We start from the raw sequence: 682,941 nt of genomic DNA, 5'->3' as shown, positions 1-682,941 counted from the left end.
GCAGCGAAGGCGGCCTGCTCGGCGGCGTGCTGGGCGACAACGGCGTCCTGGGCGGCGTCCTCGGCGGCAGCGAAGGCGGCCTGCTCGGCGGCGTGCTGGGCGACAACGGCGTCCTGGGCGGCGTCCTCGGCGGCAGCGAAGGCGGCCTGCTCGGCGGCGTGCTGGGCAGCGACGGCCTCGTGGGCGGTCTGCTCGGCGGCGGCAGCGGCTCGGACGGCCCGCTCGGCGGCGTCCTCGGCAACGACGGCCTGGTCGGCAGCCTGCTGGGCAACGACGGCCTCGTCGGCGGCCTGCTCGGTGGCCTGCTGGGCGGCAGCAACCCGGTAGCCAACATCCTGCAGCCGGCGACGAGCGCCGTCAGCAGCGTGACCGACACCGTCAGCTCCGTGGCCTCGAACGCCACGCACGCGGGTTCCGACGCAACGGCGCCGGTGACCGACATCCTGGCGGGCTCGTCGCATGCGGCCGCACCGGTGACCGATGTCGTCAGCAGCGTGGTGAACACCGTGGAGCACGTGGCCGCGCCGCTGGTGAACGACGTCGTGACGCCGATCACCAGCCTGGTCGAGCACAGCCCGGCCGGCAGCGCGCTGTCGCCGGTGACCAACATCCTTCACGGCCTGTTGGGCTGATCCACAAGAACAGCAGAAGGAGGGGTGGGGAGCGGAAGCACCAGGGACAGGCCGCCACCGGCCTGTCCCGCGAAAGGATTGGATATGAAAAAGAATTTCCGGATACTGGCCATCGTCGCACTCGGAGCCATCCTGGTCGGCTGCGCGGCCCCCAAGACCGGTCGCGACGATGCGACCTACTACTACTCGAACAAGGCCACCAGCGCGGTGCCGAGGGTGGAGCCCGCTGCGCCGCCGCCGGTGCAGAACGGCCCGGCAGGCGTCTCGAAGATCGTCTACTTCGACTTCGACAAGTACAACATCAAGCCCGAGTACATGAAGATCGTCGAGGCGCACGCGAGCTACATGCGCAACCGGACGTCGAGCCGGGTCGTCATCGAAGGCAACACCGACCAGCGCGGCGGCCGCGAATACAACCTGGCGCTGGGCCAGCGCCGTGCCGACGCCGTGCAGCGCGCGCTCACGCAACTGGGCGTGCCGGCCGAGCGCATTGAGGCCATCAGCTGGGGCACGGAGAAACCCGCGTCGCTCGCAACCACCGAGGAGGGCTATCAGCTCAATCGCCGCGCCGAATTCAGCTACCGCTGAAGCCGGTGCCACGCGATGACTTCGACGGCAGTTTCCGGTCCGCGCAAACGTCGAGGCATGGGCAGATGACGGGCGCGACCGGTTTCCCGCATTCGATCGGGGCCGCATGATGTCTTTCCAGGATCAGCTCCATGCCTGCCATGAACGCCTGGTGTCGGTGTGCGCGGCATTGCCCGCCCCGTACCCGGCGTTCACGCTGTTCTTCTCGGTCAGCGACGGTTCGCAGCGTGCCCACGTGGTGCATGCGCGCGCCGCCGACTTCGAGACGGCATGGCGCGAGGGCTCGGAGTCCGTCGGGCGCTGGGTGCGCGAGCGCGGCATCGTGTCGCCGTGGCTGCGCATCGACTGGGTCGAGGGCGCGAGCCCGATGGAGTGGGTGCAGTTCAAGACGCAGCTCACCGCGGTCAAGCGCAACTACTTCCGCCTCGGCCTGGCCTTCGACCAGGACTTCGAGCTTGCCTTCACCGAGCAGGAGCTCAACGCCAACGCCATGCTGTGCGGCGATTCGACCATCGCGCACTCGGTGGTGAACCCGCGCAACTTCGAGGTCTACGGCCTGGCCCGCTTCGAGCGCGCGCCGCCGCTGGACATGCCGGCCGAACATCCGGTCTACCTGCTCGCGATGGTGGGCGTGTTCTGCCAGCCCGACGGCGTGGTGCACAAGCTCGTCGGCACGGGGCTCGACGCGGGCCGGCGGCAGCTGCCGGCGCTCAACCCGCAATCGGTGCTCGACCTCGTGCGCAGCGGTTCGGCTTACCTCGCGCGGCAGGTGCAGAGCGACGGGCTGTTCGTGTACGGCTATTTCCCGTGCTTCGACCGGCGCATTCCGACCTACGACGCCATGCGCCACGCGAGCGCGGTCTACGCCATGCTCGAGGCATGGGAGCTCACGCGCGACGAGACCCTGCGCTCGGCCATCGACCGCGCGATCGACCACCTGACCAGCTGGCTGATCCGCGACTACACGCTGCCCGACGGCCGCGCCGCGGCCTTCCTGGTGGACACCGGCGGCGAGATCAAGCTGGGCGGCAACGCGGCCTGCGTGCTCGCGCTCGTGAAGTACTGCGAGCTGATGGACACGCGCCACTGGCTGCCGCTCATCGACAAGCTCGCGCTCGGCATCGCGTCGCTGCAAGACCCGGAGACCGGCCGCTTCAACCACGTGCTGCATGCGACCGACCTGTCGGTCAAGCAGGCCTCGCGCATCATTTACTACGACGGCGAAGCGGTCTACGGCCTCATGCGCCTGTACAGCCTCACGCGCGACCCGCAGTGGCTGGCGGTGGTCGAGAAGGCCTTCGACTATTTCATCGCGGGCCAGCAATGGCAGTCGCACGACCACTGGCTGAGCTGCTGCGTCAACGAGCTCACGCACTGGAGCCCGCAGGAGAAGTACTTTCGCTTCGGCCTGCAGAACGTGGCGGGGTACCTGGACTTCGTGCTCGACCGCAAGACCACGTTTCCGACGCTGCTCGAACTCATGCTGGCCGCGCAGCAGATGCTGCAGCGGCTCGAGGGCATGCCCGCGATGCGGCACCTGCTCGACGAACTGGACACCGAGAAGTTCTACCGCGCGCTCGACTACCGCGCGCACTACCTGCTCAACGGCTTCTTCTGGCCCGAGATGGCGATGTACTTCCGCCGGCCGTCGACGGTGGTGGGGTCCTTCTTCATCCGGCACCACTCGTTCCGCGTGCGCATCGACGACGTGGAACAGTACGTGTCGGGCTTCGCGGCCTATCACCGCTACCTGCTCGAACGACGGGCGCTGGCCGCCGCCAGCGGTACGGGCGGTGCCCCCGCCGGCAACGGCGCGCGCGACGACGGCCCGGCCTGGACCGCGAGCGAGATGGCCCGCGTCACCAGCGGCGAGTGGGTCGTCAAGCCCGAGGACGGCTGGCGCGCCAGCGGCGTGACGCAACGCTCCTTCATGCGCAAGGGCCGCGTGGTGTTCGACCACCAGACGCGCCCGTCGAAGACGCCGCTGGCGGCCGTCACGCTCAAGGGTGTGCTGCAGCCGGCCGCCGCGGTGCTGTGCACCGACCCCAAGCCGCACCTGGACAAGCGCGTGCCGGTGCTGAAGGTGCAGAACGTGCTGCAGTCCGTGCTGCTGCTGGGCGACCATGCGCGCTGCGAATTCACCGGCCGCGTGTGCGGCGTGCTCGGCAGCGGCGCCGGCAGCGGCACCGTCACCGCCATGCTGGCCGGCGCGCTCACCGTGTGGGGCGAGGTCGCGCAGCCCGAAGGCAACATCAGCCTGCCTTCGGGGCTCGCCTGGAACATGACCTGCATGCCGCGGCACGCGGCCTACTGGGTGATGGAGATGGGCGCGTCGCAGATGCCGGCATCCGCGCAGCTGGTGCGGCCCTCGCTCGTCGTCGTGACCGGGCTGTCGGCCGCGTCGCAGAAGCATCGCGGCCCTTCCGAAGCGGCCGCGCGGCTGGACAGCCGCATCTTCCAGTCGATGAACCCGGGCGACAGCGTGGTGCTGAACCGCGACATGCCCGAGTTCGCGACCTTCGCCGACGCGGCCATGACGCAGCAGCTGCAGATCGTGACCTACGGCGAGCACAAGGACGCCGACGTGCGCCTGCTCGCCTTCGACCACGGCGAGGTGCAGGCGCTGGTGGCGGGCGAGCCCTTCCAGCTGCGGCTCAACGCGCCGGGCCGGCACATGGGTGCGAGCGCCATCGCCGCGCTCGCCGCGCTGCAGGCGCTGCGCCTGCCGCTGGCCGCGGCGGTCGAGCCCTTTGCGCACTTCGAGCCGCCGGGCGGGCGCGGCGCGCTGCACACCATTCACATCGGCGGCGGCAGCTTCAAGCTGATCGACGAGACCTACGACGCCAACCCGAGCTCGATGCGGGCCGCGCTGGAGATGCTGTCGCAGGCCCCCTGCGAGCCGGCGCGCCGCGTGGCGATCCTTGGCGACATGCAGGAGCTCGGCCCCGCCGCGCAGCGCCATCACCTCGACCTGGAGGCCGAGCTGCTGGCCTCGCAGCCCGATCGCGTGCTGCTGTGCGGCCCGCTGATGCGGGCACTGCACACGCGCATTCGCACCAAGGTGCGATCGCACTGGTTCGTCGATGTGTCCGACCTGTCCACCGCGCTCGGCGGCCTCGTGCAGCCGGGCGACTGGGTGCTGGCCAAGAGCTCGGCGGGCATCGGTCTTTCCCGGCTCGCCCGGGTCTTGAAAGCATTGCCATGAGATGGAACGCGTTATTGCATTCGCCCTACGAACATGAGGCAGCGGCAGCACCGCGGTGCTGGTGGCTGGGCTGGCTCCAGCTGCTGTGCGCCTGGGTGCTCTGCATGCTGTTGTGCGCCAACATCGCATTGGTGTTCGCAGAGGGTTTGCCCTATCAGGCGAAGGCTGTCAGGTCAGGGAGTCCGGCCGGTTGCGCGGTTACGGGAAGCGCCGCGCAACCGGGACCGGAGCAGTCCGTGAAAGCCATTCCGTCGAAGGTGCGAATGCCTGTGTGCTGAGTCGCGTCGAGAGTGAATTTTTGCCTTGTAACAGCTGGGTAACAGTTGATAATGAGACAGGCGTCATTGCCCGACGGATCGGCTTTTTCCCATGATCAAGTTCCTCTTGCCCAGCCAGCTGGTTGCCGACACGCCAGACGAACCTGGTGCCAGCCCCTATGCGGGCGCGCTGCATGAAGCGTTTCGCGCGGCGTATCCGCTGGTCAAGGGCGCGGCGTGGCGCTCGCTGCCCATCAGCCTGTTCGGGCTGCTGCCTTCGATCTTCCTGCTGCAGGTGTACGACCGCGTGCTGTCGCGCAGCGGCACCTCGACGCTCGCAGCGCTGGTGAGCGGCATCTTCTTCTTCCTGTGCATCGAGTTCTGGCTGCGCACGCGGCGCTCGCGCCTGCTGCGCAACGCGGGCGCCATCATCGACCACGGCGTGTCGGGTGCCTTGCTGAACTCGATGCTGTCGCGCCCGCTGCGCGCGCTGGAGTCGCGGCCCGCTTCCTCGTGGCAGCTGTACTTCCGCGACGTGGGTTCGGTGCGCGGCACCGTCACCGGCGGCCTCGCGCAATCGATCTTCGACCTGCCCATGGCCATCTTCGCGCTGGTCGTGATCGGCATCGTCGCGTTGCCGGTGCTGCCGGTGGTGGCCGTGTTCCTGGCCATCATGTCTTTCCTGGCGTGGTGGTGGGCCGACGAAGTGCGCACCGGCCGTGTGGAAGAAGTGCAGCGCGGCCGCGGCCTGGACCGCATCACCTCCGAGATCTGCCATGCGCGCGAGACGCTGAAGACGCAGGCCAACGACGGTCCCACCATCGAGACGTGGCGCCAGGCCTACAACGCCTGGCTCACCGAGAGCTTCACCAAGAACGGCCAGATCGAAACCGCGCGCGACGGCACCACCGTGCTGCTGACCGTGTTCTCGGTCATCGTGGTCACGGTGGGTGCGGTGTCGGTGATGGAGCAATGGATGACGGTGGGCGGCCTGGTCGCCTCCAACATGCTGGCGCTCAAGGCGCTGCAGCCGGTGGCCGGGCTGGTGTCGAACTGGCGCTCGCTGGCCACCGCGAAGGAAGCCGCCAAGCGGCTCGAAACCGTGCTGCGCGAGCCGGTCGAGAAGCCGCCCACGGGCATGGAACTGCCGCAGCCGCTGGGCCGCGTCACGCTGCGCGACGTGAGCTTCAGCTTCACCGAGACAGCGCAGCAGCCGGTGCTGGAAAACGTCGACCTCGACATCGGCCCCGGCGGGCTGCACGTGATCGTCGGGCGCAACGGCGCGGGCAAGTCGACGCTGGTGAAGCTGGTGTCGGGCCTGTACACGCCCACGCGCGGCACCGTGAGCATCGGCGAATACGACCTCTCGCAGTTCGGCCGCGAAGAGCTGTCGCGCTGGATCAGCTATCTGTCGCAGGAGGTCTACTGGTTCGGCGGCGCGCTGGTCGACGTGATGCGGCGCGGCGCGCCGGGCCAGAGCGACGAGCAGATCGTCGCGGCCTGCAAGCTCTCCGGCGCGCATGACTTCATCTCGCGCCTGCCCGACGGCTACCGCACCGTGGTGGGCGAGGGCGGCACCGGCTTCTCCGTCGGCGAGCGGCGCAAGCTCGCGCTGGCCATGAGCTTCCTTCGCAAGCCGTCGGTGCTGGTGCTCGACGAGCCCAGCAACGACCTCGACTTCCAGAGCGAGCGCAACCTGCTCGCCACCATGCTCGCGGTGGCCAAGGTGCGCACCGTGGTGGTGGTCACGCACTCGCTGCGCATCGTTTCCGCGGCCACGGTGGTCTATCACGTGACCGGGCAGGGCAACGTGGAGCAGGGCTCCGCGGCGGTGATGGTGCCCAAGCTGTTCGGCGTGAAGAAGCCGCTGGTGGCGGTGGGCGACAGCGAAGACAGCGCGGGGGCCGCGGCCACCCGCTCCATGGCGTGAAGACGACAAGCGACGGGGGCAGCAAATTTTGAAATCAGATCTGCCGCAGATATTGCAGGACGAACAGGACAGGCGCGCGGCGCAGACGTCGCCGAAGGGACGGCGGCGGCAATGGATCATCGGCGGGGCGGTGGCGGTGCTGGCGCTGGTCGGCCTGGGCTTTCCCATGGAGACCGTGGTCGTCGCCCCGGGCCGTGTGATTCCTTCCGACCGCGTCAAGGCCATCCAGCATCTGGAGGGCGGCATCGTCAGCAGCGTGCTGGTGAAGGAAGGCGACAAGGTCAAGACGGGCCAGCCGCTGGTGGAGATCGACTTGGGCGGCAGCGGCCTGAACCTGGAAGAACTCACGGCGCGCTATGCGGCCACGCAGGCCACCCGCGTGCGCCTCATGGCCGAGAGCCGGGGCCAGCCGCTGCGCCGCGATTCCTTCGCCAAGGACATCGACGAGGGCGTGTTCGAAGGCGAGACTGGCGCCTACCAGGCGCGCGCACTGGAGCAGCGCGGCGTCATGGCGGGCGCGGTGTCGGGACTGGAGCAGGCACGCAGCAAGAAGCTGGAGCAGCAGGCCAAGGTCAAGGGCCTCGGGGACCGGCTCGCGCTGATGCAGAAGGAACTCGAGATTTCCGAGCAACTGCTCAGCGAGAAGCTGGTCGGCCAGGTCGAGGTGCTCGAGAAGCGGCGCCAGGTCGAGAGCGTGCGCAGCGAACTCGCGGTGGCGCGGCAGGGCGTGGTCTCGGCCGACGCCGCCATCACCGAGGCGCAGGCCAAGATGGCAGAGGCGGAGGGCCGCTTCCGCCGCCGCGCGTCGGACGAGCTGGCCACTGTCGAGCGCCAGTTCGCGAGCCTGAGCGAAGACCTCGCGCGGGCCCGCACGCAGCGTTCGCGCACGGTGGTGAAGGCGCCGTCGGACGGCATCGTCAAGGGCCTGCGCAACTCCAGCCCCGGCTGGGTGGTGAAGCCGGGCGAGTCGATTCTCGAAGTGGTGCCCGACGAGGACGAGATCATGGTCGAGGCGCGGCTCAACCCGAACGACCGTGGCTTCATCGAAGTGGGGCAGACGGCGCGCGTGAAGATCACCGCCTACGACTACTTGCGCTACGGCGCCGTCGACGGCAAGGTCAAGCTCGTGGCGGCCGATGCCGACCGCGACCCGGCCATCTCGAACGGCGCGCCCTACTACCGGCTGCTCATCAGCATGTCGCAGTCCCACGTGGGGCGCGACGAGAACCGCATCACCGCCGGCATGGAATCGGAAGTGGACCTGCGTGTCGGCACCGATCCGTTCATCTGGTACATCCTGCGACCCGTGCTCAAGCTGCGGCGCGAAGCCTTCCGCGAACCATGAGGAACGCCCCCTTGAACAGCCGGCGCCGCACAGGCACCGGCGTGGTGTGCGCGGCGCTGTGCGCCAGCTTCGCGCTGCCGCCCGCCGCCTTCGCGCAGGAACAGCAACAACAGGAAGCGCTGCAGGAGCCGCCGCCGCTCGTGCTCGCACGCAGGCTGTCCGCGCCATCGCTCGGCGCGGCCAGCTATGCGCAGCAGGTGAAGCAGGCACTGGTCGCGCTGTCGCAGGAATACCCCGAAGTGCAGACGGCCCAGGCGGCCGCCAACACCAGCAGCTACAGCGTCGATGCCGCCAGGCAGGCGCGCTATCCGCGCTTCAAGATCGGCACGTCGTCGGGCAACTACAACAGCGGCCTGGCCGGCGCCAAGACGGAGGGCTACACCGTGCTCACCGCCGAGGCCCGCATGAGCCTGCTCGACGGCGGCGCCATGAGCGCGGCGCAGCGCGCAGCCGAAGCCGGCAACCAGGCCGACGACGAGGCCGTCGTCACCACCTCGCAGAAGGTCGTGCTGGATGCGCTGACCGCCTACCTGCAGGTGCAGCGCTACGACCTCAAGAAGCAGATCGCGCACAAGGCCACCGAGGTGGTCGCCGAACTTTCCAAGGCCGAGGCCCGCCGTGTCGCACTGGGGGTGACCGGCGACAACGACCTCAACATGGCGGCCTCGCGCCGAGCGCTCGTGGCCGCGCGCGAGTCCGACTTCCAGGCCCAGCGCGACGAGGCCATGGCCAAGTTCCGCAACTACTTCAAGTTCTCGCCCAACGTGGAGTCGCTGCCCGTGCTCGCCGCGCCGCCGCAATGGCGCATCGGCTCGCAGGAAGAGGCGCTGCGCCGCGCCGAGGCACGCAGCACCGAGATCGCCGAAGCCCAGGGCCGCATCGAACGCGCGCGCGCGCTGGCCGACCAGCAGGACGCGAGCCTCTACCCGACCCTCGACGCCGTGGTGGTGAAGAGCCGCGATCCGCGGGGCGTGTCGCCGCAGGACCCGACGCGCGCGGCCTTCGAGCTCAACTGGAACTTCGGCAACGGCTTCGACCGGCAGTTGCGGCTGAAGTCCGCGCTCGCCGAAGTCGCGAACCAGGAGGCCAAGCTTGACGGCGTGAAGCTCAACCTGTTCGAACTCACCTCCGCCTCATGGGCGCGCACTGTATCGGGCCGCGAGCGCGAGCGGCAACTGATGGAAGCCGTGAGCACATCGGGCCAGGCCTTCCGCGGCCGCCGCCGCCTCATGGAATTCGGCCGCGAGACCCTGCCCAAGGTGCTCGACGCGCAACTCGACTACTACACGCTGCTGTTCGATTACGTCGACGGCGTGTTCGACCTGCGCATCTCGGAGCTGCGCCTGGCGCGCACGACCGGCGAACTGCGCATCGACCCCGCGGGCACGAACAACTGGATCGACCGGCTCTTCGGCGCGCCGAGCCGGCCTGCCCTGACCGAGGACGGCCTGCTGGCCGCGCTGTGCATCTCGAGCAACACCGCCTGCGCGAGCGAGCCGGTGGTCGAGCGCGCCGCGGGCCCCGGAGGCGCGGGCTCGTCGCTGCGCAAGGCTCCGCGGCTGTCGATCCCCTGAGCGTCGGCGCTGTCGGGGGCACCGGTCAGGCGTCTTCGGGAATGCCCGGTTCGCCGTCGAGGATCTGGTACTTGCGCATCTTCTCCCACAGCACCTTGCGGCTGATGCCCAGGTGCTGCGCCGTGTCCTGGCGCTTCCAGTCGTTGACCTCGAGCGCCGCGATGATGCGGTTGCGCTCGCTGCTGTTCCAGCCCTTGCGGTCGCTGCTGCCGTCGAGTCCGATCCCGCCGCCACCACCCGCGCCGTTGCGGTCCGCCGAGATCGTCGGTGTCGGCGTGCCGCGCGTCAGCGCAATCGCGCGCTGGATCAGGTTCTGGTCCCAGCTGTGCAGCTGCCGCGCGATCACGCCCACGCGCTCCGCAAGATTGCGCAACTGGCGAACATTGCCCGGGAAGTAGGTCTCGGCCACCGCGTCGCTCAGCCAGTGCGGCGTTTCGCCGAGCGTCTCCAGCTCATCGCCCAGCACGTTGCTCAGCAGCGCCTTGAAGATCGCGATCTTGTCGACCTCGCCGCGTTCCTCGAGGCTGGGCACATGAAGCTCGATCACCGCAAGGCGGTAGAAAAGGTCGGCGCGGAACTCGCCGCTCGCCACCATCTCGCGCAGGTTGCGGTTCGTCGCCGCCACCAGGCGGAAGTCGACGCGGATCGGCGACGTCGCCCCGAGCCGCGTCACCGCGTTGTCCTCGAGCACGCGCAGCAGCTTGACCTGCTGGTAGCGCGGCAGGTCGCCGATTTCGTCGAGGAAAAGCGTGCCGCCCGTGGCCTGCTCGAAATAGCCGCGGTGCGCATGCACCGCGCCGGTGAAGGAGCCCTTCGTGTGGCCGAAGAACAGCGACTCGAAAAGACCGTCGGGAATCGCGCCGCAGTTCACCGCCACGAAAGCGCCCTTGCTGTAATGCTGATGCCCAAGATGCAACTGCTGCGCGATGCGCTCCTTGCCCACGCCGGTTTCGCCGCGCACCAGCACGCTGTGGTCGCAATCGGCGAAGGCGTTCACCTCGGCCAGCAGCGACTTCATCGCGTCGGAGTGCGCCACCAGCACGTCGGGCGCCTGCGGCGCCACCTCGCGCGCGCGCAACTGCCGCACCAGCTTCGCGACCATCGTGCGCAGCTCGGCGCAGGTGAAGTCGTAGGGCAGCACGTGCAGGTACTCGGGCGGATAGGTGCGCGAGTCCCGCTCGCGCGACCCCGCCGCGACCCAGATCACCGGCATGCCCTGCAGCAGCTCCGTCGCATGCGCCAGCCCGCCGCCGTCGATGACGGTGACGCTGATGATCGCGACCGAGGGGCGCAGCGCCACCCCGCGTTCGGGTGCGGGCGGCGGCATCCCGTCAGCCCGGATCACCTCCACGTCGAAGCTCGCCATGCAACGCGCGATGCGGTCGAGGATGTCGGCTTTGCCCTCCCAGACAAAGAGGTCGAGTTCGTCGAAGTTGGCGGGAGAGCTCATCTAGGTAATGCGAAATTCAGTAGACAAGCTGAGCGCCACTGGAACAAGTCAGTCGGGCACCCACTTCTGTCTGGGCGAGATTAGCGCCAAGCACATTGCTCAGCAAAGTATTTACCAAGGGGTCAAGCAACGGTGAAAGCACGCCCGAGATGATCCCCATCAACAGGTTGATGACGCCACTCAGTGTGTTTGTCAGTCCGGTAAGAACGTTGGGCAGTCCCCCTCCGGGAGCCGTGGGCGGAATCGCGATCAGGAGATTGAGTGCTTTCAGCGTATCGCTCAGGCTGTTGACGATGTTTTGTGTCGCGATTGCCAGATAGGCGGGCGCTTGATCCAGCGTAGGGGGATTCGCGAAGAATTGAGATTGCGTGGAGGCAGCGACAGGTACATCAGCCTTCAGTCCGAGCCCACCACCGTAGTAAGGCTTGCGCGTGGAGGCATCGCAACTCACAACTCCGAGACCAAGCAGCCCGAGCTGGCAGCTTTGAGAACCGATGTCTATGACGGGCACAGCGTTGACAGTTGGCAACGCACTCGATGAAAACGCATTTGCTTTTGCAAGAGCCGCCGTTGCCCCGAGGCTGCCAACACGCAGGGTCGCCACGGATGTCGTTGTTTGGGACGTAAGAGAAGTCGCGTTGGCGGTGCAGCTGTAGTCGGTAACCCGCGACGCTCCACCGCCTGCATCCAGGCTTATATCCAACCGAACCGGCGAAGGAAGAATTTTGATGTCGGTGACATTTCGAGTGCAACCCAAAGTGCATCCCAGGATGTTCTGCAGGCCCGTGAAGAGATTCAGACTCAGCAGGTTGTTCAAGAGATCCGTGACTGGCGAGAGTGCCGTCGTCAACGCGTTGACGAGATCGGTGATGCCATTCAGGGCCGGAAGATCTATCGAGATCAATGCCCGAACCTGAGCCGTACGGACATAGATTTGGTCCGGCCCGGTAGGGTTCAGTTTGGCCAAGGCGGGGTTGCCTGTGGCCGATACCTGCGGCGGCTCGATGACTTTTACGTTCGTGGTCACCGAAGCCAGCCCTGGTATAGGGAGTGCCACGGTGGCTACCACGCCGTTCTTGCCGTTCGCAGCCTGCACTACGCCTTCAAGCAGTTGGAAAAGCTGAATGTTGGTATTCAGACCAGCCGCATCCGTGCCGGTTTGTACACCTAGCAGGTCGCCGAGTTTCAGCAACGGTTGCGCAGCTGCCGCATTGGCGGTGAGCTTGAGCAGGTTGAGCGCATCGAGCACGACCTGCGCCGTGTTCCCGCTCTGCTGCAAGGCATCGATCATGGCTTGGACCAACGTCCCCACAGACACGTTCGTGCCCAGCACTTGGTCATATTTTCCGACGCCAATTCCCAGGTTCACTCCCAGCTGGTCGATATAGGTCAGCAACTTGACGTTCGTATTGAGGAGACCGTTCCAGCCAGCGGCGGTGACGTTGAGGGTGCCTCCCAGCAGTCCACCGAAAACCGCATTGAGCAGCGGCGACTTCGTTGAATCGACTGTCAGCAGCGTGGAACGAATTGTCAGATTGGCTTTTGGGGTTTGTTGGGCGGCCACCGCGTCTGCAGTGATCAGTCTCGTTTGGTTTCCTGGAATTCCAGGCATCAGAAGCGGAGGCGTTCTGCTGATGGTGACTCGCACCGCATTGAATTTCTGGCCGCTGTCCGGTGTGCCGAAGTGGGGTGCCACAGGCTTGAGCACAGGGTCCCACCGTCCGCACACGACGCTGTCGGACCCGAGTGGAGAAAGACCGATGGGCATGTTCTGCGCCGCATTGGCTATGGCGGCCGTCGTAGCCGTTGTGCAGTTGTTTACCCCTAGCCCCTGGGCGCCTGCAAGGGCGGCCAGGTCCGCCGTCTTTTGCAGCTCGCGCTTCACGTAGAACATGTAGCCAAGTTCGGTGCCGATCAACGTGATGATGATCAAGCTCAGCGCGATCGCGGTATTTACGAGAATGGAGCCTGCAGACCTGCTGCGCCGAAACGAAGAGGAAACGCCACGCAGGCTTGGGGTAGTCGGGCTCGTGTTCATTCCTGGCCCTTTCATGTGGGCTGAATTGCTGCGGTGGAGCGGCTCCTCAGCTTGTCCGGCATCCCGAGGTTCATGTTCAGAAACGACAGCGAGGGCAGCAGGCTGTTGGCACCGTAGGGATAGGTCACGGTTACCACGACACTCGCATTCGGATTGGTGCCCGTGGGCGTGACGGCAACCGTGACTTGGGTCGCGACCCAGATACGTCGGGTTGCCAGGCTGGTATTCGATGCCGATGGCACGATAAGCGAGCTTGCCAGCGAGTCGTAGACAACGTTCTGAATGCGCGAGTCGTTGGTTGTGGGAACGGAGTTCAGCAATGCCACTGCCCGAGCACCATCTTCGGCCGAGCGCGATATCGCTTGCTGTGTATAGAGCACTGTCCCAAAGGTTGCGATGATGTACACGACGATAAAAAGCACGGTGAAGACCAGTGCGAACTCGGTAGCTGCGATTCCTCTTTGAAGACGACGGTTGTTGAAGGTCATGGGGTCCGTCCGTCGAGCAACATGCTGGCGCTTCCTGTCAGCTGACCAGGGGCGTTGAAGACCGGCAACGGAGGAAGAACCCGCCCCAAGTTGCTGGCGGTAACCGTCACCACCATTTGGCAGCGCGTGTCCCATGTGATGCCACAGGCGCTGGTGACCGCTGCGGTGCAGTTGTTACTGGCAACTTGGCATACGGTTGCCGTGACGCTGAGCGTGGCTGCAGACGGGAGCCAACTGGCCTGAGCCGTTGCAACTGTCCGAGCTTGCGCTGCTCGAGTGGGAAGGTCCGGCTGATAGCGCAAGGCTGCGCGGGCACCATCTTCAGCCGCGTTTTGCAGGCCCAGCCGGAACGCGAACACCATGCCGTAGCAGATGATTCCGTAGAGCAGCGTGAAGAAAATCAGGAACACCAAGGCGAACTCGACCGCATATGCGCCGCGCTGTTTGCGTGCACTGGAGCGAAGCTGTTTGACGTCCATGATGAGCCGACAATGGCGTGTCACGTTTTCTGGTGCGCGGCTATTTGGGTGCCCCGGCACCAGCGCCGGATCCGGAAGACGACTTGACTATCGAACTCATGCGCTCCGGAATCGGAAACTCGAAGCTCTTCATGTAGCGCTCATAGCTGCGACTTGCCACGTCGCCGGCAATCGGACGTGGCGTGGGGGAGGCAATTTCGCCGCTGCGCTGCCATGCGAGCAAGCCCTGTGTGGCGTCGCCGACCTGCGGCCGCTCATAGACGACTTCTCCCTCCGTATTCATTTCTTCCGGGCCGTTTTGTACCGGTTGAGCGGCGGCCGGCGGTGCTTCCAGCTGCACTGGCTTCGCAGCCTCTTGTGCCGCTGCGGCGGGCGCAGCGATCACCAACACGGCGGCCAGCAGGGCGAGGCGATGGGCGTGTTCTTTTTTCATTGGGTACCTTGTGGGGTGGAGTTCGGTGGCATCGACAGCGCGGAGTCGGCGACGGACGGATTCAGCTGGCTGGCTGTTCGCAGGCCGCCCATGCCGGCCCAGCGCGATGCCTTGAGCATCAGCGGAGGCGGTACGGTGTCGTCGCGCACGGGCTGCGGCGTGCTCGCAAGCGGCCGCAGTGCGGTGACGTCTGGCGCCGCACTGGTAGCCGCGAGCCGCTGGGTACCGCCCCTGCGCATCTGCTGCGCGGCATCGCGCACGGCTGCGCGCGATGCCGCGGGCATGCGGTTGACTTCCATCAACCGGTCCGCCTGCTCGCGCTGGCCGGTGACTTCGAGGTAGAGCGCAAGGTTGGACTGTGCCTGCGTGCTGTTCGGGCGCAGCTGCAGCGCCTGCATCAACGGCAGCCGCGCTTCCTCGATCTGTCCCGCACGCAGGCTGGCGTAGCCCAGGTCGCTGAGCAGGAGGGCATCGGTCGGTGTCTGGCGCTGCGCTTTTCCGAGCAACTGCACGGCCTCCGCGTAGCTGCCGCGCGCACCGGCCAGCAGGCCGAGGCCGCGGTAGCCGGCACTCTCCAGCGGTGTGCCGATTAGGCGCTTGTAGGCCTGCTCGCTCAGCGCGGCCTGATCGGTCTGGCGCAAGGCGTCGGCGCGCAAGCGGGTGGATTCCGGCGATACGCCCCAGCGTTGCTCGAGCGCGTCGATATGCGCGAGCGACGCAAACCACAGGCCATCCTTTTGCATCTGCTCCACGAGCTTGAGGTAGGTGGCCTTGCTGTCGATGTTCGCGCTCGACTTGGTTTCCGCGGACGCCTCGGCGGCCGCGCGTTCCTGGGCGTTGGCGCTGGCGACATAGGCCGAGGATGTGTCCTTGAGAAGGCTGCATCCGCTGACGAACAGGGTCGAGGCCATGATCGCGCCCACGGTAAGCACGCGAGCCGAGCGGTGAGAGCGCATGGGCATGGAGAGGTCAAAGTGAGTCATTTACTGATCGCTCCCAATGAACGGAATATTGCGATGAAGCCCGGACCCGCCGTGACGATGACCAGCGCCGGCAGCAGCGAAACCACCATGACGCCGGTCATCTTCACGGTGATCTTGCCGATGCGTTCCTTCATCTGCGAACGCCGGCTCTCCCGCAAGCGATCGCTGAATACGCGCAGCGGTTCCTGCACAGCGCCGCCGTGGCGGTCGACCTGCACCAGTAGCGAGACAAGGCCTCGCAGGTTCTCGTTCTTGTGCAGCGTTGCCAGGCGATGCAACGAGTGCTCTCGGGTGCGACCCTGGCTGTACTGGGCGTTGGCGATTCCCAACTCGTGGCCCAGCACATGAAGTACATGGGAAAAATCAGTAGCCATGATCTGCAGGCTCTGGTCGAGGCTGAGGCCGACGCCCTGCAGCAGGCGCAGCAGGTCGATGAAAAGTGGCAACTCCCGGGCTGCTCGCTCGCGGCGGCCAGCGGCAAAGCGGCCAAGCACCCATTTGGGCGCCATGAACCCGAGCACGGCGCAGGCCGCCAGTACGGTGACGATGGTTCCCTGCTCGTGCCCGCTGCTCCAGAGCAGGTAGGCCAGCAGCGGAAAAACAAGGGCCAGGCCGATGCGGGTCACCAGGAAGATCAGTTGCGTTCGCTTCGACGGCAGGCCGCATTGGTCGATGAGGCTGCGGTCTTCATCAGCCACGAAGGCCCGCCCGATGCGCGAATCCAGCCAGTGGAAAGGCAACTCTAGTTCGGGCTTGAATGCGCCCTCTGCTTCCGCCTCGGCCGTCGTCACGGACTGCGAACCCGGCGTGAGCGCGGCTTGGCGGATTGCGCGGCCGATGACCTGGCCGCTGCGCGCGCGGCGCAGTTCGGCCGCGATCAATGCACCTGCACCAACTGTCAGGCCGACTGCGAGCAGCACGATGCTGAAGATTGCCAACTGGTGGGGTGTGAGCGTCATGCCAACCTCGCAAGACGGTAAAGAAGCGCCACGCCCACCACCTGCAGGCTTGCGGAGGAATAAATCAGGATGCGTCCGGTCTCATCACTCCACATGCCCATGAAGTAGCCGGGATTGGTAAGAATCAGAAAGCCGCCCACGCCGATCGGCAGCAGGCCCAGGATCCATGCGGACAGGCGTGTCTCCGCGGACATGGCATTCAGTTCCTGCTCTGCCTGTTCGCGGTCGCGCATGAAATTGCCCACGCGTTCGAGCAGCAGATCAGCGCGGCCGCCGTAGCGAACGCCCAGGCCAAGAATGGATGCCAGCAGAAACATCTCTTCGATACGCACGTTGGTGGCAGTCTGGTGCAGCGCACGGTCGAGATCCAAGCCGGCGCGGACCAGCGCGGCCGAGCGTTCCAGGTGAACGCGCAGCGGCGCCTCGGTGGTGGCAATTGCTAGCTGGAATGCAGCTTGCGTGGAGTTGCCAATCGTGATGAGGCGCACCATCGCATCGATGTATGCCGGCAACTGGCTGACCAGCTTGCGGCGAAACTTCTGCAGCTGCCACCACAACAGGAAGCTGCCGACAATCAGCAGCACGAACAGCAAACTTGCCGCCGCAAGCCAGCCGACCAGTACGCCCATCAACAGGCTGAGCACGACGGCGGCCGCCAGTGCGAGCGCGACGGTGCGCGGCTCTACGACGCCTACCAGCCAGCCCGGCATTGCCCGCTCCAGCATGCTGGCCTGCGCGGCCTCGGTAGTCGCGGGGCTGGTGTCGAGCCACGGATCCGTCGTCAAGGTCGACGACATTCCTTCTCCCGGAAGCTCCCTGTCCCTCACAGGCATCGGTATCGGCGTGGTCGCCGTGCTGGTCGCGAGGATCTGCTGGCTCAGGTGCCGCTCGGTGGCCAGTCGCACCTGCCTGTTCTTCGCCCACTGCCACAGCATGAGCCCCGCCGCCGCCATCAGCAGCGCGATGCACGCCACGATGAGCAGGGCTTCACGCACGGTTGTCTCCATGCGCGCGCGCCATCGACTGCCGGAAGCGCGTGATCTTGGGCGAGTGCGGCGCGATGCCCAGCGACACCCAGCGGTCGCGTTCCTCGCCGTCCGGCGAGACGACCGGCTCGTAGCGGTAGAGCTCCTGCATGGCAACGACGTTGTCGTTGACGCCCGTGACCTCGCTCAGCGAAATGATGCGGCGCTGGCCGCCCGACAGGCGCCCGATCTGGACGATGAAATCGATGGCGTTGGCGATCTGCCGGCGCAGGCTCACTTCGCTGCCCTGGTAGCCCGCAAAGCCCGCGAGCATCTCCAGGCGGTAGAGGCACTCGCGCGGCGAGCTGGCGTGGATGGTGCCCATCGAGCCTTCGTGGCCGGTGTTCATGGCCTGCATCATCTCGATGACCTCGGCACCGCGCACTTCGCCCACGATGATGCGGTCGGGCCGCATGCGCAGGCTGTTGCGCAGCAGGTCGCGGATCGACACCACGCCCGTGCCGTCGAAGCCGCCCGGTCGGCTTTCGAGCCGCACCACGTGGCTGGTGCCGAGCGACAGTTCGGCCGTGTCCTCGATGGTGATGACGCGTTCGCGCGCGGGTATGTAGCTCGCGAGCGCATTCAGCAGCGAGGTCTTGCCCGAGCTGGTGCCGCCGCTCACGAGGATGTTGCAGCGCGCGCGCACCGCGATCTCCAGCAGTTGCGCCATGCCGGCATCGAAGGTGCCGAGCTTCACCAGGTCCATCGGCGTGAGCGGCTCCTTGCGGAACTTGCGGATCGACACCGACAGGCCGTCGATGGCCAGCGGCTCGATGATCACGTTGATGCGGCCGCCGTCGGGCAGGCGCGCGTCGACCATCGGGTTCGACTCGTCGAGCCGGCGGCCCAGCGGCGCGAGGATGCGGCGCACGATGCGCATCACATGCTCCGAGTCGGCGAAGCGCACCGTCTCGCGCTCCAGCATGCCGTGGCGCGACACGTACACGTTCTGGTAGCCGTTGATCAGGATGTCTTCCACGGCCGGGTCGTTGAGCAGGTCTTCCAGCGGCCCGAAGCCCGCGAGCTCCTTGGTCAGCGCGTCGGAGATGAGCTGCATCTCGCGGTCGTTGATCGGCACGCGGCGCAGCCGCACGAAGCTGTCGACCTCCAGTTCGACGAACTGCTGGATCGAGGCGCGCGACCAGCGGCCGAACTCCGCGCCCAGTTCCTCGATGCGGCTGAGCAGGTGGTCGTGCGTCCAGCTCTTGATGTCCTGGAACTGCTGGGAGTTGATGAACGCCTGGTCGTCGTCGGCGAATTCGATATCGGTGGACATGGGTTCAGCCTTCGTGTGAACTCTTCCAGAGGCCGGTGACTTGCGACATGAGCGCAACCCAGCGTGGATCCTTGGCCGGAGGTTGGCCCGTGGCAGACATGTATTCCTGGTGCAGGCTGCGGGCCAGGCCCGTCACCGCCTGCGCGTAGGGGTCGCTGCGCGAGGTGCGCACCAGCATCTCTCCGCGGCTCGCGGCCGCCATCAGCTGTGCACTGCGCGAAGGCAGCACGTGGCGCAGCGGCAGCTCCAGCCGTTCGGCGATGTCCTTGGCCGTGAGGCCGACATGGCTGTCGAACTTGTTGACCACCAGGGAGAGGCGTTCGGTCTCGACGTTGCGCGCGCGCAGTTCCTTGAGCATGTTGGCGGTGGACACGATGCCGCCGATGCTCTGGTCGCACACGACCCATGCCTGCTGCGCCTCGCGCACCGTCTGCGCCATGAAGTCGATGGTCGAGAAGCCGCCGAGGTCGGCGACCTGGAAGTCGAAGAAGTCGGCCAGCCGCTTGATCAGCGCGACGGAGTCGGCATGCGAGATCTCGCGCACCTGCGCGAGGCTCGCGGGCAGCGGCAGGATGGCCACGCCGCTGGTGTGGTGCGCCAGCGCCGTGTGCAGCAGGGTCTGGTCGAGCCGGCGCAGGTTGCGCACGCCGTCGACGAAGCTGAAGCCGCTCTGCGTGTCGAGGTATAGCAGGCCGTCGCGTGCAGGCAGGCCCAGGTCGAGCAGCGCGACGCCGTGCCTGGAGCTGCGGCCCTGCGGGCGCGCGGGTGCCTGCGCGAGCTGGTCGTGCAGCGTCAGGGCCAGGCTGGTTGCCAGCGTGGTCACGCCGAGTCCGGCACGCGCGCCCAGCAATGCCAGCGTGCTGCCGCGTGTGCCGCCTTGCAGGGTGCTGCGGCGGTCGAGCAGGGCGCGCAGCGTCGTCACCGCATCGGTGGGCGGCGCGGCCATGTCGATGAAATCGTCCACGCCCGCGCGCAATGCGGAGAGCATGGCGGCGGGTTCGGCCGACACGCCGGTTGCCAGCACCGGCAGCGTGGGCCAGTCGCGCTTCAGGCGCTGGTGGAGCTGGATGGCGTGGGCGCCCTGGTCGGGAGAGAAATCGATGAACACCGCCACCGGCCCGAGCAGCGCGATGCGCTCGTCGATCGACTTGGTGTCCGGCGCGAGGATCACCACCGATCCCAGCGTGCCGAGCGCATCGGTCAGCCACGTGATGTGGCTGCCGTTGCTCGACGCGAACAGGTAGGTCTCGCTGCCTGTCTCGGGAATGCTGTCGCGTGGAGCGTTCATGGGGCCTGCCTGCTGCGATGCATGGTCCGCGTCATCGTGCTCAGCGGGAGAAGCCGGGAACCGGCGTGTCGATCAAGCCGCCGAGGAAGTACGAGCGCCATACCGCGCCGTCGCGTTGCTCGGCGCTGCCGGGCAGGTACGGTGCGAGGTCGGTGCCGCGCGCAATGGGCTTCACCAGGTGCGGCGTGACCAGGATCACCAGTTCCTTCTCGCTCATCTGGTAGTTGTTCTTGCTGAAGAACGTGCCGATGATCGGCAGGTCGCCAAGCAATGGCACCTTGCTGGCGTTCGAGGAGGTGGTGCGGCTGACGAGGCCGCCGATGATGAAGCTCTCGCCGTCGCCGAGCTCCACCGTGGTGTCGGCGCGGCGCGTGGTGATGGCGGGCACGGCGATGCCGTTCAGGTTGAGTGCGTTCGTGTAGTCCAGGTCGCTGGCCTCTGGCGCGACCTTGAGCACGATGCGTTCGTTGGAAAGCACGGTCGGTGTCAGCGTGAGGCCGATGCCGAAAGGCTTGTATTCGATGCTCGTGGTGCCCAGTCCCTGCGGCACGGGAATCGGCAACTCGCCACCGGCCAGGAAGCTTGCGCTCTGGCCCGACAGCGCCACCAGCGTGGGTTCGGCAAGCACGCGGGCCATGCCGTTGCCTTCGAGGAAGCCGACGTTCAAGCCGATGCCGGCCTTGCTGAAGTTGAACAGCAGGTCGAAGGCCTGCGCCAGCGGGTTGTTGTATTCGCCGGTGATCTGGCCATTGGCGGCAAAGCTTGCAGACGAGAGGGAGGACGGCGAGAAAACGCCGAAGCTGAATCCGCTCGAATTCGGGCGGGTGCTGAAGATGTTCAGCCCCGCCTGCTTGAGCACGCTGCGGTTGAATTCCACCACCTTGACTTCGACCTGCACCGTGCTGCTGCGCACGTTCACCACCGAGCGGTCGATCAGCTCCGTCTTCTCGGGGGCGCTGGCCAGCGCCGTCTCTCGCGCGGCCTGGTGCGTGATCATGTTGTCCATGGTGCCGGTGAGCGTGGACGAACGGCGCCGCACTTCGATAGGGTAGGTGGTGGCCACGGTGCTGCCCTTCTCCCAGACCATCAGCGAGGTGCGCCCCGCGGCCTTGCCGGTCACGATCAGCCGTGCCGCTGCGGAGCTCGGTGTCTTGCGGGTGATGGTGACGTTGGCCACGGCCTCGTCGCCGATCGCCATCCGGTCGATTCCCTTGTCGAGCAGCAGCTCTTTCTGCGTACCGGCATCGAGGACGAGTGCCCGCTGCACGGGCTGCTGCATTGCGGTCTTTGCATCGGCGGCGGTGGATGCCAGCGGCCAGACGGCTTGGGTCATCGCGCACAGGGCGACCAGGGACGGGCGCAGCAGCCGCGATGAAACCTGGACGGGGCTGCTGCTTCTAGCGGCTCGGGTCGATTGCGCGCGAGGCGTGTGGTGCATGTGTTCTTCCTGGAAGGCGGTATCTGCTGGCTGTTCGATCAGTAGTTCACGGTTTCGCTGCGCTCGCCGCGAATCACTTCGACCTGGAGGCCGCCGCGCGTGCCGGTGCCGGTTGCGGCGCGCCGGTTGGCAGTGGCGGCAACAGCGCGCGCTTCGACGGCCGCGGGCTTGACGCTCGACCCCTGGCCGCCGGTGGACAGGTCGAGAGCGGTCAGGCCGGCCTGTGCGAGATCGAGTCCTTCGAGTGGCGCGCGGCGCGCCTCGCCCGCCTTGGACGACACGGGTTGCAATGCGGTGGGAAGTTCGGCGAAGAGTTTCGGGTCCGGCTGCGACATGTCATTGGGATTGCGCAGTGCCAGCATCAGCCGGCCGCTGGCGTCGCCGATGGTCAGCCGGTTCACCTCGTCCACCGGCACCGCCAGCACGGCGGTGCGTGCCATCTCGTTGCGCTGGGCCTGCTGGGCGGCCGCCTTGTCGGGCGACTTGGACGGCATGCCGTCGACGGATGCGCTGCCGAAGGCCAGCACGCGCTTGCGGGAGAGCAGCAGTCGCGCCTGGCTGCGGTCGACGTCCTTGCCGTCCGACTTGAGCGTGATGAACACGTCGACGAAGTCGCCGGGCTGGATCTTGTTGCCCGCGCCCATGATCTCGTCGGTCTTGATCGCGACCGCGCGCTCGCCTTCCGCGACGCGCAGCGCAAGGCCGGAGACGAGCTGGTTTTCCATCAGCGGGGTGCCTTCGGCGAGATCGATCACCGGCACGCGTCCGGCCGCCACGGATGCATCCTGGAACGCGCCCGCCGGGTTGATCGTCAGGCGCTCCACGCGCAGTGCATCCGCGGGAATCGCCTCGCCCGCGGGCAGTGTCTTGGCTGCCACGACGACCGGATAGACCAGCACCTCCTTGGCCTTGGTGGGGGCTGCGGCGGGGCCCGTGGCCGCCGCGACGGGAGCGGGTGCCTGGCGGCTCAGCATCCAGGCGTAGCCACCGAGTGCGATGGCCAGGAGCACGAGGAGGGCGGCGAGGATCTTGGTGAGGTTGATCATGGGCGGCGGATGAAGATTTGGGGGCAAGCGATCATGGGACTGGAGGAATGAAGGGCCTGCTGTGACAGAGGCAGATGACTGCTAACTCTGTCGCCCCCAGACCATCCAGGCCGCGGTGGCCAGCGACAGATAGGCTGCGTAGGGAACGATGCGCTTGCGCGCCGTCGTGGGCGCTGCGCCGTTGCTGGTCGCCGACGAGCGCCCCAGCAACATCAGCGACAGCCGCGGTGCCACGGGCCAGCGCTGCAGCGCGAGCCAGAGCGCGCTGTGAAGGCCTGCCAGCAGGCTGGCCACGACCCAGATCGGCAGCAAAGCCTGCAGGCCCACCCAGAGTCCGAGCGCGCCTGCGAATTTCACGTCGCCAGCTCCCATGAGGCCAACGGCGTACAGGAGCAGCAAGGCGCCGAAGCCGACGGCCGCTCCCGTGAGTGCGGTGGACCATTCGATGCCGAAGGGCTGCGTCCCGAGGGCGAGTGCGGCCAGCGCCACTGCGGCGCCGGCGAGCACGAGCCAGTTGGGAACGCGGCGTTGACGGAAGTCATAGACGGCGACGAACAGCAACCACAGCAGACACGCCAATCGCATTGCTTGTGTTGCTTCTCAGGACGCCGGCGCAGTTACCTTGCCGGCGATGTACGTGAAGAGACCTGAGAGTTTGGTGCCGAGACCATTGCTACCGCTGAGGGACGTCACGATGGCGACGGCGACGAGGCCGGCAATGATCCCGTACTCGATAGCGGTAGCGCCTTCTTCGTCGCGAAGGAAACGGGCAATTGAGTTAAGCATGATGAAGCCTTTCAGATGGATTAGGAGACTGACAGGGGAGCTTGTTGCTATGGATTCTTTGTTAAGAGGCGGGGGCAGTCACTTTGCCGGCAATATAGGTAAAGAGACCAGAAAGCTTGGGGCCGAGGCCATCGGTGCTGGAGAGGGCCGTAACAATTGCGACTGCAACCAATCCCGCAATGATTCCGTATTCAATTGCGGTCGCACCCTCCTCGTCCTTTAAAAAACGAGTAATTAGGCTATGCATGATTTACCCCTTTCAGTAAGTGTTAACAAAGGCTGATGGGGTGGATATTATACACAGTAACTCCGTGTATCAACAAGAGAAACCCACAAGACACGCACTTAGCTGTGCTAGCCAAAAGGTGTAAGCACGATGGCGGCCAGCTTTCCGCCAGCCGGGTCCCGGGGGAAGGACGATCGGCCAACCGACACTTTGAAGGTTAATTTTTCCCTCTGTAGGCCGCGTCCGACCTCCCATGAAGTGGGGAGGGGAACGTTACGGCGCCGGGAACGCGCGAAAGGGCTGCGTTACGGGTACAAACCCGTTACGCGTTACGTAGCACGGGGCCACAAAGCACGATTTGTAACGCTGAAAAAAGCCAGAAAGCGTGAGCAAAATGTCACGACTCAGCGGTCGTACCCGCGTGGTCAGCAGGGGTTCAGCCGAGGATGTCTTCGTGGAAGAGCTTCCACTCGCTGCCTTGGCGCAGCCAGTACTGGCGCCGCGAGCGCCCGCTCTTCTCGCCTTCGAACACTTCGCCGAAGGTAACCACCATCGTGTCGTCACCGTCCCGCCAGTGGAGGAACGACATGTCCTTGAGCTGCACGCGCTTGCCCTGCGCGTATTTCACTTCGTCTTCGACGGCTGAAATGCCTTCGGTGGATTTCTTGCTGATGCGCTGGAAATCGGGCAAATAGAATTTCTTCAATTGTGCTTCATTTCCATTGGCCCGCGCGTCTTTCCAGCCATTTATTGCGCTGGAAATGGATTGCGATTCTTTTTCGGCCTGCGGCTGCGAAATCCATTGCAGGCTGCGTGCGGTGACCACCGGCGTTGCGCCGATTTGCACTTTTCGCAAAAGCTGCTTCAAGTCGGGGTTGGCCATGACCACGCAGCCGTCGCTGGCCAGCGGCGCCCGTGCGAACTGCTGGGGCGGGGTGCCGTGCAGCCAGATGCCGCCGCCGGTCTTGCCGCGCCGCACGTCGTACGGATTGGGGTAGTTGATGGGCAGGGCGCCCGCGCCGTAGAAGTCCTTGAGCGACTTCGGGTCGAGGCTGCTGGTGATGTAGTACACGCCCAGCGGCGTGCGGGCATCGCCTTCGGTGGCCTTGTCGGTGCCCGACTTGCCGACCGAGATGTAGTAGTCGGCCGTGAGCTTCAGGCCCTTGTCGCTGTTCTCGAACAGGTACAGGCGCGAGCGCGAGGCATCGACCGCAATGGCGTAGCGGCTGCGCGTGGAGAGCGCCAGGAACTGCGACGGCACGGTGTTGGCCGGTGGCCGTTCGCGCAGGGCCTGCAGGCGGCGGCGCGATTCTTCGTGCAGTTCGGCCATGGCCGGGTTGCCGCGCATCCTGGCGATGCTGGCGGTGTCGGGCAGGCTGTTCGACGGCGGCACCTGGGCCGCGAGCAGGTCGCCATAGACGAGCTGCGCGAGCTGGAAGTTCGGGTAGTCGCGCACCAGGTCGCGGGCCTTGGCGAGCGCGGGACGAGCCTGGCCGCGGCCGAACATTTCGTAGACGGCGATCAGGCGGGCCTCGGCGTTGCTGGCTTCCTGGATCGGCGCGGCGGCGCGCGCCGGCCTGCGGGCGGGCTTGGCGGCGGCTGCCTTGGCTTCGGCCACCGCGGCCTTCTTGCCGCCCCTGGCTTCCTTCGCCTCCCTGGCGGAAGCGCGTGCGCCGTGCGCGGCGGGAGCGCGGTTGCTGCCCACCGCCTTGGGTTTGGACTTGGAGGCGCCGTTGCCGCTGCCGGCTTTCGCGTTGCTCTGCTTGGCCGCAGCCGACGCCTGCGCGGCACCCGGTGCCGCGAGCATCAGCGCCGAGGCTGCCATCAGCGCTGCCAGCAGGTGTCCGCTGCGCGGACGGAACGGAGGATTCTGAAGCCGGCCGCGCCGGACGATGTCTGCCACTAGCCGCCGACGCTTTCCTTGCGAATGTGCCACTGATTGCCGGAGCGCTGCATATCCAGCGTCTTGCGGCTGGAGACGTTGAGGTTGTCGGCGCGATAGATCTGGCGGAACTTGGCCGTGGCGTTGTCGCCGTCGACCTTGATGACCAGGTTCTCGATGTTCACGCTGATGCTGGACTTGCCGACGATGCGGGCGCGGCGGTCTTGTTCCCAGCTCTTGCGGCTCTGGCCGCCGCCGGGAGTGAAGTCGCTGCCGTAGGCCGCGAGGTAGCGGTCCATGTCCTGGCTGGCCCACGCCGAAGCCCAGGCGCGCACGGCCGATTCGACCTCGGCGTTGGCGGCCGGGCTTGCCGCGGGCGCGGGCGACGGTGCCGGGGCGGGCGCTGGCTCGGGCGCCTTGGGCGCGGCGGCCACCGGGGCGGGCGCCGCCGCGACCTTGGCGGGCGGCGGTGCGGCGGGTGCAGGTGCGGGAACCGGTGCAGGTGCAGCGGCCTTTGCCACGGGAGCAGGGGCAGGGGCAGGCGCCGGCACGGGCGCAGCCGACGCAACCAGCGTGCCCGGCTTGCCGCCCGCCAGCGCAGGCGTCGGCGTGAAGAGCGTGCGGATCACCGCCAGCTTGGGCTGCACGGCCGTGTTGTTCTGGTCGAGCTGCAGCGCCTTGCTGTAGGCCTGGCTGGCGAGCCGTGCATACACGTCGCCGAGGTTTTCCTGGGCGGTGGCGTAGCTGGGGTTGGTGCGGATGGCGCTTTCGAGCGCGGCGCGCGCCTTGTCGAACTGGTTCTGGCTTGCGTAGATCACGGCCAGGTTGTTGAACGGCTCGGGCAGCTCGGGTGCGTCCTGCGTGAGCTGCGTGAATGCGGCGATGGCCTCGGCGCGCTTGCCGGTGTCGAGCTGGATCACGCCCTTGAGGAAGCGCATCTGCGGATCGCGCGGCTTGTCCTTGAGGAAGGCGTCGGCCTTCGTCATGGCTTCGTCGAGCTTGCCGGCCTGCATGAGCTTGTCGACTTCTTCATGTTCGACGGCGGACAGCGCGGGCAGCGCCACGGCACAGGTCGCAGCGGCCAGGAAGAGGGCACGCACGGAGGGGGAGAAGCTGAAACGGGCGCGTGGCCGGGGGCTCTTGGGCATTGCGGACAAGACCTCGTAGGGGGTGGGTGATGCGGCAGGGATTGTAAGTGGGGCAGGTAACCCCCCGATACAGGCCTGACAGTCTTTCGATGCCTTTCAGGTTTGCCCGCAACGGGCGTCGCCGCGGTACAGTGCCGCCGTGGACCGCCTCCAAAGCATTGAAACTTTCGTTCGTGTCGCGCAGACCCAGAGCTTCGCGGAAGCGGCTCGGCAGCTGCGGGTGGCCAACTCGGTGGTGACCACGCGGGTCAAGCAGCTCGAGGAATTCCTGGGTGCGCCGCTGTTCCACCGCAGCACGCGCGTGGTGCGGCTCAGCGACATGGGCCAGGCCTTTCTGCGCGACTGCACCGAGCTGGTCGTGCGTGCCGACAACATCGTCGACCAGATGCGCGACGCGCGCGGCACGCCTTCGGGCACGCTGCGGGTGCATGCGCTGACCGGCATGGTGCTGGGCCGCTTCGCCTCGCTGCTGCGCGAGTTCCAGACCACCTACCCCGACATCCACCTCGAGCTGATCGTGAGCGACGCGGTGGCCGACCCGGTCAAGGCCGGCGTCGACTGCGCGCTGCAGATCTTTCCGGCGGCCTCGCAGGAACTGGTGTCGCGCCCGCTCTTCCCGGTGCGGCGCGTGCTCTGCGCCACGCCCTCCTACCTGGAGGCCCACGGCACGCCCGCCACCCCGCGTGAACTGCACCGCCACAAGCTGGGCCTGTATTCGGGCTATCCCACGCGCGACCGCTGGACCTTCCATCACAACGGCGAGCAGACCACCATCTACCTCGCCGCCGCGCTGCTGACCAACAGCGTGCACCTGCTGCGCGAATATGCACTGGAGCATGCCGGCATCGTCTGCCTGCCGACGCTGGTGGCGGGCGACGCCATTGCCCGCGGCGACCTGCAGGTGGTGCTGGCCGAGCACCAGCTGTCGTCGTTCTCGCTGAGCGCGGTGTACGCGGGCACCTCGCGCAATGCGCTGAAGCTGCGGCTCTTCATAGAGCACATCGCCACGCGCTTCACCCGCGTGCCGCCGTGGGACGCCACGCTGATCGAGCGCGGCCTCATTCCCGCCGAACTGATCGAGTTCAGCCGCTCCAGCGGATAGCGCACGAACAGGGGTAAACCCGGTCGATTATTCGGAGACTCCGAATAATCCTCTTCCAAACTGGTCCCTACCGGCGGCGTCGCATGGCTCCTAGAGTTCGCTCATCCAAGGAGACAAGCCATGACAGCCGCTACTTCGACCACCTACCGCACCCGCTTCGGGTCGCTCAAGCACTTCGAGAAGGGCCACGTCGAACCCATCGACGACGACGTGCGCCACTACGCGTTCTCCAACTGCTTCGAGATCGCGAGCATCAGCAAGCCCTACGAGAAAGTCGTGTTCGGCCAGAACCAGATCTACGTGCTGGAGACGCTGCGCGCCGAAGGCACCTCGCCCTGGTACACCTGCGCGCATGACGAGTTCGCGCTGGTGATGGACGGCGAGGTAGAAGTGCACCTCGTGCAGCTCGACGCCGCGCAGGCCGTGGCCGACAAGGAAAAGAACGGCGCCGTGCTCGTCGAGGGCGAGCCCAGGGGCAAGAGGATGGGCTGGATGAAGCTCTCGCGCGGCCACCAGGGCCTGCTGCCGAAGAACACCGCCTACCAGTTCCGCAGCGCCGGCGAGCCGGGCGTGATCGTCCTGCAGAGCTGCAAGGGCGATCTCTCCGTAGAAAAGTGGGCCGACATCTGCCAATCGCATTGAGAGGAACCGCAACATGAACGCACCCGCAGAACTCGCCAAGGTGATCGCGTCGCAGCCCGACGCCACGCTCGGCTACAAGGACTTTTCTCTCGGCAGCTTCAGCTTCCGCCGCGACGAATACTTCGTGCACATCGGCTGGAAGACCCGCGACGGCCGCCCGATGAGCCACACCATGGACGCCGGCAACTACCTGCGCGCGCTGATGCGCGACGTGGCCTGGGGCTTCTTCTACGGCTGGGTCAACTTCGACGACGTGTTCGGCACCGTCAACCACTACGAGTCGGTCGACCTGTACGCCGGCAGCTTCAACGGCACCATGAAGGACGCGGGCATCGACCTGCTCGAGAACTTCCCCACCGCGCAGATCCGCGCCACCTTCGAGGCCATGCTCGACGACTGGACCAACGAGAGCTTCGACCCCTTCGCCGCGCCGCAGGAAACCGGCTCGCCCTATGGCCGCAAGAACGGCAACAACACCGCCAAGATCACGAGGGCACGCGAGCTGGCCAAACGCTGCGTGGGCCTCAAGGGCGACCTCGACCTGCGCAGCGACGAGCGCGGCGCGCCGGTCAACCGCGCCTTCGCCGACGTGCCGCAGGGCCAGCCCGAGCTGCACCCCGAGCCCGGCTTCGAGAACGATGTGCACGCCTTCAACCTCTTCGGCTTCCTGAGCCGCTCGCAGGTGACGTGGAACCCGAGCTTCACCTCGGTGGTGAAGCACAGCTACATGTGCCCGACGACCGAGGAGCACATCCTGCCGATCATCCACGGCAACGACCGCGTCGAGTGGTTCTTCCAGATGACCGACGAAATCCACTGGGACTGCGGCGACAAGAACACCGGCAAGCCCATGGCACGCGTGATCATGAAGGCCGGCGACATGGCAGCCATGCCCGCGTACTGCCGGCACCAGGGCTTCAGCCCCAAGCGCTCGATGCTGCTGGTGTGGGAGAACGGTTCGCCGAGCCTGGTGTACGAGATCCAGAAGGGCGAGTCGCCCGAGATTCCCGTGCAGTTCTGATGCATTTCTCCCTCCCCCGCCGGGGGAGGGCAGGGGTGGGGGCTCTCCAGGCCCGCGCCCTCTTCGAAGAAGCCCCCACCCCAACCCTCCCCCAGCGGGGGAGGGAGAGGAACGACCATGCCTGCACCGTCCATCCGCCATCAGCTCTTCATCGACGGCCGCTTCGTCGACGCCGAATCCGGCGAGACGCTCGCCACGCTCAACCCGCACGACAACACGCCCATCGTCGATGTCGCGCTGGCCGGCAAGGCCGACGTCGACAAGGCAGTGGCCGCCGCGAAGCGCGCCTTTCCCAAATGGAGCCGCATGGCCGCGGCAGACCGGGGCCGCATCCTGCTGAAGCTCGCCGACCTCATCGAGGCCAACGCCGAGGAGCTCGCGCGCCTCGAATCGCTGGATACCGGCCACCCCATCCGCGATTCGCGCCGGCTCGACGTGCCGCGCACGGCCGCGTGCTTCCGCTACTTCGGAGGCATGGCCGACAAGTTCCAGGGCGAGACCATTCCGGTGGAAGAGGGCTTTCTCAACTACACGCTGCGCGAGCCCGTCGGCATCGTCGGCCAGGTCGTGCCGTGGAACTTTCCGCTGATGTTCACCAGCTGGAAAATGGCGCCCGCGCTCGCGGCCGGCAACTGCATCGTGATGAAGCCGGCGGAGATCACACCGCTGAGTTCGCTGCGCATCGCCGAGCTGATGGCCGAGGCCGGCCTGCCGCCCGGGGTGGTCAACATGCTGCCGGGGCTGGGCAGCGTGGCGGGCCAGTACATCGCCGAGCATCCCGAGATCGCGAAGATCGCCTTCACCGGCAGCACCGCCACCGGCCGGCGCATCGTGCAGGCCAGCGCGGGCAACCTGAAGAAGGTGCAGCTCGAACTTGGCGGCAAGGGGCCGAACATCGTCTTCGAGGACGCGAACCTGCAGGCCGCAGTCAACGGGAGCGCGTGGGCCATCTTCCACAACCAGGGGCAGGCCTGCATCGCTGGCTCGCGGCTGATGCTGCACGAGAAGATCGCCGATGCCTTCCTCGAGCAGTTCATACCGCTGGCCAGATCGATCCGCCTCGGCAACCCGCTCGACGAGAACACCGAGATGGGGCCGCTCACCAGCGCACAGCACCGCGAGCGCGTGCTGAGCTATGTGGAAGTGGCGCAGGGCGAGGGCGGCGAGCTGCTTGCCGGCGGCAAGTCGCCCGGCGGCGACCTGGCGAAGGGCTGCTACGTCGAGCCGACGGTGATGCGCGCCATGTCATACAAGGACCGCGTCGCGCAGGAAGAAGTGTTCGGGCCCTTCGTCACCGTGCTCACTTTCAAGAATGACGAAGAGGCGATGCAGATCGCCAACGGCACCGACTACGGCCTCGGCAGCGGCCTGTGGACCGGCAACCTGCAACGCGCCCACAAAGTGGCGCGCGACCTGCACGCCGGCATGGTCTGGATCAACAGCTACAAGCGCGTGAACCCCGGCTCGCCCTTCGGCGGCGTCGGCCAGAGCGGCTACGGCCGCGAGATGGGGTTCGATGCGATGCGCGAATACACGCAGGTCAAGAGCGTGTGGGTGAACGTCGACGCGCAGATACCGCCGCACTTCGCGCGCTGACCTCGCCCCTTTGCGACAACACAAACAGAAGAGACGGAGACAACCATGACATTCAATCGCAGACAGTTCACGCAGGCCACGGCCGCGCTGGTGGCCTCGGGCGCAACGCCGCTGGTGTTCGCGGCCGACACGCTGAAGATCGGCTATGTGTCGCCGCAGACCGGGCCGCTCGCGCCCTTCGGCGAGGCCGACAAGTGGGTCATCGACCAGATGAAGACCGCCTTCAAGGACGGCATCAGCGTCGGCGGCAGGAAGTACGCGGTGCAGATCGTGCTGAAGGACAGCCAGTCGAACCCCAACCGCGCGGGCGAAGTGGCGAACGACCTGATCCTGAAGGACAAGGTCGCGCTGGTGCTCACCGCCGGCACGCCTGAGACCGCCAACCCGGTGAGCGATGCGTGCGAACTCAACGAGGTGCCCTGCGTGTCCAGCGTGGTGCCGTGGCAGCCGTGGTTCTTCGGCCGCAAGGGCGACCCGGCGAAGGGCTTCAACTGGACGTACCACCTGTTCTGGGGGCTCGAAGACGTCATCGCCAATTTCACCAACGGCTGGAAGACGCTGGCCACCAACAAGAAGGTGGGCGGCCTTTTCCCGAATGACGGCGACGGCAATGCCTGGGGCGACAAGGAGCTGGGCTTTCCCAAGCCGCTCGCGCAGATGGGCTTCACGCTCACCGACCCCGGACGCTTCCAGAACGGCACGCAGGATTTCAGCGCGCAGATCGCGGCCTTCAAGAGCGCGGGCTGCGAGATCGTCACCGGCGTGGTGATTCCGCCCGATGCCAAGACCTTCCTCACGCAGGCACGGCAGCAGGGCTTCAGGCCCAAGGTCATCACGCTGGGCAAGGCGCTGCTGTTCCCCGGTGCCATCGAGGCACTCGGCGATCTGGGCGACGGCCTGTCGACCGAGGTGTGGTGGAGCCCGTCGCACCCGTTCACCTCGAGCCTCACGCAGCAGAGCGCGAAGGCGCTGGCCGATGCCTACGAGGCCGGCGTGAAGAAGCAGTGGACGCAACCCATCGGCTTCGCGCATGCGCTGTTCGAAGTGGCGGCGAATGCGCTGGGGCGCGCGAAGTCTTTGAAGGCTTCGGACGTGCGCGACGCCGTGGCCTCGACCTCGATCAACTCGGTGGTCGGCCCGGTGAAGTGGGGCGGCCAGGGGCCCTTCAAGAACGTCAGCAAGACGCCGCTGGTGCTCGGCCAGTGGGGCAAGGGCACGAAGTACAAGGTGGAGCTGACCATCGTCAACAACGAGGCGGCGACCAGCATTCCCACCGGCGGCAAGCTGCGGCTGCTCTGACATGACGCTGCTGGCACTGCATGCCGTGAGCAAGTCCTACGGCGTGCTCAAGGTCACGGACGACATCACGCTGTCGGTGGCCGAGGGCGAGACGCTGGGCATCCTCGGGCCGAACGGCGCGGGGAAGACCACGCTGTTCAACCTGATCTCGGGCGACGTGCGCGTCGATGCGGGTCGCGTGGAATACGCGGGCCGCGACGTGACGCGGCTCAAGCCGCACCAGCGCTGCCATGCGGGCATCGGGCGCAGCTACCAGGTGCCGCAGCCCTTCGGCAACATGAGCGTGTTCGAGAATCTCGTCACGGCCGCCTGCTTCGGCGGGCAGCAGGCCGAGCGCGAGGCATGGCAGACGGCGCACGAGGTGCTCTCGCAGACGGGCCTGATGGCGCATGCGAACAAGCCCGCGGGCGGGCTGACGCTGCTCGACCGCAAGCGGCTGGAGCTGGCGCGTGCGCTCGCGACGCGGCCGCGCCTGCTGCTGCTCGACGAGATCGCCGGTGGATTGACGGAGCCGGAAGCCGCCGTGCTGGTGGCGGAGCTCAAGCGCATCAAGGCGCGCGGCGTGACGATGATCTGGATCGAGCACGTGGTGCATGCGCTGCTGTCGCTGGCGGACCGGTTGTTCGTCATCAACTTCGGGCAGAAGCTGGCGGAGGGCGCGCCGCGCGCGGTGATGAACGACGCGGAAGTGCGGCGGGTGTACATGGGGATGGAAGCATGAGCGCGACACGTCTTCGAATTGCTCCTTCCCCTTCCGGGGGAAGGTCGGGATGGGGGCACGACGGCGCTGGTTTCGCCGTGGCGCCTCATCGAACGCCGCTTGCCCCCGCCCCGTCCCTCCCCCGGAAGGGGAGGGAGCAAAGACCATGACAGCCCTGCTCTCCACCCACGCCCTCAAGGCCTTCTACGGCGACGCCCAAGCCCTCTTCGGCATCGACTTCTCGCTCGTGCAGGGCGAGCTCGTCGCCATCATCGGCGCCAACGGCGCGGGCAAGTCGACCTTCCTCAAGAGCCTCACGGGCCTGGTGCGCGCGCCGCGCGAAGCCATCGAGTTCAAGGGCCGGCCCATCGGCGGCCTTCCGCCCGGCGACATCGTTCGGCAGGGCCTTGCGATGGTTCCCGAAGGCCGGGGCCTGTTCCCCAGCCTCAGCGTGGAAGAGAACCTGCTCATGGGCGCCACCGCCGCGCGCCGCGGCCCCTGGAACCTGCAGCGCCTGTATGCGCTGTTTCCCATCCTCGCCCAGAAGCGCCACCAGCCGGGCACATCGCTCTCGGGCGGGCAGCAGCAGATGGTGGCGCTGGGCCGCGCGCTCATGAGCAACCCCGAGGTGCTGCTGTGCGACGAGCTTTCGCTGGGCCTCGCGCCCATCGTCATCCGCGAGATCTACGCGGCCATGCCCACCATCACGGGCGAAGGCATGACGGTGGTCATCGTCGAGCAGGACGTGACCATGGCGCGCCAGGTCTCGCAGCGCATCTACTGCTTCCAGGAAGGCCGCGTGTCGCTCGAAGGCGATTCGGCCGACCTCACGCGCGAGCAGATCTCGCAAGCCTATTTCGGTATCGAGGCCGCACATGCTTGAAACCCTCGTCCAGGGCGTGCTGCTCGGCGGCCTCTACACGCTGTTCGCGCTCGGCCAGTCGCTCATGTTCGGCGTGATGCGGCTCACCAACACCGCGCAGGGCGACTTCATCATCCTCGGCGCGTTCGCGGTCATCGCGGGCGTGTCGCTGACGGGCGATGCGGTGGCGCCGTGGCTGGTCGCGCTCGCGGTGCTGCCGGTGGCATTCGGCTTCGGCTATGCGCTGCAGCGCTACGTGCTCAACGGCACGCTCGGCAAGGACCCGCTGCCTTCGCTGGTCGTGACCTTCGGCCTGTCGATCGTGATCCAGAACCTGCTGCTGGAGCTGTTCTCGGCCGACCCGCGCGCCATCGACACCGGCGGGCTCAGCACCCAGGGCATTGCGCTCGGCGGCGCGATGTCGGTCGGCGTGCTGCCGCTGGTCGTGCTGGCGATCGCATTGGTGGCGACGGGCGCGCTGCAATGGCTCTTCGCGCGCACGGCGCTGGGGCGGTCGTTCCGCGCCGTGTCGGACGACCGCGAGATCGCCGAACTGATGGGGCTGAACGCGAAGAAGGTCTACGCCTTTGCCACCGCCATCGCCTTCGTGCTCATCGCCGTCGCGGGCGCCTTGCAGGGCATGCGCACGACGGTGTCTCCTTCAGACGGGCCTCTGCTGCTGCTCTTCGCCTTTGAGGCGGTGATCATCGGCGGCATGGGCTCGTTCTGGGGCACGCTGGCCGGCGCGATGATCCTCGGCATCACGCAGCAGATCGGCTTCAGGCTCGACCCGGGCTGGGGCATCTGGTTCGGGCACATCGTGTTCCTGGTGGTGCTGGTGCTGCGGCCGCAGGGGCTCTTTCCAAAGACGCGCGGATGAAGCGAATGACGAACATGCCTCCCACACTCATCGCCGTGGAGCGCGCCACCGCCGCGAGCCGCGCCGCGCTGGCCGTCGGCATTGCCCTGGTGCTCGTTGCGGCCAGCCTGCCTTGGTGGGGCGAGTCGAGCTGGATGCGCGAATTCGTCGAGATTGCCTGCTACTTCATCTTCGCGATGATGTGGAACCTGCTCGCCGGCTATGGCGGCATGGTGAGCATCGGGCAGCAAGCCTTCTTCGGCTTCGGCGGCTACGTGATGCTGATGCTGGGCAACTTCGCGGGCGTCAATCCGTTCGTGGCGATACCCCTTGGGGCGCTGGCGGCGGGGCTGGTCGCCATTCCGGTGTCCTTCGTCGCGTTCCGGCTTTCGGGCGGGTACTTTGCCATCGGCACATGGGTCATCGCGGAAGTGTTCCGGCTGAGCTTCGCGAACGTGTCGGCCGTGGGCGGCGGCTCGGGCACCACGCTTACCGCGCTGCGCGGCATCGAGAAGGCCACCCGCGAAAGCACCACCTATTGGATGGCGCTGGCCTGCGTGGTCGCGGCCGTCGCGCTGGTGTACCTGTTCCTGCGCAGCAAGCGCGGCCTTGCGCTGCTGGCCATACGCGACAACGAGGTGGCGGCGGAGTCGCAGGGTATTCCGGTCGCGCGCATGAAGCTGGCGGTGTACGTGGTCGCGGCCTTCGGCGCTGGGCTCGCGGGTGCGCTGTACTTCGTGGGCAACCTGCGCATCGGCCCCGATGCGGCGTTCAGCGTCAACTGGACGGCCTTCGCCATCTTCATGGTGGTCATCGGCGGCATCGGCCGCATCGAAGGGCCGCTGGTCGGCGCGCTCATCTTCTGGGCGCTCAACAAGTTCCTGAGCGACTACGGCACCTGGTATCTGCTGGGGCTGGGGCTGCTCGCGATTCTCGTCACGCTGTTCTTCAAGCAGGGCCTGTGGGGCTACGCGCAGCAGCGCTGGGGCTGGTCGCTGTTTCCGACGCAGCGCAAGCTGTCGCCGGTGCACGCGCCGGCCGGCGTCAAGGCTTCTTCACGGTGTTGATGTAGTACTCGATCTTCGTGCGGTCCTTGTAGGGATCGTTGTCGAAGAACCTGGTCTCTTGCGAGATCCTGATCTGGTAGCCGTCGCGCACGCCCTCCAGCGAGGTCGCGCTGTCGGTGGTCACGGGCGAGAGCGTGGGCCTGTGGAAGGCGGCCACCGTCTTGAAGCCGTCGGTGCTGAACGCCTTGACGGCCGCGCTGCTCAGGCGGCCGGTGCTGTCTGCGGTCACGTCCACGTCGGTCATTGCGGTGTTCGGCGGCACCGAGAGCAGGCTGGCAAGCGGCGGCGGCAAGGTCTTGGCGCCGCTTTTTTCCTGGATGCGATAGCTCAGGCCGCCCTGCGCGTTGGGCTCGCCCTTCGCAGCGGAGGACTCTTCCATGCTGCTCACGACCCATGCGCTGATGAGCAACAGCGGCGCCGCAATGGCGCCCACGTACAGCAGAAAACGCAGGCGGTCCTTGGTGTGGAAAAACTCGATCATCGGCGTGTGCTCCCTTTGTGGCATGTGGCGGCTGTCAGGTCGACGCTGCCTTGTCCGCCCATGTTAAAGCCCTGCCTGGTGTTCGTTCAGACTTGATTAATATTTGCCCGTCATGTAACGTTGTGTAAACGAAACGTCAGTCACGTTCGTCATTCCCCGGTCTTTTCATTCTTCATGGAGTCATCTTGACGATCACCAAACGCCGCTTGCTCGAAGGCGGCGCGGCAGCCGTCGCCGCCTCGCTGCTCGCGAAGGCTTCCTGGGCACAGCAACGCAACACGGGCGGCGATGCCTGGCCGACCAAGCCGCTGCACATCCTGGTGGGCTTTCCCGCAGGCGCGTCGCCCGACCTCGCGGCCCGCGCCATCGCGGAGCCACTGTCGAAGATCCTGCGCCAGCCGGTGACGGTCGAGAACAAGCCGGGCGCAAGCGGCAACACCGTCGCCGACCAGGTGGCCAAGGCCACCGACGACCACACCATCGGCGCGCTGATCAACGGCAACCTCACCATCGCCAAGCTGCTCAACCCGTCGCTGCCCTTCGACCCCGAGAAAGACTTCGCCCCGGTCGGCCTGATCGGCACCGCGCCGCTGGTGCTGGCCGTGTCGGGCAGCGCCACGGGCAAGACGGCGGCCGAGCAACTGCTGTGGGTGCGCAATCTCGGCGGCAGCGGCAAGTACGGCACGCCGGGCGTGGGCACCGTGGGCCACCTGGGCATGGAACTCATCAAGAGCCGCGCCGCCATCACCGCGCAGCACAAGCCCTACACCGGCAACCCGCAGGTCATCGCGGGGCTGCTGGCCAACGAGATCCAGCTGGCGCTGCTGCCGCCCGGCCTTGCCATGCCGCACATCAAGTCGGGAAAGATCAAGGCCATCGGCGTGACCTCGCCCGAGCGCAGCCCGCTGGCGAGCGAGCTGCCCACCATCCGCGACGCCGACGTGCGCGGCGCCGACCTCGAGATCTGGACCGCGCTCGCCGCGCCCGCCGGCATGAAGCCCGCCGCCGTGGCAAGGCTCAATGCCGCGCTGGTCGAAGTGATCAGTTCGCCCGAGGTGAGCCAGGCGCTGCTCAAGACCGGCTGGCAGGCGCAGCCCGGCTCTCCCGACACGCTGGCCAAGCGCATGCGCGCCGACACCACGCGCCTGGGCGGCGTGATCCTGATGAAGGGCATCCGCTCGGACGCCTGAGCGTGCGCAACGGCGGCCGCGGGTGTGCGCTCAGAGCAGCTGCGACACCCGCTTCGCCGCATCCACCAGCGCAGGCAGCATGGTCTCCTGCATCACCTTCGCGCTGGTGCGGTTCGCCTGCCCGCTGATGTTGAGCGCGGCCACCATGCGCCCCTGCCGGTCGACGATGGGCGCGGCCACCGAAATCAGGCCTTCCTCAAGCTCCTGGTTCACCAGGCACCACTGCTGCTTGCGCGCCTGCGCCACCTTGGCCATGAGCGCATCGATGTCGGTCAGCGTGTGCTTGGTCAGCGTCTGGATGTCGGAGGCTTCGAGGCGCGTGCGCACTTCGTCGTCATCGAGGTCCGCCAGCAACAGCCGGCCCAGCGACGTGCAGTAGGCCGGCAGTCGGGAGCCCACGCCCAGGTTGATGTGCATGATCTTCTTCGTCGGCACGCGCAGCACGTAGACGATGTCGGTCGCGTCCAGCACGGCGGCCGAGCACGACTCCTGCACCTGCTGCACCAGTGCTTCCATCACCGGCTCCGCGCGGTTCCAGATCGGCATCGACGAGAGGTACGCGAAGCCCAGGTCGAGGATGCGCGGCGTGAGCGTGAACAGCTTGCCGTCGGTCACCACGTAGCCCAGCGTCTGCAGCGTGAGCAGGATGCGCCGCGCGCCCGCGCGCGTGAGGCCGCTGCCGGCGGCCACCTCGCTCAGCGTCTGGTGCGGCGCGTTCGCGCTGAACGAACGGATGACCTGCAGGCCGCGTGCGAAAGACTGCACGTAGCTGTCGCCGGGCGCGGGTGCGGGTGCGGTGGGTTGTGTCGCGTGGGTTGCCATGCTGAGCGATCCTCTCTAGAATTCATTATACGAACAAATGTTCTTTAGACGAACAAATTGTCGGTTCGCAGAATCGGGCGGATCGCGGTTCGGTTTCTTCTTTCCTCTCACCCGGAGACAAGCTTCATGATCAACAAGATCGCGCGCTCGGTCGCCGATGCCCTGTCGGGCATCCAGGACGGCGCCACGGTTCTCATCGGCGGCTTCGGCACCGCCGGCATCCCCGGCGAACTCATCGACGGCCTCGTCGAGCAGGGCGCCAAGGACCTCACGGTCGTCAACAACAACGCGGGCAACGGCGAGACCGGCCTCGCGGCGCTGCTCAAGACGGGCCGCGTGCGCAAGATCATCTGCAGCTTCCCTCGCCAGGCCGACAGCCAGGTGTTCGACGGGCTCTACCGCAGCGGCAAGATCGAACTCGAGCTCGTGCCCCAGGGCAACCTCGCCGAGCGCATCCGCGCCGCGGGCGCGGGCATCGGCGCCTTCTTCTGCCCCACGGGCTACGGCACGCAACTGGCCGGCAACCGCGAGACCCGCGAGATCGACGGCAAGCAGTACGTGCTCGAGTACCCCATCCACGGCGACGTGGCGCTCATCAAGGCCGAGCGCGGCGACCGCTGGGGCAACCTGGTCTATCGCAAGGCGGCGCGCAACTTCGGCCCGGTCATGGCCATGGCCGCGAAGAAGACCATCGCCACCGTGCACGACATCGCCGAGCTCGGCACCCTAGACCCCGAGACCATCGTGACCCCGGGCATCTTCGTGCACCAGGTGGTGCGCATCGAACGCGTGGCGACCCAGGCCGGCGGTTTCAAGAAGGCAGCATGACCATGACTTACACACGTCGCACCAAGGACCAGCTCGCCGCCCGCGTGGCGCAGGACATCTTCGACGGCGCCGTCGTCAACCTCGGCATCGGCCAGCCCACGCTGGTGGCCAACCACCTGCCCAAGGGCCGCGAGGTCATCCTGCAGAGCGAGAACGGCATCCTCGGCATGGGCCCCGCGCCCGAGGCCGGCGAAGAAGACTACGACCTGATCAACGCCGGCAAGCAGCCCGTCACGCTGCTGCCGGGCGGCGCCTTCTTCCACCATGCCGACAGCTTCGCGATGATGCGCGGCGGCCACCTCGACATCTGCGTGCTCGGCGCGTTCCAGGTGTCGGCCACCGGCGACCTCGCCAACTGGCACACCGGCGAGAAAGACGCCATTCCCGCCGTCGGCGGCGCCATGGACCTGGCCATTGGCGCCAAGCAGACGTGGGTCATGATGGACCTGCTGACCAAGCAGGGCGCGAGCAAGCTGGTGAAGGAATGCACCTATCCGCTGACCGGCATCGCCTGCGTCAAGCGCGTGTATTCCGATCTCGCCACGCTCGAGTGCACGCCGCAAGGCCTGAAGCTCATCGACCTGGTCGACGGCCTGAGCCGCGAAGAACTCGAGAAGCTCGTCGGCCTTCCGATCGCCGCCTGATCCCTTTCAAGCCATTACAGAGACACACCATGACCAACCAAGCCTTCATCTGCGACGCCGTTCGCACCCCCTTCGGCCGCTACGGCGGCTCGCTCAGCAGCGTGCGCGCCGACGACCTGGGCGCCGTGCCCCTGCGCGCACTGATGGAACGCAACAAGAACGTCGACTGGCAGGCGGTGAGCGACGTGCTCTACGGATGCGCCAACCAGGCCGGCGAAGACAACCGCAACGTCGCGCGCATGTCGGCGCTGCTGGCGGGCCTGCCGCTCGAACTCGGCGGCGCGACCATCAACCGCCTGTGCGGTTCGGGCCTCGATGCCGTGGGCACGGCCGCACGCGCCATCCGCGCCGGTGAAGCCGGCCTGATGATCGCCGGCGGCGTGGAAAGCATGAGCCGCGCTCCCTTCGTCATGCCCAAGGCCGAAAGCGCCTTCAGCCGCAACAACGCGGTGTACGACACCACCATCGGCTGGCGCTTCGTCAACAAGCTCATGAAGGCGCAGTACGGCGTCGACTCGATGCCCGAGACGGCAGAAAACGTGGCCACCGACTACAAGATCGAGCGCGAGGCGCAAGACCTGATGGCGCTGAACTCGCAGTTGCGCGCAGTGGCTTCGCAGAAGTCGGGCTTCTTCGACGCTGAAATCGTGCCCGTGACCGTGCCGCAGAAGAAGGGCGACGCCATCATCGTCAGCAAGGACGAGCATCCGCGCGAGACCAGCCTCGAGTCGCTCGCCAAGCTCAAGGGCGTGGTGCGTCCTGACGGCACCGTGACCGCCGGCAATGCCAGCGGCGTGAACGACGGCGCCTGCGCGCTGCTGCTGGCCGACGAAGCCAGCGCCGCCAAGCACGGCCTCACGCCGCGCGCCCGGGTGGTCGGCATGGCCACTGCCGGCGTCGCGCCGCGCGTGATGGGCATCGGCCCCGCGCCCGCCACGCAGAAGGTGCTGGCGCTCACGGGCCTCACGCTCGACCAGATCGACGTCATCGAACTGAACGAAGCCTTCGCAGCCCAAGGCCTCGCCGTGCTGCGCCTGCTGGGCCTGAAGGACGACGACGCCCGCGTCAACATCAACGGCGGCGCCATCGCGCTGGGCCACCCGCTGGGCGCCAGCGGCGCCCGCCTGGCCACCACGGCGGTGAACCAGCTGCACAAGGGCGGCGGCCGCTATGCGCTGTGCACGATGTGCATCGGCGTGGGCCAGGGCATCGCGGTGATTCTCGAGCGCGTCTGACGCCGCATCCATTGCGGCGCTCGCTGGGCCGCCTTGGCCTCAGATGAGCGTCGCACTCACGCCGCGCGCCACGGCGGGGGCGATGCCGGCGTAGAAGAAGCCCAGGTCGTCCTCGGGGCCGTTGACGGCGCGCCCGCGCACCTTGCTCATCGCGCAGACGCCGACCTGGGCGTCGTCCTTGCCGATGACCAGAACGAAGGGGTTGTCCTCGTCGCCCCGCAGGTAGCGCCCGCCGAACTCGCGGCGCGCGACCTCGAAGACGTAAGCCGACGCGAGAAAGTGAAGGTCGTCCGGCAAGGGCGCCTGCTGCCTGAAGAAGTCGTCAAGCACGCGGTCGACCAGCGACAGCGAGGACGCCGTGTAGTCCAGCCGCGAGCCGTCGATGGGCGCGCCGGGCCGCGAGAACGCGTCGACGAAGTCCTCGGCCTGCGAGGCCATGCCTTCCTCGATCGTCTCGGGCATGGCCGGCTTCTTTTTCTTCAGCAGGTCGAACAATCCCATGGTTGCGGTTTTCCTTCGTCGAAAGATGGATGGATGGATGGATGGATGAATGGATGCGATGCGCTCGGAATCTGCTCACTGTGTCAGAACCCGCAGTCCGCGCGCAAGCAGGAATTCGAAGTACACCGGCGCAGCTAACAGAAGTTCGCGCAGGTTGCAGCGCTCGCCAAAGAGCTACTCCGGGCCTCGGGGCCGTCATGGACATGCCTTGTGCCGTCAATAGTCTTGCTCAGGGTTTTCCCGCATCGAAGCGGCAAGACCCCATCCAGACAGACAGACAACCCACAGAAAAGACGGAACCATGAAGACCACTCACCTCGCCATCGCCGCCGCACTCACCGTGCTGGCCGTCGCCTCCGCCAACGCCCAGCAACGCACCCGCGAAGCCGTCGAGGCAGAGGCAGTTGCCGCGGCCCACGCCAAGGACCAGAACGTCACGCGCGGTTCGCGCGGCGCCGATCCGTTCAAGTCCGTGGCCGATCCTGAAGCTGTCTACAAGCAGGCCGTCGACACGGCCCATGCGCCCAACCAGAACGTGACCCGCGGTTCGCGCGGTCCCGATCCCTTCACCTCGAGCCGCGACCCGGCCCAGGTCTACCAGGAAGCCATGGCCACCGCGGCAGCGCCCGACCAGAACGTGACCGGCGGCTCGCGCGTCAACAGCAAGGTGATCTCCACCATGGAGAACCCGGTGCTGAAGGCCGCGCAAAGCAAGTAAGCAAGGCAAGCGCGCCGGGCTTTTCAAGCGCGCATGCGGCGCGCGGGCTCGGCCCGATGCAGGAAGCCGGTGAACGTGTCGGGAGGCGACGAGCCCATGAGCCGCCACATGATCCGGCCGAGCTCGCCCCGGTGGTAGCCGGCATGGGTCACGACGTGGCCCAGCATCTCTTCGCGCGACATGCGCCCGGCGGCGCCGTCGGTGAAGTCGAAGTCGATGCTCTCGGCAAGCTCCTGCGCACTCAGGCGCGCCGTGTAGGCGACATACCAGCGGTCCGTTTCCCTCACTGCCTCTGCCAGTTCCCGCAGCGGCGGCGCGGTGTCCGACCCTGTGGCGGCGCAGCCGTGGTCCAGGCGCTGCAGGTTCGCCACGAAGATGCGATCGACGATGCATGCGTGGTTGAAGACGCGGACTGCGGCTTCGTATTCGGCCTGCGGCGCCTTTTCGGCCAGTGCGGCCAGGCCCTCCAGCAGCCCTTCGTCCGCCCATGACTTGTAGCGGAACAAGGAATTCAAAAGCGTCTGCGTGGTCATCGCGGTTCCCTTGGATAAAAACGGCACACTTCGCAGCCATCGGCCGACGGCGGGTGCGGGCGGTCTTATTCTTGAGTGGAGCCTCGAACTTGGGTACTCGCATTCCTTCGCAGCACAGGAGCATGCGCAAAGCACCGCGGCAACAGCGTTCGCGCGCCACGGTCGACGTCATCATCGAAGCCGCCGCTCGCGTTCTGGGCCGCAGGGGGTGGGCGCGATTCACGACGAATGAGATCGCGGCGGTCGCGGGCGTCAGCGTGGGTTCGCTGTACCAGTACTTTCCGAACAAGCTGGCCATCGCCGAGGCGATCCGCCAGCGCCACCTCGACGAGGTGCTCCGGGTGTTGTCCGCCGCGGATGAGCAGGACGGAACCCTTTCGCTCGATCAGCGGGTTGCCCGGTTCGTCGATGGCGTCATCGCCACCCATTCCATCGACCAGGCGCTGCATCACGTGCTGGTCGACGAGGTGCCGCTTGGCGCCCGTTCGAGCTACGTGGCGTTCGAGGCTGAGTACCAGCGGCGCTATCGGGCGCTGGTGGCCGCCGCCGACGGCCGTGCTGGCGAAGACGGCGAAGGGCAAGCCATGGCCGCGCGGATGCTCTCGTCGGCGGTAGAGGGCGTCGTCCACTCGGCGGCGGGCCGCCATGAACTCGGCGCGGCGTCATTCAGGACCGAATTGGTCCGGCGCATCCTTGCGTACCTGCGCGACCGGGGCGCGGAGTCTCAGGCGTAGGCCTTGGCCGAGCGCAGTTGCAGCATCGCCAGCATCCGCGCTTCTTCCGCATCGCGCAGGCTCTTGGCTGCGCGGGCAGCGGCATAAGACACATACATCGTTTCGATGGCCTTGCCCCAGGCTTGGGGCGTCTGGTGCACCGTGTCGGCGGGAAGGCTTGCCGCGTACGCCCCTGGCGCGACGGGCTCCATCGGACAAGCCGGCACGTCGTACCCCGCCTTGCGCAGGATGTTTGCTTTGTGGTTTGTGCTGAGCATGCGCGGGGCCTCCTCCGTGGTTGGTGCGAAGAAGATACCGGCACGCCTGCAGGGCCGCCATTAGCTGCTTGACGTATGCGGATGTAGGAAAAAGCCCTCTGGGAGCGATTTCTCGGCTCCAACTAAGCCGTAAGCGTTAGGCCGGCGATGCCGCGGCATGCCACACCAGCGTGGCGGCGGTCAGGTCTTCGAGCGCGCTGCCCACGGCCTTGAAGACCGTGCGCTCCTCGTCGCTCGACCGGCCCGCCCGCTCCCCACGGCACAGCTCGGCCAGTGTGCCCTGGATGTCTTGCGCACGCAGCGTGCCCGCCGCCATCGCGTCGAGCAGGTCGCCGGATTTCTGCAGCGCTTCCGGGGTGTCGACGAAGGTGCGCGCACCGGCGAAGCAGTGCTCGTCGGTCTCGCGCATCGCGGGCGTGAAGCTGCCGATCAGGTCCAGGTGCGACCCCGGCGCAAGCCAGTCGCCGCGAACCAGCGGTGCGGTGGCCAGCGTGGCGCAGCTCACGATGTCGGCGTGCCCGCGCACGGCGGCCTCGAGGTCGGTGGCGGCTCGCGCATTCCAGCCTTCGGCGCGCCATTGCGCCGCCAGCGCCTCGGCGCCTTCGGGCCGGTGGTTCCAGACCCATACCTCGTCGATGGGCCGCACGCTTGCATGGGCGGCAGGCAGCATTCGCGCGATGCGGCCGGTGCCCAGCACCAGCAGCCGGCGTGCGTCCTTTCGCGCGAGGAACGACGCACCCAGCGCGGACGCGGCGGCCGTGCGGCGCGCGGTGATCTCGTTGCCGTCCATCATCGCCAGCGGCACACCGGTGCGCGCGTCGTACAGCACGTAGGTCGCGTGCAGGCCGGGCAGGCCGTGCGCACCGTTGCCTGGGAAGATGTTGATCGTCTTTATGCCCAGGAAGCCCGTGTCGCTCCACGCCGGCATGATGAGCACCGTGCCCTTGCAGGCGGCGCGGTCCGCGCCGGCGGTCTCGATGGTGTGCACATGGCGCGGCGGCACCTGCGCCTCGGCCGCGAACGCCGAGCGCAGCGCGGGCACCAGCCGCTCGAAAGCCAGCGGCGCGCGGGTGGCGGTTTCGTCGAAATGCTTCATTGCTGCAGCGGCTGCATGGACGATTCGAAGAAGGCCGTCAGCGCCTTGCGGTAGGCGTTGCCGAAGCGCAGCGTCGTCATCGGCTCGAGATGTCCGGCGCCTTGCACCTCGATCAGCCGCTTGGGCTCGCGCGCGTCGGCCAGCAGCCGCTTCGAATGCTCCACGGGAATCACCTGGTCGGCCGTGCCGTGAATGAACAGCAGCGGAATCGGCGACACAGCCGCCACGTACTTCGACGCCGCATAGTCGTCGCTCACCAGCAGGCCGGCGCCCTTGAACTTGTCGTTGGCAATCGAGGAATACGAATAGAAGGTCGACTCGATGGCCGCCGCCTTCACGCCCGCGCGGTTGCCCGAGCCCACCACCGCGATCGCATTGGTGCCGCCCAGGCTCTGCCCGAAGACGAACAGCCGCTCCGGGTCGACGTCCTGGCGCGAGCGCACGTAGTTCAGCGCGGCGTTGGAATCTTCGAACACGCCCTTGGGCTCCGGTTTGCCCTCGGACTGGCCGTAGCCCCGGTAGTCGAAGACGAGCACGTTGTAGTCCTGCTTGGGCAGCCAGGCCACGAAGCGCCAATGCGTGCTCATGTTCTGCGCATTGCCGTGGAAATGCACCACCGTGCCCTTGGCCTCCTTCGGGTTCTTGCGGTCGGCCGCGGGCAGGAACCAGCCGCTCAGCCGCGTGCCGTCGGCGCTGGTGAACTGCACGGGCTCGTAGCGCATGCCCAGCACGTCTGGCGTCTCGTAGCGCACGTTGTCGGGGTAATAGAACATCGACTGCACGCAACCTGCCAGCAGCAGAGGCAGCGCGCACAGCGCGAGTTTTCCGCACCATCGGCGGATCGGGCCGGTGCCGATGGTCATGGCTTTTCTGCGCCCTTGGCGGCCGCGCGGTTCTCCGCGAGCATGTTGCAGAAGAGGGCGCCTTGCTCGATCGCGTCGTCGAGCGCCACATGCGTGTGCGGCATCCCGGGGTCGAACCAGCGGCGCGGCATCGCGCGCTTGGTGCTGTCGCGGTAGTCGAGCTGGAGCATCGCCATCGCGAACGACTTCACGTCGAGCGCCGAGTGGCTGAAAGGGCTCTCGCCCGCGAAGCGCATCAAATACCAGTAGACGAACAGGAAGTCGAAGCCCGCGGGGTACGCGACGAACACGGGCCGCGCGGGCAGGCCCTTGAGCCAGCTCACGTAGTTCTTCATGGCGTGGGCGGGGTCCTGCAGGTCGGTGCGGCAGGCGGCCCATGCCTCAGGTTGGGTCTTCCACCAGGCGGCGGTCTTCGGGTCGGCTTCGGCGCCGGGCAGCGTGTGCAGGTTGGCGCTGAAGGTGGAAAGCAGTTGCTTGTCGGCCGTGTAGGCGGCCGAGCCGAAGCTGAGCATCGAATGCGGGCCCGGGATGGGGCCGTCGGATTCGACGTCTGTGCTTATGTAGATTTCTGGCATGGGTGTAGGCAGGTCGTTGGGGCTCGCTCATTGCGAGTCGGCGGGGATCAAACGCTTCCACCACGGCTGCTTCGCCGGTGCGGTGGCCGGGGATGCAACAAAAGCCTTGCGGGCCCTGGCGCGAGTGCGCAGCTTTTCGATGAGGTCTGCGCTTGCCCACACCGACGGCTCGCCTTCGAGCTGTTCGAGCGCCCACCGTATCTCGGACTCTGCCGCTTCGCACATGGCTTCGCCTTTGACCGCACCTTGCGTTACGGCCAACTGCTGTTGCGGGTCGCCGTTGCCGAACCAGAAAGTACATGCGGCGATGTACGAGAAAACTGCGGCCTTCATGGGCGCGTCGTCTGGGCCGGCTTTCCTTGTGGACGCCAAGTGCCGCCCCAGGTCATGCTGTACGCCGAGCAGGCTGTCCACCATTTCGTCGCAGGTCAGCGGCAGATTGAAATCCTGTTGCAGCAGTTGCGCCCACAGCACCTTGTCCAAACGGTCCTGCAACGGGAATTTCTTGTCGAAGCCGATGGCCGAGGCGTAGGCCTCGACATTGGGATAGAGGGCCTGAGCGCAGAAGGTCGCGAATGCCGCAGCCTTCGGGTTCGAGAGCTTCGACAGCCGGGGCGAAAAGGCCTGGGAGAGGCGACTCTGCGCTTGTGACTCGACGACCTGCCGGATGTTCTGCTCCACCCAGTGCAGGTACCAGTCATTGAAACCCATGCGGGTTCCATCTTCTTTCAGGAAGGGTTTGATGCCCTCGTTGTCCGCTCGCAGGTCGCGCCAGACCGTACCTGCCAGAGGCCCTGTCACGACCAGCCAGTTGCGCAGGGCGCAGCCTTCATGGCAGATGGGTATGGCGCCGTCGGTGATGCTGGTGGCGTAGTAGTCGCTTTCAAGCTTCCTTTCCCAAGCTTCGTGCATCCGGTCTTGTTCTTCGACGGGCATGTCTTCCGGCGGATCGGGCTGCTGGCGCCAGAAGTCCTCAGGAAGGTTCCATGCGTCGCGCAGCGGGAACGGCCTGGACAGGTCTCCGATGAGTGCGTAGCCCTCGTCCCAACGGCAAAGGTCGTGGCTCCTGTCGTGCATGCCGAGCGGAAACACGCCATATGCCGGGCCCGCACCACCGTTTCCGATCTCCGTGATGAACCTGCGGTACTCATCGGGGAATCTGCACCCGTGCTTGGCTTCCACCTGTGCGACCTCTTCTTCGGAAAGTGGCGGATTCAGGTCGTACCAGTGCGACTTCGCCGCAAAGCAACTGCAGTCCAGATCGAGCCGCTTGAGTGTCTGAAGACGGGACAGGATGTCGGTCACGACGGGTTAAGTCCTTTTGCTTGTTACGCGATGCCGAGGATCGACGACACCGAGCGGTGGAGCTCTTCGACGAGTTCCGGGTCCATGTATTTGTACTCGTCCGGAATGTCGAGCACATGGATCGGCTTGCCTCCCAGCATTCGCGTGAACTCCGCCACAAGCCGCGACTTGTGCTTTTCTTCCATCACCAGGATCACGTCGGCCCATTCGATGTCGTCCACAGACACCGTGTGCCGCGCATTCGGGCTGGTGCCGGCCGAGCGTGCGCAGATAAGGGGATGCCGGCGCCAGATCTGCTCCGCGGTCGGGCTGCGCCATTGATTTCGGCTGCAGATGAAGAGAACGTTGCGAACGGGTGAGGTCGATGGTTTTTCGGGCATGAATGAATACTCAGGAGGTCGCCTCGGGCAACGCAAAGACATGCAAGTCCCGCCAACGCCCTGACGAGTTCTCCATCAGCGCGACCTCGGTGCAATGCGCATGCACAGCGCCAGATGCAAGAAGCCGGGTGCCCAGTTCGACGGCAGCATCTTCCGCATCGCGCACGTTGCCGTGTGCCACTGAAAGATGCGGAACGACGCCTTCGTGTTCGCCGCCATATGGCGGGAAATCGGGAAAGGCCTTCGCGAGCGCCAGCGTCATCTCGATGAAAGGGGCGGCGGGCTCGGGCGCCAGATACGCGGTCTCGGGAAACCGCCCGACCTTGCCCAGCGAGAACTCGAACGACGGCGTCTGCGCGAGCACGTGCGGCGCACTGTCCAGCACGTCTGCCGTGATCAGCGCGGGGTCCATGAAGGGAACAAGAAGCGTGATGTGTGCCGGCACGCCGAGCGCCACGGTCGTAGCGGCGGCGCAGATCACCGGCGATGGGCTCGGCGGCGGGAACCTTCACGACGAATGCGGAGATGGCCATCGGGCGGAGGATAGCCCATCGATGGCGCACTCCGATCAGCTCCTCGGCCCCGCGGAAACCTGCCCCCAATCGAGCCCCAGCTTGACCAGGTACTTGCGCAGCCGGTCCGCATCGTTCACCACGCTGCGTTGCGCGCGCGAGGCCTGAAACAGCTGCCGCCCCGCATCCGAAAGGCTACGCGACCGGCGGCACACGCGCACCACGGCTTCGAGTTGCAGCCGGTCGAACAGGTCGAGCGCCTGCACTCGCTCTTCGCCCAGCAGCGCATCCAGATCCACGCCGTCGGCACCGCGGGCCATGGGCATCGCGCCCGCATGCTTCCACAGCCATCGCAGCCGTGCAATTTCCGCTTCGACCAGCGCGACAGGAATGCGGCCGCCGTCGGCCAGCGTGGCCAGCCGAGTCACGCTGGCCGACAGGTCGCGGAAGTTGCCGCTCCAGACCGCCTCGCCGCTCTGCGCGAAACGCAGGTAGGCCGTGCGCGCTTCGGCGTTGAAGCGCACCACGCGATGGTTCTCGGCGGCGTGGATGGCCAGCAGGTGGTCGACGTTGGGTTCGATGTCCTCGGGCCGCTGCGCAAGGCCGGGAAGGTCGTAGGTCCAGAGGTTGATGCGCGCAAACAGGTCTTCGCGGAACCGTCCTTCGGCCACGTCGCTGCGCAGGTCGCGGTTGGTGCCGGCGATGAGCTGGAAATCGCTCTCCACTTCCTTGTCGGCGCCCACCGGGAAGAAGCGCTTCTCCTCGATCGCCTTCAGCAGCATCGCCTGCTCGTCGAGGCCGAGCTCGCCGATCTCGTCGAGGAAGAGCGCGCCCTGGTGCGCCGTACGCAGCAGGCCCGCGCGGTCGCTCGCCGCTCCGGTGAAGGAGCCCTTCTTGTGCCCGAACAGCGTGGACGCCGCGCCGTCGCCGCGCAGCGTGGCGCAGTTCACTTCCACGAACGGCCCGGTCATCTGGTGCCGCGCTTGTTTCAGCTCGAACATGCGCCGCGCCAGGAAGGACTTGCCCGCGCCGGTCGGCCCGACCAGCAGGATCGGCGCACGCGAGCGCACGGCCACGCGCTCGATCTCGTCGATCAGCGCATTGAAGCGCGCGTTGCGCGTGGCGATGCCGCTCTTCAGGAACGCGACCGCGTCGCGCTGCTCGGCGTCAAAGCGCCGCGCGATCACGTCGTAGCGCGAGAGGTCGAGGTCGATCAGCGTGCATTTGCCGGCCTCGCCCTGGCGCTGCTTGCGGGGCGGCGAGGTCTGCGCGAGCACCCCCGGCACCACGCGCGACTCCGACAGCAGGAACATGCAGATCTGCGCGACGTGCGTGCCGGTGGTGATGTGCGTCCAGTAGTGCTCGCGCTCGGTGTCGAAGCTGTAGCCGCGCGCCCAGTCGTACAGGCGCGTATAGACCTCGCCGAAATCCCACGGGTCCGCGAGCTCGATCGGCACGAGGTTGACGGTGGTCTCGGGCGACACGGTGGCGATGTCTGCCTTGACGAGCTCGGCCAGCGCCTTGTGCCTGAGCGTGTAGAGCAGTTCCATGCGCGAGACGACCATGTCTTCGTGCTGGGCGAGCGAAACGGTGGGGCGCCATTTGTTCCAGCGGCCCGCGCCCTGGCCGGCATCGAGCTGGGTGCCTAGAAAGCCGATGACGACGATTGGCTTCATGGATATGAAACTAGCTAAATTTATAGATTTTGCGGGATTTTATAGGTATGGATCTAGTTCTCGAAACACGTCGAAACGGAATTTCTCCTTTCCCGTCAATGACTTGCATCCCCGATCGTGAAAACTGCCCAAGGCTGGCACGCCGGCTGCAATGGATATCCCGTCAGGATGCAGTCCATCCACTCGCAGGTGCCGCGTAGAAGCGGCCCGGTGCAGCAAGCCAGGCAAGTCCTTGGGTTTGCCGTATGCCGTGGCTGGGCTGCCTGGCAACTGAACTTGATTCAGTCCCGCTCATGGTTGAGCGCCGTGCTAACCACATGGAGCCGCGGGTTCGATTCCCGCAAAAAACCCGGCGGTGCCTGCACCGCCACCTGATGGGGGCGAAAGCCCCTCCGCCCCGGCACACCGGAGCGATGGCGCAGGGCAAACATGCCCTGCGCCGCGCGCCAAAGTGCCAAGCGCAGGCGGCTTGCGCACCGCGTGCGTGGCAAGGAACTGCGTGTGGCCATCGAAGGCGAGGCAGGTGACGGCGTTGCAAAAGCGACGAGGGAGGCACCTGCCGAGCCGGGCGACCGCCGCACGTCAGGCCTTGGCTGCCGCAGTGCCCGCCGCCTGCCCTTTCGAGGGCCTAGACCGAATGACTGAAGACTGAACGAAGAAACGAACCGAATAACGAGTGGGAGAAAAAGATGTTGGGCTTCAACCGAATCACGATCAAGAAGAACGAACGCGCGCTGCTGCTTCGCAACGGCGATTTCGAGCAACTGCTGGGCGCCGGAAAGCACCGGGTGTTTTCGGGTTTCGACAAGATCCAGCTGCAGCGCTTTGCCCTGACCGAGCCGGCTTTCGAGCACGAGCTGGTCGACTACTTCCTGGCACAGGAGCCTGAGCTGGTCGAGCGCGAGTTCGTGCATGTGTCGCTCGGCGAAACCCAGGCCGGCCTGCGCCTGGAGGACGGCGTGCTGGTGCAGATCCTGCCGCCCGCCACCCGCAAGCTGTACTGGCGCGGCCTGCGCGAACAGCGCATCGACGTGATCGACGTGGCTGAAGACGTGCGCCTGCCGGCCGAACTGGTGTCGAAGCTGCAGAGCGTGGCGCTGCGCCCGCGTGCGGTGGCCGGCCTCGACGGCGTGCTGCTGGTGCAGGTTCCGGAGTTCCACGTCGGCGTGCTGACGCTGCAGGGCCAGATGCAGGAGCTTCTGGCGCCGGGCAACCACGGTTTCTGGCGCTTCAACCGGCAGGTGGCAGTGACCTGCGTGGACATGCGCTCGCAGATCGCCGAAGTGAGCGGCCAGGAAATCCTGACCCGCGACAAGGTGGGCCTGCGGCTGAACATGTCGGCGGTGTGGCGCTTCACCGATGTGCGGCAGGCGATGGCGCAGATGCCGAAGCCGGCCGACCATGTGTATCGCGAGCTGCAGTTCGGGCTTCGCGCCGCGGTGGGCGAGCAGACGCTCGATGCGCTGCTGGAGAACAAGGCGGCCATCGACCAGACGGTGCTGGCGCAAGTGCGCGAGCGGCTGGAAGGCTCCGGCATTGCGCTGGAAAGCGTGGGCGTGAAGGACATCATCCTGCCCGGCGAGATGAAGACCATCCTCGCCCAGGTGGTGGAGGCCGAGAAGTCGGCCCAGGCCAACGTGATCCGCCGCCGCGAGGAAACCGCGGCCACGCGCTCGCTGCTGAACACCGCCAAGGTGATGGAGGGCAACCCCGTCGCGCTGCGGATGAAGGAACTCGAAACGCTGGAACGGGTGGCCGAGCGGATCGACAAGATCTCCGTGATCGGCGGTCTGGACCAAGTGCTCAATGGGTTGGTGACGCTTCGGCCGAACGCTCCTTGAACTCCGGACTCGAGAAGGATTGACTGGCGCCGAAGAGGCGCCAAGGGAGAAGAAAATGACCGAAGAAGAAATTCGCGCACACGACCTCATCGCCTATGACCTGCACGACGCGGGCTGGGCCGACGTGAGCTTCCGCGCCGCTTCCGAGCGACTGGGCTTCGCGGTGTCCTACCTGCACGATTCGCTCGGCGACCTTGCGCGCATGGGCCTGACCCTGCAAAAGGGTGCCGAGCACGCCGAGGCCGTGTTCATGGACGAGCCGGGCGAGGTGATCCTGCTGGTCTCGGGTGCTTGGGACGTGTTGCAGTACGAGCTGCGCCAGTACCGTGACTGGGCCAGCTGGGGAATGGTCGGTGTGCATGACCATGAAGTGGTGGCGCGCGGAGAGATTTCGCGTACCGAGCTGGTCCGGAACATCCATGCGATCCTGCAGCGCATCCACGATGAAGTGGGGCCGAAGCGCTACCGCGAGATGTGGGTGGAGCACGACTTCCCGCTGCAGGACTACGAACGACTGTCGATCGCGCTGTACAAGCGCGCGATGACCTGAACAGAGGAGTGAAACGATGATGAAAGAAGAAAAAATGAACTACAACCTGCACGAAGTCGAGAACGGCGTGCCCGTGAAGATGTGGACCCGCGGCGTGCCCGTGGAGCCCGAGGCGCAGAAGCAGCTGGAGAACGCAGCGCGCCTGCCCATCGTGTTCAAGCACATTGCGGCCATGCCCGACGTGCACTACGGCATCGGCGCCACCGTGGGTTCGGTGATCCCGACCTTCAAGGCCATCATTCCCACCGCGGTGGGCGTGGACATCGGCTGCGGAATGATGGCGTGCAAGACCACGCTGCATGCCAACGACCTGCCCGACAACCTGGGGCCGCTGCGCTCGGCGATCGAGAAGGCCGTGCCGCACGGCTCGAACCCCAAGCGCATGGGCCGCGACAAGGGCTCGTGGGAGACGCCGCCGAACGAAACCGACGTGGCATGGGGTGCGCTGAAGGACGAGTTCGACGCGATCTGCGAAGACTACCCGCGCCTGAAGAACACCAACAACCACAAGCACCTGGGAACGCTGGGTACGGGCAACCACTTCATCGAGGTGTGCCTGGACGAGGCGGGCTCCGTGTGGTTCATGCTGCATTCGGGTTCGCGCGGCGTGGGTAACGCCATCGGCACGCACTTCATCGAGCTCGCCAAGAAAGACGCCGAGCTGCACCAGCGCAACCTGCCCGATCAGGACCTGGCGTACTTCGAGGAAGGCGCCCAGTACTTCGGCGACTATGTGCGCGCCGTGGGCTGGGCCCAGAAGTTCGCGCGCGCGAACCGCGAAGTGATGATGCAGCGCGTGGTAGCGGCCGTTCGCAAGGTCATCACCAAGCCTTTCGAGGCGCATGTGGAAGCGGTGAACTGCCACCACAACTACGTGAGCCGCGAAACGCACTTCGGTGAAGACGTGCTCGTCACCCGCAAGGGCGCGGTGAGCGCGAAGGCCGGCGAGTTGGGGATCATCCCCGGCAGCATGGGCGCCAAGAGCTTCATCGTGCGCGGAAAAGGCAACCCCGAGAGCTTCATGAGCTGCAGCCACGGTGCCGGTCGAAAGATGAGCCGTACCAAGGCGAAGAAGCTCTACACCGTGGCCGACCAAGTCGCCGCGACCGAAGGCGTGGAATGCCGAAAAGACGCCGACGTGATCGACGAGATCCCGATGGCCTACAAGGACATCGACGCGGTGATGGAGGCGCAGCAGGACCTGGTGGAGGTGGTCTACACGCTCAAGCAGGTTGTTTGCGTGAAGGGGTGAGAGGGTGAGGTCCAAGTACGGCCTCACGATGGCGCTGTAGAGGGAGAGCTATCGATAGGCTCGCCTTCGCAGCGCTGTATTGCGAAGGGCTGAAAAATGAAGAGCAACAAGCAACGCCGCGCCGAGATCAAGGCGCACCGCCGCGAGCGTGCTGCCGCTCTGGCAGCACGCTCGCGCCTGCCGGATGTCCGGTTGCCGAAAGCCGACTTCGCCTGTGCACTCGGTTGCGAGCCGGCGGATCGAGCTGTTCTGCAGCAACACAACAACACCTACGGCGTGCTGCCTGACTTCTATGTCGCGCGTCCATTCGTCTGCCGCGATTGCGGTGCCGACGAGGTATGGACGGCCAAGCAGCAGAAATGGTGGTACGAGACGATTCACGGTCACATCGACAGCCGTGCCGTGCGATGCCTCGCATGCAGGCGCGCACGGCGCGCACGGCGCGAACGTTTGCGAGCCGTTTCGCCCGGGGCCGACCTTCTGCTCGAGAAGACATGTCGCCTGCGTGCGTTGGGTGCGGCAAAGCCGAGCGTTCAAGCCAGGGCCGAAATCGAGGCGGCATTGCAAAGCAAATGGTGGAGCCTGCGTGTCGTGGCGATCCAGGCAATGGGGCGCTGGGGCGGTGAAGAGAACCTCGCACGGCTACACGCGTTCATGGCGTCTCGTCCGGAGGGAGGTCGCCGATACTTCGGTTGGGAGCGCGTCGCCGCGGACGCTGCAAGAAGCGCATTGATGCGCAGGGAGTGATCAACGAGATGATGAAACTGACTTTTCTGGGTACCTCCTCCGGTACCCCCACGCGCCACCGCAACGTCTCCGGCCTCGCCGTGCAGACGGTGCTCGGCCCGGACTGGTTCCTGATCGACTGCGGCGAGGGCACGCAGCATCGTGTGCTGCAGACACCGCTGTCCCTGAACGACCTGGCCGCCGTCTGCATCACGCATGTGCACGGCGACCACTGCTACGGCCTGCCGGGCCTGCTCGCGAGTGCGGGCATGAACAAGCGCACGAAGCCGCTGAAGCTGATTGCGCCGCTGCCGGTGTGGGAGTGGTTCGAGGCGACGCGCGCGCTGACCGATCTGCATCTGCCCTACGAAGTCGAGCATGTGGATATCGGCGGACCGTCACTGGTGTACGAGGTGCCGGGCCTGCGCATCGAAAGCCATGCGCTGTTGCATCGTGTGCCCAGCCATGCTTACCGCATGCAAGTCGAGACGCGGCGAGTGCGGCTGAAAGCGGACGCATTGCGCGCTATCGGCCTGCCACCCGGTCCCGCATGGCGTGCGCTGCAGCAAGGCGAGGACGTGCCTTTCAACGGCGGCGTGCTGCGCGGTGCCGACTACACCGAGAGCCAGGTCGAAATGGTTGCCGCGGTGATGGGCGGTGACAACGCCCAACCCTCATTGCTGCACGACGCCTGCAGGGGCGCGCAACTGCTGGTGCACGAGGCCACCTTCACGCAGGAGGCACTCGACAAGGTCGGCCCCGGGCCGATGCACAGCTCCGCGCGCCTGCTGGCCGAGTTCGCGCAGGCGGCCGAAGTGCCCAACCTGATCCTCACGCACTTCAGCGCGCGCCACCAGAACGAAGAGGGCATGGCTGCATTGATGGCAGAGACGCAGGCGCACTACCGCGGCCATGCGTTCCTGGCCAGCGACCTGGATGTCTACGAGCTCGACAGTGCCGGCAATGTGACCGTCACCCGGGCTTGACGAGAAAAGAAGCAAAGAAGAAAGACACGAGTACCGAAGAATTCCTGCGCTCCGCCCACCCGATCGAGCCCGCTGTGCGCACGCAGATCATGGAGGCCCTGAGCGACATCGAAGCAACGCATGACGTGACCGTGCTGTTCGCCTGTGAATCCGGCAGCCGCGGCTGGGGCTTCGCCTCGCCCGACAGCGACTACGACGTGCGCTTCATCTACGTCAACCGCCTGCCGTGGTACCTCACGGTGGCCCCGCGTCGCGACGTGATCGAGGTGCCGATCAGCGGCGACCTCGACATCAACGGCTGGGACCTGCGCAAGGCGCTGGGCCTGATGCGCGAGTCGAACCCGACGCTGCTCGAGTGGCTGCGCTCGCCCATCGTCTACCGCGACGACGCGGTGGCGATGCCGCGCTTTCGCGCGCTGTCGGAGGCCGTGTTCTCCAACGCGCGCGGCTGGCATCACTACAGCTCGATGGCGAAGAAGAATTTCCGCGAGCATCTGCAGGCCGACGAGGTGCGCTACAAGAAGTACCTCTACGTACTGCGACCGCTGCTGGCCGCGCGCTGGATCCGCTCGCGCGCCGGCGTGCCGCCCATGCGCTTCGCCGACCTGGCGCAGCACACGCTCGACCCGGTACGCGACGCGGCGCTGATCGCCGAGATCAACGCGCTGCTCGAGGTCAAGATGCGCGCCGGCGAAGCCGCGACCAGCCCGCGCTGGCCGGGTATCCACGCGTTCATCGAAGCCGAGCTGGCGGCCAATGCAGCCGAGCCGGTGACGCCGCTGCTGTCGGCCGATGGTTCGGGGCTCGATGCGTTTCTTTGCGAGACGGTGCTGCGCTTCGATAAGAGTGAAGCAGCTGGTACTCCCCCAACAATGGAGGTCGTATGATGTTCGTGAGCGGCTATGTGGATCCTTCCTTCTCTCATCTTCCAAATCTAGGGTCTGCGCTTTCCGCTCACTTTTTCTTCAAGCACTGCGTAGTCACGCAGTCGCTCTGGAGGTATGCACGATGAACGGTGCGCTCTACCTGCGCCGTCGTTCCCGCGTGCTGGCCCAATCGGGTGATGCCGTGCTGCCGCCGGCTTACCTGGCCACGCTGTACAAAGAGCTGGAGCCGTTGGGCTTCACGCTGTCGCCAGCGCTTGATGCGTGCCTGAGCACCTGGGAGGCGAAGCCCTTCGAGGCTTTCTTCAAAACCTTGCTCAAGAGCCTGCGCGAAATCAAGGGCGCGCACCATGCGTGGCGCCCGCTTTACCCGAACTTCCCCGCCGAGGTCGTGCAGGCCAGTTCGGCGGACCTGTTCCTCAATGCGGTAAGGCACTACGCAAGCTTCGGCAACTGGCGGTCGGACGAGAATGTCGCAAGGCAGATCGGCTTGCCCGAAGCTGTGCGCCGAGCGAACTTGCGCGCCATCGACGTAGGCACGCAGGAAGACTTCGAAGCCATCTTCACCCAACTGGTCGGCGCGCGCAGTTCGCTCTCGCAGCAAGACAAGGACGATGTTGACTGGTTCGTGCGTCAGTACGGCAGCAGGGTGCACATGTGGATGCCCGAGCAGATCGTGTCGAGGGAGAACCTCGCCGTGGTTGGCGGCGCGCTGCTGAGAGAGCATGAGCCGGGCGCGCATGCGTTCATGGAGGCACACATGAAGACGGCAACCGACGTGCTGCGGCTGGCTGTAGCCTGGAGCAATGGCGACGTGTCGCTCGCGGCGCCGTCGAAGTTCGCGCCTATGAAGCGGCCGTTGCGTCGCTGGCTGATGGCGATGCTCGACCGTTGCGGCAGCGTTGCCGAAGACATGGCCCGTCGCCCCGAAGTGTTCAAGCGGCTGGGCGAGGTGTTGCATCCTGGCGAGTACATGAAGCGATTCCCGACGGCTTGCGCGTCATTCGATGCCGTGCGTCGGGGGGAGCGACCGAAAGGATTCAATCACCATGTGGAGCGGCAACTCGGCGGACGATCGATCCATGAGGTGCTGGCACTGCTGCCGACGCGGCCCGGCGATTTCGCGCGGCGGCTCGACCATGTGCTGCGTGTCGCATCACAGCCGCAGGACGTATTGAAGGCTTTCGGAGCCGTGGCCGACAAGGCCTCGACGACCGTTCTGCTGCAGGCGATGACGCATTTTCGTCAACGGAAGCTCGATGGACAGGGTTCGCTGCGCAGCTTTTTCCCCAAGGGCGAGACGGCGAACGTTTTCGTCGCGGCAGATCGGCGGCTAGCGTTGGCGCAGGGTGTGGCCGAACAAGCAGCCGCAATCTGCGAAAAAGCACTGCTCTCGCGTTTTGCGGCATTGCCGTCGCTGGGGCGCTGCCATGTCGATCCCATGCTGCGCAACTACCTCGTGCCGTTCTCGCAACGCTCGGCCTCGAAGGCACTGCGCACCCTGGTGCGCGGCAGCCGGCTGCCGATGCCGGACGCTGCCATCGTGCGTCTCTTTCTCTGGTGGAAGAACGGACGTTCGCGGACCGACATCGACCTGTCGGCGGCGCTCTACGACGCCAACTTCAACTACGTCAACGTACTGGCCTATTACAACCTCAAGGACTACGGCGGCGTGCACAGCGGTGACATCGTGGATGCTCCGAAGGGCGCCGCGGAGTTCATCGATCTCGACATCGAAAAACTGCGCGAGAAAGGCGTGCGATATGTGGTGAGTTCGATCAACAGCTACACCACGCAGGCTTTCTGTGATCTGCCGGAATGTTTTGCCGGATGGATGGCACGCGAGTCTGCGGGATCGGGCGAAGTATTCGAACCATCCACGGTGATCGACAAGGTCGATATCGCGAGCGATACGACGATCTGCCTTCCAACCATCTTCGATCTCGAAGCGCGTGATCTGATCTGGGCAGACATCGCTCTGCGCAGGCACCCGTCGTGGAACAACGTCGAGAACAACCTGTCAGGCGTTTCGCTGATGCTGCGTTCGCTGGTGGGGCTGACTAGACCCGACCTGTACACACTCTTCGCGCTGCATGTGCAAGCAAGAGGGCAGCAGGTCGAAGCGGCCGGGGAGGCCGACACCGTGTTCGGGGTGCATCAAGGCATCACGCCGTTTGATCTGGACCGGATACGTGCCGAATTCATGTAGCAGGCGATACAAAAACAACCAGGGAATGATGACCAACATACAAGAAAAGCCAATCGAACTCGACGGCTCCCAAGGCGAGGGCGGCGGCCAGATCCTGCGCACCGGCCTCGCGCTGTCGGTGGCCACCGGCCAGCCGCTGGCCATCGAGAAGATCCGTGCGGGCCGTGCCAAGCCGGGCCTGATGCGCCAGCATCTGGCGTGCGTGAACGCTGCCGCCGCGATCAGCGGTGCGCAAGTCGAAGGCGCCGAGCTCGGATCGCAGTCGCTGCGCTTCACGCCCGGCGCGGTGCGCGCGGGCGAGTACCGTTTCGCGATCTCTGGTGCGGGCAGCTGCATGCTGGTGCTGCAGACCGTGCTTCCGCCGCTGCTGCTGGCTGGCGCACAGAGCCGCGTGCACCTGAGCGGCGGCACGCACAACCCGATGGCGCCGCCGTTCCATTTCCTGGAGCGCGCTTTCGCGCCGCTGGTGCGCCGCCTGGGGGCGGACCTGCAACTGACGCTGCGCCGCTGCGGCTTCTACCCGGCCGGTGGCGGCGAGGTGGAGGCGGTCGTCGTGCCGGCGGCCGGCCCGCTGCAGCCCTTCGACCTGATCGCGCGCGGCGCGCACCGGGCCGGTCACGCAGAGTGCCTGGCACCGGGCCTGCCGCGCCATGTGCCGACGCGCGAACTCGACACGCTGGGCGGCGCGATGGGCTGGTCCGGCGAGCAGCTGCGCCTGGGCGCGGTGCGCCAGAACGAAGGGCCGGGCAATGCGCTGATGGCCACGCTGGCCTACGAACACGTCACCGAGGTGTTCACCGCCTTCGGCGAAAAATCGATGAGTGCAGAGCAGGTGGCGCATGGCCTGGCCAGGGAGCTGCGCGCGTTCCAGAAGAGCGAGGCGGCGGTCGGACCGCACCTTGCGGACCAACTGGCGCTGCTGCAGGCGCTTGCCGCGTGGCAGGGCAGGAAGGCCTGCGCCTTCACCTGCAGCGAGGTGACGGAGCACACGCGCACCAATTGCGCGGTGATCGAGCGCTTCCTGCCCGTGCGCTTCGCCATCGCCGAGGGCGGCGATGCCTGCAGGGTGCAGGTCGCTCCGGCCTGAGCGGAAAACTCCTTTCCGCTGCCGTGGTTGAACGCGGCGCGGGCCGGCGGGAAACTCGGGACAAAGACAGGAAAGCCATGACCACCTCCTCATTCGTCTACAACAGCGTGCCCCAGCGGGTGGTGTTCGGCGCGGGGTCGCTGCAGCATCTGGCGCGCGAGATCGATGCGCTGGGCGCAAGGCGCGCGCTGGTGCTCTCCACGCCCGAGCAGCGCCCGCAGGCCGAGCGCGTGGCGGCCATGCTGGGCGGCCATGCGGCCGGTGTGTTCGACCGGGCGGTGATGCATGTGCCCATCGAGACCGCACGCGAGGCCAGGGAGGTGGCGCAGCGCCTGGGCGCCGATTGCGCGGTGGCCATCGGCGGGGGCTCCACCACCGGTCTGGGCAAGGCGATCGCGCTCGACTCCGGGCTGCCGATCCTCGCCATACCGACGACCTATGCGGGTTCCGAAATGACGCCGATCTACGGCATCACCGAAGCCGGCATGAAGAAGACGGGCAAGGACATCCGGGTGCTGCCGCGCACGGTGATCTACGACCCGGAGCTTTCCTTGAGCCTGCCCGTGGGCATCAGCGTGACGAGCGGCATCAATGCCATCGCGCATGCGGCCGAGGGGCTCTATGCGGTCGATTCGAATCCGGTCATGGACTTGATGGCGCAGGAGGGCATTGCCGCGCTGGGCCGGGCGCTGCCCGCCATCCGCGCCACGCCGCAAGGCCCGGGCGCGCGCAGCGATGCGCTCTATGGCGCCTGGCTCTGCGGCGCGGTGCTGGGCAATGTCGGCATGGCACTGCACCACAAGCTGTGCCACACGCTGGGCGGCAGCTTCAACCTGCCGCACGCGGAGACCCACACCATCGTGCTGCCGCATGCGCTGGCCTACAACGCGGAAGCGGCGCCGCAGGCCATGGCGCGCATATTGAAGGCACTCGGGGGAAGCAGCAGCGCCGCGCAGGCCGTGTACGACCTGGCACGCGACAACGGCGCGCCTGTCGCGTTGCGCGACATCGGCATGAAGGAGTCCGATCTCGACCTGGCCTGCGAGCACGCGCTCAAGAACCAGTATCCCAATCCGCGCCCGCTGGAGCGCGATGCGATCCGCGCCCTGCTGCAGAACGCCTGGCAAGGCGTGCGGCCCTGAACCGGCGGGGCAGGGCCGCGTGCGGTTTTACAGGCCGGCCTGGCGGGTGAAGGACACGCTGGGCTTCTTGTAGGCCTGCGGCACTTCGTCGCGGTAGAAGGCGCGGCGGTCCAGGCTTTGCAGCGGGTTGTGCGCGGCGGCCACGGCCTGGTCGCGGACCGTGCCGCGGTCGAGCGTGGAATTGAAAGCCACGGCGCCTTCGGCGGCGGTGTCCGAATAGGCGTTGCCTTCGCGCGTGGCGGCCACGGCTTCGGCCTTCACGTCGGCGCGGCTGGCGGACGAGGTGATGGCATGCACGCCCTCATAGGTTTCTGCATGTGCCGCGCCGGCGGCGCCCAGCAGGGCGAAGGCGGCGGCAAAAGCGGAAGCGGCGATGCGTTGCTTGGTGTTCATGGTGATAGTCCCTTCGGTTCACTGTGTGGGCGGCGGACATTCGTCGTTGCCACAAGCTGAAGTGTGAAACCGCCGTGCGGTTTGCGATGTGCGTTTGCGCACCGCATTCGGCAACTGCTACGCGCAGACGGCACCGGTGGATGCGTAGAGCACCGCAAGAGGTTCGGAGCGCCCGCGCACCGCGAGCGTTTCAGGCGTGCCCAGGGTGTGCGCCACGCCCGCCTGCTCGGCCGCGAACAGCGAGACGACGAGGCGCGACGCCGCCGTCTTCGAGTGGTCCTGCAGCCGGCTCGCCGTGTTCACCACTTCGCCGATGGCGGTGAAGGTGGTGGTTTCCAGGTAGCCTACTTCGCCGACCGCGGCGCGGCCCGCATGCAGGCCCATGCCGAACTCCAGCCGCTGGCCGAACTGCGCCTCGAAGCCCTTGCTCCATGCGTCCATGCGCTCGCCGATCAGCTCGGTCGCGCGCAGCGCTTGCCTGCAGGCGGTCGGCAGGTCGCAGTCGAGCCCGAAGATGGCCATCACGCTGTCGCCGATGAACTGGTTGGGCACGCCGCCGCTCTCGCGCACGGCCGCGCCGACGGTGGCGAAGTAGCGGTCGAGCACATAGGCCAGGTCGAAAGGCCACTGCCGCTCCGACAGGCCCGACCAGCGCCGCAGGTCGACGAACAGGATCGCCACGTCGCGCTCGCGCCCGAAGCTGCCGACCGGCGCGGGCCGGCCTTCGTTGGGCAGCGGCGCGAACAGCGGCGTTACCTCGATGTCGCCGCGCGGGCGCAGCTGGCAGGCCAGCCGCACGTCGGCGGGCGCGCGCACGCGCTCCAGCGTGCGTTGCTCGTCGCGGCCCGCCTCGCCGATGTGCTCCGCCGGGCCGGCCACGCGCACCCGGCAGGTCGAGCAGCGCGCCCGGCCGCCGCAGATCGACAGGTGGTCGATGCCGTGCGAGCGGCTCGCCTCCAGCACGCTCCAGCCGCGCGGCACCTGCACCGTGCGGTCGGGATAGCGCAGCGTGATCGACGGCTGTCGCGACCAGCGCGCGAAAGCGTTGCGCCCCCAGCGCGCCAGCAGCAGCAGGGCGAGCGCCAGTCCGTAGAACCACTTGATGCTGTCTTCGGCCGTGCCGAGCGCCTTGCCCTGCTCGGCCGTGGGCAGCACGACGGGCGGCACGCCGGTCCACTGGAACTCCCGGCCCATCGACACGAAGCCCATCGCCGCCGTCAGCGGCAGCGTCACGGCCACGGCCAGCAGCAGGTAGGAAAAGCGCCGGTACGCCGGCTGCGCCCGCAGCGCGAAATGCAGGCCGAGGCAGCCGTGGGTCCAGGCCGCCAGCATCATCACCAGTTGCGCGGCCGCGCCCTGCCAGTCCCACAGGCCCCAGACCACCCGCACGTACGAGCCCTCGATGCCGTAGGCCAGGTAGGCGCCGCGCATGGCGGTGAGGTGGGTGGCCAGCAGCAGCGGCAGCGCAAAGCCCAGCAGCACCCGCAGGCCCTCCAGCGGCGGCATGCGCAGGGTGCGGCGCTCCCACAGCGCGACCACGGCCAGCACGAGGTGGGTGCCGGCGGCGCCGTACAGCAGCGCGGTGCCGGGCAGGCTGTGCCAGAACTTCTGCACGCCGCGCAGCACGGTTTCGGCGGCGGCAAACGAATAGATGCCGAGCGAATGGTTCAGCAGGTGAACCGTGATGTAGGCCATCAGCACCAGCCCGCTCGCCCAGCGGAGATTGCGCCGTGTCGGCGTTCTCGGGGAAAAGTGCGGTTGGGGGGAACGTCTGTCCATGAACGGGTTCGAAGCGGCTCCCGAGCATAATCCGCGCGCTCATCCCCTTGACCACAGACCCCGGCATGGACAAACCAGACCCTGTCCCGCGTTCCAGCCTCGCACTGCGCCAGATCGCGCTGCTCGAAGGCCTCTCCGACCAGCGGCTGGACCTGCTGGCCCGGCAATGCCTGTGGCACAGCGTGGAAGCCGGCAAGCCCCTGCTGCTGCGCGCCGAGCAGCAGGGCGAGGTGTTCCTGCTGGTCTCGGGCCGGGTGCGGGTGACGACCTATTCGGCCAACGGCCGGCAGGTGACCTTCCGCGACTCGGAGGCCGGGGAGCATTTCGGCGACATCGCCGCCATCGACGGCGGTCCGCGCTCGGCCGACGTCGTCACCCTTGCGCCCAGCGTGGTCGCCAGCCTGGACCGTGCCGCCTTCATGGCCCTGCTGCGCGACGAGCCGCTGGTGGCCGAGCGGGTGATGCTGCGGCTGGCCTCGCTGGTGCGGCAGCTGTCCGAACGGGTCATCGACCTGAGCACCCTGGGCGTGCAGAACCGGCTGCATGCCGAGCTGCTGCGCCTGGCCCGTGCCGCCGGCGCGCATGGCGGGGACGCCAACCAGGCCCGGCTGGACCCCGCGCCCAAGCATGCGGCGCTGGCCAGCCAGATCAGCACCAACCGCGAGCAGGTCACCCGCGAACTCAACGTGCTGGTGCGCAGCGGCGTGCTGCGCAAGGACGACAAGGCCCTGCTGGTGGCCGACATCGCCCGCCTCGAGGCGATGGTCTCGCAGGTGCGGGGCGACGCCGGCTGAACCGGCCGGCCGTCAGTTGAAGCGGCCGTTGCGGCCGCCGATGCTGAAGCGGCCGGCGCCCAGCAGCACCACCGTCAGTGCGCCGAACAGGTACAGGCCCTGCAGTTCCAGCGCCCAGCCGCCCTGCTTGGTCAGCGCGAACAGGTCGGCCATGTGCACGAGGCCGAAAGCCACCAGCATGTTGATCACCACCACGCCGGCGGCGGCGCGGGTGAAGAGGCCCGCGATCATCAGCAGCGGCGCGACGATTTCGCCGACGTACACCAGGTAGGCGATGCCGCCCGGCAGCCCGGCCTTGGCCAGCATGCCCGCGATGAAGCCGACGCCCGCCGACAGCTTGAAGACGCCGTGCAGCAGCACCAGGAAGCCGACCGTCACGCGGATCAGCAGCTTGCCGGAGTCGTCCAGCGTGGTGGGGGAGACGGCGGAAAGCGGCGATGCGATCGGCGCACGCGGGGTGTTGGCGGCTGCGGCGTGGGTGTTCATGGCGGATCCTTGGAAATTGAAGGCCGCCGCGAAATGCGACGGGTGCGCCGCCAGTGTGCGCAGCCGCCGGAAAGCGGGATGTGCGTAAACGCACATGTTTTGCCGCAAAGCCGACTCAGCGCGCGCCGAAATGGCTGGTCCACTTGCGTTCGTAGTCCATCTTCGCGAAATGCGCCGCCATGAAGTCGATGAAGCTGCGCACCTTGGCCGACAGGTGCTTGCGGCTCGGGTACGCCAGGTTGATGGTCAGGTGCGGCAGGTCCCAGTCGTCCAGCGCGGGCACCAGCCGGCCGGCCACGACGTCGTCGTAGACGATGTAGGTCGGCTGCACCAGGATGCCCATGCCGTCGAGCGCGGCGGCGCGCAGCACCTGGCCGTCGTTCGACTCGAGCAGCCCTGTGACCGACACCGTGCGCGTCTCGCCCCGGCGGCTGAAGCGCAGCTCGTTCGGGTTGTTGGCGTGGGTGTAGATCAGCAGCTTGTGCCGCGCGAGTTCTTCCAGCGTCTTCGGAAAGCCGTGCTGCGCAAAGTAGCGCGGCGACGCCACCAGGATGCGCCGCGTCTCGCCCAGCCGGCGGATCGTGACGTTCGAGTCGGGCTCGAACTCACGCGTGCGGATCGCCACGTCGATGTTGTTGTCGATCAGGTCGAAGTACCGGTTGGCGGCTTCCACATGCACCGTCACGCCTGGATAGCGCTGGGTGTATTCGCGCAGCAGCGGCGCGATGTGGTGGATGGAGAACGACAGCGACGCCGTCACCCGCAGCGTGCCGGTCGGGTTGAACGCGGTGGCGTTGACCGTCGATTCCGCATCCGCCAGGTCGCTCAGGATGGCGCGGGCGCGGCCGCAGAACTCGCGGCCTGTGTCGGTCAGGTAGAGCCGGCGGGTGTTGCGCTCCACCAGCCGCGCGCCCAGGCGGTCCTCCAGCGCACTCAGGTGCCGGCTCGCGGCGGCGTTGGAAAGGCCCAGCGCCTCGGCCGCCCGGCTCAGGCTGCCGGCATCGGCGATCTGCACGAGCAGGGCGATTTCGGTCCAGCGGTCCATGGGGCGGTGTCTCCGGGGCTTGTCTTCTGTGTGTTCGGACGATTTTGGCGCAGCGGCGTTGCGACCGTTCCGCTGGGCGGAAAAATCATTTGCGCCCGGCGGCTTTCGGCGCGGCGGCGCGCAGCCTAAAGTGCGCCGTACCTACGAGACGACATGGAGACACCACGATGCGCAACCTCAACCAGGACAACATCACGCAGGCCGTGCTTGCGCGCTTCGCCGACACGCCCGACCCTCGCCTGCGCGAGATCATGACCAGCCTGGTGCAGCACCTGCACGCCTTTGCGCGCGAGGTGAAGCTCACCGAGGAAGAGTGGTTCCAGGGCATCCAGTACCTCACGGCCACCGGCCAGAAGTGCGACGACAAGCGGCAGGAATTCATCCTGCTGTCGGACGTGCTGGGCCTGTCGATGCTCACCATCGCGATGAACAACGACAAGCCCGCGGGCTGCACCGAGGCCACGGTGTTCGGCCCCTTCTACTTCGACGGCGCTCCCGAGTACGAGCATGGCGACGACGTGGCCAACGGCGCCGAGGGCGAGCCCTGCGACGTGCATGCCACCGTGCGCGGGCTCGGCGGCGAGCCGGTGTCCGGCGCGGTCGTCGATGTTTGGCAGGCCGACGCCGGCGGCCACTACGACGTGCAGCACGCCGGGCTCGACCATGCGGAGAACCGTGGCACGCTGCGCACCGGGCCAGACGGCTCGCTGCATTTCCGCAGCGTGGTGGCGGTGGCGTACCCGATCCCGGTCGACGGGCCGGTGGGCGACCTGCTGCGCGCGACGAAGCGCCACCCCTGGCGGCCCGCGCACCTGCACTTCAAGATAGAAGCACCGGGCTACGAGCGGCTCATCACGCACGTGTTCCGCGACGGCGACGAATGGCTGGACTCCGACGCCGTGTTCGCGGTGCGCCAGTCGCTGGTCGCGCCGTGGAAGAAGCAGGACAACGGCCGCTGGCGCCTGGACTTCGACTTCGTTCTCAATCCGCTGAAGCAGCCGGCCCGGCAGTAGGAGGCGAGGCCGGCGGCGCCGGGCGCGATTCGCGCCATCCTGCTACCCTCGGAAGGCCCGCCCGCATGGCGGGTTTTCTTTTGCCTTCCGCCCATGGTTTTCCCCCTGATCACCGACCCGCATTTCTATGCGGTCGCCATTCCCGCCGTGCTGCTGCTCGGCATCAGCAAGAGCGGCTTCGGCGCCGGCTTCGGGTCGCTCGCGGTGCCGATGATGGCGCTGGCCGTCACCGTGCCGCAGGCAGCCGCCATCCTGATGCCGCTGTTGCTGCTGATGGACGTGCTGGGCCTGGCCGCGTTCCGGCGCGACTTCGACCGCTCGCTGCTCAAGTTCCTGATTCCGTTCGGCCTGCTGGGCACGGTGATCGGCACGCTGCTGTTTCGCATGCTGCCGGCGCACACGGTGGCGGGCATCGTCGGCGTGTTCACGCTGCTGTTCCTGGCGCAGCGCCTGCTGTTTCCGCCCAAGCCCGACGACCCGCTGCCCTCGCGCCGCGTGGGCGCGGTGCTGACCACGGTGTCGGGCTTCACCAGCTTCATCGCGCATGCGGGCGGCCCGCCCATCAACGCCTACGTGATTCCGCTGCGGCTCAAGCCCGTGATCTTCACGGCCACCATGGCGTATTTCTTCTTCGTGGTGAACCTCAGCAAGTGGATTCCCTACGCCTGGCTGGGCCTCATCGACTTGCGCACGCTGGCCACTTCGCTGGTGCTGATGCCGATCGCGCCGTTCGGCGTGTGGGTCGGCATACGCATCGCGCGGCGCATCGACGCGACCTGGTTCTATCGCTTCGTGTACCTGGGCATGCTGCTCACGGGCCTGAAGCTCGTCTACGACGGATTCATCGCCTGAGGCCCGCGCGGCGGCCCGTCAGAACTCGACGATCGACTTGAAGCCGCCGAAGATCATGCGCCTGGCGTCGAAGGGCATGGTCTTCGGGTCCATCGATGCGATGCGCGGGTCGGCCATCACCTTGGCGTTCACCGTGTCGCGGTGCTTGCGCGACTTGTAGGTGATCCACGAGAAGGCCACGGTCTCGTCGGCCTTCTGCTTCACGCTCTGTGGAAACGAGGTGAGCTTGCCGGGCTTCACGTCGTCGGCGATGCACTCGACGTATTCGAGCGCGCCGTATTCCATCCAGACCTTGCCGGCCTTGCGCGCCAGCTTGCGGTAGGCCTCTACGTTGGCACTGGGAACGGCGACGATGAAACCGTCTACATAACGAGCCATGGAAGTTCTCCTGAACAAAGAGTGGAACCGTTGAAGGAAAAATACCGGCGGCTGCATGTGGCCTCCTGGCTCACGATGCCGCCGATCCGCGGGGTGCCGCTTCTTCTTCGTTTTTGTTGTCCTGCATCTGCCCCGGCATGATGGATCGAAGCAGCAACGCCCCGATCAGGCCCGCCGCCGCCGCGAACACGGCGCCGACGAGAAACGCAAGGTTGTAGCCGCCGGTGAGCGCCAGCGGCATCTGCGCGCCGGCGGCTTCCATCGAGGCGGTGCGCGCCGCCGCGGCGCTGGCAAGCACGGCCAGGCCCAGGGCGCCGCCCATCATGAAGGCGGTGTTGACCACGCCCGAGGCCAGGCCCGAATCGGACGGGCTCACCTCGCTCATGGCCGCCAGCAGCACCGGGTTGAACGCCATGCCCGCGCCCAGGCCGAGCAGCATCATGCCGGGCAGCACGTCGACCACGAAGCTGCCGTTGACCGGTGCCCGCGCGAACAGCGCCAGCCCGATGGCCGCGAGCCACAGCCCCACCGCCAGCGGCTTGCGGATGCCGAAGCGCATCACGATTTTTGCCGACAGGCCCAGCGAGAACACCGCCATGATGATGTTGGCCGGCAGGAAGGCCAGGCCGATCTGCATCGGCGTGTACTGCAGCACCAGCTGCATGTAGAGCGCCGAGATGAAGAACCACGCGAACATGGCGGCCGCCCACAGCACGCCCACCACGTTGGCCACCGACACGCTGCGCAGCCGGAACAGGCCCAGCGGCATCAGCGGATGCTGCACGCGCGCCTCGATGGCGATGAAAACCGCCAGCAGCACCACGGCCGCGCCGAGCAGGCCCACGGTCTGCGTGGAACCCCAGCCCGCTTCGTTGCCGTTGACCACGCCGTACACCGCCAGCATGAGCGACAGCGTGACCGTCACCGCGCCGGCCACGTCGAGCTTCTCGCCGTGCGCATGGCCGCGCGCGCTCGGCAGCAGCGCCACGCAAAGCGCATACACCGCCACGCCGATCGGCAGGTTCACCAGGAAGATCCAGTGCCAGCTCAGCGTGCTCGTGAGCAGGCCGCCCAGCAGCACGCCGATGCTGCCGCCGCCTGCGCACACGAAGCCGTACACGCCCATGGCCTTGGCGCGCTCGGCCGGCTCGGTGAAGAGGTTCATGATGAGCGAGAGCGACACGGCCGACACCACCGCGCCGCCCAGCCCCTGCACCGCCCGGGCCGCCACCAGCAGCACCTGCGAGTTGGAGATGCCGCAGGCCAGCGAGGCCAGCGTGAACAGCACCAGGCCGATGAGGAAAAGCTTGCGGTGGCCGTACAGGTCGCCGAGCCGCCCGCCAAGCAGCAGGAAGCCGCCGAAGGTCAGCATGTAGGCGTTCACCACCCAGACCAGCGATGTCTCGGTGAAGCCGAGGTCGGTGCGGATCGAGGGCAGCGCGACGTTCACGATGGTGGTGTCCAGCACGATCATCAGCACGCCGAGGCACAGCACCATCAGCGCGAGCCAGCGCTTTCGGCTGTCGAGTGCGTCCGTCATGCGCGTCACACCAGGGGCTTGCCGCCGTTGATGAGCCAGGGCGTGCCGAAGCGGTCGGTCACCATGCCGAAGCCCTCGACCCAGAAGGTCGGGCCGAACGGCATCGTGACCTTGCCGCCCTCGGCGAAGGCGTCGAACACGCGCCGGGCTTCGGGCACCGTGTCGAGCGTGAGCGCCACGCCGAAGCCCTTCATGCCTTCGTAGGGCATGCCGGGCATGGAGTCGGAGGCCATGAGCAGGCCGTCGCCATAGGCGAGGGCGGCATGCATGATGCGGTCGGCCGCGCCGGGCGGGAACTGCTCGGCGCCGGGCGCCTGGGCCATGGTCATCATCATCTGCATCTTGCCGCCGAGCGTCTTCTCGTAGAAGCGCATGGCCTCGGCTGCATTGCCGTCGAACGTGAGGTAGGCGTTGATGGGGGACATGAGAGTTTCCTTGGTTGCTTTTGAGTGGCTGTCTCGAGGTTGGCAGGGCCCCATGAGCTTGGCGACACAGGGGCTCGGGCCATGCTTGAACCAGGTGACCCGTGACGAAAGAAAGATGCGCGGTCAGGCCGGTTGCGCCACGACCAGCAGCCAGCCCACGCCGAAGCGGTCGGTCAGCATGCCGAAGCTGGAGGTGAAGAAGGTCGGGATCAGCGGCTGCATCACCTGGCCGCCCTCGGCCAGCGCGTTGAACCACTTCACGGCTTCGGCGTCGGTGCCGGCGGTGAGGGCCAGCATGATGCCCTCGAACTTCGGCTGGCCCGAGCAGCGGCCGTCGGAGGCCATGAGCTCGGTCTCGCCGATGCGGACCACCGCGTGCATCACCTTGTCGGGCGCGGGCCCGGCACCGCCGCAACTGGCGTCGGGGTTGCCGGAAGCGGCAGGCTCGGGTGCCGGCGCGTCGGCATAGCGCATGAGCTGGATCGTTTCGGCGCCGAGCGCCTGCTTGTAGAAGCCGAGCGCTTCGTCGCAGCGGCCTTCGAACGAGAGGTAAGACTGGACTTTCATGGCGATTCCTTCTGGGGGATGAGGTGGGTCGGTGGGGCCCCGGCGTATCAGGCCGCAAACAATCGGATTACTTTGTGTACACCGTCCACAAAGAATAGCAGGGATAATGGACGGTGTCCACATGGAAGTGCAATGAAGCTCAACAACGTCCCTGAAAGCCTGCCGCCCGCCCGCAGCACCTACCGCCACGGGGACTTGCGCCGGGCACTGCTGGACGCGGGCATCGAGCTCGCACGCGACGGGGGCCCCGACGCCGTGGTGTTGCGCGAAGCCACGCGGCGCGCGGGCGTGGTGCCGAATGCCGCCTACCGGCACTTCGGCAGCCGCCAGGAACTGCTGTGGGCCGTGCGGGAGGCGGCCCTGGCCGCGGCAGCGGGTGCGATGGAAAAGGAACTGGCCGTGCTGCCCTGCGACCAGCCGCCCGCCGACTTCGCGCGCGCCCAGGTGCGCGCCATCGGCACCGCCTATCTGCGGTTCGCGCAGGCCGAGCCTGGCCTGTTCCGCACCGCGTTCGTGGTTTCCGCCGAAGGCGACGGCCAGCTCGGCCCGGGCAAGGCCGGCGCGAGCGGGCTGGACCCGTTCCAGCTGCTGGGCAAGGCCATCGACCGGCTGGTGGACGCGGGCGTGCTCGACCCGGCGCGGCGCCCGAATGCCGAATACCTCGCGTGGTCGTCGGTGCACGGTCTGGCGCTGCTCATCATCGACGGGCCACTGCGCGCCATGCCGCCCGCCGAGACCCACGCGCTGGGCCAGCGCCTCATCGACATGGTCGAGCGAGGGCTGTAGGCGCCCTCAGGCGCTCAAAGATAGATCTTCTGCAGCAGGCGGATCAGCGTCTCGCGCTCGCGCGCGGTGAGCCTGGCGCTGGCGTCGGCCTCGAGCTGCATCACGGCCTGCTCGGCCTCGCGGATCAGCGCATCGCCGGCCGGCGTGAGATACAAGCCCACCGCGCGGCCGTCGTGCGGATGGGGCCGGCGCTCGATGAGCCCGCGGCTGTCGAGCGTGGCAACCAGGCTCACCAGGTTGGGCGGCAGGATGTCCAGCGTGCTGCACAGCTGCCGCGACGTGGCGCCCGGGTTGTGCGCCAGCAGCGACAGCACCGAGAAATCGATCTGCTTGAGCCCATAGGGCGCCATGCGTTCCGCGAAGAAGTCGCTGACGATCAGCCATGCGCGGCGGGCGTTGTAGCCGACCAGGGTTTCGAGCATGCGCGCGTCGAGCCGGTCCGCCTTGCCCGGCGGCGCGATGCTCGGCTCGCTTTTCGCGGGAGCGGATTTCGAAGAGGAAGGCATGGCCCGAGCGTACCGCGTGAATGTTGCCCGGCAGCCTAGCGCGCGACAGCCTGCGGCTGCGCCGCGTGGGTCAGCGCGACCGTCTCGCAGGCCCGCTTGACGATGCCCAGCCGCATCTCGAACTCCGGCAGCGCCCAGCGCCGGAAGGCCGCCGCCACCCGTGCCCTCGCGCTGTCTTGCGGCGCCGCCGCCTCGATGCGCGCCCAGGCCCAGGCCAGCATCGTGAGCATCGCCACGCGCAGGTAGTCGTCCGCCACTTCGCAGGGTAGCGCCGGGTTGGCGTGCGCGGCCATCGCGACCGTGGTGCCCAGGTAGCGTAGCTGCGCGAGCCGGCGCTGCACGTCGGCATCGGCCTCGCGCGAGGCGTCGAGCGTGTCGCGCATCTCGAGCAGCACCGCCGACATGCCGGCGCCGCCGTCGGGCAGCACCTTGCGCACCAGCAGGTCGATGGCCTGGATCTCGTTGGTGCCCTCGTAGATCATGGTCACGCGCGAGTCGCGCACGATCTGTTCGATGCCCCATTCGCGCACGTAGCCATGCCCGCCGAACACTTGCAGGCATTCGCTCGCACCCAGAAAGGCCTGCTGCGTACACGCCGCCTTGAGCACCGGCGTGACGAACGAGCACCAGCGCTGCGCGCGCTCGCGGGCCTTCGGGTCGGCGTCGTGCGCGGCCACGTCGAGCATCAGCGCGCTGCGGTAGGCGAGGGTGCGCGCGCCGTCGATCCAGGCGCGCTGCGTGTCGAGGATGCGGCGCACCGCCGGGTGCTCGGCGATCAGGTCCGCGCTTTCGTTGCCGCGGCTCGCGGGCACGGGGCCGGGCGCGCGCATCTGGCGGCGCTCGGCGGCATAGGCGTCGGCCTTCTGCCAGGCGGCGTCGAGCAGGCCGATGCCCTGCAGCGCCACATGCAGGCGCGCCGAATTCATCATCACGAACATCGCGGCCAGCCCGCGCCCCGGCTCGCCGACCAGCCAGCCGGTGGCGTCGTCGAAGCGCATCGTGCAGGTCGGGCTGCCGTGCAGGCCCATCTTTTCCTCGATGCGTTCGCAGTGCACCGCGTTGCGCGTGCCGTCGGGCAGCAGCTTGGGCACGAGCGCCAGCGACAGGCCCTTGGGGCCGGCCGGTGCGTCGGGCAGGCGGCACAGCACCAGGTGCACGATGTTCGGCGTCAGGTCGTGCTCGCCGCCGGAAATGAAGATCTTGCCGCCGCTCACGCGCAGGCTGCCGTCGGCCTGTGGCACGGCGCGCGTGCGCACCTGGCCCAGGTCGCTGCCCGCATGCGCCTCGGTGAGGCACATGGTGGCCAGCCACTCGCCGGTCGCGATCTTCGGTACATAGCGCTGCTTCAGCTCGTCGCTGCCGTGGTGCTTGAGGCAGGCGTAGGCGCCGTGCAGCAGGCCGGGCGCCATCGTGAAGCCGTGGTTGGCGGCGGCCAGCCATTCGTAGAGCACGGCCTCGAGCACGGCGGGCAGGCCCTGTCCGCCGTCTTCGGTCGCGGCCGAAAGAGCGGGCCAGCCGCCGTCGACGAAGGCCTGGTAGGCCTCGCGAAAGCCCGGCGGGCTGGTCACTTCGCCGCCGGCAAAACGGCAGCCGGTCTCGTCGCCGGTCCGGTTCAGCGGCGCGATCACCTCGCCAACGAAGCGCCCCGCCTCCTCCAGCACCTGCGACTGCAGCGCTTCGTCAACCTCGGCGAAAGGCGCGAGCGCGGCCAGGCGCGTGGGCGCATCGAGCGCCGCGTTCAGCAGGAATCGGACATCTTCGGGGCGGGGCTTGTAATCCATGGGGGTTCGGAAATCTAGGGAGAAGGCGGCTTGCAGGCGAAGCTGCTTGCGCGCTCGGTGTCGCCGCCGGTGTATGTGGCGACTTGCGGATAGGGGCACAGCGGGCGCGTGCGCTGCGGCGACCAGCTGGCCGGCACTTCGGCGTTCGGCACGGGCGTGCCGGCACCGCGCGCGGAAGCGGTGATCGACGCGGGCGCCTTGCCCTGTTCGACCCAGTCGACCAGCGCGCTGAGCATGTCGAACTGGTCAGTGGCGGGGCCGCCCGAGCAGTGGTTCATGCCCGGCACGGGGAAGTAGCGCGCGAACGAGGATGCATCGCCGCCGTTCGCGGCCTGCACGCGCTCGTACCAGGCGGCGGTGTCGTCCGACGAGAACACCGGGTCGCTGGTGCCGTGGTAGACGATCATGCGGCCGCCCTTGTCGCGCAGCGCACCCAGGTTGGCCGCGTCCGGCGGCGTCATGAACGACAGCGCCGACTCGCGGAACACGCCGTCCGTCGCGGCGATGCGCGGCGCGTCGCGGTCCATGTCGAAGCCCAGCGCGAACGGCAGGCCCTGCGGCCGGTCGGCCAGCGGCGGCGTGCTGAAGATGAAGGCCACGGCGCCCGCGTCGCGCGTCGCCGGGCTCGCGAACTTCCATTCGCGCCAGTTGCCGCCGCTCACGCCCGCGTCGAACGGGAAGCTGCTGTAGATCGGCTGGCCCGCGCTGTTGCGCGCGCCCTTGAACACGTTGGCCAGCGCATTCTTCTGCGGCGCGCTGAGGCACATGCCGTCGCGCGTGCCTGCGGCGCAGGTGGGAACGTCGCGCTGGATGTCGAAGCGCGTTTTGCAGGCCTGCACGTTCGACACGATGCCGTCGGCCAGGCCGTCGAGCGCGTCGCAGCGCGCCAGCACCTTGTCGGCCACCAGCTTCAGCTCGGCCGGGGTGAAGGCGCTTTGCAGGTCGGGCTGGCCGGCGGGCGTCTTCGCGCTGGCCACGGCGGCGTATTGCTGCGCGCCATAGAGCTGCGCCACGGCCGCCTTCGGCAGGTTGAAACCGGGGTCGCCCGCGAGGATGCCGTCGTACTGCTGCGACGAGCGCACCGCGGCCACCATCGCATGCCGCCCGCCGTTCGAGCAGCCGCCGAAGTAGGAGCGGTCGGGGCCGCGGCCGTAGGCCTTGGCGATGAGGTTCTTCGCCATCGGCGTGAGCTGCGCGACCGCGTTGTAGCCGTAATCGAGCCGCGCCTGCGGGTCGAGCCCGAAGCGCGGGCCCATCGAACCCGCATGGCCGGCGTCTGAGCTGATGACGGCAAAACCCATCTGCAGTGCGCTGCTGCGCGGGCCGCCGCCGCCGATGCCGCCGAGCGCGGGCACCACCACGCCGTCGAGCCCGCCGTTGGCCTGGTAGAAAAAGCGGCCGTTCCATGCCACGGGCAGCCGCATCTCGAAGCCGACGGCGTAGCGCTGGTTGTCGACCGGGCTGGTGCGCTCGTTCATGCGGCCTTGCACCAGGCAGTGCGCGGGCGCCGCCATCGCGACGCCGCCGACCGTGACCATGCCGGCCGGCACGTCGGTGACGGCGGTGTAGACCGTGCCCGGCAGCGCCGCGCGCGTGGTCAGGTCGGCGCAGGCCTGCAGCGTACCGGGCCGCGCGGCGGCCAGCGGCGTATGCGGGGCGGGTGGGCGCCCCGCGCAAGCCGCGAGCAGCGTGGCAACGCCGAGCGCGCTCGCGCACAGGCCGAATGTGAAGTGGCGCCGATGTCTCGTCATGTCGTCTCCTTGCCGCGTGCGCGGCGGGTGTCTCGGTCGATCTTCTTTTCTCGTCAGGCGGCCTTGCGTGCCGCGCCCAGGTAGGTGTCGATCACGCGCGAATCGACCGCGAGCTTGCGTGCCTCGCCCTCGAGGCTCACGCTGCCCATTTCGAGCACATAGCCGTGGTCCGCCACTTCGAGCGCGGCGCGCGCGTTCTGCTCCACCAGCAGAATGGTCACGCCCGTGGCGCGCAGCGCATCGACCGTGCGGAAGATCTCCTGCACCACCAGCGGCGCCAGCCCCAGGCTGGGTTCGTCGAGCATCAGCAGCGTGGGGCGCGACATCAGCGCGCGGCCCACCGCCAGCATCTGCCGCTCGCCGCCGGAGAGCGTGCCGGCCAGCTGCGCGCGCCGCTCCTTCAGGCGCGGGAACAGCGTGTAGACCTCGTCGATGCGGTCGCGCCACTGCTTGTTGCGCAGCCGCACCTGGCGGAACGCGCCGAGCACGAGGTTGTCTTCGACCGGCATGGTGCCGAACAGCTCGCGTTTCTCCGGCACCAGCGCAATGCCGAGCATCACGCGTTCCTCGAGCGTCATCGCCGAGATGGGCTGGCCCTTGAACTCGATGACGCCCTTGGAGGGCAGCACGCCCATCAGCGCGTTGAGCAGTGTCGACTTGCCCGCGCCGTTCGGCCCGATCACGGTGACGACGCGGCCCTGGTCGGCCTGCAGGTCGATGCCGTGCAGCACCTCGGCGCGCCCGTAGCCGGCGTGCAGGTCGCGTATGCGAAGCAGGGGTGTCGTCATGTCAATGTTCCGTTCCCAGGTACGCGGCGCGCACCTTGTCGCTGTTCTGCACCTCGGCGGGCGTGCCCTCCATCAGGTGGGTGCCGAACTCCATCACCACGATGTGGTCGCAGATGTCCATCACCAGCCCCATGTCGTGCTCGACCAGCAGGATGCTCATGCCCTCGTCGCGCAATTGCCGCAGCACCTTGCCCAGCGCTTCCTTTTCCTTGTGGCGCAGGCCGGCCGCGGGCTCGTCGAGCAGCAGCAGGGCCGGGTCGGCGCACAGCGCGCGTGCGATCTCCAGCAGGCGCTGCTGGCCCATGGCCAGGTTGCCCGCCAGTTCGTGCAGGTAGTCGCCCATGCCCACGCGCCGCAGCTGACGCTCGGCCTCGCGGAACAGCGCGCGCTCTTCCTGGCGGTCGATGCGCAGCATGGCCGCGACGGCGCCCTTGCGGCCGCGCAGGTGCGCGCCCAGGGCCACGTTCTCCAGCACCGTCATGTCCGCCACCATCTTCACGTGCTGGAAGGTGCGCGACACGCCGCGCTGCGCGATCTGCCGCGCGCCCAGCCCGCCGATGGCCTCGCCGCGGAAGCGCACCGCGCCGCCCGAGAGGCCGAGCACGCCGGTGATCAGGTTGAAGGTGGTCGACTTGCCCGCGCCGTTCGGCCCGATCAGGCCGACGATCTGGCCGGCGCGCGTCTGGAAGCTGATGTCGTTCACCGCCACCAGCCCGCCGAAGGTCTTGCGGATGGCCTGCACGTCGAGCACCACATCGCCTGCGGCCGGCTTGGCGCGCGCGGGCAGGTCCCTGGCGTGCTGCCAGTCGACGCTGCGGCGCGGGCGCGGCAGGCGCCGGTCGACGAAGGCCCAGAGGCCCTCGGGCAGGTACTTGAGCACCAGCACGATCATGATGCCGAACACGATCAGCTCGTAGCTGCCGGCCGTGCCGATGAGCTTGGGCAGCAGCACCTGCAGCTGGTCTTCGAGCAGCTTGACCACGCCCGCGCCGGCAATGGCGCCCCACACGTGGGCCGCGCCGCCGAGCACCGCCATGAACAGGTACTCGATGCCCATCTTCAGCCCGAAGGGCGAGGGGTTCACCGTGCGCTGGAAGTGCGCGAACAGCCAGCCAGAGATGGAGGCCAGCATGGCCGCCAGCACGAAGATGCCGATCTTGAAGCGCAGCGTGTTCACGCCCATGGCCTCGGCCATCTGCGAGCCGCCGGCCAGGGAGCGAATGGCGCGGCCGCTGCGCGAGTCGAGCAGGCGTATCACCGCGAATGCCGCGACGATCGCGATGACCCAGACCACGCCGTAGAAGAACCGCTGCTGGCCGAACTCGAAGCCGAACAGCGACAGGCCCTTGACGCCCAGGATGCCGTCGTACTTGCCCAGCGCGTCGAGGTTGCCCATCAGGTAGTACAGCGACAGCGCCCAGGCGATGGTGGCCAGCGGCAGGTAGTGGCCCGACATGCGCAGCGTGATGGCGCCGATGATCGAGGCGCTGACGCCGGTGAGCGCCAGCCCGATGAAGAGCGTGACCCAGGGCGACAGCCCCGTGTTCACCGTCAGGTAGGCCGTGGTGTACGCACCGATGCCGACGAAGGCGGCCTGCCCGAACGAGGTGAGGCCGCCCACGCCGGTGAGCAGCACGAGGCCCAGCACCGGCAGGGTGTAGATGCCGATGTAGTTGAGCTGGATGATCCAGAAGTCGGGCAGCGGCAGGAACGGCAGCACGGCCAGCACCAGGATCAGCGCGAGCGGGCCCCAGGTGCGCAGTGCGCTCTTGTCGGGCGCCTGGGGCGGCGTTGTGTTGATTAGCGCTTCCATGTCAGTGATCCGTTGCGCGTTGTCTTTGCTTGCTTGTCGTTTTTGTCGTTGGTTTGTTCGGGGCTTGTGCACAGGCCACCGGGTACTCCCCTCCGCGAATGTCCCCCGGGGCTGCGCCCCTCCTCCTTTATTTCGCTGCGGGGAGCACCCGGCGCCCTGTGCACAGGGCACGCTGCCGGTTCGAAGCCGATCAACCAGCGCTCTGTCCAACGATCACGACGGCGGGGTGCCTTGCGCAGCGAAATAAAGGAGGAGGCCGCAGGCCGGGGGAAATTCGCGGAGCAAGGTACCCCGTCGGCGTGAGCGCGCCCCGAATGACCCATGGAGCGACAAACATGAGAAGGGATGTTCATCAGTGCTCCTCGTCCGAATGCCCGCTGCGCAAAGAACGCCACAGCAGCACCGGCAGGATGATGGTGAACACGATCACCTCCTTGAACGAGCTCGCCCAGAAAGAGCCGAAGGCCTCGATCACGCCCACCGCCAGCGCACCGATCAGCGCGCCCGGATAGCTCGCCAGGCCCGCGATCACGCCGGCGACGAAGCCCTTCAGGCCGATGAGAAAACCCGAGTCGTAGAACACCGTCGTCGTCGGCCCGATCAGGAGCCCCGACAACGCGCCGATCAGCGCCGCCATCGCGAACGTGAGCTGCCCCGCCGCCTGCGTCGAGATGCCCATCAGCCGCGCGCCGAGCCGGTTCACCGCCGTCGCGCGCAGCGCCTTGCCATACAGGCTGCGCTCGAAGAAAAGCCACAGCAGCACGATCAGCGCCGCCGACACGCCGAAGATGATCAGCGCCTGCCCGCTCACGTTCAGCGGCCCCAGCGCCATGCGCTCGTCCCAGAACGGCGGATTGCGGAAGCCCTCGGCGCCGAAGAACAGCAGGCCCAGCCCCGTCATCGCGAAATGCACGCCCACCGACACGATCAGCAGCACCAGCGAACTCGCGCCCGCCAGCGATTGGTAAGCCACCCGGTACACCAGCGGCCCGAAAGCCGTGACGATGAACACCGTGAGCAGCGCCTGCACGCCGATGGGCAGGTTGCGCGGGCCGGCCCAGGCCGACACCGCGCAGACCACGGCCGGCAGCGCGAAGGTGCGCAGCGCGGCTTTCAGCCCGGCCGCCGCGCTGCCGCTGTGGCGCCAGACGCTCACCAGGTCCATCAGCGCGGCGACGCCGGCCAGGATCAGCAGCAGCCACACCGTGCCCGGCGTCTTGCCGGTCTGGAAGATCGCCAGCGTCAGCGCGCCGTACGCCACGAATTCGCCCTGCGGGATGAAGATGACGCGGGTCACCGTGAAGACGAGCACGATGCCCATGCCCAGCAGGGCATAGATCGCGCCATTGGTGAGTCCGTCCAGCGTCAGGATGCTGGCGATCGAGAGATCCATGGCGTGTGTGTGGTGCGGCTGGAGAAAGGGTTTACTGCTCGACCTTGAACGCGCCGTTCACCACCTTGAGCATCACGCCGGTCTCGGTCGTGTAGCCCCAGTGGTCCTGCGCCGTCCAGTTGAGCACGCCGTGCGCGAGCACCGTGCGGCCCATGCCTTCGAGCGCGTCGCGCAGCGCGGCGCGGAACTCCGGCGTGCCGGGCTTGGCCTTCTTGAGCGCGACCGGAACGGCCTTCTCGAGCACCGTGAGCGCGTCGGCCGCGTGGCCGGCGAACTGGTTGCGCGAGCCGGGGCCGTAGGCCTTCTCGTAGCCCTGCACGAAGGCCACGGCTGCCGCCTTCGACGGATGGCTGTCGGGCAGCTGCTCGGCCACCGTGGCGGGGCCCGACACCACGAAGGTGCCTTCCGCGTCCTTGCCGGCGGTGCGCATCAGGTCTTGCGTGGCGGCGGCGTGCGTCTGGTAGACCTTGCCCTTGTAGCCGCGCTCCATCACCGCCTTCTGCGGCATGCCGGCGCCGCTGCCCGAGGCCACGATCAGGATCGCGTCCGGGTTGGCCGAGGTGAGCTTCAGCACCTGGCCGGTCACGCTGGTGTCGGCGCGCGCGAAGCGCTCGGTGGCGACGATCTTGATGCCGTTCTTGGCGGCTTCGGCGGTCAGCGCCTTGAGCCACAGTTCGCCGTAGGCGTCGGTGTAGCCGAGGAAGCCGACCGTCTTCACGTTCTGCTTCTTCATGTGCGCGACCACCGCATAGGCCATCACGTCGTTCGACTGCGGCAGGCGGAAGAACCACTTGTCCTTGCCCGGCGGCAGGCCGGCCGGCGCGGTCGACAGCTGCGGCGTGCCCGACTCGGCGGTCACGTCGGCCATGGGAATGGCCACCGGCGTGGCGCTGGAGCCGATGATGATGTCGGCCTTGTCCTCGGTGACCAGGCGCTGCGCGTCCTTCACGCCCGTGGTCGGGTCGGTCGCGTCGTCGAGCACCACCACCTTGAGCGTTTCGCCCGCGATGGTCTTGGGCCAGATCGCGATGCCGTTCTTCACCGGGATGCCCAGGCCCGAGGCGGGGCCGGTCAGCGGCTGCACCACGCCGATGGTGATGTCGGCATGGGCGAAGCCCGCTGCCATGAGCGCCAGCACGGCGGCGAGAGTGGTCTTCCTGAAGGTCATCGATGTCTCCTGAATACGTTGTGGGGCGGGAACTCGGGTACGCGAAAGGCTGCGGCTCAGCGCGGCGCCATGCGCAGCGCGCCGTCGAGGCGGATCACCTCGCCGTTGAGGTGGCCGTTGGTGACGACGTGGCATGCCAGCTCGGCGAATTCCGATGGCTTGCCCAGGCGCGGCGGGAACGGGATGGACGCGGCCAGCGATTGCTGCACCGGCTCGGGCAGCTCCAGCAGCAGCGGCGTGGCAAAGAGGCCCGGCGCCACGGTGCATACGCGGATGGCGTGCTGCGCCAGGTCGCGCGCCATCGGCAGCGTCATGCCGACGAGCCCGCCCTTGGAGGCGCTGTAGGCCTGCTGGCCGACCTGGCCGTCGAAGGCCGCCACCGATGCGGTGAAGAGCATCACGCCCTTCTCGCCGTTGTCGAGCGCCGGCAGCTTCGCGCAGCGCGCCGCGAACAGGCGCGCCATGTTGTAGCCGCCGATCAGGTTGATGTTGACCACGCGCACGAAGTCTTCGAGCGGCGCGGGGTTGCCGTCCTTGCCGACGATGCGCTTGGCGCTGCCGATGCCGGCCACGTTCATCAGGATGCGCGCGGTGCCGTGCGCGGCCTCGGCCTTGTCCAGCGCGGCGTTCACGCTGTCGGTGTCGGTGATGTCGCAGACGCAGGCGACGCCGCCGATCTCGGCGGCCACTTTCTCGGCCAGTGCGGCATTGCGGTCGAGCACGGCGACCTTGGCGCCCAGGCGCGCGAGTTCGCGTGCGGTGGCTTCGCCAAGGCCCGATGCGCCGCCGGTAACGAGGGCGGCTTGTCCTTCGATCTTCATTCTTGTCTCTCCTGGATGGGGTTAGCGGGGCTTGAGGGTGAAGGGCAGGGTGCCGTCGTGCATCGCGTCGGCCAGCGCGGCGCGGTGCTTGAGCACCGAGCGCTGGTTGATGGAGCCCTTGTCGGTCACTTCGCCCTTGTCGATGGACGGCGGCTCGGCCATCAGGTGCAGCCGCGCGATGCGGTTGGCGCTGCCGGTGGCGCTCGCGGCCAGCGTGTCGACCACCTGCTGGAAGTGCGCCTGCACCGGCGCGCTTTCGAGCACCTGCTGCATCGTGGCGTCGGCGGGCAGGCCCGCGAGCTGCCGCACCTTCTGCGTCGGGAAGATCAGCGCGCCCACTTCCTTCAGGTTGATGCCGGTCAGCACCGCGTCCTGCACATAGGGCGCGCCGGCCGCGATGATCTTCGCGCGCATGGGGCCCACGCTCACGAAGGTGCCGGTGGCGAGCTTGAAGTCTTCCGCGATGCGGCCGTCGAAGCGCAGGCCGCGGTGGATGTTGCCGTCGTCGATCCACTTGACCGCATCGCCGGTGGAGAAGAAGCCTTCCTCGTCGAAAGCCTCGGCCGTGGCCTCGGGCGCGCGCCAGTAGCCGGGCGTGATGTTGGGGCCGCGGTAGCGCACCTCGGTCTTGCCGTCGACCTCGATCAGCTTGAGCTCGATGCCCGGCGCGGGCAGGCCGACGTCGCCCGACTTCACGTCGGGCCCGGTCACGTAGAGGGCGAAGGGCCCCGATTCGGTCATGCCCAGGCCGGTGCCCATGACGATGCGCTCGCCCACTTCAGACTCCTGCGTCTTGTGCAGGCTGTCCCACACGGGCTGCGACAGCGCGGCGCCCGAGTAGAAGAACATCTTCACGCGCGACAGCAGGTTGCGGCGCAGCACCGCATCGGTTTCCATGGCGTGCGCGATGGCCTCGAAGCCGGTGGGCACGTTGAAGTAGATGGTGGGCGCGATCTCGCGCAGGTTGCGCAGCGTCTCGGCCATGCCGGCGGGCGTGGGCTTGCCGTCGTCGACGTACAGCGTGCCGCCGTTGTCCAGCACGATGCCCACGTTGTGGTTGCCGCCGAAGGTGTGGTTCCAGGGCAGCCAGTCGACCAGCACCGGCGGCTCGTCGCCCAGCGCGGGAATCGACTGGCGCAGCTGCTGCTGGTTGGCGCACCACATGCGGTGCGTGTTGATGACGGCCTTGGGCATCTTGGTGGAGCCCGAGGTGAAGAGGAACTTGGTGATGGTGTCGGGGCCGGTCGCGCGCATCGCTTCGTCGATGGCGGGCGTGGCGGGCGTCGAGGCCAGTGCGTCGAGCGAAGTGGCGGCGCGGCCTTCGAGCTCGCCTTCGGCAATGACGACTTCGGTCCCGGCCGGGACGACCGCCGCGATGGCGCGGCCGTAGCGTGCCGCATCGGTGGCGAACACGAGGCCCGGCGTCAGCGTGTCGAACACGTGGCGCAGCTTCTCGAAGTCCTGGCTCACGAGCGAGTAGGGCGGCGATACGGGGCAGTAGGGCACGCCGGCATAGAGGCAGCCGAGCGCGAGCAGCGCATGCTCGATGCCGTTCTCGCTGAGGATGGCCACGGGCCGCTCGGCGCTCAGGCCGCGATTCAACAGGGCTTGTCCGATACCGCGGGCCTTCTGCAGCGCCTCGGCGTAGCTCACGCGGATCCAGTCGCCGGTGCTGCCGTCGGCCAGCCGTTCGCGGCGGGCGATGAAGGTGCGATCGGGCGTGGCCTCGGCCCAGTGCGCGAGGCGGTCGGTCATGCGCTCGCGGTAGCTTTCGAGCTGCGTCTCGGCGGTGAGGTACTGCGTGCCAGGCGCTCCTTCGCGCAGCACGGCGCGGGTCACGCCGAAGGCCAGGGGGCGGTATCGGATGGCGGTCATGTCTTGCTCACCTTCGCGCCCCGGCCTTCGAGGAAATCGCGCACGCGTTCCTTGGCTTCGGGTGCGGCCTGGGCGATGCCGGCCATGAGCGCTTCCGTGAAGAAGCCGTGGTCGGCCGACTGCTCGGCGATGCGCGGCAGCGCATGCATGAGCGCGTAGTTGGTCAGCGGCGCGTTGGTGGCCACGCGCTTGGCGAGCTCGAAGGCCTTGTCGAAGGCCGTGCCTTCGTCGACCAGGTACTGCGCGAAGTTGGCGCGCTCGCCGTCCTCGGCGTTGTAGACGCGGCCGGTCATCATCATGTCGGTCATGCGCGCCACGCCGATCAGCTTGGGGATGCGCACCGAGCCGCCGCCGCCCACGAAGATGCCGCGCGAGCCTTCGGGCAGCGCGTAGAAGGTGCTGCGGTCGGCCACGCGGATGTGGCAGGCGCTGGCCAGCTCGAGCCCGCCGCCGACCACCGCGCCGTGCAGCGCGGCGATCACCGGCACCGGGCCGTGCTGGATCAGGTCGAGCGCGGCGTGCCACATGCGCGAGTGCTGCATGCCCTGGCCGGCGTCGCGCTCCTTCAGCTCGCTGAGGTCGAGGCCGGCGCAGAAGTGCGGGCCTTCGCCGTCGATCACCGCGGCGCGCACGGTGGAGGGCAGCTTCTCGAAAGTGTCGCGCAGTGCGAGGATCAGGCCGTCCGACAGCGCGTTGCGCTTGGAGCCGCGCGTCAGGCGGACGATCGCGACTTCGTCGCGGATGTCGAGTTGGAGGTCTGGATTGGTCATGGGAAGGTGTTCGGGGTTGCGTTGGATTATGGTTATGAGAAATAATCAATTCAAGGCATTCGAGCCTGCCCGAAGCTAGGGACTTACCCGCACTGGAGACAAACACATGGACTACGAGAACCTCGTTGCGATCGATATCCACACGCACGCCGAAGTGAGCTGCTGGAACCCGTTCGACAACTACGGCGAGGAATACGACCGCGCCGCCGACAAGTACTTCGGCTCCAGCGGCCGGCCCACCATCGCGGAGAGCGTGGCGTACTACCGTGAACGCAAGATCGGGCTGGTGATGTTCATGGTCGACGCGGAGTCGAACATGGGCCGCCGGCGCATTCCGAACGAAGAGATCGCCGAGGCCGCGAAGAACAACAGCGACATCATGATCGCCTTCGGGAGCGTCGATCCGCACAAGGGAAAGATGGGCGCGCGCGAGGCGCGCAGGCTCATCGAGGAGCACGGCGTGAAGGGCTTCAAGTTCCACCCGACGGTGCAGGGCTACCACCCCTACGACAAGATGGCCTGGCCCATCTACGAGGTGATTGCCGAATACGGCCTGCCGGCCATCTTCCACACCGGCCACAGCGGCATCGGCTCGGGCATGCGCTGCGGCGGCGGCCTGCGGCTGGAGTACAGCAACCCGATGCACCTGGACGACGTGGCCATCGACTTCCCCGACATGCAGATCGTCATGGCGCACCCCAGCTTCCCCTGGCAGGACGAGGCGCTGAGCGTGGCCACGCACAAGCCCAACGTGTGGATCGACCTGTCCGGCTGGAGCCCCAAGTACTTTCCGAAGCAGCTGGTGCAGTACGCCAACACGCTGCTGAAAGACCGCATCCTGTTCGGCAGCGACTACCCGCTGATCACGCCCGACCGCTGGATGCGCGACTTCGAGAACGCCGGCTTCAAGCCCGAGGTGATGCCCGGCATCCTCAAGGGCAACGCGGTCAGGCTGCTGAAGCTGGCCGCCTGAGGGGCCTCGCCGCTACGCGTCCGCCTCTTCCCTGGCGGCGGCTTCCTCCGCGTCGAGCCGGTCCCAGTCGCGCCCCGAGCGGCGCTGCCGCTCCTCGCGCTCGCGCGCCATCTGTTCCTCGAACTGCTGGCGGCCGGCCTTGTTGGCGGCGATCAGCTTGGCGCGGTCCTTGTAGTGGGGATAGATCTCGTCGCTGAGCTTGATGTTCCGCTGGCGGAAGCGCATGGTCGACTCGCGCGCCTCGTGCGCCGGCCATCCCAGCGCTTCGAGCGTGGCGCGGGCGCTGCGCAGAGAAGACTCGAACACCTCGCGCTCCACATCCGTCACGCCGCGGTCGCGCAGCTGGAACAGGTGCGTCACGTTGCGGGCCCGCGCGATGATGCGCGCCTGCGGGAAGTTCTCCTTGACCAGATCGACGATTTCCAGCGATTGCTCGATGTCGTCCACCGCCACCACGATGGCCTTGGCCGTGCCGGCGCCGGCGGTGCGCAGCAGGTCGAGCCGCGTGGCGTCGCCGTAGAACACGCGAAAGCCGAACTGCCGCAAGCCTTCGACGGTGTCGGCGTCGTGGTCGAGCACGGTCACGCGCAGGCCTTGCGACATCAGCATGCGCCCGACGATCTGGCCGTAGCGGCCGAAGCCGCAGATCAGCACCTTGGCGTCCTGCTGCTCGGAGATTTCCTCGAGCTGCGGGCCGTGGTTGCGGCTGTAGCGCGGCAGCACGAACTTGTCGAGCAGCACCAGCAGCAGCGGCGACAGCAGCATCGACAGCGCGACCGCGCCGATCAGCAGCGACGTGATCTCCGGCGGCAGCACGTCGGGTCCCGCGGCCTGGAACACCACGAACGCGAATTCGCCGCCCTGCGCGAGCAGCAGCGTGAACACCGGCCGCTCCTGGTAGGCGATGCCCATCGCCTTGGCCAGCGCATAGATCACCGCCAGCTTGATGGCCATGAAGCCGACCACCAGCGCCGCCATGATCCAGGGGCTCGCAATGAGCACGCCGAAGTTGATCGACATGCCCACGGCAATGAAGAACAGGCCCAGCAGCAGGCCCTTGAAGGGCTCGATGTCGGTCTCCAGCTCGCGCCGGTATTCGCTCTCGGCCAGCAGCACGCCGGCCAGGAAGGCGCCCAGCGCCATCGACAGGCCCACCAGCTGCATCAGCGCCGCGATGGCCACCACCAGCAGCAGCGCGGCGGCGGTGAAGATCTCGGGCGTGTCGCTGCGCGCGATCCAGCGCAGCACCGGGCGCAGCAGCAGCCGGCCGCCGAGGATGATGCCGCCGATCACGCCGATGATCTTCGCGGCTTCCAGCGCGCGGTCGAGCCCGCTGATCGACTGCTCGGCGGCGGTGGCGCCGGCCAGCAGCGGCAGCAGCGCGAGGATGGGAATGGCCGCCACGTCCTGGAACAGCAGGATCGAGAAGCCGGCCTGTCCGCTCGGCGTCTTCAGCAGGTTGCGCTCGCCGAACACCTGCAGCGCGATCGCGGTGGACGACAGCGCCAGGCCCAGCGAGGCCACCAGCGCCACGCGCCATTCCGCGCCCACCGCACAGCCCGCGGCGAAGAGCACCGCGGCGCAGCTGACCACCTGCGCGGTGCCCCAGCCGAAGATCGGGCGGCGCAGGTTCCACAGGCGCTTGGGCTCGAGCTCGAGGCCCACCAGGAACAGCATCAGCACCACGCCGAACTCGGCGAAGTGCAGCACGTCCTGGACGCTGGACACCAGTCCCAGCCCCCAGGGCCCGATGGCGATGCCGGCCACCAGGTAGCCGATGATGGAGCCGAGGCCCAGGGCCTTCGACAGCGGCACCACCAGCACGGCGGCGCTCAGGTAGATCAGGCTGCTGGTCAGCCAGGCGGGTGCGTGTTCCATCAAGGTGCCTTGCTAGCGGAAGCCGTGGCCAGCCCGTGGGTCATGGCGCTGTGGAAGGCGTTGGATACGGCCTTGCCGATGTCGTCCGGATCGGCCGGGCGATCGGCTTCGGGCACCGGGCAGGCGATGCAGGCGTCTATTTCCTCGATCTCGGGCCAGTCGGGGTAGCTGCCCAGGCGCTGGGCGAAGGTCTGGACGTGCGCGGCCACCTCGGCCTCGGGGGCGCTGCGCGCGCCGTGGAAGATCAGCGGCGGCAGGAAGCGCATGCCGCACAGCGCGGCGGTCTGTTCGTAGGGCGGCAGGAAGGCGTCGAAGAAGTAGCGGTGGTAGCTCTGCGGGTGGTAGCTGGCCTCCGGGCTGCCGGTGGTGACCGCCAGCCAGAGGTCTTTGCCCTGCAGCGCCGTGCCGCCGGGGCCGTAGGCCCAGCCGTAGGCGAGCACGTCGTCGAGCCACAGCTTCTGCAGCGCGGGCATGGAATACCACTGGATCGGGTGCAGCAGCACCACCAGGCTGGCCTTGGCGAGCCGGGCCTGCTCTTCCTCGACGTCGATGGAGAAGTCGGGGTAGCTGCCGTAGAGGTCGTTCACCTCGACGCCCGGCACGGCGCGGGCGGCGGCCAGCATGCGGCGGTTGACGCGTGAATCGCGCCAATGCGGGTGCGCCGCCAGCACGTAGATGCCGCCAGTACCGGCGGCGGTGGTTCCCATGGATGTTGTTGTCGTCATGCCGAGAACATATCTCAGTCGGGGCCGGCGCGTCGGGCAAAAACGCGCCAGCGACTACCATTCCGGCTGTCCCAGTTCTGGAGGAGTGCCTTATGCCGGTGGTTCTGGTCGCCAATCCCAAGGGCGGGGTCGGCAAGTCGACGATCGCGACGAACGTCGCGGGCTATTTCGCAAGCCGCAGCCATGCCGTGATGCTGGGCGACGTGGACCGCCAGCAGTCCTCCCGGCTGTGGCTGGGCCTGCGCCCGCCCCAGGCCCGCCCCATCGCCACCTGGGAAGCCACCGGAGACAGCACGGTGGTGAGGCCGCCGCGCGGCACCACGCACGCGGTGCTGGACACGCCGGCCGGGCTGCACGGCTGGCGCTTCAAGGAAGTGCTGGCGCTGGCCGACCGGGTGATCGTGCCGCTGCAGCCGAGCATCTTCGACATCTACGCGACGCGCGACTTTCTCGACCGCCTCAAGGAACAGCGCCGCGCCGAAAAGACGCAGATCGGCCTCGTCGGCATGCGGGTGAACGCCCGCACGCTGGCCGCGGACCGGCTGCACGAGTTCATCGAGGGACTCGGCGTGCCGGTGATCGGCGAGCTGCGCGACACCCAGAACTACGTACAGCTCGCAGCGCGCGGGCTCACGGTGTTCGACATCGCGCCGGGCCGCGTGCAGCGCGACCTGGAGCAATGGCAGCCGATCTGCGAATGGCTCGACGCCTGAAGGCGCCTCCCGGTTTTCCCTGAGCCCGGTTGTCGCGAGCCCGACAGCCCCCCGCCCGCCCTTGGCACCAGAATGCCCCGCATGACCAAAAAGACATTCCAGACTCTTCAGGATCTTTCCGCCTGCGTCGGCCAGGAAGTCGCAGTGAGCGACTGGATCACCATCACGCAGGAACAGGTCAACCAGTTCGCCGAGGCGACGGGCGACCACCAGTGGATCCATGTCGACGTGGAACGGGCCAAGGCCGGCCCCTTCGGCGCGCCGATCGCGCACGGTTTTCTCACCCTGTCGCTGCTGCCGCGATTCTTCGAGACGGCCATCGACGTGGTGGAGTCGCGCATGGGCGTGAACTACGGCATGAACCGGGTGCGCTTCATGTCGCCGGTGCCGGTGGGCAAGCGGCTGCGGGCGCGCATGAAGCTGCTGAGCTCGGAGCCCATTGCCGACGATGGTTTCCAGATGACCTGGGAAACCACCATCGAACTCGAAGGCGCGGCCAAGCCGGCCTGCGTGGCGGAGTCGGTCGCGCGGCGCTACCGCTGACCTTCTCCGGTTTTTCTTACATCCGGCGGTCGGTCACTTCGCCGTAGGTGGCGGCGCCCTGGCGCGTGATGCTCAGCGCACTCTGACGTACCGCGCCGCGGTCGGTGCTGCCGTCGCGGGCCTGGAGTGCGCCGGTGCCGCCATTCGTGACCCTGAACGGCTGGCGCGCGTCGGCCTGCACCTGTGCGCGCGACATCGTCGACTGGAAGGGGGCGGGCGGCAGCGGGTTCTGTTCACCCTGGAAGGCTTGGGCGCTGCCGGCGAAAGCCAGCGTGGCGAAGACGGCAAGGGCGATCGGCTTGGTGTTCATTGCAAGACTCCTCTGTAACGGGTTGATGGATCGGATGCCGAACGCTTTGCGGCCGGCATGCTTTCCATACGGCCGTCATCCGCGATCGGATGCGCTCCCGCCGTGCCTGGAGCCCGCGACTTTGTTTCTTTGTGTCACCCGAAGCCGTTTTGCCGCCAGGCTTCGAACACGGTGACGGCCACCGCGTTCGAAAGATTCAGGCTGCGCTGCCCCTCGCGCATCGGCAGCCGCAGCCGCTGGGCCTCGGCGAAGCCGTCGCGCACGGCGGGCGGCAAGCCGCTGGTCTCCGAGCCGAAGACCAGCCAGTCGCCGGGCTGGAAGCGCACGTCGTGCACGGCCCGCGTGCCGCGGGTGGTGAGGGCGAACATCCGGTCGGCCGGCGGCAGTTCGGTGGCGAGCAGGGCCTGCCAGTCGGCGTGGCGCTTGACTTCGGCGTACTCGTGATAGTCGAGCCCGGCGCGGCGCAGCAGGCGGTCGTCCATCGAAAAGCCGAGCGGCTCGACCAGGTGCAGCGTGCAGCCGGTGTTGGCGGCGAGCCGGATGACGTTGCCGGTGTTCGGCGGAATCTCGGGGTGGACCAGGACGATATGGAACATGCGCCGATTGTCGGCGCCCCAGGCGCGGAGCTCAGCGCGGCGGGTCGGTGCGGGCCAGCACCACCGCCGTGATGTGGGCAGCACCCGCCAGCCGCAGCGCTTCGGCAGCCGTGAAGATCGACGCGCCGCTGGTCATCACGTCGTCGACCAGCACGATGCGCCGGCCCCTGGCTCTTTCGGCGCGCAGCGGCTCCACGGCGAAGGCGCCGCGCAGGTTGAGCAGGCGCTCGGCGCGCGCGAGGCCGCTCTGGGCCGGCGTCTCGCGGGTGCGCAGCAGCAGGCTCGCGTCGGTCTTGCCTGCGCACAGGCGCCGCGCGAGTTCATGGGCCTGGTTGAAACCGCGCTCGCGCAACCGGCCGGGCGCCAGCGGCATCGGCAGCACCAGGTCGCATTGCTCCAGCGCCGGCTCGACCCATGGCGCGCTGCGCATCAGCGTGGCGAACGGGGCGGCCCAGCCGGCCTCGCCGCGGAACTTGAAGGCGGCGATGGCGTCCGGCCACGGCCAGGCGTAGGTGCAGGCGGCAAGGCAGGCATCGAGCGGCGGCGGATGCGCAACGCAGTCGCCGCAGCGGGTCATGCCCTCGGGCAACGGCAGTGCGCAGCCGCCGCAGCGTGCCGCCGGCGGGGCGAAGCGGGCCACGCAGGCGTCGCACACCGGGCGCGACGGCCATGCGCGGCAGACCGCGCACTGGCTCGGCAGCCGCCCGAGCAGGGCGGTGAAAGGACGGAAAGGCCTCAGGGCGTGCTGGCTGGACATCGCTCAATATACTCACTGCCCCATGGCCACCGACCCCTCACGACGACCGCCGACCATCGATGCCACGGCGGCAGCCCGCTGGCGTCGCCTTGCGCCTGCCGACGGCTCCCCCTGGCTGCATGAGGAAATCGGCCGCCGCATGGAAGACCGGCTGCAATGGATCAAGGCTCAGCCCCGCACCTGGGCCGACTGGGCACCGCTGCGCGGCGGCCTCGAGGCCCACGAGCTGGTCGCCCGCCGCTACAAGGACGCCGCCTCCTTCGTCATCGAACCCGAGCCCGCGCTCGCGGCCGCCACCGGCCAGGCGCTGGCCGCGCCTTGGTGGAGCGCGCGCCGCTGGCAGGCCGGCAAGGCACGTTTCGACGCGCCGCCCGAGGACGGCGTCGACCTGCTCTGGGCCAACATGTCGCTGCACATGGCGGCCGACCCGGAGGCACTCATCGCGCATTGGCACAAGCTGGTCGCCACCGACGGCTTTCTGATGTTCTCGTGCCTCGGCCCCGACACCGTGCGCGAACTGCGCGCGCTGCATGCCCGCCTCGGCTGGCCGGCCGCGGGCCACGAGTACACCGACATGCACGACTGGGGCGACATGCTGGTCCACGCCGGCTTCGCCGAGCCCGTGATGGACATGGAGCGCATCGTGCTGACCTGGGCCACGCCCGAGGCGGCGCTGGCCGAGCTGCGCACGCTGGGCCGCAACCTGCACCCGGCGCGCTTTCCGGCGCTGCGCGGCAAGGCCTGGCACCAGTCGCTGAAGAAGGCGCTGCCCGAGCTGGCGCCTGCCGAAGAGGGTGGCGGGCGCATCGCGCTGACCTTCGAGGTCATCTACGGCCATGCGTTCAAGCCCGTGCCGCGGGTGTCGCTGTCGGCCGAAAGCGCGGTGTCGCTGCGCGAGATGCGATCGATGCTGCAACGGGGTCGCCCGGGCGCCTGATCGCCGGCCGGCCGGTGGCCGGAACGCATGGCGCAGAGGCCGTTTCTTGCCTACTAGTAGTGACCCGTAGGCGTCCCACAGGGCACTCTGGCGCAGGTATCTACCCGCTACAATCCGCCGTTGCGTGGAACTCGCGGGTATTGTCCCGCGATCGAGGGGTGTCGGATCCTGTTTGTACGAGGGGGTACCAGGGGTCGGGCGACCGTCGACGCACCGATTTGCTGAACTCGCCCGTGTCGAATTCCGTGTTTCGATTTGCCACCGTTTCAGGCCAGAGCATCCACTGGTTCCTGAAGCGGAACTGCTCGGTGACGCCGAGCCAGCTGGGCTGGCTCTACGCTTCGCTGTGCGTGGTATCGCTCGGCATCGGCACCCTGTTCTGGCTGCACGGTGCGCCGCTGGTTCTGCCTTTCGCCTGGCTCGAACTGGCCGCTGTCGGATTCGCGTTCATGGTCTACGCGCGGCACGCGACCGATGGCGAAAAGATCGCGCTGCAGGAGGGACGCCTCGTCGTCGAGCTCGAGAACGGCGGGCACTACGAGCGCACGGAATTTCTTCCGCACCAGGTGCGGGTCGAACCCCAGGCCGGCGATCGCTCGCTGATCGAGGTCTCGGGGCAGGGTCGATCGGTCAGGGTGGGGCGCTATGTACGCCCGGAGTTGCGTGCGGCGTTGGCCCGCGAGATTCGCATGGCGTTGCGTGGCGCCTGAGGGGGCTCGCGCAATGCTGCACGGTTGGGTTTGTCGAAAAATTGAAGAAACGTGAACACGATGAAGAGCATTTGGCGCAATAAGTACAGGCCGGCGAATCTGTTGCTGGCGGCCGGCGCGGCTTTCAGCAGCGCGGCGCACGCAATCAACGATCTGCCCGGCGGCCCCTCGGTGCGCCAGTTGAATCTTCCGGTCGGCGTGACCAAGATCGCGCAGGAGCAGCATCTGCTCCACACGATCATGATGATCCTCTGCACGGTCATCTTCGTGGGCGTGTTCGCGGTCATGTTCTATTCCATCTGGAAGCACCGCAAGTCGGTGGGCCACAAGGCCGCCAACTTCCATGAGTCGGTGGTGGTCGAGGTCATCTGGACCATCGTGCCCTTCCTCATCGTGATCGTCATGGCGCTGCCCGCCACCAAGGTGCTGGTGGCCCAGAAGGACACCACCAACGCCGACCTCACGATCAAGACCACGGGCTACCAGTGGAAGTGGGGCTACGACTACCTGAACGGCGAAGGCGAGGGCCTGGCCTTCATCTCCACGCTCGACAGCTCGCAGCGCGCCATGTCCGACGCCGGTGCCAAGGGCGCGATGCCCGACGACTACCTGCTGAAGGTCGACTACCCGCTGGTGGTGCCCGTCAACAAGAAGATCCGCATCATCACCACCGCCAACGACGTGATCCACGCCTTCGCGGTGCCGCAGCTGGGCCTCAAGCAGGACGCCATTCCCGGCTTCGTGCGCGACACCTGGTTCCGCGCCGAGACCATCGGCACCTACTACGGCCAGTGCCAGGAACTGTGCGGCAAGGAACACGCCTTCATGCCGATCCAGGTGAAGGTGGTCTCGGCCGCCGACTACACCGCCTGGGTGGCCGACCAGCGCAAGATCGCCGCCGCCAAGCTCGACGACCCGACCAAGGTCTGGACGCTGCCCGACATGATGGTTCGCGGCGAGAAGGTCTACGCCGCCAACTGCGCCGCCTGCCACCAGGCCAACGGCAAGGGCGCGGGCCCGATCAAGGCGCTCGACGGCGACCCGAAGGTGCTCGACGCCGACCACACGGTGCAACTGCACGTGCTGCTCAACGGCCAGAACAACGGCGCCATGCCGTCCTGGAAGCAGCTGAGCGACACCGACCTCGCGGCCGTGGCCACGTACACCAAGAACAGCTGGTCGAACAAGACGGGCCAGCTGGTGCAGCCGGCCGAAGTGCTCGCCCTGCGCGGCAAGTGATGCGACAGCGTCCCGCGACGAAGAAATTGCAAGGAACAACGAAATGAGTGCAGTCCTCGACCCCCACGGTCACGCAGTCCCCGGCGGCCACGCACACGACGAGCATCACGACCACCACGCGCCCACCGGCTGGCGCCGCTGGGTGTTCGCGACCAACCACAAGGACATCGGCACGCTCTACCTGCTGTTCAGCTTCACGATGCTGATGGTGGGCGGCGTGCTCGCGCTGCTGATCCGCGCCGAGCTGTTCCAGCCCGGCCTGCAGCTGGTGAACCCCGAGCTGTTCAACCAGTTCACCACCATGCACGGCCTGATCATGGTGTTCGGCGCCATCATGCCGGCCTTCGTGGGCTTCGCGAACTGGATGATCCCGCTGCAGGTGGGCGCCTCCGACATGGCCTTCGCGCGCATGAACAACTTCAGCTTCTGGCTGCTGATCCCGGCGGCGCTGATGCTGGTGGGTTCGTTCTTCATGCCAGGCGGCGCACCCGCCGCGGGCTGGACGCTGTACGCACCGCTCACGCTGCAGATGGGCCCCTCGATGGACGCCGGCATCTTCGCGATGCACATCATGGGCGCCTCGTCGATCATGGGTTCGATCAACATCATCGTCACCATCCTCAACATGCGCGCCCCCGGCATGACGCTGATGAAGATGCCGATGTTCTGCTGGACCTGGCTCATCACCGCCTACCTGCTGATCGCCGTGATGCCCGTGCTCGCCGGCGCCATCACGATGACGCTGACCGACCGCCACTTCGGCACCAGCTTCTTCAACCCCGCCGGCGGCGGCGACCCGGTGATGTACCAGCACATCTTCTGGTTCTTCGGCCACCCCGAGGTCTACATCATGATCCTGCCGGCCTTCGGCATCATCAGCCAGGTGGTGCCGGCATTCGCCCGCAAGAAGCTCTTCGGCTATGCCTCGATGGTGTACGCCACCTCGTCGATCGCCATCCTGTCGTTCATCGTGTGGGCACACCACATGTTCACGACCGGCATGCCGCTGACCGGCCAGCTGTTCTTCATGTACGCGACCATGCTGATCGCGGTGCCCACGGCCGTGAAGATCTTCAACTGGATCGCCACCATGTGGCAGGGCTCGATGACCTTCGAGACGCCCATGCTGTTCGCGGTCGGTTTCATCTTCGTGTTCACCATGGGCGGCTTCACCGGCCTTATCCTGGCCGTCGCACCCATCGACACGCAGCTGCAAGATACCTACTACGTGGTGGCCCACTTCCATTACGTGCTGGTGGCCGGCTCGCTGTTCGCCATGTTCTCGGGCTTCTACTACTGGGTGCCCAAGTGGACCGGCGTCATGTACAACGAGACGCGCGGCAAGGTGCACTTCTGGTGGTCGCTGATCTCGTTCAACGTGACCTTCTTCCCGATGCACTTCCTGGGCCTGGCCGGCATGCCGCGACGCTACGCCGACTACCCGATGCAGTTCGCCGACTTCAACGCCGTGGCTTCGGTCGGTGCGTTCTTCTTCGGCTTCGCGCAGGTGTACTTCTTCCTGTTCGTCGTGTTCCCGACCATGCGCGGCAAGGGCGAGAAGGCTGCGCAGAAGCCGTGGGAAGGCGCGGAAGGCCTCGAGTGGGAAGTGCCGTCGCCGGCACCGTTCCACACCTTCGAGAACCCGCCCAAGCTCGACGCGACCGCCACCAAGGTGATCGGTTGACCGGCTTCGCAGCAGCAACAGCCAGCACGCGATGACACCCGAGCAGAAACGCAACAACCGGCGCATGGGGCTCACGCTGGCCTCCATCGCCGTGGTGTTCTTCATCGGCTTCATCGTGCGCATGGTCTGGTTCGGCGCGCGCTGAGCCGCCGGCCACCGAACGGGAGCACCAGCATGAGCATCGGTCAACGCATCCGCCGCGCCAACGTCCGCATGGTCGGCAAGCTGGCCGTCGTGGCCTGCGGCATGTTCGCCTTCGGCTATGCGCTGGTGCCGATGTACCGCGCCATCTGCGAGATGACCGGCATCAACATCCTCGCGCTCTCCGAGCTGGAGGTGCCCGGCGGTGCCAGCGGCGGCAAGAAGGTGCGCGTGCCCGACAACACGCAGGTCGACATGACCCGCACCATCACGGTCGAGTTCGATTCCAACGTGCGCGGCGGTCTCTGGGACTTCAAGCCCGCGGAGCGGACCATCCAGGTGCATCCCGGCCAGCTCAACACGGTGATGTACGAGTTCCAGAACGTGCAGAACCGCCGCATGGCCGCGCAGGCCATCCCGAGCTACGCGCCGCAGCAGGCGGCGCCCTACTTCAACAAGCTCGAGTGCTTCTGCTTCAACCAGTACACGCTCGATCCGGGCGAGAAGAAGCAGTGGCCGGTCGCCTTCGTGATCGACCCCAAGATTTCCAAGGACGTGAAGACCATCACGCTGTCGTACACCTTCTTCGAGGTGGGCGGCAAGACGCCCGCGGCACCGGTCGCCGCCGTTTCGAATGCCCCGAATGAGCCGCGCTCGTGAGCACGCCGCCCGAACGGCCGAATGCTTCGAAGGCTTCGCTGTGGGACACGGTGAAGGCCGTGGGGTGGTCGTTCTTCGGCGTTCGCAAGAACAGCGCCTACCAGGAAGACCTGCGCAAGCTGAACCCGTTGCACATCATTGCGGTGGCGTTCGTGGCCGTGATCGTCTTCGTGGTCGCCCTGGTGCTGCTGGTGCGCCACGTGGCCGCGGCCTGAACGAGCAGAATCCATTGAATCGAGAGAAGAAAGAAAGCCAGGAGCAGCTGATATGAGTTCAACCACCCACGGCGCCACGCCCTACTACTTCGTGCCCGGACCGTCGTCCTATCCGGTCTCGGCCGCGATCGGTTTGTTCTTCGTGATCCTGGGCGCCGCGCAGTGGATCAACGGCCATGCGTGGGGCGCCTGGTCGCTGCTGGCGGGCATGCTGGTCTGGCTGGGCACGCTGTTCGTCTGGTTCCGCGCCGCCATCGGCGAGAGCGAGAGCGGGCAGTACGGCCACAAGGTGGACCTGTCGTTCCGCTGGAGCATGAGCTGGTTCATCTTCTCCGAAGTGATGTTCTTCGGCGCCTTCTTCACCGCGCTGTGGTGGGCCCGCACCCATGCGCTGCCGACGCTCGGCAGCCTGGACAACGCGATCCTCTGGCCCGACTTCAAGGCCGTGTGGCCCAGCATGGCCGCCGGCGCCACCGGCTCGCCGGCCGGCATCGTCGAGCCCTTCCAGACCGTCGGCCCGTTCTGGCTGCCCACGATCAACACCGCGCTGCTGCTGAGCTCGGGCGTGACCCTCACCATCGCCCACCACGCGCTGCGCGCCGGACACCGCGCGCAGACCATCCGCTTCATGTGGATGACCGTGCTGCTCGGCCTGATCTTCCTGGGCGTGCAGGGCTACGAGTACCACCACCTCTACACCGAGCTGAACCTCAAGCTCAGCTCCGGCACCTACGGTTCGACCTTCTTCATGCTGACCGGCTTCCACGGCCTGCACGTGTTCATCGGCATGCTGATGCTGCTGTTCATCACGCTGCGGCTGCAGAAGGGGCACTTCACGCCGGAGCGCCACTTCGGCTTCGAAGGCGCGGCCTGGTATTGGCACTTCGTGGACGTCGTCTGGCTCGGTCTCTACATGCTGGTCTACTGGCTTTGAGCGAAGCACCTCGCGGCATTCCACAAAAAAGGCGCCGGAAGGCGCCTTTTTCATGGTTCTCGTGGAACGAGCACCACCTGCTACTTGCCGAGCGGGAGCCCGGTGGGCTGGATGTAGCCGAGTTTCCAGGCGAGCAGCATGCAGAGGAACAAAAATACCGAGAGCCCGATCCGAAAGGTGAGGGCGCGCGCCATGCCGCCGCTCTTGGCGCGCCCGTTGCGCCCGTCCTTCAGCATGAAGAACAGGGCAAACGCGAGGCTCGCGAAGATGCCCACGAACACCAGGGCGACGAAATATTTCATGACCCGCATTATCGGCCGCACGCCCCGCTTCCTCCAGTGACTCCCCAACCCCTGTATTCCGAAGACCGGCGCCGCCCCGGTCGTTTCTGGCTGGTCACCGTCGCCGCCGTGCTGACGCTGGCGGCCACCGTTTCGCTGGGCCGCTGGCAGCTCTCGCGCGCCGCGCAGAAAGAGGCGCTCCAGGCCAGCATCGAGGCCCAGAAGCAGAAGCCGCCGCTCACCCAGGCCGAGTTCCTGGCGCTGCAGCAGCCTTCCGACGAACTGCATCGCCCCGTGCGCCTGCGCGGCCTCTGGCTCACGCCGCAGACCGTGTACCTCGACAACCGCCAGATGCATGGCGTGCCCGGCTTCTACGTGCTGACGCCGTTCGCGCTCGAGGGCACCGAGCAGACGGTGATGGTCCAGCGCGGCTGGGTGCAGCGCAACTTCGTCGATCGCACGAAGCTGGGCGCTGTCGACACGCCGGCCGGCATCGTCGAGGTGACGGGCCTGCTCGAGCCGCCCCCGAGCCACCTGCTGGAGCTGGGCACGCCCGCCCCCGCGCCCGCTGCACCGGCAGCGGCGCCCGCAACGGCAACGGCGCCGGAAGCCCCCGCGCCGGCCGCGCCCGCCGCGCCGACACCGGCCGTCGAAGGGTATTCGCCCATCCGGCAAAATCTCGACCTGGAGGCCTTCCGCGCCGAGACCAAGATGCCGCTGCGTACCGACGTGTCGCTGCAGCAGACCGGGCCGGCCTCCGAGGGCTTGCAGCGAGACTGGCCGGCCCCGGCGCTGGGCCTCGAGAGGCACTACGGTTACGCATTCCAGTGGTTCGGCCTGTCGGCCCTCGTCGTCATCCTCTATGTCTGGTTCCAATTCATCACACCCTTCCGCCGCGCGAGACGCCGCGCACGCGATGGCCGCTTCTGACGAGCCGCTGGGCCTGACGGTCCATTCGATGCCGTCGCCGAACCAGGCGCTCGACGGCGCCGAGGGCCGGCGCACGGTCGTCGGGCGCTGGAAGATGATCGCGGTGATGCTGATGTGCGCGGCGCCGGTCATCGCCTCGTACTTCACCTACTACGTGATCCGGCCGGAGGGGCGCAGCGTCTACGGCGAGCTGATCGACCCGCAGCGCGAGCTGCCGAAGTTCATCGCCACCGATCGCAACGGCGCACCGGTCGACCTGGCCACCCTCAAGGGCCAGTGGCTGCTGGTCGCGGTGGCCGACGCCGCCTGCGATGCGCTGTGCGAGCAGCAGCTCTACCTGCAGCGGCAACTGCGCGAAAGCCTGGGCCGCGAAAAAGACCGCATGGACCGCGTCTGGCTCGTGAGCGACGCCGCGCCCGTGCCCGAGCGGCTGAACAACGGCCTGCACGGCGCGACCGTGCTGCGCGTGCCGGCCGACGAACTGGCGAGGTGGCTGGTGCCCGTGTCGGGCCACACGCTGGCCGAACACCTCTACGTGGTCGACCCGATGGGCCACTGGATGATGCGTTTCCCCGCGCGCATGGACGCCGCTGGCGCCAGCCGCGCCAAGCGCGACCTCGACCGCCTGCTGCGCGCCTCGGCGTCGTGGGACAAGCCGGACCGCTGACAGGCCGGCAGCAAGACAGGCAAGCAGCACAGCATGGACACGACGAGCTCGCTCTACGACCTCACGCCGATCGCGTGGCTCATGGCCGCGGGCGTGCTGATCGCGCTCGGCCCGCTGCTCTGGGTCTGGCGGCGCAACGCGGGCGCAGGCCCGGCGCGCCGGCTGCATGCGCTGACCGTTCTCACGCTGTTCCTGACTTTCGACCTGACCCTGTTCGGCGCCTTCACCCGTCTCACCGATTCGGGCCTGGGCTGCCCCGACTGGCCCGGCTGCTACGGCAACGCCAGTCCGCACGGTGCGCGCCACGAGATCGCGATGGTGCAGAGTGCGCAGCCGACCGGTCCGGTCACGCATGGCAAGGCCTGGGTCGAGATGGTTCACCGCTACCTGGCAACGGGCGTCGGCGTGCTGATCCTCACGCTCGCAGGCGCGACCTGGATCGTGCGCCGCCGCCAGCGCCGCGCGCCACAGCCGTCGTCATCTTCCGAGGACGGCGATCACCACGCCACGCTCAGCGCCTGGTGGCCGGCCTTCACCCTGGTGTGGGTCTGCCTGCAGGGCGCCTTCGGCGCGCTCACCGTCACCTGGAAGCTGTTCCCCGCGATCGTCACGCTGCATCTGCTGGGCGCCGTGGTGCTGCTTGCGCTGCTCTGCATCCAGGCCGTGCATTACCGGCAGGCGGCCGCGCGCCGGCTGCCGACGCCGGTGTCGCCGGCGCTGCGCAACGGGCTCATCGCGACCACCGTGCTGCTGGTGCTGCAGATCGCGCTCGGCGGCTGGGTCAGCACCAACTATGCGGTGCTCGCATGCACGCAGTTCCCGACCTGCCAGGACAGCTGGTGGCCGCCGATGAATTTCGCGCAGGGCTTCGAGATCTGGCGTCACCTCGGCGTGACCGGCGAAGGCCAGCCGCTCGACTTCTCGGCGCTCACCGCCATCCACTATGCGCACCGGCTGATGGCGTACGCCGTGTTCGCCGCGCTCGGCGTGCTGGCATGGCGCCTGCGCCGCATCGACACGCTGAAACCGCAAGCGCGCTGGCTGGCGGGTCTTGCGCTGCTGCAACTGGCCACGGGCCTGGGCAACGTGCTGCTCGGCTGGCCGCTGGCGGCGGCCGTGCTGCACACCGGGGGTGCCGCGGCGCTGGCCGTGGTGCTGACGTGGGCCCTGTGCGAGAGCCGGCGCGCCGTGCCCGAGGCACGCGTGGCGCGCGCCAGTGACAATGCAACCGGTCGCGACAACAACAACCAGAGGAAGGCCGCCGCGTGAGTACCCCGATTTCCGTTCAGCAGAGCAGCACCGCCAACGTGCTGCGCCAGTTCTACGCGCTGACCAAGCCGCGCGTGGTTCAGCTGATCGTGTTCTGCGCCCTCATCGGCATGGTGCTGGCCGTGCCCGGCATGCCGTCGTGGGCCGACGTGCAGCGCGCCGCGCTGGCCTGCATCGGCATCTGGCTGGTGGCGGGGGCGGCGGCGGCTTTCAACTGCCTGGTCGAGAAGGGCATCGACGCCAAGATGAAGCGCACCGCGTGGCGCCCCACCGCGCGCGGCCAGCTCAGCGACCTGCAGGCGCTGGTCTTCTCGGCGGTGCTGTGCGCCGTGGGTTCGGCGCTGCTGTGGTTCACGGTCAATCCGCTGACCATGTGGCTGACCTTTGCCACCTTCGTCGGCTATGCGGTGATCTACACCGTGATCCTCAAGCCGCTGACGCCGCAGAACATCGTGATCGGCGGAGCATCGGGCGCCATGCCGCCGGTGCTGGGCTGGGCCGCGATGACGGGCGACGTGGGCCCGGAGGCGCTGATTCTTTTCCTCATCATCTTCCTGTGGACGCCGCCGCACTTCTGGGCGCTGGCGCTCTACCGCGTCGAGGACTACCGCAAGGCGGGCCTGCCGATGCTGCCCGTCACGCACGGCAACGAGTTCACGCGGCTGCAGGTGCTGCTGTATACCTTCATCCTGTTCGCGGCCTGCCTGATGCCCTTCATCTACGGCATGAGCGGCTGGCTGTACCTGGCGGTGGCCGTGGCGGTGAGCATCGGCTTCACCGGCTATGCGTTCGCGCTGTGGCGCAACTACTCCGACACCCTGGCGCGAAAGACCTTCCGCTTCTCGCTGATCCACCTGAGCGTGCTGTTCCTGGCGCTGCTCGTCGATCACTACATCCACTGAACACGTCTTTTCCATGAACAAGCGGAACGCTCTCAGATTGATCGCCGGAAGCGCCGGCTGGGTGGGCGTTGCCGCGACCCTGGGCCTGGGGCTTTCCGCCTGCAGCGAACAGAAGCAGAGCTTCAATGCGGTGGACATCACCGGCGCCGACTACGCGAAAGACTTCTCGCTGAAAGATGCCGACGGCAAGGTCCGCACCATGGCCGACTTCAAGGGCAAGGTGGTCGTGATGTTCTTCGGCTACGCGCAGTGCCCCGACGTCTGCCCGACCACCATGACCGAGATGGCGCAGGTCAAGCAGCAGCTCGGCAAGGACGGCGACAAGCTGCAGGTGCTGTTCGTCACCGTCGATCCGGCGCGCGACACGGCCGAGGTGCTCAAGGCCTACATGGGCGCGTTCGACCCGAGCTTCGTGGCGCTGATCCCGACCGCCGACGAACTGGCCGCGCTCGCGAAGGACTACAAGGTCTACTACAAGAAGGTCGAGGGCAAGACGCCGACCAGCTATTCGATGGACCACTCGGCCGCCAGCTACGTGTACGACACCCAGGGCCGCCTGCGGCTCTACGCACGCTATGGCGCGGGCGTGCCGGCCATGGTGTCGGACCTGAAGACCCTGCTCGCTTCCTGAGCGGGGCCGGCGAATGGATGCCATGGGCTCGGTCGAGCACTTGAAGGCGCGCAAGGGCGCCTTCCGGATCGCGCTGATTCCGCCGGAGGTGCTGAGCGCGCTCAACGACGGGCTGCTCGAGACCGTCAACCTCAACGAATTCATGGCGCTGGAGTTGCCGCAACTGGCACGCAGCGTGGCAGGGCACATCGGGCTCGACGGGCAGAGCGAGCGGCTGGCCGATACGCTCGCGATGCTGGCGGCGTTCAAGCCGATGCAGCGGCACGGGCACATCGCCCGCGCGCTCTACGACCTCGCGGCGCTGCACGCCGAGCGCGACGTCGTCGCCCACCGGCTGGCCACGCACGCGAGCGACGTGGCACGCTGCTGGGCCGCGCAGTGGGTCACGCTCTCGGGCCTGCCGCTGCCGCAGCAACTGGAGGCCGTGCGCCGCTTTGCCGCCGATCCGCACTTCGGCGTGCGCGAGATCGCATGGATGGCGGTGCGCGACGCGGTCATCGCCTCGCTCGACGAAGCACTCGCGCTGCTGCAGCCCTGGGTGTTCGATGCCGACCCCAACATCCGCCGTTTTGCCAGCGAACTCACGCGGCCGCGCGGCGTGTGGTGCGCGCAGATCGAGGCGCTCAAGACCGAGCCCTGGCTCGCGCTGCCGCTGCTGGAGCCGCTGCGCGCCGATCCGAGCCGCTACGTGCAGAACTCGGTGGCCAACTGGCTCAACGATGCGAGCAAGAGCCAGGGCGAGTGGGTCGACCGGCTCTGCGCGCGGTGGCTGGCCGAATCGGACACGCCCGAGACCCGCTACATCGCCAAACGGGCGATGCGTACGCTCTCCAAATGAAAAAAGCCCGGGTGACCGGGCTTTTTTCATTCTGGGAAGAGAGGAGGCTTACGCGTAGTCCGCGAGGGCCTTCTTCATCTTCTTCATGGCAGCGACTTCGATCTGGCGAATGCGCTCGGCGCTCACGCCATACACGTCCGCCAGGTCGTGCAGCGTCATGCCGCCCGAGCCGTCGTCGTTCACCTTGAGCCAGCGCTCCTCGACGATGCGGCGGCTGCGGTCGTCCAGCGCTTCGAGCGCCGTGGCGATGCCGTCGCTCGACAGGCGGTCGCGCTGCTGCGATTCGAGCAGGGCGGTCGGCTCCTGGGTGGCGTCGGCCAGGTAGGCGATGGGCCCGAAGGCTTCTTCGCCGTCGTCCGACGGGCCCGGGTCGAGCATGACGTCGCCGCCCGACAGGCGGGTTTCCATCTCGAGCACTTCTTCGGGCTTGACGTTGAGCCGGGTCGCCATCTGCGACACCTCGTCGGGGCTCAGCGTGTCGCGGTGCGTGCCGTTGTCGGCCGCGGCCGAGTCGGCCTTGAAGCCTTGCTTCATCGAGCGCAGGTTGAAGAACAGCTTGCGCTGAGCCTTGGTCGTCGCGACCTTGACCATGCGCCAGTTCTTCAGGATGTACTCGTGGATTTCGGCCTTGATCCAGTGCATGGCGTAGCTCACGAGCCGCACGCCCTGGTCGGGGTCGAAACGCTTCACGGCCTTCATCAGGCCGACGTTGCCTTCCTGGATCAGGTCGCCGTGCGGCAGCCCGTAGCCCAGGTATTGGCGGGAGATGGAGACCACGAGGCGCAAGTGCGACAGCACGAGCGCGCCGGCGGATTCGAGGTCATTGTGGTCGCGCAATTTACGAGCGAAGCCCTGCTCTTCTTCGAGCGTGAGCAGCGGCAGGCGGTTGGCGGCCGAAATGTAAGCATCCAGGTTGCCCAGCGGGGGAACCATCGACCAGGGGTTGGCGACGGCCAGCTGGTTGGCAGAGACTCCGGACAGGGTTGTCATCAGGGGAAACTCCTTTGTGTTGGCCATATTAGCACTCGGTTAGAGGGAGTGCTAAACCAAGGGTTCCCTTGAGTTTCTATCGCGCCGATAGCCCCAGGCTACCAGCGTATGCCTAGCTTGAGAAAGAGCTTCGACAGAACGAACAGCGGGCCGACCCAGAGGTATTGGATGTCTTCGAAGAACGAAGGTTTCTTGCCTTCCAGCTTGTGGCCCACGAACTGAAAGATCCAGGCCACTACAAAGATAGCGGCCGAAAGCGGCAATACAAGGCCGCCCATCGCATGGACCAGCGCCAGGGCAATGGCGGTGAGCAGGGCCATGGCCAGCAGGAAGGCGGGCGCCCGCAGCAGGGCGTAGTACACGAGGCTGGCCGCCACGAACACGTACGCCACCCATGGGTGGATGGCGAACAGCAGCCCGACGATGCTCAGCATGATGGCCGGGATGGCCACGAAATGGATCAGTTCGTTGGTCGGGTTCCGGTGGCTCTCCTCGTAGTGGGCGAGCAGCCGGTCGACCTTGCGATCGCTCGATTCGAGCGGGGCGGCGGCGGTGTGCGTCATGGCGTGTCTCCGTGGGCGCCGTTCGATGCGGCGGAGCTTCGATGGTGCACACGGAAAAGCCCGATGGCAAGAGCGCTTCCGATGCGTATTTGCTATCAAAAAAGTAGCTTGAAAGCATTACAGGTGCGCGCACAGAATGACTTTGGGCACTTTCATCGCGCCGTCGCGCCGCTAAGATCAAGCGCGTGGCTTCCCTCGACACCTCATCCACGCCCCCGCATCCGGCCGCCGAGACCGGCACGTCCGCCGCCAACCCCGCACCCACCGCGATCCTCGTCGTGGACGACCACGACCTGCTGCGCCTCGGCGTCTGCGCGCTGGTCCAGGCGCAGGCGGCGTCCTCCGGCGCGAGCATCGAGGTTTTCGAGGCCGGCAACGTGGCCGACGCGCTGGTGCTCTACGAAACCCACCAGGCGTCCATCGGCCTCGTGCTGCTCGACCTGGCGCTGCCGGACACGCGCGGCCTGAGCGGCCTGGCCGACTTCCGCCAGCGCTTTCCCGACGCGCGCATCGTGGTGCTCTCGGGCACCGGAAACAGCACGCTGGCGCAGGGCGTGCTGGCGCTGGGCGCGGCAGCCTTCCTGCCCAAGTCGGCCGACCTGAAGGAAGTGGTGAGCTTCATCCGCGCCTGCGGCCTGCTCGACCCCTCGGCGCCCGGCGCCGCCGAACCCCCGCCGCCGGCCTTTTCCAGGCCGCTCGCCGGCCATGCCGAATTCCCCCATGCCAGCGCCTGGCAGGAGCTCACGCCGCGCCAGATGCAGGTGCTGCAATGGGTGCTCGAAGGCAAGGCGAACAAGGAAATCGCGCAGCTTGCGAACCTGAGCGAAGGCACCGTGAAGAACCACGTCTCGACCATCCTGCTGCTGTTCGGCATGCGATCGCGTGCCCAGCTGATCAGCACCCTGCACTGATTTGAGCGCACCGACCGTGGCGCCGAGCGAGCCGTCCGCCGACTACATGCTCGGCCAGCGGGTGCTGCGCGAGAGCATCGCCTCGGTCTACAGCACCTACATCGTCTCGACGCTGACGCACATGGCGTTCGTGCTGGTGTTCGGCGCCATCATCTATTCGCAGCTGAAAGACCCGAGCCTGCTGTTCTGGCTCGCCGCGCTGTTGATCGCCGACATCTACGTGCTCTTCACCCCGCGCTGGACGCCCGAGCGGCCGGCGCGCGAAAGCGCCTACTGGGCGCGCAAGATCTCGCGCATGGTCACGCTGGTGAGCATGGTCACCGCCGTGGTGCCCTGGCTCATCGTGCCGCACGAAAACCTGCCCATGACGTCGCTGCTGATGGCCGTGATCGTCGGCAGCTGCGCTCGCGCGGCCCAGTCGCTCTGGCCGCTGAAGCCGGCGCTGTTCGGCTACACGATGCCGATGTCGCTGGGCATGATCACCGCGCTCGCCTGGCAGGGCGACGGCCTGCACCTCTTCCTGGCGGCGGCCGGCGCCGCCTACCTGCTCCTGACGCTGCATGCGGGCGTCGGCCAGCACAAGCTGCTCACCGAGTCGCTCCTGCTGCGCTTCGAGAACGAGGCGCTTGCCGCACGGCTCGGCGAGCAGATTGCCGCCACCGAACGCGCCAGCGAAGAAAAGACGCGTTTTCTCGGCGCCGCCAGCCACGACCTGCGCCAGCCGCTGCACGCCATCGCGCTGTTCGGCGCCGCGCTGGAAAACGAACTGCGCGACCGCCCAGAGCGCAGAAATGCCGAGCGCCTGATGCGCGCGGTGAATGCGCTGGGTGCATCGCTCGACACGATGCTCGACGTCTCGCGGCTCGACGCGGGCGTGGTCACACCGGTGCCGCAGCCGGTGCAGCTCGACGCGCTGTTCCTGCCGCTCAATCACACCTTCGCGGCCCGGGCCGAACACAAGCAGCTGCAACTGCGCGTGCTCGCCAGCGGCCTGTGGGTGCACAGCGATCCGCAACTGCTGCACCGCATGCTGTCCAACCTGATGGACAACGCGCTGAAATACACGGCACGCGGCGGCGTGACCGTGACGGCGCGCGACCGCGGCGAAACCGTGTGGATCGAGGTGCGCGACAGCGGCATCGGCATCGCGCCCGAACAGTCGAGCCGGATCTTCGAGGAGTTCTATCAGATCAACAATCCAGGCCGCGACCGTTCGCGCGGGCTGGGCATCGGGCTGTCGATCGTGCAGCGGCTGTCGCGGCTGCTCGGCCATCCGGTGCAGATGCATTCGCGGCCGGGGCGCGGCACATTTTTCCGCGTGGTGGTGCCCGCGGTGAAGGCGCCGGCACGGTCGGCGGCCGCATCGGCGTCCGTCGCGGGGGCCGCATCGGCGCTGCGTGGCGGCAACCCCGAGTCCGCGTTGCCCGGGCGCGTGCTGCTGCTCGACGACGAACTGGAAATCCGCGAGGCCATGGTGGGGCTGCTGCGCTCCCATGCCGTCGATGCGCATGCCGTCGACAGCGAGGAAGCCGCGGCCGAGGCATTGAAGCAGGCCGCCGCCGAAGGCCGTCCCTTCGATCTGCTGCTGTGCGACTACCGGCTGGCCGACGGCGCGGACGGGCTCGACGCCGGCTTGCGCCTGAGCCAGGCCGCGAACCAGGGCACGACGGCCACGCCGCTGCTGCTCATCACCGGCGAAACCTCGCCGGACCGGCTGCAGCGCGTGCGCGAATCGCGCGTGCCGGTGCTGTTCAAGCCGGTGGCCGCCGAATCGCTGCTGCGTGCGATGGCGGAACTTGCGGCGGCCCGGTAGTCCATTCGATTTTTGAGCCTATTGGTATTAATTGAGTGCCAATGGCATCTGTAGCCGACAGATGAAATGACTTTCGGCACTGGCGAATACCGTGGTTGCGCATTAACTTAGCGGGGCACTGGCGTCTTGGACACCCTGTCCAAGTCCTCTTGCCAGAGCGCTCACAACACATGGATTCCGGAGGTTTTTCCCCAATGAAGTTCAGACTCGCGGCGGTAGCCGCAGCAGTCGCGGCGACGCTTGCCCTGGCGGCTTGCGGCGGCGGCGGCAACGATGGCAACAGCTTTGCGCCCATCGGCGTGCTCCCGTCCCCGCCTCCCGCTCCCGCTCCGCCGCCCGCGGAGCCCCCCGCGCCAGCCCCTGCGCCCGCGCCCGCGCCGGCCACCAGCACCTTCCTGTACGAGCAGGTGCCGTATCCAGCCGATGGCGCGGCTTTCCTGAACGACCTCAATACCGAAGGTGCGAAGGGCTACAGGTTCCTCGGCGCGTTGACGGCGGCCCAGTCCGGTGCCGGCGCCAACGTCTATTACAAGACCGGCGACATCACCTACGTCTACGAGACGAAGGCGACGCCGGCGGACGCGGATGCCTTCCTGGCCCAGGCCAACGAAGCGGGCGGGCGCGGCTATCGCTGGGCCGGCGCAAGCAGCGTGAACAACGTGCCGGTGATGATCTATCGCAAGGACAGCGGCACCAGCGCCACCTACACCTACCGCACCGAGGCCGCGGCGGCCAGCAGGTCCGACTTCATCGCCCGTGGCAACGCGCAGGGCGCGGAGGGCTACTTCAATACCGCGCCGGCCTACGGGTTCGGCTCGGCGATGGTCGCGGTCTTCGAGAAGAGCTCGGTCGGCAATTCCACGTTCGCCTATGAAGTGAAAGACGACGCATCCGACGTCGGCGCGACCCTGGCGCAGTTCGAGGAGGCGGGCGCTCGCGGCTTCCGCTTCAGGGGGCCGTACAGCTTCGGGAACATCTTCGCCAAGGACCTTTCGCAGTCCAGCACCTTCACCTACCAGGCGCTGGTTCCGAAGGACACGCTGGCAGCGGAGATCGAGCAGTCGAACACGCTGGGCGCGACCGGCTTCGCCCTCATCGGCCCGATGATCGTGAACTCGCTGACGCGCAACTACTACTACAAGGCCAGCAATTGCACGGGGCCCGCCCTGTGCATGCCGACATCGCCGTTCGGTCTCTGACCCGGCGAGGGGGGAGAAGAGAGGAAAAGAAGAAAAGAGAAACGGCCCCGGTGCAAGCCGGGGCCGTTTTTTTATGGGTGGGGCACGGACCGCGTCAGCCGAGCAGCGCCTGCGCGAACTCGCGCGCGTCGAAGGTCTCCAGGTCTTCCAGCTTCTCGCCCACGCCGATGAAGTACACCGGGATCGGCCTTTCGCGCGCAATGGCGCACAGCACGCCGCCCTTGGCCGTGCCGTCGAGCTTGGTGACGATCAGGCCCGTGAGGCCCAGCGTCTCGTCGAAGGCCTTGACCTGCGCGAGCGCGTTCTGGCCGGTGTTGCCGTCGATCACCAGCAGCACCTCGTGCGGCGCCGTGGCGTCGGCCTTGGTGACGACGCGCTTGATCTTCTTGAGCTCGTCCATCAGGTGCAGCTGCGTCGGCAGGCGGCCGGCCGTGTCGACCAGCACCACGTCCTTGCCGCGCGCCTTGCCGGCGTTCACCGCGTCGAAGCTCACGGCGGAGGGGTCGCCGCCCTCGTTGCTCACGATCTCGACCGTGTTGCGGTCGGCCCAGACCAGCAATTGCTCGCGTGCGGCAGCCCGGAAGGTGTCGGCCGCGGCCAGCAGCACCGAGGCGCCTTCGGTGGCCAGGTGCTTGGTGAGCTTGCCGATGGAAGTGGTCTTGCCCGCGCCGTTGACGCCGGCCACCATGATGACGGTGGGCGTGAACTGGCCGATGACCAGCGGCTTCTCCAGCGGCTTGAGCAGGTCGGCGATCGCCTCGGCGAGCAGGACCTTGACCTGGGCCGCGTCGGTGGCCATCTGGCGCTTGACGCGGCCGCGCAGGTCTTCGAGCAGGTACTCGGTCGCCTTGACGCCGGTGTCGGCCATCAGCAAAGCGGACTCGAGCTCTTCATAGAGTGCGTCGTCGATCTGGGCGTTGACGAAGACGGCCTGGATGCCGGTGCCGGTCTTGCGCAGGCCGGTCTTGAGCTTGTCGAGCCAGCTCTTGCGCTCGGGGACCGCCGGCGCCGAGGCGACCGGGGAGGGAGCCGGGACGGGGGCAGGCGCCGGAGCTGGCGCGGGAGCGAAGACAGGCGCCAGTGCCGCAGGCGGAGCGGCCACCACCGGGGCTGGCGCCGGCGCCGCGACGACCGGCGCAGGGGCGGCCGGTGCTGGTGCAGGTGCCAGAGCGGGCGTTGGAGCAGGGGCCGATGCAGGCGCAGCAGGCGCTTCCTCCGCTGCAGGCTTCGAGCCGAACCAGCTCGAAGGCGAGAACACCGAGCGCGTGGGCGCGGGCTCCGGGGCAGGCGCTGGCGCGGCGGCCGGAGGGAGCGCCGGCGCGACCGGGGCATCGGCAGGCGGTTTTTTCTTGAAGAAACTGAACATCAGGAGCTTTTTACAATCCGACCCATTCTATGAAACACCTCCCGCCACGCCGTGCTGCGTCTGGTGCGGTGCTGGCGATGGCGCTCGTGGCGCCGTGGGCCATGCCTGCGCAGGCCCAGTCCACTCCGGCCCCCGCCGCTTCGTCCGCCGCCGCCGCGGCTGCGCCGGGACCCCAGCAATTCACCCTTGCCAACGGCATGACGCTGATCGTCCAGCCCGACCGGCGCTCGCCCACAGCGGTGCAGATGGTCTGGGTGCGCGTCGGCTCCCTCGACGAAGTCGACGGCACCTCCGGCGTCGCACATGCGCTCGAACACATGATGTTCAAGGGCACCAGGGACATCAAGCCCGGCGAGTTCTCGCGCCGCGTGGCGGCCCTCGGCGGCCAGGAAAACGCCTTCACCACCCGCGACTACACCGGCTACTACCAGCAGATCCCGGTCGGCAGCCTCGAGCAGGTGATGAAGCTCGAATCCGACCGCTTCGCCAACAACCAGTGGCCCGACGACGAGTTCAAGCGCGAGATCGAAGTCGTCAAGGAAGAGCGCCGCCTGCGCACCGAAGACCAGCCGCGCGCCCTGCTCGGCGAGCAGCAGAACGCCGCCGTCTTCATCGCGTCGCCCTACCACCGCCCCGTGGTCGGCTGGATGAGCGACCTCGACGCCATGACCCCGGCCGACGTGCGCGACTTCCACCAGCGCTGGTACGTGCCCGCCAACGCCGTGCTGGTGGTGGCCGGCGACGTCGACGTGGCCCAGGTCCGCGCGATGGCCGAGAAGTACTACGGCCGCATCCCCTCGCGCGCGGTGCCCGTGCGCAAGCCGCGCGTGGAGCCGGTGCAGCGCGGCATCCGCCGCCTCGAATTCAAGGCGCCCGCCGAGCAGGCCTATGTGTCGCTGGCCTACCGCGTGCCGCAGATCGCGAACATCGACGACGTGAACAGCGACTCCTGGGCGCTGGTGGTGCTGTCCGCCGTGCTCGACGGCTATGCCGGCGCGCGGCTCGACCGCGCGCTCACGCAGGGCCCCGACCGCGTCGCCGATTCGGCCGGCGCCTATGCGGGCTTCATCGGCCGCGGGCCGCAGCTCTTCGTGCTCGAAGGCGTGCCGGCCGCCGGCAAGAGCGCCGAGGCGGTCGAGGCCGCCTTGCGCGCGCAGGTGGCGCGCATCGCCAAGGAAGGCGTGGGCGAAGCGGAGCTGGCCCGGGTCAAGACGCAATGGGTGGCGAGCGAAACCTACAAGCGCGACTCGGTGATGGCGCAGGCGCGCGAACTCGGCAGCAACTGGATCCAGGGGCTGCCGCTGGACGCCAGCGAACGCATCGTCGCGCGGCTGCAAGCCGTCACGGCCGCGCAGGTGCAGGCCGTGGCCGCGAAGTACTTCGGCGACGACCAGCTCACGGTCGCCACGCTGCGGCCCCTGCCGCCCGAGCCCAAGCGCGGCCGCGGTTTCGCTGCGCCCGCGGGCGAGCTGCGCTGAAAGGTCCCGATTCCATGACGAAGACTCTCAAGAAAACCGCATGCGCCCTGCTGTTCGCAGGCGTGGCGGCCCTCACGGGCATGACCGGCGCGCATGCCGCGCTGCCCATCCAGCACTGGACGCTCGCCAACGGCGCCAAGATCTATCTGGTGTCGACCAACGCGCTGCCGATCGTCGACATGCAGCTCGACTTCGACGCCGGCAGCCGACGCGACCCGGCACCGCAGGCCGGCCTCGCCAGCACCACGGCCGCGATGGTCGAGAAGGGCGTGCGCGCAGGCAAGGGCGGCGAGCCCGCGCTCGACCAGAATGCCCTCGGCGAAGCCTGGGCCGACCTGGGCGCCAGCTTCGACGTGAGCGCCGGCACCGACCGCACCAGCTATTCGCTGCGCACGCTGTCCGACCCGGCGCTGCTGAACAAGGCCGTCGCGCTGGCTTCGCGCGAGATCGGCGAGCCGGCCTTCCCCGACGACGTGTGGCAGCGCGAGCGCGAGCGTATCAACGCCGCCATCAAGGAGGCCAACACCAAGCCCGCGACCGTTGCGGGCCGCGCCTTCGCGCAGACGGTGTACGGCACGCATCCCTACGGCCAGGAAGTGACCGAGGAAACGCTGGCGCGCATCGACACCGCCGCCATGCGCCAGCGCTACGAGCAGCTGATGGTGCCGTGCCGCGCCAAGCTCAGCATCGTCGGCGCCGTCACGCGCGCCGAGGCCGAGACGCTCGCCAACACGCTGCTGTCGCGCCTGCCCGGACCGGAGGCCTGCACGCCGCTGCCGGCCATCGCGCCCGTGGCCGCGCTGACCGCGCCGAAGGAAGAGCGCATTCCGTTCGACTCGGCGCAGGCCCATGTCTTCATCGGCCAGCCCGGCTATCCGCGCAAGGACCCGGACCACTTCGCGCTCACGCTGGGCAACTACGTGCTCGGAGGCGGCGGCTTCGTGTCGCGGCTGACCGACCAGGTGCGCGAGAAGCGCGGGCTCACCTACAGCATCTACAGCGGCTTCGCGCCGGGGCTCGAGGCGGGCGCGTTCCGCATCGGCTTCCAGACCCGGCCCGACCAGGCCGAGGAAGCGGTGAAGGTGTCGCGCGAGGTGCTCGCGAAGTTCGTGGCCGAAGGCCCGACCGCCACCGAGCTGAAGGCCGCCAAGGACAACGTGATCGGCGGCTTCCCGCTGCTGCTCGACAGCAACCGCAAGCTGATCGGTAACGTGGCCAACATCGCCTGGCACGACCTGCCGCTGGACTACCTCGACACATGGACCGCGCGCATGAACGCGGTCACGGCGGCCGACATCAAGGCCGCCTTCCAGCGCAAGCTGCAGCCGGAGCGCATGGTGACGGTGGTGGTGGGCGGCAAGCCCGCACAGGCCTCCGCCAAGGCGCAGCCGCAGTAAAGCGACTAGGCCAGGGCGTGCGGCCCCTGGCTGGCGGCCGCGCGAACGGCGGCGCCGAGTTTTTCCAGCAGGCGCGGCGCCGCGCGCGCCTGCTGCCAGTAGAGCGGCACCGGCAGCGTCGAGCCGGGCACCAGTTCCACCAGCCTGCCTTCGCGGATGGCGCCGGCCACCATGCTGGCCGGATGCATGCCCCAGCCCATGCCGGCGCACGCCGCCTCGACGAAGGCGGTGGGCGAGGGCACCCAGTGCCGCGGCGTCTCGACATTGCGGTGGCAGATGCGCCGCACCCAGCGCGCCTGCAGCCGGTCCTTGCGGTCGAACACCAGGCTCGGCGCGTTCGCCAGCGTGCGCGCTCCCACGCCCCTGGCGAAATGGTCGCGCACGAATGCCGGGCTCGCGGCCGCCACGTAGTGCACCGTGCCCAGCGCCTCGCTGTTGCAGCCCGCCACCGGCTTCGCCAGCGCCGTGACGGCCGCCAGCACCGCACCGCTGCGCAGCCGCTCGGCCGTGTGGTCCTGGTCGTCCACCGTGAGGTCGAGCAGCACCGTCCGTGCCTGCGCGGTGAAGGCTGCCGCCGCCGCGATGAACCAGGTCGCCAGGCTGTCGGCGTTGACGGCCACGCGCACCGTCAGCCGCTCGTCGCCGGCCTCGCCACTGCCCATGCCCAGCACGGGCATGGCGTCGCGCAGTTCGTGCTCCAGCATGCCCACGCGCTCGACATGCCGGCACAGCTGCAGCCCCGCCTCGGTCGCCACGCAGGGCTGGCCGCGCACGAGCAAGGCGCCGCCGGTGCGCTCTTCGAGCTGCTTGATGCGTTGCGACACCGCCGACGGCGTGACGTGGAGCGCGCGGGCCGCGCGTTCGAAGCTGCCCTCGCGCACGACGGCTGCGAGGGCGTTCAGGGCGGCATAGTCGAGCATGATGGCGATGAAGTAAAACTGAATCGGCGTTAGAAGGTTTAGTTTGAATTAACCGTGTGCAAGCCGCAAGCTCGGACCATGCAAGCCGTACAAGCCACCCCCGCCTTCGCCAACGGGCTCTTCATGAGCCTGGTCCTCATCGTCGCCATCGGCGCGCAGAACGCCTACGTGCTGCGCCAGGGCTTGCGCCGAGAGCACGTGGGCGCGGTGGTGCTGTTCTGCGCGGCCAGCGACGCTGTGCTGATCGGCGCCGGGGTGGCCGGCATGGCGCAGGCGCTGAAGGGCCGCCCGATGCTTGCGACCGTGCTGGCGGCATTCGGCGCCGTCTTTCTCTGCACTTATGGACTGAAGGCCCTGTGGCGTTCGCGCCGGCCCGCCGCGCTGCAGGCCAGCGCGCAGGGCGTGTCGCTGTCGCGCGCGGCCGTGGTCGCGCAGGCCGCAGGCTTCACGCTGCTCAATCCGCATGTCTACCTCGACACCGTGCTGCTCGTGGGCAGTGCCGGCGCGCAGTACGCGGGGCCGCTGAAGGTCTGGTTCGTGGCGGGCGCGGCCACGGCCAGCGCGCTGTGGTTCACCTCGCTGGGCTTCGGTGCGCGCCTGCTCGCGCCGGTGTTCGCCCGGCCGCGCGCCTGGCAGATGCTCGACGGGCTCATCGGCGGCACCATGCTCCTGCTGGCCGCCATGCTGGCCCATCGCGCCTTCAGCGGGCTCTGAAGTGGGCTCCGGGCCGAGGGGCGCCGGGCGTTAAGCTCGCCGCATGCCCCAGAAGAAAGCCGCCCCAGCCGCCCGTCCCGCCGCAACCAGGCGCCCATCGAAGCCCAGCGAGGTGCGCATCATCGGCGGCGAATGGAAGCGCACCCGCCTCGCCGTGGCCGACAAGCCCGGCCTGCGCCCCACGCCCGACCGCGTGCGCGAAACCCTCTTCAACTGGCTCGCGAGCCTGGCCGGGGCCGGCGGCGGCGAGCTGCCGGGCTGGCACTGCGTCGACGCCTTCGCCGGCACCGGCGCGCTGGGCCTGGAAGCCGCCTCGCGCGGCGCCGCCAGCGTGCTGCTGTGCGAGCAGGATGCCGCGCTGGTCGCTCAACTGCAGGCCGCCAAGGCCAAGCTGTCGGCCGAGGCCGTGCGCATCGAGCGCGGCAACGGCGTGACGGCGCTGGAGCGCACCCCCGCCGGCAGCCTCGACGCCGTGTTCCTCGATCCGCCGTTCGACAGCACCGCGCTCTACGAGCCCGCCCTGCGCGCCGCCGCGCGCGCGCTGCGTGCCGGGGGCTCGGTGTACCTGGAGGCGCCGCGCCGCTGGAGCGACGAAGAGCTCGCCGCCTTCGGCCTCGCCGGCTTCCGTTACCTGAAGGCCGGCGCCGTGCATGCCCATCTGCTTCGGCCCGCTCCGGAGGGGACTGCATAATCCGCCGAACAAGCCGCATCGGCAGCATGAGGAAGAAGCAACCATGGCCAGCAACGTGATCGCGGTTTACCCCGGCACTTTCGACCCCATCACCCTCGGTCACGAGGACGTGGTGCGGCGCGCAACCCAGCTCTTCTCCAAGGTGATCGTCGCCGTCGCGGCGGGCCACCACAAGAAGGCGCTCTTCACGCTGTCCGAGCGCATGGACATGGCCCGCGAGGCGGTGAAGCCCTACAGCGACCAGGTCACTGTCGAGAGCTTCTCCGGCCTGCTGCGCGACTTCGTCGTCGCGCGCGGCGGCAAGGCCATGGTGCGCGGCCTGCGCGCCGTGACCGACTTCGACTACGAGTTCCAGCTCGCGGGCATGAACCGTTCGCTGATGCCCGACGTCGAGACCGTGTTCCTGACCCCCAGCGACAAGTACCAGTTCATCTCCAGCACCTTCGTGCGCGAGATCGCCATGCTCGGCGGCGAGGTCCACAAGTTTGTCTCTCCCAACGTGGAGCAGCAGCTCGCCGCCAAGGTTCGCAGCCTCGGCCGTGAATAAGCCGCGATGAGCGGCACCCCGCCGCCCCGGCTGCATCTCCTGGGCGATGCAGCGCTCTTGTGCGAGCTGCCTGCGCCCGCCACACTGGCGCAGCAGCAGCGCATCTGGGCGCTCGCCGAGCGTGCGCGCCAATGGCCGGGCGTCGGCGAGACGCTGCCGGGCATGAACAACCTCACGCTGACCTTCGACCCGACCGCGATCGACCTCGACACTCTCACGGCCCACGTGCTGGAGGCCTGGCCAAAGCTGCCGTCCGGCGGCGCCCTGGGCCGGCTGGTCGAGATCCCGGTGGCCTACGGCGGAGAGCACGGGCCCGACCTGGCGGACGTCGCGGCGCACACCGGCTTCACGCCGGCCGAGGTGGTGCGGCGCCACAGCGCGGGCGAATACGTCGTGTACCTGCTCGGCTTCCTGCCGGGCTTCGCCTTCATGGGCGGCCTGCCACCCGAACTCGCCACGCCGCGCCGGGCGGAGCCGCGCACCGCGGTGCCCGCGCGTTCGGTCGGCATCGGCGGCGAGCAGACCGGCATCTACCCGCTGGCCTCGCCCGGCGGCTGGCAACTGATCGGGCGCACCCCGCTCGAGTTGTTCGACCCCAAGGCCGCACCGCCCACGCTGCTGCGCCCCGGCGACCGCGTGCGCTTCGTCGCGGAAAGCGTGCAGGCATGATCGTCGTCCAGAAACCCGGCGTGCTCGCGTCGGTGCAAGACCTGGGGCGGCACGGCCATCGCCAGCTCGGCATCTGCCCCGGCGGCGCGCTCGACGTGCTTTCGCTCACGCTGGCCAACCGGCTCGTGGGCAACGCCGACGGCGCCGCGGGCCTCGAACTCACCATGGGCGGCTGCGAGCTTCGCTTCGAAGCCGCCACGCGCATCGCGCTGACCGGCGACGACTTCACGGCCAGGCTCGACGGCGTGCCGCTGCGCGCCTGCTGGAGCGTGCCGGTGGCGGCCGGCCAGGTCCTGAAGCTCTCCGGCGCGAACTCGCCTGGCGCGGCGAAGGCCGGGCTGCGCGGCTGGCTCGCGGTGGCGGGCGGCATCGACGTGCCGCAGATCCTGGGCTCGCGCAGCACCGACCTGAAGGCCGGCTTCGGCGGCCACCAGGGGCGCCCGCTGCGCAAGGGCGACCGCCTGCCGCTGGGCACGCCCAGGCTCGACGCCGCTCAACTCGCCCGCCGCCCCTTCGGCGTGCGCGGGCCGGACTGGGGCTCCACGGAAGCCGACGGCGCCATCGCCCTGCGCGTGCTGCCCGGCCCCGAGTTCGAGCAGTTCACCCTGGCCGCGCGCGAACTGCTGTGGGGAGAGCGGTGGCGCATCACGCCCCAGAGCAACCGCATGGGCAGCCGGCTCGCGGGCGCCGAGCTCAAGCGCAAGCGCGGCGGCGACATGCTGTCGTCGGGCGTCATCCCCGGCACGGTGCAGGTGCCGCCGTCGGGCCAGCCGATCATCCTGATGGGCGATGCGCAGACCACCGGCGGCTACCCGCGCATCGGCGTGGTGATCCGCGCCGACCTGTGGAAGCTGGCGCAGGCGCCGCTGAACGGCATGCTGCGGCTGGTGCAGGTCGACCAGCCGCAGGCGCTGGCCGCATGGGCTCAGCAGCAGCGCTATCTTGCGCAGGTGGCGCAGGGGTTGGCCGCTACAGGCTGGCCGGGCAGGGCATAGACTTTCCGCAAAGGAACGCCCCCATGCACATCGACCTCAACGCAGACCTCGGCGAAGGCGCCGGCAGCGACGAAGAACTGCTCGCGCTGGTGAGCTCCGCCAACATCGCCTGCGGCTGGCACGCCGGCGACGCCAAGACCATGCAGCAGTGCGTGCGCTGGGCCATGCGCCACGGCGTGGCCATCGGCGCGCACCCCAGCTTCCCGGACCGCGAGAACTTCGGCCGCAGCACCATGCATCTGCCGCCCGAAGAGATCGTGGCCAACGTGCTCTACCAGATCGGCGCGCTGGCGGCCATCGTGAAGGCGGAGGGCGGCAGGCTGTCGCACGTGAAGGCCCACGGCCAGCTCTACAACCAGGCCGCGAAGGAACCCGAGCTCGCCGACGCGCTGTGCGAGGCGGTGCGCCGCTTCGACCCCACGCTCAGGTTCTTCGGCCTCGCGGGCAGCCGCATGATCGACGCAGCCCGCCGTGCCGGCCTGGAGCCTGTCGAAGAGGTGTTCGCGGATCGTGGCTACATGCCCGACGGCAGCCTCGTGCCGCGCAGCCAGCCCGGCGCGCTCATCGACAGCGAAGAGCGCGCCATCGCGCAGACGCTCTCGATGGCGCGGGACCGCCGCGTGACGGCCATCGACGGCAGCGTCGTGCCCGTCAACGCACAGACCGTGTGCCTGCATGGGGACGGCGCCCATGCACTGGCTTTTGCGCGCCGCATCCGCGAGCGGCTGCAGGCCGAAGGTATCGCGGTGCGGTCGTCGGCCTGACCCCAGGGCGCGCTCGGAAGCGCTCCCACCCGCCTTCGGCGATCGCCACGAGAGCGGCCGCGAGGCTCAGCCGAAGTGCTTCGCGAGCCAGCCGTTCAATGCGGCGTTGACGAGCTCCGGCTTCTCCATCGTCAGCATGTGGCCGCAGGCGGGCACCCACACCACCTCGGCCTGCGGCAGCAGCGCGGCCATCTCGCGGGTGCACTCGGGCGGCGCGAGCTTGTCGTCGTCGCCGCACATCAGCAGCACCGGCGCACGCACCGAGCCCAGGTGCAGCCGCGCGTCGGGCCGCCGCATCACGGCGCGGTTCTGGCTGATGAGCTGCTGCGCGCCCGCGCCCAGCACGATGTCGAGGTAGCGCCGCACCAGCACTTCATCGGCCGCCTGCGCGGGGTGGAAGGCGAAGTAGACGTTCGGCTCGATCACGTCGCGCAGCTCGTCGCGCTCGAAGTACTCGATGGCGCCTTCGCGCAGCGTGAACATCTCAGGCGTCTCGGGCCGCGCGCTGGTGCCCAGAAGGGCAAGGCCGACGATGCGCTCGGGCGCCTGGCGGGCCGCTTCCATCGCGACCATGCCGCCCATCGACGCGCCGCACAGCACCAGCGGGCCATGGTTGTCGCGCAGCACCGCGGCGGCCATGCCCTCGATGGTGCCGTTGTGCCGCTGGGCGTCGCTCACGCGGGTGTCGAAGACGGAGGGAAGGGCGGGGATCTGGGCTTCCCAGATGCGCTCGTCGCAGGCGAGGCCGGGCAGCAGGACTAGATTTGGCATGCATGGATTCTGCGCGATCGCGGCCACCGGCGTAACGTCATAGGCTTCATGGCCAGCAGCCACGGCAGCCTCCGGTCGACATACTTTGCGGCACATGTCGAAGGACTCCGAAAAATGAATCTGGTCGAACGCGTGCAGTCCATCCTGCTCAAGCCCAAGGCGACCTGGCCGGTGATCGATGCCGAGCCGGCCGACCCCGCGTCGCTCTACAGGAACTACGTGATGATCCTCGCGCTGATACCGGCGGTGGCGAGCTTCATCGGCCTTTCGCTCATCGGCGTCGGCGCCTTCGGCATCAGCTTCCGCGTGCCGATCGTCTCGGGGCTCGCGCACATGGTTGTGGGCTACGTGCTGTCGCTGGTGATGGTGTTCGTGCTCGCGCTCATCATCGACGCGATGGCGCCGACCTTCGAGGGCACGCGGAGCCAGATCGGCGCGCTCAAGCTGTCGGCCTATGCCAGCACCGCGGCCTTCGTGGGCGGGGTCTTCAGCCTGCTGCCGTCGCTGTCGATCATCGGCGCGCTCGCGGCGCTCTACGGCATCTACCTGCTCTACACCGGCCTGCCGGTGCTCATGCGCTGCCCGCCCGACAAGGCGGTGCCGTACACGGCCGTGGTGGTGGTTTGCGCCATCGTCGGCGGTTGCATCATCGGCTGGGTGCTGGCGCTGCTCACGCCGTCGCCCATGCGACTGGGCGCGGCCTCGCCCGCCGCTGCGGTGGCGGCCTTGCAACAGCTGGTTGCGGCAAACGCCTGAGCCGTCACGCCCAGCGTGGAAAATGGGCGCAATGCCCACGCCCAAACCCGACTCCACCACCGACCTGATCCTCATCCGCCACGGCGAGACCGCCTGGAACCGCGAACTGCGCTTCCAGGGCCATGCCGACGTTCCGCTCAACGACGTCGGCCATGAGCAGGCCCGCCGCCTCGGCCTGCGGCTGGCCAGCGAAACCGCGGTGCAGCACATCCTGAGCAGCGACCTGATGCGCGCGCAGCAGACCGCGGCACCGGGCGCGCAGCAGCTGTCGCTGCCGGTGGTCACTTCGGCGGCCTTGCGCGAGCAGTTCTTCGGCGTGGCCGAGGGCATGCGTTCCGACGAGATCCAGAGCCAGCATCCGCGTGCCTGGGAGGAGTGGCTGGAGTTCCGCGAGGACCACGCCATGCCCGAGGGCGAAACGCCGCGCGAGTTCCACACGCGCATCATCGCGGCGCTGGGCAACATCGCCGCCGCGCACAAGGGCCAGTACCTGATCGTCGTCACCCACGGCGGCGTGCTCGACATGGTGTGGCGCACCGCGCGCGGCCTGAGCCTGAGCGGACCGCGCCGCAGCGAGATCCCCAACGCGGGCTTCAACCGCATCCGCATCGCCGACCCCGCAAGGCCCGAAGAGATCGAGATCGTCGACTGGGCCGACACGCGCCATCTGGCCGACCTGCCGCCGCAGCCGACCTACGACCAGACGCGGCACCTGAAGAACAAGGACTGAGCGTCCCCCCGCCCGCTCAGCCCCGCAAGAGCTGGCCCAGCCCCAGCCGCTCGTAGACAGCGGCCGTCTGCCGGCGCAGGCGCAGCGACTCGGGCTGGCCGTTGAGCTGCTGCTGCAGGATGCCTTGCGCCCCCGTCAGCGAAGCCTCCGTGCCGGTGCGCACCAGCGCGGCAAGGTAGAGCTGCTCGAACAGGTCGCGCTGCGCGTGGCTGCCGCCGATCTCGATCATGCGCGGCAGCGCCGTGCCCAGCCCTTCGATGGCGCCCGCGAGATCGCCGCGCGCATGCGCCACCAGCCCGTGCGCGGCCGGCACGCACACGCGCTGCCAGGCGGCGCGCGTCGAGAGCGGCGCGTTGGGCGCGAAGGCCTCGATGTTGCGCAGCAGCGCATCGGCCTCGGGCCTGCCGGCACGCGCAAGGCCGTAGAGGTACTGCAGGTCGAGAAAAGGCAGCACATGGTCGGCCTGGCGCTGCAGCAGGTAGCCCGCCACGTCGTTCCATCGCGAGCCGACATCGATGCCGGCAAGCTCCAGCCGGGCCAGCAGCGAGACCGCACCGATCTGGTCCTGCGAGTAGTCCTTGACCACGCCCCAGGCGTGTTCGTCGTACACCGCGAGCGCCTCGGCGTCATGGCCCAGGTCGATCAGGAACAGCGCCACGTGCCACCAGTTGTGCGTGACCATGAACGAGTTGAGCCCGGTCCATGTGTCGCTCACGCTCTTCATGAAGGCCAGCCCCTCGGCGAGCCGGCCTTCGGTGAGCATCACGTGCGCCAGCGCGTGGTGCGCCCACGGCTCCTTGCGGCACATGCCGATGGCCTGGCGCGCACTGGCTTCGGCCTCGCGCATCAGATGGCACTGCTCATAGCCGAAGGCGGCCATGCCGTGCACATAGGGCACGTCCGCCGCATGCGGCAGCACGCCCAGCGCCAGCCGCAGCATGCCGGGGCAGTCGCCGGTGTTGAAGCAGTGGTACTGGCCGAGCTTGACCGACACCAGGTCGCGCGGATGCTCGCGCGCCTGCTCCGCATGAAGCGCGATGGCGCGGGCGATGTCGCCCTGCGCCCAGGCCTCGATGGCCGCGATGTAGCGCCGCTCGCGCGGCGTGGCGCGTGCAGCGCCGGCCAGCGCCTTGTCGAGGAAGGGCCGCGCGTTGGCCACAGCCTCGCGTGATTCCGCGAACAGGTGCAGCGTGGCGCAGTAGGCCTGCACGATGGGGCTCGGGTCGGCGTCGGCTGCCGCCAGCGGGTTGACGGCGCGGGCCTCGGTCGAGATGAAGCCCATGACGAAGTCGTCGACCAGCGGCAGGCTGGCCGCGTCGTCGAGGGTGAGCGGGTTGCCGAGGCTGTCGGCGAGGGATTTTCCGGAGGGCATGGCGGCATGGTGCCATGCCCCCGGGGATGCTTCAACGACTCAGACGCCGGCCTGCTGGTGCCGGTACTCCTGCGTCTGCCCGCCATAGCCGTAGGCCGCGGCGCGCGCGTCGATCACGAGGATGTACGACACCTCGTGCAGGTCGGGCCGGATCTTCGCCATGGCCGCATGCACCTCGCGCAGGTAGCGCGCCTTCTCGGCCTTGGTGTTGGTCTCGTCGGTGACGCTGATGTCCAGGTGAAAGGCCGACTTGCCCAACGAAGCCAGCGACTGGCCGCCGATGAACCAGGCCTCGGCGGCGATGTACTGCACCGTGATGGCGATGACCGGCAACTGCTTGCCGAGCACGCTCTGCGTCAGTTCGGCGACCGTGTCGACGGTCTTGCGGGTGAGGGCGGCGTCGGGTTCGCCGGAGAGGTGGACGACGATGTGGGGCATGGCTGGCTCCTTGGTGAATGGTGGATCGATGGGTTGATTGTGGGCGCCCTCTCATCATCGGAAAAGCGGGAAGATATGATGTGTTCAATCGGATAAACGGATGGATTGACCATGCAAGGCTTCGACCTCGAGCAGCTACGCACCTTCGCCGCGGTGATCGACGCGGGCAGTCTCACCGCGGCCGCGCCGCGCGTGTTTCTCTCCCAGTCGTCGGTCAGCGAGCAGATGCGCAAGCTGGAGGAACGGGCGGGGCAATCGCTGCTCACGCGCAGCAAGGCCGGCGTGTCGCCCACGGAGGCAGGCATCCGGCTGCTGGCCCACGCGCGGCGCATCCTGGCGCTGAGCGACGAGGCGTTCCGCGACCTGCATGGCGAAGTGCTGCAGGGCGAACTTCGACTGGCCGTCACCGATTACTTCCGCCCCGCGGACCTCACGCGGCTGCTGGGGCGGCTCGGCGAAAGCTACCCGCGCGTGCGGCTGCACGTGAGCATCCTGAAAAGCGACGACCTGCGTGCGGCCTATGCACGAGGAGATTTCGACGTGGGCCTCGGGATGAACATCGCCGGCGTGTCCGCTGTGCAGCCGCGCGCGCCGGTGCTGCGGCGCGAGTCGCTGGCGTGGCTCGGCGCATCGGGCATGCGGCTCGTGCGCGGCGAGCCGGTGCGGCTGCTGGTGCTGCCTGACACCTGCTCGCTGCACCAGTTCACCGTCGCGCTGCTGCGTCGGCGGCGCGTGGCTTACTCGCTCGCGCATGTGGCTTCGGGCGTGGCCGGGCTGCAGTCGGCGCTGGCCGCGGGGCTGGGCGTGGCCTGCCTCAACGAATCCGCGATCAGCGAGGGCGTGGCGCGTCTGCCGACGCCGCACGGGCTGCCGGCACTGCCGAAGGTGGCGTTCCAGTTCCTGCCGGCGCGGCGGGGAGAGACCGCGTTCGTCAGCAAGGCCCGCGAGCTGCTGGCTTCCCACCTCGTGTGAGACGCTATTGTTCACGCCAAGGAGCAGCCGCAGCCATGACCACTACCGACCTTTCCAGTGTCTACCGCAGCTACATCGCCTGCCTCAATGCAAAGGACTGGCCAAGCCTGGGCCGCTTCGTTCACTACGAGGTGAAGCACAACGGCCGGCTGCTCGGACTGTCGGGCTACCGTGAAATGCTGGAGCAGGACTACGCAGCGATTCCGGACCTCTTCTTTCGCATCGAGCTGCTCGTTGCCGAGCCGCCCCGCGTGGCCAGCCGGCTGCAGTTCGACTGCGCGCCGAAGGGCAGTTTTCTCGGCTTGCCGGTGAACGGAAGAACCGTCTCGTTTGCCGAGAACGTGTTCTACGAATTCAAGGACGCGAAGATCGTGGAGGTGCGGTCGATCCTCGACAAGGGCGCCATCGAGAGGCAGCTCCAGAAGGGCGGCAGCGCGGCGGTCTGAGGCCGGCCCCACACCGGGCTTGCACCGGGCTCAGCGGCAATCTTCTGCCACGGCGCGAAACACGTCGATCGTTTCCGCCTCGTCCTGCTGCGAGCCGTAGTCGCTGAGCTTCACCACGACGGTGTAGCGTGCGGGGTTGACGTAGACGTATTGCCCGTAGACGCCGATCGCGCTGTAGTCGTGATTCTTTTCGTGGCCGGGCGGGTGCCACCACAGCGCCGCGTACATCCAGCCCGGCTCCGCCTCGGCCACGGGTGTGGTGATGCGGGCCATCCATGCGGGAGAGACCAATGTGCGCCCGCCGACCTTGCCGCCCGCGAGCGCGAGCAGGCCGAGCTTGGCGAAATCGCGCGGCGTGGCGTTCAGGTTGCCGAAGCCGCGCTCGATGCCGCCGGCATGGTCGAGGTTCCAGCTCGCCTCGTCCTGCGCGCCGAGCGGCTGCCACAGCCGGCGCTCGAGCACCTTCGCCAGCGGCTCGCCTTCGACCCGCGCGACGATCATCGACAGGTACTGCGCGTCGATGCTGCGGTACGCCGATCGGCTTCCAGGCGCGAAGGCGAGCGTGCGGTGCTTCATCACATAGGTGCGAAGGTCGGTGGTGATCTGCATGCCGGCGACACCGGTGAATGGCTTGTATTCGGCGTAGTCCTCGGTCACGTCGATGCCGCTCTTCATGTCGAGCAGGTCGCGCACGGTGATCTCATCGAACTTGCCGCCGGCGGCGAACTCGGGCAGCACCGCCACCAGCTTCGTGTCTTCGGACAGCTTGCCTTCGGCGATCAACTGCCCGACGAGAAGGCTCAAGACGGACTTGGCGATGGACCACGAGGACTCGCGCGCCGTCTTCTTGCCGGGCTCGCTGTACCACTCGTTCACCAGGGTTCCGCGGCACATGACCAGGAATGCATTGGTCCGGGTCGCCCGCAGCACGCTCAAGATGTCCATGTTGTTGCCCTTCCAGGGTACGGTCTTGGCAAGAGGCTGCAACTGCTCGGGAATCGGGCGTGGTTGCGACGACGCGGCGATCATGCGGGTGTCGTACAGCGCCTCTACTTCCGATCTTGGCGTGAACAGAAAGCGGACGAGGAACACCGGGTTCTTCATGTCGATCGCGGCCGTGAATACGAAGCCGGCGGCGATCACGAGCAGGACGGCTGCTGCGGCGACGAACCCGGTCTTGCGGCGCCGAGGCCTGGATGCCGCAGTCGACATGCCCATGCGCGTGTCCCCTATGCCGAGTTCACTCGCGCCTGGATCATCTTCCAGCCGTTGCCCGCGGGGTCGCGAAAGCCCGCGTCCACGCTGCCGTAGCGTTCCATGGGCTCCTGCGTGAACTCCACACCCAGCTTGCGCATCCGCTCGCAGGCCGCGCGGCAGTCGGCCACGTTCAGCACCAGCGGCGGCATCGCGCCCTTGGCCACCATGGCGCGCAGCGTCTGTGCGGTCGCCTCGTCGTGTACCGGCGGCCCGGGAGTGAACAGGCCCAGCTCGAACGACGGCTGCTCCGGATGCTTCACCGTGAGCCAGCGATAGGCGCCGTTGCGCACGTCCGCGTGGACGCGGAATCCGAGCTTCTCCACATAGAACGCCAGCGCTTCGTCCTGATCGTCCACATACAAACCCACCACACCGATACCTTGGCTCATCGCGTCTCCTTGGTTGAAAGCCGTTTTGTACCGGCTGCCGTGCGGCGGCGCTTCTCCGAAACTGCTTCGGTCAGATCGGGCCGCTGCGCGGCCTTGAGCACACAGGCCGGCATATGCTCGAGCTGCCGCGCCGCGGCCTGCAGGCGGGGGCGAAGCATGCCGGGGCTTTCGCCCGCGACGTCGCGGAAGGTGCGCCCGAAGGTGCCCAGGCTTTCCCAGCCGGTGGCGAAGGCGATCTCGGTGATCGACAGGTCGGTGTCGCGCAGCATCGCCGTCGCCCGCTCGATGCGGCGCGTCAGCAGGTAGCGGTGCGGCGGCATGCCGAAAGCCAGCTTGAACGACCGCGCGAAATGGGCTTCGGAAACACCGCTCACCGCGGCCAGCCGCAGCACCGGCCAGGCTTCGTGCGAAGCGGCGTCCATGCGGTCTTTTGCGCGCAGCAGGCGGCGCAGCAGCTGTGGGTCCTGCATGGGGGCGCCCTCAGGCGGTGCGGGGGCCGGGGCGTTGGAGTCTTTGCGGGAGGGCATGGCAAGAGCGCCAAGGATGGGTGGCGTACGGCGAGCTTATCCGGCTTCGCCTTTCGCCGAACCATACTGCCCGCCGCCGGAGTTCAGCCCGCCGGCTGCGGGCGATACACGGTCTCGCCGTAGCCTCGCGGCAGCGCGCCCGGCCTGTCCGGCAGGACGGCCAGCGACGCAGCCACCGCGAGCGCCTGGTCGCGGCGGCGCGCATCCTCGGGCTCGTGCGACCTTTCCGCGTTCTCGACGCTCGACAGCAACAGGCGCACGTCCGAGACACGCTTGCGCTCGAGCGGGGTCGTGGTGTCGGACGCCAGCTTGCCCATGAGGTAGCGCTGGACGCGGATCGACTCGCTCGCGGACTGCTCGACCGTCGCGCCGATGCGCTTGCCATCCTCGTAGGTGATGTCGGCGGACGCCCTGGCCTGGTCGTCGATCCGCACGTATTCGTAGAACTGCGATTCCTTCGAAGCCGTGAGCAGGAGCGACCCCTCCGGCGTCAACGGCCGGTGGAAGCTTGCGCTCAGTTGCGCCTGCTGGTCCTGGTGGATGTTGCGATTGCGCGGGTCCTTGCCCGTCACGCTGGTGCTCTGCGAGAGCTTGTACGAGAAGGTGTCGACTTCCTCCGGCCGCATCGGATTCGATGAAACCGGGGGCTGCACCATCGACGCATTGAAGTCGGCCAGGCCGCTGAGCAGGCTGTGGTCGCCCGCGTTCAGCGCGATCACGCCCGGCGCCTCGCGGCCCGCGACGGGTGCCGTCACGCCGTAGTCGCTGTTCATCTGCGAGAACGCGTCCTTGAACATCGACACGAGCGCCTTGTCGCCCCGGCCCCGGCTGCCGGCGGCATCGACCTGTTGCAGGTAGCGCGCCATGGCCTGCGCCTGCTGGGTGGCGTCTCCGAGGATGGCCGGATTCGAGAGGTCGACGTCGACCTTCACCGCACCCGACGGACCGGAGGCGTTCACCGACCGCGACTTCGCGTCGGCATGGAACTCGAGGGTGTTGATGGCGCCCTTGCCATCGGCCTTGATGCCGGCCTTGAAGTCGATCGACGACAGAACCGCCGGGTCGAACTTCATGAGGCCGCCGAGCGCCATGCGCGGCGGAAAGGCGCTCAGGCCGTCGATGGCTTCCTGGAAGGCATCCGAGAGCTGCACCAGCGCCTTGCGCTCGGCCTCGGTGAGTTCGCCGCCGGAGACCTTGATCTGCACCGCCATGCCGTCGTCCTGGCTGCCCAGCCCCAACTCGACGGTGGCACCGCTGGCCGTGCGGATCGACAGCTTGATCTGGTTGTCGGCGTCGGTATGCAGCGCCGAGGCGCTCGTGCCTTGCGCCGCCAGCGTCACCGACTGGGAGAAGTCGCCGGCGTCCGCACCGAAGCGCTTGAGCATCGCGGCGCCCAATCCGTTGAACCGCGTGCCGCTCGGGCCATGAACGAGGTTGCCCGCCATCAGCGAGGAGATCGCGTCGTCGGGCTGCCGCTCCCAGGCGGGTGCGGCGACCGTTCGGCCCGATATTGCATAGGTCCGCGCATCGGCCGGCGTGGCCGACTGCCCGAGGCTCACGGAAACGGCGGGCGTGGCGGTTGCAGCGGTGTCGACGGGGACCGGCTGGCTGGTGGTGCGCCATGCGGTGGTGGCGCCTGACGTCACCAGGGGGCTGACAGCGGTCGGGGTGACGATCAATCCATGCTCCTGTCGAGAAAGAAGACGCCCGGTATCCGGGCACTCTTCCTTATCGGCAGGTTCGCCAGTTTCTGAAGGCTTCAGCTGCCTGCCCGCGGCACCTCGGGCCAGGGCCGCTGCAATTCGCGGATCTGCTCGAAGGCGCGCGAAACGCGAAGCACGCCGAGATCGTCGAAGCGCTGCCCTGCGATCTGCAGGCCGATCGGCAAGCCCGAGGCCGAGTAGCCGCAGTTCACCGACGAAGCCGGCTGCTCCGACATGTTGAACGGCACCGTGAAGCCGATGTGCTCCAGGGCACGCAGCGGATCGTTGGTGGGCGAGGGCGCTTCCGCGGCCGCCGGCATGTTCGGCGACACCGGCGAGATCACGTAGTCGAAGCGCGCGCATGCGCTGACGGCGGCCACGCGCGTTGCGTGGAACTGGCTGAAGCTGCGGAACACATGCTCACCGCTGAACTCCGCCGCGCTCTCGGCCCATTCGCGGATATAGGGCAGCACCTTCGCGCGCTGGTCGGCGCGCAGCCCCTTCATGTCCACCAGCGAGCGCATGCGCCACAGGTGGTCCATGCCATCGAGCATCGCCTGCGACATGAAGGGCTGCATCGGTTCGATGATGGCGCCTGCCTTTTCCAGCAGGCGTGCGGCCTGCTCGACCGCTGCCTGGATCTCGGGCTCCACCGCCAGTCCGCAGCCCGCGTCGAGCAGCAGCCCGATGCGCAGTCCGCGCAGATGGTCGGGCGACACGTCGAAGGCGGACCAGTCGATGTCCTGCGCCGGCAAACTCATGCTGTCGCGTGCGTCGGGCCTGGCCAGCGCCTGCATCATCAGCGCGGCGTCGCCCACGGTGCGCGTCATCGGGCCCGCCGCGCGGCCCATGTAGGGTGGGTCGATCGGAATGCGGCCCAGGCTGGGCTTGAGCGTGAAGATGCCGCACCAGCTCGCGGGCAGGCGCAGCGAGCCGCCGATGTCGGTGCCCAGGTGCAGAGGGCCGTAGCCGGCAGCAGCCGCGGCACCCGCGCCCGCGCTGGAGCCGCCCGGCGTGAGCCGCAGGTCCCACGGATTGCGCGCCAGCGTGTGGAAGCTCGAGAGGCCCGAAGACAGCATGCCGTAGTCCGGCATGGTGGTCTTGCTCACGATCACCGCGCCCGCTTCCTTCAGGCGCGCGGCCGGTGGCGCGTCGGCGGCGGCGGGCCTGAGGTCGACGGCCGCGGTGCCGGCCGGCATCGGGTCGCCGCGCGTGGCGATGTTCTCCTTGATGGTCGCCGGCACGCCGTCGAGCGGGCCGCGTGCGTCGCCGCGCTGCCAGCGCGCCTCCGATGCGCGCGCCTGCTCGAGCGCGGCCTCGGGCCTGAAGAGCCAGGTGGCCTGCAGGTGCGGCTCCCAGCGCTCGATGTGCGCAATGACTGCCTGCGTGACCTCCACCGGCGAGAGCTTGCGGTCGCGGTAGGCCGCGGCAAGCTCCTGCGCGGTCAGGTCGCTCAGCCCCACGACAGCGCCGACAGGTCGTTCACGAAGATCGGGTTTTCCTTCCAGATGCCCTTGACGTTCTTCTTCGCCACGGTCGGGAACTGCGGCTGGTAGAGGAAGCCGTTGGCCGCATCGGTGGCCAGCATCTTCTGCGCGTCGCCGAGCAGCTTGTTGCGCTCCGCGGTGTTGGCGGTGGTCTTGATCTTGTCGAACAGCGTGTCGAAGGCCTTCGACTGGTAGCCCCAGTAGTAGTCGGACTTGGCGTAGTTGCCGAGGTCGAAGGGCTCCACGTGCGACACGATCGACAGGTCGTAGTCCTTGTTGCCGTAGGTGCCGCTGAGCCACTGCGCCCACTCGACGTTCTGCACCTTCACCACGATGCCGATCTTGGCCAGTTGGGCCACGATCACCTCGCCGCCCTGGCGCGCATAGGGCGGCGGGGGCAGCGTCATCTTGAGTTCGAGCGGCGTCTTCACGCCGGCTTCGGCCAGCAGCTTCTTGGCCTTCTCGATGTCGAAGGGGTTGATGGCGGTGGTGTCGACATAGCCCGCCGCGCCCGGCACGTAGTGGCTGCCGATGGGCACGCCGAAGCCGTCCGCGGCGCCTTCGATCACGGCCTTGCGGTCGATGGCCGCGAGGATGGCGCGGCGCACGCGCACGTCGTCCAGCGGCTTCTTGCGGTTGTTGATCGACAGGATGGTCTTGGCGCGCGAGCCGGCCAGGATCACCTGGAACTGCGGGTTCATCTTGAACTGCGGCACCACGCGCGTGCCGATGCGCGGGAACACGTCGATGTCGCCCGACAGCACCGCCGCGGCTTGCGCCGCGGTGTCGGAGATGAAGCGGAAGGTGACCTTGTTGATCTTGGCGGTGGCGGGGCTGCGGAAGCCCTCCCACTTGCTCAGCGTGATCGACGAGCCCTTGGCCCAGTTGTCGAGCTTGTAGGGGCCGGTGCCGACCGGCTTGGTGGCATTGCCCTCGGCGCTCTTGGGCTCCACGATCACGGCCGTGGCCTGGCCCAGCACGAAGGGCAGGTCGGGGTCGATTTCCTTGTTGATGACCACCACGGTGTAGTCGTCGACCACCTGGGTGCTCAGGTTGGCGAAGGTGCGCTTGTCCTTGTTGGTGCTTTTCTCGCTGCCGGCGCGGTCGAACGAGAACTTGACGGCGGCCGCGTTGAAGGGCTCGCCGTTCTGGTACTTCACGCCGCGCTTGAGCTTGAAGGTGTAGGTCTTCAGGTCGGGCGAGACTTCCCAGCTGTCGGCCAGCAGCGGCGTGACGCTGCCGTCGGCGTTGATCTTGGTGAGCGTTTCCAGGATGTTGTACTGCACAACTTCCGCGATGGCGGCGGCGGCGCCGCTGGTGGGGTCCAGGCCCGGCGGCTCGAGCGCCATGCCGATCACGATGGCGTCCTTCCTGCCCTGCGCCATGCCGGCGAGCGGGGTGGCCAGCGCAACGGTGGCGCCGGCGGTGGTGAGGAGGGTGCGGCGGTTCAACATACGTGTGATCTCCGGAAAAACAGGCCAGGTTCGAATGACTGCTTCGGCGTGCGCCGTGCCCCGAAGGGAGGCGCGACGCCGCAAAGACACGACACGCAGCACGAAAGATGCCACGTGCGCAACCGGTCATTCTCTCGCAGCGGGAGCGCCGCCGAGCGGCCCGCGGGGCGGTTTTTCCTCGGGACGTTCCCGTAGGCCGCGGACCGCCTGGCTCAGGCCCAGGACATTGCCGCGATGTCGTTCACGAAGATCGGCGCGTCCTTCCACAGCCCGCGCAGGTTGCGCCCGGCGATGGTGATGAACTGAGGCTGGAACAGGAACACGTTGGCCGCGTCTTCCGCCAGCAGCCGCTGCGCGTCGCCGAGGTAGCGCAGGCGGTCGGCGGGGCGCGCCGCATTGCGGGCCTTGTCGAACACCTCGTTGAACTTTGCCGACTGGTAGCCCCAGTAGTACTCCGGCTTGGTGTAGTTCACCAGGTCGAAGGGCTCGACGTGCAGGATCAGGGAGAGGTCGTAGTTCTTGTTGCCGTAGGTGCCGCTGATCCACTGCGCCCACTCGACGTTCTGGATCTTCGCGACGATGCCGATCTTGGCCAGCTGCGCGGCGATCAGCTCGCCGCCCTGGCGCGCATAGGGCGGGGGCGGCAGCACCAGTTCGAGCTCCAGCGGCGTCTTCACGCCGGCCTCGGCCAGCAGCTTTTTTGCCTTCTCGATGTCGTACGGGTTCACGCCGGTGGTGTCCACATAGCCGGGCAGGCCCGGCACGTAGTGGCTGCCGATGGGAATGCCGCGGCCGTCCACCGCCGCGTCGATCACGGCCTTGCGGTCGATGGCCGCGGCAATGGCGCGGCGCACTCGCACGTCGTCCAGCGGCTTGCGCTTGTTGTTGATGGCCAGGATGGTCTTGCCGAGCGAGGCGTTGAACACGATCTGGAAGCGCTTGTCGTTCTGGAACTGCGACAGGCTGCGCGACACCGAGGCGTGCGGGAACAGGTCGATGTCGTTCGACAGCAGCGCGGCCGTCTGCGCCGCCGGCTCGGAGATGAACCGGAAGGTGGCCTTGCGGATCTGCACCGTCTCGGCGCCGCGCCAGCCGTCCCACTTGGCCAGCACGATGCTCGAGCCCTTGGCCCAGTTGTCGAGCCTGTAGGGGCCCGTGCCGATCGGCTTTGTGGCGTTGGTTTCCACGCTCTTCGGTTCGACCAGGATGGCGGAAGCCTGGCCCAGCAGGAACAGCAGGTCGGGCTCGATCTCCTTGCTGATCAGCACCACCGTGTGCTCGTCGACCACCTGCGTCGCGATGTTGGTGAAGGTGCGCTTGTCCTTGTTGGTGCTGTTGGCCGCGGCCGCGCGGTCGAACGAGAACTTCACGCTCTGCGCGTTGAAGGGCTCGCCGTTCTGGAACTTCACGCCGCGCTTGAGCCTGAAGGTGTAGGTCTTCAGGTCGGGCGAAACCTCCCAGCTGTCGGCCAGCAGCGGCGTGACGCTGCCGTCGGAGTTGATCTTGGTGAGCGTTTCGAACACCGTGTAGAGCACCACCTCCGCGATTTCGGCGCCGGCCTTGGCCGTGGGGTCCAGCCCCGTGGGCTCGAGCGTGAGGCCGATCACCAGTGCGTCTTTTTTTCTTTGCGCCAGCGCGATGGTCGGCAGGGCCAGCGGTGTCAGGGCTGCGGCGCCGGTGGCCAGCAGGGTGCGTCGTTTGAGCATGAAGCGGTGTCCTCGGAACAGGGGGCAAGCATCATCCGCGAGGTGGCGGCCTTCGCGCAACCAGATGCTTATGACCCACTCATCCTAAGAACGACCGGCGACACGCCGGTGTCAGCTCCCTCAGGCCGGCAGCAGCGTGCCGCCGGTGGGCGTGCGCGGCACGGCTTCGAGCAGCGTGCGCGTGTAGGGGTGCTGCGCATGCCGGAACAGCTCGGCGGGCGGGCCTTGCTCCACGATCTTGCCTTTCCACACCACGCACACGTCATCGCACAGGTGGTTGACCACCGCGAGGTCGTGGCTGATGAGCAGGTAGCTGATGCCGAACTGCTGCTGCAGGTCCTGCATGAGGTTGAGCACCTGGGCCTGCACCGACACGTCGAGCGCGCTCACCGGCTCGTCGGCCACGATGAGCTTGGGCCGCGTGATGAGCGCGCGTGCAATGGCGATGCGCTGGCGCTGCCCGCCCGAGAACTCGTGCGGGTACTTGTCCATGTCGGTGGTGCGCAGGCCGACGGCGGCGAGTGCCTCCGATGCGCGCTCGCGCTGTTCGGCGCGGCTGGTCTCTGCCAGCGCCTCCAGCGGCTCGGCCACGATGCGCGCCACGGTCTGGCGTGGATCGAGCGAGCCGTAGGGGTCCTGGAACACCATCTGGAAATCGCGCCGTGCCGTGCGCAGCTCGGCCCTGGGCAGCGTGTGCAGGTCGCGGCCTTCGAGGCGCACGCTGCCGGAGGTCGGCGTGTCCAGCGCCATCACCAGGCGCGCGATGGTCGACTTGCCCGAGCCCGATTCACCGACGATGCCCACGCTCTTGCCGGCCTGCACGTCGAAGCTCACGCCGTTGAGCGCCTTCACTGTCGGCGGCGGGCCGAAGAGTTTTTCACGCGGCAGCGCGTAGTGGCGCACGAGGTCGGTGACCTGCAGCAGCGGTGGAACGGCGGTCTTCTGGCTCATGGTGCGGCGGCGACTTCGGTCGCGATCTCTTCGAGCCGGATGCAACGCACCGCATGGTCGTGCGGCAGCATCGTCGCGGGCGGCCGCGTGGTGTGGCAGGCGTCGACCGTGTAGCTGCAGCGGCCGGCGAACGGGCAGCCCTTCGGCAGGTCGACCAGCTCGGGCACGCTGCCCTTGATGGTGGCAAGGCGCAGCCCGCGCGGCGCGCCGATGGCGGGGCGCGCGGCGAACAGGCCCTGCGTGTAGGGGTGGGCGCGGCGGGCGAATACGGCCTCGGTCGGCCCGCTCTCGACCACGCTGCCGCCGTACATCACGAGCATCTTCGACACCGTCTGCGCGATCACGCCGAGGTCGTGCGAGATCAGTATCAGCGCCATGCCGCGCTCGGCCACGAGGCTCTGGATCAGCTCCAGGATCTGCTTCTGGATGGTCACGTCGAGCGCCGTGGTGGGCTCGTCGGCAATCAGCAGGTCGGGCCCGCAGGCCAATGCCATCGCGATGCCGATGCGCTGCCTCTGGCCGCCCGAGAACTGGTGCGGGTACGCATCGAGACGCGAAGCCGCGTCGGGAATGCCCACGCGTTCGAGCAGCGCGAGCACTTCCTTGCGCGCATCGGCCTTCGAGAGGCCGCGGTGCAGCCGCAGCGGCTCGCCGACCTGGCGTGCGATGGTGTGCACCGGGTTCAGTGCCGTCATCGGCTCCTGGAAGATCATGCCGATGCGGTTGCCGCGGATCTGGCACATGTCTTTCTCGGCGCGGCCCACCAGTTCGGTGCCGTCGAAGCGGATGCTGCCCGTGACCCTGGCGGTCGACGGCAGCAGGCCCATGAGCGACATCACGGTGATCGACTTGCCGCAGCCCGACTCGCCGACGATGCCCAGCGTTTCGCCGCGCTCCAGCGTGAAGTCGATGCCGCGCACGGCCTCGGCGGGGCCGCGCTGCGTCTGCAGTTCGATGTGCAGGTCCTTGACTTGAAGCAGTGGCATCTTGCTTACCTCGCCCGTGCCAGCCGTGGATCGAGCAGGTCGCGAAGTCCGTCGCCCAGCAGGTTCAGGCCGAGCACCGCGAATGCGATGGCCATGCCGGGGAACACCGCGAGCAGGGGCGACTGGAACATCATCGTCTGGGCCTCGCTGAGCATGCGGCCCCATGACGGCTGCGGCGGCTGCGTGCCGAGGCCGAGGTACGAGAGCGCGGCTTCCGCCAGGATGGCGATGGCGAAGCGGATGGTGATCTGCACGATCAGCACGGCCGAGATGTTCGGCAGCACATGCTGCATGGTGATGGCGAACGAGCCCTTGCCGCAGGCGCGCGCCGCGGCCACGTATTCGCGCGACCAGATGGCGTTGGCCGATGCGCGCGTGATGCGCGCGAAGGTCGGGATGTTGTAGATGCCGATCGCGATGATCGCGTTCACGATGCCCGCGCCGAACACGGCGGTCAGCATGATGGCCGACAGGATCGCCGGGAAGGCGAGCGAGAAGTCGGTGAGCCGCATGATGGCTTCCTCGACCCATCCCCGCCTGGCGGCCGCGAGCAGGCCCAGCGCGGTACCCACCACCAGGCCGATGCCCACCGCGATCATGCCCACCAGGATGGATGCGCGCGCGCCCACCAGCAGCAGCGAGGCCACGTCGCGCCCGTAGGTGTCGGTGCCCAGCCAGTGCGAGGCCATCGGCGGCTTGAGCTTGTTGGCCATGTCCATGTCGTAGGGCGACCAGGGCGTCCACACCAGCGAGACGGCGGCGGCCAGCAGCAACAGCAGCGTCAGGACGCCGCCGAACACGAAGCTGCGGTGATGCAGCGCGCGGCGCCAGAAGCCCGGCACCTTGAGCGCGGCGGCGCTGGGGGCGGTGATGCTGCTGCTCATATGTCGCTGGCCTTGATGCGCGGGTCGATGACGGCGTAGAGCACGTCGACCACGAAATTCACGATGACCACCATGGCCGCGAGCAGCATCACGCAGTTGCGCACCACGATCAGGTCGCGGTTGCTGATGGCCTGGAAGATCAGCCGGCCCAAGCCGGGAAGATAGAACACGTTCTCCACCACGATGGTGCCGGCCAGCAGCTCGGAGAACTGCATGCCCATCACCGTGATGACCGGGATCATGGCGTTGCGCAGCACGTGGGTCCACAGCACCATGCGCTGCGAGACGCCCTTGGCGCGCGCGGTGCGCACGAAGTCTTCGCGCATCACTTCCAGCACCGCCGAGCGTGTGATGCGCGCGAGGATCGCGGCCTGCACCACCGCAAGCGACAGGGCAGGCAGCAGCAGCGACTTGATGCCCGAGAAGAAGCCGTCGCCCCAGCCCTCGAAGCCGCCTGCCGAGAACCACTGCAGCTTCACCGAGAACACGAGGATCAGAAGAATCGCGAACCAGAAATTGGGAATGGCAATGCCGACCTGGGCCATGCCCATCAGGCCGACGTCGCCGAGCTTGTTGTGGCGCGCCGCGGCCGTCACGCCCACCAGCAGCGCGATGACCGTGGTGAAGAACATCGCCAGCAGCGCCAGCGGCATGGTGAGCGCCAGGCGCTCGAGGATCAGGTCGAGCACCGGCGAGCTGTAGGCGTAGCTGTCGCCCAGGTTGCCGGTGAGCAGGCCGCCGATCCAGTGCCAGTAGCGCGTCCACGCGGGCTGGTCGAGGCCGAGCTTGGTGGCCAGCGCCGCCACCGCTTCGGGCGAGGCGTCGGGGCCCATGAGCATCTGCGCGGCATTGCCGGGCAGTATCTCGAGGACGAGGAAAACGATGACCGAGGCACCGATCAGCGTGCCGATCAGCGTGGCAAGGCGCTTGAATAGAAACAGACTCATGGGGCGGGGCGCAGCATAACTGACTCCTGCAACAAATGTGCCGTGAATGTGGCCTTTGTCATTCAGGGGCGGCCGGCCCGCGCGGCCCCGCGATAATCGGGGGATGGCCCTCATGATCACCGACGAATGCATCAACTGCGATGTCTGCGAGCCCGAGTGCCCGAACGACGCGATCTACATGGGCGAGGCGTTCTACGAAATCGACCCGCACAAGTGCACCGAGTGCGTCGGCCACTTCGACGAGCCGCAATGCGTGCAGATCTGCCCGGTGGCGTGCATTCCCGTCAATCCCGAGCATGTGGAAAGCCGCGAGACGCTGCTTCAGAAGTACGAGCGTCTCACGGCGATCAAGGTGACGACGGCCGCGTCAGGCGGCGTCTGAGCCGGCGGATTTCCGCTTCCTTTTCTTCTTTGGCGCGTCGCCGGCCGTATTCAGGTCGCTCGCCGCGCCCCTGAAGCTCGCGCTGGCCTTGCGCGGTTCGGCCGCCAGGGTGCGGGCACGGTCCCGCTCCTTTTGCTCTGCCAGGGCGAGCCGCCGTTCCGCGAGAGCCGCGCTGCGGGCCTCGCGCGCGGCCCGCTGGTCGCGGTCGTGGGCCCCCTTTTCCAGCGAGAGCCTGCTGCGCTCCATCTGGTCGGCCTGCGTTCTGGCGCTGCGAGTGCCCGTGTCGGCGTCGCGGCGGTCTTGCGCGTTTCGGCTGTCGTTCACCCGCACCGCCTTGCCGCCTTCGCAGGGCTGGTCCGAGTAAGCGTTGCCGCAGCGCCATGCGGTGGTTCCACCTTGCGCCAAGGCGCCGGTGGAATGGATGCAGGCCGCTATGGAAAGCATAGCGAAGCCGATCCTTGCGGCGCCTGCTGTCGTTCTTCTTCCGCTTTTCTCTCTCATTTTTTATTTCTCTCCCTCCTGCGCTCCGATGGCCGGCTAGGTGGCTGCAGGCGTGCCCCCGTCGCCGGGCTCCCTCCGCGGCGGTTTGGGCCGCGGTGGCTTGCTCGTGTGAATCAGCAGCGTCGCCTTTTCCATCTCGCCCGCCACCAGCGCGGGCGTGGCGTGCAGCGTGCGGACGATGGCGTCTTCGATCGCCTCGCGTTGTTCCTTCAGCGGCTTCTTGAGCACCCAGTTGACCACCTCCGACTTCACGCCGGGGTGGCCGATGCCCAGGCGCAGCCGCCAGTAGTCGCCGGTGCCGAGCTGCGCGTGAATGTCGCGCAGGCCGTTGTGGCCGGCATGGCTGCCGCCGAACTTGAGCTTGGCCTGGCCGGGCACCACGTCGAGCTCGTCGTGCACCACCAGGATTTCCTCGGGCGCGATCTTGAAGAAGCGCGCCAGCGCCGCCACCGACTTGCCCGACAGGTTCATGAAGGTCTGCGGCTCCAGCAGCCAGATGCTCTGCCCGCCGATGTTGGCGCGCGCCGCGAGGCCGTGGTAGCCGCGTTCGGGCACGAGGTTGAGTTTCCAGTCGCGCGCCAGGGCGTCGATCCACCAGAAGCCCGCGTTGTGCCGCGTGGCTTCGTACTCAGGGCCCGGATTTCCGAGGCCGACGAACAACTTGATCATGGTCTTGATTATCCCGCCGCCAAAAAGCAGAAGGCCCGCACGAGGCGGGCCTTCTGCAGCAACGGATGCGAAAGAAGATTACTTCTTGGCAGTCTTTGCGGCGGGGGTCTTGGCGGCCGGAGCCTTGCCACCCTTGCCGGCCGGTGCGGCGGCTGCTGCATCGGCAGCGCCTTCGGCGGGAGCGTCGACTTCTTCAGCCGCCGGCGACACGGCCGAAGCCAGCACCGGGTTGACCTTGCCGTGGCTGACCCACTTCACGCCCTTGGGCAGCTTGATGTCCTTCAGCGTGACGGTGCCGTTCTTCTTCAGGCCCGACAGGTCGACTTCGATGAACTCGGGCAGATCGCTCGGCAGGCAGTTCAGTTCGAGTTCGGTCGTCACGTGGTTGACCAGGTTCAGGTCGATCTTGACGGCTTCGGATTCTTCTTCACCCTTGAAGTGCACGGGCACCTTCATGGTCATGCGGGTCTTGGCGTCGACGCGCTGGAAGTCGATGTGCTGCACCAGCTGGCGGAAGGGGTGGTACTGCACGTCGCGCAGCAGGACCTTGCTGGTCGTGCCGCCGAGTTCCATCTCGAGCACGCTCGAGTGGAAAGCTTCTTTCTTCAGGGCGTGCCACAGCGCGTTGTGATCGATCTCGATCAGTTGCGGCTGGGTGTCGCCACCGTAGACGATGCCGGGGGTCTTGCCCGTGATGCGGAGACGGCGGCTCGCACCCGTGCCCTGCTTTGCGCGCTCAAAAGCGACGAATTTCATAACTAGCTCCTGTGAGAGTCCACCGCGACCAGTGCGACTCCGGTTCAAAAAGGCCTCCTGCGAAGGAGGCCAGCTTCATGCCCCGGTCAGAACAGGTTGTCCTGATCCGAGAACAAACTCATCACCGACTCGCCCTTGGCAATGCGCTGGATCGTTTCGGCGATCAGCGGTGCCACGGAGAGCTGGCGGATCTTTCCGCAGGCATTGGCGCCGTCGGAAAGGGGAATGGTGTTGGTCACGACCACTTCGTCGAGGGCCGAGCCCTGCGTGATGCGCTCGATGGCCGGGCCCGAGAAGATCGGGTGCGTGCAGTAGGCGTAGACGCTCTTGGCGCCGCGCTCTTTCAGCACTTCGGCTGCTTTGACCAGCGTGCCGGCGGTGTCGATCATGTCGTCCATGATCACGCAGTTGCGGCCGTCGATCTCGCCGATCACGTTCATGACTTCGCTGACGTTGGCCTTCGGGCGGCGCTTGTCGATGATGGCGAGGTCGCAGTTCAGTTGCTTGGCCAGCGCGCGGGCACGGACCACGCCGCCGACATCGGGCGAAACCACGATCAGGTCTTCGTAGTTCTTGGCGCGCAGGTCGCCCAGCAGCACCGGCGAGGCGTAGATGTTGTCGACCGGAATGTCGAAGAAGCCCTGGATCTGGTCGGCGTGAAGGTCCATCGTGAGCACACGCTCGACACCGACGGTTTCCAGCAGGTTGGCCACGACCTTGGCCGAGATGGGCACGCGGCTCGAGCGCGGACGGCGGTCCTGGCGGGCGTAGCCGAAGTAGGGAATGACGGCGCTGATCCGCTCGGCCGAAGCGCGCTTGAGCGCGTCGACCATGATCAGCAGTTCCATCAGGTTTTCGTTGGTAGGAGCGCAGGTCGACTGGACCACGAACACGTCGCGGGCGCGGACGTTCTGGTTGATCTCGACGGTGACTTCACCGTCCGAGAAGCGGCCCACGCGGGCGGCGCCCAGCGAAGTACCGAGGTTGTGCGCGATTTCCGCAGCAAGGCCAGGATTGGCGTTACCGGTGAAAACCATGAAATCAGGGTGATTAGCCTGCATGAGCGCGTCCCGGCAGTGCAAATTGGCTTAGGAAGCCGCCAAAAGGTTTGTGATGCATGGCGACCGGTAGGCCGCCGATTATTGCAGCGGGTGAGCTGCAAATGAAGACTGCGGCCATTTGGCCGCAGTCGTTGAAGATTTGGCAGGGGAGAAAGGATTCGAACCTTTGCATGCTGGAATCAAAATCCAGTGCCTTAACCAGCTTGGCGACTCCCCTACACGGGTCGATGATTTTCACCACCAACCGATATATGTCGCATCGAACCGAATGAACGGCCCGATCATCTTTTCAGGTTGCCCATCCCCAGAGTGGATGGACTTCCAGGTTGCTGCATTGACGAACCTGCCAGCCCTTGGGGGCTTCCAGCAGTTCCGCTTCCTGCGGCGCTTGCGGCATTTTCGCGAACACCGAACTTCCGGAGCCGGTCATCCGTGCCTTCAACCCTTGGGCTCCGAGCCATTCGATGGCGTCGGTGACCGCGGGGCAAAGTCGCTGGGCAACCGGCTGCAGGTCGTTGTGGCCGAAGTCGAAAACCGAAGGGCTCAGAACCGAGCTTTTCAGGTTTGTCGCTTCGAGCGATTCGCTCTCTGCAGCAAAGCCTGTGATTATAGCAACAGGAGTTGAACGTTCAAGATCTGTTGCTGAAAAAATTAATCGGGTATCGAGTCCCTCGGGAGGCTTGGCCACCGCGAAACGCGCGGCAGGGAGTGTAACCGGTGTCAGCTGCTCTCCGATGCCCTCGACCCACGCATTGCGGCCGCCGAGAAAGAAAGGCACGTCCGCGCCCAGCTTCAGCCCGATGTGGGCAAGGCGCGAGAGCGGCAGGTTCAGCCCCCACAGGCGGTTCAGCGCCAGCAGGCAGGTGGCCGCGTCCGAAGAGCCGCCGCCCATGCCCGCCTGCGCCGGCACATGTTTGGCCACGCCGATGTGGGCTCCCTGGCCCGGCGCGGCGAACGCCTGCAGTGCACGCGCAGCACGCAGGATCAGGTCGTCCGCGGGCAGCTCGGTCGTGAGGTCTTCGCGGCTCAGTTGGCCGTCACGGCGCAATTCGACATGCAGCGTGTCGCACCAGTCGATCAGCATGAAGACCGATTGCAGCAGGTGGTAGCCGTCGTCGCGCCGGCCGGTGATGTGAAGGAAGAGGTTGAGCTTGGCCGGCGCGGAAAGGTCGTAGATCGCCTTCATGACCGCTCGAACACGATGCGCAGGTCAGCCCGCGGGCTCGGTGCTTCGCGTACCGCCGCCAGGCGGCCGTTGGCGAGCTGCCCCAGGTCCGGCTTCCAGCCAGGCACGGGATCATTGCGGCCCGCCAGCCAGCCAAACAGCGCACCGACCGGAATGGCTGCCCCGGTGGCTGCTTCGATGAGCGCATCGACGGAGTCGAAGCGCCGCGTGTTGCTGCCGTCTTTCAGCAGTGCTTCGCCCGGCGACCAGTGCAGCTGTGCAAGCGTGCTGCCGATGGGGGTCGTGAGCGTGAGATCGCCCGAGTCTGCGGAGCCGCGCAGCTCGAACAGCGCGGCAAAGGTCTGTACAGGCTCGCTCTCGATGCGCAGCGACATCCGTCCGCTCCAGCTGTCCGAAGCCTTGGGCGCCGAAGCGCCGCCACCCGACAGCTGGGCGCAGCCTGCCACGACGAGCAATGCAGCGCCGCCAGCGGCCAGCAGCACGCGTCGCCCGTGATCGATCCGTTGCGGCGCAAGCGCCTTTGCCAGCGTCATCTTCAAGGCTTCACGCGCAGGCGCTTGAGTGTTTCCTGCAGGGTTTCGTTCTCGGAGTCGCTCAGCAAGGCTTCTTTCCAGATCGCGACCGCGCGGTCCTTCTGGCCGCTGCTCCACAGCACTTCACCGAAGTGCGCGCCGATCTCGGGGTCGGGCCGTGTCTTGTACGCGGCTTCGAGGATGCGGATCGCCTCCGTGGTGTTGCCGAGGCGGAATTCGACCCAGCCCAGGCTGTCAGCGATGAACGGATCGTCCGGCGCGAGCTGCACCGCCTTCTGGATCAGCGTGCGTGCCTCGTCGAGCCGGATCTTGCGATCGGCGAGCGAATAGCCCAGCGCGTTGTACGCATTCTGGTTGTCGGGCTTGAGTTGGATGAGCCGGCGCAGCAGGCGCTCCATGTCGTCGAGGCGGTTGAGGCGCTCGGCGACCATGGCCTGGTCGTAGACGAGGTCGGCGTCGTCCGGCGAGGCCGCTGAAGCCTGGGCCAGCATGTCGTAGGCCGCCTGGTATTGCTTGGCGTCGCGCAGCAGCTGCACCTCGGCGAGGAACTTCTGCTTCTTGTCGTCGGCCGTGCGTTCGGGCAGCGACCGGATGAGTTCGCGCGCCTGCGGCAGCTTGCCCTGTTGCGCGAGCAGCGCCGCGCGGCGGGTTTGGGCGGCGACGATGTCGTCCGTGCCGGTCACGCGCGACAGCCAGCGTTCCGCGGCCGCGTAGTCCTTGCGGCGCTCGGCCAGTTGCGCCAGTGCAAAGTACGCCTGCGACACGCTGCGGCGGCGGTCTCCCGCTTCGCCCGCGTCCTTGCCCTGGTTGCCCGAGAGTTCGATGAAGCGCTTGAGCGAGGCCTCGGCGGCCGCGTCCTGCTTGGCCTGCATCTGCAGGCTGCCGAGCAGCAGCCAGGGCTCGGCCAGTTCGGGCCGGGCCGTGGTGAGGGCCTGGAGCTGCGCGGTGGCATCGGGGAAGCGGCGGTTTTCGACCAGCACGCGGGCGTAGGCCACGCGCAGGTCTGGGGCGGCCTTGGGGTTGTTGTTCAGGTAGCGGGTGACGATGGGCTCGGCCAGCGGCTGGCCGGGGTCGATCATCTCGAGTGCCAGAGCAGCCGGGGCGTCGGACGAGGGATCGAGTTCCTGGCCCCTGCGAGCGGCTTCCAGCGCGCCGGAAGCATCGCCCGCGTTCAGGCGCAGCCGGCCCACGGTGGCCCAGGCCAGCGCGCCGGTGGCCGGGTTCTTGAGTTCGTCGGACAAGGCCTGCTCGACCACCGAGGCGGCCAGCTTCTTGTCGGGCGCGCGCGAATAGTTGCGCACGATCACGGCCATGAGCAGCGGCCGTTCGACCTGCGAGGTGGCCGCCACTTCGGCGCGCAGCAGCTCGGTCGTTTCGCTGATGCGGTTGAGCGCGATCAGGATCTGCAGTTCGACGCGCCGGGCGTCGCGCGAGGTGGGCAGCGTTTCCTGCCAGGCACGGGCCGCCGCCAGTGCCGCATCGCCGGAACGCGACTGCAGGGCGATCTCGACCGCGCGCTGGAACAGCTTGCCGTCGCGCAGCCGGCGTGCGGCGTCGAGCACCAATGCATAGCCGGAGCCGGGGTCGCCGGAGCGGGTCGTCAGCTCGCCCATCAAGATTTCATAGAACAGGTCCGCGGTCAGTGCCGACGGCTGCGCCGCAGGCTCGGCGGCAGCGGCTGCCTTGGCGACGACGGTCTGCTGCGGCTTGGCCGCCGGCTTGCGTGGCGCGGACCGTTCGATGATGGGAGCGGGGCTGTCGGGGGCTGCTGGGTCGTTGGTTTGCGCGTGGACGGCACAGGCCAGCAAGACGAGAGACGCGGCCGCCGCAAGGCGGTGTCGGCGGGGCGGAAGGTTCATCCGACCATAATAATCCAGCCTTTTGAACGTGCGCCGCGTGGGGCTTCGTCGCCGTCGGCATTTGCCGGAGATTTACTTTTCATGCCTGAATTACCCGAAGTCGAAGTCACCCGGCGCGGCATTGCCGACCGCATCGCCGGGGCGCGCATCGACGCGGTACGCATCGGAAAACCACTGCGCTGGGCGCTGATGGTGCTGCCCGAGGCGCTGGTCGGGCGCCGCGTGCTCCAGGTGCGCCGGCGCGGCAAATACCTGCTGATCGATCTCGACCGCGGCATCCTGCTGCTGCACCTGGGCATGTCGGGCAGCCTGCGCTTCGATGCGGTGCTGCCGCCGCCCGGCACGCACGACCATTTCGATCTCGTCACCGACCTGGGCACCTTGCGGCTCAACGACCCGCGCCGTTTCGGCGCCGTCGTCTATGTGGAGAACGAAGACGCGCCCTGGGCCATCAAGCTGCTCGGCGGGCTCGGCATGGAGCCGCTGGGCGAAGACTTCGACCTCGACGTCTTCCATGCCGGGCTCAAGAAGCGCAAGACCGCCGTCAAGCAGGTGCTGCTGGCGGGCGACGTGGTGGTTGGCGTGGGCAACATCTATGCGTCGGAGGCGCTGTTCCAGGCCGGCATCCGGCCGACGCTGTCGGCCGCGCGCATCAGCCGGCCGCGTGCCGCCAAGCTGCATGCGGCGGTGCGCGAGATCCTTGCAAGGGCGGTGGAAAAGGGCGGCAGCACGCTGCGCGATTTCTCCAACATCGACGGCCAGAACGGTTATTTCCAGCTCGAGGCAACCGTCTACGGCCGGGCCGGCGAACCCTGTCGGGTCTGCGCAACGCCCATCCGGCTGTTGAGGCAGGGGCAGCGCTCCACCTATTACTGTCCCAACTGCCAGAAATAGCGGATGTAACCGTCGAGCTAAATGGGCCGAAAACGGTTGCTGCCTACCTCTCGATGCTATATTTGTAAGCTCTTTTTTACATCTGTCTCTTGAGCCGCTCCTTCAACCAACAACTCGATCAGCACGGCGCCTGGCGAAGCAATTTCGCCCGCCGGCTGCAGTGGCTGTCCCGCTGGCTGACCGAGAACGAGCTGCTCGACCAGGCGGTGGCCGAGCGCCTGCGCGGGCTCGAGACGCAGATCCGCACCAGCAAGGTCATGGTCGCGTTCGTCGCGGAGTTTTCGCGCGGCAAGTCGGAGCTGATCAACGCCATCTTCTTTGCCGGCTACGGGCGGCGCATCATGCCCGCGAGCGCCGGGCGCACCACGATGTGCCCGACCGAGCTGGGCTACGACCCCGCGCTTGCGCCCAAGCTGCGGCTGCTGCCCATCGAGACCCGCCTGGAGCCGCACTCGCTCGCGCACTGGCGCGAAAAGCCCACGCGCTGGACCGAGATCGCCATCGACGTAGCCAATGCCGAGCAGCTGGCACAGGCCATGAGCAAGGTGGCCGAGGTGCGCTGGGTCGCCAAGGACGAAGCGCGCACGCTGGGTTTCTGGGACGACGAGACGCCCGACGACAACCCGGTGCAGGACGCCGAAGGCCGCGTCGAGATTCCGCGCTGGCGCCATGCGGTGCTCAACATGCCGCATCCGCTGCTGGAGCAGGGGCTGGTGATTCTCGACACCCCCGGCCTGAACGCGATCGGTGCCGAACCCGAACTCACCGTGAGCCTGATCCCGCAGGCGCACGCGGTCGTCTTCATCCTGGGCGCCGAGACCGGCGTGACGCGCTCCGACCTCTCCATCTGGCGCGAGCACCTGATCACCGAAGACGAAGGCAACAACACGCGCTTCGTGGTGCTCAACAAGATCGACACCATGTGGGACACGCTGAGCACGCCCGCGCAGATCGCGCAGCAGATCGAGCGCCAGCGCGAAAGCGCGGCCCGCCTGCTTGAGGTGCCGCTGGCGCAGGTGCTGCCGGTGTCCGCGCAGAAGGGCCTGCAGGCCAAGATCCAACGCGATGTGCCCTTGCTCGACGCCAGCCGCCTGCCGGCGCTAGAAGCGCTGCTCGGCGAAGGCGTGCTCGGCAAGCGCGAGACCATGCTGCGGCTGGCCGTCGATGCCGGCATGAGCGCGCTGCGCGTCGAGGCCGAACGCATCCTGAAGGTGCGCCAGCGCGACCTGTCCGAGCAGGCGCTCGAGCTGCAGGGGCTGCGCGGCAAGAATGTCTCGGTGATCCGCCACATGCGCGCGCGCATCGACCAGGAGCATGCCGAGTTCGAGGGCAGCAACACGCGCATCCTGGCGCTGCGCTCGGTGCAGGGCAAGCTGCTGCGCGAGGTGTATGCCGTGCTCGGCCGTACCGCGCTCAAGGCCGACATGGTGCGGCTGTCGGCCGCGCTCAAGCGCCCCGGCGTGAAGCTCAGCGTGCGCAAGGTGTACGCGGAGACCTTCGACTCGCTGCGCAACAACCTGCGCGAAGTGCAGGCGACCACGGCGGAGATCCAGTCGATGCTGCACGCCACCTTCCGCCAGCTCAATGCCGAACAGGGCTTCACGCTGCAGGCACCGGCGGAGCCCGACCTCACCGGCTTCGAGCAGGAGCTCAGCCAGATCGAGCGCAGCCACATCCACTACCTCGGCGTGGGCAACCTGCTGAAGCTCGCGCAGGCCGATTTCTGCGACAAGCTCGTGCGCGCGCTGGCCAGCCGGCTGCGGCTGGTGAACGAAGCCGCCATGACCGAGGTCGAGCGCTGGAGCAAGGGCGCGAGCGCGCAGATCGATGCGCAGCTCAAGGAGCGCCGGCGCAACTTCAGCAAGCGCATCGAGGCCATCGAGCGCATCCAGAGCGCGGCGGGCAACCTCGACGAGCGGCTGATGGAGCTCGCCGCGCAGGAAAGCAACCTGGCCGAGCTTCATCTGCGGCTGCGCGAATTCACCACGCTCATCACCCAGCAGGCAAAGCCGCAGGCTGCGGCTGTCGCCGGCGAACTGCGTGCTGCCTGAATCCCCCGACTTCGCCGCGCAGATCGTGGCCTGGCAGCGCAGCCACGGCCGCAGCCAGCTGCCGTGGCAGAACACCCGCGACCCCTACCGCGTCTGGCTGTCGGAGGTGATGCTCCAGCAGACGCAGGTGTCGACGGTGCTCGGCTACTTCGCGCGATTCCTCGAGCGCTTTCCGGACGTGAAGGCGCTGGCCGCCGGAACCGAAGACGAGGTGTTCGGCCTCTGGAGCGGCCTGGGCTACTACAGCCGCGCGCGCAACATGCACCGCTGCGCGCAGGACGTCGTCGCGCGCTTCGGCGGCGAATTCCCGCGCACGGCGCAGGAACTCGTGACCCTGCCCGGCATCGGCCGCTCCACCGCCGCGGCGATTGCCGCCTTCTGCTTCGGCGAGCGCGTGGCGATCCTCGACGGCAACGTGAAGCGCGTTCTGACGCGGGTGCTCGGCTTCGGCGGCGACATGTCGTCGTCTGCGCAGGAGCGCGCCCTTTGGGATCTCGCGACGCAGCTGCTGCCCCCCGCCGAACAGCGCGAGGCCATCGCCCACTACACGCAGGGGCTCATGGACCTGGGCGCCACGGTCTGCCTGCCGCGCAAGCCCAGCTGCATGATCTGCCCGGTCGACCAGCGCTGCGTGGGCCTGCGCGAGGGCGCGCCCGAGCGCTACCCCGTCAAGACCCGCAAGCTCAAGCGCAGCGCCCAGTCGCTCTGGCTGCTGCTGGCGCGCGATGCGCAGGGCCGCGTGTGGCTGGAGAAACGGCCGGCGAAGGGCATATGGGCGGGGCTGCACTGCCTGCCCGTGTTCGACAGCCGCGACGACCTGCTCGCAGCGCTGCCGCCCGCCGCGCAACGCGGCACGCAAGACATGCCGGCCTTCGTGCACGTGCTGACCCACAAGGACCTGCACCTGCACCCGGTGCTGATCGAGGGCGCCCAGCCGCTCGGCGAAGGCGCGCGCTGGGTCGACGCGCAGGAGTGGAGCCGGCTGGGCCTGCCGGCCCCGGTGCGCAAGCTGCTGGAAAGCAGCGAGGCCCGATAGAAGCCGGCGGTCAGTTCGCGTCGAGTTCGCGGTGCCGCTTGAGCGCACCCCAGCGGGCGCCGAACGAACGCGCTAGCTGCTCCACCAGGAACACCGACCGGTGCTGCCCGCCGGTGCAGCCGATGGCCACCGTCACGTAGCTGCGGTGGTCGCGCGCCAGCGCATCGAGCCAGTGCGACAGGAACTGCTCGATGTCGTCGTACATGCGCGCCACGTCGTCGTGCTCGCGCAGCCATTCGATCACCGGTTCGTCGCGTCCCGTGAGCGGGCGCAGCGCGGGCACATAGTGCGGGTTCGGCAGCATGCGCACGTCGAATACGTAGTCGGCATCCAGCGGCACGCCGCGCTTGAAGGCGAACGACTCGAACACCAGCGTCAGCGCGCTCTGCGGCGCCGAGATCAGCGACTTGATGTAGCTCTGCAGCTGCGCCGGCCGGATCAGGCTGGTGTCGATCACGTCGGCACCATCGCGCAGGTCGGCCAGCAGTTCGCGTTCCAGCTCGATGGCCTGCATCAGCACGCGATGCTGCTCGGGCACGTCGGTGCGGCCTTCCTGGCGCGAGAGCGGATGGCGGCGGCGGGTTTCGGAATAGCGGCGCAGCAGCGCGTCGGTGGTGGCGTCGAGGAACAGCGAACGCAGCGAGATCCCGCCGTCGCGCCGCAGCGCATCGAGCTGCTGCGGAACGATGGGCAGCGAGACGCCGCTGCGCACGTCCATGGCAATGGCCACGCGCGGCGTCTGCTGTTCGTGCTGCAGGGCGATGAATGCCGTCAGCAGCTCGGGCGGCAGGTTGTCGACGCAGTAGTAGCCGGCGTCTTCCAGCGCATGCAGGGCCACCGATTTGCCGGAGCCCGACATGCCCGTGATGAGGACCAGGTCGAGGTTCATGGCGTGGCCGCGGAAGTCTTGTGGCCCAGCATCTCGCGGGCGTGCGCGAGCGAAGTCTGCGAAACCTTCTCGCCGCCCAGCATGCGGGCGATTTCCCTGGCGCGGTTGTCTTCGTCCAGGCGCGACACGCCGCTCTCGGTGCGCGGGCCTTCCTTGCCGGCCGCCGCGGTCTGGCGCTTGGCCACCACCAGGTGGTGGTCCGCGCAGGCCGCCACTTGCGGCAGATGGGTGACGGCGAGCACCTGGCGGTCGCGGCCGAGCTGCTTCATGAGGCGCCCGACCGTCTCGGCGACGGCACCGCCGACGCCGGCATCCACTTCGTCGAAGATCAGCGTCTGCGCGGTGCCGAGCTGGCTGGTCGTCACGGCGATGGCCAGCGCAATGCGCGACAGCTCGCCGCCCGATGCCACCTTGCCGATGGCGCGCGGCGTGCTGCCGGTGTGGCCGGCCACGAGGAACGCCACTTCTTCCAGGCCGGCGCGGCCGGGCTGCGCCAGCGGCTGCAGATCGACTTCGAAGCGCCCGCCCTGCATGCCCAGGCCCTGCATCGCCTCGGTGACGGCCTGCGCGAGCCGCGGCGCCGCCTGCTTGCGCGACTTGCCGAGCGCCTTGGCTTCCTTCATGTAGGCCTGCTGTGCGCTCTGCTCGGCACGTTCCAGGCCGTCGAGATCGCTTTGCGCATCGAGCGCCTGCAGCTCGGCCTGCCAGCCGGCCAGCAAGGCCGGCAGGTCGGCCGGCGTGCGCTTGTAGCGGCGCGCGAGCGACATCCACAGGCCCATGCGCTCGTCCAGTTCGGCCAGGCTTTGCGGATCGGCTTCGGCGTCGCGAAGGTAGCCGTGCAGCGAGTGGGCCGCGTCGGAGGCCTGCGCCACGCAGGAGGCCAGCACTTCGCCGAGGTTGCGGAACTCCGGCTCGATGTGCTCGCAGTTCTTCAGCAGCGTGGCCGCGCGCGAGAGCGCGGAGAGCGCACCGTTGTCTTCGTCTTCCAGCGCCTGGCTGGCGCCCTGCGCCGCGTCGATCAGCGCCTGCGCGTTGGAAATGCGCGAGTGGTTGGTCGACAGTTCTTCCCATTCGTCGACGCCGGGCGCGAGCTTGGCGACCTCGGAAATCTGCCACTGCAGCCGCTCGCGCTCACGCTGCAGCGAGTCTTGCGCCGAGCGCGCATGTTCGAGCGCGGAGAGCGCCTGCCGCCAGCCATTCCAGGCGGCGTCTAGCGCGTCGCTGCGCACGCCCGCATAGGCGTCGAGCAGGCCGCGCACCGCATCGGGCCGGGTCAGGCTCTGCCAGGCGTGCTGGCCGTGGATGTCGAGCAGGCGGTCGCCGAGTTCGCGCAACTGCGTGGCCGTGGCCGGGCTGCCGTTGATCCAGCCGCGGCTGCGGCCCTGCAGGTCGACAGTGCGGCGCAGCAGCAGCGCGTCGCCGGCTTCGAAGCCGCCTTCGTCGAGCCAGGAGGCCAAGGCCGGATCTGCATCGAATTCGGCGCTCACGTCGAGCCGTTCGGCGCCTTCGCGCACCGCGCCGGCGTCGGCGCGGTTGCCCAGCGCCAGCTGCAGCGCATCGATCAGGATGGATTTGCCCGCGCCGGTTTCACCGGTCAGTACCGTGAAGCCGCCGGACAGGTCGAGTTCGAGTGATCGCACGATCACGAAGTCGCGCAGTGCGATGCGTCGCAGCGCCATTCAGGAGCCTCCCTCGTTCCAATGAAGTTTCTTGCGCAGCGTGTCGAAATAGCTCCAGCCGCGCGGATGCAGGAAGCGCACGCGGAAGTCGGAGCGGCGCACCACCACGCGATCGCCGATCGCCAGCGAGGCGAGCGACTGCATGTCGAAATTGGCGCTGGCGTCGCGCCCGCCCACCAGCTCGATGACGATCTCGTCGGCATCGGGCAGCAGCACCGGGCGGTTCGACAGCGTGTGCGGCGCGATCGGCACCAGCACCCAGCCCGGCACCGCCGGGTGCAGCAGCGGCCCGCCGGCCGACAGCGCGTAGGCGGTCGAGCCCGTGGGCGTCGCGATGATCAGGCCGTCGGCGCGCTGGTTGGCCACGAAATGCCGGCCGACCGACACGCGCAGCTCCACCATGCCGGAGGTGGCGCCGCGGTTGACGACCACGTCGTTCATGGCCAGCGCGTCGAACACCGAGGCGCCGTCGCGCATGACCCGCGCGTGCATCAGGCTGCGGTGGTCTTCCTCGTATTCGCCGGCCAGCATCGGGATCAGCGTGGCCTGGTAGTTGTCGAGCGGGATGTCGGTGATGAAGCCGAGCCGGCCGCGGTTGATGCCGATCAGCGGAATGCCGTAGCTGGCGAGCTGCCGGCCGATGCCGAGCATGGTGCCGTCGCCGCCGACCACCAGGCCGAGGTCGCAGCGCTGGCCGATTTCCTCGACCGACAGGGCCTCGTAGCGCGGATGGGCGGGCGCGTCGTCGGCGTCGTCCTCGCAGGTCGAGCGCTCGACGAACACCTTGCACCCCTGGGATTCGAGGAAGGCGCCAATGCCTTCCATCACGCCGTCGCGCGCGTCCGCCTGCGCGCGGGCGCCGGAAGCCTGGTATTTGCCTATGAGGGCGACGTGACGGAAGCGAGAGGTCATATCTCACAAATTACAACACTAAAATCTTGCAATGCTGGACGACCGTGCCAAGTTGCTGCTCAAGACGCTCGTCGAGCGCTACATCGCCGACGGGCAACCCGTCGGCTCCCGCACGCTCTCGCGTTCTTCCGGTCTGGACCTGTCGCCCGCGACCATCCGCAACGTCATGGCGGACCTCGAGGAACTGGGGCTGATCGCCAGCCCGCACACCTCGGCAGGCCGCATCCCGACGCATCGCGGCTACCGCCTGTTCGTCGACACCATGCTCACCGCCCAGCGCGAGCAGATGAGCCCGCCGGCGCTGGCGCCCGACCAGCCGCAGAAGGTGATCGCCAACGCGGCGCACCTGCTGTCGAACCTTTCGCAGTTCGTGGGCGTGGTGATGGCGCCGCGTCGCGCGTCGGTGTTCAAGCAGATCGAGTTCCTGCGGCTGTCCGACCGGCGCCTGCTGGTGATCATCGTGTCGCCCGACGGCGACGTGCAGAACCGGGTGATCTTTCCGGAGGCCGACTATTCGCAGTCGCAGCTGGTCGAGGCGTCCAACTACATCAACGCGAACTACGCGGGCCTGACGATCGAGCAGGTGCGCGATCGCCTGCAATCGGAAGTCGAGAAGCTGCGCGGCGAGATTGCGGCGCTGATGCAGGCCGCCGTGAAGGTCAGCTCCGAGGTGCTCACCGAGGCGCAGGAAGACGACGTGGTGATCTCCGGCGAGCGCAACCTGCTCTCGGTGACCGACTTTTCCAGCGACATGGGGCAGCTTCGCCGCGCCTTCGAGCTTTTCGAACAGAAGGCGCAGCTGATGCGGCTGCTCGACGTGTCGAGCAAGGCTGAGGGCGTGCGCATCTTCATCGGCGGCGAAAGCAAGGTGGTGCCGTTCGAGGAACTGTCCATCGTCAGCGCCAACTACGAGGTCGACGGGCAGGTCGTGGGCACGCTGGGCGTGATCGGGCCGACCCGCATGCCCTATGAACGCATGATCCAGATCGTCGATATCACGTCGCGTCTGGTGAGCAATGCGCTGAGCCATCGCAAATAGGGGCCGCAGCGCGAATAGAATCGTGGCGCGTGGGCCGTTAGCTCAGTTGGTTAGAGCAGCGGACTCATAATCCGTTGGTCGCTGGTTCAAGCCCAGCACGGCCTACCAAACACCGCGTATTTGCTGGATTCCTTGCTACAAACTCTGTAGCGGTGTTCCGCAATTCCAGAAGTTGTTCCGCAATTCAGCGCAACGGCTTCACCTTTTTCCCGACCTTGTGTCTGATGTAGTTGGCCGTCATCGCCTCGGTGGTGTGGCCCAACAGGCCCTGCGCCTGCCTGGTGCCGCCATCCTCGTCCGCTTCCGTGGCGGCCTTGGCCCGAAGGTCGCGGAACTGAAATTCAGCCCCTTGAACGCCAGCCAGCGCCCGCGCGTCATCGAAGCGCCGCCGCAGCATGGCTGTTGTCAGTTTCTTGCCGGCTTCGTTCACCAGCAGTGCTGGTGAAGTCGAACCCAGCCCGGCCTTGAACGCGCGGATTTCCTCCAGCAGCGTTTCCAACTCCCCCCCGATCTCCATCCGCAGCTTCGCCTTCGTCTTGCCCTGGCGAACATGAAGCATGCCGCCCGCAATGTGGGCTTCGCTCATCCGCAGGACATCCGCAGGGCGCTGGCCGGTCAGATGCGCCAGGCGCAGCGCGAACCGCAACGGCTCGCCAGCTCGCGCCATGGTCCGTGCCAACAAGTCATCATCCACCATGACATCGCGGCCCTCTTCGGTGTAGCCCTTCACGCCCGTGCATGGGTTGGCCAGACGAGTAAAGCCCGACGAACGCGCATAGTTCCAGATGTGCGAGAAAAGCGCCTTCTCACGATTGGCGCGAACCTGGCCCAGCTTCGGCGGGATCGGGATCGGTGGCCGTCCATGCTTCACGCGCTCGGCGTTCTTCGCTTCTGCAGCCTTGCGCGCCTCCTTCACCCGCCATTCCATGTATAGCCTGATGTGCTTGGGCTCGATCTTGTCTAGCGGCGCGGGCGGAGTGTTGAAGAACTTCAGCAGCCATTCGCGCTCCTTCTCGTTGTCGCGCCGGGTTCGCGGCTGCTTCTTCGGAATCTCCTGTTCCCAGTACAGCCGCACCACATGGGCAAAAGTGCCTTGCGCGGCTTCGGGGATGGATGCCCGCGCCAGTTCGGCCCACTTCTGAACAGCTATCACGTAGTCGGAGCCAAGCGCGATTTCGCGCCGTGGCCTGCCGCCCGTGTCGAAGTAGTAGTGGATGAGCTTGCCGCGCTCGCGGGCGCGCATCCCCTTGGGCAGGTTCGCCCAGCGCGTTGGCTTGCGTCCCATGTCAGGCGCTTATAAGCCCAGGCGTCCAACCCGCTTCGGCTTCAACGGGCTCCCTGCGTCCTTCGACGGCGGCCCGCGTTACCACGGGGTGCCCGGATGCATTCACCTGGAATGGGATCCCTTGCGCGCGAAGTCGAACGATCTGCTTCGACTTGATTTTGAAGCCGGTCAGCTTCGCCAGTTCTGCATCGGTCAAAAAAAGATCCGTGTTCACGCTGTCACCCCCATGCGCGCTTCCTCTGCCAGTCGATCTGCACGCACATTGCCGATGATGCCCGCGTGGCCCTTCACCCATTCGACCTGGTGACAAGGGCGCCGAGCTGCATACGCGGCCTTCCACAGCTCCACGTTCGCGACCGGCTGCAGCTCTTTCGAGCCCTTTTCCTTTCGCATCCAGCCGCGCCGCTCCCAACCCCTGCACCACTCATTCAAGCCGCTGACGACATAGCGGCTGTCGCTCAGTACCACCGCATGCCGATGGCCGAGCCAGCGCAGCGCCTCCAGCATGCCGGTAAGTTCCATCTGGTTGCTCGTGGTCTTGCTGGCGCCACCGCAGTGGCTGAACATTTCCACGCCGTTCTGATAGGCGACGAATGACCAGCCGCCGTTCCCGGTGCCGTCATTGGGCCAGCAAGATCCATCGGTGAAGACGCGGATCATGCAAGGCTCCGGATCGAAAAGCCGATTTGCGCGCTGGCCTTGGGGGCGCCCACAAGGCGCAGGTAGGAGCGGCCACCCTTCTTCGACTGAAGCTCATGAGCGGAGAAGAAATACTCTGCGCCAGAATCATGCATCCGGCAGGTGTAGCCCGGGCGGTAGTTGAACAGCTTGTTGCCGTGAGAAAACTCGCCGTCTTCGGTGCTCACGCGACGAAGCATGTAGCCGCCCGTGACGGTAGCACTTTGGCCGCCAGCAAAAACTTCTTCGCCTTCTGCAAACGCAGCGCTGACCGAATGAATCAGCCGTTGCACTTCTTGTAAGCCAGGATCGGCAGGACGGTTGATGTTCGGCGTGGCTTCGTCCGCATGCGCAGCGACTCGGCGCGCGCGCTCTTCGCGGGTCACGCCCTTGGTGACAACAAACCGCGTGATCCGGTCGGACTTGCCCCAGATGCGGACTTGCATCCATTGTTCGAATTGCGCGCCCTTGACGGTTCGGCCATCGACCTGCACGCCATTGAAAAAGGTCACGGATGTGGCCTTGGGAAGATGCTCAGCTTTGATGACGCCGGCATCGATCAAGGCCTGAGCCGTTCCGAAGTAGCGATCCCCGCTCGCGTCCGCATCGAAATCGACGCCGGGGGCGTACACCCCCGTTTTCACATGGCCCCCGCGATGGCGTCGTCAAGAGACTTCTTCGCGAGATCGAGCAGTCGCAACGCGCCATGCATGGCGACATCATCGGCGGCGCTGAGTGCCGTCTCCATCACGGCGATGGCTACGCCAAACGGCGCAGATGCGCGCTCGCACAGCGACACATCCCGGGCAGTCATGCCCACGCCCAAAAGATCCTTGGCTTTCTCAACGCAGATCTTTGCGCCATAGAACAGCTCGCAGCCCACCTCAGGCGCCCGGGCCTGGATGATGGCAATGGCTTCGCTCGCCATCAAGTAGGGACCGTCATCGAAGCCGAGTGCTTCGAAAGCCTGCCCATCGATCTGCGCAGCAGGTTGCCCCTGTTCCGCGCCAGCTTCGGTTTCCTCCAAGGTCATCGCTTGGTAGTAGTCTGCGTCCTGGATCACGCCGCCGATGACGCTCGAAAGAACGGAAGTGAATCCCTTGCTCAGCGAATCGTCGGCCAGAAGTTCGATGTACGCATTCATCACGAAATTGCGCTGAGCCTCCCCGGCCTCACGGTGGCACCGGTAGCCTTCGTGGCTGCTGGAATTCGGATCGATGTCCTTCATCATCTGAATCGCCAGATCCCTGCCGCGCTCGAAGTCGTGCGCTTCGCCGCCTTCAGGCAGATCGCGAACCGCATCATTCATAGGGTCAAGCGCGTCTTGAGCTGCCTCAAGAAGATCGAAGGCCTCCCGGAGCGTGGCGTATAGAACCGACTCTTCCGCAAACTTGATGGCGCCCTGCAGGCAGGCCAGGACCGGGAAGAGACCTTGATAAACGCGCTTCGCATCAGCCTGCGTCAAATCGGCGCGCTGCATGATCCCCCACGGGGCGCAAAGGATGTTGTGGTTGATGTGGTCGAGCAGCATATCGACCACTTCGCCGCGCTCAGCCGCGTCATAGGCCTTTTCGAGTTTTTCGTTCGCCATGCCAATCCAGTTGCGGATGTCGGCGATGGTGACCAGCGGGGCCTCGTTCTCGATGGGCGCGGGCGCCTTGACGGTTTTGGAGGGGGGCAGGGCCGCAGCGTTTGCTGTGGGCTTCCGGGCCGAAACTTTGCGAGTGGGCGCTACGGTGGCAAAATTCGTCATGGTTCAAGTTCCTTTAGTCGGGTGCTTCGGATCACAGAAGGGGCTAACCGTTGGCGCGGTTTGGCCCCTTCGCCTTTTCTGCGCTTGGATCAGCCTGGCGGCTGGCTTCCAAGCGCAAATTCACTTCACCATTCAGCGAGCGCATGTTCTTTGCCGCTTCGCGTTGCAGCCACTCCTTCAGCTCCTTCGGGAGCCGGATGGGTGTCGGTGGTTGTTGGGGTGACTTTGCAGTTTTCATGGTGCTGAGGCCCTACTTTAGAATCTAAAAGAACCAGAGTCAACTAGATTCTTTTGTGTTGGATCAAAAAGAGTCGATGATTAAGGGGATGGAACCGAAACAACAGCCGCCATACCCGCTGCGCATGCCGCCAGACCTGCGGGCGGAGCTTGAAAAAATGGCGGAGGAATCGAAGCGCAGCCTGAATGCCGAAATCGTTGAGCACCTACAGGTGTCGGTGATGCGCAGGCTTAGCAATGCCCAGGAGTCGGAGAACCGGTCGCAGCATCGAGCGCTTTCCCGGCGCCTCTTCGAGATCGAAGCGCAACTGATGGCGATGGAGGAAATCCGGATCTTGCGGGCCGCTCGCTTGGCTGACGCCAAGAAAAACAACCTTGGGACAGGCGACATCAAGGCCGCAGAGATCGATCTGGCCCGGGCTGACCAAGTGCTACGCAAGATGAAGAACGAAATGGCATCGAACATGGATCGATACACGAAACTTGAGTCGCAAATGGCCGAAGCGGCCACGAAGTCATGACCCTTCATGCCCACCGCCAAACCGCGCGAAGCGCGAGCGCCAGCAGGTAGAGCGGATATAGCAGGATGTCAGCGGCGTTCATGCTGCTGCCTCAGCCGGGACAGTGGCCCACGTGTTGCCGTCCATGAACTGGATCAGCAGATCATCGATAGGCATAGGCCCGATGTGACCAAACCAATCGTTCGGGTTCGCATGCGCCTCTTTGGCGCTGGCACACAAGCGTGCCCACTCCGCACGATTTATGCGGGCACGTAGACGCAGTGCCGCCCCTGTTAGCAATCGGTTCGGCTCGATGCCAAGGCGGTACAGCCCGCCGCCAAACTCCTGCATTTCTTGCAGCGTAGCCCAGCGCCTGCTGCCGTCCTTGCCGATCAGGCCTTTGGATGCAGTGGGCTCATAGATTTGGTTGGTGGAGAACCAGACAACAGGGGTTTCGTGCGCGGGGATCCCGGCTGTGGCTGGCTTCAAGATCCCAGCGGCGGCAATGCTCGGCATGAGCGCGCCGATGGTGTAGTGCCATGCGAGAAGGCGAGCCATCATCTAGGCGCCTTCATCGAATACGGCAGCCATTGGATGAAGCCGTCAGCAGCCAGATTCGCAGCGACGTGCGAGTACCAGTGCTGGCCGCGATGCTCCTTGCCGAAGCGCAGGCCAGTAGCCTTGAGAAGGGTCAGGCCGATGAGCACGCCAACGGCGTGTTGAGCGTTTGCCTTGATCGCCAGCTTGTTCATGATCGCTGCCGCTCAGTAGCCCAACCAACCCAGCACTTCAGCGCCGGTGTACTCGGCTTTGTCGCCGACTTCCTGGAAGAACAGCGCGACCGGATCGGGCTCGCCGATGTCGTGCCTGGCGATCTCGCGCAAGGCTTCTGCGCGGGTCACGGTTGCTTCAACAGCTTCTTCGAAATTCATCTTGCTCTCCGGTATATGCGGGAGTCCGCATTGAAAGCATAGTTTACAAGCATGCTTTCAATCCGAGGCAAGGAATTTTGTATTCCTAGGTGTTTTTACCTAGGGATGGGAGCATTCTTTCTTTTCTGGGGGCGCGTGGTCAGTCGATGTACTTGATGACTGCGAAGTTCGATGCATTGCGGCGCACTGGCGTAGATACCGAGCTGCCGACTATGTAGGTATTCGGCCCCACAGCGGTAGCAACGCCTGAGCCGGTTGAGATAACGCCGCGAAGGGTGGAACTGCTGCCCATGCGGATCAGTGCGTCGCCGTTGTGCTTCCTGGCTTCCTTCACCATATCGCCAGACAGCATCGCCATCGGGATGATTGCCCCTTGCCGGTCGTCATAGATGACGCCAAGGACGGTGAATCGTCGCGGTGGTGCGCCATCCCAGATCTCCATTCCGTTGACGATCTCTTTCGTGCCGCCCTGGCCCTCAAACGCATTGTTCTTGGACTCATATTGGCGGAAATCGGTCGTCGTGCAGGCCGTCAGTGCGGCGCACAGTGCAAGCGTAAGAAGTTTCTTCATTGCTTCCCTCCAAGTTTCTTTCCCGTGGTGGCCGCACCGCTTGACGGCTCGCTGCGCACGACTGCAAACAAGGTGCGCAACTTGGTCTTCTCATCTTCGGTCAACTGAGCGAACTGCCTGGCAAATTCCAAGGCGTCATCAGGGATCAGATTATCCGGCCTGGGCTCGCCTTCACCGGTTGCGAGCCAATAGTGATCCACCGATAAGAAGCGCGCGGCCTTCGCACTGTTCTCGGCGTTGAACATCTGGGTTCCAGTCCTGCCGCCTCGAATTGCCTGCCCGATGGCTTGCACCGAGATGCCCAGTTCCTTGCCAAGTGCGTTGCGATCCTTGCGGGCCAGTTCCAGAGCGAGTTGAAGGCGTTCACCGTAGTTCATGAAAGCAAGCTTACAAGTCGTTTCCGAAAGCATGCTTTCAGTTGAGATGAAAGTATGCTTTAATAGAGCATGCTCAAAACCGAAGCTATTCATCTTTTCGGCGGCAGTAAGAAGGAGTTGGCCGCAGCCCTGGAGATCACACCCCAGGCGGTCGGACAGTGGCCCGAAGAATTGCCGCGCCGAATCTCTGACCGAGTAATCGGAGCCTGGACGCGCCAGAACATGGGCGCGCTCCCCAACGTGCCCGGGCTCGCGCCCCAGACGGTCAAGGCCTGAATCATGGCCCGCGCTCACGGCTTACGCCTTGCGAGTGCACGCGCACGACTAGACCGCACCGGCTCTATCGAAGAGACCGAGCTGCCGGAATACGACACCTCCAGATCGCCATCCACCACGCGCATTTCAAGCCGCGTGATCCGGACGCACACGCAGATGTGCCCGGGGTGTTCTGGCACTGCATTTGATGAAACCGCCGTCCTTGAACTGGAGTGAATAACAGGCGGTAGACGGAGAAGGGTGGGGCGTGGTGATTGCATGCCCCGATGTTCATTTGCTGCGGCTCGGAGAACGAGACATGACAGCGCATATGAAAAGACCGGAGATGTATCGATGAATCAATACGAGTTTTCAGCGCGCCCCGCAATGCATTCGGTGGACACCGCGTTGATCGCAAAACAACCCTCCATGACCAGCGCGCTGCAGCTCTGCAAGACCCTCAGCGGGCTGGACGACAAAGCGTTCTATGGCACGGGCGGGATCGTCAAGGATCAAGCTCAGTGGTCGCGAATCATGGGCGCCGGGCAGCACAACTTTCCGCAAGACGCCTTGAACATCTTCATGGACAAGGCCGAGAACGAAGCCCCGCTGCTGTGGCTCCTGTACTCCAGAGGCTATGACCTTGATTCTCTCCGTCACCGCGAAACGGAGATGGAAAAACGGGTGCGCTTGGCAGAAGAGCGCGCCCTGAAGGCCGAAGAGAAGGCCCGCATATTGACCGAAGCAATGCATGGAAGGGTTACGGCATGAAGCAGCTCCCACTTGAAGGGCTGCGGCCCGCATCCATCACCCGCCAGCGCATCCCGGTGCTGTGCGATCCGAAGTTTCAGCGCCATTCGCGCACCAGCGAAGCCGCTGCGGTCAGCATTGCGCCGCATGCCGGCACGCTTGAGGCCAAGATCTTCGCGTACCTGAGCGGCTTCCCGGAAGGGGAGGGCGCCACGGACGAAGAAATGCAGTTCCGCATTCCCATGAACGCGAACAGCCAGCGCCCGCGCCGGGTTGCCCTGGTGAATGCCGGCCTGGTCAAGGACAGCGGCAGGACGCGGCCAACGATCAGCGGCAATCAGGCTGTTGTGTGGGTAGTGGTAGGCGAATGAGCATGGCGCGGGATACAGGCAAGGCAGGCCGATGAATGGCAAGCAAGTACAAGAAGGGCCAGATTTCCTACGACTTCGCCGCCGTGCCATCACTGGTGCTGCGTTCGGCGGAGTGGAACAGCTTGCCGCCCAACGCGCAGAAACTGGCCTTCAACCTGATGGCCCAGTACACGGGCAAGAACAACGGGCGCCTGTGCCCCGCATTCGAGGCCGTGAAGGACTTTGGCTGTCCGGGCAACTGGAAGTCAGAAACAACGCTCATAGCGGCCAAAAGAGCCCTTCTAGAGGCCTCGTTCGTGGTGCACACCCGCCAGGGCCACGCGCCACGAACAAGCGACTGGATCGGATTCACCTGGTGGCGCTTGGATTGGGAGAAGTCGATGGACATCGAGCCACGCGGCTTCCCCTATCTCAACTTCCTACCCCTTCCGAAGGGGGCGCCAAAAACACTTCCTGCCCTCCAGAAATTAGAGGTCAACCCCTCAAAACAGGCCCCAGGACCTACAGAAACTGTAGTACGCGGGCAGGTTGAGACGGTTCTATGACTCCAGTTTTTAGAGGTCACGCCCAATGAAAACGCAAAACCGCTCGACCTCTAATTTCTGTAGGAGTTCTAGAGAAGCCATCTATGTGATTGAGAAGAGCGAAGCGGCAGGCACCCATCAATGACGACGACGAGCAAGGACGACAAATGACGACACTGACGACTGACGGATGGATAGAGGAAATCCCGGGCCTGGAGATCGAACTCCTAGGCAACGGGAATGTGAGGCTGACCGAGAAGGCCGATTTCGAGGGGGAGAGCTGGGTCGATGTGCATCCGATCCATGTTCGATTCATCGCGGAAAAATTGGGCCTGCTGCCAACGCGGACTGCCTGTGATGCCCAAGGCCTCATTGATCTCCGGTCCGAGGTCGAGGGGCTGCAGCGCTGCATGAAGTGGGTTCAGGCTCAAGCAGACAGCTTGCACAAGATGCTCAGCAAGGCCAACGACCGGCATGACCACGAGCTTTACCCAGAGGTTTATTCGGCTTTGGAGCTGCTGAACTTCTGCGATTTCCAAATCGATGCATTCGAGAAAACGGGGATCTGGGCGGCTGAGCGGCAGTCAGAACCCGCTTCCAGCCCCAGCAAGGGGCAAGCATGGGCCTGGCAGCAGCCTCTGGAGAAATCCTCAACGAAGTTCCTCCTGATGGCAATGGCACACCTTGCCGGCGATAGCGAGCGCTGCAGCGCATCGGTGCAGGAGCTGGCAGACAAGACCTCCCAAGACAGAAAAACAGTCCTCGAAGGCCTGAAGCGTCTCAGCGACGCCGGGTTGATCGTGGACACGGGCGAGCGCTCCGGCGCAACCAAGAGCGTTGCCGTCTACTGGCTGGCAACGGATCTCAACTACGAGCCTCCGAAAACGGGACAGCTCAATTTTGAAGGGGAAGACAAATGATCGAGACCATCCGCAAAGTCCTGAAGCCGTACCGCAATCGCCTGACCTATGCGCTGTTCTTCGCGCCGTTGGTCATCGGGTTGTGGCTCCTGTTCGGCTGGATGCCGATTGCTGCAGGCGCTGCTGTCCTGATCGTTGGACTCGTCTACAGCAACGCGCTCACGCGCTTGAACAAGTGGCTGGAAGCCGCGCAGTAGAACCCAGCGGTAACCCAGTGCTAACCCAGCGTGAACCCAGAAGGAACCCAGCGCTAACCCGCTGGGTTTTCTAGGCCATGGGAGGCAAGTCCATGCCCATGGCTGGGCCTGCCTTCAGCTTCGAATCGGAGCGCGGCCCGTTCAACAGCATCCCGCAGCCATGCGCCGGATGTGGTGCGACTCGCTACCTGCCCTCCGGCGATTGCGCCTACTGCGGCAGGCCATCGGTCACGAACAAGTCACCCGTGACCAACCAAGACAACCACGACGAAGGGGAACGCAATGAGCATGCGTGAATTTGAGCAGTACCTGAAGAACTCGGATTTCTTCGCCGACACCATCAACGCGCACCGGGTTGCTACCGCCCAGGTTGTCGCCAGCTTCGCGTTGTTGCTGAAGCAGGAGGGCAAGGTAACGGACGACCAGCTCCGCCGCTTGCTGCGCCGCCTGGAGGATGCAACGGGCTCGCCGTCGATTGACGGTGGCCGGCGACTGTTGGCCGTGCGGATCGAAGACGCCGTGAAAGGTGGTCAATGAACATCACGGAGCGCTATGCAACCGCCGTGCGGTCTTCGAACCTGAGGATTGACGAACGCACAGCCCGATCAGACACCGATGTACTCGGCGCAATGGGCCTTGCGTCGATCAGGCATCCGCTGGCCGTGGCGCTGCATCGGCTCTTTGCCGGTGACAACACCGCATCCGTGGAAATCGTGGACATCCTTTCCGACGACGCCTGGAAGCAGGCGCGCAGGATGCGTGTAAAGCTCAGCCGCCAGCAGGCGCAGCATCTGGCGCAGTCTTGCCTTGCGTGGCACCGCAACCCCGTTTGCAAGGTCTGCAGCGGCCACGGGCGCTTGGTGATCCCGGGAACCAAGACCCTGCGCGACCGCTGCGGTGCATGCCGTGGGACTGGCCGAACCCTGTTCGCCGATCTGTTCGCTCATCAGCATCGGCAACTAGCCAACTGGGTAATCGTGCACATGGAGACGCACCAAGCGGAGGCCGGCCCGGAAGCAATGCGACAGATCGCGGGCTATCTCGATCTGAAGGGGTTCATTGCAGAAGCGGGGCGCGAATAGTGCTTTGCGCTAACGCAACTTGGTGGCATAATCGTTGGCGCTGTATATGGCACGGGTGTTCCGGCGAAAATAATATTGCAGCACCGCGCCCCTTGATGGCGTAGCCACCCCTAAAGATTTCCGAACCCGCCCGCTGAAAAGCCTGGCGGGTTTTTGCTTTCTGGCCTCGGTGGAGCGGCCTCGGATGCCGCCCGGTCCAATGGGATACGCGACACGTTCGAATCGTGCCCGACGCCACCCTATAGCTCCATGCTTCGGGCTCGCGCCCAGCACCTATTTGCCGATCTGCCATGTGCAGACACGGTTACGCCACCGCAGAGAAGCGGCGGCAGCCTAATTCAGTGAATGCGCAGGCTGATGCGCAGCAAGCGTGACCTTGGGACCAACGGAACAACTGCCGCCCAAGCCGGAGATCAGCACCGGCCACTGAAACCATTGCAGAAGCCATTCCCCCGCCATCGAAAGGTGCGCGGGGGTTCACGTAGGAGCGCCGATGCGCTACGAAGTCCGCCACAACAACCAGACTTGGCATGTGTTTGACACGCTGGTCTACACGGCTGTCGCCGCGCATGCGCTCGAAAGCAGGGCCTTCGCGCATGTCTGCAACCTGAACGGCCAACCCAATCGCCGCCCTGCATCCTTGCTCGGCTGAAGCCTGCAGTTGTCTCCGGCTCGGCATCCCTTCGCCGAACCTTCAAGCCCGCCCTTCGCAAGATCGGCGGGCTCTTTTCTTTGTCGCGGCTATCCCGCTGAAAGAACCCCATGAGCATCAAGAAAGAGATTCGAGAAGGCAACCTGATCCCGGCATGGTACGGGGTTGCATGGACTGAATATCGCGAAGGCAGCCTATACGGCCATTGCCTGCCCATCCCGCTGAACTTGATTGCCGGGTGGGCTCGGCGCCTGTACTTGTGGGTCAAGCATGGCGGCAATGGCTTCCGTCATCAATTTTCCACGTCGCGCCCCGATCTCCTGGACACCTCTGGGGGATGACGTGAGAGCGCCAGTGCAAAGCCCGTGCTGCGAGAGCTGCGGCGCGCCCATCCCGGCTCTGCGATGGGATGGCACCTATATGCCCGTGATCGACGGGATGCGGTGCGGGTATTGCCGCGAGCCAATCCCAGTCAGCCGCATGCATTGGGCTGCAAAGGATGGGCTTCAGATCTTGAAGGACACAGCCTCACATTACCGATTCATCCGCTCGGATGCGCTCGGAACCATGGTGACGGTGTTTGGCGTGGGGGTGGGGCATGGCTGATACGCGCAGGCTCAAAACCTCGTTTGGCGGGAACCTTTACGCCATGTTCGAAATGCCGTGCGTGGAGCCTGAGAAGCGCATGGTTGCAGGCCGCTACGGATGGGCCTGCCATCGCTTCCCGATCAAGGGCGGAAAGTCGCGGGGAGAAACGATCTACCGAGATGCCCTCCAGCGCATGGCGGATAACGTGACCCGCAACAACGCGCTGATAAACCACCTGATGGCCAAGACCCCCGCGAAATCTGCGGGGGTAGGGGTGCAGGAATTGCGGGGGTGGGCTGCAGATTCTGCGGGGTGCGAAATCTGCGGGCTGCAGATTCTGCGGGGGTCTGCGAATGGCTAAGGCGCAGCAACCTGCAGCAGCCGAGAAGGCGAAGAAGGCGGCGCCGCGCACCACGAAACGCCGTGAAACGCCAAGCAACGCCAGCAAGAGCCAGGCAACGCCAACGGGGCGCCCTTCGTCGTTCACGCAGGAGATTGGCGACAGCATCTGTGAAGCTTTGGCAGACGGCATTAGCTTGCGGAAGATCTGTTTGAGTGAGGACATGCCGAGCAAATCGACCGTGTTCCGCTGGCTGGCTGATGAGGCGTATGCATCCTTCCGGGACCAATACGCGCAGGCGCGTGAAACGCAGGCCGATTCGCTGTTCGATGAGATCGTGGAGATTGCCGACACGCCGATGGTTGGCCGCAAGACCAAGACCGACGCAAAGGGCGTTGAGGTCACGGAAGCCGACATGATCGAGCATCGCCGGCTACAGGTTGAAGCGCGGAAGTGGGTTGTTGGGAAGTTGAAGCCCAAGAAGTACGGCGACAAGCTGGAGTTGTCTGGAGATGCGGACTCCCCGCTAGTCGTGGAGATCGTCCGGCATGGCACGAATCCAGCTCCCAAATAACTGGAAGCCACGGGACTATCAGCTACCGGCCTGGACCTACCTGGAGAACGGCGGCAGGCATGCAGAGCTGATTTGGTCGCGTCGGTCGGGCAAGGATGAGGTAGCGCTACACCGCACGGCGGTTGCGGCATTCGAGCGGCCTGCAGGCTATTGGCACATGCTGCCGGAGGCTGCCCAGGCCCGGAAAGCGATCTGGAAGGCGGTCAACCCGCACACGGGTAAGAAGCGCATCGATGAGGCTTTTCCTCTGGCGCTGCGGTCATCGACCAATGACACGGAAATGCTGATCACGTTCAAGAACGGATCAACCTGGCAGGTCATCGGGTCGGACAACTTCAATAGCCTGGTTGGCTCAGCGCCTGCAGGCATCGTGTATTCGGAATGGGCTCTAGCCGATCCCTCCGCCCGGGCCTACCTTCGCCCGATCATTGCGGAAAACAACGGCTGGCAGATGTTCATCACCACGCCACGGGGCCGCAACCACGCGCATAAGACCTACATGGCAGCGAAGGACGATCCCGACGCCTTCGCCCAGGTGCTGAACGCTACGCAGACCGGAATTCTGACGCCTGCGCAGCTCGAAAAAGAGCGGCTGCAGTACATCGCCGACTTTGGCGAAGAGTACGGGCAAGCGAAGTTCGAACAGGAGTACATGTGCAGCTTCGAGGCTGCGAATCTCGGCGCGATCCTGGCCCGCTCGATTGGCAAGCTGGAGGTTGCTGGGCGCATCGGGCCGCATGTGCGGTACGACCCAGCCGGCGCGCCCATCGAGATCAGCGCCGACATCGGGCGACGTGACCGGGCAACCTGGTGGTTCTGGCAGCCCCGCATGGGCGGGTACTCGCTGGTTGACTATGACGGCGGTTGGGGCATCGACGCGGAAGAATGGTGCGACAAGCTGCGAATCAAGCTGCTGGGGAAGCGGCTCGGAAAGATCTGGCTCCCGCACGACGCGCGCGCCAAGACCTTCGCAGCCAAGCGCAGCGCCATCGAAATCTTCGTGAGCGTGTTCGGCGCTGACAAGGTGGCCATCACGCCAGACAGCACCAAGGCCGACCGCGTGAACGCCGCCCGCCTGGTGATCGGCAAATGTGAGTTCTCCGACCAGTGCGACGAGGGCCTAGATGGTCTGCGTGAGTGGTCCTACGAATTCAACGAGGACACCAAGACATTCAGCAGCGAGCCCAAACACGATTGGGCATCGCATGACGGCGACGGCTTCTCCTACGGCTGCCTTGTGATGCAGCAGACAAAGCCGCCTGTCGCGCCACCGGAAGCGAAATTCCCGGTGTTGGCGAAGGCCGGAATGATGACCACGGGCATCACGCTCGATGAGATGTGGAAGACGGCTCCGAAGAAGAGCACGAGGCTGTGACATGACCCCTTTCAACACGATCCGCGAGATTGGCACCGTAACTGCTCAAAACCACCGGCTGCCGAGCCCTGAGCTACTGGGCTTCCTCTGCGAGCGAGAAGCACGCAAGAGCCGCCCGAAGGGTCATTCCGCCGTGCTGCGCTGCATTGCAGTGACCCTGCATCGCGTGCTTCCTGCGCGCGTCCATCTCACGCGCGACTTTTTCACGGTGCATTGACGCTATGAGCCTGTTCCCCATCCTTGCAGACAAGGTGCAGCTTTCCACGGTGGCGCCAGTCGCCACTGACGCATTCGTCTGCGGGATCCTGCGCGATGCGTCCAACGCGGTTGCGCGGGTCGCCCTTGCCGGTGGCGCCCAGGTCAGCAACGGGCTGTTGCGCACCGCGCTGGGCCAGGTCATCTACGTGGATGCGACTGCCGGCCTGCCTGCTGGAACGCAGTTCATCAACGGTTTGCCGATCTCGCCGGCTGGTGCGCTGTGCTGTTCGTCCGGTGCGGCAGTGAGCTACACCAACGGAATTCCGTTCGCAGCGAATGGCGCAGTGGCTGCCGACATGGGACTAGGCCCGGAGCTGGTCACGAACGGGAACTTTGCAGCCGGCTCGACCGGCTGGACGCCTGGCGCGGGCTGGTCGATCACATCGAAGCTGATCGCCACGGCGGCGGCGGTGGGCACCTTCACGCAGAGCGGCCCGGTGGTCACTGCAGGGCAGACCTACCAAGCCTCGATTACTTGCGACTCCTTCACATCGGGCGGCTGGAAGCTTCTCACAGAGGGGGGTGCCAACGCCGTGGGCGACCAAGTAGCCGCAGGCACTTTCAATGGCACGGTGACCTCTCCCTCAACGGGAAGCATCTATGTGTGGTCGAACGTGGTTCTAACAGCCTCGTTCACCAATGTTTCATTTCGGAAAGTCCTATGACGCTTGCCAACCTAACCACCATCGCCGCGCTTCCGTCCGGTGGTGGCGCCGCCGCATCGCTGCGCAAGGACTCGGCACCAGCGCAAAAACTCGAGACTGCGCAGCCTGCGCCCTATCGCGGCTTCGAAATCATCGACATCGTTCCCTCGCGCATCCCATCCCCCTTCAGCCCTGAGTCATTGACGCACTGGCGCGCCGTGGCTGAAGGTGTGAGCGCGGCCATAGTGAATCTGACCGGCCTTGAATCTGCCGCGCGCGACTACCGCAACGGCCAGTCCGTGAAGGAGTTTTTTGAGCGCGAGTACATGTGCCAACCGACAGGCCTTGTCGCGCCCAACGCGGCCAGCGAGCAGGAGCAGCAGGCGCCCCGCAAAGAGTCGATCCAATCGCTTCTTTCGAAGTTCGCCGGCCCGGGCTCCCCTTGGGTGCTGTCGGTGAACCATGACGCCTGGCGCAACACCGAGACAGGCCAGGAAGTCACTGGCTTGCAGATCCTGCAGCACGGATTTCCCGATCCGATGATGGGCGGTGAAGAATGAATTGGCTCGACGCGCTGAAGCTCGCCGGGAAGGAGCAAGAGAAGTTCATTGCGCGCGGGAAAAAGATCGTCAAGCGCTTCCGTGATGAGCGTGGCGCGGCAGAGACCGGACAGGCCAGCAGCGGCGAACGGCGCTACAACATTCTTTGGAGCAATGTCCGCACGCAGTTCCCGGCGATCTACAGCAAGAAGCCGCGCGCCCAGGTTGAGCGCCGCTACAAAGACGCCGACCCGGTAGGCCGCACGGCATCAGAGATCCTCGAACGCGCGCTCCAGTACGAGATCGACCACTATCCGGACTTCGACGCGGCATTGCGTTGCTCGATCCTGGATCGGCTGCTTCCTGGCCGTGGTGTCGCGTGGGTTCGCTTCGACGCAGGCGACCAGATCACGGATGACGCGACCGAAGAGCATGAAGACGAGGCCGCAGAGAAAAAGCAGGAGCCGGGCGAACAGCTTTCGGCGGATGACCTGTTCGGCGGCCAATACGCACAGCCCGCTCCCGCACTGCCTGGCGCGATGCCTGGCGCTGCTGACCCGGCTGCAGGCATGCCGGCGCCCGGCGCGCAGCCTCCCGGCCTCCTTGGCGCTCCTGCCCCTGTTCTTGAGGCATCGACCGCAACACCGGAACTGCTGGCGCTCATGGGCATGCCGCAGGCGCCGGTCAAGCCCAACACCAAGGGCTACGAGTGCACGCCATCCGATTACGTGTTCTGGGAAGACTTCCGTTGCTCGCCGGCCCGCACCTGGGAAGAGGTCACTTGGGTGGCGCGCCTCGTCTACATGGGGCGCAAAGAGGGAACCAAGCGCTTTGGCGCGAAGTTCAAAGAAGTTCCGCTGACGCATGAGCCCATCGGCCTAGACAAGGATGTGACCCAGCCCGACGAAGCCAAGAAGGCGAAGATCTGGGAAATCTGGGACAAGACCGAATGCAAGGTCATTTGGCAGGCCGAAGGCTTCAGCGAGCCGCTGGATACGAAGGATGATCCGCTTGAGCTGGATGGATTCTTCCCGTGCCCGAAGCCGCTGTTTGCGACGACGACGACCGACACGCTGATTCCGGTTCCCGACTACGCCGAATATCAAGATCAGGCCAATGAGCTTGATGAGCTGACAGGCCGGATTTCCATGCTGGTCAAGGCAGTCAAGGCCGTTGGTGTGTACGACGCCAGCCAGCCGGCTATCGAACGCCTGATGCAGGAGGGCACCGACAACGAGCTGATCCCGGTGGAGAACTGGGGTTCGTTCCAGACCTCTGGCGGCCTGAAGGGCACCGTTGACATGCTGCCGCTCGATACGGTGGTGAACTCGCTGAACGAGCTGTACAAGGCCCGCGAAGCCTGCAAGCAAGTCATCTTTGAGGTTACTGGCCTCAGCGACATCATCCGCGGTGCTTCGATGGCTTCGGAGACCGCGACCGCTCAGCAGATCAAGAGCAATTTCGCATCGCTGCGCCTGAAAGAGACGACGCAGGATGTAGCCCGTTTCGCCAGTGACATCCTGGGCATGAAGGCTCAGATCATGTCCTCGATGTACCGTAAAGAAACGCTGCTTGAGATGTCCGGCATCCTGCAGACGGAAGACAAGCAATACGCCGAACAGGCAATCGACCTGCTGCGCAACGACACCATGCGCAGCTACCGCATCGAGGTGGCCGCCGATTCAATGGTGGAGCTGGATGAGCAGGCAGAAAAGAACTCCCGCATGGAGTTTCTGCAGGCCGTGGGCGGCTTCCTGAAAGAAGCGGTGGCTGCCGGCCAGACGCAGCCCGAACTTCTTCCGCTGCTGGGCGAAATGCTGATGTTCGCCGTCCGGTCCTTCAAGGCTGGCCGCCCGATGGAAGCAGCATATGAAGCGTTCATCCAGAAGATGAGCCAGCCGCAGCAGCCGAAGCCAGATCCGGAAGCGCAGAAGCTGCAGGCCCAGCAGGCTCAGGCCGCCGCCGATGCGCAGCTGGAAGTCAAGGTAGAGCAGATGCGCGGACAGGAGCGCATGGCGGTGGAGAAGTACCGCACCGACGCCCAGCGAGACCTTGAAGCCTTCCGCGCCAAGTTGGCCGCAGACGCCGCCGACCGAGACGCGAACTATGCGCGTGAACTTGAACAGCTCCGCGCGCAGATCGATGACCTCAAGAGCATGCGCCAGGCGTCTACCGCCATCGCTGTCGCTGAACTGAAGAACGGCGGAACGATCACGCCAGAGCAGGACATGGCCGCTGATGCGGCTGCATTGAGCCAGGGGCAAATGTGAGTGCCGAAACGCATCCGCTGACCTTCATTGATCCCGAATGCGGGCGCGCGGCTTTCCATATCACTGGAATTCCTGTCCCGCGCACCGTGATGGCGTCAAAGGATGTCCGGCACATCGACAACAGGCCGGTGCTGCCTGGAGAGATTGCCGCTTGTGATTCATGCCGACGCCCATTCATGCTGGCAGGGCGTGACTCATTGCGGCTGCTGAACCCCGCCAACTACGTGCCACGCGGCATCGAAGCCGCCTAGCTGTCATGCCCATCTACGCAACCAAATGCCCGCACTGTGGTGCCAGGCAGGATGTTTATCGCGCCGTCAAAGACTACGAAGACCTCCCCGAATGCTGCGGGTCGAAGGTGGAGCGCGTCCTTTCCGCGCCCTATGTCATCGCTGACATAGCGCCGTACCGCTCGATGGTGACAGGCGAAGTCATCACCAGCCGATCACAGCACCGCGCGCACCTGAAGCAACACGGAAAGATCGAAATCGGCAATGAAAAGTTCGACCCCGCGCGGCGCCCAGAGCCGACCGGCATCAAAGAAGACGTGGCGAAAGCCATCCAGCAACTAGGCGGCTAGGCCGCACAAAGGAAATCCCTTGAGCACTGAAAACAACTCCCTCCGCGACGCCCTCGAAAGCGCTTTCGACGCAGCCGAATCACCCGAGACCACGGGCACCACTGGTGCCGCAGCCGGCGATTCGACGGCGACGACCGACGCCACGGCAGCAGCGACCGAAACCACTCGCCAGCGCGACGAGGCGGGCCGCTTCGCACGCGCCCAGGCTGCTGCAGGGGCCACGCAAGCGACGGAGCAAGGGCAGGGCGGCGCAGCATCGAACGGTGCAGCGAATGCGGCGCTCAATGCCGCAACGCAGGCCGCTGGCGGCGCGAGCAAGGCGCCTTCTTCGTGGAAGCCGGAAGCCCAGGCCGTCTGGGCAAAGATCGACGCCGGCACCCCTGTGACGCCGGCAGAAGTGAAGCTGCTGCGCGACGAAGCCGCACGCCGTGAGGGCGACTATCACAAGGGCATTCAGGGATGGAAACAGCACGCCACCGCAGGGCAGGCCTACGAGCAGGCGATTGCCCCCTACCGCGAGACGCTGAACAAGCTGGGCGTTGACGGCGCTACCGCTGTCGCTGAGCTGATGAAGGCGGATAACACCCTTCGGTATGCCCCGGAGTCCGTAAAGGTGCAGGAGCTTTTGAGGCTGGCCCAAGTCTACGGAATCGATCTCAGCAAGCAATTCACGCCGGAGATCGCGAAATACGAGCGTGAGCTTTTCGACATGAAAGAGAAGCTTGCGCAGAACGAATCCGCACAGCGGCAAAGTGTCAGTGATTCGCTTGACAGCGAGCTGAACCGCTTTGCCTCTGCGCCGGGCCATGAACATTTTGAGGCTGTTCGTGTGCACATGGCATCACTGATATCCGGTGGTGTCGCAAAAGACCTCGAAGACGCCTATCAACAGGCCGTGTTTGCAAACCCTCAGACCCGCACCGCGTTGCTCGATCAGCAACGACGCGCGTCCGAAGAGAACGCCCGACTTCAGAGAGCGCGCACCGCCTCAGGAAGCGTCCGGGGTTCCTCGCCAGCAGCCGGCACCCCCAGCGCAGTAGGGAACAGCGTCAGAGACGCCATTACCGCTGCGTTTGACGCCCACTCATAGCTAAGGAGCCTTAAATGGCATTCCCAAACCTCTCCGACATCGTGGCGACCACGATCCAGAACCGCAGCGGCAAGCTCGCGGACAACGCGCTCAAGCAAAACGCGCTCCTGAACTGGCTGAACGAACGCGGCAACGTGAAGACCTTCAGCGGCGGTAACGTGATCCTGCAGGAGATCATGTACAACGATGCGAACACGCAGAACGCTGGCTCGTACAGCGGCTATGACGTGATCGACATCACGCCGAACAGCCCGATCAGCGCCGCGCAGTTCGACATCAAGCAGTACGCTGCTGCTGTGACCGTGAACGGCCTGGAGACCCTCCAGAACGCCAACAAACAGCAAATCATCGACTTGCTCGATGGTCGCGTGTCGCTTGCCGAAAAGCAGCTCATGAACACGCTGAGCGCAGGCGTTTACGGCGACGGCACCGGCAACGGTGGCAAGAACCTGACCGGCCTGGCTGCTGCGGTTTCGACCACGCCGACTTCGGGCACCTACGGCGGCATCAACCGCGCAACCTGGACCTTCTGGCGCAACGTGGCGTTCTCGGCGCTGACTGACGGCGGCGCGGCTGCTTCGTCGGCCAACATCCAGAGCTACATGAACCGCGTGTTGCTGCAGACCATTCGCGGCGCTGACGCCCCCGATGTGGCCGTGGCGGACAACAACTACTACCGCTTCTTCCTGGAGTCGATGCAGGCCATCCAGCGTGTTACCGACGACAAGACCGCAACCAGCGGCTTTGCCGGTCTGTCGTACTACGGCGCCGGCAAGAAGATGCAGGTTTTCTGCGATGGCGGCATCGGTGGTTCGATCCCGACCAACCGCATGTACTTCATCAACAGCGACTACATGTTCTTCCGCCCCCACTCGGAACGCAACATGGTGCCGATTGGCGGTGATCGTCAGTCGGTCAACCAAGATGCTGTGGTGAAGCTGATCGGCTGGGCCGGCAACCTCACCACCAGCGGCTCGCAGTTCCAAGCTGTGCTTGGCGCGTAAGAAAGGAAGGAACAGAAATGGCAGCACCATTCACCACCGATCAGAAACTGGGCGTTGATCTCAACAGCACCACTCTGGCTACGGACATCGCTTCCGGCGCAGACCGCCCGGATGCCATCCTGGGCACCATCGTTCAGGCAACCAACGGAAAGACCTACGTGTACGCGCAAGCGAATGCGTCGATCAGCGCCAGCACCGCTGTGTGCACCGTGAACGCTTCCACCTTCCTGGCTACGGCCTCGGGTGGCGCCTACACGTCGCCCCCGGTGGCGATGGTGGCCGGCGATACGGGTTGGTTCAGCAAGGCCAACGTGTAAAGGCGAAAAGCAATGGCACAGGTTCAAAACCTCATGGCGTTCAGCACGCCGCCATTGCTTGCGCAGGCCATCGTTGGGGAGGTTGCCAACAACCTTACCGCCGCTGGCACCACGCAAGCCAATGCGTTGAAGCTGTCCGCCGTTAACAACATCGTGACCACCACCGCCGCCTCTACGGGCGTGCAGCTCCCGGCAACGGGCACGGGTGATGGCATCACGGTGGCAAACCTCGGCGCGAACGCGCTGCTGGTCTACCCCGTCACGGGCGGCGCCATTCAAACCGGCGCGGCCAATGCGGGCTTCTCTGTCGGCGTTGGCAAGACTGCGGTTTTCACCGCACGCGACGCCAACGGCAACATGATCGCCGTCCTCAGCGCCTAACCAACGCTACCCCTCAAAGGCCTCCTTCGGGAGGCCTTTTCTTTTGCCCAAAGGAAATCCCTCATGGAATACGTTGAATCTCAAAAAGTGCACGTTGAATTTCGCATGGACTCCGTTTCGTCGCAGTACCAGAGCGAAGCGGCGGGCCACCCGGTCTACGTGGAAAAGCCATTCATCACGATTGCCATTCCCGGGCAACCAAACACCATCATCGACACGGTGGCGGACATCGGATATCAGCAACGCTTCCCCGAGCAGTGGGCGCGCTTCAAGGCCGGCAACGTGGATGAAGTGGTCAACGGCTGGCGCCTCGAATCGTGGCCCGCAGTCAACACCGCCCAGGTGAAGACGCTGAAGCACATGGGCGTGCACACCGTCGAAATGCTCGCCGACATGTCGGACGCCGCATGCCAGAACGTGGGCATGGGCACCATGGAACTCCGCACCAAGGCAAAGGCCGCAGTCGCTGCCGCAGCCGGTGGCGCCCAGGCCGAGCAGTACGCCGCAGAAAACAAGCGCCTGCGCGATGAAATGGACGCGCTGAGGGAGCAGGTAGCGAAGATGTCGGCGGCACAAGAAGCCGGCGACGAACCGGCGCCGCGCCGCCCCGGTCGTCCTGCACGCCGTGCTGAAGGTCAAGAGGCCTAAGAATGACCTTGCTCCAGTTGATTCAGCAGGTCTGCAACGAGCTGGGCATTTCGCCGCCTACTGCGGTGGTCAGCTCGACCAATGCACAGATCCGGCAGCTCTTCGCCCTGCTGAATCGACATGGGCATGACCTCGCAAGACAGTTCGAATGGGAGCGCTTGGATAAAGAGTGGATCGTCAACACGGTTGCATTCGACATCCAAGCCACCTTCACGCTCGGCAGTCCGGTAGTCACCACCGCCAGCACCACGGGGATCACTACCAATTTCGGCCTGAACAGCAGCAATACGACGCCGTTTTCGACGGTGCTGTCGGTGGACAGCTCAACGCAGTTCACCATGAACATGCCATCAACCATCGCGGGCCTTCAAACGGTCACTATGTCGCAGGTTGCGTATCCGCTGCCTTCCGACTGGTTGAAGCAAATCCCCCAGACCGAATGGGACCGCACGAACCGTTGGCCGATGCTCGGGCCGAAGTCGGCCCAGGAGTGGCAGTCCTTTAAATCCGGGATCGTCTATGCCGGCCCGCGTGAGCGCTTTCGCATCCAAGGTGGCTCGCTGCAGATCAGCCCGCCGCCGCCCAACGGGCTCACGTTCGCCTATGAATACATCTCGTCTTCGTGGGTCGTGGCCGCATCGGGAACGACCAAGCCGGCATTCACTGCTGACACCGATACGACGATCTTTGATGACTCGCTGATGGTCGTTGGTTTGAAGATGCGTTGGCTTCGCGCCAAGGGCCTGGATTTCAGCGTTGAGATGCAGGAATTCAACAACCTCCTGAGCACCATCAAGGCGCAGGACAAGAGCGCGCCGAAGCTCTCTCTGTCGCCGGTCAGCGGGAGCATCTATCTCGGAACCGCGAACATCCCTGACGGGAATTGGAGCGCTTCGTAATGCAGGCCGCGCGGACCCGTTCCTTTCCCGCGCCTATCGGGGGTCTCAATGCGCGAGATCCGCTGGCCGCGATGAAGCCAACGGATGCGGTGATCCTGGAGAACTGGTGGCCAGGCCCTTCCAGTGTGGAAGTCCGCAAGGGATGGACGCAATGGTCTACGGGGTATGTCAACCCCGTCCAGACATTGATGCGCTACGCCCCGACGAGTGGCGCATACAAGCTGTTCGCTGCGGCTGGCGGCTCGATCTTCGACGCAACCGGCGCCGGCCCGGTTGGCGCTGCTGTGGTCACCGGTATGTCTTCGGCGCAGTGGCAGCACACAAACATTGTGACCCCTGGCGGGTCGTTCCTTTGGATGGTGAATGGCGTTGATCCGGCGCAGATGTACAACGGCGCCGCCTGGAGCGTGCCCGCAGTCACTGGCGTTTCGACAAACAACATCATCAATGTGAACGTGTTCGGGAATCGGCTGTTCATGGTCGAAAAGAACACGCTCAAGGTTTGGTATCTGGCGGTTCAGAGCATTGCCGGAGCGGCTACCGCATTCGACCTGTCAACGATCTTTGGCCGTGGCGGCTATCTGATGGCGATGGGCACATGGTCAGTCGATGCCGGCAACGGCATGAATGACATGGCGGTGTTCGTCTCGTCCGAAGGAGAGGTGGCCGTCTACCAAGGGGCAGATCCGGCAAGTTGGACGAAGCAAGGCGTTTACCTGGTTGGGCGCCCCATCGGCCGCAAATGTCTGACCAAGGTTGCCGGCGACTGCCTTTTGCTTTCTGAGGATGGGCTTTATCCGCTGAGCAGGGCGCTGCAGTCATCGACTATTGACCGCTCCATCGCGGTGACGGACAAGATTCAAAAGCTGATCGCGGACGCGACCACCACGTATTCGACCAACTACGGTTGGCAGACGACGCTTTTCCCGGATGCCAATCAGCTTTGGATCAATGTCCCCAGCAACAACCTAAACAACTACCAGTTCGTTCAGAACACGATTTCAGGTTCGTGGACAAAGTTCACCAACATGAATGCGATGTGCTGGGAGGTCACCGGGCAATCGATCTTCTTCGGCACCACCAATGCCGTTTGCAAGGCGTGGAATGGGCAGTTCGACAACACCGCGCAGATTCAAGCGGATGCACTGAGCGCCTATCAGCACTTCGGTGCGCCGGCTGCCGCGAAGTATTTCACGATGGTGCGCCCATCGCTCACGGCGGACGGCAATCCCTCGATCCTCTACGGCCTGGATCTCGACTTTCTCGACTCCCCGGCTGATGGTGCGCTTTCGTACATCCCGCCGACCAACGCGATGGTTTGGGGAACGATGGTTTGGGGCTCGATGATCTGGGGCGGAAGTCTGCAGCAGATCGGCTCATGGGAGACCGTGGGCGGAGTGGGCTACTACGGCGCCTTGCGGCTCACGGTGCAAGCGAATGGCTCGATGGTCGTCTGGAACGCGACAGATTACGTGTATCAGGTTGGCGGGGTGCTGGCGTGATCGTCTTCGACGCCGACCGTGTAGGCCAATGGGTATGCGAGCGCACGAAGGGCACCTATGAGCCCGGCACATCCAGTGCAATTGGTTTTGAGACTGACGGGGCGCTAACCGCTGGCGTCCTTTACGACATGTTCAATGGTCGTTCGGTGTGCATGCATGTGGCCATCGAAAAACCAGTGACGCGGGAATACACCCGAATCTGCTTCGACTACCCGTTTAATCAGCTGGGAGTCTTGAAGGTAATCGGTTTGGTTGACTCGACCAACACCAAGGCGCTGCGCTTCGACAAACATCTAGGCTTCATCGAAGAGGCCCGGATTGTCGATGGCGGTCGTTCTGGTGATCTGGTCTTACTGACCATGACGCGGCAGCAATGCCGATGGATCAAATGAAACACCTACTAGACATCCCCCAATACGATGAGCGGGCGTTCGCGCCTGTCGCTGGTCGCATGCGCCTGTATGGTGGCAAGTCCGCCGCGCCCGCCGCGCCCGACTACATCGGACAGGCCAACGCCCAGGCCGCAGGCAATTTGGCTGCCGCGCGCGCGACGACCGCAGCCAACCGCATCAATCAGGTCACGCCTTACGGAAGCATCAAATACACGCAGGGCACGGGCTTTGACCAAGCCGGGTATGACAAGGCCGTCAAGGATTACGAGTGGACTCAAAACGCCTTGGACAACATGGATGACAAGGCGCAGGCTCAGCAGCTTCGAGAGTATTACGCGCACACAGGCGCCTATCAGAAGCCGACGCGCGAACAGTTCACCAGCGACCCTGACACCTGGTCTTCGCAGATCGAGCTGAGCGATACCGGAAAGCAGCTTCTCGACGCATTCAACAAAACAAGCCTCGGCCTCGCTGATCTGCAGGGCACTGCAATGGACCGGGTTCGCAGCTCGTTGGCTACGCCCTTCGACACTTCCGGCCTGATCGACATCAACGACAAAACCGGGATGGATGGCTGGGACCGTGCCACGGACCTTATCCGCCAGCGCCAGAACCCCGAACTTGACCGCCAACAAGCCGCGCTTGACGCCAAACTGGCGAATCAAGGGCTGACGCAAGGTTCTGAAGGCTGGAGCATCGGGCAAAGCCAGTTTGGCAAACAACGAGCAGATGCCGACATCGCCGCGCAGCTCGCAGGCCTGCAGGCTCAGAACCAGTTTTTCAATCAAGCGATCTCAGGCAATCAGGCCACGCTGCAGCAGCGCAACTTTCTGCGCCAACTTCCGCTGAACGAACTGAACGCGCTGCGCACCGGCTCCCAAGTCACGAACCCGACTTTCAACACGCCAGGCCAGCAAGGACAGACCAGCGGGCCTGATCTGTTGGGCGCGACGAAATCTCAGTATGAATCCCAGGTGGGCAATGTGAACGCGCAGAACGCGCAATCGGCCCAGGCAACCCAGGCAGGCATCGGCGTGCTTGCAACCATCGCCTCCTTCTACTGATGCTCGACCATCTCGCGTTTTTCTATCAGGTCATCATCGCAAGCGAATTCCTGCTGAAAGAGGCAATCTTTCTGCTGGGCGATGATGGATTTGAAGGCGATCTGAAGGCCTTCTATGCAAAGCATCTCGAAGACGAGAAAGGGCATGCCGAATGGCTGAAGGAGGATCTGGGAGAACACCCGATCAATCTTCACTTCGGTGCGGCCCAGCTCGCCGGCATGGCGTACTACCTGGTTCGACACGTGCATCCCGTGGCGCTACTTGGGTACATGAAGGCGCTCGAAGGCCATCCCATTCCGATTGAGTACGTGGAAGCCGTCGAAAAGGCCCACGGTGCACAGGCCGGGCGAACCCTGCGCCTTCACGCAATCGAAGACCCGCACCACATGCAAGAGCTGGAAGCCGTCGCAGTCCCCAGCCAATGGGCTCCATTGGTCGAATCGACGCGACTGCAGACCAGAAAACTGATCGAGGGCCTCTCATGAACGCAAACTTTTTTGAAGCAGCTCCGGACCCGGCCAGCGATCCTGCCGCATTCCAGCAACAACAAGCCATGGCCCAGGCACTGCTGCGCCGTGGCGGTACGCAGCAGCAAGGGCAGACCGTTAACGGGCACTACATCCCGCCTTCGGAGGCCTCCTACGCCGGGCAATTGGTGAATGCGCTGGCCGGTGGCTACAAGCGCGATCAACTGCGAGATGCAAGCCGGGCCTCCGACATCCTGAACGGTGGAAACGGTGACGTGACGCCGATGCAGAAGATGGGAACCTGGCTCGGCGGCCTCTTTGGTGGAGGTGCTTCGTAATGGCTAACACCGTCAATTTCTTCCAACCCGGCACCGAATCGGCTGTTGATGCTGGGCAGATCCAGCGCCAGCGAGAGATTGCGGCAGCTCTTCTGAAGCAAGGGCAAGCCACGCCACAGGGGCAGATGGTCAGCGGTCACTATGTTGCGCCGGCTGCAACCTCGTACCTGTCGCAACTGGTCAGCGCTTTGGCGGGCGGCTACAAGCAACGCGAAGCCGACCAGAACGAGCGAGACTTGGTGCAGCGCATGAAGAGCGCGCGCGAGAAGGAGTCCAACGACTTTCTGTCCGCCCTCAGTGGTACGCCCGGCAAGCCTGCGCGAGACATCCCGCCCCTCACGCCCAACGACGACGAGGGCAACCCCATGCCCGTGGCGCGGGCCGACGCGGTTCCCGGTGTTCCCGCCGACCAGAACAAAGCCCTGGGCATCGGCATGCGCTCGGACAACCCGACGCTGCAAGCATTGGCCGCAAAGCTGATGGAACAGAAGATGCAGGATTCCGCCTTTGAATCGGCCTTTGGTGTCGGTGGTGGTGGCGGCGGGGCTGGGGGGCTGCCTGCTGCGCCTTCCGGCTCTCCTATGGGGCCTGCAGGGCCTGCAATGGGCGCGCCTGGTGCCATGGATGCCGGCATGGCCCCTCAAGGCGCTCCAGCGCCTGCCATGGCTGGCCGCAGTCAGTTCCTGGGCGACAACCCGGGGCAGGTTCCTGCAGGCCTCGCGCGCTTGGCGTTCCGCAAAGATCCCGCCGAAGTCGCCAAGATGATCATGGAGGCCCGCAAGCCTTCCAACGTGACCGAAGGCGGCACGCTATACGACCAAGTGACTGGCCGGCCAATCTTCACCGCACCGAAGACGGAAGCGGGCATTGGCGTGAATGGTGGCGTGGCATCGCCGATCCCAGGGTTTGCAGAGGCTCAGGCTCGCCGCGAAGGCATGGTGGCGCAGGCCCGGCAGCGAGCCGAATCCGAAGACACGATGGTCACGGTCAACACGCCGAACGGCCCTCTTATGGTCACGCGCGCCCAGGCTCGCGAGATGGCTGGTGGCGCTCCCACCGGAGGCGGCATGCAGCCGCGCGGGCCAATGGGAACGGCGAACCCGACAGAGGCGGCCATGGGGCGCTCTGCGGTCATCAACGACGACCCGGGCGCTGCCGCTGCGCGCGAAATCGCCGCCCTACGCAACGACTTGACCAAGGTCCCTGACGCCTCTTCAAAGCAGATCATTCAAGCCGAAATTGACCGGCTAACGGATCAGATGAAGAAGTACGGGACTTCGGCGGGTGCGGGCGGCACCGCTGCGCCCGCTGGTGGCGCCCCTGGCATCCCGCTCCAGTCTGACGCCGCGAAGGAGTACGAGACAAGCCGCGCAAAGGATTTCGCCACGCAGGCGGGGAACCTGCAGAAGGCGCGCTCTTCGGCCTCCAGCATGCTCAGCAACCTGGATACGCTAGATCAGCTCTTCAAAGATCCCAACGTGGCCAAAGGCGGCGCTGCGGAAAACATCTCTGGGCTGAAGAACATTGCAAGTTCGTTCGGCCTAGACGTGAAGGGCGTAGGCGCGGAACAGGCCATCCAGTCGATTACCAACAAGATGGCGCTTGACCAGCGTTCGACCGCTGACGGCGGCGGCATGCCTGGCGCCATGTCGGATGCTGACCGGAACTTCTTGAAGGCCCAAACGCCAGGACTCGAGAAGACGCCGGAAGGCCGTGCGCTGATCATCGCGAATCAGCGAAAGATCGCGCAGCGTCAGATTGAAGTGGCGAATATGGCGAACGACTACGAGCGGCAAAACGGGCGCCTTGACGCCGGGTTTGACAAGCAGCTTGCCGACTACGCCGCAGCGAACCGCCTTTTCCCGGATGCTCCGAGCGGGGCGAGCGCTTCGCGTGCTGCGGCCCCAGCAGCGCCGGACTTGCGCAGCCTGGCCGCGCAGGAGCTGGCACGGCGCCGCGCCAAAAACGGAGGTTGATCGATGGATCTATCAAAGCTCTCTGACGCCGACCTGCAGGCGATGCAGTCGGGGGACATGTCGAAGGTCTCCGATGACGGCTTGCGCGTGCTTTCGGGCGAGCCTCCCGGCCTTGCACGGTCATTCATCAACGGCATTCCCAAGGGCTTCGCCGGACTGGTGGACAGCTTCAACAATGCGCCCGAAAACCTCATGAACTTGTCGCGGATGATCTCCGGATCAATCGCGACTGCGGCAGGCCATCCGGAATACGCTGTTGACGTGAAGCCGCCGACGAATGCCGCTCATGACATCTTGACCAAGGTTGGCGCCATTCGACCGGCTGCTGAGCCGACGACCGCAGGCGGGCGCATCGTTGACATGATGGGCCAGAGCATTGGCGGTGGCGGTATTAACCCTTCAGCCATCGCCCGCAATGCCTCGCGTGGCGCTATCGTTCCCATCGTGCGCGATGTCACGGCGGCGCTTGCGTCCGGCGCGGGAGCCGGCGCAGGGCTTGAGGCCGCAAGGCAAGTTGACACGGGCAGCGAGTCTGGCAATGCGGCGCTGCAGACTGCGGCCTCCATTGCAGCGGGCGCTGTGCCTGGCGCGTTCCTGGCCGCCCGTGGATCTGCTGGCGACCGCACGGCGGCGGCGCTCAATGGCGTTTCGAAAGAGCAGTTGGCAATGGCCGACGCGCTGCTGAAACGCGCTGCCGCTGCCGGCACGCCGCTTACTGGCTACGAAGCAATCCAAGCGATTACGGGCCTGAATCCGAAGATGCAGACCCAGCAGCGGGTTACGGAGCAGTCCGACGCGGCGGCGCGCAATCTCACGCCAATGATGCAGGCGCGCGCCGGTCGGAACACGACCGCAGCAGGCCGCGCATTCGGTGAAATCGCCCCTGTCGATCCCGCGCCAGACGCGCTGGCCGGGCTCCTGCAGCAAGGCGCAACGGATGCTATCCGCACGGCACACCAAGCGCGCAGCGCAGAGGCCGGCCCCTTCTACAAGGCGCAGCGCGCCAGCGATGCGGAAGCCATTGGCCTGGGCGAGCAAATTCCGATGCTCGCCGACAAGCTGCGCGGGCGTGAGCAGGCGCGGGACCAAGTTGTACAGCTCGGCGGGAAGAACCTGGCGTATGCCAACGAGATGGACGCCGCAGCATCCCAGTGGTCTCCAGTCCCCGGCTACCCGACCTTCCCGCGTCGCTATGCGCCGCAAAACGACCGGATGAACGAGGCAATTGCTGCAGTTCCCGAATTCGAAGCGGCCCGCCTTGCTCGCGTTGCTGAGATCGAGGCAGCGCAGGCTGCGCTGAACAAGTCGCAGGATGCACTGGCCGCAAAGAACTTGCCGGAGATCAGGACCAAGGTCACCGGCTATCTGGCCGATCTTGACCGACGCATCAAACTGGCAGGCCCGACACAGGAAGGGAAGATCCTGCAGGACCTGCGCGACCAGATCGCACCGGGCGGCGAACCGATCTTGCTCCCGTCTCAGTTGGAATCCGTCTACAAGGCCAACCGGAACAAAACGGAACTGAGCGCTATCCCGACCAGCGACGAAAAGACGGTTGCCGGCGTGATCGGCCCTTACGTGACTGGGCTCGACAAGGTGATCAAGGACATCAGCCCCGACATCGCCGCAGGCCGCGCAAAGTACGCCGAACTGTCGCGCGACTACGTGACGCCGATGGAGAAAGGCCAGATCGGGAAGCTCACTCGCTCGGATGAATTCCCGGTGCAGGCCGGCGTGTTGCTGCCGGAAAAGCCATGGGATGTGACGCCCGATGTTGTAAGCAAGACGGTGCGGACCATCGACGCGGAAGCGCCTGGCGTGCCGGCACGCTTCATCCGGCAGTACCTGGAAGGCACGTTTAACGAGTCGAACGGCGGCGGCATCGCGAACAACCCCAAAGGCGGCTACCAGTTCGCGAAGAAGGTAGCGGACAACCCCATGCAGAGGGAGAACCTGATTGCCGCTCTGCGGGCCTCTGGCAAGAGCCCTACGCCGTTGATTGACCTGCTGGACACCTTCCATGCGCAGGGCATGAAACCGGAGGTCAATTCGGCCACCGCCGCCAACATGGCTGAAAGCTCCATGCTGGGTGGCCGCAAGGCTGTGGATTTTCTGATGCGACCGATCCGAGCCATTCCTGGGCAAGCCGATGCCTGGCGCAACAGCTTGGCGACAAAGGAGCTGGCAGATGCGCTGGCATCCCCCGACTCAGTTCAACGCCTGCAGGAGATCGCGCGCGCAAACGGCACTTACAGCCCGATGAAGCAGCAGATGCTAGTCAATCTGTTGATGGGCCAGCGTGCCGCGCAGGACGCCAACAAGCCGCGCGTTGACGTGGACCTTGACCTAATGAACACCGAAGGGCGCTAACCGCCCGAATTGAGCCACTCGGACAACAAGCCGAGGGCTATCAAGGCAACCAAGCCTAAAAGCAGCCAGACCCAAACCATACATCTCCTTCAAGCGCCCCAAGTGGGCGCTTTTTGCATTCTAAGGACTACACATGCCAAGAAACGGAACCGGAACTTATGTGCCGCCGCCCAGCACTTGGGTTCCCGGCGTCAACGGCGTAACCGCGCTCACCAGTGATTGGAATGCTCTCCTGACTGACCTAGTGTCAGCCATGAGCCAATCGGTATCAGCCGATGGACAGACCCCCATGACGGGAAACCTCTCGATGGGGAACAACAAGATTACCGGCCTGGCTGCGGGATCCGCCAATACCGACGCAATCAATTTCACGCAACAAACGGGAAGACTTCTTCGAACTACCGTTTATGTGCGCATCGCAGGCGTTCAAAACATCATTGTTGATGGGGCGGCGCCGACCACGACAGCAGCCACCACATTCACGCCGCTAAGCAACACCGTAGCCGTGATCATTGAGGCTACTGGTGCGGGGGGTGGCAGCGGCGGGAATCCAACCACAACCGGGTCACAGCAAGCGTTTAGCTGCGGTGGGCAAGGTGGCGCATACGGAGTAGGCCGTTACACAACCGGATTTTCCGGCGTCACTGTGACCGTAGGCGCGGCAGGTGCTGCGGCTCCAGCCGGGGGCACGGGCGGCGCGGGCGGCGCAAGTAGTGTTGGCGCGCTCCTGACTGCGCCAGGCGGAAACGGAAGCCCCCCCGGGGTTGCAAATGCCGGTGTTGGTGGCACGAATGGACCAGCAGTTGGTTCACTCCCATCGGGGGCGAATATGTTGGCACTGCTGGGCGGGAATCCGCCACAGGTGCTAAGTGCCGGCATCGGTTTTACGAGTGCTGGTCTCGGCGGTCTTAGCGGCTCCGGGATACCGAATGGATACGGCACGGGAGCAGGCGGCAAATACAACGGCCTTGGCACTGCTTCACCGCAACCCGGCATTGCCGCAACAGAAGGCGGTCTCGTGGTGATCAGGGAGTACGCATAAATGAACCACGCTCGGATCGAAGATGGCCGAGTAGTGGGGATTTTTCTTCCGCAGTTTTATACGGAAGGCCCTAACGCCGGGCAAGAGATCCCGCTTAGCGATCTCTACCACCCCGATTTTGTTGCAACGCTGGTCGAGTGTCCCGAAGACACGATGGATGGAGACATCTACGACGGCGAGACATTCAGCCATCCTGCGATTCACATTCCTACTCATGCCGAGCTCGTAGCTCAAGCCAAGGCTGATACGCGCATCCAGCGCCAACCGATCATTACCGTTCTGGATGGGCTGCAGGCAACTTGCCTGACGAAGGGCGAGACGGCCCGCGCGCTGGCGTTGGAGGTTGCCAAGCAAGGCCTGCGCGACATCATGAACACCGATCTGTCTGCATGCGTGACCTACGAGGACATGCGGCAGGCGGTGAAAGCGGCGTACCTCGGACTGGCGATGGCGCTACCCGTGGACCTGAGAAAAGCCTTTTCGGACGCGATCAAATGATCTACCTACTTCTCCCCCTCAAATTGGCCTTCGGCATGGTCTTCGCGATCTGGATGCTGTGGGTCTTCTATGCGGCGGTCATGCGACTGAAGATGGTCCGCGATGCGGGCGGCCTAGAAGGCAAGCCATGGGTGAAGGCCTTCGGTTATTTCACGCTGGGAGTCGGCTTGGTGCTCGACTTCTTCGTGAACCTGGTGGCTGGAACCATCGTCTTCTGTGAACTGCCGCGCGAATGGACGTTATCCACGCGTCTATGGCGCCTGAGCAATGCCCCGCCGACTTGGCGCCAACGCTGGGCGCTCGCCATTCGCGTTGCGTTGCTGGATGTTGTGGATCCTGCAGGAGTGCATGAGGGGTAGACCATGAACCAGAACACACCTACCGATCCTGCAGCCGTGGTGTCTCGCTTTGTGGACTTGCGCGTTCCTCTCTGGGGGCTGGTCTGCGCGTCTTGCGGCGCAGCGTTTTTCATCATCTCCATCTACTTCTCAAACATGAAGTTGGTTGATGACGTGGCCGAGATGAAGATCGCAGTAAAGGCCGGCAATCAGCAAGTCACCACGCTAGCCGGCGAACAGGCTTTGCTGCGCTTCCGCATGGAAAACATTGAGGGCGAAATCCGCAGCATCAAAGCTCAATCGCAGGCCAATGCCGCCGCAGCAGCAGCAGCGACCCCATCGACCACCACTACACCCCGGAGGTTTCCATGAATTCGCTCAAAGCGCGCCTTGTCGCGTGGTACGACACGCACTTTGCCGCCGCTTGGTATCGGTCCTCTGCAATGTGGACCGGCATTCTTGCGGGGCTGGTGCAGTTCGCGCCTGGCTGGATTCAGTCGGCACTGGATCAATTCGACCTACTGAGCGGAGCATTCCAGTGGTCCACCCAGACCAAGATCATCATCCAATCCGTGTTGCTTTTCGTGGTTCTTCCAGCCGCGAAGGCGATGCAACAAAAGTCGATCCGTGAAGCCACACTAAAACAGGCTGTGAAGACTGGTGAAGTGACAACAAATGTCGGCACTGACGCGGTTCAGATCAACGTAGGCAAGGAGCAATGATGCAACTCGCTGATGTCATCAAGACCGCAATCAATCCGGCTTTCGCGATCTTGCCGGGCGGCATGGACACGCCTAAATCGCGTGTCATCGTCCTAACCACGGGAGCGCACGAATCGAAGTACAAGGACCGCGCGCAGGTACTCAACGGAGGCGGCAAAGGGCCGGCCCGTGGCTTCTGGCAGTGTGAGCGGAACGGCGGTGTAAAGGGTGTTTACACACATCCGGCATCCACCGGGCATCTGCACAACCTCTGCCAGGCCCGCAATGTGGCGTTCGACATCCCGACGATCTGGGCCACGCTTGAAACTGATGATGTGCTGGCCGCTGGCGTGGCTCGGCTGCTGTACTACACGGACCCTGCAGCGCTGCCGGCCACCGATGACACGGAAGGCGCCTGGAAGCTCTACCTTCGAACCTGGCGCCCGGGTGCATACGACCGTGGCACGCCGGCCAAGCGCGCTCAACTGCGCGCCGAGTGGGAAAACCACCATCGCGCCGCTAGAGTTGTCCTGGGGCTGAAGTGACATGGCCGCGCTGCTGAACCCGAAAGTCTGGATAGGCATCTTAATCGCGGTGGTGCTGGCCTTCACGCACTTCTTTGTGTGGCGGTCTGGAAAGGCGACAGTCCGCAATGACTTTGACGCCTACAAGCTGGCTCAACAAGAGCAGCGCATTCTTGCCGACCGTGCCCGCTCGCTATTGGCGGCAGCGCGGCAGGCCGCAGTCAACAAGGAGGCCCGTGATGGTCAAGAAAGAATTGCAGCGCTTGAAACTGATGTCGCTGGGGCTAGCGCTGATGGTGAGCGCTTGCGCAACGTCTATCGCGCCGCCGCCCAACGAGCCCGAGAGCTTTCCCGAACTACCAGCACAGGGACGGGTCAGCCTGATTCCGACCCCATCGGAGTGTTCGCCCTCTTGCTTGAGCGGGCTGACACGCGAGCGGAAATCGTCGGCGGCTATGCTGACCGGCTTCGAATCGCCGGGAGCATCTGTGAGCGGTCTTGGGACGCTGGACTACAGCCTAAGCGGCTCCCCTAAGGGCAGCCGCACCGGGCTGCCCTAAATGTGCGTGATCGCCAGTCCGCGACGAACCAAGCGGTCAAGCAAATTGTTCGGGCCGACAAGATGCAAAGCACCAACCACCAACAACTGCCGCTTCGCGGAAACGCCCCGCGCGGCAATGGTATTGGCCCAGCTCTCATTACGAGCGTCAAAGAACGCGTGACGCAAGGAGGGCATGGAAGCGAGCGGACTTCCCGCTTGTAGCTTCACCAAGGCCGCATAGTCGCAGGCCTCCCAAGCCGAATGAGTTGCCGCCAGGGTATCTAGCATCGTTGGTCTAGCCTCAGTCATCGCAAGTTCCACGGATGCCAGATCCTGCGCAGGTACGGCGTCAAGCAGATCAGCCACCGATCTGCCGGTTTCAAGGTAGGTCATCGGCGGCCTCGCGTTTGTCTGCAGGGCACCCGAGAAAATCGACTCCACTCCAGGCTGACCGCCGATCTCTGCGAAGGCCTGTCGCATTTTGATGATCAACGCGGCCCAAGGCTTGATAGCTTTGGTGTTGGGGTCAATGAACTGCGCGTCGAATTCGGCATGGTCATGTTCCATCTCGATCAGTTCGGATCCGTTGAATGCGTCGATCACCCACCAAGGCAACGAAGAAACTCCCGGCGGAAAAAGGTGAAGCGCCCCCAGGATGCGGGTGTTTGCTCCGGTAATGTCGTAGTACATGTTGCTCCAACGAGTGCGAGAGGCCGACTCTAAGCCCACCGGGCCGCCGGCGGTACGATGGCGATCAAATCCAATGTGCGCCAAAACGGAGGCTCATGCTCGTACTCGATTACAGCCATACAACCCTGATTGATGATGAAGAGCCGAACCGCTATCACAGGTGCATTGATGGCCAGGTTCGGCTATGCGCAGACGAAGACTTCGAACATCGCACGACAATAGGGCAGTTCTCCGTCATCATCATTGATGTGGAGTCGGCGATGAACGAGCAAGAGCGTGTGTTCGATGTTTTCGATTGCAGCACAACCACGATTGACTATTTCAGCCTTTATGACCAAGGTATGGGATTTATCCCAGAGGTCACTAAAGTGTTGAAGGGCGGGGAACGGTGGTCGCCTAACATGCTGATTCTCGACCGGCTTGAAATCCTTCCCGAGCATCGAGGCAAGCGCTACGGACTCCATGCTTTGAGATGGATGCAGTTCCACTTTGGCACTGGTTGCGGAATCGTGGCAATGAAGCCATTCCCCCTGCAGTTTGAGTACAAGATGAAGACCGAGGCTGGTCAAGCGGAGTTCGCGCGACTGGAGCTAGACAAGTTCACAGGCGAACAGCAAGCGGCGGTTCGGAAACTCCGGGCCTACTATCGGCAAGCTGGGTTCGCCAGGGTGCCGGGCATGGAATTCATGGTGTCGGATCCACAGATCAGGCTGCCCCGGCTCAAAGCGATTCGAGTTATCGAAGAACCAAATGAGTTCCGCAAAAAAATCTCTCGCCGCTCTGGCACTTGACCTCCACTCGGCAAAGTCAGCAATATTGCGGAACCGAATACCCCCTAAGTTGTTGATAATGCTCGAATCTGCGACGGACTCATAATCCGTTGGTCGAGTGTTCAAGCCACTCACGGCCTACCACCATCCCCCGTATCTTCTGGATTCCGTGCTTCGCTATCTCTGTAGCGCTGTTCCGCAATCCATGAACGTGCTCCGCAAATCAGCGGATCGGCTTCGCCTTCTTCCCGACTTCAGTCATTTGGCCGAGCAGGCCCTGCAGCCGCCTCGGCTCGTGGCTTGCCTCGGTGCGGTCTCCAGCACAAAGGCTCGAGTGCTTGTCCGACTTTGAAACTCAGGAAAAGTAGTACTTTGGGTTAACAAAACTCAAAAGGCAGCCTCCCCGCAGGCTGAAGACCAATAGTGCGTATCAAGAAGCCCGACAACCTTGCCGCCATCCGGGCGAAATTCGGGGTGCCAGCGCGCCGTGGCGGCGCAGTCGAAATCAATGGCCGGCGCGGTGTCATCACCGGAATGAGCGGGGATCTCGTGAAAGTGAAACTCCAGGGGACGGATGCCGGCCTGCCGTTTCATCCTCTCGAGATCACGTACCCGCAGCAGTGCTGATCGGGGGTGGCCGCAACGGTGGGCGCAAGCCTACAAGCGGGCCGGACGAAGCGTGGAAAGATTCAAGGCGGGGAGCACTGAACACCGATACCCGCGCGCGAAACCTTGTGTGGAGGATTTGCAATGCCGATGGATTTCCTGCGTCGCATCGAGGAGGCGCAATTTCCCCTCGCTGTTCTCGAAGAGGCTGACATCAATTGCGCGGCCGTGCTCGCCGCGGCGAAGTTCATCGATGCGAATCTTCCGGTGCCCGGCGGCGGTTCGAAGCCCCCTGCCGTCATCCTGCGCATCACTCCGCAGGGTCGAGCAGAACTGAACCGGTTGCGAAAGCAATGCACATGAAAAAGCCGCCTCGAGGGCGGCCCGGGGCCATTCCTGCCTTCAACCCGTACGTTCGAGCGGAATCGCATCAGCGCTCAGCGAGCCCGGCTGGGCGGCAAGGTCCGACGCGAAGGTGAACGCCGGGCCCGCCCGGTGCTGCTTGACGTGGTACATCGCCCTGTCCGCCGCGCGCAGCAGCCGGGCCAGGGTGTCGCCGTCGCCAGGGCGGCAGGCAATCCCCAGGCTCATGCCGACCGTGACGCTGCGGCCCTCGTATTCGACCGGTTGCGAGCCCGCCTCGATCATGCGGCGGGCCATGAGGCTCATGGCGTCGCGTGAGGGCGTGCCGAGCACCAGCACCGCGAACTCGTCGCCGCCCAGCCTGGCAACCACGTCGTCCTTGCGCAATTGCGCGCGAAGCCGTTGGGCGATGGCGATCAGCACCTGGTCGCCGGCCGCGTGTCCGTGCGCGTCGTTCACGCCCTTGAACCCGTCCAGGTCGAGCAGCATCAGGGCGAAAGGCTGGCCCTTGTCCAGCAGTTCCTCGCCGCGGCTCTCGAAGCCGGCGCGGCTGGCGGCGCCGGTCAGCGCGTCGGTGCCCAGGGCCTCCACCAACTGTTGCGTGCGTGCGGTGAGCGCCTGCTCGGAGCGCAGCACGAGCTGCAGCCGCGAACCCATGGCCACGGCGAACACGATCAGCTCGGCCACCAGCGCGCCCTGAGACACGTTCATCTGGTTCGGCGCCCACTCGATCCAGCCCCAGCTCGCGACCACGATCGCGCCGATGCCGCCCAGCAGCAGCGCCACGCCGAAGAAGTAGAGCACCGCCGGCCAGTAGCGCCGCCGCATCGCGATCAGCGCGCCGATCACCATCACCACGGTCGATGCAATCACCGAGATCTGCACCAGCCGGAAGGTCATCAGCGGATGGGCGCCCCAGTTGGCGTACGGAATGGCCAGCGCCAGCGCGACGGTGAAGGCCTGTACCAGCCAGTCCAGCGGAGGCGCGAAATGGCGCAGCCGCAGCAGCCGCCTGCCGAACTGCAGCTTGCAGATGGCCCACAGCGCCGGCCCCGCGGTGTAGGCGAAGCCTGCCGCCGCGGGCCAGTGGGCGAAGGGGTAGCGCAAGGCGTGGCCGTTGATGCTGCCGAGGGCCAGCACGCCGCAGGCGCAAGACAGCATGTAGAAGCCGTACAGCCCCTCGCCGAACACCTTGAACAGGACCAGCCCATACACCATCAGGCCGATCAGCACGCCGTAGGTCACGCCGTCGAACATGCGCTTGTCCTGCGTGGACTGCAGGTAGTCGGCCGGGTCCCAGACCGAAACGTCGTAGATGCGCGCGAACGTCGATTCGACCCGGAAGTACACGTCGTAGGTGCCCGGGCCGGGCAACCGGAAGCGCCAGGCCATCTGTTCGGACGCGGCCGGGCGGCTCGCCCACGGGTAGCGCATGCCGGTGGTGACCGGGGCGGCCAGCGCGTGGCCGTCTGCGTCGTAGGGGCCGTAGAAGCGCAGGTCGTGCGTCGAGACCGTCGGCACCAGCATGAGCCACTCGCGCGAGGCTTCGGCGGGGTCGGCCAGCCGCATCTGCAGCTTGAACCAGAGCACGCGGTCGGATTCCTTGCCCCGCAGCGGGTCGTCCGGGAAGGCGAACCTGGCCTCCTGCGGCGGCGTGCGCACCTGCTCGATGTTCAGCGACCGCGTCTTGTCCTCGAACACCTGCAGATGCCGCACGGCCGGCAGCCCGTTCGGCTGGTGCCGTATCAGCAGCGGCCCGCGCTGCGCGTCACCGGCCGGCTGGGCGGCGGCGACGGCTGACAGGAACAGCGCGAGCGCGGCGGCCACCAGCAGGCGCCAGGCAAGGCGCGTATCGGCGGCGCCGCGTAGGAAGAGGCGGGACATCATGGGATGTGCTGCAGCGGATCGGGCAAAACGGCGGATTCTCGGGGAAAAGCATGGCGCTTGTTCGCACCGGCCGGCTGCGCAGCATCACTATCTGCCTCTCTTGTGCGAGATAGTGGCAATGACCAAGGGTAAACCCTTGATTCAATCGACCCTGATGTTGCGCGCCCGGACCAGGGCACTCACCCGGCCCGTCTCGTCCTGCACGAACCTGGCGAATGCCTCCGGCGCGGTCCCCGCGGGTTCGAGGCCGAGCTGCAGCAGCTTCTGGCGCACCGTGGGATCGTTCACCGCCGCCTGCACCGCCTTGCCGAGCTTCTGCACGATGTCGGGCGGCGTGCCCTTCGGAAGGAACACGCCGTTCCACTCGACCACGTTGTAGCCCGGCAGGCCCGACTCTCCGAGCGTCGGCGTGTCGGGCAGGGCCGGCACGCGTCGGGTGGAGCTCACGGCCAGCGCGCGCAGCTTGCCCGACTTCACGTAGCCGAGGGTGGAGGCCACGTTGCCGAAGTACGCCGACACCTGCCCGCCCATCAGGTCGGTGAGCGCGGGCGCGCCGCCCTTGTAGGGCACGTGCATCAGGTTGACCTTGGCCTGCTCGTTCAACGCCTCGCCTGCAAGATGCGAGCCGGTGCCGCCGCCCGCCGACGCGAAGCTCAGCTTGCCGGGGTTCTTGCGCGCGAAGTCCAGGAACTCGGCCACGGTCCTGTAGGGCGCGTTCTCCGGCACCACCAGGATCTGCGGCGCCGTGGCCACCAGCGACACCGGAATGAAGTCTTTCGCCGCGTCGAAGGGCAGCTTGCGCAGCGCAGGGTTCACCGAGAACGCCGATGCGTCGTAGAGCACCGTGTAGCCGTCGCCCGCCGCCTTGGCCACGTTGTCTTCGCCGATCACGCCGCCCGCGCCCGGCCTGTTGTCGATGACGATCTGCTGGCCCAGCGCCGCGCTTATCTGCTGCGCGACGATGCGTGCAGTGTTGTCGGCGCCGCCGCCGGCCGCGTAGGGCACGACCATGCGGATCGGCTTGTCGGGCCATGCCGCCCAGCCCAGCAGGGGCGCGCAGGCGGCGATGGCCGCGATCGTCTTCAGGACGCGTGTTGTCTTCTTCATGCCGATGTCTCGATGTTCTTGGTTCAGGAAAAGTCGTAGAGGCGCGCTGGGTTGTCGACCAGCACGCGGCGGCGCACGGCTTCGTCGGGCACCCATTGGTGAAGCAGGTCGAACAATTGCGCGTCGTCGGGCTTGGCGCCGCGCTCGGTGGGGTGGGGCCAGTCGCTGCCCCACACCATGCGCTCGGGCGCATGCCGCACCCAGGCCCGGGCAACGGCGGCGGTGTCGGCGTAGCCGCCTTCGGCGCCCACCTTCGAATCGAGGTAGGCGCCGGACAGCTTGATCCAGGTGCGGCCGTTGTCCAGCAGCCGGCGCACGACCGCGAAGGCGGGGTGCGCCTGCGCATCCGGCAGCGCAAGCCGCGCGAGGTGGTCGAGGACGATGGTGCAGGGCAGCCGCTCGAGCAGGGCCGCGTGTTCGGCGATCTGGTCGGCGCTCCAGTGCAACTGCACATGCCAGCCGAGCGCGTGCATGCGGTGCGCGAGCGGCTCGACCATGGAGAAATCGGTGGTCGCGTGGGTCGGCGTGTAGAGCGTGAACCGGATGCCGCGAATGCCGCCTGCGTGCAGCCGCGCGAGTTCGTCGTCGCTCACCTCGGGACGCACGACCGCCACGCCCCGCGTGCTCGAGGCGCCGAGCGCGCGAATGGCCGCGAGCGTCACGCTGTTGTCGGTGCCGTGGATGCGCGGCTGCACGACGACGGTGCGCTGCGTGCCGATGCGCCGCTGCAGCAGGCGGTAGTCGCCTGCGGTGGCGTCGTCGACCATCGCATCGGGCGGGGCATGCAGCGCGAAGCGGCGGTCGTAGACATGCATGTGCGCATCGCAGGCGCCCTCCGGCGCGTTGCTCGTGGGCCGCTGCGTACCGCTGCTGTTGGGGCAGGCGATCTCGAGGCGCATGGCTCAGCCCTGGCCGGTTCCCTTGCCGCGAGAGGCCAGCACGGCGCCTGTGTGCTGGCCCAGCGTCGGCGCCGCGAATGGCTCCGGGCCCGGCGTGCGGCCGAACTGCACGGGCCGCGTGAAGCCGCGGTAGCTGCCGAGCGTGGGGTGCGCGAACTCCGTCACCATGTCTTCGGCCAGCACCTGCGGGTTGTCGAACATGTCCTCGACGGTGCGCGCGGCGGCGCAGGGCACGTCTTCGCCGAAGCGCTCTTCCCACTCCAGCGCGCTGCGTTCGGCCAGCGCCGCGCGCAGCCGGGGAACGATCTCGGCGGAATGCTGCGCGCGCTTGCGCACCGAGTCGTAGCGCTCGTCGACCGCCAGCTCGGGCAGCCCGACCTTGGCGCACAGCGCCTGCCAGAAATGCGGCGTGTTGGCGGAGATGTACAGGTAGCCCTCGCGCGTGGGATGCAGGCCGGTGATGCCGCCGGAGCGCATGTCGCGCCCCACGTCCTTGGGCTCGCCTTCTGCCCACACCATGCGGGCCGACTGCATGGTGAGCGCGGAGCGCAGCAGTGACACGCCGACATACTGGCCGACGCCGCTCTTCTCGCGCTCGTACAGCGCCGAGGCCACGCCGGCGGCCACCAGCGCGGCCGCGTAGTAGTCGACCACCGAGCCGTAGAGGATCTCGGGCGGACCGCCGCGCTGGCCCTGCAGCGCGCACATGCCGGTCATGGTCTGCAGCACCTGGTCGTAGCCGGCCTTCTCGCGCAGCGGGCCGGTCTCACCATAGCCGGTGACGGCGCAGTAGATCAGGCGCGGGTTGAGCGCCTTCAGCTGCTCGTAGCCGATGCCCAGCCGCGGCGGCACGCTGGGCCGGAAGTTGTGCACCAGCACATCGGCCGTGCCCACCAGCGTCTTCAGCGCGGCGAGGTCGTCCGCGTTCTTCAGGTCGAGCACCACGCCGAGCTTGCTGCGGTTCACGCCGATGAAGGCGCGGCTCTCGGCTTCCAGCGTCGAGGGGTACTTGCGCAGGTTGTCGCCCGTGGGCGGCTCGATCTTGATGACCTCCGCGCCCTGGTCGGCCAGCAGCGAGCAGCCGTACGGACCCGCGATGTAGGCGCTCAGGTCGAGCACGCGCAGTCCGCTCAGCGGGCCCGCGGGGCCGCTGCGCGGGGGCAGGCGCGCGTCGTTGCCGGCATCGTGGGGTGGGGCGAGGCTCATGGGTCTTCTCTCTTCTCAGTCTGCAGTAATGTTCTGTTGCCTGGCCAGCTTCTTCCAGCGCTCCACGTCGTCGGCGATCACGGTGCCGAACTGCGCCGGCGTGAGCGGCGTGGCGATCGCGCCTTCGCGCAGGAAGTTGGCCGCGATCGTGGGGCGGGCCAGGATCTGGTTGACGGCCTGGTTGAGCTTCGCGACCACGTCGCCCGGCGTGCCCGCCGGCGCCAGCAGGCCCCACCAGAGCTCGAACTCGTAGCCGGGCACCGCGGCGGACATCGGCGTGAGGTCGGGCGCGACGGGGCTCGGCTTGAGGCTGGTGATGCCGACGGCGCGCAGCTTGCCCGCGCGCACCATCGGCAGCAGCGACGGCCCGCTGGAAATCAGCAACTGGGTCTGGTTGCCGATCAGGTCGGTCACGGCCGGGCCCATGCCCTTGTACGGGATGTGCGCGATCTGCAGGTCGCCCACCTTGGCCTTGAGCAGCTCTGTGCCGAACTGGTTGACGCTGCCCGAGCCCGAGGAGGCGTAGTTGTATTGGCCCGGCTTCGCCTTGATGGCTGCGATCAGCTCGGCGGGTGTCTTCGCGGGAAACTCGTTGTTGACCGCGACGATGAAGGGACCCTTGGCAAACATCGCCACGGGCGCGAGGCCCTTCACCGGATCGAAAGGCAGCTTCGACTGCACGGCCGCATTGGTCGTCATGCTCGAGGACACCGCCACCAGCGTGTAGCCGTCGGGCGTGGCGCGCGCCACCTGCGCGGTGCCGGTGTTGCCGCTGGCGCCGGGCCGGTTATCGATGATCACCGGCTGCTTGAGCTCGTCGCCGAGTTCCTTGGCGATCTGCCGCGCAAAGGTGTCGTTCGAGCCGCCCGCGGGGTAGGGCACGACGATGGTGATGGCCTTGGACGGATAGGCCGCCTGCTGTGCGAACGCCGTGCCGACGGGCACGCATGCAGCGGCGAATGCAATGGCTGCGAGGGCGCCCGGGCGAAGGATGGTGGGAATGCGCATGGTGTGTCTTGTCTCCTGGTTCTTGTGTGTCTGCGTGCCTCGCCGAGGGGAGGGCAAGGCCTGTGCGTTCAGCCGGGCAGCAGCCCGAGCCCGCGCGCGCTCTCGACGATGGCGCGTGCGCGAAGCACGAAGGGGATATCGATCATCTTTCCGTCCACCACGTAGGCGCCGATGCCCTTGGCGTCCGCCTCGCGTGCCGCTTCGACCACCTTGCACGCGTGCGCGATTTCCTCGTCGGTGGGGCGGAACACTTCGTTCGCGATGGCGACCTGGCTCGGATGGATGCAGGTCTTGCCGAGGAAGCCGAGGTTGCGCGCGAGCTTCGCCTCGGCGCGAAAGCCTTCGGCATCGCGGATGTCGGCGAATGCGCTGTCGTAGGCGTAGACACCGGCTTCGCCGGCGGCAATGCGCACCGCGAACATCGCCTGCTGGATCGCTTCCGGCGCGCGCCGCGCAATGCCCAGCGGTTCGAACAGGTCGCCGAGGCCCAGCTGCAGCCCCTTCACGCGGGGATGCGCGAGCGCGAGCTGCGAGGCCATGCGCAGGGCAGAGGGCGTTTCGATGTTCAGCAGCAGGCCGATAGGTGTTGTCACGCCATGCGTTCGCTCGGCACGCTCGATGGCTTCCGCCGCAGCCTGCACGTGCGCCGGGCTCTCGGGCTTGGGCAGGTTGACCAGGTGCACGCCGGGCATCGCCACCGCGGCCACGTCGCGCTCGAAGTGCGGCGTGTCCATCGCGTTGACGCGCACGATCAGGGTCTTGCCGGCTGCTGCCGCATCGACGCCCGCCAGCAGCTGGCGCACACGGTCGCGCGCCTCGTCCTTGCGCGCTTCGGAGACAGCATCTTCCAGGTCGAGACAAATGCCGTCGGCGGCGCTCTCCAGCGCCTTGGCGAACAGCTCGGGGCGTGTGCCGGGAACAAAAAGCTTGCTTCTCATGCCTGCAGTGTCCGCAGTCCATGAGATTAGAAAAACACATGCTTTCTATGATCAGATCATAGAAAATCTATCTTCATGGAAACCGCCTACCTGCACAGCTTTCTATTGGTGGTGGAGTCCGGCTCGATGTCTGAGGCCGCGCGCCGGCTCGACCTCACGCCCGCCGCCGTGGCACAGCAGGTCCGCGCGCTGGAGCGCGAGCTCGGCGCGCCGCTGCTCGCGCGCGCCGGCCGCACGGTGCAACCCACCGAGGCGGGGCACCAGCTGGTGCAGCGCGGTCGCAACCTGCTCAGGGAGGTGAGCGACATCAAGGCGCTGCTCGGCAGCGATGCGGCCGGCGGCGAGCTGCTGGTGGGCACCATCAACACCGCCATTCACAGCCTGCTGCCGGACATCCTGGCGCACTTCGTGAAGGCGCACCCGGGCGCCAAGGTGTTCCTGCAGTCGGGCACCACCGCCACGCTGCACAAGGCGCTGGCGCAGGGCGAGCTCGACGCGGCCGTGTGCCTCCATCCGACCTTCGCGCTGCCGAAGACCTTCGACTGGTCGTTGCTGCGCGAAGAGCCGTTGGTGCTGCTCGCGCCCAGCCGCCTGGCGCGGCGCGATCCGCACGAACTGCTGAGGACATCGCCGCTGATTCGCTACGACCGCAACCTTGGCGGCGGCAAGCAGGCCGACCGTTACCTGCGCGCCGCGGGCATCGTGCCGCAGGAGCGCTTCGAGCTCAGCTCGCTGCTGGCGATCGCGATGATGGTCGACCGCGGGCTCGGCGTTTCGATCGTGCCGGACATCGCATCGCCGCTGCTGGAAGGCCAGCGCATCGCCAAGATCGCGTTGCCGCTGCCTTCGGAGCCTCGGCGCTTCGGTGTGCTGTGGCTGCGCGCATCGCCGCGTCTGAGGCTGATCGAGGGCTTCGTGGACAGCGCGGGGCAGGTCAGCGGAGGCAAGAGAACTTCACGCAGAAGTGCCGCAACCTGGGAGGCTCAAAAAAGCAGGCTATAATCGAGAGCTCAGCGGCTGTAGCTCAGTTGGATAGAGTACTTGGCTACGAACCAAGGGGTCGTGGGTTCAATTCCTGCCAGCCGCACCACCTGTTGAAAAGCCCGGAAGATTCGTCTTCCGGGCTTTTTTCTTTGTGGGCTCCGCCTTGTTCGCTCCGGAAAACCAAGAATCGGGTGAAAAAGGCAGGCTATAATTGCAAGCTGTGCGGCTGTAGCTCAGTTGGATAGAGTACTTGGCTACGAACCAAGGGGTCGTGGGTTCAATTCCTGCCAGCCGCACCACTACAAGGAAAGCCCGCAACGCAAGTTGCGGGCTTTTTTCATTTGGAGGATCTGCGTGAGCAAGGCATTCACCAAGGAAACCGAAACAGACGGGGACGACGACGGCGCCGATGGCGCATCGCCTCCGCTGCCCGCGGGCGGCAAGAACTACATCACCCCCGACGGCTACGCGCGGCTGCGCGACGAGCTGCTGCACCTGATGGACGAAGAGCGGCCGAAGATCGTCGAAACAGTGCATTGGGCTGCCAAGAACGGCGACCGCTCCGAGAACGGCGACTATCTCTACGGCAAGAAGCGCCTGCGCGAAATCGACCGCCGCATCCGTTTTCTCACCAAGCGGCTCGAAATCGCCGAGGTCACCGATCCGTCGGTGCATCACGGCCGGGACCAGGTCTTCTTCGGCGCCACGGTCCGCTATGCCGACGAAACCGGCGACGAGCGGAGCGTCACGATCCTCGGCATCGACGAGGCGGAAAGCGCCAAGTCGCAGGTCAGCTGGATTTCACCGATCGCGCGGGCGCTGCTGAAGGCGCGCGAGGGCGACGTGGTGAAGCTCGTGACGCCGGGCGGCGCGCACGAGGTAGAGATCCTGTCGGTGAGCTATCCGGCGCCGCGCCCGGCCGCGGCGTAACAGCGCCACGCCGCTCCAATCAAGGCCGCTCAGGGGACGGGCACGGTCCTCGATGCCGTCAGCACCGACGCGGTCCGGCGCGCGGCGCGCAGCACCGCATCGAGATGCGCGCGGTCGCGCACCGCGATCACGAAGCGCAGGTCGGTCGAATCCTGCGGCGTTTCATCGGCCATTTCGACGTGCGTGATGTCGGCTTCGGCATCGGCCAGGGTGGCGGCGACCCGCGCCAGCACGCCCTTGTCGTTGCGCACCGTGATGACCACGCCGGTCTCGAACGCGCGCGTCGGCTCGTCGGCCCATTCCACGGCGAAGAAGCGTTCGCTGTCCTTGTGGCGCAGGCGCTGGCCCACGCCGCATTCTTCGGTGTGCACCACCAGCCCTTCGCCATGCCCGAGGTAGCCGACGATCTGGTCACCGGGAATCGGGCGGCAGCACAGCGCAAAGCGCACCGATGAGTTCTCGCTGCCGTCCAGCGTGACCGCGCCCTGCGACACGGTTTCGTGCGAAATGAAGCGTTCGCGGCTCAGCAGCAGCGCGTCGGGGCGCTCGCCCAGTTCCGACAGCATGGCCACGAGCCGCTTGGCGACGATGCTGGCAATGCGCTTGCCCAGGCCGATGTCGGTCAGCAGTTCGGCGCGGGTGCGGTTGCCGGTGAAGCGCAGCAGCTTTTCCCACAGCGCCTGGTGTTCCTCGTCGTTCTCGGGCAGCTTGCTCAGGCCTTCGGCGCGCAAGGCCTGCGCCAGCAGCTTCTCGCCCAGCCCTTCGGACTCGGCGTGCGCCAGCGTCTTGAGGTAGTGGCGGATCTTGGAGCGGGCGCGGCCCGTGCGCACGAAGCCGAGCCAGGCCGGGTTGGGCGTCGACACCGGTGCGGTGATGACCTCCACCACGTCGCCGTTCTTGAGCTCGGTGCGCAGCGGCACCTGGTCGCCGTTGATGCGCGCGGCCGAGGTGTGGTCGCCGATGTTGCTGTGGATGGCGTAGGCGAAGTCGACCACCGTGGCGCCGCGCGGCAGCGCCATGATCTGGCTCTTGGGCGTGAACACGTAGACCGCGTCGGGGAACAGGTCGACCTTGACGTGGTCCCAGAACTCGGCGGCGTCGCGGGTTTCGTCCTGGATGTCGAGCAGCGATTGCAGCCACTTGGTGCCCAGGCGGTCGTTGCTGGCCGCGTTCGGCTCGGCGGCCTTGTAGAGCCAGTGCGCGGCCACGCCGGATTCGGCCACCACGTGCATGGCCTCGGTCCGCAGCTGGAATTCGACGCTCACGCCGGCCGGCCCCACGAGCGTGGTGTGCAGCGACTGGTAGCCGTTGAGCTTGGCGATCGCGATGTGGTCCTTGAACTTGCCCGGCAGCGGCTTGTACATCTGGTGCAGGATGCCCAGGCCGGTGTAGCAGGCGATCACGTTCGGCACGATCAGGCGGAAGCCGTAGATGTCGGTCACCTGGGCGAAGCTCAGGTGCTTTTCCTCCATCTTGCGGTAGATGGAATAGAGCGTTTTCTCCCGCCCCGCGATCCGAAGCGTCATGCCGGCGGCCGAGAAGGCGGTCTCGACCTCTTTCTGCACTTTCTGGATCAGGTCGCGGCGCCGGCCGCGTGCCTTGGCCACGGCCTTGGACAGCGTGGCGTAGCGCCACGGCTTCAGGTGCCGGAACGACAGTTCCTGCAGCTCGCGATAGGTCTGGTTGAGCCCGAGCCGATGCGCGATGGGCGCGTAGATGTCGAGCGTTTCGCGCGAGATGCGCGCCCATTTCTCGCGCGGTGCATCGGCCAGCGTGCGCATGTTGTGGGTGCGGTCCGCCAGCTTGACCAGGATGACGCGCACGTCGCGCGCCATGGCCAGCAACATCTTGCGGAAGGACTCGGCCTGGTTTTCTTCGCGCGTGTTGAACTGCAGCTTGTCGAGCTTGGTGAGACCGTCGACCAGCTCGGCCACCGGGGCACCGAAGCGCTCGATCAGCTCTGGCTTGGTGACGCCGCAATCCTCGATGGCGTCGTGGAGCAGGGCGGCCATCAGGGCCTGCGCGTCGAGCTTCCACTCGGCACATTGCGCCGCCACTGCGATGGGGTGGGTGATGTACGGCTCGCCGCTGTTGCGCAGCTGCCCCAGGTGGGCCTCGTCCGCGAAGCGGTAGGCGCGGCGGACCAGCTCGGTGTCTTCGGGGCTCAGGTAGTCGAGCCGCGCTGTCAATGCGGCAAAGCTTGCTGCGGCCGCGTTCAGCGCCGCCGGGCTCGGCTTCGGCGTGCCTTTGGGGGCATGGGACTGATGTTTGGCTACCGCGCTCATGGCTACCACTTTAGCGTGACCGCTCCGTGGACGCGTCCGGACATAAAAAAAGCACCGCATTGCGGTGCCTTTTCGTTGCAGGGCTGCGTCAGATCAGCCCGGCACTTTCTTGAGCATTTCGAGGCCGATCTTGCCTTCGGCGATCTCGCGCAGCGCCGTGACGGCGGGCTTGTTCTTGCTCTCGATCTTGGGGGCGTGGCCCTGGCTCAGCATGCGCGCACGGTACGTGGCGGCCAGCACGAGCTGGAAGCGGTTGGGAATATTGACGAGACAGTCTTCGACGGTGATGCGGGCCATGATGAGGATCTTTCTGTCTGTGAGCGGATGAACTCGGATATCAGGGGATGTTCAGTGCGGCGAATGTGTCGGCACGCGCACGGCGCTGTGCGGAGTACCGGAGCCGCTGAGCGTGGACGATCGCCTTGAGATCGAAAAGCGCGCGCTCAAATAACTCGTTGATTATAACGAAGTCGAATTTCCCCGCCTGCGCCATCTCCTCGGCGGCATTCTTCAGGCGGGTTTCGATCACCGCGGCGCTGTCTTCGCCGCGCCGCTCCAGGCGGGAGCGCAGTTCTTCCCAGCTGGGCGGCAGGATGAAGATCATGACCGCGTTGGCAAAAGTCTTGCGGATCTGCAGCGCGCCCTGGAAGTCGATTTCGAGGATGACGTCGGCCCCCTGGGCGATCCGCTCCTCGATGGCCTTCTTGGAAGTGCCGTACTTGTGGCCATGCACGTGCGCCCATTCCACGAAGCCGTCGGCCGCGACCATGGCGTCGAATTCCGTCGGCGAGGCAAAAAAGTACTCGCGGCCGTGCTTTTCCTGCCCGCGCGGCGAGCGCGTGGTGTGGGAAACAGAGGGCTGGACGGCTGCGTCCAGCTCCATCAGCGCCTTGACCAGGCTCGATTTGCCGGCGCCGCTGGGCGCCGCCACCACGAAGATATTGCCGGGGTAATCCATGCTTTCGCTCGTCATTCGATGTTCTGGACCTGCTCTCGCATCTGCTCGATCAGGACCTTCATGTCCACGCCAATGCGCGTGAGCTCCAGGGCTGCCGACTTGGAGCCCAGGGTGTTGGCCTCGCGGTGCAGTTCCTGGATGAGGAAGTCGAGGCGCTTGCCGATCTCGCCGCCCTTCTTGAGCAGGCGCTCGATCTCTTCGAGGTGCGAGTTCAGGCGGGTCAGCTCCTCTGCCACGTCGATGCGGATCGCGAAGGCGGTGGCTTCCGTCAGCGCGCGGTCCTGGGCGGCCTCGGGCAGGGTGCCGCCGGTGCTTTCGGTCAGGCCCATCGCCTCCTTCCAGCGCTCCAGGAAGCGGGTGCGCTGCTGTTCGACCAGCTGCGGCACCAGCGGCCCGGCCTGCTGCACCAGGGTGCGCAGCTGGGCCAGGTGGGCCTCGAGTATCTTGGCCAGCCGGGCGCCTTCGCGCTGGCGGGCCGACATCAGGCCGTCGAGCGCCTTGCCGGTCACCTCGAGCAGATCGGGGCCCCAGTCGCCGCGGGCGGCGCTGTCGCCGCCGGCCAGGCGCAGCACGTCGGCCACGCTCAGGTCGCGGGCGCCGGGCAGCCAGGCCTTGATGCTGTCCTGCACCCCGTTGAGCCGCTGGAGCAGCTTGACGGAAGGCTCGACGACGCCCGCCTGGGCGGTGTTCTCGATGGCCGCGCGCACCTCGACCTTGCCGCGCTTGAGCTTGCCCGTGAGCAACTCGCGCAGCGCGGTTTCATGCTGGCGCAGTTCCTCCGGCAACTTGAAGGTGAGATCGAGGAAGCGGCTGTTGACCGAGCGGATTTCGACCCCGAGCCGGCCCGCCGCGGAGGGCCGTGCTTCGGCTTCGGAGTGGCTGCCTGCGGACCCATTTTGGCCGCTGGCGTAGCCGGTCATGCTGTAAACTGGCATTGCGCCTCACTGTGGTTTTGCTTGCAAGCACCGAGGCGTCGGCACGGCGTTCGCTTGCCGCACCATCGCCTTCGGGCGAAACTCCCGGATTATGTCAAAGGTCAAGCCTTCGCCCCTGCTGCCCGATACGGTCATTGGCGGATACCGCGTTGTACGCCGGCTTTCCGCGGGTGGTTTCGGTGTCGTCTACCTGGCCATCGACCCTGCCGGACAGCAGGTCGCCATCAAGGAGTATCTGCCTTCGTCGCTCGCCACCCGGGGCCCCGACGAACTGGCGCCCCAGGTGCCGCCCGAGAAGCTCTCCCTCTACCGCCTGGGGCTCAAGAGCTTCTTCGAAGAGGGCCGCTCGCTCGCGCAGATCTCGCATGCCTCGGTGGTCAGCGTGCTCAATTTCTTCCGCGAGAACGAGACCGTCTACATGGTCATGAACTACCTGGAGGGCGCCACCCTGCAGGATTTCGTGGTCACGGCGCGCGACCTGAAGAAGCAGAAGGTGTTCCGCGAATCCACCATCCGGTCGCTGTTCGACGAAATCCTGCGCGGGCTGCGCATCGTCCACCAGTACAAGATGCTGCACCTGGACATCAAGCCGGCCAACATCTTCGTGACCGACGACGACCGCGCCGTGCTGATCGACTTCGGCGCCGCGCGCGAGGTGCTCAGCAAGGAAGGCATCTTCATCCGCCCCATGTACACCCCAGGCTTCGCGGCCCCCGAGATGTACCGGCGCGACTCTTCCATGGGCCCCTGGACCGACATCTACGCCATCGGCGCCTGCATCTACGCCTGCATGCAGGGCTACCCGCCCAACGACGCCCCCCGCCGCATCGAGAAAGACCGCCTCAGCCTGTCGCTGTCGCGCCTGCGCGGCGTGTATTCCGACAACCTGATCGAGGTGGTCGAGTGGTGCATGTCGCTCGACCCGCTGTCGCGCCCGCAATCGGTCTTCGCGCTGCAGAAGGAACTCAGCCGCGAGGGCGAGCGCCGCTACACCAAGCTCACCGTGGGCGAGAAGGTGCGGCTGTCCATCGACAACATCCGCTCCTTCGACAAGAAGGGCCTGCCCAAGGCTGCCGCGCCCACCACGCGGCCCGCATGACATCACCATGAAATTTTCCGTCTTCCAGGTCAGCCGCAAGGGCGGCCGTCTCAAGAACGAAGACCGCATGGGCTATTGCTACACGCGGGAATCGGGCCTGTTCGTGCTGGCCGACGGCATGGGCGGCCATCCGGAAGGCGAAGTGGCGGCGCAGCTGGCCCTGCAGACCATCGCCGCGCTCTACCAGCGCGAAGCACGCCCGATCGTGAAGGACGTGAAAGCCTTCCTGGCCGAATCGGCCATGGCCGCGCACCAGCAGATCATGCGGTACGCCAGCCACAAGGCCATGCTCGACACGCCGCGCACCACCGTCGTCGCGGCCGTGCTGCAGGGCACCACCGCCACCTGGATGCACTGCGGCGACTCCCGCCTGTACGTGGTGCGCGACGGCCGCCTGCTGACCCGCACGCGCGACCACTCCCACGCCGAGCGCCCCAAGCCGCACGGCTCCGACGCGCCCGTCAACCGCAACCTGCTGCTGACCTGCCTCGGCTCGCCGACCACGCCGCTGTTCGACGTGTCCAGCCCGCTGCAGCTGCAGCGCGGCGACCGCCTCATGCTGTGCTCCGACGGCGTGTGGGGCGTGCTCGACGACGCGCTCATCGTGCACACGCTTTCCTCCGGCAAGCCCGTGTCCGACGCCGCCCCCGACCTCGCCGAAATGGCGCTGCGCAAGGGCGGCGCCCACAGCGACAACGTCACGCTCATCGCCCTCGAATGGGAAATGCCCGACAGCACGGGCGACGACCGCAGCGGCGTGTCCACCGAAACCATAGAAGACGGCGTGTTCGCCTCCACCATCCAGGCCGGCATGCCGTCGGACAACGAGATCGACGACCTCGACGAAGACGCCATCGAGCGCTCCATCGCCGAGATCAACGAAGCCATTCGCCGCTCGGCCGCCCGCAAGACCTGAGCGCGCCGTTCGTTCCTTTTTTCCTCTTTCGAGTCTCAAACAATGACTGCTTTCACACGAAGCGGCGGCCGCGCCGCCGACCAGCTGCGCCCGGTGCGCATCACCCGCGGCTTCACCATTCACGCCGAAGGCTCGGTACTGATCGAGTTCGGCCAGACCCGCGTGCTGTGCACCGCGTCGGTCGAAGAGAAAGTGCCGCCGCACAAGAAGGGCAGCGGCGAAGGCTGGGTCACGGCCGAATACGGCATGCTGCCGCGCGCCACCCACACCCGCAGCAGCCGCGAGGCCGCCAAGGGCAAGCAGACCGGCCGCACGCAGGAAATCCAGCGCCTCATCGGCCGTTCGATGCGCGCGGTGTTCGACCTGGCCGCCCTGGGCGAGCGCACCATCCACCTCGACTGCGACGTGCTGCAGGCCGACGGCGGCACGCGCACCGCGGCCATCACCGGCGCCTTCGTGGCCGCGCAGGACGCCGTCAACAAGCTCATCGCCGCCGGCACGCTGGCCGCATCGCCCATCAAGGGCCACGTGGCCGCCATTTCGGTGGGCATCGTCGAAGGCACGCCGCTGCTCGACCTCGAATACACCGAAGACTCCGCCTGCGACACCGACATGAACGTCGTCATGACCGGCGCCGGCCACTTCGTCGAAGTGCAGGGCACCGCCGAAGGCGTGGCCTTCACCCGCGAAGAAATGAACAGCCTGCTCGGCCTTGCCGAAAAGGGCATCGGCGAACTCGTGACCCTGCAGAAGCAGGCGCTGCTCGCCGCCAACTGACCACCTCCAGGTACTGGCACCTGCCTTCAAGGCGGGCGCCACAGCCACTTTGACTTTCTATGAAACTGGTTCTGGCTTCCAACAACGCAGGCAAGCTCGCCGAACTCCAGCAACTGTTCGCGGAACTGGCCGTCACGCTCGTGCCGCAATCGGCACTGGGCGTGGGCGAGGCTGAAGAACCCTTCCGCACCTTCGTCGAGAACGCGCTGACCAAGGCGCGCCACGCCAGCGCCGCCACCGGCCTGCCGGCCATTGCCGACGACGCCGGCCTGTGCGTCGACGCCTTCGGCGGCCTGCCGGGCGTCGACACCGCCTACTACGCCACCCAGTTCGGCTACGCCAAGGGCGACGCCAACAACGTGAAGGCGCTGCTCGAACAGATGAGCGGTGTCGTCAACCGGCGCGCCGCGCTCGTCAGCACGCTGGTCGCGCTGCGCAGCCACGACGACCCCGAGCCGCTCATCGCCGTGGGCCGCGTCGTCGGCGAGATCGCGCCCGAGCCCGTGGGCGAGAACGGCTTCGGCTTCGACCCCGTGATGTACCTGCCGAGCTTCCGCAAGACCTTCGCCCAGCTGACGCCCGAGATCAAGAACGCCAACAGCCACCGTGGCCGCGCGGCGCAGGCCATGCTGGCCCTGATGCGCGAACGCTGGCTGCCCGCGTAATGGCCACCGTCTTCCCGATCCAGCCGGCGCAGCCCACGGGCGCGCCGCAGGCCAACGACGTGCTGCACTGGATGCGGCCCGGCCCGCTGCAGCTCAGCGCGCTGCCGCCGCTGTCGCTCTACATCCACCTGCCGTGGTGCCTGCGCAAGTGCCCGTATTGCGACTTCAATTCGCACGAATGGCGTGCCGCCAGCGAGGCCGACATCGACGGCATTCCCGAGCAGGCGTACATCGACGCGCTAGTGGCCGACCTGGACGCGGCGCTGCCCCTCATCTGGGGGCGCACCGTGCACACCATCTTCATCGGCGGCGGCACGCCGAGCCTGTTTTCGCCACAAGCCATCGACCGCCTGCTGGGCGACGTGCGCGCGCGGCTGAAGCTCGCACCCGACTGCGAGATCACGCTCGAGGCCAACCCCGGCACCTTCGAACGCAACCGCTTCCGTGCGTTCCGCGCCGCGGGCGTCACGCGCCTGTCGGTGGGCGTGCAGAGCTTCAACGACGAGCACCTGAAGGCGCTAGGCCGCGTGCACGACCGTGCGCAGGCCATTGCGGCAGTCGAAGAGGCCGCGAGCGCCTTCGACACCTTCAACCTCGACCTGATGTACGCCCTGCCGGGCCAGACGCTGGAGGGCCTGGAGGCCGACCTCTCGCAAGCCCTGTCGCTCGCGCCGCCGCACCTGTCGGTGTACCACCTGACCATCGAGCCCAACACCTGGTTCGCCAAGTTCCCGCCCACGCTGCCCGAGGACGACATCGCCTACGAGATGCTCGACCGCATCACCGAACGCACCAGCGCCGTCGGCATGACGCGCTATGAAGTGTCGGCTTATGCGCGCGAAGGCCATGCCTGCGGGCACAACCGCAACTACTGGGAGTTTGGCGACTACCTTGGCATAGGCGCAGGCGCGCACAGCAAGCTGAGCTTTGCGCACCGCATCGTGCGTCAGGTGCGCTACCGCGAGCCGCGGCTGTACATGGACAACGCGCGCGCCGGCGCCGCCGTGTCGCAGAGCGACGAAGTGGCGCTGGCCGACCTGCCGTTCGAGTTCATGCTCAATGCGCTGAGGCTGAAGGCCGGCTTCACGCTGCCCCAGTTCAGCGAACGCACCGGGCTCGCGATGACCGCCATCCAGCGCGGTTTGGAAGAAGCCGAACGCAAGGGGCTCCTGGCGCGCGACCTGTTTCGCGTATGGCCCACCGAACGCGGGCTGGACTTTCTGAGCGATCTGCAGGCGATGTTCCTGCCGGACGGAGAGTAGGGCGCCTGCATCGGCTTAAAATCTGCGGTTCCGGAGAGTTGGGTGAGTGGTTTAAACCAGCAGTCTTGAAAACTGCCGACGTGAAAGCGTCCGTGAGTTCGAATCTCACACTCTCCGCCAGAATCAATCTCTGGCAGTTTTTGAAAGTCCCGCGCAGTCCCTGCGACGGGATTTTTTCATTGGAGAGTGCGTCCTTTCGCGTCTTACGCGATCCGATTCAAACCGCCCCTAGCCAAGCGCCAAACATGGCATCAGTCATGGCATTTTCTAGCCGATACCATGTACTTATTCGTCTCCCGCACTGGGGCAAAAAGCTGGCGGGCCAACTACACCGCCGGTGGAAAGCAAAAGACAAAGACATACGGCCTTTATCCTGCGGTCACCCTGGCTGACGCTCGAAAGGCGCATGCGGCAGCTCGTAAGGGGCCGCCTGCAGCAGCGAGCGCGTCAACCTTCGAGGCGGTTGCGCGTGACTTGCTGAAGGCGAAGCTGCCGACTCTTTCCAACGGGAAACATCAGATTCAGGTCGAGAACACCTTAGAGCGCTACGCGTTCCCCGCCCTCGGCCCGCGGCCGATCGATGCCTGCGCGAGCGCTCAGGTGCGTGTTGATGGCTGGTTGAGGGGGAGGGCAGGGCAATGAAGGTTTGCGCACGTCTCTGGGCCGCTATGGGCCTTTGCGCGGTACTCGCAGGTTGCGGAGTGGCGCCTGTGCAGTCGGTGAAGGTGCCGATTCCGGTTGAATGCCGCGTGATGCGGCCGGGGCGGCCAGCTATGCCGACTGCAGCGCTCGCGCCTGGCGTTGATCTTGACCGCTTCGCGGCGGCGGCGATGGCAGAGATTGAGCTGCGCGAGGGTTACGAGCTTGAGTTGAACGCAGCGCTCGACGTGCGCACGACAGAAATTGCGGGGCGACGTGGAAAGTGAGGTCTGTTGATTATTGAAGCGCGACCTTGGTGTCCTCTGCTGCCGTCACTACTGCCAATCAACCGGGCCGTAAAGATCGGCGTGAACTGCGATCAGGCGAGTCTCGTCCCCAGTCCCGCCGTCCAAGCGCGCAAAGTATCCCGTTGACGTTTTCTGATTGATGATGCTGAGCCCGGCTTCATGTTTGAAGAGCAAAGCAAATAGTTCGCCTTCGCGCGTTCCAGTTCTGATCGCGGTGGCGTTTGCAACCCCCGGGTTTGTCGCGTTAGATCGTGTCGGGATCGGGTGAGTCTCGATGAACCTAGGGTCAAGCAGTTGATGGGCGGTAAGCAGATCCAGCTTCCGAGTGGAATCTGCGGAGTTCTTCAAATCTTTCGAGACTGAGGTCGGGTCGTAGAACAATTCGACAAACATGCCTTCTCGTACGACAGCTTCAATGAGAGGGCAGAAATCTTGGTCGCCGGCAATGAAGGTCAAGCGCTCCATGTTTCTTCGATGTGTATGTGAAAGCATGTCCACCGCAATCAAGATGTCAACCTCTTTCTGTTGCGCCCCTTGCCGCTTGCGGTGCTTAGCGATCCCTTCATTGACATGCCAGCCATTCAGATTTCTTAATGTTTCAAACTTGCGCTCCTGCGGTAGCTTTCTGATTGAAAAGTCGTCGTTCGATTCGCCATCTTTCTGAGCTGGAAGGCAGTCGTAGTAGAAGACCTTCTGATGGTTCAATGCAAGCAGTGAATAGTTGATTGGCAGTTCAACACCATCAAACCACTTCTTGCTGAGGTCGTCGAATGCCTGAGTGAGATAGGCGCCGTCGATAAACAGATACGATTTATTTTGAATCAAAGCAGACCTCATCAATAGCTGTAAGTGAATCTACTGCTTTACGCGCCGAATTTCGATGGGTCCAATGCCGCTGGCGGTGTGGCGTCGTTGTCGCCGGCGGGCGGCTCGGCCGCCTTCGTCTTCTTCGCTCGGGGTGGTAAGGGTGTCCGTCGGCGTTGACCGCCAACATGGTGAAGCTGAAGAGCTTCTCGCCGTCAGGCGATGTCCACTGCTTGTAGATGCCGGCGATGCCCATGGGTACCTCTTCCAGCTGCTGGATGCGCCACCGCACGGCGTTACCGGACTCCCAGTTCGGCTAGAAGATAGCTTCGGCTGGGATAATGCAGCGCTGGCCCTTCTTCCAGGCACTACGGAAGCTGGGCGGGCTGGCGACCGTTTTTGTGCGCGCGTTGTATGTCTTGCGGCCGTAGGCGGTTCCTCCGCGAAACCGGGAAACAGACCGAAGGCGGCCTCGTCCACGCGGCGATTGCCCGAGCCGTCCTCGGCCAAGCCGGATGAATGGCGCCATGCCAATCGAGAATGCGCTGGCAGGTTTAAGCTTTTTTTCCTAACTCTTGACGGATCGCGTTGAGTTGAGGGCCAACAGAATTTATAGTTTCTCGAAGGAGATCTTCGGTTACACCGAGTGTTTTTGACCAGTACTCGATCTCGTGCGGCTCTGCAGGGTTCAAAAATGAGGAGCCCTCATATTTGTTTGGCGAACTCCGAATTGCAGCTTGAGGTTGCTCATTTACTACTTCTTGAAGGTACTCGGTAAGAATTGCGAAGCGCGCTAGGCGATTGGCTTTCTTTTGTACTCCTTCTTGGGACAGGCGATGATATTCATAAAGCCTGCCCGTATATTCCTCCGGTGGCACATCGTTTAGTTCGGTCCACATAAACCAATTGTCGAGAGCTACAGTAATTGCGTCCCAATTGGTCATGTTCATTTTTGCAAGCCATGCCGCCACGGTGAATACCGTGTAAAGATGAGTCTTCTTTTTCCATGGTGTTTGCAAATAGGCGCTTCGCGCCAACAATTCATTTAGAATTGATAGTGCTGCCTCAATGCTGGCGATATCGGCATCAATTTGAGGGTATGAGTCATTATACAAATCATACATCTTATTGATGGCTGATTGTGTTGTTTCATCTTCGAAGCCGCTTCGTATGAAAATAAGCAGCGTGCTTGCGAATTGAATGTCTTGCATGCGCCGAATCTCTGTGTCACTAAAGAGATTCCATCTTCTCCAAAACTCAAGTTGCGCGACTCGCTCTGATGCCTTAAGAAATTCCCCATTGAATTCTGCATTGCGCAGTTCCTGTGGGTTAAGTGCGTTCGATGTTTTGTTTAATCGAAGAAACATCTTTACAATGTCGTCGCGGTGAACCGCCGAATTCACAAAGCGTATCGAAATTTTATAAGACCAGATGTCGGACCTCATTGCCGAACTCAGGTCTTCGAATGACTTTCCGCGATATGCGGCGTCAGAAAACTCCAAACCGGAATCGGTAAGTTTTAGATCACCGTCGATGAAAAGGCCTAGGGTTCTTATTCGTTGCTGGCCATCAATAACGCTATATTTGGTGTCCCCTGTGGTTGGATCTGTGCTGGTTTCCCACAAATATATTTCGGGGATGGGATAGCCGAGTATGATCGTTTCTAACAGAGAGATTTTATCCTTCCTGATCCAAGTGAAGTTTCTTTGAAACGATTCGTCAACATAAAGATTCCCTTTCTTGAACTCGTCGAATACCCACTTGATGGGTCGACTTTCGGTAATCATATTGGAGACTATTGTCATAGCTGACCCTGAAGTTGATTAATTCCGGCAAGGTGATATTTTTCGACGAAGTACCAATCTTCGTATATTCGGTAATTGATTTCGCTTGGCAGCTTGAATTCAATCTGCAAGTCTTTTCGTAGGGCGTCGGCCACCTCTATCCAGTCCTTGAAGAAATTGAGCTTTTCGCCTGATATTTCTTCGGTCTTTATTGAAATGAAATGGCGAAATACTTCCTTCGCAGTGTTCTTGTAGCTTATTCCTGAATAGCTGTACATATACTCCAAGTGTGCATCCCAGAGATATTTGAACCACTTGGACGAAACCAAGACAAGGTCTAGATCAGACTCCGAGTGGAAAGGACTCAATCCGCGACCAGGGGTAAGGCTAAATCCAGTTTTGGCGCTTCCGACAATCGCGATGTTGGGTGCCGCAATATTTAAGGCAGTTGATACTTTGCCTTTAAACTCGTGGTAAATCACATCTGAGGGGGCATTGAATGACTGAGCGAACAAAAACACGTCATTGCTTAAAAGGCAATTGTGATAAACGTGCTTTGGTCCATGCTCCTTCAAGGCTGCAATAAACTCTGCGGTGGTCATAAGTTGCAAGTAGAAGAACCAAGGAGACTGTATCTGTTTCTGTATGTTTCAGGCGGGTAAAGCTGTCCCCTCGTACTGGTGCAACTACTGAGTCGGTCGGCGGCGGTCGGTCTTGGCGATGCGGCACGAGGCCAAATGACAACCGGTGAGGCGCCGCGCTGCGCTCCGCGTCATAGGGGTAGGCTCGCCGACAGGGGGAGGCGCTCGGACGACGCATCGATGCTGGATATTTGCCGCTTGTCCTTCGACTTTTCAATCACGCGAGAGAGAGTGCTTAGATGATGCGAGCTAGCCTTCGGCAGACCAAGGTATCTGTCATGGTATGCGGTGGGTAACTATCTGATAAGAAACAAGTTTCAGCTTTCACACTCTCCGCCAGAATCAATCTCTGGCAGTTCTTGTAAGTCCCGCGCATTCCCTGCGACAGGACTTTTCCATTTGGCAAATTGGTCCTCGCTGCAGCATCGCCGCGCCTACGCGGCTCCCAGTGCCGTATCGATCGCCTGCAACAACCTGTCCGCATTCACCGGCTTGAACAAGACCGGCACACCTGAATCGCGCACGCGCTGAAGGCGTTCTGGCGCGGTCTCGCCAGTGATAAGAAGCAGCGGCATCGGCTTGCCATTGCGCCGATGCAGGCGCAGGCCGGCTTCGAGTCCGCTGCCGCCGTCGGCCAGTCGGAAGTCACACAACAGCAGTTCGAACGGCCGCCCATCGGATTCCGCCTGAGCCAGAGCCATGGCCGCTGCGCGTTCGTCGACGACCGCCTGGACATCGAATGCGTGCGCGCGCAGCAACGCGCTCATTGCGCTGCGGATTTCGGCTTCGTCGTCGATGAGCAGTACGCGCCGAGGCAAAGCGCGTGATAGAGGCTGGGCCGGCGGCTGCCGCATCGACTCTTCCTGCGGAAGCGTGGCCGGCACGTGGCTGATTGGCGTGCCGGCTGGACGGCGCGTTGCAGACACATACACACGAAAGCGCGTGCCGCGACTGACCTGCGACTGAACTTCGACGGGATGATCCAGAAGCCGCGATAGCCGTTGCACGATGGACAACCCGATGCCAAGGCCGCGTGCACGGTCGCGTTCCGAGTTGTTGATCTGATAGAACTCCTCGAAGATGCGCTCCAGTTGTTCGGGCGCCATACCGATGCCCGTGTCGCGCACTTCGATCCACACGCGCTCGCCTCGCGAACGCACGCGGACGACGACGCCGCCGCGCGGCGTGTATTTGAGCGCGTTGTCCACCAGGTTCGAGAGCATCCTTTGCAGCAGCAGCTGGTCGCTGTGTACCCACACACCGCCAGCACGTACGCGCAATTGCAGACCTGCCTGCTCGGCGCGGGCCAGGAACACGTGATTGAGCGACACCAGGAGTGCGTCGAGCGCAATGGGCTGGATGTCCGGCGTGATCACGCCTGCGTCGAGACGCGAGACGTCGAGCATGGTGTCCAGCGAGTGGCCGAGCGCATTGACCGAGCGCATGAGCCGCTCCGCGTTCTGACTTTCGGGGTGGTCATGGAGCGCCTTCTGGAGCGCCGCTCCGAACAGCGCGATGGCGTGCAGGGGTTGGCGCAGATCGTGGCTGGCCGCGGCAAGGAAGCGCGTCTTCTCCGCGCTGGCGCGTTCGGTCGCCGCAATCTGCTCGCCAAGGCGGGTTGCGAGCGACTCGTTCTCGAAGCGCAGAATCAGCGCGTCGGTCAATTGCTTGTTCTGCAGGACGCCGCGGCGCAGGGCAAACAGCAGATACGCACTGCCTACCGCAGCCAAGAACAGGTTGATTCCGTCGCTGTGCCAGAGCAACGCACCGATCAGCCCTCCCATCATCGGAATGCCATAGCCGAACAGCGAGGCGGTCATGGGCCACAAGGATTGCATGGCCAGGCCGCAGCCGACCATGATCAGTATGGCCATGAGGGCCGTGACTTGCGGGTTCTGCGTCGAAACGAAAAACCAGGGCACGGGTGCGGTGGCCGCTCCGATCAGAGTCATCTGGAACGTGTGCCTGCGCGCCCAACGTGGACCATCGGCCAGCGGTACGCCGGCATCCCAGCGCGGCGACAACAGCACGTACAAATTAGCGCAGGCGAGCATCGCCACGAAAGGCAGCACCAACGGCAACTTCAAATAGAAGTACCCCATCGCTCCGCCGATGAAGGTGAAGCAAAGGTGGCCGCAAACGCCGGCCATTCGCGCTGCATAGACGGAAGAAAGATGCTCGCGCAGAACACGCAGGTCGTTGGGGGTGTCGATGGTGGGGTTGTTCAATGGGAGGCCGGCGGATCGTGCGACGTTGCACCGATTCTGCATGTGAGGCTTTCGCCTCGCTGCTCACAGCGGATCCAGCGACCCGTCGTCAATCTGCTGCGCCTGCTGCGAGCCATGCCGCGAACGTGCCCGCTGCACCAGCAGCCCGATAAGCAGCGCCGCAGCCGCAGAGCCCGCCAGCGCCCCCGAACTGCCCAGCAACTGCGCAAGACTGTCCACAGTCTCGACGCTGACCTGCTGCGCGTGATGGACCAGCGCCACCATGTCGGCGGCGTGCACGTTCTGCAGATCGTCGATGCGCACGTTCAGGTCCTGGCCCGCGCTGCGGAAGCGGATCTTCGCGAAGATGCCGTTGGCAATGGCCACCAGCGAGAGTACGCCCAGCGGGCGCAGCAGTGTCTCCACGAGGCGGCGGCGGTCGTCGGTGGGGGCGGACTCGTACACCTGCGCCACCAGCGCGGGGATCGCCGTTTCGTCGGACGTGGGTTCGGGGGATGGTGATGCGGCCGTGCGGCCTGTGGGTTGCGATGGATTGGATGCCATGGCGTCGTCTTCCTTTGCCTGCCGGACCCTGCATGTTCTTCCCGCAGCCGAGCCGTTTTGATGAACGAACCGTAAAGCTGCGTTGAATTTACGAAACCGCTGGTGGCGCAAAGGTGTCGGCGTGCGAGAAGGATTAGCCCGGCATTAGCGCCGGGCCTTCTCGCTCATTCGATCCTGAAGACGAACTCCTGCGTTGCCACGACCTCGGCGTCACCCGTGGTCTGGCATTCGTAGCGCATCATCGCCGAGCGCACTGCCGATTGGTAGACCTTGGGCCCGGAGAGAAAGCGCACTTCCGTCACGTGCCCGCCCTTGATGCGCACCTCGGCCTTGACGACGCCGCCGATGCCTTCGTCCAGCGCCTTGCGCGGCATCTCGGGCTTCACCTGCCTGGGGCATGCCACCGCGATGTCGGTGGACGCGGCTTGCGGCGGAGCGGGAGGCGCGGGCGGTGCCGGCGGCGCGGCGGGCGGTGGCGCCACCGGCTCGGTGCTCTGCACCGCGGTGATGGCGGGCGCGGTGCTCGGCGGTGGCGTTACCGCCGGCGGCGGCACGTAGGCCGGGCGCGGTGGCGGCGGTGCCTTCGGCGTTTCCTGCCGGATGATCTTCTTCGGTGGAGGCGGCGGGGGAGGGGGCGGCGGTGGCGGCACCTTCACTTCCGTGATGATGGTCGCGTCCATCGGCTTCTTGATCATCTCGATGGTCTTGCGCGCCAGGCCCGAGACCAGCGCGTAGCCCACCAGCACGTGGAACAGCACCATCACGCCGATGCCTACGGGGCCGAAGCGTGACTTGGGGTCGAAGTCGTTGGCGCGGCTCATGGCACGAACTGCTCCGAGCCCATGATGCCCAGCTTGGTCAGGCCCGACCGCTGGGCCGAGGCCATCACGCCGGCCACCACGTCGTAGCGGGCCTGCTTGTCGGGGCGCAGGTGCACTTCGGGCTGCACCGGTTGCGCCGCGAGCTGCTCGAAGCGCCGCTCCACCTCGGCCAGCTCGGCCACGGCCTCGCCGTTCCACAGCACGGTGCTGCGCTCGTCGATGTCCACGCGCAGCACCTCGGGCTTGATGTCGCTGGGCGGTGGGTTGCCGTTGGGCATGTTCAGGTTCACCGCGTGAAGCTGTATCGGGATGGTGATGATGAGCATGATCAGCAGCACCAGCATCACGTCGATCAGCGGCGTGGTGTTGATGTCCATCATGGGCTCGTCGGTGGGGGTGCCGCTGCGGCGCCCCTGTTTTTCTTTTCGCATGGCTGTGTGTGTGTTCTCAGTTGCGCGCGGGCGGCTCGGTGATGAAGCCGACCTTGACGATGCCGGCCGACTGGCACGCGTAGATGATCTTTCCCACCGGCTCGTACACCGAGTGCCAGTCGCCGCGGATGTGCACCTCGGGCTGCGGGTTGAGGGCAGCCGCTTTCTTCAGCCGCTCGGCCAGGCTGTTCACGTCGCGCACGGGCGTGTCGTACCAGTAGATGCGCCCGGCCGTGTCCACCGACAGCACGATGGTGTCGGGCTTGCTCTCGCGCACCTCGTTGCGCTGCTTCGGCACCTCCACCGGCACCGAGTAATTGACCACCGGGATGGTGATGAGGAAGATGATCAGCAGCACCAGCATCACGTCGACCAGCGGCGTGGTGTTGATGGCCGCGATGGCCTGTTCCTCGTCGCCGCCGCCGGATGGGATGTTCATCGCCATGGTGTGGCTCGCTTCGCGTGCGGTGGTGGCGCGGCGTTCAGGCGGTGGCCCGGCCCGACAGGATCACGGAGTGCAGCTCGCCGCTGAATTCGCGCACGTCGTCCATCACCGTGATGTTGCGGCGCAGGAGCCAGTTGTAGCCCAGCACCGCGGGCACGGCCACGGCCAGGCCGATGGCGGTCATGATGAGCGACTCGCCCACGGGCCCGGCCACCTTGTCGATCGACGCTTGGCCCGCAATGCCGATGGCGGTGAGCGCGTGGTAGATGCCCCAGACGGTGCCGAACAGGCCCACGAAAGGCGCGGTGGAGCCCACGGTGGCCAGCAGCGACATGCCGTTGCTCAGGCGCCGGTTCACGCGTTCGGTGGCGCGGTGGATGCACAGGTCGACGAAGTCGGCAAAGTCGACCTTGCCGCGCAGGCCGTCGTGCTTGCGCGTGGCATGCACGCCCGCATCGGCGATGAAGCGGAAGGGGCTGCCCTCGGCGAGCTTGGCGGTGCCGGCCTGCACGCTGCCCTCGTTCCAGAACTCGTTGTCGACTTCCTTGGCCTGCCGGCCCATGCGCATCTGCTCGAGCAGCTTGGTGACGATGACGTACCAGCTGCCCATCGACATGATCGCGAGGATGGCCAGCACGGCCTTGGCCACCAGGTCGCTCTGCGCCCAGAGCGCGCCGATGCCGTAGGGGTTGTCGACCTTGGTGGCCGCTGCCGCCGGCACCGCGGCCGGTGCCGCGGGGGCAGCAGTGGCTATGGGCGCAACGGCGGGCGAGGGTTCCGGCGTGGCCTGGGCGTTGACGGCGTTCGGCGCGGCGGTCAGGCAGAGCGCCAGGGCGAGCGGAGCGGCCACGGCCATCAGCTTCGCGAAAAAGGTCTTCATCATGTTTGACTCCAAAAAACAAAACGGAGGGCGATGCGGGCGAGCGTTCAGGCCGCGCGCCAGCCGAGGGCCTTGCCCCACACGGCGTACACGCTCGCGCTGCTGCCGCGCACCACGTGGTAGCGGTCGTAGGGGGCCGCGGTCATGCAGGCGTGATGCGGAAGAATGCGCACGCGGCTGCCGATGGGCAGTGCCTCGAACATGGCCCGCAGGTCGTCTTCGCCATCGCCTTCGGTGGCGATCAGGCCGTGCTCCTGGTGCAGCTCGGCCACGCGCAGGCCGGGCAACGGCGTGGTGGCGTCCGCGCGGCATACCAGCCCGAAGCCCAGGCCGCCGCGGAACTCGGCTGCCGACTCGTCCTTCGACAGCGCGAGCGCGCCGGCGTCGATGAGCACGCGGCGCGAACGCGGGTTGTGGCCGATCACCGTGGCCAGCACCGACAGCGCGATGTCCTCGATGCCGCAGATGCCGCGCGCGGCCTGGTCCAGGTCGAAGAAGGTGTAGACGCCGGGGCGCATTTCGGTGACGCCGTCCAGCCGCTCGGCGCACACCGCGGTCGGCGTGGCGCCCACGCTGACCACATCGACCGTGAAGCCGGCCGCGCGCAGGCACTCGGCGGCACGCACCGCGCCGGCGCGCTCGGCCTCGGCGATGGCGCGGATCGAATCCAGCCCCTCGGCGTGGTAGCTGTGGCCGGCGTGGGTGAGCACGCCGGCCAGCGTCAGCGATTCGCTGCGTTGCACTTCGGCCGCGATGGCGAGCAGCGTCTCTTCATCGTCGGGCGATACACCGCCGCGGCCGCCGCCGGTGTCGACCTCGATCAGCAGTCCGAAGCTCGCGCCCAGGGCGCGCGCACGCGCGGCCGCCGCCCGCACCGCGCCAACGCAGTCCGCGAGCAGGTTCACGCGGGCGCCGTGCATGCGCTGCACGCGATGCAGCGCATCGATCTTGCCGGCGCTGATGCCCACTGCGTAGGTCAGGTCCAGGAAGCCATAGCGCGCGAAGTAGTCGGCCTCGGCCACGGTGGACACGGTGATGGCGCCGCTGTGCCCGCGTGTGGCCAGGCGCGCCACTTCGGCCGACTTGGAAGTCTTCAGGTGCGGGCGCAGCGCCACGCCGTGGCGCGCCGCGCGCTGCGCCATCGCATCGCAGTTGCGTTCGAGGACGGTGCTGTCGAGCAGCAGCGCCGGCGTGTTCAGCTCGGCAAGCGCCGTGTGCGAGAGCTGCGTCATCGGGCGCATCCGAGCTCCGCCATGACCCAGTCGACTTCTTCGGCAATGCGGTTCACGAAAGGCGGCAGCACCACCAGCGTCATGTGCTCGGCGCCTTCTATGCGATGCAGGCGGCTTCGCTTCGACAGCGCCGCATGCGCCTCCTGGTACTCGGGCCAGCGCCGCTGCACTTCGGCGCCTTCCTCGGCACCCGGCGGCAGCTTCTGCATGACCGTGGCCGAAAGCACCGACAGCGGCCGCGTGCCCAGGTCCGGCGACGCGCCCGCCTGCCGCGCGACGTGCTGCAGGCCTTCATGTTCCTTCATCATCGTGTCGATGGTTTCGGGCGTGTAGTTCGCGGCCATCTGCCGCAGCACATGGGGCATGTCGGCAAAGATGGCCTGGACCGGCGCAAACTCCGGCGGCGGCAGGCCGCCGGCCTGGAACTCGGCGCGCTTCCTGCGCTCCGGCGCCAACGTTTCTGCCGGCAGGCCCTTGAAAACTTCGAACTGCTCCGGATGGCTGGCGTCGAGCATCACCACGCCGGCCACCTGCTCCGGATACAGGCCGGTATAGATGCGGTTCAGCAGCCCGCCCAGCGAATGGCCGATCAGCACGATCGGGCCGGTCACGCCGGCAGCGGCCAGCAGCGCATGCAGATGCTGCGCGTTGCGCTTTCCGTCGAAGGGCGCGTCGTCTGCCTCGCTCCAGCCCATGCCGGCGCGGTCGTAGCTGATCACCGGGTACTTGGCCGACAGCGCCTTCTGCAGGCGTGCGTAGACAGGCGAGGCGCAGCCGCCGCCGGCTTCGAGCACCAGCGTGGGATGCGACGCACTGGCCGGCGCGGGGCCGCTGCGCTGCAGGTGCATCTTGCGGCCGTCGACGATGTACAGCTCGCCCGGCGCGGGCATGCCGCGCCCGTCCACCGACGACGGCAGTGCGCCGGCGGCACCGCGCCTCGGCTCTTCCACGCGCGGCCAGTAGTCGAGGTCGCGCACGCGGTAGGGCAGGTTGGCGAAGTCGGTGCTCAGCGCGGCCGGCGTCGACACGTACAGCACCGACTTGGCGATCGGCCCGAACTCCGCATGGAAGTGCTGCGCCGACTTCACCACCACCAGCTTCTTGGCCGCCAGGTCGATGCCCAGGCCCGTGAAGAGGTCGGAGCCGATGACCTGGTTGCGCTTGCTGATGAGCACGATGTCCACGCCGTTCGCGGCCTGCACCCACACGCACGGGCCCATGGGCGTGTGGTTGCCGGGCACGAGGCCGCGTTGCGAATGCGCTTCCCGTACGGCCTTGACGGTCACGTGCAGGTCGATCGGGTCGCCCGAGGCCGGGCCGCACTTGCCGCCCAGCCGCAGCTCGAAGCTGGCGCCGACGCCCGCGTCGCGGCACAGCTGCACCGCGCCCAGGTCCCAGACGCCGCCGAAGGCCACGTTGCCGATGCCGCGCTCGAGCAGTGCGCGCAGCACGAAGGTGCTGTCGCTGGTGGCGCCGCCGCCGGCGTTGTCGGCGGTGTCGGCAATCACCACCGGGCCGCCTTGCGTGGCCATGGCCCGCTCCAGCGTCTCGTCGATGGAGAGCGAAGGCACGCCGGTCTGGTGGCGCAGCGCCCAGAACTCGCGGCCCAGTTCGTCGGCCAGCCTGGCGGCCAGCGCGGGGTCGTTGTCGGTCACCACCCACAGCTTGGCGCCGGACTCGGGCACGTCGGCCCAGGGGAAGCCATGGCCCAGCGATACCGACAGCACGCCGGGCAGCTTCTCGCAGGCTTCCATGCGGCGCACGAAGCCGGCCATGGGTTCGCGCGTGGTGTGCCACTTGCCCACCATGCGGCAGTCGTGCACGGCGGTGACCGGCTGCACGCGGCCCTGCGCGGTGTCCACCACGATGCGGACCAGCTCCTGCAGGCGGTCGAGCGCGTCGGTGTGCGGATATTCCTTGTAGCAGATGATCACGTCCGACTCGGTCAGCATCTGCTGCGTGAAGTGGCAGTGCAGGTCGAGCGACACGCCGATGGTCACCTTCGGGCCGACGATGGCGCGCACCCGCGAGATCAGGTCGCCTTCGCAGTCGTCGTAGCCGTCGGCCACCATGGCGCCGTGCAGCACCAGGATCACGCCGTCCACCGGGCCGGCCTTGCGAAGGTCGTCCAGTATCTCGTCGCGCAGGCTTTCGTACACGGGGCGCACGGTGCGGCCCAGCGGCTGCGCGAAGGCCAGCAGGCTCTCGACCAGCTCGTGGCCTTCGGCGGCCAGCTGCTTGCGCACTTCCACCGCGAACATGCCGTAGCCGGATGCGTCGCGCGTGCTGGAGTCGCCGTGGAAGATGCCGTATTCCTCGAAGCTGCCCAGCCCGGTGGGCGCGGAGACGAAGGTGTTGGTTTCGGTGGCGAAGAGGGTGGTGAAGAACTTCATGCGCGTGGCTCCTGGCGTGCGAGTTGGATGTTGCGGGTGCGCAGGGTGCTCAGCCGCAGTCCCGTGACCCGGCCTTCCTTGCGCGCCACGGTGAGGACCGACTTGCCCATCTGGCCCAGCACCGGGTCGGTCGAGACGAGCGTCATCACGTCGGCCGACAGCGGCGTCAGCGCGCAGGCGTGCTGGCCGTGGCGGCCATGCACCGTGAGCAGCAGCCTGCCGCCCGCGAGCGCCACCCGCGCGGTGGCGTCCAGGTCGGCGCTCGTGTAGTCGCCGCACAGCTGTTCGGCCAGCGTGGCGAGCTCGGGCGCGGCCGCTGCAATGCGCTCGAAGCGGCGCGGCTGGCCGCCTTCGTGCAGCACCAGCGTGTCGGGCGCGCGTTGCGGATCGATGTCGCTGGCGTCGAGCACGAGGTCGTTGAGCGGCAGGTCCTGCAGGCCCAGCCACAGCTTGCCTTCGCCCTGGTGCATCGGCCTTGCATCGCCGGCCTGCCACGACATGCACAGCCTGCCCGAGACATCTGAAAAGCCCATCACGCTGCCGGTGGACGGCTCGTGGTAGTTCTGGCCGACGAGCGCGGGGAACGCACTGGCCTGGGGGCGCACTTCAGGCGGCTGCAGCGCGTCGGCCAGCAGCAGCTCCACCACCTTGAGGGCCAGCGGCGACGGCGCCACCGGGGCGCCGTTCACCATGACGATGATGTCCAGCCCGTGGCTGGGCACGCTGAGCATCTGCGACTGGGCGCCGAGCACCGCGCCCGCGTGGTGGACGATCTCGACCCCGCGATAGGGATGGCGCGCGAGCCCGAAGCCGTAGCTCACCTTCGAACCCGACGACAGCGTGGTGGGTTCCGACAGCATGGCCCAGCTCTGCGGGCTGCCCACGATCTTCTCGCTGCTGCGCATGTGCGCGAGCCAGCGCAGCATGTCGTCCACCGTCGACACCAGCGAGCCGCCGCCGTCGAGCTCGCACGGGTACAGGCCGCGTTGCCATCCGCCGCGCGGCGACGCGATGTAGAGGCCGGCCAAACCGGGAACCACGTCGAGATCGGTCGCGACCGATGCGGTGTCGGGCATGCCCAGCGGCCCGAACAGGCGCGCTTTCAGGAAGTCGCCGTAGCTCTGTCCGCTCACGCGCTCGATGATCTTCGCCAGCAGGAAGTAGCCGCCGTTGCTGTAGACCATCTGCGTGCCTGGCTCGAAGTTCAGCTCGCTCTGGCGGACCATCGCGGGCAGCCCCGGGCCGGGCTGCGTGAAGGTGAGGCCGTGCGCCATGGCCCACAGCTCGTCATGGGCGCGGCAGCCGCCCGTGTGGGTCATCAGGTGGCGCAGCGTGGGGCCGTTGGCGCTCAGCCGCGGCATCTCGGGCAGGTGCTTGTGCACCGCGTCGTCGATGTCGAGCAGGCCGTCTTCCGCCAGCAGCAGGATGGCCATTGCCGTGAAGTGCTTGCTGGTGGAGGCGATGCGCATGCGCGTGGCCGGCGTGTTGGCCACGCCCATCTCCAGGCTGGCCATGCCGACGGCGCGGCGGTACAACAGGCGGCCGTTGCGCGCGATGCCGATGACCATGCCGGGCGCGTCGCTGCGGCTGAAAGGCGCCACCAGTGCGTCGATGGCGGCCAGCGCTGCGGCCTCCGCGGCGGCTGGCGAAGATGGGGTGTCAGGCAATGAAGGCGAGGGTTGTTGTGGCATGGAAGGACGACGAAAGAGGGAGGGAAGAAAGAAGAAAGCCGGGCAGGCTCAGGTGGGCCGCGCCGCACGCATCAGGCGCACGAACGGGCCTTCGGTGGCGCGCAGCACCATGGCGCCCATGACGCCGCCGATCAGCGTCGTGGCGACGATGGCCACCGCCAGCCCGTTGGGCACCGACTTGAGGGCGTCCGACAACATGCCGACCACCAGCGGACCCACCACGCCGAACGGCAGGCCGGCCACGGAGAGCAGCGCGATGGTGCGGGCGCGCAGGTGCGGCGGCGCCGCGTCCTGCAGCACGTTGGGCAGCAGCACCGCGCCGCTGATGAGCGGCACGACCAGCAGCGCCAGCAGCGTGAATGCGTCGGTCGCCGAGCGCGTGAACAGCAGCAGCGACGACAGCAGCGCGGCCGTGAGGTTGCCCAGCATGATGATGCGCAGCGCGGCGGCCGGCCCCATGCGGGGCTGCACGTAGCGCATCGCCGCCACGCCCAGCAGGCCGCCGATCACCGTGCCGCACAGAAAGGCGATGCCCATGCCTTGTCCCATCTGCGCCGGCGTGACGCCGTACTGGCGCGCCGCCATGATCGGCAGCCAGGTGCCGATGGAGCTCATGCCGATGCTCGCCAGGCCCGCGCCGATCACCAGGCCCGCGAACGTGCGCCAGTGCTGGCGCAGGTGGTCGCGGAAGCTGATGGTGCTGACGGCATCGTCAACATCGTCGGCAGCGGCTGCGGGCATTGCGCCAGCCGCTGGAGAAACGGGCTGCGCGCCCCCGCGCCGGGTGCGGCGGATCGACAACACCAGCAGCGTCACCGGGATGCCGGCGGAGGCCATCACGAAGAAGGTCAGCCGCCATGCCTCCAGCTGCTGCATCGATGCGGGCAGCCAGTGCCGCAGGTCGTCCGTCAGGTGCACCACGGTGCCGCCCAGCAGGGCGCCCAAGGCGCTGCCGAAGATGGCCGACAGCGCGAACACCGCGTTGGCCAGCACCCGCTGCGCGCGCGGGAACAGGTCGGGGATCATGCTGTTGGTGATGGGCCCGAGGCCCGCTTCGCCCACGCCCAGGCCGATGGAGGCGATGAACAGCACGCCGTAGTCCATGGCGGTGCCGCGCATGGCCGTGGCGGCGCTCCACAGCAGCACGCAGGCGGCCAGCACCACGCGCCTGTCGTAGCGGTCGCTGAGCCAGCCCAGGGGCAGCGTGGCGATGCCGGTGAACAGCACGATGCCCGCGCCCTGCAGCAGCCCCAGCTGCGTGTCGGAGAGCGACAGCGCAATGCGCATCGGCTCCGTCAGCAGCGTGAGGATGACCTTGTCGATCGAGCCCAGCACGGTCGCGATGACCAGCACCGCCAGCGCGTACCAGGCGCTGGCCGGTGCTTTTCGAGCCGTTCCGGGCGCGGCGGCGCTCGCCGCATCCGGCGGCAACGCGGCCGCCAGCGGATTGATGCTCGACATCTCAGAAGGGAACGTTGACGGCCAGGCCGACGGTGCGCGAAGGCGCCAGTGCCGCCTGCACCAGGTTCGGGTTCGCCGTCAGGCCGGTGTCGATCGACAGGAAGCCGCGCTTGTTCGTCAGGTTGCGCACATAGGCCGAGAGGCTGAAGCGCTGGAAGTCGATGCCCGCCTGCAGGTCGACCAATGTGTACGCCGGCATCTTGATGCTCGGAATGGTCGAGCTGCCGGCGTAGCCCGCGTCGCGCTTGCCGGTGTAGCGTGCGCTGACGCCGAAGTAGGCCGGGTGCTCGGCAATGCTGAAGTTGCGCGTCACGCCCAGCGTGGTCGCGAAGCGCGGTGTCTGGGGCAGGCGGGTGCCCGCCTTGGCGTCCAGGCCCTTGGCGTCTTCGGTGAGGCGCGCATCGATGAGCGCGGCGTTGGCTGTGAAGCGCCACTCCTTGCTGGGCTTCCAATTGAGCGTGAGTTCGCCGCCCTTGACGCGGGCGCCGCCGGCGTTGGTGACGAACACGAAGCCGCCGCTCCTGGTGGGCTGCTGCACGTCGCGCCATTCGATGTCGTAGAGCGCGGCTTCCAGAGACAGCTTGCGGTCCAGCAGGTCGGCCTTGTAGCCGAGCTCGTAGCTCCACAGCGAGTCCGACTTGTACATCGGCTGCACGATCCTGCGGTCGGTGTCGGCCTTCAGCACATTCGGGCCGCCGGGGCGGTAGCCGCTGGCTGCACGGAAGTAGACGTTGCTGGTCTCCGACAGCGTGTACTTGGCCGCGGCGAGGTAGGTGGTGGGGCTCTCCGACGAGGTGCCGCTGGCGTTGGCATCGACCGGCCCGACCAGCGTGCCCGACTGCTTGCTGGCGTAGCGCTGGTTGTTGCGCGCCAGCCGCATGCCGCCGGTGAACGACAGCGCGGGCGTCGCGTTCCAGGTGACGTCGCCATAGAAGGCCTCCTCGCGGTAGCGCGAAGACTGCGTCGACGCGAGGAAGGTCTTGCTGCCCAGCCCGCCGTTGAGGTTCGCGCTGAGGGTGCCGTCGTTGGCGCCGCGTTCGCGGTTCAGGTAGATGCCGGCGAGCCACTCGATGGTGGTCCCCGAGCGCGAGGTCAGGCGGAACTCCTGGCTCACGCGGTGCTGCTCCACGGCGCTGGCCAGCGGCGCCGAGGCGGCCGACAGGCGCAGCGCGGCGAGCGCCGGCGCATAGAGGGCGGTGAGGTCGACGGAGTTGGTGATCTTCACGTCCTGCGCGGAGGTGATCGAGTTCAGGCGCGCCCAGCCGAAGTCGTACTCCACGTCCAGGCCGAACAGCTGCGTCTTGTTGGTGTAGGGCTCGCGGGACGACAGCTGGCGCGTGCGGTCGAGGCCCCACGGGCGAAGGGTGCGCCTGTCGATGTCCTCGAAGCCCAGGCCCTGGCGCTTCACGTCCTGCACGGTGCCCGTCAGGCGCACCGTGAGTTCCCTGGTGGGCGTCAGCAGCACCGAGACCCGGCCGCCGTCGGTATGGCCGCGGTCTATGTTGCGGCCCCGTGCCGGGCCGGACGCGTCATAGCTGCCGCCGAGCTGGTCGGTGAAGGCGGCGAAGCGCACGGCCGCCACGTCTTCCTTCAGCGGCACGTTGAGCACCGCACCGGTCGTGAAGCCCGGGCCGCCGCCCTGCGTCCACGAGGTGCCGAATTTCACCGAGCCCGCGAACTCCATCGTGTCGGGCTGGTTGGTCACGTACTTGAGCACGCCGCTCATGGCGCCGGCGCCGTACAGCGTGCCCTGCGGGCCGCGCAGCACCTCGATGTGGTTCAGGTCGAGCATGCCCATGTCCAGCGGCGTGAAGCCGGCGAGCGCGCCGGACGAGCTCAGCCCCGTGGCCACGTCGTCCACATACACGCCGACAGTGGCAATGCCCTGCACCGGGCCGGTGGTCAGCCCGCGCATTGTCAGGATGCCGCCCACGCTGCCGCTGCTCGTCATGTTCACGCCCGGCTGCTCGGCCACGTAGTCGGCGAGGTTCTTGGCGCCGGCGCGCTCCAGCGTCTCGGCCTTCATCACGTTGACCTGCATCGGCACCTCGCGCACCGGCTCGCGGCGGCGCGTGGCCGTGACGGTGACGCTGTCGAGCGACTGTGGCTCGTCGGTGGTCGGCTTCGCCACGACGGGCGCGGCGGTGTAGATCACGATCGCGCCGTCGTCGCCGCGGCGCGTGAGCAGCGGCGTGCCTTCGAGAATGCGCGACAGCGCCTCCTGCGGCGGCAGCGCGCCCTTCACGCCGCGCGTGACCATGCCCTTCACGTCGTCGACCTTGTAGAGCAGCTGCACGCCGCCCTGCGCGATGTAGGCGTCGAGCGCCGCCTTCAGGTCGCCGGCACCCACGTCGAAGACCTGCTGCGCCTGGACCTGCGGCTGTGCCTGCGCCATCGCGGGCAGCCCTGTCATCAGTGCGCACGTGCCGCCGATGACCCAGTGGCGGATCGCCACCGGAAGGCCCGCCGGCCTGCTTGTTTTCTGCTGCTTCTTTTTCTTGGAGGGCAGGCTTGCGGCTTGCTCGATTCGGGTCATGGGTGTCGGTCTCCAGTGTGGCTTTGTTCGGTATTCACTGAGACGAATGCCCGGTCACATTCCGGTAATAAGCTAGTTTGAAATTCTTGTTTCGTTGCCGCTTTCCTGCACCGAAAGGCCGAAGCCCTGCTTCAGCAGTGCCACGAAGCCGCCCATGTTGTTGGCATCGAAGCTGCCGCCGATGCGGATGCGCGCGAGCGCGGGATCGGCGATCACCAGCTTGCGCGTGTTGTAGCGGTTGAACTGCGCGGCCGCATCGCCCAGCGAGGTCTGGTCGAACACCAGCTTGCCCTTGCGCCAGCTCAATTCGTCGTCGATCTGCTTCGGCGCCTTCGAGATCACCAGCACGTTGTTCGCGCTGGCAACAGCCGCCTGGTTGCGCACGAGCACGGTGGGCTCGCCGCTCTTCGCGCTCTTGTCGGTGCCGCGCTCGTTGCTGGCCGATGCGATCTGCACGCGGCCTTCCTCGACCACCACGTTCACCTGTTCGCCGTCGCGTCGCACCACGAAGCGCGTGCCCAGCACGGTGATGCGGCGGTCGCCGGCGATCACCACGAAGGGGTGCGCCTTGTCGTGCGCGATGTCGAAGTAGGCCTCGCCGTCTTCGAGCCACACCTTGCGTCCGCTGGCATTCACGACAGTGCGCAGGTGGGTGGCGGTGTTCAGCGTGAGCACCGAGCCGTCGGGCAGCGAGACCGACTGGCGCGCGCCCACGGCGGTGGCGTAGTGCTCGCTGCGCCAGTCCTGCGTGTACTTCCAGCCGAGCCAGCTGCAGCCGGCGGCCGCGATCAGCATGCTGGCCGCGATGCGCTGTGTTGAAAAACGCGGCAGCTGAAACGCGCGGTGCCCACGAGTGCCGGGGCGCGCGGGCGCGGTTGCCGGCAGCGGGATGGGAATGACCCCGGGCGCCGCCGCAGCGGCCGCGGGTGCCGCTGGCGTGCGCAGGGCGCCGAGCCGGTCGGCGCGCTCCCAGACGCTGGACAGGCGCAGCCACGCGATGCGGTGCGCGACGGACTCGGCAATCCAGGCGTCGAGCTGCTGCTGGTCGGTGTCGGTCCAGCTGCCGCTGTCGCGGCGCGCCAGCCAGTCGGCGGCCGCGGATTCGATGCGTTCGGCTTCGGTCATGGTGAAAGTTTCTTTTCGTTCTGTGCCCGGCCGAAAGCCTTGGTGTCGAGCTGCACGCCGCTGGAGAGCATGGCGTCCGCCAGCGCGCGCACGCCGCGCGACACCTGCCGCTCGACCGTGTCCTCGGTGATGCCGAGCAAGATGGCGACGTCGCGCTGCGGCAGGCCGTCGATCTTGCGCAGCTCCACCACGCGGCGGCACTTGGGCGGCAGGGCGTCGAGCGCCGTCTGCAGCAGCCGCAGCTCGCCGCGGCCCGCGGCATGGCGCTCGGGCGTGAGCTCGTCGGCCGAGAAGTCGAGCGCGTCGAGGTCGGCAATGATTTCGATCGACACGATCTGCGCACGCCGCGCGCGGTCGATCAACAGGTTGCGGGCCGTGGCAAAGACAAAGGGCTTCACCAGTTCGGGCACGGCTTTGGCGGCGGATTCATAGATGCGCACGTAGACATCCTGGCGCAGGTCGGGTACTTCGGCTTCGTCGCGCCAGTTGCGGCGAAGGAAACGCGTGAGCGCCGCCTCCATCGGCAGCACTTCGCTGACGAACCAGTTGTCCAAGTCACTGAGAACCAAAAAAGCGCTCCTGGAAAAATGGCCGGATGGGGATACGGCGCGTCGCCGGGAATGGCGACACACACTGAGACGAACGGCCAGAAGATTTCCGGTAACGCGCGATGCGGCGCGAATTCTAGGAGCACTGAAATGGGGCGCGGCGTTACCGGAAAGCGCGCGCGCGCTCGTCTCATGGGAGTACGAGAAAAAACAGCTCGCTGGAAATACAAAGACATGAATCGAATCGGGAGGCAGAACCCCATCCTTCGCGCCGCAATGGCCAGGCGGCACCTCGCCGTCGGCCTGGGATGCGCACTGATCGGGGGCCTCGCATGGGCCAACGCGCGGGACTTCGACGTCGGTGGCGGCGAACTGCGGCCCGCGCTGGACGTCTACATCGCGCAGTCGGGCGTGCAGCTGATCTACAAGATGGAAGACGTGAAGGGCCTGTCGACGCGCGGCGTCAAGGGCAGGATCGCGCCCGACGCGGCGCTGGAGCGCCTGCTGGACGGCACGCGGCTGCGCATACGGCGGGGGCAGGACGGGGCGATGGTGCTGATCGCGCCGGCCCCCACCGCGGCTGCGGCGGCCGGCGCAGCAGAAAAGAAGCAGTGACGGCGTAACTTTCGCGCGGGAGCGACCGAACTACGCTGCATGGGGCGCGGATGCGCATACATGCCGATGCCGCGTATTCAAGGGTCACCACTCCAAGGATCTGCCATGAACCACCACGGACGCCGTTTCGTTCTCAAGGCCGGCTCATCGACGCTCGGCCTGGCGCTTTTCAATGGCCTTGGCTGGAGCGCCGGCCTGGCGCACGCCGCCGAGCCCGGAAAGTTCGCGATCACCCGCACCGATGCCGAGTGGCGCAAGCTCCTCACGCCCAACCAGTACGCCGTGCTGCGCCAGGAAGGCACGGAGCGGCCCTACTCGAGCCCGCTGAACGACGAGCACCGCGAAGGCCGCTTCGCCTGCGCGGGCTGTTCGCTGGATGCGTTCTCGTCGAAGACCAAGTTCGACAGCAGGACCGGCTGGCCCAGCTTCTGGCAGCCGCTGCCCGATGCCGTCGGCCAGAAGGTCGACACCACCGCCGGCATGACGCGCACCGAGGTGCACTGCAGCCGCTGCGGCGGCCACCTGGGCCATGTGTTCGACGACGGACCCAAGCCGACCGGCCTGCGCTACTGCATGAACGGCGTGGCCATGAAGTTCAACCCGGGCGTTGCCTGATCGCTTGATCGCTCATCGCTTGCTCGCCTGAACGGCCCGCCCCATGCTTCTGTTCGCCGTCGCCTATCTCGGCGGGGTGCTGACCATCCTCAGCCCCTGCATTCTTCCGGTGCTTCCCTTCGTGTTCGCGCGCGGCGACCAGCCTTTTCTCAAGGGAGGCCTGCCGCTGCTGCTCGGCATGGCGCTCACCTTCGCCGGCGTGGCGTCGCTGGCTGCGGTGGGCGGTGGCTGGGCGGTGGAGGCCAACCAGTACGGGCGGATGGCAGCGATCGTGCTGATGGCGCTGTTCGGCGTCACGCTTCTTTTTCCGCAACTGGCGCAGCGGCTCGCTCGGCCGCTGGTGAACTGGGGCGAGCGGCTGTCGGCAACGGCCGGCGGCAACGGCAGCGCGGGGCGAGGCGGACGCTCGTCCTTCGTCGCATCGGTGCTGCTGGGCGTGGCCACGGGACTGCTGTGGGCGCCTTGCGCCGGGCCGATCCTCGGCCTGGTGCTGACCGGCGCGGCACTGGGCGGTGCGAGCGCGCAGACCTCGCTGCTCCTGCTTGCCTATGCGGCAGGCGCGGCGACTTCACTGGCGGGTGCGCTGCTGGTCGGCGGGCGCCTGTTCAGGGCCATGAAGAAATCGCTGGGCGCGGGCGAATGGATCCGCCGCGGCATCGGCGCGGCGCTGTTGTGCGGCGTCGCGGCCATCGCCCTGGGGCTGGACACCGGCGTGCTCGCACAACTGTCGGTGTCGGGCACCTCGTCGGTGGAGCAGAGGCTGATCGACAAGGTGCGCCCGAAGAAGCCCGGCCCGCCGGTCGGGACTCAGCCGGTGCCCACCAGCCACAGGCCTGACGACGGGCAGAGCGCCGCCGGCGCGCCGTTCACCAAGACCTGTTCTTCGTCGAGCCGCGAGGCAGCCGAAGGATCGACGTCGAAGGCGATCTGAAGCGCCTTGCCCACCAGCGCGTCTTCGATCGGCAGCTCCCATGTCAGGAACACCAGCGTGCAATCGCGTTCTGGCGCGAAGTCGGCCGCATCGAAACCGTTGCTGCCGCCGCGCGGAATCACGGCATGCGGCTGGCCGGTGTCGAAGACCACCGCCGTGCCGCGCACCAGCGGAATTCGAACGTCCGCACAGGGAAAGTGCAGGTCGAGACCCTTGTCTTCGCTCATGAAGAGATTGCAGAAGGCCGCGCCGCCGTATTGCGCGCCGTCGTGGTGATACCGCGCGCCGCGGCAAGCCATGAGCGCGACGTCGCTCGCGGCGAGCACGCCGGGCAGTCCGAGTGCCTCTGTCCAGTCCGTCGCGGCCTGCACGCATTGCCTGTAGTCCGGCCAGCGCGTGCGTGCGCGCGCCAGCGGCAACTGCTCGACGTCGCCGGGCTCCAGCGCAAGCTGCGTGGAGATCTCGCGTTCCCAGTCCGCGGTCAGGCGCGCGGGAGGCATGGGCACGTCGAGCGTGCCCGTCAGCACCAGGTCGCTCACGCTGCGGCTGCGCATGGCGCCGCCGCTGCGGTAGCAGGCAGTCAGGCGGTCTCGTGCGCTGCGTGGCGACTGGGCGGTGGACATCGGGGCAGTGTAGTGACGCCGGCTACTCGCCAATCACCCGCCGCACCGTCAGCAGCGCACTGCGCAAGTTCGGCAGCCCCACGGAGCCCAGCGCCAGCCGCAGCGCATGCGGCACGTGCTTCGACGTGGCGAAGGGCTCGGCCGTCGATACCGAGATGCCTTCGCGCATCAGCGCCGCCGCGACGTGATCGGCGCGCGTTTCCTCGGGCAAGGGCAGCCACACGAAGTACGACGACGGATGGCGCACGAAGCGCATGCCCGCGAGCGTTTCGTCGACGATCTCCTGGCGCACCGCGGCGTCGTGCCGCTTTTCAGACTCGAGCCGCTCGACGGTGCCGTCTTCCAGCCATGCGCAGGCAATGGCCGTTGTCACGCCGGGCGTGCACCAGGTCGTGGCCCGGATGGCGCGTTCGATCTTCGGCACCCAGGCCTGCGGCGCCACGACGAAACCCACGCGCAACCCGGTCGCCACGTTCTTCGACAGCCCCGAGACGTACACGGTCGATTCGGGCAGCAGCGCGGCCAGCGGTGGCGGCGGCATGTCTTGCGGATCGTCGGCCAGGAAGGCGTAGGCCGCGTCCTCGATGACGAGCAGGCCGTGCCTGCGGGCGATGCTTGCCAGCCGGCGCCGGCGGCTCGTGCCCATCACCCAGCCCAGCGGGTTGTGCAGCGTCGGCATCGCATAGACGGCACGCACCCGGCGGCGCGCGCACAGGCGCTCCAGCGCGTCGAGGTCGGGGCCTGCGCCCGATGCCGGGATGGGGGCCAGCTCCAGCCGGTGCGCCTCGGCCAGCACCTTGAAACCGGGATAGGTGAGGGCATCGACCGCCACCACGTCGCCGGGCTGCAGCAGCGCCATGGCCGTGACCGCGAGGCCGTGCTGCGCGCCGTCGACCAGCAGCACGCGCGACGGGTCGAGCGCGTCGAGCCCGCGTGACGCGAGATGCCGCGCGACACAGGCGCGCTCGTGCATGCGGCCGCCGTGCGGCGCGTAGCGCAGCATCGCGTCGAGCTCGCCGCCGGCGGCCAGCTGCCGCAGCGCGCCGCGCAGCAGTTCGGCCTGCCCGGGCAGCGAGGGGTAGTTGAAATTCAGGTCGACCTGGCCTGCCGCCACGGCCTGCTGGTCGATGCCCTTGTCGCGGGGAATGGTCGCTTCGCGCACGAAGGTGCCGCGGCCGACCTCGCCGCTGACCAGGCCCATGGCTTCGAGTTCGGCATAGACGCGCGATGCCGTCACCAATGCAAGGCCGTGGCGCTCGGCCAGCCGCCGGTGCGTGGGCAGGCGGGTGCCGGGCTTCAACCGGCCCGCGCGGATTTCGGCGGCGAGTTCATCGACCAGTTGCTTGTAGCGGGCTTCGGCCATCGGTGCGATGTATGCATGACAATTTTTTGATTGTATTGATCGTCTTGCCTACGATGGACGAAACCGTTTTCCCGCACACACAAGAACGCCATGCACATCGCCATCCTCACATTCGACGGCTTCAACGAACTCGACTCGCTCATCGCGCTGGGCGTGCTCAACCGGATCAGGAAGCCCGGCTGGCGCGTGACGCTCTGCTGCCCGACGCCGGAGGTCACGTCGATGAACGGCGTCACCGTGCGCGCGCAGTCGCTGCTCGAGGAGGCGCGCTCGGCGCAGGCGGTGGTGGTCGGCAGCGGCGTGCGCACGCGCGAGGTGGCCGGGAGCGCGGAGCTGATGGAGCGCCTGGCGCTGGACCCCGGCCGCCAGCTCATCGCGGCGCAGTGCTCGGGCACCCTGATACTTGCCAAGCTGGGCCTGCTGGGCAGCGTGCCGGCCTGTACCGACCTGACCACCAAGCCGTGGGTGCAGGCGGCCGGCGTCGAAGTGCTGAACCAGCCCTTCTTTGCCAGCGGCAATGTCGCGACGGCGGGCGGCTGCTTCGCGTCGCCCTACCTGGCCGCGTGGATCATCGCCCGCGCCGAGGGGCGGGAGGCCGCCGAGGCGGCGCTGCACTACGTGGCGCCGGTGGGCGAGAAAGAGGCCTACGTGGCCAATGCCTTCAGGTACATCGCGCCGTACCTGCCGGAATGACGACGCGGGCCTTCATTTTTTCGGCACGCTGCCGATAAGCCTCTGGTCGACACACAAAGGACGGAGGAAAACATGGTTGCAGCCATCGGAGCGACGACTCCCGCGAGCGGCGGTGGGAATGACGTGAACGCCCAGATCGCAAGGATCCAGCGGCAGATCACCGACACGCAGAAGAAGATCGCGGAAACGCAGGGCGAATTGATCGAGGCGCCCACTGACGAAGCGCGCAAGGCGATCCAGATGCAGCTCCAGTCGATGGCCGCGCAGGTCCTCATGCTGCAGCAGCAGATCAACATGCTGCGGACCTCGCAGGTCCAGAAGGAGGCGCTGGAATCGGTCTCCAATGCGGTGGACGGCGCCAGGAAGAGCGGCGGCATCCGCACCAATGCCGAAGGCGTTCCCATCGGCGGCACGGTGGACGTGCAGGCCTGAGCCCGCCGCTGCCTTCAGCTGCCGCCGCCGGCCTCCCGCTCGGGCCAGCGGTGGCGCGTGCCGCCCGAGCGCCGGTCGGCCTTTTCCATGACCACGCCCTGCGCGCTCAGTTCATTGCCGCGCTGCTCCAGGTGCCGCAGGCACTGGAGAAAGATTTCCAGGTGAGCGGGCGTGATGCCCTCGAGCAGTTCGGTGTTGAGCCCCGCGATGCGCGGGAACAGCTTGCCGTACAGCTGCTCGCCAGAGGCGCTCAGGCGTACGTGAACCTCGCGCCGGTCCTCGGCATCCTGCCGGCGCATCACCAGTTTCTTCTCGACGAGGCTGCGCAGCCCGCGCGAGGTACGCACCCGGTCCAGGTGCAGGTGCGCGGCCAGCGCGGACGATGTCATCTCGCCGCGCTGCGCGAGCGTGCCGATCATTCCCCACTCGCGCCGCGTGATGCCGAAGCCGCCCTCGACCATGCGGGTCGCCATGCCGCTGCTGGTGCGCATGGCGCGCGACAACCTGTAGAGCAGCAGGTCGTCCAGGGAGCGCGGCTCGCGCAACGAACCCGCGTCGGGAAAGGCTTGCATACGGATGGGTTAAGGGTACTGGGCGTTGTGTGGTCCACCGGCCTCGAAAGCAGGTGATGGATTAGATCAACTGTTTGTTACCTGCGTATAAACCGCTCACAAATTTTCACAAACAGCGATCAGGAACGGCAGGCGATTTTCGCCACGACGGCATCGCGCATGACCGCTCACAACCACCGCTCTCAGGAAACCCCCATGGTTGCATTCTTTTCCAGGCGCAGGCTCTTGGCGTGGGGCCTCGGGCTCGCCGCCTGCATTTCCGGTGCCCAGGTCCAGGCGCAGCAGGCGCTGGACGGCCCCTTGACCCTGGTGGTCGGCTACGCGGCCGGCGGCACCACGGACCGCATCGCGCGCCTGGTTGCGGAGCGGCTGGGCGCCAAGCTCGGCGTGGCCGTGACGGTCGAGAACAAGCCGGGCGAGGGCGGACGGCTCGCGGCCAAGGAAGTGCGGCGCACGCCGGCGGGGCAGAACGTGCTGATGCTCGGCAACCCCGCCGTGATGGTGGTCGCGCCGCTGGTCATCAAGGACGTGGGCTACGACCCCGACAAGGACTTCGTGCCGGTCTCGCAGGTCAGCAGCTACGACTTTGCGCTGGCCGTGGGCCAGAAGCTGCAGCTCGACCGCGCCATGTTCCTGGTCGGCCGGCTCTGGGCGCATCCGGAAGAGGCCGTGTTCGGAGTGCCCGCGACCGGCAGCCTGCCTCACTTCTTCGGCCTGATGGTGGGCGACGCGCTGAGCGTGCAGCCGCAGATCAAGGGCTACGGCGGATCGGCGCCGTTGTCGGCCGACCTGATCGGCGGCACGCTGCCGATCGCCATCGACACGCTGGATTCGCTCTACGCGCAGCACCTGGCCGGCAAGATCCGCATCCTGGCGGTGTCGGGCAAGAAGCGCGCGAGCTTCGCGCCAGCGATCCCGACCTTCCGCGAGGCCGGCATGAAGATCGACGCCGACGGCTGGAACACCTTCTTCGCGCCCAGCACCATGTCACCGGCCAAGGTGCAGCTGGTGGCCGGCGCCATCCGCGAAGCGATGCGCGATCCGGGGCTGCAGAAGGCGGCCGAGGCGGCCTACATCACGCCGGTGGTGAGTTCGACCGCGGAAACCGCGCAGATGCTCAAGGCCTACAGGCAGCAGTGGGAGCCGGTGGTGCGCCGCTCGGGCTTCTCGCCCTGACGCAGTCCGTGCGCCAGCCGATGGTTGATGCGGCGGTCGAAGTTGCCGCTCTTCACCTTCAGCGCGTCGCGACGATGAAGAGCCGCGGAAACGGCAGCAGCACGCTGCCGTCCTTCAGCGCCGGATAGGCCTTCGCGATGGCTGCCAGGTAGCTCGCGAGAAAGCCGGCCTGCTGCGCCGCATCGAGCAGCGCAAGGTAAGGCCGCAGCGCCGAGCCCTTGAACCATTCCACGACTGCCGGCGCGCCACCTGCCAGTGGGTGGTAGTAGGTGGTGCGCCACACGTCCACGCGGCTGCAATGCGGTTCCAGCATCTCGTAGTAGTCGATGGCGCCGTGCCGCGCCGGGTGGCGCACGTCGCCGATGCGGTCGGCCCAGCGCGGGTCTTTCGCTGTTTCGCGGGCGAGGCGGTGCGCGGGTTCTTCGAGGTTGTCGGGCGTCTGGATTGCGAGGTTGCCGCCGGGCGCGAGCTGCTGTGCCAGCCGGGGGTAGAGCGTGGCGTGGTCGGGCAGCCATTGCAGCGAGGCGTTGGCCAGGATCACGTCGACCGGCTGCGCGGGCCGCCAGGTGGCGATGTCGGCCACCTCGAAGTTCAAGCCGGGCATGCGCTTGCGTGCGGCCTGGATCATGTCGTCGGAGCTGTCCATGCCGCTGACCAGCGCGCCGGGAAAGCGCTGCGCCAGCACTTCGGTGGAGTTGCCGGGGCCGCAGCCCAGGTCGACGGCGCTGCGCACTTCGCGCTGCGGCAGGGCGGCCACGAGGTCGCGCACGGGGCGTGTGCGTTCTTCTTCGAAGGCTGAATATTGCTTGGCTGACCAGGTCATCGCAGGGTTCCTTTGCTGTTCTGGCGGCGAGTTTGCCGAGCAGGGAGCGCTACGTAAAATGAATTTATTATGGACATTGATTCATAAATCTGATGAAGATCGACATCCTCGGCATCCAGGCTTTCGTGGCCATTGCCGACGAAGGCAGCTTCCAGGCAGCGGCCGGCGCGCTCAACGTCACGCAGACCGCCATCACGCAGCGGCTGCGCAAGCTCGAGGAATTCCTGGGCGTGGCGCTGGTGGAGCGCACCACGCGCTCGGTGGCGCTCACCACCATCGGGCGCGACTTCGTGCCGCGCGCGCGGCGGCTGCTGGTGGAGCTGGCCGATTCGCTGCTCGAGATCCGCGAGACCGGCAAGGCGGAGCGCGGCGACGTGTCGATCGCCTGCGTGCCCACGGCGGGCGTGCAGTTCCTGCCGCGCATCATGCAGGCCTATTCGGCCAGGCATCCGCACAACCGCATCAAGATACTGGACCACTCGTCATCGGCGGTGGCGAATGCGGTGCTGCACCGCGAGGTCGAGTTCGGCATCGGCATGGCGGGCGCGCACGCGCCGGAGCTGCAGAGCGTGCCGCTGATCGAGGACGAATACGTGCTCATCTGCCACGAGGCGCATCCGCTGGCGCAGCGCAAGCGCATCGCCTGGCGCCAGCTCGAACCGCACCCGCTGATCTTCGCGGGCCACGCAAGCGAGAACCGGCCGCTGCTCGACCTGGCGCTGGGCGCGGCCGCCGCCAACCTGAAGCCCTTCTACGAAGTGCAGCGCAGCTCGACGGCAGTGGGGCTGGTCGCCGAGCGCGTGGCGGCCGCCGTGGTGCCGCGGCTTGCGCTGCAGAAAGGCGCCTACCCCACGCTGCGCATCGTCGAACTCACGGAGCCCAAGGTGTCGCGCACGCTGGTGCTGATGACGCGCAAGACGGCGCGGCTCTCGCCGGCCGCGCAGGCGCTGTATGACCTGATCGAGGCGCAGGCCTCGGTGGCGACCGCTCCGCGCCGGCGCTGACGGCACGGTTGCTCAGGCCGCCTGTTTCGTCCCCAGCCTGCTGCCGCCCCGGCGCGCCGCCAGCCGCTTCACCAGCAGGTAGAACAGCGGCACGAAGAAGATGCCCAGCGCGGTGGCCGTCAGCACGCCGCCGAACACGCCGGTGCCGATGGCCACCTGGCTCGCGGAGCCCGCGCCTGTGGCCAGCGCCAGCGGCACCACACCGGCCAGGAAGGCCAGCGAGGTCATCAGGATCGGCCGCAGCCGCAGGCGCGCGCCCTCGGCCACCGCGTCGAGCAGCGGCACGCCGCGGCGCAGCGCCGCTTCCGCGAACTCGATGATCAGGATCGCGTTCTTGGCCGACAGCCCGATGGTCGCGAGCAGGCCGACCTGGAAGTAGATGTCGTTCGACAGCCCGCGCAGCGACGCCGCGATCACCGCGCCCAGCACGCCCAGCGGAATCACCAGCATCACCGAGAACGGCACCGACCAGCTTTCGTACAGCGCGGCCAGGCACAGGAACACCACGAGGATCGACACTGCGAACAGCAGCGGCGCCTGCCCGCCCGACAGGCGCTCCTGGTAGGACAGCCCGCTCCATGCGTGGCCCGTGCCCGCCTGCTTCCTGGCGATGGCCTCGACCGCCGACATGGCCGTGCCGGAGCTCGTGCCCTGCGCGGCCGCGCCCTGGATCTGCACCGCGGGCAGGCCGTTGTAGCGCTCCAGCTGCGACGCGCCCTGCGACCAGCGCGTGGTGGCGAAGGCCGAGAACGGCGTCATCGCGCCGGTGCTGCCGCGCACGAACCACTGGCCCATGTCCTCGGGGGCCGAGCGGTAGGGCGCGTCGGCCTGCACGTACACGCGCTTCACGCGGCCTCGGTCGATGAAGTCGTTGACGTAGTTGCCGCCCCAGGCAATGCCCAGCGTGGTGTTCACGTCGTCCAGCGACAGCCGCAGCGCCGACGCCTTGACCTGGTCGATGTCGACCTGCAGCTGCGGCGTGTTGGCGATGCTGTTGGCGCGCACCGACTGCAGGCGCCTGTCCTTGTTGGCGTCGCGCACCAGCGCCTCGCGCTTGTGCACCAGCTTGTCGGGGCCCATGCCGGAGGTGTCCTGCAGCCAGAACTCGAAGCCGTTGGACTGGCCCAGGCCTTCGATGGGCGGCGGCACCATGCCGTAGACCTCGGCGTCGCGCTGCTGCTTCGAGAGCGCCGCGCTCGCGCGCTCGACGATGGCGTGCGCACGCTTTTCCGGGTCCTTGCGCTGCGACCAGTCCTTGAGCGAGACGAAGGCCATGCCCGTGTGCTGCCCCGAGCCGGCATAGCTCCAGCCCGCCAGCGTAAAGATGGTGTCGGTGGTGTCCTTCTCGGTTTCCAGGAAGTGCTTCTCGACCGCCCTGTTCACGGCGTCGGTTCGGCTCTGCGTGGCGCCGGCTGGCAGCGAGACCTGCACCATCACGCTGCCCTGGTCTTCCTCCGGCAGGAAACCGCCGGGCAGGCCCAGGTAGAGCAGGCCCATGCCCGCCACGATGGCGGCATATACGGCGGTGAAGCGCAGCGGCTTGCACAGCATGCGGCCCAGCAGCCCCACATAGCGGCCCTGCGCGGCGTCGAAGCGCCGGTTGAACGCACCGAGGAAACCGCGCGTGCGCGGCGGCACGCCCGGCTTCAGGAAGCGCGCGCACAGCGCCGGGATCAGCACGATGGCCACCACCACCGACAGCGCCATCGACGCGATGATCGTCACCGAGAACTGCCGGTAGATCACGCCCACCGAGCCGCCGAAGAAAGTCATCGGCAGGAACACCGCCGACACCACCACCGCAATGCCCACCAGCGCGCCGGTGATCTCCTTCATCGACTTGATGGTGGCGGCCTTTGCGTCGAGCCCTTCCTCGTGCATGACGCGTTCGACGTTCTCCACCACCACGATGGCGTCGTCCACCAGCAGGCCGATGGCCAGCACCATGCCGAACAGCGTGAGCACGTTGATCGAATAGCCGAAGGCCGCCAGCACGCCGAAGGTGCCCAGCAGCACCACCGGCACGGTGATGGCCGGGATCAAGGTGGCGCGCCAGTTCTGCAGGAACAGGAACATCACCACTACCACCAGCGCGATGGCCTCCAGCAGCGTCTTGAGCACCGACTGGATCGAGATCTTCACGAAGCGCGTGGTGTCCTCCGCATAGGCCACGCGCAGGCCGGCGGGCAGCGAGGGCTCCATTTCGGCGATGCGCGCCTTCACCGCCCTGGCGGTGGTCAGCGCATTGGCACCGGGCGCCAGCATGATGGCCGCGCCGGCTGCGGGGTGGCCGTTCAGGCGCGTGGTTTCAGCGTACGACTCGTTGCCGATTTCCACGCGCGCCACGTCGCCCAGCCGCACCACGGCGCCGTCGGCCTGGGTCTTGAGCACGATGCCGCGGAACTGCTCGGGCGTCTGCAGCCGCGAGAGCGCGGTCACTGTCGCGTTGAGCTGCTGGCCGGCGGGCGACGGCCGCGCGCCGATCTCGCCGACCGACACCTGCGTGTTCTGCGCGGTGATGGCGGCGGTGATGTCCGACGGCATCAGCTGGTAGCTCGCCAGCCGGTGCGGGTCGAGCCAGATGCGCATCGCATACGCCGCGCCGAAGGCCTGCACCGAGCCCACGCCGTCGACGCGGCTCACCGGGTCGCGCAGGTTGCTGGCCATCCAGTCGGCCACGTCGGTGTCGGTGCGGCGGTCGGTCGCGTCGTAGAGCGCCACGATCAGCAGGAAGTTGTTCTGCGACTTGTAGACCGTCACGCCCTGTTGCTGCACCGCCTGCGGCAGCCGGCTGGTGGCCTGGCTGACCTTGTTCTGCACCTGCACCTGCGCGGTGTCGGGGTCGATGCCCTGGCGGAAGGTGATGCTGATGTCGGCATAGCCGGCCGAGCTGCTCGTCGACTTGAAGTACAGCAGGCCGTCGATGCCCTTGAGCTGCTGCTCGAGCACCTGCGTCACGCTGTTCTCCACCGCCTGCGCCGATGCGCCGGGGTAGTTGGCCGAGACGACGACGGTAGGCGGCGCGATGTCCGGGTACTGCGACACCGGCAGCGTGCGTATGGCCACGCCGCCCGCCAGCATGATGAGGATGGCGATGACCCATGCGAACACGGGCCGGTGGATGAAGAAATTCGCGATCACGTCGGGTTGCTCAATCTGCGGAAGAAGCCGTGGCGGCGTTCGCTGCCGTCACCGGTACCGGCTTCACCTTGGCTCCGGGCTGGGCGCGCTGCAGCCCGTCGACCACCAGGCGGTCGCCTTCGCGCAGGCCCTTGCTCACGATCCACTGGTCGCCCGTGGTGGTGCGCAGCTCCAGTGCGCGCAGCTCGACCTTGTCTCCCGCGCCGACCACCAGGGCGGTGGGCTCGCCTTTCTCGTTGCGTGCCACGCCGCGCTGCGGCGCGAGGATGGCCTGCCGCTCCACGCCGGACTCGACCTGCGCGCGCACGTACATGCCGGGCAGCAGCAGCCCCTGCGGGTTCGGGAACTCCGCGCGCAGCGTGACCGAGCCCGTGGCCGGATCGACCGCGACTTCGGAGAACTTCATGGTGCCCGTGTGCGAATAGGGCAGGCCGTCTTCCATGCGCAGGCCCACCCGCGCGCTGGCGGGCGCCATGTCGCCGGAGATGAAGCGGCGCTTGAGCCGCGTCAGCTCCAGGCTTGACTGCACCACGTCGACATAGATCGGATCCAGCCGCTGGATGGTGGCCAGCGCCACCGTCTGGCCCGGCGCCACCAGCGCGCCTTCGGTCACGCTGGAGCGCCCGATGCGTCCCGCGATGGGCGCGGTGATGCGGGTGAAGCCGAGGTTGATGCGCGCCGCCTTCACCGCCGCCTGCGCGGCCTTCACGCCGGCCTCTGCCTGCACCAGCGCGGCCTGCGCCTCCTCGTGCTCCTGGCGGCTCACCGCGTTGGCCTTGACCAGTTCGCCGAAGCGCCCGGCCTTGCCCCGCAGGCTCGCGATGCCGGCCTGCGAAGTGGCGAGCGCGGCCTGGGCCTGTTCGTGCGCGGCCTCGAAGGGGCCGGGCTCGATCTCGTAAAGCACCTGGCCCGCGCGGACCATGCTGCCTTCCTCGAACAGGCGCTTGCGCACGATGCCGTTGACCTGCGGCCGCACTTCAGACACGCGGAAAGCGGCGGTGCGGCCCGCCAGCTCGGTGTGCACCGGTACGTCGGTGGCACGCAGCGTGACCACGCCGACTTCGGGCGGCGGCGTGTCGGCGGTGGCGGGAGGCTGCTTGGCGCCGCATGCGGCGAGCACGAGCACGGAAAGCAGCGAAAGCGAAAACAGGAGCTTGGAGGTCATGGCCGTCGAGAAACGCGGTGCGGCGCGGGCCGGAGTCGTCCGGGTCGCGCGGATGTAATTTGCACAATGTTGGTGCATTGTGCTGCTCGTGTTGCGTCGCAACATGAAGAATTCCTTAGCCTTCCAAGGGCTGAAACCAACGACAAAAAGCCCATGCAGGCACGAGCCCGCCGCCACGTCGATCCGTGGCGGCGGGCCCTGCCGCATGGGCCGCTATGGCGGTGGCTGGCTTGGAGCTAGCTGGCGCTCTGCTGACGCCGTCCCAGTGCGAACACCGAGTTCGGCGCGTCGACGACGAAAGGCTTGCGCGTGGCCGGCTGGCCGGCCGGCGTGCGCCGGCTGTCGGTCCGCACGGCGGCCTGGACGCCCTTGGCCTTTTGTTCGTCGACCAGGCTTTGCAGCGAGATCGACTTGAGGAACTCGACCGCCCGCAGGTTCACGGTGGCCCAGAGTTCGTCGATCTCGCAGCGGCCGGGTTCGCCAGACGCGTCGGCGCCGCGCTGGCGGTTGGATTCGGCATCGTGTTCCTCGATCGAGAGGACGATGTCGGCCACGGAAATATCCGCAGCCTTCCGGCTCAGAGAATACCCGCCGCCCGGGCCCCGTGTCGACTCGACCAGGTCGTTGCGGCGCAGCTTGCCGAACAGCAGCTCCAGGTAGGACAGCGAGACGCGCTGGCGCATGCTGATCGACGCCAGCGTGACCGGACCCGAGCGTCCGTGCAGGGCGATGTCGATCATCGCCGTGACCGCGAAGCGGCCCTTGGTGGTGAGGCGCATGGGGAGTTCCTTTCCTTCCTGGGTGGTGTTATTCGTCCCGGCCGCCGGCGATGCCCAGCAGGGCCAGCAGCGACTGGAACACGTTGTAGATGCTGAGGTAGACGCCCAGCGTGGCGGAGATGTAGTTGGTCTCCAGGCCGTCCTTCACGCGCTTGAGGTCGTGCAGGATGAAGGCCGAGAAGATGCCGATGGCCAGCACCGACAGCGTCATCATCAGCGCGCTCGACTTCAGGAAGAAGTTGGCGATGCCCGCCACCAGCAGCAGGATGGCGCCGATGAAGAGCCACTTGCCCATGCCCGACAGGTCGCGCTTGATGACCGACGACAGCGTCGCCATGCCCAGGAAGATCGCGCCGGTACCGGCGAAGGCCGTCATGACCAGGCTGGCGCCGTTCTGCAGGCCGAGCACGGTGCCGACCAGGCGCGACAGCATCAGGCCCATGAAGAAGGTGAAGGCCAGCAGCACCGGCACGCCGGCGGCGGATTCCTTGGTTTTCTCGATGGCGTACATGAAGCCGAAGGCGCCGCCAAGGAACACCATCAGGCCGATGCCCGGCGACATGGCGCGCGAGAAGCCGGTCGAAACGCCGATCCAGGCGCCGAGAACGGTGGGCAGCATCGACAGCGCGAGCAGCCAGTAGGTGTTGCGCAGGACGCGGTTGCGTTCCTGGGACGAGGCCAGCGGCAGGTCGGTGCTGGCGTAGACGGGAGGGCTGTTGTTCATTGTGATGATTCCTTGATGCTTGTTGGACGACCGGCGCCGTGCGGTGCGAATTGGCGTGCGCAGCGGCGAACGGCCGGAAAAAACGAAATTGCTGTCTGGGCGATGCCGGGTGCCGCCGATTGGCCGGCAGGCCCGGATCAGGGAAGGCGGGAGCCGTGGCGGCTCCCGGTCGCGCAGGGCCTTGCGGCCTCAGGCGACGAAGAGCGCGGCGCGGGGTGGCCGCTTGGGCCGGGCGAGGAACGGCGAGACCGTGGTGGTCAGGCCGAGCTTGGGTGGCTGCTCCGAAAGAAGGAGCGGCAGGGGAATGTCGTTGCGGGCGTCTACCAGCTCGGCGTGTTCGGAGCCGGCTTCATCGAGCGAATTGGCATCGTCGGGTGCCGTGTCGGCATCGGCGACCAGGGCCTTGCCGTCGGAAAGGGCGCCGTCGGCCAGCGATGCGGCGGCGACGAGCGTCTTGGAGGTCAGGGTGGTTTGCGAGGACTGCGCCTGCTGGGCATGCGAATGGCCGGCACCGATCATGTTGTGGGCAAGCACGGCAAAACCGTAGCAGGACAACATGATGGCAAGGACAGTAGCGGCAAACCAGCGGTACATGAAGGGGTAATTTTACCTGCCGCGCCAGGGGCTGTCCGGCGCGGCCACTTTCAACCGACCTGATCGCACGGATGCTCCCTCAGGCAGGCGCGGTCGGCGTTTCGCTGCCCGAGGGCTGCAGCCATTCGCTTGCGTGGGTGCGCAAGGCATCGATCTGCAGCCATATCAGAGCCAGTTCGGTGTGGAAAGTTCGCGCCTGCGGGTTCGATTCGCCGCCGGCGGCCGCTGCCGCCTGGGCCAGCGCGGCGCGCGCGGCCTGCTCGGCCGCGGTGTCGCGCGGGCCGTCCACCGAGCCGCTGTCCAGCCCCGCCGCCAGCGCTTCGAGTGCCGCGATGGCGCCTTCCGCCGAGCTGCGCAGCACCGCCATCTGTGCCGAATCGGGCAGCGCCGCGCGGTGCGCGCCCAGCGCCGAGAGATAGCTCAGCAGCGTGTGCGAGCGGATCAGGAAGCGCAGCGCCACGCCCGCGCGCGGCCGCACGTAACCCGGTTCGCGGAACATGTCGGACACCGCGGTGGACAGCGCCGCGTCGGCGTTGTGGTCGTTGCGGCGGGCCAGCCGGTAGTCGAGGTGGTCGCGCGCGCCGGTGCGGTACTGCTCGACGATCTGCCGCAGGTAGCCCGCGTGGCCGCGCATGGCCGTGGCCGCCAGTTCGTTGATGCGGCGCGCCTGCCAGTGCGGCAGCACCAGCAGCACCGCCAGCCCGGCGATCGCGCTGCCGATGGCGGTGTCGACCAGCCGCGGCACCAGCAGCACGCCGCTGTCGCCGACCTGGTTGAAGCACATCAGCACCAGCAGCGTCATCGACGCGGTGGCCAGCAGGTAGCGCGTGGTGCGGGTCGCGAAGAACACCACGCCCGCCGCCACCGCTATGACCGACTGCACCAGCGGCTGCGGAAACAGCTGCAGCAGCGCCCAGCCCGCCACCACGCCCAGCGCCGTGCCCGCGATGCGCTGGCCCATGCGTGCGATGGTGTCGCCGTAACTCTGCTGGCAGACGAACAGCGTGGTCAGCAATATCCAGTAGCCCTGCGCCGGATGGATGACCTGCATCACGCCGTAGCCCGCCACCAGCGCGATCGACAGCCGCAGCGCATGGCGGAACAGCGGCGAGCGCACCGTGAGTTGCCGCCGAACGCGTTCCACGGCGTCGCGCCATGAACGCGGCGAGCGGTCGAACAGGCCCATCTCGGTACGGCCGGCGCGCGCCGAAGGCTGGCTTGCGCCCGCCAGTTGCCCGTCGAGCTGCGCGAGGTTTCGCGCCAGCGCCTCGACCGACGCGAGCAGCACCAGCCGCTCGGGTGTGGCGGCCCGCGCGCGTTCATGTTCGATGGCGCTGCGCAGGTCGGCCAGTGCCAGCACGGTCTCGGTGCCGGTGTCGAAGGGTTCGCGCCGCGCGATCGATTCCGACAGCCGCAGGCACGCCAGCCCCTGCAGGCCCAGCACGCGCTGGCAGCGGTAGAGCAGGTCGCTGTGGAAGAAGGCGTCGGCCAGCGCGTTGTAGTCGTCGTGCGAGGAGCTGGCGCGCTCGTGCACGTCCTGCGCGATCAGGTAGAGGCCGCGGTAGCGCGAGATGCGCCCGGTCGGCGCCCGCGCGCCGATGCGGCGGAAGATGCTTTCCTTGGCCGCGTTGAGCTCGCTCACCACCTCCGCATTGAGCTGCGCGAGCGCGAGCCGCTTGCGCTCTATGTCGATGCCGCGCAGCGGCTCGAACAGCGAGGCCTTGAAGCGCACGTAGTTGCCCAGCACCGTGAACAGCGTCACCAGCCGTGCCTGCACCGGCTGCGCTGGAAAGGCCGCGCACCAGAGCACCGAGAACACGCCGTACCAGGCCGCGCCGGCCAGCAGCAACAGCGGCTCGCGGCCACGGTGGACCGTGGTTCCGTGCGAGCTCATGTTCTCGATGCCGAGCGTGGCGTACATCCCCAGGATCAGCGTGGCATAGGCGATGGCCTTGTAGCGTGCCTCCACGGCCCCCAGCATCGTGAGGCAGAAGGCCGCGAGCGCGAGCCCGGTGATGAACAGCCACGGCAGGCCGAACAGCGCCTCCACCGCGAACGCCGTCGCCGCGAAGCAGGCCAGCGTGACGATCTGCGCGCGAAGCCGGCCGCGCCAGCTGTCGTCGGTCTCGGCGAGCGCGCTGGCGATGGCGCCGAGGAACAACGGGATGACCGCGTCGGGATGGCCGGTGTAGCCGCAGGCGGCCATCAGGCTGCCGAGCGTGAGCAGGATGCGCAGCGGCTGCGCGCGGGAAGCAAAAGACCGCAGCCGCTGGCGCAGCGCGTCGGGAGACAGGGGAAGCATGGCGCGATCTTGCACGATGCATGCCACGGGATTCTTACGTCACGGCGTGGCGGCGCAGGAATCCGTGGCGTGGGGCGATCCAGTCGGCCGTGCCGGCGGCGGTGGTGGCGGTGCCGGTGAACAGCGTGCTGTCTTCGGCCAGCAGGAATTGCAGGCCCCCGGCGCCGTTCAGCACCTGCAGCGTGGCGCCGCCGAGGTCGAGCGATTCGCCGGGCGCGGGTTGCAGCACGGATGCTTCGGGCCACGCTTCGCGCACCGCATCTTCCAGCGGCAGCGCCAGCGTCGACCAGATCCGGCGCACGCGGCCCGGTGCGGCATTGCGCAGCGCCGCGATATGCGCGGGGCTCGCCGGCGCAGGGTCGATCAGCACGCAGTCGCCGCCTTCGATGCCCGCGAAATAGCTGTGCGGCAGCGCGCCAGCCGCGTCGGCCGGCCCCGTGACCCGCCAGATCCGTGGCGACAGCCGCATCACCAGCCCGGTCTCGAGTGCATAGCGCCCGCCGCCCTGGCCGTCGGGGTCGACGCGCCCGACCTCGTCATATGCCGGCTCTTCCATGTTCACCGGCCGCCGTCCCTGTGGGCCGTCCGCGAGGCGGGGCATGACGCGCGGAATGTGCTTCAGCCCGCGCGCATGGGCCATGAGTTCCCGCACGCTCGAGAACTGCGCGAGCTGCTCGAGGATGCGCCGCGTCACGTTCATCAGCTTGAGTCCGCGCGCCGGGGAAACGGCATCGGCAGGCTGCAGCCACAGGTGCTCGACCGTCTCGCGCCCGTCGGGCCGCACCGTCTGCCCGTCGGGCATCGATGCCAGGAAGAAGCGGGTGTCGAAGCGGCGCGGCATGCCCGGCGGCGTGAGCCAGTGCGTGAAGTACGCGAGCCGGTCCACCGCCAACTGCCAGCCGTGGGCTTCGCACATGGCAACCAGCGCGTCGGTGCCTTGTTCCGCTGCATGGCGCATGGCCGAAAGCTGCCCGGCCGGCATGCCGTCGAGCGCCACCAGCCCGCCCTGGCTCGCCTTGTCCGTCGCGAACAGCAGGCCGGCCTCCTCGAAGCATTCGCGGATCGCGGCCGCGTAGTAGTCGAGCCCGCCTTCGGGCACCGCGAGGCGCTCGCTCGCGGCGGCATCGTCGAGCCCGCTGCACTGCGCGTGAAGGCTGCGGTCGTGCGCGTCGATCACGCCTCCGGGGAACACGCTCGCGCCGCTGTTCTGGTCGTCGGCCTTCTCGGCGCGGCGCAGCATCAGCACCTCGAGTCCGTGCGTGCCGTCGCGCAGCACGATGAGCGTGGCCGCGTTGCGCACTGGGCGCAACGCGGCGGGTTTTTGCCGTGTCTCGTTGTTCTGGGTGTTCATGGGCCGTCATTCTCGCGCCGGCCGGCCGCTGGCACACAGGTGACAGCCGCACCGCGCGGCTGTCGCGCGAAGGACCGTGCGAAATACGGTGCGCCGCTTAACTTCAATGCACTTTGTTGAAGGACGCCTGATGCATTTCGAATTCACACCCAAGGTGATCGCGCTGCGCGACGAGTTGTTGAAGTTCATGGACGAACACGTCTACCCGAACGAAAAACGCCGCGAAGAAGAGCTGGCCGCCAACGCCCGCGCCGGCCGTCCCTACGCCGAGCTGCCGATGATGGCCGGCCTCAAGGCCAAGGCGCGCGAGCGCGGGCTGTGGAACCTTTTCCTGCCCGAGGCCGAGCACGGCCCGGGCCTGACCAACGTCGAGTACGCGCCGCTGTGCGAGATCATGGGCCGGCGCTACTGGTGCGCCGAGATCTTCAACTGCTCCGCGCCCGACACCGGCAACATGGAAGTGCTGGCGCGCTACGGCACCAAGGCCCAGCAGGAGCGCTGGCTCACGCCGCTGCTGGCCGGGGAGATCCGCTCGTCGTTCGCGATGACCGAGCCCGAGGTGGCATCGAGCGACGCCACCAACATCCGCTGCAGCATCCGCCGCGAAGGCGACGAGTACGTCATCAACGGCCGCAAGTGGTACATCACCGGTGCCATGCACGAGCGCTGCGAGATCTTCGTGCTGATGGGCAAGACCGACCCCGACAACGCCGACCGCCACAAGCAGCAGTCGATGATCCTGGTGCCGAAGAACACGCCCGGCGTGACCATCGTGCGCGACATGCAATTGCTCGGCATGTACGACCCGCCCTTCGGCCACCCCGAGATCGTGTTCGACAACGTGCGCGTGCCGGTGGAGAACATCCTGCTCGGCGAAGGCCGCGGCTTCGAGATCGCGCAGGGCCGCCTCGGCCCCGGCCGCATCCACCACTGCATGCGCGCCATCGGCATGGCCGAGTCGGCGCTGGAGATGATGTGCCAGCGGCTGGTGTCCCGCACCGCGTTCCACAAGCCGCTGTCGGAGCAGGGCGTGTGGCGCGAGCGCATTGCCGAGTCGCGCATGCTCATCGAGCAGTCGCGCTGGATGGTGCTCAACGCCGCCTACCGCATGGACACCGTGGGCAACAAGGTCGCCGCGAAGGAGATCGCGATGATCAAGGTGCTCACGCCCAACAACTGCGTGAAGGTGATCGACTGGGCCATGCAGGCCTTCGGCGCGATGGGCCTGAGCCAGGACACGCTGCTTACCCACTTCTACGCCTACGAGCGCCACCTGCGCGTGGCCGACGGCCCCGACGAGGTGCACCGCAACGCCATCGCCAAGCAGGAGCTGGCGGCGTACCGCTAAGGCAGCGGCGCGCGGCGGGAAGATGCCCGGCGCTCAGGCCGGCACGGGCGCTTCCCACGCAAAGCCCACGCCGTACACCGACCGGATCCAGTCATGCTCCGGCGTCACCGCGCCGAGCTTGCGGCGCAGGTTCTTCACGTGGCTGTCGATGGCGCGCTCGGTCACGTCCACGGTGTCGTCGTAGGCCAGCTCCAGCAGCCGCGCACGCGAGAAGATGCGGCCCGGGTGCCGCGACAGCACCTGCAGCAGCCCGAACTCGCGCCGCGTGAGGTTCAGCGGCGTGCCTTCGAGCGACGCGCGCCAGTGCACGTCGTCCATCACCAGGCCCGGCGCATCGTTCTGCGCAGAGCCCTGGCCGGGCATGTTGCCGGGCGCGGTGCGCCGCAGCACGGCGCGCACGCGCGCCACCAGCTCGCGCGGCGAGAAGGGCTTGCACACATAGTCGTCGGCGCCGAGCTCCAGGCCCAGCAGGCGGTCGACCTCTTCGATGCGCGCGGTGAGCATGATGATCGGATGCGCGGTGTGTTCGCGCGCGCGGCGCAGCACCTCGATGCCGTCCAGCCGCGGCAGCATGATGTCGAGCAGCGTGAGGTCGGGCGGCGTGGCCACGATGCTCTCGAGCGCGCTCTGCCCGTCGGTGAAGTGCGTGGTCTCGTAGCCGGCATGGCGCAGGTAGTCCTGCACCACGGAGGCGATGTCGGTTTCGTCTTCGACGATGACGATGCGTGTCATGAGGAGGTGGCCAGTGGCAGGGTGATGGTCACGCGCAGCCCGCCGAGCGGCGATGCCGACGCTTCGATGGTGCCGCCGTGCGCCTCGATGGTCGCGCGGCAGATCGACAGGCCGAGCCCGGAACCGCCGAGCTCGCGGCTGCGCGAGGTCTCGCCGCGGAACAGCCGGTCAAACAGGCGCGGCAGTTCCTCGTCGGGCACGCCGGGCGTGCTGTCGTCGAACAGCAGCGTGAGGCAGTTGCCCGTGCGGGCGCCTTCGACGATCACGTCCAGCCGCAGCTCGCCGCCTTCGTCGGTATAGGCCAGCGTGTTCTCCAGCAGGTTCATGAACACCTGGTGCAGCCGATGCGCGTTGCCTTCGATCACGGGCTGCGCCGGGCCCGTGACACGGTCGACCGCATGCCGGTCGACCTCGATGCCGCGCTTGGCGAAGCGGTCGCGCGTGTGGTCCAGCGCCTCTTTCAGCAACGACAGCGGGAACACCGTGGTCATCTGCAGGTCGCCCTGCGGCTCGCGCATGCTGCTGCGCAGGTCGTCGACCAGCTGGCCGAGGCGTATGACCTGGCGGTGCAGCCGCAGCGCCGTGCGCTCGTCGAAGGTGCGAACGCCGTCCTGCAGCGCCTCGATCTCGGCGCGCATGGCGGCCAGCGGCGTGCGCAGTTCATGCGCCGCGTCGGCCAGCCAGGCGCGGCGCGAGGCCTCGACGGTGTCCAGGCGCTGCGCCATGTCGTTGAAGGTCTTGCCCAGCAGGGCGAGTTCGTCCGACCCCTGCACCGCGACGCGGGTGGACAGCCGGCCGCGCGCCACGTCCTGCGCGGCCTGGGTGAGTTCGTCGATCGGCCTGAACCAGCGTCGCGCGAGCAGCCACGACAGCACCAGCGCAAAGCCCAGGCCGCACAGGCCGGTGAGCACGATCACGCCCGACTGGCGCGCGACGAAGGCGCGGTCGGCCTCGCTTTCCAGCCCCTCCAGCGGGGCGAGCGCGAGGTAGCCGACGACCGACTTGTTGTGCCGGATCGGCATGCGCGCGGCGTTCGCCATGTCGATGTCGGCGCCCACCACCCGCTTGCCGCCCGCGTCCAGCACCGCCAGGCGCTGGAAGATGGAGTCGTGCATGCCGCGCGGGTCCGGAAACACCCAGGGCGGCGGTGCGCCGAGCATGCGGCGCGGCATCAGGTCGAGCTGCGGCGGCGGACCGCCGCCCGGGCCGCTGTCCGGCGGCGGTTCGGGGCGCATGGCGCGGTATTCGTACCAGGGCGGCAGCCGCCGCTCGTCGCCGCTGGCGGCGGTGCTGTCGAGCAGGCTGGCGAAGCGGCCCATCTGCAGGCGCTGCCAGGCGTCGTCGTTGTCGCGCAGGTGCTTCCAGTCGCCGTTGGCCACGTAGTTCTTGAGCACCAGCTGCGCAAGCCAGTCCATGCGCCGGATTTCGATCTCGGCCACGTAGGAGCCCAGGCCCCGCTGCAGCGCAACGATCGACAGCCCCGCGAAGCTGATGAGCAGCACGATCAGCAGGGCGGCCAGCGCCAGGAAGATCTTGCGGGAGAGGGTCAGTTGCGGCATGGGCAAGGCGAGGGCATGGCCGCATTCTGCGGCACGCCTGGCGGAGGAGAGAAGAGGAGGTGGCAAGCCGATGATGCAGGCGGAATTTGGAGGAAATTGGGAGGAATTCCGGCCGGGCTTCTCCATCTTTCCTCCCAGATGGGGCCGCAGCATAGGGCCATGAATCCGGAACCGAGCCTTGCGCTGTTGGGTGCGATCACCGTGTTCCTGGGCCTCGTAGCCCCGGCATGGTGGCTGCTGGTCCGCTGGGCCGAGGGCCGCGCGACGCGGCCGTCCGGCGCACGGCCCGCCGGCCCCATCGAGCACGAGCAAGAACAATGACCCACCACGACACATCCTCCATCGGCCGCCGCGGCCTGCTGGCCACCCTCGGCGCCGCCACGCTGACTGCCGCCTCCACGCGTACCGCCGAGGCCGCCGCGCCAAGGCTGCCGCTGACCGCGCAGACCACCGAGGGCCCCTACTACCTCGACGTGGCGCAGGTCCGACGCGACATCACCGAAGGGCTCCAGGGCGTGCCGCTGGACGTGCGCTTCACCGTGTGCGATGCGGCGGGCAAGCCGCTGCCCGGGCTGCGCGTGGACATCTGGCATTGCGACGCGCAGGGCCGCTACTCGGGCTTCCCGGCGCAGGGCGACGACCGCTCGGGCGCCTTCGAAGGCAAGACCTTCCTGCGCGGCAGCCAGTTCACCGGCCGCGACGGCACCGCCGCCTTCGCCACCGTCTATCCGGGCTGGTACGCGGGGCGCACCACCCACATCCACATGAAGGTGTTCAAAGAAACCCGCGCCGTGCTCACCTCGCAGTTCTTCCTGCCCGATGCGCTCAGCGAGTTTCTGTACACGCAGGTCCCGCTCTACCAGCGATCCCGCGTGCGCGACACGCTCAACAGCGTCGACGGCATCGCCCTGAGAGCCGGTGACACGGTGCTGGGCGCGGTGCGCGAGGAGCGCCAGCGCTATGTGGCCACGCTCGCGCTGGTGGTCGACCCGGCCGCCGACCCGGTGGTGGACCGCCCGCCCCGCCCGGGCGGCATGCCGCCGCAAGGTACGCAAGGCACGCCCGGGATGCCGGCCATGGGCGTCGGTGGAAGGCCCGTACACCCCCGCGCACTGGAAGGCGCCGCGCGCATCAAGGCGCTGGTGCCGCCGCGCACCACGGGCTGAGCCCGGCGTTCATTGACGTCGAGCGCTTCCTCCACCAGCAGGATGCGACCCAGGGCTTCGGCCCCCGGCTTCAGAAAGACGTTCCGATCTGGAACTGGAAGCGCTGCGTGCGGTCGGCCGCGATGTTGTTGGCCGTGTCTTCCTTCTGGTAGAGCAGCGGCACCGCATACGCCAGCCGCAGCGGCCCCAGCGGCGAGATCCAGCTGATGCCGATGCCGGCCGACGCGCGCAGGCGGTTCTGCGCCTTCCACTGTGCGTCCGTCATGCTGGCGGTGCGGTCGGCGAACACGTTGCCCGCGTCGAAGAAGCTGTACAGGCGCAGCGTCTTGTCGTTGCCCGCGCCCGGGAAGGGCGTGCTGAACTCCATGTTGAAGATCGCCTTGCGCGTGCCGCCCAGCGCGCCGTCGGTGACCGAGTCTTTCGGGCCGAGCGAGTTCTGCTCGAAGCCGCGGATCGAGCCCAGGCCGCCGGCATAGAAATTCTTGAAGATCGGGTAGGTGCTGTCGCCGAGCGCGCGCGCATAGCCGAGCTGCCCGTTGACGGCCAGCGTGTACTGCTTCGACAGCGGGAAGTACTGCTGGTACTGGTAGTTGGTCTTCAGGTAGCGCAGCTCGCTGCCCACGCCCACTTCGAGGTTGGCGCTTTGCAGCTTGCCGCGCGTGGGCACCAGCGCGCTGTCGCGGTCGTCGCGCGACCAGCCCAGCGTGGCCGGAATGCCCACCACGCTCGACTTCGCGCAGGTCACGCTCGGCGCGGTGCCGGTGCACTTGAAGTAGTCGAGGTAGGCCTGCGGCGTGGCGGTGTACACGTAGGAGCCGTCGACCAGCGCATAGGTGCCGTTGGTGCCGGGCGTGAACGAATAGCGCTCCACGCCGATGCCCAGGTACACCGTGTCCTGCTCGCCCACCGGCAAGCCGAAGCGCACCGAGCCGCCGTCGCTGGCGAGCTTGTAGTTGCCGTCGGCCTCGTAGTAGGGCCGCGTGGTGGTGTGGAACACGTTCAGCGTGCGCGAGATGCCGTCCTTGGTGAAGTACGGGTCGGTGGCCGTGAGCGAGATGGTGCGGTTGTACGAACTGGTGTTCACGTTCAGTCCCAGGTAGTTGCCGCTGCCGAACACGTTCTCCTGCGTGATGCCGAAGCTCAGCGACACCTTGTCCGTCGACGAATAACCCGCGCCCAGCTGCAGCGAGCCGGTCGGCTTCTCCGTCACGTTCACGACCAGGTCGACCTGGTCGGGCGAGCCGGGCACGTCGACGGTGTCGATGGTCACGTCGGTGAAGAAGCCCAGGCGGTCGATGCGGTCGCGCGAGGCGCGGATCTTGTTGCCGTCGTACCAGGCGCCTTCGTATTGGCGGAACTCGCGGCGGATCACCTCGTCGCGCGTCCTGGCATTGCCGCCGATGTTGATGCGCCGCACGTAGGCGCGACGCGAGGCTTCCGCCTTCAGCACGATGGTGACGCGGTTGTTCGCCCGGTCGATCTCCGGCTCCGCCTTCACGCGCGCGAAGGCATGGCCGAAGGTGCCGAAGTAGTCGGTGAAGGCCTTGGTGGTGGCGGCCACGTCGTCGCCGTTGTAGGGCTGGCCGGGACGGATGGTGACCAGCGTCCTGAACTCGTCGTCGCGGCCCATGTAGTCGCCCGAGAGCTTCACGCCGGCCACCGCGAACTTCTCGCCCTCGGTGATGTTGATGGTCAGCGCGATGGTCTTGCGGTCCGGCGAAATGGCCACCTGCGTCGAGTCGATGCGGAACTCCAGGTAGCCGCGCGTGAGGTAGTAGGAGCGCAGCGTTTCCATGTCTCCGTTGAACTTGGTGCGCGAGTACTGGTTCGACTTCGTGTACCAATCGAGCCAGCCGCCGGCGTCCTGGTCGAACAGGTCGAGCAGCGTGCTTTCGCTGAAAGCCTTGTTGCCCACCACGTGCACTTCCTTGATGCGCGCGGGCTCGCCTTCGGTCACGGTGAAGGTCAGGTTCACGCGGTTGTTCTCCAGCGGCGTGACGGTGGTGATCACCTGCGCGTTGTAGAGGCTGCGGCTGATGTACTGCCGCTTGAGCTCCTGCTCGGCGCGGTCGGCCAGTGCCTTGTCGAAGGCCTGCCCCTCGGCCAGGCCGATCTCGCGCAGCGCCTTCTGCAGCGCGGCCTTGTCGAACTCCTTGGCGCCGACGAAGTCGACGTCGGCGACGGTGGGGCGCTCCTCGACGATCACCACCAGCACGTTGCCTTTCACGTCGATGCGCACGTCCTTGAACAGGCCGAGCTTGAACAGCTCGCGGATGGCGTTGGCGCCGCGCTCGTCGCTGTAGGTGTCGCCGGTGCGCAGTCCCATGGTGGCGAACACGGTGCCGGGCTCGACGCGCTGCAGGCCTTCGAGGCGGATGTCCCTCACGGTGAACGGATCGGTGGCCCATGCGGGGAGGGCCGCCAGCGAGGCAAGCAGCACGGCGGCCGTTGCGAGTGACTTCGGTAAGTGCATCGCCGCATGGTCTGCGTCAATGTCGTAGAAATTTGGGACTCCCCGCGTCCGCCGGGGTTGTGCCGTTTCCCGGCGCTACTGCAGTCTTTCGCGGCAGTTCTGCTCGTGGTCTTCCAGCGAAAGCGATCCCTGTATTTCCAGCAGGCGCTCCACCGTGCGGTCGATGCCCTGCGCGTCCAGCAGGCGGTAGGTGCGCGCGGTGCGCCCGTTGTTGCGCACCAGGCGCGCGATGTAGGGCAGGTCCTGCTGCGTGATGACCGCGGCGGGCATCACGCCTTCCAGCTCGATGCCCTCGCAGGGCAGCAGCACGAAGTACTGCAGGCGCAGGTCGTCGGGCAGCAGGCTGCGCAGCTGCGTGGTCTTGCGCCCGCCCTGCCATGCGGGGTCTTTCACTTCGCGCGCGTTCTTGCAGCCGTTCACCTGCAGGAACCAGCGCGGCGGCGACTGGTCCGACTTCTTGCGATAGACGAAGGCATTGCGCCAGCCCTTGATCTCGAACAGGTAGACGCCGGTCTCGCACACCACCACGGCGTCGATGCGCGCGGTGCGCACCGCGTGGCCCTCGGGCATGGGTATGACGAGGTTGCGAAGAATGCGCAGGTGCGAGAAGGCGGGGCTGAATGCGTTGGCGAGCTGCTGCACGCCCAGCGACGATGCGATGGTGCTTTGCAAGGCAATGGTCATGGATGGGGCTCCTTCGGCCCCGGAGCATTGCGCGGCTTTTGGGAGACTTTTCGTACGAGGTGTTTCGGCCGGTCGCCGCATCCGGTGTGCACGCAAACAACAGTTCGCGCAAAGACGAGGCATTCACAAGATTCCTCCGAATTTGAACGAGACCATGCGTGCCTGCCGCTCGATGTAGAGCGGTTGAAAACCGGAGAACCTGAATGAAGAAATCCCTCACGGCATTCGCTGCCCTGGCCGTCTGCGGCCTGGCCTCTGCCCAATCGTCCGTCACGCTGTTCGGTGTCGTCGACGCCGGCGTGACCTACCAGTCGAACACCGCGCGCGACACCGTCACGGGCCTGTCGAACAAGCAAAGCAAGTGGAGCCTGGGCAACTCCGGCTACAACTCCAGCCGCATCGGCTTTCGCGGCACCGAAGACCTCGGCGGCGGCCTGGCCGCGAGCTTCTGGCTCGAAGCGCCCATCACCAACGACGACGGCGCCACCGGCGTGTCCACCTTCAACCGCCGCTCCACCGTGAGCCTGTCGGGTGGCTTCGGCGAGCTGCGCCTGGGCCGCGACTACACGCCCACCTTCTGGAACGACACCGTCTTCGATCCGTTCGGCACCAACGGCTCGGGCACCAACGTGATCAGCACCGTCAGCGGCAACACCACCATCAACAACGCCAACTACGTGCGCGCCAGCAACTCGGTGGGCTACTTCCTGCCGCCGAACCTGGGCGGCTTCTACGGCCAGGTGCAGTACAGCTTTGCCGAGAACACCAGCACCAGCGCCACCAGCACCACGGCCGCAACGAGCAGCAGCGCAGGGCGCTACGTGGGCGGGCGCTTCGGCTATGCCAACGGGCCGCTGGACATCGCGCTGGGCGTGGGCCGCAGCACCGCCGTGGACACCGCCGCGCTGGAGCGCAGCGTGCAGACCATCAACCTGGGCGCTTCGTACGACTTCGGTCCGGTCAAGCTGTTCGGCGAGCTGTCGAACGTGAAGAACAAGTTCGACTACGCGGCCGCGGCCGACACGCACGACAGCTACAACGGCTACCTGATCGGCGCGACCGTTCCGGTGGGCGCCGGCCTGATCCGCGTGGCGTATTCGCAGGTTCGCTACAACGAAGGCGCCGCGGGCGTCACGGGCGAGGACCCGCTGGCACGCAAGCTCGCGGTCGGCTACGTGCACAACCTGTCCAAGCGCACGGCGCTGTATGCGACGGTGGCGCGCGTGAACAACCGCAACGACGTGAACTACACCGGCAGCCTGGTGTCGGCCAGCACCACGGGCTACGGCAGCACCGGCGTGGGCTTCTCGGGCCTGCCGCGTTCGTCGACCGGCTACGACTTCGGCATCCGCCACGCGTTCTGACGCGCGGCGCGCACTGTGCGGGGAAAGAGGGCGCATGCCCTCTTTCTTCGTTGCCCGTTCGTCCATCCACAGCAACGAGTTTTCAATGAACCGACTCCGACTCCTCGTGGGCGCCCTGGCGGGCGCAAGCCTCGCGGGCTGCATCGTGCTGCCCCCGCCGCCCATGCCCTACCACCGGCCGCCGCCGCAGTTCGGTCCCCGCATGCCGCCGCCGGGCTGGCAGGCCTGCGAAGCGCCGCGCGGCGGCCCCGGCAACGAATGCGCACGCGGTGCCGAGGCACCGCCCGAGGGAGCCCGCCGATGACCGGCGGACTGCAGACCGGCCATCTCGGCACCATCATCGCCGGCGTCATTCTCCTGGGCCTGGGCGGCGTGCTCTGCATGATGGGCTCGCTGTTCGTCGCCAACATGCGGCAGGGCGCGAGGGCGCGCGAGCGCGCGGCGCAGTCCATGCAGGACATGCGGCAGCGGCTGGGCGCCAGCCGCGTGCAAGACCTGCGGCCGCTGCTCGACGCGGCCTCGGGCCAAACGGCTCGCGAGACCATCCGCGTGGACATCCAGCTGCCGCAGGAGGCAGTGCCCGTGCTCGCGATCGGCTCGGAGCTCGGCGAGCTGTTCGCCAAGGTCACGGCCTACGCAGCCAGCGTGATGCGCGCCGACGCGACGCTGCAGGTGTGCGCGCATGCGGACGGCAGGCATGCCGTGATCCACTGGCGCGACCTGGATGCCGCCGATGCGAGGCCGCCCCTTGCACGGTTCTTCGACCGCACCCATGCGGCGATCGTCAGGGCCAGCGCCGATGCCTGCGAACGCATTGCCAGCCACCACGGCGGGCGCATCTATTCGGCACCGCACGCAAGCGGCGTGCTGGGGCTCACGCTGCGCCTGCCGCTCCTGCAGCCGCGGGCATAGCGACCCAACATGGACAAATGGTAATGAAGCGGCGGCGCGTTCTCTGGTTGAATCGCGGCTAGGATCGTTCCGGCGGCGCCCGGATGGACGGTGGGCCGGCCGACTCCATCGCCATGAGCACCAGAACTCAGTCACTCCCCGCTCTCCTTCCTTCGCCGGCCCACTCCGCTGCCTCGCACGATGGCGCGGCGCCCAAGTGCTAGGCGCCACCGCCATGTGGCGCTGCCTCATCGTCGAGGACGACGCCGACAACGCCCGCTACATCGCCGAGGGCTTCCGCTCGCTCGGCCACGTGGCCGTCATCAGCCGCGACGGCACCGACGCGCTCGCGCGCGCGACCGGTGAGTCGTGGGACCTGGTGATCCTCGACCGCATGCTGCCCAACGAGGTAGACGGGTTGTCGATTCTTTCGACGATGCGCGCACTGGGCAAGAAGACGCCGGTGCTGGTGCTCAGCGCACTGAGCGCGCTCGACGAGCGCGTGCGCGGCCTCAAGGCCGGCGGCGACGACTACCTTGCCAAGCCCTTCGCCTTCTCGGAGCTCTCGGCGCGGGCCGAAGCGCTGGTGCGGCGCTCGCGCACCGGGCCCGAGATCCGCATGCTGCAGGTCGCCGACCTGACGCTCGACCTCGCGCGGCGCCACGTGGAGCGCGCGGGCCGGCCCATCGCGCTGCAGCCGCGCGAGTTCAGGCTGCTGGCCTACCTGATGATGCATCCGGGCCAGGTGGTCACGCGCACCATGCTGCTCGAGGCCGTGTGGGACTACCAGTTCGACCCGCAGACCAACGTGATCGACGTGCAGGTGAGCCGCCTGCGCGGCAAGCTCGATGCGGGCGGCGCGCCGACGCTGATCCACACCGTGCGCGGCGTGGGCTACACGCTGGCACCGCCGCAATGATCCGCACGCTGCGCCAGCTGTGGCGCTCGGTCGGCTTCAGGCTGGCCTTCTATTACGGGCTGCTGGTCGCGATCACCATGCTCGCGGCGCTGGCCATCGTCTACATGCAGACGGTGGGCGTGCTGCAGCAGCGCATGGTGCGCCAGGTGTCGGCCAGCATGCAGCAGCTGATGGTGCGCTACGACGCGCGCGGCGCCGACGGCGTGGCCGGCGAGATCGGCTACGCGCTGGCCGACGGACGCAACTCCGACAACGAGATCTACCTGCTCACCGACCGCGAGGGCCGCAAGCTCGCGGGCAACCTCGACCAGATTCCCTCGCTGGCCCCGGACGCCGGCGACGGCGTGCACCGGCGCGTGGTGCGCTCGGGCCAGAGCGCCATCGGCTACATCGTGATGAAGCACCTGCCCGACGGCGGCCTGCTGGTGGTGGGGCACGACCTGCGCGACCAGGAGTCGATCGAGTCGCTGGTCGCGAGCGCGAGCGCGGCGGCGGGCATCGTGGCGGTGCTGCTGCTGATCGGAGGCACCTTCGTCTTCCGGCAGGAGCTGGAGCGCAGCGTGGGCGCGGTGCGGCGCACCGCGGCGCGCATCGCGGCCGGCGAGCTGCAGGAGCGGGTCGAGCCGTCGGGCGAGGAAGACGAGTTCGCGCTGCTGGAGCACGACATCAACGCGATGCTCGACCGCATCCAGTCGCTGATGGACGGCGTGCGGCATGTGTCCGACACCATCGCGCACAACCTGCGCACGCCGCTCACGCGCGTGCTGGTGCGCTTGCGCGCGGCGGAGCAGGGGCTGGGCGCCGACGACCCGCAGCGCGAGGCCGTGGCCACCGCCATCCGCGAACTCGAGGAACTGGCCGTGGTGTTCGAGACGCTGCTGCAGATCGCCGAGGTGGAGGCGGGCGCGCGGCGGCAGCAGTTCGCGCAGGTGGCGCTGCACGTCATAGCCGACGACGTGGCCGAGCTGTACGAGGCGGTGGCCGAGATGCGCAACATCACGCTGCTGCGCGAGCCGGCCGACATGGCCTTCGCGCTGGGCGACCGCGACCTGCTCGCGGGCGCGGCCGCCAACCTGCTGGACAACGCGCTGAAGTACGCGGGCGACGGCGCCACCGTGCGCATCGGCACGCACACGGTGGACGGCAGGGCGCAGCTGTTCGTGCAGGACAACGGGCCGGGCGTTCCGCCCGCCGAGTTCGAGCGCATCGGCGTGCGCTTTCATCGCCTGGACCGCAGCACGCCCGGGCACGGCCTGGGGCTGGCGAGCGTGCAGGCGGTGGTCGCGCTGCACGGCGGGCGGCTGCAGCTGGGCGACGCCGCGCCGGGCCTGCGCGTGTGCATCGACCTGCCGGTGGCCGGCGACTGACGCGCACGCAGGCTCGGCCGGCTTCCACACATTGCCGAACGGCAATGTTCTGTTCATACACACCGGGCTCCTGAATTCCTAGGATCGGCTGCGCACGTCTTGTGCCGATCAATGCAGTTCCAGGAGACATCAACGGTGAGAATCAAGAGTCAGAGAGACTTCTGCTCGGGCGTACTTTTCAGCGCCTTCGGCGTGGCCTTCGCATGGGGCGCCACGACCTACAACGTCGGCAGCGGCGCCCGCATGGGCCCGGGCTACTTTCCCCTGATCGTGGGCATCCTCATTGCCTTCATGGGCGTGCTGATCACGCTCAAGGCGCTCAGCGTGGAAACCGAAGACGGCGAGCCCGTCGGCCGCATCGCATGGAAGCCGCTGGCCTTCATCATCGGTGCGAACCTGATGTTCGGCGTGCTGCTGGGCGGCCTGCCGAGCATCGGCCTGCCGTCGATGGGGCTCATCGTGGCGATCTACGCACTGACCTTCATCGCCAGCCTGGCGGGCGACAACTTCGGCTGGAAGGGCGTGACCGTGCTTGCGACCATCCTCGCGCTGGGCAGCTACCTGGCCTTCGTGGTGGCGCTCAAGCTGCAGTTCCAGGTGTGGCCGACCTTCATCGCAGGCTGATTCACATAGAAGAACAAGACAAGACAAATGGACCTGATTACCAATCTCTCGATCGGCTTCGGCGTCGCCTTCACGGCGCAGAACCTCGTCTATGCCTTCGTGGGCTGCCTGCTGGGCACGCTGATCGGCGTGCTGCCGGGCATCGGCCCCGTGGCAACCATCGCGATGCTGCTGCCCGCCACCTATGCGCTGCCGCCCGTGTCGGCGCTGATCATGCTGGCCGGCATCTACTACGGCGCGCAATACGGCGGCTCCACCACCGCCATCCTGGTGAACCTGCCGGGCGAGTCTTCTTCGGTGGTGACCGTGATCGACGGCTACCAGATGGCGCGAAAGGGCAGGGCCGGGCCTGCGCTCGCGGCCGCGGGGCTGGGCTCGTTCTTCGCGGGCTGCGTGGGCACGCTGATCCTGGCTGCGTTCGCACCGCCGCTGACCGAGCTGGCCTTCAAGTTCGGGCCTGCCGAATATTTCTCGCTGATGATCCTGGGCCTGATCGGCGCCGTGGTGCTGGCCTCGGGCTCGCTGCTCAAGGCCATCACGATGATCCTGCTGGGCCTGGCGCTGGGCCTGGTCGGCACCGACGTGAACTCCGGCGTGGCGCGCTACAGCTTCGACATTCCGGAGCTGACCGACGGCATCGGCTTCATCGCCATCGCCATGGGTGTGTTCGGCTATGGCGAAATCATTGCCAACCTGGCCGTGCCCGAGCATGAGCGCGAAGTGTTCACCGCCAAGGTGAAGGGCCTGTGGCCCACCAAGCAGGACTTCAAGGACATGACGCCCGCCGTGCTGCGCGGCACGGCGCTGGGCTCCGCGCTGGGCATCCTGCCGGGCGGCGGCGCGCTGCTGTCGGCCTTCGCGGCCTACACCATCGAGAAGAAGATCAAGCTCAAGCAGGGCGAGACCGCCTTCGGCAAGGGCAACATCCGCGGCGTGGCCGGCCCCGAGTCGGCCAACAACGCCGGCGCGCAGACTTCCTTCATCCCGCTGCTCACGCTGGGCATTCCGCCCAACGCGGTGATGGCGCTGATGGTGGGTGCCATGACCATCCACAACATCCAGCCTGGCCCGCAGGTGATGACCAGCAACCCCGAGCTGTTCTGGGGCCTGATCGCCTCGATGTGGATCGGCAACCTGATGCTGATCGTGCTGAACCTGCCGATGATCGGCATCTGGATCAAGCTGCTGACCATTCCCTACAAGTGGCTCTTCCCGTCGATCGTGCTGTTCTGCGCTGTGGGCGTGTACTCGGAGAACAACAACACCTTCGACGTGTGGATGGTGGCGATCTTCGGCATCGTGGGCTACCTTTTCCTCAAGCTCAAGTGCGAGCCCGCGCCGCTGCTGCTGGGCTTCATCCTGGGGCCGATGATGGAAGAGAACCTGCGCCGCGCGCTGCTGCTGTCGCGCGGCGACTGGAGCGTGTTCGTGATGCGGCCGCTGTCGGCAGGCCTGCTGGCCGCCGCCGCGCTGCTGCTGGTGGTGGTGCTGCTGCCTTCGGTGAAGGCCAAGCGCGAAGAAGCCTTCGTCGAGGACTGAAGCACCGAGGCAGCGAGGCAGCGCCCGGTGCGGAACTCCGCGTCATACTCGCGGTCCCACGGTGCCGCTGCCTTCCCCCGATGCCAAACGTGCGATCCACAGCCTCCCTGACCCTTCTGCGGGCGCTCGCCGCGAGCGCCCTTTTCGTCGCCGCCGGCGCCCTGCATGCGCAGGCCCTGCCGCCGGGCGTGCGGCTCGGCATGACGGCCGACGAACTCCAGGCCGCGCTGCCCGCCGCCGAGCGCGTGCAGCGGCCCCAGCGCCTGGGCGGCGGGCTGCTCGGCAGCTGGCGCGGGGAACCCGTGCAGATGGCCGGCCTGCTGTTCGAACCCACCTTCTTCTTTGCCGCTTCCGAGCTGCGCCGCGTCGAGTACGTGGCGGCGGCGCAAGGCACCCCCGACAGCGGCGCGGCTGCCTTCGCCGCGCTGGTGCAATGGGGCCGCGGCGCATTCGGCAACGAGCTGGCCTCGCGCGACCCGGGCAGCGCGTATGCAGCATGGGTGAGCAACGACACCGACGTCTACGTGCAGCAGGTCAGCGACCCGCGCCGTGCGAGCGTGCGGCTGGTCTACAAGGCGCGGCAGCTGCGCGACGGCAGCGAACTCTGAACGGGCGCCCCGGCCTGCGTCAGGCCGGGCCGCGCCGCTCGAGCTTTTGCAGCGCCACTGCGAGCTCTTCCACATCGACCGGCTTCAACAGGTGGTGGTCGAAGCCGGCCTGGGCAATGCGCAGCCGGTCGTCGGGCTGGCCCCAGCCCGTCAGCGCGATCAGCCCGATGCCATGCAGCCGCGGATGCGCCCGCAGGCGGCGCGCCAGCTCGCAGCCATCCATGCCGGGCATGCCGATGTCCAGGATGCCGACCGACGGATGGAAGTGCTCGGCCTTCGCCAGCGCATCCAGGCCGCTGAACGCCACGGCGGCCTGCGCACCGAGCAGGCCCAGCAGCGCAGCGAGCGACTCGGCCGCGTCGCGGTTGTCGTCCACCACCAGGATGCGGTGCTGCACGGCCATCGTGGCCTGCGGGGCGTCGGCTTTCGCGCCGGTCTGCACACCGTGGCCGAGCAGCGGCAGGGACACCGTGAACTCGCTGCCCCGGTTCGCGCCCTCGCTGCTTGCGGTGACCGTGCCGCCGTGCAGCTCCACCATGCTCTTCACCAGCGTGAGGCCGATGCCCAGGCCGCCCTGCGCGGCGCGCGCGGTGCCGCTCACCTGCACGAACATGTCGAAGATCGCGCCCAGCATGCCGGCTGGAATGCCTGCGCCGGTGTCCTTCACGCGCACCACCGCATGGCCCTGGCCATCGTTCTCGACGAACACGTCGATGCGTCCGCCCTCGGGCGTGTACTTGGCTGCGTTGTTCAGCAGGTTCGCGAACACCTGCGTGAGGCGCACGCTGTCGCCCTTCACGGCCAGCGAGCCATCGGCGACGTGCACTTCGAGCGCATGTCGGCCGGCGTCCATCAGCGGGCGGCTGAGTTCCACCGCGCCGCGTATCACCTGTTCCAGCACCAGCTCGTCGAGCTGCAGTTCGATCTTGCCGCGCGTGATGCGCGACACCTCCATCAGGTCGCTCACCAGCCGCACCATGTGGTCGAGCTGGCGGCCCATGAGGTCGTAGTAGGGCCGGGCGGCTTCCGACGTGAGCGGCTTGCGCTTGAGGATGGCCAGCGCGGTGCTCAGCGGCGCCATGGGGTTGCGCAGCTCGTGCGCCAGGGTGGCCAGGAATTCGGTCTTGCGCCGGTCGGCCTCGTTGAGGTCTTCCAGGATGCGGCGCAACTCGTACTGCCGCCGCCGAGCGCGCAGCGCGCTGCGCAATGCACTCACCAGCGAGGCCACGCGGATCGGGCGCTCCAGCACGGTGACGTTGGCCATGCCTTCCATGGCGTTGGTGATGGCGCGCGAGTCGGCGCCTTGCCGCGCGAGTATCAGCACCGGCAGGTCGGACCACGGTGGCTGCACCGCCACGGCCGCGGCGAGTTCGGTGGCGCCGCTGCCCGCGAGCATTTCCTCGGAGATCAGCAGCGCGCCGGCGCCGCGTTCCGTCTCGCGCAGCAGTTCCGGGAGATTGGCGCACACGTGTGTTTCTATGCCCGCCTGCTGCAGCACGGCGGTGGCCATCACGGCGTCCTTCGCGGTGGCCGTTCTCATCAGGACGCGCAGCTGCGGATCTCGCGGCAGCGGCGGCTGGATAGTGTGGCCGTCCGTCACGTCGGGGGCGTGGCAACGCCGTCGATCGGCACGGGCACGCCGGTGAGGATGCCGCGGAAATGGCGCAGCGGCTCGCCCACGATCAGGCCTCGCCCGTCCATCGAGAACGCACGGATGGAGCGCTCATGCGTGCCGCCGCGCTTCTTGAGCACCGAGATGGCCTGGCGCACTTCGCCCTCGGCCTCGTAGTAGCGCAGCAGCACCACGGCGTCGGCCAGGTAGCTCGCGTCCACGGGGGTCTGCATCTGCATGCCGATGAGCCCGTGCTGCGCGCCGACCAGCAGCGTGGCCACGCCGGACTGCCCGAGGTAGGTGAGCAGTTCGTGCAGCTGCACGATCAGAAAGCGTTCGTCCGGCATCGCGTTGAGGTAGCCGTTCAGGCTGTCGATGACGACCACCTTCGCGCCGTGCAGCGTCACGGCCTGGCGGATCTCGTGCACCAGCTCGCCGGGGGAAAGTTCCGCCGGGTCGACCTGCTTGATGCGGATGCGGCCCGATTGGATATGCGGCTCCAGCTTCATGCCCAGGCCGGCGCTGCGCGTGCGCAGGGTGGTGACGCTCTCGTCGAAGACGAAGAGCGCCGCAGCCTCGCCGCGCTCGGCCGCGGCGATGGCGAACTGCACCGCCACCGACGACTTGCCCGTGCCCGGCGCGCCGACGAGCAGGGTGCTGGTGCCCTTCTCGAGCCCGCCGCCCAGCAGCGCGTCCAGGGCCTCGATGCCGCTGGGCAGCTTGGTCAACGTGGTGTCGCTGACGTGCTCGGCCGCAACCAGCCGCGGAAACACCTGAAGGCCGCCGCGATGGATCTTGTAGTCGTGGTAGCCGCCGCGAAACGACTGGCCCCGGTATTTCACGACCAGCAGGCGGCGGCGCGCGGAACCGTAGTCGGAGTTCGACTGCTCCAGCCGCACCACCGCGTGCGCAATGCTCTGCACCTGCAGGTCGTGCTCGGTGGCGGTCATGTCGTCCAGCAGCAGCACCGTGCACTGGCGCCCCGCGAAGAACTGCTTGAGCGCCAGGATCTGCCGGCGGTAGCGCAGCGAGGTGCCCGAGAGCAGCCGCAGCTCGGACAGCGAATCGAACACGATGCGCGAGGGCTTGATGGCCTCCACGTCGCTCAGGATGCGCAGCGTGGTTTCGCTCAGTTCCACCTCGGAGGGATGGAACATGGTGTATTGCTCTTCGGGCTGCAGGCTGTCCTGCGTGGGCAGCATCTCGCGCACGTGCACGTTGTCGATGTCCCAGCCGTGGGAGACAGCCACGCCGCGCAACTCGTGCTCGGTCTCGGACAGCGTCACGTAAAGCACCGACTCGCCGCGCGCCGCGCCTTCGAGCAGGAACTGCATCGCGATGGTCGTCTTGCCAGCGCCGGGCGTGCCTTCGAGCAGGTAGAGCCGGTTGGGCTCGAGGCCGCCGCCGAGCACGTCGTTCAGTCCGGGTACGCCCAGGCTCAGCAGTCGCTGATGGTCAGGCTCCATGGTGGCTTCTCCATTCCATGAGTGAATGAGGTCAATGCCGCATTCAAGCATCGAAGCCCTGGCGGCTCGTGCAGGACGGCGCCGCGTGGCGGGCCGCGGGAGCGACTATGGGAAATGTCCTGCACGGGGCAGCGGATTCGTCCGGCTGGCCGCCTGGGGCGGCTGGAGAAACTGCCCTTCCGGCCGCGGCCGCCCTTCTTTCCTTCTTAATTTGTTCTTCAGGAGAAGACGATGCGCGAAGACACAGAGATCCGCATTCCCCAGGACGATGAACGGATCGACGTCACTGACCTCAAGGAGGTCGACTATTGGACCCAGTGGTTCGGCGTGAGCGAGGAGCGCCTGCGCACGGCCGTGGCGTCGGCCGGCACCGTCAAGGACGACCTGCGGGTCTACCTCGGCCTGCCTTGATGCTTGCGGGCTGCCTCAGCCCGCGGCGAGCATGCCGCGCTCTTCGATGAAGGCCACCACCTCGGCCACGCCGGTGAGCGTCTTGAGGTTGGTCATCACGTAGGGCCGCTGGCGGCGCATGCGCTGCGTGTCCTGTTCCATCACGTCGAGATTGGCTCCCACGTACGGTGCGAGGTCGGTCTTGTTGATGACGAACAGGTCGCTCTTGGTGATGCCGGGACCGCCCTTGCGCGGAATCTTCTCGCCGGCGGCCACGTCAATCACATAGATGGTGAGGTCGGACAGCTCGGGGCTGAATGTGGCCGCGAGGTTGTCGCCGCCGGATTCGACGAACACCACGTCGGCATCCGGGAAGTCCTCGAGCATGCGGTCGATGGCCTCGAGGTTGATCGAGGCGTCTTCGCGGATGGCGGTGTGCGGGCAGCCGCCGGTTTCCACGCCCATGATGCGCTCGGCCGGCAGCGCGCCGGCCACGGTCAGCAGGCGCTGGTCTTCCTTGGTGTAGATGTCGTTGGTGATGGCGACGAGGTCGTACTTTTCGCGCATCGCCTTGCAGAGCATTTCGAGCAGCGTGGTCTTGCCTGAGCCCACCGGGCCGCCGATGCCCACGCGCAGCGGCGGCAGTTTCTTGGTGCGGTGGGGAATGTGGTGCAGGGCGGAGGTCATGGGGAGGTGTCCGGTTCAGCTTCGGAAGAGGCGGGAATATTGTGTTTCATGGCGGGCCGACAGCACCGCCAGCAGGGGCGCGAAGGCCTGGCGTTCGTCGTCGCCCAGGGCGATGGCGCGGGTCACTGCATCGGGGATTTCGTTGGCCAGCCGCCCGAGGATGCGCTGGCCCGCGCTCTGGCCCAGCGGCACGGCCTTGACGGCGGCGGCGACCATGTTCTCGGCCCAGCCGAAGGCGAAGGCGAGGCAGCAGTCGTGCACCGCGGCGTCGGTGCGGCTGGCCGCGAAGGCGAAGGCGATGGGGTAGCTGGCGGGAAGTTCGGCGAAGGCTTCAGCCGTGTCGGCGTGGTGCAGCTTGAGCCACTCGACGAAGGAGCGGCCCATCTGCTCGGTCTGCAGGAAGAATTCGGCGGATTCACGGGTGGCCAGCACCCATTGGTTGAGCTGGCGCACGCGTTGTGCGTCATTGGCCCGCCAGGCTTCCACAGCCTGCGCGAAAGCTGCCAGGTCACCGCGCGCGAAGCTCAGGTGCAACTGGTCGGCGAGCCATTCGGCGGCTCGCGGCTCGGAGTCGATGCCGGCCCATTCGACAGCTGCTTCCACGCCTTCGGAGTAGGAGAAACCACCCACGGGGAGTGCGGGAGAGGCGAGCCAGATGAGCTGCAGCAGGCTGCTGGGACCGGCTGTCATGTCAGTGGGTCGCGCCTGTTCGGGGCGCTGCTGTTCGGGGCGTGTGCACAGGCCGCCGGGTACTCCCCTCCGCGAATGTCCCCCGGCCTGCGGCCTCCTCCTTTATTTCGCTGCGGGGAGCACCCGGCGGCCTGTGCACGGGGCACGCTGCCGGTTCGCGGTCGATCAACCAGTGCTCTGAACGATCACGACGGCGGGGTGCCTTGCGCAGCGAAATAAAGGAGGAGCCCGAAGGGCGGGGGACATTCGCGGAGCAAGGTACCCCGTCGGCGTGAGCGCGCCCCGAACATCCAGCGCGACGAATCGAAAAGCAGGCCCGCATGTCAGTGCGAGTGGCCGTGGTCATGATCATCGTGCGAGTGGTCGTCGAGCAGTTCCGGCGCGAGCACCAGCGGCTTCGGGCCTTTGCTGCTGCCATGAGCGTGGCCGTGATCATGGTCATGGCTGTGGCCGCCACCATGCGAATGCTCGTGCGATCCATAGGCCCCGCCTTCGGGCTCGAACGCCTCCTCCACCGCCACGACGATCAGGTGCATCGACCGCAGCATGTCGGCCAGCACATGGTCGGGCTCGATCTTCAGGTGATCGGGCTTGAGCTCGATCGGCACGTGCCGGTTGCCCAGGTGATAGGCCGCGCGCGTCAGGTCGAAGGGCGTGCCGTGGGCAGTGCAGTGCGTGATGCGCAGCACCGGCTGCGGCGCCGCGATCACGCGAACCAGGGAGCCGTCTTCGGCCACCAGCACATCGCCGCCCCGCACCGCCGTGCCGCGCGGCAGGAACACGCCGATCTGGCGGCCCTGCGAATCGGTGGCGTCGAAGCGGCTCTTCTGGCGGACGTCCCAGTCGAGCTCGATGGTGGCGGCGCGCTTGAGCAACACGGGCGCGAGGCCGCGGCCCTGGGGCATGAGTTTGTTGGCGGTGAGCATGGTGCAAATGGAGCGCCCCGGAGGGCGCCCGCTGGCTGGATGAGTACCTTCGAGGATACGCAGCCTGTCAAGCAGGCGCATCCCCCGGCTTCAAAACAGGAAATACCGCTGCGCCATGGGCAGCAGCTTCGCCGGCTCGCAGGTCAGCAGATGCCCGTCGGCGCGCACCGCGTAGGTCTGCGCGTCGATCTCCATCTTCGGCGTGTAGCCGTTGTGGATCAGGTCCTGCTTGCGCACGTTGCGGATGTTCTTCACCGCGCTCAGGTGCTTGCTCAGGCCGTAGCGCTCCTTGATGCCCGAGGCCAGCCCGGCCTGCGAGACGAAAGTGAGCGAGCTCCTGGCGAGCGAGCCGCCGTAGGCGCCGAACATCGGGCGGAAGTGCACCGGCTGCGGCGTGGGAATGGATGCGTTCGGGTCGCCCATGGCCGCCATCGCGATGGTGCCGCCCTTCAGGATGGTGAAGGGCTTCACGCCGAAGAAGGCCGGCTTCCAGACCACGATGTCGGCCCACTTGCCGACTTCGAGCGAACCCACCTCGTGCGCGATGCCGTGCGCGATGGCGGGGTTGATCGTGTACTTGGCGACGTAGCGCTTCGCGCGGAAGTTGTCATTGCGCTCGCTGTCTTCCGGCAGGCTGCCGCGCTGCAGCTTCATCTTGTGCGCGGTCTGCCAGGTGCGGATGATGACCTCGCCGACGCGGCCCATGGCCTGGCTGTCGGAGCTGAACATGCTGATGGCGCCCAGGTCGTGCAGCACGTCCTCGGCGGCGATGGTCTCCTTGCGGATGCGCGACTCGGCAAAGGCCAGGTCTTCGGCGATGCCGGCGTCGAGGTGGTGGCACACCATGAGCATGTCGACGTGTTCGTCGAGCGTGTTCACGGTGTAGGGCATCGTGGGGTTGGTGGAAGAGGGCAGGAAGTTGGCCTCGCCCACCACGCGCAGGATGTCGGGCGCATGGCCGCCGCCCGCGCCTTCGGTGTGGAAGGCGCAGATGGCGCGCCCGCCCACGGCCGCGATGGTGTTCTCGACGAAGCCCGATTCGTTGAGCGTGTCGCTGTGGATGGCCACCTGCGTGTCGGTGGCGTCGGCCACGTCCAGGCAGTTGCTGATGGCCGCGGGCGTGGTGCCCCAGTCTTCATGCAGCTTCAGGCCGATGACGCCGGCATCGATCTGCTCATGCAGCGCGCCCGGCAGGCTGGCGTTGCCCTTGCCGAGGAAGCCCAGGTTCATCGGGAAGGCGTCGGCCGCCTGCAGCATGCGCTCGATGTGCCAGGGCCCGGGCGTGGAGGTGGTGGCGAAGGTGCCGGTGGCGGGGCCGGTGCCGCCGCCGAGCATGGTGGTCACGCCGGAAGACAGCGCCTCTTCGATCTGCTGCGGGCAGATGAAGTGGATGTGGCTGTCGATGCCGCCGGCGGTGACGATGTTGCCTTCGCAGCTGATGATCTCGGTGCCCGGGCCGATGACGATGTCCACGCCCGGCTGCACATCGGGGTTGCCGGCCTTGCCGATGGCGGCGATGCGGCCGTCCTTCAGGCCGATGTCGGCCTTGACGATGCCCCAGTGGTCGAGGATGAGCGCGTTGGTGAGCACCGTGTCGACGGCGCCCTGCGCCCTGGTGCGCTGCGACTGCGCCATGCCGTCGCGAATGGTCTTGCCGCCGCCGAACTTCACCTCTTCGCCGTAGCCGCCCGCGCGCAGCGTGTAGTCGGCCTCGACTTCGATCAGCAGGTCGGTGTCTGCAAGACGGACGCGGTCGCCCACGGTGGGGCCGAAGATTTCGGCGTAGGCACGCCTTCCAATGGTCGCCATCAGAGTTTCCCTTGAACCAGGCCGCGAAAGCCGTAGACGATGCGATCGCCCGAAAAATCGACCAGTTCGACCGTGCGCTGCTGCCCCGGCTCGAAGCGCACCGCGGCGCCCGAGGCGATGTTCAGCCGCATGCCGCGCGCGGCCTCGCGGTCGAAGCCGAGCGCGCCGTTGGTCTCGGCGAAGTGATAGTGCGAGCCGACCTGGATCGGCCGGTCGGCGGTGTTCTGCACCACCAGCGTGAGGGTGCGTCGGCCGGGGTTGAGCGTGTGCTCGCCGTCGTCGGTGAGGAGTTCGCCGGGGGTCATGGCCAGCCTTGCCTCAGATGGCTTGCGCCAGCAGCGTCGCGCCCAGGCCGAGCACCGCGGCGCCTGCCACGCGCGGCAGCCATGCGTTGGCATGGCGCAGCGCCCAGCCCGCCGCGATGCCCGCCACGTGCAGCAGCACCGTGGCGCTGACCATGCCGGCCAGCGTGAGGGCGGCGCCTTCTTCGCTCGCGAGCTCGTAACCGTGGGCCACGCCGTGGAAGACGGCGAACACGCCGACCACGCCCATGGCCACCACCGCCGGCAGGCGCACGCGCGTGGCCACCAGCAGGCCCAGCACCAGCAGCGAGGCCGCGATCATCGGCTCGACCGCCGGCAGCTGCACGCCGGCCAGGCCCATCAGCGCGCCCACCAGCAGCATGCCCGCGAAGGCCAGCGGCGCCCAGAGCAGGTCGGGCCAGGCGCGACGCGCGGCCAGGGCGCTCCAGAAGCCGACCGCGACCATCGCGGCCAGGTGGTCGGCGCCGGTCAGCGGGTGCAGGAAACCGGTGGCGAAGCCGTGATGCATGCCGCCGTCGACGCCGGTGTGGGCGCTGGCCGCAAGCGGCAGCAGCAAGGCGGCGAGGGCAAGGGTTCTGGAAATGTTGTAGCGCATGGAAAGTCCTTTTGTTCTTCGAGTTTCAGACGATGGGCTGGTGGACGGTCACGAGCTTGGTGCCGTCGGGGAAGGTGGCTTCGATCTGGATGTCCGGGATCATCTCGGCGATGCCGTCCATCACGTCGGCGCGGGTCAGCACGCTGCGCCCGTCGCTCATGAGTTCGGCGACGCTCTTGCCGTCGCGCGCGCCTTCCATCACGGCGGCGGAGATCAGGGCGATGGCTTCGGGGTAGTTCAGCTTCAGGCCGCGCGCCTTGCGGCGTTCGGCGAGCAGCGCCGCGGTGAAGATCAGCAGCTTGTCTTTTTCGCGCGGGGTCAGTTCCATGGGATTGGCATCGGGTGGCGGGGAGAGGCGGCCATTATGGGCAAGCTGGCTTCTTTGCAACAGTCGTGCCCTGTTCGCCAAAAGCCGTACGGATGGCACGGAAGATGCACCGAAACGGTGTGAACCCTGATGCCGTACCCACCACTCCCGACGACGCCCCCCAGCGCATCGTCAAGGTGCGGCGCGACTACAACAGCTGGGTCGCCAGCGAAACGCTGGAAGACTACGCCCTGCGCTACACCCCGCAGCGCTTTCGCAAGTGGTCCGAATGGCGGGTGGCCAACACGGCCTTCGGGGCGGCGTCGTTCCTGATCCTGGAGGCGGTGGGCGCCACGCTGCTGGTGCAGTACGGCTTTGCCAACGCCTTCTGGGCGATCCTGGCGACGGGGCTCATCATCTTCCTGGCCGGCCTGCCGATCAGCGTGTACGCGGCGCGCTACGGCGTCGACATGGACCTGCTCACGCGAGGCGCCGGCTTCGGCTACATCGGCTCCACGCTCACTTCGCTGATCTACGCGAGCTTCACCTTCATCTTCTTCGCGCTCGAGGCGGCGGTGATGGCCTATGCGCTGGAGCTGGCGCTGGGCATTCCGCCGGTATGGGGCTACCTGGTGTGCGCGCTGGTGGTGATTCCGCTGGTCACGCACGGGGTGTCGGCCATCAGCCGGCTGCAGCTGTGGACGCAACCGCTGTGGCTGCTGATGCTGGTGGTGCCTTTCGGCTATGTGCTGATGCGCGATCCTGGTGCTTTTGCGGGCATCGTGCACTACAACGGTGTTAGGCCGGGCACGCAGGGCTTCAATCTGCACCTTTTTGGCGCCGCACTCACCGTCGGCATCGCGCTGATCACGCAGATGGGCGAGCAGGCCGACTACCTTCGCTTCATGCCTGCGCGCACCGCGGCCACGGCGCGCCGCTGGTGGGCCGGGGTGCTGGCCGGCGGTCCTGGCTGGGTGGTGTTGGGCGTGCTCAAGATGCTGGGCGGGGCGCTGCTGGCCTACCTGGCGATCACGCACATGGTGCCGGCCGATCGCGCGGTCGACCCGAACCAGATGTACCTCGCGGCCTACGAGTACGTGTTTCCGAACTACGGCTGGGCGGTGGCGGCCACGGCGCTGTTCGTGGTGATCTCCCAGCTCAAGATCAACGTGACCAACGCCTATGCGGGCTCGCTGGCCTGGAGCAACTTCTTCTCGCGCGTGGCGCACAGCCACCCGGGGCGTGTGGTGTGGGTGGTGTTCAACGCGCTGATCGCCTTCATGCTGATGGAGATGAACGTGTTCGAGGCGCTGGGCGACGTGCTTGGCCTGTTCGCCAACATCGCCATCGCCTGGATGATGGCCGTGGTGGCCGACCTCGTCATCAACAAGCCGCTGGGGCTGTCGCCGCCGGGCATCGAGTTCAAGCGGGCGCACCTGTGGGACATCAACCCGGTGGGCGTGGGCGCGATGGCGCTGGCCTCCGTGCTGTCGATCACCGCGCACCTGGGCGTGTTCGGGCCGCTGGCGCAGGCGTTCTCGGCGCTGATCGCGCTCGGCACGGCGCTGGTGGCCTCGCCGCTGCTGGCGTGGGCCACGGGCGGCAAGTACTACCTGGCGCGCGGCTCGTGGGCGAACGGCGCCGTGGCCTTCGCGCCCGCGCCGGGCCCGCGCGCGGTGCGCTGGGCGAAGGTGGCGCACGACGACAGCTATCGCCGCCTGAAGGTGCAGCACTGCGTGATCTGCGAGCGCGAGTACGAAGGGCCCGACATGGCGCACTGCCCGGCCTACCAGGGCGCGATCTGCTCGCTGTGCTGCACGCTCGACGCCCGCTGCGGCGACCTGTGCAAGCCGCATGCGAGCCTGTCGGCGCAGTGGTCGGCGGTGCTGCGCTGGCTGCTGCCGCGGCGCAGCTGGCGCTACCTGGACACCGGGCTCGGGCATTTCCTGCTGCTGATGCTCATCATCGTGCCGCTGCTGGCGGTGGTGTTCGGCGTGCTCTACCAGCAGGAGCTGCGCGCGTTCGGCGAAGGCGCGCTGGAGCTGGCCTCGCAGGCCGACGTGGCCGCGGCGCTGGCGGGCGTGCAGAAGCTGTCGCTGCGCTCGGGCTTCCTGAAGGCCTACATGGCGCTGCTGGTCATCGCGGGCATCGTGGCGTGGTGGCTGGTGCTCGCGCACCAGAGCCGAAAGGTGGCGCAGGAAGAGTCGAACCGCCAGACGCACCTGCTGGTGCGCGAGATCGAGCTGCACCGCGAGACCGACCGCGCGCTGCAGGCGGCCAAGCAGGCGGCCGACGAGGCGCGCGAAGTGGCCGAGCACGCCAAGCTCGCGGCCGAACTCGCCAAGCAGGCCGCCGACCAGGCCAACCAGGCCAAGAGCCGCTACATCAGCGCCATCAGCCACGAGCTGCGCACGCCGCTCAACAGCATCCTGGGCTATGCGCAGCTGATGGGCGAGGACCAGTCGGTGCCGCCGCACCGGCAGCAGGCGGTGGCGGTCATCAAGCGCGGCGGGGAGCATCTGCTGTCGCTGATCGAAGGCACGCTGGCCATCGCGCACATCGAGGCCGGCAAGCTCACGCTGCATGCGCGGCCGATGCGCTTTGCCGACACGCTGCGCGAGCTGGCCGACATGTTCGAGCTGCAGGCGGCGGAGAAGGGACTGCAGTTCCGCTTCGAGGCCGCGCGCCCCTTGCCGGAGGTGGTGCGCGCCGACGAAAAGCGCGTGCTGCAGATCCTCATCAACCTGCTGGGCAACGCGATCAAGTTCACGGCGGCGGGGCAGGTCACGCTGCGGCTGGCCTATGCGCGCGAATTCGCCTCGGTCGAGATCGAGGACACGGGCCCCGGCATGCCGCCCGAGGACATCGAGCGCATCTTCGAGCCCTTTGCGCGCGGCAATGCCGCGGGCGCGTCGGCCGCGCCGGGCGCGGGGCTGGGGCTCACCATCGCGAAGATGCTGACCGACTTGATGGGCGGCGAGATGAAGGTGCGAAGCACGCCGGGCGAGGGCTCGCTGTTCTGCGTGCGCCTGTTCCTGCCGCGCGTGCATGACACGGCGGCCGGCACCGGGCGGCCGGTGCCGGTGCAGCGCGCGCGGCGCGGCTACCAGGGACCGCGCCGCCGCCTGCTGGTGGTCGACAACGAGGAGGCCGACCGCGACCTGCTGGGCCATGTGCTCGCGCCGCTGGGCTTCGAGCTGCGCAGCGCGGCCAGCGGGCACGACGCGCTGGACCTGATCGCCGCCGGCTACCGGCCCGACGCGATGTTCGTCGACCTCGCGATGCCCGGCATCGACGGCTGGGAGACCATCCGCCGCGCGCGCAAGCTGGGGCTGACCGGGGCGTCGGTGGCCATCGTTTCCGCCAACGCCTTCGACAAGGGGCTCGACAACGACGTCGGCATCGCGCCCGAGGATTTCTTCGTCAAGCCGGTGCGGCATACCGAACTGCTCGACTGGCTGGAGCGCAGGCTGGGGCTGCAATGGACCGACACCGCCGCCGCCACGCCGGCCGCCGCGGTGCCGCCGCGCGCCTTGCAGGCGCCGTCGCTGCCTCGCCTGCGAGCGCTGGAGGAAGCGGTGAGCCTCGGCTACTTCCGCGGCATCATGAACCAGCTCGACGACATCGACGCCGCGCAGCCCGAATGCATGGCGTGGACCGAAGCCCAGCGCGTGCTGGCCCGGCAGTTCCAGTTCGAGGCCATGAGCCGCGCGCTGGCAGAGGCGGCAGTGAGCGCGCCATGACCACGACCAACCCTTCGAACCCGACCATGGAAACATCGCCGCTTGCCCGCACGCTGCGCGAGCAGCAGGGCGCCAACAGCGACCTCGTGCTGATCGTGGACGACGTGCCCGACAACCTCGCGGTGCTGCACGACGCGCTCGACGAATCGGGCTACACGGTGCTGATCGCAACCAACGGGGAGCAGGCCCTGCAGCGCGCCGCGCAGGCCCGGCCCGACATCGTGCTGCTCGACGCGATGATGCCGGGCATCGACGGCTTCGAGGTGGCGCGCCGGCTCAAGGCCGATGCCGCCACGGCGCACATTCCCATCGTGTTCATGACCGGCCTGACCGAGACCGAGCACCTGGTGGCCGCGCTGGAGGCGGGCGGTGTCGACTACGTCACCAAGCCCATCAAGCCGAAGGAGGTGCTGGCGCGCATGAACGTGCACCTGCAGGGCGCGCGACGCGCCCGTCAGGACGCGCAGCAGGCCGGGCAGGCGCGCAATGCGCTCGACGCCTTCGGCTACGCCAGCATCACGGTGAGGCTGCCCGAGGGCCGGTTGATCTGGCAGACGGCGCTGGCGCGCGACCTGCTGGAGCGCTACTGCGAGACCCGCGCGCCGGAGACGCCGCCCGCCGTGCTCGAGTGGCTGCGCAGGCATGCGCCCGATGCGCGGCAGCGCGGCATCGAGCCGCCGCCGCTGTCCATTGCGCAGGGCGCCGGCAGCCTCACGCTGCGGCTGCACCAGCAGACCGGCAGCGACGACGACGGCGACGAGTGGATGATCATCATGCGGGAGGTGTCCGGCACCGGCGTGATCGAGGCCATGAGCCTGAGCCTGAAGCTCACGGCGCGCGAGGCCGAGGTGCTCTACTGGGTGGTCAAGGGCAAGACCAACAAGGACATCGGCGAAATCCTGGGCAGCAGCCCGGCCACCGCCAAGAAGCACCTGGAGCGGGTTTACGTGAAGCTCGGCGTCGAGACGCGCACGGCCGCCGCGGGCGTGGCCATCAAGCGCATCCGGGAGCTGCAGCCGCAGTTCGAGATCTGAGCGCTTCAGCGGGGCCGGTTGCGCCGCGTCATGGCGTCGACTTTCGGCGTCCCTAGAATGGTTCGAGGGCTCCGGGCATGCGCTCCATGAAGAACAACAGGCAAAGAACCACGACTCCACCGCCGCACCGCGGCGCAACGCTTGCCGCTTCCTGCCTCGCATTCGCGAGTCTGGGCGCGCAGGCGTCCGGGCATTTCGATGTCGACGACGCAGGCATGCTCGACCCGGGCCAATGCCAATACGAAACCTGGTGGGGCCGCGCCGGCGCGGAGCCGGTCACGGGCTTTCACTTCGGGCCGGCCTGCCGGGTCGGACCGGTCGAACTGGGCCTGAACTTCGACCGCAGTTCGGTGGCGGGCGTGCATTCGCTCACCGGGGGATTGCAGCTCAAATGGAACTTCCTCGGACAGGCGCCGGACGCGCCGTTCAGCGCGGCCTTGTCCGCGAGCACCGTTTCCGACCTGAAGCGCGGCGGCCGCACCGGCGGGCAGTTCGTCGTGCCGATGACCTGGCGGCCCGCCAGCAGCCTGCAGGTGCATGTGAACCTGGGTGCCGACTGGGCGCCGGGCACCGGCGTTCGCACACCCCGCGGCGGCGCCGCCGTCGAATGGGCTCTAAACGACACCGTGTCGCTCATCGCGGAGCGCAACCGCGCGGCGGGCGAGTGGACCTCGCGCATCGGCGGGCGCTTCAGCCTCACGCCGCTCATCAGCGTGGACGTGAGCACCTCGCGCACCGGCTCGCAGGGCGTGCGCGGCTTCGTGGTCGGGCTCAACCACGAGTTCACCTGGAAGTGAAGCGCCGTCAGCGCAGGTAGCGCAGGATCCGCTTTTCGTCTTCGGCCAGTTGCTGGCGCATCAGCGAGATGAAGTCGCGCGCGGTGGCCGACAGCACCTTGCCCGCGGGCATGGCCAGCAGGCAGGTGAAGTACACGTCGACCGAGAATTTGCGCACCACCAGGCCGTGCTCCGCATAGTCGAGCGCGGTGATCGGGTTGACCATGCCCACTCCCAGGCCGCGCAGGGCCATTTCGCACACGCTTGCCGCGTAGGGCGTCTGCACCAGCACGCGCAGCGCCACCCCGTGGGGCGCCAGTGCGGCCTCGAGCCGCTGGTGCGAAGGGTCTTCCGGGTTCAGCGCGATGAAGGGCGCTTCGGCCAGTTGCTCCGGCTTGATGGTCTTGAAGCGCGCGAGCGCGTGGTCCGGCGGCATCACCACCACGCCGGGAAAGCGCGCGAATGTCGAATGGTCGATGCCCTCGAGAGACAACTCGTCGGCCATCAGGCCGAAGTCGGAGATGCCCATGGCCACGCGGTCGCGCACGTCCTTGGAGCTCAGCACCTGCAGCGACACCTGCGGCCAGGGGCTTGCGCCGCGGTGCGCCTTCAGCCGTGCCAGCGCGCGCGGCATGAAGCCCAGGCCGTAGGCCGGGAAGCAGCTCAGCTCGAGCTGGCTCACGCCGAAGTCGCGCAGGCTGCGCACCCGGTGCTCGATGGCGTCCATGCCGATGAACACCCGTTCGACCTCGATCCACAGGGCGCGCGCCTCGGGCGTGGGCACCAGTCGGCCGCCCGTTCGCTCGAAAAGCAGCATGCCCGCCTGTGCTTCGAGACGCTTGAGCGACTGGCTGATGGCAGGCTGCGTGAGCTGCAGCAGGGCGGCCGCCTTGCGCGTGGAACCGCCGCGCATCAGGGCCCGGAAGGTCTCGATTTCGGCGAAGCGCATCGATAAGTTTTGTTATCGGTTGAGTATCTGGGGCTGCGTAATTTTATTTCTTATTGCATAAGATTTGGGCACAACCTACAACGCAAGACGCTCGTGACGACATCGCCAGTTCTGGACTTCAAGTTCGCAGCACCGCCAGCGGATCCTTCGGCCCCTCATTCGGGCGCTTCGCCGGGCATGGTCCGGGACCGCACCCCCAAGCCCCTGCGCAACCCGCGCCTGCGTGGTCTGCAGTGCCTGCGATGCGACGCGCTCTACCCGGTCACGCTGACGCACGACGGCTGCCCGGCCTGCAAGCGCGAAGGCGTTCACGTCGCTCTGCGCGCCAGCTACCTGCCCGACGGCCCGGCCGATACCCTGCCCATGCCCTATGGGCAGGGCTTCACGCTGGGCGAGGGCAACACGCCGCTGCAGGAGATGCCTGAACTGGCAAGGCAATTCGGCATCGCGGGCCTGGCCCTCAAGGACGAGTCGTGCAATCCGACCGGCTCTCACAAGGACCGCATGACCGCGGTAGGGGTGGCGCAGGCCTTCGATTTCGATGCGCACACGCTGGTGCTGGCCTCGTCAGGCAACGCGGCCGTGTCGGCGGCGCACTATGCCTGGGCCGCGGGCCTGGGCTGCGAGGTGGCCACCTACGAGGGCTTGCCCGCTACCTACGCACGCCAACTCGATGCGCTGGGCGCGCGGCGCTATGTGTTCGCCGACAACGCGGGCCGCTGGGCCTTCGTGCGCGAGCGTTCGCAGCACCCGGGCTACTTCGCGCTGACCAACTACCGGTTGCCCGCGCTGGGCAGCGCACCGCTGGCGATCGAGGGCTACAAGCCCATCGCCCTCGAATGCGTGACCGAAGGCGGCCTGCCCGACCACATCGTCATTCCCACCGCACGGGGCGACCTGGCCTGGGGCATCTACGCGGGCTTTCGCGACCTGATGGCGGCGGGGCGCATTGCACGCCTGCCGCAGCTGTGGCTCGTGGAGCCGTTCGCGCGGCTGTCGCGGGTGCTGGCGGGCGGTGCGATCAACGGCAGCTACCCCGGCCACACCGCGCAGTTCTCGACCGCCGGCGCCACCGTGACCTACCTGCAATGGCAGGCCGCGACCGCCACCCGCGGCGGCGCGGTGGTGGTGGGCGACGAAGAAGCCCGCGAGGCGCGCCGCCTGCTCACCGCGGCCGGCGTGAGCGCCGAGCTGTGTTCCGCAGGTGGCCTTGCCGCGCTGAAGAAACTGCGCGAGAGCAACGCCGTCGTGGCCGACGCACGCGTGGTGCTGATGCTGACCGCCAGCGCGTCGAGCGACCCGAGCTGGCCAGATCCAGCGGCCTGACACGCGGCCCGATTTCGCGCCATCGGTTCCAGCGGCGGGCCGCCGGCCCGGCTATCTGGCGTCGCTGTAGACGGTGGCGCGCGACACGCCCATGTGCGCCGCGGCAATCTCGGCGCCGCGGCGGACTTCCAGCAGGCCCGCCTTCTTCAGGTCCTGCACCAGCTGCTTGCGGTCCGCCGGCTTGAGCGAGCGCGAGGTGGTCGCGCGCGCGGCCGCGAATTCGTCGATGCGCGCATGGATGCGGTCCGTGTGGTTGCCGCCGGCCTCGATGTGCTCGTGCACTTCCTTGTCGTCGATGCGGGTGAACTGCGAGATCGCGCCCTGGAAGCTCTGGAACAGCGTGAGGTCGACGTTCAGGCACAGCGCCGCCACGTACTCGCCGCTCTCGTCCTTGATGCCGATCGAGGTGCTCTTGACCTTGCGCCCGTCCGGAAAAGTGTTGGCGTAGTTCGAGATCACCGCCGGGAACTCCGGGTCGCGGATGCGCGCCAGGCCCAGCTCGGTGACCGACTCGCCCACTTCGCGGCCGCTCAGGCTGTTTTCGATGGCGTAGATCGCGTTCTTCGGATTGCTCAGGTCGTGCACCACCACTTCGCAGAAGGGCGCGAAGGTTTCGCCCAGGCCTTCGGCCATGCTGCGCAGCATCTCGAGCACCTGCTTGTTCGACTTCTTTTTCATCGCATGGAATGTATCCAGCGCTGGACTAATAATCCAAATTATACAAAAAGTATAGAGTTGGATGTATTATCCAGTTTTGTCCATGGAGTCGCGAATGACCTCGAAAGAACGCGCGCGCTACGTCGATCCGCGCACCGGCAGGCATCACGAACTGTCGGAGCGCCGCTGGCGCTCCGACGACGGCAACCCGATGCTCGTCACGCCGCTGCCCGGCATCTCGCGCGACGACATCGATTCGCGCGCGCGTTCGCTCTGGCGCTACCGCGCGTCGCTGCCGGTGGCCATCGAGAACCCGGCGAGCATGGGCGAGGGCTGTACGCCGCTGGTGCAAAAGCGCTGGGGCGGGCTCGCGCCGTACTTCAAGCTCGAATGGTTCAATCCGACCTGCAGCTTCAAGGACCGCGGCGCGGCCGTGATGATGTCGTTCCTGCGCCAGATCGGCGTCGATGCGGTGCTGGAAGACAGCTCGGGCAACGGCGGCGCGGCCATTGCCGCGGCTGGCGCGGCGGCGGGCATGCGCGTGAAGGTGCTGGCGCCGAGCTACACGCCGGCGCCCAAGGTGGCGCAGATCCGCGCTTTCGGGGCGGAGGTGCAACTGGTGCCGGGGCCGCGCGAGGCGTCGGAATACGAGGCGGTGCGCCAGTCGGAATCCATCTTCTATGCGAGCCACAACTGGCACCCCTTCTTCCTGCAGGGCACGAAGACGCTGGCCTATGAGCTGTGGGAAGACCTGGGATTCGCCGCGCCCGACAACGTGGTGATTCCGACCGGGGCGGGCAGCAACGTGCTGGGGTGCAGGATCGGCTTCAAGGAACTGCTGGCTGCGGGGCAAATCGGCAAGCTGCCGCGCATCTTCGTCGCGCAGCCGCTGAACTGCTCGCCCATCGATGCGAGCTTCACGGCAGGCACGGACACGCTGGTGGAGCGCGTCGTGCAGTCGACCATTGCCGAAGGCACGGCAATCAAGCGGCCCGTGCGCCTGCCGGAAATCATTCAGGCCCTGCGCGAGACCAACGGCAAGACAGTGGCGCTGACCGAAGAGCAGATAACGGCGGCGGTGCGCCAGCTGGCCGCGATCGGTCTCTACGCGGAGCCGACATCCGCCTCGGCCGCGGCGGCCATCGAGGTGCTGGCGAAGCGCGGCGACATCCGCGCCGGCGAGACGACGGTTGCGCTGCTGACCGGCACGGGCCTGAAGTCCACCCAGTTCATGACCGGGTTGTTCGGAGGCGCCTCCTAACAGCGCGCCGCCACGGCCCGGCTCACCACGGCCACGCGATGCGCGTGCCCGATTCTGTTTCGTCCGCCCGCGCGTGCAGCAGGCGCGCGACGGTCAGGTCCTGCAGCGCGAGGCCGGTCATATCGAAGACCGTGATGTCTCCGGGTGCTCGATGGAAGGGCGTTTTTCCACTCAGCAGGTCGCCGAGTTCGGTGCCCTGCGTGTCGGGCGCCCATTGGGTCTCGCCGATCTGCCGCGCCTGGGTGGCGTCATCGACGAACAGCCGCGTGCGCGGCAGCAGGCCTTCGGGCAGTTCGCGTTTGCCGCGGGTGTCGGCGCCGACGCAGTTCAGGTGCGTGCCGCTCTGCACGGCCTCCAGGTCGAAGAGGGCACCGCCGCCCGGGGTGGCGGTGATCACCACGTCGCTGCGTGCGACGGCCGCATTGCGGTCGCTGGCGGGGGCGATGTTGCAGCGCCCCGCGAATGCAGCTTCGAATGCCGGCTTGCGCTGACCGTCGGCGCTCATATAGAGAACGTCGCTCAGCGAGGGCAGCAGGCGCAGCGCGAAGTCGAGCTGGATGCGCGCCTGCACGCCGGTGCCGAACAGGCAAAGGCGCGTGCTGTCGGGCCGCGCAAGTTGTTGCAGGCCGAGCCCGCCCGCCGCGCCGGTGCGCACGGTCGTGACCGCGTTGCCGTCGATCACGCACAGGGGGCGGCCGGTGGCGGGGTCGATCAGCAGGATCGTGGCCTGGTGCGGCTCGCCGCCGCGCTGCCGGTTGGCGGGCCAGAAGCCGGCCGCCTTGAAGCCGAGCAGGCCCTGGGCCTGCACGTCGCCCGACTTGATGCCGAAGACGCCGCCGGTCTTCAGCGGTTCGCGCACGACCGGGAACACCTGGCCCTCGCGCTCGCTGTGCAGGACGAAGGCCTCGCGGACGGCTCGCAGCACGTCATCGGGAGAAAGGAGAGCGTCGACCTGGTTCTTGTCGAGCAGGAGGAGCCGGGCGTCGGCAGGGGCTGGAGATGGCGTCATCTGGAAATATTATCTATTTCCAGACGAAAAATATAGGCCTGGCCGGCGAAGTCAGCGCCCCGTATGCACCTTGATGCGGATGCTCGCGACGTCCCAGCCCCGGTTCTTGAGCCGCGTCACCAGCATCGGCGCCAGTTGGCGCAGCTTGGCGGCGGCGGCGCTGCCCTGCACCAGCAGGCACCACACGTCGCCTTCGGCCGGCCCGGCCTGTATAGCCCCGCGCATGGCGGGTGGAATCAGGCCTTCCACGGCTTTCAGCCGCTCCGCCGTGTCGCGGGCGCGCGCCATCAGGCTTCCCAGCGTGGGCGAGCCTTCGGCAGCTTGCTGCAGCGAAATGGCGGGGGGAGTGCGGCGATACATGGGTAATCCAGGGGTTAGAAACAAGACAGCTAAAATGCCCGGTTTGCCGACGTTCGCGCCGGAAAAAGGGCCGCTTGCTTTCATTGAAAGCGCGCCCAACTGCTTTCACCATATCTTAGGGAATCCGGTCGAAGTGCCTGTCGCGTCAGGCGCCCGCCCATCTCCACCCATGGCAACCAACTTCCTGACCCAGATTTTCGGCAGTCGCAACGATCGGCTGCTCAAGCAGTATCGCAAGACGGTGGAACGCATCAATGCGCTCGAACCCGAGTTCGAAAAGCTCAGCGACGACGCACTGCGCGCCAAGACGCAGGAGTTCAAGGACCGCATCGCCAAGGGCGAGACCCTCGACGCCCTGCTGCCGGAGGCTTTCGCCACGGTGCGCGAAGGCTCCAAGCGCGTCATGAAGATGCGCCACTTCGACGTGCAGCTGTTGGGCGGCATGGCGCTGCACAACGGCAAGATTTCCGAAATGCGCACCGGCGAAGGCAAGACGCTGACCGCCACGCTGCCGGTGTACCTGAACGCGCTGTCCGGCAAGGGCGTGCACGTGGTCACGGTGAACGACTACCTGGCCAACCGCGACGCGACCTGGATGGGCCGCCTCTACAACTTCCTCGGCCTCACCGTCGGCATCAACCTGCCGCAGATGCCGCGCGAGGAGAAGCAGCAGGCCTACGGCAGCGACATCACGTACGGCACCAACAACGAGTACGGCTTCGACTACCTGCGCGACAACATGGTCTACGAGCCCGGCGACCGGGTCCAGCGCGGGCTCAACTACGCCATCGTCGACGAAGTGGACTCGATCCTGATCGACGAGGCCCGCACGCCGCTGATCATCAGCGGCCAGGCTGAAGACCACACCGACCTCTACCTGGCCATCAATAAGGTGGTGCCCCTGCTGACCAAGCAGGAAGGCGAAGCCGATCCGCGCACCGGCGAAGGGGTCACGGTGCCCGGCGACTTCACGGTCGACGAGAAGACCCACCAGGTGTTCCTGACCGAGGACGGCCACGAGAACGCCGAGCGCATCCTGGGCGAGTTCAAGCTGCTGCCCGAGGGCGCGTCGCTCTACGACCCGGCCAACATCACGCTGATGCACCACCTGAACGCGGCGCTGCGCGCGCGTCACCTGTACCACCGCGACCAGCATTACGTGGTGCAGCAGGGCGAAGTGGTCATCGTCGACGAATTCACCGGCCGCCTCATGACCGGGCGCCGCTGGAGCGACGGCCTGCACCAGGCCGTGGAAGCCAAGGAAGGCGTGGAAATCCAGGCCGAGAACCAGACGCTGGCCTCGATCACCTTCCAGAACTATTTCCGCCTGTACGGCAAGCTCGCCGGCATGACCGGCACGGCCGACACCGAAGCCTACGAGTTCCAGGAAATCTATGGTCTGGAGACCATGATCATTCCGCCGAACCGCGTGAGCAAGCGCGACGACCAGCTCGACCGGGTCTACAAGACCACGCGCGAGAAATACGAAGCGGCCATCCAGGACATCCGCGAGTGCTACGAGCGCGGCCAGCCGGTGCTGGTGGGCACCTCGTCCATCGAGAACTCCGAAATCATCGACGGCCTGCTGACCCAGGCCGGCCTGCCGCACCAGGTGCTGAACGCCAAGCAGCACGCCCGCGAGGCCGACATCGTGGCGCAGGCCGGCCGCACGAAGATGATCACCATCGCGACCAACATGGCCGGCCGCGGCACCGACATCGTGCTGGGCGGCAATATCGAGAAGATGATCGAGGCCATCGAGAACGACGAAGGCCGCGACGAAGCCACCAAGAAGGCCGACATCGAGCACGTGCGCGCCGAATGGACCAAGGACCACGAGTTCGTGAAGTCGCTCGGCGGCCTGCGCATCATCGCGACCGAACGCCATGAATCGCGCCGCATCGACAACCAGCTGCGCGGCCGTTCGGGCCGCCAGGGCGACCCGGGCTCCTCGCGCTTCTACCTGAGCCTGGACGATCCGCTGATGCGCATCTTCGCGGGCGACCGCGTCAAGGCGATCATGGACCGCCTCAAGATGCCCGACGGCGAAGCCATCGAGGCGGGCATCGTCACGCGCAGCATCGAGAGCGCGCAGCGCAAGGTCGAGGCGCGCAACTTCGACATCCGCAAGCAGCTGCTCGAGTACGACGACGTGTCGAACGACCAGCGCAAGGTGATCTACCAGCAGCGCAACGACATCCTCGACGCGGGCGACCTCACGGCGCAGATCGCCGGCCTGCGCGAAGGCTGCTTCACCGACCTCGTGCGCCAGTACGTGCCGAGCGAATCGGTCGAGGAGCAGTGGGACCTGGAAGGCCTGGAGAAGACGCTCTTCGCCGAGTGGGGCATCGACATGCCGCTCAAGAAGGAAGTCGAGGCCTCGGAGGCCATCGCCGACGAGGACATCGTCGAGAAGGTGCTCAAGCACGCCAACGAGACCTTCGACGCGAAGGTGGCGCTGATCGGCCAGGAGAACTTCACCCAGTTCGAACGCATGGTGCTGCTGCAGAGCATCGACACGCACTGGCGCGAGCACCTGGCCTCGCTCGACTACCTGCGCCAGGGCATCCACCTGCGCGGCTATGCGCAGAAGCAGCCCAAGCAGGAATACAAGCGCGAAGCCTTCGAGCTCTTCGGCCAGCTGCTCGACTCGGTCAAGAACGAAGTCACGCGCCAGCTGATGACGGTGCGCGTGCAATCGGGCGAGCAGCTCGAGGAAGCCGCCGAGGCGCTCGAGAGCCGCGGCGAGAACGTCACCAACATCACCTACACCGCGCCGACGGAAACGGGCGAGGTCGAGGTGCGCGTCGACGAGGAAAGCCAGCGCCGCGCGGCGGCCGCGGGTGCGGGCGCCCTGAGCGCCGAGGCCCTGGCCTTCGCCCGCGTCGGACGCAACGACCCGTGCCCCTGCGGCAGCGGCAAGAAGTACAAGCAATGCCACGGCAAGCTGACCTGACCAGACCCGGAACCTAAGAAGAGACACCCCATGCCCGTGAACCTGTCTGCTCCCGATCCCGCCGCGCTGTTCGCGGTGCCTGGTGTCCGCATCGGCGTGGCCGAAGCGGGCGTGCGCAAGGCCAATCGCAAGGACCTGACCGTCGTGCTGATCGACGAAGGCTCCGCCGTCGGCGGCGTGTTCACCCAGAACCGCTTCTGCGCCGCGCCGGTGCAGGTCTGCCGCGAGCACCTGGCCGCGAACCACGGCATCCGCGCGATGGTGATCAACACCGGCAACGCGAACGCCGGCACGGGCGAAGACGGGCTGATGCGCACGCGCTCCACCTGCATCGCGCTGGCGCGCAAGCTGGAAATCTCGCCCGAGCAGATCCTGCCGTTCTCCACCGGCGTGATCATGGAGCCGCTGCCTGTCGATCGCATCGAAGCCGGCCTGCCGGCCGCTCTGGCCGATGCTTCCGCGGACCACTGGGCGCGCGCGGCCGAGGGCATCATGACCACCGACACCATCCCGAAGGCCTTCAGCCAGCGGGCCCAGGTCGGCGGCGCGACGGTCACCATCACCGGCATCAGCAAGGGCGCCGGCATGATCCGCCCGAACATGGCGACCATGCTCGGCTTCATGGCGACCGACGCGAAGATCGATCCCTCGCTGATCCAGCCGCTGGCCAAGCTGCTGGCCGATGCCTCGTTCAACCGCGTGACCATCGACGGCGACACCTCCACGAACGACTCGTTCGTGGTCATCGCGACGCAGAAGGCGGCCAACGCCGCCATCACCTCGCTCGACTCGGCCGACGGCAAGGCGCTGGTGGCCGCCATGCGGGACGTAGCGCGCCAGCTGGCGCAGGCCATCGTGCGCGACGGCGAAGGCGCGACCAAGTTCATCACCGTGCAGGTCGATGGCGGCCGCAACGCCGCGGAGTGCAGGCAGGTGGCCTACGCCGTGGCGCATTCGCCGCTGGTCAAGACGGCCTTCTACGCCAGCGACCCGAACCTGGGCCGCATCCTGGCGGCTGTGGGCTATGCGGGCATCGACGACCTCGACCAGACGGGCATCGACCTGTTCCTCGACGACGTGCACGTGGCGGTCAAGGGCGGGCGCAATCCGTCGTACCGCGAGGAAGACGGCCAGCGCGTGATGAAGCAGAGCGAGATCACGGTGCGCATCGGCCTGGACCGCGGCGACGCCAGCGAAACCGTGTGGACCTGCGACTTCAGCCACGAATACGTGACCATCAACGCCGACTACCGGTCATGAACGAGCAGTTCCAGAGGCTGATCGAGCGCGCCGAGCAGCTGATCAACCGCATCGAATCGATCCTGCCGCAACCGCTGGCGGAGCCGGCCGACTGGAACGCATCCATCGCCTGGCGCTACCGCCGCCGCAGCTCGGGCCACGGCGTGCTCGAGCCGGTGAAGCACGTGGCCGCGATGTCGCTCGACTCGCTCAAGGAAATCGACGTCCAGAAGGAAAAGATCGCGCGCAACACGCAGCAGTTCGTCGAAGGCAAGCCCGCCAACAACGTGCTGCTGACGGGCGCGCGCGGCACCGGCAAGTCGTCGCTCATCCGTGCCTGCCTGCAGGCCTATGCGCCGCAGGGGTTGCGCCTGATCGAGGTCGACAAGGCCGAGCTGACCGACCTGCCGGACATCGTCGAGGTGGTCTCGCAGCGGCCCGAGAAATTCATCGTGTTCAGCGACGACCTGAGCTTCGACGAGGGCGAGCCGGGCTACAAAGCGCTGAAGTCGATCCTCGACGGCTCGATCGCGGCGTCGACGCCCAATGTGCTGATCTACGCGACCAGCAACCGGCGCCACCTGCTGCCCGAGTACATGAAGGACAACCTCTCGTACACCCACACGGAAGACGGCGAAGTCCATCCGGGCGAGGTGATCGAGGAAAAGATCTCGCTGTCGGAGCGCTTCGGCCTCTGGGTGAGCTTCTATCCCTTCAGCCAGAACGAGTACCTGACGATCGTGGGCCAGTGGCTCTCGTCGTTCGGCGTGGACGAGGCCGCCATTGCCGCGGCGCGGCCCGAGGCGCTGGTCTGGGCGCTGGAGCGCGGTTCGCGCAGCGGACGCGTGGCCTACCAGTTCGCGCGGGACTACGCGGGTCGGAGCAACGCGTGAGCGAGCCGCGCAAGCACACGGAGGTCGCCGTCGGCGTGCTCATCCGCCAGTCGGACGACGCACTGCTGCTCTCGACCCGGCCCGAAGGCAAGGCCTACGCGGGCTACTGGGAATTTCCCGGCGGCAAGATCGAGGCGGGCGAAACGGTCGAACAGGCGCTGCGGCGCGAGCTGCAGGAAGAGCTCGGCATCACCATCGGCGGCGCCGAGGTCTGGAAGATCACCGAGCACGACTATCCGCATGCGCTGGTGCGCCTGCACTGGTGCAAGGTGACGGCCTGGACCGGTGAATTCGAGATGCGCGAAGGCCAGCAGATGGCCTGGCAGCAGTTGCCGCTGGACGTGACGCCGGTGTTGCCGGGCGCGCTGCCCGTGCTGCAGTGGCTGTCCGAGGAGCGTGGGCTGCCGTTCGCGCCGCAGCCGGCCGCCGCGCCGGCCGACTGATTGATGCACCCCAAGTACCGTCCGGATATCGACGGGCTGCGCGCGATCGCGGTGGCCTCCGTGGTCGTGTACCACGCCTTCCCCAAGGCGCTGATGGGCGGCTTCATCGGGGTCGACATCTTCTTCGTGATCTCGGGCTTCCTGATCACGACCATCATTCTCCAGAGCCTGGCGGCGGGTGATTTCAGCTACCGCGACTTCTACGAGCGGCGCATCCGGCGGATATTCCCGTCGCTGATCGTGGTGCTGCTGGCAACGCTGTGCGCCGGCTGGTACCTGCTGCTGTCCGACGAGTTTGCCGAGCTCGGCAAGCAGACGGTGGGCGGCTCGGCGTTCGTGGCCAACCTGGTGTTCTGGAGCGAGTCGGGCTACTTCGACACGGCCGCCGAGACCAAGCCGCTGCTGCACCTGTGGTCGCTGGGCATCGAGGAGCAGTTCTACATTTTCTGGCCGCTGCTGCTGGGCCTGGCATGGCGCAGGCGCTGGCCGATCGTGCGCGTGGTGCTGGCGGTGGCGGCGGTGTCGCTGCTGGTCAACGTGACCACGGTCCATCCGCTGCCGGCGGCGTCGTTCTACTCGCCGGCTTCCCGTTTCTGGGAGCTCATGGTGGGCGGCATCCTGGCCTGCATGCGGCTGAAGCCCCCTGCGCCGAATGCCTGGCGCAGCCATGCGCAGTCGTTGCTGGGCGTGGGGCTGATCGTGCTCGGGCTGGTCATGATCCGCAGCAACAAGTCGTTCCCGGGCTGGTGGGCGCTGCTGCCCACGCTGGGCGCGGTGAGCTGCATCGCAGCCGGGCCGAACGGCGTGCTGAACAAGTACCTGCTGTCGAACCGGGTGATGGTGTGGATCGGCCTCATCAGCTATCCGCTGTACCTGTGGCACTGGCCGCTGCTCGCGTTCGTGCGCATCGTGGAGGCCGATCCGCTGCATCCGTCGCCGGTGTATCGCGCCGGTGCGATGGTGGCGAGCGTGCTGCTGGCCTGGGGCACCTACCGTTTCATCGAACGCTTCGCCAGGAATCGCCCCGGCCCCGGCACCATCAAGATGCTGGGCGCTGGCATGGTGCTGGTGGCAGCGGCGGGCGTCGCGATCTTCCTGGGCGTGCCCGGGCCCCGCAATGACAGCGAAAGGCTGCAGATCGTCGCCAATGCCACGCTGGACGCCGACTACTACGCGGGCTTCAAGCTCGACCAGATCGGCGAGCAGCTGGTCTACAAGACCGGCAACGGTCCGAAGCGCGTGCTGTTCGTGGGCGACAGCCACGTGCAGCAGTACGCGCCGCGGGTGATGGAGCTGTCGCGCACGCTGGCGATGCCGGACAAGTCGGCCTGGTTCGTCACCCAGGGGGCGTGCCCGGCGGTGCCCGGCGTGCAGGCCGACAAGAACATCGGCTGTGCCGAGCGGCGCGACGCCATGCTGGCCTATGCGATGGGCCCCGAGGTCGACTCGGTGGTCATCGGCGGCTGCTGGAACTGCTACTTCGTCGGCCACGGCGCGCTGGAATACTATTTCCGCGATGCCGACAACAAGGTCCATCCGTTCCAGGGCGGCGACGGCATCGAACGCTCGCTCGCGTCGCTGGAAGCCACGCTGCGCGAGCTGGCGCGGCACAAGAAGGTGTACCTGCTGCTCGACAACCCGGGCGGCGAGGAATTCACGCCCAAGCGCCTGATCGAAGGCAGCCGCCTGACGCGCATGGAGGCGATGAGCTCGACGCCGACGGCCCCGTTGCCGGCCGACCAGAAGCAGCTCAACGACCGGCTGCGTGCGATTGCCGAAGCAAGCGGCGCGGAGCCCATCGACGCGATGGCGGTGCTTTGCAAGAACGACCAGTGCCTGCGCACGATGCCCGACGGATCGCCCGCATACAAGGACGCCGATCACCTTCGGCCGCGCTACACCCGTGAAGAGGCGAGCTATTTCGACCGCACCGTCCGCACCGCGCCGGCCGCGGCCGCAGCGCAGCCGCGTTGAGCGAGGCGCCGCGCACGATGCATCCCAAGTACCGCCCGGACATTGACGGCCTGCGTGCCGTCGCGGTCGGCTCGGTGCTGGTCTATCACGCGTTCCCGAGCCTGCTGCCGGGCGGCTTCATCGGGGTCGACATCTTCTTCGTGATCTCGGGCTTCCTGATCACGACCATTCTTCTGCAGAGCCTGGCGGCGGGCGACTTCAGCTACCGCGACTTCTATGCGCGGCGCATCCGGCGCATCTTTCCAGCGCTGGTGCTCGTGCTGCTCGCCACGCTGGCGTTCGGCTGGTATGTGCTGCTGCCGGGCGAGTTCTCGCAGCTCGGCAAGCAGACCACCGGCGGCGCGGCCTTTTTCGCCAACCTTGTGTTCCTCGGCGAGGCGGGCTACTTCGACGCGTCGGCGGAGACCAAGCCGCTGCTGCACCTGTGGTCGCTGGGCATCGAGGAGCAGTTCTACATCTTCTGGCCCCTGCTGCTGGGGCTGGCCTGGCGAAAGCGCTGGCCGATCCTGAAGGTGACCCTGGCCGTGGCCGTGGTTTCGTTCCTGGTCAATGTGCTCACGGTGCAGCCGCACCGCGCGGCCGCCTTCTACTCTCCGCTCTCGCGGGCCTGGGAGCTGATGGCCGGCGGCCTGCTGGCGGCCATGCGGCTGCGGCCGGCCGTGGCTTCGGACAGTTCACGCACCGCGATGCTGCGGCATGCGCAGTCCGTCGTCGGCATCGGGCTGATCGCCTGGGGACTCTTCGCGGTTCACAGCACGAGGGCGTTTCCGGGCTGGTGGGCCCTGGTGCCGGTGCTCGGTGCGGTCAGCTGCATTGCAGCGGGCCCGGGCGGCGTGCTGAACCGCTACCTGCTGTCGAACAGACTCATGGTGTGGATCGGCCTGATCAGCTACCCGCTGTACCTGTGGCACTGGCCGCTGCTTTCGTATGCGCGCATCGTCGCGGGCGGGGAGCCGTCGCTGCAGGTGCGCATCGCGATGGTGGCAGCCGCGATCGTGCTGGCCTGGGCCACATATCGCTTCGTCGAGCGCTTCGTCAAGCTGCATCTCTCGCAAGCCATGCTGCGCGGATTGGCGGGCGGCGGCGCGGCGCTGGCGCTGGCCGGCGTGCTGGTCTTCACGGGCACGCCGCTTCCTCGCCACGACAGCCCGGCCCTGCAGGCCGTGGCCGACGCGGTGCAGGAAGACAACTATTACGAAGGCCTGCAGGAGACCGCGTTGGGCGGGCAGTTCGTCTACAAGGCCGGCAGCGGCAGGCACAACGTATTGCTGATCGGCGACAGCCACATCGAGCAGTACGCACCCCGCGCGCTGGAGTTGGCCCGCACGCAGCCCGACCAGGCGCGCACGGCGTACTTCGCGACCCAGGGGGCTTGCCCTCCGGTGCCCGGCATGTTCAGCAGCGCCGACATGGCCTGCGACCAGCGTCGCAAGGCGGTGCTGGATCTGGCGCTGAAGCCCGAAGTCGATTCCGTGGTGATCGGCGCGTGCTGGAGCTGCTATTTCACCGGCACCGGCCCGATGGCGAACTACTTCGTGGACGACAGGCAGGCCGTGCACCCGTTCCTCAACGGAGACGGCGTCGAGCTGGCGCTGAAATCGCTGGGCGACGTTCTTAAGCGGCTGTCGGCACTCAAGCCGGTGTATCTGGTGCTCGGGAATCCGGTCGGGATGGATTTCGATCCGCTCAGGCAGATCGAGGGCAGCCGGCTCGGTGACCTGAGGGCCTCCAGCGGACTCAAGGCGCCGATGCCGCACGACCAGGCACTGTTCAATGCGCGGCTGAAGCAGGTCGCGCAAGCCAGCGGTGCGCGGGTCATCGAGCCGTTTGCCAGCCTGTGCGCGGGCGAAGAGTGCATCCGCAGCATGCCGGACGATGGTTCGCCGGCCTACAAGGACATCGGCCATCTTCGGCCGAGGTATGCGCGCAGCTTTGCGACGTACATCGACCCGGCGCTGCTGGACGAGGGCGGCGCCGCAAAGTAGCTTTTGCGGGGGTTACTGGATCTTCGGGTCGCCGAAGGGTTCTTCGTCCGGCGGCGCCTCGGCCGGCATCCGGAATTCCTCGCTGGCCCAGGCACCCAGGTCGATGCCCTTGCAGCGTGCGCTGCAGAAGGGCCGGTAAGCATTGCTGGGAGCGTAGATGCTGTCGCCGCCGCACGTGGGACAGCGGACGATCCGCTCGCCTTTGTCGTTCACCGCGGTCATGCGCAGAGGGTCAGCTCGAAAGGCGCGTCGTCCGAGCTTTGATGCAGGCGGTCGTCCTTGTCGTGGCGCATGAGGCGCACCGACACCATGAGGCGATTGCCGCTGATTTCAGGAATGAGGCCCAGCTTGGGGTCGATGCGCAGGCGCAGCAGCTGGAAGCTGCGGCCCTGGGGCAGGTTCTGCTGGAACTGGCCGTTGGTGGCGATCACCTTGTAGGGCACGTCGGCGTCGCGCAGCAGCTTGAGCAGCAGGTAGATCGACGAGGCCAGCGGCGAGAGCGTGTTCGACCAGCGTTCGAGGTCGGCGCGGCGGCTGGCCGGCGGGCGATGCTGCCAGGCGTAGTAGGCGGGCAGGTCGAATTCGCAGGTGCCGCCCGGAATGCCGGCGCGGCTGCGGATGCTCATGAGCCACTCGTTTTCCGTCAACGCCTGCCCGGCCTTGCCGGCCACGCCGTTGAGGGCGCTGAAGTTGCGCTCGAGCTGGCCGATGACCTGGTCGAGCACCGTCTCGGCAATGGCCGGGTTGCCGCGGTAGCTGTTGAAGACGGTCTTGTGCTTGTCGAGGTCGCGCAGGACATCGGCCTTGAGGTCGGCCCGCGCGGCGACGTCCATGATCTCGAAGATCGTGATCAGGGCGTAGTGGTGGGACAGCGGCGATTCAGCGGGTACCAGCTCGCCCAGGCGGCGAAACAGGTGCTCCAGCCGCAGGTAGGTGCGGATGCGCTCGTTGAAGGGGTACTCGTAAAGGATCACGCGTATCGTTTTTTCACGTCAGGTTCGAGCTCATTGCGACTTGGCTGCCGGCGGCGGAAACACTTGTCGCACAGCCTCCAGCATACGCTGACCGAAAAGAATGTATCCGCGGGTCGAGACATGGGTTTCGTTGGCGGGGAAAAGGTCCATGACCTTGAAGCGGTTCTGCTCCGCGAGCGCGAACAGGTCCGGCCCGATATTTTGCGGGTTGAACGCGGCCCTGAACTCGTCGGCATGGTTTTGTTGCAAATACACCGTGCTCTTGTTCGGGACCACCATCCAGACGACCTTGTAGGGCGCGGCGGTGGTCTCGAAGCTCTTCATGAACCGGGCCGACTTGACCGACAGCGCCGGGTTGACGCGGTCTTCGGCGGTCATGAGCAGCTTGTCGCAGGCGTGGTGGCTGAACTGCTTGCAGCCGTCGGGCACGACGCGCGCGTCGATCAGCGGGCCCCAGCGCTCGGGCGTGTTGGTCCAGCTGTCGGAGGCCAGGATGGCCTTGGTGTTGTGGTACGTGTACCAGCCGCTGAGCAGTTCGGCGTCCCAGTTGAGCTGGAAGCCGGGCGCGGGCTTGGCCGGGTTTTCGAAGGGGGGCGGCGTCGGCTTGAAGGCATGCTTCATGGTTGCGCAGGACTCGGACTTCTGGATGCGGTCCTCGAGCAGCCGCTCGATGCTCTCGATGATCACGACCTTGCCCTTGAAGCCGGACTTTTCGAGCCAGCTCGAGAAGTCGCCGCACACCACGCCGCCGAGGTTGTCCCAGTGCGTGGTGGTCATCTTGTAGCCCGCGCCCACCAGCGCCGATTGCCAGGCGTAGCGCACCGAGAAGCTGTCGCCGATCACCAGGATGTCGGCCTCGTTGATCGGCCAGGTCTTGACGTCGGCGTCCGGAATGGGCGGCGGCGGCTCGTGCCAGCCGAATTCGCGCTCGGAGATGCGCCCGATGCGCGTCAGGTCGCCATAGGGAATGGGCGTGAAGAGGCTGGTCAGCAGCAGTGCGCAGCACACCAGGTAGCCCGCGGCGAAGATGCGAAGCCAAACCTTGGCCGATTTCGTGTCTTCCATGTCAGAACTGGAAATAGAGGAACGGGCTGTAGCTGCCGAACTTCGACAGGCACAAGCCAAAGAGATAGACGCAGCCCAGGCCCGTGACCCAGGTCGCCAGCAGCTGCAGGCGCGGGCGGCCGGCCAGGCCGGGGACGCTCGGGATCCAGCGGTCGAGCGTGATCGTGGGCGGCAGCGCCAGGCAGATCACCAGGCCGGCCAGGATGGTCTGGAAGAACTCCGGCTTGCGGAACGGTACCTTGAACTCGCTGAACGCCGAGACGGGGGCGCCGTGCATGCCCAGCATGCCCTTGTAGATCTCGATGGCGGCCGACATGCTGTCGGCGCGGAACACGACCCAGGCGATCATGACGCAGACGAAGGTGATGAACCATCCGGCCACGCGGCCGTACCACGTGGTCCTGGTGTTGCCGCGGCGCACCTTGGCATTCCAGAAATGGTTGACCATGAGATAGGCACCGTGCAGTGCGCCCCAGATCACGAAAGTCCACGCCGCGCCGTGCCACAGGCCGCCCAGCAGCATCGTGAGGAACAGGTTGATGTAGCGGCGCGCCGGTCCCTTGCGGTTGCCGCCCAGCGGCACGTAGAGGTAGTCGCGCAGGAAGGTCGACAGCGAGATGTGCCAGCGGCGCCAGAACTCGATCATGTTGGTCGACTTGTACGGCGAGCGGAAGTTGAGCGGCAGCTGCACGCCCACGCACAGCGACAGGCCCACTGCCATGTCCGAATAGCCGGAGAAGTCGAAGTAGATCTGCAGCGTATAGGCCAGCACGCCGAACCAGGCCGTGTACAGCGAAGGCGCCACGCCTTCGTGCACGCCCTTGAACATCATGTCCGCGTACTGCCCCAGCGGGTCGGCGATCAGCATCTTCTTGGACAGGCCGAAGACGAAGATGCCCAGCCCGAGCGCCAGGTTGCGGGCGTTGATCCTGTAGGTGGCCGGGTTGTTGAACTGCGGCATCATCTGCGCGTGATGCAGCACGGGGCCCGCGATCAGGTGCGGGAAGTAGGTCACGAACAGGACGTAGTGGATGAAGCTGCGCTCGTGCACCTTGCCTTGCCAGCAGTCGACCAGGAACGCGATCTGCGTGAAGGTATAGAACGAGATGCCGATCGGCAGCACGATGTGCACCAGGTCGATCTGCGAGAAGCCCGCGGCGGCCAGGCCGGCGTCGATGTTCTCCAGGAAGAAGTTGGCGTACTTGAAGATCGCCAGCACACCCAGGTTGACCACCAGCGCGATGATCAGCAGGGCCTTGCGGTGCTTGTCTTCCCGCCCCGGAGACGGCGTGAGCCGCAGTCCGAACCAGTAGTTGATGCAGATCGATCCCAGCAGCAGCGGCAGCGCCTTGACGCTCCACCAGCCGTAGAAGAAAAGCGAGGCCAGTGCCAGGAAACCCGCCGCCGACCGGGGACTGCGCGCGCCGATCAGGAAGAAGCCGATCAGGACCAGCGGGAAAAATACAAAGATGAAAGGGTACGAATTGAAAAGCATCGTGAGGGGCGCTTAGGCGTGCGCCGTTTGACGTGATCGTCGTGTAGCCGTCGCGGCGTCAATCGTTAATTATCGCGTGCCCGTCCGAACCCACCGTTCCCAGAGACCCCGCACCTGCGCACCGAGTTCCTCCAGGGTCAGGTCGTCGTTGTAGATGACGGCGTCCGCGGCGGCCCGGCGTGCCTTGCGCGGGGCTTGCTGGGCGATCACGGCCCTGGTCGCCTCGGGTGTCCAGCCCGAGCGGGCAATCACCCGCTCCAGCTGTGTTTGTTCGCGGGCGTCGACCACCAGCACCCGGTCCACCATGGCGCGCCAGCGGCCGGACTCGACCAGCAGCGGAACGTCGAAGACGACGACGGCATCCGGGCCGGCCGCCGCGGCCTGGCGCCGGGTTTCCGCGCCGATCAGCGGGTGCAGGATGGATTCGAGCCGGGTCTTGGCGCCAGCGTCCGCGAACACGATCTGGCGCATGGCGGCCCGGTCCATGCCGCCGTCGGGTGCGATCACGCCAGCGCCGAATGCGGCCTCCAGCGCCGGCATGGCGATGCCGCCCGGCTGCGCGATCGAGCGCGCGATGGCGTCGGTGTCGACCAGGACCGCGCCCTGCGCGACCAGCAGCGCGGCGACCGTGCTCTTGCCGCTGCCGATGCCGCCTGTCAGCCCGATACGCCGCACCATGAGCTTGCCGGTCAATGCACCAGCGCGCCCAGCGGGAACGCGAACGGAATCCACTGCTTCACGAGCCCGGGGCCCGCCACCAGGCAGACCAGGCCCGCGCCGGCCAGGAACGGACCGAAAGCGATGGGGATGTCCTTGTGCGCCAGCTTGCCTGCGAAGCGCAGTGTCAGCCCGATCACGGCGCCCACCAGCGACGAGACGAGGATGATCGCGATGAGGTAGTCGGCGCCCAGCCAAGCACCCAGCGCGGCGAGCAGTTTGAAGTCGCCATAGCCCATGCCTTCCTTGCCCGTGATCAGGCGAAAGCCATGGTACACAAGCCAAAGGCTCAGGTAGCCGAACACCGCCCCCCAGACGGCGGCGTTGAGCGAGACGCCGGTCCAGCCCATGGCAGCGCCGACGAGGCCGAGCCACAGCAGCGGATAGTTGATCGAATCGGGCAGGAACTGGGTGTCGAAGTCGATCAGGAACTGGCAGACCAGCAGTGCCCCGAACGCAGCCCACAGGACGCCGGCGGGGGTGATGCCGAAGCGATGGGCGCACAGGGCAAAGAGCCCGGCGGTGACCAGCTCGACCAGCGGGTAGCGCGGGCTGATCCTCGTCTTGCAGGAGGCGCAGCGGCCGCGCAGCAGCACATAGCTCAGCACGGGGATGTTCTGGTACCAGCGGATTTCATGGCCGCAGTTCCCGCAGCGCGATGCCGGGCGCATGAGGTTGAAGGGGGGCAGCGCCTCGATGGCCGTCGCCGCCTTGTCGGCTGCCGCCTCGAGCCCCGCCGGAGGCACGGCCTTCGTCCCGAACGCCAGCGACCAGAGCGAGGGCATGTCCCTGGACGACATCAGGTTGGCCACGGCCTCGGACAGCCATTCCCGGTACATCATCACCGGAACGCGGTAGATGACGACGTTGAGAAAGCTGCCGATCAATAGCCCCAGGACACCGGCCAGAACGGTGTCGATCTCCCGCGAAACGAGCATCAGACGACCTGGCCGAGCTTGAAGATGGGCAGGTACATCGAGACCACGATGCCGCCGATGATGGTGCCCAGGAACACGATGATGATGGGCTCCATCAGGCTCGAGAGGCCCGCGACCATGTCGTCCACTTCCGATTCATAGAAGTCGGCCGCCTTGCCCAGCATGTGGTCGATGGAGCCGGATTCCTCGCCGATCGCGGTCATCTGGATGACCATCGAGGGGAACAGGTTGGCGTTGGTCATGGCCGCCGTGAGGCTGGTGCCGGTCGAGACTTCCTGCTGGATCTTGGCCGTGGCGTCCCCGTAGACGGTATTGCCCGAGGCTCCGCCCACGGAGTCCAGCGCTTCGACCAGCGGCACGCCGGCGGCGAACATCGTTGCCAGCGTGCGGGTCCAGCGCGCCACGCAGGATTTTTCGATCAGCGCGCCGAAGATCGGCACCCTCAGCAGCGCCCGGTCCATGACTCTCTGCACGCGTTCGTTGCGCTTCCAGGCCTGCAGAAAGAAATAGATGCCTCCGCCGAGCCCCCCGAAGATCAGCCACCAGTACGAAACGAAGAACTCGCTCATCGCCATCACGAACAGCGTGGGTGCCGGCAAGTCGGCGCCGAACGAGGTGAACACCTGCTTGAACGCCGGAATCACGAAGATCATGATGATGGCCACCACCACGAAAGCCACCACGACCACCGAAGTCGGGTACATCAACGCCGACTTGATCTTGGACTTGATCGCCTCGGTCTTCTCCATGTACGTGGCCAGCCGGTCCAGCAGGTCTTCCAGGATACCGGCGGCCTCGCCGGCCTCCACCAGGTTGCAGTAGAGGTTGTCGAAGTACTTCGGAAACTTGCGGAACGCCGCCGAAAGGGACGTACCCGTTTCCACGTCGCTGCGGATGTCGTTCAGCAGCTTGGCCACGCTCGCGTTCGCGTTGCCGCGCCCGACGATGTCGAAGGACTGCATCAGCGGCACGCCGGCTTTCATCATCGTTGCCAGCTGGCGCGTGAAGATGGCGATGTCCTTGGGCTTGATCTTCTTGCCCGAGCGCATCCGCCGCTTCTTGATCTTCGAAGCCAGCACGCCCTGGCGGCGCAGCGCGGCCTGCACCTGGTTCTCGCCGGCGGCCCGGAGTTCGCCACGCACCAGCTTGCCGTTGCGGTCCTTGCCTTCCCACTCGAAGACAAATTCCTTGTGTGTGGGCTGGGAGCGGGAGGATGCCACTGTTGCCATTCGATCTCCGGATTTCAGTGTGTGCGTTATTCGTTGGTGCAGGCCACGACTTCTTCGAGCGAAGTCAGGCCCTGCATGACCTTGCGCAGGCCGGACTGGCGCAGCGAGCGCACGCCTTCCCTCTCGGACTGCTGTGCGATGTCGAGTGCGCTGCCGTCGCGCAGGATGATTTCCTGGATCGCTTCCGAGATCGGCATCACCTGGTAGATGCCGACGCGGCCCTTGTAGCCGCCGCTGCATGCCGAGCAGCCGACCGGGCGGTAAGGCTTCCAGCTGCCGTCCAGTTGTTCTTCCTGGAATCCCGCGTCGAGGAGGGCTTCGCGCGGTACGTCCGCGGGCGCGCGGCAGACGGTGCACAGCCGCCGCGCAAGGCGCTGCGCGGTGATCAGGATCACGCTCGATGCGATGTTGAACGGCGCGATGCCCATGTTGCGCATGCGCGTGAGCGTGGTCGGCGCGTCGTTGGTGTGCAGCGTCGAGAGCACCAGGTGGCCCGTCTGCGCCGCCTTGATCGAGATGTCGGCGGTTTCGAGGTCGCGGATTTCGCCGACCATGATGATGTCCGGATCCTGCCGCAGGAACGCGCGCAGCGCGGCGGCGAAAGTCAGCCCCGCGCGCTCGTTGACGTTGACCTGGTTGACGCCCGGCAGGTTGATTTCCGACGGGTCTTCCGCCGTCGCGATGTTCACGCCCGGCTGGTTCAGCAGGTTCAGGCAGGTGTAGAGCGACACCGTCTTGCCGGAGCCCGTCGGGCCGGTCACGAGCACCATGCCGTAGGGGCGGCCGATGGCATGCAGAAGCCGCGCCTTCTCGTCGGCGTCGTAGCCCAGCGCATCGATGCCCAGGCGCGCACTGCTGGGGTCGAGGATACGAACCACGATCTTCTCGCCGAACAGCGTGGGCAGCGTGCTCACGCGAAAGTCGATCACGCGGTCGGGGCCGATCTTGAGCTTCATGCGGCCGTCCTGCGGCACGCGCTTCTCGGAGATGTCGAGCCGCGAAATCACCTTGATGCGGGAGGCGAGCTTGTCCTTGATGACGGTCGGCGGGCTGGCGACCTCGCGCAGTTCGCCGTCGACGCGAAAACGTACACGGTAGTTGTGCTCGTAGGGCTCGAAATGGATGTCCGATGCCCGCATGCTGACGGCGTCGAGCAGCATCTTGTGGAGGAACCGCACCACCGGCGCGTCTTCGACTTCGGCGATCGCCTGGTCATTGGCGTCGCCCGAGGTGTCGGGCGTGACCTCGTCGAATTCGAACTCGCTGCCGACGATGCTGTTGATGGTCTCCGCCGCGCTCACGGCGGCGGCTTCGATCATGCGCGACAGCTTGTCGTATTCCGCGATGACCCAGTCGACGCCCATCTGCGACGCGAACTTGATCTTCTCCGCCGCCTGCTGGTCCGACGGGTCTGCCGTGGCAACGATCAGCCGGTTGTTGCGCTTGCTGAGAACGACGATGCGGTAGGCGTGGCAGAGCTTCGGGTCGAGCAGGTCCTTGGGCAGGCGCTGGTGGTCGATGGCGTCGAGGTCGAGCAGCGGGGCGCCGAATGCGCTGGAAAGGGTATGGGCAAGGTCCGCGGCCGACACGGCGCCAGTGCCGGTCAGTTCCGCAATGAAGCTGGTGCGGCCGCTCAGCGACTTCTGATAGATGTCTTCCGCCGTCTTGGCGGCCAGCTTGCCGGCCGAAATCAGCGCGCGCGCGAGCCCAGGAAGCGCAATCTGCGCGGATTCTTTGACTGGAAGTTCGGCAGCGGCCATTCAGCGAATGCAAAAGATGTGAAAAAGTGCTTCACGATCATCGCTGAACACTCCTTTGCTGTAAATCGCTACACAGCAACAGGCATGGCCATTTATTTATGCCAGCCAAAGGCTGGTCGGGGTGAGAGGATTCGAACCTCCGGCCTCTACGTCCCGAACGTAGCGCTCTACCAGGCTAAGCTACACCCCGATGGTTGCAAGAAAAAGAGAAGTCGTTCCTAGATGCCAACTCAGGTGAGGTGTTCAGGCACGTCGCTCAAGCAACTGAGCCGCCAATTGTAGCAAACCTGAAGCGTGCAAATTGGACGGAAAGCCATTCAATGCATGAATTGCGCGTTGAGCTTCTGCGGCAGCGGCTTCGCGGGAAGCATCCAGTGCCCCGGTTTCGCGAACGATCTCGACCACCTTGCCCAGCTGGGCGGTGTCTCCAGCCTCGATGGCGGCGCGCACGAGCTGGCTCTGCGCAGGCGTTCCGCGCTGCATCGCAAAGATGAGCGGCAGCGTGGTCTTGCCTTCGCGCAGGTCGTCGCCGACGTTCTTTCCTGTCTCGTTGGCGTCGCCTGCATAGTCCAACACGTCGTCGATCACCTGGAACGCGGTGCCCAGCGCTTGCCCATAAGTGGCGCAGGCTTCCTCGACCTCGGTCGTGGCGCCGGCCAGGACGGCCGCGAGCCGGGTGCTGGCTTCGAAAAGCTTGGCGGTCTTGGAGCGGATCACGCGCAGGTAGGCTGCTTCGTCCAGCGACGCGTCGTGCATGTTCATCAGCTGCAGCACTTCGCCTTCGGCGATCACGTTGGTCGCCTCGGCCAGGATCTGCATCACGCGCATGTTGTCGGCGTCCAACATCATCTGGAAGGCGCGCGAGTAGAGGAAGTCGCCGACCAGCACGCTGGCCGGATTGCCGAACGATTCGTTGGCGGTTGCGCGGCCACGGCGCAGCGTCGATTCGTCGACCACGTCGTCGTGCAGCAGCGTCGCGGTATGGATGAACTCCACCACTGCCGCCAGATTGAAGCGCTGCTCGCCGGTGTAGCCCAGCGCGCCCGACATCAGCAGCAGAAGCGCTGGCCTCAAGCGCTTGCCGCCCGCGGAGATGATGTATTTGGAGACTTGGCTGACCAGCGGCACGCCCGTGTCGAGGCGGCGGGCGATGACACGATCGACTTCGACCATGTCGCCGGCAATCAGGTCCAGCACGGTGGCGGTGGGGGAGGTGTCGGCGGCGGGAACTGGCAAAGCGGGGGCGCGGAGCGCTGCTGAAAGTAAGGGCGGCCCAGGGGCCGGGACGCGCAAATTATAGGGAGCCGTTACCTTCCGCAGGGAGCGTGCCCGGGCCGGGGTGGTTGGCGGACACGAACCGCGCTATAATCTTGGGCTCTGCGGAATTCGCCGCGGGGACTCAATTTCTAAGAGGTTTACATGTACGCGGTCATAAAAACCGGCGGCAAGCAGTATCGCGTTGCTTCCGGCGAAAAAATTAAAGTAGAACAGATTGCTGCGGACGTAGGCCAGGAAATCGTGATCGACCAGGTTCTGGCTGTCGGAAACGGCGCTGAAATCAAGGTTGGCACGCCCCTGGTGTCCGGCGCAACGGTGACAGTCACGGTACTGTCGCACGGCAAGCACGACAAGGTTCGCATCTTCAAGATGCGCCGTCGCAAGCATTATCAGAAACGTCAAGGCCATCGCCAGCAGTTCACCGAACTGCAAATCGGCGCGATCGCCGGCTAAGGAGAAGATTCCATGGCACAGAAAAAAGGCGGCGGCTCAACGCGAAACGGGCGCGATTCCAAGCCCAAGATGCTCGGCGTGAAGGCCTTCGGCGGCGAACTGATCAGCGCAGGCTCGATCATCGTGCGCCAGCGCGGCACCCAGTTCCACCCCGGCGTGAACGTCGGCGTGGGCAAGGACCACACGCTCTTCGCCCTGGTCGACGGCCACGTGTCGTTCGGTCAAAAGGGTGCACTGAACAAGCACACGGTCAACGTGACGCCGGCGGCGTAAGCCTCGAGTCACTCCGATCAGCCCGAGGCCCCGCATTGCCGGGGCTTCTTCATTTGTAAACTGGACATCCCATGAAGTTCGTCGACGAAGCCTTCATCGACATCGCCGCGGGCGATGGCGGCAACGGCTGCGTGTCGTTCCGTCATGAGAAATACAAAGAGTTCGGCGGCCCCAACGGCGGCGACGGAGGCCGTGGCGGCCACGTCTTCGCGGTGGCCGACTCGAATCTGAATACTCTTGTCGATTTCCGCTATTCCCGCCGCCACGAGGCCAAGCGCGGAGAGCACGGCATGGGCTCCGACATGTTCGGCGCCGCTGGCGACGACATCACGCTCAGGATGCCGGTCGGCACGATCATCTCCGACGCCGAAACCGGCGAGGTGCTGTTCGAACTCCTGAACGAAGGTGAAGTCATCACCATCGCCAAGGGTGGCGACGGTGGCTTCGGCAACATGCGCTTCAAGAGCGCCATCAACCGCGCCCCGCGCCAGAAGACGCCCGGCTGGCCCGGCGAGAAGCGCAGCCTCAAGCTCGAACTCAAGGTCCTGGCCGACGTGGGCCTGCTCGGCATGCCGAATGCCGGCAAGTCGACACTGATCAGCGCCATCTCCAATGCCCGTCCTCGCATCGCGGACTACCCCTTCACCACGCTGCACCCGAACCTCGGCGTCGTGCGCGTCGGCCCGGAGCAGAGCTTTGTGGTGGCCGACCTGCCCGGACTGATCGAGGGTGCTTCCGAAGGCGCCGGCCTCGGCCATCTTTTCCTGCGCCACCTGCAGCGCACCCGCCTGCTGCTGCACGTGATCGACATGGCGCCGTTCGACGACAGCATCGACCCGGTGGCGCAAGCCAAGGCCATCGTCGGCGAACTGAAGAAATACGACGCGGCGCTCTACGAGAAGCCGCGCTGGCTGGTGCTCAACAAGCTCGACATGGTGCCCGCCGACGAGCGTGCCGCGCGCGTCAAGGACTTCGTCAAGCGCCTGCGCTTCAAGGGGCCGGTGTTCGAGATCTCGGCGCTCACGCGCGAAGGCTGCGAGCACCTGGTGCAGGCGATCTACCAGCAGGTCAAGGCGCAGCAGGCGGCCGAGCATGCGCCGGTCGAAGTCGATCCGCGCTTCATTCCGCTGCCGCCCGAAGGCGCCTGACCAGCGGCGCAGCATCGAAAGATGCTGCAAATCAGATAGCAATCAACGCAGCATTCACGACCGCTACAGCCGAAATGACTTCGAATTCTGGATCCACCGCCTTGCGGGATGCCCGCCGTATCGTCGTGAAGGTGGGCTCCAGCCTCGTGACCAACGAAGGGCGCGGTCTCGACGAAGCGGCCATCGGCGAATGGTGCCGCCAGTTGGCGGAACTCGTGCGTGACGGCCGCGAGGTCGTCATGGTGTCCAGCGGCGCCATTGCCGAAGGCATGAAGCGGCTCGGCTGGCGCACCCGCCCGCACGAGATCCATGAGTTGCAGGCGGCGGCGGCGGTAGGGCAGATGGGCCTGGCCCAGATGTACGAGACCAAGCTGCGCGAAAACCAGATCGGCAGCGCCCAGGTGCTGCTGACGCATGCCGACCTTGCCGACCGCGAGCGCTACCTCAACGCGCGTTCCACCCTCGTCACGCTGCTGCGGCTGGGCGTGGTCCCGGTCATCAACGAGAACGACACCGTCGTCAACGACGAGATCAAGTTCGGCGACAACGACACGCTCGGCGCGCTCGTGGCCAATCTCGTGGAGGCCGACGCGCTGGTCATCCTCACGGACCAGAAGGGCCTCTACACGGCCGATCCGCGCAAGGACCCTGAAGCGAAGTTTGTGCACGAAGCCGCGGCGGGCGATCCGGCGCTCGAGGCCATGGCCGGCGGTGCGGGGTCGAGCATCGGCAAGGGCGGGATGATCACCAAGATCCTCGCGGCCAAGCGCGCCGCGGGCTCCGGCGCCTCCACGGTCATCGCCTGGGGGCGGGAAGCCGATGCGCTGCTGCGCCTGGCGAAGGGCGAATCCATCGGCACGCTGCTGGTGGCGCAGACCGCCAAGCACCAGGCCCGCAAGCGCTGGATGGCCGATCATCTGCAGCTGCGCGGCGCCGTGGTCGTCGACCCAGGCGCGGCGGCCAAGGTCCGGGCCGAGGGCAAGAGCCTGCTGCCGATCGGCATGACTGGCGTGTCGGGCGAGTTCTCGCGCGGCGACGTGATCGCGGTGCGCGATACCGAAGGCGTTGAACTGGCCCGGGGGCTGGCCAACTATTCGAGCGTGGAAGCGCGGCTGCTCTGCCGCAAGCCCTCGTCCGAGTTCGAGCGACTGCTGGGCTATGTGGCGGAGCCTGAAATGGTCCACCGCGACAACATGGTGTTGATGCCCGGCTGAGGCTGGAAATTGAAACGGGGCCCAAGGCCCCGTTTGTTTTTCTGGCTTACTGAACTTCCCGGACCGGATTCCGGATGTTCTGGACCATTTCCCCGACCGATGCGCGCGGGGCATTGCCGCGGCACAGTGCCTGGCCGGCCAGCGCCTTGGTGTAGCTGGAGTTCAGGTCGTAGAAGCGCTTCCACTCGGGCTTCTCGTTCTCGTGCCAGCTGCCTTCGTTGTAGCGGGCGTAGCTCTTCATCTCCGACGTCGCGCAGCGCACGCCTTCGTAGAAGGCATTGACGGCGCCGCCGGAGCGGTTGTGGGCCACCACCACGTAGCGCACGATGCCGTCGTCGGTGATGGCGATCGTGTTCGGGTCGATGCCGAACTGCAGGCTCATGTACGGCGGCATCGAGATCGGCAGCAGGCGGCTTTCGCTGAACGCCGGGGGCGGCGGAACGGCGGTTTCGGCCCACTCCTTGTCCGTCTCGGTGCGCTTGGGCGGCGGCGGCATGCCGGCCTGGGCCCAGTCGGCGTTGTCGGTGTCGTGGTTGCCCGAAGCGCAGCCGGCGAGGACGCCGAAGCAGGCGAGCAGGAGGGCGCGTTCAGCGTTGCGTCGGAAGGAAGGGCGCTTTGTGATTGGCAGAAGGGTCATCGCTCACTGAAGGAATGTCTGGATGCGGATCGAAGCTGCCGCCCGGCGGCAGGTCCAGTCCGGGCGGCGCCCCGGCGTCCAGCGAGTGGCGCTCGAATTCTCGGGCGCGCACGTTGCTGCGCAGGAAGCGGTTGCGGAAATCCTGCCGTGGCAGGTAGCGAGCAAGCTCGGTGAGCGCCATCTCGTAGACGCCGCGCTTGAACTCGACGACAACGTCGAGCGGCACCCAGTAGTCATGCCAGCGCCAGGCGTCGAATTCGGGATGGTCGGTTGCACGCAGATTGAGATCCCAATCGTGGCCGACGAGTTGCAGCAAATACCAGATTTGTTTCTGGCCCTTGTAGTGGCCCCGTGCGTCACGGCGGATGAACCGATCCGGCACCTCGTAGCGCAACCAGTCGCGGGTACGGGCCACGATGCGCACATGCTCCGGGTGGAGCCCCACTTCCTCATGCAGTTCCCGGAACATGGCTTGCTCGGGACTTTCGCCGCGGTCTATGCCGCCTTGCGGAAACTGCCAGGAATGCGTGCGTATGCGTTTGCCCCAGAAAACCTGGTTTCTCTGGTTGAGCAGGATGATGCCGACGTTGGGCCTGAAGCCGTCCCGGTCGAGCATAATCAAACCCCAATTTTTGAACTGAGTCGATTATGCATGCCGGGGTGCCCTCGGCAAGCTGCGATGCAGGCTCTCAGGGTCTCTCCGGGGGAGCAGTTCCCCACTTCCATTTCGTTTCCATCACCGCGATCCCGATGAAAGCTTCCCGATTTTTTGTCTCCACCCTCAAGGAAGCGCCCGCTGACGCAGAGGTCGCGAGCCACCGGCTCATGATGCGCGCCGGCATGATCAAGAAGCTCGGCACGGGCATCTACACCTACATGCCCATGGGTCTGCGCGTGATCCGCAAGGTCGAGGCGATCGTGCGCGAGGAAATGAATCGCGCCGGCGCCGTCGAGATGACGATGCCGGTGGTGCAGCCGGCCGAGTTCTGGCAGGAGACCGGCCGCTTCGAGAAGATGGGCCCCGAGCTGCTGCGCATCAAGGACCGGCATGACCGCGACTTCGTGATCCAGCCGACCAGCGAAGAAGTGGTCACCGACATTGCCCGCCAGGAAATCCGCAGCTACAAGCAGCTGCCGAAGAATTTCTACCAGATCCAGACCAAGTTCCGTGACGAGCGCCGCCCGCGCTTCGGCCTGATGCGTGGGCGCGAGTTCATCATGAAGGACGCCTACAGCTTCGACCGCGACCTCGACGCCGCCAAGGCCAGCTACCAGGTCATGGCGCAGGCCTACCGCAACATCTTCGACCGCTTCGGCCTGCGTTACCGCGCCGTGGCGGCCGACAGCGGCGCCATCGGCGGCGACCTGAGCGAAGAATTCCAGGTGATCGCCGCAACGGGCGAGGACGCCATCGTCTACTGCCCCGACAGCGACTACGCCGCCAACATGGAAAAGGCCGAGGCGCTCGCCCCGGCCGGCCCGCGTCCCGCTGCCGCCAAGGCGCTCGAGAAGACGCCGACTCCCGGCAAGAGCACCTGCGCCGACGTGGCCGAACTGCTGGGCGTGCCGCTTTCCACCACCATCAAGTCGCTGGTGCTGGCCACCGACATCGTGGACGAGGCCGGCAACCCCAAGGGCTCGCAGGTCTGGCTGCTGCTGCTGCGCGGCGACCACGACATGAACGAGATCAAGGTCGGCAAGCTGCCCGGCCTGAACCAGGGCTTCCGCTTCGCGACACTCGCCGAAATCGACGAGCACTTCGGCTGCAAGCCCGGCTACCTGGGCCCGCTGAACCTCAAGAAGCCCGTCAAGCTCGTGGCCGACCGCGAAGCCGCCGTCATGGCCGACTGGATCACCGGCGCGAACGAAGTCGATTTCCACATGACCGGCGTCAACTGGGGCCGCGACCTGCCCGAGCCCGACCTGGTGGCCGACATTCGCAACGTGGTCGCCGGCGACGCCTCGCCCGACGGCAAGGGCGTGCTGGCCATCGAGCGCGGCATCGAAGTGGGCCATGTGTTCGTGCTGGGCACCAAGTACAGCAAGGACATGAACGCCACCTACCTCGACGAAGGCGGCAAGCCGCAATTCCTCGAGATGGGCTGCTACGGCATCGGCATTACCCGCCTGCCGGCCGCCGCCATCGAACAGAACCATGACGAGCGCGGCATCATTTGGCCCGACGCGCTGGCACCGTTCACCGTGGTGGTCTGCCCGATCGGCATGGACCGCAGCCCCGAGGTCAAGGTGGCGGCCGAAGCGCTCTACGAAGAACTGCTCGCCAAGGGCATCGACGTGCTGCTCGACGACCGCGGCGAGCGCCCCGGCGCGATGTTCGCCGACTGGGAACTCATCGGCGTGCCGCACCGCGTCGTCATCTCCGACCGCGGCCTGAAGGAAGGCCAGCTCGAATACCAGGGTCGGCGCGACACCGCGGCCACCAAGGTGCCTGTGGCCGGCATCGCCGAATTCATCAGCGGCAAGCTCGCGAAATGAGCCTGGAGGGCGGCCTCTCGCGACGCCATTGCCTGGGCGGCGCCATGACGGCGGGCGCCCTCACGATGTTGTCGCTGCCCCGGACCGCCCAGGCCGGCGCGCAGATCGAGGAGCCGCTGATCGACTCGGTGCGCACCGCGCTGAGTTCGGCCATCCACAACAAGGCGCCGCCGGTGCCCGAGTTCCCGAACACCGAAGCCCGGCTGGTCTACCTGCGCTGGCTCGGCGAGATGAGCGAGCGGCTCAAGAAGAAGATCCCCGACTGGCCGTCGCGCAAGGAATTCCTGCAGACCGCCTGGTACGAGTCCAAGCGCTCGGGCCTCGAGGTGAGCCTGGTGCTGGGGCTCGTGCAGGTCGAGAGCAATTTCCGCAAGTTTGCGGTGTCGAGCGCCGGCGCGCGCGGCTACATGCAGGTGATGCCCTTCTGGACGCGCGTGATCGGCGACTCCGACCCCGGCAAGCTGTTCCACATGCAGACCAACCTGCGTTTCGGCTGCGTCATCCTGCGCCACTATCTCGACCGCGAGAACGGCGACCTGTTCATGACGCTCGGACGCTACAACGGCAGCCGCGGCAAGTCGCCTTACCCGAATGCGGTGTTCGCCAACCAGCGGCTCTGGGCTTTCAACGACAGGGACCGCGAGCGCGACCGCTCGGCCGCCTGACGCAGCCGGACGCCACCGGATCTTCAGGCCGCCGGCGCCTTGGCGGTGCCCGAGCCCTTGGTGACCATCACCTGGTCGATGCGGTAGCTGTCGACGTCCATCACCTCGAAGGTGTAGCCGCCCCAGGTGACGTTGTCGGTGCGCTTGGGGACGCGGCGCAGCATCACCATCAGGAAGCCCGCGAGCGTCTCGTATTCCTCCGAATGCGGCAGCTCGTCGATGTGCAGCGCGCGCTGCACGTCCTGGATGGGCGTGATGCCGTCGATGAGCCACGAGTTCTCGTCGCGCTGCACGATCTGCTCTTCGTCGGGCATCGACACCAGGTCGCCCATCACCGTGCTCATCACGTCGTTGAGCGTGATCACGCCCACCACCAGGCTGTATTCGTTGACGATGATCGCGAAGTCTTCGTGCGCCTGCTGGAACTGCTCGAGCACCTCGGTCAGCGACAGCCGGTCGGGAATGACCAGCGCCTTGTGCAGCGGCAGGCCCTGGTCGAAGGCCAGCGGCTGGCCGCTGAGCACGCGCTGGAACATGTCCTTGGCGTCCACGTAGCCCAGCACGTGGTCGATGTCGCCGTCGCACACCGGGTAGGCCGAGAAAGGCTCGGCCACGATGCGCGCGCGCAGCACCGTCTCGGGGTCGTCGTGCAGGAACCACGCGATGTTGTCGCGCACCGTCATCACGCTGCTGACGAGGCGCGTCTCCAGCTCGAACACGTTGGCGATCACCTGCTGTTCGCGCACCGCGAGCACGCCGGCCCGCGCGCCGGCTTCGGTCATCGCGAGGATGTCGGCCGAGGTGATCTTGTCGTCTCGCGCCATCGGCATGCCGAGCGCCTTGAACAGCAGGTCGGTGCAGCGCGTGAAGAACCACACCAGCGGCTTGAAGGTGGTGATCAGCAGCAGCATCGGCCCGACCATGCGCACCGCCAGCTTCTCGGGGTTGCTCATGCCCAGCCGCTTGGGGAACAGGTCGGCGAACACCAGGAACACCGCGATGACGATCACGAAGGAGCACAGGAACGCCACGTTGCCCGCGGCTTCCACGCTCAGCCATTTCTCGAAGAAGACGGCGAAATAGGGGCTGAGCGACCCTTCGCCCACCACGCCGCCGAGGATGGCCACGGCGTTCAGGCCGATCTGCACCACGGTGAAATAGTGGCCCGGCTGCTCCTGCACCCGCAGCACCTTCTCGGCCCGGGGGTCGCCCTCGTCGGCCATCTGGCGCAGTCGCAGGCGGCGCGAGGCTGCGAGGGTGATCTCTGCAAGGGAGAAGAACGCGCTCAGCGCGATCAGCAGGACGATGATGAGCAGGCTTTGGGTCAGGGTCATGGTGGCACGGCGAAGAATGCCATGGTGCCATGACTGAGGGTCTGTTCCAGCGACACCGCGGAACCGGCTTTGCCGGGCCGCAGGTGTCGCCCCCGGCGAGGGGGTTGGCGCAGCGACACGAAGTGCGCGAAGCCTGGGGGAGCGCCTATATCCCGCCGTGCGGATGGGTCGGGTCGACCCAGAGTACCGACTCGGGCTTCTCGACGGGTTCGATGTCGAGATTCACCGCCACCGCCTCGCCATCGCTGCGGCACAGCACGCATTCCAGCGTCTCGGTGGCGCTTGCGTTGATTTCCTGGTGCGGCACGTAGGGCGGCACGTAGATGAAGTCGCCCGGCCCGGCTTCGGCCGTGAACTCGAGCTTCTCGCCCCAGCGCATGCGGGCCCGGCCGCGCACGACGTAGATCACCGATTCGAGATGCCCGTGATGATGCGCGCCGGTCTTGGCGTCGGCATGGATGGTCACGGTGCCGGCCCAGAGCTTCTGCGCGCCGACGCGGGCGAAATTGATGGCCGCGGCCCGGTTCATGCCGGGCGTCTGGGCGGTGTTCACGTCGAGCTGGTTGGCGGCGATGACGCGCACGCCGTCATGCTTCCAGGCCGGTTCGCCCTCGTGGGAATGACCATGTGAATGGCCGTGCGAGTGGCCGTGATCGTGGCTCATCGCGGAGCCGCCGGATCAGGCCGAAGCGCCGCCGCCGATGACCTGCTGCAGCTCGCCGGACTCGTACATCTCCATCATGATGTCCGAGCCGCCGATGAATTCGCCCTTCACGTAGAGCTGCGGGATGGTGGGCCAGTTGCTGTATTCCTTGATGCCCTGGCGGATGCCGTCGTCTTCGAGCACGTTGACGGTCTTGAGCGCCTTGGTGTCGACGCCGACCGCCTTGAGGATCTGGATCGCGCGGCCCGAGAAGCCGCACATCGGGAAGCTGGCGTTGCCCTTCATGAAGAGCACGAGTTCGTTGGTTTTGACGAGATCGTCGATACGTTGCTGGGCGTCGGACATGAGAACTCCTGAAAAGTGGGCTGAGGGGATTATTTCACCGTGCGCCAGATTCCGCCGGAGCAGCGCTGGATGCCGGCGAGGTCGTCGCGGCTTTGCACTTCGGCGAAACCGCGTTCGGCGAGCAGTTGGCGCACCGCGGCGGCCTGGTCGTGGCCGTGCTCGAGCAAGAGCCAGCCGCCTTCCGCAAGGTGCGCCGGGGCGTGCCGGACGATCTGGCGGATGTCGTCGAGCCCGTCGACACCCGCGACCAGCGCGGAAACGGGCTCATGGCGCAGGGCGGGCAGGTGCGGGTCGTCGGCGGCGATGTACGGCGGGTTGCTGGCGATGACCGTGTAGCCGGTGTCGGCGCCGTCGAGCCAGTCGGCCAAGGCGAAGCGCACCGGCAGGCCCAGGCGCCGGGCGTTGGCCTGCGCGACCGCCAGCGCGTCGGCGCTGGCATCGACCGCGTCGACCCGCGCATCGACGCGCGCGTGCTGGAGGGCCAGCGCGATCGCGCCGCTGCCCGTGCCCAGGTCGACCACGCGCGGCGCAGCGTGGCCTTCGAGGCACTGCAAGGCCCATTCGACCAGCGTCTCGGTGTCGGGCCGCGGCACCAGCACCCGAGCGTCGACCCGCAGGTCGAGCCCGTGGAATTCCTTCTCGCCGAGCAGATACGCCACCGGCTCGCCCGCGAGGCGGCGCGACAGTTGCGCGGAGAGCGTGGACCACGCGGTGTCCGGCATCGCGTCGGTGTCGTGCGCCAGCAGCCACGCGCGGTCGTGCGGCGCGCGCCCGAGCGCATGCAGCAGCAGCAACTGCGCGTCGAGCCGGTCGATGCCCAGCGCGATGCCGGCGGCCAGCGCCTGCGCCACGGTGGACGGCTTGGGGTCGTCGGTGGCCATCACGCCGGCAGGCTCGATTCCAGCTCGGCCAGCTGCTCGGCTTCGCGCGCGGCGCGCAGGGCGTCGAGCACGTCGCCGAGGTCGCCTTCCATGATGGCCAGTAGCTTGTAGAGCGTGAGGTTGATGCGGTGGTCGGTGAGCCGGCCCTGCGGAAAGTTGTAGGTGCGGATGCGGTCCGAGCGGTCGCCGCTGCCGATCAGCCCCTTGCGCATGGCGGCGTCCTTGGCGGCGCGCTCGCTGCGCTCCTTCTCCTGGATGCGCGCCGACAGCACCTGCAGCGCCTTGGCCTTGTTGCGGTGCTGGCTGCGGTCGTCCTGGCATTCGGCCACGATGCCGGTCGGGATGTGCGTGATGCGCACGGCCGAATCGGTCTTGTTGATGTGCTGCCCGCCCGCGCCGCTCGCGCGGTACGTGTCGATGCGGAGGTCGGCCGGGTTGATCTGCACGGCCACGGTTTCGTCGGGCTCCGCCAGCACGGCCACCGTGCAGGCGCTGGTGTGGATGCGGCCCTGCGTCTCGGTGGCCGGCACGCGCTGCACGCGATGGCCGCCCGACTCGAAGCGCAGGTGGCCGAACACGTTGTCGCCGGAGATGCGCACCACCACTTCCTTGTAGCCGCCGAGTTCGCTCTCGCTCTCGCTCACAATCTCGCAGCGCCAGCCGGCACGTTCGCAGTAGCGCGTGTACATGCGCAGCAGGTCGCCCGCGAACAGCGCCGATTCGTCGCCGCCCGTGCCCGCGCGGATTTCGAGGAATGCGTTGCGCGCGTCGTCCGGGTCCTTGGGCAGCAGCAGGCGCTGCAGCTCTTCCTCGAGCTGCACCAGTTCGGCTTCGGCGCCGGCGATTTCCTCGCGCGCCATCTCGGCCATGTCGGGGTCGTCGAGCATTTCCCTGGCGCCGGCGATGTCGGCCTCGCGCTGCTTGTGGCGCTCGTAGCGGCCGGCGATCTGGGTGACTTCGGCATGCTCGCGCGAGATGGTGCGGTACTGCGCCATGTCGCTCATGATGTCTTCGCGCGAGAGCAGGAAGTCGAGTTCGCCGAGGCGCTGTGCGTAGCGTTCGAGTTGATGGCGCAGAAAGGATTTCACGGCGGAAGGGGCTCGAAAAATGGGAGGAAGCCGCAATGCAGCGGCAGGCGCAATGAAGGCTGCGGCCGGCCAGGAGAAGGCCGTGGCCGGGCCGCTGGCGAGCGTCGCTAACGCTCTTTGCGCAGGAAAAGGCGCGAGATGGTCTGCGCGGTCTGCTCGCGCGAGGTGGCGTCGCCCGCGTGCAGTTCGGCCAGCGCGCCGTGCATCATCTTCTGCGTGAGACCGCGCGACATGGCCTCGAGCACGGCCTCGACCGATTCGCCCTTGGCCAGCAGCTTGCGGGCGCGCGCCATCTCGGCGGCACGCCATTCGTCGGCCTGCGCGTTGAGCTGCTGGATCAGCGGCACGGTGCCGCGCTGGCCCAGCCAGTGCATGAAGCTCTGCACGCCGGCGTCGATGATGACTTCGGCCTGCGCCACGGCGGCCTGGCGGTTGGCGTGGCCCTGCTGCACCACCTGCGCGAGGTCGTCGACGGTGTAGAGGTAGACGTCTTCGAGCGCCTTCACTTCGGGCTCGATGTCGCGCGGCACGGCCAGGTCGACCATGAACATCGGGCGGTGCTTGCGTGCCTTGAGCGCGCGCTCCACGGCACCCAGGCCGATGATCGGCAGCGTGCTCGCGGTGCAGCTCACGACGATGTCGAACTCCGCCAGACGCGCGGGCAGGTCGGCCAGCCGCAGGGCTTCGCCGCCGAAGCGCGAGGCCAGCTTCTCGCCGCGCTCCAGCGTGCGGTTGGCGATGCCGATCGACTTGGGCTCCTTGGCCGCGAAGTGCGTGGCCGCGAGGTCGATCATTTCGCCGGCGCCGACGAACAGCACGCGCGTCTTGCGCAGGTCTTCGAAGAGCTGGCCGGCCAGGCGCACGGCCGCGGCGGCCATGCTGATGGAGTGCGCGCCGATCTCGGTGGCGGTGCGCACTTCCTTGGCCACGGCAAAGGAGCGCTGGAACAGCTGGTTGAGCGTGCTGCCGAGTGCGCCGGCGGTTTCGGCCGCGCGCACGGCGTCTTTCATCTGGCCGAGGATCTGGGCCTCGCCCAGCACCATCGAATCGAGCCCGCTGGCCACGCGGAAGGCGTGGCGCGCGGCTTCGTCGTCATGCAGGGTGTAGGCGTGCGAGCGAAGCAGGGCGGGTGCCACGCCGCCGCTCTGGGCCAGCCAGCCGAAAGTGTGGTCGAGTGCGGCGTGCTCGGACGCGCAATAGATCTCGGTGCGGTTGCACGTGGAGATGATCGCGGCCTCGACCTGGGGGTGGCGGCCGGCGCCGAAAGAACTGCGCAGGCTCTGCAGCGTGGGGGCGATCTGGTCGAGCGCAAACGCAAAACGACCGCGCAGATCGAGCGGCGCGGTCGTGTGGTTCAAGCCAAGAGCCCAGACAGACATGCAGTGATTATAAAATCAGCAACCGCGCCGGGCTTGCGCAGGGACAAATGGCTTTCCCTATGACAGCCATAAGCCCCGCCGCATGACCTCCCGCACGCATGCGGCCCCCCGATGGACCTGTCCGACCTCCTCGATCACCTGCTGAATTTCGTCGCACCGGCCGCCTTCATGGCGCTGGTGCTGGTGTTCGCCGGCCGCTACCTGGGCGGCAGGCGTGCCGGCGTGCCGCGCTGGTGGGCGCAACTGTTGCTTGTTTTCGCGGCCGGTGTCGCGGTGCTGGCGGCCGGCCTGGCGGTGTTCGGGCGCGACGGGATGATGGCGACGTACGCCGCGCTCGTGGTGGTCTGCGGCACCGTGCAATGGCTGGCGATGCGCGGCTGGCGCCGCTGAAAACCGCTCAGGCCGGGTCCAGCCGGCGGATCATGTATACCGACCGGCCTGGGTAGGTGGCCAGCCGAATCTGCTGTTCGGCGCCATCGGGCTGCGTTGCCGCATAGCCCTGGCGCTCCCAGAAACCGACCGAAGACTGCACCGACACCAGCGTTGAATGCCGCCATCCGGCCTGCGCCGCATGCACCCAGGCATGGCGCACCAGCCGCGGGCCGAGGCCCAGCCCCGCGCCGTCGGGGTGCACCGCCAGGTCGTGCAGGTACAGCGAATCGGCCTGTGCGGCCACTTCGAACTCGCCGTGCAGCGGCGTCAGCTTGCCGGCCACCGACGGATAGCCCGCCAGATAGGCCCGCACGCCGCCGCCATGCTCGGCGACCCAGCCCGTATGGGGCGCGGCCGCGAGCCGGCGCGCGATCAGCTCGCCGTCTTCCACGAAGCCCGCGCCGTAGCAGGCGAGCTGGATCGCCAGCACGGCGTCGAGGTCGGCGGCGCGCATGGCGCGCACGAAGGCGGCGTCCGGCACCATCAGGCCAGCAGCAGCTTGTCGTCGTCCAGCTTCTCGCCGCGGGTCTGCTCGAACATGCGCAGCAGGTCGGGCACGTCGAGGCCGGCGCGCTGTGGGCCGGCCACATCGAGGATCACCTGGCCCTCGTGCAGCATCACCGTGCGCGAGCCGTAGTCCAGCGCCTGGCGCATGCTGTGCGTCACCATCATCGCGGTGAGCTGGCCGGCCTCGACGATCTTGGCCGTCAGCTCCAGCACGAAGGCGGCGGTCTTGGGGTCGAGCGCGGCGGTGTGCTCGTCGAGCAGCAGGATGCGCGAGGGCTTGAGCGAGGCCATCAGCAGGCTCACCGCCTGCCGCTGGCCGCCCGACAGCAGCCCGATGCGGTCGGCCAGGCGGTTCTCCAGCCCCAGCTTCAGGATCGACAGCTTCTCGCGGAACAGCTCGCGCAGGTTGCGGTTGAGCGCGAAGCCGAAGGCCCGCCGCTCGCCGCGCTTCCAGGCCAGCGCCATGTTCTCCTCGATGGTCAGCGCCTCGCAGGTGCCGGCCATCGGATCCTGGAACACGCGGGCCACCATGCCCGAGCGCTGCCAGGCGTTCATGCGGGTCACGTCTTTTCCGTCGATCTCGATGCTGCCCTTGTCGACGATCAGGTCGCCGCTCACCGCATTGAGAAAGGTCGACTTGCCCGCGCCGTTCGAGCCGATCACGGTGACGAACTGACCGGTGGGAATCTCCAGGCCGAGCCCGCGCAGCACGCGGTTCTCGATCGGGGTGCCCGGGTTGAAGGTCATCTCGAGTTGTCGGGCGCGCAGCATCAGTTCTTCCCCTTGAAAAGCGCGCGCAGCTTGCGCTTGTAGGCCGGCACCAGCAGCGCGAACGCCACCAGCACGGCGGTGACCAGGTTCAAGTCTTGCGCCTGCAGGCCCATGAAGTCGGTGTTCAGCGCCATCGCGATGAAGAAGCGGTAGAGCAGTGCGCCCAGCACGCAGGCCAGCGTGGTGATGACCATGCTGCGCGCCGGCAGCAGCGTCTCGCCGATGATCACCGCGGCCAGGCCGATCACGATCGTGCCTACGCCCATCGAGATGTCCGCCGTGCCCTGGCTCTGCGCGAACAGCGCGCCGGCCAGCGCCACCAGCGCGTTCGACAGCGCCAGGCCGGCCATGGTGTGGAAGTCGGTCGAAATGCCCTGGGCCCGCGCCATGCGCGCGTTGCCGCCGGTGGCGCGCATCGCCAGGCCGGCTTCGGAGGCGAAGAACATGTCGACCAGGATCTTGGCGACGATCACGATGAGAAGCAGCAACAGCGGCTTGGCCCACTGCTCGGGCATGCCGCCGAAGTCGACCATGCTGAACACCGTGGGTTCGGTGATGAGCGCCACGTTGGGCTTGCCCATCACGCGCAGGTTGATGGAGTACAGCGCGATCATCACCAGGATGCTCGCGAGCAATTGCATGATCTTCAGCTTGACGTTGAGCCAGGCCGTGACCCAGCCCGCGGCGGCGCCGGCCACGCAGGCCACCGCGGTGGCGGCCGCAGGGTTCCAGCCAGCGACGATCAGCGTCGCGGCCACGGCGGCGCCCAGCGGGAAGCTGCCGTCCACCGTGAGGTCGGGAAAATTGATGATGCGAAACGACATGAAGACGCCCAGCGCGACCAGTCCGAATATCAGACCGATCTCGATGGCGCCCAGCGAGGCGATGAGGGACATGTGGGGAGGCTTCCGGCAGGCGGCGAGGCAACAACGGGCCCGCCCCGGTGGATGAGACCGGGGCGCGGGCCCGTCGAAGGGCTTACTTGGTGCTCACGACCTTCGCCGTCTTCAGCAGCTCGTCGGACAGCGTCACGCCCTGCAGCTTGGCCGCGCCGGGGTTCACCACCAGCTCGAAGTTGGTGCTGGTCTGCGAGGCGATGGTGCCGGGCTTCTCGCCCTTGAGGATGCGCACCACGATCTTGCCGGTCTGGCGGCCGATGTCGCTGTAGTTCAGGCCCAGTGCGGCCACGGCGCCGCGCTCCACGGTGGCCGTGTCGGCCGCAACCACCGGCAGCTTGGCCTGCTGGGCCACCTTCACGATGCCTTCGAAGGCCGAGACCACGTTGTTGTCGGTCGGCGTGTAGATCACGTCGGCCTTGCCGACCAGGCTCTGGGCGGCGGTCGGCACGTCCACCGTGCGGGCGGCGGCGGCCTCGACCACCGTCATGCCGGCGGCCGAGGCGGCCTTCTTGAGCGACTCGACGATGGCCACCGAGTTGGCTTCACCGGGGCTGTAGATCACGCCGATGCGCTTGGCGTTCGGCACCACCTGCTTGATGAGGCCAACATGCTTTTCCAGCGGCGACAGGTCGGACACGCCCGTCACGTTGGTGCCGCTGGCCTCCCAGTTCTTCACCAGCTTGGCCGCCACCGGGTCGGTGATGGCCGAGTACACGACCGGAATGGTCTTGGTCGAGGCAACCACGGCCTGCGCCGACGGGGTGGCGATGGCGACGATCACGTCGGGCGCGTCGCCCACGTACTTGCGGGCGATCTGGGCGGCGGTGCCCACGTTGCCTTGCGCGCTTTGATAGGTGAACTTGAGGTTCTTGCCCTCTTCGTAGCCCGAAGCCTTGAGCTCCGCCTTCACGCCGTCGCGCACGGCGTCCAGCGCCGGATGCTCCACGATGGCCGTCACGGCCACCGACTTGGTGTCGGCCGCGAACGAAGGCGCGGCGGCCAGCATGCCGAGGGCCAGGGCCATTGCGCTGAAGGGTGTGCGAAGCAAAGCGTTTTTCACGTAGGGGTCTCCGGAGGGGAAATGGATGCGTCTGAGTGCGCCGCCGGCGGGGCCGGGGCAGTAAATCCAGCGGGCCGGGAATGCGTGCAGCAATCCCGGCGCTCGGAGTCTAGATCGTACTTTGCACAATTAAGGTGCATGAAAGGTCCGGACTTACCCCGCTTTGCACCATAAAATTGCACCCGCAACGGATCAATGGAAATGAAATTGCACGACGTCGAACTCGACCGGATCGACCGGCGGATTCTCGAACACCTCCAGACGAACGGCCGCGCGTCGAACCTGGAGCTGGCGGAGGTGGCCAATCTTTCGCCCGCCCAGTGCCTGCGGCGCCATCGGCGGCTCGAGGAACTGGGGCTGGTCCACGGCTACGCGGCGCGGCTGAATGCGCGCCGGGTCGGGCTGGGCGTGATCGCCTTCATCCACGTGACCATGGCGCGCGGCCATGTCGACGAACTGCCCAAGTTCCAGGACCTGATCGCCGACATGAAGCAGATCCTGGAGTGCTATTCGGTGACGGGCGACTTCGACTACGTGCTCAAGGTCGTCGCGCAGGACCTGGAGTCGCTCTCGCAGTTCCTGATGCACACGCTGATGCACATGCCCGGGGTGTCGGCGGTGCGTTCGAGCGTGTGCCTCAACGAGATCAAGTTCACCACCGCGCTGCCTCTGGAGTGAGGGCGGCGCGGCGCTTCGCTCAGCTCTGCACGCCGGGGATCGGCGAGGTGGGCGATGAAGGCACGATGGGCGCCGGTGCCTCTGGCGCGGCCGCCATCACCATCGTCGGCACCGCCAGCGGCAGCGAGGCCTTCTTCAGCTCGTCCAGGATCACGAACAGCAGGTCGCTGCGCACCCCGCCCGCCAGCCGGGGGCTCGCCACGTAGGCGATGGCCTGGAAGATCAGCAGCCCGTTCTCTATGCCTTCGAGCGTGAGCGAGGGCGCCGGCGTTTCCAGCACGCCCTCATGCGCCTTGCAGGCCGCCAGGATCAGCTCGCGCACGCGCTGCGCGTCGGTGGTCAGCGGCATCGGCAGGCGGATCAGCACGCGGCCCTCGGCGTTGGCCAGGGTCATGTTGCGCACGGTCTTGGTGATGAACTCCGAGTTCGGCACGATCAGCGTGGAGCGGTCGCCCAGCTGGATTTCGGTGGCGCGCACGTTGATGCGCCGCACATCGCCCTCGGCCGTGCCCAGCACCACCCAGTCGCCCACCTTCACCGGCTGCTCCGCCAGCAGGATCAGCCCCGAGATGAAGTTCTGCACGATCGCCTGCAGGCCGAAGCCGATACCCACCGACAGCGCGCTCGCCACCCACGCGATGCGCTCGATGCCGATGCCCAGCGCCGACAGCGTGAACGCGATCACCACGATGCCGCCGACATAGCCCAGCAGCGTGGTGATGGAGCTCTGCATGCCCGGCTCGAACTGCGTGTTCGGCAGGTAGCTGCGCGTGAGCCAGCGCTTGAACACCCGCAGCATGATGAATCCCACCACCGCCACCGTCAGCGCGCTGAGGATCGCGCCCGGCACCAGCTGGAACTCGCCCACCTTCACGCCGGAGCCGAGCTTGCCGCCGCGCTGGAACACCTCGCCCGGCGAGGTGCCCAGCGGCGCGGCCAGCGCGATCAGCATGTACACGAACAATGCGACGCGGCTGATGCCCGACAGCACCGTGGCAGCCTGGTCCAGCGTCTGCGGCGCGAGGCCGAAGCTCTTCTGCAGCTTCTGGCCGAAGGCGCTGCGCGACGACGCGATGGCCATGAACACGTCGTCGGCGAACTTGAACAGCACGTAGAAAGCCGCCGCCACGATGCCGGTCCAGGTGAGCTGAGAGGCCAGGAAGCTGCCCAGCGCCACGTAGCCCAGGCCCACCAGCACCCAGATGGCGATCATCAGCGCGCCGATCAGCGCCACCAGCAGGCCGACCCACATCGGCCGCTCGGGCAGGCCGGCCGCGGGGGCGTCCGCGCGCAGGGCCTTCAGCCGGTAGATCACCGTGCCGACCAGCGCGGTGAGGATCAGCGCCGTGAGCACGTGCGTGGCCACCACGGCGGCAAAGCTGGCGTCGACCAGCGCGTTGACTTCGGCCGGCGTCCAGGCCAGTGCCGCCACCAGCGCCACCAGCCAGGGCAGCGCCGCGAGCTTGCTGGCCGTGGCGTCGGGAATCGGCGGCAGCCGCCATGACGGCCGGGCCGTGGCCAGAAGGGCGCGGCCCAGGCCGATGACGAAGGCCATGAAGGTCAGCGCCTGCGCCGAGGACTGCAGCGCCTTGCGCGCCAGCGGGTCCCATGTGGCGTGCGCCTTGAGCACCTCCACGAAGCCATGTGCCGCCACGGCCACCAGCAGCACATGGCTCCCCACGATCCCGATCACCAGCAGCGAGCGCCGCAGCCGGCCGGCGGGCAGCATCCGGGTCGCGAGCCGGGTGAGCAGGCGCTCGGCGGCCCAGACGCCCAGCCATGCCAACAGCAATGCGCCGATGAGCGTCGCGATCACCAGCGTGAGCGACGCGGGCGCCAGTGCCTGGTCGAAACCCGCGCTGAGCGCCGAGCCCATGGTCCGCAGCCGTTCCAGGTCGTCGGGCCAGGCGTCCTGCAGGTCGGTCCAGAAGCGTCCGGTGAGCGGGGAGGCGGCGCGCTCGGTGAGCTGAGCCTCGAACAGTTCCCGGCGCTGCGTGACGAGGTCGGTGCCGCGCTGGCGCACGTCGACCGACAGCAGCCGCGCGAGCCGGATGTCGGCGTCCAGCGCGTTGCGCTCCTTGGTCAGGCGCGCACGCTGACGGGTGATGTCGGGGTCTTCGGTGGCGCCGGCCCCGGGCGGGTTGCCGAGCTCGCCGAGGCGGGCGTTCAGGTCGGCCAGCTCGCCGGTGCGCGCTGCGACGAACTTGTCGGCCTGCGTGCCGATGTCGTTGATCTGCGCGAGCAGCTTGCGCGCGTCATCGTCGGTTTCGGCGGCGGCGCTGAGCTTGTTGAACTGGGCGCGAAGTTCGGCGACCGTGGGCGTCGGAGCGACGGCTGTGGCGGTGCCGCTGTTGTTGCTGCTGTCGGGCTGCGCCATTGCGCCGCCGCACGTCAGCAGCGCGGCGAGGCAGAAGGTCGCGAAACGTAGGGTCCAACTCATGGCCGCATCATAGAAGCCGCCATTGCGTAAGAACCGGTAAGAAATGCAGCCTCAGCCGGCCGGATGAAAGAGGTCGACCCGGTCGGTGATGATGCCGTCGGTGCCGAGGTCGATCAGCCGCTTCGCGGCCCACTCGTCGTTCACCGTGTAGCTCAGCGCGCGCATGCCGGCGCCGTGCACCTGCGCGACCACGCCGGCGTCCCACAGCGCGTGGTTGCAGACGATGGCCACGCAGCCGAGCTGCCGGGCGGCTTCGAGCCAGCCCTTCCAGAGCGAGTCGAGCAGCAGGCCGCGCGGCAGCTCGGGCTGGGCCGCTTGCGCGCCTTTCAGCGAATCGACCTGGAACGAGGTGAGCAGCGGCGGCACGGCCGCGCCCTGCCACAGGCGGGCGGCTTCGCGCGCCACCACCTCGCCGGTCTCGCGCTCGACGCCCGGCGTGGGCTTGATCTCGATGTTCAGCAGGTGGCCGTTGGCCAGGCAGAAGCGCGCGATGTTCTGCAGCGTGGGCAGCGGCTCGCCGGCATGGCCGCGCGAATGCCAGCCGCCGGCGTCGAGCTGCGACAGCGCGCTCCAGGGCTGCTCGCCGCCGATGCCGCGGCCGCTGGTGGTGCGCTCGAGCTTGGCGTCGTGCATCAGGAAGGGCACGCCGTCGGCGCTGAGCTTGGCGTCGCACTCGAACATGCGATAGCCGTGGGCCGCGCCCAGCCTGAAGGCGGCCAGCGTGTTTTCAGGCGCCAGCTTGCCGGCGCCGCGATGGGCGACCCAGCGGGGGTAGGGCCAGGGCTTCAGCTCGCTCATCGGTCAATCCACGCGCTTGCCGGAGCCGGCGTCGAACCAGTGCAGCTTTTCTTCGCGCGCGGCGATCTTCACCGTGTCGCCGGCCACCGGCGGACGGTCGCCTTCGTCGGTGCGCATGATGATCTGCTCGTCGCCGATGCGGCCGTACACCAGGCGCTCGGCGCCCAGCAGCTCGACCTGCTCGACCTGCACCGACCAGCCGCTTTCGTCGAGCTTCATGTGCTCGGGGCGGATGCCCAGGATCTGGCCCGGGCGCACGCCCGGCGCGTGCTTGAGCAGGTTCATGGGCGGCGAGCCGATGAAGCTGGCCACGAAGGTGGTGGCGGGGCGGTTGTACACCTCCTCGGGCGTCGCGAACTGGTCCATCACGCCGCCGTTCATCACGATGATGCGCTGCGCCAGCGTCATGGCCTCGACCTGGTCGTGCGTGACGAACAGCGAGGTGATGCCGAGCTCACGGTGCAGCTTCTGGATTTCGAGGCGGGTCTGCGCGCGCAGCTTGGCGTCGAGGTTGGACAGCGGCTCGTCGAACAGGAACACCTGCGGCTGGCGCACGATGGCGCGGCCCATGGCCACGCGCTGGCGCTGGCCGCCGGACAGTTCGCGCGGCTTGCGCTCCAGCAGGTGGCCCAGTTCGAGGATCTTCGCGGCCTTGTCCACGCGCGCCTTGATCTCGGGCACCGGCACCTTGAGGATCTTCAGGCCGTAGGCCATGTTGGCGAACACCGTCATGTGCGGGTAGAGCGCGTAGTTCTGGAACACCATCGCGATGTCGCGCTCGGACGGTTCGAGGTTGTTCACCACGCGGTTGCCGATGGAGATTTCGCCGGCCGAGATTTCCTCGAGGCCGGCCACCATGCGCAGCAGCGTCGACTTGCCGCAGCCCGAGGGGCCGACGATGACGATGAATTCGTGGTCAGCGATCTCGGCGCTCACGCCGTGGATGACCTGGTTGGCTTTCGGCCCGTGGCCGTAGCGCTTGATGACGTTGCGTAGAGAGAGAGCAGCCATGTTTCGTTCGTTCTGCGTTTATTTGTCGGTATCTACCAGGCCCTTGACGAACCACTTCTGCATCAGCACCACCACGATGCCCGGCGGCAGCATGGCGAGCACGGCGGTGGCCATGACCACGTTCCAGTCCACCGGCGATTCGCCGTTGCCGGTCATGGCCTTGATGCCGACCACGATCGGGTACATGTTCTCGCTGGTCGCGGCGATCAGCGGCCAGAGGTACTGGTTCCAGCCGTAGATGAACTGGATCACGAACAGCGCCGCGATGCTGGTCTTCGACAGCGGCAGCAGGATGTCCTTGAAGAAGCGCATGGCGCCGGCGCCGTCCACCCGGGCGGCTTCCACCAGCTCGTCGGGCACCGTCAGGAAGAACTGGCGGAACAGGAAGGTGGCCGTGGCCGAGGCGATCAGCGGCACCGAGAGCCCGGCGAAGGTGTTGATCATGCCGAGGCTGGCGACCACCTGGTAGGTCGGGCCGATGCGCACTTCGACCGGCAGCATCAGCGTGATGAAGATCAGCCAGAAGCACAGGCTGCGCAGCGGGAAGCGGAAGTACACCACCGCGAAGGCCGACAGCAGCGAGATGCTGATCTTGCCGAAGGTGATGATGAAGGTGATGACCGAGCTGACCCAGATCATGCGGGCCACCGACACGTTGGTGCTGGTGCGCCCGCCGCCGGTCAGCGCGGCCTTGTAGGTTTCCCAGAAGTTGGCGCCGGGCAGGATCGGCATCGGCGCCTGCATGATTTCCTGCGGCGTGTGGGTGGAGGCGACGAAGGCCAGGTAGATCGGGAAGACCACCAGCAGCACGCCGAAGATCATGATCGCGTGCGCGAGGATGCCGAGGGAGGGGCGGCGCTCAACCATGGCGGGCCTCCGTGGTCGTGGGATCGAGTTGCATGAGGGGGGAGGTCATCAGTACTGGACCTTCTTTTCGACGTAGCGGAACTGCAGCACCGTGAGGCAGATGACGATGGCCATCAGCACGACCGACTGCGCGGCCGCGCCGCCGAAGTCCATGCCGCGGAAGCCGTCGAAGTAGACGCGGTAGACCAGCGTGGCGGTGTCCTTGCCGGGGCCGCCCTGCGTGGTGGCGTCGATGATCGCGAAGGTGTCGAAGAAGGCGTACACCATGTTGATCACCAGCAGGAAGAAGGTGGTGGGGGTGAGCAGGGGGAACTGGATGGTCCAGAAGCGGCGCATCGGGCGCGCGCCGTCGATGGCCGCGGCTTCGATCAGCGACTTCGGGATCGATTGCAGGCCCGCCAGGAAGAACAGGAAGTTGTACGAGATCTGCTTCCAGACCGCCGCCATCACGACCAGCGCCATCGCGTCGCCGCCGTTGAGCAGGTGGTTCCAGCTGAAGCCCATTTTCTTGAGCCAGTAGGCGACGATGCCGATCGACGACGAGAACATGAACGACCAGAGCAGCCCGGTGACCACCGGCGCCACCGCGTACGGCAGGATCAGCACGCTGCGGTAGAAGCGCGAGCCGCGCACCACGCGGTCGGCAAAGACGGCCAGCACCAGCGCGATGGACAGGCCGAGCACCGTCACCAGCGTCGAGAAGATCAGCGTGGTCTGGAACGACGCCATGTAGGTGCTGTCGTTCCACAGCGCCACGAAATTGTCGAATCCGACCCATGTGACCGAATTGCCGAAGGCATCCTGCTGCTGCAGCGACTGCACCAGCGCCTGGCCGGCGGGCCAGAAAAAGAAGACGCCGACGATGATCAGCTGCGGGGCGAGCAAAGCCCAGGGCAGCCAGCTCGAGCGGAAGAGGACGCGTTTTTCCATGGGAGAGGGCGTTCAGGTCACAGACACACTAAATAAGCAAACAGCCAGCACTGCACGGGGGCAGGCTGGCTTGCGATGTTAAAACGAACCGAAACGAACATTCGTTCGCGCCGATTCGCCGGGTGCAGAGCTTACTTGTTTGCGGCCTGGAATTTCACCAAAAGTTCGTTTCCGCGCTTGACGGCGCTGTCCAGGGCTTCCTTGGGCGTCTTCTTGCCGGTCCAGATCAGCTCGGTTTCCTCGTCTTCGATGGCGCGGATCTGGGGCAGGTTGCCCAGGCGCACGCCACGCGACTTGTCGGTCGTCTTCTTGATCATCTGGTTCACGGCCACGTCGGTGCCCGGGTTTTCCTTGTAGAAGCCGGTCTTCTCGGTCAGCTCATAGGAAGCCATGGTGATCGGCAGGTACCCGGTGCGCATGTGGCTCTCGGACTGGACCTTGGGGCTCGACAGGAAGGTGAAGAACGCGGCCACGCCCTTGTAGTTGGCGGCCGGCTTGCCCGACATCACCCACAGGCTGGCACCACCGACGATGGTGTTCTGGGGCGCGCCCTGCACGTCCGGGTAGTACGGCAGCGCCGACTCGGCGAACTTGAACTTGGCGTCGCGCTTCACGCTGGCGTAGCTGCCCGACGAGCCGATGAACATGGCGCATTCACCCGAGGTGAACGAGGTGATGGGCTTGCTGGCGCGGCCCTTGTAGACGAACAGGCCCTGCTTGGCCATGTTGGAGAGGTTCTCGAAGTGGCGAACGTGCAGCGGCGAGTTGAATTCCAGGCGCGCGTCGAGGCCGCCGAAGCCGTTGTTCTTGGTGGCGTACGAGGTGTTGTGCCAGGCCGAGAAGCTCTCGAGCTGGGCCCAGCTCATCCACGAGGTGGTGAACGGGCACTGGTTGCCGCTGGCCTTGAGCTTGGCGGCGGCCGCAACGACTTCAGGCCAGGTGGCGGGGGCCTTTTCGGGGTCCAGGCCGGCGGTCTTGAAGGCGTCCTTGTTGTAATAGAACACCGTCGTCGAGCTGTTGAACGGGAACGACAGCATCTGGCCGTTGGGGGCCGTGTAGTAGCCGGCCACGGCGGGGATGTACGCCTTGGGGTCGAACTTCTGGCCGCCTTCCTTCATGACGTCGGCCACGGGCTTGATGGCGCCCTTGGAATACATCATGGTGGCGGTGCCCACTTCGAACACCTGGAGGATGTCGGGCGCGTTGCCCGAGCGGAAGGCGGCGATGCCGGCGGCCATGGACTGGTCGTATTCGCCCTTGTAGGTGGGAACGACCTTGTAGTCCTTCTGGCTCTCGTTGAACTGCTTGGCCAGGTCGTTGACCCAGTCGTTCAGGGCGCCATCCATCGAATGCCACCACTGGATTTCAGTCTGGGCCTGGGCGAGAACTGGCATCACCAGCGAGGTGGCCAGCGCCGAAGCGATGGCGAGCGTCTTGAAGCGCATGAAGAAAACTCCTGAGGGTTTGAGAAACCCGCGATATTAGGTTACGAATATGAACGTTTCGCGGCGATTGTTTTCGCATGAACGCGATTTCACTCAAACCGGGGAAACCCTTTTGACCATCCGCGCTCCTGTTTGGTGCATCGGCTTGCTGCGCTGCACCATGCTAGCCTTCGGGAATGAGCAAAACCTCTCTCGACAAAAGCAAGATCAAGTTCCTTCTTCTTGAGGGCATTCATCCTTCGGCCATCGAGGTGATCCGCGAGGCCGGCTACAGTCAGATCGAGACCCTGCCCAAGGCCCTGCAGGGCGAAGAGCTCAAGGCCAAGCTGGCCGACGTGCACTTCCTGGGCATCCGGTCGCAAAGCCAGCTCACGGCCGACGTGCTGTCGGCCGCGCCCAAGCTGGTGGCGGTGGGCTGCTTCTGCATCGGCACCAACCAGGTCGACCTGGACGCCGCCCGCGAGCGCGGCGTGGCGGTTTTCAACGCTCCCTACTCCAACACCCGCTCGGTGGCCGAACTGGTGCTGGCCGAGGCGATCCTGCTGCTGCGCGGCATCCCGGAGAAAAATGCCCTGGCGCACCGCGGCGGCTGGCTCAAGTCGGCCGTCAATTCGCACGAAATCCGCGGCAAGACGCTGGGCATCGTGGGCTACGGCTCCATCGGCACCCAGCTTTCCGTGCTGGCCGAAGCGCTGGGCATGCACGTGGCGTTCTACGACGTGGTCAGCAAGCTGCCGCTGGGCAATGCCCGCCAGGTGCCCAAGCTGCACGACCTGCTGGCCCAGAGCGACATCGTGACCCTGCACGTGCCCGAGCTGCCGTCCACCAAGTGGATGATCGGCGAGGCCGAAATCGCCGCCATGAAGCCGGGCGGCATCCTGATCAATGCCGCGCGCGGCACCGTCGTCGAGATCGACGCCCTGGCCGCCGCCATCAAGGCCAGGAAGCTCTGGGGCGCCGCCATCGACGTGTTCCCGGTCGAGCCGGGCAGCAACAAGGACGAGTTCGTGTCCCCGCTGCGCGGCCTGGACAACGTGATCCTGACCCCGCACATCGGCGGCTCGACCATGGAGGCGCAGGCCAACATCGGCGGGGAAGTGGCGGAGAAGCTGGTCAAGTACAGCGACAACGGCACCTCGATCTCGTCGGTCAACTTCCCCGAGGTCGCGCTGCCCGCGCACCCCGGCAAACACCGCCTGCTGCACATCCACCGGAACGTGCCGGGCGTGCTGTCCGAGATCAACAAGATCTTCTCGGACAACAACATCAACATCGCCTCGCAGTACCTGCAGACCAACGAGAAGGTCGGCTACGTGGTGATGGACATCGACGCCGCCTCGTCCGACCTGGCACTGGAAAAGCTGGCCAAGGTGAACGGCACCATCCGCAGCCGCGTGCTGTTCTGAGCTTTTCCGGGGTGCCGGGACGCGGCACCGCCGCGCATAGCACAAGGGCGTAGCGGGCGCCACGAGGCAAGACCCCAGTCGCTGCCCTAAAATCTCCGGCCCGGCTGAATGGGCGCGCAGCGCCTGGCCGAGGCGCCACCCCGATGAATGCTCCGACCGCGTTGAATACGCTGTTGTCACAGGCCGCAGAGCCTGTGCGACTGCGCGAGATCCCGTACAACTACACCAGTTTCTCCGACCGCGAGATCGTGATTCGCCTGCTGGGCGAACGCGGCTGGGACCTGCTCCAGAACCTGCGCGCCGAGCGCCGCACCGGCCGATCGGCGCGCATGCTCTACGAGGTGCTGGGCGACATCTGGGTCGTGCAGCGCAACCCCTATCTCGTCGACGACCTGCTCGACAACCCGCGCCGGCGCGGCCAGCTGGTCGATGCCCTGAGGCACCGCCTGGCCGAAGTGCAGAAGCGCCGCACCCCCGACAGCGACCTGCCGCGCGACCAGCTCGTGGGCGAGCTCACCGGCCTGGTGGGCGACGCCGTGGCTGCCTTCGACACCAAGTTCCGCGACGTCGCCGCCCTGCGCCGCAAGGCCACGCGCGTGCTGCGCCGGCTCACGGCCAAGGACAACATCAAGTTCGACGGGCTGTCGCGCGTGTCGCATGTGACGGACGCCACCGACTGGCGCGTGGAGTACCCCTTCGTGGTGCTGTGCCCCGACACCGAGGCCGAGATGGCGCTGCTGGTCAAGGGCTGCATCGAGCTGGGCCTGACCATCATTCCGCGCGGGGGCGGCACCGGCTACACCGGCGGCGCCATTCCGCTGACCTGGAAGAGCGTGGTCATCAACACCGAGAAGCTCGAGGCGATGACCGAGGTCGAGCATGTCTCGCTGCCCGGCCTGGATGCGTCCGTGCCGACCATCTGGACCGAGGCCGGCGTGGTCACGCAGCGCGTGGCCGACGCGGCCGAGCGCGCGGGCTTCGTGTTCGCGGTCGACCCGACCTCTGCCGAAGCCTCCTGCGTGGGCGGCAACGTGGCCATGAACGCGGGCGGCAAGAAGGCCGTGCTCTGGGGTACGGCGCTCGACAACCTCGCCTCGTGGCGCATGGTCACGCCGCAGGCCGAATGGCTCGAAGTCACGCGCTTCGGCCACAACCTCGGCAAGATCCACGACGCCGAGAGCGCCGTGTTCGAGCTGCAGTACTACGCGGCCGACGGCAAGACCAAGCTGCGCACCGAGCGCCTGGACATCCCGGGCCGCACCTTCCGCAAGGAAGGCCTCGGCAAGGACGTGACCGACAAGTTCCTGTCGGGCCTGCCGGGCATCCAGAAAGAGGGCTGCGACGGCCTCATCACCAGCTGCCGCTGGGTGGTGCACCGCATGCCGGCGCACACCCGCACCGTCTGCCTGGAGTTCTTCGGCAACGCCAAGGACGCGGTGCCCAGCATCGTCGAGATCAAGGACTTCATGTTCGCCGAGCAGAAGCGCTCCGGCGTGCTGCTGGCCGGCCTGGAGCACCTGGACGACCGCTACCTGAAGGCGGTGGGCTACGCCACCAAGTCGAAGAAGCACGGCGGCCTTCCCAAGATGGTGCTGTTCGGCGACATCGCCGGTGACGACGCCGATGCGGTGGCCCGCGTCACCTCGGAAGTGGTGCGCATCGCCAATTCGCGCAGCGGCGAAGGCTTCATCGCCATCAGCCCCGAGGCGCGCAAGAAGTTCTGGCTCGACCGCAAGCGCACGGCCGCCATCAGCAAGCACACCAACGCCTTCAAGATCAACGAAGACGTGGTGATCCCGCTGCCGCGCATGGCCGAGTACAGCGACGGCATCGAGCGCATCAACATCGAGCTGTCGCTGCAGAACAAGCTGGCGCTGACCGACGAGCTGGAGGCCTTTCTCACGCGGGGCAACCTGCCGCTGGGCAAGACCGACGACGCGCACGAGATTCCCGCGGCCGAACTGCTCGAGGACCGCGTGGCGCAGGCCGTGGCGCTGGTGCAAGAGGTGCGGGCGCTGTGGGCCGGCTGGCTGCGCGATGTCGATGCGCAGTTCACGCAGCTGCAGGACCACACCCTGCGCGCGAGCTGGAAGACGCAGCTGCGCCAGCCGCTGCAGGAGATTTTCTCGGGCGCCGAATTCGCGCCGATCCTGGCCGAATGCACGGCCATCCACAAGCGCGTGCTCAAGGGCCGCGTGTGGGTCGCGCTGCACATGCACGCGGGCGACGGCAACGTGCACACCAACATTCCCGTCAACAGCGACAACTACGAGATGCTGCAGACCGCGCACGCCGCGGTGGTGCGCATCATGGCGCTGGCGCGCAGCCTCGACGGCGTGATCTCGGGCGAGCACGGCATCGGCATCACCAAGCTTGAATTCCTGAGCGACGAGGAACTGCGCCCGTTCACTGAGTACAAGGCCAAGGTCGATCCCGAAGGCCGCTTCAACAAGGGCAAGCTGCTGCGCGCGCCCGCCGGCCAGGTCGAGACGCTGCATGCCGACCTGACCAACGCCTACACGCCGAGCTTCGGCCTCATGGGCCACGAGTCGCTGATCATGCAGCAGAGCGACATCGGCGCCATTGCCGACAGCGTGAAGGACTGCCTGCGCTGCGGCAAGTGCAAGCCGGTGTGCGCCACGCACGTGCCGCGCGCCAACCTGCTCTACAGCCCGCGCAACAAGATCCTCGCCACCTCGCTGCTGGTGGAGGCCTTCCTTTACGAAGAGCAGACGCGGCGCGGCGTGAGCATCAAGCACTGGGAAGAGTTCGAGGACGTGGCCGACCACTGCACCGTGTGCCACAAGTGCCTCACGCCGTGCCCGGTGAAGATCGACTTCGGCGACGTGTCGATGAACATGCGCAACCTGCTGCGCAAGATGGGCCAGAAGAGCTTCCGCCCCGGCAACGCGGCCGCGATGTTCTTCCTCAACGCGACCAACCCGCAGACCATCAAGACGATGCGCGCGGGCATGGTGGGCGTGGGCTTCAAGGCGCAGCGCCTGGCCAACGACCTGCTGCGCGGCCTCGCGAAGAAGCAGACCGCCGCGCCCCCGGCGTCGCTGGGCGCGGCGCCCATCAAAGAGCAGGTGATCCACTTCATCAACAAGAAGATGCCGGGCGGCCTGCCCAAGCAGACGGCGCGCGCGCTGCTCGACATCGAGGATGCCGACTACGTGCCGATCATCCGCAACCCGAAGGCCACCACCTCGGAGACCGAGGCGGTCTTCTACTTCCCGGGGTGCGGTTCGGAGCGGCTGTTCTCGCAGGTGGGGCTGGCCACGCAGGCCATGCTGTGGCATGTGGGCGTGCAGACCGTGCTGCCGCCGGGCTACCTGTGCTGCGGATATCCGCAGCGCGGCAGCGGCCAGTTCGACAAGGCCGAGAAGATGATCACGGACAACCGCGTGCTCTTCCACCGCGTGGCCAACACGCTCAACTACCTCGACATCAAGACGGTGGTGGTGAGCTGCGGCACTTGCTACGACCAGCTGCAGGGCTACCAGTTCGACAAGATCTTCCCGGGCTGCCGCATCATCGACATCCACGAGTACCTGCTCGAAAAGGGCATCACGCTGGCCGATGCCGGCGGTGGCGGCTACCTGTACCACGACCCCTGCCATTCGCCGATGAAGCAGCAGGACCCGATGAAGACCGTGAAGGCGCTGGTCGGCGACAACGTGCTCAAGAACGACCGCTGCTGCGGCGAGTCGGGCACGCTGGGCGTTTCGCGGCCCGACATCTCCACGCAGATCCGCTTCCGCAAGGAAGAAGAGCTGAAGAAGGGCGAGGCCGCGCTGCGCGACAGCGGCAAGGTCGGCGCACAGGACAACGTGAAGATCCTCACCAGCTGCCCGAGCTGCCTGCAGGGCCTCTCGCGCTACGGCAACGACCTGAACAACGGCCTGCTCGAAGCCGACTACATCGTGGTCGAGATGGCCAACAAGATCCTCGGCGCCGACTGGATGCCCACCTACGTGGCGGCCGCCAACCAGGGCGGCATCGAGCGGGTGCTGGTATGACGGGGGCGGCGCGGCAAGGCTGCGTGCTCTGCGAAGGCCCGGGCGGGCGCCTCGTGTTCGAGGGCGCGAAGCTGCGCGTCATCCATGCGGAGGAGGCGGGCTTCCCGGCCTTCTATCGCGTGGTCTGGCGCGACCATGCGGCGGAGTTCTCCGACCTGGACGCAGCCGATCGCGTGCTGTGCATGGAGGCGGTGGCCGTGGTCGAGCAATGCATGCGCGAGCGGCTCAAGCCCGCCAAGATGAACATCGCCGCGCTCGGCAACATGGTGCCGCATCTGCATTGGCACGTGATCGCGCGCTTTGCCGGCGACAGCCATTTCCCCGGCTCCGTGTGGGCTCCGGCGCAGCGCGAGCGCAATGCGGCACACGAGGCGGAGATCGCCTCGCAGCTGCAGGCCCTGGAGGCTGCGATGATCGAGCGACTGGGCACAAGGAATTTCTGATGGCAGGCTTGAAACCGGGCGCACCGACGCCGCAATCGATCACCGTTCACGGCCAGTCGCGCGTGCTCGAGGTGGGCTTCTCGGACGGCGCGAGCTTTCGCATTCCCTTCGAGCTGATGCGCATCTACTCGCCTTCGGCCGAAGTGCAGGGCCATGGCCCGGGCCAGGAAATACTGCAGACCGGCAAGCGCGACGTGGAGCTGGTCGACCTCGAAGCCGTGGGCAACTATGCCGTGCAGCCGACCTTCAGCGACGGCCACAACACTGGCATCTACTCGTGGGACCTGCTCTACGAACTGGGCGCGAAGCAGGCCGAGCTGTGGGCCACTTACGAGCAGAGGCTGGCCGCTGCAGGCGTCGATCGCGACGCGCCGATGATCGAGCAGGGCGGGCACGGCTGCAGCAGCCACTGAGCTGGAGCCATGGCCCTACGCCCGTAAAGGGCGGGCGGAAAAAGCAACAAATGTCCGCCGTGCGTGCGGGGTCGTCGGCTTGATGTGAAGGCTTCCGGCCTAACATCGGTTGCATGAGCACCACACACTTCGGCTTCGAAACAGTCGACGAAAGCGAGAAGGCGAAACGCGTACGCGGCGTCTTCGACTCGGTCGCCTCGCGCTACGACGTCATGAACGACCTGATGTCCGCGGGCCTGCACCGTGCATGGAAGGCCTACACCGTGATGGTCGCGAACGTGGGCGAAGGCTCGCGTGTCCTCGACATCGCGGGCGGCACCGGCGACCTCGCCCTGGCCTTCGCCAAGAAGGTCGGCGCCACCGGCGAGGTGGTCCACACCGACATCAACGAAGCCATGCTGCGCACCGGCCGCGACCGATTGCTCGACGCCGGCGTGTCGTTGCCCACGATGGTCTGCGACGCCGAGAAGCTGCCTTTCCCCGACAACCACTTCGACGTGGTCACCGTGGCCTTCGGCCTGCGCAACATGACCCACAAGGACATCGCGCTGAAAGAGATGAACCGCGTGCTCAAGCCGCGCGGCAAGCTGCTCGTGCTGGAGTTCTCGAAGGTCGCCAAGCCGCTGGCCAAGGCCTACGACTGGTACTCCTTCAACGTGCTGCCGCGCCTGGGCAAGCTCGTGGCCGGCGACGACGCGAGCTATCGCTACCTGGCCGAATCCATCCGGATGCACCCCTCGCAAGAGGAGCTCAAGACCCTCATGAAAGAGGGCGGTTTCGGACATGTGGACTATCACAACATGACTGGTGGCATCGCCGCCCTCCATGTTGGAATCAAATGTTGATGAGGCGAATCTTTCGCTCAAGAGGAGACGACATGAAGAGTTTGGGTACTTTGTTCTTGGCGGTCGCGATGGTGCTGGGCAGTGTCCAGGCCGAAGCGGCCCGCATGGGTGGCGGCAAGTCGGTGGGACGCCAGTCGTCCAACGTGACGCAGCGCCAGGCCACTCCGCCGGCAGCGCCCGGCGCGCCCGCGCAGCAAGGCGCGTCCAACGCGGCAGCGGCCAAGCCCGGTGCCGCCGCTCCCGCGGCCGCCGCACCGAAGCGCCCCTGGGGTGCGATGCTCGGCGGCCTCGCGGCCGGCCTGGGCCTCGCATGGCTCGCAAATTCGCTCGGCCTCGGCGCGGGCTTCGGCAACATCCTGTTGATCGGCCTGCTCGTGCTGGCCGGCGTGGTGGCGTGGCGCATGATCAAGGCACGCTCGCAGCAAGCCTCGGGCGCCAGCCGCCAGGGCGGTTTCGCGTTCCAGGGCGCGGGCGCCAGCCCGAGCAATGCCAGCGCACCGGTGCAGTACAGCCCGGCCAACGTGGGCAACGACGCATCGGCACGCCCATGGGAGCGCAATGCGACCGCATTCGACGCGACGCCCGCCGCAGGCCACGGCAGCAGCCTTTCCGCAGCGGGTGCGGCGGCCGGCGGCAGCATGATCGGCTCGGCACTGGGTGGTTCGCAGTCGTGGGGCATTCCCGCCGGCTTCGACGTCGAGGGCTTCCTCGGCGCCGCCAAGCGCAACTTCGTGACGCTGCAGGACGCATGGGATCGCGCCGACGTGTCGATGCTGCGTTCCATGATGACCGACAGCATGGTCGACGAGATCCGCTCGCAGCTGGCCGACCGCGCCAGCCACACCGGCGGCGCGTCGAACAAGACCGAAGTCGTGATGCTCGACGCCAAGCTGCTCGGCATCGAGGAGCTGCCCGACGCCTACATGGCGAGCGTGGAGTTCTCCGGCATGATCCGCGAAGACGCCTCGGCGGGCCCCGGCCCGTTCCGCGAAGTCTGGAACATGACCAAGCCCATCAGCGGCACCAGCGGCTGGTTGGTTGCCGGCGTGCAGGCCCTGCAGTAAAAACCGGGCCGCGGCCGGCGCCCGGCCGCGGTACAGACCGGATAATGGGGACTATGGCCACACCATCGTCCCCTTTTTCTTTTCTCGGCGACCTCTTCAATCGCATCGGCGAGCGCCTCCAGCCGCCGGACTGGGCAGTCCACGAGATCCAGCACCGCGCGGTCCTGTTCCTGAACCACGTGCTGCAGCAGGAGCCTGAAGCCCAGCAGCGGCTTCTGCGCCAGCAGGGGCGGGTGGTGCGCTTCCAGTGGCGCTTCGTGACCATGGAACTGGTGGCCACGCCGGCCGGCCTGATCGACCTGGCCCCGGCAGGCTCGGTGCCCGAGCTCACGCTCACCGTCACCGAAGATTCCCCCTTCGACATCGCCCGCGCCACGCTGCGCGGCGACAAGCCCTCCGTGCAGATCATCGGTGACGTGCAGCTGGCCGCAGAGGTCAACTGGCTGGTCGATCACGTGCGCTGGGACATCGAGGACGACCTTGCCCGCGTGATCGGCGACGTGCCCGCGCACACGCTCGGCAACGCCGTGCGGCGCGTGGTGGGCGCGTTGCGCCAGTTCGTCGGCGACCGCACGGCGCGCGCCGGCGCTTCGACGACCGGCTCGGCGAGCAACGCCGAATGAGGCGCTTCTATCGCGGCTTGTTCATCGTCTGGGTCGCGCTGCGGTACGGCCTCGACGAGCTCGTGCTCACGAGCTTCCAGAAGCCCTGGCTGCGCGTGGTCGCGCGCGTCGTGTCCGTTGGCCGCAACCTCGACGCGCCGCGCGGCCAGCGGCTGCGCGAGGCGCTCGAAAGGCTCGGCCCCATCTTCGTGAAGTTCGGCCAGGTGCTGTCGACCCGGCGCGACCTGCTGCCGCCCGACATCGCCGACGAACTGGCCTTCCTGCAGGACCGCGTGCCGCCGTTCCCCTCGGCGGTGGCGATCGCCACCATCGAGCGCGCGTTCCGCCGTCCGGTGGGCGACGTGTTCGTGCAGTTCGACGAGACACCCATCGCCAGCGCATCGATCGCCCAGGTGCACTTCGCGACCATCCGCACCAACGAGGGCGAACTGCGCGAGGTCGCGGTCAAGGTGCTGCGCCCCAACATGCGCGGCGTGATCGAGAAAGACCTGGCGCTCATGGCCATGATGGCCGGCTGGGTCGAGGGCCTCTCGGCCGATGGCAAGCGGCTGAAGCCGCGCGAGGTGGTCGGCGAGTTCGACAAATACCTGCACGACGAACTCGACCTGGTGCGCGAGGCCGCCAACGCGGCCCAGCTGCGCCGCAACATGTCAGAGCTCGACCTGGTGCTGATCCCCGAGATGTTCTGGGACTTCTGCCACCCTGAGGTCATCGTGATGGAGCGCATGAAGGGCGTGCCGATTGCGCAGATGGACCGCCTGCGCGCGGCCGGCGTCGACATTCCCAAGCTGGCGCGCGACGGCGTCACGATCTTCTTCACCCAGGTGTTCCGCGACGGCTTCTTCCATGCCGACATGCACCCCGGCAACATCCAGGTGAGCCTGGAGCCCGAGACCTTCGGGCGCTACATCTCGCTGGACTTCGGGATCATCGGCACGCTGACCGAGTCGGACAAGGAATACCTGGCGCAGAACTTCGTGGCCTTCTTCCGGCGCGACTACAAGCGCGTGGCCGAATTGCACCTCGAAAGCGGCTGGGTGCCGGTGGGCACCCGCATCGACGAGCTGGAGGCGGCCATCCGCACCGTCTGCGAGCCGTACTTCGACCGGCCGCTGAAGGAAATCTCGCTGGGCATGGTGCTGATGCGCCTGTTCCAGACCTCGCGCCGCTTCCACGTCGAGATCCAGCCGCAGCTGGTGCTGCTGCAGAAGACGCTGCTCAACATCGAGGGCCTGGGCCGCAACATCGACCCCGAGCTCGACCTCTGGGCCACCGCCAAGCCTTTCCTCGAGAAGTGGATGGTCGACCAGATCGGCCCCAAGAAACTGTTCCAGCAGCTCCGGGCCGAAGCGCCCCGGTACGCCAAATTGCTGCCCCAATTGCCGCGGCTGCTGCACGATTTCCTCGAAAATCGGCCCGCCGACAACCGCCGCGAGCTGCTCGAACTGCTGGCCGAGCAGAAGCGCACGAATCGGTTGTTACAAACCATCGTCTACGGTGGCATAGGTTTTGTATTGGGGTTGCTCGCCATGCAGTTGCTGGTGCGCGTGCGTCTGTTCTAGAGGAGTTTCCGTCGTGCTGCTGACGTTGGTCATCGTCTATCTGCTTGTCACCATCGCGATCGGCCTCTACGCCGCCAAGCGGGTGAAGAACACCACCGACTTCGCCATTGCCGGACGGCACCTGCCGCTTTTCATGATCGTCACGACCACGTTCGCCACGTGGTTCGGCTCCGAAACGGTGCTCGGCATCCCGGCCAAGTTCATCGAAGGCGGGCTCAACGGCGTGGTCGAGGACCCCTTCGGCGCGGGCACCTGCCTGATCCTGGTGGGCCTGTTCTTCGCGGGCAAGCTCTACCGCATGACCCTGCTGACCATCAGCGACTACTACCGCGAGCGCTACGGCCGCGGCGTGGAAGTGGCGTGTTCGCTGATCATCATGCTGAGCTACCTGGGCTGGGTGTCGGCGCAGGTCACGGCGCTGGGGCTGGTGTTCAACCTGCTGTCGGCCGGCGTCATCAGCATCCCGATGGGCATGGTGATCGGCGTGATCTCGATCCTGGCCTATACGCTGTTCGGCGGCATGTGGTCGGTGGCCGTGACCGACTTCATCCAGATGATCATCCTGGTGGCCGGCCTGGCGGTGATCGCCATGTTCGCGGGCTCCATGGCCGGCGGCGCCGACAAGGTGGTGGCCTTCGCGGTCAGCAAGGACCTGTTCAAGTTCTGGCCCGAGCCCAGCTGGCACGACATGGTGTTCTTCTTCGCGGCCGCCATCACCATGATGCTCGGCTCCATTCCGCAGCAGGACGTGTTCCAGCGCGTGATGTCGGCCAACAGCGTGAAGGCGGCCACGCGCGGCCCGGTCATCGGCGGCCTGGCGTACATCCTGTTCGCCTTCGTGCCGATGTTCCTGGTGGCCAGCGCGCTGCTGATCATGCCGGAGCAGACCGCCACGCTGCTGAAGGAAGATCCGCAGAAGGTGCTGCCCACGCTGGTGCTGCAGAAGATGCCGTTCGTGATGCAGGTGCTGTTCTTCGGCGCGCTGCTGTCGGCCATCAAGTCGACCGCCTCGGCCACCTTGCTGGCGCCCAGCGTCACTTTCACCGAGAACATCTGGCGCCAGTTCCGCCCGGCCGGCACCGACCGCCAGAACCTCATGACGATGCGCATCACGGTGCTGCTGTTCAGCGCCGCGGTGCTGGCCTACGCCATCCGCATGCAGGGCACGCCGATCTACGAGCTGGTGTCGGGCGCCTACCAGGTGCCGCTGGTGGGGGCCTTCGTGCCGCTGGTCTGCGGCCTCTACTGGCGCCGCGCCACCACGCAGGGCGCCATCGCCTCCATTGCGCTGGGCATCGGCGTGTGGCTGCTGTTCCTGGCCGTGCCGGCCTGGGGCGCGGTGTTCCCGGCGCAACTGGCTGGCGTGCTGTGCTCGTTCGCGGGCATGGTGGCCGGCTCGCTGCTGCCGCAATGGGTAGTGGACACTCACACGCCGCATCGGCCTTTGGCCACGGAACCGGCCTGAGACTGAGGCCCGGCGCCCATGCCGGGCCCTGTTCGGCGGGGGCGCCCCTATAATCGAGGGCTTTGCGAGCGGCAGCTGCGCCGCTTTTTCCCCACCCGATTTCCCATGCCCATCTACGCCTACAAGTGCAGTGCCTGCGGCTTTGCCAAAGACGCTTTGCAGAAGATGTCCGACGCGCCCCTGAAGGTGTGCCCGGCGTGCGGCGCGAGCGCGTTCGAGAAACAGGTCACCGCCGCCGGCTTCCAGCTCAAGGGCTCGGGCTGGTACGTGACCGACTTCCGCGATGGCGGCGGCAAGAAGTCCGAGCCCGCCACGGCGCCCGCCTCGGGCGACGGCGCCAAGCCCGCCGATTCCGCGCCGGCCGCGTCCTCGCCCACCGCCGCCCCGAGCCCCGCTCCGGCGGCCCCGGCGCCCGCGCCGGCCCCCGCAAGCAGCGACTGATCGGCCGCCATGCTCGCCTTGCGCAAATGGTTGTTCTCCGGCTTGCTGGTGATCGTTCCGCTGTTCATCACCCTGGCGGTGCTGAAGTGGATCATCGACACGCTGGACCAGACGCTCTGGGTGCTGCCCGGCGCCTGGCAGCGCTGGCTGTACGAAAACAACATCCGCGGGCTGGGCGTGCTGCTCACGCTGGCCATCCTGCTGGTGGTCGGTGCCATTGCGAGCAACTTCGTGGGCAAGCGCCTGCTGGGCTGGGGCGATGCAGTGGTGCGCCGCATTCCGGTCGTGCGTTCCATCTATTCCAGCGTCAAGCAGGTCTCGGACACGCTGTTCTCCGAAAACGGCAATGCGTTCCGCACGGCAGTGCTGATCCAGTGGCCGCGCGAAAACGTCTGGACCATCGCCTTCGTGACCGGCGCGCCGGGCAACGAGGTGGCCACGCACCTGGGCAACGAAGACTTCCTCAGCGTCTACGTGCCCACCACGCCCAACCCCACGGGCGGCTACTTCGTGATGCTCAAGCGCAGCGACTGCATCGAACTCAGGATGAGCGTGGACGAAGCGCTCAAGTACATCGTCTCGATGGGGGTGGTCGTTCCCGGCGGCCCCGCCGTGCTGGCGACCAAGCCATCCAACTCATAAAAACGAACGCGCCGCCAAGGCGCCGGAAGTCCTCTCTATGGCCATGCGTACTCACTATTGCGGTCTCGTGACCGAAGCCCTGATGGGCCAAACCGTTACCCTGTGCGGCTGGGTCAACCGTCGCCGCGACCACGGCGGCGTGATCTTCGTCGACGTGCGCGACCGCGAAGGTTATGTGCAGGTGGTGTGCGACCCCGATCGCGCCTCCACCTTCGCCGTGGCCGAGAACCTGCGCAACGAGTTCTGCGTGCAGATCACCGGCCTGGTGCGCGCGCGCCCCGAGGGCACGACCAACGACCAGCTCAAGAGCGGCAAGATCGAAGTGCTGTGCCACGAACTGAAGGTGCTGAACCCCTCGGTCACGCCCCCGTTCCTGCTGGACGACGACAACCTGTCGGAAACCACCCGCCTCACGCACCGCGTGCTCGACCTGCGCCGCCCGGCCATGCAGCGCAACATGATGCTGCGCTACAAGGTGACGATGGAGACCCGCAAGTTCCTCGACGCCAACGGCTTCATCGACATCGAGACGCCGATGCTCGGCAAGTCCACGCCCGAAGGCGCGCGCGACTACCTCGTGCCCAGCCGCGTGCATGACGGCAGCTTCTTCGCGCTGCCGCAGTCGCCCCAGCTGTTCAAGCAGCTGCTGATGGTGGCCGGCTACGACCGCTACTACCAGATCGTGAAGTGCTTCCGCGACGAAGACCTGCGCGCCGACCGCCAGCCCGAATTCACGCAGATCGACATCGAGACCTCCTTCCTCGCCGAAGAAGAGATCCGCGAGATGTTCGAAGGCATGATCCGCAACGTGTTCCGCAACGCGGCGGGCATCGACCTGCCGGTGTTCCCGACCATGACGTACGCGGACGCGATGTTCAAGTACGGCTCCGACAAGCCCGACCTGCGCGTGAAGCTCGAATTCACCGAACTCACCGAGCTGATGAAGCGCGTGGAATTCAAGGTGTTCTCCAACGCCGCCACCATGGCCGGCGGCCGCGTGGTCGCGCTGCGCGTGCCCGGCGGCGGCGCCGAGGGCGGCCTGTCGCGCGGCGAGATCGACGCCTACCAGGAATTCGTCAAGATCTACGGCGCCAAGGGCCTGGCCTACATCAAGGTCAACGACGCCGCCGCCGGCCGCGAAGGCCTGCAAAGCCCCATCGTCAAGAACCTCGACGACAACGCGCTGGCCGAGATCATCGCCCGCACGGGTGCGCGCAACGGCGACATCCTGTTCTTCGGCGCCGACAAGGAAAAGATCGTCAACGACGCCATCGGCGCGCTGCGCATCAAGATCGGCCACAGCGCCTTCGGCAAGAAGAGCGGCCTGTTCGACGACCGCTGGGCACCGCTGTGGGTGGTCGACTTCCCGATGTTCGAGTTCGACGAGGAAGGCCAGCGCTGGAGCGCCGTGCACCATCCGTTCACCGCGCCGAAGGACGGCCATGAAGACCTCATGGACACCGCCCCCGAGAAGTGCATCGCCAAGGCCTACGACATGGTGCTCAACGGCATCGAGATGGGCGGCGGTTCGGTGCGTATCCACCGCGAGGAAGTGCAGAGCAAGGTGTTCCGCGCGCTGAAGATCAGCGCCGAGGACGCGCAGCTCAAGTTCGGCTTCCTGCTGGACGCGCTGCAGTACGGCGCCCCGCCGCACGGCGGCATCGCCATCGGCCTGGACCGCCTGGTCATGCTGATGACCGGCGCCGAGTCGATCCGCGACGTGATCGCCTTCCCCAAGACCCAGCGCGCACAGGACCTGCTGACGCAGGCGCCGAGCCCGGTCGACGAGAAGCAGCTGCGCGAGCTGCACATCAAGCTGCGCAACGCCCCCCAAGCTGCCTGATGCAGCCATGACGACCAGCCCCCGGCCCTGGAAGATCCCGGAGTCGGTGCTGGTCGTGATCCACACGCCGGCGCTCGATGTGCTGCTGATCCGGCGCGCGGACGCCGAAACCGACTTCTGGCAGTCGGTCACGGGCAGCAAGGACTTGGCCGACGAGCCGCTGGCGCTCACCGCGGCGCGCGAGGTGGCCGAGGAAACCGGCATCCAGTGCGGCGAAGGCACGGCGCTGGCCTCGCAGCTGGTCGACTGGCAGCTGCGCAACGTCTATGAGATCTATCCGCGCTGGCGCGCCCGCTACGCGCCCGGCGTGACCCACAACACCGAGCATCTGTTCGGCCTCTGCGTGCCGGAGCGCGTGGTGCCGGTGCTGGAACCCCGCGAGCACACCGCGTGGCAATGGCTGCCCTACCACCAAGCCGCGGACGCCTGTTTTTCCCCGTCGAACGCCGAAGCCATTCTGTTGCTGCCAGAATTTGCGCGATGAACCAGCCGGCAGCACCAGCAGCACCAGCGCAAAGCCTCCGGGTCGCGACCTACAACATCCACAAGGGTGTGCAGGGCATCGGACCGGCGCGCAGGCTCGAAATCCACAACCTGGGACATGCCATCGAGCAGCTCGACGCCGACATCATCTGCCTGCAGGAAGTGCGCAAGATGAACCGGCAGGCCGCCGCCCGCTTCGCGCACTGGCCGGAACTGCCGCAGGCCGATTTCCTCGCGCCCGAGGGCTACACCGCCGTCTACGAGACCAACGCCGTCACCCGCCACGGCGAGCACGGCAATGCGCTGCTCACGCGCTGGCCGGTGCTGCGCACCAGCCACCAGGACATTTCCGACCATCGCTTCGAGCAGCGCGGCCTGCTGCACGTGGTGATCGACGTTGAGGGCCGGCGGGTGCACGCCATCGTGGTGCACCTGGGGCTCATCAAGGGCAGCCGGGTGCGGCAGGTCGCCCGTTTGCGCGAATTCATCGACCGCGAGGTACCGCCCGACGAGGCCGTGGTGGTGGCGGGCGACTTCAACGACTGGGGCGCGCGCATGCGCTACGCCATGAACGCCATGGGCCTGCGCGACACCAGCGACCTGCGCGGTCCGCGCACGCTCACCTATCCCTCGCGCCTGCCGGTGGCCCAACTCGACTTCGTCTACGGACGCAGGCTGGAGCCGCTGGCCTGCACGGTGCCGCGCGGTCCCATCTGGGCCCGCATGTCCGACCACCTGCCGCTGGTGGCCGATTTCACGCTCCTTAATTGATAGCATCGCTCCAAGAAGGGACGGGCGTTGCGGCCCTGAATCTCTGGAGCCATTCACTGGTACGATCCCCGCCATGCTGAGGAAAACCGACGTCGAACCCCTTCCCGATCGAAAAGACGACGACGAGGGTACGCCCGTCTCCGTCAAGATCCGCGAGCGCATCACCGCCGCGCGCAAGCGCTTCAATGCCAACGACAACATCGCCGAGTTCATCCAGCCCGGCGAACTGGAAGCGTTGCTCGACGAGGTCGAGGTCAAGATGAAGGGCGTGCTCCAGAGCCTGGTCATCGACGTCGAGAACGACCACAACACCGACAACACTGCGCGCCGCGTCGCCAAGATGTATGTCAACGAGGTGTTCCGCGGCCGCTACGTGGCGCCGCCCTCGCTCACCGAATTCCCCAACGCCGAGCACCTGAACGAGCTGATGATCGTCGGCCCGATCACCGTGCGCAGCGCCTGCTCGCATCACTTCTGCCCGATCATCGGCAAGCTCTGGATCGGCGTCATGCCCAACGAGCACACGAACGTGATCGGCCTGTCGAAGTACGCGCGCCTGGCCGAATGGGTCATGGGCCGTCCCCAGATCCAGGAAGAAGCCGTGGTGCAGCTGGCCGACCTGATCCAGGAAAAGACCCAGCCGGACGGCCTGGCCCTCGTCATGGAAGCGGAGCATTTCTGCATGGCCTGGCGCGGCGTCAAGGAAATGGACAGCAAGATGATCAACTCCGTGATGCGCGGCGTGTTCCTCAAGGACCCGAGCCTGCGCCGCGAATTCCTTTCTCTCCTTCCCCGAAAGAGCTGAGCCATGCTGGTCCGACTTCTCTACGCCAGCCGCGCCGTCGACACCAGCCCCCAGGCCATCGAGTCGATCCTTGCGCAATCGCGCACGCACAACACCACCTGCGGCATCACCGGCATCCTCTGCTATGGCGCGGGCACCTTCCTGCAGGCCATCGAGGGCGGGCGCATGGCCATCAGCGAGCTCTACGGCCACATCCAGCGCGATGCGCGCCATAAAGACGTGGTGCTGCTGCACTACGAGGAAATCTCCGAGCGCCGCTTCGGCGGCTGGACGATGGGGCAGGTCAACCTGTCGAAGCTCAATGCCTCGACGCTGCTGAAATACTCCGAGAAACCCGAACTCAACCCCTACGCGGTTTCGGGCAAGGTCTCGCTGGCGCTGCTCGAAGAACTGATGGCCACCGCCGCCATCGTCGGCCGCCACTGATCCAGGGGTGCCGCTCTCCGCATTCGCGCTGATCCTGCTGGCCGGGATCATCCATGCCGGCTGGAACATCGTCGCCAAGAAGGCGAACGGCGATTCGCGCTTCAGCTTCCAGACCAGCGTGTTCAACATGCTCATCTGGGCGCCCGTGGGCATCACGCTGGGCTGGAACGTGGTGCCCGGCTGGGGCATGGCCGAGTGGGGCTTCGTCGTGCTCAGCGGCGTGCTGCACATCTTCTATTTCGTCGTGCTGCTGCGCGGCTACCGCAAGTCGGACCTGACGGTGGTGTATCCGCTGGCGCGCGGCTCGGGGCCGCTGCTGTCGTCGCTGGTGGCGGTGCTCTTTCTTGGCGAGAAGATCAGCCTCCTGGGCGTGGCGGGCATCGCGGGCGTGGTGCTCGGGGTCTTCCTGGTGGCGGGCGGTCCGAAGCTGTGGCGCAAGGCGCATGACCCGGTGCAGCGCGAGCGGGTCCACAAGGGCATTCGCTACGGCGTGCTGACGGGCGGCTTCATCGCGGCCTACACGGTGGCCGACAGCTACGCGGTCAAGTTCCTCGCCATGTCGCCGATCCTGCTGGACTACTTCGGCAACCTCGTGCGCATCGTGCTGCTGCTGCCGGTGGCGCTGAAGGACCCGGCCACGACCGCGCGCATGTGGCGCTCGCAATGGAAATATGCGCTGCTGGTGGCGGCGTTCAGCCCGGTGTCGTATGTGCTGGTGCTGTACGCCGTGCAGCAGGCGCCGATCTCGCACGTCGCGCCGGCGCGCGAGGTGTCGATGCTGTTCGCGGCGCTGATCGGCGGTCATCTGCTGCGCGAAGGCGACCGGCTGCTGCGGCTGCTGGGCGCGATGTTCATCGCCGCCGGCGTGGTGGCCCTCGCACTGGGCTGAGGCAGCGATGCTGTTCGGCTGCGATTTCTCCAGCGCGCCGTCCTCGCGCAAGCCCATCGTCGTTGCCATCGGCGAACTGCAAAAGGACGGCGTCGTGCTGCTCGACGGCCTGCGGCGCTTTGCCTCGCTCGACGCGTGGGGCGATTGGCTGCGCGGCACGCCCGCGTGGGTCGGCGGTTTCGACTTTCCGTTCAGCCTGCCGCGCGAACTGGTCGAGCACCTGGGCTGGCCGCTGCAATGGGAGCCGCTGATGTTGCGCTACGCCGGCCAGAGCCGCGCGCAGATCCGCGACACCTTCGCGGCTTTCTGCGCGTCCCGCCCCGTCGGCGGCAAGTTCGCGCACCGCGCCGCCGACCTGCCCGCGGGATCGAGCCCGTCGATGAAGTGGGTCAACCCGCCGGTCGCGTACATGCTGCATGCGGGCGTTCCGCGGCTCCTGGCATCGGGCGCGCGGATTCCCGGGCTCCATCCGGGCACCAATGAAGACCGCATCGCGCTCGAGGCCTATCCGGGGCTGCTCGCGCGCGAGTTGATCGGCCGGCGCAGCTACAAGAGCGACGACCAGCGCAAACAGACTCCGGAGCGCCTTGCCGCGCGCACCGACCTGTTGGCCGCGCTCGAAGCCGGCAGTTCTCGGCTCGGCCTGCGGCTCGGGGTCACGGCCTCGCAGCGCGCCGAACTGCTGGCCGATGCGCGCGGCGACGACATCGACGCCGTGCTGTGCCTCCTGCAGGCCGCATGGGGCCGGCAGCGCGCCGGCAGCGAGGGGCCGGGCTACGGCCTGCCGCAGGGCTTCGATGCGCTTGAAGGATGGATCGTCTCCGCCTGAGCCTTGTTGTCCTACATGGCTTCGGGCTTCCCGCCACGTTCGGGGTCGCGGGCCAGCGCCTAGATTGAAGTCAGTGGGTCATATCGGCCCACGGTATTTAACCCACCCTCGAAGGAAGGAAGCGACATGAACAAGGACCAAGTGGCAGGACGCGTCGAAGAAGCCAAGGGCAAGATCAAGGAAGCTGCCGGCAAGGTCGTCGGCAGCGAAAAGCTGCAGGGCGAAGGCCTTGCCGACCAGGCCGCCGGCAAGGTGCAGAAGACCTACGGCGACGCAAAGGAAAAGACCAAGGACGCGATCAAGTCGGGCGCAGACAAGCTCTGACTTGCCGCACGGGGCTGCGCGTCTGGTGCGCGCGGCCCTTTTTCTTTGCAGAGAGCGAACGGAGGAAATCGAATGAACAAGCATCCCAAATCCACCGCCATGCCGCATTCGCGCGCGTGGCTTGCCGTGTTGCTGGCGGGCGCCGCGCTGACGCTGGCCGCCTGCGACAAGTCTGACAACCGCACCGCTGGCGAGAAGCTCGACAGCGCCGTTGCCAAGACCGAGCAGGCCGCCGATACCGCCGCAGCCAAGACCGGCGAGGCCGTGCGCGAAGCCAAGGCCAAGGTCGACGCATCCGGCACGACCGCGGAGGTCAAGCAAGGCATGTCCAATGTGACCGAAGCCGCCAAGGAAGCGGGTGCCGCCGTGAGCGCGAAGGTCGACGATGCCGCCATCACCGCCTCGGTTTCCGCCGGGCTGGCGAAGGATCCGGACCTCAGCGCCATCAAGATCAATGTCGACACCAAGGCCGGTGCCGTGAGCCTGAAGGGTCCGGCGCCCACCGCCGCCGCGAAGGCACGCGCCGAGGAAATCGCCAAGGGCGTGCAGGGCGTGACGTCCGTGGACAACCAGCTCGAAGTGAAGAGCTGATTCGCTTCTGGTTGAAAGCGAGCCGCAAACGAAAAAGAGCCCGGATGTTCCGGGCTCTTTCTTTTGCGGGCCCCTTTTCAGAGGCCCGGGGGATCAGGTGGGCTCAGTGCCCGAGCCAGTCCTTCAGTTCGTCTGCGTGCTCTTCTTCGTCGGCGAGGATGTCCTCGAGCATGCGGCGGGTGGTCGGGTCCTTGTCGCCGATCAGCACGATCATCTGGCGATACGACTCGACCGCGATGCGCTCGGCAATCAGGTTGGCGCGCACCATGGACTGCAGGTCGGAGGATTCGTCGTAGGCCGCGTGGCTGCGCTCCAGCAGATGATTGGGTGCGAAGTCGGGCTCGCCGCCCAGTTGCACGATGCGCTCGGCAATACGGTCGGCATGGCCGGATTCTTCGTTCGCATGCACGAGGAATTCGTCGGCAATGGCCGGCGACTCGACGCCGTTGGCGGTGAAGTAGTGGCGCTTGTAGCGCAGCACGCACACCAGTTCGGTGGCCAGCGCGTCGTTCAGCAGCTTGACCACGTCGTCGCGCCAGGGCCCGTAGCTGGGCGTGACGGCGCCGTCGTCCAGGCTCTTGCGCGCGGCGTCGAGGCCGCTCTGGTCGAGCACCAGGTGCTTGTGTTCCGAGGCCTTGTCGGAAGAGGAAACATCGGCTTTCATGGGGGGTCCTTTCGTGGGGGGCTTGTGTTCTTCTGCATCAACGTGTTGACGACGTCAGCCACGTCGGATGTCTTCAGTACCGCAGCCAGCACGGCCGTGACGGAGAGCAGGCGCCAGGGCCTCACCAGCACCAGCGCCGCACCGGTGGCCGCGGCGATGGCCATCAGCTTGGCGGGCTGCTTGCGGGCGTAGTGCTCGAGCACCGGGCGGGCCAGCTGGCCTGCCGCATGGGCCGGGTGGCGGCGCCACCAGCGCTGCAGGATGCTGCGGCCCAGAGGCAGCCAGACGCCGCCGAAGCTCGGGGGGCGATCCGCGCGGCCTGCCTGCGCGGCGGCGTGGTGTTCGTATTCCAGGTCGTCGTCGGGCGCGCTGGATGGCGCGTGGTTCAGAAACGCGTCGTGCGTGTCCTCGCCGCCGCCGTTGAGCTGGCGCACCAGCGCTCGGCGCGAGAGTGCCAGGCGTTGCTGCGGCGTCAGGGGTGTGCGTTCAGCGCTGGCCATGATGGGCTCCGGCGTCATGCAAGGCCTGGAGGTCGGCCTCGAGTTGCGAGCGCAGGTCGTCGAAACCGTGGCTCTGATTGGGGCGCGTGGCGTACCACGCGCAGAACGCGGCAATCACGACTGCCACGGCCGGCACGGCGACCAGCACCCAGTGAAAGCTGCCGTGCAGCACGCCCAGCAGCACGGCCACGCCGATCAGCCCGAGGGCCAGCATGGCGCTGGCCGCGGCCAGCACCCCCGCGACGATGCGGGCGACGAGGCCGCGCCCCGCCTGCGCAGTTTCCTGGCGGACGAGGGCGGCGTAGTTGGCGAGGTGTTCAGCGACGAGTTCCGGATGCCCGAGCACCGTGGAAAAAATCGGATGAAGCATGGTGCCGGGAATCGGTGGAACGAGCGGTCAGCGGATCAGTAGTCGTCCCGGCTGCGGCGGCTGGCCAGCACGATGAGCGCGGTGATGGCGGCGCCGGCGGCTGCGGCGATCAGCACGGAGCGCACGGGCTGGTCGGAGATGTAGCGGCCGGTGACGTCGGCGGCCTGCTCGATGCGGCGCTGGGCGCGTGCGCTGGTGGTCGATGCGGCATCGAGGCCGCGCTGGACCGCCTGCTGCACGCGGGCTGCGAGCTGCTCGACGGCCGGTTCGGCGTCGCGGCGCAGTTCGCGGACCTTTTCGCCCGCCGCATTCACCGCATTCTGTGCATACGCGCGGGTCGTTTCGACTGCTTCATTGGCGGTCTGGCGGGCGTCGTCGGCGAGCTGCGAGGGAGTCTTGGTCGTGTTCATGTGAAAGTCCTTTCCGGGAAGATGAAATGCGGGAGCCTGTTGATCGTAACTACGCTACTTGCGACGGAGCAAGCCGCCCAGGAAGCTGGCAATGGCCAGGATGGCAAAGATCACGAACAGGATCTTGGCGATGCCGACCGCGCTGGCGGCAATGCCGCCGAACCCGAAGAGGGCGGCGATGAGCGCGATGACCAGAAACACCACGGCGTAATGCAGCATGTGGAACTCCTTCGAGGCTTCCCTCGTTGTTTTGAAAAACGGCTCATCCGGGGCTTCCAGACAGGGGAGTCAGGAGGCTTCGAATGGCACAGGAGCAACCTTAAGTGCCCCCCCGGCCCGGACCTGTCAGCGGTCGGGGGCGGGGTGCGTAGGAGATGGCCGAGTAGGCGGTGGGGCCGATGACGGCGCCAGCTTCAGGCGGGGCGCACCACCGGCAGCATGGCGCTCAGGCGCGTGCCCCTGCCGGGTGTCGAGGAGACCGTCAGCTTGCCGCGGGCGGCCTCCACGCGATGCCGCATGCCCGCGAGGCCGTGCGTCGACGGGCGCAGGCGCAGGGTGTCGAAGCCCTTGCCGTTGTCCGCCACTTCCACGATCACGTGGTTCTCGTAGTTCTTCAGCACGATGGTGGCCTCGCTGGCCTCCGCATACTTGCCGATGTTGGTCAGGCTTTCCTGCACCATGCGGTAGATGGTGAGCTGGCGGGATTCGTCCATGACCACGGGCTCCAGCGCCATCTCGATCTGCAGGCCCGAGCGCTCGGCGAATTCGCGCCCGAGGATCTCCAGCGAGGCGACCAGCCCGAGGTTGGACAGCGACGAGGGCCGCAGGTCCTCGATGATGCGGCGCTTGAGCGCGATGCCGCTGTTGAGCAGCTCGGTCAGATGCTGCAGCCGCTGGATGGCGTCGGGCGCATCCGCCAGCCGCGACTTCAGGCGCGCCACGTCCAGCTTCGCGGCCGTGAGCAGCGAGCCCAGCTCGTCGTGCAGTTCGCGCGCAAGGTAGCCACGCTCGGTTTCGCGCACGTCCTGCAGGTGGGTGGCCAGTTCGGCTAGGGAGGCGGTGCGTTCCCGCACCTCGTCTTCCAGCGCGTTGCGCTCGCGCTGAAGGGTTTCCTGCTGCCGCTCGCCGATGGAGCGCAGCGCGTGCGTCTGCCGCAGGTACAGGAAGAAGGCGATCAGCGCGGCCAGCGCCACGATGGCGGTGCCGATGCGGGCCAGCTGCAGCGACTTGAGCACCTGCGCCTGGCTCTGGTGCAGCGTGTCGTTGCTGATCCTGACCAGCTCGCCCGCCGTGGCGCGGATCGAATCCATCTCCTCGCGGCCGACGTCGGTGGTGATGACGAACTTCCAGGCGTCTTCCTTGCCGTCCTGGCGCAGGCGCACGCTCATGTCCATTTCCGCCACCTTGCGCAGCACGTGCTTGGAAAGCTCCGTCAGCTGGTTGAGTTCGGCCGGCCGGCCGGCATAGAGCCGGCGCAGCGTCGCGAGGTTGCCGTCGACTTCCTTGACCGCGGTGTCGTAGGGTTGCCTGTAGCTCGTCTCGCCGGTCAGCAGGTAACCTCGCTGGCCGGTCTCGGCGTCCAGCATGTTCTGCAGGATCTGGTTGAGCGTGCCGCGCACCTGCTGCGCCTCCTCGATGTCGGCAAGGGCGCGGCTGGACTGCCGGTAGCCGGCCTCGTTGATACCGACGAGGGCCAGCGCGGCGAGCGCCGCGAGCAGCAGGCTCACGGCCATTTTTGGAGGGGCTAACCAGTGCATGAAACTTTCAAGGCTGCTTACTACGCAAGTTCGTGAATAATTGACTAACAATCAGGGACGCGGAATGTTGCGGCCCGCATGCGCGCAACACAACGACGAAAGTAACAGATGATCAAAATCGGAATTGTGGACGACCACGCCATCGTGCGATCCGGCCTCCGGCAGTTCTTCTCCGAACACGTGGACCTGCGCGTGGCGGGTGAGGCGGCCAGCGGGCGTGAAGCCATCGAACTGGTACGCACCACGGAACTGGACGTGCTGGTCATGGACCTTTCGATGCCGGGGCAAAGCGGGATCGACGCGCTCGCCATGATCCGCGCCAAGGCGCCGGACGTGGGCATCCTGATCCTGAGCGGCTACCCCGAGGAGCACTACGCGATGAACCTGATCCGTCAGGGCGCGAGCGGCTACCTCAACAAGGAGTGCGATCCCATCGAGATCGTCAACGCCATCCGCACCATTTCCCTGGGCCGGCGCTACATCACGCCCGCGGTGGCCGAACTGCTGGCCCGCCAGCTCGACCGCAAGGACGACGCCGCGCCGCACGAGCAGCTCTCGGAGCGCGAATTCCAGGTGTTCCTGAAGCTGGCCAAGGGCGAGACCGCCGGCGACATCGCCAAGACGCTGTCCCTGTCCGTGAAGACGGTCAGCACCTACCGCACCCGCCTGATGGAGAAGATGAACCTCTCCTCCAACAGCGACCTGACCTACTACGCGCTGAAGAACAAGCTGATCGATTGAGGCCGGCAGGGGTGCGGGGATGGCGCCCGGCGCGGCGCTTTCAGCCCGCGGCACGCAATGCGTTCGCCTGCGCGAGGCAGAAGTCGACCAGCGCGTCGATCTCGTTCGACTTGTCGAACACCGCGTCGACCCCGAATTCGGCGCAGCGCCGGCGGATGTCCGGCGTGGCGTAGTTGCTGAGCACCACCACCTTCTGGGCCGGGCTGCGTGCCTGGCAGGCCTGAAGCACGCCCAGGCCGCTGCCTTGCTTGAGGAACAGGTCGACGATGGCGAGGTCCCACTCGCCGGCGTGGTCCCGCAGCCATTCGCGCGCGCCGCTCTCCGTCTCGGCAAAGCCGACGACGGTGGCGCAGGTGAGCTCTTCCAGAGTGCCAATAAGGTTTTCACGGATCGTTAGGTTGTCTTCAACGACGTAAGTCTGCAATCTGGGATCCATGCCGAACCGCGCTTCCTCTTACGTTGGCAGGAGCATTCGAAGCGCCCCCGCCTGCGGGAATGCCTGCAATGGGACACTGAGGCTTTCTCGTGGCGCATCATGCAAGCTTCGGGGGCCGGGTGTTGTAGGCGGGTTCCGACTATGCATCCGCAAAGCATTGCCGTAGGCCATGCCGCACGGTTTCTGCGGTCTCCTGCCGACCCTGGATGGGCCGCGCCCAAGGTATCCCACTGAACATGGCAACGAACATCTTCCGCTCCCGGCCCCTTTGGCAGAGGTCACTGGCTTTCCTCGTGCTGCTGCTTGCCGTGCTGGTGATCGTGCTGGCGTTCTTCCCCTGGGACGTGCTGCGCGGGCCGGTCAACCGCTACGTGAGCGAGAAGACCGGCCGCAAGTTCGAGATCACGCGCCGGCTCGACGTGAACCTCGGGCTGCGGCAGGCGACCGTCAAGTTCGACGGCATCGAATTCGCCAATCCGCCATGGGCCCGCGACCCCTATCTGGTGAAGGCGGACAGGGCCGAGTTCGACATCCGCATCTGGCCGCTGCTGGCCAGCAAGGTGAACATTCCGCGCCTTGCGCTGTTCTCGCCCACGGTCGGCCTGCAGATGGAGCAGGACGGCCGCCGCACCTGGGCGCTGGGCAAGGACACCTCCGACTCCGGCACGGTGCCCAGCATCGGCCTGGTGCAGGTCGACAGCGGGGCGATCGATTTCCTCGCCAAGCACCTGGGCGTCGACCTGCACGCCGACCTGAGTTATGACACCAGCCGCGGCGAGATGCCGCTCAGCTACCGCATCAAGGGCCGCTACAAGGGCCAGCCGCTGACGGCCAACGGCCGCACCGGCAATGTGCTCCAGATCAACGCCGCCGGCGCACCGCCGTTCCCGATGGAAATCAACGCGGCGGCCGGCCAGACCCAGCTGAAGGCCGCCGGTACCGTGGCCGAGCTGTCGGGGCTCGACGGCATCGACGCCAAGTTCGAGCTCAAGGGCCAGACCCTGGGCGCGCTGTTCCCGCTCCTGGGCATCGCGCTGCCGCAGACCTCGCCCTACGCGCTGAGCGGCGACCTGAGCAAGCGCGGCACGCTCTGGGGCGTGGCCGGCCTCAAGGGCAAGCTGGGCCTGTCCGACATCGCCGGCGACATGCGTTTCGAGCAGTCCGGCAAGCTGCCGTACCTGTCGGGCGAACTCCGCTCGCGCGTGATGGACATGGACGACCTCGGCCCGCTGATCGGCCTGCCGCCCACGGCGCGCACCGCCAACACGGTGGAAGGCGTGGCTCCGCCGCCGACCGTGACGCAGGTCAAGCGGGCCGGCGGCAAGGTGCTGCCGACGGCGCCCCTGGATTTCGAGCGCCTGCGCGCGATGAATGCCGACGTGAAATACACCGCCGACCGCATCCAGAACGTGCGCGAAATCCCGCTCGACCGCGGCAGCGTGCAGGTCAAGCTGGACAGCGGCGTGCTCACGCTCGATCCGCTCGACCTGGGCGTGGCCGGCGGCAAGCTGGGCGGGGCGATCCGCATCGACGCATCGAAGAATCCCGCCGACATCCGCGCGTCGCTGGACGTGCGCGCCATGCAGCTGGCCCGCCTGTTCCCCAAGCTGGAAACCACCGGCAACAGCGTGGGGCGGCTGGACGGGCGCGTGAACCTGTCGGGCTCGGGCAGTACTGTGGCCAACTGGCTGGGCGGCGTCTCCGGCGACGTGGCGGTGATTTCAGGGCGTGGCCAGTTCGGCAACCTGCTGCCGGTGTTCGCGACCTTGGTGGGCGGCGACATCATCAAGTTCCTGCTGCGCGGCGACCGCAACGTCGAACTGCGCTGCGCGGCGCTGGCGTTCGATGTCGACAAGGGGGTGATGACCGGACGCACGCTGGTGGTGGACACCACCAACGCGGTGTTCACGGCCACAGGGCAGGCCAATCTCGCGACCGAGGGGCTGGACTTCGTGATCCGTCCGGAGCCGAAGAGCAAGAACATCCTGTCGATCCGCACGCCGCTGGTGGTGAACGGTACTTTCGGGTCGCCCAAGGGCGGCCTGCAGGTGGCGCCGCTGGCCGAGCGCGGGCTTGCCGCGCTGGCGCTGGGGGCCATCAACCCGCTGCTGGCGCTGGCCGCGACCATCGAGACCGGTCCGGGCGAGAACGCCGACTGCCAGGGTGTGCTGGGCGATGCGAACCGCCCGACGGCGGGTGCGGCGGCCAACGGCGCCGCGAGGGCCAAGGCTGCCAAGGAGCCTGTGAAACAGCCTGTGAAGCAGCCCTGATCGGACCCTAGGCGGCCGTTTGAGCGGGGCGTTGCCCGCAGACGCTGCACTGCGGGTCGCGCGCGACCCGCAAGGTGTCGAAGCTGGTGCTGCGCCCGTCGAACATCAGCAGCTTGCCCGCCAATGACGGACCGATGCCGGCGAGCAGCTTGAGCGCCTCGCTGGCCTGCAGCGTGCCGATCGTGCCGACCACCGGGCCGAATACGCCAAGCACCGCGCAGCGCGTTTCTTCGAAAGTCGCATCGGGCGGGAACAGGCAGGCGTAGCAGGGGGAGGCGGCGTCGCGCGTGTCGTAGACGCTCAATTGCCCGTCGAAGCGGATCGCCGCGCCTGCCACCAGCGGCCTGGCATGGGCCACGCATACACGGTTGACGGCCTGCCGGGTGGCGAAGTTGTCGCAGCAGTCGACCACCACGTCGGCCTGGCTGACCAGGCGGGACAGCAATGCCTCGTCGGCGCGCACGGCGTGCGTCTCGATGGAAATACCCGGGTTGATGTCGCGCATGGCCTGCGCGGCGGATTCGACCTTTGACAACCCGACGCGCGCATGCGTGTGGGCCACCTGGCGCTGGAGATTGGTGAGATCGACTTCGTCGTCGTCGACCAGCACGATGCGGCCGACCCCTGCCGCGGCAAGGTAGAGCGCCACCGGCGAGCCCAGCCCGCCGGCGCCGATCATGAGAACCCGCCCGGCACTGACGCGCTCTTGGCCGTCGATGCCGAATTCCTCAAGAAGGATGTGGCGCGAATAGCGCAGCAGCTGGCTATCTTCCATGCGCCACCAGGCTCAGTTTTCCTTCTTTTCTTCCTTGTTGTCGACGATGACCTGCGTCTTGCTCACGAGCACCGGCTGGCCCTTCAGGCGGTTGAGCGCCTGCACCAGCGGGAAGTCCTTGTCGGTGCCGAACTCGGGCACCTTGCGGTCCTGCGGCGGCTTCTTGGCTTCTTCCTCGAGGCGCTTGCGCGCTTCGTCGCGGGCCTTTTCGCGTTCCGGGTCCTTGACTTCGGGGCCCTGGCCGCTGGCCAGATGCTTCTCGAGGTCGGCCTCGCGCATGCGCAGGGCGGCGAAGGGGCTGCCCTCGGCGCTTTCGTCGACCAGCACGTTGGGCACGATGCCCTTGGCCTGGATCGAGGTGCCGCTCGGCGTGTAGTAGCGCGCCGTGGTGATCTTCAGCCCGGTGTCCGGGCCGAGCGGGCGAACCGTCTGCACCGAGCCCTTGCCGAAGGTCTGGCTGCCCATGATGGTGGCGCGCTTGTGGTCCTGCAGCGCGCCGGCAACGATTTCGCTGGCCGAGGCCGAGCCTTCGTTCACCAGCACCACCAGCGGCACGGTCTTCAGCGCCGCGGGCAGGCTGCGCAGCGGATCGCTGCCCGAACGGCGCTGGTAGAACTCCGGCGCCGCCTTGTAGATCGACTTGCTCTCGGCCAGCTGGCCGTCGGTGGTGACGACCGTGACGTTCTCGGGCAGGAATGCCGAGGACACCGCCACCGCCGCGTCGAGCAGGCCGCCCGGGTCGTTGCGCAGGTCGAGCACCAGGCCCTTGAGGTTCGGGTCTTCCTTGTACATCTCGTCGATCTTCTTGACGAAGTCGTCGACGGTGCGCTCCTGGAACTGCGACAGGCGGATCCAGCCATAGCCGGGTTCGATGATCTTGCCGCGCACCGACTGCGTGCGGATTTCCTCGCGCGTGATCGTCACCGGGAAGGTGCGGCTCTCGTCCTTGCGGAAGATGGTCAGCAGCACCTTGGTGTTGGCTTCGCCGCGCATGCGCTTGACCGCCTCGTTCAGCGACAGGCCGCGCACGGCGGTGTCGTCGATCTTGGTGATCAGGTCGTTGGGCTTGAGGCCGGCGCGGAATGCCGGGGAGCCCTCGATGGGCGAGACGACCTTGATCAGGCCGTCTTCCTGCGAAATCTCGATGCCCACGCCGACGAACCGGCCGGTCGTGCCTTCCCTGAATTCCTTGAAGGACTTCTTGTCGAAGTACTGGGAGTGCGGGTCGAGCCCGGCGACCATGCCGGAAATGGCGTCGGAGATGAGCTTTTTCTCGTCGACCGGTTCGACGTAGTCGCTCTTGACCATGCCGAAGACGGCAGCGAGCTGCTGCAATTCCTCGAGCGGCAGTGGCGCAAGCGAACCGCGTGCGACTGTCTGCAACGAGACGGTGGTCAGGACGCCTGCAACGGCGCCGGCGGCGACCCAGCCGGTGATCTTCAGTTTCTGGCCCATCATGAGTGGTTGTCCTTGTCGGCGGCTGTCGAACCAATATACACAGCTTGGAAGCAAATTGCCTGCCGGGGTTCCACGAATGGGCCGGCGGGAGAGGGTTTCTTCAGCCTTTACCCTGCGAGGCCACCGCGGCGGCGGCCTTTTCGGCTGCGGCGGCATCGCCGAGGTAGTAGTTGCGCAGGGGCTTGAGATCGTCGTCCAGCTCGTAGACGAGCGGAATGCCGTTCGGAATGTTCAGCCCGACGATCGCGTCGTCGGAGATGCCGTCCAGGTACTTCACGAGAGCGCGGATCGAGTTGCCGTGGGCCGCCACCACCAGGCGGCGCCCGGCGCGGATGGCCGGCGCCATCGATTCGTTCCAGAACGGCAGCACGCGGGCGACCGTGTCCTTCAGGCACTCGGTCAGCGGAATCTGCTCGGGCGACAGCTTGGCGTAGCGCACGTCGGAGCGCTCGCTGCGCGGGTCGTTGGCTTCCAGCGGCGGCGGTGGGGTGCCGTAGCTGCGGCGCCAGACCAGCACCTGCTCGTCGCCGTATTTCTTGGCGGTCTCGGCCTTGTTCAGGCCCTGCAGGCCGCCGTAGTGGCGCTCGTTGAGGCGCCAGGAATGCACCACCGGCAGCCAGGTGCGGTCGAGCTCGTCGAGCGTGTGCCACAGGGTGCGGGTGGCGCGCTTGAGCACGCTCGTGTAGGCGACGTCGAAGTCGTAGCCCTCCGCCTTGAGCAGCCGGCCGGCCTGCTTGGCCTGCTCCACGCCGGTCTCGGTGAGGTCGACGTCCGTCCATCCGGTGAAGCGGTTTTCAAGATTCCAGGTCGATTCACCGTGACGGATCAATACCAGTTTGTGCATGTGGGAGGCCTTTGGCTGCGCTTGCGAAACCCCGCATTCTAAAATCCCCGGTTTGCCATTCAAGGAACCCCCGTGAAATTGATCGAATTCGTCACCGCGAACTGGATGCTGATCCTGATCGCACTCAGCTCGGGTGCCATGCTGGCCTGGCCGCTGGTGCGGGGGGCGGGCGGCGGAACGCTCACCGCGCAGGGCGCCGTGCAACTCATCAACCGCGAGCGTGCGGTGCTGGTCGACGTGCGCGAACCCGAAGAGTTTGCCGCCGGCCACATGATCGGCGCCAGGAACGTGCCGCTGAACCAGCTCGAGGAAAAGCTGACCGGCGCGGTCAAGAACAAGAACGTGCCGCTGCTGCTGGTCTGCGCCACCGGTGCCCGCGCCCAGCGCGGCGTGGCCATTGCCAAGAAGCTCGGCTACGAGCAGGCCCAAGCGGTAGCCGGCGGGCTGAAAGCCTGGAAAGAGGCTAACCTGCCGGTTGAAAAGGCCTGAACCTCCCCGAGATGAATCGTATGCAAGCAGTCAAGATGTACACCACCGCCGTTTGCCCCTACTGCACGCGTGCGAAGCAAATCCTCAAGTCCAAGGGCGTCGAGCAGATCGAAGAGATCCGCATCGACACCGACCCTCAGGCGCGCAGCACCATGATGGAAATCACCCAGCGCCGCACGGTGCCGCAGATCTTCATCGGCGACACCCACGTGGGCGGCTGCGACGACCTGATGGCCCTCGACAGCCGCGGCGGCCTCGTGCCCCTGCTGCAGGGCGCCTGAAACAGAAAGCAACCGGCGTCGCGGGAGCGACCCGGGCGTCGGGCGATAATCGTTCGCCTATTCATCTGCAGCCCGCTGCGGGAACCTCTCCCCGGCGGGCATTGTTTTGATCCTCGAAAGTTCAGCCATGGCCGACCAGCAAGCCCAAGATCCCGTTTTCCAGATCCAGCGCGTCTACCTCAAGGATCTGTCGCTCGAACAACCCAATTCGCCCGCCATCCTGCTGGAGCAGGAACAGCCCACCGTCGACATCCAGCTTGGCGTGGACGCCCAGCCCGTGGCCGACGGCATCTTCGAAATCACCGTGTCGGCCACCGTGCAGACCAAGATCCAGGACAAGACCGTGTTCCTGGTCGAAGCCAAGCAAGCCGGCATCTTCGAGATCCGCAACCTGCCCGAAGAGCAGATGGGCGCCATCCTCGGCATCGCCTGCCCGCAGATCGTGTACCCCTACCTGCGCGGCAACGTGGCCGACGTGATCCAGCGCGGCGGCTTCCCGCCCGTGCACCTCGCCGAAATCAACTTCCAGGCGATGTACGAGCAGCAGCAGGCACAGGCCTCCGGCCAGGCCGCGCCCACCCTGGCACAGTAAACCGGCACGACGCCGCCAACGCCGATGAAGATCTGCGTTCATGGCGCCGGTGCCTGGGGCACGGCGGTCGCCGTCAATGCGGCGGGCCGCCACGAGGTCACGCTCTGGGCCCGCGACGCGGCCCAGGCCGACGCCATCTCGAAGGCGCGGCAAAACACCCGCTACCTGCCCGGGCTGGCACTGCCGGCCTCGCTCGCCGTGCGCGCGGGCGACATCCGCCAGGCACGGGCCGGCGCCGACCTCGTCATCGTGGCCACACCCATGGCCGCCCTGCGCGAACAGCTCAGCGCACTGCGCGGCACGACCGCGCCGGTGGCGTGGCTGTGCAAGGGCGTGGAGCCCGCGCTCGACACCTCTCCCGAATCCTTCGGCCTGTTCGCCCACGAGATATGGGCGCAGGTCGCACCCGACCTGGCCGCGGGCGTGCTCAGCGGTCCCAGCTTTGCGCAGGAGGTCGCCGAAGGGCGGCCGACCGCACTGGTGGCCGCCAGCCCCCATGCCGCCGTGCGCGATGCGCTCGTCGAGGCTTTCCACGGACCGGCGCTGCGCGTCTATGCCAACGAGGACATCGTGGGCGTGGAAGTGGGCGGCGCCGTGAAGAACGTGCTGGCCATCGCCACCGGGCTTTGCGACGGCCTCGCGCTCGGGCTCAATGCCCGGGCGGCGCTCATCACGCGCGGCCTCGCCGAAATGACGCGCCTGGGCCTGGCGCTCGGCGCCCGTGCCGAGACCTTCATGGGGCTTTCGGGCCTGGGCGACCTGGTGCTGACCGCCACCGGCGACCTGTCGCGCAACCGCAAGGTCGGCCTGCTGCTGGCCCAGGGCCGCACGCTGGCCCAGGCGGTCGATTCGCTGGGCCACGTGGCCGAGGGCGTGTATTGCGCCCGCACCGTGGTGCAGCGCGCGCGCGGCCTCGGCATCGAGATGCCGATCTCCGAGAGCGTGGTTGCGCTGCTCGACGGCCGCGTGGGCCCGCAGGACGCCGTCGCGGCGCTCACCGGCCGCGACCCGGTGCCGGAATCCGTGCCGCCCGCGCCGTCCCCCCGCCATTCCTCCTGAAAAAAACTGAAGACAGAAAGAGCCATGAGCCTTCGCTTTGATTTTTCAGCGTCGGCCGTGGCCGCGCTGGCCCGCTCCGATGCCGCTCGTGCGCTGCAGGAAGACGTCGCCGACGGCGACCTGACCGCGTCGCTGGTCGATCCCGCCCGCCGGGCCCGCGCCCGCGTGTTGGCACGCGAAGCCGCCGTGGTGTGCGGCGCCCCCTGGGTCGAGGCCACGCTGCGGCAGCTCGACCCCGATGTGCGCATAGAGTGGCGCTGCGCCGAAGGCGAGCGCTGCGCGGCCGACCAGGTCGTGCTCGAGATCGAAGGCGCGGCGCGTGCGCTGCTGACGGCCGAGCGCACCTCGCTCAACTTCCTGCAACTGCTGAGCGCGGTCGCAACCAAGACCGCCCTTTACGTCGACGCGGTGCGCGGCACGCGCGCGCGCATCGTCGACACGCGCAAGACCATTCCGGGCCTGCGCCTGGCGCAGAAGTACGCGGTGCGCACCGGCGGCGGCCTGAACCATCGCATCGGCCTGTACGACGCGGTGCTCATCAAGGAAAACCACATCGCCGCCGCCGGCGGCGTTGCCGCGGCGCTGCGTGCGGTCGCGCCGGTGGCGTCGCAGGCCGCTTTCGTCGAGGTCGAGGTCGAGACGCTGGCCCAGCTGCACGAGGCGCTGGAAGCCGGCGCGCGCATGGTGCTGCTCGACAACATGGACCTGCCCACGCTGCGCGAAGCCGTGCGCATCAACGACGCCGTGGGCGACGACCGCAAGGCCGTGCTGGAAATTTCCGGCGGCGTCACGCTCGACGGCCTGCGCGCCCTGGCCGAGACCGGTGTCGACCGCATTTCCGTCGGCGCACTGACCAAGGACGTGAAAGCCGTCGACTATTCGATGCGCTTCCAGGACAACTGAGCATTCTTGCCATGACGACCGCTCCTGTCATCGACGTCGACTACGAACAGCCCGCCGGATCGCAGGCGGGCTCCGCCTGCGACACCCGCCACGCCTGGGCCCGTGTGCCGCCCGAGCCTTCGCCCGACGAGCGCATCGCGCTGAAGGAGCGCATCCGCCGCCTGCTGCGCGAACATGACGGGGGAAGAGGCGCGGTGATGGTGTCGCACTTCTACGTGCACCCCGACCTGCAGGACCTGGCCGAGGAAACCGGCGGCATCGTGAGCGATTCGCTTGAAATGGCGCGCTTCGGCCGCGACCATGCCGCGCAGACGCTGGTGGTGTCTGGCGTGCGCTTCATGGGCGAGACCTCGAAGATCCTGTCGCCCGAGAAACGCGTGCTGATGCCCGACCTGGACGCGAACTGCTCGCTCGACCTGGGCTGCCCGGTGGAGCAGTTCAGCGCCTTCTGCGACCAGCACCCCGACCGCACCGTGGTGGTCTACGCCAACACCAGCGCGGCGGTGAAGGCGCGTGCCGACTGGCTCGTCACCTCCAGTTGCGCGCTCGACGTGGTGAACGCGCTGCACGCGGCGGGCCAGAAGATTCTCTGGGGCCCCGACCGCCACCTGGGCGACTACATCCAGCGCCAGACCGGCGCGGACATGGTCAGCTGGAACGGCGCCTGCATCGTGCACGACGAGTTCAAGGCGCTGGAGCTCGAGTTGCTCATGAAGGAGCATCCGAAGGCCAAGGTGCTGGTGCACCCCGAATCGCCCTCGGACGTGATCGCGCTGGCGCACGCGGTGGGCTCGACCTCCGCCATCCTGAATGCCGCCCAGCGCATGGATGCGAGCGAATTCATCGTTGCCACCGACAGCGGCATGCTGCACAAGCTGCGCACGCTGAATCCCGGCAAGACCTTCATCGAAGCACCCACGGCCGGCAACGGCGGCACCTGCAAGAGCTGCGCGCATTGCCCGTGGATGGCGATGAACGGGCTGGTGGAGCTGGCGAACGCGCTGGAAAGCGGCGCGGGCGAGATCCATGTCGATCCGGCGCTGGGGCTGCGGGCGCGGTTGCCGATCGATCGGATGCTGGCGTTCACGGCCGGGCTGAAGAACGGCCATGCGCCCGGCAGCCTGATTGCCGGCATCGGCGCCGCCTGATCCCGTCTTGGCTCCTTCCCCCTCTGGGGGAAGGTTGGGATGGGGGCAGGCGGAGCGTGCCCGGTGGTGGCGCCGCTTGCCCCCACCCCAGCCCTCCCCCGGAAGGGGAGGGAGCAACACCCTAGAACTCCACGGTGCAACTGTCGCCCAGCGCTTCGCGCCACACCCGCACCCTTGCCAGCGACGCCTTCAAATCCGGCAACGCCTCCGCAATGAACACGCAAAGGTTCTCCAGAGTCGGCGGATGCAGCCCGGGCACGTCGTCCAGCAGGTGATGGTCGAGCTGCTCGCGCACGTCTTCCAGCCGCCGGCGCAGCAGCCCCAGGTCGATCACCATGCCCGTCACCGGATCGCGCTCGCCGGCAAGCCACACCTCCGCGTGGTACGTATGGCCGTGGATACGGCGGCTGCCTTCGACTTCGATCTCCCGCTTCAGCGTGTGGGCGGCGTCGAAGAAAAAGCGTTGGCTGATGGTGAAGCGCATCGTCAAAAAAGAAACTCTGGGGGAAAAGAGGCGGCCGCTTCAGCGGATGCCGGTGATCTTGTGGGTTTGCACGCTGAGCCGCCACACGGGCTGCTTCATGCATTCGGCAATGCAGAGCTCGGTGTTCGCGACCCGGTCGGGGCCGTCCATCGGCTGCAGGAAACGGTGCGTGAATTCGCCGGTGCGCGCCATCGTGTCGAGGTCGAACGCCGCCTGCGGCCACACCAGCTTCAGTTCCTGGCCGCGCTGCTGCACCCACGGCGCGCCGGCCTTGGGGCTGATGCACAGCCAGTCGATGCCTTCCGGCGCCTCGACCGTGCCGTTGCTTTCCACCGCGATGCGAAAGCGCCGCGCATGCAGCGCGTCGACCAGCGTTGCATCGACCTGCAGCAGCGGCTCGCCGCCGGTGAGCACCACCAGCCGGTGATCGGCGTCGCCGGCGGGCCATTGCGCGGCGATGGTGTCGGCCAGCAGGTCGGCGGTCTTGAACTTGCCGCCCAGCGTGCCGTCGGTGCCGACGAAATCGGTGTCGCAGAAGCGGCAGACGGCGGACGCCCGGTCTTCCTCGCGGCCGCTCCAGAGGTTGCAGCCGGCGAATCGGCAGAACACGGCTGGCATGCCGGCCTGGCCGCCTTCGCCCTGCAAGGTGTAGAAGATTTCCTTGACGCTGTAGCTCATGGCGTTGCGAAAGCCTCGATCTCCAGGTTGTCGATCAGCCGCGTGCTGCCCAGGCGCGCCGCGGCCAGTGCCACGAGCGGTTCCCCGGCGGACGGCGCCTGCAGGTCGGAACGGCGCCGCAGCACAAGATAGTCCGGTTGCCAGCCGCGCTGCGCCAGCGACTGCATTGCCCGCGCTTCTATCGCGGCCAAATCGCGCTCGCCCTCGCGCACCGCCTCGGCCATGGCCCGCAGCACCTTCGACAGCTGCACGGCCTCCGCGCGCTCGTCCCTGCTCAGGTAGCCGTTGCGCGACGACAGCGCCAGCCCGTCGTCGGCGCGGAAGGTCTCGCCGCCCACGATCTCGATAGGCAGCGCGAACTGCCGCACCATGTGGCGGATCATCATCAGCTGCTGGTAGTCCTTCTTGCCGAACACCGCCACGCGCGGCTGCACGCACTGGAAGAGCTTCATCACCACCGTGCACACGCCGACGAAGAAGCCGGGGCGGAAGTGCCCTTCGAGGATGTCGGCCAGCGCCGGGTCGGGGTGCACCTTGCAGGTCTGGGGCTCGGGGTACAGCACCTTCTCGGTGGGGGCGAACAGCACGTCGCAACCGGCGGCGCGCAGCTTCTCGCAGTCGCTGTCCCAGGTGCGCGGGTAGGTGTCGAAGTCTTCGTGCGGCAGGAACTGCAGCCTGTTGACGAAGATGCTCGCGACCGTGGCGTCGCCCAGCGGCCTGGCCTGCTTCACCAGCGCGATGTGGCCGTCGTGCAGGTTGCCCATGGTGGGCACGAAGGCGGGGCGCTTGCTGGCGGACAGGCGGCCGCGCAGTTCTTCGATGGTGTTTGCTATGTACATGGGGAGCGGTTCCTTTGTATTTGCCCGGTGTGCAGCGGGTCGTCGGCAGGCCGCCTCAGGGCGAGGCCGGCGGGGTGGTGTTCGACATGGTTGGGTTTCTCCCTGCGGGCGTCGGTGGCCGGGCATCCTTGAGTGAAGAAAACGAAGCGGGTGGGGCTAACGGTCGGCCGCAGGCGCCAGCACCGTGGGTGCGGCGCGCTCGGCGAGCGAGGGGTAGTCGCGGCTGAAATGCAGGCCACGGCTTTCGTGGCGGGCCTGCGCGGAGCGCACGATCAGCTCGGCCACCTGAACCAGGTTGCGCAGTTCGAGCAGATCGCGCGTGACGTGGAAGTTCGCATAGAACTCGTGGATCTCGGCCTGCAGCAGCGCGATGCGGTGGCTCGCGCGCTCCAGGCGCTTGTTGGTGCGCACGATGCCGACGTAGTCCCACATGAAGCGGCGCAGCTCGTCCCAGTTGTGCGAGATGACCACGACCTCGTCGGCGTCTGTGACGCGGCTGTCGTCCCAGGCCGGCAGTTCGGCGCGCTCGCGCACCGGTGCCGAGGCGATGGCACCGGCGGCCGCGCGCGCGAACACCATGCATTCGACCAGCGAGTTGCTGGCCAGCCGGTTGGCGCCGTGCAGGCCGGTGCAGGCGGTCTCGCCGATGGCATAGAGGCCCGGCACGTCGGTGCGCCCGCTCAGGTCGCCGAGCACGCCGCCGCAGGTGTAGTGCGCGGCCGGCACCACGGGGATCGGCTCGCGCGTGATGTCGATGCCCAGCTCCGCGCAGCGCGCAAGGATGTTGGGGAAGTGTTCCTTCAGGAACGCGGCCGGCTGGTGCGAGATGTCGAGGTACACGCAGTCCAGGCCGTGCTTCTTCATCTCGAAGTCGATGGCGCGGGCCACGACGTCGCGCGGCGCGAGTTCGGCGCGTTCGTCGTGCTTGGGCATGAAGCGCGTGCCGTCGGGCAGCTTGAGCAGCCCGCCTTCGCCGCGCACCGCCTCGCTGATCAGGAAGGACTTGGCGTGCGGGTGGTACAGGCAGGTCGGGTGGAACTGGATGAACTCCATGTTCGACACCCGGCAGCCCGCGCGCCAGGCGGCGGCGATGCCGTCGCCGGTGGCTGTGTCGGGGTTGGTGGTGTACAGGTACACCTTGCCCGCGCCGCCCGTCGCCAGGATGGTGTGCGGCGCGCTAAAGGCCAGCACCTCGTCGGTCTTGTCGTCGAGCGCGTACAGGCCCTGGCAGGCCGGGTCGGCGAGCCCGAGCTTGCGGCCGGTGATCAGGTCGACCAGCGTGTGGTGCTCGAACAGCGTGATGTTCGGCGTGCGGCGCACCCGCTCGATCAGCACCTGCTGCACCGCCGCGCCGGTGGCGTCGGTCACGTGCACGATGCGGCGCTGGCTGTGGCCGCCTTCGCGGGTCAGGTGCAGGCCGCCGTCTTCCTCTGAAAAGGGCACGCCCAGCTCACGCAGCCAGCCGATGGCCTGCGGCGCATGCTCGACCACGAAGCGCGTGGCCTCGGCATCGCACAGGCCGGCGCCGGCCACCAGTGTGTCTTCCACGTGCGCGTCGAAGCTGTCGCCGGCCGCCAGCACCGCCGCGATGCCGCCCTGCGCCCAGGCGCTGGAGCCGTCGGCCAGCGCGCGCTTGGTGAGTACGGCCACGCGGTGCGTGGGCGCCAGGTGAAGGGCGGCCGAGAGGCCGGCCAGGCCGCTGCCGACGATGAGGACGTCGAAGTCGCGCACGGCGGAAGTCACTGGGTCTGGGAGCCGGTTGGGTCAGCTTGGCGAGTAGGCCAGCCTGACGTAGATGGGAGCGAAGGCTTCCGCCTGCGTGATGTCGATGAGCGTTTCCTTCGCGAGCTCCAGCATCGCGATGAAGGTGACGATCAGCACCGGCGCGCCGCGCGACACGTCGAACAGCTTCTCGAACTCCACGAAGCGCTGCCCCTGCAGATGGCGCAGCACGATGCTCATGTGCTCGCGCACGTTGAGTTCCTCGCGCGAGATCTTGTGGTGCTGCACAAGTTTGGCGCGCTTCATGATGTCGGCCCAGGCGTCGCGCAGCTCGGCCACGTCGACGTCGGGGAAGCGCGGCTTCAGCGACTGCTCGATGTAGACCTGCCCCTTCCAGAAGTCGCGGCCGTAGGTCGGCATGGCGCTGATGGCGGCGGCCTGCAGCTTGGTCTGCTCGTATTCGAGCAGGCGGCGAACCAGTTCGGCGCGGGGGTCTTCGGCTTCCTCGCCGTCGGCCACCTTCTTGGGCGGCAGCAGCATGCGCGACTTGATCTCGATCAGCATCGCGGCCATCAGCAAATACTCGGCCGCGAGTTCGAGATTCGTCTGCCGGATCTCGTCGACATAGCTCAGGTACTGCCGCGTGAGCCCCGCCATCGGGATGTCGAGGATGTTGAAGTTCTGCTTGCGGATCAGGTAGAGCAGCAAGTCCAGCGGGCCTTCGAAGGCCTCGAGGAACACCTGCAGCGCCTCGGGCGGGATGTACAGGTCCTTCGGCATCGCGAACAGCGGCTCGCCATAGAGCCTCGCGAGCGCGACCTGGTCGACCACGTCGGGCATGGCGACCACCAGCGTGCCGTTGTCCTCGTCTCCGTTCATCGGTCGATCGCTATCATTTCAATAGCTGTCGGCGCAATGCTGGCGAGGGTTGGATGCCAATTCGGCTTCACCGATGAATTACTTGGGCTGGGTCTGGTAGACGTACGGCTGCATCGGGACGCGGGCTTCGCTGTATTCCTCGAGCAGGCTGCGGTCGAGGTGCTTGTCCCACAGCAGGGCGCGGCCGGCGCGCTGTTCGGCTTCCAGCGTTGGCTTCTTTTCCTTCATCTCCTCGATGAAGTTCGTGATCTCGGAAGAGTAGTGGGGGCGGCGGAAGATGGACATAGACTGGACCTTTATGGCGCGAATTTTACCGGGGACGGCATGAGGCATCGCAAAGGGTGGGGGATCGGCATGGCGGCGGCGTTGCTGGCGACCGTATTGGCGCTCGCGGCTTGCGACTCGAAGAACATCAGTGAACTCGAGGAGGGCGTCTCCACCGAGGCCGACGTGCGTGCCCGTTTCGGCGAGCCCGAGAACATCTGGGACGGCCCCAACCGCGGCCGCATCTTCGAATACAACCGCCAGCCGCAGGGCCAGAAGAACTACATGATCACCATCGGCACGGACGGCAAGATGAGCGCGCTGCGCCAGGTGCTGACGCCCGAGAACTTCGCCAGGGTGCAGCCCGGCATGATGATGGAAGACCTGCGCAAGATGCTCGGCAAGCCCGCCAAGGTCACGCCCTATGCGCTCAGGCGCGAGACCGAATGGGAATGGCGCTGGGTGCAGCCGCCGAACTCTTCCATGGTCTTCACCGCCACGCTGAACGACGACCAGCGCGTGGTGCGCAGCGGCTCCTCGCCCGACCGGGGCACCGAGGCGCCCTGATCCCAAGGCGGCCTCAGGCGCCGTGGGCCGCGGCGGGCCGGCCCGTCACCAGTTCCTCCGCAAAGCCGGAGCGCTCGATCACCTCGCGCGGCTGGGGCTGCAGCGACTCGATGCGCAGCAGCCCGCCGCGTGCCAGCACCGCGCGGTGCAACTGCCGCAGCGCGTCGACGCCCGTGGCGTCCAGGTAGATCAGGTGTGTGGCGTCGAGCACCACCGTCATGCCGCGCGGCGCGCGCTCCGCGGCGTTCACCGCCTCGTCCAGCTTGGCCGCCGCGCCGAAGAACAGCGCGCCGTAGATGCGGTAGGTCAGCACCGGCGGCTGCAGCGTCACCAGCTCCACGCTGAACAGCCCGCTCATGCGCCGGATGAACAGCGCGCAAGCCAGCACGATGCCGACCTGCACCGCCACCGTCAGGTCGAACACCACCGTGAGGAAGAAGGTGCCGAGCATCAGCAGCCGGTAGTGCCGGCTGAAATGCCGCAGCTGCGTCGGCGTGAACTCGCGCCACTCGCCCATGTTCAGCCCCACGAACACCAGGATGCCCGCCAGCACCGCTAGCGGCACATGGCGCGCGAGCGGCGCGGCCAGCAGCACCACCAGCAGCAAGGTCAGCGCATGCACCATGCCCGCGATCGGCGACGTGCCGCCCGAGCGGATGTTGGTGACGGTGCGCGCGATGGTGCCCGTGGCCGGCATGCCGCCGAAGAAGGGCGTGACCACGTTCGCGATGCCTTGCGCCATCAGTTCCTGGTTGGGGTCGTGCCGGGGCTGCCCGCTGATCTGGTCGGACACGCGCGCGCACAGCAGCGATTCGATGGCGCCGAGCAGCGCGATGGTCAGCGTGGGCGTGACCAGCTGCTTCACCGTCTCCCATGAAAAGTCGGGCAGCGCGAAGGCCGGCACGCCTTCGGGGATGCCGCCGAAGCGCGTGCCGATGGTCTCCACCGGCAGCTCGAAGGCCCAGGACACCAGCGTGAGCGTGACCAGCGCCACGATCGGCCCCGGCAGGCGCGCGCCCACCTGCACGGCCCGCGTGCGCGCCACCCGGCCGCCCACGCGCAGCACCGCGGCGCCGATCTTCGACTCGGCGCGCAGCAGCCGCGGCCACAGCAGCAGGCCCGCCACGCAAGCCACGCCCAGCGCAAAGGCGTAAGGGTTGAAGGTGCCGATCTGCAGCGCCATGGCGTGCAGCTGCGAGAACACGTCGGCCGGCATCTTCGCCACCGTCAGGCCGAGCAGGTCCTTGAGTTGCGACAGCAGGATCAGCACCGCGATGCCGTTGGTGAAGCCCACCACGATCGACAGCGGCACGAAGCGCACCAGCCGCCCCAGCCCGAAGAGCCCCGCCATGAACAGCAGCACGCCCGCGCAGGCGGTGGAGATCAGCAGGTTGGCGACGCCGTAGCGCTCCACGATGCCGTAGACGATCACGATGAATGCGCCCGCCGGCCCGCCGATCTGCACCGCCGAGCCGCCCAGCAGCGAGATCAGGAAGCCCGCGATGATCGCCGTCCAGATGCCGGCCTCGGGCTTGAGCCCCGACGCGATGGCGAAGGCCATGGCCAGCGGCAGCGCCACGATGCCGACCGTCGCGCCCGCGCCCAGGTCCTTGAAGAAACGCGCGCGGTTGTAGTCCGCGAGCGCATCCATGAGGCGTGGACGAAAGCGGTGGAGGTTCAGCGGGGAATGCATGGGCCCGCCGATTGTGGCCCGCGCGATGCCGCGCTTCGAATCGACCCCGTCCCGCCCGGGGATCAGCGCACGCGCATGCCCGGCGTCGCGCCCGGCCACGGCTCGAGCACGTGGATGCCGGGGTGGGCCTTTTCGTCGCCGTGGCTCGCGGCCAGCACCATGCCTTCGCTGATGCCGAACTTCATCTTGCGCGGCGCGAGGTTGGCGACCAGCACCGTGAGCTTGCCCACGAGCTGCTCGGGCTGGTAGGCCGAGGCGATGCCGCTGAACACGTTGCGGGTCTTGCCTTCGCCCGCGTCGAGCGTCAGGCGCAGCAGCTTGGTCGAGCCTTCGACCTTCTCGCAGGCCACGATCTTCGCGATGCGCAGGTCGATCTTCGCGAAGTCGTCGATGGTGATGGCGGGCGCGATGGCTTCGCCGCCGGGCAGCTCCTGGGCTTCCGTCGCTGCGGCGGGTGCCGCAGCGGGTGCCTCGGGCGCATCGAACAGCTTGTCGACCTGCTTGGGGTCGGCGCGCTGCATCAGGTGCTTGTAGTCGCCGATGGCGTGGCCCGCGGGCAGAGACTGCGCCGCGTCGGCCCAGACCAGCGGCGAGGTCTTCAGGAAGGCCTCGACGTTCACCGCCAGCGCCGGCAGCACCGGCTTCAGGTACAGCGTGAGCAGGCGGAAGGCCTCGATGCACACGGTGCACACGTCGTGCAGGCGCGCCTCGGCGCCTTCCTTCTTGGCCAGCTCCCAGGGCTTGTTCTGGTCGACGTACTCGTTCACCTTGTCGGCCAGCGCCATCACCTCGCGCAGGGCGCGGGCGTAGTCGCGGCCGTCGTACAGCGTGTGGATCTGGGTGGCCGCGTCGCGCAGCGTGAACAGCAGCGCGTCGCCGTCGGCCGACACCTCGCCCAGCCTGCCGCCGAAGCGCTTGCCGATGAAGCCCGCCGCGCGGCTGGCGATGTTGATGTACTTGCCCACGAGGTCGCTGTTGACGCGCGCCACGAAGTCCTCGGGGTTGAAGTCGATGTCTTCGTTGCGGCCGTTGAGCTTGGCCGCGATGTAGTAGCGCAGCCATTCGGGGTCGAGCCCGATCGACAGGTACTTGAGCGGGTCGATGCCTGTGCCGCGGCTCTTGCTCATCTTCTCGCCGCTCACCGTGAGGTGGCCGTGCACGTACACGGCGTCGGGCGCCTTGCGGCCGCTGAAGTGCAGCATCGCGGGCCAGAACAGCGTGTGGAAGGTGATGATGTCCTTGCCGATGAAGTGCACCTGCTCCAGGTCGGGGTCGGCCATGTACTCGGTGTACGAGATGCCGTCGCCGCCGAGTTCGATGCAGCGCTTGTCCAGCAGGTTCTTCAGCGAAGCCAGGTAGCCCACGGGCGCGTCGAGCCACACGTAGAAGTACTTGCCCGGCGCGTCGGGGATCTCGATGCCGAAGTAGGGCGCGTCGCGGCTGATGTCCCAGTCGCCGAGGCCGCCCTTGCCCTCGTCGTCCTTGTAGAGCCATTCGCGGATCTTGTTCTGCACCTCGGACTGCACGTGGCCGGGGGCGGCGGTCCATTCCTTCAGGTAGGCCTCGCAGCGCGGGTCCGACAGCTTGAAGAAGAAGTGCTCCGAGCTGCGCAGCTCGGGCTTGGCGCCCGAGAGGGCCGAGTAGGGATTGATCAGCTCGGTGGGCGCGTACACGGCGCCGCACACCTCGCAGTTGTCGCCGTACTGGTCCTTCGAATGGCAGTTGGGGCACTCGCCCTTGATGAAGCGGTCGGCCAGGAACATGCCCTTTTCGGGGTCGTAGAACTGCTCGACGCTCTTGGTGCTGATCAGGCCGTTGGCCCGCAGGTCGCGGTAGATGTCCTGCGCGAGCTGGTGGTTCTCGGGCGCGTCGGTCGAGTGCCAGTTGTCGAAGGAGATGTAGTAGCCGTCGAGATACGGCTTGCGGCCGGCCGCAATTTCAGCCACGAAGGCCTGCGGCGTCACGCCGGCCTTGTCGGCCGCGATGGTGATGGCCGCGCCGTGCGCGTCGTCGGCGCAGACGAAGTTGACCTCGGCGCCGTTCATCCGCTGGTTCCGCACCCAGATGTCGGCCTGGATGTATTCCATCATGTGGCCGATATGGAACTTGCCGTTGGCGTACGGCAGGGCGGTGGTGACGAAGAGCTTGCGCGGGGCGGACATCGGGAAGGGCGCTTTCGGAGTGGCTGACGGGGAACCGGGCATTTTAGGTGGCGGCGTCCGGCCATGGGTTGGATGCCGGCATCGCCCCCTCGAACCTCGCTTCCCGGGCTGCTTCGCTCCCTTGGGAACCGCCTTGAGGTGAGCTGAAAAATCAGTCAAATCCGCATGGCATCATTTCCGCTCCAAAACACAGGGAGGATTCGATGCACAGTGCTAAGTCATTTGGTTTCAAGGCGATTCTGGGAGCGGCGTTTGCGGCCGCTGCGACCACCAGCGCCATCGCCGCTGCACCATCTTTTGCCGATTGCTTCAAGCTGAAGCCCGGCGTGAGCTACACGTTGAGCGACCGCTCGAAGATCCAGATCATCAAGGCCCGGTTCGCGGGCAAGGCGGCCATGAGCGTGGTGAGCACCGACGGCGGCGTCAAGACCGCGAAGTTCTTCGATGAAACCGGCCGCCAGCGGCTGGGTTCCGAGCAATACGGCGTCGCGGCCCTGGGAGGCAACGCGAGCAAGGTCGTCATCAAGGAAGTCTTCTCGGCACCGTTTCCCGAGGTTCCGGCTGACATCAAGCCGGGCGGCAATTTCAAGCTGGCCGGCAAGGGCGTGAAGACGACGAGCGCAGGCAACGAGGCCTTCGACTTCGCCAACAAGTACCAGTCCGAGCATGTCTTCGTGGGTTTCGAGAACCTGGAGCTGAAGCCGAACTACAACGCTCGCACTTTCGAAAACGTCTGCCATGTGCGCTCGCGCGGCGAGGACAACTCGGTCGACTCCTGGTACGCGCCCGAGTACGGTGTCATCAAGATGCAGGTGAAGACCGCCAAGGGCGAGTCGCTCTTCAGCTACGAACTCGACGGACTGGAATGACGTTGAGGCGTGAAAGGGATGCCGGCTGTAAAACCAGCCGCGCATCCCCCGGGGCGTAAGGCTTTGGCCCCACGGTGCGGGCGCACCGTGGGATGATCCCGGCGTAGACCGCCCGGCGAGTGCGCGCGACCTCCGCCACACCCGATGCAGGGAAGCCGGTCTCCGCAAATTCCTCGTCAACCGACCTGAGCGCCCAACCCATGACCACCTCCATTCCCGCAACCCTGATCCCCGGCGACGGCATCGGCCCCGAAATCGTCGACGCCACGCTGGCCGCGCTCGATGCGCTGGGCGCGCCCTTCGAATGGGACCGCCAGATCGCCGGCCTGGGCGGCGTGGTGGCCGCCGGCGACCCGCTGCCGCTGGCCACGCTGGACAGCATCCGCCGCACCCGCCTCGCGCTGAAGGGGCCGCTGGAAACGCCATCGGGCGGCGGCTACCGCTCGTCGAACGTGCGGCTGCGCGAGGAGTTCCAGCTGTACGCCAACCTGCGCCCCGCGCGCACCATCATTCCGGGCGGCCGCTTCGACAAGATCGACCTGGTGGTCGTGCGCGAGAACCTCGAAGGCCTGTACATCGACCACGAGCACTACGTACCGATCGACGGCGACCCGCACGCCGTGGCCATGGCCACCGGCATCAACACCCGCCAGGGCAGCCGCCGCCTGCTGGAATACGCCTTCGAGACGGCCGTGGCCACTGGCCGCAAGAAGGTCACGATCGTGCACAAGGCCAACATCATGAAGGCGCTCACGGGCATCTTCCTGGAGACCGGCCTGGACCTGTACGAGAAGAAGTACAAGGGCAGGTTCGAGCTCGACACGGTCATCATCGACGCCTGCGCCATGAAGCTGGTGCTGAACCCCTGGCAGTTCGACATGCTGGTCACGACCAACCTGTTCGGCGACATCCTGTCCGACCTGGTGGCGGGCCTGGTCGGCGGCCTGGGCATGGCGCCCGGCGCCAACATCGGCGCCGACGCCGCGATCTTCGAGGCGGTGCACGGCTCCGCGCCCGACATCGCCGGCAAGGGCATCGCCAACCCGACCGCGCTGCTGCTGGCCGCCGCGCTCATGCTCGACCACGTCAGGCTGCCCGAACTGGCCACGCGCCTGCGCACGGCCATCGACGAGACGCTGAACATCGACAAGGTGCGCACCGGCGACCTGGGCGGCACGGCGGGCACCGAGGCGTTCACGAAGGCGCTCGTCGCCCGCATCAACGGCGGCTGAGTTTCGCCGCATGGGGCTTGCGACGCGGTCGCGCCCCGTGCCGTGCCTTGCGTTTTCATTTCCGAGAATTTCCGTCGAGCCATGTCCAATCCGTTGCCCGTCCTGTCCCTCCTCGAAACCCGTGTCCTAGGCGTGCTGGCCGAGAAGCAGCGCACCGTGCCCGACAGCTACCCGCTCACGCTCAACTCGCTGGTGTCGGGCTGCAACCAGAAGACCAGCCGAAACCCGGTGCTCGAGCTCACCGAGTCGCAGGTGCAGGCCGCCATCGACAGCCTGAAGGGCTACAGCCTCGTCGCCGAAACCAGCGGCGGGCGCGCCTACCGCTACGAGCACAACATCGACCGCGTGCTGCGCATTCCGTCGCAGTCGGTCATCCTGCTGACCGTGCTGATGCTGCGCGGCCCGCAGACGGCGGGCGAGCTGCGCATCGCCTGCGACCGCATGCACAACTTTGCCGACATCTCGTCGGTCGAGGGCTTCCTCAACGAACTGGCGGAACGCCCGGCCGGTGCGCTGGTCGTCAAGCTGGCGCGGCTGCCCGGTGCGCGGGAAAGCCGCTGGGCGCACCTGTTGAGCGGCACGCCGGCGGAAGAAGTCGCCGGACCGGGGAGCGCATCGTCCGACGCCGCCCATGCGCCGCACGACGTGTCGCTGGGCGAGGTCGCGGCGCTCAAGGCCAACGTGGCGCGGCTCGAAACCGAGGTGGCGTCGCTCAAGGCGCTGCTCGGGCGCGTGTGCTCCGAGCTGGGGATTTCCGCAACGGACTGATTCCGGTACTTCACACGGGCTTCACGCAGCCCGCGCATCCGCTGCCTAACTTCGTGCCCATTGCCAACTCTTCAATGGAGCACCGGACATGGACCACGGACAGATCGCCGCATGGCGCGATTACATGCCTTTCGACGACATCAGCCGGCGCCTGCTCGGCTGGCTCGCGGCACTGGCCGGCATCGCAAGCCTCTATGCGTTCTTCTGGTGGGCCGCATCGGCCACCGGCTTCCTTCTGTTCGACGGCTGGTGGCACACCTGGCGCGGCCTGGGCACCGCGCTCGCTTTCCGCGATGCGGATTCGGCCTTCTACCTGCTGAGCTGGGTGCTGTCGGTCTTCGGCGGCCTGTTCGGCTGGGTCGCGCTCATCGGCTTCGCGGCGGCGCACCGGCGCGGCTGGGAGGCGGTGCCGGCGTGGATTAAGTTCGGCTGCCTCGTCGGCGCGGTGGCCGGGCTGGCCTTCGAGCCCGGACGGCTGCTGGCGCTGGCGCCCATCGTGTGTGCGGTGCTGATGCTGCTGCGCTCGATGCTGCCGGCGCAGCCTGTGCGTTGAGGGTTGCGCACTTCTGGCGCTTCCTGCAGCCTGCCGTCGACCTGTTCATGACGGTGACCGACGCCCAGGCCGTGCAGGCAAGTGGCTGCTGCGGGAGCACCGGTAGGCGCAAGCGTGCCCCGGCGCGTTGAGGCAACTGTCATCGGCGGGCGTGCATACTCGCGCGCCCCCACCCCAGCATCGCTTCAACAAGGATCCCATGTCAGGACACGGCTTTCACGTGCACGGCCCGCACGATCACGAACTCGAACACGCCGCCTCGGGCGGCGGCCACGGCCAAGAGGCCGGCGGCATGAGCATGACCAGCAAGATCGCGATGTGCACCGCGGTGATCGCCACCTTCGGCGCGATCTTCTCGTACATGGGCGGCGCCACGCAGGCCAACGCCGGGCTCTACAAGAACAATGCCGCGATCAAGAAGACCGAGGCGTCCAACCAGTGGAATTACTTCCAGTCGAAGAGCACCAAGCAGGCGCTGGCCGAGTTCGCGCGCGACACCGCGACGGACGACAAGCGCCAGGGCTGGCAGGTCAAGGTGAGCCGCTACGAGCAGGAGAAGACCGAGATCCAGGCGGCCGCGAAGAAGCTTGAAGAAGAGGCGAGCCGCTGGGACGCCCAGTCGGAGGAGCAGATGCACCAGCACCACCGCTGGGCGCAGGCAACCACCGTCCTTCAGGTGTCGATCGCGCTGGCCGCCATTGCGCTGCTCACAAGGAAGAAATGGCTGGAGCGTGCGATGTTCGGCGTGGCCGCCGCGGGTTTCGCGGTGGGCGTGCTCGCCGCGCTGCACATCTAGGCCGCGCTTGCGGGGCTGCCCCAGCCGAAGAACCGCAGCACCTCGTCGCGCTGGCTCATTGCGTCGGCGCGGCCCAGCGCCATCAGCTCGCGCGTGTAGGCCGACTCGAACAGCAGGTAGCTCGCAAGCGCGCCGCCCTTCACGTCGGCCGCCACCTTCGAGCCGCCCAGCAGGTATCGCACCGCGCCGGGCAGGGCGTCGACATGGCGCGCCGCGATCACGTCGAGGCGCTCCGACGGCGAGATCACCAGCAGGTCGAGCGGACGCAGCCCGCTCGCCGCCCGCGCTGCCTCGGGAATGAGGCTCAGCGTGTGGTTGACGCGGTGCAGCCGCTCGATGTCGACCGCCAGCGCATCCAGGAAGATGCTCGACAGCGCATGGCCCGCGATCTGCGCCATCGTCGGATAGCCGGTGTGGGTGTTGGGGCCAGGCGCTTCGCGCGGCTCGTGCATGCGCCCGGCGCCTATCACCACGATGCGCTGCGCGCCCAGGTGGATGGCCGCTGCAATCGGTGCCGACTGGCGCATCGAGCCGTCGCCGAAGTACTCGATGTGGTCCTGCTGCATCGGCAGCGCGGTGGCCGGGAACACGAACGGAATGGCCGATGAAGCCAGCAGGTGCGCATGGGTGATGCGGTCGCGCACCGAGATCCGCTGCGAGCGCACCCAGGGTTCCATGGGCACGGCCGCCTCGAAGAAGGTGACGTGCTCGCCCGAGCTGTAGCTCGAGGCCGTCACCGCCAGCGCCTGCACGTGGCCGTCTTTCATGAGCTGCGGCAGGCGGTCGAGCTGCACAAGGCGCTGCAGCAGCTCTGCCAGCGGCGAGTTGTCCAGCAGCGACCTGGGCTTCACGCGCATCCAGTTGGCCGCGAAGCGCCCGAGCCCGAGCAGCATGCGCCAGCGCGCGCCGCTGCCGATGACGGAAAGCGAGTCGGCCTTGTACACCTGCTCGGCGCGGAACTGGCTCCAGACTTCGGCGATGTGCGCCACCACGTGGTCGAAGCTGTCGGCGCCGCAGGCCAGCGCGGCAGCGTTGATGGCCCCGGCGGAGGTGCCGGTGATGACCTGGAAGGGACTGCCGGCGCCGGCAGCGGGGCCGGCGGCACGCCGGATCTCGGCGATGGCCTCCAGCACGCCCACCTGGTAGGCGGCCCGGGCGCCGCCCCCGGTGAGCAGGAGGCCGGTGACGGGGCTTGTCTCTGGCATTTTTTGGTTATTGAGGAGCTGTTCGATGAAGGCCCGGAGAGCGCACTAGACTACCGGCCATTCAGGAGTTTGATCAATGGCACTCACCCCAGAAGGGCTGACGGACGCGCTCAAGGCCGTCGCGGACCCTAACACCGGCAAGGAATTCGTGGCGAGCCGGTCGCTCAGAAACCTCCAGGTCTCGGAGGGCGACGTGTCCTTTGACATCGAGCTCGGCTACCCCGCCAAAAGCCAGCACGCGGCCATCCGCAAGGCGCTGGTGGCGGCCGCCAAGACGGTGCCGGGCGTGGAGAACGTGTCGGTCAACATCGTCACCAAGGTCATCAGCCACGCGGTGCAGCGCGGCGTGCAGCTGATGCCCAACGTCAAGAACATCATCGCGGTGGCCTCGGGCAAGGGCGGCGTGGGCAAGAGCACCACGGCCGCCAACCTGGCGCTGGCGCTGGCCTCCGAAGGCGCCACGGTGGGCCTGCTCGACGCCGACATCTACGGCCCGAGCCAGCCCATGATGATGGGCATCGAAGGCCGCCCCGACAGCGCCGACGGCAAGACCATGGAACCCATGGAGCGGCACGGCGTGCAGGTCATGTCGATCGGCTTCCTGGTCGACCAGGACCAAGCCATGATCTGGCGCGGCCCCATGGCCACGCAGGCGCTGGAGCAGCTGCTGCGCCAGACCAACTGGAAAGACCTGGACTACCTGATCGTCGACATGCCGCCGGGCACCGGCGACATCCAGCTCACGCTGAGCCAGCGGGTGCCGATGACGGGCGCGGTGATCGTCACCACGCCGCAGGACATCGCGCTGCTCGACGCCAGGAAGGGCATCAAGATGTTCGAGAAGGTGGGCGTGCCGATCCTGGGCATCGTCGAGAACATGGCAGTGCACATCTGCTCGAACTGCGGCCATGCCGAACACATCTTCGGCGCCGACGGCGGCAGGAAGATGGCGGCCGAATACCAGATGGAATACCTCGGCGCGCTGCCGCTGGACATCAAGATCCGCCTGCAGGCCGACAGCGGCGCGCCTACGGTGGTGTCCGACCCCGAAGGCGATGTGGCGGGCATCTACAAGGCCGTGGCGCGCCGCGTGGCCGTGGGCATCGCCGAGAAGGCGAAGGACTTTTCCTCCAAGTTCCCCACCATCTCGATCAGCAAGAACACCTAGGCATGAACCTGCTCGCCTCGATGCGCTATCTGGTTGCGCTCAGCGAGCACAAGCACTTCGGCCGCGCCGCGCAGGCCTGCCACATCACCCAGCCGGCTCTGTCCAACGCGCTGCGCGCGCTGGAAAGCGAGTTCGGCGTCGTCATCGTCAAGCGGGCCCGGGTGTACGTGGGCCTCACGCACGAAGGCGAGCGCGTGCTGGCCACCGCGCAGCGCATGCTGCGCGAGAACGACGTGCTGGTGCAGGAGCTGCGCAGCACGGAGGGCGACCCGCATGGCCGGCTGAGCATGGCGGCCGTGCCCACGGCCATTCCCATGCTGTCGCGCTTTGCGGCCATGCTGCAGCAGCGGCATCCGGGCATCGTGCCCGCGGTGCTGTCGATGAGTTCGCAGGAACTGGAGACCGGGCTCGAGAGCCTGTCGGTCGACCTCGCGCTCGGCTACACCGAGCGCATGCACCTGCCGGGCATCAAGCTCAAGGCCTGGCCGCAGAGCATCGAACACTACTTCCTGCTGCGGCGCGCGAAGATGGCGTCGGCCGACCATCTGCGCATCGGCAAGCCCATGCCGTGGGCCGAGGCCGGCAAGCTGCCGCTGTGCCTGCTCACGCCCGACATGCACAACCGCGCCATCATCGACCAGGCGCTGCGCGAGGCCGGTATGCCGGTGGCGCCGGCCATCGAGACCAACTCGGTGCTGACGCTCGCGCTGGCGGTGAGCGTCGGCACGGTCAGCAGCGTGCTGCCGGGCGCGATGGTGGCGGCGGTGCGCAGCCATCGCGAGCTGGAAGCGCTTCCGCTGGTGTCGCCCGAGGTGCGCACGCCCATCGGCTTCATGACGCAGGACGGCGTGCGAAGTTCGCGCGCGCTCGACGCCGCACGGGCTTTCCTGCAAACGCCCGAGTGGCAGGCACAGGTGCAGCAGCACAGCGGCACGCTCGGCGCCTAGCGTCGCTCATTCAAAAATTGAATCGGGGCATGCGCTGATCGAATTTGACGGCGCATGAAGCGCTCACTCACACTCCGCGGCCAACATTCGGCAACAAATTACACATCAGGCGAACAAGGAGAAACATGGCAGGCTCATCTGCAGGCGTTCTTGAAGGAGAGCGCATCGGTGGAGGCGGATCGCAACGGCAACCCGGCTTCCTGGAAAAAGAACGCATCATCGCGGGCCCCGGTTTCAACCGCTGGCTGGTACCCCCGGCCGCACTGGCCATCCACCTTTGCATCGGCATGGCCTACGGCTTCTCGGTGTTCTGGCTGCCGCTGTCGAAGGCGCTGGGCACTGCCGGCACCGGCGCACAGGCCTGCGCCAAGGACATGAGCTTCTTCGCGGAGCTGTTCGCCACCAACTGCGACTGGCGTGTGGCCACGCTCGGCTGGATGTATACGCTGTTCTTCGTCTTCCTCGGCTGTTCCGCGGCCCTGTGGGGCGGCTGGCTCGAACGCGCGGGTCCGCGCAAGGCCGGCGTGGTGTCTGCGCTGTGCTGGTGCGGCGGCATGCTGCTGTCGGCACTGGGCATCCACCTGCACCAGTTCTGGCTGATGATCCTCGGCTCGGGCGTGATCGGCGGCATCGGGCTGGGCCTGGGCTACATCTCTCCGGTGAGCACGCTGATCAAGTGGTTCCCCGACCGCCGCGGCATGGCGACCGGCATGGCCATCATGGGCTTCGGCGGCGGCGCGATGATCGGCTCGCCGCTGGCGGTCGACCTGATGAAGCGCTTCTCCACCACCACCGACGTGGGCGTGATGCAGACCTTCGTGGTCATGGCCATCGGCTACTTCGTCTTCATGATGGCCGGCGCGCTGGGCTACCGCGTGCCGCCCTCGGGCTGGAAGCCCGAAGGCTGGACGCCGCCCCCGGCGCAGACCAGCAACACCATGATCACGCAGCGCCACGTGCACGTGAAGAAGGTCTGGGGCATTCCGCAGTTCTGGCTCGTGTGGCTGGTGCTGTGCATGAACGTGAGCGCCGGCATCGGCGTGATCGGCATGGCTTCTCCGATGCTGCAGGAAGTGTTCGGCGGCGCGCTGATCGACCTGCCGGCCAAGTACGGCCAGCTCGACAAGACCCAGCTGGCGGCCATAGCGGTGGTGGCGGGCGGCTTCACGGCGCTGCTGTCGCTGTTCAACATCGGTGGGCGCTTCGTGTGGGCGAGCCTGTCGGACAAGCTGGGCCGCAAGCTCACCTACACGGTGTTCTTCGTGCTCGGCGCCGTCTTGTACGCGAGCATTCCCTCGTCGGCCGGCGCGGGCAGCAAGCTGCTGTTCGTGGGCGCATGCTGCGTGATCGTGTCGATGTACGGCGGCGGCTTCGCCACCGTGCCGGCCTACCTGGCCGACCTGTTCGGCACGCAGTTCGTGGGCGCCATCCATGGCCGCCTGCTTACCGCGTGGGCCACCGCGGGCATCCTCGGCCCGGTGGTGGTGAACTACATGCGCGAATACCAGCTGGGCCTGGGCCTGCCGCGCGAGCAGGTCTACAACCAGACCATGTACATCCTGGTGGGCATGCTGGTGATCGGCTTCATCGCCAACCTGCTGGTGCGCCCGGTGGCCGACAAGCACTTCATGACCGACGCCGAACTGGCGGTCGAGAAGAAGCTGGCGCACGAGAAGGCCTCCGCGGCCGAAGTCGGCAGCGGCTCTGGCCGTGCCGACACGGTGAGCCCGCTGGTGGTGGCGCTGGCCTGGGTGGCGGTGGGCATTCCGCTGGCCTGGGGCGTCTACAAGACGCTGGTGAGCGCGGCCAAGTTCTTCAACTGACCGCGGCTGTCCGGGCGACGCCGCCGCGCTTGGGCGGCTCGCACCGGGCAGACAATGGCGCTCCGCATTGGTTTACGCTTCGCGCCAACATGAAATCCAAAGTCCAGTTCCGCCTGCGCATCTACCGGGACGACGCCATTGCCATCGGCCCCGGCAAGATCGCGGTGCTCGAGGCCGTGGCCGAGACGGGATCGATTTCCGCGGCGGCCCGCTTGCTCGGCATGTCGTACCGCCGCGCCTGGATGCTGATCGACGAAATGAACAAGGCGCTGGTCTCGCCGGCCGTGAACACCGCCGCCGGCGGCTCGCGCGGCGGCGGCACCGCGCTGACGCCGGTGGGCGAGGAAATCGTCAAGCACTACCGGGCCATCGAGAACGCGGCGCGCCTTGCCGCATCGGCCGACATTCGCGCGCTGACGCGTCTGCTCGCGCCATGAAGGCCGAAACCCTCGAGCGCGCCGGCTGGTTCGGGGCCGGGCCCGATCAGCTGCCGGGCACGCGATCCGGCGACAGGATCGGCTGATCAGGGCGCAGCATGCGCTGCATTGCGGCGCAATACTTCGCCGATGTCGTTGGCGTCGGCCTCGGCCACCAGGAAAGACTGGCTCTCGCCGTCGGGCGCGGTGATGGACAGCACGAAGCCCGCGGCGTCCATGGCACGCTCGATGCGCCACTCCTGCACCTGCGTCACGTGGCGAAGCTCCGGCCTGCCTGAGATCGAACGGACAACGGTGTCGTGGGCGGATGGGCGCATGGGTTCCAGGGTGTCCAACGCTATATCCACCAGTATATGAAGACTCATCGGTTTGCGCACCCCCATGACAACCTCGGGGCTGCGCGTGTAACAATCGCCGCCGTATTCCAATGAACACGACGAATTCACTCATCGCCTCGACCGACTGGTTCCCGCTGGTGCTGTCGCTCAAGGTCGCCGCCGTGGCCACCGTGCTGGCGCTTGTCGCCGGCGTGGCGCTGGGCTGGATCTTCGCCCGCAAGAAGTTCTTCGGCAGCAGCGTGCTCGAGGCCGTGTTCATGCTGCCGCTGGTGCTGCCGCCCACCGTCATCGGCTACGCCATCCTGGTGGCGGCCGGGCGCCGCAGCCCGCTGGGCGCGTGGCTGCGCGAGCACCTCGACTACACCATCATCTTCAGCTGGCACGGTGCCGTGGTGGCGTCCGCCGTGGTGGCGCTGCCGCTGGTGCTCAAGTCGGCCAGCGCCGCGTTCGCCGGGGTGGACCGCTCGCTCGAGGCGGCGGCCAGCACGCTGCGGCAATCGCCGTTCTCCGTGTTCCTGCGCGTCACGCTGCCGCTGGCGTGGCCCGGCATCCTGGCCGGCACGCTGCTGGCCTTCGCGCGCGCCATGGGCGAGTTCGGTGCCTCGCTGATGGTGGCCGGCTCCATTCCCAAGCAGACCCAGACGCTGTCCATGGCCATCTACGACGCGGTGCAGGCGGGGCATGACGATCTCGCGCTGCTGCTGGTCATCGTGACTTCGCTGCTGTCTATCACCGTGCTGGTGCTGTCGAACCGCTTCTTTTCTCTTCGCTGATTTCGTTTCAACCATCTGGAGTTGTCCATGCGTCCGTTTCGCCTTCTGTCGTTGGTTCTTGCGCTCGCCTTGCCGCTGGTTGCGGGCGCGCAGCAGATCACCGTGTCCGCCGCCGCCAGCCTGACCGACGCATTCAAGGAAATCGGCCCCAAGTTCGAGGCCGCCAAGCCGGGCGCCACCGTGCGCTTCAACTTCGCGGCCTCGGGCGTGCTGCTGCAGCAGATCGGGCAGGGCGCGCCGGTGGACGTATTTGCCAGCGCCGACCAGGAAACGATGAACCGCGGCGTCGAGCAGAAGGCCATCGACGCCGCCACGCGAAAGGACTTCGTCACCAACAGCCTGGTGCTGATCGAGCCCGCCACGGGCGCCGTGGGCGTGAAGACCCTGCAGGACCTGGGCGGCGCCAGCGTCAAGAAGATCGCCGTGGGCAAGGTCGCGACCGTGCCGGTCGGCCGCTACACCAAGCAGGTGCTCGACGGCGCCAACCTGTGGACCACGCTCGAGCCCAAGTTCGTGCAGGCCGACAGCGTGCGCCAGGTGCTCGACTACGTGAGCCGCGGCGAGGTCGAGGCCGGCTTCGTCTACCGCACCGACGCGGCCGTGGCCGGCGACAAGGTCAGGATCGCCTTCACGCCCACCGGCCATACACCGGTGACATACCCGATCGCCGTGGTGGCCGACAGCAGGCAGAAGCCGCTGGCCGGCGACTTCATCGCGTTCCTGTCGACGCCCGCCGCGCAGGAAGTGCTCACGCGCTACGGTTTCGGCAAGCCATGATCGACGTCGATATGAAGCTCTCGGTGCAGGACGGGGCACGCCGCTTCGACCTGGCCGTGCGCTTTCAGACCGACGTGCCCTTTGCCGCGCTCTACGGCCCGTCGGGCGCGGGCAAGTCGCTCACGCTGCAGGCCATCGCGGGGCTTCTGCAGCCGTCGGCCGGCCATGTGCGGCTCGACGGCCGCACGCTGTACGACGCGACCCGGGGCATCGACGTGCCCGCGCCGGAACGCCGCATCGGCTACCTGTTCCAGGACTACGCGCTGTTCCCGCACCTCACGGTGCGCCAGAACGTCGGCTTCGGCCTGACCGCGTGGCACCGCCGCAGGCCGTCCGCAAAGGATGCCGAGCGCGTGCAGGCGCTGCTGGAGAGCTTCGGCCTCGCGGCGCTGGCAGACAGCCGCCCGCGCAACCTCTCGGGCGGCCAGCAGCAGCGCGTGGCGCTGGCGCGCGCACTGGCCTGCGAGCCGCAGGTGCTGCTGCTCGACGAGCCCTTCGCCGCGCTCAACCCCATGCTGCGCAGCGAACTGCGCAACGAGCTGGCCCAGGTGCGCAAGCAGTGGGGCATTCCGGTGCTGATGATCACGCACGACATCGAGGACGTGCTCGCGCTGGCCGACGTGGCCTTCGTCTACAGGGACGGCCAGGTGGTGCGCGAGATCGATCTGCACAACGCCGAAAGCCGCGAGTTTGCGCTGCATGACATCGCAGGCGCGCAGGTTGTTGAAGAGACGCCGCTGCGCAGCAAGCTGCGCGGGTTGCTGATGCAGGACGCGCGCGGCGCCTGAGGCCTCGCTTCATTTCCATTTTGAATCGCCGCATGTGCCGATCCAATTTGACGGCAGGCCCCCGCGCGCGAACACTCCCGGCATGAGCGAGCAGAAGATCGAGTTTTACAAGGGCCCCGCCGGCGGCTGGGGCGCTTTGCGCAGCGTCACGAATGCACTGCTGCGGCAGGACATTCCCATCAAGGGTGCGAAGACGCTGCTGTCGGCCAACCAGCCCGACGGCTTCGACTGCCCCGGCTGCGCCTGGCCCGACCGCAACCACGCCTCCACCTTCGAGTTCTGCGAGAACGGCGTCAAGGCCGTGGCCGCCGAAGCCACCGCGCGCCGTGCCGGCCCCGAACTGTTCGCGAAGCACACCGTGGCCGAACTGGCCGAGCAGAGCGACTTCTGGCTCGAGGACCAGGGGCGCCTCACGCACCCCATGGCCTACGACGCGGGCAGCGACAAGTACGTGCCCATCGAATGGGACGACGCCTTCGCGCGCATCGCGCAGCACCTGAACGCGCTGCCCGACCCGAACCAGGCCATCTTCTACACATCGGGCCGCGCGAGCAACGAGGCCGCCTTCCTGTACCAGCTGTTCGTGCGCGAATACGGCACCAACAATTTCCCCGATTGCTCGAACATGTGCCACGAGCCCAGCGGCAGCGGCATGCGCCCGCAGCTCGGCGTGGGCAAGGGCACGGTCACCCTCGACGACTTCGAGAAGGCCGACGCGATCTTCATCTTCGGCCAGAACCCCGGCACCAACCATCCGCGCATGCTGGGCGAGCTGCGCGCGGCTTCCAGGCGCGGCGCGCGCATCGTGAGCTTCAACCCGCTGCGCGAGCGCGGCCTGGAGCGCTTTGCCGATCCGCAGGACAAGCTCGAGATGGCGACCATGGGCTCCACGCCCATCAGCACGCACTACTTCCAGCTGCGCGTGGGCGGCGACTTCGCCGCCATCAAGGGAATGATGAAGCACGTCATCGAGCGCGAGGACGCGGCCGTGGCGCGCGGCGAGCCCTCGGTGCTCGACCATGAATTCATCGCCGCCCACACCGTCGGTTTCGAGTCGCTGGCGGCCGACCTGCGCGCCGAGTCGTGGGACATCCTAGTGCGCGAGTCGGGCCTGAGCGAGGCGCAGATCCGCGCTGCCGCCGACGTGTACCTGGGCGCCAGGCGCGTCATCGCGTGCTGGGGCATGGGCATCACGCAGCACCAGCATTCGGTGGCCACCATCCAGATGATCGGCAACTGGCTCATGCTCTGCGGCCACGTGGGCCGTGAGGGCGCGGGCGCCTGCCCGGTGCGCGGGCACAGCAACGTGCAGGGCGACCGAACCATGGGCATCTGGGAAAAGCCGCCGGCCGCGCTGCTCGACCGGCTGCAGCAGGTGTTCGGCTTCGAGCCGCCGCGCCAGAACGGCGTCGACACGGTCGAGGCCATCCGGCTCATGCTCGACGGCAAGGGCAAGGTGTTCTTCGCGCTCGGCGGCAACTTCGCGGCCGCCACGCCCGACACCTACCAGACCTGGAAGGGCCTGCAGCAGTGCGACTTGACGGTGCACGTGACCACCAAGCTCAACCGCAGCCACGTGATCCACGGGCGCGAGGCGATCATTCTTCCGTGCCTGGGCCGCACCGAGATCGACATGCAGGCCAGCGGCCCCCAGGGCGTGACGGTGGAAGACTCCATGAGCATGGTGCACATCTCGATGGGCATCAACCCGCCTGCGTCCGAGCACCTGCTGTCCGAGCCGGCCATCGTGGCGCGGCTCGCGGCCGCGACCATCGGCGCGCGCAGCAGGACGCCGTGGCTCTGGCTGGTGGAAGACTACGCGCGCATCCGCGACAAGATCGAAGCCGTGTTCGACGACTTCAAGGACTTCAACACGCGCGTGGCGCACCCCGGCGGCTTCCGCCTGCGCAACACCGCGAGCGAGCGGGTGTGGAACACCGCGTCGAAGAAAGCTGTTTTCTTCACGCACGCGGTGCCGCTGGACACCCATTCGCACCGCGCCCGCGCGCGCTTCGCGAAGAAGGGCGACACCATCGTCTTCACGCTGCTCACCACGCGCTCGCACGACCAGTACAACACCACCATCTACGGCATGGACGACCGCTACCGCGGCGTGTTCGGCCAGCGCCGCGTGGTCTTCATCAACAAGGAAGACATCCGCCAGCTGGGCATGAAGGACGGCGACTGGGTCGACATCCAGACCGTGTGGAGCGACGGCCAGGAGCGCCGCGCCGACCGCTTCAGGCTCGTGGCCTACGACATCCCTCGCGGCAACCTCGCGGCCTACTACCCCGAGACCAATCCGCTGGTGCCGCTGTCGTCGGTGGCCGAGAACGCGGGCACGCCGACCTCCAAGTCCATTCCCGTGGTGCTGTCGCTGCATGCGGCGCCTGCCCCGGCCCCGTCAGACGCTGATACCGTGGCGGCATGACCGCCGCTTCCTTCGACGCCGATTCCTTCTCCATCGCCATCCTGCGCGCCCTTGCCGAAGCGCCGGGCGAGGGCGGCATGTCGCTGCCGCGCCTGGGCAAGCGGCTGGGGCAGGGCGCGAGCGTGGTCATGCGCCAGCTCACGCTGATGGGCGATGCCGCCATCGGCGGCGTGCGCGGCCCCGGCTGGGTGCGCGTGGTGCAGCTGGACGACCGCTGGGTCGCGCACCTCACCGACGCCGGGCGCGCACGGGTCGACGCCCTGCCGGCTGACGAAAACCCCGGCTGAGCGGACAATGGCCGCGGCCATGCAAGACGACCCCATCCCCGAACCCGATTCCCTGCCGCCACTTGCGCGGCACGCCGTGCATGTCTTCGGCGAGCGCGGCCTCGCGCCCGAAGGCGTGGTGCGCGACGACACGCTGGCGTCCGAGGTGCCGGTGGCGCTGGTGTTCAACGGCGTCTCGCACGCGGTGATGATGGCCACGCCGCAAGACCTCGAAGCCTTCGCGCTCGGCTTCGCGCTGAGCGAAGGAATCCTCGACGCTGCAGCCGATTGCCGGGGCATCGACGTGCGGACGATCGATGCCTCCGATGCCGGATTGCCCCAGGGCATGCCCGGCATCGAAGTGCAACTGGAGATCTCCACACGCAGCTTCGAGCGCCTGAAAGACCGCCGCCGCAGCCTCGCGGGCCGCACCGGCTGCGGCGTGTGCGGCGTCGAGAGCTTCGCGGGGCTCGACCTCACGCCGCAGCGTGTGCCGCCACGCGACTGGATCGAACGCATCGACCTGGCGACAGTGCTTCGCGCCTTCGCCGCCATGCCGCCGCGCCAGGCGCTCAACGCAGAAGCCGGCGCAATCCATGCTGCAGCTTGGGCGACGGTCGACGGCGAGCTCACCGACCTGATGGAAGACGTCGGGCGCCACAACGCGCTCGACAAGCTGCTCGGCAAGCTCGCGCTGGCGGGGCGGCTCGAGGAGCCGGGCTTCGTGCTGATGTCCAGCCGCGGCAGCCACGAACTCGTGCGCAAATGCGCGCGCCTGGGCATCGCCGCGATGGCGACCATCTCCGCGCCGACCTCGATGGGCGTGCGCATGGCCGAACTCAGCGGCCTGCGTTTCTGGGGGTTGTGCCGTGCGCCGCGTGGGGTGCTTTATGCCGATGGGCTGAGCCCCGGCAACTGAAGTGCCGCCAACGCCCGACCATCGCGCGCTGATAACAAATGGTCGAATTCTGTTAATTCCAATGCCGGTGAGCAGCGCAACGGTGTTGCATATCTAACGAAATCTCCAGGAAATCTCCAGGAAATCTCCAGGAATTCTGCAAGTCACTTTTGGCCACAAATGTGCAGCCAAATGCGACATGACAATCCGCGCCCCGCAACGTATTCCTCGTTGCATTCGTCCGGGTTGTCATGCTCCTTCGATCACGCTTTCTCACGCCGCCATCACTGCGCGCAGTTTCTGTCGCTTGCCTGTGGCAGGGTGCTGCGTCGGGCGCTCTGGCTCAAGCCAACCCTTCGGCACCCCATCCCTTCGTAGAGCAACTGCGCCAGCAGGAGCGTGAGCGAGCCCTGCGGGAGCAGCAGGAGAAGTCGGTCGACAGCCATCTTCGACAATCGACGCAAAAAGATTCGGGCCGGCTGGCCGAGTCAGAGTCGCCTTGCTTTCGCGTCGAACGTCTCGCCCTGTCTGGTGAGCGTTCCGCGGACTTCCAGTGGGCGCTGGATGCCGCCGCGGGCCCGGATACAAACGACAGCCCGTTTGGCCGCTGCCTGGGCACGCAGGGCGTCAACACCGTCATGGCGCGGCTCCAGCAAGCGATCATCGCCAGGGGCTTCGTCACCACCCGTGTGCTGGCGGCGCCGCAGGATCTGTCCACCGGGCTGCTGACCTTCACACTGGTTCCCGGACGCATCGCCGCCGTCCGTGCCACTGCGGATTCGAGCACTCGCTTCGGCGGCAACCGTCTGCTGCTCGAAGGCGCGATTCCTGCGCGTCCCGGCGACCTGCTCAACCTGCGTGACATCGAGCAGGGCCTGGAGAACCTCAAGCGCACACCCACCGCCGAAGCCGATATCCAGATCGAGTCTTCGACCGCGCCCGACGCCCGGCCGGGCGACAGCGACCTCGTCGTCAAGTACACGCAGGCCCGCATGCTGCGAGGCACCCTGAGCCTGGACGACAGCGGCACCGAAGCCACCGGCAGATACCAGGCAGGCGCCACGGTCTCGGCCGACAACCTCTTCGACCTCAATGATCTTTTTTACGTCAGTGCCAACCACAGCGTGGACGGGCACGTCCTGGGCAACCCGCGACGCGGCACGGAGGGCCAGACCGCTCATTACTCGCTGCCCTGGGGCTACTGGCAACTCGGCTTCACTGCTTCGAACAGCCACTACCGGCAAACCGTGGCCGGCCTGAACCAGGACTACATCTATGCAGGCAAGGCCGACAACGCCGAAGTGAGGCTATCGCGCCTGGTCTACCGCGACCAGCGACGCAAGACCACCGTTGCGATCCGCGCCTTTCGCCGCGAGTCGCGCAGCTTCATCGACGACACCCAGATCGAGAACCAGCACCGCGTGGTCGGCGGTTGGGAGGCCAGCCTGAGCCACAAGGAGTTCATCGGCGAAGCCACGCTGGACGGCACCTTCGCCTTGCGCCAGGGCACCGGCGCCTTCGGTGCCAGGCGGGCACCCGAAGAGGCCTTCGACGAGGGCACCAGCCGCTTCCGGCTCATGACGGCAGACGTGAGCCTCAACCTGCCTTTCAAGCTCGGCGAGCAGAAGCTGCGCTATGCCGGCCAGTGGCGAGCGCAGTGGAACCAGACCCAGCTCACGCCGCAAGAACGCTTCGGCATCGGCGGGCGCTACACCGTGCGCGGCTTCGACGGCGAGACCAGCCTGCTCGGCGAGCGGGGTTGGCTGCTGCGCAACGACGTCGGTTGGGCCATGGGCCAGGGCGGAGCCGAGCTCTACGTGGGCATCGACTACGGCCGCGTGGCCGGGAGGTCGGTCGCATGGCTGCTCGGAAATCACCTGGGGGGCGGCGTGATCGGCGTGCGTGGTGCATGGCAGGGGCTGAACTACGACATCTTCATCGGCGCTCCGATCAGCAAGCCCGAGGGCTACCGCACGGCCGGGGTCACGACGGGGTTCAACCTCAACTTCAGCTTTTGAGGAGGAAGGCGCAACAGAGAAAAAGCCACATCGCATCACCCAATCAATCGCAATCACATCACACAAGATCCCATGAAAAACAAGATTCTCTTTTCGTTCTCATTGCTGTCACTTGGCCTGCTTCACGCTTGCGGTGGAGGCAGCGGCGGTGGAGGCGGCGGCATGCCGATGGGCGCCATTCCAGCCGTTGCTCCGTCGGCGACCGCAGAAGCGGCTGCAGCAGCGCCCGCAGCAGCCGACTCCGGCTCGGTCTCGGCACCGTTCGCTCGCGGCGAGCGGGCGCGCTACCTGCTGCTGGGTGTGGGTGCGCAGTCGTTCGGTGTGCTGTCGCAAAGCGAGCAGGCGGCCAGCGGCGCGATGACGCGCCTGAACGACAACACGCTGACGGGGTCGAGCGCGACGAAGGAAATCAACGGCGACGCGAACTTCGCGATCGGTCGTTGGACCGCCGGCACCGTCACGCGCAGTTCGGGCGCGGAAACCCTCACTGGCGACGACAACCGTGCGTATCACTACCTTGCACTGAACGAGCTGAAGACCCTGCCTGAGAGCGGAAGCCCCACCTGCGATGCGGGCGTCTTCACCAATCCCACCTATGTGGGCGGCGGCAGCGGCGCCGCGGCCAACAGCGGCGCGGCCAGCGGATCTTCGACGCTGGCATTCGGCAGCGAAGGCGCTGGCGTCAAGGGTGCGGTGAAGGTGACGGTCGGCGACGCCGTCGGCTCGGTGAATTTCGATACCAAGGTCAAGTCGCCATCCAGCACATCCGTGACCGGCAGCTTCCTGAGTGCGGGTGCGGGCGCCGGCATCACGCTGGGCGATCACGGCAGCGGTGCCTATGCGGTTGCCGTGGGCTATTCGGCCACCCTTCCTTCCGGCGCGCGGTACATGGGCGTCGCGAAATTCCGCTGCGCTTGAGATCGTGAGCAGGGAGCCGGAGTGACCGCGTCGCGGCGGTCATTGCCGGCTTCATTCAGAGGCCGAATTGCCGAGCCACCAGGGAGAGAGAAAAATGAACAGGCATCTTCACCGGATCATCTTCAACGCCGCGCGCGGCATGCGCATGGTGGTTCAGGAAACGGCCACAAGCATCGGCAAGGGTGCCTCCAAAGGCACCGTGGCCGCAGTCGCGCTCTTCGGCCTGTTGCTCGCAGGCGCCGTTCGGGCACAGATCGTCGGGGCGCCCAACGTCCCCGGGCATCTTCGGCCTACCGTGCTCGTCGCGCCCAACGGCGTGCCGCTGGTCAACATCCAGACGCCATCGGCCGCGGGCGTGAGCCGCAACGTCTACAACCAGTTCGACGTGATGCGCAACGGCGCCATCCTGAACAACAGCCGGGTGAACGTGCAGACGCAGCTCGGTGGCTTCGTCCAGGGCAACCCGTGGCTCGCGAGAGGTCCGGCGCGCGTCATCCTCAACGAGATCAATGGCGGCAACCCGACGCAGTTGCGTGGCCATGTCGAGGTGGGCGGGCAGCGCGCGGAGGTGATCATCGCCAATCCGGCGGGCATCTCCGTGGATGGCGGCGGCTTCATCAACGCATCGCGCGCGACCCTGACCACCGGCGTGCCGCAGCTCAATGCGCTGGGCGGGCTCGACGGGTTTCTCGTTCGCGATGGCATGGTGAGCGTCGAAGGCGCCGGGCTCGACGCCGGCAAGACGGACTATGCGGCGATCCTTGCGCGGGCCGTGCAGGTCAATGCGGGCATCTGGGCGAACGAGCTCCAGGTGGTCGCGGGCGCCAACCAGGTCAGCGCCGATCACGGCAGCGCTGCGCCCATCGCGGGCAACGGGCCCGCGCCTGCCTTTGCGCTCGACGTTGCCGCGCTGGGCGGCATGTATGCCCGGAAGATCACGCTCATCGGCACCGAGACGGGACTTGGTGTGCGCAACGCGGGCAACGTCGGCGCGGGTGCGGGCGGCCTTGTCGTGACGGCGCAGGGGCGACTGGAAAACACCGGGACGCTCGAAGGCGCGCGGGTTCAGCTCACCAGCGGCGCGGACATCGACAACCGCGGCGGCACCATCCGGCAGACGAGCATGGCCGGTCTCACGATTGATTCGCCGGTGCTCAGCAATACGAATGGGGGCGTGATCGGCGCGGAGCCTTTTGCGCCGGCAGCGGGTGAGAGCGGTGCGTCTTCCGCCCTCGCCGGGGCACCTGGCGCCATCACCGCCGCAGGCACGGTCCGGAACGACGGCGGCCGCATCTACGCCGGCGGCCCGATCGCGCTCAAGACGCCGCAGATCGACAACACGGGAGGCACTCTCAGCGTGGCGACCATTGCCGTGACCGGTGCCAGGTTCAGCAACGCGGGTGGCACGCTCGACGTCAGCCGAAGCTTCAGCGCGAACGTCGGCCAGTTCGACAACACAGGCGGCAAGCTCAATGCGGGCAGCCTGCAGATCTCCACCAGCGGCGACCTGATCAACGTGGGCGGCACGCTCACCAGCGCCGGCGATGCGAGCCTCGCCGCCGGCGGCCGGGCCGACAACACGCGCGGGATCATCACGGCGGTTGGTCGACTGACTGCCAATGTGGCGAAGGCCGTCGACAACAGCGCCGGTACGCTGGTTGCAAATGAAGGGCTGTCGCTCGACGCGGGCGTGCTGCGCAACAGCGGGGCGATCCGCGCGGGCAACGACATCAGACTCGCTGTCGCTGGTGCGCTTGTCAATGACGGCGGCATCACCGCCGGCGGCAACACCGCGATCACGGCTGGCAGCCTGGCGTCAAGCGGCGGCAGCGTGCTCGGTGCCGGCGTTCAGGGCGACGGCAAGCCGGGCCTTGCAGGTGAACTGAGCGTCGCCGCCTCGGGTTCGCTGGTTGCAAATGGCGTGAACCTGGCTGTAGGCGACGCAACGCTGCGAGGCGCGAGCGTCGACCTCTCGGGAAGCCAGACCGGCGCGGCGAACATCTCGGTGACTGCGACGCAGGGCAACGTGAAAACCAGCGACAAGGCGAAGGTGGTGACGCCGGGCGCATTGCGCATCACTGCCAACGCCCAGGCGGACCAGGCCTTGCTCAACGACGCCGGCGTACTCAATGCCGGCCGGCTGAATCTGCGGGCATCGAACATCGCCAACACCCGCGGCGGCGAGATCGTGCAGACCGGTGCCGATGCCACCACGCTGGCCGTCTCCGGCATGCTGAACAACGATGGCGGGCGCATTGCCAGCAACGGCCGCGACCTGACGCTGAGTGCTGCCAGGCTGGGAAATGCCGGCGGCGTGGTCGAGCATGCGGGTGAGCATGCGCGCACCGGCACCTTGCGCATCGCGGGTGGCAGCTTCAGTGGAGCCAGCGGCCGCATCGCCGGCAACGGCGCTCTCGCCATCGACCTGAAGAACGGCTTCGAGCAAGACAACGGCCGTACTGAAGCCAGGCAGATCAGCATCGAGGCCGGTTCATTGAGCAATCGCGCCGGCAAGATCTTGGGACGCTCGCTGTCGGTCGATACACGCGGCGGGGACCTCGACAACGGCGCCAAGGGCACCATCGCCGCATCGGGAGCGCTCGTGCTGCGATCCGGCGCCTTGAACAACGACTCGGGCTTGATCCAGTCGGGCGAGTCGCTGCGCATCGACACCAACGGCCGGGTCCTCGTCAACACCAACGCGTCCGGCTACCGGACTCCACCGGCGGATTTGGCCGGAGGCATCACGAGCGGCGGCACGCTCATCCTGAAGACGGGCGAAGTCAAGAACACCGCCGGTTCCATCGATTCGAAGGGAGCGTTGATTGCCGAAACCCAGGCGTTCACCAACGCCGGCGGCAAGACGCTGGCCGTGGGCAGCCTGGACCTCGATGCCGGCAATGGAGCGATCGACAACACCGGCGGATTGATCCGCGCGAACGGAGCGGCCCGGCTCCGTGCCGGCAGCGTCGTCAATGCCAACACCTCAGGCGACGAGCAAGGCATCGAAGCAAGGAACGTCACGGTTCTTGGCGGGGCGGAACTGAACAACATCTCGGGGCGGATCGCCGCCGTGGAGGCGCTTGACGTCAAGGATCGGAACGCGGGCAACTCCGCGGCCAGGGGCCTGGCCATCACCAACACCGATGGCGTGCTCAAGGCCGGGATACCTGCTGCGCCCGGTGCGGACGGCAAGATGCGCAGTGGTGTCGGCGGCGTGTTCATCGACGCGAAGTCCTTCAGCGGCGACGGCCGGATTACCTCCGCCAACGACCTGAACGTTGCGCTCGTACAGGACGTCACGAACAACACGAAGATGGACGTCGATGGAAACCTGAACTTCAGCACCGCCGGCAAGTTCACCAACAACACGAAGTTGTCGGCAGGGCGCAAGCTCACGGTCGATGCAAGCGTCATCGAAAACGCGGCGGACGCCGAGATGTCGGGCAGGGACACCGCAGTGAAGGCGGCGACGACACTGACCAATCGAGGCTTGATAGACAGCCAGGGCGCGACACAAATCGACGCGGGCACGCTGCACAACATCGGCACGGGCCGCATCTACGGCAACGCGGTGTCCGCTGCGGTGGGCACGCTCGACAACTCTGCTGAAACCGTCAATGGCATCACCAAGGCCGCGACCATCGCGGCACGCGAGTCGCTGAACATCGGTGCCGACATCGTCCGCAACCGCGAGCACGCGCTGATCTTCAGCGCTGGAACAGGCGCGAAGGCACTGAACATCGGCGGCGGGCTCGACGGCAACCGCGAAGCCGCGACCAGCGGCAGTGCCCTGGAAAACCTGAGCGCGCGCATCGAGTCGCTGGGCGACATGAGTGTCTCGATGGGGCGCATCGACAACCTGGACACGCGCATCAAGCTCGGGCCGAAGACGACGACCAAGGTGTTCTCCAGAACCATCGGCGTGGAAGGCATCGGCCACTTCAAGCCGGAGGATGTTGTCTACACCGCGGGCGAGGCCGACCTCTTGCTGCGCAACCCCGATGGAAGCTGGAGGCCAGCCAATGGCCATGTCTGGGGAGTTTGGGACAAAACCGTTCTCACGACGACCGACACTGCCATCGACGCCGACCCGGCCGCCATCGTCGCCGGCAGGGACATGACCCTCACTGGCAACGGGCTGAACCGCGACAGCCGGATCACCGCCGGCGCTGTGCTGGACGCGCCCGGCATCAGGAACGAGGCGCTACAGGGGGAGCTCACCAAGCAGACCAGCTTCATCGTGAATTGGCGCGCCACCCGGCAGGCGCCGGATGTCATCGAACCCCTGTCGAGAGTGAGCAGGGATGTGGGCGCCTACGAGAAAACAGGCAACTTCAACGCCACCAAGGGATACGACGCGGGCAAAGGCTCCGGCGGTGCGAGCGGCCCGAGCCCTGTGGCGACAATCGTCGAGGTGCCGGCCAACGTCGGTGGCGTCGTGAATGCCGGAGGGCGCTCGGTCGATGCCGCCATCACCCAAGCAAGCAACGCCAAGGTGGGTGTCGGCCAGACCGTACCCATGGTGGTGCGCACCAGTTCGCCCCGCATCGATATTCCCCAAGCCAGTCTTTTCAATCTGAATGGCGGGCCGCGCGGCTATCTCGTCGAGGCCGACCCGCGCTTCGCCGGCTACCGGAACTGGCTCAGCAGCGACTACCTGCTGAACAACCTCGGCCAAGACCCCGGTAACACGCTCAAGCGCCTGGGCGACGGCTTCTACGAGCAGAAGCTCATTCGCGAGCAGGTCGCGCAGCTCACCGGCTATCGCTACCTGGGTGGCCACTACAACGACGAGGAGCAGTACACGGCGCTGATGAATAACGGGGCCACCTTCGCGCGGCAGCACGGCTTGCGGCCGGGCATCGGCCTGTCGGAAGTCCAGATGGCGCAGCTCACCAGCGACATCGTCTGGCTGGTCGAGAAGACGGTGACGCTGCCCGAGGGAGTCACCCGGCAAGTACTGGCGCCGCAGCTGTACGTGCGCGTGCGACCCGGAGACATCGACGGCTCTGGTGCACTGCTGAGTGCCGACGCCACCGTCATCAAGGGCGATGGCGATCTGGTCAACACAGGCACCATCGCTGGGCGCACGCTGGTCAGGATAGACAAGGACAATGTCGAGAACCCGGGCGGACGCATCAGTGGTGGCAGCGTCGGCTTGAATGCCAGGACCGACCTCAACAACGTCGGTGGGACCATCGATGCTCGCGATAGTTTGAAGATCGAAGCTGGGCGCGATATCAACATCCGCAGCACAGCCCGGGCCGACGGAATCAACAGATACGCTGACCGCATCGCCGGCCTCTATGTAAAAAACCCGGGTGGCGCGCTGGTTGCCAGCGCGGGCCGCGACGTGAATTTGATCGGCGGGATGATCTCCAATCAGGTTGCTGGCGGCTACACCTCCATCACGGCGAAGCAGGACATCAACCTCGGGACGGTGACCGAGAGGCGGGTGATGACCGGCTCCAGTGCGAGAACGTCGATGGCGATGGCCGGCTCAGCGGAGATCGGAAGCACCATCTCCACGAACGGCACGACGGTGCTGAAGGCTGGGCGTGACATCAATGCGCGACAGGCCGTTGTGGATGCGGGCCAGGGCCTGCTGAGCGTGCATGCGGATCGTGACATCAACATCGAGGCGGGCGAGGCCAGGATTGCCGGCAGCTACTCCGCGCGATGGACCGAAAAGAAAGTCTTCGGTCGCACGACCAACAACCTTTTCAGCAGCTTCGATGCGATGACGAGCGTGGAAAGCAAGTTCTCTGGCGGACTGGTCTCTGTTGGCGCGAAGAACGATATCAACATCGTCGGATCCAGCATCAGCGGAAAGGACGGCGTTGCCGTGGTGGCGAAAGGCAATCTCACGATTGTCGAAGGACGAAACACCTCGAGCGCCAGTTTCCAGCTGAATCAACAGAAAAGAGGGATCAGCGCACTGGGTGCCTCCATGGGCCTTGTGATGCCTTCCGGAAGGGCAACTGCAACAGGCAGCAAGGTTACCTCCGACACCGCAGCGTCCAGCAGCATCGCGAGCAGCAACGGGGGCATCCTGCTGCAGGGAGACAACGGTGTTTTCCTGCAGGGGGTGCGGGTGGATGCGGCCAAGGACGTCGCAATCAAAGGCGGCAACGTGGTCATTCAAGCGGCCACCAACCTATATACGACGATTGGAACTACAGCCAACAAGAGCGCTTGGTACGACTTTGGCAGCGCAGCGATCCTCAAGGATGTTGGCAAGGGGATCAAAGCCCAGGAGACGACCTCCACTGAGGTGGACGTCTCGACATTGACCCGTACAACCCTCAATGGCGCGAACGTCAACATCACTGCTGCCGATACGCTGGCGATCGCGGGAACGACGATCAACACGCCGGGCAAGGTCAGCCTGAGTGCGGACACGTTGCTTCTGGGTACGCAGACGACTGAAGCGACCACGCGCACGACCAGTCAGGGCCGCGATTTGGTGTACCAAGTCAACCGGGACAACGGCAGCACCAACCAGACAACGAACTACAACCAGATCAATGCGGGGAGCCTGTCCGTCGCGGCGAACCATATACAGGTCGGCCTGGGGGCTCGAGACAGTATTGAAGAACTGTCCAAGCAGCCGGGCATGGGCTGGGTGGATCAGTTGGCCAATGACCCGAAGCTCAGCGGCAAAGTCGATTGGCAGAAGGTCGATGAAGTCCACAAGAACTGGAACTACGACAAGCAGGGGCTGACTCCAGAGGGCGCGGCGGTGGTGACCCTCGTCGTTGCGTACTTCACGGCAGGGGCGGCCTCGGGGGTCGGGGGGGCCGTTGCATCAGGCGTGGGCGCAACCGGAACCACGGCGACCGTGGTGAGCGGCGCGGTCACGGCGGGTTTGACCGCGTTGGCCAGTCAGACTGCGGTGGCCGTGGTCAATAACCAAGGCGATATCGGCAAGGCCCTGAATGACCTTGGCAGCAGCGCCAACGTGAAGAGCCTGTTGACGGCCATTATTACGGGGGGCGTACTCGGTGGGCTCGACCTCAATCCGACGGGGTCGCCGACGGCGGGTGCAGGCAGCCGAGAATTCTTTACTCAGCTTGGGCAGAACTTGAAGGCTGGCGCGGCCCGTGCGTTGATTGGCACCGCGATCAATGGGGGCAGTCTAGAGGACAGCCTCAAGAACGGCCTCAAGACCGCCATCCTTGATACGGTGGCCGCGCAGGGCGCCATCGAGATCGGGAAGGAATTCCCTGTCGGCGGCTTCAGCAACTACGTGGCGCATGCTATTGCTGGCTGTGCAGTCGGGGCGGCCCGCGCCAGCAACGGCTGTAGCAGTGGGGCACTCGGAGCGGTGGTGGGCGAAGCCAGCGCTATCGCGTACAACGATGGCCGCAATGTCCTGACTGAGGGGTTGCGGGCCGAAACGGTGGCCTTCGCCAGCATGTTCGGAGGCTTGGCTGCGGCCATCGCGGACGGGAATGCGAGCCAGATTGACATCGGCAGCCAGGCGGCCGGCAACGCCGCGGCGAACAATTTCGCTCAAGCCGTGGCTCGAGGAGCTACCGTCTGCTTGGAATTCGCGCTCTGTCGCAACACTACGCTCTTGGCCGGAGCGGCTTTGGCCATCGACGCCAAGGTGCAATCGATACGCGCTGAACACCCAGACTGGAGCGACCGTACGGTCAACGCCTCGGCGATCGCTGACGTAATGAGTCGGGGGATGGTTGAAGGTGTCAGGAGCACGTACGACAGGTTTTCTGGTACGCAAAGGCCCGCTACCTCCGATACGGGCAACACCAACCCGCCGCCGAACTATGGACCGTCCCACACGGGCAATACGACGACGCCGCCACGCGTAGACCCGACCACGGGCGGCAGTCAGATTGCTCAACCAAACCAGGATCGAAGTAGCTCGGGCGGTGGATACGGAGCAGGGGGAGTTCCTAGATACGAGGGCCTGCTGACGACACCACACAATAGGCCAACAGGGCCGAACCTAGTGATGAGTCAGTCAAATTCGGGACAGCCCGTTTTTGATAATCAACTTCCGGAAAGGCTTCGAAGCGAGATCGCAATAGCAAACGCTGCTGGCGTGAAACCAATATCGCCGAATGATCCATCTTTTGGTTCTACTGTTAATCAAGGAAGGATAAAATTTGTCATTACGGTGGATGGAAATATATCTTTGGCGCCGCATACAAAAAATGGAGTAGAAATATCACATGCTGTCTTGTCAGGTGGAAAGTCAGTTATTTCTGCGGGCGAAGCTGATATTTCGGAATTTTCGGGCTCTTACTTTGGATTGGAGGTGCGACCTCATTCCGGGCATTTTTTAAATGGAGCAACAAAAGATCAAACTGAAGCTTCGGATCGTGCGGCCCGTGCCGCTTTTGAGCGGATTGGAATTAAATTTCCCCCAAATTGATTTGGAGAAGCTGGTATGAGTGATTTTGAGATTCTTGAGTGCAATGTCTGGAGTCAAGAGAATTTTGAAAATGCGATTCGAGAAAAATTTCCCCCGCCGGAGTACCGGGTAAGTTCAAGGAAATATCGAAGCGATGAGAGTTGCCCTCCTGGCGCTGCTCGTGCTGGGCTGCTCTTTGTAGTCAACGGAAAATGCAGATGCAAGTTTGGTAGTGACGAGATTCCAGTCGTTCTTGGTTCGGGACAGTATGTGAATTTTCCGGAGGGGCGTTATCAGATCGAGCCTTTGGAAGGGAAGGATGCAGAAATTGTTTTTGTTTGGAATGTCTCGAAATTATTCAAAGAAATACTCTCAGATAAATCTGGTAATTCGTCATAAAGTGCTAGGCCTCTTCATCCTGAATGAGCGGCAAATTTTTAATTCGCGAATGGCGGCGGTCTTGCCATGCATGCTACGGCCGACCAAGAACATCGGCGAAAGCATCAATTCCAACGACGCCGCAAGCTTGACGGCCGGTCGCGACGTTCGCATCGAGAAAACCTCTAGAAGGACCAACATAGATCGCGTGGCCGGGGACCATGTGAGCAATCCGGGACACCGACACGGATAGCAAGGCGCTGCTGAAGGCCAAGAGAGACATCAGCGTCTCGACGGTCAAGTAAAAGGAACATCAAAAAGCGAGGCAGCGGCCCGCGCAACTTCTACAGCCAGAGCAGCAGCCGGGAGGTCGGCAGCCAGATTGCCGGCGGCGGCAATGTGACCCTTGACGCCGGGAACAACATCCGCATCCACGGATCCTGCACAACGCCGAGGGCGACCTGGCAGTGAAGTCCAGAGAAGGCGACGTGCGCATCAAGACCGGGCGTGCCACCGACTCGGTCGACTCGGCGAGTGAGGCGAGGAAGAAAGGCTTTCTCTCCAGCAAGACCACCACGCAGCGCGACAGTTCGCGCGAGGAAACAGCCACCGGCAGCACGCTGGGCAGGCGCAACTCCAGGCTTCGGTGGCGCAGCAGGTGTTGAACGATCCGGGCGCGAGTGACGAGCAGAGGGCGCAGGCGAATGCGGCTTTGGCGAATGCCGGCAGCACCCTCGCGGCGGAGCAGCAGAACTACGAAAACTGGAAGGAAGGCGGTGCTTCACGCGTGTGGGCGCATGCCTTGGTCGGCGGGCTCGAAGGGCGAGGCCGATCAGAGAAAGCTGGCCGATGCGATGTGCGCGCTTCTGAAGTGCGCGGCAGGCGCGGACCCGAACAGCGCCGGCTACGCTGCAAAGGTCTCTTCGCAAAACAGAGGGACTGACTACAAGGATGAGCAACAGTTGCTGCTCAAGACCGGGGTGTTCTCGGAGTACGGATGGTCCGATGGCGCCATTGACATCGCGAGCACGCTTTTGCACAACGCCAAGGACGGGATGCAAGGGGCGGCCAGTGGTGCTGGCTATCTTGGGAATGCGCTGGCTCGGGACTTTCAACTGGCGGTGGCGGGGGCGAACCCGCCGGATACTCCGCCTGACCTGGATAACGGTGGCGAGCCACCTGCGGCGGGAGGCAGTTCGGTCTTAGTCGGAATGGCGCCGACGGTTTGGTGCGCAGTCCCACCGACTTGCGTTCCTGTCTTGGCGCCAATTGCGTCGGGAGGGCGACTTGGGCATGCGCCTGGCAATTGGACGTTGTCCAGTGAATCTGAAGCGGGAGGTGGTGGCGTTGCAGATGGACCCGGCAACCTGCCGGTAGGAAACGGTCCGCGCCCTGCAGATGCCCCAGGCATCGGATTCAATGGCTACGCGCCACCAGCAAGTGCTACGCCGCATGCTACGGGCACCGTGCGTCTTGGTAATTCATCGTTGGACACGCACCTGACTGACGAAGGGCGTGCAGCGTATTCAGGAACGGGGAAGAATATTTATGGCAAGCATGATTTGATCGCTTTCGAGACGGCGTTGAGAACCAACAATGGAGTTCTTGTAAGTTCGACAAAAATTGCCGGAACGGATGGGATCTATCAAGTGCAATATCGTTTGCCTGGACAAAGTGTTGCAATCAAGACTGTTTTCGACCCCAAAATATATCCTCACAAAGAGATGACAAAAATGGCCCAATCGGCCAGTCAATTGGCCATTGATAAATACATATCCTCCGGTGCAACCGGACCGATGGCGGTCAGCGTTGATGTGGGCGGTCTAAAATGGACTGTGGGCATTGGCGCAGGTCCAGGCGGAATTCCCAATGTCAGAACAGCTTATCCAACAGGAGGTGCCTCGTGGCCATGAATAAATTTAGATTTGCATGCGACAGTAAAAAATTAGAAGATCTTCTTGGATTTGCCTTGTCGGTAATTGTTCGGGATGATCTCGATAGATTTGATATGCCTGGCATCGCACTAAATCTGGATGTTTTATATGCAGAGCGCGGAGTGGGGCATGAAGTTTGTATTGAGATTGATTTCTTGCCTCCGCTCAAAACGGGCAAGGCATTGCCCATTGATTTTGTAGTTATTAGCTATAGAGACTGTAATCTTGGCGAGGAAGATGCTGGACTTTACGCATACGGTGAATTCGCCAGAGGGTTGAACGAAGAACTGTTAAAGCAAAGCGAGGGTGATGCCGTGCTCAGAGAAAGAGCATTGAGATTGATTGAAAAATACGATCTAAAAAAATATGAAAACATCTGAGCAGGAGCCCTGTCCTGTTCTTGTGCCTGCTGACGTACCCATCCCCGATCTCAACACCATGCCCTCACCCCAACCTCAACACCGCCTCAGCCACAGCCCCAATCCCCTGATCCGACAGATCAACCGCACCCACGCTCCGGCGCCGCCCCCATGCCCGAAAGTGCAGCTCCTGCGACTTCTCATAGTGCGGGTCGTAATGCAGCGCCATCAGCTCCGCAAACAGATGCGGCAGATCGCCTTCATGCGCCCAATGCTGCCAGCGCGCCACTGTCTCCTTGCCCTGCAGTTCCTTCAGCGCTCCCAGCTTGTCGGCCAGCGCGTCACGGTCGTCGCCCAGGTAGGCGTAGTCGCGCAGCAGATACGCCAGCCGCGCTTCCGGCGTAGCGCACACCTCGATGCACGGCGCCGCGCGCATCCGCGCCACCAGCGACAACGGCAGCGACAGCCGTCCGATGCGGATGCTCTCTCCCTCGACATACAGCGGGCGCGAGAGATCGACGGTTTCCAGTACCGCTGCGATCAGGGTCTCGAAGTGCTTCTGCGAAGGCTGCGGCACGCCCGGCAGCGAACCGAGCAGCGAGCCCTTGTGGCTGGCGAAATCTTCCAGATCGAGCACTTGTGCGCCGCGCGCGGCAAGCGCATGCAGCACGCGCGTCTTCGCACTGCCGGTCGCGCCGCAGATCACGCGCAGGTCGAGTTTCGGGGTCAGTGCGTCGATCTGCGAAATGACGTGCCGGCGAAAGCTCTTGTAGCCGCCCGCGAGTTGCTGCGCGTCCCAGCCGACGAGGCGCAGCCACGTCACCATGGAGCCGCTGCGCATGCCGCCGCGCCAGCAGTAGACCAGCGGCTTCCAGTTCTCGGGCCGGTCGGCCAGGGTTTCGCGCAGGTGCCGCGCGATGTTGGCGGCGACCATCGCACCGCCGATGCGCCGCGCCTCGAAGGCGCCGGTCTGCACGTAGACGGTGCCGACGATGCGGCGCTCCTCGTCGTCCAGCACCGGGCAGTTGATGGCACCGGGAATGTGGTCGAGCGCGAACTCGGCCGGTGAGCGGGCGTCGATCAGCGTGTCGAAGGCGTGGCGGTCGCCGACGCGCACGGGCTGGCGATGACTCATGGCGGGAACCTCATGCCCCGATTGTCAGGCGTATGCAGGTCCGAGGCCACGGCGCAAGCGAGCGCTCGCAAAATCGACAAAGGTCACCAGCACGAACATCGCGATGAGCACGGTCATTGCCTGCTGCTGCTGGAAGATCGACAGGTGGAAGTACAGCAATTGCCCCAGTCCGCCGCCGCCCACGAAGCCCAGCACGGCGGCCATGCGGATGTTCATTTCCCAGCGGTAGAGCGCGTAGGCCACCCACTGCGGCAGCACGATGGGCAGGCTGGCGTAGCTGAAGGCGGTGACGGGGTTGGCGCCCGAGAGCGCCAGCGCATGTTCCGGCTCGCGCGGCGCGTTTTCCAGCGCCTCGGCGAAGAGCCGGCCCAGCACGCCCGTGGTGTGCAGGGCCAGCGCCAGCGCCCCCGCGAAGGGGCCGATGCCTGCGGCCAGCACCATCAGCGCGGCCCATACCAGCTCTGGCACGCTGCGCAGGAAGTTCAGCACGAAGCGCGAGCCGTGGCGCAAGGCGCCGCCTGCGCGGCCCGAAGCCGGCAACGCCAGCACCGCGCCGGCAACGGCCGCCAGCACCGTGCCGAGCGCCGACACCGCCAGCGTCTGCAGCGCGCCATGGCCGACCTTCGAGAGAAAGTCGGGCGACAGGTCGGGCGGGAAGAACTCGGCGATGAACTTGCCCATGAGCCTGAGCGATTCGGAGGAGCCCAGCGCGCGGTAGTCGATGCCCAGGTAGGCAAAGCTCGCCACCACCGCCGCGCCGATCAGCAGCAAGGCGATGCGGCAGCGCCAGCAGGGCGGCGGGCGCGGAGGCAACAGCGCGCGGTTCGCCGTCATGCCAGCAGCCTTCGCAGCGCATTGCTGAGCAGGTCGGCCAGCAGCACCAGCGCCAGGAACACCAGCAGGATGCTGCTGGCCTCGCCGCCGTTGAGCATCTTCATCGACTGGTCCATCAGCTGCCCCAGCCCGCCCGCGCCGACGAACCCCATCACCACCGACGCGCGCACCGCGCATTCCCAGCGGTACACGGTGTAGGAGGCCAGTTCCTGCGCGGTGTTCGGCAGCAGGCCGTAGCAGAGCGCCGCGAGCCGGCCGCTGCCGCTTTCGAGCAGGGCGCGCGCCGGACGCGTGTCGGTCGATTCGAGGATCTCGGCGTAGACCTTGCCCAGCATGCCGCCGTAGGTGATGGCCAGCGCCAGCACGCCCGCGGCGGGGCCGAGCCCGAAAACGCGCACGAACAGCAGCGCCCAGACGATCTCCGGAATGGCGCGCAGCACCATCAGCAGCCAGCGCGCGGCCTGCCGCACGATACCGGCCCGCGCACGGCCGGGGCCTGGACCGATGCGCGAGACGGAGAGGGCGCGCGTGGTCACGAAGCCCAGCGGCGCGCCGATCAGCAATGCCAGCGCGGTGCCGGCCGTGGCCATGGCCAGCGTCTCGAGCGTGGCCTTGAAGAGCAGCGCGAGAAAGGCCGGCGAACCGTCGGGCGGAAAGAAGCCCGCCAGGAAGCCGCCGATGACCGCGAGATTGCCGCCGGTGAACAGCGCCCACGGATTGAATTCGGACAGCGCCAGCATCGGCCAGGCGATGACGAGCAAGACGACACCGCATGCCAGCCGCCGCATGGCTTGCGGGTCGCGTCGGACGGCGGCGGAGGATGCGGCGGCGTTCAAGGGCAGTCCGGACGAGTGAACGCAGCCTCGGCCGCGACCGGCTGAGCCGACTTCTGCACCGCCACGCCGCCTTCGCTCGCATAGAGCGCGTCGAGCATCGCGGCCGTCACCTGCGCCGCGGGCAGGTCGAACATCACCAGCCCGTTGCGCATGCCGACGATGCGCGGAAACCAGCGCAGCGCCAGGTCCACCGCATGCAGCGAGGCCAGCAGCGTGGCCCCGGTCGATTCGCTCTGCGCGACGAGCTGGCCGATGGCGGCGTCGGCCAGCGTGGGGTCGAGCGCGGATACAGGCTCGTCGGCCAGCAGCAGGGCCGGGCGCTGGTACAGCACGCGCGCAATGCCCACGCGCTGCAACTGGCCGCCCGAGAGGCGGTCGCAGCGCTCGAACAGGCGGTCTTCCAGCGACAGGCGCGACAGCACTTCGTGCGCGCCGGCAATGTCCGACGGATGGAAGAGCGAGCCCAGCGCGCGCAGCGTCGACCACTCGCCGAGCCGGCCCGCGAGCACGGCTGTGACCACGCGCAGGCGCGGCGCGATGGGCGGCGCCTGGTGCACCGTGCCGATGCGGGCGCGCAGCTTCTTCAGCGCCGCGGCCGGCAATTGCCACGCCTTCGCGCCAAGGGTCTCGACCACGCCTTCCGAAGGCCGCAGCGCCGCGCCGAGCACACGCAGCAACGTGGTCTTGCCGGCGCCCGAGGGCCCGATGACGGCGATGCGCTCGCCGTCGCGCGCGGCCAGCGTCACCCCGGCCAGCGCTCGCTGGCCGTTGGGGTGCACGACACCCACGCCTTCCAGCGAAAAACTCATTCGCGCAGGCTCACTTGATCAGGCCCGCCGACTTGCCCGCCGTCTCGATGCCGTCGTAGTTCGACGACTTGGTCGGAATGAACTTGCTCGCACGCTGCAGCGCCATGATTTCCTTCTGCGCCGGGTTGGCCGGGTCGAGCTTCAGGAACGCGTCGGTCAGCTTTTTGGTGATGGCCGGATCGAGGCCGGGGCGCACCGTCCAGTTGTAGTCGTAGTAGGTCGGCGTGGTCGCCAGCACGCGCACCTTGGCGGCGTTGGGGTTCTTGGCCTCTACCAGCTTGTCCCACACCGACGCGTTGAGCACGCCGGCTTCGGCGCGCGACGCGGCCACGAAGGCCACCGTGGCGTCGTGCGCGCCCGAGAACGCGACCGTCTTGAAGTCTTTCTCGGGGTTGATGCCGGCCTGCAGCAGGAAGTAGCGCGGCATCAGGCTGCCCGAGGTGGACGAGGGCGCGCCGAAAGCGAAGGTCTTGCCCTTCAGGTCGGCCAGCGTCTTGGCGGTGCTGTCCACCGGCACGATGAACTTGCTGGTGAACACCTCGTCTTCCGCGCGCTGCACGATGGGCACCGCGCCGCCGTTGGTGCGGATGCGCGCCTGCACGTAGGTGAAGCCGCCCAGCCATGCCAGGTCGATCTTGTTGGTGGCCAGGCCTTCGACCACCGCGGCGTAGTCGGTCACGGGCGTGAACTGCACGTCCATGCCGGTTTCCTTCTTGAGATAGTCGCCCAGCGGCGTGAACTTGCGCTGCAGCTCGGTGGGCGCCTCGTCGGGAATGGCCGACACGCGCAGCACGCCCTGGGCGAAGGCGCCGAGGCTTGCGACGGAGAAGGCCAGTGCCAGGGTAAGTCGGGTGAGATTCTTTTTCATGGTTGCGCCTCGGTGAAGTGCGGGTTTGGAAGGGACGGGATTGTAGAAAGCCGGGGCGATTCGATAATCGCCGCATGAACCCAACGCTCATGAACCCGCTCGCGCCTTTGCGCCTCACGAGTTTTTCGCATGGCGGCGGCTGCGGCTGCAAGATCGCGCCCGGCGTGCTGTCGCAGATTCTCAAGAACCACGCGGGCGGCATGATCCCGCCCGAGCTCATGGTGGGCATCGAGACCGCCGACGACGCGGCCGTCTACCGGCTCAACGACCAGCAGGCGCTGATCGCGACCACCGACTTCTTCATGCCCATCGTGGACGACCCCTACGAGTTCGGCCGCATCGCCGCCACCAACGCCATCAGCGACGTGTACGCAATGGGCGGCCGGCCGATCATGGCGCTGGCGCTCGTTGCCATGCCGATCAACCAGCTGCCTGTGGAAGTGATCGCCGAGATCGTGCGCGGCGGGCAGGACGTGTGCCGTGCCGCCGGCATCCCGATTGCCGGCGGCCACACCATCGATTCGGTCGAGCCGATCTACGGCCTCGTCGCCATGGGCCTCGTGCACCCCGACCGCGTGCGCCGCAACGCCGATGCGAAGGCCGGCGACGTGCTGGTGCTGGGCAAGCCGCTGGGCGTGGGCGTGCTGTCGGCGGCGCTCAAGAAGGAGCAGCTGTCGGGCATCGGCTACCGCCAGCTGATCGAGAACACGACCAAGCTCAACACCCCCGGCATCGCCCTGGCGGCGCTCGACGGCGTGCATGCGCTGACCGACGTGACCGGCTTCGGCCTGGCCGGCCACACGCTCGAACTGGCGCGCGGCGCGAAGCTCAAGGCGGTGATCGAGTGGTCGAAGGTGCCGCTGCTCGACAACGTGGTGGTGATGGCCGCCGAGGGCATGGTCACCGGTGCGTCGGGGCGCAACTGGGCCGGCTACGGCGCCGACGTGGAGCTGGCCGCCGGCCTGCATCCCACAGCGCAGAACCTGCTGAGCGACCCGCAGACCTCGGGCGGCCTGCTCGTCAGCTGCGCGCCGGAATCGGTCGATGCGGTGCTGAAGATCTTCCGCGACGAAGGCTTCGGGCAGGCGGCGGTGATCGGCCGTGTCGAGGCGGGAGAGCCTTCGCTGCGTGTGGTTCCTTGAGATCCCGTATTCCTCCCTCCCCTTCCGGGGGAGGGCAGGGGTGGGGGTAAGCGTCGGTCGATGAAGCACCGCGCCAAAACCACCGCCGCTTGCCCCCATCCCAGCCTTCCCCCAGAGGGGGAAGGAGCAAGATAAAGACGGCGGAAGGGGGAAGGAGTCGAACCTTCCCGGCGACGACTGGCGCCACCAACCGGGTTTGAAGCCCGGCCGCCCCACCAGGGACGATCCCCTCCCATGAACGCTGTTCAAGGCCTTGCCCCGAACAACGACGTATCGGGCCGCAGCAGATGCGCATCTTTCACGCGCCGCGTCAGCCCCACACGGTCGAAAAACTCCAGCAGCTGGATCGCGCGCTTGCGTCCCAACCCCGTCGCATCCCTGAAGCTCGCGGCCTGCAGCCCTTGCGGGCCTTCGAGGCAGTCGCGCGCAATCGCAGCCAGCCGCTCGACGGTCGCCAGCGGATAGTACAAGTCCTTCACCACCTGGAAGGCCTCGCCCCGGCGCGCGAGGCTCGCGAGCGTCTGCCGCACCATCGCCTCGCTCGCCGCGCAGTCCTTCGCAAGATCGCGCACCCACGGCGGATCGAAGCCGCCATCGGCCAGCCGCGGCAGCAGCTTCTGCGCGAGCTTCTGTTCGGCCTCACCGAGGCGCGCCGCATGGTCCGGCAGATGCAGCCAGGTGCCGCTGCGCACCAGCGCACCGCGCGCTACCAGCGCGTCGAGCGCATGGCGCCACAGCGCATCGTCCGTGCGTGGCGCGGCCAGCCGCTTGAGGCGGCGCGCATCGGGGCCGACCTCATCGGGCGCCGTGCGATGGAAGTCCGCGAGCCGGCCGGTGATCTGCGCCTCGAGCGCATCCAGGTGCCGCTGCGCGATGGCCGTGTGCTCGATGCGCACCGCATCCGCGGGCAGCGGCAGGGCGGCTTCGTCGGGCAGCGACAGCGCACGCGCCAGCCGCGCGGTGTCGATGCCCAGCGGCGCGTTGTGCAGCAGCGCGGCCACGCGGGCGGCCCGGTCGTCGATGGCCCAGGCGGCCAGCGTGTGCAGCCGCTCGGGCGTGCGGCGGTAGCGCACCGGCGCGAACGGGTCGAGCACGCGCACGCCGGCCATGGTGCGCGTGGCCGAGGCATCGCGCAGCACGCCCCGGTCGCCATGCCACGCGCCGACGCTCTCCTTCGTCACCAACTGCGCCAGGGCGGTTTCGCCGGGCGCGAGCACGTCGCGGTCGAGCAGTGCGAGCGAAGCCATCACGTCGCTCGCGCCGAGGTGCGCGTGCACCGTGGTGCCCGAGCGCAGCGGCTTGGCCTCGTCGGGCCACAACGTGAGCAGCACGTCGATGCGGTCCGTGGCAAGCGCGATGGCGGGCGTGCAGACCCAGTCGCCGCGATGCATCTCGTCCTTGGTGGCCCCGGCCAGCGCCAGCGCGCAGCGCTGCCCCGCATGCGCCGATTCGGCCTTCTGGTTCTGTGCATGGATGCCGCGCACACGCACCGTGCGGTCGCCGGGCACCACGCGCAGCTCGTCGCCGATGCGCACCGTGCCGCTGAAGGCCGTGCCGGTGACGACCGTGCCCACGCCCGAGAGCGTGAAAGCCCGATCGACCGCGAGGCGAAACGCCAGGCCGTCTTCGCGCCCATGCTCCCTGCGCGCCACGTCGAGCAGGCGTTCGCGCAGCGCATCGACGCCGTCGCCTGTGGCCGCCGACACCGCGAGCATCGGCGCGCCCGCGAGCGGGCTGGGCGCCAGCAGCGCCGCGATGTCCGAGCGCACCTCGGCCAGCCGCGCATCACGCATGGCCTCGTCGATGCGGTCGATCTTGGTGATGGCCACCGTCGCCTCGCGCACGCCCAGCAGCGCCACCACCGCCAGGTGCTCGCGCGTCTGCGGCATCACGCCGTCGTCGGCTGCCACCACCAGCAGTGCGTGGTCGATGCCAGTGGCGCCGGCGAGCATGGTGTGCAGCAGGCGTTCGTGGCCGGGCACGTCGACGAAGCCCAGCGACATGCCGTCGGGCGCATGCAGGTAGGCATAACCGAGCTCGATGGAGATGCCGCGCCGCTTTTCCTCGGGCAGCCGGTCGGTGTCGACGCCGGTGAGCGCGCGCACCAGCGTGGTCTTGCCGTGGTCGATGTGGCCTGCGGTGCCGATGATCATTGCAGTCGCTTGCGCAGCAGCGCCAATTGCGCGACGAATTCGGCGCTGTCCTCCAGGCAGCGCAGGTCGAGCAGCAGCCGGTCTTCGGCGATGCGGCCGATCACCGGCAGGGGCAGGCCGCGCAGCGCGGTGGCAAGGGCATCGAGCGCGGTGCCCGTGCCCTTCTTCGACGTGCCGGCCGGCGCGAGCGCGAGCCCGGCCGAGGGCAGCCGCTCGACCGGCAGCGAGCCCGAGCCGATCTGCCCGAGCAGCGGAACGACCTCGACGGTGAAGCGCGGCGACACGGCCGCTTGCACCGGTGCCTTCAAGCGCTCGGCCATTTCGCGGATCGCATCCGCGGGCCGCGTGAGCAGCCGCAGCGTCGGCAGGTCTTGCGCGAGACGCTCGGGCCGCAGGTACAGCGACAGCGTGGCTTCCAGCGCCGCCAGCGGCAGCTTGCTCATGCGCAGCGCGCGTTTCATCGGGAACTTGCGGATGCGGCCCACGGCTTCCTTGCTGCCCACGATGAGCCCGGCCTGCGGACCGCCCAGCAGCTTGTCGCCCGAGAAGGTGACCACGTCGCAGCCGGCCGCAAGCATCTCCTGCGGCAGCGGCTCGCGCGGCAGGCCGTAGTGGGCAAGGTCGATCAGCGAGCCGCTGCCCAGGTCGGTGGCCAGCGGCACGCCGCGCGCGTGCGCGATGCCGGCGAGCGTGGCTTCGTCGACCGCGGCGGTGAAGCCCTGCACGGCGTAGTTGCTGGTGTGCACCTTCATCACCAGCGCGGTGTGCTCGTTGATGGCGCGCTCGTAGTCCTGCGGATGCGTGCGGTTGGTGGTGCCGACCTCGACCATGCGCGCGCCCGCGCTGGCCATCACGTCGGGCATGCGGAAGGCGCCGCCGATTTCCACCAGCTCGCCGCGCGAGACGATCACCTCGCGCTCGCGCGCCAGGGCCGCGATGGTCAGCAGCACGGCGGCCGCGTTGTTGTTGACCACCGTGGCGGCCTCGGCGCCGGTGATGCTGCAAAGCAGTTCTTCGACCAGCGAGTCGCGGTCGCCGCGGCTGCCGGTGGCGAGGTCGTACTCGAGGTTGTTGGGCGATGTCATCACCGCGAGCAGCCGCTGCAGCGCCGCGTCGGCCAGCAGCGCGCGGCCGAGGTTGGTGTGGATGACGGTGCCGGTGAGGTTCAGCACCGCGCGCATGCGCGGCGCGAGGCATGCCTGGACGCGTGCGGCGAGCGCGTTGCCTAGCGCCTCTTGCTCGATGTCGGCGGCGGCCAGCTTGCCCGCCACGGCCCGCGCACGAAGCCCCTCGAGCAGCGCGCGCGCTTCCTTCACCACCAGCGTGCGGCCGTGCTCGGCCAGCAACGCGCCCGGCACGGCGAGGCGCAGAAGTTGATCGACAGAAGGCAGATCCTGGGGCCTTGCCGTCGAGCCGTGGACCACGGACTCTTTCGGCGCTGCCATCAGCCGCCTCCGCCGTCGTCGGGGATCTCTGGCTCTCCGAACAGCAGCATCAGGTTGTGGCCGCTGCGCTGGTGGCCGGCTTCGGAGACGAGCAGGTCGAGCGTGACGCTGGCGAGGTCGTCCGCGACGGGCTCGACCTCGGGGTCTTTCTCCATCGCGACCTGCTTGAGATAGTGGCCGCAGGTGTCGCAGCACTCGGCCTTGACCGCGCCTTCGCGCGCGCCGGTGGCCGGCAGTTCCACGCCGGGCTGCGGCGACAGCGATTCGAAGTGGATGCCCTTGGTGCTTTCGCAATGCGTGCACTTGATGCGAACGTAGTGCCACTCGGTGCTGCACAGCGAGCAGTGCAGGTAGCGAAAGCCCGCTTCGTCGGCGCCGATGCGCGTGATGCTCACTGTGGGCGCGCTGCCGCAGCAGGGGCATTCGTTGCCGGGGTCGGTGCGGCCGAAGATGTTCTCGCCTTCGCGGCCGGCCACCTGCAGCACGAGCTGGGTCCAGTAGGCCTGCAGCCCGGCGGCGATCAGCGGCGCGGCCGCGAGGTCGAGTCCGAACATGATGCGGCGCGAGAGGCGGTCGGCCTGCTGGTCGATCCATGCGTCGTCGGCGGCCACCACGCGGTCGAGCGTGTCGCGCGCCGGGCCTTCGGGCAGCCTTGCGCGGAAGAGGCCGAGCAGGCGGCGAAGCTCCTGCAGCCACACCGGGTCGCGCGTCCATCCGAAGGCAGGCATCGGCGGCTTCAGCACCTTGGCAGCGGCTTCGAGCGCGTCGGATTCGGGCAGCGCGACGGGCGCATAGTCCTGCAGCACCTGGTGCTGCGCCTGAGCGAGGTCGGCAATGAAGATCAGGTACTCGCGCATCGGATGCGAAGCCGCGAGCTGGCGCAGTCGAAGCTGCCGGTCGGAGAACGCGAGGGAGCGCACCGGCAGGCGCAGGAACGGCATCTGCCGCCCGGCCTGCATTGCAATCTGCTCGGGATCGAGAACGCGCGTGGTGCGGATCGGCGGCGGGGTGCCGGTTGAACTGCTCATTCAAATGACTCTACAGCGATTCGCACGATTTGCGATACGTGATTGGCCCCAGGGCCATTCGAGAGATACCGCGGAACCGGCTTTGCCGGGCCGCAGGTATCGCCCCCGGAAGGGGGGTGGCGAAGCGACACGAAGTGCGCGCAGCCTGGGGGAGAGCCTGTTTACTCACCTCGCGTCATTTTGCGATGCCAGAGTGGGTGGTTGAGCTTGGCCCATCCCTCGGTCACGGTGCCGCGCGTCATGGCGCGCAGCGTGCCCTTGACCCAGATGGCCGCGTAGAGGTGCGTGATGACGGAGAGAATCAGCACCACCGCCGACACCGCATGCACCACCACCGCGATGCGCCGCAGCAATATCGGGAAGAAGCCGACGAACCACGGGCTCCAGAACATGAAGCCCGTCACCAGCAACAGCAGCAGGCTGACGCCGAAGGCCCAGAACACCAGCTTCTGCCCGGCGTTGTACTTGCCCACCGGCGGCATGCCCGACTTGTCGCCCTTGAGCATCTTCGGCGCGTTGGCGATCCATTCGCGGTCTCCCTTGTCGAGGATGTTCTCGCGCCACATCGTGAAGAACAGGAACACGAAGCCCAGCACCATCAGCAGCCCCATGAACGGATGCAGGATGCGCGTCCACGGGCCGCCGCCGAACAGGTTGGTCAGGAAGAACAGGGCAGGGTGGAAGAAGGCCAGGCCCGAGAGCGCGGCCGCGAAGAACATGATCGCGACGAACCAGTGGTTCATGCGCGTGGCGTCTCGGTAGCGGCGAAGGTAGTAGCGTGTCATCGCAATCTCCTCATGCACGGGGCGCGGTGGGCGGCGGTGTCCGTGGCGGCTCTTCGATCACCACCACGTCGTCCGGGTGGCCGTCGCGGTCGGCATCGGGGTGGTCGTCCTTGGGCTCGATGGGGCCGGTCTTCATGTAGTGGAAGAAGCTGCCCACCACCGCGCCGATCATCGCGACCATCGCGAGCGGCTTGGCCACGCCCTTCCACAGCGACACCAGCGGGCTGATGTGCGGGTCTTTCGGCAGGTCGGCGTACAGGCCGGGGCGGTCGGCGTGCTGCAGCACGTACATCACGTGCGTGCCGCCCACGCCGGCCGGGTCGTACACGCCGGCATTGGCGAAGCCGCGCTCCTTCAGGTCGACGATGCGCTCCGAGGCGTATTCGTGCATGTCTTCCTTGGTGCCGAAATGCAGCGCGCCGGTGGGGCAGGCCTTCACGCAGGCGGGCTCCAGGCCCACGCCCACGCGGTCGGAGCACAGCGAGCACTTGTAGGCCTTGTTGTCGACCTTGCTGATGCGCGGCACGTCGAACGGGCAACCGGTGACGCAGTTGCCGCAGCCCACGCAATGCTCGCTGATGAAGTCGACGATGCCATTGGCGTACTTGACGATGGCGCCCGGCGAGGGGCACGACTTCAGGCAGCCGGGGTCGTCGCAGTGCATGCAGCCGTCCTTGCGGATCAGCCATTCGAGCTTGCCGGCCTCGGGCTCCACCTCGGAGAACTTCATCACCGTCCAGGAAGACGGGGTGAGGTCGACCGGGTTGTCGTAGGTGCCGTGGTTGGTGCCGACCTCGTCGCGCAGGTCGTTCCACTGCATGCACGCGACCTGGCAGGCCTTGCAGCCGATGCAGGTCGACACGTCGATCAGCTTCGCCACCTGCTGCACCTGCGGGCGGCTGCGGATCTCGGGCGATGGCGTGGTCGTGGCCGAGCGGGCGGCGATGTCCAGGGTTTGAAGGGAGGACATCAGTGGCTCCGGTCTTCTGTATTGCTCCTTCCCCTTCCGGGGGAAGGCTGGGATGGGGGCAGGCCTTCGGACAGGCGCCGCGCATGAGATGAGGCCGCTGTGCCCCCACCCCTGCCCTCCCCCGGAAGGGGAGGGAGAAAGTCGTCGAGTACGTGCTTCTTCATGTCACGCCTTCTCGATGTTCACGGTGAAGGACTTGTACTCCGGCGTCTGCGTGTTCGCATCGCCGACGAAAGGCGTGAGCGTGTTCACCAGATACCCCGGCTTGGCCACGCCGACGAAGCCCCAGTGGTTCGGCAGCCCCACCGTGTGCACCGTGCGGCCATCGACCTGCAGCCCGACGATGCGCTTGGTCACCACGGCCACCGCCTTGATGAAGCCGCGCTTGCTCGACACCTTCACCATGTCGCCGTGGCCGATGCCCTTTTCCTTCGCCAGCTCTTCGCCGATCTCGACGAACTGCTGCGGCTGGATGATGGCCGAGGTGCGCACGTTCTTGGTCCAGTAGTGGAAGTGCTCGGTGAGCCGGTAGCTGGTTGCCACGTATGGAAAGTCCTTCGGCACGCCGAGCCGCTCGAGGTCGCCCTTGAAGATGCGTGCCGCGGGGTTGGCGCGCGCCTTCTCGTTGTTCGGGTGCATCAGGTTGTTGACCAGCGGCGACTCGAAGGGCTCGTAGTGCTCCGGCAGCGGCCCCTCGGCCATGCCCGTGGGCGCGAACAGCCGCGCCACGCCCTCGGCCGTCATGATGAACGGGCGCACCGCGTCGGCTTCCATCGGATTGGCGTCGGGCCGTATGTCGGGAATGTCCGAGCCGGTCCACTGCTTGCCGTTCCACGCGATGAGGCTGCGTTTGGCGATCCACGGCTTGCCGGTGGTGGGATCGGTGGAGGCGCCGTTGTAGAGAATGCGCCGGTTCGCGGGCCAGGCCCACGCCCAGTTCTGCACCATGCCGATGCCGTACGGGTCGGCGTTGTCGCGCCGCGCCATCTGGTTGCCGGCCTGCGTCCAGGCGCCGCTGTAGATCCAGCAGCCGCTGGCGGTGGTGCCGTCGTCGCGCAAGAGGCCGAAGCCGGAGAGCTGTTCGCCCGCCTTGGCTGTCGGCGGCTTGCTCGGGTCCTTCGGATCGACCAGGTCGACCAGCGCGCGGCCGTTGTATTCCATCGCCAGTTCCTGCGCGGAAGGCGAGTGCGGAATCTTGTAGGGCCAGGTCAGCTTGACGATCGGGTCGGGGAAGGCGCCGCCGTCCTTGATGTAGGCCTGGCGCATTCGGTTGAAGATGCCCGCCACGATCTCGATGTCGCCCTTGGCCTCGCCCGGCGGCTCCGCGCCCTTCCAGTGCCACTGCAGCCAGCGGCTGGAGTTGGTGAGCGAGCCGTCTTCCTCCGCGAAGCAGGTGGAAGGCAGGCGGAACACCGTGGTCTGGATGTCGGTGGTCTTGACGTCGTTGAACTCGCCGAAGTTGCGCCAGAACTCGCTGGTCTCCGTCACCAGCGGATCGATGGTGACGAGGAACTTGAGCTTGGAGAGCCCGTCGACGATCTTCTTCTTGTCCGGGAACGAGCCCACCGGGTTGAAGCCCTGGCAGATGTAGCCGTTGAGCTTGCCCTGGTTCATGAGCTCGAAGGCCTGCAGCACGTCGTAGAGCTTGTCGATCTTGGGCAGGTAGTGGAAGCCCCACTCGTTGTCGGCCGTGGCCGCGTCGCCCCACCACGACTTCTGCATGCTGACGAAGAACTTCGGGTAGTTCTGCCAGTAGCTCATCTGGTTGGGCCGCAGCGGCTTCAGCGCGCGGGTCTTGTAGTAGTCCTCCAGGGTCTGCTCGCTGTCACGCGCGAGCGACATGTAGCCCGGCAGCGAGTTCGACAGCAGCCCCAGGTCGGTCAGGCCCTGGATGTTGCTGTGCCCGCGCAGCGCGTTCATGCCGCCGCCCGCCACGCCGATGTTGCCCAGCAGCAGCTGCACGATGGCGCCGGTGCGGATCATCTGCGAGCCCTGGCTGTGCTGCGTCCAGCCCAGCGCATACATGATGGTCATGGTGCGCGTGGACGTGCTGGTGCTCGCGATGTACTCGCACACCTTCAGGAACTTGTCCTGCGGCGTGCCGGTGATGCGGCTCACCATCTCCGGCGTGTAGCGCGAATAGTGCCGCTTCATGACCTGCAGCACGCACTGCGGGTCCTGCATGGTCATGTCGACCTTGGCCATGCCCTGCTCGTCGAGCGCGTAGTTCCACGACTTGGGGTCGTAGTTGCGCTTCTCTGCGTTGTAGCCGCTGAAGATGCCGTCCTCGAACTTGTAGTCGGGCCCGACGATGAACGGCGCGTTGGTGTAGTTGCGCACGTACTCCGTCTGGATCTTCTCGTTGCTCAGCAGGTAGTTGATGACCCCCGAGAGGAACGCGATGTCCGAGCCCGCGCGCACCGGGGCGTAGTAGTCGGCCATGGCGGCCGAGCGCGTGAAGCGCGGGTCGACCACGACCAGGCGCGCCTTGTTCTGCTTCTTGGCCTCGATGACCCACTTGAAGCCGCACGGATGCGCCTCCGCCGCGTTGCCGCCCATGATCAGCACGACATCCGCGTTCTGGATGTCCTGCCAGTGGTTGGTCATCGCGCCTCTGCCGAACGTCGGGGCCAGACTGGCCACCGTGGGTCCGTGTCAGACGCGTGCCTGGTTGTCGAACACCAGCATTCCGGTCGAGCGGAATGCCTTGTGCGTGATGTACCCGGTTTCGTTGGACGATGCCGAAGCGCAGAGCATGCCGCTGCTGGTCCAGCGGTTCACGGTCTTGCCGTCGGCGTTGGTGGTCTGGAAGTTGGCGTCGCGGTCGGCCTTCAGCAGCTTGGCGATGCGGTCGAGCGCCTCGTCCCAGCCGATGCGCTTCCACTCGGTGCTGCCGGCCTCGCGCACCTCGGGGTACTTCAGGCGGTTGGGGCTGTGTACGAAGTCGAGCAGGCCCGCGCCCTTGGGGCAGAGCGTGCCGCGGTTCACGGGGTGGTCGGCATCGCCCTCGATGTGGAGGATGTCGGACACCACGTTCTTCGCCTTGTCGCCCAGGCTGTACATGATGAGCCCGCATCCCACCGAGCAGTACGGGCAGGTGTTGCGGGTCTCGGTGGTGCGCGCGAGCTTGAAGTTGCGGGCCTCGGCCAGCGCGGCGGTCGGCGAGAAGCCGAGCGCCACGATGCTGGAGCCGACCAGCCCCGCGCTGCTCACGCGGAAGAATTGGCGGCGGTTCATGTCCATGACACGACCTCCTGCCTCGCTGAAGTGGGGTGTTTCATCGTGGGCTCTTCTTCTTTGCTTTGCGTGGGAAATCTGTTTCGGGCCGGCCGCGCTACTTGGGCGCGGAGCCGTCGCCGCCGCTCGGCGCGGGTGCCGCGCCGCCGGACGTGCCGCCGCCGTTCGGGCCGCTCATGCCGCCGATGGCCGAGCCGCCCTCGGACGGGCCCTTGTGGGCGGCGGACTCTTCGACCTTGTCGCCGGAATCGGCGGGCTTGATGCCGCTCGGGCTCGCGCCGGAAGTGCCCGAGGCACCGGCAGACGGTGCGGCGGGGCTGGCCGAAGGCTTGGGATCGCAGGCACTCAACAGCATGCCGAGGGCCAGGCACAGGCCCAGGGTTTGCAGGCGCTGACATTGCAGCATTGACACTCCTTCGGGGGAAAGGACGGCCAGATAGTGGAATGTTTTTATTTCACCCGCCGCGACCCGCAATAAATGCCTGATCGGCGCGGTGGGGTGTTTGTCACATCATGCGACAGCGCCAAGACGCGGGCAAGTAGGCCGAAACCGGCAATAACCCTTGAATCCGGCCGTGCGCGGGCCTCTGGGCTATCGTCGCGGCCATGAATGCCTCCCTCCGCCTGGGTTGGCGCACGCTCTGGCGCGACCTGCGCGCCGGCGAGCTGCGCCTGTTGATCGTCGCCGTGCTGCTGGCCGTGGCCGCGCTCACGGCCGTCGGCTTCTTCGCCGACCGCCTGCAGGGCGGGCTGCAGCGCGATGCGCGCCAGCTGCTGGGCGGCGACGCCGTGGTGGTCAGCGACAACCCGACGCCCGAGGCCTTCGTGGCGCAGGCCAGGTCGCTGGGCCTGGAAGGCACCGGCACCTACGGCTTCCCCACCATGGCCCGGGCCGAAGACGCACAGGGCGGCGCCAGCAAGCTGGTGGCGCTGAAGGCGGTGACGGCGGGCTACCCGCTGCGCGGCAGCCTGCAGACATCGGCCACGCTGGACGGCCCGGGCGCCGTCACCCGCGACATCCCGCCGCCGGGCGAAGTCTGGGTCGATGCCTCGCTGCTCGACTCGCTGGGCCTGAAGATCGACGACACCCTGCTGCTCGGCGACGCCGGCCTTCGCGTGGGCCGCGTCATCACGCTGGAGCCCGACCGCGGCGCCGGCTTCATGAGCTTTTCTCCGCGTGTCATGCTCAACCAGGCCGACGTGGCGCGCACCGCGCTCGTGCAGCCGGCCAGCCGCGTGGGCTACCGCTATGCCGTGGCGGGCGACGACGCGGCCGTCAAGCGCTTCACCGACTGGGCCGACGCCACGCTCAAGAAGGGCGAACTGCGCGGCGTGCGGCTCGATTCCTTCGAAAGCGGCCGGCCCGAGATGCGCCAGACGCTCGACCGCGCCGAGAAATTCCTGAGCCTGGTCGCGCTGCTCGCGGCGCTGCTGTCGGCGGTGGCCGTCGCGCTGGCCGCGCGCGGATTCGCGGCCAGTCACCTCGACGACTGCGCCATGCTGCGGGTGCTGGGCCAGAGCCAGCGCACCATCGCGGCGGCCTATACCTTCGAGTTCGCGGTGATCGGCGTGGTCGCCAGCGGGCTGGGCGTGGCCATCGGCTTCGCGGTGCACTACGTGTTCGTGCTGCTGCTGTCGGGCCTGGTCGAGACCGCGCTGCCGGCCGCCACGCTGTGGCCCGTGGCCTTCGGCCTGGGCATGGGGCTCACGCTGCTGTTCGCCTTCGGCCTGCCGCCGGTGCTGCAGCTGGCCCGCGTGCCGCCGCTGCGCGTGATCCGGCGCGACGTGGGCGGGCTCAAGCCGGCCTCGCTGGCGGTGCTGGGCGTGGGCGTGGCCGGCTTCGCGGCGCTGCTCATGGCGGCCAGTAGCGACATCAAGCTGGGCCTGATCGCCGTCGGCGGCTTCGCGGGCGCGGTGGCGGTGTTCGCGCTGCTGAGCTGGCTCGCGGTGAAGGTGCTGCGCCGCAGCGTGAACGAAACCACCGCGCCGCGCTGGCTGGTGCTGGCCACGCGGCAGATCTCCGCCCGGCCGGCCTATGCGGTGGTGCAGGTCAGCGCGCTGGCCGTGGGCCTGCTGGCGCTGGTGCTGCTGGTGCTGCTGCGCACCGACCTGGTGGCGAGCTGGCGCCAGGCCACGCCGCCGGACGCGCCCAACCGCTTCGTCATCAACGTCATGCCCGACCAGAGCGAGGCCTTCCAGAAGTCGCTGCGCGACGCGGGCGTGAGCAAGTTCGACTGGTACCCGATGATCCGCGGCCGCCTCGTGGCCATCAACGACAAGCCTGTCACGCCCGACGACTACACCGAAGACCGCGCCAAGCGCCTCGTCGACCGCGAGTTCAACCTCAGCAACAGCGCGGAGGCGCCCGCGCACAACAGCATCACCGCCGGCAAGTGGACGCCCGGCGCGAAGAACGAGGTGAGCGTGGAAGAGGGCCTGGCCGAGACGCTCGGCCTGAAGCTGGGCGACACGCTGCGCTTCGACATCGGCGGCATGCAGAACGACGCGCGCATCACCTCGTTGCGCAAGGTCGACTGGGGTTCGCTGCATGCCAACTTCTTCGTGATGTACACGGTGGCCTCGCTGGCCGACGTGCCCACCACCTACATGGGCGCCTTCCGCGCGCCCGAGACGCGCGGCTTCGACAACGCGCTGGTGCGCAGCTACCCCAACGTGACCAACGTCGACATGAGCGCCACCATCAACCAGGTGCAGCGCGTGCTCGACCAGGTGATCCGCGCGGTGGAGTTCCTGTTCGGCTTCACGCTGGCCGCCGGGCTGGTGGTGCTGTTCGCGGCCGTGACGGCCACGCGCGAGGAGCGTGCGCGCGAGTTCGCGGTGATGCGCGCGGTGGGCGCGCGCGCCAGCCTGCTGCGCCAGGTGCAGCGCGCCGAGCTGGCGGGCGTCGGGCTGCTCGCGGGTTTTCTCGCGAGCATCGTGGCCTCGGTGATCGGCTGGGCGCTGGCGCGCTACGTGTTCGAGTTCAGCTGGACCGCCTCGCCGGTGGTTCCGCTCGCGGGCGCGCTGGCGGGCGCGGTGCTGGCGCTGGGCGCGGGATGGTGGGGCCTGCGCGACGTGCTGCGCCGCCCGGTGGTGGACACCCTGCGCCGCGCGGCCGAGTAGCAATCTTTTTCTTCGGCAGGGGGCCGGACGGGGCCGGGGAATGCAATACATTCCCCGGCCCCGTATTCAATTCCGAAGTGAACCCCCTTACATGCGCTTGGCGTCATTCCAGATCACCAACTTTCGCTCGATCAACAACAGCGGTTCCATCGACTCCACACAGATCACGGCGATCCTCGGTCGAAATGACAGCGGCAAATCGAATCTGCTGCGTGCGCTCCACAGCCTGAACCCGGCCGACGGCCTGGTCGAACTCAGCCCCATCAAGGACTTTCCGCGGCATCGCCGCTTGGAGGAGTGCAGCGGCGACACGCCCGTGGTCTCCACCCGCTGGGCGCTCAACGAGAGCGAGCAGGCGGCCCTGGCCGAGATCCTGCCGCGCGCCGCGGGCGTGCGCCACGTCACCGCCGGCCGCGGCTACGCCGCCGTGCGCTGGGCCGGGCTCGAAGGCCTGAACGCGCTGTCGCTCGATGTCGGCGACATCAAGGCCAAGGTCCGCAAGATCGTGCCGGCGGTCAAGGCCGCCGCCGAGAAGGTGTCCGAAGAACAGCGCGCCCTGCTCGAGCAGGAGTCCGACACCTTCGACGCCGCGATGATCATGAGCCCCGACTACGTCAAGTGGTCGGAAGGCGCGGTGAAGGCCATGCAGGCGCTGCGCAAGGCACTGGCCGCGGCCGATGCCGAGCTCAGCGACAAGCAGGACCAGATGCTCGCCGAGCTGGAAGACATGGCACGCGCCATTGCCAACGACGAGCCCGCGCTGGCCCGCGCCCGCGCCTGGGTGCTGGAGAAGCTGCCGCGCTTCGTGTACGTGGACGAATACCCGGCGCTGCCGGGCCGCCAGAACATCGCCGAGTACCTGGGCCGCGAGGGCTGGGGCCAGCTCACGCCGGAGCAGCAGAGCTTCGGCAAGCTGTGCAAGGTGGCGGGGCTCGATCCGCGCAAGCTGCAGGAACTGCTCGACAGGAACGACCAGGCCACGCGCAACCAGCTCGCCAACCGCGCCGGCTCGGTGGTGACGGCCGAGATCCGCCGGCTCTGGAAAGACCGCCCGCTCAAGGTGCGCTTCAACCTCGACGGCCAGTACCTCGACACGCTGGTGTCCGACCCGAACGGCGCCTACGAAGTCGAGGTGAACCTGGAGGAGCGCAGCCGCGGCTTCCAGTGGTTCTTCTCGTTCTACATCGCGTTCTTCGCCGACACCCAGGGCGGCCGCGCGCAAGACGCCATCCTGCTGCTGGACGAACCCGGCCTGCACCTGCACGCCCATTCGCAGGCCGACCTGCTGGCGCACTTCGAGAAAGACTTCGGCAACCAGATCATCTACACCACGCATTCGCCGTTCATGGTGCCTGTGCACCGGCTCGACGCCGTGCGCACGGCCAGCCTGGACGAGACCAGCGGCACCACGGTGAGCAACGCCGCCGAGGGCGACGAGCGCACGCTGTTCCCGCTGAAGGCCGCGCTGGCGCTGAGCCGCATGGCGAGCGAACCGGTGAAGGTGGAAGCCGCGAAGCCGGTGGCTGCGAAGGCTGTGGCCGGGGAGGTGACCAAGCCTGCCAAGGTGGCGAAGCCCATGGATGCGGTGGTGGCTGTTGCGGCAGCACCTGCAGTTGCAGCCGAGGCTGCCGTGGAGCCGGCACCTGTCGGCGCTGTCGTCGAACCGGCGGACAGCGAACTGACTCAAGCCGCCTGAGACCTGCGCCGGCGAACCACCCGGCTCATGCGGCACCGACCATGCGCCGCATGAGCAGGCCTTTGAGGTCTCTTCGCGTGTCGCAGACGAGGTGGATGTAGGCGGTGTCCGCCCGTACTTCGTAGATGACCCGATTCATGCCCGAAATGAGCTGGCGGTACTGGGCCGTGTTCAGGTTCTCGAGCTCATCGGGGACCCGTCCTGAATGAGGGTGTGCTTCGATCATCGCCACGGTTTCCTTGATCTTTCCGTAGCTGCCGGCCCAGGCCGCGGGGCCGAAGTTCTTGATGATGTAGCGGCGCAGGTCCTTCAGGTCGGCTTCTGCAGACCGCAGGAACACGACCTTCATTGACCGTCTTCTTTGTCCAGGTCGGCGAACACATCCGTGGCGGAGCGGAAGTGGCCCTGTTCGATTTCACGATTGCCGAGCGCAAGAACCTTGAGCAGCGCCAGCGTGGCTTCGTGTTCCTCGTAGGACTGGACGTCCATCACCACGAGCTTGGCTTCGCCGTTCTGCGTGATGACCAGCGGTTCACGGGTCTCTGCAAGCGTCTTCACGATGTCCGCGGCGTGGCTCTTGAGATAGCTGATGGGCTTGACCTGCGTGGAGAAATTCATGCGTTCACCCTGAGGGAATCGGTTGTCGGACTGATTATGGTCTGAATTCGGTCTGAAACATCCGCACGCTGGCGAAGTCCACGAACGCCCGCACCTTCGGCGACAGCTGCCGGCTCGACGGCCACAACGCCGAGAACTGGCCCTGCCGCGCGACGTGCCCGGCCAGCACGCAGTGCAGCTCGCCGCGCCCCAGCGAATCGCGCGCAAGGAAGTCGGGCATGTAAGCCACGCCCAGCCCGGCGACGGCTGCGCCGAGCATGGCTTCCATGTTGTTGCACAGCAGGGTGGTAGGCAGTTGTTCGGGCAGGCCGGGCAGGTCCCATTCCTCGATCTTTCCGCCGGTGACGAACTTGTAGCGCAGGCATGCATGCTGCGCGAGCTCGGCCGGCACGCGTGGTTCGCCGTGACGCGCCAGGTACGCGGGCGAGGCGACCAGCACGAACTGGAACGGCCCCAGCCGCCGCGCCACCAGCTGCGAATCGACCAGTTCGCCGCTGCGGATGGCGACGTCGACGTCCTCGGCGATCACGTCGACCAGCCGGTCGTTGAAGTCGAGGTCGAGTTCGATCTCGGGGTAGGTGGCCTTGAACTCCGGCAGGATCGGCAGCAGGAAGCGATAGCCGATGGTCGGCAGGCTCACGCGCAGCCGGCCGCGCGGCGCGGCGACGGCGTCCTGCATCATGGCCCGCGCGTCGTCCAGTTCGTCGAGGATGCGCCGGCAGCGCTCGTGGAACAGCACGCCTTCCTGGGTGAGCCGCGTGTGGCGCGTGGTGCGGTTGAAGAGCCGCACGCCGAGCTGCTGTTCGAGCCGCGCCACGTTCTTGCCCACCGCCGAGGCCGAAATGCCGAGCAGGCGGCCGGCCTTGGCAAAGCTGAGCTGGTCCGCCGCCCGCACGAAAGATTCGAGCCCGCTGAAACTGTCCATCAATTGGCAACCTGTGGTTGGGAGTGATAGGACCAATGGTGCCATTTCCATTCCATTGGTTCCTTTCTATCTTCTCTTCATCGTCTTCTTTCGTGCGAAAGCACCTTTTTCCGATGTCTTCTTCGTCATCCTCCAGGAACTGGCTGCTGGCTGCCGTGTGCCTCGCGGCGCTGGGCATGCCGCTGAGCTTCACCGGCCCGGCGGTGGTGCTGCCCGCGATCCGCGACGCGCTCGGCGGCAGCCCGGTGCAGCTCAACTGGGTGACCAACGCCTTCATGCTGAGCTTCGGCGCGACGCTGATGGCGGCCGGTGCGCTGGCCGACGCGTATGGCCGCAAGCGCGTGTTCCTGCTGGGGCTTGCCGTCGTGGCGTCGAGCAGTTCGCTGCTCACGCTGGCGCCCGGCATCGTTTCATTCGATCTGGCGCGTGCCCTGCAGGGGCTCGGCTCCGCCGCGGCCTTCGCGGCGGGCACGGCGGCGCTGGCGCAAGTGTTCGACGGCACGGCGCACACGCGGGCCTTCAGCCTGATCGGCACTTCCTTCGGCGTGGGCCTGTCGTGCGGCTCGATTCTCTCGGGCTGGCTCGCGCAGGGCTTCGGCTGGCAGGCGGTGATGCTGAGCCCGGGCGCGGTGAGCCTGCTGGCGCTGTGCATCGCGTCGGTGAGCATGCGCGAGTCGCGCAACCCGAACGCGATGGGCCTGGACATGCCGGGCACGCTCAGCTTCACCGCCGCGCTGAGCCTGCTCACGCTGGGTGTGCTGCAGGCGCCCGACAGCGGCTGGGGCAGCCCCTGGGTCATCGGTGCGCTGGCCGGCGCGGCGCTGATGGGCGCGGCCTTCGTCGCCATCGAGCGCCGCGTGGCGCATCCGATGCTCGACCTGTCGCTGTTCCGCTTTCCGCGTTTCGTCGGCGTGCAACTGCTGGCCGCGGCGCCGGCTTATGGGTTCGTGGTGTTGCTGGTGCTGCTGCCGATCCGCTTCGTGGGGCTCGAGGGGCGCGGCGCGATCGAGGCGGGGGCCTTCATGTTCGCGCTTTCGGGGCCGATCCTTGTCGTGCCGACGCTGGCGGCATCGCTCTCGCACCGGTTCTCGGCGGGTGCAATTTCGGCCGTGGGGCTGCTGGTGTGCGCCGCGGGGCTTTTCTGGCTCAGCCGCAGCGTGCCGGGCACGCCGCTGGGCGTGATGGTGTGGCCGCTGCTGCTGATCGGCGGCGGCATCGGCCTGCCCTGGGGCCTGATGGACGGCCTTGCCGTGAGCGTGGTGCCGCGCGAAAGGGCGGGCATGGCCTCGGGCATCTTCAACACGGTGCGGGTGGCAGGCGAGGGCATTGCACTGGCACTGGTGAGCGCCGGGCTGACGGCATTGGTGGCGCTGCAGCTGGGATCGTCTTCAGGCGCGTCGCAGGCGGCGCAACGCGTGACGACGGGCGACCTGCCGCAGGCCCTGGCGTTGTTGCCCGGCGTGGACCGTGCCGCGCTGTTGCATGCGTACGGTGCGGCGTTCGGCACGCTGCTGTGCGTGCTGGCTGGGGTGACTGTGGCGACGGCGCTGGTGGTGTTTGTGTTCCTGCGCGGGCAGACGCATCCGGAGGCAAGCGCGGCGGCGCTGGAGTCGCCGGCCTGCTGAAGGGCCCTGTCTTGCTCCTTGCCCTTTCGGGGGAAGGTTGGGATGGGGGCACGCGGCGATGGTTTTTGCGCGGGGGTTTTTCGAGCGCCGCCTGCCCCCACCCCGGCCCTCCCCCGGGAGGGGAGGGAGAAAGACGGCGACCGGGGTTCAGTTTGCGCAACCACTCGATGCCAGCGTCTGGCGCGGCTGGGCGCGGCGTCACAAAACTTCAGGCGGTCTTCCTGTCCAATAGCGGCACCATGGAAAACCAACCGAACGAACTCGAACCGCGCGTGACCGAGCTCGAAATCAAGTCGAGCTACGCCGAAGACCTGCTGGACCAGCTGAACATGACGATCTACCGCCAACAGCAGCAGATCGACCGGCTGATCCTGCAGGTCACGCAGCTCAGGGAGCAGAGCCAGAACGCGTCACAGGACGGCGCGGCCCGCAACCCGCGCGACGAACTGCCGCCGCATTACTGAGCCAGGCAGATCAGCCGTGCGAATGCCAGAGCACGGCGAAAAAGTGGCAGGTGCTGCCGGCCAGCACGAACAGATGCCAGACGGAGTGGGCGTAGCGCACCTTGTTGTCGAACAGGAACACCACTGCACCGGCGGTGTAGAAAAGTCCACCGGCTACCAGCCAGCCCAGGCCCGCCGCCGACATGCGCTCGTACAGCGGCACGGCCGCCATCAGCGCCATCCAGCCCATCGCCACATAGAGCCCCGTCGACCACAGCGGATGCCGCAGCCGGTTGAACAGCTTGGCGCTCACGCCCAGCGCGGCCGCGGCGCAGATCGCGCCGAACAGGGTCCAGCCCAGCGGCCCGCGCAGCACGCCGAACAGGAAGGGCATGTAGCTCCCCGCGATGAACAGGTAGATGGCCGCATGGTCCAGCCGGTTGAACCAGGCCTTGGCCCGGCCCATCGGCAGCGCGTGGTACAGCGTGGAAATCAGGTACAGCACGATGGCCGTGCCCGCGAACAGGCAGGCGCCGACAACGCCGGCCGCCTGGCCCTTCTGCGCCGCGCTGTAGACCAGGATGGGCAGCGCCGCGATGGCCAGCGCCAGGCCCAGACCGTGGCTGAGGGCGTTGAAGAGTTCTTCCATCGCGGTCTGGTCGCGGGCCGCCAGCACCGAAGCGCGAGGCGAGGAACGGGGCTGTGCAGGTGCAGTCATCAGGAGCGGAACCTCATGAAAAATGGATTTGCGGCATCAAGCTTGCCAGAAGCGTGCCACGCGTTCCGGCTACTTGACCTGCTGCTTGCCAAGCTTGCGCGCCAGCGTGCGCCGGTGCATGCCGAGCCTGCGCGCGGTTTCTGAAATATTGAAGCCGGTCTCGGCCAGCGTCTCGTGGATGCGCTCCCATTCGAGCGTCTTGATCGAGGTGGAGCGGTTGGTCAGCTCGACCTCGGTGGTGCCGGCGGCGCGCCCGAAGGCGGCCTCGATGTCGTCGGTGTTCGACGGCTTGGCCAGGTAGTGGCAGGCGCCGAGCTTGATGGCCTCCACCGCTGTGGCAATGCTCGCAAAGCCCGTCAGCACCACGATCAGCATCTTGGCGTTGTGACGGTGCAGCATCTGCACGCAGGCCAGGCCCGAGGCCTCGCCGTTGAGCTTGAGGTCGACCACCGCATAGCCGGGCGACAGCGTTTCCAGCAGGGCGCCGGTCTCCTCGAGGTTGCTCGCGTGCGTCACCACGTAGCCGCGTCGCTCGAACGAACGGCCGAGCGTGCGCGCGAAGGCATCGTCGTCCTCGACGATCAGCAACTGGCGCTCAGCTTCGGTTTCGGTCATGGCCTTGTGTTTCAGTGGTGCCGTGGTGGTCGAGGGCCGCGGGTTCCTGCTCGTCGTCCTCTTCCTCTTCTTCCTCTTCTTCCAGCACGATGGCTGCCAGGGGCAGCGTGATCTTCACGATCGCGCCGCCCTCGGGCCGGTTGCCCGCGGCGACCCGGCCGCCGACGGTGCGCGCCACGTTCACGACCAGGAACAGCCCCAGCCCGCCGCCCGGGCGGCCCTTGCTCGACTGGTAGGGTTTGCCGAACTCCTTCAGGATGGCCGGCAGGAAGCCGGGGCCCGCGTCCGTGACCGTGATCGTCAGCGCGTCGGCGTCGTGCGCCGCCTCCAGGCGCAGCCAGTGCGGCGACGCCTCCAGCGCATTGTCCAGCACGTTGCAGATCATCTGCTTGAGGGCCGAGTCGGAAACCATGGGCAGGTCCCGGCCAAAGTGGTTGTCGTACTCGAAGTCCTCGATGGGCCGCGTGGTGCGCCACTCTTCGATCAGGTCGTCCAGGAAGGTGCTGACGGTGGTTTCCTCGGACGACTCGCCGCGCGCCTCGCCGGCCGACAGCAGGATGCCGCTCACGATGCTCTTGCAGCGCTGGATCTGCAGCTCCATCTCGGCCACTTCGGTCAGCAGCTCGGGGTCGGAGCTGAAGTGCGGCAGCCGGCGCCAATCGCCAAGAATCACCGCCAGCGTGGCCAGCGGCGTGCCCAGTTCGTGCGCCGCGCCCGAGGCCAGCAGGCCCATGCGCACGATGTGTTCTTCCTCCGAGGCGCGCTGGCGCAGGTCGGCCAGCCGGGCGTCGCGGGCGCGCAGGTTGCGGCTGATGCGGGTGATGAAGATCACCAGCAGCGCGGCGTTCAGCGCAAAGCACACCAGCATGCCCTGGATGTAGGGGCTCCAGAGGCCCCGGTTGTGGTCCAGCGGCAGCGCCAGCGGGCGCGAGAACAGCGCCAGCCCGGCAAAGCAGATGCTGGTGATGACCACGATGGTCCAGGTCGACCAGGGCTTCAGCAGCACCGCGCCCAGCGTCACCTGCAGCAGGAACAGGAACACGAAGGGGTTAGTGGCGCCGCCGCTCAGGTAGAGCTGGGCCGTGAGCGTGGCCACGTCGACCAGAAGCGCGAGGAACAGTTCGCCGTTGGTCACGCGCCGGTGGCTGCGCGCGCGCAGCAGGCTCACCATGTTGAAGAGCGCCAGGCAGGTCAGCACCTGCAGCATGTGGTCCAGCGGCAGCCGGATGGCGAAGCCGTAGTGCACCACGAGGATGGTGACGACCTGCCCGACCACGGCAAACCAGCGCAGCTGGATCAACTGCTGCATGTTCTGGTGGCCGGTGGCGTTGTCGAGGCTGGCGACGCCGGCGCGGGGGGCATGAAGCTCCCCCGCGACCGCGACGGCCTCAGTCGCGGCGGGCATCTTGTGGGGTGGAGCGGGCGTCGGCATCGGCCGCATTTTCGCTGCGGCGCACGAACCAGGCTGCGATCAGCACCATCAGCGCCAGGCCATACCAGGTCAGTGCGTAGACCAGGTGGCTGTTGGGGAAGGCGATGACGGTCAGGCCTGCGGCGGGCCAGGCGGGTGTTTGGTCGGCCGGCGTACCGGCCGGGGCGGGCGCGGCTTCGGCGTCGATGAAATAGGGCGCCACCTCGGCCAGGCCGCGCGCGGCGGCAATGGCCTGCACGTCGCGCGAGAACCAGCGGTCGGCTGCCGGGTCGTTCGTGCGCAGGAAGCCGCCCTTTGGCTCGGTGAGGCGCAGCAGGCCGGCGACGGTGGTCTCGCCTTGGGGCTCGGCCGCGGTGCGGGCCGCGCGCTCGCGCGCCTCGGGCGGCACGAAGCCCCGGTTGACCAGCACCACGGTGCCGTCGGCCGCGCGCAGCGGGGTCAGCACCCAGAAGCCGGCGCCGAGCCGGGTGCTCGCCTGCACCAGGGTTTCCTTGTCGTGGAGGAAAGTGCCGGCGATGCGGATGTGCCGGTATTCGTCGTTGGCCGCGTTGACGGTGGGCCATTCGTTTCGCCCGGGGGCCGTGGTGGCCGGGGCATGCACGCGCTGGTCGACGCGGGCGATGAGATCGAGCTTCCAGGCCCTGCGCTCGACCTGCCAGGTGCCGAGCGCGAGAAAGCCGAAGAAGGCGATGGCGGCAAAGACCGCCAGCGCCACCCGTGCGGCGGTGGAGCGCTGGCGGACTGCCGGCGCCATCAGGGCATGTTCTTCATGTCGTGCATCGAGTGCGGCATCATGTTGGTGTTCATGTGGTACATGACCCACAGCGAACCGGCCAGCGTGATGACCACGACGACGAGCGTGAAGATCAGCGCCAGCATGTTCCAGCCGCCTTCGGACTTGGCGTCCATGTGCAGGAAATAGACCATGTGCACCACGATCTGCACCACGGCGAAGGCCAGGATGACGAGGGCGGTGGTGTTCGGCTTGTCGAACACCTTGGCCATCACCAGCCAGAACGGAATGGCGGTGAGGATCACGGCCAGCACGAAGCCGGTCATGTAGCCCTTGAAGGTGCTGTGGCTCACCGGACCATCGTCGTGGTGGTCATGGCTGTCGTGGCCATGTGCGCCATGGCCGGCGGTTTCGATATGCGCGCTCATTGCAGCGATCCCATCAGGTACACGAAGGTGAAGACGCCGATCCAGACCACGTCCAGAAAGTGCCAGAACATCGACAGGCACATCAGGCGGCGGCGGTTGGCGGCGGTGAAGCCGTGCTTGGGCAGCTGGAACATCAGCACGATGAGCCAGACGATGCCGAAGGTCACGTGCAGGCCGTGGGTGCCCACCAGCGCGAAGAACGACGACAGGAACGCGCTGCGCTGCGGGCCGGCGCCTTCGTGGATCAGGTGCGCGAATTCATACAGCTCGAGGCCGATGAAGCCCGCGCCCAGCAGGCCGGTGATGGCCAGCCACACCAGCACGCCGCCCATGCGGCGCTGCTGCATCTGCAGCATGGCGAAGCCGTAGGTGATGGACGACAGCAGCAGCAGCGAGGTGTTGATCGCCACCAGCGGCAGGTCGAACAGATCGGCGCCCGAGGGGCCGGCCGCGTAGCTGCGGCCCAGCACGCCGTACACCGCGAACAGGCAGGCGAAGATCAGGCAGTCGCTCATCAGGTAGAGCCAGAACCCCAGCAGGGTCCCGTTCTCCGGATGATGGTCTTCGTTGCGGACGTTGAACAGCTCGAAGGTGGGCACGCTCGCGGCGTTGCCCACGGTGTTCGCGTGGCTGGGGGAGAGGGCGGAACTGTTAGACATTGGCTGCCAGCAGGCGCGTGCGCGCTTCTTCGGTGCGGACGACTTCTTCCGTGGGGATGTGGTAGTCGCGCTTGTAGTTGAAGGTATGGATGATCGTGGCGGCGAGCATGGCGACGAAGCCGATGCCGGCCACGAGCCACATCTGCCAGATCAGCGCGAAGCCGCACGCCGCTGCCAGCGCAGCGATGATGAAGCCGGCGGCCGTGTTCTTGGGCATGTGGATCGGGCTGAAGCCTTCCAGCGGACGCTCGTAGCCGCGCGCCTTCATGTCGGACCAGGCGTCGTTGTCATGCACGCGCGGCGTGAACGCGAAGTTGTAGGCCGGCGGAGGCGACGAGGTCGACCATTCCAGCGTGCGGCCATTCCACGGGTCGCCCGTGGTGTCGCGCAGCGATTCGCGGCGGATGAAGCTCACCACCAGCTGGATGATGAACGAGGCGATGCCCAGCGCGATCAGCACGGCGCCGAAGGCGGCGATCTGGAACCAGATCTGCAGCGACATGTCCTGGAAGTGGCTCATGCGGCGGGTCACGCCCATCAGGCCCAGGATGTACAGCGGCATGAAGGCGAACCAGAAGCCGACGATCCAGAACCAGAACGAGCACTTGCCCCAGAACGGGTCGAGCTTGTAGCCGAAGGCCTTCGGGAACCAGTAGGTGATGCCAGCCAGCATGCCGAACAGCACGCCGCCGATGATCACGTTGTGGAAGTGGGCGATCAGGAACAGGCTGTTGTGCAGCACGAAGTCGGCCGGGGGAACGGCTAGCAGCACGCCGGTCATGCCGCCGATTACGAAGGTGATCATGAAGCCGATGGTCCACATCATGGGCAGCTCGAAACGGATGCGGCCGCGGTACATGGTGAAGAGCCAGTTGAAGATCTTCGCCCCCGTCGGGATCGAGATGATCATCGTCGTGATGCCGAAGAACGAGTTCACGCTGGCGCCGGAGCCCATGGTGAAGAAGTGGTGCAGCCAGACGAGGTAGGACAGGATGGTGATCACGACCGTGGCGTACACCATGGAGGCGTAGCCGAACAGGCGCTTGCCGGAGAAGGTGGAGACCACTTCCGAGAAGATGCCGAAGGCCGGCAGGATCAGGATGTACACCTCGGGGTGGCCCCAGATCCAGATCAGGTTCACGTACATCATGGCGTTGCCGCCCATGTCGTTCGTGAAGAAGTTGGTGCCGACGTAGCGGTCGAGCGACAGCAGGGCCAGCACGGCGGTCAGCACCGGGAAGGCGGCGACGATCAGCACGTTGGTGCACAGGGCGGTCCAGGTGAAGACGGGCATCTTCATCATGGTCATGCCGGGCGCGCGCATCTTCACGATGGTCGCCAGCAGGTTCACGCCGGACAGCAATGTGCCCACCCCCGCTATCTGCAACGACCATATGTAGTAGTCGACCCCCACGTCGGGGCTGTAGAGAATGCCCGACAGCGGCGGATAGGCCAGCCAGCCGGTCTTGGCGAACTCGCCGACGAACAGCGACGCCATCACGAGGCCGGCGCCGAAGGTGGTCATCCAGAAGCTGAAGTTGTTCAGGAACGGGAAGGCCACGTCGCGCGCGCCGATCTGCAGCGGCACCACGAAGTTCATGAGGCCGGTGACCAGCGGCATCGCCACGAAGAAGATCATGATCACGCCGTGGGCGGTGAAGACCTGGTCGTAGTGGTGCGGCGGCAGGAAGCCGGCGTTGTCGCCGAAGGACATGGCCTGCTGGGCCCGCATCATCAGGGCGTCTGCGAAGCCGCGCAGCAGCATCACCAGGCCCAGGATGATGTACATGATGCCGATCTTCTTGTGGTCGATGCTGGTGATCCAGTCGCGCCACAGCATGCCCCACAGCTTGAAGTAGGTGATCGCGCCGAGGACGGCGATGCCGCCCAGCACCACGCCCGCGAAGGTCGCGAGCAGGATGGGCTCGTGGTAGGGAATCGCCTCCCAGGTGAGGCGGCCGAAGACGAGCTTCGTCAGGTCTAGGTTCTGCAACATCTTATTCTTCGGTGGTGCACATCGCGGTGACGTACTTGCGCTTGGGCGTGTCGAGGGAATCGGTCAGCCAGGCTTGCTTGGTGGCAACGTTGAAGGCGCCGGGCTTGCCCATGCCGCCGTCGGCGTCGATGGCCATCATTTCCTTCATGCACATCTTGTTGCGGTCGACGCACAGGTTCAGGATGGCGTCGTACAGCGCGGGGTCCACGGCGGCGTAGTGGCGCACGGGCTCGCGCTCGCTGGGAGCCTCGAGCTTCTTGTAGAGCTCGCGCGTGAGTTCGCCGTCCTTGCCTGCCTTGACCTTCTGGACCCACTGGTCGAAGTCGCCGTCGCTCAGGCCGTGGAACTTGAAGCGCATGCCCGAGAAGCCCGCGCCGCTGTAGTTGGCGGAGAAGCCGTCGAACTCGCCCGGCTTGTTGATCACCGCGTGCAGCTTGGTCTCCATGCCGGGCATGGCGTAGATCTGGCCGGCCAGCGCGGGGATGAAGAAGGAGTTCATGACCGAGGAGGCCGTGATCTTGAAGCTGATCGGGCGGTCGACCGGCGCGGCCAGTTCGTTCACCGTGGCGATGCCCTGCTCGGGGTAGATGAACAGCCACTTCCAGTCGAGCGCCACCACTTCGACCACCAGCGGCTTGGTGTCCGCGGGGATCGGGCGCTGGGCGTCGAGGCGGCGCAGCGGCTGGTAGGGGTCGAGCACGTGGGTGCTGATCCAGGTGATCGCGCCCAGCGCGATGATGATGAGCAGCGGCGCCGCCCAGATCGCCAGCTCGAGCTGGGTGGAGTGGTCCCAGTCGGGGCTGTAGGTGGCCTCCTTGTTCGACTGGCGGTATCGCCAGGCGAAGAAGATGGTCAGGGCGATCACCGGGATGATGATGATCAGCATCAGCACGGTGGAGACGACGATGAGCCGTCCCTGCTGGTGGGCGATGTCGCCGGATGGGTTCATCAGCACCGTGTTGCAACCCGCCAGGAGGATGGCGGGAAGCAGCAGGAGCGATCGGCGAAAGTTCTTGAGGATGTGCATGCCGGGGGAAAAGAGGTGCGGGGGCGACGCAAAAAGACCCCACAATCTACGCCCGAAGACGGGTTTCGCCTATTGGACGTTTTGTCCTATGGCGGTAAATGTGTTTCGGTGAGACGCTATAGGTTGTCCATGATCCCATGTGTCACTTCCTGAGGTGACACCCGAATTACAGAAGCAATGACGACGTCCAGCATCAGTCCGCAAGGCGCCCATCCGCTGCCGAACTCGCCCGAAGCCGGCGCCCGGCAGGGTGACGACCACTCGCACATCGCCCCCGGCGAGATCGCGGTTGGCGTGATCATCGGCCGCGCATCCGAATATTTCGACTTTTTCGTCTACGGCATCGCCTCGGTGCTGGTGTTTCCTGCGGTCTTCTTCCCGTTCGAGCAACATCTTGAAGGTGTTCTCTACTCTTTCCTGATTTTCTCGTTCGCCTTCATTGCGCGTCCGTTCGGAACGGTCATCTCGATGGCCATCCAGCGACGTTTCGGGCGGGAAGCCAAGCTGACCCTGGCGCTTTTCGTGCTCGGCACGTCCACCGCCGGCATCGCCTTCCTGCCGGGCTACGCCAGCCTGGGCTTCACGGCCATCGTGCTGCTGTCGGTGTTCCGGTTCGGCCAGGGCCTGGCGCTGGGCGGCTCGTGGGACGGCCTGCCGTCGCTGCTCGCGCTGAACGCGCCGGCCAACCGCCGCGGCTGGTACGCCATGCTGGGCCAGCTGGGCGCTCCCATCGGCTTCTTCATCGCCAGCGCGCTGTTCGCGTACCTGTATTCGAGCCTGCCGTCGGAAGACTTCCTCGACTGGGGCTGGCGCTACAGCTTCTACGTGGCCTTCGCGATCAACGTGGTGGCGCTGTTCGCCCGCCTGCGCCTGGTGGCCACCGACGAATACTCGCGCCTGCTCGAAGAGCGCGAACTGGAACCCACCAGCGTGACCGAACTGGTCGGCTCGCAAGGCTCGAACGTCCTGATCGGCGCCTTCGCCGCGCTGGCCAGCTATGCGCTGTTCCACCTGATCACCGTGTTCCCGCTGTCATGGATCACGCTGTATTCCGACCAGTCCGTCACCGAATTCCTGGTCGTGCAGATGATCGGCGCTGTGCTCGGCGCCGCCGGCATCGTGGCCTCGGGCCTGCTGGCCGACCGCATCGGCCGCCGCTTCACGCTGGGCGGCCTGGCTGCCGTGATCGCCGCGTTCAGCGGCTTCGCGCCCACGCTGCTCGACGGCGGACGCATCGGACAGGACATCTTCATCCTGGTGGGCTTTGTGATCCTGGGCCTGTCGTACGGCCAAGCAGCCGGCGCCGTGACCTCGAACTTCGCGCCCAAGTACCGCTACGTGGGTGCCGCCCTGACGGCCGACGTGGCATGGCTGGTCGGCGCTGCGTTCGCACCGCTGGTCGCGCTGGGCCTGTCGGCTCACTTCGGCCTGGCCTATGTGAGCGTGTACCTGCTGTCGGGTGCCGTCGCCACGCTGGCTGCGCTGGGGCTGAACCGGGCGCTGGCGCGCGACTGACCAAGTCGCCGAACCGCAGCGCGCGCAGCGGTTGTTTCTTCCAAAGGGGCCGTGTCGGCCCCTTTTTCATTAGGATGCCCCGATGTTCGCCGCCGCAATTTTCGACATGGACGGGCTGCTGATCGATTCGGAGCGCCCCATCATGGCCGCCTGGATCGAGGCCGCCCGCACGCTCGACATCGAGCTTTCGCACAGCCAGTACCTGCAGGTGGTGGGGCTGGCCATGACCGAGTCGCAGCACATCCTCGCGTCGCTGCTGGGCGGGCCGGACGCCTACGACCACGCCGCGGCCCATGTGCGCCAGCGCCTGCAGCTTGAGCGCTCCGACGGCACGCCGTTGTTTCCCGTCAAGCCCGGCGCGGCCGAGTTCCTGGCTGCGCTGGGTGAGCGCGGCACGCGCTGCGCCGTGGCTTCGTCGTCGACCAGCGGGCAGATCCAGGCCTGCCTCGGCAGCTTGGGCCTGCTGCACCATTTCTCGGCCTTCGCGGGCGGCGACGAGGTGGCGCGCGCCAAGCCCGATCCGGCGCTCTACCTGCTGGCAGCCGAGCGGCTGGGCGTCGATCCGTCGGAGTGCATCGCCTTCGAGGACAGCGAGAACGGCGCCAAGGCGGCGCTGGCGGCGGGGCTGCGGGTCGTGGTGGTGCCCGACCTCAAGCATCCGCCCAAGGCCATCACCGGCCGGGCGTTCCATGTGCTCGAGTCGCTGCACGACGCGGTGCCGCACCTGCCGCGCTGGTTTCCGTCGCCGGCCGGGACGCAGGGAAAGCAACCCGCATGATCAAGATCGGCACGCTCTGCCATGTGGTCGACAGCTGCCTGGCGTCGCCCTTCACCGAGCGTGCGGTGGGCCGGATCGTGGAAGTGGTTTCGCCGCCCTACGAAGCGCCGAGCGAGCGCTACCTGCCCGGCACGTACTACGACGTGCTGTTCGAGGGCTGGACCTTCTATTGCCGCAGCGACAAGCTCGTGCCCATTTCCGACCCCGACGCCGACATCGAGCGCTGGGAAGACGCCTTCCTCGACGAGCCGTCGCCGGCCGTTCAGAGAACTTCGTCGCGCAGTTGCGGGAACACCTTCGACACCTTCGCCAGCAGGTAGTCGCCGTAGCGCCCGCTGAAGGCGTGCACATTGGCGCGGTCCCAGCGCTCGGCGCTGTCGTCGCGTGCCTCGGCGCCCGCCAGGCCCTCGATGCGCTGCACGCGCGCCTCGAAGTTCGGGTCGAAGAACAGCGGAAACGACAGCCGGTCGTGCCCCGAGGTGTTGCGCTTCACGCGGTGCGGCGTCGACTTGTAGAGCCCGCCGGTCATGCGGTCGAGCATGTCGCCGATGTTGCAGACGAACGAGCCCGCAACCGGCGGCGCGTCGATCCAGCCGCCGGGCGTATGCACCGCGAGCCCGCCGATGTGGTCCTGGTGCAGGATCGTGAGCAGCCCGTAGTCGGTGTGCTCGCCGACGCCCCATTGCACGTCCAGGCCTTCGGGCACTGGCTGCGACGGATAGTTGAACAGGCGGAACAGGATCAGCGGATCGCCCGTGTAGCGCTCGGCGAAGTAGCCGGCCGGCAGGCCCAGGCTCAGCGCGATGCCTTCCATGAGCCGGTGGCCCAGCTGCGTGACGGCCGCCATGTAGTCGAGGATGGTTTCGCGAAAACCCGGCACATCGGGGAACAGGTTGGGCCCGTGCACCGGCGTCTTCGCCAGCACCAGCGGGTGCGTGGCGGGCAGCTCGGTGCCCAGGTAGAGGCCTTCCTTCCAGTCCGGCCGGCCTGAGGTCAGCTCGCCGCCGAGCGGAAAGTAGCCGCGCCATGCGCGGCCGCCCAGGGCCATGCGCCACTTCATCTTGGTTTCCTCGGGCAGCGCGAAGAATCGGTGGCTCAGGTCTTCGAGCCGCCGCACCAGCGCGGGGTCGACGCCGTGGCCGGTCACGTAGAAGAAGCCGTGGGCGCGGCAGGCGGCGCCGATCTGCGAGGCGACGGCCTCGCGCCCGACGGAGCCGGCAACGAGCGCCGAAACGTCGATGAGGGGGAGCGATGCGTCGGTCATGCGTCTCTCGAGAAAGGGGATCGGATGTCGGACAGGAACTGCTGCGCGCGCGGATGCTGCGGGCGGTTGAAGAAGTCGTCGGGCGTGGCGCGTTCCAGCACCTTGCCTTCGTCCATGAACAGCACGCGGTCGGCCACCTCGCGCGCGAAACCCATCTCGTGCGTCACGCAGACCATCGTCATGCCGTCGCGCGTGAGGTCGCGCATCACCAGCAGCACCTCGCCGACCATCTCGGGATCGAGCGCGCTGGTGGGCTCGTCGAACAGCATCAGCGGCGGCTGCATGGCCAGCGCGCGCGCAATGGCCACGCGCTGCTGCTGGCCGCCGGACAGCTCGCTCGGCCATGCGTCGGCCTTGTTCGACAGGCCCACGCGGTGCAGCAGCGCCATCGCGCGCTCGTCGGCTTCCTTGCGCGTGAGGCCGCGCAGCTGCATGGGCGCCATCGTGCAGTTCTGCAGCACCGTGAGATGCGGGAACAGGTTGAACTGCTGAAAGACGAAGCCGATGCGCGAGCGGAAGGCGTTCACGTCCAGGCCCGGCGCGTGGATGTCCTGCCCGTCGACCACGATGCGGCCCGACTGGATCGGCTCCAGCCGGTTGAAGGTGCGGATCAGCGTCGACTTGCCCGAGCCCGATGGCCCGCACACCACGACGACTTCGCCCTTGCGGATGGTCTCGGTCACGTCGACCAGCGCGTGGTAGCTGCCGTACCACTTGTTGACTTTTTCGAGTTCGATCATGCGGACACCTTGGCGGTGGCTGTGGAGATGCCGCGGCGCGCGAGCCGGCGTTCGAGCCAGTAGGCGAAGCGCGACAGGCCGAAGCAGAGAATGAAATACGTACCGCCCAATATCAGGTAGATCTGCGCGGGCTTGGTGAACACCTGCGTGTTGATCTGCGTCGCGATGAACGACACCTCGGCCAGCCCGATGATGTAGCCCAGCGAGGTTTCCTTGATGGTCGAGACGAACTGGTTCACCAGCGAAGGCAGCATGCTGCGCAGCGCCTGCGGCAGCACCACCAGCCGCATCGCGCGGCCGTAGCCCAGGCCGAGCGCGCGGGCGGTTTCCATCTGCCCGCGCGGCAGGCCCTGGATGCCGGCGCGCACGATCTCGGCGAGATAGGCGGCGTCGAACACCACCAGCGCGATCAGCATGGTGGTGAACTGGTCGGTCTTCACGCCGGTGACGCTGGGCAGGAAGAAGTAGGCCCAGAAGATCACCATCAGGAGCGGCAGCCCGCGCACCACGAACACGAAGCCCGTGACCGGCCAGCGCAGCCATCGCCACGGGCTCACGCGCGCCAGGCCGAGCACGATGCCCAGCGGCAGCGCGAGCACCAGCCCGCAGGAGGCCAGCAGCAGCGTGAGCACCAGCCCGCCGAGCGGGCCGTTCGGGTACTGCCCGATGAGGAAGTAGACCCAGTAGTCGTTGATGATCTGAAGCATCAGCGCTCAGCTCCCGCTTCACATGGCTCGCGATGCACGGAACCGGCACGGCCGAGGCCGAAAACACCGCGGAATCGGCTTTGCCGGGCCGCCGGTGTTGCCCCCGGCGAGGGGGTAGGAGAAGCGACACGAAGTGCGCGCAGCCTGGGGGAGTGCTTCATATCGTCCGCACCGGATAGCGGTGGTGGTACCAGGTCGCCAGCCCGGTGATGGCCAGCGACACGGTGAGGTACGCCGCGCTCGCGAACGCGAACGACTCGAAGCTGCGGAAGGTCGCGCTCTCGACCTGGCCGGCCTGGTACATCAGCTCGGCCACGCCGATCACGGTGGCGATGGAAGTGTTCTTCCACAGGCTCAGCGTCTGCGAGATGAGCGGCGGAACGGTCACGCGCAGCGCCTGCGGCAGCACCACGCGGCGCATGGTGGCCAGGTAGCTGAAGCCCATCGCGCGCCCGGCTTCGAACTGCACCAGCGGAATCGCGCGGATGCCGCTGCGGATGTCCTCGGCCATGAAGGCCGCCGTGTACAGGGCCAGCGCGATCACCGCGCTGAAGGCCTCGATGTGCCCCGCATAGAGCCATTGCTTGATGCTCTCGGGCAGCAGCTCGGGCGCGCCGAAATACCAGAACAGCATGTGCGCGAGCAGCGGGATGTTGCGGATCGACTCCACGTACGCAAAGCCGAGCCAGCGCAGCGGCGCGAAGGGCGACAGCCGCAGCAGCGCCACCACCAGCGCGATGGGCAGGGCCAGCACCAGCGCGGCAGCGAGCAGCTGCAGCGACAGCAGCAGGCCCGCGACCAGCATGTCGTGGTACTTGCCGGTGAGCAGCAAGGAATAGTCGAACAGGGGCATGAGGGGCGACAGTATCACCGTCGCGAGCGGGCGGGGCCACGCGCCCCCATCCCGGCCTTCCCCCGGCGGGGGAAGGAGAAAGACAGGCTCAGTCGATCTTGTCGCTGTCGAGCTTGAAGTCGCGCGTCTGGAAGCCCGACGCCGTGTTCGGGCCATACCACTTGATGAAGATCTTCTCGGCCTCGCCGGACTTCTCGAGCTCGCGCAGCGTGTCGTCCACCACCGTCTTCAGGCCGGCCTCGCCCTTCTTGATGCCGATGGCCAGTGCCTCGGTGCTCAGGTTCTGCTTGAGCACCACGTACTGCGCCTTCTGCGGGCCCAGCTTGGCGTAGCTGCGCAGCAGCGCGGCTTCGTCGTCCACATAGCCCACGCCCTTGCCCTGCTGCAGCGCCTGGAAGGCCTGCTGGCTGGTGTCGAAGGTGACCACCTCGACGTTGGGCACGGCCTTGCGGATGTTCGGCTCCTGCGTGCCGCCGCGGATGGTCAGCACCTTCTTGCCGGCGAGCTGCGGCACGTCGGTGATGCCGCTGTCCTTCTTCACGATGGCCTTCTGGCCGGTGACGAAGGTGGTGAGCGAGAAGTCGATCTGCGCCTCGCGCTCCTTGTTGTGCGTGAGGCCTGCGGCCACCAGGTCGACGTGCCCCTGCTGCAGTTCCGGAATGCGCGCGGCCACCGCGATCTGCTTGAGCACCGGCTTCACGCCGATCTTCTTTGCGATGGCGTTCACCAGGTCGACCTCGTAGCCGACGATCTGGCGCGTCTTCGGATCGATGAAGGTCGCCGGCTCGTCGGTGCCGAGCACGCCGACGACCAGTTCGCCCTTCTTCTTGATGTCGGCCAGCTGGTCGGCGTGTGCGACGGTGCCGAGCAGCAGGGCGGAAGCGGCAACTGCCGCGGCAATCAGGTTCAAGCGCATGTTCTTCTCCTTCAGGGAAAGCAGGGCGAGACCATATCAATAAAACCTTGGATCATTAAATGGTCAATTCATATATCGACATGTGCGCGGGGCTATGAGTGGCACGCCGGCCTGTGCATGCCTGTGAGGCTGCTGAAGGTGCGGCTTTCGCGCTGGGTTAAATTCACGTCGCCGACCGGCCGGTCGCGAACGAAAGCGTGCTCTCCCCCAGGCATGCCCCGGCCGCTCTTTCCAGATATCCCATCCAGCGAGTTCTCCATGATCATCAAACCGCGTGTGCGCGGCTTCATCTGCGTGACGACCCATCCGACGGGTTGCGAAGCCAACGTCCGGCAACAGATCGACTACGTCAAGGCCCGGCCTCCCATCGCGGGCGGCCCGAAGAAGGTGCTGGTCATCGGCGCGTCCACCGGCTATGGCCTGGCCGCGCGCATCACCGCCGCCTTCGGCTGCGGCGCCGACACGCTCGGCGTGTTCTTCGAGCGCGCGGGCAGCGAGAACCGCCCCGGCTCGCCCGGCTGGTACAACACCGCCGCCTTCCATCGCGCCGCCGAGGCCGAGGGGCGCTATGCGAAGAGCATCAACGGCGACGGCTTCTCCGACGAGGTGAAGCAGTTGACCATCGACGCCATCCGTGCCGACCTGGGGCAGGTCGACCTCGTGGTCTACAGCCTGGCCGCGCCGCGCCGCACGCATCCGAAGACCGGCCAGGTCTTCAACTCGGTGCTCAAGCCCATCGGCAAGCCGGTGACCCTGCGCGGGCTCGACACCGACAGCGGCACCGTGAAGGAATCGGTGCTCGAGCCCGCGACGCAGGAAGAGATCGACAACACCGTGGCCGTGATGGGCGGTGAAGACTGGCAGATGTGGATCGACGCCCTGCAGCAGGCCGGCGTGCTGGCCGACGGCGCCAGGACCACCGCCTTCACCTACCTGGGCGAGCAGATCACGCACGACATCTACTGGAACGGCTCCATCGGCGCGGCCAAGAAAGACCTCGACCAGAAGGTGCTGGGCATTCGCGAGACGCTGGCCGCGAAGGGCGGCGACGCGCGCGTGTCGGTGCTGAAGGCGGTCGTCACGCAGGCCAGCTCGGCGATTCCGATGATGCCGCTGTACCTGTCGCTGCTGTTCAAGGTGATGAAGGCGCAGGGCACGCACGAGGGCTGCATCGAGCAGGTGCACGGCCTCTACGCCGACAGCCTCTACGGCAGCGCACCGCACATCGACGACGAAGGCCGCCTGCGCGCCGACTACAAGGAACTGGCGCCGCAGGTGCAGGCCCGCGTGCTCGAACTCTGGCCGCAGGTGACCGACGAGAACCTGAACACCATCAGCGATTTCGCGGGCTACAAGGCCGAGTTCCTGCGGCTCTTCGGCTTCGGGGTGGAAGGCGTGGACTACGAGGCCGACGTGAACCCCGACGTGGGCATTCCGAACCTCGTGCAGGCCTGAGCACCTGCGGCACGGATACTTGCGCCCATGCAGATTCAAGAAAAGCCGCCCGCCGGCACGCCGTTCGACTGGATCGGCGGCGAGCCGAAGGTGGAGGCGCTGGTCGAGCGCTTCTACGACCTGATGGACCTCGAGCCCGCCTACGCGCAACTGCGCGCGGTGCACGGCACCAGCCTCGACAACGCACGCCAGCGCCTGTTCTGGTTCCTGTGCGGATGGCTCGGCGGCCCGCGGCACTACACCGACCGCTTCGGCCACCCGATGCTGCGCGCGCGCCACCTGCCGCAGAGCATCGGCGGCCACACCATCGGCATCAAGGAACGCGACCAGTGGCTGGCCTGCATGGACCAGGCCATGGGCGAGACGGGCGTGCCGGAAGACCTGCGCGCCCGCCTTCGCGATTCCTTCTTCAAGACCGCCGACTGGATGCGCAACCGTGGGGAATAGGGCTCGCCCCCAGGCTTCGCGCACTTCGTGTCGCTTCGCCAACCCCCTGCCGGGGGCAACACCGGAGGCCCGGCAAAGCCGGTTCCTCGGTGTTCCTTGAAGAGACAGCAACGGCCGTACGACATAACACCGAATCGAAAGAAATCACTTCATGAACTCCATCGTCATCATCGGCGGCGGCCACGCCGCGGCCCAGCTCTGTGCCGGCCTGGCTGAAGCGGGGCAGGGCGCGCGTGTGCACCTGGTCTGCGAAGAGGCCTGCGAGCCCTATCACCGTCCGCCGCTGTCCAAGGCCTTCCTCAAGAGCGCCGAGGAAACCACGCAGCCGCACAAGGCTGCCGACTGGTACCGCGAAGCGGGCATCACGCTGCACCTGGGCGACGCGGCCGTGGCCATCGACCGCGAGGCGCACACCGTCACGCTGCGTTCGGGCGCCGTGCTGCCTTGGGAGCGGCTGGTGCTGGCCACCGGCACGCGCGCGCGCCAGATGCCCGACCTGAAGCCGGGCCTGGAGAACGTCGCCAGCCTGCGCGCCGCGGACGAGGCGCATCGCCTGCGCACCCGGCTCGCATCGGCCGACACGGTCACGGTGCTGGGCGGCGGTTTCATCGGGCTCGAAGTGGCGGCAACGGCCAAGGCACTGGGCAAGTCGGTGCAGGTGATCGAGAGCGCGCCGCGCCTGCTGGGCCGCGCGGTGTCGCCCGAGCTGTCGGCACACGTGCTGGCCACGCATCGCGCGGCAGGCATCGACATCGTGCTTGGTGCGCAGACGGGCGCGTTCGAGGTCGAAGGCGACCGGCTGGTGTCGGTGCAGGTCAACGGCGTGAAGCAGCCGGTCGACCTGCTGCTGCTGGGCATCGGCGCCGTGCCCGAGACCGCGCTCGCGCAGGCGGCCGGCATCGAGTGCGCCGACGGCATCGTGGTCGACGCACAGATGCAGACCAGCGCCGCCGGCGTGCTGGCCGTGGGTGACTGCACGCGCTTCCCCGATCGCCGCGCGGGCCGCGCATTGCGGCTCGAGTCGGTGCAGAACGCGAACGACCAGGCGCGCACGGCAGTCGCCACGCTGACCGGCGCGGCACGCGACCACGACGCGGTGGCGTGGTTCTGGTCTGACCAGGGCAGCATGCGGCTGCAGATGGTGGGCCTGATGCCGGCAGAAGGCACGGCGGGACTGACCAGCGTGCGCCGTCCCGGAACGGGCGCGAACCCCAATGCGTTCTCGCTCTTCCACTATGTCGATGGGCATCTGGTGTGCGTCGAATCGGTCAACGCACCGGTCGACCACATGATGAGCCGCAAGCTGCTCGAAGCGGGCCGCAGCCCCGATCCGGCGGTGATTGCCGATGCTTCGATTCCCCTGAAAAACCACCTGTCGTAATTGCGCCGCAAGTCAGGCCGGGTTCACCAGCCTGTCATTGCGCTTTCAGAGACTGCTTCCTTCTCCAATACTGCAGAGGGAGTTCTCGATGAAAAACGCAGCGGCCGCGTCGCTATTGCGCCTTGCCCCCATGTCCACCTGTGCCGCCGTGATCGCCGCCGTGCTGACCGCCTGTGGCGGCGGCAGCGGCGGTGGCGGCACCGTGTTTCCCCCGGTCGCGTCCACGCCCGCGACCGACACCACGCCGGCACCCGTTGCCAAGGGCACGCGCGCCACGGTCGCCTTGCTGGAGACCACCGACCTGCACGCCAACGTGCGCAGCTACGACTACTTCAAGCTCGCCGAAGACAAGTCGTACGGCTACGAGCGCACCGCCACGCTGATCAACGCGGCGCGCAAGGAATTCCCGAACACGATGCTGTTCGACAACGGCGACACCATCCAGGGCACGGCGCTGGCCGACTACGAAGCCCTGGTGAGCCGCGTTCCGTGCACGCAGCCGCTGTCGATCTACAAGGCCATGAACGCCACCGGCTACGACGCCGGCACGCTGGGCAACCACGAGTTCAACTACGGCCTCGATTTCCTCAACCAGGTGATCGGCGGCGGCCTCGACGTCGAAGGCGTGGACGGCAGCAAGAAGTGCGCAGGCCCGGCTTTCCCCATGGTGCTGGCCAACGTGCAGAGCGTGAAGAGCGGCAAGCCGCTGCTCGCGCCGTACACCATCGTGACCAGGCAGTTCACCGCCATGGCGCCCGACGGCAAGACCGTGACCGTGCCGGTGAAGGTCGGCGTGATCGGCTTCACCACGCCCGGCATCCTGAACTGGGACAAGCGCTTCCTCGAAGGCAAGGTGCGCACCGAAGGCGCCGTCGAAGCCGCCACCAAATACATCCCCGAACTGCGCGCCAAGGGCGCCGACATCGTGGTCGCGCTGCAGCACGGCGGCCTCGATGCATCGCCGTACTCGCCGACGATGGAAAGCCCCGGCCTCTACCTGTCGAAGGTGGCGGGCATCGACGCTCTGATGATGGGCCACCAGCATGGCACGTTCCCCGATCGCAGCGCGAAGCCGGGCTACACGCAGGCCGGCGTGGACAACGCCGCAGGCACCGTCAACGGCGTGCCGGCCGTGATGGCCAGCTCGTGGGGCAAGGCGCTGGGCCTGATCAGGCTCGACCTGGTGTACGACGGCAAGGCATGGGGCGTGGACAAGACCAGGACCTTCGTCGAGGCGCGCTCCACGCAGACCGGCAAGGACGGCGCGGGCAAGGCGATCTACGCCGATGCCGACCCGAGCGTCGCGCCGCTGGTCGAAACGCAGCACCAGGCCACCATCGCCTACGTGAAGACGCCCATCGGCACCACCGACTTCCAGATGAGCACCTACTTCGCGGACGTGGGCGACCCCGGCGCGATCCAGATCGTGAACCAGGCGCAGGCCGACTACGTGAAGAACTACATCGCGGCCAACCTGCCGCAGTACGCGAGCCTGCCGGTGCTGTCGGTGAGCGCGCCCTTCAAGTCGGGCTATGAAGGCGCCCGCGACTACACGGACGTGGCCGCCGGCAACGTGGCGATCAACAACGCGGCCGACCTGTACCTCTACCCCAACACGGTGTATGCGGTGAAGGTGACGGGCGCCGAGATCAAGGGCTGGCTCGAAGCCGCCGCCAAGCGCTTCAACCGGATCGATCCGGCACTGGCGACGGACCAGCAGCTGATCAGCACCTTCCCGGGCTACAACTTCGACATGTTCACCACGCCGGATGTGCAGTACGAGATCGACGTGACCCAGGCGGTGGGCAGCCGGGTCAAGAACCTGATGTACATGGGCGCGCCGATGGACCCGGCGAAGGACTTCGTCATCGCGACGAACAACTACCGTGCGACCAGCGGCGCGAGCTTCATCCCCGCGCTGGACGGCCGCGCGACGATCTACCCGTCGCCCGACGCGAACCGCGACGTGCTGATCGACTACATCAAGGCCAAGAAGACCATCACGCGCGCAGCCAACGGTTCAGCGCGCAGCTGGGCCTTCACCAAGGTCGCGACGGCGGGCAACGTGGTCTTCTCTTCGGCGCCGAATCAACTGGGCGCGGCCACGGCCGCGGGACTGGCCAACATTTCGCTGCTGGCCGCGGACGACGGCGGCGGCAAGGGTCAATCGCGCTACAAGCTCGACCTGAACAACTGACCGAAACCGGGCCGGCGTCCGCGTGGCTCAGCGCCGCGCGGGCGCCAGCAGTACCACCAGCGCCCCGGCGCCGCCCTCCGCCGGCTTCGCCTGCACGAAGGCGATCACTTCGTTCTTCTGGATCAGCCAGCGCTGCGTCTTGGTCTTGAGCACGGGCTGCCTGCCCGGCGAGCCCAGGCCCTTGCCGTGCACCACGCGTACACAGCGCAGACCCTGCTTGTGGGCATTGCGGATGAAGCCACCGAGCGCTTCGCGCGCCTCGTCGCTGCGCAGGCCGTGCAGGTCGACCTGGGCCTGGATGGACCAGTCGCCCTTGCGCAGCCGCGCCGTCACGTCGGTGCCGATGCCGGGACGGCGAAAGCTCATGGCGTCGTCCACGTCGAGCAGCGTGGTCACGTCGAACTCGTCGGACAGCGATTCGCGCAGCACGCGCTGCTCGTCGAGCTGGTGCTGCACCGGGATGGGGGCCGGCGGTTCCGGCGCGAGCGGCACTGCCGCCTTGCGGCGCAGCGGTTCGGTGGCGCCGATGGCGCGGGCGAACAGGTCTTTCTCGGCGGCGCGCTTGCGTTCGGCGGCGGCCTTCGCGGCCGCCTCGGCCGCTTCGCGCTCGCGGGTTTCGGCGAGCACGCGCTGCACCTGCTTGAGGTCGGCGAGGTTCTTGAGCGCGGTTGAACGCTGGGGCATCAGAGCAGTCCTTTCTCGGCCATCGAGAAGCTCTGGCCGGGGCTCACGATGACGTGGTCGAGCACGCGCACGTCGACCAGCGCGAGCGCGGCGCGCAGCGTCTGCGTGAGCGATTCGTCGGCGCGCGACGGCTCGATGGCGCCGCTGGGATGGTTGTGGGCCAGCACCACGGCCGCGGCCTGGTGGTGGATGGCGCGCGTGACCACTTCGCGCGGGTAGACGCTGGTCTGCGTGAGCGTGCCGCGGAACATTTCTTCCAGCATGATGAGGCGGTGCTGCACGTCGAGGAAGACGACCACGAACACCTCGTGCGGGCGCGAGCCGATGTGCAGCTGCAGGTATTGCTTGACCGCCTCGGGCGAGTCGAACACCGTGCGCTCCTTGAGCTTCTCGCCCATGGCGCGCCGCGCCAGCTCGAGCACCGCGATCAGCTCGGAGCGCTTGGCGGTGCCGCCCATGCCCTTGACGGCCTTGAGGTCGTCAGGGCCGGTGTGCAGCAGGCCCGACAGGCCGCCGAAGCGCTCGAGCAGTTGCTGGGCCAGTTGCAGCACGTTCTTGCCCGCCACGCCGGTGCGCAGCAGCAGGGCCAGCAACTCGGCATCCGCCAGCGCGGCGGCGCCTCGCGAGATGAGCTTTTCGCGTGGACGGGCGTCGAGAGGGAGATCCTTGAATGCCATGAAACCCTGGGTGAAACCTTGGCGGAGCCGGGTGGAAGCCCCGGTCCTTAAAATGAAGTCCAGTTTATCGGGACACCCACCTTGTCTTTGCCCACCTCCGCCGCTCCCATGTCCCAAGTCGTGACTTTCGGCTCCTTCCTGACCTTGCACTACCGGCTGGCCGGTCCGGCAGGCGACATCATCAACACTTTCGCCGACAAGCCGGCGACCCTGTCGCTGGGCACCGGCGAGCTTTCGCCCGCCATGGAGCAGCGCCTGATGGGCCTGGAAGAGGGCACCCACGCCACCTTCGAGCTCCCCGCCGGCGAGGCCTTCGGCGAGCGCAATCCGGACATGCAGCAGTGGGTGGCGCGCAAGCTGCTCGCCCAGATGGGCGACCCCGACGAGCAGTACGCCGTGGGCGACGTGGTGCAGTTCCCCACGCCCGACGGCACCGGGAGCTACGCCGGCGCGGTGATCGAATCGAACGAGACCGGCGTGCGCTTCGACTTCAACCATCCGCTGGCCGGCCAGCCCGTGACCTTCGAAGTGAAGCTCATCGGCGTGCTATGAACACAGGCATCTCCGAAGTCATCCTGGCCGAGCCGCGCGGCTTCTGCGCGGGCGTGGACCGTGCCATCGAGATCGTCGAGCGCGCCATCGCCAAGTTCGGCGCGCCGATCTACGTGCGCCACGAGATCGTGCACAACACCTACGTGGTGAACGAGCTCAAGGCCAAGGGCGCGATCTTCATCGAGGAACTGTCCGACGTGCCGCCCGGCGCCACGCTGGTCTTCAGCGCGCACGGCGTGAGCAAGGCCGTGGAGCAGGAGGCGCGCGACCGCGGCTTCGAGATCTTCGACGCCACCTGCCCGCTGGTGACCAAGGTGCACGTCGAGGTGGCCAAGCTCGCTAAAGAGGGCTACGAGTTCATCATGATCGGCCACAAGGGGCACCCCGAGGTCGAGGGCACGATGGGCCAGCTGTCCAGCGGCATCCACCTGGTGGAAGACGTGGAAGACGTGGCCAGGGTCTCGCCGGGGCAGACCGACAAGCTCGCGGTCGTCACCCAGACCACGCTGAGCGTGGACGACGCCGCCGAGATCGCGGCCGCGGTGCGCGCGCGCTTTCCGGCCGTGCGCGAGCCCAAGCAGCAGGACATCTGCTACGCCACCCAGAACCGCCAGGACGCGGTCAAGATCATGAGCCCGCAGGTCGACCTGGTGATCGTGGTCGGCAGCCCCACCAGCTCCAACAGCAACCGGCTGCGCGAACTGGCGCAGCGCCTGGGCACCGAGAGCTACATGGTCGACTCCGCCGAAGAGCTCAAGCCCGAGTGGTTCGAGGGCAAGACGCGCATCGGCCTCACCGCCGGCGCCTCGGCCCCCGAGGTGCTGGTGCGCGAGGTGATCGACCGCGTGCGCGCTTTCGGCGCGGTGTCCGTGCGCAAGATGGACGGCATCGAGGAAACCATCAAGTTTCCGCTCCCCAAGGGCCTCAAGCTCGACGACATCCCCCCTCCCGGACACATCTCTTGAACGACAAGAACACGAACCGCTGGCGCTCCGAAATCGAGAGCGCCGCCGCCAGGCTGGACGGGCGCGCCGGTCATTTCCTGCGCCAGACGCCGCTGTGGAAGCTACCGGCGGCCGCCTTCGGCGTCACGGCGCCGGGCGCCGAGGTCTGGCTCAAGCTCGAGCACATGCAGGTCAGCGGCAGCTTCAAGGCACGCGGCATGATGAACCGGCTGCTGGCCAACGACATTCCCGAAAGCGGCGTGGTCGTGGCTTCGGGCGGCAATGCCGGCATCGCCACCGCCGCCGCGGCGCAGGCGCTGGGCGTGCCTTGCCAGGTTTTCCTGCCGGGTGTCTCGCCGGAAGCCAAGCGTGCGCGCCTGCGCGCGCTGGGCGCCGAAGTGGTCGTCGTCGGCCAGCTCTATCCCGATGCGCTGGCGGCCTGCCTCACGCGCCAGAAGGAGTCCGGCGCCTTGCTCACGCACGCCTACGACCAGCCCGAAGTGGTGGCCGGCGCAGGCACGCTGGGCCGTGAAATCGAAGCGCAGGGCGGCCTGCCCGACGCGGTGCTCGTGAGCGTCGGCGGGGGCGGCCTGATCGGCGGCCTCGCCGGCTGGTTCGAGAAGCGCGCCCGCGTGGTGGCGCTGGAGCCCGAGAAGGCGCCGACCCTGTTGCGCGCCCGCGAAGCCGGCGAGCCGGTCGACGTCGAAGTGGGCGGCATCGCGGCCGATTCGCTCGGCGCGCGCCGCATCGGCGCCATCGCCTGGGAAATCACGCAGCAGCAGGTCGCGCAGGCGCTGCTGCTGTCCGACGAATCCATCCGCGCCGCGCAGCAGTGGCTGTGGAAGGAACTCAAGCTCGCCGTGGAGCCGGCCGCCGCGCTGCCGCTGGCCGCGCTGCAAACGGGCGCCTATGTGCCGCGCGAAGGCGAGAAGGTGTGCCTGATCGTCTGCGGTGCCAACGTCGACCCCGCCACCGTCGCCTGACAAGCCGCCCTCTAAAATCGACCGATGCTCGACATCACCCTGCTCCGCAAAGACCTGGCCTCCGCCGTGGCCGGCCTTGAAAAACGCAAGAAAAACCAGCCTTACCTCGACGTGTCGGCGTTCACCGCGCTCGAGGCCGAGCGCAAGACGCTGCAAACCCGCACCGAGGAAATCCAGGCGCGCCGCAACACGCTGAACAAGCAGATCGGCCCGCTCAAGGCCAAGGGCGAGTCGGTGGATGCGCTGATGGCCGAAGTCAACGCGCTCAAGGCCGAGCAGGAATCGCAGTCCAAACGCCTGGAAGAAATCCAGCCCGAGCTGCAGGCCCTGCTGCTCGCCGTGCCCAACCTGCCGCACGCCAGCGTGCCGCTGGGCGAAGACGAGACCGGCAACGTCGAAATGCGCCGCTGGGCCCCGCAGGGCGGCGCCGGCGCCAACGCCAAGCCGCTGGGCTTTGCCGCCAGGGACCATGTCGACCTGGGCGCGCCGCTGGGCCTCGATTTCGAGATGGGCGCCAAGCTCGCCGGCTCGCGCTTCACCGTGATGAAGGGCCCGATCGCCCGCCTGCACCGCGCGCTCGCGCAGTTCATGCTCGACATGCAGACCGAGAAGCACGGCTACACCGAGTGCTACGTGCCCTACATCGTCAATGCCGCCACGCTCAGCGGCACCGGCCAGTTGCCCAAGTTCGAGGGCGACCTGTTCGCCGCGAAGAAGGGCGGCCAGGACGGCGAGCCGGCGCCCGACCATTCGGCGCTGTACCTCATTCCCACCAGCGAAGTGCCGCTGACCAACTTCGTGCGCGACGAGGTGGTGGCCGAGTCGCAACTGCCGATCAAGGTCACGGCCCACACGCCGTGCTTCCGCTCCGAAGCCGGCAGCGCCGGCCGCGACACGCGCGGCATGATCCGCCAGCACCAGTTCGACAAGGTCGAGATGGTGCAGATCGTGCACCCAGAAAAGAGCTACGACGCGCTCGAAGAGATGACGGGGCACGCCGAAGCCGTGCTGCAGGCCTTGGAGCTGCCGTACCGTGTAGTGCTGTTGTGCACGGGTGACATGGGCTTCGGCTCCACCAAGACCTACGACCTGGAAGTTTGGCTGCCGGCGCAGGACACCTACCGCGAGATCAGCTCGGTCTCCAACTGCGAAGCCTTCCAGGCGCGGCGCCTGCAGGCCCGCTTCAAGAACGCGCAGGGCAAGAACGAACTCGTGCACACGCTCAACGGCTCCGGCTTGGCCGTGGGCCGCGCGCTGGTGGCCGTGCTGGAGAACCATCAGAACGAAGACGGCTCGATCAACGTGCCGGCCGCGTTGCGGCCGTACATCGGCGGCGCCGAAGTTTTGCGCGCCTGAGGCGCAGGGCTTCAAATAGCGGAAATTTCTCCGCTATAATCAGAGGCTCGACAGCACCGGAGAGGTGGCAGAGTGGTCGAATGTACCTGACTCGAAATCAGGCGTACTAGCGATAGTACCGAGGGTTCGAATCCCTCCCTCTCCTCCAAGAATGGCCCCGCAAGGGGCTATTTTTTTGCCTGTTCCATCCCAGGAAAAAGCCGCTTTCGGATTCAGGTCGGCTTAAGTTTCCCCGCCGATAGTGCAGAGGACGGTCTTCTGGCGCTGGTAGAGGTCGCTTCGGCACCCGCCTTCACGGCGGTTCCTCGAGGCTGGAGGTCGTCATTTCTTTTGTCTGGCCGAGGGCGCATGCCGCTCGTTCGGCCGGCTGTCAAAAAGCCCTTGCGGCACATGGCCCGGCATTGAGCGCCTGCCTTCGGAGAAATATTTCTTCGAACCGACATGACCCTGAACGCGTGCGCTCACGGGTGAAATATTTTCTCGAAGAATGGCTGGGCCGCGCTCAAGACGGCGCTCATCGGGTGTAGGAAAAGCGCCGTTTCCGGGCCCGAACGTCGAAGTTTTCCACGCTGCCCATTTCGCAGGCACCGTGTTGCAGGCCACGCCAGGCAACGATTCCGCGCGCAATCCCCTTGGTTTTCCCCAAAGTTGTCCCCAGTCGGCGGGGAAAACCCAAGGACGACTTTTCAGGCCCCGCGCTTACGCCCGGGAGCGCTCTGTTTCCTCGAGCCAGGTGGGCTCGTTGGAGGTGTCCGGAAAGCCGCTGTCGGCCATGGCCGGCAACCCTGCCGATCCCGGCACGTGCCGCAGCTCATACCCCCGTCCATAGACCGAGTGCAGGACGAACTCGCTTTCCTTGTGGAGCGACAGCTTGCGGCGGATGTTCGCCACGCAGCAGTCGAGCACGCGGCTCTTGCGTTCGATCCGCGAATCGACCCACAGCGAGGCCAGCAGCCATTCACGCTCCAGCAGCCGCCCCGCGTTGCGGAACAGCAGCAGCGCCAGTTCGAACTCGCGCGGCTTCAGCCGGATCTCGCTGCCGTGGTGCACCACCACCTTGCGGCTGCCGAGGAAGTGGTAGCTGCCGAACAGCGCGCTCACCGAAAGTGGGTGCAGCAGGGTTTCATTGCGGCGCAGCGCCTCGCGCACGCGCAGTTCCACCTCGAAATCGTCGACCGGCAGCACCGCGAAGTCGATGCCGGCGCCGGGGGAGTCGTTGCCGGTCACCGCCAGCACCTCGTTCAGCAGGTCGCGCTGCAGTGCATTGACCACCAGGAAGATGGGAATGCGCAGCGCCTTGCACATGGCGGTGAGCACCGGCCAGGCGCCTTCGTCCTTGAGCACGACCAGCAGCAGGTCGAATGGCGCGCCGTTGGTCACGGCGCTCAGGAAATCGGCGCTGGAGTCGAATGGCGCCGATGTGCAGCCGATCTGCTGCAGGCGCTGGCCCCAGGCCTTCGCCTGGGCCTTGTCGCAGCCCACCATGGCCACGTGGCGCGAGCCTTGAGCGTTGTTCATGTCCATAGTTCGATGCGGTTTGGAGGGCAGGGCGGCGGCGGTGCCGCTCAACCCACTGCCAGGCGGCTTCCGCCGCCGGATTGCGTCTTGCGGATGCCGTCCGGGCCGTAGAAGAGCTGTGCGCTGGCCTGCAGGAAGTGCAGCGCCTGCTGGGTGAAATCGAGGTGCGCGTACACCATCGAGCCGTTGCGCAGGTTGTGGCTGCGCGCCTGCACCGCCAGCACCAGCAGCTCGGCCCAGGCCTGTTGCAGTTCGGGGCCGCCGCCCGCCGCAGCGGCGTCCGCGCCCGCGCGGCCCGGCTCGTAGCCCATGGCCGCCTGCATGGCTTCGCGCTCGCGGTCGAGCTCGGCCATGCGGTCGAGCAGGCGGGTCTTCTCGCTGGCGATGGCCGCGAGATCGGTGAAAACGCCGGCCGACATGGCCTTGGCCTCCCGGTCCAGCACGGCCAGGAATTCCCCGATGCAGGCCGCTTCCGTGCGCAGCCTGGCCAGCAGAGCCTGGGCGTCGTTCATTGGCCGTCCTTCTTGCCGTCGAGCAGGTCGCGCACGCTGGCCAGCAGGCCGTCGGCGATGCGCTCCGGGCGCACCTGGTAGCGGCCCGCGCGGATGTCCTCGCGGATCGCCGCCACGCGGGCCGCGTCGAAATCGCTGCCATCCGTGGCCGCGGGCAGCGCATGGACGTGCGCGGAGGCCTGCCGCGCAGCTTCCTTGGCTTCCTTGGTGCGCTCGGGCGCGTCGGCGCCGGTCATCGGGGCCGCGCCCGTGGCGGGCGAGCGATGGAGGGGCGTGGCCGAAGGGGCGGGTTGATCGATTTTCAAGGTGATTCCTCAGGGGCTGACCGGTATATCGGCAGCCCTGGCAAGAACTTTAGGAATTGCGTGCACGAAGGTTGAAACGGGCGCCAGCGGCTACTGCGCGAGCTGGATCTGCCCCTCCTCGTCCGCCACGCCGCTGACCAGCCGGCCCTCCCGGGTCTTGGCCTGCACCACCGCGCCGACCCTCGCCCCGCTCAGGGCCTTGCCCTCGGTGCTGACCACGAATCCTTCGCCCTGGGCCACCAGCTTCACCGCCTGGCCCTGCTGGATGACCGTCACCCCGCGCACCGATTCCTTGCGCAGCGGCGCGCCCGGGCCGATGCGGTTGGCCGCCACCACCCCGACCAGTTCGGCCGCGCTGGTGATGACGGAGCGCGGCAGCCGCGTGAGGTCGCCGGTGCGCTCGGTGACGTCGCCCGCGCCCAGCGGGCGGCCGGTCTCGATGGCGCGCGCGGCCACGAAATAGCTGCCTTCCACCGACACGTGCGCCTGCACGAAGCGCGTCCAGGGCCGCTCCGTCTGGCAGCGCACGCCGACCGACACCCGGCCCCACGGCGTGGCGCCCGGCGGCAGGAAGGCCTCGGGCGCCTCGCAGGGCGGCAGCGCCTCGGTGCCGCGGCCTTCCAGGCTGATCGTGACCTTGCCCGGCAGGCCGGCGGTCTGCACCTGCAGGTATTTCTGGATGGCCGTGCCGGCGGCATCGGCCGCGGGTGCCGAAGAAGCCCACGCGGGAGCCATGCACGCGGCCATCGCCAGCAGTGTCGGCAGCACGGTGCGCAGCAGGCGGGTCCGGAGCTGTAGGAGGTTCATCGGCAGCGTGAGGAAAGGGCAAAAAAACAGGTGGCGCCGGAGTCGACGCAGACACGCCGACGCCGGGCAATTCTAGAAATCCGGTGCCGGATCGAAGGTGCGAGCAGCAGGCGAAAACCCCCTTTGTTCGGACGATTGCAAACGCGATGCATGCATAGACTCGCTTTCCATCTGTCGCTGCGCCTCGTGCATCGGCGACGCCACAACGGATGGAAAAAAGATGATCGACAAGCTGGATGCGGCGCTTCGCTTCAATCGCGAAGCCCTCAACCTCCGGGCCGAGCGCCAGGAGGTGCTCGCGGCCAATATCGCGCATGCCGACACGCCCAACTACAAGGCGCGCGACTTCGACTTCGGCAGCCGCCTGAGCGAAGCCGTCGAGCGCGGCCGCGCGTCGCAGTCGATGTCGCTGGCCACCACCTCGGCGCGCCATCTCGCGGGCCAGGCGCAGGCCATGCCCGACAAAGACCTGCTCTACCGCACGCCCAACCAGTCGAGCCTGGACGGCAACACCGTCGAGATGGACGTCGAGCGCATCGCCTTCGCCGACAACGCGCTGCGCTACGAGTCCAACCTCACCGTCATCAACGCCAAGATCAAGTCGCTGCTCTCCGCGGCGCAGCAGTAAGCCATGCCGTTCCCAAGCAGTTCCATGAACATCTTCAACGTGGCGGGCTCGGCCATGACCGCGCAATCGCAGCGCATGAACGTGACCGCGAGCAACCTGGCCAACGCCGAGAGCGTGGCCGGCCCCGACGGCATGCCCTACCGCGCCAGGCAGGTGGTGTTCGAGGTCGCGCCTTCGGGCCACCAGGACATCGGCGGCGTGAAGGTGTCGGGCGTGATCGAAGACCCGTCGCCGCCCAGGATGGTGTTCGACCCCAAGAGCCCGCATGCCAACGGCGAAGGCTACGTCGCGATGCCCAACGTCAACGTGGTCGAAGAGATGACCAACATGATCTCGGCCTCGCGCAGCTACCAGGCCAACGTCGAAGTGCTCAACACGGCCAAGACGCTGATGGTCAAGACGCTGACCATCGGCCAGTAAACCCCCTCATACCCACCACGCCATGGCCATCTCCGACACATCTTCCATCTCCGGTCAGAACGCATCGACCGCGACCGGCAACACCGTCTCCAGCCAGGACAACGAGCAGCGCTTCCTCAAGCTGCTGGTCACGCAGCTCAACAACCAGGACCCGCTCAACCCGATGCAGAACGCCGAGCTCACCTCGCAGCTCGCGCAGATGAGCACCGTGACCGGCATCGAAAAGCTCAACACCACGCTCTCGGGCCTGGTGAACCAGACCGGCGCCAACCAGCTGCTGCAGGCGACCTCCCTCATCGGCTACAACGTGCTGTCGCCGGGCGACGTGCTCACCACCAAGAAGCCCGAAGAGGGCAAGGACCCCGCCACGCAGGCCTTCGGCGTGCAGCTGCCGGGCACCGCCGCGGACGTCACGATCAAGATCCTCGACGACAAGGGCAACGTGGTTCGCACCCTCGACGCCGGCCCCATGAAGGAAGGCGTCAACGCCGTCACCTGGGACGGCAAGGACGAGGCCGGCAACGCGGTCGCCGAAGGCGCCTACCGCTTCACCGTCGATGCCAAGAACGGCGCCTCCGCCGTGACCTCCACCGCGCTGACCTTCTCTCAGGTGGCGGCCGTCAAGCAGGGCGCCGGCGGCGTCACGCTCGAACTGGGCTCGGGCGCCAGCATCGGCCTGTCCGACGTGCGCCTGTTCCTGTGAGGCGCGTGCCTCCTCTCTCATCCATCGCAGCACTGAACGCATTGAAGTAAGGAACCATCATGAGCTTTTCCCAGGGCATCAGCGGACTCGGCGTGGCCGCGGCCAACCTCGACGTCATCGGCAACAACATCGCCAACTCGGGCACCGTGGGCTACAAGTCCGCCGCCGCCACCTTCCAGGACGTGTATGCCGGCTCGCGCGTCGGCCTCGGTGCCTCGGTGTCGGGCGTGGTGCAGAACTTCACGCAGGGCGTGACGCAGTCGAGCAGCCGTCCGCTGGACGTGGCCATCCTGAACGGCGACGGCTTCTTCCGCCTGAGCAGCGCCACCGGCGAGGTCGCGTATTCGCGCAACGGCCAGTTCACGCGCGACAAGGACGGCTACATCGTCAATGCATCCGGCCTGCGCCTGACGGGCTACGGCGTGAACGCCAGCGGCGGCATCAACGGCGGCACGCCGTCGGCCATCCAGATCCCGACCGCGTCGATGACGCCCAGCGCCACCGGCAACGTCAATGCCGAGTTCAACCTCGACGCGCGCCTCGGCGTACCCGCCAAGACGCCGTTCAACCCGGCCGACTCCGGCACGTTCAACTACTCGAACGCCCTCGGCCCGGTGTACGACTCGCTCGGCAATCCGCATGACCTGTCCGTGTACTTCGTGAAGAGCGCCACGCCGGCCAACACCTGGAACGTGTACGGCACCGCCGACGGCGCGCCGCTGAACGCGGGCGCCGCGCTCACCACGCTCACTTTCGACAGCAAGGGCGTGATGACCGCGCCGGCCGGCGGCAAGCTGAGCACCGGCGCCATCACCTTCACCAACGGCGCGGCCCCGCTGACCGCGTCGATCGACCTGTCGGGCACCACCCAGTTCGGCGCCGCCAACGGCATGAGCAAGCTGAGCCAGGACGGCTACCGTTCGGGCGAACTGACCTCGTTCTCCATCAACCCCGACGGCACCATCACCGGCAAGTTCTCCAACGAGCAGACCAAGCTGCTGGGCCAGGTCGTGCTGTCGTCCTTCGCCAACCCGAACGGCCTGGAGCCCAAGGGCAACAACGTGTGGGGCGAGACGCTGGCTTCGGGCAACGCGCTCACCGGCACGCCCGGCGAGGGCACCAAGCTCGGCTCGCTGAAGTCGGGCGCGCTGGAGTCGTCCAACGTCGACCTGACCTCCGAACTCGTCAACCTCATCGTCGCGCAGCGCAACTACCAGGCCAACGCGCAGACCGTGAAGACGCAGGACCAGGTCATGCAGACGCTGATGAACATCCGCTGACGCGGCACCCCGACCACCACCACCGAACGACCGGCACCAGGAGCACCCAGTGGATCGAATGTTGTATGTCGCGATGAGCGGCGCCAAGCAGGCCATGGATCAGCAGGCCACCGTGGCCAACAACATGGCGAACGTCTCTACGCCGGGCTTCCGCGCGCAGATCGCCAACTTCCGCGCGGTGCCCGTGGTCGGCCAGGAGGCGCCGACGCGCGCCTTCGTGGCCGCGACCACGCCCGGTGCGGATTTCACGCACGGCCCGCTCACCGAAACCGGCCGCGCGCTCGACGTGGCCGTCAGCGGCCAGGGCTGGCTGGTGGTGCAGACGCCCGACGGCGGCGAGGCCTACACCCGCGTGGGCAACCTGCAGATCGGCGCCGACGGCCAGATCACCACCATGGGCGGACGCGCCGTGATGGGCGACAACGGCGCCATGACCGTGCCGCCCGGCTCGGCCGTGGCCATCGCGCCCAACGGCCTGGTCGGCGCGCGCGACCCCGCCTCGGGCACGCTCACCGGCATTGCCGAGGTGGGCCGCCTGAAGCTGGTCAACCCGCCCACCACCGACCTCGTGCGCGGCGACGACGGGCTCTTCCGCATGCGCGAAGGCCTGCCGCCGGCCCAGGCCGACGAGGCCGTCACGGTCGTCACCGGCGCGGTCGAGGGCAGCAACGTGAACCCGGTCGAGGCCATGGTCGCGATGCTGGCCAATGCACGCAGCTTCGAGATGCAGATGAAGTCGCTGCAGACCGCCGACACCAACGCGCAGGCGGCCAACAAGCTGCTGGCCTACGGCTGATCGGCCGCAGGCACCGCATTCCGGCCATCACGCGCCCCGCACGCAACACACGCAGGATTTTCAAGAAATGATTCGTTCCCTCTACATCGCCAAGACCGGCCTCGATGCGCAGCAGACGCAGCTCGACGTCGTGTCGAACAACCTGGCCAACGTCGGCACCACCGGCTTCAAGCGCAGCCGCGCCGTGTTCGAAGACCTGGTCTACCAGAACCTGCGCCAGAGCGGCGCCCAGTCGTCCGACCAGACCCGCCTGCCTTCGGGCCTGCAGGTCGGCACCGGCGTGCACGTGGTCGCCACCGAGCGTATCCACTCGCAGGGCAACCTCACCAAGACCGACAAGCCGACCGACGTGGCCATCAGCGGCGGCGGCTTCTTCCAGGTGCTGATGCCCGACGGCACCACCTCGTACACGCGCGACGGCTCGTTCCAGAAAGACCGCGACGGCCAGCTCGTGACCGCCAGCGGCTTCCCGGTGCAGCCCGCCATCACCATCCCGGCCAACGCCACCAGCATTACGGTGGGCCGCGACGGCATCGTGTCGGTGGTGCAGGCAGGCAGCACGAACACCGTGCAGATCGGCCAGCTGCAGCTCGCGACCTTCGTCAATCCGACGGGCCTGGAAAGCCGTGGCGAGAACCTGTATGCCGAAACCGACGCCTCGGGCGCGCCCAACCAGGTGAACCCCGGCGTCGACGGCGCGGGCACGCTGAGCCAGGGCTACGTGGAGGCTTCGAACGTGAACGTGGTGGAAGAGCTGGTCAACATGATCGCCACCCAGCGTTCGTACGAAATCAACAGCAAGGCGGTCCAGACTTCGGACCAGATGCTGCAGCGCCTGGCCCAGCTGTGATGCAGGGTGCGCGTCTTCTTCGTCGGGGCGGCGCCGCCAGGGTGCTGCCGGCGATGCTCGTCGCCGCGCTGGCCGCGGGCTGCGCGCAATTGCCGCGCGAGCCGCTGGTGCACCAGCCGATGACGGCGCGCGCCGAGAGCTATGCGCAGCTGCAGCCGCGGCGCTCACCCGGCGCGATCTTCCAGGACGGTCCGGGCGCCAACGCGCTGTTCGAGGACCGGCGCCCGCGCAACATCGGCGACATCCTGACCATCGTGATCAACGAGAAGGTCAATGCCACCAAGAACTCGGGCGCGAACGCCAGCCGCGCGGGCAGCACCACGAGCGTGTTCGCGGCGATTCCGAAACTCATCGGCGGCCTGCTCGACGGGCAGGACACCAAGCTCAGCGGCACCAACTCGCTCACCGCCAAGGGCGGCGCCAACGCCAACAACACTTTCAGCGGCGTGATCACGGTCACGGTGGTGGACGTGATGGGCAACGGCAACCTGCTGGTGAGCGGCGAGAAGCAGATGGGCATCAACCAGGGCACGGAGTTCATCCGCTTCTCTGGCGTGGTGAATCCGCGCACCGTGTCGGGCAACAACACCGTGCCTTCGACGCTGGTGGCCGACGCGCGCATCGAGTACTCGGCCAAGGGCTACATCGACGAGGCCCAGACCATGGGTTGGATGCAGCGCATCTTCCTCAACGTCATGCCATTTTGACTATGAAAAACCCCCAGGCTTCGCGCACTTCGTGTCGCTTCTCCTTCCCCCTTGCAGGGGGCGATGCCTGCGGCCCGGCAAAGCCGGTTCCGCGGCATCTCACGAACTTTACGGCTCGCTGGCGCATCGCGGCGGCTGCGTTGTTTGCTTCGCTGCTTTTTGCGCCCGCGCATGCGGAGCGGCTCAAGGAGCTGGCGAGCATCCAGGGGGTGCGGGACAACCCGTTGATCGGCTATGGGCTCATGGTGGGCCTGGACGGTACGGGCGACCAGACGATGCAGACGCCGTTCACCACGCAGAGCCTGAACAACATGCTGCAGCAGCTGGGCATCACGATTCCGCAGGGCGTGAACATGCAGCTGAAGAACGTGGCGGCGGTCATGGTGACGGCCACGCTGCCTTCGTTCGCGCGGCCGGGGCAGAACATCGACGTGACGGTGTCGTCCATGGGCAATGCGAAGAGCCTGCGCGGCGGCACGCTGCTGATGACGCCGCTGAAGGGCGTCGACGGCGCGACCTATGCGGTGGCGCAGGGCAACATGGTGGTCGGCGGCGCGGGCGCGTCGGCCAATGGCAGCAAGGTGCAGGTCAACCAGCTGAGCTCGGGCCGCATTCCGGGCGGCGCGCTGGTCGAGCGCACGGTCGAGGCGCCGGTGGGCGGCGAAGGCACGTTCACGCTCGAACTCAACCGCTCCGACTTCGGCACCACGCAGCGCGCGGTCGATGCCATCAACCGGCAGTTCGGCGCGGGCTCGGCCGAGGCGATCGACGCGCGCGTCATTCGCGTGCGGGCGCCCGAGCCGCAGCAGCGCGTGGGTTTCCTCGCGAAGCTCGAAGACCTCGAAGTGACGCCGACGCAGGCCGGCGCGCGCGTGGTGGTCAATGCGCGCACTGGCTCGGTGGTCATGAACCAGGCAGTGCGGGTGAAGGACTGCGCCATCGCGCACGGCAACCTGTCGGTGGTCATCAACACCGAGCCCGTCATCAGCCAGCCGGGTGCGCTCTCGGGCGGCACCACAGTGGCGGCGCAGACGTCGCAGATTTCGGTGAACCAGGGCGGCGGCGCCATGCAGATGGTGCGCGGCGGTGCCTCGCTGTCGGACGTGGTCAAGGGGCTCAATGCGCTGGGCGCGAATCCGCAGGACCTGGTGTCGATCCTGCAGGCCATGAAATCGGCCGGCGCGCTGAGCGCCGAGCTGGAAATCATCTGAGGCCGCACGCATGACCGTCTCGAACATGAGCGCCGGCGCGGGCGCATGGAACACCTCCGACGTGGCCAGCCGCGCCGGCGCGCTCGACCAGCGCTTTGCGCTGGACGTGCAGGGCGTCGATGCGCTGCGCCGCACCGTGCGCGCGTCGCCGGAAGAAGGCCTGCAGCAGGTCTCGCGCCAGTTCGAGGCCATGTTCATGAACATGGTGCTCAAGAGCATGCGCGAAGCCACCCCTTCCAGCGGCATGCTCGACAGCCAGAGCCAGAAGGTCTACCAGTCGATGTTCGACCAGCAGCTCGCGCAGAACCTCTCGGGGCGCGGCGTGGGGCTGGCCGAGGCCATGCTCGAGCAACTGCGCCGCACCTTGCCGTCGGGCCCGCCCGATGCGGAGGCGGACGCCGAGATCGGCATCCGGCCGATGCTGCTCGAGCCGCGCGCCAGCGGCCTGCCGTTGTCTCCGCGCGCGGGCATTCCCATCGGCTCCGCACCCACCGGGCGTGTCTCCACGGCGGCCGACCTGGGCGTGTACCAGTACAGCGGCGAGCGCCGTGCGCCGGCAGCGAATGCTTCGCTGCAGGGCCAGGTCGACGAGTTCGTGGGCCGCATGGGCGCTTCCGCGCAGGTGGCCAGCACGGCCAGCGGCGTTCCCGCGCCGCTGATCCTGGCGCAGGCCGCGCTGGAGTCGGGCTGGGGCAAGCGCGAGATCCGCGCGGACGACGGCACGCAGAGCTTCAACCTCTTCGGCATCAAGGCCGACCGCAGCTGGAAAGGCCCGACGGTCGAGACCACCACCACCGAATACGTCGACGGCGAGCCGCAGAAGGTGCGCGCCAAGTTCCGCGCCTACGCCTCGTACGACGAAGCCTTCACCGACTACGCGCGCTTCATCACGCGCAACCCGCGCTACGCGAACGTGCTGGCCACCGACGACCCGCACGAAGCGGCGCACGGCCTGCAGCGCGCGGGCTACGCCACCGATCCGAAGTACGGCGAGAAGCTGGTTCGCATCATGCAGAAATTCGGCTGAGCCCCGCGCGGCGCAGCCTTGCCCGGTATCGGCGGCCGCAGGCGCGGCAAGCCTTTCCCCAACACTGGAATACACAGGAATTCCCATGGAAGAGATCGCAAGCATCCAGCAACGGCAACAGCAGCAGCCCGGCGCTTCCACAGGCGCGGGCCGCCTGGAGGTGGTGACGTTCAAGCTGGGCGAAGAGGAATACGGGATCGACATCCAGAAGGTGCAGGAGCTGCGCGGCTACGACGCGGTGACGCGCATCGCGAACGCGCCGGAGTACATCAAGGGGGTGGTGAACCTGCGCGGGATCATCGTCCCGATCATCGACATGCGCATCAAGTTCAAGCTGGGCGACCCGACGTACGACCAGTTCACGGTGGTGATCGTGCTGAACATCGGCGGTCGCGTGGTGGGGATGGTGGTGGACAGCGTGTCGGACGTGATCACGCTGTCGGCCGAGCAGATCAAGCCGGCGCCGGAGATGGGTTCGGTGCTGGACGCGGACTACCTGATCGGGCTGGGCACGCTGGAAGAGCGGATGCTGATCCTGGTGGACATCGACCGGCTCATGTCGAGCCAGGAAATGGGCCTCATCGAGAAGATGGCGGCCTGAGCTTTCTCCGGGCACCGCATAAAGAAGACACCAGAGGGTCCGACAGGAGACAAGCCACATGAAGAATTGGAATACGAGCCGGCGCCTGGGCGCCGGATTCGCGGTCGTGCTCGCGCTGGTGGTGCTGATCGCCGGCCTGGGCGTGCTGCGCCTGCAGGCCGTGGGCGAGGCCACGAAGGAACTGGCCCGGCAGTCGCTGGTGAAGGAACGCCTGGCCTCGGCCTGGCAACTGGGCACCACCTCCAACGGCGTGCGCACCATCTCGCTGCTCAAGAGCACCGACGCCACGGTGCAGGACTACCTGAAAAAAGGCATTGCCGTCACCAGCGCCGGAATTTCCGAGACACAGAAGAAGCTCGAGGACATGCTGGTGTCCCCCGCGGAGCTGGCGCTGAGCGCCGACATCAAGAAAAAGCGCGGCGACTACGTCGAGCTGCGCAACAAGCTGCTCAAGCTGAAGGCGGACGGCCAGCCGGAAGAGGCCGCGAAGCTCACCGACACGCAACTGCTGCCCGTGCTCGAAACCTACGATGCCAGCATCCGCGCGATGGCCGCGCTGCAGCAGCAGCAGATCGACAGCACGGCCAGCGACATCGAAGCCCGGTACCAGTCGGGCCGCGTCTATCTCGTCGTGCTGGCGGCGCTTGCCCTGGCGCTGGGTTCGGTCATTGCATGGCTGCTGACGCGCGGCATCGTGCAGCCGATCGGCGAGGCGCTGCTCATCGCCGAGACCGTGGCGTCCGGCGACCTGAGCCAGGAATTCGAGACCGATCGCGGCGGCGACTTCGGCCGGCTGTTGCGCGGCATGGGCGACATGGAAGATACGCTGACCGACCTGGTGACGCGCATCAAGGCGTCGACCGACGCGATTGCGGTGGCGTCCCGGCAGATCGCGGCGGGCAACGAAGACCTGTCGTCGCGCACCGAACAGCAGGCCAGCTCGCTGGAGCAGACGGCTGCCTCGATGGAACAGCTCACGAGCACGGTGAAGCAGAACGCGGACAACGCGCGCCAGGCGAACCAGCTGGCGGTTTCGGCCTCCGAGGTGGCGGTGAAGGGTGGCAGCGTGGTGTCGCAGGTGGTCGACACCATGGGCTCGATCAATGCTTCGTCAAAGAAGATCGTCGACATCATCGGCGTGATCGACGGCATCGCGTTTCAGACCAACATCCTCGCCTTGAACGCGGCGGTGGAAGCCGCACGCGCCGGCGAGCAGGGCAAGGGCTTTGCCGTGGTGGCTTCCGAAGTGCGCAACCTCGCGCAGCGCTCGGCATCGGCGGCCAAGGAAATCAAGACCCTCATCGGCGACTCCGTGGAGAAAGTCGAGGAAGGCAGCAAGCAAGTCAGCGAAGCCGGCCGCACGATGGAAGAGATCGTCGGCAGCGTGCGCCGAGTGACCGACATCATGGGCGAGATCACGGCAGCGAGCCAGGAGCAGACCTCGGGCATCGAGCAGATCAACCAGGCCATCACGCAGATGGACCAGGTGACGCAGCAGAACGCCGCGCTGGTCGAGCAGGCCTCGGCCGCCGCCCAGTCGCTGCAGGAACAGGCCGACAACCTTGTCAGGGCTGTCAGCACCTTCAAGATCGACGCCGACGAGGCCGTTGCCGTGGCGGTTTGACGAGGTGTTGTCCCGTGCCCGCCTTTCTCCGAAGTTCGCCCTGCGCCTGGGCGCCGGCATTGCCGTGTTCTTCCTGCTGCTTGCGGCGGCGCTCGGCGTCGGTTTCCAGGCTGGCGCCGGCCTGGCGTGGGCCCGCAGCGCGATGCTGGCGATGGGCGCCGCATCGCTGCTTGCCGGAATTGTCATTGCGTGGTTCATCGCGCGCTCCTTCCACCGTTCCCGCCACAACGCGCTGAAGACCGCCGAAAGGCTGGACCGGGTTCTTCAAAACGTCAACGCAAGAGATTCCTGAAACACCCATGCGCTCATTTCTCAATCTACGGATCGGCACCCGCCTGGGTGCCGGCTTTGCCGCCGTTCTTCTGATGCTGGCCGGGGCCATCGGCCTCGGGCTACAGGCCATGGGCGACGTGCAGTCGCGGCTCGAAGGCATCGTCGAGGGCAACAACGTCAGGATGGCCGCGGTCAACACGATGTCGGACGCCGTCCGCGAGATCGCCATCCTCGACGGCAACCTGATCCTGCTGACCGAAGAAGCCGCCATGCGCGAGGAGTCGAAGAAGATCGCCAGCGCCCGCGAACGCTACACGGAAGCCCACAAGACCTTGGAGAAGACGCTGACCGGGCCGGAAGGCAAGGCCCTGCTGGCCAGGGCCGACGAGAAGGCTGCGCTGCTCCTGCCGCTGAATTCGCAGTTGTCCGAGCTGGCGCTGCAGAACAAGAACGAGGAAGCGACGCAGGTCTTCATCACGAAGTTCCAGCCGGCCGTGCGGGGCGTGCTGGCCGAACTCGACGCCATGGACGCCAGCGAAAACAGGCAGGCCCGGGCCGCCAACCGGGAAGCCGCCGAAGGCTATGCATGGTCGCGCAACCTGATGCTCGCGCTGGGCGGCTTCGCCATACTGTTCGGCGCGGCCATCGCATGGTTCACCACGCGATCGATCACGCGTCCGATCGGCGAGGCCGTGCAGGTGGCCGAGAAGGTGGCCGCGGGCGACATCACGTCGCGCATCGAAGTGCACTCGAAAGACGAGACCGGCCGGCTGATGGCTGCGCTGAAGGCGATGAACGAAAGCCTGGTTCGCATCGTGCGCGACGTGCGCATGGGAACGGACACGATCGCCACCGCGTCCAGCCAGATCGCTTCCGGCAACCAGGACCTGTCGTCGCGCACGGAGCAGCAGGCCAGCTCGCTGGAGCAGACCGCTGCCTCGATGGAACAGCTCACGAGCACGGTGAAGCAGAACGCGGACAACGCGCGGCAGGCGAACCAGCTGGCGGTTTCGGCTTCCGAAGTGGCGGTCAAGGGCGGAAGCGTCGTGTCGCAGGTGGTCGGAACGATGGGCTCCATCGACGCATCTTCCAAGAAGATCGTGGACATCATCGGCGTGATCGACGGCATCGCGTTCCAGACCAACATCCTGGCGCTGAATGCGGCTGTGGAAGCCGCCCGTGCAGGTGAGCAGGGCCGAGGCTTTGCGGTGGTGGCATCGGAAGTGCGCAGCCTCGCACAGCGCTCGGCAGCAGCAGCCAAGGAAATCAAGACGCTGATCGGCGATTCCGTGGAGAAGGTCGAGGAAGGCAGCAAGCAGGTCGCCGAGGCGGGCCGCACGATGGAAGAAATCGTCGGCAGCGTCAAGCGCGTGACGGACATCATGGGCGAGATCACCGCAGCGAGCCAGGAACAGACCTCCGGCATCGAACAGATCAACCAGGCCATCACGCAGATGGACCAGGTCACGCAGCAGAACGCGGCGCTGGTCGAAGAGGCTTCGGCCGCCGCCCAGTCGCTGCAGGAGCAGGCCGGCAGCCTCGTGCAGACCGTGAGCATCTTCAAGATCGATGCCAATGCCGTTGCCACCGTGCGCCCCGGCTTCACCCGCATCACCCCCATCCCCCGGCCCGCAAAACCCACGCGGCCGTTGGCGAAGCAGCCTGCCAAGGCGCTGCCCGCACGCCGTGCGCCGGCCGCCGCTCCGGCGCCGCAGTTGGCGATGGCCGGCGACCCCAAAGGCGATTGGACCGAGTTTTGACACGAAAGGACTCAAGTCTGGCGATCCGATGCCGATAACAGGATGACGGCGTTGCCGCTTTGCGTGCAACAGCCGCCGTCTCCCGTTATTGAAAGAAGAGAGCGATGAGTTTGAAGGATCTGAAAATCGGCACGCGCCTGGGGCTCGGCTTCGCGGTGATGCTGCTGCTGATGGCTTTCATTGCCGGCACCGGCGTGCTGCGGCTGACCAATGTGGGCCATGCCACCGACGAGATGGTGGAGAAGGCGCTGGTGAAGGAGCGCCTGGCCAACGAATGGCTGAGCAACCTCAGGTCGAACACGGTGGCCAACTTCGCGATGGTCAAGACCACCGATCCCGCCATTGCCGCCTATTTCTCCAAGCTGCAGGCGGCCGGCTCGGCACGCATCAGCCCGGCGCAGAAGAAGCTCGAATCGATGCTGGACACGCCGGAGGAGAAGGCGCTGTATGCCAAGGTGTCGGCCTCGCGCGCCGTGGTGCTCGAGACGGTGGGCGTGCTCAACAAGCTCAAGGACAGCGGCCAGCTCGCCGAAGCGAACACGCTGGTCGACACCAAGTTCAGCGAAGCGCTGGGCGTGTACGGCGGCGCCGTCGAGGCACTGGCCCAGCATCAGCGCGAGAAGATCGATGCCGCCGCCAAGCGCATCGGTGACGACTACATGGCGGGCCGTACCACGCTGATCGTGCTGGCGTCCATCGCCGTCGTGCTCGGCGCGCTGTTCGCCTGGCGCCTGAGCGTGGGCATCGTGCGCCCGCTGGGCCACGCGCTGGAAGTGGCCGAGACCGTGGCGGCCGGCGACCTGAGCGCCGACATCCGCGTGGAAAGCCGCGACGAGGCGGGCCAGTTGATGCAGGCGCTCAAGAACATGAACGAGAGCCTGGCCAAGGTGGTGGGCGAGGTGCGCACCGGCACCGACACGATCGCCACGGCGTCCAGCCAGATCGCTTCGGGCAACCAGGACCTGTCGTCGCGCACCGAACAGCAGGCCAGTTCGCTGGAGCAGACGGCTGCTTCCATGGAGGAGCTGACTTCTACCGTGAAGCAGAACGCGGACAACGCACGTCAGGCAAACCAGCTGGCCGTATCGGCTTCGGAAGTCGCTGTGAAGGGCGGCAGCGTCGTGTCGCAGGTGGTCGACACCATGGGCTCGATCAATGCGTCGTCCAAGAAGATCGTCGACATCATCGGCGTGATCGACGGCATCGCATTCCAGACCAACATCCTGGCGCTGAATGCGGCGGTGGAAGCGGCCCGTGCAGGCGAGCAGGGCCGAGGCTTTGCGGTGGTGGCATCGGAAGTGCGCAGCCTCGCACAGCGCTCGGCAGCGGCAGCCAAGGAGATCAAGACGCTGATCGGCGATTCCGTGGAGAAGGTCGAGGAAGGCAGCAAGCAGGTCGCCGAGGCGGGCCGCACGATGGAAGAAATCGTCGGCAGCGTGAAGCGTGTGACGGACATCATGGGCGAGATCACCGCAGCGAGCCAGGAGCAGACCTCAGGCATCGAGCAGATCAACCAGGCCATCACGCAGATGGACCAGGTCACACAACAGAACGCCGCGCTGGTCGAAGAGGCTTCGGCCGCCGCCCAGTCGCTGCAGGAGCAGGCAGGCAGCCTGTCGCAAGTCGTCGGCGTGTTCCAGCTCGGCCGCAATCAACTGGCCCTGGCCTGAGAGCGAGGCCTGGATCATGCGTGTCAATCTACCAGTCACCGGCATCGAATACGAACTCCCGAAGGACGCCGCCCTGGTGTCCCGCACCGACCTCAAGGGTCGCATCACCTACGTCAACCCGGCCTTCGTCGAGGCCAGCGGCTTTACCGTGGACGAGCTCATGGGCAAGGCGCACAACATCGTGCGCCATCCCGACGTGCCGCCCGAAGCCTTTGCCGACCTGTGGCAGACGCTGGGGCAGGGCCTGCCCTGGACCGGCCTCATCAAGAACCGGCGCAGCAATGGCGACTTCTACTGGGTGCTCGCCAATGTCACGCCGATCCGGCGCGACGGCCGCGTGCAGGGCTACATGTCGGTGCGCAGCCGGCCCGACCGCGCCGACGTGGCCGAGGCCGATGCGCTCTACCGCCGCCTGCGCGAAGGCGGCGCCGAGGGCATCACGCTGCAGCAGGGGCAGGTGGTACAGCGCGGCTGGATGAACCCGCTGGCGCAGCTGCGGCGCATACCGGTGCGCCAGCGCGTGTTCGGCGTGACCACGGCGGCCGCGCTGCTGTCGCTCGGTTCGGGCATCGCGGGCTGGATGGAAGCGGGCCGGCTGGTCGCTTCCGCTGGTGCGCACAGCTGGCTGCCCGGCGCGGCGATGGCCGGCGGCGTGGGCTTTGCGCTCGCATGGCTGGGGCTCGGGCAGTTCCTGGGCCGCACCGTTTTCCGTCCGCTCGACGAGGCCCTGCATGTGGCGCGGGCCATTGCCGGCGGCGATCTTGCCAAGTTCGAGATCCGTCGCGGCGACGAGATCACGGGGCTGCTGCGCGCGCTGAACCAGATGAGCGCGAACCTGTTCGCGATCGTTGCGGACGTCGGCACCAATGTGGCGGGCGTGATGTCGGCCTCGAGCCAGATCGCCTCGGGCAACCAGGACCTGTCGTCGCGCACCGAGCAGCAGGCCAGTTCGCTGGAGCAGACGGCGGCCTCGATGGAAGAGCTCACGAGCACCGTGAAGCAGAACGCGGACAACGCGCGCCAGGCGAACCAGCTGGCCGTGTCGGCTTCGGAAGTCGCGGTGAAGGGCGGCAGCGTGGTGTCGCAGGTGGTCGACACCATGGGCTCGATCAATGCGTCGTCCCGCAAGATCGTGGACATCATCGGCGTGATCGACGGCATCGCGTTCCAGACCAACATCCTCGCGTTGAATGCGGCGGTGGAAGCCGCTCGCGCAGGCGAGCAGGGCCGCGGCTTCGCGGTCGTCGCCTCCGAGGTGCGCAGCCTCGCGCAGCGCTCTGCGGCAGCAGCCAAGGAAATCAAGACGCTGATCGGTGACTCCGTCGAGAAGGTCGAAGCCGGCAGCAAGCAGGTCGCGGAAGCGGGCCGCACGATGGAGGAGATCGTGGGCAGCGTGCGCCGCGTCACCGACATCATGGGCGAGATCACCACCGCGAGCCAGGAGCAGACCTCCGGCATCGAGCAGATCAACCAGGCCATCGCGCAGATGGACCAGGTCACGCAACAGAACGCCGCACTGGTCGAGGAGGCTTCGGCCACGGCGCAGTCGCTGCAGGAGCAGGCCGACGGCCTGGTCAGGGCCGTGCGCGTGTTCAGGGCCGAAGTGGCCGAGACCCATTAATTTCAAACCGGAGAGAACAGATGCTGACCAAGGCAAAAGACCCCTTGCAACAAGCCGCCTCGGCGCCGTCGCCTTCCACGGGCGGCAGCCGCCTGGAGGTGGTGACGTTCAAGCTGGGCGAAGAGGAATACGGGATCGACATCCAGAAGGTGCAGGAGCTGCGCGGCTACGACGCGGTGACGCGGATCGCGAACGCGCCGGAGTACATCAAGGGGGTGGTGAACCTGCGCGGGATCATCGTCCCGATCATCGACATGCGCATCAAGTTCAAGCTGGGCGACCCGACGTACGACCAGTTCACGGTGGTGATCGTGCTGAACATCGGCGGGCGCGTGGTGGGGATGGTGGTGGACAGCGTGTCGGATGTGATCACGCTGTCGGCGGAGCAGATCAAGCCGGCGCCGGAGATGGGTTCGGTGCTGGACGCGGACTACCTGATCGGGCTGGGCACGCTGGAAGAGCGGATGCTGATCCTGGTGGACATCGACCGGCTCATGTCGAGCCAGGAAATGGGCCTCATCGAAGCCGCGGCCACCGCCTGATCTCTTGCCGCCCCGCCTTCTCCATCCAACGCCCGCACCATGAACTTCTTCTCGAACCTGCGCATCGGCACGCGGCTTGCCGCGGCCTTTGCCGTTGTCCTCGGACTGGTGGTGCTCTCCACCGCCTTCGCGCTTTTCTCCGCGCACAGCAACGCGGAAGCCACGCGGGTGATGATGGAAAGCCCGCTGGCGAAGGAACGGCTGATTGCCGACTGGTATGTGCTGACCTACTCGGCCATCGCACGCACGTCGATGATCGCGCGCACCACCGACGAGAGCTTGCCCGTCGTCTTCGCCGACGTCATTTCCGACAGCGTGAAGAAGGGGTCGCAGACCATCGCCAAGGTCGAGAAGCTGCTGGTGACGGACGAGGAGAAGGCCACCTTCAAGTCGATCATCGAGCTGCGCGCCAAGTACCAGGCGGCCAAGGAGGAAGTGGGCAAGGCCAAGGCGGGCGGCGACACGGTGGAAACCGCACGCGTCTTCAAGGAGAGCTTCCAGCCCGCGGCCAAAGCATATGAAAACCGGGTGCTCGAGCTGTTGGCGATCGAGCGCAAGGCGATCGACGACATGAGCGCCAGGATCGACGCGGCGAATACGCGCGCCTTCGACATGAACCTGTTGCTGGCGGTGGCAACGGTGTTGATCGGGGCGGTCTTCGCATTCCTGATCTCGCGCAGTATCGTGCGGCCCCTGGCGCGCGCCGTCGAGGTGGCTGAGACCGTGGCGGCCGGCGACCTGAGCGTCGACATCCGCGTGGAAAGCCGCGACGAGACGGGCCAACTGATGCAGGCGCTGAAGAACATGAACGAGAGCCTGGCGAAGGTGGTGGGCGAAGTGCGTACCGGCACGGAGACGATCGCGACGGCTTCGGGGCAGATCGCCTCGGGCAACCAGGACCTGTCTTCGCGCACGGAACAGCAGGCCAGCTCGCTGGAGCAGACGGCGGCCTCGATGGAAGAGCTGACTTCGACCGTCAAGCAGAACGCGGACAACGCGCGGCAAGCCAACCAGCTGGCCGTGTCGGCTTCGGAAGTCGCGGTGAAGGGCGGCAGCGTCGTCTCGCAGGTGGTCGACACCATGGGCTCGATCAATGCGTCGTCCAAGAAGATCGTCGACATCATCGGCGTGATCGACGGCATCGCATTCCAGACCAACATCCTGGCGCTGAACGCGGCCGTGGAAGCCGCTCGCGCTGGCGAGCAGGGCCGTGGCTTCGCGGTCGTCGCCTCCGAAGTCCGCAGCCTCGCACAACGTTCTGCAGCGGCAGCCAAGGAAATCAAGACGCTGATCGGCGACTCGGTGGAGAAGGTCGAAGAGGGCAGCAAGCAGGTGGAAGAAGCCGGCCGCACCATGGACGAGATCGTCGGCAGCGTGAAGCGCGTGACGGACATCATGGGCGAGATCACTGCGGCGAGCCAGGAGCAGACCTCCGGCATCGAGCAGATCAACCAGGCCATCACGCAGATGGACCAGGTCACACAACAGAACGCGGCGCTGGTCGAAGAGGCTTCGGCGGCAGCTCAATCGCTGCAGGAGCAGGCAAGCAGCCTGTCGCAGGTGGTCGGCGTGTTCCGCCTGGAAGGCAGCCGCGCTGCCGTCCCGGCGCATCGGCTGGCACTCACTGCATAAGCAGCAGCACAAATCGGAGAAAAAGACATGCAGTGGTTCCAGAATCTTCGCGTCACCGTCCGGCTGATCCTCAGCTTTCTCGTGGTCGCCGCCATCGGCGCGGCGGTGAGCGCGCTCGGCATCTTCCACATGGGGCGCATCAGCGCCTCGACCGAAGAGCTCTACGCCAACGAGCTTCGCGCACTGCAGGCCGTGCAGGAAGCCAACATCCACCTGCTGTACGCCAGCCGCGCCCAGATGACGCTGCTGTCGGCCGGCACGCGCGGCGAGCGCAACGCGGGTGCGAACGAGCTCAAGGCTTCCATGGAAAGCCTCTCGTCGCGCGCCGCCGAGGTCAAGTCGTTCTTCGGCGAGACCGAGGAAGGCACGAAGCTCTTCAGCCAGTTCGAAGGCCTGGTCGGTCCGCTGGGCAAGCACATGAACGACTTCGTGGCGCTGGTGAACAAGCAGCCGCTGGACAGCTCGCAGTTCGACAACCAGGTGACCGAGGACAGCGCGCGCCTGCTGAAGGAATCGCGCGGCCTGGAAGAAGTGCTCAAGGGCATGGTCGCGCACAGCAAGGACCTGGCGCGCGCGCGTGCGGAGCATGCCGACGACACCTACAAGACCTCGCGGCTGATGATGCTGGTGCTGGCACTGGCCGGCATCGTGGTCAGCGTGGGGCTGGGCGTGGTGGTGGCGCGCCTGATCGGCCGGCAACTCGGCGGCGAGCCGCAGTACGCCGCCGACGTGGTCGGCCGCATCGCCGACGGCGACCTGTCGCTGGCAGTGGAGGCCGACGCCGCCCGTGACGGCAGCCTGCTGCATTCCATCAAGCAGATGCAGGTGCAGCTGACCTCGATCGTCGGCAAGATCAAGGATTCGAGCGAAACCATTGCCAGGGCTTCGGGGCAGATCGCCTCGGGGAATCAGGATCTCTCGTCGCGCACCGAGGAACAGGCGAGCTCGCTGGAGCAGACGGCTGCTTCCATGGAGGAGCTGACTTCTACCGTCAAGCAGAACGCGGACAACGCACGCCAAGCCAACCAACTGGCCGTATCGGCTTCGGAAGTCGCGGTGAAGGGCGGCAGTGTCGTGTCGCAGGTGGTCAACACCATGGGCTCGATCAATGCGTCGTCCAAGAAGATCGTCGACATCATTGGCGTGATCGACGGCATCGCCTTCCAGACCAACATCCTGGCGCTGAATGCGGCTGTGGAAGCGGCCCGTGCGGGTGAGCAGGGCCGCGGCTTTGCGGTGGTGGCATCGGAAGTGCGCAGCCTCGCTCAGCGCTCGGCAGCAGCAGCCAAGGAGATCAAGACGCTGATCGGCGACTCCGTGGAGAAGGTCGAGGAAGGCAGCAAGCAGGTCGCCGAGGCGGGCCGCACGATGGAAGAGATCGTCGGCAGCGTGCGCCGCGTGACCGACATCATGGGCGAGATCACCGCAGCGAGCCAGGAGCAGACCTCCGGCATCGAGCAGATCAACCAGGCCATCACGCAGATGGACCAGGTGACGCAGCAGAACGCCGCGCTGGTCGAAGAGGCCTCGGCCGCCGCCCAGTCGCTGCAGCAAGAGGCGGGCAGCCTGGTGCAGGCCGTCAGCATCTTCAAGCTGGAAGCCGGCCACCAGGCCGAATCCGGCGCGCGCGCCCAGGCATTGCCGGCCGCGCAGGACGACAAATCATCGTTGCCCGCCGTGCCGCAGCTCGCTGTGGCGGGCGCTGGCGACTGGCGCGAGTTCTGAGAGGAACGCGCCCGACGCGACAACCCACGAATCGGCTCCAGAGCCACAAGGAAAAATCATTAAAACTTTCTACAACTTCAAGATAGCCACCAAGCTGCTTGTGTCTTTCATCGCCGTCCTCGCGTTGACGGTCTGTGTCGGTGTCATCGCGGTGATGCAGCTGGGCAAGGTCCATGACATGTCGACCGAGATGTCGACCACCTGGATGCCTGCCACGCGCTCGCTGCTCGAAATGAAGAACCTGGTGTCGCGCTACCGCACCCAGGAGATGCAACACATCCTTTCGGGTTCCTACGACGAGATGGCCGCGTACGAAAAGGCGATGGACGAGACGTGGGCCAACCTGCAGAAGAACCGCACCACCTACGAGAGCCTCATCACCGAGCCGGAAGAACGCGAGATCTACCCGGAACTCCAGAAGCTGCTGAACCAGTACGCGGTCGAGCACAACAAGATCGTCGCGATCTCCCACACGCAGGAGAACGAGCAGGCGAACGCGCTGATCCGCGGCAAGTCGCTGCAGTTGACCCGCGAGATCAACACGATGCTCGACAAGCTGACCGAGATCAACGTGGCCGGTGCGACCCGCGCCGGCCAGACTGCCGACGGCGTCTATTCGCAGGCGCGCCTCTGGGTGCTCGGCCTGCTGCTGGGCAGTGTGGCGCTGGGCCTGGTGCTCGCGCTGTGGATCGCACGCATCGTCTCGCGGCCCCTGTCGGAGGCGGTGAAGGTGGCGCAGTCGGTGGCTGCCGGTGACCTGACCAGCCGCATCGAGGCGCGCACGACCGACGAGACCGGCCAGTTGCTCGAAGCGCTGAAGGGCATGAACGACAGCCTCTCGAAGATCGTCGGCGAAGTGCGCATGGGAACGGACACGATCGCCACGGCGTCCAGCCAGATCGCCTCGGGCAACCAGGACTTGTCTTCGCGTACCGAGGAACAGGCGAGCTCGCTGGAGCAGACGGCTGCCTCTATGGAGGAGCTGACTTCGACCGTGAAGCAGAACGCCGACAACGCGCGCCAGGCGAACCAGCTGGCGGTGTCGGCTTCGGAAGTCGCGGTGAAGGGCGGCAGCGTCGTCTCTCAAGTAGTCGACACGATGGGCTCGATCAATGCGTCGTCCAAGAAGATCGTCGACATCATCGGCGTGATCGACGGCATCGCGTTCCAGACCAACATCCTGGCGCTCAATGCGGCTGTCGAAGCCGCCCGCGCAGGGGAACAAGGCCGAGGCTTCGCGGTGGTGGCATCGGAAGTCCGCAGCCTCGCGCAGCGCTCGGCCGCAGCAGCCAAGGAAATCAAGACCCTCATCGGCGACTCGGTGGAGAAAGTCGAAGAGGGCAGCAAGCAGGTGGAAGAAGCCGGCCGCACCATGGACGAGATCGTCGGCAGCGTCAAGCGCGTGACGGACATCATGGGCGAGATCACCGCAGCGAGCCAGGAGCAGACCTCCGGCATCGAGCAGATCAACCAGGCCATCACGCAGATGGACCAGGTCACACAACAGAACGCTGCGCTGGTCGAAGAGGCTTCGGCCGCCGCCCAATCGCTGCAGGAGCAGGCCGGCAGCCTCGTGCAGTCCGTCAGCATCTTCAAGCTCGATGCCAATGCCCTGGCCACGCGCACCAGCTTCACGCGCCTGACGCCGATCCCCAGGCCCGCCGCCGCGGCCAAGCCGGCACCGAAGGGTCCGGCCAAGGCGCTCCCCTCGCGCCGCGAGCCGGGTGGCCGCCCCGCACCGCAGCTGGCCATGGCCGGCGACGCCAAGGGCGACTGGACGGAATTTTGATCTTCGGGTGTTCAACCTTCCCAAATACGTGCCGATAAAGAACCCATGGCGCCGCATCCCGCGGCGGGTTTGCTCCAGTTCCGAGAAAGAAGAAGCCAAATGAATTTGAAGAATCTGAAAATCGGCACCCGCCTGGGCTTCGGCTTCTCGGTGGTGCTGCTGCTGATGGCTGCCATCGCGGCCACGGGCATGCTGCGCCTGGCCAAGGTGGGCAAGGCCACGGAAGATCTGATGCAGAACGCGCTGGTCAAGGAGCGCCTGGCCAGCCAGTGGTCCAACCTGCTCGGACCGGCGATCGCGAACTCGTTCGCGATGGTCAAGGCGACGGATCCCAAGGCGGTCGCCTTCTTCGAGAAGGCGCGGGTCGACAAATCGGTGCTGATCAATCCGGTGCAGAAGAAGCTCGAGGAACTGCTGACCTCCCCGGAAGAGAAGAAGCTGTATGCCGAGGCGGCCGCTGCGCGCGGGGTCGCTGTGGTGACCATCGCCCAGATCAACAAGCTGAAGACCGAGGGCAAAGACGAGGAGGCCATGCAGATGGCCGACAACCAATGGGCGCCTTCGCTCGTCGTCTACGAAAATATCGTCGCCAGGCTCGCGGCATACCAGCGTGACCGCATCGACGAGCTGGCCAAGGGCATCGAGGCCGACCATTCGACCGGCGAGACCGCGCTGCTGGCGCTGTCGGTCATCGGCCTGCTGCTGGGTGCGCTGCTGGCGTGGCGCCTGACGCTGGGCATCGTGCGACCCCTGGGGCAGGCCCTGCAGGTGGCCGAGACCGTGGCGGCCGGCGACCTGAGCACGAACATCAAGGTGGAAAGCCGCGATGAGGCGGGCCAGCTGATGCAGGCGCTCAAGAACATGAACGAGAGCCTGGCGAAGGTGGTGGGCGAAGTGCGTACCGGCACGGAGACGATCGCGACGGCTTCGGGGCAGATCGCCTCGGGCAACCAGGACCTGTCGTCGCGTACGGAGGAACAGGCGAGCTCGCTGGAACAGACGGCTGCTTCGATGGAGGAGCTGACTTCGACCGTCAAGCAGAACGCCGACAACGCACGTCAGGCCAACCAGCTGGCCGTATCGGCTTCCGAAGTTGCTGTGAAGGGCGGCAGCGTCGTCTCGCAGGTGGTCGACACCATGGGCTCGATCAATGCGTCGTCCAAGAAGATCGTCGACATCATCGGCGTGATCGACGGCATCGCATTCCAGACCAACATCCTGGCGCTGAACGCGGCGGTGGAAGCCGCTCGCGCTGGCGAGCAGGGTCGTGGCTTCGCGGTAGTCGCCTCCGAAGTCCGCAGCCTCGCACAACGTTCTGCAGCGGCAGCCAAGGAAATCAAGACCCTCATCGGCGACTCGGTGGAGAAGGTCGAAGAGGGCAGCAAGCAGGTGGAAGAAGCCGGCCGCACCATGGACGAGATCGTCGGCAGCGTCAAGCGCGTGACGGACATCATGGGCGAGATCACCGCCGCGAGCCAGGAGCAGACCTCCGGCATCGAGCAGATCAACCAGGCCATCACGCAGATGGACCAGGTCACACAACAGAACGCTGCGCTGGTCGAAGAGGCCTCGGCCGCCGCCCAGTCGCTGCAGGAGCAGGCCGGCAGCCTCGTGCAGACCGTCAGCATCTTCAAGCTCGACGGCAATGCCGTTGCCACCGCGCGCCCCGGTTTCACCCGCATCACCCCCATTGCCAAGCCGGCCAAACCGGCGCCTGCCGCGGCCAAGCGTCCGGCCAAGGCGCTGCCGACGCGCCGCGAGCCGGGCGGCGGCCCGGCGCCGCAACTGGCCATGGCCGGCGACGCCAAGGGCGACTGGACCGAGTTCTGACTCCGGCCCTCAAGTTTTGTCCGGCGCTGCCGATAGATACAAAGAAGGCGCCTTCGCGGCGCCAAACACACTCTCCAATTGACAGGTAAAGCCTTATGTCCGGAAGCATGTTCTACACAGGTCTGAGCGGCCTCGGCGTTGCCCGCACCGCGCTGATGACCACGGCCCACAACACCGCCAACGTCTACACGGCCGGCTACAGCCGCCAGGTGGCGGAGATCGCCACGGGCAGCGCCATTTCCAGCGGCTCGGGCTACATCGGCACGGGCGCCAACGTCACGACCGTCTCGCGCAGCTACGACCGCTACCTGACCGCGCAGCTTGCCAGCGCGCAGTCGAACTCGGTCGCGCTGGCCACCAACGGCACGCAGATCAACCGCATCGACACCCTGCTGGCCGACAAGACCTCGGGCATCTCGGCGCTGATGCAGAACTTCTTCACCAGCATCCAGGGCGTGGCCAACACCCCGGCCGACCCCGCCGCGCGCCAGCAGATGATCAGTTCCGCGCAGGCGCTGGCCAGCAAGTTCCGCTCGACCGACCAGTACCTGTCGGACCTGAACTCGTCGGTGAATGAGCAGATCGACGGCAGCGTCGACCAGATCAACACCTACGCCAGCAAGATCGCCGGCCTGAACCAGCAGATCAGCCAGGCCACGGCCATGGCCAGCGGCCAGCCGCCGAACGACCTGCTCGACCAGCGCGACCTGCTGGTGAGCCAGCTGAGCCAGGTGGTCGACGTCAAGGTGCTGCAGCAGGACAACGGCAAGTACAACGTGTTCATCGCCACCGGCCAGTCGCTGGTGGTGGGGGACTACGCCTCCCAGATGGTCTCGGTCAACTCGGCCGCCGACCCCACCCGCAAGGCGGTGGCGCTCAAGGGCTTCGGCGGCAACACCGCCGAACTCGACGACGGCACCTTCAAGGGCGGCGTGCTTGGCGGCCTCATGACCTTCCGCAGCGAAACCCTCATTCCCACGCAAAATTCCATCGGCCGGCTCGCCATGTCGGTGGCCGATGCGGTCAATGCACAGCACAAGCTGGGCGTCGACCTGAACGGCGCGCTGGGCCAGAATTTCTTCAACCAGGCGGTGCCGGGCGTGATGTCCAACGCAAAGAACACAGGCAACCTCGAAATCGGCGCGTCGCTGACCGATGCCTCGAAGCTCACGACCAGCGACTACGACGTCAGCGTCACCAACGTGTCGGGCACGCTCACCTACACGGTCACTCGGCTGTCGGACAAGACGTCGATGGGCAGCTTCACCGCCTTCCCGATCAACTTCGACGGCGTGAGCCTCACCGCCGCCAGCGGCACCGCGCAGGCCGGCGACTCGTTCCTGGTGCAGCCGACCCGCACCGGCGCGCGCGACCTCGACGTGGCGGTGCGCGACCCCGCCAAGGTGGCGGCCGCGTCGCCGCTCGTCACCGGCAACACCGCGGGCAACAAGGGCAGCGCCGCGCTGGGCACCGCGACCGTCGACGCCTCCTACCCCGGCACGCCGCTGGCAGGCACGGTCACGCTGAGCTTCGACGCCGCCACGGGCAACCTGACGGGCTTCCCCGCGACCTCGGCCGTTTCGGTGACGCTGCCCAACGGCACCACCACCAACTACCCGGCCGGCACGCCCGTGCCCTACAGCGCCGGCGCGAAGATGAGCTTCGACGGCGTCACCGTCAGCATGACCGGCGCGCCTGCGCAGGGCGACACCTTCACCATCAAGAACAACACCTCGGGCGTGTCCGACGGCAGCAATGCGCTGCTGCTGGGCGCACTGCAGCGCAAGGCCGTGATGGCCAACGGCACGTCGACCTTCAACGGCGCCTACTCGCAGCTGGTCAGCGAAGTCGGCAACCGGGCCATGGCCGTGAAGGTGGCGGCGGCCACGCAAGACAGCGTGACCGGCCAGATCAAGGCCAGCCAGCAAGCCGTCTCGGGCGTCAACCAGGACGAGGAAACCGCCAACCTGCTGATGTTCCAGCAGATGTACCAGGCCAACGCGAAGGTGATCCAGACCGCCTCGACCATGTTCGACGCGATCCTCGGCATCCGCAGCTGAGCCGTTTCACCGAAGCACAGAATCCAGGAGCCGCGATGCGCATCAGCACCTCATCCTTCTACGAGCAGAACGTCAGCGCCATGGGCCTGCAGCAGCAGAAGCTGTTCAAGGTCCAGCAGCAGCTGGCGACCAATTCCAAGTTCCTGTCCGCCGGCGACGACCCGGTCGGCGCGGCGCGCTCCCTGGGCGTCAGCCAGACGCTGTCGGAAAACGCGCAGTACGCCACCAGCCGCCAGCGCGCGAGCCTGGCGCTGTCGACCGAAGAGAACGCGCTGAACTCGGTGACTTCGATCCTGCAGAACATCAAGACGCTGACGGTGAACGCCGGCAACGGCACGCTCACCGATGCCGACCGCGCCTCGCTCGCCACCACCATCCAGAGCGCCTACGACCAGCTGGTGGGCGTGGCCAACACCGACGACGGCAACGGCCAGTACCTGTTTGCCGGCTTCAAGAGCGGCAGCCCGCCGTTCGTGGCGGCCGCCGGCGGCGGCGTGCAGTACGTGGGCGACCAGGGCCAGCGGCTGATGCAGGTCGACGTGTCGCGCCAGATGTCCACGGGCGACGACGGCCGCAGCATCTTCCAGTCGGTGCAGGGCGGCGCGGGCTACGTGGCTTCGAGCGCGGCCAGCAACACCGGCAGCGCCGTGTTCGGCTCCATCAGCATCGCCGACGCCACGGCAACGAACTACGGCAAGGACTTCACCATCACCTTCAACGGTGGCAACTACACCGTGATGACCAAGGACGTGCCGCCCGTGGTGGCCGGCGCCGGTGCGTACACGGCGGGCTCGCCCGTCAACTTCGGCGGGGTGCAGGTCAAGTTCACCGGCAAGCCGGCGGATGGCGACAGCTTCGACGTGTCGACCGCGCAGAACGCCGGCACCGACGTGTTCGCGGCCATCGGCCAGCTGGTGACCGCGCTGCGCACGCCGCTGGCCGGCGGCGGCGAGGCCGCCCAGGCGCAACTGCAGAACGCGCTGGCCACGGCCAACCGCAAGGTGACGAATGCGCACGACAACGTGCTGACGGTGCTGTCCTCGGTCGGCTCGCGGCAGACGGAACTCGATGCGCTGGACAGCGGCGGTGCCTCGCGCAAGCTGCAGGAAGAGTCTTACCTGTCTTCCATCGAAGACCTGGACCCGTACAGCGCGATCGCCGAGTTCTACCAGCGCCAGTCTTCGCTGCAGGCAACGCAGATGACCTTCGCCAAGCTGAACAGCATTTCGCTATTCAACTACCTGTGAGCGGCGGGGGGACAATCGGGGGAGTTCCATTCGACACCCCACGACCATGCCCCGCCTAGACGACCCCCTCCACGACGCAGAAATCGGCTCCCGCGACAGCACGCTGGACACCACCCGCATCGACGACGTACGCATCGGCGCCGTCCGTCCGCTCATGACCCCCGCGCTGCTGCAGGAACGCGTGCCGGTGCGCGACAACACCCTGGCGCTGGTCGAAGGCAGCCGCGCGGCCATTGCCGACGTGCTGCACGGCCGCGACGACCGGCTGGTGGTGGTGGTCGGCCCCTGCTCCATCCACGACCACGACCAGGCCATCGAATACGCACAGCGCCTGAAGAAGCTCGCCGATTCGCTGCAGGACGACCTGCTGATCGTGATGCGCGCCTACTTCGAGAAGCCGCGCACCACCGTCGGCTGGAAGGGCTACATCAACGACCCGCACCTGGACGGCAGCTTCGCCATCAACGAGGGTCTGGAGCGCGCGCGGCGCCTGCTGCTCGAGCTGACCACGCTCGGCCTGCCGACCGGCACCGAATTCCTCGACCTGCTGAGCCCGCAGTTCATTGCCGACCTGATTGCCTGGGGTGCCATCGGCGCGCGCACCACCGAGAGCCAGAGCCACCGGCAGCTTGCTTCCGGCCTGAGCTGCCCGGTCGGCTTCAAGAACGGCACCGACGGCAGCGTGAAGGTCGCGGCCGATGCCATCCTCGCGGCCCGCGCGCCGCATGCCTTCATGGGCATGACCAAGATGGGCATGGCCGCCATCTTCGAGACGCGCGGCAACGACGATTGCCACGTCATCCTGCGCGGCGGCAAGGCGCCCAACTACTCGGCGGCGGACGTCGCGGCCAGCTGCGAGGCGCTGCTGGCGAACGGCCTGCGGCCCCAGGTCATGGTCGACGTTTCGCACGGCAACAGCAGCAAGCAGCACCAGCGGCAGATCGTCGTCGCCGAAGACGTGGCCGCGCAGATCGCGGCCGGCGAGCGGCGCATCACCGGCATCATGATCGAGAGCCATCTCGAGGAAGGCCGGCAGGACCTGTCGCCGGGCGTGCCGCTGAAGCACGGCGTCTCGATCACCGATGCCTGCATCGGCTTCGCGCAGACGGTGCCGGTGCTCGAGGGGCTGGCGACGGCGGTCAAGGCGCGGCGCCGCTCGGCCAAGGGCTAGGCTAGAGCTAGGGCCGCAGTCCCTGCGTGAACCGCAGCATGTTCGCGATCCCCTGCGCGAACCGCGGTTCCAGGAACGCCGCCAGGTTCGGCATCAGCAGTTGCAGCATGAAGATGCCCGCCAGCAGCGTGAGCGGGAAGCCCACCGCGAAGATGCTGAACTGCGGCGACGCGCGGTTCAGGATGCCCATGGCCAGGTTCAGCGTGAGCAGCGCGGTGATGAGCGGCAGCGACAGCAGCAGCCCGCTGGCGAAGATCTCTCCCGCTGCCAGCACCAGGAACATCCATCCTCCCGCCACCAGCGGCCCGTCCGAGATGGGCAGCGTGGCGAAGCTGTCGGCCAGAGCGTTCACGATCAGCAGGTGCCCGTCGAGCGCAAGGAAGATCAGCGTCGCCAGCATGTTCAGCAGCCTCGACACCACCATGGTGCTGCCGCGGCTCATGGGGTCGTAGAAGGACGCGAACGACAGGCCCATCTGCAGGCCGATGTATTCGCCCGCCGCCAGCACGGCGGTGAACACCATCCGCATCGCGAAGCCCATGGCCACGCCGATCAGCACCTGCTGCACGATGATCCACAGCCCGCCGGCGGACACCACGGGCACCGCCGGAAACGGCCCGATGAGCGGCGAGATCACCAGCGTGAGCATGGCGGCGATGCCCACCTTGACCTGCCTCGGCACCCAGGACTCCGCGAAGATGGGTGCGGTGCTCACCAGCGCGAGCATGCGCACGAAGGGCCACAGGAAGGCCACCACCCAGCCCTCGAGCTGGCCCGAAGTGACGGAGAAGATCGAAGGCGTCACGCCAGCATCTGCGGGATGCCGGCGAACAGCGCGCGCATGTAGTCGAGCATGCGGTCGAGCATCCACGGCCCGGCGATGACCAGCGTCGCGAACACGGCGAGCAGCTTGGGAATGAAGGAGAGGGTGGCCTCGTTGATCTGCGTGGCCGCCTGGAAGATGCTGACGATCAGGCCGATGACGAGCGCCACCAGCAGCAGCGGGGCGCCCAGCAGCAGCGAGATTTCCATGGCCCGATGGCCCATGGTCATGACTGATTCGGGTGTCATGTGGCGGTCCTGCCTAGAGATAGAAGCTTTGCGCGAGCGCGCCGATCATCAGCTGCCAGCCGTCGGCCAGCACGAAGAGCATCAGCTTGAAGGGCAGCGCGATGGACGCGGGCGGCACCATCATCATGCCCATCGACATGAGCACGCTGGCCACCACCAGGTCGATGATGAGGAACGGGATGAAGATGGTGAAGCCGATCTGGAACGCGGTCTTCAGCTCGCTGATGACGAAGGAGGGCAGCAGTATGCGCAGCGGCACGTCTTCGGGGCCCTGCATCTCGGGCGCCTTGGCGAGCCGGGCGAACAGGGCCAGGTCGGTCTCGCGGGTCTGCTTGAGCATGAAGGTCTTGAAGGGGGCGATGCCGCGCTCCAACGCCTTTTCCGCGCTGATCTTGTTCTCCGAGAAAGGCTGGTAGGCCTCGGTGTAGGCCTTGTCGAACACCGGCGACATCACGAAGAAGGTGAGGAACAGCGACAGCCCCACCAGGATCTGGTTGGGTGGCGAGGTCTGCGTGCCGATGGCCGTGCGCAGCAGGCCGAGCACGATCAGGATGCGCGTGAAGCTGGTCATCGACAGCAGCAGCGCGGGCAGGAAGGTGAGCGAGGTCAGCAGCACCAGCGTCTGCACGCTCAGCGACCAGGTCTGGCTGCCGGCGGGCCCGGGGGTGCTGGTGAGGCCGGGCAGGCCCTGGGTCCAGGCGGCCAGGGGCAGCGTGGCGGCGAGCAGCAACAACGCGGCGCGCAGGCCGCGGCGCAAGGCGGTATGCGTCATGGAGCGGAGTGCGCCTTGCCCGAGAGGGATTCGCGCAGCTTGCGGGCAAAGAGTTCGACCGGACTGCTTGTGCCGGCGGCCTGCGCCGCGGCATGGTGGTCCGGGGCCGATGCCTGGGCAGGCAGCGTGTGCAGCGTGTTCACATGGGTCGCGGTAACGCCGAGCACCACCCAGGTGCCGGCAACCTCGATCACCACCACGCGTTCGCGCTGGCCGACCATGGCGCTGGACACCACCTTCACATGCTGGCCGCCGCCCAGGCGCTGCAGCCCGAAGCGGCGCGCGAGCCAGGCGCACAGGAAGATCAGCCCGACCACCACCGCCATGCCGAAGCCGGCCTGCAGCAGGCTGCCGGCACCGACGGCCGACGGCGCGGCCGCGGCGGCTTCGTGCGTGGGCGAGGGCACGGTGGGCAGCGCGGCGTGCGCGCCCCGTGCGCAGAGCAGCAACAGCAGGGCCGGCGCCGCCGCGCCCCATGCAGGCAGGTGCCGGCGCAGGTTCATGAGCGGGCGAGCTTCTGCATGCGCTCGGACGGGGTGACGATGTCGGTCAGGCGGATGCCGTATTTCTCGTTCACCACCACCACTTCGCCTTGCGCGATCAGGTAGCCGTTGATCAGCACGTCCAGCGGCTGGCCGGCCAGGCCGTCGAGCTCGACCACCGAGCCCTGCGACAGCTGCAGCAGGTTCTTGATGGTGATGCGGGTGCGGCCGATCTCGGCGGTCAGCTGCACCGGCACGTCGAGCACACGCGCGATGTCCACCGGGCCTGCGCCCGGGTTCGCGGCGGCGGGCGTGTCCTGGATCTGCTGGAAGACTTGCGCGGTGGCGGGTGCCACGGCGGCGGCTGCGGCTGCCTGGGCGTCCTGCACCGGCGCGGGCGCGGTGGCGGCCGTCTGCTCGGCCAGGGCGGCGGCCCAGTCGTCCGCGTCGCTGCTGGCGGAAGAGTTGTTGTCAGTCATGGTCGTTCTTCAAATCGCTGTCTTGGTGGGAGATCATTTGTTGCACGCGCAGTGCATAGCGCTCGTTGGAGGTGCCGTAGCCGCACTCCATCACCGGCACGCCGCCGACCTTGGCGACGACGGTCTCGGGCAGCTCGATGGGAATCACGTCGCCGACCTGCAGCTTCATCACCTCGCCCAGCGTCGAGGGCATGGTCACGAAGTCGGCCACCAGCTCCACGTCCGCGGCCTGCATCTGGCGCGACATCTGCTTGACCCAGCGCTTGTCGATCTCGACCTCGTCCTGGATCGGGTTGGACAGCAGGTCGCGGATCGGCTCGATCATCGAGTAGGGCAGGCACACGTGCAGGAAGCCGCCGATGGGGCCGAACTCGATCTGCAGCGTGGTGTTGATCACCACTTCGTTGGGCGCCACGATGTTGGCGAGCTTGCCGTGCATCTCGGCGCGCACGTAGTCGAAGTCGAGCGGGAACACGGGCTGCCACGCCTCGCCGTAGCACTGCAGCGAGATGTCGAGCAGCCGCTTGATGATGCGCTGCTCGGTGCGCGTGAAGTCGCGGCCTTCCACGCGCACGTGGTAGCGGCCGTCGCTGCCGAAGAGGTTGTCCACCACGAGGAACACCAGCTTCGGGTCGAACACGAAGAGGGCCGTGCCGCGCAGCGGCTTCATGTGGATCATGTTGATGTTCGCGGGCACCGGCAGGTGCCGCACGAACTCGCCGAACTGCTGGATCTGGACCTGCCCCACCGAGATGTCGGGGCTGCGGCGCATGAAGTTCAGCAGCGCGCCGCGCAGGCCGCGCGCGAAGCGGTCGTTGATGACCTCCAGCGTGTGCATGCGGTTGCGCACCACGCGGTCGGGCGCGCCGAGGTCGTAGGCCGGCAGGCCGTCCTTGGGCGGGGGCGGCGGGGCCGACGACTGGTCGATGTCTCCGCCGGTGACGCCTTGCAGGAGAGCATCGACCTCGTCCTGGGAAAGCACCTGTTCATACGCCATGGGTCGCTTGTCTGGAGGAAAGGGTGGTCACTGCACGACGAACGTGTTGAACGAGACGCTGGCAATGCCCAGTTCGGGCGCGCCGGCGCTCAGCGGTGCGCTCAGCGCCTTGCGGATCTCCTCGGCCAGCCTGGCCTTGTCTTCCGGCGACACGACCGAGTCGGGCGAACGGTTGGACAGCAGCATCAGCAGCCGGCTGCGCACCTCGGGCATGAACTCGACGAGCCGGGCCTTGGTCTGCTCGTCGCGCACGCGCAGCGCCATGCCGACCTGCAGGAAGCGGCCGCGGCCCTCGGACTGCAGGTTGACCGTCACCGGATCGAGCATCAGATAGATCGGCTTCTCGGGCACCGGCGCCTTGGCGGTCTCGGCGGTGGCGGGCGTGCCCATGAAGCGGGGAACGAGTACGTAGGCGGCCGCGCCCACGGCGACGAGGCCGACGGCGAGCAGCAGCCCGATCATCAGCTTCGAGGAGCGGCGTGAGCCCGGTTCGGCGGGAATGGCGTTGGCGGCGGAAGAGGAGGTAGCCATGGTGAAGCGTTTAACTTGTCCGATCTATTCTTTGCGAAGTCCCTCCTGGATGAACGGCCGAACAAGCGCGAAAAGACGCTTCACATCCGTTCATTGCGCGGCACCCGTGAGGGCGCCGCCGCGGGCGGGGGCAGGTATGGGTTGTCGCCTCAGGCGAAGGTGTCGACCCCCGAGCGCGCGTTGTTGCCCGCAAGGCTGGCGCGTGCGGGCGCCACGGGTTCGGCCGCCGCGCTGTTGCCGGCACGGCCGGCGCCGGGGTAGGCCGGCGCGCCTTGCTGGCGGGCCGCCTGCTGCTGCTGTTGCTGGTTCTGCTGCGCGAAGGCCGCGTCCTGGCCGAAGGGCTGGCGGGTTTCCGCGCCGACGGAGGTCTGGCCCAGCGTGATGCCCTGCTCCGAGAGCGAATTGCGCAACTGCGGCAGCGCCGCCTCCACGGCCTTGCGCACGCTTTCATGCGCCGACACGAACATGGCCTGCGCCTGGTTGTCGCCGATCGACAGCGTGACCTTCAGCGGACCGAGCCCGGCGGGGTTGAGGTTGAGCTCGGCCGTGTGATGGCCGGTGGTGCTCATGCGCGCCAGCTGCTGGCCGAGCGCCGGTGCCCACTTCTCGCTGCCGACTTCGGGGGCGACGGTGTACGCGCCCGGGCGCGTGGCCTGGCTGGCATCGGCGCTGCGTTCGGCCGGGGCCGCCACCGTGGCGGCCTGCTGCACGGCGATGGGCGTCGCGGCGGGTTGTGCGTCGTCGCCGCCGGTGGATGCGGTGGCGGCAGCAGCGGCCACGGGCAGCGCGGCGGCCTTGGTGTCTTCGGCGGAGGCCTTCGGCTGTGCCGCGCCGGCCAGCTGCTCGGCCGTGGCGGCGCTCGCCGTGGTGCGTGCGGAGGCGCGGCCCGAAGCCGCCGTGCCGGCCGGTGCGCCTGCGGCCGCGGCGGGCTTGGTGGCACCCACGGCGATGGTCTGCGCCGCGACGGCTGCGCTGGCGATGTCGTGCAGCGGCGTGGCCGGGGTGTCGTCGGCAGCGGGCTGGCTGGCGGCCGTGCCCGGCCTGGCGGCGGCGTCCCTGGCCGCGGCCTGGAGGTCGGCGGCCTTCGCGGCATCGGGCGCGGCCTTGGCGTCCGCGCCTGGTGCGGTGCCCTCGGGCAGCGGTTTGGCCAGCGGGTCCTGCACGGCGGCTTGCAGCGGCGTGTCGGCGGCGGCCGCGACCGTGGCCGTGCCGGCGGCGTCGGCGCCGCGCGCGGCCTGCGCGCTGGCGCGTCCCGCCAGCGTCAGCGCGTGCAGCGGCGTGTGCGCCGGCGCCAGGAAGGCGAGATTCGGGGCGACCGGCAGCGGGGCATCTTTGGTGTCGTCGTCGATGCCGGGCCGGCGCACGGTCTTGCGGTCGGCGGAGGCGACGTCGCTGGCCGGCGCGGCGCCGTCCTGCGGCGTGGCCGGGGCATTGCGGCTGCCGGCCCGCGAGCGCTCGAGCGCGGCGCCGAAGCTGGCGCCTTGCGCGTCGTCCGCGCCACGGCCTCGCTGGCCGGCCTGGGCGGCCGAAGAAGTCGCCGAAGACCCGTTGGCGGCGACGGAGGGCGTGATCATGGGTGGCATGTCGGTTCCTGGAGATTCAAAGGGTCGGATGCGATGCGCGGTCGAAGAACTTGCGCGCCGCGCGTTCGTCGCTGTCGCGCTGCTCGCGCTTGGCCTCGGCCATCAGTTCCTGCATGCGCACGCGCTCGGCCAGGGTGTCGAAAGAGCTCAGGCGGCGCTTCTGGTGCTGCCAGTCGGTGCGGCCGTTGTCGAGCCGGGTCTCGGTCTGCGCGGCGATGGCGCGCTGCTGCTCGATGGCGCCGTCGAGCGTGCCGAGAAAGTTGCGGTAGTTGCGCCACTGCGAAGAGGGCAGGCCGCCGCGCATCAGCGCGTCGAGCTGGTCGTGGTAGTCCTGCCGGTACTGCAGCAGCAGTTCCAGCTTCTGGCTGGCGTTGAGGTGTGCGCTCTGCAGGGCGCCAAGGCGCCGCGCAGCATCGTCAGTCTGCGTGTGCGCCAGGTCGATCAGCATGCCGAGGGGGAGCTTGCGTGTCATGTCTGGAACTTCTTGGTGTTGGGTGTCCTGGAGTCGAAGCCTTGCGTGGACGCGGGCTCGGGCACGAAGAGGTGCTCGAGCTGCGCGATCGCGTCTTCATAGCCGGTGCGTTCGTCCATCGATTGCTGCAGGAAGGCCTCGATGCGCGGGTACATCGCGATCGCCTTGTCCAGCTGCAGGTCGTGGCCGGGCGCGTAGGCGCCCACGCTGATCAGGTCGCGGTTGCGCTGGTAGCGCGACAGCATCTGCTTGAAGCGGCGCACCGTGTCGAACTGCGAGGACGGGATCAGCGCGGTCATGGCGCGGCTGATGGAGGCCTCGATGTCGATGGCCGGGTAGTGCCCGGCTTCGGCCAGCGTGCGCGAGAGCACCACGTGCCCGTCAAGGATGGCGCGCGCCGAGTCCGCGATCGGGTCCTGCTGGTCGTCGCCCTCGGACAGCACCGTGTAGAAGGCGGTGATGGAGCCGCCGCGCCCCTGCGCGTCGCGCGCGCCGTTGCCGGCGCGCTCCACCAGCGCGGGCAGCCGCGCGAACACCGAAGGCGGATAGCCCTTGGTGGCGGGCGGCTCGCCCACGGCCAGCGCGATCTCGCGCTGCGCCATCGCGTAGCGGGTGAGCGAGTCCATGATGAGCAGCACGTCCTTGCCGCGGTCGCGGAAATACTCGGCCAGGCAGGTCGCGTAGGCCGCGCCCTGCAGGCGCAGCAGCGGCGAGTTGTCGGCCGGCGCCGCAACCACCACCGCGCGCGCCAGGCCTTCCTCGCCCAGCGTGTTCTCGATGAAGTCCTTCACCTCGCGGCCGCGTTCGCCGATCAGTCCGACCACGATGACTTCGGCGCTGGTGTAGCGCGCCATCATGCCCAGCAGCACGCTCTTGCCCACGCCGGAGCCGGCGAACAGGCCCATGCGCTGGCCGCGGCCGACGGTGAGCATGGCGTTGATGGCGCGCACGCCGACGTCGAGCACCGAATCGATCGGCGCGCGCGACAGCGGGTTGATGGGCGGCGAACTCAGCGGCACCTTGCGCGCCACGTCGAGCGGGCCGAGCCCGTCGAGCGGGCGGCCGGCCGCATCGACCACGCGCCCGAGCATGCCTTCGCCCACCGGCAGGCGCTTGGTGTGGGCGTCGCCGCTGGTGCCGGGCTCGGTGGCGCCGGGCCGCGCGAACACGCGCGCGCCGGGCAGCAGGCCCGCCACTTCGGTCTGGGACATCAGGAACAGGCGGTCTCCGGCGAAGCCCACCACCTCGGCCTCCGCATGGCGCTGGGCGTTGCCGGGCGGCAGCTCGATCAGGCAGTCGCTGCCCACGGGCAGCTGCAGGCCGACGGCTTCCAGCACCAGGCCGACGGCGCGCGTGAGGCGGCCCGAGGCGGTGGTGGTTTCGCAGCGCGCGACATTGCCGCGCGCCTTCTCCAGCGCGGCGCGCACTGTCTGCAGATGGGGGTTGGCGGTGGCGGTCTGCATGGCGCTCAGAAGGTCTCGGCTTCGCCGTCGTCGCCCGTGCCGCGCACGGCCGCGGCCACGCGCTTCCAGCGGGTCTGCAGCGTGCCGTCGAGCTCGCCGTTGGCGGACTGCACGCGGCAGCCGCCGCGTTCGATGTGGTCGTCGGCGCGCATCTGCCAGCCGGCGGCCTCGATCTCCTCGCCCAGGCTGTTGCGCACCAGCTCAACGTCGTCGGGGTGCAGCAGCAGGCGCGGTTCGCCGCGCAGCGCGGGCTCGGTGTTGAGCAGGTCGCGCACCACCGGCAGCACCCATTCGGGCTCGGTCTTCAGCGTGCGGTGCACCACCTGGCGCGCCACGTCGAGCGCAAGCGCGAGCACGGCCTCGGCCAGTTCGCTCTCTGCGCGCTGCAGAGCGTCGGGCAGCGACTGCGCCAGCGCGCGCAGGCGTTCAGCGTGCACGCTGGCGGCGGCGAGGCCGGTCGCCAGGCCTTCGGTGTGGCCGACCTTGCGGCCTTCGGCCAGGCCCGCGGCGCGGCCCTCTGCTTCGCCGGCGGCGCGCGCGTCCTTGCGGATGCGGGCCAGCTCGGCCAGGTCGATCTTGGGGGCGGGCGGCGGCGCGGGCGGCAGGGCGCTGCCGTTGGCATTGCCATGGGCGTTGCGTTCGGTGGCCTTGCGCCGCTCGGGCGTCTTGCCGCCGTCGAGCGTGCCCATTTCCCAGCGCTCCCATGCCGAGAGCGCGGGAACGCTGGCGGCGGCCGCGTGGCGCGCGGCGGCCTGGATGGCGGCGAGGCGTTCGCGCGATTCGCCGAACGCGCGGGTGGTGTCAGACGAAGTCATCGGTGCCAGGCGCCGCAATCACGATTTCGCCGGCCTCCGCCAGACGGCGGGCGACCTGCAGGATGGCCTTCTGTTCGGTCTCGACCTGCGAGACGCGCACGGGGCCGCGCAATTCCATGTCCTCGCGCAGCGTCTCGGCGGCGCGTTGCGACATGTTGTTGAGGAACTTGTCGCGCAGCTCCATCGGCGCGCCCTTGAGCGCGATGATGAGCGAGTCGGACTCGATGTCCTTGAGCAGGCGCTGGATGCTGCGGTCTTCCAGGCCCAGCAGGTTCTCGAACACGAACATCTCGTCGACGATGCGCTGTGCCAGCGCCTCGTCCTTCTCGCGGACGTGGGCGATGGCTTCTTCTTCGACCGCGGTGCTCATGAGGTTGACGATCTCGGCCGCCGCGCGCACGCCGCCCAGGCGGCTGCGTCGCACGCCCTGGCCCGCGAGCATTTCGGTCAGCACGTCGGTCAGCTCCTTCAGCGCGGAGGGCTGCACGCCGCCGAGCGTCGCCACGCGCATGATCACGTCGTGGCGCAGGCGCGTGGGCAGCTTCTCCAGCACTTCGGAAGCCTTCATGCGGTCCAGGTGAACCACCAGCGTCGCGAGGATCTGCGGATGCTCGTCGCGGATGAGCTCGGCCACCTCGCCGGCCTCGAGTTCGTTGAGCCGCTCGATGCCGCCGCGCGGCTCGTCGGGCTGCAGGATGTCTTCCAGCAGGTTGCTCGCGCGGTCGTCGCCCAGCGCCTTCTTCAGCACGGCGCGGATGTAGCTGGTGGAGCCCAGGTGCAGGGCCGACAGCTGCTCGGTCTCCTCGCGGAATTCGGCCAGCACGGATGCCAGCTCCTCCTTGGAGACGGAGGTCAGCTTGGACATCGCCAGGCCCAGTGCCTGCACCTCGGAGGTGGGCAGCTGGTGCAGTGCGGCGGCCGCGCGGTCTTCGCCCAGCGCCATCAGCAAGATGGCGCTCTTGCGGGTTCCCAGTTCGCTACTCATCGGTGTTCATCCAGTGCTGGATCAGGGCGGCCACCAGCTTCGGATCCTTGTCGGCCAGCTGGTGGGCATAGTCCATGTCGGCCTTCTTGCGGCTGGCCTCGCGTTCGCGCAGGCTCTCCTCGGCGGACGGCGTGTCGGGGTTGGGCGCGGCGGCCGGCTCGACGGCGGCCACGGGGACCGGTGCCGGCGCGGCGGGCGCATGGCGGCGCGTCAGCGGCCGCAGCACGGCCAGCCAGGCGAACAGCGCGATCAGTGCATACAGCAGGTACTGGCCCACCGTCTTGCCGATCTCGATGTTCTCGCGGTCGCGCCAGAACGGTACTTCGGGCGCGGGGCCGCTGTCGGCGTCGCGGGCGAAGGCGCTGTTGACCACGTTGAGCGAGTCGCCGCGGTCCTGGCTGAAGCCCATGGCTTCCTTGGCCAGGTTGCGGATCTGCTCCAGCTCGGCGGGCGTGAGCGCGCGGCTGTTGACCTTGCCGGCGGCATCGACCGCGTCGCGGTTGTTCACGACCACCGCGACCGACAGCCGCTTCACGCCGCCGGCGGCCTGCTGCACGTGGCGGATGGTGCGGTCGAGTTCGTAGTTGGTGGTGGTGTCCTTGCGGGTGCTGCTCGGGCCGGTGGCCGCGCCCGCGGTGGAGGCGGTGGTCGCACCTTGGGCGCCCTGGGCGCCGGGGGTGCCGGGCGCACCGGGCGTTCCGGGTGGCGGCGTGCCGGGGGCGTTGGGCGCGCGCGGGCCGACGATGGGTGCCGTCGGGTTCACCGGCGGCTGGTTGGTCAGGGCGCCGGGCACGCCGCCGGGCGGGGCGCCGTTGTGCTGCGCCGACTCGCTCGACTGCTGGCTGCGCACGGCGGCCTGCGACGGGTCCTGGTTGGGCTTGTACTTCTCGTCGGTGTGCTCGACCACCGAGAAGTCGATGTCGGCCGCGACCTGGGCGCGCACGTTGTTCGCGCCCACGATGGGTTGCAGGATGGCCTCGATGCGGCGGATGTAGTTCTGCTCGATCTCCTGCGCGTACTTGAGCTGGCTCACGTCCAGCCCGCGCTCGGTGCCGCGCGCGGAAGACAGCAGGTTGCCGCGCTGGTCGACCACGGTCACGCTCTTGGCGTCCAGGTCGGGCACGCTGCTGGAGACCATGTGCACGATGGCGCTGACCTGGCCTTCGTCGATGCTGCGCCCGCGCATCAGGTTCAGCACCACGGAGGCCGAAGGCTTCTTCTGGTCGCGCACGAACAGCGACGGCTTGGGCAGCGCCAGGTGCACCCGGGCCGACTCGATGCTGCCGATGGATTCGATGGAGCGCGCCAGCTCTCCTTCCAGCCCGCGCTGGTAGTTGATCTGCTCGGCGAACTGGCTGGTGCCGAACTTCTGGTTGTCCATCAGTTCGAAGCCGACGCCGCCGGCCTTGGGCAGGCCCTGTGCCGCGAGCTTGAGGCGCGTTTCCGCGACCTTGTCGCCGGCGATCAGGATCGCGCCGCCGCCATCGGCGAACTTGTAGGGAACGTTCATCTGCTGCAGCGACGCGATGATCGCGCCGCCGTCGCGGTCCGACACATTGGTATAGAGCACCTTGTAGTCGGGCGTGCGGCTCCACAGCACGAATGCGGCGGCCGCGGCCACCAGGGCCGCGCCGCCGACGATCAGCGGCAGCATCGGCTGCGCGCGCAGGCGTTCCAGGATCGGTGGCAGGCCGTTGCCGGCCGCCGGCGGCTCGCCGGCGGGTGCCGCCGTGCTCATGCGGGCACCTTGGTCATGGCCGGGCGGCCGCAGGGGTCGAGAGCCATGTCGAGAGAAGAAATTCGGTGTTGAGATGTCATTCCGGGTGGCCGGTGATGTCGTCCGCGGCCTGTTCGTTTCGCGAACGATTGTCAACAGACGCAAGGAATTCGATCGGTCGAACAGCCGGGGTTTTTGCCCTCAGTTGGGCGCTTGAATCCGGGTCTTCCCTTGATACGCTGCGTGCCGGCCGAGGGGCTTTGGTCCCTCCTTGTCAAGTCACGCAGAAGTGTTCAAAGAGAAAGAACCCAGCCATGTCGATCAGCGCCATCGAATCCGTCCTGCAGCAGATGCGCGTCACCGCGCTCAACACCGGCATCGCGCCCGCGAGCGCCGCGCCCGCCGAGGCCGGCGGCGGCTTTGCCGCGGAGCTGAAGCGCTCGCTCGCCAACATCAGCAACGCCCAGCAAGGCGCCTATGCGCAGGCCGAGTCCTTCGAAATGGGCAAGCCGGGCGTGGCGCTCAACGACGTGATGGTCGACCTGCAGAAGGCCAACGTGGCGTTCCAGACCGGATTGCAGGTGCGCAACCGCCTGGTGGGCGCCTACCAGGAGGTGATGAGCCTGCAGGCCTGATGGCGGGAGGTTGTGGACCCCGGCGGCCCTGGTGAACTTTTTTGTGCGCCGCCCTAAATGTTTGAAAGCTCCGGCCGATAACCAAATCAACGATGGCTTGAGTCTCACAGTGGAAGCGGGTCCAGCGTTACGGCCGAAAGCCGGAGTCCACAACCTTTTTTCATCAATCAGGAGTCGAACATGGCGCAAGTCATCAACACGAACAGCCTTTCTCTGCTCACGCAGAACAACCTGAACAAGTCGCAGTCGGCCTTGAACAGCGCCATCGAGCGCCTGTCGTCCGGCATGCGCATCAACAGCGCCAAGGACGATGCAGCCGGCCAGGCCATCGCCAACCGCTTCACGGCCAACATCAAGGGCCTGACGCAAGCAACGCGCAACGCCAACGACGGCATCTCGATCGCTCAGACGACCGAAGGCGCGCTGACCGAAGTCAACAACAACCTGCAGCGCATCCGCGAACTGTCGGTGCAAGCCGGCACGGGCACGAACTCGGCGACCGACCTGGACTCGATCCAGGGTGAAATCACCCAGCGCCTGAACGAAATCAACCGCGTGTCGGAACAGACCCAGTTCAACGGCGTGAAGGTCCTGTCGGCCAACGCCGGCAAGCTGACCGTGCAAGTCGGCGCGAACGATGGCGAAACCATCGACATCGACCTGCAGGAAATCAGCGCCAAGACCCTGGGCCTGGACGGCTTCAACGTCAACGGCAAGGGCGTTTCCGCCAACGTCAAGGCCAACGTCAACGACCTGACCAAGGCTGGCGCCACCGGCACGGGCCCCTACACCGTGACGACCAGCTTCGCCAAGGTGACGGCCGAGCAGGCAGTCGACGCCATGCAGGACGGCAACACCGCCGTCGTGGGTGCGACCACCTACAAGTACGACGCTACCGCCGGCAACTTCACGACGACCGCCACGGTCGCCACCGGCGCGCCCACCACGGCTTTCGCCGCGACGCTGCTGCCGACGGCCGGCAACAAGTACTCCGGCACGTTCACGGGTGCCAGCGGCTCCACGAACTTCGAAGTCGACAGCGCCGGCGCGATCACGATCGGCGGCCAGGCAGCCTACATCTCCGGCGGCAACCTGACGACCAACAACGTCGGCGCTCCCCCGGCCGCCACCGCTGCAACGCTGTTCGGCGGTGCCGACACCGGCGCCGGCGCTTCGAGCATCAAGCTCAACGGCACGACCTACAACTTCGCTGCTGGCGCCAACTCGGGCTTCACGTACACCAAGACGGTGTCGAAGGACGACGTCAAGACCGCCGTTGCCGGCGCTGCTTCCACTGTCAACCTCGGCCAGGGCATCTTCGCCTCGACCGTGACGTTCGCTGCGGCCGGTGGCCAGTCCAGCGACACGTACATGGACAACGACAAGGCAATGACCAAGACCGCGTCGTACACCACCGACTACGCAGTCAACGCGGTCAACGGCGAAGTGACCGTTGCCTCGACGACCGGTACCGGCAAGTACGCCGCACAGGTCGGCGCCACGGCATACATCAACTCGGCCGGCAAGCTGACCACGGACACGACCAGCAAGGGCACGAAGACGACCGACCCGCTGGCTGCCCTGGACGCGGCCCTGGCCAAGGTCGACACGCTGCGTGGCTCGCTGGGCGCGGTGCAGAACCGTTTCGACTCCGTGATCGCCAACCTCGGCACCACGGTGACCAACCTGTCGTCGTCGCGTTCGCGCATCCAGGACGCCGACTACGCGGTCGAAGTGTCGAACATGACGCGCGCCCAGATCCTGCAGCAAGCAGGTACCTCGGTGCTGTCGCAAGCCAACCAGACCACGCAAGGCGTGCTGTCGCTCCTGCGTTGATCGACAAGGCCTAGTTAGCCAGCAACAGCAAGGAAATGCCGGGCCCCTCCCGCAAGGGTGGGGTCCGGTGGGCGCAGGCAACCGGGGCAAGCCGGAGCCGCCTGCGCTGTCCTCTGCGGCCATGCCCCGACAGGCGAGGCCGCAGAGCACAGCGAACCCAGCAAGACAAGGTGGAAATGATGTTGAACCCCGTGCCGGCGAATTCCGTGAAAGAAAGCCAGTGGACGCAACTGCTCCTCGGTGACGTTGCGGGTGCGGGTGCGCGCGGCGCGGCCACGGCCGAGAAGGACGACGCGAAGGAACAGGCGACGCCGGTGCAGGTGGAGCAGGCGGTGCGCCAGGTGAACAAGGCGCTCTCGCTTCGCGAGGTTGGCCTGCGGTTCGAGGTCGACAAGGACACCGACAAAGTCATCGTCAAGGTGGTGGACCGCGCCAGCGGCGAGGTCATCCGCCAGATCCCCAATGAAGAAGTCGTGCGCATGGCGAAGCTGATGAGCGACGGCAAAGGCCTCCTGGTGGACCACGCGGCCTGAGGCCGCGGCACACCGGTTTCTCCAGCGACGGCAATCAACTACACGACAGGAAAGCAATCACATGGCAACCATCACCAGTCTCGGCGTCGGCGCCAATCTCGACCTCGCAACCCTGCTCACGAAACTCGAGACGGCCGAGAGCCAGCCGCTGGTGGCATTGCAGGCCAAGGCAAAGAGCTACACGAGCAAGCTGTCGGCCTACGGCACGATCCAGAGCGCGCTCGGCACGCTGCAGGCGGCCGCCAAGAAGCTGGGCGACCCGACGCTGTTCCAGAGCGTGACCGGCACGCCCACGGTCAGCGGCATTCTTTCCGCGTCTTCCACCGACGTGAGCTCGGCCGGGAGCTACACCATCGACGTGTCGCAGCTCGCGCAGGCGCAGACCCTGGTGAGCGCGGGCCAGGTCGATACCAAGACCGCCATCGGCAGCGGCAAGATCACCATCGACTTAGGCGCCATCACCGGCGGCACGCTCAATGCCGCGACCGGCCAGTACACCGGCGCCGCTTTCACGGCGGATGCGAGCCAGCCCGCCAAGTCGATCACCATCGATTCGAGCAACAACACGCTCGAAGGAATCCGCAAGGCGATCAACGACGCCAACGCAGGCGTGACCGCGGCGATCGTGAGCGACGGCAGCGGCGCGCCCAACCGGCTGGTGCTGACCTCCACGGCGACCGGCGAGAAGTCGAGCATGCGCATCTCGGTGGACGGCGACGCGGCGCTGCAGGGCCTGCTGAACAACGACCCGGCCGGCACGCAGAACCTGAAGCAGACGGCGGCGGCGCAGAACGCCAAGCTCAACGTCAACGGCATCGACGTGACCAGCGCGACCAACACCGTCAAGGACGCCATCCAGGGCACCACGCTCACGCTGGTGGGCACCGGCAAGACCGGCCTGGCGATGAAGGAGAACTCGGCCGGCGTGAAGACGGCGATCAACGATTTCGTGAAGGCCTACAACAGCCTGCAGAGCACCGCCAAGACGCTCACCGCCTACGATGCGACCACCAAGACGGCCGCCGCGCTGGTGGGCGACAGCACGCTGCGCAACCTGCAGACGCGCATCCGCCAGGCGCTCACCACGCCGCAGGCCGGCGGCGTGAACGACATGAAGGTGCTCACCGAGATCGGCGTGGCCTTCCAGAAGGACGGCACCCTGGCCGTGGACTCCGACAAGCTCGACAAGGCCCTGGGCGCCAACCTGAAGGGCGTGGCCAACCTGTTCTCCAGCGCGACCGGCAGCACGGGCGGTTACGGCAAGCAGATCGACGCGATCGTGACCGACCTCAACGCCAACGCCCTGAAGGTGGCCAGCGACGGCGTGACCTCGACGATCAAGAAACTCGACGACCAGTACGACGCGATGCAGGTGCGCGTGGACTCCACGGTCGACCGTTACCGCAAGCAATTCAACCAGCTCGACGTGCTGATCGGCAAGCTGAACAACACCAAGAGCTACCTCACGCAGCAGTTCGACGCGCTGACCAAGAGCAGCAAGTAAGCGGCGCAGAAGACGCAGACCCATCCGGAGCAACCGCAGATGTACACCTCTCACAACATGCGCACCGGCGCCGGCGCTTATGCGCGCGTCGGCGTGGAAACGAGCGTGATGAGCGCGTCGCCGCACCAGCTCATCGTCATGCTTTTCGACGGCGCCAAGACCGCCATCGGCATGGCCAGGCATCACATGGCGGCCGGCGAGATCGAAGCCAAGGGCAAGGCGATCTCTAAGGCCATCGGCATCGTGGACAACGGCCTGAAGGCCGGCCTCGATGCACAGGCAGCCGGCGAGGCCGGTGCCGAACTCGTGGGCAACCTGTCGGCGCTGTACGACTACATCGTCCAGCGTCTGTTCCGGGCCAACCTGCACAACGACGTGCAGGCCCTGGACGAGGCCGACCGGCTGCTCGAGAACATCGCTTCCGCCTGGCGGGAAATCGATGACCGGGCCCGCGGCTGATCCGCGACAGCAATTGAAGACAGGGAAAGACAGGGAAAAGATGGTAGTCCGGAGTGAGATCGTTCATTGCTACGAGGAGCTTGCCTCCAGCGTCTCTCTGATGCTGGAACTCGCACGCGACAAGGATTGGGGCCGGCTGCCCGAGCTCGAGGCCCGTTGCTCGGCCATCGTCGACCGGCTCAAGGTCATCGAGCCCATCGGGACGCTGGAGGCGGGGGAAGTGGAGCGGGTCCTGTATCTGCTCGACCGCATCCGCGCCGAGCAGACCGAGGTGTCGGAACTGATCAAGCCGCAGCTCGATGAGCTCATCAGCCGCATGGGCTATCTCAGCCAGCAGAAGAATCTGGGCAGGGCCTACGGGCTGACGCACTGATGGCTGCCTGAGAAAAGAAGCGTCGCGACCATGAGTGCACTTGCCGGACTTGTCGATGCATTGCTGGCCGCCCGGCTGACGCCGCGGCTGGACGTGCTCGGCATCAAGCCCGAGACCACCATCGGTGCTCCGGGCCCGGCCATTGCGGTCGGCAAGGTCGCGAACGATGTGCGGCTGCCCTCCAACGCGGCGCTCGACCGGCAGATTCCGGCCGGGAGCCCGGGCGGGGCGGCGCATGCGTCTTCCGGCGCGGGGCCCTCGGCCGCGACGCAGCTTTCGCTGGCGGCGCGCGTGATCGGCGCCGTGCTGGCCGACCTGCAGGCGGAGCCGGGTCCGGTGCGCGGCGCCGCGCCGTTGTCGGCGGCCCGGCAGCCTGCGACCGCCCAGGCGCTGGCGGGCACGCTGGCGCAGACGGTGTCGAACAGCGGGCTCTTCTATGAGTCGCACCTCGCGGAGTTCGCCGCGGGCGGACGATCGCTGGCGCAGATGGCGCAGGAGCCTCAGGCGAAGTGGTCGGTGCCGCTGGCCGCCGCTGCCGCCAGACCGGCGGCTGCGGCCGCGGCTGCCGTGGCGCAAGCCGTGCTGGCCGACATGCCCGAGATGGCGCCTGCGACGGCGGCGGCTGCCGGAGCACCCGCTGCCGCGGCGGCACAGGCGCCGGCCGCCGTGCCCGGCGCGCTGGTGCCGAATGCGCCCGCCACGGCCGCTGCGACGGCTGATGCCAAACCGAATCCAGATGGTTCCGCACCTTCTGGTATGCCCGGCGAGAGCGACGCTTCTGGCGCGGCCGACGCCGCGCCATCCGCCGATGCCGCCCGCGTGCAGGCGGCCTATCGCCAGCCTGGCGCCGCGACTGCCGATGCCATGCAGGCGCATCGCGCGAGCCAGGCGGAAGCCGCGCGCCAGTCCGACAGCCAGGCCGCTCCGCCTGCTTCGCGCAGCGCGAACAGCGCCGAAGTGATCCATCCGCAAGCGGTGGCGCTCGTGCACCAGCAGCTCGATCTGCTGGCCAGCGCCAATTTCCGCTGGAGCGGGCAGGCCTGGCCCGATGTGCCGATGTCATGGTCGATCGAGGAAGAACAGCGCCAGCCCGACGCGCGTGGCGGCGCCGATCCGCAAGACGAGGCCACGCGCCGCTGGTCGACCACCGTGTCGCTGGTGCTGCCGCGCCTGGGCGAGGTCGACCTGCGCCTGAGCCTGACCGGCGCCAGCGTGCAGGCATACCTGTCCGCCCGCGAGGCCGACACCATGGCGCGCCTGCGGGACGACGCCGGCCGGCTGACCCAGCGTTTCGAGGCCGCCGGCCTGCAGCTGCAGCAGTTGCAGGTCACGGCGAAGGCCCATGCATGAACGGCGCGCCCGCCAACCGCAACAGCGCGGTCGCGCTGTCGTATGCGGACAAGACCAAGGCACCCGTCGTCGTGGCCAAGGGCTACGGCGTGGTCGCCGAGTCGATCATGCGCCAGGCGCGCGAGAACGGGCTGTATGTGCACGCGTCCGCGGACCTCGTGAGGCTCCTGATGCAGGTCAACCTCGACCAGCAGATCCCGCCGCAGCTCTACCGCGCGGTTGCCGAAGTGATGGCATGGATATATGGCCTGGAAGGCCAGGGCGAGTCGTACGCCGGACACCAAATCGAAACATGATCTATTCGAATGGCTGCATTTATGCAGCACTCAAATAATTAACTTCCAATTCACATGTTACACATGTAATAGTATTTTTCAATACGGTTTGCAAGATGAATGAATTATGGACGAAACGGGCTCTCGGTAACACATGGTTTCAGTGCCGGGAATCGCTTGCGTCCAACGCGGATTCCCTCTCTGTACGAGGGAGAGACCCTTCGCTGTTGTCAGATTTTTCCTACATTTTTTGCCGAGATTCTTAGCAGATACTTCAAAGTGTAAAACTTTGTGTATATAATGTATACACGATTGATTGGAGCACGGAGTGGACGTGAAATCGGAAATGGAAATAGACGTGGAAAATTGCAATCCCAGTGCAAACGGTGTGATTTCGAAGGAAATCGGCGAGATTAATCTGGCCTATATGCTGCTTGCCCAGAAGCTGGTCAAACAAGACCGGGCAGAGGCCATGTTTCGCCTCGGAGTGGGGCGCGAACTCGCCGATCTGCTGGCGAACATGTCGCTCAGCCAGATCGTCAAGCTGGCTGCATCCAACTTCCTGTTGTGCAGCTTCAGGCTCGACGACAGGCCGATGTTCGCGGTGGTCGGCGAAGGCAAGGAGCCCGCGCTCCAGCAGGCGCACATGTCGATCCTGATGGCCGCGCGCCAGGCGCAGTCGCAGGCGGCATCGGCATCGCAGATGCGCGAACCTGGAGCGGCGGCCGCATGACCCGCAAGAGCGTCCTTGGCGAAGTCCGAGAGGTGCAGCTCGCTGTCGAGCTGATCGGGCTGGGCGCCCGCCTGCAGTTCCTGGAAGCTGCCGTCGCGTTGAGCCGGGAGCGCTTGATCCGCCTGTACAAGGAACTCAAGGGCGTCTCGCCGCCCAAGGGCCTGCTGCCGTTCTCTACCGACTGGTACATGACCTGGCTGGCCAACATCCACTCGTCGATGTTCTACAACATCTACCGCTTCATGCTCGACGAGGCGGACGAGAGCGAACTGCCCGCGCTCATCAAGGCCTACCGCCTCTACACCGAGCAGGTCGGCTCGCAGGGCGGCGAGGTGGTGCTCGATTTCACCCGCGCCGAGACGATGGTGCGTTTCTTCGACAGCGACATGCTGCAGCTGAGCACCTGCTGCCGGTGCGGCGGCCACTTCGTGGCGCATGCGCACGACAACAAGAACGGTTATGTGTGTGTCCTGTGCCGTCCGCCTTCGCGCGCGGGCAAGGCACGAAAGCCCAAGGTCGCCGAAGTGCGGCGGGGCGGACTGATCTCCGTGGGACCGGTGCTCGACATCGGGGGCGCGGTCTAGGTAGGCACCCTGCGCCACGGCACGGGGTTTTTGGTTTGACGCCCAAGGGCGATAGGGGAAGCGCGTGCTGGTTCTGGTTGGATATCTCGTGGTGATCGGTGCCGTGTTCGGGGGCTATGCCCTCATGGGCGGGCACTTCGGCGTCCTGTTCCAGCCGGTGGAGTTGCTCATGATCGGCGGCTCCGCGCTGGGTGCCTTCATTGCCGGCAACAACGGCAAGACCATCAAGGCGACCATCAAGGAGCTGCCGCTGCTGCTGCGCTCCTCCAAGCACAACCGCCAGCTCTACATGGACCTGCTGGCGCTGCTGTACGAGCTGCTCGCCAAGGCCCGCAAGGAGGGCATGATGAAGCTGGAGGCCGACGTCGAGGACCCGGGCTCGAGCGAAATCTTCCTGCGCTATCCGAACATCCTGGCGCACGAGGGCATCACCGTCTTCCTGTGCGACTACCTGCGCCTGGTCATCAGCGGCAACACCGACGCGCACGAGATCGAGGCGCTCATGGACCACGAGATCGAGACCATCCGCCACGAGGCCGAAGTGCCTGGCCACAGCCTCTCGCGCGTGGCCGACGCGTTGCCCGCGCTGGGCATCGTCGCCGCCGTGATGGGCGTGGTGCACGCGCTCGCCTCGGCCGACCTGCCGCCTTCGGAAATGGGCGCGCTCATTGCCCACGCGATGGTCGGCACCTTCCTGGGCGTGCTGCTGGCGTACGGCTTCGTGTCGCCGCTGGCCACGCTGGTCGAACAGAAGGTGGAAGAGGGCATGAAGATCTACCAGTGCGCCAAGGTCACGCTGCTGGCCAGCCTCAATGGCTACGCGCCGCAGCTTGCGGTGGAGTTCGGCCGCAAGGTGCTTTTCTCGACGGAGCGCCCGTCGTTCACCGAGCTGGACGACCACGTCCGCGAGGTCAAGGCGCGCTGACGCCCCGCCCAGAGAAGAGCGAACAAGCGAGCGACCATGAGCGAAGGCAAGCCCCAGATCATCATCAAGCACGTCCACAAGGGCGGGGGCGGCGGCCATCACGGCGGCGGCTGGAAGATCGCGTATGCCGACTTCATGACGGCCATGATGGCTTTCTTCCTGGTCATGTGGCTGCTGTCCATCTCCAGCCCCAAGCAGCGCGAAGGCATTGCCGAGCACTTCCGCATGCCGCTGCGCGTGGCGATGCACGGCGGCGACAAGGCCAGCCTGAGCTCCAGCATGATCCCCGGCGGCGGCGCCGACGTGATGCATGTCGAGGGCGAGGTCAAGCAGTCCGACGCCGAGGAAGAAGCCGACGCGAACCGCCTGGCCGCGATGAAGAAGCAGCTCGACGAGCTGATCGAGAAGAGCCCGGTGTTCCGTCAGTTCCGCTCGCAGATCCTGATCGACATCACCACCGAGGGGCTGCGCCTGCAGATCGTCGACACGGAGAACCGCCCGATGTTCGAGCTGGCCAGCGCCCGCGTGGTGCCGCACATGCGCGCCATCCTGCGCGAGCTGGCGCCGGTGCTCAACGGCCTGCCCAACAAGCTCACGCTGTCGGGCCACACCGACGCCATCGTCTACACCAACGACAAGACCTACGGCAACTGGGAGCTGTCGGCCGACCGTGCCAACGCTTCGCGCCGCGAGCTCGTGGCCGGCGGCATGGTCGAGGGCAAGGTGCTGCGCGTGATCGGCCTGGCCGACAGCATGCACCTGGACCGCGCCGACCCGCGCAACCCGATCAACCGGCGCATCAGCATCATCCTGCTCAACCACAAGACCCAGGAACGCATCGAGCGCGAGAACAGCAGCGACGGCGGCAGCAGCACGCGTGTCGGCAAGCTGCCTCCCGCGAACAGCGCGCCCAAGGCCGCGGCGACGACGGAATAACAACGCAGACAACCCAAGGGGACGGCGCCAGCGCCGGCCCGGAGCAACGAGATGGACCTCAGTCAATTCACCCAGGCATTCTTCGTCGAAGCCATCGAGCTTCTCGCGGAGATGGAGCAACTGTTGCTGGAGCTCGACGTCGATGCTCCCGACAGCGAGCAGCTCAATGCCATCTTCCGCGCCGCGCACTCCATCAAGGGCGGTGCGGCGACGTTCGGTTTCACCGCCTTGACCAACACCACGCACGTGCTCGAAACGCTTCTGGACCGCGCCCGCCACGGGCAGCTGAGCCTGAACGGTCGAATGATCGATGCATTTCTGGAAACGAAGGACGCCTTGCAAGAACAACTCACCGCATACCAGGCCGGCCAGGAGCCGAACCCTGACATGGTCGCGCACATCTGCGGCGTGCTTCAGCAACTCGCGCTGGAAAGCGGCGACGAAAGCCTTGCGGCGCACGCTGCCGCCACGGCGGCGGCCCCCGCGCCCGCAGCGGCTCCCGCACCCGCGCCCGCCGCGGCGCCGGCCGAGGCCGCCGCCCCCGCCGGCGACGGCGTGCTGCGCATCCGCTTCGCCCGCCTCTCCGACAGCGAATGCGACCTGCTCGCCGGCGAACTCTCCAACCTCGGCAACGTGGTGTCGCGCACGCGCACCAACGACCAGCTGACGGTGCTGCTCGAGACCACCTGCGACCCCGACGACATCGTCGCCGTGTGCTGCTTCGTCATCGACGAATCGCAGATCGACATCACGCGCGAAGCGGCCGGCGCCGTGGCGGCGCCCGAGCCCGCGGCGGCGGCACCGGCCGAGGCGCCCGCCAAGCCGCCGGCCGTGGTCGCCGCCGCCGCGCCGGCTGTGCAGGCCGCGCCGCCCGCGCCGGTGGCGGCAGCGCCCGCCGCGGCGTCCGCCGCCAAGGAATCCAGCTCCATCCGCGTCGACGTGGAGAAGGTCGACCAGCTCATCAACCTCGTGGGCGAACTTGTCATCACGCAGTCGATGCTCACGCAGGCCGCGACCATGCTCGACCCGGTGGCCTACGAACGCTTCCTCAGCGGCCTCGGCCACCTGGAGCGCAACGCGCGCGACCTGCAGGAATCGGTCATGTCCATCCGCATGATGCCGATGGACTACGTGTTCAGCCGCTTCCCGCGCGTGATCCGCGACGTCAGCGCCAAGCTGGGCAAGCAGGTGCGCCTGGACACCTACGGCAAGGAAACAGAGCTCGACAAGGGCCTGATCGAGCGCATCGTCGACCCGCTCACGCACCTGGTGCGCAACAGCCTCGACCACGGCATCGAGACGCCCGAAGTGCGCCTGGCCAAGGGCAAGGACGCCACCGGCCAGCTGCTGCTGTCGGCGCAGCACCACGGCGGCAACATCGTGATCGAGGTGAGCGACGACGGCGCCGGCCTCAACCGCGAACGCATCCTGGCCAAGGCCATGCAGCAGGGCATGGCGGTGAGCGAGACCATGCCGGACGAGGAGGTGTGGCAACTCATCTTCGCGCCAGGCTTCTCCACCGCCGAGCAGGTGACCGACATCTCGGGCCGCGGCGTGGGCATGGACGTGGTCAAGCGCAACATCCAGGAAATGGGCGGCCATGTGGAAATCCACTCGCGCGGCGGGCAGGGCACCACCACGCGCATCGTGCTGCCGCTGACGCTGGCCATCCTGAACGGCATGTCGGTGAAGGTGGGCGACGAGGCCTACATCCTGCCGCTGAGCTACGTGATCGAGTCGCTGCAGCCGCTGCCGGAGCACCTGCATTCCATCACCGCCGACGGCCACGTGATCCGCGTGCGCGGCGAATACCTGCCGCTGATCGAACTGCACCGCGTGTTCGACGTGGCGGGCGCGCAGACGCATCCGACGCAGGGCATCCTGGTGATCGTGCAGGCCGACGACAGCCGCTTCGCGCTGCTGGTCGACGAACTGCTCGGACAGCACCAAGTGGTGGTGAAGAACCTGGAAACCAACTATCGCAAGGTGCCCGGCATCTCTGCCGCGACCATCCTCGGCGACGGCAGCGTGGCCTTCATCATCGACGTGGGCGCCATGCCACGCATCCAGCGCGCGCAAGCCGCGAGCGCGGCTGCCCTGGCGGGAGCCTCCCGGAGGGCCGACGCCATCGCGCTCTGAGACCCACGGAGACAGCTGAATGCGTTTCGACTTCTTCAGACGTTCGGGTTCCGGCGGCGCCGATGGCGCGGACGGCACCGAAGCCGCGCGCGGCCAGGATGCCGCCGCGAACGGCCACGTGGCCTACGCCATGCTGCTCGACGCGCAGCGGCGCGTCACCGGCTACCGGCTGGCCTGGCGGCCGGCGGGCGAACTGGCGGCCGCCCAGGCGGGCTCCGGCATCAAGGCGCTGATGGACACGGCGGCGCTGCACCTCAACCCCGAGGACGGCGGTTGGCAGCTCGGCGCCATGCTGCTGTTCGTGGATGTCTCGGTCGACGCGCTGTTCCAGAGCGAACTGCAGTCGCTGCCGGCGCAAAGCGTGGTGCTGTGCATGGACAAGGAAGACCTGATGGACGCCGAGCTGCGCTCCATTCTGCTGTTCCTGTGCGAACAGGGCTTCGGCTTCATGCTGCGCGGCGCCGCGGGGCTGCCGGAAGACCCCGAGCTACGGGCCATCGTCACCCACTTCGAGGTGGACGCGCTGGACGCCGAGACCGTGTTGCGCGTGCGCCAGGAAACCCAGCAGGGCAATCCGCCGGTCGAGCTGGTGGCGCCCCGCGTGAACACCTGGAAGGAATTCGACGCCTGCGCCGCGCGGCGCGTGAACGTGTTCATCGACGGCGCGTTCCGCAATCCGCCGGTGCGCGACGTGGACGACGCCCTGCAGCCCGAGTCGCTGCTGATCGTGCAGCTCATGCAGATGATCCAGCGCAACGAAGACGTGCGCGTCATCGAGGCCGCGCTCAAGCACGACGCGGCGCTCACCTACCGGCTGCTGCGCTACATCAATTCGCCTTCGGTCGGCATGGCGGTGGAGATCCATTCGCTGCGCCATGCGGTGGCCATGCTCGGATATTCGCCGCTGTACCGCTGGCTGTCGCTGCTGCTGGCCACCAGCAACAAGGCCAGCTCGCCGTTCATGATGAAGAAGGCCATCGTGCGCGGCCGCTTCGTCGAGCTGATGGGGCAGGGCATGCTGCCGCCCAGCGAATCCGACAACCTGTTCGTGGCGGGCATGTTCTCGCTGCTCGACCAGCTGCTGGGCGTGTCGATGGAAGGCGTGCTGCGCAAGGTGCAGCTCACCGAGTCGGTGCAGCAGGCCATCCTGTCGCGCGGCGGCCTTTACGGGCCGTTCGTGGCGCTGGCCGAGAGCTGCGAGCTGGACGACGGCCAGGCCCCGCGCCTGGCCGAGGCTCTTTTCCTCAGCGCGGCGCAGGTCAACGCGGCGCAACTTTCGGCGCTGGTGTGGTCCCAGGACGCGAGTCCGGCCGCGGCGGGGCCCTGACATGACATTGAAAGTGCAGGGCTTTTGTGCATCTGATCGCTCCATTGGAAACGGGGAGCGGTATGTACATTGAAAGCCATGCTTCCAGGCTGGCTGTGAATAACGAGTTCCTCTTTACCGATAGCGACTTCTCGAGAATCCGGACCCTCATCCATCGCCGCGCTGGCATCGCCCTTGGCGACCAGAAGCGGCAGATGGTGTACAGCCGGCTCTCGCGTCGCCTGAGGGAGCTTCAGCTCCCCGAGTTCTCCACGTACCTCGACTGGCTGGAGTCCAGCGCGGACGGCGGGGAGTGGCAGTTGTTCATCAACTCGCTGACCACCAACCTGACTTCGTTCTTCCGCGAGGCGCACCACTTTCCGGCGCTGGCCGCGCATGTGCGCAAGATGCCGCAGCCGGTGACGGTGTGGTGCGCGGCCGCATCGACCGGCGAGGAGCCGTATTCGATCGCCATCACGCTGATGGAGGCGCTGGGCGACAAGGCGGGGTCGGCGCGCGTCATCGCGACCGACATCGACACCGCGGTGCTGGCCAAGGCCGCGGCCGGCGTGTTCACCACCGAGCAGGTCGCGCGGCTGTCGCCGGAGCGGCTGCGGCGCTTCTTCAACAAGGGCACCGGCGCCAATGCGGGCAAGGTGCGCATCCGCCCCGAGGTGGCCGCGCTGGTGAAGTTCTCGCGGCTCAACCTGCTGGACAGCGCCTGGTCCGTGAAGGAGCCGGTCGACGCGATCTTCTGCCGCAACGTGATGATCTATTTCGACAAGCCGACGCAGAAGAAGGTGCTCGACCGCTTCGTGCCGCTGCTCAAGCCGAACGGGCTGCTGTTCGCCGGGCATTCGGAGAACGCGTCGCTGGTCAACCAGGCGTTCAAGTCGCTGGGCCAGACGGTGTACGAACTGGCGCGCACGCGCGCCCCGGGCGCGGCATGAGCAACACCAGCCCCAGCGCGCCGGATTCGGTGGCGAGCCACCACTACTTCGACCGCGACGTCGGCCACAAGGCGGTGAAGCTGCTGCCGTCGGAGTACTACGTGACGATGGACGACACCGTGCTGAGCACCGTGCTGGGCTCCTGCGTGGCCGCGTGCCTGCACGACGCCGAGGCCGGCGTGGCCGGCATGAACCACTTCATGCTGCCCGACGACAGCGAGTCCGGCATGCGCGACCCGGTCGACTCCATGCGCTATGGCACCTACGCGATGGACGTGCTGATCCGCGAGCTGGTGCGCGCGGGCGCGCGCCGCGACCGGCTGCAGGCCAAGGTGTTCGGCGGCGGCGCGGTGCTGGCCAACATGACCACGCTGAACATCGGCGACCGCAACGCGGACTTCGTGCTGCGCTATCTGCGCACGGAGCGCATCGAGGTCGCCGCGCAAGACCTGCGCGGGCCGCACGCGCGGCGCGTGTACTTCATGCCGGCCACCGGCAAGGCGATCGTGCGCAAGCTGCGCGCGCAGACGGAAGTCCGGTCGATCCAGCGCGAGGAGGGCGAACTGCTGCGCAGTCTGTCCGGCCTGCGCGCGGTGCCCGACCTGGAGAAAACAAGCAACGCCCCGGGCGCCCGCATGGCGCCCCTGGCCGCCATCAAAGGAAACCGGTGAGCGTCAAGAAAATAAAAGTGCTGTGCGTCGACGATTCGGCGCTGATCCGCAGCGTGATGACCGAGATCATCAACAGCCAGAGCGACATGACCGTGGTGGGCACTGCAGCCGATCCGCTGGTGGCGCGCGACCTCATCAAGGTCACCAACCCCGACGTGCTCACGCTCGACGTCGAAATGCCGCGCATGGACGGGCTGGAGTTCCTCGAGAAGCTCATGCGCCTGCGGCCGATGCCGGTGGTCATGGTGTCTTCACTGACCGAGCGCGGCTCTGAGATCGCGCTGCGCGCGCTCGAGCTCGGCGCCATCGACTTCGTGACCAAGCCGCGCCTGGGCGTGCGCGACGGCCTGCTCAACTACACCGAGCTCATCGCCGGCAAGATCCGCACGGCCGCCAGCGCGCGGCTGCTGCCGAGCCGGCACGCGGCCGCCGCCAAGTCACCGGCCGACGCGCCGCAGGAATCGCTGCTGCGCAGCCCGCTGCTCAGTACCGAGAAGCTGATCATCATCGGCGCCTCCACCGGCGGCACCGAGGCCATCCGCGAGGTGCTGCAGCCGCTGCCGCCCGACTCGCCCGCGGTGATGATCGCGCAGCACATGCCGGCCGGCTTCACGCGTTCGTTCGCGCAGCGCCTGGACGGCCTGTGCCGCATCAACGTCAAGGAAGCGGAGCACGGCGAGCGCGTGCTGCCGGGCTATGCGTACATCGCGCCGGGCGGCTTTCACCTGTCGCTGGGCCGAAGCGGCGCCAACTACGTGGCGCACCTCGACCAGGAGCCGCCGGTGAACCGCCACCGCCCGTCGATCGACGTGCTGTTCGATTCGGCCGCCAAGTACGCGGGCAAGAACGCCATCGGCATCATCCTGACCGGCATGGGCAAGGACGGCGCCGAGGGCCTGCTGCGCATGAAGCGCGCGGGCGCCCACACGCTGGCGCAGGACGAGGCCAGCTGCGTGGTCTTCGGCATGCCGCGCGAGGCCATCGCGCTGGGCGCGGTGGACGACGTATCCCCCCTGAGTGAAGTGAGTCGCCGGGTTCTGGCGCACCTTCGCACGTTCGGCGAACGTGCGAACCGAGTTTGAAAATCGACCTGTTGGAGTTGGAAATATCGTGATCGACAAGAGCATCAAAATCCTGGTTGTGGACGACTTCCCGACCATGCGCCGCATCGTGCGCAACCTGCTGAAGGAACTGGAGTTCCTCAACGTCGACGAGGCCGAGGACGGCGCGGCCGGTATCGAGAAACTGCGCGGCGGCAATTTCGGCTTCGTGGTGTCCGACTGGAACATGCCGAACATGGACGGCCTGACCATGCTGCAGACCATCCGCGCCGACCCCGAGCTCAAGAAGCTCCCGGTGCTGATGGTCACGGCCGAGGCCAAGAAGGAAAACATCGTGGCGGCCGCGCAGGCGGGCGCCAACGGCTACGTGGTGAAGCCCTTCACCGCCGCCACGCTCGAAGAGAAGATCACCAAGATCTTCGAGAAGCTGGCCAAAGAGGCTGCCTGACATGAGCCAGGACGCATCGGTGGCCGCGGACTCCACCAACAACACCGCGGAACAACTGCTCGGGCGCATCGGCCAGCTCACGCGTCAGCTGCGCGAAGGCCTGCGCGAGCTGGGTCTGGACAAGCAGGTGGCCAAGGCCGCCCAGGCCATTCCCGACGCGCGCGACCGCCTGAGCTACGTGGCGGCGACCACCGAGCGCGCGGCGCACCGCGCGCTCAACGCCATCGACGTGGCGCAGCCGCTGCAGGAAGCCCTTGCCAGCGACGCCAAGGGCCTGAGCAAGCGCTGGGACCAGTGGTTCGAGAACCCGCTCGAGCTCGACCAGGCGCGCGAGCTGGTGCTGGACACGCGCGGCTACCTCAACGAGGTGCCCGATCGCGCCAGCGCCATCAACTCGCAGCTGATGGAAATCCTCATGGCGCAGGACTTCCAGGACCTGACCGGCCAGGTCATCAAGAAGATGATGGAAGTGGTCAACGACGTGGAGACGCAGCTGCTCCAGGTGCTGATCGACAACTCCCCGCCCGAGAAGCGCCAGGAAGCCGCCCATAGCCTGCAGAACGGCCCGCAGGTCAAGCCTGGCAACCCCGAGGCCGTGACCGACCAGGCCCAGGTGGACGACCTGCTGGAGAGCCTGGGCTTCTAGAGCCCGCCCGGCCCTGCTTCATTGGCCGAACTGCAGGGCGATAAGGGCCCTTATCGGCAGATTGTTCCGGACGACCGAATTCAATAATTTGGTCATGAGCAAGGCGTACTTCGCCACTGCTGGTTCGGAGCATGAATGGCTGAGGAAAGCGATCTCGAAAAAACGGAACCCGCCTCCGAGCGGCGCCTGGAAAAGGCGCGCGAGGAAGGCAACGTTGCCCGTTCACGGGAGCTCACCACCTTCGTGATGCTGGGCACCGCGAGCGCGGGACTGTGGTTCAGCGCGGGGCTGCTCGGCGAGAGCATGGACGGCTCGCTGCGCCGCGGCCTGCAGTTCGAGCGCGCCAGCGCGTTCGACACCTCGCACATGCTGGCCCAGACCGGGCTCATGGGGCTGCAGACGCTGCTGGCCATCGGCCCGCTGTTCGCCATGATGATGGTGGCGGCCGTGGCCGCGCCGCTGATGCTCGGCGGCTGGATGTTCTCCGTCGAGGCCGTCGCGCCGAAGTTCAGCAAGATCAATCCGCTGGCCGGCATCGCGCGCATGTTCTCCGCCCAGTCGCTGGCCGAGCTGGTCAAGGCGCTGGCCAAGTCGGCGCTGATCGGCGGCGTGGCATGGTGGGTGATCGCCGGCGACATCGGCACGGTGATGGCGCTCATGGCACAGCCCGCACACTACGCGCTGCCGCACGCGCTGGTGCTGGTGGCCAAGCACTGCGTTCTGATCGCGGCCACGCTGTTCCTGGTGGCGCTGATCGACGTGCCGTTCCAGCTCTGGAGCTACTACCGCAAGCTGCGCATGTCGCGCGAAGACCTGCGCCAGGAGCACAAGGAAAGCGAAGGCGACCCCCACATCAAGGCGCAGATCCGTCGCCAGCAACAGCAGATCGCCAAGCGCCGGATGATGTCCGAGGTGCCCAAGGCCGACATCGTGCTGACCAACCCCACCCACTTCGCGGTGGCGCTGAAATACCTGGACAGCGACATGCGCGCGCCGCGCGTGGTCGCCAAGGGCACCGACCTGGTCGCCGAGCGCATCCGCGCGCTGGCGAAGGAACACAACGTCGCCATCCTCGAGGCGCCGCCGCTCACGCGTTCGCTCTACAAGCACACCAAGGTGGGCGAGGAGATTCCGAGCGGCCTCTACACCGCGGTGGCCGAAGTGCTGGCGTGGGTCTACCAGCTCAAGCGCTGGAAGAGCGAGGGCGGCGACGCCCCGCGCACCCCCACCGACCTGCAGGTGCCGCAAGCCCTTGAATACACAGTGAAAGACACAGCGAAAGCCGCATGAACGCGATGACCAACCTGTTGCGTCTGCCGACGCAGATGTTCTCCGGATCGCAGTTCAAGGGACTGGCCGGGCCGATTCTCATCATCATGATCCTGAGCATGATGGTGCTGCCGCTGCCGCCATTCCTGCTCGACCTGCTGTTCACCTTCAACATCGCCATGTCGGTGATGGTGCTGCTGGTGAGCATGTACACCATGAAGGCGCTCGACTTCGCGGCCTTCCCGGCGGTGCTGCTGTTCTCCACGCTGCTGCGCCTGTCGCTGAACGTGGCCTCCACGCGCGTGGTGCTGATGAACGGCCACACCGGCCCGGACGCGGCGGGCAAGGTGATCGAGGCCTTCGGCCACTTCCTGGTGGGCGGCAACTTCGCGGTGGGCGTGATGGTGTTCATCATCCTCGTGCTCATCAACTTCATGGTGATCACCAAGGGCGCGGGCCGCATCGCCGAGGTGGGCGCGCGCTTCATGCTCGACGCGATGCCCGGCAAGCAGATGGCCATCGACGCCGACCTCAATGCCGGCCTGATCGGCGAGGAAGTGGCCCGCAAGCGCCGCCAGGAAGTGGCGCAGGAAGCCGACTTCTACGGCTCGATGGACGGTGCCAGCAAGTTCGTGCGCGGCGACGCGATCGCGGGCCTGCTCATCATGGTGATCAACATCATCGGCGGGCTGGTGGTCGGCATGGTGCAGCACGGCCTGGACTTCTCCACCGCCGGCAAGACCTACACGCTGCTGGCCATCGGCGACGGCCTGGTGGCGCAGATCCCGGCGCTGGTGATCTCGACCGCGGCCGGCGTGATCGTCTCGCGCGTGACCACCGACGAAGACGTCGGCAGCCAGCTCACCGGGCAGCTGTTCTCCAACCCGCAGGTGCTGTTCCTGACGGCCGGCATCGTCGGCCTGCTGGGCATGATTCCCGGCATGCCGAACCTGGCGTTCCTGCTGATCGCGGGCGGCCTGGTGTGGCTGGGCCGCCGCCTGGTGCAGCGCAAGCCGCAGCAGCAGGCGGCGCAAGAGGCGGCCGCCGCGCAGGCCGCCAACCTCGCGCCCGGCAGCGAGATGGCCGAGGCCACCTGGGACGACGTGGCCATGGTCGACCCGCTGGGCATGCAGGTCGGCTACCGCCTGATTCCGCTGGTGGACCAGTCGCAGCAGGGCGAGCTGCTGGGCCGCATCAAGAGCATCCGCAAGAAGATCGCGCAGGACATCGGCTTCCTGGTGCCGGTGGTGCACATCCGCGACAACCTGGAGATCAAGCCCAACACCTACGTCATCACCCTGAAGGACGTGGAGATCGGCCGCGGCGAGGCCTTCCCGAACCAGTGGATGGCCATCAACCCGGGCCAGGTGTCGGGCACGCTGCCCGGCGCGCCCACGCGCGACCCGGCCTTCGGCCTGCCCGCGGTGTGGATCGACGCCAGCCAGCGCCAGCAGGCGCAGGTGTACGGCTACACGGTGGTCGATGCCTGCACCGTGATGGCCACGCACCTGAACCACCTCATACAGACGCATGCCGCCGAACTGCTGGGCCGCCAGGAAGTGCAGCAGCTGCTCGACCAGATCGCCAAGACCGCGCCCAAGCTCACCGAGGACCTGGTGCCGAAGGTGCTGTCGCTCAGCACGCTGCACAAGGTGCTGCAGAACCTGCTCGACGAAGAGGTGCCGATCCGCGACATGCGCACCATCCTCGACGTGATGGCCGAGCACGCGCCGACCATCAAGGACCCGACCGAACTCACCACGCTCACGCGCCTGGCGCTGGGCCGCGCCATCACGCAGCAGCTGTTCCCGGGCGATGGCGAGATGCAGGTCATCGGCCTGGACGGCGCGCTCGACGGCGTGCTGCAGCAGGCGCTGGGCAGCAGCGGCGGCATCGAGCCCGGCATTGCCGACAACCTGCTGCACCAGGCGCAGGCGGCCATCCAGCGGCAGGAGCAGATGGGGCTGGCCCCGGTGCTCGTGGTGCAGCACTCGCTGCGCGTGCTGCTGTCGCGTTTCCTGCGGCGCAGCCTGCCGCAGCTCAAGGTTCTTTCGCACGCGGAAATCCCTGATTCCCGCACCATCAAGATCACCGCCGCCATTGGAGGACGAGGTTGAATTCCCAGCAGAACGACGTGCGCACCACCGCACGCAAATTCGTCGCGGCCACCAGCCGCGAAGCCCTGAGGCTGGTGCGCGAGGCGCTGGGCGCCGACGCCATCGTGCTGACCCACCGTGCCACCGCCGAGGGCGTCGAGATCGTCGCCATGGTGGAGGGCGACGTGCAGGGCGTAGCGCGCAACGCGGCGCCGGCGGCTGCCGCGGCCGCACCCGTGCCCGCACCTGCGGCTGTCCCTGTCGCGGCGCCCGTTGCACAGGCCGCTCCGGTCGCACCTGTCGCACCTGTCGCACCTGTTGTTCAGGCCGCGCGCCCCGCGCCGCAGCCCGTGGCCGCGCCCGCGCCAGCACCCGCGCTCCACGGCGACACCGTGCTCAACGAACTGCACTCCATGCGCGGCATGATCGAAGAGCAGCTCGCCAGCGTGGTCTGGAACGACAAGCAGCGCCGCGACCCGGTGCGCGGCCGCCTGCTGCGCACGCTGCTGGGCGCCGGCTTCAGCGCGCGCCTGTCGAAGGCCATGCTCGAGAAGCTGCCCACCGGCCAGACCTACGCCGAAGGCATGGCCTACGTGCGGTCCGAGCTGATCCGCGCGGTGCCCGTGCATGAAGACGAGGACGCCCTGTTCGCGCAGGGCGGCGTGTATGCGCTGATGGGGCCGACCGGCGTCGGCAAGACCACCACCACCGCCAAGCTGGCCGCGCGCTGCGTGATGCGCTTCGGCGCCGACAAGCTCGCGCTGGTGACCACCGACAGCTACCGTATCGGCGCCTACGAGCAGCTGCGCATCTACGGCCAGATCCTCAACGTGCCCGTCTACGCCGTGAAGGACGCGGCCGACCTGCACCTGGTGCTGCAGGACCTGCGCGACAAGCACATGGTGCTGATCGACACCGTCGGCATGAGCCAGCGCGACCGCGCCGTGCCCGAGCAGATCGCCATGCTGGGCCAGAGCCCGCGCCCGGTGAAGCGGCTGCTGCTGCTCAACGCCACCAGCCACGGCGACACGCTCAACGAAGTGGTGCACGCCTACCGCCACGGCAACGACCTGACCGGCTGCATCTTCACCAAGGTCGACGAGTCCACGCATCCGGGCGCGCTGATCGACACCGTCATCCGCCATCGCCTGCCGGTGCACTACATCTCCAGCGGCCAGAAGGTGCCCGAGAACCTGATGCAGGCCGACCGCGCGCAACTGGTGGACAGCGTGTTCCAGCCGCGCCAGCACAACCCGTTGTTCGTGCCCGCCGAAAGCGACCTGCAGGAAGAGCCCGCGGGCACCGCGCCGTCGGCGCAGGTGGTGCAGGCGCAGGGCGAAGCCGACCGCCTGCGGCTGAAGTACCAGAACCTGATCCGCGCGATGGCGCACGACGCGCAAGAACTGGCCACCGCCGCCAGCGCGCTGGCCGGCGCGCAGATCGGCTTCGAGCGTGCGCGCGGGCTGTGGCGCAATGCCGCCGACGAAGACATCGGCCAGAAGGCCGTGCTTCAGGACCTGATGGTGCATGCGCGCGGCGAGATCGCCGCCGGCTGCGAGACCCATGTGCTTGCGCTGTGCGGCCAGGTCGGCCTGCGCTCCAACGAAGGCGGCGACGCCTACGAATGCCACGGCAGCCTGCTGCTGTCGGACCGCAGCGGCCTGCCGCTGGCCGCGCCCAACCAATGGCTTTCCACCGCCGCCACGCGCGGCATGAAAGACGCCTCCCGCAAGCCGGGCGCGCGCCAGGTGCCGTGGCTGCGCCAGCAGGACTTCGGCGACAAGCCGATGGTGCACGTGCTCACGCGCCTGCCCGGCCTCGAGTCGATGCTGCAGTGGCAGGCGGGTGGCCAGCGCTGGCTGGCGCGCGCGCCGGGCTCCACGGCGGTGGTCGATGCGCGCACCGGCGCACCCGACACGCTCGCGCGGCTGGACTTCGAGTTCAGCGAAGGGCAGGCCGTGCGCTTCCGCGGCAAGGCCGCGCTGCGCTGCGAGGCGCAGGTCGACGTGGTGCTGCGCTTCAACGCGGCCGCGGTGGCGGCGGGCGTCGGGCGCGAGGCCATGCCCGCGCTGCGCTGCGTCGCCACGCGCATGCTCGACGCGCGCAGCGGCAACGTGCTGGCGCAGAGCTATGCGCTCACGAACATCGGCACCGAGGTGAAGGCGCGCCAGCTCGCCCAATGGCAGGCCTGGGCCAACGACGCCGAGCCATGCTTCCGCCTGCTGCGCGACGGCGTGCAACTGGTCGGCGGCATCGGCGAACTGGGCGACCCGAACAACATGAAGCGCCTGCTCATCGCCGGCCAGATGACCACCACCGTGTGGCGGCTGGCGCAGGCCGAGGGCGAATGGGCCGACCGCACCCGCGTGCTGCTGGGCCAGCTGACCGGGCGCCCGGTGCGCAACGGCCGGCTCATGAGCGGCAGCGCGCTGTATGCGGGCGTGGGCAAGCTTTTCCTGTTGCTGGAGGCGCTGGGCACCGAGTCCACCGCGCCCGTGCAGGCGCCGCGCGCGCTGGAGCCGCAGGGTTGAGGAGATCGCAATGAGCAAGATGGTCGCGGACCAGGCCGACGGGTTGCGCCGCCTGCTGGCGCAGACGCAGACACGCGTGGTCGCGGTCACGAGCATGGGCCCGGGCGCCGGTGCCACCACGGCCGCGATGAACCTCGGCGCCGCGCTGGTGCAGCAGGGCAAGAACGTGCTGCTGCTCGATGAGCACTGTCCCAAGGTCGGCTCGGCCTGCGAGGTCTGGGCCATCGATCCGCTGGGCGGGCTGGCCGACGTGGCCTCCGGCCGGCTCACGCTCGCGAGCGCGGCGGTGCGCGCCGGCAGCGGCGTGCACGTGCTGCCCGCGCCGCCCGGCGTGGCCGGCGACGACACCGACCCGCGCACGATGTGGCGCGACGGCGTGGTCATCGTCGACGCGGCGCTCGACAGCGAAGGCCGCCTGTCGCCGCTCGCGCAGGCCGCCGACGAACTCCTGCTGGTGCTGCAGCCGCAGCCCGCGTCGATCACCACCGCCTATGCGGGCATCAAGCGCCTGCACTACGCGCACGGACTCAAGCAACTGCGCTTTCTCGTCAACGGCGTGGCCGAGGTCGAGGCGGCGCGCCGGATCATGAGCAACCTGGCCAACGCCGGCAGCCGCTACCTGGCGCTGTCGCTGGAGGCGGCCGGCTGGGCCCGCTTCGACGCGCGCGTCGCCGATGCATGGCGGCTGAAGCAGACCATCGTCGAGGCCTTTCCCGCGAGCGCGGCAGCGGTCGATTTCCGCCGCGTGGCCGACGACATGGGCCGCTGGCCCTGGCGCGCCGATGCGCGCGCCGGCGTTGCTCCAGGCAAGCCAGCCCAGGCCGTGATGCACGCGGCCGCAGCCGCCTGACCCGGTTCCGGCAGATAACCGCAAGAGGACGTCCGTGTACACCGCACAGGGAACCATCGAGAAATCGCACCTGCTGGCGCAGCATCAGCCGCTGGTGCGCCGCATCGCATTGCAGATGATGGCCAAGCTGCCCGCCAGCGTGGAGCTGGACGACCTGATCCAGGCCGGCATGCTGGGCCTGCTGGATGCGTCCAGCCGCTACCAGGACAACCGTGGGGCGCAGTTCGAGACCTTCGTCAGCCAGCGCATCCGCGGCGCCATGCTCGACGAGCTGCGCGCCAGCGACTGGGGCTCGCGCGGCCTGCGCCAGTCGGCCCGTGGCATCGAGAAGGCCATTCATGCGCTCGGCCACCGGCTCGGGCGCGCGCCGAGCGAAGGCGAGATCGCCAAGGAACTGAAGATGGACCTGGAGGCCTACCAGTCCATGCTGCAGGAAATACATGGCTGCCAGCTGCTCTACGTGGAGGACTTCGCGAAGGACGACCCGGACAACCCGTTCCTGGACATCCACTCGCAGGACGCGCGCCGCGACCGGCGCAGTGGTGATGACCCGCTGGAGCAATTGCTGGAGAGCGGCTTCCGCCACCAGCTGGTGGATGCCATTTCGGCGCTGCCCGAGCGCGACCAGCTGCTGCTGAACCTCTACTACGAGGAAGAACTGAACCTGCGCGAGATCGGCGCCATCCTGGAAGTGAGCCAGTCGCGCGTGTGCCAGCTGCACAGCCAGGCGATCAGCAGGCTGCGCGCGAAGCTCAAGGACCTGCTCTGACGACGACGCAGCCGGCCGCGGCCGGATAGGCGTTGTCCGGCAGCACTTGGCGCCGCTCTCCGGCGCGGTGCCGCCGGCCGGCGGGCGATGCTCACAGCTTGTCTCAGCCGCCAAAAAATAAACAACCCTCAACGCGCCGGCGGCCTGCCCGCCCGGCACGGCCCATTGCCGACTATGCGCTGATCGGCTCCACCCACAGCGCCGCGCTGGTGCACCTGGGCGGCGATATCGAGTGGCTGTGCCTGCCGCGCTTCGATTCCGCCGCCATGTTCGCGAGCCTGCTCGGCGACGAGCGCAACGGCCGCTGGACCATGCGCGCCAGGAGCGCCAAGGCCCGGGTCACGCGCCGCTACCTGCCCGGCACCATGGTGCTGGAGACCACCATCCACACCGCCAAGGGCACGGCCCTGGTGACCGACTTCATGCCGCGCCCGGCCGCGGGCGGCACGCACGAGGTGGTGCGCATCGTGCAGGGAGTGCGCGGCGCGGTGAACATGCACACCGAGTTGCGCATCCGCTTCAACTACGGCGAGTGGTGCCCCTGGGTCGAGCGGCGCGACGGCGCGGTGCATGCCGTCGCCGGGCCCGACGCGGTGCGGATCAGTTCCGGCGTGCCGCTGGTCAATGAAGACTTTGCGAGCCATGCAGATTTCACCGTGCTGGCCGGGCAGTCGATCGCGTTCGTGCTCGACTGGTTTCCCTCGCACGAGAAACCGCCGGTCACGCGCGACGCCAGCGCGTTGCTGGCCCAGGCCAGCGCCGAGTGGTGCGCATGGACCGACCGCTGCGGCTACCAAGGCGAGTACCGCGAGCCGGTGATGCGTTCGCTGCTCACGCTCAAGGCGCTGACCTACGAGCCCACCGGCGGCATCGTCGCCGCGCCCAGCACCTCGCTGCCCGAGCAGCCCGGCGGCGAGCGCAACTGGGACTACCGCTTCTGCTGGCTGCGCGACGCCGCGCTCACGCTCTACGCGCTGATCGGCTCCGGCTACGTGGAAGAGGCCAGCGCATGGCGCTGGTGGCTGATGCGCGCCGTGGGCGGCTCGCCCGAGGAACTGCAGGTGATGTACGGCCTGCACGGCGAACGCTCGCTCACCGAACTGGAACTCGGCTGGCTGCCGGGCTACGACGGCAGCCGGCCGGTGCGCATCGGCAACGGCGCGCACGGGCAGCGCCAGCTCGACGTGTACGGCTCGGTCATCGCGGCTTTCCATGCGGCGCGCAAGGCGGGCCTGGCGGACATGGACAAGGTCTGGCCGCTGGAGCGCGCCATCGCGAAGCAGCTCATGGTGCTATGGAAGCAGCCCGACTGCAGCCTGTGGGAAGTGCGCGGCGAGCCGCGCCACTTCGTGCACTCCAAGATCATGTGCTGGCTGGCCTTCGACCGCATGATCGCGAGCGCGGAAGACTTCGGTCTCGAAGGGCCGGTCGGCCACTGGCGCGCGGCGCGCGACGAGATCCATGCCGAGGTCTGCGCGCGCGGCTACGACGCGGCCAGCAATTCCTTCGTGCAGTACTACGGCGCCGACACGGTCGATGCCGCGCTGCTGTGGATGCCGCTGATCGGCTTCCTGCCCATCCACGATCCGCGCGTGCAGGGAACCATCGCGCGCGTCGAGAAAGAACTGATCTTCAACGGGTTGGTGTATCGCTACCGCACCGAGAAAGGCGTCGACGGCCTGGAGGGCGGGGAGGGCGCTTTCCTCGCCTGCAGCTTCTGGCTGACCAATGTGTACGTGGCCATGGGCAAGCTGCGCAAGGCGCGCGCGCTGTTCAAGCGGCTGCTGTCGCTGGGCAACGACCTGGGCCTGTTCGCGGAGGAATACGACCCGGTCGGACGGCGGCAGCTCGGCAATTTTCCGCAGGCGTTCTCGCACATCGGGCTGATCAACAGCGCGCATGCGCTGGTGTCCGCGGCGGGCGGCGTGTGGGAGCTGGCGGACCTCGACGGCAAGGCGCCGCTCAAGCGGCGGCGGCGTCCTTCGCGCGGCGGCTGAGCCGCGCGCCGATGTCGGCCACGATTTGCGCCACGGGCGTGTCGATGTCGGCATGCCACACGTCCGTTTCGCTCGGGTCCGGCCGTTCCAGCGTCCGCAACTGGCTGTCGAGCAGGCTGGGCGGCATGTAGTGGCCGGTGCGCCGTTCCAGGCGCTGGCGGATGAGCGCATCGGGCCCGTCCAGGAACACGAACTGAAGCGACGGCGACGCATCACGCAGCCGGTCGCGGTAGGCGCGCCGCAGCGCGGAGCAGGCCACCAGCACGCCGCGCGGCGCGGCGGTACGGTCGGCCAGGTTGTCGCCCACGCGGTCGAGCCAGGGCCAGCGGTCCGCGTCGCCCAGCGGCTGGCCGGCCCGCATGCGCGCCACGGCTTCGGGCAGGTGCAGGTCGTCGGCGTCGATCCAGGGCAGCGCGAGCAACTGCGCCAGCCCCGCCGCCACGCTGCTCTTGCCGGTGCCCGACACGCCCATCACCACCACGCAGGTGCGCTGCTGCGCGTGCATGCGGCTACAGGCTCGCGGTGATGCCGCCGTCCACGTACAGGATGTGGCCGTTGACGAAGCTCGAGGCGTCCGACGCCAGGAAGATGGCCGCGCCGCCGAGTTCCTCGACATCGCCCCAGCGGCCGGCCGGCGTGCGGCCCGAGAGCCAGGCCGTGAAGGCCTCGTCGGCCACCAGCGCCTGCGTCAGTTCGGTCTTGAAGTAGCCGGGGCCCAGGCCGTTGACCTGGATGCCGTGCTTGCCCAGGTCGATGGCCATGCCCTTGGTGAGCATCTTCACCGCGCCCTTGGTGGCGGCGTAGGGCGCGATGCCGGGGCGGCCCAGCTCGCTTTGCACGGAGCACACGTTGATGATCTTGCCGCGCTTGCGCTCGATCATGCGTTGCGCCACGAAGCGGCCCACGAAGAACACGCTGTCGATGTTGGTGGTCGTGATCTTGTGCCAGGCATCGATGGGGAATTCGGCGAATGCGCCGCGGTGCTGCATGCCTGCGTTGTTGACGAGGATGTCGATGGGGCCGATGCCGGACTCGACGGCGGCCACGCCGGCCTCGACCGCCGCGGCATCCGTCACGTCGAAGGCGACCGATTCGGCCGCGATGCCCCGGGCGCGCAGTGCGTCGCGCGCGGCGGTGAGTGCGGCGGCGTCGCGTGCGTTGAGCACGACGCGCGCGCCGGCCTGGCCCAGTGCCGCCGCCAGCGCGAAGCCGATGCCCTTGCTGGAGCCGGTGACGAGGGCGGTGCGCCCGGAAAGATCGAACAGTTTCAAGAAGAGCTCCTTGGGACGGGGCGTGAGCGGGGTGCCCCGGTACGTGGCAACGGCAGGAAGTTACCGGTATCTTTTGAAAACGTCAATGGGTGAAGCCCGTGCTGGCTTTGCTGCAGGCAATTCGTTAAAGTTACCGGTATCTTTCATGCCGCAGGAGACATCCGCTTGACCGCTACCGCCATTTCCCCGCACGTGCTCCTGGCCGGCGCCTATCCCGAGTGGGACATGGCGCCGATGCGGGCGGCCTACACCCTGCACCACCTGTGGGAGGCGCCGGACCCGGCGGCCTTTGTCGCCGAGCACGCGGCCGACATCCGCGCCATCGCCACGCGCGGCGAACTGGGCGCGAGCGCGGAGCTCATCGCGTCGCTGCCCAGGCTGGAGCTGGTCGCCTGCTACGGCGTGGGCACCGACGCCATCGATCTCGCCGCCTGCCGCGCGCGCGGCATCCGCGTGACCAACACGCCCGACGTGCTCAACGGCGACGTGGCAGACCTTGCCGTGGGGCTCACGCTGGCGCTGCAGCGGCGCATTGCGGCCAGCGACCAGTTCGTGCGCAGCGGCGCATGGGCGCAAGGCGGCATACCGCTGGCCACGCGCGTCTTCGGCCAGCGCGTCGGCATCGCCGGTTTCGGCCGCATCGGCAGCACCATCGCGAAGCGGCTCTCGGGCTTCGACGTGGAGCTGGGCTACTTCAGCCGCAGCCCGAAGGCCGACAGCCCGCACCGCCACTTCGCGAGCCTGAGCGCGATGGCCGACTGGTGCGACGTGCTCATCGTCATCCTGCCGGGCGGCGAGGCCACGCGCGGCATCGTGAATGCCGAAGTGCTGCAGGCGCTGGGCCCCAGGGGCTGGCTGGTGAACGTGTCGCGCGGCACCACCGTCGACGAAGCCGCGCTGCTGCAGGCGCTCGAAGCGCGCAGCATTGCCGGCGCGGGGCTCGACGTGTTCCTCAACGAGCCGCGCATCGACCCGCGCTTCGCCGCGCTCGACAACGTGGTGCTGACCCCGCACCATGGCAGCGGCACCGAACAGACGCGCCGCGCCATGGGCGAGCTGGTGCGCCGCAACCTCGAGGCCCACTTCGCGGGCCAGCCTCTCATCACCCCCGTGGCCTGATCGCCCGAAGGAAAGAATCATGCGTTTGCGTTGTATGTGCCTCGTGATCCACGCCCCCGACGACCTGCGGCTGGACGAACAGGACGCCGGGGAAATCGGCCCCGGCCAGGTATTGGTGAAGGTCGGCATGGGCGGCATCTGCGGCTCCGACCTGCACTACTTTCACAACGGCGGTTTCGGCACCGTGCGCATCAAGGAGCCGATGGTGCTGGGCCACGAGGTGGCCGGCACCGTGGTGGCCGTAGCGCCCGGCGTGGAGAGCGTGCGCATCGGCGACAAGGTGGCCGTCAACCCGAGCCGCCCCTGCGGCGCCTGCAAGTTCTGCCTCGAAGGCCTGCCCAACCAGTGCCTGGACATGCGCTTCTACGGCAGCGCGATGCGCACGCCGCACGTGCAGGGCGCGTTCCGCAACATGCTGCTGTGCGAGGCCACGCAGTGCGTGAAGGTGGCCGACCACGTGCCGCTGCGGCTGGCCGCGTTGGCCGAGCCGTTCTCGGTGGGGCTGCACGGCGTGTCGCGTGCCGGGCCGCTGCTGGGCAAGCGCGTGCTGGTGTCGGGCTGCGGCCCGATCGGCGTGCTGGCCATCGCGGCGGCGCGCGCGCACGGCGCGGCCGAAATCACCGCCACCGACGTGGTCGACGAGCCGCTGGCCATTGCACGCGCCATGGGCGCCGACCGGACCATCAACGTCGCGCAGGACAAGACCTGGGTATCGCGCCATTCGGCCGACAAGGGCACCTTCGACGTGATGCTCGAATGCTCCGGCAACGAACGCGCGCTGCGCGACGGCCTGGAAGTGATGCGCCCGCGCGGCATGGTCGTGCAGCTCGGCCTGGGCGGCGACGTGAGCATTCCGCAGAACATGGTGGTGTCGAAGGAACTGAGCATCTGCGGCTCGTTCCGCTTCCATGCCGAGTTCGCGCTGGCGGTGCGGCTTATCAACGAGGGCCGGGTCGACCTGTCGCCGGTGGTGACGCACACCTTCCCGATGCTGCAGGCGCGCGAGGCCTTCGAGCTGGCGAGCGACCGCAAGCAGGCGATGAAGGTGCTGATCGACTTCGCGGATGCGGGAGCGCAGGCCGTCGCGGCCTGATCCGTCGATCCTGCCGATGGGGAAAAGGGAAGGAGTCCGGCATCAGGCGGGATGAATCGGCTCCATCCCGGTGTTCGAATCGCGGTCAGTCTTCCACGCGCGATTTCCTGTGCGCGTCCTGAAAGATCTGATGGATCAGCTCCCTGAACCATTTATGGCCGGGATCGTGGTCGTTGCGGGGATGCCAGACCGCGTCGATGGAAAGCGCCAGCTCGGGCAGCGGGAACGGAAAGGCGACGCAGTTCGAGCCTGAAAGCACGCTGCCCATCCAGTGGGCCGGCATGGCCGCGATCAGGTCGGTGGATTCGATCACCGGCACCATGCCTTGCCAGGTGGGCACCTGGATCATGACCCGGCGTGCCAGCCCGCGTTCGGCCAGCAGCTCGTCAAGGATGCTGCTGCCCACGCCCGAGACCTTCAGATGCCCCAGCTCCAGGTATTTGTCCAGGGTCAGTGGCGCGGACGCGGCGGGGTGGCCTTTCCTCATCAACACCATCCAGCGGTCGTCCAGTATTCGCTGCGAGGCGGAAAGAACGGAGTGCCCCCGGGAAACGGAGAGCCGGATTTCCACCCCTTCGTATTCGACACGGTCCGACGGCTGGCGCATCTCGAAGGACTGCACCGACAGGCTGACACCTGGCGCCACGGTGCGCAGCTCGATGCACAGGCGCGGCAGCAAGAGGATGCCGACATAGTCGGACACGCGCAGAAGAAAAGTTCTTCTCGCGGTGCCGGGGTCGAACTCCCCGGCGACGCCGATGGCGTTCTCGATTTCGCTGAATGCCTTTCTGAAGCTCTTCGCCAGGCGAACGGCCTCGGGTGTCGGAACCATGCCCTCCGCGGTTCGCAGCATCAGGGGGTCCTTGAACTGCTCCCTGAGACGGCGCAACGCATGGCTCACGGCAGAAGAAGTCAGGTTGAGCCGGGCCGCCGCCTTGGTCACGCTTCGCTCCTCGACGAGCGCTTCGAACATCACCAGCAGGTTGAGATCGATCCGGCGAAGGTTCATCGACGCACGATCCTTGCTCGCAAGAAGCTGAATTTCATTCATCTGGACAATGATAGTAATGAATTTGACTAACTACAGGCCCAACCAAAACAATCTGCCCTGCACTCAACCAGACAGTTTTGGAATCCATGGCAATCACAGGCCGCCACGGCGCAGCCCCTCAGGCGCTTCCAGGTGAAAAAGAAAGAATCTTTCCGCAGGGGGCGTGCGACACGCACCTGCATGTCTTCGGATCGCCGGAGGAATTTCCATTCATTGCCGAGCGCTCGTACACCCCGCCGCCGGCCACGATCGAACAGTACTGGGCTGCCTATCGGCCCTTGGGCATGGATCGCTGCGTTCTGGTCCAGCCGAGCGTGTATGGCCGCGATCACTCGCTCCTGAAGCGGACGCTGAGCGACGCGGCTGCGGGCAGCATGCGCGGCGTGGCGGTCGTCTTCGAAGACACGCCGGATGCCGAGATCGAGGAACTGCACCGGCTCGGAGTGCGAGGCGCCAGATGCAACGCGCTGTTCAGCGGGGGCGTTTCCGCCGCTGGCCTGCAGTCCATTGCGGACCGGGTGAAGGGCCTCGGGTGGCACATCCAGCTGCTCGTGAACATCGATGCGGATTTCGGCCTCGTCCAGCGCCTGACCGAGACGGGCATGACCGTGGTGGTGGATCACTTCGGTCATCCATCGGACTGCTCGGACATCGACAGTAGGGGCGTCAAGCGTCTTCGAAGCCTGCTTCAGGAGGGATGCGCCTGGGTCAAGTTCTCGGGCGCATACCGCATATCTCCGGCTGCGTCGGGCGTCGACCCCGCCGTGCTGCCGCTCGCGCACAGCCTGGCGCTGGCGAATCCTGAGCGCATCGTATGGGGCTCGGACTGGCCCCACCCCGGCATCGACGCAAAGTCGACTGCCAGCATCGAGCTGGCAAACCTGATCACCCGCTGGTTTCCCGAGGAAATCAGGCGCAAGGCTCTGGTCGACAACCCGACCCGGCTTTACTGGAAAGACTGATTTCTAAAAGGAGACATTCATGTTCAATCAAAAAAACAGCCGCAGATTTTTCCTGCAAGGTGCCGCATCGCTCGCCGCCTGCGCCGCACTCCAGCCCGCCACTGCGCAGAGCCGCTTTCCCTCAAAGCCGATCACCTTGGTGGTTCCTTTCGCACCGGGGGGGAACGTGGACATCGTCGCGCGTTCGCTGGGCGTGCCGCTGACGAAGCTGGTCGGCCAGTCCGTGATCGTCGAAAACCGCGCCGGCGGTGGCGGCGCGGTGGGAACGGGCACGGTGGCGCGGGCGGAGCCCGACGGGCATACCTTGCTGGTGGCAACGCCCGGCCAGCTGGGCACTTTGCCCGAGATCATCAAGCTGCCCTACAAGGCCGACAGCCTGGTGCCGGTCGCGTTGCTCAGCCGCACGCCCGTCGTCGTGGTCGTGCGCGCCAACGACACGCGGTTCAAGACCGCGGCCGACTTCGTGAAGGCGGCGAAGGCCGCGAAGCAGGGCGTGACGGTCGGGCATGCAGGCCCGGGCTCTCCCAATCACCTGGCGCTGCTCCAGTTCGAGGATTCCGCCAAGGCGCAGGTCAACGCGGTGCCCTACAAGGGCTCCGGGCCGGCGCTGGTCGACCTGATCGGCGGCCAGATCGATGCGGTGGTCGACCAGATCACGAGCTCGACCCCGCACATCAAGAGCGGCGCGCTGCGTGCCGTGATGGTGCTTGGCCCCCAGGCCGGCGGCCTGCTTGCAAGCGTGCCGACGCTTTCCCAGCTGGGCCTGCCAGCGTTCGACGCCACGACCTTCGTCGGGGCATTCGCACCCAAGGGCACGCCTGCCGCCAACGTGGCCAGTCTCCAGGGCTGGATCTCCAAATCCGTCGCCCAGCCGGAGTTCTCCAACGTGATCCGGGATCTGGGCAGCGAGCCGGTCGGAGACACGGGGGCCGCGCTGCAGAGGCTGGTCGATGGCGAGGTCACCCTGGCCGCGCAGATGGTCAGGCAAGGGCGGCTGAAGGCCGATTGACCTGCCTGCGCCTGTCACTGCGGGAAATCCGAAATTGATTGCGATCATTCCAGTTCCGGTAGCGCTGGAAAGCGGCTACCGGCGCTTTCTCCATGCACTTGCCGCCGAAGGCTTCAAAGGCGAGATCACGTCGCAGTACGCCGATCGCACCGTGCTGGCTACGGACAACTCGATCTACCAGCGGCTGCCCCAGGCGGTGGTCTTTCCGCGCGACGCGGCCGACGTCGAAACGATCGCCAGGCTGCTCGCGAGGCCGGAGCATCGGCGCGTTGCGGTTTCTCCGCGCGGCGGGGGAACGGGCACCAACGGCCAGTCCCTCACGGACGGCATCGCCGTGGATCTTTCGCGGCATCTCAACCAGATCCTGTGGATCGACCCCGTGCGCCGGGTGGCGCGCGTGCAGGCCGGCGTGGTCAAGGACCAGTTGAATGCGGCGCTGAAGGCACACGGGCTGTTCTTCGCCCCTGAACTGTCGACCTCCAACCGCGCCACGATCGGCGGCATGATCAACACGGACGCGAGCGGCCAGGGCAGTTGCACCTACGGCAAGACGCGCGACCATGTGCTGGAGCTGGATGTGGTCCTGCCGGGCGGCGCGCGCTTCCAGAGCCGGTCGGTCGATGCCGCCGAGCTGCAGGTGCAGTTGAAAAAAGGCGGTCCCGTGGGCGACGCATGGCGCTGCGCACACAAGATCGCCACGCAGCATGCCGAGCTGATCGCGACGCGCTTTCCCCGTCTGAATCGCTGCCTCACCGGTTATGACCTGGCGCACCTGCAAGAGCCCGGCGATCGCTTCAATCTCAACAGCGTGCTGTGCGGCGCGGAAGGTTCGCTGGGGTTCGTCGTGGAGGCCGAAATCGGCCTGCTCCCGATTCCCCGGCATTCCATGCTGGTCAATGTGCGATACGCCGGCTTCATGGATGCACTGCGCGATGCGCAGTTCCTGATGCGGCACCGCCCGCTGTCGATAGAGACGGTCGATTCAAAGGTGCTGGGCCTGGCGATGGACGACATCGTCTGGCAGGACGTGGCCGAGTATTTTTCCGAGCCTTCCGACACGGTGCCGACGCGCGGAATCAACCTGGTCGAATTCTGCGGAGACTCGGAGGACGAGGTGCGCGGCCGTGTTGCGGCCTTCACCGAGCATCTGGCCAACGACGCCAGCGCGACGCGCATCGGCCACACCATTGCATCGGGTCAGGCGGCGGTTGAAAAGGTCTACGCCATGCGCAAGCGCGCGGTCGGCCTGCTGGGGAATGTGCAAGGGGAGGCCCGGCCCCAGCCCTTCGTCGAAGACACGGCGGTGCCGCCGGAGAAGCTTGCCGACTACATCGAAGAGTTCAGGGCGTTGCTCGACGGCCATGGGCTGAGCTATGGCATGTTCGGCCACGTGGATGCGGGCGTGCTGCATGTCCGGCCGGCCCTGGATCTGAAGAACCCGGCCCATGCGGCGCTGATCCGCACGATCTCCGACGAGGTCGCCAGGCTGACGCTGAAGTACGGCGGCGTGCTGTGGGGCGAGCACGGGAAGGGGGTTCGCTCCGAATATGCGCCGCAGTATTTCGGCCCCTTGTATCCGGCCCTGCAGGAGCTCAAGGCGGCGTTCGATCCGCACAACCAGCTCAATCCGGGAAAGATCGCCACGCCCGCGGGCCAGGTCTCGCGGCTGCTGCGCATCGACGAAGTGCCCTTGCGTGCCGACGCCGATCGCCAGATCGACGAACGCGTGTGGAAAAGCTATGCCGGCGCGGTCCATTGCAACGGCAATGGCGCTTGCTACAACTTCGACCCCGACGACGCGATGTGCCCTTCGTGGAAGGCCACGCGTGAACGCAGGCATTCCCCCAAGGGGCGCGCCACGCTGTTGCGGGAGTGGCTGCGCTTGCAGGGCAACGCGGGGGTCGACGTGCTTCAGGCGGCGGCGGCGCGGCAAGATTCGTCCTTCGCCGGATTTTTCAGGCGTTGGCGAAACAGCCGCAAGCGTGCGGCGCACGGCAATGAAGGCCCCGGCGACTTCTCTCACGAAGTCTATGAAGCAATGTCCGGTTGCCTGGCCTGCAAGTCGTGCGCGGGGCAGTGTCCTGTCAAGGTCAACGTCCCGGAGTTCCGCTCGCGCTTCCTGGAGCTGTATCACACCCGCTATTCGAGGCCGATCAAGGACTACCTGATTGGCTCGCTCGAATTCAGCGTGCCCTTCTTCGCGCGCTTTCCGCGGCTCTACAACGGCGCCATGTCGTCGGCACTGGTTCGCCGCACGCTCGAACGCCACGCGGGCATGGTCGACAGCCCGCTGCTGAGCCGCTTCGACTTCCAGGCCACGCTGAGCCGGTGGGGCGTGCGCGAGGCCACTCCGGCGTTGCTGGCCGCGCAGACAGGCGCGCAGCGCGCCAGATCCGTGATCCTGGTACAGGATGCGTTCACGCGCTATTTCGAGGCACGCGTGCTCTGCGCTTTCATCGAATTCGCGTCCCGGCTTGGATACACAGTCTGGCTGGCCCCCTTCATGCGCAACGGCAAGCCGCTCCATGTGCTGGGCTTCCTCAAGGCGTTCAACCGGACGGCGCTCAGGAACGCAACGATGCTCGGTGAATTGGCGTCATGCGGTGTGCCTCTTGTCGGCCTCGATCCTGCAATGACGCTCGTGTACCGGCAGGAGTACGCGAAGCTCGCGTCCCTGGAGAAACCGCCTGCCGTCCTGCTCCCGCAGGAGTGGCTCCTGGACGTACTGCCCGCGAAGGTGCCGGAATCTCCAGAGGGGGACTTCCGGCTCCTGACCCATTGCACGGAAAAGACGACCGCACCCGCTGCCGCCGCGCTTTGGCCCGAGGTATTTGCCCGCGCCGGGCTGAAGCTGCGCCAACAGGCCAGCGGCTGTTGCGGCATGTCGGGGACCTACGGGCACGAGAGCCTGAACGTCGGGACTTCGCGCCACATCTACTCCCAATCGTGGGGCCCGCTATTGAAGTCCGGGAAGACGCGAGGCACGGAGTTTCTGGCCACGGGCTATTCCTGCCGCAGCCAGGCCGAGCGAATGGAGGGCCGGCAGCTGCGGCATCCGGTGGAGGTACTGCTTCATTTCTACGGCCGGACCGAATCTTCGCTGCCCGTTGCCAACGGGGCCGGGGTCTTGTGACTACCCGAAGGCAAAGGCCGCACCGGGATATCGGGGCGCCTAGGAGCTCTCCCGCTGCTCGACGCGAAACGGGATCAGCACCGTCTCCGCGGGCGGCCGATCCCCGTCCCGCATGCCGTCGATCACCCGCAGCAGCAGCTCGCCCGCCGCCGTGCCGATGCCCATGCAATCCACCGCCACCGTGGTGATGCGCGGATGGCAGGCGCGCGCGACTTCGAAGTCGCCAAAGCCCGCGATCGCGATGCGCCCGGGCACGTCCCAGCCCCGGCGCTGGCATTCCATCAGCGCGCCGAAGGCCGAGAGGTCGGACAGGCAGAGCACCGCATCCACGTCGGGCCACTGGCGCACGAGCTGCGCGATGGCCTCGCCGCCTTGCGCCATCGAGATCGGCGGCTGGCCGAAGCTGATGACGCGCCCGTCGGGCAGCCCCAGTTCGCGGATCGCCTGCGCATAGCCGCGCTGCCGGTCGGCGCCGCGGGTGTCGCGGTTCGAGGTGCCGCCGATGAACGCGATGCGCCGGTAGCCCTTGCCGTGCAGGTGCCGCACCATGGCCGCGGCGGCTTCGGCGTTCGAGAAGCCGACCGTGTGCCCGATGGGCGTGGCGGGCAGGTCCCAGGTCTCGATGACCGGCACGCCGGCGGCCTGCAGCATGGCGCGCGCGGCGGGCGTGTGGGAGCCGCCGGTGAGGATCACGCCCTCGGGCCGGCGCGCGAGCATGGCGCGCAGCAGGCGCTCTTCGGTCTCCACGCGGTAGTCGGTGTAGCCCAGCAGCAGTTGCAGCCCGCGCGCTTCCACCGCCGCGGCAATGCCTTGCACCGTCTCAGAGAAGTTGGAGTTGTTCAGCGACGGGATCAGCGCCGCGACGAAACCCGAGCGCTTGCTCGAGAAGGTGCGCGCGGTCTGGTCGATCACGTAGCCCATCTCTTCGCAGGCCTGCAGGATGCGCTCGCGCAGCGCCTGCGAGGTGACGCGGTCGCTGCCCACGCTGCGGTTGAGCGCGCGCGAGACCGTCATTTTCGACACGCCGACGCGCGCGGCCACGTCGGCCATGGTGGGCGGGCGGGACGCAGGGGAGGATGCTTTGGTCGGGGGCAATGGGCTCTCTCGGAATCGGGTTCGAAGGCAGGCGGCGTGATGCGATACCGATAACGCGGGTATCGCCTGTCCGCATGCTACGAGAACTCCGGTGTTTGTGAAAACTCCGGAGCGGAAGGCCGGCTGAGGGATCTTCGGAAAGCCCGGGTTACAGGTATCTCTTCGCGCGTGTTCGGGGTTCAGGCCCGCTCTTTCTTCAGCTGCCGCAGGGCCGCTTCGGCATGCGTGATGAAGCGCCCCGCCAGCAGCGAGGCCGCGAAGTTGTCGTTGGTGACGGCGAACACGTCGAACGACGGCGCCTTCCCGATCGGCCGAAAGCTCAGCCGGTCGGTCATGCAGCCGCGCGCGGTGAGGTCGTCGACGATGGCCACGCCCGCGCCCGCCGCCGCCAGCGCGCAGGCGGTCTGGCCGGCGCGCACCTCGGTCTGCGCATCGGGCTGGCAGCCGTGCTGCAGGCACCAGTCGGCAATGATGCGGCCCTGCGGGGTGTCGGGGCTGAACGCGATCATGCGTTCGCCCAGGATGTCGGCCGGCTTCAGCGTGCGCCGCGCCTCCAGCGGGTGGCCCTTGGGAAACACGCCCGCCAGCGTCCATTGGCCGATGGGTCGCGCGTTGAGCAGCGGGTCGTCGATGGCCAGGGTGGAGATCGCCACGTCGGCCTCGTGCGCGGCCAGCCGCTTGACCATGTCGCGCGCCAGCAGCACCTCGACGTAGAAGCGGGCGGCGGGGAACTCGCGGCCCAGCGCAGTGAGCGCGCGCGGCACCATGTCGAGCCCGGTGCTCGGGCTGCACAGCACGCGCAGCGTGAGCATCTTGCCGCTCTTGAGCGCCTGCGCGCAGTCCTCGATGCGCGCAACGCCGCGATACACCTGCTCGACCTCCGCGAACAGCGCCTGCGCCTCGGGCGTGGCCTGCAGCTTGCCCTTGCGGCGCTCGAACAGGCGCAGCCCCAACTGCAGCTCGATGTGAGACAGCATGCGGCTGATGCCCGGCTGCGACACGTGCAGCGAGCGCGCCGCATCGGTGACGGAGCCGGCCAGCATGACGGCGCGGAAGACTTCGATCTGTCGGAGGTTCATGACTTTGCCCGGCGCTTCGGCGTTGTTCGATAACGCGATGTTATGGGCTCGCCACATGTTGGTATTTGCCGCCCCGGCGCCGCGTTCCTAGCATCGGCGTGTTCCTTCATTCGATCAAAACCATAAGCAGAGGCATACAGGACATGGTTCACCGTCCAATCTCGGGCCGGGGTGCGCTGGCACCCGGCGTCACACGCAGAAGCGTTCTCTCGGCCGTGGCGCTCGGCGCCGCGGGCACCCTGGCCGCCGGCCCCTGGCGTGGCGCCGGGGCCGCCGAGGCATGGCCCACCAAGCCGGTGCGCATCATCGTGCCCTTCGCGCCGGGCGGCGGCGCCGACGGCTCGGCGCGCGTGCTGGCCGAGGTGCTCGCGCCGCAGCTGGGGCAGGCGGTGATCGTGGAGAACAAGCCGGGCGCCGGGAGCACCATCGGCGTGGCGGCGGCCCTGCAGAGCCGCGACGGCCACACGCTGCTCATGGGCAGCAACAGCATGGTGATCAACCCGGCGCTGAACCCGAAGCTCACCTATGACGTGGCGCGCGACTTCGACGCCATCGGCATGGTCTCGCAGCAGCCGCTGGTGCTGGTGGTGCCGGCCGAGTCGAAGGCGATGACGGTGGCCGAGCTCGTGGCGCAGGCCAAGGCGCAGCCCGGCAAGCTCAGCGCGGGCAACAGCGGCACCGGCACGCTGGCCCACCTGACGGCCGAGCTCTTCGCGCAGGAGACCGGCACCTCGCTGGTCAGCGTGCCCTACAAGGGCGAGAGCGCGCTCATGCCCGACCTGATCTCCGGGCTGGTGTCGATGGGCTTCCTCAATCTGCCGAGCGTGATCGTGCACATCCGCTCGGGCCGGCTGCGCGCGCTGGCCGTGTCTTCGGCACAGCCGGTGGCCGAACTGCAGAACGTGCCCACCTTTCGCAGCCTGAAGCTGCAGAGCCTGGAAGTAGAGGGCTGGGCCACGCTGGTCGCGCCCAGGGGCTCGATTCCGCCCGAAGGGCTGGCCCGGCTCGAGAAGCTGCTGGCCGCGGCCCTGCAGTCCGACGCGGTGAAGAAGCGCTTCACCGCGCTGAGCCTCGAACCGTTCACCAGCGGGCGCGAGGCCACGGCCAGATACCTGAAGGCCGAAGGCAGCCGCTGGGGCGAAGTGGTGAAGAGCCGCGGCATCCAGCTGGAAAACTGAAATGAACGACAGCACGATTCAGGGGCAGGCAAGCAGCCGCACGGTCGAGGCCGACGTGGTGGTGTGCGGCGGCGGTGTCGCCGGCACGATGGCGGCCGTGGCGGCGGCGAGGCAGGGCGCGTCGGTCGTGCTGGTGGAGCGCTACGGGTTCCTCGGCGGCAATGCGACGGCCGGCGCGGTGGCGCAGTTCAACAGCTGGCAGACCGGCAACGGCCGCAAGGTGGTGGCCGGCCTGGCGCAGGAGGTGGTCGATCGGCTGCGCCGCTACGACGGAGCCCGCGCGCACGAGACCTTCGTGATGTCCACCGGGCACCGCATGGACCGCGTCGAATACGCGCCCGAAGTGCTGAAGCTGGTGCTGGACGACATGGTGGCCGAGGCCGGCGTGCGGCCCCTGCTGCATGCGAGCCTGCTCGACGTGGCCTGCGAGGGCCGCCGCATCGAGCGTGTGAGCGTGCTGACCAAGGGCGGGGTGCTGCACCTGCGCGCGGGCGTGCTGGTCGATGCCTCGGGCGACATGGATGTGCTGAAGCGGGCGGGCGCGCGTTTCCTCGAACTCGGCAACGGCGAGGCGCTGCAGCCGGCGACGATGATGTTCCGCTTCGGGCCGATCGACTTCGCTCGCTTCGGTGCGCTGTCGAAGTCCGAGCTTGCCGAACTGGCGGCGCGCGGCTTCGCGCAGGGCCGGCTGGCGCGCGCGGCGCTGCATTCGAGCCGCGATCCCTATTCGGACGACGGCTGGTTCAACATCAGTCGCCTGGGCATCGACGCCACCGACCCGATGGCGCTGGGCGCCGCCGAGATCGAAGGGCGGCGCCAGGCGTGGAAGGCGGCGGGCTTCCTCGCGGATGCGGTGCCCGGCTGCGAGCGCGGGCGGCTGCGGGCCTTCGGCACGCAGGTCGGCGTGCGCGAGACGCGGCGGATGGAGGGCGACCATGTGCTGACGGCGGCTGAACTGGTGGAGCCGGTGCAGTTTGGCGATGCGATTGCCGCGGGGGCATACCCGATCGACATCCATCCGGCAACGGGCGGTGCGCTGCACTACGTGCCGATGGACGCAGACCACGCGTATCAGATTCCATACCGCAGCCTGGTGCCGAGCGCGCTCGACAACGCGCTGGGCGTGGGCCGCGGCATTTCGGCGAGCCACGAGGCGCTGGCGGCGATCCGGGTGATGACGATCTCGATGGCGGTCGGGCAGGCCGCCGGCATTGCCGCGGCCATGGCCGCCAGGGCGGCGGAGGGCGGCATGGGAGCGCAGGTGCGCAAGGTGTCGGTGCCCGCGCTGCGCGAGGCGCTGCTGCGCGGCGGCGCCGTGCTCGGCTAGCGCCGCCGGCAGCCTGGCGTCAGAGCCAGTTGCCGCTCTGCGGCATCTGCACCTTCTCGGCCGGGTCGTCGCTCGTCACGAACGAGCCGATGACGACGCTCAGGATCGAGATGAAGATGCTCGCGAACAGCGCGGTCCAGAAGCCGGACACGCGGAATCCCTTCACCAGCGCGGCCACCAGCAGGATCATCAGCGCGTTGATGACCAGCAGGAACAGGCCGAGCGTCACGAGCGTCAGCGGCAGCGTGAGCACGATCAGCAGCGGCTTGACGACGGCATTGGCCAGGCCCAGCAGCAGGGCGGAGACCACCAGCGCGCCGGTGCTCTCGAACTTGATCCCCCGAAACAGATGGCTCGCCACCCAGAGCGAGATGGCCGTGATGGCCCAGTGGATGAGAAAAGGGGCCAGGTTGTTAAACATTTCCGGGGGCTCGTGATTCGTGGAAAAAGGAGCCGGCCATTATCCGTGGCCCGTGGGAGCGCCGTTTTCTCCTGTTACGCGCAGAAACAACGGGCGACACCCCGTTAAGATCCCACCTCTTGGCGCCCCTTGCAGAAGGGGCTTTCTTCATGGCCGGACAAACAAGGGTCATCACCACATGGCCAATGCCTCGATCGCGAGCTTGACACCCGCCCCGGCTTCGGCCGACGAGGCCGAATCATGGGTGCGCGGCGAGCTCATCCGCAGCCTGATGCGCTCGGCGCGCGGCTCCTACCTCGTCTCGGCCGCGCTGATGCCGGCCATGGTCGGCCTCAACTGGGCCTACATCCCGCGCTGGGAACTGATCACCTGGCTGGTGGCCGGCCTCATCGCCACGGCCTGCCGCGCCTGGGGCGCGCAGGTCTATGCGGTGCGCTATGCGGGGCGCAGTGCCGCGGCACAGCTGCAGTTCACCGAGCGCTACGGCTTCGTCTGGAGCACCAGCGCGGTGGTGTGGGGCTTTTCGGTGCTGCTGTTCTTCGAGCGCACGCCGCAGGCCAACCAGTTCATGAGCTGGCTCATCGTGGCCGGGGTGGGCACCTTCCCGCTGAACGGGCTGGCGCTGCATCCTCCGCTGCTCAAGCGCTACGTCAACACGCTGTTCATCACGATGCTGGGCGCGGTGCTGATCCGGCTGTCGGGGATCATGCTGCATCACCCCCAGTTCCAGTACAGCTACCTGATGCCGGTCCTGCCGATCCTGCACTGGTTCCTGCTGCTGCGGGCCGGGCGGCACATCTACGAGACGGCGCGCAACAGCCTGGAGCTGCTGTTCCACAACCACATCCTGATCAAGTCGCTCACGCAGCAGCGGCAGGCGGCGGTGTCGGCCGTGGCCATGAAGAACCGCTTCCTGGCCAGCGCCGCGCACGACATGCGCCAGCCGGTGCTGGCACTCTCGCTGTACGCCGACTGGCTGCGCAACGAGCCCGAACTGGTGCTGGAACTCGCCCCGAAGATCGTGCGCGCCACGCATGCGGTGAACGCGCTGTTCGACTCGATGTTCGACCTGGCGCGCATCGACTCGGGCCAGGTGCGCCTGCACGTCGAGCGCGTCGACGTGCCCGAGCTGCTGCACGACCTGGAGCTGCAATACCGCCCCGTGGCCGAGAGCCGCGGGCTGGACTTCCGGGTGCACGTGTGCGAAGGCTCGTTCCTGACCGACCCGATCCGCGTGCGCCGCATGATCGGCAACCTGCTGGCCAACGCCATCAAGTACACGACCGAAGGCGGCGTGCTGCTGGCGGCACGGCAGACGCGCGACGGCCTGCGCGTGGAAGTGTGGGACACCGGCATCGGCATCGCGCCCGAGCATCTGCGCGACGTGTTCCTGGAGTTCTACAAGGTGGCCGACCATGCCGGCACCTCGGACGGCTTCGGCCTCGGCCTGGCCATCGTTGCGCGGCTGTCGCACGTGCTGGGCCACCCGGTGAGCGTGCGGTCGCGGCTGGGCAGCGGCAGCGTGTTCCGCGTGGCGCTGCATGACGCGGACGAGGCGGTGGCGCAGGCTCGGGTGACGGCTTCCGGCGGCTGAAGAAAAAAACCGCGCAATGCGCGGTTTTTTCTTTCCAGAAACACCGGGAAGGAAGTGCGCGAAGCCTGGGGGTTAGCCCGAAAGCAATCCGTTCGTGCGCGCGTAGTGCAAGGCCTGCGTCCGGCTCTTCACACCCAGCCGGCGGAACAGCCGCCACAGGTGAACCTTCACCGTGTGCTCGCTGATTTCGAGGTCCGTAGCGATGTCTCGGTTGCTCATGCCCTTGTCGAGCATGGCGATCAGCTGCGTCTGGCGCTTCGACAGCTTGCCGCTGTTGGCGGCCGGCGGCTCGTCGGCTTCGTCTTCCGAACCCGCCATCAGCAGGCCGCGAAGGGCGGCCGCCAGCTCGTTGGAGCTGGCCGATTTCTCGATGTAGGTGTCGGCGCCCGCCTCGATGCAGGCATCTTCCATGTCGGCCGCCGGTGCCGCCGAATACACGGCGATCGGCACGTTGGGATAGACCTGCTTGACCGCGATCACGCCCGACACGCCATTGGTGTCCGGGAGCTTCAGGTCAAGGCAGAAGAGGGTGGGAGCGCCGCGCTGCTGGACGGATCCCGCGAGCTTGTCGAGGCGCTCCAGCTCGACGATGTTCTCGGCCGGGCGCAAGCGCCGCAAGACCATCACGATCGCGTCGCGCATCAGGGGGTGGTCGTCGATGACATAAATGCTCATGTTTTCTTCCTTTGTGATCGCACCGTCTTCTCTCTTCCTGCTCACCGGCGGGTAGGCCGGTGGGTTCAGCCGGATCAACTCCCCTGGTTGTTGGGCGTTGCCTCGGCCAGTGCCTCCAGCGCCTCGGTGACGGCGCGTGTTCCTTCCGTGTCGATGGGTTCAAGCTGCCCGGCCAGCGCGGTCAATGCCGCGCCGCGCTGCTCCTGCAAGGCCGCGATGGTACGGCCGGCTTCCTGCGGCGACGCGAATCCACGGCTCTGGAGCAGGGTTTCGCCGCGCGCATCGAGCAGCTTGAAATAGAAGAGGCCGTCGGCCTTCTCGCGGTATTGCTTGAAGCTGGGCTTCGCGACCTTGGCCGCCTTGGCGCCGGCCTTGTCCTTGCCGGCCGCGAGATTGCGCAGGCCGACCGCATGGCGCAGCTCCACCATGAAGGGCTTCGACAGCGCGCGGGCCTTCTCGGCACCGATGAGCAGCTGGCGCTCGATCTCGGCCGGGTTGTTCATGAGCGCGTCGTAGCGCTCGCGCAGCGGCGCCACTTCGAGATCAATGCGCTCGAAAAGCAGCTGCTTCGCATCGCCCCAGCCGATGCCGTCGGCATAGGCCTTGCGGAGCATCTCGGTCTCGTCGGCGTCGGCGAAGGCCTGGTAGATCTGGAACAGCGCGGAGCCTTCGGTGTCCTTGGGCTCGCCGGGCGCGCGCGAGTCGGTCACGATGCTGGTGATCTGCTTGCGCAGGTACGCGCGCGGCGCGAACAGCGGGATCGTGTTGTTGTAGCTCTTGCTCATCTTGCGGCCGTCCAGGCCGGGCAAGGTGGCGACGGCATCGTCGATCTCGGCGTCGGGCAGCGTGAAATGCTCGCCGTACAGGTGATTGAAGCGCTGCGCCATGTCGCGCGCCATCTCGATGTGCTGCACCTGGTCGCGGCCCACCGGCACCTTGTGGGCGTTGAACATCAGGATGTCCGCACCCATGAGCACCGGGTACATGAAGAGGCCGGCCGTCACGTCGGCGTCGGGGTCTTCACCCTTTGCGGTGTTCTTGTCGATCTGCGCCTTGTAGGCATGCGCGCGGTTGAGCACGCCCTTGCCGGTGACGCAGGTGAGGAACCAGGTGAGCTCGGGAATCTCGGGGATGTCGGACTGGCGGTAGAAGGTGACGTGCTCCGGGTCGAGGCCGCAGGCCAGCCAGCTGGCGGCGATCTCGAGGGTGGAGCGCTGGATCTTTGCCGGCTCCTGCACCTTGATGAGCGCGTGGTAGTCGGCCAGGAAGAAGAAGCTCTGCACACCGGGCGCGACGCTTTGCCGCACCGAATGGCGGATCGAGCCGACGTAGTTGCCGAGGTGGGGCGTGCCCGACGGGGTGATGCCGGTCAGGACGCGCAGGGGAGCTTTGGAAGACGGGGACATGGAACGAGGAACTTAGAACAGCAATGCCTTGAGCGGGGTGATGGCCAGGTTGATGACGTAGTAGCCGACGTCCATCAACGGACGCAGCCAGTAGTTGCTGACGACACCGGCGAGCACCAGCGCCATCACGATGAAGAAGCCGTAGGGCTCGATGCGGGCCAGGAAATTCTGCGCGGGTCCGTTCGGCAGAAGGCCTGCCAGCACGCGCCCGCCATCGAGCGGCGGCAGCGGGAACAGGTTGAAGGCCCACATGACCAGGTTGACCAGCACGCCGCCCTGCGCCATCTTGATGAAAAAGGTTTCATCGATGCCCGCCGCGACCAGCGCTATCAGCACCAGCGCCCAGAGAATGGCCTGGATGAAGTTCGAAGCCGGGCCCGCCAGCGCCACCCACACCATGTCGCGCTTCGGATGGCGCAGCCGCCCGAAGTTCACCGGCACCGGCTTGGCATAGCCGAAAAGAAAGGCGCCGGAGGTCGCGAAGTAGAGCATCAGCGGCATCAGGATGGTCCCGATGGGGTCGATGTGCTTCATCGGGTTGAGCGTGACGCGCCCCATGACCTCGGCGGTGTTGTCGCCGAAATAGCGCGCGACATAGCCATGGGCCGCCTCATGCACGGTGATCGCGAAGATCACCGGCAGTGCGTATATCAGTACGGTCTGTATCAGGTTGGAAATATCCACGGCGCGATTGTGTCAGACAGGGCGGGTCTCACCGCCCGATTTCAGAGCCCCAGCACGGCCAATGTCCCGCGCCCCTGGCGCACCACGACGGGGTCGTCGCCCGTGCCCATGGGCGTGAGGTCGACCACCGTGGTGGGCTGCGAGGGGCAGGCCCCGGCGTCGATGACGGCGCCGATCTGCTTCTCGAAGCGCTCGCGGATGGTCTGCGCGTCGTTCAGTGCCTCGGTCTCGCCGGGCGCGATGAGCGTGGTGGCCAGCAGCGGCGCGCCGTGCAGCGACAGCAGCTCCAGCAGCACCTTGTGGTCGGGCACGCGCAGGCCGATGGTCTTGCGCTGCGGATGGCTCACGCGGCGCGGCACTTCCTTGGTGGCTTCGAGCAGGAAGGTGTAGGGGCCGGGCGTGGCGGCCTTCAGCAGGCGGTATTGCTTGTTGTCGACGCGTGCGTAGTTGGCCAGCTCGCTCAGGTCGCGGCACAGCAGCGTGAGGTGGTGCTTGTCGTCGACCTGCCGGATGCGGCGAAGCTGGTCGACCGCGTCCTTGTCGTCGAGGTGGCAGGCCAGGGCGTAGCTGGAGTCGGTGGGCACGGCCACGATCTCGCCGCGCTCGAGCAGCGCGACGGCCTGCTTGAGCAGGCGCTGCTGCGGGTTGTCGGGGTGGACTTCGAAGTACTGGGCCATAGGAAATATCTCCGGGTCAGGATTCCGCGGGTTCGATCGGCACGCGCCGCTCGCGCACGGTGAGCCATGCGCCGGCCGCGCCGCACACGGCGATCATCGCCATGCCGATGAGCGAGAAGCGGTCGGGCACATGGGAAAAGACAAGCCAGCCGCCCAGCATTGCAAAGGCGATCTGCGCATAGAGGTAGGGCGTGAGCGTGGAGGCCGGCGCGCGCTGGTAGGCCAGGATCAACATGAAGTGCCCCACCGTGCCCATGAAACCCATGAGGCAAAGCAGCGCCCACCATTCCCACGACGGCAGCGCGGTCCATGCGAAGGGCACCACCAGCGAGGCGATCAGCGTGCCGACCCAGCCGGTGTAGAAGTGCATGGTCAGCGGGTTCTCGGTCTGCGCGAGCTTGCTGGTGAGCACCTGGAACCAGGCGTTGGTCAGCACCAGCCCCAGCGGCAGGAAGATGGCCCAGCTGAAAGTGCCGCCGCCCGGGCGCAGGATGACCAGCGTGCCGGCGAAGCCGCCCGCCACCAGCGTCCAGCGCAAGGGCGACACATGCTCCTTGAGCGTGGTGGCGGCCAGCAGCGTGATGACCAGCGGCGCGATCAGCACGATCGACGTGAACTCCGCCAGCGGCATGTAGCGCAGGCTCAGGAACGCGAAGACGCTCGACGACAGCAGCAACGCACCGCGCAGCGCCTGGTAGCGCGGATGCCGCGTGCGCAGCAGCGCGGTGCCGTGCAGCGGCAGCAGCACGATGGTGGTCGCCACGGCCTGGAAGGCATAGCGGAACCACACGCCCATGAGAATCGGCACGCCGAGGGTGGAGAACTTGGTGGCGGTGTCCAGCGTGGCGAAGCAGGCCACCGCCAGCAGCACGAGGCCGATGCCCGCGAGGATGCGTTCCGCCTCGACCCTGCGGGCCGTTTGCGCCGCCGAACGTGCACTGGCCAGCGCAACGGTTGCCGCGTTGTCGATGCCGGGCCCGGGGCTCTGGCTCACTGCTGAATGCGGTGGCCGAGCAGTTCCCACACAGGAGTGAGCGCGCCGGGCAACGGCGGCAGCTTGCCGAGATCGCAATGGCTCTCGTCAGGGCTGTGGAAATCGCTGCCGCGCGAGGCGGCGAAATCGAACTCGAGCGCCTTGTCGGCGTACTCGACATATTCGGCCGGCGTGTGGCTGCCGGTGACGACCTCGATCGCCTGGCCGCCGTGCGCCTTGAATTCCAGGAACAGCGCGTATTCCTCGTTGGCCGAGAACTTGTAGCGGCCCGGGTGCGCGATGACGGCGATGCCCTTGGCGGCGGTGATCCAGTGCACCGCGTCCTTCAGCGAGGCCCAGCGGTGCGGCACGTAGCCGGGCTTGCCTTCGGTGAGGAACTTGCGGAACACCTCGGGCGTGTCGCGGCAATGGCCCTGTTCGACCAGGAAGCGTGCGAAGTGCGTGCGGGAGATGAGTTCGGGGTTGCCCACGAACCTGAGCGCGCCTTCGTAGGCGCCATGGATGCCGACCTTGGCCAGCCCTTCGGACATTTCCTGCGCGCGCTTGCCGCGGCCGCCGCGCGTGTCGTAGAGGCCCTGCGTGATGGCCGCGTCGTCCGGGTCGAAGCCCAGGCCGACGATGTGCACCGTTTCTCCCGCGAATGTGACGGAAATCTCGGTGCCGGTGAGGTAGCGCATGCCGTTGGCGCGGGCAGCCGCCGCGGCGCGGTGCTGGCCGCCGATTTCGTCGTGGTCGGTGAGGGCCCAGAGCTCGACCCCGTTCGCGGCCGCGCGGGCGGCCAGTTCTTCGGGCGTCAGAGTGCCGTCGGAGACCACGGAGTGGCAGTGAAGATCGGCATTGAGGATGGAGGACACCCCACCATTCTAGGGGCTATGGAACAACGGTGCGGGCGCATGGATGCTATGCACGACGCTACTAAATAAATAGCATTACTGGCCCGCTGCATGCGGCTCAGCGCTTCTTGCGGAAAGCCGCCCAGGCCGCCACCGCGGTAAAGCTTGCCACGATGGCGACAACGATCCAGAAGCCGTGCTTGTGGTCCGCGAGCGGAATGCCCCCCACATTCATGCCGAACAGGCCCGCCAGGATGTTGATCGGCAGGGCCAGCACGGTGACCACCGTCAGCACGAAGAGGCTGCGGTTGTTGTCCTCGTTGACGTTGGCGGCTATTTCTTCCTGCAGCAGCTTGATGCGCTCCTGCAGCGCCTGCATGTCTCGCAGCACCACCGAGAATTCTTCCGTGGAGCCGCGCAGTTCCTGCACGTCGGGCTCGGACATCCAGGCCGGCGGCCCCTGCAGCAGCCGGAAGAGGGCCGCCGGCTCGGGCGCCAGCAGCCGCTGCAGCCGCACCAGCAGCCGGCGCAGCACGCCGAGCCGCGCGCGTTTGTGGTCGAGGCGCCCGGCCAGCAGCTCGTCTTCGATGCGGTCGATGCGAGAGGTGACGCCGCGCACGATCTTCACCAGCACGTCGGCCTGTGCGCGCAGCAGGTGTTCGAGCAGCTCGGTGCTCGAGCGCGGCGCGTCGCCGGCCTTCACGGCCGTGCGCAGCGCATCGACCGAGCGCAGCGGCTTGGTGCGCGCCGTGACCACGAGGCGCGGGCCCACGCTGATCCACAGCGTGGAGATGTCCGAAGGCTCGAAGCTGAACTCGAAGTGCACATCGTTGATGACCGCGATCAGCGAGTCGTCGGCGCGTTCGATGCGCGTGGAAGGCAGCCCTTCGTGCAGCGTCTCGTAGAAGGTGTCGGAGAGGTTCGCGTGCCGCACCAGCCAGCGCTCCGCATGCGCGTGGCTCAGGTTGAAGTGCAGCCAGACGTACGGCGGGTTTTCTTCGGCGCATTCGCGCTCGCGCTGCTGCGCCAGCCATGCGGCTGCCTGCACGGAGTCGATCGCCCGCGCGGGCTCGGGCGCCGACGCGTCGAACAGGTAGCCGGAGATCAGTCCGGCTTCGTCGCCGCCGTAGGACTGGGCGGCGAGATCATGAAATGCCGACAAGATGCGTGATTCAGAAGATGCGAGTGAAAAGCCAGTAGAGCGAACCCGACAGCAGCATCGCCACCGGCAGCGTGAGCACCCAGGCCAGCGCGAGGTTGCGCAGCGTCGACAACTGCAGGCCCGAGCCGCTGGCCGTCATGGTGCCGGCCACGCCGGAGGACAGCACGTGCGTGGTCGACACCGGCAGGCCGTACATGTCGGCCGCGCCGATGGTGATCATGGCCACCACCTCGGCCGAGGCGCCCTGCGCGTAGCTCAGGTGCGTCTTGCCGATCTTCTCGCCCACGGTCACGACGATGCGCTTCCACCCGATCATCGTGCCCAGGCCCAGCGCTATTGCCACCGCGACCTTGACCCACAGCGGGATGAAGCGCGTGGCGGTGTCCAGTTCTTCGCGGAAGGTGACCACGCGCAGCCTGGTCTCGTCGTCGAACTTTGCGGCGCCGCTTTTCTCCAGGTGGCGGATGGCTTCGGAGGCCAGGTACATGTCGTTGCGCACGTTGGCCACGGAATCGGCAGGCACGCCGGCCAGCGAACCGTGTGCCTTGACCTGCTGGCCGATGCTGCCGGCTGCGGCGGCCAGGGCCGGCACGACCGAGCCATTGAACTCCCGCGTGCGCACGTAGGTGGAGAGCGTCTCGCGCGCTGCTTCGGGTTGCAGCGCGGGCAGCGAGGCCGGCACGCTGCGGTTCAGCGCGTTCTGCGCCATCTCGGTCACCGCCACGAACTTGATGGTCTCGCTGGCGGGCATCGCGCGGTTCAGCGCGTAGGCCATCGGCACCGTGCCTACCAGGATCAGCATGATGAGGCCCATGCCCTTCTGCCCGTCGTTCGAGCCGTGCGCGAACGACACCCCGGTGCAGGTCAGGATGAGCAGGCCGCGGATCCACCACGGCGGCGGCTCGCTGCCCTTGGGCTCCTCATACAGCGCGCGGTTCTTCACGAAGGCGCGCAGCGCCAGCAGCAGCAGGGCGGCGCAGCCGAAGCCGACCATCGGCGACAGCAGCAGCGAGTAGCCCACCTTGGTGGCCTGCCCCCAGTCGACGCCGCTGGTGCCGTCGCGGCCGTGCATGAGCGCGTTGGCCACGCCCACGCCGATGATCGAGCCGATCAGCGTGTGCGAAGACGAAGCCGGCAGCCCGAGCCACCACGTGCCCAGGTTCCAGATGATTGCGGCGATCAGCAGCGCGAACACCATGGCGAAGCCCGCGCTCGAGCCCACCTGCAGGATCAGCTCCACCGGCAGCAGCGCGATGATGCCGAAGGCCACGGCGCCGCTGGAAACCAGCACGCCCAGGAAGTTGAAGAAGCCCGACCACACCACCGCGAAGTTGGGTGGCAGCGAGTGCGTGTAGATGACGGTCGCCACGGCGTTGGCCGTGTCGTGGAAGCCGTTGACGAACTCGAAGCCCAGCGCAATCAGCAGCGCCACGCCCAGCAGGATGTAGGGAACCCAGGTCGTGACCGGCACGCCGGAGGCGGCGACGTCGCCCACCAGGCTCCAGGCCGTGAACAGCAGGCCGGCTGCCAGTAGGCCCACGAAGGTGATCAGCGTGAGCGGACCGGGCTTGGCGTCGAGTTTCGGCCGGTGCGAAGCGGGCGCGGACGGCAACTCGGCATGCGGGGCTGCAAGCGTGTTCATGGACGATTCTGGGGTGTTGGAATGGCTTCAGATGGTGTTCGCCGCGTGTGACAACTACATGTCAACGGCGTCCAGACCGTCACGTAGTCGTCATACAGGGCGAGCAGCATGCCTTTTCGCCTCCCTTCAATCCTTTTCTCCTGCTGCCCCACCATGCCGACGAGCGCACTTCCCGACCATGAAGAACTGATGCAACGCATCGCCCGCGACCTGATCGACAGCTACGACGAAGAGCTGGAACTGGAGATCGAGGACCGCAACATCGACGGCCTCGACCCCTCGGCCGGCATCGGCGCCGCCACCGACAAGGCCGCCCGGCAGGCCTACTTCAAGGAACTGTTCCGCCTGCAGGGCGAGCTGGTCAAGCTGCAGGACTGGGTGCAGCACAGCAAGCAGAAAGTAGTCATCCTGTTCGAAGGCCGGGACGCCGCCGGCAAGGGCGGTGTCATCAAGCGCATCACCCAGCGGCTGAACCCGCGCGTGGCCCGCGTGGCCGCGCTGCCGGCGCCCAACGACCGCGAACGCACCCAGTGGTACTTCCAGCGCTATGCCGCGCACCTGCCGGCCGCCGGCGAAATGGTGCTGTTCGACCGCAGCTGGTACAACCGCGCCGGCGTGGAGCGCGTGATGGGCTTCTGCACCGACGACGAGTACGAAGAATTCTTCCGCACCGTGCCCGAGTTCGAGAAGATGCTCGTGCGCTCGGGCATCAAGCTCATCAAGTACTGGTTCTCCATCACCGACGACGAGCAGCACATGCGCTTCCTCGGCCGCATCCATGACCCGCTCAAGCAATGGAAGCTGAGCCCCATGGACCTGGAAAGCCGCCGCCGCTGGGAGGAATACACCAAGGCGAAGGAAATCATGCTGGAGCGCACCCACATTCCGGAAGCGCCGTGGTGGGTGGTGCAGGCGGTCGACAAGAAGAAGGCGCGCCTGAACTGCATCAGCCACCTGCTCGGCCAGATGCCCTACAAGGAAGTGCCGCACCCGGCCGTCGAGCTGCCCGAGCGCGAGCGCCACGCGGACTACCTGCGCCAGCCGGTGCCTGCGAGCATGATCGTCCCTGAAATTTACTAACCCCCAGGCTTCGCGCACTTCGTGTCGCTTCTCCTTCCCCCTTGCAGGGGGCAACACCTGAGGCCCGGCAGAGCCGGTTCCTCGGTGTTTCTGGACTGGGCCGTTGTTTGGTTGAAGGGCACTTTGCGTTCACACTGCGCGCCATGGCCCGTCGTTCCACCGCTTCTGTTTTTGCCCGCGCTTATGAGCGCAACCTCAAGGCGCTGACCCGGCTCACGCTGAGCAGCAGCAAGCGCGTGGCGGGGCAGGTGCAGCGCGCGGCGGCCAAGCGGCTCAAGCCGCCGCCGGGCCGTGGGGACTGGCTCAGCGGGGTGGCGGTGGGGGCGGGCGGGGCGCGGGGCTATCACCTGTTCCGGCCGGCCGGGCTGCAGCTTGCGCCCGGGGAGAAGCTGCCGCTCATGGTCATGCTGCACGGTTGCGGCCAGACGGGGCGTGACTTCGCGGCCAGCACGCGCATGAACGCGCTGGCCGTGCGCCAGCGCTTTCTCGTCCTCTACCCGGAGCAGGACCGGCTGGCCCACCCGCAAGGCTGCTGGAACTGGTACGAGCGCCGCTCGGGCAAGGCCGACGCCGAGGCCGCGACGCTGATGGCCGCGGTCGACCAGGCCTGCATGCTCTACCCGGTGGACCGCGACCGCGTGGCGCTGGCCGGCCTGTCGGCGGGCGCCAGCATGGCGGCGCTGCTAGCCACGCGCTACCCGAATCGTTTCCGCGCCGTCGTCATGCATTCGGGCGTCGCACCCGGCGCCGCCAAGTCGTCGGCCACCGCGCTCGGCGCGATGCGCGGCCAGAACGTGCCGCCCATGCCGGTCACAGCCGTCGGCAAGGCGATGGGTGCCGCGGCCGTCTTCACCACGCTGCCGCCGATGCTGGTGCTGCACGGCGATGCCGACTCGGTGGTCGCGCCCAGCAACGCCGTCAGCAGCGCGGCCGTGTGGGCCACTGCCATGGGCGCGCAGCCGGGCCAGCCGCGCTACACGCAGCGCGGCAAGCGCCGGCCGATGCGGGTGACCGACTTCAAGCGCAAGGGCCGCACGCTCGTCACGCTGTGCGAGATCGCCGGGCTGGGCCATTCATGGAGCGGCGGCGCATCGAAGCTGCTGTTCAGCGACCCCGAAGGGCCGGACGCGACGCGCATGGCCTGGGCTTTTGCGGTTGCGCAGTTCAAGGCCGCTCAGGGCTCGAAGAAGCTCTGCGAGCCCGCTGTGCCCTGGTCGAATGCCTAACTGCGTGACGGCGCGGGAAGTGCGGACAGCTTCTCGGCCACGCGCTGGCAGGCGGTGATCAGATCGCGAACGATGCGCTCGTCGATGTTCAGGTCGCCTTCGTACTCGCCCAGATTGCGGATCTCATGGCCTTTGGCCAGAACCCGCCAGACCTCCGGTCCCAGCGACAGGGTATGAGGCAGTACCTGGAAGACGATGAAGCGATTGCTCGAGCGGTAGCCATGCCACCTCAGCGCGGCGAGGCACATGGCATGCGCCGCGTTGTAGACGAGGTCGAAACGGCTCTCCAGCGACAGCTGCACCAGTTGCGCATCCACCAGGCGCGCCTGCCCGGAACGCAGCAAGCCGGCAAATTCGCGAGCGTCAGGCGCTTCCGCGACAAGCGGCTTCGAGGGACCGCACAGGTTTTCAAGCGGGGAGGGCATTCGCGTCGCCGATCACCCAGAGCTTGGGCTGTGCCATCACGCGCGTGACGAATGATTCGCCGTTCTTGAGCTTTCGCATCAGTTCGTTCCTTGTGAATATGGTCGGATTCACTGTACGGCCAAGGCGTGCCGAGACGGCGTCCAGCGCCAGAAACAGGTCTGAATACGCAAGTTCGTCACTGACAAGGAAAAGGTCGATGTCGCTGGCGGCCGTGTCGCTCTTCCTGGCTACAGAACCGAAAACGAATGCGGCGTCGATCTTGTCGGCGATCGGCTGCAGCGCTTCGTGCAGCGGGCCCGCGAGTCCGAAAGTCTTGCGCACGATGCTGCACAGTTCCTCGTGAATCGGTGATGCGGCGTTGGCTTGGTAGTGTTTCTGATTGCCTGCGCGAGAGGTCGTCAGCAGCCCGCAGTCGGTCAGGTATTTGAGTTCGCGCTGCACGGCTCCCGAGCCGGCACCGGTGAGCTTGATCAGTTCGCTGGAGAAGAAACTTCGGTCCGGCTGGCCGAAGAGATACCCCAGCACGCGCTGCTGAGTTTTCGTGAACAGGGCATCTGCAAGGCCTGTGGGCTTGTATGTTTCCGGCGATGACGGCGAGATCTTTCCCATTTTGGGTATCTTAATGCCCAAAATGGGCTTGTACGCCACCCGGCGTATTTCACCTTCCTGGTGCATTCCGCAGACTCCTCTCCACGCCAGCCAAGCGCTGTCGACAAGGTTCAACCAACCCCGGAGCAGGAGTCCACATGCAACGTCGTTTCACACTCAAGGCGCTTACCGCCGCCGTCGCGCTGGCCAGCATTTCTGCTGCGCCCGCATTCGCAGCCGACACCATCAAGGTCGGCGTGCTGCATTCGCTGTCGGGCACGATGGCCATTTCGGAAACCGTGCTGAAAGACACGGTGCTGATGGCCATCGACGACATCAACAAGAAGGGCGGCGTGCTGGGCAAGCAGCTCGAGCCCGTGGTGGTCGACCCGGCCTCCAACTGGCCCCTGTTCGCCGAGAAGACCAAGCAGCTGCTCGGCCAGGACAAGGTCTCGGTGATCTTCGGCTGCTGGACCTCGGTGTCGCGCAAGTCGGTGCTGCCGGTGGTCGAGGAAATGAACGGCCTGCTGTTCTACCCGGTGCAGTACGAGGGTGAGGAACTCTCGAAGAACGTGTTCTACACGGGCGCCGCGCCCAACCAGCAAGCCATTCCGGCCGTCGACTACCTGATGAGCAAGGAAGGCGGCGGCGCCAAGCGCTGGGTGCTGCTGGGCACCGACTACGTGTACCCCCGCACCACCAACAAGATCCTGCGCGCCTACCTCAAGAGCAAGGGCGTGAAGGAAACCGACATCGACGAGAAGTACACCCCCTTCGGCCACAGCGACTACCAGACCATCGTCGCCGACATCAAGAAGTTCTCGGCCGGCGGAAAGACGGCGGTGGTGTCGACCATCAACGGCGACTCCAACGTGCCCTTCTACAAGGAACTCGGCAACGCCGGCCTGAAGGCCAAGGACGTGCCCGTGGTCGCCTTCTCGGTGGGTGAGGAAGAGCTGCGCGGCGTGGACACCAAGCCGCTGGTCGGCCACCTGGCCGCATGGAACTACTTCATGAGCCTGAAGAACCCGACCAACACGGCGTTCATCAAGGAGTGGAGCGAATACGCCAAGGCCAAGAAGATCCCCGGCCACATGGACAAGCCGCTGACCAACGACCCGATGGAAGCCACCTGGATCGGCATCCACATGTGGAAGCAGGCTGTGGAGAAGGCCAAGTCGACCGACACCGACAAGGTGATCGCCGCCATGGCCGGCCAGACCTTCACGGCGCCCTCGGGCATCGTGTCGAAGATGGACGAGAAGAACCACCACCTGCACAAGAGCGTGTTCATCGGCGAGATCAAGGCCGATGGCCAGTTCAACGTGGTGTGGAAGACGCCGGGTCCCGTGAAGGCCAAGCCTTGGAGCCCGTACATCGAAGGCAACGACAAGAAGCCTGACTACCCCGCCGGCAAGTCGATGTAAGTGTGTTTCTCCCTCCCCCGCCGGGGGAGGGCAGGGATGGGGGCTGACGGCGGTCGATTCGCGCATTGCGCTTGCACGGGCGCCGCGTGCCCCCACCCCGACCCTCCCCCGGAAGGGGAGGGGGCCAACCCAACTTCCAGTTTCATGATGCTTCGACGAACCCTTCACTGCGCACTCGCCGCCATGCTCCTCATGGCATCGGCCGCCCACGCGCTGACCGCCGACGAAGCCCGGGCCATCGCCTCCGGCGAATCCGAAGCCCGCATCGCCGCGCTCAACAAGGCCGTGCTCACGGCCGACGACAAGACCGCCGCCTTCATCCAGGCCATGTCAGACGACGCGGTCAAGTACACCGAGGACAAGGTCTTCGTGATGAAGGACGACAAGGGCTACGACCCCGTCACCGGCGCCGAGCTGAAGGTGCCCGACACCGCGGAAGACGTCGTCAACAACAACCTCATGCGCGGCGCGCTCGATGCCGCGCAGGCCGCGCTCAAGCTCTCCAGCAAGGACGACGCCGTGCGCGCCGAAGCCGCGCAGGCGCTCTTCAAGGAGCCCGACGAATCGCGCGTGCCCATGGTCGAGAAGGCGCTGGCCGCCGAGACCAACCCCAAGATCAAGGCGCAGCTCGAACTGGTGCGCGCCGCCAGCATGCTCACCAGCGCCGACAAGGCCAAGCGCCTCGCCGCCGCCAAGGAACTGGGCAACAACCGCAACCCCGACACCAAGCTGCTGCTCAACCAGCGCCTGGCCGACGAGACCGAGGCCGACGTCAAGGCCGCCATCGTCGCGTCGATCGCCAGCATCGACGGCTCGCTGGTCTGGGGCGACCGCATCAACGCCGTGTTCAGCGGCATCAGCCTGGGCTCCGTGCTGCTGCTGGCCGCGCTGGGCCTGGCCATCACCTACGGGCTGATGGGCGTGATCAACATGGCCCACGGCGAGCTGATGATGATCGGCGCCTACGCCACCTACGTGATGCAGGGCATCTTCCAGAAGTACATGCCGGAGGCGGCCTTCGGCTGGTACCTGGTCGCCGCCATTCCCGTGTCCTTCCTCGCATCGGCGCTGGTGGGAGCGGTGCTGGAGCGCGGCGTGATCCGTTTCCTCTACGGCCGCCCGCTCGAGACGCTGCTCGCCACCTGGGGCATCAGCCTGATGCTGCAGCAACTCGTGCGCTCGCTGTTCGGCGCGCAGAACGTCGGCGTCGAGAACCCCGGCTGGATGAGCGGCGGCTTCACCATGCTGAGCAACGTCACGCTGCCGTGGAACCGCATCTGCATCATCATCTTCGCCGCCCTGGTGTTGCTGGCGATGGGCTGGCTCATCGGCAAGACGCGCCTGGGGCTCTTCGTGCGCGGCGTCACGCAGAACCGCCCGATCGCCTCGTGCATGGGCGTGAACACCGCGCGCATCGACACCTACGCCTTCGCGCTCGGCTCCGGCATCGCAGGCCTTGCCGGCTGCGCGCTGAGCCAGATCGGCAACGTCGGCCCCGACCTGGGCCAGAGCTACATCGTCGACAGCTTCATGGTTGTCGTGATGGGCGGCGTCGGCCAGCTCGCGGGCACCGTGTATGCGGCGCTGGGGCTGGGCATTCTCAACAAGTTCATCGAGGGCTGGGCGGGCGCGGTGCTTGCCAAGATCGCGGTGCTCGTTTTCATCATCATCTTCATCCAGAAGCGGCCGCAGGGCATCTTCGCAATGAAAGGCCGGAGCGCAGAGGCATGAGCAAGGTCGTACTTCCAACCAAGGGGCCGCTGCTGAGCGGCAAGGGCTGGACGGCCTTCTTCGTCGCACTCATCGTGGTGTGCGCGGTGGCGCCCGTTCTCAACATGTGGGTGCCGGTGGACAGCCCGCTGCACATGAGCGACTACGCGGTGGCGCTGGTCGGCAAGATCATGTGCTACGCCATCTGTGCGCTGGCCATGGACCTGATCTGGGGCTACACGGGCATCCTGTCCCTGGGCCACGGCCTGTTCTTTGCGCTGGGCGGCTACATGATGGGCATGTACCTCATGCGCCAGATCGGCCGCGACGGCAACTACAAGAGCGACCTCCCCGACTTCATGGTGTTCCTCGACTGGAAGACGCTGCCCTGGCACTGGACCTTCAGCGACAGCTTCATCGCCACGCTGATCCTGATCGTCGCGGTGCCGGGCCTCATCGCCTTCGTGTTCGGCTTCTTCGCATTCCGTTCGCGCATCAAGGGCGTGTACTTCTCGATCATCACGCAGGCCATGACGTTTGCGGCCATGCTGCTGTTCTTCCGCAACGAGACCGGCTTCGGCGGCAACAACGGCTTCACCGACTTCAAGCGCATCCTGAATATTCCGATCGCCACGCAGGAAATGCGCATGACGCTGTTCGCGCTCACCGGTGCCACGCTGCTGGGCTTCTTCCTGTTCGCCAGGTGGCTCATCGGCAGCAAGTTCGGCCGCGTGCTGCAGGCCATTCGCGATGCCGAAACGCGCGTGATGTTCTCGGGCTACAACCCGCTGCCGTACAAGCTCACGATCTGGGTCATCTCCGCCGTCATGTGCGGCGTGGCCGGCGCGCTGTACGTGCCGCAGGTCGGCATCATCAACCCGGGAGAGATGAGCGCGGCCAACTCCATCGAGATCGCCATCTGGGCGGCCGTGGGCGGGCGCGCGACGCTCATCGGTCCCATCATCGGCGCCTTCATCGTCAACGGCGCCAAGAGCTGGCTCACGGTGGCCTACCCGGAATACTGGCTGTACTTTCTGGGTGCCTTGTTCATTGCTGTCACGCTGTTCCTGCCGAACGGCATCGTGGGGTTGGTGCGCAAGTGGTTGTCGAGGGAGAAGAAGCAGGCGCTGAGCGAGGAGCCGGTGCAGGAAGCACGGCGCGCAGTGGCCGCGGAGCAGGGCATGGAGCCCGACGCCCTGGCCTCGCTGCCGGTGGACGCGAAGGGAGCACGCGCATGACGCCCGACCTGATGGAAGCCGGCGCCGAGCGCGCCGCACGCGCCAGCGGTCTTCACTATGTGAGCGGCAGCACGGAGTCTGGCGGCCGCGCCGCGGACTTCGGCCGCCATGTCACGCCGGGCGAGGTCGACGTCACGCACGGCCGCATCCTCTATCTGGAAGACGTGAGCGTGAGCTTCGACGGCTTCAAGGCCATCAACAAGCTGTCGCTGGACATCGCGCCGGGCGAGCTGCGCTGCATCATCGGGCCGAACGGTGCGGGCAAGACGACGATGATGGACATCATCACCGGCAAGACGAGGCCCGACTCGGGCACCGTGTTCTTCGGCAGCACCATCGACCTGCTGCGCCACCGCGAAGCGGAAATCGCGCAGCTCGGCATCGGCCGCAAGTTCCAGAAGCCGACGGTGTTCGAGCATCTGACGGTGTTCGAGAACCTCGAGCTCGCGCTCAAGACGAACAAGGGCGTGCGCGCATCGATGCTGTTCAAGCTCGATTCGGCGCAGAGCGACCGCCTGGCCGAGGTGCTGGAGACCATCCACCTCGCCGACAGCGTGTCGCGCCTGGCCGGCAACCTGAGCCACGGCCAGAAGCAGTGGCTGGAAATCGGCATGCTGCTGATGCAGGACCCGAAGCTGCTGCTGCTCGACGAGCCGGTCGCCGGCATGACCGACGAAGAGACGGCGCGCACCGCCGAGCTGTTCCTCACCCTCAAGGGCAAGCATTCGCTGATGGTGGTCGAGCACGACATGAGCTTCATCCGCACGATCTCCGAGATCGTCACCGTGCTGTGCGACGGCTCCGTGCTGGCTCAGGGCACGCTCGATGAAGTGCAGGCGGACGAACGCGTGATCGAGGTTTATCTTGGTCGCTGAAGCCCCCGTCGCCGTGGTCAGAGCGGTGGCGCACCCCCTGCCTTCCTCCCTCTCCCACTGGGAGAGGGCCGGGGTGAGGGCAGACGGCATCAACATCACGACAAGCGCCCGGTACGCGGCGCGGTGTGGGCGGCCCCTCTGTGCCGCCGAGGAGCGCAGCGTTTCGCGGATCAGGGCTCGCAGCTGTCTGAGCGAAGCGAGTTCTGCGAGACCCCGCGAAACGCGAGCACCGCAGGGCAGCCCGAAGGGCCGGCATAGCGGGGCCGACCGCGCCGCGCCGCGTACCGGGCGCCCTCCAAACGAAACCAGGAAGGAGCCCAAAAAATGCTGACAGTAAAAAACATCCACCAGTACTACGGCGGCTCCCACATCCTCCGGGACGTGAGCTTCGAAGCCAAGCTGGGCAAAGTCACCGTGCTGCTGGGCCGCAACGGCGTAGGCAAGACCACGCTGCTCAAGTCGCTCATGGGCCTGGTGCCCATCAAGAGCGGCAGCATCGAACTCGAAGGCAAGCCCATCCACAAGGCCTCCCCCTACGACCGGGCCAGGGCCGGCATCGGCTTCGTCCCCCAGGGCCGCGAGATCTTCGCGAGGCTCACCGTCGAAGAAAACCTGCGCATGGGCCTGGCATACAAGAGCGGCAGCACGCCCATCCCCTCGGAGCTGTACGACCTGTTCCCCGTGCTCAAGCAGATGATCAACCGAAGAGGCGGCGACCTCTCCGGCGGCCAGCAGCAGCAGCTTGCCATCGCGCGCGCCCTGGCGCCCAAGCCCAGGCTCCTCATCCTCGACGAGCCCACCGAAGGCATCCAGCCCAGCATCATCAAGGACATCGGCCGCGTCATCCGCATGCTGGCCGACCGCGGCGACATGGCCATCGTGCTGTGCGAGCAGTACTACGACTTCGCCCAGGAACTGGCCGACGACTACCTCGTGATGGAGCGCGGCGAGGTCATCGCGCGCGGCCTCGGCAAGGACATGGAAGCACAGGGCGTGCGCCAGCTGGTGGCCATCTGAGCCTTGCTGCCAGGGCCTCGCGGCCTTGCGAGTACAAGGTCTTCGGCAATTCCGTATCGGCGGGATTTCAGGGTTAACCCTAAAATCGGGCTTTGCCCGCTGCTGCCGGGCACCTCCCAGGAGCCTGGCCTTGAACGCCTCCCCAACCGCGCCGGAAAGCGCGGGCACCGACATTTCCTCCTTTTCGCTGCCGTCCGGCAAGCCCGCCAACTTCCTGCGCGCGGTGCTTGCGCTCGGCGTCGGCGGCTTCGCCATCGGCACCGGCGAATTCGTCATCATGGGCCTGCTGCCCGAAGTCGCCAAGGACATCGGCGTGAGCATTCCGCAGGCCGGGCACGTCATCAGCGCCTATGCGCTCGGCGTGGTCATCGGCGCGCCGGTGCTCGCGGTGCTCGCCGCCGGCTGGCGCCGCCGCGCCTTGCTGATCGCGCTCATGGCCGTGTTCGCGGCCGGCAACTTCGCCAGCGCCATCGCGCCCAACTACCTGCTGCTGAACCTGCTGCGCTTTGCGGCCGGCCTGCCGCACGGCACCTACTTCGGCGTGGCCGCGCTGGTGGCCGCCACGCTCGCGCCACCGGGGCGGCGCGCGCGGGCCGTGGGGCTCGTCATGCTGGGGCTCACCGGCGCCACGCTGGTGGGCGTGCCCATCGCGGCCTGGCTGGGCCAGATCTTCGGCTGGCGCGCGGCCTTCGTCTTCGTCGGCGTCATCGCGCTGGTGGCCATCGCGCTGCTGCGCCGCGACATCCCCGACATGGCCCCGGCCGCCGGCGCCAGCCCGTGGCGCGAACTCGGCGCGCTCAAGCGCAAGCAGGTGTGGTTCACGCTGGGCATCGGCGCCATCGGCTTCGGCGGCATGTTCGCGGTGTTCAGCTACATCAAGCCCACGCTGATCGAAGTGGCCGGCATGCCGCTGGGCGGCGTGCCCTTCGTGCTGGCGCTGTTCGGCCTCGGCATGGTCATGGGCAACCTCGTGGGCTCGCGGCTGGCCGACAAGTCGCTCATGCGCACCATCGGCGGCCTGCTGGTCTACGCGGCGCTGGTGCTCGCGATGTTCACCTTCGCGGCCCACAACATGGTGACCGCGTCGATCAACGTGTTTCTCATCGGCACCACCGTGGCCATCGGCCCGGCGCTGCAGATCCGCCTGATGGACGTGGCCGGCGACGCGCAGACGCTGGCGGCGGCGCTCAATCACTCGGCCTTCAACATGGCCAACGCGCTGGGTGCATGGCTCGGCGGCGTCGCCATTGCGGCCGGGCTGGGCTGGACTTCCACCGGCTGGGTCGGCGCATTGCTTGCGCTGGCAGGCATGGGCGTGTTCGGCTGGGCGATCGCCAGCGCCCGCGCCGACGCGCGGCAGCGGCCGGCGGCCATCGCCTGCTGAGCCATCGGCGCCCGCCCGACCGCGCCGATTGACAGGGCAGAGCGAACCGGACGACATTGCCGGGATGATCGATGCCAACGTGAACGCCGCCGCGTGCAAATGAAGAAGAGCGCGGCAATGCAGAAATTCTCCCGCCGACAGCTCCTTTTCAGCGGCCTCGCTGCCGCTTCGCTGGGCCATCCCTTCCTGAGGCTGAACGCGCAGCCCGCGTCTCGGGCGCTGTTCACGCTGGGCGTGGCCTCGGGCACGCCTACAGCCGACGGCTTCGTGCTCTGGACGCGGCTGGCCGCCGAGCCCTTGCAGGGCGGCGGCATGGGCGATGCACCGGTCGAGGTGCGCTGGGAAGTCGCCGACGACGAAGGCTTCAGGCGCGTGGTGGCAAAGGGCGCGGCCACCGCCACGGCCGAGTTCGCGCACTCGGTGCACGTCGAGGTGCGCGGCCTTGCGCCGGGCCGCTGGTACTGGTACCGCTTCACGGCAGGCGGCGATCGCAGCCCCGCCGGGCGCACGCGCACCACGCCCGCCGATTCCGACGAAGCCTCGCAGCCGCTGCGCTTCGCCTTCGCCTCCTGCCAGCACTACGAGCAGGGCTACTACGCCGCCTACCGCGACATGGCCGCGCAGCCGCTCGACTTCGTCGTGCACCTTGGCGACTACATCTACGAAAGCTCCCGCGCTTCGCACCAGGTGCGGCGCCACGAGGGCGGCATTCCCACGCAGCTGGCTCAGTTCCGCGACCGCTACGCGCTCTACAAGGCCGATGTGCAACTGCAGGCCGCGCACGCCGCCTTCCCCTGGCTCGTGACCTGGGACGACCACGAGGTGGCCAACGACTACACGAACGACGTGTCGCCGCGCACCGCCGATCCCGCGCAGTTCCTGGCGATCCGCGCTGCCGCCTACCAGGCCTGGTACGAGCACATGCCCGTGCCCGCCAGCATGCGCCCGCGCGGCGCCGATGCCACCATCTACGGCCGCCACCGCTTCGGCCGCATGCTCGACGTGCTGCTGACCGACGGGCGCCAGTACCGCTCGCACCACGCCTGCCTGGCCGGCCGCAGTGCCTCGCCGCTGGCCGATTGCGCCGATCGCCTTTCGCCGGAGCGCAGCCTCTTCGGCGCCGAGCAGGAGGCATGGCTGGCGCGCGAGCTCGCGGCGCCGCCCGCGCGCTGGACGCTCATCGCACAGCCCACGCTGCTGGCCGAGGCCGACCGCAAGCGCGGCCCCGAGCACGGCTACTGGATGGACGGCTGGGACGGCTACGCCGCCGCTCGCGCGCGCCTGCTCGACGGACTGGCCGCGCACAAGGCGCGCGGCGGCAACGCGCTGGTGGCCAGCGGCGACGTGCACGCCTTCTGGGCCGCCGACCTGCGGCAGGGCGATGCGCAGCAGGGGCCGTTGGTCGCGACCGAGTTCGTCGGCGGCGCCATCACCTCCGAAGGGCCGAGCGCCGCCAGCGTGGCCAACATGCTCGCGAAGAACCCGCACCTGCGCTACGGCCGGGCCGACAGGCGCGGCTACGCGCTCATGACGCTCGACGAGCGCGGCTGCGCGGTCGAGTTCCGCGCGGTGGAAGACGAGAAGACGGCCGACTCGCCGGTCGGCACCATCGCCCGTTTCTCGGTGGAGCGCGGCGCCCCCGGCGTGCGTGCGGAAAGCACCTGAAAGCGCCACCCGCCTGCAGGATTGCGCGGCCGTGCCTATGATGGCCGCCGCCCCTTCCATCCTCATTTCTCATCTCCCCCTGAGCGAGAACCGAACACCATGAGCATTCCCACCACCCGTCTCGGCCGCACCGGCCTTACCGTGTCCCGCCTGGCCCTGGGCACCATGACCTTCGGCCTGCAGACCGACGAGACCGTGTCGCACCAGATCCTCGACAAGGCGGCCGAGGGCGGCATCAACTTCCTGGACACGGCCGACGTGTACCCGCTCGGCGGCACCGTCGAGACCACCGGCCGCACCGAAGAAATCATCGGCCGCTGGCTGCAGAAGCAGGGGCCGGTGGGCCGCCGCCGTTTCGTGGTCGCCACCAAGGCGGTCGGCAAGGTCGGCCCCAACAGCTGGGACCAGGGTGCGTCGCGCAAGCACCTGCTGGACGCGATCGACGCATCGCTCAAGCGGCTGCAGACCGACCACGTCGACCTGTACCAGCTGCACAGCGACGACCGCGAGACGCCGCTCGAGGAAAGCCTGGAGGCGCTCGACGTCATCGTGAAGTCGGGCCGCGCGCGCTACGTGGGCGTGTCGAACTTCCTGGCCTACCGGCTGGCCCGCGCGCTGGGCAAGGCCGATCTGCACAAGCTCACGCGCTATGTGTCGGTGCAGCCGCGCTACAGCCTGCTGTTCCGCGAGATCGAACGCGAGCTGCTGCCGCTGGCGGGCGAGGAAGGGCTGGGCGTGATTCCCTACAACCCGCTGGCCGGCGGCCTGCTCACCGGCAAGTACAAGGCCGGCGCCAAGCCCGAGGACAACACCCGCTTCACCCTCGGCACCGCCGGCAACATGTACCAGGACCGCTACTGGAACGAGCGCAGCTTCAACACCGTGGCGCAACTGCACAAGCTGGCGGACGAAGCTGGCGTGCCGCTGGCCACGCTGGCCGTGGCGTGGGTGATGGCGAACCCGTTGATCACCGCGCCGCTGCTCGGCGCGAGCCGACCCGACCAGCTCGATGTGACGCTGGCGGCTGCCGAATACAAGCTTGATCCGGCGCTGAAGCAGAAGCTCGACGAGTTGACCGCCGAATACCGCAAAGGCGACGCACCGCGCTGAACGGTGTTTCTCCTTCCCCCTCCGGGGGAAGGCCGGGATGGGGGCAGGACCTCGGATAAGCGCAATGCATCATCGAGCGCCGCCGTGCCCCCACCCCAACCCTCCCCCAGCGGGGGAGGGAGCAAAGCGGAAACTGTCAGAACTGTCAGTTAGTCGACAGCGAGGGGTTTGAAGGGGTTGCCTAGAGTGGCCCCATCATGGTCCTCCCTGAAGCACCCTCCCTATCGCGCGCGGCCCTCGCGCTGGCCGTCCTGCTCCTTGCGGGGTGCGCCGTCGGTCCCGATTACGTCCGCCCGCAGATGGACGTGCCCACCGCCTTCAAGGAAACCGGCGGCCCCTGGAAGACCGCCGCGCCGCAGACCATCGACGCCGACCATCCCTGGTGGGACGCCTACGGCGACAGCACCCTCGGCGCGCTGATGGTGCAGGCCAACGCGGCCAACCAGAACATCCGCGTCGCCGAGGCCCAATACCGGCAGGCGCAGGCCATCACCGCGGCGGCGCGCGCCAACTTCTTCCCGACCGTCGGCCTGAACGCCGGCGCCGTGCGGGCGCAGAGCAACAGCACCGGCGTCGTCAAGCTGGGCACCACCGACACCCTGGGCCTGGGCGCGAGCTGGGAGCCCGACCTGTGGGGCTCGGTGCGCCGCTCGGTGGAGGCGGGCACCGCCAGCGAGCAGGCAAGCGCCGACGACCTGGCCGGCGCGCGCCTGAGCATCCAGACCACGCTCGCGCAGGACTACCTGCAGATCCGCGTCATCGACCTCGAGCGCGACCTGTACGCCAGCACCACCGCCGCCTACGCCAAGGCGCTCGAACTCACGCAGCACCAGTACGCCGCCGGCACCGTGCTGCGCTCCGACGTGGCGCTGGCCGAAAGCCAGCTCAAGACCGCGCAGGCGCAGGCGGTCGACCTCGAAGCGCAGCGCGCGCAGCTCGAGCACGCCATCGCCGTGCTGACCGGGCAGGCGCCGGCTTCGTTCTCGCTGCCGCCGCTGGAATCTTCGGGCCAGCCGCAGACGGCCGAATCGCTTTCCTCGGCGTCGGCACTGCATGTGCAGCTGCCGGTGTCGCCCGCGGGCCTGCCGTCGGAACTGCTCGAGCGCCGGCCCGACATCGCCGGCGCCGAGCGCCGGGTGCAGGCCGCCAACGCCAACATCGGCGTCGCCAAGGCGGCTTACTACCCGCAGATCACGCTCAGCGCCAGCGGCGGCTTCAGCGCGGCCAGCCTGGCCACGCTGTTCAACACGCCCAGCCGCGTGTGGTCGCTGGGCGCGGCGCTTGCGCAGACCGTGTTCGACGGCGGCCTGCGCAAGGCCCACACCGACCAGGCCGTGGCCGCCTACGACGCCTCCGTCGCGCAATACAAGCAGACCGTGCTCGGCGGCTTCCAGCAGGTGGAGGACGACCTGGCCACCCTGCGCGTGCTCGACAGCGAATCGACGCTGCAGGCCGATGCCGTGCGCTCCGCCCAGCTTGCCGAGCGGCTGGCCCTGGCCCAGTACCGCGCCGGCACGGCCACCTACCTGAGCGTGGTGACGGCGCAGACGCTGTCGCTCACCAACCAGCGCACCGCCGCGCAAGTGCTGGGCCGCCAGCTGGCCGCCAGCGTCTCGCTGATCGCGGCCACGGGTGGCGGCTGGAGCGCCGCCGATGCCCAGGCCGGCACCAGCTCCGGCGCCGACAAGATTTCCAGGAATTGATGCCATGACGACCACACCCACCACCGCCACCGGGCACCCCCTGTTCCAGCGCCGATCGACCTGGCTCGCCACCGCCACGCTCGTGCTGGTGCTGGGCGGCGGCACCTGGGCGCTCACCCTCCATTCCGCCCATGCCGCCAAGCCCGAGGCCGCCCAGGCAGCGCCGCCGGTGCAGGTGACCACGGCGCGCGTCAAGCAGCAGGACGTGCAGGTCTACCGCAGCGGCATCGGCACCGTGGCGTCGATGGCCACCGTCACCGTCAAGGCCCGCATCGACGGGCAGCTCGACAAGGTCGGCTTCGTGGAAGGGCAGGACGTCAAGGCCGGCCAGATGCTCGCGCAGCTCGACCCGCGTACGCTGCAGGCGCAGCTCGCGCAGGCGCAGGCCACACGGGCGAAAGACCAGGCCACGCTTGCCAACGCCCGCGCCGACCTCAAGCGCTACACCACGCTGATCGCGCAGGACGCGGCCACGCAGCAGCAGCTCGACACGCAGAAGGCACTGGTCAACCAGCTCGAGGCCACCGTGCAGAACGATGCCGCGCAGGTGAAGTACGCCGAAGTGCAGCTCAGCTTCACGCGCATCTCGTCGCCCATGGACGGCCGCGTCGGCGCGCGGCTGGTGGACCCCGGCAACATCGTGCACGCGGCCGACACCAACGGGCTGGTGGTCATCAACCAGATCGACCCCATCGCCGTGCAGTTCACGCTGCCCGAAGACGCGGTGCAGGACATCAACCGCCTGCAGCAGAAAAGCAGCCAGCCGCTCACGGTGGTGGCCTACGACCGCAGCGGCGCGCAGATGCTGGGCACCGGCAAGCTCATCCTGCTGAACAACCAGATCGACACCACCAGCGGCACCGTGCAGCTCAAGGGCAGCTTCGCCAACCCGCAGCATTCGCTGTGGCCCGGCCAGTACGTCAACGTGCGGCTGCAGCTCGACCGCCGGCCCGACTCGCTCACCGTGCCCGCCGCCGCCGTGCAGCGCGGCCAGGACAGCACCTACGTCTGGGTGGTCGATGACCAGAACAAGGTCGGCAACGTGCCGGTGCACGTGGTGCAGATCGCCGACGGCACGGCCGTGATCGACAAGGGCCTGAGCGCGAACCAGCGCGTGGTGGTGGACGGCCAGTACAAGCTCAAGCCCGGCGCCACCGTCGTGGAGCCGCCGCCCGCGCAGAAGGGCGCGGCCGGTGGCGGCGCCGACGCCAACAAGCCCGCCGGCGGGAGCAGCAATTGAGCATCTCCGCCACATTCATCAAGCGCCCCATCGGCACCACGCTGCTGGCGCTGGCCATCCTGCTGGTCGGTGCGGCGGTGTTTCCGCTGCTGCCGGTGGCGCCACTGCCGCAGGTCGACTTTCCGACGATCCAGGTCTCGGCCAGCCTGCCCGGCGCCAGTCCGGAGACCATGGCCTCCAACGTGGCGCAGCCGCTGGAGCGCAACTTCTCGCTGATCGCGGGCCTGTCGCAGATGACGTCCACCAGCGGCCTGGGCAACACCCAGATCACGCTGCAGTTCGACCTCGACCGCAGCATCGACGCCGCCGCGCTCGACGTGCAGGCCGCCATCAACGCCTCCACCGGCCAGCTGCCGGCCAACCTGCCGAGCCCGCCCACCTTCCGCAAGGTGAACCCGGCCGACGCGCCCATCCTCATCCTGTCGGTGCAGTCGAAGACGCTGCCGCTGACCGAGGTGAACGATTACGCCGACAACATCCTCGCGCAGCAGATATCGCAGATCTCGGGCGTGGGCCTGGTCAATATCGGCGGCGTGCAGAAGCCGGCCGTGCGCATACAGGTCGACCCGGCCAAGCTCGCCGCGCTGGGCCTGAGCCTGGAAGACGTGCGCACCGTGCTCTCGTCGGCCACCGTGAACGCGCCCAAGGGCACCATCGACGGGCCCAACCAGAGCTTCACCGTCTACACCAATGACCAGCTGCTCAAGGCACAGCCCTGGAACGACGTGGTGCTGGCCTACCGCAACGGCGCGCCGATCCGCGTGCGCGACCTGGGCGTGGCGGTCGACGGCCCCGAGAACTCCAAGATTGCCGGCTGGGCCTACGCCGGTGCCGCCGCGCCGGCCGGCAGCAACGTGCAGAACGGCCGCTCCATCGTGCTCGCCATCACCAAGCAGCCGGGCGCCAACGTCATCGAAACCGTGGACCGCATCAACGCGGCGCTGCCGCGGCTGAAGGCCTCGATTCCGCCGACCATCGACGTCAACGCCATCATCGACCGCACGCAGACCATCCGCGCATCGGTGAAGGACGTGGAGTTCACCCTGTTGCTGACCATCGTGCTGGTGGTGGCCGTGATCTTCGTATTCCTGCGCAACGTGCCGGCCACGCTCATTCCCAGCGTGACGGTGCCGCTCGCGCTGCTGGGCACGGTGGCGGTGATGTACCTGCTGGGCTACAGCCTGGACAACCTCTCGCTGATGGCGCTGACCATCGCGGTCGGCTTCGTGGTGGACGACGCCATCGTGATGCTGGAGAACATCTACCGCTACGTCGAAGAGGGCATGACGGCGATGGAGGCGGCCTACAAGGGCGCGGGCGAGATCGGCTTCACCATCATCTCGATCTCGGTGTCGCTGGTGGCGGTGTTCATTCCGCTGCTGCTCATGGGCGGCATCGTGGGGCGCCTCTTCCGCGAGTTCGCGGTCACGGTCACGCTGACCATCGTGGTCAGCGTGATCATCTCGCTCACGCTGACGCCCATGCTGTGCTCGCGCTTCCTCAAGAACGAGCACGGCAGCAAGCACGGGCGGCTGTACCTGCTGTTCGAGCGCGGCTTCGACGCCATGCTCAGCGGCTACAAGCGCGGGCTGCACGTGGTGCTGGACCACCAGTTCATCACGCTGATGGTGTTCATTGCCACGGTGGCCGCCACGGGCGTGCTGTTCGCGGTGATTCCCAAGGGCTTCTTCCCGCAGCAGGACACCGGCTTCATCTCGGGCTTTGCCGAGTCGGGGCAGGACGCTTCCTTCGCGTCGATGAATGCGCGCATGCTCCAGCTGGCCGACGTGGTGCGCAAGGACCCCGACGTGACCGGCTTCGGCATGAACGGCAGCTCTTCCACCTACAACACCGGCAACTTCTTCATCAGCCTGAAGCCCAAGGACGAGGGCCGCACCGCCACCGCCGACGAGATCATCACGCGGCTGCGCCCGCAACTGGCCAAGGTGCAGGGCGTGAACCTGTTCCTGCAGGCGGGACAGGACATCCGCGTGGGCGGGCGTGCTTCGCGCACGCAGTACCAGTACACGGTGACCGACGCCGACCTGGGCGAGCTCAACACCTGGGCGCCCAAGCTGCTCGCGCGCTTCAAGCAGCTGCCAGAGCTCACCGACCTGGCCACCGACCAGCAGAACGCCGCCGCGTCCGCCGTGCTGACCATCGACCGCGATCGCGCATCGAGCTTCGGCATCACGCCGGCCACCATCGACGCCACGCTCTACGACGCGATCGGCCAGCGCCAGGTGGCGCAGTACTTCACGCAGCTCAACAGCTACCACGTGGTGCTGGAGGTCACGCCCAGCCTGCAGCAGGACCCCACGCTCTTCAGCAAGCTCTACCTGAGCTCGCCCATCACCGGGCAGCAGGTGCCGCTGTCGACCTTCGTGAAGGTGGACACCAGCAAGACGGCGTACCTGTCGATCAGCCACCAGGGCCAGTTCCCGGCGGTGACCATCTCGTTCAACCTGGCACCGGGCGTGGCGCTGGGCGACGCGGTGAACGCCATCAACAAGGCGCAGGCCGACATGGGCCTGCCGCAGTCGCTGACCGGCTCGTTTCAGGGTACGGCGCAGGCCTTCCAGGACTCGCTGGCCTCGCAGCCCTACCTGATTGCCGCGGCGCTGGTGGCGGTGTACATCGTGCTGGGCCTGCTGTACGAGAGCTACATCCACCCGCTGACGATTCTCTCGACGCTGCCCTCGGCCGGCGTGGGGGCGCTGCTGATATTGATGGCGGGCGGCTACGACCTGAGCGTGATCGCGCTCATCGGCATCATCCTGCTCATCGGCATCGTGAAGAAGAACGGCATCATGATGATCGACTTCGCGCTCAAGGCCGAGCGGGAGCAGGGCATGTCGCCGCACGACGCCATCTACCAGGCCTGCCTGCTGCGCTTCCGCCCGATCATGATGACCACCATGTGCGCGCTGCTGTCGGGCCTGCCGCTGATGCTGGGCCACGGATCGGGTTCCGAGCTGCGCCGCCCGCTGGGCTACGCGATGGTCGGCGGGCTGATACTCTCGCAGGCACTCACCCTGTTCACGACCCCGGTGGTCTACCTGTACCTCGACCGCGCCCACTACTGGTATCTGAGCCGCAAGGAAGCGCGCAAGGCCAGGAAAGCCGGGAAGGAAGGCAAGGCGCCGGTGCCGGCCGAAGCGCATTGACGAGCGCCGGCTGACATCATGGGCAGGGACGGAGACACAGAAGAAGACGCCATGAAGATCCTGATTGTCGAAGACGAACTGAGAACCGCGGACTACCTCTCCAAGGGGCTGACCGAGCAGGGCTGCGCGGTCGACATGGCACACAACGGCATCGACGGCCAGCACCTGGCGCTCACGCACGACTACGACGTGATCGTGCTCGACGTGATGCTGCCGGGGCAGGACGGCTTCTCGGTGCTGCGCGAGCTGCGCGCCGTGAAGCAGACGCCGGTCATCATGCTCACCGCGCGCGACCGGGTGGAGGACCGCATCAAGGGGCTGCACGAAGGCGCGGACGACTACCTCATCAAGCCTTTCTCTTTTCTGGAGCTGCTGGCGCGGCTGCAGGCGCTGAACCGGCGCGGCCGCAAGCAGGAGCCGATGCAGCTGCGCATTGCCGACCTGCAGATCGACCTGCTGGCGCGCAAGGCATTTCGCGGCAGTGGTGGCGGCAGCACCCGCATCGACCTCACCGCCAAGGAATTCGCGCTGCTGGCCGTGCTGGCCCGGCGCCAGGGCGAGATCCTGTCGAAGACGGCCATCGCCGAGCTGGTGTGGGACATGAACTTCGACAGCAACACCAACGTGGTCGAGGTGGCCATCAAGCGGCTGCGCGACAAGATCGACGTGCCCTTCAGCCCCAAGCTGCTGCACACCATCCGCGGCATGGGCTACGTGATGGAGGTGCGCGACGCGCAGGCCGAGGGCCAGGCGCCGTGAAGCGCTCCATCACCGCCCGGCTGGTGCTCATGTTCGCGGCGGTGGCGCTCGCGACATTCGCGCTGGCGGGCTTCGCGCTGCAGAACGTGCTGGCGCGCGAGCTGGAGCGGCACCAGTACGAAGAGCTGGACACCACCCTCAAGAACCTGCAGTTCTGGATCAAGGCCATCGGCACACCCGAGCGCTGGTCGCGCGTGCAGGCACGCATGGATGCGCTCACGCCCGCCGACGGCAGCGTGCGCTTCTGGGTGCTCAGCGACGATCCGCGCTTCCAGTACGGCAAGGGCCTGGCAGAAATAGACGGCCTCACGCGCGAGGCCAACGGCCACAGCAGCGTCATCGAGCTGCCGGGGCAGGCGCGGCCGTTCCGCACGCTGTCGGTGCACATCGATCCCCTCGACCAGCGGCCGGCGGTGCGGCTGATCGTCGGGCACAACACCGAGCCCTACGAGCGCACGCGCCAGGCCTTCCTGACCGCGCTGATCGGGCTCGGGCTGGGCGCGGTGCTGGTGGTGGCGGTGGCCGGCTACTGGATCGCGCGCGTGGGGCTGCGGCCGCTGGAGCGGCTGTCGCGCGAGGCGCAGGCGCTGCGGCCCAAGACGCTGTCGCAGCGGCTGCGCTCCGAGCCGCTGCCGGTGGAGCTGTCGGCGCTGACCGAGGCCTTCAACGGCGCGCTCGCCCGGCTCGAAGAGGCCTACGGCCAGCTCGAGGCCTTCAACGCCGACGTGGCGCACGAACTGCGCACGCCGCTGGCCAACCTCATCGGCAGCACGCAGGTGGCGCTGTCGCGCCAGCGCAGCGCGGGCGAGTTCCAGGAAGTGCTGCAGGCCAACCTGGAAGACCTGGAGCGGGTGCGCTCCATCGTCAACGACATGCTGTTCCTCGCGCGCGCCGACCGCGGCGAGGTGGCCACCGGCCTGGTGCTCACGCCGGTGGCGCAGGAGGTGCACAAGACCATCGAGTTCTTCGAGTTCGTGCTCGACGAGACCCGCACGCAGGTCTCCATCGAGGGCGACGTGCACACCGAGGCCCGGCTGGAAAGCGCGCTGTTCCGCCGCGCCATGTCGAACCTGCTGCAGAACGCCATCGAGCATTCGGAGCCGGGCGCGCACATCGCCGTCACGCTGCGCGAGGAGGAGGCCGTGACCTGGATCACCGTGTCCAACCCCGGCGCGCCCATCGATGCGCGGCACCTGCCGCACCTGTTCGATCGCTTCTACCGTGCCGATGCCTCGCGCAACGACCGCGGCGAGCACCACGGCCACGGGCTGGGGCTGGCCATCGTGAAGGCGGTGGCGAGCATGCACGGCGGGCAGGTCGGCGCGTCGCGCCAGGGCGGGCTGAACAACTTCGGCTTCAGCGTTGCGAGGTAGCACTGCCCGGCGCATCGCGCGAATGACCGTGGGGCGGTGCGTTCTTGCGGCATGCGGGACAATCGCCGGTGGCATGAACCCCTCCCGAACCCCCCGAAAGTCCGCATGGCGCAGCTGATGTCGCTGCTCGTGCAGAACGCCATTCTGGTGGTCTTTGCCGTCAGTTTCGCCGCGCGCCTGGGGCTGCCCGTGCCGGCGGCCGCCGTGCTGGTGCTCACCGGCGCGCTGCTGGCGGCGGGCGACGTGTCGGTGCCCGGGGTGGTGCTGGCCGCCGTGGTTGCCAACCTGCTGGGCGACGCGGCGTGGTTCTATGCGGGCCGGCGCTTCGGCTACCGCTTTATGCGCCTCCTGTGCCGCATTTCGCTGTCGCCCGATACCTGCGTGCGGCGCGGCGAATCGCTCATCACCGACTGGGGCGGGCTGTCGCTGGTGGCGGCCAAGTTCGTGCCGGGCGTGTCGGTGGTGGCGCCGCCTATGGCGGGGGCGCTGGGCATGTCGGTGCGGCGCTTCATCGGCTTCGACATTGGCGCGGCGCTGGTCTGGACCGGCCTGTTCCTCGGGCTGGGCTGGGTCTTCCGCAACCAGATCCAGGAGGTGCTGGCCATCATGGCGCAGGCCGGCGGCATCGCCACGGTGGCGCTGGGCGTGCTGCTGCTGGTGATTCTCGCGGTGCGCTACTGGCGCCGCCGCGCCTTCATGCGGCTCACCGGCATGCCGCGCATCTCGGTCGACGAGCTGCATGAACTGCTCTCCAGCGAAGAACCTCCGCTGGTGATCGACGTGCGGGGCAAGGCCGGCTTGCAGGTCGATCCGCGCCGCATTCCGGGCGCCATGCCGTACACGCTCAAGGCGCTGCAGCAGCGCAACCTCGACCTGTCGCATGCCCGGGGCCGCGACGTGGTGCTGTATTGCAACTGCCCCAACGAGGTCTCGGCCGCGCAGGCTGCGCGCGTGCTGCTGGCCCGTGGCGCGCGCCGGGCGCTGCCGCTGACCGGCGGGCTCGACGCATGGGTGGCCTCGGGCCGGCCGACCAGCGTGGATTGAATCCAGGGTTGCCCCGGCGGCCATCTGCACGAATCGGCCTCCCGTGCTATGGTCCCCGGCCCTCGGGATAACCCTAGAGGTTGCCCTGCAGAAACCGGGATTCCTCGTGTCTTCAACCTCCAAAACTCCTCATTCACCGGCCGGCCTCACGCCCTTGCTGACGCTGGTCTTCGCCGTGGCCTGCGGCCTGTGCGTGGCCAACATCTACTACGCGCAGCCGCTGATCGGCCCCATCTCCGACACGCTGCAGCTGCACGCCGGCTTGGCCGGGCTCATCATGACGCTCACCCAGCTCGGCTACGGCGCCGGCCTGCTGCTGCTGGTGCCGCTGGCCGACGTGGTCGAGAACCGGCGGCTGATCGTCGGCGCGCTCTTCGGCGCGGTGATCGGGCTGGTGGGCATCGCGCTCTCGGACTCGGCCATCACCTTCCTGGCCGCTTCTTTCGTGGTGGGCGCATGCGCGGTCGCGGCGCAGGTGCTGCTGCCCTTTGCCTCGCACCTGGCGCCCGAGGCCACGCGCGGCAAGGTGGTCGGCAACATCATGGCCGGCCTGCTCGGCGGCATCATGCTGGCGCGGCCCTTTGCCAGCATGGTGGCTTCCGCATTGGGCTGGCGCGCGGTGTTCTGGCTGTCGGCGGTGCTGATGGCCGCGCTCATCGTGGTGCTGTGGCGCGTGCTGCCGCAGCGCCGCCCGCATGCATCGGTGGGCTATGCGCGCACCATGGCCTCGCTGCCGGGCATCGTCTGGAACACGCCGGTGCTGCGCCGGCGCGGGCTTTACCAGGGAATGATGTTCTCCGGCTTCCAGGCCTTCTGGACGGCAGTGCCGCTGGCGCTGGCGCATGAATTCGGCATGGGGCAGGGCGGCATCGCGGCATTCGCGCTGGCAGGCGCCGCCGGTGCGCTCATGGCGCCCATCGCCGGCCGGCTGGCCGACCGGGGGCTGACCCGTCCGGCCACGGGCATCGCCATTGCCGTGGCGCTGTTCTCCTTCCTGCTGGGGGCGGTGGCCATGCACTACCGCTCGCTGGCCGGGCTGGTGGCGGCGGGCATCCTGCTCGACGGCGCGGTGCAGCTGTGCCAGGTGCTGAACTTCCGCAGCCTCTTCATGCTGGCGCCGGAGCTGCGCGGCCGGCTCAACGGGCTGTTCATGACCTTCATCTTCATCTGCGCGGCGGTGGCCTCCGGCATTGCGGCGGCCGTGTATGCCTTCCATGGCTGGAGCGGGCTGTGCCTGCTGGGTGGCGGCTATGTGCTGGTGGCGCTGCTGTACTACGCGACCGAGTTCCGCCAGCAGCCTGCTGCGGCGGCGGTCAGCCGGTAGTTGCCTTGCAGCCGATGAGTTCGCCGGTTTTTTCGCGCTCCATCCAGGTAACCCAGACAGACGCCAGCGGCATCTGGCCCATCCTGGTGCTCTGCGCGGCCTACTCCGCGTTGCTGGTCGCCGGGGCGGCATGGGCGATCGACCTGGACGCCAAGGGCTGGCACATCGCGCTGGACATGCTGGCCTTGCTCGCACTCGTCGCGCTGTGGCTGGTGGGCCTGGTGGCCGTCGTGAGGGCATGGATCTGGGGCGAGACGCATTGGCTGGCCAAGGGCCGGGCCAGGCCGTTCAGCGAATGCACGCCCGTCGACATCGGCGAAGCTGGCTTCTCCGTGCAGGGCCTCGGCCACGTCGACTGGATCGACGTGCTGGCCCTCGAAGGCATTCCCGACAGCGACAACTACCTGATCGTTCATACACGGCCATTCAGAAAGCTGATGCTGGCGGCGCCCGTCGATGAACTCGTGCCGGTCTTCAACCACTATCTTGCACAGGCAGGCAGCGCCAAGGCAACACGGGCAGGCACGCTGCAAAGCCGCGCCCTGGTTTTCTGCTGGCGGTGCTTTCTGGCGTGGATCTGGGCGGGCTATGCGCTGGCGGGCGCAGGTGGCATCGCGCTGCTGCTCAATGCGTCGAATGCGGGATTCGTGAAGACCATGGTGGGCCTCTGCGTTCTCATGCCGCTGGTCGCCTGGCTGGTCTGGGCCGTTCCGATCTCGCGGATCAGCACCTTCGCGCCCTCGCGGGTGCGGGCCTTCGAGCTCCACGGTACGCGGCTGCGCAGCACCGACGACGAATGGCAGTCCGACCTGCTGCAATCGCGCATCAGCCTTCGCCGTGCGAGCGGCATCGGCTACGAATTTTCTTTCCTGGCCATCCGCCCTCTTTCGGGCAAGGGGCTCGACCTGATCCTGGAAGGCGGCGCCGAGCAGGAGGCATTGCTCGACGCACTGAGTGACCGAGGCCTGCTGCCCGCGTTGAACCCGCAAGACTGAGCAGCATCAGCAGCCCGCCCAGGCGGCCGGCATCGGCAGAAGTGCGCGGTGGTAGGCTTGCCGCCCGATGAATCTCCGCCTCAAGATCGTTGCGCTTGCCGTCGCGCCCTTGCTCATCGCACTGGTGCTGGTGGCCCTTGCCGTGCGCCACCAGGAGCACGACCTTGCCCAGCGCGAGCGCGCCCTCATCGAGAACAGCTACATGGCCCAGCGCCGCAGCGAACTGCGCAGCTACGTGGACCTGGCCGTGAGCAACCTGCTGCCGCTGTACGAATCCGGCCAGGACGACGAGGCCACGCGCAACGAGGCGCTGCGCCGGCTGGCCGCGCTCAACTATGGCGACGACGGCTACTTCTTCGTCTACGACATGGAAGGCAACTCCCTCATGCATTCGCGCCAGCCCGAGCTGGTGGGCCAGAACCTCTGGGGCATGCGCGATTCGCAAGGCCGCTACACCATCCAGGACCTGATCAAGGGCGCGAAGGAAAAAGGCGGCGCCTACGTCGAATACGAATGGCGCAAGCCGTCGAGCGCGCAGCTGGCGCCCAAGCTCGGCTACGTCACCGCCATGCCGCGCTGGAACTGGATGGTCGGCACCGGCCTGTACCTGGACGACATCCAGTCGACCATGGACACCCTCGACCGGCAGATGAACGCCAACGTCACCGCCACGCTGCTGTGGATAGCCGGCATTGCCGCGCTGTGCCTGGGCGTGGTCAGCGCCGCCGGGCTGCTGCTGAACCTCAGCGAGCACCGCACGGCCGAAGCCAAGCTGCGGCTGCTCGCGCGCCGCGTGGTGCAGTCGCAGGAAGAAGAGCGCGGCCACCTCGCGCGCGAACTGCACGACGGCACCAGCCAGACGCTGGTGTCGGCCAAGCTGCTCATCGAATCGGCCGTGGAGTCGCTGGAAAGCCGGCACCAGCCCACGCCGACCGCGCTGCCCAAGGCGCTGCAGCGGCTGAACGATTCGCTGATGGAGGTGCGCCGCATCTCGCACCGGCTGCGCCCCGCATTGCTCGACACCCTGGGCCTGCCCGCCGCGCTGGAGCGGCTGGTCGACGAGTTCCGGGACGAAGGCGCCGTCGATGCGTCGATGATGATCGAGGGCGAAGCCTTCGAGCTGCAGCCCGAGGTGAAGACCGCGCTCTTCCGCCTCACGCAGGAAGCGCTGACCAACGTGCGCAAGCATGCCGACGCACAGCACGTGCACGTGGCGCTGGCCTTCGACGAGAAAGACGGCGTGCGGCTCGAAGTGAGCGACGACGGCACCGGCTTCGACATCGATGCCGTGCAGCTCGACCCTCGGCGCGGCATCGGCCTGCGCAACATGCGCGAGCGCATGGAAGCCATTGGCGGCCAGCTGGCCATGCACTCGAACCAAGGCCGCACCTCCATCGAGGCCGAAGTGCCGGCTCGCAACGCAAGGGCCGCATCCGCATGACCGCAGACACCATTCGCCTCTTCCTGGTGGACGACCACCCGCTGGTGCGCGACGGCCTGCGCGCGCGGCTGGGCAGCATGCCCAACCTGGAGATCGTCGGCGAGGCCGGCAGCGCGGCCGAGGCGCTCGCGCAAGTCGACAGCGTGCGGCCCGACCTCATGCTCATGGACGTCGGCATGAAGGACATGAACGGTATCGAGCTTGCGGCCCTGCTGCTGCAGCGCCAGGGCGCGCCGCACATCGTGATGCTCAGCATGTACGACAACCCCGAGTACGTGCAGAAGGCCCTGCAGGCCGGCGCGCGCGGCTACGTGCTGAAAGACGCGCCGGCGGCGGAGATCGTCGCGGCCATCGAGGCCGTGTCGGCGGGCGGCACCTTCCTGAGCCCGGCCGTGTCGAAGAAGCTCTTCCGCACGCAGGAGCCGCGCCCCCTGCTCACGCCGCGAGAAAGCGAGATCCTCTCGGCGCTGGGGCGAGGCGAATCGAGCAAGCAGATTGCGCGCGACCTGGGCCTGAGCGTGCGCACGGTGGAGGCGCACCGGCAGAGCATCAAGCGGCGGCTGGGCATCGAGGGGCAGGCGGAGCTGATCAAGTACGCGGTGGAGCACGCGCGGAAGTTCGGACAAAGCTGATTCGACTGGCCGAGAGCCGTCACATCGCGAATACCTGCGCCATTCGAGAACTTCTGGGCAGAAGTTTTTCTCGCGCCGGGCTGGTTTTCTCTACAGTGAATGCCCTTGTGATTCCACGCCCTGCTACCGGTGCAACGCGCATCGATGCAGGCGTGGAGCACAAAAGGCGACGGCCAAGGTGCGCGAACACCTTGACCGTCTAACCAAGTGACGTGCATTTACTTTGGAAAGAGAGCACACCAAATGGCTGGACGAATTATGGCCGGGCCTGCAAGGCCGGTATCCGCGGACGCGACCACTCCCACCACACCGGGGGCGTCTGATCTTCTTGAAATCAAGCTGGAGCAACTGAACTCGCTGCTGTGGTGCTTCTACGGCGCCGGGGACGGATGGTTCCAGGATGCGGGGGAGGCGCATCGGGAGAATCTGCTTTGGATTGCTTCGGATTTGGCGCGGGAGGCTGTGGCGTTGTTTCAGGAGATGAGCCCGGCTGGATAGGGCTTGCCAGCCAGCCGGTACATTCACGACGCCTGAACGTCGGCAGACCTCGGCCAATTCGGCGTGAACTTGCTTGCGGCTCAATGAACCCGCAGCACCTCAAACTGCAGTCGGGTTTGAGCCACCTGTATTGATACCTCATCACCCTCGCATTTGCCGAGCATGGCCCTGCCCAAAGGTGCTTCGCTGCTGATGACCTGAACGAGCTGAGCGCCGCTGGCCAACTTCATGCCGCCCGCATTCGGACCGAGGAAAAGCTGTTGCTGCTTGTCGTCGGAATCGACCAGGCAGACCAGCGCGCCGAGCTGTATACCTTTGCTGGCGTCGTAGGGACGCGGGCGGAATTGGCGCCAATTGGCCATCGCCTGGCGGATCGCTTCGGCGCGCCGGGCTTGGCCGGTGGCCAGGTAGGCGGCTTCGAGTCCCAATGTGTCGTATTTGTTTTCGGCGATGTTCTCTTCGTGGGTCGCGGTTTCATGGGCCGCCCGCACTGCCTGCTCGGCTTGCAGCAGGTCTTCGGCGAGCCGTTCCAGCACCTGCTGTTGCAGCAAGAATTTATCCATGACGAAAGGCCGGCATCTCGAGCAAGCGGGGGTAGGTTTCGAACATGAAGGGCTCCAGAACCCTTCGACGCTTATGTGTTGGCTGCAGGTCAACTTGAGCCATGGGCCCATCCGCACCGTTCGCTTCCAGCTGGTGAGCTGCCCTTCAACGCGGCGGCTCCGACTACCAGCGGGAAGAAAACCCGGCCATAAAAGCCGGGTGATTCAGTTCGCCCTGTGCTGTTAGCCTTGCACGGTCGGCAGGGTCTCTGCCACGCCAACTCCGGCCATCGCGCCCAATCTTAGAAGTGAACTCACTATGACCAGCCCGCTGTACAACGCCTCCGTTCCCGTCATGCAGCAGATGCTGCGCGCCATGTCCGACGTGCTCAAGAAGGCCGAAGACCACGCAACGCAAAAAAATATCGATCCGAACGCGCTGCTGCAGGCACGGCTGTTCCCTGACATGTTTCCGCTGGTACGTCAGGTACAGATCGCCGCAGACTTCTCCAAGGGCATCGCCTCCCGCCTGGCTGGTGCCGAGGTGCCGTCGTGGCCAGACACTGAGGCCAGCTTCGCCGAGCTGCAAGCGTTGATCGCCAAAGCTTTGGCCCATATCGGCTCGTTCGAGGCTGAGCAATTCGATTCAAGCGAGGGCCGCGAGATCGTATTGCGCCCCGGCACCCCCAAGGAAAAGAAGCTGACCGCAGGCGCATATCTTCTGCACTATGGGCTGCCGCAGTTTTTCTTCCACGTGACCACTACCTATGCCATCTTGCGCCACAACGGTGTTGAGATCGGTAAGCGCGACTACATGGGTGCGTACTGACCCAAGACAGAGAAGAGTTCAGCCGCTATGGCCACTGCCGCTCGATAGCAACTAGAGGCTCCGTTCGACGTTGTTCTGCTGATGGGGGTCATGCAGCGATCTCAATCTATCGACGCCGATCATCGCTTGTCCGGTGATTTGCCCACTGCGGACATCGAGCACAAGCCGCTCGGAGCCTCGAGCGACCGGTTTGTGGGGGCGGAGCTGCCGCCGGTGGCCCCTAACTTCCTCAAGGACGACTTCCGCGGCTCTGAACTCACGCAGTCGACCCACAGCAAACATCGATCTCGCAGAACAACGCTCTCTGAGCCGCCCAGCATCGGTAGCGAATGGTCGTGCTACATTGCATTCGAAGCGGAAGCGTTCGAAAGAGCTCCTCTCGCGTGGTTGATCGTCGGCACCCCCGAGGACATTGGAGTGCTCAATGGACGCTTCTAGCGCCTACTCAACCCTGTTCAGCATAGATGCAATACTGCCGCTGGCGATCTCATGCACTCCACCAAATTTACTCGTTACAGGAGCCCTGGAGCGACCCTATGACGATCTCGAACAACGCCATCCTGCCACAGCGCGTGGGCGGCGCTTCGATCAACATCGAAGACGAACTCGTGACCTACATGCGTTCGCTGGCTAGGACGTCCAATCGCAAGATCGAGGCAGTCCTTTCCTGGTATGGGCTGCGAGGGGGAAAGCGGCTAACGCTTGAAGATATCGGCGATCAATTGGGCGTCACTCGCGCTCGGGCGCAGCAGATGATCAATGGCGCGTTTCGAACGGCCATCCTCGCAAAGCCACTGTCTGTGCTCGCCGCTGTCTCGCAACTGCTAAGCGAGCAGCAGTGCATTCGTGGCGATGAGTTGCTGCGATTGCTGTCGGCCAACGGCATCACCTGGCCCGGAAGCATGGATGGCCTGCTGGTATTGCTGCACGAGGCGAATCTGTGCACAGGGGTGGGCTTGTACACAGCGTCTTTTCAGAGCACCACCCGCGGTGTCGTGGCCGAGCCCGCCTCCCTGTACCTGGGCCGAGAGCGATTCGTCGAGATGTTGAGGCGATGCTTCAAGGAGGCCTCCGATCTGCCGGGGCAACTTGGTATCGCCAACTTGAGGGACCTCGCCGCCCGCAGCAATTGGCCGCCTGATAGCGAACGCTTCGTGCGCAGCGCCATCAAAGCCTCGGGGGTCACCTGGTTCGATGAGCAGGGCGAGGACTTCTGGTATGTCTTCGAGACCCGCGCCAACACGCTGTTCAGTCTGCTGGCAAAAGTGTTCGCGGTGATCGATGCGGCCGAGATCTCGCAACTTGGACCTGTGCTGTCCAATGCTCTTCGCAAGCGCTCGCAGGCCTATGAATATCCGAGTGTGCCTGTCATCGAGTCGTACCTGCGCAATTCCGTTTACCTGATCCGACACGAGGAGATTGTGACCTGGGCCGGACGCGAGGCGCAGGACGGCACAAGCCATCAATTGGCGCCGATTGAACGCGACACGGTGCAATTCCTGTCCGCGGTGCCGTACACAACGTATCCCGCCTTAAAAGAACACCTGCAGGGAAAAGGCTACGGTGATCCGGCGATCGTCAAAGCCACCATGAGTTCCGCGCTGGTCCAAGTGGACAGAAGCGCGGGACGCCAGAACTACCTGTACCGGCTTGTGCCGGCCGCACACATGCCGGTCGTCGACCAGAATGCAGCGCGCTACGCGCAGTTCGTGGCCAAGCTGGGTGAACTGCTTGAGCACGGAACGGACGAGGAAGTCGAAGGCACGCGTCGCAAGGAACAGGGGCTTCTGCAGGATTGGCTGTTCGCAGGCAAGAAGGAGCAGTGCTGCGCCATGTGCGGGCGCACTTTCTCAGTTGGCGCGCTGGTGACGGCGCACAAGAAAAGGCGGGCCGACTGCGTAGCCGCAGAGCGGCTTGATCCGCACATCGTCATGCCGCTGTGCACCTTCGGTTGCGACTACCTATACGAGCGCGGCTATGTGTACTTCGACGGCTTCGAGATGGTGGCGAACCAGGACATGACCGCTGCAACTGCTGACTGGAAAGCCGCACAGGATCTGGCCGGACGGTCGTTGCACAGTTTATTTCGCGCCGGCGGCTCGAAGTACTTGCGCGGCAAGCCAGCCGTCTAACCCCTTTCAGCTTGGTGCACCTCTGCTCGTCGAAGCGGCACGGGATTTCCGAGCAGACGGAAATCTTCGGCGCTCGCTGGCGACCGCGCTGGCGTAAGCGCGAGCCGGCCGCTCCGAACGGCTGCAGTCTAGTGTCGGGCGAACTGGTGGTACCGGCCAGATGCGGAGTCGCTGGTGCTGCTCGCGGGCCTGTTCTACTTGATCCTCAACTTGCGATAGGGGTCGCTCCTGAAAATGCATGCACAAGGTTCCTGCAGGACAGAGTGAAAAACTGCTAGAGCACCGCCCAGCTCACACCGAGCGCAACCCGAGTTGCTATTCAAAGCGCTCATTGCGCGCCTGATGCTCCTCGAGCTCCCGCCTCGTCTCGCGGTCAATCGTGAGCATCACACGGCTTCTCCAACTCGCGACAACATTGGCATTCTCGGGCCCCAGTACGTCCGCCAACTGATCCAACAAAGGTAGTCGCTGCCGGATGGTTTCCGCCCGAGAGCCACTCCATCCAGAAGGCTCCACAAGTTCCACGAGTACCGCACCGACTGCCACAGGATCGGGTGAGTTTTGAAGCAGCGTCAGGACACGCTCGGACCACCTCGGGGCCTGGTTGCTCTCCGCGACGGCAAATGCAGGCAATAACGGCGCGACCCGAAGCCATCTCTGCGGTGATCCGGTGCGACACCAGTTCATGAGCGCATCGATCGGAATTTCGGTCAATGCGCTGGTTCTACGGCCCCCAGCCAGTGCGTAGCGACGCATGTAGTAGTTGTCGGTGTCGTCCTCATCGCCCACCAGCGCATTCAAGGCAAGGTGTGGCTGAACCTTGAACAAGGCCGCAATTGTTTCGGTGAGGTCATAGCGCGAGAACCTGTGGTCGTCGAACTTCTGGCGCAACGTCGAGAGCAGGGTGCGTGCCGTCGATTCCCCTTCAGGTCCGCAAAGGAATTTTTTGATCACGCCGGAGAGCTCGTGATCCAGACGATGATGCGGGTTGGCTAGGGAAGCGTTCGCGATCAACGTATGAGCGGCCGCCGTCACGAGGGGGCCGATCGGATGGTCCTTGCCATGGATGTGCATATATAGAACGTCGATGGCGACACTAAGACCATCCGGCTTGATGCTCAATTTCTGCAGTAGCCCGGCAAGAAGGTCGTCCGACAAGTGTTCGGTTGCGCGGCCGAACGCAAGATGCCGGAATACCCACGCGGTCACGGCAGGGTTGTCCATGGACGTAAGCAGGCGACTGCATCCTGACTCGTCGAGCGGGGCGCTCAACTGAAGTACTGGAACCCACGGTGCGAGAGCTGCGCGGCCCATCGCCTCATCGAGGCAGCGCTCGAATGTGCCTCGATCCCGGCCATGCGTCGCATGCAGAAAACCACGGAGGATTTGGACACTTCGCTGCTCTTCAGGTGTGTCTTCAAAGGCGCTTGTCACTGCCGCCCAACAGGCGCTCAACGACTCCACGGCGTCGGCCAAGCCTGCCCCAAAGCTCCAATGCCGACCTTGCTGATTCGTGACAAGCAGAGGCAGAAGGACATCGAAGGCTCCCGGGTCATTGGCGACGAGCTCGCCAAGCTCCTTCGCGCGCACTTCAGCAAGCTCGTAGCCAGAGACGGCGTCCTCCCCCTCAACGTAGTCAAGCCCGGAGGCGTAGTCAACCAGCACCGTGGCCTTCACACGGGCGACGAGCGTCTTCGGACGAGCGCGCTCCTCCAGCTTCTTAAGCCGTTGGAGCACGGCGGCGTGCAGCGACTTTTCGTCGAACCGGATGGTTTCCCGGATGCCCAGCCATCCACGCTCCCAGCCCAAGTCAATCAGCCGCTCAGCGACGGGCTCCAGCACGTCCGCCATACCCGCAACTGACCAGAGCGTCCGAAAGCGCTTCGCCAAAAGATCTCGCGCGTCGGAGGCCCGTGGCCCGCTTCCCGTGGCCACCTCGGCGGCGAGATTGATAAAGGTAGCGAACCACTCGCGGATCGCTTTTCCTTCCGGGTTGGAGCCATAGTCGCGCACACGAGCGCCGAATTCGAACTCGTAGCTTGACGAGAAGTGATGCGCCTCCATGGTGGAGTCAAGTGCTTTCAAGCCAATTTTCCCCAACACTTCGTCACCAGACTCCAATGTTTCTCGGATCCAATTCGCGCGTTGTTCCGTTGTAGCGTGCGTGCCCGAAAGGTAGAGCGTAAAGAGGGATGCAATTACGGATCGGGTGGGCTCCATACGCTCATCCTCAGCCTCAGTGCGAGCAAAGGCGACGAGGACAGACAGACATTCGTCGAAGTACTTTGGCTCGTAGGCAATGGATCGGACCAGTCGAACAAAGCGCGTGCGTGAGGGTGCTTTCGCTGACAGTAGCTCTGCCGCTGCAGGCCCCTCGACGGCTCGCTTGATAGCGGATAAGGTTCCCGCAGGAGAAACCGGCGCAATGTTGGACAGAACTTCCAGCAGGAATGGGGAGAGGCCCGCTACGTCCCCTAGTAGACCGCCCTCAGCCAGCCAGCCTTTGGCGAATCTCTGGGCAGATGGTGAGGTGTGCAGGTAGCCTAGCCGCCGAGAGAAAGAGCGCAGCAATCGATCTTGGGGCGCCACCAGCTTCGCGTGCAGCAGTGAGTGTGGAATGGAATCGAGCGCTTGCGCCGCAAGCGGGTTCGCGATCGCATGAGGAAGAATGGCGCGCCACTTGCTTCGGCGCTGTGCCAGGCCGCGCTGCTGGAGGTCATTCACAAGCCGGTAGAGCGTCAGGGGCGAGATTTCAGCGAGTGCGGATAGCGCACTGAGCTCGCCTTCTAGGTCTTCTCCATCGAACGAATAGACAAGGGCACATGCCTCGGCGGCGACCTTCAGTTCGTGATGCACTTCCTTGCCGAGCCAGAAGAGGCGATCGAACAAGGCGCGATCGGTCAGACCAGCGAGCGAGTCATTGGAGCCCATCGTATTGGCCAAGGCGATTGCGACACGGGAGTTGCCATCTGCGAAATCGGTGATGGTCTGGGCATTGACTTGCGAGATCTGCGGAAATTGCTGCTCGATGACTTTCGCGATGAGGTCTGGGGACGCCGCGTCAAGTTGAAAGACGCTTGTCTCAAGAGGCAAGTCCTCGCGAATGTCGTATTCGATCGTCAACAGGCTCACGCGATCAGAGATCTTGCAGCGCGCAGTGAGTTGACCGTGAAGTTCGGAGCCACAGTTGTCGACGACCAGAATCGCTCTGCGGCGCGAGGCAAGCAGTTCGTCGAGCAGTGCCAAGGGGGTCGGGTTGGAGCCTTCCCCTGTATCGGTATAGATCGCATGGTCCTGCGGGAGCGCCTCGGGGGCTGCCTCCTCTTCGAAGAGCGCCTGCGCAAAGCGCGTCTTCCCGACACCGGACAGGCCAGTCAAGCGAATTGAGGTCCCCCCAGTTCTGAGCATGGACCTGATCTTATGGAGGCCGTGGGTCAACGTGAGGCCGTTTTCCCGATCATGAGGGTCAAACAACCGGTGTTTCTCATCGGGAAGGAAGGGCTGCGCCTTGCCATCACGCGTGTTCGACCACTGACCATAAGGACGCCAACCCTGAAGGGCGCGTCCCAACTGGCTTCGGACCCATGCGACAACACCAGGATGCCGATTGGTCCAGTCGGCCAATCTCCTTGCGTCGTAATAGTCGACAAGGGCGGTCGCGGCTTCAGCTTCGCCGGCCACCGCGGCTTTCATTGCTGTGACGCGCCGCTGGTACTCGGCATCTGCCGCAGCGTCGGATGTCGCGATGATGTAGGCACCGTTTCGTTGGACCAACTCCTTTATAGAGGATCGTAGAACGCCCCCTGGGCACATCTCTTTCTGGATCTCATTCAGTCCCATCTTGGTCGCTTTGACCTGGAAGCCGACAACGCTTCGCTCGAAGTGGGACTTTTCGGCGTCCTGCTCGGAGAGCTGAACCCTGACGTCGATGCCTCCGTCAGGTGCACGCTGGTCGCCTCCCCATGTCACCGCCATCGGCGGGAGTACGGCGTCAGCCAAGCGGGCGAAACAAAGTCGCGCAATCAGGCCTCGAAGATCGGTGTCGGACAGGTCCGCAATATCTCGGGGGGAGATTTCGAAAAGTGTCTGAGCGCCTTGGGGTGTCGGCTTGCTCTTTTTGGGGCGAGCTCCTCTGGATTGCCCCCGGGTCACTTGGAGGTCGCCGCTGTCTTCCAGTGCGCGCACGTGCTTCTGCGCCGCACTTCGCGACGCAAACCCACAGGCTGTCGCGATCTCGTCAAGCGTGGGTGGGCGCCCGTCCGCTTCTACTCTGGCATGGATGAATGCCAAGACTTCACGCCTGCGGTCGCTTGATTTGTTCATGGAGAACAAATGTACTCTTCGCTGAGAACATTTGTCCACTTTTTCGGGGTGCCTGCGAAACGCGACCAAGGCTGGAGCTGGACTGCGACGTGCGCGGATCTCGCGAAAGATAAATTCTTGGGGTAAATCGACTGACGAATTGCAGCGCGAGTACGCGGCGGCCCTTTTTGATGCCGCGCTGCTCCGTCACGCGCCGCAGCTCAGCCTGTGAGACCTGCGCTTGCCCCTAGCCCTGAGTACGCCTTGATCCGTTAAAAAAGGCTGTGATGGCTAGCGCCGATCCGGGCGGAGAGATCGGCCACTCGATGGCCTCGCTCCATGATCTGCTTGACTATCTCGATCTTGAATTCTTCTGGGCAGAGTTGCTTGCTGTGCATGGCATATCCGATTGGGCCTCAGTTTGAAGCTCGAAGGTGTCTACTGGGTCCGAGGCGATTCAGCCTGTACTTGGCGAATGACCAATGTCAGATGAGCAGCGGCCATACCTTGCACGGTCAGTCGAATGACTGGTCCTGTTAGAAGCGGCCGTCCAGACCGTCGTCCGCGAATGCCTCTGACCAGTCTGAAATAGCCATTCGCTCAAAGAGGCTCGAAGACCTCCACGCCGGCGAAACCTCCATCAGCCAAGCATCGAGATCATCGAAATGTCCGGTCGCGCAGGCGATGTGTTCCTGATGGACTTGCGCGCGCCGCACACTCCATCGGTCAACTCGACGAAGAACGTGCAACTGATGGCCACCACGCGCTTCTTCTTCGGTCGGCCTTCGCGCCAAGCCCTTCCGCATCACATTTTTTAAAAAAAGTGCACGCCAGCTCTGTCGGCCCTTTCAACCCAAATCCTCAATACCCCGCCCCGGATCAACCACATCCGTCGGCTCTTCCCCCTCCGCCACACGCAGGATGTCCGCCGCACTCTGCCGCGCAGACAAAGAGGGAATCGCAACCAAAGCCAGATGCGGCGTGATCAGTACATGCTTCATTCCACACAGCAGATCATCGGCCGGCAGCGACTCGCGCCCGAACACATCAAGAGTCGCGCTGCCCGTGTGCCCGCTCTGGAGCAGTGCGGGCAGCGCGGCCTGACGCCGACCAACGCCCCGCGGGCCACGTTCGACAAGGCGGCGCCGGGGCGCTGGCGCTCAAGCCGTGCGCGGTCGAAAAGGCTCTTTTGGTCTGCGATCCGATGCGCTCGCGATCACCCGCGCAATCACCGAAGTCAGGGTTTCCAGTCGCGAACGTTGCAGACCGTCTTGGTGCCTGGGCCCATGTCCTTGACCTCGCCGGCCCCAGCGGCTGGTTGGCATGGCCGGGTCGACTGCTCGTTGTCCATGGCAGAGGAGCGCGCCCACACGGAGACCAGGCCGGAGTTCTCGATGGTCTGGTTGCAACCCTCGCGTGCGTGAAAGGCGTGAATGGCATTTCGTTCAAAGTAGGTCAGCCACTCCTTGTTCGAATCGGTGTTGGCGAACCATTTCTTCCACCGGCCGTTCGAGCCGTCGATTTCGACTGTCCAGCCCTTGTCGCCGCGCTTCTGACGAAACTGGTCGCTGTCCCAATTCATCACCATGTATTTGTTCTGGTCGATGCACTGCGGCTTGGTCAGTGTTGCGTACATCTCTTGCGGGTGGTGATAGTGGAACGGGTAGGTCGTGTTGAACAGCTGAGCCGTCATGCCGATCTCGGCGCCCACGGTTTCCCCGTCGATCTCCTTGATGCGCAGGTTGCCCCATGGTCCCATGACCTCTGCGTAGAGGTAGCCGCCGCGGAAGCGTTCGCTGCCCGCGGCCTTGTTTTCGGCATAGAAGGGAATCCAGCCGACCGAAGACCATAGCGTCGGCAGTCCGTTGATGCTCACGTCCTTGGCCCAATGGACGCTCGTGTCGGTCCGCGAAGTGACGGCGACGAAGTTCTCGTTGAACTCCAGGCCGGCCTTGCCCACTTCGCCGCCCATCTTCTTGTAGAAGTCGGTGAGCAGTGGACGGTTGAGCCACTTGGCCGTTGCCGACAGGTTCCTGGTCTGCTCGCTGGGCGTGTAGAGGGGAAATTCCTTGTAGTTCTTCTGGGTGTCGAAGCACGCCTTTGCCTTCTCCGGCTCCGCCAGGACGGCTCTCACGTGCTTGGCCATCAGCTCGACGTCACGGTACTTGAGCACGCATCGCGTCTGCGCCTTTCCGGTTTGAGAGCTGTATGTCTGAACGGTTGCCTGCGCAGAGTCCTTGCATTGGCCCGTTGGCGTTTCGATGGTCTTCAGGAACTGGCCCAGGTAGGTGAGCGACTCGTTCCAGAACTGGTCCACCAACTTTTGCTCTTCGGGCGTGTGGTTCACAGGTACCACGTCGTCCTGGCACTTGAAGTCGGCCGCGAAAGCATGGACGGATACGAGTGCGCTGCCGATGAGGCAGCTCAGAATGCGTTTGCTCATGTTTGTCTCCTTGGATACTGCAAAGGAACAGAAGCCGGGTCGCCCTCGAACAGGCGAGGCCGCTTTCTGAACTCAGGAATTGACGTCGACGACGACCCGCCCGCGGACTTTTCCGTCCAGCAGCCTTGGAGCCGTGGCGATGACCTCGGAAAGGCCGATCTCCTTGGCGATGTCCGGTAGCTTGGAAAGGTCCAGGTCGGTGGACAGGCGCTTCCATGCCGCGATTCGTTCTTCGCGAGGGCACATCACGCTGTCGATGCCCACAAGCGTTACGCCACGCAGGATGAACGGGGCTACCGATGCGGGAAGGTCCATTCCTCCAGCGAGGCCGCATGCGGTCACGACGCCGCGGTATTTGGTTGCGGCACAGATGTTTGCGAGCGTGTTGGAGCCGACCACGTCGACGGCACCGGCCCATCGCTCTTTCTGCAGCGGACGTCCGGGCGCCGCGAACTCGGCACGATCCAGCACGAGGCTTGCACCGAGTCCCGTGATGTACTGGGCCTCGTCCAGGCGGCCGGTCACGCCCGCGACCTGGTAGCCAAGCCTGGCGAGGATCGCCACCGCAAAGCTGCCGACGCCACCGGCTGCCCCGGTCACCACGATCTCGCCCGCTTCCGGTGTCACCCCGTGGCGCTCCAGTGCCATGACGCAGAGCATGGCGGTGTAGCCTGCCGTGCCGATCGCCATGGCCTCGCGCGGAGAGAACGTCGTCGGCAGCGGCACGAGCCAATCGGCGTCGACGCGTGCGCGTTGCGCCAGGCCTCCCCAATGCCGTTCACCCACGCCCCAGCCATTCAGCAGCACGGCATCGCCGGGCTTGTACATCGGGCTTTCGGACTCTTCGACCACGCCCACCAGATCGATGCCTGGAATCATCGGGAAGGAGCGGGCGATGGGAGCGCGTCCGGTGATGGCCAGCGCATCCTTGTAGTTGAGCGTGGAGTAGCTCACGCGAACCGTCACGTTGGCATGCGGAAGCTCGCTGTTGTCGAGCCGCTTGAGCGCGGCTCGATCCGGCCCTGGGCCGTCATCGATGACGATGGCTGAGAAATGTGATTGCATGGTGTTTGGACCTGTCTTCTATGAAGGGAAAAGCCGGTGCGCGGCAAATCAACGGTGCCGGAACACGGGCGCGCGTTTCGACAGGAAGGCATTCATGCCCTCCTTCTGGCCGTCGGTCGCAAAGGCTGCCTGGAACAGGCGGCGCTCGTGCAGCATGCCTTCGGACAGGCCTATTTCCAGCGCGCGGTTGACGGCTTCCTTTGCCATGCGAACGGCCGGGGCGTTGTAGCCAGCGATGGTGTGGGCAGCTTCGAGAGCCGTCTGCAGCAGTTCGCCCGCCGGCACGATTCGCGCGACCAGGCCGGCGGCCTTTGCTTCGGGCGCGGTAAGGCTGCGACCCGTAAGAATCAGGTCCATGGCCAGGGCCTTGCCCACCGATTTCGTGAGACGCTGGGAGCCACCTATGCCGGGCAGGATGCCGAGCTTGATTTCGGGCTGTCCGAAGTGCGCATCCTCGGACGCGATGATGAAGTCGCACATCATCGCGAGTTCGCAGCCGCCGCCCAACGCATAGCCGCTGACGGCCGCGATGATCGGCTTGGAGACATCGGCAAGCTCATTCCACGCGGCGAAGATGTCGCGCGACTGGAGTTCTGCAAACGTCTTGTCGGCCATCTCCTCGATGTCGGCTCCTGCGGCGAATGCGCGGGGGCTTCCGGTGATCACGATGGCGCCTATGTTGTCGTCCACGTCGAAGGTCTTCAGGGCATCGACCACCTCGCGGGACATGCGCACGTTCAGCGCGTTGAGCGGCTTGGGGCGATTCAGCGTGATGAGGCCGACCCGGTCGCGGCGCTCGACAATGATGGTCTCGTACCGTGCGGACGGAGCGTCTCGTGTTGCAGGCGGCGTGGCAGCGTCGGCGGCCGGTGCGGGGATGCTCCTGGCGGGGGCTGGCGCGGAGGTCTTTGGTGAAGTTGCGGCAATGGACATGTGGAGTTCTCCTTCGGACAGATGGGACGGATGGTTCAAGCGGCGGCGTCGAGCTCTGCGCTGCCGGCCGCGGGTGCGTAGTCGCCGGTGCGCGACATCAGTTGCGCGAGGATGCTTTCGCGGTGTTCGTCCAGGCCCGGAGCGCGCAAGGGCGTCTGCACGTCGATGTCGGCAAACGCGCTCATCTTGATGGGGTTGCCGGCTGTACGGATGGGCTTCTTTCCCGCGCCTTCGACTTGAACAATCATGTTGCGCGCCAGGAGCTGCGGATGGTCGAACAGCTTGTCGATGGTGTTGATTGGCGCGCACGGAACGCCGGCTTCGTTGAGCCGCGCGATCCAATGGGCAATCGGCTCGTTTCGTGTGATGTCTTCGATGGCCTGGACCAGCGCCGGACGATTCCGGCAGCGCAGGTCATTGGTGAAGAACCGCACGTCCAACGCCAGCTGGGGGCTCTCCAGCGCATCAGCCATCAGCATGAAGAGCTGGTCATTGCCTGCGGCGATGACGAAGCGTCCATCCTTGGCGGCGAAAGTCTCGAACGGCGCGAGGGACGGGTGGCAGTCGCCGGTCCGCATCGGAACTTTCTTTTCCACGTCGAAACGAGCGAGCGCGGTTTCCATGAGCGCGGCCTGGCAATCGAGCATGCCGATGTCCACTCGGGTGCCCTGGGCGTCGCGTGTGCGCTTGTAGAGCGCCGAAACGATTCCGATGGCTGCGAAGAGCGCCGCGCTGAGGTCACCGAAACTTGTGCCGACCCGTGCCGGAGGGGCGTCCGGCCATCCGGTCAGGCTCATCACGCCGCCCATGGCCTGCACGACCATGTCGTAGCCGGGAAGGTCGCTGAACGGGCCGGTATGCCCGAAGCCTGAGATGGAAGCGTAGACGAGATGAGGGTGGGTGCGGGCCAGGCGTTCCGCGCCGTAGCCGAGCCGGTCCAGCACGCCCGGGCGGAAGTTCTCCACCAGTACGTCGGCCTCGGACAACATGCGCTCGAGCAGGTCGCGGTCGCGTGGGCTCTTGATGTCCAGCGCGATACTTTCCTTGCCCCGGTTGAAGCACATGAAGTAGGCCGATTCGTGGTCCACGAAGGGGCCGAACGCTCGGGTGTCGTCGCCGGTCGCGATGCGCTCGATCTTGATGACGCGCGCTCCGAGATCCGCCAGCACCATCGTGCAGTAGGGTCCGGCAAGTACGCGCGAGAAGTCCAGGACGGTGATTCCGTCCAGCGGCCCTTTCTTGGGGGGCGAGCCCGGGGTGGTATCCATGGCGGATGTCTCCTCTTTGGGGGTAAGTCAGATGCCAGCGAGAATCCAGCGCGCCGCCTTCTCGGCGATCATGAGCGTCGGGCTGTTGGTGTTGCCGCTGGTGATGGTCGGCATGACACCGGCGTCGACGACCCGCAGGTTCTTGACGCCGTGGACATGCAGATGGCTGTCGACGACCGAGAGTCGGTCGCGAGCAGGGCCCATGGCTGTGGTCCCGACCGGGTGGAAGATGGTCGTTCCGATGTCCCCTGCCAGGCGGGCGAGCTGCTCGTCCGTTTCATATTGAGGGCCGGGCTTGTACTCGACAGGCTTGTAGGGAGCCATGGCTTGCTGGGCCGCGATGCGCCGCGTCACGCGCAATGAGTCCGCTGCGACTTGCCTGTCTTCCGAGGTGCTCAGGTAGTTCGGCGCAATGCGCGGAGCCTTGTCGAAGTCGGGGCTCGAAATGGAGACTTGCCCGCGGCTGGTCGGATTCAGGTTGCAGACGCTCGCCGTGATCGCCGGGAAGGTGTGCAGCGGCTGGCCGAACGCTTCCAGGCTCAAGGGCTGAACGTGGTACTGGATGTTCGGGTGAACGTACAACGGGCTGCTGCGAGTGAAGATCCCGAGCTGCGACGGGGCCATGCTCATCGGGCCGCTGCGCTTGAGAAGGTACTCCAGGCCGATTCCCGCCTTGCCCCGCAACGTAGCGGCCTGGGTGTTCAGGGTCTTGGCTCCCTTCACCTTGTAGACCGATCGGATCTGCAGATGGTCCTGGAGGTTGGCTCCGACGCCCGGCAGGTGTTTGACCACGGAAATCTGCAGTTGGCGCAGGGTGCTCTCGTCGCCGATGCCTGAGAGCTGCAAGAGCTGTGGGGAGCCGATCGCACCGCAACTCAAGATGACTTCGCCGCTGGCATGGACTGCCTGGCGGTGGCCGTTCATCACCAGTTCGACGCCATGGCAGGCAGGCTGGCCGTCGGCGGATTCTTCGAGCAGGAGCCGGCTGGCTTGCGCGCCAGTCCACACGGTGAGATTTGCGCGGCTCTTGCGAACGGGCTTCAGGAAGGCCTTTGATGCATTCCAGCGCCATCCGCTGCGTTGATTCACCTCGAAGTAGCTGACGCCATCGTTGTCGCCGCTGTTGAAGTCATCCGTGGCAGGGATTCCAGCCTGCCTGGCCGCGTCGGCGAAGGCATCGAGTACTTCCCACTTGAGGCGTTGCTTCTCGACGCGCCATTCGCCGCCGGACCCATGCAGCGACTTGAAGACAGCGCCGTGCCCATTCAATGCTGCCGCGTTCCGGGCGTCCAGGCGGTAGTGGTCTTCGTGCGCCCTGAAGTCTTGCAGGCAGTTTTCCCACCGCCATGCGTCGTCGGCGGTGACGTTGGCCCAATGCTCGTAGTCCCGGGCCTGTCCGCGCATGTAGATCATGCCGTTGATGCTGGAACACCCGCCCAAGGTCTTGCCTCGTGGATACAGGAGCTCACGCCCGTTCAGGCCAGGTGAGGCTTCGGTGCGGAAGCGCCAATCGGTTCGCGGGTTGTCTATGCAGTAGAGGTACCCGACCGGGATATGAATCCACGGATAGCTGTCAGGTCCGCCCGACTCGATGAGGAGGACTTTCCTTGCCGGGTCGGCGCTCAGACGGTTGGCCAGCAGGCAACCAGCTGTTCCTGCACCAACCACGATGAAGTCGAAGGAAGGGGGCGTCACGGATGAACTCCTTGTGCGGCCAGCGGTGTGAGGCGTCTCATTAAATAGACCGATCGTCTTTTAAAGGGTCAAAAAAAAAGGCCTTGGGCTTGCGCAGTGACAGCTGCCAGGCTCGGCGGCAGGACCTGCACTTGCCAAGAGCTGGCTGCCTTCTCGCCGACAGCGAACAAATATTAGACCGATTGCCTAATTAAATGATTAGGGTTTGTTCGGTGTCTCCATGCTTCGACGACGCGCCCCATGCCCAGGTGTCCCGAGGAAACACTCTGGACATATTGATCCGATCGGTCTAATACTCGCAGGATGCATTCACTCGCCGCACTCCCTCGCAGAAGAGGGCGGCCGCCAAAGGCGGCCGGTGAGCACCGGGAAACTCGCGAGCAACTGCTCCGAGCTGGGGTGGCCGCACTCACCGAGAAAGGCTTCTCCGCAACCGGCATCGATGAAGTGCTGACGGCTGTGGGCGTTCCCAAGGGCTCGTTCTATCACTTCTTCGCGAGCAAGGAAGCCTACGGCGCGGAGCTCATCAGGCTCTACGCCGACTACTTTGTTCGCAAGCTCGACCTGGCTTTGCTCGACACGAGCTTGACGCCACTTCAGCGCATCGATGCTTTTTGCAAGGAAGCCGAACAGGGGATGGGCCGGTTCGACTTCAAGCGGGGCTGCCTCATCGGCAACCTCGGCCAGGAGATGGGCGCGCTCCCGGAAGCATTCCGGAAGCAGCTCAGCGACGTGCTCCTCGACTGGCAGGAGAGAGTTGAACGCTGCCTCGAGGAAGCGAAGCGTCTTGGCGAGATTCCAGAAAAGGCCGACTGCGCACGGCTATCCGCCTTCTTCTGGATCGGCTGGGAAGGGGCCGTCTTGCGGGCAAAGCTCGAGCGCAAGAACGAACCCCTGCGGATATTCGCTGAGGCTTTTCAGGCGTGCGTGAAGAACTAGGATAAGTTGACGAGGCCTGCCGACACGGCCACCATGGCCCAGCACCGCCACAGCCGTGGCTTGCAAGGAGCCATCCCATGACCGAAACCGACAAGCTATTCGCGGGCTCGATCCCCAAGCTCTACGACACGCTCATGGTCCCCTTGATCTTCGAGGCCTACGCCGCCGACACGGCCGAGTTGGTGGCCGGCTTCTCGCCCGGCGCGATCCTCGAAACAGCCGCCGGCAGTGGCGTGGTCACGCGAGCGCTAGCGCCCAGGCTGGCACCCGGCACGCGCTATGTGGTGACGGACCTCAACCAGCCCATGCTCGACTACGCCGCCAGCCGGCAAGCCGCCGATGGCCGCATCAACATCGAATGGCAACAGGCCGACGCGCTCGAGCTGCCATTCGAAGACGCTTCGTTCGATGTCGTCTGCTGCCAGTTCGGCGCGATGTTCTTCCCCGACCGCGCCGCCGGCTATGCCGAGGCGCGCCGCGTGCTGAGGCCGGGCGGGCGCTTCGTCTTCAGCGTGTGGGACCGCATCGAGGAGAACGCCTTTGCCGATGAGGTCACCAAGGCCATGGCCGAGCTGTTCCCGCAAGACCCTCCGCGATTCCTGGCGCGCACGCCGCACGGCTATCACGACGTTGCGCTGATCCGCGAAGACCTGCGCCGCGCCGGCTTTGTCAGCATCCATATCGACACGCGCGAGAAGCAGAGCCGCTCGCCCTCGGCGCGCGACGTGGCCACTGCCTATTGCCAGGGAACGCCGCTGCGCAACGAGATCGAGTCGCGCGATGCCGGTTCGCTGGAGCGCGCCACGGACCAGGCGGCGCAGGCCATTGCGAGCCGTCATGGAGAAGGCCCGGTGGCCGGCAAGATCCAGGCGCATGTGATCGTGGCGGCGGGGTAGTTGAGGGCGGGCTGGCCGGGCGGGGCCGACTGCGGGTACAAACCGAGGTTCCCGTTCTCACCTGCCTGCTTGTTCTTCCTCCAATGTCCAGCCTTCCTCACAGCCCTTCCGCCGACCGCAACAAACAGCCGATCCTCGATGCGTTGACCGCCATCCTTGGCGAAGAGGGCGCCGCACTGGAGATCGCGTCCGGCACGGGCCAGCATGCGGTCTGGTTCGCGGCGGCGATGCGCAAGTGGAGCTGGCAGCCCACCGACGTCGACGCGCGCATGCTGCCCGCGATGGCAAGCCGTATCGCGGAGGCCGCGCTGCCCAATCTGCATGCGCCGCTTCTCCTCGACGTGATGGCATCCCGATGGCCATCGGAGGGTTCCGCGATTGCCGCAGGGCAGGCAGACAAGCAGTTCGACGCGATCTTCTGCGCGAACATGCTGCACATCTCGCCCTGGGCCACATGCGCCGCGCTGATGCAGGGAGCCGCACGGCATCTGCGTCCTGGCGGGGTGCTCGTCACCTACGGACCCTATTTCGAAGCAGGCGTGCCGGCGGCGCCGGGCAACATCGCGTTCGACGAAGACCTGCGCGCACGCGATCCCGACTGGGGCATTCGTCGCCTGGACGACGTGGCCGCGCAGGCGCAGCAGGCCGGGCTTGCGTTGCGCCAGCGGCATGCGATGCCTGCGAACAATCTGCTGCTGGTTTTCGGGCTTCGGTGAAGGCTGTGCATGCAGCACCCGAGGCGTTTACCTGAAGGCTTGAGCTGCCTCGCAGCGAGTACGACCTAGGCCGCCTCCGCGTACCGGCTCGAATACCAATCCAGCAAATCCCCCGCGGGCAGCGGACGCGAAAACAGAAAGCCCTGCAGCTCGTCGCATCCCATCGCGATCAGTATGTCGCGCTGGGCCTCGTTCTCCACGCCTTCGGCTACCACGCTCAGGCCCAGCGCGTGGGCCAGGCGGATGACGGCGTCGATCACGGCCCTGGCGTCTTCCTTGGTCTGCAGGTCCTGCACGAAGCTGCGGTCGATCTTGACCTGGCGCGCGGGCAGTTTGCGCAGGTGGCTCAGGCTTGAATAGCCGGTGCCGAAGTCGTCGATCGACAGGAACACGCCGACCCGCGCCAGCCCTTCGAAGGTGCGCTGCGTGGCCTTGATGTCTTCCATGGCAACGGATTCCGTGATCTCGCACAGCAGCAGCGTGGCCGGCACGTCGTGGCGCAGCAGCGCCCGTTCGACGCGCGCGACGAAGTCGACCTCGCGCAGCTGCATGACCGACAGGTTCACGGCCACGCACATGCGCGTGCCCTGGGCCTGCCATTGCGCGATCTGCCGGCAGGCCTCGTCGAGGATCCAGTCGCCCAGGTGCACGATGAGGCCGAAGCGCTCGGCCAGTCCGATGAATTCGGTCGGGCCGATCAGGCCGTGCTGCGGATGGTTCCACCGCACCAGCGCTTCCACGCCGCTGATGCCGTGGCCGGTGCCGTTGATCTTGGGCTGGTAGTAAAGCTCGAACTGCTTGAGCTCCACCGCGCGGCGCAGGTCGCTCTGCAGCTGCAGTTGCTTGGCGGCATCGGCGCCCATGTGCGACTCGAACATCACGTAGTTGCCGCCGCCCGCGCGCTTGGCCTCGTACATGGCCGCGTCGGCGTTGGCCACCAGCTTGTCGGGCTCGCCCTGTTCCGGGTGCAGCACGATGCCGATGGAGCATGCGATCTGCAGCTGCTTGCCCTGCACGTTGAAAGGCTCGCCGAGCGCGCGCAGCACGCGGTTGGCGGCTTCCGCGCATTCGGCCCGGTCGCGCACGCCTTCGAGCAGCAGCAGGAACTCGTCGCCGCCGATGCGGGCCACGGTGTCGCCTTCCCGGGTGGTGCGGGCCAGCCGCTCGGCGGCTACGCAAAGGATGCGGTCGCCGGCCGAGTGGCCGAAGGAGTCGTTGATGGGCTTGAACCCGTCGAGGTCGACAAACAGAACCGCAATGCGCTCTTCGACCTGCAGCTGGTTGGCGCGGTTCATGCGCGCCAGGGCGTGGCGCAGCCGGTCTTCGAACAGCACGCGGTTGGGCAGCCCGGTCAGCGCGTCGGTGAAGGCGCGCTTCTGCAGTTCCTGGTTGGCCTGGGTGAGTTCGGCATTGGCCTCTTCGAGCGACCGCGACAGGCGCCTGGCGACCAGCTGCAGCCGCGATTCCAGTATGGAAGTGAAGAGCGTGCCCAGCAGCAGCAACCCCGAGGCCAGCCCGACGATGGCGGTGAGCCCGGTGCCGCCCAGCTGGCCGGCGCTGAGGCAGACCGAATCGGCCGGGAAGCTGGCTGCTGCCATGCCGGTGTAGTGCATGCCGCAGATCGCGATGCCCATGACCACCGAGGCCAGGAACTGGAAGGCCACCCGGTGGTTGCTGTGGGCATTGCCCAGGTACTTGAAGATGAACAGCGCCGCGGCCGAGGCGCCCAGGCCGATCAGCAGCGACAGCAGCACGGTCGGCGCATGCCAGACGATGGGCGGCGCCATGTCGAGCGCGGCCATGCCGATGTAGTGCATGCCGCAGATGCCGACGGCCATTGCCAGCGAGGCCACGGCGATGCGTCGCAGTCCGTAGTCGGCCTTGCTGGCCACCCACAGCGCGACGCCCGACGCCATGACGCCGGCCACCCACGAGGCCAGGGTCAGCCCGCCGGAGAAGCCGAGCGAGATGGGCAGCGAAAAACCCAGCATGCCCACGAAGTGCATCGACCAGATGCCCGTGCCCATGGCCAGCGAGCCCAGCGCCCACCACAGCAGGTACGGCCGTCCGCTGGCGTGCCGCACGCGGCGCGACAGGTCGAGGGCCACGTAGGAAGCAAGGGTCGCGAGTAGCAGGGACGCGGCGACGGCCCACAGGTTGTGCTGCGACGGAAGAAAGGCGGGGAGGTTGTTCACGGTGACGGTGCAAAAGCCGCGCGAGGGCGCCTGGCGAGCACCGCGCCGGCGCTCATGTCCTCAGGCAGAAGCCGGCCATCGCGGATGAGTCTGCCACAGTTTTTCCGGCGGCCGCCTTACCATGCGATCAGGAAAAACGGGTGCATCCAGTCGCCGCTTGGCTGCGTACGGGTGTCAGTGGCACGCATTCCGGCGTGCCTTCAGCCGAGGAAAAGTCATGCCGCAGGACATCGCATTCGCCATCCGCTGGGTCGAAAAGGGCCTGGTGCCTGACCCGGTGGTTCGCCGGGGCATTCGCAGGTTGCTGAAAGACCGGCTCGCGGAGCTGCATTCGGGCAACGCGCTGGCGGTGGCGGAGCTGACGCAGGATTTTGTCGCCCGCATGGGCGCGGCCAACCTGGCGCCGCTGCCCGAAAAAGCCAACGAGCAGCACTACGAGGTTCCGGCCGCCTTCTTCGGCGAAGTGCTGGGAAACCACCGCAAGTACAGCAGCTGCTACTGGCCCGAGGGCACCCGCACGCTGGAAGAGGCCGAATCCGCAGCGCTGGCCGCCACCTGCGAGCGGGCCGGCCTGGCCGACGGGCAGGACGTGCTGGAGCTGGGCTGCGGCTGGGGCTCGCTCACGCTCTGGATGGCCGAGCACTACCCGGGCAGCCGCATCACGGCGCTGTCCAACTCCAATTCCCAGCGCGAATACATCGAGGCGGAGGCGGCGCGCCGCGGCCTGGGCAACGTGCGGGTGCTCACGCGCGACATCAACGTGTTCGACACCGACGAGCGCTTCGACCGCGTGGTGTCGGTCGAGATGTTCGAGCACCTGCGCAACTGGCCGCAGGCCTTTGCCAACGTGGCGCGCTGGCTCCGGCCGGGCGGGCGCTTCTTCATGCACGTGTTCGCACACAAGGAAGCGCCGTACCCCTTCGAGGTGCGCGACCCCAGCGACTGGATGAGCAAGTATTTCTTCTCCGGCGGCATGATGCCCAGCGACGACCTGGCGCTGCACTGCCAGGACGACCTGCGCCTGCTGCGCCGCTGGCGCTGGGAAGGCAGCCACTACCAGCGCACGGCCGAGGCCTGGCTGCGCAACATGGACGCGCGCCGCGACACGCTGCGCCCGCTGTTCCAGGCCACCTACGGCGCCGAGGCCAACGTGTGGTGGACGCGCTGGCGGCTGTTCTTCATGTCGGTGGCGGAGCTGTTCGGCTTCGACCAAGGCCAGCGCTGGTGGGTGAGCCACTATCTGTTCGAGCGACGCACATGAGGCTCGCCCCCAGGCTTCGCGCACTTCGTGTCGCTTCTCCTTCCCCCTGCCGGGGGCGCCGCCTGTGGCCCGGCGGAGCCGGTTCCACGGCGTCTCTTGAATCTTCGAGGGCGGTTGCGTCATGAGCGGCATGGTGTCAATTGCATTCGCCGGTTTGGCCCTGACGGCGTCTCTGGGCTTCCTGACATGGGTGGCCAGCCTGGTGCGGCATGACGTCAGCCTGATCGACCGGATCTGGTCGGTCTGCATCGTGGGGGCGGGCATCGTCTATTTCCTGCTGCTGCCGGTGCAGACGGTGCGCGGGCTGTGCATGGCGGTGCTGGGCGCGGCGTGGGCGGTGCGGCTTTGCCTGTATGTCACCTGGCGCAACTGGGGCCACGGCGAAGACCGGCGCTACCAGGCGATCCGCGCGCGCAACCAGCCGAACTTCGGCTTCAAGAGCCTGTACCTGGTGTTCGCGCTGCAGGCGGTGCTGGCCTGGATCGTTTCGGCGCCGTTCCTGCCGGGCATGGCGGCGGCGCGGCCGCTGGGCGCGCTCGATGCGCTGGGCATCTTGCTGGCGCTGTTCGGCATCTTCTTCGAGGCGATCGGCGACGCGCAGATGGCGCGCTTCAAGGCCGACCCGAAGAACAAGGGCCAGGTGATGGACCGCGGCCTGTGGCGCTACACGCGCCATCCCAACTACTTCGGCGAAGTGTGCGTCTGGTGGGGCCTGTGGCTGCTGGCACTTGGCGGCGCGGGGTGGAGCGGGGCATGGAGCGTGGTGTCGCCGCTGCTCATGACCTGGCTGCTGCTGAAGGTCTCGGGCGTGAGCATGCTCGAAAGCGACATCGGCGAGCGCCGCCCGGCGTATCGCGACTACATCGCGCGCACCAACGCCTTCCTGCCGGGGCCGGTGCGCGGAAACCACAAGGCGCCGTGAGCAACATGACGAAGAAGCACTGGCTCTGCGCGCTGGCCGCATTGGCCGCGCTGTCGAACGGGGCGGCCACCGCCTCGGCCGCCGGCCCGTCGGGCGGCGAATGGGATTTCCGCGTGCTGCTGGACGACTCGCCCATCGGCGAGCACCGCTTTGCGCTGGCCACCAACGGCGGCGAGCGCAAGCTGGTGAGCGACGCGCGCTTCGCGGTCAAGCTGCTGGGCGTGACGGTGTACCGCTACCGGCACGAGGCCACCGAGCTGTGGCGCGGCGACTGCCTGCACCGGCTCACCTCCAAGACCGACGACGACGGCACGCCCGAGAAGGTCAACGCCGAGCCTGCGGGCGAGAACGCGCTGGCCGTCGCCACACCCAAGGGCACGCAGTCGGTCGACGGCTGCGTCATGAGCTTCGCCTACTGGAACCCCGCGATCCGCACGCAGGCCAGGCTGCTGAACGCGCAGAGCGGCAAGCTGGAGCAGGTGCGCATCAGCAAGGCCGGCAGCGGCACGGTGGAGGTGCGCGGCCAGCCGGTGGAGGCCACGCGCTGGCGCATTGCGACCGACGCGCAGCCGATCGACGTCTGGTATTCGCAGCAGGGCGAATGGCTGGGGCTGGATTCCACGGTCAGCGGCAACCGCAAGCTCAGCTACCGGCTGAAGTAGCGGGGGCTGTGGCGGTGCCCGCCCGGCGGTGGCACCATCTGCCGCAGTGAAGCCCTCGTTGAAACGTATGTCGTCGATGCGCATCGTCCTGGCTGGCGCGGCTTGCCTCGCCTTCGCCGTGCTGGCGGGGGTGGTGTACGAGCAGCTCGGCCGCTACCGCGCAATGCGCGACTTTCCCCCGCCCGGCAGGATGATCGACGTCGGCGGCGGGCGGCGCATTCAGCTCGACTGCCGCGGCAGCGGCTCGCCCACCGTGGTGTTCGAGGCGGGCCTGAGCATCGACGGCTCGCTGAGCTGGGCGCCGGTGCAGCCGCAGGTGGCCGCCCACACGCGCGCCTGCTCGTACAGCCGCGCGGGGCTGATGTGGAGCGACCCTTCGGACGCGCCCTACAGCGCCAGGCAGGTCGCGCAAGACCTGCACACGGCACTGGCCCGCGCGGGCGAGCGGGGGCCGTACGTGCTGGTGGGCCAGTCGATGGGCGGGCTCTACGCCATGAACTTCACGCAGCACTTCGGCGACGAGGTGGCGGGGCTGGTGCTGGTCGATCCCTCGCACCCGGACCAGGTGGCGCGGGTGGCGGCCTTCATGGTTGAAACGCGGTCGCTGCAGTCGCGCATCGGCGTGGCGCTGGCGTGGTCGGGCTTGCTGCGGGCGGCGGCCTCGGCGCTGCTCTCGCAGGCGCCGCACCAGACGGCGCACGACGCGCAGGCGGTTCGCGCCTTTGCCCCCAAGTCGATGCCCACCCAGCTGATGGAAGGCGATGCGATGGACGACACGCTTGCCGAGACGCGCGGCTTCAGGAGCCTGGGCAACCGCCCGCTGGTGGTGCTGACGGCGATGGCGCCCTACACCGAAGCCGAGCTGCGCGGCATGAAGATCACGCCCGCCCAGGGCACGCAGGTGCAGGCCATATGGAAGCAGATGCACGCGGAAATGGCCGGCTGGTCTTCGCGCAGCGTGCACCGGCTGCTGCCGAATGCGGGGCACGACATCCAGTTCGACGACCCGCAGGCGGTGATCGACGCGGTGCTGTCGGTCGTCACCACCGTGCGGTCCGACCAGGGGGCCGCGCCGCACTGAAGCGCGGCGCTCCTGCCTGGCCTACCTGCCTGCCTACCAGCGGATCTTCACGCCCACGCTGCCGTTGATGCCGCTGCGCACACGGGTGTCGCCACCCGAAGACCACAGCTTGCCGAGCTCCGCATAGAGGCTCGTGCTCTGCGTGAGCTGCAGCGTGGCGCCGGTCGCCAGCTCGCTGCTGGTGCCGCCGGTGCGCGTGGCGATGGGGGTGCTGCCGGCCGGGCCGATGAAGTTCGCCACGTCGGTGCCGCTGCTGCTGCGGTACACGTTCACGCGGACATAGGGCTGCAGCCGGCCGGCGGACGTGTCGATCTCGCCCTTGAGCCGCACGCCCGCACGCGCGAGCCAGCCGTCGTGGTTGTTCTGCTGCACCAGCGCGCCGCTGATGCCGGTGTCACCCAGGTCGAGCCGCTGGCGCACCAGCTGCACCTGCGGCTCGATGACCCAGCCGTCCGCGATGGCGAACGACTGGCCCACTTCCACGGACGCCAGCAGGCTGTTGCCCTTGCCGCTGCTCGAGAAGCCCAGCGTGGGCGAAGCGGTGTAGCGGTGGCGCCCGGCCTGCAGCACGCCGTCCACGTACAGGCCGCTGTCGTTCTTCCAGGTGGCATAGGCGCCCAGGTACTCGCTGCGCAGGTTGTTGGTGCCGGCCGCTGCGTTCTGCAGTCCGCCGACGAAGCCGTTCACGCGCATGTCGCCCTCGAGCTGGCCGACGTACACGCCCACGCGCCAGTTCGGGTCGGCCCACAGGTCGGTGCCGGCCTGGAAGCCCGTGAGGCGCCCGCTGCTGTTGGGGCTGACCGTGCCGCTCTGGCCGATGGTGCGGTCGGTGCTGATGACGCGGCCCCAGGCCTGCCGGTAGCCCATCTCGGGCGTGGCGGTGTTGGTGCCCGAAAGGCCGGTGCCGGTGTCGTCACCCACGCGCTGGTGCAGGTTGGACAGCATCGCGAGGTTGGACTGGCGCAACTGCTCCGGCAGCGCCGCGTACAGCGGTACTTCGGCGCGGTAGGTGGGTACGAGCACGCCACCCCCAGTGCCACCTCCGGTGCCGCCGCCCGTGCTGCCGGTTCCGCCGCCCGTGACGGGCGCGCCCGTGACCGGATCGACGGTCATGGTCGAGCGCAGATACCAGTTCTCGCCCGCGCCGCTGGCGTCGGCCGCGTACAGGCGGTACTGGTAGGCGCCGGCGTCGACATGGCCGCCCGCGAGGTTGAAGGCGCTCTTGGTGGTCTGCGCGGTGGTCGTCGCGCCGTTCACGGCGCTGATCACCTCGATGCCGTTGCCGCTGGTGAGCGCGCCCAGGCCGCCCAGGTTGGTGATCTGCACGTTGGTGGTGCCGCTGGCAATGGCGGTGCTGCCGCTGAGGATCAGCCGGTCGGTCGCGCTGCTGTTGCCGCCCAGCGCCGTGCCCAGCCGCAGCGTGCCGCCGTTGCCCACCCACGGGCCGGTGACGGTGAGCGTGGTGCCGGGCGCGCTGCCCACCAGGGAGACCGTGCCGCTGTTGGCCACCGAGGCCACCGTCTGGCTGCGGCCCGCCAGGTCCAGCGTGGCGCCCGAGCCGACCGTGAAGGCGCTGGCGCTGCTGAAGGTGTTGGCCGCGCCGGCGGCCAGCGTGCCCGCCGATACGTTGGTGCTGCCGGCGTACGTGTTGATGCCGCTCAGCGTGAGCGTGCCCGCGCCGCTCTTCACGAGGCCGCTGGCGCCCGAGATGGGGCCGGTCCAGCTCAGGTTGTTGCCGTTGGTGTTGATGGTGCCGGTGCCGCCGAGCAGCAGTGCGCTGCCCACGCTCAGGCCGTTGGCGCCGGCGATCACGCTGGCGGTGGCGCCGCTGTCGATGGCCACGGCGCCCGTCAGCGAATTGCCGGTGTTCAAGGTCAGGCTGTTGGCGCCGCCGGTGAATTCGATGGCCGAAGCGCGCGTCACGCCGTCGCCGCCCAGACCGCCCGCAATGCTGCCGCTGTTGACGATGGCGATGTTCGCGCCCGCCACGCCCACGCCGCCCACGCCGTTGGCGCCGACCGCACCGCCGTTGCTGTTGGCGCCGCCCGCGCCACCGGCGCCGCCGGTGATGCTGCCGCTGTTGGTGAGGGTTGCGCCGCTGCCGGAGGACCACACGCCGGCGCCGCCGTCGCCGCCGCCGCCCGGCGTGCCGGTGCCGCCAGCGCCGCCGCCGGCCGCACCGCCGGCGCCACCCGCGCCACCGGTGATCTGCCCGGTGTTGGTCATCAGCACGGTGCTGCCCGCGAGCGTCACGCCGTCGCCGCCGGCCCCGCCGCCGCCGCCCGAGGCGTTGGGGCGCGGCGTCGCCAGTTCGGAGCCGCCGGCGCCGCCCACGCCGCCGGCGATGGTGCCGGTGTTGCCGAACGTGAGCCCCGGCGTGGTGGCGTTCAGGTAGAAGCCGACGCCGCCGCTGCCGCCGCCGCCGGCCTGCGAGAACGCACTGCCGCCCGCGCCGCCTGCACCACCCGTCGACGAGCCGGTGGCCGTGTAGCTGCCCAGCGGGCCGTTGAGGATGGAGCCGTAGCCGCCCGCGCCGCCGCCGCCGGCCGCCCAGTAACCGTTGCCGCCCGCGCCGCCGTTGCCGCCGGTGTAGCTGTTGGACGTGGTGCCGACGTTGTTGCCGATCGTCGCGCCCTGGAAGCCGCCGCCGCCGCCCCCGCCGTAGCCGTTTCCGTTGTTGGCGTCGCCTGTCTGGGCCTGGCCGGCGCCGCCGTCCGCCCCCTGTATCACGCCGGGGCTGACGACCGTGCTGCCGCTGCCCGCCGCGCCGCCCGCGCCCGCCGTGCCACCGCCGGGGAAGTTGGTGGTGCTGGCGGCCGAGCCGGCCGTGACGCCGGAGGGCGTCGACGAGCCGCCGGTGCCCCCGGTCGCGTTGATCGTGGTGTCGTTCAGGCCGCCGTTGCCGCCGCTGCCGTTGCTGCCGCCGGAGCCGGCGTTCAGCGTCGGGTCGCCGACGGGCTGGCCGCCAGTGCCGCCCGCGGCCAGCACCGGCCCCGCTCCGAGGAGCAGTGCGGCGGCCACGGCCACGGCGCGCAGGTCGCCGCCCTTGGCGGACGACCGTGAATGGCCGAGCGAAGTTTCAGGCGCGGCCACCCAGGTACCGAGCGTTGGATTCCAGAGGGTGCGGAAAATCTTGTTCATGGCGTCTTTTCATTAGTGGCTTGTTGCGTGCAGGCGCCCGTATGCAGCAGCAAGCTCTTCCTCTTGCTCCTCCACACGCCGCGAATCTCAAACTTCAAGCCAAAAATGTAAGTACGCGTACAGGCTGGCGATATGCCTGAAAGGGGGTACCTGCCTGGAGCGCACCGACGCCCGAAAGGCGTGCTTCCAGACCCTGCGCAAGCCGTTGGGCGGGCTTGGCACCGAACTGCATCCACACGTAACCGATGTTTCTTGGTGGATGCAAAAGTATTCAGTTTGCCGTGGCCTCAGGCCGGAACCTTCCGCGCAGGCGAGGTTTGCAGCGGTGGCGTACCGGCCTTGAACATGCCCGCCAGCTGCTTGCGCAGTTCCGGCGTGTCGGTATGGCCGTGAACGGCCACGGCGTGCTGGACGGCGGCATCGAGCAATTCGCTCTCGGTGTCGGCCGAGAGCGCGACGCTGCAGTTCATCGTGCTCGGGTACTCGCGGCAGTCGATGTATTGGCGTGACATGGCAGCTCCTGGAATATGTCCTTGCGGACGGGCGGCTTGCTGGCCCCATGCCTGCCTATACTGAATTTGCGGCAAGGAGCCCGCGAGCATCCTGCGTCCCGATGCGAGCAGGCGCCATACGCAGCAATGCGTACCCGCCGTGAAAGGGGCATGCCATGACGCATCTGACGCGCAACGATTGCGCGAGCGCGCTTCGCCTGCTGGAGCAGCTCGAGTCCTGGCGTTCGCCCGTGCGTCATCACGGCACGGGCCACGGCAACGGCTTGCGCGAATTGCGTCGCGCCGAACTGCAGGCCGACTACTACCGGCGCCTTGGGCTGGAGCATGCGGTGGCGGTGGCCTTCCTGTACCGGCTGGCCTGCCGCGCGGAGGCGCCGTTGCCCGATGTGCCGCCTGTCGGCCTGACGCCCCGCGAGGGCGACGTCATGCACTGGCTCTCGCGCGGCAAGACCGACGCCGAGATCGCCGCCTTGCTGTCGATAAGCCCCCGCACCGTCCACAAGCATCTGGAGCATGTGTACGTGAAGCTGGGCGTGGAGACCCGGACGGCGGCCGTGATGCGCGCGCTCGCCATGGGCAGGAACCCATGACGAACAAAGGCTGCGCCGTCAGCGCGAGGCCACCGCCACCGGCGCATCCGCCGGCGACGCACTCCGGCCGATCATCCACGCGCACGCCGCCGACACCACGCCCGCGAACAGCACGTACAGGCAGATCTGCCACGGCTCGCCGCCGCCGGACTTCAGCAGCGCGGTGGCAATGATGGGCGTGATGCCCGAGGCGAAGATGCCCGAGAACTGGTAGACGAAGCTGATGCCCGTGTAGCGGACCTTGGCGTCGAACAGGTCGCAGAACAGGGCAGCCTCCGGCCCGTACACCGACGCATACAGGATGCCGAAGGGCACGATGATCGACAGCCATATCAGCAGCACGTTGCCGCCGCTGTGCGTCATCAGCCAGAAGCCCGGGAACGCCGACACGGCGGTGATGAGCGAACCCCACATGTACACGCGCGGCCGCCCCAGCCGGTCCGACATGCGCCCGAAGAACGGAATGGCGAAGCACATCACCACCGCCGCGGCCATCACGCCCAGCAGCGCCTCGGTGCGGCTGATCTTGATGGTGCTGGTGAGGTAGTTGATGGAGAACACGCCGAAGATGTTGAAGAACACCCCGTCGATGTAGCGCGCGCCCATGCCCTTGAGCACGTTGCCGGGGTAGCGCCGGATCATGTCCATGAACGGAATGCGCAGCTCGGCGTTGCGCGCCTTCACGGCCGCGAACTCCGGCGTTTCCTTCACGTGCAGGCGGATGTACATGCCCACCATCACCATCACGCCCGAAATCAGGAAGGCGATGCGCCAGCCCCACGACAGGAACTGCTCGTCGGTCAGCAGCCACGACAGCAGCGCCACCACGCCCGAGGCCAGGCACAGGCCGATGGCCAGCCCGATCTGCGGCAGCGAGGCATAGAAGCCGCGCTTTTCCTTCGGCGCGTATTCGTAAGCCATGAGCACCGCGCCGCCCCATTCGCCGCCCAGGCCGATGCCCTGCGCCACGCGCAGCAGCAACAGCAGCAGCGGCGCCGCGATGCCGATCTGCGCATAGGTGGGCACCAGCCCGATCAGGAAGGTGGCCACGCCCATGATCATCAGCGTGATGACGAGCATGCTCTTGCGGCCGATCTTGTCGCCGAAGTGGCCGAAGATCACGCCGCCCAGCGGCCGCGTGACGAAGCCCACCGCGAAGGTGGTGTATGCCAGCAAGGTCGACACCACCGGGTCGCTGCCCGGGAAGTAGAGCTTGTTGAACACGATGCCGGCCACCACGCCGTACAGGAAGAAGTCGTACCACTCGATGGTGGCGCCCACCAGCGCCGAAACCACCACCCTGCGAATCGCTTTCTCGTCGCTTGCGCTCATGTCGTTGTCTCCGATGAGGTTGTCGTGGCGGCCTCTGCGGGCCGTGGGTTTGCAAAAAACTCAGTGCGCGGCGGTTGCCGCTCTCACGTCCTCTCTGATCAGGTCGACGGCCTTCTCGGCCATCATCACGGCGGGTGCGTTGGTGTTGCCCGACACCAGCGTCGGCATTGCCGAGCAGTCGATCACGCGCAGCCCCGCCACGCCGTGCACCCGCAGCCGCGCGTCGACCACCGCGAGCGCGTCGCTGCCCATGCGGCAGGTGCCGGTGGGGTGGAAGATGGTGGCGCCGTTGTTGCGGCAGAACTCCAGCAGCCCGTCGTCGCTCGTGATGTCGGGGCCGGGCTTCACCTCGCGCTTCACGTAGGGCCGCATCGCGGGAGATTCGGCAATCGCGCGCGCCGCCCTCACGCCGGCCACGGTGGTGGCGCGGTCCAGTTCGGTGGCGAGGTAGTTGGGCTGCATCGAAGGCGGCTCGGCGGCGTCGGTCGAGCGGATGCGGATGTACCCGCGCGACTCCGGCCGCAGCTGGCACACCGACATCGTGAAGCCGGAGTAGGGGTGCACCTTGCCGCCCGCCATGTCGGCCGAGAGCGTGGCCACGTGGAACTGGATGTCGGGCGTGGCCGCCACGGGCCGGCCGTGCGCATCCTTCAGCGCTCGCATGAAGCAGCCGCCCTGGTTGATGCCCACGGCCAGCGGGCCGGTGCGGTGCAGCAGCCATTCCAGGCCCATGCCCATCTGGCCGAACCAGGAGTTGAGCTGGTCGTTGGTGGTGATGGGCTTGGTGCACTCGTAGCCCAGGCGGATCTGCAGATGGTCCTGCAGGTTCTCGCCCACGCCCGGCAGCTCGCGCACCACCGCAATGCCGAAGCGGTCGAGCAGCGCGCGCGGCCCGATGCCCGAGAGCTGCAGCAGCTGCGGCGACTGGATCGAGCCCGCCGACAGCAGCACCTCGGCGCGGCAGCGCGCGGTCTTGAGCACGTGGTCTTGCCGGTAGGTGATGCCGACGGCGCGGCGCCCCTCGAACACCAGCTTGTCCGCCAGCGCGCCGGTCTCGATGCGCAGGTTGGGCCGCCGCTTCACGGCCGGCGTCAGGTAGGCCTTGGCCGTGCTGCAGCGCCAGCCCTTGTGCGTGGTCAGCTGGTAGTAGCCGGCGCCTTCCTGCGCGGCGCCGTTGAAGTCGCCGGTGCGCGGCACGCCGGTCTGCTGCGCGCCGTCGATGAAGGCTTCGATCAGCTCGTGCCTGGCCGCGATGTCCGACACCTTCAGCGGCCCGTTGCCGCCGTGGAAGGCGTCGGCGCCGCGCTGGTTGCCTTCGGACTTGATGAAGTAGGGCAGCACGTCGTCGTAGCCCCAGCCGGGGTTGCCGAGCGCGGCCCAGTGGTCGTAGTCCTCGCGCTGGCCGCGGATGTAGATCAGCCCGTTGATCGAGCTGGAGCCGCCCAGCGTCTTGCCGCGCGGCCAGTAGATGCGCCGGCCGTTCATGTTCGGGTCCGCGTCGGTCTCGAAGCGCCAGTTGTAGGTGGGGCTCCACATCGTCTTGCCGTAGCCGATGGGCAGGTGGATCCACAGCGACCGGTCGGCCGGCCCTGCCTCGAGCAGCAGCACACGGGTGGCCGGGTCTTCGCTCAGCCGGGCGGCCAGCACGCAGCCGGCGGAACCGGCGCCGACGACGATGTAGTCGAACGCTTCTTCAGACATGCAAGGGGCGCCTGTTGCTTCGGTGGAGTGGAACAATCGCTTCGCTCGGCCGCATCCTAGGCCAATGATTTTCGGAACGCAACGTTCCATTTTTAAGGTTTACCCGCATGCCCCGTCCAGCGCGCCCGTCCGCCGCAGTGGTTTCCATCGAGGAGCCGGAGTCCGCATCCGCCTCCGGTTCGTCGGCCGAACGCAGCCTGCGCCTGCTGGCGCTGCTGGCCAACGAGGGCAGGGCGCTCACGCTCGCCGACCTGGCCGCGCAGCTGGGCCTGCCCAAGGGCACCGCGCACCGCATCTGCACGCAACTGCTGGCCGGCGGGTTCCTGGCGCGCGATGTGGACGAGCGCTCGTTCAGCGTCGGCCCCGCGCTGCGCAAGCTGGCCTTCGACACGCTGAACCACGGCGTGGTGCGCGGACTGCGCCACGAAGTGCTGTCGGCACTGGTGCGCGAGGTCGGCGAGACCTGCAACCTCACCACGCTCGACGGCGCGCAGGTGCTCTACCTCGACCGCGTGGAAGCCCAATGGCCGCTGCGGCTGACGCTCGACGTGGGCTCGCACGTGCCGCTGCACTGCACCGCCAGCGGCAAGCTGTTCCTGGCGCAGATGCCGAAGAAAGAACGCGACGCGCTCATCGACAACCTGCCGCTGGAGCGCATGACCGCCAACTCCATCACCGGCGCTGGGGCGCTGCGCGCCGAGTGCGACGCCATCGCCAAACAGGGCTATTCGTGCGACCGCGAGGAGTTCATTGCCGGCCTGGTGGCGGTGGCCGTGCCGGTGCGCGATGCGCAGGGCGCGGTGCGCGCCGCGCTGGCCGTGCATGCGCCGACCGCGCGGATGTCGATGGACGATGCGCTTAAGCGCATCGACGCGCTGAAAGCTGCTGCCGGAAAGATGACTGCGCTGCTCTGAAACATGCCGGCTCCGCCGTGCCGGCGGCTTCGGAATCCGCCATGACGCCAAAGGGAACACACGCATGCTGAACGTCGCCGAGACCATCCGCAACTACAACGCCGGCCGCGACCCCGAGCGCCTGGCGATGAAATACGCCAACCTGCGCACCAACCCCTTCGTGTTCCTGCGCGGGACCTGCCACCTGTTCTACGAGCGCCTGCCCCAGGACGCGCTGTTCGCCGGCAAGGCGCCCGCCGGCTGGGTGTGCGGCGATGCGCACCTGGAGAACTTCGGCAGCTACAAGGGCGACAACCGCCTCGTGTACTTCGACCTCAACGACTTCGACGAAGCCGCGCTGGCGCCCGTCACCTGGGATCTGGTGCGTTTCCTGTCGAGCATCCTCGTCGCCGGCGACGGCCTCTGCGCCACCGCCGACGATGCCGATGCGCTGTGCAACACCGCGCTCGACGCGTACGCCGGTGCGCTGCTCTCGGGCAAGGCGCGGTGGGTGGACCGCGACAACGCGGGCGGCCTGATCGGGCAACTGCTCGACACCCTCAAGGCGCGCACGAGGCCGGCCTTCCTGGACAAGCGCACCGACCGCAAGGGCCACGGGCGTGTCATTCGCATCGACAACAAGCGTGCGCTCGCCGCCACCGATGCGCAGCGCGACCGCGTGACCAAGCTGGTCGGCGCCTACGCCGCGACGCAGGACAAGCCCGGGTTCTTCAAGGTGCTCGACGTGGCAAGGCGCATCGCCGGCACCGGCAGCCTGGGCGTGGAGCGCTACATCGTCCTGGTCGAAGGCAAGGGCTCGCCCGACGGCAACTACCTGCTCGACCTGAAGGAGGCGCTACCTTCATCGCTGGTGCCGCGCCTGAAGCTCGCGCAACCCGCATGGCCTTCGCAGGCGCACCGCGTGGTGGGACTGCAGCGCCGCATGCAGGCCGTGTCGATGGCCTTCCTGCAGCCCATCGCCGGCACCGGGCCGGATGCTGCCGCCTCCTACGTGCTGCGGGGCCTGCAGCCCAGCGAAGACCGCGTGAGCCTCGACGTGAAGCGAACCTCGCCCGACCAGATCCGCGGCGTCACCGACGAAATGGGGCAGCTCATGGCGTGGGCGCAACTGCGCAGTTCAGGCCGCCAGGGCTCGGCCACCGCCGATGCGCTCATCGACTTCGGCGGCTCGGCGAAGTCTTGGCGCAAGGACCTGATGGCGGCTGCGCACCAGTGCGCGGCGCAGGTGGTGAAAGACTGGAAGGATTACTGCGGGGCCTATGACGCGGGGGCTATGGGGCCGTCCAAATAGCGCCAGCCACTTACCCGATCAAACCCGCCACCGACCGCACCACACTCACCGCCGCCAACCCGATCAGCAGATTCAGCACATGCTTCCTGAACTGCTCCGGCGACACGCCCTTGAACGAGCGCTGTCCCCACCAGATGCCTGCAAGCATCGCCGGTGCCAGCCACAGCGCCCACTTCAGGGTGTCCGGCCCCAGCAGGTTGCCCGACGCATGCGCCGATGACGGCATCAGCGCCGCGCAGACCAGCGACACCACGTCGCTGAACAGCAGCAGCGCGATCAGCGTGGCGCGCAATCTGGCCGGCGCCATCTTCGCGGTACTCAGCAGAACGGCGATGGCGATGCCGCCGATGGCCGCGACGCCGTTGATGAAGCCCGACGCCAGCCCCGCCGACAAGCGCACGCCGCGTGTCGGCACGAGGGTGGCGCGCGCGCCGGCGCGCAGCAGCAAGGCGGCCGACATCAGCAGCGCGCCGATCAGCAGCCGCAGCGGCGTCTCCGGCAGCCACGCGAGCAGCGCCACGCCGATGGGAATGCAGATGAGGTTGCCCAGCATCAGCCAACTGAGCCACGGCATGTCGATGTCGCGCGCGATGCCGCGCAGCTGGCTCAGGCTCGCCAGTATCTCGAGCATGAAGATCGCGGGCACCACCAGCGCGGGCGACACCACCAGCGACATGCCCGCCACCGTGATGGCCGAGAAGCCGAAGCCCGCGAAGCCGCGCACGATGCCGGCCGCGAACACCACGCACAGGCTGTAGGCCAGCGTGGCCGGTGCCAGTGGTGGCACCAAGAGTGCGGACACGATTGCCGACATTGAGTCCATGAGACCGTAACGCGTCAGCGGCGGTGGCGCCCGGCCATCAACCCGATCACCTCGCGAAAGATGGTGTTGCCGCTGCTGCCGGCCAGGTCGAGCACATGGCTGCGGCTGTAGCAGGGGCTCAGATCGAGGCCGACGCCGATGCCTGCAATGGCGATGTCGCCGCGCTGCTCCTGGCGCGCGACCACGTCTCGCAGGTGGTGGTCGAGGTAGTGCGCGTCGTTGGCCAGGTGCGTGGCGCTGTCCATCGGCGAACCGTCGGAAATCACGAGCAGCAGCTTGCGCGCCTCGCCGCGCTGGCGCAGCCGCGTGCAGGCCCAGTCGACCGCCTCGCCGTCGATGCCTTCGCGGAACAGGTCGGCCTTCAGCAGCGCCGCCATTGCGGGGCGCGCGCGGCGCCACGGTGTGCCGGCGGCCTTGAAGACGAGGTGGCTGCGCTCGTTGAGGCGGCCGGGGTGGGGCGGCCGGCCGGCACGCACCCATTCGCGCTGTGGCCGACCGCCGTTCCATGCGCCGGTGGTGAAGCCCAGCACTTCGCTGGCCACGCCGGCCTGTTCGAGTGCGCGTGCGAACACGTCGACCATCATCGCGACCGATTCGGCATGCTCCTTCATCGAGCCCGAGCAGTCGATGAGGAAAGTGACGATGCAGTCGGCCAGCGGCTCCATGCGCTCGGTGCGGAACAGCCGGCGCTCGGTGGGCGATGCGACGAGCTGTGCGAGCCGGCGCCCATCGATCAGGCCTTCTTCCTGCCCGCCGTCCCAGCCGTCGCGCTCGGGCTCTGCCAGCAGGGCGCGCAGCTCGCGCGCGAGGCGGGCGACGTTCACGCCCTGCGCGGCGATGCGGCGGTCGAGCTTTTCCCTGTGCTGCGCGAGCACTTCCTTGCGCGCGAGCGTGGCGGCGTCGTGTTCGCGGTCGTAGGCCGTGGTGAAGACGCGGTAGGCGCCGCCGGCGTCGTCGAGCACCGCGCTGCGGCCCGACTCGGCGGTGGTGAAGCGCTCGACGATCTCCTGGTCCATGTCGGCCACGAGGCTGAACACGCTGCGCTTGTCGTCCACATGCGGATCGCGCGCGGCGCCGCTGCCTTCCTCGCCGGCCTCGTGCAGCATCGCGGCCACGGTGCGTGCGATGGCTAGGGCGTGCACCGCATAGGCGGCCTGGTCGGCGCGGTCTCTGCGCAGGCCCGCCAGGGCATGGCCGATGAGCGACGCAAGCGCGAAGCGCGTGGCTTCGAGCATGTCCTCTGTTTCTTCCACCACCTGCTGGCCACTCACGCGGGCGCGGCAGATCTGCGCCACGGCGTACAGCAGCAGGCCGCGCGCGGTGTCGGTCAGCCCCGAGTGATGGAAGGCCAGCGACCATTGCTCATGCCGGTGCCGCAGGTTGCGGCGCATGCCGGCCATGGCGTCGGGCGCCAGCGCCTCGGCGCGGAACTGCTCCAGCATTTCGAACAGCATGCGTTCGACCGGCTCCTGGGGCTGCAGTGTTGCATGCAGCGTCGCATCCGACACGGTGAGCCGCAGCGCGAGCCCGTCGGCCACGCCGCGGAACGAAGCAAAGTCGTCGGTGTCGGGCGAGGGATGCAGGTGCGGCGCGAACCACGGCAGCGCGATGCGGCCGCGGTGCAGCCGCCGTCCGCGAAAGTGCAGGTCGCGCTCGCCGCTGAAGGCGCGCACCACGCCCGCGCAGAGCTCCGCGACCTGCTCCTCCTGCCGCACGCGGCGCTGCATCGCGCTCGCGGGCCCGGGGCTCATTCGCGCGGACCTGCGCAGAGCTGGTGCGACTCCTTCAGCTCGCGGTCGAAGCAGCGCTGGAAGTACTCGGCCACCAGCGGCCGTTCGGCGTCGTCGCACTTGTTGACGAAGGAGAGACGGAATGCGAGCGCCGGGTCCTTGAAGATCTCGATGTTCTCGGCCCAGGTGATGACGGTGCGCGGCGACATCAGCGTCGACAGGTCGCCCGCCGCAAAGCCTTTGCGCGTGAGGTCGGCCACCGCCACCATCGACGCGACCAGCCTCGTGCCCGCCTCGTCGGCCAGCGAAGGCACGCGCGCCTGCACGATGGCGATTTCTTCATCGGCCGGCAGGTAGTTGAGCGAGGCCACGATGTTCCAGCGGTCGATCTGCGCATGGTTGAGCCGCTGCGCGCCGTGGTACAGGCCGTTGAGGTTGCCCAGGCCCACCGTGTTGGCGGTGGCGAACAGGCGGAAGAAGGGGTGCGGCCGCAGCACCTTGTTCTGGTCCATGAGCGTGAATTTGCCGTCGCGCTCCAGGATGCGCTGGATGACGAACATCACGTCGGGCCGGCCCGCGTCGTACTCGTCGAAGATCAGCGCCACCGGCCGTTGCAGCGCCCAGGGCACGATGCCTTCCTTGAACTCGGTGACCTGCTTGCCTTCGCGCAGCACCACCGCGTCCTTGCCGACGAGGTCGAGCCGGCTGATGTGGCCGTCGAGGTTCAGGCGTATGCAGGGCCAGTTCAGGCGCGCCGCCACCTGCTCGATGTGCGTCGACTTGCCGGTGCCGTGCAGCCCCTGCACCATCACGCGCCGGTCGCGCGTGAAGCCGGCCAGGATGGCGAGCGTCACGTCGGGGTTGAAGCGGTAGACGGCATCGACCTCGGGCACGTGGTCGTCGCGTTCGCTGAAGGCGGGCACCTGCAGGTCGGTGTCGATGCCGAACACCTCGCGCACGCTGAGCATCCGATCGGGGCGAAGGTCGGCGGTGTCGGTCACGGTGGGCTTTCTGGAAAGAAGAAGGGTCAGGCCTGCGCGCGGTCGGAGAACGCCGCGCCGGCATCGATGCGGCTCAGTGCCTTGGCTGCGCGCTGCATTGCCGGCAGCAGCGTCTTCGCCTTGGCCGCGTCGAGCCGCATCACCGGCGCCTGCACCGCGATGCAGAGGTTGGAGGGCGCGTCGTCGCCGGAAGGCACCAGCGTGGCGATACACAGCAGGCCGGGCAGGAATTCTTCGTGGTCGATGGCGTAGCCGTCCTTGCGGATGCGCTGCACTTCCTTTTCCAGCGCATCGGGGTCGGTCAGCGTCTTGGGCGTGTACGGCTCCAGCGGCGCGTTCGACAGCAGCCGGCGGCGCTGCGCCGGGCTCATCTGGGAGAGAAAGATCTTGCCGCTGGCCGAGCAGTGCACCGGCACGCGCGACCCCGAGTGCAGGTAGAAGCGCAGCGGCGCGGCGGTTTCCACGCGGTCGAGGTACACCACCTCGCTGCCCGACAGCGCCGTGAGGTTGCAGCTTTCGCCGATTTCTTCCACCAGCTGGCGCAGTACCGTGTGGCGCGCGCCGTGCAGGCTGTCGTTGAGCAGCAGGTTCTCGGCCAGCCGCCGCAGCCGCGTGCTGATGCCGTAGTGCCGGCCGTCGCCTTCGCGCTGCAACAGCCCCGCGCCCTCGAGCTGCTGGAGCATGCGGTGCAGCGTGGGCTTGGGCAGGCCGGTTTCTTCCACCAGGCCCTGCAGCGAGTAGCGCTGGTCTTTCGCGGCCATGACTTCGAGCAGCGCGAACAGGCGCATGGTGGGCGTGTCGCCCGCCGGTTCGGCGGCTTCCACGTGGAGCCCTTTGACGATCTTCATGGGGCGGATCATAGATGTTTTACAAAAAAAGAGACAAGGCGTACCGATTTTTGTAAATTGTTTGACGCCGTGCCGATGCCGTCCTATATTCCGCCGGAATGAATTCCGGAACAAGTCGTTCCGACTTTTTGGGTGCAAGCCACCGCCCATCATCCTTTCAGGAGACGCCTTCCATGAGCCAGAAGCCAGCCGCAGCCCCCACCCGCGAAGCCGTCAAGGGCGTGCAGAAGATGACGCCCTCCGAGGCCTTCGTCGAGACCATGGTCGCCAACGGCGTGACCGACATCTTCGGCATCATGGGCTCGGCCTTCATGGACGCGATGGACATCTTCGCGCCCGCCGGCATCCGGCTGATTCCGGTGGTGCACGAGCAGGGCGGCGCCCACATGGCCGACGGCTATGCGCGCGTGTCGGGCCGCCACGGCCTGGTCATCGGCCAGAATGGCCCCGGCATCAGCAACTGCGTGACGGCCGTTGCCGCGGCCTACTGGGCGCACAGCCCGGTGGTGATGATCACGCCCGAGACCGGCACCATGGGCATGGGCCTCGGCGGCTTCCAGGAAGCCAACCAGCTGCCGATGTTCCAGGAGTTCACAAAGTACCAGGGCCACGTCAACAACCCCAAGCGCATGGCCGAGTACACCGCGCGCTGCTTCGACCGCGCCATCTCCGAGATGGGCCCGACGCAGCTCAACATTCCGCGCGACTACTTCTATGGCGAGATCCAGTGCGAGATCCCGAAGCCGATGCGCGTGGAGCGTGGCGCGGGCGGAGAGAACAGCCTGAACGCGGCGGTCGAGCTGCTGGCCTCGGCCAGGTTCCCTGTGATCCTCTCGGGCGGCGGCGTGGTCATGGGCGATGCGGTGGAAGAGTGCAAGGCGCTGGCGGAGCGCCTCGGCGCGCCGGTTGCCAACGGCTACCTGCGCAACGACTCCTTTCCCGCGAGCCATCCGCTGTGGGCCGGCCCGCTGGGCTACCAGGGCTCCAAGGCGGCGATGAAGCTCATCGCGCAGGCCGACGTGGTGCTGGCTCTGGGCTCCCGCATGGGCCCCTTCGGCACGCTGCCGCAGCACGGCATGGACTACTGGCCGAAGGACGCGAAGATCATCCAGGTCGAGGCCGACCACACCAACCTGGGCCTGGTGAAGAAGATCACCGTCGGCATCCACGGCGACGCCAAGGCCACGGCCAAGGAACTGCTCAAGCGCCTGCAGGGCAAGACGCTGGCCTGCGACGCCACCAAGGCCGAGCGCGCCGACAGGATCAAGGCCGAGAAAGCCGCGTGGGAAAAGGAACTCGACGAGTGGACCCACGAGCGCGACCAGTTCAGCCTCGACGCCATCGAGGAAGCCAAGGGCGAGAAGACGCCCACCGGCGGCAGCTACCTGCACCCGCGCCAGGTGCTGCGCGAGCTGGAAAAGGCCATGCCGCCGCGCGTGATGGTCTCCACCGACATCGGCAACATCAACGCCATTGCCAACAGCTACCTGCGCTTCGAGGAGCCGCGCAGCTTCTTCGCGCCGATGAGCTTTGGCAATTGCGGCTACTCGCTGCCCACCATGATCGGCGCCAAGTGCGCCGCGCCCGACCGCCCGGCCGTGGCCTATGCCGGCGACGGCGCCTGGGGCATGAGCATGGTGGAAATCATGACGGCGGTGCGCCACGACATTCCGGTCACGGCCGTGGTGTTCCACAACCGCCAGTGGGGCGCGGAGAAGAAGAACCAGGTCGACTTCTACAACCGCCGCTTCGTGGCCGGCGAGCTTGAAAGCGAGAGCTTCGCGGGCATAGCAAAGGCCATGGGCGCCGAAGGCATCGTGGTCGACAAGCTCGAAGAAGTGGGCCCGGCGCTGAAGAAGGCCATCGACATGCAGATGAACGAAGGCAAGACCTGCGTCATCGAGATCATGTGCACCCGCGAGCTGGGCGACCCCTTCCGCCGCGACGCGCTGTCCAAGCCGGTACGATTCCTCGACAAGTACAAGGACTACGTCTGAAGAACCCATGACCGATTCGCTGCTGACGCTCAACGCGGGCTCCTCGTCCATCAAGGTCGCATTGTTCGATGCGGCACATCCGGGCGGCGGCGATGCGTTGCCGTCGGCGCGCTGGTCGGGCCAGGCGGACGGTCTGGGCGCGGGCCTGCAGGCGCGGCTGCGCATTCGCGATGTACAGGGCAAGACGCTGCTCGACGAGCCGCTCGATGGCGCACGCGCCTCGCACCAGGGCGCGCTGGCCGGGCTGCTCGAATGGCATGCGCGGCAGGGCGAGGGCGGGCGCATCGCGGCGGTGGGGCATCGCATCGTGCATGGCGGCACGGACTTCGTGGAACCGGTGCGCGTCGACGCGGCATTGCTCGATGCACTCGCCAAGCTGGAGCCCCTGGCGCCGCTGCACCAGCCGCACAACCTGGCCGGCGTGCGCGCGGCCATGGCCGCCTTCGAGGGCGTGCCGCAGGTGGCTTGCTTCGACACGGCCTTCCATGCGGTGCAGCCGGAGGTCAACCGGCGCTTTGCGTTGCCGCGTGAGTTGCATGACGCTGGCGTGCGGCGCTACGGCTTCCACGGCCTCTCGTATGAATCGATCGTCGCGCAGTTCGCGGGCATCGCGCCCGAGCTGGCGCAGCGGCGCGTGATCGTCGCGCACCTGGGAAACGGCGCGTCGATGTGCGGCATGGTCAACGGCCGCTCGGTCGTGACGACCATGACCTTCTCTCCGCTGGACGGCCTGACCATGGGCACGCGCTGCGGCCGCATCGACGCGGCGGTGGTGCCCTACCTGATGCGATCGCGCGGCATGTCGGCCGACGCGGTCGAGAAGCTGCTGTTCCGCGAATCGGGCTTGCTGGGGCTGTCGGGCGTGTCGAGCGACATGCGTGCTCTGCAGGCTTCGGCAGAGCCGGCGGCTGCCGAGGCGATCGCGCATTTCGTGGAGCAGGTGGTGCAGCACATGGGCATGCTGGCGGGCGCCTTGCGCGGCGTGGACGCCATCGTGTTCACCGGAGGCATCGGCGAGAACGACGCGCCGCTGCGCCAACGCATGCTCGAAGACTGCGCCTGGCTGGGCGTGCAGATGGATGCAGCCGCCAACCGGGGCGGCGCTGCGCTGCTGACCGCGGCCGGCAGCCCTGTGAGCGCCTGGGTGCTGCGCACCGACGAAGAAGCGGTGATCGCTCGCCACACCGCACGCGTGCTGCACATGGGCTGAGCGCTCAGCGCGCGGTGGCGCTGGTGGCCATGCGCGGCACCGTGGCGCCGCAGTGGCGCAGGAAGTCGGCGGTTGCGCCGCCCAGCAGCTTGTCGCGGTGCATCACCGTCGCCAGCTTGCGCACGCCGGCCGGCAGCCGCGTGCGCAGTTCGACCAGGTGGCCGTCTTCCAGCGCCTGCGCCACGGTGTAGCGCGACAGGCAGGCCAGGCCGGTGCCTGTGGCCACCACGCGCTTGATGGCCTCGGTGCTCCCCAGTTCGAAACCCACGTTCACCTGCTCCAGGTTCTGGATCAGCCAGGCATCGGTGACCTGCCGCGTGCCCGAGCCGTGCTCGCGCAACACCCAGGTGGCCTGCGACAGCTGCTTGTGCGTGGCCACGCGGCCGGCCAGCGCATGGCCCGGCGCGGCCACGATCACCAGCTCGTCGCTGCGCCATGCGCGCACGACCAGGTCGGGGTGGGTCTGCGGGCCTTCGATGAAGCCCACGTCGACGTCGAAGCCCGCCACCGCCTCGATCACGTCGCGCGTGTTGGCGATGTGCAGCCGCACCTGGCTCTGCGGATGCAGCGCGGTCCATTGCGACATGCGCTCGGGCAGCAGGTATTCGCCGATGGTGAAGCTCGCAGCCACGCGCAACGGCGCCGCATGCTCGGCACTGAAGAGGGCCTGCACCTCGCCCGCCTGGTCGAGCAGCGCCTGCGCCTTGGGCAGCAGGGCGCGGCCGTTCTCGTTGAGCACCAGCCGGCGGCCGATGCGGTCGAACAGCAGGACGCCGACCGAGGTTTCCAGGTCGGCCAGCGCGCTGCTCGCGGCCGACTGCGAACGCGCGATGCGGTCTGCCGCCGCACGGGTGCTGCCGCCGCGCGCGGTGGCCACGAACACCTCCAGCTGCCGCAGGTTCAGGCGCAGGCGCTGCGCCGAAAGTTGATCTGTTTTTCCGGTCATGGTGAGAGATATTCTGCGCTTTTCCGATTGATCGGGTGTGCCTAACATCGTGTGCGCCACGCCTGAAAACAAAGGACCGACAGTGTTCAGTTTCCTGTCCCGCGAGCCCGTGCACGACCCGCTGTCGGCGCCCACTCCCACGGCCGACACCACGGTCAAGACCACCACCTGCTACATGTGCGCCTGCCGCTGCGGCATCCGCGTGCATCTGCGCGAGGGCGAGAAGGGCCCGGAGGTGCGCTACATCGACGGCAACCCGGACCATCCGCTGAACCAGGGCGTGATCTGCGCCAAGGGTTCGTCGGGGATCATGAAGCAGGTGTCGCCCGCGCGCATCACGCAGCCGCTGTTGCGCAAGGCCGGCAGCGAGCGCGGAGCGGCCGAGTTCGAGCCCATCAGCTGGGAGCGCGCCTACGACCTGCTGACCGAGCGCCTCGCGAAGATCCGCGCCACCGACCCGAAGAAGTTCGCGCTGTTCACCGGTCGCGACCAGATGCAGGCGCTCACCGGCCTGTTCGCGCGCCAGTTCGGCACGCCCAACTATGCGGCGCACGGCGGCTTCTGCTCGGTCAACATGGCCGCGGGAATGATCTACACCATCGGCGGCAGCTTCTGGGAGTTCGGCGGACCCGACCTGGAGCGCGCCAAGCTGTTCGTGATGATCGGCACCGCCGAAGACCATCACAGCAACCCGATGAAGATCGCGATCAGCAAGTTCAAGCGATCGGGCGGGCGCTTCATCTCGATCAACCCGGTGCGCACGGGCTATTCGGCCATTGCCGACGAGTGGATCCCCATCAAGCCGGGAACCGACGGTGCGCTGTTCATGGCGCTGCTGCACGAGCTGATCGCAAGCGACCTGGTGGACCATGCCTTCCTCAAGCGCTTCACCAATGCGCCGCAGCTCGTGGTGCTCGACGACTGCGAGCGGCAGGGCCTGTTCGCCTTCGACCCCGACCCGCAACGCGGCCCGCCCGGCGACGGACGCAACCCGCACAACAAGCTGGTGTGGGACAAGGCCAGCGGCAGCGTGAAGAACGCCTACCCCGAAGGAATCGAGGAAGGCTGCGACCCGGCGCTCGAAGGGCACTACACGCTGGCCGACGGCACGCGCGTGGCGCCGTCGTTCCAGCTGCTGCGCGATCGCGTCGCCGCCTGCACGCCCGAGTGGGCGCAGGCCATCACCGGCATCGACGCGGCGCGCATCCGCAAGCTGGCGCGAGAAATGGGCGAGACGGCGTTGAAACAAGCTTTCGAGCTGCCGATTCCCTGGACCGACGCCTGGGGCAAGAAGCACCCGACCACGCAGGCGCGGCCGGTGGCCTTCCATGCAATGCGCGGGCTGGCGGCGCACTCCAACGGTTTCCAGACGGTGCGCGCGCTGGCGGTGCTGATGAGCGTGCTCGGCACCATCGACGCGCCCGGCGGCTTCCGGCACAAGGCGCCGTATCCGCGCCACATCGTGCCCAACTACCGGGCCTTCAACGACCCCGGCATGATCCAGCCGAACACGCCGCTCAATGCGGCTCCGCTGGGCTTTCCGGCCGGCCCGGACGAGCTGGCCATCAACGCCGACGGCTCGCCGATACGCATCGACCATGCCTTCTCGTGGGAGCACCCGCTGTCGGCGCACGGGCTCATGCACAACGTGATCACCAACGCGGCCAAGGGCGACCCCTACCGCATCGACACGCTGCTGATCTTCATGGCCAACATGGCCTGGAATTCGAGCATGAACACCATGGCCGTGCGCGAGATGCTCAACCGCAAGGACGAAAAGGGCGAGCACATGATCCCGTTCCTGGTGGTGTGCGACGCCTTCCAGAGCGAGACCGTGGCCTTCGCAGACCTGGTGCTGCCCGACACCACGTACCTCGAGCGGCACGACGTGATGGGCATGCTCGACCGGCCGATCTCGGAGTTCGACGGGCCGGTGGATTCGGTGCGCGTGCCGGTGGTGCCGCCGACGGGCGAGTGCAGGCCGTTCCAGGAGGTTCTGATCGAGCTGGCTTCGCGGCTGCAGTTTCCGGCCTTCACCACGCCGGAGGGCGGGCGCAAGTACACGGGCTACCCGGACTTCGTCGTCAACTTCGAGCCGCAGCCGGGCATCGGCTTTCTCATGGGCTGGCGCGGCAAGGACGGCACCGAGCACCTGCGCGGCGCGCCCAACCCCAAGCAGTGGGAGGCCTATGCGCAGAACAACTGTGTGTTCCAGTACCACATGCCCGAGACCATGCACTACATGCGCAACTGGAACCGGGAGTACCTGGACTTTGCGAAAGACAAGGGCTGGCGCCAGCGCAACGACCCGGTGCAGCTGGCGCTGTATTCCGACACGCTGCAGAGCTTCAGGCTCGCGGCGCAGGGCAAGAGCCCGGGGCGGCAACCGCCCGATGCATTGCGCGAGCGCATCGACAAATACTTCGACCCGCTGCCGTTCTGGTATCCACCGCTCGAAGAAGCGGCGACCGACCTGGCCGCCTATCCGCTCAACGCGCTCACGCAGCGGCCGATGGCGATGTACCACTCGTGGGACTCGCAGAACGCGTGGCTGCGGCAGATCCACAGCCACAACTACCTGCACGTGAATCCGCTGACCGCGCAGGCGGCGGGCATTGCGGACGGCGGCTGGTGCTGGGTCGAGAGCCGGTGGGGCCAGGTGCGCTGCATGCTGCGCTACAGCGAGGCGGTGGAGCCGGGAACGGTGTGGACCTGGAACGCCATCGGCAAGGCCGACGGCGCGTGGCAACTGGCACCGGGAGCCGACGAGGCGCGCAAGGGCTTCCTGCTGAACCACCTGATCAGCGAGGAACTGCCCTGCGCAGGCACCGCGAGCGGGACCATCAGCAATTCGGATCCGATCACCGGGCAGGCGGGGTGGTACGACGTGCGGGTGCGCATCCGGCCGGCGGAGCCCGGCGAGCCTGAAGAAAGCTATCCGCAGGTTGCGAGCATGCCGGTGGTGCCCGGGGTGCTGGGGAAGGCGGCGAGTGTGTTGACGTACTTTGCGGGGAGGGGGAAGAAATGATGCAGTGGCTCAAGGATCTGCTGTCCCCCGTGTCGCTCCCTCCCCCCCTGGGGGAGGGCGGGGGTGGGGGCATCGGCGTTGGAGCTGGAAGCCTTGTTGCATCGAGGGCCGGCGTGCCCCCACCCCGACCCTCCCCCAGAGGGGGAGGGAGCAATGCAACCCAGCGCGCCGAGCAGGGCGAAACCCTCGCCAAGCAACTCGCCCTCGTCATCGACCTCAACGTCTGCGTCGGCTGCCACGCCTGCGTCACGTCCTGCAAGCAATGGAACACCTCCGGCAGCGCAGGCCCGCTGGCCGATGAACGCCCCTATGCCGCCAACCCCACCGGCACCTTCTTCAACCGCGTGCAGACCTACGAGGCTGGCGCCTTTCCCGTCACCGAGACCATCCACTTCCCCAAGAGCTGCCTGCACTGCGAAGACCCGCCGTGTGTGCCGGTGTGCCCCACGGGCGCGAGCTACAAGCGCAAGGAAGACGGCATCGTGCTGGTCGACTACGACAAGTGCATCGGCTGCAAGTACTGCGCATGGGCCTGCCCCTACGGCGCGCGCGAGCTCGACGAAGAGCGCCAGGTCATGACCAAGTGCACGCTGTGCGTGGACCGCATCTACGACGAGCAGTTGCCCAAGGAAGACCGCAAGCCGGCCTGCGTGAAGGCCTGCCCGACCGGCGCGCGCATCTTCGGCGACGTGAAGGACCCGGACTCCGAAGTGTCGAAGGCCATCCGCGAGCGCGGCGGCTACCAGTTGATGCCCGAGTGGGAGACCAGCCCGGCCAACCAGTACCTGCCCCGGCACATCACGCAGCCGGCGGACGCGAAGGAGTAGCCGCATGCATCCCGCGTTCTCGATTCTTTTCTTCACCACGCTGGCCGGCGCCGCGCAGGGACTGGTGTTCGCGCTGGCGCTGGCGGTGCTGTTCGGGCTGGAACTGGCGCCGGGCTTCCTGGGCATTGCGCTGGGCGTGGCTGAGGTGCTGCTGGTGGCGGGCCTTGCCGCATCGTTCATGCACCTGGGCCGCAAGACGCGCGCATGGCGGGCGGTGCTGATGTGGCGCACTTCGTGGATGTCGCGCGAGGTCATCGTGCTGCCGGTGTTCATCGCGCTGGTGGCGTCGTGGTGGCTGTCGCTGCGGCTGGGCGTCGGCGCGCCGTGGTCGTGGCTGTTGCCGCTGCTGGTGCTGTGCGGCGCGATGCTGCTCTGGTACTGCACCGCGATGATCTACGCCTGCCTGCGCTTCATCGAGGAATGGGCGCACCCGCTGACGGTGCTCAACTTCACGCTGATCGGGCTGTCTTCGGGGCTGGTGCTGGCATGCGCGATGGCGGCCCTGAGCGGCGAGGCGCGCTTCGTGCAGGTGTTCGGGCCATGGGCGCTCGTCGCCACGCTGGCCGCCTGGGCTGCGCGCGGCGGCGCCTTGCGGCGCAATGCGCGCCTGCGCCACAAGTCGACCTTGCAGTCGGCCACGGGCATCCGCGCGCAGAAGCTGGTGCAGAAGTCCATGGGCATGTCGGCCGGGTCGTTCAACACGCGGGAGTTCTTCCATGGCGTGTCGCTCGCGGCGCTCGGGAACATGAAGCTCGGTTTTCTGCTGCTGGCCTTCGTGCTGCCCGCGTTGCTGGCGGCATGGGGCATCGCGAGCGCGTCGGTGCAGCCGTGGCTGCTGGCGGTCGCCGTGCAGGCGCCGGGCCTGCTGGCGGAGCGCTGGTTCTTCTTCGCGCAGGCCAGGCATCCGCAGAACCTCTATTACCAGGTCGTTTCCTAGGCTTGTTGCTGTTTGCGCCACGGGTCATCGGCGCGTCATGCACGGATGGAAGGATTCGAAACTTTTGTTTCTTGCCCTTCCTCCATGTTGCCGAACCTGCCCCTTCCCCGTGCCTTGACCGGCCTGCCGTCTTCGTCCCTCGGCCTTGTTGCGCTCCTGCTGGCCTCTTGCGGCGGTGGAGGCGGCGGTGGCGGCGGCGTTCCTTTCGCGCTGCCTCCGGCCGCCACGACGCCCGCGCCCGCACCGGCCGCGTCTTCGAACGTGAGCGGTGTGGTCGTGGGAAGCTATTTCGTCAACGCGAAGGTCTGCCTCGACATCAACGCCAACGGCCGCTGCGATGCCGACGAGCCCTCCACGCGCACCGACAAGCAGGGCGGCTTCACGCTGGCTGGCGCAAGCGCAGGCATCGTGGCCGAGATCGGCACCGATGCCACCGAGCTCGACCCCGCCACCTCCACCTCGAAGCCCGTGACCTCGCGGCTCGTGCTGCGCGCGCCGAAAGAGGCACCGGGCGTCGTCGACTACCAGTCGACCGCCGTGGTCGCCGAAATGGAAGCCGGCGGCCTGGACTTCAAGGCGGCCAGCAGCAAGGTCGCCATCTCGGTCGGCGTGGTGGCAGCCAAGCTGCTCGGCGACTTCAACACCGAGAGCGATCCGGTGGCCAAGGCCGCGCTCAAGGCCGCGTCCGACGAGGGGCTGCAGCGCATCCGCGATGCGCTTGCGTCGGCCGCCGCCGGCGACGACGTCAAGGCCGTGCTGACCTCCGCGGCCCTGACCGACCGCTACTACCAGACCAAGGCCCCGTACCGTCCGCAGCAGGACGTGAGCACCTACGAGGCGCCGCCCGCGGGCTTTGCGCCGGTCTACACCGAGATGATCGCGCGCCACGGCTCGCGCGGCCTGTCCAGCCTCAAGTACGACCTGGCCGTCTACAACATGTGGGAGAAGGCACGGGACGACGGTGCGCTCACGCCGCTCGGGCAGAAGCTCGGGCCCGACGTGCTGAAGATCATGAAGGCCAACTTCCTGCTGGGCTACGGCGTGGCGGGCATCAGCACGCCTGGCTACGGCAACGAGACGCAGGTCGGCATCAACGAACACACGCAGTTGGCGGCGCGGCTGGTGCAGCGGCTGCCGGCCTACTGGAAGCAGGTCGGCGACAGCGCCGGCTCGGCGCCCCGGCAGATCGTGACCGTCACTTCCGGCGTCGACCGCGCGGTCGACAGCGGCAACTTCTTCGTGCAGTCGCTCAAGGCGGCGCAGCCCGCGCTGGCGCCGCTCGTCACCTATCCGCCCGCACCGGCGCCTTACCCCGACACCGGCACCGCGGTGAGCCAGCCGGCCGGCACCAACCGCTTCCTGCTGTACTTCCACAAGCTGGTGAAGGCCACCGACCAGGTGACCAAGACGGCCGACCCGCTCTACACGACCTACCAGGACAGCCAGGCCTACCAGGCCTACAAGTCCAGCGACGCCGACCTGGCCGCCAAGCAGAGCGGCCTCACGGTCACGCCTGAAGCCGCCGCGGCCGGCCGGGTGCTGCTGGAGCGCCTGTTCGCCAAGAGCTTCGTCGACAAGATCGCCGACGGCAGCTACAGCTTCGCGAATACAGGCACCCGCACTTTCGCGAGCGACGACGGCAAGTTCTCGTCCAGCCTGAGCGGCGACGGCAAGACCACGATCAAGTCCCTGGGCGACGCCGGTTCGCTGCTGTACGAGCTCTACGTGATCGCGCCGGCCATGCGCAGCGAGGCCGGCGTCGACTTCGCCGCCTACATGCCCGCCGCGCAGGCGAAGTTCTTCGCCGCGCTCAACGACGGCTCCGACTTCTACGACAAGGGCCCCGGCATGACCGAGAAGGGCGACATCACTTCACGCATGTCGCAGATCCTGGTGGACGACATGTTCAATGAGGTCGACGCCATCGCGCGCGGCGACCGCTCGCACGCCGCCAAGCTGCGCTTCGCGCACGCGGAAATCCTCATGCCCTTTGCCGTGCGCATGGGCCTGAATGGCGTGGACCAGAGCGTGCCCAAGGCCGCCAACTTCAGCTACGGCAGCAATGCATGGCGCGGCGAGTACGTGTCGCCGATGGCCGCCAACATGCAGTGGGACGTGTATGCCGACGCTAGCGGCAAGCTGCTGGTGAAGATGCTCTACAACGAGAAGGAAACCGACTTCAAGGCCGCCTGCGACGGCGCGAAGAAGGCGGGCACCGCCCACTACTACGACTACACGGCCCTCAAGGCCTGCTACGGCCACGCGGTGGCGCAGTAGGCCTGCTTCGTGTTGCCGCGGCGGCCGGCAGCGGCTGCGCCTACTTGCGTAGCGGTTCGCGTATCGCGGCCCGCGCGAGCCGCCACGCCGCGAACAGGAACACCAGCGGCAGCACGATGGTCTGCAGCACGAACAGGGCGATCAGCTTCACGATGCGCTCCGCCCAGTCGGAGGCCGACTTCAGGATCTCGTCGTAGGTCGCCTTGAGGTTGGGCAGCTTCGGCAGCCAGCGTTCGACGCGGTCGCGCCAGCCTTCCTGCGCCGCGGGGGCTTCCTGCGTGGCATCGACCACGGCGGTCGGCGATTTCTCGATGCCCGAGAGCGCTGCCTGGTAGTCGTTGGCCATGAACACGCGGTAGAGGCCTTCGTTGGCCACGGCCGCCAGCGGCACCGCGAAGCGCACCAGCAGCAGGCCGATCAACGCCGATTGCAGCCAGCGCGGCGAACTGCCGCGCCGCCAGCGCCACACGATCCAGGCCAGCGCCACCGCGCAGACCAGGTAAGACATCAGGTGGTGCGCGCCGATGTTCAGCAGCACCAGCTGAATGCCGAACGACACGCTGGCCGCGAGCATCACCGCCGCGAATTGCTCGATGAGTTCGTTCAGCGGCTTCAGCGCCTGCCCCGGCGCGAAGCTCACGCCCACGCCGCCCGGCGTGGCGTCGACCTGCGTGCCCTGCGCCACCGACACCACCGCGCCCAGCGCGCGTGCCGCGGCAAAGGTGGTCAGCGCGCGCTTCAGCCCGTCGTTGACCTGGGCTCGCGCGGGCGCGTCGATGGGCGCGACCCAGCAGCCGACGAACACCAGCACGGCGATGAGCAGGAGATAGGCGCGTTGCAGCAGGAGGGGCTTGGGCAGGGGCATGGTCGAGGCGCGGTCGGGGCGGAGGATGCGGCCATTCTCCACACGGCCCCCGGCACGCGGTGCCGATACCCTTGAGCGGCGTCTAGCTTCTGCGCGACCCCGTGGCGCGCGGCTTGCCGGGCGTGCCCGGCAGCAGGTGGTCGAGCGGCAGCGCCGTTTCCGACTTGATCTCGCGCAGCACGATGCTCGAGCGCACATGCGTCACGCCCGGCAGGCTGAACAGCACCTCGTGCAGGAAGCGTTCGTAGTGCTTCATGTCGGGCACGGTCACGTTGAGGATGTAGTCCGCCGGGCCGGTGGCCGACACGCAGCGGATGATCTGCGGGCTCGCCGCCACGGCTTCTTCGAAGCGCTGCACCATCGCCTCGCTGTGGCGGTCGAGGTTGACCTCTGCCACGGCCGACACGTGCAGGCCGACCTGCTCGGGGTCGACCAGCGTGGTGTAGCCGCGAATGACGCCGGCCGCCTCCATGTCCTTGATGCGCTTCCAGCAAGGCGTGGGCGACAGCCCGATGGTCTCGGAAATCTGCTGCACGGTCTGTCGCCCGTCGTGCTGCAGCGCGGAGAGGATCTTGAGGCAGTGCTCGTCGAGTGAAACGGTGCCGGCATTCATCGCGGGATCGCAGGTAGTGGCGTCGCAGCGATTCTCACTGATCGATGTGTCCGGCCGGTGCCGTGCCGCGGCCGCCGCCGGCACCGAAGCTATGCGTCGCGGGCGCGCGCGAATTCCAGCGGCAGGTCCTTGAACTGCTTCTTCAGCGAAGCGTCGGGCGAGCCGCCCACCACGATGCGCGCGAAGGCATCGAGCGGGCTGAAGAACGCCGGGCGCAGCGTGCCGAGCTTGCTTTCGTCCACCACCAGAAAGCTCTGCGACGCGCAGCGGATGGCCGCCTGCTTCACGGGCACTTCGTGGAAGTTGGAGCAGCTCGCGCCGCGTTTCAGGTCGATACCGCCCGCCGAGATGAAGGCCTTGCTCACGCCCAGCCTGGCAAGGTACTGCAGGCCCTCGTCGGAGAAGAAGGTGGCCGACGAAGGGTGGTAGAGCCCGCCCAGCAGCATCAGCTGCGTGTTCGGACGGCGGCTCAGCACCTGCGCAATGTTCGTGGAGTAACACGCCACGCTCAGCGGCATTTCTGGCGGCAGCGCCTCGGCGAAATGGACCATGGTGGTGCCGCAGTCGATGAACAGGCTGTCGTGCGGCTGCACCAGCCTGGCGGCGTGTTCGCAGGCCAGGCGCTTGTTGGCCGCGTGCTGGTCGCTGGCCTCGTCGAGCGAGTAGCGCTCGGCACCGGGCAGCGTGGTGGCCAGCACGTAGCCCCCGAGGACGGAGAGGGGCGATTCGGCCGACGACAGGTCGCGGCGGATGGTCATTTCCGTCACGTCGAGCTGCAGCGCCGCCTGCTTGATCGGCAGCGGGCCGCCGGCCTCGACGAGTTCCTGCATCCTGGCCAGGCGCATGGCCCGGGCTTCGGCTCCGGCTGTTCTTCGCATGTTCGGTTTTCTCAGATCCACGTGGCGGAGTATCGGTCATGGCACGCTGGATTAATGTTTCGTGAAAAACATATTGCGCTGATAAATGTTGTTGTAATAACATTTAGGCCAACACGAACAGCATCAAGGCTGAGCAGCCACGCGGCGCAGCCCGGAGACAAAAGACATGCCCATTGCCTGCCCGCCGCAGCCGCGGCCCATGCGCCTGACGGCGCCCGCCCATCCATGACCTCCACTTCCCTCGTTCGCCCCAGCGGCGCGGTGCGCTCGCGCCCGGCGCCGCCGGCTTCCGCCAATGCGGATGCACCGGCCTTGCCGGCGGCACCCGCGCACGCGCATGCCGCCGCTGCCCGCAACACCGCCCAGCCGTTCGACGCGGGCTGGATCGAAGGCATCCGCTTCAACCTCTCGGCTGCGGAGCGTCGCGTGGCCACGCTGCCCGGACGCCGCTCGGTCAAGAAGGACGCGCAGGCCGGCTGGCTGCTCAAGGCGATCACCTGCATCGACCTGACCACGCTCAGCGGCGACGATACCGCCGAGCGCGTGAAGCGGCTCTGCGCCAAGGCGGCGATGCCGGTGCGCCCGGACCTGCTGGCCGCCCTCGGCTTCGCCGACCGCAAGCTGCACACCGGAGCGGTGTGCGTGTACCACCGCTTCGTCTCGACCGCGGTCGAGGCGCTGGCGGGCACGGGCATTCCGGTGGCGGCGGTGTCCACGGGCTTTCCGGCGGGCCTGATTCCGCACGAGCTCAAGCTCAAGGAAATCGAAGCCTCGGTGCGCGACGGCGCCTCGGAGATCGACATCGTCATCACCCGCGAGCATGTGCTCACCGGCCAGTGGAAGAAGCTCTACGACGAGATGCTCGATTTCCGCCGCGCGGCGGGCGCGGCGCATGTGAAGGCGATCCTTGCGACGGGCGAACTCAAGACGCTGCGCAACGTCGCCAAGGCCTCGATGGTCTGCATGATGGCCGGCGCCGACTTCATCAAGACCTCCACCGGCAAGGAGGGCGTCAACGCCACGCCGCTGGTCACGCTCGCGATGCTGCGGATGATCCGCCAGTACGAGGCCCGCACCGGCCTGCGCGTGGGCTACAAGCCGGCGGGCGGCGTCTCCACCGCCAAGACCGCGCTTGACTACCAGGTGCTCATGAAGGAAGAGCTGGGCCGCGACTGGCTCGAGCCCGATCTGTTCCGCATCGGCGCTTCCACGCTGCTGGCCGACATCGAGCGCCAGCTGGAGCACCACATCACCGGCCGCTACTCGGCCTACAACCGCCACCCGATCGGATGAGCCCGATGAGCAGCAACAACAACTCCGCCGCCGGCAGCAGCGTCGCGCGCTATTTCGACACCATGGACTACGGCCCCGCGCCCGAGAGCGACACCGACGCACGCGAATGGCTCGCGCGCCATGCCGAAGGCTTCGGCCACTTCATCGACGGGCGCTTCACGTCCGCTTCCGGCGGCGTGCATTTCGACACGGCCGAGCCGGCCACCGGCCAGCGCCTGGCGCGCGTTGCGCAGGGTTCCGCGAAGGACGTGGACGCCGCGGTGGCGGCGGCGCGTGCCGCGCAGCCCGGCTGGCTTGCGCTCGGCGGCCATGGCCGCGCACGGCACCTGTACGCACTGGCGCGCATGGTGCAGCGCCATGCGCGCCTGCTCGCGGTGGTCGAGGCGCTGGACAACGGCAAGCCGATCCGCGAGACGCGCGATCTCGACGTGCCGCTGGCCGCGCGCCACTTCTATCACCACGCCGGCTGGGCGCAGCTGCAGGAGCGCGAGTTCGCCGACCAGGTGCCGCTGGGCGTGGTCGGCCAGATCATTCCTTGGAACTTCCCGCTGCTGATGCTCGCGTGGAAGATCGCTCCCGCGCTGGCGCTGGGCAACACCGTGGTGCTGAAGCCGGCCGAGCTCACGCCGCTGAGCGCCTTGCTCTTCGCTGAACTGGCGGCGCAGGCTGGGCTGCCGGGCGGCGTGCTCAACGTGGTGACGGGCGACGGCGCCACGGGCGCTGCGCTGGTCGCGCACGAGGGCGTGGACAAGATCGCCTTCACCGGCTCGACGGAAGTAGGGCGGCTGATCCGCGCCGCCACGGCGGGCACGGGCAAGTCGCTCACGCTGGAGCTGGGCGGCAAGTCGCCCTTCATCGTGTTCGACGACGCGGACATCGACGCCGCCGTCGAAGGCGTGGTCGACGCCATCTGGTTCAACCAGGGCCAGGTGTGCTGCGCCGGTTCGCGGCTGCTGCTGCAGGAAGGCATCGCGGAAGACTTCATCGCGCGCCTGAAGCGCCGCATGCAGACCTTGCGCGTGGGCTTGCCGCTGGACAAGGCGATCGACATGGGCAGCCTGATCGACCCCACGCAGCTCGAACGCGTGCGCTCGCTGGTGGCCGCCGGCGTGCGCGAGGGCGCGACCTGCTACCAGGCGCCGGGCGAGCTGCCGCCGGGCGGCAGCTTCTTTGCGCCGACGCTGCTGACGGGCGTGCAACCGGCATCCACCGTGGCGACCGAGGAGATCTTCGGGCCCGTGATGGTCACGATGACTTTCCGCACGCCCGACGAAGCCGTGGCGCTCGCCAACAACACCCGCTACGGCCTCGCCGCCAGCGTGTGGAGCGAGACCATCGGCCTCGCGCTGGGCATCGCGCCGCAGCTGCAGGCAGGCGTTGTGTGGGTCAACGCGACCAACCTGTTCGACGCGGGCGTGGGCTTCGGCGGCTACCGCGAATCGGGCTACGGGCGCGAGGGTGGAAGAGAAGGCTGCTACGAATACCTGAAGCCGCGTGCCTGGGCGCAGCGCAAGCCGCGCTCGGCGAATGTGGCCGCTGCGGTGGCAGCGAACGAAGCCGCCGCGAAGACCGGGAACGGTTCTTCGCCCGCGCTGCCCGCCATCGACCGCACCGCCAAGCTCTTCATCGGCGGCAAGCAGGTGCGGCCCGACGGCGAGCTGTCGCGCCCGGTCTTCGCGGCCGGGGGAGAGCGTGCCGGCGAAGTGGGGGTGGGCAACCGCAAGGACATCCGCAACGCGGTGGCCGCTGCGCGCGCCGCGGCGAGCTGGTCGAGCGCGACGCCGCATCGCCGCGCGCAGGCGCTGTATTACCTCGCGGAAAACCTCTCGGCCCGCGCCGGCGAGTTCGCCGCGCGCATCGCGAGCCTGACCGGTGTCGACGCGCAAGCCGCGCAGGCCGAGGTCGACGCATCGGTGGGCCGCCTGTTCGCCTACGGCGCCTGGGCCGACAAGTACGAGGGCGCGGTGCATGTGCCGCCGCTTCGCGGCGTGGCGCTGGCCACGGTCGAGGCGATCGGCGTGGTCGGGGTGGTGTGCCCCGACGAGGCGCCGCTGCTGTCTTTCGTGAGCCTGCTCGCGCCCCTCATGGCCATGGGCAACCGCACGGTGATCGTGCCCGGCGAGAAACACGCGCTGGTCGCCACCGACTTCTATCAGGTGCTGGAGACCTCCGACCTGCCGGCCGGCGTCGTCAACCTCGTGACCGGCCCGGCCGCGAGCCTCGCGCGCACGCTGGCCGAGCACGACGATGTGGATGCGCTGTGGGTTTTCGGTGCGAAGGAACTGTCGCGCGATGCCGAACTGCTGTCGGTCGGCAACCTCAAGCGCACGCTGGCCGACCACGGCCTTGCCACCGACTGGCACGACCCGGCCTCGTCCGAGGGCCCCGCATTCCTGCGGCACGCGACGCAGGTCAAGAACATCTGGATTCCCTATGGCGAATGAGCGGGCGGCCGTCGTGCCCGTCATACGAACCAAGGGAAATCCCCAAATAGCAAACGTTTGCGCAAACGTTTTCTTTACTTAAGATCGCAACCGCGACAGCCGTTCCAATTCGAGGAGACAGACCGCATGCTGAAGTCCATTCATCCGCTGCTCAACGCCGACGTGCTCTACGCCCTGCGCGCCATGGGCCATGGCGACGAACTGGTGCTGTGCGACGCCAACTTCCCGGCCGACTCGGTCGCACGCCAGACCACGCTGGGCCGGCTGCTGCGCATCGACGGCGTGGGCACCACCGAAGCGGCGCGCGCCATTCTTTCGGTGCTGCCGCTGGACAACGCGGTGGACGACCCGGCGCGGCGCATGGAAATCATGGGCCAGCCCGACGAGATCCCACCGGTGCAACTTGAAATGCAGCGCGAGATCGACGCGGCCGAAGGGCGCCCACGGCCGATGGGCTCCATCGAGCGCTTCGCCTTCTACGAGGCCGCGCGCCGCGCGTACTGCGTGATCGCCACCGGCGAGCGCCGCTTCTACGGCTGCTTCGTGTTCAAGAAGGGCGTGCTCGCCCCCGAGGCCTGAATCGCGATGACCGCCTTTTCCTCGCAGCAGCACGGCGTGGCCGTGCTCGGCATCTTCGTGGCCGACCTCGCCTTTCGCGCGGCCGACCTTCCGGGCGTCGGCCAGACCATCGCCGGTTCCGGCTTTGCCATGGGCCCCGGCGGCAAGGGCTCGAACCAGTCGGTGGCGGCGGCGCGCGCAGGCGCGCAGGTGACTTTCATCTCCAAGCTCGGGCAGGACTCCTTCGGCGCCAACGCGCTCGCACTGTGGGCGCAGGAAGGCATCACGCCGCGCGTGCCGCAGGTGACGACGCAGCCGACCGGCGCGGCCTTCATCTACGTGCACGAGGTCACGGGCGCCAACGCCATCATCGTGGTGCCCGGCGCGGCGGCGCTCATCGACACCGCGGACGTGGATGCCGCCGCCGACGCCATCCGAGGCGCGCGCGTGTTCGTCACGCAACTGGAGCAGCCCGCCGGCGCCGCGCGGCGCGGCCTGGAACTCGCGCGTGCGGCAGGCACGGTCACGGTGTTCAACCCCGCGCCCGCGTTGCCCTTCGACGATGCCGTGTACCCGCTGTGCGACTACATCACGCCGAACGAGCACGAAGCCGCCGCGCTCAGCGGCATTGCCGTCGAGACCGTCGAGGACGCGCGTCGTGCTGGCGACTTCTTTCTTTCCAAGGGCGTGGGCTGCGCGCTCATCACGCTCGGAGACAAGGGCGCGCTGCTGCACAGCGCGAACCAGTCGGTGCACCTGCCCGTGTTCAACGCCGGCGCGGTGAAGGAAACGGCCGGCGCTGGCGATGCCTTCAACGGCGGCTTCGCGGCCGCGCTGGCCGAAGGCGCCTCGCCGCTGGAAGCCGCGCGTTTCGGCTCCGCCGTGGCGGCCATTTCGGTCACGCGCGCGGGCACCGCGCCGTCGATGCCCACGCGCGCCGAGGTCGACGCGCTGCTGGGCCGGGCGGCAGCCTGAACCGCGAACAGCAAAGGAGTCTTTCGTGAAATTCAGGTTCTCGGACCGCGAGCTCAACTTCCTGGTCGGCATCAACGTCGCGATCCTCGTGGTTGCCACGGTGCTTTCGAAGGGCGACTTCCTCGACGTCTACAACTTCCAGTCGATGGGCGGCCAACTGCCCGAACTCGGCCTGCTCGCCATGGGCGTCGCGCTGTCGATGATCTCCGGCAACGGCGGCATCGACCTCTCCGGCGTGGCGCTGGCCAATCTATCGGGCGTGGTGGCCGCCACGCTGGCACCGATGCTGGTGCAGCCCGATGCATCGCCGTGGCTGTACACCGGCGCCTTCGCGGCGATTGCCATCGCGGTGGGGCTGGCGGGCGGGCTGCTCAACGGCGTGCTGATCGCGCGCGTCGGCCTCACGCCCATTCTCTGCACGCTGGGCACGCAACTGGTCTACACCGGCCTGGCCGTGGTGCTCACCGGAGGCTCCAGCCTGCGCGTGGGCAATGCCGATCCGCTGTCGGCCATCGGCAACGAGACGGTGCTGGGCGTGCCGATTCCGTTCGCGATCTTCGTGGTGATGCTGCTGGCCGTCGGCTGGCTGCTCAAGCAGAGCCCGTTCGGCATCCGGCTCTTCCTGTTGGGCACCAATGCCAAGGCGGCGCGCTACGCGGGCATTCCGCAGGGCCGCATGCTGATAGCCACGTATGCGCTGTGCGGCGTGCTGGCGGCGGTGGCGGGCGTGATCATCGCGGGGCGCACGGCCAGCGTGAAGTCGGACTACGGCAACTCCTACCTGCTGATCGCCATCCTCATCACGGTGATGGCGGGCGTGCGGCCGCAGGGCGGCTACGGGCGCATGGTGTGCCTGTTCTTCTCGGCCGTGGCGCTGCAGCTGCTGTCCAGCACCTTCAACCTGCTGGGCATTTCCAACTTCTTCCGCGACTGCGCCTGGGGCCTGCTGCTGCTGTTCTTCCTGGCATCGGCGCGCCTGAGCCTGAGCGACCTGCGCAGCTTCATTTCCGTTTCGCGCACCAGCGCACCGCCGCATCAGCCCCCTCCTGGCGCGACGCAGAGAACCACCGAGGGCTAGGAGACAAACGAACATGCTGAAGAAAACCAAGATCGCCTGCACCGTGCTGGCACTGGGCACCGTGGCCTTCGCGTCGGCGCTGCATGCGCAGGGCAAGCCGCAGGACATCGTCACCGTGGTGAAGATCACCGGCATCAGCTGGTTCAACCGCATGGAAGTGGGCGTGAAGGAGTTCGGCGCGAGCACGCCGGGCGTCGCCACGCGCCAGATCGGCCCGGCCCAGTCTGACGCCGCGCAGCAGCAGCGCCTGGTGGAAGACCTGGTGGCCAAGAAGGTCGACGCGATCGCGGTCGTGTCGATGGACCCACCCACGCTGGAGCCGGTGCTCAAGCGCGCGATGGAGCGCGGCATCAAGGTCGTCACGCACGAGGCGGACAACCAGAAGAACACCATGGTCGACATCGAGGCCTTCGACAACACGGCCTACGGCGCGCGCATCAACGAGCGCCTGGCCGCGTGCATGGGCCAGCAGGGCAAGTGGACCTCGCTGGTCGGCTCGCTGGGCAGCCAGTCGCAGGTGCAGTGGGCCGACGGCGGCGCGGCGAATGCGAAGAAGTACCCCAAGATGCAGCTGGTCGACGCCAAGAACGAGTCGCTCAACGACGCCGAGAAGGCCTACGGCAAGGCCAAGGAAATGCTGCGCAAGCATCCGGACCTGAAGGGTTTCCAGGGCTCGTCCTCGCTGGACGTGCTGGGCATCGGCCGGGCGGTGGAAGAGGCCGGCCTGCAAGGCAAGGTCTGCGTCTTCGGCACCGGCCTGCCGAGCGAGGCGGCCAAGTTCCTGGAGTCGGGCGCGGTCGGCGGCATCGCCTTCTGGGACCCGAAGGACGCCGGCATCGTCATGAACAAGGCGGCCAAGATGCTGCTCGACGGCAAGACCATCACCGAGGGCACCGACATGGGCGTGCCGGGCTACAACAAGGTCTCGGTGAAGAAGGGGCCGGGCGTCGGCATCGTCGTCACGGGCCAGGCCTGGGTCGAAGTCGACAAGCAGAACTACAAGAAATACGCCTTCTGAGCCTGCGAGCCATGACCCTTGAAGCGCTCTCTACCCACGCCCCGGCCGCGCCGGCGGGGCGCCGCGTCTTTCTCGAGGTGCAGGACGTGCACAAGCGCTTCGCGGGCGTGCACGCGCTGCGCGGCATCGACCTGACCATCGAGGCCGGCGAGATCTACCACCTGCTCGGCGAGAACGGCTGCGGCAAGAGCACGCTGATCAAGATCATCTCGGGCGCGCAGCCGCCGAGCCAGGGCCGCATCGTGATCGACGGCAAGCCGTACGAATCGCTGTCGCCGCTGCAGGCGCTCGCGCTGGGCATCGAGACGGTCTACCAGGACCTGTCGCTGCTGCCGAACATGAGCGTGGCCGAGAACGTCGCGCTCAGCGAGCAGCTTGTCGCCACCGGCGGCAGGCTGGCGCGGCGCTTCGACCGCAAGGCGCTGGCGGCCACGGCCGCGCGTGCGCTGCAGGCGGTGAAGCTGCCGACCGACGCGGCGTTCCTCGCGCGGCGCGTCGGCGAAATGCCCATTGCCACGCGGCAGCTCGTGGCCATCGCGCGTGCCGTGGCCACGCGCGCGCGCATGGTCATCATGGACGAACCCACCACCTCGCTCACGCAGAAGGAAGTGGACAACCTCGTGCACGTGGTGGAGGCGCTGCGCGAGCAGGGCGTGGCCGTGCTGTTCGTGAGCCACAAGCTCGACGAGTGCATCGCCATGGGCGGCCAGGCCATTGTTTTCCGCGACGGCACGAAGGTGGCGCAGGGTCCGATCCGCGACTTCACCAAGGCCGAGCTCGCACACTGGATGACCGGCAAGCACCTCGACGGCGAGCGCTACCGCCACGGCTCGCACGGCGGGGAAGAGCTGCTGAAGGTGGAGTCGCTGGGCCGCGGCGCGCTGTTCAGCGACGTGAGCTTCACGCTGCGCAAGGGAGAGATCCTCGGCGTGACCGGGCTGCTCGACTCCGGCCGCAACGAACTGGCGCTGGCGCTGGCGGGCGTCCAGGCCGCCGACCGCGGGCGCGTGCTGCTCGACGCACGCGAGATCACGCTGAAGACGCCCACCGACGGCATCCGCCAGGGCATCGGCTACGTGCCCGAAGACCGCCTGAGCGAAGGCCTGTTCCTCGACAAGCCGATTCGCGACAACATCGTCACCGCGGTGCTCGACCGCCTGCGCGGGCGCTTCGGCGCGCTCGACGCACGGCAGTGCCAGGCGCTGGCCGAACGCACCGTGGCCGATCTGCAGATCGCCACGCCCGACGTGGACCGGCCGGTGCAGTCGCTGTCGGGCGGCAACCAGCAGCGCGTGCTCATCGGGCGCTGGCTGGCCATCGGGCCGCGCGTGCTGATACTGCACGGCCCCACCGTGGGCGTGGACGTGGGCTCCAAGGACACCATCTACCGCATCGTGCAGCGGCTGGCCGAGCAGGGGCTGGGCGTGATCCTGGTGAGCGACGACCTGCAGGAACTGCTGCAGAACTGCGACCGCATCCTGCTGATGCGCAAGGGCCGCATCGCCAACGACTTCGACGCGCCGGGGCTCGCCGAGAGCGATCTCTATCACGCGCTGGTTTCAGACACACCTTCTCCCGCATTCCCATGACGGCTTCCACCATGCAAGCGCGTTCCGCGCCGGCCGCGCCCCCGCCGCAGGCGCGGGCCTCCCTGCGCGGCTGGCTCGCGCAGCGCCCCTCGGTCTTCACGCTGGCGCTGATCGTGCTGGCGAGCCTGGCGGTCGGCGCCATCAACCCGAGCTTTTTCCAACTGCCCGTGCTGTTCGACATCGTGCGCGCCTGCACGGTGCTGGGCCTGTTTGCGCTGGGCGTGCTGATCGTGCTGGCGGCCGGCGGCATCGACGTGTCGTTCGCGGCCATTGCCGCGCTCACCATGTACAGCATCACCAAGCTGGTGCTGAACTACTTTCCGGAAGCGCCCATCGCGCTGCTGCTGATCGCCGGTGCCGCGAGCGGCGCGGTGCTGGGCGTGCTCAACGGGCTGCTGGTGCACTGGCTCAAGGCGCCTTCGCTGATCGTGACCATCGGCACGCAGTACCTGTACCGGGGCATTCTTCTGACCTTCGTGGGTACCGTGTTCTTCATGAACGTGCCGGCGCCCATGGACGCCTTCGGCAAGCTGGCGCTCTGGCGCTTCGACACGCCGCAGGGCCTGCACGCGGTGCTGCCCGCGACCGTGCTGGTGCTCGCCTTCGCGGCGGTGCTGACATGGTGGCTGCTGAACCGCACGCTGATCGGGCGCGCTGTGTACGCCATCGGCGGCAGCCTCCCCATCGCGGAGCGGCTCGGCTACAACCTGCGCACGGTGCATGTCTTCGTGTTCGCGTACGCGGGCTTCCTGTCGGGGCTGGCGGGCATCGTGCACGTGTCCAGCACGCGGCTGGCGAACCCCTTCGACCTGGTGGGCAACGAGCTTGACGTGATCGCCGCGGTGATCCTGGGCGGCGCGCGCATCACCGGCGGCAGCGGCACGGTGGGCGGCACGCTGCTGGGCGTGGTGCTGGTCACGCTGATCAACAACGTGCTGATCATGGCCGGCGTGCCGAGCACCTGGCAGAAGGTGATCATCGGCGCGTTCATCCTGGTGGCGGGCGGCTTCTTCGCGATGCGCAGGCAGGACTGAGCGCGGCCGGTCGGGTTTTCTCGGGATTCGGGTAATCGGAGAAGAGGGGCGACTTTTTCTGCCTTATAGAAGTGAATTCTTCTCCAAACAAGGGTCTGCGCTAGTGCATTGAAGAAGCACTTCCCCGGAATGCGGCAGAACAATTCCGGGCATGAACGCCCCACACAACGCGACCGCGCTCAAGCGGCCCGGCTACCAGCTTTCCGACAATCTCTGGGCCCCTTCGGGCTCGGTCTTCATCACCGGCACCCAGGCGCTGATCCGCGTGCTGGTGATGCAGGGCTGGCGCGACGCGGCGCGCGGCCTGCACACCCAGGGCTTCGTCAGCGGCTACCGCGGCTCGCCGCTGGGCATGGTCGACCAGGCCATCTGGAAGGCGGGCGAACGCTTCAAGCAGACCGGCATCCGCTTCGTGCCGGCGGTGAACGAAGAGCTTGCGGCCACCCAGGTGCTGGGCACGCAGCGTGTCGAGTCCGACCCCGAGCGCACCGTCGACGGCGTGTTCGCCATGTGGTACGGCAAGGGCCCGGGCGTGGACCGCGCGGGCGACGCGCTCAAGCACGGCAACGCGTACGGGTCGTCTCCGCACGGCGGCGTGCTGGTGGTGGCGGGGGATGACCACGGCTGCGTGTCGTCGTCGATGCCGCACCAGAGCGACCACGCCTTCATGGCCTGGCGCATGCCGGTCATGCAACCGTCCAGCGTGGCCGAGTACCTGGAGTTCGGCCTGTACGGCTACGAGCTGTCGCGCTATTCGGGCGCGTGGGTCGGCATGGCGGCGCTGTCGGAAGTGGTCGAGAGCGCGGGCACGGTGGACCTGGACGTGGTCAACGCGCGCGTGGAGGCCTGGGAAGACGCCGACACCGTGCGCGCCGCCACCGGCCACGGCGCGCCGGCGGACGGCCTGCACTACCGCTGGCCCGACCTGCCTTCGCTGCGCATCGAATCGCGGCTCGAAGACAAGCTCGCGGCCGTGGCTGCTTTCTCCAGGCGCAACAGCATCGACCGCGACGTGATCGTGAGCGAGCACGCCAGGGTGGGCATCGTCACCTGCGGCAAGGCGCACCACGACCTGATGGAAGTGCTGCGCCGGCTCGAGCTCTCGCCGGAGCAGCTGGCCCGCGCCGGCGTGCGGCTCTACAAGATCGGCCTGAGCTTCCCGGTCGAGCAGACGCGCATCAAGGCATTTGCGAAGGGGCTCGAAGAGATTCTCATCGTCGAGGAGAAGGGCGCCGTCGTCGAGACGCAGCTGCGCGACATCTTCTACAACGCACCGCCCGATGCGCGCCCCGTGCTCGTGGGCAAGCACGACCGCGAGGGGCAGCCGCTGGTGTCGGCGCTCGGCGAGCTGCGGCCTTCGCGGCTCATCGAGCTGGTGGCGCACTGGCTGGCGGTGCACTTTCCCGACAACCGCGACCTGGGAGACCACCTGCAGCATGTGCGCGACTTCACGCCGCCCGAGCTGCTCGGCAACGCGAGCGATGCCGTGAAGCGCCTGCCTTACTTCTGCGCGGGCTGCCCGCACAACACCAGCACCAAGGTGCCCGAAGGCTCCACCGCGCGCGCGGGCATCGGCTGCCACTTCATGGCCAACTGGATGGACCGCAGCACGGCGGGGCTGATACAGATGGGCGGGGAGGGCGTCGACTGGATCTCGCACGCCATGTTCACGAAGACGCCGCATGTGTTCCAGAACCTGGGCGACGGCACCTACTACCACTCGGGCTACCTCGCCATCCGGCAGGCCGTGGCGGCCAAGGCCACGCTGACCTACAAGATCCTGTTCAACGACGCGGTCGCGATGACGGGCGGCCAGCCGGTGGACGGCGTCATCAGCGTGGACGCCATCGCGCGGCAGGTGGAATCGGAGGGCGTGAGCAAGGTCGTGGTGGTGAGCGACGCGATCGGCAAGTACGACGACATCAAAGGCCGTTTTCCGCAAGGCACCGAGTTCCATGACCGCGCCGCGCTCGACGACGTGCAGCGTCGCCTGCGGGAAATCAAGGGCGTGACGGTGCTCATCTACGAACAGACCTGCGCCGCCGAGAAGCGCCGCCGCCGCAAGAAGGGCGAACTGGCCGATCCGCCCAAGCGCCTGTTCATCAACGAGGCGGTGTGCGAAGGCTGCGGCGACTGCACCGTGCAGAGCAACTGCGTGGCCGTGCTGCCGCACGAAACCTCGATGGGCCGCAAGCGCAAGATCGACCAGACCAGCTGCAACAAGGACTATTCCTGCGCCAAGGGCTTCTGCCCCAGCTTCGTGGGCGTGACGGGCGGCAAGCTGCGCCGCAAGAGCGGTGCGCTGGCGGCGGGGCGCGATGCGTTTCTGCATCGCGTGGCCGCCTTGCCGCATCCGGCCGCGCACGCATGGAGCGCGCCCTACGACCTGCTCGTGACCGGCGTGGGCGGCACCGGCGTGGTGACGGTCGGCGCCGTGATCGCGATGGCCGCGCACCTGGAAGGCAAGGCCGCCAGCGTGCTGGACTTCATGGGCTTCGCGCAGAAGGGCGGCTCGGTGCTGAGCTTCGTGCGGCTCGCGGATTCGCGCGAGCGGCTGCACCAGGTGCGCATCGACACGCAGCAGGCCGATGCCATCCTGGCCTGCGACGTGGTGGTGGGTGCATCGGCCGATGCGTTGCAGACCGTGCGTCACGGCCGCACCCGGGTGCTCGCGAACATCCACGAGATTCCGGTGGCCGAGTCGCTGCGCAACCCGGACGCCGACCTGCACGTGGACCTGCTGCTGGAGAAGATGCGCTTCGTGGCCGGCGAAGAGCAGGTCGAGACCTTCGACGCGCAGAGCCTGGCGGAAGAGTTCCTCGGCGACACGCTGGCGGCGAACATCGTGGCGACCGGCTACGCATGGCAGCGCGGGCTGGTGCCGCTGAGCCTGGAGGCGCTGATGCATGCGATCGAGCTCAACGGCGTGGCCGTGGCCGCGAACCAGGCAGCGTTTTCGCTGGGCCGGCTGGCGGCGGGAGACCCTGCGGCGCTCGACCAGCTGCGCGCCGCGCCTGCCGCCGATGCGCAGTCGTCGCAGGCCGATGAGCGTCCGCTCGACATGCTCATCGCCGATGCGCGCCGCCATCTGACCGGCTACCAGAACGCCGCCTGGGCGGATCGCTTCGAAACGCGCATCCGCGGCCTGCAGGCGCGCGAGGCCGCATTGCAGGGCGGTGATGCAAGCCTGCCCTTCACGCGCAATGCCGCGCGCAGCCTGCTGAAGCTCATGAGCTACAAGGACGAATACGAGGTGGCGCGGCTCTACACCGACGGCGCGTTTCTCAAGAAGCTTTCGGAGCAGTTCGAAGGCGAGCTGAAGCTTGAATTCCACATGGCGCCGCCCGTGGTGGCGCGCGGCACGCACGGCCGTGCGCCTGCCAAGATCCGCATCGGCAGCTGGATGCTGCCCGCGATGCGGTGGCTTGCGCATGGCAAGCGGCTGCGCGGCACCGCGTTCGACCCCTTCGGCCGCACCGGGGAGCGGCGCATGGAGCGCGAGCTGATCGCGCACTTCGACGGGCTCTTCGACGCGATGGCCAATGAGCTGTCAGTCGACAACCAGTCGCTGGCCGCGCGCATCGCCGCGCTGCCGATGTCGATTCGCGGCTTCGGGCACGTCAAGCTCGCGAACCTGGAAGCGGCAAAGCTGCGGGAGGCGGAGTTGCTGCATCGCTTTGCGCCGTCGCGCTACGCGAAGCCGGCGTTCGCATCGGGTGCCGGGCAGATCCGCGGCATTGCCATCGTGGCCGGCGCGCGCTGACCGTCGCCGTTCAGCCGACCGCCTTGATGAGCTTGTCGCGGCCTGCCTTGGCGAGCATGGATGCGACCGCGCACGATGCCAGCCGGGCCGGTTCGGAATCGGCACGGCTCGTGAGGATCACCGGCACCTTGGTGCCCAGCACGATGCCCGCCGCATAGGCGCCGCCAAGAAAGGTCAGGCTCTTCGCGAGCATGTTGCCGGCATCGAGGTCGGGCACGATCAGCACGTTGGCACGGCCCGCCACCGGCGAGTTGATGCCCTTGATGCGCGCGGCCTCGGCGTCGATGGCGTTGTCCATGGCCAGCGGACCGTCGAGCACCGCGCCGGTGATCTGGCCCCGGTCGGCCATCTTGCACAGCACGGCCGCATCGAGCGTCGACGGCACCTTCGCGTTGACCGTCTCCGTGGCGGACAGTATCGCCACGCGCACCGCGGGCATCTGCAGTGCGTGCGCAAGATCGATCGCGTTCTGCACGATGTCGACTTTCTCTTCGAGCGTGGGCGCGATGTTGATGGCCGCGTCCGAAATGATCAGCGGCTGCCCATGGCCCGGCACGTCCATCACGAAGCAATGGCTGATGCGGCGCGAGGTGCGCAGTCCGCCTTCGCGGCGCACCACCGCGCCCATCAGTTCGTCGGTGTGCAGGCTGCCCTTCATCAATGCATCGACCTCGCCGCGCAGAGCCATCGCGACCGCTGCGTCGGCCGCGGCATGGCTGTGCGGCGCATCGACGATGGGGGTGTTCGAGAGATCGATGCCAACCTCGCGCGCCGCTGCTTCTATCTTTGCGCGCGGCCCCACCAGCGTCGGCGCGATCAGGCCCAAGGCTGCTGATGAGAAGGCTGCTTCGAGCGACACGGCATTGGCCGGATGAACCACGGCCACGCGCAACGGCGGCAGGCTGCGTGCAGCGGAGATCAGGCGGTCGTAGTGCGGATGTGCTGCAAGGGGCAAAGACGCCATGCGGGCTCCTGGAGGTGAAGGGGAGAATGCGTTGCCGCAACGGTACTTGAAAAAATCTGCTCGAAGATGCTGACGGTTGCGTAAAGAATATCTGCACATGAAGCCCCAGGTCCAACCGAACAAGATCGTCGTGCTGTCCGGCTCCGGCGTCAGCGCCGAGAGCGGCCTGCCCACATTCCGCGATGCCAAGGGCTTGTGGAACACCTACGCCTGGCAGGAACTCGCAAGCCCTGAAGGCTGGCGAAAGCACCCCGAGGCGGTGCTTGCCTTCTACAACGAGCGGCGCGCGAAAGCCTGGCAGGCGCAGCCGAATGCGGCGCACCTTGCCATCGCATCGCTCGAGTCGGCATACGAGGTCGTGATCGTCACGCAGAACGTCGATGCGCTGCACGAGCGTGCGGGCTCGCGCAACGTGCTGCACCTGCACGGCCAACTCGCGTATGCGCGCGGCACGTCGGAGCCGGAACCCAGGCGCTACCGCGTGGACGGCGAACCCATCGCCATGGGCCAGTTGTGCGAAGACGGCACTCAGCTGCGGCCCGACATCGTGTGGTTCGGCGAAGCTGTGCAGCACTTCGAGGAAGCGGAAATGCATGTGGCCACCGCGGCGCGCGTGCTGGTGGTGGGCACGTCGCTCACCGTCAACCCGGCGGCGTCGTTGGTGCGGTATGCGGATCGCTCTGCGCAGAAGGTGCTGGTTGCGCTCGACATGGAAGACGTGCCGTATGGATTCACTTTCCTGCAAGGCAGGGCCACCGACGTCGTGCCCGCGCTTGCCGCGAAGTGGTTGAGCGAAGCGCGCGGAGCCCCGTAGCCGTTCCCGGTGCAGACAAATGGAAGGGCCCGCCATCGTTTGACGGCGGGCCTTTTTACCTGCGAGATGAAGCAGGCTAAAACTAATTGCTTTATTTCCTGGGCCATATGTCAGGCCAAGAGAAATAAATCGTGAGGAATGGCGAAATCGGGATAGCGATTTGTCCAGATTCAATCGATTTGTCACAGTCGCGCCCGAACATCGCGCTCAAGAGTTTGCAGATATGGATTCTCTTGATCGTGATGTGACAACTCAGGGAGCACTCAATCATGGCAGTAGCCGCGAAGGTGAAGCAGCAGTACCGGGAGCAGACCGCCAAGGGCGGCAAGGGCGTCGAGACGGTGCCGGGCTGGAACATCAAGGAAAACAAGGAAGCCTGATCCCTCTTGCGTGAGCCGCGAGTGCCGGCTTGCCGTCTTGCCTTTCGTGCGTTGATCAGATTTGGAGGGAGAGTGCCATGCCAACAGGCGCAGCACGGTCAATCCGCGTTCTCACCGCTTCTTGTGCCGCCATGCCCACACTGGGCGGGCAGCCCGCACTAGAGCCGTTGGCCATGGAAGGCGACGAAGGCCTGAGCAGCCTGTTTCGCTACACCGTCACGTTCAGCACGCCCGAGCAGGCCGGCTACAACGAGCGGCAGGCCGCCAACGTGAACATCAAGCAGCTCGTGGGCGAAACGCTCACGGTGCACATCGTGCTCGACGGTCGCCCCGGCGCCGGCGAAGCCAGGCGCCATATCTCGGGGTTGGTGACGCGCGTGCGCTTCCTGCGGCTGGAGAACCGCCGCGCGTTGTACGAAGCGGTGATGGAGCCTTGGCTCGCGCTGGCCACGCGCACGAGCGACTACCGCATCTTCCAGAACAAGACCGTGCTCGACATCCTCGGCGAGGTGTTCTCCGACTACGAATTCGTCCATGAAGTGAAGGCTGCCCGCAGCTACCCGACGCGCGAGTTCCAGGTGCAGTACGGCGAGAGCGACTTCGACTTCGTCGCGCGGCTGATGCACGAGTGGGGGCTGTACTACTACTTCGAGCACGCCGAAGACAGCCACAAGCTCGTGATCGTGGACGACATGTCCGCGCACCAGCCGTACGCCAATGCGGGCTACCGGAAGATTCCGTTCTACGGTGCCGACGACACCGTGCGCGCCGAGCACTGCGACCGCTTCAACGCCTGCGAGACGCTGCAGAGCGGCCAATGGGTGACCGACGATTTCGACTTCAAGCGCCCCAAGGCGCGGCTGCAGCAGGTGAGTGCCATGCCGCGCAAGACCGCGCAAGGCAGGCAGGAACGCTACGGCTGGCCGGGCGACTACGTCGTCGAATCCGAGGGCGAGCAACTCGTGCGCACGCGCATGGAAGAGACCGGAAGCCAGGGCGAGCGCGCCAGCGGCTCGGGCAACCTGCGCGCCGTGGTGCCGGGCTGCCTGGTGACGCTGGAGCGGCATCCGCAGAACGAGGCCAACCGCGAATACCTTGTGACCGATGCGCACCTGCGGCTGCAGGACGTGGGCGACGCGAGCGCGCAGCAGGAGTTCGAATGCCGGGTCGACTTCGACGTGATCCCTTCGAGCAAGGTCTTTCGCGCGCCCGCGCCCGAGGCGCCCCGTCCGCGCACCACGGGGCCGCAGACCGCCATCGTCACGGGTCCGGCCGGCCGCGAGATATGGACCGACGAGTACGGACGCGTGAAGCTGAGCTTCCACTGGAACCGCTATTGCACGAAGGACGAGAACAGCTCGTGCTGGGTGCGTGTTTCATCGCCCTGGGCCGGCACCAACTTCGGCGGCATCCAGATCCCGCGCATCGGGCAGGAGGTGATCGTCGACTTCGAGAACGGCGACCCCGACCGGCCCATCGTGACCGGCCGCGTCTACAACGCCGACAACATGCCGCCGTGGGAGCTGCCGGCCAACGCCACGCAAAGCGGCCTGCTCACGCGCAGTTCCGAAGGCGCGACCGACGCCAATGCCAACGCGCTGCGCTTCGAGGACAAGAAGGGGCAGGAGCAGGTCTGGCTGCATGCCGAGCGCAACCAGGACATCGAGGTCGAGAACGACGAAACCCACTGGGTCGGCCGCGACCGCAGCAAGACCATCGAGCGCGACGAAACCGTGAACGTGGGCCATGACCGCACCGAAACCGTGGGTCACGACGAAACCATCACCATCGGCAACAACCGCATGGAGACGGTCAAGGCCAACGAGCTGCTGACAGTGCTGCAGAACATGAACCGCTTCGTCGCGCTCACTTCGTCGGAGGAAGTCGGCATCGCCAAGACATCGCTGGTCGGGCTGACCCAGACGGTTGCGGTGGGCAAGAGCAAGAATGAAACCATTGGCGAAGATTTTTCGCTCGACGTCGGCGAGAGGCTCGTGATCACCGTGGGCAAAAGCCGGCTGGAAATGACGAAGGACGGCCAGGTGACGCTCACCGGCGCCAAGTTCGATTTCCGCGCCACCGGTGCGGTACGGATCAACGGCAAGGTCATCGACCTCTGCTGAGGTCCGAAGACCCGAGAAGACCAGGACACCGCGATCCATGGCTCTGGACCCCAAGGCCACCGCGTCGTCGGCCTTCCTGCCTGCCTCCCCGGGCGGGGCGTTTGCGGGCGGCGCGGGGCCGGGCCGTATCGCCCGCCTGGCCGTCATCGTCGGCAGGCCCGCGCCCAGGTCGCCCGCGAGCGCGGCGCCTCCGGAGGCCGGCCGGGACGCGGCGCAGGCGATCGTGGTGTGCACGGCCCCCGATGTGTGCAAGACACCCATCGGCTCGGCCACGCCGCCCATTCCGTACCAGATCACCGGCAAGCTCGGCGATGACTCCAACACTTCGCAGGACGTGTTCCTCACGGGGCTGAAGGCCTTCAGGTTCGACAGCGTCGTCACGAACGTCAAGGGTGACGAGGCGGGCTCGGCCACTGGCATCAAGTCGGGCACTGTCGGCGACATCGCGGAGCCGAAGACTGCTTCGACAGTCGTCCGGGTCAATGGCCAGTGGCTGGTACGCGACGGCGACACCTTCTGGATGAACCGGCGCAACACCATTGGGGAGCTGAACTACAAGAAGGACCGCGGCACCTACTGGTCGCCCGACGACGGCAGCACCATCGACGACAGCGAGGCCGAGGCGCTTCTCGCGAAGGCGAGTGCCGATGGTGCCGTCATCGAGTACTACGAGACCGACCAGGAGAAGACCGGCAAGGCGCGCCTCATCCCCGCGACGGGCATGGCCGACTACGCAAGCCTGGTGCGCACGGCGATGGGCGAGAAGCCCATCCTGCTTGCACAAGCCCAGCTGCAGCAGATGCCGAATGCACCGGTCAGCGACGTGCGCCCCGGCGTCATCCCGCAGACGCGGCCGGCTCCGACCCCGAGCTTTCGGCCCGGCCCGGCGGCCAACGACAACGTCTTCCGGCCGCCCGCGGGCATGCCCCGGCCCGGAGGCAGCGCCGGAATGGCCGGCAAGGCCGCCGGCATCGCGGGGAAGATGCTCTTCGTGCTCTGGATAGCGCAAGGTGCGCCGATGCCCGGCGACAGCCTCATCCTCGGCAAGTCCGCAGCCAGGTCCGTCCTGGAAGGCATCAACCCGCAGACCCCGCAAGAACAGGCCATCTACGACCAGGCCTTGAATCATCTTGCCGAATACAAGGCCGGCGTCTATGACTCGTGGTGGCCCACGGGTGCGGACAAGTTCGACGCTGAAGTGCGCAAGGCCGTCGAAGACCAGATCGCCCAGGAGCGTACGCGCGCCCAGCAACAGCAACAGGCACAGTCACAGGCTTCGCAGGCCCAGCCCGCGGCCAACCCCGACCCGGAGGCCGGCGTGCGCGTAGAGGGCAAGCCCGACCCGTGCAATCCGGGCGCGCACGGAAAGAACGATTGCCCGCCGGGACAGGATTCTCATCACATCATTGCCGACTACATATTGCGGCTCGGAACCCGCAAGGCGCCCGGCCCGCGGGTGCCGGGCGCGCCTTCGCTGGACGAAGGCCCGGCGATCTGCCTCTCCGAGAGCGAGCACCGCGAGGTGCACCGCCTGATGGACAACGCGATCCGCACGGCGGGGGGCGCCACCGGCACCGTGCCCTTCGAGAAGGTCAAGCAGATCGCCTACGACGCGCTCGGCAAGGCCAAGCCCGATTGCAAGGGCAAGTTCGAGGCCGCCACCGACGAGTTCTTCAAGAAGATGTCGAACGACGCGCTTGTACGGGCCTACAAATCGGCCTCCAAGGCCGTGAAGGCGGCTGCGCGCGATGCGCTCAAGGCCTCTGGCTGGCCGATCGAATAGAGTGAAGCGAAACACCCGCACAACCCACACCGCACGCACATGGAACAGTTTCCTCCCCCTCCCTCCACGCCCCAGTTGCGCTTCGAAACCGGTGTCGCGGTGAACCGCCAGTTCCTGATCGTCTCGTGCTCGAAGCTCGAGGAGCGCTTCGACGGCTTTGCGCGTCTTTGCCTCTTCACGCCCGACAAGCCCATGCAGTGGCGCTACTTCGATCTGCCGCTGACCATCAGCGCCGCGGCGCTGCAAAGCGCGGGTGGTTCCGACGGCTCGGCGCAGGCCTTTGTCTTTGCCGCCGAGGACGGCGACATCGTGCGGTTGCCGGTCGGCAAACCGCCGGTGATGGAGCGCATTGCGGGTGCGGGCCTTTGGGACGACGACTCCGAGGGCTGGGGCTACATGAATGCGGTGCGCCAGATCGGTGCCCGCCTGTACGCCTGCGGCGACGGCGGCCAGGTCTATTGCCGTGAGAACCATGGAGAGGGCGACAGCGAGGGCGAGGGCGAATGGGTGCACGTCGACCACGGCCTGCTGCAGCCCGCGGAAGGCGAGCACAACCTGATGCTGAACGCGATCGCGGGGCCTGGCGAGGACTCGATCTACCTTGCCGGCTGGGACTCGGACCGCAACGCCGGCCTGCTGTTTCATCGAGGGGCCGATGGCGCCTGGACGCCGGTTCCGGTCGAAACCGCAAAGCTCACCGGACTGTGCGTGGAGGGCCCCGACGCAGTCTGGGCGTGCGGCCACGGAGGCGCGCTGCTGCACGGCAGCCATGCGGGCGGCTTCACCGACGTCTCGGCGCTCGACGACACCCGCAACTACAGCGACGTGGCGATCTACGGCGACAAGGTCTACCTCGCCACTGCCGAGGGGCTGTTCTTGCGCGAGGGCGGTGCGGTCGAGCCGGTGGACACCGGCCTCGTGCCGGCGCATGCCGACGGGCACGTGCTGCAGGCGGTCGACGGTGTGCTCTGGTCGATCGGGTACCGGGACATCGTGCGCTTCGACGGCACCAGCTGGGAGCGCATCGTCTTCCCGGGCAACCCGCCCATCGCCTGAGCCGGGCGGTGCCGTGCCCTTGTGGAAGCGCGATGTGGAATGGGTGGCCGAGGCTGCCCAGCGCATCGGCTGCCATGGACTTGGCGACTGGCTGCCCGGCTTTGCCGACTGGGCGGAGTTCACGCCGGCGGCATGCCCGCCACCGGAGCCTTCGCATGCGCTTGCGCACTACGCCAGCCTGTCGCGCGGCCTTCGCATGCTGCTGCGCGGTGCCTTCGCAACGCAGGCCGTCGACCCGGAGCACTGGGTGCTGCACGAACTCGAGATCGATGCCGCCAGGCTGCCGCTGCCCTTCGGTCTCGATGCCGGGCGAGAAACTCCGCAGGCAGCGCGAGCAAAACTGTCGGCGGACACAGCCTTCGGCCGCAGCGTCGACCTGCGTGCCGGCAGGCGCCGCATCGTTCACTTCCTGGCGGACGGGCGCGTAGTGGGCGTGGACTTCAAGGCACCGATGGTGGGAATCGAATCCGTGCTCCTGCAGCGCGTGGTAGCCATGCCCGATTTCCGGACCATGAAGGAGGAGGCGAGTTGACGTCCTCCGGTGCCGGCCCGAGCCCGGCCACCGCGTTCCTGCCTGCGAGCACGGCGCCTGCGTCCGACGCCGCAGGCGGAATGCATGCGCTGCTCGTCGACACCCGCGGCACCCGCTGCCCCACGCCGCTGCTGCGTCTGCGCAAGGCGTTGCGGCGCTGCGAACCGGGGCGGGTGCTCGAACTCGCAGCCGACGACCCGGCCGCCTTCATCGACATTCCACGCGCGCTCGCCGGGTTGCCGGCGCAGTTGTTCGCCGTGCGCGACGAGGGCGCGTCCAGGGTCTTCGTGATCCTGCGCTGCTGACCGGAGCGCGGACGCTTCCTGCTGAACTCCACAATGGCTCCGCACCTCGAGAATCGCACGCCTTTTTCCGCACTCGCCTTTTCGCAGTTCCATCGCGACGGCACCGACATGGCCGTGCTGGCGGTGCGCGGAAGCTTCCACGTGGTGGCGAATGCGCCGCTCGTGCTCGCACCGCGGCAGGAAGAACTCGAACTCGCCGACCGCTACGAGGGTGATCCCGCCGGTGGCCTGCTGGTGCGGACCTGCGACATCGTGCCCTTCAAGCCGGCGGCCGATGTCACCATCCTGGGGGCGAGCTGGGCACCGCAAGGGGTGGCGTCTGCCTCGTGGCTTGCCGGCGTGCGCCTGGGCAGGCTCGAGAAAGTCGTGCGGGTGCACGGTCCCAGAGCCTGGCAATGCGCCGCGAAGCCGGAGGCCGACGAGAAGCACGGCGCTTCCGGGAAGAAGAAGGAATGGGTGCTCTCGCCGGCCAGGCCAGTGAAGGCCGTGGCGCTCGACTGGCGTGGCGCTTTTGGAGGCGAGATACCCGGTACGGGCGACGGGCAGGCGCCCGCCGACGTCCATCGCCACAACCCCATCGGATGCGGCATCGTGGACGCGGAGCACAGCCCCGGCGATATCGACATTCCCGCGCCCTGCATCGAAGACCCCGCCGACCCGGTGCTCGACTGGCGGCGCCACGACTACGTGCCGCAGGGCTTCTCCCCGTTGCCGCCGGTATGGCGGCCGCGCCAGCAGTTCACGGGCACCTTCGACGACGCGTGGCTGCAGGCAAAGCATCCGCTGCTGCCCGACGACTTCGACTACCGCTTCTATCAATACGCCGCGCCCGGCCTCATTCACGAGGAGCGCCTGAGCGGCGATGAAGAACTGCAGCTTCTGCACATGCATCCCGGTCACTCTCACATCCAGGTCTGGCTGCCGGGCGTGCGCCTGTCTGCCGCCGCGCATTGGAAAGATGGAGACGCAGCCGCGCTGGAGATGACCCTCGACGGCGTCCACGTGGACATGAACGCCGGCCTGGCGTCTGTCTATCTGACGTGGCGCTGCTGGGTGCCCAAGCGATCAGGCATCCGGCTGATGGAACTGCGGATCGAGAACCCGTCGAGGCTGCTGGAAATCGGGAGCCGGTATGTGGGGTGCGAGCGCATTGCGGGCGCACCGTACCCGTTGTGAGTCATTCAGCCGGTGCCTGTAATTCTTTTTGCGCATGCCGTTTGGCACTGGCCTGCGGTGGGTGCCTGGCTTAAGGTACGGACGGATTCGATGCGCCGACGTCGCTGTGTCACCAGCGCTGGCGTCATCCGGTTGTGATTCGCTGCCGTCCGGCTGCAAGGGCAGGGCGGCTGGTTCCACGGTGCCCTGCATGGGCACGCAATTTCTGAGGGAGTTGATCTCATGGCAGTAGACATGTTCATGCGCGTCGAAGGCGCGAACGGCGAATCCAAGGATTCGAACCACAAGGAGTGGAGCGACATCAAGTCGTTTGCGTGGGGCGCAACGCAGCCCGGAAACATGGTCAGCGGCGGTGGCGGCGGGGTTGGCAAGGCCAGCTTCAACGACCTGCAGGTGCTCGCGCGCATCGACAAGGCGGCACCGTCGGTGCTGAAGAACTGCGCCAGCGGCAAGCACCTGAGCAAGGTCGAGGTGTCGGTGTGCAAGGCCGGCGGCTCGCAGATCGAATACACGCGCATCACGCTCGAAGAAGTGCTGGTCACGTCGGTGCAGTACACGGCCGAGCAGGGCTCCGACGCCGTGTTCGTGCAGTACGCCTTCCAGGCCGCGAAGGTGAAGCAGCAGTACTGGGAACAGACCGACAAGGGCGGCAAGGGCGCCGAGACGGTGCTGGGCTGGAACATCAAGGAAAACAAGGAAGCTTGAGTTCCCTTTGCCGGGTGCGTTGACCAGGGAGCCTTCCACGAATGACCCGCAGCTTCATCGCCCACAGCGCGCTGGGCGAGCGCCTGAAGTTCCGCTCGATGACGGGACAGGAGCGCATTTCCGCACTGTTCGAGCATCGAGTGCGGCTCATCAGCGACATGCCCAACATCCAGCCCAAGCGCATGCTGGGCGAGGACATGAGCATCGAGGTGAACCTTGCCACCGAGCTTGGCGGCGCCGGCAAGCGCTTCCTGAGCGGGCAGGTCACGCGCTTTGCCTACGTGGGCAAGGACGACGGCGACATGTCCGTGTACGAGGCCACGCTGCGCCCGTGGCTGTGGTACGCCACGCGCCGCTCCGACTTCAAGATCTTCCAGTTCAAGACGGCGCCGCAGATATTGCAGGAGGTGCTCGCGCCCTACGGCTTTGCCATCGACGCGCGCCTGAGCGGCAACTACCGCACCTGGGACTACTGCGTGCAGTACGCCGAGAGCGACTTCAACTTCGTCAGCCGGCTGATGGAGCAGGAGGGCATCTACTACTTCTTCTCGCACGCGCAGTGCAGCCACCAGCTGGTGCTGTGCGACGGCCCTGATTCGCACACGCCGCTGCCCAACGGCCCGGTGAAGGTGCCGTACCACGCGGGCGTGCTGGCCGCGCAGATCCTCGAGCAGGACTTCATCGACAGCTGGAGCCATTCGGAAGACATCGCGTCGGGCAACTTCGCGGCCGACGACTACGACTTCAGGAAGCCCAACGCCGAGATCGACACCGTGCGCCAGCAGCCGGCCGGCCACAGCCGCGACAACTTCGAGATCTACGACTGGCCCGGCGGCTACACCGAGCTTGGCGACGGCGAGAACTACGCGCGCCTGCGGCTGGAGCAGCTCGCCGGGCGCCGCGAACTGGTGAGCGCCGAAGGCAACCTGCGCCACATGGCGCCGGGCTACCTGTTCGAGCTGGCGCGCCACCCCAACGCCGAAGACAACCGCCGCTACCTGATCGAGGCCGTGAGCTACGACTTCCAGGAGAACGCGCTGCGCGTGGTGGGCGCGGCGGACGCGGCCTACAGCGAATCGACCAGCAGCACCAGCTACCGCCAGACCTTCGAGGTGCTGCCCGACAGCGCGCCCTACCGGCCCGAGCGCGTCACGCCCCGGCCGCGCACTACCGGGCCGCAAACCGCGGTGGTGGTCGGCCCGGCGGGCGAGGAGATCCACACCGACGAATACGGCCGCATCAAGGTGCAGTTCCACTGGGACCGCTATGGCCGGCGCGACGAGAACTCCTCATGCTGGATCCGCGTGTCGCAGACCTGGGCCGGCAGCAACTACGGCGCCATGCACATACCGCGCATCGGTCAGGAGGTGATCGTAGACTTCCTCAACGGCGACCCCGACTACCCGATCGTCACCGGCTGCGTCTACAACGCCGCGCAGATGCCGCCCTGGGAACTGCCGCGCCACAAGACCCAGACCGGCTTCCAGACGAACTGGAGCAAGGGCGGCGGCGGCAAGCACATGCTGCGCTTCGAGGACAGCCGCGGCACCGAGCACATCGAGCTTTCCACCGACCACGGCAACACCCACCTGCACATGGGCTACCTGATGAACCAGGGCAGCGGCGTGCAGCGCAGCTACGGCTTCGAGCTGCGCACCAACGAGTGGGGTTCCATCCGCGCGGACAAGGGCCTGCTGCTGACCACCTACACGCAGGACTACGCGCAGCGCGCCTCGCGCGACAACCCCGACGGCCACGAGCACATGGGCGCCACGCTGGCGCAGAGCAACGCGCTGATGCAGGCGTCGGGCCAGGCCGTTGCGGCCACCAAGGCGCTGGTGGGCGCGATGGCGCAGGGCAAGAACCAGACGCTGATGGGGCTGGTGCAGGGCGTGCAGGCCGCGGGCGGCGTTGCGCAGGCCGTGGCGGCGCTGGCCGCGGGCGGCACCCCGGAGGCGGGCGTTTCCGACAACCCCGACCCGGCCATGGCCGACGCGCAGCAGATGCTCGACTTGTCGCGCAAGATCGACAAGCCAGTGGTGTCCATCGTCAGCCCCGAGGGGCAGACCATGATCAGCCCCAAGCCGATCGTGGTGAGTTCGGGGCAGAGCGTGTCGGTGCGCGCCACCTCGGCCATGACGCTGACCACCGGCGCGCAGCTCACGCAGCTGGTCACGGGCGGCATGCTCACGCAGGTGAGCGAGGGCGGGCAGGTCAATGTGGTGTCGGGCGGCGACATCGTCTCGCACGCCAGCGCCGGCGCCGTCAACCTGGTGTCGAAGACCGACGCCTCCATCACCTCGACCGACAGCAACGCCAACATCACCGGCCGCAAATCGGTCGTGATCCAGGCGGCCGACCAGGACGTGTTCGTTACCGGCAAGACCAGCATCTCGCTGATCTGCGGCAAGTCGTCCATCGTGCTGCTTGCGGACGGCACGGTGAACATCAACGGCGTGAAGGGCCTCGTCAACTTCACGGGCGAGCTCGACCAGCGCGGCAGCAAGATCTTCCTGAACTGCGACGCGCCGATCGGCAGCGAGCCTGAAGAAGCGGTGGTGGAAGACGGCGTGCCCGTGGCGCCCGCGGCCGCCGCCACGTCGGCGGGGGCATCGGAGCATGCCGTGCCCGCGGCCGCGCCGCCGGGCTATGTCACCACCGGGCTCGGCAAGGGCGTCGACGCCATCGCGGCGCGTTCGCCCACGCTGCAACGGCAGGTCAAGTTCCTGCAGGGCCAGGGCTGGAAGATCGGCTACGGCGCAGCGGGCGGAGGCACATATGCCGACACCAACCCCGCCGTGAAGAAGATCGTGATCGACGGCAACTACGCGAGCGACCCGTACAAGACTGCCGCGTCGCTGTCGCACGAGGTCGGGCACGCGGTGTATTCGTACCGCTTCAAGCCCGACATGTCCTCGAAGACCGCGTTCGTCAACAGCATGCTCGGCTCCGAGGGCGAGGCCGCGCTCAACCAGATCCAGGTGCAGCGCGAAGTGTGGCGCGCGGCCAAGGTCGACATCCTCAAGGGCGCGAACCCCGCGAACGTCGAAGCCTTCAACGATGCCTACAACAGCATGGTGAAGGGCGGCACCCGGGAGGCCGCCAGGGCCGCCGCCGGCAAGTACTACGGCACGCTCACCACGTCGACCACCGGCGAGCAGTACACGCAGTACTACGGCAACTCCTACGACAAGAAATATGCCGGCAAGCACTGAAACCATGAACCCGCAAGCCACGGCCATGACGCTCTGGCAGGCCATCGATGCGCTGGCGGCGCAGTTGCCGTTCTCCATGCAGAAGGTGGGCCGCACGCTGTCGACCACGCTGAGCGACACGCATGCCGAAGGCGGTACCGTGTTCCAGTTCTTCGAAGGCACGCCGGTGCGCCTTGCGGATGGCGCCGAGCTTGCGCGCATCGACCTGCGCATCAAGCGCGAAGGCGCGCATCCCGGCTTCCTGGTGCTGGAGCTCAAAGGCCGCTGCGTGCCCTTGGCCGAAGTGCGCCAGCACTACCCCGCGCTGGAGATCACCGGCGTGCCGCGCGGCCACTCGCTCGATGAATCGACCAGCCACACGGCCACGCTCGGCTGGGGCCGGTTGTCGTTCGGCTTCACCGAGCGCAACCCCGACTGCCTGGCCTTCGTGGCCTTCGACCCCGCGTAGAACACCCGCAAGAAAGCAGCCTGATGAAGTACCACATCCAGGAAGGCCGGTTCGACGTGCCCGACGACGGGCGTATCGACCGTTCGATGAACGTGCTGGCCATGCCCGACGGCTCGGGCACCACGCTCATCGTGAGCCGCGACGCGCTGCGCGAGCAGGAGAGCCTGGCGCAGTTCGTGACGCGGCAGATGAACGACCTGACGCGCCAGGTGAGCCAGCTGAAGGAGGTGTCGCGCACCGACATTTCCGTGGGTCCGGTCATCGCGAGCCTGCGGGCCATCGAGCTTGCCACGCAGTTCAGGCAGAACGGGCAGGCGCTGCACCAGCGCCAGGCCGTGTTCGTGCTGCCGCAGGACCCGGCGGGCAAGGCCGTGCTCATTCTCACGGCCAGCAGCCCCGTGCCCTTCGATGCCGATGCGCTCGCGCTGTGGTGGCGCACGCTCGAGAGTTTTCAGCCCAGGGCCTGACACCTCCATGAAGGCCGCGAAGACCCATGGCCGGTAAACCCGCCGCCCGGCTGCACGACCCCATTGCCCACACCAATGCGCACGCGCGCTTCTGGGCCAAGTTCGCGGGCGGGCTGATCGGCGGCATTGCGGTGGGCTTTGCCGCGGGCCTGGCGGCGGCCGCCGTGGTCGGCACCGGGGGGCTTGCGGGGCCGCTGGTGGCGGGCGCCGTGGTGGTGGGCGCGCGCATGGCCGGCGGCTACCTCGGCGCGAGCCTGGGCGAGTCGATCGCCGATGCGCTGGTGCCCGAGACCCTCACCGTGACCGGCATGATCACCAGCGGATCGTCGGACGTGTTCATCGACAGCAAGGCCATGGGCGCCGCGCGCGCCTCGCCGGAGATGCCGATGGACACCGTGAGCTGCAAGAACGACTCGCCGCAGATCCTTCTTGCCGAGGGCGCGGAGACAGTGTTCGTCAACATGGGCGTCGCCTCTCGCAAAGACGACCATACCGAATGCGGCGCCAAGGTGAGCGAAGGCTCGCCCACCGTCTTCATCGGCGGGCCGACCGCGCGCGTGCGCGAGGTGGCCGACGAGGTGCCGCTCATCTCGAAGGTGCTGGTGACCGTGTTCAACCTGGTCATGATCTACCGCGGCCTGCGCTGCCTGCCCAAGCTCGCGCGCCAGGGCAAGAACGCGCTGCCTTGCCTGATCGAAGGTGCGGTGGGGCTGGGCATGGGCATCCACGGCATGGTCAGTTCCTTCGGCAACCCGGTGCATGCGGCCACGGGCGGCAAGTTCCTGGGCGGGGAGAGCGAGCTCGACTTCACGCTGTCCGGGCCGTTGCCCATTGCCTGGCAGCGCTTCTACGGCAGCCATGACCTTCGCCGCGACGGCGCGCTGGGGCAGGGTTGGAGCCTGCCTTATGCAATGGAGCTGCGCCTGGGCAGCGACGACGAAGGCCAGCCCATCGTCACGCTCATCGACGAGCAGGGCCGCCCGATGGTGCTGCCCGACATCGAGCCCGGCACCCGCCAGTACAGCCTGCGCGACGGCCTGGACCTGTGCCGCACCGAAGGCGGCCACTACTTCATTCACGTGCCGGGCGGGCTGTTCTTCATGTTCGAGCCGCCGGCCGAAGGCGGGCCGCACGCGCAGACGCTGAAGCTCGCGCGGCTCGAAGACCGCAACGGCAATTTCATCGACCTGCGCCACGACGCGCTGGGCCGGCTCGCGGCGCTGACCGACAGCACCGGGCGCCTGCTGGCGCTCGACTACCCGGGCGAGAGCCGCCGGCTGGCCGCGGTGCGCCTGGCCGCCGGTGCACCCGGCGAACTGCCCGGCGTGCTGGTGGCCTACAGGCACGACGCCGAAGGCCGCCTGCTCGACGTGACCGACCGCAACGGCGCGGTGGTGCGCCGCTTCGGCTACGACGCCCAGGGTCTCATGAGCTTCCACGCCGACGCGGCGGGGCTGGAGTGCCACTACGAGTGGCGCGGCTCGGCCGGCGACGCGCACGTGGCCCGCCACTGGACCAACGACGGCGAGAGCTACACCGTGCGCCGCATGCCCCCCGCCGCCGACGACGCACTGGCGCTGGGCGAGACACTGGTCGTCGACCAGCTCGGCCGCGAGTTCGCCTGGCACTGGAACGCCGACCATCAGGTCACCGACTACACCGACGCGGCCGGCCGCCAGTGGCATGCGGAGTACAACGACCTGCGCCAGCTCGTCGCCATCACCGAGCCCGGCGGTGCCACCACGCGCTGCACCTACGACCCCATGGGCTTCATGAGCAGCCGCATCGATGCGCTGGGCCGCACCCGGAGCACCGGCTGGACCGAGTTCGGCGAGCCATGGCGCGAGACCCTGCCGGACGGCAGCACATGGACCTACGCCTACAGCGACCAGGGCAACCTCGTGCGCGAGACCGATCCGCTGGGCCGCACCACCGAGTACGCCTACGACAGGCGGGGCCTGCCCATCGTCGTGACCGACGCCAAGGGCGGCACCAACCGCATGGCCTGGAACGACTGCGCGCAGCTGCTCTCCCTGACCGACTGCTCCGGCAAGACCACTCGCTATGCGTACGACGGCTGGGGCCACCTGCAGAGCGTGACCGATGCCGCGGGCCAGCGCACCCGGTTGACGCACGACGCCATGGGGCGTCTGCTGTCGGTGTCGCTGCCCGACCAGAGCCACCAGTCGTTCCGCCGCGACGCGGCCGGCCGCATCGTGGCCGCCACCGATGCGCTGAGCCGCAGCACGCAGTTCGCATTCGGCCTGCGCGGCCAGCCGCTGGCGCGGCAGGACGCAGAGGGACGCCGCATCGCATGGCACTACGACAGCGCCCAGCGCCTGCAGTCGCTCGTCAACGAGAACGGCCTGCACTTCGAGTTCGTGCGCGACGCCGCCGACCGCGTGGTGGAAGAGCGCCGCGTGGGCGGCACGCGCGTGCAGGTCGAATACGACGCCAACGGCTGGCCGGTGTGCATCACCCATGTGCCGGGCATCGGCGACGAAGACCTCGCGCTGCACGACGGCACCGGGCCACGGCCCGCCGCGAGCCGGCCCTTGCGCACCGAACTGCTGCGCGACGCCGTGGGCCGCCTCGTCGCAAAGCGCACCGGAAGCCACCACTACCGCTACAGCTACGACCAGCTCGACCGGCTGACCGAGGCGGTCAAGCTGGAGGCGCCGCTACCCGGCACCGGCGGCGAAGTGCGCGCGCTGCACCGCACCGTGTTCGCCTACGACAAGCTCGGCCGCCTCATCGAAGAGACCGCCATCGACGAGCTCACCGGCGAGACGCACACCCTGCGCCACGCGCACGACGAACTCGGCAACCGCACGCAGACCGTGCTGCCCGCCGTCGCGTCGCAGCCGGGCGTGCAGCGCGCGCTGAACTACCTGTACTACGGCTCGGGCCACCTGCACCAGGTCAACCTGTCGCAGCGGCACGGCGACGCACCCGAGGTGCACCAGCTCATCAGCGACATCGAGCGCGACGACCTGCACCGCGAAGTGGCGCGCAGCCAGGGCGCGCTGCACACCCGCTTCGCGCTCGACCCGCTGGGCCGGCGCGCCGCGTCGTGGTGCCGGGCCGGCGGGCTGGACGCGGCCTTCACCACCCAGGACCCGGGCTGGCGCCAGGCCATCGACAGCGCCGGCACCCCCGGCGCCCGCGTGCTCGACGGGCTGATGAAGGAATACAGCTACGACCCCGTGGGCGAACTGCGGCAGAGCCGGCATTCGCTGCAGGGCACCACAGCGCACAGATACGACGCCACCGGACGCATCGAGCAGACCGTGCACAGCGCGGCTGCCGCCAACAGCGAACGCTTCGCCTACGACCCCGCGGGCAACCTGCTCGACCCATCGTCTGGCGCGCCCGGCTACGTGCGCGACAACCTCGTGCGCGTGTTCGAGGACAAGCGCTACAGCTACGACGGCCATGGCCGGCTGGTGCGCAAGAAGGCGGGCAGGCACACAGAGCAGCGCTTCGAGTGGGACGAGGAAAGCCGCCTTGTGGCCGTGCACACCACCCGGCGCCCGGGCACGCCCGAAGCCACCACGCAGCTCACGCGCTTCGACTACGACGCGATGGGGCGTCGCGTGGCCAAGCACGACGCATTCGGCAGCACGCGGTTCATCTGGGAGGGGATGCGGCTGATCGAGGAGCGCAGGGGCTCGCAGGTGGTGAGCTACGTGTACGAGGCGGGCAGCCACGTGCCGGTGGCGCGGCTCGATGCGAAGGCCGGGCCCGCCTCGGCATCGACCACGGCGCAGGTCTTTCACTTTCACAACGACACCGCCGGCCTGCCGGAAGAACTGAGCAACAACGAAGGCCAGCTGTGCTGGCGCGCGAACTACAGGACATGGGGCGCGACCGTTACCGAGCAGTGGGAGGTTACGGCCCTGAATGGCCGCGCCGTTGCATCGACCGGCACGGTGCCCCAGGCCATCGAGCAGAACCTGCGCTTCCAGGGCCAGTACCTGGACCGGGACACGGGGCTGCACTACAACACCTTCCGGTTTTATGACCCGGACATTGGGCGGTTCATCAGCCCTGACCCGATCGGGCTTGCGGGCGGCGACAACCTGCATAGCTACTCGCCCAACCCCATCCGATGGATCGACCCGCTGGGTTGGATCTGCGGCGAGACGCTCGCACGGCCGGTCGGCTTCAACAGGGGCAGCCGCAACTTCACGCTGGAGCAGGGCAACGCCACCTCGGGCTGGAAGCACATCTACGACCGACACGTCGACCCGGCGCGGTTCCCCAACAAGTCAAAGTTCAACTCCAGCATGAGCCAGGGAGAGATTTCCTCGCTGCTGGGCAAGACGCTCAAGCACGGCAAGGAGTCGAGCTACGAGGGGAAGGCCGTGTTCGAGTCCCGGCTGAAGTACGACGGACAATACAAACGCTATCGCGCCACCGTCAACGAAGACGGAACCGTTCGAACCTTCCACCCGCTGGACTGACTATGCTGGACATCTACTACACAGACCCCTCCACAACGGACATGCCCGAAGACCCGGGCAGCCTGGAACTGGCGGGTTCCATCGAACTCGATGCGCACCGTTCGCTTGCGGCGTTGTTCGACAAGGGCACCAAGGCCGGTGCGAGTTTTAAGTACTTTGAAGATTCCCTGTTGACGCCTGCACAGGTTGCGACGCTGCTGAAAATCTTCACTTCGAATGTGGGAGAACTCGGCGGCAACCGCCAGGCGCTTGCGGCGTTCGACGCGATGCGCGGCATCTTTGATGGAGCGGTGAGCAAGGGCGCAGGGCTTGTGGCGTTCGGCGACTGAGCCTGTGGATCAAATCCACGCATTCCATGACATCGATCGACTTGTTGTACGAAGACTTGCAGAATGCGCCCTCGCTGCTTTCCGTGGCTGACGAGGTGCGCTTCATGCTTGGTTTGACGGCGCTCGAATCCGAAGACATCGCGCGAAACAGCGAAGTTTTCTTCAGAATGCTCGACCGGCTCGAAGACTCTCACACCACGGATGACGCCACGCCTCCGAGTACCCCGAGGCCGTGAAGATCTTCGAGCGCTTTGCGTCCTTCCTGGAAGGACTTGCGCCGAACATTCCTGCTCGGCAGGAGTGGCTCGAGAATGCAGCAGAGAACTTCCGTCTTCGGTGAAACGCAGGCTGGTGAAGCACGTCGAATGTTGAAGCAACCCATCGCCGGGCAGCTCCACCTTCCCGCGGACCGGGGCATGCGACGGTGTTCCCGACCCGCGATATGCCGTTTACAGAATTCCAGGCTTTGTTCGAATCTCTGCCTTGGCAGCATGCAGGAAAAAAATGAATGATCCGGATGCTTTTCCTGACGAGTGGCGCCTCGTGAAGGAGGCGGAAAACGCTCTTCTTGTCAGTCGATTCAATTTCAAAAAGCACGCTGACTTCAAGAAGACCATCCTGCTGGCCCTGAACACCACTTCGGAGCAGGCTGCCGCGCTCAGGTTCCTGAAGGACGATGCCCCCGGGTTGAGCGATCCGGAGTTGGCCGAGATTGCTCCCGTAGTCTTGGACATCGCAGTGGACGGAAATATCGACAATCTCATCATCGCAAGGGCCGTGCTTCTGCAGTATTCCTCTCACTTTCTCCAGAGCAGGAAAACAATAAAGAGCTCGCTGGATCGCCGACTTCACGAGTACCTTTCGAGCGACGACGAGTTTCTCTACAGGCGATTGGCTGAATTGCTGGTAACTCTGGATCTGCCGGATGCCTTGGCTAAGTTGTTGTTGATCTGCAAGGACAACGGCAACCCGGAAATCGCAGAGATATACCAGGACTTCTCTATCAGATATGCAGCCGGTGGCGGCTTGAAAAACGAATAATCGAGGTAGCGACACCGAAGACCAGATGCGCTCGATCTGTCCCAGCAGGGGATCGTTCGAGGACTGCTACCCCCTGATGCTGCGGTGTTGAATGTGGCCCCGATGCATCCATGCTCGACATCTACTTCGTCCCATCTTCATGCAGCACCATGCCCAAGGACCCGCGCGGGTTGGTGCATGCGGGCTCCATCGACTTCGATGCACATCGCTCCTTGGCCGTTGTGTTCGATCAATGCGGGCAGGCGGGCGCAAAGCTCAGCTACTTCGATGACTCCCTGCTGCGCCCCGAGCAGGTCGTCACGATGCGGCGTGTGTTCGACGCGCACACCAGCGCGCTTGGCGCGAATCGCGGGCAGATCACCGCGTTCAATGCGATCCGGGAGATTCTTGATCGTGCCGCAGAACAGGGCATGGGGCTTGCGGCGTTCTGCGACTGAGGCCGGAGAAGAGCCCCTTGAAGAACACGCAACTGTCGATGCTTCCACCGTTCATCCTGGATGCGATAGCACAGCCCGGCGGTTCTGTGCATGACCACGCCCGTTTGGTCGCCGGCTTGGGTGCTGCGCTGTCGAACGGTTTGGGCGTTGCGCTCGTTCTGGACGACGACATGAATTACAACCACGCACAGTCGCTGACGTGCAAGCTGTCTGGCTGGGACGCGGTGTTGAAGAAGCACTTCGAATTCGATGTTCGCTTCTACATCTCGTCGAAGGCGCTGCTGTTTGCCGTCTACTGCTTCGACAGGAAATGGGGCATGGTCGATCGAGGCAATGTCAATCACCCGATCGATCCGGCGAAGTTGCCCGAAGCGGCGAGGGCTTCGATAGACAAGGGCCGGGCCGTGCTTGCGGCGCAGGGTCTGCAGGAAGTGGCGCACGCGTATTTCTTTCTGCCTGCACCGGGCTGCACCACGCAGCTCGACGGCTTGCCGGCAACCGTGTTCGAAAGCCTGTTCGCCGAGCTTGTTTGATCCGACTCTTGAGCTGCCATCAAACCGATGGTCTAGGAATGGAATGAACCCCGCAGCACCAAGGCCGCCAAGCGATCCTGCCCAGGATGTCAGTGCCGCCATCCAGCGCATTCTGGACAACAGGAACGACGAGGTCGAAGGCACCTTCTGCCATGCGCTGTTCGAAGAAGGCTTCTTCGACGATGCCCTGCTCGGCGCACTCATCAACGACATGGAACTTGTGCTGGGTCAGGACGCGGTGAGCCCCGTGCATGGCAGGGTCATCAGCTGGGTGGTGCTCAGCACGTCGAAGTGCTTCTTCTCGCACTTCGACGCCGACGATCTCTACAAGATCAAGAACTTCGACGAGGCGCTTTACTCGCGATGGTGCGACGGCCATTTCGAGCGCCTGCGGGAATTGATGGCCCGGTAGCGCTTTCTTTGCCGCCTTGACGAACTGCGCTGCCCGCTAGGCGGGCGCGATGTTGCGCCGCGTGTCCGCGTCGACCAGCTCGCGCAGCGCGCTGAACAGCGGCGTGGTGCTTGTGTGCTTGCGGCCGTAGCCAAGGTTGAAGGCGTAGTCGAAGCCCTCGGGGTTGGCGCCCTGGTTGTGCTGCAGCATGGTCTCGAGCTTGTCGAGCGCCTTCACGGCCTAGGCGTCGGGGGAGGCGGCGGCTTCGTACTCTTCCCACAGGGCGAGCAGTTCTTTGCGCAGGCCGTGCGCTTCGAGCGGCGCCATCAGCGTGAGCAGGTCGCGGCGCTCGCGCTCGCTCTTGTCGGGGTGGGCAGCCTGGCTCACCGCTGGAATGTCGCCGTGAATCGCCTCGCCCAGGTCGTGCACCACGCACAGCTTGAGCACCTTCAGCAGGTCGAGCCCGGCCAGCTCTTCGCCGAAGCCCATGGCCATCAGGCACAGCCGCCAGCTGTGCTCGGCCGTGCTCTCCGCTCGGCCGGAAGAGGTGCGGGCGCTGCGCAGCACGTCCTTGAGTTTTTCCGCCTCGCGCAAGAAGGCGAGCTTGCCCTTGAGTGTCTCGATGTTCATCGCGGGCATCGTAGGCAGGTGGGGCGGCGATGTCCACGCATGAGATATGCGTGGCGCCTTGCGGGCGGACAGGGGCGTGCGTCGAGGGCTACTTGACGGGCGTGATCGACACGGGAAAGACGAGCACGCTCGTCTGGTGGTTGCCGTTGTCCGCATGAAAGAGCGTGCCGGTCACCTTCACCGGCTTTCCCTTCAGGCGCTTGAACGCCGCCATGGTCTTGTCGCCGAGCGCCATGTGCAGCAGCACCAAGCCGTGTTCGGCGGGCCAGTCGCGCGGCTCGTCTTGCGGCACGGCGATCGGCTCGGTGAGCCGTATCGCCGGGAACTTGAGCTTCACGCCGTCGGGTGTCATGCCGTCACCGGAGACCAGCGTGCCTTGCAGCGTGACGATGGCGGGGTCGTAGGGCAGTGTCTTCGCGGCCGCGAGCGAAGCGGTGAGCGCAAAGGCCAAGGCGATGCGAGCGCAGAGCGTGACGAGCGCGCGGGTCATTGAAGCGAGGCCGGCAGGGGCTCATCGAGCGTTTCGACCAGCCGCGCCGACGTGCCGTCGGAGAGCGTCATGCGCGTCCACCGGCACGCGCTGTGCTGGGCACCAGCGCTGAACTGTTGGTGCCCGTCGCGAACTCCAGAGAAGGCGGCGCGAGTGTGTCGCGCCAGCCGATGCCGTCCAGCATCGCCTCTTTGCCCGCGATTTCGGGCGTGGCACAGCGCCACAGCGAACGGACCAGCAGCGTGGACAGCGGCGCGCCGAACTCGGCATGCCTGCGCGTGGAGCAGGCCAGCAGGCGGTGCGTGATGTCGCACACCAAGTGCACCGCGCGCGGGCTCTCGCCGACGAGCCTGGCTAGCGCGTGGTCCGCGGCTGCGTCGAGCCGGGCCGACAGCAGTTTTTCTGCACGTGCGCGCTCGGCCGGCTCCATCGTCTGCGTGCCGGACTCCCAGCGGGAGATGGTCGATTGCGCGACGTTGAACAGCTCCGCGGCATGGGATTGCTTGACGCGGTGCAGGAGGCGCCAGCATTTGAGGGCCGGGCCTAACGAAGGCGTGATCGAGGGGGTGATCGAACGGGTAATGCGCGGGTCTTGCATGTCGATGTCTCGTCGCCAAAGACGGCCACTTCGATTGGTTTCTGGATGCGGGCAAAGTTGCGCGAATGCGCATTTGTTCGCTGCGCCGAGGTTTCCAATGCGGCGCTTCTCTTCATACATTTATTGACCGCCGCGCTTCACGGCGGGACATCGAAGCACCCTGCAGCGATGTCGATGTGAGGCAAAAAAGGCGACGGCCAAGGTGCGCGAACACCCTGACCGTCTGACCACTCAATGTGCAAATCTTTGGAAAGGCAGCACACCAAATGGCTGATCGAATCATCGCCGGGCAAAACACGCCCTCATCCGACGACACCCCCACGGGCCCGACGCGTCGGACATTCTTGAGAACAAGTTGACCCAAATGCAATCTCTGCTGAGTTGCTGCTACGGCGACTGGAGCGAGTGATTCGAGGGAATAGGGGAGCGGCACCGGGACAACATCATGTGGATCGCGGCAGACCTGACGGACGACATCATCGGGCTCACGCAAGAACTCATGAAGCGACTCATCGCGTTGGAGCAGCCGAAAGCCTAGAGCGTCGACGGGTGGGTGTCGCAACCCACCTCTGATCTTCATGTTTGGACCGCAGCCATCGCAACCTGTGACAGCTGGGAGCGGAAATACGCTGCGGTCTTTTCGCCGCTGCAGTAGAAAAACACCATTTCTTGCCGCGCGTGATCAACGGGCATAGGTATTTTTGATAATGAGGTCGACTGCCGCAGCGGCGTTTGTTTTGGTGTCGGTTTGTATAGTTGCCGCCCCAACCAATGAGCTGAAAATCAACTAGGTCATTGACTTTCATCCGGACGAAAACTGATGATCGCCGGTCGAGTTAAATGTTGTGCTCCAAGCGTCGTAATTTGCATTAGGAGCTGTTCGCGTAGCCTGCAAAGCGGTGTCCAATTTTCAAACTCCGTGGGTACCATTGTGAAGGTCAAATGCGCGTTAAATATCAGTCGGACGGGATACTCAAAATCGTCCAAAATAAAGGACGGAGTAATGATTTCCGCCTTGAGAAGACCTCCCTCAGGTCGCTTTGCCTCGGCGGGGACCACGGCGCCGAGCATAAAGGGTACAGGGCCCTTGCGGCTTTGGGCGTAATCACAACTGGCGCCGATACGTAGGACGCAGAGGCGGCTTAGTCTGCGATCCGATCTTTCGAGAATTTTAAAAGTTTCTGCAAGCATCGGCTTCGCTGGCAAATTGAAGCGTTGCGTCATCGGGGCGTTTTCAAGTTCTGCGTCGGAAAGTAATGACAATGCTCCCCAAGTTCCAGTTTTTAGATCTTCAGTTGATCGGGTGGCAACATGAAGCATGCTATTCAGTCGTGCGGCATCTTTAAGCGGCGGCGCTTGAACCTGTTCGACTTTTGTCACCGCTTTTTTCCAAATTAAATCACTGTTTTGGCCGGCGCGTTGATTTGCGATTCGGTCGGACAGGATTGGTATTAGTGCTGCGTTAACAGCGTTATAGGGGTCTGCAATGGCGTTTTCTTTGCCAACAGCCTCAAATGCAAGCAGACTCAATACTTCATCAAGTCCCTCCGAAAAACGCGCTGCTGTCCGGTCTTGTGCTGCAACGAGACTCCCAATTTCGGATAGTGCCGTGCCCGCCGCTTTCAGAACCTGCATTTCCCAATCAAGCAAAGCTCGGAGTCTTGGGTCCGTCTCAATGACGCTCGTTACATCAGCTGTCAGTTTTTCTCCCGGTGCGCCGCCAAGGTAATCATTTTTATTAAGACTAAGGATCGCCAGCGGACGCTTGGTGGCCTCAAGTCGGTCCATAATTTGAGCCGCAAAGGCATCTTTTTGTTCTTGATGCTTTGTCCATAAAATGATGACATATGGCCCCGCTGTCGGGTCTATACCGTTCTCGAGCATGCTGACAATAACAGCAGATGTTTGAGCGACATTGTTCGATTGTGCTCCAATTGTCAAATGAAGATCTAGAAAAAGAAGTCTCACACCACGGAGATTTTTTTCGTCAATCCCGTGAGCCTCATCGTATTTGAGAGGCAAACAGGGAGCTCCTATCTTCTGAAGACAGTCCGCGAGTTGCTTTAGTTCGTCTTCGTTGTCGTCAACAATAATGTACCGCGCTGGTGTAAACACAGTCTATTTCTCCTCTTTAAAAACTAGCGCAATCACAGCTCCCGTGAATTCCTCTGGAATATCAAAATCGGAAACTGACGGAAAAAGCAATTCACCATCGTTCAAATTCATTGCCAAGTTTGCATAGTAGAGGCCTAGTCCCATTCCGTCCGGCCGGCGGGAAAAGAACGGCTCGACCAATTGCTCAGGAGGATCGCGAAAACCGGGCCCATTGTCTGCAATAACGAGAGCGGGTTTGCCTCCGTGATCCGGCACAACGTTCATGAAAATACGGCGCGTCCCTTGAGGAGCGTTGTCTGGCTTACCGACCTTCAGCCAATGAATGGCGTTATCAATGATGTTAGTTGCAGCACCGAGGGCTAAACCAAAGGCAAATACAGCGGTCGCATCTTCCGATTGCTCCTCTAATGCTGGACAAACCAGTTGCACGTTGTGAACGCGAAATCGGACCAACGTAACATCTCGAGTACGTTTTGCAAGCTGCTTAAGGGAATAGGATTTTTTATCACCTTTGCGCAACAGTTGGGTAGATGTCTCCAGTACCGCTTGCAATTGGCCAACCTGTATTGTTAGATCGGTCATGGCAACCCCACTTGCGAGAGCTGTCGCAAGTGCACCAATTCCACGCTCAACCTCATGAAAGACGACTGCAAGACCTACTTGTGAAATACCGGCTCGAAGAAAATCTTCTCGCAGTTGACGGAATTCCTCCTCGACTCGTTTAAGTGAGGGATCAACTTGCGACAAAAAGCCTTTTGACCGTGCAATTTTTCGCACATCAGCAATTGGCCCCGCCACTTCTCGATCTGCACTTGGCGCTTTTCCTGTGACGAGCCGAATTTTCTCTTTGTCTTGACGTCGCTCGGTTTCGAATACGCTGATCGCACCGAGGACAACTTGGCGCAGGCGACGATAAGCAGCGCTTTCAACAAAACCCTCCCGGCTAGTTTTCTCTCGTAATCCAGAGCTCTTTTCAAGATCAAGTTCGACCAAACCAATCACGATATTTCGGCTCAAATTCCGAGAAGGACTATTTACTCGCCGAAGGTCGAGGCTGAGCCAGTCATCGCCTGGCTCTCCGTAGTTATAAATTCGAATGTCGTCTCTATAGACGCGGACGCCGCCATTCTGGTCAAGAAATCTTTCAATCAGGCGTGACTGTGCATATCTTGCCATTACCTCACGATCGCGGTCATATACATACAGCATTCCCTTAATGGGGCCCGTTCCTTCAATCGTCGACTTGTCGGCCAAAACATTGATGGGACGTTTGAATTTTGGTGACTTGGCCGCGTCGAGATCATCGGGCTCTCGATCGCCAACGATCTGCAGTGGTTCGCTTTCAGTCAATTTTCGGGGATCAACCTGAACGCCCGGTACACCTCGAAACTCGTAGGTGTAGTTCAGAAAATTTCCATCAAACTCAAATTTAAATTTCCAAGGCGCGCGATCGAGCAATGTTGACGCGTCAGGCAATTCCGAGATCCAATTTTGAAATCCCGGAACGCAAAATGCAATTGAGAAGTCATCCGCTTTTGATGAGAACGGAGACGAAATAGAGATGATTTGTCTGTAGAGGTCTCGGACCTCGGCGCGAGACCAACTCTTCTGACTCAAATCATCGATGCGAATTCGCGTTCCGGTGGCGTCGCCTTTGAATGTTTTTGGTTCACGTTCAATCACCGTAACTGCGGCATCCTCGAGAAATCGATTTGACATTAAGTCAGACCAATCGATTGATACAAAGCACTCCCGGCATCCAGCAGCTCGAGTGGTCATTTTGACTTTGCCACCAAGCTTGTGGACGGCAAACCGCCCAACTCCCTTTTCCCCGAGCGGAAGTCGGTGAAAATGGGGTGAGCGACGATCTAGATTTCGGTCTTTTTCACGGTGATCGTCGCCAGGTACCAGCCATACATCTCGAATGGTGTCAAGCGACATTCCTTGCCCGTCGTCTTGCACTTTGATCCACGGATTTGCCGTGCCAAGCTCGCCGAGGGTGACGGTTACATTGCTAGCATCCGCGTCATAAGCATTTTTCACAAGCTCAAAGACTGCAAGCTTAGATGAACCAATAAGTTGATCACCTAACAACTGCAAAAGTCTGGCCCGAGGTTTAAATGCCTGACTGATCCGTCGTTCAAGTGATTGTCGTGCAGTCTCGGGTGTTACGAAATTGGCCTTAACAGCAAAAATTCTACTCCCAATGCTACCGATGATAAGCTCGTCACCTTCATTGGCCCATGCGATTATTTCACGCCCCATTCGAGGCTCAAAAGGTCGATTGGAACCTGCTCGTATTGAGTTGTAATACGATGAAGAAAGCGGAGGGCGAACTTCGCCTAACACTTCGAGATTAATAAGGTTTTCCGACTCTGCGGTCCCCGGAGAATATCCGGCCGATGCCATTGCGTCGCGCTGTGCTTCATTGGGTAAATAAGCCTTTTTTTCTTTGTCGGTGTGCGTAACCTTCTTAAGTCCATATTTATCAAATACAGAATCCCATCCATCCGCCATATTGTTCCGATCTTGAGCAGGCTAAATATTGACTCAGAGCATATATCGATAAAAGCAGTGCGTGAACTTTTGCTACGCCTGCATTTCGACATTGTTTTGTCAAACTGTACTTGATCGCTCGGCCGCTCGGTAGTGTTGAAAACACTCGACGGAAACGCCGCCGGACCCGAAGTGCGGTGGGCACAGTACCGAGGAGCAAGAGACATTCACACCTAAGACGTCACGAGTTGGCGCCACTAAGTATGTGTTGCTGGATGTTCCTTCCGGCAAGGGTGGAGGATCAACAGCTCAGTGCTTGAGCGACGTGCCGTGCAGTGCTGTAAAAATCTACAGGTGGACCGAAGAAAGACATCCTGTCTGCTATTCTTCCCAGATTACTGGAGCAGCTATGGGCAATTCGAACGATTTTCTTGAGATTCTGCGAGACGCTCGCACGCGGTTCAGCCAGAAGCAGCTGGCTGACAAACTGGGGCTCGACCCCAAGACCATCGGAAGGTGGGAGCGCGAGGAAACGCACCCTTCGCCGCTTGAAATTCCCGCAATCTGCAACATCCTGAGGGCAGAGAGGATCAAAGCCGGCCAAGGCGGTGCCGACTTCACCTTCATCGACCTGTTCGCGGGCATCGGCGGCAACCGCCTAGCCTTTGAGAAGGCTGGCGGTCAGTGTGTGTTCACCAGTGAATGGAACCCCTTCGCCGTCAAAACCTACAAGGCTAACTTCTCGCATGACCACCGTTTTGAGGGCGACATCACCAAGGTCGACGAGCACAGCGTCCCAGACCATGACGTGCTGCTCGCCGGTTTTCCGTGTCAAGCGTTTTCGATCGCCGGTGTCTCCAAAAAGAACTCGTTAGGCCGCGATCATGGCTTCAAGGACAAGACGCAGGGCACGCTCTTTTTTGACGTTGCTCGCATCATTGCTGCCAAGCAACCAAAGGCATTCCTGCTGGAGAACGTCAAAAACCTAGTAAGTCACGATAAGGGCAACACGTTCAAGATCATCCGCGAGACGCTCGAGCAGGAACTGGGCTACCACATCGAGTACCGTGTGGTTGACGGGCAGTGTTTCGTGCCGCAGCATCGTGAGCGCATTCTGATCGCCGGGTTTCGCAAGGACGCGGGCTTCCGCTGGGACGATGTGCAACTTCCCGAGCATGGCCCGCGCCTTAAATCGATCCTGCACCCCCAAGACGGAACCGAAGAAGCCGAAGAGCCTTACACCAGCGGAGCGAAGGGCAAGGTGTCGGCGCGGTACACGCTTACCGATAACCTTTGGGCGTACCTTCAAGCCTACGCGGCCAAGCACAAGGCAGCTGGCAACGGCTTCGGCTTCGGCCTCGTTGATGGTCGCTCGGTAACCCGTACGCTTTCAGCTCGGTATCACAAGGACGGTTCCGAAATTCTCGTCTCGCAGGGCGCGCGCAAGAATCCACGTCGGCTGACCCCGCGCGAGTGTGCACGTCTGATGGGCTTTCCGGCGAACTACATCATTCCGGTGAGCGACACCCAAGCGTATCGGCAGTTCGGAAACTCTGTCGTTATGCCCGTGATGGCCGCGGCGGCAGCAGCAATGAAACCGGCCATCGTGACGCTGGTCGAGCAAGCCCGCAACGACCGGCAATTCACGCTCGTCTGACTCGTGGACATAGTCGATAGCGCCACGCGTAGCCGGATGATGTCCGGCATTCGTGGCCGCGACACGAAAATTGAACTGGTTGTGCGCAAAGCCTTGCACGCGAGGGGGCTTCGTTACCGGTTGCACAACCGGACTTTGTCGGGGAGGCCAGACATCGCATTCATGTCGGCGAAAGCCGCCGTGTTTATGCATGGGTGCTTCTGGCATGGTCATGACTGTTCGTTCTTTCGGCTACCCGCTTCGAACACCGAGTTTTGGAGAGAAAAGATAGACGCCAATCGCGCACGCGACGCCAAGGTACTCGATGCACTGCACGTCCTCGGATGGCGCACTGCGACGATCTGGGAGTGCGCGATACGCGGGAGGCCGATGGAGGAGCTTGTGGGCCTGTTTGACTGTATTGAAAACTGGGTGCGTGCAGGTACGGGACACTTGGAACTGCGAGGGCCGGCCGGCACGGCCATATCGCAGCAGCCAGTAGCAAAACGCGCTCAAAAAGAGAAGAAAAAGTGACCAACGATCAGCTGCAAAGCGACCTTTTTACGTTCGAGTCAGACGCCTCCCTGGACGAGCTTGCTGCTGTTCTTGAAGGGGCAGAGCAGGTTTATCTGAAGAAGCTTTCGTTGAACGACTGGCAATGGAGTGAGAACCCGGGCGCCCACCAAGGCGGCGTTTACGTACCTCACGAGGATAGGGATGGCGGATTCTTTCCGGCCCTGAGCTTGAAGGAGCGTGCTGGAGGCGGAGCGGCTATCCGTGAAATCTGGTTTGAGCTGCATTGGCCGCAGGCGGAGGTGACCAAAACTGCCCGGCTTGTTCACTACACGAGCAAGGGCCAAGAGACGCATCTCACCAACGTAGTCAAGGAGCCGTTCCGCGGCGTGAGTCCGGCATCGTTTCTGCTCATTGCGCGGCGACGACTGCGCACAGGCGAGTTGCAATTTACGGCATTCGTCGCCGACTCCGGAGGGCCCGGCGTCGGCTATCTGCATGACCTTTTCCGCTTTGATTCGGACTTCATCTCCGGTTGCTTTGTGCCGGAAGCTGCGGCTCGGGATTCTGCGGATCGTGCGCTCGGTTATGTTGAGCAAGCCGTCCGCGCTTGGCGTGAAGGATCGCTGGTTGAATTTGCAGCGCTACATGCAACGATTCCGAGCACCGGCAGGATGGCCGAGTTGGCGCAAACGAAGTACATGAATGCCCACTCGCTCGGCTCGCTTGATCCCTTTGCGCTCCCTGCGCCCGGAGATGCTGTCATGCGGATCAGTCGGGATATTGAATATCGTCTGTTCAAAGACTTCGAACTGCGAGCCAGATCTGTAGAACTTGTCCGCATCGTGTTTGGGGTCGACAGCACCGTCACCACTGTCGAAGGTGCTATCCGATCGCTCATCACCGAATTTCCACGCATCGACAAGGTGCTTCTTTCCGCGGCACAGCAGCGCAAGTCACGCGCAGGAAAGTCCTTCGAACTTCATATCGAGCGGCTTTTGAAGGACGGCGGAATTCCGTATGAAGCGCAGGTGGTCATCGAGTCAAAGAAGCGACCAGACTTTGTACTCCCGGACTTTCTCCTCTATTCGGATTCCGCGCGGACTCATCAGGAGGCACTTGTGCTCAGTGCCAAAACAACACTGCGCGAACGCTGGAAACAGGTTCACGGTGAGATCCAAAACTGCGATTTGTATCTGGCGACAGTTGATGAGAATGTCGCCGCTAACGTGATCGCGGAAATGGCTGAAGCAGGGATTTCCCTCGTTGTACCTGAATCACTGAAGACGTCGGATGCTGCTGTCTACCGACGCCAGCCAAACGTCATCTCGTTCGGGGAGTTTTTCGAGACCCATCTACGGAAGCAGCGATTCCCACTCTGGCGCGCGCGGAGCGTAAATCTCTGAACTGGATGCTCTAAATAAAAAAGCCCCGCTATCTGAAATAGCGGGGCTTTTACTTTTTGGTGCCGGAGAGATGAATCGAACACCCGACCTTCTCATTACGAATGAGCTGCTCTACCGACTGAGCTACACCGGCGAAGCCTCAGATTATAGACAAAAAATCAGGCTTTCTCTGCGTGGTACTTCGTCAGGCGCTCAACTTCGTTTCTAGAACCCAACATCACGCTCACGCGCTCGTGCAGTTTGGAGGGTTGCAGCTCCAGGATGCGCTGCTTGCCGTTGGTGGCGGCGCCGCCGGCCTGCTCTACCAGCCAGCTCATGGGGTTGGCCTCGTACATCAGGCGCAGCTTGCCGGCCTTTTCGGGCTCGCGCTTGTCCCACGGGTACATGAACACGCCGCCGCGCATCAGGATGCGGTGCACGTCGGCCACCATGCTGGCAATCCAGCGCATGTTGAAGTCCTTGCCGCGCGGGCCTTCCTTGCCGGCCAGGCATTCGTCGATGTAGCGCTTCACGGGCTCGTCCCAGTGGCGCATGTTGCTCATGTTGATCGCAAATTCCTTGGTGTCGGCCGGAATCTGGATGTCTTCCTGCGTCAGCACGAAGCTGCCTTGCTCGCGGTCGAGCGTGAACATGGCCACGCCGTTGCCCACGGTCAGCACCAGGGTGGTCTGCGGGCCGTAGATGCAGTAGCCGGCCGCCACCTGCTGGGTGCCGGGCTGCAGGAAGTCGCTTTCCTGCACGCCGGGGTGGTCGTCGGGCTTCTTCAGAACGCTGAAGATGGTGCCGATGCTCACGTTCACGTCGATGTTGCTGCTGCCGTCCAGCGGGTCGAACATGAGCAGGTATTCGCCCTGCGGGTAGCGGTTGGGCACCACGTGGATGGATTCCATTTCCTCGCTGGCCATGGCCGCGAGGTGGCCGCCCCATTCATTGGCCTCGATCAGCACTTCGTTGGCGATGATGTCCAGCTTCTTCTGGATCTCGCCCTGCACGTTCTCGCTCTCGGCCGTGCCGAGCACGCCGCCCAGCGCGCCCTTGTTGACGGCCTGGCTGATGCTCTTGCAGGCACGGGCGACCACTTCGAGCAGCAGGCGCAGCTGGCCGGGAATGAGACCGTCGGCGCGCTGTTGTTCGACGAGGTAGCGGGTGAGGGAAATCTTTTGAGCCATGTGTCTTCCGGGTTCGGGGTTCTTCTTCAGTTGCCTGCAAGAGCGCGCGTCACCACTTCATGGGTGTCCTTGCTCAGGTCGGGCTTGGCGGCCACGCGGGCAATGGCTTCGCGCGCGGCGCTGCGGTACGGCTCGGCCAGCTTGCTCCAGCGGTCGAGCGAGCGCGCCAGGCGTGCGGCCACCTGCGGGTTGATGGCGTCCAGCTCGATGACGCGTTCGCTCCAGAACACGTAGCCGGCCGCGTCGGGGCGGTGGAATGCGCCGGGGTTGGCGCTGCAGTAGCTGAAGATCACGCTGCGCGCGCGGTTGGGGTTCTTCAGCGAGAAGTCGGGGTGCTTCATCAGCTGCTTCACCAGCGGCAGGATGTCGCCGCCGCGGTCGCTGGCGCCGGCCTGCAGGGAGAACCACTTGTCGATGACCAGTGCCTCGTCCTTGAAGATGGCGTGGAAGCGCGCGAGCGCCTGCGCCGCCAGGGTGTGGCCCGACGACACCAGCGCGTTGAGCGCGTTGAAGCGGTCGGTCATGTTGCCCGCGTCCTTGAAGCGCTGCAGCGTCTTGCCCGGCCACACCACGTCGCCAGAGGAACGCGCCGCCAGGCACAGGAAGTTGAGCGCCATGCCGGCCAGCGCGCGGCGGCCCGACGAGGTCGGGTCGGGGCTGTAGGCGCCGGTGTCGTGGTTTTCTTCATAGGCCTGTTGCCAGTCGGCGAAGAGGGCGGTGGCCAGCTGGGCGCGCATGGCTTCGCGCACCAGGTGCACGCGCTGCGGATCGACCACTTCGAGCTGCTCGGCAATGTAGGTTTCCGACGGCAGCGTGAGCACCAGTTCCTTGAAGGCGGCGTCGAGCTGCGGGTTGCGCAGCACGCTGCGCATGGCGTCGATGTAGGCGTCGTTGAGCACCGGCGTGGTGTCGGTGGCCAGGGCGGCAATGCCCTGCAGCGCGGCGCGCAGGCCCAGGCGCTGGCCGGCTTCCCAGCGGTTGAACGGGTCGGGGTCGTTGGCCAGCAGGGTCAGCAGCTGGGCGTCGGTGTACTCGAAGTCGAGGATCACCGGCGCGCTGAAGCCGCGCAATATGGAAGGCACGGGCTCGGCGTCCAGCCCCACGAAGGTGATCTGCTCGCCGGCGCGCGACAGCACCAGGGTGCGCGTGCCGCGGGTCACTTCGCTTTCGCCTTCGAGCTGCAGCGGCAGTTCGCGGCCGTTGGCGTCGAGCAGGCCCACGTTCAGCGGAATGACGAAGGGTTCCTTCACCGGCTGGCCCGGGGTGGGCGGGCAGCTCTGCACCACGCTCAGGGTGTAGCTGCGGTTTGCCGGGTCGTACACGCCATGGGCCGCAAGGCGCGGCGTGCCGGCCTGGCTGTACCAGCGCTTGAACTGGGGCAGCAGGCGGGCCAGTTCCGAATCGGGGTTGGCGTCGGCAATGGCCTGCGCGAAGTCGTCGCAGGTCACGGCCTGGCCGTCATGGCGCTCGAAGTAGAGCGAGATGCCCTTCTCGAAGCCCTTGCGGCCGACCAGCGTCTGCATCATGCGCACCACCTCGGCACCCTTTTCGTAGATGGTGACGGTGTAGAAGTTGCTGATCTCGATGTAGCTGTCGGGCCGCACCGGGTGGGCCATGGGGCCCGCGTCTTCGGGGAACTGGGCGGTGCGCAGCACGCGGACGTCTTCGATGCGCTTCACGGCGCGGGCCGAGGCGTCGGCGCACAGGTCCTGGCTGAATTCCTGGTCGCGGAAGACGGTGAGGCCTTCCTTCAGCGAGAGCTGGAACCAGTCGCGGCAGGTCACGCGGTCGCCGCTCCAGTTGTGGAAGTACTCGTGGCCGACCACGCTTTCGATGTTGCTGTAGTCGGCGTCGGTGGCGGTGGCCTGGTTGGCCAGAACGTACTTCGTGTTGAAGATGTTCAGGCCCTTGTTTTCCATGGCGCCCATGTTGAAGTCGCTGGTGGCGACGATCATGAAGCGGTCCAGGTCCAGCGGCAGGCCGAAGCGGGCCTCGTCCCACAGCACCGAGTTGATGAGCGAGTTCATCGCGTGCTCGGTCTTGTCGAGGTCGCCGGCGCGCACGTACACCTGCAGCAGGTGTTCCTTGCCGCTGCGCGCCTTGATGCGCTGCTCGCGCGCCACCAGCTTGCCCGCCACCAGGGCGAACAGGTAGCTGGGTTTCTTGAACGGGTCGACCCACTTGGCAAAGTGGCGGCCTTCGGGCAGTTCGCCCTGTTCGACCAGGTTGCCGTTCGACAGCAGCACCGGGTAGGCGGCCTTGGCGGCGCGCAGCGTGACGGTGTAGCTCGCCATCACGTCCGGGCGGTCGAGGAAATAGGTGATGCGGCGGAAGCCCTCGGCCTCGCACTGCGTGAAGAAGGTGTCTTCGCTCACGAACAGGCCCATCAGCTTGGTGTTCTTGATGGGGCAGCAGGTGGTGAAGATCTCAAGCTCGAACGCATCGGGCAGGCCGTCGATGACGAGCTGGTCGCCTTCCATGCGGAACGACGCGCCCTGGCCGTTGACCAGCACGCGCGCCAGGTTCAGCTCGTCGCCGTCCAGGCGCAGCGGCTGCACCGGCACATCGGGGTTGCGGCGCATCTGCATGCGGTTGAGCACACGGGTCTTGGCGGGGTCGAGGTCGAAGGTCAGGTCGACGGTGTCGATCCAGTAGGCCGGAGCGGCATAGTCTTCGCGGCGAATGGCAATGGGTTGCCCTTGGGCGTCACGCTGCAGCATCGAGGGTCTCCAGAAAATTTGAATGGGCGAGTTCGTTGTAGTCGCGAACGGCGGCGATCACGTGGGGGCCAGCCAGCTCTGCGGCGGTATGGGTGCTGCAAACGGCCACGGCACGCATGCCGCCGCGGCGCGCGGCCTCGATGCCGAAGGGCGCGTCTTCGAACACGATGCAGCGCTCGGGCGCCACGCCGATGCGGCGCGCGGCTTCGAGAAAGATGGCGGGCGTGGGCTTGCCGCTGAAGCCTTCGTCGCCGCCCACGATGGCCAGCGGCAGCGGGTCCATCTTCAGCCGGGACATGGCGAACTCGATGTTGCCCTTGTCGCCCGCTGTGCCCACCGCCACCTTGAGCCCGCGCGCCTCGGCCGCCTTGGCGAAGGCGGTGAAGCCGGCCACTTCGGTGAAGTTGTCGTGGAACATGGCGCGGTAGATCTCTTCCTTCTCGTGCACCATGGCCAAGCACTCGGCATCGGACAGCTCGCGCTCGAACAGCTCGCGCATGCACTCGGTGCCGGTGCGGCCGGTGGTGCGCGCGAGGATGTCGCTCACGTCGAGCTTCAGGCCGTGGCGCGCCACGAATTCGACCCACGACCGCGCATGCCAGGGCATGGAGTCGATCATGGTGCCGTCCATGTCGAAGATGAAGGCTTCGACCTTGCCGTGCATCGGGCTCATTGGGGTTACACGCCTTGCTTGAGAGAGGCTTCGATGAACACGTCGAGGTCGCCGTCCAGCACCTTCTGGGTGGCCGAGACTTCGACGTTGGTGCGCAGGTCCTTGATGCGGCTGTTGTCCAGCACGTAGCTGCGGATCTGGTGGCCCCAGCCCACGTCGGTCTTGCTGTCTTCGAGCTTCTGCTGTTCTTCCTGGCGCTTGCGCATCTCGTGGTCGTACAGGCGCGAACGCAGGCGCTTCCACGCCACGTCGCGGTTGCTGTGCTGGCTGCGGCCGTCCTGGCACTGCACCACGATGCCGGTCGGAATGTGCGTCAGGCGCACGGCCGAGTCGGTCTTGTTGATGTGCTGGCCGCCGGCGCCGCTGGCGCGGAAGGTGTCGGTGCGCACGTCGGCCGGGTTGATCTCGATCTCGATGGAGTCGTCGATTTCCGGGTACACGAAGATGCTGGCAAAGCTGGTGTGGCGCCCGCCCGACGAGTCGAACGGCGACTTGCGCACCAGGCGGTGCACGCCCGTTTCGGTGCGCAGCAGGCCGAAGGCGTAGTCGCCCTCGACCTTGATGGTCGCGCCCTTGATGCCGGCGGTGTCGCCCGGCGTTTCGTCTTCGATCTGCGTCTTGAAGCCCTTGCGCTCTGCGTACTTCAGGTACTGGCGCAGCAGCATGCTGGCCCAGTCGCAGGCTTCGGTGCCGCCGGCGCCGGCCTGGATGTCGATGAAGGCGTTGAGCGGGTCGGCCGGGTTGTTGAACATCCGGCGGAATTCGAGCTGCTTGATGTCGGCTTCGAGCGCGGCGGCGTCATCGGCGATGGACTGCAGGCCGTCCATGTCGCCTTCTTCCTTCGACATCTCGAAGAGTTCGGTGTTGTCCGACAGCCCGTTGGTGAGACGGTCGAGCGTGACGACCACGTCGTCGAGCGACTTCTTCTCCTTGCCCAGCTCCTGGGCCTTCTTCGGGTCGTTCCAGACGTTCGGGTCTTCGAGCGATGCGTTGACTGTCCTCAGTCGTTCAGCTTTGGCATCGTAGTCAAAGATACCTCCGTAAATCGACCGTGCGGGCGCTCAGGTCCGCGAGCATTGCGCCGATTTGGTTGATCTGTTCTGCGTCCATGGGGTGTCCTGACTGTGTTCGGGGGAAACCGGACATTTTCTCATGCTCCGGTGAACCGCCCGGCAGTGGCCCCGTATTGCTCATTCCCCCGCTGGGGGAAGGCCGGGATGGGGGCGGGCAGGGCGTTTCGTGCGAGCGCCGCTTGCCCCCACCCCAACCCTCCCCCGGCGGGGGAGGGAGAAAGTCATCAGAACGCGGGAATCAGCGAGCCCTTGAACTGCGTCTCGATGAAGCTCTTCACCTCCGGCGACTGGTAGGCCGCCACCAGGCGCCTGGCCCAGGGCTTGTCCTTGTCGGCGCGGCGCACGGCGATCAGGTTGGCGTAGGGGCTCTTGGGCGATTCCTTGATCACGGCGTCCTTGTTGAACGACAGGCCGGCCTTCTCCGCGTAGTCGTTGTTGATGGCGGCAATGGCCAGGTCGTCGAGCGAACGCGGCAGCTGGGCGGCGTCCAGCGCCACCAGCTTCAGCTTCTTGGGGTTGGTCACCACGTCCAGCGGGGTGGCGTTGTTGTTCTTCACGGCCTCGGGCTTGAGGGTGATGAGGCCGGCCTGCTGCAGCAGCAACAGCGCGCGGTTGCCGTTCGACGGGTCGTTCTGGATGCCGACCGATGCGCCGTCCGGCAGCTGGTCGACCGACTTGATCTTGCGCGAGTAGAAGCCCAGCGGCGCGGTGATGGTCAGGCCCACCGGCACCAGGTCGAAGCCGCGCGCCTTGATCTGGTTGTCCAGGAAGGGCTGGTGCTGGAAGGCGTTGGCGTCCAGGTCGCCCGAGGCCAGCGCCGCGTTGGGCAGCTGGTAGTCGTTGAACACCACGACCTGGATGTTCAGCCCGTCCTTGGCGGCGACCTTCCTGACCACCTCGAAGATCTGCTCGCCGTTGCCGACGGAAACGCCGACCTTGATGTTGTTCTTGTCCTGTGCCAGGGCAGCGCTGCCGCTGAAGACGGCTGCAGCCAGCGTGGCGATGAAAAGGCTGCGGCGGCGGAAAGTGGAGTGCATGACAGTGCGGAAATCGAAAAAATGAAGGCGCGAATGTGGCACTGCAGCAAGGAATTGGGAACGAACGAATAGGCATATCGATATGGCGTGTATGGCGCGCATCGAGGTTTTCTTATGCCGTATGAGATATAAACAGCATCCTTTTTCTTCGTTCCCTTTTGCCGCTTTTGTTTTCATACTCGGCACCTTTTTCGCGAACCTCCGTGCCCGGCGCCCTCGCCGGCCGCGCTTCTTCCCAATGAGCCATCCTTCGCCCGATGCGGGCCGCGCCAGCGCGGCACCCGTCATCCGACTCCAATCCGTGCAGAAGTCCTTTGCACTGCCCAGCGGCGAGGTGTTCGACGCCGTGCATTCGCTGTCGCTCGAAATCCAGCAGGGCGACGTGTTCGGCCTGATCGGCAAGAGCGGCGCTGGCAAGTCGACGCTGCTGCGCCTGATCAACCTGCTGGAGCGGCCCGACGCGGGCCAGGTCTTCGTGGGCGGGCGCGACCTCACCACGCTCTCGCGCAGCGAGCTGCGCGACACGCGCCAGAACATCGGCATGATCTTCCAGCAGTTCAACCTGCTGCAGAACGCCACGGTGTTCGACAACGTGGCCTTCCCGCTGAAGATCCACGGCCGCCACTCCAGGGCCGAAATCGATGCGCGCGTGCGCGAATGCCTGGCCCTGGTGGGCCTGGCCGAGAAGATCGACACCTACCCGGCGCAGCTGTCCGGCGGCCAGAAGCAGCGCGTGGCCATCGCCCGCGCGCTGGCGCCGCGCCCGCAGGTGCTGCTGTGCGACGAGCCCACCTCGGCGCTCGACTCCGAGACCACGCGCTCGCTGCTGGAGACGCTGCGCGACATCAATCAGAAGATCGGCGTGACCATCGTGATCGTGACGCACGAGCTGTCGGTGGTCGAGGTGCTGTGCCGCAACGTGGCCATCCTCGAAAAGGGCCGCCTGATCGAGCAGTTCGCCGTCGAAGAGGCGCCGAACGAAGAGCGCAAGACCGCACTGGGCCGCGAAATCGACGAACTGGTGCGCCGACGCGAACGCGACGTGCGAGAACAGCAACAGGCGCAGCAGCAGCAACAAGACCGCGCCGCGACGGCCGTGGCCGCCAAGGAGCCCGCCTGTGTTTGAGAACATCGCCCCCATCCTCCCCGAGCTGTGGGTCGCTACCGGCCAGACCTTCATGATGCTGGCCATCGGCCTCACGGCGGCGGTGCTCATCGGCGGGCCGCTGGGCATCCTGCTGTTCCTGCTGGGCCCGGGCCAGTCGCTCGAGAACAAGCCTGCGTTCCTGGTGCTCAACTGGCTGGTGAACACGGTGCGCTCGTTCCCTTTCATCATCCTGCTGGTGGCGCTGGTGCCGTTCACGCGGGTGATCGCGGGCACGTCGATCGGTCCGCTGGCGGCGGCGGTGCCGCTGTCGTTCGCGGCCATTCCCTACCTGGCGCGGCTTGTCGACCAGTGCCTGCGCGAAGTGCCGCGCGGCGTGATCGAGGCGGCCCATGCCATGGGCGCGACCGAGCTGCAGATCGTCTGGCGCGTGCTGCTGGTCGAGGCTCGTTCGGGCCTGGTGCTGGCGCTGACCGTGCTGGCCGTGAGCTTCCTGTCTTACTCGGCGGTGGCCGGCGTGGTGGGCGGCGGCGGCATCGGCGACCTGGCCATCCGCTACGGCTACTACCGTTTCCAGACCGACGTGATGGTGCTCACCGTAGCGCTGCTCGTGGTGCTGGTACAGATCCTGCAATTCGTGGGCAACACCACGGCAAGCAGGCTCGACAAGCGTTGAGTTGATTCTTTCTTTTCCCTAGCTAGCTTTCTCTATCTCATGAAGACCGTTTTCCTGCGCCGTTCCGTTCTCGCCCTGTCCCTGGCCGCGCTGTCGCTCGGAGGCCTCTCGCTGCAGGCCCATGCGCAAGACCCCGCCAAGAAGAACCTGGTGATCGGCGGCACCGCCGGCTCCAACGCCGACCAGCTGAAGGCCGGCATCGTGCCGATCCTCGAAAAGAAGGGCTACAAGGTCAAGCTGGTGGAGTTCAACGACTACGTGCAGCCCAACCTGGCGCTGGCCCAGGGTTCGCTCGACGCCAACTTTTTCCAGCATCAGGTCTACCTGAAGAAGTTCGCGGCCGACCAGAAGCTCGACATCACCGAGCTGGTGCAGGGCCCGATCGCCCCCATGGGCGTGTACTCGACCAAGCGCAAGACGCTGGCCGACGTGAAGGAAGGCGACCGCGTGACGCTGCCGAACGACCCGAGCAACCTGGCCCGTGCGCTGGTGCTGCTGGAGCAGAACAAGCTGATCACCATCAAGGCCGGCATCGACCCGCTGCGCGCGTCTGAAAAGGACGTGGCCGAGAACCCGAAGAAGCTGAAGTTCATTCCGCTCGAAGCCGCGCAGCTGCCGCGCTCGCTGGGCGACACCGAGTACGCGATCGTCAACGGCAACTTCGCGATCTCGTCGGGCCTGAAGCTCACCGAAGCGGTGGTGCTCGAGAAGACGCCCGACTACTACCTGAATGTGGTGGCCGTGAAGACCGCCGACAAGTACACCCAGTGGGCCAAGGACATCGCCGAAGCCTACCGCTCGAAGGAGTTCAAGGCGGTGGTCGACAGCAAGTTCCAGGGCTACGCCAAGCCCAGCTTCCTGCAGTAAGCCTTTCTTTCCTTTCATCCGACGAAGGACGCTCCCCATGCCCGTTCTGGCCGTATTCGATGCCCAAGGAAGCTGGCGCGACACTCATGTGTGCGACGGCTGGATCACCGAGCACTTGGCGGGGCAGGGTGTGAGTTGGGGGCGCGGCAAGAAGAAGGGGCAGCGGGTGCTGGACAGCGCGGGGCTGTTCTATGTGCCTACTGCTGACGGCTATCTCGGCCTGCTGCTGGAGGCCGGTGAATGGGCAGCCATGCCGGCCGGCAAGCCGCATTTCTTCGATGCGGGGGAGGCGGAGTCGCTCGACGGTCTGCCTGCTTCTTTGCCTTTGTTCGAGGCGTTTGTCGAAGAAGTGCTGTCTTTGACCGGGAACGACGCGGACGAGGAGTGAGTTCTTTGTTCTGGGCGCGTGCACAGGGCACGCTGCTGGTGTTCAGCCTATGAATCACCGCTCTGCACACGATCAGGCCGATGGGGTGCCTTGCGCAGCGAAATAAAGGAGGAGGGGCGCAGCCCCGGGGGACATTCGCGGAGCAAGGTACCCCGTCGGCCTGATCGCACCCCGAACAAGCGCCTGAATGAAAAACGCTACGCAGCCAACCGCTGCACAGCCCGTCCACCAGGCCGCGCCAACCCGAGGTGATCGCGCAATGTGCGCCCCTCGTAGTCCTTGCGGAAGATTCCGCGCTTCTGCAGGATCGGCACCACGCCGTCGACGAAGTCCTGCAACCCGTGCGGCAGCGCATCGGGCATCAGGTTGAAGCCGTCGGCAGCTCCGGCCCTGAACCAGCGTTCGATGTCGTCGGCAATCTGCTCCGGCGTGCCGACGATCACGCGGTGCCCGCCGCCGCCCGCCAGTTCTCGGATCAGCTGGCGCACCGTGTAGCCGTGCGTGCGGCCGGCCGCCACCACGGCGTTGAAAAAAGTGTGGTTGCCGTTGCCATTGGCCGGCAGCGGCAGGTCGTCGGGCAGGCGCTCGTCGAGCTTCAGCCGGTCGGGCGTGACGCCCAGCGTGCCGGCGATGCGCGTCAGGCTGTAGTCCCATGGAATCAGGTCCACCAGCTCGTCGCGGCGGCGCAGCGCCTCTGCCTCTGTGCTGCCGACGATGGTGGTCAGGCCCGCGAGCACCTTCACCGCGTCGGGGCCGCGGCCGAGTTCGGCGGCGCGCGTCTTCAATGCGCGCGCGTACGCCAGAGACTCCTCGAACGATTGCGACGCCGAGAACACCGCCTCCGCATGGCGCGACGCCAGCTCGCGGCCGTCGGCCGATGCGCCGGCCTGCACCAGCACCGGGTGCCCCTGCGGCGGGCGCGGCAGGTTCAGCGGACCCTGCACCGCGAAATGCTCGCCCCGGTGCGCGATGGCGTGCACCTTGGCCGTGTCGATGAAGCTGCCTGTGGCCTTGTTGCCGATGAAGGCATCGTCTTCCCAGCTGTCCCACAGCGCCTTCACGATGTCTGTGAACTCCGAGGCGCGCGCATAGCGCTTCGCATGGTCGGGCACCGCGTCGAGGCCGAAGTTGCGCGCCGACGGCAGGTCGGCCGTCGTCACCACGTTCCAGCCCGCGCGGCCGCCGCTCACATGGTCGAGCGTGGCGAAGCGGCGGGCGATGTTGTAGGGCTCGTTGTAGCTGGTCGAGGCCGTCGCGATCAGGCCGATGTGTGTGGTGGCGGCGGCCACGCAGGCCAACAGCACCGTGGGCTCCAGCGCTGTGATCGGGCGGAAGTGGATCTGGTCCACGATGGCCGCGTTGTCCGCGAGGAACACCGCGTCGAGCTTGGCCGCCTCGGCGATCTGCGCGGTTCGGATGTAGTGCTGGATGTCCGCAAAGGCCCACGGGTCGCTCTCCGGCAGGCGCCAGGCCGAAGGCACGAAGCCCGAGTGCAGGATGTTGACGTTCAGGTGCAGCTGGCGCGGCCGGGGGCCGGGGTTCGAAGCGCTCATTGGGCGAAGTAGTCGGGCAGGCGGTAGCCGGCCCAGGTCGGGTTGGCCTTGAAGAAGCGCTGGAACTCGGGCGACTGGTAGGCCGCGGCGATGTCTTTCGCGAACTTGGCGTTTTCGTTGCCGCGCTTGACGGCGACCACGTTCACGTAGGGCAGCGTCATGTCCTCGAGCTTGAGCGCCTCGGTGAGCTTCAGTCCCGAGGCCACCGCGAAGTTGCCCTGCACGGCGGCGATGTCGGCGTCGGCCAGCGAGCGCGGGGCTTGCGCGGCTTCGAGCGGCACCAGCTTCAGGCGCTTGGGATTGCTCGATATGTCGCGCTCCGACACCGCGATCGGGCTCACGCCCGGCTTGAGCGTTACCCAGCCGATGGCCGAAAGGATGTTGAGCGCGCGCGCCGCGTTCACCGGGTCCGAAGGCAGCGTGACGGTGGCGCCTTCGGGCACCGCGTCGAGCGACTTGTGGCGCTGCGAATACAGGCCCATGGGCGGCGTCGGCACATGCACGACGGGCACCAGGTCGAAGCCCTGCTGCTTGTTGGTGGCGTTGAGATACAGCGTGTGCTGGAAGATGTTGGCGTCGATCTGCCCGCGCTCCACGGCGTCGTTGGGCTGCACGCCCTGGCTGAACTCGACGTACTTGACGGTGTAGCCCAGCTTCTTCAGCTGGGGCTCGATACCGTTGGTGAAGGCGTCGCGATACGGGCCGGGCATGAAGCCCACGCGCAGGTCGGCGGCCTGGGCCGATACGTGGATGAACAGGCCCAGCGCAAGGCTGCCGAGCAGCGAGGCGGACCAGCGTGCCAGCGAGGGCGCGCGCAACTGAAAACGCATGACGGGCAACTCCGGGAAGCAAACAAAGAGAGCTGGGCACTCTAGGTCGCGCCGCCGGCCGTGCGAACGAAGATTCGCGCGCTTGGTTATCCGCTGGCCAAATATCCGTCAGCCGGTCGAGCCTTCGCGCTTGAGGAAATCCACGAAGGCCCGCAGCGGCGCGGGCATGTGCGTGCGGCTCGGGTAATACAGGAACGGCCCCGAGAAGCTCTGCCACCAGTCTTCGAGCACCGGCACCAGCGTGCCGCGGTCGATGGAGGGGCGCAGGTATTCGTCGAAGGTGTAGATCAGGCCCAGCCCGGCTTCGGCGGCGTGCAGTTCGAGGCTGAGCATCGACGCGACCAGCGGGCCGGTCGGCGTGATCTTCACCGCCTTGCCTTTGCGCACGAAAGCCCAGGCCGCGAGCACGCCGCTCTGGAAGCGGTGGGCGATGCAGGCGTGCTTCAGCAGGTCGGTCGGGTGCCTGGGCGTGCCGTGCTTCGCCAGGTAGCCGGGCGAAGCGGCGGCCACGAAGCGCTGCGTGCGCGGGCCCAGCGGCACGGCGATCATGTCGCGGGCAATGCTCTCGTCGTAGCGGATGCCGGCGTCGAAGCCCGCCGCGAGCACGTCGATGAAGGTGTCGTTGGTCGTCACTTCGAGCGTGATGCCCGGGTGCGCCGCCAGGAAGCTGCTGGCCAGCGGCGGCAGCACGCGCTGCGCCACGATGGTCGGCACGTTCAGCCGCAGCGTGCCGGTGGGGCTGTCGCGAAAACTGTTGAGCGTGTCGAGCGCGCCGGCAATGTCGTCGAGCGCTGGCGAGATGCGGTCGAGCAGGCGCTGGCCCGCTTCGGTCGGCGTGACGCTGCGCGTGGTGCGGTTCAGCAGCCGCACGCCGAGCTGCGCTTCGAGCCTGCGCATGGCCTCGCTGAGCGAGGAGGGCGACACGCCGCGCAAGGCCGCGGCACCGCGGAAGCCGCGCGCCCGCGTCACCGCCACGAAGGCGCCCAGGTCCGAGAGATCGGGTTCGTTCATGGCCTGATTGTGCTTTTTTCCGCACAACCCGTGCGGAGGCGGACGGATTATCGAACGGGGCATTTCCTTCCAGACTACCTCCCATGCCGCTCGCAACCGCACGCGGCCCCTCTGAAAGGATCGTCACCATGAACACACTCCAACTCGGTGCCACCGGCCCGCAAGTCTCCGCCTTCGGGCTCGGCTGCATGGGCATGTCGGGCATGTACGGCCCGTCCGACCGCGCGGAAAGCATCGCCACCATCCACGCCGCCATGGACGCGGGCATCACCCTGCTGGACACCGGCGACTTCTACGGCAGCGGCCACAACGAGATGCTGATCGGCGAAGCGCTGAAGGGCATGAAGGGCTCGCAGCGCGACGCGGCGCTGCTGAGCGTGAAGTTCGGCGCCATGCGCGACCCGGCCGGCGGATGGATCGGCTACGACGCGCGGCCCGCGGCGGTGAAGAACTTCGCCACCTACTCGCTCCAGCGCCTGGGCGTTGACCACATCGACGTGTACCGCCCCGCGCGGCTCGATGCGAACGTGCCCATCGAAGACACCATCGGCGCCATCGCCGACCTGGTGAAGGCGGGCTACGTGCGCCACATCGGGCTCTCCGAAGTGGGCTCGCAGACGATTCGCAGAGCGGCGGCGGTGCACCCGATCTGCGACCTGCAGATCGAGTATTCGCTGATCTCGCGCGGCATCGAGGACGACATCCTCTCGACCTGCCGCGAGCTGGGCATTGCCATTACCGCCTACGGCGTGCTTTCGCGCGGGCTGATCAGCGGGCACTGGACGAAGGACAGCGCGGGCGCCAAGGATTTCCGCGCGCACAGCCCGCGCTTCCAGGGCGAGAACGCGGAGCGCAACCTCGCGCTGGTCGATGCGCTGCGCAAGATCGCCGATGCCAGAGGCGTGACGGTGGCGCAGATCGCCATCGCGTGGGTGGCGGCGCAGGGCGATGACATCGTGCCGCTGATCGGCGCGCGGCAGCGCACGCGGCTCGACGAGGCGCTGGGCGCGTCGAGCGTGCGGCTCACGGCCGACGATCTGGCGGCCATCGAGCGCGCGGTGCCCAAGGGTGCTGCGGCCGGCGACCGCTATGCGGCGGCGCAGATGGCGACGCTGGACAGCGAGCCGCGCCGCGGCTGAGCAGCAGGCTCAGTCCGCCAGGAAGTCCTCGATCATCCGCGCCACGCGCTGCGGCTGGTCGTGGTGCAGCATGTGGCCCGCGTCTTCCAGCCGCTCGATGCGCGCGGCGGGCACGGACTTCAGCCGCTCGTGGAATTCGTCGAGCGTGTAGCGGTTCTTCCACCAGCCGTGCAGGCTGTCGTCCGAGGCCTCGACCATCAGCAGCGGCGCGGTGATGCGGGCGTACAGCGCCAGCGTCTCGTCCACGCGGAAGATGTGCGCGTTGACGATCTTGTGCGCCGCGTCGCCCAGGATCTGCCAGCGCTCGCTGCCGTCGGGCTGCGCATGGCTGACCGACCAGTGGCTGGCGAGCCAGTTGGCCTTGTCGGGCGTGAGGCGCGGGTTGGTCTTCATGAGGCGCCGGGCCACACCGTCCACCGCCGAATAGCCGGCCAGCGCCATCTCGCCGCGGTGCAGGCGCTTGAGTTCGTCGATCCACTGGCCGTAGCGCGCGGGCGCTTCTTCCGGCTTGCGCGCGGGCATGCCGAAGCCTTCGAGGTTGACCAGGCGGCGGATGCGCTGCGGCCGCACGCCCGCGTAGTGCATGACGACGTTGCCGCCCATGCTGTGGCCGACGAGGTCGATCTGCCTGGCACTTTCCCCTTCGCCGGCGTAGTGGTCCAGCAGCCATTCGAGGTCCGCCAGGTAGTCGGCGAGCCAGTAGTTGTCGACGCCGCCGCCGTCGGTCAGGCCGAAGCCGCGCCAGTCGGGCGCGATGATGAAGCGGTCTTCCTCCATGGCGTCGACCACGAACTGCCAGGACGCCGCCACGTCCATCCAGCCGTGCACCAGCACCAGGGGAGGGCGCGCGTCGGAGGGCTGGCCCCAGAGGCGCACGTGGTAGCTGAGGTTGCGCACGGGCACGAATTCGCTGCGGGAGGGGCGGAGGGCTTGGTACATGGGCGTCGATGATAAAGAGGCCTTTGTGCTGACGCAGTCCGGCACAGGACAGCGCGCGGGTGCGCAACGCTCGGGTTTTGATGGGGCGGCCAGCAGGCCATGGGTCGGGGCGGTAGCATCCCGCGCATGAAAAAGATCCAACTCGGTCAAAGCGACCTGCACGTCACCCCGATCTGCCTCGGCACGATGACTTTCGGCGAACAGGTCGACGAACCCACTTCGCATGCCATCCTGAGCCGCTCGCTCGAGCGCGGCGTCGACTTCATCGACACCGCCGAGATGTACTCGGTGCCCACGCGCAAGGAAACCTACACCATCACCGAAACCATCATCGGCAACTGGTTCGCCGCCAACCCCGGCGCGCGCGAGAAGCTGGTGGTGGCGACCAAGGTGGCGGGCCCCTCGCGCGGCATGCCCTGGGTGCGCGAAGGCACCGGCATGACGGCGGCCGACATCGAGGCTTCGTGCAACGCCAGCCTGAAGCGCCTGAAGACCGACGTCATCGACCTGTACCAGATCCACTGGCCCGAGCGCCATGTGCCGCTGTTCGGCAACATCTACTACGACCCGGCCAAGGAAAGCTCGAAGACGCCGATCCTCGAGCAGCTCGAAGCGCTGGGCAAGCTGGTGAAGGCCGGCAAGGTGCGCGCCATCGGCCTGTCGAACGAAACGCCCTACGGCGTCCACGAATTCGTGCGGCTGGCCGAGCAGCACGGCCTGCCGCGCGTGGCGACTGTGCAGAACGTGTACAGCCTCATCAGCCGCGGCCACGAGAACGCGCTGGACGAGACCATGCACCGGCTGAACGTGTCGCTGCTGGCTTACTCGCCGCTGGCCTTCGGCCTGCTGACTGGCAAGTACGACCAGAGCGGCATCGAGGGGCCGGATGCGCCCAAGGGCGCGCGCATCTCGAGCTACGAGTCCGTGCGCAAGCAACGCTGGGGCCGGCCCGATTCCCTGCGCGCGGCCAAGCGCTACAACCAGCTGGCTCGCGACAACGGCCTCACTCCGACGCAACTGGCGCTGGCCTTCTGCTACACCAAGTGGCAGGTGGCGAGCACGATCATCGGCGTGACGTCGGTGGCGCAGCTGGACGAAGACCTGGACGTGTACGGCACCACGCTGTCTCCCGAGATCCTGGCCGAGATCGACAAGATCCGCTGGGAGATTCGCGACCCCGCGGCTTGAAGCTGGCAGGGGTGTGATACGGCAAATTCTTGTCGTGGAACACCAAGTTTTCTGAAGCCATCCTGAACCCGCAATTGCCACCAAGATGGCCAAGAAAAGCACCCATACCTCCGAGACGCCCGCCACCCAGCTGCTGCGCGCGCACAAGATCGCCTTCAGCGAGCACCCGTACGAATACGTGGAGCACGGCGGCGCGCAGCGCGGCGCCGAGATGCTCGGGCTCGACCCGTTCACCGTCATCAAGACCCTGGTCATGCAGGACCAGGACGCCAAGCCGCTGATCGTGCTGATGCATGGCAACCGCACGGTATCGACCAAGAACCTCGCGCGGCAGATCGGCGCCAAGTCGGTCGAGCCCTGCAAGCCCGAGGTGGCGCAGCGGCACAGCGGCTATCTGGTGGGTGGCACCTCGCCGTTCGGCACGCGGCGCGAGATGCCGGTGTATGTGGAGGCGGCCATCCTCGAGCTGCCGAGGATCGTGCTCAACGGCGGGCGGCGCGGCTACCTGATCGGCATCGATCCGCGGGTCTGCGTGGACCTGCTGGGCGCCAGACCCGTGCAATGTGCGCTGGCAGAATAGCCGGCGCCAGACAGAACAACAACCATCCCTCGCGGAGTGCCGTCTTGAGTTTCACCTTGCCTTCCATCATTGCCATCGTGGCGTCTTACCTGATCGGCTCGCTGTCCTTCGCGGTCATCGTGAGCAAGGCGCTCGGCATGGCCGATCCGCGCAGCTACGGCAGCAAGAACCCCGGCGCCACCAACGTGCTGCGCTCGGGCAACAAGGGCGCGGCACTGGCCACGCTGCTGCTGGACGCGCTCAAGGGCTGGGTGCCGGTGTTCCTCATTCACCAGTTCGGCGCGCAATGGGGGCTTGGGGCGGGCGTTGCCGCGCTGGCCGGCCTCGCTGCCTTCCTGGGCCATCTCTACCCGGTGTTCTTCGGCTTCCAGGGCGGCAAGGGCGTGGCCACGGCAGCCGGCGTGCTGGTGGGCATCGCGCCCTGGCTGGGGCTCGCCACCGGCGCCACCTGGCTGATCATCGCGATCTTCTTCCGCTATTCGTCGCTGTCGTCATTGGTGGCGGCATTCTTCGCGCCGGCCTACTATCTGATCGGCGGCGGCATTGCCTGGCCGCTCGACCGCACGGTGCTGGTCGCCCTCGTCGTCATGAGCCTGCTGCTGATCTGGCGGCACCGCGAAAACATCCGCCGGCTCGCGGCCGGCACGGAGTCGAAGCTCGGCTCCGGGAAAAAGAAAGACTGAAAGAAAACCATGGCTTCCATCACCCGCTTCCACGTCGGCCCGCGCCTCTCCGAAACCGCCGTGCACAACGGCACCATCTACCTCGCGGGCCAGGTGCCCGACGACACCACGCAGGACATCCGCGGCCAGACCGCGCAGGTGCTGGCCATGGTCGACCGCCTGCTGGCGGAGGCCGGCAGCGACAAGTCGCGCATTCTCATGACGCAGATCTTCCTGGCCGACATCGGCGACATCACGGCCATGAACGAGGTGTGGGACGCCTGGATTCCGGCCGGCAACACGCCGCCGCGCGCGACCGTGCAGGCCAAGATGGCCAATGCGGCCTACAAGATCGAGATCGTGGTGACGGCCGCGCAGCCCTGACGCCGGGGCTTCAATAGCGTTTTTCAAGGACCATCTGGTCCGCGTCGCGCCGCATCGAAAAGCGGTTGATGAAGCTGTTGCCCAGCAGCACGAAGGGCATCGACTGCTGCGAGACCACGGCGTCGATGTCGTACACCTCGACGTCGCCCACGCGCACCGACTGCAGCCGCAGCTTGTAGCCCGAAGTCGTGCCGTTGGCGGTGCCGATCTGCACCGGCTGGCCCTTGATGTAGTCCAGCCCGATGCGTTGCGCATCGGCCGCCGACATGGCGACGCTGGTCGCGCCCGTGTCGAGCATGAACGTCACGGCCCGCCCGTTGATGGCGCCCTGCGTCATGAAGTGCCCGCGGCTGTCGGCCGACAGCACGACGCGGCTGCCGCCGCCCGAGCCGCCTCCGCCGCCGCCGATGCTCACCGGCGTGTCCATGCGCAGGTTGACGCGCTTGCCGTCGAGCTCGACCACCGCCTGCTCGGATTGCAGCGACACGAGCTTCACGCCCTGGAAAGTCTCGCCGACCGCCACGGTCTTGGGCGGGGCGCCGTTCACGATCAGGATCGCGCGGCTGCCGATGGTGCCGGTCAGGGTGACCGAGCCGGCGGCGTGCGCCACGGCGGCCGCAGCCAGGAGCTGCGCCGCGACGACGAGCGCTTTCATGGAGCGGGGCTCAGTCGCGGAAATTATTGAACGTGAGCGGCATGTCCGGCACGTCCTTCTTGATGAGGGCCATGGCCGCCTGCAGGTCGTCGCGCTTGGCGCCGGTGATGCGCACCGCGTCGCCCTGGATCGCCGCCTGCACCTTGAGCTTGCTGTCCTTGACGATGCGGGTGATCTTCTTGGCCTGCTCGCTCTCGATGCCGCTCTTGACCTTGATGACCTGCTTGACCTTGTCGCCGCCCATCTTCTGCACGTCGCCCTTGTCGAGGAAACGCACGTCGACGCTGCGCTTGGTGAGCTTGCTGCGAAGGATGTCTTCGACCTGCACGAGCTGGAACTCGGCGTCGCCGATCATGGTGATCTCCTTGTCCTTGAGCTCGACGGCAGCGGACGTGCCCTTGAAGTCGAAGCGCGTCGCGATCTCCTTGGCGGTGTTTTCGACCGCGTTCTTCACTTCGGGCAGATTGGGCTCGCAGACGGTATCGAAGGACGGCATTGACTCTCTCCTGAATTCACTGATGCTGGATGCGACAATTCTCCCATGATCGTGGAGTCCAACGTCCCGCTGCAGCCCTACAACAGCTTTGGCATCGTCGCGCGCGCGCAGCATCTTGCGCGCATCACCGGCGAGGCCGACCTGGCCGCGCTGCGCGCCGATGCGCAGTGGCGCGACGCGCCGCGTTTCGTGCTGGGCGGCGGCAGCAACATCGTGCTCACGGGCGACGTCAAGCCGCTGGTGCTGAAGGTCGAGATCAAGGGCCTGCGGCTGGTGGAAGAAACCCCGCGCGCCTGGATCGTCGAGGCCGGCGCTGGCGAAATCTGGCATGACGCCGTCGAATGGATGGTGCGCAATGGATATCCGGGGCTCGAGAACCTGGCCCTCATCCCAGGCACCGTGGGCGGCTCGCCGGTGCAGAACATCGGCGCCTACGGGGTCGAGCTGCAAGACCGCTTCGAGTCGCTCGATGCCTACGACCTGGAAACCGGCCGCAGTTTCACGCTCGACGCGGCCCAATGCGCCTTCGGCTACCGCGATTCCGTGTTCAAGCATGCGCGCAGCGGCCCCAACGACTTCGGGCTGGCGGGCAGGGCGGTGATCACCCGCGTGCGCTTCCGGCTGCCCAAGCCGTGGAAGGCCGTGGTCGGCTACCTCGACCTGGAGCGCAAGATGGAGGAAACCGGCAACTTCACGCCGAGCGCGCTCGACATCTTCGAATGGATCTGCGCCATCCGCCGCGCCAAGCTGCCCGACTGGCGGGTGCTGGGCAACGCCGGCAGCTTCTTCAAGAACCCGACCGTCACGCCCGAGCAATGCGCCGACATCATCGCGCGCGACCCCAAGATCGTTCACTACCCGATGGACGACGGCAGCATCAAGCTGGCTGCCGGCTGGCTCATCGACGCCTGCGGCTGGAAGGGCAAGTCGGTCGGCAACGCCGGTGTGTACGAGAAACAAGCGCTGGTGCTGGTCAACCGTGGCGGCACCGAGAACCCGGTGACCGGCGGCGAGGTGATGACGCTCGCCAAGGCCATCCAGACCAGCGTGTACGAGCGTTTCGGCATCCGGCTGGAGCCGGAGCCGGTGGTGGTCTGAGCCCGCGGGAATGGATCTCGACTTTCTCCAGCTGAACTACCGGCGGCGCATTGCCGCCCTGGTATGGGCTCGCCGCGCGGTGCCGGTCGTTGCGCTGCTCGCGTTGTTCCTGGGCTCGCGCCGCTGGGGCTCGATGGTGGTGGTGATCTTGTTGGCGCTGCTGTTCGCGGCGGTGCTCAGGTTCCTCGAAACCAGCCTGCGACGCCAGTTCATCCGCGAAGCGCGGCTGCCGGCTTTTCTCGTCGGCAAGCTGTGCCAGGCGCATCCGCAG

At 66.8% G+C, this 682,941-nt stretch carries 656 protein-coding genes, 9 tRNA genes and 9 pseudogenes (1 of these 674 cut by a window edge); 369 read left to right on the top strand and 305 right to left on the bottom strand.

From position 1 onward, the window contains the following. The 6 genes and pseudogenes from WIX39_RS27115 to WIX39_RS27090 all read left to right on the top strand — a co-directional run. Window positions 1–632, top strand: a pseudogene (locus WIX39_RS27115) (hypothetical protein); the annotation flags it as partial. An 84-nt stretch (window positions 633–716) separates the two neighbouring features. Beyond that, window positions 717–1,220, top strand: coding sequence for a peptidoglycan-associated lipoprotein Pal (pal, locus tag WIX39_RS27110; RefSeq protein WP_106936825.1), 504 nt, complete (start codon window positions 717–719; stop codon window positions 1,218–1,220). Window positions 1,221–1,326: 106 nt separating this feature from the next. Continuing rightward, window positions 1,327–4,425, top strand: coding sequence for a glutamate ligase domain-containing protein (locus tag WIX39_RS27105; RefSeq protein ID WP_409196302.1), 3,099 nt, complete (start codon window positions 1,327–1,329; stop codon window positions 4,423–4,425). Between the two features lie 369 nt (window positions 4,426–4,794). Next, window positions 4,795–6,612, top strand: a complete 1,818-nt coding sequence (locus tag WIX39_RS27100) for a peptidase domain-containing ABC transporter (protein ID WP_081270810.1) — start codon at window positions 4,795–4,797, stop codon at window positions 6,610–6,612. A gap of 28 nt (window positions 6,613–6,640) precedes the next feature. Continuing rightward, window positions 6,641–7,957, top strand: a complete 1,317-nt coding sequence (locus WIX39_RS27095; protein WP_081270811.1) for an HlyD family type I secretion periplasmic adaptor subunit — start codon at window positions 6,641–6,643, stop codon at window positions 7,955–7,957. A gap of 11 nt (window positions 7,958–7,968) precedes the next feature. Continuing rightward, entirely contained in the window at window positions 7,969–9,531 is a 1,563-nt protein-coding gene (locus WIX39_RS27090) for a TolC family protein (protein WP_409196301.1), read from the top strand. Between the two features lie 25 nt (window positions 9,532–9,556). Here the strand turns inward: WIX39_RS27090 and WIX39_RS27085 are convergent, their stop codons facing one another. The 17 genes from WIX39_RS27085 to WIX39_RS27005 form a co-directional block, all read right to left on the bottom strand. After that, window positions 9,557–10,981, bottom strand: a complete 1,425-nt coding sequence (locus tag WIX39_RS27085; protein ID WP_106936830.1) for a sigma 54-interacting transcriptional regulator — start codon at window positions 10,979–10,981, stop codon at window positions 9,557–9,559. 16 nt (window positions 10,982–10,997) lie between these two features. Continuing rightward, window positions 10,998–13,019: a TadG family pilus assembly protein gene (locus WIX39_RS27080; protein WP_159053690.1), complete on the bottom strand. Its 2,022-nt coding sequence runs from the start codon at window positions 13,017–13,019 to the stop codon at window positions 10,998–11,000. An 11-nt stretch (window positions 13,020–13,030) separates the two neighbouring features. After that, a complete protein-coding gene (locus WIX39_RS27075; protein WP_106936832.1) occupies window positions 13,031–13,507 on the bottom strand; it encodes a TadE/TadG family type IV pilus assembly protein in 477 nt (158 codons plus the stop codon). Next, window positions 13,504–13,986, bottom strand: a complete 483-nt coding sequence (locus WIX39_RS27070; RefSeq protein ID WP_106936833.1) for a TadE/TadG family type IV pilus assembly protein — start codon at window positions 13,984–13,986, stop codon at window positions 13,504–13,506. Before WIX39_RS27070 ends, WIX39_RS27075 begins: the two co-directional genes overlap by 4 nt. A gap of 40 nt (window positions 13,987–14,026) precedes the next feature. Continuing rightward, window positions 14,027–14,419 (bottom strand): DUF3613 domain-containing protein, encoded by a 393-nt coding sequence (locus tag WIX39_RS27065; RefSeq protein WP_106936834.1) that lies wholly within the window; start codon window positions 14,417–14,419, stop codon window positions 14,027–14,029. Next, window positions 14,416–15,381 carry a hypothetical protein gene (locus tag WIX39_RS27060; protein WP_234382333.1) on the bottom strand — a complete coding sequence of 322 codons (966 nt, stop codon included), beginning with the start codon at window positions 15,379–15,381 and terminating at the stop codon, window positions 14,416–14,418. The genes WIX39_RS27065 and WIX39_RS27060 overlap by 4 nt, the downstream gene beginning before the upstream one ends. Window positions 15,382–15,398: 17 nt before the next feature. Continuing rightward, the gene (locus WIX39_RS27055; RefSeq protein WP_106936835.1) at window positions 15,399–16,361 is read right to left on the bottom strand and encodes a type II secretion system F family protein; all 963 of its coding nucleotides are present in this window, start codon (window positions 16,359–16,361) and stop codon (window positions 15,399–15,401) included. Further along, window positions 16,358–17,356: a type II secretion system F family protein gene (locus WIX39_RS27050; protein WP_199851883.1), complete on the bottom strand. Its 999-nt coding sequence runs from the start codon at window positions 17,354–17,356 to the stop codon at window positions 16,358–16,360. The genes WIX39_RS27055 and WIX39_RS27050 overlap by 4 nt, the downstream gene beginning before the upstream one ends. Then, window positions 17,349–18,662 (bottom strand): CpaF family protein, encoded by a 1,314-nt coding sequence (locus WIX39_RS27045; RefSeq protein WP_106936837.1) that lies wholly within the window; start codon window positions 18,660–18,662, stop codon window positions 17,349–17,351. The genes WIX39_RS27050 and WIX39_RS27045 overlap by 8 nt, the downstream gene beginning before the upstream one ends. A gap of 4 nt (window positions 18,663–18,666) precedes the next feature. After that, window positions 18,667–19,950: an AAA family ATPase gene (locus WIX39_RS27040; RefSeq protein WP_106936838.1), complete on the bottom strand. Its 1,284-nt coding sequence runs from the start codon at window positions 19,948–19,950 to the stop codon at window positions 18,667–18,669. A gap of 40 nt (window positions 19,951–19,990) precedes the next feature. Next, on the bottom strand, window positions 19,991–21,388 hold the full coding sequence (locus WIX39_RS27035; RefSeq protein WP_106936839.1) for a type II and III secretion system protein family protein: 1,398 nt from the start codon (window positions 21,386–21,388) through the stop codon (window positions 19,991–19,993). A 38-nt stretch (window positions 21,389–21,426) separates the two neighbouring features. Then, a complete protein-coding gene (cpaB, locus tag WIX39_RS27030) occupies window positions 21,427–22,434 on the bottom strand; it encodes a Flp pilus assembly protein CpaB (RefSeq protein WP_106936840.1) in 1,008 nt (335 codons plus the stop codon). 81 nt (window positions 22,435–22,515) lie between these two features. Then, the gene (locus WIX39_RS27025) at window positions 22,516–23,019 is read right to left on the bottom strand and encodes an A24 family peptidase (protein WP_106936841.1); all 504 of its coding nucleotides are present in this window, start codon (window positions 23,017–23,019) and stop codon (window positions 22,516–22,518) included. A 15-nt stretch (window positions 23,020–23,034) separates the two neighbouring features. Beyond that, window positions 23,035–23,220: a Flp family type IVb pilin gene (locus WIX39_RS27020; RefSeq protein WP_106936842.1), complete on the bottom strand. Its 186-nt coding sequence runs from the start codon at window positions 23,218–23,220 to the stop codon at window positions 23,035–23,037. A 61-nt stretch (window positions 23,221–23,281) separates the two neighbouring features. Beyond that, window positions 23,282–23,467, bottom strand: a complete 186-nt coding sequence (locus WIX39_RS27015) for a Flp family type IVb pilin (RefSeq protein ID WP_106936843.1) — start codon at window positions 23,465–23,467, stop codon at window positions 23,282–23,284. Window positions 23,468–23,882: 415 nt separating this feature from the next. Then, window positions 23,883–25,382, bottom strand: coding sequence for a L,D-transpeptidase family protein (locus tag WIX39_RS27010; RefSeq protein WP_106936844.1), 1,500 nt, complete (start codon window positions 25,380–25,382; stop codon window positions 23,883–23,885). Then, window positions 25,349–26,476, bottom strand: a complete 1,128-nt coding sequence (locus WIX39_RS27005) for a nuclear transport factor 2 family protein (RefSeq protein ID WP_106936845.1) — start codon at window positions 26,474–26,476, stop codon at window positions 25,349–25,351. Before WIX39_RS27005 ends, WIX39_RS27010 begins: the two co-directional genes overlap by 34 nt. Before the next feature lie 139 nt (window positions 26,477–26,615). Between WIX39_RS27005 and WIX39_RS27000 the strand changes: the two genes are divergently transcribed. From WIX39_RS27000 to WIX39_RS26960, 9 genes are all read left to right on the top strand, one after another. Further along, a complete protein-coding gene (locus WIX39_RS27000) occupies window positions 26,616–27,578 on the top strand; it encodes a LysR family transcriptional regulator (RefSeq protein WP_106936846.1) in 963 nt (320 codons plus the stop codon). Window positions 27,579–27,698: 120 nt separating this feature from the next. Next, window positions 27,699–28,220: a hydroxyquinol 1,2-dioxygenase gene (locus tag WIX39_RS26995; RefSeq protein WP_106936847.1), complete on the top strand. Its 522-nt coding sequence runs from the start codon at window positions 27,699–27,701 to the stop codon at window positions 28,218–28,220. 13 nt (window positions 28,221–28,233) lie between these two features. Continuing rightward, complete coding sequence (locus tag WIX39_RS26990) at window positions 28,234–29,241, top strand: hydroxyquinol 1,2-dioxygenase (RefSeq protein WP_106936848.1); 1,008 nt, start codon at window positions 28,234–28,236, stop codon at window positions 29,239–29,241. A gap of 132 nt (window positions 29,242–29,373) precedes the next feature. Next, entirely contained in the window at window positions 29,374–30,837 is a 1,464-nt protein-coding gene (locus tag WIX39_RS26985) for an aldehyde dehydrogenase family protein (RefSeq protein ID WP_106937677.1), read from the top strand. Window positions 30,838–30,882: 45 nt separating this feature from the next. Next, window positions 30,883–32,136, top strand: a complete 1,254-nt coding sequence (locus WIX39_RS26980) for an ABC transporter substrate-binding protein (RefSeq protein WP_081269985.1) — start codon at window positions 30,883–30,885, stop codon at window positions 32,134–32,136. Window position 32,137: 1 nt separating this feature from the next. Further along, complete coding sequence (locus WIX39_RS26975) at window positions 32,138–32,857, top strand: ABC transporter ATP-binding protein (protein ID WP_081269984.1); 720 nt, start codon at window positions 32,138–32,140, stop codon at window positions 32,855–32,857. A 145-nt stretch (window positions 32,858–33,002) separates the two neighbouring features. Further along, entirely contained in the window at window positions 33,003–33,719 is a 717-nt protein-coding gene (locus tag WIX39_RS26970; protein ID WP_409196300.1) for an ABC transporter ATP-binding protein, read from the top strand. Next, the gene (locus WIX39_RS26965) at window positions 33,712–34,578 is read left to right on the top strand and encodes a branched-chain amino acid ABC transporter permease (protein ID WP_106936850.1); all 867 of its coding nucleotides are present in this window, start codon (window positions 33,712–33,714) and stop codon (window positions 34,576–34,578) included. The genes WIX39_RS26970 and WIX39_RS26965 overlap by 8 nt, the downstream gene beginning before the upstream one ends. A gap of 14 nt (window positions 34,579–34,592) precedes the next feature. Continuing rightward, a complete protein-coding gene (locus tag WIX39_RS26960) occupies window positions 34,593–35,624 on the top strand; it encodes a branched-chain amino acid ABC transporter permease (RefSeq protein ID WP_234382337.1) in 1,032 nt (343 codons plus the stop codon). Here WIX39_RS26960 and WIX39_RS26955 read toward each other — a convergent pair. Beyond that, window positions 35,602–36,105, bottom strand: coding sequence for a hypothetical protein (locus WIX39_RS26955; RefSeq protein ID WP_106936852.1), 504 nt, complete (start codon window positions 36,103–36,105; stop codon window positions 35,602–35,604). The genes WIX39_RS26960 and WIX39_RS26955 overlap by 23 nt on opposite strands. Before the next feature lie 185 nt (window positions 36,106–36,290). Between WIX39_RS26955 and WIX39_RS26950 the strand changes: the two genes are divergently transcribed. Further along, window positions 36,291–37,295: a Bug family tripartite tricarboxylate transporter substrate binding protein gene (locus WIX39_RS26950; protein ID WP_106936853.1), complete on the top strand. Its 1,005-nt coding sequence runs from the start codon at window positions 36,291–36,293 to the stop codon at window positions 37,293–37,295. A 30-nt stretch (window positions 37,296–37,325) separates the two neighbouring features. On the opposite strand, the gene WIX39_RS26945 is transcribed toward WIX39_RS26950, so the two are convergent. Beyond that, window positions 37,326–38,117 (bottom strand): IclR family transcriptional regulator domain-containing protein, encoded by a 792-nt coding sequence (locus WIX39_RS26945; protein ID WP_409196299.1) that lies wholly within the window; start codon window positions 38,115–38,117, stop codon window positions 37,326–37,328. Window positions 38,118–38,243: 126 nt separating this feature from the next. On the opposite strand from WIX39_RS26945, the gene WIX39_RS26940 reads away from it, so the two are divergent. From WIX39_RS26940 to pcaF, 3 genes are read left to right on the top strand one after another with little or no spacing between them, the layout of a single operon-like run. Next, a complete protein-coding gene (locus WIX39_RS26940; RefSeq protein WP_081269977.1) occupies window positions 38,244–38,945 on the top strand; it encodes a 3-oxoacid CoA-transferase subunit A in 702 nt (233 codons plus the stop codon). Then, window positions 38,942–39,589, top strand: coding sequence for a 3-oxoacid CoA-transferase subunit B (locus tag WIX39_RS26935; protein ID WP_081269976.1), 648 nt, complete (start codon window positions 38,942–38,944; stop codon window positions 39,587–39,589). Before WIX39_RS26940 ends, WIX39_RS26935 begins: the two co-directional genes overlap by 4 nt. Window positions 39,590–39,618: 29 nt before the next feature. After that, window positions 39,619–40,824: a 3-oxoadipyl-CoA thiolase gene (pcaF, locus tag WIX39_RS26930; RefSeq protein ID WP_081269975.1), complete on the top strand. Its 1,206-nt coding sequence runs from the start codon at window positions 39,619–39,621 to the stop codon at window positions 40,822–40,824. 39 nt (window positions 40,825–40,863) lie between these two features. Here the strand turns inward: pcaF and WIX39_RS26925 are convergent, their stop codons facing one another. Further along, window positions 40,864–41,325, bottom strand: coding sequence for a hypothetical protein (locus tag WIX39_RS26925; protein WP_159053691.1), 462 nt, complete (start codon window positions 41,323–41,325; stop codon window positions 40,864–40,866). A gap of 301 nt (window positions 41,326–41,626) precedes the next feature. Here WIX39_RS26925 and WIX39_RS26920 point away from each other — a divergent pair, with 301 nt between their 5' ends. Continuing rightward, window positions 41,627–42,043 (top strand): hypothetical protein, encoded by a 417-nt coding sequence (locus WIX39_RS26920; RefSeq protein WP_081269973.1) that lies wholly within the window; start codon window positions 41,627–41,629, stop codon window positions 42,041–42,043. Window positions 42,044–42,066: 23 nt separating this feature from the next. Here WIX39_RS26920 and WIX39_RS26915 read toward each other — a convergent pair whose 3' ends face one another. Continuing rightward, window positions 42,067–42,576: a DinB family protein gene (locus WIX39_RS26915; RefSeq protein ID WP_106936855.1), complete on the bottom strand. Its 510-nt coding sequence runs from the start codon at window positions 42,574–42,576 to the stop codon at window positions 42,067–42,069. 122 nt (window positions 42,577–42,698) lie between these two features. Between WIX39_RS26915 and WIX39_RS26910 the strand changes: the two genes are divergently transcribed. Next, window positions 42,699–43,310, top strand: a complete 612-nt coding sequence (locus WIX39_RS26910) for a TetR/AcrR family transcriptional regulator (protein ID WP_106936856.1) — start codon at window positions 42,699–42,701, stop codon at window positions 43,308–43,310. Here the strand turns inward: WIX39_RS26910 and WIX39_RS26905 are convergent. The 8 genes from WIX39_RS26905 to rtcR all read right to left on the bottom strand — a co-directional run bounded on the left by WIX39_RS26905 (window position 43,301) and on the right by rtcR (window position 49,974). Continuing rightward, on the bottom strand, window positions 43,301–43,567 hold the full coding sequence (locus WIX39_RS26905) for a hypothetical protein (RefSeq protein WP_081269970.1): 267 nt from the start codon (window positions 43,565–43,567) through the stop codon (window positions 43,301–43,303). The genes WIX39_RS26910 and WIX39_RS26905 overlap by 10 nt on opposite strands. A gap of 136 nt (window positions 43,568–43,703) precedes the next feature. Beyond that, window positions 43,704–44,663 carry an ornithine cyclodeaminase family protein gene (locus WIX39_RS26900; protein WP_106936857.1) on the bottom strand — a complete coding sequence of 320 codons (960 nt, stop codon included), beginning with the start codon at window positions 44,661–44,663 and terminating at the stop codon, window positions 43,704–43,706. After that, entirely contained in the window at window positions 44,660–45,526 is an 867-nt protein-coding gene (locus tag WIX39_RS26895) for an alpha/beta hydrolase (RefSeq protein WP_106936858.1), read from the bottom strand. Before WIX39_RS26895 ends, WIX39_RS26900 begins: the two co-directional genes overlap by 4 nt. Further along, entirely contained in the window at window positions 45,523–46,101 is a 579-nt protein-coding gene (locus WIX39_RS26890) for an exonuclease (RefSeq protein ID WP_106936859.1), read from the bottom strand. Before WIX39_RS26890 ends, WIX39_RS26895 begins: the two co-directional genes overlap by 4 nt. Window positions 46,102–46,128: 27 nt before the next feature. Beyond that, window positions 46,129–47,406 carry an SMI1/KNR4 family protein gene (locus WIX39_RS26885; RefSeq protein WP_106936860.1) on the bottom strand — a complete coding sequence of 426 codons (1,278 nt, stop codon included), beginning with the start codon at window positions 47,404–47,406 and terminating at the stop codon, window positions 46,129–46,131. A gap of 23 nt (window positions 47,407–47,429) precedes the next feature. Continuing rightward, window positions 47,430–47,786, bottom strand: coding sequence for a low molecular weight protein tyrosine phosphatase family protein (locus WIX39_RS26880; RefSeq protein ID WP_106936861.1), 357 nt, complete (start codon window positions 47,784–47,786; stop codon window positions 47,430–47,432). 10 nt (window positions 47,787–47,796) lie between these two features. Beyond that, window positions 47,797–48,243, bottom strand: a complete 447-nt coding sequence (locus WIX39_RS26875) for a 2'-5' RNA ligase family protein (protein WP_409196298.1) — start codon at window positions 48,241–48,243, stop codon at window positions 47,797–47,799. Between the two features lie 111 nt (window positions 48,244–48,354). Then, window positions 48,355–49,974, bottom strand: coding sequence for an RNA repair transcriptional activator RtcR (gene rtcR, locus WIX39_RS26870; RefSeq protein ID WP_106936862.1), 1,620 nt, complete (start codon window positions 49,972–49,974; stop codon window positions 48,355–48,357). Window positions 49,975–50,663: 689 nt separating this feature from the next. Here rtcR and WIX39_RS26865 point away from each other — a divergent pair. The 9 genes from WIX39_RS26865 to WIX39_RS26825 all read left to right on the top strand — a co-directional run bounded on the left by WIX39_RS26865 (window position 50,664) and on the right by WIX39_RS26825 (window position 60,651). Then, window positions 50,664–51,815, top strand: coding sequence for a slipin family protein (locus WIX39_RS26865; protein ID WP_106936863.1), 1,152 nt, complete (start codon window positions 50,664–50,666; stop codon window positions 51,813–51,815). A gap of 55 nt (window positions 51,816–51,870) precedes the next feature. Then, window positions 51,871–52,365, top strand: a complete 495-nt coding sequence (locus WIX39_RS26860; RefSeq protein ID WP_106936864.1) for a hypothetical protein — start codon at window positions 51,871–51,873, stop codon at window positions 52,363–52,365. A 34-nt stretch (window positions 52,366–52,399) separates the two neighbouring features. Further along, complete coding sequence (locus WIX39_RS26855) at window positions 52,400–53,617, top strand: RtcB family protein (protein ID WP_106937678.1); 1,218 nt, start codon at window positions 52,400–52,402, stop codon at window positions 53,615–53,617. 96 nt (window positions 53,618–53,713) lie between these two features. Beyond that, window positions 53,714–54,364: a zinc-ribbon domain containing protein gene (locus WIX39_RS26850; RefSeq protein WP_409196297.1), complete on the top strand. Its 651-nt coding sequence runs from the start codon at window positions 53,714–53,716 to the stop codon at window positions 54,362–54,364. A gap of 11 nt (window positions 54,365–54,375) precedes the next feature. Further along, window positions 54,376–55,329, top strand: coding sequence for a ribonuclease Z (locus WIX39_RS26845; RefSeq protein WP_409196296.1), 954 nt, complete (start codon window positions 54,376–54,378; stop codon window positions 55,327–55,329). Window positions 55,330–55,418: 89 nt separating this feature from the next. Continuing rightward, window positions 55,419–56,216, top strand: a complete 798-nt coding sequence (locus WIX39_RS26840; protein WP_409196372.1) for a nucleotidyltransferase domain-containing protein — start codon at window positions 55,419–55,421, stop codon at window positions 56,214–56,216. A gap of 121 nt (window positions 56,217–56,337) precedes the next feature. Continuing rightward, window positions 56,338–58,422: a TerD family protein gene (locus tag WIX39_RS26835; protein WP_409196295.1), complete on the top strand. Its 2,085-nt coding sequence runs from the start codon at window positions 56,338–56,340 to the stop codon at window positions 58,420–58,422. Between the two features lie 28 nt (window positions 58,423–58,450). Then, a complete protein-coding gene (gene rtcA, locus WIX39_RS26830) occupies window positions 58,451–59,509 on the top strand; it encodes an RNA 3'-terminal phosphate cyclase (protein ID WP_409196294.1) in 1,059 nt (352 codons plus the stop codon). A 77-nt stretch (window positions 59,510–59,586) separates the two neighbouring features. Further along, window positions 59,587–60,651, top strand: coding sequence for a maleylacetate reductase (locus WIX39_RS26825; protein WP_409196293.1), 1,065 nt, complete (start codon window positions 59,587–59,589; stop codon window positions 60,649–60,651). 27 nt (window positions 60,652–60,678) lie between these two features. Here the strand turns inward: WIX39_RS26825 and WIX39_RS26820 are convergent, their stop codons facing one another. Together WIX39_RS26820 and WIX39_RS26815 are read right to left on the bottom strand one after the other, a co-directional pair. Then, window positions 60,679–61,044: an alpha/beta hydrolase gene (locus WIX39_RS26820; RefSeq protein ID WP_106936869.1), complete on the bottom strand. Its 366-nt coding sequence runs from the start codon at window positions 61,042–61,044 to the stop codon at window positions 60,679–60,681. Window positions 61,045–61,161: 117 nt separating this feature from the next. After that, window positions 61,162–62,823 carry an adenylate/guanylate cyclase domain-containing protein gene (locus WIX39_RS26815; RefSeq protein ID WP_409196292.1) on the bottom strand — a complete coding sequence of 554 codons (1,662 nt, stop codon included), beginning with the start codon at window positions 62,821–62,823 and terminating at the stop codon, window positions 61,162–61,164. 65 nt (window positions 62,824–62,888) lie between these two features. Here WIX39_RS26815 and WIX39_RS26810 point away from each other — a divergent pair, with 65 nt between their 5' ends. Next, a complete protein-coding gene (locus WIX39_RS26810; RefSeq protein WP_409196291.1) occupies window positions 62,889–63,617 on the top strand; it encodes a Crp/Fnr family transcriptional regulator in 729 nt (242 codons plus the stop codon). Window positions 63,618–63,629: 12 nt separating this feature from the next. On the opposite strand, the gene WIX39_RS26805 is transcribed toward WIX39_RS26810, so the two are convergent. Both WIX39_RS26805 and WIX39_RS26800 read right to left on the bottom strand, forming a co-directional pair. Continuing rightward, window positions 63,630–64,103 (bottom strand): DoxX family protein, encoded by a 474-nt coding sequence (locus tag WIX39_RS26805; protein WP_409196290.1) that lies wholly within the window; start codon window positions 64,101–64,103, stop codon window positions 63,630–63,632. A gap of 115 nt (window positions 64,104–64,218) precedes the next feature. After that, window positions 64,219–65,148, bottom strand: coding sequence for a LysR family transcriptional regulator (locus WIX39_RS26800; protein WP_409196289.1), 930 nt, complete (start codon window positions 65,146–65,148; stop codon window positions 64,219–64,221). Window positions 65,149–65,315: 167 nt separating this feature from the next. Between WIX39_RS26800 and WIX39_RS26795 the strand changes: the two genes are divergently transcribed. Continuing rightward, window positions 65,316–66,161, top strand: coding sequence for an intradiol ring-cleavage dioxygenase (locus WIX39_RS26795; RefSeq protein ID WP_409196288.1), 846 nt, complete (start codon window positions 65,316–65,318; stop codon window positions 66,159–66,161). A 93-nt stretch (window positions 66,162–66,254) separates the two neighbouring features. Next, window positions 66,255–67,013: a sulfite exporter TauE/SafE family protein gene (locus WIX39_RS26790; RefSeq protein ID WP_409196287.1), complete on the top strand. Its 759-nt coding sequence runs from the start codon at window positions 66,255–66,257 to the stop codon at window positions 67,011–67,013. Window positions 67,014–67,031: 18 nt separating this feature from the next. On the opposite strand, the gene WIX39_RS26785 is transcribed toward WIX39_RS26790, so the two are convergent. The 4 genes from WIX39_RS26785 to WIX39_RS26770 form a co-directional block, all read right to left on the bottom strand. Further along, window positions 67,032–67,391: a DUF1428 domain-containing protein gene (locus WIX39_RS26785; RefSeq protein ID WP_081269953.1), complete on the bottom strand. Its 360-nt coding sequence runs from the start codon at window positions 67,389–67,391 to the stop codon at window positions 67,032–67,034. A gap of 70 nt (window positions 67,392–67,461) precedes the next feature. Then, window positions 67,462–68,931 (bottom strand): DHA2 family efflux MFS transporter permease subunit, encoded by a 1,470-nt coding sequence (locus WIX39_RS26780; RefSeq protein WP_409196286.1) that lies wholly within the window; start codon window positions 68,929–68,931, stop codon window positions 67,462–67,464. Window positions 68,932–68,936: 5 nt separating this feature from the next. Beyond that, window positions 68,937–69,356: a VOC family protein gene (locus WIX39_RS26775; protein ID WP_409196285.1), complete on the bottom strand. Its 420-nt coding sequence runs from the start codon at window positions 69,354–69,356 to the stop codon at window positions 68,937–68,939. 123 nt (window positions 69,357–69,479) lie between these two features. Then, window positions 69,480–69,923, bottom strand: a complete 444-nt coding sequence (locus WIX39_RS26770; RefSeq protein WP_081269951.1) for a VOC family protein — start codon at window positions 69,921–69,923, stop codon at window positions 69,480–69,482. 132 nt (window positions 69,924–70,055) lie between these two features. Between WIX39_RS26770 and WIX39_RS26765 the strand changes: the two genes are divergently transcribed. After that, window positions 70,056–70,709, top strand: a complete 654-nt coding sequence (locus WIX39_RS26765) for a TetR/AcrR family transcriptional regulator (RefSeq protein WP_106936876.1) — start codon at window positions 70,056–70,058, stop codon at window positions 70,707–70,709. A gap of 14 nt (window positions 70,710–70,723) precedes the next feature. Here the strand turns inward: WIX39_RS26765 and WIX39_RS26760 are convergent, their stop codons facing one another. The 10 genes from WIX39_RS26760 to WIX39_RS26715 form a co-directional block, all read right to left on the bottom strand. After that, window positions 70,724–71,215 (bottom strand): MarR family winged helix-turn-helix transcriptional regulator, encoded by a 492-nt coding sequence (locus WIX39_RS26760; protein ID WP_081269949.1) that lies wholly within the window; start codon window positions 71,213–71,215, stop codon window positions 70,724–70,726. A 35-nt stretch (window positions 71,216–71,250) separates the two neighbouring features. After that, a complete protein-coding gene (locus WIX39_RS26755; protein ID WP_106936877.1) occupies window positions 71,251–72,996 on the bottom strand; it encodes an acyl-CoA dehydrogenase family protein in 1,746 nt (581 codons plus the stop codon). A 14-nt stretch (window positions 72,997–73,010) separates the two neighbouring features. After that, window positions 73,011–74,747, bottom strand: coding sequence for a tannase/feruloyl esterase family alpha/beta hydrolase (locus WIX39_RS26750; protein ID WP_106936878.1), 1,737 nt, complete (start codon window positions 74,745–74,747; stop codon window positions 73,011–73,013). Between the two features lie 53 nt (window positions 74,748–74,800). Then, window positions 74,801–75,535 (bottom strand): ABC transporter ATP-binding protein, encoded by a 735-nt coding sequence (locus WIX39_RS26745; RefSeq protein ID WP_081269946.1) that lies wholly within the window; start codon window positions 75,533–75,535, stop codon window positions 74,801–74,803. Between the two features lies 1 nt (window position 75,536). Beyond that, window positions 75,537–77,348: a branched-chain amino acid ABC transporter ATP-binding protein/permease gene (locus WIX39_RS26740; RefSeq protein WP_081269945.1), complete on the bottom strand. Its 1,812-nt coding sequence runs from the start codon at window positions 77,346–77,348 to the stop codon at window positions 75,537–75,539. Between the two features lie 352 nt (window positions 77,349–77,700). Further along, window positions 77,701–78,741 carry a branched-chain amino acid ABC transporter permease gene (locus WIX39_RS26735; protein WP_081269944.1) on the bottom strand — a complete coding sequence of 347 codons (1,041 nt, stop codon included), beginning with the start codon at window positions 78,739–78,741 and terminating at the stop codon, window positions 77,701–77,703. Window positions 78,742–78,772: 31 nt separating this feature from the next. After that, the gene (locus tag WIX39_RS26730; protein ID WP_081269943.1) at window positions 78,773–79,909 is read right to left on the bottom strand and encodes an ABC transporter substrate-binding protein; all 1,137 of its coding nucleotides are present in this window, start codon (window positions 79,907–79,909) and stop codon (window positions 78,773–78,775) included. Window positions 79,910–79,965: 56 nt separating this feature from the next. Further along, window positions 79,966–80,730, bottom strand: coding sequence for an SDR family NAD(P)-dependent oxidoreductase (locus tag WIX39_RS26725; protein WP_106936879.1), 765 nt, complete (start codon window positions 80,728–80,730; stop codon window positions 79,966–79,968). 21 nt (window positions 80,731–80,751) lie between these two features. After that, window positions 80,752–82,605 carry a feruloyl-CoA synthase gene (locus WIX39_RS26720; RefSeq protein WP_106936880.1) on the bottom strand — a complete coding sequence of 618 codons (1,854 nt, stop codon included), beginning with the start codon at window positions 82,603–82,605 and terminating at the stop codon, window positions 80,752–80,754. Further along, complete coding sequence (locus WIX39_RS26715; RefSeq protein WP_081269940.1) at window positions 82,602–83,375, bottom strand: crotonase/enoyl-CoA hydratase family protein; 774 nt, start codon at window positions 83,373–83,375, stop codon at window positions 82,602–82,604. Before WIX39_RS26715 ends, WIX39_RS26720 begins: the two co-directional genes overlap by 4 nt. Before the next feature lie 106 nt (window positions 83,376–83,481). Here WIX39_RS26715 and WIX39_RS26710 point away from each other — a divergent pair, with 106 nt between their 5' ends. Then, window positions 83,482–84,348 (top strand): amidohydrolase family protein, encoded by an 867-nt coding sequence (locus WIX39_RS26710; RefSeq protein ID WP_106936881.1) that lies wholly within the window; start codon window positions 83,482–83,484, stop codon window positions 84,346–84,348. Between the two features lie 12 nt (window positions 84,349–84,360). On the opposite strand, the gene kefC is transcribed toward WIX39_RS26710, so the two are convergent. Together kefC and WIX39_RS26700 are read right to left on the bottom strand one after the other, a co-directional pair. Further along, complete coding sequence (kefC, locus tag WIX39_RS26705; RefSeq protein WP_106936882.1) at window positions 84,361–86,226, bottom strand: glutathione-regulated potassium-efflux system protein KefC; 1,866 nt, start codon at window positions 86,224–86,226, stop codon at window positions 84,361–84,363. Beyond that, complete coding sequence (locus WIX39_RS26700) at window positions 86,226–86,951, bottom strand: NAD(P)H-dependent oxidoreductase (RefSeq protein ID WP_106936883.1); 726 nt, start codon at window positions 86,949–86,951, stop codon at window positions 86,226–86,228. Before WIX39_RS26700 ends, kefC begins: the two co-directional genes overlap by 1 nt. 92 nt (window positions 86,952–87,043) lie before the next feature. Between WIX39_RS26700 and WIX39_RS26695 the strand changes: the two genes are divergently transcribed. Next, complete coding sequence (locus tag WIX39_RS26695; RefSeq protein ID WP_106936884.1) at window positions 87,044–87,664, top strand: ParA family protein; 621 nt, start codon at window positions 87,044–87,046, stop codon at window positions 87,662–87,664. Between the two features lie 72 nt (window positions 87,665–87,736). Further along, window positions 87,737–88,207 carry a MaoC family dehydratase gene (locus WIX39_RS26690; protein ID WP_081269935.1) on the top strand — a complete coding sequence of 157 codons (471 nt, stop codon included), beginning with the start codon at window positions 87,737–87,739 and terminating at the stop codon, window positions 88,205–88,207. A 16-nt stretch (window positions 88,208–88,223) separates the two neighbouring features. Here the strand turns inward: WIX39_RS26690 and WIX39_RS26685 are convergent, their stop codons facing one another. The 3 genes from WIX39_RS26685 to WIX39_RS26675 all read right to left on the bottom strand — a co-directional run bounded on the left by WIX39_RS26685 (window position 88,224) and on the right by WIX39_RS26675 (window position 89,870). Further along, window positions 88,224–88,517, bottom strand: coding sequence for a DUF4148 domain-containing protein (locus WIX39_RS26685; protein ID WP_081269934.1), 294 nt, complete (start codon window positions 88,515–88,517; stop codon window positions 88,224–88,226). A gap of 134 nt (window positions 88,518–88,651) precedes the next feature. Then, on the bottom strand, window positions 88,652–89,113 hold the full coding sequence (gene trmL / locus WIX39_RS26680; protein ID WP_081269933.1) for a tRNA (uridine(34)/cytosine(34)/5-carboxymethylaminomethyluridine(34)-2'-O)-methyltransferase TrmL: 462 nt from the start codon (window positions 89,111–89,113) through the stop codon (window positions 88,652–88,654). 31 nt (window positions 89,114–89,144) lie between these two features. Further along, window positions 89,145–89,870, bottom strand: a complete 726-nt coding sequence (locus WIX39_RS26675) for a ComF family protein (RefSeq protein WP_106936885.1) — start codon at window positions 89,868–89,870, stop codon at window positions 89,145–89,147. A gap of 22 nt (window positions 89,871–89,892) precedes the next feature. On the opposite strand from WIX39_RS26675, the gene WIX39_RS26670 reads away from it, so the two are divergent. The 8 genes from WIX39_RS26670 to WIX39_RS26635 all read left to right on the top strand — a co-directional run bounded on the left by WIX39_RS26670 (window position 89,893) and on the right by WIX39_RS26635 (window position 96,390). After that, window positions 89,893–90,807 carry a biotin synthase gene (locus WIX39_RS26670; RefSeq protein WP_081269931.1) on the top strand — a complete coding sequence of 305 codons (915 nt, stop codon included), beginning with the start codon at window positions 89,893–89,895 and terminating at the stop codon, window positions 90,805–90,807. A gap of 233 nt (window positions 90,808–91,040) precedes the next feature. After that, window positions 91,041–91,517, top strand: coding sequence for a DUF2244 domain-containing protein (locus WIX39_RS26665; RefSeq protein ID WP_081269930.1), 477 nt, complete (start codon window positions 91,041–91,043; stop codon window positions 91,515–91,517). A 60-nt stretch (window positions 91,518–91,577) separates the two neighbouring features. After that, complete coding sequence (gene coxB, locus WIX39_RS26660; protein ID WP_081269929.1) at window positions 91,578–92,756, top strand: cytochrome c oxidase subunit II; 1,179 nt, start codon at window positions 91,578–91,580, stop codon at window positions 92,754–92,756. A 43-nt stretch (window positions 92,757–92,799) separates the two neighbouring features. Continuing rightward, complete coding sequence (gene ctaD / locus WIX39_RS26655) at window positions 92,800–94,440, top strand: cytochrome c oxidase subunit I (RefSeq protein ID WP_106936886.1); 1,641 nt, start codon at window positions 92,800–92,802, stop codon at window positions 94,438–94,440. A gap of 31 nt (window positions 94,441–94,471) precedes the next feature. Next, complete coding sequence (locus WIX39_RS26650) at window positions 94,472–94,585, top strand: cytochrome oxidase small assembly protein (RefSeq protein ID WP_216639236.1); 114 nt, start codon at window positions 94,472–94,474, stop codon at window positions 94,583–94,585. A 29-nt stretch (window positions 94,586–94,614) separates the two neighbouring features. Further along, window positions 94,615–95,241, top strand: coding sequence for a cytochrome c oxidase assembly protein (locus WIX39_RS26645; protein WP_106936887.1), 627 nt, complete (start codon window positions 94,615–94,617; stop codon window positions 95,239–95,241). Next, a complete protein-coding gene (locus WIX39_RS26640) occupies window positions 95,238–95,456 on the top strand; it encodes a DUF2970 domain-containing protein (RefSeq protein ID WP_106936888.1) in 219 nt (72 codons plus the stop codon). Before WIX39_RS26645 ends, WIX39_RS26640 begins: the two co-directional genes overlap by 4 nt. 52 nt (window positions 95,457–95,508) lie before the next feature. Beyond that, window positions 95,509–96,390: a cytochrome c oxidase subunit 3 gene (locus tag WIX39_RS26635; RefSeq protein WP_081269925.1), complete on the top strand. Its 882-nt coding sequence runs from the start codon at window positions 95,509–95,511 to the stop codon at window positions 96,388–96,390. Between the two features lie 80 nt (window positions 96,391–96,470). On the opposite strand, the gene WIX39_RS26630 is transcribed toward WIX39_RS26635, so the two are convergent. Further along, a complete protein-coding gene (locus WIX39_RS26630) occupies window positions 96,471–96,701 on the bottom strand; it encodes a twin transmembrane helix small protein (RefSeq protein ID WP_081269924.1) in 231 nt (76 codons plus the stop codon). Window positions 96,702–96,728: 27 nt separating this feature from the next. On the opposite strand from WIX39_RS26630, the gene WIX39_RS26625 reads away from it, so the two are divergent. Genes WIX39_RS26625 through WIX39_RS26600 form a run of 6 tightly spaced genes read left to right on the top strand, consistent with a single transcriptional unit; the run spans window position 96,729 to window position 101,908 of the window. Continuing rightward, window positions 96,729–97,601, top strand: a complete 873-nt coding sequence (locus WIX39_RS26625) for an SURF1 family protein (protein WP_106936889.1) — start codon at window positions 96,729–96,731, stop codon at window positions 97,599–97,601. Beyond that, window positions 97,588–98,268, top strand: coding sequence for a hypothetical protein (locus WIX39_RS26620; RefSeq protein ID WP_081269922.1), 681 nt, complete (start codon window positions 97,588–97,590; stop codon window positions 98,266–98,268). Before WIX39_RS26625 ends, WIX39_RS26620 begins: the two co-directional genes overlap by 14 nt. A 33-nt stretch (window positions 98,269–98,301) precedes the next feature. Then, window positions 98,302–99,537: a COX15/CtaA family protein gene (locus WIX39_RS26615; protein WP_409196284.1), complete on the top strand. Its 1,236-nt coding sequence runs from the start codon at window positions 98,302–98,304 to the stop codon at window positions 99,535–99,537. Further along, window positions 99,534–100,439: a heme o synthase gene (gene cyoE, locus WIX39_RS26610; protein WP_106936891.1), complete on the top strand. Its 906-nt coding sequence runs from the start codon at window positions 99,534–99,536 to the stop codon at window positions 100,437–100,439. Before WIX39_RS26615 ends, cyoE begins: the two co-directional genes overlap by 4 nt. A gap of 13 nt (window positions 100,440–100,452) precedes the next feature. Then, complete coding sequence (locus tag WIX39_RS26605) at window positions 100,453–101,070, top strand: SCO family protein (RefSeq protein ID WP_081269919.1); 618 nt, start codon at window positions 100,453–100,455, stop codon at window positions 101,068–101,070. Between the two features lie 13 nt (window positions 101,071–101,083). Beyond that, entirely contained in the window at window positions 101,084–101,908 is an 825-nt protein-coding gene (locus WIX39_RS26600) for a DNA alkylation repair protein (RefSeq protein ID WP_106936892.1), read from the top strand. A gap of 48 nt (window positions 101,909–101,956) precedes the next feature. Here WIX39_RS26600 and rpoH read toward each other — a convergent pair whose 3' ends face one another. Both rpoH and WIX39_RS26590 read right to left on the bottom strand, forming a co-directional pair. Next, window positions 101,957–102,898 carry an RNA polymerase sigma factor RpoH gene (gene rpoH, locus WIX39_RS26595; RefSeq protein WP_081269917.1) on the bottom strand — a complete coding sequence of 314 codons (942 nt, stop codon included), beginning with the start codon at window positions 102,896–102,898 and terminating at the stop codon, window positions 101,957–101,959. 98 nt (window positions 102,899–102,996) lie between these two features. After that, window positions 102,997–103,461 (bottom strand): DUF962 domain-containing protein, encoded by a 465-nt coding sequence (locus WIX39_RS26590; RefSeq protein WP_106936893.1) that lies wholly within the window; start codon window positions 103,459–103,461, stop codon window positions 102,997–102,999. A gap of 185 nt (window positions 103,462–103,646) precedes the next feature. On the opposite strand from WIX39_RS26590, the gene WIX39_RS26585 reads away from it, so the two are divergent. The 3 genes from WIX39_RS26585 to WIX39_RS26575 all read left to right on the top strand — a co-directional run bounded on the left by WIX39_RS26585 (window position 103,647) and on the right by WIX39_RS26575 (window position 107,384). Next, window positions 103,647–104,372, top strand: a complete 726-nt coding sequence (locus WIX39_RS26585; RefSeq protein ID WP_106936894.1) for a response regulator transcription factor — start codon at window positions 103,647–103,649, stop codon at window positions 104,370–104,372. Window positions 104,373–104,418: 46 nt separating this feature from the next. Next, window positions 104,419–106,185 (top strand): ATP-binding response regulator, encoded by a 1,767-nt coding sequence (locus tag WIX39_RS26580; protein WP_106937681.1) that lies wholly within the window; start codon window positions 104,419–104,421, stop codon window positions 106,183–106,185. Window positions 106,186–106,379: 194 nt separating this feature from the next. Next, entirely contained in the window at window positions 106,380–107,384 is a 1,005-nt protein-coding gene (locus tag WIX39_RS26575) for a hypothetical protein (protein WP_409196283.1), read from the top strand. Window positions 107,385–107,478: 94 nt separating this feature from the next. Here WIX39_RS26575 and ftsY read toward each other — a convergent pair whose 3' ends face one another. Beyond that, entirely contained in the window at window positions 107,479–108,750 is a 1,272-nt protein-coding gene (gene ftsY / locus WIX39_RS26570; RefSeq protein WP_409196282.1) for a signal recognition particle-docking protein FtsY, read from the bottom strand. A 29-nt stretch (window positions 108,751–108,779) separates the two neighbouring features. Between ftsY and WIX39_RS26565 the strand changes: the two genes are divergently transcribed. After that, complete coding sequence (locus WIX39_RS26565) at window positions 108,780–110,228, top strand: M16 family metallopeptidase (RefSeq protein ID WP_409196281.1); 1,449 nt, start codon at window positions 108,780–108,782, stop codon at window positions 110,226–110,228. Between the two features lie 14 nt (window positions 110,229–110,242). Then, a complete protein-coding gene (locus tag WIX39_RS26560) occupies window positions 110,243–111,625 on the top strand; it encodes a M16 family metallopeptidase (protein ID WP_409196280.1) in 1,383 nt (460 codons plus the stop codon). 5 nt (window positions 111,626–111,630) lie between these two features. Here the strand turns inward: WIX39_RS26560 and WIX39_RS26555 are convergent, their stop codons facing one another. Further along, window positions 111,631–112,545 carry a LysR family transcriptional regulator ArgP gene (locus tag WIX39_RS26555; protein WP_409196279.1) on the bottom strand — a complete coding sequence of 305 codons (915 nt, stop codon included), beginning with the start codon at window positions 112,543–112,545 and terminating at the stop codon, window positions 111,631–111,633. Between the two features lie 78 nt (window positions 112,546–112,623). On the opposite strand from WIX39_RS26555, the gene WIX39_RS26550 reads away from it, so the two are divergent. The 6 genes from WIX39_RS26550 to pxpA are packed head-to-tail and all read left to right on the top strand — an operon-like array spanning window position 112,624 to window position 116,925. Beyond that, window positions 112,624–113,259, top strand: a complete 636-nt coding sequence (locus WIX39_RS26550; protein WP_409196278.1) for a LysE/ArgO family amino acid transporter — start codon at window positions 112,624–112,626, stop codon at window positions 113,257–113,259. 43 nt (window positions 113,260–113,302) lie between these two features. Next, window positions 113,303–113,950 (top strand): RsmD family RNA methyltransferase, encoded by a 648-nt coding sequence (locus WIX39_RS26545; protein ID WP_285412972.1) that lies wholly within the window; start codon window positions 113,303–113,305, stop codon window positions 113,948–113,950. Between the two features lie 43 nt (window positions 113,951–113,993). Next, window positions 113,994–114,497, top strand: a complete 504-nt coding sequence (gene coaD / locus WIX39_RS26540) for a pantetheine-phosphate adenylyltransferase (RefSeq protein ID WP_081269908.1) — start codon at window positions 113,994–113,996, stop codon at window positions 114,495–114,497. Window positions 114,498–114,503: 6 nt separating this feature from the next. Next, on the top strand, window positions 114,504–115,166 hold the full coding sequence (pxpB, locus tag WIX39_RS26535; RefSeq protein WP_081269907.1) for a 5-oxoprolinase subunit PxpB: 663 nt from the start codon (window positions 114,504–114,506) through the stop codon (window positions 115,164–115,166). Continuing rightward, window positions 115,163–116,161 (top strand): biotin-dependent carboxyltransferase family protein, encoded by a 999-nt coding sequence (locus WIX39_RS26530; RefSeq protein WP_409196277.1) that lies wholly within the window; start codon window positions 115,163–115,165, stop codon window positions 116,159–116,161. The genes pxpB and WIX39_RS26530 overlap by 4 nt, the downstream gene beginning before the upstream one ends. 23 nt (window positions 116,162–116,184) lie before the next feature. After that, window positions 116,185–116,925: a 5-oxoprolinase subunit PxpA gene (gene pxpA, locus WIX39_RS26525; protein WP_409196276.1), complete on the top strand. Its 741-nt coding sequence runs from the start codon at window positions 116,185–116,187 to the stop codon at window positions 116,923–116,925. 66 nt (window positions 116,926–116,991) lie between these two features. Here pxpA and WIX39_RS26520 read toward each other — a convergent pair whose 3' ends face one another. Next, the gene (locus WIX39_RS26520) at window positions 116,992–117,696 is read right to left on the bottom strand and encodes an alpha/beta fold hydrolase (RefSeq protein ID WP_409196275.1); all 705 of its coding nucleotides are present in this window, start codon (window positions 117,694–117,696) and stop codon (window positions 116,992–116,994) included. A gap of 114 nt (window positions 117,697–117,810) precedes the next feature. Between WIX39_RS26520 and WIX39_RS26515 the strand changes: the two genes are divergently transcribed. Beyond that, entirely contained in the window at window positions 117,811–118,452 is a 642-nt protein-coding gene (locus tag WIX39_RS26515; protein WP_106936904.1) for a Yip1 family protein, read from the top strand. A gap of 31 nt (window positions 118,453–118,483) precedes the next feature. Then, entirely contained in the window at window positions 118,484–119,182 is a 699-nt protein-coding gene (locus tag WIX39_RS26510; protein WP_409196274.1) for a histidine phosphatase family protein, read from the top strand. A gap of 16 nt (window positions 119,183–119,198) precedes the next feature. Here WIX39_RS26510 and WIX39_RS26505 read toward each other — a convergent pair whose 3' ends face one another. Beyond that, window positions 119,199–120,554: a tetratricopeptide repeat protein gene (locus WIX39_RS26505; protein WP_409196273.1), complete on the bottom strand. Its 1,356-nt coding sequence runs from the start codon at window positions 120,552–120,554 to the stop codon at window positions 119,199–119,201. 39 nt (window positions 120,555–120,593) lie between these two features. After that, complete coding sequence (locus tag WIX39_RS26500) at window positions 120,594–120,992, bottom strand: tautomerase family protein (RefSeq protein WP_409196272.1); 399 nt, start codon at window positions 120,990–120,992, stop codon at window positions 120,594–120,596. 111 nt (window positions 120,993–121,103) lie between these two features. Here WIX39_RS26500 and WIX39_RS26495 point away from each other — a divergent pair, with 111 nt between their 5' ends. After that, entirely contained in the window at window positions 121,104–121,964 is an 861-nt protein-coding gene (locus WIX39_RS26495; RefSeq protein ID WP_409196271.1) for a LysR family transcriptional regulator, read from the top strand. A 35-nt stretch (window positions 121,965–121,999) separates the two neighbouring features. Further along, a complete protein-coding gene (locus WIX39_RS26490; protein WP_409196270.1) occupies window positions 122,000–122,410 on the top strand; it encodes an ester cyclase in 411 nt (136 codons plus the stop codon). A gap of 30 nt (window positions 122,411–122,440) precedes the next feature. Here the strand turns inward: WIX39_RS26490 and WIX39_RS26485 are convergent, their stop codons facing one another. The 11 genes from WIX39_RS26485 to WIX39_RS26435 form a co-directional block, all read right to left on the bottom strand. Continuing rightward, window positions 122,441–123,628, bottom strand: coding sequence for a serine hydrolase domain-containing protein (locus WIX39_RS26485; protein WP_409196269.1), 1,188 nt, complete (start codon window positions 123,626–123,628; stop codon window positions 122,441–122,443). A gap of 11 nt (window positions 123,629–123,639) precedes the next feature. Then, a complete protein-coding gene (locus WIX39_RS26480; protein ID WP_106936908.1) occupies window positions 123,640–124,056 on the bottom strand; it encodes a VOC family protein in 417 nt (138 codons plus the stop codon). Further along, complete coding sequence (locus WIX39_RS26475; RefSeq protein WP_409196268.1) at window positions 124,053–124,583, bottom strand: helix-turn-helix domain-containing protein; 531 nt, start codon at window positions 124,581–124,583, stop codon at window positions 124,053–124,055. Before WIX39_RS26475 ends, WIX39_RS26480 begins: the two co-directional genes overlap by 4 nt. Before the next feature lie 83 nt (window positions 124,584–124,666). After that, a complete protein-coding gene (locus WIX39_RS26470; RefSeq protein ID WP_409196267.1) occupies window positions 124,667–126,262 on the bottom strand; it encodes a hypothetical protein in 1,596 nt (531 codons plus the stop codon). Between the two features lie 80 nt (window positions 126,263–126,342). After that, window positions 126,343–127,749: an amidase gene (locus WIX39_RS26465; RefSeq protein WP_409196266.1), complete on the bottom strand. Its 1,407-nt coding sequence runs from the start codon at window positions 127,747–127,749 to the stop codon at window positions 126,343–126,345. Continuing rightward, the gene (locus WIX39_RS26460) at window positions 127,740–129,227 is read right to left on the bottom strand and encodes an ABC transporter substrate-binding protein (protein WP_081269893.1); all 1,488 of its coding nucleotides are present in this window, start codon (window positions 129,225–129,227) and stop codon (window positions 127,740–127,742) included. The genes WIX39_RS26465 and WIX39_RS26460 overlap by 10 nt, the downstream gene beginning before the upstream one ends. 212 nt (window positions 129,228–129,439) lie before the next feature. Then, the gene (locus WIX39_RS26455; RefSeq protein ID WP_409196265.1) at window positions 129,440–130,933 is read right to left on the bottom strand and encodes an ABC transporter substrate-binding protein; all 1,494 of its coding nucleotides are present in this window, start codon (window positions 130,931–130,933) and stop codon (window positions 129,440–129,442) included. Window positions 130,934–131,053: 120 nt separating this feature from the next. Beyond that, a complete protein-coding gene (locus tag WIX39_RS26450) occupies window positions 131,054–131,884 on the bottom strand; it encodes an ATP-binding cassette domain-containing protein (protein ID WP_081269891.1) in 831 nt (276 codons plus the stop codon). Continuing rightward, window positions 131,881–132,870, bottom strand: coding sequence for an ABC transporter ATP-binding protein (locus WIX39_RS26445; protein ID WP_081269890.1), 990 nt, complete (start codon window positions 132,868–132,870; stop codon window positions 131,881–131,883). The genes WIX39_RS26450 and WIX39_RS26445 overlap by 4 nt, the downstream gene beginning before the upstream one ends. A gap of 5 nt (window positions 132,871–132,875) precedes the next feature. After that, window positions 132,876–133,754, bottom strand: a complete 879-nt coding sequence (locus WIX39_RS26440; protein WP_409196264.1) for an ABC transporter permease — start codon at window positions 133,752–133,754, stop codon at window positions 132,876–132,878. Beyond that, window positions 133,751–134,701 carry an ABC transporter permease gene (locus WIX39_RS26435; RefSeq protein ID WP_106936914.1) on the bottom strand — a complete coding sequence of 317 codons (951 nt, stop codon included), beginning with the start codon at window positions 134,699–134,701 and terminating at the stop codon, window positions 133,751–133,753. The genes WIX39_RS26440 and WIX39_RS26435 overlap by 4 nt, the downstream gene beginning before the upstream one ends. A 103-nt stretch (window positions 134,702–134,804) precedes the next feature. On the opposite strand from WIX39_RS26435, the gene WIX39_RS26430 reads away from it, so the two are divergent. After that, the gene (locus tag WIX39_RS26430; protein WP_081269887.1) at window positions 134,805–135,083 is read left to right on the top strand and encodes a YfhL family 4Fe-4S dicluster ferredoxin; all 279 of its coding nucleotides are present in this window, start codon (window positions 134,805–134,807) and stop codon (window positions 135,081–135,083) included. Here WIX39_RS26430 and WIX39_RS26425 read toward each other — a convergent pair. The 8 genes from WIX39_RS26425 to WIX39_RS26390 form a co-directional block, all read right to left on the bottom strand. After that, window positions 135,069–135,527 carry a hypothetical protein gene (locus WIX39_RS26425; protein ID WP_199851887.1) on the bottom strand — a complete coding sequence of 153 codons (459 nt, stop codon included), beginning with the start codon at window positions 135,525–135,527 and terminating at the stop codon, window positions 135,069–135,071. The two genes, WIX39_RS26430 and WIX39_RS26425, sit on opposite strands and share 15 nt — an antisense overlap. A 93-nt stretch (window positions 135,528–135,620) precedes the next feature. Beyond that, window positions 135,621–136,253, bottom strand: coding sequence for an aminoacyl-tRNA hydrolase (gene pth / locus WIX39_RS26420; protein ID WP_106936916.1), 633 nt, complete (start codon window positions 136,251–136,253; stop codon window positions 135,621–135,623). Between the two features lie 78 nt (window positions 136,254–136,331). Continuing rightward, entirely contained in the window at window positions 136,332–137,009 is a 678-nt protein-coding gene (locus WIX39_RS26415; RefSeq protein WP_409196263.1) for a 50S ribosomal protein L25/general stress protein Ctc, read from the bottom strand. Window positions 137,010–137,095: 86 nt separating this feature from the next. Continuing rightward, on the bottom strand, window positions 137,096–138,070 hold the full coding sequence (locus WIX39_RS26410; RefSeq protein WP_081269883.1) for a ribose-phosphate pyrophosphokinase: 975 nt from the start codon (window positions 138,068–138,070) through the stop codon (window positions 137,096–137,098). 140 nt (window positions 138,071–138,210) lie between these two features. Beyond that, window positions 138,211–138,287 (bottom strand) — tRNA-Gln (locus WIX39_RS26405). Between the two features lie 72 nt (window positions 138,288–138,359). Then, window positions 138,360–139,256 carry a 4-(cytidine 5'-diphospho)-2-C-methyl-D-erythritol kinase gene (ispE, locus tag WIX39_RS26400; protein ID WP_106936918.1) on the bottom strand — a complete coding sequence of 299 codons (897 nt, stop codon included), beginning with the start codon at window positions 139,254–139,256 and terminating at the stop codon, window positions 138,360–138,362. Then, window positions 139,253–139,789, bottom strand: coding sequence for a lipoprotein insertase outer membrane protein LolB (locus tag WIX39_RS26395; RefSeq protein ID WP_106936919.1), 537 nt, complete (start codon window positions 139,787–139,789; stop codon window positions 139,253–139,255). The genes ispE and WIX39_RS26395 overlap by 4 nt, the downstream gene beginning before the upstream one ends. A 2-nt stretch (window positions 139,790–139,791) precedes the next feature. Further along, window positions 139,792–141,648, bottom strand: a complete 1,857-nt coding sequence (locus WIX39_RS26390) for a tetratricopeptide repeat protein (protein ID WP_081269880.1) — start codon at window positions 141,646–141,648, stop codon at window positions 139,792–139,794. Window positions 141,649–141,729: 81 nt separating this feature from the next. Here WIX39_RS26390 and mutM point away from each other — a divergent pair, with 81 nt between their 5' ends. From mutM to mutY, 3 genes are all read left to right on the top strand, one after another. Then, window positions 141,730–142,542, top strand: a complete 813-nt coding sequence (gene mutM / locus WIX39_RS26385) for a bifunctional DNA-formamidopyrimidine glycosylase/DNA-(apurinic or apyrimidinic site) lyase (RefSeq protein ID WP_081269879.1) — start codon at window positions 141,730–141,732, stop codon at window positions 142,540–142,542. A gap of 89 nt (window positions 142,543–142,631) precedes the next feature. Further along, window positions 142,632–144,593, top strand: coding sequence for a dynamin family protein (locus WIX39_RS26380; protein WP_106936920.1), 1,962 nt, complete (start codon window positions 142,632–142,634; stop codon window positions 144,591–144,593). After that, a complete protein-coding gene (gene mutY, locus WIX39_RS26375; protein ID WP_106936921.1) occupies window positions 144,583–145,629 on the top strand; it encodes an A/G-specific adenine glycosylase in 1,047 nt (348 codons plus the stop codon). The genes WIX39_RS26380 and mutY overlap by 11 nt, the downstream gene beginning before the upstream one ends. A 10-nt stretch (window positions 145,630–145,639) precedes the next feature. On the opposite strand, the gene rapZ is transcribed toward mutY, so the two are convergent. The 3 genes from rapZ to WIX39_RS26360 are packed head-to-tail and all read right to left on the bottom strand — an operon-like array spanning window position 145,640 to window position 149,109. Continuing rightward, window positions 145,640–146,518 (bottom strand): RNase adapter RapZ, encoded by an 879-nt coding sequence (gene rapZ, locus WIX39_RS26370; protein ID WP_106936922.1) that lies wholly within the window; start codon window positions 146,516–146,518, stop codon window positions 145,640–145,642. Continuing rightward, window positions 146,515–148,197: a DNA repair protein RecN gene (gene recN / locus WIX39_RS26365; protein ID WP_106936923.1), complete on the bottom strand. Its 1,683-nt coding sequence runs from the start codon at window positions 148,195–148,197 to the stop codon at window positions 146,515–146,517. The genes rapZ and recN overlap by 4 nt, the downstream gene beginning before the upstream one ends. Beyond that, entirely contained in the window at window positions 148,198–149,109 is a 912-nt protein-coding gene (locus WIX39_RS26360) for an NAD kinase (RefSeq protein ID WP_106936924.1), read from the bottom strand. Between the two features lie 31 nt (window positions 149,110–149,140). Between WIX39_RS26360 and hrcA the strand changes: the two genes are divergently transcribed. Together hrcA and WIX39_RS26350 are read left to right on the top strand one after the other, a co-directional pair. After that, a complete protein-coding gene (gene hrcA, locus WIX39_RS26355; RefSeq protein ID WP_081269874.1) occupies window positions 149,141–150,148 on the top strand; it encodes a heat-inducible transcriptional repressor HrcA in 1,008 nt (335 codons plus the stop codon). Window positions 150,149–150,179: 31 nt separating this feature from the next. Then, window positions 150,180–150,256, top strand: a tRNA-Ile gene (locus WIX39_RS26350). Window positions 150,257–150,332: 76 nt separating this feature from the next. Here WIX39_RS26350 and WIX39_RS26345 read toward each other — a convergent pair. From WIX39_RS26345 to WIX39_RS26320, 6 genes are read right to left on the bottom strand one after another with little or no spacing between them, the layout of a single operon-like run. Next, a complete protein-coding gene (locus WIX39_RS26345) occupies window positions 150,333–151,433 on the bottom strand; it encodes a tyrosine-type recombinase/integrase (protein WP_409196262.1) in 1,101 nt (366 codons plus the stop codon). Window position 151,434: 1 nt separating this feature from the next. Continuing rightward, window positions 151,435–151,647, bottom strand: coding sequence for a DUF4224 domain-containing protein (locus WIX39_RS26340; protein ID WP_409196261.1), 213 nt, complete (start codon window positions 151,645–151,647; stop codon window positions 151,435–151,437). After that, window positions 151,644–152,093, bottom strand: a complete 450-nt coding sequence (locus WIX39_RS26335) for a ribonuclease H family protein (protein WP_409196260.1) — start codon at window positions 152,091–152,093, stop codon at window positions 151,644–151,646. Before WIX39_RS26335 ends, WIX39_RS26340 begins: the two co-directional genes overlap by 4 nt. After that, window positions 152,090–152,743 carry a hypothetical protein gene (locus tag WIX39_RS26330; RefSeq protein ID WP_409196259.1) on the bottom strand — a complete coding sequence of 218 codons (654 nt, stop codon included), beginning with the start codon at window positions 152,741–152,743 and terminating at the stop codon, window positions 152,090–152,092. Before WIX39_RS26330 ends, WIX39_RS26335 begins: the two co-directional genes overlap by 4 nt. 8 nt (window positions 152,744–152,751) lie before the next feature. After that, entirely contained in the window at window positions 152,752–153,864 is a 1,113-nt protein-coding gene (locus WIX39_RS26325) for a hypothetical protein (RefSeq protein WP_409196258.1), read from the bottom strand. A 43-nt stretch (window positions 153,865–153,907) separates the two neighbouring features. After that, a complete protein-coding gene (locus WIX39_RS26320) occupies window positions 153,908–154,102 on the bottom strand; it encodes an Arc family DNA-binding protein (RefSeq protein WP_409196257.1) in 195 nt (64 codons plus the stop codon). Between the two features lie 58 nt (window positions 154,103–154,160). Here WIX39_RS26320 and WIX39_RS26315 point away from each other — a divergent pair, with 58 nt between their 5' ends. After that, window positions 154,161–154,622, top strand: coding sequence for an Arc family DNA-binding protein (locus tag WIX39_RS26315; RefSeq protein WP_409196256.1), 462 nt, complete (start codon window positions 154,161–154,163; stop codon window positions 154,620–154,622). Between the two features lie 78 nt (window positions 154,623–154,700). Here WIX39_RS26315 and WIX39_RS26310 read toward each other — a convergent pair whose 3' ends face one another. The 5 genes from WIX39_RS26310 to WIX39_RS30895 form a co-directional block, all read right to left on the bottom strand. After that, window positions 154,701–155,159 carry a hypothetical protein gene (locus WIX39_RS26310; protein WP_409196255.1) on the bottom strand — a complete coding sequence of 153 codons (459 nt, stop codon included), beginning with the start codon at window positions 155,157–155,159 and terminating at the stop codon, window positions 154,701–154,703. Continuing rightward, window positions 155,159–155,353 carry a hypothetical protein gene (locus WIX39_RS26305; RefSeq protein WP_409196254.1) on the bottom strand — a complete coding sequence of 65 codons (195 nt, stop codon included), beginning with the start codon at window positions 155,351–155,353 and terminating at the stop codon, window positions 155,159–155,161. Before WIX39_RS26305 ends, WIX39_RS26310 begins: the two co-directional genes overlap by 1 nt. A 12-nt stretch (window positions 155,354–155,365) precedes the next feature. Further along, complete coding sequence (locus WIX39_RS26300; RefSeq protein WP_409196253.1) at window positions 155,366–155,533, bottom strand: hypothetical protein; 168 nt, start codon at window positions 155,531–155,533, stop codon at window positions 155,366–155,368. A gap of 139 nt (window positions 155,534–155,672) precedes the next feature. Beyond that, entirely contained in the window at window positions 155,673–156,104 is a 432-nt protein-coding gene (locus WIX39_RS26295; RefSeq protein ID WP_409196252.1) for a hypothetical protein, read from the bottom strand. Then, window positions 156,101–156,775: a helix-turn-helix domain-containing protein gene (locus WIX39_RS30895; RefSeq protein ID WP_431197049.1), complete on the bottom strand. Its 675-nt coding sequence runs from the start codon at window positions 156,773–156,775 to the stop codon at window positions 156,101–156,103. Before WIX39_RS30895 ends, WIX39_RS26295 begins: the two co-directional genes overlap by 4 nt. Before the next feature lie 315 nt (window positions 156,776–157,090). On the opposite strand from WIX39_RS30895, the gene WIX39_RS26280 reads away from it, so the two are divergent. The 36 genes from WIX39_RS26280 to WIX39_RS26105 all read left to right on the top strand — a co-directional run bounded on the left by WIX39_RS26280 (window position 157,091) and on the right by WIX39_RS26105 (window position 184,486). Then, window positions 157,091–157,507, top strand: coding sequence for a hypothetical protein (locus WIX39_RS26280; protein WP_409196249.1), 417 nt, complete (start codon window positions 157,091–157,093; stop codon window positions 157,505–157,507). Beyond that, the gene (locus tag WIX39_RS26275) at window positions 157,504–157,857 is read left to right on the top strand and encodes a hypothetical protein (protein WP_409196248.1); all 354 of its coding nucleotides are present in this window, start codon (window positions 157,504–157,506) and stop codon (window positions 157,855–157,857) included. Before WIX39_RS26280 ends, WIX39_RS26275 begins: the two co-directional genes overlap by 4 nt. A gap of 35 nt (window positions 157,858–157,892) precedes the next feature. Then, window positions 157,893–158,402, top strand: coding sequence for a hypothetical protein (locus tag WIX39_RS26270; RefSeq protein WP_409196247.1), 510 nt, complete (start codon window positions 157,893–157,895; stop codon window positions 158,400–158,402). 146 nt (window positions 158,403–158,548) lie between these two features. After that, complete coding sequence (locus WIX39_RS26265; RefSeq protein WP_409196246.1) at window positions 158,549–159,301, top strand: helix-turn-helix domain-containing protein; 753 nt, start codon at window positions 158,549–158,551, stop codon at window positions 159,299–159,301. Further along, window positions 159,298–159,498 (top strand): hypothetical protein, encoded by a 201-nt coding sequence (locus tag WIX39_RS26260; protein WP_409196245.1) that lies wholly within the window; start codon window positions 159,298–159,300, stop codon window positions 159,496–159,498. Before WIX39_RS26265 ends, WIX39_RS26260 begins: the two co-directional genes overlap by 4 nt. 282 nt (window positions 159,499–159,780) lie before the next feature. After that, the gene (locus WIX39_RS26255) at window positions 159,781–160,035 is read left to right on the top strand and encodes a hypothetical protein (RefSeq protein WP_409196244.1); all 255 of its coding nucleotides are present in this window, start codon (window positions 159,781–159,783) and stop codon (window positions 160,033–160,035) included. Beyond that, window positions 160,032–160,580 (top strand): hypothetical protein, encoded by a 549-nt coding sequence (locus WIX39_RS26250; protein ID WP_409196243.1) that lies wholly within the window; start codon window positions 160,032–160,034, stop codon window positions 160,578–160,580. Before WIX39_RS26255 ends, WIX39_RS26250 begins: the two co-directional genes overlap by 4 nt. Before the next feature lie 493 nt (window positions 160,581–161,073). Continuing rightward, window positions 161,074–161,232, top strand: coding sequence for a hypothetical protein (locus WIX39_RS26245; RefSeq protein WP_409196242.1), 159 nt, complete (start codon window positions 161,074–161,076; stop codon window positions 161,230–161,232). A 110-nt stretch (window positions 161,233–161,342) separates the two neighbouring features. After that, window positions 161,343–161,573, top strand: coding sequence for a hypothetical protein (locus tag WIX39_RS26240; RefSeq protein ID WP_409196241.1), 231 nt, complete (start codon window positions 161,343–161,345; stop codon window positions 161,571–161,573). A 257-nt stretch (window positions 161,574–161,830) separates the two neighbouring features. After that, entirely contained in the window at window positions 161,831–162,181 is a 351-nt protein-coding gene (locus tag WIX39_RS26235; RefSeq protein WP_409196240.1) for a hypothetical protein, read from the top strand. Beyond that, window positions 162,174–162,734 (top strand): terminase small subunit protein, encoded by a 561-nt coding sequence (locus WIX39_RS26230; RefSeq protein WP_409196239.1) that lies wholly within the window; start codon window positions 162,174–162,176, stop codon window positions 162,732–162,734. The genes WIX39_RS26235 and WIX39_RS26230 overlap by 8 nt, the downstream gene beginning before the upstream one ends. Next, window positions 162,709–164,109, top strand: coding sequence for a terminase large subunit domain-containing protein (locus WIX39_RS26225; protein ID WP_409196238.1), 1,401 nt, complete (start codon window positions 162,709–162,711; stop codon window positions 164,107–164,109). The genes WIX39_RS26230 and WIX39_RS26225 overlap by 26 nt, the downstream gene beginning before the upstream one ends. Before the next feature lies 1 nt (window position 164,110). Then, on the top strand, window positions 164,111–164,326 hold the full coding sequence (locus WIX39_RS26220) for a hypothetical protein (RefSeq protein WP_409196237.1): 216 nt from the start codon (window positions 164,111–164,113) through the stop codon (window positions 164,324–164,326). A 4-nt stretch (window positions 164,327–164,330) separates the two neighbouring features. Continuing rightward, a complete protein-coding gene (locus WIX39_RS26215) occupies window positions 164,331–165,032 on the top strand; it encodes a hypothetical protein (protein ID WP_409196236.1) in 702 nt (233 codons plus the stop codon). Then, a complete protein-coding gene (locus WIX39_RS26210; RefSeq protein ID WP_409196235.1) occupies window positions 165,029–165,571 on the top strand; it encodes a hypothetical protein in 543 nt (180 codons plus the stop codon). The genes WIX39_RS26215 and WIX39_RS26210 overlap by 4 nt, the downstream gene beginning before the upstream one ends. Continuing rightward, entirely contained in the window at window positions 165,568–167,820 is a 2,253-nt protein-coding gene (locus WIX39_RS26205) for a hypothetical protein (RefSeq protein ID WP_409196234.1), read from the top strand. The genes WIX39_RS26210 and WIX39_RS26205 overlap by 4 nt, the downstream gene beginning before the upstream one ends. Before the next feature lie 256 nt (window positions 167,821–168,076). Further along, entirely contained in the window at window positions 168,077–168,400 is a 324-nt protein-coding gene (locus WIX39_RS26200; protein ID WP_409196233.1) for an FmdB family zinc ribbon protein, read from the top strand. 19 nt (window positions 168,401–168,419) lie between these two features. Next, window positions 168,420–169,490, top strand: coding sequence for a hypothetical protein (locus tag WIX39_RS26195; protein ID WP_409196232.1), 1,071 nt, complete (start codon window positions 168,420–168,422; stop codon window positions 169,488–169,490). 14 nt (window positions 169,491–169,504) lie between these two features. Next, window positions 169,505–170,494 carry a phage major capsid protein gene (locus tag WIX39_RS26190; protein ID WP_409196231.1) on the top strand — a complete coding sequence of 330 codons (990 nt, stop codon included), beginning with the start codon at window positions 169,505–169,507 and terminating at the stop codon, window positions 170,492–170,494. Between the two features lie 17 nt (window positions 170,495–170,511). Beyond that, window positions 170,512–170,811 carry a hypothetical protein gene (locus WIX39_RS26185; protein ID WP_409196230.1) on the top strand — a complete coding sequence of 100 codons (300 nt, stop codon included), beginning with the start codon at window positions 170,512–170,514 and terminating at the stop codon, window positions 170,809–170,811. Between the two features lie 12 nt (window positions 170,812–170,823). Beyond that, window positions 170,824–171,192 (top strand): hypothetical protein, encoded by a 369-nt coding sequence (locus WIX39_RS26180; protein ID WP_409196229.1) that lies wholly within the window; start codon window positions 170,824–170,826, stop codon window positions 171,190–171,192. Window positions 171,193–171,255: 63 nt separating this feature from the next. After that, a complete protein-coding gene (locus WIX39_RS26175) occupies window positions 171,256–171,840 on the top strand; it encodes a hypothetical protein (RefSeq protein ID WP_409196228.1) in 585 nt (194 codons plus the stop codon). A gap of 2 nt (window positions 171,841–171,842) precedes the next feature. Then, entirely contained in the window at window positions 171,843–172,739 is an 897-nt protein-coding gene (locus WIX39_RS26170; protein WP_409196227.1) for a hypothetical protein, read from the top strand. Between the two features lie 71 nt (window positions 172,740–172,810). Continuing rightward, window positions 172,811–174,241: a hypothetical protein gene (locus WIX39_RS26165; protein WP_409196226.1), complete on the top strand. Its 1,431-nt coding sequence runs from the start codon at window positions 172,811–172,813 to the stop codon at window positions 174,239–174,241. Continuing rightward, on the top strand, window positions 174,238–174,633 hold the full coding sequence (locus WIX39_RS26160; RefSeq protein WP_409196225.1) for an N-acetyltransferase: 396 nt from the start codon (window positions 174,238–174,240) through the stop codon (window positions 174,631–174,633). The genes WIX39_RS26165 and WIX39_RS26160 overlap by 4 nt, the downstream gene beginning before the upstream one ends. Continuing rightward, window positions 174,621–175,697: a hypothetical protein gene (locus tag WIX39_RS26155; RefSeq protein ID WP_409196224.1), complete on the top strand. Its 1,077-nt coding sequence runs from the start codon at window positions 174,621–174,623 to the stop codon at window positions 175,695–175,697. Before WIX39_RS26160 ends, WIX39_RS26155 begins: the two co-directional genes overlap by 13 nt. Further along, on the top strand, window positions 175,697–176,182 hold the full coding sequence (locus WIX39_RS26150) for a hypothetical protein (protein WP_409196223.1): 486 nt from the start codon (window positions 175,697–175,699) through the stop codon (window positions 176,180–176,182). Before WIX39_RS26155 ends, WIX39_RS26150 begins: the two co-directional genes overlap by 1 nt. Beyond that, on the top strand, window positions 176,179–176,502 hold the full coding sequence (locus tag WIX39_RS26145) for a hypothetical protein (RefSeq protein ID WP_409196222.1): 324 nt from the start codon (window positions 176,179–176,181) through the stop codon (window positions 176,500–176,502). The genes WIX39_RS26150 and WIX39_RS26145 overlap by 4 nt, the downstream gene beginning before the upstream one ends. After that, window positions 176,502–178,478: a hypothetical protein gene (locus WIX39_RS26140; RefSeq protein ID WP_409196221.1), complete on the top strand. Its 1,977-nt coding sequence runs from the start codon at window positions 176,502–176,504 to the stop codon at window positions 178,476–178,478. Before WIX39_RS26145 ends, WIX39_RS26140 begins: the two co-directional genes overlap by 1 nt. A 3-nt stretch (window positions 178,479–178,481) precedes the next feature. Continuing rightward, window positions 178,482–180,848, top strand: a complete 2,367-nt coding sequence (locus tag WIX39_RS26135; RefSeq protein ID WP_409196220.1) for a hypothetical protein — start codon at window positions 178,482–178,484, stop codon at window positions 180,846–180,848. Window positions 180,849–181,890: 1,042 nt separating this feature from the next. Continuing rightward, on the top strand, window positions 181,891–182,388 hold the full coding sequence (locus WIX39_RS26130; protein WP_409196219.1) for a hypothetical protein: 498 nt from the start codon (window positions 181,891–181,893) through the stop codon (window positions 182,386–182,388). Then, the gene (locus WIX39_RS26125; protein WP_409196218.1) at window positions 182,385–182,747 is read left to right on the top strand and encodes a hypothetical protein; all 363 of its coding nucleotides are present in this window, start codon (window positions 182,385–182,387) and stop codon (window positions 182,745–182,747) included. The genes WIX39_RS26130 and WIX39_RS26125 overlap by 4 nt, the downstream gene beginning before the upstream one ends. A 3-nt stretch (window positions 182,748–182,750) precedes the next feature. Beyond that, window positions 182,751–183,098 (top strand): hypothetical protein, encoded by a 348-nt coding sequence (locus WIX39_RS26120; RefSeq protein WP_409196217.1) that lies wholly within the window; start codon window positions 182,751–182,753, stop codon window positions 183,096–183,098. Continuing rightward, complete coding sequence (locus WIX39_RS26115; protein WP_409196216.1) at window positions 183,095–183,448, top strand: hypothetical protein; 354 nt, start codon at window positions 183,095–183,097, stop codon at window positions 183,446–183,448. The genes WIX39_RS26120 and WIX39_RS26115 overlap by 4 nt, the downstream gene beginning before the upstream one ends. Beyond that, window positions 183,448–183,972, top strand: coding sequence for a hypothetical protein (locus tag WIX39_RS26110; RefSeq protein ID WP_409196215.1), 525 nt, complete (start codon window positions 183,448–183,450; stop codon window positions 183,970–183,972). Before WIX39_RS26115 ends, WIX39_RS26110 begins: the two co-directional genes overlap by 1 nt. Before the next feature lies 1 nt (window position 183,973). Beyond that, on the top strand, window positions 183,974–184,486 hold the full coding sequence (locus WIX39_RS26105; RefSeq protein WP_409196214.1) for a DUF2514 family protein: 513 nt from the start codon (window positions 183,974–183,976) through the stop codon (window positions 184,484–184,486). Between the two features lie 21 nt (window positions 184,487–184,507). Here WIX39_RS26105 and WIX39_RS26100 read toward each other — a convergent pair whose 3' ends face one another. Continuing rightward, window positions 184,508–185,182 (bottom strand): TraB/GumN family protein, encoded by a 675-nt coding sequence (locus WIX39_RS26100; protein ID WP_409196213.1) that lies wholly within the window; start codon window positions 185,180–185,182, stop codon window positions 184,508–184,510. Window positions 185,183–185,277: 95 nt separating this feature from the next. Here WIX39_RS26100 and WIX39_RS26095 point away from each other — a divergent pair, with 95 nt between their 5' ends. Then, window positions 185,278–185,973, top strand: coding sequence for a hypothetical protein (locus WIX39_RS26095; protein ID WP_409196212.1), 696 nt, complete (start codon window positions 185,278–185,280; stop codon window positions 185,971–185,973). Between the two features lie 366 nt (window positions 185,974–186,339). On the opposite strand, the gene WIX39_RS26090 is transcribed toward WIX39_RS26095, so the two are convergent. Beyond that, window positions 186,340–186,546, bottom strand: coding sequence for a hypothetical protein (locus tag WIX39_RS26090; protein WP_409196211.1), 207 nt, complete (start codon window positions 186,544–186,546; stop codon window positions 186,340–186,342). A 156-nt stretch (window positions 186,547–186,702) separates the two neighbouring features. On the opposite strand from WIX39_RS26090, the gene WIX39_RS26085 reads away from it, so the two are divergent. After that, window positions 186,703–186,921: a hypothetical protein gene (locus WIX39_RS26085; protein ID WP_409196210.1), complete on the top strand. Its 219-nt coding sequence runs from the start codon at window positions 186,703–186,705 to the stop codon at window positions 186,919–186,921. A gap of 39 nt (window positions 186,922–186,960) precedes the next feature. Here the strand turns inward: WIX39_RS26085 and WIX39_RS26080 are convergent, their stop codons facing one another. The 6 genes from WIX39_RS26080 to WIX39_RS26055 all read right to left on the bottom strand — a co-directional run bounded on the left by WIX39_RS26080 (window position 186,961) and on the right by WIX39_RS26055 (window position 193,966). Further along, window positions 186,961–188,808, bottom strand: coding sequence for a diguanylate cyclase domain-containing protein (locus WIX39_RS26080; RefSeq protein WP_409196209.1), 1,848 nt, complete (start codon window positions 188,806–188,808; stop codon window positions 186,961–186,963). Window positions 188,809–188,949: 141 nt separating this feature from the next. Continuing rightward, window positions 188,950–189,915, bottom strand: a complete 966-nt coding sequence (locus WIX39_RS26075; protein ID WP_409196208.1) for a Bug family tripartite tricarboxylate transporter substrate binding protein — start codon at window positions 189,913–189,915, stop codon at window positions 188,950–188,952. A gap of 23 nt (window positions 189,916–189,938) precedes the next feature. Then, on the bottom strand, window positions 189,939–190,814 hold the full coding sequence (locus WIX39_RS26070; RefSeq protein ID WP_409196207.1) for an amidohydrolase family protein: 876 nt from the start codon (window positions 190,812–190,814) through the stop codon (window positions 189,939–189,941). A 3-nt stretch (window positions 190,815–190,817) separates the two neighbouring features. Continuing rightward, window positions 190,818–192,020, bottom strand: coding sequence for a CaiB/BaiF CoA transferase family protein (locus WIX39_RS26065; RefSeq protein WP_081269844.1), 1,203 nt, complete (start codon window positions 192,018–192,020; stop codon window positions 190,818–190,820). A gap of 15 nt (window positions 192,021–192,035) precedes the next feature. Then, complete coding sequence (locus WIX39_RS26060; protein WP_409196206.1) at window positions 192,036–193,028, bottom strand: tripartite tricarboxylate transporter substrate binding protein; 993 nt, start codon at window positions 193,026–193,028, stop codon at window positions 192,036–192,038. 68 nt (window positions 193,029–193,096) lie between these two features. Beyond that, a complete protein-coding gene (locus WIX39_RS26055) occupies window positions 193,097–193,966 on the bottom strand; it encodes an HpcH/HpaI aldolase/citrate lyase family protein (protein ID WP_409196205.1) in 870 nt (289 codons plus the stop codon). Between the two features lie 75 nt (window positions 193,967–194,041). Here WIX39_RS26055 and WIX39_RS26050 point away from each other — a divergent pair, with 75 nt between their 5' ends. The 4 genes from WIX39_RS26050 (at window position 194,042) to greB (ending at window position 195,880) form a co-directional block, all read left to right on the top strand. Further along, window positions 194,042–194,968, top strand: a complete 927-nt coding sequence (locus WIX39_RS26050; protein ID WP_409196204.1) for a LysR family transcriptional regulator — start codon at window positions 194,042–194,044, stop codon at window positions 194,966–194,968. A gap of 11 nt (window positions 194,969–194,979) precedes the next feature. Beyond that, a tRNA-Arg gene (locus WIX39_RS26045) sits at window positions 194,980–195,056 on the top strand. 116 nt (window positions 195,057–195,172) lie between these two features. After that, window positions 195,173–195,249 (top strand) — tRNA-Arg (locus WIX39_RS26040). Window positions 195,250–195,304: 55 nt separating this feature from the next. Then, on the top strand, window positions 195,305–195,880 hold the full coding sequence (greB, locus tag WIX39_RS26035; protein ID WP_285410008.1) for a transcription elongation factor GreB: 576 nt from the start codon (window positions 195,305–195,307) through the stop codon (window positions 195,878–195,880). Between the two features lie 29 nt (window positions 195,881–195,909). Here greB and WIX39_RS26030 read toward each other — a convergent pair whose 3' ends face one another. The 4 genes from WIX39_RS26030 to WIX39_RS26015 form a co-directional block, all read right to left on the bottom strand. Next, window positions 195,910–198,165: a RelA/SpoT family protein gene (locus tag WIX39_RS26030; protein ID WP_081269839.1), complete on the bottom strand. Its 2,256-nt coding sequence runs from the start codon at window positions 198,163–198,165 to the stop codon at window positions 195,910–195,912. A gap of 93 nt (window positions 198,166–198,258) precedes the next feature. Further along, entirely contained in the window at window positions 198,259–198,462 is a 204-nt protein-coding gene (gene rpoZ / locus WIX39_RS26025; RefSeq protein WP_007835875.1) for a DNA-directed RNA polymerase subunit omega, read from the bottom strand. Window positions 198,463–198,502: 40 nt separating this feature from the next. Next, entirely contained in the window at window positions 198,503–199,123 is a 621-nt protein-coding gene (gene gmk / locus WIX39_RS26020) for a guanylate kinase (protein ID WP_081269990.1), read from the bottom strand. Window positions 199,124–199,134: 11 nt separating this feature from the next. Continuing rightward, window positions 199,135–200,058 (bottom strand): YicC/YloC family endoribonuclease, encoded by a 924-nt coding sequence (locus WIX39_RS26015; protein WP_409196203.1) that lies wholly within the window; start codon window positions 200,056–200,058, stop codon window positions 199,135–199,137. Between the two features lie 91 nt (window positions 200,059–200,149). Between WIX39_RS26015 and WIX39_RS26010 the strand changes: the two genes are divergently transcribed. From WIX39_RS26010 to WIX39_RS25975, 8 genes are all read left to right on the top strand, one after another. Next, window positions 200,150–201,157, top strand: a complete 1,008-nt coding sequence (locus WIX39_RS26010; protein WP_081269837.1) for a serine/threonine protein kinase — start codon at window positions 200,150–200,152, stop codon at window positions 201,155–201,157. Between the two features lie 7 nt (window positions 201,158–201,164). Further along, window positions 201,165–202,073 carry a PP2C family protein-serine/threonine phosphatase gene (locus tag WIX39_RS26005; RefSeq protein ID WP_081269836.1) on the top strand — a complete coding sequence of 303 codons (909 nt, stop codon included), beginning with the start codon at window positions 201,165–201,167 and terminating at the stop codon, window positions 202,071–202,073. Window positions 202,074–202,115: 42 nt separating this feature from the next. Further along, window positions 202,116–202,850 carry a ribonuclease PH gene (rph, locus tag WIX39_RS26000; RefSeq protein ID WP_285410017.1) on the top strand — a complete coding sequence of 245 codons (735 nt, stop codon included), beginning with the start codon at window positions 202,116–202,118 and terminating at the stop codon, window positions 202,848–202,850. A gap of 59 nt (window positions 202,851–202,909) precedes the next feature. Next, window positions 202,910–203,515 carry an RdgB/HAM1 family non-canonical purine NTP pyrophosphatase gene (gene rdgB, locus WIX39_RS25995; protein WP_409196202.1) on the top strand — a complete coding sequence of 202 codons (606 nt, stop codon included), beginning with the start codon at window positions 202,910–202,912 and terminating at the stop codon, window positions 203,513–203,515. Next, a complete protein-coding gene (gene hemW / locus WIX39_RS25990) occupies window positions 203,515–204,777 on the top strand; it encodes a radical SAM family heme chaperone HemW (protein WP_081269833.1) in 1,263 nt (420 codons plus the stop codon). Before rdgB ends, hemW begins: the two co-directional genes overlap by 1 nt. Before the next feature lie 32 nt (window positions 204,778–204,809). Next, a tRNA-Ser gene (locus tag WIX39_RS25985) sits at window positions 204,810–204,897 on the top strand. A gap of 66 nt (window positions 204,898–204,963) precedes the next feature. Then, entirely contained in the window at window positions 204,964–205,419 is a 456-nt protein-coding gene (locus WIX39_RS25980; RefSeq protein ID WP_409196201.1) for an integrase arm-type DNA-binding domain-containing protein, read from the top strand. A gap of 68 nt (window positions 205,420–205,487) precedes the next feature. Beyond that, entirely contained in the window at window positions 205,488–205,703 is a 216-nt protein-coding gene (locus WIX39_RS25975; RefSeq protein ID WP_409196200.1) for a hypothetical protein, read from the top strand. Window positions 205,704–205,751: 48 nt separating this feature from the next. Here the strand turns inward: WIX39_RS25975 and WIX39_RS25970 are convergent, their stop codons facing one another. The 19 genes and pseudogenes from WIX39_RS25970 to WIX39_RS25880 all read right to left on the bottom strand — a co-directional run bounded on the left by WIX39_RS25970 (window position 205,752) and on the right by WIX39_RS25880 (window position 225,293). After that, window positions 205,752–206,561 carry an NYN domain-containing protein gene (locus tag WIX39_RS25970; RefSeq protein WP_409196199.1) on the bottom strand — a complete coding sequence of 270 codons (810 nt, stop codon included), beginning with the start codon at window positions 206,559–206,561 and terminating at the stop codon, window positions 205,752–205,754. Further along, window positions 206,536–206,784, bottom strand: a complete 249-nt coding sequence (locus WIX39_RS25965) for a hypothetical protein (protein ID WP_409196198.1) — start codon at window positions 206,782–206,784, stop codon at window positions 206,536–206,538. The genes WIX39_RS25970 and WIX39_RS25965 overlap by 26 nt, the downstream gene beginning before the upstream one ends. Window positions 206,785–206,844: 60 nt before the next feature. Continuing rightward, window positions 206,845–207,057 (bottom strand): SOS response-associated peptidase family protein, encoded by a 213-nt coding sequence (locus WIX39_RS25960; RefSeq protein ID WP_409196197.1) that lies wholly within the window; start codon window positions 207,055–207,057, stop codon window positions 206,845–206,847. Window positions 207,058–207,082: 25 nt separating this feature from the next. Further along, window positions 207,083–208,333, bottom strand: coding sequence for a GmrSD restriction endonuclease domain-containing protein (locus WIX39_RS25955; protein WP_409196196.1), 1,251 nt, complete (start codon window positions 208,331–208,333; stop codon window positions 207,083–207,085). Then, on the bottom strand, window positions 208,330–208,914 hold the full coding sequence (locus WIX39_RS25950) for a hypothetical protein (RefSeq protein ID WP_409196195.1): 585 nt from the start codon (window positions 208,912–208,914) through the stop codon (window positions 208,330–208,332). Before WIX39_RS25950 ends, WIX39_RS25955 begins: the two co-directional genes overlap by 4 nt. Before the next feature lie 473 nt (window positions 208,915–209,387). Next, complete coding sequence (locus tag WIX39_RS25945; protein WP_409196194.1) at window positions 209,388–211,181, bottom strand: ATP-binding protein; 1,794 nt, start codon at window positions 211,179–211,181, stop codon at window positions 209,388–209,390. A gap of 63 nt (window positions 211,182–211,244) precedes the next feature. Next, window positions 211,245–211,724 carry a hypothetical protein gene (locus WIX39_RS25940; RefSeq protein WP_409196193.1) on the bottom strand — a complete coding sequence of 160 codons (480 nt, stop codon included), beginning with the start codon at window positions 211,722–211,724 and terminating at the stop codon, window positions 211,245–211,247. Between the two features lie 164 nt (window positions 211,725–211,888). Beyond that, the gene (locus WIX39_RS25935; protein ID WP_409196192.1) at window positions 211,889–212,545 is read right to left on the bottom strand and encodes an energy transducer TonB; all 657 of its coding nucleotides are present in this window, start codon (window positions 212,543–212,545) and stop codon (window positions 211,889–211,891) included. Beyond that, window positions 212,542–212,976 carry an ExbD/TolR family protein gene (locus WIX39_RS25930; protein ID WP_409196191.1) on the bottom strand — a complete coding sequence of 145 codons (435 nt, stop codon included), beginning with the start codon at window positions 212,974–212,976 and terminating at the stop codon, window positions 212,542–212,544. Before WIX39_RS25930 ends, WIX39_RS25935 begins: the two co-directional genes overlap by 4 nt. Before the next feature lie 16 nt (window positions 212,977–212,992). Next, the gene (locus WIX39_RS25925) at window positions 212,993–213,415 is read right to left on the bottom strand and encodes an ExbD/TolR family protein (protein WP_409196190.1); all 423 of its coding nucleotides are present in this window, start codon (window positions 213,413–213,415) and stop codon (window positions 212,993–212,995) included. 43 nt (window positions 213,416–213,458) lie between these two features. Then, window positions 213,459–214,304: a MotA/TolQ/ExbB proton channel family protein gene (locus tag WIX39_RS25920; protein WP_409196189.1), complete on the bottom strand. Its 846-nt coding sequence runs from the start codon at window positions 214,302–214,304 to the stop codon at window positions 213,459–213,461. 44 nt (window positions 214,305–214,348) lie between these two features. Further along, complete coding sequence (locus WIX39_RS25915) at window positions 214,349–215,533, bottom strand: alanine racemase (RefSeq protein ID WP_409196188.1); 1,185 nt, start codon at window positions 215,531–215,533, stop codon at window positions 214,349–214,351. Beyond that, window positions 215,530–216,324: pseudogene (locus WIX39_RS25910) on the bottom strand (alpha/beta fold hydrolase); the annotation flags it as partial. The pseudogene WIX39_RS25910 and the gene WIX39_RS25915, both read right to left, overlap by 4 nt. Before the next feature lie 162 nt (window positions 216,325–216,486). Next, window positions 216,487–217,926, bottom strand: a pseudogene (locus tag WIX39_RS25905) (M81 family metallopeptidase); the annotation flags it as partial. After that, on the bottom strand, window positions 217,923–219,593 hold the full coding sequence (locus tag WIX39_RS25900; RefSeq protein ID WP_172839841.1) for a serine hydrolase domain-containing protein: 1,671 nt from the start codon (window positions 219,591–219,593) through the stop codon (window positions 217,923–217,925). The pseudogene WIX39_RS25905 and the gene WIX39_RS25900, both read right to left, overlap by 4 nt. A 72-nt stretch (window positions 219,594–219,665) precedes the next feature. Continuing rightward, complete coding sequence (locus WIX39_RS25895; protein WP_081267870.1) at window positions 219,666–221,078, bottom strand: MFS transporter; 1,413 nt, start codon at window positions 221,076–221,078, stop codon at window positions 219,666–219,668. Window position 221,079: 1 nt separating this feature from the next. Next, complete coding sequence (locus WIX39_RS25890; RefSeq protein ID WP_409196187.1) at window positions 221,080–223,614, bottom strand: TonB-dependent receptor domain-containing protein; 2,535 nt, start codon at window positions 223,612–223,614, stop codon at window positions 221,080–221,082. Window positions 223,615–223,686: 72 nt separating this feature from the next. Next, on the bottom strand, window positions 223,687–224,739 hold the full coding sequence (locus WIX39_RS25885; protein ID WP_409196186.1) for a FecR family protein: 1,053 nt from the start codon (window positions 224,737–224,739) through the stop codon (window positions 223,687–223,689). Beyond that, entirely contained in the window at window positions 224,736–225,293 is a 558-nt protein-coding gene (locus WIX39_RS25880; protein ID WP_234382352.1) for an RNA polymerase sigma factor, read from the bottom strand. The genes WIX39_RS25885 and WIX39_RS25880 overlap by 4 nt, the downstream gene beginning before the upstream one ends. Before the next feature lie 228 nt (window positions 225,294–225,521). Between WIX39_RS25880 and WIX39_RS25875 the strand changes: the two genes are divergently transcribed. The 3 genes and pseudogenes from WIX39_RS25875 to WIX39_RS25865 form a co-directional block, all read left to right on the top strand. Further along, entirely contained in the window at window positions 225,522–225,902 is a 381-nt protein-coding gene (locus WIX39_RS25875; protein WP_155742486.1) for an STN domain-containing protein, read from the top strand. Window positions 225,903–226,007: 105 nt separating this feature from the next. Further along, on the top strand, window positions 226,008–226,517 hold the full coding sequence (msrB, locus tag WIX39_RS25870) for a peptide-methionine (R)-S-oxide reductase MsrB (protein WP_409196185.1): 510 nt from the start codon (window positions 226,008–226,010) through the stop codon (window positions 226,515–226,517). Between the two features lie 43 nt (window positions 226,518–226,560). After that, window positions 226,561–227,433: pseudogene (locus WIX39_RS25865) on the top strand (cytochrome c biogenesis CcdA family protein); the annotation flags it as partial. On the opposite strand, the gene WIX39_RS25860 reads toward WIX39_RS25865, so the two are convergent. Together WIX39_RS25860 and WIX39_RS25855 are read right to left on the bottom strand one after the other, a co-directional pair. Then, window positions 227,325–228,071 (bottom strand): hypothetical protein, encoded by a 747-nt coding sequence (locus tag WIX39_RS25860; protein WP_409196184.1) that lies wholly within the window; start codon window positions 228,069–228,071, stop codon window positions 227,325–227,327. The pseudogene WIX39_RS25865 and the gene WIX39_RS25860 sit on opposite strands and share 109 nt — an antisense overlap. 22 nt (window positions 228,072–228,093) lie before the next feature. Beyond that, window positions 228,094–229,434, bottom strand: a complete 1,341-nt coding sequence (locus tag WIX39_RS25855) for a PLP-dependent aminotransferase family protein (protein ID WP_409196183.1) — start codon at window positions 229,432–229,434, stop codon at window positions 228,094–228,096. A gap of 90 nt (window positions 229,435–229,524) precedes the next feature. Between WIX39_RS25855 and WIX39_RS25850 the strand changes: the two genes are divergently transcribed. Both WIX39_RS25850 and WIX39_RS25845 read left to right on the top strand, forming a co-directional pair. Then, the gene (locus WIX39_RS25850) at window positions 229,525–230,127 is read left to right on the top strand and encodes a DJ-1/PfpI family protein (RefSeq protein WP_409196182.1); all 603 of its coding nucleotides are present in this window, start codon (window positions 229,525–229,527) and stop codon (window positions 230,125–230,127) included. A gap of 72 nt (window positions 230,128–230,199) precedes the next feature. Next, a complete protein-coding gene (locus WIX39_RS25845; RefSeq protein WP_409196181.1) occupies window positions 230,200–230,559 on the top strand; it encodes a FlxA-like family protein in 360 nt (119 codons plus the stop codon). A 14-nt stretch (window positions 230,560–230,573) separates the two neighbouring features. Here WIX39_RS25845 and WIX39_RS25840 read toward each other — a convergent pair whose 3' ends face one another. Next, window positions 230,574–231,131 carry a MarR family winged helix-turn-helix transcriptional regulator gene (locus WIX39_RS25840; protein WP_409196180.1) on the bottom strand — a complete coding sequence of 186 codons (558 nt, stop codon included), beginning with the start codon at window positions 231,129–231,131 and terminating at the stop codon, window positions 230,574–230,576. Window positions 231,132–231,326: 195 nt separating this feature from the next. Here WIX39_RS25840 and WIX39_RS25835 point away from each other — a divergent pair, with 195 nt between their 5' ends. Next, a complete protein-coding gene (locus WIX39_RS25835) occupies window positions 231,327–232,307 on the top strand; it encodes a tripartite tricarboxylate transporter substrate-binding protein (RefSeq protein WP_106937690.1) in 981 nt (326 codons plus the stop codon). Between the two features lie 58 nt (window positions 232,308–232,365). Here the strand turns inward: WIX39_RS25835 and tam are convergent, their stop codons facing one another. Continuing rightward, window positions 232,366–233,130, bottom strand: a complete 765-nt coding sequence (gene tam / locus WIX39_RS25830; protein WP_409196179.1) for a trans-aconitate 2-methyltransferase — start codon at window positions 233,128–233,130, stop codon at window positions 232,366–232,368. Window positions 233,131–233,222: 92 nt separating this feature from the next. Here tam and WIX39_RS25825 point away from each other — a divergent pair, with 92 nt between their 5' ends. Next, the gene (locus WIX39_RS25825; protein ID WP_409196178.1) at window positions 233,223–234,134 is read left to right on the top strand and encodes a LysR family transcriptional regulator; all 912 of its coding nucleotides are present in this window, start codon (window positions 233,223–233,225) and stop codon (window positions 234,132–234,134) included. Between the two features lie 12 nt (window positions 234,135–234,146). On the opposite strand, the gene WIX39_RS25820 is transcribed toward WIX39_RS25825, so the two are convergent. The 7 genes from WIX39_RS25820 to WIX39_RS25790 form a co-directional block, all read right to left on the bottom strand. After that, window positions 234,147–237,275 (bottom strand): efflux RND transporter permease subunit, encoded by a 3,129-nt coding sequence (locus WIX39_RS25820; RefSeq protein ID WP_409196177.1) that lies wholly within the window; start codon window positions 237,273–237,275, stop codon window positions 234,147–234,149. Window positions 237,276–237,285: 10 nt separating this feature from the next. Continuing rightward, window positions 237,286–238,440, bottom strand: coding sequence for an efflux RND transporter periplasmic adaptor subunit (locus WIX39_RS25815; RefSeq protein WP_409196176.1), 1,155 nt, complete (start codon window positions 238,438–238,440; stop codon window positions 237,286–237,288). Window positions 238,441–238,676: 236 nt separating this feature from the next. Next, entirely contained in the window at window positions 238,677–239,219 is a 543-nt protein-coding gene (locus WIX39_RS25810) for an Rrf2 family transcriptional regulator (protein ID WP_409196175.1), read from the bottom strand. Window positions 239,220–239,247: 28 nt separating this feature from the next. Beyond that, window positions 239,248–239,943: a Bax inhibitor-1/YccA family protein gene (locus WIX39_RS25805; protein ID WP_106936999.1), complete on the bottom strand. Its 696-nt coding sequence runs from the start codon at window positions 239,941–239,943 to the stop codon at window positions 239,248–239,250. 189 nt (window positions 239,944–240,132) lie between these two features. After that, window positions 240,133–240,537 (bottom strand): hypothetical protein, encoded by a 405-nt coding sequence (locus tag WIX39_RS25800; protein ID WP_253819846.1) that lies wholly within the window; start codon window positions 240,535–240,537, stop codon window positions 240,133–240,135. Window positions 240,538–240,616: 79 nt separating this feature from the next. Further along, on the bottom strand, window positions 240,617–242,839 hold the full coding sequence (yccS, locus tag WIX39_RS25795) for a YccS family putative transporter (protein ID WP_106937694.1): 2,223 nt from the start codon (window positions 242,837–242,839) through the stop codon (window positions 240,617–240,619). 34 nt (window positions 242,840–242,873) lie between these two features. Then, complete coding sequence (locus WIX39_RS25790) at window positions 242,874–244,190, bottom strand: NUDIX domain-containing protein (protein WP_409196174.1); 1,317 nt, start codon at window positions 244,188–244,190, stop codon at window positions 242,874–242,876. A gap of 130 nt (window positions 244,191–244,320) precedes the next feature. Here WIX39_RS25790 and WIX39_RS25785 point away from each other — a divergent pair, with 130 nt between their 5' ends. Further along, window positions 244,321–245,538: an acyl-CoA dehydrogenase family protein gene (locus WIX39_RS25785; RefSeq protein ID WP_106937001.1), complete on the top strand. Its 1,218-nt coding sequence runs from the start codon at window positions 244,321–244,323 to the stop codon at window positions 245,536–245,538. Window positions 245,539–245,571: 33 nt separating this feature from the next. Here WIX39_RS25785 and WIX39_RS25780 read toward each other — a convergent pair whose 3' ends face one another. Both WIX39_RS25780 and WIX39_RS25775 read right to left on the bottom strand, forming a co-directional pair. Further along, the gene (locus tag WIX39_RS25780; RefSeq protein WP_106937002.1) at window positions 245,572–246,270 is read right to left on the bottom strand and encodes a response regulator; all 699 of its coding nucleotides are present in this window, start codon (window positions 246,268–246,270) and stop codon (window positions 245,572–245,574) included. Further along, on the bottom strand, window positions 246,267–247,829 hold the full coding sequence (locus tag WIX39_RS25775) for an ATP-binding protein (RefSeq protein ID WP_285410066.1): 1,563 nt from the start codon (window positions 247,827–247,829) through the stop codon (window positions 246,267–246,269). Before WIX39_RS25775 ends, WIX39_RS25780 begins: the two co-directional genes overlap by 4 nt. 159 nt (window positions 247,830–247,988) lie before the next feature. Between WIX39_RS25775 and WIX39_RS25770 the strand changes: the two genes are divergently transcribed. Together WIX39_RS25770 and WIX39_RS25765 are read left to right on the top strand one after the other, a co-directional pair. After that, on the top strand, window positions 247,989–248,150 hold the full coding sequence (locus tag WIX39_RS25770) for a hypothetical protein (protein WP_409196173.1): 162 nt from the start codon (window positions 247,989–247,991) through the stop codon (window positions 248,148–248,150). Then, window positions 248,147–248,995: an intradiol ring-cleavage dioxygenase gene (locus tag WIX39_RS25765; protein ID WP_409196172.1), complete on the top strand. Its 849-nt coding sequence runs from the start codon at window positions 248,147–248,149 to the stop codon at window positions 248,993–248,995. Before WIX39_RS25770 ends, WIX39_RS25765 begins: the two co-directional genes overlap by 4 nt. A gap of 70 nt (window positions 248,996–249,065) precedes the next feature. On the opposite strand, the gene bamA is transcribed toward WIX39_RS25765, so the two are convergent. Next, window positions 249,066–251,468, bottom strand: a complete 2,403-nt coding sequence (bamA, locus tag WIX39_RS25760; RefSeq protein ID WP_409196171.1) for an outer membrane protein assembly factor BamA — start codon at window positions 251,466–251,468, stop codon at window positions 249,066–249,068. Window positions 251,469–251,543: 75 nt separating this feature from the next. Further along, complete coding sequence (locus WIX39_RS25755) at window positions 251,544–252,152, bottom strand: nuclease-related domain-containing protein (protein WP_409196170.1); 609 nt, start codon at window positions 252,150–252,152, stop codon at window positions 251,544–251,546. 203 nt (window positions 252,153–252,355) lie between these two features. Between WIX39_RS25755 and WIX39_RS25750 the strand changes: the two genes are divergently transcribed. The 8 genes from WIX39_RS25750 to WIX39_RS25715 all read left to right on the top strand — a co-directional run bounded on the left by WIX39_RS25750 (window position 252,356) and on the right by WIX39_RS25715 (window position 259,464). After that, on the top strand, window positions 252,356–253,516 hold the full coding sequence (locus tag WIX39_RS25750; protein ID WP_409196169.1) for a porin: 1,161 nt from the start codon (window positions 252,356–252,358) through the stop codon (window positions 253,514–253,516). A gap of 85 nt (window positions 253,517–253,601) precedes the next feature. Then, the gene (locus WIX39_RS25745) at window positions 253,602–253,820 is read left to right on the top strand and encodes a hypothetical protein (protein WP_285410073.1); all 219 of its coding nucleotides are present in this window, start codon (window positions 253,602–253,604) and stop codon (window positions 253,818–253,820) included. Beyond that, a complete protein-coding gene (locus WIX39_RS25740; protein ID WP_409196168.1) occupies window positions 253,817–254,428 on the top strand; it encodes an ATP-binding protein in 612 nt (203 codons plus the stop codon). The genes WIX39_RS25745 and WIX39_RS25740 overlap by 4 nt, the downstream gene beginning before the upstream one ends. A gap of 214 nt (window positions 254,429–254,642) precedes the next feature. Continuing rightward, window positions 254,643–255,326: a response regulator transcription factor gene (locus WIX39_RS25735; RefSeq protein ID WP_081267899.1), complete on the top strand. Its 684-nt coding sequence runs from the start codon at window positions 254,643–254,645 to the stop codon at window positions 255,324–255,326. After that, on the top strand, window positions 255,323–256,693 hold the full coding sequence (locus WIX39_RS25730; protein ID WP_409196167.1) for a sensor histidine kinase: 1,371 nt from the start codon (window positions 255,323–255,325) through the stop codon (window positions 256,691–256,693). Before WIX39_RS25735 ends, WIX39_RS25730 begins: the two co-directional genes overlap by 4 nt. A gap of 135 nt (window positions 256,694–256,828) precedes the next feature. Next, the gene (locus tag WIX39_RS25725) at window positions 256,829–257,317 is read left to right on the top strand and encodes a tripartite tricarboxylate transporter TctB family protein (RefSeq protein WP_409196166.1); all 489 of its coding nucleotides are present in this window, start codon (window positions 256,829–256,831) and stop codon (window positions 257,315–257,317) included. A gap of 27 nt (window positions 257,318–257,344) precedes the next feature. Beyond that, window positions 257,345–258,856 carry a tripartite tricarboxylate transporter permease gene (locus tag WIX39_RS25720; protein WP_081267901.1) on the top strand — a complete coding sequence of 504 codons (1,512 nt, stop codon included), beginning with the start codon at window positions 257,345–257,347 and terminating at the stop codon, window positions 258,854–258,856. Between the two features lie 80 nt (window positions 258,857–258,936). Continuing rightward, window positions 258,937–259,464 carry a hypothetical protein gene (locus WIX39_RS25715; RefSeq protein ID WP_409196165.1) on the top strand — a complete coding sequence of 176 codons (528 nt, stop codon included), beginning with the start codon at window positions 258,937–258,939 and terminating at the stop codon, window positions 259,462–259,464. A gap of 19 nt (window positions 259,465–259,483) precedes the next feature. Here WIX39_RS25715 and WIX39_RS25710 read toward each other — a convergent pair whose 3' ends face one another. Together WIX39_RS25710 and WIX39_RS25705 are read right to left on the bottom strand one after the other, a co-directional pair. Then, the gene (locus WIX39_RS25710; protein WP_409196164.1) at window positions 259,484–261,004 is read right to left on the bottom strand and encodes a hybrid sensor histidine kinase/response regulator; all 1,521 of its coding nucleotides are present in this window, start codon (window positions 261,002–261,004) and stop codon (window positions 259,484–259,486) included. A gap of 56 nt (window positions 261,005–261,060) precedes the next feature. Then, a complete protein-coding gene (locus tag WIX39_RS25705; protein WP_081267903.1) occupies window positions 261,061–262,542 on the bottom strand; it encodes an ATPase domain-containing protein in 1,482 nt (493 codons plus the stop codon). 231 nt (window positions 262,543–262,773) lie between these two features. On the opposite strand from WIX39_RS25705, the gene WIX39_RS25700 reads away from it, so the two are divergent. Further along, window positions 262,774–262,953 carry a DUF3606 domain-containing protein gene (locus WIX39_RS25700; protein ID WP_081267904.1) on the top strand — a complete coding sequence of 60 codons (180 nt, stop codon included), beginning with the start codon at window positions 262,774–262,776 and terminating at the stop codon, window positions 262,951–262,953. Between the two features lie 15 nt (window positions 262,954–262,968). Here WIX39_RS25700 and ureG read toward each other — a convergent pair whose 3' ends face one another. From ureG to WIX39_RS25665, 7 genes are all read right to left on the bottom strand, one after another. Then, a complete protein-coding gene (ureG, locus tag WIX39_RS25695) occupies window positions 262,969–263,619 on the bottom strand; it encodes an urease accessory protein UreG (RefSeq protein WP_409196163.1) in 651 nt (216 codons plus the stop codon). 15 nt (window positions 263,620–263,634) lie between these two features. After that, a complete protein-coding gene (locus WIX39_RS25690; protein ID WP_409196162.1) occupies window positions 263,635–264,309 on the bottom strand; it encodes an urease accessory protein UreF in 675 nt (224 codons plus the stop codon). Window positions 264,310–264,632: 323 nt separating this feature from the next. Next, on the bottom strand, window positions 264,633–265,235 hold the full coding sequence (gene ureE / locus WIX39_RS25685) for an urease accessory protein UreE (protein WP_409196161.1): 603 nt from the start codon (window positions 265,233–265,235) through the stop codon (window positions 264,633–264,635). A 90-nt stretch (window positions 265,236–265,325) separates the two neighbouring features. Further along, window positions 265,326–267,044 (bottom strand): urease subunit alpha, encoded by a 1,719-nt coding sequence (ureC, locus tag WIX39_RS25680; protein WP_409196160.1) that lies wholly within the window; start codon window positions 267,042–267,044, stop codon window positions 265,326–265,328. Continuing rightward, window positions 267,044–267,349, bottom strand: coding sequence for an urease subunit beta (locus tag WIX39_RS25675; RefSeq protein ID WP_081267911.1), 306 nt, complete (start codon window positions 267,347–267,349; stop codon window positions 267,044–267,046). Before WIX39_RS25675 ends, ureC begins: the two co-directional genes overlap by 1 nt. A 13-nt stretch (window positions 267,350–267,362) precedes the next feature. Next, on the bottom strand, window positions 267,363–267,962 hold the full coding sequence (locus WIX39_RS25670) for a HupE/UreJ family protein (protein WP_106937014.1): 600 nt from the start codon (window positions 267,960–267,962) through the stop codon (window positions 267,363–267,365). A 25-nt stretch (window positions 267,963–267,987) separates the two neighbouring features. Next, window positions 267,988–268,290 carry an urease subunit gamma gene (locus tag WIX39_RS25665; RefSeq protein ID WP_056512745.1) on the bottom strand — a complete coding sequence of 101 codons (303 nt, stop codon included), beginning with the start codon at window positions 268,288–268,290 and terminating at the stop codon, window positions 267,988–267,990. A gap of 104 nt (window positions 268,291–268,394) precedes the next feature. Between WIX39_RS25665 and WIX39_RS25660 the strand changes: the two genes are divergently transcribed. From WIX39_RS25660 to WIX39_RS25650, 3 genes are all read left to right on the top strand, one after another. Continuing rightward, complete coding sequence (locus tag WIX39_RS25660; RefSeq protein WP_409196159.1) at window positions 268,395–272,012, top strand: hybrid sensor histidine kinase/response regulator; 3,618 nt, start codon at window positions 268,395–268,397, stop codon at window positions 272,010–272,012. Beyond that, window positions 272,009–273,046, top strand: a complete 1,038-nt coding sequence (locus WIX39_RS25655; RefSeq protein ID WP_409196158.1) for a response regulator transcription factor — start codon at window positions 272,009–272,011, stop codon at window positions 273,044–273,046. The genes WIX39_RS25660 and WIX39_RS25655 overlap by 4 nt, the downstream gene beginning before the upstream one ends. Window positions 273,047–273,132: 86 nt before the next feature. Then, window positions 273,133–273,843: a hypothetical protein gene (locus WIX39_RS25650; protein WP_253819847.1), complete on the top strand. Its 711-nt coding sequence runs from the start codon at window positions 273,133–273,135 to the stop codon at window positions 273,841–273,843. A gap of 7 nt (window positions 273,844–273,850) precedes the next feature. On the opposite strand, the gene WIX39_RS25645 is transcribed toward WIX39_RS25650, so the two are convergent. Further along, complete coding sequence (locus tag WIX39_RS25645) at window positions 273,851–274,771, bottom strand: LysR substrate-binding domain-containing protein (RefSeq protein ID WP_409196157.1); 921 nt, start codon at window positions 274,769–274,771, stop codon at window positions 273,851–273,853. A 93-nt stretch (window positions 274,772–274,864) separates the two neighbouring features. Here WIX39_RS25645 and WIX39_RS25640 point away from each other — a divergent pair, with 93 nt between their 5' ends. Then, on the top strand, window positions 274,865–276,097 hold the full coding sequence (locus WIX39_RS25640; RefSeq protein WP_409196156.1) for a pyridoxal-phosphate dependent enzyme: 1,233 nt from the start codon (window positions 274,865–274,867) through the stop codon (window positions 276,095–276,097). Window positions 276,098–276,148: 51 nt separating this feature from the next. Here the strand turns inward: WIX39_RS25640 and WIX39_RS25635 are convergent, their stop codons facing one another. Beyond that, complete coding sequence (locus WIX39_RS25635) at window positions 276,149–276,775, bottom strand: helix-turn-helix transcriptional regulator (protein WP_106937017.1); 627 nt, start codon at window positions 276,773–276,775, stop codon at window positions 276,149–276,151. A 94-nt stretch (window positions 276,776–276,869) separates the two neighbouring features. Between WIX39_RS25635 and WIX39_RS25630 the strand changes: the two genes are divergently transcribed. Further along, a complete protein-coding gene (locus WIX39_RS25630; protein WP_409196155.1) occupies window positions 276,870–278,015 on the top strand; it encodes a threonine synthase in 1,146 nt (381 codons plus the stop codon). Window positions 278,016–278,037: 22 nt separating this feature from the next. Here WIX39_RS25630 and WIX39_RS25625 read toward each other — a convergent pair whose 3' ends face one another. Together WIX39_RS25625 and WIX39_RS25620 are read right to left on the bottom strand one after the other, a co-directional pair. Next, complete coding sequence (locus WIX39_RS25625; RefSeq protein ID WP_409196154.1) at window positions 278,038–279,024, bottom strand: ornithine cyclodeaminase family protein; 987 nt, start codon at window positions 279,022–279,024, stop codon at window positions 278,038–278,040. A gap of 51 nt (window positions 279,025–279,075) precedes the next feature. Next, complete coding sequence (locus WIX39_RS25620; RefSeq protein ID WP_081267917.1) at window positions 279,076–279,384, bottom strand: hypothetical protein; 309 nt, start codon at window positions 279,382–279,384, stop codon at window positions 279,076–279,078. 169 nt (window positions 279,385–279,553) lie between these two features. Between WIX39_RS25620 and secA the strand changes: the two genes are divergently transcribed. The 6 genes from secA to WIX39_RS25590 are packed head-to-tail and all read left to right on the top strand — an operon-like array spanning window position 279,554 to window position 288,874. Next, on the top strand, window positions 279,554–282,340 hold the full coding sequence (gene secA / locus WIX39_RS25615) for a preprotein translocase subunit SecA (RefSeq protein WP_106937020.1): 2,787 nt from the start codon (window positions 279,554–279,556) through the stop codon (window positions 282,338–282,340). Window positions 282,341–282,370: 30 nt separating this feature from the next. After that, window positions 282,371–283,600 (top strand): bifunctional glutamate N-acetyltransferase/amino-acid acetyltransferase ArgJ, encoded by a 1,230-nt coding sequence (argJ, locus tag WIX39_RS25610; protein ID WP_409196153.1) that lies wholly within the window; start codon window positions 282,371–282,373, stop codon window positions 283,598–283,600. Next, window positions 283,597–284,472 carry an ATP-binding protein gene (locus tag WIX39_RS25605; protein ID WP_081267920.1) on the top strand — a complete coding sequence of 292 codons (876 nt, stop codon included), beginning with the start codon at window positions 283,597–283,599 and terminating at the stop codon, window positions 284,470–284,472. The genes argJ and WIX39_RS25605 overlap by 4 nt, the downstream gene beginning before the upstream one ends. Beyond that, window positions 284,469–284,915, top strand: coding sequence for an NUDIX domain-containing protein (locus tag WIX39_RS25600; protein ID WP_409196152.1), 447 nt, complete (start codon window positions 284,469–284,471; stop codon window positions 284,913–284,915). Before WIX39_RS25605 ends, WIX39_RS25600 begins: the two co-directional genes overlap by 4 nt. Before the next feature lie 3 nt (window positions 284,916–284,918). Then, the gene (locus WIX39_RS25595) at window positions 284,919–286,889 is read left to right on the top strand and encodes an acyltransferase family protein (RefSeq protein ID WP_409196151.1); all 1,971 of its coding nucleotides are present in this window, start codon (window positions 284,919–284,921) and stop codon (window positions 286,887–286,889) included. 17 nt (window positions 286,890–286,906) lie between these two features. After that, entirely contained in the window at window positions 286,907–288,874 is a 1,968-nt protein-coding gene (locus tag WIX39_RS25590; RefSeq protein WP_081267974.1) for an acyltransferase family protein, read from the top strand. A 12-nt stretch (window positions 288,875–288,886) separates the two neighbouring features. Here the strand turns inward: WIX39_RS25590 and WIX39_RS25585 are convergent, their stop codons facing one another. The 10 genes from WIX39_RS25585 to WIX39_RS25540 form a co-directional block, all read right to left on the bottom strand. Next, entirely contained in the window at window positions 288,887–289,096 is a 210-nt protein-coding gene (locus WIX39_RS25585; protein ID WP_081267922.1) for a DNA gyrase inhibitor YacG, read from the bottom strand. Beyond that, window positions 289,093–289,848 carry a cell division protein ZapD gene (gene zapD / locus WIX39_RS25580; RefSeq protein WP_081267923.1) on the bottom strand — a complete coding sequence of 252 codons (756 nt, stop codon included), beginning with the start codon at window positions 289,846–289,848 and terminating at the stop codon, window positions 289,093–289,095. Before zapD ends, WIX39_RS25585 begins: the two co-directional genes overlap by 4 nt. A gap of 30 nt (window positions 289,849–289,878) precedes the next feature. Further along, a complete protein-coding gene (locus WIX39_RS25575; RefSeq protein ID WP_081267924.1) occupies window positions 289,879–290,913 on the bottom strand; it encodes a hypothetical protein in 1,035 nt (344 codons plus the stop codon). A gap of 1 nt (window position 290,914) precedes the next feature. Further along, window positions 290,915–292,408, bottom strand: coding sequence for an MBOAT family O-acyltransferase (locus WIX39_RS25570; RefSeq protein WP_409196150.1), 1,494 nt, complete (start codon window positions 292,406–292,408; stop codon window positions 290,915–290,917). A gap of 69 nt (window positions 292,409–292,477) precedes the next feature. Next, window positions 292,478–293,086: a dephospho-CoA kinase gene (gene coaE / locus WIX39_RS25565; RefSeq protein ID WP_409196371.1), complete on the bottom strand. Its 609-nt coding sequence runs from the start codon at window positions 293,084–293,086 to the stop codon at window positions 292,478–292,480. An 11-nt stretch (window positions 293,087–293,097) separates the two neighbouring features. After that, window positions 293,098–294,063, bottom strand: coding sequence for a prepilin peptidase (locus tag WIX39_RS25560; RefSeq protein WP_409196149.1), 966 nt, complete (start codon window positions 294,061–294,063; stop codon window positions 293,098–293,100). Continuing rightward, window positions 294,063–295,292, bottom strand: a complete 1,230-nt coding sequence (locus WIX39_RS25555; RefSeq protein ID WP_081267927.1) for a type II secretion system F family protein — start codon at window positions 295,290–295,292, stop codon at window positions 294,063–294,065. Before WIX39_RS25555 ends, WIX39_RS25560 begins: the two co-directional genes overlap by 1 nt. A 26-nt stretch (window positions 295,293–295,318) precedes the next feature. After that, the gene (gene pilB, locus WIX39_RS25550) at window positions 295,319–297,052 is read right to left on the bottom strand and encodes a type IV-A pilus assembly ATPase PilB (RefSeq protein ID WP_081267928.1); all 1,734 of its coding nucleotides are present in this window, start codon (window positions 297,050–297,052) and stop codon (window positions 295,319–295,321) included. Window positions 297,053–297,165: 113 nt separating this feature from the next. Then, window positions 297,166–297,242: transfer RNA gene (locus WIX39_RS25545), tRNA-Pro, on the bottom strand. Between the two features lie 53 nt (window positions 297,243–297,295). After that, entirely contained in the window at window positions 297,296–298,288 is a 993-nt protein-coding gene (locus tag WIX39_RS25540) for a polyprenyl synthetase family protein (protein WP_409196148.1), read from the bottom strand. Window positions 298,289–298,471: 183 nt separating this feature from the next. Here WIX39_RS25540 and rplU point away from each other — a divergent pair, with 183 nt between their 5' ends. From rplU to proB, 4 genes are all read left to right on the top strand, one after another. After that, window positions 298,472–298,783 (top strand): 50S ribosomal protein L21, encoded by a 312-nt coding sequence (gene rplU / locus WIX39_RS25535; RefSeq protein ID WP_057592097.1) that lies wholly within the window; start codon window positions 298,472–298,474, stop codon window positions 298,781–298,783. A gap of 12 nt (window positions 298,784–298,795) precedes the next feature. Continuing rightward, window positions 298,796–299,056 carry a 50S ribosomal protein L27 gene (rpmA, locus tag WIX39_RS25530; protein WP_081267930.1) on the top strand — a complete coding sequence of 87 codons (261 nt, stop codon included), beginning with the start codon at window positions 298,796–298,798 and terminating at the stop codon, window positions 299,054–299,056. A gap of 71 nt (window positions 299,057–299,127) precedes the next feature. Beyond that, window positions 299,128–300,204, top strand: a complete 1,077-nt coding sequence (gene cgtA / locus WIX39_RS25525) for an Obg family GTPase CgtA (RefSeq protein ID WP_081267931.1) — start codon at window positions 299,128–299,130, stop codon at window positions 300,202–300,204. A gap of 74 nt (window positions 300,205–300,278) precedes the next feature. Then, entirely contained in the window at window positions 300,279–301,418 is a 1,140-nt protein-coding gene (gene proB, locus WIX39_RS25520; RefSeq protein ID WP_106937025.1) for a glutamate 5-kinase, read from the top strand. Window positions 301,419–301,464: 46 nt separating this feature from the next. On the opposite strand, the gene WIX39_RS25515 is transcribed toward proB, so the two are convergent. Then, a complete protein-coding gene (locus WIX39_RS25515; RefSeq protein WP_106937026.1) occupies window positions 301,465–302,055 on the bottom strand; it encodes a CNP1-like family protein in 591 nt (196 codons plus the stop codon). Next, window positions 302,006–302,671 (bottom strand): RNA pyrophosphohydrolase, encoded by a 666-nt coding sequence (locus WIX39_RS25510; RefSeq protein ID WP_081267934.1) that lies wholly within the window; start codon window positions 302,669–302,671, stop codon window positions 302,006–302,008. Before WIX39_RS25510 ends, WIX39_RS25515 begins: the two co-directional genes overlap by 50 nt. Window positions 302,672–302,805: 134 nt before the next feature. On the opposite strand from WIX39_RS25510, the gene WIX39_RS25505 reads away from it, so the two are divergent. Both WIX39_RS25505 and WIX39_RS25500 read left to right on the top strand, forming a co-directional pair. Then, entirely contained in the window at window positions 302,806–304,551 is a 1,746-nt protein-coding gene (locus tag WIX39_RS25505; RefSeq protein ID WP_106937027.1) for a proline--tRNA ligase, read from the top strand. Continuing rightward, window positions 304,548–305,216, top strand: a complete 669-nt coding sequence (locus tag WIX39_RS25500) for a lytic transglycosylase domain-containing protein (protein WP_106937028.1) — start codon at window positions 304,548–304,550, stop codon at window positions 305,214–305,216. The genes WIX39_RS25505 and WIX39_RS25500 overlap by 4 nt, the downstream gene beginning before the upstream one ends. A 23-nt stretch (window positions 305,217–305,239) precedes the next feature. On the opposite strand, the gene WIX39_RS25495 is transcribed toward WIX39_RS25500, so the two are convergent. The 6 genes from WIX39_RS25495 to hemA all read right to left on the bottom strand — a co-directional run bounded on the left by WIX39_RS25495 (window position 305,240) and on the right by hemA (window position 310,907). Continuing rightward, window positions 305,240–306,550: a hemolysin family protein gene (locus WIX39_RS25495; RefSeq protein ID WP_081267937.1), complete on the bottom strand. Its 1,311-nt coding sequence runs from the start codon at window positions 306,548–306,550 to the stop codon at window positions 305,240–305,242. A 145-nt stretch (window positions 306,551–306,695) separates the two neighbouring features. Then, window positions 306,696–307,214, bottom strand: coding sequence for a cupin domain-containing protein (locus WIX39_RS25490; protein ID WP_081267938.1), 519 nt, complete (start codon window positions 307,212–307,214; stop codon window positions 306,696–306,698). A 15-nt stretch (window positions 307,215–307,229) separates the two neighbouring features. Continuing rightward, entirely contained in the window at window positions 307,230–307,559 is a 330-nt protein-coding gene (gene grxD, locus WIX39_RS25485; protein ID WP_081267939.1) for a Grx4 family monothiol glutaredoxin, read from the bottom strand. 29 nt (window positions 307,560–307,588) lie between these two features. Further along, window positions 307,589–308,440, bottom strand: coding sequence for a peptide chain release factor N(5)-glutamine methyltransferase (gene prmC / locus WIX39_RS25480; RefSeq protein ID WP_409196147.1), 852 nt, complete (start codon window positions 308,438–308,440; stop codon window positions 307,589–307,591). Continuing rightward, a complete protein-coding gene (prfA, locus tag WIX39_RS25475; RefSeq protein ID WP_409196146.1) occupies window positions 308,440–309,528 on the bottom strand; it encodes a peptide chain release factor 1 in 1,089 nt (362 codons plus the stop codon). Before prfA ends, prmC begins: the two co-directional genes overlap by 1 nt. Before the next feature lie 107 nt (window positions 309,529–309,635). Further along, entirely contained in the window at window positions 309,636–310,907 is a 1,272-nt protein-coding gene (hemA, locus tag WIX39_RS25470; protein WP_081267942.1) for a glutamyl-tRNA reductase, read from the bottom strand. Between the two features lie 111 nt (window positions 310,908–311,018). On the opposite strand from hemA, the gene WIX39_RS25465 reads away from it, so the two are divergent. Then, window positions 311,019–311,297, top strand: a complete 279-nt coding sequence (locus WIX39_RS25465) for a hypothetical protein (RefSeq protein WP_205367368.1) — start codon at window positions 311,019–311,021, stop codon at window positions 311,295–311,297. Between the two features lie 7 nt (window positions 311,298–311,304). On the opposite strand, the gene WIX39_RS25460 is transcribed toward WIX39_RS25465, so the two are convergent. From WIX39_RS25460 to WIX39_RS25445, 4 genes are all read right to left on the bottom strand, one after another. After that, on the bottom strand, window positions 311,305–311,823 hold the full coding sequence (locus tag WIX39_RS25460) for a GNAT family N-acetyltransferase (RefSeq protein WP_409196145.1): 519 nt from the start codon (window positions 311,821–311,823) through the stop codon (window positions 311,305–311,307). Further along, window positions 311,823–312,617, bottom strand: coding sequence for an ABC transporter ATP-binding protein (locus WIX39_RS25455; RefSeq protein WP_409196144.1), 795 nt, complete (start codon window positions 312,615–312,617; stop codon window positions 311,823–311,825). Before WIX39_RS25455 ends, WIX39_RS25460 begins: the two co-directional genes overlap by 1 nt. Then, window positions 312,617–313,513 carry an ABC transporter permease gene (locus tag WIX39_RS25450; protein ID WP_106937033.1) on the bottom strand — a complete coding sequence of 299 codons (897 nt, stop codon included), beginning with the start codon at window positions 313,511–313,513 and terminating at the stop codon, window positions 312,617–312,619. The genes WIX39_RS25455 and WIX39_RS25450 overlap by 1 nt, the downstream gene beginning before the upstream one ends. A gap of 82 nt (window positions 313,514–313,595) precedes the next feature. Then, complete coding sequence (locus WIX39_RS25445) at window positions 313,596–314,540, bottom strand: ABC transporter substrate-binding protein (RefSeq protein ID WP_205367360.1); 945 nt, start codon at window positions 314,538–314,540, stop codon at window positions 313,596–313,598. A gap of 243 nt (window positions 314,541–314,783) precedes the next feature. Here WIX39_RS25445 and WIX39_RS25440 point away from each other — a divergent pair, with 243 nt between their 5' ends. Then, window positions 314,784–315,254, top strand: a complete 471-nt coding sequence (locus WIX39_RS25440) for an Lrp/AsnC family transcriptional regulator (RefSeq protein WP_155742489.1) — start codon at window positions 314,784–314,786, stop codon at window positions 315,252–315,254. Between the two features lie 19 nt (window positions 315,255–315,273). Here WIX39_RS25440 and WIX39_RS25435 read toward each other — a convergent pair whose 3' ends face one another. The 6 genes from WIX39_RS25435 to ugpB form a co-directional block, all read right to left on the bottom strand. Further along, a complete protein-coding gene (locus tag WIX39_RS25435; protein WP_409196143.1) occupies window positions 315,274–317,694 on the bottom strand; it encodes a DUF3772 domain-containing protein in 2,421 nt (806 codons plus the stop codon). 51 nt (window positions 317,695–317,745) lie between these two features. Beyond that, on the bottom strand, window positions 317,746–318,492 hold the full coding sequence (gene ugpQ, locus WIX39_RS25430) for a glycerophosphodiester phosphodiesterase (RefSeq protein WP_081267949.1): 747 nt from the start codon (window positions 318,490–318,492) through the stop codon (window positions 317,746–317,748). Window positions 318,493–318,495: 3 nt separating this feature from the next. Further along, window positions 318,496–319,503, bottom strand: coding sequence for a sn-glycerol-3-phosphate ABC transporter ATP-binding protein UgpC (gene ugpC / locus WIX39_RS25425; RefSeq protein WP_081267950.1), 1,008 nt, complete (start codon window positions 319,501–319,503; stop codon window positions 318,496–318,498). 18 nt (window positions 319,504–319,521) lie between these two features. Further along, window positions 319,522–320,370, bottom strand: a complete 849-nt coding sequence (gene ugpE / locus WIX39_RS25420; protein ID WP_081267951.1) for a sn-glycerol-3-phosphate ABC transporter permease UgpE — start codon at window positions 320,368–320,370, stop codon at window positions 319,522–319,524. A gap of 48 nt (window positions 320,371–320,418) precedes the next feature. Beyond that, complete coding sequence (gene ugpA / locus WIX39_RS25415) at window positions 320,419–321,300, bottom strand: sn-glycerol-3-phosphate ABC transporter permease UgpA (protein ID WP_081267952.1); 882 nt, start codon at window positions 321,298–321,300, stop codon at window positions 320,419–320,421. A gap of 131 nt (window positions 321,301–321,431) precedes the next feature. Next, window positions 321,432–322,745, bottom strand: coding sequence for a sn-glycerol-3-phosphate ABC transporter substrate-binding protein UgpB (gene ugpB / locus WIX39_RS25410; protein WP_081267953.1), 1,314 nt, complete (start codon window positions 322,743–322,745; stop codon window positions 321,432–321,434). A gap of 176 nt (window positions 322,746–322,921) precedes the next feature. Between ugpB and serA the strand changes: the two genes are divergently transcribed. The 20 genes from serA to WIX39_RS25310 all read left to right on the top strand — a co-directional run bounded on the left by serA (window position 322,922) and on the right by WIX39_RS25310 (window position 342,632). After that, window positions 322,922–324,151 carry a phosphoglycerate dehydrogenase gene (serA, locus tag WIX39_RS25405; protein WP_081267954.1) on the top strand — a complete coding sequence of 410 codons (1,230 nt, stop codon included), beginning with the start codon at window positions 322,922–322,924 and terminating at the stop codon, window positions 324,149–324,151. Window positions 324,152–324,294: 143 nt separating this feature from the next. Next, window positions 324,295–328,173 carry a DUF3683 domain-containing protein gene (locus WIX39_RS25400; RefSeq protein WP_106937038.1) on the top strand — a complete coding sequence of 1,293 codons (3,879 nt, stop codon included), beginning with the start codon at window positions 324,295–324,297 and terminating at the stop codon, window positions 328,171–328,173. Then, window positions 328,170–328,616, top strand: a complete 447-nt coding sequence (locus WIX39_RS25395) for an HIT family protein (protein WP_106937039.1) — start codon at window positions 328,170–328,172, stop codon at window positions 328,614–328,616. Before WIX39_RS25400 ends, WIX39_RS25395 begins: the two co-directional genes overlap by 4 nt. Next, window positions 328,616–329,029, top strand: a complete 414-nt coding sequence (locus WIX39_RS25390; protein WP_081267957.1) for a gamma-butyrobetaine hydroxylase-like domain-containing protein — start codon at window positions 328,616–328,618, stop codon at window positions 329,027–329,029. Before WIX39_RS25395 ends, WIX39_RS25390 begins: the two co-directional genes overlap by 1 nt. A 113-nt stretch (window positions 329,030–329,142) precedes the next feature. Beyond that, window positions 329,143–329,874: a bifunctional demethylmenaquinone methyltransferase/2-methoxy-6-polyprenyl-1,4-benzoquinol methylase UbiE gene (ubiE, locus tag WIX39_RS25385; protein WP_081267958.1), complete on the top strand. Its 732-nt coding sequence runs from the start codon at window positions 329,143–329,145 to the stop codon at window positions 329,872–329,874. 32 nt (window positions 329,875–329,906) lie between these two features. Then, complete coding sequence (locus WIX39_RS25380; RefSeq protein WP_106937040.1) at window positions 329,907–330,938, top strand: Tim44 domain-containing protein; 1,032 nt, start codon at window positions 329,907–329,909, stop codon at window positions 330,936–330,938. Window positions 330,939–330,991: 53 nt separating this feature from the next. After that, entirely contained in the window at window positions 330,992–331,561 is a 570-nt protein-coding gene (locus tag WIX39_RS25375; protein WP_106937041.1) for a ubiquinone biosynthesis accessory factor UbiJ, read from the top strand. Next, the gene (ubiB, locus tag WIX39_RS25370) at window positions 331,558–333,123 is read left to right on the top strand and encodes a ubiquinone biosynthesis regulatory protein kinase UbiB (RefSeq protein ID WP_081267961.1); all 1,566 of its coding nucleotides are present in this window, start codon (window positions 331,558–331,560) and stop codon (window positions 333,121–333,123) included. Before WIX39_RS25375 ends, ubiB begins: the two co-directional genes overlap by 4 nt. A gap of 13 nt (window positions 333,124–333,136) precedes the next feature. Continuing rightward, window positions 333,137–334,588 (top strand): sodium:solute symporter family protein, encoded by a 1,452-nt coding sequence (locus WIX39_RS25365; RefSeq protein WP_081267962.1) that lies wholly within the window; start codon window positions 333,137–333,139, stop codon window positions 334,586–334,588. A 105-nt stretch (window positions 334,589–334,693) separates the two neighbouring features. Further along, the gene (locus WIX39_RS25360; RefSeq protein ID WP_106937042.1) at window positions 334,694–335,029 is read left to right on the top strand and encodes an FmdB family zinc ribbon protein; all 336 of its coding nucleotides are present in this window, start codon (window positions 334,694–334,696) and stop codon (window positions 335,027–335,029) included. Between the two features lie 9 nt (window positions 335,030–335,038). Next, on the top strand, window positions 335,039–335,671 hold the full coding sequence (locus tag WIX39_RS25355) for a DUF502 domain-containing protein (RefSeq protein WP_106937043.1): 633 nt from the start codon (window positions 335,039–335,041) through the stop codon (window positions 335,669–335,671). A gap of 37 nt (window positions 335,672–335,708) precedes the next feature. Then, a complete protein-coding gene (gene aspS, locus WIX39_RS25350) occupies window positions 335,709–337,514 on the top strand; it encodes an aspartate--tRNA ligase (protein ID WP_081266010.1) in 1,806 nt (601 codons plus the stop codon). 7 nt (window positions 337,515–337,521) lie between these two features. After that, on the top strand, window positions 337,522–337,998 hold the full coding sequence (nudB, locus tag WIX39_RS25345; protein WP_081266009.1) for a dihydroneopterin triphosphate diphosphatase: 477 nt from the start codon (window positions 337,522–337,524) through the stop codon (window positions 337,996–337,998). Then, window positions 337,995–338,768, top strand: coding sequence for an endonuclease/exonuclease/phosphatase family protein (locus WIX39_RS25340; protein ID WP_081266008.1), 774 nt, complete (start codon window positions 337,995–337,997; stop codon window positions 338,766–338,768). The genes nudB and WIX39_RS25340 overlap by 4 nt, the downstream gene beginning before the upstream one ends. 73 nt (window positions 338,769–338,841) lie before the next feature. After that, on the top strand, window positions 338,842–339,573 hold the full coding sequence (folE, locus tag WIX39_RS25335; RefSeq protein ID WP_106937044.1) for a GTP cyclohydrolase I: 732 nt from the start codon (window positions 338,842–338,844) through the stop codon (window positions 339,571–339,573). 3 nt (window positions 339,574–339,576) lie between these two features. Continuing rightward, the gene (locus tag WIX39_RS25330; protein ID WP_081266006.1) at window positions 339,577–339,999 is read left to right on the top strand and encodes a BLUF domain-containing protein; all 423 of its coding nucleotides are present in this window, start codon (window positions 339,577–339,579) and stop codon (window positions 339,997–339,999) included. 7 nt (window positions 340,000–340,006) lie between these two features. Continuing rightward, entirely contained in the window at window positions 340,007–340,888 is an 882-nt protein-coding gene (locus tag WIX39_RS25325; RefSeq protein ID WP_081266005.1) for an EamA family transporter, read from the top strand. A 7-nt stretch (window positions 340,889–340,895) separates the two neighbouring features. Then, a complete protein-coding gene (locus tag WIX39_RS25320) occupies window positions 340,896–341,717 on the top strand; it encodes a DUF429 domain-containing protein (RefSeq protein WP_409196142.1) in 822 nt (273 codons plus the stop codon). A gap of 126 nt (window positions 341,718–341,843) precedes the next feature. After that, on the top strand, window positions 341,844–342,041 hold the full coding sequence (locus WIX39_RS25315) for a CsbD family protein (protein ID WP_409196141.1): 198 nt from the start codon (window positions 341,844–341,846) through the stop codon (window positions 342,039–342,041). Between the two features lie 72 nt (window positions 342,042–342,113). Continuing rightward, the gene (locus WIX39_RS25310; RefSeq protein WP_106937046.1) at window positions 342,114–342,632 is read left to right on the top strand and encodes a BON domain-containing protein; all 519 of its coding nucleotides are present in this window, start codon (window positions 342,114–342,116) and stop codon (window positions 342,630–342,632) included. Window positions 342,633–342,735: 103 nt separating this feature from the next. Here WIX39_RS25310 and WIX39_RS25305 read toward each other — a convergent pair whose 3' ends face one another. From WIX39_RS25305 to WIX39_RS25280, 6 genes are all read right to left on the bottom strand, one after another. After that, window positions 342,736–343,296 carry a ferritin-like domain-containing protein gene (locus WIX39_RS25305; protein WP_409196140.1) on the bottom strand — a complete coding sequence of 187 codons (561 nt, stop codon included), beginning with the start codon at window positions 343,294–343,296 and terminating at the stop codon, window positions 342,736–342,738. Further along, window positions 343,293–343,796, bottom strand: a complete 504-nt coding sequence (locus WIX39_RS25300; RefSeq protein ID WP_409196139.1) for a hypothetical protein — start codon at window positions 343,794–343,796, stop codon at window positions 343,293–343,295. Before WIX39_RS25300 ends, WIX39_RS25305 begins: the two co-directional genes overlap by 4 nt. Further along, the gene (locus tag WIX39_RS25295; RefSeq protein WP_081265999.1) at window positions 343,783–344,166 is read right to left on the bottom strand and encodes a phage holin family protein; all 384 of its coding nucleotides are present in this window, start codon (window positions 344,164–344,166) and stop codon (window positions 343,783–343,785) included. Before WIX39_RS25295 ends, WIX39_RS25300 begins: the two co-directional genes overlap by 14 nt. Before the next feature lie 35 nt (window positions 344,167–344,201). Beyond that, window positions 344,202–344,576, bottom strand: coding sequence for a hypothetical protein (locus WIX39_RS25290; protein WP_081265998.1), 375 nt, complete (start codon window positions 344,574–344,576; stop codon window positions 344,202–344,204). 54 nt (window positions 344,577–344,630) lie between these two features. Next, window positions 344,631–344,795, bottom strand: a complete 165-nt coding sequence (locus tag WIX39_RS25285) for a DUF1328 domain-containing protein (protein ID WP_081265997.1) — start codon at window positions 344,793–344,795, stop codon at window positions 344,631–344,633. A 194-nt stretch (window positions 344,796–344,989) separates the two neighbouring features. Further along, a complete protein-coding gene (locus WIX39_RS25280; protein ID WP_409196370.1) occupies window positions 344,990–346,309 on the bottom strand; it encodes a CHASE3 domain-containing protein in 1,320 nt (439 codons plus the stop codon). A gap of 132 nt (window positions 346,310–346,441) precedes the next feature. Between WIX39_RS25280 and WIX39_RS25275 the strand changes: the two genes are divergently transcribed. Further along, window positions 346,442–347,074, top strand: a complete 633-nt coding sequence (locus WIX39_RS25275; RefSeq protein WP_007837167.1) for a response regulator — start codon at window positions 346,442–346,444, stop codon at window positions 347,072–347,074. A gap of 40 nt (window positions 347,075–347,114) precedes the next feature. Here the strand turns inward: WIX39_RS25275 and WIX39_RS25270 are convergent, their stop codons facing one another. After that, on the bottom strand, window positions 347,115–347,510 hold the full coding sequence (locus tag WIX39_RS25270) for a response regulator (protein ID WP_409196138.1): 396 nt from the start codon (window positions 347,508–347,510) through the stop codon (window positions 347,115–347,117). A gap of 236 nt (window positions 347,511–347,746) precedes the next feature. On the opposite strand from WIX39_RS25270, the gene WIX39_RS25265 reads away from it, so the two are divergent. Beyond that, window positions 347,747–349,780: an AsmA family protein gene (locus WIX39_RS25265; protein WP_409196137.1), complete on the top strand. Its 2,034-nt coding sequence runs from the start codon at window positions 347,747–347,749 to the stop codon at window positions 349,778–349,780. A 7-nt stretch (window positions 349,781–349,787) separates the two neighbouring features. On the opposite strand, the gene WIX39_RS25260 is transcribed toward WIX39_RS25265, so the two are convergent. The 3 genes from WIX39_RS25260 to gpmA all read right to left on the bottom strand — a co-directional run bounded on the left by WIX39_RS25260 (window position 349,788) and on the right by gpmA (window position 352,857). Next, the gene (locus WIX39_RS25260) at window positions 349,788–350,555 is read right to left on the bottom strand and encodes a HesA/MoeB/ThiF family protein (RefSeq protein WP_409196136.1); all 768 of its coding nucleotides are present in this window, start codon (window positions 350,553–350,555) and stop codon (window positions 349,788–349,790) included. 12 nt (window positions 350,556–350,567) lie between these two features. Next, window positions 350,568–352,010 (bottom strand): S41 family peptidase, encoded by a 1,443-nt coding sequence (locus tag WIX39_RS25255; RefSeq protein WP_081266027.1) that lies wholly within the window; start codon window positions 352,008–352,010, stop codon window positions 350,568–350,570. A 103-nt stretch (window positions 352,011–352,113) separates the two neighbouring features. Next, on the bottom strand, window positions 352,114–352,857 hold the full coding sequence (gene gpmA, locus WIX39_RS25250) for a 2,3-diphosphoglycerate-dependent phosphoglycerate mutase (protein ID WP_081265992.1): 744 nt from the start codon (window positions 352,855–352,857) through the stop codon (window positions 352,114–352,116). A 105-nt stretch (window positions 352,858–352,962) separates the two neighbouring features. Between gpmA and WIX39_RS25245 the strand changes: the two genes are divergently transcribed. From WIX39_RS25245 to nadA, 6 genes are all read left to right on the top strand, one after another. Then, complete coding sequence (locus WIX39_RS25245; protein ID WP_409196369.1) at window positions 352,963–353,346, top strand: rhodanese-like domain-containing protein; 384 nt, start codon at window positions 352,963–352,965, stop codon at window positions 353,344–353,346. A gap of 20 nt (window positions 353,347–353,366) precedes the next feature. Further along, on the top strand, window positions 353,367–353,627 hold the full coding sequence (gene grxC / locus WIX39_RS25240; RefSeq protein WP_409196135.1) for a glutaredoxin 3: 261 nt from the start codon (window positions 353,367–353,369) through the stop codon (window positions 353,625–353,627). 127 nt (window positions 353,628–353,754) lie between these two features. Further along, a complete protein-coding gene (secB, locus tag WIX39_RS25235) occupies window positions 353,755–354,219 on the top strand; it encodes a protein-export chaperone SecB (protein WP_081265989.1) in 465 nt (154 codons plus the stop codon). A 24-nt stretch (window positions 354,220–354,243) separates the two neighbouring features. Beyond that, on the top strand, window positions 354,244–355,278 hold the full coding sequence (locus tag WIX39_RS25230; protein WP_409196134.1) for an NAD(P)H-dependent glycerol-3-phosphate dehydrogenase: 1,035 nt from the start codon (window positions 354,244–354,246) through the stop codon (window positions 355,276–355,278). 24 nt (window positions 355,279–355,302) lie between these two features. Continuing rightward, complete coding sequence (nadC, locus tag WIX39_RS25225) at window positions 355,303–356,181, top strand: carboxylating nicotinate-nucleotide diphosphorylase (RefSeq protein WP_409196133.1); 879 nt, start codon at window positions 355,303–355,305, stop codon at window positions 356,179–356,181. 11 nt (window positions 356,182–356,192) lie between these two features. Continuing rightward, window positions 356,193–357,329, top strand: a complete 1,137-nt coding sequence (gene nadA / locus WIX39_RS25220; RefSeq protein ID WP_409196132.1) for a quinolinate synthase NadA — start codon at window positions 356,193–356,195, stop codon at window positions 357,327–357,329. A 121-nt stretch (window positions 357,330–357,450) separates the two neighbouring features. On the opposite strand, the gene WIX39_RS25215 is transcribed toward nadA, so the two are convergent. The 6 genes from WIX39_RS25215 to WIX39_RS25190 form a co-directional block, all read right to left on the bottom strand. Next, complete coding sequence (locus WIX39_RS25215) at window positions 357,451–357,813, bottom strand: 6-pyruvoyl trahydropterin synthase family protein (RefSeq protein WP_409196131.1); 363 nt, start codon at window positions 357,811–357,813, stop codon at window positions 357,451–357,453. A gap of 39 nt (window positions 357,814–357,852) precedes the next feature. Beyond that, the gene (queE, locus tag WIX39_RS25210; RefSeq protein ID WP_106937057.1) at window positions 357,853–358,491 is read right to left on the bottom strand and encodes a 7-carboxy-7-deazaguanine synthase; all 639 of its coding nucleotides are present in this window, start codon (window positions 358,489–358,491) and stop codon (window positions 357,853–357,855) included. Next, complete coding sequence (gene panC / locus WIX39_RS25205; RefSeq protein ID WP_106937058.1) at window positions 358,488–359,330, bottom strand: pantoate--beta-alanine ligase; 843 nt, start codon at window positions 359,328–359,330, stop codon at window positions 358,488–358,490. Before panC ends, queE begins: the two co-directional genes overlap by 4 nt. A gap of 156 nt (window positions 359,331–359,486) precedes the next feature. Further along, the gene (gene nadB / locus WIX39_RS25200) at window positions 359,487–361,061 is read right to left on the bottom strand and encodes an L-aspartate oxidase (RefSeq protein ID WP_409196368.1); all 1,575 of its coding nucleotides are present in this window, start codon (window positions 361,059–361,061) and stop codon (window positions 359,487–359,489) included. Between the two features lie 33 nt (window positions 361,062–361,094). Next, entirely contained in the window at window positions 361,095–361,931 is an 837-nt protein-coding gene (locus WIX39_RS25195) for a segregation and condensation protein A (protein WP_081265981.1), read from the bottom strand. Between the two features lie 78 nt (window positions 361,932–362,009). Further along, window positions 362,010–362,216: a DUF3460 family protein gene (locus tag WIX39_RS25190; RefSeq protein ID WP_081265980.1), complete on the bottom strand. Its 207-nt coding sequence runs from the start codon at window positions 362,214–362,216 to the stop codon at window positions 362,010–362,012. A 69-nt stretch (window positions 362,217–362,285) separates the two neighbouring features. On the opposite strand from WIX39_RS25190, the gene WIX39_RS25185 reads away from it, so the two are divergent. Further along, entirely contained in the window at window positions 362,286–362,762 is a 477-nt protein-coding gene (locus WIX39_RS25185; protein ID WP_409196367.1) for an outer membrane protein assembly factor BamE, read from the top strand. Window positions 362,763–362,775: 13 nt separating this feature from the next. On the opposite strand, the gene WIX39_RS25180 is transcribed toward WIX39_RS25185, so the two are convergent. Together WIX39_RS25180 and metG are read right to left on the bottom strand one after the other, a co-directional pair. Next, window positions 362,776–364,455 carry a SulP family inorganic anion transporter gene (locus tag WIX39_RS25180; protein ID WP_409196130.1) on the bottom strand — a complete coding sequence of 560 codons (1,680 nt, stop codon included), beginning with the start codon at window positions 364,453–364,455 and terminating at the stop codon, window positions 362,776–362,778. A 62-nt stretch (window positions 364,456–364,517) separates the two neighbouring features. Next, window positions 364,518–366,617, bottom strand: coding sequence for a methionine--tRNA ligase (gene metG, locus WIX39_RS25175; RefSeq protein ID WP_409196129.1), 2,100 nt, complete (start codon window positions 366,615–366,617; stop codon window positions 364,518–364,520). Window positions 366,618–366,943: 326 nt separating this feature from the next. Here metG and WIX39_RS25170 point away from each other — a divergent pair, with 326 nt between their 5' ends. The 5 genes from WIX39_RS25170 (at window position 366,944) to WIX39_RS25150 (ending at window position 370,835) form a co-directional block, all read left to right on the top strand. Continuing rightward, entirely contained in the window at window positions 366,944–367,486 is a 543-nt protein-coding gene (locus WIX39_RS25170) for a hypothetical protein (protein ID WP_409196128.1), read from the top strand. Between the two features lie 200 nt (window positions 367,487–367,686). Further along, window positions 367,687–368,718, top strand: a complete 1,032-nt coding sequence (locus WIX39_RS25165) for an isocitrate/isopropylmalate dehydrogenase family protein (protein WP_409196127.1) — start codon at window positions 367,687–367,689, stop codon at window positions 368,716–368,718. A gap of 81 nt (window positions 368,719–368,799) precedes the next feature. After that, a complete protein-coding gene (locus WIX39_RS25160) occupies window positions 368,800–369,486 on the top strand; it encodes a YceH family protein (RefSeq protein ID WP_081265976.1) in 687 nt (228 codons plus the stop codon). 88 nt (window positions 369,487–369,574) lie between these two features. Further along, the gene (locus tag WIX39_RS25155; RefSeq protein ID WP_409196126.1) at window positions 369,575–370,039 is read left to right on the top strand and encodes a hypothetical protein; all 465 of its coding nucleotides are present in this window, start codon (window positions 369,575–369,577) and stop codon (window positions 370,037–370,039) included. Window positions 370,040–370,238: 199 nt separating this feature from the next. Next, on the top strand, window positions 370,239–370,835 hold the full coding sequence (locus WIX39_RS25150; protein WP_106937068.1) for a DUF4337 domain-containing protein: 597 nt from the start codon (window positions 370,239–370,241) through the stop codon (window positions 370,833–370,835). Here WIX39_RS25150 and WIX39_RS25145 read toward each other — a convergent pair. After that, window positions 370,832–372,040: a patatin-like phospholipase family protein gene (locus WIX39_RS25145; RefSeq protein ID WP_409196125.1), complete on the bottom strand. Its 1,209-nt coding sequence runs from the start codon at window positions 372,038–372,040 to the stop codon at window positions 370,832–370,834. The two genes, WIX39_RS25150 and WIX39_RS25145, sit on opposite strands and share 4 nt — an antisense overlap. Before the next feature lie 76 nt (window positions 372,041–372,116). Here WIX39_RS25145 and apbC point away from each other — a divergent pair, with 76 nt between their 5' ends. From apbC to WIX39_RS25125, 4 genes are all read left to right on the top strand, one after another. Continuing rightward, entirely contained in the window at window positions 372,117–373,208 is a 1,092-nt protein-coding gene (apbC, locus tag WIX39_RS25140) for an iron-sulfur cluster carrier protein ApbC (protein WP_106937070.1), read from the top strand. 2 nt (window positions 373,209–373,210) lie between these two features. Next, on the top strand, window positions 373,211–374,155 hold the full coding sequence (locus WIX39_RS25135; protein ID WP_409196124.1) for a LysR substrate-binding domain-containing protein: 945 nt from the start codon (window positions 373,211–373,213) through the stop codon (window positions 374,153–374,155). A gap of 125 nt (window positions 374,156–374,280) precedes the next feature. Continuing rightward, the gene (locus WIX39_RS25130) at window positions 374,281–375,978 is read left to right on the top strand and encodes an OFA family MFS transporter (RefSeq protein ID WP_081265965.1); all 1,698 of its coding nucleotides are present in this window, start codon (window positions 374,281–374,283) and stop codon (window positions 375,976–375,978) included. A gap of 89 nt (window positions 375,979–376,067) precedes the next feature. After that, window positions 376,068–376,415 carry a winged helix-turn-helix domain-containing protein gene (locus WIX39_RS25125; protein WP_081265964.1) on the top strand — a complete coding sequence of 116 codons (348 nt, stop codon included), beginning with the start codon at window positions 376,068–376,070 and terminating at the stop codon, window positions 376,413–376,415. 86 nt (window positions 376,416–376,501) lie between these two features. On the opposite strand, the gene WIX39_RS25120 is transcribed toward WIX39_RS25125, so the two are convergent. Next, a complete protein-coding gene (locus WIX39_RS25120; protein WP_106937705.1) occupies window positions 376,502–376,732 on the bottom strand; it encodes a hypothetical protein in 231 nt (76 codons plus the stop codon). 110 nt (window positions 376,733–376,842) lie between these two features. On the opposite strand from WIX39_RS25120, the gene modB reads away from it, so the two are divergent. From modB to WIX39_RS25050, 14 genes are all read left to right on the top strand, one after another. Next, window positions 376,843–377,526 carry a molybdate ABC transporter permease subunit gene (gene modB, locus WIX39_RS25115; RefSeq protein WP_081265963.1) on the top strand — a complete coding sequence of 228 codons (684 nt, stop codon included), beginning with the start codon at window positions 376,843–376,845 and terminating at the stop codon, window positions 377,524–377,526. A 27-nt stretch (window positions 377,527–377,553) separates the two neighbouring features. Continuing rightward, on the top strand, window positions 377,554–378,303 hold the full coding sequence (gene modA / locus WIX39_RS25110) for a molybdate ABC transporter substrate-binding protein (protein ID WP_106937072.1): 750 nt from the start codon (window positions 377,554–377,556) through the stop codon (window positions 378,301–378,303). After that, entirely contained in the window at window positions 378,300–379,091 is a 792-nt protein-coding gene (locus WIX39_RS25105; protein ID WP_106937073.1) for an ABC transporter ATP-binding protein, read from the top strand. Before modA ends, WIX39_RS25105 begins: the two co-directional genes overlap by 4 nt. Window positions 379,092–379,173: 82 nt before the next feature. Next, a complete protein-coding gene (locus tag WIX39_RS25100; RefSeq protein WP_106937074.1) occupies window positions 379,174–381,522 on the top strand; it encodes an FdhF/YdeP family oxidoreductase in 2,349 nt (782 codons plus the stop codon). Then, on the top strand, window positions 381,519–381,809 hold the full coding sequence (locus WIX39_RS25095; protein ID WP_081265957.1) for a hypothetical protein: 291 nt from the start codon (window positions 381,519–381,521) through the stop codon (window positions 381,807–381,809). The genes WIX39_RS25100 and WIX39_RS25095 overlap by 4 nt, the downstream gene beginning before the upstream one ends. A gap of 19 nt (window positions 381,810–381,828) precedes the next feature. Continuing rightward, window positions 381,829–382,707 (top strand): formate dehydrogenase accessory sulfurtransferase FdhD, encoded by an 879-nt coding sequence (fdhD, locus tag WIX39_RS25090; protein WP_106937706.1) that lies wholly within the window; start codon window positions 381,829–381,831, stop codon window positions 382,705–382,707. A gap of 230 nt (window positions 382,708–382,937) precedes the next feature. Next, entirely contained in the window at window positions 382,938–384,704 is a 1,767-nt protein-coding gene (locus WIX39_RS25085) for a ShlB/FhaC/HecB family hemolysin secretion/activation protein (RefSeq protein ID WP_106937075.1), read from the top strand. A gap of 72 nt (window positions 384,705–384,776) precedes the next feature. After that, window positions 384,777–385,622: a hypothetical protein gene (locus WIX39_RS25080; protein ID WP_409196123.1), complete on the top strand. Its 846-nt coding sequence runs from the start codon at window positions 384,777–384,779 to the stop codon at window positions 385,620–385,622. Between the two features lie 94 nt (window positions 385,623–385,716). Further along, window positions 385,717–394,026 carry a DUF637 domain-containing protein gene (locus tag WIX39_RS25075; RefSeq protein ID WP_409196122.1) on the top strand — a complete coding sequence of 2,770 codons (8,310 nt, stop codon included), beginning with the start codon at window positions 385,717–385,719 and terminating at the stop codon, window positions 394,024–394,026. Between the two features lie 15 nt (window positions 394,027–394,041). Further along, window positions 394,042–394,404: a hypothetical protein gene (locus WIX39_RS25070; RefSeq protein WP_159053713.1), complete on the top strand. Its 363-nt coding sequence runs from the start codon at window positions 394,042–394,044 to the stop codon at window positions 394,402–394,404. Between the two features lie 291 nt (window positions 394,405–394,695). Further along, window positions 394,696–394,854, top strand: a complete 159-nt coding sequence (locus WIX39_RS25065; protein WP_106937707.1) for a hemagglutinin repeat-containing protein — start codon at window positions 394,696–394,698, stop codon at window positions 394,852–394,854. Continuing rightward, window positions 394,851–395,048 (top strand): hypothetical protein, encoded by a 198-nt coding sequence (locus WIX39_RS25060; RefSeq protein ID WP_159053714.1) that lies wholly within the window; start codon window positions 394,851–394,853, stop codon window positions 395,046–395,048. The genes WIX39_RS25065 and WIX39_RS25060 overlap by 4 nt, the downstream gene beginning before the upstream one ends. Before the next feature lie 132 nt (window positions 395,049–395,180). Next, window positions 395,181–396,296, top strand: coding sequence for a CdiA family toxin C-terminal domain-containing protein (locus tag WIX39_RS25055; protein WP_159053715.1), 1,116 nt, complete (start codon window positions 395,181–395,183; stop codon window positions 396,294–396,296). Continuing rightward, complete coding sequence (locus WIX39_RS25050) at window positions 396,287–396,697, top strand: hypothetical protein (protein ID WP_159053716.1); 411 nt, start codon at window positions 396,287–396,289, stop codon at window positions 396,695–396,697. Before WIX39_RS25055 ends, WIX39_RS25050 begins: the two co-directional genes overlap by 10 nt. A gap of 64 nt (window positions 396,698–396,761) precedes the next feature. Here WIX39_RS25050 and mnmH read toward each other — a convergent pair whose 3' ends face one another. Genes mnmH through WIX39_RS25025 form a run of 5 tightly spaced genes read right to left on the bottom strand, consistent with a single transcriptional unit; the run spans window position 396,762 to window position 401,158 of the window. Continuing rightward, a complete protein-coding gene (gene mnmH / locus WIX39_RS25045) occupies window positions 396,762–397,811 on the bottom strand; it encodes a tRNA 2-selenouridine(34) synthase MnmH (protein ID WP_081265954.1) in 1,050 nt (349 codons plus the stop codon). A gap of 24 nt (window positions 397,812–397,835) precedes the next feature. Continuing rightward, window positions 397,836–398,645 carry a phosphonate ABC transporter, permease protein PhnE gene (phnE, locus tag WIX39_RS25040; protein WP_409196121.1) on the bottom strand — a complete coding sequence of 270 codons (810 nt, stop codon included), beginning with the start codon at window positions 398,643–398,645 and terminating at the stop codon, window positions 397,836–397,838. Further along, window positions 398,642–399,433, bottom strand: coding sequence for a PhnE/PtxC family ABC transporter permease (locus tag WIX39_RS25035; RefSeq protein WP_409196120.1), 792 nt, complete (start codon window positions 399,431–399,433; stop codon window positions 398,642–398,644). The genes phnE and WIX39_RS25035 overlap by 4 nt, the downstream gene beginning before the upstream one ends. 44 nt (window positions 399,434–399,477) lie before the next feature. After that, entirely contained in the window at window positions 399,478–400,290 is an 813-nt protein-coding gene (locus WIX39_RS25030) for a phosphonate ABC transporter ATP-binding protein (RefSeq protein WP_409196119.1), read from the bottom strand. 10 nt (window positions 400,291–400,300) lie between these two features. After that, complete coding sequence (locus tag WIX39_RS25025) at window positions 400,301–401,158, bottom strand: putative selenate ABC transporter substrate-binding protein (RefSeq protein WP_106937080.1); 858 nt, start codon at window positions 401,156–401,158, stop codon at window positions 400,301–400,303. Window positions 401,159–401,232: 74 nt separating this feature from the next. Here WIX39_RS25025 and selD point away from each other — a divergent pair, with 74 nt between their 5' ends. After that, window positions 401,233–402,300, top strand: a complete 1,068-nt coding sequence (gene selD, locus WIX39_RS25020; protein ID WP_253819722.1) for a selenide, water dikinase SelD — start codon at window positions 401,233–401,235, stop codon at window positions 402,298–402,300. A gap of 141 nt (window positions 402,301–402,441) precedes the next feature. Here selD and WIX39_RS25015 read toward each other — a convergent pair. From WIX39_RS25015 to WIX39_RS24980, 8 genes are all read right to left on the bottom strand, one after another. Next, window positions 402,442–402,534, bottom strand: a tRNA-Sec gene (locus WIX39_RS25015). Window positions 402,535–402,545: 11 nt separating this feature from the next. Then, on the bottom strand, window positions 402,546–404,453 hold the full coding sequence (selB, locus tag WIX39_RS25010; RefSeq protein WP_409196118.1) for a selenocysteine-specific translation elongation factor: 1,908 nt from the start codon (window positions 404,451–404,453) through the stop codon (window positions 402,546–402,548). After that, window positions 404,450–405,898, bottom strand: a complete 1,449-nt coding sequence (gene selA / locus WIX39_RS25005) for an L-seryl-tRNA(Sec) selenium transferase (protein WP_409196117.1) — start codon at window positions 405,896–405,898, stop codon at window positions 404,450–404,452. Before selA ends, selB begins: the two co-directional genes overlap by 4 nt. Beyond that, complete coding sequence (gene fdhE / locus WIX39_RS25000; protein WP_409196116.1) at window positions 405,898–406,926, bottom strand: formate dehydrogenase accessory protein FdhE; 1,029 nt, start codon at window positions 406,924–406,926, stop codon at window positions 405,898–405,900. The genes selA and fdhE overlap by 1 nt, the downstream gene beginning before the upstream one ends. 161 nt (window positions 406,927–407,087) lie before the next feature. Then, window positions 407,088–407,711, bottom strand: coding sequence for a formate dehydrogenase subunit gamma (locus WIX39_RS24995; protein ID WP_409196115.1), 624 nt, complete (start codon window positions 407,709–407,711; stop codon window positions 407,088–407,090). 10 nt (window positions 407,712–407,721) lie between these two features. Beyond that, entirely contained in the window at window positions 407,722–408,681 is a 960-nt protein-coding gene (gene fdxH / locus WIX39_RS24990) for a formate dehydrogenase subunit beta (protein ID WP_409196114.1), read from the bottom strand. 165 nt (window positions 408,682–408,846) lie between these two features. Next, on the bottom strand, window positions 408,847–411,924 hold the full coding sequence (gene fdnG, locus WIX39_RS24985; RefSeq protein WP_159053717.1) for a formate dehydrogenase-N subunit alpha: 3,078 nt from the start codon (window positions 411,922–411,924) through the stop codon (window positions 408,847–408,849). Between the two features lie 91 nt (window positions 411,925–412,015). After that, a complete protein-coding gene (locus WIX39_RS24980) occupies window positions 412,016–412,324 on the bottom strand; it encodes a hypothetical protein (RefSeq protein WP_081265942.1) in 309 nt (102 codons plus the stop codon). Between the two features lie 200 nt (window positions 412,325–412,524). On the opposite strand from WIX39_RS24980, the gene WIX39_RS24975 reads away from it, so the two are divergent. Beyond that, window positions 412,525–415,041, top strand: a complete 2,517-nt coding sequence (locus WIX39_RS24975; RefSeq protein ID WP_106937089.1) for an ABC transporter permease — start codon at window positions 412,525–412,527, stop codon at window positions 415,039–415,041. Window positions 415,042–415,132: 91 nt separating this feature from the next. Continuing rightward, window positions 415,133–416,737 (top strand): AAA family ATPase, encoded by a 1,605-nt coding sequence (locus tag WIX39_RS24970; RefSeq protein WP_106937090.1) that lies wholly within the window; start codon window positions 415,133–415,135, stop codon window positions 416,735–416,737. Window positions 416,738–416,762: 25 nt separating this feature from the next. On the opposite strand, the gene WIX39_RS24965 is transcribed toward WIX39_RS24970, so the two are convergent. The 3 genes from WIX39_RS24965 to WIX39_RS24955 are packed head-to-tail and all read right to left on the bottom strand — an operon-like array spanning window position 416,763 to window position 418,280. Beyond that, window positions 416,763–417,086, bottom strand: coding sequence for a type II toxin-antitoxin system RelE/ParE family toxin (locus WIX39_RS24965; protein WP_106937091.1), 324 nt, complete (start codon window positions 417,084–417,086; stop codon window positions 416,763–416,765). Beyond that, complete coding sequence (locus tag WIX39_RS24960) at window positions 417,083–417,355, bottom strand: type II toxin-antitoxin system Phd/YefM family antitoxin (protein WP_081265938.1); 273 nt, start codon at window positions 417,353–417,355, stop codon at window positions 417,083–417,085. Before WIX39_RS24960 ends, WIX39_RS24965 begins: the two co-directional genes overlap by 4 nt. A 34-nt stretch (window positions 417,356–417,389) precedes the next feature. Then, window positions 417,390–418,280, bottom strand: coding sequence for a LysR family transcriptional regulator (locus tag WIX39_RS24955; protein ID WP_106937092.1), 891 nt, complete (start codon window positions 418,278–418,280; stop codon window positions 417,390–417,392). Between the two features lie 113 nt (window positions 418,281–418,393). On the opposite strand from WIX39_RS24955, the gene WIX39_RS24950 reads away from it, so the two are divergent. Then, window positions 418,394–419,905 (top strand): MFS transporter, encoded by a 1,512-nt coding sequence (locus WIX39_RS24950; protein WP_409196113.1) that lies wholly within the window; start codon window positions 418,394–418,396, stop codon window positions 419,903–419,905. A 239-nt stretch (window positions 419,906–420,144) separates the two neighbouring features. Then, window positions 420,145–420,369: a SlyX family protein gene (locus WIX39_RS24945; protein WP_081265935.1), complete on the top strand. Its 225-nt coding sequence runs from the start codon at window positions 420,145–420,147 to the stop codon at window positions 420,367–420,369. Between the two features lie 10 nt (window positions 420,370–420,379). Here the strand turns inward: WIX39_RS24945 and trhA are convergent, their stop codons facing one another. The 8 genes from trhA to cyoA form a co-directional block, all read right to left on the bottom strand. Beyond that, a complete protein-coding gene (gene trhA, locus WIX39_RS24940; protein ID WP_409196112.1) occupies window positions 420,380–421,066 on the bottom strand; it encodes a PAQR family membrane homeostasis protein TrhA in 687 nt (228 codons plus the stop codon). Window positions 421,067–421,135: 69 nt separating this feature from the next. After that, the gene (locus WIX39_RS24935; protein ID WP_081265933.1) at window positions 421,136–421,681 is read right to left on the bottom strand and encodes a response regulator transcription factor; all 546 of its coding nucleotides are present in this window, start codon (window positions 421,679–421,681) and stop codon (window positions 421,136–421,138) included. Further along, complete coding sequence (locus tag WIX39_RS24930) at window positions 421,662–423,086, bottom strand: ATP-binding protein (RefSeq protein WP_409196111.1); 1,425 nt, start codon at window positions 423,084–423,086, stop codon at window positions 421,662–421,664. The genes WIX39_RS24935 and WIX39_RS24930 overlap by 20 nt, the downstream gene beginning before the upstream one ends. Beyond that, window positions 423,070–423,867 (bottom strand): SURF1 family protein, encoded by a 798-nt coding sequence (locus WIX39_RS24925; protein WP_409196110.1) that lies wholly within the window; start codon window positions 423,865–423,867, stop codon window positions 423,070–423,072. Before WIX39_RS24925 ends, WIX39_RS24930 begins: the two co-directional genes overlap by 17 nt. After that, window positions 423,867–424,274: a cytochrome o ubiquinol oxidase subunit IV gene (gene cyoD, locus WIX39_RS24920; protein ID WP_081265931.1), complete on the bottom strand. Its 408-nt coding sequence runs from the start codon at window positions 424,272–424,274 to the stop codon at window positions 423,867–423,869. Before cyoD ends, WIX39_RS24925 begins: the two co-directional genes overlap by 1 nt. Beyond that, window positions 424,271–424,933, bottom strand: coding sequence for a cytochrome o ubiquinol oxidase subunit III (gene cyoC, locus WIX39_RS24915; protein ID WP_081265930.1), 663 nt, complete (start codon window positions 424,931–424,933; stop codon window positions 424,271–424,273). Before cyoC ends, cyoD begins: the two co-directional genes overlap by 4 nt. Next, the gene (cyoB, locus tag WIX39_RS24910; protein WP_081265929.1) at window positions 424,926–426,929 is read right to left on the bottom strand and encodes a cytochrome o ubiquinol oxidase subunit I; all 2,004 of its coding nucleotides are present in this window, start codon (window positions 426,927–426,929) and stop codon (window positions 424,926–424,928) included. The genes cyoC and cyoB overlap by 8 nt, the downstream gene beginning before the upstream one ends. Before the next feature lies 1 nt (window position 426,930). Then, the gene (gene cyoA, locus WIX39_RS24905; RefSeq protein WP_409196109.1) at window positions 426,931–427,956 is read right to left on the bottom strand and encodes a ubiquinol oxidase subunit II; all 1,026 of its coding nucleotides are present in this window, start codon (window positions 427,954–427,956) and stop codon (window positions 426,931–426,933) included. 177 nt (window positions 427,957–428,133) lie between these two features. Between cyoA and WIX39_RS24900 the strand changes: the two genes are divergently transcribed. The 3 genes from WIX39_RS24900 to WIX39_RS24890 all read left to right on the top strand — a co-directional run bounded on the left by WIX39_RS24900 (window position 428,134) and on the right by WIX39_RS24890 (window position 430,569). Beyond that, complete coding sequence (locus WIX39_RS24900) at window positions 428,134–429,471, top strand: MFS transporter (RefSeq protein WP_081265927.1); 1,338 nt, start codon at window positions 428,134–428,136, stop codon at window positions 429,469–429,471. An 82-nt stretch (window positions 429,472–429,553) separates the two neighbouring features. Continuing rightward, window positions 429,554–430,249, top strand: coding sequence for an HAD family hydrolase (locus WIX39_RS24895; protein ID WP_409196108.1), 696 nt, complete (start codon window positions 429,554–429,556; stop codon window positions 430,247–430,249). After that, window positions 430,246–430,569: a hypothetical protein gene (locus WIX39_RS24890; protein ID WP_409196107.1), complete on the top strand. Its 324-nt coding sequence runs from the start codon at window positions 430,246–430,248 to the stop codon at window positions 430,567–430,569. Before WIX39_RS24895 ends, WIX39_RS24890 begins: the two co-directional genes overlap by 4 nt. Here WIX39_RS24890 and WIX39_RS24885 read toward each other — a convergent pair. The 5 genes from WIX39_RS24885 to WIX39_RS24865 form a co-directional block, all read right to left on the bottom strand. Next, entirely contained in the window at window positions 430,512–431,513 is a 1,002-nt protein-coding gene (locus tag WIX39_RS24885; protein WP_409196106.1) for an isopenicillin N synthase family dioxygenase, read from the bottom strand. The genes WIX39_RS24890 and WIX39_RS24885 overlap by 58 nt on opposite strands. Next, entirely contained in the window at window positions 431,510–432,253 is a 744-nt protein-coding gene (locus tag WIX39_RS24880; protein ID WP_409196105.1) for an amino acid ABC transporter ATP-binding protein, read from the bottom strand. The genes WIX39_RS24885 and WIX39_RS24880 overlap by 4 nt, the downstream gene beginning before the upstream one ends. Next, the gene (locus WIX39_RS24875; RefSeq protein ID WP_081265922.1) at window positions 432,250–432,960 is read right to left on the bottom strand and encodes an amino acid ABC transporter permease; all 711 of its coding nucleotides are present in this window, start codon (window positions 432,958–432,960) and stop codon (window positions 432,250–432,252) included. The genes WIX39_RS24880 and WIX39_RS24875 overlap by 4 nt, the downstream gene beginning before the upstream one ends. Before the next feature lie 157 nt (window positions 432,961–433,117). Next, window positions 433,118–433,813 carry an amino acid ABC transporter permease gene (locus tag WIX39_RS24870; protein ID WP_409196104.1) on the bottom strand — a complete coding sequence of 232 codons (696 nt, stop codon included), beginning with the start codon at window positions 433,811–433,813 and terminating at the stop codon, window positions 433,118–433,120. 88 nt (window positions 433,814–433,901) lie between these two features. Then, the gene (locus WIX39_RS24865; protein WP_081265920.1) at window positions 433,902–434,729 is read right to left on the bottom strand and encodes an ABC transporter substrate-binding protein; all 828 of its coding nucleotides are present in this window, start codon (window positions 434,727–434,729) and stop codon (window positions 433,902–433,904) included. A gap of 258 nt (window positions 434,730–434,987) precedes the next feature. Between WIX39_RS24865 and fabV the strand changes: the two genes are divergently transcribed. From fabV to WIX39_RS24845, 4 genes are all read left to right on the top strand, one after another. Beyond that, window positions 434,988–436,184: an enoyl-ACP reductase FabV gene (gene fabV, locus WIX39_RS24860; RefSeq protein ID WP_409196103.1), complete on the top strand. Its 1,197-nt coding sequence runs from the start codon at window positions 434,988–434,990 to the stop codon at window positions 436,182–436,184. Between the two features lie 27 nt (window positions 436,185–436,211). Continuing rightward, window positions 436,212–436,631, top strand: a complete 420-nt coding sequence (locus WIX39_RS24855) for a group II truncated hemoglobin (protein ID WP_409196102.1) — start codon at window positions 436,212–436,214, stop codon at window positions 436,629–436,631. A gap of 151 nt (window positions 436,632–436,782) precedes the next feature. Continuing rightward, window positions 436,783–438,012 carry an NAD(P)/FAD-dependent oxidoreductase gene (locus WIX39_RS24850; protein WP_409196101.1) on the top strand — a complete coding sequence of 410 codons (1,230 nt, stop codon included), beginning with the start codon at window positions 436,783–436,785 and terminating at the stop codon, window positions 438,010–438,012. Window positions 438,013–438,142: 130 nt separating this feature from the next. Continuing rightward, window positions 438,143–440,209 carry a bifunctional 2',3'-cyclic-nucleotide 2'-phosphodiesterase/3'-nucleotidase gene (locus WIX39_RS24845; RefSeq protein WP_106937106.1) on the top strand — a complete coding sequence of 689 codons (2,067 nt, stop codon included), beginning with the start codon at window positions 438,143–438,145 and terminating at the stop codon, window positions 440,207–440,209. Window positions 440,210–440,236: 27 nt separating this feature from the next. Here the strand turns inward: WIX39_RS24845 and WIX39_RS24840 are convergent, their stop codons facing one another. Together WIX39_RS24840 and radC are read right to left on the bottom strand one after the other, a co-directional pair. Beyond that, window positions 440,237–440,893 carry a Smr/MutS family protein gene (locus WIX39_RS24840; protein ID WP_081265916.1) on the bottom strand — a complete coding sequence of 219 codons (657 nt, stop codon included), beginning with the start codon at window positions 440,891–440,893 and terminating at the stop codon, window positions 440,237–440,239. Then, window positions 440,893–441,570, bottom strand: coding sequence for a RadC family protein (gene radC, locus WIX39_RS24835; RefSeq protein ID WP_106937107.1), 678 nt, complete (start codon window positions 441,568–441,570; stop codon window positions 440,893–440,895). Before radC ends, WIX39_RS24840 begins: the two co-directional genes overlap by 1 nt. A gap of 108 nt (window positions 441,571–441,678) precedes the next feature. Here radC and WIX39_RS24830 point away from each other — a divergent pair, with 108 nt between their 5' ends. From WIX39_RS24830 to WIX39_RS24810, 5 genes are all read left to right on the top strand, one after another. Then, complete coding sequence (locus tag WIX39_RS24830; RefSeq protein WP_081265914.1) at window positions 441,679–442,122, top strand: FKBP-type peptidyl-prolyl cis-trans isomerase; 444 nt, start codon at window positions 441,679–441,681, stop codon at window positions 442,120–442,122. After that, entirely contained in the window at window positions 442,119–443,087 is a 969-nt protein-coding gene (gene ispH, locus WIX39_RS24825) for a 4-hydroxy-3-methylbut-2-enyl diphosphate reductase (RefSeq protein WP_081265913.1), read from the top strand. Before WIX39_RS24830 ends, ispH begins: the two co-directional genes overlap by 4 nt. Then, entirely contained in the window at window positions 443,084–444,049 is a 966-nt protein-coding gene (locus WIX39_RS24820) for a threonine/serine dehydratase (RefSeq protein ID WP_409196100.1), read from the top strand. Before ispH ends, WIX39_RS24820 begins: the two co-directional genes overlap by 4 nt. A gap of 24 nt (window positions 444,050–444,073) precedes the next feature. Then, window positions 444,074–445,405, top strand: coding sequence for a serine--tRNA ligase (serS, locus tag WIX39_RS24815; RefSeq protein ID WP_409196099.1), 1,332 nt, complete (start codon window positions 444,074–444,076; stop codon window positions 445,403–445,405). 58 nt (window positions 445,406–445,463) lie between these two features. After that, window positions 445,464–445,553, top strand: a tRNA-Ser gene (locus WIX39_RS24810). Between the two features lie 551 nt (window positions 445,554–446,104). On the opposite strand, the gene WIX39_RS24805 is transcribed toward WIX39_RS24810, so the two are convergent. The 4 genes from WIX39_RS24805 to flgA all read right to left on the bottom strand — a co-directional run bounded on the left by WIX39_RS24805 (window position 446,105) and on the right by flgA (window position 448,547). Then, window positions 446,105–446,923 (bottom strand): winged helix-turn-helix domain-containing protein, encoded by an 819-nt coding sequence (locus tag WIX39_RS24805; protein ID WP_409196098.1) that lies wholly within the window; start codon window positions 446,921–446,923, stop codon window positions 446,105–446,107. A 47-nt stretch (window positions 446,924–446,970) separates the two neighbouring features. Continuing rightward, window positions 446,971–447,435: a flagella synthesis protein FlgN gene (locus tag WIX39_RS24800; RefSeq protein ID WP_081265907.1), complete on the bottom strand. Its 465-nt coding sequence runs from the start codon at window positions 447,433–447,435 to the stop codon at window positions 446,971–446,973. Then, entirely contained in the window at window positions 447,432–447,740 is a 309-nt protein-coding gene (flgM, locus tag WIX39_RS24795; RefSeq protein ID WP_081265906.1) for a flagellar biosynthesis anti-sigma factor FlgM, read from the bottom strand. The genes WIX39_RS24800 and flgM overlap by 4 nt, the downstream gene beginning before the upstream one ends. A gap of 90 nt (window positions 447,741–447,830) precedes the next feature. Then, window positions 447,831–448,547: a flagellar basal body P-ring formation chaperone FlgA gene (flgA, locus tag WIX39_RS24790; protein ID WP_081265905.1), complete on the bottom strand. Its 717-nt coding sequence runs from the start codon at window positions 448,545–448,547 to the stop codon at window positions 447,831–447,833. A 220-nt stretch (window positions 448,548–448,767) separates the two neighbouring features. Between flgA and flgB the strand changes: the two genes are divergently transcribed. The 23 genes from flgB (at window position 448,768) to WIX39_RS24675 (ending at window position 475,714) form a co-directional block, all read left to right on the top strand. Further along, window positions 448,768–449,175, top strand: a complete 408-nt coding sequence (gene flgB, locus WIX39_RS24785; protein ID WP_081266019.1) for a flagellar basal body rod protein FlgB — start codon at window positions 448,768–448,770, stop codon at window positions 449,173–449,175. Between the two features lie 3 nt (window positions 449,176–449,178). Then, entirely contained in the window at window positions 449,179–449,595 is a 417-nt protein-coding gene (gene flgC / locus WIX39_RS24780; RefSeq protein WP_081265904.1) for a flagellar basal body rod protein FlgC, read from the top strand. Between the two features lie 22 nt (window positions 449,596–449,617). Next, window positions 449,618–450,298: a flagellar hook assembly protein FlgD gene (locus WIX39_RS24775; protein ID WP_409196097.1), complete on the top strand. Its 681-nt coding sequence runs from the start codon at window positions 449,618–449,620 to the stop codon at window positions 450,296–450,298. 59 nt (window positions 450,299–450,357) lie between these two features. Beyond that, a complete protein-coding gene (gene flgE, locus WIX39_RS24770) occupies window positions 450,358–451,578 on the top strand; it encodes a flagellar hook protein FlgE (RefSeq protein ID WP_081265902.1) in 1,221 nt (406 codons plus the stop codon). Window positions 451,579–451,627: 49 nt separating this feature from the next. Further along, complete coding sequence (locus tag WIX39_RS24765) at window positions 451,628–452,374, top strand: flagellar basal body rod protein FlgF (protein WP_081265901.1); 747 nt, start codon at window positions 451,628–451,630, stop codon at window positions 452,372–452,374. 67 nt (window positions 452,375–452,441) lie between these two features. Next, window positions 452,442–453,224 (top strand): flagellar basal-body rod protein FlgG, encoded by a 783-nt coding sequence (gene flgG, locus WIX39_RS24760; RefSeq protein WP_081265900.1) that lies wholly within the window; start codon window positions 452,442–452,444, stop codon window positions 453,222–453,224. Then, window positions 453,224–453,931: a flagellar basal body L-ring protein FlgH gene (locus tag WIX39_RS24755; protein ID WP_081265899.1), complete on the top strand. Its 708-nt coding sequence runs from the start codon at window positions 453,224–453,226 to the stop codon at window positions 453,929–453,931. The genes flgG and WIX39_RS24755 overlap by 1 nt, the downstream gene beginning before the upstream one ends. Before the next feature lie 125 nt (window positions 453,932–454,056). Further along, on the top strand, window positions 454,057–455,142 hold the full coding sequence (locus tag WIX39_RS24750) for a flagellar basal body P-ring protein FlgI (protein ID WP_409196366.1): 1,086 nt from the start codon (window positions 454,057–454,059) through the stop codon (window positions 455,140–455,142). A gap of 10 nt (window positions 455,143–455,152) precedes the next feature. Beyond that, a complete protein-coding gene (gene flgJ / locus WIX39_RS24745; RefSeq protein WP_285412771.1) occupies window positions 455,153–456,169 on the top strand; it encodes a flagellar assembly peptidoglycan hydrolase FlgJ in 1,017 nt (338 codons plus the stop codon). An 85-nt stretch (window positions 456,170–456,254) separates the two neighbouring features. After that, on the top strand, window positions 456,255–456,770 hold the full coding sequence (locus WIX39_RS24740) for a chemotaxis protein CheW (RefSeq protein ID WP_409196096.1): 516 nt from the start codon (window positions 456,255–456,257) through the stop codon (window positions 456,768–456,770). Between the two features lie 58 nt (window positions 456,771–456,828). Next, window positions 456,829–458,394, top strand: coding sequence for a methyl-accepting chemotaxis protein (locus WIX39_RS24735; RefSeq protein WP_409196095.1), 1,566 nt, complete (start codon window positions 456,829–456,831; stop codon window positions 458,392–458,394). A 7-nt stretch (window positions 458,395–458,401) separates the two neighbouring features. Beyond that, window positions 458,402–458,686: a hypothetical protein gene (locus tag WIX39_RS24730; protein WP_409196094.1), complete on the top strand. Its 285-nt coding sequence runs from the start codon at window positions 458,402–458,404 to the stop codon at window positions 458,684–458,686. A gap of 7 nt (window positions 458,687–458,693) precedes the next feature. Then, a complete protein-coding gene (locus WIX39_RS24725) occupies window positions 458,694–460,427 on the top strand; it encodes a methyl-accepting chemotaxis protein (RefSeq protein ID WP_409196093.1) in 1,734 nt (577 codons plus the stop codon). Window positions 460,428–460,531: 104 nt separating this feature from the next. Then, a complete protein-coding gene (locus WIX39_RS24720; RefSeq protein ID WP_081265895.1) occupies window positions 460,532–462,097 on the top strand; it encodes a methyl-accepting chemotaxis protein in 1,566 nt (521 codons plus the stop codon). Between the two features lie 16 nt (window positions 462,098–462,113). Then, complete coding sequence (locus WIX39_RS24715; RefSeq protein WP_409196092.1) at window positions 462,114–463,718, top strand: methyl-accepting chemotaxis protein; 1,605 nt, start codon at window positions 462,114–462,116, stop codon at window positions 463,716–463,718. Between the two features lie 20 nt (window positions 463,719–463,738). Continuing rightward, window positions 463,739–464,260, top strand: coding sequence for a chemotaxis protein CheW (locus tag WIX39_RS24710; RefSeq protein ID WP_106937117.1), 522 nt, complete (start codon window positions 463,739–463,741; stop codon window positions 464,258–464,260). A gap of 39 nt (window positions 464,261–464,299) precedes the next feature. Continuing rightward, window positions 464,300–465,892, top strand: coding sequence for a methyl-accepting chemotaxis protein (locus tag WIX39_RS24705; protein ID WP_409196091.1), 1,593 nt, complete (start codon window positions 464,300–464,302; stop codon window positions 465,890–465,892). A 27-nt stretch (window positions 465,893–465,919) separates the two neighbouring features. Continuing rightward, window positions 465,920–467,617: a methyl-accepting chemotaxis protein gene (locus WIX39_RS24700; RefSeq protein ID WP_409196090.1), complete on the top strand. Its 1,698-nt coding sequence runs from the start codon at window positions 465,920–465,922 to the stop codon at window positions 467,615–467,617. Window positions 467,618–467,675: 58 nt separating this feature from the next. Then, entirely contained in the window at window positions 467,676–469,406 is a 1,731-nt protein-coding gene (locus WIX39_RS24695) for a methyl-accepting chemotaxis protein (RefSeq protein WP_081266014.1), read from the top strand. A gap of 99 nt (window positions 469,407–469,505) precedes the next feature. Continuing rightward, on the top strand, window positions 469,506–471,236 hold the full coding sequence (locus WIX39_RS24690; protein ID WP_409196089.1) for a methyl-accepting chemotaxis protein: 1,731 nt from the start codon (window positions 469,506–469,508) through the stop codon (window positions 471,234–471,236). 107 nt (window positions 471,237–471,343) lie between these two features. Continuing rightward, entirely contained in the window at window positions 471,344–473,296 is a 1,953-nt protein-coding gene (gene flgK, locus WIX39_RS24685) for a flagellar hook-associated protein FlgK (RefSeq protein ID WP_234382380.1), read from the top strand. Between the two features lie 35 nt (window positions 473,297–473,331). Beyond that, window positions 473,332–474,543 (top strand): flagellar hook-associated protein FlgL, encoded by a 1,212-nt coding sequence (gene flgL, locus WIX39_RS24680; RefSeq protein WP_106937121.1) that lies wholly within the window; start codon window positions 473,332–473,334, stop codon window positions 474,541–474,543. 46 nt (window positions 474,544–474,589) lie between these two features. Continuing rightward, window positions 474,590–475,714, top strand: coding sequence for a 3-deoxy-7-phosphoheptulonate synthase (locus tag WIX39_RS24675; RefSeq protein ID WP_285415179.1), 1,125 nt, complete (start codon window positions 474,590–474,592; stop codon window positions 475,712–475,714). 7 nt (window positions 475,715–475,721) lie between these two features. On the opposite strand, the gene fliR is transcribed toward WIX39_RS24675, so the two are convergent. From fliR to fliF, 13 genes are all read right to left on the bottom strand, one after another. After that, a complete protein-coding gene (gene fliR, locus WIX39_RS24670; protein ID WP_199851993.1) occupies window positions 475,722–476,507 on the bottom strand; it encodes a flagellar biosynthetic protein FliR in 786 nt (261 codons plus the stop codon). A gap of 8 nt (window positions 476,508–476,515) precedes the next feature. Next, window positions 476,516–476,785 (bottom strand): flagellar biosynthesis protein FliQ, encoded by a 270-nt coding sequence (gene fliQ, locus WIX39_RS24665; RefSeq protein WP_081265887.1) that lies wholly within the window; start codon window positions 476,783–476,785, stop codon window positions 476,516–476,518. 13 nt (window positions 476,786–476,798) lie between these two features. Then, the gene (gene fliP / locus WIX39_RS24660) at window positions 476,799–477,557 is read right to left on the bottom strand and encodes a flagellar type III secretion system pore protein FliP (RefSeq protein WP_285415174.1); all 759 of its coding nucleotides are present in this window, start codon (window positions 477,555–477,557) and stop codon (window positions 476,799–476,801) included. After that, window positions 477,554–478,060: a flagellar biosynthetic protein FliO gene (fliO, locus tag WIX39_RS24655; protein ID WP_409196088.1), complete on the bottom strand. Its 507-nt coding sequence runs from the start codon at window positions 478,058–478,060 to the stop codon at window positions 477,554–477,556. The genes fliP and fliO overlap by 4 nt, the downstream gene beginning before the upstream one ends. Then, the gene (gene fliN / locus WIX39_RS24650) at window positions 478,057–478,518 is read right to left on the bottom strand and encodes a flagellar motor switch protein FliN (RefSeq protein WP_409196087.1); all 462 of its coding nucleotides are present in this window, start codon (window positions 478,516–478,518) and stop codon (window positions 478,057–478,059) included. Before fliN ends, fliO begins: the two co-directional genes overlap by 4 nt. After that, window positions 478,511–479,515 carry a flagellar motor switch protein FliM gene (fliM, locus tag WIX39_RS24645; RefSeq protein WP_081265883.1) on the bottom strand — a complete coding sequence of 335 codons (1,005 nt, stop codon included), beginning with the start codon at window positions 479,513–479,515 and terminating at the stop codon, window positions 478,511–478,513. The genes fliN and fliM overlap by 8 nt, the downstream gene beginning before the upstream one ends. A gap of 27 nt (window positions 479,516–479,542) precedes the next feature. Next, a complete protein-coding gene (gene fliL, locus WIX39_RS24640; RefSeq protein WP_409196086.1) occupies window positions 479,543–480,046 on the bottom strand; it encodes a flagellar basal body-associated protein FliL in 504 nt (167 codons plus the stop codon). 149 nt (window positions 480,047–480,195) lie between these two features. Beyond that, window positions 480,196–481,629 (bottom strand): flagellar hook-length control protein FliK, encoded by a 1,434-nt coding sequence (locus tag WIX39_RS24635; protein WP_409196085.1) that lies wholly within the window; start codon window positions 481,627–481,629, stop codon window positions 480,196–480,198. Between the two features lie 16 nt (window positions 481,630–481,645). Continuing rightward, window positions 481,646–482,101: a flagellar export protein FliJ gene (gene fliJ, locus WIX39_RS24630; RefSeq protein WP_106937127.1), complete on the bottom strand. Its 456-nt coding sequence runs from the start codon at window positions 482,099–482,101 to the stop codon at window positions 481,646–481,648. After that, the gene (gene fliI / locus WIX39_RS24625) at window positions 482,098–483,564 is read right to left on the bottom strand and encodes a flagellar protein export ATPase FliI (RefSeq protein WP_409196084.1); all 1,467 of its coding nucleotides are present in this window, start codon (window positions 483,562–483,564) and stop codon (window positions 482,098–482,100) included. The genes fliJ and fliI overlap by 4 nt, the downstream gene beginning before the upstream one ends. A 5-nt stretch (window positions 483,565–483,569) precedes the next feature. Beyond that, entirely contained in the window at window positions 483,570–484,379 is an 810-nt protein-coding gene (gene fliH / locus WIX39_RS24620; protein WP_409196083.1) for a flagellar assembly protein FliH, read from the bottom strand. After that, complete coding sequence (fliG, locus tag WIX39_RS24615) at window positions 484,366–485,364, bottom strand: flagellar motor switch protein FliG (protein ID WP_081271455.1); 999 nt, start codon at window positions 485,362–485,364, stop codon at window positions 484,366–484,368. Before fliG ends, fliH begins: the two co-directional genes overlap by 14 nt. Next, window positions 485,357–487,102 (bottom strand): flagellar basal-body MS-ring/collar protein FliF, encoded by a 1,746-nt coding sequence (fliF, locus tag WIX39_RS24610; RefSeq protein WP_409196082.1) that lies wholly within the window; start codon window positions 487,100–487,102, stop codon window positions 485,357–485,359. The genes fliG and fliF overlap by 8 nt, the downstream gene beginning before the upstream one ends. Window positions 487,103–487,395: 293 nt before the next feature. Here fliF and fliE point away from each other — a divergent pair, with 293 nt between their 5' ends. From fliE to WIX39_RS24485, 25 genes are all read left to right on the top strand, one after another. Further along, on the top strand, window positions 487,396–487,716 hold the full coding sequence (fliE, locus tag WIX39_RS24605) for a flagellar hook-basal body complex protein FliE (RefSeq protein WP_081271454.1): 321 nt from the start codon (window positions 487,396–487,398) through the stop codon (window positions 487,714–487,716). A gap of 180 nt (window positions 487,717–487,896) precedes the next feature. After that, complete coding sequence (locus tag WIX39_RS24600; protein WP_081271453.1) at window positions 487,897–489,552, top strand: FliC/FljB family flagellin; 1,656 nt, start codon at window positions 487,897–487,899, stop codon at window positions 489,550–489,552. A 191-nt stretch (window positions 489,553–489,743) separates the two neighbouring features. Continuing rightward, window positions 489,744–490,085 (top strand): flagellar protein FlaG, encoded by a 342-nt coding sequence (locus WIX39_RS24595; protein ID WP_409196365.1) that lies wholly within the window; start codon window positions 489,744–489,746, stop codon window positions 490,083–490,085. A 61-nt stretch (window positions 490,086–490,146) separates the two neighbouring features. After that, entirely contained in the window at window positions 490,147–491,589 is a 1,443-nt protein-coding gene (gene fliD, locus WIX39_RS24590; RefSeq protein ID WP_409196081.1) for a flagellar filament capping protein FliD, read from the top strand. Window positions 491,590–491,628: 39 nt separating this feature from the next. Further along, window positions 491,629–492,048 (top strand): flagellar export chaperone FliS, encoded by a 420-nt coding sequence (fliS, locus tag WIX39_RS24585; RefSeq protein ID WP_081271450.1) that lies wholly within the window; start codon window positions 491,629–491,631, stop codon window positions 492,046–492,048. A 100-nt stretch (window positions 492,049–492,148) separates the two neighbouring features. Then, window positions 492,149–492,421 (top strand): flagellar protein FliT, encoded by a 273-nt coding sequence (locus WIX39_RS24580; protein ID WP_409196080.1) that lies wholly within the window; start codon window positions 492,149–492,151, stop codon window positions 492,419–492,421. 30 nt (window positions 492,422–492,451) lie between these two features. Beyond that, on the top strand, window positions 492,452–493,771 hold the full coding sequence (locus WIX39_RS24575) for a flagellar hook-length control protein FliK (RefSeq protein ID WP_409196079.1): 1,320 nt from the start codon (window positions 492,452–492,454) through the stop codon (window positions 493,769–493,771). Beyond that, window positions 493,768–494,067, top strand: coding sequence for an EscU/YscU/HrcU family type III secretion system export apparatus switch protein (locus tag WIX39_RS24570; protein ID WP_409196078.1), 300 nt, complete (start codon window positions 493,768–493,770; stop codon window positions 494,065–494,067). Before WIX39_RS24575 ends, WIX39_RS24570 begins: the two co-directional genes overlap by 4 nt. 325 nt (window positions 494,068–494,392) lie before the next feature. Further along, entirely contained in the window at window positions 494,393–494,779 is a 387-nt protein-coding gene (flhD, locus tag WIX39_RS24565; RefSeq protein WP_106937134.1) for a flagellar transcriptional regulator FlhD, read from the top strand. Continuing rightward, on the top strand, window positions 494,776–495,363 hold the full coding sequence (gene flhC / locus WIX39_RS24560; protein ID WP_081271448.1) for a flagellar transcriptional regulator FlhC: 588 nt from the start codon (window positions 494,776–494,778) through the stop codon (window positions 495,361–495,363). The genes flhD and flhC overlap by 4 nt, the downstream gene beginning before the upstream one ends. A gap of 64 nt (window positions 495,364–495,427) precedes the next feature. Next, complete coding sequence (motA, locus tag WIX39_RS24555) at window positions 495,428–496,288, top strand: flagellar motor stator protein MotA (protein WP_081271447.1); 861 nt, start codon at window positions 495,428–495,430, stop codon at window positions 496,286–496,288. A gap of 36 nt (window positions 496,289–496,324) precedes the next feature. Continuing rightward, a complete protein-coding gene (gene motB, locus WIX39_RS24550; protein WP_081271446.1) occupies window positions 496,325–497,224 on the top strand; it encodes a flagellar motor protein MotB in 900 nt (299 codons plus the stop codon). A 51-nt stretch (window positions 497,225–497,275) separates the two neighbouring features. Further along, entirely contained in the window at window positions 497,276–499,363 is a 2,088-nt protein-coding gene (gene cheA / locus WIX39_RS24545; protein ID WP_409196077.1) for a chemotaxis protein CheA, read from the top strand. A gap of 19 nt (window positions 499,364–499,382) precedes the next feature. Continuing rightward, window positions 499,383–500,690 (top strand): EAL and HDOD domain-containing protein, encoded by a 1,308-nt coding sequence (locus tag WIX39_RS24540; RefSeq protein WP_409196076.1) that lies wholly within the window; start codon window positions 499,383–499,385, stop codon window positions 500,688–500,690. Between the two features lie 62 nt (window positions 500,691–500,752). After that, a complete protein-coding gene (locus WIX39_RS24535; protein WP_106937137.1) occupies window positions 500,753–501,619 on the top strand; it encodes a CheR family methyltransferase in 867 nt (288 codons plus the stop codon). Then, entirely contained in the window at window positions 501,616–502,290 is a 675-nt protein-coding gene (gene cheD, locus WIX39_RS24530) for a chemoreceptor glutamine deamidase CheD (protein WP_409196075.1), read from the top strand. The genes WIX39_RS24535 and cheD overlap by 4 nt, the downstream gene beginning before the upstream one ends. A 56-nt stretch (window positions 502,291–502,346) precedes the next feature. Further along, window positions 502,347–503,372, top strand: coding sequence for a protein-glutamate methylesterase/protein-glutamine glutaminase (locus WIX39_RS24525; RefSeq protein WP_253819748.1), 1,026 nt, complete (start codon window positions 502,347–502,349; stop codon window positions 503,370–503,372). Window positions 503,373–503,403: 31 nt separating this feature from the next. Continuing rightward, on the top strand, window positions 503,404–503,799 hold the full coding sequence (cheY, locus tag WIX39_RS24520) for a chemotaxis response regulator CheY (protein ID WP_172839779.1): 396 nt from the start codon (window positions 503,404–503,406) through the stop codon (window positions 503,797–503,799). Between the two features lies 1 nt (window position 503,800). Continuing rightward, window positions 503,801–504,445 carry a protein phosphatase CheZ gene (gene cheZ / locus WIX39_RS24515; RefSeq protein WP_081266204.1) on the top strand — a complete coding sequence of 215 codons (645 nt, stop codon included), beginning with the start codon at window positions 503,801–503,803 and terminating at the stop codon, window positions 504,443–504,445. Window positions 504,446–504,580: 135 nt separating this feature from the next. After that, window positions 504,581–505,735, top strand: coding sequence for a flagellar biosynthesis protein FlhB (gene flhB / locus WIX39_RS24510; RefSeq protein WP_409196074.1), 1,155 nt, complete (start codon window positions 504,581–504,583; stop codon window positions 505,733–505,735). Next, window positions 505,732–507,831, top strand: coding sequence for a flagellar biosynthesis protein FlhA (gene flhA / locus WIX39_RS24505; protein WP_081266206.1), 2,100 nt, complete (start codon window positions 505,732–505,734; stop codon window positions 507,829–507,831). The genes flhB and flhA overlap by 4 nt, the downstream gene beginning before the upstream one ends. Next, the gene (flhF, locus tag WIX39_RS24500; protein WP_409196073.1) at window positions 507,828–510,341 is read left to right on the top strand and encodes a flagellar biosynthesis protein FlhF; all 2,514 of its coding nucleotides are present in this window, start codon (window positions 507,828–507,830) and stop codon (window positions 510,339–510,341) included. The genes flhA and flhF overlap by 4 nt, the downstream gene beginning before the upstream one ends. Before the next feature lie 10 nt (window positions 510,342–510,351). Next, complete coding sequence (locus tag WIX39_RS24495; RefSeq protein WP_409196072.1) at window positions 510,352–511,191, top strand: MinD/ParA family ATP-binding protein; 840 nt, start codon at window positions 510,352–510,354, stop codon at window positions 511,189–511,191. A 34-nt stretch (window positions 511,192–511,225) separates the two neighbouring features. Continuing rightward, complete coding sequence (locus WIX39_RS24490) at window positions 511,226–511,960, top strand: RNA polymerase sigma factor FliA (RefSeq protein ID WP_081266208.1); 735 nt, start codon at window positions 511,226–511,228, stop codon at window positions 511,958–511,960. A gap of 98 nt (window positions 511,961–512,058) precedes the next feature. After that, the gene (locus WIX39_RS24485) at window positions 512,059–513,957 is read left to right on the top strand and encodes a glycoside hydrolase family 15 protein (RefSeq protein ID WP_409196071.1); all 1,899 of its coding nucleotides are present in this window, start codon (window positions 512,059–512,061) and stop codon (window positions 513,955–513,957) included. Here the strand turns inward: WIX39_RS24485 and WIX39_RS24480 are convergent. Then, window positions 513,923–514,462, bottom strand: a complete 540-nt coding sequence (locus WIX39_RS24480; protein ID WP_409196070.1) for a gluconokinase — start codon at window positions 514,460–514,462, stop codon at window positions 513,923–513,925. The genes WIX39_RS24485 and WIX39_RS24480 overlap by 35 nt on opposite strands. Window positions 514,463–514,466: 4 nt before the next feature. Further along, on the bottom strand, window positions 514,467–515,228 hold the full coding sequence (locus WIX39_RS24475; RefSeq protein WP_081266211.1) for a glucose 1-dehydrogenase: 762 nt from the start codon (window positions 515,226–515,228) through the stop codon (window positions 514,467–514,469). 165 nt (window positions 515,229–515,393) lie between these two features. Between WIX39_RS24475 and WIX39_RS24470 the strand changes: the two genes are divergently transcribed. Both WIX39_RS24470 and WIX39_RS24465 read left to right on the top strand, forming a co-directional pair. Next, window positions 515,394–516,347: a 2-hydroxyacid dehydrogenase gene (locus WIX39_RS24470; RefSeq protein WP_409196069.1), complete on the top strand. Its 954-nt coding sequence runs from the start codon at window positions 515,394–515,396 to the stop codon at window positions 516,345–516,347. A 19-nt stretch (window positions 516,348–516,366) separates the two neighbouring features. Further along, window positions 516,367–517,440 (top strand): L-idonate 5-dehydrogenase, encoded by a 1,074-nt coding sequence (locus WIX39_RS24465; protein ID WP_409196068.1) that lies wholly within the window; start codon window positions 516,367–516,369, stop codon window positions 517,438–517,440. 85 nt (window positions 517,441–517,525) lie between these two features. Here the strand turns inward: WIX39_RS24465 and WIX39_RS24460 are convergent, their stop codons facing one another. Continuing rightward, a complete protein-coding gene (locus tag WIX39_RS24460) occupies window positions 517,526–518,491 on the bottom strand; it encodes a LysR family transcriptional regulator (RefSeq protein ID WP_409196067.1) in 966 nt (321 codons plus the stop codon). 86 nt (window positions 518,492–518,577) lie between these two features. Here WIX39_RS24460 and WIX39_RS24455 point away from each other — a divergent pair, with 86 nt between their 5' ends. Genes WIX39_RS24455 through ydiJ form a run of 3 tightly spaced genes read left to right on the top strand, consistent with a single transcriptional unit; the run spans window position 518,578 to window position 523,595 of the window. After that, window positions 518,578–519,453, top strand: coding sequence for an amidohydrolase family protein (locus tag WIX39_RS24455; protein WP_409196066.1), 876 nt, complete (start codon window positions 518,578–518,580; stop codon window positions 519,451–519,453). Window positions 519,454–519,472: 19 nt separating this feature from the next. Further along, window positions 519,473–520,462, top strand: coding sequence for a Bug family tripartite tricarboxylate transporter substrate binding protein (locus tag WIX39_RS24450; protein WP_409196065.1), 990 nt, complete (start codon window positions 519,473–519,475; stop codon window positions 520,460–520,462). 37 nt (window positions 520,463–520,499) lie between these two features. Next, the gene (ydiJ, locus tag WIX39_RS24445) at window positions 520,500–523,595 is read left to right on the top strand and encodes a D-2-hydroxyglutarate dehydrogenase YdiJ (protein ID WP_409196364.1); all 3,096 of its coding nucleotides are present in this window, start codon (window positions 520,500–520,502) and stop codon (window positions 523,593–523,595) included. A gap of 39 nt (window positions 523,596–523,634) precedes the next feature. Here the strand turns inward: ydiJ and WIX39_RS24440 are convergent, their stop codons facing one another. Then, window positions 523,635–524,645 carry a LacI family DNA-binding transcriptional regulator gene (locus tag WIX39_RS24440; RefSeq protein ID WP_409196363.1) on the bottom strand — a complete coding sequence of 337 codons (1,011 nt, stop codon included), beginning with the start codon at window positions 524,643–524,645 and terminating at the stop codon, window positions 523,635–523,637. A gap of 224 nt (window positions 524,646–524,869) precedes the next feature. After that, window positions 524,870–525,769: a LysR family transcriptional regulator gene (locus tag WIX39_RS24435; RefSeq protein ID WP_172839778.1), complete on the bottom strand. Its 900-nt coding sequence runs from the start codon at window positions 525,767–525,769 to the stop codon at window positions 524,870–524,872. A 143-nt stretch (window positions 525,770–525,912) separates the two neighbouring features. Here WIX39_RS24435 and WIX39_RS24430 point away from each other — a divergent pair, with 143 nt between their 5' ends. Both WIX39_RS24430 and WIX39_RS24425 read left to right on the top strand, forming a co-directional pair. After that, the gene (locus tag WIX39_RS24430) at window positions 525,913–526,947 is read left to right on the top strand and encodes a Bug family tripartite tricarboxylate transporter substrate binding protein (RefSeq protein ID WP_409196064.1); all 1,035 of its coding nucleotides are present in this window, start codon (window positions 525,913–525,915) and stop codon (window positions 526,945–526,947) included. 1 nt (window position 526,948) lies between these two features. After that, window positions 526,949–528,274, top strand: coding sequence for an FAD-dependent oxidoreductase (locus tag WIX39_RS24425; protein WP_409196063.1), 1,326 nt, complete (start codon window positions 526,949–526,951; stop codon window positions 528,272–528,274). Window positions 528,275–528,293: 19 nt separating this feature from the next. Here the strand turns inward: WIX39_RS24425 and WIX39_RS24420 are convergent, their stop codons facing one another. Beyond that, the gene (locus tag WIX39_RS24420; RefSeq protein ID WP_081266228.1) at window positions 528,294–528,695 is read right to left on the bottom strand and encodes a phage holin family protein; all 402 of its coding nucleotides are present in this window, start codon (window positions 528,693–528,695) and stop codon (window positions 528,294–528,296) included. A 178-nt stretch (window positions 528,696–528,873) separates the two neighbouring features. Between WIX39_RS24420 and shkS the strand changes: the two genes are divergently transcribed. Then, a complete protein-coding gene (shkS, locus tag WIX39_RS24415; RefSeq protein ID WP_081266229.1) occupies window positions 528,874–530,289 on the top strand; it encodes a surface-behavior sensor histidine kinase ShkS in 1,416 nt (471 codons plus the stop codon). Between the two features lie 72 nt (window positions 530,290–530,361). Here shkS and WIX39_RS24410 read toward each other — a convergent pair whose 3' ends face one another. From WIX39_RS24410 to WIX39_RS24375, 8 genes are all read right to left on the bottom strand, one after another. After that, complete coding sequence (locus WIX39_RS24410; protein WP_081266230.1) at window positions 530,362–530,964, bottom strand: LuxR C-terminal-related transcriptional regulator; 603 nt, start codon at window positions 530,962–530,964, stop codon at window positions 530,362–530,364. A gap of 74 nt (window positions 530,965–531,038) precedes the next feature. Next, window positions 531,039–532,370 (bottom strand): tryptophan--tRNA ligase, encoded by a 1,332-nt coding sequence (locus tag WIX39_RS24405; protein WP_106937148.1) that lies wholly within the window; start codon window positions 532,368–532,370, stop codon window positions 531,039–531,041. A 12-nt stretch (window positions 532,371–532,382) separates the two neighbouring features. After that, window positions 532,383–533,054, bottom strand: coding sequence for a site-2 protease family protein (locus tag WIX39_RS24400; RefSeq protein ID WP_081266232.1), 672 nt, complete (start codon window positions 533,052–533,054; stop codon window positions 532,383–532,385). A 41-nt stretch (window positions 533,055–533,095) separates the two neighbouring features. After that, window positions 533,096–533,731 carry an L-threonylcarbamoyladenylate synthase gene (locus tag WIX39_RS24395; protein ID WP_081266233.1) on the bottom strand — a complete coding sequence of 212 codons (636 nt, stop codon included), beginning with the start codon at window positions 533,729–533,731 and terminating at the stop codon, window positions 533,096–533,098. 16 nt (window positions 533,732–533,747) lie between these two features. Continuing rightward, on the bottom strand, window positions 533,748–534,725 hold the full coding sequence (locus WIX39_RS24390; protein WP_106937150.1) for a DMT family transporter: 978 nt from the start codon (window positions 534,723–534,725) through the stop codon (window positions 533,748–533,750). Continuing rightward, the gene (locus tag WIX39_RS24385; protein WP_081266235.1) at window positions 534,722–535,579 is read right to left on the bottom strand and encodes a 3',5'-nucleoside bisphosphate phosphatase; all 858 of its coding nucleotides are present in this window, start codon (window positions 535,577–535,579) and stop codon (window positions 534,722–534,724) included. Before WIX39_RS24385 ends, WIX39_RS24390 begins: the two co-directional genes overlap by 4 nt. A gap of 97 nt (window positions 535,580–535,676) precedes the next feature. After that, complete coding sequence (locus WIX39_RS24380; protein WP_106937151.1) at window positions 535,677–536,720, bottom strand: transporter; 1,044 nt, start codon at window positions 536,718–536,720, stop codon at window positions 535,677–535,679. A 10-nt stretch (window positions 536,721–536,730) separates the two neighbouring features. Further along, complete coding sequence (locus tag WIX39_RS24375; RefSeq protein ID WP_409196062.1) at window positions 536,731–538,362, bottom strand: inorganic phosphate transporter; 1,632 nt, start codon at window positions 538,360–538,362, stop codon at window positions 536,731–536,733. A gap of 153 nt (window positions 538,363–538,515) precedes the next feature. Here WIX39_RS24375 and ppk2 point away from each other — a divergent pair, with 153 nt between their 5' ends. Together ppk2 and WIX39_RS24365 are read left to right on the top strand one after the other, a co-directional pair. Next, the gene (gene ppk2 / locus WIX39_RS24370; protein ID WP_409196061.1) at window positions 538,516–539,442 is read left to right on the top strand and encodes a polyphosphate kinase 2; all 927 of its coding nucleotides are present in this window, start codon (window positions 538,516–538,518) and stop codon (window positions 539,440–539,442) included. A gap of 143 nt (window positions 539,443–539,585) precedes the next feature. Further along, window positions 539,586–540,668: an extracellular catalytic domain type 1 short-chain-length polyhydroxyalkanoate depolymerase gene (locus WIX39_RS24365; protein ID WP_106937154.1), complete on the top strand. Its 1,083-nt coding sequence runs from the start codon at window positions 539,586–539,588 to the stop codon at window positions 540,666–540,668. On the opposite strand, the gene WIX39_RS24360 is transcribed toward WIX39_RS24365, so the two are convergent. Then, window positions 540,665–541,093: a hypothetical protein gene (locus WIX39_RS24360; protein WP_081270209.1), complete on the bottom strand. Its 429-nt coding sequence runs from the start codon at window positions 541,091–541,093 to the stop codon at window positions 540,665–540,667. The two genes, WIX39_RS24365 and WIX39_RS24360, sit on opposite strands and share 4 nt — an antisense overlap. Continuing rightward, the gene (locus WIX39_RS24355; RefSeq protein ID WP_234382386.1) at window positions 541,077–541,769 is read right to left on the bottom strand and encodes a nucleotidyltransferase domain-containing protein; all 693 of its coding nucleotides are present in this window, start codon (window positions 541,767–541,769) and stop codon (window positions 541,077–541,079) included. Before WIX39_RS24355 ends, WIX39_RS24360 begins: the two co-directional genes overlap by 17 nt. A gap of 71 nt (window positions 541,770–541,840) precedes the next feature. On the opposite strand from WIX39_RS24355, the gene urtA reads away from it, so the two are divergent. The 19 genes from urtA (at window position 541,841) to WIX39_RS24260 (ending at window position 566,284) form a co-directional block, all read left to right on the top strand. Then, entirely contained in the window at window positions 541,841–543,109 is a 1,269-nt protein-coding gene (gene urtA / locus WIX39_RS24350) for an urea ABC transporter substrate-binding protein (RefSeq protein WP_081270211.1), read from the top strand. A 183-nt stretch (window positions 543,110–543,292) separates the two neighbouring features. Next, window positions 543,293–544,840: an urea ABC transporter permease subunit UrtB gene (gene urtB, locus WIX39_RS24345; protein ID WP_081270212.1), complete on the top strand. Its 1,548-nt coding sequence runs from the start codon at window positions 543,293–543,295 to the stop codon at window positions 544,838–544,840. After that, complete coding sequence (urtC, locus tag WIX39_RS24340) at window positions 544,837–546,057, top strand: urea ABC transporter permease subunit UrtC (RefSeq protein WP_106937155.1); 1,221 nt, start codon at window positions 544,837–544,839, stop codon at window positions 546,055–546,057. The genes urtB and urtC overlap by 4 nt, the downstream gene beginning before the upstream one ends. Further along, on the top strand, window positions 546,054–546,932 hold the full coding sequence (gene urtD / locus WIX39_RS24335; protein WP_106937156.1) for an urea ABC transporter ATP-binding protein UrtD: 879 nt from the start codon (window positions 546,054–546,056) through the stop codon (window positions 546,930–546,932). The genes urtC and urtD overlap by 4 nt, the downstream gene beginning before the upstream one ends. Before the next feature lie 324 nt (window positions 546,933–547,256). Beyond that, entirely contained in the window at window positions 547,257–547,949 is a 693-nt protein-coding gene (gene urtE / locus WIX39_RS24330) for an urea ABC transporter ATP-binding subunit UrtE (RefSeq protein ID WP_409196060.1), read from the top strand. Between the two features lie 130 nt (window positions 547,950–548,079). Beyond that, complete coding sequence (locus tag WIX39_RS24325) at window positions 548,080–549,333, top strand: MFS transporter (RefSeq protein WP_081270217.1); 1,254 nt, start codon at window positions 548,080–548,082, stop codon at window positions 549,331–549,333. Window positions 549,334–549,450: 117 nt separating this feature from the next. Beyond that, window positions 549,451–550,998, top strand: coding sequence for an alkaline phosphatase D family protein (locus WIX39_RS24320; RefSeq protein ID WP_409196059.1), 1,548 nt, complete (start codon window positions 549,451–549,453; stop codon window positions 550,996–550,998). A gap of 99 nt (window positions 550,999–551,097) precedes the next feature. After that, window positions 551,098–552,108 (top strand): aldo/keto reductase, encoded by a 1,011-nt coding sequence (locus tag WIX39_RS24315; RefSeq protein ID WP_409196058.1) that lies wholly within the window; start codon window positions 551,098–551,100, stop codon window positions 552,106–552,108. Between the two features lie 197 nt (window positions 552,109–552,305). Continuing rightward, window positions 552,306–553,811 (top strand): efflux transporter outer membrane subunit, encoded by a 1,506-nt coding sequence (locus tag WIX39_RS24310; RefSeq protein ID WP_409196057.1) that lies wholly within the window; start codon window positions 552,306–552,308, stop codon window positions 553,809–553,811. A gap of 4 nt (window positions 553,812–553,815) precedes the next feature. After that, entirely contained in the window at window positions 553,816–555,051 is a 1,236-nt protein-coding gene (locus WIX39_RS24305) for an efflux RND transporter periplasmic adaptor subunit (protein WP_409196056.1), read from the top strand. Next, window positions 555,048–558,218, top strand: coding sequence for an efflux RND transporter permease subunit (locus WIX39_RS24300; protein WP_409196055.1), 3,171 nt, complete (start codon window positions 555,048–555,050; stop codon window positions 558,216–558,218). Before WIX39_RS24305 ends, WIX39_RS24300 begins: the two co-directional genes overlap by 4 nt. 51 nt (window positions 558,219–558,269) lie before the next feature. Further along, a complete protein-coding gene (locus tag WIX39_RS24295; RefSeq protein ID WP_081270238.1) occupies window positions 558,270–558,977 on the top strand; it encodes a heavy metal response regulator transcription factor in 708 nt (235 codons plus the stop codon). Beyond that, the gene (locus tag WIX39_RS24290) at window positions 558,974–560,350 is read left to right on the top strand and encodes a heavy metal sensor histidine kinase (protein WP_081270223.1); all 1,377 of its coding nucleotides are present in this window, start codon (window positions 558,974–558,976) and stop codon (window positions 560,348–560,350) included. Before WIX39_RS24295 ends, WIX39_RS24290 begins: the two co-directional genes overlap by 4 nt. A 105-nt stretch (window positions 560,351–560,455) precedes the next feature. Beyond that, window positions 560,456–561,394 carry a DedA family protein/thiosulfate sulfurtransferase GlpE gene (locus WIX39_RS24285; protein ID WP_285414627.1) on the top strand — a complete coding sequence of 313 codons (939 nt, stop codon included), beginning with the start codon at window positions 560,456–560,458 and terminating at the stop codon, window positions 561,392–561,394. Between the two features lie 106 nt (window positions 561,395–561,500). Further along, on the top strand, window positions 561,501–562,718 hold the full coding sequence (locus WIX39_RS24280) for an MFS transporter (RefSeq protein ID WP_409196054.1): 1,218 nt from the start codon (window positions 561,501–561,503) through the stop codon (window positions 562,716–562,718). Window positions 562,719–562,732: 14 nt separating this feature from the next. Next, complete coding sequence (locus WIX39_RS24275) at window positions 562,733–563,713, top strand: hypothetical protein (protein WP_409196053.1); 981 nt, start codon at window positions 562,733–562,735, stop codon at window positions 563,711–563,713. Window positions 563,714–563,780: 67 nt separating this feature from the next. After that, window positions 563,781–565,154 (top strand): cache domain-containing protein, encoded by a 1,374-nt coding sequence (locus WIX39_RS24270; RefSeq protein ID WP_409196052.1) that lies wholly within the window; start codon window positions 563,781–563,783, stop codon window positions 565,152–565,154. Next, window positions 565,151–565,786, top strand: a complete 636-nt coding sequence (locus WIX39_RS24265) for a response regulator transcription factor (protein WP_106937168.1) — start codon at window positions 565,151–565,153, stop codon at window positions 565,784–565,786. The genes WIX39_RS24270 and WIX39_RS24265 overlap by 4 nt, the downstream gene beginning before the upstream one ends. A gap of 243 nt (window positions 565,787–566,029) precedes the next feature. Continuing rightward, window positions 566,030–566,284: a hypothetical protein gene (locus WIX39_RS24260; RefSeq protein WP_409196051.1), complete on the top strand. Its 255-nt coding sequence runs from the start codon at window positions 566,030–566,032 to the stop codon at window positions 566,282–566,284. A gap of 80 nt (window positions 566,285–566,364) precedes the next feature. On the opposite strand, the gene WIX39_RS24255 is transcribed toward WIX39_RS24260, so the two are convergent. Then, window positions 566,365–566,847: a GreA/GreB family elongation factor gene (locus WIX39_RS24255; RefSeq protein WP_106937170.1), complete on the bottom strand. Its 483-nt coding sequence runs from the start codon at window positions 566,845–566,847 to the stop codon at window positions 566,365–566,367. A gap of 298 nt (window positions 566,848–567,145) precedes the next feature. On the opposite strand from WIX39_RS24255, the gene WIX39_RS24250 reads away from it, so the two are divergent. The 3 genes from WIX39_RS24250 (at window position 567,146) to WIX39_RS24240 (ending at window position 569,787) form a co-directional block, all read left to right on the top strand. Next, window positions 567,146–567,655 (top strand): DUF1993 domain-containing protein, encoded by a 510-nt coding sequence (locus WIX39_RS24250; RefSeq protein ID WP_106937171.1) that lies wholly within the window; start codon window positions 567,146–567,148, stop codon window positions 567,653–567,655. Window positions 567,656–567,745: 90 nt separating this feature from the next. After that, window positions 567,746–568,093, top strand: a complete 348-nt coding sequence (locus WIX39_RS24245) for a hypothetical protein (RefSeq protein WP_159053722.1) — start codon at window positions 567,746–567,748, stop codon at window positions 568,091–568,093. A gap of 98 nt (window positions 568,094–568,191) precedes the next feature. Beyond that, window positions 568,192–569,787 (top strand): hypothetical protein, encoded by a 1,596-nt coding sequence (locus WIX39_RS24240; RefSeq protein WP_106937173.1) that lies wholly within the window; start codon window positions 568,192–568,194, stop codon window positions 569,785–569,787. A 315-nt stretch (window positions 569,788–570,102) separates the two neighbouring features. On the opposite strand, the gene WIX39_RS24235 is transcribed toward WIX39_RS24240, so the two are convergent. Both WIX39_RS24235 and WIX39_RS24230 read right to left on the bottom strand, forming a co-directional pair. Then, a complete protein-coding gene (locus WIX39_RS24235) occupies window positions 570,103–574,110 on the bottom strand; it encodes a hypothetical protein (protein WP_409196050.1) in 4,008 nt (1,335 codons plus the stop codon). Window positions 574,111–574,258: 148 nt separating this feature from the next. Next, window positions 574,259–574,430 (bottom strand): annotated as a pseudogene (locus WIX39_RS24230) (IS3 family transposase); the annotation flags it as partial. Between WIX39_RS24230 and WIX39_RS24225 the strand changes: the two are divergent. Further along, window positions 574,377–574,514: a hypothetical protein gene (locus WIX39_RS24225; protein WP_234382996.1), complete on the top strand. Its 138-nt coding sequence runs from the start codon at window positions 574,377–574,379 to the stop codon at window positions 574,512–574,514. The pseudogene WIX39_RS24230 and the gene WIX39_RS24225 sit on opposite strands and share 54 nt — an antisense overlap. Window positions 574,515–574,937: 423 nt before the next feature. Here the strand turns inward: WIX39_RS24225 and WIX39_RS24220 are convergent, their stop codons facing one another. From WIX39_RS24220 to WIX39_RS24190, 7 genes and pseudogenes are all read right to left on the bottom strand, one after another. Further along, window positions 574,938–575,090, bottom strand: coding sequence for a hypothetical protein (locus tag WIX39_RS24220; protein WP_234382399.1), 153 nt, complete (start codon window positions 575,088–575,090; stop codon window positions 574,938–574,940). Window positions 575,091–575,117: 27 nt separating this feature from the next. Then, a pseudogene (locus WIX39_RS24215) lies at window positions 575,118–575,174 on the bottom strand (hypothetical protein); the annotation flags it as partial. A 152-nt stretch (window positions 575,175–575,326) separates the two neighbouring features. Next, entirely contained in the window at window positions 575,327–576,532 is a 1,206-nt protein-coding gene (gene dddY / locus WIX39_RS24210) for a dimethylsulfonioproprionate lyase DddY (RefSeq protein WP_106937176.1), read from the bottom strand. Window positions 576,533–576,604: 72 nt separating this feature from the next. Continuing rightward, window positions 576,605–577,597 (bottom strand): MDR family oxidoreductase, encoded by a 993-nt coding sequence (locus WIX39_RS24205; RefSeq protein WP_106937177.1) that lies wholly within the window; start codon window positions 577,595–577,597, stop codon window positions 576,605–576,607. Window positions 577,598–577,645: 48 nt separating this feature from the next. Further along, window positions 577,646–578,530 (bottom strand): enoyl-CoA hydratase, encoded by an 885-nt coding sequence (locus tag WIX39_RS24200; RefSeq protein WP_199851894.1) that lies wholly within the window; start codon window positions 578,528–578,530, stop codon window positions 577,646–577,648. Between the two features lie 35 nt (window positions 578,531–578,565). Further along, complete coding sequence (locus WIX39_RS24195; protein ID WP_106937178.1) at window positions 578,566–579,798, bottom strand: CaiB/BaiF CoA transferase family protein; 1,233 nt, start codon at window positions 579,796–579,798, stop codon at window positions 578,566–578,568. Window positions 579,799–579,825: 27 nt separating this feature from the next. After that, entirely contained in the window at window positions 579,826–581,493 is a 1,668-nt protein-coding gene (locus tag WIX39_RS24190; protein WP_409196049.1) for a GMC family oxidoreductase, read from the bottom strand. Window positions 581,494–581,796: 303 nt separating this feature from the next. Here WIX39_RS24190 and WIX39_RS24185 point away from each other — a divergent pair, with 303 nt between their 5' ends. The 3 genes from WIX39_RS24185 (at window position 581,797) to WIX39_RS24175 (ending at window position 584,044) form a co-directional block, all read left to right on the top strand. Then, window positions 581,797–582,432 (top strand): TetR/AcrR family transcriptional regulator, encoded by a 636-nt coding sequence (locus tag WIX39_RS24185; RefSeq protein ID WP_106937180.1) that lies wholly within the window; start codon window positions 581,797–581,799, stop codon window positions 582,430–582,432. A gap of 77 nt (window positions 582,433–582,509) precedes the next feature. Beyond that, window positions 582,510–583,328: a class I SAM-dependent methyltransferase gene (locus WIX39_RS24180; protein ID WP_409196048.1), complete on the top strand. Its 819-nt coding sequence runs from the start codon at window positions 582,510–582,512 to the stop codon at window positions 583,326–583,328. Between the two features lie 83 nt (window positions 583,329–583,411). Next, entirely contained in the window at window positions 583,412–584,044 is a 633-nt protein-coding gene (locus WIX39_RS24175; protein WP_409196047.1) for a DUF938 domain-containing protein, read from the top strand. Between the two features lie 65 nt (window positions 584,045–584,109). Here the strand turns inward: WIX39_RS24175 and WIX39_RS24170 are convergent, their stop codons facing one another. Further along, window positions 584,110–586,239: a putative bifunctional diguanylate cyclase/phosphodiesterase gene (locus WIX39_RS24170; RefSeq protein WP_409196046.1), complete on the bottom strand. Its 2,130-nt coding sequence runs from the start codon at window positions 586,237–586,239 to the stop codon at window positions 584,110–584,112. Window positions 586,240–586,456: 217 nt separating this feature from the next. Between WIX39_RS24170 and WIX39_RS24165 the strand changes: the two genes are divergently transcribed. The 4 genes from WIX39_RS24165 (at window position 586,457) to WIX39_RS24150 (ending at window position 590,165) form a co-directional block, all read left to right on the top strand. Continuing rightward, complete coding sequence (locus WIX39_RS24165) at window positions 586,457–587,500, top strand: SAM-dependent methyltransferase (RefSeq protein WP_409196045.1); 1,044 nt, start codon at window positions 586,457–586,459, stop codon at window positions 587,498–587,500. A 121-nt stretch (window positions 587,501–587,621) separates the two neighbouring features. Next, entirely contained in the window at window positions 587,622–588,422 is an 801-nt protein-coding gene (locus WIX39_RS24160; protein WP_409196044.1) for a DUF1295 domain-containing protein, read from the top strand. A 5-nt stretch (window positions 588,423–588,427) separates the two neighbouring features. Then, a complete protein-coding gene (locus WIX39_RS24155; RefSeq protein ID WP_409196043.1) occupies window positions 588,428–589,084 on the top strand; it encodes a DUF6134 family protein in 657 nt (218 codons plus the stop codon). A gap of 76 nt (window positions 589,085–589,160) precedes the next feature. Continuing rightward, complete coding sequence (locus WIX39_RS24150; protein ID WP_409196042.1) at window positions 589,161–590,165, top strand: alpha/beta fold hydrolase; 1,005 nt, start codon at window positions 589,161–589,163, stop codon at window positions 590,163–590,165. A gap of 33 nt (window positions 590,166–590,198) precedes the next feature. On the opposite strand, the gene WIX39_RS24145 is transcribed toward WIX39_RS24150, so the two are convergent. Both WIX39_RS24145 and WIX39_RS24140 read right to left on the bottom strand, forming a co-directional pair. Then, window positions 590,199–593,306, bottom strand: coding sequence for an autotransporter outer membrane beta-barrel domain-containing protein (locus tag WIX39_RS24145; protein ID WP_409196041.1), 3,108 nt, complete (start codon window positions 593,304–593,306; stop codon window positions 590,199–590,201). 287 nt (window positions 593,307–593,593) lie between these two features. Next, entirely contained in the window at window positions 593,594–593,818 is a 225-nt protein-coding gene (locus tag WIX39_RS24140; protein WP_409196040.1) for a DUF1059 domain-containing protein, read from the bottom strand. A gap of 155 nt (window positions 593,819–593,973) precedes the next feature. On the opposite strand from WIX39_RS24140, the gene WIX39_RS24135 reads away from it, so the two are divergent. Continuing rightward, window positions 593,974–594,408 carry a helix-turn-helix transcriptional regulator gene (locus WIX39_RS24135; protein ID WP_081271704.1) on the top strand — a complete coding sequence of 145 codons (435 nt, stop codon included), beginning with the start codon at window positions 593,974–593,976 and terminating at the stop codon, window positions 594,406–594,408. An 18-nt stretch (window positions 594,409–594,426) separates the two neighbouring features. On the opposite strand, the gene WIX39_RS24130 is transcribed toward WIX39_RS24135, so the two are convergent. Next, window positions 594,427–595,740 (bottom strand): MFS transporter, encoded by a 1,314-nt coding sequence (locus WIX39_RS24130; RefSeq protein ID WP_409196039.1) that lies wholly within the window; start codon window positions 595,738–595,740, stop codon window positions 594,427–594,429. Between the two features lie 60 nt (window positions 595,741–595,800). Continuing rightward, window positions 595,801–597,441 carry a GMC family oxidoreductase gene (locus WIX39_RS24125; RefSeq protein WP_106937189.1) on the bottom strand — a complete coding sequence of 547 codons (1,641 nt, stop codon included), beginning with the start codon at window positions 597,439–597,441 and terminating at the stop codon, window positions 595,801–595,803. 107 nt (window positions 597,442–597,548) lie between these two features. Here WIX39_RS24125 and WIX39_RS24120 point away from each other — a divergent pair, with 107 nt between their 5' ends. Both WIX39_RS24120 and WIX39_RS24115 read left to right on the top strand, forming a co-directional pair. Beyond that, complete coding sequence (locus WIX39_RS24120) at window positions 597,549–598,355, top strand: IclR family transcriptional regulator (RefSeq protein ID WP_409196038.1); 807 nt, start codon at window positions 597,549–597,551, stop codon at window positions 598,353–598,355. Between the two features lie 64 nt (window positions 598,356–598,419). Continuing rightward, window positions 598,420–599,646 (top strand): DUF2252 domain-containing protein, encoded by a 1,227-nt coding sequence (locus tag WIX39_RS24115; RefSeq protein ID WP_409196037.1) that lies wholly within the window; start codon window positions 598,420–598,422, stop codon window positions 599,644–599,646. Window positions 599,647–599,656: 10 nt separating this feature from the next. Here the strand turns inward: WIX39_RS24115 and WIX39_RS24110 are convergent, their stop codons facing one another. Genes WIX39_RS24110 through WIX39_RS24095 form a run of 4 tightly spaced genes read right to left on the bottom strand, consistent with a single transcriptional unit; the run spans window position 599,657 to window position 604,060 of the window. Continuing rightward, a complete protein-coding gene (locus tag WIX39_RS24110; protein ID WP_409196036.1) occupies window positions 599,657–600,448 on the bottom strand; it encodes a sulfite exporter TauE/SafE family protein in 792 nt (263 codons plus the stop codon). Window positions 600,449–600,483: 35 nt separating this feature from the next. Continuing rightward, complete coding sequence (locus tag WIX39_RS24105) at window positions 600,484–602,220, bottom strand: cobaltochelatase CobT-related protein (protein ID WP_409196035.1); 1,737 nt, start codon at window positions 602,218–602,220, stop codon at window positions 600,484–600,486. Continuing rightward, window positions 602,217–603,200 (bottom strand): AAA family ATPase, encoded by a 984-nt coding sequence (locus WIX39_RS24100; RefSeq protein ID WP_409196034.1) that lies wholly within the window; start codon window positions 603,198–603,200, stop codon window positions 602,217–602,219. The genes WIX39_RS24105 and WIX39_RS24100 overlap by 4 nt, the downstream gene beginning before the upstream one ends. Window positions 603,201–603,226: 26 nt before the next feature. Continuing rightward, window positions 603,227–604,060 carry an IclR family transcriptional regulator gene (locus WIX39_RS24095; protein ID WP_409196033.1) on the bottom strand — a complete coding sequence of 278 codons (834 nt, stop codon included), beginning with the start codon at window positions 604,058–604,060 and terminating at the stop codon, window positions 603,227–603,229. A 161-nt stretch (window positions 604,061–604,221) separates the two neighbouring features. Here WIX39_RS24095 and xsc point away from each other — a divergent pair, with 161 nt between their 5' ends. Both xsc and WIX39_RS24085 read left to right on the top strand, forming a co-directional pair. Beyond that, window positions 604,222–606,045: a sulfoacetaldehyde acetyltransferase gene (gene xsc, locus WIX39_RS24090; RefSeq protein WP_409196032.1), complete on the top strand. Its 1,824-nt coding sequence runs from the start codon at window positions 604,222–604,224 to the stop codon at window positions 606,043–606,045. Between the two features lie 7 nt (window positions 606,046–606,052). Continuing rightward, complete coding sequence (locus tag WIX39_RS24085; protein ID WP_409196031.1) at window positions 606,053–607,255, top strand: acetate/propionate family kinase; 1,203 nt, start codon at window positions 606,053–606,055, stop codon at window positions 607,253–607,255. 4 nt (window positions 607,256–607,259) lie between these two features. Here WIX39_RS24085 and WIX39_RS24080 read toward each other — a convergent pair whose 3' ends face one another. After that, entirely contained in the window at window positions 607,260–608,201 is a 942-nt protein-coding gene (locus tag WIX39_RS24080; protein ID WP_409196030.1) for a LysR family transcriptional regulator, read from the bottom strand. Between the two features lie 82 nt (window positions 608,202–608,283). On the opposite strand from WIX39_RS24080, the gene WIX39_RS24075 reads away from it, so the two are divergent. From WIX39_RS24075 to WIX39_RS24060, 4 genes are all read left to right on the top strand, one after another. Next, entirely contained in the window at window positions 608,284–611,229 is a 2,946-nt protein-coding gene (locus WIX39_RS24075) for a molybdopterin oxidoreductase family protein (RefSeq protein WP_409196029.1), read from the top strand. Beyond that, complete coding sequence (locus tag WIX39_RS24070) at window positions 611,226–612,056, top strand: 4Fe-4S dicluster domain-containing protein (RefSeq protein ID WP_409196028.1); 831 nt, start codon at window positions 611,226–611,228, stop codon at window positions 612,054–612,056. Before WIX39_RS24075 ends, WIX39_RS24070 begins: the two co-directional genes overlap by 4 nt. Window positions 612,057–612,060: 4 nt before the next feature. Then, complete coding sequence (locus WIX39_RS24065) at window positions 612,061–612,993, top strand: dimethyl sulfoxide reductase anchor subunit family protein (protein ID WP_409196027.1); 933 nt, start codon at window positions 612,061–612,063, stop codon at window positions 612,991–612,993. Between the two features lie 114 nt (window positions 612,994–613,107). After that, the gene (locus WIX39_RS24060) at window positions 613,108–615,270 is read left to right on the top strand and encodes a histidine-type phosphatase (RefSeq protein WP_409196026.1); all 2,163 of its coding nucleotides are present in this window, start codon (window positions 613,108–613,110) and stop codon (window positions 615,268–615,270) included. A 40-nt stretch (window positions 615,271–615,310) separates the two neighbouring features. Here WIX39_RS24060 and WIX39_RS24055 read toward each other — a convergent pair whose 3' ends face one another. The 3 genes from WIX39_RS24055 to WIX39_RS24045 form a co-directional block, all read right to left on the bottom strand. Beyond that, a complete protein-coding gene (locus WIX39_RS24055) occupies window positions 615,311–616,135 on the bottom strand; it encodes a hypothetical protein (protein WP_409196025.1) in 825 nt (274 codons plus the stop codon). Window positions 616,136–616,217: 82 nt separating this feature from the next. Next, a complete protein-coding gene (locus WIX39_RS24050) occupies window positions 616,218–616,748 on the bottom strand; it encodes an Lrp/AsnC family transcriptional regulator (RefSeq protein ID WP_106937202.1) in 531 nt (176 codons plus the stop codon). Window positions 616,749–616,837: 89 nt separating this feature from the next. Further along, a complete protein-coding gene (locus WIX39_RS24045; RefSeq protein ID WP_409196024.1) occupies window positions 616,838–617,626 on the bottom strand; it encodes a DeoR/GlpR family DNA-binding transcription regulator in 789 nt (262 codons plus the stop codon). Between the two features lie 225 nt (window positions 617,627–617,851). Between WIX39_RS24045 and deoC the strand changes: the two genes are divergently transcribed. From deoC to WIX39_RS24000, 9 genes are all read left to right on the top strand, one after another. After that, the gene (gene deoC / locus WIX39_RS24040; protein WP_409196023.1) at window positions 617,852–618,919 is read left to right on the top strand and encodes a deoxyribose-phosphate aldolase; all 1,068 of its coding nucleotides are present in this window, start codon (window positions 617,852–617,854) and stop codon (window positions 618,917–618,919) included. 5 nt (window positions 618,920–618,924) lie between these two features. Beyond that, window positions 618,925–621,363 carry an aldehyde dehydrogenase family protein gene (locus WIX39_RS24035; RefSeq protein WP_409196022.1) on the top strand — a complete coding sequence of 813 codons (2,439 nt, stop codon included), beginning with the start codon at window positions 618,925–618,927 and terminating at the stop codon, window positions 621,361–621,363. Window positions 621,364–621,489: 126 nt separating this feature from the next. Next, the gene (locus WIX39_RS24030) at window positions 621,490–621,942 is read left to right on the top strand and encodes an RbsD/FucU family protein (protein WP_081271242.1); all 453 of its coding nucleotides are present in this window, start codon (window positions 621,490–621,492) and stop codon (window positions 621,940–621,942) included. A 6-nt stretch (window positions 621,943–621,948) separates the two neighbouring features. Further along, the gene (locus tag WIX39_RS24025) at window positions 621,949–622,896 is read left to right on the top strand and encodes a ribokinase (protein WP_409196021.1); all 948 of its coding nucleotides are present in this window, start codon (window positions 621,949–621,951) and stop codon (window positions 622,894–622,896) included. A gap of 25 nt (window positions 622,897–622,921) precedes the next feature. After that, on the top strand, window positions 622,922–623,974 hold the full coding sequence (locus tag WIX39_RS24020; protein WP_106937207.1) for an ABC transporter permease: 1,053 nt from the start codon (window positions 622,922–622,924) through the stop codon (window positions 623,972–623,974). Between the two features lie 13 nt (window positions 623,975–623,987). Next, window positions 623,988–624,992 carry a substrate-binding domain-containing protein gene (locus tag WIX39_RS24015; protein ID WP_081271245.1) on the top strand — a complete coding sequence of 335 codons (1,005 nt, stop codon included), beginning with the start codon at window positions 623,988–623,990 and terminating at the stop codon, window positions 624,990–624,992. A gap of 11 nt (window positions 624,993–625,003) precedes the next feature. Then, entirely contained in the window at window positions 625,004–626,581 is a 1,578-nt protein-coding gene (locus WIX39_RS24010) for a sugar ABC transporter ATP-binding protein (RefSeq protein WP_409196020.1), read from the top strand. Beyond that, window positions 626,578–627,615, top strand: coding sequence for an ABC transporter permease (locus WIX39_RS24005; RefSeq protein ID WP_409196019.1), 1,038 nt, complete (start codon window positions 626,578–626,580; stop codon window positions 627,613–627,615). The genes WIX39_RS24010 and WIX39_RS24005 overlap by 4 nt, the downstream gene beginning before the upstream one ends. A gap of 151 nt (window positions 627,616–627,766) precedes the next feature. Then, window positions 627,767–631,378 (top strand): indolepyruvate ferredoxin oxidoreductase family protein, encoded by a 3,612-nt coding sequence (locus WIX39_RS24000; RefSeq protein WP_409196018.1) that lies wholly within the window; start codon window positions 627,767–627,769, stop codon window positions 631,376–631,378. Between the two features lie 10 nt (window positions 631,379–631,388). On the opposite strand, the gene WIX39_RS23995 is transcribed toward WIX39_RS24000, so the two are convergent. Continuing rightward, on the bottom strand, window positions 631,389–632,342 hold the full coding sequence (locus tag WIX39_RS23995) for a phosphate acetyltransferase (protein ID WP_409196017.1): 954 nt from the start codon (window positions 632,340–632,342) through the stop codon (window positions 631,389–631,391). A gap of 97 nt (window positions 632,343–632,439) precedes the next feature. On the opposite strand from WIX39_RS23995, the gene WIX39_RS23990 reads away from it, so the two are divergent. The 19 genes and pseudogenes from WIX39_RS23990 to WIX39_RS23900 all read left to right on the top strand — a co-directional run bounded on the left by WIX39_RS23990 (window position 632,440) and on the right by WIX39_RS23900 (window position 652,564). After that, window positions 632,440–633,156 carry an SIR2 family NAD-dependent protein deacylase gene (locus WIX39_RS23990; RefSeq protein WP_409196016.1) on the top strand — a complete coding sequence of 239 codons (717 nt, stop codon included), beginning with the start codon at window positions 632,440–632,442 and terminating at the stop codon, window positions 633,154–633,156. 278 nt (window positions 633,157–633,434) lie between these two features. Beyond that, window positions 633,435–633,536 (top strand): annotated as a pseudogene (locus WIX39_RS23985) (type VI secretion system tube protein Hcp); the annotation flags it as partial. Window positions 633,537–633,667: 131 nt separating this feature from the next. Continuing rightward, complete coding sequence (locus WIX39_RS23980) at window positions 633,668–635,659, top strand: type VI secretion system Vgr family protein (protein WP_409196015.1); 1,992 nt, start codon at window positions 633,668–633,670, stop codon at window positions 635,657–635,659. A 37-nt stretch (window positions 635,660–635,696) separates the two neighbouring features. Beyond that, complete coding sequence (locus tag WIX39_RS23975) at window positions 635,697–637,442, top strand: DUF4150 domain-containing protein (RefSeq protein WP_081271252.1); 1,746 nt, start codon at window positions 635,697–635,699, stop codon at window positions 637,440–637,442. Between the two features lie 39 nt (window positions 637,443–637,481). Further along, window positions 637,482–638,498: a hypothetical protein gene (locus tag WIX39_RS23970; protein WP_409196014.1), complete on the top strand. Its 1,017-nt coding sequence runs from the start codon at window positions 637,482–637,484 to the stop codon at window positions 638,496–638,498. A 13-nt stretch (window positions 638,499–638,511) separates the two neighbouring features. Beyond that, window positions 638,512–639,030 (top strand): hypothetical protein, encoded by a 519-nt coding sequence (locus tag WIX39_RS23965; RefSeq protein WP_409196013.1) that lies wholly within the window; start codon window positions 638,512–638,514, stop codon window positions 639,028–639,030. Next, the gene (locus WIX39_RS23960) at window positions 639,027–639,335 is read left to right on the top strand and encodes a sulfurtransferase TusA family protein (RefSeq protein WP_409196012.1); all 309 of its coding nucleotides are present in this window, start codon (window positions 639,027–639,029) and stop codon (window positions 639,333–639,335) included. The genes WIX39_RS23965 and WIX39_RS23960 overlap by 4 nt, the downstream gene beginning before the upstream one ends. 33 nt (window positions 639,336–639,368) lie before the next feature. After that, complete coding sequence (locus WIX39_RS23955; RefSeq protein WP_409196011.1) at window positions 639,369–640,511, top strand: DUF2169 family type VI secretion system accessory protein; 1,143 nt, start codon at window positions 639,369–639,371, stop codon at window positions 640,509–640,511. Between the two features lie 222 nt (window positions 640,512–640,733). Beyond that, window positions 640,734–641,216, top strand: coding sequence for an Hcp family type VI secretion system effector (locus tag WIX39_RS23950; RefSeq protein WP_081271256.1), 483 nt, complete (start codon window positions 640,734–640,736; stop codon window positions 641,214–641,216). Window positions 641,217–641,257: 41 nt separating this feature from the next. Further along, the gene (locus WIX39_RS23945; RefSeq protein ID WP_409196010.1) at window positions 641,258–644,431 is read left to right on the top strand and encodes a type VI secretion system Vgr family protein; all 3,174 of its coding nucleotides are present in this window, start codon (window positions 641,258–641,260) and stop codon (window positions 644,429–644,431) included. 4 nt (window positions 644,432–644,435) lie between these two features. Then, window positions 644,436–644,879, top strand: coding sequence for a hypothetical protein (locus WIX39_RS23940; RefSeq protein WP_409196009.1), 444 nt, complete (start codon window positions 644,436–644,438; stop codon window positions 644,877–644,879). 23 nt (window positions 644,880–644,902) lie between these two features. Next, window positions 644,903–645,346: a DcrB-related protein gene (locus WIX39_RS23935; RefSeq protein WP_409196008.1), complete on the top strand. Its 444-nt coding sequence runs from the start codon at window positions 644,903–644,905 to the stop codon at window positions 645,344–645,346. 26 nt (window positions 645,347–645,372) lie between these two features. Next, a complete protein-coding gene (locus WIX39_RS23930; RefSeq protein WP_409196007.1) occupies window positions 645,373–649,812 on the top strand; it encodes an RHS repeat-associated core domain-containing protein in 4,440 nt (1,479 codons plus the stop codon). 2 nt (window positions 649,813–649,814) lie between these two features. Beyond that, window positions 649,815–650,141: a hypothetical protein gene (locus tag WIX39_RS23925; RefSeq protein ID WP_409196006.1), complete on the top strand. Its 327-nt coding sequence runs from the start codon at window positions 649,815–649,817 to the stop codon at window positions 650,139–650,141. A gap of 26 nt (window positions 650,142–650,167) precedes the next feature. Then, window positions 650,168–650,377: a hypothetical protein gene (locus WIX39_RS23920; protein WP_409196005.1), complete on the top strand. Its 210-nt coding sequence runs from the start codon at window positions 650,168–650,170 to the stop codon at window positions 650,375–650,377. Window positions 650,378–650,645: 268 nt separating this feature from the next. After that, window positions 650,646–651,182 carry a hypothetical protein gene (locus tag WIX39_RS23915; protein ID WP_409196004.1) on the top strand — a complete coding sequence of 179 codons (537 nt, stop codon included), beginning with the start codon at window positions 650,646–650,648 and terminating at the stop codon, window positions 651,180–651,182. A 110-nt stretch (window positions 651,183–651,292) separates the two neighbouring features. Next, window positions 651,293–651,619 carry a hypothetical protein gene (locus tag WIX39_RS23910; protein ID WP_409196003.1) on the top strand — a complete coding sequence of 109 codons (327 nt, stop codon included), beginning with the start codon at window positions 651,293–651,295 and terminating at the stop codon, window positions 651,617–651,619. Window positions 651,620–651,636: 17 nt separating this feature from the next. Continuing rightward, window positions 651,637–652,152, top strand: coding sequence for a hypothetical protein (locus WIX39_RS23905; RefSeq protein ID WP_409196002.1), 516 nt, complete (start codon window positions 651,637–651,639; stop codon window positions 652,150–652,152). A 43-nt stretch (window positions 652,153–652,195) separates the two neighbouring features. Further along, the gene (locus WIX39_RS23900) at window positions 652,196–652,564 is read left to right on the top strand and encodes a hypothetical protein (protein ID WP_409196001.1); all 369 of its coding nucleotides are present in this window, start codon (window positions 652,196–652,198) and stop codon (window positions 652,562–652,564) included. Window positions 652,565–652,600: 36 nt separating this feature from the next. On the opposite strand, the pseudogene WIX39_RS23895 reads toward WIX39_RS23900, so the two are convergent. The 5 genes and pseudogenes from WIX39_RS23895 to WIX39_RS23875 all read right to left on the bottom strand — a co-directional run bounded on the left by WIX39_RS23895 (window position 652,601) and on the right by WIX39_RS23875 (window position 658,893). Then, a pseudogene (locus tag WIX39_RS23895) lies at window positions 652,601–653,173 on the bottom strand (HD domain-containing protein). A gap of 88 nt (window positions 653,174–653,261) precedes the next feature. Continuing rightward, the gene (locus tag WIX39_RS23890) at window positions 653,262–653,663 is read right to left on the bottom strand and encodes a DUF4431 domain-containing protein (protein ID WP_409196000.1); all 402 of its coding nucleotides are present in this window, start codon (window positions 653,661–653,663) and stop codon (window positions 653,262–653,264) included. Then, window positions 653,660–654,261, bottom strand: a pseudogene (locus WIX39_RS23885) (helix-turn-helix domain-containing protein). Before WIX39_RS23885 ends, WIX39_RS23890 begins: the two are co-directional and overlap by 4 nt. A gap of 792 nt (window positions 654,262–655,053) precedes the next feature. Further along, complete coding sequence (locus tag WIX39_RS23880) at window positions 655,054–656,283, bottom strand: hypothetical protein (RefSeq protein WP_409195999.1); 1,230 nt, start codon at window positions 656,281–656,283, stop codon at window positions 655,054–655,056. 96 nt (window positions 656,284–656,379) lie between these two features. Beyond that, window positions 656,380–658,893: an ATP-binding protein gene (locus WIX39_RS23875; protein WP_409195998.1), complete on the bottom strand. Its 2,514-nt coding sequence runs from the start codon at window positions 658,891–658,893 to the stop codon at window positions 656,380–656,382. A gap of 388 nt (window positions 658,894–659,281) precedes the next feature. On the opposite strand from WIX39_RS23875, the gene dcm reads away from it, so the two are divergent. Genes dcm through WIX39_RS23860 form a run of 3 tightly spaced genes read left to right on the top strand, consistent with a single transcriptional unit; the run spans window position 659,282 to window position 662,427 of the window. Then, window positions 659,282–660,529 carry a DNA (cytosine-5-)-methyltransferase gene (dcm, locus tag WIX39_RS23870; RefSeq protein WP_409195997.1) on the top strand — a complete coding sequence of 416 codons (1,248 nt, stop codon included), beginning with the start codon at window positions 659,282–659,284 and terminating at the stop codon, window positions 660,527–660,529. 3 nt (window positions 660,530–660,532) lie between these two features. Beyond that, window positions 660,533–661,042, top strand: coding sequence for a very short patch repair endonuclease (locus WIX39_RS23865; RefSeq protein WP_409195996.1), 510 nt, complete (start codon window positions 660,533–660,535; stop codon window positions 661,040–661,042). Beyond that, window positions 661,039–662,427, top strand: coding sequence for a type II restriction endonuclease (locus tag WIX39_RS23860; RefSeq protein WP_409195995.1), 1,389 nt, complete (start codon window positions 661,039–661,041; stop codon window positions 662,425–662,427). The genes WIX39_RS23865 and WIX39_RS23860 overlap by 4 nt, the downstream gene beginning before the upstream one ends. Before the next feature lie 57 nt (window positions 662,428–662,484). Here WIX39_RS23860 and WIX39_RS23855 read toward each other — a convergent pair. The 6 genes from WIX39_RS23855 to WIX39_RS23830 form a co-directional block, all read right to left on the bottom strand. Then, window positions 662,485–662,560 (bottom strand) — tRNA-Thr (locus tag WIX39_RS23855). A 25-nt stretch (window positions 662,561–662,585) separates the two neighbouring features. Then, on the bottom strand, window positions 662,586–663,596 hold the full coding sequence (locus WIX39_RS23850) for a class 1 fructose-bisphosphatase (protein WP_081271268.1): 1,011 nt from the start codon (window positions 663,594–663,596) through the stop codon (window positions 662,586–662,588). Window positions 663,597–663,622: 26 nt separating this feature from the next. Further along, window positions 663,623–666,316 (bottom strand): aminopeptidase N, encoded by a 2,694-nt coding sequence (gene pepN / locus WIX39_RS23845; protein ID WP_409195994.1) that lies wholly within the window; start codon window positions 666,314–666,316, stop codon window positions 663,623–663,625. Beyond that, window positions 666,303–666,989 carry an HAD family hydrolase gene (locus tag WIX39_RS23840; protein WP_409195993.1) on the bottom strand — a complete coding sequence of 229 codons (687 nt, stop codon included), beginning with the start codon at window positions 666,987–666,989 and terminating at the stop codon, window positions 666,303–666,305. Before WIX39_RS23840 ends, pepN begins: the two co-directional genes overlap by 14 nt. A gap of 5 nt (window positions 666,990–666,994) precedes the next feature. After that, a protein-coding gene (prfB, locus tag WIX39_RS23835; RefSeq protein ID WP_106937221.1) for a peptide chain release factor 2 occupies window positions 666,995–668,099 on the bottom strand; the annotation gives its coding sequence in 2 pieces (ribosomal slippage) (window positions 666,995–668,017 and window positions 668,019–668,099; 1,104 coding nt in all). Between the two features lie 187 nt (window positions 668,100–668,286). Further along, window positions 668,287–669,099 carry a MetQ/NlpA family ABC transporter substrate-binding protein gene (locus WIX39_RS23830; protein WP_106937222.1) on the bottom strand — a complete coding sequence of 271 codons (813 nt, stop codon included), beginning with the start codon at window positions 669,097–669,099 and terminating at the stop codon, window positions 668,287–668,289. 238 nt (window positions 669,100–669,337) lie between these two features. Here WIX39_RS23830 and WIX39_RS23825 point away from each other — a divergent pair, with 238 nt between their 5' ends. The 4 genes from WIX39_RS23825 to WIX39_RS23810 are packed head-to-tail and all read left to right on the top strand — an operon-like array spanning window position 669,338 to window position 672,135. Next, window positions 669,338–670,225 (top strand): methionine ABC transporter ATP-binding protein, encoded by an 888-nt coding sequence (locus WIX39_RS23825; RefSeq protein ID WP_409195992.1) that lies wholly within the window; start codon window positions 669,338–669,340, stop codon window positions 670,223–670,225. Then, window positions 670,218–670,880 (top strand): methionine ABC transporter permease, encoded by a 663-nt coding sequence (locus tag WIX39_RS23820; RefSeq protein ID WP_081271273.1) that lies wholly within the window; start codon window positions 670,218–670,220, stop codon window positions 670,878–670,880. Before WIX39_RS23825 ends, WIX39_RS23820 begins: the two co-directional genes overlap by 8 nt. A gap of 39 nt (window positions 670,881–670,919) precedes the next feature. Continuing rightward, on the top strand, window positions 670,920–671,747 hold the full coding sequence (locus tag WIX39_RS23815; protein WP_409195991.1) for a MetQ/NlpA family ABC transporter substrate-binding protein: 828 nt from the start codon (window positions 670,920–670,922) through the stop codon (window positions 671,745–671,747). Window positions 671,748–671,784: 37 nt separating this feature from the next. Beyond that, on the top strand, window positions 671,785–672,135 hold the full coding sequence (locus WIX39_RS23810) for a hypothetical protein (RefSeq protein WP_081271275.1): 351 nt from the start codon (window positions 671,785–671,787) through the stop codon (window positions 672,133–672,135). A 197-nt stretch (window positions 672,136–672,332) separates the two neighbouring features. Here WIX39_RS23810 and WIX39_RS23805 read toward each other — a convergent pair whose 3' ends face one another. The 3 genes from WIX39_RS23805 to WIX39_RS23795 form a co-directional block, all read right to left on the bottom strand. Beyond that, on the bottom strand, window positions 672,333–673,688 hold the full coding sequence (locus WIX39_RS23805) for an LLM class flavin-dependent oxidoreductase (protein ID WP_285414684.1): 1,356 nt from the start codon (window positions 673,686–673,688) through the stop codon (window positions 672,333–672,335). Further along, on the bottom strand, window positions 673,685–674,518 hold the full coding sequence (locus tag WIX39_RS23800; RefSeq protein ID WP_409195990.1) for a MetQ/NlpA family ABC transporter substrate-binding protein: 834 nt from the start codon (window positions 674,516–674,518) through the stop codon (window positions 673,685–673,687). Before WIX39_RS23800 ends, WIX39_RS23805 begins: the two co-directional genes overlap by 4 nt. A 108-nt stretch (window positions 674,519–674,626) precedes the next feature. Next, the gene (locus tag WIX39_RS23795) at window positions 674,627–675,529 is read right to left on the bottom strand and encodes a LysR family transcriptional regulator (RefSeq protein ID WP_409195989.1); all 903 of its coding nucleotides are present in this window, start codon (window positions 675,527–675,529) and stop codon (window positions 674,627–674,629) included. Between the two features lie 128 nt (window positions 675,530–675,657). Here WIX39_RS23795 and WIX39_RS23790 point away from each other — a divergent pair, with 128 nt between their 5' ends. After that, window positions 675,658–676,668, top strand: a complete 1,011-nt coding sequence (locus tag WIX39_RS23790) for an aldo/keto reductase (protein ID WP_409195988.1) — start codon at window positions 675,658–675,660, stop codon at window positions 676,666–676,668. A 9-nt stretch (window positions 676,669–676,677) separates the two neighbouring features. On the opposite strand, the gene WIX39_RS23785 is transcribed toward WIX39_RS23790, so the two are convergent. Continuing rightward, complete coding sequence (locus WIX39_RS23785; RefSeq protein ID WP_409195987.1) at window positions 676,678–677,607, bottom strand: alpha/beta fold hydrolase; 930 nt, start codon at window positions 677,605–677,607, stop codon at window positions 676,678–676,680. 126 nt (window positions 677,608–677,733) lie between these two features. Between WIX39_RS23785 and WIX39_RS23780 the strand changes: the two genes are divergently transcribed. The 4 genes from WIX39_RS23780 to WIX39_RS23765 all read left to right on the top strand — a co-directional run bounded on the left by WIX39_RS23780 (window position 677,734) and on the right by WIX39_RS23765 (window position 680,421). Beyond that, entirely contained in the window at window positions 677,734–678,795 is a 1,062-nt protein-coding gene (locus tag WIX39_RS23780) for an aldo/keto reductase (RefSeq protein ID WP_409195986.1), read from the top strand. Window positions 678,796–678,880: 85 nt separating this feature from the next. After that, a complete protein-coding gene (locus WIX39_RS23775; RefSeq protein ID WP_081271282.1) occupies window positions 678,881–679,375 on the top strand; it encodes an aminoacyl-tRNA deacylase in 495 nt (164 codons plus the stop codon). 44 nt (window positions 679,376–679,419) lie between these two features. Then, window positions 679,420–680,058 (top strand): glycerol-3-phosphate 1-O-acyltransferase PlsY, encoded by a 639-nt coding sequence (gene plsY, locus WIX39_RS23770; RefSeq protein ID WP_409195985.1) that lies wholly within the window; start codon window positions 679,420–679,422, stop codon window positions 680,056–680,058. Between the two features lie 9 nt (window positions 680,059–680,067). Continuing rightward, window positions 680,068–680,421, top strand: a complete 354-nt coding sequence (locus WIX39_RS23765; RefSeq protein ID WP_081271284.1) for a RidA family protein — start codon at window positions 680,068–680,070, stop codon at window positions 680,419–680,421. 10 nt (window positions 680,422–680,431) lie between these two features. Here the strand turns inward: WIX39_RS23765 and WIX39_RS23760 are convergent, their stop codons facing one another. Further along, window positions 680,432–681,076: a retropepsin-like aspartic protease family protein gene (locus tag WIX39_RS23760; RefSeq protein ID WP_409195984.1), complete on the bottom strand. Its 645-nt coding sequence runs from the start codon at window positions 681,074–681,076 to the stop codon at window positions 680,432–680,434. 10 nt (window positions 681,077–681,086) lie between these two features. Further along, window positions 681,087–681,572: a YajQ family cyclic di-GMP-binding protein gene (locus tag WIX39_RS23755; protein ID WP_081271286.1), complete on the bottom strand. Its 486-nt coding sequence runs from the start codon at window positions 681,570–681,572 to the stop codon at window positions 681,087–681,089. A 45-nt stretch (window positions 681,573–681,617) separates the two neighbouring features. Here WIX39_RS23755 and murB point away from each other — a divergent pair, with 45 nt between their 5' ends. Together murB and WIX39_RS23745 are read left to right on the top strand one after the other, a co-directional pair. Next, the gene (gene murB, locus WIX39_RS23750; protein ID WP_081271287.1) at window positions 681,618–682,670 is read left to right on the top strand and encodes a UDP-N-acetylmuramate dehydrogenase; all 1,053 of its coding nucleotides are present in this window, start codon (window positions 681,618–681,620) and stop codon (window positions 682,668–682,670) included. 10 nt (window positions 682,671–682,680) lie between these two features. Beyond that, window positions 682,681–682,941, top strand: partial view of a glycine-rich domain-containing protein gene (locus tag WIX39_RS23745; protein WP_409195983.1) — the 5' end (the start) only. 585 nt of this gene lie beyond the right edge of the window; the window shows 261 of its 846 coding nt (coding positions 1–261); it begins with the start codon at window positions 682,681–682,683; its stop codon lies beyond the right edge, outside the window.

Source organism: Variovorax sp. AB1(2024), assembly GCF_037482385.2.
Taxonomy (GTDB): domain Bacteria; phylum Pseudomonadota; class Gammaproteobacteria; order Burkholderiales; family Burkholderiaceae_C; genus Variovorax.
This window is presented reverse-complemented; position numbering and strand designations above follow the sequence as displayed.

Coding starts and splice junctions, on each gene's coding strand:
- pal (WP_106936825.1), top strand. CDS start 717: ATGAAAAAGAATTTCCGGATACTGGCCATCGTCGCACTCGGAGCCATC.
- WIX39_RS27105 (WP_409196302.1), top strand. CDS start 1,327: ATGATGTCTTTCCAGGATCAGCTCCATGCCTGCCATGAACGCCTGGTG.
- WIX39_RS27100 (WP_081270810.1), top strand. CDS start 4,795: ATGATCAAGTTCCTCTTGCCCAGCCAGCTGGTTGCCGACACGCCAGAC.
- WIX39_RS27085 (WP_106936830.1), bottom strand. CDS start 10,981: ATGAGCTCTCCCGCCAACTTCGACGAACTCGACCTCTTTGTCTGGGAG.
- WIX39_RS27080 (WP_159053690.1), bottom strand. CDS start 13,019: ATGAACACGAGCCCGACTACCCCAAGCCTGCGTGGCGTTTCCTCTTCG.
- WIX39_RS27075 (WP_106936832.1), bottom strand. CDS start 13,507: ATGACCTTCAACAACCGTCGTCTTCAAAGAGGAATCGCAGCTACCGAG.
- WIX39_RS27070 (WP_106936833.1), bottom strand. CDS start 13,986: ATGGACGTCAAACAGCTTCGCTCCAGTGCACGCAAACAGCGCGGCGCA.
- WIX39_RS27065 (WP_106936834.1), bottom strand. CDS start 14,419: ATGAAAAAAGAACACGCCCATCGCCTCGCCCTGCTGGCCGCCGTGTTG.
- WIX39_RS27060 (WP_234382333.1), bottom strand. CDS start 15,381: ATGCCCATGCGCTCTCACCGCTCGGCTCGCGTGCTTACCGTGGGCGCG.
- WIX39_RS27055 (WP_106936835.1), bottom strand. CDS start 16,361: ATGACGCTCACACCCCACCAGTTGGCAATCTTCAGCATCGTGCTGCTC.
- WIX39_RS27045 (WP_106936837.1), bottom strand. CDS start 18,662: ATGTCCACCGATATCGAATTCGCCGACGACGACCAGGCGTTCATCAAC.
- WIX39_RS27040 (WP_106936838.1), bottom strand. CDS start 19,950: ATGAACGCTCCACGCGACAGCATTCCCGAGACAGGCAGCGAGACCTAC.
- WIX39_RS27035 (WP_106936839.1), bottom strand. CDS start 21,388: ATGCACCACACGCCTCGCGCGCAATCGACCCGAGCCGCTAGAAGCAGC.
- cpaB (WP_106936840.1), bottom strand. CDS start 22,434: ATGATCAACCTCACCAAGATCCTCGCCGCCCTCCTCGTGCTCCTGGCC.
- WIX39_RS27025 (WP_106936841.1), bottom strand. CDS start 23,019: ATGCGATTGGCGTGTCTGCTGTGGTTGCTGTTCGTCGCCGTCTATGAC.
- WIX39_RS27020 (WP_106936842.1), bottom strand. CDS start 23,220: ATGCTTAACTCAATTGCCCGTTTCCTTCGCGACGAAGAAGGCGCTACC.
- WIX39_RS27015 (WP_106936843.1), bottom strand. CDS start 23,467: ATGCATAGCCTAATTACTCGTTTTTTAAAGGACGAGGAGGGTGCGACC.
- WIX39_RS27005 (WP_106936845.1), bottom strand. CDS start 26,476: ATGCCCAAGAGCCCCCGGCCACGCGCCCGTTTCAGCTTCTCCCCCTCC.
- WIX39_RS26995 (WP_106936847.1), top strand. CDS start 27,699: ATGACAGCCGCTACTTCGACCACCTACCGCACCCGCTTCGGGTCGCTC.
- WIX39_RS26990 (WP_106936848.1), top strand. CDS start 28,234: ATGAACGCACCCGCAGAACTCGCCAAGGTGATCGCGTCGCAGCCCGAC.
- WIX39_RS26980 (WP_081269985.1), top strand. CDS start 30,883: ATGACATTCAATCGCAGACAGTTCACGCAGGCCACGGCCGCGCTGGTG.
- WIX39_RS26975 (WP_081269984.1), top strand. CDS start 32,138: ATGACGCTGCTGGCACTGCATGCCGTGAGCAAGTCCTACGGCGTGCTC.
- WIX39_RS26970 (WP_409196300.1), top strand. CDS start 33,003: ATGACAGCCCTGCTCTCCACCCACGCCCTCAAGGCCTTCTACGGCGAC.
- WIX39_RS26965 (WP_106936850.1), top strand. CDS start 33,712: ATGCTTGAAACCCTCGTCCAGGGCGTGCTGCTCGGCGGCCTCTACACG.
- WIX39_RS26960 (WP_234382337.1), top strand. CDS start 34,593: ATGCCTCCCACACTCATCGCCGTGGAGCGCGCCACCGCCGCGAGCCGC.
- WIX39_RS26955 (WP_106936852.1), bottom strand. CDS start 36,105: ATGATCGAGTTTTTCCACACCAAGGACCGCCTGCGTTTTCTGCTGTAC.
- WIX39_RS26945 (WP_409196299.1), bottom strand. CDS start 38,117: ATGGCAACCCACGCGACACAACCCACCGCACCCGCACCCGCGCCCGGC.
- WIX39_RS26940 (WP_081269977.1), top strand. CDS start 38,244: ATGATCAACAAGATCGCGCGCTCGGTCGCCGATGCCCTGTCGGGCATC.
- WIX39_RS26935 (WP_081269976.1), top strand. CDS start 38,942: ATGACCATGACTTACACACGTCGCACCAAGGACCAGCTCGCCGCCCGC.
- pcaF (WP_081269975.1), top strand. CDS start 39,619: ATGACCAACCAAGCCTTCATCTGCGACGCCGTTCGCACCCCCTTCGGC.
- WIX39_RS26925 (WP_159053691.1), bottom strand. CDS start 41,325: ATGGGATTGTTCGACCTGCTGAAGAAAAAGAAGCCGGCCATGCCCGAG.
- WIX39_RS26920 (WP_081269973.1), top strand. CDS start 41,627: ATGAAGACCACTCACCTCGCCATCGCCGCCGCACTCACCGTGCTGGCC.
- WIX39_RS26915 (WP_106936855.1), bottom strand. CDS start 42,576: ATGACCACGCAGACGCTTTTGAATTCCTTGTTCCGCTACAAGTCATGG.
- WIX39_RS26910 (WP_106936856.1), top strand. CDS start 42,699: ATGCGCAAAGCACCGCGGCAACAGCGTTCGCGCGCCACGGTCGACGTC.
- WIX39_RS26905 (WP_081269970.1), bottom strand. CDS start 43,567: ATGCTCAGCACAAACCACAAAGCAAACATCCTGCGCAAGGCGGGGTAC.
- WIX39_RS26900 (WP_106936857.1), bottom strand. CDS start 44,663: ATGAAGCATTTCGACGAAACCGCCACCCGCGCGCCGCTGGCTTTCGAG.
- WIX39_RS26895 (WP_106936858.1), bottom strand. CDS start 45,526: ATGACCATCGGCACCGGCCCGATCCGCCGATGGTGCGGAAAACTCGCG.
- WIX39_RS26890 (WP_106936859.1), bottom strand. CDS start 46,101: ATGCCAGAAATCTACATAAGCACAGACGTCGAATCCGACGGCCCCATC.
- WIX39_RS26880 (WP_106936861.1), bottom strand. CDS start 47,786: ATGCCCGAAAAACCATCGACCTCACCCGTTCGCAACGTTCTCTTCATC.
- rtcR (WP_106936862.1), bottom strand. CDS start 49,974: ATGAAGCCAATCGTCGTCATCGGCTTTCTAGGCACCCAGCTCGATGCC.
- WIX39_RS26865 (WP_106936863.1), top strand. CDS start 50,664: ATGTTGGGCTTCAACCGAATCACGATCAAGAAGAACGAACGCGCGCTG.
- WIX39_RS26860 (WP_106936864.1), top strand. CDS start 51,871: ATGACCGAAGAAGAAATTCGCGCACACGACCTCATCGCCTATGACCTG.
- WIX39_RS26855 (WP_106937678.1), top strand. CDS start 52,400: ATGAACTACAACCTGCACGAAGTCGAGAACGGCGTGCCCGTGAAGATG.
- WIX39_RS26850 (WP_409196297.1), top strand. CDS start 53,714: ATGAAGAGCAACAAGCAACGCCGCGCCGAGATCAAGGCGCACCGCCGC.
- WIX39_RS26845 (WP_409196296.1), top strand. CDS start 54,376: ATGAAACTGACTTTTCTGGGTACCTCCTCCGGTACCCCCACGCGCCAC.
- WIX39_RS26840 (WP_409196372.1), top strand. CDS start 55,419: ATGGAGGCCCTGAGCGACATCGAAGCAACGCATGACGTGACCGTGCTG.
- WIX39_RS26835 (WP_409196295.1), top strand. CDS start 56,338: ATGAACGGTGCGCTCTACCTGCGCCGTCGTTCCCGCGTGCTGGCCCAA.
- rtcA (WP_409196294.1), top strand. CDS start 58,451: ATGACCAACATACAAGAAAAGCCAATCGAACTCGACGGCTCCCAAGGC.
- WIX39_RS26825 (WP_409196293.1), top strand. CDS start 59,587: ATGACCACCTCCTCATTCGTCTACAACAGCGTGCCCCAGCGGGTGGTG.
- WIX39_RS26820 (WP_106936869.1), bottom strand. CDS start 61,044: ATGAACACCAAGCAACGCATCGCCGCTTCCGCTTTTGCCGCCGCCTTC.
- WIX39_RS26815 (WP_409196292.1), bottom strand. CDS start 62,823: ATGGACAGACGTTCCCCCCAACCGCACTTTTCCCCGAGAACGCCGACA.
- WIX39_RS26810 (WP_409196291.1), top strand. CDS start 62,889: ATGGACAAACCAGACCCTGTCCCGCGTTCCAGCCTCGCACTGCGCCAG.
- WIX39_RS26805 (WP_409196290.1), bottom strand. CDS start 64,103: ATGAACACCCACGCCGCAGCCGCCAACACCCCGCGTGCGCCGATCGCA.
- WIX39_RS26800 (WP_409196289.1), bottom strand. CDS start 65,148: ATGGACCGCTGGACCGAAATCGCCCTGCTCGTGCAGATCGCCGATGCC.
- WIX39_RS26795 (WP_409196288.1), top strand. CDS start 65,316: ATGCGCAACCTCAACCAGGACAACATCACGCAGGCCGTGCTTGCGCGC.
- WIX39_RS26790 (WP_409196287.1), top strand. CDS start 66,255: ATGGTTTTCCCCCTGATCACCGACCCGCATTTCTATGCGGTCGCCATT.
- WIX39_RS26785 (WP_081269953.1), bottom strand. CDS start 67,391: ATGGCTCGTTATGTAGACGGTTTCATCGTCGCCGTTCCCAGTGCCAAC.
- WIX39_RS26780 (WP_409196286.1), bottom strand. CDS start 68,931: ATGACGGACGCACTCGACAGCCGAAAGCGCTGGCTCGCGCTGATGGTG.
- WIX39_RS26775 (WP_409196285.1), bottom strand. CDS start 69,356: ATGTCCCCCATCAACGCCTACCTCACGTTCGACGGCAATGCAGCCGAG.
- WIX39_RS26770 (WP_081269951.1), bottom strand. CDS start 69,923: ATGAAAGTCCAGTCTTACCTCTCGTTCGAAGGCCGCTGCGACGAAGCG.
- WIX39_RS26765 (WP_106936876.1), top strand. CDS start 70,056: ATGAAGCTCAACAACGTCCCTGAAAGCCTGCCGCCCGCCCGCAGCACC.
- WIX39_RS26760 (WP_081269949.1), bottom strand. CDS start 71,215: ATGCCTTCCTCTTCGAAATCCGCTCCCGCGAAAAGCGAGCCGAGCATC.
- WIX39_RS26755 (WP_106936877.1), bottom strand. CDS start 72,996: ATGGATTACAAGCCCCGCCCCGAAGATGTCCGATTCCTGCTGAACGCG.
- WIX39_RS26750 (WP_106936878.1), bottom strand. CDS start 74,747: ATGACGAGACATCGGCGCCACTTCACATTCGGCCTGTGCGCGAGCGCG.
- WIX39_RS26745 (WP_081269946.1), bottom strand. CDS start 75,535: ATGACGACACCCCTGCTTCGCATACGCGACCTGCACGCCGGCTACGGG.
- WIX39_RS26740 (WP_081269945.1), bottom strand. CDS start 77,348: ATGGAAGCGCTAATCAACACAACGCCGCCCCAGGCGCCCGACAAGAGC.
- WIX39_RS26735 (WP_081269944.1), bottom strand. CDS start 78,741: ATGGATCTCTCGATCGCCAGCATCCTGACGCTGGACGGACTCACCAAT.
- WIX39_RS26730 (WP_081269943.1), bottom strand. CDS start 79,909: ATGACCTTCAGGAAGACCACTCTCGCCGCCGTGCTGGCGCTCATGGCA.
- WIX39_RS26725 (WP_106936879.1), bottom strand. CDS start 80,730: ATGAAGATCGAAGGACAAGCCGCCCTCGTTACCGGCGGCGCATCGGGC.
- WIX39_RS26720 (WP_106936880.1), bottom strand. CDS start 82,605: ATGACCGCCATCCGATACCGCCCCCTGGCCTTCGGCGTGACCCGCGCC.
- WIX39_RS26715 (WP_081269940.1), bottom strand. CDS start 83,375: ATGACCAATCCAGACCTCCAACTCGACATCCGCGACGAAGTCGCGATC.
- WIX39_RS26710 (WP_106936881.1), top strand. CDS start 83,482: ATGGACTACGAGAACCTCGTTGCGATCGATATCCACACGCACGCCGAA.
- kefC (WP_106936882.1), bottom strand. CDS start 86,226: ATGGAACACGCACCCGCCTGGCTGACCAGCAGCCTGATCTACCTGAGC.
- WIX39_RS26700 (WP_106936883.1), bottom strand. CDS start 86,951: ATGACGACAACAACATCCATGGGAACCACCGCCGCCGGTACTGGCGGC.
- WIX39_RS26695 (WP_106936884.1), top strand. CDS start 87,044: ATGCCGGTGGTTCTGGTCGCCAATCCCAAGGGCGGGGTCGGCAAGTCG.
- WIX39_RS26690 (WP_081269935.1), top strand. CDS start 87,737: ATGCCCCGCATGACCAAAAAGACATTCCAGACTCTTCAGGATCTTTCC.
- WIX39_RS26685 (WP_081269934.1), bottom strand. CDS start 88,517: ATGAACACCAAGCCGATCGCCCTTGCCGTCTTCGCCACGCTGGCTTTC.
- trmL (WP_081269933.1), bottom strand. CDS start 89,113: ATGTTCCATATCGTCCTGGTCCACCCCGAGATTCCGCCGAACACCGGC.
- WIX39_RS26675 (WP_106936885.1), bottom strand. CDS start 89,870: ATGTCCAGCCAGCACGCCCTGAGGCCTTTCCGTCCTTTCACCGCCCTG.
- WIX39_RS26670 (WP_081269931.1), top strand. CDS start 89,893: ATGGCCACCGACCCCTCACGACGACCGCCGACCATCGATGCCACGGCG.
- coxB (WP_081269929.1), top strand. CDS start 91,578: ATGAAGAGCATTTGGCGCAATAAGTACAGGCCGGCGAATCTGTTGCTG.
- ctaD (WP_106936886.1), top strand. CDS start 92,800: ATGAGTGCAGTCCTCGACCCCCACGGTCACGCAGTCCCCGGCGGCCAC.
- WIX39_RS26650 (WP_216639236.1), top strand. CDS start 94,472: ATGACACCCGAGCAGAAACGCAACAACCGGCGCATGGGGCTCACGCTG.
- WIX39_RS26645 (WP_106936887.1), top strand. CDS start 94,615: ATGAGCATCGGTCAACGCATCCGCCGCGCCAACGTCCGCATGGTCGGC.
- WIX39_RS26635 (WP_081269925.1), top strand. CDS start 95,509: ATGAGTTCAACCACCCACGGCGCCACGCCCTACTACTTCGTGCCCGGA.
- WIX39_RS26630 (WP_081269924.1), bottom strand. CDS start 96,701: ATGCGGGTCATGAAATATTTCGTCGCCCTGGTGTTCGTGGGCATCTTC.
- WIX39_RS26620 (WP_081269922.1), top strand. CDS start 97,588: ATGGCCGCTTCTGACGAGCCGCTGGGCCTGACGGTCCATTCGATGCCG.
- WIX39_RS26615 (WP_409196284.1), top strand. CDS start 98,302: ATGGACACGACGAGCTCGCTCTACGACCTCACGCCGATCGCGTGGCTC.
- WIX39_RS26605 (WP_081269919.1), top strand. CDS start 100,453: ATGAACAAGCGGAACGCTCTCAGATTGATCGCCGGAAGCGCCGGCTGG.
- WIX39_RS26600 (WP_106936892.1), top strand. CDS start 101,084: ATGGATGCCATGGGCTCGGTCGAGCACTTGAAGGCGCGCAAGGGCGCC.
- rpoH (WP_081269917.1), bottom strand. CDS start 102,898: ATGACAACCCTGTCCGGAGTCTCTGCCAACCAGCTGGCCGTCGCCAAC.
- WIX39_RS26590 (WP_106936893.1), bottom strand. CDS start 103,461: ATGACGCACACCGCCGCCGCCCCGCTCGAATCGAGCGATCGCAAGGTC.
- WIX39_RS26580 (WP_106937681.1), top strand. CDS start 104,419: ATGCTCGGCCAGCGGGTGCTGCGCGAGAGCATCGCCTCGGTCTACAGC.
- WIX39_RS26575 (WP_409196283.1), top strand. CDS start 106,380: ATGAAGTTCAGACTCGCGGCGGTAGCCGCAGCAGTCGCGGCGACGCTT.
- ftsY (WP_409196282.1), bottom strand. CDS start 108,750: ATGTTCAGTTTCTTCAAGAAAAAACCGCCTGCCGATGCCCCGGTCGCG.
- WIX39_RS26565 (WP_409196281.1), top strand. CDS start 108,780: ATGAAACACCTCCCGCCACGCCGTGCTGCGTCTGGTGCGGTGCTGGCG.
- WIX39_RS26560 (WP_409196280.1), top strand. CDS start 110,243: ATGACGAAGACTCTCAAGAAAACCGCATGCGCCCTGCTGTTCGCAGGC.
- WIX39_RS26555 (WP_409196279.1), bottom strand. CDS start 112,545: ATGCTCGACTATGCCGCCCTGAACGCCCTCGCAGCCGTCGTGCGCGAG.
- WIX39_RS26550 (WP_409196278.1), top strand. CDS start 112,624: ATGCAAGCCGTACAAGCCACCCCCGCCTTCGCCAACGGGCTCTTCATG.
- WIX39_RS26545 (WP_285412972.1), top strand. CDS start 113,303: ATGCCCCAGAAGAAAGCCGCCCCAGCCGCCCGTCCCGCCGCAACCAGG.
- coaD (WP_081269908.1), top strand. CDS start 113,994: ATGGCCAGCAACGTGATCGCGGTTTACCCCGGCACTTTCGACCCCATC.
- pxpB (WP_081269907.1), top strand. CDS start 114,504: ATGAGCGGCACCCCGCCGCCCCGGCTGCATCTCCTGGGCGATGCAGCG.
- WIX39_RS26530 (WP_409196277.1), top strand. CDS start 115,163: ATGATCGTCGTCCAGAAACCCGGCGTGCTCGCGTCGGTGCAAGACCTG.
- pxpA (WP_409196276.1), top strand. CDS start 116,185: ATGCACATCGACCTCAACGCAGACCTCGGCGAAGGCGCCGGCAGCGAC.
- WIX39_RS26520 (WP_409196275.1), bottom strand. CDS start 117,696: ATGCCAAATCTAGTCCTGCTGCCCGGCCTCGCCTGCGACGAGCGCATC.
- WIX39_RS26515 (WP_106936904.1), top strand. CDS start 117,811: ATGAATCTGGTCGAACGCGTGCAGTCCATCCTGCTCAAGCCCAAGGCG.
- WIX39_RS26510 (WP_409196274.1), top strand. CDS start 118,484: ATGCCCACGCCCAAACCCGACTCCACCACCGACCTGATCCTCATCCGC.
- WIX39_RS26505 (WP_409196273.1), bottom strand. CDS start 120,554: ATGCCCTCCGGAAAATCCCTCGCCGACAGCCTCGGCAACCCGCTCACC.
- WIX39_RS26500 (WP_409196272.1), bottom strand. CDS start 120,992: ATGCCCCACATCGTCGTCCACCTCTCCGGCGAACCCGACGCCGCCCTC.
- WIX39_RS26495 (WP_409196271.1), top strand. CDS start 121,104: ATGCAAGGCTTCGACCTCGAGCAGCTACGCACCTTCGCCGCGGTGATC.
- WIX39_RS26490 (WP_409196270.1), top strand. CDS start 122,000: ATGACCACTACCGACCTTTCCAGTGTCTACCGCAGCTACATCGCCTGC.
- WIX39_RS26485 (WP_409196269.1), bottom strand. CDS start 123,628: ATGGGCATGTCGACTGCGGCATCCAGGCCTCGGCGCCGCAAGACCGGG.
- WIX39_RS26480 (WP_106936908.1), bottom strand. CDS start 124,056: ATGAGCCAAGGTATCGGTGTGGTGGGTTTGTATGTGGACGATCAGGAC.
- WIX39_RS26475 (WP_409196268.1), bottom strand. CDS start 124,583: ATGCCCTCCCGCAAAGACTCCAACGCCCCGGCCCCCGCACCGCCTGAG.
- WIX39_RS26460 (WP_081269893.1), bottom strand. CDS start 129,227: ATGTTGAACCGCCGCACCCTCCTCACCACCGCCGGCGCCACCGTTGCG.
- WIX39_RS26455 (WP_409196265.1), bottom strand. CDS start 130,933: ATGCTCAAACGACGCACCCTGCTGGCCACCGGCGCCGCAGCCCTGACA.
- WIX39_RS26450 (WP_081269891.1), bottom strand. CDS start 131,884: ATGAGCCAGAAGACCGCCGTTCCACCGCTGCTGCAGGTCACCGACCTC.
- WIX39_RS26445 (WP_081269890.1), bottom strand. CDS start 132,870: ATGCCACTGCTTCAAGTCAAGGACCTGCACATCGAACTGCAGACGCAG.
- WIX39_RS26440 (WP_409196264.1), bottom strand. CDS start 133,754: ATGAGCAGCAGCATCACCGCCCCCAGCGCCGCCGCGCTCAAGGTGCCG.
- WIX39_RS26435 (WP_106936914.1), bottom strand. CDS start 134,701: ATGAGTCTGTTTCTATTCAAGCGCCTTGCCACGCTGATCGGCACGCTG.
- WIX39_RS26430 (WP_081269887.1), top strand. CDS start 134,805: ATGGCCCTCATGATCACCGACGAATGCATCAACTGCGATGTCTGCGAG.
- WIX39_RS26425 (WP_199851887.1), bottom strand. CDS start 135,527: ATGCTTTCCATAGCGGCCTGCATCCATTCCACCGGCGCCTTGGCGCAA.
- pth (WP_106936916.1), bottom strand. CDS start 136,253: ATGATCAAGTTGTTCGTCGGCCTCGGAAATCCGGGCCCTGAGTACGAA.
- WIX39_RS26415 (WP_409196263.1), bottom strand. CDS start 137,009: ATGAAATTCGTCGCTTTTGAGCGCGCAAAGCAGGGCACGGGTGCGAGC.
- WIX39_RS26410 (WP_081269883.1), bottom strand. CDS start 138,070: ATGCAGGCTAATCACCCTGATTTCATGGTTTTCACCGGTAACGCCAAT.
- ispE (WP_106936918.1), bottom strand. CDS start 139,256: ATGAAGGCGATCTACGACCTTTCCGCGCCGGCCAAGCTCAACCTCTTC.
- WIX39_RS26395 (WP_106936919.1), bottom strand. CDS start 139,789: ATGACGCTGGCAAAGGCGCTTGCGCCGCAACGGATCGATCACGGGCGA.
- WIX39_RS26390 (WP_081269880.1), bottom strand. CDS start 141,648: ATGAACCTTCCGCCCCGCCGACACCGCCTTGCGGCGGCCGCGTCTCTC.
- mutM (WP_081269879.1), top strand. CDS start 141,730: ATGCCTGAATTACCCGAAGTCGAAGTCACCCGGCGCGGCATTGCCGAC.
- rapZ (WP_106936922.1), bottom strand. CDS start 146,518: ATGAACCTCGACCTGGTCCTCATCACGGGCATGTCGGGCTCCGGCAAA.
- recN (WP_106936923.1), bottom strand. CDS start 148,197: ATGGCGCTGCGACGCATCGCACTGCGCGACTTCGTGATCGTGCGATCA.
- WIX39_RS26360 (WP_106936924.1), bottom strand. CDS start 149,109: ATGACCTCTCGCTTCCGTCACGTCGCCCTCATAGGCAAATACCAGGCT.
- hrcA (WP_081269874.1), top strand. CDS start 149,141: ATGCTGGACGACCGTGCCAAGTTGCTGCTCAAGACGCTCGTCGAGCGC.
- WIX39_RS26345 (WP_409196262.1), bottom strand. CDS start 151,433: ATGGGACGCAAGCCAACGCGCTGGGCGAACCTGCCCAAGGGGATGCGC.
- WIX39_RS26335 (WP_409196260.1), bottom strand. CDS start 152,093: ATGATCCGCGTCTTCACCGATGGATCTTGCTGGCCCAATGACGGCACC.
- WIX39_RS26325 (WP_409196258.1), bottom strand. CDS start 153,864: ATGACGAATTTTGCCACCGTAGCGCCCACTCGCAAAGTTTCGGCCCGG.
- WIX39_RS26320 (WP_409196257.1), bottom strand. CDS start 154,102: ATGAAAACTGCAAAGTCACCCCAACAACCACCGACACCCATCCGGCTC.
- WIX39_RS26310 (WP_409196255.1), bottom strand. CDS start 155,159: ATGGCTCGCCTTCTCGCATGGCACTACACCATCGGCGCGCTCATGCCG.
- WIX39_RS26305 (WP_409196254.1), bottom strand. CDS start 155,353: ATGAACAAGCTGGCGATCAAGGCAAACGCTCAACACGCCGTTGGCGTG.
- WIX39_RS26300 (WP_409196253.1), bottom strand. CDS start 155,533: ATGAATTTCGAAGAAGCTGTTGAAGCAACCGTGACCCGCGCAGAAGCC.
- WIX39_RS26295 (WP_409196252.1), bottom strand. CDS start 156,104: ATGAAGAAACTTCTTACGCTTGCACTGTGCGCCGCACTGACGGCCTGC.
- WIX39_RS26280 (WP_409196249.1), top strand. CDS start 157,091: ATGAATCAATACGAGTTTTCAGCGCGCCCCGCAATGCATTCGGTGGAC.
- WIX39_RS26275 (WP_409196248.1), top strand. CDS start 157,504: ATGAAGCAGCTCCCACTTGAAGGGCTGCGGCCCGCATCCATCACCCGC.
- WIX39_RS26270 (WP_409196247.1), top strand. CDS start 157,893: ATGGCAAGCAAGTACAAGAAGGGCCAGATTTCCTACGACTTCGCCGCC.
- WIX39_RS26265 (WP_409196246.1), top strand. CDS start 158,549: ATGACGACACTGACGACTGACGGATGGATAGAGGAAATCCCGGGCCTG.
- WIX39_RS26260 (WP_409196245.1), top strand. CDS start 159,298: ATGATCGAGACCATCCGCAAAGTCCTGAAGCCGTACCGCAATCGCCTG.
- WIX39_RS26255 (WP_409196244.1), top strand. CDS start 159,781: ATGAGCATGCGTGAATTTGAGCAGTACCTGAAGAACTCGGATTTCTTC.
- WIX39_RS26250 (WP_409196243.1), top strand. CDS start 160,032: ATGAACATCACGGAGCGCTATGCAACCGCCGTGCGGTCTTCGAACCTG.
- WIX39_RS26245 (WP_409196242.1), top strand. CDS start 161,074: ATGCGCTACGAAGTCCGCCACAACAACCAGACTTGGCATGTGTTTGAC.
- WIX39_RS26240 (WP_409196241.1), top strand. CDS start 161,343: ATGAGCATCAAGAAAGAGATTCGAGAAGGCAACCTGATCCCGGCATGG.
- WIX39_RS26235 (WP_409196240.1), top strand. CDS start 161,831: ATGGCTGATACGCGCAGGCTCAAAACCTCGTTTGGCGGGAACCTTTAC.
- WIX39_RS26230 (WP_409196239.1), top strand. CDS start 162,174: ATGGCTAAGGCGCAGCAACCTGCAGCAGCCGAGAAGGCGAAGAAGGCG.
- WIX39_RS26225 (WP_409196238.1), top strand. CDS start 162,709: ATGGCACGAATCCAGCTCCCAAATAACTGGAAGCCACGGGACTATCAG.
- WIX39_RS26220 (WP_409196237.1), top strand. CDS start 164,111: ATGACCCCTTTCAACACGATCCGCGAGATTGGCACCGTAACTGCTCAA.
- WIX39_RS26215 (WP_409196236.1), top strand. CDS start 164,331: ATGAGCCTGTTCCCCATCCTTGCAGACAAGGTGCAGCTTTCCACGGTG.
- WIX39_RS26210 (WP_409196235.1), top strand. CDS start 165,029: ATGACGCTTGCCAACCTAACCACCATCGCCGCGCTTCCGTCCGGTGGT.
- WIX39_RS26205 (WP_409196234.1), top strand. CDS start 165,568: ATGAATTGGCTCGACGCGCTGAAGCTCGCCGGGAAGGAGCAAGAGAAG.
- WIX39_RS26200 (WP_409196233.1), top strand. CDS start 168,077: ATGCCCATCTACGCAACCAAATGCCCGCACTGTGGTGCCAGGCAGGAT.
- WIX39_RS26190 (WP_409196231.1), top strand. CDS start 169,505: ATGGCATTCCCAAACCTCTCCGACATCGTGGCGACCACGATCCAGAAC.
- WIX39_RS26185 (WP_409196230.1), top strand. CDS start 170,512: ATGGCAGCACCATTCACCACCGATCAGAAACTGGGCGTTGATCTCAAC.
- WIX39_RS26180 (WP_409196229.1), top strand. CDS start 170,824: ATGGCACAGGTTCAAAACCTCATGGCGTTCAGCACGCCGCCATTGCTT.
- WIX39_RS26175 (WP_409196228.1), top strand. CDS start 171,256: ATGGAATACGTTGAATCTCAAAAAGTGCACGTTGAATTTCGCATGGAC.
- WIX39_RS26170 (WP_409196227.1), top strand. CDS start 171,843: ATGACCTTGCTCCAGTTGATTCAGCAGGTCTGCAACGAGCTGGGCATT.
- WIX39_RS26165 (WP_409196226.1), top strand. CDS start 172,811: ATGAAGCCAACGGATGCGGTGATCCTGGAGAACTGGTGGCCAGGCCCT.
- WIX39_RS26155 (WP_409196224.1), top strand. CDS start 174,621: ATGGATCAAATGAAACACCTACTAGACATCCCCCAATACGATGAGCGG.
- WIX39_RS26150 (WP_409196223.1), top strand. CDS start 175,697: ATGCTCGACCATCTCGCGTTTTTCTATCAGGTCATCATCGCAAGCGAA.
- WIX39_RS26145 (WP_409196222.1), top strand. CDS start 176,179: ATGAACGCAAACTTTTTTGAAGCAGCTCCGGACCCGGCCAGCGATCCT.
- WIX39_RS26140 (WP_409196221.1), top strand. CDS start 176,502: ATGGCTAACACCGTCAATTTCTTCCAACCCGGCACCGAATCGGCTGTT.
- WIX39_RS26135 (WP_409196220.1), top strand. CDS start 178,482: ATGGATCTATCAAAGCTCTCTGACGCCGACCTGCAGGCGATGCAGTCG.
- WIX39_RS26130 (WP_409196219.1), top strand. CDS start 181,891: ATGAACCACGCTCGGATCGAAGATGGCCGAGTAGTGGGGATTTTTCTT.
- WIX39_RS26125 (WP_409196218.1), top strand. CDS start 182,385: ATGATCTACCTACTTCTCCCCCTCAAATTGGCCTTCGGCATGGTCTTC.
- WIX39_RS26120 (WP_409196217.1), top strand. CDS start 182,751: ATGAACCAGAACACACCTACCGATCCTGCAGCCGTGGTGTCTCGCTTT.
- WIX39_RS26115 (WP_409196216.1), top strand. CDS start 183,095: ATGAATTCGCTCAAAGCGCGCCTTGTCGCGTGGTACGACACGCACTTT.
- WIX39_RS26110 (WP_409196215.1), top strand. CDS start 183,448: ATGCAACTCGCTGATGTCATCAAGACCGCAATCAATCCGGCTTTCGCG.
- WIX39_RS26105 (WP_409196214.1), top strand. CDS start 183,974: ATGGCCGCGCTGCTGAACCCGAAAGTCTGGATAGGCATCTTAATCGCG.
- WIX39_RS26100 (WP_409196213.1), bottom strand. CDS start 185,182: ATGTACTACGACATTACCGGAGCAAACACCCGCATCCTGGGGGCGCTT.
- WIX39_RS26095 (WP_409196212.1), top strand. CDS start 185,278: ATGCTCGTACTCGATTACAGCCATACAACCCTGATTGATGATGAAGAG.
- WIX39_RS26090 (WP_409196211.1), bottom strand. CDS start 186,546: ATGAAACGGCAGGCCGGCATCCGTCCCCTGGAGTTTCACTTTCACGAG.
- WIX39_RS26085 (WP_409196210.1), top strand. CDS start 186,703: ATGCCGATGGATTTCCTGCGTCGCATCGAGGAGGCGCAATTTCCCCTC.
- WIX39_RS26080 (WP_409196209.1), bottom strand. CDS start 188,808: ATGATGTCCCGCCTCTTCCTACGCGGCGCCGCCGATACGCGCCTTGCC.
- WIX39_RS26075 (WP_409196208.1), bottom strand. CDS start 189,915: ATGAAGAAGACAACACGCGTCCTGAAGACGATCGCGGCCATCGCCGCC.
- WIX39_RS26070 (WP_409196207.1), bottom strand. CDS start 190,814: ATGCGCCTCGAGATCGCCTGCCCCAACAGCAGCGGTACGCAGCGGCCC.
- WIX39_RS26065 (WP_081269844.1), bottom strand. CDS start 192,020: ATGAGCCTCGCCCCACCCCACGATGCCGGCAACGACGCGCGCCTGCCC.
- WIX39_RS26060 (WP_409196206.1), bottom strand. CDS start 193,028: ATGCGCATTCCCACCATCCTTCGCCCGGGCGCCCTCGCAGCCATTGCA.
- WIX39_RS26055 (WP_409196205.1), bottom strand. CDS start 193,966: ATGAGAAGCAAGCTTTTTGTTCCCGGCACACGCCCCGAGCTGTTCGCC.
- WIX39_RS26050 (WP_409196204.1), top strand. CDS start 194,042: ATGGAAACCGCCTACCTGCACAGCTTTCTATTGGTGGTGGAGTCCGGC.
- WIX39_RS26030 (WP_081269839.1), bottom strand. CDS start 198,165: ATGAGCGCGGTAGCCAAACATCAGTCCCATGCCCCCAAAGGCACGCCG.
- rpoZ (WP_007835875.1), bottom strand. CDS start 198,462: ATGGCCCGCATCACCGTCGAAGACTGTCTCGTCAATATTCCCAACCGC.
- gmk (WP_081269990.1), bottom strand. CDS start 199,123: ATGGATTACCCCGGCAATATCTTCGTGGTGGCGGCGCCCAGCGGCGCC.
- WIX39_RS26015 (WP_409196203.1), bottom strand. CDS start 200,058: ATGCCAGTTTACAGCATGACCGGCTACGCCAGCGGCCAAAATGGGTCC.
- WIX39_RS26010 (WP_081269837.1), top strand. CDS start 200,150: ATGTCAAAGGTCAAGCCTTCGCCCCTGCTGCCCGATACGGTCATTGGC.
- WIX39_RS26005 (WP_081269836.1), top strand. CDS start 201,165: ATGAAATTTTCCGTCTTCCAGGTCAGCCGCAAGGGCGGCCGTCTCAAG.
- rph (WP_285410017.1), top strand. CDS start 202,116: ATGACTGCTTTCACACGAAGCGGCGGCCGCGCCGCCGACCAGCTGCGC.
- rdgB (WP_409196202.1), top strand. CDS start 202,910: ATGAAACTGGTTCTGGCTTCCAACAACGCAGGCAAGCTCGCCGAACTC.
- hemW (WP_081269833.1), top strand. CDS start 203,515: ATGGCCACCGTCTTCCCGATCCAGCCGGCGCAGCCCACGGGCGCGCCG.
- WIX39_RS25970 (WP_409196199.1), bottom strand. CDS start 206,561: ATGAGGTCTGCTTTGATTCAAAATAAATCGTATCTGTTTATCGACGGC.
- WIX39_RS25965 (WP_409196198.1), bottom strand. CDS start 206,784: ATGGGCATCGCCGGCATCTACAAGCAGTGGACATCGCCTGACGGCGAG.
- WIX39_RS25960 (WP_409196197.1), bottom strand. CDS start 207,057: ATGGCGCCATTCATCCGGCTTGGCCGAGGACGGCTCGGGCAATCGCCG.
- WIX39_RS25955 (WP_409196196.1), bottom strand. CDS start 208,333: ATGACAATAGTCTCCAATATGATTACCGAAAGTCGACCCATCAAGTGG.
- WIX39_RS25950 (WP_409196195.1), bottom strand. CDS start 208,914: ATGACCACCGCAGAGTTTATTGCAGCCTTGAAGGAGCATGGACCAAAG.
- WIX39_RS25940 (WP_409196193.1), bottom strand. CDS start 211,724: ATGGCATCCAATCCATCGCAACCCACAGGCCGCACGGCCGCATCACCA.
- WIX39_RS25935 (WP_409196192.1), bottom strand. CDS start 212,545: ATGAGCCGCGCCAACGACTTCGACCCCAAGTCACGCTTCGGCCCCGTA.
- WIX39_RS25930 (WP_409196191.1), bottom strand. CDS start 212,976: ATGCGAAAAGAAAAACAGGGGCGCCGCAGCGGCACCCCCACCGACGAG.
- WIX39_RS25925 (WP_409196190.1), bottom strand. CDS start 213,415: ATGAACATCCCATCCGGCGGCGGCGACGAGGAACAGGCCATCGCGGCC.
- WIX39_RS25920 (WP_409196189.1), bottom strand. CDS start 214,304: ATGATGAAGACCTTTTTCGCGAAGCTGATGGCCGTGGCCGCTCCGCTC.
- WIX39_RS25915 (WP_409196188.1), bottom strand. CDS start 215,533: ATGACGCAGCTCTCGCACACGGCGCTTGCCGAGCTGAACACGCCGGCG.
- WIX39_RS25895 (WP_081267870.1), bottom strand. CDS start 221,078: ATGTCGAGCATCAATCCGCTGGCGGCCGCGTTGCCGCCGGATGCGGCG.
- WIX39_RS25890 (WP_409196187.1), bottom strand. CDS start 223,614: ATGACCCGAATCGAGCAAGCCGCAAGCCTGCCCTCCAAGAAAAAGAAG.
- WIX39_RS25885 (WP_409196186.1), bottom strand. CDS start 224,739: ATGACCGAAGCCGAACGCATCGAATCCGCGGCCGCCGACTGGCTGGCG.
- WIX39_RS25875 (WP_155742486.1), top strand. CDS start 225,522: ATGAATCGAATCGGGAGGCAGAACCCCATCCTTCGCGCCGCAATGGCC.
- msrB (WP_409196185.1), top strand. CDS start 226,008: ATGAACCACCACGGACGCCGTTTCGTTCTCAAGGCCGGCTCATCGACG.
- WIX39_RS25860 (WP_409196184.1), bottom strand. CDS start 228,071: ATGTCCACCGCCCAGTCGCCACGCAGCGCACGAGACCGCCTGACTGCC.
- WIX39_RS25855 (WP_409196183.1), bottom strand. CDS start 229,434: ATGGCCGAAGCCCGCTACAAGCAACTGGTCGATGAACTCGCCGCCGAA.
- WIX39_RS25850 (WP_409196182.1), top strand. CDS start 229,525: ATGCACATCGCCATCCTCACATTCGACGGCTTCAACGAACTCGACTCG.
- WIX39_RS25845 (WP_409196181.1), top strand. CDS start 230,200: ATGGTTGCAGCCATCGGAGCGACGACTCCCGCGAGCGGCGGTGGGAAT.
- WIX39_RS25840 (WP_409196180.1), bottom strand. CDS start 231,131: ATGCAAGCCTTTCCCGACGCGGGTTCGTTGCGCGAGCCGCGCTCCCTG.
- WIX39_RS25835 (WP_106937690.1), top strand. CDS start 231,327: ATGGTTGCATTCTTTTCCAGGCGCAGGCTCTTGGCGTGGGGCCTCGGG.
- tam (WP_409196179.1), bottom strand. CDS start 233,130: ATGACCTGGTCAGCCAAGCAATATTCAGCCTTCGAAGAAGAACGCACA.
- WIX39_RS25825 (WP_409196178.1), top strand. CDS start 233,223: ATGAAGATCGACATCCTCGGCATCCAGGCTTTCGTGGCCATTGCCGAC.
- WIX39_RS25815 (WP_409196176.1), bottom strand. CDS start 238,440: ATGACCTCCAAGCTCCTGTTTTCGCTTTCGCTGCTTTCCGTGCTCGTG.
- WIX39_RS25810 (WP_409196175.1), bottom strand. CDS start 239,219: ATGCGCCTCACCACCAAGGGCCGCTTCGCGGTCACGGCGATGATCGAC.
- WIX39_RS25805 (WP_106936999.1), bottom strand. CDS start 239,943: ATGAACAACAGCCCTCCCGTCTACGCCAGCACCGACCTGCCGCTGGCC.
- WIX39_RS25800 (WP_253819846.1), bottom strand. CDS start 240,537: ATGTACCGCTGGTTTGCCGCTACTGTCCTTGCCATCATGTTGTCCTGC.
- yccS (WP_106937694.1), bottom strand. CDS start 242,839: ATGCTTCCCCTGTCTCCCGACGCGCTGCGCCAGCGGCTGCGGTCTTTT.
- WIX39_RS25790 (WP_409196174.1), bottom strand. CDS start 244,190: ATGAACACCCAGAACAACGAGACACGGCAAAAACCCGCCGCGTTGCGC.
- WIX39_RS25785 (WP_106937001.1), top strand. CDS start 244,321: ATGCATTTCGAATTCACACCCAAGGTGATCGCGCTGCGCGACGAGTTG.
- WIX39_RS25780 (WP_106937002.1), bottom strand. CDS start 246,270: ATGACACGCATCGTCATCGTCGAAGACGAAACCGACATCGCCTCCGTG.
- WIX39_RS25775 (WP_285410066.1), bottom strand. CDS start 247,829: ATGCCGCAACTGACCCTCTCCCGCAAGATCTTCCTGGCGCTGGCCGCC.
- WIX39_RS25770 (WP_409196173.1), top strand. CDS start 247,989: ATGAATCCGGAACCGAGCCTTGCGCTGTTGGGTGCGATCACCGTGTTC.
- WIX39_RS25765 (WP_409196172.1), top strand. CDS start 248,147: ATGACCCACCACGACACATCCTCCATCGGCCGCCGCGGCCTGCTGGCC.
- bamA (WP_409196171.1), bottom strand. CDS start 251,468: ATGCACTTACCGAAGTCACTCGCAACGGCCGCCGTGCTGCTTGCCTCG.
- WIX39_RS25755 (WP_409196170.1), bottom strand. CDS start 252,152: ATGACCATTGCCTTGCAAAGCACCATCGCATCGTCGCTGGGCGTGCAG.
- WIX39_RS25750 (WP_409196169.1), top strand. CDS start 252,356: ATGAAGAAATCCCTCACGGCATTCGCTGCCCTGGCCGTCTGCGGCCTG.
- WIX39_RS25745 (WP_285410073.1), top strand. CDS start 253,602: ATGAACCGACTCCGACTCCTCGTGGGCGCCCTGGCGGGCGCAAGCCTC.
- WIX39_RS25740 (WP_409196168.1), top strand. CDS start 253,817: ATGACCGGCGGACTGCAGACCGGCCATCTCGGCACCATCATCGCCGGC.
- WIX39_RS25735 (WP_081267899.1), top strand. CDS start 254,643: ATGTGGCGCTGCCTCATCGTCGAGGACGACGCCGACAACGCCCGCTAC.
- WIX39_RS25730 (WP_409196167.1), top strand. CDS start 255,323: ATGATCCGCACGCTGCGCCAGCTGTGGCGCTCGGTCGGCTTCAGGCTG.
- WIX39_RS25720 (WP_081267901.1), top strand. CDS start 257,345: ATGGACCTGATTACCAATCTCTCGATCGGCTTCGGCGTCGCCTTCACG.
- WIX39_RS25715 (WP_409196165.1), top strand. CDS start 258,937: ATGCCAAACGTGCGATCCACAGCCTCCCTGACCCTTCTGCGGGCGCTC.
- WIX39_RS25710 (WP_409196164.1), bottom strand. CDS start 261,004: ATGAGAACGGCCACCGCGAAGGACGCCGTGATGGCCACCGCCGTGCTG.
- WIX39_RS25705 (WP_081267903.1), bottom strand. CDS start 262,542: ATGGAGCCTGACCATCAGCGACTGCTGAGCCTGGGCGTACCCGGACTG.
- WIX39_RS25700 (WP_081267904.1), top strand. CDS start 262,774: ATGCGCGAAGACACAGAGATCCGCATTCCCCAGGACGATGAACGGATC.
- ureG (WP_409196163.1), bottom strand. CDS start 263,619: ATGACCTCCGCCCTGCACCACATTCCCCACCGCACCAAGAAACTGCCG.
- WIX39_RS25690 (WP_409196162.1), bottom strand. CDS start 264,309: ATGACAGCCGGTCCCAGCAGCCTGCTGCAGCTCATCTGGCTCGCCTCT.
- ureE (WP_409196161.1), bottom strand. CDS start 265,235: ATGCTCACCGCCAACAAACTCATGCCCCAGGGCCGCGGCCTCGCGCCC.
- ureC (WP_409196160.1), bottom strand. CDS start 267,044: ATGGCGACCATTGGAAGGCGTGCCTACGCCGAAATCTTCGGCCCCACC.
- WIX39_RS25675 (WP_081267911.1), bottom strand. CDS start 267,349: ATGACCCCCGGCGAACTCCTCACCGACGACGGCGAGCACACGCTCAAC.
- WIX39_RS25670 (WP_106937014.1), bottom strand. CDS start 267,962: ATGCGCTACAACATTTCCAGAACCCTTGCCCTCGCCGCCTTGCTGCTG.
- WIX39_RS25665 (WP_056512745.1), bottom strand. CDS start 268,290: ATGGAACTGACCCCGCGCGAAAAAGACAAGCTGCTGATCTTCACCGCG.
- WIX39_RS25660 (WP_409196159.1), top strand. CDS start 268,395: ATGCACCGAAACGGTGTGAACCCTGATGCCGTACCCACCACTCCCGAC.
- WIX39_RS25655 (WP_409196158.1), top strand. CDS start 272,009: ATGACCACGACCAACCCTTCGAACCCGACCATGGAAACATCGCCGCTT.
- WIX39_RS25650 (WP_253819847.1), top strand. CDS start 273,133: ATGAAGAACAACAGGCAAAGAACCACGACTCCACCGCCGCACCGCGGC.
- WIX39_RS25645 (WP_409196157.1), bottom strand. CDS start 274,771: ATGCGCTTCGCCGAAATCGAGACCTTCCGGGCCCTGATGCGCGGCGGT.
- WIX39_RS25635 (WP_106937017.1), bottom strand. CDS start 276,775: ATGAAAAAGAAGTCGAACAAGCAGGTGCTCGAGATGCTGCGCAGCATG.
- WIX39_RS25630 (WP_409196155.1), top strand. CDS start 276,870: ATGACCTCGAAAGAACGCGCGCGCTACGTCGATCCGCGCACCGGCAGG.
- WIX39_RS25625 (WP_409196154.1), bottom strand. CDS start 279,024: ATGACGCCATCTCCAGCCCCTGCCGACGCCCGGCTCCTCCTGCTCGAC.
- WIX39_RS25620 (WP_081267917.1), bottom strand. CDS start 279,384: ATGTATCGCCGCACTCCCCCCGCCATTTCGCTGCAGCAAGCTGCCGAA.
- secA (WP_106937020.1), top strand. CDS start 279,554: ATGGCAACCAACTTCCTGACCCAGATTTTCGGCAGTCGCAACGATCGG.
- argJ (WP_409196153.1), top strand. CDS start 282,371: ATGCCCGTGAACCTGTCTGCTCCCGATCCCGCCGCGCTGTTCGCGGTG.
- WIX39_RS25605 (WP_081267920.1), top strand. CDS start 283,597: ATGAACGAGCAGTTCCAGAGGCTGATCGAGCGCGCCGAGCAGCTGATC.
- WIX39_RS25595 (WP_409196151.1), top strand. CDS start 284,919: ATGCACCCCAAGTACCGTCCGGATATCGACGGGCTGCGCGCGATCGCG.
- WIX39_RS25590 (WP_081267974.1), top strand. CDS start 286,907: ATGCATCCCAAGTACCGCCCGGACATTGACGGCCTGCGTGCCGTCGCG.
- WIX39_RS25585 (WP_081267922.1), bottom strand. CDS start 289,096: ATGACCGCGGTGAACGACAAAGGCGAGCGGATCGTCCGCTGTCCCACG.
- WIX39_RS25575 (WP_081267924.1), bottom strand. CDS start 290,913: ATGGAAGACACGAAATCGGCCAAGGTTTGGCTTCGCATCTTCGCCGCG.
- WIX39_RS25570 (WP_409196150.1), bottom strand. CDS start 292,408: ATGCTTTTCAATTCGTACCCTTTCATCTTTGTATTTTTCCCGCTGGTC.
- coaE (WP_409196371.1), bottom strand. CDS start 293,086: ATGGTGCGGCGTATCGGGCTGACAGGCGGCATCGGCAGCGGCAAGAGC.
- WIX39_RS25560 (WP_409196149.1), bottom strand. CDS start 294,063: ATGCTCGTTTCGCGGGAGATCGACACCGTTCTGGCCGGTGTCCTGGGG.
- WIX39_RS25555 (WP_081267927.1), bottom strand. CDS start 295,292: ATGGCAACAGTGGCATCCTCCCGCTCCCAGCCCACACACAAGGAATTT.
- pilB (WP_081267928.1), bottom strand. CDS start 297,052: ATGGCCGCTGCCGAACTTCCAGTCAAAGAATCCGCGCAGATTGCGCTT.
- rplU (WP_057592097.1), top strand. CDS start 298,472: ATGTACGCGGTCATAAAAACCGGCGGCAAGCAGTATCGCGTTGCTTCC.
- rpmA (WP_081267930.1), top strand. CDS start 298,796: ATGGCACAGAAAAAAGGCGGCGGCTCAACGCGAAACGGGCGCGATTCC.
- cgtA (WP_081267931.1), top strand. CDS start 299,128: ATGAAGTTCGTCGACGAAGCCTTCATCGACATCGCCGCGGGCGATGGC.
- proB (WP_106937025.1), top strand. CDS start 300,279: ATGACTTCGAATTCTGGATCCACCGCCTTGCGGGATGCCCGCCGTATC.
- WIX39_RS25515 (WP_106937026.1), bottom strand. CDS start 302,055: ATGACCCTTCTGCCAATCACAAAGCGCCCTTCCTTCCGACGCAACGCT.
- WIX39_RS25510 (WP_081267934.1), bottom strand. CDS start 302,671: ATGCTCGACCGGGACGGCTTCAGGCCCAACGTCGGCATCATCCTGCTC.
- WIX39_RS25505 (WP_106937027.1), top strand. CDS start 302,806: ATGAAAGCTTCCCGATTTTTTGTCTCCACCCTCAAGGAAGCGCCCGCT.
- WIX39_RS25500 (WP_106937028.1), top strand. CDS start 304,548: ATGAGCCTGGAGGGCGGCCTCTCGCGACGCCATTGCCTGGGCGGCGCC.
- WIX39_RS25495 (WP_081267937.1), bottom strand. CDS start 306,550: ATGACCCTGACCCAAAGCCTGCTCATCATCGTCCTGCTGATCGCGCTG.
- WIX39_RS25490 (WP_081267938.1), bottom strand. CDS start 307,214: ATGAGCCACGATCACGGCCACTCGCACGGCCATTCACATGGTCATTCC.
- grxD (WP_081267939.1), bottom strand. CDS start 307,559: ATGTCCGACGCCCAGCAACGTATCGACGATCTCGTCAAAACCAACGAA.
- prmC (WP_409196147.1), bottom strand. CDS start 308,440: ATGGCCACCGACGACCCCAAGCCGTCCACCGTGGCGCAGGCGCTGGCC.
- hemA (WP_081267942.1), bottom strand. CDS start 310,907: ATGTCTGTCTGGGCTCTTGGCTTGAACCACACGACCGCGCCGCTCGAT.
- WIX39_RS25465 (WP_205367368.1), top strand. CDS start 311,019: ATGGACCTGTCCGACCTCCTCGATCACCTGCTGAATTTCGTCGCACCG.
- WIX39_RS25460 (WP_409196145.1), bottom strand. CDS start 311,823: ATGGTGCCGGACGCCGCCTTCGTGCGCGCCATGCGCGCCGCCGACCTC.
- WIX39_RS25455 (WP_409196144.1), bottom strand. CDS start 312,617: ATGCTGCGCGCCCGACAACTCGAGATGACCTTCAACCCGGGCACCCCG.
- WIX39_RS25450 (WP_106937033.1), bottom strand. CDS start 313,513: ATGTCCCTCATCGCCTCGCTGGGCGCCATCGAGATCGGTCTGATATTC.
- WIX39_RS25445 (WP_205367360.1), bottom strand. CDS start 314,540: ATGGCCCTGGCCCTCGGCATGCTGGCCGCCGCGCCTTCGTTCGCGGCC.
- WIX39_RS25435 (WP_409196143.1), bottom strand. CDS start 317,694: ATGAGTTGGACCCTACGTTTCGCGACCTTCTGCCTCGCCGCGCTGCTG.
- ugpQ (WP_081267949.1), bottom strand. CDS start 318,492: ATGAGCGAGCTGAAGCCCTGGCCCTACCCCCGCTGGGTCGCCCATCGC.
- ugpC (WP_081267950.1), bottom strand. CDS start 319,503: ATGGCTGCTCTCTCTCTACGCAACGTCATCAAGCGCTACGGCCACGGG.
- ugpE (WP_081267951.1), bottom strand. CDS start 320,370: ATGGTTGAGCGCCGCCCCTCCCTCGGCATCCTCGCGCACGCGATCATG.
- ugpA (WP_081267952.1), bottom strand. CDS start 321,300: ATGGAAAAACGCGTCCTCTTCCGCTCGAGCTGGCTGCCCTGGGCTTTG.
- ugpB (WP_081267953.1), bottom strand. CDS start 322,745: ATGCGCTTCAAGACGCTCGCCATCGCTTCGGCGCTGGCCACCTCGCTG.
- serA (WP_081267954.1), top strand. CDS start 322,922: ATGAGCAAAACCTCTCTCGACAAAAGCAAGATCAAGTTCCTTCTTCTT.
- WIX39_RS25400 (WP_106937038.1), top strand. CDS start 324,295: ATGAATGCTCCGACCGCGTTGAATACGCTGTTGTCACAGGCCGCAGAG.
- WIX39_RS25395 (WP_106937039.1), top strand. CDS start 328,170: ATGACGGGGGCGGCGCGGCAAGGCTGCGTGCTCTGCGAAGGCCCGGGC.
- WIX39_RS25390 (WP_081267957.1), top strand. CDS start 328,616: ATGGCAGGCTTGAAACCGGGCGCACCGACGCCGCAATCGATCACCGTT.
- ubiE (WP_081267958.1), top strand. CDS start 329,143: ATGAGCACCACACACTTCGGCTTCGAAACAGTCGACGAAAGCGAGAAG.
- WIX39_RS25380 (WP_106937040.1), top strand. CDS start 329,907: ATGAAGAGTTTGGGTACTTTGTTCTTGGCGGTCGCGATGGTGCTGGGC.
- WIX39_RS25375 (WP_106937041.1), top strand. CDS start 330,992: ATGGCCACACCATCGTCCCCTTTTTCTTTTCTCGGCGACCTCTTCAAT.
- ubiB (WP_081267961.1), top strand. CDS start 331,558: ATGAGGCGCTTCTATCGCGGCTTGTTCATCGTCTGGGTCGCGCTGCGG.
- WIX39_RS25360 (WP_106937042.1), top strand. CDS start 334,694: ATGCCCATCTACGCCTACAAGTGCAGTGCCTGCGGCTTTGCCAAAGAC.
- WIX39_RS25355 (WP_106937043.1), top strand. CDS start 335,039: ATGCTCGCCTTGCGCAAATGGTTGTTCTCCGGCTTGCTGGTGATCGTT.
- aspS (WP_081266010.1), top strand. CDS start 335,709: ATGGCCATGCGTACTCACTATTGCGGTCTCGTGACCGAAGCCCTGATG.
- nudB (WP_081266009.1), top strand. CDS start 337,522: ATGACGACCAGCCCCCGGCCCTGGAAGATCCCGGAGTCGGTGCTGGTC.
- WIX39_RS25340 (WP_081266008.1), top strand. CDS start 337,995: ATGAACCAGCCGGCAGCACCAGCAGCACCAGCGCAAAGCCTCCGGGTC.
- folE (WP_106937044.1), top strand. CDS start 338,842: ATGCTGAGGAAAACCGACGTCGAACCCCTTCCCGATCGAAAAGACGAC.
- WIX39_RS25330 (WP_081266006.1), top strand. CDS start 339,577: ATGCTGGTCCGACTTCTCTACGCCAGCCGCGCCGTCGACACCAGCCCC.
- WIX39_RS25320 (WP_409196142.1), top strand. CDS start 340,896: ATGCTGTTCGGCTGCGATTTCTCCAGCGCGCCGTCCTCGCGCAAGCCC.
- WIX39_RS25315 (WP_409196141.1), top strand. CDS start 341,844: ATGAACAAGGACCAAGTGGCAGGACGCGTCGAAGAAGCCAAGGGCAAG.
- WIX39_RS25310 (WP_106937046.1), top strand. CDS start 342,114: ATGAACAAGCATCCCAAATCCACCGCCATGCCGCATTCGCGCGCGTGG.
- WIX39_RS25305 (WP_409196140.1), bottom strand. CDS start 343,296: ATGAAAGCCGATGTTTCCTCTTCCGACAAGGCCTCGGAACACAAGCAC.
- WIX39_RS25300 (WP_409196139.1), bottom strand. CDS start 343,796: ATGGCCAGCGCTGAACGCACACCCCTGACGCCGCAGCAACGCCTGGCA.
- WIX39_RS25295 (WP_081265999.1), bottom strand. CDS start 344,166: ATGCTTCATCCGATTTTTTCCACGGTGCTCGGGCATCCGGAACTCGTC.
- WIX39_RS25290 (WP_081265998.1), bottom strand. CDS start 344,576: ATGAACACGACCAAGACTCCCTCGCAGCTCGCCGACGACGCCCGCCAG.
- WIX39_RS25285 (WP_081265997.1), bottom strand. CDS start 344,795: ATGCTGCATTACGCCGTGGTGTTTCTGGTCATCGCGCTCATCGCCGCC.
- WIX39_RS25280 (WP_409196370.1), bottom strand. CDS start 346,309: ATGGCCGTGAGCCTGCTGCTCGCGGCGCTCGCCGCGCTGGCCCTCGTC.
- WIX39_RS25275 (WP_007837167.1), top strand. CDS start 346,442: ATGATCAAAATCGGAATTGTGGACGACCACGCCATCGTGCGATCCGGC.
- WIX39_RS25270 (WP_409196138.1), bottom strand. CDS start 347,510: ATGGATCCCAGATTGCAGACTTACGTCGTTGAAGACAACCTAACGATC.
- WIX39_RS25265 (WP_409196137.1), top strand. CDS start 347,747: ATGGCAACGAACATCTTCCGCTCCCGGCCCCTTTGGCAGAGGTCACTG.
- WIX39_RS25260 (WP_409196136.1), bottom strand. CDS start 350,555: ATGGAAGATAGCCAGCTGCTGCGCTATTCGCGCCACATCCTTCTTGAG.
- WIX39_RS25255 (WP_081266027.1), bottom strand. CDS start 352,010: ATGGGCCAGAAACTGAAGATCACCGGCTGGGTCGCCGCCGGCGCCGTT.
- gpmA (WP_081265992.1), bottom strand. CDS start 352,857: ATGCACAAACTGGTATTGATCCGTCACGGTGAATCGACCTGGAATCTT.
- WIX39_RS25245 (WP_409196369.1), top strand. CDS start 352,963: ATGCTGATCCTGATCGCACTCAGCTCGGGTGCCATGCTGGCCTGGCCG.
- grxC (WP_409196135.1), top strand. CDS start 353,367: ATGCAAGCAGTCAAGATGTACACCACCGCCGTTTGCCCCTACTGCACG.
- secB (WP_081265989.1), top strand. CDS start 353,755: ATGGCCGACCAGCAAGCCCAAGATCCCGTTTTCCAGATCCAGCGCGTC.
- WIX39_RS25230 (WP_409196134.1), top strand. CDS start 354,244: ATGAAGATCTGCGTTCATGGCGCCGGTGCCTGGGGCACGGCGGTCGCC.
- nadC (WP_409196133.1), top strand. CDS start 355,303: ATGAGCCTTCGCTTTGATTTTTCAGCGTCGGCCGTGGCCGCGCTGGCC.
- nadA (WP_409196132.1), top strand. CDS start 356,193: ATGACGACCGCTCCTGTCATCGACGTCGACTACGAACAGCCCGCCGGA.
- WIX39_RS25215 (WP_409196131.1), bottom strand. CDS start 357,813: ATGCGCTTCACCATCAGCCAACGCTTTTTCTTCGACGCCGCCCACACG.
- queE (WP_106937057.1), bottom strand. CDS start 358,491: ATGAGCTACAGCGTCAAGGAAATCTTCTACACCTTGCAGGGCGAAGGC.
- panC (WP_106937058.1), bottom strand. CDS start 359,330: ATGTACATAGCAAACACCATCGAAGAACTGCGCGGCCGCCTGTCCGCC.
- WIX39_RS25195 (WP_081265981.1), bottom strand. CDS start 361,931: ATGAACGGAGACGAGGACAACGGCACGCTGGTGGTCGCCATGCCCGAC.
- WIX39_RS25190 (WP_081265980.1), bottom strand. CDS start 362,216: ATGTCCATCTTCCGCCGCCCCCACTACTCTTCCGAGATCACGAACTTC.
- WIX39_RS25185 (WP_409196367.1), top strand. CDS start 362,286: ATGGCGGCGGCGTTGCTGGCGACCGTATTGGCGCTCGCGGCTTGCGAC.
- WIX39_RS25180 (WP_409196130.1), bottom strand. CDS start 364,455: ATGCATTCCCCGCTGAACCTCCACCGCTTTCGTCCACGCCTCATGGAT.
- metG (WP_409196129.1), bottom strand. CDS start 366,617: ATGTCCGCCCCGCGCAAGCTCTTCGTCACCACCGCCCTGCCGTACGCC.
- WIX39_RS25165 (WP_409196127.1), top strand. CDS start 367,687: ATGACCACCTCCATTCCCGCAACCCTGATCCCCGGCGACGGCATCGGC.
- WIX39_RS25160 (WP_081265976.1), top strand. CDS start 368,800: ATGTCCAATCCGTTGCCCGTCCTGTCCCTCCTCGAAACCCGTGTCCTA.
- WIX39_RS25155 (WP_409196126.1), top strand. CDS start 369,575: ATGGACCACGGACAGATCGCCGCATGGCGCGATTACATGCCTTTCGAC.
- WIX39_RS25150 (WP_106937068.1), top strand. CDS start 370,239: ATGTCAGGACACGGCTTTCACGTGCACGGCCCGCACGATCACGAACTC.
- WIX39_RS25145 (WP_409196125.1), bottom strand. CDS start 372,040: ATGCCAGAGACAAGCCCCGTCACCGGCCTCCTGCTCACCGGGGGCGGC.
- apbC (WP_106937070.1), top strand. CDS start 372,117: ATGGCACTCACCCCAGAAGGGCTGACGGACGCGCTCAAGGCCGTCGCG.
- WIX39_RS25135 (WP_409196124.1), top strand. CDS start 373,211: ATGAACCTGCTCGCCTCGATGCGCTATCTGGTTGCGCTCAGCGAGCAC.
- WIX39_RS25130 (WP_081265965.1), top strand. CDS start 374,281: ATGGCAGGCTCATCTGCAGGCGTTCTTGAAGGAGAGCGCATCGGTGGA.
- WIX39_RS25125 (WP_081265964.1), top strand. CDS start 376,068: ATGAAATCCAAAGTCCAGTTCCGCCTGCGCATCTACCGGGACGACGCC.
- WIX39_RS25120 (WP_106937705.1), bottom strand. CDS start 376,732: ATGCGCCCATCCGCCCACGACACCGTTGTCCGTTCGATCTCAGGCAGG.
- modB (WP_081265963.1), top strand. CDS start 376,843: ATGAACACGACGAATTCACTCATCGCCTCGACCGACTGGTTCCCGCTG.
- modA (WP_106937072.1), top strand. CDS start 377,554: ATGCGTCCGTTTCGCCTTCTGTCGTTGGTTCTTGCGCTCGCCTTGCCG.
- WIX39_RS25105 (WP_106937073.1), top strand. CDS start 378,300: ATGATCGACGTCGATATGAAGCTCTCGGTGCAGGACGGGGCACGCCGC.
- WIX39_RS25100 (WP_106937074.1), top strand. CDS start 379,174: ATGAGCGAGCAGAAGATCGAGTTTTACAAGGGCCCCGCCGGCGGCTGG.
- WIX39_RS25095 (WP_081265957.1), top strand. CDS start 381,519: ATGACCGCCGCTTCCTTCGACGCCGATTCCTTCTCCATCGCCATCCTG.
- fdhD (WP_106937706.1), top strand. CDS start 381,829: ATGCAAGACGACCCCATCCCCGAACCCGATTCCCTGCCGCCACTTGCG.
- WIX39_RS25085 (WP_106937075.1), top strand. CDS start 382,938: ATGCTCCTTCGATCACGCTTTCTCACGCCGCCATCACTGCGCGCAGTT.
- WIX39_RS25080 (WP_409196123.1), top strand. CDS start 384,777: ATGAAAAACAAGATTCTCTTTTCGTTCTCATTGCTGTCACTTGGCCTG.
- WIX39_RS25075 (WP_409196122.1), top strand. CDS start 385,717: ATGAACAGGCATCTTCACCGGATCATCTTCAACGCCGCGCGCGGCATG.
- WIX39_RS25070 (WP_159053713.1), top strand. CDS start 394,042: ATGAGTGATTTTGAGATTCTTGAGTGCAATGTCTGGAGTCAAGAGAAT.
- WIX39_RS25055 (WP_159053715.1), top strand. CDS start 395,181: ATGCCTTGGTCGGCGGGCTCGAAGGGCGAGGCCGATCAGAGAAAGCTG.
- mnmH (WP_081265954.1), bottom strand. CDS start 397,811: ATGAGTCATCGCCAGCCCGTGCGCGTCGGCGACCGCCACGCCTTCGAC.
- phnE (WP_409196121.1), bottom strand. CDS start 398,645: ATGACGGCGAACCGCGCGCTGTTGCCTCCGCGCCCGCCGCCCTGCTGG.
- WIX39_RS25035 (WP_409196120.1), bottom strand. CDS start 399,433: ATGCGGCGGCTGGCATGCGGTGTCGTCTTGCTCGTCATCGCCTGGCCG.
- WIX39_RS25030 (WP_409196119.1), bottom strand. CDS start 400,290: ATGAGTTTTTCGCTGGAAGGCGTGGGTGTCGTGCACCCCAACGGCCAG.
- WIX39_RS25025 (WP_106937080.1), bottom strand. CDS start 401,158: ATGAAAAAGAATCTCACCCGACTTACCCTGGCACTGGCCTTCTCCGTC.
- selD (WP_253819722.1), top strand. CDS start 401,233: ATGAACCCAACGCTCATGAACCCGCTCGCGCCTTTGCGCCTCACGAGT.
- selB (WP_409196118.1), bottom strand. CDS start 404,453: ATGATCATCGGCACCGCAGGCCACATCGACCACGGCAAGACCACGCTG.
- selA (WP_409196117.1), bottom strand. CDS start 405,898: ATGGCAGCGCCGAAAGAGTCCGTGGTCCACGGCTCGACGGCAAGGCCC.
- fdhE (WP_409196116.1), bottom strand. CDS start 406,926: ATGAGCAGTTCAACCGGCACCCCGCCGCCGATCCGCACCACGCGCGTT.
- WIX39_RS24995 (WP_409196115.1), bottom strand. CDS start 407,711: ATGACACGCTACTACCTTCGCCGCTACCGAGACGCCACGCGCATGAAC.
- fdxH (WP_409196114.1), bottom strand. CDS start 408,681: ATGTCCTCCCTTCAAACCCTGGACATCGCCGCCCGCTCGGCCACGACC.
- WIX39_RS24980 (WP_081265942.1), bottom strand. CDS start 412,324: ATGCTGCAATGTCAGCGCCTGCAAACCCTGGGCCTGTGCCTGGCCCTC.
- WIX39_RS24975 (WP_106937089.1), top strand. CDS start 412,525: ATGAATGCCTCCCTCCGCCTGGGTTGGCGCACGCTCTGGCGCGACCTG.
- WIX39_RS24970 (WP_106937090.1), top strand. CDS start 415,133: ATGCGCTTGGCGTCATTCCAGATCACCAACTTTCGCTCGATCAACAAC.
- WIX39_RS24965 (WP_106937091.1), bottom strand. CDS start 417,086: ATGAAGGTCGTGTTCCTGCGGTCTGCAGAAGCCGACCTGAAGGACCTG.
- WIX39_RS24960 (WP_081265938.1), bottom strand. CDS start 417,355: ATGAATTTCTCCACGCAGGTCAAGCCCATCAGCTATCTCAAGAGCCAC.
- WIX39_RS24955 (WP_106937092.1), bottom strand. CDS start 418,280: ATGGACAGTTTCAGCGGGCTCGAATCTTTCGTGCGGGCGGCGGACCAG.
- WIX39_RS24950 (WP_409196113.1), top strand. CDS start 418,394: ATGTCTTCTTCGTCATCCTCCAGGAACTGGCTGCTGGCTGCCGTGTGC.
- WIX39_RS24945 (WP_081265935.1), top strand. CDS start 420,145: ATGGAAAACCAACCGAACGAACTCGAACCGCGCGTGACCGAGCTCGAA.
- trhA (WP_409196112.1), bottom strand. CDS start 421,066: ATGACTGCACCTGCACAGCCCCGTTCCTCGCCTCGCGCTTCGGTGCTG.
- WIX39_RS24935 (WP_081265933.1), bottom strand. CDS start 421,681: ATGACCGAAACCGAAGCTGAGCGCCAGTTGCTGATCGTCGAGGACGAC.
- WIX39_RS24930 (WP_409196111.1), bottom strand. CDS start 423,086: ATGCCCGCCGCGACTGAGGCCGTCGCGGTCGCGGGGGAGCTTCATGCC.
- WIX39_RS24925 (WP_409196110.1), bottom strand. CDS start 423,867: ATGGCGCCGGCAGTCCGCCAGCGCTCCACCGCCGCACGGGTGGCGCTG.
- cyoD (WP_081265931.1), bottom strand. CDS start 424,274: ATGAGCGCGCATATCGAAACCGCCGGCCATGGCGCACATGGCCACGAC.
- cyoC (WP_081265930.1), bottom strand. CDS start 424,933: ATGTCTAACAGTTCCGCCCTCTCCCCCAGCCACGCGAACACCGTGGGC.
- cyoB (WP_081265929.1), bottom strand. CDS start 426,929: ATGTTGCAGAACCTAGACCTGACGAAGCTCGTCTTCGGCCGCCTCACC.
- cyoA (WP_409196109.1), bottom strand. CDS start 427,956: ATGCACATCCTCAAGAACTTTCGCCGATCGCTCCTGCTGCTTCCCGCC.
- WIX39_RS24900 (WP_081265927.1), top strand. CDS start 428,134: ATGACGACGTCCAGCATCAGTCCGCAAGGCGCCCATCCGCTGCCGAAC.
- WIX39_RS24895 (WP_409196108.1), top strand. CDS start 429,554: ATGTTCGCCGCCGCAATTTTCGACATGGACGGGCTGCTGATCGATTCG.
- WIX39_RS24890 (WP_409196107.1), top strand. CDS start 430,246: ATGATCAAGATCGGCACGCTCTGCCATGTGGTCGACAGCTGCCTGGCG.
- WIX39_RS24885 (WP_409196106.1), bottom strand. CDS start 431,513: ATGACCGACGCATCGCTCCCCCTCATCGACGTTTCGGCGCTCGTTGCC.
- WIX39_RS24880 (WP_409196105.1), bottom strand. CDS start 432,253: ATGATCGAACTCGAAAAAGTCAACAAGTGGTACGGCAGCTACCACGCG.
- WIX39_RS24875 (WP_081265922.1), bottom strand. CDS start 432,960: ATGCTTCAGATCATCAACGACTACTGGGTCTACTTCCTCATCGGGCAG.
- WIX39_RS24870 (WP_409196104.1), bottom strand. CDS start 433,813: ATGCCCCTGTTCGACTATTCCTTGCTGCTCACCGGCAAGTACCACGAC.
- WIX39_RS24865 (WP_081265920.1), bottom strand. CDS start 434,729: ATGCGCTTGAACCTGATTGCCGCGGCAGTTGCCGCTTCCGCCCTGCTG.
- fabV (WP_409196103.1), top strand. CDS start 434,988: ATGATCATCAAACCGCGTGTGCGCGGCTTCATCTGCGTGACGACCCAT.
- WIX39_RS24855 (WP_409196102.1), top strand. CDS start 436,212: ATGCAGATTCAAGAAAAGCCGCCCGCCGGCACGCCGTTCGACTGGATC.
- WIX39_RS24850 (WP_409196101.1), top strand. CDS start 436,783: ATGAACTCCATCGTCATCATCGGCGGCGGCCACGCCGCGGCCCAGCTC.
- WIX39_RS24845 (WP_106937106.1), top strand. CDS start 438,143: ATGTCCACCTGTGCCGCCGTGATCGCCGCCGTGCTGACCGCCTGTGGC.
- WIX39_RS24840 (WP_081265916.1), bottom strand. CDS start 440,893: ATGCCCCAGCGTTCAACCGCGCTCAAGAACCTCGCCGACCTCAAGCAG.
- radC (WP_106937107.1), bottom strand. CDS start 441,570: ATGGCATTCAAGGATCTCCCTCTCGACGCCCGTCCACGCGAAAAGCTC.
- WIX39_RS24830 (WP_081265914.1), top strand. CDS start 441,679: ATGTCCCAAGTCGTGACTTTCGGCTCCTTCCTGACCTTGCACTACCGG.
- ispH (WP_081265913.1), top strand. CDS start 442,119: ATGAACACAGGCATCTCCGAAGTCATCCTGGCCGAGCCGCGCGGCTTC.
- serS (WP_409196099.1), top strand. CDS start 444,074: ATGCTCGACATCACCCTGCTCCGCAAAGACCTGGCCTCCGCCGTGGCC.
- WIX39_RS24805 (WP_409196098.1), bottom strand. CDS start 446,923: ATGAACAACGCTCAAGGCTCGCGCCACGTGGCCATGGTGGGCTGCGAC.
- WIX39_RS24800 (WP_081265907.1), bottom strand. CDS start 447,435: ATGAACGACGCCCAGGCTCTGCTGGCCAGGCTGCGCACGGAAGCGGCC.
- flgA (WP_081265905.1), bottom strand. CDS start 448,547: ATGAACCTCCTACAGCTCCGGACCCGCCTGCTGCGCACCGTGCTGCCG.
- flgB (WP_081266019.1), top strand. CDS start 448,768: ATGATCGACAAGCTGGATGCGGCGCTTCGCTTCAATCGCGAAGCCCTC.
- flgC (WP_081265904.1), top strand. CDS start 449,179: ATGCCGTTCCCAAGCAGTTCCATGAACATCTTCAACGTGGCGGGCTCG.
- WIX39_RS24775 (WP_409196097.1), top strand. CDS start 449,618: ATGGCCATCTCCGACACATCTTCCATCTCCGGTCAGAACGCATCGACC.
- flgE (WP_081265902.1), top strand. CDS start 450,358: ATGAGCTTTTCCCAGGGCATCAGCGGACTCGGCGTGGCCGCGGCCAAC.
- flgG (WP_081265900.1), top strand. CDS start 452,442: ATGATTCGTTCCCTCTACATCGCCAAGACCGGCCTCGATGCGCAGCAG.
- WIX39_RS24755 (WP_081265899.1), top strand. CDS start 453,224: ATGCAGGGTGCGCGTCTTCTTCGTCGGGGCGGCGCCGCCAGGGTGCTG.
- flgJ (WP_285412771.1), top strand. CDS start 455,153: ATGACCGTCTCGAACATGAGCGCCGGCGCGGGCGCATGGAACACCTCC.
- WIX39_RS24740 (WP_409196096.1), top strand. CDS start 456,255: ATGGAAGAGATCGCAAGCATCCAGCAACGGCAACAGCAGCAGCCCGGC.
- WIX39_RS24735 (WP_409196095.1), top strand. CDS start 456,829: ATGAAGAATTGGAATACGAGCCGGCGCCTGGGCGCCGGATTCGCGGTC.
- WIX39_RS24725 (WP_409196093.1), top strand. CDS start 458,694: ATGCGCTCATTTCTCAATCTACGGATCGGCACCCGCCTGGGTGCCGGC.
- WIX39_RS24720 (WP_081265895.1), top strand. CDS start 460,532: ATGAGTTTGAAGGATCTGAAAATCGGCACGCGCCTGGGGCTCGGCTTC.
- WIX39_RS24715 (WP_409196092.1), top strand. CDS start 462,114: ATGCGTGTCAATCTACCAGTCACCGGCATCGAATACGAACTCCCGAAG.
- WIX39_RS24710 (WP_106937117.1), top strand. CDS start 463,739: ATGCTGACCAAGGCAAAAGACCCCTTGCAACAAGCCGCCTCGGCGCCG.
- WIX39_RS24705 (WP_409196091.1), top strand. CDS start 464,300: ATGAACTTCTTCTCGAACCTGCGCATCGGCACGCGGCTTGCCGCGGCC.
- WIX39_RS24700 (WP_409196090.1), top strand. CDS start 465,920: ATGCAGTGGTTCCAGAATCTTCGCGTCACCGTCCGGCTGATCCTCAGC.
- WIX39_RS24690 (WP_409196089.1), top strand. CDS start 469,506: ATGAATTTGAAGAATCTGAAAATCGGCACCCGCCTGGGCTTCGGCTTC.
- flgK (WP_234382380.1), top strand. CDS start 471,344: ATGTTCTACACAGGTCTGAGCGGCCTCGGCGTTGCCCGCACCGCGCTG.
- flgL (WP_106937121.1), top strand. CDS start 473,332: ATGCGCATCAGCACCTCATCCTTCTACGAGCAGAACGTCAGCGCCATG.
- WIX39_RS24675 (WP_285415179.1), top strand. CDS start 474,590: ATGCCCCGCCTAGACGACCCCCTCCACGACGCAGAAATCGGCTCCCGC.
- fliQ (WP_081265887.1), bottom strand. CDS start 476,785: ATGACACCCGAATCAGTCATGACCATGGGCCATCGGGCCATGGAAATC.
- fliP (WP_285415174.1), bottom strand. CDS start 477,557: ATGACGCATACCGCCTTGCGCCGCGGCCTGCGCGCCGCGTTGTTGCTG.
- fliO (WP_409196088.1), bottom strand. CDS start 478,060: ATGAACCTGCGCCGGCACCTGCCTGCATGGGGCGCGGCGGCGCCGGCC.
- fliN (WP_409196087.1), bottom strand. CDS start 478,518: ATGACTGACAACAACTCTTCCGCCAGCAGCGACGCGGACGACTGGGCC.
- fliM (WP_081265883.1), bottom strand. CDS start 479,515: ATGGCGTATGAACAGGTGCTTTCCCAGGACGAGGTCGATGCTCTCCTG.
- fliL (WP_409196086.1), bottom strand. CDS start 480,046: ATGGCTACCTCCTCTTCCGCCGCCAACGCCATTCCCGCCGAACCGGGC.
- WIX39_RS24635 (WP_409196085.1), bottom strand. CDS start 481,629: ATGCCACCCATGATCACGCCCTCCGTCGCCGCCAACGGGTCTTCGGCG.
- fliJ (WP_106937127.1), bottom strand. CDS start 482,101: ATGACACGCAAGCTCCCCCTCGGCATGCTGATCGACCTGGCGCACACG.
- fliI (WP_409196084.1), bottom strand. CDS start 483,564: ATGCAGACCGCCACCGCCAACCCCCATCTGCAGACAGTGCGCGCCGCG.
- fliH (WP_409196083.1), bottom strand. CDS start 484,379: ATGACTTCGTCTGACACCACCCGCGCGTTCGGCGAATCGCGCGAACGC.
- fliG (WP_081271455.1), bottom strand. CDS start 485,364: ATGAGTAGCGAACTGGGAACCCGCAAGAGCGCCATCTTGCTGATGGCG.
- fliF (WP_409196082.1), bottom strand. CDS start 487,102: ATGAGCACGGCGGCACCCGCCGGCGAGCCGCCGGCGGCCGGCAACGGC.
- fliE (WP_081271454.1), top strand. CDS start 487,396: ATGTCGATCAGCGCCATCGAATCCGTCCTGCAGCAGATGCGCGTCACC.
- WIX39_RS24600 (WP_081271453.1), top strand. CDS start 487,897: ATGGCGCAAGTCATCAACACGAACAGCCTTTCTCTGCTCACGCAGAAC.
- fliD (WP_409196081.1), top strand. CDS start 490,147: ATGGCAACCATCACCAGTCTCGGCGTCGGCGCCAATCTCGACCTCGCA.
- fliS (WP_081271450.1), top strand. CDS start 491,629: ATGTACACCTCTCACAACATGCGCACCGGCGCCGGCGCTTATGCGCGC.
- WIX39_RS24580 (WP_409196080.1), top strand. CDS start 492,149: ATGCTGGAACTCGCACGCGACAAGGATTGGGGCCGGCTGCCCGAGCTC.
- WIX39_RS24575 (WP_409196079.1), top strand. CDS start 492,452: ATGAGTGCACTTGCCGGACTTGTCGATGCATTGCTGGCCGCCCGGCTG.
- WIX39_RS24570 (WP_409196078.1), top strand. CDS start 493,768: ATGAACGGCGCGCCCGCCAACCGCAACAGCGCGGTCGCGCTGTCGTAT.
- flhD (WP_106937134.1), top strand. CDS start 494,393: ATGGAAATAGACGTGGAAAATTGCAATCCCAGTGCAAACGGTGTGATT.
- flhC (WP_081271448.1), top strand. CDS start 494,776: ATGACCCGCAAGAGCGTCCTTGGCGAAGTCCGAGAGGTGCAGCTCGCT.
- motB (WP_081271446.1), top strand. CDS start 496,325: ATGAGCGAAGGCAAGCCCCAGATCATCATCAAGCACGTCCACAAGGGC.
- cheA (WP_409196077.1), top strand. CDS start 497,276: ATGGACCTCAGTCAATTCACCCAGGCATTCTTCGTCGAAGCCATCGAG.
- WIX39_RS24540 (WP_409196076.1), top strand. CDS start 499,383: ATGCGTTTCGACTTCTTCAGACGTTCGGGTTCCGGCGGCGCCGATGGC.
- WIX39_RS24535 (WP_106937137.1), top strand. CDS start 500,753: ATGTACATTGAAAGCCATGCTTCCAGGCTGGCTGTGAATAACGAGTTC.
- cheD (WP_409196075.1), top strand. CDS start 501,616: ATGAGCAACACCAGCCCCAGCGCGCCGGATTCGGTGGCGAGCCACCAC.
- WIX39_RS24525 (WP_253819748.1), top strand. CDS start 502,347: ATGACCGAGATCATCAACAGCCAGAGCGACATGACCGTGGTGGGCACT.
- cheZ (WP_081266204.1), top strand. CDS start 503,801: ATGAGCCAGGACGCATCGGTGGCCGCGGACTCCACCAACAACACCGCG.
- flhB (WP_409196074.1), top strand. CDS start 504,581: ATGGCTGAGGAAAGCGATCTCGAAAAAACGGAACCCGCCTCCGAGCGG.
- flhA (WP_081266206.1), top strand. CDS start 505,732: ATGAACGCGATGACCAACCTGTTGCGTCTGCCGACGCAGATGTTCTCC.
- WIX39_RS24495 (WP_409196072.1), top strand. CDS start 510,352: ATGAGCAAGATGGTCGCGGACCAGGCCGACGGGTTGCGCCGCCTGCTG.
- WIX39_RS24480 (WP_409196070.1), bottom strand. CDS start 514,462: ATGCACGCGCAGCAGCGCACCTGCGTGGTGGTGATGGGCGTGTCGGGC.
- WIX39_RS24465 (WP_409196068.1), top strand. CDS start 516,367: ATGCGTTTGCGTTGTATGTGCCTCGTGATCCACGCCCCCGACGACCTG.
- WIX39_RS24460 (WP_409196067.1), bottom strand. CDS start 518,491: ATGAATGAAATTCAGCTTCTTGCGAGCAAGGATCGTGCGTCGATGAAC.
- WIX39_RS24455 (WP_409196066.1), top strand. CDS start 518,578: ATGGCAATCACAGGCCGCCACGGCGCAGCCCCTCAGGCGCTTCCAGGT.
- WIX39_RS24450 (WP_409196065.1), top strand. CDS start 519,473: ATGTTCAATCAAAAAAACAGCCGCAGATTTTTCCTGCAAGGTGCCGCA.
- WIX39_RS24440 (WP_409196363.1), bottom strand. CDS start 524,645: ATGGCCGACGTGGCCGCGCGCGTCGGCGTGTCGAAAATGACGGTCTCG.
- WIX39_RS24435 (WP_172839778.1), bottom strand. CDS start 525,769: ATGAACCTCCGACAGATCGAAGTCTTCCGCGCCGTCATGCTGGCCGGC.
- WIX39_RS24430 (WP_409196064.1), top strand. CDS start 525,913: ATGGTTCACCGTCCAATCTCGGGCCGGGGTGCGCTGGCACCCGGCGTC.
- WIX39_RS24425 (WP_409196063.1), top strand. CDS start 526,949: ATGAACGACAGCACGATTCAGGGGCAGGCAAGCAGCCGCACGGTCGAG.
- WIX39_RS24420 (WP_081266228.1), bottom strand. CDS start 528,695: ATGTTTAACAACCTGGCCCCTTTTCTCATCCACTGGGCCATCACGGCC.
- shkS (WP_081266229.1), top strand. CDS start 528,874: ATGGCCAATGCCTCGATCGCGAGCTTGACACCCGCCCCGGCTTCGGCC.
- WIX39_RS24410 (WP_081266230.1), bottom strand. CDS start 530,964: ATGAGCATTTATGTCATCGACGACCACCCCCTGATGCGCGACGCGATC.
- WIX39_RS24405 (WP_106937148.1), bottom strand. CDS start 532,370: ATGTCCCCGTCTTCCAAAGCTCCCCTGCGCGTCCTGACCGGCATCACC.
- WIX39_RS24395 (WP_081266233.1), bottom strand. CDS start 533,731: ATGGCCCAGTACTTCGAAGTCCACCCCGACAACCCGCAGCAGCGCCTG.
- WIX39_RS24375 (WP_409196062.1), bottom strand. CDS start 538,362: ATGAACACGCTTGCAGCCCCGCATGCCGAGTTGCCGTCCGCGCCCGCT.
- ppk2 (WP_409196061.1), top strand. CDS start 538,516: ATGCCGACGAGCGCACTTCCCGACCATGAAGAACTGATGCAACGCATC.
- WIX39_RS24365 (WP_106937154.1), top strand. CDS start 539,586: ATGGCCCGTCGTTCCACCGCTTCTGTTTTTGCCCGCGCTTATGAGCGC.
- WIX39_RS24360 (WP_081270209.1), bottom strand. CDS start 541,093: ATGCCCTCCCCGCTTGAAAACCTGTGCGGTCCCTCGAAGCCGCTTGTC.
- WIX39_RS24355 (WP_234382386.1), bottom strand. CDS start 541,769: ATGCACCAGGAAGGTGAAATACGCCGGGTGGCGTACAAGCCCATTTTG.
- urtA (WP_081270211.1), top strand. CDS start 541,841: ATGCAACGTCGTTTCACACTCAAGGCGCTTACCGCCGCCGTCGCGCTG.
- urtB (WP_081270212.1), top strand. CDS start 543,293: ATGCTCCTCATGGCATCGGCCGCCCACGCGCTGACCGCCGACGAAGCC.
- urtC (WP_106937155.1), top strand. CDS start 544,837: ATGAGCAAGGTCGTACTTCCAACCAAGGGGCCGCTGCTGAGCGGCAAG.
- urtD (WP_106937156.1), top strand. CDS start 546,054: ATGACGCCCGACCTGATGGAAGCCGGCGCCGAGCGCGCCGCACGCGCC.
- urtE (WP_409196060.1), top strand. CDS start 547,257: ATGCTGACAGTAAAAAACATCCACCAGTACTACGGCGGCTCCCACATC.
- WIX39_RS24320 (WP_409196059.1), top strand. CDS start 549,451: ATGCAGAAATTCTCCCGCCGACAGCTCCTTTTCAGCGGCCTCGCTGCC.
- WIX39_RS24315 (WP_409196058.1), top strand. CDS start 551,098: ATGAGCATTCCCACCACCCGTCTCGGCCGCACCGGCCTTACCGTGTCC.
- WIX39_RS24310 (WP_409196057.1), top strand. CDS start 552,306: ATGGTCCTCCCTGAAGCACCCTCCCTATCGCGCGCGGCCCTCGCGCTG.
- WIX39_RS24305 (WP_409196056.1), top strand. CDS start 553,816: ATGACGACCACACCCACCACCGCCACCGGGCACCCCCTGTTCCAGCGC.
- WIX39_RS24295 (WP_081270238.1), top strand. CDS start 558,270: ATGAAGATCCTGATTGTCGAAGACGAACTGAGAACCGCGGACTACCTC.
- WIX39_RS24285 (WP_285414627.1), top strand. CDS start 560,456: ATGGCGCAGCTGATGTCGCTGCTCGTGCAGAACGCCATTCTGGTGGTC.
- WIX39_RS24275 (WP_409196053.1), top strand. CDS start 562,733: ATGAGTTCGCCGGTTTTTTCGCGCTCCATCCAGGTAACCCAGACAGAC.
- WIX39_RS24270 (WP_409196052.1), top strand. CDS start 563,781: ATGAATCTCCGCCTCAAGATCGTTGCGCTTGCCGTCGCGCCCTTGCTC.
- WIX39_RS24265 (WP_106937168.1), top strand. CDS start 565,151: ATGACCGCAGACACCATTCGCCTCTTCCTGGTGGACGACCACCCGCTG.
- WIX39_RS24260 (WP_409196051.1), top strand. CDS start 566,030: ATGGCTGGACGAATTATGGCCGGGCCTGCAAGGCCGGTATCCGCGGAC.
- WIX39_RS24255 (WP_106937170.1), bottom strand. CDS start 566,847: ATGGATAAATTCTTGCTGCAACAGCAGGTGCTGGAACGGCTCGCCGAA.
- WIX39_RS24250 (WP_106937171.1), top strand. CDS start 567,146: ATGACCAGCCCGCTGTACAACGCCTCCGTTCCCGTCATGCAGCAGATG.
- WIX39_RS24245 (WP_159053722.1), top strand. CDS start 567,746: ATGCAGCGATCTCAATCTATCGACGCCGATCATCGCTTGTCCGGTGAT.
- WIX39_RS24240 (WP_106937173.1), top strand. CDS start 568,192: ATGACGATCTCGAACAACGCCATCCTGCCACAGCGCGTGGGCGGCGCT.
- WIX39_RS24235 (WP_409196050.1), bottom strand. CDS start 574,110: ATGAACAAATCAAGCGACCGCAGGCGTGAAGTCTTGGCATTCATCCAT.
- WIX39_RS24225 (WP_234382996.1), top strand. CDS start 574,377: ATGGCTAGCGCCGATCCGGGCGGAGAGATCGGCCACTCGATGGCCTCG.
- WIX39_RS24220 (WP_234382399.1), bottom strand. CDS start 575,090: ATGAAGCATGTACTGATCACGCCGCATCTGGCTTTGGTTGCGATTCCC.
- dddY (WP_106937176.1), bottom strand. CDS start 576,532: ATGAGCAAACGCATTCTGAGCTGCCTCATCGGCAGCGCACTCGTATCC.
- WIX39_RS24205 (WP_106937177.1), bottom strand. CDS start 577,597: ATGCAATCACATTTCTCAGCCATCGTCATCGATGACGGCCCAGGGCCG.
- WIX39_RS24200 (WP_199851894.1), bottom strand. CDS start 578,530: ATGTCCATTGCCGCAACTTCACCAAAGACCTCCGCGCCAGCCCCCGCC.
- WIX39_RS24195 (WP_106937178.1), bottom strand. CDS start 579,798: ATGGATACCACCCCGGGCTCGCCCCCCAAGAAAGGGCCGCTGGACGGA.
- WIX39_RS24185 (WP_106937180.1), top strand. CDS start 581,797: ATGCATTCACTCGCCGCACTCCCTCGCAGAAGAGGGCGGCCGCCAAAG.
- WIX39_RS24180 (WP_409196048.1), top strand. CDS start 582,510: ATGACCGAAACCGACAAGCTATTCGCGGGCTCGATCCCCAAGCTCTAC.
- WIX39_RS24175 (WP_409196047.1), top strand. CDS start 583,412: ATGTCCAGCCTTCCTCACAGCCCTTCCGCCGACCGCAACAAACAGCCG.
- WIX39_RS24165 (WP_409196045.1), top strand. CDS start 586,457: ATGCCGCAGGACATCGCATTCGCCATCCGCTGGGTCGAAAAGGGCCTG.
- WIX39_RS24160 (WP_409196044.1), top strand. CDS start 587,622: ATGAGCGGCATGGTGTCAATTGCATTCGCCGGTTTGGCCCTGACGGCG.
- WIX39_RS24155 (WP_409196043.1), top strand. CDS start 588,428: ATGACGAAGAAGCACTGGCTCTGCGCGCTGGCCGCATTGGCCGCGCTG.
- WIX39_RS24150 (WP_409196042.1), top strand. CDS start 589,161: ATGCGCATCGTCCTGGCTGGCGCGGCTTGCCTCGCCTTCGCCGTGCTG.
- WIX39_RS24145 (WP_409196041.1), bottom strand. CDS start 593,306: ATGAACAAGATTTTCCGCACCCTCTGGAATCCAACGCTCGGTACCTGG.
- WIX39_RS24140 (WP_409196040.1), bottom strand. CDS start 593,818: ATGTCACGCCAATACATCGACTGCCGCGAGTACCCGAGCACGATGAAC.
- WIX39_RS24135 (WP_081271704.1), top strand. CDS start 593,974: ATGACGCATCTGACGCGCAACGATTGCGCGAGCGCGCTTCGCCTGCTG.
- WIX39_RS24130 (WP_409196039.1), bottom strand. CDS start 595,740: ATGAGCGCAAGCGACGAGAAAGCGATTCGCAGGGTGGTGGTTTCGGCG.
- WIX39_RS24125 (WP_106937189.1), bottom strand. CDS start 597,441: ATGTCTGAAGAAGCGTTCGACTACATCGTCGTCGGCGCCGGTTCCGCC.
- WIX39_RS24120 (WP_409196038.1), top strand. CDS start 597,549: ATGCCCCGTCCAGCGCGCCCGTCCGCCGCAGTGGTTTCCATCGAGGAG.
- WIX39_RS24115 (WP_409196037.1), top strand. CDS start 598,420: ATGCTGAACGTCGCCGAGACCATCCGCAACTACAACGCCGGCCGCGAC.
- WIX39_RS24105 (WP_409196035.1), bottom strand. CDS start 602,220: ATGAGCCCCGGGCCCGCGAGCGCGATGCAGCGCCGCGTGCGGCAGGAG.
- WIX39_RS24095 (WP_409196033.1), bottom strand. CDS start 604,060: ATGATCCGCCCCATGAAGATCGTCAAAGGGCTCCACGTGGAAGCCGCC.
- xsc (WP_409196032.1), top strand. CDS start 604,222: ATGAGCCAGAAGCCAGCCGCAGCCCCCACCCGCGAAGCCGTCAAGGGC.
- WIX39_RS24085 (WP_409196031.1), top strand. CDS start 606,053: ATGACCGATTCGCTGCTGACGCTCAACGCGGGCTCCTCGTCCATCAAG.
- WIX39_RS24080 (WP_409196030.1), bottom strand. CDS start 608,201: ATGACCGGAAAAACAGATCAACTTTCGGCGCAGCGCCTGCGCCTGAAC.
- WIX39_RS24070 (WP_409196028.1), top strand. CDS start 611,226: ATGATGCAGTGGCTCAAGGATCTGCTGTCCCCCGTGTCGCTCCCTCCC.
- WIX39_RS24065 (WP_409196027.1), top strand. CDS start 612,061: ATGCATCCCGCGTTCTCGATTCTTTTCTTCACCACGCTGGCCGGCGCC.
- WIX39_RS24055 (WP_409196025.1), bottom strand. CDS start 616,135: ATGCCCCTGCCCAAGCCCCTCCTGCTGCAACGCGCCTATCTCCTGCTC.
- WIX39_RS24050 (WP_106937202.1), bottom strand. CDS start 616,748: ATGAATGCCGGCACCGTTTCACTCGACGAGCACTGCCTCAAGATCCTC.
- WIX39_RS24045 (WP_409196024.1), bottom strand. CDS start 617,626: ATGCGAAGAACAGCCGGAGCCGAAGCCCGGGCCATGCGCCTGGCCAGG.
- deoC (WP_409196023.1), top strand. CDS start 617,852: ATGACCTCCACTTCCCTCGTTCGCCCCAGCGGCGCGGTGCGCTCGCGC.
- WIX39_RS24035 (WP_409196022.1), top strand. CDS start 618,925: ATGAGCAGCAACAACAACTCCGCCGCCGGCAGCAGCGTCGCGCGCTAT.
- WIX39_RS24030 (WP_081271242.1), top strand. CDS start 621,490: ATGCTGAAGTCCATTCATCCGCTGCTCAACGCCGACGTGCTCTACGCC.
- WIX39_RS24025 (WP_409196021.1), top strand. CDS start 621,949: ATGACCGCCTTTTCCTCGCAGCAGCACGGCGTGGCCGTGCTCGGCATC.
- WIX39_RS24015 (WP_081271245.1), top strand. CDS start 623,988: ATGCTGAAGAAAACCAAGATCGCCTGCACCGTGCTGGCACTGGGCACC.
- WIX39_RS24010 (WP_409196020.1), top strand. CDS start 625,004: ATGACCCTTGAAGCGCTCTCTACCCACGCCCCGGCCGCGCCGGCGGGG.
- WIX39_RS24005 (WP_409196019.1), top strand. CDS start 626,578: ATGACGGCTTCCACCATGCAAGCGCGTTCCGCGCCGGCCGCGCCCCCG.
- WIX39_RS24000 (WP_409196018.1), top strand. CDS start 627,767: ATGAACGCCCCACACAACGCGACCGCGCTCAAGCGGCCCGGCTACCAG.
- WIX39_RS23995 (WP_409196017.1), bottom strand. CDS start 632,342: ATGGCGTCTTTGCCCCTTGCAGCACATCCGCACTACGACCGCCTGATC.
- WIX39_RS23990 (WP_409196016.1), top strand. CDS start 632,440: ATGAAGCCCCAGGTCCAACCGAACAAGATCGTCGTGCTGTCCGGCTCC.
- WIX39_RS23980 (WP_409196015.1), top strand. CDS start 633,668: ATGCCCACACTGGGCGGGCAGCCCGCACTAGAGCCGTTGGCCATGGAA.
- WIX39_RS23975 (WP_081271252.1), top strand. CDS start 635,697: ATGGCTCTGGACCCCAAGGCCACCGCGTCGTCGGCCTTCCTGCCTGCC.
- WIX39_RS23970 (WP_409196014.1), top strand. CDS start 637,482: ATGGAACAGTTTCCTCCCCCTCCCTCCACGCCCCAGTTGCGCTTCGAA.
- WIX39_RS23955 (WP_409196011.1), top strand. CDS start 639,369: ATGGCTCCGCACCTCGAGAATCGCACGCCTTTTTCCGCACTCGCCTTT.
- WIX39_RS23950 (WP_081271256.1), top strand. CDS start 640,734: ATGGCAGTAGACATGTTCATGCGCGTCGAAGGCGCGAACGGCGAATCC.
- WIX39_RS23945 (WP_409196010.1), top strand. CDS start 641,258: ATGACCCGCAGCTTCATCGCCCACAGCGCGCTGGGCGAGCGCCTGAAG.
- WIX39_RS23940 (WP_409196009.1), top strand. CDS start 644,436: ATGAACCCGCAAGCCACGGCCATGACGCTCTGGCAGGCCATCGATGCG.
- WIX39_RS23935 (WP_409196008.1), top strand. CDS start 644,903: ATGAAGTACCACATCCAGGAAGGCCGGTTCGACGTGCCCGACGACGGG.
- WIX39_RS23930 (WP_409196007.1), top strand. CDS start 645,373: ATGGCCGGTAAACCCGCCGCCCGGCTGCACGACCCCATTGCCCACACC.
- WIX39_RS23925 (WP_409196006.1), top strand. CDS start 649,815: ATGCTGGACATCTACTACACAGACCCCTCCACAACGGACATGCCCGAA.
- WIX39_RS23920 (WP_409196005.1), top strand. CDS start 650,168: ATGACATCGATCGACTTGTTGTACGAAGACTTGCAGAATGCGCCCTCG.
- WIX39_RS23915 (WP_409196004.1), top strand. CDS start 650,646: ATGAATGATCCGGATGCTTTTCCTGACGAGTGGCGCCTCGTGAAGGAG.
- WIX39_RS23910 (WP_409196003.1), top strand. CDS start 651,293: ATGCTCGACATCTACTTCGTCCCATCTTCATGCAGCACCATGCCCAAG.
- WIX39_RS23900 (WP_409196001.1), top strand. CDS start 652,196: ATGAACCCCGCAGCACCAAGGCCGCCAAGCGATCCTGCCCAGGATGTC.
- WIX39_RS23890 (WP_409196000.1), bottom strand. CDS start 653,663: ATGACCCGCGCGCTCGTCACGCTCTGCGCTCGCATCGCCTTGGCCTTT.
- WIX39_RS23875 (WP_409195998.1), bottom strand. CDS start 658,893: ATGGCGGATGGATGGGATTCTGTATTTGATAAATATGGACTTAAGAAG.
- dcm (WP_409195997.1), top strand. CDS start 659,282: ATGGGCAATTCGAACGATTTTCTTGAGATTCTGCGAGACGCTCGCACG.
- WIX39_RS23850 (WP_081271268.1), bottom strand. CDS start 663,596: ATGGCTCAAAAGATTTCCCTCACCCGCTACCTCGTCGAACAACAGCGC.
- pepN (WP_409195994.1), bottom strand. CDS start 666,316: ATGCTGCAGCGTGACGCCCAAGGGCAACCCATTGCCATTCGCCGCGAA.
- WIX39_RS23840 (WP_409195993.1), bottom strand. CDS start 666,989: ATGAGCCCGATGCACGGCAAGGTCGAAGCCTTCATCTTCGACATGGAC.
- WIX39_RS23830 (WP_106937222.1), bottom strand. CDS start 669,099: ATGCACTCCACTTTCCGCCGCCGCAGCCTTTTCATCGCCACGCTGGCT.
- WIX39_RS23825 (WP_409195992.1), top strand. CDS start 669,338: ATGAGCCATCCTTCGCCCGATGCGGGCCGCGCCAGCGCGGCACCCGTC.
- WIX39_RS23815 (WP_409195991.1), top strand. CDS start 670,920: ATGAAGACCGTTTTCCTGCGCCGTTCCGTTCTCGCCCTGTCCCTGGCC.
- WIX39_RS23810 (WP_081271275.1), top strand. CDS start 671,785: ATGCCCGTTCTGGCCGTATTCGATGCCCAAGGAAGCTGGCGCGACACT.
- WIX39_RS23805 (WP_285414684.1), bottom strand. CDS start 673,688: ATGAGCGCTTCGAACCCCGGCCCCCGGCCGCGCCAGCTGCACCTGAAC.
- WIX39_RS23800 (WP_409195990.1), bottom strand. CDS start 674,518: ATGCGTTTTCAGTTGCGCGCGCCCTCGCTGGCACGCTGGTCCGCCTCG.
- WIX39_RS23795 (WP_409195989.1), bottom strand. CDS start 675,529: ATGAACGAACCCGATCTCTCGGACCTGGGCGCCTTCGTGGCGGTGACG.
- WIX39_RS23790 (WP_409195988.1), top strand. CDS start 675,658: ATGAACACACTCCAACTCGGTGCCACCGGCCCGCAAGTCTCCGCCTTC.
- WIX39_RS23785 (WP_409195987.1), bottom strand. CDS start 677,607: ATGTACCAAGCCCTCCGCCCCTCCCGCAGCGAATTCGTGCCCGTGCGC.
- WIX39_RS23780 (WP_409195986.1), top strand. CDS start 677,734: ATGAAAAAGATCCAACTCGGTCAAAGCGACCTGCACGTCACCCCGATC.
- WIX39_RS23775 (WP_081271282.1), top strand. CDS start 678,881: ATGGCCAAGAAAAGCACCCATACCTCCGAGACGCCCGCCACCCAGCTG.
- WIX39_RS23765 (WP_081271284.1), top strand. CDS start 680,068: ATGGCTTCCATCACCCGCTTCCACGTCGGCCCGCGCCTCTCCGAAACC.
- WIX39_RS23760 (WP_409195984.1), bottom strand. CDS start 681,076: ATGAAAGCGCTCGTCGTCGCGGCGCAGCTCCTGGCTGCGGCCGCCGTG.
- WIX39_RS23755 (WP_081271286.1), bottom strand. CDS start 681,572: ATGCCGTCCTTCGATACCGTCTGCGAGCCCAATCTGCCCGAAGTGAAG.
- murB (WP_081271287.1), top strand. CDS start 681,618: ATGATCGTGGAGTCCAACGTCCCGCTGCAGCCCTACAACAGCTTTGGC.